A 904822-nucleotide genomic window follows, 5' to 3' on the forward strand; every position below is an offset into this window, starting at 1 on the left:
CACCTCGCCCTGCCCGAGCTGACCCTCTACCAGACCGCCAAGGCGGCCATCGAGGGCCTGACCCGCAGCCTGGCGCGCGACCTGGGCCGCGACAATATCCGCGTCAACACGATCATTCCGGGCAATGTGAAGACCCCGCGCCAGGAAAAATGGTACACGCCCGAAGGCGAGGCGGAGATCGTCGCGGCGCAATGCCTGGACGGCCGCATCCTGCCCGTCGATGTCGCTGCGCTGGCCATGTTCCTGGCGTCCGACGATGCGCGTTACTGCACCGCCCATGATTATTTCATCGATGCCGGCTGGCGCTGAGATGTTGACCGCCGATCCGCAAAGCGTGCTGTCGGTCGGCGCGACGCTGGGCGAAGGCCCGGTCTGGGTGGCGCGCGACGCGGCTTTGTGGTTCGTCGATATCAAGGGACATCGGATTCATCGTTACGATCCGGCGCTGGACGTCGGGCGCAGTTGGGGGACGCCAGGCCAGGTCGGCTGGATATTGCCGACCGATGATGGCTTGTTCGCCGTGGGCCTGCAATCAGGCGTCCACAGCTTCGACCCCGCCACCGCCAGCTTCACCCTGCGTCATGCCCCCGAAGCCCATCTGCCGGGCAACCGCCAGAACGACGCCTGCATTGCGCCCGACGGGGCGATCTGGTTCGGGTCGATGGACGATGCGGAGGAGGCCCAAAGCGGCCATTTCTATCGTCTCCACGAGGGCGCGTGCATCGAAAGCGGCCTGCCTGCCGTGTCGATCACCAACGGCCCTGCCCTCTCGCCTGATGGGCGTATCCTGTACCACACCGATACGCTGGGCAAGCGCATCTGGCGCACCGCGTTGGCGCCAGACGGCACGGTCGGCAATACAAGCCTGTTCGCCCGGATCGAGGATGGCGCCGGCTATCCCGATGGTCCCACCATCGATGCCGAAGGCTGCCTGTGGACCGGCCTGTTCGGCGGCTGGGCGGTGCGCCGCTACGACCCGACCGGCACGCTGATGCGGGAGGTGCGCTTCCCGGTCGCCAACATCACCAAGATCGCCTTTGGCGGCGACGACCTGACCACCGCCTACGCCACGACCGCGCGCAAGGGGCTGGACATGACAGCGCTGGCACAGCAACCTCTGGCGGGCGATATCTTCGCCTTCGATCCCGGCGTGGCCGGGCTGCCGGGGCATGTCGCAACGATATAAGAACAGGAAGGACGGTAGAGAGATGAATGAGGGGAGCGCCGAAAAGGTCAATATGGCCTTTATCGCCGCAATCGTCGCTGTGGCGACGATCGGCGGATTCATGTTCGGCTATGATTCGGGCGTCATCAACGGGACGCAGAAGGGGCTGGAAGCGGCCTTCGATCTGGGCAAGCTCGGCATCGGCATCAATGTCGGCGCGATTTTGGTCGGCTCTTCGATCGGCGCATTCATGGCAGGGCGCATGGCGGACCTGATCGGCCGACGCGGCGTGATGATGCTGGCGGCCGTCCTTTTCCTGGGCAGCGCGTTGCTGGCGGGCGCCGCCGGGTCTTCGGCCATCTTCATCTTCGCCCGCATCATCGGTGGCCTGGGCGTCGGCGCGGCGAGCGTCATTTCACCCGTCTATATCTCCGAAGTCACCCCCGCCGCCGTGCGCGGACGCCTGTCGAGCGTGCAGCAGGTGATGATCATTTCCGGCCTGACCGGCGCCTTCGTCGCCAATTTCGTGCTGGCCCGCTATGCCGGTGGCTCCACCGCGCCGCTATGGCTGGACTTCCCGGCCTGGCGCTGGATGTTCTGGTTGCAGGCGATCCCGGCGGCCATCTACCTGATCGCGCTGCTCTTCATCCCCGAAAGCCCTCGCTATCTGGTGGCGCGCGGCCGCGATGCCGATGCCGAAGTGGTGCTGACGCGCCTGTTCGGTCCGCTGGAAGCCGCGCGCAAGGTTGCGGAAATCCGCGCCAGCCTGGCCGCCGATCATCACCGGCCCAAGCTGTCGGACCTGATCAGCAAGACCACCGGCAAGATTCGCCCGATCGTGTGGACCGGTATTGGTCTGGCCGTCTTCCAGCAGTTGGTCGGCATCAATGTCGTCTTCTATTATGGCGCGACGCTATGGGAAGCGGTCGGCTTTTCCGAAGATAATGCGTTGCAGATCAACATTCTATCGGGCGTGCTGTCGATCGGCGCGTGCCTGGGCGCCATCGCCCTGGTCGACAGGATCGGGCGCAAGCCGCTGCTGCTGATCGGCTCGGCCGGCATGGCGGTGACGCTCGCGATCGTCGCCTATGCCTTCTCCACCGCCGTCACCGGCGCGGACGGCGCGGTGTCGCTGCCCGGCCATAACGGCCTGATGGCGCTGATCTCCGCCAATCTCTACGTGATCTTCTTCAACCTTAGCTGGGGTCCGATCATGTGGGTCATGCTGGGCGAGATGTTCCCGAACCAGATTCGCGGATCGGGGCTGGCGGTCGCCGGCTTCGCCCAGTGGATCGCCAATGCCGCCATCTCGGTCAGCTTCCCGGCGCTGGCTGTGTCGCCGGGACTGGTCGTGACCTATACCGGCTACGCCCTGTTCGCAGCGATCAGCTTCTTTTTCGTGCGCAAGATGGTGCATGAGACGAAGGGGCGCGAGCTTGAGGATATGGAAGGCTGAGCACGGACACGATCCTGTTGCGGGCGGGAGGGCTGGAAGCGGCCATCTCGCCCGCTGTCGGCGGATCGCTGCTGAGCCTCGCGCTGGACGGCGTGAATCTGCTGCGCCGTGCGCCGGACGGTGCCAGCGATCCACTTGCGATGGCGAGCTTTCCGCTGGTTCCTTACGCCAATCGCATAGCGAACGGGCGCTTTGCCTTTGACGGACGAAACTATCGGCTTCCCCTCAATTTCGGCGACCATCCGCACAGCATCCATGGCTTTGGCTGGCAGACGGCATGGACGGCGAGCGAGACACTTGCAGCGGCTACGCGCCTGACCCACGATCATGGCGGCGGTGACGGATGGCCATGGCCCTATAGGGCGGAGCAGCAGGTCGCGCTGACCCCTTCGCTCCTGTCCATGTCGCTGTCCATCACCAATGTCGGTGACTTGCCGATGCCCGCGGGCCTGGGCTTTCACCCCTATTTCCTGGCCGACGCCGCGACCATGATCCAGTTCGACGCGGACGGCCTCTGGCTTTCTACCCCGGACATGCTGCCCGACCGCCACGCCGCCGCCGATATGCTGGGCGACTGGTCGCGGCCTGCCATCGTGCGCGGCGACACGCTGGTCGACAATGTTTATACCGGCTGGAACGGGACCGCGACGATCCGGCGCGGCGACGGCCTGCGCCTGACGCTGCGAGCGACCGGGGCCGGGTTTCTGCACGTCTATCGCCCGCCGGGCAGCGTCGATTTCTGCCTGGAGCCGGTCAGCCATATGCCCGACGCGATCAACCGCGGCGGCATGGCGACGGTGGTGCCCGGCGACACCGCGCGCGTCGCCATGACGATCGCCATCGACAAAATCGACCAGACGCTTCCGAAATCCGCCGGGATCGCCTAAGCTACCCCAAAGCAGCAGCGAAGGGTTCAGCCTATGCAATTTTTGCGGACAGCCTTCTGGGTCGTCATCGCCGTGGGACTCGCCTTCTTCTGTATGGCGAACTATGTGCCCGTGACCGTGCGCCTGTGGGGCGACATGGTGATGGAAACCAAGCTGCCCGTATTGTTGATCGGCGCTTTCCTGCTGGGGGCGCTGCCCTTCTGGATCATGGCGCGGGCCACCCGCTGGCGTCTGAAGCGCCGGCTCGACAGCACCGAGCGCGCATTGGTGGTCGCCACCACCGCCTCCGCCCCGCCCCCACCGCCCGCCTTTTCGGATGTGTCAGCCGTTGCCGGCCTCCCCGACCCGCTCGCCCCCACCCCCAGCACCACAGGACCAGCATGAGCAGCCCCATCTATGTCGCCATCGACACTCCCGACCTGAGCAAGGCGCAAACGCTGGCCGGTCAGGTGAAGCATCATGTCGGCGGGCTGAAGCTGGGTCTGGAATTTTTCTGCGCCAATGGCCATCATGGCGTGCATGAGATGATGAAGTTCGGCCTGCCGATCTTCCTCGATCTCAAGCTCCACGACATCCCCAATACGGTGGCCAAGGCGGTGCAGGCGCTGCACCTGCTGGAACCGGCGATCCTGACCGTCCATGCTGCTGGCGGCCGGGCGATGCTGGAAGACGCCAAGGCGGCGGCCGGGGTGAACACCAAGGTCGTCGCCGTCACCGTGCTGACCAGCCTGGACGATGGCGATCTGCTGGATATCGGCGTGGGCGGAAAGGCGGAGGATCAGGTCCGTCGCCTCGCCGACCTGGCCCAGAGCGCGGGGCTGGACGGCATCGTCTGTTCGGGCGAGGAAGTGGCCGCGGTCAAGAAACACTGGTCCGACGGCTATTTCGTGGTGCCGGGCGTGCGGCCGGCCGGCGGCGCGTTGGGCGATCAGAAGCGCGCCGTGACCCCGCGCGAGGCGCTGGACCGGGGCGCGTCGATTCTGGTGGTCGGGCGGCCGATCAGCCTGGCGGAGAATCCGGACATGGCGGCGCGGGAGATTGAGGCCACGCTTTAGGGCGGGGCCGAAGACATGGAAATTTCGGAATTTTGGTTCGTCGTGCTGCTCTCGGTTGCGCTATTCTGCGTGGTGCAGGCAGTGCGTGATATCCGCACCAAAACTATGCCTGGGGTGCGGCCGCGCCCATAGCGGCGGCTCTCATCCTAGCCATGCCGATTAAAACCCATGCGGTGAAGATCGACCTGTCGGCTAACCGTTAGCGCGGGCTTGTCAGCGTTCGGACTCCGCGTCGCCAACGAAGAAATGCTGGATCACCTCGCGCGTCAACCGGGCCGGGCGCAGGCTGCTGGCGTCGATGCAGCACCAGCTTGACTTGACCTCCGCCAGCACTTCCTCGCCGCGTTTGATGATGGTTTCGTAGAAGGCGCGGGCGCCCTGCACCTTTTCCAGCAGGACGGTGGCGATCACGTCATCATCCAGGAAGGTGGGCTTGCGATAGGTGATTTCATGCTTGAGCGCGACCCAGAGATGCTGGGCGACCGCTTCGGCCGGGGCCAGCGCGCGCCAATGGTCCAGCACCGCCGCCTGCACCCATTTCAGGTAGCTGGCATTGTTGACATGACCCATGAAGTCGATGTCGATGGGATCGATGCCGATCGGGAAGCGGTGGGGAATCGCGTTACTCACACGGATGTCAATAGCAGCCCTGCACGCGGACTGATAGGGGCAATAGCATGCTCCACGAAAAAGGGGCCGGTCTCGCGACCAGCCCCTTCCCTTGGCCGATACCGGCGATCAGAAACGCCAGCCGACGCTGCCGACGACCTGATGGCGGTCGGTGTCGATGCCGAATTCGTCGCTGGTCGCGCCATTGGCGAAGTTGATATGGGCATCCTCATATTTGGAATAGCGATATTCGATCTTGGCGAAGGTGTTGGCGTTGATCGCCCGCTCCACGCCGGCACCGATGCGCCAGCCGTCCAGCTTGAACGCGGTGTCGGTTTCCTGATTGGTGTCGCCGGCCAGCACGTCGAGCTTGGTGTTGGTGTAGCCGCCCTTCACATAGACCAGCGTCGCGGGGTTGGCGAGAATACCGGCGCGCGCACCGATATAGAGGTCGCGGCCCTGCTTGACGCGGCCGAAGCCGAACTGGTCGGAAAAGTCGGTGCGGCTGCTCTTGGCGGTGGAGTCGGTATATTCGCCTTCCACGCCCACGACCGCGCTGCCCAGGTTCACGTCATAACCGGCGCCGACGCCGTAGAGCAGGCCGTCGATCTTCTGATCGTCATGGCCATTGTCGTTATCGACATCGCTGCCAGCCCCGGTGCGGTCATAGCCCAGTATCGCTTCGACGCGCGGGCCGGTGAAGGTGGGGCCGACATCCTGCGCGAAAACGGGGGTGGCGACGGTGGCGCCGGCCAGAAGGGTTGCGACCATCAACTTACGCATAACAGATACTCCGTGTGTCATTCTGTCCCCTCTCTCAGGGGGTGAGACGCACAAGCCGGAGCGGCCGCCTTTGTTTCATGAACGGGAGATAAACATTTGAATATGTGGCCTTAATGTCACGAAATCAGCTCCGTTCGCCGTGCGAGCGTGCGGATCTGGCGGTGAACCGCCGGAACGATTTTCAACATTCCACGACATTGACGGCCAGACCGCCGAGCGAAGTTTCCTTGTAGCGGCTCGCCATGTCCTCGCCGGTCTGGCGCATGGTTTCGATCACTGCGTCAAGGCTGACAATGTGACGGCCGTCGCCCTGAAGCGCCAGATAGGCGGCGTTGATCGCCTTGACCGCGCCCATCGTGTTGCGCTCGATACAGGGTATCTGCACCAGGCCGCCGATCGGATCGCAGGTGAGGCCGAGATTATGCTCCATGCCGATCTCTGCGGCATTTTCGATCTGGCCATTGGTGCCGCCCAGTACGGCGGCAAGCCCGGCCGCCGCCATCGAGCAGGCGACGCCGACCTCCCCCTGGCAGCCCATTTCGGCGGCGGAAATGGAGGCCCGCTTCTTGTAGAGGAAGCCGATGGCCGCGGCGGTCAGCAGGAAGCGGCGCTCACCATCCCGATCGGCCCCCGGCACGAAGCGGCGATAATAATGCAGCACCGCCGGAATCACCCCCGCCGCGCCGTTGGTCGGCGCGGTGACGACCCGGCCGCCCGCCGCATTTTCCTCATTCACCGCCAGCGCGAACAGGCTGACCCATTCGAAAATCTGCGCCGGGCCCAGCGCATCCTGTTGCAGCCGGAGCCGCTGGTGGATGGCGCGGGCGCGGCGACGGACCTTGAGGCCGCCGGGCAATAGCCCCTCCTGCTCCAGGCCACGGTCGATCGAGGCGCTCATGGCGTCGATCACGCTGTCGAGGAAAGCGTCCGTTTCCGCCTGTACGCGCCACGCCCCTTCATTACGCAGGACCAGGGTCGCGATCGACAGGCCGGTCGCTTCGCCCTGCGCCAGCATCTCCGCGCCGGAGGAGAAGGGATAGGGCTGGACGACATTATGGCCGAGCGGCGCGGCGTCATCGGTCGGGGCGGTGCCGAGCAGGACGGCGCCGCCGCCAATGGAATAATAGTCGCGCACCAGCGGGGCATCGCGCCCGTCCAGCCAGGCGGTGAAGCGCATCCCGTTGCTATGCGCCTCCAGAAATTCGCCCATGCGAAACAGCAGGTCGCGCGCTTCCTCGAACGGGACCATATGATCCACGGCGCTACCCGCGCGGATGCGGCCGTCCGTGCGGATGGCGGCCAGGATGGCGCCGATCTGGTCGGGATCGACGCTCTCGGGGCGATAGCCAGACAGGCCAAGAAGGATGGCGCTATCGGTCGCATGGCCCCGGCCGGTCAGCGCCAGCGAACCGAACAGTTCGCATTGCACCCGCACCGGCGTCTGCGGCAGGCTATCCATGAACATCAGTGCGGCGCGCATCGGCCCCACCGTATGGGAACTGGAAGGGCCGATGCCGATGGTGAACAGGTCCATCACGCTGATCGCGGTGGCCGCATCGATCCGGCTTTTGGTCACATCAATAATCCTTGGAAACCCGCACGTTCGCGCTTTCGCGGCCCAGCGTGGAAATGGCGCCGAGCAGCGAGAGCCAGCGCGTGACCTGATATTCGATCCGGGTGGCGCTATAGCCCTGTCCGTCGGTAATGAGTTCGACATAGGTCTTGCGGGTCAGATATTTGCCCGCGGCAATCGAGGTGCCCTGCCCCTGGGTCGGGTCGGCGGCGATGATGCGCAGCCGATCGAGACCCGCCGCCTTGCGCACGGCATTGATCGGATCCAGCCCGCCATTGCCCTGCAGCGATCCGACGGCGGAGGCAAGTTGCAGCGCTTCGGGCGCGGACAGGTTGGTGATCGACGTGCCGAACAGGATGCGCGAGAGCAGTTCGTCCTGCGGCAGCGCGGGAACGCTGGTGAAGCTGATGTCCGGCTTCAGGCCGGTGCCGCCGACATGGATGGTGGCGCTGAGGTCGCTGACGTCCGCCTCCGCGCTGATGTCGAGCGTCGGGTTGACCGGAGTTCGGCCATCGAACTGGATATGGCCTTCGCGCAATTCGAAGCGGCGGCCGGCAAATTCATAGCCGCCGCGCACCAGTTCCGCCCGGCCCGCAATCGTCGGATTGGTGACGGTGCCGCCGAGGTCCAGGTCCGCCCGCCATTCGCTGTCGAGGCCGAGGCCGGTGACGGTCAGGCGATTGCGCGCCCGTGCCTTGATGGCGAGCGCCCAGGGGACGTTGGAGCGCGGCCGCTCGATCTCGTCGCCACGGCGGTTGACCTCCACCACCTTGAGTTCGGGAATCTGCGCCACGGCGGCGGCGCGGCCCATGGTGAAGCGGCTCTTGTTGAGCAGCAGGTCACCGCCGATCGTGCCGCCAACCCCGTCCGACCGCAGGGTGATGGGACCGGTTACGGTCGCGGCGATATCGTCACGCTCCAGCAGCGCGGCATTGTCAGCCTGAAGGCTCAGGTCCATCCCCACGCCGGCGATGCCGTTGAAGGTGAAGCGGCCGGTTCCATTGACTGTGCCGCCATTCTGCGCGGTGGCGGCGAAGCTGGAAATGACCAGTTGCGCGCCGGAGAAGCGACCGCGCGCCTTGACGTCCTTCAGGCGCATACCGGTCACCGGGCTGTTGATCGCGGCATTGTCCGTGGCGAAGGTGCCGGTGATGACCGGCTCGCCCAGCGTGCCGCGCATGTCGGCCGACACCCCGACCATGCCGGCGATATCGACGATCTCCACCCCGGTCAGCCGCCAGAGCGTGTCCGCCGTGCCGTTGAAGCGCAACTGGGCGAAGAAGGGCGCGCGGTTGAGGCGCGTCGCCAGACCGCCCTCCGTCCCCAGCGGATTGAGCAGCGCCTGCGCCTGGCCGATCGTCTTGCCGTCGGCGACGAAGACCATGCGAGTGGCGAGCCGTTCGCCGGTCAGCACGGCATTGACGCCGACATCGACCGGGCGGGAGCTGAGCGAGAGCCCGGAGCGGGACAGGCCGCGAATGCGCAGTTCAGCCTTGCCGCTGGGCAGGCCGCCGCGCGGCTGGGCGTAGCTCAACGATCCGGTCGCCATGCCGCCAAGGCCCAGATTGTCATAGGCGATGTCGAGCAGGGCCAGAGGCAGCTTCTGCATCCGCGCTTCGATATGGGTCGCGGCGCCGCCCAGTTCGCCCGCAAGTTGCAGCGATCCGCCGGCATAGGCGATGGTCGCGGGCGACAGGCGCCAGCCACCTTCGGCGCGCGTGAGCACTGCCGGTCGGGTCAGGCGGATCGACCGCTTGTCGATGGTGCCGCCGGCGGTCAGGCGGATGCGGTCGGGCTGGACGTCCGCCTCACCCTGCAGGTCGAACAGGCGGCCGCGCTGGCCCGACAGGCTACCGCGTATCTTGCCCTTGCCATCGACCAGTTCGGCATTGGCGGCGAAGCGCCCGAGCAGCACGCCGCCGACACGCAGGCCCCGCGCCTGCGCCGTCGCGGTGACGGTGGTGCCGGTGGGATCGAGCAAGATGGTGCCGTCCAGCGTACCGCGCCGGACTTCGATGACGGTCGGTCCTTCGAAGCTGGCGTCGTTGGCGGTCAGCTTGAGCTGCACCTGCTGGTTGGCGTCCACCGGCTTGAAATTAATATAGCCGGTGACCGGTCCCATGACGCTGAGCTGGCCGTCCAGGCCGCCGGCAATGGGCCGGATATCGCCGCTGGCGGTCACGCCCGACACGGCGAGGTTGGCGACCCGCACCACCGCCTGCCCGCCATGCGGCAACAGGATGACGCCCCGCCCGGTGAAGGCGCCGAGCGTCGATCCGCCATTGGCGGTGTAGCTATAGCCATTGGCGTCGGGAATCAGCTTCGCCCGCACGTCGCGCAGGCCCAGAGCATCCATCGGCCGGGCCAGCAGAACGTCGATGGTCGGCCGGTCTATCATGCCGTCCAGCGTCAGCGTCACCGGCCCATAACGGCCATGGCGGCCCACGCCCTCCAGATGCAGCGTCTGGTCGCGATGGCGCACGCCCTGCCCCGTCAGCGTCAGCAGTGGCGATTCCAGCCGCAGGTCGCGCAGTCCCAGATCGCCATTGGGCAGCAGGTCGAGCCCGCTGCGCACGGTCGGCAGGCCGCCGCCCAATGTCCGCAGGAAATCATTGTCCAGCCGCCGCACCCGCGCCAGCGCATTGCCGGACAGGCCGAAGCGGCCATCGGCGCGCGGCACCGCGCGCAGCTTGGATGTCAGGTCAACGATGCCGAAACCGGGAATGAAGAGATTGGCGATCTGGCCGTCCAGCCCCGCATCATAGCGGCCGGTCTTCAAGTCCGCGATCACCACCAGCTTGCCGCGCAACTTGTCCGATAGCAGTTGCATGGGATTGCTGACGATCTGCTGCCCCTTGAGCTGCAGCACGCCATCGAGCTGGAAATTGCGCAATATGCCCGCGACCAGGTCGCCCTGACCATCGACGCTGCGCGCGCGCAGCCGCAGGGGGATGAGCGCCGGGCCGTTCCGGGGTGCGCGTCCCTTGCCCTCCGCCCGCAGGTCGTTGATGATCGCCCGGTCGATGGTCAACTGGCGCGCAGTGACCAGATATTCATAGCCCAGCCCCGCAAAGGGGCCATCCAGCCGGATCTTTGCTGCAACGTCCCTGCTGCGCACATCCTTGAGCAGCGCTTCGGGCCGGGTCAGTTTCAGGTCGATCCGCATATTGTCGAGCGCGTTGTTGCGCAGGTCGATCGCGCCGTCGGCGGCCAGATCGACCGCCGCGGAGCGGAGCGAGAGCCGTCCGTCGATCACCCGGTCGACCATCGTGCCGCTGGCCCGCAAGGACAGGCGCGGCGCGGCGATGCGACGGAACAGCCCGTTGCCGGCGATCGCATTGCCCTCCACCGTGCCGCGGGCCGAATAGGCGCCGCTGCGGGCGGCCAGCACGACATCGGCAACCGGCCCGCCGTCCAGCGTGGCGGCCAGGCGGCCGTCCCACCGGCTCCAGCCGCCCTTGCCGCCGATGCGCAGATTGGCGTCCTGCTGCAACCCGGCCATGGCCGCCAGCAGGCCGGCCTTGGGTGCGTTGATGGTCACGTCCAGCTTGAAGCGATCATCATCCGGGCGACTGTCGAGCGCTATGGTCAGGGCATCGCTGCCGTCGAGCGTGCGCGCGGTCAGATCGATGATGGCGCGTCCGCCGCGAATATCGGCGTCGCCCGCCATGGTCGCGACCTGTGCGCGACCGGTGACGGAGGGCGCGATATCCAGCCGGCCGACCGAAAATTCCATCAGTCGAATGTCGAAACCCGGCAGGATCGGCCCGCGCCGCTGGGTCGGGTTGAGCTTGGGCAGTTTGTGCAAAGTCGCGCGCGGGATCACCAGCCGGTCGATGTCGAGCCGGTTGGACAGCCAGGCGAAGGGCCACCAGTCCAGTTCGACCCGCGGGGCTTCCAGAAACTTGCCCTTCGGATCGGACAGTATGAGGTCGCGCAGCACCGCCTTTCGGTAGATGCTGCCCTCTATCCCGCCGACCTGGATGCGCAGCCCCGACGACGACTTGATCGCCGCGATCCGGGTGGCGAGGAAGCGATGCCCGCCACCGGTATCGAGCCACAGGAGCGCGCCAGCGACGATCACGACCATGGCCGCCAGCAGCCCGGCCAGCCAGCGCTGCCAGCGTCCGTCCCAGGCGCGGCGTGGCCGAGGCGTGGACGACGGCGGGACGACCGGATCGACGGGTGCGTCGTCGGCCATCAGAAAGCTTGCCCCAGCGAGACATAGACGGCCACCTTGGGATCGCCCGATTGCGGGTTGATCGGCGTGCCGACATCGACGCGGATCGGGCCGAAATTGCTGTAGTAGCGCACGCCCATGCCCGCGCCGATGCGCAAGTCGCGAAAGCGCGGCACGAAGCTGGTGGAGATATTGCCGGCATCGACGAAGGGCACGACGCCGAAATTGCCGAAGCGCACCCGCGCCTCCAGCGAAAATTCGGCCAGGCTCTTGCCGCCGACGGGATCGTCATTCTCGCCATAGCGCGGCCCGATCGCCTGATAGCCATAGCCGCGCACCGACGCCCCGCCGCCGGCATAGAAGCGCCGCGACGGCGCGATCTGATCGACGGTCGATCCCAGGATCGTGCCGAAGCGCGCCCGCGCCGCCATCACCAGCTTCTCGCCCATCGGCTGATAGACGCTACCGTCCAGTTGCACCTTGGCATAGCCGAAGGTGGTGTTCTGGAACGACAGTTCGGGACTGATCCGGCCACCCAGCCGGAAACCCTTGCTGGGGTTGAGCAGGTCGTCGCTGCCGTCATAGGTCAGGCTCAGGGGGATCGCGGCGATCAGGAAGGTGCGGCGCGCGCCGCCCGAAAAGGCGTCGGCTTCGTCGGACGCCACCAGTTCCGCGCCGACCCGCCACACCCAGTTCTTCTGGAACAATATGTTGGTCTGGCGTTCCAGCCCGCCCGACAGGGTGATGGTGCGCGCATCATAGGCGTCGCGCTTGATGTTGCTGACCGACAGCAGCCCTGTCAGCACATTGTCGCGCCGGTGGAAATTGTTGCGGCGATAGGTGAAGGACGCGGTCTGTTCCTGCGTGCCGAGCACCCCGCGCAGCGTCACCGCGCCTTCGGGCGGGAAGAAGTTGCGATGCTGCCAGCTGACTTCCGCGCGATAGCCCTCCCCCGTGCCATAGCCCAGTTCGCCCGCGATCGTGCGCAGCGGCGCCGGACGGACATCGACGGCCAGGTCGACATGCTCGCCATCGCCCGCCTCGACCGGCTTCAGGCTGACCGAGGAGACGAGGCCGGTAGCGACGATGGCGCGGCGCAGATCCTCGACATCGGAGGCCATATAGGTGTCGCCCGGATCGAAGCGGGCGATTTCCTGCGCATGATGCGCGTCGAACAACTGCTCATTGTCCATACGGATCGCGCCGAACCGGCGGAAGCCGCCGGGCGCGACGATGATGTCGAGATCGCCCTTGCGCTCCTCATGATCGATCCGCACTTCGGGTTCATCCACCCTGGCAAAGGGAAAACCGCTTTCGGCGAGCTTGGTCGCCAGCGCATCGCGCCCGGCGAGAATCACATCGGCATCGACGGGATCGCCGACCTTGGGCGGGAAGGCCGCGCGCAGCCGCGCTTCCTGCCCCGCCGTTTCCGCAAGGCCGGTGACATCGACCGATTCCAGCAGATATCGGGTGCCGGGCGCGATGTCGAAGGTGACCGCCAGCCGATCGCTGCCCGGCGGCGGCGCGGCGACGGCGCTGCGGATGCGCGCGGCATAATAGCCCTTCGCGCGCAACAGCCGGTCGAGCAGTTCCCCATCCTCCTTCATGCGCCGGTTGATCTGGGCGAGGTTGGCGGACTTGCCCTGCCCCTGGCGCAGCACGGACAATTCGTCGAAGCGCAAGGTGAACTGGGCATCGGCGATAGCGTCGATGCCGCTGAGCAGCACGGTGTAGCGACGCTCTTCGCCCGCATCGGCGAAGCTGGCTACGTCGTCGGCGGGACCGGACGCCTGGTCCGCCAGGTCGGCGGGCATATCCGTCGCGACCGGATTGCCGGAATTACCGGCCTGGGCCTGATCGTCCACCGGGTCTGCAGGCAGCGGTGCAATCGTATCGGGCTGGCCCATGTCGGGCCAGTCGACGCCGATGTCGGGCATTGCGTCGAGCGTCTGGTTCGGCTCCGGCGCGACCTCGGCCGGCGTCTCCTGCGCGCACAGAGCGCCGGGCGCGGCAAGCAGCAACGGCGCGAGAAGGAGCCGGGCGGCATGCGGGCGGCCTGAAGAGCGGCGTCGTATCCGCAAACCATCGGTCATGGCGCCGGTCTAGACCAACTGTGGGCGTAAACGCCAGCCCCAGAAGGAGCCAGGCACCGCCAATTGCGCGCCAATCGTCAGAATGCGGTGTTCAACCGGTCCAGCAACGCGCGCGCGGGGCTGGCGCCGACCGTGGCGGCGGAGGTGGCCATCGCGTCCAGTCGATCCTGGAGGCGAGCGACGCGATCGTATAATTCCTGGCTCGCATCGATCAACGCACGGGCCGCGAAAGGAAAGCCGCCGGCCAGTTCGGCCTCGGTATGCGATGCACGGCCCAGCCGATACTTCTCATCGGACAGGTCCACCTGCTCGATCTCGCCGCGCTGCCATGCGCGCTGGCTGAGTAACCAGGCGATGATGTGCATCAGCCGCGTCGTGACCTTGAGCGATTCGCAGGCGAAGGCGACCCGGCGCAGCGGATCGTCCACGCCATCGTCGAGCGACGCGCTGCCGTCGAAATAGGCGCGCGCTTCGTCGGCCATGATCATGGCTTCCAGATAGAGTCCGTCCACCAGTCGCCGATGGAGGCCAGGATCAAGAAAGGCGGGGCTTTGCATAGGATTGAGCTGCCATATTTTTGCAACTTTGTCAGGCCCGTTAGACCGCCATTGCCATGCTTTGTCCCATTTGGGATCGGTTAGCGGGGCGTTAACCGAAATTGGCGCCCCTCCGCCAGACGGTCAGGCGATGATGTCGGGAACCAGCGCATCTTCCAATATCGCAATCTCGTCGCGCAGCCGCAGCTTGCGTTTCTTGAGGCGCGCGATCTGCATCTGGTCGCCACCGCCGCCCGTCACCAGCGCGGCGATCGCGCTGTCGAGGTCACGATGCTCGACCCGCAGCAATTCCAGTCGGCGCATGATGTCTTCCCGGCTCACCGCGCCTCTTGCCTCCACTTCACTTGACCCAACAGCGCCTGATAACGCGCCCTGACGACGCGGACCATCGCAAATTTTCATGCGGCCCGCCGCAAAGCCCGAATCGCCGCGAGACAAGCCGGTCAATTCATGATCTACTTGATCATCCATCGCCCTCGTAAGGAGAATGTCATGGAAAATAGCCACATTTCAGCTCTTTCAGCAAAGCATGCCGGCCTTGAAGCACGAATCAAGGCCGAGTCGAGTCGACCCATGCCCGACGCCATATTGGTGGCATCGCTCAAAAAGCAGAAATTGCGGCTGAAGGAGGAGATGGCTCAGCACTGATCGCTGGCGCACTGCTCTGGGAGGAGGTCAGGACGGGGCGGCGAAGACCGCCCGTCCGACCATCCTCTGCCTGAATATGTCGCGATAGAATCGCAAGAGCCCCGGAGCCGGCAGGTTCGCGGGGCGTTTTATTGTCCGGCCCATCGGGGAAGGATCAGCGGCGCTTCACGCCATGCTGATGCGCGCGCAAATAGTCGGGCACGGCATTATGTGGCGCTCCGGCGCCGCCCACGGGCTTGCGCGCCAGTTGCGGGTCGATCGGCTCGTCGAAAGCGAGGCCGATCTTTTCCTCACGCGACCAGGCGACCATGCCGGTCACCTTCCCGACGCCGCGCAGATCGCAGACAATGTGGATGCCGGCAGGCACCGCCCGCTCGCAATCGGCCATCAGGCCGGTCGCGGACAGATTGCGGACCCTGGCCTTGCCCAGCGGCGCCCCTTCCGGGGTACTGAGCGTGGTGAGCAGGAACAGGCTATCGCGCGGCGCGGCGCGCGCCGGTCCCCGGTCCGAAATATCCTGTTGGTCGTCCATGCAAAAACCCACGGTTGGAAAAGCGGTGAAGGCCATCATCCTAACCGCGGGGTGATGGAAAAAACGTTAATCGTCGCGGGATATCTTTTCCTGCCGCTCGTGCCGTTCCTGCGCCTCGACCGTCATCGTCGCGATCGGGCGCGCTTCCAGCCGACCGAGCGAAATCGGTTCGCCGGTGACTTCGCAATAACCATATTCGCCATCGTCGATCCGGCGCAGCGCCGCGTCGATCTTGGAAATCAGCTTGCGCTGGCGGTCGCGGGTGCGCAGTTCGATCGACCAGTCGGTTTCGCTCGATGCGCGATCATTGAGGTCAGGTTCGCGCAGCGGCTCGTTCTGAAGAACGGCCAACGTGCCTTCCGCTTCGGCCAGGATCTGCTTCTTCCAGTCCCACAGGCGCTGCCGGAAATATTCCAGCTGCAACGGGTTCATAAACTCTTCGTCGGGCGAAGGCCGGTAGTCGGCGGGAAGCGTTACAGTCGATTTGGGCGGCTTTTCGCCGTCTTTATCGGAATTCAGGACCGATGCCATCTGGCTCTCCGACTCGTAAGGCCCCGGCGCTTGATGTTCCGGGCGCCCAAACTTGATTGTGCCCGCCTCATAGCCATGGCTGCTGGCCGATACAAGCGGGCAATCTAAGGCTTGTCGCTTGCTTCCGGCCGTTTTTTTCATAGGCATGGGATCGTCGGTCGGCGAGTCCGCATCCATGCATATCGGCTGCCGGCGGAACGCTCCCCGTTCAGCCTTGGCCCGCCAGCCGTTCCATAGTGGGACGTTAACCATTTCTTTTCAGCCGGCAGCAGCTTTTCCCTCGACTTAGACATGATATTGAGGGTTAACGGGATTGCAGTTAACCCTTTCTTTTGCGTTGATGCGCATAGGAAGTTCCCGTCAGCCCATCGTTGGAAATCCAGTGTGGGTACGGGGGTAACAAGAGAAGAGTAGATCCTATGTCGGTACGGATGGCTTTGGCTAAGTTGTGCGCCTGCACTTGCGGCGGAGCGATCATCGGCGGCGGTGCCGTCCATGTCGCTGAAAACGCCCGTCCGGCCGTGGTGCATAGTTACAAAAGCATGAAGGCAGCGCCCAAGAAGCGCCTGGCCGTTCGCACCGTGAAGCGCAAGGTCGTCCGGACCGTCCAGGTAACCAAGCCGCAGACGGTAACGGTCGTGACGCAGGCTGCGCCCATCCCCCTGCCCGCGCCGATGCCGATGGCCGAAATGCCGATGATGTCGGGCGGCGGTGGCGCCGTGCCGGTCGTGATGGGCGGTGGCGGCGGCTTTGGCGGCGGCGGGTTCATCGGCGGCTTCTTCGGTGGCGGCGGTGGCGGCAGCGGCGGGGGATCGGTCGTGATCTCCTCGACCAGCAGCTCGACCGGCGGCATCAGCAGTTCGACCAGCTCGACCACGGGCGGCGTATCGACGTCGACGGGCGGCGTATCGACCTCATCGGGGAACGTGTCCACTTCGTCAGGTGTCAGCTCCAGCTCGTCCTCCTCGTCCAGCTCCTCTTCCTCCTCCAGCTCGTCGTCGAGCAGCTCGGGCGGATCGAGCGGCGGCAAGCCGGGCAAGCCGGACCATCCCGGTTCGAGCGGCGGCAGTTCGGGCAGCAGCGGCAGCTCGGGGTCGAGCGGCAGCTCCGGTTCCAGCGGCAGCTCCGGCTCGTCCTCGTCCTCCAGCTCGTCGTCCAGCAGCTCTTCTTCGTCGGGCGGTTCGTCCAGCTTCGGCAGCACGGGCAGCACCGGGTCGAGCGGCAGTTCGGGGTCGAGCGGATCGAGCGGCAGCTCGTCCTCTTCCTCCTCGTCCAGCAGTTCCTCTTCCAGCAGCTCGAGCGGGGGCTCGGGTGGCAGCACGGGCGGTACCGATGTTCCGGCGCCGCCCATGGTGCTCCTGTTCGGCGCGGCCGCCGTGGCGCTCGTCGCCCGCCGCCGCTTCGCCGAACGCAAGGCGCAGGCCGCCGCCTAAGCGCGACGCCTGTCACGAAAAAGGGGCGGCCCCGGCATCGGGCGCCGCCCCTTTTTCGTTCCAGGCCGGTTTGCTTCAGGCCGCCGCGATGATCTTCTCAATCTCCAGCACCGGGTGATTGGTCAGATCCTTGGCGATTTCGCCGACCAGCCGGTTCTGCACTTCCTTATGATAATGTTTGCGCATCTCGCCCAGCGCCGTCGGCGGAGCGACGATGATCAGTTTCTCATAATCCTGCGCGAAGGCGCGGCGCTTGAGCAGGTCGGCGGCTTCGGTGGCGAAGCGCGCTTCCTCCAGATCGTGGAAGTTGACCTGCTCCATTGAGCTTTGCCGACCACCCATTGGCGAGGAAGACCGCCCTGCCGCATCCGACGCCTGATCGCGATTGGCGGGGTTGTCCTGGACCTTGACCTCCTCCGCCTCAAGCTGAGGGAAACTGCTGTCGCCCTTGTTGCGGAAGAAGAGCAGCTTGCGCCCGTCCGCCACCAGCACCATCGCGTCTTGATCGATCTGCATCGCTCGGTCCTTTTCTCGTTGATTGATGCAGCACCAACGGGCGAGCGGCGCATAGGGTTGCGCGGCCCGTCGCGCGGCGGCATAGGACTGCCCCATGCACGACATCCGCTTCATCCGCGAAACCCCTGACGCCTTCGACGCCGGCTTGGCCCGTCGAGGGCTTGCTCCGCTTTCCGCCGAGATATTGGCGCTCGATGAAAAAGTTCGAGAAGATCAGACCTTCGCTCAAAAGTGTCTCGCGGAACGGAACCGGCTGTCCAAGCTGATTGGTGCAGCTATGGGACGCAAGGATTTCGAAGAAGCCGATCGGCTGAAGAAAGACGTCGAAGCAATTAAATACCTCGGACTTGAAGCCAACCTCAAGGCTGAGGAACTACGGGCCAAGCTGGCCGCCATCCCCAACCTGCCCGCCGACGATGTGCCGCAGGGCGCGGACGAGGCGGATAATATCGAAGTCAGCCGCTGGGGCACGCCACGCAGCTTCGACTTCCCCCCGCAGGACCATGCCGATTTCGGCCCGGCGCTGGGGCTGGATTTCGAGGGCGGCGCCAAGCTGTCGGGCGCACGCTTCACCGCGCTGCGGGGGCCGATGGCGCGGCTGCACCGGGCGCTGGCGCAGTTCATGCTCGATACCCAGACCGGCGCGAACGGCTATGAGGAGGTCAATCCGCCGCTGCTGGTGCGTGACGAGGCGCTGTTCGGCACGGGGCAGTTGCCCAAGTTCGCCGAGGATCTGTTCCGTACGACCGACGGCCGCTGGCTGATCCCCACCGCCGAAGTGTCGCTGACCAACCTTGTCGCCGACCAGATCGTGCCGACCGACAGCCTGCCGGTCCGGCTGACCGCGCTGACCCCCTGCTTCCGGTCCGAAGCCGGGTCCGCCGGGCGCGACACGCGCGGCTTCATCCGCCAGCACCAGTTCGAGAAGGTCGAACTGGTCGCGATCTGCGCGCCCGAAGAGTCCGAGGCCGAGCATGACCGCATGTGCGCCGCGGCCGAGGGGATATTGCAGGCGCTCGACCTGCCCTATCGCAAGATGCTGCTGTGCAGCGGCGACATGGGCTTTGGCGCGCGCAAGACCTGGGATCTGGAAGTGTGGCTGCCCAGCCAGCAGACCTATCGCGAGATCAGTTCCGTCTCCAACTGCGGCGACTTCCAGGCGCGACGCATGAATGCGCGCTACAAACCGGAAGGCGAGAAGCAGACCCGCTTCCTGCATACGCTCAACGGATCGGGGCTGGCCGTCGGCCGTACGCTGGTGGCGGTGCTGGAAAATTACCAGCAGGCCGATGGCAGCGTCGCCGTGCCGGCGGTGCTCGCACCCTATATGGGCGGGATCACGAAGCTGGAGCCGCGTTGACCCTTCCGGGTCCGTTTAAACCTGTCGAAAACTCTGCATAAGGGGTCTCGACAGGCTCGAACCGAACAGAGGCGTGAGACTGGGAGCGCGACAGTTATACGCGATTGAGCTATTTTTCTTAGTTAGCTAACTAAATAAAATAGCGCGGGATGCTACAGGCTGAAAATACTGGAAACCATGGCTGGATCGGATACACACGGCGCGATGCAGCGCCCGTCTCTTCTGATCCTGCCGCTCGGCCCGCTTCTGCTGGCGGCCTGTATTCCCAATCAGGGGGAGCGCGCCGATCCTGCGCCCACGCCGCCACCCCGGATGGACGCCGACGCATCCACCGTCGAACTGGCCGAAACGCAGCCGGTCTGGACCGCGCAGCAGGTGGTCGCGAACGCGCGCACCGTCGCCAGCGCCACCTATGTCGTGCAGCCGGGCGATACGTTGCGCGGGGTCGGCAATCGCACCGGCGCCGGATCGGAAGCGATCGCGCGGGCCAATGGCCTGGCCGCGCCCTACGCGATCCGCACAGGGCAGAGGCTACAAATCCCCGGCGGCCGCTACCATCTGGTGGCGGAGGGGGAGACGGGGATCGCCATCGCATCGGCCTATGGCGTGGCCTGGAGCCGGATCGTCGCGGTCAATGGCCTTACCGAACCCTATATGCTGCGGCGGGGGCAAAGACTGTTGTTGCCCGGCGACGCCCCCACCCGCGCGCCCGACATCGAGCAGCGCGCCGCCGCCTTCCGCATCGACATCGACGATGTGCTGACCGGCGGTCAGCCCGCAGCGGCGGATAATGCGCCGGTCGCCGTCGCATCCAGCGCCCCCCGCCCCCTGCCCTCCAACGTGCCGATCGCCCAGCCCAGCCACTTCGCCGGCAGCTTCGCCTGGCCGGTCAAGGGCGTGATCCTGTCCCGCTTCGGCCCCGGCGAAAGCGGCGCGAAGAATAACGGCATCGACATCGCCGCGCCCGCAGGCACGCCGATCCGCGCGGCGGCCGATGGCGTGGTCGCCTATGCGGGGGACAAGGTGGCGGTGTTCGGCGGGCTGGTGCTGCTCAACCATGGAAGTAGCTGGGTCAGCGCCTATGGCCATGCGAGCCGCGTCGATGTGGTGCGCGGGCAGAAGGTGACCAAGGGGCAGGTCATCGGCCTGGTCGGCGACACCGGCTACGCCAGCAAGCCCAAGCTGCATTTCGAACTGCGCAAGGACCGGGTGCCGGTCAATCCGATCGGCCAGTTGCCGCCGGCATGAGGATCAACGAGGTCCGCACCACGCCTGGCGCCGCCGGTTTCCTGCGCCGGCGATCGTCCATGCCGATGTGGGCGGACCTGGTCTGGCGCGTGGCGCTCGTATTCGGGCTGATCGCGCTGGTGCTGCTGCTCCACTGGGTCGGGCGCGACGGGCTGAAGGATAATTACGACAACAAAATCAGCTTCATCGACGTCCTCTACTTTACGACGGTGACGGTTACGACGGTGGGTTATGGCGACATCGTCCCGGTGACGCCGGAAGCGCGCCTGTTCGAATCCATCTTCGTCACTCCGATCCGGCTGTTCGTCTGGCTGATCTTCCTCGGCACGGCCTATAACCTCTTCCTCCGCAATATCCTCTACAGGTGGCGCATGGCGCGTATTCAGGCTGATCTGCACAATCACATCATCGTGACCGGCTTTGGCACCAGCGGGCAGGAAGCGGTAAGCGAACTGCTCGCCCGCGGCACCGACCCCAGGGAAATCGTCGTCATCGACGGAAGCGAGAAGGCGCTGGAGCGGGCCGAGGCGCAGGGGTGCAACGTGCTGTGCGGCGATTCGACGCGCGATCGCACGCTGAAGGACGTGGCGATCCATCGCGCGCGCGGCATGATCGTATCGGCGGGCCGCGACGACACCTCGATCCTCATCACCCTGACTGCGCGCCATCTGGCCCCGCGCCTGCCGATCAGCATCGTCGTGCGCAACGAGGACAATGAACTGCCCGCGCGGCAGGCGGGCGCGACCACCGTCATCAACCCGGTCAGCTTTGCCGGGCTGCTGCTGGCGGGCAGCACGAGCGGCCGGCACATCGCCGATTATATGGCGGATCTGGCCGCATCGGGCGGGCGGGTAAAGCTCAACGAACGGGCCGTGCTGCCCGAAGAGATTGGCGGACCGCTCTCGGCGATCGGCACAGGCCTGGGCGTCCGCATCTATCGCGGCGACCAGCCTATCGGCTTCTGGGAAGAGGCCGCACGCCAGCTTCAGGCAGGCGATGTCATCATCGAAATTGCCGAAGGCAACGGCCCTTTCGAGCGTAACGGTCGCGACTAAATACAGTACCGCAATGGGGGACCGTGACATTCGGCGTAAAAATCCCTATGTGCGCGACCATCATGGCAACCAAATTTCCTGACGCGCCGAAGATCGGCATGGTTTCGCTCGGCTGTCCCAAGAATCTGGTCGACTCCGAGCGTATCCTGACCAAGCTGCGTTCCGATGGCTATCAGATGTCCCCCGACTATGCCGGCGCCGACGTCGTGCTGGTCAACACCTGCGGCTTCCTCGATTCCGCCAAGGAGGAATCGCTCGAAGCAATCGGCGAGGCGATGGCCGAAAATGGCCGCGTGATCGTGACCGGCTGCATGGGCGACGAGGCGGATGTCATCCGTGCGAAATTCCCGCAGGTGCTGGCCGTTACCGGCGCGCATCAATATGAGCAGGTGGTCAATGCGGTGCATGACGCGTCGCCGCCCATCCCCAATGCCTTTGTCGATCTGGTGCCCGAGGGTGGCCTGAAGCTGACGCCGCGCCATTACAGCTATCTGAAGATTTCGGAGGGCTGCAACCATCGCTGCTCCTTCTGCATCATCCCTTCGATCCGGGGCGATCTGGTGTCGCGACGCATCGACGCAGTGCTGCGCGAGGCGGAAAAGCTGGTGCAGGCGGGCACCAAGGAATTGCTGGTCATCAGCCAGGACACGTCGGCCTATGGTGTCGACACCCGGCACGAGCCGCGCCTGTGGAAGGGCCGCGAGGTCCGCGCGCATATGACTGACATGGCGCGCGAACTGGGTCAGTTGCGGACGGCGGACGGCGTCGCGCCGTGGGTGCGGCTGCACTATGTCTATCCCTATCCCCATGTCGATCAGGTCATCCCGCTGATGGCCGACGGGCTGCTGACGCCCTATCTCGACATCCCGTTCCAGCACGCCGCCCCGAGCGTGCTGAAAGCCATGAAGCGCCCCGCCAACGAGGCCAAGGTGCTGGACCGCATCCATAAATGGCGGGCGATTTGTCCCGACATCACGATCCGGTCGACCTTCGTCGTCGGCTTCCCCGGCGAGACCGAGGCGGATTTCCAATATCTGCTCGACTGGCTGGACGAAGCACAACTCGACCGCGTCGGCGCCTTCCGCTTCGAGCCGGTCGAAGGCGCGCCGGCCAATGCCTTGCCGAACGCGGTGCCCGAAGAGGTCAAGGAAGAACGCTACCAGCGCATCATGGCAAAGACCGCCGCGATCAGCGCCGCCAAGTTGCAGGCGAAGATCGGCCGCACCCTGCCCGTCATCCTCGACGAAGTGGGCGAACCGGACGAGGAAGACGGCAGCATCGGCGCCACCGCGCGCAGCCAGGCGGATGCGCCGGAGATCGACGGTAATGTCTTCCTGCGTGATGTAGGCGAAGGGCGCAAGGCGGGCGATATCTTCGACGTCGTAATCGAGGATGCCGACGAGCATGACCTTTATGGCGTGCCTGTTCAGGACTGAAAGGCGATAAGCCTGGTTCGTAAATTGCGGCATGTGTCCCCGCGAAGGCGGGCACCCAGTTCAGACGGCGGGAATGGATTCCCGCCTTCGCGGGAACATATTCAGTTTGAGCCACAGGTTACGGCGCCACAAACCCGTCCTGATATTCGGTCTTGATCGCCTTGCGCATGGCGGCGTCGACCGGCAGCGGCACCTCATAGCTGCCTTCCGCATAGGGACCGGCATTATACGGGCCGACGACCACGGTGATGCTGTCGATCAGCTTGCCGTCCTTGGACGTCGGCACCAGTATCTGCTCCATCGGGTCGATGCATTTGGTGAATTCATCGTCGCCGCGCACTACCGGTTCACCGCGCTTTTCCGCGCGCTGCTTGTCGAGTGCGGCGCAGAAGGGCGCGCGGATCGCCGCTGCGAAAGCGGTTGGCGACGTCATTACCGCCTTGACGCTCGTCTCGCGCTTGCGCGCCTTGTCCCAGAGCAACGCCTCATAGCCGGTCATGCCGTGCGCGCCGCCGGTATAGACATAGCTTTCCGACTGGAGCGCCAGGAAGCGCGGCGTGTCGGCGGTGACGCGCCATCGGGTTTCCACGCTATGTGGCCGGAAGGGAAAGCCCGACTCCTTGGCGGCAGCACTGTCTTCCTTCGCCATGGCAAGCGCGTCGGCCTTGGACGATGCCCGTTCCTTCGCGAACTTCTCCACCAGAAAGGGCACCGCCGCGGCCTGCGCCGGATAGGCGTAGGAAAATTCCAGGAAAGCGTTTTTGTCCTTCTCGGCAAAAGGCTTGGCCGGAGGCGCAGGCGGCTCCGCACCGACCATATTCCCGACGATACGAGAAGCGGCTGCGTTGGCCGTGGCGTTGCCAGCGCCATTATCCTGCGCTGGCGTGCAGGCGGCGGCCAGCAAGGCCGCCGCCGGAATCAGTGCCCTGCCGCCCATGCCTCCTGCCCGCATCAATGCGCCTGCGCCGCGCGGCAACGTTCGCCAACCGCCTTGCGCGCATAGTCGCTGTCGAGCGCCCGCGCGGCGTTCGACCAGCCTTCGGCGATCAGCGCCTGCTGGACGGCATTGCTATTGTCGAATTTGCCTGTCTCGGCCAGCGTATAGGCGCGCGCCCTGGCAGCCTGAAGGCTGCGGTCATCACCATGAATCATCGTCCATCTCCTTATTGTCTATACCCCCGAATCTAGGCCTGCGCGGTTCACAGCGCAAATGAAGAAAGGGTCGAACGTGTCGGGTGCGCGATGAAAAAATTGCGCTTTCCATCCGCGATCCCTTTCCCTTACACCCGCGCAATGACCGATTTTTCCGACCTGCTCAAAGCCGACAACCAGCAACCCGCCCGATCGATCCAGCTTGTCGACGCCAAGGGCTATGACGCCTGGCTGGCGGCCCGGCCGGCGTCGATGCGCGCCATGATCGTGGCGCAGAAATTCAAAGGCCATGCGAACGACGTCGCGATCCTTCCGGGCGGGGGCGACGATGACTGGTCGGTGGTCGCCGGCGTCGCCAATAGCGATACGCTGGGATCATGGTGCCTCGCGCGGGCGGCCGAAAGCCTGCCCGAAGGCGTCTATCGGCTGGCGGAGGGATCGGCCGGGGCCGCGGCGCTGGGCTGGCTGACGGCGCAATATCGCTTCGACCGCTATCGCCGGGACGATCCGCCGGCCGGCGCCCGCATCCTGCTGACTGCGGATGTCGCCCGGATCGCGCCAACGGTGCAACTGGCGCAGGCCGTCGCGCTGGTCCGCGACCTGGTCAACACCCCCGCCGCCGATATGGGGCCGCCCGACCTGGAAGCCGCGGTGGAGAAAGTGGCCGTCGCCTTCAACGCGAGCGTAACGACCACACGCGGCGATGCGCTGGAGCAGGGCTATCCGATGATCCACGCGGTCGGCAAGGCCGCGGACAAGGGCTTCGCCCCGCGCCTGATCGAGCTGATGTGGGGGGATCCCGCCGCGCCGCGCATCGCGATCGTGGGCAAGGGCATCTGTTTCGACAGCGGCGGGCTGGATATCAAGCCGTCGTCGGGGATGCGTTTGATGAAGAAGGATATGGGCGGCGCGGCCCATGCGCTGGCGCTGGCGCAACTCATCATGGCGGCGCGACTGCCGGTGCGGCTGCATCTGCTGATCCCGGCGGCGGAAAATGCGATCGCGGGCAATGCCTTCCGCCCCGGCGACATATTGCGCAGTCGCAAGGGGTTGAGTGTCGAGATCGGCAATACCGATGCCGAAGGCCGGCTGGTGCTGGGCGATGCGCTGACCCGCGCGGGCGAGGACAAGCCGGAACTGATCGTCGACTTCGCGACCCTGACCGGCGCGGCGCGGGTGGCGGTCGGCCCCGACCTGCCCGCCTTGTTCGCCAATGACGATGCGCTGGCGGCCGATATGGCCATAGCCGGCGGCGACGTGGACGATCCGACCTGGCGGCTGCCGCTATGGGACGGCTATGCCGACATGCTGAAGTCCGATGTCGCGGACCTCAACAATGCGGGTGAAGGCGGCTTTGCCGGCGCGATCACCGCCGCACTCTTCCTCAAGCGCTTCGTCCCCGACGATACGCCCTGGCTGCATCTCGACACCTTCGCCTGGCGTCCCTCGCCGAAACCAGGCCGGCCCAAGGGCGGCGAGGCGCTGGGACTGCGCGCGGTTTTCCGCCTGTTGCAGCAGCGCTATGGGCGCAGCGGATAAAGGCTGCGATTGCGTCGCGTCCGTTACGCAACCGGATTGGGAATCGTGCGTTGAGGTGACATGAACGCGCTCTCCGCCACCGACATCGACCGCCCCGGGCTGCAACCGCTGGGCCAGTGGATGCGCACGCTCGTCGACTATGTCCGATCGGGCAAACCCGACCTCACCAACCGCCAGATGGCCCTGATGATGACCGTGTATATCGGTTCCGGCCCGCATACGGTGCGCGGCCTTGCCGAAGCGCTGCATGTGTCGAAGCCGGTCATCACCCGCGCGCTGAACAAGCTTTCGGCGCTCGGCTACCTCCGCCGGGAGCGCGATGTGGCGGACCGTCGCAATATTTTCATCACCCGGACGCCAAAAGGCGCGGAATTTCTTGACGCCTTTCACCATTTCATCGCAGGAACCGCGCGCGATGAACGGCACAATTACACCCCTGCGGAACGGACCGCCTGAACGAACCCGCTTCGAGCTTGACGGCCGTTCGGTAGCGCTTGACCGCCGCATCCATGCGGCGCGGGGCGATCTCGCCGATCTGGCGCTCGCCGGCGTCCTCTTTTCCGCCCATTATGCGCGCGCGGTGCCCCTCACCTGCGTCGCGCCCGGCGCCGGTATATTTTCGGCCGCTGCATCGACTTCGGAGGCCATCAGCGAGTTGCTGCGCGGCGAAATCTTCCATGCGCTCGACGTGATGACCGACTGGGCCTGGGGCTTTTGCGGCCACGACGGCTATGTCGGCTATATCCGCCGCGATGCGCTCGATGTGCTGGAAACACCCAGCCACCGCATCATCGTGAAAAGCGCCCCGCTGTTCAGCGCGCCGGACATCAAGTCGCCGATCGCCGACCATTGGCCGGGCGGCGCGTTGTTTTCCGGAGAGGTCCAGGGCGGCTTCGTCGCCTGCGCCGAGGGATTCATCCATGTGCGTCATGCCGAACCCGTCGAGGCGAAGCCGGCCGACTGGGTTGCCGTGGCCGAACGCTATCTGGGACAGCCCTATATATGGGGCGGACGCGGCCATCGCGGCATCGACTGTTCTGGCCTGGTGCAGGTCGCCCTGGGCCAGGCGGGGGTCAGCGTCCCGCGCGATACCGACCTGCAATGCGAAGGCATCGGTTCGCCGATCGACAGCGATGCAGCGCTCAAGCGCGGCGATCTGGTCTTCTTCCCCGGCCATGTCGGCATCATGACCGACGCCAGAACGCTGCTGCACGCCAATGCCCATTGGATGACCGTGGTGAAGGAGCCACTGGCGGACGTCGTCGCCCGACTGGCCGACGCGCACCCGCAGCCGATCATCGCCCGGCGGAGGATCAGCGTATGAGCATCAACGTCTTCATCGACGGCGGTCACGGCACCACCGGCATCGAGATCGCCGACCGGCTGGCGGGTCGCCCCGAATTGTCGCTGATCACCGTGCCGGAAGACAAGCGCAGGGATGCCGGCGCGCGCCGTGATGCGCTCAACGCCGCCGACATCGTCATCCTCTGCCTGCCCGACGACGCCGCGCGCGAAGCGGTATCGCTGATCGACAATGATCGCACCCGCGTCATCGACGCATCGACCGCGCATCGCGTGGCCGATGGCTGGACCTATGGCTTCCCCGAGCTGGAACCGCACCATCGCGAAGTGCTGGCCAACAGCCGCTTCGTCGCCAATCCCGGCTGCTGGCCGACAGGTTTCCTGGCGTTGGTCCGCCCGCTGGTGTTGACTGGCTTGCTCCCGGCCGACTGGCCGGTGACGGTATCAGGCGCATCGGGCTACTCTGGCGGTGGCAAGGCAATGATCGCGGATTATGAGGGCGCCGACGGCGCACCCAGCGCCTTCCGTCCCTATGGCCTGGCCCTGGGCCACAAGCATGTACCGGAAATGACCCGCTATTCGGGCCTGACCCACCCGCCGCTGTTCGCGCCCGCGGTGGCCAACGCCTATCGCGGCATGATCGTGGAAGTGCCGTTGCAGTTGCGGGCGATGCCGGGCGTGCCTGCGCTGGCCGACATCCATGCCGCTCTTGCCGCCGCTTATGCCGGGTCGCAAATCGTCAGCGTGGCATCGCTGGAGGACAGCCTGAGCATCGGCCAGGTGGCGTTGGAGCATGTCGGCGCGACCGACCGGCTGGCGCTCTTCGTCTGCGGCAGCGCCGACAGCGGGCAGGCCCGGCTGGTGGCGGCGCTCGACAATCTGGGCAAGGGCGCGGCCGGCGCGGCGGTGCAAAATCTCAACATCCTGGCAGGCCTGCCCGAAACCGCGGGCCTTCGGTTGTAACTGCGACCGTGGATTTTAGTGGATGGTGCCGAGCGGCTGGTCATAGGTCAGCAGCACGATGAGCCGCTCGATCTGGCGCCAGTGACAGAAATGAATATGGTTGCCCTGATCCAGGCTGCGGTCGGCGCGCGCCGCAGCTTCATAGCCGGCATTGTCGCCGAAAGCCGCCATCAGCTCGGTCGCATCCTCATAGCTCTTTCGGTTCGAAAGATATGGCAACTGCATTGCAACCCCCGATTATTCTTGGCGACCTTATTATGGCGACCACCATTCAATCGCCGTGCCATTTCAATGCTTTGACGCGAGCGGCCGGTTTGAAGGGTGAATCCCTCATTAGCGAAGTCCCGTTATGGACCATGAGTCCCGCAGCGGGACGATCCTTCCCGAAACGGGCCTTCCCGAAACGGGCCTTCCCGAAATGGAGCGGTGCCGACGCGCGGCCAAAGCCGCTAGCCTTGTCGCGCGGTCCATGGCAAGGGGCGGCCATGACCAAGGAGACGAAAAACCCGACCGGCGCTGGCGCAATCATCGCCTTCCTGATCCTGGCCGGCACCATCGGCGGCGGCCTGCTGGGCCAGCCTAGTATCGGCCTGCTGGCGGGCGCGGGCGCGGGCGTGGTGATCGCCATCCTGCTCTGGCTGCGCGAACGCCGCAAATAAGGCGCAAACGCCGCCTTGCCCGCCGCCCTGCCTCCGCATAGATGTGGGCGCATGAAGAAGCATATCATCGCCCTTGTCGTCATCGCGCTCCTGATCGCGGGCGGCGTTTTCCTCTACCTTGCCCAGGGCAATACCGCCGAACTCCCACCGGGCGCGGATACGGGTCGCGAGCCGGTGTTCACCACCCCGCGCAACGAGATGCTGCCGACGGTCAACATCGCCGAGGTCAAGCCGTGGCGCGGCGATGAAAAGCCCGTCGCCGCCAAGGGGCTGAGCGTGGCACGCTATGCCGATGGCCTGGCCCATCCACGCTCGCTGTTGCGGCTGCCCAATGGCGATGTGCTGGTGGCTGAAACCAACAGCCCGCCGCGGCCCAAGGGCGGGATCGTCAGCCGGGTGATGAGCTATCTGATGGACAAGGCGGGGGCCGGCGTGCCGTCGGCCAATCGCATCACGCTGCTGCGCGACGTCGATGGCGACGGGCGGGCGGAAACCAAGACCGCTTTCCTGACGGGCCTCAATTCCCCCTATGGCATGGCGCTGATCGGCGACACGCTCTACGTCGCGAACACGGACGCGTTGCTGGCCTTCCCTTACAAGGCAGGCGATATCAGGATCACCGCCAAGGGTCGCAAGATCATAGACCTGCCTGCGCAGGCGCCCAACCAGCATTGGACCAAAAGCCTGACAGCCAGCCCCGAAGGGTTGCTCTATGTCGGTGTCGGCTCCAACAGCAATATCGCCGACAATGGGCTGGAGGTAGAGAAGGGGCGCGCCCTCGTCCTCGAAGTCAATCCAAGGACCGGCTATAAGCGCATCTTCGCATCGGGCCTGCGCAATCCGGTGGGCCTCGCCATCGAACCCAAGAGCGGCGCGCTGTGGGGCGTGGTCAACGAGCGCGACATGCTGGGCGGCGATCTGGTGCCCGACTATCTGACGCGGGTGGAGTTCGGCGCCTTCTACGGCTGGCCCTGGAATTACTGGGGCGGTTATGAGGATCGCCGCGTCCAGCCGCAGCGCCCAGAAATCCGGGAATATACCCACCGGCCCGACTATGCGCTGGGCAACCATGTCGCGCCGCTGGGCCTGACCTTCGCCGACAAGCTGCAACTGGGCGCGCCCTACACCGACGGGGCGATCGTTGGCCTGCACGGCAGTTGGAACCGCAAGCCCGCGGCGGGCTACAAAGTGGTCTATGTCGGCTTTAACGATGGCGAGGCGGGCAAGGCCAAGCCTGTAGACCTGCTGACCGGCTTCCTCGACAAGAATGGCGCTGCGCATGGCCGGCCGGTCGACGTCACCGCCGACGCCAAGGGCGCGCTGCTGGTCAGTGACGATGTCGGCGGCGTGGTCTGGCGGGTGACGAAGGCGCAGTGATGGCAATCATCCGTTCGCTTCGAGCGAACGGATGATTGCTTTACACGCTCAACCCGTTGCGCCCGGCCAGTTCGACCACATACTGCCAGGCGACACGGCCCGACCGGCTGCCGCGCTGGGTCGCCCACTGGATCGCCTCCAGCGGGTCGAACGTCAGGCCCAGCTTGTTCGCATAGCCGCCGACGATCGCGACATAGGCGTCCTGATCGAGCGCATGGAAACCGAGGCTGAGGCCGAAGCGGTCGGACAGCGCCATCTTGTCGTCCACGACATCGCGCGGATTGATGGGATCGTCCTGTTCCGACAGGTGCCGCGGCACGATATGGCGGCGGTTGGACGTCACATAGAGGCGGACATTGGCGGGCCGCGCCGCCGTCCCCCCCTGCAACAGCGATCGCAACGCCCGCGCATCGCCGACGCCCTGCTCCTCGAATCCCAGATCGTCGAGGAACAGGATGAAGGGCCGCTGCGTGGCGCGCAACAGCGAGAAGAGCGCGGGCAGGCTCGCCAGTTCATCGATCGCGCATTGCATCAGGGCGATATCCTGCCCCTCCTGCTGCAACAGCCCGACGACGGACGCGACCGCGGCCGACTTGCCCGTACCCCGCGCGCCCCATAGCAGCACGTCATGCGCGGCATGGCCGGCGGCATGACGGCGGCTATTGTCCAGCAACGCTCCCTTCTGCGCGTCGATCCCGGTCAGCAACGCATAATCCACCGGCGCGAACGCCTCCACCCCATGGATCGCCCTCCCGTCCCAGACATAGGCGGGAGAAGCGTTCAGATCGGCCGAGGAAGGGGGCGGCGGCGCGAGCCGTTCCAGCGCTTGCGCGATGCGGGTGAGAAGAGCGTCAGTCATGGCGGGGACTTAACCGCCGATCCACGACGCCGCAAGCGTCCGCGCGATTGGTTCGCGCCTGTCGCCACCAGGTCGCGACCATGTCATTTCCCTGACGCAATGGCCTTTTACTTGCCCAAGGCGGGGTCTATATCGCAGGGGTCGTGACTATCGCTCATCCATCATTTTCGACCAGATCCTGCCGCTATGGCACCGAAGCCCTGCGCGAGGCGGCCTTGCTGATCCGTGCGGGGGAGCCGGTGGCAGTGCCGACCGAGACGGTCTACGGCCTGGCCGCCGACGCCACCGACAGCAATGCCGTCGCCGCAATCTACAGCGCCAAGGGACGGCCCAGCTTCAATCCGCTGATCGTTCATGTCGCCGATCGCGCCATGGCGGAGCGGCTGGCCGATTTTTCGCCCGTCGCCAGCGTTCTGGCCGACCGCTTCTGGCCGGGGCCGCTGACTCTGGTGTTGCCGGTACGCAGCGACAGCGGCCTGTCGCCGCTGGTGACAGCGGGGCTGCCGACGGTCGCGCTGCGCCTGCCCGCTCATCCGGCGATGCGCGCGTTGATCCGCGAAAGCGGCTGTCCCCTCGCCGCGCCTTCCGCCAATCGCAGCGGTTCGATCAGCCCGACCTGCGCCGAACATGTGCTCGCCAGCCTGGGTGGCAAGATCCGGATGATATTGGACGAAGGGCCGACGAGCGAGGGGCTGGAATCCACCATCGTCGCGCCCGCAGAGGATCGCGTCCGCCTGCTACGCCCCGGCCCTGTCACGACCGCGATGCTGGAAGAGGCGACCGGACTGCCGGTGATCGTGACCGATGACGGCAAGATCGAGGCGCCCGGCCAGCTCGAAAGCCATTATGCGCCGTCCAAGCCGGTACGCTTGAACGCACTCCGGGCGGAAAAGGACGAATATCTGATCGGCTTCGGGCTGATGCCCTGCCATATCAACCTCAGTCAGGAGGCGGACATGCGCGAGGCTGCGGCCCATCTGTTCGCCGCGCTGCATTTCGCCGATGCCAGCGCCGCGACCCGAATCGCCGTGGCGCCGATCCCGCCCGACGGCATCGGCGCGGCTATCAACGACCGACTGCGCCGCGCCGCGGCGTGATCCACCGCCTAGCTGGTCGCGTCTGGTAACGCCATTTTGGGCCACTTCCCCGCCCGCTACACATATCCACCGCCCTGTTTCACACGGCAGCAATCCGCGTTCATTCCAGTCAACCGCAATTGTCGTAGCCGGCCTCGCGGCACTGTTTGCGCCGTTCCTGGTCCGCTTTCTTGCGCTCCTTGCCCTCGCGCGCTTCCTGCTTGCGCATCTTGCGGCCATAATTGCGGTCGGCTTCGCTCTGGCTGGTTGTCGACCAGTCCACGACCTGCGCTCCCGCGCGCACAGGCGCCGTCACGACGCTCGCGACCGTGCGCACGCACCCCGGCAGCGCCAACAGCAAAAAGGGCGTCGCCAGCAAAACCAACTTCTTCATCGTCCATCCCCGACTGTGCGTTCGCGCTTCCCTAGCATAGGCGACAGGAACCGCCCACCAAGGACGGCGCGAAACGCGACGGGCCGTGGCGAATGATCAGCCATCGATCCGGGCGGCGAAGCCCTTGCGCAGCTTGGCGAGCTTGGGTGGGATCACCGCCATGCAATAGGGGTTCCGGTCGCCGACCCGGTCCCAATATTTCTGGTGATAATCCTCGGCCGGATACCAGGGCGCGTCCGGTTCGATCGTGGTGACGATCGGGTCGCTCTGGTCCGCCTGCGCCCGGTCTATGCCCGCACGCGCTTCCGTGTCCTGGCTGGCCGAATGGGGAAAGATGGCCGACCGATATTGGGTGCCGACATCATTGCCCTGACGGTTCAAGGTCGTGGGATTATGGGTGGCGAAAAAAATGTCGAGCAGATCGGCATAGCTGATGACGGCGGGGTCATAGGTGATGCGGATCGCCTCGGCATGGCCGGTCGCGCCCGAACAGACCTGTTCATAGGTGGGATCGGGCTGCGCCCCGCCGATATAGCCGCTTTCCACGCTCTCCACGCCCTTGAGATTCTGATAGACCGCTTCGGTACACCAGAAGCAGCCACCGGCCAGCGTCGCGATTTCCTGCGCCATGTTCATTCCTTATCTGTGGTCGCCCCTCAGATAGGAAGGATCAGGCCGCGGTTCCAGCCTCCGTCCGTGCCGCATCCGCCTTGGCCCGCTCTTCGGCCACCAGTTCCTTGCGCGACAGCTTGCCGACCAGCGTCTTGGGCAGGTTCAAGCGCACCTCTACCTCGCACACCCGCTCATGCTTGCCCAGTTGGGGGTTGAGCCAGTCCTTGAGCGCCGCGCCGTCGATCTCCGCGCCTTCGTTCAGGGTTACGAACGCCTTGGGCTGCTCGCCGCGATAATGGTCGGGGATGCCGATCACCAGCGCCTCCTTGACCGCGGGATGGTGGTAGAGAACCGATTCCACCTGACTGGGAAACACCTTGAAGCCACCGACCGCGATCATGTCCTTGAGCCGGTCCACGATCTTCACATAGCCGTCCTCGTCGATCAGGCCGACATCCCCGGTGCGGACATATTCGCCGACAAACACTTCGGCATCGGCGTCGGGCCGGTTCCAATAGCCCTTCATGATCTGCGGCCCGGCGAAAAGCAGTTCGCCCGGCTCGCCTTCGGGCGGCGGGCGGGTCGGGTCTTCGCGATCGACCAGCTTGACCCGCGTCCCCGGCACCGGCTGGCCTACCGTCCCGCTCTTGTTCAGCCCCTCATAGGGATTGGTGCAGACGATCGGGCTGGTTTCGGTCAGACCATAGCCTTCGATCAGACGCGCGCCGGTCGCTGCCTCGAATTTCTGCTTCAGTTCCAGCGCCAGCGGCGCGCCGCCCGAAATGCAGGCGCGCAGCGAGGAGAAATCGATATTGCGGATGGCGGGATGGTCCAGCAGCGCCTGGAACATGGTCGGCACGCCGGGCAGCGACGTCGCCTTGACCCGCTGCACCGCCGCCAGCACCTGCGCCGCGTCGAAGCGCGGCAGCATGACCATCTCGCCGCCATTCACCACCGTCCGGTTGAGCGTGCAGGTATTGGCGAAGACATGGAAGAAGGGCAGCACCGCGATGATCCGGTCCGGCTCGTTCGCATGCGGATCGATCGCCTGCGCCTGCCGCGCATTGGCGGTGAGGTTCTGGTGGGTGAGCATCGCGCCCTTGGGCGTACCGGTCGTCCCGCCGGTATATTGCAACAGCGCCACGTCATTGACCGGGTCGATTTCCGGCACGGTGCAGCCACCCGCATTGGCGATCAACTGGTCATAGCGCATCACCCGCGGATCGTGCGGCAAGGGCGTGGACTCGCTGGCCTTGAACCAGCGGAACAGCAGCGACTTGACCGGCGACAGCATCTCCGCGACCGAACCGACGACCAGCGTTTCCAGTTCGCTATGCTCCAACACCTCCAGCGCGGTGGGCAACAACGCCTTGGCCGACAGGGTGAAAAGGATTTTCGTGCCGCTATCCGCAACCTGATGCTCCAGTTCGGCGGCGGTATAGAGAGGGGAGAAGTTGACGACGATCGCGCCGGCCATCAGCGCGCCATAATAGGCCGCGACATAATGCGGGGTGTTGGGCAGATAGAGGCCGACCCGGTCTCCCTTCTTCACGCCCATGCCCTGCAAGCCACAGGCGATGCGGCGAATCTGTTCCAGCATCGCGCCATAGCTGAAATGCCGCCCCATGAAGTCGATCATCGGGGCATCGGGATGCGCCTTAACGCTATGAGTCACCATCTCGCCCATCGACAGCGGTGGGAATGTCTGGTCCCAGGCCGTCGGGTGCTGGTACCGCTCTCTCCAGGTTTTTTCCATGCTCTCCATGGCTTGAAGTGTATGGACATGTCCCGCTTTACGCAAGCGTCAAGCACAGCAAAAAGGGCCGCGCAGCATCAGCCGCGCGACCCCGAAAAATGCTGCGTCGCAGCGACTTAACCCAAGTCGCCGATGACGCTACGGCATCACACCTCGCCCTTGTTGCTGCTGAACGGATCGAGGATGGTGGCCGTGCTGGAAATCAGGTCGGCCTCGGTCTTCAACGCCTCTTCGGCACGGCGAACAGTCTCCTGCCGCTCGCGACGCAATTCCTCGATCAGCGCTTCGCGATCGCCGTCCAGGCGCGAATCGGTGGGCGCCTCGATACCCGCCTTCTTGGCCGCCTTGGCAACCAGCCCGTCCAGCTCGCGCTGCGAACACAGGCCCAGCGTCACAGGATCTTTGGGGGTGATGTTGGAGATATTCCAGTGGGTGCGATCGCGGATCGCGGCGATAGTGGTGCGCGTGGTGCCGATCAACTTGCCGATCGCGCCGTCCGAAATCTCCGGATGATGACGCAGTATCCAGGCGATGCCGTCCGGCTTGTCCTGACGCTTGCTGACGGGCGTGTAGCGCGGCCCCTTGGTGCGGCGGACAGGCTCCGGCCCTTTCAGCATCTTGAGCCGATAGTCGGGATTGTTCTCGCCCTTGTGGATTTCTTCCATGGTGATTTCATGGGCGCGTACCGGATCGCGGCCGGTATATTTGATGCTGGCGGTGTCGTCGGCGATAGCCTGCACTTCCAGAATATGAAGCCCACAGAATTCCGCGATCTGGTCGAAGCTCAGAGCGCTATTGTCGACCAGCCAGCTGGCGGTCGCGTGAGGCATGAGGGGCTGGGACACGGGGTCTTCTCCGGCGTAAAAACGATAAGGGCCGCCCAAGCAGGGCGGCCACGACGGATCAGAGATAGAACATCCCGCTGCGTGCGGCAACAGAATCCTTGGGAAAAGCATCGCCCCCCGGGAATAGCGTCAGGCGGCGCTTTCGATCAGTGTCGCCGGGATCGCGTGCAGGCCCTCCAGAAACTCGCGCGCGCTGCGCTCCCAACTGAAGCTCTGTCCATAAGCGGCGCAGGCGGCGCGATCGCACGACAATGCGGCGGCGATCGCCTGCCCCAGATCTTCCGACAACGCTCCGCTGTCCGCCGTCACGATATCGATTGGCCCGGTGACCGGATAGGCCGCAACCGGCGTGCCGCAGGCCAGCGCTTCGATCATCACCAGCCCGAACGTATCGGTGCGGCTGGGAAAGACGAACACGTCCGCCCCGGCATAGGCGCCCGCCAGCGCCGCGCCGAACATCGGCCCCAGGAAGCGGGCCTGCGGATAGGCACGCTCCAGCGTCGCGCGCACCGGCCCATCGCCGACAACGACCTTGGTGCCGGCATGATCCGTGGCGAGGAACGCCTCCAGATTCTTCTCCACCGCGACCCGCCCGACATAGAGCATGATCGGACGCGGCAGATTCGCGAACGCGTCGGGCGGCGGTGCATCGGGGGTGAAGGCGGCCAGATCGACCCCCCGACCCCATGGCCGCACATTGGGCACGCCATGGGCGCGCAACTGGTCGCGCACAGATCGGGTAGACACCAGCACTGCCTGCGCCGGCCCATGGAACCAGCGGATATACCGCCAGAACCAGGCCGCAGGCAGGCCGGTGCGCTGTGCGACATAGTCGGGAAAATGGGTGTGGTAGGCGGTGGTGAACGGCACGCCGCTGCGCAGGCACCAGCGCCGCGCCGCCAGGCAGAGCGGCCCTTCGGTCGCCAGATGCACCGCATCGGGCTGGAACGCGGCGATCGCCTGCCCCACCACGGTCGACCGGACCAGCGCCAGCCGGATTTCGGGATAGGTCGGGCAGGGAATGGAGCCATAGAGATCGGGCGAAATGACCTCGACCACATGCCCCATCCGCTCCAGTTCGGCGCGGATCGTCTGGAGCGTGCGCACCACGCCATTGACCTGCGGACTCCAGGCATCGGTGACGATCGCTATGCGCATGGGGATCATTCCTTATTCACCTACGGCCGTTCGTGTCGAGCGCAGTCGAGAAACGGTTAGCGCATCCCTTGCGATGCTCGACTTGGTACGAAGCAGTCAGCCATCATATCAGGCCGCCATCCGCGCCCGCGCGTCCTGTTCTTCCTGCTCGCGCCTGGCGATCTCGTCGGCCCAGTGCAGCACTTCCATCCGCCCGTCGCCATGTTCCACCAGCGCCGTGCAACCCTCGACCCAGTCGCCGTCATTATAATAGTCGATGCCCTCTATCTCGCGCATCTCGGCATTGTGGATATGACCGCACACCACGCCATCGACTCCGCGCGCGCCCGCCTCATGCGCCACCACTTCCTCGAACCGGGAAATGAAGGACACGGCGTTCTTGACCTTGTGCTTGGCCATCTTGCTGAGCGACCAATAGGGCAACCCCATGCGCTGGCGCACGGCATTGACCACGACATTGAGCCGCATCAGCGTCGTGTAGGCCGCGTCGCCGACGAAGGCCAACCAGCGATGCGCCAGCATGATCGTGTCGAACTCGTCGCCATGCAACACCAGCAGCTTGCGCCCGTCCGCGGTCGTGTGGATCGCCTTGCGCCGGATTTCGACGCCGCCAAAGCTCATGCCGGTGAACTGGCGGAACATCTCGTCATGATTGCCGGGGATGTAGACGACCCGCGTGCCGCGCTTGGCGCGCTTCATCAGGCGCCAGACCACGTCATTATGGCTGGCCGGCCAGTAGAAGCGCTTCTTGAGGCGCCATCCGTCGATGATGTCGCCCACCAGATAGATGGTGTCGCTGTCCACAGTGTCGAGGAAGTCGATCAGCATCGCGGCATTGCAGCCGCGCGTGCCGAGGTGAATGTCGGAAATCCAGATGGTGCGATAGCGGCGCCGCTGCCCTTCCCGCTCAGGGATATGGAAACGGTCGTCCGCGCCCTCTTCCAACTCGCTCAGGAAGGGCAGGCGGGTAATGGCGTTCATGATACGATCCCCAAAGACCAATGTCCTTGGGAGCGAATCCTTAAGCGCGCAATGTTACAGTTCCGAAGAGAATATGACGGAAATGCTACGGTTTGCGGGGGTTGACCGGAGGAGCGCGCCTCATTTCATTCGTCATGCTGAACTTGTTTCAGCATCCATCGCGCGGCACCAACCTTCCCTCGATTTGGCAAAATGGACCCTGAGCCGAAGGCCAGCGCAGCTAAACAAGTTCAGGGTGACGTTTCCCTTTTATCATCCGCAGCATTAGGACGTCGGCTCACGACTTTTGGCTCATCGGGATCAACATATCCCTTACACTCGCAGGCGGTGCACCACATTTCACCGTCACCATCCCAGTGATAACCGATGAGATGTCCGCAACGCTTACAGCCTTCGGGTTCGCTAATGACCCCCATCAAACCACCAGCACGATCTTCCCGAAATGCTCGCCCGCATCCATCCGCGCATGGGCCTTGGCCGCATCCGCCAGCGCGAACTTCCGGTCCATCGCCGGGCGCAGCTTCCCCTCGCCCACGAAAGACCACACCGTCCGCATCAGTTCGTCCGCGACCAGACTCTTGAAACCCACCGACCGCGCCCGCAGCGTCGATCCGGTGATGGTCAGCCGCTTACTCATGATCGCCGGGATGAAAATCTCCGCCTTCGCCCCGCCCAGCACCGCGATCGACACATGCCGTCCATCCTCGGCCAGACAAGCCAGGTTGCGCGGCACATAATCGCCGCCGACCATGTCGAGCACCGCCTGCACCCCCTGCCCGCCGGTGATCGCCTTCACTTCCTCGACATAGTCCTGCGTCTTGTAATTGACCGCATGGTTCGCGCCCCATTCCAGCGCCTGCGCGCACTTCTCTTCCGACCCACAGGTCACGATCACGCGCACGTCGAACAGGTTGCACAGCCGGATCGCCATGGTGCCGATGCCGCTGGTCCCGCCATGGACCAGTACCGTGTCGCCGCCCACCGCATAGGCGCGCTCGAACAAGTTGGTCCACACGGTGAACAGGGTTTCGGGCAGCGCCGCCGCCTCGGCCAGATCATAGTCGTCGGGCAGCGGCAGGCATTGCCCCGCCGGCGCCACCGCATATTCGGCATAGCCTCCACCTGCCAGCAACGCGCACACCTTCTGCCCCACCAGCTTATCCGCGCCGCTGCCGGCCGACACGATGGTCCCGGCCACTTCCAGTCCCGGAATGTCGGAAGCGCCCGGCGGCGGCGGATATTTGCCCTGCCGCTGCAACACGTCGGGCCGATTGACGCCCGCGGCCGCAACCTTGATCAGTACCTCGCCTTCGCCCGGCACGGGCACCGGCCGCCGTTCCGGCACCAGCGCTTCCGGCCCGCCCGGCGTGACGATCGCGATCGCCGTCATCTCGCCCGGTACTGCGCCCACATCCGCCATGTTACTGCCCCCGGTCGTTAACCATGTTGCGCCGCACCAAAAATCGACGGACGGAACCTGCGCCCTTATTGACAGAGTGGCCCGCAGGGTCAACATTGGCGTCATGGACTTGGATGACGATCTGCCGAACAAGGGAGATGATCCGCTGGCCCGCCTGTTGAGGCAGGATCTGGGGCCTTTGTCCGTTGCCGAACTGGACGCCCGCATCGTCGCTCTGGAAACGGAAATCGCGCGCACCAGATCGATAAAGGAAAACGCCGTTAACCATAAGGCAAGTGCCGAGGCGTTATTCAGGCGATGAACCCGCGCCTTGCCCCCTGCGCCCTTAAGGGCACCATAGGGCTTGGGCAGTCAGGCAATTCCGCTGGTCGGGGCTGCGGCCTTGATCCCGCGTCGAGCAATGCCGACATATGGTTCAACACTACCCCTTTTTGGGGCCAGGAGTAGAACAGACATGCCTTCATTCGCACCCGCTCTTGAAACCACCTTGCACAACGCGCTGACGCACGCGTCGGAGCGCAAGCATGAATATGCCACGCTGGAGCATCTCCTCCTGGCACTGATTGATGACGAACATGCGTCAAAGGTGATGCAGGCGTGCGGCGTGGAGCTGGGCGAACTGGGCGACGCCGTCACCCATTATCTCGACACCGAACTCGACAGCCTGAAGGTGGAGGGGTCCAGCGACCCGTCCCCCACCAGCGGTTTCCAGCGCGTGGTCCAGCGCGCCATCCTGCACGTCCAGTCGTCCGGCAAGGATGAAGTGACGGGCGCCAACGTGCTCGTCGCGCTCTTCTCCGAACGCGAATCCTATGCCGTCTATTTCCTGCAACAGCAGGATATGAGCCGCCTCGATGCCGTGAGCTTCATCAGCCATGGCGTCGGCAAGGGCACGCCCGCGCCCGAGCGTCAGGAGACCAAGGGCGCTTCCGAGGAGGAAAAAAAGGTGCAGGACGGCAAGGGTAAGAAGGATAGCGCCCTCGAACAGTTCACCGTCAACCTCAATGAGAAAGCGGGCCGTGGCAAGGTCGACCCGCTGATCGGCCGAACCGCGGAAGTGGATCGCACGATCCAGATCCTGTGCCGCCGCTCGAAGAACAACCCGCTCTATGTCGGCGATCCGGGCGTGGGCAAAACGGCGATCGCCGAAGGTCTGGCGCGCAAGATCGTGGAAGGAGAAGTCCCCGACGTCCTCAAGGAAGCCGTCATCTACTCGCTGGACATGGGCGCGCTTCTGGCCGGCACCCGCTATCGCGGCGACTTCGAGGAACGGCTGAAGGCGGTCGTGACCGAACTGGAAAAGATGCCGCACGCGGTCCTCTTCATCGACGAGATCCACACCGTGATCGGCGCGGGCGCCACCAGCGGCGGCGCGATGGATGCGTCCAACCTGCTGAAACCCGCTTTGTCGGGCGGCACGATCCGTTGCATCGGCTCGACCACCTACAAGGAGTTCCGCAATCACTTCGAAAAGGACCGCGCCCTGCTGCGCCGGTTCCAGAAGATCGACGTGAACGAGCCGACGATCGAGGATACGATCAAGATTCTCGCCGGCCTGCGCACCGCGTTCGAGGAGCATCACCACGTCAAATATACGCCGGATGCGATCAAGGCGGCGGTGGAGCTGTCGGCGCGCTACATCAACGACCGGAAATTGCCCGACAAGGCGATCGACGTAATCGACGAGGTCGGCGCCATGCAGATGCTCGTGGTGCCGTCCAAGCGCAAGAAGACCATCACCCCCAAGGAGATCGAGCAGGTCATCGCGACCATGGCCCGCATCCCCCCCAAGACGGTATCGTCCGACGACAAGACCGTGCTGAGTTCACTCACCACGGACCTTAAGCGTGTCGTGTTCGGCCAGGACAAGGCGATCGAAGTGCTGTCGTCGGCCATCAAACTGTCGCGCGCGGGGCTGCGCGATCCCGACAAGCCGATCGGCAACTATCTCTTCTCCGGCCCCACCGGCGTCGGCAAGACGGAGGTGGCGCGCCAGCTCGCCTCGATCATGGGCATCCCGCTCCAGCGTTTCGACATGTCGGAATATATGGAACGCCATTCGGTCAGCCGGCTGATCGGCGCGCCTCCGGGCTATGTCGGCTATGACCAGGGCGGCCTGCTGACCGATGCCGTCGACCAGCAACCGCATAGCGTGCTGCTGCTCGACGAGATCGAAAAGGCGCATCCCGACCTGTTCAACATCCTGTTGCAGGTGATGGATAATGGACGCCTGACCGATCACCACGGCAAGACCGTCGATTTCCGCAACACCATCCTCATCATGACCACCAATGCCGGTGCGTCGGACATGGCGAAGGAAAGCATCGGTTTCGGCGAGTTCACGCGCGAGGATGTCCAGGAAGACGCGGTGAAGAAGCTCTTCACCCCCGAATTCCGCAACCGCCTCGATGCGATCGTGCCGTTCGACTATCTGCCGACCGAAGTCGTCGCCCGCGTCATCGACAAGTTCGTGCTACAGCTTGAGCTGCAACTGGCCGACCGCGACGTCCACATCACCCTGGACGACGACGCCAAGGCCTGGCTGACGAAGAAGGGCTATGACAAGCTGTACGGCGCCCGACCGATGGGCCGTTTGATGCAGGAAAAGATCAAGCAGCCGCTGGCCGAGGAACTGCTGTTTGGCAAGCTGGTCCATGGCGGCGAAGTCCATGTCCATATGAAGGAAGATGCCGACGGGGTGGGGGCGCTCGCCTTCCAGATCACCCCGGCCGCCCCCAAAAAGGGCAAGAAGGGCGGCAAGGCCAAGGCATCGGAAGGCACGAAGTAAGAGTCTTCACACGCGATGACGAAAGGGCGGCCCGCGAGGGTCGCTCTTTTCGTATGAAAATCCTTCTCCCCATGGGAGAAGGATATGTAGCCTTGGCAGCTTGCCGCCTAGGCGAAGTCGGAAGAGGGTAAAGCGGCGGCAATCACAATTGCGGCTTCAATGCCTCTACATGAACCACCTGCCGCCCCTCCAGCATGACCACATGGTCCATAAACAAACGGCCGGATTGCTGCCCTCGCCACACTTCTCTGCAAACCCAACCATGCGCCCAGCGATACCCCGTCAATCCTTGCATGGCGACCACACAAAGCCGATCGTCGGCGATTTCCCACAGACCGGAAAACGAACTCGGCCCTCTGTTGTAGCGCGTGCCCCGCCATCGCCCGTCGTCGCGAAATTCTTCTTGAACGCCCGTATCCGTCCAGCCCGGCCGCTCATAACGGACCATATGCCCCACCAATGCGGATCGAATGTCAGAGGCGTTCAGTCTGGCCATCCGGTCGTCGGCGGCGGAGGCAGCCTGCGCCATCGCCATGATCGCGACCGCAATCGAAAATTTCATCATGGGCGTCTCACGGTATCTTCATGGGAGCAGCTTACCAACTCCCCCCTCCCCCGTCCCCTGAATCTCTGCTACGTTTCCCTTCCCAGAAAAAAGGTCGCATCTCTTCCGTAACGATCAAGGAACAGATGTTGTGCGCAAACTCCTGACTTCGCGCCCCGCTCGCGGCGCATTTCTGCTTGCATCCTTCACCCTCCTCGCCGCCCCTGGCACCAGCCAGCAGGCATCCGGCCCCATTGCCCGCTACACGATCGACGCCGGCACCATGTCCGGCATGGCCGCCATGGCGGGTGGCGGCGGCGGCATGGGCGCGGCCATGAGCATGATGATGGGCGGCGGCCGCAACCAGCCACTCCACGAACTCGTCCTGCGCCTCGGCTCCACCCGCGCGCCCGCCAGCGGCGCGCCCGCCGCCGATCATTTCATGCCCGCCGGCGCAGGCCTCGGCGCCTCCGTCCCGCTCGTCACGCCCCGCATCGTCCCCAGCGACGATCAGCCCATGCCGGGCGAGCGCCCCAAGGGCCGGCTGCTCCTCTATTGGGGCTGCGGCGCCACGCCTGGTGCGGGCCAGCCGGTCGTGATCGACTTCGCCAAGGTCGCCAAGGGCCAGATGCCGCCCGGCCTCTACATGAGTGGCGCATCGATTCCACAGGAATGGCAAATCCGCGCCTCCAACAGCAAGACCTATGGCGACTGGCCCAACAGCCAGACGCGCAAGACCGTTCCCGCCAATGCCTCCCTGCTCGGCGATCATCGTATCAGCGGCAATTACAGCCCCGACATCGCCTTCAACCTGAAGCAGGACTTCATGCCCGCCATCACCGGCACCGCCCGCGCGATCGCCGGCGGCGCGACGATCCTCAGCTGGAACAGCTTGCCGCAGGCGACCGGCTATTACGCCTGGACCTTCGGCGCCAAGGAGAATGGCGACATGGTCTGGTGGGCCTCCTCGGCGACCCAGGCATTCGGTGGCCCGGTGTGGGACTGGATGTCGCCTGCCGCCGTGCAGAAGATGATCGCGCAGAAAATCGTCATGCCGCCCAGCCAGACCAGTTGCACCGTCCCTGCCGCCGTCACCCAGGCGGGCGGAGAGATGCTGATGGGCAGCCTCTACGCCTATGGCCCAGAGGCCAATTTCACCTACCCGCCCCGCCCCGCCGACCCCAAGGCCGTATGGAAACCGGAATGGATCGCCCGCGTCCGCTATCGCGCCAACACCATGTGGATGCTGAACGGCCCGGACATGGGCAGCATGATGGGCCAGGCTGGCGATAACGGGGACGATGCACCGACCCAGCAACAACAAAAGAAAAAGAAAAAATGTGGCGGCGGCCTAGGCGGGATGCTCGGCAGCGCCATGGGCGTGGGCTGCTGACCCGGAAAGGGGGTGGCGCCTGCCCGTCGCTTGCGCCACCTTCCTTGCCTCGATTCAGGAGAGAAGCCCATGCCCTCTGACCTCATCTTCTACACCAACCCGATGTCGCGCGGGCAGATCGTCCGCTGGATGCTGGAGGAGGTCGGCCAGGCCTATGACACGGTGATCCTCGATTATGCCGCGTCGATGAAGGCGCCCGACTATCTGGCGATCAATCCGATGGGCAAGGTGCCCGCCATCGTCCATGACGGCCGGGTCATCACCGAATGCGCCGCCATTTGCGCCTATCTGGCCGATGCCTTCCCGGCCGCGCACCTCGCCCCCGCGCTCGACCAGCGCCATACCTATTATCGCTGGCTCTTCTTCGCCGCCGGCCCGGTCGAGGCCGCCGTGACCAACAAGGCGCTGGGCTTCGTCGTTCCCGAAGGCCGCGAGCGCACGGCCGGTTATGGCACATTCGAAGATACGATAGCCACCCTCGAAACGGCGGTCGCGAGCGACGCCTGGATTTGCGGCGACCAATTTACCGCCGCCGATGTCTATGTCGGCTCGCAGATCGACTGGGGTCTGAGCTTCAAGTCCATCCCCTCCAGCCCCGCCCTGGAATCCTACGCCGCCCGCCTGCGCGAGCGCCCGGCCTACAAGCGGCAGAAAGAGATCGACGGCGCCCTCATCGCCGAAATGCAGAAGCAAGGCTGAGCGCGCACCTCGCTCCCTTCCCTGACGGGGGCCGCGAGCGAAGCGAACGTCCCGATTTTCGCACAACAAAAAGGCCCGGCGGATCGCTCCACCGGGCCTTTTGATCGGGCTTCACGCCTTAGCGATCAGCGGCGATCGCCGAACAGGCGCAGCAGGAACATGAACATGTTGATGAAGTCGAGATAGAGGTTCAGCGCCCCCATCACCACCGACTTGCCCATCATGTCCGTGCCCGCGACATGGGCATAGATGCTCTTGATCTTCTGCGTGTCATAAGCGGTCAGGCCGGCAAACAGCAGCACGCCGACGCCGCTGATGACCAGGCTCATCGCATTGGACTTCATGAAGATATTGATCAGGCTCGCCACCAGCAGGCCGACTACGCCCATGATCAGGAAAGTGCCGAAACCCGACAGATCCTTCTTGGTGGTGTAGCCCCACAGGCTGAGCCCTGCGAACGCCGCCGCGGTCGCGAAGAAGGTCTGCGCGATCGACGTACCGGTATAGGCCAGGAAAATATAGGATAGCGACACGCCCATCACCGCGGCATAGGCCCAGAACAGGCCCTGCGCAGCGACCGTCGACAAGCGATTGATGCCGAAGCTCAACACCATCACGAACAGCAGCGGCGCGAACATCACGATATATTTCAGGATGCCGGGACCGAAGAACACCGCTTCAGCCATGCCGCTCGACGCGAACAGCAGCGCGACGACGCCCGTCAGCAGCACGCCGCTCGCCATATAATTATACACCGACAGCATATAGCTGCGCAGCCCGGCGTCGAACGCCTCGCCGCGCGCAGCGGTGGCGCCGCCAAAGCCCGCAATGTCGGAACGGGGGTCGGACCAGTTGGCCATGAAAATCGTCTCCTTCACCGGCACGCTTTGCCGATATCTCCATTATCGGCGCATCGGCCGCGTGATTCAAGCCAAACCGGCACGGCCGGTGACGGATCGTGTCGATCGCCCTATATCTTCCCCATGCATCGCCTGTTCGTCGCCATCCGCCCGCCCGCCGATCAGCGCGCGAATCTTCTTTCCTTGATGGACGGCGTTGAAGGCGCGCGCTGGCAAGGCGACGATCAACTGCACCTAACGTTGCGCTTCATCGGTGAAGTCGACCGCCACCGCGCCAATGACCTCGCCGACGCCCTGGGCGCGATCCGCTTCGCTCCGTTCGACGTACATCTTTCGGGCGTCGGCGCGTTCGACCGCAAGGGCGTGGTCGATACGCTCTGGGCCGGTGTCAAACCGCGCGATCCCCTAGCGGCGCTGCATCGGAAAATAGATCGCGTCTGCGTTTCGGTCGGCCTGCTACCCGAAAGCCGCGCCTATCTGCCCCACGTCACCCTCGCCCGCTTCGGCCGGGCGGGCGGACTGATCGCTCCCTTTCTCGCCCGCCATGCCGCCCTGACCGGCGCGCTCTTTCGGGTCGATCACTTCACCCTGTTCGAAAGCCGTCTCGGTCAGCAGCGCGCGATCTATCAGGCGATAGCGGATTACGCCGACGACGGCGCCGCGCAACCATCGCTGGACTGATCGTCCGATATCGAAAAGGCGCCCCGAAACCCAAAGCCCGAAGCGCCTTTCGAAAGCCTCATAACGTCAACCGCACAGACGGCGCGGCGGTCAGCCCGCCGCCAGCACGCCGCACGCCACGCGGCCACCGGCATTGCCGGCCGGATCGCTCATATTGTCGTCGGCTTGCGCATGCACGACCACTGCCGCGCCGTCGGTGTCGAGCAAAGGCGTCGCGCCCTCGCTGATCGCCGCGCCCGCGATATGATATTCGATCGCCCCGGTGCCATCCGGGCCTACCGTCATATTAGGCATGTCGCCCATATGCATGCCGGCGGGATTATCCTTGCCATGCTTGCGCGCGGTCGGGTTCCAATGGCCACCCGCGCTCGCGAAGTCGGGCGCAGCGCACTGGCCCGTGGTATGGATATGCACGGCGTGGATGCCAGGGGTCAGCCCCATCGCTTTGACCACGACGTGCAGACCGTCGCCCGCCTGGGTCACGGTCGCCGTCCCGCGCGCAGTCCCGTCGGCCGCCGCCAGCTTGGCCGAAGCGGTCGGCGCAGCGCTGGGCGCGTCCGATGTGGTGGCGCAGGCGGATGCGGCCAGGACGATCGGCAAGGCGGTGAGAAGCGGAAGAATTTTCATGGATAGCTCCCAGGAAGGGCAAGATAAGGCGCTAACGCCGCTGAAGCGCTTTTGTTGCCCATCCGGATCGATTTGTCACCGTTCTTTTGATAAGCTTTCGCAAGAAGGCAATCGATGCGTATCTACCGCCCGTTGATCGCTGTCGACCGCATCTTTCTTACTGGCGCATCGATGCCGGGCGGACGGCGTTTCGTGGCGCACAGCACCCCGCCTATCGATCGTAGACCCGATGACATGGAAAGCGGACGGCTTGCTATACTGCGCCGCTTCGCGCGCAAGGCGGGATGGCGACGCAGATAATCTGTGCGCCATGCTCTCTGGCATGTTCGCCCAAGGGACCGGCGCGTCCATCGCGCAGGCTCGCCATTCGCCGCCGCATGTCCCAGCACCGTGCCGTCATTCATCATCGGGCCTTGAAGCCCCGGCCATCGCCGCGCTGTCTGTCAATCCACGCGCGACAGTGAAGCACCCCGCCACCGGCGAGGCCTTCCCGACAACGCCTTGGCCCCGTGTGCGATGCCCCGGCGCAACGGACGATCCCTAACCAATCGGCCAAAGAAAAAGGGGCTGGTCCTGCGACCAGCCCCCAATTCTGTTTCCATTCCGAAGAACGGAAATCGGCTTACATGCCCGAACCCGGACCGTAGCTGATTTCCACGCGACGGTTCTGGACTTCGCGAACGCCGTCCGCGGTGTCGACGCGCGGCTTCGATTCACCGAAGGCCTGGGTGGTGATGACACCATCAGGGATACCCTTCGAGGCCAGATAGGCCTTGACCGAGTCAGCGCGGCGCTGCGAGAGGCCGACGTTGTAGGAAGCGGCACCCGAACGGTCAGCGTGACCGGCCAGCATGACCTGAGCGCTGCCGCAGCTGCTGTAGGCCGAAACCGCGTTGTCCAGAATGGTGGCGGCGTCAGGCGTGATGTCCGACTTGTCCCATTCGAAGAACACGATGTACGGGCCAGGGTTGCATTCCGCAACCGGCGGCGGGGGCGGCGGGGGCGGAGGAGGCGGCGGGGGCGGGGGCGGCGGGGGCGGCGGCGTAGCAGCCGGTTCGCCACCGAAGTTGTAGGTCAGACCCAACAACAGGCTGTGCGTACGCAGCTTGGTGTTGATGGTGTCGCCTGCAACGGCCAGGCCCGTGGTGTATGCCGGGATGACCTTGATATCGTCCTGATTGAAGAAACGATACTTCAGCGAAACGTCGACATTGTTGGTGACCGGGTAACGAACGCCCGCGATCGCCTGCCAGGCGAAACCGGTGTCGCTGTCGTTGACCAGATCGGTCGCCAGCTTGCCGCGCGAAACGCCGACACCGCCGCCGACGAAGCCCTGCAGGCCATCATCGGGACCGAAGTCGAGCAAGCCGTTCAGCATGAACGAGAGAGCCGAGGCTGCGCCGCCGAAGCCGCTCTTGTCCAGATCGACCTTGGCGCGCTTGTAAGCGGCTTCGGCTTCCAGACGGAAACCGCCGAAATCATAGCCGATGTTCGCGTCGAAATCATAACCCTTATGATAATCGGCGGTGGTGACGGCGGTCGACAATTCAATATCCTGGTCTTCGACGAGCAGGACGCCGGCATCGACGCCGACATACCAGCTATTGTCACGCGCCATGGCCGGGGTGGCCAGGACGGTGGTCGCAAGCGCAGCCGCGAGGGCAAGCTTCCGCATTTGAATTCCCCTTTCAAGAGTGTCACGAAGGACTGCTGAAACCCTGTATTCGCAAGAAGGTTTCATGGCAAGTCCACAATTAGTGAAACCGTTGCAAAAATAACGCACTAGCCCGGCTTTCACAGCTTTGCCAAGCTAATGCGGAGGAATCCTAGACTATTGACGCGGACCTGCAACAAGAAATGCACAGGCCCGTAATATTAGCTCGCGATCAGGCCATGGCTGCGCAAGGCCGCCAGAATGTCGGCGACCGTAGAGCGCGCCTCGACGTCAATCACGGCGCCACCGCCGGGCGCCGCGATAGCCGCCCTCTGTGGCCCCACCACTCGCTCATCCTCGATAAACAGGCCAGCGCTTCGTATCGCTTCGCTGCGCCACTCTGCCCCATCGAAGAAAAGCGCGTGATCGCGGTCGGCCGCAGCGACCCTGATCCCGCTGCGCGCGGCGACGAAGCGCCACCCGCCCTCCGTCCACAGCGCGATCGATCCCGCCCGTCCGGACCAGTCGCCCGATGCGCCGGCGGCGACGATCCAGCACTGGCCGACCGCGGGCGCACCCGGCGGCGCACTCAGGTCGGCGCTCTCCACCTGCCCGTGCAGCAGCGCATCGACCAGCGCCAGCGCCTCATTATGCTGGATTTCCTTCTGCGCCTGCCCTGCGAACAGCAGCGGCAGCGCCCAACGCGGCGTTCCGTCCATAACTTTTCTCCTCGATCACCCCATATGCGCTCAGGCGATAAAGCCGATCCGCGCCGCCCGCCCCTGCGCCAGCGTCCCCAACTGGCGCACGTCCGCGACCAGCGGCCGGCCCGCGGTCCCGTCCGCCGCGATCATCGCCGCCGAATAGAACCACTCCGGCGCGCCGCTTTCCGCGCTGCGCACCACCGTCGCCCCATCCATCACCGCGATGCGATAGCGCTCCGCCTCCTCGCCCAGCGGCACGTCGCTCCCATTGCTCCATCGCCATCCGGCACGGCTACGCCGGACCCAGCAGAACGCCTGCCCGCCATCCTGCGCCCGCACCGTCAGATGCACCGGCGAGGGCGGCATCAGCGCCTCCCCGCTGATTGCCAGCGTCGCCTCCACCGGTTCGACATCGCCCAGCCCGACCGCCGCCAGCCGCAGCGTCGCGCCGACCTCGCCCACCGTGCCCAGCGCCGCCAGCGGCTGCACCAGCCGCTCCTCCTCGATCAGCAGGAACGGCTCGCCGGCCTCATGCCCGTCCATCGCCCATTCGGTGCCGCGCAGCCCCCGGCGCAGCCCGCCCAGCCGATAGCTGGCCGGCCCGGTTCGCACCGCCGTTTCGAACTGCACCAGCTCGCGGCCGACGAGGCACAGGTTCCGCCCCTGCGCCAGCGTCGCCTCGTCCGCCCCGCCTAGGTCCATATCCACCGCCAGCAACGTCACCATCAGAGGATGCTGCCGATCGATCAGCGTCGCGCTGCCGCTTGGCAAGGCGGCGTCCGCCATTCCCATGACCGCCCGCGGTGCGCTGCGTCCGATCGGCACCGCCTCCCCGCTCTCGCCCATCACGAACAGCGCCGCGCTGCGCCAACCTGCGCCCCCGCTCGCCGCTGCGACGAGCAACGGCGCGCTCGCCGCCCCGTCCTGGATCTGCGGCAGGTCGGCCAGCATCAGCGTCGTCGCGCCATGGGGCGCATCCGCCTGCCGCACGATCGCGCCCGAAGACGCCCCGGCGGGCAGCGCCCCGCCCGCGCCCGGCACCCGGCGCAGCGCCAGCCGCACCGCCATCGCTTCCCATTCCCGTTCCTCGATCCGCCACAGGCCCGGCGCATCCGCCACCGTCACCACCGCGCCGGGTGCCAGCGCCAGCGCGCGCCAGTCGCAGCGCAACGTCATCGTCGCCCGCCCGGTCCAACCCGCGCCCAGCCGCTCCGCCGCCACCGCCCGCGCCGCGTCCGCCGCCATCACGGCGGGCAACTCGATCCCCTGCTCCTGCCGTCCCGGCCCCGGCCGCGTCACCCGCTGCACCCCGGCCTGATAGTCGCGCGCGGCATCATAGTGACGTAGGCTCAGCGCCACCGGCACCGCATCGGCCGCCGCGCCCGATCGCTCGACCGGATCGATCGTCTGCCCGTTCACGCGCCGCGCCAGCCCGTCCGCCTCTATCGCGCCATCCGCCGCGCCAGCGGCCGTCAACCGAAGCCCATCCGCCCCCGACTGCAACGCCAGCCTATGCGCCTCGACCAAAGGCGCGATCGCCGCCCGCACATCGCTCCCGCTCCCGGCAAAGCCGTCCACCGCGGCCAGCCCATCGCCCTCCAGCCGCCCCGCGCTCAACACGGCAGCCACCGCGCCGATCAGCACCGGCCCGGCATCGGCCTCCACCTCGAAGGTCAGCGACGGAATGCGATTGCCATAATCGGCCAGCGCCAGATCCTCGAACACCACATAGGCGATCCCGCGATGCGCCGGGGTCAGCCCCACGCCCTGCGCCGCCGCGATCAGCGGATCGGCCGCTTGACCCTCGCCGCCCGCATGGACGCGAAAGGCCGAAACCTCCGTCTTGAAATCCCCCGCCGCCCCGCGCAGCAGATTGCCGTCCGCCCAGATGCGCCGGACCTGCCCGATCGCCCGGGCCGACAGCGCCACCGCGAAGCTCGCCGAATAGGCGTAGCTTGTCACGCTCGGCCGCCCCTTGCCGCCGCCGCTCTTGCTCTTCGTCTCCTTCAGGTCGGTCGCCCAGATCACCGTCCCCGCCACCCGCATCGTTCCGAACAGCTTTGGGACTTGCGTGCCATAGCTCGACGTCTGCAATTGCAGGTCGGCAAGTCGCGCGCCCTCGCGCCCCTTGGGCTTGAACAATATCTGATTGTCGATGACATTGCCGATCACCGCGCCGATCGCAGCGCCGATCGGCCCGCCCAGCACGGTCCCCACCGCCGTCAGCACCACCGTCGCCATATGCGCTCTCCCCAAATATAACGTTATAAGGCCCACCACCCGATCACCGGCCAGGGCGACGCCCCCGGCATCTCCACCACCCGCCCGATTCCCGCATGGGCATGGATGAACCCCGCCCCGGTTCCGATCATCAGATGCAGTTGCAACGGCCCCGGTCGCACCAGCGCCAGGTCGCCCGGCTCCCCAATCTCCACCGGCCGCAACCCCGCCGCCCGCAGCCAGCCTTCCGCCCGCCCGATATCGCCACTGCGTAGCCCGTAGGCGCAATGCGCTTCCCGCCCCATCGCCAGCGCCGCCAGCCCGACGCAATCCAGCCCCGCGCGATTGCGCCCGTGCAGCCGGAACGGCACGCCGACCAGCGCCCGCGCGCGCTCGACTACCCCGCTCATGCGCCGGGATAGCGGGTCAAAAGGTCCATCCCCGGCAAATAGGGTTCTCCACGGAAATTGAGCGCGTTGCCGAACCGCGCCGCACAGGTCGCCAATTGCCGGTCGCACCCTTCGGTCAGCAACGCCAACGTCCCTGCCATCACCGCAAAGGCCGGCGGATCGGCCAGCACCAGCCCGTCCGCGCCATTGTCGACCACCGCCTGCGTCAGCCCCGCATTGGCCCCGGTCAGCCAGCGCAACGCACCGAACGCATAGGCTCCAGCCGCCAATCCGCCGACCGCCACATCGACGTCATCGACGCTCCCTACTGCTACGATCCGCCGACGCCCGGCCATATCGACCCGGCACGCCGCGTCGCCCAGCCTTGCCCGGCAATCGGGCGAGGTCGACGGCGCCACCGGCCCGCTCAGCACCGCCGCGGCGCCCAGCAGTTCCGCCGTAAACGCCCCGCCCTTGCGCGCCACCGCGCCGATCTCGCCCCGCGCCAGCAACAGCCACAGCGCGCCCGGTTCCTCTCCCAAAGCCTCCCCCAAAACCTCCCACTGCGTCAGCCGCAATTCCAGCGCCGCCCCGTCCCAGCGCCCCGCCATCAGGTCCGCCTCGCCGATCGCATCGCTCGACAGCGCGCCTGCGACATCGCTATCCTCGCCATCCAGCCCGATCCCGTTGCGCACCGCCGACGGCGTCATCCCCGGCGCGGCGCGATAGGTCAGCCCGCCTATGTCCAGATCCCGGTCATGGCTGGTCAGCCCGATCGTCACCCCGTCCCGCCGCTCGATCCGCCAGCAAAAGGCCAGCGTATTAAGCGGCTGGCTTAGCCTCTCGACATCGCTCATTCGCGTATCTCCACTAGCGGCACCGACGGCGCTTCGCCCGCGGCGAAGGTCGCCCGGTTGATGTCGAGCCGGTCCTCGGCAAAGCGCACCGGCACGTCGAAACGATAACCAGCGCTCAGCACCACACCGGCATCGGGCGCGTCATCGAACGCGATCACGCCCAGCCCCGCATGGCTCCACCCCTCGGTCAGTTCGACCCCGTCGGCCGCCACCCGGATGCTCCCCGCCACCGGCCGGGTGATGACCCGTGCCTGCGCCTCCTCGCCCACGCCATAATGGCGCATCAACTGGAACGTCGCCCGCACCCCGTCGCCGATCCCCAGCCGCTGGTCGATCGGCAAAGGCGCGACGCCCGGCGCGCCGCTGCGATCATCATAGGGATCGGTAAAGCGAAACCCCCGCGCCGCCCCGCGCCGCGCGCGAAAGAAAGCGATCAGCGCGGCGATGTCCGCATCGGACCTGACCCCCGGCCCGGCGTCGAACGACAGGCGCGCATCGGCCCAGTCGCTGCTGCGCCGCTCATGGCCGGACGGGCTTTCGACGATCTGCGTCGAAAAGGCCGGCGACAGGCTCGCCTCCCGCCCGATGGCGAGCGGAAACACTATATCGTCAAAGGCTTGCACATCATCCTCCCCATCGATGCTGAAGCAGGTGAAGCCGTCGCGACAGACTTGCGGCAGCGCCCAGATGAAGGTCTGCGCCGTCCCCCGCGCCACCGCCGCCTGCGCCGCCGCGCTAATCTCCCGCCATTGCCCCGCCTGTTCGGGCAACAGCACGAAGCCCGACAAATAATGCTGCTCTTCGATCGGATAGCCCAGCCGCGCCGTCGCCAGCGCCACGCCCCGCGCGGTCAGCCCCGGCCGCCCCTCGGTCACCCAGTCATAATCTTCCAGTTGCAGCACATCGAAAGCCGGCGATGCCCAACCGACGGGCATATTGGCCCGCTTGGCCTCCAGCGCGCGCGGGTCCAATATGGTCGGCAGATAGGCCAGCAAATGCGTCACTGCCCCCGGCGCTACGGCCTTGACCGCCGCGCACAGCGCCGCCGTCGACGCCGCCAGCAAGACCCCCGCCGCATCCAGCAACGCGCATTGCGCCGCGTCCAGCGCGCCCCGCACATCCAAGATCGACACCGGACTGCCGCCCAGCGCCGCCCGCGCCGCATCGTCATACAGGCATATCCGCCCGTCGCCCGGCATCACCCACCACCAGGGTTCACCGACCTGAAACAGGATCGGCAAGTCCGCTTCCAACCCGATGGAAACAAAGGCCCCGGCCACCTGTTGCAAATAGCCCATCGCCCCGCCATGGGCCGGCGACAGCAATGTCGATGGCGGCGACCATCCGGTCAGCGCCGGATCGCCATTGTCCGCCCGCTGCTTCCAGTCGTTCCAGCAATGCGCATCGAACAATTCATAGGATAGCGACCAGATGACGCCGAACCCCAGCGCCTTCGCCCGTTCTGCAAAATCCCGGTGCCAGGCCGCGCAGGGCGCATTCAGCACGCCACCCGCCAGACTGACATAAAGCCCCTCGCCCAGCCGCTCCAGCCGGAAATAATGGCTCATGCCGACATAATGGTTGATCGCCCCGCGATAGCCCAGCGCATGGATCGCGCCCACCACGCGCTCGGGCGTCTGGTTGAAACAATCGTCATAGCCGGTCGCCATCGACAGTCCATGTTCGGGCAGCATGACGTCGCCGATCGTCAGCATCGATCCCGCCCCGTCGCAGGCGATCTCGCTCAGTTCCGCCCACCCCTCTTGCGGCCCTGCAAAGGGCGTGTCGCCCTCGTCATAGCCGGGCGGCACCAGCGAAATGAACATGCGGTCCACATCGCCCGCCCACACCGGATCGCTTTCGTCGGGCAGCAGGTAGCCGCCCGCCAAGCTGGAAAAATCCAGCCTGATGACAGCATCTTCCGGCGTACCATTGGCATAGTTCCACAACCGCACATACCAGGCGCGCGGATGGCCTTCCTCGTCCCGCCCCTCGATCGTCAGCGTCGGTCCATGCGTCTCGTCCAATGTCCGCACGCCGCCGCTGCGCCAGCGGAACGACAGTACACAGTCGCGAAAGTCCCGGTCCGTGTCATAGGCCAGCAACGGATGGCTCCACTGGTCCGCCGCATCCCAGATCAGCCCCGCCAGATCGCCCGACCCGTAAAAGACCGCATCCACCCGCAATGCGTCGGGCGCGCTCGTCACCACGCTCGCCATCATCGGCCGCGGGAAATTGACGGTCCAGTGCGTCGCGGCGAACCGCTTGATCCAGCGCGTCTCCTGTCCCCGCCGCGCATCGGCCAGCCAATGTTCGATCCTGCCCATCAGCCCAGCGCCCCCTTCACCGCCCGCGCCACCTGCCGCGCGCTACGCGCCAGCAACCGCGGCTCGCTCTCCCCGCCGCGCCCGTTCACGGCGATGCTCACCCGCACGTCCCGCCCGCCGCCACTGCCGTTAGCCACCACCTGCCCGCTGCTCGTCGGCACGAACATTTCCGGTCCGCGCTCGCCGACCATATAGGCCCGCCCCGGCGCCACCGGACCGCCAGTCGCCCGCCCCGGCAGCCCCAGCGCCGACGTCAGCAGCGACGCGCCCAGGCTCGCCAGCCCGCCCCCACCGCTCCCGCCGCCCACGGCCGACCGCAAAGCGCTCGCCGCAATCTCGTCCAGCACGCTGACGGCGATCCGGCGCAGATCCTCGAAGCCGAACTTGCCGGTCCGCACCGCGCGCATCAGCCCCTGTTCGATCCGCCGCCCGGCCCGGTCCGCCCCGTCGCCCAATGGCCCTTCCAGCCCCGCCCGCATCGCCTCGACATCGCGGCTCAGCCCCTGCGTATCGGCCCGCACCCGCACCACCAGCGTCTCGATTTCCTCGTCCACCAGCGCCTCCCCATAAAAAACAACCTTCTCCCCGTGGGGGAGAAGGATACGAAGCCTTGCCCGGCGAAGCCCGGGCTTAGGCGAAGTTGGAAGAGGGGGACCCGCGCCAGACCTAATCCGGCATCGCCCCCATCAACCGCGCCAACTCGCCCCCATCCACGCCTTCCCCCGCCCCCTCCTCGCCCCGCGCCGCGCGCAGCACCGCCGCCAGTTCCGCCGGGGTCGCGCGCCAGAACTCGTCCGGCCGCCAGCCCAGCAGCCATCCGGCCACCCCCGCCAGCCGCCCCGCGGCCTCGGCAAAGCGCATCACTTCCCCGCCAATATCTGCTGCAAAACGGCTTTCAGCACCGGCGTCACCTTTGCCAGCCCGACCGCCACCACCGCCTCGCCCAGCGCCTCGCGGCTCACCGCCTCGCGATCGACCAGACAATGCCAGAACAAAGCCACCAGGTCGGCCAGCGACAATTTCCCGTCCGCCGCCCGCTCGACCAGATCGAACAGCGGCCCCAGTTCCGCCTCCGCCGCCACCAGCGCGCCGAAACTCGGCCGCAGCGCCAGCATCTCGCCGCCCAGCGCCAGCGCCGCCTCGCCTCTTTCAGGATTTGGCCGCTCCAGGTTCGCCACCCCGCTCATTCGCTCACCACCGCGCCGCTGCTTTCCAGGCTCAGCGCATAGTTGCGCTCGCCATTATAGTCGCCGGCATAGTCCAGCCGCGTGACCAGAAAGCGTCCGCGCATCCGCTCGCCGCTCTCGAAGCTCAGCTCATAATCCTCGATCGTGCCCGACAGCGCATGGTTGCGGATGCGCACTTCCGCCGCAGAGCCGGTGAACAGCCCCGCCGCCGATACGCTGACCGACCGCACGCCCGCCCCCGACAGCAATTCGCGCCAGCCGCCGCTATCCTTGCTGGTGATGTTCACCGCCTCGCCATTCACCGACAACTGGGTGGTCCGCATCCCGGCCACCGTCGCATATGTTGCAGGCATGTTTCCGTCGCCCACTTTCAACAGAAACGCACTTCCCTTTTCGACGCCCATGGCGCATTCTCCAGCCAAGCGACCCCGACGCGGCAAGCACCCTGCCACCGCCCGGAAAATCGCGAAAAAATAAGAGACTCGGATGGCATTCGACCATCCGGTCGCAGCGTAAAGACGCCGCTATGGAGAGGTTTCTATGATTGTTGCCGCTTCGCTCGTGATGATGCTGGCCGCCGCCCCTTCCGCTGACGCCGTCGGCGCGGGGCGCAAGGAATTTTCCAAATGCCTCAGCGCCCAGGTCCAGCCCGCGCTCGAAAAGAAATTGCCGGTCGGCGATTTCCAGGCCGAGATGAAAAAAGCCTGCGCCGACAAGGAAGCCGCGTTCCGCGCCGCCATCGTCGCATCGGACAAGGCCGACAAGATGTCGGACGCCGCCGCCAATAGCGACGCTGACGATCAGATTTCCGAATATGTCGACAAGATCACCGGCGAATATGAAGAAAGCAGCCGTCCGGGCTGACCCCCATCGGGAGGGGCATCACCCCTCCCGCGCTGCCCGCAACCGATAGTCGATCACCGCCCGCCATCCCGCGGGCGGCTTTCCTTGGTCGCGCGCGACGCGCGACCGGACCAGCCGCGCGCTGACGACGCGCCACCCGTCCTGCACCTGTGCCTGGCCGATCGCCGGATCGATCCGCCCGATCAAACCCGCCAGCCGCGCCGGCGTCTCATCCGCGATCCGCAAGCCTATGGTCAGCCGCAATTCGCGTCCCTCGACATCCTTGCCGCCCCAGTCCGCGCCGATACACTCGCCGACATGGCCATAGGGCGCGCTCGCCCGTCCCGGCTCGCCGTCATACAGGCCGTTCAGCCCGTCCATCAACGCGCCGTCCGCCCGCAAAGCGGCGATCACCGCCGCGCGTACCGCCACTTCCGCGCTCATAACCCGTCCCTCCCCGCATCCCGCAGCGTCAGATCGCGCCACCATCGCCGCGCCAGCCCGGGCGCGGACGCCCGCACCGCGTCGCCGTCGATCACCGCCGCCACGCCGACCTCTTCCAGCGCTGCGAGTATCCGCGCCCGCCGGCGCGCCGCTCGCGTCTCGGCCAGCGCGACCAGCCGCGCCCTCATGCCAGCCGCATCCGCCGGAACGGCCGCCACAGCGCGCTCACCACGGCCGGCGGCGCGCTTTCGCCGCCGCGCGCCACGAAATGCTCTGCCGCCAGCCGCACGATCCCCTGCCGCAGCGCTTCGGGCAGGCCATTCAGTTCCGCCGCCAGCCCCGCCCGGTATCGCACCGCCAGCCGCCGTCCGTCACCGGCGCGGGTCGACCGCACCCACCCGTCGCCCGTCGCATCGATGTCGATCGCATAAGCATCTACCGGCAGCAGTTCGGGCATCCCGTCGGCATTCACCGCCTCGACCGCTTCTATGGCCGCTACCGGCCGCGCCGACAGCCTTTGCCAGCCCCCGTCCCCCGCCACCGTCTCGCGCGCGGCTCGTGCGATCAGCCACTGGCCGATAAACTGCTCGCACAGCGCCGCCGCGCTGCGCAACAGGCCGGCCAGCACGGCGTCCTCCGCGCCCGTCTCGATCCGCAAATAGGCCTTCAGCTCCGCCAGCGATGCCGCCAGCGCCCCGCTTTCGCTCTCTTCCACCATCTTCAGCGCTCCTCCACCCGCATCGTCACCGACCGCTCGTCCACCTGCCCGTCGGACAGGGTGACGCGGTTGGTCAGCCGATAGATGCGCCCCACCACGCCGCCGCCCAGCCGCACCGTGCTGCGCTGCGCCTCGAAGGCGTCAGCTTCCACCATCAGCCCGCCCGCCTCCTCCGGCGTCACCGTCCACAGGCTGGCGACCAGGCTCTGCTCCGCCAGATAGGCGGACCAGTCGATCGCATGATCCACCCGCGCCTGCGGGTCTTTGACATATAGGCTCATCGGACCTTGCTCCCCTTGTCCCGCTCGGGCCGCATCGCCCCGTCCCGCGCGGCGATGCGCGCGGCCTGCCCCGGGCGGATGCCCCAGCGCCACGGTCCCGGCGCCGCCACCCGCACCATGCCCAGCGCGCCCGCGCCGATCGCCTCACCCGCCAGCATGGCCGCCTCCCGCTCCCAGGGCATCCAGACGCGCCGCCAGCGCCGCGATCGCGCGCCGCTGCCACAGCGCTTCCAGCGCGAAACATTCGTCGTAGCGCAGGCCCCAGCGATCCCCGGCGTCGCGCGCCGCACGGACCAGCGTGCCGTCCTCCGCCCGCTCCTCCGGCTCTGCGTCCCAGCTATCGTGGCACAACAGCCCCCATCGCACCGCCGCGCCGTCGCCCAGCCGCGCATCGATCGCATCGCGCACCTGCTGCGCCACCAGCCCCAGATGCCAGCGCGCGGCATCGCCCTTCTCCGCCACCGCCTCGACGAAGCGATAGCGCCGCCAGCCGACCGCGCCCCATGCGTCGATCAATGTTGCCTCGACAGACCCGACATCGCATTTGCTCCGCGCGTCGGACGTGTTGATCGTCCCGCTACCGGCATAAATGGTGGACCAGCGGAAGGACGCGCTGCCCCAGCCGGTCATATTGTCCGCAACCGGCCGCCCCGGCCCGGCGAAAGTCGTTTCGACCGACGCGCCGATGGCGCAGATGGTCGCGCTGGCGGACAGGAAAGGCGTAGTCGCCAGGTTGTTGCTGGGGCCGACGGCGAATTTGCTGCCATCGGCATTGCCGAAATAGATGGCGCCGGCCGTCGTCTGCGCGACATAGTCGCAATTGACCGCGCTCCCCGTGCGCACGGCGGAAATCACCGCGGCGCTGGCGCCGCTGCTGGTGACGCTGCCGATCGTCATAGCGCCGGTCGCGCGCGACACGCTTATCGCCGTACCCAGCAGCGCACCGCTGTCGTCCATGCGGCGCACGGCGAAGTCGGACCCGGCATTGCTGCCGCCGTTCGCCGTCGCGGTGCGCTCGACCCGCCACATTTCCACGCCCGCCGTGTACAGCGACAGGCTGGCGCTTTGACCGTTCGCCGCATTGATCGCCGCATTGGCCGGACCCGATGCCGGCGCGACGCTCAACGACGCCAGGCTCGCCGTCCCGCCGGTGATGGCGACCGCACCCGCGCTCTGGCCCGCCATCGTGCCCAACCCGCTAATGTCCGTGCTGGGGATCGTCGCGCTGGCGCTCAACGCCGCCGCGCCGTTGCCCTTCACATAGCCGGTGAGGCTCGCCGCCCCGGTCCCGCCTCGTGCCACCGGCAACTGGCCCGACCAGCCGACGCTGATCGACGTCGCGTTCAGCAGCGCATTCCCCGGCCCGCCGCCCAGGGTCAGCGTGACATTGCTGTCGTCCACCGTGCTGAGCGCGCTGCCCGTGGGAAAGGTCGCCAGCGACCCGTCGCCACGCAGATATTGTGCGCTGGTCCCGCCGGGTGCGAAGGCATGGCTGTGCGTACCCGCCCCCACGCCATTGGTCGATCCCAGCGTGACGCTCGACGGCGTCCCCAGCGTCACGCTGCCCGCCGCCCCGATCGTCGCGAACGCCATGCCGCTGCCCGCCGCCACCGCCGTCACCGTACCGTCCGCGGACGATGTGCCCGCCCCGATATAGGATCGGAACGCCGCGCCGTCGCCCAGAGTCAGCGCGCCGCGCCCGAACTCCGTCGTCGCCAGCGCCGCGATCGCGCTCAATGCGCCGCTCGCCGCCTGCTTGCCCGCCAGCGCCGCCGTCAACCCGGCAACCTCGTCCAGCCCATGGTCATGCTCGTTGACCTGCGCGACCCAGCCCGCGTGCAGCGCCAGCCCGACATGCTTCTCGCCCGCGACGAAATCCACCGCGCCGCCGCCTGCCGACGATGCCTGTGGCGTGCGTACCAGCCTGCCCTCGCCATCGATCGCGCCGACGCCGGCTTCCCATTGACCGGGATCGGCTACCCCCTGGATGACATAGGGAAAGGTCGCGCCGGGATTGAGCGCCGCGGCAAAGGCGCGATAGCCGGGCAGTGCGCCGCCCAGCACCAGCGGCCCCTCGCCGCCTGCATGGCACGTCTCGCGCACCAGGTCCGCCATCTCCAGTTCCGTGATCGCCACGCCCACCCCCTCACAAAAAAGGGGCAGCGTCAAAACGCTGCCCCAAAACCGTCTCCCCACGGGGGAGAAGGATACGAAGCCTTGGCAGCTTGCCCAGGCAAAGTTGGAAGAGGGGGAACAACGCCCCCTCAATCTTTACGAAGCGGCGAACTTCATCAGCTTGATCGCCTCGCTGTTGGCCACCGCGCCGCCGATCCGCTTGACGGCGTAGAAATGCACGAACGGCTTGTTGCTGAACGGATCGCGCAGGATACTCGTCTCGCTGCGTTCGGCGATGACATAGCCGGCCTGGAAATTGCCGAAGGCGATCGACAGGCTGTTGGCGGCGATATCGGGCATGTCCTCCGCCTCGACCACCGGATAGCCCAGCAGCGTGGCGGGCTGTCCACCCGCCAACCCCGGCTGCCAGATGAAGGCGCCGTCGCTCGTCTTCATCTTGCGCACCGCCGCCAGCGTGGCGCTGTTCATCACGAAGCTCGCCCCCTGGCGATAAGGCGCGCGCAGGCTCTGGACCAGATCGATCAGCTTGTCCTGCGGGTTCGACGCGGCAAAGGCGCCCGCCGCGCCCGCCGCCACATATTGCAGCGATCCGAACGCACGCACGCTGTCCGCCTCGTTGGTCGTGGTATAGGTCAGGAAGCCCTTGGGCTTGTTGGTCCCGTTGCCGTTGACGAAGGCCGCGCCCTCCGCCACCGCAAACTCGCGCCCGATCTCGCTCGCCAGCCAGGCTTCGACATCGAACTGCGCATCGTCCAGCATCGCCTGACTCGCCGCCGGATTGGCGTATAGCTCGCCGCTGGGCGGCGCGATCTCGTTGAAGCTCGGCGTCCCCGTCTCGGCCCGCGCGCCGGTCTCGCTGGCCCATCCCGACACGATGCCGCCCGCGCTCACCAGCTTGCGATAGCCCGCAGTCCCGGTGCGCACCACATTGGCGATCGACCGGATCGGCGAAATGGCCTTCAGTGTCGATCCGATCAACTGGTCGATCTCGCGCGGCACCGCATAGCCGCCCGCGCCACCGCTCGCGCCAGAAAAGCTCTTCAGCTCCACGCCCGCTTCATGTCCCTGCCGCAGATAGCGATCGACGAACGCCGCCCGCGCCGGATCGACCGCGCCACCTTTGACACCATCCAGCGCCGGTCGCTGGGCGGCCAGCAAAGCCCCCTTCAACGCCGCAATCTCCCCCTCCAATCCATCGATCCGCTCCCCCTGCAACACCGCATCGAAGCTCGCTTCCAGTGCGTCCGTCACCTGATCCGTCATGCCCGTCTCCACAAAAAAGGGCGGCCCCTACGGACCGCCCTGCAAAATCCTCGCCCCTTGGGGGAGAGGATACGAAGCCTCACCGGCACAGCCGGTCAGGCGAAGTTGGAGAGGGGACCCGCGCGCCCCCTCGTATGGTTTACCAGCTGCAATCACATGCTAGGTGAAAAGCAAGGTGCCCTTGTGCCGGATGGACGCCCGGCATCCCTCGACTAGCCGAATCAGGCAAAACGCCTCTATCCCGTACATGCGCCATCCTGCACCTCCCGGTGCCTCCGCCGCGTCGACAACATCATCACATTCGGGGTCGATTCCGTCAGGCAGGCCAATCCAGTGCGCCAACAACAGACATTCTTCCAGCAGATGCACGGACGAACCAACCATGCCGCCCAATCCGTCTCGTGGTGGATTGGCCATGTCGAATACGACTTTGTCCATCAGCCTTGGCAGATAAAATCCTTCGGAATCAGAATGCATGATTAAATGTGCGAAAGGGAGATCAGCTTTAGGCTTCTTCCCAAACAACCTGCTGAAAAATCCTCGCCTAGACTTATCCAAATCAGCACTATGATCTGCATAAAACTTCAGCAAAAGCGGATCATCGGCAAAATCTTCATACGCGCATGGTGGCGGCAACTGGCCCGTCAGCGCATGGTAGGCCGCAAGTCGGCGTACAGCGTGAAGCCCCGCATAACCCCACATCTGCGCCTCATACGTATCTTGCTCGGCAATATCGGTTGGTTCGTCATGAGGCGACTCCCCAGATTCGGTCAGAACCGCATTAAGATCGGCAATCTGATCCAGCCCAGATGCCAAGCCTTCCTCATCTTCGCGTGCCGCTTGTGATAACCATCCGACGTTCAAGGCAAGACCCATGACATTCTCCGAATACCTAGCCAGCGAACGTGCGAGCCGATCGCCAATTCATATAGAGGCAATGACCGATCGCAACGCGCATTTGCTCCCGGAAAAAGGATAAGATACGAAGTCTTCGCCGCAGAACCGATACGAAGTTAACGACGCAGCCCCATGATTTGCCACTGTGAGTGAGTGATATTCACTAGCTAGGGCGTATAAACTCTTCTCCGCGCGTCTGCGCCTCCGCGCGAACCAAATTGAGGCTACCCCTCCACCTCCACCGCCACCACCCGCGCCAGATCCTGCATCGGATGCGTCACCAAACTTACCTCCACCAGTTCCAGCCCCAGCAACTCCCGTGGCCGCGCCCCGCGCGCCTCCCTCACGCGATATCCGAACGACAGCCCATCCAGCGCCTCGGCCTTGAGCGCAGCCGCCGCCTCGCGCCCCGCCGCGGTCCGCTGCGACACGCGTCCGATCACCCGCAGCCCGCGCGCATCTTCCCGCGCCTTCTCGACCACACCGATCACGCTGCCCGGCCCATGCTGCCACAGCAACGGCACGCCCCCCGCATTGATCGCGCCGAACGCGCCTGGCCGCACCACATCCCCGCCCCGGTCCACCCGGTCGAAAATCGCCGCATAACCGGCAAAGCGCACATCGCTGTCATTCGCCCTGTCCGTTCGCTTCGAGCGAAGTCGAGAAGCCCCTATCGCGACCACCCCGCTCATGCTCGCACCAGCCCCAGATACCCCACCTTCACCGCGATCCCCAGCACCACCAGCGCCATGACGATCCGCACCGCCCAGCCGATCACCGCCCCGCGCGCCGCCTTCTTCGCGTCGCGCCAGGCGGACAGCAATTCGCGCAGCTCGCGCATGTCGCCCTCCGCCCGCCGGTCGGCCAGCCCCAGCCGCTCCAACGCCCGCCCAGCGCCCAATTCGCTCGCCTCCTCGATCAGCGCGCGGATCATCACCATGTCCGCCCCGCCCGGCACGCCCTCCGCCTGCGCCACCAGCCGCGCCAGCATGTCCTGTTTCATCTCTCCCGCCTTCCCATGGGGACCGCCCATGCCTATTGGGGCGCGCATGAAACGCACGCCTCGCAAAATTCTGATCCTGTTGGTTCTGGCTGTCCTGGGCGCCGTCGCCTGGCATGTCGGCCTGTTCCGCGCCGGCGATTGCCTGATTCAGGGCGGCCGCTGGAACGGCGAAACCGGCTTCTGCCGCCTCGACAGCCTCGCCCGCCCGTCATGAAGGCGTTCATCCTGACCGCCGGGCTGGTCATGATCGCCGTCACCGCCTGCCTCTGGCAAAGCGACTGGCTCGCCCAGGACCAATGCCTCGACAGCGGCGGGCGATGGTCGCAAACCGTCGCCGCCTGCCAGCGCTAACCGATCCCCAGCATCGCCTTCTTCTCCTCGGCGCTCAGGAAATCCGCCGCCGCCACCCGCTCCCACAGCGCCGCGCGCTCGTCCGACAGCGCCGGCACGGCATCCAGGTCCGCCTCGATCCCCAGCCCCGGCCACCAATCGTCCAGCCCCTGGGCCAGCGCGCCGCCTATCTTCGCCACCAGCGGCAGGATCGCCTGCCGCCACAGCGCCTTGTTCGCCTCGCGATAATTGGCGTAGCTATTGTCGCCGGGCAGACCCATCAGCATCGGCGGCACGCCGAAGGCCAAAGCGATCTCCCGCGCCGCCGCCGCCTTCAGCCCCACGAAATCCATCTCCGCCGGGGTCAGGCTCATCGCCTTCCAGCTCAGCCCCCCCTCCAGCAGCATCGGCCGCCCGGCATTGGCCGCACCGGCAAAGGCCACCTCCATCTCGCGCTTCACCCGCTCGAACTGCTCAGGGCTCAGCACCGATCCGTCGCCCGGATCATAGACCATCGCCCCGCTTGGCCGCGCCGCATTGTCGAGCAGCGCCTTGTTCCACACACATGCCGCATTGTGGATCGCCACCGCGCCCGCCGCCGCGCCCACGCAGCCCAGCCCATAATGATCGTCCAGCGGATGCAGCGCCTTGATGTGCAGCAGGTTGGTCCGCCCCGCGCCGTCTTCGGGCGTCAGCCGCGTCACGCTCTCCCCCACCCGATAGAGATAGGCCGCCGGCCATCCGCGCGCATCGGCCTCCACGCTCACCCGTTCGGGCCGCAGCGCGAACAGTTCGGCCGGCATCCCGTCCGCCCCGGCCATCAGCTGCACATAGGCATTGCCGTGCAGCAGCAGGTGGCAGGCCAGCGTCTCGACCAGCCCCTGCCCCGCCGACGCCCGCCCGACCAGCGCCAGCACGCGGCCCGCATCCTCCACCCCGCGCACTTTCAGGGCGCAGGCGCCCGCCCCCTCCGACACCAGCCGCATCGCCCTCTGCGCCACCGGATTGCCCATCACCCCCGCCCGCAACTGCGCCTCATAACTGGCCGGCCATTCCCCCAGTGCCACCGCACCCGATCCCCAGGCGCGCGCCAGCACCGGCCGCGCATCGCTCGCTGCGGCCGCCTTCGTCCCGAACCATTTCATGGATATGTCCCCAAACGCAAAAACCCTCTCCCCAACGGGGGAGAGGGCTAGTGAAGGTTGGCGGCAAGGCCGCCTACCGAAACTGTGAGAGGGGGCCTAGGCCGCCCCTTTTAGGCCCGACCTTTACCGGTTCCGCGCCAGCACCCGGTCGCACGCGCTGTTCGTGCCTTCGCTCTTGCCGATCACCCGGCCCGCGACGGCGCCCGCCGCACCCGCCAGCAACGTCTCGCCCAGGCTGCCGCCCGCCAGCACGCCGACGCCCGCGCCGCCGGCCGCACCGATCACCGTACCCTTGTCGCGGCCCTTCTTGCCCTTCAGCAGGCAGTAGCGCACATCGTCGCGGTCGCGCGGCGCCGCGCGCGCCACCCGCGCCCGGTCCTTGCTATTGAGGCTCGCCGCCAGCACCGGAGACGCCGCCACCGACACGCCAACGACGGCCGCCAGGATTTTGGCCATCTTCATCGCACTCACTCCATCTGCAATCATGATGGCGCCAGAACGAACCGCCCCGACAGCCGGTTCCCCAGCGGCCGGGGCGAAGCCCGCCTCAATCCACGCGCGACACGAAATCCGCGGTCGCCCGCCGCACCTTCTTCAGGTTCACCAGCCAGTCGCCCTCGTCCGCGCGATAGCCCAGCGGCATCATCGCCACCGATCGCAGGCCGCGCGCCCGCAGATCCAGGATCGCGTCCAGCGCATCGGGATCGAACCCCTCCATCGGCGTCGCGTCCACTGCCTCGAACGCCGCAGCGGTCAGGGCGATGCCCAGCCCGACATAGGCCTGCCGCGCAGCATGTTCGAAGTTGGTCTGGGCGTCGCGCTGGGGATAGCTGCCCAGCAACTGCTGGCGATAGGCTTCCCAGCCCTCATTCCTGAACCCGCGCTCGTCATTGACCAGATCGAACATATGGTTGATCCGCTCGGGCGTATAATTGTCCCACGCGGCAAAGACGATCAGGTGCGACGCATCGACCACCTGCGCCTGGTCCCAGGCGATCGCCTTGATCTTCTCGCGCACGGCCTTGTTAGTGACCACGATCACCTCGAACGGCTGCAACCCGCTCGACGTCGGTGCCAGCCGCACTGAACCGTACCGGGTTTGCCGGAGGCTCCAACTTCTGAGTAAGTGGAGCCGATATGAGCAAAACGACGAACAAGTTTGCACCTGAGGTTCGCGCACGGGCGGTGCGCATGGTGCTGGATCACGAAGCAGATCATCCCTCTCGCTGGGCAGCGATGATTTCTATCGCCGAGAAGATCGGGTGCTCGGCGCACACGCTGAACGAGTGGGTAAAGAAGGCGGAGGTGGACAGCGGCAAGCGCGCTGGCGTGCCTACCGAGATGGCTGATCGCCTGAAGGCGCTGGAGCGTGAGAACCGGGAGTTGCGTCAGGCCAATGAGATATTGCGCAAGGCGAGCGCATATTTTGCCCAGGCGGAGCTCGACCGCCCGTTCAAACGATGACGGCCTTCATAGACGAGCATCGCGCGGAATATGGGGTCGAGCCGATTTGCAGGGTTCTGCCAATTGCCCCATCCACCTATCATGAGCGCGTCGCACAGCGACGTGATCCGGAGCGACTGTCAGATCGTGTCCGGCGCGATCAGGATCTGAAGCCAGAGGTGGTCCGGGTCTTTGCCGAGAATTTCGGGGTGTACGGCGTGCGCAAGGTCTGGCGGCAGATGAACCGCGAGGGCTTTGCTGTTGCCCGTTGCACTATCGCGCGTCTGATGCGCGATCTGGGTTTACAGGGGGTGATCCGGGGCAAGCCCGTGCGCACCACGATCAGCGACAAGGCTGCGCCGTGCCCGCTCGATCATGTGAACCGGCAGTTCCATGCACCGGCGCCGAACATGCTCTGGGTGTCGGACTTCACCTACGTCGCGACGTGGGCGGGCTTCGTTTATGTCGCCTTCGTGATCGATGTCTATGCTCGCTACATTGTGGGCTGGCGGGTCAGCAGGACTGCGCATGCCGGCTTCGTGCTGGACGCACTGGAACAGGCTATCCACGAACGACGTCCTGTCCATCGGGGTGGTCTCATCCATCACAGCGACCGCGGATCGCAATACGTGTCGATCCGATACTCGGAGCGGCTTGCCGAAGCCGGGATCGAGCCATCGGTTGGCAGCGTCGGCGACAGCTATGACAATGCTTTGGCTGAGACGATCAACGGCCTTTATAAGGCCGAGGTGATACATCGGCGAGGACCATGGCGGTCCTTTGAAGCCGTCGAATATGCCACGCTCAAATGGGTGGACTGGTTTAACAACAGACGCCTGCTGGAGCCCATCGGCAATATCCCACCGGCTGAGGCCGAAGCACAATATTATGCCATGCTGGACGACGTCTCCATGGCTGCGTAACTTAAACCAAATAGCCTCCGGCAAACCCGGTACGGTTCAAGATGCATTGCTCGCTATGTTCAGCGATGCATCCGTAGGCACAACTGTCGGACAGCACCTCGACGCAGCACAATTGAACTCGCCACAGCGTCGCAATGTGATTGCCGCGCTCGACGTGGCTCTAACCGACACCTTCTACACTTTGTTGATGGGCCTTGCTGGCGAAGCCTCACTTGGAGGGCAGCAGCAGGCATATAGGCCGTCAGATGAAATGGGGCGGCCTATCTCGCCGTCCGAACATGCAGGCCTTGGTGACCTCGCGTTTGAAGCCTTTCAAGCCGATTGAATGTCTGAGTTCGTGGTTGAAGGACTCGCCAGCAGACTGTCCGCAATCCACCCAATCCCCCTCACATCCCCCGCACCCGCGCCTCGCCCTTTTTCCCCAGCATCAACTCGCTCAGCGCCCACACCAGCGCATCGGCCCGATCCGGCGATCGCCCCGGCCCGACATAGCCACCTCCCGCGATCAGCCCGCACATCTGGTCCTCCAGCGCGGGGAAAGCCCCGCGATGCATCACCCGTCCGGCCTCATAGAGCGCCGCCACCGGCTCGGCCCGCGCCACCTTGCCCCGGCTGGCATGGACCAGCTTCACCGGCATCGCCGCCTCCGCCGCGCGCAGCACGCTTTCCACCATCGCCCCGCCATTATTGGCCTCGGCCACCACGCGATCCGCGTCATGGACCAAAGCCGCCGCCGCGACCGCCCGCGCCCAGCCTTCGGGCGATTGGCCCGCAACGCTCGCATCGGCGATCACATAGGCGCGCCCGTCGCCGCCGACCCCCGCCACCACGATGCCGCAGGCGTCCCCGCCCGCCGACGCCGGCGGATCGACCGCCACCACCACCCGGCCCAGCGCGCCCGGCACATGCGCCACCCGGCATCGCTCGATCAGGTCGCGGCTCCACAAAGCGCCCTCCACCTCCTCGATCAGCTCGCCGTCCAGTTCCTGCCGCCCCAGCCGCGTGCCCCCATAGCTCGCCGCCATGGCGTCGACGAAGCCGTCCGCCAGATGCGCCGCATTCTCAGCGGTCCGCCCCCGCGTCACGATCACATCGTCGCTCCCATCGTCTTTGGCCTGCGCCACCAGCGCCCGCACCAGCGGCACCGGCCGCGGCGTCGTCGTCGCCAGCACCTGCGGCCTTGTCCCCAGCCGCAATCCCATCATCAGATTATGCCAGGCCGCCTCGCCGCCCGCCCATTTGGCGATCTCGTCGGCCCAGCCATGGCTGAACTGCGGCCCGCGCAGCCCCTCCGGCTCGGCCGCGCCGAACAACGTCGCCACCGCGCCATTGGGCCAGGTCAGCTTGCGCAGCGCGGGGGCATAGGCCGGCCGGTTCCACCAGGGCGCGATCGCCAGCAGGCCCGACGCCCCTTCCACCATCACGCTGCGCGCCTCGCCCAGCGTCGCGCCGACCAGCGCGATCCGCGCCTGCGGATCACCCTCGGCAATCCCTCGCACCCATTCCGCCCCGGCCCGCGTCTTGCCGAACCCGCGCCCCGCCATCATCAGCCAGATGCGCCAGTCGCCCGGCGGCGGCAATTGCCCCGGCCGGGCCAGATATTCCCACTCATGCGCCAGCAACGCCGCCGACGCCGCATCCAGCCGCCGCAATATCGCCGCCCTGGACCGCCCATCGTCCCTCGCCAGAAAAACCTGATCCGAAACCGCCATCGCGCTCCCCTGCAATATCCGCCGCGCCAGGACATGAAAAAGGCCGCCCGAAAGCGGCCTTCCAAAGATATTTTCGTGAACCCGATTATTTCCGCGGCGCCATCCCGCCGAAGGTCACCAGGCTTTCCGCCCCATCCTTCGCCACCGCCGCCACGCCGATGAAATGATCGTCCACCACGATATCCTTCAGCACCGTCTCGGTCGTTCCCGTCACGACGCGGCTGTCGGTCCAGTCCTGCGCATCGGCCCGCCGCCAATAGACCTTATACCCCGCCGCCCCCGGCACCGCGTCCCAATATACCCGCGTATCCATCGACAGCGCCCCGTCCAGCGACACGCTCGCCGGCGCGGCCGGTGCATCCGCCAGTTGCCGCAACGCCGCGACGTTCAAGGCCGTCACCTTCGCCAGATAGGGAAAGTCCATTCCCTCGACCGTATCGCCATAGACGCGACCATTTTCCGTCCGCAGATCCTGATGCTGCCGGTCGTAATTCTCGATCCCCACCGAAAAGCGCACCGCGGGAAAGCCCAGGTCCAGGAAGGGCGAATGATCCCCGCCCCGCCCAAAGCGATCGAAGCGCCGCACCGCGAACACATCCAGCCCAATCTGCGGATTGGCCTCCGCGATCCCGTCGATCTTTTTCGCCAGCGCCCGCGACGGCCCGTCATCCTCGCCGCCGATGGCCCGCCGCGTCGCGCTCGCCTTGGCGTCGTCGCCCGCCCGGATACCCTCTGAAAAGACCCGCACCCGGTCGGCCACGACATGTCCGTTCTGACCGATCGTATTGCCGACGATATCGTTGTTCAGCATCGCCCGCACCTGCCAGCCGCGCGCCTTGGCCGTCGCCGCCAGCAGCTTGCCGCCCCACAGCCCCTGCTCCTCGCCCGAGAGCAGCGCATAGACGATCGTCCCGTCGAACTTTTCGCCTGCCAGAACCCGCGCCGCCTCGATCACCAGCGCCGTGCCCGATGCATTGTCGTTCGCGCCCGGCGCATCGCTGGTTACGTTCATGACATCGGTCACGCGGCTGTCGATATGCCCGGCGACGATCACGACCTGGGTCGGATCGCCCGTCCCCTTCTGGATCGCCAGCACATCGACCACTTCCACCCCATCGGGCGCCCGCGGCCCGGTAAAGCGATCCGCCACCGTCTCCACCGTCAAACAGCCGCCGCAGCCCTTGGCGATCTTCGCAAATTCCGCCGCGCCCCACCGCCGCGCCGCGCCGATCCCGCGCCTGGCGTCGGTCGCCGACGACAGCGTATGCCGCGTGCCGAAGCCGACCAATGTCTCCACCGTCGCCTTCATCCGCGCCGGATCGGGCGTCCGGCTCGGCGGAATGGTCTCGGCCCCGGCCGATAGGGGAAACAGCGCGACGGCGGCGGCGGTCAAAAACATCATCTTTGTCATGCGCTCTGGTCTACCGCCTGTTGCACGCCTGTAAAGCGCCCCGCGAAATTCTCGCAGCCGCACAATAAACATCACTATAGATCAAATATTTATCCCCTTGACGACCGGCCCCGCCCACCTGCACCTGTCCATCTTCAGTTCGGGGGCGAACTGAGTCTTTTCGGGGGACAACATGTTGAGAATGACTGTGGCGGCGATTGCTCTAGCTATCGCGACGCCTGCTTTAGCGGATACGCTTACCGTCGATAATGTGATCGCCTTGTCGCAGGCCGGTATTGGTGACGACGCTGTCATTGCCAAAATCAAAAGTTCCGGCGCACGGTTTGACCTCACCACGGACCAGATGCTTATGCTGAAGAGCAAGGGCGTTACCGGACCTGTCATCGCGGCAATGCTGAACAGCGGCGCGGAAGCATCTGCCGCCGCACCCAAGATGTCGATAGATTCCCCTGATCCGATGATGCCCCATCCAGCAGGCGTCTATCTTCTCTCGTTCACTGGCGCAGGTCAGAAGATGCAACGCATCGATCCCACGGTCACTAACCAAGCCAAGACCGGTGGCATCATCGGCTATGCTTTGACGGGCGGCATTGCCTCGATGAGCGTCAAGGCCGCCATTCAGAACGAAACCGCCCGCGTCCACGCCCAGGCTGGCAAGCCCAGCTTCTATTTCTTCTTCGATGAATCCAATCCCGACACCGCTCGCGCAGCGACAGCATGGGCGGCCGGCACGGCGGCAACCGTTTCCTCACCGTCCGAATTTACGCTGGTCAAGCTAATGAAAAAGGACGGCCGCCGCGAAGCGCGCGTCGGCAGCGCCAATATCGGCGGCGCAAAGACAGGCGTGATGGACAAGGATCGGCTTGCCTTCGATTATGAACTGGTTCGGGCGGGTGTTTACAAAGTGACGCCCCAACAGGAACTTGCGGCGGGCGAATATGGATTCATCTATGCTCTTACCCCAGGCGGCTCATCAGGCGCAATGACGGCGCGGATATTCGATTTCGCCATCTAAATGACCTCGCTGGTCGACCCGTCGCTCGAAATCAAGACGAACTGAGCCAACAAAAAACCCTCTCCCCTTCGGGGGAGAGGGCTGCGAAGACTTGGCAGCCTGCTGCCTGGTCGAAGCCGGGAGAGGGGGAGCGGCACATCGGATCGCTCCACCCCCCACCCGAAAATTCCAACTCAATGCGTCCGGCTCGTCACCTTGGCGGTGCCGTCGCTCAATATCTGGATCAGATGCGCGCTGCCATTGTCGCACTGCGCCTTCCATCCGCGCACGCCAGGACTGATCTCGGCGCGCTCCGACGCGGTTACGCTCGGGCAGGCCGCCCCGCTCGCCCGGATCGCCTTCTCGAACACGCCGTTGCGCAGCCCGTCGTCCAGCTTCGATACCTGCGCCGTCGCGCCGGTTTCCGGTTCTTGGCGGTTGTCGGCTACCACCCGGTCGCCGCTGCCATCACCGCAAGCGGCCAGCGCACAGCACAGACCAACCATTATCAACCGCCGCATCGCCATTCCGTCCTCCGCCGCATCATCCGCCACCCCTCTGCGCCCGCGCGTCCGGCAAATCAATCCATGCAAAAAGGCTCCCCCTGCACGCAGGAAGAGCCTTTGCGTCATTCACCGCGGCACGGGGACGATCACTTCTCGCCATTATCCTTCACGCCCACGGTCGGAACGTCGATCGTTTCCTTCTTGGTGCCGACCACGACAGCCTTGGAATCGACGTCGACCTTGGGCAGGTCGCCCCCCTTCACGCTGACTTCGGGCATATTGCCGCCGCTCACATCGGCTTTCCAGAATCCGGTGGCGAACAGCACGCCGACCACGGCCAGCGCCAGGATCAGGACGATCGCGATCGTGCGACCGCCGCTGCTTTTCTTCACGACGACGCGATCATCATAGGGATCGTTGCGCACTTCAACCATGTCACTCTCCTGCACATTATGTGCGTCACCGAACGGACCCCGGCAATATTTTGTTCCGGATGAGAAACACTCGCAACACGCGCCACAGCCGGGCCGCACCATCCAATCCAGCAGCAGAAAAGGTGGAAGCCCGGCAGTGGGGACGGTTAGGCCGGGCTCCATCTCCCATAACGGCCCCGCCCGCATGGCGTTGATTAGACATTGGTCGAACGCGGCCCCTTATCCCGCCGCCGGCTGCCGCCCATCACGCCTCCACCACCGCCCGCCGTCGTCGGATCGCGCCCAGCACATCCTTCACCCGCGCGATCGCGTCGGGGCTGTCGGGCCGCTCCGCCTCACCCGGCCCGGCGCCCGCGCGGCGCTTCTCCATCCGGTCGCGGTGCAGCGTCAACAGCCGCAGCGCCACCGTCAGGTTGCGCGTGCGCTTGATCTTGCGCCCCTTCACCGCGCCTTCGCCATCCAGCGTCAACTCCTCGACCTCGCTGCCGAACAGCACTTCGCGCATCAGCAGCGCCTCGATCTCGGCATAGCCCACGTCCAGCGCCTCGTCCCAGGCGCGGGCGAAACCCGCGTCGCCCTGCCGCCGGCGATAGGCGCTCGCCCGGCACAGGCCCGCCGCCCGCGCCGCCTCGCTGGCATTGCAGGTCTCTGCCAGCGTTTCCAGGAACAGCCGCTCCTTCGCTTTGGTCCAGCCATCCTTGCGCGCCTTGCCCTTCTGCGCCCGCACAGCCCCGCCAACGCGCTGGCGCCGCGCCACCAGTCTGGCCCGCGTGCCCGTCTGCTCCCCCATGCCCGCTCCCCCCGTCGCCCACGCCACGCAAAAGGGGCCGACCCTTTCGGACCAGCCCCTTCACCAAAGCCGCCTTGGCGACTCACATTTTTCCACTGTCCCAATCCCTGCCAGATCAGCGTGACGATGTCAATAGAAATGTTCCATATAGGTTATTTTTCTATCATGGGCTGAACCATCGGCGCTTCCAGCGCCAGCGCCTCCGCCACGCTCGGCCGCGCCTTCACCCGATCCAGCCACGCCGCCGCCCTGGGCCAGCGATCCGCGCTCAGGCCGTCCGATACATAGCCGACGTTGATGATCGGGCACGCCGCAGCCAGGTCCGCCAGGGTGAAGCGATCCGCCACCAGCCAGCCGCTTTCGGGCAGCACGCCTTCCAGATAATCATAGATGGCCGGCATCTCCCCGGCCTCGGCCTGGTCCGCCGCAGCCAGGTCCGGTTCGCGCTTCAGCCGCTTCGCGACCGCGCGGTTGAAGAAGATCTTCTGCCCGATCGGCTGCACCACCGTATCGCCGAACTCCTCATACCAGATGGTTCTGGCCCGCGCCTTGGGTTCGGCCGGGATCATCTCCTCGCCGGGGCGCAAGGCATCCATATAGGTGATGATCGCGGTCGAATCGCACAGCAGGAAATCGCCATCCTCCAGCGCCGGTATTTTGCCGAAGGGCGATCCCTTCAGATACGCATCCGCCCCCCGGCCGAACCCGGCCGCCTGCACTTCGACCGCGATCCCCTTTTCCGCGGCGAAGACAATGACTTTGCGCACAAAGGGCGATGGCCGCGCGCCATGGATAATCATATCGTCTCTCCTCCTGTCATCGGGTCGGTGGCCGCATCCTGCCAATCCAGTAGCGATATGCAACTATTTTATGCGGGCAAAGCAACCGGCTCCAGATAGGGCGCCACGACGCCCATCACCCGCGCGACCGTCTCCGCCTTCTCGCCCACCGGCGCGACATAGTCGATCACCGCGCGCGCCGCCGCCTCGCCCCCGCACGCCATTCCCACGCCTCGCGCGATCGCCCAGGCGCTCAGATATTGGGCCGCCATGCATCCGCCCGCGGTCGCGACCGATCGATGCGCCACGAACGGCGCATCGATCACCCGCACCCCGGCCGCGATCACCCAGGGCTTGCTGGTTACGTCGGTGCAGGCGGGCAGGTCGCCGATCAGCCCCAACTTCGCCAGGATCAGCGCGCCCGAACATTGCGCGCCGATGATCTGCCGACGGGGGTCCAGCGCGATCCGCGCCATCAGCGCTTCATCGGCCGCCATGTCGAGCGTCCTCACCCCGCTGCCGACCAGCACGATATCGGCCTCGCCCGCAAATTCCAGCGGCTGCTGCACATCGACCCGCACGCCGTTCATCGACGTCAGCGTCTCGCCCGGCCCGCACATCTCCGCGCGCCAGCCCGGCACCCGGTTGAGCAACGCCAGCGCCACGAAACTGTCCAGTTCGTTGAACCCGTCAAAGGTCAAAATCGCAACCCGCATCGCCGCCTCCATCATTCGTCCCGCCATCGGAACCCCGTCTCTAGGGGCGGACGAACATGGCCGCGCGATCCGCTCGCGCGCAATTGGCTACTATCAGAATTGCGGCCCGGCGACCCCCGGTGCAAGCCTCTTCGGCTCAGGCGTGGATCCAGACCCGGCGTCATAGCCAGATCCGGCCCCTGACCCGGCGCTGGCCCCAGGCCCGGCTCCGGCCGGCACCATCGTCCGGGTATAGTCGATCCGTATCCGCACCCAGCTACCCACCATCTGCTTGCCGTTGACCCGCGGCGGCATCACCAGGAATTGCCAGGCCGCCAGCCGCACCGCCTTGGCGAAGCCCGATCCCAGCGGGGACTCGCCCAGCGTCTGGCAATTTTCGACATGATAATGGTCGACCGTCTTGCACGCGACCAGGCCATAGCCCTGCGCCGGCGCATTGGACGGCAGGTAGGTCGACAGTTCCGCATGGGTCGGCCGCCGATACCATTCCGCCTCGAACAACTGCACCCCGCCCGGCCCTTCGCCCGGCCCGGCCACCGCCGCACTATCGCCCTTGCCCTGCCCTGCCCCCTGCGCGCCCTTGGGCATGTTGCCGATATCGGCCGACGCCATCTGCTCGCGGTTCAGCGTCAGGAAGGGGAAGGGCGACGGCGGCTGCTGGGCCGGCTTCTCGACTGGGATCGGCGGGCGGACGACCGGGTCGGCCTGTTTCTGCGGCGCGGCCTTGGTCTGCTCCCGCTTCTCCGCCTTCTCGGCCTTGGCCTGCTGCTGATCGGTCTTCTGCCCCGTCTCCACGTCGAACGTCACCGGCAACCGGTCGTCGACGCGCGGCGGCTCCATCTTCGGCGACAGGGTGAACAGCGCGAGCAGCAGCAGCAGGTTCAGCACCAGCGCGAACGCCATGCCGCCCGCGCGCTGCCGCACCTTGTCCCACGAAATCGCAGGAACCCGGAAAATGGAAGTCAATGTCAAACGCGCCGACCAAACAGGACTCTATGGGTAAGTCCATGCCCAGACGGCACCGTACAGTCAACGCCGTAGGCCGGCAGGCCGGAGGCGCAAGCTAATCCGTAGGCCGGCAGGCCGGAGGCGCAGGCCAACCCGTAGGCCGGCAGGCCGCCGCTATGCGTCCATCAACACACATCCTCTTCGCGCACCACCGGCCGGCTTTCCCGCGTCGCGCGCATCCGGCTCGTCTTGTCGTCCTCGTCGCTGGTCAGCACGACATGATCGTCATGCACTTCCAGCAACACGCCGGCGAAGGGAAAACCGTCCAGGCTCCCCGTCACCCGGTAACTGACCGGATCGCCGACCTTGAAGGTCGCGGGATCGGTGTTGAAGGTAAAGGGACAACCGCCCTCGCCCATGCCCTGCATATCGTCTCTCCTTTGCCACCATATTATGCGTCCGCGCCGTCCGATCAAGCTGCGCAAAGCCTCTGCACAAGCGATCGCCGCCTCGCTAAAGCCCCCGCCATGGACATCTGCTTCGCCACCCCCGCCGACCTTCCCCTGCTCCACCCCGTGATCGAGCGCGCCTATCGCGGCGACGCCGCCCGCGCCGGCTGGACCTTCGAATCCGACCTGCTCAGCGGCCCGCGCACCAGCCTCGATACACTTCGCACGATCCTCGCCAGTCCTGCCGAACGGCTGGTGGTCGCGCTGGATGCGGGGGAAATGCCGATCGGCTGCGTCCAGATCACCGATAAAGGCGACGGCATCGCCTATCTCGGCCTGCTCTGCATCGATCCGGCGCGCCAAGCCGGCGGCCTTGGCCGTCGCCTCATCGCCGCGGCGGAGGATCATGCCGCCCGCCTCTTCGCCACTCGCCTCATGGAAATGACCGTGATCGACAGCCGCACCGAACTGATCGCCTGGTATCAACGCCGCGGCTATGCCCCGACCGGCGAGACGCGCGCCTTTCCGATTCCGCTCGATCCGCCGCTCGCGATGACGGTGCTGGCGAAAGCGCTGGCGACCCGAAACGAACTCGGCTAGGTCCGCGATCGATGCTTACCAGGCTCTACCAATGGACGCTGGCCAAGGCCGCGCACCGCCACGCCGAACGCTGGCTTTTCGCCATCAGCTTCATGGAATCGAGCTTCTTCCCGATCCCGCCCCATCCGCTGCTCGGCCTGATGTGCCTGGCACGCCCGGAAAAGGCGATCCGCTTCGGGTTCATCTGCACCCTGGCCTCGGTGCTGGGCGGCCTGCTGGGCTACGCCATCGGCCATTTCCTCTATGAAGCCGTCGGCCAGCAAATCCTCTCCGCGCTCGGCCTCACCGCCAAATTCCCGGTCGCGGCCTGCTATTTGCGCGATTACGGCGCGGAAATCATTCTCATCAAGGGCGCGACGCCCATCCCGTTCAAGCTCATCACCATCACGGCGGGCTTCGTCGGGTTGTCGCTGTTCACCTTCCTCTGGGCCAGCATCGTCAGCCGCGCCTTCCAGTTCATGCTGGTTGGCTTCCTGTTCTGGAAATTCGGCCGCCCGATCAAAGCCTTTATCGAGAAATATCTGGCCCTTCTTTCCGCGCTCTTCCTGGTGCTGATCGTCGGCGGGTTCATCGCCGCCTCGATGCTGACCGGCGGCGGCAAGAAGGACGACAGGTGCAGCCACGCCACCATGGCGACGATCGGCCGATAACGCCCATGCGCGCCCCATTCGCTGCGCTCATCGCCGCCTTCTCGGCCCGGCCGAAACTGGCCGCGCTGCTGGCGGGCCTCCTCTCCGCCACCGGCTTCGCCCCGCTCGACCTCTGGCCCGTCACCCTTGCCTGCCTCGCAGCGCTCATCATCCTGATCGAGCGCGCGCCCGACCGCCGCGCCGCCTTCACCCGCGGCTGGCTGTTCGGCGTCGGCCATTTCACCCTGGGCCTCAACTGGATCGCCCACGCCTTCACTTTCCAGGATTCGATGCCGCACTGGTTCGGCTATGGCGCGGTGGTCCTCCTGTCGCTCTACCTCGCCGTCTATCCCGGCCTCGCGACTCTGGGCGCATGGTGGCTCAATCACAAACTCCCCTCCCGCAAGCATTGGGGGGAGGCACGTGACTCCGGCCAAGGGCAACGAGATTTGGCGGCTCAGCCGCCTAGTCGCGGCGAGGTGCGCACAAGCGCGACCTTCACCATCCTCCTCGCCGCCACCTGGCTCGCCACCGAATATCTCCGCGCGACCCTCTTCACGGGCTTCGCCTGGAACCCGCTCGGCGCCACGCTCCTGCCCACCGGCATCGCCATCACCGCCACCCTGATCGGCACCTATGGCTTGGGCGCGCTGACGATCCTCGCCGCCGCCGCCCTGCGCCTCGCCCTCCGCCGCCAGTTCCGCCCGGCCGCCACGATCGCCGCGCCCCTTGCCGCCCTGGCGCTCTGGGGCCTCCTCTCGCCCGCTCCGGCCACGCCCCCCGGCGCGCCCCGCATCCGCGTGGTCCAGCCCAATATCGGCCAGGACGAAAAATATTCGCCGCAACTGGAAGAAGCGCATTTCCGCACCCTCGCGGCCCTGTCCGGCACGCCGCGCCCGGCCCCGCGCCTGATCTTCTGGCCCGAAGCCGCGATCCCCGCCTATCTCGACATGGAACCCGACTGGCGCGCGCGCCTCGCCGGGCTGCTCGGCCCCGGCGACCTGCTCATGACCGGCGCGACCAAGGTCTATTTCAAGCCCGACCCGGACAGCCCGATGGGCGAATCCAAACTGGCCGGCGCCAATAACAGCCTGTTCATCGTCACCCCCGATGCGCGGCTGCTCGGCCGCTATGACAAGGCCCATCTGGTGCCCTATGGCGAATATCTGCCGATGCGGTCGCTGCTCCAGCCCCTCGGTCTCTCCCGCCTCGTCCCCGGCGACGCCGATTTCTGGCCCGGCCCCGGCCCGCAAAGCCTGCCCCTGCCCGCCACGCTCGGCCGTCCGGAACTGAAAATGGGGGTCCAGATTTGCTACGAGATCATTTTCTCGGGCCATGTCATCGACGCCGCCAACCGCCCGGCCTTTCTCTTCAACCCCTCCAACGACGCCTGGTTCGGCAGTTGGGGGCCGGTCCAGCATTTGGCGCAAGCCCGCCTGCGCGCGATCGAGGAAGGCATCCCCATCATCCGCTCCACCCCGACCGGCGTCTCGGCGATCATCGATGCGCGCGGCCATGTCGTCCACGCGCTCGGCCTCAACCGCGCCGGTTTCCTCGACTCCGGCCTGCCTCCCGCGCTATCCCCCCCGCTCTTCGCGCGGCTCGGCAACTGGGCGCCCGGCCTGCTGATGCTCATCCTGCTCGGCGCGGCCATTGCCATCCGCCGAGGCAAAAGCTAATAGCGACATAAAGTTTTCTTTATGTCCTTTCGTCCGCCCATGTCTTACGGGAGTCCCATGCGTAACCAATTCCTCTTCACGTCGGAATCCGTTTCCGAAGGCCATCCCGACAAGGTCGCGGACCAGATTTCCGACTCGATCGTCGATCTGTTCCTGTCGAAAGACCCCGAAGCCCGCATCGCGTGCGAAACCCTGACCACGACCCAACTGGTCGTCCTGGCCGGCGAAATCCGCTGCAAGGGCGTCTATGAAAATGGCGCCTGGGCGCCCGGCGCGCAGGAAGAGATCGAAGCCACCGTCCGCGAAACGGTCAAGCGCATCGGCTACGAGCAGGACGGCTTCCACTGGCAGACCTTCCGCTTCGAAAACAACCTCCACGGCCAGTCCGCGCACATCGCGCAGGGCGTCGATGAAAGCGGCAACAAGGACGAAGGCGCCGGCGATCAGGGCATCATGTTCGGCTATGCGTCGGACGAAACGCCCGACCTCATGCCCGCCACCCTCTATTACAGCCACAAGATACTGGAGCGCATGGCCGCCGACCGCCATGGCAAGGTCGTGCCTTTCCTGGAACCCGACGCCAAGAGCCAGGTGACGCTCGAATATATCGATGAAAAGCCGGTCCGCGCCACCGCCCTCGTCGTCTCGACCCAGCATGCCGCAGGCATGGACAATGATGACAGCCGCGCCGAACTGCGCGCCTATGTCAAGGGCGTCATGGCCGACATCCTGCCCGAAGGCTGGCTGCCGGGCGATGAAGCCATCTACGTCAACCCGACCGGCCTGTTCGAAATCGGCGGCCCCGACGGCGACGCCGGCCTCACCGGTCGCAAGATCATCGTCGACACCTATGGCGGCGCATCGCCCCATGGCGGCGGCGCGTTCAGCGGCAAAGACCCGACCAAGGTCGACCGCTCGGCCGCCTACATCACCCGCTATCTGGCGAAGAACATCGTCGCCGCGGGCCTCGCCCGTCGCTGCACGATCCAGCTCAGCTACGCCATCGGCGTTGCCGAGCCGCTCTCGCTCTATGTCGACCTGCACGGCACCGGCACCGTCGAGGCTTCGGCGATCGAAGCCGTCCTGCCGACGCTGGTGCGCCTGACGCCCAAGGGCATCCGCACCCATCTGGGCCTCAACAAGCCGATCTACCAGAAGACCGCCGCCTACGGCCATTTCGGCCGCACCCCCGACGGCGACTATTTCCCCTGGGAAAAGACCGATCTGGTCGACGCCCTCAAGGCCGCGCTGGCCTGACCTGTTTAGCCCCTCCCCTTTAAGGGAGGGGTAGGGGGCGGGGGCTGTCGTCCAGGCGCACTATTGGAGCCACACTCCCACCCCGCAGCGACCAGGTCCGACTTCGCCGAACCAAGTCTCGCTGCCCCTCCCCTGAAGGAGAGGGGGTGTATCTTCCCAAATATCGTCCAATCCCAAAAGGGCGTCGAAGCACCATGCTTCGGCGCCCTTTCCGCCTCCTCGCCACCTGTCCATAAGATGACGAAAAGTTCACTAGGAAAGCGGTTCCTCCCGGCCCATACCGCCCTTGTCGGGTTCGCCACCCCTGTCGGACCCGGCACCTCTCCCCAAAGAGGCTTTCAATGACAAAGATGGTTGCCACAGCCCTCCTCGGCCTCGCTCTGATCGCCGGCAATGTTGCTCCTGCATCTGCCGCCCCCTGCAAGGACGCGAAGGGCAAGTTCGTCAAATGCGCCCCCAAACCGCCCGTGAAAAAGGCCGTCTGCAAGGATGCCAAGGGCCGTTTCATCAAGTGCAAATGACCTGACGAACGAAGGCGGCGGGCGGCTTTGAGCCATGTCCCGCCGAAACCGGCGACGCCCCTCCTCAGCGTTTGCCGCCAACTGCTTGTTATTCTGTCCCTTCCCGCTACCCTGCCTGCACAGAAGGGGTTCGGGAGGGGACAGGTTCATGCGTATCACATCATTGGCTCTGGCGGTCGCGCTGGACGAATGGGTGGTAAAGCTGCGCATGACCTCACCGTCTATGATGCGTCCCAGCTCGACACCGCCGTGGACCGGATGATGCAGCGGATCGGCTGGCCCAAGGCTTTCCCGCCCCTTCCCCCAGCAACCCCGCTTGCCCTCCCCATCCCGTCCCGCTATCGGCGCGTCCCATGACAGCGCATAAATCCGGCGATCCCACGACCCTCAACCGCCTATATGGCCGCCAGTCCGGGCACAAGCTGCGCCAGGGGCAGCAGGAACTGGTCGACACCCTGCTCCCCGCCATCTCGGTGCCGGAAGACGGCGAAATCACCGCAGCGGGCCTGTTTGGCTATGACCGGCCGCTCCATTTCGAGATCGGCTTCGGCGGCGGCGAACATATGGCCCATCGCGCCGACATGCTGCCCGACCATGTCTTCATCGGCGCCGAACCCTTCCTCAACGGCGTCGTCACCGCGCTCGGCCATGTCCGCGACCAGGCGCTGGGCAATGTCCGCCTCCACATGGGCGATGCGCTCCAGGTGCTGAGCCGCATCCCCGACGGCGCGCTCAGCTTCGTCTATCTGCTCCATCCCGATCCCTGGCCCAAGGCGCGCCATGCCAAGCGGCGGATGATGAACCCAGGCCCGGTCGCGATGATCGCGAAGAAGCTCAAGCCCGGCGGCGAGTTTCGCTTCGGCACCGATCATCCGGTCTATCTGCGCTGGGCGCTCATGGTGATGAACGGCCATCCCGACTTCGAATGGCTCGCCAGCGAGCCCAGGGATTTCCAGACCCGTCCCGGTGGCTGGCCCGAAACCCGCTACGAGGCGAAGGCCCGGCGTATCGGCCATGAGGTCTGGTACTTCCGCTATCGGCGCAGGTAGATCGCACGACGGCGTCGAGGAGACAGCTCTCCTGCGGCCTGGCCGATCCACGCCCGCCGTCCTTCAGCGATGATTTCCGCTACCGCGATTATTCGGCAAGCAAGAGAGCCTCCGCCTGATCCGCCAAGGCTGGATTGGCGAGATTCGCCAGATAATCGGAACGTGCGCGCGCCATCTGCGCTGTTGTTTCGGGATGGGTGGATACCCAGAATGCGCCGGACGCGATACCGTCCAGAATGGACTCGCCCGCTTCCATCGGCGTCAACCCGCTCTGGGAGATCATGGCGTGCATCATCTCGCGCTGACGCTCGATGAAGCCGGACTGGCGATCCGTCGGCGCATCCTCGAAAATGCGCGTCGCCACCTGGGCAGGCAACACCGCCGAAACATGGATCGGCGCTTTCTTGAGTTGCATTTCGAGATAGAGGCATTCGGTGAAGCTCAACACGGCATGTTTGCTCATCATATAGGGCGCCTGGGTGGGCATCATGCCCAGGGCGCCTATGGACGCAACGTTCGCAATATAGCCGGGCTTGCCGCTTTCCAGCATATGCCGCGCAAAAATGCGGCAGCCATGGACAACGCCCCGCACGTTGATCGACAGCAGCTTATCCCAGGTATCGCCTGAAATCTCCCAGCTGAACCCGATGGTTTCGATTCCGGCATTGTTCACCAGCAGTCCGACTTCGCCATATCGGCCATAGGCGGCGTCGGCGAGGCGTTCGAGCGCGGCGACATCGCCAACGTCGGTCGCGACCGGCAACGCCGATCCGCCGGCGGCTTCGATTCCCACAGCCAGCCGCGCGATCCGATCCTCGACCACGTCGGCAAGCACGACATTCATGCCGATCGCCGCAGCGACACCCGCCAACCCTTCGCCAATTCCGCTGCCTGCACCGGTGATGACAGCCGTCCTGCCCTTGAAAATCTCTGCCTTGTTCATGGCCCCCTCCTTTTCGCGCCGATCATTTGTCGGTTTTGTCGATCGCCGGATGCGACCAGTGCGGAGGCTCCCGGCGGGGCAATGTGTCCATGCCATCCAGGCTGCGCACCGGAATGTTCTGATGCCAGGGAAAATGCATGCTGAAACCGATCAGGCCGCTGCGTTCCGCTGCCGGCAGATAGCTCATGGCCAACACGGTTTCCGCAAGATATGCGACGTCTTCCGTCGGGAAGTCTTCCGGTATCATGGCGTCGGCGCCAGGCGTGCGGATCGCCGTCGACGGGGCCACCGCATTCACCGCGATATTCTCCGGCTGCAATTCCGCGGCAAGACCCTGGGTCATACGGTTGAGTGCAGCCTTGGCTGCCGCGTAGATCACATAGCCGCGATATCGTTCGAAATCGGGATAGGGCCTGATCGGCGGCAACGCATCCTGCGAACTGATGTTGACGATCCAGCCCGCGCCGACCTTGCGCATGAAGGGAATGGCGGCCTGGCTCAGGATGAATGGCGCGCGCAGATAATGCGTCACTGTGCGATCGAAGACTGCCAGCGGCATGTCGGCCATGGGTTCAAAGTCCACGAACCCGGCATTGTTGACCAATATGTCGAGCCGACCGCCAGCCGCCGCCGCCGCGCGATCGATCAGCGATCGACACTCCGCCTCGACCTCCAGATCTGCCGCAATAGCAATGGCCTTGCCCCCAGCTTTTTCCACGAGCGCGACAGTTTCCTCCAATGTGCCGGATAGCGTCACGCCCGCCCCGGCGCGATGGCCGGCTGCAGGTTCCGCCAGCGATCGGCCGGTGACGACGACCGTCGCGCCCGCAGCCGCCAGCCGCTGCGCGATCGCACGGCCGATCCCCCTGCTGCTGCCCGTGACCAGCGCCACCTTCCCTGCAATATCGGGTCTCTGCATCATTACCGGCTCCTGTTGGGGATACGGGCCAAGCCCAGTCAGTCCGTTACGATGGTCGCGATATGCGTGCGGACTTCCGCTTCCTCGCCTTCGGGCAGCAATATCTCGGTCAGGGTGCCCGACGCGGGCGCCTCCATTTCCTGGGTCGATTTCGACGTCTCGATCTCGACGAGCATCTCACCCAATTCGACACGATCACCGACGGATTTCAGCCATTTAACGATCGTGCCTTCGTTCATGCCCGTGCCCCATTTGGGCATTACAACCTTGACGCGCATAGTCTCTCTCCGGATGGCTCACATCAGTTCGCGCACGGCGGCGGCGATCTTCTCAGGATTGGGATAGAGCGGCGCCTCCATCGGCGGGCTGAACGGAATCGGCACGTCCGGCGTGACGACGCGCTTCACCGGCTTCCTCAACATGTCGAACCCGTCCTCGACGATGATCGCCGCGATTTCGGCCGCGGCCCCCATGGTGCGGTGCGCCGGGTCGACGATGACCACCCGGCCGGTCCTGGCGAGCGTGCCCAGAATCGCGTCGTTATCGAGTGGAAGCAGCGTGCGCAGGTCAATCACGTCGGCATGGATACCCTCCGTCGCCAGAGCGTCCGCAGCCTTGAGTGCATGGCGCAAACAACCCGAAATCGAGATGATCGAGACGTCGGACCCTGCGCGATGTGTCTTTGCCTTGCCGATCGGCACGACGAATTCCGTGTCCAGAGGCACATCGCCCTTTTTGCCCCACAGGTCGTTGTCCTCGAACACGATGACCGGGTCGTCATCCCGGATCGCCGCCTTCAACAGGCCCTTGGCGTCTTCGGGCGTGGCGGGACAGACAATCTTCAGGCCGGGGATATTCATGAACATCGGATAGGGGCGATCGGAATGCTGGGCGGCATTGGCCTGGCCGTGCCACATGGACGCGCGATACGTCACCGGCACCTTGAACTGACCGCCGGTCATATAGCGCAAACGCGCTGCCTGATTGATGATGGGATCGGCGGCGAGATAGATGAAATTGGCGATGGTCAGGTCGACGATCGGCCGCAGCCCGGTAATGGCTGCGCCGACGGCCATGCCGGCAAAGCCGCATTCGGAAATCGGCGCGCTGCGGATGCGACTGGGATGTATGTCCCCATAGGCGCCGCCTGCGGCATAGAGGGCGATATCTTCGCCGATGATGATGGTGTCGTCGCGACCTTCCAGTTCCTCGCGCTGCGCCAGCCCCAGCGCGTCGAGATAGGTCATCCGCTTGCTCTTTTCGGTCATGATGGGCGTCCTCAACGGCGGATCGGAATGGGATTGGCGTGAACCAGCTCGAACGCTTCCTGGGGATCGGGGAAGGGGCTTTCCTTGGCGAAGGCCACTGCTTCCTCAATCAGGCCTGCAGCCTGTGCTTCGATCTCCACGACGGCGCGTTCGCTCATGCCATCGGCCAGCAGGCTGTTGCGGAGCAGGGTCACCGGATCACGCTCATTCCTGAAATGATCGATTTCTTCGGCGGGTCGGTAGCCGCCCTTGATGAACAGGCCGACGCAATGTTCATCGAAGCGATAGGTTTTTGCCTCGATCAGTGTCGGCCCGTCGCCGCGACGAGCGCGGGCGACGGCCGCTTCCGTCACGGCATGGACCGCAGCGAAATTCTGCCCGTCGACGATGACGCCGGGGACGCCATACCCTTCGCCACGCTTGGCGATATCCGGCTGCCCATGACTGGCGGCGGCAGAGGTGACCGCCGCATAGCCGTTATTCTCGCAGAAGAAGATGATGGGCAGTTTCCAGACCGCCGCCATGTTCAGGCATTCCGAAAGGACGCCTTCGTTGGACGCGCCGTCACCGAAGAAGGTCAACGCGACCTGGCCGCTATTCCTGACCTGCGCGGTCAGCGCGGCGCCTGTGGCGATCGGAATGCCGCCGCCCACGATGGCGGATTCACCGATGCTGCCCACGGACTTGTCGGTGAAATGCATGGAGCCACCCCGGCCCTTGCATATGCCCGTCGCCTTGCCCAGGATTTCGGCCATCAGTGGTTTCAGATCCGCGCCCTTGCCGATGGGATGGCCATGCGAACGGTGCGTCCCTGAAATATAGTCGTTCAGTTTGAGCGCCATGCAGGCGCCCACGATAGCGGCTTCCTGGCCGATGCTGGTATGGACCGCGCCCGGCACTTCACCCTCTGTCACCAGCCGGGTGACGGCCTGTTCGAAGCCGCGGATCTTCAGCATCCGAAGATAGGCTTCGGATTGAACGTCGTTTTGCATTGCAGTGTCTCCAATGACGCGTTGTCAGATCGACGGCTGCCTTTCAGGCCGCCTCGTCCATCGCGTCGGCCGGAATATTGGAGGGGCCGCCAATGTCGTAAACTTGGCTCAACAGAGCGACGAAGCTGTTGTCATGAAGCGGATCGGTCGGCTCCACAAATTGTACGCCGCGCGTCTTCATGTCGGCGATCAGCATGTTGATCGCCTGATCGGCGCCGATGTCGTCGCTATGATCGTACGTCTGCCTGAAATCCGCCATGTCCTTGAACAGTCGCGCGCCCCAGTGGACGAGGAAACGCATGTCCTGCCCTGCCACCTTCTGGTTGATCTTGCCGGACGTGGCGAGTTGCCAGCCGGTCGGATCCTCCGGATCGGCGCCGAAGGTCGTGCTGATATCCATGCCCTGCGGCTTGCGCTGCGCGACCGGGCCGGTGGCCTGGCCATGATGGAACATCATCTCGTTTTCCACGACCACGGCCTTGCCCCACATCGGCGCATTGATCTGCATCGCTTGACCGCTCGGGCCATCGGGCCAGCAATTGAAGCCACCCCCGATCCGACCATTATAATACCATGCGATGACCTGTCCCTTTTTCGAACGCCACCGGTCAAACAGGCGAGACTTGGCCATGGTCAACAGCAGCCAGAGCGGTGTGTTCTCCATGGTCATGCCACGGAATACGGTGCCGTCGAGATGCGGCGGACCGCCGATCGGGGTCGGTCCCTGGATGTTGAACAGGAATGTTTCCGGCTCCGCATATTGGCACCCCCAATAATTGCGGACCAGTTCGAGGAAGCGACTGTTATAATAGCAGTCCTCGATCTCGGGATAGAAGCAGGTGCCACCACGCGCCAGATAGCCCCTGAAAACCGGATTGAGGCCGATCATGTCCCATGTCAGCGTCACCCCTTCGGGTATGGAGCCGGAGGTCGTGGCGATAACCTCTTCCGGCGTCTTGAAATTCTCCGCCAGAATCAGCGGCCAGGGGCCATTGTCGCGGACGACGTTAAGCAGGCGACTGTGCTGGTCGTTGCTGTAAGCATTGTCGATCAGTTGCGGCGGTGCGACGGGACGGAAGGTTTCGGCCAAATCACGAAGCATGGTCAATCTCCTGGCTTGCGGCTTGGTTACTGGTTCAACATCTGGATGACTTCGTTGATATGGCCTTCCGGATCGATGACGAACGCCACGCGAAGCCCGAATTCAGGCACCTCGCGGATCGGATCGGGAACCGCTCCACCGGCCGCCGTCGCGCGGGCGCAGACGGCATCGAGATCCTGCGTTACAAAACCCTGCACGGCCTCCCCTGCAGCGGGTGCTTCGCCCTCGACATAAGCGATCAGGGTCAGCGCGGGACCACCGGCATAACTGGCCTGATATGTGATTTCATCGATCGCGCGACCGAACATCGCATCCTGGTGGCGATTGAACGGAATGAGCCCAAGGACCTCTTCATAAAATTTCGCCATCGCGTCCAGATCTCTCACGAAGGTCTTGGAAAAGGCGAAGGTCATGCCATCATTGCTGCCGGCGGGGCGTGGATCGGTCATAAATTATCCTCGTCTGAAAATGGGTCTGAAAATGGGCTGGCGCCATTCCGCGCGGTCAGATCGTCAACATGTCCATCTTGCGATCGCCCGCTGGCTGCCCGCCTTCGCGTCTCGTCACGCCGAAATCCTCCTCGCGCGGGCTTCGCAGATCATGCCAGATACGGGAATTATGGCGCGGGATGGCGAGGATGACCTTCTTCTTTCCGTCGCTCCCCTTGTCGCGATAATAGCCATGGGCGCTGCCGCATTGGACCCAGGCCGATCGCGCGAGATTGGCGTCGACATCATCGACGAACGCCCTGGTGGCGGCAGGCGTCACGTCGAAGGAGGCGAGATGGTCATCGACCATCCATTGCAGCAGTTCGACGATGTAATGGACCTGCTGTTCGCTCACGACCGCATGGTTGGCGACCAGATAGCTGTACGGCGCGCCCATGAAGACGAAGTTGGGGAAGCCGGTGATCAACATGCCTTCATAGGAGAAGGGATGAGGATCGAAAGCATCCTTGAGCGTCCTGCCGTCGGTGCCGCGAATGTCGAATTGACGGCCGAAATGGAGGTTGTAGCCGGTCGCGAGCAGCAACGCGTCGCATTCGATGCGGGTGCCATCGGAGAGGATGACGGCATTGTCGTCGGCCTCGGCCAGTTCGCCGCGAACGATCGAGACATTCGGCTTCTTGATCGTGTCATAGAAGCCGCAATCCAGAATCGGACGCTTCGCGAAGACCGGGAAATTGGGCGTCAGCGATTCGACCATTTCCGGATCGTCGGGGAAATGGCTCCGTAGATAGCCCTCGGCGTACATCCGCATGCCATCGTTGATCGGACCGAAGCCGCCGGTCTTCGCGGCATAATCGTCATCCTTGATGACCATGCCGTGCATGTCCCCCATCTGGCTTTCCAGGCTCTGCAGCCGCTTCCAGTTCACGACGAACGGAATCTGCTCCATGGCGATCCGTTCGATTTCGTCGACGGATGCGTGGGCTTGCGGATTGGGGATGATATGCTCGGGCTGGCGCTGGACGACGACCAGTTCGTCTACCGTGTCGGCAATGGCGGTCGCCACCTGCACACCCGAGCAGCCGGTGCCCACCAGCACCACCTTTTTGCCTTCCAGATCGACGCTATGATCCCAGGCTGCCGAATGGATGACCGGTCCCTTGAAGACGTCGATATTCTTCACATTGGGGTAATTGGGATTATTGTTCGGGCCAACCGCCATGATGAGCACGTTGCATTCATGCGTCTCGGATTTGCCGTCGCGTACGGCCCTGACCGTCCAGATCTTGCGCGCCTCGTCCCATTCGGCGCCCTCTACCCATGTGCCGAAGCGGATGCGCTCACGCAAAGCGAATTTGTCGGTGACGCGTTCCAGATAGGACAGGAATTCGGGACCGCGCGGATAGAATTGGGTCCATGACGCATTGGGCGCGAACGAAAAGGAATAGACCCGGCTGGGTGTATCGACCGCAGCCCCCGGATAGGTGTTGGTAAGCCAGTTGCCGCCCACCTTGTCCATCGCTTCCAGGATAGTGTAGTCGAACCCTGCCTGCTGCAGCTTCACAGCGGCATTGATCCCCATCATTCCCGCTCCCACCACGATGACCTTGAAGTCCGCTGGCGGGATGTCCTTTGCGGCCCGGACGCGGGTGTCGGTCGTGAAACCGCCATGCTGGAAAGCGACGGCCATCGACATTTCCGGCAAATCCTTGCCCAACAGCAGCCGCGACATTTGGCGGAACATCGGCATGTCGATATGGGGCATGACCGCGGGCTTGCCCGCCTTCACCGCCACCCGCAGCGCATCACGAATTTCCGCGGCGATGACCGGATCAACCCGCTTCCGCAGATCATGTGCATTAATGTCCCGGAAGGCTTCGACGACCGTCTCCTGTCGGCCATCGAGCGCGTCCCAATAGTGATGCAGCAGCGTTCTATCGCCAGTGATCTGGATCAGGGACATGAGCGCCATGACGGGATCCAGAGCCTGAATCGCCGCCTCAGTCCCGGATTGCATCATCCTGTCGTCACTAGAATCTCGCCCCTGCATCCTTTGCCTCCCAAATGGTCGACATATCGCCGACTCGATATATATTAATTACAGTTATATGTGTAATTAGTCAATCTGCGTGAGGAATGACCTTGCCTTCGACGCAATGCTGATCGAAAGAGGATCGAAATGAGCGAAATACAGGCAAAAAGACGAGCTGGACGCCCCAAGGCGGACGAGGCTGAGCAAAAACGACAGCGCCTGATCGCCATGGCTTTGGAGGAATTCGCCCACATGGGGTTTCGCGCGGCATCGCTGCGGGACATTGCAGAAAAGGCTGAAGTTTCGAGCCGAACGCTCTATAATTATTATCCTGACAAACTTGCACTTTTCGAGGCTTGCCTCGATTATTCCGGTCGCCAGATCCAACCCGACCTGCCCCATTTGGAAGGTGATCTCCACAGCCGCCTGGTCACTTACGCAACGGAAATGCAACGGCAGCTATTTGCGCCCCTCAGCCTGCAGATCGCCAGGTTGATCTATCGCGAAGGCGGCGACTTTGACGAGCTACGCCAGATTTCTCGGATACAGTTCGAGCGTTATCAAGTCATGCCCGTAGTCAGCATCCTCGAAGGCGAAGGCATGGCGGAAGCAGCAAGCCACCCTATAGCCACGCAATTTGTTGTCATGGCTCTTGGAGAGTGGCAACGCAGGTTGCTTCTGGGCGGTGAGCCGATGACGGATGCCGAAATGAGAGCGCATGCCGATTTGGTCACCACGATATTTCTGAATGGGATCCACTCTACTCTATAAAGGCTGCTTCTTGATACTATTCGTTCTGGATTGAAGCGTGATCGCTATTGCCCTCTTTGGTCAAAACTCAATCACCCTGTTTAGTAGGCTTGGACGGCTTGATTCAATGGTTCCCTATCTGGATGGAAGCCCCTGCGATGTCCCGCTCGTCGTTCTGGTTGTCGGACTAAGCCGTAGCTGTGAAGCCGCACCTCCTGCGTGACCCTCCGGTCGCCGATGGTCAGCCCCCCGCCGCCTAATGACAAGGCTCGCGCGTTGGGGTTCCGCTATCGCCGCAAGGTCGGGTCCTTCATCGCTATAGACTCTTCACAGCTATCTAGAGGCCAATGCGATTTCCCAAAGGCCGGCGGGCGGCTTTGGGTTTTCAGCGTGCCGAAGCAGCAGTTGAACTCGGATGCTGGGGCTTCCTTGCATCGCTAGCGTCTTGCGTATGACAAGGCCTATCCCTAGCACCGAAATTATCGGGAAATCGCAAAGTCCTTCGAATGGCATGAAACCCGCCTTGGAATATGCAAATGAAACGCCAGAAAGCCGCCAGTCTCGCCGATCTTTCCATACTTGCCGGGGTATCCATATCCACTGTTTCCCGATCCCTGGCGGATAATCCTTTGGTTGCAAAGGCGACCAGAGACAGGATCAAACAGCTTGCCCGCGACCATGATTTTCAGATCAACGTCGCAGCGCGCAATTTTCGACTCAGGCGAACAGGTGCGATCGGCGTGGTGCTGCCGCTGGGTCACGAAACCGAACAGCATCTGACCGACCCGTTCTTCATGAGCCTGATAGCCTCTCTTGCCGACGCCCTGGCCGATCGCAGCCATGATCTACTGCTGTCGCGCGTCATTCCCTCGAACGATCGGTGGCTTCAGGCTTTCGTCGATTCCGGCAAGGTCGACGGCGTCATCATCGTCGGCCAATCGAACCAGATCGACGCAATCGAGCAAGTGTCCGCCACCTATGATCCTCTCGTCGTTTGGGGCGCTTCGGTCGCTGGCTACAACCAGATGACTGTCGGTTCGGATAATTTCGAAGGGGGGCGTCTGGCAGCCCAGCGCCTTCTGTCCACTGGCCGCAAAAGGCTGACCTTTTTGGGCAATCCGGACGTGCCGGAATTCGAAGCGCGATTCGCCGGGTTCAACCATGCCATTGCGCAGGAGAACGCGTCGCCGGGTTTCGTCTTGCCCACCCATGTAACCCCTGAAGCTTCTTATGCCGCGATCCGCGACTATATGCGCGATCATCCGACCCCCGACGGCATTTTCGCAGCGTCCGACGTTATCGCCTTGAGCGCCCTGCGCGCGATTGCCGATCATGGCCTGCGGGTGCCTGAAGACATTGCCGTCATCGGCTATGACGATGTCTTCATCGCCAGTCAGACCACTCCGTCGCTCACCACGATTCGACAGGATGTCGCGCTGGGCGCGCGCATGATGATCGACCTGTTGTTCCAGCGCATCGCCGGGAAAAAGACGGCATCCATCTCCCTGCCTCCCACGCTGGTGCTGCGCGCCTCCGCCTGATCGGCGGCGTTCCCCACACATCGACCATAGCAGCAAAATGCCATTGCTAACGTTTGCATTTCCTCTTGCAAACGTTTGTTGTTCGATATAGCAATGCTGCAACACATAAGACGACGAATTGGGGGACGATGGTGCGGGCGCTGCTTTTGACACGGGTTGCTTCATGGATGAAGCATCAGCGCGATGAGCGCAGCGGCGACGTCGCACGGATCGGCCAAAGCATGTTTCGCGTTCCCACCTGCACCATGACGAGCACTACGCCGGCGGCATGGCCCGCGCGGCGGAAGTCGGACCTTCGCCAGGGACTGCACGCCTTGGCGAAGGTCGTGACCTTCGGGCGTATCGCGGCATGAGCGGCACCATCATTCCAACGCGCTGGACAGCCCAAGACGTAATGCGCATCAAGGCGGCGCCTGAATCCTACGCGCCCCTCATCACGGCCCAGCCTCGCGTGATCGATAGTCTGGACCTGTGGGATTATTGGCCGGTTCAACACGCCGACGGCCATCTGGCGCAAATTGCAGGCGGGACACTGTTCATCTCCTTGTCCGCGCCGATCCTGCCCGACCCGGATGCCCGCCATGCCATGGCTCGCATGCGCCTACTGCATAATGTAGGCGCGAACTGGCATGATCTGGGTCCGGTGCTGCCCGATAGCCTGTCTCCCGGCAGCCGCGAATGGTCCGGCTCAGCGATCCTGTCGCCCGATGGCGTGACGATCACCCTTTATTACACCGTCGCGGGCATTCGGGACGAGGCGGAAATCAGCTTCGTCCAGAGGCTGTTCCAGACGAGCGCGCGCCTGTCGGTGGAGAAGGACAGCGTCATTTTGTCGCCCTGGGCGACGCCAAAGGAATGCGTCGCGCCCGACGACGTCCATTATAGCAGCGACATGACCGGCGGCGGCGCGATCGGGTCGATCAAGGCGTTTCGCGACCCCGCTTTCTTCCGCGATCCTGCCGACGGTGCGGAATATCTCCTCTTCGCCGGATCGCTTGCTCGATCCACATCCGCCTGGAACGGAGCCGTCGGCATCGCCCGGCGCATCGCGGAGGACGGTTGGCAGATCCTGCCGCCGTTGGTCGATGCCGACGGCCTCAACAACGAATTGGAGCGGCCGCATGTCATCGTCCGCAACGGCCTTTATTATCTCTTCTGGTCCACCCAGACCAAGGTATTCGCGCCGTCCGGCCCCGCTGGTCCGACGGGCCTATATGGCATGGTCGCCGACAGGCTATCTGGCCCGTGGCGCCCGTTGAACGGGTCAGGCCTTGTCTTCGGAAATCCGCCCGCCGCGCCTTATCAGGCCTATAGCTGGCTGGTCTTGCCGGACCTGCGCGTGCAGAGTTTCGTCGATCTGGTCGGGCTGACGGAGCCGCCCCGCGATGTCGCGCAAGCCCGCGCGCATTTCGGCGGCACTCCTGCGCCCGAACTACAGATCATGCTGGACGGAGAACACGCATGGCTGGCGTGACCGACAAAGCCCCCCTTATCGCCGGTGTGGAACTGGGCGGCACAAAATGCATCGCGACACTGGCGCGGGGCCGCACCATCCTGCACCAAAGCCGCTGGCCGACGCGGGGGCCGGAAACGCTTGACGATATCTCCGCCGCGCTGGACGGCTGGCGCAGGGGAGCGCCCTTTGCAGCGATCGGCATCGGCAGCTTCGGCCCGCTCTGCCTCGACCCCGCCGACGCGCATTTCGGGCATATGGAAAATACGCCCAAGCCCGGCTGGGCGGGCGTGGATGTCCATGGCCATTTCGCCAGTCGTTTCGCCATACCGGTGGGCATAGATACCGACGTGGCGGGCGCAGCGCTGGCGGAAGGCGCCTGGGGCGCTTCGACCGATTGCCCTGTCCACGTCTATGCGACCATCGGCACCGGCGTGGGGCTGGGCATCGTCGTCGGTGGCAAGGCCGTTCATGGCCGTCTTCATCCCGAAGCGGGCCATATGCGCATCCGCCGCACGCCGGGCGACACATTTGCAGGTGCATGTCCCGCTCATGGCGATTGCCTGGAGGGGCTGATCGGCGGCCCCGCGCTGGCCGCGCGCGCGAACCGCCCCCTGGCCGAGGTGCCGGACGACGATATTATATGGCAACAGGTCGCGGCGGAATTGGGCGAATGGGCCGCGATGCTCATCTTGTGCCTTTCGCCCCACCGTCTGGTGATCGGCGGCGGCGTTCTCGACCACCGCCCCGCCCTGCTCGACAACATCCGCGTCGCGGTCGCCGACAATCTGGGCGGCTATCTGGCGGGTCTGGACCTTGATGCCCTGCACGATCTGATCGTGCCACCGGGACTGGGGCGTGAGGCGGGACCGCTGGGCGCGATCGTCATCGGCCAGAACGCCCTGCGGGAGACGCCAGCATGATCCGCCACGCCAGCCATTGGTTCACGACCTCCGCCCTCGCCACGCTCATCGTCGCGTCCGCGCCGGTATCTGCGGCAAGCCCCGTTGCGCCCGACGCATCCGATGGCGGTCGATGCACTGCATTCGCCAACACATTGCGCGGTCATTGGCCCGACGCTTCCACCCGGGTCACCAGCGCCGACTTCGTGCCGCAAGGACCAGCGCCGAAACCGGACCCACGCGACTTCCAATATGACGCCACGCCGCTCAAGAGCCATTGCGACATTCGCGCAGTCATGGCCGAACGCAAGGGCGTGGACGGCCAAAGTTACGCCATCAAATTCCATCTGCGCTTGCCGCTCGACTGGAATGGTCGCTTCCTGTTTCAGGGCGGCGGCGGCACCAATGGCGAAATCGGCAATGCGCTCGGCGCAACGGCAGGCGTAGGCCTCGTCACCCCGGCCCTCGCCCAGGGCTATGCCGTGGTCAGCCAGGATTCCGGCCACGACAATGCCGTCAACAGCGATCCGGCCAAGGGCGGCGCGGTCGCCTTCGGCTTCGATCCGGAAGCGCGCCGCAACTATGCCTATGCCTCGCTCGACGCGGTGACCCAGGCCGCCAAGGCCGCCGTCACCACCTTCTACGGCAAAGCGCCGCGCTATTCATACTTTGCAGGCTGCTCCAAGGGCGGGCAGGAAGGCCTCGCGCTCGCCCATCGCTACCCCAATGCCTTCAACGGCATCGTCGCCGCCGCGCCGGGCATGTCCCTACCCCGCGCCGGTCTGGCCCAGACGTGGGACGCGCAGCATTTCGGGCGGCTGCTCAAGCCCGACGCCAAGGGCGTGCGCCCGTTCAGCCAGTTTGCCAGCCTCTACTCCCCCGCCCAGCTCGGCATCGTGCGCAGCGCTGTCCTGAAAGCCTGCGATGGGAAGGACGGGCTGGTCGACGGCCTCGTCATGCGCATCGATCAATGCACCAACGCCGATGTGCTGCCGGTCCTGCACAGCTTCACCTGCAAGGGCGACCAGAGCGGCCAGTGTCTGTCCCGCGCGCAGATCGACATATTGTCCAAGTCCTTGTCCGGCCCGCGCAAGCGCGACGGCACGGCCCTCTATGCCAGCTTTCCCTGGGACGGCGGCATCGGCGCGCCCGGCTGGGCCGTATGGAAACTGGGCCTCGCCAAGGAAGGCGTGCCCGCGCTCAACATATTGATCGGCGGGTCCGCCCTGCCGACCATCTTCCAGACGCCACCGACGCTCGCCTCGCCCGACCCACAAAAGCTTTTGCAATGGCAGATGGCCTATGATTTCGATCGAGATGCCGACGCCATCTATCGCACCGCCGCCCCCTTCAGCGAATCCGGCTGGGACATGATGTCCGCGCGTTCGCCCGACATCGACGCCTTCCGCGCCGCCGGTGGCAAGCTGATCGTCCCCCATGGCGCAGCCGATCCGGTCTTCACGCTGAACGACACGCTGCAATGGTATCGCGAAATGGATGCCCGCTATCATGGCGCGGCCTCCGACACCGCGCGCATCTTCCCCGTCCCCGGCATGAATCATTGTGAAGGCGGTCCCGCCACCGACCGCTATGACGCCTTCGCCGCGATGGTCGCCTGGGTCGAACAAGGCCGCGCACCCGATCGCCTCCATGGCGTCGCATCGGCCGCCAGCCCCTGGCCCGGCCGCACCCGCCCGATCTGCAAATATCCCGAATATGCCCGGTACAAGGGCAAGGGCGACATCGAGAGAGAGGATAGTTTCGAATGCGTAAGATGAGGTCGGGCCTATGCGCTCTAGCAGCCGTCGCGCTCCATGCCGTACTGCTGCCGATGCAGGCTTTCGCCGCCGACAATGGCCGCTGGGTGGCGAGTTGGGCGTCCAGCCCGTCCGTGCCGACCGAAAAACTCCCCTATGATTTCTGGCAGCCCGCGCCGGAAGTGCAGGGCACCATCCGCTACCATCTGCGCCTGAGCGCAGGCGGCACGAAATTACAGGTCCGCTTGTCCGGCGAAACCCAGCTACAGGACGTGACGATCGGCAGCGCGACCATCGCCCTTGCCGATGCGCAGGGTCGGATCGACGCCACCACCCTTCGCCCGCTGACCTTTTCCGGCGCACGCTCGGTGCGCCTGCCCATGGGCGCGCCTCTGCTGTCCGATCCGCTCGCGCTTTCCGTAAAGCCCGGCGCAGTCGCCATCGTCAGTGTCTATCTGCCCGTGAAGGTCACGCTGCCCCAGTCCGACCCCAATCATATCGCACAATGGGCCACCGGCGCCGACCAGACCGCATCGGTCACGCTGACCAACATGACCTCCGTCTCCGCCCGCGAAATCGTCTCCTCGGTCCTCGTCCAATCGGACCGGACGGCCCGCGCGATCGTCACCTTCGGCGACTCCATCACCGACGGCTTCGGTGCGAAGGATCCGCTGCTGCGCGGCTGGCCGGGCCAGTTGGCACGCCTGCTGACCGACAAGGGCATCGCCAATATCGGCATCGCCAATGCAGGCATCGGCGGCAACCGCGTCCTGCGCGACGAAGTCGGCCAGAGCGGCCTTGCTCGCTTCGACCGCGACGCGCTGGCCGTGCCGGGCGTCACCGACATCGTCCTGCTGGAAGGGATCAACGACCTTGGCCTCAGCGGCCTCAAAAACCCCCGCGCGCCAGGCAATCATCCCACGATCAGCGCCGATGACCTGATCGCAGGCTATCGTCAGCTGATCCAGCGTGCCCATGCCCGTGGGATCAAGGTGCATGGCGCGACGCTGACGCCGTTCCTGGGCTCCACCTTCCCTGGCTACGCCACGCCCGAAAAGGAAAAAATCCGTCAGGCCATCAACCAGTGGATCCGCACCAGCGGCGAATTTGACGGCGTGATCGATTTCGACGCGGTCGTGCGCGACCCATCCGCCCCCGACCATATCCTCGCCGCCTATGATTGCGGCGACAAACTCCATCCGTCCGACGCCGGCTATGCCGCCATGGCCAAGGCCGCGCGGGACCATTTCCGCTTCTGACATCGCCACAAAAACAATCGCCCGGATCAAGGGGATCAAGCCGTTCCGGGCAATCAAAGGGAGAGTATCATGAACAGACTGTCATTCCTTTTCGCCAGCGCCAGCATCGGTGCCAGCATCACGGCCCTGTCCTCCCCCGCCCTGGCGCAGGACACGACCGCGCCCGAAAACTATGCGGGCGACATCGTCGTCACCGCGCAGAAAACCTCCGAGAAGCTGTCCAAGGCGCCCGTCGCCGTCAGCGTCGTGACGCAGGACAGCCTCAACCGGCAAGGCGTGGATTCCGCCGCCGCGCTGACCAGCACCGTGCCCGGCCTGCAATCCAGCCAAAACGGCTTCGCCATTCGCGGCATCGGCTCCAACAACAGCTTCAGCGGCTATTCGACCGTCGCCACGCAGATCGACGGCATCTACGATCCGTCCGCCGCCGTCCTGACGCTTGGCCTGTTCGACCTTGGATCGGTGGAGGTGCTGCGCGGGCCGCAGGGCACCGTCTATGGCCGCAACGCGACCGCAGGCGTCGTCAACATCAACACCGCCGATCCGGGCAAGACGCTCGGCTTCAACGCCGACATCCAATATGGCCGCTTCAACGAAGTCCGCGCCCGCGCCGCCGTCGATCTGCCGATCAGCGACGCCTTCGCCCTGCGCGTCTCCGCCTATCGGCAGGTCGATGACGGGTTCGGCGACAAATATGCCGCGCGCCAGAATTACAACAAGACCGATCAGGCCGGCCTGCGCGTCAACTCCATCCTGCGTCTGGGCGACAGCCTGACCTGGCGCGTGTCGCTCAACTATGGGGAGAATAAGGGCACGATCCCGCTCACCTATATGCGCAGCCGCAACGTCTATCCCAACGCCAATATCCCAGCGGGCACCTTTGGCCCGATCCAGACGATCTACGACGAAACCGTCAACGCCGGGCAGGATCTCGTCACTGACAACCAGATGGACATAAAATATTACGCCGCCCGATCGCGTCTGACCTGGCAGGCGAGCGATACGCTGTCCTTCACTTACCTGGCCGGTTATTCGGTGCTGAAGAATAACGGCGTGGATTCCGCGACAGGCGTCTTCACGCAGCAAAATATCGACCGGCGCACCGAAACCCGGTCGCACGAACTCAATGCCAATTTCGATTCCGGCCCGTTCAATCTCGTGCTGGGCGGCTATCTCTATCAGGACAAGCAACCCTCCGGCACCCGCCTGCTCCATGCGGGCGACACCGCACCTGCCCCTTTCAACAGCATCTTCAACGCGGCCGGAATCTCCAAGGTCGTCGGCACCGGCAACAATATTTCGACCATCAGCGGCGTCGATGTCGTAACCTCCTACCGGGGTCAGGGTACCAAGTCGCAGGCCGTCTTCGGTCAGGGCACGTTCGAAATCGCGCCGGGCCTCAAGATACTGGGCGGCGTGCGTTCCACATGGGAACAGGTCAACCAGCGCAACATCGAACTGGTCTGCCCCGGCGACACGATCACGCTGGCGAACATCACGCCCACGACCTGCCCCGGCATCCCATTCGTCTATGCGCTGTCCGACGACACCAACCGGCCGGAAGCCAAATTCTCCAACGTCAGCTGGAAGGCCGGCGTGAATTATGAAGTAACCCCCGAAACGCTCGCCTATGCCAGCGTCGGCACCGGCTTCCGTGGCGGCGGTCTGGAAGCCAGCGGCAACGCTCCGCAATATCGCCAATATCAGCCGGAAACCGTAACCAATTACGAAGTCGGCGTCCGCAGCTCGCTGATGGGCGGCAAACTCTATCTGTCGGCCACCGCCTTCAACATGGACTATAAGGATCTTCAGGTTTCCAGCATTGTCCTTAACCCGCTCACCAATCAGGTGTCGGCGGTGACGACCAATGCCGCGACGGCCCGCCTGCGCGGCATCGAACTGGAAACCGTATTCCGGCCGACCCGCGCCGACCGGATCAGCGGCTATGTTTCCTATCTCGACGCGAAGATCCGTTCCTTCCCGAACGCATCGGACAATCTCAATTCGGCCAGCGGCAATTATAATGCGATTACGGCCGCTTTCGGCAACCAGCCGCTGCCCGGCACCGTCATTCGCGACGTATCCGGCAACGAACTGGCCAACGCCCCCAAATGGAGCGCCCGCGCCAGCTATGCGCATATCTTCGACTTGGGCGGCGCAGGCAGCCTGACGCCCAGCGTCGATTTCTTCGTCCAGTCGCGGACCTTCAGCGACATCCAAAATTATGCGCAGAGCCGCCGCGCATCCTATACCAAGACCGACCTCAACCTGCGCTACGAAACCGACAACGGGCAACTGTCGCTCACCGCCTTTGTCAACAATCTGGAAGACAAGCGGGTGCCCAATAATCTGGTGACGGTGTGGAGCAGCACCACCGCGAACTATGATCCGCCCCGCACCTATGGCGTGCGTCTGGGCATGCAGTTCTAATACGATAAGCATGGAGCGCCTTCATAAGCAGGGCGCTCCATCGTCTGGAGGGGACATAGGCATGGCGGATGAACAACTTGACACGCAGCCATCGCGCAGAGGCTTGCTGCTGGCGGCAGGCGCGCTGGCGACCGGCCTGATCGACACGCCGGGCATCGCCGCCCAAGCCAAGGCCGACGACACGCCGCGTGCGGAATTCGTCTATGAAGCGATCGTCACGCTGGGACCGCCCGAAGACATCGGCACGACCCCGCACGGCAAGCGCGTCCGCATCCCCATCACCGGCGGCACGTTCAAGGGACCACGGCTCAGCGGTACGATCTTTCCCGAAGGCATGGACTGGCAACTGATCCGCCCGGACGGCTTCACTGAACTGGAAGCCGCCTATCTGATGCGCGAAGCGGACGGTACCGTCATCCGTATTCAGAACAAAGGGCTGGCCGGAAAAGGCTATGCCAAAACGACCGCGACCTTCGAAGTCCCCAACGGTCCCCATGGCTGGCTGAACGAAGCCATGTTCACGGGCACGGTCGGCCCTGTGCCGGAAATCAAGACCCCGGCCGTCCGCATCCGCATGTACAAGCTGGTTTAAGGACCGCAGACGATGGCGCGCATTCGCTGGCTCACCTACCTCATGTTCCTGATGTTCGCGATGACTTCGGAATCGGTCGGCGTCATCATCCCCTCGGTCATCCGCGAATTTGATCTCGGCATGACCGCAGGCGGATCGTTCCATTATGCGACGATGAGCGGCATAGCCTTGGGCGGCGTGTTGCTCGGCTCGATGGCCGATCGCTTGGGGCGCAAGGCGACGATCCTCATCGGCCTTGGCCTGTTCGGCCTCAGCGCCTCGCTCTTCGCCTGGATCAGCAGTTTCGGCATCTTCCTCGTCCTGCTGTTCATCGGCGGCATTGCCGTCGGCATCTTCAAGACCGCCGCGCTCGCGCTGATCGGCGACATATCCACATCGACCCGCGCCCATACCGCGACGATGAACGTGGTGGAGGGCTTTTTCGGCATCGGCGCGATCATCGGCCCGGCCATCGTCGCCTATCTCCTGTCGCATGATGCGTCCTGGAAATGGCTTTACCTGATCGCCGCGTTATTCTGCGGTCTGCTTATGATCGTCGCCTGGCGTGTTCCCTATCCACCGATGCGTGCCGCCGTCCCGGATGGCGCGCCGCTTGCCGACATGCTGGCGATGCTACGCAATCGCTATGCCCTGGCCTTCAGTTCCGGGATCATGCTCTATGTCGGGGTTGAAACGGCCATCTATGTCTGGATGCCCACGCTGCTGGCCGGCTACACTGGCCCGGGGTGGCAATGGGCCGTCTATGCGCTGTCGATCTTCTTCATCCTGCGCGTTGTCGGCCGATTTGGCGGCTTCTGGCTGCTCGAACGCTTCGACTGGACCCGTGTGATGGCGTTGTGCGGCGTAGCCATTCTGCTCTGCTTTGCCAGCGCGATAGTCGGCGGACGCTCCTTTGCGGTCGTCGCCCTGCCGCTTTCCGGGCTGTTCATGTCTGTGATCTATCCCACCCTAAACTCGAAAGGCATCAGTTGCTTTCCCAAGACGCAGCATGGCGCGATTTCCGGCGTCATCCTCTTCTTCACCTGCGTCAGTGCCGTCGCCGCCCCTCTGACGATGGGATTGATCGGCGAATATCTGGGTGATGCGATATATGGCTTTTATCTTGCTACGGCGTTCGCAGCAGCCCTGGCTACTGGCCTTATCCTTAACATGCTCTTCGATCCGGCAAGCGTGGAACTCCAATGGCGTGGCCAAGTCGATTACCAGTCATAGTCGTTCTCTTGGCGCCCTGACGGTAATTTGCGTTATGCTACAACCGCCGGCCCGTATCGCCAGCGGCCATGCCTGAGAGCAGCCATTGCAGGATTGAAAGATCAAGACAGGCAAGGACGCGCGCGCCCTCATGCTCTCTAAACTGCCCGCCAAGGTATAGGATGAAGATAAGCTCGCATCATTTCGAGGAAGGCTGTGATACGATGGCTTCGCCCATTTCGCGCACTCAGAAGTGCCACGACGTCCGCATCGGGCGTCTGCCAGTCGGACAAAATCTGCACAAGGCTGCCATTCGCCAGATCATGCGCAATGTCCCATTCCGATCGCATAATCACACCCAGTCCAGCAAGAGCCCAACTTCGCATGATGGCGCCGTCATTCGTTGACATGACCGGCTTTATCCGGATCGTCTCGGGGTTGCACTTAGGCCGGAAAAAACGCCAAAGCGTGACGTCTTCATCATTTTCTCTCAGGGCCAGACAGCGGCATTGCCGCAAATCTTCAGGTTTCTTGATAAGCGGATGGTCCTGAAGATAAATAGGCGACGCGCAGACGATGCGTCGGTTGGGCGCCAACGTGGTGACCAACCTATTGGTTGAACTCAGCGCCCCGATGTGAATGGCCAAATCCCAGCTATCCGATGACAGCGATGCTGGATTATCAGACAGTTCAAGCGCTACCGTGACTTCCGGATGGAGTTGAACAAATTCACGCACCACAGGCGCGACAAATTCCCGGCCGAAGCCATAGGGCGCCGCAATCCTCAATTTTCCTCTGACGGTGGTCGATCTTCGCCCCAGTCGCTCGTCAAGTCGCTCGATCGCATCCACGATCGCTGCGCCCTCGGCCGCCACGAGTTCGCCTTCATCCGTCAGATTGAGCCCGCGCGACGAGCGATCGATCAACCGCACCCCGACGCGCTGTTCGAGCGCCTTCAGCCGCTGCGTTACGGCCGGCGCCGAAACATTGAGCCGACGGGACGCATCCGCCAACGAGCTTGAGCCGGCAATGACCCCGAAGAAAAGGAAATCGTCGCTCGATATCATTAACATTCACCTTAATCTCAAATGACAAATCGATTAATTGAGTACACGCAAATTTTCCATAAACTAGCTCTTCTGTCACGTCCCTGAAGAGTGAAACGGAATCAGCCTTGCTGGATGAAATGAACCGCTATGCCACCGATGTCGGCAGCCAAACGCTCAAGAACGTCGGCACCCCGTGCCTCATCCTCGACCGGGATCGTATGGATCGCAACGTTGCGCGGTTGCGCGGACGACTGGACCGGTTAGGCGTGCAATTGCGGCCGCATCTGAAAACGGCGAAGTCGGTTGATGCAGCACGACGGGTCATGACCTCTCCCGCCGGTCCGGCGACGGTTTCGACACTCAAGGAAGCCGAGCAGTTCGCTCTGGCCGGGGTGACCGACCTTACCTACGCGGTGGGCATTTCACCCGACAAGATCGATCGGGTCCTGGCCCTTCGAGCATCCGGGGTCGATCTTTCGGTCACGCTGGATACCGTCGAGCAGGCTCGTGCCGTCGCGGAAGCATCCCGTCGGACGGGCGACATGATACCGGCTCTGATCGAGATCGATTGCGACGGCCATCGGTCGGGCGTCCTGCCCGACGACCAGGCGCTTCTTGTCGACATCGCCAGGGCGCTGGAAAATGGCGCTAGCCTGCGCGGGGTACTGACCCATGCGGGCGCCAGCTACGGCGCGATCGGTGATGATGCGTTACGCGCTGCCGCCGAGGGCGAGCGCGCCGCCGCGGTTCGGGCCGCGACCCTGTTGCGCGAAGCGGGCTTCGTTTGTCCGGTCGTCAGCGTCGGGTCGACGCCGACCGCGCATTTCGCGCAAGCGCTGGACGGCGTCACCGAAATGCGCGCAGGCGTATTCGTCTTTTTCGATCTGGTCATGGCCGGAATCGGCGTCTGCGCGATCGACGACATCGCTGTTTCGGTGCTGGGAACGGTGATCGGCCACCAGCCGGAAAAGGGCTGGATATTGGTCGATGCCGGATGGATGGCGATGTCGCGGGATCGCGGCACCGCCAAGCAGGCGGTCGATCAGGGCTATGGTCTGGTCTGCGATATCGACGGCCGGCCCCTGGGCGACCTTATCCTGTCCGAAGCGAACCAGGAACATGGCATCATCACGGTCCGGCCCGGTTCGACGGCATCGCTGCCAGATTTGCCGATCGGCACGCGCCTGCGCATTCTGCCCAACCACGCCTGCGCAACGGGCGCGCAGCATGACAGCTATCATGTCGTCCGGGGCCAAAGCGACAGCATCGAGGCCGTCTGGCCTCGCTTTGGAGGATGGTGAGAAGGACATCGATATGATCGACCCCACCCCGGTTCCCGTCACCACGGGCGATGCGCCCGCCGCGGGCGGTCATTATGCGCAGGCCATCAAATATGGCGGCCTGGCCTATATTTCCGGCCAGTTGCCGATCGCGCCTGACGGCACGCACCGTCCGGAGGCGGATTTTGACGATCAGGCGCGCCTCGCCATCCGCAACCTGCTCGCCGTCATGCAGGCGGCCGGCAGTTCGGTCGACAAGCTCCTCAAGGTGACGGTCTATATCGTGGGCATCGAGAACTGGCCCCGCTTCAATGCTGTCTATGCCGAGTTGCTGGGCGATGTTCGTCCGGCCCGGTCGGTCGTACCCGTACCGCATCTCCATTATGGCTATCTCGTCGAGATCGACGCCATCGCCGCCTGTGCGGGCTGACTCCCTGGTCTGATTTGACTCGATGTAAAGGAACCGCCGATGGCAACCGCGACATTTGGTGGACGAACGCCCGCCAAGGCGCCTTCGCAATTGGGTGATCAAGCCAGAGCCAAAACCCGCCTGCTCGCGATTGATGCTCTGCGCGGTTTGGTCATGATCATCATGCTGGTGGATCATGTGCGAGAAACCTGGTTCCTCCATCATCAGGTCACGGACCCGATGAACGCCCTGACGGTCGATCCCGCGCTGTTCTTCACGCGTCTGACCAGTCAGATCTGCGCGCCGGTTTTCGTGGCGTTGACGGGCTTGTCCGCCTGGCTCTTCGGCCAGTCGCACAGCAAGGCGGAAACATCGCTGTTCCTGATCAAGCGCGGCCTGTTCCTGATGGTGATGGACGTCACCCTCATCACGTTCGCCTGGTCCACAACCTTCCCGCCCAAAATATTCTGGTTGCAGGTCATCTGGACCATCGGCATCTGTATGATCATACTGGCCGGGCTGATCCATCTGCCTTCCCGCGCGCGGATCGCCATCGGCCTTGTGATCCTATTCGGCCATAATCTGCTCGACGGCATCATTCTCCAGCCGGGCGACAGCTTCTATGTGCCATGGGCGATGCTGCACCAGCGCGCCACGATCGATCTGGGCGCAGGCTTCGTCGCAAGGACGACCTATCCGGTCCTGCCATGGATCGGCGTGATCCTGCTCGGTCACGCCATTGGTCCCTGGTTCGCGTCGGACGTCCAGCCGGCCGAACGGCGGCGGCGCCTGATGCGCCTTGGGCTGACCTTCATCCTGGGTTTCGTCGCGTTGCGCTTCGTCAACGCCTATGGCGACAAGCCATGGTTCTACACCGGCGAAACCATCAGGACGGTGATGAGCTTCCTCGCGCTCACCAAATACCCGCCCTCCTTGTTGTTCCTGCTGCCCACTTTGGGTCTGGGCGCGGTGCTGCTGGCCTTTTTCGAACGGCGCAGCGACGCCAAGGCGACAGCATGGCTCGCGGCGCTGGGAAGCGCGCCTATGTTCTACTATATCCTGCACATCTACGTGCTGCGCACCCTGTATAACAGCGCGCTGCTGATCTGGGGTCCCAATCACGGTCCATCATTCGGTGTCGAATCGATAGTTTGGGTCTGGATCTGGTCGGTCGCGCTGATCCTGCCGCTCTATTATCCGTCGAAATGGTTCGCCCAGTACAAGCGGGATCATCGCGATCAACACTGGCTGCGCTATTTGTGACCAGCCCCACGGTTCAGATCAAGGATGGAGCGATTTCCACCCTCTCTTCTTTCACGCTGCGGCCCATGAGCGATACGAATCGCGATCTCGATGGCGCGCTGGCGCTGTCGCAGGCGGTACGCTGGCCCTATCGTCGGGACGACTGGCGCGTCGCCCTGGACCTCGGCCAGGGCCTGCTGGCGGAGGCGGACGGCGAGATCGTCGCCTCCGCACTTTGGTGGTCTTATGGCGACGCCTTCGCCACCTGCGGCATCATCATCGTGTCACCTGCGATGCAGGGCCGTGGACTGGGACGGGCACTGATGGACACCATGCTCGAAGCGACCAGCGATCGCACACTTCTGCTGAACTCGACGGCAGAGGGGCATCGTCTCTACGAGGCCTTCGGGTTCAGCGATATTGGCACCGTTCACCAGCATCAGGCGCAGAGGCCAGCTATGCTTTCCCCGTTCCCGACCGGACCCGTCCGACGGGCGCAGGCCAGCGACCTGCCCGCTATCGTGCAGCTGGACCGGCACGCCTTCGGCGCAGAGCGGACTCGATTGATCGAGATGTTCGTCCGCATCGGCACCGCAATGGTCATCGAACGCGACGGGGTGATCGACGGCTTTGCCACATGTCGCCCCTTCGGCTTTGGCCAAGCCGTCGGGCCTGTTGTCGCGACGAGCACAGCCGACGCTCAATTGCTGATCGGTCATTTCATCACGGAGAAAGCAGGCCAGTTTCTGCGCGTCGATATCACTGGCGACAGCGGCCTTGGCGACTGGTTGACGGCGCAGGGCCTGCCCGAAGTCGGCAACGTCACCACCATGATCCGGGGGCAGCGCCCACCCCTTATGGGGCCAGGCCGCATCTATGCTCTTGCAAGCCAGTCTTTCGGTTGAGGCACATCGTATGAAACTTACCCCCTATTGGCACGACACGGCCCCGACCTTCCTGGGCACGGAAAAGGGTCCGGTCGAAGGCGACTATGATGTGGCGGTGGTGGGCGGCGGTTTTACCGGCCTTTCCGCGTCGATCGCGCTGGCGAAAAAAGGCGCGCGCGTCATCCTGCTGGAAGCCGGGCGGCTGGGCGGATGCGCGTCCGGGCGCAATGGGGGCATGTGCAATAACGGCTTTGCGCAGGATTATGCCGGCATGGTCGGCCGTCTTGGCGCCGATGCCACCAAACGCCTTTACCAGAGCTTCAACACAGCGGTCGATACGGTCGAACGCATCGTCCGCGAAGAAGCGATCGACTGCGACTTCAGGCGCGTCGGGAAGCTCAAGATGGTGGCCAAACCCGCCCATTATGACAAGCTGGCGCGGTCGCAGGAACTGATGGCGCAAGGCGCCGATCCGGACGCCTATATGGTGTCCCGTCAGGACATGCCGTCTGAAGTCGGCACCGACCGCTATTTCGGCGGCCTCATCTTTCCCAAAAGCGCGGCGATGCATATGGGCAAATTCGCCCATGGCCTGGCGACCGCAGCGGCGCGCCATGGCGTTCGGTTGCATGAAAACAGTCCGGTTACCGGCATGAAGCGCCTGAACGGTCATGCCCATAGCCTGTCTACGCCATCGGGCCAGGTCACCGCAAAGCAGGTGCTTCTGGCGACGGGCACCTCGGCCGTCGGGCCGCTATCCTATTTTCGCCGTCGCATCGTGCCGGTCGGCGCCTTCCTGATCGTCACCGAACCCTTGTCGCAGGCACGGCTGGACAGCCTGTTGCCGCATCGCCGCAACGCGACCGACACGCGCAATTTCGTCAGCTATTTCCGCGTCACGCCTGACAATCGCCTGCTCTTCGGTGGCCGGGCGCGCTTCGCCAAATCCAACCCCCAGTCGGACATGAAGAGCGGTGCCATCCTCCAGCGATCGATGATCGAGATATTCCCCAGCCTGTCCGATGTCCGGATCGATTATTGCTGGGGTGGCATGGTCGACATGACGGCCGACCGCCTGCCGCGCGCGGGTGAACATGACGGCCTGTTCTACTCCATGGGTTATAGCGGGCACGGCACGCAGATGTCGACCTATATGGACCAGATCATGGCTGAGGTGATGGACGGCAACACAGCGGCCAACCCGTGGAGAGATTTCGACTGGCCCGCCATTCCGGGACATTTCGGCCCGACATGGTTCCTGCCGTTCGTCGGCGCCTATTATAAATTGCAGGACATATTGCACTGAAAGTCCCGAATATCGGGCTTATCGTCAACAGCATTACAAGGACAGATCAGTGAGCCTCCCGGAGTATCGCCAATTCTACATCGATGGTCAGTGGCGCACATCCTCTTCGGACAAGAGCAGCACGATCATCTGCCCGGTCACCGAAAAGGTCATCGGCTCTCTTGCCATGGGCACCGCAGCCGATGTCGATCATGCCGTGACTGCGGCGCGACGGGCGTTCGCGACATTTTCCGTTGCGCCTGTCGAGGAACGGCGCGCGCTGCTGGAACGGGTGCTCGCCCTGATGGCAGCACGGGCCGAAGAACTGGCGGTCGCGATGACGACGGAAATGGGCACAGCCATCAGCTTCGCGCGCAGCGCGCAGGTGCCGTTCGGCATAGCGCATGTGCGCGCGGCGATAGAGGCGCTGAGCGACTATGCCTTCGTCACACTCCAGGGATCAACGGCGATCGTGCGGGAGCCGATCGGCGTCTGCGGCCTGATCACGCCTTGGAACTGGCCGCTCTACCAGATCACCGCCAAGGTCGCGCCCGCCATCGCCGCAGGCTGTACCGTGGTCCTCAAACCGAGCGAACTCTCGCCGCTGAGCGCGCTGCTGTTCGCGCAGATCATGCATGATGCGGGCGCGCCGCCCGGCGTCTTCAATCTTGTCAACGGTACGGGGGAAGAGGTCGGCGCGGCCATAGCCTCCCACCCCGACATCGACATGGTATCGATCACCGGATCGGTGCGCGCGGGCGTGCTGGTGGCGCAGGCCGCCGCCGTGACGGTCAAGCGCGTCGTGCAGGAACTGGGCGGCAAATCGCCCAACATCCTGCTGCCCGACGCCGATTTCGAGCGGGTGGTGCCGCTGGGCGTCGCGTCGGGATTGCGCAATGTGGGACAGTCGTGCAGCGCGCCGACGCGAATGATCGTGCCCGCCGATCGGCTGGCGGAGGTGGAAGCGCTGGCGCGGCGTCATGCGGAAACCATGATCGTGGGCGATCCCACGGCGCAGGACAGCGTTCTGGGTCCGGTCGCCAACAAGGCGCAGTTCGACCGCGTACAATATATGATCGCCGTCGGCATCGACGAAGGGGCGAAGCTGATCTGCGGCGGTCCGGGCCGTCCCGAAGGATTGATCGAGGGCTATTTCACGCGGCCCACCATATTTTCCGGCGTCACCACCGACATGCGCATCGCGCAGGAGGAGATTTTCGGGCCGGTTCTGTGCATCATACCCTATGCGACGGAGGAGGAGGCGATCGCGATCGCCAACGACACCGTCTATGGCCTGGGCGGCCACGTCCAGTCGGCGGATCTGGAAAGCGCGCGCCGGGTCGCTCGTCGCATCCGGTCCGGCCAGGTGCATATCAACCACCCCGCATGGGATGCGCATGCGGCTTTCGGCGGTTACAAACAGTCCGGCAATGGCCGCGAATATGGCGTTTTCGGCTTGGAGGAATGCCTCGAAACCAAAGCCATATTGGGATATGATCCGTCATGACCGGCAGTGAGGACGACGCAGGGTCGGAGGGCTATTCACGTCGGAACATCCTTGGCCAGGCGGGCGCCGGTTTCCTTGCCTCCGCTTCCGGCCTGCTGCTGCCGGAAGCCGCACTGGCAGCGCAAAGACCGCGCGTGGGTGGACGCATCCGCGTCGCGGGCACGACATCCTCGACCGCCGACACGCTCGATCCGACGACAGGCGCGAATAATGGCGATTATCTGCGCCACGAGATGCTCTACAGCAAGCTGACCGAACTGGACGGCGATCTGCGCGCGCAGCCGGCTCTGGCGGAGCGTGTAGTCAGCAATGACCAGAAAGCCTGGCATCTGCGATTGCGCAAAGGCGTGACCTTCCATGACGGCAAGACGCTGGACGCGGGGGATGTCGTCTACACGCTGCTTCGACACAAAAATCCATCGGTCGGATCGAAACTGGCAGGGATCGCCGGCCAGTTTGCCGAAGTGAAGGCGACCGGGCCGCTGGATCTGCGTATCACACTCACAGGCCGCAATGCCGATCTGCCGGAGATACTGGCCCAATCCCATTTCGGGATCCTGGCTGCGGGAACGAAGGATTTCCAGACGGCCAACGGAACCGGCCCTTATCGTCTGGCGCAATTTCGTCCTGGCATTCGCACGCTCGTGCGCCGCAACCCCCATTACTGGAAGAATGGCCGCCCCTATCTCGAAGAAGTCGAACTGATCGGCATTCCCGACGAGGTGAGCCGCGTGAACGCCCTGCTATCGGGCGATGTCCACATGATCTGCGCGGTCAATCCGCGATCGGTTCGCCGGATCAATGCGTCGTCCGGACATGCTATCCTGGAGTCGAAGTCCGGGCTGTACACCAATCTCATCGCGGCGCAGGATCGTCTTCCGACATCCAATCCGCATTTCGTGGCGGCGCTCAAATATCTGATGGATCGCCCGCTCATCAATCGCGCGCTGTTCCGCAATTATGGGATGATCGCCAACGATCACCCCATTCCCCCGTTCCACCCCTATTATAACAAGGATCTGCCGCAGATCGCGCTCGATCTGGACAAGGCGAAATGGCATATCAACAAGGGTGGGCTGGCCGGCGTCCGGCTGCCGATCTATGCGTCGGCGGCCGCTGAAGGATCGGTCGATATGGCGTCCATCCTTCAGGAATATGGCTCGCGCGTTGGACTTAAGCTGGCGGTCAATCGCATGCCCGCCGATGGCTACTGGTCCACGCACTGGATGAAACATCCCCTGGGCTTTGGCAATTGCAATCCCCGGCCCACGGCCGACATGATCTTCAGCCTGTTCTTCAAATCCGACGCGCAATGGAATGAATCGCGCTGGAAGAACCCCCGGTTCGACAGCCTGTTGCTCGAAGCGAGAGGCGAACGGGACGAAGGCAAACGCAAAGCCATGTATGGCGAGATGCAGGCTCTGGTGAAACATCATTGCGGCGTCGTCATTCCCGCCTTCATCAGCCTTCTTGATGGATATGACCGACGTCTGAAAGGGCTGTCGCCAAACCCGCTCGGTGGATTCATGGGATACACCTTCGCAGAACATGTGTGGTGGCAAGGCTGAGGCTACGCCCCCCACAACCTCATTTTAGAATACAGGCTGAAACGTCATCATGTCACCCAGAGCCAAGAAAATTCCCAGCGACGAAGTCCTGCCCCGATCCGCGGACGTGGTGATTATCGGCGGCGGTATCGTCGGCGCGGCAACCGCTTACTATCTTGCCAAACGCGGCCTGTCCGTAGTCCTTCTGGAAAAGGGCTATGTCGGATGCGAGCAATCCAGCCGCAACTGGGGCTGGTGCCGGCAGCAGAATCGTGATGCGCGCGAAATGCCGCTGTCGGTTCTGGCGATGAAGCTCTGGGACGGACTCGCCGATGAGATCGGCCAGGATCTGGGCTTTCGCCGGACCGGGCTTCTCTATGCCAGCGACGATGACAAGCAGCTGGCAGACTGGGAAAAGTGGCAGGAAACCGCGCGGCTGTTCGATGTCGAAACGCGCATGCTGTCGGCGCGCGAAGCGGCGCAGACATTCCCCGAAACCAGGCGCAAATGGCGTGGGGGTATCCATGCCGCGCGCGACGGCAAGGCCGAGCCCGCCCTGGCCGCCCCGGTCCTGGCCGAAGCTGCGCGTGCGCTGGGGGCGACGATTCATCAACAATGCGCTGCTCATGGCCTGGACGTCACCAATGGAATGGTGAGCGGCGTTCATACGGAAAAGGGCTTCATCGCCGCCAATGCCGTGCTGTGCGCCGCCGGCGCATGGGCGTCGGTATTTTGCCATACAATGGGCGTGCGTTTCCCGCAGGCCAGCGTCCGCCAGACCGCGCTTCGGTCCCGGCCCGCGCCCAATGTTGGCGAGGTCCTCTACACTCCCGACTGCGCGCTCACCCGCAGGCTGGACGGCAGCTATACCATGACGATCAGCGGCAAGGCGACGTTGGAAGTTACGCCCCAGAGCCTGCGCTACGCAAAGCCATTCATGCCCATGTTTATCAAGCGCCTGCGTGCCGTGCAGGTTGGCGTCGGCAAATCTTTCTTCGTCGGGCCGGAATCCGTTTCCAGTTGGTGGTCGAGCAAAGACAACCGCTTTTCTGATATCCGGGTGCTCGACCCCGATCCCGATCCGAAATTCATCGCGGCGATCCTCGCGAATGTCCGCGCCAGCTTCCCCGCCCTGGCGGACATCGAAGTCGACGAAGCTTGGGGCGCCTATGTCGATTCCACGCCCGATGCGGTGCCGGTCATTTCTCCAGTCGATGGCATTGGCGGCTACTATCTCGCCGCCGGCTGCTCGGGGCATGGTTTTGGTGTTGGTCCGGGCATCGGATTTTTGGCGGCGGAACTGATCGTCAATGACAAACCCAGTGTCGACCCCTACCATTATCGGCTGTCCCGGTGGTCGGACGGCTCCAAGATCGAAGTCGGTGCACTGTGAACCGCCCGTCAAAGAACAGGTGTCCAAGACGATGTTTCGACCGAAATCTATCAGTTTCGATTGCTAGGGCACTCTGACCCGCTTTCGCATGTCTGAAATGGCTACGGAATTCATGGCGGATCGCATGGCGTATTCCGACCTTCCTGCGTTTTGCATCGATTGGTCCTAAATTCGTTTCGACCAAGTCTTGGGTGCATGGACGCCTTATTCCGAACTGCTGCGTGAATCCTTGCGGCCCACCTGCAAGGTCTGGGGCGGGGAATATCGCGAAGCGGATGCGGATAGCGCCTATGAGGTCATTCCAACATGGGGTCCCCATGACGACGTACCAGCGGGCCTTTCGAAGATCGCTGGCGACATTCCGCTCGTCATACTGTCCAACGCGATGGACGAGCATATCGATCGCAATGTCGGTCTGCTTGGCGCGCCTTTTCACGCTATCTACACTGCCCAGATGGCGCAGGCGCAAAAGCCGCGCATGATAGGCTTTGACTATATCTTCGACCAACTGGGGCGGACCCGAAGACATGATGCATGTGTCGTCAAGCTTCCGCTACGACCTTCATTTCGGCGACATTCCTGGAGTTTCGCTGCCGAGTTCTCGTTGGTCGCGGCCACGAACTTTCAAACAATTTTTATCGCGATGTGGAGATTTCACACATTGGCGCACTCCCAGCTTTATTTGGCCTGTAACTCCTATCTTAAGGCCAAGGCTTGTAGGCGATAACCAGAAGATCACGGTGGCAGCCAGAGCCATGGCCGAGAAGAAGGTCCGGCAACGGCCCAGCGGGTTGCGACGCCCCGCCGGTGCTTGAGACGCTCGAATATGATCTCGACGCGATCATATTTGATCGGCTCTTTTGCGCGCCGTCGATCATCAAAAACGGATCAGGCCGCCGCTGCGTAGACGCCCCCTCGCGGCGCTTCCAGAGGATATTCAGCTGGGCCGCCATAATCATAAGCGTCGTTCAGCGTCTTGATGAACAAAGGATCATGCAGAGGGTCGGTCGGCGTGGCAATGTCGATCCCGCGCGCACGAACATCCTTGATCAAAGTGTCAAACACGCGGTCGAAGGTCAGATTGTCTGATCCATCCATATTCTTCTTAAGCTCATCAAAATCATCGAAAACCTCGGCCGACCAATGCACGAGAAAGCGCAGTTCGTCCGTGTGATATTCGTCGATCACCCGATCGCCCGTCTTGACCTGCCAGCCATCACGATTGCCGATTTCTCCGGTGAAGATGCTATCGAAGCCCAGGCCTGCGGGACGCTGCCGCTCCAACGAGCCATTCGCCTCGCCACGATGGACCATCATCTCGTTCTGGACGACCAAGCCGCGATTATAGATGGGCGAAGCCAAACGAACCGGCTTGTTGAGAGGCCCCTTGGGCCAGTAGGTAAAACCGCTCGCAGGGTCATGGCTGAACCAGGTGATCACCTGCGCCATCTTGATAAGATAATCCTGGAAAAGACCTGAACGACCCATGATCGAACAGAGCCAAGTCGGCGAGTTTTCGTAACGAATGCCTCGAAAACTGGGGGAGTCGATATGCCCAGGATCATTATTGCCACACGGCCCGTTGATGTTGAATAGCATCATCTGCGGCTTGGCATATTGGGCATTCCAATAGGATTTGGCGTGACCGAGAAAGGCTTCATTGTAAAAAACGTCCTGCAACTCAGGATAGAGTGTTGCCGAATAGTTGGCGAAGAAACCACGAAAGGTCGGCGTCAGGAACATATCCAAGGTCGGCTCGAACCCGTCCGGGAAGCCGCCGGCGAACGTGGCGATCAGTTCTTCGGCATTGGCGAAATGTTGCGCGATGATCAGCTTCCATGCACCGCTATGCACGACATCGAGCATCCGACGACGCTGATCATCGGTGAAGATATTGTCGAGCTGGCGCGGCGGGGACACGGGCTGAAGAATATCGGACAGATGCCGCCTTTGCGACTCGCTGAGCATGAAACCTCTCCTCCTGAATTGACGTGTACCCGTAGTTGATCGAACGATATCGTTCAATTAATTTCCCGAGTTTTCTTGCAATCTGAGTGGTCGGGGTCCCAGCATATGTGGCGAGCCATCAGCCAGCTTTGCTCGTCACAAAGAAGGGGCGCAGATAAGCTTCCATCCCCTCCATGCCCCCTTCTGACCCCATCCCGCTGTCGCCCACGCCGCCAAAGGGTGTTTCAGCCATCGCCATGGCGAAATGGTTCAGCCCCAACATGCCCGCCTTGATCCCGGCGACGATTCTCTGCTCGGTGCTCAGATTGCTTGTGAACGCATAGGAAGCCAGACCATAAGGCAGGCGATTGGCCTCGATCAGGGCGGCATCGATGCTTTCGACCGGCATGACCAGCATCAGTGGTCCGAATGGCTCCTCGTTCATGGCCTCCATGTCGGGTGTCATGCCCGAGAGGATGGTGGGTTCGAAAAAATAGCCGCTATTGCCGATGCGTGCACCGCCGGTCTCCAGCTTAGCGCCGCGCTGCAACGCATCGGCTGCAAGAGCCTCGATCTTGGAAAGCTGGCCCGCAGTGGCGAGTGGTCCCATCTGCGTGTCCGCGTCCATCCCGTTGCCGACGCGCAACTTCGCCGCCGCTTCTTTGACCCCCGCGACGAAATCGGCATAGAGGGGTTGTTCGATTAAAAAGCGCGTTGGCGATACACAAACCTGTCCGGCATTGCGGAATTTAAACTCTGTTGACAGCGCGACGACCGTATCGAGGTCTGCGTCGCTCGCAATGATCACCGGGTTATGCCCGCCCAGTTCCATCGTCACCTTTTTGAGATGCTGCCCCGCCGCGCTCGCCAGCAACCGGCCGACCCTGGTCGAGCCGGTGAGCGTCACTTTTTGAATTTCCGGCGCTGCGCAAAGCGCGGCGGAAATAGCGGGCGCATCACCCCAGAGGATGGTCAGCACCCTGGGCGGCAAGCCAGCAGCGAGCAGAGTCTGTACAACGCGACATCCGGCGCTAGGCGTCTCTTCGGCAGGTTTGAGCACCACCGAACAGCCAGCGGCCAGCGCCGGGGCGATCTTCTGCATCGGCGTCCAGACCGGAAAATTCCATGGCGTGAAGGCCGCCACCGGGCCGACCGGCCGGCGAAACACGGTCCAGCGCATATCGGATGCGCGGGTCGGAATCAGACGGCCATAGGCGCGGCGCCCCTCTTCGGCATACCAGTCGAGCAGGTCGGCGGAGGCCAGCCATTCGCCCCGCGCCTGCGCCAACGGCTTGCCCTGTTCGCGGGTTATGTCCACAGCGGCATCATCCGCATCGGCGCGCATCAGGTCCGCGGCACGACGCATAATCTTCGATCGGTCGAAAGCAGACATGGTCGACCAGATTCTAAAACCGTCGACCGACAGGCGCGCCGCTTCCAGCGCTTCAACCTCACCGCATCTCGGAATGATCGCAATCACTTCACGCGTCGCAGGGTTCATCAGCTCCATCGTGCCCAGGGAGCCTTCCATCCGTTCCTGACCATCGAATATCGGGCGTGGAATCGCCATGGCTTTTCTTCTCCTTGTCTCAGCCGGCGCGAATATAGTCGGCGGTCGAGACAGCCGCTGCAGCCATGCGCCGTTCCCCCAGCAATCCTGCCCAATAGCCTTCGGAACCATCCGCCAGACGCCATTCATGAAGACGACGGGTCAGCAGGTGCAGGTCATATTCCTCGCTGATGCCGATGGCGCCATGGACAGCATGAGCGATGGCGGCGACCTGCGCCGCGGCGGCGCTGGCGCCATGTTTAGCGATAGCCGCATCGGTCGGACGAGGCGGGAGGCCGGAGCGCACGCCGATGGCGGCGGCAATGCGGGCTGCGACCGCCTGCTCGGCGAGGATGGCGAGTTGCTGCTGGACCGCCTGCTGCTTGCCTATAGGCTTGCCGAACTGATTGCGCGCATTGGCATAGGCCACAGTCATGTCCATGACCCGTGCGCTCGCGCCTGATATCAGCAGCGCCCGTAATACCGCGCCGATCGGTCGCAGCGCCTGGCCACCGTTGACAGGATCATCCCCACTGGCGAGTATCGGCGCTTGCGGCGATCCCAAGAGGGTATGCGCTGCGACATCGGCGAAAGGTGTAGCGCCAGCGCCTGTCGCGATCGCGATTGGGCCGGCAGGCGCGCGAGCCCCGGAAGCGGTCAACAGGGCGCGCGCGATCATGGTGTCCCCCACCGGCAGCGGCACCGCGTGATGACCGAGCAGTACGATCAGCGGAGCGGCGTCGGCCAGCGACACTCCCGCGCCGCCCAAATCCTCCGACACCAGCGCGTCTAGGAAACCAGAATCGTCGAAAACCTGCCACATCGGCGCTGCATCGCCCCCGGCCTCGACCGCGCGAATGGCCGATGGCGTGCAGATATCCTCGATGATACGGGCAAAGGGGGCGATCAGTTCTTGCATGTCCATGATGGTCTTCTTTCCCTCAGCGAAGGCCAAGGCCGCGCGCGATGATACCGCGCAGGATTTCGCGCGTGCCGCCGCGCAACGAGAAGCTGGGTGCGATATGTGTGACGTAGAGAAGGGTGCGGTAAAGCTCAGCGTCGACCGGCTCGTCGGGATTAGAAGCAAGATCGTCGCCGATCAGTTGCGGCACCGCCTGCTCGAAGCCGGTGCCAATATCCTTCATGAGCGAGGCTTCGACTACCGGACTCTCGCCTTCGACCAATCGGGCCGTGACGGCGAGCGACATCTCCCGCAGCACCGCGAGTTGAGCGGTCAAGGTTCCGACGAGGCGTAGCGTCGCGCTGTCCTTCCGGCCTGCGGCGTCGAGATGCCGCACCCAGGCGTCGATCAGGACGACCGACGAATAGATGCGTTCCGGGCCACTCCGTTCGAAGGCGAGTTCGGCGGTGACTTGCCGCCACCCCTGCCCCTCTTCTCCGATCAGCGTGTCGGGGGCGAGGCGAACGTCATCGAAAAACACCTCCGCAAAATGGGCGTCGCCAGTTAAATCGACGATGGGGCGGATCGTAATGCCCGGAAGCGTCAAGTCGACGATCAGTTGCGACAGACCCCACTGCCGGTCTTCATTCGTACCAGAGGTGCGAACCAGCGCGATCATATAGTCGCTGTGCATCGCATTGGTGGTCCATATCTTCTGCCCGTTGAGCAGCCAGCTTCCATCCTTCTGCAGATCAGCGCGGCTGCGAACACTGGCAAGATCCGAACCGGAACCCGGCTCGCTCATGCCGATGCAGAACAGCGCCTCGCCTCTGGAAATACGCGGCAGGTAGAAGCGACGCTGCTCTTCCGTGCCATAGTGCAGGATCAGCGGGCCGCTTTGGCGGTCGGCTATCCAATGTCCCGCTACCGGGGCGCCAGCCGACAACAGTTCCTCCACCACGACGAAACGCGTGAAGGGACCGCGCCCGTTACCGCCATATTCTTTCGGCAAGGACAGGCCAAGATAACCGGCTTGCCCCAATTTGCGGCTGAATGCCGCGTCAAATCCCTGCCAGGATCGGGCGCGGCGATGCAGAGGGAGGTCGGCGATCGCCCCTGCGATCAGCGTGCGCAGCGCGGGACGGAGCGCCTCGTCTTCAGGCGGCAATGCGGACAGGGACAGGGCGTCGAACAACTTGGCCTCGAATGCGAAAGGGAACCGATAATTCGCATTGTCGCATTCGCACTGTCCAATATCATATTGCCCTATTTTGATATCCGATAACTATCGGCCGCGATCGCGGCGAAATTGTGGGCTAGCGGGCTCGCACGATTTCGCGGCAGGGCGACGCCGGTCTCGATCGGCACGCAACGAGCCAGCCGCACCAGCCGCACATCTTTTGGTACTGCACTGGCGGCGCGTGAGGGCACCAAGGCGACCCCGAGTCCCGATCGCACCAATGCCAGCACCGCGCTTAGTTGCGCCGCCTCCTGTGCGACGCGAGGGACAAACCCTGCTTCATGGCAAGCCTTGATCGTGATGGAATGGAGCACGCTGATCCGACTTTGCAGAATGAACGGTTCGTCCGCCAACCGACTTAGCGCAACGCTGCCGGTATTGGCGAGCATATGACTTTGCGGAAGGGCAGCATGCATTTCGTCCTGGTCGACGGACTGAGCATCGACCTGGGCGATTTCCATCAGAGGCAGTCGGACCAGTCCCACATCCAGTTCGCCCGCCGACAGTCTGCGTGCAATGTCGGTGCTGGCCGCTTCCTCCAGCACCAGTTCCACCAGCGGGTAGAGACGGCGATATTCGGGAATGATGTGGGGTAACAGTTCGAACGTCGCGGAACCGACAAAGCCGACGCGCAATTGGCCCCGCTCGCCCATAGCCCCCTCTCGAACCACCTCGCGAAAGCGGTCGGCCTGCGCCAGCGTCAGGCGTGCAATGTCCAGCGCAGCGCGCCCCGCCGCCGTCAACGTCACCCCTCGCGATCCGCGATCGAAGAGCGTCGTCCCCAACTCTTCCTCCAGCTTGCGGATCGCAACGGTCAATGGCGGCTGTGAAATATTGAGTTTGTCGGCCGCGCGATGAAAATTGCGCGTGTCGGCCAGGGTCACGAAATAGCGCAGCTGGCGCAACTCCATCGATAGCTCCCGAGTATCGAAAAAATGGAAATCAATATTAGCTTGGTGAAACCGGAACGCCTAACCTTTTGGCACGGTTACGATTGATTAGAGCCGTGGAGAAGAGCATGCCCCCCTTCCTTGTGGTAGAACGTGACGGCGCTGTCGTTACCGCGACCTTGAACCGCCCCGAAGAACGCAATGCCATTTCGCATATCGAGCATAGCGAGGAGATCGTTGATTTCTGTCGCCAAATGACGCGTGACACATCCGTCCGCGCTATCGTGCTGACGGGTGCCGGCGAGGCATTTTGCGCAGGCGGCAACGTGAAACATATGGCCGACCAGGTGGGGATGTTCGGCGGCAGCCCTTACGATATCCGCAACAGCTACCGCACGAGCGTGCAGATGATAGGTCCTGCCGTCAGTGAACTGGAAGTGCCGGTCATCGCAGCGATTAACGGTCCGGCGATTGGCCTTGGTCTCGATATCGCCTGCATGTGCGATATTCGCATCATGGCCGAAAGCGCAGTCGTCGCGGAAAGCTATGTGAAGCTGGGCATCATTCCGGGCGGCGGCGGTGGCTGGCTGCTCCCCCGGCTGATCGGTCCGCAGCGCGCCAGCCTGATGACGCTGACCGGCGATGCCATCGATGCCGGGACCGCGCTGAACTATGGGCTGGTGGCAGAGGTGGTGCCGGACGACGCCCTGGCAACGCGCGCACGCGCATTGGCCGGCAAGATCGCAGCCAATCCCGGTCACGCCACTCGCATGGCGAAGCGTCTGATGCGCGAAGGCGCGGACATGAAGCTCTCCACGCTGCTGGAAATGGCGGCGGCCTATCAGGCGCTCGCCCATCATAGCGAGGATCATCATGAAGCCGTTGCTGCTTTCCTCGGCAAGCGCAGGGCGGAGTTCAGGGACAAGTGAGCGACGCCGCAAAAACCCCGTCTGGTCCGCTGGCGGGCCTTCGCGTGTTGGATCTTTCGCGTGTTCTGGCCGGGCCATGGTGTACGCAGATACTGGGCGATCTGGGCGCCGAAGTGATCAAGATCGAACAGCCTGGGCAAGGCGACGATACTCGTCGCTGGGGACCGCCCTTTGTGGAAGATGGGTCTCGTGACGCCGCCTATTATCTGTGCGCGAACCGGAACAAGAAATCCGTGGCCATCAACCTGGCCGATCCGCGCGGGGCGGAAATGATCCGCAAGATCGCCATCAACTGCGACATCGTGGTAGAGAATTTCAGGGTCGGCGGCCTCGTCAAATATGGTCTCGACCACGCTTCCCTTTCGCAAATCAATCCAAGGCTCATCTATTGTTCGATCACCGGCTTCGGCCAGGACGGTCCTTACAAGGACCGAGGTGGCTATGACTTTTTGATCCAGGGCATGAGCGGCCTCATGTCGGTTACCGGTCGCCCGGACGACCAACCGGGTGGCGGACCGCTCAAGGTCGGGATTCCGATCAGCGACCTGGTGACCGGGCTATATGCGGCCACTTCCATATTGGCGGCGCTGGCGCATCGCGATCGGACTGGCGAAGGGCAGCGGATCGACATGGCGCTGCTCGATACGCAGGTGGCCCTTCTTGCCAACCAGGCCAGCAATTACCTCAATGGCGGGATGCTGCCGCGGCGATTGGGCAACGAGCACCCCAATACCGTACCCTATCAGGACTTCGCCTGCGCAGACGGGGACATATTGGTGGCGCTGGGCAATGATCGGCAATTCCGCGACTTTTGCAAGCTGATCGGACGTCCCGATCTCCCGGACGATCCGCGCTTTGCGGTCAATGGCGGGCGTTCGCCCCATCGCCAGGCTTTGCAGGATGAGATGCAGCCCGCCATCGCCCGATGGAAGTCCGATGATCTGATCGCGGCGATGGAAGCGGCCAAGCTGCCAGGCGGGCGCGTCAATGACATTCCGCATATACTGGCCGATCCACAGATCGCGGCTCGCGGCCTTGTCCGGGACATGACACGGTCCGACGGCACGCCGGTCAAGATTCTGGGCTATCCCGGCAAATTGTCGAAGACGCCCGCAGACTATCGCCATGCGCCGCCGCGTTCCGGGGAAGACACGCGAGAGGTTCTGATGACGCTATTAAATATCGACGGAGCGGAGCTTGCAGCGCTCATGGAGGCGGACGTCATCGCCGAACGGCTGCGTTGAAATTTCAAGCGTTAGAGAGGATGCATCATGACCACCAGGATCGGCTTCATCGGCTTGGGCGCCATGGGTCTGCCCATGTCTTCCAACCTGCAACGCAAGGGCTTTGCTGTTACCGTCTTCGACCTTGATCCGGCGAAGATGGACGAAGTCGCGCTTCTGGGTGCAACAAGAGCGGTCAACATCGCCGAAGCGACCAAAGGGCAAGACATCGTCATCACAGTGCTGCCCGCGACGCCCCATGTCGAGGCGGTGGTGCTCGGTGATGACGGCGTGCTGGCGCATATCGACGATGGCGCGCTGCTGATGGACATGTCCACAATCGACGCCAATGGTACGGACAGGGTGGCGGCAGCCTGCGCAGCGAGGGGGGTCGGTTTTGTGGACGCGCCGATCGGACGACTTGCGCTTCACGCCCAGCGCGGCGAATCGTTGTTCATGGTGGGCGCAAGCGACGCGGATTTTGCGAGGGTCGAACCAGCACTCAAGGCAATGGGCACCGATATCTATCGCTGTGGCGCGCCGGGCATGGGCAGCCGCATGAAACTGATCAACAATTTCATGCTCCTGTCGACAGCGCAGATCGTGGCGGAATCGATCGCGCTGGGCACGAAGCTCGGACTCGACATACAGACCATGCATGACGTGACCGGTGGCACCACAGCACGCAATGGCCAGTTCCATATATTGATGGTGAACAAAGCGCTGAAGGGAGATGTCGAACCGGGCTTTACCATCGATCTCGCCTTCAAGGATCTGACATTGGCGATGAACGCTGCGGCGCAGAACCGGGTGGGCCTGCCCATGGGTGCGGCGGCCCATGCCGTGTTCGGAGGGGCGCGGGCCAAATATTATGCGTCGCAGGATTATTCGGCGTTGCTGAACTATGCCTGCGACAATGCGGGTGTCGAAACGCCCAGAATGGATTGAAGGAGGGCGATATGACGAAACGTCTGAAAGGCAAACGTGTCATCGTCATTGGCTCGGCCACTGGCATCGGCGCCGCTACGGTCCAGCGACTGGTCGAGGAAGGCGCACATGTGTGCGCCGCCGATATCAATCTGGAAGGCGCCGAGCGCCTCGCGGGGCAAGTCGGCGGCGACAGCTTCGCGGTGCCGGTCGATATTGCCGATGAGGCATCGGTCGGCATCGCGGTGGCGAGAGCCGTCGAGGAACTAGGCGGATTGGACGGCGTCCATATCAATGCCGCAGACCTGCGAGTCATCTTTCAGGACAGCAATGCGCTCGATGTCGATCTGGCCGTGTTCGATCGCACCATCGCGGTAAACCTGCGCGGGCACCTTCTCTGCACGCGCGCGGTGCTGCCGCACCTGCTTGCCAGTCAGGCTGGCGCGATCGTCTATACCAGTTCCGGCTCCGCACGCGGGGGGGAGCCGGAGCGGCCGTGCTACGCCATGTCCAAAGGAGGACTGGAGGCGCTGATGCGCCACGTCGCCTCGCGCTGGGGCCGGGAGGGGATCACGGCCAACGTCGTCGCCCCCGGCTTTACCATGACGCAGGAGATGCAGGCGGGCGGCCAAGTGCCTCAAGCGGTGATCGACCATTTCCTCAATAGCGGCCGAAGCTTCCGACTGGGTCGGTCGGAAGACCAGGCCGCGGTCGCGGCGATGCTGCTGTCGGATGACGGGCGCTGGATCAACGGGCAAGTGATCAACGTCAATGGCGGGGCGATGTTCTCCTAGCACGCCAGCATCGCCGCGGATTGGGCGGACCTTTTATCAGCCGCATCTCCTTTTGTTCGGGTAACGCATCTGCCATGGCGATGATCATATTGGGAGCGCTGGTGCCCGTCTTCGGACTGATCCTGTTAGGTTATGGCTGTGGCCGGACCCATCTGCTGGGCGATCATGCGTTCGAGGTGCTGAACCGCTTCGTCATTTCGGTGACGCTGCCGGCACTGACCTTCCGTTCCATCGCGCACATGGCGCCTGCGGATCTTGCGGAGCCTTCGATGATGGCAGCAGTCATAGGCGGGGCGCTCACCACCTATGCGATCGGGTTCGGCATCGAAAAAGCGCTCGGGCACAATGGGAGCGAAGCCAATATTGCCGGTCTATGCGCCAGCTTCAGCAATACCGGCTTTGTAGGCCTGCCAATTGCGGTGCTGACGTTCGGCCAGGCGACGATGGCTCCCGTCGCTGTATCGATGCTGCTCTATTCCGCCGTTATCTTCACTGTGGGTGTGGTCGTGAGCGAGGTGACCACGCATCCTGGCCCTGGCGTTTCCGCGGGACTGAAGCTGGCGGGCCGGTCGGTGCTGCGCAATCCGTTGATCCTGCTTTCTACCTTGGGGGTAGGCTGGTGTTTATTGGGACTGTCCATCGGTGGGCCGCTCGACATTTTGCTGCAGACGCTTGCGCAGGCGACCGCGCCCTGTGCGCTGACGGCCATCGGCATCTTCATCGCCCTCCCCCGGGAAAAGGCTTCGCCCGGGCCGATCGGACGCTCCGTGATGCTGAAGCTGGCGGTTCATCCGCTGATTACGGCGGGCTTCGTCCTGATTCTGCCGCCGATGCCGCCACTTTGGGCCAAGATTGCGATCCTGATGGCGGCGATGCCGAGCGGCGCGTCCAGCTTCGTGCTGGCCGGCAAGGCAGGAGGCTGGGCAATGGAATTGAGCGCCTGGGCGGTAACGCTGACGACCATATTTGCGTCCCTGTCGCTGATCGGCATCGTCTGGGGCCTAGGCATCTGAACCACCATCAATTTTCGTAGATAATTTATGATTTCATCGACAATTTACAACATTGATATTCCATTTTTACAATTCCATGCGTAGAAAATTAGCAAATCATAATGCGTTGTGGTGCGATCGCCAGATCGACACACCGATCAGGAGACAGCCATGCTTTCGAAAGTGACGATCAACCACACCGACCTCTCGGTCAGTCGCCTTTGCTACGGCACTAACATGCTGGGCTGGCAGATAGACCAGGATCGCTCCAACGCTATCCTGGACGAGTTCGCAGATCTGGGCGGCAATTTCATCGACAGCGCGCGCTCCTATGGCGACTGGATGCACGATGCACCCAAAGGCGCCAGCGAAAGAGCCATAGGCGCCTGGCTAAAAGGCAAGAAACGCGAGGATTTCGTCATCGCAACCAAGGGCGGATTCTTCGACATGCGGGCGGGCGATTATCGCAATCGGGTCAATCCCACGGACCTGGCCAACGATCTCGACGAAAGCCTGGATCATCTGGGTGTCGACACGATCGATCTCTACTGGCTGCACATGGACAATGTCGAAACGCCCGTCAGTGAACTGGTGGATTTCCTGGACGAGGCCAAGGCGACCGGCAAGATCCGCTGGTTCGGTGCATCGAATTGGACCGACACCCGCGTGCTGGAGGCCAACAGCTATGCCAAGGCCAATGACAAGGCCAGCTTCATTGCCGTCGAGCCGTTCTGGGGCCTGGCCAAACCGCATGAGGCCAATGCCCTGCAGCAAGGCTATCAGCTATATTTCGAAGATCATGGCGGTGCGCTCAAGGATGCCGGTCTGGCCATCATTCCCTATTGCTCGCAGAGTCGCGGCTATTTCGGCATGTTGGAACAGAGCGAAGACGCGGTCCCCGACTCCCTTAAAGCTTTTTACGACAATCCGGCCAACGCGAACCGCTTTGACGCGGCCAAAATGATCGCCGAACGTCATGGCGTCACCGTTTCGGAAATCGCACTCGCCTATCTGATGAACCAGCCGCAGCAGGTGATACCGATCTTCGGCGCGTCCACCCCAGCCCGGATCAAGGACAGTGTAAGGGCCGCCGCCATCAGCCTGGATGCCACCGACCTGGCCGAACTGCAGGCAGGGTGAGAGGCAAAAGCCTGACACGCTAAAACGACAGGAGAAGCGGATGCCGCTCGACCACCAGTTGGAAGCCATGTTCGCCGGACAGCCCGAATGGCCGCCCGTACGCAATTTTCCGATCGACGCGCTCCGCGACGCGGTCCGATCCAGTTCAGTGCAACTGCCGCCGCCGGCCGTGACTCTCGCGTCGGTCGACGATCGCACGATCCCTGGCCCGGCCGGCGAAATTCCGGTGCGCATATATACGCCGGAGGGCGCTGGCCCCTTCCCCTTGATCGTCTATTTTCACGGCGGCGGCTTTGTCGTCGGCGATCTCGACACGCAGGACATGATTGCACGTGGCCTGTCGGCTGGCGCCGAAAGCGTCGTCGTCTCGGTCGGGTATCGCCTCGCACCAGAGCATAAATTCCCAGCCGCCTTCGAGGATAGTTGGGCTGCGGTGCAGTGGACAGCGGCCAACGCCACCAAGCTTGCAGGCGATGCCGCGTTGATGGCGGTAGCAGGTGACAGCGCGGGCGGCGTAATCGCCAGCGCCTGCGGCCTGCTCGCGAAGAAAGCGGGCGCACCGAAACTATCGGCTATTCTCAACTGGTACGGGCCGGGGATCCACCCGATCCCGGCGGAAGGATCGGCGATCGAATTTGCCGATGGCCCGGTGCTGCGCCTCGATGATGCTCATTTCTTCTGGGACATGTTCATCACGGACGATGCCGATTATCAGGATTTTCGCGCCAGCCCGATGAAGGCGTCCAGCCATGAAGGTCTGCCGCCAACCTTCATCGCCAGCGCCGAATGCGATCCCATCCGTGATGCCGTCGAAGCCTATGGACCAGTGCTGGAGCAGGCGGGGGTCAAAGTCGAGATGCAGCGCTATCCCGGCATGGTCCACGGCTTCGTGTCATGGGTGGGCTTCCTGCCCGGCGCGCAGGCCGCGATGGCCGATGCCTGCGCATTTGCGAAGATGCAGTTTGCCGCGTCCCGTCGGAATGCCTGACCCGATACGACGATGGGAATCGATTTCACGCCTGTTCTGTTGGAACGGTGCGCCGTGCAAGGCGGCTGGTTCGAACTGGTTGAATGGCATTGGCCTGACATTCTGAATTTCGAGCGGTGTGAAAATCAGCTTATGCTGGAGATGTCGCTGCCGCCAATGGCAGCGGACGCCTCGGCCTGCTTCCCTGCCATCGCGCCCGAAAAGCGCTGCTTCATGGGCGCATTGTTCGTGCGTCATCCCGGCGTCGGCATTGCAGGTCGATCGGAAGGCGGGCAGATACGCGTTATGCGGTGTGGGCTGGACGACAGCCATACCGCCGCCATCATCGGCGGGAAGCGGCCAACGCTCGGCTTTCTCCAAGGCTTGCTGAATATCCGCAATGACGCGCTACGCAGCCTGATGCGGTTGGCGCAGCGCGAGTTAGACAATCCGCTCGGTCGATCGCCACTTGCGATGGAAGCCTTGTTCACACTGATCCTGATTGAACTAAACAGAGTCTTTCAGGCCGCGGCGGAAACAGAGACCGCCAGCCGCCTTGCTCCCTGGCAATTCCGACGCATCCGCGAACGCATTGAAGCCGACACGCCTGGTCCCACCATCCCCGAACTGGCCGCATTATGCGGCATCAGTCCGCGACATCTGCACCGCCAATTCTTGGCGCTGACCGGCAAGACGATCTCAACCTATGTCGAGGCCTACCGGATCGAACGAGCCAAGCGGCAACTTGCGCAGTCGCAAATGCCCTTGAAGCAGATCGCGCAACAAGCGGGTTTTTCGCACTCAAACAGCTTTGCCCGTGCCTTCAGACGAAGGACATGTCTGTCACCCCGCGCATATCGGCAGCGATTTTCAGATTAGAAATCGAGGTCGAAGTTGTGGTCAAAACGCACGAAGCGACGCGCAATCTTCCGCCCCTCCCTCGTAAGAACCACGGTGTCTCGCTTTCTTCCGGTCACAACGATCCTGGCCGCCATTGGCGTATCCCCCGGCGTTGACGTTCGTGAACATATAATCAGCAAAGACCTGCCCGTCGCGCTCCGTAACGACCAGATTGAATTATAGCATCGATTCTTGCCCTGCTCCTGACGGTCGGATTCCATGGCATGGGCAACCTGCGCTTCGACACCCTCATAGCGAATGAGAAGGCCTTCAAGCTACGTTACGACGTCTTGCGTGTGAAGAGGGGTGCCGCCCATCTTCGGCAAATCCAGGAGAGCGACGCGGTGACCATCGCCAATCCATTCCGCCCGGTGACGCCGCCGCAGGTCATCGAGGGCGCATATAGCGACGATCGGCATCTGCGTATGTTTAAGGTGGTCCGGGAGAATGGCCCATGGCCTCTTATTCTGGCTCAGCATTTCAAATCACCCGAGGAAGTCATTGCTACCACATCCGGCACTATGCCTGAGGGGTTTGAGCGGAGCTGGGATATGTTTCTTCCCCCTGTTTTTAGCGGCTATTTCGCTCAAGGCCATACGGCTGTGTATCCGTACCGGGCGGGTCGGCATGGCTTTGATCGTCTGTCGCCTGTCATAAGCGCATAGAGGAAATCCCGGAGATAGGAAGGTGGACGCCTCGACTGCCCTCTATCCTCGCCTGTACCGATGACCGGGGAGCTTTACAGTAGTTCGAAATCGGCATGACGCGGTCCGCGGCACTCGTTCCAAAAATCGACGAGACGCCATGGCCAGGACAGGAAATTGCGCTTTTGGCTGTTGTTATAATAGCTGAACGCGCGCGGATGGCTCCAGATCATGTTGACCATCTTGGTCTGCACCTTGTCCTGCCACGCATCAAAGGCAGCAACGGTCGGTTGCAACGCCTTCTTGTCTCGCGCATTGAGCCAGTCGAGGCACTCGATGGCGTAATGGACCTGACATTCGGAAATCAGGTTCTGCCCCGCGGCGTGATTAGGCGCACTGTTGGGGCCTACAGTATGGAAATAATTAGGGAAGCCGGGGATCAACATGCCGAAATAGGCGCGCGGATCCTCCATACCCCATTCGTCGCGAAGGCGCTTGCCGTCGACCCCGACGATCTCCAACTTGCCCATCATGTTGGCGACGTCAAATCCGGTGGCGCACACCAGCACGTCCAGCTCGATCTCGCGACCGTCCTTCAGCACGATGCCCTTCGGCGTAATGCGGGCGATCCCTTCCTGCTCCAGATGCACATGAGGCTTCATATAGGTCGGGAAATAATTGCCGCGATCCAGAATGATGCGCTTTGAAAAAACCGGGAAGTCGGGCGTCAGCTTCTCTCGGAGATCGGGCCGATCGGGGAAGCTGCGTTCGATATGGCCGATAGCGAACTGGCGCATCGCTTCGTTGACGGCGGAAACGGACGGAGAATCCTTGGGCCATTCGGGATCGAGCAACACATTGGGGTAGAGGCCGTCGGCCGCATACCAGTAAATGCGGAAGCGATACCATTCCAGATAATGGGGAATATGCCGCATGGCAAATTTGACGCCGTCGCTGACCACATCTTCGCCCGCTGGCGTAGGCATGACCCAATGGCGGCTGCGCTGGAACACATGGAGTTCACCCACGTCATCAGCGACAGCAGGAATAAACTGTGCAGCGCTGGCACCAGTGCCTATGATCCCGACACGCTTGCCCTTAAGATCGGTTGAACTGTCCCAGGTCGCGGTGTGCTGGCGGATGCCCTGAAAACTATCGAGACCGGGTATGTTCGGCCATTTCAGGCGGTTGACCGGGCCATGGCCATTGATGACGGCATTGGCGCGGATGATCTCCTCGTTCCCGTCGGCTTTGCGCACAGTGACGTGCCAGACAGCATCCTCTTTGTCCCAGACCAGCTTTTCGACCATGGTGTTGAAGCAGATCCGCCGGCGCAGATCATGATCGTCGGCCACCCTTTTGAGGTAAGCGAACATGTCGTTGCCTTGTGGATGATAATTATGCCACTCCGGGTTCAGCGCGAACGAGAAGGAATAGAAGTGGCTGGGCGTATCGACGCCGACGCCAGGATAGCGATTTTCCCACCAGGTGCCACCGACCTCCGCATTCTTCTCTATAATGACCCATTCATAGCCTGCTTCTTCCAGCTTAATGCCAGCCGCCATACCCGTCATGCCGGCGCCGATCACCAACACCTTGAAGTCGGGATTGGCAGGTCTGCGGCGGGGGTTATCGCGGCGCGGCATTTCATGACGAAAACCGATCTGGTCGAAAAGCAGGGGCAGAAATTCCGGTTCGACATCTTCGGCCAGACCGACGGCCATCATGCGACGCATCAGCGCATCGGAAGGGCTGCCATCCCGTGCTGCGCCGGGTGTGATCAGGAGATGGTGCAGCTTTTCGCGCAGTTCGCCCAGCAGATCAGCTGGCAGCGCTTCGGGCGGATAGGCGTAGGGCGATTTGAAATGCGGTGCGAACCTGTCGAGCATCGCTTCATCGCCGCTCAGATGCACATAGGTCATCAGCAGCGTATGCGGCTCGCCCTGTTTGAGCGCCGCGCGCAATCCCGGCGTGTCGTCCATGGGTAAGCTGCGGGTCTTCAAATTGGCCGACGCGCGCTCGGTCGTGGCCTGTGCATAGTCGATTGCCATTTCCAGACTCCTGGCTTTTCTCATTCTGGTTGAAATTTGGCGACCAGAATACTCTCACCTGGCTCTGGCTCATAAGTAAGCATTCACTTACTTATTCCATGGCTGTCAACGATTCATTTTTTGTCGCTCACGAGAGAGCGCACCAATCTATTGAAATAGAACGATATTATTCCCAAGATGCAACGGAGAGCCGCTTCACAAACCCCGCTTCGGAGGGACTACCAGCGGAGCTTGAGCGAGGTAAAGCCCATGACAGCACCGCCAAAAGCTACCCCCCCTGCTCCCGCGTCGGCCAGTTCGAAGTCAGGTATCCGACGTAGCCATTGTTGCAACGAGATCATGATCTCCCGCTTGGCGAGATGGGATCCCATACAACGATGCGGACCCACGCCGAAGGTGAGATGGTTGTTGACCTTGCGGTCGAGGTTAATCGCCTGCGGATTGTCAAAGATCGCGGGATCCCGGTTGGCCACCATATTGGGCAGAACAACACGATCATTTCTGCGAAATTGAATGCCTTTGTAAACACAGTCCCGCATCACGCGACGATAGATATTTGACACCGCGCTGATCCGCATCAGTTCCTCGATGGCAATTTGAAAGGCCGCCGGATCATCCAGCCTGCCCCGAAAATGAGCGCGGGCCTCCGGCGTGGTCGCCAGATACCGCCAGACATAGGCCATCGTGTTTGTCACCGTATCCAGTCCCGCAACGAACAGCAGGAAACCGCAATTCAATATGTCCTGCCATGGATAAGGCCCTCCTGCTTCGTCCCGCGCCGCAACGATGGCGGATGCGATATCATGTCCAGGTTCGCGTAGCTTGGCGCGGAACATCTCGTCCAGAACCTCGTAAATGTCCGTAACATTCATCGCCCGCACCTGGGAATCAGTGCTCCGGAAGAAGATATTGGCCAAGGCGATAAATTCCGGCAGCCGTTCTTCAGGCAGGCCAAACAGGTCCAGAAATGTTGCGGTCGGAAATTTCGCCGCATAATCCTCGATGAAATCGCACCCTCCCGCGTCGGCAAAACCGGCGATGAGGGTATTGGCGCGATGCTGCAACCCTTCCGTCATCCGACGCACGGCCAGCGGCGTGAACATCGGCGCCAGCAGCTTGCGGAAGACATTGTGATCCGGCGGATCGACCCCCTGCGGCTGCATCACCGGAAAGGGTTCGATCGGCGGGATCGGCGTCTGATGGTTCGAGAATAGCTGATGGTCGCGATACCCCTCGACGATGTCGATATATTTCAGGAAGACCCAGTGGCCGCCATTGCGCGGTGTATAGAAGATCGGTGGAACGCCCTTGCGCACGAGACCGTGCCAAATCTCCGCCGGGTCGCTCATGCCTCGGGGAATATCGAAGAAGTCGAAATCGACGATCATATCTGCAGGCACATGATCAGGGGCTGATGGTTGCCATTGTAGCATCAAGCTTTTCCGCCTTTCACGATACGCAGCGCGCCCTCTGGACAGTTACGGACAGCGAAACGCACCTTTTCCAACAAATCATCGGGGAATTCAGACTGTGCTATGACAACCTTTCCTTCGTTATCATCGGTTGAAAATATCTCAGGACAGATATCTTCACATCGCGCGTGACCCTGGCAAATATTCATGTTTGCAACAACGTACATCGACAACTCTCCCAATTAGTCATTGCTTATGCTTTTACCAGCGCTTGGGTGCTCCGCCTACGCAGGCATCGGCGCCGAAGCAGCCATAAGGAACCATAAGCGACATAATCTTTGGCGGGGACGGCCTCTGCCCGGGCAGTCAACCCGACGGCGTAGCCACATCCGCCGCGCAATGTCATCGGCGCGCACCATTGCAAACCCTCGCAGCAAAACCCCAACACAGTCCGACTCATCCAAAGCTTCTCGCAAGATCATGTTGACCTGCGTAGGCATATATAGGAAATGATACGCATATAGACTCTGCCTTAAGCGCAATGTCGGCGGAAGATCGGCCCCGTTATAAATATAGGCCAGCGAAGAGAGGTCGGCAGAGGACATGGCGGACATATACGACTTCATCATCGTCGGAGGAGGATCGGCGGGATGTGTCTTGGCAGGTCGCCTGTCGGAAAATCCACGCAATCGCGTATTGCTGATTGAGGCAGGCGGCAAAGACAATAGCGTCTTCATCCATGCCCCCGGTGGACTGTTGCCGATCATGTATCGCGGCATGTTCCAATGGATGCATGTCAGTACGCCGCAAGCCCATGCCGGGGGGCGGCAAATGTATACGCCGCGTGGCAAGGTGCTGGGTGGATCATCATCCATCAACGGCATGGTTTATGATCGCGGCACGGCGGCCGATTATGACGGCTGGCGGCAGTTGGGTAATGAAGGATGGAGCTATGACGACGTCCTCCCCTATTTCCGCAAGCTGGAAGATTTTCAGCCGGGCGGCGAAGATGGCTTTCATGGACGCGGCGGCCCGTTGCTGGTGACGCGGCCGGGAATCAAAAACCCGCTGGCCAAGGCCTTTCGCGAGGCTGCAATCGCCGCCGGCGTCCCCTATAATGATGATCCCAGTGGATCCAGGCGCGAGGGTGTCGCGCCCGCAGACGTCACTGCCTCCGCCGGCCGACGTTGGAGCGCCGCTCGCGCCTATCTGAAGCCTGCATGCAGGCGGCCAAATCTGCGCATCGTCGTCCATGCCCATGTCGAACAAATCCTCCTTGAGGACGGACGAGCCTCGGGAGTCGCCTGGCGCCGGAATGGGCAGGTCGAGCAAGCCAGCGCCGAGCGCGAGGTGATCTTGTCAGCAGGCGCCATCCATTCTCCCGGCATATTGATGCAATCGGGCATCGGCGATGGCCATCATCTGCGCCAGGTCGGGGTATCTGTCATTCATAACCTGCCCGGTGTGGGCCAGAATTATCGCGACCATGTGGCGATCGCGGTCAAGCAACATTGCACCAAGCCGGTGTCGCTGTTCAACGTCTTCCATCCGCTGGTAGCCACCAAGGCGCTCGCCAATTTCCTGTTATTCCGCAAAGGACCGCTCGCCCAGCCGCCGGCGGAAATCGGCGCATATCTGCGAACCATGCCGGGCGCGGCGCATCCCGATGTCAAAGTGCATTTCGCAATGGCCCTTTATGAAGCCATGGGACGCAAGCTCATCATGGAGCATGGCTATTTTGCTCATATCGACCTGCTGAACCCGGACAGTTTCGGCGAAATCAGGCTCACCGGACCCCGCGCCTCCGACCCGCTCTCGATTGATCCCAATATCCTGTCCACGCCGAAAGACATGGCGATGGGGCGCGCCGCCATCCGCGCTGTGCGTACCATCTTCGCCCAAAGTCCCTTCGATCCCTTCCGCGGCGAGGAACTGGCGCCGGGCGCAAATATCCGATCGGACGACGAACTCGACACCTATCTACGTGCCACCGCAACGTCGGACATTCATGCCGTCGGCACCTGTCGAATGGGGCGTGACGCGATGGCGGTCGTCGATCCGCAATTGCGGGTCCGGGGGATTTCCGGGCTACGGGTTGTCGATGCGTCTGTCATGCCAAGGGTACCGGGCGGCAATACCAATGTGCCCACGATCATGGTCGCGGAGAAGGCGGCCGACATGATTCTCGACAAAACTAGGGAGTAGCCATGCCTGAACTGCGTTTCGACAGCAAGGTGGCCCTCGTCGCCAAAGCTGGTGCCGGCCCCGGCAGGGGCTATGCCACGCCGCTTGCGCCACGCGCAATCCGGGTTTCTGGCGGCCCGCTTCTCCGGCATGCATTCAGCGCGCTCGTTCAAGTACAAACTCGTCCAATCACAGAGTAGAACGGGCTCAGACGGACCAGTCCCGACCGCCGCAGATGCAGACATCCACCTGATCAAATAGGAAGAATCACATGACCGAAGAAGAAAAGATATTTTCCGGCGGCGTCGCCGTCATCACCGGCGCGGGCGCGGGAATCGGCATGGGCATCGCCCGCCGCTGCGGCCATATCGGAATGACCGTCATTGTGACCGACATCGACAAAGCGAATGCAGACAAGGTCGCGGCGGACATCATCTCGACGGGCGGCAGGGCGGAAGCCATCAAGGTGGATGTCTCCAAGCCCGAAGCACTCGACGCCCTGGCCCAGGACGTGTTCGACCGCCATGGTGCTGTCCGCTTGCTGGTCAACAATGCGGGCATCGAAACTATCGGTAATGTATGGGAAATTCCGACAGCGCGTTGGGAAACGACGCTCAACGTCAACATTCACGGCGTTGTCCACGGCGTGCGCGCCTTCGTTCCGCATATGCTGCGCGTGGGGCAGGAAGCATGGGTCGCCAACCTCGCCTCGGTTGGTTCATTTGGCCAGATGCCGACCCAAACCGCTTATATGATGAGCAAACATGCCATCCAGTCGTTTAGCGAATGCCTTTATCTGGAGATGCAGGTCGCCAAGGCGCCCATAAATGTCTGCTCGATCATTCCGGGCATGCTCAAGACGAGTATCTTCGATGCCCAAGGCGGCAAGGGCGAACCTCAAAGCGCCGTCGCTCATCGCGCGACCATGGCGCATATGATGGCCAATTACGGCATGGACCTGGACGAGGGCTGCCGCCTCTTCGTCCAGGGCATGGCGGCCCGCAAATTCTGGATTTCCAGCCAACCTGAGATGACTGAGCAGATGCTGGCGGGCCGGATCGCCTTCTTCGAGAAGCAGGCGACGCCCGCTTTGAGCGATCAGACCCGCGCGTTGCTTGGCCTCTGAATGCGCGGGACGGTGGCGGATCATGACCGCTACTGTCATCGTCGCTATCAGGCGACCGGCAGCAGTTCCACGACTTCGATCAAATGCCCTTCGGGATCGCTGACGAAGGCCACCTTTACCCCATGCTCGGCCTTGACCTCGACATCCATCACCACTGTCGCGCCGTTCGCCCGTGCGCGTGCCACGAAGCCGACGACATCGGGCGTTTGAAAACCCAGGATCACTTCCTCATTGGCCGGCGTTGAACGGTCCAGAAATTTGAAGAGGACAAAGGTGGAGCCGCCCGCCGCCGTGGGCTGGAATATGATTTCATCGATCTTGCGGTCCCCCACCGCATCCTGCACCCGCACCATTTCCGTCAGGCCCGCAACGTCTGTATAGAAGGCTGCCATCGCCTCCAAATCCTGCACGACCAATTTAGTGAAGCCGAAATGGGCTTTCTCAGACATGCCTTGCTCCTTGGTATGGGGAATGATGTGCGCCGCAAAGCATGCACGCGGCCCGCCCATTATACAACGCAATCGTTCTATTTTTCCGATGGCGTATTGGCTGCGCTTGTCCTGCTTGCTTGCCAGTCGCGCAGACGATGCCTAATGCGGCCTCGCCGACGGCTTCGCCCGATCTTGCACCGCCAGGGAGTTTAGGAAAGCGCCGATGCCCGTCTCCCGTCTTTCGAGCGCCGACCGTCGCCATGCCATCATTACCGCTGCAAAGGCGGTGTTCGCGCGCTATGGACTGGAGGGCGCACGCACACAGCAGATCGCCCAGGCGGCCGGCGTTTCGGAAGCGCTGCTTTTCCGTCATTTCGCTAGCAAAACCCATATTTATCGGGCTGTTCTGCGAGAGGTCATTATCGATCAGAATGCGACTTTCAGCGCTATGGGCACTGCAGAACCCAGCACGGACGGCTTGCTGGACATCATTTGCAAGCTGGTCGAACATGCGATGAAAGGCGCTGCGGCCGATAATGTCGAGGGCATGAGGATGGTGGTCGGCAGTCTGGCGGGTGACGGCGGCTATGCGCGCCTCATATACCGACGGGCTTTGCGGCTCTCATTGCCTGCGTTGGAGCGCGCCCTTGTGGCAGCCCAATCGGACGGAGCCATCACCGGCATATTGTTGTCGCCTACCAATGCCGTGGCGTTTCTCGAACATGTGGGCACGATGATGCTTATGGCCCGCTACCATAGCAGGACCGCCGTCCCCTATGACAGGAATGAGAGGATCGTCCGGCAGGATGCGATCCTGTTCTGCGGTCGGGGACTTGGCATAACGGAGGCACGCATTCAAAAATTCCTGGATGCGCTGCCCCCCTGCCCCGTGTGATCCTATTGCCATTCCACCACAGACAAGAGATGATTGGCGCGATCGGGGAATATATAATCGAATTCCAGCATCAGCGTCTCGCCCAACATGCCGCTCGACAACAAGTCGGTCTCGACGAAGGCCTGAACGCCATTCTTCCCATAGGCATAACGGTTCACACTTCGATAGATCGGTGAAGCATCAAGCCGGGCATCCACCTCGGCATCGCCGGGTAACGGACGGTTATACACCAGTTTGAGCCGCCCCTTGAGTTCCGGGTCATTGGCGTTCGCATCCTCCAGGGCGAGGAATATTTGCTCCAGATCCTCCAGGCTCTCCAGCAGCGTGCCGTAGTGGAACGTGAATTCGGGATCTTCGTCGATCTTCGCGCGCAAGGCTGCGACCGCGGGATGCTCATGCCCGGTACCGACATGCAACGCATCGTGGATCGCCTGCATCAGGTCGCGTTGCGCATCAGGCAGCACAGAAAGATAGATGATACCGTCACCGCGCGACCGATGACTGGCATCGACAACGAAGCGGTAAAAATGCGCTCCTGAAGGCAGCACCAGATCCTGGGTCAACACATAGCCGAGCATAGCAAGCAACTTGGCCGCCACCGGCCCTTCGTCCGGCGTCTTATAATGCAGCGCCATGTGCCCCATGGAACGGACGCCTTGCTCGATTGTCGATTCCGCCGCCATTTCTCATCTCCCATTCGCACAGCTGTACCTGCAACCCGCCCGCCCACGTCGAGAGCGACAACGGCCAGCGGTGCCATCGGCTGGCCGTATGCCTCAGTTCCGCTCGGTCGCCATGCCCTCTCAGAAGCGGAATGTGCCGGACAGCCCGAATTCGCGCGGGTTGGTGACACTTGCCAGACGATAGCCCGAATCCATCGACAATTGCGCCGTCGCAGTCGCATAGGTTGCATTGCCCAACGCAATATTGGTGATCCGCTTCTGGTTCAGCATATTCTTGACAAAAACCGTCAATTCGAACCGCTGGTCCTGCGTGCGGAAACCGGCAAACAGATTGAGCAGCTCTCGATCCTGATAGCGATAATCCACCCGCTGCGAATAAAAGCCCGGACGATAGGTGAACAAGGCGCGGACGAACGGCGTCACCGCCCCCATGGGAATACGGATTTCCGTGTTCGCCGTCAGGCTGAAGTCGGGGACATCGGCCAATCGATCGTTGGAGACGCAATAGCTGACATTGCCCGTCCCGGAGACGGCCGGTTGACCATTTTGATTAGGCGCGCCGCTGCCGTCAAAGTCGTTACACGGAACCAGCGCATTCTTGTAACGCGCCTTCGTATAGGCTGCACTGATGCCGAAATCCCAGTTACGGGTGATCCGGCCATCGAGCGACGCTTCAATGCCCTTTATCGTCGCATCACCATTATAGTTGAAGTCATAGAAACCCGTCGGTGGTGCCGATACAAAGGATTCGTAATAAATGCCGGCGAAACGGCTGAGATAATTGTCCAGCTTCTGATAATAGGCCGAGAGGGCATAATTGAAACGACGATCGGCAAAGCTGCCCTTCACTCCCAATTCGAAAGAGTCCGTCTTTTCCGGCCTGGTCTGGATAAGGTCTTCGGTCACGCCGCCAGGCACGCCAACGCCTGTGCTGCCAGCGCGATAGCTATGGCCATAGGCCGCAAAGACATTGAGCGTAGACATGATCTGGTAGCTGATGTTCGCACCGCCGGTCACCGGCTTGTAGGTGCGACGCTGGAGGGCTGCCGGAATAATTTCGGTCGGGCCTACCGCAAAGGCCGAACAGCCGAAATTCGGGCAGGCCAGGACATTGCCGGGCGACGAAAGCGTCAGCTGGCTGGTCTGGTTCGCCTTGATGATCGTGTAGCGCAGCCCCCCCTCGATCGACAGCGGGCCGCTGCGGAAGCGCAGATTGCCGTTGAAGGACCAGGTCGTCGTATCGACCGGCACGGTCACGATCGTATCGATCGGCAGATAGGGCAGCGCACCCAATATGGCTTGGCTCTCGGCAGGTGCGACGGGAAAGAAAAAGGCGTCGCCCGGTTGCTGCACCCGTGTCGTGCCGGTCTGGCGGGTATAGAAGGCACCCACACCCCAGCCAAGACCGTCCTTGTTGTTCGACGAGAGGCGCAGTTCGGCCGTGTCGACCTTATAGGGGATACGGACCGCAGACGCCGCGACATAGTCCGGCACGGCATTGCCCGGATCGAGATCGCGATTGATCTTGAGCAGGCTATATTGATGCGCGCCCACGAAGGACAGGGTAGCAGCCCCCAAGTCCCAGTCCGCAGCCAGATTGACCAGATGCGTCTCGTTCTGATTGCGGAACACGCCCTCCCCCGCTGCGCGATAGTCCGAGGCGCCAAGCGCAGGACCGGACGAATAATCGCCATTGGGTAAAGCGAAACCGCCAAGGAGCGGCAGCAGTTGATAATAGGGCGTGTTACCGGAACCAACGACCTGCTGGTACTGGGTGTTGTCGGCGTGAAGATATTGATAGGTCAGATAGGCCGTAAAGTCTTCGCCGGGCCTGAATCCCAAAGTCGCACGGACACTTTCGGTACGGCCATAGGAACGGTCATTGCCGCGATTGACGTTCCGCACGTTGTTGACACGATTGCCGTCCACCAGTCCCGCCACGCGCAGGGCGACCTTGTCGGAAAAGGGCAGCGACACTGCGCCCTGGACATTATAGCCGGCACGATCAGTCGCCGTACCCTGCATATAGCCCTCTATCGCCTCGAAGCTGGGACGACGGGTTGCGATCGTGATCGATCCCGCCGGCGCCGACAAGCCACGCAGCAGACCCTGCGGCCCGCGCAACACCTCGATCTGCTGGATGTCGTAGACGGCGGTGTAAGCGGTCTGCGCATCGGTCGGGATTTCGTTGTAATAAACCTGCACGGCCGGGCTGGTGCCCTGGTCGGGATCGAACGAAATGCCTCGCAGCGTGGTCGTGTTGTTACGGCCGGTGGTGTTGGTCATATCCAGGCCGGGCGCGAGCTGCTGCACGTCCTTGGCGTCGAAAATGCTCAACTTCTGGAGCTGCTCTCCAGTCGCGACATTGACGCTCATCGGCACATTTTGAAGCGAGCGTGCGTCGCGGGTCGCCGTTACGATGATCTCGTTGGACGCATTCTCATCCCCCGTCACTGCGTCCTGCGCCCATGAATGCGTAGGCATGGCCAGCGCCGTTCCTGCCATCAAGGCCGCAAAGCCGAAAATCTTGCCCATGACTTCCTTTCCCCATGCGGAATCACCGCTTGTCTTTTTCGAACGAAGCCGTACCATAATGGCAATGGCGGTTTGCGGGCAATGGCCTATTTGCGTTTAAAACATGTTTTTATGATACGCATATCATGCACACCTCTTCGCATATCCATCGCATAAAAAATATTCAGTGCAATTTTGCGTTTCGGTAAAGATTCCAAACGGGGAGCAGGCATCGCATCATGATCAATAGCCGAAAGACGATTTTCCTTACAGGTGCGACCGGCAATATGGGGCGCGAGGCAGTCAGGCAGATCGCGGCGAAGTGTGACACGCACCGCCTGCGCGTTCTGATCCGCCCAGAGGAAAAGGATCATCCCGTGGTCGGCGATATCCGCCGCAGGGGTCTTGCGGAAATCGTCTGGGGCGACCTCACCGATCCCATGTCGATCCGTGAAGGGGTAACAGACGCGAATGCAGTGCTGCACGTCGGAGCCCTTGTCTCTCCATTGGCGGATCGGTTGCCACCCGCCGTGGTCACCAAGGTCAATGTCGATGGCACCCGCAACATCGTCGACGCCATCCATGCCGTCGCCGATCCCAAGACGACCAAACTGGTTTACATCGGCACCGTGGCGGAGACCGGCAGCCGCAACGCGCCCGTTCATTGGGGCCGCTGCGGCGACCCGGTCAAGATCAGCATCTATGATCATTATGCCGCCACCAAGACCCAAGCCGAAGCGATCGTGGCGCAAAGCGGAATCGCCCATTGGGTCTCGCTGCGTCAAAGCGGCATGGCGCATTATGACATGTGGAAAATCTTCGACCCCATCATGTTTCACAACCCGGTCAATGGCGTGTTCGAATGGTCGTCCGCCCATGACAGCGGGCGACTGATGGCAGCCTTGTGCGAGGACGATCTGCCGGACGAGTTGTGGCGCGGCTTCTACAATATCGGTGGCGGCGCGACATCCCGGGTGGTGAACCATGAGTTCATGGAAAAAACCATGCCGACCTACAGGAAGATCCTGAAACCGCACTGGTTCGCAACGCGTAACTTCCACGGCCAATGGTATGCCGATTCCGATCGGCTCGAAACATTGGTGCCATTCCGGGAACAGTCGCTGGCCGACTATTTCGAACAGGCGCCGAAACACATGCCATGGATCGCGCGCCTCATCTCCCGACTGATGCCCGGCGCGGTCGGCAAACGGGTCGAAAAGCTGGCAATGGCGCCCGAAGGGCCGCTCCACTGGTTCGCCCATAATGACGTGGACAAGATCAACGCCTATTTCGGCTCTCGCGCTGCGTGGGAAGCCATCCCGCGCGACTGGGATGCGTTCGTCCTGGCCCAGCCTTCGCGCGAACCGACTTTCCTCGACCATGGATATGACGAAAGCCGTTCGCCGGAGAATTGGCGCATCGACGATCTGCGGCAAGGCGCCGAGTATCGCGGTGGGCGATGCCTGGCGCAGAGCTGCGATGGTCCCGACACGCCCGTCGAATGGCAGTCGTCGGCAGGCTGGCGCTTTATGATGACCCCGCGCCTCTATCTGAGAGGCGGCCATTGGTGTCCGAGCACGATGGTCGATCCGACGCGCTATGATGCAGAAGCGGCTCGCAATCCCTTCTTCGCACAAGTCTGGAGCGACGCAGCCGGCTGAGGCAAACCGACCATGATGGGAAGAGCATCTATAGGATTCTCTTCCCAGAGGGACAATCTCCCCTTACCGCAAAGGCAATGTCAGCCGGGTGGTGACATGGGTCAGCGGGTGGCGCTGGCCGTTCCAGAAGAAATCGCCCGGCAGATCCTTGGGCCGGCTAATCTCGGCGCTCAGCCTGTTGCCATGCACGCGATAGCGTACACGCACCCGACCATAAGGCGTCGCCGCCGTCGCGCTCACATTGCGCAACGTCCCCAGCGCAGGTTCGACCTTGAGCCGCGCATAGCCCGGCGCATCCGGACCGATCCCCGCGACGATGCCTAACAAATCGGCGGTAGGATGGGCACTCCAGGCGTGACTGTCGGATCGGGTGGAAGCGTTTGTTCCCGCTTGCCCTGCACCGTCCCGTTCTTCCGGCCAGGTCGTATAGTTGAGCTTCAGCAGATCGCGCCAGGTATCCAGTAAGCCAATATAGCGCGCTCCCTGTCCGACATGCACCAGCGCCTGCGCCAGATACCAGGCGAAATAATAGCTGACGGGAGTTACGCCCTCGGGCGCAGCGATACCCTTGCCCGGCACTATGATGTGATCGACGACAGCGCGGGCTTCATCCTTCGATCCGACGTCGTAGAGAATGGCGAGAGCATTCATATGCTGGCTGAAGCGGCTCCCGTCGGGATTGTCGGCGAAAAGCCCGCGCGCCGGCACCCAGCAGCGGGAACGGATCGCCGCCTTTACCGTTTCGGCCCGGGCTGCATAGCGCCGCCCCGTCGCCGCGTCGCCGAACGCCGCTTCGATCGCTGCGCCCTGTTGCAACGCGCCCAGCCAGTGGGCGCTCGTCAGGCAGCTTTCTTGCGCTTCCTGTCCGTAGGACGGAAATTCCGTTCGATCGACCGCGGACTGACCGACCCAGTCGACGAAATTCCATTGCGGATTCTTGGTCAGGAGTCCGCTCTTACCCCTATATGCCTCGAACCAGTCGAGAATATCGCGCATCCGGGCGATGTTGCGGATGATGGGCGCTGGATCGGGCTGACGCATCCGCCAATCGTCCAGCATCCCGACCCAGAGCAATGCAAAGGGCGCAATGACATTATGGCCACGCGTCGGCCAGGCGCTTTCGATGAGACCGCCTTCGACATTGGACGCCGCATAGGCATCGATCGCCTGCTCCGCGAGACGAGGATCGCCCGACACCGCATAGGAAATCAGCATCTGCAACCGGGTGTCGCCCGCATATTGCAACTGCTCCCAAAAGGCCGTGTCCATGTAGGTTTCATGCGCGTCGATCCGGGCCGTACGCCAGCCGACATCGAAAATCCGCTGCAGCGACGGATCGTCACTCGCAAAGCGTCCGACCTGCTGGAAGGGATAGCCCGTTTCGAAGGCGCGCAAACCCTCCAGCCGCAAGGGCTGGTCTTTCGTCTCGACCGCGATCTCGGCATAGCGCCAGGTTCGCCACCAGAGCGGTGCGAAACGGCGGGGCTGCCCATCGGCGACAAATGTGTCCCAGATGCCGATCGGCTTGCGATCCGCGATCAGGTTCCGATCGCCCTTGCGATTCTTCGCGTCGTAGAGCGCTTCGGCCCATGTCAGCTTGATCGTCGCCCCCTGCCCGCCCGAGACGCTGAGTTCCGGATAGGCCGACACCATTGCGTCGCGCTGGAGCAGCAGTTTCACTTTGCTGTTGGCGGGAATGGAGACGGCCCGGGACGGGAAGGCCATTCCGCCCGGCAGATCGGTGCGCACCACCTGCCCGGCAGCTATGGGCATATAGAGTTGCTGCGGCAGACGGTCGGCAACCAGCGTGCGGGCAGCGGCATCGGGCGCGGGGACTGCGTCCTGCCACCCATGGCCGGTTTCCTTCGGTCCTACCACGTCGAAATCGGCCTTGGCGGCGTCGATCGTTTCAGGATTGCCGGCGACATAGTACCAGAATTTCACCTGCTTCCACCCGTTGGCAAAGCCGTGGCCCGTGTCGCGCTTGACGCGCCAGCCCCGCTTGTCCGTGGCGATTGCGGCGGCATCGCCATCGCCCATCAGGCGAAAACCGGTCGCGACGCTCTGCTGCAAAAGCGGCGCCGTACTGGTGAACAATGCTGCGCCTTGCGCGGCCGACATCTGTTCCGCCGTGGGGCTGGGCGGCAGCTTCAATGGCTGAACGCCGTTCCAGACCGTCGCTGCGACGACGTTCGCACCGCGTTTCAACCATGGCGCAAGGTCGATGCCCTCTTCCCGCCAGTGGGCGATGTCGCCGGTCGAGGGACCGGAGGCGACGCGCTGGCCGTTCACATAGAGGATGAAACGATTATCGGCAGTGACGCGGACAGTATAGCTTTTGGGTTTCGCCTTGAGATCGACGCTTCTGCGAAAATGCAGGACGATCGGCCGTGCCTGTGGCCCGGCCTCCGCGTGACTGATCCACCCTTGCGCGCCCGTCTGCGCCACAGCCGCAGGAGCGCTACCCGCGAGGAGCGCAGCGGCAAGCCAGGAATAATTCCTCACTTCCTGGTCTCCGGGGCAAGGGCGCGGGCCAAAGCCGCTTCCAGCGCGGTCGTGAACTGCTGTGAAACCTGGCTCTTAGGGACAATCAGTTCAAACCCGTGGTACGCGCCCGGCACCACCAGCAATTCGGTCGGGACCGCGGCATTCACGAGACGACGCGCGAAGTCGATATCCTCGTCTGCGAACAGGTCGATGGAACCGACTCCTATAAAAGTGGGCGGCAGGCCCTTCAAATCCGCGACGCGAGCGGGGACGGCCCCCGCCGGGACAGCCGCTCCACCGGGCGCACGTCCCAGCATAGCTTTCCAGCCCTCACGATTCTGACGGGCAGTCCAGATGATCTGGCCGATGGTCGGCGGGACCGGGCGGCTGGTGCCGGTGCGATCGTCCAGCATGGGATAGACCAGCGCCTGAAAAGCGATCGGCACTTGCTTCCGGTCCCGCGCGGCGAGACTGACCATCGCCGCGATCCCGCCGCCCGCGCTTCCGCCCAGCAAGGCGATGCGGCGGCGATCGACGCCCAACAGGGCAGCCTCGTCATACAACCATTTGAGGGCCGTATAATTATCCTCCATCGGCGCGGGAAAGGGCGCTACGGTAGCGAGCCGATATTGCGCACTGACGATCACGCAGTCGAGCCGGGCGGCAAGTGACCTCAGCGCCGTCAGATTGTCCCGCGCATCGCCCGAGATAAAACCGCCGCCATGGATAAAGAGGATCGCCCCGCGTGGAGACTTGGCCGCGTCGGCGTCGGCATTGATGACATAGGCAGTGACGGGGGGCTGGCCGTTACGGGCTGGAAGGCGTCGCTCTACTATGCCGTCCGGCAGAACGCCGGGCTTGGGTGGCGTGAATTGGGCGCCATTTTGCTGCGCCTGCAGGATGATGCTCGCCATTGGACGCAACTCGGGGTCGACCGGCGCGAGGCGCGGGTCTGGGACCGGCGCTGTCGCAGCCGTCAATAGCAAGGCGCCCGCCAGGACCGCTATTCGCATCATCTTTGCGCCTCCATTACGACAGGTCCCGTCCATCCCGCCGCGACGGGTTTCAGCTTCTTATAGGTCGGGTCTTTGGGATTGATCATCGCATTCTGTGGCACATTGGCGATGGTGACGACCAGGTCATTCGTGCCGCCCTTTAACACGCCGGACAGGTCGACCCGATAGGGCGCGCTGATCGCCGGCGGTAGGATCTGGCCGTTGACGGTCACGGTCGCCATATCGTGCAATTGCCCCAGATCGAGTGTGACCCTGATGCCGGCGGCAAGCCAGCCTGCATCGACGCTGACCGTGCGACGATAGGTAGCGCTTCCGGCGAAACCCGCAAGATCGGGCACCTCACGCCAATCCTTCAGCGTCACCTGTCCGAAATCATGCGTATAGGATTTGCGCGCGACATGGCCCTCGACCTTGAGCGACCAGCCTTCGGCAGGAACGACGATCCGCCCCACCTGTTGCGGCACGCCAAGGTCCAGCGGCGCCCTGTTGGGGTCGAGTATGAGCAGCGCGCTTTCGCCAGGCGCTACAATCAGGGCCATAGATGTCGTGCCGTCGCCTCGCGCCGAGGAGAGCCGATCGACGCTGCCATCCATCGCGTTCCAGCGGCTGACCTCACCCGCCTGTGGCAAGGCCAGCGTGACACTGCGCGCCGCGTCGCCGCGATTATGCAGGAAGGTGACGATCCGTCCCTCGACCCTGCGCTGGACATAGACCAGGTCGGTCGCATCGCCCGTAAAGGTCAGATTGGCGGGAATGGCTGCCGTCCGCAGCGCGAACGCGATCGCGTCGGCTGGCACGATCTTCGCCCCGGCCTTGAGCGCAACGGCAACCGCTCTCTTCACCCGTGCATCGCGGCGCTTCATGTCGGCCAGCCCCTCATCCCGACCCGGCGTGCGGTCGGTGAACAGGACGGGCAGGCCCGCTTTGGCGAAGGCGGCGATTTTTTCGGCGGTATCCGCGCGAATGGCCTCCAGTGGCGGAAGGACCAGAACGGGATACCGTTGCCCACCCTTGGATACCAGCTGGCGGTCCTCGATTCGGGCGTGGGCGATGGAATCCGGATTGATCCGGTCATAATCATAGCCGCCAGCCAGGAACGTCTTTTCGGCTGCTTGCGCGCCTGCGCCCTCATCCTCGATGCCGACATAATAGCCGGTGCGCCCATAGAAATAGGCGACGGGGACCATCGCCTCTCCGGCCTGCATCACCGATTGCAGGCGCGCAATATAGGTAGCGAGCGGCTTGACGGCCGGCCAAATGGGATTGGTTTCGTCGAACATGGTGGAAAAACCGCCTGCAAAGGGACTCGGCTGGAACGCATGCCAGCCGGGCCAATCGCTGGCATGGAAGCGATAGTTCATGCCGTGCAGGATCATGGAATTCACTCCGCCCGCAATCAGCAGGTCCACGCGGCGACGCATTTCGTCCGGCGTTACCTCATAGGCGCGGTCCTTCCAGACCAGGCTTTCCGCCGACACCAGCGGCCGGCCGTAGAGATGCGCGGCCGACCGCGCGAAGCGCATGAACAACGGATCGCCGTCATGCACCAGATCCTCGGTTTCGGGAATGTCCGCGAGGCCATAGCCTTTGATGATGTCGAATGCCCCGCCATGCGCCTGAAACTTGGCCTTGATCCCATGTGCATGATTCCATGCGACGAATGGCTCGATGAACCCGGCGATCATCATATCGGACACGGTCAGCCGATAATCGGAGCGCACCCGCTCGGCCAGTTCATCGCCGGCACTGTTGAAATAGGGCGGAGACCAATGTTCGTCCCACGCCTGCATCCAGCCGGGCTGCACGACGAAGGGCAGATAGGGCGTCAGATCATAGCCTCGCCGCTTGCGGAACTCGCCCAGAAATTGCGGGCCCCATTGGATGTCCTGCATCAATTCGAGGCTGTCGACGAAGGTCGAGCGGATGCCGACTGGATTCTCGCCCAATGGATCGCCGACGCGCGCGACATGGGCGGCAAAGGCGGTGGGGTCCATATGATCGAGGATAAGCTGCGGCCCACGACCAGCCGCTCCCAGAACGCCGACATCGGACGCATATTGTTTGAACAGGAAGACCTGCCACACGCCCGGTGGCGGGGTCCAGTCCAGCGTCCCGTCTTCGCGCAGCCTGTCGGTCAATACGATGCGGCTTGACGCATCGAGCGCACCCGGCGTCTCAACATCTTTCCATGGCGAAATGGTGAAGCCCATCGGCCCTGCCGCGGCGCCATTGAGCGTGGGTGCGGCGCCCTTCATGGCAACGACCGCAACGATGCGGGCGCGGGCGTCCAGCCGCTTGCCCCAATCGGCAAATTCCGGCGCCTTCACACGGGCATCCAGAAAGTTGAGCGCGCCCAGCCGGCGGGTGCGCTTGGGTATCTCGACCGGGATTGGGCCTGCCGTGCCGCCCTGTACCTCGGTCCGCGCCATGGCGAGTTCAGTAAAGGCCTTTTCCGGCGGAATCGCGACGCCACCGCCCGACGGCCAGGACGAACCAAGCGTGTAATCGAGGATGAGGCCCAATGCTTTGGCCGCTTCCCCTGCCGCGCGGACATGCACGAAGAAGGACGGCTCGGCATAATCGTTGACGACCGCCTTCTCCTCCGGCGTCAGCGTCACGAAATTGGGCGACATCGCCTGAATTTCACCGCCCGCAAAGCCATTGTCCGCCATCAGCTTCACTTCGCGGCGCAATTCTTCTTCGCTCACCGCGGCACCCGGCCACCACCAGCGTAAACGGGGCTTGGCTTCCGCGGGCGGGTGAGCAAAACCCTCCTCCAGGGAGCCTGCCATGGCCGGGAGCGATGCCAGCATGGCCGATGCCGTCAATAGGCTGGCCACCAATCTGCGTGTCATCGTCATGGCTTCAAAGGCCCTTCTCTTTAAAAGGTGACGGGACACAGCGCTTCCTGGCTGCCGCCCTCCGCAAACCCGCGGCCTCAGAAAATGCGGGCGCATCATAATAACATGTGATGGACCGCGCCGACCGAGATAGCGTCACTCGCCGGCTCGCCCATGATGGTTCGGCGGTCGGCGCCGGAATCATGGCTCAGGGCTTCCGATCGATACGGTCGAGCCGGACCACGCCGGTCAACACCGGATCGGAGGCGGACGTCGAAACCTCAACCCTAAGTTTCCCTGCCGACATTTCCCAGCGTTGCGTCCGGGCATTGAAATCGGCCAGCACGCGGGGATCGGCTATAACCGTCACTTCTCGGCTTTCGCCGGGCTTCAGGTCCGGCTTCGCCCAGCCGATCAGCCGTTTCGCCTTGCCGGGCCGGGTGACATAGATTTGCGGCACATCGGCACCCTCGCGGCTGCCGCTGTTGGTCACTGTGAAACGGACCGTCAGGGTCTTGCCGCCCGTGACCTTCAGTCCCTCATAGCGAAAGCTGGTATAGCTGAGGCCATAGCCGAAGGGGTAAAGCGGCTTCGCGCCCTTCCGGTCGAACCACCGATAGCCGACGTCTGACGCTTCGGGATAATGAATGTCGAACGGCTTGGTCCCGGCCTGGAGCCCATATACAGCGCGGGTTTCCTTGTCCGCCGCTGGCGCGTTGGAGCCGGGAAGTACCGGATTGGGCAGTTGCTCCACCGACGCAGGGAACGTCACCGGCAAATGCCCCGAAGGATTGACCTTACCTGTCAGCACGCGGGCGATCGCCGCCCCCCCACGCTGCCCGCCATACCAGGCGGACAGGATCGCAGACACCTTCGTTTGCCATGGCATGATAACCGGATTGCCGGTCTCAAGCACCACCACGGTTTTGCCGTTGGCGCTCGCGACCGCATCGATCAATTCGTCCTGCCCTTCCCCCAACGACAGGTCGGGCTGATCGATGGCCTCCGCTGCATATTTTTCGGCGAAGATGATCGCCATATCCGCCGCCCCGGCCGCCCCGGCCGCTGCCGCGACATCCTTGCCATCCAGATAGCGGATGTCCGCATCCGGCAATTCGGCGCGCAGCGCGTCGAGTGGCGCCGTACCGCCATAGCCGCGCTTGGCGAAGCCGGCGGCGGGACCGCTCGACGCGCCCTTGGTCACACGCTTCAAGCCCCCGACCGGCGCAACCTGGCTCGACCCGCCACCGCCCGGCACGCCGATATCGGCATTGCCCCCGATGACGACGATCCGCCTGACCGACGCCGCAAGCGGAAGCATGTTCTGCTCGTTGCGCAACAGCACGATGCCCTGTTCGGCGGCGCGCTGCGCGATGGCGGCATGCGCGTCATAGTCGATCGATTGTCCAGGTTGCAGCGGATGGTCCGCGACGCCATGCGCGTACATGGCGCGCAGGACACGCCGTGCAGCGGTATCGATGGCAGTTCTAGGAACGCTGCCCTCCTCAACCGCCTTGACGAGCAGGTCGGAGAAATAGCGCTTTCCATCCAGTTGCTCGCCCGACTGCTGGTCGAGACCCGCAAGGATCGCCTCGGTCGAATGAACGGCGCCCCAGTCCGACATGACGAAGCCCTTATAACCCCAATCCCGGCGCAGCACGTCCGTCAGCAAAAATGGATGTTCGCAGGTATAGATGCCACCCACCCGATTATAGCTGCACATCAGGGAACCCGGATCGCCCCTTTCGATGCCGATTTGAAAGGCCAGCAGATCGCTTTCCCGCATCGACGCCTCGTCCATTTCGACCGAAGCGACATTGCGGCCAGTCTCCTGATTATTGAGGGCATAATGCTTGATAGTGGCGATAATATTGTTGGATTGGACCCCGGCAATTTGCCCGCCAACCAGAATACCCGCCAAGAGCGGATCTTCGCCCAGATATTCGAAATTCCGTCCCGCTCGCGGATCTCGCACCAGATTGACGCCGCCAACCAGCATGACGTTGAACCCCTTGGCACGCGCTTCCGCCCCGATCATCGCCCCGCCCGCGCGCGCCAACTGCGGGTCCCAACTGGCAGCCAGCGACATGCCGGACGGAAGCGCCGTCGCCACGTCGCCCTTGCGCATATCCATCAGGTTCGAAACGCCCAGACTGGCATCCGTTTCAACCAGCATCGGAACACCTAACCGTTCCACCCCCTCGACATAGCCCGCGCCGACCGTCATCCCCTCGGGACGCTTCGCCGGAGCGACCATGGCGGCGATAGGGCCATGGAGAAGATGCAGCTTCTCCGCAAAGGTCATTTCCGCCAGCGCATTTTCTGCGCGCCGGTCTGCGGGAACAGTTTCTTCCCTGGCTTGCGCCGAAATACTGCCAATAAGAGCCAGGCAAAGCGCGGCAGGTAGCTTGGTCATGATGGTCTGCTATCCCCTCGACAGGGCAGGCCGGCGGCCACCCATTGATTATGGGGCTGGGATAACGCGCTTCTGTTGCCCGGTCAATATTCGATCGGTATCGTTCGATTAATGGCATGACGGTCGATTTCCTATCTCCATCATTGCTTCCAATCCCGGCATCGGCCAAAAAAGGGGCGACATGCCAAAGAAAAGCACCGCCAAAGCCTTTGTGCCCAAAAGGGGCCGTCCTACCGCCGATCAGTTGGCTGCGATTGAGCAGACGATCCTGACGACCGCGCGCGATATGTTTCTTGGAGGCAGCTACGATGCTGTCGCAATGGAAAATATCGCTGCGGTTGCAGGAGTCTCCAAAGGGACGCTGTACGCCCGTTATCCCTCCAAGGAAGCACTGTTCACGGCGATCGTCGAGAACAGGGTGAACCAGTGGTCCGCCGAAGCAGCGCAACAGGATCACCTGCTCAGCAAAGATATCGGGGAGCGTTTACGACATCACGGCCATACCATCGCGCATTCTGTAACCCAGCCCGAAGTCCTCGCATTTCAGCGCCTGCTCTTCGCCACGCGCGAGCGCTTCCCGCAATTGTCGAAGGCGATGTACGAGGCGGGCTATCTCTACATCGTGCGCCTGATCGCCCGGGATATCGCAGAAGCCGCCGAAAGGGACGGCATTCCTGCCCGCCAGCCCGAAACCATCGCACGCATGTTCGTGTCCGCCATTACCGGATGGCATCTACAGGAAAGCGGCGAACACCCCATCACGCTGGAAGAAATCATCGGAGCAGCAGACGGAACCACCGATCTATTCATGGCGGCCAGAGCCCTTTGGTAGGACTTGAATTTAGAACGGTATCGTGCGATATGACCCTCTATCGATAAGGAGGATACCGAAACATGCGCCGTTTCCTGATTGCCGCTGCCGTGACTCTGACACTAGCGAGCACGCCCGTGCTGGCCCAGACGACATCTGCTCCTGCATCTTCGGCCCCGGCTAAGCCGAAATATACGTCTACGGATACCGATCTCGGCACATTGCTCGACGATCCTGTCGCCAAGGCTATCGTCGAAAAGCACATCCCCGGCCTGACCACCAACGATCAGGTCGACATGGCTCGCGGAATGACCCTGAAGGCCATTCAGCAATATTCGCCGGACGATGTCACGGATGCCCGTCTCGCGGCGATCGACGCTGAACTTGCGAAGCTGCACTGAAAAGAGCGACAGACATGAGACGAAAAGGGCGCCCCAGCGGGCGCCTTTTTTGTCCGATACGCATTCCGCCAGCGCTCACGCGGGCATCCTCCATTTTCTTCAATCGCACGGGAACCGTCATTTCGGCCACCGACAGATGCCAGGCGATTTCCCGAGTGGTTGCACGACCGTTGATGCGCAGAATAGCGATGTGAACCGTACCGGGTTTGCCGGAGGCTATTTGGTTTAAGTTACGCAGCCATGGAGACGTCGTCCAGCATGGCATAATATTGTGCTTCGGCCTCAGCCGGTGGGATATTGCCGATGGGCTCCAGCAGGCGTCTGTTGTTAAACCAGTCCACCCATTTGAGCGTGGCATATTCGACGGCTTCAAAGGACCGCCATGGTCCTCGCCGATGTATCACCTCGGCCTTATAAAGGCCGTTGATCGTCTCAGCCAAAGCATTGTCATAGCTGTCGCCGACGCTGCCAACCGATGGCTCGATCCCGGCTTCGGCAAGCCGCTCCGAGTATCGGATCGACACGTATTGCGATCCGCGGTCGCTGTGATGGATGAGACCACCCCGATGGACAGGACGTCGTTCGTGGATAGCCTGTTCCAGTGCGTCCAGCACGAAGCCGGCATGCGCAGTCCTGCTGACCCGCCAGCCCACAATGTAGCGAGCATAGACATCGATCACGAAGGCGACATAAACGAAGCCCGCCCACGTCGCGACGTAGGTGAAGTCCGACACCCAGAGCATGTTCGGCGCCGGTGCATGGAACTGCCGGTTCACATGATCGAGCGGGCACGGCGCAGCCTTGTCGCTGATCGTGGTGCGCACGGGCTTGCCCCGGATCACCCCCTGTAAACCCAGATCGCGCATCAGACGCGCGATAGTGCAACGGGCAACAGCAAAGCCCTCGCGGTTCATCTGCCGCCAGACCTTGCGCACGCCGTACACCCCGAAATTCTCGGCAAAGACCCGGACCACCTCTGGCTTCAGATCCTGATCGCGCCGGACACGATCTGACAGTCGCTCCGGATCACGTCGCTGTGCGACGCGCTCATGATAGGTGGATGGGGCAATTGGCAGAACCCTGCAAATCGGCTCGACCCCATATTCCGCGCGATGCTCGTCTATGAAGGCCGTCATCGTTTGAACGGGCGGTCGAGCTCCGCCTGGGCAAAATATGCGCTCGCCTTGCGCAATATCTCATTGGCCTGACGCAACTCCCGGTTCTCACGCTCCAGCGCCTTCAGGCGATCAGCCATCTCGGTAGGCACGCCAGCGCGCTTGCCGCTGTCCACCTCCGCCTTCTTTACCCACTCGTTCAGCGTGTGCGCCGAGCACCCGATCTTCTCGGCGATAGAAATCATCGCTGCCCAGCGAGAGGGATGATCTGCTTCGTGATCCAGCACCATGCGCACCGCCCGTGCGCGAACCTCAGGTGCAAACTTGTTCGTCGTTTTGCTCATATCGGCTCCACTTACTCAGAAGTTGGAGCCTCCGGCAAACCCGGTACGGTTCAATGATTGCGGCGTCAAGACTGTCCAACCACCGCAGTGCCGGGGGCCGCGTTCTCCTGATTCACACTGCAATTTGCTCCCCAAATGCCCCGTCAGTCGGACCATCCTTCCAACGACATCTGATAAAAAATGGGCCAGTCTGACGACCGGCCCAAGATGAGTTAGGAGAAATGCCCAGAAGGCATCTTCTAATTGAACGATATAGTTCGATTAAGCAAGCCTGTTTTCGGGTCCATCTTTCGCTGCCCGTCACGTTGGCGCCACCGGGATCGGGTCGTCGTCGCCGGGCTTAAGCGGCGCCACCAGGCGTGTCGCTTTGCGCGCAATCCAGTGCTCGATGCTTTCGAAGATTTCATAAACGACCGGCACGAAGATGAGAGAGAGAGAGAGAGAGAGAGCGCCGTCGACGTGATGAGGCCACCTGTTACCGCCATCGCCACGGTCGTCATCACGACGGGTCTCTGCGCGCATAGAAGGCAGGTGGCACAAGTTCGATAGAATCGTATTAAGTTTTCATATTTCCTACGCATATTCAAATTCCATGACGGCGCCATTTCTAATATCATTTTTGTCAGATGCCTGCGAAGTCCGACAGATGGGCATCCGGAGAGCCAGCGCCATAAACTAAACATTGCCGAGACGAATTGTTACTTTTCTAAGTTTTTAGAGAGATAAAGACAGTCTAAATCATCGCTTCCTGTCCGAGCTGACATCGAAAAAGGCCCGATCACAATATCGGTCGGAGCCGTACAAATACCCTTTTACACGCGTCGCCATCAGGTATATAAGTTACGCACAGAGGCATTGAGAAAATGCCTCTGTTCGATCCAGCAAAAAAGGCGGATCGAGCATAATGGGGAGGATATCCATGCGAACCAAGCGTGTTTCGCGCAGCCTATTGCTGTGCTGCAGCCTTTTGGCCCTTACATTGCCTGAAATCGTCAGCGCTCAAGTCACGGATACAGAGATAATTGTTACGGCCACCCGCCGCGAGGAAAAGCTTCAGGAAGTATCGATGTCCGTCAATGTCGCGACGGGAGAGCAACTACAGAAATTCAATATTTTCGACGCCAAAGACGTGCAGCAACTCGCGCCCGGTTTGGAGTTGACGAATACGACCGGTCGCAACAACACTACAACCTTGCGCGGCGTCACCTTCGATCCGGATCAGGGCACTGCTCCTGCCGTCCAAGTCTATTATAATGAGATTCCAACCGACGCGCAGACCGCCTATACCGCACTATACGACATTTCCCAGATCGAGATATTGCGCGGTCCGCAGGGCCTGTTGCGTGGATTGTCGGCGCCCGCTGGTTCAATCACCATTGGCACCCGCCGCCCGAATTTCGACACGATCGAAGGTTTCATGCAATCGACCGCCACCGATCGTGCGGGCTACAACGTTCAGGGCGGCGTCTCCCTCCCCTTTTCCGACACGCTGGCGATCCGCGTGGCCGGCTTGGTCGACGGCAATCGCCTGAACAATGTCACAAACGTCAACCTCGGCAAGCGTTCGCACAGCAGGACCGAAAGCGCGCGCATCACATTGGGCTGGCGCCCAAGCGACGCTTTGAGCGCCTATCTCACCTATCAATATCTGACCGCTGACAATCGCCAGTTCCAGCAAGTGGTCGGCAGTGGAAACGAGCCAGTCTACAGCCCGGCCATCTTCGTCGGATTTCCTCTCAAGGACTCAAGCTTCGTCTCCGGCCCCAATCTTAGTCCATCGGATTATGGCGCAGTCAGCGAAGGCATTTTTCGCAACCAGAACGAGACCCATCTGGTCAATCTGGCCTTCGACTATGATCTGGGAGGATCGACGCTATCCTTCGTGGGCGCGCATCAGTTCAGCAAGTTGAAGATTCAGCGCGACCTGGACCCAAGCAATGCCGTGCCCAACTATATCCAGGCTTCCAAGGTCATTACCCCCTATAAGGTGGACACGGCCGAATTGCGCTGGAGCACCAACAATCAGGAAGGATTGGGAGGCGGCCTCGGCATCTTCTACACCAAGCAGACCGGAACCACTATTGTTGACCAACGCAACGACAGTTTCTCCTTTCCGCTCGATCCCAATGGTTTAATCCCTGGCACGACCATTCCCAACCGCTTTCCGGTAGGCGTTCATGTCGTGGTGCCGGTCTATACCCGGACCTGGTCGTTCAACGCCAACCTGCGCTACAAGACCGGCCCGCTGACGATCGAAGGTGGCGTTCGCTATTCGATCCTCAAGGCCATTCAGACGACACAGCAGACGCTGGATCTGGGACCGTTTCCCGATTTTCCATTTCCGGGCGCTCCGGCCGATTATGTGTTGACCGTGGGACCGACGGAAATCATCCCCGCCAATCTCCAGCAGCGCGTGAACAAACCCATTACGGGCGGCGTAACGGTGAACTATGCGCTTGCCGACACGATGAACGCTTATTTCGCCTATGGCCATTCCTTCCGCGCGGGCAGTACCGGCGTATCGGTGCCCGCCGCGATCAGCGACGATCTGATCAGCACGCGGGCAGAAAAGACAGACTCGTTCGAAGTCGGCCTCAAGGGCTCCGTCATGGACCGCAGGATAAATTACTCCAGCGCGGCCTTCTACCAGAAATTCAATGGGTTCCTCAGCCGTTTCACGGCCATCCAATTTAATTGCCCCGAAATCAACGGTCAGTGTGACGCGACGGGTCCAGCGATCAACAACGCCATCGACAGCACCAATGGTGGTTTCGACTTCAACTATAACGCAAATGCCAAAGTAAAAGGCATAGAGGCATCTATCGATACGCGCTTTATCGATACATGGGACATGAATGTTTCCGCCGCATATACACGTGCCCGCTTCAGCAATGCGCTGGTGCCTTGCAACGACTTTGACGGATCGGGCTCGCCCAATCAGAACGGTACGCCGAAAATCACAGGAACCGGCAATGTCAGCTACTGCCGCACTAGCGGCCGGATGGCGGAGGTTCCCGATTTCAGCCTGACCGCGAATACGGAACTGCGAATCCCGACCGGGGCCTATACGCCTTTCATCCGCGCCCTCTTCACCTATCGTCCGGGCTTCCATTCGGATCAGGTGAATTATGACTATCGAAGCCGCGAACTGCTCAACCTCTTCCTCGGCGTTCGGGGACCGGACAGTAGATGGGAACTGACCGCATTCGCGCGCAATCTGCTCAACCAGAAGCGGATCACAAATATCTCGCTAGGCAACGGCATTTCACCGACTTCCCAGCCTTTAGGCCCGACGGGCGCGATCCCCTATGATTCCGGTTACCGCCTGGTCAATGTGATGAATCCGCGCGAATTTGGCGCAACACTCAATTTCAAATGGTGACGTCGAATTAGAGAACTGGAAGCGCTCGGTCACGCCCGCCAGCAAGCTGGCACGCATGGGCATTATTGACGAAGAAAGAGGATTACAAAACTCTGGTAGCGGTCGCTGCGTAGCGGGGACGGCTACCAGAATACTCGAGGAACGCAGGTGGTCGAAGCGGGATATCGAGGCTGGAGGAACCGGGCAATGTCTGAGCGCTGGCCAAACGGGCTCAACTGCAATGGACCTCGCCTGCGAATTCTAGATATTGGCCCGTGGCCACGGCGTTGCCCGGCGAAGGCCGGACAGATGGCAGCATCCTACCAGGAGCGACATGTTATCATTTACCGCTGCAATCAAATATATGAATATTATCGGCCTGTTTAATTGATGCAATAATATCAAAGACTGTATTCCGAGCATATATTTGATCGCAATCTGGCCGAAACTTACCGAGCCAATCTTCCGTTTGACAATCTCTGTCGTTTACTGCCAATTTCCTTCTTGGCATTCTCGATCATCTCCAGCTCAGTGACAACCAAAAGGTCTTCCGATACCCGGGTAAGATGGTCCCGCATTGCCGATCGCGCCAAATCACTGTCGCGCGCCACTAGCGCATCGTAAATGCGTCGATGTTCATCGGGCCTGGGATTGATTCCGCCTTTCCGGGCCTGCTCGAACATATGTCGGCAGAGAGGCGATGATTCCCGTAAATCCCACAGATGCTCGACCGCCTGTTCGATCAGGCTATTCTTCGTCCCCTGAGCGATCATCAGATGGAAGGTTCGATCCAATGCCAGCTCAATGGCCGATGCCGGGTCCGCCGCTTCCATGCGGCCCAATATTGCTTTAAGTTCGACCAATTCGTCGTCGGTCATGACGGCCGCGGCCAACGCCGTTGCCTCCCCTTCGAACATCAGTCGCGCTTCGATGAGTTCAAAAGCGCCGACATTCAGCTCCGCTGTAGCCCGAATATTCGGCGGGGAGATAACGACATAGACACCTGAACCGTGCCGAACTTCAACCAGTTGGCGGATTTCCAGCGCAATGATCGCTTCCCGGATCGTCGGGCGGCTGACGTTGAACTGTTCGGCAAGATCGCGTTCAGGCGGCAGCCGGGATCCCGGCTGATGCACACCGTCCTGAATCCCGCGCTCGATTTCAAGCGCCACGCGCTGATATAATTTCAAACGTTCTGCCATGCCACGGACATGTCACAAGGCATGGCGGTTCGCAAGTCATCTTACCAATCTTCCGATGCGCCATTTACCAGTTCCACATGGTGCCGTCTTCCAGCCGCGCAACCGGTAGATAGGCAGGCTTGTAAGGATATTTGGCGGCCAGATCCTCATCGATGTCCACGCCATGGCCGGGCGTTTCGCCGCAGAAGAGTTCGCCCTTGTCGAAATGATAGTCGTGCGGGAAGACGGCATCGGTTTCCTCCGTATGCCGCATATATTCCTGGATGCCGAAATTGGGCACCCATGTGTCGAAATGCAGCGCGGTGCCCATGGTGACGGGCGAAAGGTCGGTCGCGCCATGGCTGCCGGTGCGCACCTGATAGAGGGCCGCCAGGTCGGCGATGCGGCGCAGATGCGTGACCCCGCCCGCGCTGACGATGGTGCAGCGGATATAGTCGATCAGCTGGTTCTGGATCATATCCTTCGCGTCCCAGATGGTGTTGAAAATCTCGCCCACGGCCAGCGGCGTGACGCTGTGCTGGCGGATCAGCTTGAAGGCTTCCTGATTTTCCGCCGGGGTTACGTCTTCCAGCCAGAAGAGCTGATAGGGCTCCAGCATCTTGGCCAGATTGGCGGCCTCCTGCGGGGTATAGCGATGATGGCCATCATGCAGCAGATGCGGGCCAAAGCCATAGATGTCGCGCAGCGTTTCGAATAGCTTCGGCACGTAGTTGAGCGCCTTGCGGGTGTCCCAGCCGGTGACGGACGGCAGCGCCGCGTCGGCGGGTTCATAGAACAGCTTGCCCCGGCCCACGCCATAGGCGTCCTTGATGCCGGGCACGCCCGTCTGCGCACGAATGGCCTTGTAGCCAAGATCGATATATTGCCCCACTGCGTCCACGGTTTCGGCGATGTCGCTGCCATTGGCATGGCCATAGACCATGATGCCGTCGCGGCTGCGGCCGCCCAGCAACTGGTAGAGCGGCATATTGGCCATTTTTGCCTTGATGTCCCACAGCGCCACGTCGACCGCGGCGATCGCGCGCATCGTCACCGGGCCGCGACGCCAATAGGCACCACGGTAGAGATATTGCCAGATATCCTCGATCCGGCGCGGGTCCATGCCGATAAGGCAGGGGACGACATGATCCTCCAGATAGGCGACCACCGCCTTTTCCCGGCCGTTCATGGTCGCATCGCCAATGCCATAGACGCCCTGGTCGGTCATGATCTTGAGCGTGACGAAATTGCGTCCCGGACAGGTGACGATGACCTTGGCCGATATGATCTTCACTGACGATCTCCCCAAATGAATGCGAGCATGGCGCCCAATGTTGCCGCCTTCATATTGGACTTACCTCTTAATGACAATAGATCAGATAACTTGAAGCTTTATACCGATCGCGTATGAGGGCGAGACATCTCCTGGGATCTGGACACCATCTATGACCACGCATGTTCTGGAATTGCATCCCGACCGGCTACTGCCCGCTGACCCTGCCACGCGGGCGATCGCCAGAGCGCTCTATGACAGCGTCAAGGGCCTGCCGATCGTCAGTCCCCATGGCCATACCGATCCGTTCTGGTTCGCGGGCAATACGCCCTTCGCCAATGCCACCGACCTGCTGCTGACGCCCGACCATTATCTGTTCCGGATGCTCTATTCGCAGGGCGTGCCGCTCGACGCGCTGGGTGTGCGCAACCCGCAAGCGGACCCGCGCGAGGCCTGGCGGCTGCTGGCGCAACATTATCACCTGTTCCGGGGCACGCCGTCGCGCATGTGGCTCGACTGGGTGTTCGTGCATGTCTTCGGCATGGAAGTCTCCTTGAGCCAAGGGACGAGCGACCTCTATTACGATACGATTACCGATAGGCTGGCGACCGACGCGTTGCGGCCCCGGTCGCTGTTCGACCGCCATGGCATCGAACTGATCGCGACGACCGAAAGCCCGCTCGATTCGCTGGAGCATCACGCCGCCATCCGGACCGAAAATGCGCGTGAAGGCGGCTGGCTGGGGCGCGTCATCACCGCCTATCGCCCCGACCCGGTGATCGACCCGGAATTTGAGGGCTTCGCCACCAATCTGGGTCTGTTTTCCGACCTGACCGGCGAGGATTGTTTCACCTGGTCGGGCTATCTCGCCGCGCATCGCCAGCGGCGCGCCTTTTTCGCGGACATGGGCGCGACGTCGACCGACCATGGCCATCCCACGCCGCGCACCGCTGACCTGAGCGAAGCGGACGCGCGCGCCCTGTTCGAGACGATCTGTTCCGGTCGCTTTTCGGCGCAGGACGCGGAACTGTTCCGGGCGCAGATGCTGACGGAAATGGCCGCTATGAGCGTGGACGACGGGCTGGTCATGCAGATCCATCCCGGATCGTTCCGCAACCATAATGCGCGCCTGTTCGAACGCTTCGGCCGCGACAAGGGCGCCGACATTCCGATGCGGACCGAGTTCGTCGCCAATTTGAAGCCTCTGCTCGACCGCTTCGGCAACGACCCCAGCCTGTCGATCATCCTCTTCACCCTGGACGAAAGCGTCTATGCGCGCGAACTCGCGCCGCTGGCGGGCCATTACCCCTGCCTGAAACTGGGACCGGCATGGTGGTTCCACGACAGTCCGGAAGGGATGCGCCGCTTCCGCCATATGACGACCGAGACGGCAGGCTTCTACAACACCGTCGGGTTCAACGACGACACCCGCGCGCTGCTGTCGATTCCCGCGCGACACGACGTCGCCCGGCGGATCGATTGCGGCTTCCTGGCGCAACTGGTGGTCGAACATCGCATTGCGGAGTGGGAAGCGGCCGATCTGGCGCAAGACCTGACCTATAATCTGGTGAAGAAGGCCTATAAACTGTGAGCGATAGCGCGCTACTGTCCAGCCGGACGCTGGACCGCCTGCCCGCCGCGCTGGCGCAGGCCGACTATGATCGCGATGCCCAGGCGTGCGGGATCGTCCATTTCGGCATCGGCGCGTTCCACCGCGCGCATCAGGCCTGGTACACCGACCGGGCGATGGCGCAGGGCGAAAGCGATTGGGGCATCACCGGCGTGTCGCTGCGGTCGGCCGGTGTCGCGCGTCAGCTCAATCCCCAGGACGGGCTTTACACGCTCACCAGTTGCAGCGCGGACGGCCGGACGACGCAGTTGATACGGTCCGTGCGGCAGGTGCTGGTCGCCAGCGATGATCCGGACGCGGTGATCGCCGCGCTCGCCGCGCCGCAGACGCATATCGTCACCTTCACCGTCACGGAAAAAGGCTATTGCCGCGCGGCGGACGGATCGCTCGATCTGGCGCTCGCCAATGACGGCAGCATCTATTCCTTCATCGAACGCGGATTGCAGGTGCGCGCCGAGCGCGGCCTGCCCGGCCTGACCCTGCTGTCCTGCGACAATCTGGCGCATAACGGCCGCCAGTTGGAGCGGCTGCTGCACGCCTATGTCGATGCGCGCAATCCGGCGCTGACCGCGTGGATTGATCGGGAATGCCGCTTCCCCAGTTCCATGGTCGACCGCATCGTTCCCGCCACCACAGACGGCGATCGCGACGCCGTGCAGGCGGCGATCGGGCTGGAGGATCAGGGTGCGGTCGTGACCGAGCCGTTCAGCCAGTGGGTGATCGAGGATCGCTTTGCCGGTCCCCGTCCGCGCTGGGACGTAGTCGGCGCGGAACTGGTGGCCGATGTCGCACCCTATGAAATGGCCAAGCTGCGGATGCTGAACGGCGCGCATTCGGCGCTCGCCTATCTGGGTCTGCAAAACGGCCATAGCTTCGTCCATGAAGCCGTCGATGATCCGGCGATCCGGCCGCTGATCGAAGCGCTGATGCGGCAGGAAGCGGCCCCTACCATCGCCGCCGCGCCGAACCAGGATCTGGACGCCTATGCGACCGCGCTGCTCGCCCGTTTCGCCAACCCGGCGCTCAACCATCGCCTGATCCAGATCGCCATGGATGGCAGCCAGAAAATCCCCCAGCGCTGGCTGGAAACCCTAGCCGACAATCAGCGGGACGGCAAAGCCTGCCCGGCGATCCTGGAGGCATTGTCCGCCTGGCGTTGCCATTTGCGCGGCGACAATGCGGTCATGTGGGGCGCGGTCGAAGATCCGATGCGGGAGCAACTGGCCCCGCTGGCGAAGGGGGAGGCCGCCAGCTTCGCCCACGCGCTGTTCGGCGAGAGCGGCCTGTTCGCGGCGAGCTGGACTGCGAACGATGCCGCCATGCGCGCGTTGATCGAGGCGCTCGGCCGATAAAGGCAATGATGGCATGTGCCCCGGCCTGCGCCGGGGCACGGAAAGCTATCAAGCGGTGAGATGGTCCGCGGGCTTCGGGCGATTGCGCAGCAAGATCCACAGCATCGCCATACCGATGATGTCGAGCGCGCCCAGCATCACGAACAGCGGCGAATAGCCGAAGATGTCGGCGCTCTGCCCGATCAACAGGGTGAAGAGCATCCCGCCGATCCAGGCGATCGTGCCCGCCATGCCGCTGGCCGTTCCGACCATGCGGCTGTCGAACACGTCCGAACACAGCGTAATGAGCGCGCCGTTCAGCATCTGATGCGCGAACCCGCCGACGCAGAAGAGCGCGATCGCCAGCCCCGGCGAACCGGCAAGGCCGATGCAGGCCGGACCGATCATACAGACCGCGCCGATCGACATGGTGATCTTGCGCGACGCCAGCACGCTCGCCCCTCGCCGCATGAGCCAGGGCGGCAACAATCCGGCGGCCAGCGACCCAAGGTCCGCCGCCACGAACGGCATCCACGCCCACAGTGCAATGCTTTTCAGGTCCAGATTCCAGACCGCGACTAGATAGAGCGGAATGAAGAAGTTGAAGGTCTGCCATGCCGGCTCGGCGAAGAAACGCGGGATGGCGATGGCCCAGAAGCCACGCGACCGGATCACTTCGGATCGGGTGGACGGGCGCCCCCCATCGCTCGCGTCACCCTGCCCGGCCTCGATCAGCGCGCGCTCTTCCCGACTGAGGCGGCGATGGCGATCGGGCGTTTCGTATCCGAACCACCATAGGAGCGCCCAGACCAGGCTGAGCGCGCCGGTGACGATGAAGGCGGACTCCCAGCCCCAGGTGAGGATGCAGAACACCACGATCGGCGGGGCCGCTATAGCCCCGACACTGGTGCCCATCTGAAAGGCGCTGGTCGCCAGCGGGCGTTCGCGCGCGGGGAACCATTCCGACACGGATTTGGCGCCAGCGGGAATCGCCGCCGCTTCGGTCGCGCCGAGCATCCCGCGAAAAACAGCCAGCCCCTGCCAACTGGTGGCGAACCCATGCGCCATATTGGCAAGCGCCCAGCCGACCGCGAACAGGAAGAAGCCGAGCCGGGTGCCGAGCAGGTCAAGCACGGTGCCCGCAACCGTCTGCATGATCGTATAGGCGAGCTGGAACGACAGGACGACATAGCTGTAGCTTTCCGTCGTCATCCCCATCTCCTGCTTGAGCGTGGGGGCGGCGACCGACAGCGTCGAGCGGGCCAGATAGTTGAGGATCGTCCCGATCGTCACCAAGCTGATGATCCACCAGCGCAGGTGCCGGATCGGTTTCTTGCCGGAAGAGGTCATGGGCGGGGCGTGTCGATCGGCACGACCTCCAGTGCGGAGACGATGGCATCCCCGACCGTGGGCTTGAAGTTGATCGTGAGGCCGTCCTTGACCGCGGTCGCAGGCAGGCTGCGCGTGATCGCCTTGAGCGTGCCGCCGGCTGCTGCCGCCACGTCGAAGCCAGGAAGCGCTACCTTACCGTTGATCGCCACGTCGAAGACGCGCTTGCCGCGTTCCGCCGATGGTTCGACGAAGTGCAGGATCACGGTGTAGCGGCCCGGCTTGGCCGGAATATGATAGGTGAAGTCGCCCGACCGATAAGTGGCGGCCTGATCCCGGTTGGCGGTGCCGGTGATCGCGGCGGCCTGAAACGGCGCGTAGCGGTTCTTGCGTGTGTCGGCCGTGCCGGGTGCGCCGCCGTCGAAAAAAGCGTCGGAGCCGAAGCGATGCGCCGGGTCGGCCGCCGCGAGTATCGCGCCGCTGTCGATGCGGAACGCGGCCGCTGCGTCGCGCCCTACCGTCCAGTCCACGCCGTCGCTCTGCACCCCGCCGTCGAAATGCGCGCGCGCTTCGATCCGGTTCTGCCCTTCGGTCAGGCGAACGCCGGGCCAGACGCAGGTGGCAAAGGCGCAGCCGCGCATCGTGCCGATGGACGTGCCGTTGACCAGCAATTCGGTTTCGAGCGCATTGCTGTAAATCTTGACGTCGGTCACGCCATAGGCGCGATCGACATAGCGCTTGCCTGCAATCTGCACCGCAGGCTGCGCCGACCAGTTGACGCGATAATACCACCAGGCGTCCTTGCGGATCGCGCCGTCATAGGTGACCAGCCCCTTGGTATTGATGTCGATGGAATCGCCTTCCTTGCGGACCTTGGTCGCAAAGTCGAAGCTGTTCCACAGCCAGCTGCCCCATAGATAGGATTTCGCCTTCACCTGCGGCCAGACGCGCTCATGAAGCCAAGCCTGATATTCTTCGGGCTGGTCGCGGCCCGACGGATTGATCGGCCCGCCCTGCGGATCGTCGCTATGCTGCGACGTCGCGCCGCCCGCGCCATATTCGGTCAGCGCCAGCGGCTGCCCGGCATGTTTCTTGTGCAAACCATCCAGCACGGACGAAAAGTCATCCGCCTTGCCATAATACCAGCCCATATAGCGGTTGACGCCGAGTCCGTCGGTGATGCCCGACACGTCGGGCACGCCCGGCATCCCGTTATTCTCGCAGCAATTGGCGAGCACCGTCGGGCGGATCGAATCTTCCGCCTTGGCCAGCGCATTGAGATCGGTCAGCAGGCCGCGCGGATCGGGCACCTCGCTCACCGCCTTGCCGATGAAGTCGGGGCGGTTCGGGCCGAAATCCACCTCATTGGCGATGCCCCATACCGCCACCGACGGATGATTGTAATTCTGCCGGATCATCTCGACCAGTTGCTGGCGGGCGTTATCGGCCACCGCCTTGGGCGCTTCCTTTTCGTCCGGAGACAATGTCCAGGCAGTCACCAGCGGAATTTCGTCCCACAGGATCAGGCCGAGCTTGTCCGCCAGCGCATGAACGACCGGCCCATGCTGATAATGGGTCAGGCGGATCGTATTCGCGCCCATTTCGCGGATGGTGGACACCATTTTCTCGATGTCGCCTTCGCTCAACGCCCAGCCGTCCTGGCCGCTATCCTGATGCAGGCCCACGCCGTGCAGGGCCACGACCTTGCCGTTCAGCAGGAAGCCGCGATCCGGGTCGAGCGCCATCGTCCGGACGCCGAAAGGCTGGCTGACGCTGTCGAGCAACGCGTCCTTATTGTCGCGAAACTCCGCGACCATCGTGTAGAGATAGGGGTCGGCCGTGCCCTGCCACAGACGCGCCTGGTCGATCGTCAGGTCGATGCGCGCTTCGCCGTCGGCCCGCGCGCCCAACTGCACGGGGCTGGCCTGTCGGGCCACATCCTTGCCGTCCCGATCCACGAACCGCACGACCACCTGACCACGGAGTGCACGGCCGGCGTCGTTGCGCACGCGCGACAGGATGGAGATCGCCGCCGTGCCATTGTCGATCGTGCGGGTCTGCGCATAAACGCCGCTGCCGCCATGATCGAGCATCGCGAAATGTGCCGCCTGCGTCACGATCATCTTCACCGGGCGATACAGGCCGCCATGGACGAAGAAATCGCCCGCCAGCGGCAATGTCGGCTGCACACCGAGCGTTTCGGGCGCACGATTGTCGACCTTCACCAGCAGGACGTTGCTGCCGCCCTGCCGATAGGCCGATGTCGCGTCGAAGCGGAAGGCGGAAAAGCCGCCCGCATGGCTGCCCAGCCTTTGCCCGTTCAGCCAGACTTCCGCCGTCCGGCTCGCCGCTTCGAACTCCAGCCACAGGCGCTGCGATCCGGAAAGGCGCGCGGCGGGCAGGGTCAGCTTGTACCAGCCGATCCCTTGGGTCTGATCGATCGGGCGTTTGAGGGTCGCCGCTGCGGGACTGCCGGGCAGGTAGGAGCCGATCCGGTTCCAACTATGCGGCACTTCCACCGGTTGCCATGTCGCATCGCTGGCGGGCGGCGTGGCTGCGTCACCCATTTGGAAGCCCCAGCCTGACGTCAGGGTTACGCTTTGTCGAATTTCCGGTGCGGGCGACACAGCCGCAGATTGCGCCAGAACGACGGTCGGCGCCGCGACCGAACAGAGCAGTGCTGCCGACAGCATGCATAGGCGATGGGGGATCAAGGCTCTCTCCTGAACAGGATAGTTTTTTCAAACTGGTATGACCACGCTGCATTGGAGCGCCTTGGTTGTCAATCCAATTGGCCCCACTTGGCCGTCCCTTGCACGGCACCACAAAAATGCTGATCCGGTGTCCGACAGAAAACCGACTACCGGACCAGCCGATGCAGGGGTGCAGCCCTGCATCTATTATGAGATCATTTAGTCCCGCACGGCCCCGCCGGTGACGGAACGAACCGCGACGGAGCGGAAGAAGTCGAGCTTGCGCGCGTCAGGCCAATTGCCAGCACCAGCAGCCTTGCCCAGTTCCAGCAATGTCCGGCTGGACGGGTCATATCGGGGCCAGTGCAAATCGGCACTGTTGGGATCGCCGGTACGGGCGAAAGCCACCAGCGAACGCGTCATTGCCCGACTGAATAGGCGGTCCTCGCTCGTCCAGGCGCGCGTGGTTCGGAATTGGTTGAAACTGTCCAGCGTACCGAGCCAGAACGGCACTTCGGACGTATGATAAGCCCCCGCCGTAGCAGGATCGAGATCGGTCAGCACGACACCCGGCGCGAAGCTGTGCGCGCGCGAAAATTCATAGCTGAAAATCTTGGACCGCCCATGCGCCGCCTGTGCTCGCGCCCAGCTATCCATCCCGACCGCCATGGTCCCGTCACGATCCGCCGCCCGCGCCTGCGCGCGCGCCTGCTCGTCACTCGACGCCGGATAGAGGCTCAGGAACGTCGAAACCTGCTCGCCGAATTTCGCCTTCGCTTTCGCTCGATAGTCTTCCAGCCCTTGTATCGGGCCAAGCCCGCCAAAGGATTCGTCATGGGTGAAGCCAAGCAACAGCGGCACGTCATTCTGGGCGGATTGTGCGAAAATCTGTTCGACAGGCTGCGGAAAGAGATAGCCGTCCTGCACCGGACCGATTTTGGGACCATCCGCGATGCGTGGCACAACGATCCGGTCGGCGGGCAAGGCGCGCAGTTCCGCGATCGACCTGGCGCGCAAATAGGTTTGCAGCTTGACGCCCTCCTTCTCTGCATCCGGCAAGGGCGCCATGGCGCTGGGGCCATCAAGGACCGCGCCGCTCATGCCGACGGCGCGATGGAACAGGCCGCGCGCGAGCGGGGAGGCCTGCAGCGCGCCGACGGACATCGAGCCGGCGGACTGGCCCGCGATCGTCACATTGTCGGGATCGCCGCCGAACCGCGCAATATTGCGCCGGACCCATTGCAGCGCCGCGATCTGGTCGAGAAAGGCATAGTTGCCCGATGATTTGTGCGACGATTCCGCGGAGAGTTCCGGGTGCGCGAGGAAACCCAGCGCGCCCAGGCGATAGTTGAAATTGACGAAGACCGCGCCTTCGCGGCTGACCGCTTCGCCCCCGTAGAGCGCCATGCTGGACGATCCGACATAGAAGCCACCGCCATGGATATAGACGATGACCGGCGCCTTCTTGCGCACGGCGGTCGTCCAGACGTTAAGGTAGAGGCAATCCTCGCTGGTGATTTCCGCGCCCGAATATTGGTTGGTCATCACCCCGCGCTGCGGCTGCATACATTGCGGGGCATAATGGTCCGCATGATAGGTGCCGTTCCAGCGCTTGGGCGGCTGCGGGTCGCGCCAGCGCAGGTCGCGCACCGGCGGCGCCGCATAGGGAATGCCCAGATAAGCCTGCCCGCCCGACGACATTCCGATCCCTTCGATCGCCCCCTGATCGAGGGTGACGTGCGGGTTCTGCTTGGCGACCGGCGCGGCGCTGGCCGATGCAGCCAAACCGATGCCGATGGCTATCAAAGAGGTGAGACTGCGGATGATTTCCTCCTGTCGACATCGACCTTGCAGAACGCCGGACCCGATGGATGCCACGCCCGGCACCAGAGCCGAAAAGCTCCGGTGCCGGGCGTAATCGCGTTAGAATTTGAACCGCACGCCGCCCTTGTAGGTCCGGCCCATCAGATCATAATAGGCGCTGCCGTTAGCGGGCAATGGCGGGTCTTTGTCGAACACATTGTCGACGTTGAAATAGACCGTGAACTGCTTGTCCGCGCCAAAGCTGTATCGCGCGCCCAGGTCGAGATAGGCGACCGCCGGGATATTATTGTTGCTGATGCTGGTGGTCAGCGCCGGATTATATTCCGGCTCGTCAGGCCCGAACAATCCGTTATTCTGGCTCGAAGGCGACACATAGCGGACATTGGCGTTCAGGCCGAGACGGTCCAGTTCATAATCCAGCGTCAGGTTGAACAACCATTTGGGGAGGCCGGCCGGGCCGCCGAACTGCGCGCCGGTCTGACCGGCGCGGTCAATGCCGTTGGGGAACAGGGTCGACACGTCGATGGACGATTTGAACGACATGACGTGCGTCGCTAGCAGGTTGGTCGTCAGCGTGCCCGCCAAGCCGACATCGTCCAGATTCTGGCTGTAGGTCGCCTGGAAATCCAGACCGCGGGTCTTGAATTGCGCGACGTTGGCGGTGATGCCGCGCACGCCGGTCAACTGGCCCGCAACAGGATCATTATTGGCGAAACTGATCAGCGAGCACCAGCTATTGCCCGTATAAACCCCGCCGACGAAGCAGTTGTTGACGACACCCTGCGTACCGGTGGACGTGATCGCGTCCTTGATCCCGATATTATAATAATCGACCGACAGGCGCAGCGCGCGCAGGAAGGACGGCTGCCAGGTCACGCCGACCGTCTGGGTGATCGACTTTTCCGGCTTGAGGTCGGCATTGCCGCCCACGATGAATCCGGCGCTGTTGGTCGGAGCCGCGATTCCGGGACGCGGATCGGCGGGCAAGGGCAGAGACTGGGTCTGGGGCGTGAACAGATCGATCAGGTTAGGCGCGCGGATGTCGCGCGACCGCGTGGTGCGGAACATCAGGCCATCGATCACTTCCCAGGTCAAACCCGCCTTCCAGGTGGTGACGCTGCCCGACGTGCTGTAATCGGTCAGGCGGGCAGCGCCGTTGAACTCGATCTTGCGCGCGAAGGCCATATCCTGCGCCAGCGGCACGATGGCTTCAGCATAGACTTCTTTGACGTTCTGGCTGACTTGCGGAAGGGTCAGCCCGGTGCCCGAGAGCCAGCTATTCGATCGCGACAGCGCGTCGGTCGTCAGTTCGACCGATTCCCGCCGATATTCCGCGCCGACGCCGACCGACACCGGCCCGGCCCAGGTAGAGAAAGGCTCACCCTGGATGTTCGCGGCGAAATCATGCAGCCTCGTCCGGCCCCTGCCCGTCGCGGTGCCCAGAATGTAGGACTTGGCGGCGTCCGAGACATGGGGGGTACCAAGAATGTTGATGGGCACGCACCCTGCGGCGCGGGCAGCGGCGTTGCGGCAAACGATCTGGCCGTCCACCGAAACCGCATCGAGCGCGTTGCGGAAATTGACGTTGTTGAAATTGTTGCTGATCCGGACGTCCGATGTATTCTGTCCGAACAGATAGGACGCGTCCCATTTCCAAGATCCGCCCAGGTCGCCCTTCACGCCGCTCTGAACCCGGATCACCTCATTCTCGATGCGGCGGACATTGGGTCCGAAAGCCTGTCCCGAATAGCCGATAGCCAGACCTGTCGTCGGCACCTGCGCCAGTTGCTCCGCGGTCAGCGCCTGGGCGAGATAAGGATTGTCCCGCGCGATGTTGAGCGCAGGGCCGGCGCCCGCGCCGTCGCGACGCACCAGGATGATACCCGTGGTGGTGACGTTGGAATAAAGCGGTTCGACATAGACGGTCAGGCTGTCATTGAGGTCGAACGACACGCGGCCCATCGCGCTGTAGCGCGTCTGTTCGGGCCTGAGTTGCTGCGTATTGAGGTTGTTGATTCCCGCGGCGGCATTCGCTGCGAGCGCCTCGGGCGTAAAGAAGTCGAGGCTCGCCGTCATGTTGCTGAGGCCCCGGCTGAAAGTCGTCGTCGTCACCCCGCCATTCGCCGTCGGCACGAACGCCAGACCGCGAAGCGCGCCGGCGGTCTGGATCACGCCGCCGCTGCTCGCCGCGCCATAATAGTTGCCGTTCGGACCCAGGACCGTGCTGGGCGTGCCGGCAGGCCGGTTGGCGATGACCGCGCTGTTCCACGCCTGCCGCCCCCATCCGCGCGCCGTGTTGTAGTAGCCAGTCCCGCCATCATCATTATATTCGAAACCCGCGACGATATGGCCGCGTCCGTCGGCGAAGCTGGTGCCGCCGGCCAGGGTGGCGAACTTGCTCTTCGCGTCCTTATAACGGGTCTGGCTATATTGGACGGACCCCTTGATACCTTCGAACTTGTCGTCGATCTGGAAATTGATGACACCTGCCACCGCATCGGACCCGTAAGCCGCCGACGCGCCCCCGGTGACGACGTCGGAATTGCGGATCAATACCGTCGGAATGACGTTCAGGTCGGTCGATCCCGCCGTGGTGGTGACGCCCGGCACGATCGTCTGCGGCAAACGGCCCCGATCCAGCAGCACAAGCGTGCGCGTGGGTCCCAATCCGCGCAGATCCGCCAGGAAAGCGCCGGTATTCCCGAGGCCGCCGGCATTGGGCGACACCGCCGCGCGGAAGGCGGGAACCCGGTTGATCGCATCGCCGACATTGGTAATGGCGCGCGATTCCAGAAATTCCTGGCCGATGACGGTCGTAGGCGTGGGCGCCGTATATCCGCTGCGCGACAGGCGCGACGCCGTGACGACGATGTCTTGCCCCGCGGTATCGGCGCTGCCTTCCACGCCGCTTTGCGGCGCAGGCGCCGCCGTACCGCTTTCGGCCGCCTGTTGGGCCGACGCCGTGCCGGCCATGAAAAGGAGCGACGCTCCACCCAGCAGCGCGGCGCGCAGCAATGCGGCGCGACTACCTAAAAAATGACTATGCGATTGGGCGACATCTTCATGATAGCGCATTTGGTATCCCCTCTTGACGACCGCTTCTGCAGACGGATTTGGCTTGTCCAATTTTCTAAAGCGGTCAGGCTAATCAATATAGTGATTTTTATCACTGCCGAACGATCAATATAATTTGTGATTGATCCACTGGCGGATGTGCGCACCGATAGCCGTCGACCGGCTTAAATCGGCGCGATGTCGAAAGGCCCTGACGATCCTGCCTGACCAACAGCTGTCGGATGAGGATGGGATTGCTGCCTCAACCCATCTCATGTGAGATGGCACGACGGATCTGGTTTCGGCACGACACCAGTCCAGCTTCCGCAGCCTGTATATGATGATATTCCAGCATCTCGCGCATAGCGGGCGTTCCGTCGGCGCGTCCATCACCCACTGACCGCGCGGTAAAAATGGTCGGTCAGCGTCCTTCACCGTACGAAGTTGCCTGACCACCCGACGAAGACATGGCATAAATCGAACGACGTTCGCGCGGATGCAGTCCTTCCCAAGAACGTCCAGGCGCGACGATACAGTCCCACTCGTCACATCGACGCGCGCATAAATGCCCTCCCTATGCCCGACGTGGATTTATGCATCCGCTCAAGCATGGGCCGATCAACCCTGTCGCGACATAGCCGGCTTCGGCGCTGGACCGTCCACTAACCCGATGGTGGCGCCATGACGAGCCTTTTCCCTGAAGTCTTGCACCTTCCCTGCCGGGCACGCTGAACTCTTTAAGGCGTACGCAACTGCAACAAGCCCGCCGGCGCACCGAACTCGTCGGGCCAGGCCGCATAGGCCACGTCGGACGGGCCGACCACGAACTCCCGCACCATCCACCGCCCGTCCTTCTGCTCAAGCAGCGCATAGACGTCCGGCCCGTCGAATATCCCCTCGCGCACCCGCTCGGCGTGGCGCGTCTTGCGGAAATCGATCGCCCCGCCGGCCCGCGTCTGCGGCACGACATGCGCGAAGGCCCATCTGTCCTGCCGCCGCAGCGTCCGCACCACAAATTGCACTTTCTGCCCCAGGTCGCGTTCGATCGCCGGCCGCAGCGCGTCGAGCAGTACCCGCCGCTGCGGATCGGCGACGCCGATGTCGCTTGCCCCGGCCAGCGCGGCCATCACCATCATCGTCGCGATCATCCACCTCTCCCGTCAAAGCCGGACGTTAGCCCAGCGCCGCCGCCATGGACATGAAAAAGGCCGCGCAGGGCCCCCACCCCACGCGGCCTCTTCGTTAAGACGAACGAGCCCGGACCGCAAAGGTCCAGCTCAGTTCGCCTTGGAAAGATCCACCTTCTCCACCCATTCGGGGTAGAAGGTCGGTTCGCGATTGGACCAGCCCACCGCCGTCGCCGCCGCCTCGCTGATCGACTGGAGCAGCGCGCGCCGCTTTTCGGGGTGGAGGTGCGGCAGGCTGGCCGCGGCGCAGAAGGCGCCCGGCAACCAGGGCCGCGCCCCCGCGCCCAGCAGTCGCTCGTAGAGGAAGCGGTAGGAGGAAAAGCTGCCCAGCCGGTCCTGGCCCAGGTCGAAGGCGGAAATGGTCACCAGCGGCGCCATGAACGGCTCCACCTGCTCCAGACCGCTGTCATCGGGGACATGCGCCTTGATCTCGTCCAGCCGTCCATAGATGCGCGCCTGCGCCCGGATGGAGGCTTCCTCGACCATGTCGCGGGACCACAGCTTCATCGCGTCGCGGCGATGCAGCCCGATATCCAGCGATCGGCGAATATAGCGTTGCGTGGAGGATGAGAAGCTTGCGAACTCTCGCAGCTCCGCCAGGGTTACAGCCCCATCCGCCGGTCTTGCACTCGTACCCATGTCATGCCCTCCGACTTGAAGTCGTAGGATGGAACATGCGCCCTCTATGGTTACTGAAGGCTTAAGGGCCTGTTCCACCGCTGTTCACAAGGGACCAGATTTCTTTTTGCAGCGCAACATGAAAATCTCATGACTGCGGCGAACGGAATTTTCGGCAAGCATCTCAACAGCCAAGCCCTGCACCCGCCCGGCGAGCGCAAGGGAATGTTGAGCCGCCAAACGCCGTGCGCAGCGTCAGGCCGATGGTGCGCGGATCGCTGGGCGTGCCGACGATCAGCCCGCTGTTGCCGGCCTGCACGGTCAGGTTCTGCATATAATTTTTATCGAAGATGTTCCGCGCGAACACCGCCACCTCCCAACGCGGCGTGCGATAGCCGATGCTGCCATTGACCAGCGTATAGCCCTTGATCACGGTATAGGCCGATCCGGTCGCATCGCCGAAGATCTTCGTCCGCGTCACCGCGTCGGCGCGCAGCACGACCTCGCCCTCGCGACCCGCCATCGACACGGGCAGGCGATATTCGCCGCCCGCCGATCCGGTCCATTTGGGCAGGCCCGGCATCGCCTGCCCCGACAGGTCGCATTGCGCCGTGCCGCTGCCTGTCTTCTCGATCGGGCATAGTCCCTTGGGATAGCTGGAATAGACGCCGTCCGAATAGGCCCCCGCCGCCCGCAGCGTCAGCCGTGTCCCCACTCGCGCCGCGGCGTCGAACTCGACCCCCTTGACCGTCACTTTGGGGATATTGGCCAGATAGCTGCGCAGCGCGATCACCGCCGCGCTGTCCACCACATTGGCCTGGAAATCGGTGACGCGGGTATAATAGGCGTCAATGTTGAAGGTCAGCGCGTCGCCCAGCAGCCGGGTCTTGACCCCGCCCTCCCATGTGCTGTTCTTCTCCGGCCGCACCGTCACCGTGCTCAGGATCGGGTCGCCCGACGCATGGCCCGGCACACCGGCGGGATAGACCGGCAGGCCCGACATGTTGATCCCGCCCGACTTCTGGCCGCGCGCGAAACTGGCATAGGCCATCACCCTGTCGGTCAGATCATAGGCGATGTTCACCCGCCCCGATGCGCTGCCATCGCCCAGATGGGCGCTATAGGACTGGCTGCGCAGGATCGAATTTTTGTCGCTCATCAGCGCCGGCGTCAGTCCGCTGGTAAGCCCGCCAAAGGCGGTCACGTCATAGACGCCGTCCTTCTCCTCATAGGTGTAGCGAATGCCGCCAGTGACGGCCAGACGCGCCAGCGGCCGCCATGTCACCTCGCCGAATATGCCGAAGCTTTCCGACCGGAAATCGGTGCGCCCGGCGGTCTGGTATCCGTCCACCAGGTCCGCCGGCCGCCCCGGCAGCAGCCAATAGGTCGCCAGCGGCCCATAGATGCTGATCGGATGGCCCACGATCTTCTGGTGGAAATAATAGAGGCCCGCGACATAGTCGACATTGCCGGGCGTGCTGGAACCGATGCGGAATTCCTGGGAAAACTGGTCCTGCCGCGACGGGATATGCTGGGTCGTCTGGATATGCAGCCCGGTATAGTCGCGGTCGTTCCCCGCATCCCAGTTCCAGAAGCGCCAGGCGCTGATCGACGTCAGCGTCACGCCGCCCAGCCTCCACTCGGCGATGCCCGACACCCCACCTTCATTGGTGTCCACGCCCAGCGGCGCGTCATTGTCGGTCACCCGATCATAGGGATTGGTGCTCGGCGGAGCATAGGCGCCAGCCGGCGCGTTGGCGGCCAGCGCGGCATATTGCTGGGCGGCGGGCTTGAGCGTCGGCGCAACGCGCACATGCACCTGCGCGCAGCAGTTATTCTTGAAATTCGACCAGTCGCCGATCAGCCGCAGCGAAAAATCGTCCGATGGCGCGAACAGCAATTGCCCGCGGATCGCGTCATTATGGATAGTATTCTGATCCTCGTCCCGCACGATATTGCGGATGGAACCGTCCTGCCGCGTCACCGATCCCGACAGGCGGAACGCCAGCACGTCCCCGGCGACCGGTCCCGTCACCGCCGCCCTGGCCTGCCGGAAATTGCGGCTGCCATAGGATAGTTCCGCTTCCCCGCCCCAGTCGAAACCGGGCTTTTTCGACAGGATGTTGATCGCGCCCGCTGTCGTGTTCTTGCCAAACAACGTCCCCTGCGGCCCGCGCAGCACCTCGACCCGCTCGATATCGGTGAAGTCGAACGCCGCCGTCGCCGGCCGGGCATGATAGACGCCATCGACATAGAAACCCACGCCCGGCTCCAGCCCGTCATTGGCCTGGCTCACCGCCACCACGCTCGACCCCAGCCCCCGAATGGTGAAGGCGGTGTTGCGGGGATTGGCGGACGAATAATTGAGCGCCGGCACCAACTGGCTCAACTGGCTGACATTGACCGTATAGGTGCGGGTCAGTTCCTCGCCACTGACGATGCTGAGCGCGGCGGGCACCTGCTGCGGGTCTTCCTCGCGCAACCGCGCCGTCACGACGACGATCGCGCCGTCGCCCGCATCGCCTTCCGCAGCCTGCGCCATGCCGCCGGTCAAGGCGGCCGATCCCATCAGGACCGCCGCCGCCATCTTCATCCCCGTCGCCACCCTGTCATCCCCCATGATTCGCGGGATCGATAAACCGGCTGCAAGGGACGTGCTATATATATTCGGATATAGCCCCAAAAAGATGAAACAACCGTCTTACTCGCCGTCGCTTTCGGTCTTCAGGCCGCTGCCGTCTGGACTTCCGTTAGCCAGACCAACGCCTCGTCCGCGTCAGCGAAGATGCGCAGATAGGACTGGGTCATTTCCCGCCGCACCTGCAATTTCGCGATGGCGCTTGGCGTGACGATCGCGATGCGCGACGCCCGGGGAAACAGCCCTTCGCCCAGATGTTCGCGAAACGCCGCCACCGCGTCCTGCGGCTGCACCGCGCTGCGGCGCATGTCCATGCGCAATCGATAGCCGGGCGAAAACCCCTCGGTCACGAACCGCGCCCTCACCTCCCGCGCATAGGCGGCCACGGCTTCGCCGCTGAACAGGCCATGCCAACTTATGTCGAGTAGGTTGATATCGTGGCGAAAATTGATGTCGTACATGATGAAAGCCTCCACGGCCCTCATGCCCCATCCGCCTTACCGAAATCTTATTCCGCTGCCTGGGCGGCCAGTGGTTCGGCCCGCAACCGCCGTTCCAGCGTCGGCCAGCCTTCGTCGCCCGCATCCGATGCAGCCTGCTGCAAGGCCCGATAGTCGCACAGCACCGCCGCGCCCATCTCGGTCAGTCGCGCCCCCTCGCTCGACGTCGCCACCAGCGGCTGCGCCCAGCAGCGGTTCATCACGTCCACCAGCAGCCAGCAGCGGCGATAACTCATGCCCAGCTTGCGCCCGGCAGCGGAAATCGACCCCTCGGCCGCGATCGCGTCGAGCAGGTCGGCCTTGCCCGGCCCCATGGCGATCTGGTCACCGCAATAAATCTGGATCTTGATCTTCAGCATCGGCTCACCGCCCGTCATAACGCGCGACGGCGGCCAACGCCAGTTGTCGGAAAGCCGTTAATGTCGGGCGCCGGTTCAGGCGCCCGCGCGCCGCTCCAGCACCGCGCCGATCATCGCGCGCCACACCCCGACATCGCCCGCCTGCGCCATCTGCGCATCGGGCTCGCGCAGCGTATGGAGGATGGCATAGGCGTCATCGACATGTGCCGGCCAGGCCGCATCCACTGCGCCGGCCGCATGGGGATCGCTGCCGCCGCCGTTCAGGCTCAACTGGCGACCGGCCAGGACGCGGGCGATACGCTCGATGGCGGGGGTGGTGGACGTCGGCATGGATGTGAAGCTCCTCTCTCGCGGTGGCGGCGGTTTCGCTCTACCACCCTCTGAATAGCATGTTCGTTTCGCCGTAGCTATTGATCCTCGCTTTCCTTGTAGCCGGACGACGGCACCGGATCGCCCTTGTCGCCAGGCTTGGTGGTCGATGGCGGATCGGATGCATCCATCGAATCCTTCAGGCTTTCGTCTCGCTTTTCGTCATGATCCAGCACATGGTCCTGCGCATCGCTCTCACGCGCGTCGCCGGCTTCCTCGCGACTGTTGGGACGCATGTCTGTCTTATTATCGTCCGTCATGTCTCTCTCCTGCATCTGACGGGATCAACGGACGGCGCGGCGACGCGGTTCCGCACATCCTCGCCCCGCCCACCTTCGACAAACGCCGCCGCCAGTTCGACCAGTAACCGGGTGGCCTACAGACTTTCCCCGCGGCGGGGGGTAGACAGAGGCTATGACTGATCTTCCCGAAGACGGCGATCGCGGCGTGGCGCCGCCGATCGCACTCTATTCCATCCTGGGCTTCTGGTTTTTCTATGCCTTGCTGGTGTCGCTCCGGGCCGCGATCGTAGGCTTCGAATCACAAGGGGAGATGGCGGTCCGCCGCATCATCGTCACCGTGATCGGCATCATCGTGACCTGGATACTCTATCTGGCGCTGCGGCGCTTCGACGCGAAGCCGCTGAGCATCAGAATCGTCGCCGCCTTCTCGCTCGCGGCTCCCTTCGCACTCGCCATGGCGGCAGCCAACTACTATATCTTCAACGTCTATGATCCGGGCAATTTCATCTCCGAAGGCGAGATGATGAAGATGACCAAGGAGCAGGGCTATCTCCTCGTCTCGATCGTGGAGGACGCGCTCAGCCGCTATTTCTTCCTCGCCGCCTGGGCGGGTCTCTATCTGGCCCTGTCCTATGCCAGCGAAGCCCATCGCACCGAACGCCGCGCCGCACGGCTGGAAAAGGCTGCCCAGCAGGCCGAACTGCGCTCGCTACGCTATCAGGTCAATCCGCATTTCCTGTTCAATACGCTCAACTCGCTATCCACCCTGGTCATGCGCAACCGCCCGGACGAAGCGGAACAGATGATCATGTCGCTCTCCAACTTCTACCGCACCAGCCTGACCGGCGACCCGCTCGACGACGTTCCGCTGGAGGAGGAGGTGCATCTCCAGAAACTCTATCTGGATATCGAAGCGGTGCGCTTCCCCGACCGGCTCCACACGGTGATCGACATCCCGCCCGCGCTGATGAGCGCCTGCGTCCCCGGTCTCATCCTCCAGCCGCTGGTCGAGAATGCGATCAAATATGGCGTCTCGCGCACCTCCAGCCCGGTCGAGATCCGCATCACCGCGCGCGAGGATGGCGGCCTGATGCACATCGCCGTCACCGACGATGGCGACAATCCGCCCAGCCTGTCGGACAGCGGCAGCGGCATCGGGCTTGCCAATGTCCGCGACCGCCTGACCGCCCGCTTTGGCGAGTCCGGCCGCATCGCTTATGGTCCGCGCGAAGGGGACGGCTTCTCCGTCCTCCTCACCTTGCCTATCATCCGCCGGGGTTGCTGACGTCCATGTCTATCCGCACCATGATCGTCGATGACGAACCGCTCGCCGTCGAACGCCTCCAGATGCTCTGCGCGCGCGAACCGCGCATCGCCCTGGTCGGCACCGCCACCGACGGCGAAGCCGCGCTGCGCCTGATCGAAGGGCTGAAACCCGACCTCGTCATGCTCGACATCGCCATGCCCTTGCTGGACGGCATCGGCGTCGCCCGCGCGGTGGGGCGCATGGGCATCCGCCCCGCGGTGATCTTCGTGACCGCGTTCGAGGGGTTCGCGGTCGAGGCGTTCGATCTCGCCGCGGTCGATTATATGCTCAAGCCCGTCGCCCATGATCGCCTGACCCGCGCGATCGATCGGGTCGAAGTGGCGCTGCGCAACCTGACGTCCGATACAGCGCCCACCATCTCCAGCGAACCACAGCCCGAATGGGCCGAGGAATTCTGGGTGCCGCATCGCTCCGAACTGATCCGCATCGCCACCGACCAGATCGACCGGATCGAAGCGGAACGCGACTATATGCGCCTTCATGTCGGCGGCCACAGCTATCTGCTGCACCAGACGATCAGCAGCCTGGAGGAGCGGCTCGACCCCCAGCAGTTCGTCCGCCTGCACCGCAGCCATATCGTCCGCCGCGACCATATCGCCCGGCTGCGCCACGACGGCAGCGGCGTGTGGTTCGCCGCGCTCGCCGACGGCGGCGAAATCCGCATCGGTCGCACCTTCCTGGCGAACGCACGGGCGATGACGGGGCGGTAATCAACGGAAAGTTAGTCGGCTCTAAATTCAGTTCAGGTGGAGCCGAAAAGCGTGATTTTTGAGCACCGGAGCGCAGAAAAGCGCGCTTTGCAGGCCCGCATGGGCGGAATTTAAAGCCGGCTAAATGGCCTGTCCGGCCGCCACGCCACTGGCCCAGGCCCATTGGAAATTATAGCCCCCCAGCCATCCGGTGACATCCACCGCCTCGCCGATCGCATACAGCCCCGGCGCCTTGGCCGCCTCCATCGTCCGCGACGACAGCCCCGCGGTGGCGATGCCGCCGACCGTGACCTCCGCCTTGGCATAGCCCTCCGTACCCGACGGCGCGAACGGCCAGTCGCCCAATCGCGCGGCCACTTGCCGCAGCGCCTTGTCCGACAGGTTGCCCATCTCGCCCTGCACCCCGATCCGCTCCAGCAGCGTATCGGCCAGCCGCTCGGTCAGCGCCTGCGCCACCACCCGACGCAGCATCACCCGCGGCCGCTCCCGCTTCTCCGCCAGCAACCAGTCCGCCGCCTTGTCCGGCAGGAAATTCACCTGGATCGGCGTGCGATGCTGCCAGTAGGAGGAAATCTGCAACATCGCCGGTCCGGACAGCCCCCGATGCGTGAACAGCGCGGCCTCGCGAAAGCGCGTCTTGTTCCAGCGCACTTCGACATCGGCCGACACCCCCGCCAGCGACTGGAACAGCGCTTCCTCCGGCCCCAGGGTGAAGGGCACCAGCGCCGGGCGCGGCTGCACGATGCTCAACCCGAAATGGCGCGCCACATCATAGGCGAAGCCGGTCGCGCCCATCTTCGGGATCGACGGACCGCCGGTCGCCAGCACCAGCGCGGGCGCGCGATGCACCGTCCCGCCGATCGTCACCCGATAGAGGCCGTCGCCATGGTCGACATCCGCGATCGGTTGCCCCAGCGCCGGCGTCACGCCGCCCTTGGCGCACTCCTCCTCCAGCATCGCAACGATCTGCTTCGCCGACCCGTCGCAGAATAATTGCCCCAGCGTCTTTTCATGCCAGGCGATGCCATAGCGATCGACCAGTCCGATGAAATCCTGCGCCGTGTAACGCCCCAGCGCCGACTTGGCGAAGTGCGGATTGGCCGACAGATAGCGATCAGCGGCGGTATGGATATTGGTGAAGTTGCACCGCCCACCGCCCGATATCAGGATCTTCTTGCCCACGGCGTCGGCATGGTCGACCAGCAGCACCCGCTTGCCGCGCTGCCCGGCGGTCGCGGCGCACATCATCCCCGCCGCGCCCGCGCCCAGCACGATCGCATCCCAAAAGCCTGTATCAGCGTCGAGCATCACCGCCCCCGCTTCAGGCGGACGATGGCCTCGTCCAGCGCCTGCAGGAAGCGCGAGCGGTCATTCTTGCCGAAGGGCGGCGGCCCGCCGACCTGATCGCCGCCGGCCCGCAAATCCGCCATGATCGCCCGCGTCGCGATCGCCGCGCCGATCGAACTATGGGTGAAGGGCTTGCCATTGGGCGCGATCACCACCGCACCCGCCTTCAGGCAGCGATCGGCCAGCAATATGTCGGCGGTAATGCATATCGATGCCGCATCGGCTCGCTCGGCGATCCAGTCGTCCGCCGCATCGAACCCGTCGCTCACCACCACCCGGTCGAGCAGCGGATGGGCGGGAATGCGGATCGGGCTGTTGCTCACGATCGTCACGGGGATTTCATGCCGCCAGGCGACCTTGTAGATCTCCTCCTTCACGGGGCAGGCATCGGCATCGACCAATATCTTCATGGATCGGGGCGATAGGCGGTGGGACCGGTCGAGACAAGGATGCACGGCTTATTTCGGTTGGGACCATTCCCCGCCTTCACCCCGCGCCGCTCCTGCCCTACATGGGTCGGCATGAACGCCCCTCCCAACGCTCCCCTGTATAACAAGGACATATTGCGGCTCGCCGCCGACATCCCGCACCACCAGCGGCTGCCGGACGCACAGGCCAGCGTCGAGAAGCGATCCCCCACCTGCGGGTCGCGCGTGACGGCCGACGTGCGGATGGCCGACGGCCGCCTCGCCGACATGGGCCTCAATGTGAAAGCCTGCGCGCTCGGCCAGGCGTCCGCCGCGCTGATGGCCGGCCACGCCATCGGCTTGACGGCGCAGGAACTGGCCGACGCCCGCGACAGGCTCGCCGCCTATCTGTCGGGCGACAGCGACGATCTCGACTTCTGGCCCGGCCTTTCCGTGCTGGCCCCCGCGCGCGGCTATCCCGCCCGCCATGCCTCGATCCGCCTCGGCTTCGAAGCGATCGCCGAAGCCGCCAGACAGGCCGACGCCTGATGGAAGCGCAGCAGGCCGTCAGCGCCACCGACATTCTCCTGTCCGAAGGCGTCATCCTGCTCGGCGCCGCCGTGCTGTTCGTGATGCTGTTCCGCCGCTTCGGCCTCGGCGCGGTGCTGGGCTATTTAGTCGCGGGCGCTTTGGTCGGGCCGCAGGGTCTGGGCCTTGTCGGCGGCGGCGAATTGAAACTCGCCATCGCTGAAATCGGCATAGTCCTGCTGCTGTTCCTCGTCGGCCTCGAACTCCATCCCGCCCGGCTCTGGCGCCTCAAACGCGACATCTTCGCGCTCGGTCTCGCGCAGGTCGTGCTGTGCGGCTGCATCCTCACCGCGATCATCTTCTATTCCACCGGCTTTAGTTGGGGGGCGGCGATCGCGCTCGGCCTGCCGCTCGCTCTCTCCTCGACCGCGCAGGTGCTGCCGGGCCTGAAGTCCAGCGGCCGCATCAACTCCCCCTTCGGCGAGAAGGTCTTCTCGATCCTGCTGTTCCAGGATCTCTCGATCGTCCCGCTCATCACCATCGTCGCCGCCCTGTCCCGCAATCCTGCCGATGCCGGGGGGCCGCCGGGCTGGATGATGGCGGGCTATACCGTCGCCGCCATCGCCGGCCTCGTGCTGGCCGGTCGCTTCATCCTGCGCCCGCTACTGGGCCTGGTCGGCCGCATGGGCGAGCGCGAGATGTTCGTCGTCGTCGGCCTCTTCACCGTGCTCGCCGCCGCCGCCCTGATGCACAGCCTGCACCTCTCGACCGCGCTGGGCGCTTTCGTCGCGGGCGTCATGCTCGCCGATTCGCCCTACCGGCATGAAATCGAATCCGACGTCGAGCCATTCCGCTCGATCCTGCTCGGCCTCTTCTTCCTTGCCGTCGGCATGGTGCTGGACCTGCGTGCCGTGGCCGCCAACCCGCTGTTCGTCCTGTCCATGGCGGTCGTCCTGGTCGCGACCAAGGCGGCGATCATCACCGGCCTCGCCCGTCTGTTCGGCATGGAATGGCGTCCGGCGCTGGGCGCGGGCCTGCTGCTCAGCCAGGGCGGCGAATTCGGCTTCGTCCTCTTCACCCAGGCGCAGAATGCGCTGCTGATCGCACCGGAAGCCGCCAGCCTGTTCGCCGCCATCGTCACCTTCTCCATGGCGACGACGCCTTTCCTGATGCTCTTCGCCCGTCGCTTCGAGTTCGCCAAGCCCAGGGACCACGACCTGCCGGGGCCGGACGATGCGCCGCGCGGCTCGGCCATCATCGTGGGCTATGGCCGCTTCGGCCAGACCGTAGCGCAAATGCTGATGGGCCATGGTTTCGCCGTCACCCTGATCGACAAGAAGCCGGCCCAGATCGAGGTATCGAGCCGCTTCGACATGAAGGTCTATTATGGCGACGGCACCCGCATGGATCTGCTACACCGCGCCGGCGCGGACGAAGCGCGCCTCATCGCCTTCTGCATCGACGACCCCTCGCTCGATTCGCGCGCGCTCCAGCCGATCGCCCAGGCCTTCCCCCAGGCGGCGCTGATGGTTCGCGCCTTCGACCGGCGGCAATTGCTGGAATTGCAGGACATGGACCTCGCCGGCATCGTCCGCGAAGTCTATGAATCGGCTATCTGCATGGGTGTGCAGGCGATGCAGTCCCTGGGCGTGCCGGACGAGGAGGTCGAAGAAGTCGAGCGCCAATATCGCCAGAATGACGCCGATCGCATGGCGCTCCAGATCGAACATGGCAATCTGCTCGCGGCCAAGGACTTGATGTATCGCCCCGGCAAGTCCATGCGGCTGCTCAGCAGAGGGGATGGAGAAAAGGCATGATCGCGATACTGGCCTGCCTGTCGGCGGCACTGGCGATAGGGGCTGGCGCCTTCGGCGCCCACGGCGTCACTGATCCCAAGGCAGCGGAATGGCTGCGCACTGGCGGCCTCTACCAGCTGATCCACGCGGTCGCCGCGATCGCTGTCACCGGCGTTGCCCGCGGCGCGGCGGCGCTGATGCTGGCGGGCGCGGCGATCTTCGCGCTCACCCTCTATACCATGGCGCTGGGCGGCCCCAAATGGCTGGGCGCGGTCACGCCGGTCGGCGGCACGTTGATGATCGCGGGCTGGCTCTGGGCCGCATGGTCCTTCGGGCAGCGCTGACACCATCGCGCGCCCTTGCCCCCGATCCTCCGCAAGCCTAGATTGAACGCCATGGCCGACCATCATCACCATCACGAACCGACCGGCACCAAGCTCGCCGACGCCGCGCGCCTGACGCTGGAGGCGCAGGACGAACAATGGACGCCGATGCGCGCCGCCATTTTCGATGCGCTGGCGGCTGAAGAGCGTCCGGCCTCGGCCTATGACATAGCGGATACGGTGTCGAAGGCGCGCGGCAAGCGGGTCGCGCCCAACAGCGTCTATCGCATCCTCGACCTGTTCGTGACCAACAACATCGCGATGCGCGTCGAAAGCGCCAACGCCTATATCGCCAACGCCCATCCCGGCTGCCACCATGACTGCATCTTCCTGGTCTGCCGCACCTGCAAGCAGGCGACCCATGTCGATGACGACAAGGTGACCGGCGACGTGCGCGCGCTCGCCGCGCATGAAGGCTTCCATGCCGAACGGCCGGTGATCGAGATATTGGGCACCTGTGCGAAATGTGCGGCCTGATGGAGCGTTGCGCTGCCGCCCGGAACGGCCTAGCGGGCCTTGCTTTGATCCGGAACGGCCTTTGGGCCTCGGGAGCCTATGTCTTTGATGAATGATCGCCCGGAAACCCCGCTCCTCGACCAGGTCGTCTGGCCGTCGGACCTGCGCGCCCTCAAGCCCGACCAGCTTCGCCAGTTGGCAAACGAACTGCGGCAGGAGGTCATCTCCGCCGTCGGCGTGACCGGCGGCCATCTCGGCTCGGGCCTCGGCGTGGTGGAACTGACCACCGCGATCCATTATGTGTTCGATACCCCCCAGGACAAGCTGGTGTGGGACGTCGGCCACCAATGCTATCCGCACAAGATCCTGACCGGCCGGCGCGACCGCATCCGCACCCTGCGCATGGGCGGCGGCCTGTCCGGTTTCACCAAGCGCGCCGAATCCGATTATGACCCCTTCGGCGCGGCGCACAGTTCCACCTCGATCAGCGCTGCGCTGGGCTTCGCCGTTGCCAACAAGATGCAGGATCGCCCCGGCAAGGGCATCGCCGTCATCGGCGACGGCGCCATGTCGGCGGGCATGGCCTATGAGGCGATGAACAACGCCCGCGCGGCCGGCAATCGCCTGGTCGTCATCCTCAACGATAACGACATGTCGATTGCGCCCCCGGTCGGCGGCCTGTCCGCCTATCTCGCCCGCCTCGTCTCCAGCCGCGAATTTCTCGGCCTGCGCGACATCGCCAAGCGCCTCGCCCGCAAACTGCCCCGCCCGCTACACAATGCCGCGCGCAAAACGGACGAGTTCGCCCGCGGCATGGCGATGGGCGGCACTTTGTTCGAGGAACTGGGCTTCTATTATGTCGGCCCGGTCGACGGCCATAATCTCGACCAGTTGATTCCGGTGCTGGAAAATGTCCGCGACGCGGCCGAAGGGCCGTGCCTCGTCCATGTCGTCACGCAGAAGGGCAAGGGCTATGGCCCGGCCGAAGCAGCGGCCGACAAATATCATGGTGTCCAGAAGTTCGACATCGTCACCGGCACGCAAGCGAAGGCCCCGCCCGGACCGCCCAGCTACACCAATGTCTTCGCCCAGGCGCTCATCGCCGAAGCGCAGCGCGATCCCAAGGTCTGCGCCATCACCGCGGCGATGCCGTCGGGCACCGGCCTCGACAAGTTCGAACTGGCCTTCCCTGACCGCAGCTTCGACGTCGGTATCGCCGAACAACATGCCGTCACCTTCGCTGCGGGCCTCGCGGCCGAAGGGATGCGCCCCTTCTGCGCCATCTATTCGACCTTCCTGCAACGCGCCTACGATCAGGTCGTGCATGACGTCGCGATCCAGAACCTGCCCGTCCGCTTCGCCATCGACCGCGCCGGCCTGGTCGGTGCCGACGGCTCGACCCATGCGGGCAGTTTCGACGTCACCTATCTTGCGACCCTGCCCAACATGGTGGTGATGGCCGCGGCGGACGAAGCCGAACTGGTTCATATGGTCCATACCTGCGCCATGCATGATAGCGGCCCGATCGCGCTGCGCTATCCGCGCGGCAACGGCACTGGCGTCGCCATGCCGGAAATTCCCGAACGGCTTGAAATCGGCAAGGGCCGTCTGGTCCGCGAAGGGCGGCAGGTCGCCATCCTCTCGCTCGGCACCCGCCTCGAAGAAGCACTCAAGGCCGCCGAAGCGCTGGAGGCCAAGGGCCTGTCCACCACTGTCGCCGACCTGCGCTTCGCCAAGCCGCTGGACGAAGCGCTGATCCGCAAGCTGCTGACCAGCCACGAAGTCGCTGTGACCATCGAGGAAGGCGCGATCGGCGGTCTGGGCGCGCATGTCCTGACGCTGGCCAGCGATCTGGGCCTGATCGACAATGGCCTCAAGCTGCGCACCATGCGCCTGCCCGACATTTTCCAGGACCAGGACAAGCCCGAAAAACAATATGCGGACGCCCGGCTGGATGCCGACGCGATCGTCGATACGGTCCTCACTGCGCTGCGCCACAACAGCGTGGGCACGGAAGCGCGGGCCTGACCAGCAACCATAGGGTTGCCTGTAACGGAAAATCGGATCATATAGGCAATCAGGAGGTTGCCTATATGCCCGACCATATCATCAAGACCATCGACATCGCCGCGCCCATCACCAAGGTGTGGGACGCGCTTATCGATCATGAAAAATTCGGTGCCTGGTTCCTGGTCGCGCTCGACCAGCCCTTCGCCGTCGGGCAAGGCTCGACCGGCCACATGACCTATCCCGGCTACGAACATTTCCCCTGGCAATCGCGCACCGTCGCGATCGAGCCGATGACCCGCCTCGCCTTCGAATGGCCCGCCACCGGCGGTGACGAGGATGCGATCCGGAACGGCGTGCCCGAATGGACGCTGGTCGAGTTTCGGCTGGAGCCGACCGCCGGCGGCACAAGGCTGACCGTCACCGAGAGCGGGTTCGATCATGTCCCCGAACCGCGCCGCGCCAGCGTCCTGCGCTCCAACGACGGCGGCTGGGCGGAGCAGGTGCAGAATATCAGACGCTATGTCGAAGGCTGAACCGGCGCAATTGTTCGCCGCGCTGGGCGACGCGACCCGGCTGGGCATGGTCGGCCGCCTCAGCGACGGCGGCGAACGATCGATCGTGCAAATGGGCGAAGGGCTGGCGATCAGCCGGCAGGCGGTCGCCAAGCATCTGGACGTGCTGCACGGCGCGGGGCTGGTGCATCGTCGCAAGAGCGGACGCGAAGTCCATTATGCGCTGCATCGGGAGGCGATCGAAGCCGCCCGGTCGTGGCTGGACGAGGTCAATGCCCAATGGGACGGCCCCCTCGCCCGGCTCAAGGCTTTTGTCGAGGCCAGCTAAAGCATCGTGCGGAAAAGTGGGAACCGCTTTTCTGCTTGAAACGATGCGACAACAAAAACTTAGAGCGTGCGACTTGCGTCCGATTAAACGCCGCGCGCTCTAGCGCGGCAGGCGACAGGAATCACCCCTGTCGCCTGCCGACCCAAACTTGTCCAAAGGTCGTCCTTAAGGCTGCGGCGTCGCGGCGCGCGCTTCCTGGCCGTCGCCTTCGGGCGCGGCGATGATGTCGCGGGTGGTGGCCCCCTTGTCCACGACTTCGGTGCCGGGATCGCCCACCGACGAACGGATGCCCGATGCGGCGTTGGCGCGCCCCGCGGCGTTGAGCGTGGCGCCTTCGCCGGCGCTACGCGCGGCGGGACCGCCGAACATCGCGTCCATCGCGGCCTTGCTCGAATCGACCGACGCGGCGGCCGGCGTGCCCGGCGCAGGCGGCACCAGCGCGAAGTCGGGCGGAATGATCAGGGGTGCCTGGCGCGAGACGGCGAATTCATCGGGGCGCTGGCGGTTGAACAGGCCACCGCCGCCGCCGCAGGCGGACAGGGTGGACACAAGGCCGGCAGCGAGGATCAGTTTACGCATTACTTCAAAGTCTCCGTCTTTGCGCTCTTGTCGCGCAGCAGCAACGCCCGCGCAAGCAGGATCAACACGCCGATCGTGATGGCGGCGTCCGCCAGGTTGAAAATCAGGAAAGGCCGCCACTCGCCGAAATGCAGGTCGGCATAATCGACGACATAGCCCAGCCGCATCCGATCGACGATATTGCCGATCGCCCCGCCCAGCACCAGACCCAGCGCCGCGACATCCTGCCGCGCCTTTTCACGCCACATCCACACGCCCACGAAACCGGCGATCAGCATCGTCATGCCGACCAGCGCCCAGCGCATGACGTCCGTGTCGGCGTGGAAGAAGCCCATCGAGACGCCGCGATTTTCCAGCCAGCGCAAGCGGAAGATCGGCAGGATATCGATCCCGTCCAGCCTGCTCTTGAGCGCCAGCGGATAGGTGACGCTATATTTGATGAGCTGGTCGAGCGCGAGCGTCACGATCGCGACGGTCAGGCCCAGCGGACGGTGGTTGATGGCGCTCATGCCTTCAGCACCTCGTCGCAGCGGTCGCACAATCTGCCGTCCTCGGTGACTTCGGGCAGCTTGCGCCAGCAGCGGCCGCATTTGTGCCATTCGCTGGGCGTGACGACGATGCCGTCGCCCACACCCATGGTCACGCGCGCGACGATCGCCACTTCGGCGAAGTCGACACCGTCGCTGGGCAGCAATTCCCCCATGGTGACGTCAGCCTCCAGGCTGGACCGTATGATTTTCTCGCGGCGGAAGGGCTCGATCGCCTCATTCACCTGTTCGCGCTGGCTGCGCAATTCGGTCCATTTGTCGTCGAGATGCTGGTTGATCCAGTGATGGTCGATCTCGGGCCATTCCAGGAAATGGACGCTCTCTTCCTCATTGGGGAAGCGGCTCTGCCACACTTCTTCCGCCGTGAAGGGGATGATCGGCGCCACATAGCGCACCAGCGCATGGAACAGCGTGTCGAGCAGCGTGCGATAGGCGCGCCGCTTGGGGTCCGACTTCGCATCGCAATAGAGGCAATCCTTGCGGATATCGAAGAAGAAGGCGCTGAGGTCGCTGTTCGCGAAATCGAAGATGGCGCGGGTGTAGCGGCTGAATTCCAGCCAGTTCTCGCTCTTCGCCGCCTTGTCCACCACGGCGCGCAGTTCCGCGTCGAGCTGCGCCAGACGGTGGAGCATATAGCGCTCCAGCTCCGGCATTTCCGCGTAGGACACTGCTTCCGTCTCTTCATCATAGTCGGAAAGAGCGCCCAGCATGTAGCGGAATGTATTGCGCAATTTGCGGTAGGCGTCGGACGAGCCGGCCAGCACTTCCTTGCCGATGCGGACGTCATCGAAATAGTCGGTGCTGGCGACCCAGACGCGCAAAATGTCCGCGCCGCTCTCGCTCATGATCTTGAGCGGATCGACCACATTGCCCAGCGACTTGGACATTTTCTTGCCGGTGCCGTCCAGTGCGAAGCCATGGGTCAGCACCGCGCCATAGGGCGCGCGGCCGCGCGTGCCGCAGCTTTCCAGCAGCGAGGACTGGAACCAGCCGCGATGCTGGTCCGAACCCTCGATATACAGGTCGGCGCGCACGCCTTCGCCATAGCGGCCCTCGACCACGAAACTGTGCGTGGAGCCGCTGTCGAACCAGACGTCCAGAATGTCGTTCACGACCTCATAGTCGTTGAGGTCATAGTCCGGGCCGAGCAGCGCCTGATGATCCGCGCCGAACCATGCGTCAGCCCCGGCACCCTTGAAGGCTTCGATGATGCGGGCATTGACCGCGGGATCAACCAGATATTGCCCACTCTTGCGATGGACATAGAGGGCGATCGGCACGCCCCAGGCGCGCTGGCGGCTGATGACCCAGTCGGGGCGCCCTTCCACCATCGAACGAATGCGGTTGGTCGACCGCTCGGGCACCCAGCGAGTCTGCTCGATCGCGTCGAGCGCGATTTCGCGCAGCGTCGGGCCGTTGCCGCTGATAACCGGAGTCGGCATCACGCCGCCCTCGACATCGACCACCGCGCCTTCCTGCGGCTTGTCCATCGGGATGAACCATTGCGGAGTGCAGCGATAGATGATGCGCGCCTTCGACCGCCAGCTATGCGGATAGCTGTGGCGGAAGTCGCTCGCGCTCAGCAGCGCGCCGGCCGCGCGCAGATCGGTGCAGATCGGGCCTTCGGGACCATTGAACTTGGTGTTGATGACGCTGCCCTGTCCGGCCAGCCAGTCCCAGTCGTCGCGATAGAAGCCCGCATCATTGACCGCAAAGACCGGATCGATGCCCAGTTTCTTGCAGGCGAGGAAATCCTCCTCGCCATGATCGGGCGCCATATGGACGAGGCCGGTGCCCGCGTCGGTCGTGACATGATCGGCCGGCAGCAGCGGACGCGGCTTGGCAAAGAAGCCGCCCAGCGCGTGCATCGGGTGCCGGGCGATGGCGCCGGCGAGGTCGGTGCCTTTGCCAGCCCAGACAACAGTCCAACCCGAACCTTCCGACAACCACGGTGTTGAACCGGCGCGTCCGGCAAAATCATTCCAAAGTTCTGCCGCCGTGAGAATAACACGGCCACCAGCTTGCATAGCTACATAATCGATCTCTTCCCCGTAAGCGATCGCCTGATTGACAGGGATCGTCCAGGGCGTCGTCGTCCAGATCACCGCATGCGCGCCGACCAGTTCGGGCGCATTGGGCGCTTCGACGATCTCGAACGCCACGTCGATCTGGGTCGAGGTGACATCTTCATATTCCACTTCCGCCTCGGCCAGCGCGGTCTTTTCGACCGGGGACCACATGACGGGCTTGGCGCCGCGATAGAGCTGGCCGCTTTCCGCGAACTTCAGCAATTCGCCCACGATGGTGGCTTCGGCGTCGAACTTCATGGTCAGATAAGGATCGGCCCAGTCACCCATCACGCCCAGACGCTTGAACTGGTCCTTCTGCACGTCCACCCATTTGTCGGCATAGGCGCGGCACTGGGCGCGGAATTCGGCGGCGGGCACCTCATCCTTGTTCAGCTTCTTCTTGCGATATTCCTCTTCGATCTTCCATTCGATCGGCAGGCCGTGGCAGTCCCAGCCGGGAACATAGGGCGCATCCTTGCCCAGCAACGACTGGCTGCGGACGATGATGTCCTTGAGCACCTTGTTCATCGCATGGCCCATATGGATGTCGCCATTGGCGTAGGGCGGGCCATCATGCAGGATGAAGCCTTCGCGGCCGGCGCGCTTCTCGCGCAGCTTGCCATAGAGGTCCATCGCCTCCCACTTGGCGGCGATCGCCGGCTCCTTCTGGGCCAGGCCGGCCTTCATCGGGAAGTCGGTGACGGGCAGGAAGACGGTGGACTTATAATCAGGTGCGTCGGTCATGGGTGTCCGGTATCTACAAACATCCGCTCGCGCCGCGAACGGGTTTAGGAATAACTGCGCGGCATTAAGCGAGCCGGGGCGTTCCCGCAAGGATTTGCCGCGCGTCCACGCAGTCCTTCGCGATCCCCGCCATCAGCGCGTCCAGCCCGTCATATTTCAACTCGGGATGCAGATAGTGGATCAACTGCACCTCAATGATCTGGTCGTAGAGGCTTTCGGCGAAATCGAAGAAATGCGGCTCCAGCAATTCCTTGGGCGGATCGAAGCTGGGACGGATACCCAGGTTCGCCGCGCCATCCAGCACCCGCCCGTCAGCCAACAGCCCGCGCACCGCATAAATGCCATAGGCCGGCCGCAGATAATGGCCCATGTCGATATTGGCGGTCGGAAAACCGATGGTCCGGCCCAGCTTGTCGCCATGCTGCACCACCCCCTGAATGGTGAAGGGCCGCGTCAGCAGCCGCGTCGCGGTGGTGCAATCGCCGGCCTTGAGCGCATCGCGGATACGGCTGGAGGAAATGATCTCGCCGCCGCTATCGGTCACGGCCGGCACCGCTTCCGCCGCCATGCCCAGCGCCGCGCCCAGTTCGGCCAGCGTGGCGACGGTGCCGCCTTTCGCCTTGCCGAAGGTGAAATCCTGCCCCGTCACCACACCGGCCGCACCCATTTCCTGCACCAGGAAGGCCGCAAACTCATCCGCCCGCATCGCCGCCATGGCGGGGTTGAAGGCGAACACCAGCATCGCGTCGGCCCCCGCCGCGGCGAACAGTGCCTGCCGCTGGTCCAGCGTCGTCAGGCGGAACCACGGCGTTTCGGGCCGGAACAGCCGCACCGGATGCGGATCGAAGGTGGCGACGATCGCCGGTCGCCCTTCGGCGCGCGCACGCGCGATCGCCCGCGCGACCACCGCCTGATGGCCCGCGTGAAACCCGTCGAAATTGCCGAGCGCCATGATGCTCCCGCGCAGATGCGCAGGGATCGGGGCGCTGCTGCTAAGCCGCTCCATGCCGCGGCCTATAGGGGGGCGTGACGAACGTGGCAATCAGGATGCTTGCCCTGTCATCCGTTCGCCCCGAGCGACGTCGAAGGGCGCTGCGCAAACGGATCGCGACGATCAATGCGTCCGCACCAACGTCACGAAACTATAGGCCGGCCGCCCATCCAGCGCCTCATGGTCCGCCCGCGCCGTTTCGCGCCAGTCCGCCGGATCGGGATAGGCGATGCTCGCGTCACCCGCCGCCTCCAGATGCACCTCGGTCAGTTCGATCCGGTCGGCTTGGCCCAGGAACAACCGATAGATTTCCGCCCCGCCGATCACCATCACCACCGGCGCATCGGCCAGGGCGATCGCGCTTTCGACGTCATGGGCGGCTTCCGCCCCCTCCCCGCGCCAGTTGCGATCGCGCGTCAGCACGATATGACGACGACCGGGCAGCAGGCCGGGCAGGCTGTCGAACGTCTTGCGTCCCATCACCATCGGATGGCCGAGCGTCACCGCCTTGAAATGCCTGAGGTCGGCGGGCAGGCGCCAGGGCAGGTCGCCATCCTTGCCGATCACGCCATTGTCGGCGCGGGCGAGGACGAGGACGATTTCGGCGCTCACAGCGTCAACCGTGTCACATGCCCCATCTTCCGACCCGGCCGCGCCTCATGCTTGCCATAGAGGTGCAGGTGGTTCGCCGGGTCGGACAGGATGGCCTGCCAGTCGTCGACATCGTCGCCGATCAGGTTGCGCATCGCCACGCCCCGCGCGGCCAGCGCCGTGTCGCCCAGCGGCAGGCCGCAAATGGCGCGGACATGGTTCTCGAACTGGCTCGTCACCGCGCCCTCGATCGTCCAGTGGCCGCTATTATGCACGCGCGGCGCCATTTCGTTGAACACCGGCCCATCGGCGCTGGCGAAAAATTCGCAGGTCAGCACGCCGACATAGCCCAGCGCGTCGGCGATCTTCTGCGCCATGCCGCGCGCCTGCGCCATCTGCCCCGCGATCAACGCGCCCGCGGGCACGGTCGAGGTCGCCAATATGCCATCGACATGGACATTGGCCGCCGAATCCCAAAATCGCACCGCGCCGTCATGGCCGCGCACCAGGATCACCGAAAATTCCTGGTCGAAGGTCACGAACCCTTCCAATATCGCGCTCTGCCGTCCGATCGCGTTCCACGCGCCCACCGCATCCCCCGGCTCGGACAGGCGCGCCTGCCCCTTGCCATCATAGCCCATCCGGTTGGTCTTCAGGATCGCGCGGCTGCCGACCTGCTCGATCGCGCTTTCCAGATCGTCCAGGCTCTCGACCGGCGCAAAGGGCGCGGTCAGCCCGCCCAGGTCGCAAACGAAGCGCTTCTCCGCCAGCCGGTCCTGCGCCACACGCAGCGCCTGCGCGCCGGGGCGGACCAGCCCATGGGTGGACAGCACCTCGACCGCGGCGGGATCGATATTCTCGAACTCATAGGTGACGACATCGACGCTGTCGGCAAAATCGCCCAGTGCTTGCGGGTCCTCATAGGCGCCGCTCGTCCAGTTGGGCGACACGTCGGCGGCCGGGCCGCTGTCTTCGGGCGCGTAGATATGGGTGCGATAGCCCAGTTGCGCCGCTGCGGTGGCGATCATCCGGCCGAGCTGGCCGCCGCCGAGAATGCCGATGGTGGCGCCGGGCGCGATGGTCGTCATGATCCTGCCTTCAATCCTCGACGGTTTCGGCCACGGCCTCGGTCTGGCGCGCACGCCAGGCGTCCAGCCGGTCGGCCAGCACATCGTCGGTCGTTGCCAGGATAGATGCCGCGAGCAGTCCCGCATTGATTGCGCCGGGCTTGCCGATCGCCAGCGTGGCGACGGGGATGCCGCCGGGCATCTGGACGATGGACAGCAGCGAATCCATGCCCTTCAGCGCCTTGGATTCGACCGGCACGCCCAGCACCGGCAGGCGGGTCATCGACGCGGTCATGCCGGGCAGATGCGCCGCCCCGCCAGCCCCGGCGATGATGACCTTCAAGCCGCGGCCCACCGCGCCGGTGGCATAGTCATAGAGGCGCTGCGGGGTGCGGTGGGCCGACACCACCTTGCATTCGTGCGGCACGCCCAGCGCTTCGAGCGTTTCGGCGGCATGGCGCATCGTGTCCCAATCGGACCGCGACCCCATGATGATGCCGACCGTGACTGCCCCGCTCATATGCTGCTTCCCCTGGGACGAGCGACGCGACAGGTCGCCCGGAAAGCAAAGCCCCTTAGCGGTCGGGCCGCCAAGGGGCAATATAACTGTCAGTTAATTTCCGTTCGCGGTCAGGACGGCGGCACTCTTACCGCTCCGACAGATAATAACGCTCGATCGCGCGCAGATCGTCCGCCAGTTCATAGACGATCGGCTGGCCGGTCGGAATTTCCAGATGGGTGATCTCGTCGTCGGGAATGTTCGACAGATGCTTCACCAGCGCGCGCAGCGAATTGCCATGCGCCGAAATCAGCACGCGCTTGCCGGCCTTCAGGTCGGGCGCGATCGTCGCCTCCCAATAGGGCAGGACGCGCGCGATCGTGTCCTTCAGGCTCTCGGTCGACGGGATGGCGATACCGTCATAGCGGCGGTCGGCCGACAGGTCGAATGCGCTGCCCGCTTCCAGCACCGGCGGCGGAATGTCGAAGCTGCGACGCCAGATCTTAACCTGATCGTCGCCATGCTTGGCGGCCGTTTCCGCCTTGTTCAGGCCGGTCAGCCCGCCATAATGGCGCTCGTTCAGCCGCCAGTCCTTTTCGACCGGCAACCACAGCCGCCCCATTTCCTCCAGCGCCAGATTGAGCGTCTTGATCGCGCGGGTCTGGAAACTGGTGTAACACTGGTCGAAGTCCAGCCCCTTTTCCGCCATCAGGCGACCGGCGGCGCGCGCTTCTTCGGCGCCCTTCTCGGTCACGTCCACGTCCCACCAGCCGGTGAAGCGGTTTTCCAGGTTCCATGACGACTGGCCATGGCGGATGAGGACGAGAGTGGGCATTGGGCGCGTCTCCTGCACGATAACGGCGAATGATGGCTCCCCATAACGCGCTAAATCGCGCGCGCAAGCTTGTCGCCCGATCCACGCCCCCCACATTGCAGTCGGCGCGTCCATCGGATAGCCAGACAGGGTCAACGGAAGGAAGCAGCAACTTGGCATTTGTGAAGGGCGCCTGGCGCATATTGGTCGCGATCAAGGACGGCCTCGTCCTGCTCTTCCTGCTGCTCTTCTTCGGCGCGCTCTATGCCGCCCTCTCCTACTCGCCAAAGCCGGGCAAGACCGTGTCGTCGGGCGCACTGCTGCTCGATCTGGACGGCAGCATCGTGGAACAGCCGGCGCAAGTGGGCGCGATGGCGCTGTTGTCCGGCTCCGGGCCCGACAGCGAAGAATATCGGCTGTCCGACATCGTCGCCGCGCTCGACGCCGCGAAGACCGATGCCAAGGTCAAGGCCGTGGTCCTGAACCTCGACGGCTTCATGGGCGGCGGCCAGGTCGCGATGGCCCGCGTGGGCAAGGCGCTCGACGCCGTGCGCGCCGCGAAAAAGCCGGTCCTGGCCTATGCCACCCTCTATAGCGACGACGGCTATCAGATCGCCGCCCATGCCAGCGAAGTGTGGAGCGACCCGCTGGGCGGCGTCGCGATCATGGGCCGGGGCGGCTCGAACCTCTACTATAAGGGGTTGATCGACAAGCTGGGCGTCAATACCCACGTCTATCGCGTCGGCACCTATAAGAGCTTCGTCGAACCCTTCACCCGCACCGAACAGTCGCCCGAAGCCAAACAGGCCAACCAGGCGCTCGCCGGCGCCCTGTGGCAAAGCTGGCAGGACGACGTGACCAGGGCGCGGCCCCGCGCGAAGATCGCTGCCTACGCCGCCAACCCGCTCGCCGCGGCGCAGGCGGTCGGGGGCGACATGGGCAAGGCGGCGCTTGCCAACGGGCTGGTCGACAAGCTTGGCGACGAAGCCGCCTTCGGCGACCGTGTCGCCCAGATCGCCGGCGACGCCGCCAGCGACAAGGCCGGCAGCTTCGCCACCATCGACCTTGCATCCTATGTGAAGGCCCGCAAGCCCGCCAATGACGGCCAGATCGGCGTGCTGACGATCGCGGGCGACATTGTCGATGGCGAAGCCGGCCCCGGCACCGCGGCGGGCGACACCGTCTCCGACCTGCTGCTGACCGCGCTCGATGAAAAGGATTTGAAGGCGCTGGTCGTCCGCGTCGATTCCCCTGGCGGATCGGTCATGGCGTCGGAGAAAATCCGCGGCGCGATCCTGAAAGCCAAGTCCGCCGGACTGCCGGTGGTCGTCTCCATGGCCAATGTCGCGGCCAGCGGCGGTTACTGGGTATCGACTCCGGCCGATGTCATCTTCGCCGAGCCGGACACGATCACCGGCTCCATCGGCGTGTTCGGCATCATCCCCAGCTTCGAAGGCACGCTGGCGAAGATGGGCATCACCACCGACGGCGTGCGCACCACGCCGCTCTCCGGCCAGCCCGACGTCACCGGCGGCACCACGCCGCAATTCGATCAGATCATGCAGTTGGGCGTCGAGGACATTTATCGCCGCTTCGTCGGCCTCGTCGCGCTATCGCGCCGCAAAAGCCCGCAGGCGATCGACGCCATCGCGCAGGGCCGCGTCTGGGACGGCGGCACCGCGCGCCAGATCGGCCTGGTGGATCGCTTCGGCGGCCTCGAAGACGCCATCGCCGAAGCCGCGCGCCGCGCGAAGGTCGATCCCGCCAAGGCGAAACCCTATTATATCGAGAAGCAGCCCGACAGCTTCGCCGCCTTCGTCCAGTCGATCGCCGACCGTGAAAAGGGTGACGCCAGCGCGCCCCGCGACATGCTTGCGCGACAGGCCTGGCTGCAACGCGGCTGGGCGATGCAGGCGGTATCGGACGTCAAGGCGCTGGTGATCGGCGCAGGCGTGCGCGCCGACTGTCTGGAATGCCGTGGCTATGGTGCGCCCAGGCAGCGCAATGCCGCGGAAGACCGTGGCGTCCTGGCGATGCTCGCGGGCCTGTGGCGCTAAGCTGAAAACAGATGCGCTTCTGCCGCCTGCGAGTGCCAAATTGACTATGCGATTTTACTTTGCATCCTCCCTGGCCGTCTGCTTGACAGCGTGCAGCGCAACCGAAGCACCACCAATCGAACAGCTGGAAATCTGGGCACCCGGCCTGGAAGTCGCCATCGATGGCCAGGGCAATGGGCGGTTCAAACAATATTCCAAAGGCACCGAGGGCCGCTTCACGCTCTCAGCGGCACAATTTGCAGAACTTCGAAAAAGGACCGAGCCCTTCCGCCTCTCCCGCGACGCCATTTCAAGCGAAAGAATATCTGCGTTCATTGCCGCAGGCCAGCGTTGCGATGGTGATTATGTCACCGATAACGGCGGCATTTCCTTCCATTGGTCAGGACGGTCCATGAACCAGTTCTACGCTGTAGACTATGGCTGCGAACGCGTGAGATATGCGACCAGAAATGGAGAGTTGCGCGCTATTCTAGCCTCTCTGCCCGTCCCTAAGTCAGACGCCCTGCCTTGATGGAGAGAAATCTACCCGAACCGCCCTACGCCTCATCCCCCCGATATACCGGCAGCCCCAGCCCACGCCAGATCGCCATGGCCCGCAGCCCGAACCCCAGCAGCGCCGCCACCACCCCCGCGACCGGCACGTCCAGACCGACCCAGCGCAGCGCCACGAACAGACCCGACGCGAACGCCGCCGCCGTCACATACAATTCCGGCCGCAACAGGATGGACGGCTCCCCCGCCAGCAGATCGCGCATGATGCCGCCGACGCAGCCCGTCACCACTCCCATCATCCCGGCGACGATGGGCGGCACGCCGAAGCTCATCGCCTTGGCCGCACCGAACACGGCAAAGGCCGCCAGCCCGATCGCATCGAGCCAGTCCAGCGCCCGCTCGCTCCAGAATTTGCGCGGGGTGAACCACACCAGCAACGCCGCGCCCATGCAGGCGATCGCCGGCACCGCATCGACCACCCAGAAGACCGGCGCGCCGATCAGCAGGTCGCGCACCGTGCCGCCACCCACCCCCGTCACCAGTGCGAAGAAGGCGAAGGTCACCAACGTCTGCCTGAGCCGCGCCGCCGCCAGCGCGCCGGACGCGGCAAAGACGAAAGTGCCGACGATACTCAATGTTTCGAGCACCGGGCCAATGGAGGTAGCGAGCGAAGGGGTGGGTGGGAGCATGAATCTATCTAACCATAACCGTTCGCGCTGAGTAGGGACTGAGCGACGTCGAAGACCCGTATCGACTTCGCGCAATGCCTGCCCTGAGCGCCTGCGTTGGCCGGCCGTCGAAACGGCTACTCAGAAAGAAGGGCGGAGGATTGCGCCAACTCGCTCCCCTATTTCCGCCCCTTCTCCCCGGCGAGCCGGCTCATCAATATCGCCGCGCGCTTCGCCTGCCGCTTCATCGTCGACAGGTCGGCCTTTTCCGCCGGACTATGGTCGCCGCTCGACGCCAGGCCCAGTCCCACCAGCCCGTCCGTATCGGCCGCGACGAAGCTGATGTCTCCCGCCCCGCGCTTCAACGGATCGAGCGCCGCCATTTCCGGCAGGCCAAGGTCGCGATTGATGCCGTTCAGCTTGCCCAGCAACGCCCTGTTGCCCGCGGTCGGCGCCATCGACGGATAGCTTAGGTCGAAGGCGATGCTGGCCGATGTGCCGGTCAGATGCCCCGCATCGACGATCGCCTGCATCTTCGCCTGCACCCGTTTCGTCTGTTCTTCGCTCAGCGTACGGAAGTCACCCTTCGCCACCGCGACCGGCGGGATGATGTTGGTCTTGCCGGTCACGGCGATGCGCACGCCGTCCTTGTCGACCTCCGCGCTCTGCCCGCCGCCGACCAGCCCGACATTGAAGGTCAGGTTGGGTTCGGGCAGTTCCTTGCGAAACGCGACGATGATCCGCGCCAGTTCGTAAATCGCCCCGTCGCCCGCGCTGGGCGAGAAGATGCCCGAACTATGGCCCGACTTGCCTGTCGCGGTCAGCGTCCAGCTATTGGAGGACCGGCGGGCGATCGAGCCCATATCCTTGCCATCCTGCTGGCTCAGCCCCTCGAAATCGAGCGCGACATCGGCGCGCTTGCCCGCCGCGATCAGGTCCGCCCGCGCGATGGACACGGGATCGCCCGCATCCTCCTCGTCGCCGGTCAGCACCACCTCTATATTGGCGTTTTTCAACGTGCCGGCCGCCTGCATCGCCTTGAGCGCCAGCAGCATCGTCACGACCCCGCCCTTGTCGTCGGCAACGCCCGGCCCCGCCGCCCAATCGCCGTCCCGCTTGAAGGTCTGGAAGGACGAATCCGGCTCGAACACGGTATCCAGATGCCCGATCAGCAGCATCTTCGTGCCGCCTGCCTTGCCCTTGTGCACCGCGATCAGGTGCCCCGCCCGCTTGGCCGCATCCATCGGCTTCCACGTCACGGTAAAGCCCAGCGCCTCATATTCGGGGCGCAGCATGTCGGCCACGGCCTTCACGCCGGGGAAATTCATCGACCCGCTATTCTGGTTGACCAGCTTTTCCAGCAGGCCGATGGCCGGCTCATAGCCCGAATCGACCGTGACGCCGATCGTCCGCTCCGCCGGGCTGAGCGCCGCATGGGCGACGGGCGCGCCGCCCAATAACAGCGCGCCCATGACCAGGCCCCGGATCACTTGGCCAGTTCCGCCTCGATCGCGGCTACCAGCGCCGGGTCGTTGGGCACCGTCGTGGGGTCGAAACGCGCCGCGACGCTGCCATCCTTGGCGATCAGGAACTTCTCGAAATTCCACAGCACTTCCGGCACCGGATTGGGGGTCATGCCATAGCCTTTCAGCTTTTCGCGGAAGGCGTCGCCTTCGCCCTGCGCTTCGGGCTGCGCGCTGGTCAGCGCGGCGTAGAGCGGATGTTTGTCCGGTCCGGTGACGACGATCTTCTCGAACATCGGGAAATCGACGCCGAAATTGGTGGTGCAGAAGGTCGCGATCTCGTCATTGCTGCCCGGTTCCTGCGCGCCGAAATCATTGGCGGGAAAGCCTGCGACGACCAGTCCCTTGTCCTTGTAATCGGCGTAAAGCTTCTCCAGCCCCTCATATTGCGGGGTCAGGCCGCATTTGGACGCGACATTGACCGCCAGCACCACCTTCCCCGCATAATCGGCCAGGCTCGTATCGGCGCCCTTGATGGTCTTGAGCGCAATCTGCTGAATGTCGGTCATATATCGTCTCCTTGTATAAATTGCCGCTAACCTGCCACTATATCGCCGCGCCGAACAGATGCCCCGCGCCCGCCGTCACCGCCATCGCCAGCGCGCCCCAGAAGAGCGTGCGTCCCATCGAGCGGCCCACCTGCGCGCCGCCGAGCCGCGCGCCGACATAGCCCAGCAGTGCAAGACACAGCATGCACAGGCTGACGATCGCGATGATTGCGCTTCCTGTCGGCACCATCGCCGCTACGATTACCGGTGGCGCCGCCCCTGCGGCAAAGCTCATCGCTGATGCCAGCGCCGCCTGAACCGGCCGGGCGGTCGCCAGATCGGAAATACCCAGTTCGTCGCGCGCATGGGCGCCCAGCGCATCGGCCGCCATCAACTGCTGCGCCACCTGCCCCGCCAGATCAGGCGTCAGGCCGCGATCGACGTAGATATCGCGCAACTCCACCCATTCTGCGTGCGGCTGGGTGGCCAGAGCTTTCTTTTCCTTGGCCAGATCGGCGCGCTCGGTATCAGATTGCGCGCTGACGGACACATATTCGCCTGCCGCCATCGACATCGCGCCTGCCACCAGCGCCGCGATCCCCGTCAGCAATATCGCCTGCCCGTCCGCTCCCGACGCGGCGATGCCGGTCATCAGGCTGGCGGTGGACACGATCCCGTCATTGGCTCCCAGCACCGTCGCGCGCAGCCAGCCGACGCGATTCACATAATGAACGGCATGGTGCGGCTGGTCGTTTCTGGTGTCGGTCTGCGCATCCATCGATCGGCCCTTCATGCTGCCCCTATGCCGGCATTCATGCCCTCTGAGCCTGTCGAAAGGAAGGCGGGAAACCCTATCCCGCCAGCCCTTCCGCCTTTTCCGCCAGTTCCAGCCAGCGCATCTCGGCCGCATCCTTTTCTGCCCGCGCCGTCTCGATCGCGGCCGTCAATGTGTCGAATCGCTTGCGATCCCGTGCGTAGAGCGCCGGATCGGCCAGCGCCTCCTCATGCCCGGCGATCGCTGCTTCCAACTGTTCGATCGTCTTGGGCAGCAATTCCAGGTCGCGCTGGTCCTTGTAAGTCAACTTGGCCGATACCGGCTTGGGCGGCGGCGGCGCGGCCACCGCCTTCTTCTCGACCCTGGCCGCCTTGCGCGGATCGCGCTTGGCGATCCAGTCGGCATAGCCGCCGACGATCACATCCACGACCCCGGTGCCGTCCAGCCCCAAAGTCACCGTCACCGTGCGATCGAGGAAATCCCGGTCATGGCTCACGATCAGGACCGTACCGTCATAATCGGCGATCACTTCCTGCAACAGGTCGAGCGTTTCGAGATCCAGGTCGTTGGTCGGCTCGTCCAGCACGAGCAGGTTCGATTCGCGGGCAAATTCCCGCGCGAACAGCAGGCGCGACCGCTCGCCGCCCGATAATGTCGCGACCTTCGCCTCCGCCAGCGAGGGATCGAACAGAAAGTCCTTCAGATAGCCATGGATATGCTTGCGCACTCCCCGCACGTCGATCCAGTCGCCGCCTTCGGCCAGCACGTCGCGCACCGTCTTGTCGCCCTGCATCAGGCTGCGCTGCTGGTCGATGAAGATCATGTCCAGCGTCTTGGCCAGCGTCACGCTGCCGCTGTCGGGTGCCAGTTCGCCGGTCAGCAGCTTCAGCAGCGTCGACTTGCCCGCGCCATTGCCGCCGACGATGCCGATCCGGTCGCCCCGCTGCACCCGGATCGACAGATCGTCGATGATCGTGCGTTCCCCGAACCGCTTGGTGACATGCTCGACCTTGATGACGCTCTTGGTCTTGCTGTCGTCGCTCGCCACCGCGATCTTGGCGGTCCCCTGCGGCCCGTTCATCGCTGCCCGCGTCGCCCGCATTTCCCATAGCTTGGCCAGCCGCCCCTGGTTGCGCTTGCGCCGCGCCGTGACGCCGCGTTCCAGCCAGTGCGCCTCGATCTTCAGCTTCGCGTCCAGCTTTTCCGCCGCCCGCGCCTCTTCGGCATAGACCGCTTCCATCCACTGTTCGAACCCGCCAAAGCCGATCTCGTTGCGGCGCATCTGGCCCCGGTCCAGCCACAAGGTCTGGCGCGTCAGCCGTGTCAGGAAGGCGCGGTCATGGCTGATGACGATGAACGCGCCATTATAGCGCGCCATCCAGTTCTCGATCCAGTCGATCGCGGCGATGTCCAGATGGTTGGTCGGTTCGTCCAGCAGCAGCAGGTCCGGCTCGCTCGCCAGCGCGCGAGCGATGGCGGCGCGGCGGCGCTCGCCCCCGCTCGCGGTCTTCGCTTCCCGGCTGAGGTCGATGCCCAACTGGTCGGCGATCGCCTCCACCTCATGCGCGGGCGGCGCAAATTCGCCTGACAGCGCGAAATCATGCAACGTCGCAAAGGGCGTGACGTCGGGATCCTGCTCCAGCGTGATGACCCGTGCGCCCGGCTGCACCGACCGCACGCCTTCGTCCGCCTCGATCTGCCCGCCCAGCAATTTGAGCAAAGTCGTCTTGCCCACGCCGTTGCGGCCGATCAGCGCCAGCCGGTCCTTCGCACCCACAGCGATATTGAGGCCGCGAAACAGCCAATGCGAGCCTTGCGAAAGGCCAAGATTTTCGAACGAGAGAATAGGAGCTGCCATGCCGGTGCAGCTAAGGCCTACGACGCGCGGGGGCAAGTGCGGAACCGGAAAGCTGTCGGACGGCTTTCAACGTGCGACAGCGTCCATTCATCGCACCCCGGCCAAATAGGGGAGCATAATCGCAGAGGAGAATAGTCCATGAAATCCGCTCTCGCCCTGATGGCGCTCGGCGTCGCCGCCCTTCCGATCGCGGCCGTTGCCCAGACCAGCGTCACCATCGCCGAGACGGCGCCGGTCGTGACGTTGAACGTCACCGAAAGCGTCGAGGCCGCGCCCGATGTCGCGACCGTCGGCACCGGCGTCCAGACCCGCGCCCAGACCGCGCAAGCCGCCATGCAGGATAATGCCGCCAAGACCGAAAAGCTGATCGCCGCGCTGGCCAAGGCCGGCATCGCCAAGAAGGACATCCAGACCAGCGGCATCAATCTGTCTGCCCAATATGACTATAGTAACCGCGAAGGCCAGCCCGAAGGCCCACGCTTCATCGGCTATGAGGCGTCGAACCAGCTGACGGTGAAGCTGCGCGACATCAAGAAGGTCGGCGCCTCGCTCGACGCCTTCGTCGCAGCCGGCGCCACCAACATCAACGGCCCCAGCTTCTCGATCGAAGACCCTTCGCCGCTGATCCAGCAGGCTCGCGGCACCGCGCTCAAGAGCGCCAAGGCGCAGGCCGATTTCTATGCGCAGGCGGCCGGCTTCCGCACCGCGCGCCTCGTCTCGATCAGCGAAAGCAACAGCGGCGGCCAACCGCCGATGCCGATGATGCAGAGCGCCCGGTTCAAGGCGGACGCGGCCCCGACCACCCCGGTCGAACCGGGCCAGGTCAGCGCCTCTGTCACGCTCACGGTCCAGTACGCGCTGGACAAGTAATTAACGGCACTGCCCCTTAAACGTCATTCCCGCGAAGGCGGGAATCCATCCCCTGACTTCGTACAGAAGGCCATTGCTGGAGATGGATCCCCGCCTTCGCGGGGATGACGAAAAGGAAGGAGCCGTTATTTCCCGCCATTCACCACCTGTTCAATGCCTGTCGCCTATGCCATGCCCATGAATATGAAGTGGAACAGCCTGCCCCGCTCTCTGACCGCTGTGGTCGCCGCCGCGCTTGCTCTCGGCGTCGCCATTCCGGCCGCCGATGCGGGCAATCGCCGCGACGAACAGGATGCAGCACGCCGGGCCATGCTTGACGGGCAGGTCATGCCCTTCGCCATGATCAAGCGCCGGGTCGACGCCACCATGGGCGGCGCCTCCTATGTCGGCAGCGAATTCAATCCCGCCTCCAACCGTTACCGCCTGAAATATGTGAAGGACGGTAAGGTCATGTGGGTTGATGCGGATGGCCGAACGGGCGATATCATCGGCATGGCGCGCTGACCGCCGCGCCGCGTCAACGTCACTCAATAACAGAAACGGACTAAGCCATGCGTCTGCTGATCGTCGAGGATGAACCGAATCTGGGCCAGCAGCTCAGGAATACGCTGGAAGGCGCGGGCTATGCCGTCGACCTCGCCACCGATGGCGAGGATGGCCATTTTCTGGGCGCGACCGAAAGCTATGACGCGGTCGTGCTCGACCTCGGCCTCCCGACCATCGACGGCCTCACCGTGCTGGACCGCTGGCGCAAGGAAGGCCGCGCCTTCCCGGTGCTGGTGCTGACCGCGCGGGATAGCTGGTCGGACAAGGTCGCAGGGCTGGACGCGGGCGCGGACGATTATCTCGCCAAGCCCTTCCAGAGCGAGGAACTGATCGCCCGGCTGCGCGCGCTCATCCGCCGCGCATCGGGCAATGCGTCGAGCGAACTGACCGCCGGCGACGTCCGCCTCGACACCCGATCGGGCAAGGTGACGCTGGGCGGAGACCCGGTGAAGCTCACCGCGCAGGAATATAAATTGCTCAGCTACCTGCTCCACCACAAGGGCAAGGTGGTCAGCCGCACCGAATTGATCGAGCATATCTACGACCAGGATTTCGACCGCGACTCCAACACGATCGAAGTCTTCGTGACGCGCATCCGCAAGAAATTGGGCGCCGACGTCATCACCACCATCCGTGGCCTCGGCTACAGCCTGGACGAGCCGGGTCGCTGATCGAATTGATAGTGCCACCCATTCGCCCTGAGCGAAGTCGAAGGGTCACGCCGAACGCAGTGAGGCGCCTTCGCTCCGTTCTGGCATGGGCATGGGCATGGGCATGGGCATGGGTATGGGTATGGGCTTCGACTTCGCTCAGCCCGAACGGATATGGGTGAGCTAAAATCCTCATGACCGATCCCGCATCCCCTCCCCCCGTCCGCTCCACCGGCTCCATCAGCCGGCGGATGATCGGCATCGCTGCGCTGTGGATCAGCGTGCTGCTGATCGGCGGGGGCGTCGCACTGGACCGGGTGCTCAGCGACGCGATCACGCGCAATTTCGATGACGGCATGAATTATGTCCTGACCGCGATGATCGCCGCGTCGGAAATCGGCCCGGACGGCGAAGTGCTGTTCAACCGCGAACTGGCCGACCAGCGCTTCCTCGAACCCAATAGCGGCCTCTATTACCAGATCAGCGCCAAGGGGCATGAGGACTGGCGCTCGCGCTCGCTCTGGGACCGCGCGCTCAAAGTGCCGGCGGAACATCATGACCGCCACCTCCACACCTATGACAGCAAGCAATTTCCCGGCGAGGATCTGCGCGTCATGGAACGCACCGTGGTCCTGCCCGGCTCCGATACGCGCTGGCTCTTCATGGTCGGCCAGGCGCGCGAAGGGCTGGACGCGCAGATCAGGACGCTGCGCACGACCCTGTTCAACAGCTTCGCGCTGCTGGCGCTCGGCCTGTTCATGCTGGCGACGCTCCAGACCCTCTACGGCCTGCGTCCGCTGCGCAAGGTGCGGCTGGAGATCATCCGGATGCGCGACGGCCACAAGAGCCGCGTCACCGAACCCATGCCCGCCGAAGTCCTGCCCATGGTCGAGGAGTTGAACGCCCTGCTCGCCCATAATGAGCGGCAGGCGGAGGAAGCGCGCACCCATGCGGGCAATCTGGCTCATGCGCTCAAGACGCCGCTGACCGTCATCATGAACGCCGCGACGGCCAAGGCGCCGGACCTGGGCGACGCGGTGATCCGCGAGGCGACGACGATGCGGCGGCAGGTCGACCATCATCTTGCCCGCGCCCGCGCCGTCGGCCGGCGCGGCGCGGCGCAGAGCCGCGCGGACGTCTGGCCCAGCCTCACCGCCGTCGAGCGCGCGGTGCAGCGCCTCTATCCCGACGCCCGCGTCGACATGGACGGCGACAAGGACGCGGCCGTCCGGGTGGAGCGCCAGGATCTCGACGAAATGCTCGGCAACCTCATCGAAAACGCCGCCAAATATGGCGGCGGCAGCGTCTTCGCCACCGTGGTCGCGCGCGCCGGCGGCATGGTGGAGATATTGGTCGAGGATGACGGCATGGGCATCCCCGAAACCGAACGCGTCCGCATCTTCGACCGCGGCGTCCGCCTCGATTCCGGCAAGCCCGGCACCGGCCTCGGCCTCGCCATCGTCCGCGACGTCGCGGAAATATACGGCGGCACCGTCGCGCTGGAGGAAAGCGAGGATCTGGGCGGACTGCTGGTGCGGCTGCGGCTGCCAGCGGCGTGATTGAGCATGCGTAACGACGTCTAAAGGCGAGCTTTTATAGCTCCTCCGTTACATGAAGGGGATTGTCTTGGAGCGACCAGAAATGGACACTCTGGGTTGGATTGCACGTTCTTGATAGCGGACAAGCTTGCGTCACCATAAGATGCAGCGATGCGGATCATCCTCATAAGCTCGCTCATGTTGGCGCTTTCCGCGTGTGATGGACCTAGAGCGAACATCCCGTTCGATCACGGCACTGGCCCTCGCGACGGCTACGTTGTGCAGGTTAGCCGTGCCGGGAACATCGCGTGGAACGGCCAAAAGCTCGATGATGCTGAATTTGACCGCTACGTCCGGCAGTATGCCGCGATGCCTAACGGCGCTGGTCGCTTGTGGGTTGAATTTGAACCCCAAGCGCCGTCAGGCCGGATCGCGTTTGTTTGGGAACATGTGATCGAGAGCGGGCTCTGTAAGCAGCAGAGATGCGTTGAAAGTTTATGGGGTGCGCCACGCCCGGCGGTCAACTGAAGTGGCCCTGCGGAAAGCGACCATTTTTTGTCGTTTTCGTCTCTTTCCGCGCTCCCGGATCGGACGCAGGATCAGGTCTCGTCTACGATCTCTTGGCTTTCGCTATAAAGCTTTAATGTCGCGACCCGCCTTTCTTCGTGCGTCACATGCACGATCACCGTGTCGAAAAGTTCGATGTCAGGGTGCGACGCACAATTCCCCCCGAACCACAAAGCCTCTGATAGCGGTTCTTTGTCATGCCATGTTGTCATCACAAACTTGTCATCCGGGATGTCCCCGAAATCAAAGGCTTCCAAGTTGCTCGAATCTACTGTGTCGTGCCAAGCTTCGCAGTCGATACCCCAAGCAATAAAGTAGAGGCATCCGCTCTCCAAGAGCCAAGAGGCCACTTCATTCCGCCACACTTCGCTCACAGACCGTTCGGAAATCAAAACTGCTCGGTAAGGCCGAGCCTCCATGGCGGGCAGGGGATGGTCGGGCGACAGATGCAGATAATTCAGCGTCATCGCGCAAACCTAATATCGTCTCGACCAAGTGCAAGCGGAACGGCAGATAACGGCCCAGCGCGACCAAAAGCCGACAGTCGTCTTCCCACCCATACCCGCCCTCCCCTGATTCTCACCCCACATCCACTTGCCATCTTACCCCGCAGCTGCGAAGCAATAGCAGCGAAGACCGACTATCCCGCTTCGCCCCGACAGGAGCATCATGCGGAGGCATCTCTATCTTATCGCAGGCTTCCTCTCGATCGGCCTCGGCACGATCGGCGCCTTCCTGCCACTGCTCCCCACCGTCCCTTTCATGATCCTCGCCGCCTTCTGCTTCGCCCGCTCCAGCCCGCGCCTCGAAGCGAAGCTGCTCGACCACAAGCATTTCGGCCCGCATATCCGGCGGTGGCGGGAACGCGGCGCGATCAGTCGCAAGGGCAAGAAGGCCGCGCTCGCCGCCTTTGCCTTCAGCGTCGCCCTCGCGCTGATCTTCTCCCCCTTCCCCTGGTGTCTCGTCCCCGTCGCCGCCGCATTGATCGGGGGCACCTGGATCTGGACCCGACCGGAGGGCTGATACTGCCGCCCCGGCATGGACATTCATGCCTTTGACCACCAGAATGCGCAGGCATCGTGAGGAGGCATTGTTGGCACACGCATTCGCCCATGGCACGGTCCACGAAGCGGCCGAAGACCTGCAAGCCGCCCTGCGATCGGACCCACATATCCTGCACCTCTGGGAAGGGCTGACCCCGCTCGGCCGCAACGAGTTCATCTGCTGGGTGGACGACGCGAAACAGGCCAAGACCCGCCAGCGCCGCATCGAACGCACCCGCGAGGAACTGCTGGAGGGCAAGAAGCGCCCCTGCTGCTGGGCCGGCTGCATCCACCGCACCGACAAGGCGCCCGGCACATGGCAACAGGCGGTCCTCATCGACAAGCAGAAGAAGGGCTGATCGGACGGCGGATTGTCAGGGTCGCCATCTACCCGGCCTGTCCTACATGTCGCCATCATGGTAAAAGCCGGCCGGCTCTTTCCCATCGGCTGCTCTTTTCCCCGTCAGCACCGCAGCGGCGCAGGGTTGATGCAAATTCCCCATGCACGACACGCGCGACCTTAGCGAAGTTCCGGACGATCCATATCGACCGGACAGGACGAACATCGGCGCGCAACGCCGACCCAAGTCTATAAAATCATGAGACAATAAGCGCCGGCAACGTGACAGACCCCCGACGCGACAGCGGCCTCAGCCAGCCGTCAGTTCATCGCCAAAATCATGTTCCGCACCTGCGGATAGACCTGTTTTTCCCATTTGCTGCCCGAAAACACGCCATAATGGCCCACGCCAGGCTGCAAATGGTGGCGCTTGAGATGCGGGCGCAGACCGGTGCAGAGGCCATGGGCAGCCGACGTCTGGCCCACGGCGCAGACATCGTCCTTCTCGCCCTCGACCGTCAGCAGTGCGGTGTTACGGATCGCGCCCGGATCGACCTTGCGCCCGCGCACGGTCAGTTCGCCCTTGGACAGCAATGTCCGCTGAAACACCATATCGACGGTTTCGAGGTAGAATTCCTTGGTCATGTCCAGGACCGCGAAATATTCCTCATAGAAGGTCTTGATGCGATCCGCCTCCACATCCTTGCCGTCGGCCAGCAACTGGTAGAGTTCGCGATGCGTCGCGCTGTGCCGTTCCATGTTCATCGACACGAAGGCCGACAGTTGCAGGAAGCCCGGATAGACTTCCCGACCGCGCCCGGCATAGCGGAACGGCACGACGGAGATCAGATTCTCCTCGAACCATTCGATCGGCTTTTCATTGGCCAGGTCGTTGACCACGGTCGGCGCGGCATTGGGGTCGATCGGCCCGCCCATCAGCGTCATCGACCGCGGCGTCGCCTTGTCCTTGTCCTCCGACATCAGCGCCACGGCGGCGAGCGCCGGCACGCAGGGCTGGCATACCGACACCAGATGCGCGCCCTCGCCCAGTTCCTGGAGAAAGCGGATCACATAGTCGACATAGTCGTCGAAACCGAAGCGCCCGGCCTCCAGCGGCACGTCGCGCGCATTCTTCCAGTCGGTGATGTAGACGTCATGGTCGCGGAGCAATGTTGCAACCGTGCTGCGCAACAAGGTCGAAAAATGACCCGACATCGGCGCCACCACCAGCACCCTCGGCTGCGCCGCCTCCACCTCGTCCTTGACGAAGTGCAGCAGATCGCCGAACGGCAGGTCGAGCGCGATTTCCTCCCGCACCGATACCTCCGCATTGCCGCTGGTGACCGTGTCGATCGCATAGGCCGGGCGTTTATGGGTGAGCTTCGCACCCTGGAACACGTCCATCATGGCAAACATACGCCGCGGCATCGCCCAATCGGCCACCGGCCCCATCTTGTCGCGCATGCGAAGTGCGATCTGCGCCCCGAAACGTGCTGGCGCCAGCATGTCGTTCCAGGCCTGATAACCACTGTAAAGCATGCGCATGATGAGGGTTGAGCCTTGTCCTGTGTCCGCGAACCGAATCGGTATTATCATGAAACGCTATACATGCTTTTTATGTTGCGCCGCATCATCATAAATGTGAGGCTGATCCAAAGCAGGAGGGTATGCCATGGCGGTCGCGGAACTCACTCTTTCCAGCAAGAACTACTCCTCCTGGTCGCTGCGCGGCTGGCTTTTATGCCGACTCGCCGGCTTGCGGGTGGTGGAAAAGACCATTGCGCTCGATGACCCCGAAAACCGCGCCGAACTGCTGCTCCTGTCCCCGTCCGTGCTGGTGCCGCGCCTGACGCATGAAGGGGCAAGCGTGTGGGACACGCTGGCGATTGCGGAATATCTGCACGAACTTTATCCCAATATCGGCATGTATCCGGCCGACCGCATCGCCCGCGCCCATTGCCGGTCGGTATCGGGCGAAATCCATTCGGGCTTCGCCAATCTCCGCTCCGCCCTGCCGATGAACCTCAAGGTCCGCCACGCCCGCTTCCCCATCTTCTCCGGCGCCAAGCCCGACATCGAGCGGATCGAGGCGATCTGGGCCGAATGTCTGGACGGCTATGGCGGCCCTTGGCTGTTCGGTAAGGAACCGACAGTCGCCGACGCCATGTTCGCGCCGGTGGCCCAGCGCTTCCTGACCTATGCCGTGCCGCTTTCGCACGCGTCCGCCGCCTATTGCCAGACGATCAACGGCTGGCCGCTGATGCGCGAATGGATCGAGGATGCACGCAACGAGCCGGACGAAATGGTCGAACTCGAAATCGAATTCTAAACGCCCTTTCGCCCATCGCCGCAGCGGGTTAGATCGGCGCGATGATCACACGCACCCTCGCCCTGGCCCTTGGCCTCGCCACCCTGTCCTTCCCCGCCCATGCCCAGACCGACCCCAGGCGGCTGGAACAATCAGTCCGCACCCTCGCCTCCGATCTGTTCGAAGGCCGCGCGCCCGGCACCGTGGGTGAGGAACGGACGATCGGCTATATCGTCGCCCGCTTCGAACAACTCGGGCTGGAACCCGGTGGTCCTGACGGCCAGTGGGTGCAGACCGTGCCCCTGCTCCATACCCGTCTCGGCCAGCCGGAACGCCTGTCGATCGCGCAAAATGGCGCCACCACGCCGTGGAGCTTCGGCAAGCAAGTCTATCTCTCGACGCTTCAACCCAAGGACAAGGTCGCCGTCGCCAACGCGCCGCTGGTGTTCGTGGGCTATGGCGTGTCCGCGCCCGAACGCGGCTGGGACGATTTCAAGGGCGTGGACCTGAAGGGCAAGGTCGCCGTCTTCCTGATCAACGACCCGGATTTCGAGGCGGCCAAGGGCGAAGACCCGTTCGGCAAGTTCGGCGGCAAGACCATGACCTATTATGGCCGCTGGACCTACAAGTTCGAGGAAGCCGCCCGCCACGGCGCGATCGGTGCGCTGATCGTCCACGACACGCCAGGCGCGGGCTATGGCTGGAACGTAGTGGTCAGCCCCGGCGGCGAAAATTACGACCTCGTCCGCCCCGCCGACAAGCTGACCAGCCTGCAAGTCCAGGGCTGGGTCGAGGGTGAAGCCGCCAGGGCGCTGTTCGCCAGCGCGGGCCTCGATCTGGTCGCGCTGCGCAAGCAGGCGCGTTCCGCTAGGTTCAAGCCCGTGGAATTGAAGGGCGCGACCTTTTCCGCCGCCTTCCCGGTGACCCAGGAAGTCGTGCAGAGCGCGAACATCCTGGCCCGCATCCCCGGCGCAAAACGCCGCGACGAAACCGTGATGTATGGCGCGCATTGGGACGCCTATGGCAAGGGCGCGCCGGACGCGCAGGGCCGCATCTACCGCGCCGGCGCCAATGACGATGCGCTGGGCATGGCCGGCCTGTTCGAGATCGCCCGCGCCTTCAAGGCGGCGCCCGCCCCCGACCGCTCTATCGTGTTCGCCGCCTGGACCGCGGAAGAACGGGGGCTGCTGGGGTCCGAACATTATGCCCAGAACCCACTCTATCCGATCGACAGGACGGTCGCGAACCTGACCATCGACGTGCTCCAGACCGCGGGCAAGGCAAAGGACGTGATCCTGATCGGCAAGGGGCAGGACACGCTGGAGGATGACCTCGCCAAATTCGCCGCCAAGCAGGGCCGCGTCATCACGCAGGAAAGCCTGCCCGAACGCGGCCTCTTCTACCGCGCCGACCATTTCTCCATGGCCAAGCGCGGCGTCCCCGTGCTGCTGATGATGGGCCTCGCCGGCGCATCCGACATGGTCGAGGGCGGCCGCGCAGCCGGTCAGGCCTGGATCGATGCCTATACCGGCCAATGCTATCATCAGGCCTGCGACGCGGTGGACGACACATGGAAGCTGGAGGGCGCCGCGCAGGATATCGACCTGATGTACGACATCGGCCGCGACCTCGCCTTCTCGGCCCGCTGGCCCGAATGGAAGCCCGGCTCCGAATTCAAGGCGATCCGCGACAAGAGCGCGGCGGTGCGGAAGTAACCCAACCTGCTCCCCTCCCTTGCGGGGAGGGGCTTTTCCGGGGTTTAGCTCAACCGATACAGGCCTGCCCCATGCGGCGGCAGCATCGCGGACACCCGCTCCGCCTGCTGCCCCAACGCCTTGCCCGCCCACAGGTCGCGCACCGCAACCGGACCATCAATCCCCAGATCGCGCAACCTAATCCCGACCTCACGCGCCTGGTCGCCGGTGTTGAACAGGGCCAGATAACGCCCATTCCCATCCTCCGGCACGGCCGACCAGGCGCGCACTCCATCCTCCACGAAATGCGGGCAATTGCCCTGGCTCGCCTGATTGACGGCCAGCACCTCGCTATTGGTCAGCAGCGCCAGCGTCGCCGCGTCCAGATGCCGCAAGTCGCCACCCATGATGAGCGGCGAGCGCGCAATCGCCCATAGCGTCATCAGCGTCTTCTGCTCGTCGGGCGTAAAGCGCGTATTACGTTCCCCCAGCGCCAGCCGGCCGAGCGGCAGCATGTCCGCATCCGGCCAGCTACCCGGCCCGCGATAGGGCGTCCAATTCTCCAGCCGGGTAAACTGCGCCTCCAGCATCGGCCATTCGTCCCAGAAATCATCCGAAATCCGACACATCTGCGCATATTTTCGCACATGGTCGCCCCGAATCACGGGGGTTTCCCCCGGCGAAAGGCTCAGGATGATCGGCCGCCCCGTCGCCATGATCGCCTTATGCGCTGCCTCGATCTCCGGCGCATGAGCGTCATAGGGACGGCTCATATCGTCCATCTTGACGAAATCGACGCCCCACTCGGCATAGAGGTGGAAGATGCTGTCATAATAGGCCTGTGCACCCGGCTGCGTCATGTCGACGCCGTACATATCCGGGTTCCAGGAGCAGACACTCGATATGTCGGCGACGTCCTTCGCGCGATAGCGCGCGCCAACGATGGGCAGGTTCGCCTCCACCGCCGCGCGCGGAATGCCACGCATGACATGGATGCCGAATTGCAGGCCCAGATCATGGACCGCCTTGGCCAGCAGCGCGAAGCCCTTGCCACCGGCGCTGGAAGCGAAACGGTTGGGCGCCGGGATCATCCGGCCATAGGCGTCCATCGCCGGCCTCGGCCTGGCGTTATAGGTGTAGCTCGACGCTTCAGGCTCATACCATTGAATGTCGACGGTGAAGATATCATAGCCGAACGGCAGGAGCTTTTCCGCCATGATCGTGGCGGTCTCGCGCGCCTGCGCTTCGGTGATGGTCGTAGCGAAGCTGTTCCAGCTATTCCACCCCATGGGCGGCCGGGGCGCCAGCACGCGCTGGCCCGTCTCGGCCGCACCCGCTGTCCGCACCACATTTGCCGCCGCCATTCCCGCCGCGCCGGCCACGAACAGATCGCGACGGCTCGGTTCCCAATTTTTCCTCTTCATTTGTCGGAGTTAATAGCAAGACTGCGACGAGATCAAGCCGCAACTAGGCGTCTATCCCCGCCAGCCATTCGCCGATCATCGCCCTGCCCGCGGCAACAGCGATCGGGCCGTGCAGGTCATGATCTTCGCGCAGCGCGATGCCGCATTGCTGGGCCACGTCGAGGTCGGCCCAGAAATGGGTCAGCCAATCCTCGAAACGCGGGTCTTCGCCCATCTCCGCATGAAATTGCAGCGCCAGCACATTGGACCCGCGCCGGAACGCCTGATGCGCATATTTGCCGGTCGATGCCAGCAACTCGACATTATCAGGCAGGTCGAACGTGTCGCTATGCCAATGCAGCACTGGCACATCCACGATATGGCGCAACGGCGACTCGGCGCCCGCACGGTTCACGCTGACCGGCGCGAAGCCCAGTTCCATATGCCCACCCGGATAGACAGGCGCACCTAGGGCGGCGGCGATCATCTGGCTGCCCAGGCACACGCCCAAAGTCGGACGGTCGGCCGCCAGCCGCGCCGCCAGCTTTTCGATCTGCATCGATATCCAGGGATGGACGTCCGTTTCATAGACGCCCATCGGCCCACCCATCATGATCAGCAATTCGGGATCGCACAGGTCGACATCCGCGAAGTCGGGGCTGGCGACATCGATCCGGTCGATATGATAGCCGGCCGCCTCGATCGGTTGCAGATAGCCTGCGGCGCCTTCGCGCGGCACATGACGGACGATCAATGCTCTCTTCATTATTCCCTGTGCTAACCACCCTCAGGGCGCGACGCCAGCCCAGCCTTTCTTGGGCAGCGAAAATTGCGGCTATCGGCTTGGCCGCACGGAGCAGCCGTGATTTAACTCCAATATGATCCTGCCCCGCCTCGCCCGCCCGCTCCTTCTCGCCAGCCTGTTCGCCGGGTCCGCCCTTCCGGCCCAGACTGCGCAGCCGCCCGCGCCTTCGCCCGTTGACGCGGTCGATCCCTTCATCGGCACGTCGGGCGAAGGCCATAGCTTCCCCGGTGCGGTCGCCCCTTTCGGCATGGTCCAGCTCTCGCCCGACACCCATGTCGGGCCGGCGCGGCAAACCTATAATTGGGCGGCGGGCTACCGCCATGAAGACCCGACGATCCTCGGCTTTTCCCACACCCATTTCTCCGGCGCTGGGCATAGCGACCTGGGCGATGTCCTGGTGATGCCGGTCGCGGGCGAAACGGTGCCGCTGGAGGCAGGGACGCCCGACAGGCCCGGCTATCGTTCGCGAAAGGCGGACGAAGTCGCCTCTCCCGGCTATTATGCCGTCACCCTGAGCGATCCGGGCGTCCGCGCGGAAATGACGGCCGGCACCCGCGTCGGCATCCACCGCTACGCCTTCCCGTCGGGCAAGGCCGCGCATCTGGTGCTCGATCTGCGCTCCATCATCTATGATTATCCCGGCAAGATTCTCTGGTCCTCCATCCGTATCCACCCCGACGGCACGATCACCGGATCGCGCGAGGTGCGCGGCTGGGCGACGCCACGCCGTATCTTCTTCGCCATCCGCTTCTCCGCGCCGCTGACCGGCCATCAGTTCGTCACCACAGAAAAGGATATCCTCTATAAGGGCTTCAAGGGGCCGGGCCGCGGCCCGGAAACGCTCGATTCCCTCTCCGGCCGCGCCTTGGTGGCGCAACTCGACTTCGGCGCGCTGGCCAAGCCGCTGGAAGTGAAGGTCGCGCTATCGGGCGTGGACGAGGATGGCGCGATCGCCAACCTCGCCAGCGAGCCAGGCGATTTCGACGCGATCCGGGCCAGTACGCGCGCCGTCTGGGCCGATGCACTGGGCGTGGTGAAGATCGATGCCCCCGCACCGATGCGCCGCAATGTCTATACCGCCCTCTATCACAGCCTGATGGCGCCCAGCGTCTGGGGTGATGCCGACGGCCGTTGGCGCGGACCGGACGATCAGGTTCACGCCGCATCCGGCTTCACCATGCATTCCACCTTCTCGCTATGGGACACGTTCCGCGCCGAACATCCGCTGCTCACGCTGGTCCAGCCCGAAGCGAGAAATGCCGATTTCGTGAACTCGTTGATCGCCAGCCAGCAGACCAGTCCGTTCAGCATCCTCCCCGTCTGGCAATTCGCCGGGAAGGAAACCTGGACGATGATCGGCTATCACGCCGTGCCGGTAATCGCCGATGCGTGTCTGAAAGGGATCAAAGGGATCGACTGCGCCACCGCGCTCAAAGCTATGGTCGCCAGCGCCGACTATGCCCCCTATGGCGGCCTCGACGACTATATGAAGCTGGGTTATGTGCCCATTGACCGCGAACCGGAAGCCGCCTCCAAAACGGTCGAATATGCCTATGACGACTGGACCATCGCCCGTCTTGCTCACCAGTTGGGCGACATGGCTACTGCGAGGCGGTTCGAAAAGCGCGCTCAGAACTGGCGCAACAGTTTCGACGCGAAGACCGGCTTCCTGCGCGCGCGCAAGGCCGACGGCAGCTTCCGCACGCCTTTCGATCCGACCGCGATCAACTATGGCAGCGACTATACGGAGGGCAATGCCTGGCAATATAGCTGGTTCATGCCGCAGGATCAGGGCGGCCTGTTCCGTTTGCTGGGCGGCGACGCAAAATCCGTCGCGAAGCTGGACGCCATGTTCGATTATGACAATAGCAGGATCGACTATAGCCATGCCGAGGATATTGCCGGCCTGATCGGCCAATATATCCATGGCAACGAACCCAGCCACCATGTCGCCTATCTCTACAGCTATGCAGGGCAACCCTGGCGCACGCAGGAGCGGCTGAGGCAGATCGTCGAGAGCCAGTATAAGCCAACGCCCGACGGCCTCGCGGGCAATGACGACCTCGGCCAGATGTCCGCCTGGCTCGTCTTCACCGCCTTGGGCTTCTATCCGGTCGCGCCGGGCAGCAACGAATATGTGATCGGACGGCCCTTCGTGGAGCGGGCGGAGATGCAGGTCGGCGACAAGCGGTTCACGGTGCTGGCCGATGGCCTGTCCGACACCAACCGCTATATCGGCAAGGTGACGCTGAACGGCCAGCCGCTGGAGCGCAGCTATATTACAGACGCGGAGATTCGGGCCGGCGGCGAACTGCGCTTCACCATGCAGGCTACGCCCAACAAGAGATGGGCCACCGGCGTGAAAGCGCGGCCTTATTCGATGACGGGTTATGGGCGATGATGCAGAGAGAAAGGCATTATCTCTTCATCTGTAGCCAGAACCGGCTTCGTAGTCCCACCGCCGAGCAGATTTTCGCCGACAACCCCGGCATCGAAACCCTGTCCGCGGGAACCAACCATGATGCGGAAACCCCGCTGGACGACGAAATGCTACGGTGGGCCGACATTATCTTCGTCATGGAGAAGACCCACCGCAACAAGATCCAGAAGCGCTTTCGTTCCGCATTGAACGGCACGCGGATAGTCTGCCTCGACATCCCCGACGATTATGAGTTTATGGACCCGCAATTGATCGCCCTGCTACAAGCAAGAATGGCCCGCTTTCTGCCACTATAGGGAAGCAAAGGCCCGCACCGGAAACGTCCCCATGCCCACCACCTTGGGCGGCACGGCGGTAAAGGCGAAGCCATCCTCCGGCAGCGCGCCGAGATTGGTCATATGCTCACAGATCAGTACGCCTGCGCCCAGCAGTTCGCGATGCACCGGGCGGCCGGTGCCGGGGCGGGTATCGTCGATATTGTGGCTGTCGATGCCCACCAGCTTCGCGCCGCGCTCCACCAGCCGCCGCGCCGCCGCTTCCGTCAGGAAGGGATGATCCTCGAAATAGGCGGGCGTACGCCAGTGCCGGTCCCATCCGGTGTGAACCAGCACCGCCCGTCCCGCCACGTCGATCCCGTCCAGATCGGCCGCGTCCGTCGCCAGCCCCACCGTCTCGAACGGCCTTCGCACGGTGATCGCGGGCAGGCTCGCCAGCCGCTCCAGCGCCAGTATCGACAAGTCGTCGCCCTCCTCAAACCGATGGAAGGGCGCATCCAGATAGGTTCCCGTGTTAGACACCATATCGATCCGCCCCATCTGGAAGGCGCTACCATCGGCATAGTTGGCGCGCGACTGGTCGCGGGTCCAATAATCGCAGATATGCGGCGCGGCGACGCCCTTATAGGTCTGCATCCCATGTTCGATAGCATGGCTGAGGTCGATGAAGCGGGTCATGAGCGGGACATTCTCCGGCGTCCGATGCGCCATAGGGTGACGAAGCCGACGACGCTCCAGATTATGTTGAGCACCATCGATGGAAAGGCGCCATGCCACCAGGTGTTGAGGACGAACAGGGTGGCGCCGACCGCATTCAGCCACTGGAAGGTCGCCGATCCGCCCGACAGTCGCCCGGTCGATACGCCGACATAGGCGGCCAGCACCAGCAGCGCGCCGGTCCAGCCGATGATTTCCACGAACAGCGCCACATCCGCCCCCAGAGAAAAGGGCTCCTCCCGTCTGGGAGAAGCCCTCCTGCCTTACTCCAGCGGATCAGCCGATCAAGCGGCCAGCTTGCGCAGCACATATTGGAGGATGCCGCCGTTCAGGAAATATTCCAGTTCGTTGACGGTATCGATCCGGCACAACGCGGTGAAGGTGAAGGTCGAGCCGTCGGCGCGCTTCACGATCACGTCCACGTCCTGGCGGGGCTTCAAACCCGCGACATTCTGGATGGTGAAGGTTTCATCGCCGGTGAAACCGAATAAGTCCTTGTTCTCGCCATTCTTGAACTGCAGCGGCAGCACGCCCATGCCGACCAGGTTCGAACGGTGGATACGCTCAAAGCTTTCGACGATCACCGAGCGGACGCCCAGCAGGTTCGTGCCCTTGGCCGCCCAGTCGCGCGAGGATCCGGTGCCATATTCCTTGCCGCCGATGACCACGAGCGGGGTGCCGTCGGCCTTGTGCTTCATCGCCGCGTCATAGATCGGCATGACGTCGCCGTCATAGCGGGTCATGCCGCCCTCGACGCCGTCCAGCATCAGATTCTTGATGCGGATATTGGCGAAGGTGCCGCGCATCATGACCTCATGATGGCCGCGCCGCGAACCATAGCTGTTATAGTCGGCCTGGGCGACCTGATGCTCGCTCAGCCACTTGCCCGCGGGCGAGGTCGCCTTGATTGATCCGGCCGGCGAGATGTGGTCGGTCGTGATGGAATCGCCGAAGATCGCCAGCGGCTTTGCTTCGATGATGTCGGTGACCGGCGCCGGAGTCATGGTCAGCCCTTCGAAATAGGGCGGGTTGGCGACATAGGTCGAACCGGCGCGCCATTTGTAGGTGTCGCTGCCGGTAACGTCGATCGCCTGCCAATGTTCGTCGCCCTTGTAGACATTGGCATAGCGCGCCTGGAACATCGGGCGATCCATACAGCCTGCGATGGTCGATGCGACCTCATCATTGGTCGGCCAGATATCCCTGAGATACACATCCCGACCGCTGGCGCCCTGACCGATCGGCGTAGTCAGGAAATCCTCGATCACCGTCCCCTTGAGAGCGTAGGCAACCACCAGCGGCGGGCTGGCGAGGAAGTTGGCGCGCACGTCGGGCGACACGCGGCCTTCGAAGTTGCGGTTGCCGGAGATGACGGCGGCGGCCACCAGGCCGTTTTCATTGATCGCCCTGCTGATCGGTTCAGCCAGCGGACCGCTATTGCCGATGCAGGTGGTGCAGCCATAGCCGACGAGGTTGAAGCCGATCGCGTCCAGATGCTCCTGAAGGCCAGCCTTGTTGAAATAGTCCGTTACGACCTGCGAACCGGGGGCGAGCGACGTCTTGACCCAGGGCTTGGGCTTGAGGCCCAGTTCGTTCGCCTTCTTGGCGACCAGACCGGCAGCGATCATGACGCTGGGGTTCGACGTGTTGGTGCAGCTGGTGATGGCTGCAATGGTGACGTCGCCATCGCCAATGTCGAAATCCTTGCCATCGACCGGTACGCGCTGCTGCGTCTTCTTGTAGGTGTTGACCAGATCGGCGTTGAACACGTCATCCACGTCCGGCAGAGCGACGCGGTCCTGCGGGCGCTTGGGGCCGGCAAGGCTGGGGACGACCGTGGACAGGTCCAATTCCAGCGTGTCGGTGAAGACCGGTTCGATGGCCGGATCGATCCAGAAGCCCTGCTCCTTGGCATAGGCTTCGACCAGCGCGATATTTTCGTCGGTGCGGCCGGTCAGGCGCATATAATCCAGCGTTTTGTCGTCGATACCGAAGAAGCCGCAAGTCGCGCCATATTCCGGCGCCATATTGGCCAGCGTCGCACGATCGGCGAGCGACAGAGTGGCAAGGCCGGGACCGAAATATTCCACGAAGCGACCGACGACGCCGCGCGCACGCAGCATCTGGGTGCAGGTCAGGACAAGATCGGTGGCGGTCACGCCTTCCCTCAGATTGCCGGTGAATTTGAAGCCGACGACTTCGGGGATCAGCATGGAAACGGGCTGGCCCAGCATCGCCGCTTCCGCCTCGATGCCGCCCACGCCCCAGCCCAGCACACCCAGGCCGTTGATCATCGTGGTGTGGCTGTCGGTGCCGACGCAGGTGTCGGGATAGGCGACGGTGGTGCCGTCGACATCGACCGAGGACCATACGGCCTGCGCGATATTCTCCAGATTGACCTGATGGCAGATGCCGGTGCCGGGCGGCACGGCATAGAAGTTGGCCAGGCTCTTGCTGCCCCACTTCAGAAAGTCGTAGCGCTCCATATTGCGCTGATATTCGATTTCCACATTCTGCTCGAACGCCTTGGGCGTGCCGAACTCGTCGACCATGACGCTATGGTCGATGACCAGATGGACAGGCACCTGCGGGTTGATCTTGCTCGCATCCGCGCCCAGCGCGTTCATGGCGTCGCGCATCGCGGCGAGGTCAACCACACAGGGAACGCCCGTGAAGTCCTGCAGCAGCACCCGCGCCGGACGATATTGAATCTCACGCTCGGCCTTGCCCTTGTCATTCTGCCAGTCGACGATCGCCTGAATGTCGTCGGTGGTGACGGTGACCCCATCCTCGAAACGGAGCAGATTCTCCAGCAGCACCTTCATCGAAAAAGGGAGGCGCGACACATCTCCAAGCTTGGCCGCCGCTTTCTTGAGCGAATAATAGGCAATGTCCTTGCCGTCGACGCTCAGCGTGTCGCGGGTGCCCAGAGTATCCTGTCCGATGGCGGTCATAAGATGTGCGTCTCCTCGCATGGCCCGGCCAGAGGATGGCGCGTTTCCACCAGAGGCTCGCCGATCGGCGACGAAAAAACCGCACGGCAAGGTGGCAGGGATGCGCCCCAACCCATGGTCGAAGCAGGTATGTCCCGATGCTGCAGCGCCATATCATTTGCAGGGGTCAAGTCAAATGGCGACGCAGCCTGAGCCCCCTATGTAGGGATATGTTTCGCCCCTTTAAACGTTGCATCGGCAGAAAAGGGGAGACAGTCATGGACACATGTCTTTTGCCAGCCGGATCGACACTTATTGCTATCAGTCCGCAATATTATCAGGGCCGAAAAACGCCCTGCCCCGACTGTGGCGGCATGCAGTGGATCGTCGGTCGCGTCGTCGCGGAATGCGCTTATTGCGACACGCCCCTGCCCCTTGCTGCATCGCAGCATCGCACATGGCTCGGCGGCTTTTCCTGACGTCGCTTGCGCAGATCACTTGCCTACCTCCTTCCCGTTCATGCTGAGTAGAGGCTGAGCGAAGTCGAAGCCTCGTATCGAAGCTTGCGCCACTCCGATGAGCCACAAACGACAAGGCCGCCGCCGCACTTTCCCTTAAAGGGAAAATGCGGCGGCGGCCTTGTCACGGGAGGGCCTTAGCCCCCTTCGATCAGTGCGCGGCGGACGGCGCGAACTTGGTCAGGTCGATGCCCGTAACAGCGCTCTTATACTCGTCCATGTTCGGCGTGCGGCCCAGGATGGTCGACAGTACCACGACCGGGGTCGAGGCGAGCAGCGATTCCCCCTTCTTGTTGGCGGTGTCTTCCACGACGCGGCCCTGGAACAGGCGGGTCGAAGTGGCGAGGACGGTATCGCCCTTCGCGGCCTTTTCCTGATTGCCCATGCACAGGTTGCAGCCCGGACGCTCCAGATACAGCATATTCTCATATTCGGTGCGCGCGGCGGTCTTGGGCGCCACGTCGTCGAATTCGAATCCGGCATATTTCTTGAGCACGTCCCAATCGCCTTCGGCCTTGAGCTCGTCGACGATATTATAGGTCGGCGGGGCGACGACCAGCGGCGCCTTGAACTCGACCTTGCCCTGCGTCGCTTCGATGTTCTTCAACATCTGCGCCAGGATCTTCATGTCGCCTTTATGCACCATGCACGACCCGATGAAGCCCAGGTCGACCTTCTTCGTGCCGCCATAATAGGAGACGGGGCGGATCGTGTCGTGGGTATAGCGCTTCGACACATCGGCATTGTTGACGTCCGGGTCGGCGATCATCGGTTCGTCGATCAGATCCAGATCGACCACGACTTCGGCGAAATATTTCGCATTGGCGTCCGGCGTCAACGCGGGCTTCTCGCCCGAGCGGATTTCGGCGATGCGCTTGTCAGCCAAGGCGATCAGGCCCTTCAGGGTGCAGGCCGCATTTTCCATGCCCTTGTCGATCATGATCTGGATGCGCGACTTGGCGATTTCCAGCGACTCGATCAGAGTCGCGTCTTCGGAAATGCAGATCGACGCCTTGGCCTTCATTTCGGCCGTCCAGTCGGTGAAGGTGAAGGCCTGGTCGGCCAGCAGTGTGCCGATATGGACTTCGATGATGCGGCCCTGGAACACATTCTCGCCGCCGAACTGGTGCAGCATCTGCGCCTGCGTCGCGTGGACGACGTCGCGGAAATCCATATAGGGCTGCATCTTGCCCTTGAACGTGACCTTGACCGACTGCGGTATCGGCATGGTCGCTTCGCCGGTGGCCAGCGCCAGCGCCACCGTGCCGGAGTCCGCGCCGAACGCCACGCCCTTCGACATACGGGTATGGCTGTCGCCGCCGATGATGATCGCCCAGTCGTCCACGGTGATGTCGTTCAGCACCTTGTGGATGACGTCGGTCATCGCATGATAGACGCCCTTGGGGTCGCGCGCGGTGATGAGGCCGAAATTGTTCATGAAGCTCATCAGCTTGGGAATGTTGGCCTGCGCCTTCTTGTCCCAGACCGATGCCGTGTGGCAGCCCGACTGATATGCGCCGTCGACCAGCGGCGAGATGACGGTGGCCGCCATCGCTTCCAGTTCCTGCGCGGTCATCAGACCTGTGGTGTCCTGCGAACCGACGATGTTCACGGTGACGCGCACGTCCGAACCGGCGTGCAGCAGCTTGCCCGGCGCGACGCCGACGGCATTGCGGTTGAAGATTTTCTCCACCGCGGTCAGGCCCTGGCCCTCGACCGAGATTTCCTTGTTCGGCGCGAAGACCGCCGGCGCTTCGACGCCCAGCGTCTCGGCGGCAAAGGTCTGGAGCTTCTTGCCGAAGACGATGGCGTAGCTGCTGCCCGCCTTCATGAATTCCATCTTCTGCGGCGTGAACGCGGCGGCGACGTCGACCATTTCCTTGCCGGCCTCGTCGGTCAGCTTCTTGTTCTTGACGTCGATCTTCAGCACCGTGCCGGTCGCGACCGAGAAGGCCTCTTCCAGCACCGGATTGCCGTCATTGTTCAGGATCGCCTTGCCGTCCGGGCCGGTCATCTTGACCCAGTTCTTCAGATTGAGGCCAATGCCCCCGGTCACGTCCACCGTGGTCGCGAAGATCGGCGAAATGCCGTTGGTGCCCGCGACGACCGGCGCATAGTTGACGAAGGGCACATAGGGGCTCTGCTGCTTGCCGGCCCACAGCGCCACATTGTTGACGCCCGACATGCGCGACGACCCCACGCCCATCGTGCCCTTTTCGGCGATCAGCATCACGCGCTTGTCGGGATGCTGTGCCTTCAACGCCACGATCTGCTGCTGCGCCTCCGGCGTCATCATGCACAGGCCGTGCAACTCACGGTCGGACCGCGAATGCGCCTGGTTGCCCGGCGACAGAAGATCGGTCGAGATATCCCCTTCGCCCGCGATGAAGGTCACGACCTTGATCTCGTCCTCGACATCGGGGAGTTTGGTGAAGAATTCGGCCTTGGCGTAGCTTTCCAGCACGTCCTTCGCTACGGCGTTGCCCGCCGCATAGGCGTCGCGCAAGCGGAACATGTCGGCGTCATACAGGAAGAATTGGGTCTTGAGCACCTCGCCGGCCTGAACGGCGAGCTTGGCGTCATCCCCCAGCGCGATGTCGAGCAGCACGGCGATCGAGGGGCCACCCTTCATGTGGCTGAGCAGTTCAAAGGCGAACGCCACCGTGATTTCCGGGACGATCGCCTGTCCCTGGACAATCTGCTTGAGGAACGCCGCCTTGACGGCCGCCGCGCTCGTGGTGCCGGGCAGCGTGTTGTAGATGAAGAATTTCAGCGCGTCGGCGCGATATTCGCTGCCTATATCCTGGATCAGGCCGATAATCTCTTTGACGAGCGCGCCGTCGTCGATCGGCTTGGGCGCAAGTCCCTGAGTCTTTCGGCTGTCGATTTCGGCCAGATAATCCAGGTAAATGCTCATCTCGTTCCCAACGTCATAAAGTGCACGGAGTCGACGCGCAGCGCCACTTGCCGACTTTTATGCCCGGTCTGGGAGCTGACGCGGCCCCGGTACGTCAAGAGACGCAAGTTGGCAAGCCGCCGCGGCGCGGCAAAATATTGGCGCCAGCTACGCCAATCGGCCTAAAACTGCGGCCTTTCAAATTACTCCGAGTAAAGCATGGACTTAAGTAGTATGGCTATGCTTTGGCCTTTTCCGTCGCGATCCATCCGTCAATCTGGCTTTCCAGCACGGTCAGCGGCACCGCGCCCTGCGCCAGCACCGCGTCATGGAAGCGGCGCAGGTCGAATTTCGGCCCCAGCGCCGCCTCCGCCTTAGCCCGCAATTCGCGAATCCTGATCTCGCCCAGCTTGTAGCCCAGCGCCTGCCCCGGCCAGCTGATATAGCGATTGACCTCTGCATCGATATTCGCGTCGGACAAGGCGCTGTTGGTCTTCATGAACGCGACCGCCCTGGCCTTGTCCCAACCCTTGGCGTGGATGCCGGTATCCACCACAAGCCGGCACGCACGCCACATCTCGTAGGACAGGCGTCCCATCATCTTCTCGGGCGTGTCGTACAGGCCCATCTCCTCGCCCAGATATTCGGTGTAGAGCGCCCAGCCCTCCACATAGGCTGTGAAACCGGCGAGATATTTGCGGAAAGGCGGCAGCGGTAATTCCTGCTGCAACGCGATCTGGTTGTGATGGCCCGGCACCGCCTCATGCGCGGTCAGGGCAGGCAGTTCCCAGAAAGGCCGCTGGTCCAGCTTCGACGTATTGACCCAATAGGTGCCGGAAATGCCGCTCTCCGGCGCGCCGGGACCGTAATAAGCGGTGGTCGTGCCTTCCGCCTCCGCCGCAGGGATGGCTTTAAGCCCATAGGGCAGACGTGGCAGCGTGCCGAAATAGCGCGGCAGCAGGCCGTCGATCATCTTGGCCTGCCGCGCCGCGACGCGCAGCAACTCTTCCGGCGTCTTGGCATAATAGCTGGGATCGGTCCGCAGGTGCTGGATATAGGCGGCGCGGCTGGGATAGCCGGCCTTGACCGCGATCTCGTCCATCCGTTTGCCGATCCGCGCTACTTCATCCAGCCCGATCTGGTGAATCTGATCCGGCGTCAGATCGGTCGTCGTATGCGCCTTCACACGGGCCGCATACCAGGCCGGCCCACCCGGCAGCGCCGACGCGCTGTCGCTCTTGCGGCAATGGGGCAGATATTCCTGCACGAACAGATCATGCCATTTGCGGTATTCGGGCGTGATGACGTCGCGGATGACCGTCACCGCCCTCGCCTGCATCGCGCTCCAGTCGGCCTCGCTCAGGTCGCGCGGCCTGGCGCGCTTGAACGGCTCGAAAAAGCGCGTCTCCTCCGGCTTGCCCGCGAAGATGCCGCTGATCGTGCCCGCATAATTTTGCAGCACCGAACAGGGCTGAACATAGCCGCCCTTGATCGCCTGCCGCGTAATGGCCAAGGCGTCGCCATTCTGCCTGGGATAGAGCGCCAAACGCTTGAGATAGCTGTCATAATCGGCGCGATTGTAGAAAGGCAGGCCGTCCGCCATGCCGGAAAAGCCCTGATGCCAGCCATAATAGGTGGTGAAGAGCATCAGCCGCTCTGCGGGATGCGTGTCGCCTTCGATATCATCGCGCAGCATCCATAGCAGTACGTCCCGATTGACTTTATCGGCTGCATCCAGTTGCTCGGCGGGTACACCTTCCAATCGGGCGACGAAGCCGCGTTCCGCCCTGATCTGCCCATCCCGCGCCGCGAGCGAGATATCATAGATGCGATCGTCATAATCGCGCACGCCCCGCGCGGTCGCCTCGACCGGATGGGTGGAGAGATACCAGCGCCAATGGTCGTCCATGACCTTTGCAAGGTCGTCATGGGGCGTTTGCGCCTGCGCCAGAGCAGGCGCGGCGAGGGTGAGTATCAGGGATAGAAACTTGCGCATGGACGCAATTATTCGCGCGTCCGAATGGTTTTGGCAAGGGGGCGACGCGGTAATCAGGCCGCAGCTACGCCCTCCGCCTCGACGATGCCGTCCCCGGCATAATAGCCCTGCACGCGCACCCGCTTTTCCACATGATCGACGGGTACGCGCAACAGGACGAGGCGATAGCTGCCACCCAGATCACGCTGAAGCAGAAAACCGGCGTCGTCGCGCAGCAATCTGCCGGTTTCATTCACGCCAGCGCCAATCTGTGTCATGGTCTTTAGTCTATCGCGTCCTTAATGCCCTTGCCAGCCAATAGTCCGAGCACGAGGAACAGCACGAATACGGCGAGGGCGATGAAGAACAGGATCTTGGCGATGCCGACGAAGGCGCCAGCGGCGCCGCCGAAGCCGAGCAAGGCCAGTACGGCCGCAATGACGAGGGAGATGATGGCCAGCTTGAGCATGGGACGTCCTTTCGTTTCGTATCCGGTCTATGCCAGCATCAACCGACGGCGAGGGCGCTTGTTCCGCCCGGTCGTAACTATGGATAATGCAGGATTAAGGTTCATTCTCAGACAGTTGTATGAACCATCGCGTCCGTTTGACCGTTCTTCCCCCGCCGTATCAAAGGAGAAGGCGATGTCGAACAATCATGCCATCAGCAAGCTGGACGACCTGATCACCACCCTGATCGATAGCGTGAAAGGCTATGAACATAGTGCCGGCAAGGTGAAATCGGACGCGTTCCAGACCCTGTTCCGCGATCTGGCAGCCGAGCGCGCCAAGGCGGTCGACCTGCTACAGGCGCGCAGCCGGGCGCTGGGCGGCAAGCCCAATGGCTTCGGCTCCGTCGCCGGCACCGTGCATCGGCGGATGGAGGACATCTTCGTTGCGCTGGGCGGCGGCGACAAGGCGGTGATCCAGGCGATCGACCGTGGCGAGGATTATCTGCGCGAAGAGTTTGAGCGCGTGCTCAAGGACGAGGCGATCGACGCGGAGACGCAGGATGTCGTGCGCCGCGCTCATGACTCGGTGGTGCATGGCCATCTGGTGGTGAACGGGCTCAAGGACCAGCTCGCCACGGCTTAAGCGTCAGACCCAGCCTTCCAGCACCTGGTTGGGCGGTCGATGGCCATCGACCCAGGTGCGGATGTTGGCAATCACCCGCGCGCCTGTCGCATCGCGGCCCTCGAAGGTCGCGGAGCCCATATGCGGCAGCAGCACGACGTTGGCCAGCGCCAGCAGCCGCGGATCGACCGCCGGCTCATGGGTGTAGACGTCGAAGCCCGCGCCGGCGATCCGCCCTTCGTCCAGCGCCGCGATCAGCGCCTGTTCGTCGGTGATTTCCGCGCGCGAGGTGTTGATGAAATAGGCGTGCGGCGGCATCAGCGCGATCCGCCGCGCGTCGATCACGCCGCGGCTGTCGGCGTTGAGCGGGCAATGGATCGATATTATGTCGCTCGCCCTCAGCAGCCCATCCAGATCGCCATGCCATTCCGCCTCCAGCTCCTGCTCCACTTCGAAGGGCAGGCGATGGCGGTTGTGATAGGCGATCGACAGGCCGAAGGCGCGGGCGCGGCGGGCGACGGCGCGACCGATCCGGCCCATGCCGATGATGCCCAGCTTCTTGCCGCCGATGCGGTGGCCCAGCATTCCCGACGGGCTCCAGCCGCGCCATTCACCCGATCGGACCAGCTTCTCGCCTTCGGCCAGGCGGCGCGGCACCGACAGGATCAGCGCCATCGTCATGTCGGCCGTGTCCTCGGTCAGGACGCCGGGCGTATTGGTGACGATGATCCCCTTCGCCCGCGCGGCCGGCAGGTCGATATGATCGACCCCGCTGCCGAAGCTGGCGATCAGTTGCAGCCGTTCCGGCGCGGCAGCCAGCAGCGCGGCGTCGATCTGGTCGCTGATGCAGGGCACCAGCACGTCGCACTGGGCCATGGCGCGGGCGAGATCGGTGCGGTTCATCGCGACATCGCCGACATTGAAGCTGGCGTCGAACAATTCGGCCATGCGCGCCTCCACATTGGGCGGCAGGCGGCGCGTGACGATGACGCGCGGCTTTGCGGGACGCTGCTTCTTGGCCATGGCAAAGCCGCTATGCCTGCCCGCGTCGCCGGTCAAGCGGATATGGCGACTGGCGACGCAACCGGCGACATCAACGCTTGTCGGGGCGGGCCGGCAGGGCGTATGGGAAGGCGATGGGCGACATGGGGTTCAGGTCTGGAATGAAGCGTCTTTTGCTGGGCGCCGCTTTGGTCGCGGCCTTGACGGTAACGGGCGCGGCGCTGGCCGGGCCGAGCAAGCCGGTCCCCTATTGGGCGTCGCTGTCGCAGGACGAAGCGCGGATGCGCGTCGGGCCGAGCCTGGATTACCCGTCCAACTGGATCTACCGCCGCCGCGACCTGCCGGTGAAGGTGGTGCAGGTGCTGGGCCTGTGGCGCAAAGTGGAAGACCCCGACGGCGCGCAGGGCTGGATGCATGTCCGCCTGCTGAGCGATACGCCGACCGCGATCGTCCGGTCCGAAGTCGCGCCGCTGCGCGAATCGCCGCGCGATGGCGCGCGGGCGCTGTTCCGGGCGGAACGCGGCGTGGTCGGGCGGCTGGGCGATTGTTCGGGCGGCTGGTGCAATTTCGACGCCAAGGGCCAGCGCGGCTATGTGAAGGCCAGCGATGTGTGGGGCGCTACCGGTAGCTAGGGTCCAGCCATGGACATGCGCTTTGCGGTGTGATTTTCCGGGCTTTCGGATGGGAAATGTTCGCTTCGATCTTTGCGATTTCAACGGGTTAGTCGCGGAACTTCTCTAACCTCTCGCATATCGCGCATGAGAGTCGCGCTTGGCGCCGGATCGACGCAGCTGCGCGACTGCGTGGAAAGGGGATGTGCGGACGATGACAAGGAGCCGAGGGGCAAATGTGGCATGGCGGCGCTGTGTAGGACAGGGGATTGGCAGCAAAGGGTGGTCAGCGGACTGTCAGCTTACCGGCTCAGAAACGTGAGATCGGATGGTTAACGATCAGACCTTTGCCGATCCCAGCCGCGCTGCTGAGCAGCCTTTACCTCTGGCAATTTCATGTCGAGATTTTCAACAGTAGTGATCCGCTTCACTTGATAGCGAAAGCTACCTTGAAGGGCATTCCCGGCATTGCCTTCGATAGTATAGAGTTCGCCAGCTTTGAGCGGCTTAGCTGGCGTCACGGTAACTGCACCCTTTGGTGCCTGACCGTATCGAAGGGGGAAGTTCGGACCGCATTTGCTGACGTTCTTATAAAGATCGTATGCGTCGAATTCCCAGACTGCCGAGCCAGCAGCGTCGCTCACTTTGAACGAGATTAGGCAGTATGGCGAACCTGTTTCATTAACGTCCTCGCTGACAAAAGATAGCTTACCATCGATAAACAGGGCCTCAACTGTGTAAACATAGGAACACGCCGCCAGTAGCGCGGTGGCAGCGACAACCGCCCAGCCGCCTAGGCGTGCTGCGATCATGTGTGCCGGAGCGCGGGATAAAGCATCTGAGAAACGGGCCATGCTCGTTACCTAGCATGATTTGCGATGTCCGCTATGGAGACCAGACAAGAGGTTCAAGAACGGCAAATTATGGTCGTGAGCAGATATTCGCTCTCGTCATGCTGGAGCTCAATCGGGCATCCCGCTCCCTTCGATGCGCGAAAAAAAGCGCCCCCCGATCAAGCCTGTCCTGAGCCTGTCGAAGGGTCCGCGGTGAAGCTATAGAGCGGCTCGCGCCGACAACCGCAACATCAGGCCCGAAGGCGAAGGAGACCGAAGCCCCCTTCGCCTCACCATTCATACGCCTTGGGCAACGCCCCTTCCGTCGGCGTCGCGTAGCGGTCGCGCAGCCTGGTCTGGCGGTTTTCCAGCGGCTGCTGCACGCCGTCGATCCAGACCGCGACCGGGGCCGACGTCATTTCCAGCGGGTCGCCGTCCCAGATCACCACGTCGCCCGCCTTGCCGGGGGTGAGCGATCCGATCCGGTCGCCCAGCCCCATCGCTTCGGCAGGAGCCGAGGTGATGGTGCGCAGCGCCTGGCCCCAGCTCAGGCCAGTGGCGCCCGGCACTTTCAGGAGCGCCACCATATTGCCCGCCTGCTGCGTCGCCGCCCGCAATTGCAGCGCATCGTCGCCGGTCAGCATCCCCATCGAGACGCTGACGCCTGCCTTGACCAGTCGGCCGACATTGCTCTGGGTCGCGGCCAGCTTTTCGAAGCTCGACGGCAGGTCTTCGAGGCCCGCCGTGATGACGGGCACCCTGGCCGCCGCAATCTGCGGCGCGACCATCCAGCCTTCGGTCGCCCCGGCCAGGATCAGCTTCAGTGCCGGGAAATCCTGCCGGAGCGCCAGCACCGCCAATATATCGCGCGCGCTTTCGGCATGGACCATCAGCGGCATCGCGCCGCTGACGACCGGCACCAACGCCTGCGCATCGACCCGGTTGAGCAGCGCGTCCTTCGATCGGCCGTCATAGCTGGCGGGCGCCTTCGCATAATCCTGCGCTTGCGTAAGCATCATCTTGAAGGTCAGGATCATCGCCGCGCGGCTGCCGCCCGCCTCCTCGACGCCCGCTTCGCCCATTTCGACATATTGGAAGGCGCGTGGCCGGGTGATCGGGCTCATGTCCGCGCCCAGATCGATCACCGCGCCCTGCCCGGCGAAGATGTTCGTGCCGGTCGCGGGTGCGACGACGGCGCGGGTGACGCCCGCGGTGCGGCTGATCGCGATCGGGTTGGCGAGCGGGTTGATGACCGGCGCGACGTCGATTGCGGCGGAGAAGGGCGAGCGGGCGCTGGTGTCGTTGGTTTCCTTGACCGCCGGCACTTCGGCCAGGCCGACGCGGGAAAAGCCCGACATGATGCCGGGCGTCACCCATTTGCCGCCGGCGTCGATGGTCTTCGCGCCGGTGGGGACGGCGACGCCTGCGCCGGCCGCGACGACCTTGCCCGCGCTGATGACCACGGTGCCGTTCCTGATCGGCTCCGATCCGTCGCCGATGGCCAGGGTCGCGCCGGTGATGACGAGGGATTGGGCCAGGGCTGGGGTTGTGGTGGCGAACAATAGCGCCGCTACAACCGTTCGGGCTGAGCTTGTCGAAGCCCGCTTGTTTCTCAACGCTTGAGTAGGAAAGCCCTTCGACAGGCTCAGGGCGAACGGCGTTCTATTAATGGGATAGTTCATTTCACGTCTCCCGCGCCGATCTGGCCCAGTTCGAAATCGACCACCGGCCGCAATTTGGGATTGGCGCTGTCGTAGAGAAGCGCGCCGTCGATCCAGACCTTTTCGGGCCGGGTATAGGTGCTGAACGGATTGCCGTTCCACAGCACGACATCGGCCATCTTGCCGACCTTGAGGCTGCCGGTCTGGTCGGCGATGCCCATGGCGCGGGCGGGGTTGATGGCAAGCCAGGTCCAGGCAACCTCGTCTGCTATGTCGATCCCCATGCGCCGGCCCGCGCCCAACGCCTTGGCCGCTTCCTGGTTCAGCCGCTGGATGCCGTCCTGATCGTCGCTATGGACGATCGCGCAGGCGCCCGCGCGGTGGACGAGCGGGATATTCTCCTTGATGCCGTCATAGGCCTCCATCTTGAAGCCATACCAGTCGCCCCACAAAGCCGCGCAGATGCCGTTGTCGCGCAGCAGGTCGGCGATCTTGTACGCCTCGACCGCGTGGTGGAAGGCCGCGACCTTGTAGCCAAACTCCTTGCTCATATCGATGACGTTGGCCATCTCGTCCGCGCGGTAGCAATGATTGTGGACGAGGATCTTGCCTTCCAGCACATCGGCCAGCGTTTCCATGCCGAGGTCGCGGGTCTGGTCCTTTCCGGCGGCGCGCTTCTTCTGATACTCCCGCGCCTTGATCCAAGTCTGGCGATTGACCGCCATATTGCCCATGCGGGTGGAAGGTTCGCGGCCCTTGCTGCCATAGACGCGCTTGGGATTCTCGCCGCACGCCATTTTGAGGCCATAGGGCGCGCCGGGGAATTTCATCCCCTGCATGGTGCGGGCGGGCACATTCTTCAGCGTCACGCTGCGCCCGCCGAACAGGTTGGCGGAGCCGGGCAGGATTTGCAGCGAGGTCACGCCGCCATTGGCGAGAGCGCGGGAAAAGCCCGCATCCTGTGGCCAGATGCTGTGTTCGGCCCAGACATGCGGCGTCACCGCGGATGTCGCCTCATTACCGTCGCTATTGGCCTCCACGCCGGGCGAAGGATAGTCGCCCAGATGGCTGTGGATATCGATCACGCCCGGCGTCACATATTTGCCGGTGCCGTCGAACACGATGATGTCGGCGGGGATCGGCGTGTCCGGGCCGCCGATCGCCGTCACCTTGCCTTCGGACAGGAAGACCACGCCATTGTCGATGCGGCCGCCCTCCCCGTCGAAGATGGTGGCGCCCCGGATCGCCGTGGGGCGGCCGGGATAGGGTTTGTAGGTGGAGGGATAGGGGTTTTCCGGTTCCGCGGATGCCCCCTGCTGCGCGGCTGGTGCATCTTCCTTGTCCTTGCGCGCGATGGCGGGGCCGGCCAGCCCCGCCAGCAGCGCCGCGATCAGCAGCGCGCATCCCTGTTGCCTCATGCCTTGTCCTCCGTGCCGATCAGGTCGAGATGCATCAACCGCTTGATATAAGGGGAAACGAGCAGCACCAGCCCGCCCACCACGATCGCGAACCAGCCGATCCGGGTATAGACGTCCAGCACCTGCGTCACATTGCCCGCCTCGCCGCTGCCCGTGGCGCGGGCGATCAGGCCGGCGATGAAATTGCCTGCCGCCATGGCGAGAAACCAGGTGCCCATGACGAGGCCCACCATATTCGACACCGACAGCCGCGTCATCGCGGACAGGCCGACCGGCGAGAAGCAGAGTTCGGCCATGGTGTGGAGCAGGTAGATGAGGAAGACGAAGATCACCGGGGTCAGGCTCGCCCCCGCCATCGCCGCGCCCGCGACCAGCACGAGGAAGCCGGCGCCGCACAGCACCAGGCCGATGCCGAACTTGGCAGGCGAAGAAGGCTCCAGACGGCGCTTGTCGAGGAAGGTCCAGAGCACCGCGAAGAGCGGCGCGAGCAGGATGATGAAGACCGAATTGACCGACTGGAACAAAGACGCGGGCACCTCCCAGCCCAGCATGTTCCGATCGACATTGCGGTCGGTGAAGATGTTGAGCGACGATCCGGTCTGTTCGAACAGGCCCCAGAAGAGCGGGTTCAAGGCGATCAGGAAGAGCGCGGCGAACATCCGGTCGCGGTCGACCTTCCCCAGCGTGCCTACCGTGCGCCAAAGGATATAGACGACGGTCAGCGCGGAGAAGCCGAGCAAAGCATAGCCCAGCAGTTCGGCATAGCGGATCACCAGCCAGATCGCGGTCACGCCCAGCGCCGCGGCGAGGTAGATGGTCCATTCCTGGCTGAGGCCGGTCGCGGTGCGCGCGCGCAGTTGCTGCGGTGCAGGCGGCTCGCCCTTTCCGAGCAGCCAGGGTTTCAGCCACACGAACATGACGAGCCCCGCGAGCATCCCGACGCCCGCCGCGCCGAAGCCCCAGCTCCAGCCCCAGAGTTCGCCGAGCAGGCCGCAGACGATCGGGCCGAGCATCCCGCCCATGTTGATGCCCATGTAAAAGATGGAGAAGGCGGGATCGCGGCGATGATCGTCGCGGGCGTAGAGTTCGCCCACCAGCACGGAGATATTGGCTTTCAGGAATCCAGTGCCCACGATGATGGAGGCGAGCGCGAAGTAGAAGCCGTTGAGGAACAGCGGGTCTTGGCCCCCCGGCCCTTCGGTGATGGCGATCAGGAAATGGCCGATGGCGATGAACACGCCGCCGACCAGCACCGCCTTGCGCGGCCCCAGATAGCGGTCGGACAGATAGCCGCCGATGACCGGCGTGATGTAAACAAGCGAGGTATAGGCGCCGTAGAGGAGATAGGCCTTGTCCTCGCCGAAGAGGAAATGTTTGGTCAGGTAGAAGATGAGGATGGCGCGCATCCCGTAATAGGAGAAACGCTCCCACATTTCCGCGAAGAAGAGCAGGTACAGCCCGCGCGGATGGCCGAGCCAGTTCTTGCCTGCCTCGACCGCGTTCATGTCCGAAATCGCCATTCGGCACCCTTTGCATATTTGTGTCCGGCCTTGCCGTGCGGCGGCCGCTTATGGGATGCAGCCTAGAGCCGATGGGTTCGTCCTGTCAAAAGACCAGCCTGCCCTTGCGTCGAAGCGAGGGACGCGCCATCTGTCGCCGCGATGTTCAACGACCGCTCCTCCCCGCTCGCCCTGCTCCAGACCCGCCGTTCCGGCAAACCGCGCGACCTGATCGCGCCCGGCCCGGACGAGGCGCAACTGCGCCAGATATTGGAAGTGGCGCTGCGCACCCCCGATCATGGCAAGCTGGCGCCATGGCGCTTCGTGATCGTGCGGCAGGACCAGCGGTCCGGGCTGGCCGATCTGCTGGAAGCCGCCTATCGCGCCGAAAAGCCCGATGCCGGGCGATTGGAGATCGATGCGATGCACCAGTTCGCGCATCAGGCGCCGACCCTGGTGGTGGCCCTGTCCGCGCCGGTGGCGGGCAGCAAGATCCCGGTCTGGGAACAGGAACTGTCCGCGGGCGCGGCGATCATGAACCTGCTGCACGCCACCCATGCGCTGGGCTTTGCCGGCGGCTGGCTGACCGGATGGCCGAGCTTCAATGGCGACGTACGCGACGCCTTTGGCGGGCCGGGCGAAAAGATCGCCGGATTCGTCTTTATCGGCACGCCGGGCAAGCCGCAGGAAGAACGGCCACGGCCGGACTATGACATGATCGTTTCGACCTGGGACAGATAATTCCGCAGGCAAAGCTTGCCGAACAGTCATGTGGATTGACCCGCATGGCTGTATTATGGCACTGATGCACCATGGCCGACGAATCCAAACCCGTCTATCTCCGCCTGCGGGAGATCATCGCCGCTTCCATTCTGGATGGGGAATTTTCCGATGGCGACCTGCTGCCATCGGTGCGCGCCTTCGCCGCTACGCAGGGCGCGAACCCGCTGACCGTGGCCAAGGCCTATCAGAGCTTCCAGGATGACGGGCTGGTAGTGGTGAAACGCGGCGTCGGCATGTTCGTCGCCGACGGCGCGACCCGCCGCCTGCGCGAAGCCGAACGCGAACGCTTCCTCGACAGCGTCTGGCCCCCGGTCGCGGCGCAGATCAGGCGGCTGGGCATTCGGCTGGACGATCTGGATCTGGCGAAGGCGTAGGCCTGTTTAGCGACTGGTCGGGTTGATCAGCTAACTACAGCGCCGCCAGCGCGTCCAGCGCATCCTGTCGGCCCGTAAAGCCGCGTACCGCCGCCGCTCTACCCAGCGCCAGCTTTGCCTCCCCCTTCCGCCCCGCGGCGGCATAGGCCTGCCCGAGATGCATCTGCAACGCAGGGGCTTGCGGCGCCATCGCCACCGCCTTTTCCAGCAGGTCGATCGCCACCGGCCCCTTCTCGCCGGTCTTCATCAGCACCCAGCCGAACATGTCGGCGGTCAGCGGATTGGCCGGCATCAGCCGATAGCCATGCGCGGCATAGGCGCGCGCACTCGCGCGATCGCCGCTTTCCAGCGCCGCGCGGGCCAGGTCCGCCATCAGCACCGCGTCGTTTTCGCCCACCTGCGCCTGCACCGCGTGGAGCATCCGCAGCGCGCCACGCCAGTCCTGCGCCTGCATCGCGATGCTTGCGGCCAGCCGTTGCACCTGCACATCATTGGGATTCTGGGTCAGGAACAATTGTACGACCTGTGCCGCACGTGCCGGATTGCCGACCCGGCCCCACGCCGCCGCCAGCCGAAGCGCAACGTCACGATCGAAGCGAATATTGGCCGCCGCCTCATAGGCGCGCACCGACTCCTGCGACGCGCCATCCGCGGCCAACGCATCGCCCAGGATCAGCCAGGCGTCGGGCGCACCGGGATTGGCGCGGCTCAACATGCGCGCGCGTGCCACCGCATCGGCGTTACGCCCGGTACTGAGTAAAGCGCGAATATAGGGGACGTTGTCACGCGCGGTTGCAGCGCTGGCGGGCGCCGGACCAGTCGCCAGCGTGCCGTCCGATGCGCCGGCGAAGGGATCCGCCGCTGCCCGTATCGGCCAGGCGGCGCGCGCCAGCATGTCGTCCGCCATCGCCCGGTTGCCCAAAGCTTCCTGCGCGCGGGCGGCGAGCGTCAGCACATAGGGATCTGCATCGCGCTGGGCCACCATCGGCGCGAGGAAGGCGGCGGCGGACGCAAAGTCGCCATTGATATAATGTGCCCGCGCCAACAGCGCGCGCGCGGTGCGATTGTCCGGCTGCGCCGCCACGAGCGGGCCAAGCGCATCGGCGGCCAGAACCGGATTGCCGTCCTGCAATTGCAGCACACCGCGAAGCAGCCGGGTCGCCGGTTCGGCGTCCAGCCGCCCCTGGGTGCGGTCGAGCAACTTGCGCGCCAGATCGCCCTGCCCGGCGCGCGCGGCCATCACCGCCTGCATCATCCAGGCGCGCGGGTTGGACGGATCGATCGCAATCAGCCGTCGGGTAAGGGTCAGCATCGCGCTAGCCTGCCCCGCATCCGCCAGCGTCGCGGCATATTGCTCCAGTGTCGGCACCGAATCGGGATTGGCCGCCAGCGCCCGTTCGAACCAGGGCAGCGACGCGGTCAGCCCATATTGGCCGCGCACCAGTTCGCCGCGCAGGGTCAGCGCCTTCGCATCGGTCGGGGCCAGCGCCACCGCCCGGTCGGCCGCGGTGATCGCACCGGCCTGATCCCCGGACAGGAGGCGCAGGCGCCCCAGTTCGACCCAATTGGCCGGATCGTTCGGCGCGACCGTCAGCGCCCGTTCCAGCGCCGTGCGCGCATCCGCGATGTTCCCCTGCGCCAGCGCGGCGCGCGCCACGACCCGCGCGGCCGGGACGGCGAAGTCGGACGGCAGGTCGGGCGCCCGCGCTTCCCGCAGCGCGCCCTCCAGGTCGCCTTGCAACAATAGCGCCTGCGCCATCACCGCGCGGGTCTGCGCCGGCGGCGCCCCCAGTGCGCGGGCGCGTTGCACCGCCGCCTGCGCGCCCACGCCGTCGCCCAGTTCGGCGAGCGCCCGTGCCTGCGCCTCGTGGACCGCGGCGGAACGCGGATTGCCCTTGATCGCGTTCATCAACTCGATCCGCGCGGTGCGCGCGTCGCCCTTGTCGAGCGCGGCCAGACCGCGCGTCAGGGCCGAACTGCCGTCGCGCTCATGGGCGCGCCATTGCCACAGGCCCGCCCCGGCGAGCAGCAGCAGGACCAAAAGAGCGAGGATGATGAGACGGGACCGGCGCATCGATTATCCCTGCATCTGATATTGTTTGAGCAGGTCGTAGAGCGTCGGGCGGCTGATCCCCAGCATCTTGGCCGCGCCGGAAATATTGCCGTCGGTGCGGGCGATGGCGCGGCGGATGGCGCGGCGATCGGCCATTTCGCGTGCGGCCTTCAGGTTGACGACGTCGCCGCCCTCGGCGCGCTCGTCGTCCAGGTCGAGGTCCGCGGCGGTGATCAGCTTGCCATCGGCCATGATGACCGCGCGCTTCATGCGGTTTTCCAGTTCGCGGACATTGCCGGGCCAGCCCCAGGCGTCGAGCGCGGCCAGCGCGTCAGGGGCCAGCCCCTTGACCTGCGGGTTCATGTCCCGCGCGAAGCGGGTGAGGAAATGGCGCGCTAGCAACGCCGGATCGCCCGCCCGTTCCTTGAGCGCGGGGATGCGCACGACGATCTCGGCCAGGCGATAATAAAGATCTTCGCGGAAGCTGCCAGCCGCGATCATCTGCTCCAGATTCTGGTGTGTCGCGCACACGATGCGCGTATCGACCGCGATCGGCTGACGCCCGCCGATCCGCTCGATCACCCGCTCCTGCAAAAAGCGCAGCAGCTTGACCTGCAAGGGCAGCGGAATGTCGCCTACTTCGTCCAGGAAGAGCGTGCCGCCCTGCGCCTGCTCGATCTTGCCGGGCGTCGTCTTGATCGCACCGGTGAAGGCGCCCTTTTCATGGCCGAACAATTCGGATTCGAGCAGCGTCTCCGGAATCGCCGCGCAATTGATCGCGACGAACGCACCGCCGCGCCGCGGGCTGGCGTCGTGCAGCCCCTGCGCCAGCAACTCCTTGCCGGTTCCGCTCGCGCCCAGCAGCAGGACGGACACCTGCGCCGCGGCGACGCGCTCGATCGTGCGGGCGACCTTCATCATTTCCGGCGCGCCCGAAATGAGGCGGCCCAGCACCCGGCCGTCCTCCGGCGCGGTCTCGGCCAGCCGCGCATTTTCCCGCTCCAGGGCATGGACGTGGAAAGCGCGGCGGACGATCAGGCCCAGTTCGTCGATGTCGACCGGCTTCTGGTAGAAATCATAGGCGCCGCCGGCAATCGCATCCAACGCGCTTTCGCGCGCGCCATGGCCGGACGCGACGATGATCTTCGTGTCCGGCTTGATCTTGAGCATGTCGGCGAGTGTGGCGAAGCCTTCGCTGGTGCCGTCAGGGTCCGGCGGCAGGCCAAGGTCAAGCGTCACGACATCGGGGGTTTCGGCCCGCAACATCTCGATCGCTTCCTGCCGGTCGCCGGCGATGAAGAGCTGATAATCCTCATAGGCCCAGCGCAATTGCCGCTGAAGCCCCGGATCATCCTCGACGATCAGCAATTTGGGACGGATGTCGCTCATCAGGCGGCCTTCTCTTGTCTGTCTGTCCGGGGCGCCAGCGGCAGGCGCAGGGTGAAACGGCTGCCCGCGCCCGGCTTGCTCTCCACCTCGATCCGCCCGCCCATGGCCTGCGCCAGGCTGCGGGCCTCGAACGCGCCGAGGCCGAAACCCGCCGCCTTGCTGGAAGAAAAGGGCTTGAACAGGTCGCGGCGGATATATTCGGCGCTCATGCCCTTGCCCCGGTCGATGATCTCCACGACCGCTTCGCCGCCGTCGGCGGTCAGGCGCAGGTCGACCGGGCTGTCGGGCGCACTGGCATCGATCGCATTTTGCAGCAGATGGGTGACGATCTGCTCCACCCGCGTCGGGTCGGCCAGCGCCAGCGGCGCGCCGCCGCTGACATGGATAGGATGCTGGCGCTCGCGGGCGCGGGCGATCTGTTGCAACAGGTCGATCATATCCATGGGACGCGGCTCTTCCGCCCGGCCCTTGTTATGCTGCGACAGGCGGGCGAGCATGTCGTTCATCTTGCCCACCGATTCCTTGAGCGTCAGCACCATGTCGGCGCGGAAATCCGGGTTGTCGGCATGGCGCTCCGCATTGCGCGACAGGAGCGACAACTGGCTCACCAGATTTTTCACGTCATGGATGATGAAGGCGAAGCGGCGATTGAATTCCTCGAACCGCTGCGCGTCGTCCAGCGCCTGCTGGCCCTGCGCCTCGCTGATGTGGGTCGCGGCCTGTCGCCCGGCGGCGCGCAGCATGTCGAAATCCTCCCAGTCGAGCCGACGGTCGATCGGCGGGCGGGCCAACAGCAGTGCGCCGATCAATCGGCCATAATGGATCAGCGGCACCAGCGCCCAGGCGCGGCGATCCTGCGTCATCCATATGGGCAGGTCCAGCGCGCTGTCGCCGGTCTTCAGCCGCGCCAGATCGAGAATCCAGCCGCTCTTTTCGATATGCTGCACCGTGGCCGGCGCGACCGCATCGACCTGGGCCAGATCGCCGGTCCAGTTCCAATGCGTCTCGAACGACAGGGCGTTGCGCTCGTCGCGCAGAAGCAGCATGGCCGCGGGGGAATCGGTGATGTCGGCCACCGCTTTGGCCACGCGCTCGCCCAGCGGCGCAGCGTCCTCGCCCGGCCGGCCGATCGTGTCGCCAAAGCGCATCCATTCGGTGCGATAATCATAGCGATGCTGGAAGAAATGCTTGGCGACCTGCACCTTCCACAGCGCCCGCACCTGGGGCGATGGCAGCAGCACCAGCGCGGTGACGGCGGTGAAGAAGACCGCACCGATCTCCACCACCCGCGCATAGGGGCCGGCGATCAGTTCAATCAGCACCGCCGCGGCGGTCAGCACCGCGACATAGAGGCCGATCGCCACGATCGAGAGCGACTGGAAGGTGATGGCGCGCGACAGTTGCAACCGCCCCGCCATCCCCTTGCGCATCCCCACCGCGATCACCGGCGCCGCCAGCGCCATGAGCAGGCCGCGCAGCGCATAGAGTTCGTTCACCCGGTGCGGCGCGACATAGCAGATGGCGTAGAGGTTGAGATCATAGGTCCACATCGCCGCCAGCGCGCCCAGCAGCAACGCGATCCCGCCTCGCTCGCGCGACGGCCAGGCGGTGTAGAGGTGATGGACCAGCAACAGGCTGCCGATTGCCGTCATCATCCGCAGGATCAGCGAACAGGTGACGAGCGCGCGATGCAGGTCGCTGGCCGGCGACAGCTGACGCCAGGTCAGGTCAGTGAAGGTCTGGAGCAGGATCAGTCCGGCCACCGCGGCGTAGAGGGCGCTGATGGCGACGGTCGGCCCTGTGCGCCCCACCGGGCCGCGCCGCAGCATGACGAACATCGCCAGCAGCCAGGCGGCGTTGCGGATGCTTTCGCCGATCCCCGACAGCGGCTTCGACACGCCGCCGAACGAGACATAGAGCGCCCAGCAGGACGTCAGCAGCAGCGCGGCGGCGAGCAGGCGCGGTTCCGGCGCCTCGTCCCGGCGGCGCAGCAGGAAGATGCCCAGCGCGGCGAACAGCACCGCCGCGAGCGCATGGCCCCAGTCGCCGACAAATTGGAGGAGCGCGCCCATGCCCGCTATCGCCTCAGCGCGCGCCGTCGGGCCAGAGCACGACCCGCAAGGTCTGGATCAGGATCAGTAGGTCCAGGAAGGGCGTGTAGTTCTTGGCGTAATAGAGATCATATTCCAGCTTGTGCCGGCTGTCCTCGATCGATGCGCCATAGGGATAGTTGATCTGCGCCCAGCCGGTGATGCCGGGCTTCACCATATGCCGTTCGGCATAATAGCGCAGATGCTGCTCCAGATCCTCGACGAACTGGCGCCGTTCGGGACGCGGGCCGACGAAGCTCATCTCGCCCTTCAGCACCGTCCAGGTCTGCGGCAGTTCGTCGATCCGCAGCTTGCGCAGCCAATAGCCGAGCCGCGTGATGCGCGGATCGTCCTTTTCCGCCCACACCGCCTGGCCGTTGACCTCCGCATCCAGCCGCATGGTGCGCAGTTTCACGATCCAGAACTCCTGACCGAACAGGCCCACGCGCTGCTGGCGGTAGAAAGCCGGTCCCTTGCTGTCCATCTTCACCAGGATCGCGGCGAGCAGGATGATCGGGCCGGTCAGCGTCAGCAGGATCAGGCTGGCGATGACGTCGAACAGTCGTTTGGCGATGCTGGACAGGCGGCGGCCGGCGGAGAAGCCGTCGGAAAAGATCAGCCAGCTCGGGTTGACGCTGGCCAGGTCGACGCGGCCCGTCTCGCGCTCCAGGAAGCTCGACAGATCGTTGACATGGACGCCGGTCGTCTTGATGCGCAACAGGTCGGACATGGGGATGGCGTTGCGCCGTTCCTCCAGCGCCAGCACCACTTCGCTGGCGTTCAGCCGCACGACGAAATCGGACAGGTTGAACACGGCGTCGCGGTTGATCGCTTCGGGGATCACCTGCGGCCCGTCGTTCATGGCGATGAAGCCCACGACCAGAAAACCGGCGCCGCGCTTCTGCTCCAGTTCCTTGATCCGGTTGGCGCGATTGCCCGCGCCCAGCACGACCAGCCGCCGCTTGAACGCCTCGCCGCCCAGCATGGAGCCGAGCAGCAGCCGCACCATCACCAGCAGGCCCATGGCCAGCCCCATGGCGTAGAGCGAATTGGACCGCCACAACGTCATGCCGGGCATCAGAAAGTAGAGGACCGAAAGGAAGATGACGCCCAGCGATACCGCCACCAGCAGGCGCGCAAAGGCGAAACGGATGGATTGCAGCGCTTCGACGCCATAAACGCCCACGGCGATCATGCCGGTCTGGATCGCGAACGCGAAGCTGAGCAACGGCCCGATCCGCGTCATGACATGATCGACATCCATGCCGATCTGGCGTGCCCGCAATATCCAGCCCCCTTCGGCCGCGCACAATAGCAGCGCGAAATCGAGCAGGCCCAGCAACAGCACCGCATGCGGCACATAATGTTTGAACAGCCTGATCATCGTCGCGCATATCCTGCTGGCCGCCGTGATGGCGCACCTTTTCGGGATCGAATTTTCTTACAATGGCTGTAAGATAATCCGACAGTGCGCGCACCCTGCCCGAAAATGGCAAATAAATGCTGAATCGCGCGCGGACCTCGCCTATCAGCGCGCGTGGCGCAGAGGCAAGCTCTTGTCAGGCATGGCGATTATACGCGACGCATCGATCCACAGCTCATTTCGCGCTGGCGGTCTGGCCACGTGGCGACGCTCAATTACCGTTTCGCAAAGTGTCGGCTGCATTCTTGGCGGCGTCGCCAACGACCCGCGCAGCGTCGTCCACCGAGCCGGCGGCCTCCGTCACCTTATCGGCCTGTCGGTCTCCACGCCGCTCGTTCGTCATGTAGAAAAAGCCGATTGCGAGGATCAGCGCCAGCGCGACCAGCGCAAACACGACGCCGCTGCCGCGCGACCGTTCGACCACCGAGACATGATGCGGCCGGTCATCGTCCCGCCCAGGGGGCATATCGCCCATGATGCGTCTCCTTATATCCCAACAACGGACATAGTGACGCAAACGTTCCTGTTATTTATGATCTTCATGGGTGGGACGGCCCCGACTGAGGCGATCGACATCTTCCATGATCTCGTCCAGCACCGCGGTTTCGGTCGTTTCCTGGGTACGGCGCGACGGCAGGTCGCCGCTTTCCAATATCTGTTCCAGCGCCGCGCGGCCGCGCGCCACCCGACTCTTGATCGTGCCGACCGCCACGCCGCAAATTTCGGCGGCCTCCTCATAAGCGAAGCCGCCCGCCCCCACCAGGATCAGCGCCTCGCGCTGGGGCTGGGGCAGTTGCAGCAGGGCACGCTGCATGTCGGACAGTTCGACATGCTTGTCCTGCCCGGCCGGTGCCGCCAGAATGCGATCCGCGGTCAGGTCGTCCCAGTCGCCGCGGAAACGCGAGCGGCGCATCTGCGAGAGATAATGGTTGCGCAGGATGATAAATGTCCAGGCGCGCATGTTGGTGCCGGCCTGGAAGCGATTGCGCGCGGCCCAAGCCTTCAGCAGGGTTTCCTGCACCAAGTCATCGGCAAGATCGCGATTGCCCGAAAGCGACCGGCCAAAGGCGCGAAGATGCGGAATGACGGCAGCAAGTTCGCGCTTGAAATCCGTGTCGGACAGCGCAGCGCGCTCCTCGATCCCGCCGATTTCGCCAACGTCCTCATCCATGGGAACAACCCCCGTGCCAGAATCTGCACTCGCCGCATGAACCGACGTCGTCAAAGCCATATGAACATCCGTACCCAAAACCGATCACTGCAACGACCAACTTCCCGCATCTCGCCCTAGCGCCAGATCACCACCAACATGGCGATGACGGCCAGAGCCAGCGATATGCCGAGCACGTACCGCATCACATGGGGCGTGGCCCCTGCGCGCGCATCATCGGTGGCGATGTGCTGTTCCTGCTCGACCATGACGAATCTCCCGATCGTTACGCATCATTAACGCAGCGCTCCGATCGGGGTTCCGTGACTTTCTGGCTCTTATGCCGACGACGCTCAGGCCGGGGCGGTGGCTTCGTCGAAGAACAGGGCCTGCGATATCGCCGCCTTGACCGTCGAACGCTGGAACGGCTTGGTGATGAGGAAGGTGGGTTCGGGCCGCTCGCCGGTCAACAGCCGTTCCGGGAAAGCGGTGATGAAGATCACCGGCACCGAAAATTCGGCCAGAATGTCCTTCACCGCATCGATACCGCTGCTGTCGTCGGCCAGTTGGATGTCGGCCAGCACCAGGCCGGGCCGGTCGGCCAACGCTTCGCGCACCGCATCTTCGGCCGTGACGGCGATGGCGGTGACGTCATGGCCCAGGTCGCGCACGATGGTCTCGATATCCATCGCGATGATCGGCTCATCCTCGATGATCAGCACCTTGGCGCGGGTTTGCGCCTCGATCCCGCCCAGCGCTTCTTCGACCAGCGCCTCGACGTCGCTGCTGTCCATGTCGATCAGATAGGATACGTCATCGACCGTAAAGCCTTCCAGCGCGGTCAGCAGCAGCGCCTGGCGCGGCAATGGCGTCAGCCGCGCAAGGCGCGCCTGCGCAACCGCTTCGCGACCGCCACCGGCCGAAACCGGCAGGTCTTCGAGATGCGCCGACGACCAGATCGCCTGAAACGTCTTGTAGAGGCCAAGCCGCGGGTCCACGTCGCTGGGAAATTCTTCCGGCGCGGCGACGATCGCTTCCAGCGCGGCGCGGACATAGGCGTCGCCATGATTCTGGCTGCCGGTCAGCGCCCGCGCATAGCGCCGCAGGAACGGAAGGTGGGGGTGCAGTTGCTGTCCAAGCGACATCGTCAAGTCTTCTCCCTGCCCGTCAGGGCCACATTGTCCCGAAGCATGGGACCGTCTGCGAAGGATGGAATGTCCATGTCATGATGACAACCCCCCGCCGCCCCACAGCTGCGCAAAGTTGCGCAGCGTAAAAAATGCTTCGAGGGGCGGAACCATCAACAACCGGATTTGTTTCGCACCCATATGGTTTTTTCGACGATATCGTGAATTTCCTATGGATTGCACAGTTGTGCGAATTGACGTCATGACGCAAACCCGCGAAACGGGCGCGCCGGCATGGCGGGAATTGCTTTAGAGGGGCTGATTTTGGTTTCTTCAACGACGGAGCGGGGCGTGGCCGATGACGACAAGAATGCCGACGTCGCAACCCGGAAAGCTCAGGTGAAGGGCTCCGCCGCCCAGCGCAAGCGTCCCGCCGCCACCGGCAAGGAGGACGCGCACGTGTCGCAGGTTTTGCGCACCGTGTATCAGCGCGCCGTCGATGAGGATATCCCGTCCGAAATGCTGGACCTGTTGAGCAAACTGGACTGACACACAGATGATCGGGGGCAGCCTTCCTCCGGCAGCCCGCTCCATGGTCGAGCCATTGCTGCATTTTTTCCGCTCGACCGGGGTCAAGATGTTCCTCATCCTGACCCTGGCCTTGTTGCCGCTGGGGCTGATCGCGCTCGTCGCGTCGCTCCAGGCGATCCGAACTGCCGACCTTGAAAAGGAAGCGCTGCTGCGCGTGGCGGTCACGCAAAGCGCGCGCAAGCTGACGGCGGACCTGCAGTCGGACCGCACGGCGCTCGAACTGGTCGTCAATGCGCTGGCGAACAACGCTGCCGACAAGGGCATGTGCCGGCGGCTCGCCTTCTTCCTGACGTCGCACGACGCCGAAGGGGGGCATTTCTACATTTACGACCGCGCGGGCAAGCGCCTGTGCAGTTCGCCCGAACCCGAACCGGCGGGCGTTGCGCCCGCGGATCGTTTCGCCCGGCCGATGGCGCAATTGCTGCCGGCCCATCTGCTCAGCAGGGTGCGCAGCGGCAACGGGCGGCTGGTCGCATTGTCCTATTATTCGCGTGGGCATCTCGAAAGCATCGCCGACCCCGCCACCGCGCTGCAAAATCGCCAGCTCAGCCTGCGTCAGGGCGACAGGCAACTGATCGTCAGCCGTCCCGGCGCGAGCATCAGCGGCCATAGCAACAGCCTGTCCGCCCGTCTCGACCCGCCCGACATATTGCTGACCATGACCGTGCGCGAACCGCCCGCGACCCTGGCGCGGATGCTGTCGCTGTTCCTGCCGCTGGTCATGTGGTTCGCCGCGGCCGCGATCGGCTGGTTCGTGGTCAACCGCCTCCTCATCCGGCCGCTGGTGCTGTTGCGGCGGGTCGTGGCCGATTATCAGCCCGGCGAAGTGCTGCAACCGTTACAGCGCTTGCGCACCCCTGCGCTGGAGATCGTCGCACTGGGCGAGACCTTCCATGAAATCAGCATGGACGTGGCCACCCATGAAGCGGAGATTTCGGAAAGCCTGGAAACCCAGCGCAAGCTGACCCGCGAGGTGCATCACCGGGTCAAGAACAACCTCCAGATCATCGCCAGCCTCATCAACCTGCACGCCCGCTCCGCCCATGATCCCGAAGCGGTCGAGGCCTATGCCTCGATCCAGCGCCGGGTCGACGCGCTGTCGGTCGTCCACCGCAATCATTTTGCGGAGCTGGAGGAAAATCGCGGCGTCGGCGTCCGCCCGCTCATCAGCGAATTGTCGGCCAGCCTGCGCGGCACCGCGCCTGCCGCCGCGCGCCGCTTCGCGATCCAGATCGACAGCGACAATCTCCACATCAGCCAGGATGTGGCGGTGCCGATCGCTTTCCTGCTGACCGAACTGGTCGAACTGGCGATGATGCTCGCACCCCAGGCCACGATGCAGATCGCGGTGCAGGTGGAGCCGGACCGCGACGATCGCGCCCGGCTGATGGTGGGATCGCCGGGCCTGAAGGCGTCCGATGCGATGACCGGCCATCTGAACGAACGCTATGGCCGCGTCCTGACCGGCCTGTCGCGCCAGTTGCGCGCGCCGCTGGATTATGACGGCGACGCGGGCAGCTACGCCATCACCATCACCGTCATCCCCTGACCCCTATATCCTGACCCCTATATCCTGACTGACCTCAGACCCGCTGATAGTCGCGGCGGAAATCGGTGGCGAAACCGGCCAGCGTGCCGGCGGCAATAGCATCGCGCAGCCCCTGCATCAGTTCCTGATAGAAATGGATATTATGCTGGGTCATCAGCATCGCGCCCAGCATCTCGCCCGCCTTCACCAGATGGTGGAGATAGGCGCGACTCCAGGTCGCGCAGACCGGGCAGCCGCAACGCGGATCGAGCGGCCCTATATCCTCGTTGAACTTGGCGTTGCGGATGTTGAGCGGCCCGGCCCAGGTGAAGGCCTGGCCATTGCGGCCCGATCGGGTCGGCAGCACGCAATCGAACATGTCGATGCCGCGCTCCACCGCGCCGACGATATCGTCGGGCTTGCCCACGCCCATCAGGTAGCGCGGCTTGTCTTGCGGCAGCATGGCTGGCGCAAAGTCGAGCGTGGCGAACATCGCCTCCTGCCCCTCGCCCACCGCCAGCCCGCCCACGGCATAGCCGTCGAAACCGATCTCGATCAGCTTTTCGGCTGAAATCCGGCGCAAGCCTTCGTCAAGCGATCCCTGCTGGATGCCGAACAAAGCCGCCCGCTCCGCATGATCCCCGCCCGCGTCGAACCCGTCGCGTGACCGCTTCGCCCAGCGCATCGAGCGCTCCATCGACCGCCCCGCCTCGTCATGGGTGCAGCCATTTTTGGTGCATTCGTCGAACGCCATGACGATGTCGCTGTCGAGCAGCCGCTGGATTTCCATCGATCGTTCCGGCGTCAGCATATGCTTCGACCCGTCGATATGGCTGGAGAAGGCGACGCCCTCCTCGCTCATCTTGGTGAGCGCAGACAGGCTCATCACCTGATAGCCGCCGCTGTCGGTCAGGATCGGCCGGTCCCAGCCCATGAAGCCGTGCAGTCCGCCCAGCCGCGCCATGCGCTCTGCGCCGGGACGCAGCATCAGATGGTAGGTGTTGCCCAGGATGATGTCCGCGCCGGTCGCGCGCACTTCGGCCGGACGCATCGCCTTGACGGTCGCGGCGGTGCCCACGGGCATGAAGGCGGGCGTGCGAATCTCGCCGCGGCGCATCTGGATCGCGCCGGTGCGCGCCTTGCCGTCGGTGGCGCTGACGGAGAAGGAAAAACGAGGCTTGGTCATGGCCGCGCTCTACGAGCGAACAGGCGCGCGCACAAGATTGGCACTGGGATTGGCGCTGGGATCGACGGTCGAGCCGGCTCAGCCCACCTTGCGAACCCCGTCGAACAGCGCCATCGCGTCGATGTTGAAGCCTTCTACACGGCGATAGGGGCCGATGAAACGCAGGCAGTCCGCCGACAGGCGCAAAGGCCATGGCGTACCGTCCCGATCATGCAGGGCCAGGGTAACGCATGGGGTCTGGGGGCGCGGCTGGTTCATGGCTGCCGGGGTAATTAATAAAGGTTAACAAAGCCCTGACCGTAAAATCTTACATATGTTCAAGAGGGCCTTCTGTGGCAATTGCGCCACATTCGATCCAGTTCGGGGGGATTTGGGGCGACCTCCTTGCAACAGTTGCGGATAAAAATGGTTAATGCCCTGTCAATCATAAGGCGGTTGAATGCATGTTGCGGTCCAGCCTGATCTTTTCATTCAATATAGAAAAACGGGGTCGCAGATGATTGATTCAGGACGGTTTAATCCAACCAGAGACGAGGCTGAGCACGCCTCAGAAGAATATTTCTCGGACAGCGGTGACCATCCGCCGCTCGCCTCTACGGAAAGCCCGCTCGACGCCGCATTCCGCCAGTCCACACTGTTCGACCTGGGACAGATCGACGTGCGCTGGGACGCGGATCTCGCGACGCTCTGGGCTTTCATGACGCCACTCGAACGCCCCAACAGCAATATGGGCCTGATTCGCGATACTATGGCCTGGCAGCGCGAAAGCCGCCGGGTATTCGGCGGCGCGGACGGTAGCGGCCGGGACGGTCCGCTCAAATTCATGGTGCTCGGATCCCGATTTCCCGGCGTGTTCAACCTGGGCGGCGACCTGGAAATGTTCGCCGAATGCATCCAGCGGCGCGATCGCGACACATTGCTGAAATATGGCGTCGCCTGTTGCGAGATCGTCGACCGCATCTGGCATTGCAACGACATGAACGTCATCAATATCGGCCTGGCCCAGGGCGATGCGCTGGGCGGCGGGCTGGAAGCGCTGATGTGCTTCGACGTCATCATCGCCGAACGGCAGGCGCGCTTCGGCCTGCCCGAAGTGTTGTTCGGCCTGTTTCCGGGCATGGGCGCCTATTCGATTCTCTCACGCCGGGTTGGCCCGGTGCTGGCGCGGCAGATGCTGACCGAGGGTCATATCTATACCGCCGACGAAATGTGCGAGATGGGCATCGTGACGCAGGTGGTCGATACCGGCGAAGGCGAAGCGGCGACGGCCCAGTGGATCAAGGACCATAGCGCCCATCATGCCGGCTATGTCGGCATCAACCGGGCCGGCCGCCGGGTCAACCCGATGACGCTGGAGGAATTGGTCGATATCGTCGAAACCTGGACCGACACCGCGCTGGCGCTGTCGGATCGGGATTTGCGGATGATGCGCCGGCTGGCCGCAGCGCAGACCCGCCTGCGCTGATGGGAAGACGCAGGCCGCCCCGTTCAGGCGCGGCGGCGGCGCGGCATAGGATCGGGCCGTTCGCTGCCGTCCAGCGGGCCGGCGGCGATCAGTTCTGCGATCCGCTCGCGCGGCACCGGGCGGCTGAACAGATAGCCCTGGACATTGGTGAAGCCCGCCTCGCGCGCATGGGCCAACTGGTCGGTCGTCTCGATTCCTTCCGCCACCGTATCCATGTTGAGGTCACGCGCCAGATTGCCGATCGCGCGCACGATCGCGCGATCCTCGACATTGGCGCTGACCCCCGCCATGAAGCTCTGATCGATCTTCAGCGTGTCGAACCGGTAGGAGCGCAGATAGGAAAGCGAACTATAGCCGGTGCCGAAATCGTCGAGCGCCAGCCGCAGCCCGATCCGTTGCAATTCGCGCAGGATCGCATTGGTCTGCCCGCTATTGTCGAGGAAGATCGATTCGGTGACTTCCAGTTCCAGCCGCCGCGCCGGCAGGCCGGACTCCAGCAGCGCGGCGATGACATTGGCCGGCAGCTCGGACGATTTGAGCGAGGCCGGCGAGATGTTGATGGCGATGCGGACGTCACCGGGCCATGACACGGCAGCGGCGCAGGCTTCGCGCAGCACCCATCCGGTCATCGCCTCGATCATCCCCATACCCTCGGCGATCGGGATGAATTCGGACGGCGGGATCGGCCCAAGCACCGGATGATCCCAGCGCAGCAGCGCTTCGCAGGCGTCGATATGCCCGCCATCCAGATTGACGATCGGCTGGAACAGCAGCTTCAATTCGCCGCCGTCCAGCGCGCGGCGCAGGCCCGTCTCGATCTCGTGGACGCGGTTGAACCGCTCCTTCAGCGACCAGTTGAAACTGGCGGCGCGGTTGCGCCCTTCCCGCTTGGCTTCATACAGCGCCAGATCGGCATGCTGCATCAGTTCGTCCATGTCGCGCCCGTCCTGTGGCGCGACGGCATAGCCGATGGACGCGGTGACGGAGAGATGATTGTCGCTGAGGTCGAAACCATGGGCAAAATAGGCGATGATTTCCTGTGCCAGCGCCGCTGCGGTCACCCGGTCCATGTCCGAACAGATGATGACGAACTCGTCGCCGCCGAACCGGGCGATGCGGCCGCGATCCTGAATCACATCGTTCAGCCGCTCCGCAACGCAGCGCAGCAACTGGTCGCCGACCATATGCCCCAGCGAGTCGTTGATTTCCTTGAACCGGTCGATGTCCATCCACAGGATGGTGACGGCGTCGTTCCGCTTCTGATTGGTGTCGAATATCTCGCGCAGACGCATCTGCATCGCCATGCGATTTTCCAGACCCGTCAGACTGTCGAACTGCGCCAGTCGCTCGAACTTGTCGGCCAGCAAAGACTTGTCCCGCTTGCCGACCAGCGCCTGGACGACGATGCGGTGGATGGTGGAGCTGATTTCAGCGAGCCCGAGCACCATCATCACCATCGCCACCGACAGCACGCGATAGCCAGTCGATCCTTCCAGCCAAAGCCCGGTCGCGGTCGGCAGCAGCGTCAGGCAGACCTGACCGATCGCGATCTGGACCCGCCCCGCATTGCGGCCGGAAATGCCGCCGGCATAGCCGGTCGCCATTGATACGCTCAGCATATGCGTGACCGGGTCGGGCGATCCGATCAGGGTGACGAAGCCCATCAGGCCCAGCAGCCCGGCATAGCCCCAGGCGCCCAGCTCATAGGCCAGTTCCCAGTTGCGCGAGGCGACCGCCGTGCCGCGCACCAGTTGGCGATGGAAGAAGATGGCGGATACGACGCGCAGCGTGGCCACCAGGCACAGAACCGCGACGACAAACTGGATCGGCCCCGGGGCCGACATGCTGCTGATGACGATGCCGACGGCAACGCCCGTGACCGCCCCGATGGTGAGTGAAGTGGGCGATGCATAAAGTGATTCGACCAGGCTCCGCCGCACGTCGGCATCCTGCCCCGGTCCCCGCGCCGCGCGCCTTTCCAGAAATGTTTTCAGCACGCGCAAATGGCGGGTCTCCGGTTCCCGGCCCCCTGATCGCATTTCTTCCTTTATTTTTCGGTTAATGCAGCGACAATATCCAGCGTTCGCCCATCATTTCGTTACCGAAAAGACTGTGCGTTTCCTGCGCGGAGAGAGTGAAGCCGGCCGATTCATACAGGTGGCGGGCATGGGTAAGGACATTCTGTGTCCACAACATCATTGCTCGATAGCCGGCATTGCGGGCGAAGCCGATACACTGATCGACCAGCGCCCGACCGATCCCCAGCCCGCGTGCGGCCCGCTCGACATGCAGCAACCGCAACTGCCCGACATCGTCGCCCGCGTCGGCCAGCAGCACCGCGCCCAGCATCGCGCCGTCGCGCTGGGCGATCCAGGCCTGCTCCCGACCCGGCTTGAAATCGCGCAGGAAGGCGGTGGTGATCTCCCCCTGCATCACCTCCATCGCCCGGCCCCAGCCATATTCCGTTTCGTATAACCGGGCCTGGCGCGACGCGACCAGCGCCAGGTCGCCGATGCGAAAGGGACGGATCGACCAATCCCTTTCGCTGTGTATCGGATCGCCCAGCAGCGCGCGGACCTGACCCAATGCCGCGACCAGATCATCCTGCTGCCCCTGGTCCAACCCGGCGACCCGCGCGGCGGTGTCGGCGCGGGTGCGCGCGTCGATCACGGCAAAGGCGGCGCGCCCCTCCGGGGTCAGGGCGATCGGCCGCTGCCGCGCATCGATGCCGCGGCCGCGCGCTATCCATCCGCGCTTTTCGAAGCCGGCAATGATGCGACTGGCATGGCCCGCATCCAGCCCCATATGCTCACGCAGGCTGCTGGCCAGTACGCCGGCTTCCGCCTGCGCAATCTCATAAAGCAGCCGCGCCGCCGTGACGCCCATGCCGCTGTCCATGTAGCTGGGCTGCAACACGCCCGCGAACCGGGTGTGGAAGCGGTTGAAGGCGCGCACCGCCGCCACGGTTTCCGGCGCGGGCAAGGACGTATCGGCGGGCGGATGTTCATCGGTCATTGCAGGTCAGGCTAAGCCATGATAGTTGCTGTCGTCAACTAATAATCGGAAGTCTCTGTTGGTGTCCGACTCCCTGTCTCATCCGCTTGATCGCCCCGTCTGGCACAGCCTGTCGGGCGGCTGGTCCGCGTTGGCGCAGGGCGACGCCCATGCGCGCCGGATCGATCCGCTTTACGGGCCGTTCGGCGCGGCGGCGGATGACAGCGCTGCCAGTCGGGCGGCGCTCGCGGCGCTGGTGCCTGAGGCCGGCGAACTCTGGCTCGTCGGTCCGGATGCGATGATTCCGCCGCCCGGCGTCACTGTCATGCGCACAGCGATGCTGGCGCAGATGGTCGCGCCGTCGATCACGCCCGCCGCCTCCGCTAAGCCTGCATGGGCGACGCTGGACGAAAGCGACGCGGAAGAGATGCGCGCCCTCGCCCTGCTCACCCGGCCGGGGCCGTTCGCGCCCCGCACCCACCGGCTGGGCCGCTTCATCGGCGTGCGGGAGCATGGCCAGTTGATCGCGATGGCGGGCGAGCGGATGGCGCTGCCGGGCTTCACCGAAGTCAGCGGGGTCTGCACCCATCCCGACTGGCGCGGCCGCGGGCTGGCCGGCGCGCTGATGCGGATCGTCGCGCAGGCGATACTGGACCGGGGTGAAACCCCCTTCCTCCACGCCTATGCCGCCCACGACCGCACGATCGCGCTCTACCGCATGCTGGGGTTCGAAGTGCGGGCGGAACTGCCGATGATGGTGGTGACGCGATAAAGGCTAGTGGCGGATCGGCTCGCAAGCGATGCCGTCCTTGTCGCCGTCCATATGCGCGCCATAGCCCGGTTGTCCGCGATAGAGCGGAGCCGCGCCCGCGGCCCGCGCTTCGTTGCAGCCCCGATAGGACCATGTCGGGGCGGATGACGCCACCTTCTGCCCCTCGAAGCGCTGGACTGTTGGCGCAGGTTTAGCGACGGCCCCGCCGGATGGCTGCTGGGCATCCAGTTCCGCCGCGCTCATCGGCTGCTCGCGCTGGACCGGGACGGTCGTCATGACCATGGTCGCGGTCGCCTCGCTTTGCTCGGCTCTCGGCGCATCGGCCGGCCGCGTCAGATAGCCGATCGTGCCCCCGGCTAGGCACAGGGCCATCACGCCGCCTGCATATTGCACTATATTCATGACTTGCGATTAGCAGAAATCGGTAAATGGCCGGTTTCGGCGCCCCAAAAGAAAAGGGCCGGTGGATCGCTCCACCAGCCCCTTCTTTTGCGTCGGGAAGGCAGGAAACTTCGTTCCCGCGATCGAACCGCAGGCGAGGCAAGCCCCGCCCGCGACGATCGCTTTAGAAGTCCATGCCGCCCATGCCGCCCATGCCGCCGCCGGGCATGCCCATCGGCGCCTTGTCGTCGGCGGGGAGCTCGGACACGGCGGCTTCCGTCGTGATGAGCAGGCCGGCGACCGAGGCAGCGTTCTGCAGCGCGGTGCGGACGACCTTGGTCGGGTCGATCACGCCGGCGGCAACCAGGTTCTCATACACGTCGGTCGACGCATTGAAGCCGAACGAGGTGTCGTCCTGGTCGAGCAGCTTGCCCGACACGACGGCGCCGTCATGGCCCGCATTGCTGGCGATCTGGCGCACCAGAGCGGTCAGCGACTTGCGAACGATGTCGATGCCGCGGGTCTGGTCGTCATTGACGCCGGTCAGGCCATTGAGCGCCTTGGTCGCGTACAGCAGGGCTGTACCGCCACCGGGGACGATGCCTTCTTCGACCGCCGCGCGGGTTGCGTGGAGAGCGTCGTCGACGCGATCCTTGCGCTCCTTGACTTCGACTTCCGTCGCGCCGCCAACCTTGATGACGGCCACGCCGCCAGCCAGCTTGGCCAGACGCTCTTGCAGCTTTTCACGGTCATAGTCCGAGCTGGTGTGCTCGATCTGCTGACGGATCTGCTCGGTGCGGCCCTTGATCGAGTCATGGTCGCCAGCGCCATCGACGATGACGGTGTTGTCCTTGTCGATGGTGACGCGCTTGGCGGTGCCGAGCATGCCCAGCGTGACCGACTCGAGCTTGATGCCCAGGTCTTCCGAGATCACTTCGCCCTTGGTCAGGACGGCGATGTCTTCCAGCATCGCCTTGCGACGATCGCCGAAGCCAGGCGCCTTGACCGCAGCAACCTTCAGGCCGCCACGCAGCTTGTTGACGACCAGGGTCGCCAGCGCTTCGCCTTCAATGTCTTCCGCGATGATCAGCAGCGGACGGCCCGACTGCACGACGGCTTCCAGGATCGGAAGGATCGACTGCAGGTTCGACAGCTTCTTTTCGTGGATCAGGATGTACGGATCAGCCAGCTCGACAGCCATCTTTTCCGGGTTGGTGATGAAGTAGGGCGACAGGTAGCCGCGGTCGAACTGCATGCCTTCCACGACGTCCAGTTCGAAGTCGAGACCCTTGGCCTCTTCCACGGTGATGACGCCTTCCTTGCCGACCTTTTCCATGGCTTCGGCGATCTTTTCGCCGACTTCACGGTCACCATTGGCGGAGATGATGCCGACCTGGGCCACTTCGGCCGAACCCGAAACCGGCTTCGAACGCGCCTTGATGTCCTCGACGACCTTGATGACGGCGAGGTCGATGCCGCGCTTCAGGTCCATCGGGTTCATGCCGGCGGCAACCGACTTCATGCCTTCGCGCACGATGGCCTGGGCCAGGACGGTCGCGGTGGTGGTGCCGTCACCGGCGATGTCGTTGGTCTTCGAAGCGACTTCGCGGACCATCTGGGCGCCCATATTCTCGAACTTGTCCTTCAGTTCGATTTCCTTGGCGACGCTGACGCCGTCCTTGGTGATGCGGGGCGCACCGAAGCTCTTGTCGATGACGACGTTGCGGCCCTTCGGCCCCAGGGTCACCTTGACCGCGTCGGCCAGGATGTCGACGCCGCGCAGGATGCGCTCACGAGCGTCACGCGAAAACTTTACGTCCTTCGCTGCCATGATCTTTCACCTTCTTTGAGAATTGCAAAATTTGCGAAGTTCACACCGTTACAGGGCATGAATTTCCGCCGAAAAATGGAATGACCGTCCGGTTCGCCGCTTTACGCGACGACGCCCAGAATGTCCGATTCCTTCATGATCAGCAGGTCTTCACCGTCGACCTTGACTTCGGTGCCCGACCATTTGCCGAACAGCACGCGATCGCCGGCCTTGACGTCCAGCGGGGTCACCTTGCCGTCTTCGGCCTTGCTGCCGGTGCCGACGGAGACGATTTCGCCTTCCTGCGGCTTTTCCTTGGCGGTGTCGGGGATGATGATGCCGCCGGCGGTCTTCGCTTCCGCTTCGATGCGGCGGACGAGAACACGGTCGTGCAACGGACGAAATGCCATGTTGATTGCCTTTCCCTAGCTTTGGGGAGGGGGCGGCGCACAGGATCGGAGGACGATCTCCCCCGCAAAAGCCCTGTCCGCTTGTCCGTCTCCCGATGAACTTGTCGTTGTTAGCACTCGTTGAACAAGAGTGCTAGCGGCATGCATATGGAAAAGTCGTTCCGCTGGTCAAGGGTGGCGGCGCGAAAATTTTCCGACGCCCCGGCCGAGCCAACGGCGCGTTGCCGCAGATAGGCCGCGCCCGATCGACCGTCATCCCCGACGCGACGGATTGCGCGGATATTGCGGCTGTTCCTTCTTCATGTCGTTTCGGGAATCTTTGATGACAGGCGCATCGTCCGCGCGCGTCGCCGGTTGAAGGCAGCATAAGCCAAAGGAGACGAGGATGCCCTACACCACGATCATCGCTGCTGTCGATGTCAACGAGCCGGACCTGGCCCGCGCCGCCATCGCCGGAGCGGCGGAGGTTGCGGGCACGGACGGCGCCGTCCACATCCTGTACGTCCGCTATTATCTGCCGACCCGCTATTCCGAATTGCTGGCGAGCGATTTCGACGAGCGGGAGGAGGCGGACGCGCTGTCCGACATGCAGGCATGGGCGGCGCAGGCCGGACTGGACTCCACCCGCACGCAGATATTCACCCGCCGCGGCCGGGTGCGGGACGAGGTCATCATCGAAGCGGAACAGCGCAAGGCGGACCTGATCGTGCTGGCGTCGCACCAGCCGTCCCTCTCCTCCCGCCTGCTCGGCTCCAATGCGTCGGCCATCGTCCATCAATCGCCAATCAGCGTGCTGGTGGTCAGGACCGATGCGAAATAATCATCGATCGATGAGCGGGCATCGGTTGCGGGCCATGGGAGCGCTTCCTACCTGCCGGTCATATTCTGGCAGCATCGGAGCCGCACCCTATGACCGACACATATACCCCGCCCAAAGTCTGGACCTGGGACAAGGAAAATGGCGGCCCCTTCGCGTCCATCAACCGCCCGATCGCGGGCGCGACGCACGACAAGGCGCTGCCAGTAGGGAGGCATCCGCTTCAGCTCTATTCGCTCGCCACCCCCAATGGGCAGAAAGTGACGATCCTGCTGGAAGAACTGCTGGAAGCGGGCGTCACCCAAGCGGAATATGACGCCTGGCTGATCCGCATCGGCGATGGCGACCAGTTCGGCAGCGACTTCGTCGCGATCAACCCCAATAGCAAGATCCCGGCGTTGCTCGACCATAGCGTGTCGCCGCCGCAGCGGGTGTTCGAATCCGGGTCGATCCTTCTCTATCTGGCCGAGAAATTCGGCAAGTTCCTGCCGGTCGATCCGGCCGGGCGCACCGAGGCGCTCAACTGGCTGTTCTGGCAGATGGGCGCTGGCCCGCTGCTGGGCGGGGGCTTCGGCCATTTCTTCGCCTATGCGCCGGAAAAGTTCGAATATGCGATCAACCGCTACACGATGGAGGTGAAGCGGCAGCTCGATGTGCTCGACCGGCAACTGGCGGACAATGACTATATCGCTGGCGCCGACTATAGCATCGCCGACATCGCCATCTGGCCCTGGTATGGCGGGCTGGTGCTTGGCCGCGCCTATGACGCGGCGGAGTTTCTGGACGCGGCCAGCTACAAGAATGTCGTGCGCTGGGCGCGGCAGATCGACGCCCGCCCGGCGGTGAAGCGCGGCCGCATGGTCAACAAGGCGAACGGGCCGCTGGAGGAACAGCTCCACGAACGCCATGATGCGGGCGATTTCGACACGAAGACCCAGGACAAGCTGGAAGGGGCGGCTTAAGCGCCGCTACAATAATCCGTTCGCTTCGAGCGTGTCGAGAAGCCTTTCTCGACTTCGCTCGAAACGAACGGCGCTTTATTTAATAGCCTACGGTAAATCGCCCGCGGCTATGCTGCGGCGTTTCGATTTCATCCACCAGCGCGATGGCATAGTCGGCGTAGGATATGCTGCTATTGCCTTCGCCATCGACCAGCAGTTGGTCCTTGCCAATGCGGAAGCTGCCCTTGCGATCGCCCACGAAGAAATAGGCCGACGGCGACAGGAAGGTCCAGTTGATGTCATCGACCCCGCGCAGATAGTCGAGAAACACCGCGCCCTTGCCCGCTTCGACCTTGGCGACTTCGGGGAAGTCCGGCGTGGTGATCAGCGGCACCCCCGGCGCGACCTCCAGGCTGCCCGCGCCGCCGACCACCAGGTAACGCGGCACGCCGGAATCGCGCACCACGCCGACCAGCGATTCAGGATCGGTATCGGAAAACATCACGGCGCTTACGACCACGTCATGGCCGCGGATAGCCTCGACCAGCGCCGCAGGATCGTTGACGTCGCCCTGCACCGCCGTCACCTGCGCGTCCTCGATGGCCTTTTCAGGATGCCGCGATATCGCCGTCACCCGATGCCCGCGTCGCGCCAGTTCGGCGCTGATTTCCGTGCCCGCTCGGCCCGTGCCGCCGATGATCGCTACCTTCATATTCTCGTCTCCATAGGTGGTTACCGATGGAAACCAGATAGCGATTGCGATATCATCCCCGCAAGAAGGCACCTCACCTTCACCTGGTTACGCCAAGGATACCGCCCGCATGTCCCCTCCCCAGCCGCTGCGCACCGGCGACGCCTATAATCCCGATTGTCCGACCCGCCACATTCTCGACCGGATCGGCGACAAATGGGCGGTGCTGGTGCTGCTGACATTGAAGGATGGGCCGGTGCGCTTCAACGATTTGCGCCGACGGATCGGCGCCATCTCGCAAAAGATGCTCTCGCAGACGTTGAAGAGCCTGGAGCGCGACGGGCTGGTCAGCCGCGCCGCCTTCCCCACCGTGCCGGTAACGGTGGAATATCGGCTGACCCCGCTGGCGGGCGGGCTGATCGGCATATTGGATCAGGTCACCCAATGGGCCGAAGCCCATGTCGGCGCCATCATGGCGTCGCGGCGCGCCCATGACGGGGCGCTGGCCGATGCGATGGCGGCCTAGCTTTTTGGATTGACGCGATTTCCTAACCATCAAACGAGGCCGTTTGATGGGAAATCGCTTAACCGGCCGCCTGCACGATCTCCGCCCACTCGGCCTCGCTAATCACCGCGACTCCCAGCGCGGCCGCCTGCTTGAGCTTCGATCCCGCCCCCGGCCCCGCCACCACCAGATCGGTCTTGGCGCTGACCGATCCGGCGGCTTTCGCGCCCAACCGCTCCGCCTGCGCCTTGGCCTCGTCGCGGCTCATGGTTTCCAGCTTGCCGGTGAAGACGACCGTCTTGCCGGTCACCGCGCTGGCGGTGGTTTCCACGACATAGTCGGGCGGCGATACTGCGCGCAGCAGATCGTCCCAAGCCTCCACATTATGCGGTTCGTGGAAGAAATCGGCGATCGCATGGCCCACCGCCGCGCCGACATTCTCCACGCCGATATGTTCGGCGATCGCCTTGTCTCGCTTGGCCTGCGTTTCGGCCGGGTCCGCCGCATCGCGCAACGCGATGATCTCTTCCGCCAGCGCCCGGACGCCCGGCAGCGTCGTATAGCGTTTGAGCAGGTCGCGCGCCGTCACCGCGCCGACATGACGGATGCCCAGGCCAAAGAGCAGGCGCGCGGCGTCTGGCTGACGCTTCGCCTCGATCGCGGCGAGCAGATTGTCGACCGACTTTTCCTTCCACCCTTCCCGGCGGAGCAGGTCGGGCCGACGCTTTTTGAGCCGGAAGATGTCGGCCGGTTCGGCGATCCAGCCGAGGTCGAGAAACTCCTGGATGGACTTCTCTCCCAACCCCTCAATGTCCAGCGCTCCGCGGCTGACGAAATGACGCAGCCGTTCGAAGCGCTGGGCGGGGCAAATGAGGCCGCCGGTGCAGCGATAATCGACCTCTTCCTCCTCCCGCACGGCTTCGGACCCGCAGACGGGGCAATGGTTCGGGAAGGGAAAGGGATCGCGCGCCTCTTCACGCGACAGATTCTCGACCACCTGCGGGATGACGTCGCCCGCGCGCTGCACCACGATGCGGTCACCGGGGCGGACGCCGAGGCGGGCGATCTCATCTGCATTGTGGAGCGTCACGTTGGACACGACCACGCCGCCCACGGTGACGGGGGTCAGGCGGCCGACCGGGGTCAGCTTGCCGGTGCGCCCGACCTGGATGTCGATCGCCTCCAGCGTCGTCTGCGCGCGTTCGGCGGGGAATTTATGGGCGATGGCCCAGCGCGGCGCCTTGGCCACGAAACCCAGCCGCTGTTGCCAGTCGAGCCGGTCGACTTTGTACACCACGCCATCGATGTCGAAGGGCAGTTCCGCGCGCGCCGCCTCTATCCCGCGATAATGCACAATCAGCGCGTCCAGGCTGTCGACGCAGGCCAGCATGTCCGACACCGGCAGGCCCCATCCCGCGATCGCCTGCATCACGCCCAGTTGCGTGTCGGCGGGCACGGCGCTGTGAGCGCCCCAGCCATGGGCGAGGAAACGCAGCGGGCGGCTGGCGGTGACGGTCGCGTCCTTCTGGCGCAGCGATCCGGCAGCGGCGTTGCGCGGATTGGCGAATTGCCGCGCCTTTTCGGGGTCGTCGGCTTCGGCCAGCAGGCGCTGGTTGAGGGCCACGAAATCGTCCTTGGCCATATAGACTTCGCCGCGCACCTCGAACAGGTCGGGTATGTTCGGGCCGGTCAGCGTTTGCGGGATGTCGGCGATCGTGCGGACGTTGGCGGTCACGTCCTCCCCGGTCGTGCCGTCGCCACGGGTCGCGGCCAGCTTGAGTTCGCCCTGTTCATAACGTAGCGAGCAGGACAGGCCGTCGATCTTCGGCTCCGCGGTCAGCGCCAGCGGCGCGTCGTCCGGCAGCGCCAGGAAGCGACGGACGCGGGCCAGGAACTCGCCGATATCCTCGTCGGAAAAGCCATTGTCGAGGCTCATCATACGGACGGCGTGCGGCACCTTCTTGAGCGCCGACGTCGCCGTGGCTCCGACCTGCGCATTGGGCGAATCGGCTCGGATCAGTTGCGGAAAGGCCGCCTCCAGCGCGTTGTTCTCGCGGATCAGCGCGTCATAGTCGGCATCGCTGATCTCCGGCGCGTCCTGGTCGTGATAGAGGCGGTTATGCTTCGCCACTTCGCGTGCCAGGCGCATCAGGCGGTTGGCGGCTTCGGCTTCGGTGAGGGTTGTGGGGTCGGTCATGGGGCCGTCTTAGCGAACCGCTCCCCGACCAGAAAGGCCGCTATTGATCGCTCGACCGCGGAAGTTCGATTTTCACGGCGTGCATCTGGATCGGCGTGAGAAGAAGGAAAGCGGTCGCTAACAGGCCAAGCCCCGCCCAGACATATCGTTTCTTCCGAAAGTCATCGATGCTGCGGATCAAACAAAAGAGGGCAACCAGTTGAAAGGTCGCCATAAGCCACTGGACTTGCTGGATGTGCATCGCGCTCAAACCCCCGCCACTGGCACCGTCTCGAACCGCTGGCCGAAACCCGCGATGATTGGCCGCGCCTTGGCGATGGCGGCCTGGACCGCGGGCAGCTTGAGCGAGGCGGCGTGGTTTTCGCGGCTGTCCCAGACTTCGGTGATCCAGATGGCGTCCGGATTCTCGCTGTCCAGCGCGATGATATAGGACAGGCAACCGGGCATCGCGCCGGTCGCGTCCCGCAGATAGCCGACCAGTTCGTCGCGCTTGCCCGGCTGGCTCAGCATCTGGCCGATCAGGCCGTATCGGGGCTTGGCCTCCTGCGCGGCGGCGGGGATGGCGCTGGCGGCGATGGCGGCAGCGCCGAGGCCCAACATGTCTCTGCGGTTATGGGTCATGCTATTTACAGTCTCCATTCGGTTCGAGGGTGGTGTCAAGCCTCCACAAACCGTAGCCCCTAGGCGGGAACACAAGGGTCAAACCCGCTCCAGCAACCGTTCCGCCTGCGCGCGTGCCTCCGCCGTGATTTCCGCGCCCGACAGCATCCGCGCGATTTCCTCGCGGCGTTCCGCATCGTCCAGCGCATGAACGCCGGTGCGCGTGACGGTGCCGTCACTGGACTTGGCGATCAGCAGATGGCCCGCGCCCCGCGCCGCGACCTGCGGGCTGTGGGTGACGACGAGGATCTGGTTGCTCTGCGCCAGCCGCGACAGCCGCTCACCGATCGCGTCAGCCACGGCCCCACCCACGCCCCGGTCGATCTCGTCGAAGATCAGCGTGTCCGCCCCGCCTCGTTCGGCCAGCGCGACCTTCAGCGCCAGGATGAAGCGCGACAATTCGCCGCCCGATGCGATCTTCGTCAGCGGCGCGAACGGCGCGCCGGGGTTGGTCGAAATTTCGAACTCGACCCGGTCCATCCCCTGCGGACTCCACTGACCCTCGTCCAGTTGCGCAACCACGGTGCGGAACCGGGCGGCGTCCAGTTTCAGCGGTGCAAGTTCGGCAGCGACCGCCGCATCCAGACGCCCGGCGGCCATCTGCCGCTCGCCCGACAGCGCCTGCGCTGCGGCGCGATAGGCGGCGGCCTTCCCCGCTACATCCTTTTCCAGCGCCGCGATATGCGCCTCGCCGCCCTCGATCGCGGCCAGCTTCGCGTCCATCTCGTCGCGCAGCGCGGCCAGATCGTCGGGCTGCACCTGATGCTTGCGCGCCAGACCGCGCAGGTCGAACAGACGGGTTTCGATCATGTCGAGGCGCGCGGGATCGAAGCTCAGCGCCTCGACCGCTTCGGCCAGCCGATCCTCCGCCTCGCCCGCCTCCACGACGGCGCGGTCCAGCGCTTCGAGCACGGCCGCCAGCAGCGGCTCTTCCGACGCGATCCGATCCAGCCGACGCGCCGCCTGTCGCAATTGGGCCAGCCCGCCATCCGATCCGGTCAGGCAATCGCCGACGGCGGACAGGTCGTCGGTCAGGCGCGCGCCCTTCTGCATGGTCGCGCGTTCTTCCGCCAGCGTCGCCTCCTCACCCGGTTCGGGCGCGAACTTACGCAATTCCTCGACCGCATGGGCGAGGTAATCACGGTCGCGCGCGGCATTGTCCACAGCCGCATGCGCCTCCGCCAGCGCCTTGGCCGCGGTGCGCCAGCCGGCATGGGCAGACGTCACCGCTCCGGCCTCGCAGCGGCCATAGCTGTCGAGCAGCGCGCGATGGCCCCGCGGATTAAGCAGGCCGCGATCGTCATGCTGGCCGTGGATCTCGACCAGCGATCCGCCCAGGTCGCGCAGCAGCGCGGCCGAACAGGGCTGATCGTTGACGAAGGCGCGACTACCGCCATCGGCCTTCACCAAGCGGCGGATCAGCAGCGGCTCGCCCGGTTCAATCTCTATGCCATTGTCCGCGAGCAGCAGCGCAACGCGGGTGGCGGCGGCCGGCGGTTCGAAGGTGGCGACGACACTCGCCTGCGCCTCGCCATTGCGCACCAGACCGCTGTCGGCGCGCGCGCCCAGCGCCAGGCCGAGCGAATCCAGCAGGATCGACTTGCCCGCCCCCGTTTCGCCGGTCAGCACCGAAAGGCCCGCGCCGAACTCCAGGTCCAGCGCCTCGATCAGCACGACATTGCGGATGGCGAGCGAGATCAGCATGGCGCGCTTCTACCCATCACCGCACAAAAGGGGAACAGGCAAAAAGGCCGTCAGGCCTTGACGCCATGTTCCTGCATCAGCTTGTAGCTGCGTTCATACCATTTGGTGCCGGGATAGTTGCGACCCAGCACGGCGGCGGCCTTCTGCGCTTCGGCGGGGATGCCGAGCGAGAGATAGGATTCGACCAGCCGCTCCAGCGCTTCGGGCGTGTGCGTCGTGGTCTGATATTTGTCGACCACCGATCGGAAGCGCAGCGTGGCGGCGAGCCACTGGCCGCGCCGCTGGTAGAAACGGCCGACCTCCATTTCCTTGCCGGCCAGATGATCGTTGACCAGATCGACCTTCAAGCGAGCGTCGGCGGCGTAGCGGGTGTCGGGATAGCGGCGGATAAGTTCGCCCAGTGAATCCAGCGCCTGCTGCGTGATCTTCTGGTCGCGGGTGACGTCGGCAATCTGCTCATAATAGCAGAGCGCGATCAGATAATAGGCGTAGGGCGCGTCCTTGTTGCCGGTATGGATCGACAGGAAACGCTGTGCGGCCGAGATGGATTCGGCATAGTCGGTGTTCATATAATAGCTGAAGGCGGACATGAGCTGCGCGCGGCGCGCCCAGGGCGAATAGGGATGCTGGCGTTCCACCTCGTCGAACAAGGCGGCGGCGAGCTTGTACTGGCCGCGGTCCAGCCGGTCCTTGCCGCTATTATACAGGGTCGACACGTCACGCGCGACATATTGGGTGTCGGCCTTGTTCTTCGACGTGGAGCAGCCGGTAAGGACAGGCGAGGCGATCAGGACCAGGGCGGTGGCCGCGCCAATGCGCGTCATGGTTTTCGTCAGCATGGGCGGGTCATAGCCGAGGGACACGCCGCCGCCAAGCGGCAGAATGCGCGTCGGTCAACAGGCCGCACTGACGGGCAGGTCGAGCCTGGCGACGGCCCCGCCCTGCGGCGCCGATGTCAGCGCGAAATGCCCGCCCAACTGGGCCGCCAACGCATGGGCAATACGCAGGCCCAGGGATTCGCCGCGCTCCAACTGGAAGTCGGGCGCAACGCCCTGCCCGTCGTCGGCGATCTGCAGGGTCAGGGCGCCGTCCACCATCTCGAGCGTCACGCAGATCGCGCCGCCACGATCGGGCAGGCCATGCTCCATCGCATTGCTGACCGATTCCGCCACCACCAGCGCCAAAGGCACGGTGATGTTGGGGTCGAGCCGCAGTCCGTCCGGCGCGGTCACCACCACGCCAATGTCGGTCCGTCCGCTGGCCTCCACTATGTCGGTGGTCAGGGTGGTCAGAAAAATGCGCATATCCTGACCCGCACCAGACGGATCGTAGAGCGCGCGGCTGATGCGACCGACCAGCGACAGCCGGGCGGAGGCGTCGTCCAGCGCCTGCCGCGCGACTTCATGATCGACATGCCGGCGCTGGAGCGAGAGCATCGCCGCGACCACCTGCAGATTGTTGGAGACGCGATGCTGGAGTTCGTGAAACAGCAATTCGCGATTTTCCGCGAGGGCGCGGCTGCGCTCCCGCTCCACCGCGAGATTGAAATTGGCCCGCTGCATGAAGTGGATCAGGGCGATGTCGACCGCGACCACCCCGGTGTAGAAGAGCATCGCGACGGCGACCGCCGGATTGAGCGTCAACGCGCCATAGGGCGGGATGAAGACATACCAGGAGATGGCGCCGCATATGATACCCGCGAAGAGGCCGGGCCGCACGCCGAACAGGAAGGACGACAGGATGACCGCTGGGAAGAAGGTGACGAAGGGATAGCCGACCGGCAGCAACGGCTCCGCCGCGATCCGCAACAGCAGGGCAGCGGCGCAGAAACAGCTCGTCAGGATATAGGCATAGACCGGCCGGTCGAGAACGAGCGGCAGGCGTTCGACGAACCGCTCATTGCTCCGCTGCATGATGAACCCCCATTATCCGTCGTTACAGTAGCAGAACTTCCGCGCCTTGCCTTGATCGAAATCAGTCTGCGGCCGTCGGACGCAAAAACGGGGCGCCCGGCGGACCGGACACCCCGTCTTGTCTGTGGGAAGGCCGATCCGACGATCGGCGCGCCCCTTAGTCCTGGGTCAGGAAGTCGGGCAGACCGCCCGGCGCCGGGCCGTCATCATTGCCACCTTCGCTGCGTTCACGACGGGGACCACGGTCACCGCCATCGCGGCGCGGGCCACGACCGCGATCGCCACGGCCTTCGCCGCCTTCGCGACGCGGGCCACGATCACCACCGCCATCACGGCGCGGACCACGATCGCCACGGGGCTCGCGCGGTTCGCGGGCAGGACGGGTGTCTTCCAGTTCTGCGCCGGTTTCCTGATCGACGACGCGCATCGACAGGCGAACCTTGCCGCGCGGGTCGATTTCGAGAACCTTGACCTTCACATCTTGACCTTCCGACACGACGTCGGTCGGCTTTTCGACGCGCTCATTCTTCATTTCGGAGACGTGGACGAGACCGTCCTTGCCACCCATGAAGTTCACGAAGGCGCCGAAGTCGACGATGTTGACGACCTTGCCGTCATAGATCTTGCCGACTTCCGCTTCCTGGGTGATGCCGAGGATCCACTTGCGGGCCGCTTCGATCTGCGCCGGATCGGACGAGCTGATCTTGATCAGACCTTCGTCGTCGATGTCCACCTTCGCGCCGGTTTCGGCGACGATTTCGCGGATGACCTTCCCACCGGTGCCGATGACTTCGCGGATCTTCGACTTGTCGATCTGCAAGGTTTCGATGCGCGGGGCATGGGCGGACAGCTCGGTGCGGGTCGAGGACAGCGCCTTGCTCATTTCGCCAAGGATATGCGCGCGGCCTTCCTTCGCCTGGGTGAGCGCGGCTTCGAAGATTTCGCGCGTGATGCCCGCAATCTTGATGTCCATCTGCATCGTGGTGATGCCGACTTCGGTGCCGGCGACCTTGAAGTCCATGTCGCCGAGGTGATCTTCGTCACCCAGGATATCGGACAGGACGGCGAAGTCCTTGCCTTCCAGGATCAGGCCCATGGCGATGCCGGACACGGGGCGCTTCAACGGCACACCGGCGTCCATCATCGAGAGCGAACCACCGCAGACGGTCGCCATCGAGGAGGAACCGTTCGACTCGGTGATGTCCGAGAGAACGCGGATCGTGTAGGGGAACTCATCCTTGCTCGGCAGCACGGGGTGCAGCGCACGCCATGCCAGCTTGCCATGACCCACTTCACGACGACCCGGCGCGCCGAAGCGGCCGACTTCACCGACCGAATAGGGCGGGAAGTTATAGTGCAGCATGAAGTTTTCATAATGCAGGCCGGTCAGGCCGTCGATCATCTGCTCGGCGTCCTTGGTGCCCAGCGTGGTGGTGCAGATGGACTGCGTTTCACCACGCGTGAACAGGGCCGAACCATGGGTCCGGGGCAGGAAGCCGACCATCGCTTCGATCGGACGGATCTGCGTGGTGGTGCGGCCGTCGATGCGCTTGCCGTCCTTCAGGATGGCGCCGCGCACGATTTCCGCTTCCAGCTTCTTGGTCAGCTTGATGCCGGCCATCACGGTCTGGGCGTCCAGGCCTTCGGCGGTGAAGCTGGCCTTTGCCTTGGCGCGGGCTTCGTTCAGCGCGTTCGAGCGCGCCGACTTGTCGGTCAGCTTGTAGGCGGCGGTGATGTCCTTGCCGATCAGCTTCTTCAGCTTCTTCTTCAGGTCATCGAGATTGTCGCCCTTGGCGATGTCCCAGGGATCCTTGGCAGCCTTCTCGGCCAGGTCGATGATCGCGTTGGCGATCTTCTTGCTGGCTTCATGGGCGAACAGGACCGCGCCGAGCATGACCTCTTCCGACAGTTCCTTGGCTTCGGATTCGACCATCATCACGGCGTTGCCGGTGGCGGCGACGACCAGGTCGAGCTCGCCGGTCTTCACTTCTTCAAGGCTCGGGTTGAGCTGATATTCGCCGTCCTTGTAACCGACGCGCGCGGCGCCGATCGGACCCATGAAGGGCACGCCCGACAGGGTCAGCGCAGCCGACGCGGCGATCATCGCCACGATATCGGGTTCGCTTTCGCCGTCGAACGACAGAACCTGCGCGATCACGTTGATTTCGTTATAGAAACCCTCGGGGAAGAGCGGGCGGATCGGGCGGTCGATCAGGCGGGAAACCAGCGTTTCCTTTTCCGTCGCGCCGCGCTCACGCTTGAAGAAGCCACCGGGGATACGGCCGGCGGCGGAATATTTTTCCTGATAGTGAACGGTCAGCGGGAAAAAGTCCTGCCCTTCCTTCACGCTCTTGGCGGCGGTCACGGCGCACAGCACCACGGTTTCGCCATAGGTGGCCAGCACGGCGGCGTCAGCCTGGCGCGCGATACGGCCGGTTTCGAGGGTCAGCGTCTTGCCGGCCAGCTCGATGGATACTTTCTTGACGTCGAACATAGATTTTTTCCTTCGCCCGCGTCGGCCCTATTGCCGGGCGGGGCCTTTGGTGGAGCCGGTGCGGCTCCATGAATGGAGAGCGTTACACTCTCCTCCGTTCGCCCTGAGCCTGTCGAAGGGCTTTGCTGAGCGGAGACGAAGCACACTTCGCTTTGCTCAGTGGAGGGCTTCGACTTCGCTCAGCCCGAACGGTGTGGGGGACGCTCCCCCGATTATTCCGCCGCCTTGCCGAATTGCCAGACGATGGATGTCAGAATCAGAAACGGCCCCGAATGGGGCCGTCCCTTTTTAGCAGGCTTACTTGCGCAGGCCCAGCTTGGCGATCAGGTCGGTGTAACGCGCCTGATCCTTCTTCTTGAGATAGTCCAGCAGCGAACGACGCTTGTTGACCATCATCAGCAGACCACGACGGCTATGATTATCCTTGTGGTGACCCTTGAAATGCTCGGTCAGGTTGGTGATCCGCTCGGTCAGGATCGAAACCTGAACCTCGGGCGAACCCGTGTCACCCTCGGCGCGGGCATATTCCTTGATCAGCGCTTCCTTGCGCTCGGCAGTAATCGTCATCTAATCGTCTTCCCTCGACATCAGGTTGAAACCGCGCACCACGACGATCTGATGATCGTCCGACCGCACCAGCGCCACGGGGATATCGCCCAATGTCGCCAGATACTGGCCGTCGGTGGCAGCGATCCCGGTCAGTATCTTCCCCTGGCGGAGAGCGATGGCCTGATCGGGAGAGACGGGGAGAGCCGGGATGTCGTCCAGCCCCGCCGTCAACGGCAGCATGAGCCCACCGATGCCGCCGCCCTTAGCAGCTTCGTCCAATTTGTCCAGCGATATCGCGGTTTCCAGCGTGAACGGCCCGGCCTTGATCCGGCGCAGCATAGTGACATGGCCGACCGTCCCCAATGCCAGTGCGATGTCGCGGGCAAGGGAGCGGATATAGGTGCCCTTGGAGACATGGGCGGTCAAGGTAATTGCTTCCAATTCCCCGGCTCCACTATATCCAATCTGTTCACGCGGAAACTCCGAGACGCGGATAGAGTGGATGGTGACGCTGCGCGTTTTCATCACAACTTTTTCGCCTTTTCGAGCGAGGTCGTAGGCGCGCTGACCGTCGATCAATATCGCACTATAAGCTGGCGGCGCTTGCTCGATCGGCCCAGTAAAGCGCGGCAGAATAGCCTCTACTTGTTCCAGACCGGGATAACCGGTGGATACGGCAATCACCTTGCCCTCAAGGTCGAGTGTGTCAGTCTGCTCGCCAAACTTGATCGTAAAATCATAAATCTTGTCGCTATCGAGCATCCGGCCCGCCAGCTTGGTCGCCTCCCCGATCGCGATCGGCAGCACGCCTGTCGCCAGCGGATCGAGGGTGCCGCCATGGCCGACCTTCCACTTTTCCGTCCCGCCCAGCAGCTCCCGCTGCACGCGCAGCGCGCGCTTGACCGCGCTGACCGCCTGGGTGGAGCCGAGGCCATGCGGTTTGTCGAGAATGATCCAGCCATGCATGGCGGCGGGCCTTATCCGGCCTGCCCCGCCCTGTCAGCCTTTAATGCGTCCCCCCCAATCGGCATTTCCCCGCGCCCCGCCCTGCGATAAGGAGCGCCCATGACCATCAAGCTCATCTGCCTCGATGCCGACGACACGCTCTGGCACAATATGCGCCATTTCAACGCGACCGAAGACGCGCTGCTCGACATGCTGCGCCCCTTTGCGGAAGCCGACATGACGCGCGAGCGGCTGATCGCCTGCGAGACGCGCAACCTGCCGCTCTATGGCTATGGGGCGAAGGGCTTCACCCTGTCGATGATCGAGACGGCGGTGGAGCTGGCTGGCGACAAGCTGTCCAGGTCGATGATCGAGGGGATATTGGCGGCGGGCCGTGCGCTGCTCGCCCATCCGGTCGAGCTGTTCGACGGCGTGGAGGACACGCTGGCGCGACTGGCCAAAGTCGGCCCGCTGGTGCTGGTGACCAAGGGCGACCTGCTGCATCAGGAAAGCAAGCTGGCGGCGTCGGGCCTGGGCGACCTGTTTTCGGGCATAGAGATCGTCAGCGACAAGAAAGCGGACACGTTCCGCACCCTGTTCGCCCGCCTGGGCATCGCGCCGGACGAGGCGGTTATGGCGGGCGATTCGATGCGATCGGACATATTGCCCGCGCTGGAGGCCGGCGCATGGGCTGCCTTCATCCCGCAGGAAGGCGGCTGGTCGCACGAAAGCGCCACGGCGCCATCCAGCCATGAACGCTTCATCCAGTTGGAGCGGCTGGCCGACCTGCCCGACTGGATCGCGACGATCAGCTAATGCGCGCCCGCCATTCATCGGCCAGGATCGAATAGATCGCCGTATCGCGGACATGGCCGGTCCAGGTCACCCGCTGCTTGCGCAGGACTCCCTCGCGCACCGCGCCCAGCTTTTCGACCGCCTTTTGCGAGCGGACGTTGCGCTGGTCGATGCGAAATTCGATACGGGTGAAGCCGCATTCCAATGCGCGCCCGATCAGCAGCGGCTTGATCCGGCCGTTCAGCCCGGTGCCGCGCGCGGATGGCGTCATATAGGTGCCGCCCAGTTCCAGCCAATTGTCGGCCGCGTGGATGTGCAGATAGCCCGACATGCCGACAGCGGCGCCGTCGGCGACGATCAGGAAAGGACAGCGATCGGGATTGGCGAGGGTCGCGTCGAATATCGCATCGAAATGCGCGCCTGCCCAGTTACTGGGAAAAATCTCCCATACCGGATCGTCCGCCGGGCAGAGCGGGCGCAGCGTCTCGCGATGCGCTTCGCGCAACTGTTCCAGATGCAGGCCGGGCGCTTCGATCGGCGCAAGCAGGCGTTCGATGCGGGTCATCGCCGCATCTGCTCCACGAAGTGGCGGCGGCATAGTGCGACATAGCGATCATTGCCGCCGATTTCGGTCTGCGCGCCCTGCTGGATCGGCCGTCCGCCCGCATCGACGCGCAGGTTCATCGTCGCCTTGCGGCCGCAATCGCACACCGTCTTGATCTCTGTCAGCGTGTCGGCCAATCCCAACAGCGCGGCGCTGCCGGCGAAAAGCTGCCCCTGGAAATCGGTACGGATGCCGTAGCAGAGGACCGGAATGCCGAGCCGGTCGCAAACTCCGCCCAACTGCCACACCTGCGCCTCGGTCAGGAATTGCGCCTCGTCCACCAGCACGCAGGACAGCGGCGTCGCGCCGTGCCGGGCAGCAATGGCGGCGAAGATATCGACCTGCGGATCGAACAGAGCGGCAAGCGCCTCCAGCCCGATGCGCGACACGATCCGCCCGCGGCCAAAGCGATCGTCGAGCGCGGCGGTCCACAGCATCGTGTCCATGCCGCGCTCGCGATAGTTGAAGTCGGATTGCAGCAGGGTGGTCGATTTCCCCGCATTCATCGAGCTATAATAGAAATAGAGTTTCGCCATCGGCGCCGATTAGCGGATCGTCGGTGCGACGCCAGCCAGGAAACGCACCAGTGCGTCGGCCAGCGCGATCCGCTTGTCGGAGAAGCTGTGATCGGTCGGCCAGACCATCAGCCGCGCGTCCGGATTGGCGCCCTGCGCATCGGCAGCCGCCTTGCGCGCCATGGCGCCTATCCCCTTTTCCGCGCCCAACAGCGTCAGCGGACGGCGACCATAGCCGGCCAGGCGGCGACCCAGGTCGAACTTCTGCCCGTCGGCCTTGATCTCGCCGGTCAGCCCCTCATAGGTCGCGCCATGGAGCGGCGGCAGGTCGCTCGCCACTTCCGCCTTCCACCCCGCCTCGCCTTCCGGCGTGGCCAGCGCCGCCACGGTCTGCGCCGGGTCCCAGGGATCGATCAGGAACAGCCCGGCGACGCGCGGATCGGCCGCGGCGGCATCGGCGGCCATGAAGCCGCCCATGCTGTGCCCGGCGACCACGATCGCGCTGGTGTCGATGCGATATCTGGCGACGATGGAGGGTTGCTGGAGATATTGCAGCGCGGTGAAGGCGTCCTCCGATGCGTTGGCGAAGGAGAATATGCCGGGGCTGCCCCAACTGCCGCGATAATGGAGCGTCAGCACATTCCACCCGGCGCGACGGACGGCCTGGGCCAGATCGAGATTCTGTTCGTTGCCGGGAAAGCCGTGGAGCAGCAGCAGCGTCGGGTGGATGCCTGCGCCCGCGGCTGTGTACATGACCGCGTTCATCGCCCCGTCCTGCGCGGGGATGACGAAGGCACTCATGCTTGCAGGATAGGCGGCGTCAGGTCTGGGATCGGCGATGACGGCAGGATGGATCGCCGGCTCCTTGGCGAAGGCGGGCGACGACGCGGCGAGTATGGCCGCAACTGCAAACCCCGATAATGTCCGCACCGATAACCCCCACATGATCGAGACTCGCCGAATGACGCTGCTATGCAACCGGAACCGTCCCGATTTGCCGCCCCGGCATAGGCATCCCGGTCGCCGGGCGCATAAGAAGGCCGCCATCATGAACTGACAGTTGGACCGCATCCCCCGGCCGCAGACCCAACAGCCTGCGAAGCGCGGCTGGCAAAGTGACCCGGTTATCGTGATTGACGGTCAGCTTCATGCGGCGACTATGCGGTAGAAGCACAGGCACCGCAATTATTCTTCGCCCTCGTCCTTCACCAGATCCTGCGCCACTTTGGGCTGACGCAGCAGCTTGTCGATATGACTGCCCTCGTCGAAGCTGTCGTCCGCCAGGAATTTCAGCTTGGCGGCATATTTGAGCGCGATGCGACTGGCGACCGCGCGCTGCAGATAGGCGGTATTGGTGCGCAGGGCCTTCAGCACCGCTTCCTCATCCTGCCCCAGCAGCGACTTGATGAAGATGGTGGCGTGGCGCAGGTCGGGGGACATGCGCACTTCGGTGACGCTCACGACATGTCTGGCCAGCACGTCGTCATGCACGTCGCCGCGCTGGAGGATGTCGGACAGGACATGGCGCACCTGTTCGCCCACGCGGAGCAGGCGGACGGACGGGCCTTCGGGTTGTTGGGCCATAGCCTAAATCTCCCCCCTCCCTGCTCGGGAGGGGCCGGGGGCGGGCTCCTCCCACCGGCCATAGCAATTCAGGAGAGGGCGAGCCCACCCCCAATCCCCCTCCCGCAAGCGGAAGGGGGATATGGCTTACAGCGTGCGCTGACGCTCTTCGACCTCGAACAGTTCCAGCGTGTCGCCGGGCTTGATGTCGTTCGTATCCTGCAGGACCGCGCCGCACTCCATGCCCGCGCGGACTTCGGACACATCGTCCTTGAACCGGCGCAGCGAGTGGATGACCGTCTTGGACACGATGACGTCGGACCGGGTGAGGCGCGCATTGAGCCCCTTGCGGATGATGCCGTCGAGGACGAGCAGACCGGCCGCCTTGTCCTTCTTGCCCGCCGGGAACACCTGCAGCACTTCGGCGCGACCCACGATCGTTTCGATGCGCTCTGGCGCCAGCTGGCCCGCCATTTCGTTGCGGACTTCTTCCAGCAGGTCGTAGATCACGTCATAATAGCGCAGCGAAATCTTCTCGCGCACGGCCATCGGACGCGCCTTGGCATTGGGACGGACGTTGAAGCCAATCAGCGGCGCGCGGCTGGCAGCGGCCAGCGTAACGTCGCTTTCGGTGATCGCACCGACGCCGGAGCTGAGGATACGCACCTTGATCTCGTCGGTCGAAATGCGGTTCAGCGCAGTGACGATCGCTTCGACGGACCCCTGCACGTCGCCACGGATCACGACCGGATATTCGATCATGGTCGTGTTGAGCGCCGAGAACATGCTTTCGAAGTTGGTCGGCACAGACGCCGTCCGCTTGAGCGTGATCTGCTCCTGACGATAGGCGGCGACTTCGCGGGCGCGCGCTTCATTCTCGACGACGGTGAGCTGGTCGCCCGCCTTGGGAACGCCGGACAGGCCCAGCACCTCGACCGGGGTCGAGGGACCGGCGGACTTCACCTGCTGACCCTTGTCGTTGACCAGCGCACGGACCTTGCCGCTTTCCGCGCCGATGACGAAGGTGTCGCCGACTTTGAGCGTACCCTTGCGCACCAGCACGGTAGCGACCGCACCGCGGCCCTTGTCGAGCTGCGCCTCGATCACATTGCCTTCGGCGGCGCGATCGGGATTGGCGGACAGCTCCATGACTTCGGCCTGGAGCAGGATCTTCTCGATCAGTTCGTCAAGGCCGGTCTTCTTGAGCGCGGAAACCTCCACGTCCTGAACGTCGCCGCCCATATCCTCGACCACGATCTCCTCGCTCAACAGGCGCTCGCGCACCTTTTGCGGGTTCGCTTCGGGCTTGTCGCACTTGTTGATCGCCACGATCATCGGCACGCCGGCCGCCTTGGTATGGTTGATCGCCTCGATCGTCTGCGGCATCAGCCCGTCGTCGGCCGCCACCACCAGGATGACGATGTCGGTGACGTTGGCGCCGCGGGCGCGCATTTCCGAAAAGGCTTCATGGCCCGGCGTATCGAGGAAGGTGATGACGTCGCCACCCTTGGTCGTCACCTGATAGGCGCCGATATGCTGGGTGATGCCGCCGCTTTCGCCCGCGACCACGTCGGTCCCGCGCAAGGCGTCGAGTAGCGAGGTCTTGCCGTGATCGACATGGCCCATGATGGTGACGACCGGCGCGCGAGGCTTGAGCGTTTCAGGCGCATCGACATCGCCGGTGATGCCGATTTCCACGTCGGCGTCGGACACGCGCTGAATGCGGTGGCCGAATTCCTCGACCAGCAACTCCGCCGTATCCTGATCGATCGGCTGGTTGAGCGTAACCGCCTGACCCATCTTGAACAGCGACTTGACCAGGTCCGCGCCCTTTTCGGCCATACGGTTGGCCAGTTCCTGCACGGTGATGATTTCAGGCACCACGACGTCGCGGACCTGCTTGTCGCGCTGCTGCGCGCCGCCGGCATAATGGGCGCGACGCTCCTTTTCACGGGCGCGCTTGAGCGCTGCAAGGCTGCGGGCGCGGGCGCTGTCGTCATCGGCCAGCGCCTTGGTGACGGTCAGCTTGCCGGCCTGGCGGCGATTATCTTCGCCCTTCTTGGCGCGTTCGGGCTTGGTCGGCTCGGGGCGCTTGACCGGCGTGACCGGGGTGAAGCGGCGCGGCGGCGGCGCGGCGGCCGCGGGCGTGGCGGGCCGCTCCTGTTCGGCGGGCGCGGCAGGCGCTGCGGCCTCTTCCGTAGCCGGTTGCGCAGGCGCGACGGCCTCGGCGACCGGTTCGGGCGCAGCCCGTTCGACCGGCTCGGGCGTCGGCGGCGCTTCGGCCGCCTGGCGATTTTCCTCGGCGCGGCGCTTTTCTTCCTCGCTGGCGGCGAGACGCGCGGCATCCTCACGACGGCGCGCATCTTCCAGCGCGGTCATGCGGGCTTCCTCAGCCTCGCGCAGCAGCTTGGCCTGCAATTCCTGACGCGACATCAGGCTCTGCGGCGGCGACTGGCGCACCGGCGCAGGCTGCGGCGCGCGGGTCTGCTGCGGCGCAGGCGCGGCCGGGCGCGGCGCGACCGGAGTGGGATCGGCCTGGGGCGCAGCCGCAGGGGCAGCACCGGTCGTCTCACCCGGCTTGCCCAGGACGCGGCGCCGCTTCACTTCAACCACGACCGTATTCTTGCGGCCATGGCTGAACTGCTGCTGCACCTGACCGGATTCCACGGTCCGCTTGATGCCCAGTGGCTTGCGGCCCAGAACCGGCTTGTCTTCCTTGCTGTCACTCATACGACTGAACTTAACCCTTCACTTCCGCTCCGACCGGAAAGGCCCGTCGGCGCCCTTAACAAATTCACATCCGAACTTAACCTAAACGACCACGCCCGGCACATCGGTGGAGTCAGGCTCCCCCTGTACAGGCGCCCCGTTAGCGCAACCCAGATAGCTTTCCAAGCGGCCGATGGCCGCACGCAGACGCGACGCCGCACGCGAGTCGGTTACTGCGATATGGACGACATTGTCGCGCCCCATTGCCATAGATAGGGCCTCCCGGTCCACAGGCAAGACGATACCCGCCAAATCCGTACCTTCGGCCTCCTGCCCGACGCGCAGCGCCTGGTCCAGTTTCCGGTTGCCGTCAGCCGCCGCATCAGCGGCATGGAGCAGCAACCGCACCTGCCCCTTGCGGCACGCGACGTCGATCTTTTCGGACCCCGTCAGCAGCATCGACGCACGCGATTCCAGCCCCAGCCGATCCAGCAGCGTCTTGCGCAGCCCGGACTCGATCATCGCCGGCAGGTCGTCGGATATCTGGAGGGCGCTATCCTTGAACGCACGGGCGAGCGCGCCCTTGAGCTTGCCCTTGGCCAGCGCGGTTTCCAACTCGGCGCGCGATACGCCGATCCAGGCGCCCCGCCCCGGCGCCTTGGCGCGAATATCGGGCAGCACCTGACCCTCCGGCCCCACCGCCAGGCGAACCAGCGTGTCGGGGTCGGCTCGGTCGCCGGTCAATATGCATTTGCGTTCGGTCATGCGCGCCCCTCCGCCAAAACGGATGAAAGGGCAAGTCCGACGCTGTCGAGAGGCGCTATTCTCTCATCGGGGAGTGTCCGCAACATAGGCGTCCTCCCTTGTTGGAGAGCCGGACAGGACAGCCGCCAGCCCTTCCGGCCGCTCGGTGAGCGACCGGATGGCGTCAGCGATGATCGCGTGGCCAGTCGGGCGGAGGGCGATAAAAGACATGGAGGCTCAGGCTTCCTCGTCTTCGAACCAATGGGCGCGGGCGGCCATGATGATCTCATTGCCCTGCTCGTCCGACAGGCCATAGGCCGCCAATATGCCGCCCTTGTCCTCGGCGCCGCTATCCGATTTGCGGCGACGCTGGTCGACGCGCTTCTTCTGCACCAGTTCGTCGGTGGCCAGGTCGGCCAGGTCGTCGAGCGTCTTGACGCCCGCCTTGCCCAGCGTGACCAGCATGGCTTCGGTCAGATGCGGCATCTCGGCCAGCGCGTCCTCGACGCCCAGATTGGTGCGTTCCTCGCGGGCAGCGGCCTCGCGGCGCTCCAGCGCTTCAAGCGCGCGGTTCTGCAACTCGGCGGCCAGCTCGTCGTCAAAGCCTTCGATCGCCGCCAGTTCGTCGATCTCGACATAGGCGACCTCTTCCAGCTCGCCAAAGCCTTCGGCGACCAGCAACTGCGACAGCGTCTCGTCCACGTCCAGTTCGTTCTGGAACAGTTCGGAGCGGCTGACGAATTCCTTCTGGCGCTTCTCGCTGGCGTCGGCTTCGGTCATGATGTCGATCGCCTTGCCAGTCAACTGGCTGGCGAGGCGGACATTCTGGCCGCGGCGGCCGATGGCGAGCGACAACTGATCGTCGGGGACGACGACTTCGATACGCTCTTCTTCTTCATCGATGACGACGCGGCTGACCTGGGCCGGCTGCAACGCATTGACGACGAAGGTCGCGGTATCTTCCGACCAGGGGATGATGTCGATCTTTTCGCCCTGCATTTCCTGCACGACGGCCTGCACGCGGCTGCCCTTCATGCCGACGCAGGCGCCGACCGGGTCGATGCTCGAATCGCGGCTGATGACGCCGATCTTGGCGCGGCTGCCCGGATCGCGGGCGGCGGCCATGATGGTGATGACGCCGTCGTAGATTTCCGGCACTTCCTGCGCGAACAGCTTCTTCATGAATTCAGGATGCGCGCGGCTCAGGAAAATCTGCGGCCCGCGATTTTCGCGACGCACGTTCAGCACGACCGAGCGGATGCGGTCACCGACGCGAACGACTTCGCGCGGAATTTGCTGGTCACGGCGGATCACGCCTTCGGCCCGGCCCAGATTGACGACGACATGGCCGAATTCGACCGACTTGACGACGCCGGTGATGATCTCACCCACGCGGTCCTTGAACTCTTCATGCTGGCGCTCACGCTCGGCGTCGCGGACCTTCTGGAAGATAACCTGCTTGGCCGACTGGGCGTCGATGCGGCCCAGGTCGATCGCGGGCAGCGGATCGACGATGAAGTCGCCGATCACGGCATCCTTTTTCAGCTTTTGCCCGGCCTTCAAATCGACCTGCTTGAAATAATCCTCGACCAGTTCGACCACCTCGACGACGCGCCACAGGCGCAGGTCGCCGGTTTCCGGGTCCAGCTTGGCACGGATGTCGTTTTCGGCGCCATAGCGCGCGCGGGCGGCGCGCTGGATCGCGTCTTCCATCGCTTCGATGACGATCGCCTTGTCGATCATCTTTTCGGATGCGACGCTGTTGGCGATCGCGATCAGTTCGGCCCGATTGGCGGAAATGGCGTTGGCCATGGCTTTATGAACCCTTATTCTTCGGTTTCAAAATCATCCGCCCCATCGGAGGAAAGCGGCATTGTAGCAGAAAGGAGCGCGTCGGTCAGCAGCAGCTTCGCGTCGCTGACCAGCGCGAAAGGAATGACGACGTCGCCACTCTTCGCGTCGGTAAACAGGATATTGTCGCCTTCGACCCCGTTCAGGACGCCGCGGAAGCTCTTGCGTCCCTCGACGATCTCGGTCGCGGAAATCTTGGCCTCATGGCCGGCCCATTCGATGAAGTCGTGCAGCCGGGTCAGCGGCCGGTCGATGCCGGGCGAACTGACCTCCAGACGATAGGCCTCCTCGATCGGATCGACCTCATCCATCACGTCCGAAATACGCCGCGAGATGGCAGCGCAATCCTCGATGACCAGTTGCTTGGTCTTCGGGTCTTCTGCCATGATCTGCAACGTATGCTCGTCGCCCGACCCGAACAGCCTGATCCGCACGAGGTCGAAGCCCAGGGCCTTTACCTCGGGTTCGATCAGCGCGGTCAATAGGGCGATGTCCGCCATGCAATCTCCAGAAACTCTATGCGCGCTTCCCCTGCCGTACACCTAACAAGCGCCGCAAGCGTTCCGCTTGCGGCCCTGACATGTTTGACGATGTAAGGAAGCAAGGGCGATATAGGCGTGAGCCACGCAATCTGCAACATTATTCGTCTTGTTGTATTCTAACCGTTCGGGCTGAGCGAAGTCGAAGCCCTCCACCGAACGAAGAGAGGTGCTTCGCCATGCTCAGCATAGCCCTTCGACTTCGCTCAGGGCGAACGGAGAAAATTATGACCCGAGCTATTATGACCGCCCTGCCCCTCATCCTCATCGCCTGTTCGGCCGAGAACGCCACCGGCCAGAACAGCGCCGCTGCGGCGGACAAGCCGTTCAAGACATCCGTCATAGCCGATTTCGATTCGCCCTGGGCCATGACCTTCCTGCCCGACGGACGCGCCTTGGTGACGGAGAAGGCAGGCGAGATGATTCTGTTCGATCCCAGGAACGGCACCAAGATCCCGATCGCGGGCATCCCGGCGGTCGACAGCGCGGGCCAGGGCGCCCTGATGGACGTGGTGCTGTCGCCGACCTTCGCCAGGGACAAGGCCGTCTATTTCAGCTTTTCGGAGGAACGTGACGGGGTGAAAGGCGTGGCGCTGGCCAAGGGCGCGTTCAATCAGGCCAGCGACGGCACGACGAAGCTGGATGGCGTGACCGTCCTCTTCCGCGCCAGCCCCTATGTCGACGGCAACGGTCATTATTCGGGCCGCATCGCCTTTTCGCCCGATGGCCAATATCTTTTCTTCACCAATGGCGAGCGGCAGAAGTTCGACCCGGCGCAAGACCCCAAGGCGACGCTGGGCAAGGTGCTGCGCCTGAACCTGGACGGCACGCCCGCGGCGAACAATCCGCTCGCCGCCAAGGGCTTCCATCCCGCCATCTGGTCCTATGGCCATCGCAATCTGCTGGGCATCGCCTTCGACAAGGATGGCCGCTTGTGGGAACAGGAAATGGGACCGAAGGGCGGCGACGAGGTGAACCTCATCAAGCCCGGCCTCAACTATGGCTGGCCCAAGGCGTCGAACGGCAGCCATTATGACGGCCGCGACATTCCCGATCATAAGGCGGGCGACGGGTTCGAGGCACCCAAAGTCTGGTGGAATCCGGTCATCTCGCCCGGCGGCCTGCTCTATTATGCGGGCGACATGTTCCCACAGTGGAAGAACTCGCTGTTCATCGGCGGCCTGTCCAGCCAGAGCCTCGTCCGGGTGAAGCTGGACGGCGAGAAAGCGGAAAAGGCCGACCAGTGGGACATGGGCGCCCGCATCCGCGAAGTGGAGCAAGGGCCAGACGGCGCGCTGTGGCTGCTGGAGGACGGCAAGGAAGGATCGCAGGGGCGGATGCTAAAGCTGACGCCGGCAGCATCTTGATTTGGACCATTAGATGGTCCATAATCATCCCTTAATTGCATGGGGCGAACGAGATGAAAATTTCCGTGTCCGACGCCAAGGCGCAACTGACCGACCTGGTCAGGCGCGCCGAAGCGGGTGACGAAGTCATCCTCACCCGTCACGGCCACGCGGCTGTTCGCCTCGTTCCCATCAAGGCGCAGGTGGACGCGAAGTCGCGACGCGCATCGATCGAGAACATTCGCGCAGAGGCGGCAAGGCTCGCTTCCCCCGGCCCTTGTGCGGCGCGAAGCCAGGACTTCCTCTATGATGATGACGGCCTGCCCAGTTGATCGCCATCGATACGTCCGCGATCATGGCCATCCTGCTGAATGAAGCGGAAGCGGATGTTTGCGCGGCAGTGTTGGGAAGCGACGACGCGCTGATCATGTCAGCGGGCACGCTGACGGAGACTCTGACCGTAGCCCTTCGGCGCAATTACAGTCGGCAGGCCAAGCGCCTGATCGAGGAACTCGACATCGACATAGTGGCACTGACTCCGGACTCCGCCCGACGTGCAGCAGACGCCTACGCCCGATGGGGCAAGGGTGTGCATCCCGCCAGCCTCAATTACGGCGATTGCTTCGCCTATGAACTGGCGACCACGCGCAACTGCCCGTTGCTGTTCGTCGGTAATGATTTTGCGCAGACGGATGTGACGTCCGCGCTGTGATCCGCACCATCGCTTGAACGAAAAACGGGGCCATCCGGCCCCGCTTTCTTACATCAACCGGCTCTGCTTGACCGCCGCTTCGATGAAGCTGGCGAAGAGCGGGTGCGGGTCGAAGGGTTTGGACTTGAGTTCCGGGTGGAACTGCACGCCCACGAACCAGGGATGGTCTGGCCGCTCGACGATTTCGGGCAGCGTGCCGTCCGGCGACATGCCCGAAAAGATCAGGCCGCCCTTTTCCAGCGGCTCGCGATAGCCGGCATTGACTTCATAGCGATGACGATGCCGCTCGCTGATGTCGTCGGTGCCGTAAATGCCCGCGACGACGCTGTTGCCGGTGAGTTTCGCCGGATAGGCGCCCAGCCGCATCGTGCCGCCCAGATCGGTGTCGGCGGTTCGCTTCTGCAAGCCTTCCGTGCTCATCCATTCGGTGATGAGGCCCACGACCGGCTCGGACGTATCGCCAAATTCGGTGGTGGAGGCATCGGCGATACCCGCGGTGTTCCGCGCGCCCTCGATGCAGGCCATCTGCATCCCCAGGCAAATGCCGAAGAAGGGCACATTGCGTTCGCGCGCGAATTTGACGCTGGCGATCTTGCCTTCCGACCCGCGCACGCCGAAGCCGCCCGGCACCAGGATGCCGTGCATCGGCTCCAGGCTGGCGACGATGTCGTCACCCTTCTCGAACAATTCGGCGTCGATCCACTTGACCTTGACCTTCACCCGGTTGGCTAGGCCGCCATGGTTCAGCGCTTCGTACAGCGACTTGTAGGCGTCGAGCAGGCCGACATATTTGCCTACCACGCCGATCGTCACTTCGCCTTCGGGGTTCTGCTGGCGATCCATGATGTCGTCCCAGCGGGCAAGCTGGGGCACGGGCGCATCCTTGATGCCGAAGGCGCGCAGCACTTCCTCGTCCAGCCCTTCGGCGTGATATTGATGCGGCACGGCGTAGATGCTGCTGGCGTCAAGCGCGGGGATGACCGCTTCGGGACGCACGTTGCAGAACAGTGCAATCTTCTGACGCTCGCTGTCGGGCAGCGGATGCTCGCAACGGCACAGAAGGATGTCGGGCTGGATGCCCAGCGAGGTCAGGTCGCGCACGCTGCGCTGGGTCGGCTTGGTCTTCAGCTCGCCCGCCGCCGCGATATAGGGCACCAGCGTCACATGGACGAAGATCGACTGGCCGCGATCCAGGTCGTTATGTAGTTGGCGAATCGCTTCCATGAAGGGCAGCGATTCTATGTCGCCCACCGTGCCGCCGATTTCGCAGAGGACGAAATCGATATCGTCGGTGTCGGCCAGCGCGAACGCCTTGATCTCGTCGGTGACGTGCGGGATCACCTGCACCGTCGCGCCCAGATAGTCGCCGCGCCGTTCGCGCTGGATGATCGTCTGATAGACGCGGCCCTGCGTCACATTGTCGCTCTGGCGCGCAGACACGCCGGTGAAGCGCTCATAATGGCCCAGGTCGAGGTCGGTTTCCGCCCCGTCGTCGGTCACATAGACTTCGCCATGCTGATACGGGCTCATCGTGCCCGGATCGACGTTGAGATAGGGGTCGAATTTCCGGATTCGCACACGGAAACCTCGCGCCTGCAGCAGCGCTGCAAGCGAAGCGGCCATCAGGCCTTTGCCAAGCGAGGAGACCACGCCGCCGGTGATGAAAATATACCGCGTCATGGGAGGAGAGGCTTAGCCTTTCGGAACAACAAAGGGCAAGCGCGCGAATCCACGCACGCTAAAAAAAGATCGAAAGATCGGTGAAAGGTTTAGTTGGCGAGCGGAACCGCGCCATTGGCCGCCGGAGCCGAGGGCGTCGCGGACGCCGCATTGCTGGCCGCACCCGCCAGCGGATCGGCATTACCGGCCGGGGCTGGAGCGTTCTGCGTGGCCGGAGCCTGCTTCACCAGCGAGGTGTCGATGTCGCTGGGCGCATGACGCACCGATGCGATCACCGCCATGACGATCGACAAGGTGACGAAAATCGTCGCCAGCACCGTGGTCGACCGGGTCAGGAAATCCGCCGCGCCGCGCGCCGACATCAGGCCCGCCGGGCTGCCGCCCACGCCCAGACCGCCGCCTTCCGACTTTTGCATCAGGATGACGGCGACCAGCAGAGCAGCGATGATGGCCTGCACGACGAGAAGGAAGGTGAACATGCGACGGGGTCCGGTACTTTAGAATGCGTTGGCGCGCACATAGCGACGATGGGCGTTGGGGGCAACCGCGCCTTTTTCTCCCCTCCCTTTCAAGGGAGGGGCCGGGGGTGGGTGCGATTGCGCCAGCAATCGCTTGCTACGCGTGAGGCAAAGGTTACGGCTCGCTCCGCTCGCTACCCACCCCAACCCCTCCCTTGAAAGGGAGGGGCTTATTCAGTCAAACCGCCGCCGTCACCCTGGCGTCGGCCGCCTCGATGATCGGCGCGAATTTCTCGGCCGTCAGGCTCGCACCGCCGATCAGGCCGCCGTCGACATCGGCGATCGCCAGCAATTCGGCCGCATTCGCGCCGTTCATCGACCCGCCATAGAGGATGCGCATCTTGTCCGCTTCAGTGCCAATGCGGGTGGCGAGCGCGGCGCGCAGCGCGGCGTGCATGGTTTCCACAGCCTCCATCGTCGGGATACGGCCGGTGCCGATCGCCCAGATGGGTTCATAGGCGACCGCCAGCCAGTCCGCCGCCGCGCCTTCGGGCAGCGACGCCAGCAACTGCGCCGACACCACGGCTTCCGCGTCGCCCGCGTCGCGCACGTCCAGGCTTTCGCCCACGCACAAGATGACCTTCAGGCCCGCCGCCTTGGCCGCCAGCGCCTTGGCCGCGATGTCGGCGTTCGTTTCGCCCCGCGCCTCGCGCCGTTCGCTATGCCCGGTGATGACCCAGGTCGCGCCCGCTTCTGCGAGCATTTCGGCCGACAGCGACCCGGTATAGGCGCCGCTCATGTCCATATGGCAGTTCTGCGCGCCGATGAACGCCGCGCCGCGCTTTTCCGACCCGGCCATGATCAGCGTCGCGGGCAGGCACAGCCCGACCTCGACGGCCGGATGCGCGGCGGCCAGATCGCCGATCGCCTCCACTTCATCCAGATGCTCGCGCATCCCGTTCATCTTCCAGTTGCCGACAACCAGCTTGCGCCTGCTCATCTGACCGTTTCCCCTGTATGTAAGGTGTGGTTATTGCTGCACGATGCCCCGGTGCCGATCCGCCGCGTCCCTTATGGGATCGCGCCTCCTCGGATCGTCCCGATGCTGGCAAAAGCCGATGAACGGCGATCGCGCATTTGTCCAGTCCAAGCCTTGCCGCCGCGCGCATCCGCGCCTAAAGCGGGCCGCCACACAGCCGCAGTTCCGGAACCCCCATGCTTTCTGTCTTTCGCAGCTTCATCCGATCCAAATTCGGCGCGCTTTTCGCCATCCTGTTCCTGGGGGTGATCGCTGGCGCCTTCATCCTGGGCGACGTCACCAGCGGCAAGTTCGGCTCGGGATCGATGCTGGGCGGCGGCGGCACCGCGGCCAAGGCGAAGGGCCAGACCCTGAGCCAGACCGAATTGCAGGACCGGGTGCAGCGCGTGTTCGAAAATGCGCGCCGGTCCAATCCCGGCCTACAGATCGGCGATTTCTTCGCGCAGGGCGGCGGGAGCCAGGTCTATGACCAGCTGGTGGCGTCGCTGACGCTGCGCGCCTTCGCCGACGATCAGGGCGTGCATATCTCCAAGCGGCTGGTCGATGCGCAGATCGCGCAAATCCCCGCCTTCCAGGACGCGGCGGGCAATTTCAGCAATGATAATTTCCGCGCGCTCCTCGTCCGCGAACGGCTGACCGAACAGGCGCTGCGCGACGACATCAGCCGCGAAATCCTCCAGCGGCAGTTGCTCGCCCCGGTGGGCCTGGGCGTCAAGCTGACCGACAGCATGGTCCTGCCTTACGCCTCGCTGCTGCTCGAAGCGCGTCAAGGCACGGTCGCGGCGATCCCGGCGATCGCCTTCCTCGATGAAAAGAACCCGACCGACGCGCAACTGGCCGATTATTACAAGAAGAACGCCAGCCGCTTCACCATCCCGGAACAGCGCCGTATTCGCTACGCCGTGGTGGATGCCGAGCGTTTCGCCCAGGCGGCCCAGCCGACCGAAGCGGAGATCAGCGCAAGCTACAATCAGAACAAGGCCAGCTACGCCGCCAAGCAGAGCCGCAGCGTCGAGCAGCTCGTGCTGCCGACCCAGGCGGGCGCCAAGGCGATCGCCGATCAGGTGAAGGGCGGCAAGTCGCTCGCCGCCGCGGCCCAGAGTGCCGGCCTCGCCGTATCCTCCTTGGCCGACCAGAGTCGCGATGCGCTGACCGTCACGGCAGGCAAGGCCGTCGCCGATAGCGTGTTCGCTGGCAAGCAGGGCGACCTGATCGGTCCGGTACGCGGACCGCTGGGCTGGCTGCTGCTGCGCGTTACCGCGACGAAGGAAACCCCTGCCCGCACGCTGGACGCGGTGCGCGGAGAGATCGTCACGGCGCTGCGCGCGCAGAAGGAAAAGCAACTGCTGTCCGACTTCACCGGCAAGATCGAGGATGCGATCGCCAATGGCGACAGCTTCCAGGAAGTGGTGAAGGATAACGGCCTCAAGCTGGAAACCAGCCCGCCCCTGCTCGCCACCGGCAAGCAGGTGAAGGACCAGGCCTATGCCGCGCCGGCCGATATCCAGCCGCTGCTCGCCCCGGTCTTCGCGATGAGTGCGGACGACGACGCGCAGCTCATCCCGATCACGGCGGACAAGCGCTATGCGCTCGCCGCCCCGGGCGAAATCATCACGGCCGCACCGCCGCCGCTGGCCGAAGTCAAGCAACTGGTGCTGGCGCAATATAAGCTGAATGCCGGCAATCTGAAGGCGAAGGCGCTGGCCGAGCAGATCCAGGCGAAGGTCGCCAAGGGCGCGAAACTGGCCGACGCCATCGCCCAGGCCGGCGTCAAGCTGCCCGCGCCGCAGATGCTGGGCGGCCGCCGCGCCGACATCATGCGCGGCGAGCAGCGTCCCCCGGCCGAAGTCGCCATCCTCTTTGCGATGGCGGCGAACACGGTCAAGACGCTGCCGATCGGCCAGGATCGCGGCTATTTCGTCGTGCAACTGAACAAGATCGAGCGCGGCGACGCCAAGAATCAGCCGGCCTTGCTGAACCAGGTCCGCACCCAGCTCGCCGAAGTAGTCGGCCAGGAATATGGCCAGCAGTTCGAGCGCGCGGTCGAAAAGGAACTGGGCGTCACCCGCAACGCCAAGGCCGTGGAGCAGGTCCGCAGCGCGCTGGCCGCCACCAATAGCGGCGAGCAGTAAGATGACGGCGATCGGCGGGACGGCAGACGGCGTAGCGACTGCGCGCGCGGCGCTCATGCGTGGCGAGTCCGCGCTGGTGTGGCGGCGGCAGATCGCCGATACCGACACGCCGATTTCCGCCGCGCTGAAATTGTTCGAACCCGATCGCGGCGACTATCTGCTGGAATCGGTGGAGGGCGGCGCGGTGCGCGGCCGCCACAGCCTGATCGGCCTCGCCCCCGACCTGGTCTTCCGCGCGAACGGCCAAAGCGCGGAGATCAACCGCCAATGGGCGACCGATCGCGACGCCTTCGTCGCGCAGCAAAAGGGATCGCTCGACGCGCTGCGCGACCTGGTCGCCGAATGTCGCGCCCATATGGACCCTGCTTTGCCGGCCGCGCTCGCCTGCCTCGTCGGCTATTTCGGCTATGAGACGGTCGGGCTGGTGGAAAAACTGCCCCGCCCCGCCGCCAATCCGATCGGCGTGCCCGACATGCTGTTCGTGCGGCCGACCGTGATACTCGTCTTCGATCGCCTCGCCGACGCGCTCTATCTGGTCGCGCCGGTCTGGAAAGGCAGCTTCACCGATGCAGACCGGGCCATCGCGGAAGCGCTGGAGCGGATCGACGCCACCGCCGCGCGCCTCGCCGCGCCCCTGCCCGCGGTAACGGCCCCGGCCGCAATCGCCGATGTCACGGTCACGCCGGTGCTGGAACCGGGCCGCTATGCGCAGATGGTGGACCGGGCGAAGGACTATATCGTTGCGGGCGACATTTTTCAGGTGGTGCTGGCCCAGCGCTTCACCAGCCCCTTCACTTTGCCGCCGATCGCCCTCTATCGCGCGCTGCGACGCATCAACCCGTCGCCCTTCCTCTATTATCTCGACCTGCCCGGCTTCGCGCTGATCGGCTCGTCCCCGGAAATCCTGGTCCGTGCGCGCGACGGCGAAGTCACGATCCGTCCGATCGCCGGCACCCGCCCACGCGGCAAGAATGCCGTGGAGGATGCGGCGAATCGCGAAAGCCTGCTCGCCGATCCGAAGGAACGGGCCGAGCATCTGATGCTGCTGGACCTCGGCCGCAACGATGTCGGCCGCGTGGCGACCGCTGGCAGCGTGACCGTGACCGACAGCTATACCGTCGAATTCTACAGCCATGTCATGCATATCGTGTCCAACGTCGTGGGCCGCCTGTCCCCGGACAAGGACGCGATCGACGCGCTGTTCGCGGGCTTCCCGGCCGGCACCGTATCGGGCGCGCCCAAGGTCCGCGCCTGCGAAATCATCGCCGAACTGGAACCGGAAACGCGCGGCGCCTATGCCGGCGGCGTCGGCTATTTCGGGCCGGACGGCAATATGGACAGTTGCATCGTCCTGCGCACGGCTGTCCTCAAGGACGGCGTCATGCATGTGCAGGCCGGCGCGGGCATCGTCGCCGATTCGACCGCCGAATATGAACAGCGCGAATGCGAGGCCAAGAGCGGCGCCTTGCTGGCGGCCGCGCGCGAAGCGGTGACGCTCGCGCGGGAAGCTGGGTTCGGACAGTAAATTCTTCCCCAAGACAAGCTTGGGGAGAAATTATACTAGCGACACGCCCGTCCGCCCATCGCTCCCCGCTCCGCCTGATCCAGATGGAAATGGTCGCGATGCGCGGCATTATAGTCGGGCGACAAGACGGTCGAGAACAGCCCGCATGCCCCGTCGCGCACCGCGCGCAAAAATGCGGCGTCCTTCCCCTCGCCCTTCCAGTCGTTCAGCACGCTGACCTGCCGCCCGTCCTTCAACATGAAGGCGGCGACGTCGATCGCGTCGGCGGTGGCATGTTCGCTATAATCGCCCCGGCTGCGGCCATAGATGCGCCGACAGCTATAGCTGCCGAAATGGCGGATGCTGCGCACCGGCGCGCCATAGATGCGTTGCGCGGCCGGCTGCACCACCTGCCATTCCCACAGCTTGAGCGCGGCGACCACCGGACAGGACGGAGCGACCGCCGCGGGCGCCATCGCGATGGCATCCTTGTCGGCGCGCAACCGCACCGCATCGGCATAGCGACACTGGTCCGCCCCGCCCGGTTCCATCGCGACATAGTCCACGCCCGCCCGGTCGAGCAGCGCCCGGCATTGCGCCGCATCGCCGGTCAGCGCCGCCAGCTTGCGCCCGGTGAACAGGCCGATCGGCTGCCCCAGGTCCAGATCGGTCCAGGGCAGATCCTGCGGTCGCTGCTTTAGCCAGGCATAAGCCAGCAGGATCAGGACGAGGGATGCCGCCAGCCAGAGCAGGCGGCGCAGGGTCAGATGAAGGCGTCGCACCCCCTAAACACGCCGGACCTGCCGCATCGGTTCCGAGGTGACGGGATAACCCAGATGATCGGGGATGCAGAGGTGGGTTTCCCCGTCGCGCTCCTCCCGCCACGGCCGCACCTTCTCCACCGGATAGGCCAGCGCATGGGCGACCAGCGCATCATGATCCGCATGAAGCGCCAGTCGCTCCAGATTGCGCCGCGTCGGGAAGATGACCTGCGCCTCGCCCGCATCGGCCCGTGCCAGCGTGTCCGCCGCGCTGCTCCAGAACAGGCGCACATTCTCGGTCGTATCGACGCTCGCCACCTGCCCCTCCGGCGCACGCGCCAGATAGAATCGCGTATCGAACACCCGCCGCGCCCGCTCGAACGGCGCAGGGTGCCAGCGCGCAAAGAGCGTCAGCGCATCCAGTGCGACGTCCAGTCCCAGCCGGTCCAGCATCTCGCCCATAGTCCGCCCGTCATGCAACCCATCGCGCAGCCGCAGCACCGTGGCGGCGTCCACCATGCCCCGCAGACCGATCCCCAGCCCACTTTCCTCGATCGTCTCGCGAATGGCGGCGATGCGCCCGGCCGCCTCGTCTGGCTCCAGCCCGTGATCGATCCGGCGCGCCAGCGCATGATCGCCCTCGTCAACCGCGCCGCCGGGAAAGACCAGTGCGCCTGCCGCAAAGGCCATGGTCGACGCGCGCTCCACCATCAGCAAGTCTGGCGGGCCATCGTGCCGGTCGCGCACGATGACGACCGTGGCGGCCGGGCGGCCCATGTCCGCTTCAACGGCATCTGTTTCAATATTCATGGAAACCGCTCTACGCACGTCCGGCGCCAGCGGTAAAGTCCTTGCGGTTCAACCCTGGGAAGGGGTTGGTGGAGCCTAGCGGGATCGAACCGCTGACCTCGTCATTGCGAACGACGCGCTCTCCCAGCTGAGCTAAGGCCCCCGAAGGAGCGCTGCCTATAAGCGAGCGATTTGGCCCATGCAACCGTCTTTCGCACAAAAAAGCGCGTCACCGGCTGATCTGGATCAAGCCACTGGCAAAGGGCCAGTTTCAGGCGCGGCAGACCGCCCGACAGGCACGACATTACTCCTGCGTAACGCCCGGAACGATGCCCTTTTCCGGTCATTGATGCCCCGTCGATGCCGCGCAGGCGTCGCCCGATGAGAAGAAGGAGAAGGACGATGGGTTACCAAGGCGGACGCCGCTATGGTGGCGAAGATCGATATGGCAGCAACTGGGATCGCGGCGGCGACCGCTATCGCCGGCCGGGCGATTATGGACGCGACGATCGCGGCTATCGCTACGGCACGCGCGGTCAGTTCGGCGGCCCCGACTATCGCCGCCCGCCGAGCGATTATGATCCCGAAGATCGCGGTTTCTTCGACCGCGCCGGGGATGAGGTCCGCAGCTGGTTCGGCGACGAGGAAGCCGAGCGCCGCCGGGAATATGACGAATATTATAACCGCCCCTATGGCGATCCGCGCGACCAGTCGAGCCGGCTCGGCTATGCCTCGGCTGCCCGCAGCGACTATCTGCCCAACCGCGGCTTTGCCCCCTATAGCGGCGAACGCAGCGGCTATGGCAACGAGGATCACGGCAACCGCGTCTACGGCTATGGTCCGCAGCAGGATTATGGCGCGCACCACGACAGCAATTACCAGGCCTGGCGCCAGCAGCGCGTGGATGAACTGGACCGCGACTATGCCGAATATCAGCGCGAACATCGCGACCGCTTCAACAGCGAATTCGGCTCCTGGCGCACCCGCCGCGGCGAACAGCGCCAGGCGATCAGCCAGGTGCGCGAACATCATGAGGTAGTCGGCAGCGACGGCGAGCATGTCGGCACCGTCGACAAGCTGCGCGGCGACCGCATCATCCTGACCAAGAGCGACAGCGATGCGGGCGGCGTCCACCATTCGGTCCCTTCGAGCTGGATCAAGTCGGTGGACGCGACCAAGGTGACGCTGGAAAAGACCGCCGAGCAGGCGCAGCACGCCTGGCGCACCGAGCGGGAACAGAACGCCCTGTTCGGCGATCGCGACCGGGATCAGGATGGCTGGAGCAGCGGAAGCGCGTCCAGCGGTTCCGGAAGCAGTTCAGGCAGCAGCAGCGCCAGCTATAGCGGCACCCGCTATCGCTGAGCTGGATGGATGAAAGCGGAAAAGACCCGGTCACGCGACCGGGTCTTTTTTCATGCCCGCTTGCGCCACCCCCGCAGACGGTGCCAAGGCTGCGGCCCCATCGCGTTCGAGGCTGCCATGCCGACCATATTGCTGCTGATCGTCTCCAACCTGTTCATGACCGTCGCCTGGTACTGGCACCTGAAAGGCGGCATGGACAAGCCGATCCTGCTGGTCATCCTGATCAGTTGGGGCATCGCCCTGTTCGAATATTGCCTGGCCGTCCCCGCCAACCGCATCGGCTTTGCCAACGGCTGGAGCGCGGGCCAGCTCAAGGTCGCGCAAGAAGCCATAGCCCTCGTCATCTTCGGTGGGTTCATGGTGACGGTATTGGGCGAGCCGCTGCACTGGCGCCACCTCGCCGCCTTCGCCTGCATCATGGGTGCGGTCGGCTTCCTGTTCGTCGGCAAATGAGGACGATACGCCCCCTGCCCCGACGGGGCGGCGATGTCGCGTGCACAGTTATTGCCCCCTTCACAAAAAGATCGATCGGGATCGGGCCATATCGATCGAAGAAAATGCACGCCGCTACAGTCTATTTCGGATGAAATATATATTGTGGAAGGCGTGAAAATATAAAATAAGTTCGCCGACATCTAATGATCCAGCGTGGGGGTGGACTCATATGAAGCAAATGACGGGCGCCTTGTTGTTCGCGGCAATGTCCCTTTCGGGATGCGCTACCATCAGGGGCTCTCAGGATGGCGTGGCAGGTCTTGAACCCTCCAATCCCGTCACGATCGATACCGCTCTCCAAAATTATTACAAACCGGCGGACGCCGACCGCGCCGGCATGTCGCGACGCGACTATCGCGATTACATCATCGGCCTGTACATGCGCGCGCTCGATAGCAAATATGAAGCGTTCACAGATCAGTTACGGGCCGGTGGTCGCGGGTCGGGCCTGGGCTTCGACTTGCTGCTGCTTGGCCTCAATGGCGCGACGGCCCTGTCCGGCGTATCCGCCGCGCGCGATCTCGCCACGGTGACGGCGGTCACGTCGGGGGCACGGTCAAGCATCGACAAACGCCTCTATTTCGAACAATCGCTGCCCGCGATGATCGCGGCGATGGATGCGGAGCGGGCCTCGATCAAGTCGGACATCGCGACCAAGCAGGCGCAACCGGCCGAACGCTACAGCCTGAGCAACGCGATCGACGATCTGACGCGGCTGAAGCAGGCCGGACAGGTGGACAGCGCGGTGTCGCGTATGACCAAGGCCTCCGAAGCGGATCGGGACGCGGAACAGGAACGGCTGAATGCGATCACCCAGGCCTGCGCCGATATCAGCATTGACGCCGCGCGGCTGAATTTCGACTTTCGCGAACTGGTCTACAAGGACGCCGCCAAGCGTCCCGACAGACTGAGGGCGGCCGCGGGGGCGCTCGGCATGCCGCTGCAGCCCAATCAGGTCCCCGCCTGGAGCGAGGTGGCAGGCAAGTTCGACATCAGCCTGTGCGACGATGACAAAAAGCGCCAGTTCATCGGCAATCTCACCAACACCATCCAGCAGAATGGAATCTGACATGGCGGAGACGCAGAGGAAATATCTGGGTTCGTTGACCTTGGGGAAACTCGAAATCGCGCTGGAAGCGCATGAGCAGCTATTCGGCGCCGTCACGGCGCTGGAAGCCCTGCTCGGCCAGACCGTGGCGACATTCGACGATGGCGATTTTCCGGCACTCAGTTCGCTCGTGCTGATGCCCCGGATCGGTGGTCATGCGCCGCCGCCGCCCGCTGGCACGACGCATTTGCTGGACGGCGACGTGACGATCGTCGGCCAGGCCATGGGCGTGTCGGTCTATCGCGCGACCTGAGCACAGGACTGCGGCAGCAAGAGCGACGAATCCCCATAGGAATAGAAGCGATAGCCCGCCTCGATCGCATGGTCGTAGGCGTCGCGCATCCGCTCCGTCCCCATCAGCGCCGACACAAGCATGAACAGCGTGGATCTGGGGAGGTGGAAATTGGTCATCAGCCCGTCAACCGCCTTGAAACGGTAGCCGGGCGTGATGAAGATGCGCGTTTCGTCCGCGAAGGGGCGGATGATACCATCCTCGCCGACGGCGCTTTCCAGCAACCGTAGCGACGTGGTGCCGACCGCGATCAGTCGTCCGCCCGCGGCACGCGCCGCGTTCAACCGATCCGCGGTCGTTGCATCGATACGGCCCCATTCGGCGTGCATCCGATGGTCGTCGGTATCGTCCGCCTTGACCGGCAGGAATGTGCCCGCGCCCACATGCAGGGTCAGCGTCTCGGTCGCGACGCCCGCCCCGGCCAGCGCCGCCATCAGATCGGGCGTGAAATGCAGCGCGGCGGTGGGCGCGGCGACCGCGCCATCCTCCCGCGCGAACATGGTCTGGTAATCGCTGCGGTCGCGCTCGTCGGTCGGGCGCTTGCTGGCAATATAGGGCGGCAGCGGCATCTGCCCGGCCCGCTCCAGCAACAGCTCCACCGGCTCATCGCCCTCGAAGTCCAGCGTCACGCCGCCATCCTCGTCGCGTGGCCCGGCAATGGCGGTGACGCCCGCGCCGAAATCGATCCGGTCCCCCGCCCGCACCCGCTTGGCGTTGCGCAGAAAGGCCTGCCACTGGCGCAGCCCCTGCCTTTTGTGCAGTGTCGCGCCGATTCGCGCCTCGCCGCGCTTCCCCTCCAACTGGGCAGGAATGACCTTCGTATCGTTGAACACCAGCACGTCGCCCGCGCGCAGCAGCGACGGCAGGTCGCGCACGATCCGGTCTTCCATCGCCCCCTCGCAGGGCACCAGCAATAGCCGCGCGCTGTCGCGCGGTGTCGCGGGCCGCAGCGCGATATTCTCGGGCGGAAGGTCGAAATCGAACAGGTCTACGCGCATGGGCAATCCGCCGGACGAACCGGCTTATTTCTTCTTGGGCGCGGGCTTTTTCGCCGCAGCGGGCTTGGGTGCGGGCGTATCGATGATCGACACCGGCGGCGCGGGCGGCGGCGGCGCGGCGGTCACCGGCGGCTTGCCATCGCTGTCGATCGACGCCTGCAGGATCACGGTCGGGTTGGCCGGCGGCTCGCCCTGCGCGATCGCATCGACATAGTTCATCCCCTCGATGACGCGACCGAAGACGGTATATTTCTTGTCGAGCTGCATCCGCGGCAGCAGCACGATGAAGAACTGGCTGTTGGCGCTATCCTCGCTCTGGGCGCGGGCCATCGACACGGTGCCGCGCAGATGCGGCATCGGGTTGAATTCGGCCTTCAGGTCCGGCAGCGTCGAACCGCCGGTGCCATCCCCCTTGGGATCGCCGCCCTGCGCCATGAAGCCGGGGATGACACGGTGGAATTTCAGGCCGTTATAGAAGCCCTGGCGCGTCAGTTCCTTGATCCGCTCGACATGGGCCGGCGCGATGTCGGGGCGCAACTGAATGCGGACGCGGCCGCCGCTCGACAGGTCCAGATCCCAGATATTCTGCGGATCGGCCGGCACGGTGGCGGGCGGCAACTGGGGCTTGAGATTGGTGTCCAGCGACTTGGCGTTTTCCTGCGCGCGCGCGGCGGCCTCCGCCTTCTTCGCATCCGCACCGCCGCCCCCGCCGCCGCCCTGGGCATAGGCCAGGCCGGACGCAGTAAGGGCGACGCCGATCGCAACGGTCTTGAGCGCGCAGGTGAAACGCATGGGGTAGGACTTCCTTGATCTCTTAGGCCGACGGGGCAAGCCGCCCTGATAGCGCGCTGATCGCGATTGGCAACTGAACGCAGGCTGAGTAAAACTCAAACCCCGCCCTTGCGCCCGATCTTCTCGACCCGTGCGACCACTTCGTCGCACACGGTCGGGCTGACGAATTTGTGGATCGGCCCGCCATAAAGCGCGATTTCCTTGACCAGGCGCGACGCGATCGGCTGCAACGACACATCCGCCATCAGGAAGACCGTCTCGATCCGGCCATTGATCTGCTGGTTCATGCCCGCCATCTGATATTCATATTCGAAGTCCGCGACCGCACGAAGCCCCCGGATGATGACGCTGGCGCTCTGCAATTCGGCAAAGTCCATCAGCAGCGAATTGAAACCGGTGACGACGATTTCGGTGTCGATGCCGGCACATTCGCGCCGCACCATCTCCAGCCGTTCCTCGTCGGAGAACATCGGCGACTTGCTGATGTTGGTCGTGACGCCGATCACCAGCTTGTCGACCAGCTTCGCGCCCCGCCGGATGATGTCCATATGGCCGAGCGTGATGGGGTCGAACGTGCCCGGATAGACGCCGATACGCTGTTTGCTCATGACGTTAGCGGTCCCTCTCCACGATATAGTCGGCGATCGCGCGCAGCAGGTCGGCCTCCGCGCCAGCCCCGCGCAGATGCGCCTTGGCCTGGGCGACCAGCATATGCGCCTGTTCGCGCGCCCGCTCCACGCCCAGCAGCGACACGAACGTCTCCTTGCCCGCCGCCGCATCCTTGCCCAGCGCCTTGCCCGCCAGCGCCGCGTCGCCCTCCACGTCCAGCAGGTCGTCGGCGATCTGGAAGGCGAGGCCGATATCGCGGGCATAGCCATGCAGCCCCGTGCGCGCCTCATGCGGCAACCGCGCCATGATCGCGGCAGCCTCCACGCAAAAGGCGATCAGCGCCCCGGTCTTGAGATTCTGGAGCCGCGTGACGGTCGCCAGGTCGAAGCGGGTCTTTTCCGCCTCCAGGTCCATCATCTGGCCGCCCGCCATGCCGGCCGGCCCGCTCGATACGGCCAGCGCCCTGACCAGTTCGATCCGCACGAACGGATCGGGGTGCGTCTCTTCGTCGGCCAGCACTTCGAACGCCAGGTCGTGCAGGCAATCGCCCGCCAGAATCGCCGTCGCTTCGTCATAGGCCTTGTGGACGGTCGGCTTGCCACGGCGCAGGTCGTCATCGTCCATCGCCGGCAGATCATCGTGGATCAGTGAATAGACATGGATGCACTCGATCGCGAGGCCGACGCGCACCGCCGATTCGCATGAAATATTGAACAGGTCGCAGGTCGCCTGCACCAGCAGCGGACGCAGCCGCTTGCCGCCACCGATCGCGGCATGGCGCATCGCTTCATACAGGCGGGCGCGGGCGTCATCGGGCACCGCCAGCAGCCTGTCGAAGGCGGCGTCGATATCCCGCGCGACATCGGCGGCACGGCGGGTGACCAGCGATGCCGCGGAGGCGCCCCCTCCCCCGTTCATGTCGCCCCCGTTCACGCAGATCAGTCCGCGCCGAAGGGCTGGGCGCCGATCACCGCGCCATTGGCGTCGACCGTCAGCTTGGCGATCCGCGCCTCGGCCGCCTGCAGCCGCTCGGCGCAGCGCTTGCGCAGTTCCTCGCCCTGCGCATAGAGCGAGATCGACTCGTCCAGCGGCACATCGCCGCTTTCCAGCCGGCGAACGATCGTTTCGAGCGCGCGCAGCGCATCCTCGAAAGAGAGGGGTGCGGTATCGGGGGGGGGAAGTTCCTCAGCCATGTCCTTGCATTGGCGGCCGCCTCGGTCCCGGTCAAGCCCGCGGCCGCCAATTATAGCCTACCGGTGCGCGACCGCCCCGCAATCCGCCGTTCATCAACATGGCGTCATGATATCGTCATGACGCCATTTCAGGGGACATGGCGGGAACATCACAGTTTTGCGTTGACGCACCATGTTGCACATGCACATAAAAGGATCGCTATGAAATATTATCTCCCCCTGATCGCCGTCGCCAGCGTTGCCTTGCTGTCGGCTTGTAACAAGAATGACGAACCCGAAGTCGTGGGCGGCCCGGCCGATCCGATGGCGGCACAGCTCGCCAACGCCGCGCCCGTCGAGCTGCCGCCGTCGGTCAAGGCCAACAAGCAGTTCCGCTGCAAGGACAACAGCCTGATCTTCGTCGACTTCATGAGCGACGACAAGACCGCCCTGCTGCGTACCGAAAAGGGCGGAACGGCCACCTCGCTGAAGGCGGCCGAAGCCGGCCAGCCCTTCACCGCCGAAGGCTTCGCCGTCAGCGGCCAGGGCAATGACGTGACCATTACCGTTCCGGGCAAGAGCGCCCAGGCCTGCCACGTCTGAACCGGGCACCTCCCATCTGTCTCTGCCAGGCCGGACCTCCCCTAAAGGTCCGGCCTTTTTCTTGGGGTGGCATTCTCACTCACCGTTGAGCATCGCCAGCGTGGCGCGATCGGCATAGGCGCTCGCCAGCCGCAGATGCGCTTCCTTGGCCCGTTCCGATTTCGACGCCAGCGCCATCATGCGCTGCTTGCGGCAACGGCTGGAAAAATAGAAGAAGTCACTCCCCTTCATCCTGCACCTCTCTGCGGCACCCGCTCTCCGTCGAATCGCCACCCCGTTTGGGAAATGTCGAGCGCGAACGTTAACGAAATCTTTGCGCGGGGACGAAGCGAGAAGGCGATCGGACGGATGCCGGACGGCATGATCGGACCGAAGCTTTTGCGGACGCGAAAGCCTCCCTGACGCCCAAGGCGTGGTGAGGGAAGGAGGCGCATTTCCCCATTCGGAGGATCAGCCGAGGAATCGCCACGCTTCACTCCCGAACACCCTTTCCTCGTCCCCCCGCACGCCGCCATTGTGATTCGCGCACGCCCCCGCTAAAGGCGCGCTCATGTCCAGCACCGTCCCCCAGATCACCCCGGAAGTCGTCGCCGAACATGGCCTCAGCCCGGAAGAATATGACCGCGTATTGCACGCCCTCGGCCGCGAGCCGAACCTGACGGAACTGGGCATATTCTCGGTCATGTGGTCGGAGCATTGCTCGTATAAAAGCTCCAAGATCCATCTGATGAAGCTGCCGACCAAGGGTCCGCAGGTCATTTGCGGCCCCGGCGAAAATGCCGGCGTGGTCGACATCGGCGACGGGCAGGCTGCGATCTTCAAGATGGAGAGCCACAACCACCCCAGCTATATCGAACCCTATCAGGGCGCGGCGACGGGCGTCGGCGGCATCCTGCGCGACGTGTTCACCATGGGCGCGCGCCCGGTCGCGAACATGAACGCCCTGCGCTTCGGCCGACCCGACCATCCCAAGATGCGCCACCTCATCAGCGGCGTGGTGCGCGGCATCGGCGGCTACGGCAATTGCGTGGGCGTGCCGACCGTGGGCGGCGAGGTGAATTTCCATCCCGCCTATGACGGCAATATCCTGGTCAACGCCATGACCGTGGGCGTCGCCGACACCGACAAGATCTTCTATTCCGCCGCCAGCGGCATCGGCAACCCGATCGTCTATGTGGGGTCGAAGACCGGCCGCGACGGCATCCACGGCGCGACGATGGCGAGCGCGGACTTCGGCGACGACGCCGACGCCAAGCGCCCGACCGTGCAGGTCGGCGACCCCTTCACCGAAAAGCTGCTGATCGAAGCCTGTCTGGAACTCATGGCGTCCGACGCGATCGTCGCCATTCAGGATATGGGCGCGGCCGGCCTCACCTCCTCCAGCGTCGAAATGGCGTCGAAGGGCGGCGTCGGCATCCAGCTCAACATGGACGATGTGCCGCAGCGCGAAACCGGCATGACCACCTATGAAATGATGCTCTCCGAATCGCAGGAGCGCATGTTGATGGTGCTGAAGCCCGGCCGCGAGGCTTTCGCCGAAGCCATCTTCCAGAAGTGGGAACTCGATTTCGCCGTCATCGGCCATGTCACCGACACCGGCCGCATGGTCCTGATCCACAAGGGCGAAACGGTGTGCGACATCCCGCTCGCCCCGCTGGCCGACGACGCGCCGCTCTACGACCGTCCCTCCATGCCGAAGGACGACTATAAGATCTGGTCGAAGGTCGAACCGCTGGGCGAGATCGCCGAAAGCGCCGACATCGGCGCGGACCTGGTGAAGCTGATGGGCAGCCCCGACATCGCCAGCCGCCGCTGGATCTGGGAACAGTACGATCATATGGTCGGCGCCGACACCGTCCAGCGCCCCGGTGGCGATGCTGCGGTCGTGCGTGTCCATGGCAGCAACAAGGGCATCGCGATCAGCACCGACTGCACGCCGCGCTATTGCTATGCCGACCCCTATGAAGGCGGCAAGCAGGCGATCGCCGAATGCTATCGCAACATCAGCGCGGTCGGCGCGACGCCGCTGGCCGTCACCAACTGCCTCAACTTCGCCAACCCGCAGCGCCCTGAGATCATGGCGCAGTTGACCGGCTGCCTGGAAGGCATGGGCGACGCCTGCCGCGCGCTCGACTTCCCGATCGTGTCGGGCAACGTCTCGCTCTACAATGAGAGCAAGGCGACCGGTGGTGGCTCGGCCATCCTGCCGACCCCGGCGATCGGCGGCATCGGCCTGCTGGCCGACGTCGATGTGATGGCGACCGTGGCTTTCAAAAATGCAGGCGACGCGATCTGGCTGATCGGCGAAGAAGGCGCGCATCTGGGCCAGACCATCTGGCTGCGCGAGATCGCCGGTCGCGAAGCAGGCGACGCGCCCAGGGTCGATCTGGCCGCCGAGCGCGCCCGCGCCGACACCGTGCGCGCTCTGGTCGCCAGCGGCACGGTCAATGCCGTGCATGACATCAGCGACGGCGGGTTGCTGGTCACCATCGCGGAAATGGCGCTGGCCGGCAAGATCGGCGCCACGCTCGACATTGCCCTCACCACCGCCAGCGCCTTTGGCGAGGATCAGGGCCGCTATGTCGTCGCGGCACCTTCGGGCGTCGAGATTGCAGGCGCAACCCGCATCGGCACGACCGGCGGCGGCAGCGTCGCCGGCGTCACGCTCGACGCCCTGCGCACCGCGCATGAAGGCTTCTTCCCCGCGCTGATGGACAGCGAACTCTAAACGTCCGCATGTCGGGGCGGGAGCACATCCCGCCCCCACGCCTATTCCCTGCGATAGATATATTCCGCATCGGTCCAACTGCCGACGACAAATCCATAGTCGCCGACTTTCAGGAAGCCATATTTGGCATAGACGGCCTGCGCGCGGTCATTGCCCGACCAGACGCCCAGCCACACCGGCCCCGGCATCCTCTCCTCCAGCCAGCCCAGCGCCACATCCATCAGTGCGCGCCCGATTCCCTGCCCCTGCGCCGCATTGATCGCATAAAGCTGGTAGAGTTCACCCTGCGCCGCTGACGCCTGCGGATGCGGCAATTTGCACGGGCCGACATGCGCATAGGCCAGCAGTTGACCGTCCGCCGTTTCCGCTACCCAGGTCGCATGCGCAGGATCGGCCAGTTCCGCCGCTACCGTCGCCGGGCCATAACTGTACGCTTCGAACAGAGCGAGATCGGCTGGCGGATAGGGAATGGCGAACCCGTCAAGGAAAGTCTCCCGGAAAGCCGTCAGCTTGAGCGCGGACAATGCAGCGACGTCATCCGGGACGGCAGGGCGAATGGTGAAAGAGGAAACGGCCATGGCGATCGGATTGCATATTGCCGGTCGCCGCACAATCTCACCCGCCGCGCGTTACCCGTCCGAACAAGACCTGATAGGCGTCCGCGCCGCCACTCTCTTCAAACGCGGCCATGACCCGGCGCAGGTCGCGCGGGGTCAGCGGCTTGCGCCCTTCGCTCGGCACCACCGCGCCGATCCCCTTGAGGTGCGCGATCAGCCCGCGCGCGCCGCCGCACGCCAGCGCATAATCCTCGTCGAAGGCGAAGGCGTCGTCATAGCTCGCCAGCAAACGGCGCAAATCACCCAGCGAGGGATAGTCCGGCACCCCCGCCACCAGCCCGCACGCATCATGCGCCGCGCGCCAGCGGGCGAAACTGCCCTGCCCCATGGTCGAGAAGATCAGGCTCCCGCCCGGCCGCAACAGCCGCGCCAGCCGCGCGATCGCGCCGTCCAGATCATCAAACCATTGGAAGGCAAGGCTGGACAGGATCAGGTCGAACCACGGCCCCTCGAACGGCGGCGCTTCCCCATCCATCGTCATGAACCGGCCCGCGACCAGCCCGTGCGACGCCGCCTGCTCCAACATGCCCGGCGACAGGTCGGTCGCCACCAGTTCCGCACCGGGCCAGCGCGCCTGGATGTCGCGCGTCAGGAATCCAGTGCCGCACCCGATCTCCAAAATGCGCGCCGCTCCGTCGGGTTTCTGGCGATAGGCGAGGTCGGCGACCAGCGTCGCGGCCAGCCGCTGCGGCCCGGCATGGGCGTCATAATGCGCCGCCGCCGCGCCGAATGCGTCGCTTATTCGTTGCTTGCGCCATTGCCTGGAGCGGTCGTTCATGGCTAGGCGCATGGCAGAGCCTCGACTGCCTGACCAGTCCTTTCAAGGAACCGCCGCCCCATGACCGCCTCTTCCCGCATACCCGCCATGGACGTGCTGCGCGGTTGCGCCGTGCTGGGCATATTGTGGATGAACATCACCGCCTTCGCCCTGCCGCAAAACGCCTATTTCAACCCGGCGGTGGCCGGCCCGCCCTCAGCCGCCGACATCGCGGTCTGGGCTACCAGCCTGCTGCTGGTCGACGGCAAGATGCGCGGCCTGTTCGCCCTGCTGTTCGGCGCGTCGATGCTGCTGCTGATCGACCGGGAGGAGATGGCGGGGCGCGACGGCCGCCGGGCGCAAATGATCCGCTCCGGCTGGCTGTTCGTTTTGGGTTGCGCGCATTTCCTGCTGCTCTGGTGGGGTGACATATTGCGCGTCTATGCGCTGGTCGGCCTGTTCGCGCTGCTTTTCGTCGGCCTCGAACCCTTCGCCCTGGTCAAGCGCGCCCTGCTCTTCTTCCTGCTCCAGTTCCTGCTGGTCGCCGCCTTCATCGCCAGCCTCTACGCCTGGGGGCATGCTGCCGCGGCGCCGGGCGCGGAGTCGGGACTGCGCGAAGGCTATGCCGCCTTCATGACCGCCCTGTCCGATCCCGCCAGCCCCGGCACCCAGGCGGAGATCGCCACCTATCGCAGCGGCTTCCCAACCATCGTCCAGCACAAGCTGGCCGACGTGCCGGGCGAATGGCTCTGGGGTTTCCTGTTCACCGCCTTCGAAACCATGGGCTTCATGCTGCTGGGGATGGCGATGCTCAAGGGTGGTTTTCTCACCGGCCGCTGGGACGCAGAGCAATATCGCCGCACCGCCCGCCATTGCTTCCTCATCGGCCTGCCACCCATGGCCGCGCTGGCGCTGTGGGTGGCCTGGAGTGGCTTCGCTCCGTTGCCCGCCTATAGCGTCGCGCTCGCCTGGTCGCTGCCTTTCCGCATCCCGCTGACGGTCGGCTGGGCCGCACTCATTCTCTGGCTGCTGGCGCGCCACCGCAGCCATTGGCTGATCGATCGCCTCGCCGCAGCCGGACGGCTGGCGCTCAGCAACTATCTCGCCACCAGCCTCGTCATGACCGCGCTCTTCTATGGCTGGGGCCTTGGCCTTTTCGCGCGGGTGCCCCCGGCGGCGCTGCCCCTGTTCGTGCTGGCCGGCTGGACGCTCATGCTCGCCTGGTCGAAACCCTATGCGGCGCGATTCGCCATGGGCCCGGCGGAATGGCTGTGGCGCAGCCTGGTCAACGGCCGGCCGCAAAAGATTCGCAAAAGCGATTGATTACTATTGCGACCCATTATCAGACACGCTATCTCCCCTGCATCAGGAGAGTGTCTTCGATGGTCGTCTGCGTTTGTAATGCGATTCGTGAAAAAGATCTGCGGGAAGCCGCGCGCAACGGGGCGGACACGCCCTGCAGCGCCTATGCCCAATATGGTCGCCGCCCCAAATGCGGCCAGTGCGTCTCCTTCGCGCGCACCATCATCGCCGCGGAACGCGCCTCGGCTTGAAAACATTGCGAATCAGCCTCAGTCGGCAATCGCGATCTCCACGCAATAGCGCACGAAAAGACCCCTGATTCCCAAGGGTTTTCAGCTTAACAGCGCACGTCCGAAACGATATATAGCCGGCGTCCCCCCATTGCCGGAGTAAAGCGCCATGAAAGGCGATCTGAAAGTCATCGAGTATCTGAACGAGGTGCTCAAGAATGAGCTGACCGCGATCAACCAGTATTTTCTTCACTATCGCGTTCTCAATCATTGGGGCATCGAGAAGCTCGCCAAGTTCGAATATGCCGAATCCATCGACGAGATGAAGCATGCGGACAAGGTTGCGGAGCGCATCCTCTTCCTGGATGGCCTGCCCAACTTCCAGCTGCTCGGCCGGTTGAAGATCGGCGAAACGGTCGAGGAAATCCTCAAGGCCGACCTCGAACTGGAATATGAGGCGCTGCCCGTCCTGCGCGAAGCGATCACCTATTGCGAATCGATCAAGGATTTCGTCAGCCGCGACCTGTTCCAATATATCCTCGAAAGCGAGGAAGAGCATGTCGATACGCTGGAAACCCAGTTCGAAATGATCGAGCGCATGGGCATCCAGAATTATGTCCAGTTGCAGAGCAAGGCGAAGGAAGACTGATCGTTCCGATCTGCACGCGCTTGTGAAAAAGGGGCGTCCTGTATGGGGCGCCCCTTTTGCATCATAGCAGCGCTTCGAGCAGGCCAATCAGCGGCAAGTCCGCGGGCGGCATGTCCAGCGCATACATTTGCGCCGGTCGCAGCCATTGCAGGGCCGTCGCGTGACGCGCCTCCGGCATCCCTTTCCACTTGCGACAGACATAGAGGAGCAGCAGCAGATGCTTCTCGCCCAGAGCCTCGCTGGCGAAGGTCGCAGGGGCCAGGCAACTGGCATGGGTTTCGATCCCCAACTCCTCCTCAAGCTCGCGCACCAGCGCAGCTTCGGGCGTTTCGCCCGGCTCCACCTTCCCACCGGGAAATTCCCACAGGTCGGCCATCGCCTTGCCGGGCGGGCGCTGTTGCAACAGCACCCTGCCATCGGCGTCGACTAACGCTACGGCAACCACCAGCAGGGGAGAAAAAGAGGGCATATCGGTCCAGTCGGGAGGGCTTTGTTAACCCTGCTTCCTTTACATGTTGATCGGGGACTGTCTGTAGCGAAACGGGGATTCTATGCGCGCGCTTGTCGAAATGCTTGCCCGACTGGGCCTGTTCCGGTGCGAGCGCGGCGCTACCGCCGTCGAATATGGGCTCATCATCGCCATGATCGTTCTGGCCATGATTGCCGCCCTCAACAACGTTGCGAACAAGACCACCGGCATGTGGAATAACGTCGCGACGGAAGTAACAAAATATTAACCATCATTATCTGACAGTCACTTTTACCGCATTAATAGTTTTTCAACCGACCTCGTCTAATCCCATCCTTGCTGACCACAAATATCCATGCGGGGCGGCCGGGTAGTTAAACGCTGAAATCTATTTCTAGGGAGACGTCACATGCAGTTCATCCGTAAGATGCTGAAGAATGAAAAGGGTGCCACCGCGATCGAATACGGCCTGATCGCCGCTCTGATCGCCGTCGCCGCCATCGGCGCGATGACCAGCCTGGGCACCAAGCTGGGTTCGACCTTCAACAACGTTTCGGGCAACCTGAAGTAAGCCCAGACGCTTGTCGTAACAGGGGGCGGCGGAAGCGATTCCGCCGCCCCTTTTCGTTCGCGCGCTTACCAGGTGACGATCTTGACCCGCTGGCCCGGTCGCAGCGCGGCATTGGCGTTCAGCGCGTTGATGGTCAGGAACCGGTCGAGCTGATAGTCCGAATAGGCCATGCGCTTGGCCAGGGATTGCACGGTGTCGCCCGCCTTGACGGTGACGACATCGACGCGGCGCGGCTTGATTGCCGCCGCTTCCTGCGCGCTCAGCCGCTGGACCGACTGCACCATCGCGGTGAAGGGGCCGATCCCCTGCCCTGCCGGCGTTAGCAACAGGAAATGATAGGCTTTTCCGCCGCCGAAATCATAGGCGAACACGGTCGCATCGACCTGGCTCGACTGGCTGGTCGCCCGCACGGTGCGATAGGCGGCCGGGATTCCGTTGACGGTCGTGCGACTGACCTCCCCGGCGGGCACGCCACCTGCCCCTTCACCCCCACCCAGCTTCGCGAACACGCGGTCGATATAGGCGGCCAGATTGCCCGAATAGGGGGCCGCGCCAAATTGCGCCTGCCCGCCCGACCCGGTGATCGACACCGCATCCGCGCCATTTTCCATGCCGAACCCGCTCGGCGCGGCGAAGCTCAGCCGCAGGTCGGGATGGCGGAAGCGATTGCCGTCGATCACCCCTTGCTTGGGATCATCGCCATACAGCACGCCGTCGAGCGCATTGAGGAAGGCATCGCGGTTGCGCACCGTGCTGGTGGCACGAGTCGCCGCGGCGGCGTTGGCGGCCCGTTGCACACGCGCGCCGGGATCGGGATGGGTGCTCGCCCATTCGGGCATGGAGCGTGCGCTGCCCGCCACCCGCGCGTCGAGATTGCTCTGCGCCGCCAGCGACGCCAGCATTCCCGACAGGGCGCGTGGATCATAACCGCCCGTCGCCAGGTAGCGGATTCCCAGATCGTCGGCCTCATATTCCTGGCTGCGGGAAAATTTGAGCGTCAGTAACTGGCTGCCCGTGCCAATCCCTTTCTGGATCAGCCCCGAAAAGCCCGAATCGCCCAGCAGCGCCCCCGCCAACGCGCCCAGCAGCGCGCCCCCGATTGCATTGCGCTGCGCCGCCTTCTGCCGGCGCTGGCCATGCTGGGCCGCGACATGGCCAACCTCATGGCCCAGCACGCCGGCGAGTTCGGCTTCGTCGTTCATCAGCGCCATCAACTGGCGGGTGACGTAGACATAGCCGCCGGGGATCGCGAAAGCGTTGTTCACCGGCGAATTGAGCAAGGTGACGGTAAAATCGCCCTGCGCATTGGACAGGCCCGACTGCACCGCGATGCGACGCCCGACCCCTTCCACATATTTGGCCTGCGGCCCCACATAGGCGCCGCCAAATTCCTTCAACAGTTCAGGATGCTGCTTGGCGCCGGTGGCCTTGTCCTGCGCGCTGATCGACGACACGGTGCGAATCGCCCGTTGCTGCCCGATCACCGCGGGTGCGCTGACAGCCACCGCCAGCACGCCGCTCGCACAGCCCAGCTTCATCTTCCAGTTCATAACTCTCCACCCTCGACGTTACTTATACGTAACGAGGAAAATGGCGCGCCGTTCCGCAAAAAGCGAGAGGTTAGGCCTTCGGACGCGCAATCGATCCGTCATCGCGCGCGCCACGGGCCGAGGCCGATGAAGTCCAACCGATCGGCCACGCGCCATGGGCTGCTTCACTGCGCTCGCAATGACGAAAGTTCAGGCTGGCGCGCTCAAGCCCCGATAGCGAGAAATTTGTCGGCGCGATCGGTGCGCAGCGCGTCGGCGCTCAGCCCGTCGAGCGACTCCAGTTCCGCCTCGATCGCCGCGCCCAGGCTGGCGATCGCCTGTACCGGCTCGCGATGGGCGCCGCCCATCGGCTCGGGGACGATCCGGTCGATTACGCCCAGCCCTTTGAGATGCTGCGCCGTCACCTGCATCGCGGTCGCCGCATCGCTCGCCTTGTCGGCGGTGCGCCACAGGATAGAGGCGCAGCCTTCAGGCGAGATCACCGAATAGACCGCATGTTCGAACATCAGCACGCGATTGGCGGCCGCCAGAGCAATCGCGCCGCCCGATCCGCCTTCGCCCACCACTGCGGCGACCATCGGCACGCCCAGCTTCAGACAGGCCTCGGTCGACCGGGCGATGGCTTCCGCCTGGCCGCGTTCTTCCGCCTGCACGCCGGGGAAAGCGCCCGACGTATCGACCAGGCTCACCACCGGCAGGCCGAAGCGATCGGCCAGTTCCATCAGGCGGATCGCCTTGCGATAGCCTTCGGGCTTGGCCATGCCGAAATTGTGGCGCACGCGGCTCGCCGTATCGTCGCCCTTTTCATGGCCGATGACCATGACCTTGCGCTCGCCCAGCGTCGCGAAACCGCCGATGATCGCCTGATCGTCGGCAAAGGCGCGGTCGCCGGCCAGCGGCATGAAATTGTCGAACATGCCCGCGACATAGTCCTTGAAGTGCGGGCGTTCGGCGTGCCGCGCCACCTGCGTCTTCTGCCAGGGCGTCAGCTTGGCATATGTATCCGACAACAGTTTGGCCGCGCGGCTTTCCAGCGTCGCGATCTCGTCGTCGATGTTGATGTCCCCCACGCTGGCGGTGGCGCGCAGTTCGACGATGCGCGCTTCCAGCTCCGCGATCGGCTTTTCGAATTCCAGAAAGCTTACCATGGCCCGTGCGTTAAGGCGCTGGCGCGTCGCCGTCAACGCGCGGATGCGCGATCCTGGGCGTCATGCCCGCCAGCGGGTGGCGGCTGTTGACCAGTTCGACCAGCCGCCGGCTGTCGACATGGGTGTAGATTTGCGTGGTGCCGATATCGGCATGGCCCAGCATCATCTGCAACGCGCGCAGATCGGCTCCGCCTTCCAGCAAATGGGTGGCGAACGCATGGCGCAGCACATGCGGGCTGACCCGTTCCGGTGCGATGCCGCTGGCCGCCGCCAGCGCCTTGACCAACTGATAGAGGCGAATGCGGCTCAAATGGCTCTTGCCCGACGGGAACAGCCACGCGCTATCTGCCGGCACATGCGGGAGCCAGGCGGTGACGGCGGCCCGCGCCCGGTCGGAAATCGGCACCAGCCGCTCGCGCGCGCCCTTGCCCTTCAGGATCAGGAAGGGCCGATCTGCCGCCAGCGCCCGGCGCGGCAGCGACATCAATTCCGTCGCGCGCAGCCCCGACCCGTAGAGCAGTTCGATCAAGGCCGCGAGCCGCAGGTCCGCCGGCGCGGGATGCTCGATGTCCAGTCGCTCGGCGATATGCGCGAAGAAGCGATCTACCTCCGCCACCGACAATATCTTGGGCAGCGCCCGGCGCGTCGTCGGCCGCGGCAGCGCGGCGGACGGATTGTCGGCGCGCAGCCCCTCTTCCTCCAGAAAGGCGTAGAAAGCCCGCAGCGCCGACACTTTGCGCGCCACAGACGATGCGGCGAGATCGGCCCAGGCCGCCGCCAGCGTCCCCAATCCATCCTTGCCCGCGCCTGCCAGCCCGCCCAGCAGGTCGCCCGCGCCCGTCAAATCGGCGCGATAGGCGAGCAAAGTATTGCGCGACGCGCCCCGCTCCGCCGCCATCATCTCCAGAAAGCGGTCGATCAGGATGGCGTCATCCTGTCCCATATTCAGGTGCGACTGATCGCCTCGGCCGCGATCATCCGCGCTTCCGGGTCCAGCCCGACGCGGTGCAACGCAGCCACGACATGATAGAGATGCCCGGCCGGCAAGCGGCTCCAGTCATTGCCCTGCATACCGACCGCCGCCAGCAACGCCACGGTGCCCTTCTCGCCCCGCTGCGCCGCCGCGCCGATCGCGCGCGCCCAGCGGCTGTTCGCGCCCAATGCGAAGCCATTATCCTGCGCCAGCGACGCGGCATCATCGGCCGACAAGCGCGACAGACCGGCCAACGCCGCGATCAGCATCCGTCCCTTCTCGGCCCCGACGTCGCCGACATAGCTCGACACCCGGCCGCTGTTGATATCCACCACCGGACTCGGCGCGCCGACCGCCAGCAAAGCCCAGAATTGCGACGTGCCCGCGCCGTCCAGTTGCCCGATCGCCCGCGCCCAGCGCGCGGCGTTGCGGTCGTATCCGGCCGCGAGCATCGCCGCGACCAGATTGGCCGCATCCTGCGCATCGGCCTGGGCCACCGGCAGCGCCGCGGCGGCCCGCGCCGTCGCGATCAGGCCCAGATAATCAGGCTTCGCGCTATCCTGCCACCATGTCCGCATCGCGCCGATCCGGTCGCCCACGGTCGATCCGGCATAAGCGGTGCGCAGCGAATCGATCCGGTCGGCGGCATCCGCGGGCGCATCGCCGTCAGTGCCCATCTGGCCATAGAAGCCGACCAGCGCCGCGCTCGACAGCACGCCCAGCCGCGCCGCGATATCCACGCCCGGCCGCCGCTTGACCGCGCTCAACGCCGGCGCGCGCGCTTCCCATGCGCGGACATGCGACCCGACCGTGCCATATAATGCGTCGGGTATCTCGACGTTCAGCGCCGTCGCCAACCCGAATCGCCACGCCGTAAGCCGATCCACGCCGTCCCATTCGATCTTGACCGAACGGCGCGCGTTGAACCCTGTGCCGACCACCTTTTCGGCGAGCCGATAATCGATGCCGCGCACCACGCCCTTGCGCTGCGCCTGGTTGAGCGCGCCGCTCGACGTCCCCTGGTCGCCCGACAGCGCCGGGCAGATCGCCCGCGTCATGTCCCAGCCCGGCTCCTTGCTGAACCGCAGCGCGCCCGCTGACAGCGGGCACAGCCCCGCCGGATCGGCCGTCGCCAGATAGGTCTGCATCGCGATCGCATAGAGGCGCGGCGAATAGCGGTCGGGATCGACGCTCTGCACCATCAGCCTGGCATTGTCCGCCTCGCCCATGCGCAGCAGCAGCCAGGCGCGCTCGGCCGTCCAGTCCGCCCCGTCGATGTCGCGCGGCGTATCGACCGCGCTGAGCAATGTCCGGCGCAGCAGGATGGAGGCCCAGCGCGACACGATCGGCGCGTGCGTCTCCTTCATCAGCGCAGCCAGATATTTGCCCGATTCGCCGCCGAAGGCGTCCGGCTCGAACCCGCGCGTCTGCGGCGTCAGGGGGCCAATGCGATCCAGCGACCGTCGCGCCGTGTCGGGCAGGTCATATTTCGCCTTCTGCGCTGCCAGCTCTTCGGGCGTCAGTTCGGCCTCGGCGGCGTTCTGCGTCGCCTGCGCCAGCGACAGGTCGGGCGGCGTCGCGGGGTTGAGCGGCTGCACCATGGGCGCCGCAGGCGCGCCTGACACCGTAGGCGCACCGGGCGTGGGCCGCACCGGCGGCGGCGCGGGCGCTTCGGGCGCATCGCCGAAACCGGGCGGCAGCAGCGATTCGGGCGCCTGCTGCGCGACGACAGGCAGAGTCAGGGCCAGCGCGAAGCTGCCCACCGCCCATTTCATATTAGCGCGCGGCCAGCGCATCCGCCTTACTGGCCCAGCTTCTCGGCGGGGATGACCTTCTCGACCCGCTGCTGCGGCTGTTCGCCCCCGCGCGACCAGAAAAAGGCCAACAGGGCGATGACCAGCGCGGCCAGGGCGATGGGGATGATCGGCAGGCTGGAGCCGCGACGACGCGAACCGCCCTCGAAACTGCTGAAGTTGCGATTATTCTTCATAGGTCCTTGGCTATAGCTGGCCGGGCGTTGAAGGCCGGGCGACAAAGAAAGATGCGATTTGCCTCTGTGACGGCTGGCTGTATAGCCCCGCAAGCCATGCAGCGAAACAGCAAAATCCCGCAGAGCCAGGCCCGGCGCGGTCCCATCGTCCTGGTGGGCATGATGGGCGTAGGCAAATCCACGGTCGGCCGCCGCCTTGCCGCGCGTCTGGGCCTCAGCTTCGTCGATGCGGACGAAGAAATCGAGAAGGCCGCCGGCATGTCCGTGGCGGAGATTTTCGAACGTTATGGCGAATCCTATTTCCGCGACGGCGAACGCCGCGTCATCGCCCGGCTGATGGACGGCGCGCCCAAGGTGATCGCCACCGGCGGCGGCGCCTTCATGCAGGATGACACCCGCCGCCTGATCCTGGAGGCCGCCACCGCCATCTGGCTGGACGCCGATATCGACATATTGGTCGACCGCGTGGCCCGCCGCGAAAGCCGCCCGCTGCTCAAGAATCGCGACCCGCGCGTCGTGCTGACGGAGCTGGCAGCGGTGCGCAATCCCGTCTACGCGCTCGCGCCCATTCATGTGAAGAGCATCGCCGCCCCGCATGAAGTCGCCGTCGAACGCATTATGGAGCAATTGACCGCATGGCATTAGTCCGCGTCGCGCTGGGTGCGCGCAGCTATGATATCGTGATCGAACAGGGCGCGCTCGACCGTGCCGGCGAGCTGCTCGCGACCTATGCGCGCAAGGGCCGGCTGGTCATCGTCACCGACGCCAATGTCGCGGCCGCGCAACTGCCGCGCCTCGACGCCAGCCTGCGCGCCGCAAACATCGCGGTCGAACCGATCATTTTGCCGCCGGGCGAACAGACCAAGAGCTGGCGCCATCTGGAACAACTGCTCGACGCGCTGCTGGCCCTGGAGATCGAACGCGGCGACCATATCGTGGCGCTGGGCGGCGGCGTCATCGGCGACCTGGTCGGCTTCGCCGCCTCGATCCTCAAGCGCGGCTGCCACTTCATCCAGGTGCCCACCACCCTGCTGGCCCAGGTCGATTCGTCGGTCGGCGGCAAAACGGCGATCAATGCCAAGGCCGGCAAGAATCTGATCGGCGCCTTCTACCAGCCCGCCCTCGTCCTGATCGATCCCTCGACGCTCGACAGCCTGCCACCCCGCGAAACCCGCGCCGGCTATGCCGAAGTCGTCAAATATGGCCTGATCGACGACCCCGATTTCTTCGACTGGTGCCACGCCAACGCCCAGGCGCTGCTGGCTGGCGACCCGGACGCCCGCACCATCGCCATCACCCGCAGCGTGCAGGCCAAGGCCGCGATCGTCGCCGATGACGAGCGCGAAACCTCGGGCCGTCGCGCTCTGCTGAACCTCGGCCACACATTCGGCCATGCGCTGGAGGCCGATACCGGCTTTTCCGATACCTTGCTCCATGGCGAGGGCGTCGCGGCCGGCATGGCGTTCGCTTTCCGCTATTCCGCGCGCCTGGGCCTCTGTTCGCAGGCCGATGCCGACCGCGTCACCGCGCATCTCAGGGCCGTCGGCCTTCCCCACGACCTCGCCACCGCCCATGTGCGGGCGGGCGGCGCTGAACTGGTCGGCCACATGCTGCACGACAAGAAAATGGCGGCCGGCACCCTCCCCTTCCTCCTCGCCCGCGGCATCGGCCAGACCTTCCTGTCGAAGGACGTGGTGCTGGACGACGTGGCGGCGTTTTTGGACGAGGATCGCGCGACGGCCTGAGTTTGCGTGCGGAACCGGGTAGGAAGCGGACGGTCAGCTTCCAGGTCGGAAGCCCGAAAAAATGCCGTCATGCCAGCGAAGGCTGGCATCTCAGGCATGGATACGCTGCGTAAACGGATAGCGCTATACGGCCACCATCCCTCTACCGCCGCCTGAGACCCCAGCCTTCGCTGGGCCGACGACTATGGGGCACGCTGCAATGGCCATCATGGGTTCCCTTCTGGTCGATAGCAGACCAACGCCCCAAAGATTTCAGCCAAGGCCCCGCCAGCAACATCGCTGACATTTCCCTGCATCATTCGACGCCCAGAAGCGTCCTCGTCAGCGGCACCCTACACAGATCCCCCTTCTGTCGCCGCTGATCCTCCCCTGAACCTCGGCCTCCAGCTTTTAGCTGGAGGCCTTTTTTGTCCGCCCGCCGCTCCCGATCCGCGCGGACACAAAAAAGGGCGCCCACAGGCGCCCTTTCGTTCGACCTTGAAAGGCCGATTACTTCTTCAGCGTCAGGCCGCCGAAACGCTTGTTGAAGCGCGCCACCTGGCCGCCGGTGTCGAGCTGGCGATTACCGCCGGTCCAGGCCGGATGCGACTTGGGATCGATGTCGAGCGCCATGGTGTCGCCTTCCTTGCCCCAGGTGGAGCGCGTCTGGAAGGTGGTGCCGTCGGTCATCTGGACGGTGATCAGATGGTAATCGGGATGGGTATCGGCCTTCATGGCATATGCTCCGTAATGTGCCGGTTCCGACCGGCTGTGGATGCGTGTAAAATAGCGAAGGCGCGCCGTTAGCGGGTTCGGCGCGCCTTGGCAAGAATAAAGCCCCGGCGCGAACCGGGGCGCTGGGCATAATCAATCCTTGGGGGGATCGCTGATCATCGCAACGAAATTGGCTTCCGCCGCCAGCTTGCCCTCGATCATCGCCTTGCCGCTGAACTTGCAGATGGCGCCACGGTTCTGCGTCACTTCCACATGCAGGTCGAGCAGGCAGCCCGGCTCTACCGGCGTGCGGAACTTGGCGCCGTCGATGCTCATGAAATAGACGAGCTTGCCCGAATCGGCCAGGTTCATCGATTCCACCGCCAGCACGCCCGCCGCCTGCGCCATCGCTTCCACGATCAGCACGCCGGGCATGATCGGCCGGGTGGGGAAATGGCCCTGGAAAAAGGGCTCGTTTACCGACACCGCCTTGATCGCGTGGATCGACTGGCTGGGCACCAGCGTCACCACACGATCGATCAGCAGCATCGGGTAACGATGCGGCAGCGCGGCCATGACCCGACGGACATCCATCGGGCCACGCGCGGTCGTTTCAACCTCTCCCGTCATTCCTATCAGCGCGACTTGGGCGCCTGCGCCGGGGTCGCCGGGGCGGGCGCGGCGGCTGCCGGCTGACCCTGACGGCCACCGGGCTGCCAGCCGGCCGGCGGGGTGATCGATGCGCTGGGGACCAGCGCGTTCAGCTCGGTGATGACCGCCGGGGTGATGTCCGCGCCAGCGCCGAAGCTTTCGGTCGCCGCCTTCTTGAACACGATTTCCGACTTGGTCTTCGCCGTCGCGGCCTTCAGCGCGTCGTCCAGCTTGGCGACGATCTGTTCCTCGACATAGGCGCGCGCCAGGCCGATCGGCTGGCCCATGCGCTGCAATTCGGCCTGGCCGTTCTGCTGCGCCTGCTGATATTGCTGATACTGGGTCTCGATCGCCGGGGTCGGCTTGTTGCCGGCGGCCTTCAAAGCAGCCTGCAGCGCGTCGCCCTTGGTCTTGAGATCGGTTTCGATCGCGGTGCGGCGCACGTTCAGCGCGTCGATCTGCGGCTTGTAGGTGGTCTGCATCTGGCTGATCGCCGTAGTGAAGGCCGCGCTCTTGGCGACGGCTTCCTCCAGGTCGACCACGGCCAGACCCTGCTTGGTCTGGGCGACGGCCGGAACGGCAGTCAGCGCAATGGCGGTCATGGGCGCGAAAACGAGCGCCGCGGCCTTGAAAATCGTCTTCATCAGAATTGAGTCCCTACGTTGAAGGTAATGAGCTTGTTGTCGTCCCCTGGTTCTTTCAACAGGGCCTTGGCGATGTCGATCCGGAACGGGCCGAAGGGCGAGTTCCAGTTGACGCCAAAGCCCACCGACAGACGCGGCTTGAGCGTGTCGCCGAGATATTCTTCTTCAAATGCGCCACCGCTGTAGACGGCGGTCGATCCAGCCGGCGGCGTGCTGCAATTGCCCACCGAAGGCGCGCGCACCGATGTCGAGGTCGTACCTGTGGTCACCGTGCAATAACCGGCGAAATCGATGGTTCCCGGATTCTTCAACCCGGCGACGGCGCCGACGTCCATGAAGACGGACGGCCGCAGCCCCATTTCGCGCGCGCCGGAGCCCAACGGAATTTCGACTTCCGCACGAGCGAGATAGTAGATTTTGCCACCCAGCGCATCGTCCGAGACATTGTTGTTGCCGTCGCTGCGGACATAGGTGGTCGTGCCGTCCACGGTCTGCGCCTGCAGATAATAGCGCTTCACCCGCGGGCCCACGCCGCGAATGTCGAAACCGCGGAACTGCGGTTCGCCCAGGAAGAAGCGGTCGGTCAGGCGGATCTTGTCCACTTCCTGGCCGGTTGCATCCCGCCGCGTTCCTTCCAGACTGTGGATATAGCCGCCCTCGCCGCTCAGCGAGAAGATGAAGCCGCCGCCGAGCGGCACATATTTGGACGCGGAGAGGCGGGTGCGGACATATTTCACGTCGCCACCCAGACCGGCGAAATCCTGGCTCAGCGTGATATTCTGGCCGCGGGTCGCGCGGATGCGGTTATCGCGGGTGTCGTAGATCAGCGAATAGCCGATGGACGAGGTCGTGCGCTTACCGATCGCGTCGCACAGATAGCGCCCCGCCAGCAGCGGGTCGCACTGTCCATCCGTATAATAGGTGGCCTTGTCGAGCGTCACATCGTCGAAATTGAGGCTGTAGCGCAGCGCCAGCGACATATATTCGGTGATCGGCACGCCCGCCCGGATCTGGAAGCCGGTGGTCGTCTGTTCGTAGGTGGTGTCACGATCATTGTTGGACAGATAGCGGAAGCTGTTGAGGTCACGACGATAGATGTCGCCGCCCAGCGCGATATTCTTGTCCATGAAATAGGGTTCGGTGAACCCGACCTCGACCGACTTGCTATAGGCCGAATAATTGACCGAGGTGCGCAGTTCCTGGCCCTTGCCGCGGAAGTTGCGCTGGGTGATCGACGCCGACACGATGAAGCGTTCCAGCGACGAGAAACCCGCCGACAGCGACAATTCGCCGGTCGATTTTTCCTGCACATTGGTTTCCAGGATGATGCGGTCGGGCGCGGAACCGGGCTTCTGCTCGACGTCCAGCTTCTCCTGGAAGAAGCCAAGCGAATTGATCCGGTCCTTCGACCGCTTCACCAGGAAGCTGTTGAAGGCGTCGCCTTCGGCCAAACGGAACTCGCGGCGCACGACCTTGTCCTGCGTCAGCGTATTGCCGTTGATGTCGACCCGCTCGACATAGACGCGCGGGGCGTTGGCGATGCGGAAGTTGATCCCCATCGTCAGCGATTCCTTCTCGCGGTTGAAATCGGGCGACACGTCCGCAAAGGCATAGCCGAACAGGCCGGCCGTCTCGCTCAGCGTATCGACCGTATCCTCGACCTGCTTGGCGTTGTACCAGTCACCCTTCTTCATCGGCAGGCGCTTGGTCAGCAGGTCGCCCGACAGGTCGCGAATGTCGGATTCGACCTTCACGTCGCCGAATTTGTAGCGGTCGCCTTCTTCCACCACATAGGTGATGATGAAGTCCTGCTTGTCCGGCGTCAGTTCCGCCACGGCGGAAATCACGCGGAAATCGGCATAGCCTTCGGTCAGGTAGAATTGGCGCAGCTTCTGCTGGTCATAAGCCAGGCGATCGGGATCATAGCTGGTGCCCGACGAAAACAGGCGGAACCAGCGCGACTGCTTGGTCACCATCTGGCTGCGCAGTTCGCCGTCCTTGAACTTGTCGTTGCCGATAATGTTGATCTGGCGGACCTTGGACTTGGGCCCTTCCGAAATCTCGAACACGATGTCGACGCGATTCTGGTCCAGTTGGACCATTTTCGGCTCGATCGTCGCAGCGAAGCGGCCCTGCCGGCGATACAGCTCGACGATGCGGGCGACGTCGGCACGCACCTTGGACCGGGTGTAAATCTGGCGCGGGGCCAGTTTGATTTCCGGCCGGATCTTGTCTTCCTTGAGGCGCTTATTACCTTCCAGGACGATACGGTTGATGACCGGGTTTTCCTTCACCTCGACGGTGAGATTGCCATTGTCGTTGCGGATCTGGACGTCGGCGAACAGCTCCGTCTCGTACAGGTCGCGCAGGCCCTGATCCAGGCTTTCCTGGCTGTAGGGCTGGCCGATGCGAAGCTTGGTGTAGGACAGGACCGTGTCCGGCTCCAGCCGCTGCGTGCCGGTGACGGTGATCGCGCGGATCGTGCCCTGCGGCGCGGCCACGACCGGGGCCAGGGTGGATGCCGGCGCCGCCAGCGGGGCGGCGGGCGCGGACGCCTGCTGCGCCATCGCGGGGACTGCGGGCAGTCCTGCGATCATGGTCGTCGCCAACAGGGCGGCCACGACCGGGCGCTGCCTCAAGCTGCTCTTCATCGCTGTCACCCGCTTCACCTCAAAATTCCGATACAATGTTTCCGCCGACACAGACGACGCCAAACCGGGCTTCCCTGCCCGATGCGCGTCAACCGATCAAGCCGGACAGGCTCTTCCAAAGCCCGAAAGACGACAAATCGTTGAAAGTCACCAGCAGCATCATCGCCATCAGCACCGCCAGACCGGACCGATAGGCCCATTCCTGCGCCTGCGCGCTGACCGGGCGCCGCTGCACCGCCTCGATCCCGTAAAAGAGCAGATGCCCGCCATCCAGCATGGGAATTGGCAAGAGGTTGATGAACCCCAAGTTAATCGAGATGAGCGCGGCGAAGAAGATGAAGCTTTCGATGCCCAGCGTCGCCGCTTGCCCGGAAACCTGCGCGATCTTCAATGGCCCGCCCAGTTCCTTAACCGAACGGCCGCCAGTGAAGATCTGGCCCATCGTCTCGACCATCGTGCGCACGATCTGTCCGGTGCGCTCGACCGCGACGACGGGCGCGCGCAGCAGACTTACCGGCTCGATCACCGGATCGCCGGGCGCCAGACCCAAACGGCCGATCTGAAACTTGTTGCCGAAACCGTCATCCTCTGTGACGCTGCCGATCTTGCCGTCGCGCGCGAAGGTCTTGCCGTCGCGCTCGATCACCATCGCCACCGGCTCGCCGGGGCGAATCTGCGCATAGAGGCGGATATCGTCGAAGGTCGCCATCTCGCGCCCGCCCAGCGACACGATCCGGTCGCCGGCCTTCAGGCCCGCCGCCGCCGCCGCGCTGCCCGGCTGGACGACGCCCGCCACCGCCGGCGTGCGGCTTTCCCCATGGACGAAGGCGAAGGTCGCCAGAATGAGGATTGCGAACAGGAAATTGATCGCCGGCCCGGCCGCGACGATCGCCGCCCGCTGCCACAGCGGCTTGGCGGGGAAGCTTTCCGCCCGGTCCTTGGCCGACATTTCCAGCCAGGCCGGATCGGTCATGCTCGCCGCGTTCATGTCGACCTTGAAGCGGACATAGCCGCCCAATGGCAACGCCGCGACGCGCCAGCGGGTGCCGCGCTTGTCGACCCAGGCGAACAGCTCCGGCCCGAAGCCGATCGAGAACGCCTCCGCCCTCACCCCGCACCAGCGCCCGACCAGATAATGGCCCAGCTCGTGAACGAAGACGAGCGGTCCGATGACCGCCACGAAGGCCAGCACGGTCAACAGGAAACCGGGATTGTGGATCAAGCCGTCAATCTTTCCATCACTAGGCCCGCTTCTTCACGCGCCTGTCCGTCCGCCGCCAGCACATCGTCGATCGCAGAGGGGCTGGCCGCGCTATAACGGTTCAACACATCCTCTACAATCATGGCGATATCAAGGAAGCCGATCCGCCCCGCCAGGAAAGCGGCGACCGCCACCTCATTGGCGGCGTTCAATATGGCCGGCGTCGCCCCGCCCACCTCTGCCGCCGCCCGCGCCAAGCGCAATGCCGGAAAGCGTTCCATATCAGGCGCTTCGAAATCGAGCCTGCCAATGCGCGCCAGGTCCAGCGGCTGACACGGCGTCGCGATCCGCTGCGGCCACGCCAGCGCGTGGGCGATCGGAATGCGCATGTCGGGCGATCCAAGCTGCGCCAGCGTCGACCGGTCGCGATATTCGACCATCGAGTAAATCACCGATTGCGGGTGGACGAGAATCTCGATCCGGTCGAGGCCGACGGGAAAAAGATGCGCCGCCTCGATCAGTTCCAGCCCTTTGTTCATCATCGTCGCGCTGTCGACGCTGATCTTGGCGCCCATCGACCAGTTGGGATGCGCCACCGCCTGCGCCGGGGTGATATCGGCCATCTCCGCCCGGCTGCGGGTACGGAACGGCCCGCCGCTCGCGGTCAGGGTGATCCTTGCCACATCGTCCAAACTGCTGCCGGCAAGGCACTGGAAAATAGCATTATGCTCGCTGTCGACCGGCAGCAAGGTGGCCCCGGACGCCGCCGCGGCCTCCATCATCAGCCCGCCCGCGGACACCAGCGATTCCTTGTTCGCCAGCGCCACCGTCCGCCCGGCCTTCAGCGCCGCCATGGTAGGCCGCAGCCCGGCGCAGCCCACGATCGCCGCCATGGTCCAGTCCGCGTCCGCCTGCGCCGCCTCGACCAGCGCTGCCTCGCCCGCCGCCGCTTCTATGCCGGACCCGGCCAGCGCATCCTTCAAAGCGCCGTAAAGCCGCTCTTGCCCGATCACCGCCATCTGCGCGCCCGTCTCGCGCGCCAAGGCCGCCAAACTGTCCACATCGCTGTTCGCGGTCAGCGCCACGACCGCATAGGCATCCGGCTCCCGCCGGATCAGGTCCAGCGTCGACAGACCGACCGACCCGGTCGCGCCAAAGATCGAAACCCGCTTCATCCGCCCTGCCCCAGCAGGATATAGAGCAAGGCCGCCAGCGGCGCAGCGGTCGCCACCCCGTCCAGCCGGTCCATCACCCCGCCATGGCCGGGCAGCAGCGTGCCGCTATCCTTCACCCCCGCCCGGCGCTTCATATGGCTTTCCAGCAAGTCGCCCAACTGCGCCGCCACCGCCAGCACGCCGCTCGCCGCCGCCAGCTGGATCGGCAGATCGGCAAAGCGATGCAGCAGGAAGCCCAGCACCAGCGCGGCCAGCACGCCCCCTGCCAGCCCCGCCCAGGTCTTGGACGGGCTGACCCGCGGCGCCAGCTTCGGCCCGCCGATCGACCGGCCGGCGAAATAGGCGCCGATATCGGTCGCCCACACCAGCCCCAACGTCCAGAAAGCCAGCAGCAGCCCGAACGCATAGGGCACCTGCCCGCGCAGGAACAGCAAAGCCACGATCGGCAGACAGATATAGACGATGCCCAGCGCCAGCTTCAGGCTGCGACTGGTGAACAGCACGAAGAAGAAGGCGGCCGCCCCGGCGATCAGCACCGGCCAGTCGATTCCCGCCGCGAGCGGGCATAACAGCGCCAGCGGGATCGATACGGCGAACATCGCGGCCTTTCGCTGCTCCTGGGTCGCCCCGGTCAGGTTGCCCCATTCGCCCTGCATCAGCACGCCCGCCACCACCAGCAGCGTCCAGAAGATGAGGCCGCCCGCCAGCAGCGCGCCCAGCGCCACCGCGATCAGCGCGACGCCCACGATACTGCGGGTCCGCAATTCGCTACTCATGTCAGATCACAATCCGCCGAACCGGCGGTCCCTCAATCGGAAAGCGTCCAGCGCCGCGGCCAATGCCCGGCCGTCGAAATCGGGCCACAGCATGTCGGTGAAATACAGCTCGGCATAGGCCGCCTGCCACAGCATGAAATTGCTCAACCGCTGTTCGCCCGACGTGCGCACTAACAGGTCCAGCGGCGGCAGGTCGGCGGTGTAGAGCGCGCGATCGATATCCGCCGCACCGATGTCGTGCGGTGCGATGTCGCCACGGGCTGCCCGCGCCGCCAGCGCCTGCACCGCCTGCACCATCTCGTCCTGCGCGCCATAATTGAGCGCGATCGCGATGATCGGCCCGCCATTGCCCGCCGTGCGCACCATCGCCCCCTCGATCAGGTCGACCAGCGACGGCTCCAGCGCGCGATAATTGCCGATCACCCGCAATCGCACGCCATTGGCGTGCATTTCATCGATGTCGGACTGGATGAAATGTCGCAGCAGCCCCATCAGGTCCGCGACTTCGCTCGCCGGCCGCTTCCAGTTTTCGGACGAAAAGGCGTAGAGCGTCAGGCATTCCAGCCCCAGTTCCTGCGCCGCCCGCGCCACCCGGCGCACCGCCTCCACGCCCGCCCGATGCCCCGCGACACGCGGCAGCAGCCGTTTCTTGGCCCAGCGGCCATTGCCGTCCATGATAATCGCGACATGACGCGCGCCATGGGCAGGCGCGACGCTGGTCAGATCGGGCTTGGCTTGTGTGGCCATCAGGAAGACATGCGTGCTTTGGCCGCGAAAGGAAAGCCCCGGCTTACTGGCCGAGGATTTCCTTTTCCTTCGACGTCGCCAGCGCGTCGATATCCGCGATGACGCCGTCGGTCAGTTTCTGGACCTCGGTCTCCTTGCGCTTGCGCTCGTCCTCGCTGATTTCGCCCTTCTTCTCGTCCGCCTTCAGGCTATCCATGCCGTCGCGGCGGACATTGCGCACCGCGATGCGCGCGCCTTCGGCATATTTGCTGGCGAGCTTGGCCAGTTCCTTGCGCCGTTCCTCGGTCAGGTCGGGGATCGGCAGGCGCAGCGTCTGCCCGTCAACGATGGGGTTGAGGCCCAGACCCGCCGAGCGAATCGCCTTGTCGCACGGGCCGACATTCATCTTGTCCCATACCTGCACCGACAACATGCGCGGTTCCGGCGCGGACACGGTCGCGACCTGGTTCAGCGGCATGTTCGCGCCATAGACGGTGACCATCACCGGATCGAGCAACTGGACGTTGGCGCGCCCGGTGCGCAGGCCGGTCAGGTCGCCGCGCAGCGCTTCGATCGCGCCGGCCATGCGGCGTTCAAGGTCGGACTTGTCATATTGGGCCATGATTAGCTCTCCTGATTCTGGACGATCGTCGCGACACCCTGCCCGGCCAGCACGGTGGCCAGATTACCGGTTTCGCGGATGTTGAACACGACGATGGGAATGTTGTTTTCGCGGCACAGGGCGATGGCGCTGGCGTCCATCACCTTGAGATTATCGTTCAGCACCTGGTCGAAACTGATGCTGTCGTAACGGACCGCATCGGCGACCTTCTTGGGATCGGCGTTGTAGACGCCATCGACACTGGTCCCCTTGAACAGCGCATCGCAGTTCATCTCGGCCGCGCGCAGCGCTGCGGTGGTGTCGGTGGTGAAATAGGGGCTGCCGGTGCCGGCGGCGAAGATGACGATCCGGCCCTTCTCCATATGCCGCTCGGCCTTGCGCCTGATATAGGGCTCGCACACCGACGCCATCGGGATCGCCGATTGGACGCGGGTGTCGTATCCCAGCTTCTCCAGCCCGTTCTGCACCGCCAGCGCGTTCATGACGGTGGCCAGCATCCCCATATAGTCGGCGCTCGCCCGGTCGAACCCCGCCGCAGCCCCAGCCAGGCCGCGGAAGATGTTGCCGCCGCCCACGACGACGCAGATCTCGAAACCGGCATCCTTGGCCGCAGCGATTTCGCCGGCGACACGGGCCACGGTTTCGGGCTCGATACCGAACTGCCCCTGCCCCATCAGCACTTCGCCGGACAATTTCAACAGGATACGCTTGTAGGCAGGCCGGGTCATGCGGGGCAAGAATCCTTGATCATTGGCAGGGAAAGCGGCCGGACATTAGGGGCGCAAAGCCGCGATGTGAAGGGCGATTGTTGCCGGAATGCCGCTTGCCCGATAGAGAATATGTGCAGAATGGATGTCGCACGTGCGCGGCGCAAGCAAAAGGGGAGCGGCCCTGCGGCCACTCCCCTTCCGTCATTCGATAATGCTTGGCTTGTGATCAGACGCCGGCGGCGGCCGCGACTTCCGCCGCGAAGTCGCTGACTTCCTTCTCGATGCCTTCGCCCAGCTGGAAGCGGACATAGCTCTTCAGCGTGATCGACTTGCCGGCATCCTTCGCCGCCTTGGCGACGACGTCGGCGACCGGGGTCTTGTTGTCCATCACGAACAGCTGCGACAGCAGGGCCTGTTCCTTGGCGAACTTGGCGACCGCACCGTCGACCATCTTGGCGACGATCTCGGCGGGCTTGCCCAATTCGGCGGCCTTTTCGGCGGCGATGGCGCGTTCACGCTCCAGCAGCGCCGGGTCGATGTCGGCGGCCGACAGGGCCAGCGGGAAAGCGGCCGCGATGTGCATGGCCAACTGCTTGCCCAGCGGCTCCAGCACGTCGGCGGGCGCGTCGCCTTCCAGCGCGACCAGCACGCCGATCTTGCCCAGGCCCGGCGCCGCGGCGTTGTGGACGTAAGGCACGACGACGCCCTGCGACACTTCGACCTGTGCGACGCGGCGGACATTCTGGTTCTCGCCGATGGTGGCGATGTTGGCGACCAGCTTTTCAGCAACGGTGCCGCCCGACGGATAGGCCGCTGCGGTCAGCGTGTCGGCATCGGCCGCGCCATTGTCCAGCGCGATCGCCGAAACGGTGCGGACGAAGTCCTGGAACTGATCGTTCTTGGCCACGAAGTCGGTTTCGCTGTTCACTTCGACGGCGACGCCCTTGGTGCCGGCGACGGCGACGCCGACCAGGCCTTCGGCGGCGGTGCGGCTCGACTTCTTCTGCGCGGCGGCCAGGCCCTTGGCGCGCAGCCAGTCGGTTGCCGCTTCGATGTCGCCACCGGCTTCGGTGAGCGCCTTCTTGCAATCCATCATGCCCGCGCCCGAACGGTCGCGCAGTTCCTTGACGGCGGCAGCGGTAATCTCGGCCATGTTTCGGCTCCTAATAGGGATGTTTCAAAATATGCAGGAGGGCGCGTCTCCGAAGAGCGCGCCCTAGCCTGTCATTCTTGCAGTCGTGCGACGCTCTTAGGCTTCGGCAACGATCTCTTCGGCGGCCGGCTCGTCCAGCGCGCCCAGATCGACGCCCGACGCCTGCTGCGCACCACGGTTGCCCTTGGTGGCGGCGGCGGCGATCGCATCGCAGTAGAGGCGGATGGCGCGGCTGGCGTCATCGTTGGCCGGAACCGGGAAAGCGATGCCGTCGGGCGACACGTTCGAATCGAGGATCGCAACGACCGGAATACCCAGCGTGTTGGCTTCCTTGATCGCCAGCTCTTCCTTGTTCGCGTCGATCACGAACATGACATCGGGGATGCCGTTCATGTCGCGAATACCGCCGAGCGACAATTCCAGCTTCTCGCGTTCGCGGGTCATCTGGAGCACTTCCTTCTTGGTGAAGCCGTGGGTGTCACCCGACAGCTTCTCTTCGAGGGTCTTCAGGCGCTTGATCGAACCCGAAATGGTCTTCCAGTTGGTGAGCATGCCGCCCAGCCAGCGATGGTTGACGAAATGCTGGCCCGACTTGCGGGCGGCGTCCGCGATGGGGTCCTGCGCCTGGCGCTTGGTGCCGACGAACAGCACCTTGCCGCCGGCGGCGACGGTGCCCGACACGAAGTCGAGCGCGCGGCCGAACAGGGGCACGGTCTGCGACAGGTCAAGGATGTGGATGCCGTTGCGCTCGCCGAAGATGTACGGCTTCATGCGCGGGTTCCAACGGTGGGTCTGGTGGCCGAAATGGGCGCCAGCCTCGATCAATTGGTGCATGGTGACGACAGGTGCCGCCATAATAGTGTCTCCTTCCGGTTTGACCTCTGGGAATCAGGAACGCGAAAAACAGCCTCAAAGGCGTCTCCGGCACCGGATATGTCGATTCCCATGTGGAATGGTCGCGCCTTTAGACGCGGAAAAAAGCAATTGCAAGGGTTGACGACGTTCCAAAAATGGAACATAAAGGGAACAGACGGAACAAATACGGTTAACGCCTGTTTACACCGTCATAATGAGGCCTGCCGTGCAAATGGCAAGATGGAAAGTGATCGACGATGTTCACTCTAGTTGCAGCGACCCTGTTCTCCGCCGCCTTCCTTCTAGCCATGGGCACCATCGTCTGGATGTTCGCCCATTATCATGACAAGATGGTGGCCGCGCTCCAGTTCGAGCCCATCCCTCATAATCCGCCGGTCTATCATCTGCGCATCCGTCGCCCCCGCGCCGCGCAGCCCGTACGCCGCGCAGCCCCGGCCCTGATCGGCAGCGCGCTCGCCGCCTGAACGGCGAAACAAGATTCTTACTTGAATCCGTTCGGACTGAGCCTGTCCAAGCCCTTACGTCTTCGAACGGCCCCAAGGCGCGCTAAGCTGGAACCTATTCCAAATCTCAGCCGCCTTAAATCGTCGCAGCCGCCGCCGCACTCTCCCGCTGCCGCCTGACCTTGGCGTAGGACATAATCCCGAACGGGATCAGCGCGACATAGACGCCGCAGATCAGCAGCAAGGTCAGCCAGGGATCGGTCACCAAAAGCGCCGCCAGCAATCCGGCGAAGGCGATGACCTCCAGCCGGATGCGCTTGCGCAGCCGCAGCGCCGACCAACTATAGGTCGCGATGTTGGAGATCATCAGGAACGCGACAAAGGCTGCCCAGGGCGCCACCACATACCAGGCGCGGAAAATATCCTCGCCCGTCACCAGCCACAGATAGAGCGGCACGAAGGCCAGCCCCGCCCCCGCCGGTGCCGGCACGCCGGTCAGGAAGCCCGCCGATTTGTGCGGCTGCTCGTCAGCATCGATCGCCGCATTGAACCGCGCCAGCCGCAGCGCGCAGGACAGCGCATGGGCCAGCGCAAAAATCCAGCCGAATTTCGGCATCGCGTAAAGCGACCAGAGATAGAGGATCAGCGCGGGCGCGACGCCAAACGCGATCGAATCCGACAGCGAATCCAGCTCCGCCCCGAACCGGCTCTCGCCGCGGAGCAAGCGGGCGATCCGCCCGTCCAGCCCGTCCAGCACGCCCGCGAACAGGATGGACAGCACCGCCCGCTCCCACTCGCCTGAAATGCCATAACGCACGCCGGTCAGGCCGAAACACAAAGCCATCGCCGTGACCGCATTGGGCGCCAGCATCCGCAGCGTGATGCCCCGGCGCAACCCGCGCGGCACGGCGCGCCGCTGGCGACTCACTGCTGGATACCCGCAATAACCCGCGCGTCGCCCATCTGGCCCAGGATCGTCTCGCCTGCGACCGTGCGCTGGCCCAGGATCACGCGCGGCGCGGTCCCTGCGGGCAGATACACGTCGACCCGGCTGCCGAAGCGGATCAGGCCGATGCGCTGCCCGGCCGCGACCATGTCGCCGGGCTTGACGAACGGCACGATCCGGCGCGCCACCAAGCCCGCAATCTGGGTGAAGCCGATGCGCACACCGTCATGCCGCTCGACCAGTATATGCTGGCGCTCATTATCCTCGCTCGCCTTGTCCAGGTCCGCGTTCAGGAACTTGCCTGAAATATAGACGACCGACTTGATCGTTCCGCCGATCGGCGTGCGATTGATATGCACATCGAACACGCTCATGAAGATCGATACGCGGATCATCGGCTGGTCGCCCAAACCGTTCACGCCGGCCATCTCGCGCGGCGGCGGCACGCGCTGGATGAGAGTCACCAGGCCGTCGGCGGGGGCGATAATCGCGCCTTCATCCTGTGGCACCGCGCGCACCGGATCGCGGAAGAAGGCGAAGACCCAGATCGTCACCAGCACCATCAGCCAACCCACGATTTCCCATCCCAGCAGGAACAGGACGCCGGTGATCGCAACCGCGATCAAGCCGAATTTCATTCCCTCCGGATGGACCGAAGGAAAGCGCCATTTGACATTGCCGCCCGCGGCAATCGGGATCTCTTCATTGTTCATGGCCACCGTCTTTAGGGAGAGACTAATGCCGTGACAACGACCGATCCCGCCGCTGGCTCCATGCGCGGCAGATTCCTGCCCTTCCACGGTTGAACATTGCCGCCGCTTTGCCTAGGGCGTCCCCATATTCCACCCAGCAGCAAGAAGGCAAACAGGCGCTATGGCCAAGATCAAGGTGAAAAACCCCGTCGTTGAAATTGACGGCGACGAAATGACCCGGATCATCTGGGAATGGATCCGCGAGCGCCTGATCCTCCCCTATCTCGACATCGACCTGAAATATTACGACCTGTCCGTCCAGAAGCGCGATGAAACCAACGACCAGATCACGATCGATTCCGCGAACGCGATCAAGGAATATGGCGTCGGCGTGAAGTGCGCCACCATCACCCCCGACGAACAGCGCGTCGAGGAATTCAACCTCAAGTCGATGTGGAAGTCGCCCAACGGCACCATCCGCAACATCCTGGGCGGCGTCGTTTTCCGCGAACCGATCGTCATCAAGAACGTGCCCCGCCTGGTCCCCGGCTGGACCGACCCGATCGTCGTAGGCCGTCATGCCTTTGGTGACCAGTATAAGGCGACCGACTTCCTGGTCCCCGGCCCCGGCAAGCTGCGCTTGGTATGGGATGGCGAAGATGGCCAGAAGATCGACAAGGAAGTGTTCGACTTCCCCTCGGCCGGCGTCGCCATGGGCATGTATAATCTCGACCAGTCGATCCGCGATTTCGCCAAGGCGAGCATGAACTACGCGCTCGACCGTGGATGGCCGCTTTACCTGTCGACCAAGAACACCATCCTCAAGGCCTATGACGGCCGCTTCAAGGATCTGTTCCAGGAAGTGTTCGACGCCGAATTCGCCGACAAGTTCAAGGCGGCCGGCATCGTGTACGAACATCGCCTGATCGACGACATGGTCGCCTCGGCGCTCAAGTGGAGCGGCAAGTTCGTCTGGGCCTGCAAAAATTATGACGGCGACGTCCAGTCGGACACCGTTGCGCAGGGCTTCGGTTCGCTCGGCCTCATGACCTCGGTCCTGATGTCGCCCGACGGCAAGACGATCGAGGCGGAAGCGGCGCACGGCACCGTCACCCGCCACTATCGCCAGCATCAGCAGGGCAAGGCGACCTCGACCAACCCGATCGCCTCGATCTTCGCCTGGACGCAGGGCTTGGCCTTCCGCGGCAAGTTCGACGACACCCCAGACGTCACCAAATTCGCCGAAACCCTGGAGCGCGTCTGTATCAAGACCGTCGAGGACGGCGCGATGACCAAGGATCTGGCGCTGCTGATCGGCCCGGATCAGGCCTGGATGACCACGGAACAGTTCTTCGAACAGATCCGCGTCAACCTGGAGAAGGAAATGGCCACCTGGGCCTAAAAGACGGGAACTGTTAAGCCTCTCAGGCTTTCAGTACGGAAACGGAACGAGGCGGCGCCGGACACCCGGCGTCGCCTTTTCCATATCCAGCCGCCGGGCCGGAAGCCAACCACATAGCGGTTGTGATCTATTCCGGGTAAAATAGCAGGAGACGACCCGATGACGACAGCCACCCGCAAACGCCTGGAGGTCCGCACGGCCGTCCCGACCGACGTGCGCGCGATCCTGCGGCTGATCGCCCGCGTCTATCCCGGCATGCCCAACTATTCCCCCGCCACCGTCCGCGGCCAGATCAACAATTTCCCCGACGGCTGTTTCGTCGCCCTCTACGACGCCAAGGTCGTGGGCTATTGCGCGACGATGCGGGTCAGCAAGGGCATGGCCTTTGCCCATCATGACTGGGAGGAGATCACCGCCAACGGCTTCGGCACCCGCCACAGCGCCGCGGGCGAATGGCTTTATGGCTATGAAATGGCGGTCGATCCCAAATTGCGCGGCCTGCGCATCGGCCAGCGCCTCTATGACGAACGCAAGGAACTGGCCGAACAGCTCGACCTGCACGGCATCGTGATCGCAGGCCGGATGCCAGGCTATCTGCGCACCAAGCGCAAGGTGGAAGGGCCCAAGGACTATCTGGACAAGGTCGTCCAGGGCAAGATTCGCGATCAGGTCGTCAGCTTCCAGCTCAAGAACCAGTTCGAACCACTGGGCGTCCTCGAAAACTATCTGCCCGAAGACAAGCAGTCGGACGGCCATGCCGCCCATCTGGTCTGGCGCAACCCCTATGTGGACCCCGACGAAGCGCCCGAAATGCGCGTGCCGCGCGGCGTCGAAAGCGTTCGCCTCGCCACCTGCCAGCTTCAGGCCCGCGCCGTGCAGGATTTCGACGAATTCATCCGCAACATCGAATATTTCGTCGATGTCGCCGCCGATTACCGGTCTGACTTCATCATCTTCCCCGAACTTTTCACCCTGCCGCTGTTGTCGTTCGAAACCAAGAAGCTCAATCCCATGGAGGCGATCGACAAGCTCACCGGCTACACGCCGCGCCTGACCAAGGAACTGACGCGGATGGCGCTGGAATATAATATCAACATCATCGGCGGCTCCCACCCGACCCGTGCCGACGATGGCGACATCCAGAATATCGCCTATGTCGCGCTGCGCGACGGTTCCGTCCATACCCAGGAAAAGATCCACCCGACCCCCAACGAAGCCTTTTGGTGGAACATCAAGGGCGGCGACTCCCTCGACGTGATCCAGACCGACTGCGGCCCGATCGGCGTGCTGATCTGCTACGACAGCGAATTTCCCGAACTCGCCCGCCGCCTGGTCGATCAGGGTGCCCGCATCATCTTCGTCCCCTTCTGCACCGACTCGCGCCTGGGCTATATGCGCGTGCGTTATTGCGCGCAGGCGAGAGCGATCGAGAATCAATGCTATGTCGTCATGTCCGGCAATGTCGGCAACCTGCCGAACGTCGACAACATGGACATTCAGTACGCCCAGAGCGCAATCCTGACCCCCTGCGACCTGCCCTTCGCGCGTGACGGCATCGCCGCGGAATCAACCGAGAATGTCGAAACGCTGACGATGGCGGACGTCAACCTCGCCGACCTCAGCTGGGCGCGGGCCGAAGGCACCGTACGTAATCTGCGCGACCGCCGCTTCGACCTCTATCATATCGAATGGGACAGCAACCCCGACCACAGCCATGCACCCAGCGGCGGACCTGTGCCAGCGGGCGGACATAATTCGCCGGGCGGCGGCTAAAAAACGCGCCGCCTATCGTCCGTAGCGATCCTCGGCGACCCACTTGGCCGTCAACGCCCTGGCGGCGTCGACATCCTGATGGAAATCGACCTCCTGCCACTCCAGCCCCTCGATCGAGGCGGTGCCGACGCGGTTGCCCTTTGCGATGATGTCGATGGCGCGCAGATACCAGCGTTCGACGCCTTCGGGCGTACGCATCATCTGGTCGATCTGGTTGCGGAAGATCGCCGGACCTTCACCGGTAAAGGCCAGCATCCCTATCGATTCGGCATTGGTGTCGGGTGGCAGCAACCGCTTGCCGATATGGTGCAGGCGTCCGGTCTCATCGCGGTTCACCTTCATGTCGTCATCGTCATAGTCGCCGTCGGCCTTCACATCGACGGTAACGGTGATGGCGTCCCGCGCGCCTGCGATTAGCTTGGCGACGATCTCGTCCGATATGATGGTGTCGCCGTTGAGGATGATGAAGTCGCGGTCCATTTCCTCCCGCACGATCCAGCAGGTGCCGAGATTGTCGGCGACCTGGAAGAAGGGATTGAACACGCAGCGGATGCGCGCGCCCGTCTCGCGATAGAGTTGCAGCGCATGATCTTCGACCCGTTCGGTGCGGAAGCCGGTGACGACGACGATGTCGGTCACGCCATTGGCGACCAGCGCCGCGATCTGCCAGCTGATGAGGGTGCGGCCGTTGAACTCGATCATGCATTTGGGCACGTCGCGGGTCAACGGCAGAAGGCGCGAACCCTGGCCGGCGGACAGGATGATGGCTTTGGTGATCGTCATGGGCGCGCTTTAGAAGCCAATTTGGCCGAAAAAAAGGCGGCGTTTGCACTAGTTCGGTCGCTCGCCTAAAGGCCGCTGCAATAGCACCACGCCCGTTCGGGCTGAACCTGTCGAAGCCGCCTTCTTTCGGCAGGTTCAGGACGAACGGTTTTTTGGCTAGACGGAGTCACGATGTTCAAGCGCGGATCGGGCGCGGCGGGGGACGGTTTCGCCCGCATCCTGGCCAATACCGGCTGGCTGCTGGGCGGCAAGGGCGTGGGCGCAGTACTCAGCCTCGCCTATCTCGCCATCGTCACCCGCACGCTGGGCGTGGCCGATTTCGGCCGTTTCGCGCTGGTGCTGAGCGCCGCCAACGTCATCAAGACGCTAGTCAGCTTCGACAGCTGGCAGATCGTGGTGCGCTATGGCCAGCCGCACCTGGCGGAAGAAAATGGCGACGCCCTGAACCGCGTGCTGCGCTTCTGCATCCTGATCGACCTCGCCTCGGCGGTCGCGGGCGGACTGATCGCCGCGGCCATCATCCTGCTGTTCGGCGACCTGCTGGGCATCGGACCGGATATGGGTTGGCAGGTCTGGGCCTTCTGCATGGTGATGATGATCACCATCCGCTCCAGCCCGACCGGGGTGCTGCGCCTGTTCGACCGCTTCGATTCGGCCGCCTTTGCCGAAACCATGATCCCCGTCGGACGGATGATCGGCGCCGGCGTGGCGCTGGCGGTCATGCCTGACATCAGCGGATTCCTGATCGCCTGGGCCTTTGCCGAACTGCTCTGCGCCCTGAGCTACTGGCAACTCGCGCTGAAGGTCGGACACGGACGGATCGGCAGCTGGCGTGCGGGCCGGGCGCTGGATGCACGGGCGGAAAATCCCGGCATCGTCGGCTTCCTGACCGCCACCAACTTGCAGACCAGCCTGTCCTCGATCGGCCAGCAGGTGGCGGTGCTGATCGTCGGTGGCTTCGTCGGCCCGGCGGGCGCGGGCCTCTATCGCCTCGCCAACCAGCTCGCCAATTCGCTGACCAAGATCAGCAGCCTGTTGTCGCGCAGCATCTTCGTCGAACTGGCGCGCACCAGCACGCACGGGAAAGACGCCTTGAGTGCCCTTTTTCGCCGGACAAACCGGCTGGCGCTGGTAGCAGGCGCGGTAATCATCGGCCTGATCGTGACGATCGGCCATCCCCTGCTGGGCCTGATCGCGGGCAAGGATTTCCTGCCCGCCTATCCGCTGCTGCTGCTGCTGGGTATCGCGGCCTGCATCGACCTGGTGGGAGTCAGCTATCGCCCGCTGCTGATGGCGACCGACCGGGCGGGCCTGTCGCTGCGCATCACCTTCGTCTCGACCTTGCTGTTGCTGGGCCTGCAGTCGGCGCTGCTGCCACTCTATGGCACCCGAGGCGCGGCGATTGCCAATGTCCTCGCCGCGCTTGCCGGTTTTGCGATGATGGGACTGGCCAGCCGTCGCGCCATGCGCGGCTGACCGTGTCGATCATTCGGCTTCTTCGACCGGTGCGCCGGGGCCGTTCTTCAACACCGATTCGATCGCATTCTTCGCGCCGGCCTTGCTGGCATAGCCTTCGGTCCAGAAGATCACTTCGCTATTATATTTGAACTTGGCGACGAACTCACCGGCCTTGTTCTTCTCGATCACGAACTTATGCGCCATGACTTATCTCCAGACTGGGCCGCTGGACTCGTTTCGTCAGCGAAACCGGACCGGAGAATAGGCGCACGAATCGAGACTGGCAAGAACCGCCGGCGGCGTTTCGCCACGCACCAGCGCGCTCGCCAGCAGCGCCGCAGCGGGCGCGGTCTGGATGCCGAAGCCGCCCTGCCCGGCAAACCAGAAGAAGCCGGGAACATCGGGATCGAAGCCATAGACGGGCGCGCGATCGGGTGCAAAACTGCGCAATCCCGCCCATTTCCGCTCGACCGCCGCGATCGGCCAGTCGACCGCTTCCTCGAAGCGTGCGATCGCCTGCGCCACCGCCAGCTCCTCCGGTGCGGCGTCACAGGGCGGCGACCATTCCTCATCATGCGGGGTCAACCACAACCGCCCCTGCCCTTCCGGCTTGAAATAGAAGCGTTCGGACAGGTCCATGACCAGCGGCAGGTCGGCGGAGGGCATCGTGGGTACGCGCAGTTGCGCCACGGTCCGCCGCAATGGCCGGATACCGATCGGGGCGACGCCACAGGCGACCGCGACATCATCCGCCCAGGCGCCCGCTGCGTCAACCAGCAGACCGCACTGGATCGCACCCGCGCTCGTCTCGATCCGCCAGCCATCGGCATTGGCTTGGCCAGCCACAAGCCGGGTGGAGAGGCGGACGTCGCCGCCCGATCGCCGGAACTGGCGGAGATAGGCGGCATGAAGCGCCGCCACGTCGATGTCCTGGCAGCTCGCCTCCAACACGCCCAGCGTCCACCCGGGCCGCAGCCCCGGCACCATTGCGGCCGGATCGACGCGTTGCAGATCGACCTTGCCGGTGAACCGGGCGAGCAGCGCATCGCACCGCGCTTCGTCCCCTGCCCGGCCTATATGGAGCGTCTGCCGCGGCGACAGGAACGCGCCGTCATGAAAATCAGGGTCCGGTGCAGCGAGGAACGGTCCCGACGCGGTGGTCAGCGGTTGCACCACCGTCCCGCCATAGGTTTCCTCCCAGAAGGCGACCGAACGCCCAGTGGCGTGATAGCCCGCCCGATCTTCCATTTCCAGGATTAGCACGCTGGCGTCGGCCGCCAGATGGGCGCCCAGGCTCGCCCCGGCGATGCCGCCGCCGATGATGACGATGTCGGGATGATTCAACAGGCAACCTCGTCCAGGAAAGCGTCGATCCGGTGCAACGCATCGAGCCGCACCGGATCCAGCTCGCGCAATATCTCGTGCGCCGCCTCCCGGCCATAGACATGCAACCGCGCGCCCGCAATCCGGCCCGCGACGTTGAGGATGGCGGGCGTGGACACAAGCTGGTCCGCCTTTGTCGCGAGAATCAGCAGGGGCGTGGAGATGCCAGCAATGGCGTCGCCCTCCGCCAGCACCTTCGTCGATTCCAGCGCCTGCAACACCCAATTCCAGCTCGGCGGTCCCAGCGCGATGTCCCGGCTATGATCGCGCCACCAGATTTCGTCGGCATAGCGATCGGGATCGTGGGTCAGTCGCTTCTGCCGCATCCGCCGCTGCCGCTCCGACTGTTCCTTCTGCGTCCAGGCGGCGCGTTCGCCCCGACCGGAACTTACCATCAGCCGGGCGATCGCCACCGCCAGCCAGCGCGGCAGCGGCGCGCTATGGACGCCCAGCATGGGCGCGACCACCGCGGCCGCATCGGGCGACGGCATCCCTTCGGCGAGCGCGCGCAACAGCATATGGCCGCCCATGCTATGCGCCACCATCGCAGTCGGCCCTTCGCCCTCCGCCCGCCACTCGGCGGCCAGGGCGTTCAAATCCGCGATCCATTCCGCAAAATCGCCGATGTGACCGCACAACGGATCGTCCGTCCGCCGCCCCGATCCGCCCTGGCCGCGCCAATCGAAGCTGGTCACGGCCCAGCCGCGCGCCGCCCAATGGTGGATGACCTCCAGATATTTCTCGATCATGTCGCCGCGACCGCCCAGTACCAGCATCCGCCCGCGCGCGCCGGACCCCAGCCGGTAGCGCCGGATCGGCCAGCCATCGGGCGCCGTCCAATAGTCCAGCCGCCCGCCCATCGGCCAGGCGCGCCGGTCGAAAGCGGCAGTCGGGAAATCGGGTGAATCCATCGGCCCCATGGTTACGCTTTGGTAAGCCATATGGTCTAGGGAATAAGCCCCATGAACGGGGAAATTTTCCGATTGGCGCTGATAGGCGCCCTGGGCGCGCTGCTGATTGCGGCGGCGATCACGGATTTGCGATCCCGCATCATTTCCAACCGCCTGAACCTGGCGGTCGCGGCACTGGCGCCGCTGTGGTGGCTGGCCAGCGGCCTCGACCTCTGGCCCGGCATCGCCGTGCAACTGCTGGTCGGCGCAATCGTCTTCATTCTCTTCGCCGCGCTGTTCGCAGCCGGCATGATGGGTGGCGGCGACGTCAAGCTGCTCGGCGCGCTGGCGCTGTGGTTCCCCTGGCAGGCCGTGCTGTCGCTCATCGTCCTGATGGCGATGCTGGGCGGCCTCGTCACGATCGTCACGGTCATCCACCACCGGATGACCAAAAGGCTGGGACAGCCTGAAATACCTTACGGAGTCGCCATCTCGATCGCAGCCTTGTGGCTGCTTGGCGAACGATATCTTAACCATTTTGCGTGATGAGTGGGGCACTGGGGGCAGTGCACCCATTTGAGGGAGGCGAATTTCGTCATGGATGCTAAGAAGATCGTGCTGCTGGTGGGGGCGCTTATCATAGCGGTCACTACAGCCTTGCTTGCGCGCAGCATGTTGAGTTCGTCGAGCGCACCACAGGTGAACGCTGCGGCGATGCCGAATGAAGCCGACCAGCCCCATGTGCTGGTGGCGACCAAGGCTCTCCCCGTGGGCACCATTTTGGATGCGGAAAGCTTCCGTTTTCAACCCTGGCCGAAAGATCTCATCGAACAGGCCTATTATCTCAAGGGTCAGGCCGATCCCGCCAAGCTGGCCGGAAGCGTCGTGCGCTCCGCCATCACGGCCGGCCAGCCGCTGACGCAGGGCGGCATCGTCAAGCCCGGCGATCGCGGCTTCCTCGCTGCGGCGCTTGGCCCCGGCATGCGCGCCGTGACGGTGCCTGTATCGGCGCAAAGCTCGGTCGCAGGCTTCGTCTTCCCCGGCGACCGCATCGACCTTGTCCTGACGCAGAGCGTCTCGGGCGGCGGCGACGGCGATCCCCTCAAGGTTTCCGAAACCATCCTGCGCAACCTGCGCGTGCTCGCCACCGACCAGCGCATGGATGCGATGGGCGCCGACGGCAAGCCGGAGGTGCGCACCTATTCCAACGTCACCATCGAAGTGACGCCCAAGATCGCCGAGAAGATCGCGGTTTCGCAGACCATCGGGTCGCTGTCCATGTCGCTCCGCTCGATCGCGGACACGGCGTCGGACCTTGATGCCGCCATCGCCGGCACCGACGTCGATCTGCCCGACGGCGCCAATCCGAACGCCGAAAAGTCGATCATCGCGAAGCTCGCCTCGCGCCCGGTCGATCGCGGCTCCACCTATTCGACGGGCGCCGACGTGTCGCGCTACCAGCGCAGCTCGGTTCCGGCCAAGGCCGAAGCATCCATGCCGCCGATGGTGGCCGCCAACGGCGCGCCGATGGGAACCGTCGCCTTCAAGGGTCCGGTCATCCGCGTGGCCCGTGGCGTCAACGTGACCGAAGTTCCGGTCGGGGGGAAGTGAGATGAAGAGCTTGCACAAACGCGCTCCGCGGCTTGCCGCTCCGGCAATCGCCCTGGGCCTTGCGGTCGCCACGATCGCCGCGCCCACCACTGCCCTCAACGCCGCCCCTTCCAGCAGCCAGGACAATGCGATCCTGATGTCGGTCGGCGGCAGCCGGGTGGTCAACCTGTCGGCCAAGATGTCGGATGTGGTGATCGCCGATCCCAATATCGTCGATGTCCATGTCCGCTCGCAGAACCAGCTTTACCTGATCGCGAAAAAGGCGGGCGAAACCACGGTCTTCGCCACCGCGCCCAACGGCAAGGTGCTGTTTTCGGGAACGGTCCGCGTCGGCAACAACCTGACCAGCATCGACGACATGCTCGGCCTGGCGATGCCCGGCGCGAACATCGCGGTCAACAAGATGAACGGCATGGTCCTCCTGACCGGCACGATCCAGGCACCGGAGGATGCAGCGGAGGCCGAACGGCTAACGCAGGCCTTCGTCGGCAAGGAAGTGACCGTGGTGAGCCGCCTGCGCATGGCGACCCCATTGCAGGTGATGCTGCAGGTCAAGATTTCAGAGGTCAGCAAGGATCTGGGCCACAAGATCGGGACCAATTTCAACAGTGTCGATACCGGTCGGTCCTTTGGCGTCGTCGGCGGAGGCAATCGCGCTTTCGCGACGTACAACCGTGACGAAGGATTTTGGGACTTTACCCAGCCGGCGGATGGCTCCTACAGCATCGGCGGCGTCGCTCGCCTGCTGGGCATGGATGTCGCCGGCGTGCTCGATCTTGCGGAATCGAGTGGCTTGTCGACCACATTGGCCCAGCCCAATCTGACCGCCCTGTCGGGCGAAACCGCCAGCTTCCTGGCCGGTGGCGAATATCCCTATACCGTCAGCAACGGCACGCAGGGCAACAGCATCGAATTCAAGCAATATGGCGTGCAGTTGGCCTTCACGCCGACCGTGCTGGCCGACGGCCGCATTTCGTTGCGCGTCCGCCCGACCGTGTCGAGCCTGGACTTTTCGATCAACGCCAATGTCCCCGCGCTGAAGAGCCGCACCGCCGAAACAACGGTGGAACTGGGTTCAGGCCAGGCTTTCATGATCGCTGGCCTGCTTAACAACGAAACCGGCAATGCCATCAACAAGGTGCCGGTATTGGGCGAATTGCCGATCTTGGGCAGCCTGTTCAAGTCGCGCTCCTTCCAACGTTCGGAAACCGAACTGGTCATCGTCGTCACGCCTTATCTGGTGAAGCCGATGAATGCGTCCGACGTGCACATGCCTACGGACGGCTTCCGCACCGCCAACGAAGGACAGGGCCTGCTCCTGCAACAGGGTAATGACGGCGTCAGCGGCGCGCGCGGCCATATGCCGACCCGCGCGCCCGGTTCGCCGGTGCCGACACCCGGCCCGCAAGCCGCAGCCGCCCTGCCCCCGGTCGCCACAAAGCCGGGCAAGCCCGGCACCGTGGCCCCTGGCTTCAGCTTCTGACGGAAGGACGACATAATATGACCTCCCCTCTCCAGACCCGTCTGTCCATGAAAGCGCTGAGCGCATTGGCCATGCTGGCCCTGCCGCTCGCCGGATGCGTCACCGACACGCCCAACCGCAGCGTGGAATCGATCCATCAGCCGGTCGTCAGCTACGCCGCCTACACGTTCGACGTGCAGGCCGGGTCGGATGGCGGCCTGACCGCCTATGAAGCCCATCGCCTCAATGACTGGTTCGGCTCGATCGGCCTCGGCTATGGTGACCAGGTGGCCATCGTCACCGACGGCGCCTATTTCAGCCCGACCATGCGCGATGGCGTCGCTGATATCGTCGCCCGACACGGCTTGCTGGTCGCCGAAGACAGCTCGGCCGTCGCCGGCGCCGCGCCGGCGGGCAGCGTCCGCCTGATCGTACGTCGCGCCACCGCCAGCGTGCCGGGTTGTCCCGACTGGAGCGGCAAGCAGGAAACCGATCCCAATCTCGGCACCAGCTCCAATTTCGGCTGCGGCGTCAACAGCAACCTCGCCGCCATGGTCGCCAATCCGGAAGATCTGGTCCGCGGCCAGGGCACCGACAGCGACCTGCGCACGGCAACGTCGAACCGCGCCATTTCCACCTATCGCGACAAGGCCCCGACCGGTGCGGGCGACCTCAAGCAAATGACTGCGGGAGGGCAATAAGATGAACGCACCCTGGAAACCCGGCAGCGGTGGGCAGCGCGACCCGTTCCACGCCTTCGTTTGCGACGACCATAGTTTCGACATGCTGCGCGCCGTCGCGGCCGAATTGGGCTGGGCGCCGGAAAAGGTGAACAAGGGCGGCATGCGCAACGCGGTCCAGAGCCTGTCGATCACCGCATCGCCGCAGATCCTGTTCGTCGACATGTCCGAAAGCGGGGATCCGCTGAACGACATCAACAGCCTGGCGGAAGTCTGCGAACCCGGCACGGTGGTGATCGCCGCGGGACAGGTGAACGATGTGCGCCTCTATCGCGACCTCGTCGCCAGCGGGATTCAGGACTATCTGCTCAAGCCCTTCGGCGCAGACCAGCTCCGCGACGCGCTGGCGCAGGCGCAGGCCGTGTTCATGGCGCCGCGCGACGCCGCGCCGGAACGCCCGCACGCCACCATGGCCGTGATCGGCACCCGCGGCGGCGTGGGAGCGTCCAGCATCGCAACCTCGCTCGCCTGGATGCTGTCGGAAAAGAAGAAGCGCCCGACCGCGCTGCTCGACCTCGACGTTCATTTCGGCACCAATGCGCTGGCCATGGACCTGGAGCCGGGCCGCGGCCTGACCGACGCGATCGAAAACCCAAGCCGCATCGACGGCCTGTTCATCGAACGCGCCATGGTGCGGGCGAGCGACACGCTGGCGATCCTGTCGGCCGAAGCGCCGATCAGCCAGCCGATGATGACCGATGGCGGCGCCTTCTACCAGTTGCTGGAGGAATTCCGCCTCGCCTTCGAATGCAGCGTCATGGACCTGCCGCGCAACATGCTGATCCAGCATCCGCACCTGATGGCCGACGTCAACGTGACGCTGGTCGTGACGGAACTGACGCTGGCGGCGGCGCGCGACACCATTCGCATCCTGTCCTGGCTGAAGACCAACGCGCCGCAGACGCGCGTGCTGGTAGTCGCCAACCGGGTCCATCCCGGCGCGCCTGAGATCAGCCGCAAGGATTTCGAACAGTCGATCGAACGCAAGGTGGACGTGATCGTGCCGTTCGACCTGCGCATCGCGTCGCAGGCGGCGAAACTGGGCAAGACGCTGGCCGAGACTGCCAAGGGCAGCAAGGTCGGTGCGGCCTGCGCCAGCTTGCTGGACGAAGTGCTGGGCGCCGCCGAGTCCGATGACGAGGCTGGCGTGGCCAAAGGCGCGCGCAAGAAGGGCGATTCCCTGCTCGGCAAGATCGGCGACTTCCGATCGATGATGCCGTCGCGCCGCAAGGACAAGGCAGCGCTGGACAATTGATCGCATACGCCGCCCCCAGGGGCGGCGTCGCTTCCTACAAGACAGGCGACGAGATGGACGGCAATTTCATCCTGATAATGGTGCTGATCGCGACCCTGCTGGGGCTGGGCGTGGTCGCGTTCGCCGGTCCGTCGCCGGACAAGGCGCGCAAACGGCGCGTCGCGATGATCCGCGGCCGCCATAGCGAGTCGGCCGAAGCCCTGCTGGAAGCGCGGATGCGCAAGGCGATCTCCAATCGTGCGACCGGCGTCGAAGCCAAGATGCTGGTGTCGCTGATCCCGAACCCGGAAAATCTGACCAAGCGCCTGAAGATGACCGGCAAGAAGTGGACGCTCAGCCAGTATATGACGGCCAGCGCCGGCATATTCCTGCTGCTGTCTGCGCTGCTGATGGTCCGCGGCTTCCCCTTCCTGTTCGCCATGATGTTCGGCCTCGCCGCAGGGCTTGGCCTGCCCCATTGGTGGGTAGGTCGGCTGATCAACAAGCGCGTCCAGAAGTTCAACGCCAAATTTCCCGATGCGCTGGAATTGCTGACTCGCGGCCTGCGGTCGGGCCTGCCCATCGCCGAAACGCTCGGCATCGTGTCGAGCGAAATTCCAGGGCCGGTGGGCGAGGAATTCAAGCTGATAACCGAACGCATCAAGATCGGCCGGACCATGGAGCAGGCGTTGCAGGAAACCGCCGACCGCCTGGGCACGCCGGAATTCCAGTTCTTCGTCATCACCCTGGCCATCCAGCGGGAAACGGGCGGCAACCTGGCCGAAACCCTGTCCAACCTGGCCACAGTGCTACGTCAGCGCGCGCAGATGAAGTTGAAGATACGTGCCATGTCATCGGAATCGAAGGCGTCCGCCTACATTATCGGTGCACTGCCTCCATTGGTGTTCGGCATGATCTGCTACATCAACTTCAACTATATGACCCCCTTCTTCACCCCCGATCCGGCGGGTATTTTCGGGCTCAGCACGATGCAGGTGATCGGCATCGGCGGTATGTGCTGGATGGGCATCGGCGCTTTCATCATGGCCCAGATGGTCAACTTCGAAATCTGATCGGGAGGGATAAGAGATTATGGACGCTCCGACCCCAGCCGGCACGCTCTTTGGCCTGACAGCGACCGATTTCGGCACGCTGCTGGCCGCGCTCGCGACCCTGGCCATACTTTTCGCGCTCTATGCGGTCATGACCGTGCGCGATCCCATGGCCAAGCGCGTCAAGGCGCTCAACGACCGGCGCGAGCAGTTGAAGGCGGGCATCACCGCGTCGACCGCCAAGCGCCGCGCCAAGCTGGTCCGCAAGAACCAGACGACCGACAATATGCGGTCCTTCCTGTCGAGCCTGAAGGTGTTGCAGGACGACCAGTTGAAAGACGCGCAGATCCGCCTGGCGCAGGCCGGCATCCGGTCCAAGGATTGGGCCGTCGCCGTCATCTTCGGCCGCATGATCATGCCGATCGTGATCGGCGGCTTTGCGGCGATCATGCTCTATGGCGTCGGAATCGAACCCGAATGGGGCCCGATGAAGCGCTTCTTCGCTTTCGCCGTGGCGCTGCTGCTCGCCTATAAGGCCCCCGACCTTTATATCGACAATAAGGTGCAGAAGCGCGCCGCTGCGATCCGCAAGGGATTGCCCGACGCACTCGACCTGCTGGTCATCTGCGCAGAGGCCGGCCTGACCGTCGATGCCGCGTTCAATCGCGTGTCGCGTGAACTGGGCAAGGCCTATCCCGAGCTGGGCGACGAGTTCCAGTTGACCGCGATCGAGCTGAGCTTCCTGACCGAACGGCGCATGGCGTTCGAGAATCTGGCGACCCGCGTGAAGCTGGACGCGATCAAGGGCGTGGTCACGACCATGATCCAGACCGAGAAATACGGCACCCCCCTCGCTTCCGCGCTGCGCGTGCTGTCTGCCGAGTTCCGCCATGAACGCATGATGCGCGCCGAGGAAAAGGCCGCGCGCCTGCCCGCGATCATGACGGTGCCGCTGATTCTGTTCATCCTGCCGACCCTGTTCGTCGTTATTCTGGGTCCGGCGGCCTGTTCGATCAGCACCGCCTTCTAAAAAATTGGAGAACGGGACTGGCGCTGCCGTAACGTCGCCCGAAAGATCCGCCCGCCCCGCCTCAAAAAGGCGGTGGCGGGCCGACTTTTTCATGCTTATCTATCCGTCAAACACAAGGAGTGGATCGCATGAAGCTGGCCCTTTTCGCCACCGCAGCCCTGAGCGCAGCCTTCGCCGCCATGCCCGCGCAGGCCGCCCAACCGGTCACCGGCCGCTGGGCGACCGTTGATGGCAAGGCGATCGTCCAGATCGCGCCCTGCGGCAGGCATTTGTGCGGAAAGATCGAGAAGATCGTGAAACCTACGCCCGGCCGCCCGCAGACCGACATCAAGAACCCGGATGCCGCGCTCCGATCAAAGCCGCTGGTGGGCCTCGCCCTGCTCACCGGGTTCGAGGATGCCGGCGATCAATGGAAAGGGACGATCTACGATCCCGAAAGCGGCAAAAGCTATACGTCCAAGCTGACCCGCAACGGTGACGGCACGCTGAAGGTGCAGGGTTGCATCGCATCCTTCTTGTGCAAGACCCAGACCTGGACGCCAGTGCGCTAAATCTGGACCAGATGCGCGACATCCCTCGCGCTTTCGTCCGCGACTCTGCCCTGGCGGATGATCCGGCCGTTCTGCATCGCGCAATAGCGGTCGGCGAAGCGCCAAACGAAATCGAGATATTGTTCGACCACCAGCATGGTCATGCCGAGTTCGTCGCGGACATGGACGAGCGCGGCCTCGATCTGCTGCACGACATTGGGCTGGATGCCCTCGGTCGGTTCGTCGAGCAGGAGCAGGCTGGGTTCGCCTGCCAGTGCGCGGCCGATAGCCAATTGCTGCTGTTCGCCGCCGGACAGGAAGCCGGCGGCGCGGGTACGGATATCGTAGAGTTTGGGAAAAAGGTCGAAGATATGCTGCGGCACTTTTGCCCCGCCCTCGCCACGCCCCGCCAGCGCCGAACGCCCGGTTTCCAGATTTTCCATGACCGTCAGTTGCGGGAAGACATGGCGCCCCTGCGGCACGAAACCGATGCCGGCGCGCGAGCGTTTGTGCGCGGGCAGCTTCGTGATGTCCTGCCCGTCGAAACGGATCGTACCCCCCGCCAACGGGCGCGTGCCCATGATCGCATGCAGCAGCGTCGTCTTGCCGACGCCGTTGCGACCGATCAAAGCCATCACCTGCCCTCGATCGAGAGTCAGATCGACGTCCCACAACACCTGGCTCTGGCCATAGGCGCTCGACAGGGCAGCGATTTCGATCAGCGGCGCGCTCATGCGCTGTGCCCCAGATAGACGGCGGCGACCTCCGGGTCGGCGCGGACATCGGCGATACTCCCCTGCTTCAGGAACCGGCCCTGATGCATGACGGTGACGGGAGCCGCGAGCTGTTCGACGAAGCTCATGTCATGATCGATCACCAGCACGGTGCGGCTCCCCCCCAGTCCGTGGATGAGTTCGGCAGTGCGGCTGGTTTCGGCCGGCCCCATGCCGGCGGTCGGCTCGTCCAGCAGCAGCAGTTCCGCCCCGGTCGCCATCACCATCGCGATTTCCAGCCATTGCTTCTCGCCATGGGCCAGCGTGCCCGCTTCCACCTCGGCGCGATGGGCGAGGCTTACGCTTTCCAGCGCTTCCTCGACTGCCAGCTTCTCTTCCGCCGGGATACCGGCGCCGAAGCTCTTCCACCAGCGTCGATCCTTGCGGGCGGCGAGCGCCAGATTGTCGCGCACGCTGAGCGTCGGCAGCACGCCGGGGGCCTGGAATTTGCGGCAGATGCCGCGCGACACGATCTGCTGTTCGGGCAGGTGCTGTATTTCCTCGCCCTTGAACAGGATTCGGCCGCTGCTGGGGCGGACGCGGCCTATGATCGTGTCGCACAAAGTCGACTTGCCTGCACCATTCGGACCGATCACCACGCGAGTTTCGCCGCGATTGAGCGTCATGCTGAAACTGTCGAGCGCTTTGAAGCCGCTATAGTCGATGGTGACGCCATCGACGCTGAGCAGCAGGTCGGAGACGGCGGACCCGCTCATGCCGCCCTCCCCTTGACCAGACCGGCAAGGCCCCGCGGCAGCAGGGTGACGACAAAAATGAAGAGCGCACCCATCAGATAGAGCCAGAGTTCCGGGAAAGCGCTGGACACGGCATCGCGCGCCAGGTTGACAAGCAGCGCGCCCACGATCGCACCGGCCAGGCTGTAGCGGCCGCCGATCGCGACCCACACGACCATTTCGATCGACGGAACGACGCCGATCAAGGCGGGCGACACGACCTCGGCATGGAGCGTGAAGAGCGCGCCGCCGACCCCCGCCAGCATCGCCGCGATGGCGAAGGCGACAACCTTGAAGGGCGTGGGGCTGTAGCCGAGGAAGCGCACCCGGTTTTCGCCATCGCGCGCGGCGCGCAGCAATATGCCGAAGCGCGAAGCGAGCAGCCAGCGCAGCGCCACGAAGGCGACGCACAGAACCGCCAGCGTCACCCAATAAAGGCCCGATCCGGTGCCCGGACTGGACATGCCGAAGCCAAACACCGAGTAGAAGTCCGTCAGGCCGTTGAACCCGCCGGTCACATCCTGACGGCTGATGATGAGGGTGGCGAAGGCAAGCGCCAGCGCCTGGGTGATGAGCGCGAAATAGGTGCCGCCGACCCGCCGGTGGAAAACGGCCCAGGAAAAGAGCGCACCCACCAGCGCCGGCACGATCAGGATCGCGGCGATGGTGAAGGCGGGGCTGGCAAAGGGCGTCCACCAGAAGGGCAAACCGTCCCGGCCGCTCCAGACCATGAAATCGGGAATTTCGCCCGACGGCAGATCCGCCAGCTTCATGTGCAGGGCGATGGCGTAGCCACCCAGGCCAAAGAACACCCCCTGCCCCAAACTCAATATCCCGCCATGACCCCAGATGAGGACGAGGCCGAGCGCCAATATGCCCATCGCCATGAAGCGGGCGAGCAGGTTGAGATCATAGCCCGACAGCGCGAAAGGCGCGACCAGGCCGAGCGCCAGCAGCAGCCAGGGCAGGATCGGTTTCAAGGGGGCGAGACGGGACAGGTCAGGCATCGAGCTGGCGGGTCTTTACGGCGATCACCCCTTGCGGGCGGACCTGGATGAAGAGGATGACGAAGACGAGCAGCAGCATCTGCGCGACGCTCACGTCGACGAAAATCTGCGCCAGCGCAGCGAACAGGCCGAGAATGATTGCCGAGACGGTCGTGCCCACGATGCTGCCGAGGCCTCCCATCACCACGACGAGGAAGGCGGGGATGATATAGCTTTGCCCGACATTGGGCGTGACCGGGCCGAGCAATGCGAGCATGACGCCGGCCAGCCCCGCAACGCCGGAGCCAAGGCAGAAGACGGTGAAATCGACGCGCCTGACGTCGATGCCGGAGGCCGAAGCCATCATCCGGTCCTGATTAACCGCGCGAACCAGCAGGCCGATCCGGGTCTTGAGCAGGAGCAGCGCCAGGCCGCCCAGCACGAGGGCTGCGATCAGGATGATGAAGAGGCGCGCGGACGGCAAGGTTACGCCCGCCAGGACAAAATTGCCGGTCAGCCATTCGGGCGCGCGCACCTCGACGCCGACAGCACCGAACAGGTCGCGCGCGCCCTGTTGCAGGATCAAACTGACGCCCCAGGTCGCGAGCAGCGTGTCGAGCGGCCGCGCGGACAGGCGGCGGATCAGGGTGGACTGGATAAGGCCGCCCATCGCCGCCGCGCCGATGAAGGCGACCGGAATGGCGAGGATGATGCCCAGCGCGCCCGGCACGGCGAGCAGCGTCATCCAGGCGAGATAGCCGCCCAACATGAGCATTTCCCCATGCGCCATGTTGATCACGCGCATCAGGCCGAAGGAGAGCGCAAGGCCCAGCGCGGCGAGCAGGTACAGCGATGCCAAAGAGGCGCCGTTGAACAGCTGGTTGAGGAAAAGCGCGTCCATTATCCAACATCCGTTCGGGCCGAGCGAAGTCGAAGCCGTCCGTTGAGCAAAACGAAATGGGCTTCGCATCCGCGCAGCAAAGCCCTTCGACTTCGCTCAGGGCGAACGGAAGGTGGGACGTGCCTCAAAGCTTGCAGGTCTTGCCGGGGAAGGCGAGCCCGTCATAGGGTTCCGGCGCGATATCCTTGCCGCTGTCCGCGATGATCTCGAACTGGCCGTCGGCCTTCAGCTTGCCGATATAGGCCTTCTGCACCAGGCTCTGGTTGGCCGCGAAGCTGACCTTGCCCATTGGCGAGTCGAAGCCGCCCAGCGTCGCCGCCGCCTTGCGCACCGCATCGGGATCGAAGCTCTTGGCCTTCTCCACCGCCGCCTTCCACGCATAGACGTCGAGATAGCCATGGACCATCGGGTCAGTGATCGCCGCGTCCTTGCCGAATTTCGCCTTATAGGCGGCGATGAACTTGGCGTTGGCGTCGCCGGGCAGGCTCTGGAAATAATTCCAGGCGGCATAGCTGCCCTCGACCAGGCCCGCCCCCATCGCCTGCGCTTCCTGCTCGCCGATCGAGAAGGACATGACCGGCATCGTCTTCGTGCTGATACCGGCCGCCTGCAACTGCTTGAAGAAGGCGACATTGCTGTCGCCGTTCAGCGTGTTGATGATCATCGCGGGCTTGGCCTGCGCGATCTTGGCGATCACGCCTGAAAAGTCCGTGCCGCCCAACGGCACATAGGCTTCGCCCAGCACCTTCATGCCCTGCTTTTCGACATGTTTTTTCAGGATCAGGTTGGCGGTGCGGGGATAGACATAGTCGGAGCCGACGAGGAAGAAGCTCTTATGCCCCTGCGCAACGGCCCATTCGAGTGCGGGCAGCGCCTGCTGGTTGGGCTGCGCGCCGGAATACATGATATTGGGTGAACATTCATTGCCCTCGAACTGGACCGGATACCAGAGCAGGTTCTTCGTCCGTTCGAACACCGGCAGCATTGCCTTCCGGCTCGCCGAGGTCCAGCCGCCGAACACGGTGGATACGCCGTCGCTTTCGATCAGCTTGGACGCTTTCTGCGCGAAAGTGGACGGGTCGGATGCGCCGTCCTCGACCAGGGCGTTGATCTTTTTGCCCATCACGCCGCCAGCCGCGTTGATCTCCTCGATCGCCAGCATCTCGGCATTTTTCACCGTAATCTCGCTGATCGCCATCGTGCCCGTCAACGACTGGAGGACACCGACCGAGACAGTATCGCCCGCAGGCGCGCCGGTATTGCCGCCGCCGCCCGAACAGGAAGCCAGCGCCAACGCGCAGACGGAAGTGGCAAGCACGAGCAGCTTGGATCGGATCATGATGAGAAAGTCTCCCTGGCAGGCCATGTGCGGCGCTGCAGCAAATCGGTCTCCCAAAGGCTATGGAAAGGCGGCAACCGCCCGTATGCGTCATTTGACGTAGGCTGTGGCGCACCGCTTCCCCCTAATATTGCGGGCATGGCGAACGGGACGGAATCCATGGATCTTTCGGCGGCGCGGCAGGTGGCGGCATCGCCGCGACCGTGGCGCAATCCGATGCCCGTAGCCAGCCGCGTAGCGCGCGATCCGCTCTTCGCCTTTCTACTCGCCGGCGTTGCGCTGTTCGGCGGTTATCAGCTCGTCCAGCGCTTCGAAAAGCCGCCCGTCATCTTTACGCCAGAGATCGAGCAGGCGCAGGTCGCGGACCTGGAGACGCTGACCGGGCGCAAGGCGACGGCGCAGGATCGCGCCCGGCTGAAGGCCGAATATCTGGCCGAGGAGCTGCTGTTCCGCGAGGCGATCGATCGTAACATGCACCTGACCGACGGCGAGACGCGCAAACGGCTGGTCGACAAGGTCCGCTACCTGATCGCGGGCGCCCCGCCCGAACCGAGCGAGGAGGAACTGATCGATCATTATGCGACCCATCTGAACCTCTACCGCGCCGAACCGCGCACCAGTTTTACCCAGATTTTCCGCCAGCAAAAGCCCGCCGACGCGGGCGTCCTGCTGGCCCGGCTCAACGCGGGCGAGACGATTGGGGGCGAGGATTTCTGGCTGGGCCGCGACTTCCCCCGCTACGGCGATTCCATGGTGCGGGGCATTTTCGGCCAACCCTTCGTCGACACGCTCAAGACCGCGCCGGAGGGCCGCTGGATCGGGCCGATCCCATCCCCGCGCGGCTGGCATTTCGTGAAGAAGAGCGAGCGCATCGCATCCGCCATGATCCCCTTCCCCGCGATCAAGGATCAGGTGCGGCAGGATTATATGATCACCCACAGCAATGCCGCCATCAGCCAAGCGCTGGCGGGCCTGAAGGAGAAGTTCGATGTCGAAGAATAAGCTGTTCGCCCTGCTGATGCTTGCGCTGGCGGCGCTGGCGCCAGGCACGGCGATGGCCGATATCTTCCTGTCCGCCGACTTCGCCCTGACGCGCGGCGAAGACCCGAACACGTACGAATTCACCGCCGCCGTGCCGGAGGCAGTAGGCCAGCCTGCGCCCATCATCCTGCCCGACGGCTGCCGCCAGACCGGCATGAGCCGCCAGACCGGCGGCGGGCGAGCGCAATATGCCTTTGAATTCGCCTGCGACCGGCCCTTTGCCGCCACCGACATGATCCAGACGCCGTGGAAGGCCGATGGCGGCCGCTTCGTCACCAATGTCATGGGCGCCCAGGTCGATCGCAGCCTGACCGGCGACGCGCACGGCATTTCCGTGCCGGTCGGCGAAACCGCCGCAACGGCGCGGCCGATCACCCAGATCGCCCCGGAATTTCTGGCGCAGGGCGTCTGGCATATCTGGCTGGGCTGGGATCACCTCGCCTTCGTCCTGTGCCTGGCGTTGCTGGCGCGCGGGCGCGACCTGCTCTGGCTGGTGAGCGCCTTTACCGCTGGTCATTCCATCTCGCTCGCCATCGCCTTCTTCGAACTGGTGCGTGCGCCGGTGCCGCCGGTGGAAGCCGCCATCGCCCTGTCCATCGCCTTCATGGCGCGTGAGGCGCTGCTGATCGGCAAGGGGGAACGGGCGTTCGCCTTCCGGCGGCAGGCGATCGTCGTGTCACTGTTCGGCCTGCTCCATGGTCTGGGCTTCGCGACAGCGCTGGGCGAACTGGGCGTGCAGGCGGGTGAGAAGCTGCCGGCGCTGGTCTTCTTCAACATCGGCGTGGAGGCGGGACAGTTGGTCTTCGTCGGCGCGATCCTGGCGACGCTGGCGGGGTTGCGCGCGCTGTCGCTGGCGACGCCGGTCCGGGTCGCGGCGCTCTATGCCGTGGGCGCGATCGGCTGCTTCTGGATGGTCGAGCGGGTCGCGGCGTTCGGCGTCGCCTGATCGAGATGGCGGGCGATCGCCAATCGTCCGCCCCGCGCCACGATGCCGCTCATATTGGCGACAGCGAAGGAGACGCCATGGAGGTTGCGCCTTGGCGGCACGCCGGGGATCGGCCGGGGATGGCCGGAGGCGAAGACGATTCCGTCCCGTATGGCATAGTCTTCGCGCGGACAGTCCCAGTCCAGCGACACGCCCAGCACTTGGGCCAGGCCGCCGGGATAGCAAGGCGTCCCTTCCGTCTCTCGCGCGGCCACGATCAGCACGCCCGCCGCCAGCGCCCTATCGGCGACCGCCGCGAACAGGTCGCGATGCGCCGGGTTCACCGTACCGAGGCTGAGGTTGATAATGTCGACCTCCGCCGCCACGGCCCGATCGATCGCGGCCACCAAGGCGCGCGCGGTGGTGCGCAACGCATTGTGGAATACCTGGATCGGCAGGCATAGCGCGTCGGACGACTGCCCCTGGATGGCGGCGGTGACCGCAGTGCCATGGCCAAGAGCGTCGATGGTGTCGCACTCGCTGATCGCGCCGTCGCCCGCTATCGCAACGCCGGGCAACAGCCGGGCTGCGTCGATATGCGGGTGATCGGGATGGACACCGCTGTCGATGACGGCGATGCGGATGGGATCAGGGCGGATCGGATCAGGCATCGACAGGCTCTGCGCGCGCCGTCATCTGCGCCCGCCCCTGCTCCAGCGTAATGATGGCGTCGGCCATCCGCGCCAGTGCGGGCTTATGGGTGATGACGATGATCGTGGCATGGGGCAGCGCATTGCGCAGGCGTCCCGCCACCAACTGTTCGGTGTCCCCGTCCAGCGCCGATGTCGGCTCGTCGAGAATCAGGATGCTGGGTCGGCGCAGCAAGGCGCGCGCCAGCACCACCCGCTGCCGTTCGCCGGCCGACAACGCCATGCCGCGTTCGCCCGCGCGGGTGTCATAACCTTCGGGCAGTGTCGCGACGAAGGCGTCCAGCCCGGCCGCATGGCCCGCTGCCGCGATCGCCTCCTGCGACACATCGGCCATGGCGAAGCCGATATTGGCCGCGATCGTATCGTTGAACAGATAGGGCGCCTGGTCGACCAGAATGATCTCCCGCCGCAGATCGTCGAGCCGAAAGTCGCGCAGATCGCGCCCATCGATCGTGATCCGCCCGCTGTCCGGATCGAGATAGCGCACCATGAGGTCGGCCATGGTCGATTTGCCCACGCCACTGGGGCCAAGGATGGCGCAAAGGCTCCCCGCCGGGATCGTCAGGTCGACATCGCGCAACACCGCATCGCGATCATAGCGCATCGCGACCTGTTCGAAGCGCATCTCACCTGCCCGCGCCATGGGCAGCGCCTCGTTGCGCTCTACGACTTCAGGCTTGGTATCGAACAGTTCGAAGATGCGCCCCAGCGACACCCGCGCCGACGCCAGCCCGGACGTCAGCCCCATCAGCGTCTGGATCGGCGAGAGCAGTCGCATATGATAGGTCATGAAGGCGACGAGCGTGCCGATGCTCATTCCGTCATGAATGATCCGCCAGCCACCATAGAGGATCACCGCCGATGTCGCCGCCGTCATCAGCGTGCCGGGCAGCGCGCCGGTCATGAAGGACGCGACCTGCATCCGCAGCATCGACGCGACGAAGGCGTCGTTCTTGGTCTTGAATCGGCCCACCTCATGCTCGCCCGCGCGGAGCGAGGCGACGACGCGCATCCCCATCACCGTATCGACCAGCAGGCTGCCCAGATCCGCCCCCCGTTCCCGCATGTCGCGGGTCAGCGCGGTCAGGCGGCGCTGATAGTAGCTGAAGGTCGCCAGGCTGGCCGGGACCAGCACGACGCTCACCAGGAAGAGCCGCCAGTCGAGCCACAGCATCATCGCGACGCAGCCGACGAAGAAGAGCAGGTTGCTGACCACCGACAGCAATGTGTCCGACGCGATACGCTGCACATCGCTGACGTCGCTGTTCATGCGCGACACGAGATCGCCCAGGCGGAAGCTGCCATAGAAGCGCGGCGACAGCGTCTGGAGATGGCGCAGCAGCGCCGCGCGAATATCGTAGAGCATCGCCGCCGACAGCGCGACATAGCGATAGCTGGCGAGGATGTTGACCGCGAAGCCCGCGATGGTGACGGCGATCATGATCGCCGCGATGTCCACCAGCGCGGTCATGTCGCGCTTGAGCAGCGCCTGGTCGATCATCAGCTTGGAAAGATAGGGCTGCGCGAGGCCGAGCATGGTCGAGACGAGGCTGACCCCCAGCACGACAAGCAATGCGCCGCGATAAGGGCGCAGGAAGGGCGTCAGCCGTTTATAGGTGCCCCAATCGGCAACCGGAGGCGGGGTCGGAGCGCTCATGCCGCGGCCGGCCGGGACACCAGCCGGAAGCCGTCGAGCAGGAAGCGCGGCTCGGGCAGCCGGGCCAGCAGGCCGGTGCACATATGATGCCCCGCCATCAGCGCCTCATGCTGCGCGCGCCACCAGTCACCCTGCCCGCCATTGGCGTAAAATTGGGCGCAGAGCAGCAGATGCCGACGCATCGCCGCGATCAGCATCGATCGATAATGGGTAAGCAGCGCGGCGCGATCCCCACCTTCGGCGATCGCCGTGACGACCGCCGCCGCCAATATCGCTTCCCGCACCGACTGCGCCGTGCCGTCGCCGCAGATCGGGTCGAAGCCCAGAGCTGCCGTGCCGCAGGCCAGCCAGTCGTCGCCATGAAGCGGCCATTGCAGGCGCGGCGCAGCGGGAAAGGGCATGGAAATCGCTCCCAGGGCGTCCACGACCGGCGCGATCAGCGCACTCTGACCCAATAGCCTGTCGACCGAATCGCCCACGCCCAGCAGCCAGCCAAAGCCCGGTTCCGCCGGCACCAGATAGAGCCAGCCCGCCGCCACGGCCTCGATCCGCGCCTCTTCGATACAGGTGGGATCGCGCAATTTCACCCTGGCCGCGACGGCGTTACGTTCGCCGAATATCTGCATCTCCCCCAGCGGTACGGGCGGTGCGGCATGGATGGTGAAATCGGCAGGGCCGGCTTGGGATGACGGGATGGATGGCAGCGCCGTCTGGACCTGATCCTCCGATGCCAGCGCCGCGCCATGGGGCACCATCACCGCTGGTCCGCCCCAGCCGACCAGCCGTCGCATCACGCGCGGTTGGTCGGCAAACAGGTCCGGCCGATCGAACACGCCGCGGATCAGGCGCAGGGCCGGATCGCTCAGCATGATCGTCGGCACGGACAGGCGGCGGCGTTCTTCGATTGCGACCCGAAAGCCCGCGCCAGCCAATATATGCGCGCATCCTGTGGCGGCGATGCCGCTGCCCCGGATGGCGATGCTCTTCATCTGCCGCCCTGCCGTTCGTTGCGGATCAAGTCCATATGCCGACAAAAAGTAACGCTTCTTTTTCGACCAAAGTCGAGATGAACCAGGAATTTGCCAATAGGCCCGAAGGTCTTCATTCCACCGCGACCATGCCTGCGCCGGTGGTGTCATTCCCCAGATCCCAGGTTGCTTCGAGCTTCAGCGTCTTGGCATCATAGACTTCGACATCATAGCTGGCGCCGTAGATGTAGAGCTTGGTGCCATCCATCGACATGCCGAAGCGGAAGCGGGAGCGGCAGGGAAACTCCGCCTTGTCCACGACTGTATTGGCCTTCATGTCCATATGCCAGAATTCGCAGCGCTTGTTGCCCAGCTTCCCGTTGGTCACGACGGTATAGGCCTGGCTGCCGTCGGGCGTCATTTGCAGGCCGGCCATATTGTCCGGCGCGGGGCCGATCGGGGTAAAGTCGAACTGGCGGCTGTTGAGGTCGAAGCGGGCGAGGCCGAACATCTTGTTATGGATATAGGGGTCCGCCGCGTTGAACAGCGACACGAACTGGCCGGGCGTGCGGATTGTGTCGATCGCGCCGCCGAAACCGACATTCTCAAGCCCCGTCCCTTCGGGCTTGGCCAGATCGATGCGGTCGATCACCTTGAGGTCGGCGAGGTTCAGGATCAGCACCTTGTCGCCGAAGACATAAAGATATTTGCCGTCCTGCGACACTTTATAGGCGGCGCGGTATCCGCCGCCGGCCTTCTCGTCTTCCTTGTCGATTTCAGCCGTGCGGACGACCTTCTGCAGTTTCAGGTCGATCACGCCGTACATCGGCTTGCTAACCTTGTAGCGGTCCACTTCCTTGTCGAAGCGGCTGATGACCGTATAGAAATAGCGGCCAGTCGGGTCCGCCGCGCCGCCCCAGAAGCGGTAGCGGGTGACGCCGTCGTTCAGGCTGAACTTGTTGATCACCTTGCGCGTGGCGGTGTCGATCACCTCAATCCCGCTGGTGGTGATGGTGGTGACATAGATGCGCTTGCCGTCGTCCGACAGCAGCATCGATGTCGGCAGGCCGGTGTCGAGCTTGATCTTGCCCGTCACCGCCGCCTTGCCTTCGTCGAAGATCAGCAGCTGGTCGGGATAGGACCCCATGAAGAGGGTGGAGGCGGACGCCGGGAGCGCGGCCAGTGCGGCAAACCCCGCTGCGACGATGGTGCGATAGATCGACATGGCGCGCCTCATGGAAAAACGAGATCGAGACTGCGCCAGTCCTTGGTGGCGGTGGCGCAGTTGCTGGCCCAGTCGGGCGAATAATTCACATGGTCGGGCACCTGGACGGGCCAGAAGCAGGTGACGTAGCAGTCGTATATGTCGCGCTCGACCGGCTGGCACAGTCCCGCCGTGCCGCCGCCCGCATCGACTTCCCAACCGGGCGAAAAAGACAGGGTGCAGCCCATCGGCACGTGGGGCCGCGGCTGCTGCTGGAGGGCGACGACATCCTCATCCATATCGGCAGGCGTTCCGGCGGACGCCGCCTCGACCTGCGCCACCGCTTCGCCGATCGCGCGCGCCTTTTTATTGATGGCACGAAGATGCTTCATGACAGGCCCTTTCGTTCAGCGAAGCGTTCGAGGAAGCCGGGATTCTGCACCGCCAGCAGGCCGTAGATGCGCAGGCAGGTGTCGGTCCATTGCCGTATCCAGTCGCAATAATGGAGGTTGGCGTGGCCGGTGTCGCCATAGCGCACAAACGCCTCATGATGGCATCCGCCCGCGCAGAGCGGCCGTGCCCAGCAGCTCTGGCAGTCATATTTCGCCTCGACATGGCCCTTTTTCAGGAACTCGCCCTGCTTGGCCCGGTCGATACCACTGGAGACATGGCCCATCGTGTGCGTGTCGGCATCGGTGAAGCGATGGCAGGGGGACAGGTCGCCCGACGGACTGACCCCCATCAGACCCAGACCCGCGCCACAGGGATGCGACTTATTGACCCCGGAAATCAGCTCGCTGATCGTCTCGCTGACATTGGTGAAGCCGTGGGCTTCTCCGCGCAGCGCATATTCCAGCCATTCGTCGGCGAGCAGGCTGAACTGCGCCAGCACGCTGTCCATGCCATTGTCATCCAGCGAATAGGCCCGCTCCTCCCCGGTCGTCACCGGCGCGAAGCCGACTTCGTGGAAGCCCAGATCGTCCTTCAGATGACGGAAGATGCGCACGACGTCGGTGACGCCTTCGGTCAGCGTCACGCGCGCGGTGATGGCCCGGGTCTTGTGGTGCGCGATCAGCGTGCGCAGGCGCGGTTCGATCACCGCATAGCTGCCCTTGCCATTTTTGTAGACGCGATGCTTGTCCTGCATCTCGGGCGGGCCGTCCATCGACACGGTGACGCCGATGCGATTATCGGAGAGGAATGTCACGATCTCCGGCGTCAGCAGCGTGGCGTTGGTGGTGAGGCTGTAGGTGATCGCCTTCCCCGCCGCCGCCGTCGCCGCGTTCGCATAGTCCACCACGTCGCGCAGCAGCTTGAAGTTCATCAGCGTTTCGCCGCCGAAGAAGGTGATATGCACCGCCTTGCGGCCCACGGCTTCGGCGATCAGCAGGTCGACCGAGGCCCTGGCCGTGTCCAGCGTCATATATTTGGGCTTGCCCGCGGGCGTCGCGATCTTGTCCGCGCCGAATTCGTAACAATAGGTGCAGGCGAGGTTGCACTGGTTGGTGACGTTCAGCACCAGCGCCTGAAGCGGAAAATCGGCCGGTGGCGCCTGCGGCATGACCGGGGCCGCGGCGCCAAGCTGGATCAGTCGGGCGACGCGCAGTTCGCGGACCAGCGCTTCGGCTTCGGCCGTATCGCGGCCATCGCTCGCCAGTTCGCGGACCAGCGCGGCATGAGTCAGTTCCTGCCCGTCGAGACGGGTCAGCACCGTGCGGACATCCGCGTCGATCTCGAAGATCGCGCCCGCGCTCACCAGATAGATGAAGTGGCCGCCACCCGCTTCGAACCCATGATATTCGGCCCGGCGGTAGGCGGGTGCCTGCATGACGGTCATCGCGACACCTCCGGCTGATCCCATTTCTGATAGGCGGGCACGGTCACGACCATGTAGGATCGGGCGCTCAGCGGCTTGCCGAACTTGTCCTTCTCCGTCTTGGCGGTCGCGACGACCCAGACTTCGCCATAATTGTTGCGGCCGAAGCGACGGGCCGGGTTCGGCCCCTCCTCGGCGGGCGTAAAGAAGGCGGTGGGGCTCAATGCGCCGACATATTTGGTGTCGTCGTCATAATAGACCGACATGAATTCCTGCATCGTCCAGTCGGCCGCGACCGGACCCACCGCGATGTCGTCGGGCGTATTGGGCTTGCCGTCGAGGCCGTTTTCGTAGCCGATCGCCTCGAACTGTTGATAGCCCTTGGGGAATTTGACGCCGCCCAGCCGCGACAGCGCGGTTTCGGGCGTCGCCTTGATATAGTCGATCTTGTGGAAGACCGGGAAGGCCTGCTCCAGCACCGCGCCGGCGATGGCGACGTCGCGCTGGCCGGACGAGGCGGCGGGTGCGACATCGGCGGTGACGACCAACTCCTTCGGGCTGGCCGAAACGATCTTCGTCACGGTGATGCCTGCGCCCAGATCGATGTCGGCGGCGCTGGGTGAGGCCGGAAGATTGTTGCCCAATATGCGTAGCTGCACGCCTTTCGTCCCCGCCTTTACCGGCCCCGGCGTCACCGCCAGGATCGCGGGTGCGGCAGTCGCGCGGACCAGCTTCACATCATAGCCGAATTCCTGATAGTCGCCCCAAAACCAGCGGCCCTGCGCGCTTTGCTGGTCGGGCGCGAACCACATGGCTTCACGCGCGGCGCTGCCAAGGTCATCCGGCTTGGTAGTGCCTGCGCCGGTGGACGACCCGCGCCAGCTATAGCCTGCATAGACGATGCCGGTGCCGGTGCGGCTGATCGTGCCGCCGTCTGTCAGGGATCGCAGCGTCGCGCTGGTGGTAAATTCGTCTGCGACTTTGCCCGGTGCCACGGTAAGTTCGCCGACATAGCGGCCCTTGCCCGGCACCGATGCGACGACCAGCCATTCACCGGCGAGGCGCGGATTGCGCTGGCGCGCGCTCCAGGCGGCCCATTCGGGCGTGTGCAGCCCCGCCACTTTGGGCATGTAGGTCAATGCATAGTCGCCGCGCGTCAGCTTGTCCTTGGGATCGCGACCGGCAGGCTGTTCGGCATCTTCGGCCGGGCGACGATATTGGGCGTCGGCCTGCGAATAAAGGGCGACATGCAGATCCTGCAGCGTCTTCCATTCCAGTTTCGACCGGCGCCAGGACATGGGCTGCGCATAGCTGTGGCAACTGGCGCAGGCGCCGCGCATGGTGTCGTTAGGGATGATGCTCTCGTCAATGATCCTCTTCTCCGGCAGATACATGACCGGGCGGGCCTCTTCGGGCGCAAGCCCGTGCGAAGCGGAGAGCGACTTTACGATCGCCCGGCTTTCCTCCGGCGTGATCGCCAGGCCATTGAGGCGCACCATCCGCTTGATCGCCTGCGCCCAGCCCTCCGGCGTGGTGCGGACCCAGCTGATGCGGGATAAATTGCCCTTGGCGTCGGCGGTGTGGCAGGCGCTGCATTTTTCGGTGACGAGCGGATCGGTGACGGGAATGCCCGCTTCCGTTTCCTTCATGGTCGCGCCATCGGGTCCGCCATCCGCCTGCGCGAACACGACAGACGCGGAGAAGAGCGCCAACAGGCCCAATTTCGTGACGGGAAGCCGCTTCACCCTATATGTCCCCCTTGGCGCCCGGCCTTTGCCTTGGCGCATGTCGAAAGCCTAGGCAGGCGCTCGTGCGACGCCATTGCCCAAATGACGTATGGCGGTTGCGCAATCCGCCATGAGAATCTTGACGAGTGTCAGGATTTCTTTTTCGGACCGTAATAATCGTCCTGCCCATGTTCGGACGACACAGGGCTCCAGTAGCGCGGCGGCAGGCCTTTCTTGCGCATCGCGATTCCAGTCAGGCAGGCGTTCAACAGGTAATTGCTGTTGAGCGCGGTCTTGTAGCTGGTGTCGAGATAAGGGGCGACTTCGACGATATCGATGCCGGCAATATCGTTTTCGGCGCAGAGCCGCCGCATGATCGGCTGCGCCTCCCGCATGGTGAGGCCGCCAGGAACCGGCGTTCCCGTGCCCGGCATGAAGGCCGGGTCCAGCACATCGACGTCGAAGCTGATCCACAGTTTCTTGGCATTCTGGCGCGCTTCGGCGATGGCGCGGTCCATCACCTTGTCCCAGCCATATTTCTCCACCTCTACCATGGTGTGGTAGCGCATCCCCTTGTTGCGCATCCAGCCGAAGGTCTCGAGATCCGGGCCGCGCGCACGCAGGCCGACCTGGATATAATCCTGCGGCCGGACATGGCCTTCGTGCAAAACGCGATAGACGGGCGATCCGTGGGTGATCCAGTGAACGCCGTTGCGCCCGACATCATAATGGCTGTCGAAATGGACGACGCTGACATTGCCCTTGCCATGGACGTCCGCCGCCGCCGCGACATTGGGATATTCCAGACTATGGTCGCCGCCGATGACGATCGGGATCGCGCCGGTGCGGGCGATTTCGCGCACCATCTCGCGCACATGGGCGACCGACCGTTCGGTGCTGTTCTGGTCGATGGCGATGTCGCCATAGTCGACAATCTCCAGCACGGAGCCGGGGTTGATCATCGCATACATGTCGTTGCCGCCCGCGCCGCCGGTCATGCGCAGCGCGCGCGGCCCGTCGATCGCGTTGCGCCAGCCCGATCCCATATCGAGCGGCGCGCCGACGATCGCGACATCGACCTTGCCCGCCTTCAAATCTTCCGGCGTCATCGCGACGGGCGCACCCGCAAAAGTCGCAAAACCGCCACGCCGCCCACCGACGTAACGGCCAAGGTCCATGGGGCCAGCGTCGCGCTTGGGGTCCATCACCAGCGGGCGCTTGGCCTTCCAGGCGTTGAACCAGGCCGACCGGGTGTCGAGCGGGATCGTCTTGGCGTCGCGCCCTTCCTGATATTCGACCTGCGCATGGAGGGCGGCGATCGCGTCGATATAGGCGGTCAGTTCGGCCGCCGGCATAGTGCGGATGCGGTCGAACAATGCATCCTTTTCTACATAACGGCCGGTGCGCCCCTGCTTGATGAGGGCCACTTTCTCCGGTGCAATGCCAGAAAGCTTCGCCATGACATCGGCGGGAATCTCGATGGGCTTGGGTTCGCCCATGATATCTTCCTGCGGCAGAGGCGGCGGCGGGTTGGGCGTGTCGAAGCCATTGCCCGCCACCACGGCGGAGGCCGCCGCGGCCGCCGCCATGCCCCATCCGCTTATCGCATTGATCGATGGCATGTCGGTTCTCCCCGGTTCAGCGCTTGGCGGTCTGGACCGGCGTCACGCCCGTCTTGCGCATCGCGATGCCGCTGAGGCAGGCGTGCAATATGTAATTGGCGCTCATCCGGCTGACATAGGTCGGGTCCAGGATCGGCGCTGCGTCGAGCAGGTCGAAGCCCACCACCTTGGTCTGGGCGCAGATCTGGCGGACCATCGGAATGGCTTCGCGCATGGTGATGCCTCCGGGCACCGGGCGACCGGACGCGGGCGCATCACCCGGATCGAGCACGCTCATGTCGAAGGAGACGAAGACATTTTCCGGCCCCTTCTTCAGGCCCGCAACCAGATCGGTCGTGACGGCCTGCCAACCCCGTTCCTGGATCGCCGCCGTCGGCACGATCTTAGCGCCTGCGTCGGTCAATCGCTTCTGCGTCGCTGGGCCAGCATCGCGGCCATGCAGGCCGACCAGCGTCACGTCGCTACCGCGGAGCAGATTCTGCTCCAGCAGGCGGGTCAGCGTCTGGTTATCGGAAATCAGATGATCTCCGTTCAGTTCCGCGTCCGCATGGGCGTCGAACTGAACCAGCGCGACCTTGCCCGCGCCATAGATGTCGACCATCGCAGCGACATCGGGGAACATGATCGTATGGTCACCGCCGACGATGAACGGCACCACGCCCACGCTCGCCATTTCGGCGATCATCGCGCGGATATGGTCGAGGCCGCGATCAGGCGCCATATAGTCGGGCGTCAGGTCGCCATAGTCGGCGATCGAGAGGACGAGGCCCGGATCGACCCCGCCATCGGCATCCGCGCCGACAAGCCCATCCATGCCGCGCAAGGCCATCGGCGCATGCTTGGCGTCGCGCCAGCCCGAGGAGAAATCGAGCGGCACGCCGACGAAGGCGACCTCCACCTTGCCCGCGACCAGATCCTCCTTGCGAATCGCGACCGGCGCATCGGCGAAGGTCGGAATGCCGCCCTTCTGGAACATATAGCGTTTCAGGCTGAACGGCCCGTCATCACGCGCCAGCTTGTCGAACATCTTGGGGCGGACGACGGTGCTGGCGTTCCAGCCGCGCGCCTGCGGGTTGAGCGCGATTTCCGCAGGGTCGCGGCCTGCCTTATATTTACTGTCCTCCACCACCGCCATCAGCGCGGCGGCATAGGCATCGACATCGGCGGCCGGGCGGCCAGCCAGCGTGACCTGCAATTTCTCCGGCGTCAGGCCGAACCGCTCCAGTGTAGCCGGATCTGACAGGAACGCCTTCTTTTCGGGCGAGAGGCTGGCGAGCGCATCGCCCTGCGCGAAGGCGGGGGCGGACAGCGTTGCGAGGGTCAGGCAGGCGGCCGCGCACCGTGCCGGCAGGGTGGAGCGAGCCATCAATTCTTCTTCCCATAATAGGTGTCCAGGCCATGATCGACCGAGACAGGGTTGAGATAGCCGGGCTTGAGGCCCTTCTTGCGCATGGCGATGCCGGCCAGGCAGGCGTTCAGCAGGAAATTGCTGTTGAGCGCGGTCTTGTAGCTGGTGTCGAGATAGGGGGCGACTTCGACGATATCGATGCCGGCGATGTCGTTCTGGGCGCACAGGTTGCGCATGATCGGCTGTGCTTCGCGCATCGTGAGGCCGCCGGGAACGGGCGTGCCGGTGCCGGGCATGAAGGCGGGGTCCAGAACGTCGACATCGAAGCTGATCCAGAGCTTCTTGGTGTTCTCGCGCGCTTCCTTTAGCGCGCGGGCCATCACCTTGTCCCAGCCCCATTTCTCGACTTCGACCATCGTGTGATAACGCATCCCCTTGTTGCGCATCCAGCCGAAGGTTTCGAGGTCGGGACCGCGCGCGCGCAATCCCACCTGGATATAGTCGCTGCCGCGCACATGGCCCTCGCTGATGACACGATAGACTGGCTGGCCATGGTCGAGCAGGTGCACGCGACCGCGTCCGATATCATAATGGCTGTCGAAGTGGATGACGCTGACATTGCCCTTCCCATGGACGTCGGCGGCCGCGGCGACATTGGGATATTCCAGACTATGGTCGCCGCCGATGACGATCGGGATAGCGCCGGTCTTCGCGATCTCGCCCACCATCTCGCGGACATGGTCGACGCTGCGCTCCGTGCTGTTCTGGTCGATGGCGATGTCGCCATAGTCGACGATCTTGAGCGCGGCGTTGGGGTTGATCATCGAATACATATCGTTGCCCGCCGCGCCGCCGGTCATGCGCATGGCGCGCGGCCCGTCGATCGCATTGCGCCAGCCCGACCCCATGTCGAGCGGCGCGCCGACGATCGCGACATCGACCTTGCCCGCCTTCAGATCTTCCGGCGTCATCGCCACCGGCGCGCCTGCAAAGGTGGCGAAGCCGCCGCCCCAGCCGCCGACATAGCGGGTCAGCTCGATCGGGCCGGCCGGCCGCCTGGGGTCGAGCGCGCCCGACCGTTTCGCCTTCCAGGCGTTGAACCAGGGCGATCGCGTATCCAACGGGATCGATGCGGCGTCGCGCCCGGCCTTATATTCGACCTGCGCGTGCAGCGCCTGCATCGCGGCGATATAGGCGCTGATCTCCTGTGCGTCGCCCTTGCGGATACGATCGAACAGCGCGTCCTTCTCGACGTAGCGGCCGGTGACTCCGCTCTTGAGGAAATCGACCTTCGCCTTTTCGATGCCGGCCAGCTTCGCCTCGACATCCTTGGGCAGTTCCAGCGGCTTGGGCCGGCCCATATCGTCTTCCAGCGGCGTCTGCATCGCGGGAGTCCCCGCGTTCCGGTCGGGCGCATGATAAGGCAGGTCGCCAGCGACCGCAGCACCGATCGCCGCGATCCCGGCCATGCTCCATCCGGTGATGGCGGTCATTGACGGCATGCATGTTCTCCAGCCCCACAAGCGGGCATAGGCGTCAGGAAAGGGCAGGAAATCCTGCTGATCGCGCCATGGGTAGGCGGGCGACGCACCGCATCCCAATGGGGCATTTGACGTAGGACCGGTCCATGGCGGGAGAGACGGATAAGCTACGTCAAATGCCCCATGTCTGAGTGCCTGCGCGCTCCATAGCCTTCCCCCATGCCAGAAAAGGAGGTGGCGGATCACGCCGCCCGCCGCGCCATTGCTGCATCACCGACGCATCATGGCCGATCCAGGCAGAGGATTACGACCGGGGAAAAATTGCAAAAGAAGGGGAACACCATGTCGTATCGCGCAAAGCTCAAGCTGGGACTATTGTCCGCGACGATCATATCCGGCGCCGTCGCGGCCATGCCCGCCATGGCCCAGACCGCCGCGGCGGCGGCCGAAGCGGAAGGCGACATGATCGTCGTCACCGGCACCCGCCGCAGCACCACGCTGATGGAAACGCCGATCAACATTTCGGCCATCGGGGCTGCCGAACTGGCCAGCGAACGGCTGGACGACGTCCGCGACCTGGGCGCGTTCACGCCCGGCATCACCGTCACCGACACCGGCCCGCGCGGCGCGGCCACCATCGTCATGCGCGGCCTTTCCGCCGATGACAGTGGCGCGTCCGGCGCCAACTACGACAATGCGATCGGTACCTATCTGGGTGAAATCCCGCTCTACCTGGACTTCAAGTTCATCGATATCGAGCGCGTGGAAACCCTGCTGGGTCCGCAGGGCACCCTCTATGGCCTGGGCACGCTGGCGGGCGCGATCCGCTACATTCCCAACCGGCCCGATCCGACCCGTTTCAGCGGCGAAGTCCATGGTCGCGCCTATGACGTCGCCCACAGCAAGGGCGTCGGATATGTCGGCGACGCCACGCTGAACATTCCGATCATCAAGGACGTGTTGGCGTTCCGCACGGCGACCGGCTATTATTACGATCCCGGCTTCATCGACTATCCGTTCCTGGTGGCGCAGCCCGGCGTGTCGATCGCCCAGCCGGGCGGTGTGGACAATCCGCTCGGCACCCAGGCGCAACAGGACGCCAATTTCGCCGGCCGCAAGGATCTGAACTTCGAAAAGACGTTCACGACCCGCAACCAGCTCGGCATTTCCGTCCCCGATTTCAACGCCTATCTGACCTATGCCTATCAGAAGACGCGGACGGACGGCCGGCAGGCGACCACCGCCGGTGTCGTGGGCGAAGGCAAATATGAAGCGGCGGGACGCTATGCCGAACCGTCGACCCGCCGGTCGCAGCTGATCAGCCTGGAGATGGAAGCGCAACTGGGCGATGTTGCGCAGGCTGTCTGGGCATCGGCCTTCACCAAGACGAAGAACAATACCGTCGGCGACGTGACCGACCTGCTGCTCGATCTAGACTATGACTATGAGCTGTTCCCGGCCTTTGCCGGCTATACGACGGGCATCAACACCCGCAAGCAGTTCAACCAGGAAATCCGGCTGGTTTCGACCCATGGCGGCCCGTTCAGCTGGGTCGTGGGCGGCTTTTACAACAGCATGAAGTTCCGGTCCGACAGCGTGGAACGACTGCCGGGCTTTGCAGAATTCGCCGCCTCGCCGACCGGCAGCGCAATTTACGGCGGCTTCTACGATGGCCTCGTCCGACCGGATGGCGCGGAATATGTCTCCTTCACCCGGTCGAAGACGGAGGAGCAGGCCGTGTTCGGCGAATTGAGCTTCAAGCCGATCCCGCAATGGCAGATCACCGCCGGGGGCCGCTATTTCCGCTACGATACGTCGATCACCGGCGGTTCCGATACGCCTATGACCCGTTCGGGGCGCCGACGGATGCCCTATCCCAGCCTGACCATCGATCCGTCGCGGGTTCGCAGCGGACAGGCGGGGGACGACGGTTTCGTGTGGAAGTTCAACACGTCGTTCAACTTCACGCCAGACCTGATGGCCTATGCTACCTACAGCAAGGGCTATCGCATCGGCGGCGTGAACCGCGTCGTACCCTGCATCCAGCCCCTGCCCGTCGGCCAGAATCTCTGCGCCCTGCCGAACGAACTGACATTCGGACCGGACAAGGTGAAGAATCTGGAACTGGGGATGCGCGCCCAGTTGTTCGACCGGCGTCTGTCCACCAGCATCTCCGTCTTCCAGATCAAATGGGACGGAATCCAGCTGGCCAGCCAGACGGTAAACGGCGCGATCGGCATCACTGCCAATGGCGGCAAGGCCAAGTCCCAGGGCGTCGATTTCACCTTCAACGCCCGCATCACCGACCAGTTCACCGTCCGCGGCAACTATTCCTATCTGGATGCGAAGCTGACGGAGGACGTGCCAGGCCTGTTGTCGACCGCGACCGGCAGCGCCGACCTGTTCTCCGGCGATCGCCTGCCCGGATCGGCGAAAAATTCGGGTGCGGCGTCGGCGGTCTACACCATGCCGATGGGCGACAACGACCTGCGCCTGAGCTGGACCGCGACCTATACCGGCGGCATCCTGACCCGTCCGGGCGCGCGCGGCGGTGGCGAGCGCCTGCCGTCCTATGTGATGCACCGCGCATCGGCGACATACAGTACGGACGTCTGGGAAATCAGCCTGTTCGCGAACAACATCTTCGACAAATATGCCCTGACCGGCGTGTCGAACGACCTGACCCGCTATGGCCAGGTCAATGACGGCATCATCTATCGCGGCTATGCCCAGTCGGTCGCGCAGCCGCGCACCATGGGCGTCGAGGGCCGCGTCAAGTTCTGATCCGGCACCTGCATGACGTAAAAAGGGCGTCTTCCCGGCGGAAGGCGCCTTTTTTGCCCGTTCCGGTCCGCCGTCCCCTGTGCGACGTCCAAAGGGCGCCTGACGTCAAGGGGCTGAATTGGCAGCATAAATGGCGCGCATGCTGCCCGGAACTTCCCGAACTTCATGCATATGCGCTATTGCGAATGATTTTACGATAGATAAGAGCCTGTGATATCAAACCTTTATCATGGCAGTTCCGGTGTAGGAAAGATCAGTCGATCGCGATTCCCTGCCCCGCCAGCCAGTCGCGAACCGGGGCGAGCGCCCCTTCATGCCGTTTCCAGCGCGCCACCGCATCGGCATTGAGCGGGCGGCGAACCTGCGCCGCGCTGGGCGTCGCGACGGCGGCCTGGTTTTCGTGGAAGGACAGGCAGGCCGCGTCCCACCCCAGCCCGACATGCGCCAGCAGGCGGCGCGTCTCGCCCTCCTGATCGGCGACCAGCGATTCGTAGGACAGTTGCAGCACCCGGCCGGGGAAAAGCCGGTCCCACAGCGCCAGCAGCCGGTCGAACCGCGCATAATAGCGCGCAATGTCCATCAGGTCGTAGCTATAGGCATAATAGGCCGACTGGCTGGCGAAGAGATTCTTGTAGTTGCTCCACACCGTATCCATTGGCTGGCGGCGCAGGCAGATGATTTTCGCCTGCGGCAGCGCGTGCAACATGTGCCCGATATACAGGAAATTGGCCGGCAGCTTGTCGATGAAGCGCCGCTTGCCATCGGCCCGGTGATGGCCTGCGCGCGCCATATAGGCCTGTCCCAGCGCCCGCGGATCGGACGCGGCGCTGGCGGCAATGGTGTCCGGGTCGATCACCAGGCGGGATCGCGTGCCGGCAAGTTGCTTCACCGCCAGCGGCATCGCCTGCAACTCGCCCGCCGACCCGACCTGCGGATGGGAGGAAAGGATGCGGTCGACCAGGGTCGTGCCGGTGCGCGGCATGCCGGTGACGAAGATCGGTGCAGGTTCCTCCAGCCCTGCCCCCCAGCCCTGCGGCGCGCCGTCCGCGAACAGCCGTTCGATCGCATCGAAGATCGCCGCATCGGCCGCGCCATCATAGCCGATGGCCTGCTTGTGCGCGCCATTGGCGGCGGACAGATGGGCGAAGGCTTGGGCGGCGTTGCCCATATCTTCATGGCTCTTGGCCAGCGCATAGCGGATACGCAGCCTGTCTTCGGGCTTTGTCGCAGCGGCGAGTATGGTTTCCAGGCGGGAGACATGGTTCGCCTCGGCCGTCTGCCGCGACAATATGGCCAGCGCATAATGGACCCGCGCATCGCCGGGATCGGTGCGCAATATCGCTTCATAATGATCCCGCGCCGCATCGACCCGACCGGTGAAGCCGCAGGCGGCAGCGAGATTGTAGCGATAGCTCAGATTATCCGGTTCGGCCGCGACCGCCCCCTCGAACGGCCCGACCGACGCCGCATGATCGCCCAGCCGCGCCAGCACGCAGCCGATCGTGTCATGCGTCAGGGCGTCTTCCGGCCCGGCCGCCAGCGCCGCGCGCGCTGCCCGGCCCGCCTCTCCATCGCGGCGCAGCAGGATCAGCAGGCGCGCATATTGGGCGAGATGTTCGGCCTGCCCGCCGCGCGCCACCGCCTGTTCCAGCATCGGCAGCGCCTGGGCCACCTGCCCCGCTTCGGCGGCGGCCATGCCCAGCAGGAAGAAACCGGCGGGACGTTCGGGCTGCGCCATGGCGAGCCGCTGCGCCGCCTGCGCCGCGGCGGGCAGGTCGCCCCGCGCCAGCGCCGCGCGCGCCAGCGCCTCCAGGCTCATGCCATCCCCAGGGTGAAGCCGGCCACCCGCTCGATCGCCCAGAAACAGCCGATAATCCCCGCGCCATAGAGCGCGGCCTGCCGCACCCACTGGTCGCGGTCGAAGATCGCCGCCAGCTTCAGGGCGCCGAGCACGCAGGCGACGAAGATCAACTGCCCCAGTTCGACCCCGCCGTTGAAGAAGAGCAGGCCCGAGAGCCGTTCCTGCGGCGCGACGCCCAGTTCGCGCAGCACCGTCGCGAAGCCCAGCCCATGGAGCAGGCCAAAACCCGCCACCACCGCCAGTTGCCGGCGACGCTTGGCCGGATCGGTCCCGTCCTCCGCCTTCGCGCGGATCGCTTCGCGCGCCATGAAGGCGATGGAAAGCGCGATCACCGCCTCTACCGGCGGCACCGGCACGGTGACGATGTCGAAGAAGGCGAGCGCCAGGCTGAGCGAATGGCCGAGGGTGAAGGTCGTCACCAGCCCCAGCAGGAAGCGCCCGCGCGCCAGCAGGCAGAGGCACAGGACGAAGGCCAGATGATCCCAGCCGCCCAATATATGAACGATGCCCTGTCCCGTATATTCGACCGCGATTTCGGGCAGGGCACGGCTGCGCGCCGCCGTTTCGCCGATCGGCAGGGACAGGCTGTCGCCATCGGGCTGGAGCGCCTGCTGCACCCGCGCGCCGGTGGCGGTGGACAGGAAGGTACCGCCATCGACCGCCCAGGGGGTGACGATCGCATCGTCGGCCGCCAGCGCCCGGTCGCAGGCGATGCCGATCGCATAGCGGGTCATCACCGTTTCGGTCAGCTTATCCCGGCTCGTTTCGCGGCACCCTTCGGGCAGGCCGAGCGGCCGGTCGCTGGCCAGGACCGAGGGGACCGAGGCGCTCAATTCGAAACTGCCGGGGTCGGCGCCCTGCTGGATGGTGAAGTCGCCGACGCGGAACACGTCCGCCTGCGCCGGGGCGGCAAAGCCCAAGAGCAGCGTCAGGATCAGCAACAGGCGGCGCACCATCATTGCTCCACCTGGATGCGATAGCCGCTTTCGAGCTTGCGCACTTCCTGTTCGACCAGCGCGCCGGTTTGCGCGGCCAGATAGTCCTGGCTGACCTGATCGCGCACATCGGTATAGGGCAGCATCGCGGACGGGCCGCGATCGCGCACCCGCGCGAAATGCCAGCCGCGGGTCGATGGCAGCGGGCCGATCCATTGGCCGGTCGGCACCTTTTTCAGCGCGTCGGTGAAGGGCTGGCCGAACATCCCGCGCACCATCGATTCGCCGTAATTGGGGAGGTCGTGGCCCATCCAGAAATCGTCACCCTTGACCGAGCCGCCCGCTTGCAGCTTCGCGAGCAGGGCGGCGGCATCGGCGGGCTTGCGTTCGAAGAAGACATGGTCGAGCGACATGCGCGGTTCGGCGCGATAGAGATCGCGATGCGCGGCATAATAGCCCATCAACTGGTCCTCGCTCGGGTCGGCCGGGGCGCCTGCGATCATGAAGCGGACCCGGTCGATCAGCCGCTGCTTGGTGGTCTTGTCGGTCATATGCATCCCCCGCTCCACCGCGTTGCGGAACAGCAGTTCGTCGGCGACATAATCGTGGATCAGCTTGGCCTTCGCCTGCGCATCGGGTTTTCTGCCCGCCATCATCTCATAATCGTCGGACAGGCTTTTCTGGACGGACAGCGGCACGTCGATCGTCTGGTGCCGGGCGCTGACGGCCCAATAGAGCAGGAAGATCCCGCCCGACACGGCCAGGAAGACGAGGAAGGGATCGCGCGCCGCCAAAGCGCGCGGCGGGGCAGTCAAACGGCGCATCAGCGCGGACATCCTTTCACAGCCGCCCGGCGGGGCGGACGTTCTTCGTCCAGCTTATGACGATCCTGCCACCGCGCCCCTCTACGTCAAATGACGCATGGGTCGGACCACGCCTCCTGGCCCCCTGCCGTCATCCCGGCGAAGGCCGGGATCGCACTGCCTGCCTGCGCCACGAACAAGGAGGCGGGATGCCAGCATTCGCCGGCATGTTTAAAAGCTATCATGCCCCCTGCTAAGCCAGCATCTCCGCCGTGACCGGCAGGGTGCGGATGCGCTTGCCGGTCGCGGCATGGATGGCGTTGACCAGGGCGGGGATGACCGGCGGCAGGGCGGGTTCGCCCAGGCCGGTGGGCGGATAATCGGTCTTCAAGAACTCCACCACGATCCGCGGCGCATCGGCGATGCGCAGATAGGGGTGGGTATCGTAATTGGCCTGCTCCACCGCGCCAGCGACCTGGGTGATCTGCTGACCGGCCAGCGCCTGACCCAGCCCCTCGATCACAGACCCTTGCGCCTGATGCAGCGCGTTGATCGGGTTGATGATCTGGCTGCCGACATCGCCCGCGACCCAGACGGTCTTCACCTTGGGCATCCCATCGACGATCGCCACTTCCAGCACTTCGGCGAAATAGCCCATATGGCTGTAATAGAAGGCGAAGCCCTTGCCCGTGCCCTTGGGCAGCGCCTTGCGCGTCGCCCAGCCGCCCATGGCGAGCGCCTTTTCGATCACGCCTTGCGCGCGGGCGGTAACGAAGGGCGGCTGGTTGGGGCCGCGCGGCAGTTCCTTTGGATCGCGTAGCAGCTCCAGCATGAGGGTCGGCAGATCCTTGCCCGCCGCCTGCGCGACCTCGTCGAGAAAGGCCTGGGTGACGAAGGCCAGCGCGTTGGAGCCGGGCGCGCGCAGCCAGCCGGTCGGCATGTTGGTGGAAAGGAAACTCTGTTCCAGCAGGACATTGTCGATCAAACCGGCGGGCAGTTCGCTGGCGGGCATTTCCGCCGATCGCACCGGCTTGCCGTCCTTGCCGAAGGTGACGAAATGATCGTGGAAGGCGGTCAGCCTGCCGCCCTTGTCGAGCGCGGCGCGGAAACCGTGCCAGCCGGCGGGGCGATAGAAATCGCGCTGGATATCCTGCTGCCTGTTCCACAGCAGCTTGACCGGCACGCCCGGCACCTGCGCGGCGATCGACGCCGCCTGTACCATATAGTCGTTCATCAGCCGCCGACCGAAGCCGCCGCCGATGCGGGTGAAGTTGATGCGAATCTTGTCCGGCGGCAGGTTCAGCGCCTTGGCCACCAGCCCGCGCCCATTTTCCGGGTTCTGCGTCGGCGCCCAGATTTCAACCGCGCCGTCCTTGAACAGGGCGGTGCAATTTTGCGGCTCCAGCGTGCCGTGGGCGAGGAAGGGATAGTCGTAATCGGCGGCGACCGTCTTTGCCGCGCTGGCGAAGGCGACATCGATATCGCCGGTGCGGACGATGTCGGCATCCGCCTTGCCCTTGCGCTTCGCCGCCGCCTGGCTCGCATAGCTTTCGGTCGAAAACCCGCTGACCGCGCTGACATCCCAGTGGATCTTGAGCGCGTCGCGAGCCTGGTTGGCGCTCCACCAGCTTTTCGAGAGGATGGCGATACCCTCAAAGCCGGATTCCGGCGTGCCGTCGCCCTTGATCGTCAGCACATGGGCAATGCCGGGCAGCGCTTTCACTTCGTCCAGATTGGCGGACTTAATGGCGCCGCCGAAGGCCGGGCAGGTTTCCAATACGGCATAAAGCATGCCCGGCAGCTTGAAATCGATGCCGAACAGCGGCTTGCCCGCGACGATGGCGGGTGTATCGACGCCGACAACCGACTGGCCGATGATGCGGAAATCGGCGGGTTCCGTCAGTTTGAGCGTCGCCGGATCAGGCGCGGGCAGTTTCGCCGCCGCCGCCGCGAGCGAGGCATAGGTCGCCGACTTGCCGGATTGGGGATCGCTGACCGTGCCGGCGGACGTCTTCAGCGTTTCCGGCGCCACACCCCAGCCCTGCGCGGCCGCCGCGACCAGCATCGCCCGCGCCGCTGCGCCCGCCTGCCGCGTGGGCAGCCATTCGCGCGGCGTCGTGCGGCTGCCGCCCGCGCTCTGGCCGCCGAAGACCTTGGCGTCGGCATGGGTCTGCTCGATCGTCACCTGGCTCCAGTCGACGCCCAGTTCCTCGGCGATCATCATCGGCAGCATCGTCTTGGCGCCCTGCCCGATCTCCGCATTTTTCGCGCCGATGACGACGCGATTGTCGGGCAGGATGCGGATGAAGGCGGTCAGGATCACCGGTGTCCCGTCGGCCGCCCGCGCCAGCGGCACATTCAGGTCAAACAACAGGCCGCCGCCCGCCAGCAGCGAGGCGGAAATGAAGCCCCGGCGCGAAAGGATGGCGGCGCTCATGCCTGCACGTCCTGGATGCCGGCGGCGTCCTTGATCGCGGCGCGGATGCGCACATAGGTGGAGCAGCGGCAGAGATTGCCCATCATCGCCGCATCGATCTCTTCATCGCTGGGTTTTGGCGTCGTCGCGAGCAAAGCGGTGGCGCTCATGATCTGCCCGGCCTGGCAATAGCCGCATTGCGGCACGTCATGCTTCACCCAGGCGGCGGCGATGCGCTTGCCGGGATCGCCCGTCTGCACGCCTTCGATCGTGGTGATCGCCTTGCCGGCCACATCGCCAAGCGGCGTCTGGCAGGATCGCACCGCGTCACCGCCGACATGCACCGTGCAAGCGCCGCACAGCCCCGCGCCGCAGCCGAACTTGGTGCCGACCATGTCGAGATCCTCGCGCAGCACCCAGAGCAGGGGCTTGGCGGCGTCGCCATCGACCTGTCGTTTCTGACCATTGACCGTGAAGCTGATCGCCATATGTCTACCCCGTCTCTCTTGCCGCCAATAGAGGCGCATCTGCACGCGTCTGTCCAGTCGTCATGACAGCAGCGGAACGACATCCCCGCTGTCGCGCGCGATCGGGCGCGGCTGGACATGGACCAGCAACGCGTCGAGCTGATCGCGCGCCTCCACCACGCCGCGCGCCAGCAGCCGCCCGCGCGCGTCGATCAGCGCGGCGGACGGTCGGTCGCCGGACCGGAAATCGCGCATCACCTCGGCGCTCATGATGACGTCGGTGTCGCGGATATGATGCTGGCGCAGCATGTCGCCATAGTCTTCCGCCCGTCCTTCCCCCAGGAAAAGCAGACGCAGCCGCTTGCGATCGGTCAGCGCCAGCGCGTCGCGGATCGCGGCGCGGCTGGCGGGGCAATCGGGGCGGATGAACAGCAGCAGCAGCGCGCGCCCGTCCGCGCTCGGCCCGCCGATCGTCAGCATGTCCCCGGCCAGGGTCGGCGCGCTGACCACCGGGGCCGCGCCGCCGAGACCGGGCAGGCCGGCGCGCTGCGCGATCGGCATGGCGCGATCCTGCAACAGCCGCACCTGGCGCGCCAGCGCGACCACCGCCACGACCAGCAGGATGACGATGATCCAGAGAAGGAAGAGAGACGCGATCAGCACCAGGCGGTCATGCTCACAGACATTGGAGCATGGCGCTAACCCGGCGATCCGCGTCGCTCGATAGGGCGTTTGACGTAGGGCCTCGGCCGGGCGTCCCGCTATGCCGGACGCAGGGTCGTCCGCAGGAACCCTTTGGGCGGCGCAGGCCGCCTCGCAGCAAGCACGCAAAAAGCCTCTCCCATAGCGGCTTGCTCCGGCCCGGACTCCTTGTGGGTCCGGGCCGTCATATTGGGGTAAGCGCGCAATGCTACGTCGTTCACCCCATTGCCGCTCCGCCGCCTGCCCCTAGCTTCCGTGACAAAGGTCAAGGGTGTTAAAGGGGGTAATGCGATGAGGCCGAAACATGCGCTGCTGGGCGCTTTGCTCGCCGCCACGGTGATTTCGTCGGCGGCGGTCGTCGCCCAGAATGACAAGCCCACCGTGCCCGCCGCGCTGGAAGCCAAGATCAAGACACTGTCCAAGGAAAAGCGCGATTTCCTGACTTCCGACCCGGCCGAGATGTTCGCCGGCTCCTACGACAAATTGTTCGAGCGGCTGGCGACCAAGACGCCGGAAGAAATCAGCGCCTATATCGAGGCGATGATGGACGCGGTGGCAGCATCGAAGTTCAACGCCAAGACCGACATGGCGGCTATCCCGCTCGATACTGACAATGAAAATTTCAACGGCTGGAAACTGCGCCGGCCCAGCGGCCTGGACCCCAAGCGCGAACCGGGGCCGTTTGAACTCAGCTATTACGCCCATGGTCGCGGCGGCGGCGTTTATGGCGGCGGCATCGCGACCTTCGCCGGCGCGCCGGTCGCGATCTTCCCGGAGGATCTGGTCGCGGGCAAGGTCGACGTCGCGATCGTCGGCGCCCCGCTGGACATGGGATCGGGCTATCGCGGGGCCAAGGGCGGGCCGTCCGCGATGCGCACCCAATATGGCGCGGGCGGCATCGACATGTACACGATGGTCGATCCGTCCAAGGAATTGAAGATCGTCGATTATGGCGACATCGCCGTCGACAATATGTCGACCGAGCGCACCGTCGCCCATGTGCGCGAGCGGGTAGCGGAAATCGCGCGCACCGGTGCCATCCCCTTCATCGTCGGCGGCGACCATAGCCTGGAATATAGCGACGTCGCAGGGATAGCCGACGTCCATGGCAAGGGCAGTTTCGGCGTCGTCCATTTCGATTCCCACTATGATGCGGGCAAGGGCGGCGTCCATTTCATCACCCATGGCGCCCCGGTCTATCGCGCGGTCAAGGAAGGCCATGTGCTGGGCAAGAATTATATCCAAGTGGGCCTGCGCGGGCCATGGCCGGAGAAGGAAGGCTTCGAATGGATGCGCGACAATGGCGTGCGCTACCATGCGATGCCGGAGGTCGAGAAGAATGGATGGGCCGCGACGATGGAACGCGCGCTCAAGGAAGCGCGGGAGAGCGGCAAGAAGCTCTACGTTTCCTTCGACGTGGACGTGCTCGACCCCGCCTTCATCCCCGGCACCGGCACCCCGGTCCCCGGCGGGCTGACGATGCGGGAGGCGATCCCGATCGTGCGCCGCCTGTGCGCCGAAAATGATCTGATCGGTTTCGAGATCGTGGAACTCGCCCCAGTGCTGGACCCGACCTATCGCAGCGCCTTGAACGCCAATTTCATCATGCACGCCTGCCTGACCGGGGTGGCGATGCGCAAGAAGGGGATCAGGCAGGCGGGCTATCTGTCCGACCTGACCACCGAACATGGCCAGCCCTATTATGGCGACAAGGCGGCCAAGGACGGCAAGGCGGAGAAGGTCGATCCCGGTTTCGCGCGGGGCGGTCGTCGGCCGACGACCTGATCGGGTTATTGCGAAGGAATGCGGAGGGGTAGCTGGCGGACGCGGGCCACCCTTTTCGTTACATACGTCATATGCCCCATGTCGCGACCTGCCTGCGCTAACCACATGTCTTATATGACCGTGCAAAGCGCCATCACCGTGCCGCCCAGGTCCCGGCACCAGCGGGTGGACGGGCGCGCCATGGTCGCCTTTTCCCCGCGCGGCGTCCGCGACATGATGCAGGTGGCGCCGGCGCGGCTGCTGTTCCCCGATGGGCGCGAGGGCGATTTTCCGCTGGCCGTCACCGTCACTACCAGCGGCGGGCTGACCGGCGGCGACCGGCTGGCGCTCGACGTCATCGTCGATCCCGGCGCGGCGGCGACGATCGTGCCGCAGGCAGCCGAAAAGCTGTACCGCGCGCTGGACGAGGACGAACCGACCCGCATCGACACGCGCATCAGCATCGGCGCGGGCGCGACCTGCGAATGGCTGGCGCAGGAGGCGATATTGTTCGACCGCAGCCGCATGCGGCGCACGCTCGACGCGAACCTGGCGCCCGACGCGCGGATGCTGGCGATGGAGACGCTGGTGCTGGGGCGCGGCGCGATGGGGGAAAGCTACACCAGCGGCCTGATCCACGACGCCTGGCGCATCCGGCGCGACGGGCGGCTGGTCTGGGCCGACACGCTCCATGTCGAAGGCGATTTCGCAAGCCAGGGCCGCGCGCCTTTCGGCTTCGGCGATGCGACCGCGATCGCCACTCTGGTCTATGCCGGAGCGGATGCGGGCGACTATCTCGACCTGGCGCGCAGCCTGTTCGACGGGCCGGGTGCGGGCGCGACCAGTTTCGACGGCCTGCTGATCCTGCGCCTGACCGCCGCCGATCCGCAGGCGCTGCGCAAGGATGTGATGCGCGCGGCGGGCATATTGCGCGCCGCCATTTTCGGATTGTCGCCAACCATGCCAACCATCTGTTACTGCTAGGGCCATGAATCTCACGGGGCGGGAAAAGGACAAGCTGCTGGTCGCGATGGCCGCGATGGTCGCGCGCGGCCGGCTGGCGCGCGGGGTGAAGCTCAATCATCCCGAAGCGATCGCGCTCATCACCGACCATGTGGTGGAGGGCGCACGCGACGGCCAGTCGGTCGCCGCATTGATGGCGAGCGGCGGCCATGTGCTGACCCGCGATCAGGTGATGGAGGGCATAGCCGAGATGATCCACGACATACAGGTCGAGGCGACCTTCCCCGACGGCACGAAGCTGGTCACCGTGCACAGGCCGATCCGGTGATCCCCGGCGAGATCATCCCCGCCAGCGGCGACATATTGCTCAACGAGGGGCGTGTCCCCGTCACCCTCACTATCGCCAATAGCGGCGACCGGCCGATCCAGGTCGGCAGCCATTATCATTTCGCCGAAACCAACCCGGCGCTGGTCTTCGATCGGGCAGCGGCGCGCGGCTATCGGCTCGACATACCGTCGGGCACTGCCGTCCGCTTCGAGCCTGGCCAGACGCGCGACGTGCAGCTCATCCCCTATGCCGGCGACCGGATCGTCATCGGCTTCCGCGGCGATGTGATGGGGAAGCTCTGACATGCCCGTGACCATGACCCGCCGCGCCTATGCCGGGATGTTCGGCCCCACGACCGGGGACCGCGTGCGGCTGGGCGATTCTTCGCTCTTCATCCGGGTCGAGGAAGACCGGACCATCTATGGCGAGGAAGTGAAGTTCGGCGGCGGCAAGGTGATCCGCGACGGCATGGGGCAAAGCCAGATGAGCCGCGCGGACGGCGCGCCCGACACCGTCATCACCAATGCGCTGATCCTGGATCATTGGGGTATCGTGAAGGCCGACGTGGCGATCCGCGACGGCCTGATCGCTGCGATCGGCAAGGCGGGCAACCCGGACGTCCAGCCCGGCGTCACCATTCCCATCGGGCCGGGTACGGAGATCATCGCGGGCGAAGGCCGCATCCTGACCGCGGGCGGGATCGACTCCCATATCCATTTCATCTGCCCCCAGCAGGTGGACGAGGCGCTGAATGCGGGCATCACCACCATGCTGGGCGGCGGCACCGGCCCGGCGCACGGTACGCTGGCGACGACCTGTACGCCCGGCGGCTGGCATATCGGACGCATGTTGCAGGCGCTCGAAACCATGCCGATGAATTTCGGCCTGTTCGGCAAGGGCAATGCCAGCCAGCCCGCCGCGCTGGAGGAGATGATCCGTGCGGGCGTCTGCGGCCTCAAGCTGCACGAGGATTGGGGCACGACCCCGGCCGCGATCGATTGCTGCCTGTCGGTCGCCGACGACTATGACATCCAGGTCGCGATCCATACCGACACGCTCAACGAAGCGGGCTTCGTCGAAAGCACGGTCGGCGCGTTCAAGGGACGGACCATCCACGCCTTCCATACCGAAGGTGCGGGTGGCGGCCATGCGCCCGACATCATCAAGGTGGCGGGCCTGCCCAACGTCCTGCCATCCTCCACCAACCCGACCCGGCCCTATACCGTCAACACGATCGAGGAACATCTCGACATGCTGATGGTGTGCCACCATCTCGACCCGCGCATCGCCGAGGATGTCGCCTTCGCCGACAGCCGCATCCGCAAGGAGACGATCGCGGCGGAGGATATTCTCCACGATCTGGGCGCTTTCTCGATGATGTCGTCGGACAGCCAGGCGATGGGGCGCGTGGGCGAGACGATCATCCGCTGCTGGCAGAGTGCGGACAAGATGAAGCAGCAGCGCGGGTCGCTGGGATCGGACGATGCCGACAGCGACAATTTCCGCGCGAAACGCTATATCGCCAAATATACGATCAACCCGGCGATCGCCCATGGCATCGGCCATATCGTCGGGTCGATCGCGGTCGGCAAGCTGGCCGATCTCGTTCTCTGGTCGCCCGCCTTCTTCGCGGTGAAGCCCGACATGGTCATCAAAGGCGGCAGCATCGCCACCGCGCCGATGGGCGACCCCAATGCCAGCATCCCCACGCCCCAGCCGGTCCATTACCGCCCGATGTTCGGCGGCATGGGCCGGGCAGGCGCGCTGTCGGCGGTGCATTTCGTGTCGGCTGCGGGGATTGCGGACGGGATCGGCGAACGGCTGCACCTCGCCCGGCCGCTCGAAGCCGTGCGCAATACGCGCGGCGGGATCGGCAAGGCGTCGATGATCCTGAACGACGCGATGCCCGACATCCAGGTCGATCCCGAGACTTACGAAGTGCGGGCCGACGGCGAACTGCTCACCTGCGAACCGGCCAGCGTGCTGCCGTTCGCGCAGCGCTATTTCCTGTTCTGATGAAGGCCCGATCATGCTGACCGCCCATGACGTCATCCCCCAAGGCCACTGGTCCGGTCCAGCCGCCGACCATATCATGCTGGATCATGACGCGCGGCACCGTCGGCGCTGGGTCTACACCGCCGACCATGGCACCATGTTCCTGCTCGACCTGGCCCGCGCCACGGTGCTGGGGCATGGCGACGCGCTGCAACTGTCGGACGGGCGGCTGGTTGAAATTCTTGCCGCCCCCGAAGCGCTGGTCGAGGTCACCGCCGACAGCGCGTCGACGATGATGCGGCTCGCCTGGCATATCGGCAACCGGCACCTGCCCGCCGAACTCCATCCCCACGCCATCCGCCTGCGCGACGACCATGTCATCAACGCCATGCTCGAAGGGCTGGGCGCGACGGTGACGCAGATCGAGGCGCCCTTCACCCCCGAAGGCGGCGCCTATTCGGGTGGCGGCCATCATCATGGTCATGCGCACGATCATGACCATGGCCACGATCACCACCACCACGACCATGCTGGCTGACGCCGCCCTCCACCGCCTTCTGGCCTGGACCTCGCCTGCCTATCCGGTGGGCAGCTTTACCTATAGCCATGGCCTGGAAACCGCGGTCGAGGACGGCCGCGTCCGCACCGCGACCGATGTCGCCGCCTATGTCGAGGCGGTGCTGGCGCGCGGCGGCGGCTGGGTGGATGCGGTGCTGTTCGTCCATGCTTATGAAACGGCAGGTGACGCCGCAGCGTTCGATGCCATCGCCGAACTGGCGGGCGCGTTCCGGGGCAGCAGCGAAACGGCGCTGGAAAGCCGACAGCAGGGTGGCTCCTTCCTGTCGGTCACGCGCAAGGCCTGGCCCCATCCGACGCTCGACGCCTTTGCCGCGCGCTGGGAAGGGCGTCCGATGGCGCATACGGTCGTGATGGCGCTGGCCTGCGCCGCCCATGCCATCCCGCTGGAACCCGCGCTGCACGGCTGGCTTCATGCCACCGCCGCCAATCTGGTATCGGCCGGGGTGCGCCTCGTGCCGCTCGGCCAGACCGACGGGCAGTTGGCGCTCGCCGCCCTCTCCCACGCCATTCCGGCCATCGCCGCCAAAGCGACGATTACGTCGCTCGACGATCTCGGCACCGCCGCGCCCGACCTTGAACTCGCCAGCCTGGCCCATGAAACCCTCTACACAAGGCTCTTCCGCTCATGACCTCTCGTAACGGTCCCTTACGCGTCGGCATCGGCGGCCCGGTTGGCTCCGGCAAGACCGCGCTGACCGACCGGCTCTGCAAGGCGATGCGCGACCATTATAATATCGCCGCCATCACCAACGACATCTACACCCGCGAGGATGCGGAATTTCTCACCCGTTCCGGCGCGCTGGTGCCGGAACGGATCATGGGCGTGGAGACGGGCGGCTGCCCGCATACCGCGATCCGCGAGGACGCCAGCATCAATCTGGCTGCGGTGGACGAGATGAGCCGGAAATTCCCCGGCCTGGAGGTCATCTTCATCGAAAGCGGCGGCGACAATCTCGCCGCGACCTTCAGCCCCGAACTGGCCGACATCACCATCTACGTCATCGATGTGTCGGCCGGCGACAAGATCCCGCGCAAGGGCGGACCGGGCATCACGAGGTCCGACCTGCTGCTCATCAACAAGATCGACCTCGCCCCGCTGGTGGGCGCGGACCTGGGCGTCATGGACAGGGACGCCAGGAAGATGCGGGGGCAGCGCCCCTTCCTCTTCACCAACCTCAAGGACAATATCGGCCTGCCCGCCGTCATCGCCTTCATCGTCGCGACCGGCGGCCTGCGCCCCTGGCCCGCCGATACCGCCGCGATCTGATGGACCGCGCCGCCTATGTCCTGCGCGAAAAGCGGCTCTACAATAAATGGGTCGCGAGCCAGACATTGGAGGATTATGCCCTGCGCTACACCGCCGACAGCGCGCGGCGCTGGACGGCGGGACAGGTGGCGGGCACCGCGATCGGCGCGACCGCCTTCCTCGCCTGCGAAGCGATCGGCGCGTCGATCACCCTGACCTACGGCTTCGCCAACAGCGTCGCCGCGATCGCCGCCGCCGTCGCTTTGATGTTCGTCATCGGCCTGCCTATCGCCTATCACGCCGCCAAGCACGGTCTGGACATCGACCTGCTGACGCGCGGCGCCGGCTTTGGCTATCTGGGGTCCACCCTCACCTCGCTCATCTACGCCAGCTTCACCTTCCTGCTCTTTTCGGTCGAAGCGACGATCATGGCGGTCGCGCTGCGGGCGATGACCGGGATGCCGATGAGCCTCGCCTATCTGGCGAGCGCGCTGGTGGTCATCCCGATCGCACTCTACGGCATGAGCGCCATCACCCGGTTCCAGAACGCGACCCAATGGGTCTGGATCACGCTACAAGTCGCGCCGATCGCCTATATCCTCTGGTCCGGCCCGGCCGCGCTGGCCGAATGGAGCCATTTCACCGGGCAACTGGGCGCCAGGGACGGCAGCGTCAGCCTGCTCTATTTCGGCTTCGCGCTGTCCACCCTCCTCTCCCTTCTGCCGCAAATCGGGGAGCAGGCGGACTATCTGCGCTTCCTGCCGGACAAGGCGACGATCGGCCGAGGGAAATGGTGGGCGGCGATGCTGGCGGGCGGGCCGGGATGGACCCTGATCGGCGGCATGAAGCTGCTGCTCGGGTCATGGCTGGCGCATTTCCTGGTCAAGAGCGCCGCCTTGCAGAGCGAGGCGTCCAGCCCGACCGCGATGTTCCAGGCGATCTATACCGCCATGTCGGGCCATGCCGGCCTGTCGCTGATCCTGACCGGCCTGTTCGTCATCATCTGCCAATTGAAGATCAACGTCACCAACGCCTATGCCGGATCGATCGCCTGGTCGAATTTCTTCGCCCGCCTGACGCACAGCCATCCCGGCCGCGTCGTGTGGCTCATCTTCAATGTGCTGCTCGCTTTGCTGCTGATGGAAGTCGGCATTTTCGACGCGATCGAGGCGATATTGATCCTCTACGCCACGGTCGCGGCGGGCTGGATCGGGGCGCTGGCCGCGGACCTGATGATCTCCAAGCCGCTGCGCCTGTCGCCTGCGGGAATCGAGTTCAAGCGGGCGCATCTGTTCGACATCAATCCGGTGGGCATTGGCGCGATGCTGCTGTCCATCGCGGTATCCGCTCTCGCCCATTTCGGCCTGATGGGCGACATAGCCCGCGCCTTCGCCCCGGTGATCGGCATGGCGGTCGCTTTCACCAGCGCCCCGATCATCGCGCTTGTCACCCATGGCCGCTATTATATCGCCCGCCGGTCCCACTGGCCCGCAGGCAGCGATATAAAGACCTGCATCATCTGCGAAAACGCGTTCCAGCATGCCGACATGGCGCATTGCCCGATGTATGCCGCGCCGATCTGCTCGCTCTGCTGCACGCTGGAGGCGCGCTGCCACGACCGGTGCAAGACCGACAGCCGGGCGACGCAGCAGGCCGCGCGCTGGCTGGAACGGCTGCTGCCCCGCGCCATCGCCAAACATGTGCATACGCCCGTCGGCCATTTCATCGCCGTCATGAGCATCATCACGCTGGCAAACGGCGCGTTGATGGGCGGCATCGGCTGGCAGGTGGCGCGGCGCGCGCCGTCCTTCGCGGCGCAAACGTCCAGCCTGATGCTGGGCCTGTTCCTGCTCTTTTCGCTGTTCGGCGGGGTCATCGCCTGGATGATCGTGCTGGCACACCAGAGCCGCCGGTCGGCGATGCAGGAAAGCGAGCATCATGTGCAGAAACTGATGGAAGAGGTGATCGCCCATGACGTGACCGGCGCGGAACTGCAACGCGCCAAGGAGGCGGCCGAAGCCGCCAACGCCGCCAAGAGCCGCTATCTGGTCAGCGTCAGCCATGAAATCCGATCCCCGCTCAACAGCATCTACGGCTATGCCCAGCTTATGGAGCGCGGTCACGAGATCGCCCCGATCGAAGCGGCCAAGGTCATTCGCCGCAGCGCCGAGCATCTGACCAATCTGGTCGAAGGGCTGATGGACATCAGCCAGGTCGAAAGCGGCGTGCTGCGCATCAGCAGCGAAACGGTGCGCCTGTCTCCCTTCGTCGATCAGATCGCCAATATGTTCCGGCCGCAGGCGCAGTCCAAGGGGATCGACTTCCTCTACGAACGGCCCGAAAAACTGCCGGATTTCGTCCGCACCGACCAGAAACGCTTACGCCAGATCCTGATCAACCTCCTGTCCAACGCGATCAAGTTCACGCGCAGCGGATCGGTCACCTTCCGTGTCCAATATCGCAGCCAGATGGCGACGTTCGACATCGTCGACACCGGCATCGGCATCGCCGCCGATGACCTCAAACGCATTTTCGATCCGTTCGAACGCGGCTCCAATCCCGACGCGCAAAAGCAGAAGGGCATCGGCCTCGGCCTCGCCATCACCCAGGCGCTGGTGCAGATATTGGGCGGCGACCTGTCCGTGGTCAGCACCGCGGAGCAGGGCACGCAATTCACGGTGCGGCTGATGCTGGGCCATGTCGCGGGCGTGGCCGACAGCCAGCCGGTCGAAACGATCAGAGGCTATGAAGGCGACCGGCGCAAAGTGCTGCTGATCGACGATGACGCCGTCCAGGTGGCGGTGCTGCGCGGGCTGCTGGAGCCGCTCGACTTCATCGTGTTCGAGGCGCTGAACGGACGCACCGGCATGGAGATCGCCGCACGCGAACAGCCCGACATCGTCCTGCTCGACATCTCCATGCCCGGCGAATCGGGTTGGGACGTGTGCCGGGCGCTGCGCGAGACGCTGGGCGGCGCGGTCCGCATCGTCATGGTGTCGGCCAATGCGCATGAGTTCCATCGCGGTGGCGATGGCCGCGCGGCGCATGACATGTTCCTGATGAAGCCGGTCGATCTCGACGCGTTGCTCGATGCGATCGCGGACCAGTTGCGCATCCGCTGGACCGGCGACGCGCTGCCGGCACCCGTCCCCGCCATCGGGGACGAAGCGCTGCCGCCGCTGCCGCAGGAAGCCGCGCCGATCCTGGCCGATATCGAGCAGAAGGCGATCATCGGCCATGTCCGCGGCATCGAATCCAGCATCCGCACGCTGGAGGAAACCGTGCCCGACGCCGCGCCGCTGACCCGACGCCTCCTCGCCCATCTCGACCGTTTCGACCTCAAGGGGCTGATCAGAACCATAAGGGCCGCCCGATGACCACGCCTTCCCACACCGATACCGTCCTCGTCGTGGACGACACACCCGAATCGCTGCGCTTCCTGACCGACACGCTGGAGGCGGCCAATATCTCCGTGCTGATCGCCACCAGCGGCGACGCGGCGATCGAACTGCTGGACCATGTCGCCCCCGACCTTATCCTGATGGACGCGGTGATGCCGGGGCTGGACGGGTTCGAGACGACGCGCGCGATCAAGCAGATGCCCGCGGGCGCGCCGATTCCGATCATCTTCATGACCGGCCTCACCGAAAGCGAGCATGTCGTCCATGCGCTGGAGGCGGGCGGCGTCGATTATGTGCGCAAACCGATCGTGGTCGAGGAGCTGTTGGCCCGCGTGCGCGTCCATATGGCCAATGCGCGCCAGACCCAGGGCGGGCAGTTCGCGCTCGACGCCACCGGGCGGAACCTGATCGCGGTCGCAACCGACGGGCGGCTGAGCTGGAGCACGCCGGGTGCGGAGAAATTGATGGAGGCGCTGGCGCCGGGCTGGTCGCGCGGCGACGCCGCGCCGCCTGCGCTGCTGCGCAACGCCATCGGACGGCTGCTGGCCGACGATCTCGCCCCCGGCGCGACGGCGAAGGCGGACAGCGGCCAGGGCGATACGGTCGAACTCATCATCGTCGGGCGGCCGCGCCGCGACGAGATATTGATCCGCCTCAACCATATCGACCCGCAGGCCGACATCGGCCGGCTCCAAAGCCACTTTGCCCTGACCCAGCGCGAAGCCGAAGTGTTGCTGTGGATCAGCTACGGCAAGCCCAACCGGGTCATCAGCGAGATATTGGTCATCAGCCCGCGCACCGTGAACAAGCATCTGGAGCAGATTTTCGAGAAGCTGGGCGTGGAAACGCGGGCCGCGGCGGCCGCCTTCGCGGTGCGGGTGATCGCGCATTGAGCCCCCCCCTCCTCCCCCAGGGAGAGAAGGATATGCAGCCTTAATCGCGCAGCGCGTCAGGCGACGTCGGGAGAGGGGAAGGCGACGTTCCCTTTGCAACAAGTCCCTCCAGCCGCGCCAGCATCTCAGCACTCACCGCCACCCCCTCCCGCAACGCTTTCTCCCGCGCGGCGAAACGACGGTCGCCGGGCATCCGCTCCTGCCCCGCCGCCCGCAACGCTTCGACCAGTTGCTCGACCCGCGCCGCAAACCCCGCCGCCGATCCGCCGCGCGCCGGGTCGATCAATATCACACACTCCCCGGTGCAGGGCGTCTGCGCGCCGGGATGCCCCGACCAGTCGACCTCATGCGCGTAGAGCCCGCCGGTCAGGGCGGCGGCCATGATCTCGATCATCATCGCGATCGCTGCCCCTTTATGCCCGCCAAAGGGCAGCAGCGCGCCGCCGTCCAGCACCGCGCGGGGATCGCGGGTCGGCCGGCCCGCCGCATCGACGCCCGCGCCTTCGGGCAGGGCGTGCCCTTCCCGCGCGGCGATCTGTACGTCGCCATGGGCCAGCAGGCTCACCGCCTGGTCGAACACGACGATCTTCCCGCCCGCGCGCGGCGCGGCGAAGGCGAGCGGATTGGTGCCATAGACGGGCTTTTTCGCGCCGGGCGGAACCACGACGGCCATGCTGTCCACCATGGCGATCGCAACCAGCCCCGCCTCCGCAAAGGGCTCGACATCGGGCCAGAGCGCCGCGAAATGATGCGATCGCCGGATCGCGACGACGCAGGCGCCGGTCGCACGCGCCTTTGCCATGGCCATGGGCGTGGCGGCCGCCAGCGCGGGCTGGGCAAAACCGTTGGCGGCATCGACGCGCAGGAAGGACGCGCCGCCATCCTCGACCACCGGCTGCGCTCGCCCGTCGACCCATCCGCTGCGCAACGTCGCGACATAACCCGGCATCCGGAACAGGCCGTGGCTCATCGCCCCGTCGCGCTCCGCCCCGGCGCAATTGCGGGCAAGGATATCCGCCACGCCCGATGACGTGCCATTGGCGAGAAAGATGCGGGCCAGCAGCGCCACCAGCGCGTCGAAATCCATGGGGGTCATGGCGCCACCCTCCCCCGCTTTGCCGCGCAGCGCAACGGCCGGAACGCGGCAGGCCATACGTCCTTCACCCCATTGCCGCCCCTTGGCCGCCGTCCAGACTGACGGTCATGGCCCATGATCCGATCGACCTTGATGCACTCCGCCGCCTCTATGCCGGGGGTGGCGGGGCAGACATTCACGACCCCCATTTCCGCGAGGTTGCCGGGCTGCAGTTCAAGAATGGCGACAAGCGCCGCTGGCCCTTCGCCCAGCCCTCCACGCTGCTGGACGCGCCCTATATCGCCGGTGGGCTGGCGCCGGAGACGCTCGACCGGCTGGACGTCGCGCTGGTCGGCGTGCCGATGGACCTGGGCGTCACCAACCGGCCGGGCGCGCGCTATGGCCCGCGGGCGGTGCGGGCGATCGACCGGATCGGTCCCTATGAACATCAGTTGCGCGTCGCGCCGATGAACGCGCTGACGGTTGCGGACGTGGGCGATGTCGCGATGCAGAGCCGCTACGACCTGGCGCTCTGCCATGCGGACATCGAAGCATGTTACGCGATGATCGGCGCCACCCGCGCAATCCCGCTATCGGTCGGTGGCGACCATAGCATCACCGGATCGATCATGAAGGGACTGGCCGCTGCCAAAGGCCCTATGGGCATGGTCCATTTCGATGCCCATTGCGACACCGGCGGTATTTATGAAAGCTCCAAATTCCACCATGGCGCACCCTTCCGCGAGGCCGTGCTTGCCGGGGTGCTGGACCCGAAGCGATCGATCCAGATCGGCATCCGGGGCGGCGCGGAATATCTGTGGGAGTTTTCCTACGCCAGCGGCATGACGGTCATCCATGCCGAAGACTGCGCAGCCATGGGCATGGACGCCGTCGTCGCGAAAGCGCTGGAGGTCGTCGGCGACGGGCCGACCTATGTGACGTTCGACGTCGACGGGCTGGACCCGGTCTATGCGCCGGGCACCGGCACGCCGGAAATCGGCGGGTTGTCGACGCGCGAGGCGCTGCACCTGCTGCGCGGGCTGGCGGGGATCGACATCATCGGGGGCGACGTCGTGGAGGTCGCGCCCGAATATGATCCGACCACGGTGACGGCGCAGGCCGCTGCCCAGATGCTGTTTCAGTTGCTCTGCCTGGTGCAGTTGCGCCGATGAATGTTGCGGCGGAGCCAGCGCTGAAGCGCGGCGTCACCGGACCGGGCTATTTCGCGCTCGCCTTCGGCACGATCGTCGGGTCCGCCTGGATGGTGCTGATGGGCGAATGGGTCGCGCCCGCGGGACCGGGCGGCGCGGTGCTGGCCTTTCTGGGCATGACCCTGCTGATGGTGCCGGTCGCGGCCGCCTATGCCGAACTGGTCGCCCGCGTGCCGCGCGCAGGGGCGGAGTTCGTGTTCGTCGAAAAGGCGTTCGGACCATGGCCCGGCTTCGTCACCGGATGGTATCTGACGCTCTATTTCGTCGGTATCGCTGCGTTCGAGGGGCTGGCCCTGTCCTGGTTCCTGGAAAATCTCGCGCCGTCGCTCAGCGGGCAGGCCCCGCTCTATACGCTGCTCGGCCGGCCGATCACGGCGATGGACCTGATCGTCGGACTGGCGGGCGCGGTGGTGATGACCATCCTCAACGCATCGGGCGCGACGATCGCGGTGGGCTTCCAGAAGATCGTGACCTTCGCCTTCCTCACCGCGTCGGCCGTGCTGGTGCTGCTGGGCTTCGCGCAGGGCGATACGGGGAACTGGCACCCGCTGTTCGAATCGGCGCAGGATCGCAGCTTCGCCGGCGGCATGTTCGTCATGCTGGGCGTTGCGGGCATGTGGCTGTCGGGGTTCCAGACCGCCGCGTCGGCGGTGGAGGAACGCGCGCCCGGCACCAGTTTCCACACCGTCGCCCGCGCCATGATGGCGGCGGTGGCGGTCGCGGCTTTGTTCTACAGCCTCATCATCCTGGCGTCGGCGTCGCTGGCGCCATGGCGCGACCTGACGTCCGGCGCGCTGCCGGTCGCTGCCGCCTTCGACCATGCGCTGGCGGGAGGGCTGGCCACCAAGGGGATCATCCTGGTCGCCATGGCGTCCCTGCTCAAGACGTGGAACGCGATGCACCTGTCCGCGACGCGCGTCATCCTGGCGCAGGCGCGGGCGGGGTTCCTGCCCGCCAGCCTCGCCCATATCGACGCGCGGACCGGCGCGCCGCGGCGGGCCGCGCTGCTGGTGGGGCTGTGGACCTGCCTTGGCGTGCTGGCAGGGCGCGGGGCGATCGGCCCGATCATCTCCATGGGGACGATGTGCACCACCGCCATCGCCGCGGTCGCGATGCTCGCGCTGATGCGGCTGCGCAGCCGCGACAAGGGCGCGACTCCGCCCGCTTTCGTGCTGGCAGGGGGCAGTCCGCTGCTGGTCGCGATCAGCATCGGCGCCGCCGTGGTGGCGAGCGCCGCCATCGCCACGCCGTTCGGCGTCAGCGACGGGATGCCGGTCGAAATCTGGCTGATGCTCGGCTGGCTGGCGCTGGGCGGCGGGATGGTGATGGCGCAGCGGCTGCTGATGGGCGCGCCGACGGTGCAGCCGGCTTAAAGCAATATCAATTGCGCGACCGGCGCGAAGCTGCGGCGGTGCAGCGGGGTCGGCCCATGTTCGCGCAAGGCGGCGAGATGCCGGGCGCTGCCATAGCCCTTGTTCGTGTCCCAGCCATAATGGGGATGCTGCGCGGCGGCCTCCACCATCATCCGGTCGCGGCTTTCCTTGGCGATGATCGAGGCGGCCGCGATCGACAGACATTTGGCGTCGCCCTCCACGATCGCGGTCGAGGCCCAGCGCCATGTCGGGCAGCGATTGCCGTCCACCAGCACATGCGCACAATCGTGCCCCAGCGCTTCCACCGCGCGGGTCATGGCCAGCATCGTCGCCCAGAGAATGTTGATCTGGTCGATCTCTTCCACGCTGGCGACACCGACGCCCCAGCAGAGTGCGCGCGCCTTGATCTCGACCTCCAGCGCTGCCCGGCGTTTGGCCGTCAATTGCTTGCTATCGTTGAGGCCGTCGGGGCAATCCTCCGCGCGCAGGATGACGGCGGCGGCGACCACCGGTCCCGCCAGCGGACCACGCCCCGCTTCGTCCACGCCGGCGACCAGGCCTGGATGATGGCGCATCTCGTGGCAAAAATCAGGCATGGTCGGAATAGCGCGCGGCCAAGGCCGCTGCGTCCCAGCCGGTCGGGTCGACCGCCGCCAACAGATGGTAGAAGGGCGTCAGACCCAGCGCATGGCCCATCGGACCATGGCCCTGCCCCAGCCCCGGCGCCGCGGCCAGAACCGCCGCGACGAAGGCTTCCGCCCGGTCGGCCGCGTCGGCCAGCGACAGGCCGCCGCCCAAGCCGGTCGCGATGGCGCTGGCCAAAGTGCAGCCGGTGCCATGACTGTTGCGGGTTTCGATCCGCGCGACCGCATAGTCCGCGACCATATCCTCATCGATCAGCAGATCGTGGATCAACGGGCGATCGTCGTCGGCCTGCTGCGGCAGATGCCCACCCTTGGCGAAGATGACCGCGCCGGTGCGATCGCGCAGCGCCTGTCCGGCCGCCTCCAGCCCGCCGATATCGCCGATCGCCATGCCGGTCAGCGCTTCCAACTCCGGCACATTGGGGGTGATGACGCTCGCCACCTGCATCAGCGAATCGAATGCGACGACGGTCGCCTCGTCCGCCAGCAGCGATCCGCTGGTCGCGACCATGACCGGATCGAAGACGATCGGAACGCCATCAAGTTGCGCGAGTAGCGCCGCCACGGCCGCCGCCGTTTGCGCGCTGCCGATCATGCCGATTTTCACCGCATCCACGCCAATGTCGCTGATGCAGCTTTCGATCTGCGCCAGCACCATGGCGGCCGGCACCGGATGGACACCCTGCACGCCCAGCGTGTTCTGCGCCGTGAGCGCGGTGATTGCGGTCATGGCATGGCCGCCCAGCATCGTCACGGTCTTGATGTCCGCCTGGATACCCGCGCCGCCCCCGCTGTCGGAACCGGCGATGATGAGGATGCGCGCAGGCTTCATCCCTTGAAGTGCCGCTCCGTCGAGGCGGGATTGTTCGCCAGCGCCTTGCCCACGCGGCTGGGCCGGTCCATCAGTTCGCCGCCACAATTGGGGCAGCGATCGTCCAGCGCCTCGGCACAGGGCGCGCAAAAAGTGCATTCGAACGAACAGATGAACGCACCGGGTTCGTCGGCGGGCAGGTCCGTGCCGCAGCGTTCGCAATCGGGGCGCATCTCAAGCATCACGCCGCCGCCTTCTCGACCGCCGCGCAGATGCGCTCCACCACATCCTTGACCTGATCCGCCTTGTCGCCTTCCGCCATCACGCGGATCACCGGTTCGGTGCCGGACGGGCGGATGACGAGGCGGCCGGTGCCGTCCAGTTCCGCTTCCGCCTGCGCGATCACGCGCTTGACCTCGTCATGCTCCAGCGGCTTGCCACCGGAGAAGCGGACATTCTTGAGCAGTTGCGGGACGGGATCGAACTGGTGCAGCGTCTCGCTGGCGGGCTTGCCCGAACGCACCAAGGCCGCCAGCACCTGCAACGCCGCAACCGTGCCGTCGCCGGTGGTGGCGTAATCGGACAGGATCATGTGACCGGACTGTTCGCCGCCCAGATTGAAGCCGCCCTCGCGCATCCGTTCCAGCACATAGCGGTCGCCGACCTTGGTGCGCTCCAGCGCGATGCCCCTGGCCGCCAGGAAGCGTTCGAGGCCAAGATTCGACATGACCGTGGCGACCAGCCCACCGCCGCGCAATGTGCCCTCGGCCATGAAATTGGCGGCGATCAGCGCCATGATCTGGTCGCCGTCGACGATCTGGCCCTGTTCGTCCACGACGATCAGCCGATCGGCATCGCCGTCCAGCGCGATACCGACGTCGGCGCCGGACGACACCACGGTTTCCTGCAACAGCAAAGGCGCGGTCGATCCGCAGCCGTCGTTGATGTTGGTGCCATTGGGCGTCACCCCGATCGCCACGACCGTCGCGCCCAGTTCCCACAGGGCCGACGGCGCGACCTGATAGGCGGCGCCATTGGCGCAATCGACCACGATCTTGAGCCCGTCGAGGCGCAGGTCGGCGGGAAAGCTGGACTTGACCGCATGGATATAGCGGCCGCGCGCATCCTCGACGCGGCGGGCGCGGCCGATATCCTTGGATGCGGCGAGCGGGATATCCTGCCCGATCAGCGCCTCGATCTTCAACTCATCCTCGTCCGACAGCTTATAGCCGTCCGGCCCGAACAATTTGATCCCATTGTCGAAATAGGGATTGTGGCTGGCCGAGATCATGACGCCCAGGTCCGCGCGCATCGAATGGGCGAGCAGCGCGACCGCAGGCGTCGGGATCGGCCCGAACTGGACCACGTCCATCCCCACGGCGGTGAAGCCCGCGACCAGCGCATTTTCGACCATATAGCCCGACAGGCGGGTATCTTTGCCGATCACCACGCGATGGCGATGGCTGCCGCGCAGGAAATGGGTGCCGGCGGCCATGCCGACCTTCATCGCCAGTTCCGCCGTCATCGGCCATTGGTTGGTGCGGCCGCGGATGCCGTCGGTGCCGAAATATTGCCTGCTCATGCCCCTTCCTTGCACCCATCGGGGCCGCCCGATCAACCCGCCGCGATCGCATGAGCAATCTTTAATCGACTTTCCCGCGATCCGGCGGCATCCGGGGGCGATGGAAAATTTCAACGCCTTCATCGACGGCCTCTCCGCCGCCGTCTTTTTCAAGGTGCCGCTCTTTGGCGTGCAGATCGAACTGATCGTGCTCTATCTGGCGCTGCCGATGCTGTTCTTCACGCTCTGGCTGGGCTTTCCCAACATCCGGCAGGTCGGGCGCGCGATCCATATCCTGCGCACGCAGCCGCAGGAAGGCGAGGCGAAGGGCGATGTCAGCCAGTGGGCAGCGCTCTCCACCGCGCTGTCGGGTACGATCGGCCTCGGCAATATCGCCGGCGTCGCGGTGGCGCTGACCATGGGCGGGCCGGGCGCGATCTTGTGGATGTTCATCATCGGCTGGTTCGCGATGACGGTGAAAATGGCGGAGGTCACGCTGGGCCTCAAATATCGCGTGTTCGACGCGCAGGGCCATGTCCATGGCGGGCCGATGTATGTGCTCAAAGCCGTGGGCGCGGCGCGCGGCTGGCCCAAGGTCGGGCTGGCGCTGGGCGGCGCCTACGCCTTTTTCGCGCTGTTCGGAGCGATCCCGATGGTGCAGGTCAACCAGAGCTTCGCGCAGGTGAAGGTCGTCACCGGCCTGACCAACGGCTGGGCCTATGGCGTGTTCCTGGCCGGCGCGGTGGCACTGGTGACGCTGGGCGGCGCGGCCTGGCTGGGCGAGGTGGCCAAGCGGCTGACCCCGCTCAAGGTCAGCGTCTATCTGCTGGGCGTAGTGGCTATCCTGATCCTGCATCTTGGCGAGATACCCGCCGCGCTGGCGCTGATCTGGAATGGCGCATGGAGCGGACAGGCCGCGACCGGCGGCGCGGTCGGCGCTTTCGTCGCCGGGATGCGGCGCGCTGTCTTCGCCAGCGAGGCGGGCGTGGGGTCCGCCGTCATGGCGCACAGCCTGGCGCGGACCCAGCATCCGGTATCGGAAGGGCTGGTCGCGCTGCTGGAACCGCTGCTCGGTACGATGATCGTGTGTGCGCTGGGCGGCCTGGCGCTGGTGGTCGCGGGAACGTGGAATACGGGGCTGGAAGGGATCGCGATCACATCGGCCGCCTTCGCCCAGGTGTCGCCCTGGTTCCCCTGGCTGCTGGCGGTCGTCGTCTTTCTGTTCGCCTATTCGACATTGGTCGCCTGGGGCTTTTATGGCTTGCAGGCGTGGGGCTATCTGTTCGGCAACGGGCCGCGGGCGCAATGGACGTACAAGATCCTCTATGTCGTCGCCCTGCCCCCCGCCGCCGCGATCAACCTGGGCCGCGTGGTCGGCATCGTCGACAGCAGCTTTTTCCTGATGGCCATCCCCAACGTCATTGCGCTGTATCTGTGCGCCGGGGAATTGCGGCGGGACGTCCGGGCCTATCTGGCGAAAGAGGCCTAAGGACCATCAACATTCAGCCCTGGTTTCAGCCGCGCATCTTCTGAACGGCAAAAGGCCCCGCTCCTTCCGGAGCGAGGCCTTTTTTCAACGGTCAAGGATCGGATCAGATCTTGTCGCCGAGCGCGCCCTTGACCGAACCGGACACGTCCTGGACGGTGCCCTTGGCCTTCTGCGCCTTGCCTTCGGCTTCCAGCCGTTCATTGTCGGTCGCCTTGCCGATGCCTTCCTTGACGGCACCAGCCGCCTTGTTGCCTGCGGCCTTCAGCTTGTCGGTTGCTTCGCCCATGTCATTACTCCTTCAGGGTGGTTGCAAGTTTCAACGATGCACCGCACAAAGGGTTGCCGACGATACGCAGGCGAAACGAAGCTTTTACAGGGGCTTTTCGTAAATCTGATAGATTTTGTTAACGGTGCTGTTGATCGCCTCGGCGATGCCGTTCATGCCCTGATTGTCGTCCAGCACCCAGCCGATCTCGCCCCGCGTCGATCCATAATCGGCGATCGCCTGACGACGGATGGTTTCGATCATCATGAAGGCGAGCTGGCCCGCCATGCGCGAGCTTTGCAGGCGCTGCACCACGCCCATCAGCGGCACCCGCATGGTGCGCGCCTGAGGCTTGCGCAGCCAGCGCAGCAGCTTGATCCAGCCGAAGGGGAAAAGCGCGCCATTGAGCGACTTGGTCGCTTCGTTGAGGTCCGGCAGCGTCATCATGAACGCGACCGGCTCGCCGTCCAGTTCGGCGACCATGATAAGGTCTTCGAACACGATCGGCTTCAATTTCTTGCCGGTATGCGCGATTTCCGCGTCGGTGATCGGCACGAAGCCCCAATTATTGCCCCAGGCGTCGTTCAGGATCGCCAGGATGGTCGCGGCCTCGGCATCGAATTTCGACTTGTCGACCCGGCGGATGCGGATGCGGTCGTTATTCTCGCCCGACTTGATGATGCGCTGGATCAGCGGCGGAAAATCGCGCGTGATGTCCAGTTCATAGGTTTTGAGCTGCTTGACCGGGACGTAGCCCGCTCCCTCGATCATCGCCTGATAGGCCGGGCTGTTATGCCCCATCATCACCGTAGGCGGATGGTCGTGCCCCGCGATCAACAGGCCCGGCTCTTCCCAGATCGACAGCGATATCGGCCCCAGCACGCGGGTCATGCCCTTTGCGCGCAGCCAATCCTCCGCCGTCGCGATCAATGCCTTGCCGGTCTCCGCGTCCTCCGCTTCGAACAGGCCGAAATTGCCGGTGCCCGGCCCCATCCCCTGTTCGACGGGCTGTTCCAGCGCGAGATGATCGATATGGGCGGAAATGCGGCCAACCACCGTCCCGCCGCGGCGGGCGAGGAAATATTGCGCCTCGGCATGGCCGAAAAAGGGGTTCTTACCCGGCGTCAGCAGTTCCTTCACCTCCGCCTTCAACGGCGGCACCCAGGCGGGATCGTTGGCATAGAGGCGCCAGGGCAGGTCGATAAAGGCCTTCAAATCGGCCTTGCCGGAAACGGGGGTGATGACCAGATCAGATTGCGCCACTTATGCCGCCTTCGAGGAAATTACGGGATGGATGTGCAGTTCGCCCCTTGTTGCCGGAATGTCAATCAGGTGCGCCGGGCGGGGCGACAACATGGTGAATATGTCATGGTGCTGCCATGATCTCAGCGCATTTGGAGGCTAGGACCGCCCGCATGACTGTGCATGATCCCATATTGGCCGCCGCCCAGCGCGCGCGCGCCGCGATCCCCGACGACAGCGCGATGCTGCGTGCCGCGGCCGAACTGACGCGCGACTATGCGGTCGCCAATCCACGCATCTACTGGCCCGACCTGCTGGCGTCCGCGCTGCTGGGCTGGGGCGCGCTGGCCGGCGCGATTCTGGCGGAGAATGTGGCCGTGGCGATCGCCTGCGCGTTCGTTGCCATGCTGGCGCTCTACCGCGCGGCCAGCTTCATCCATGAGCTGACCCACATCCGCAAAGGCGCGCTGCCCGGCTTTCGCCTGGGCTGGAACCTGATCGTCGGCATTCCGCTGATGATCCCCTCCTTCATGTATGAAGGGGTTCATACCCAGCATCATGCCCGCACCCGCTATGGCACTGCCGAAGACCCGGAATATCTGCCGCTGGCGCTCATGAAGCCCTGGTCGCTGCCGCTGTTCATCCTCGTCGCCTCGCTGGCGCCGGTGGGCCTGATCCTGCGCTTCGGCGTGCTGACGCCGCTGTCGCTGCTGATCCCGCCGCTGCGCGCCAAGGTGGTGGCGGAACTGTCGGCCCTGTCGATCAATCCATCCTATCGTCGCCGTGCGCCCGAAGGCGATTTCGCCCGCATGTGGATGTGGCAGGAAGCGGGCGCATCCCTGTTCGCGCTGGCGCTGGTCGGCAGCGTCTTCGCCTTCGGCTGGAAGCCGTTGCTCGTCTATATGGCGATCCATTCGGCCATGACCGTCATCAACCAGTTGCGCACGCTGGTCGCGCATCTGTGGGAGAATGAGGGCGAGCCGATGACGGTGACGGCGCAATATCTCGATTCGGTCAACGTGCCCCCGCCCGGCACGCTGCCCGCGCTCTGGGCACCGGTGGGCCTGCGCTATCATGCGCTGCACCATCTGTTGCCCAGCGTCCCCTATCATGCGCTGGGCAAGGCCCATGCCCGGCTGATCGCCACGCTGGACGGGGAATCGCCCTATCATCGCGGCAATTATCCGGGGATGCTGCCGCTGGTCGGCAAGATCGCGCGCAGCACGATGGTGGCGCGCTGAGGTGGATCGATTAATTTCCGTTGCCTGTTGAAACCTGATTTGGCGCGGCCTATATCGGGGTCGTTCCGGTCTCTTTCCCCTCCCCCTATGAGGATCGGAACGCCCCCTCTGGAGGCCCCGCGCGACACCCCTTGGTCGCCGGGGCCTTTTTATCTGGCCGCCGGTTCCCGCCTCGCGGCCATCACTCTTCGGTCCTGAACAACACGGTTTCGCCGACCAGCAGGAACAGGAAGAAGGGCGCCCAGGCGGCCAGCACCGGCGGATAGGCGCCCAGGCTCCCCATCGCGAGCGAGAAATTGTCGGCGACGAAATAGGCGAAGCCCAGCGCCATCCCCAGCACCGCGCGCATGAACAACTGGCCCGACCGGGCGAGACCGAAGGCGGCGACCGACCCCAGGATCGGCATCAGCAGCGCAGACAGCGGCCCCGACAGCTTGTGCCACAGGCTGCCCTCCAGCTCCGCGGTCGGCCGGCCGGCGTCATGCAAGTCCGATATCGCCGCTTCCAGCTCGCGGAAGGTCAGCGCGTCGGGATCGACCTTCGCCAGAGTGAACTGGTCCGGGCGGATGTCGCGGCCGAAACGGACGGTGCCGACATTGCGGACAGTACCGCGCGCCACGTCGAACTGGCGCGCGCCTTCCAGCAGCCAGCTCTTGCTGGCGGCGTCATAATGGCCCTTGGGCGCCTGGACGATGGTCGTCAGGCTGTTGTTGATGCGATTGTAGATCTGGACCTTGCGCAACTGCACCTCGGTCCCGCGCCCTGCCACGATCGCCGCGTTGACCAGATTGTTGCCGTCGCGCACCCAGGGATTGCTCTTGACCCCGCTATCGCGCGGGATCGGACCGTAATCCACCGCCTGCCAGGCGCTGAGCGCCGCGGTCGAGCGAGCGACGATCCGTTCGTTGAAGACGAAGCTGATGGCGGACACGCCCAGCGCCGTCACGATCAGCGGCGCCAATATCTGGTGCGCGGACAGGCCCGCCGCCTTCATCGAGATGATCTCGCTATTCTGGTTGAGCGTCGCCAGCATGACCAGCGTGCCGAGCAGAACCGAAAAGGGCAGGAACCGCGCGACGATCTGCGGCGCGCGCAGTCCCACATAATGCCACAATTCCGGGTCGCCATTGCCGGGATAGGCCAGCACGTCGCCCGAATTGCCGAGCAGGTCGAGCGTCTGGAGAACGACGACCAGCAGCGCCAGCACGGCGAAGGTCCGGGTCAGGAACAGGCGCGCCATATACCAGCTGATCTGGCGCGACGGGAAGAAATTGAACTGCATGGGTCAGGCCGCTCCTTCCGCGGCGGGTCGGCGTCGGCCGAAGCGCAGCAGCCGGAGGATCTGCTTGCCGAGCTTGGAGAAGGCAACTTCGAGGGCGCCGATCGGCTGCCCGCCGGGTCGATTGGCGATCACATGATACATCCACAGCACCAACCCGGACGCCAATATGAACGGCCCCCACAACGCGATGATCGGGTCCACCTTGCCCAGCGCGCCGATGCTTTCGCCATATTGGTTCACCTTGTGATAGGTCACGATGAACACGATCGAAAGGAAGACGCCCAGCGCGGAGGTCGATCGCTTGGGCGGAATGGCGAAGGCCAGCGCCGCGAGCGGCAGCAGGAACATGAACACCACCTCGACCATGCGGAAATGGAAATTGGCGCGCACTTCGGCCTTCAGCTTGTCGGGCGTGGCCGGGCTGCGGCCGATCACCATCAGTTCGGGAATCGTCTTTTCCCGATCGACGTCGCGGCCACGAAAATTCTCGATCTGCGGCAGGTCGATCGGCAGGTCGTGGCTGGAGAAGGAGAGGATGCGCGGCGTCTTATATTTGGGCGCGTCGTTCACCAGCACGCCGTTGCGCAGGCGGAAGATGATGACGTCGGGATCATCGGTGGCGAGGAAGGTGCCCTGCGCCGCCGTGACCGCGACAGACTGGCCGTCGCGGCTGACCGCGCGCACGAAGATACCCTGCAGGTTGCGGCCTTCGTCCAGGCTGCGTTCGATCCGCAGGGTCATGCGTTTGCCCAGATTGGTGAATTCGCCCACCTTGATCGAGGCGCCGAGCGCGCCGGAGCGCAATTCGAATCGCAGCGCTTCATAGGCGTGGCGCGACAAGGGCTGGACGAAACCGACGATGCCGAAATTGAGCAGAGCCAGCGCGATCGCATACATATAGGGCACGCGCAGCAGCCGGCCGTAGGACAGGCCGACCGCGCGCATCACGTCCAGTTCCGACGACAGGGCGAGCTTGCGGAAGGCGAGCAGGATGCCGAGCATCAGCCCGATCGGGATGCCGAGCGACAGATATTCGGGCAGCATATTGGCGAGCATCCGCCACACGACACTCACCGGCCCCCCTTCCGCTGCGACGAAATCGAACAGGCTGAGCATCTTGTCGAGGACAAGCAGCATCGCGGCGATCACGAGCGTGCCGAGCATGGGCACCGCGATCAGGCGGGCGAGATAACGGTCGGTGGCGGTCAGCATTCTCTAAGTCGTCGTCCCATCACCATGTTTTGGCCGCAAACCCCGCCCATATGCGAGTCAGGTAAAAATGCGGGGCGAACAGGGGCTCGCCGTCCGATGCATATCGGCGGCTATAGCTTCCAGGAGTCTGATGGTCATGGTAAAAGTTGCAATGGGTCTGATGTCGGTCGCAGCGCTGGTCGCGGCGATACCGGCCCTGGCCCATGGCGAGGAAATCGCTAACGATCTGGGGCGGTGCGAGAGCAGCGCCAAGGGACCGGCCGTGCTGGTCGACGTCCGCGGTTTCGCCGCCGCCACCGGCAAGGTGCGCGTCCAGTCCTATCCCGCCACCAAGGCGGCGTGGTTGGCCAAGGGCGAATGGATCAATCGCATCGACACGGCGGTCAGGCCGTCCAATGGCACGATGCGATTCTGCGTGCCGGTGCCCAGGGCAGGCGAATATGGCATCGCCGTGCGGCACGATCGCGACGGCAATGGCAAGACCGATATTTCGCGGGACGGCGGCGGATTTTCCAACAATCCGGCGATCAGCATCTTCAACCTGGGCAAGCCGGGTGTGGAGAAGGCGGCCTTTCATGCCGGGCCAGGCGTGACGAAAATCACGATCAACCTCAAATATATGTGATCCAAAGCCATGGTCTGCGTCGCGCTCCTGTCCAATCCGAAGTCCACGGGCAACCGGCAGACCCTTCCGCTGGTGCGCAGCTATTGCGCCAGCAACCCCGACATCTTCCATTATGAAGTGGAACAGGTCGACCAGATCGGCCGGGCGTTCCAGACGATCGCCCGCGTCGATCCGGTCGTCATCGTCATCAATGGCGGCGACGGCACGGTGCAGGCCTCGCTGACCGAGCTTTACCAGGGCGAGCATTTCAAGGGCCGGGTGCCGCCGATCGCGGTGCTGCCCAATGGCAAGACCAACCTGATCGCGCTGGACCTTGGCATTCATGGCGACCCGATCAAGGCGCTGGAGCGGATCGTGCAGATCGCCAAGGCGGGCGTGGACGACCATGTCGTCGCGCGCGAACTGATCGCCCTGTCCGACGGCGCGGTCGGCAGCCGCCCGGTGCTGGGCATGTTTCTGGGCGGCGCAGGGCTGGCCGATTACATGCTCTATTGCCGCAACCAGATTTATCCGCTGGGCCTGTCCAATGGCCTGAGCCATGTCATCACCGCCGTTGCGGTGGTGTTTTCGCTGCTGTTCGGCATCCGCGCCAAGTTCCTGCCACCGTCGAGCCGGCCGGTCAGCATATCGCTGATCCGGGATGGCCAGCTGGTCGGGCGCTTCGCCGTGCTGATCGTGACCACGCTGGAACGGCTGCTGCTGGGCGTCGATCCGGGCGACAGCCGGCGCGGCAATATGAAGCTGATGGCGGTGGACCAGAATCTGCCGTCTTTGCTGCGGCTGGTATGGGCCAGCCTGTTCAAGCGGGTGGGCAAGCACAAGATGCAGGGCATCCATCTGGAACAGGGCGACACGATCCGTATCGAGGGCGATCGCAGCAGCGTGATCCTGGACGGCGAATTGTTCGAAGCGTCGGAAGGCAAGCCGATCGTGCTGCGATCGACCCAGCCGGTGCCGTTTTTGCGGCTGGCGGCTTAAGGGCTGAGTTGCGACTGCTTTGGGTGGTTAGCTGCCATTCATAGTGTTGGCAGAAGATGCGCCGTCGAAGGGTAAGTTCTCTACGGTTCGATCAGATCGAATACGGAACTTCCCCCCACCATAGCCCGATCCCGATCCTCCGGTATCCACCTCGTAGATGACGCCGATAACCAACGGCTTCGCCTCGACCCCTTTCGTGTCACCACTAGAATAAACAAAAGGCTGCCCCACAAGCGGCTGACCATATCGGATAGGGAATTTGTTAAGGCATTGATCTACGGCATGGTCTTTCCACCAGAATACACCATTTTTGACGAGAGCCTCGTCATCATTTGGTCCCGGTTTCGCTTGTGCAGTTTCCCCGTTCGCGGTCTTCACATGTATGCTGCGGATGCAGTTGGCTTACTGCCGTGATTTGGGGTCAACGATGAAAGCGATTTGGCCATCGATGACTACGGCGCGCAAATCGTAGATGTACGAGCACCCTGAAAGCGCCAACATACCTGCAGCGATAATACCGTGTCGAAGTCCCATATGCCGAGGTATGAGCCGGAAACGGACGGTCAGCAAATGGTCGTTAGCAGACCTGCTGCGCAAAGGCCGGTCCTGCCAGCGCGCGGGCGTGGTCGCGGATGCCTGACGGCCAGTCCTGCGACAACGAGTTGAACAGTTGTGCGTCCTTCGCGAACAGCGCCCGGATCGCGGCTTCATAGCCGGGCCGGTCGCCCGCCATCGCGGTCATGAAATGATAGGCGGCGTCCATCGCCGCGCGGGGGCTGGGCTGTTCGGTATCGGCCTTGCGCGCCGCTTCGACCAGTCGGCGCACCGTTGCGGAGGCGCCGCCGGGCTGGGTCGCGAGCCAGTCCCAATGGCGGGGGAGCAAGGTGATTTCGCGGGATTGTACGCCCAGCTTCGGGCGGCCCCTGCCCCGTGGCGCGTCGACCGCGGGACCGCGCAGGTCGATATCGACCTGACGACCGGTGGCGTCGTCGAACAACAGCACGGCCTGCGCGGCGTCTCCCATGGCGCTTAGCGCCGCGCGTATTTCGCCTTCGTCGCCGGTGGCGATCCACAGTTCGCCTGCGAACGCCGTCAAAGTCCGTTCCATGCCGAATCTCCTTCGGCATGGCTATTATTACCCGGATTTAATTACGTCAATATTATCCGGGTAATTATTCGGCGCGGAGTTCCACCCAGGTCGGCGCATGGTCGCTGGCCTTTTCCCGGCCGCGAAATGCCTTGTCGATCTGCGCATCGACCAGGCGGTCGGCGGCGGCTGGGCTGAGCAGCAAATGGTCGATGCGGAAACCGGCGTCGCGCGGCCAGCTGTTCGCCTGATAGTCCCAGAAGGTCCACACGCCGCCGGCGGGATGGCGGCTGAGGATCGCGTCGGTCCAGCCGTCACCCAGCAGGCGGCGATAGGCCTCGCGGCTTTCGGGTTGCATCAACGCATCGTCCTGCATCGCCTTGACCGAAAAAGTGTCCACGTCGCGCGGGATGACATTATAGTCGCCCGCTAGGATCGCCGGAATTTCCTCGGCCCAGATTTCAGCAGCCCGGTCGCGCAGGCGCTTCATCCAGCGCAGCTTGTAATCGAATTTGGGGCCGGGCTGCGGATTGCCGTTAGGCAGGTAGATGGATGCGACGCGCACGCCCTTCACATCGGCTTCCAGATAGCGGCTATGCTCATCCTCCGGCTCGCCCGCGAGGCCGCGGCGCACCTCCACAGGGGTTTCGCCACGCGCGAGGATGGCGACGCCGTTGAACCCCTTTTGCCCGTGCCAGATCACGCCATAGCCAGCCGCCTCGATATCCTTGACCGGGAAGGTTTCGTCGCTGGTCTTGATTTCCTGGAGGCAGGCGATGTCGGGCTGGGTTTCGTCCAGCCATTCCAGCAGGCGCGGCAGCCGCGCCTTGATGCCATTGATGTTGAAGGTGGCGATGCGCATGGCTGGCAATCCGTTCAATCTATGCGTGCTCCTGCGCAGGCAGGAGCCCAGTTCCAAGGTTCGGTCTGGGCTCCTGCCTACGCAGGAGCACGCGGATTTTCAAACGGAAGGATTCAGACCGAGAAGCTGGTCCCGCAACCGCAGCCGGCGGTCGCGTTGGGATTGGTCACCTTGAAGGCGGCGCCGCCGAGGTCGGACACGAAATCGACCGCCGAACCGCGCACCAGATCCAGACTGACATCATCGACCACCAGGGTCACGCCATCGCGCTCGACCGACAGATCGTCCGCTTCCACGCCATCGGCCAAGCCGAAGCGATATTGGAAGCCGGAACAGCCGCCACCCTCCACGGCCAGCCGCAGGATCGCAGGCTTGCCCTGCTTGGCGGCGATCGCAGCGACACGCGCGGCAGCGGAAGGAGTGAGATCAATGTCGGCCATGCTGCCTAGATAGGGTCAAGCAAAAGGCCCGACAAGCCATAGGGTGCCGGGCCTTTGGCGAATTTCCGGGAAACCGGCCTTAGTCGGCGGCTTTTTCTTCCGCCTTGGTCGGGCCGCCCATGGCGAGTGGCGGCTTGGTGTTCATCGCGACCAGATAGTCGGGGCCGGCGACGAAGGGCAGCGGGTTGATCGCGGCGCCATCGACACGGACTTCATAATGGAGGTGGCTGCCGGTGGAACGGCCGGTCGAACCCATCAGGCCGATGATCTGGCCGCGCTTCACATAGCTATTTTCGGCGACCAGCAGCTTCGACATATGGCCGTAGCGCGTTTCCATGCCGCTGCCGTGCGAGATCTGGACGAGGTTGCCATAGCCGCTGGCCCAGCCGGCGCGGCTGATGATGCCGTCGGCGGTCGCGTGGATCGGGGTGCCGATCGGGCCGGGAATGTCGATGCCCTTGTGCATCCGGGCAGCGCGGTTGAACGGATCTGAACGGACGCCGAAGTTCGAGGTCAGGGTCAGCTTTTCGACCGGGCGGCCCGAGGGGATATAGGCCGCGGTCTTGGCATTGCCGTCCAGGCGCTGCAGGCTGGAGAAGAGGTTGGAGAAGCCGACGTCGGATGGCCCAAGCGGACTGGTGTTGATTTCCGACGCATCGCCATAGGGATCGTCGCTTTCGGTGGCGTGGACCGGGGCGGTCGCGCAGAGCGCGCCGACAATCCCGATGCTGGCTAAAATCGTCTTAACCTTGCTCGTCTGGAACAAACGCGACCCGCGAGCATTTACCGTGTGAAGAACCGACATGCAGACCCCGACTATGTCACCGGAGGCTTGATGCCCCTCGGCGCTTCCCGTGTTTAACTTATTGGCGACCTGGATCGCCCCCGCCGGATGCAGACTGCAAATCGCGGCTCATGTTGCAAGCGCGACGTAGAATTCTTCCGTCAGACCGGCCTGCCGACGCGCCGAGTCGTTGAACGGAGGCTTAACGCTGCCCCTAAAGTGGCGTTTCACAAGCATTTGGTAATGATTGGCGGCGTCTACGCCCAATCGGTTCGTCGCCGCGACGAACCATTTCGTCCCTGCCGCGACATGGCGAATTTCGTCGGCCATGATGCGTCGCAGCATACGGCCGGATGCTACGTCACCCACCGCCTCGAACCGTTCGATCGTGGCCGGCGTGATGTCCAGCGCCCGCGCCTCCAGCACCATCGGCACGATGGCGAGCCGGGCGAGCGCATCGCCCGCCGTTTCCTCCGCCGCCTGCCACAGGCCGTCATGGGCGGCGAGCGCGCCATAATGGCTGCCCATCTGGCGCAGCCGGCGTTCGAGCAAAGCGAAATGCATCGCCTCCTCCGCGCCGACCTGCATCCATTCATCGGTGAAGGCGGCGGGGAATTGCCCACCGAACCGGCCGATCAGGTCGAAGGCGAGATCGATCGCGACGGATTCGATATGGGCGATCGCATGGAGCATGGCGATCCGCGCCCGATCCGAGCCGATCTTGCCGCGTCGGGGCATCTGGCCGGGCGGCAGCAATATAGGCGTGGCGGGCCGCGCCGGACGATCCGGCAGGACGACGTCGAACCGATGCGCCAGCCGCCCCTGTCGCCAGGCCCGCGCGACCGCGCGCGCGGCCATCAGCTTGGCGCGCGGATCGGGGGTCAGAAGGACATGGGCGCAACCCGCGCCCACGCTGGTTACGGCTGCCGGCAGGGTCAAAGCGCCTGCACCGCCTCCAGCACCTCTGCGGCGTGGCCCTTGACCTTCACCTTGGGCCAGACCCGCAGGATCGCGCCTTCCGCACCGACCAGAAAGGTGGCGCGTTCGATCCCCATATATTTGCGACCATAGAGCGACTTTTCGACCCAGGTGCCGAACGCCTCGCACGCCGCACCCGATTCGTCGGAGGCGAGGATGACGCGCAGGCCATATTTGTCGGCGAATTTCTTGAGCTTGCCCGGCTTGTCCTTGGAAATGCCCACGATCGGCACGCCAGCAGCGGCGAAATCATCGGCCAGCGCGGTGAAATCCTTCGCCTCGTTGGTGCAGCCGGGCGTGTCCGCCTTGGGATAGAAATAGACGACCAGCGGTTTGCCCTGATAGGCGTCCAGCGTGAAATCCACGCCGTCGGCGTCGGTCAGCGTCACGGCGGGGACGGACATACCCTGTTCCAGCATCATGCTTTCTCCTGATAGGGCGCGGCAAGCGCGGCCCAGGCTTCGCCCACGCATTGCCGCGCCTTGGCGTAGCTTGCAAGCAGCCCGTCCCAATCGGCCGCGCCACAGGCCCGCGCGACCAGCGACCGGGTGGCCTCCGCCGGCTCGGTGGATTTGGGCGACACCAGCCGCGACACCACCAGATAGCGGGTGATGAGGTCATGCGCCGCGATCAACTCCTCGGGCAGGTGGCCGGCCGCGACCAGTTCGGCGAGCGCCTGGCCCAGATCGGGGTCGAAGGCCATGCCGTGGCGGAACTGGTTCACATGGATCAGGAATTCCAGGTCCACGAGGCCGCCCGGCACCAGCTTGACGTCCAGATCGCTGGCCGGCGGCTTATGCCGGGCGATGTCCGCGCGCATCTTCACCGCCTGGCGCGCGAGATCGTCGAAATCGCGCGGGCGCCGGAGCGTTTCTGCCAGGATCTCGTCAAGCGCGGCCCGCGCCTGCGGCGAACCGAACACCGGCCGGGCGCGGGTGAGCGCCAGATGCTCCCACGTCCAGGCTTCTTCCCGCTGATATTTGGCGAAACTGTCGAGGCTGACCGCCAACAATCCTTGCGCGCCGGACGGGCGCAGCCGCGTATCGACCTCGTAGAGCGGGCCAGACGCGGTATGGACCGACAGGGCGTTGGTGATGCGCTGGCCAAGGCGGTTGAAATATTGGGTCGCGCCCAGCGGTCGCGGCCCATCCGATTCGGTCGAGAAATCGCCGGTAAAAAGATAGACGAGGTCGAGGTCCGAGGCATGGGTCAGTACCTCGCCGCCCATGCGGCCCAACGCCAGGATAAGCATGTCGCCGCCCGGCACCTTGCCATGGGCGGTTTCGAATTCGGCCACGGTGGCGGCGGCCAGCGCCTCGATCGCGGCTTCGGCGACGCGGCCATAGCCCCTGCCCGCCTCCAGCGGATCGCCGCCACGAATGATCTGCGCACCCAGCGCGAAGCGTCGGTCGCCCACACGCTGGCGCACCCGGTCGAGCAATGCCTGATAATCCTCGCCCGGTTCCAATGCGCCCAGTTGCCGGGCCAGTTGCGGCACGGACGGCGGCGGATCGAAGGCGGAGGCGTCGATGAGGCCGTCGATCAGTTCGGCGCGGCGCCCCAGCGCGTCAGCCAGGGTCGGGGCGTGGCTCAATATCTCGGCCAGCAGTTCGACCAGCGCGGGACGTGCGGCGAGCAGCTTGAAGAAGTTGATCGCGCTCGGCAGCCGGCCGATCATGTCGTCGAGGCGATTGAGCGCGCGACTGGGGTCGGGCGCCTTGGCCAATGTGCGCATCAGGCCGGGCAGCAGCGCTTCGAGCGCCTCGCGCGAGGGCGCGCTGCGCAGCGCCCGGATCGTGCCGCCGCGCCAGCGCGTGATGCGGGCGAGCGGGGTTTCCGCGTCGGCAAAGCCGATCTCGACCAGTTGCGCCTTCAGCCGCTCCTCGTCCTGGGACAGCGCGGCATCATCCTTTTCGGGACTGAGCCGGTCATAGTTGCGGCCGACCCATTCGACATGCGGGCGCAACAGGTCGAGCAGCGCCGTCGCGTCGGGCAGGCCGTGCAGTCGCGCGACATTGTCGAGGCTGGCCGCCGCCTTGGGCAGTTCGTGGGTCTGGCGGTCCTCCACCATCTGGAGCCGATGCTCGATCGTGCGGAACAGGATATAGGCCTCGTCCAGCCGCGCGGCGACGTCGGTCTCGATCACATTCGCCGCGGCCAGCGCGGCCAGCGCCTCGCGGGTATTGCCCGATCGCAGCGACGGGTCGCGACCACCATGGATGAGCTGATGGACCTGGGCGAAGAATTCGACTTCGCGAATGCCGCCGCGTCCGCGCTTGAGGTCATAGCCCGGCCCGAACGCCTGCCCCTGCGCATAATGGTCGCGAATGCGGCGGCTGATGTCGACGATCGCGTCGATCGCGCCGAAATCCAGGCTGCGCCGCCAGACGAAGGGGCGGATCTGGCGCATGAAATAATCGCCGAGCGGGATATCGCCGGCGGCGGGGCGCGCGCGGATGAAGGCGGCCTGTTCCCAGCCCATCGCGGTCGATTCATAATAGCCGATCGCCGCCTCCACCGGCAGTGCGATCGGCGTCGCTTCGGGCGAAGGCCGCAGGCGCAGATCGACGCGGAAGACATAGCCGTCGCCGTCGCGGGCGGTGAGCAGCTCGCTCATCCGGCGGCCGATGCGGACAGCCGCGTCGGCGACATCCTCCCGCTCGCCATGCGGCAGGGTGGCGGGATCGTAGAGCAGGATCGGATCTATATCCGACGAATAGTTCAGCTCCCGGCTGCCATGCTTGCCCAGCGCGAGGACGACGAAGCCGCGATGGTCGGCGTCTGGATAGCGTTCCTGCATCGCGGCCGCGAGCGCTTCTTCCAGCGCCTGGTCGGCAAAGTCGGACAGGGTGCGGGTGACGCGATCCATGTCCCAGGCGCCCGCCAGGTCGGCGGCGGCCACCGCCAGCGCGATCGCCCCGCGACGGCGGCGGAGCGACCGGGCGACACCGTCTTCCGGGCTGCCCGCCGCCTGTGCCGCAGCGAGCGCGCCATCATGGTCGCCGGCCGCCAGCCGCTCGGTCACGGCCGGGAAACGGTCCAGCGCGCGCGCCAGAAAGGGCGAATGGCCCCTGATGCGGGCTTCGGTTTGCAGCCAGTCGGTCACATTGCTCTCCCTTATCTTCGGGCGCTATCGCTTGGGCTTGCGACGAATGCCAGAAACTTTTGGGTTACAAAGCCGTTCAGTCCTTATGGACATCCAGCACAAATCTTCAGGCCGATCGGCAGCGGGGCGCGAAAGCGGCAGCGGTCGAATCGTGACCGTCGATGTGCCGGAACCATATGAAGGCGTCGGCAATGCCCTGCGCGCGACCTATGCGCCCGGCCGTGACGGGGTGCCCGACGACATGATGGCGCTGCTGGCGAAGCTGGACCGGCACTGACCGGCCACGCCTTCGCCAAATGATAGCAGGGCTTTATTTACCCATTTTGGATAGAAGTCGGGGCTTGTCATTCCAGAAAAGTCGCACGTCCATGCTCTATCGCAATTTCGCCATCGCTACGCTGCTGGCCGCCCCCCTGATCGTGATGGCCACCCAAGCCCTTTTGCCCAAGCACGAACCCGCGCCGCAGGGCCAGTCCGCCATCATAGCCGACGTGCCGCCGCCGCCCGTGCCCGTACCGGTTGCGCCGGTCGTGACGCCCGGCGCGCCGACGGTCGATGCCGCCTCGTCCTTCGGCCAGCCCATGGCCGGGGCGGACCAGCCCGCGCTGGCCCCCGGCGCCGGTCTGCCCGACACGTCCGCGCCGCCGATCAGCGGTGGCATGGCCCCCGGCTTTTCGCCGCAGGATGCCCCCGCCGGATCGCCAAACGCGGAATAAGGGTCAGATTGCACCCTGGAACGTGTCGCACTGGGCAGGATCGCCGGTCGACAGCCCCTTGCGCAGCCATTCCATGCGCTGCGCGCTGGTGCCATGGGTGAAGCTTTCGGGCACCGGCCGCCGGCCGGCCGATTTCTGGAGCGTGTCGTCGCCGATCGCTTCGGCCGCACGCATCCCTTCCTCCAGGTCGCCCGCCTCCATCAAATTGGTGTCGCGCGCGGCCCATACGCCGGCATAGCAGTCGGCCTGCAATTCCATCTTCACCTGAAGCGCATTGCCTTCGGCCTCGGATGCGCGCTGCTGCGCCTTGCGGATCTTGTCCGCCTCGCCGGTGATGGTCTGGATATGATGGCCGACCTCATGCGCGATGATATAGCCGATCGGGAAATCGCCGGGCGCGTTGAAGCGGGTTTCCATCTCATTGAAGAAATCGGTGTCGAGATAGATGCGCTGGTCCGCCGGGCAGTAGAAAGGCCCCATGGCCGATTGCGCCGCGCCGCAGCCCGACTGGCCGTTCTGGCTGTAGAAGACCAAAGTCGGCGGGGGATATTGCTGCCCTTCCGCCTTGAAAATGTCGGTCCAGCGGCGTTCGGTCGATCCCAGCACCTTGAGCGAGGTGCGCTGGACATCGGTGAGCTGGCCGGCCGCGGGTCGCTCGGTCTGGACCTGCTGTCCTCCGCCGCCGCCGCCGATCAGGCTGAGCGGGTTGATCCCCATCACCACCATGATGATCAGCACCACGACGATCCCGCCGCAGCCGAAACGGCTGCCGATCAGCGGCAGCAACATGCCCAGTCCGCCACCCAATCCACCGCCGCCCAGGCCGCCGCCGCTACGGCCGTCCTGCACCTCGTAATGACTGCTTTCCTGTTCGTCGTCGAGCCGCATGGCGCCCTCCCTTTCTCTTGATCGTTGCCTACGCGATTCAATGCGTTCGGGGAACAGTCCGCCGACGCGAAGGTTGCGGCGGGCCGTGATTTGTTACGAGACATTAAGTTGGAATAGCGGCGTCAAAGACTATATTGCACTGCGACATGGCTGATACCGAACCCTTTGGCACCGAGGCGAAACCGCTTCGTCGCGCCCGCACACCCCTCCCCCTCCCCCGCGAAGTCGCGTTGCTGCTGCAGGGCGGCGGGGCATTGGGATCCTTTCAGTCCGGCGTCTATGAACGGCTGGACGAACTGGGTGTCGACGTCAGTTGGGTCGCGGGCATATCGATCGGCGCGATCAACGCGGCGATCATCGCGGGCAATCTGCCGCATCGGCGGCTCAGCCGGCTCAAGAAATTCTGGTACACCGTGTCGGGCGGGATGCCCAACATGATCCTGCCGGAAATCGACCATATTCGCGAAGCGATGCATCTGGGCGCGGCGAGCGTGGTCGCCGGATTCGGCGTGCCGGGCATGTTCCGTCCGCGCCTCTGGCCCGCCACCCTGATGCCCGAAGGCACGCCGGGTGCGATCAGCTTCTACGACAGCGCGCCATTGAAGGACACGCTGGACGCCTGCGTCGACTGGGATTTGCTCAACGACGGCCCCGTCCGCCTGTCGGTGGGCGCTGTCGACGTGGAAACGGGCAATTTCGCCTATTGGGACACGCGCGGCCCCGGCGGCAATACCCGGATCGACGCGCGCCACATCATGGCGTCGGGCGCCCTGCCCCCCGGCCTGCCCCCGATCGAGATTGACGGGCGCTGGTATTGGGACGGCGGCATTGTGTCCAATACCCCGCTGGCCCATGTCCTCAATCACCAGACCGAGGATATGCTGGTATTCCAGGTCGACCTCTTCCCCGCCGAAGGGCCGATGCCGCGGCAGATGACCGACGTCTATTCGCGCATGAAGGACATCCAGTATAGCAGCCGCACCCGGCAGGTGACGGATCAGTATCTGCGCCTGCGCCGCGAGCATGGCGCGATCAAGGCGCTGCTCGACAAGCTGCCGCCCGAATTGCAGGGCGAAACGGAAGCCCAGCGCCTGCGCGAGATGCTGGATGGCGGATCGGTCAACATCGTCCACCTCATCTACCGATCGCGCGCCTGGGAAAGCGGCGCAAAGGATTTCGAATTTTCCCGCGCGACCATGCTCGACCATTGGAGCCAGGGCCGCGACGCGGTGGAGGAAGTGATGCACAAGGGCGACCTGATCGCGCGCAATATCCTCGACGGCAAGAGCGCGACATTCGACCTCGACGAACCGGATCATCTCAAGGAGAAAAAGGCATGAGCAAGTCGGAGTCTGGAAAGTCCTTGGCGGGCAAGACCGCGCTGATCACCGGGTCCACATCCGGCATCGGCCTGGCCTATGCCAAGGCGCTGGCCGGCGAAGGCGCCAATGTCGTCATCAACGGGTTCGGCGACGCCGATGGAATCGAGAAGGAGCGCGTCGGGCTGGAGGCGCTGAGCGGCGCCAAGGCGCTCTATTCGGGCCACGACCTGACCAAGGTGGACCAGATCGAGGCGATGATGAAGGACGCCGCCGACACATTCGGCGGGGTCGACATCCTGATCAACAATGCCGGAATGCAGCATGTCGCACCGGTGGAGGATTTCCCGGTCGACAAGTGGAACCTCATCATCGCGCTGAACCTCAACAGCGCCTTCCACACCAGCCGGCTCGCCATCCCCTATATGAAATCGAAGAAATGGGGACGCATCATCCAGACCGCATCGGCCCATTCGCTGACCGCATCGCCGTTCAAAAGCGCCTATGTGACAGCGAAACACGGGCTGGCGGGCTTCACCAAGACGGTGGCGCTGGAAGTGGCGACCGACGGCATCACCGCCAATTGCATCTCGCCCGGCTATGTCTGGACGCCGCTGGTGGAAAACCAGATCCCCGATACGATGAAAGCGCGGAACATGACGCGCGAGCAAGTCATGAACGACGTGCTGCTGGCCGGCCAGCCGACCAAGCAGTTCGTGACGGTCGAGCAGGTCGCCGCCATGGCGCTGTTCCTGTGCAGCGATGCCGCGGCCAATATCACCGGTGCCAATATGAGCATCGATGGCGGCTGGACCGCACAATAGGATAGAAACGCCCATCGGCCGTTGACCGGCCGATGGGCGATTTTGTCATATCGAGGTCGGATTCAGCAGGCGCAGCACCGATTGCAGCCCGTCCTCGCTGGTTGTCGCCAGAGCGAGCGGGCGATCGGCCAGGCCGTCATGCTGGCTGTTGAGGAACAGGATCGCGTCGGATGCGCCCAGCGCATCGATCGCCATGCGGGTGATGCGGCCCTGCCGCTCGGCGGCGTCGGGGGCCAGGCGGACGGCGTTGCGCGGGGTGAAGCGCCGCCCGGACATGCTGCGGCCGCCATTGGGCGAAGGCTGGGCCGGATCTGCCGGCGTATCGATCGCCATGATCAGCTTTTCAACGTCACGATGCCAACCACGCCCGGCTTGGTCGAGGGGTTGGAAGCATTACCCTTGGGCGGCTTCTCCGCCTTCGGCTTGCGCACTTCGCGATTTGATTTCTTCTGGCTCTTGGCCATGGTCAGTCCTTCCTGAAGATCGGCAGATAAGAGCGATTTTTCATCATATGGAATCATCTGCCGCCTCGGAGCCGCAGGCCATGAGAGGCAAATCGCATAAATATTACAACGCGGCGCGCGCCGCCTCGTCTTCGGCGCGGAATTCGGCGACGATCGCCTCATCTTCGGACAGGACCGCGCGCGTGGCGCGGCGACGCTCGGCGCCCGCGGCCAGTTCCGCCTCGCGGCCCCAGGCATTGGCCGCCCGCTGCGCGATCTGGCGCGCATTGGGCAGGGTTTCGGACGATGCGCGCGCCTGGTGCAACGATTGCTGCGCAAGGCAGAATGCGGATGTCTGGGCCATGGGACAGGCTCCTTTTTTTCGAGCGAAAGAATGGAAACGGAGCAGCGGCAAGAGGCGCATGAAAATCAGCGCAGACGCGGCCGCGCCGCAACAGGTCGGACGATCATAAGGACGCATGACGCGCCGAATCGTTCCTTTCACTTGTGAAATGGTGTCGCGGCATGCCGATTTCAAGGACGCGCCCGACGACAGGAGAAACTCCCCCTTTAACAGTCGTAAAATCCCCTTATGCTCGCGTCCAGCAAGGGAGATTATCAACATGCGCCATGCGCTCACGGCCGTTCTGGCCGCAGCCAGCCTTTCGTCCATCGCCACCGCCCAGACCGTGCCGACCCCGCCGCCCGCTCCGCCCGCGCAGAGCGCCATCGCCGCGGCGGTGGCCAAGGACATGGACGGGCTGATGACGCTCTATCGCGACCTGCACGCCAATCCCGAACTGTCGTTGCAGGAAGTCAACACCGCGGCCAAGCTCGCCAAGCGCCTGAAGGCGCTCAAGTTCGACGTCACCGAAAAGGTCGGCGGCACCGGCGTCGTTGCGGTGATGAAAAACGGGTCCGGCCCGACGCTGCTGATCCGCGCCGACATGGACGGGCTGCCCGTGGTCGAGCAGACGGGGCTTGAGTTCGCGTCCAAGGTCCGCACCAAGACGCCCGAAGGGGTCGAGACCGGCGTCATGCACGCCTGTGGCCACGATACCCACATGACCGCCTTCATCGAGACGGCCAAGCTGCTCGCCGCCCGCAAGGATGCGTGGAAAGGCACACTGGTCATGATCCTGCAACCGGCCGAGGAAGTGGGCAAGGGCGCGCGAATGATGCTGGAGGACGGACTCTACACCCGCTTCCCCAAGCCGACCCACGCCATCGCCTTTCACGACGCGGCCAATATGGCGGCGGGCCAGATCGGCTATACGCCCGGCTATGCGCTGGCCAATGTCGACAGCGTCGATATCCTGGTGAAGGGATTGGGCGGTCATGGCGCCTATCCGCAGACGACCCGCGACCCGATCGTGCTGGCGTCGCGCATCGTCACTTCGCTCCAGACTCTGGTCAGCCGCGAACAAGACCCGCAAGACCCCGCCGTCGTGACCGTCGGCAGCTTCCAGGCCGGGGCCAAGCATAATATCATCCCCGACGAAGCGAAGCTGCTGCTGACCATCCGCAGCTATTCGGACGAGACGCGCGCCAAGCTGATCGAAGGGATCAAGCGGATCAGTCGCGGCGAGGCGATCGCGGCGGGCGTGCCGGAGGACCGGATGCCGGTGGTGAGCGTGAAGGACGAGTTCACCCCCTCCACCTTCAACCCGCCGGAATTCGCTGAACAGATGGCCGGCCTGCTCAAAGGCCATTTCCCCGACGGCCGTGTAGTCAAGACGAGCGCGGTGATGGGCGGCGAGGATTTCAGCCGCTTCTACCGCGCCGACAAGAGCATCAACAGCTTCATATTCTGGGTCGGCGGCGTCCCGGCCGACAAGCTGGCGGCGGCGCAGGCAGGGCAGACCAGCCTGCCCTCGCTGCACAGCCCCTTCTGGGCGCCGGAAGCCGACAAGGTGATCGCGACCGCCAGTGAAGCCATGACCGTGCTGGCGCTCGACATATTGAAGAAACAGTGAATTATGGAAAAACGATCGCGGAATGCATTTTCCGCGATCGTTTCGTTAAAGTCGTTTGCTAACGAAACTTACCAAGCACTATATTCGCGCGATGATTGCTTGCGAACTGGACGATCCGGACGGAATCATCTTCGTGCACGCGACGGGCGTGTGGACGATCGCAGATGTCGATCGCCATTATGGCCATCTCGGGCTGATCATCGCAGACCGGCGGCGCAACGGATTGCCGATCCGCATCCTGTCCGACGTGACCGAAGCGGAGCGACAGGCGCCCGATATCGAGGCACGCATCCTGTGGCATATGGATCGTACCTACCTGCCCACCGACCGGGTTGCGATCCTGGTCGCCAATGTCGCGGACAAGCTTTACGTCCGCGCGCGTCTGGGCGAGGCGATCGTCGCCGCCTTTTCGTCGCAACTGCCGGCGGAGATGTGGCTGATGTCCGACGACCTGCAGCCGCCGGGCATCGTCGCCGCCTGACGCGCAGTGTTCAGGCGCCGAAGCCGCCGTCGATCGTATGCATCGCGCCGGTGATGATGCCGGCTTCCGGTCCCGCCAGATAGGCCGCCAGGCCGGCAATCTCTTCCCCCGTGGCATGACGCTTGATCGCCATGAAGCCATGCATCAGGCTGGCCATCGGGCCATCGGCCGGATTCATGTCGGTATTGGTCGGGCCGGGCTGGATGACGTTGACGGTGATGCCGCGTGCGCCGAAATCGCGGGCGAGTCCGCGGGCCATGCCCTGCAGCGCCGATTTGGTCAGCGCATAGGCCGCCCCGCCCTCGAACGGCATCCGGTCGCCATTGACCGATCCGATCACGATGATGCGCCCGCCGTCGGGCATGCGCCGCGCCGCTTCGACTGCGGCGTGGTAAGGCGCGCGGACGTTGAGATCGATCATCCGGTCGATTGCGTCGGCATCCTGTTCCAGCGGATCGCCCAGGATGGCGGCGCCGGCATTGACCACCAATATGTCGAGCGGCCCCTGCGCTGCGACGACATCGATCACCGCCGTGCGATCGGCCGCGTCGGAGCGGATCGCGCTGGCCCCGGAGTCTGCGGCCAGCGCCTGCGCGGCGTCATGCGACCCGGCATAGGTGAAGGCCACCTGCGCACCGTCGGCCGCGAAACGCCGTACGATGGCGGCGCCGATGCCGCGGCTGCCGCCGAGAACGAGGGTCTTCTTCGAGGTGAAATCAGTCATGTCGGTCTTCCTTGTATTTTTGTAATGATCGCTATATAAATTGAAGATCGATCGGGTCAAGGAATTTTGTAGTGACTGTTAAAGAAAAATCGAAAGGCCGCGGCCGCCCCCGCGCCTTCGACCGGGAAGCCGCGCTGGATCAGGCGCAGGCGCTGTTCCACGCGCAGGGCTATGACGGGGTCGGCGTGGCCGCGCTGGCGCAGGCGATGGGCGTCAATCCGCCCAGCCTCTATGCCGCCTTCGGCAGCAAGGCCGCCTTGTTCGACGAGGTGCTGGGCCGTTACGCCCGCAACGGCCTGCCGATCGACATGTTGCTGGCGCCCGGCGCGCCACCCACCGCCGCACTCGGCGCACTGCTGCACGAAGCCGCACGCATCTATGCCGCCGACCCGCAGACGGCCGGCTGCATGGTGCTGGAGGGCGCGCGCGGCGCGGATGCCGAAGCGGCCTGCTGCGCCCGCAACTGGAAGGCGGCGAGCGCGCAGCGGGTGCGTGACTTCCTCACCCCGACCCATGCCGACAAGGCGGAAGTCGTGGCGGATTACATGGTGACGGTCATGTCCGGCCTGTCTGCAGATGCGCGCGCGGGAACGCCCGCTGATCGGCTGGTCGCGGTCGCGCACATGGCGGAACTGGCGATCGCCGCCGTGCTGGCCGAACGTTAATCGCCGGCGATATCGCTGGCGACCAGCGCGGTGTCCTTGCGATCGACCGACCAGAGGCGGCCGCGAACGACCGGATCCCAGTCGATCGCCTGCCCCGGCGACGCGATGCCGATGGTGCGCCGCCATTCCAGCACCGATCCGGCATCGGGCAGCGCCAGTTCGTACATTTCGGGCCGGTCGTGGCCGGTGACGTAGAGACGTCCGTCCGCGCTCCAGCTCGCGCCCGAGCAACTGAAAGGGGCGAAGCGGGCCAGCACCTGTTGAGGGAAGGTCCAGGCCGCCTCCTGCCGGAAGGCGTCGTCCATCTGCATCAGCAGCGTGTAGCGATAGTCGCGGTTCGGCTCGCCGCCCTTGCCGGCATAGTTGGCGTAGACCGCCCACCATTTGCCGGCATGGCGATCGAGCACGGTCAGCGATCCGGGACCGAAGCCCAGGCTGACCGTGCGCAGATGGCGCAGCGTGCGGGTGTCGAAAATCTCGACCGCGCTGGTCTGCGGCACGGCGGGATAGTTGGATGCGGCGCAGACCAGTTCGCGCCCCGCCACGGTGCAACTGTTCATATGGGGGAAGAGGCGGCGCTCCCCTTGCCAAGAGGCGACCCGCTGGCCGGTAGATATGCGATATTTGCCGATCCGGTCATTGTCGATCGCGTAGACATGCACCCCGTCCGACGCCACCCCCTGCCGTGCTTCGGGGGCAGGCAGACGATGCACGACGGGCGCGGGCGACGGGGACGGCGCATCGGCGTCCTGCGCCCTGCCCGCGGTTGCGGCCAGCAGGCCCGACATCGCCAGCATGATCGTCGCGTAGCGCATCGTTCATCTCCACCGGAAAAGCGTGCGGATAGGCGGGGAATGCTACAGAAAAATGGCGGCGCTACAAACGCAGCGCCGCAGTGAACATCAGTGCGCGCGCCTGATCGGCGGCCCGCACCGGCCCGGATTGCGGCTGGTCGGCGAGGCGCGTGACCGCCAGCTGGTCGGGATCGGCCAGATGCAGGCCCAGCCGCACGCCGAACAGATCGTCCGGCATATAGTCAATGCCGCCCTCGATCCGCAGTCGATGGCCCGGCTCCGCCCAGAAGGGCGCGCTGGTCCGAGCCGCAGACAGCGCGCCGCGCCACGGCCCGCGCCGCCATTCGCCCCGCACCGCCAGGCGCGTTTCGGTGCGGCGCTCGCCATGCTCCACATCCATCCGCGCAAGGTCGTAGCGCAGGCGCCATTGCAGCGTCGGGGACAGGCTGTGCACGGCCTCGATCGCCACGCCATGCGCCTGCGCCGACCCCATGGTCCGCGGCAGATAGCCATGGTCGACGAAGGACAGCCGGTTGCGCACCTGCCCGTCATAAGCGTCGATCGCGAGACGCAGGGCGGGGACTGCCGCCCAGCGCAGCCCGATCCGACTGAGGCTGTCGCGTTCGGGCCGCAATGCCGCCCGCAACGCCCGAAAGCCGGGCTGGTCCAGTCCCAGCGCGCCGATCGTGCCGCTGTCGGCATAGGCGCGGATGGTTTCGCGATAGTCGGCGCGCAGATCCAGTCTCGACGTCGCCGCCAGCGCCAGTCGGGCCGAGGGCAGGAAGCCGTCGCGCGCGCGCAGATCGTCGCGGGTGTAGGGCGACGTCGCATTGACCGCCCGGTTGCTGATCTTCACCGCTTGCCACCCCAGGGTCGCCGACAGACGATCGCCCCATGGCAGCATCTCGGACGGCAGGTCGAGCCGCGCATCCGCCAGCATCACGCTGCTGCGCGGCTGCATATCCGCGCCGGGCGACTGGGCGGCGCGCACCAGGGGCAGTCCGCCAAAACGCTGGCGCCGCCGTTGCAGGGCCAGCCGCAGGTCGGCCGGATCGGCAGGTGATGGGGCCAGTTCGATGGCGTAGATGCGGGCCTGCCGCTGCGGCGGCGCAAGCGGCGCGGGCTGGACCCGCAGGATGAGGCGGGGCTTGAGCGCGAAACGGGCATGGTCGGGCCAGAAAGTTTCGGCCGCCGCCGGAGTCGCAAGAGAGGCCAGCAGCAGCGCCAGCGACGGCGTACGGGTCCGCATCAGCGGCCTCCTGCGTCGGCGAAGCGCACGGCCTGCCCGGCGGCCGGCGCATAGCTGATCGCATAGCCGACATGATCGGACAGCCGCGCCTGCGCTTCCCCGCCGAAGGGGACATGCGCGCGGGCGACCGGCATCGGCGCGCCGTCGCCATCGCGGGCGAACAACCAATCCTTGCCCCGCGCCACCGCTTCGGACAGGTCGCGCCGCTGGGCGGGATCAACGACCGACGCACCGGCCAGCGCCCGTCGCCCGCCGCCCAACGCGGCCGCGACGAAGCCCAGACCGGCGCTGCGCCAGCGGCCGAAGAAAGCCTCGACCCGCCGGGGATCGCGCCCGATATTGAGATCGCCGCCCAGGATCACCATCCGGTCCCGCGGCACATGGGCGGCCACGAAGCCGCTCAATAATTGCGCCTGCCGGTCGAACGCGGCGAGCGACCGGGCGACCGGCACGCCCGCCGCCTTGCGCGCGTTGAGATGGGTGTTGACCACCGAGACCGGCGCGGCGACGCCCGGCACGCGCAGATGGGCGATCAAGGCACCCTTGTTGGCGAGGCAGTCGAAGCCCGCGCAGGCGAAGGCCGGATAGGCCAGCCGGTCGATCCCGATGATCGGATAGTCGGACAGGATCAGCAGACCGCTGCCCAGTTGCTTCGACAGGGTTTCGCCCCGGTCCCAGCGCGCACCGCGCAGAAAATCGGCGTCGGCGGCGGTGCGGGCGATCGGCGTACGGGCCAGCGCATCCGGCCCGGCCGCGACATGGGCATAGCCGGCGCGACGGGCGAACTGCGCCGGATCGGCGATGAAGGCTTCCTGCAACAGGACGACATGCGGCTGCCGCGCCTCCCCGCGCAGCACGGCCAGCCGGTCGGCGATGCGGCCCAACGCCTCGTCCCGACCGAAGGCCACCGGCCAAGGCAGGCCCATCACATTATAGGTCATGATCGACAGAGGCAGTGTTGCGCCCTGCGGTCGGGCGGATGCAGCATCGGGCGCGGCCGACGAACTGACGCTGGACGAACTGGCGGCAAGTAATGCCGTCAGGCTCGCAAAGAACAAGGCGCGCGCTGGCTTTGACATGATGAAGACCCCCGCCGCGCTCTAGCCGGGCCGTGGGTCATGGCCATGTCCGCACCATGGCGGTACGGTTAAAGTTGCAAGTCAGCGTTCGTCATCACCTTGACCCGCTTCTGTCATTATTGCGAAGGTCTATTGCGCCCCTATTGGGGGCGGTGCCCCTTGCGCCATTTGGTGAACAGGTGCCGCGCCAGCATCAGCGGCGGCATCCGCAGCCAGTGCGATCGCACGAAGAAGGCGAAGACCAGCAGCTTGCGGCTTTCGCGGCCCCAGCCGTCGCGCGCCAGCAAGCGCGCGCGCACCAGCCGGTCCCACAGGGTGAGGCGCGCGCCCGCCCCATAGATCGCCCCCGCCAGTCGCCGCGCCTGCCGGACATGGAGGGCAAGACCGTGGCGCGTCGCGCGCGCCTCCAGCGTTGCACGATCGGCATCGGGCAGAAGGCAATATATGTCCCACAGGTTGCGCAGACCGCCCTGCATGTCGCCGTCCGCGAACATATGCGCGACCGAATGGACGATGCGGTCCTCGATAGAGAGAATATATAATCCATCGGTTATATGAACCGCATCGGCAATCATCGCCGCCGCATCCGGCGTCTGGCGCGCAGTCAGCGGCAATATGGTGTGGTGCACGTCGATCATCCGGTCGCGCTCGACATGGATCATCGGCGGCAGTTCGTGCATCCACTGGCGATAATAGGCGTCGTCATACGGGTCTTCCTTGACCCATTCCCATCCCGCCGCAATCAGCGCGCGCTCCACGGCGGGCATGGCGTCGCGCGGCACCAATATGTCGAGATCGCCGATGAAACGCCCCTGCCCGGCGCGCAGGCCCGCCGCCACATAGGCCGCGCCCTTGAGCAGCACCAGCCTGACATCCAGGCCGCGCAACGCCTGCACCGCCCGGTCCGCCTCCCACAGCGCCTGCTGCGCCTCCCGCCCGCTGTCGCGCCGGGCGTCATCCAGGATCGGTCGTACCGCGTCCGGCAGGGCGATGCTCGCCAGTCGATAAGCGAGCGTCCCGATCAGCCGCTCCGCCCGCGCCGCCGCCAGCAGGCGGTTCCAGCCGTCCGCATTGAGCGCCCCGGCCGACGCCGGATCGCGCAGCGTGCGCACCAGCAGTGCCGCGCTCATGACAGTTGCTCCCATAGCTGATCGACCATGGCGATGGCATCGTCGCCGGAGGGGAAATCGATCGCCCGCGCCGGGACATTGGCGACGAAGCGGGTGAGCGCGGTGAAGGCCGGCGCGCCCAGCGCGACATAATTGGTCGATGCCTGGGTCAGTCGCATGAAGATTTCTCCCTGCCCCACCGGCCGCACCGCCGCGTCATGGCCGAAACGGGGGAACAGCAGCAAAGCGGGCATCCCCCCCTCGCCCATGCGCGCCAAGGCATCGATGCGCGGCACCATGTGGCGGATGTCGCCCTTCGCCGTTGCGGCCAGCAGCGGCCCCATGCGCGCTACGCCGACCGCCTGCGTCACGACGTCTATCGCCCGGTTCTTGAGGCTGACGAGTCGCGGGAAAGGCAGGATCGCGCCGCTATCCATGTCGAGCAGCGCGAACTCGTCGCCCATGAAGCGCCAGCCGCGCTCGCCCAGCAAGGCCGCCAGCGTCGATTTGCCCGACCCGGATTCGCCGGTCATCACCAGCACCCGCCCGTCCTTCTCCACGCTCGACGCATGAAGCAGCAGATGGCGTCGCCAGCCCAGCGCCATTTGCAGGTTCATCCCCATTTCGGCGGCGAGAAGCCCATGCGCCAGGCTCATCGGCGCGGCATCGGCCAGGCCATGGTCGCCGGTGATGAAGATGGACGGCCGCACCCAGCGCCGCGCCAGGCTGATGGGCTGGAGCCGGACGGTGAAGTCGGCGATCGCGCCGCGGACGTCGGGATAGGCGATATAGAGCCGGGCCAGTTCCGCGATCGGCTGCGGCCAGGCGGAGCCGATGCGGAAGGTCGCCGGGCCGATGCGCAGGGTGATGGCGTGCCTCATGCCGGGCGCACCAGGCCTAGCGCGACCAGCGCGTCGAGATGCGCACCGATCTCCGCCACGGCATCGTCCACTGGACCCAGATCATAGTCGCGCGCCAGCCGGTCGTGCATCGCCTGCGCGCTCACCGGCGCGCCGTCGGCCATGCGCGCCAATATCTCCGGCACCGGGCTGATGACCATATGGGTCTGGCCCGACCGATGATGGTAGAGCAGGACGAGATCGTCGAGGACGCAGGTCGCCACCGCGTCCGCCTCGTCCCGGCGATAGGCTGTCGCTCCGTCCAAATTCGGCATCCCATACTACTGTCCATGTCGCTGTAGCGCGAAAGACGTAGCCAAGTGCCTAACGCATCAGGACATCGCTGGCGACCGGACGGATTGCGGCGCAGGCGCGCCGGCCAGACCCTCGAACGCGCGCAGATAGCGGTCGAGCGCGCGCTGGACGCCATGGTCGCGCGTCGCCGCCGCCAGCAGCGCGGGCGACGCCGAATGCGCCAAAGCGCGTTCGATGGCCTGTGCAAAAGCGGCCGCATCGCCTACGCGCACCGCCGGATGCTGGCCGGCCTCCACCAGAAGCGAGCGGATATTGGGCGTGCTGTCAGTCGCCACCACGCCCGCGCCGCAGGCCAGCGCCTCGATCAGCGTGGCGCACAGCCCCTCCCAGCGCGACGGCTGGAGCAGCAGGTCAGTGCGGGCCATCAACGCCGCAAGGGCGTCGGGATCGCCGACATAACCGGCGAAATCGACGCGATCGGCAATGCCCAGCGCCGCGCATTGCTGCTCCAGACGCGCACGAAGCGGCCCCTGTCCGGCGATGGTCAGTCGCCAGTCGATATGGCACAGGCGCGCCAGCGCGGCGAGCGCCGTCGCCTGATCCTTTTGCCGAGTCAGTCGCCCGACCATCAGCAATCGCCAGGGATCGCCGGACCCGCGCGGCGTCCGGGCAGCGCGGGCCTGTTCCATCGCGCGCGTCACCGTCGGGCGGGGCAGCAGGCGAACGTCGCCGCTTTGCGCCAGCAGGGTGCGGTCATACTCGCCCATGACGATGGTGAGGTCGCTCAGGCGCGCGATACCGCGGAAACGCATCAGCCGGGCCCAGGCGCCGGGACCGCGCTGGCCGGGTCGCACGATGGGGTTTGAGATGCGGCCGACTGCCTTGGTGTCGGTCCCCAGCGCCGCCAGCGCCACCAGCATATTGCTCTGGTTGCCGGCCGAATAAAGAATGTCGGGCCGATAACGCCGCACCATCCCGGCCAGCGCCGGGAATTGCGCGATCATCGAGAGGCGGCGGATGCCACCGGGCGCAGGGACCCGGCGCACGGTCAGCGCGGAGTCGATCAGATGGGCCGCCGGGCCATCGGTCCGCGCCATCCATAATTCCACCGGCACGCCGCGCTGCAGGAGATGATTGGCGAGCAGTATGGCGACGCGATCAAGGCCACCGTCGCCGGGCTGGTAGAGATAGACCGCCACTGAAAATGCACGCCCTGTGGGGCGGCGGGTGTGAAACATGAAACGCCTCGCCGAACGTCGAACCATATCAGGTTCGACGCCGTCAACGCGGATAACCCGTATCCGTTCAAATCGTTACGGTTGCGACGATCGGTTCAGCGCGGCATCTGCAGTGAGGCGTAGCAGGTGAAACCGCTCGTCCCGCGCTGCAAGCGGCGGATATAGTTGAGATAGGCCTGGTTCTGTTCATAGCCGGTGCCGGGCAGCGGCCGGCCGCGCAACGCCTGCTTGACCTGCTCACCGGTGAAGCTGCGACCGGTGCCGGGATAGGCGCCTGGCGTGCCGGCCGGGACCAGTTGGCCGTTGGGGGCGATGAAATTGCCCGCCCGGCCTTGGTCCGGCACCGGGATGGTGCAGTTGAGCACCGACGCGGCGGTGTTGGCCAGCGCAGGGCGGATCGACACGATCGCCGATGCCGCCGCCGCGCCGCCCATCAACAACTGCCGACGCGACGGGACGGCCAGCGAAGGCGCGTCATCGCCGGTTTCGGGGCTATCCTGTCCGGGCTTCGGGTCGCTCATATCGTCCTGATCCGCTCGTCACGCTTGCCAAAGCGTAAAGATTGCACGCTATTGGGATAAGCCATCGCAGCAATTGCGCGACAAATCCAGCGCGGTAACCATGAATCGACTGACAATTTCGCAGATTACCGCCTCCCTCGCCATGCTGTTGCTTGGCACCGGGGGCGCTTTATTGCTGGGCGCATCGCCCATCGCCATCGCCCTGCCGATATTGGGCGGCCTGCTCGTCCTGCTGATCTGCGCCGAGGGCGTATCGACGCGGCAGCCTGCGCCCGCTCCGCTGGATGCGCCCGACCTGTTAGGTCATCCCGATTTCGCCAGCCTGCTGGAAGGGATTTCCGATCCGCTGATGCTGGTCGAGCGCAGCCGCATCGTCCGTGCCAACCGGGCCGCGCAACGCCTGCTGGGCACGCATATCGAGGGCGAGGATGCGCGCATCGCGATCCGCCACCCGGCCGCCGCCGAACGGCTGGCGAGCACCGCCCCGCTCGCCGAACCTGTGATGGTCGAACTGGTCGGCCTGGGCAGCCGCGACCAGCGCTGGCAGATGCGGATCGCGCCGGTGGGGCAGGTCGCCGACATGCGGCGGCTGGTCCATCTGGTCGATCATAGCGGCACCCATGCCGCCGAGCGAATGCGCGTCGATTTCGTCGCCAATGCCAGCCATGAACTGCGCACGCCGCTGGCCGGCATATTGGGCTTCATCGAGACGCTGGCCGATCCCGAACTGGGCAAGGATACCGAAACCCGCCAGCGCTTCCTGAAAATCATGGACGGCGAAGCGCGTCGGATGCAGCGGTTGATCGACGATCTCATCTCCTTGAGCCGGATAGAGGCGGAGAAATATCGCGCACCAGACACGCTGGTCGATCTGTCCGAACTGGCCGCCGAGGTTGTCGGCGTCTTCCGCTCCAGCCATGGCGACCGCGGTCGCGAGGTCGAGATGGAGATCGCGCCGCAATTGCCCAGCGTCCAGGGCGACCGGGCGCAGCTCTCGCAGTTGCTCCACAATCTGATCGGCAATTCGATCAAATATGGCCGCCCCGGCACGCCGATTCGCGTCACGCTGAACGAAGGGCCGAGCAGCATGACACGGCTGACGGTCGCCGATGAAGGGGAAGGGATCGGCCCCGATCACCTGCCCCGCCTGACCGAGCGATTCTACCGCGTCGATTCGGGGCGCAGCCGGGCGATGGGCGGCACGGGGCTGGGCCTCGCCATCGTCAAGCATATCGTCGAGCGGCATCGCGGGCGCTTCGACATCGCCAGCACATTGGGCAAAGGCACCACCATCACCGTGCTGCTGCCCCCGCCGATGGAAGAGGCGCCAAATAAAAGCGACGAGAAAAGGCGTCCCTCGGCGCTTTCAGGAACGATGTCATGAAAATGAAACCTGACTGTCACAAAGGCGCGATGGTCCGCGACTAGGGCGCTTCCCGAGGGGGCGGCGACAAGCGAATCGCGGCTCTATTGTTTGGAGGTTCCCGTGAAGACATTCGCCTTGCTCGCCGCGACGACCGTGAGCGTTCTCAGCCTTGCCGCCTGCGGCGACCAGTCCGGCGGCGGCGCAGGCCAGACGCGCGACCAGATCCGTGCGGTCGGGTCTTCCACCGTCTATCCGTTCGCCACGGCGGTCGCCGAACTGTTCGTACAGGGCAATGCCGGCATGAAGTCGCCGATCATCGAATCGACCGGCACCGGCGGCGGCATGAAGCTGTTCTGCGCGGGCGTGGGCGCCCAGCATCCCGACATCGCCGACGCATCGCGCCGCATGAAGAAGGCGGAGTTCGAACAGTGCGCCGCCAATGGCGTGAAGGACATCGTCGAGATCCAGGTCGGCGTCGACGGCCTCGCCTTCGCCGAATCGAACAAGGGTCCGGGCCTCAAGCTCACCCCCAAGATCGTCTATGAAGCGCTCGCCGCCAATCCGTACGGCAAGGGTCCGAACAAGGCCCAGACCTGGAAAGATGTGGACCCCAGCCTGCCCGCGATCGCCATTTCCGTCTTCGGCCCGCCGTCCACCAGCGGTACGCGCGATTCGCTGGCCGAACTGATCCTGGAGAAAGGCTGCCAGAGCGACGAGGCGATGAAGGCGCTCAAGGAAAAGAACGAAGACGAATATAAGGCGACCTGCACCCGCATCCGCGAAGACGGCAAATATGTCGATTCGGGCGAGAACGACAATCTGATCGTGCAGAAGCTGGGCGCCAATCCCAATGCGGTCGGCGTGTTCGGCTACAGCTTCCTTGAGGAAAACAAGGACACGCTGAAGGACGTGCCGATCAACGGCGTCGAGGCGACCTATGAAACCGTGTCGACCGGCCAGTATCCCGGCGCCCGTCCGCTCTACATCTATGTGAAGAAGGCGCACATGACGGCCATCCCCGGCCTTCAGGGCTTCCTGAACACCTTCGCCGCCAACTGGAACCCCGACGGTGCGCTGACCAAGCGCGGCATGGTCGCGGCGCCCGAAGACGTGCGCAAGAAGAGCGCCGAAACCGTCAAGGCGCTGACCGTCCTCGACGGTTCGCAGCTGAAGTAAGGGCGATATGACCGGTCCTGCAATCCTCCTGCTGCTGGCGGGCCTGGGCGCGATCGCCTGGGTCAGCGCCCGCGCCCGCGCGCTGCGGCTCCAGATCGCGGCGCGGGCGACGGGGCGGCGCGACGCCGTCCACTCGCTACCTGGCTATCATGGCTGGTATGTCGCGCTGTGGACGCTGATCCCGGCCGCCATCTTCCTGGCGGTCTGGGCCAATGTCGCGCCGGGCCTGGTCACGCAAAGCGTGCTGGCCGACCCGGCGGCGCAGAGCCTGCCGCTCGACGGCTTCTCCCGCTCCGCCATCCTCGGCGAAGCGCGGGCGATCGCCAACGGCGATCAGGCGGGGGCGTTCAATCCACTGTCCCAGGGACTGGTCGAACCCTACGCACACGCACTCAACAAATATGGCGTGGCCGGCGCGGTATTGGCGCTGGTGCTGGCCTTTGCCGGGGGGGCCTATGCCTTCACCCGCGTGCGCCCCGATTTCCGGGCGCGCACGCGGGTCGAGCGGCTGGTCATGGCGTCGCTGCTGATCGCATCCCTGATCGCGATCGTCACGACGGTCGGTATCGTGGCGTCGCTTCTGTGGGAAAGCTTCCGCTTCTTCTCGATGGTCAATCCCATCGATTTCCTGTTCGGCACCAAATGGTCGCCGCAGTCGGCCGCCATGGGCTACGGCAATGACGATGCGTTCGGCGCGGTGCCGCTGTTCTGGGGCACCATCTTCATCGGCGCGATCATCGCCATGATCGTCGCCATCCCGCTGGGCCTGATGAGCGCCATCTACCTGACCCAATATGCCAGCCCGACCGTCCGCAAATGGATGAAGCCGACGCTGGAGATGCTCGCAGGCGTGCCGACGGTGGTCTATGGCTATTTCGCCGCGCTCACCATCGCCCCGGCGCTCCGCGACTTCGCGGTCGCGATCGGCATCCATGGCGCATCCTCCGAAAGCGCGCTGGCCGCCGGCCTTGTCATGGGGGTCATGATCATTCCCTTCGTGTCCTCCATGGCCGACGACAGCATCGCTGCCGTGCCGCAATCGATGCGCGACGGCAGCCTGGCGATGGGCGCGACCACCAGCGAAACGATTCGCAAGGTGCTGATCCCCGCTGCCCTCCCCGGCGTCGTCGGCGGCGTGCTGCTGGCCGTCAGCCGCGCCATCGGTGAAACGATGATCGTGGTCATGGCCGCGGGCCTCGCCGCGAACCTGACCCTCAATCCCTTCGCCAGCGTGACCACGGTGACGACCCAGATCGTCCAGTTGCTGACCGGCGACCAGGAATTCGACAGCGCCAAGACGCTCGCCGCCTTCGCGCTGGGCCTGGTGCTGTTCATCGTCACTCTGCTGCTCAACATCGTGGCCCTGCGGGTCGTGAAGAAATATCGCGAGGCTTACGAATGACTGCTGCTCGCAACCCGACCGACTGGAAGTCGGAGGCCATGCGCAAGCGGATCGCGGGGCGCTATGCCGCCGAGCGCCGCTTCAAATTCGCCGGCCTGTTCGCCGTGCTGCTGTCCGCGTCCTTCCTGGCTTTCCTGCTCGTCACCATGATGGGCAACGGCCTGCGTGGCTTCACCCGGACCGAGATTGCGCTCAAGATCGATTTCCCGGCCTCCCCGCTGCTGCTCGATCCCGCCGCCATCACCGACGAATTGCTGAGCCAGGCCAATCTGCCGATGGTAACCGACGCGGTCGCGAAGAAGCTGTTGGGCGCTGATGCCGACGCTTTGCTGTCGTCGACCGCCTGGATCAGCATCCGGGACGCGATCAAGGCGGACCCCAAGATATTGAGCCGGAGCGAGACGATCAGCGTGCCGGCCTCGACCGGGCTTGACCTGGCCGCCAAGAGCAAGGGATCGCCGGAAATGGAGGCCGCGGTCACGCGGCTGAAACAGCAGGGCCTGTTGTCGACCGGCTTCAACCTGAGCTTCCTGACCGCCAGCGACGGCACCGATCCGACCCAGGTCGGCATCTGGGGGGCGTTCAAGGGATCGTTGCTGACGATGCTGGTGACGCTGATCCTCAGCTTCCCGATCGGCGTCGCCACGGCGCTCTATCTGGAGGAATATGCCCGCAAGAGCTGGTGGACCGACATCATCGAAGTGTCGATCAACAATCTGGCGGCGGTGCCTTCCATCATATTCGGCCTGCTGGGCCTGTCGATCTTCCTGAACCTCGCGCATCTGCCGCGATCCGCGGCGCTGGTGGGCGGCATGACACTGGCGCTGATGACGATGCCGGTCATCGTCATCGCCGGCCGCAACGCGATCAAGTCCGTCCCGCCCAGCATCCGCGACGCCGCGCTCGGCATCGGCGCAAGCCCGGTACAGGTGGTGTTCCAGCATGTGCTGCCGCTGGCCCTGCCCGGCATCCTGACCGGCACGATCATCGGCATGGCCCGCGCGCTGGGCGAAACCGCGCCGCTGCTGATGATCGGCATGCGCGCCTTCATCGCCACCCCGCCGGGCGGGATCACCGATCCGGCGACCGTGCTGCCGGTGCAGATTTTTCTGTGGTCCGATGAAGTCTCCAAGGGCTTCGTCGAAAAGACATCCGCCGCGATCATCGTCCTGCTGGCGTTCCTGCTCGCGATGAACGGCCTCGCCATCTACCTGCGCAACAAGTTTGAAACACGGTGGTAATGACACCCATGACAGAAGACCAAATCAACCTGAGCATCGACAATCCCAAGATGTCGGCCCGCGACGTCAAGGTTTTCTATGGCGAGAAGCAGGCCATCAAGGGCGTGTCGATCGACGTCGGCATGGACCATGTCACCGCCTTCATCGGCCCGTCGGGCTGCGGCAAGTCGACCTTCCTGCGGACGCTGAACCGCATGAACGACACCGTCGCGTCGGCGCGGGTCGAGGGCGAGATCACGCTGGACGGCGAGAATATCTACGCGGCGTCGATGGACGTGGTGCAGCTGCGCGCACGGGTGGGCATGGTGTTCCAGAAGCCCAATCCCTTCCCCAAATCGATCTACGAGAATATCGCCTATGGGCCGCGCATTCACGGCCTGGCCGCGGGCAAGGCGGACATGGACGTGATCGTCGAAAAGTCGCTGCGCCGCGCTGGCCTGTGGGACGAGGTGAAGGACCGGTTGCATGACAGCGGCACGGCGCTGTCTGGCGGGCAGCAGCAGCGGCTGTGTATCGGTCGCGCGATCGCGGTGGAGCCGGAGGTGATCCTGATGGACGAGCCGTGCTCTGCGCTCGATCCCATCGCGACCGCCAAGATCGAGGAGCTGATCCACGAACTGCGCGGCCGCTATGCGATCGTCATCGTGACGCATAACATGCAGCAGGCCGCGCGCGTGTCCCAGCGGACCGCCTTCTTCCACCTGGGCGACCTGGTCGAATATGGCGTGACGTCCGACATCTTCACCAATCCCCGCCAGGAGCGGACCAAGGATTATATCACCGGTCGCTACGGCTGATCCGGGGGAGAGAGATCATGGCAGAACATACGATCAAGGCATTTGACGAGGAAATCGACCGGCTGCGCGGACTGATCGCCGAAATGGGCGGGCGCGCGGAAGCGGCGATCGAAAATGCGATGCTGGCATTGCAGCGGCAGGACAAAGTGTTGGCCGCCCATGTCGTCGAGGGCGACAAGCGCATCGACGCGATCGAGGCGGAGGTCGAGAAGCTGGTGATCCAGGTGATTGCGCTCCGCGCACCGATGGCCAACGACCTGCGTGATGTGATCGCGGCATTGAAGATCGTCAGCGTGGTGGAGCGCATCGGCGATTATGCCAAGAATATCGCCAAGCGCGTGCCGCTGATCGCCACCAACACCCGCATCCTCGAGCCCATTTCCCTGCTGCCCTCCATGGGGCAGGTCGCGGGCGAGATGGTGCATGATGCGCTGAACGCCTTCGCCGCGCGCGACGCCGACCTGGCGCTGGCGGTGGTCGAGCGCGACACGGTGGTGGACGATTTCTACAACAGCGTGTTCCGCACGCTCGTCACCTTCATGGTCGAGAATCCCAAGACGATCAGCGAGTGCGCGCACCTGCTGTTCATCGCCAAGAATATCGAGCGGATCGGCGACCATGCGACCAATGTCGCGGAGATGGTCTATTATGCCGCGACCGGCCAGACATTGCCAGAGCGCGAGCGCGGCGCCGACATGCAGCCGGAGGACTAGACCATGGCAAGAGCGAAAATGCTGCTGGTCGAGGATGACGCAGCACTGGCCGAACTGCTGATCTGGCATTTCAAGCGCGAGGATTTCGAGGTCGCCCATACGGTCGACGGCGAGGAAGCGTTGCTGATGGCGCAGGAAAATGTGCCTGACATCGTGCTGCTCGACTGGATGGTCGAAAGCCTGTCGGGGATCGAGGTGTGCCGCCGGCTGCGCCGCATGAACGGCACCGCCAATATCCCGATCATCATGCTGACCGCGCGCGGCGAGGAAGAGGATCGGGTCCGCGGGCTGGAAACCGGCGCGGACGATTATGTGACCAAGCCGTTCAGCCCCCGCGAGCTGGTAGCGCGCGTCGGCGCGGTGCTGCGCCGCGTGCGCCCGGCGCTGGCCGGCGAGACGCTGACCTTCTCCGACGTAGAGATGGACACGGTGGGCCACAAGGTCCGCCGCAGCGGGCAAGTGATCCCGCTCGGCCCCACCGAGTTCCGCCTGCTCAAGCATTTCCTGGAGCATCCCGGCTGGGTCTTCTCGCGCGAGCGGCTGCTGGACAGCGTATGGGGTCAGGACAGCGATATCGAACTGCGCACGGTGGACGTCCATATCCGCCGCCTGCGCAAGGCGATCAACGGCGATGGCCAATATCAGGACATCATCCGCACGGTGCGGTCGGCGGGCTATGCGCTCGACACCGAGGGCGTGGGCTGAGGCGCGCAACCCGGCAATTGTGGTTCAAGCGAAGCCTCTCCAAAGAGATTTGGGGAGGCTTTTGCGATTGCGGGCCGATCCGTTCAAACGCCGGCGGTCAGAGCACGGTAGACATTCGCGACGCTTTCCGACGCCCTGTCCCAGGAATAGAGCCGGCTGGTGCGGTGCGCCGCCAAGCCCATCGCATGTCGCAAATCCGGACTTTCGATAAGCTTGGCCAGGACCGATGCATAATGTCCGCAACCCGTCGGCCGGCAAAGAAACCCGTCCTGACCGTCGGTCAGGATGCTGCGCGCATTCTGGGCGTCGGCGCTCACGACAGGCAAGCCGCAGGCCATGGCTTCGACGATGACATTGCCGAATGTTTCGGTGGTGCTGGGACTGAGCAACACATCCGCGCTCGCAACCGCCCGAGCCAGATCATCCCCCGCCAGATGTCCTGCGCATATCGTTCGGGGCAGCGTTTTGAACAGGTCGACCGCGGGGCCATGCCCGACGACGAGCGCCCGGACGCGCGGCGATTGCGCCTGGAGTTGCTGCACCACCTGGATGAACCGGTCCACGCCCTTTTCGAGCACTACGCGTCCGAAGAACAAGATGGCGATGTCGGCATCGTCCAGCCCCTGTATGCGGCGCCAGTGCATGTCCCGTCGACCGGGATGGAAGAGCGCGGCGTCTATCCCCCTGCTCCAGACGCTCGCCCGATCGTCGCCACGCGTCAGGCGCAATTCCTCGACCAGCGCGCCGGTCGGTGCGAGCACATGATCGCTGCGTCGATAGAAGCGCCGCAGGTGTGCATCGAGTGCGGGTCGCGCCCAGTCGATGCCATAATAGCGCAGATAGGTTTCGAACCGCGTGTGCATGCTCGCCACGATCGGGACACCCAGCCGCTTGGCGAAGGTCTGCGCACGCGTTCCCAATATATCCGGCGTAGACACATGCACCAGGTCGGGCGCAAAATCGCGGATGTCGTTTCGGATATTGCGCGGAAGGCCAAGCGCCAGGCGGAACTCGCTGCGCACCGGCAGAGCGATCGACGGAACCGGCACCAACGTCCCCGCCGGCGCGAATGCCGGCGTGTCCGTGACCGGGGAATAGACCCGCACCGTGAAGCCGCACGCCGTTTCCAGATAGCGCACGAGCATGTTCAGCGCCTGGTTCGCGCCTTCGCGCAGATAATTGTAATTACCGGAAAACAGCGCGATCCGCATCGATCAGACCTGCCTGAAGTTCAGGAGCGCATTCAGCAGAAACACGACCAGGCCCGCGAACAGCGAAACGACGGCGCGGGTCACAAGATAATTCACCGACGTCAGATGCAGGAACAGCGCATAGAGGCCCATGGTGATGAGGAGGCCGACAGCGGAATTCGCCAGGAACAGCACATAGCCGGCGCCGACGCCTCTGTCCGTTCCGCGGAAAATCCAGCTCCGCCCGAGGATATAATGCAGGCTGTTGGCGATGATGAAACCAATGCCCGCAGCCATAACCTTACCGACGCCGAGGTTCACAAGACCCCACAATATACCCAGGCCGATCACGAAGACCGAACAACTGACAACCGTGTTGCGAAACAACATTGCCCCGGCGCGCAGGGAAAATACCCGACGCATGATGCCCGCACTGAACGATTGTACCGGCAACAGGCTGTTACCATCCGCTTCGGCGTCCAAACTCATCCTGCGGCCGATGCCCCGTACAGGCCGTCATCTGCTTCGTCGGGCCAATCGTCGCGGGCCCTGGCCCAGGGGTTGAGAAACAGAAAGGGCAGCTTCAGGAAGAGCAGTTCGGCATGTACGACGCCATCTACGATATGTTCCCACCATATCGGATTGCGTTGCGCATGGGCATCGAGCCAATCCTCATAGGGCGCCCAATGGCTGGGTTCGTCCTTGCGAATGATGCTGAAGATGCGCGTCAGAATCGGGTCCGACAGGATGATCCGGTTGGTGAGCAGGGTTTCCACCTGCACATATCCCCGCCGTTCGGTCAGCGCGATGACCCGGCACAGGCGCGCGAACAGCCTGTCGCTTTCGACGACATCCTGTGTCTTGAGCCGGGCGATAGACGTGCCAAACATGATTTCGACGAAGCGGTCGATGTGGCCAAATGTCGATCCCACGGCAAAAGGCATGATGCCGCGCCGTTCGAACCAGCGGCGGAACATGAGATAATGTTTCCGCTCATCCGCCCGATGCGCCTTGAGCCGCGCGATGAGGACGGCATCGTCGGGAGAGCGCTTCACGACCGATTCGATCACCCGATCGATCGCGGTATAGCCGCGATGTTCGTTATAGATATAGATGCTGCCCAGCACATCGAGATAACGTCGTTCGAACCAAGCGCGCATAGATTTCTCCGGCCCTGACCGAGTCAGGACGCCCCTGGCTACAACAATAATATGCGCTGCGATATTCGGTTCTACATCGCGATGCAAAATGCCTCAGGCCGCGCGGCGGGCCTTGTTCAGTTTCTTGAGCAGCATGTCTCGTTTCAGGCGCGACAGATGATCGATGAACAGCACCCCTTCCAGATGGTCCAGCTCATGCTGCAGGCAGGTGGCCAGCAGGCCTTCGAGCTGCTCCTCATGAATGCGACCGTCGCGGTCCATCCAACTGGCGCGGATCACCGCGGGGCGCTCCACCTCGGCATATTGATCGGGGACCGACAGGCAGCCCTCCTGATAAACGGACAATTCTTCCGAACCCTTGAGAATCTCCGGGTTGATGAAGACCATCGGCTTCTTGACCGGCTTGGCGTCTTCTTCGTCGGATTCGGGTTCCTGCAGATCGATCACCAGCACCCGCTTGGGGACGCCGACCTGGATCGCGGCCAGACCGATGCCCGGCGCGTCGTACATCGTTTCGAACATGTCGTCGATCAGCCGTTGCAGATCGTCGTCGATCGCATCGACGGGGGTCGAAATCGTGCGCAGGCGCGGGTCGGGCGCCTCAAGGATCGGTAGGATTGCCATATGTCGAACATAGATGGAACGGCGCGATATTTCAAGCCAGCGGGCGGATAGAGACGCGCCTTCGACCGCGACGCAGGGTAAGCGCCCGGATGGGACTTAACTTCGCACATTTCCCGCCCATCTTGAAATATCCGATCAAGAATAGGACATTAAACCATAAATCACGTCGTGGCCGCGCTTGCCTGCATAAAGCAAAATGCACCTGTAGGACATAAAGTCTTTGCTCACCCTAGCCCACCGGCCGTCGCGCCCGCAGCGCCTGGGCCAGCGTGCCTTCGTCCAGATAATCCAGCTCGCCGCCGACCGGCACACCATGGGCGAGCTGGGTCAGGCGGATGGGGAAGCGCTCCAGCCGTTCGGCCAGATAATGGGCGGTGGTCTGTCCCTCCAGCGTCGCGTTCATCGCCAGCACCACCTCGTCCACGCCGCCCGGCTCCAGCCGTGCGACCAGCGCATCGATGGTCAGGTCTTCGGGTCGCACCCCCTCCAACGCGGACAACCGCCCGCCCAGCACATGGAAGCGCCCGGGGAAGAGGCGCGACTTGTCGAGCGCCCACAGGTCCGCGACATCCTCCACCACGCACAGCGCGCGAGCGTCACGCCGCGGATCGGCGCAGATGCCGCAGGGATCGACCGTATCGACATTGCCGCAGATGTGGCAGTTGACCAGCCGTTCGTTCACCGCCTCCAGCGCGCGCAGCAGCGGCTCCATCGCGCCCTCCCGCTTTTTCAGCAGGTGCAGCACGGCCCGCCGGGCCGAACGGGGGCCAAGGCCAGGCAGGCGGGACAGCGCCTGGGTCAGCGTCTCGATTTCAGGTGAAGCCATATCATGAGATAAGGGGTTGCAACCGGGAGAGACAAGGGGTTTGAGCATCCGCTATGCGTATCATCTATATGGGCACCCCCGATTTCGCCGTTCCGGCGCTCGACGCGCTGGCGAAGGCGGGTCATGCCATCGTCGCGGTCTACAGCCAGCCGCCCCGCCCCGCCGGCCGCGGCAAGGCGTTGCGCCCCTCCCCCGTTCACGCCCGCGCCGAGGAGATGGGGATAGAGGTCCGCACGCCCGCATCGCTGAAGGACGGCGCCGTGCAGGCCGCCTTCGCCGCCCTGAACGCCGATGTCGCGGTGGTCGCGGCCTATGGCCTTATTCTTCCGCGCGCCGTGCTGGACGCGCCGCGCCATGGCTGCATGAACATCCACGCCTCGCTGCTGCCGCGCTGGCGCGGCGCGGCGCCGATCCAGCGCGCGATCTTGTCGGGCGACAATGTCACCGGCGTGACGATCATGGACATGGAGGCGGGCCTGGACACCGGACCGATGCGCGCCAAACATGTGACGCCGGTCGAGGACAAGACCGCAGGCCTGCTGACCGCCGAACTGGCGCAGGCGGGCGCGGAACTGATGGTCGAGGTGCTGGACGACATTGCGCAGCATCCCCCCATGCCCCAGCCGGAAGAGGGCGTCACCTATGCGTCGAAGATCGACAAGGCGGAGGCGCGGATCGATTTCAGCCGCGCCGCCCATCAGGTCGAACGACAGGTGCGCGCCTTCAACCCCTTCCCCGGCGCCTTTTTCGAATATCGCGGCGAACGCTTCCGCATTCTCGCCGCCCATGTCGAGCATCATGCCGGAATGCCAGGAGATTTGCTGGACGACAGCCTGCTGATCGGCTGCGGCCATGACTCGATCCGCCCGACGCTGATCCAGCGCGCGGGCAAGGCGGCGATGTCGCCCGGCGAATTGTTGCGCGGATACGATATGCCGGCGGGGAGCCGGGTGGATGGATAAGGGGAACGCCGTTCGGTTCGGGCGTGTCGGGAACCGTTTCTCGACTTCGCTCGAAACGAACGGAGGCGGGATATGACCCGGTTCGCCTTCACCGTCGAATTTGACGGCCGCCCCTTCATGGGCTGGCAGCGCCAGGCCCATGGCCCCAGCGTGCAGCAGACGATCGAGGACGCGATCTTCGCCGTGACGGGCGAGCGCGCCGTGATCCATGCCGCCGGTCGCACCGATGCGGGCGTCCACGGCCTGGCCATGCGCGCCCATGCGGAGATCGACAAGGTCATCGCGCCCTTTCGGCTGATGGAGGCGATCAACGCCAGGGTGCGGCCCCATCCGGTCGCCATCCTGGCGTGCCAGCCGGTCGCCGACGACTGGCATGCGCGCTTTTCCTGTATCGGTCGGTCCTATGTCTATCGGATCGCCAACCGCCGTGCGCCGCTGACCTTCGAGCAAGGACTGGCGTGGCGGGTGATCCAACCGCTCGATGTGCCGGCGATGCAGGATGCAGCGCAGATACTGGTGGGGCGGCACGACTTCACCACATTCCGGTCGGCCCATTGCCAGGCGCAAAGCCCGGTCAAGTCGCTCGACCGGCTGGATGTCGAACGCGACGGCGACCGGATCGCGATCCACGCGGCGGCGCGCTCCTTCCTCCATCACCAGGTGCGATCGATGGTCGGGTGCCTGGCGATGGTCGGCATGGGGCGATGGAATGCAGGGGATTTGCGCGCCGCGCTGGAGGCCAGGGATCGAACGGCGCTGGGCCTCAACGCGCCGCCGGACGGACTATATTTCGTGCAGGCGACCTATCCCGCCGCGGCCGTCAGATGAAGGCGGCGGCGCAGACCTGATTCTTGCCGGCGCGCTTGGCCGCACGCATCGCGTCGTCGGCGCAGGCAATCAGCCGGTCGAGATCGGCCGGATCGGGCGTGTCGACGGTGACGAGGCCGAAGCTGCCGCTGACGCCCATGCCATAGGATGCAAGCGCCTGCCGTGCGTCCTCGCCAAAGGCCTGTACCGCCTGCGCGTCCCGATCCGCCAGCAGGACCAGAAATTCGTCGCCACCGATCCGCGCGACGACATCGCCCGCGTCGGCCTGCGCCTTGAGCAACTGGGCGATATCGGCCAGGCAGCTGTCGCCCGCGGCATGGCCCTGCCCGTCGTTCAACTGCTTGAACCCGTCGAGGTCCAGGAACAGCAAGCTGGTGCTCAGCCGGGCGTGCGCCGCATGGGCCAGCACGTCCTTGGCCCGGCACGCGAACCCCCGACGATTGAGGAGGCCGGTCAGCGGATCATGCATCGCCTCGAAACTGGCCTGCCGCAGGTCCGACATATCCTCTATCACCGCCACATAGAGTTCGGGGCGATCATCATCGTCACGCACCATCGCGACCGTCAGGTTGATCCAGATGATCGTTCCATCGGCACGGATATAGCGTTTTTCCATCGCGTAACGCGGCAATTCGCCGGCGTTGAGCCGCGCCAGCAGCGCCTCGTCCGCATGGAGATCGTCCGGATGGGTGATCTGCTGGAATCCGGTGCGGATCAGCGTTTCCGCGTCATAGCCGCTGATTTCGCAGAAACGCGGATTGACGAGCAGGAAAGCGCCATCCAGCCCCACATGGGCGATGCCGACCGGTGCATGGAGAAAGGTCGCCTCGAACCGGCGCTGCTCCAGTGCGAGAGCAGCGGCGATCTGCCCGTCCACCCCCACGACCTGAGCCGGCGCCGAAGGAGCCGGCACCGACGTGGAAAAAGATTTGCCTGAAAATGTTCCCGTGAACTGTCGGTGCGACTGCCTGCTCATCGTCCGCTCTTGCACGGAAAATGGTAAACAGGTGATTACGCCGCCGCGCAGTCGTAAAATTCAGAGGCGGGTGCGGAAGGGCGTGAAGTCGGTGCCGCTGTCATAGACGTCCAGCCCCTCGCGCCGCTTGAGGCCGTTGACCACCATATAGGTGACCGGCGTGAGTACCGCTTCCCAGCCGACCTTCATCGCCCAGTTGGTGACCATCACCGTCAGCACCTGCGCATTGCTCCAGTCGCCCCAGAAAGCCAGCGGGTAGAAGAGCAGGCTGTCCACACCTTGCCCGATGACGGTGGAGCCGATGGTCCGCATCCACAAATGCCGCCCCTGCGTCAGCAGCTTCATACGGGCAAGGACGAAGCTGTTGGCCAGTTCACCCGCCCAGAAGGCCACGAGCGAAGCGAAGACGATGCGCCACGTGCTGCCAAACACCGCCTCATAGGCTTTCTGGTCGGGCCAGCCATCCGCGGGCGGCAGCGCGACGACCACCCAGCTCATCAACGCCATGAACAGCATCGCGCCGAACCCCGCCCAGACGCAGCGGCGGGCGCGGGCATAGCCATAGACCTCCGTCAGCACGTCGCCGATAACATAACCCAGCGGAAAAAAGAGGATGCCGGCGCCGAAGGTGAAGCCGCCCAGCGTCGAGAGCTTGGCCGCGCCGATCAGATTGGAAAGAAGCAGGATGGCAACGAACGCCGCCATGAAAAAGTCGTAATAGCGCAGCGGCCGTGCGCCCAGCGCCGCTGCATCGACCTTGTGAACCGCCCCATTGTCCATGCGATACTGCATATCGCGTGTTCGGATGATTGCAAGTCGGCCGGGCAAGCCCTCCTGTTGCAAGCCGCCCTGTTGCAAGCTGCATTCCCGCCCGCTATCGCGGCATCCGCATGGCCCCGTAGCTCAGTTGGATAGAGCATTCGCCTTCTAAGCGAATGGTCGCTGGTTCGAATCCAGCCGGGGTCGCCATATTCAGCGGTAGAACATCATGAATAGCAGGCCGAATATGGTGAGCAGCAGGGCAAACCAAAAGAAACCAAAATCGGGCTTGTCTGGATCGCGCATCGGCTAGTCTACCTGTCTGGCGTCGACGCGGCGCACCAGCCGGTCGTCAACGACTGTCATCGTGAAAATCGGATCGGCGTCCGCAGGCACCTCGGCGATGGCATCGACGAAGGCGGCCCGCGTCGCGGGATCGTCGTAGATCATCTTCTGCTCGAATGCCGTCCGCCAGGTCGTCTCGTCAGGCCATTCGGCATAGCCGACGAAACGACCGTCGGCGTCGCGATGCAGCCGGGAACCATAGCTGCCATATTTTTCCCGGATCAGGTCGGTGCCGCGCCGCCAGGCTGCGCAGAACTGATCCTCCTTGCCGGGATGGACCCGCCACCAATAGACCGCGACGAACATCGCCCATCTCCTTTACCCAAGGAGAATGAATGGGCCGGGCGCAGGTTCCTGCCCCCGGCCGGACAAGTCAGAGGATGGTCTGCCCGGTCTTGGCCCAGTCGGCGGCGAAGCCTTCGAGACCCTTGTCGGTCAGCACATGCTTGGACAGCATCTTGATGACGGCGGGCGGCGCGGTCATCACGTCCGCGCCGATACGGGCGGCTTCGAGCACATGGATGGGGTGGCGAACCGACGCGACCAGAATTTCGGTGTCGAAGCCGTAATTGTCGTAGATCAGGCGGATATCCTGGATCAGCGCCATGCCGTCGAAACCATTATCGTCATGGCGGCCGACGAAGGGCGATATGAAGCTTGCGCCGGCCTTTGCCGCCAGCAGTGCCTGGTTGGCCGAGAAGCAGAGCGTGACATTGACCAGCACGCCATCGTCGGTCAGCGCCTTGCAGGTCTTGAGGCCATCTATCGTCAGCGGCACCTTGATGCAGACATTGTCGGCGATCTTCCGCAACACGGCCGCTTCCTTCATCATCGTCTCATGGTCGAGCGCGACGACTTCGGCCGACACCGGGCCGTCGACGATACCGCAGATTTCCTCGACCACTTCCAGGAACTTGCGGCCCGATTTATGGATCAGCGACGGGTTGGTGGTGACGCCGTCCAGCAGGCCGGTGGCGGCCAGTTCACGGATTTCGGCGGTGTCGGCAGTGTCGACGAAGAATTTCATGGGGGGACTCCGGGGATAGGGCGAATCGCGCTCCTTTAGCGGCTGGCGACCGGATTCACCATGCCGGCGGCATGAATTGCATCGCCTGCCGGGCGCGACTAAGGCCGACGCACCTTTCCAAAGGACCGAGCATGAAACGCGCCGCCCGTTTGCTGACGATTCCCCTGGGCGTGCTGGGCGCTTCGCCGGCGGGAGCGGCGACGGAAGAAACACAGGCATGGAGCACCGAACAGGCGATCTTTCATGCGGGCGAGTCGAACATCATCACCATTGATTCGAGCCAGCGCCTGCGGTCTGACGGCAAGAGCGGCGGCGAACAGTTTCTCGCCCGTGTCGTGATCGACCACAGGATAACCCCCGCGCTCCAACTGGGCGGCGGCATCGCCTATCTGCGCAGCGAGGTGGACCAGGAAATGCGCCTGTTCCAGCAGGCGACGCTGGCCAGCGGCATCTGGACGAGCCGAACCCGGATCGAGCAGCGTTTCTTCGACAATGCCGACCATGCGAGCTGGCGGCTGCGCCAGAGGGTGCAGGTGGCGGCGCCGATCGACCGGGCGAAGCGATGGACGGTGATCGCAGCGACCGAAATCTTCTTCCACCTCAACCGCGCACGGCCGAACGACCAGATCGGACTGGCGACGATGCGCAACCAGGTCGGCCTGCGCCATCCGATCGCCAGGACCGTGGACGCGCAATTGCTCTATATGCGCCAGCAGAATTTTCGCGACGGACGGCCCGATACGGTCGCCCATATTCCCTGGCTGACGCTGAGCTGGCGGCTCTGACGATTTGCCTGGCGCGCCCGGCGCGCTAAGGACGGTCCATGTCTTCGCGCGCCCGTGTCCTCATTCTCAACGCCGCCCTGGGGCCGCTCGACTATCGCGTGCCGCACGGCATGACCGTGCAGCCCGGCAGCATCGTCGTCGCGCCGCTGGGGCCGCGCCAACTGGTCGGCGTAGTGTGGGAAGAGGAAAGCTTCCCCGATGTCGAGACCGTGGGCGACAATCGACTGCGCAATCTGGTCGAGGTGGTGGACGCCCCGCCCTTGCCCGAACCGCTACGCCGGCTGATCGAATGGACGGCGGACTATTATCTCGCCCCGCCCGCCGCGGTGCTGCGCATGGCGCTCTCCTCCATGGCTGCGCTGGAAGGGGCGCGGACGGTGATCGAGTATCGCGCCACCGGGGCTGCGCCCGACCGGATGACCGAACAGCGCGCGCAGGCTCTGGAACGGATCGGCGAGCGGCAGGGGCTGATCCGCGAACTGGCGATGATCGGCGGGGTGAGCGACGCGGTGATCCGCGGCCTCATCAAGCAGGACATATTCGAAGCGGTGGAGGTGAGCGTCGACACGCCCTTCCCCATGCCGGATCCCGGCCATGCGCAACCCATATTGTCGGAAGCGCAGACCAGCGCCGCGACGACCATGGCGGACGCGGTACGGGCGCATGACTTCGCGCCCTTCCTGCTCGACGGCGTCACCGGATCGGGCAAGACGGAGGTCTATTTCGAGGCGATAGCCGCCGCGATCCGGGCCGACCGGCAGGTGCTGGTGCTGCTGCCCGAGATCGCGCTGACCGAACCCTTTCTGGAACGGTTCGAGAAGCGGTTCGGCACGGTGCCGGTCAACTGGCATAGCGGACTGCGCCAGAGCGAGCGACGGCGGGCGTGGCGCGCCATCGCGGCGGGCCAAGCGCAGGTGGTGGTAGGCGCACGGTCCGCGCTGTTCCTGCCCTATCCCAATCTCGGCCTGATCGTCGTGGACGAAGCGCATGAGGCCAGCTTCAAGCAGGAAGACGGCGTCCATTATCATGCCCGCGACGTCGCGGTGATGCGCGGATTGATCGAGAAATTTCCGGTCGTGCTGGCATCGGCCACCCCGGCGATCGAGACGCGGCATCAGGTCGAACTCGGTCGCTATGCGGAGATCAAGCTGCCATCGCGCTATGGCGGGGCGGAGATGCCCACGATCGAGGGGATCAACCTGCTGACAGACCCGCCCGAGCGCGGCCGCTGGATCGCGCCGCCTCTGGTCAAGGCGATCGACGAGGTGATGGCGAAGGGCGAGCAGAGCCTGCTCTTCCTCAACCGGCGCGGCTATGCGCCGCTGACCTTGTGCCGCCATTGCGGCTATCGGTTCCAGTGCCCCAATTGCACCGCCTGGATGGTCGAGCATCGGCTGACGCACCGGCTCGCCTGCCATCATTGCGGCCACGTCGTCCCCGCGCCGCGACGCTGCCCGGAATGCAAGGAGGAGGACAGCCTGGTCGCCTGCGGCCCCGGTGTCGAGCGCATCGCCGACGAGGTGAAGGCGCTGTGGCCGCAGGCGCGCACCGCCATCGCAACGTCCGATACGCTGAGTTCCCCTGCCCGCGCCGCAGATTTCGTGAAGTCGGTGGAGGCAGGCGACATCGACATCATCGTCGGCACGCAATTGGTCACCAAGGGCTATCATTTCCCCAACCTGACGCTGGTCGGTGTCATCGACGCGGATCTGGGGCTGGAGGGCGGCGACCTGCGGGCGGCCGAGCGCACCTTCCAGCAGATCGTGCAGGTGGCCGGCCGCGCCGGACGCGGCGAGAAGCCGGGGAAGGTGTTCATCCAGACGCGGATGCCGACCAGCGAGGTCATCGAATCGCTGATCGAGGGGGATACCGAGCGCTTCTACGCGGTCGAGACGGAGAACAGGCGGCGCGCCAACGCCCCGCCCTTCGGCCGCTTCGCCGCGATCATCATTTCCAGCGAGAATGCCGACGAGGCGGCGCAGACCGCACGGCTGATCGGCAAGTCGGCGCCGGTGATCGAAGGGATGCGCGTCTATGGTCCTGCGCCAGCGCCACTGTCCGTGCTACGCGGCCGCCATCGTCATCGCCTGCTGATCCACGCGACGCGCGCAGTGGACATTCAGGCGGCGATCCGCGAATGGCTGGGCAATCTGGCCTGGAAATCGGGCACCAGAGTAGCGGTGGACGTCGATCCCTACAGCTTCATGTAACGCTCAGCCCGCATCGGCGGGTGAAACGATGATGACCACGCGGCGATTCTCCCGCCGCCCGCTGGCCGACCGATTGCTTTGCACAGGTATGCGCGCGCCCATGCCGGCAACCCGCATCGCCGGCCGCGCCATGCCGCCGCCGACCAGCGCATCGGCCACCGCCTGCGCCCGCCGCAGCGACAGCGCATCATTATAGCTGGCCGATCCCGTCGAATCGGTATGCCCCTCCACCCGCGCCCCGCGAATGCCGACTCCGGCCAGTACAGCCGACAGGCGCCCGATCGCCATTTTCTGGTCCGGGATCAGCGTGCTTTCTTCCGTAGCGAAGAGCAGCCGGTCGGCCATGCCGAACTGCCAGTCGTCGCCCGACGGTTCGAAGCCCTGCTGCTGGAGCGCGGCCACCTGTTGCGGGGTGAAAGCGGCCGTTCGCGGCGGCTGCACCGTCTGGCAGGCGGCCAGCAGAAGCAGCGAGAGGAAAAGCAGATGGTGGCGCATTCTGGTCCCTATGATGTCAGCGATCGCGATGGATGGCGCGACCCGCCTTGGCCGCATACATGGCTGCATCCGCATGGCGCAGCAGGTCGCGCGCGTCGGCGCTGTCCTCCGGATAGCAGGCGCTGCCGATGCTGAGCGACGCATCGACGCGTTCGCCATTGGGCAGCATGATCGGCTGGGCCATGCCATCGGCGATGCGCGCCTTGATCGCGGCCAGTTGATCCGCCGACAGGCCCGGCGCCAGGATCAGCGCGAATTCGTCGCCGCCCAGGCGAAAGGCTTCGTCTTCGGGACGCAGCACTGCGCGCAGCCGGGCGGCGATGACGATCAGCAGCGCGTCACCGGCGTCATGGCCATGGGTGTCGTTGACCTGCTTGAAGCGGTTGACGTCGATATAGAGGATGGCGAAGGATCGCGCCTGCGCATCGGACTGCGCCACCGCGGCAGGCAGCAGCTGTTCGAACATCGCGCGGTTGCCAAGCCCCGTCAGCACATCGCGGGTCGCTTGCCGCTCCAGCATCCGGTTGTGCGTGACGACACCCTTGTGCCAGTCATGAAGCTCGTCCAGTAACGCATTGAAATCGCGGCCGAGCTGATCGACTTCCTGAATGTCGGATGTCGGCACGCGACGATCGAACTGGCGGTCGGCGCGAACGGCATGGGCGACGTCCGCGATCCGGCCCAGCGGCTCGGTCACGTCGCGCTGCAACCGGCGCGACAAGGTCCAGGTCGCTATCAATGTGAGAACGAGGCAGGCGAGCGCGGTCGCCAGCCCCGACAGGATGAACCGACCCAGGCCGTCCGCGCCGCCATAGATCTGCACCTGCGCGATCACGGCCGGGCCGCGCCGGATATCGGCCAGCGCGGGCGAAGGTGCAACCAGATCGGCGATGCCGCGCTCGACCGTCGCCATCGCCCCTTCCGCCGGCCGGCGCCATTCCACCAGCGTGCGGCCGCGCGTATCGCGCACGGCGACATGATGGACGCTTTCCGACGCCGCCACCGCCACGATGCCGCGTTGTGCCGCATCCCTATCCTCGAACACCAGCGCAGGTTCGACCGTATAGGCCACGGTGCGGGCGATGAGGGCGAGGTTGCGGTCGGCATAGCCGCGGATGACCAGCACGCCCGTGACCATCAGGGTGATGGCAGCCGTCAGCACCGCGACGAAGATCAGGCGCATATGCCCGCGCGCCAGCACCTGACGCAAAGTCGGCATGGCGGACCGGTTCGAGGCTCTCATGGTTCAGTAGCCTCCTTTCGACAGGCGCAGGACACGCGGGTCGATGCGCACGGCAGATCGCGACACGGCGTCGATGCTGAGCTGGAAGGACAGGGATTGCGGCGTGTAGAGCAGGCAGAACATCGCGCCGCTGCGACAGGTCGGGTCATCCTCCGCGATCGTCACCACCGGCTGGCCGCCCGCGCCCGCGATCAGTCGACGCATCGCGGCCCCGTTCATCCGACCGATATAGAGGGCATCGCAGCGATCGGACGCTCCTTCCTGCGCCTCGTCCAGGCTGGACGCTGCGACGCGTGCGCCATTCGACAGAATGACGTCGCCCATCCGCCCGGCGTGACGCGGCGCCCCTGTCAGGCAGAGCCGCACCATCGTCCGGGGAGCGGGCCAGCGCGTATAGTCGAGGATCGCCCCGACCATGCGTGCAGTGCTATCCGCCACTGCATCGGGACCGGGGCCGAGGGGCATCATGACGGGCTGAATCGCGGGTGCCGACAAAAGGGCAGTCGGTGTCAGCAGCAGCAACAAGAACAACAAACACCGCAAGCCCGACTACACCCCCATGCCCGAAGGCTTGCCGCCATTTATAGTTAATCAGATGTAAAAAGCAGCAAAAATCGTTTCACCTGCGATCATGAGACGCCTTGTTACTGCGACCTTGCTGGCCGAAACCCGGATTGCAGGCTAGATCGCCATGATGGACAGTCCGTGCCGCAACCTCTGCGCACTCGATCGCAACCGCGCAGCCTGCACGGGTTGCGGCCGAACAATCGATGAAATCGTCCACTGGCGCAGCATGACCGACGCCGCGCGCGCCGCCGTCATGAAGCGGGTAAAGGACTTTCAGCCGCCGGACCGGCCTTCTCCCTTTCCGCCGCCTGGGCGTCAAATTCGGCCTTGAGCCTGAGTGCGGAGTCACGCATTTCCGATCCATGCGGCGAATAGGCGATCGGATCGAGCAGGATCGACGCGCTCTTGTAATCGCCTCGCGCGGCAACCGCATGGACCAACGCGAAGCGATAATCCGAGCTTTGCGGGAGCAGGGTGAACGCCTTGTAAAGGCCGTCATAGCCCAGGTCCGGCATCTTGCCGCCCCGCATCGCATGATAACGGTAGAAGAGCGACAGCGGCACCGGGTCTTCGGTGTCGGCCCGATTGGCGCGCACGATCGAGGTCAGTGCGGCCTTCCAGTCTTCCGCCTTGTCACTGTCATGCGCGCGCTCCAACAACACCCGCGCACGCACGGCATAGCCGCGCGCCGACTGGGGGTCGAGGGCAATCGCCCGGTCGGCGTCGGCCAGCGCCGCGTCCGCCTGCCCGGCTGTCCATTCCGCCTCGGCCAGCAACGCAGCAGCATAGGGGCTGGCGGAATATTTGGCGGCAATGGCGCGGATCGAGGCGGCCAGCTTGGGCGCGTCCTCCTTGCCCGGATCGCCCATGAGTTCCAATTCCTCCCCGATCAGCGCCGCTTGCGCCGGATCGACCGGGCTGACCAGGATTTCGCCGATGGTCAGTTCCTTCGGGGTCAGGCGCGAAGCCGACAGGCTGTGGCGCATATAGGCCTTCAAGTCCTTTTCCAGCCCCGCCAGCCCGCCGGCGAAATAGCTGTCCGGCTGCATGTCCTTCACCCCCTCGGCCAAGTCGTGGAGATAGCGCGTGATCTCTTCGCGCCGATCCGCCTTGTAGCGATAATAATGGGTCAGCAGCCAGGCCGTCCCATAATAACGATCGCCGTCGCGCAGGCTGAGTCCATTGGCGTCGCGGGCAAAGAGATTCTTCACCGGATAGGGCGACCCCAGCACCAGGCCGGGCGCCCGCGCCAGGGGTACATGGCCGAACTCGATCGACCCGTCCTTCGGGAATTTCACGACCGAGAAGAATTCGGCGAAACCTTCCACATACCAGGCCGGATAGGCGGCCGGGAAATGATGCAGCATGAAATGATGGGTATATTCGTGGAACAGGATTTCCTCCGCCCCGAAATCGAACTGGCTGGTCTTGGCGCCGCGCGACAGCACGGCATAGGCGGTGCGATCGGAAGTGGTATAGAAGCCGCCGATATTGGGATTGCCCGCCAGCGCTCGCACCTTGTCCTCGCTGGACAGGAGATAGACCTTGACCGGGCTGCCGCGTTCCGGGTCGGTGACCTGCGTGATCGCCCGCAGGAGAAAATCGAACTTCTCCAGTCGTTCGGCAAAATCCCGCAGCTTGTCGTCGCTGCCTTCGCGATACACCGTAAAATGCCGGGTCTGCGCCTGCCACCAGGCGGCCTGCGCCGTCCCCATGCTGCCCAACGCCAGCGCCAACACGGCCAGCGCCTTCATCCAGATTCGCATGATTCCCATTCGTCCCCCAAGGCCTGATCCCAAGGTGGCGGAGCCTGTTGCGAATGAAAAGATGCATTATCTCCGGACTTTGACCTTCACTTGCGCCTTTCATGCGCCAGCAGCGCCTGCTTCCGGTCTGCGCCCCAGGCATAGCCGCCCAGCCCGCCATCGCCGCGTACGACGCGGTGGCAGGGGATGAGGACAGCCAGATTGTTGCCGCCGCACGCCGTCCCCGCCGCTCGCACCGCGCCGGGGCGACCGATCGCGGCGGCAATCTCGGCATAGCTGCGCGTCTCGCCCGACGGGATCGCGCGCAACGCCGCCCAGACCGCCTGCTGGAAGGCGGTGCCGCGCACGTCGACCGGCAGGTCGGCGCCCGCTGCGGGATCGTCGACCAGAGCCGCCACCCGCTCCGCCATCGCGTCGAGCGCCGCGTCCGCAGGCAGCAGAGCGGCGTGCGGGAAGCGGGCTCGCAACGCGGCTTCGCCTTCGCCGAAGCTGATCCGGCACAGGCCCTTGTCCGTCGCCGCCACCAGCATCGGACCCAGGCTGCTGTCCACCACGCGCCAGCGAATCGCTGCGCCTCGCCCGCCATCCTTCCAGGCGCTGGGCGTCATGCCCAGATGCTGCTCGGCGTCAGCATAGGCGCGGCTTGGCGCGCTATAGCCCGCCTCGTAAATGGCGGTGGTCACGTTGCCCGGCTGCGCCAGCGCCGCCTTCAGCCGCTCCGTTCGCAATCCTCGTGCATACGCCGCGGGGGTCAGCCCCGTCTCGCGCTTGAACAGGCGGTGGAAATGATGCGGCGCATAGCCGGCATGAGCGGCGATCGCGTCCAGCCGGGGGGCCTCCTCCGCCGCTTCAATGAATGCGATCGCCGCCGCCACCGCCAGCCGGTCACGCCCGACCGCGTCGGGATGGCAGCGCAGGCAGGCGCGATAGCCCGCCGCCCGCGCCGCCGCCGGATCGGGCAGGAAGGCCATATTCTCCCGCTTGGGGTGCCGCGCGGCGCAACTGGGCTTGCAATAGATGCCGGTCGTCGCGACGCAGCCGACGAAGCGACCATCCATCGCCCGGTCGCGCGCCAGGAAGGCGTCCCAGCAGGCGTCATCGTCCGGCATCGCGGCGTCAACGCGGTTTGGGGCGGGTTTAAAGCGAGTCATCTGGTTCATGCATATGGGATAGCCCGGCGCGCTTGACCATGCTTCCCGCGCCTTGCTGTCAAAGGCGCCGCGGCATTTCCCGATTGCGCCGCGCCCGGCATCGCATATGAATGCGCCACGATGATCGCCCTATCCCGCCGCTTCGCCCCTGCCCTAGGCTGCCTGATCGCCTTGCTTGCGCCTGCGTCGCTTCATGCCGAACAGCAGGACATCGCTGCGGCCGCCCGCGGGGTCGTGCGCGTCGCGCTAGTCGCGACAGATGGATCGGACGCCTACTTCGTCGGCCATGGCAGCGGCTTTGCCGTCGCACCGGACAAGGTGCTGACCAACGCCCATGTCGTCGAACTGGCGCGCGAGGAGAAAAATCTCGTCATCGGCGTCATCCCGTCGGAAGGGCGCAAGACCTATGGCGGGCGAATCATCGCCTATTCGCCGGGCAACGACCTGGCCCTGATCCAGCTGGAGGAAGGCCGCCTGCCGGTGTCGACCTTCTACGCCGGGGCCGTGACCGACGGGCAGCATGTGACAGCGATCGGCTATCCCGGCACGGTCGACCGGGCGCAGGGCCTGGGTCTCAAGCAGATGGTCGAGCCGCTCGCGACGGTGAAGACCAGCGGCAACATCTCGTCCGGCCGCGCCAGCCAGAGTTTCGACACGCTGCTGCACACCGCCCCGCTCGCGGCCGGCAACAGCGGCGGGCCGCTGACCGACGATTGCGGCCGAGTGCTGGGCGTCAACAGCTTCGGGTCGGTATCGGACGGCAATGATGCGGAATTCGGCTTCGCCGTGTCTTGGCGCGAGGTCGCCTCCTTCCTGCGCCAAGCCGGCGTTTCCTCGCTCCATACCGTCGTGCCCTGCCGCTCCATGGCGGAGGCCGATGCGGCGGAGGCCAGCATCACCCAGCGCGAATCGCAGGCGACCGAGCAGAAGAGCCGCGCCAGCGCCGACGCGCGCGAACAGGCCATGACCCGCGCCCGCGATGCGGCGGAACGCGACGTCATCACCGCCCGCGAGAATGCGATGGCGGGCGCCGCCGTCCTGCTGGCTCTCGCGGTTCTGGGCCTGGGCGCGGGCGGGCTGTTCTACACACAGGGCAAGGAAAAACAGTCGACCTGCTTCCTGGCGGGCGGCGGCGTGCTGCTGTTCGCGGCGCTGGGCCTCTTCTTCTTCAAGCCCAGCTTTGCCAGCATCGACGAGCGAGTGAAGCTGCCTGCGGACAAGTCTATCGTGGGCAACAGCGCCTTCGCCTGGAGCGGCGAGAATGTCTGCAAGGTCGATCTGGCGCGCAGCCGGCTGACCATATCGCAGCCCAACGATATCGGCCTCAACTGGGCGGAAGGCGGCTGCGTCAATGGCGACACCCAATATGTCGCATCCGGCACGCTGTGGCAGCGCGCGAGCGTGCCCGACGAGGCCAATTATGTGTCCACCAGCCAGTTCGACCCGGCGACCGGCACGCTGCGGGTGCAGCGCTGGCTGCCCGATCTGGATACGATGGACAAAGCGCGCGCGCTTTTGAAGGACGAGACGGGTAAGGGGACGATCAAGGGCTGCGGCGCCGACTCCGCCCTGCTCGCCCGGATCGCCACGCTCCAGACCGACCTTGGCGCGTTGTTGCCCGCCCAGCCCAACGAGCGGATTGTCTATCATTGCCAAAAGGGACGGCTTGCCCCGGCCGATCCTGCCGAATAACCGATTCGTCGCGGCTGAAATACTCAGGCAAATAGACGTGATTTCGCACTATCGATGGAATCGCGTCACATGACTTGCATAGTCATAATCCCGCTGCTAACCGGCCGGGCAACAGGGGCTCGGGACGGGATCAGACCGCGCCCTCTTTTTGCATGACCCGCAATTACGGAGGACGGCAAGCGCGTGGAGATTAACAGCGGCATTCAGGCTAGCCTCAGCGGCCGCTACGCGGTGGCGCTGTTCGATCTGGCCCGCGACGCGAACGCACTCGACACGGTGGCGGACAGCCTGGCCGGGTTGAAGGCGGCCGTCGCCCAATCCCCCGATTTCAAGGGCCTGATCAACAGCCCCGTACTCAGCCGGGATGTAAGTGGCAAGACGATCGCTGCCGTCGCATCCTCCATGGGGACCGACCTGCTGACGACGAAATTTCTCGGCGTGCTCGCCCAGAATCGCCGCTTGGGCCAACTGCCCGCGGTCATCCGCGCCTATGAAACGCTGCTGTCGAATCACAAGGGCGAGGTCCGCGCCGAAGTAACGAGCGCCCACCCCCTCACCAAGACCCAGATGGGCGCTCTGACCAAGAGCCTGAAGGCGCGCGTCGGCCGCGACGTCATGCTCGACGCGAAGGTCGACCCCGCGATCTTGGGCGGGCTGGTCGTCAAGATCGGCAGCCAGATGATCGATAGCTCCATCCGCACACGTTTGAATACGCTCGCCCAGGCGATGAAAGGCTAAGTCATGGATATCAACGCCGCAGAAATTTCGAAGGTCATCAAGGACCAGATCGCCAATTTCGGCACCGAAGCGCAGGTCAGCGAAGTCGGTTCCGTGCTGACCGTGGGTGACGGCATCGCCCGCGTCCATGGCCTCGACAACGTCCAGGCGGGCGAAATGGTCGAGTTCGCCAACGGCGTGCAGGGCATGGCGCTCAACCTCGAAGCCGACAATGTCGGCGTCGTGATCTTCGGCTCCGACGCCGAGATCAAGGAAGGCGACACCGTCAAGCGCACCGGCACCATCGTCGACGTCCCCGTCGGCAAGGGCCTGCTGGGTCGCGTCGTAGACGGCCTGGGCAACCCGATCGACGGCAAGGGCCCGATCGTGTCCGACCAGCGTATGCGCGTCGAGCGCAAGGCGCCCGGCATTATCCCGCGCACTTCGGTCCATGAACCCGTGCAGACCGGCCTCAAGGCGATCGACACGCTCGTCCCCGTCGGCCGCGGCCAGCGCGAACTGATCATCGGCGATCGCCAGACCGGCAAGACCGCCGTCGCGATCGACACCTTCATCAACCAGAAGGCCGCCAACGCCGGCGATGACGAGAGCAAGAAGCTCTACTGCATCTACGTCGCGATCGGCCAGAAGCGCTCGACCGTCGCGCAGATCGTCAAGCAGCTCGAAGAAAATGGCGCGATGGAATATTCGATCGTCGTCGCCGCGACCGCTTCGGAGCCCGCGCCGCTCCAGTATCTCGCGCCTTACACCGGCGTCACCATGGGCGAATATTTCCGCGACAATGGCATGCACGCCGTCATCGTCTATGACGATCTGTCGAAGCAGGCCGTGGCCTATCGCCAGATGTCGCTGCTGCTGCGTCGTCCTCCGGGCCGCGAAGCCTATCCGGGCGACGTCTTCTATCTGCACAGCCGCCTGTTGGAGCGCGCGGCCAAGATGAACAAGGAAAATGGCTCGGGCTCGCTGACCGCGCTGCCGATCATCGAGACGCAGGCGGGCGACGTGTCCGCCTACATTCCGACCAACGTGATCTCGATCACCGACGGCCAGATCTTCCTGGAAACCAACCTCTTCTACCAGGGCATCCGTCCGGCCATCAACGTCGGCCTCTCGGTGTCGCGCGTCGGTTCCGCCGCGCAGACCAAGGCAATGAAGAAGGTGTCCGGCTCGATCAAGCTGGAGCTGGCCCAGTATCGCGAAATGGCGGCCTTCGCCCAGTTCGGTTCGGACCTCGACGCCTCGACCCAGAAGCTGCTGAACCGCGGCGCGCGCCTGACCGAGCTGCTCAAGCAGGGCCAGTTCTCGCCGCTGCCGTTCGAAGAGCAGACCGCGTCGATCTTCGCGGGCACCAACGGCTATCTCGATAGCGTCGCCGTCAAGGACGTGACCCGCTATGAAGAGCTGATGCTCGCCTATCTGCGTCACGACCACCCCGAAGTGCTGACCGCGATCCGCGACAGCAAGGATCTGGGCGACGACGCCAAGGGCAAGCTGAAGGCGGCGCTCGACGCATTCGGCAAGACCTTCGCGTAAGGCACGATGCTCACCGCCCATAGCCTTCTTGCCTGGACCGTGATGTCGATCGGTCTGGTGTTGCTGCCGGGACCGGACACCATGTTGGTGGCCGGCCATGCGGCGCGCCGCGGGTTGAAGGCGGGGATGGCGGCGATCGGCGGCATCCAGCTCGGCGGCCTGTTCTACATGCTGCTGTGCGGCTTCGGCTTCCTCAGCGTGCTGAACGCGGTGCCGGGGCTGTTCATGGCGGTGAAGATCGCCGGCGCGCTCTACCTCGCCTGGATGGGTCTTGGCCTGCTGCGCGGCGCGATCAAGCCGGTGGAGGCGACGGCGGAAAAGCTGCGGATCGGCGGATCGCCCTTCATGCAGGGTTTCGTCAGCACCGTGCTGAACCCGAAGGTCGCGATCTTCTTCCTGGCCGCGCTGCCGCAGTTCGTCGGCACCGGCCCGGCCGCGCCTTTTCAGGGCATGGCGCTGATCGCGATCGTCTATGCGCTGGGCTTCGTCTGGTGCGCCCTGCTCGCGCTGCTGGCCACGAAGGCTGGTCGCTCGGTCGGGCAGAGCAGCGCGATGCGCTGGTTCGAAGGCGCCATGGGCGTCGGTTTCTTTGGTCTCGCGGGCCGTCTGGCCCTTGCTCGGAACGTGTGATTTATGGCTAGCCTCAAGGAACTGAAGATCCGGATCGGGTCGGTGAAATCGACCCAGAAGATCACCAAGGCGAAGCAGATGGTCGCCGCCGCCAAGCTGCGCAAGGCGCAGGCCGCGGCCGAGGCCGCACGCCCCTATAGCAGCCGCCTCGAAGCGGTCGTCGCCAGCCTCGCGTCGAAGATCGCGGGCGGCACGGGCGAAGGGGCTTCCCCGTTGCTCGCCGGCACCGGCAAGGACGAAGTCCATCTGCTGGTCGTCGCCAATAGCGACCGTGGCCTGGCCGGCGCGTTCAACGCCAATATCGTGAAGGCCGCGCTCGCGAAGGCACGCGCACTGGAGCTGGACGGCAAGAAGGTGCAATTCTACCTGATCGGCCGCAAGGGTCGTCCGGTCATCAATCGCGCCTATCCCGGCAAGATCGTTGCCCAGTTCGACACCACCGGCGCCAAGCAGCCGGGCTACGACCAGGCGCAGGCAATCGGGCAGGAACTCAGCAAGATGTTCCTCGATGGCAAGTTCGACATCGCGCACCTCTTCTATTCGCGCTTCAAGTCGGCACTGGCGCAGATTCCTACCGAACAGCAGATCATCCCGGTCAAGATCCCGGCCGACGCCGACCGCAACGCCATCCCCGCCACGGTGGAATATGAGCCGAGCGAGGAAGCGATCCTGGACGACCTGTTGCCGCGCAACATCTCGATCCAGCTCTTCAAGGCGCTGCTGGAAAACAACGCATCCGAACAGGGCGCGTCGATGACCGCGATGGACAATGCCACGCGCAACGCCGGCGACCTGATCAACAAGCTGACGATCCAGTATAACCGCAGCCGCCAGGCCGCGATCACCACCGAACTCGTCGAAATCATCTCGGGCGCTGAAGCCCTCTAAGACCCCGCACGCAAGGAAGCAGTCATGGCAACCACCAACAATGTAGGCCGCATCTCGCAGGTCATCGGCGCCGTCGTCGACGTGACCTTCCCCGATGCGCTCCCCGCGATTCTCTCGGCGCTGGAAACCAGCAACAACGGCCAGCGCCTGGTGCTGGAAGTCGCCCAGCATCTGGGTGAAAACACCGTTCGCACCATCGCGATGGATTCGACCGAAGGCCTGACCCGCGGCCAGGAAGTGACCGACACCGGCGCGCAGATCAGCGTTCCCGTCGGCCCCGCGACGCTCGGCCGCATCCTCAACGTCGTCGGCGAGCCGATCGACGAGCGCGGCCCGGTCGCCACCGACATGCGTTCGCCGATCCATGCCAAGGCCCCCGAGTTCGTCGACCAGTCGACCGAAAGCGCGATCCTGGTCACCGGCATCAAGGTCATCGACCTGCTCGCTCCTTACGCCAAGGGCGGCAAGATCGGCCTGTTCGGCGGCGCGGGCGTCGGCAAGACGGTTCTCATTCAGGAACTGATCAACAATATCGCCAAGGGCCATGGCGGCACCTCGGTCTTCGCAGGCGTCGGCGAGCGTACCCGCGAGGGTAACGATCTCTACCACGAATTCCTCGACGCCGGCGTCATCGCCAAGGACGGCGACGGCAATGCGATCAGCGAAGGCTCCAAGGTTGCGCTGGTTTATGGCCAGATGAACGAGCCCCCGGGCGCCCGCGCGCGCGTCGCCCTGTCGGGCCTGACCATCGCCGAATATTTCCGCGACGTGGAAAATCAGGACGTGCTGTTCTTCGTCGACAACATCTTCCGCTTCACCCAGGCGGGCGCGGAAGTGTCCGCTCTGCTCGGCCGTATTCCGTCGGCGGTGGGCTATCAGCCGACCCTGTCGACCGACATGGGCCAGTTGCAGGAGCGCATCACCTCCACCAACAAGGGGTCGATCACCTCGGTGCAGGCCGTGTATGTTCCCGCGGACGATCTCACCGATCCGGCGCCAGCGACTTCGTTCGCGCACTTGGATGCGACGACCGTTCTCAACCGCGCCATTTCGGAGTTGGGCATCTACCCGGCGGTCGATCCGCTCGACTCCACCAGCCGCGTGCTGGAACCGCGCACCGTGGGCCAGGAACATTATGACACCGCGCGTGCGGTCCAGTCGATCCTGCAGAAGTATAAATCGTTGCAGGACATCATCGCGATCCTGGGCATGGACGAGCTGTCGGAAGAGGACAAGCTGACCGTCGCCCGCGCGCGTAAGATCCAGAAGTTCCTGTCGCAGCCGTTCCACGTCGCCGAAGTCTTCACCGGCATCAGCGGCAAGTTCGTCCAGATCGAAGACACGGTGAAGTCGTTCAAGGCCGTGGTCGATGGCGAGTATGACCATCTGCCCGAAAACGCCTTCTACATGGTCGGCGGCATCGACGAAGCGGTCGAAAAAGCCAAGAAGCTGGCGGCCGAAGCGGCGTAAGCCAGATAAATATTGCCCCTCCCTTCCAAGGGAGGGGTTGGGGGTGGGTCGCGAGCGAAGCGAGCATCAATCCATCCCGACGGATTGTAGGCGATTGCTGCGCAATCTCACCCACCCCCGGCCCTCTTAGGAGGGTCACGCGCCCCTCCTAAGACTTAAACGGGAGGGTGGAGAGTTACAGATGGCACTGCATTTCGAACTCGTAACCCCGGAAAAGCTGGTCCGCTCGGCCGAAGTCTGGCAGGTCGTGGTGCCCGGCACCGATGGCGACTTCGGCGTGCTGGAGGGTCATGCGCCCTTCATGTCGACCGTGCGCGACGGCAGCATCCAGATCTTCGCGACGGCCGGCGCCGCGCCGGAAATCATCCCGGTCGAAGGCGGCTTTGCCGAAGTGAATGAAAAGGGCCTGACGGTACTGGCCGAAAAGGCCGGCTGACCCCCTTCCCGCGGACAAGCAGGATATATCGAGAGCGGCGTCGCATGGCGCCGCTCTTTTTGTTGGACCATCAACGCATCGCCCGGAAGGTCGCACCGCCTCCGGCAATCGAGCCAATGCCATAATGGCGGTTCCTCGCAACGCAGGTGCGCACGACGCAATCACTTGTTTACCATATTATCCTAGGTCGCGCAGTACAGGGCGGCGTCGAGAGAATATCGGATGACAAAGCGTTCCACTATTCTGAATGGCGATCCCCGCTTCTGGCCGGCAAAGCGCCGTTAGGATGTCCGATCCCTTTCTTGGCGATCTGGTCGCGCTCCTCGTCGCTATTGCAGGCGGCCTGATCTGGATGATGTTGCCGGGCGCAGGCCTTTTGCATCTTTTTGATGTGGGCGCTGATCGCTGGGGACGTGGCTGGCAAAGGCTGGGCTGGGCCTTGCTGCTGGCCTTCACCATCCTGCCAGCGGTTGATGCACTCGTCGCGCGGGCGGGCGGCCTGAATGCAGTGGCGGGTTGTCATGCCGTGCTTGCGTTACTCGCGTTGCGACGCGCGACATGGTTGAAGCCCCGTGCTGAAGGCTGGCGAATAGCGGCGCCGCTGCTTTTGATATGGCTGTTCATCGTCATTTTCGCCTTCGTCGACATGAAGGTCGGCGGAACGCTGAACAAGTCGATGCTCGAATATGACCTGGTCAAACATGCCGCAATAACCAGCGCCATCGCTCATCAGAACCTGCCTTTCACGGACCCTTTCTTCGCTCGCCCCGCAGCCGTGGGCTATTATTATTATTTCTATCTCTGGCCCGCCGCGATCCAGCATTTCGGCCCGTCCTTCTTGGATGGCCGCATGGCTTTCGGCGCAGCGACCTTTTGGGCCGGCCTTGCCTTTCCCGCGCTGCTGTGGCGCATCGGGGCCGATAGCGGACTGATCCGCCAAGGCCATATGCGCCGCTTCACAGCCCTCATCCTGCTCTTCTGCTTCCTGTCGGGCGCGGACCTGATCGCGATGGGCTTCCGCTTCCTCTGGACCGGCACCGTCACCGGCCAAAGCGACTGGTGGAACTGCGAAATCGGCTTTGCCGTCCATTCGATGCTGTGGGTGCCGCATCATATGACAGCCGTCATCGCGGCGTGGACGGCGATGCTGCTTCTGGTGCGGGCTGGCGAGCGGGACGCCACGGCGCGATGGCCGCTGGCTGTCGCCGCCGGGCTTGGCATAGCGACATGCTTCGGGTCGTCCGTGTGGATCATGCTGACCATTGCGCCGGTCCTGATGATATGGGGCGCGATCAGCCTGTTCCGGCGGGACATGACCCTGCTCCTGGCGGGAATCGTCGCGTTGCTGGGCGCCTCGATCCAGATTGCCGACCTCCTGGCATTTCGCGACGATGGCGCATTGCCCATCGCCTTCGCCATTCGCCCCTTCGCCCTCTTCTTTCCTGACGGAGGAGACGGAGCGCTGTTCAACCTGGCGCTGCTTCCGCTGAACTATGCCGCGGAGTTCGGCGTCTTCGCCTGGGGCGCGATCATGTGGTGGAAACGGGATTTGCGCTGGCCGCGACATCCGGTTCAGATATTGCTCCTCGCCAGCGCCCTGTTTTCCCTACTGATCAGCAGCTTCCTCAAATCGACCATCATCAGCAATGATCTGGGCTGGCGTGCGATCTGGTTCGCGCAATGCGCCGCCATCATCTGGACGGCGGTCTGGCTGCATGATCGCCCCCACTGGTTCCGCGAACGCGCCCTCAGCTTCAAGCTGCTGCTGATCCTGGGCCTGGCGGCCGTGATCTGGGATATTGTCGGGCTGCGGCTCATCCGTGCGCCCTATGCGCCCGTCGCGGGCTTCGGCACCATCTTCACGGCGCGCGCCAGCGATGAAAGCGAACGCGGCATCTATCGATGGGCCGCCATCCACCTGCCCGCGCATGACGTCATCCAGCATAATCCCGTGCTGAAGCGGCGCGCGTTCAATTTCGGCCTTTATGGCGTGCAACGTACGGGCGTTGCCGATGTGGAAGCCAATCTGTTCGGCGCCTCGCCAAGAGCGGTGGAACAGCGCATCGCCCTGATCCGCCCGATCTTCGACACGCCATTGCCGCCAGCCAGCGTCCGCATTCGCGCGCAAGCCGCCGGCATCGATCATCTGCTGTTCGCTTCGGACGATCCCGTCTGGGGCAAGGCCGGCGGTCCTCCGCCCGGCCTGCGCTGCAACGTCCGCGAACCGCTTGCCTGCCTCGTTTCGGTGAAGGAAATCCAGCCATGAACGCCCTGTTCCGTCGCCTGGCCGGCCTGGCCCTGATCTATCTGCTGGTGCTGGCGGGCGGGTTCCTCCTCTATCTGGCGCTGATCGCGTCGCCGCTGCTGGGGGCGATCCCGCTGCTCTTCTATCGCGGTGTGCTGATCGCCTTCATCGGCGCGCTTCTGCTGGGGCTGTTGCTGGCGATCGCGGGGCGCCGCGCTCCCGCCCTCGATCTGTCGACCGGGGTCGGGGCGGTCGCATTGTCGCTAGCGTTCAACATCAGCTTCCTGATCGTCTTCCCGGTCACGTTCGACCGATCGATCACCATGTTCCTGCTGGCCCGGATCGAGCGGCAGGACGGCCAATTGACGCCGCCCATGCTGGAGAATGTGTTCATACGAGAATATCTGGGCGATCTGCGGCAGATCGATCGGCGGGTCAGCGAACAGACGTTGTCGGGCAACATCGTCCAGCGTGACGATGGCCGCATCGCATTGACGCCGCAAGGGCGCCGGCTGCTGTCGAGCGCCCGGCAGATCGGCGGCTGGTTCGGAGCCGATCCGCGCTTCGTGACGGCGCCGGAACCTGCGCCGCCGCGCCATTAGGCATTTATCAAAGTTTCCAGCCTATTCACCTTCATCATCCCACGGACCGGTCCTTACCTTTGGACCGGGCCAGTCGCGAAAATAGTGGCGGAGAAATATGAGCGCCTTTGGACGGAAAAATGGACCCGCCGGCATCAAGCCCGGCTTTGGCGTTGCCCGCCCGATGCAGGGCGGCAGCCCGAAGGAAGAAGCGCCGCGTGGCGGCGATCAGTTCCCGCCGCTCGATATCGCGTCGCTGCCGGGCGAAGTCGCCTTCGACCCGTTGGCGGCGCCGACCAGCCAGATGCAGCGCAATTCGGACGCCATGGCGCGATTGTCGGACCGCGCCAATGCCGAACATGTGCCCGACGCCGGACCACAGGGGTTCGAGGCCAGCGTCCACAAGATCAAGGAACAGGTGCTTCCCCGCCTGCTCGAGCGTGTCGATCCCGAGGCCGCCGCGACGCTGACCAAGGATGAGCTGGCGGAGGAATTCCGCCCGATCATCATGGAAGTGCTGGCGGAACTGAAGCTGACCCTCAACCGCCGCGAACAGTTCGCGCTGGAAAAGGTGCTGGTCGACGAATTGCTGGGCCTTGGCCCGCTCGAAGAATTGCTGAACGACCCGGACATCACCGACATCATGGTGAACGGGCCGGAACAGACCTATATCGAAAAGAAGGGCAAGCTGGTCATCGCCCCGATCAAGTTTCGCGACGAGGAGCATCTGTTCCAGATCGCGCAGCGGATCGTGAACAAGGTCGGTCGCCGCGTCGACCAGACCACGCCACTGGCCGACGCCCGCCTGCCCGATGGCAGCCGCGTCAACGTGATCGTGCCGCCACTCAGCCTGAAGGGCACGGCGATCTCGATTCGTAAATTCTCCGCCAAGCCGATCACCATCGACATGCTCGCCCAATGGGGCGCAATGAGTCCGAAGATGGCGACGGCGCTGAAGATCGCCGGCGCCTGCCGTTTCAACGTGGTCATTTCGGGCGGCACGGGTTCGGGCAAGACGACGATGCTCAATGCCCTGTCGAAGATGATCGATCCGGGCGAGCGCGTGCTGACGATCGAGGATGCGGCCGAACTGCGCCTGCAGCAGCCGCACTGGCTGCCGCTGGAAACCCGTCCCCCGAACCTGGAGGGGCATGGCGCGATCACGATCGGCGACCTGGTCAAGAACGCCCTGCGTATGCGGCCTGACCGCATCATCCTGGGCGAAATTCGTGGCGCGGAATGTTTCGACCTGCTCGCCGCGATGAACACCGGCCATGACGGCTCCATGTGTACGCTCCACGCCAACTCGCCGCGCGAGTGCCTGGGCCGTATGGAAAACATGATCCTGATGGGCGACATCAAGATTCCCAAGGAAGCGATTTCCAAGCAGATCGCCGATTCGGTCGATCTGATCATCCAGGTGAAGCGCCTGCGCGACGGGTCGCGCCGCATCACCAACGTGACCGAAGTGATCGGCATGGAAGGCGACGTCATCGTCACCCAGGAACTGTTCAAGTTCGAATATCATGATGAAGACGACAGCGGAAAGATCATCGGCGAATATCGCTCGATGGGCCTGCGTCCCTACACGCTCGACAAGGCGCGCATGTTCGGCTTCGACCAGCCGTTCCTGGAAGCCTGCCTGTAACCGCCGGTTCGTAACTTATTGTGGCTGGCGGGGGATTTCTCTCCCGCCGCCCCTTGCGCGCCCTGTGCTAGACGGCCACACCTCGCTCTCCCTGAAAGAGAGAGGATCCCAGATGAACCGTCTCGCCCTGATCGCCGCTGCCATCGCCATCCTGCCCGCCGGCGTCGCCGTCGCCCAACATGCCGGCCACAATCAGGCCGCCGACCCGATCGCCGCCGCCATCGCCGCGCCCAGCCGCACGCCCAAGAATGTCGCGCGCGATCCCTATCGCCACCCGGCCGAGACGCTCGCCTTCTTCGGTGTGACACCGAGCCAGACAGTTGTGGAATATAGCCCGAGCGGCGGCTGGTACACCGAAGTCCTGGCTCCGCTGTTGCGCGACCATGGCACCTTCTACGCCCTGCAACCCACAGGTCGCTATCTGGACGGCTACAGGACGTTCCTGGCGGCCAATCCGGCCGTCTATGACAAGGTGAAGGTTGCCGCCTATCCCGAGGAAGCCGCCGACATCCCGGCCGGCAGCGTCGACACGGTACTCACATTCCGCAACGTCCATAATATGGTCATGGCCGGGAACGAGGCCGCGACCTTCAAGGCGTTTTTCGATATGCTCAAGCCCGGCGGCACGCTGGGCGTGGTCGATCATCGCCTGCCCGAAGATCGCGACAGCGCACTGGAAACGAGCAGCGGCTATCTGAAGGTTTCGACCATTCGCCGCATCGCGCAGGCGGCGGGCTTCGACTATGTCGGCGCGTCGGAGGTGAACGCCAACCCCAAGGATACGGCCGACTGGCCCAAGGGCGTGTGGACTCTGCCCCCCTCGCTCAGCCAGAAGGACGTCGACAGGGACAAATATCTGGCGATCGGCGAAAGCGACCGGATGACACTGAAATTCCGCAAGCCGGCCAAGTAGGACAATATCGACCCCGCCCGGTTGCGTCGCGGCGCAACCGGGCTAAGGCGGCAGCGTGACCGCAACCGCCCGTCCCCATCGTCCGCTCTTCGCCATCGGGCTGCGCCTGGTCGCCGTCCTGTGCCTGTCGGTCATGTTCGTGACCGTGCGGGTAGCGAGCGAACATGGCGTCCATGTCATCGAATCGCTCTTTTACCGGCAGGCTCTGGCGCTGCCGATGATCCTCATCTGGGTCGCGCTGGCGGGCGGCCTGCGCACCGTGCGCACCCGGCGGATCGGCGTTCACGCCAGCCGCATGATGATGGGGCTGACGGGAATGCTGCTCAATTTCCTGTCCTACATCCTGCTGCCCCCCGCGGAAGCCGCGACGATCGGTTTCACCATGCCTATTTTCGGCACGATATTGTCGGCGCTGATCCTGCGGGAGGCGACCGGCATTCACCGCTGGAGCGCGGTGCTGGTCGGTTTTATCGGCGTGCTGGTGATCGTTCGGCCGGACGCGGGCCATTTCCCGATCCAGGGGGTCGCGGTCGCCATTGCCGCCGCGCTGGTGACCGCCAGCGTCAGCCTGGTGCTGCGGGAACTGGGCCGGACCGAAGCGGCGGGCGTGGTCGTCTTCTGGTTCACCGTCCTGTCGATGATCCCGCTGGGCATCGCCATGCCCTTCGTCGCGCAGGCGCATGATGCGCTGACATGGGGATTGCTGCTGGTGATCGGCCTGTTCGGCGGAATCGCGCAATTGTGCCTGACCGCCGCGCTGCGCTGGGCGCCGGTGTCGGTGGTATTGCCGATGGATTATAGCACGATCATCTGGACCACCCTGCTAGGCGTCGCGATCGGCGAAAACTGGCCGATGGCGACGACCTGGGCCGGCGCGGCGCTGATCGTTGGCAGCGGCCTCTATATCGCCTGGCGCGAACATGTCCGCGCCAGGCGTCCGGTCATCCGTTCAGCAGTTCCGCCTCAAGGCTGATATCGGCTTTCAGCAGCTTGGAGATCGGGCAATTCGCCTTGGCCTTGCCCGCCAGTTCCTGGAAGGTCGCGTCGTCGGTGCCGGGGATCGTCGCCTTCAGCGTCAGCTTGCTCGCGGTCACCGCGAAACCGTCGTCCAGCTTCTCCAGCGTCACGACCGCGGTCGTGTCCATCTTCTCCGCCGTCAACCCCGCTTCGCCCAGGATCAGCGACAACGCCATGGTGAAGCAGGAAGCGTGGGCGGCGGCGATCAGCTCTTCCGGATTGCTGCCCGGCTGCCCTTCGAACCGGGTGGCGAAACCATAGGGATAGGCGTCCAGCGCGCCGCTCTGGGTAGAGATGGCGCCCTTCCCGTCCTTGAGGCCACCGCTCCAGACTGCCGAACCGCTGCGATTGATCTTCATGGCCTATGCTCCTTGTGATGAGCCGGAGGAACCCCGGCGGTCCCCCATGGTTGCATCATCATAGCTGCATTTCTCACAGGAGCGTGACATGACTGACCTGACGATGGAAAATCACGGCGAACTCATCGCCTCCGACCGGGTCGAAGGCACCGCCGTCTACAACCGCCAGGGCGAACGCCTGGGCAAGATATCCAACTTCATGGTGGACAAGCGCAGCGGCCAGGTGCGCTACGCCGTGCTGTCCTTCGGCGGCTTTCTGGGCATGGGGCACGACCATTATCCCCTGCCCTGGTCGATGCTGACCTACGACACCGGGCAACAGGGCTATGTGGTCGATCTCGACAAGCAGTTGCTGGACAATGCGCCGCGCTACGGCGCGGACAAGCGGCCGGATTATGACGATGGCTATGGCCGCAACGTCTACCAATATTATGGCCTGATCTACCCCTGGTAAGGCGTCCGAAGGCGTGACCGATCGGCCGGGCCGGCATCATGCCGGCCCGGCCGCATTGCTGTTGACGATCCCGCTGTGATGGCGTCTTTCCGGCTGCCTAGATTTCACCACATTTCGCCGCTTGCCCATTGTCTACCATATGAATAGAATTATTGTCGGAGCCTCGACAGCAAGGATGAGGATCAGACCATGGAGCGATTCGGTTTTTCGGGTGACACGCGCCAGCCGGTCGTGCTGACCATCCCCGGCCTCAACAATAGCGGGCCGGGCCACTGGCAGACAATCTGGGAAGAAACGCGCGGCGATTGCGAGCGGGTGGACCTGGGCAGCTGGGCCAGCCCCAACCGCAATGCCTGGGTGACGCGGCTCGACGCCGCCATCCGCGAAGCGAACGGGCCGGTCATATTGGCGGCGCACAGCCTGGGCTGCCTGGCCGTCGCCTGGTGGGGCGCTTTGCAAAGCCAGGCCTATGGCTGGCCGGTGACCGGCGCGCTGCTGGTCGCGCCGCCCGATTGCGACCGGATGGAAACGCCCGAGACGATCGGCGGATTCGGCCCCACGCCCCGCGCGCAACTCCCCTTCCCCTCGATTCTGGTGGGTAGCCGCGACGATCCCTATATCTTCTTCGAACGCGCCCATAGCGTCGGCAAAAATTGGGGCAGTCAATTTGTCGATGCGGGCCATGCCGGTCATATCAACGCAGATTCGGGTCTCGGCGACTGGCAGTTTGGGCAATCCCTGCTCGAACGGCTGATCGACAATGCGCAGGAACAGGCGTCCGCCATGCGCCAGATGCGCCCTGCGCTGCCCATGGCCCAGCAGGAGCGCAAGGCCCAGCGCCCGACCCTGCACCCATAAGGCTCACCCCCGAGGGGCGCGACAAGACAAACTTGCGCGCCCCTTATATTTGCTTTTTTGTCTATCTTTGTAGTTGAGATATTAGACGAGCCAGAGGTGTCCATGAGCGAACATAAACCGATCGAACTCCGTCACGCCCGTATCGACGGCGCCCGCACAGACTTGCGGCCCGATATCGCCGCGAGCGTCGACAAGGTGCGCAACGTGCTGGAAGCGCTGCGTTTCGGATCGATCACGCTGACCGTCCACGACGCGCGCGTGGTCCAGATCGACGTGACGGAAAAGACGCGCCTGACCAACTGAACGATCAGGCGGGGGCGCCATATATTTCGGGCTGCAACGAGCGGCCCAGGCGGCAGGGGATGGGCCGCCGTTCCGATCTTCATCCCCAATATCGGCGTTGACCGGATCACCGGAAGTGCCGCGATCACAAGACAACCAGATTGGCACCGGACAGCCGGATAAAGGGGAATATCATGATTGCGCGTTTCCTGTTGCTCGCGAGCGTCGCGGGCGCTTCCATCATCACGCCCAACGCCTTTGCGGAGGATGCGGTTCAGCCGCCTGCGGACGGCGCCGAACAGGTCGCCGGACAAACCAACGTGCGCGGCGACGTGATCGTCGTTACCGCCCGCCGTCGCCAGGAAACCGCGCAGGAAGTGCCATTGGCGATTTCCGTGGTCCGCGGCGACAGCATCGAGGCAACCGGCAACTTCAACATCGTGAAGCTCCAGCAACTCGCGCCGACGTTGCAGGTCTACACCACCAACCCGCGCAACACCTCGGTCAATATCCGTGGCCTGGGCGTGCCGTTCGGCCTGACCAGCGATGGCTTCGAACAAGGCGTCGGCATCTATGTCGACGACGTCTACAACTCGCGCGTCGCCGCCGCGACCTTCGACTTTCTCGACGTGGCGCAGGTGGAAGTGCTGCGCGGACCGCAAGGTACGCTTTACGGCAAGAACACCACGGCCGGCGCGATCAACATCACGACCAACCAGCCGACCTTCGATTTCGAGGGCCGCGCCGAACTGACCGTCGGCAATCTCAACTACAAGCAGGCCAAGGCCGCCGTGTCCGGCCCGCTGTCCGAGACCATCGCCGCCCGCATCGCGGTCGCCGCCACCACGCGCCGGGGCACGCTCTACAATGTGACCAGCCAGCGCTGGATCAACGAGCAGGATAATCTGGGCATTCGCGGCCAGTTGCTGTTCAAGCCCAATGACGATTTCAGCGTCACCCTGTCCGGCGATTACAGCAAGCAGGATCCCGAATGCTGCGGCACGACCTTCGTGCGCGTCGGCAAGACCCAGCGTCCGCTCAATCGCCAATATGACGCGCTGGCCGCTGCGCAGGGCTATGTCGTGCCCAGCCGCAACCCCTATGACCGTCTGACCGACCTCGATTCCAACCTGAACGCCGGTAACAAGATCGGCGGCGTGTCGGCCAAGATCAAATGGGATGTCGGCCCCGGCACCCTGACCTCCGTCACCGCCTGGCGCTTCTGGGACTGGAAGCCGGAAAATGACCGCGACTTCACCGGTCTGTCGATCGTGTCCAAATCGCAGAACCCGTCGCAGCAGGACCAGTATAGCCAGGAATTCCGCTACAACTACGAAAGCAAGGATGTTGACTTCGTCGTCGGCCTGTTCGGCTTCAAGCAGCGGATCGACACCCAGGGCACCGAACAGCAGGGCGACGATGCGGCCCAGTGGAGCCTTGCGCCCTCCACCGATCCGACCAACCCCGCCAATATCCCGGCGACGCTGTCCGGCCTGACCGCCAGTAATACGCAATATCTGAAGGCGGACAGCGCGGCCCTGTTCGGCCAGCTTAGCTGGAAGGTGACCGACGCGCTGACCATCCAGCCGGGCGTGCGGCTCAACTATGACAAGAAGTCCGGCTTCTATCAGCGCGTCGTCACCAACGCGCAGGGCCAGGCCATCAGTTGCACCACGGTCGCGGAACCCGGCACCATCAAGGGCACGACCCAGCAGTGCGGCGTCTACCAGCCGCAGGTCAGTGCCCCGTCCGACAGCGCCTGGAACTTCACCTACGATTTCAACGTCAATTACAAGGTCGCCCGCGACGTGCTGGCCTATGCGACCTATGCCAAGAGCTTCAAGACGCTGGGCATCAACCAGAACGGCCTGCCGCTCAATGCCGACAATAGCGTCAATTATGACGCCAGCACGGTGAAGCCGGAATCGGTCAATCATTATGAAATCGGCCTCAAGACCCAGTTCTGGGACCGCCGGGCCACCTTCAACCTCACCGCCTTCCGCACGGAGATCAAGAATTTCCAGGCGACCGTGAATGGCGGCCAGTTCGGCACCGTGCGCGGTTACCTCGCCAACGCGGAAAAGGTGCGGTCGCAAGGGATCGAGGCGGACTTCAAGGTCGTCGCCAGCGACCGTTTCACCGCCTATGCCAATGGCGCCTATACCGACGCCCAATATAAGAAGTTCACCAACGCGCCCTGCCCGCCCGAACTGTCGGGCGGCACGTTGCAGCCTTCGGGACAGCCTGCGGATTATTCGCAGCCGGGCGTCCCCGGCGCGCTCAGCCCTCGCCAGTGCGACATTTCCGGCCAGGATCTGCCCGGCGTGTCGAAATGGGCTTTCTCCTACGGCGCGGAATATAATATTCCGGTTACGCTACTGGCGAAGGAGGGCCAGGCCTATCTGGGCGTCGACGGCAATTACCGCTCGCACTGGAACTCCAACGCCTCGCCGTCCATCTATACCGAGGTGAAGGGCTATGCGCTGACCAACTTCCGCGCCGGCTTCCGCGGCGAAGGGTTCGACATTTTCGGTTGGGTCCGCAACGCGTTCGACGTGAACTATATCGAAAACCTCCAGGTCGCGCCGGGCAACACCGGCCTGATCGCCGGTCAGGTCGGCGATCCCCAGACCTGGGGCGGCACGATCAAAGTCTCCTTCTGACCACTCACCCCTGCGGAGGCGGCTTGCCGTATCCGCAACCTGCGAAGAATGGGGAGCGGCATATCCATGCCGCTCCCCATCCATTTGCGCGCCGCGCCGCGCTGCGGTAGAGCGCGTCCATGTCCACGACCTTCACGCTCGACACCGCGACCAGCCGCGCCAACCCCACGCCCGCGCCGATGAAGCGCCTGACCGTGCCCGCCATCCAGCGGCGCAAGTTCGAGGGGAAGACGCAGGAACCGCTGGTCATGCTGACCGCCTATACCGCGCGCCAGGCCCAGTTGCTCGACCCGCATTGCGACATGCTGCTGGTCGGCGATTCGCTGGGCCAGGTGATTTACGGCCTGCCCTCCACCCTCGCCGTCACGCTCGACATGATGATCGCCCATGGCGCGGCGGTCGTGCGCGGCAGCTATCACAGCGTCGTGCTGGTCGACATGCCGTTCGGCAGCTATGAATCCTCGCCCCAACAGGCCTTCGCCAGCGCCAGCCGGATAATGGCGGAAACCGGCTGCGCCGCCGTCAAGCTGGAGGGCGGCGAGGCGATGGCGGACACGATTTCCTTCCTCAGCCAGCGCGGCATCCCGGTGATGGCGCATATCGGCCTGACGCCGCAGGCCGTGAACGCACTGGGCGGCTATGGCGCGCGCGGCAAGAGCCAGCAGGAACATGCCAAGATCATGGCCGACGCCCGCGCCGTGGCGCAGGCCGGCACCTTCGCCATGGTGCTGGAAGGGGTGATGGAGGAACTGGCCGTCGCCATCACCGACAGCGTCGACGTGCCGGTGATCGGCATCGGCGCATCGGCCCATTGCGACGGGCAGGTGCTGGTGACCGAAGACATGCTGGGCATGTTCGATCGCGTCCCGCGCTTCGTGAAACGTTACGAGAATATCGCGGAAACCATCGACGGCGCGGCTGCCCGCTACGCCGCCGAAGTGCGGACACGCGGCTTTCCTACCGACGATCAGGTGTATCGCCCTAAAATCTAATTGGCCAAAATTTGATTTGCCTGTGGCATAAGCGTCGCTATTGATCGCGCCTTCTGCCCATAGTTTCTGATCCATTTCTCGGAGAATCCCGTGGCCCTGACGCCGCAAAATAGCCAAGCCTTCATGCGCGAGGTGGACGAAGCCGTCCGACAGGACCAGCTTCTGGGTTTCTGGCAGCGCTATGGGCGCTGGATTCTGGTCGCCGTCATACTGGGCCTGGCCGCCTTTGGCGGCTGGCTCTACTGGCAGCATTATAGCAAGATACAGTCGGAAGCGGTGTCGGAGCAGATGGACACGGTGCTGACGGCGGCGGCCGGCGGCGGCACGCCCGACGCCAAGCAGCTCGATGCACTGACGAAGGCCGACCAGCCGGGCTACCGCGCGTCCGCCCTGCTGGCGCAGGCCGGCGTCGCGTCGCGCAAGGGCGACGCCAAGGCTGCGACCGCCCTCTACGCCGCCATGGCCGCCGATACCAAGCTGGACCAGCCCTATCGCGACCTGGCGCTGATCCGCCAGACCGCGCTGGAGTTCGATACGCTCAAGCCCCAGCAGGTGGTCGACCGGCTGAAGCCGCTGGCCGTCGAGGGCGCGCCCTGGTTCGGCAGCGCCGGTGAACTGGTGGCGATCGCCTATATGAAGATGGGCAAGACCGACCTGGCCGGCCCGATCTTCGCCGCGATGGCCAAGGACGCCAATGTGCCGCAGTCGATCCGTTCACGCGCGCGACAGATGGCAGGATTAATGGGTATCGACGCGGTCGAGATTCCGGCCGAGCCGAGCGAAGGATGACCGAGCGGATGGGAATGACGAGCATGAAAGCATTCGCGCCGATGGGCCGCATGGTAACGATGGCGGCGATGGTCGCCCTGCTCGCGGGCTGCGGCATCGTCGGCGGCAAGAAGGGCGGCCCCAAGACGCCGGTCGTCGGCAACCGCACGTCGATCCTGAGCAACGAACAGGGTGTCGAGGTCGAACCCAGCCTGGCCGATGTGCAGGTCACCCTGCCCGCCCCTTATGTCAACGATAGCTGGTCGCAGCCGGGCGGCGACCCGTCCAAGGCGATGGGCCATGTCTCGCTGGGCGGTTCGCCCTCGCAGGTCTGGACCGCTTCGATCGAGGGCAGCTCGCCCCAGGCGCGGCTGGCCGCCTCCCCCGTCGTGGCGGGCGGCAAGCTGTTCGTGACCGACGCAGGCGCGCATGTCATCGCCTTCGACGCCGCCAGCGGCGCAAAATTGTGGCAGACCAACCTGCCCTCCGAAGGCAAGGGCAATGGCCGCGTGCTGTTCGGCGGCGGCGTCAGCGTCCTGGGCGACCGGGTATTCGCCAGCACCGGCTTCGGCGACGTCTTCGCGCTGAATGTCGCCGATGGCGCGATCGTCTGGAAGAAGCATCTGTCCGGCCCGCTGCGCGGCGCGCCGACGCTGGAAAATGGTCATGTCTATGTGATGGGCCAGGACAATCAGGTGTTCGCGCTCAACCAGTCGGACGGCGAAACCCAGTGGACCGATAGCGGCACCTTGCAGGTTACCGGCATTTTCGGCGTCGCGGCCCCCGCCGCCGCGCAGGGAACCGTGATCGCCGGCTATAGTTCGGGCGAAATCAATGCCTATCGCTATGAAAATGGGCGCACGCTGTGGGGCGACGCCCTCTCGCGGACCAGCATCTCGACCGCCGTGGCCTCGCTGACCGACATCGATGCCGATCCGGTGATCGACCGTGGCCGCGTCTTTGCGATCGGCCAGGGCGGCCGCATGGCCTCTTATGAACTGACCAGCGGCCAGCGCCTGTGGGAAATCAATATTGCGGGCATCTCGACCCCGGCCGTGGTCGGCGAATGGGTGTTCGCGGTGACCAGCGACGCCCGGCTGCTCTGCGTCGCGCGCGCCACCGGCAAAATCCGCTGGGTCAGCCAGCTCCGCCGCTGGCAGAAGGAAAAGAAGAAGGACAAGGCAATCCGCTGGACCGGCCCGGTTCTGGCCGGCGGCCGCCTGATCGTCGTGTCGACACGCGGCGAGATGGTCTATGTCGATCCCGCCACCGGATCGGTGCAATCGACGGTCGATGTGGGGCGCTCCATGTCGCTGTCGCCGATCGTCGCCAACAACATACTCTATCTGCTGGCGGATGACGGGAAGTTGACGGCGTACCGTTAAGCCGGGAAAATATGCTAAGCGTGCTCCCGCGCAGGCGGGGGTCCAGTTCCTCCGTCTGGACTGGCCCCCGCCTGCGCGGGAGTATCGCGTTTATCGATTATTGAATTTTGGAAGGAACGGGCCTCCATGTTGCCCACAGTAGCCATTGTCGGGCGTCCCAATGTGGGCAAGTCCACACTCTTCAACCGTCTGGTCGGCAAGAAGCTGGCGCTGGTCGATGACCAGCCCGGCGTGACACGCGACCGGCGCGAGGGCGAGGCGCATCTGCTGGGCCTCGACTTCACGATCGTCGATACCGCCGGTTATGAGGATGAGGACGCCAATACCCTGCCCGGCCGGATGCGGATGCAGACCGAAGCGGCGGTGGAAAATTGCGACGTCGCCCTGTTCATGATCGACGCGCGCGCTGGCATCACCCCGCTGGACGAGGAAATCGCCCGCTGGCTGCGCGCCAACGACGCGCCTGTCATATTGGTCGCGAACAAGGCCGAGGGCAAGGCGGCGGATGACGGCGTCATGGAATCGTTCAGCCTTGGCCTGGGTGAGCCTGTCCCTTTTTCCGCCGAACATGGCCAGGGCCTGGCTGACCTGTTCCAGGCGCTGCTCCCCCACCTGGAGCGGGAGGGCGACGAGCCGCACGAAAAGGAATTTTACGAGGATGACGAGAGCGCCCCGCTCAAGCTCGCCATCGTCGGCCGCCCCAATGCGGGCAAATCCACGCTCATCAACCGACTACTGGGCGAAAACCGCCTGCTGACCGGGCCGGAAGCGGGCATCACCCGCGACAGCATCGCCGTCGACTGGATGTGGACCAGCCGCGACGGGCTGGAACGCCCCGTCCGCCTGATCGACACGGCGGGGATGCGCAAGCGGGCCAAGGTGCAGGAAAAGCTGGAAAAGCTGGCCGTTTCCGACGGCATCAACGCGGTGAACTTCGCCGAAGTCGTCGTGCTGATGATCGATTCCACCCGCGGGCTGGAGGCGCAGGATCTGCGCATCGCCGACCGGGTGCTGGAGGAAGGCCGCGCCCTCGTCGTCGCACTCAACAAATGGGATACGGTCGAACATGGTTCGGCGCTTTATCAGGGTATCAAGAAGGCGCTGGACGAAGGCCTGGCGCAGGTGCGCGGCGTGCCGATCATGACCATTTCCGGGGCTACCGGAAAGGGTCTGGACGACCTGATCCACGTCGCCTTCGAAACGCGCACCGCCTGGTCGCAGCGCGTATCAACCGGCGTCCTCAACCGCTGGTTCGAAACCGCGCTGGAGGCCAACCCGCCGCCCGCGCCGGGCGGCAAGCGGATCAAGCTGCGCTATATCACCCAGAACAAGACCCGCCCGCCGACCTTCGTGCTGTTCGGCACCCGGCTGGACGACCTGCCCGAAAGCTATCGCCGCTATCTGGTGAACGGCATCCGCCGGGAACTGGGTTTCGGCGCGGTGCCGGTGCGCTTGACGCTGCGCAGCCAGAAGAACCCCTACGCGACCAAATAGAGCGATGGCGGCCGATCCCGTTCCCGTGAACGCCAGGGGCATGAAATGTCCCTGGCCTGCATTACGCGCCGCGCGGGCGATGCGGGACGCCGGTGCGATCGTGATCGAAGCGGACGACCCGATCGCCGCGAGCGAGCTGGAAGCGCTTGCCCAGGCGCAGGGCTGGATCTTCGCGGCGCTGGGCGAGCATCGGTTCACCCTATCCCGGACCGAGTGATTATCCTCCACAATGGGTGGCTTTCCGCCACGCTTTAACCTGCTGTTTACGCGCCGCGTCTATTTTGGCTTCGCTAGAATGAAGGAGCGGCGTGGGTGTCCTATCAAGATACCGAACTGGTCAGTTGGAGCGAATTTACGCGGACCCGCAGCGAGCTGGGCACCGCTTTTCTTCGTATCCTGGGCTATTTCCGGGAAGATGGCGCCAAATCCATCGGCGCCATCGAAGAGGCGTTCCGCGCCCGCAACGCCGCCGCGCTGGTCACGCCCGCCCATACGCTCAAGGGCGAATTGGCGCAGTTCGGCGCCTATCGCCTGAGCGCCATGGCCGAAGAGATCGAGATGGTCGCCCGCCGCTGCGTGGAAACGCATGAAGGCCCGGACGAGTTGATCGAGGTCGTCGTCGCGCTACGTCCCTGCTTTACCGAGACGATGGCGCTGCTCGATCGAGACGCCAACCCGCTGGTTGCCCGCCGGCCCGCCACCTTCGGCCGCCGCGCCGAAGCCCCCGCACAGGGATTTGGCCGGGCGGTCTGAGTTGGAGCCTGGCGCCGCATTTTCGAGCCGTTGACCGCAAACGGTCGCCTCGGCCATATTATAAGTCTTGAAGTAAAACCGACCATGCCCCCATATGGCGGACATGACCCGTTTTTCCCTGCTCGACCTCGTCCCCGTTCGTGAAGGCGACACCGTCGCCACGGCGCTCGCCCACGCCGCGGATCTTGCCGCCCATGCCGAAAGCCTTGGCTATCACCGGCTTTGGGTCGCCGAACATCATGGCATGGCGGGCATCGCATCCGCCGCGACGGCGGTCGTGCTGGCGCATATCGGCCAGGCGACATCGACCATCCGCATCGGCGCGGGTGGCATCATGCTGCCCAATCACGCCCCGCTGGTGATCGCGGAGCAGTTCGGCACGCTCGATGCGCTCTTTCCCGGCCGCATCGATCTGGGCCTGGGCCGCGCGCCCGGTTCTGACCAGCGGGTGGCCCAGGCGATCCGCCGAAACCTGTCGGGCGGAGCAGACCAGTTCCCGCGCGACATAATGGAGCTACAGGCCTATTTCGGCGAGGACGAGCGGCTCAGCATCCAGGCGACGCCGGGCGCGGGCGCAGATGTGTCGATCTGGATACTCGGCTCCAGCCTTTATGGCGCGCAACTCGCCGCCATGCTCGGCCTGCCCTATGCCTTCGCGTCCCATTTCGCTCCCGCCGCGCTGGACGAAGCGATCGCCATTTATCGCCGCGACTTCCGCCCGTCGGCCCATCTCAAATATCCCTATGTGATGGCGGGTTATAATGTCTTCGCTGCGGACACGGCGGAGGAAGCGCATTTGCTTGCCAGCTCGATGCAGCAGTCCTTCGTGCGGCTGCGCACCGGCCAGCCGGGTAAGCTGCAACCCCCGGTGCCGGGCTATTATGCCGATCTGCCCGGTCAGGCGCAGGCGATGCTGTCCGATGTGCTGAGCGTCTCCAGCATCGGCACGCAGGCGGATGTGGAACGCGACATCGCCGCCTTCCTGCGCCGGACACAGGTCGATGAGTTGATCCTGACGGGCCAGATTTTCGACCCGGCCGCGCGCAAGCACAGCTTCGCCATCGCCATGGCGGCGGCTCAGACGGTCACGACCCGGGAAACCGCCTGAGGCTCCGGCCGCTTCAACCGCCCACCGCTGAGCAGCGCCGCCGTGCCGGGCGCGACACGGCGCAATCCCGCGCCGATCGCCACTGTCGCGCCCAGCACCATGACAGGCTGCAGGATCAGGTAGAAGGGATAGAAGGGCGTGCCCATCTTCCCGAAAAGCCCGCCCAGCACCGGCCCCAGCAGCCAGATCAGGATCAGGTGGGCGCAGAAGAGGAAGAACATATAAGGCTCGATCCGCAGCAGCATGGGCCGCGCCGGGCTGTCCGCCAGCGCCCAGGCCAGCCGCCAGAAAGCCACCGCCGCCGCCACCCGCAGCGTCAGGTCGAGCGCCCGCTGCGCCACTGGCCAGGCGTCGTCGCCGACGGTCACGGCACGATAGAGTTGCACCGCCATGAGCAAGGCGAATGGCACCGCCATCAGCAGCATCGGCCTGCTCGCTACGCGCTCGGCCCAGCCACCGCGCTGCGCCAATATGCCCAGCGTGAAGAAGACGAGGATCGACGCCCGCATCAGCACCGGTGGGCCGAAGCCGGCGATGTGGCACCCCGCCGCCACCGCCGCGACCAGCCCCAGCGACCAGTTCGGCATCCGCACCAGCAAGGGCGCAGCGACCATGCACAGGAACAGGTCGCGCAGAAACGGCATTTGCACGTTGATGTCCGGGTTGCGGGTCAGGATGAATATCTCATCGATCGCCCACCATCCCGATTGCGGCATCGGCGCCGACAGGCCCAGCCGCCAGGCGGCGCCCGACACCAGAATGATGGCGATGATGTTCCAAAGCACCATGGGCAGCAGGATGGTGCGCGCCTTGCGCCGCACATGCCTGCCCCAATCGCGCGTCGTCTGCGATCGGGCGACCAGCCAGCCGGAGATCAGGCCCAGCAGCGGCACCGCGCTGCGGCCGAACAATTCCATCAGCAGCCAGCGCAGATTATCCTGGCCGCTGCCACGCAGCGCCTTGAGCGCCTCGCCATTCAGGCCGGTCCAGGCATGAACATAGACCACACCCAATATACAGATGACGCGGGCGATCGCGATCGCGGCGGAGCGACGTGCTCCATCTGTTCGGCCATCTCTCTTGGGAATATCGGACACGCGGCCATCCTGATTGTTGCCTAAACCCAATGCCCGAAGTTGATCCATGTTCCTGTGCCGCGCTGCAACTGGTCCAGATCGGACCCCGGCTCAACGTCTCTTAACCTTGAAGCTTCACCCTGAAGCGGGGCTTTGCCAGCCATGAAGCGGTGGAAGCTAAGCCAATCTTTACCTCTTTTGCCTAGAAGCATCCTGTTAACCGGAAGCCGTTCCGGTCCGAGGGACGACAAAGGCTCATGACCCATATGCCGGGCGCACAACATTTTTCATCCCCCGCGACGCCCGTGCATCTCGCTTCGGTCCAGTCCATGGGAATGGTGTTCCAGATCGCCGGGTCCAGTTCCAAGGTGCTGATCGACGCGCAGCGCCTGGCGCTGCTGGAGCAGGATGAAGACCCCTGCACCGCCATGGCAGGCCAGGTCGGCAGCCAGGTGAAGATGCGCGTCGGCAATAGCTGGCTGGTCGCCAGCGTCCGTGCGATGACATTGGACCAGGCGAGCAAGGGCATCGTCGCCGACATCGATTTCCTGGGCGAAGGCGATGAGGAAAAACTGACCGGCCGCATCTACCGCTTCCGCCGCGGCGTCACCCGCTATCCGACCCCCGGCACCGACATCTTCCCGGTGTCGAGCCACGACATGCAGCAAATCTACGCCGCGGACGACCGGGCGAATGTGGAGATCGGCACCGTCTACCCCACCACGGACACGCGCGCGGCCCTCTATGTCGATTCGATGCTGGGCAAGCATTTCGCGCTGCTGGGGTCCACCGGTACGGGTAAGTCGACCAGCGCCGCCCTGATCCTGCACCGCATCTGCGACCTGTCGCCGCAGGGGCATATCGTGATGATCGATCCGCACGGCGAATATGGCGCAGCCTTCGCCAGCAACGGCGCGGTGTTCGACGTCAGCAACCTGGCCCTGCCCTATTGGCTGATGAATTTCGAGGAGCATTGCGAAGTGTTCGTCACGTCGTCCGGCTCCGAACGTACGGTCGACAGCGACATTCTCGCCAAATGCCTGCTGGCCGCGCGGATGAAGAACCGGCTGGCGGAAAGCATCGGCCGCCTGACGGTGGATTCGCCGATCCCCTATCTGTTGTCCGACCTCACCACCATCCTCCAGAATGAGATGGGCAAGCTCGACAAGGGCACCAATTCGCTGCCCTATATGCGTCTCAAGACCAAGATCGAGGAGATCAAGGCCGACCCGCGCTACAGCTTCATGTTCTCCGGCATGTTGGTCGCCGACACGATGCAGGCGTTCCTCGCCAAGATTTTCCGCCTGCCGTCCGACGGCAAGCCGATCTCGATCATCGACGTGTCCGCCATGCCGTCCGACATCACCTCGACCGTCGTGTCGGTGCTGTCGCGGCTGGTGTTCGACTATGCCATCTGGGCGCGCGACGAGCCGCAGCGGCCCATCCTGCTGGTGTGTGAGGAAGCGCATCGCTATATCCCCAACACGACAACCGGGTCGGGACAGGCGGTGCGCAAGATATTGGAGCGGATCGCCAAGGAAGGCCGCAAATACGGCATTTCGCTGGGCCTCATCACCCAGCGTCCGTCCGACCTTGCCGAAGGCGTGCTGTCGCAATGCGGCACGATCATTTCGATGCGCCTCAACAACGATCGCGACCAGGCCTTCGTCAAGGCCGCCATGCCCGAAGGCGCGCGCGGTTTCCTCGATTCGATTCCCGCCCTGCGCAACCGGGAGGCGATCATCTGCGGCGAGGGCGTCGCGGTGCCGATCCGCGTCGCGCTCGACAATCTGGAAGAGCATCGCCGCCCCGCATCGGGCGACCCCAGCTTCACCGAATTGTGGCGTCAGGCCGGCAGCGAGTCCGACATATTGGAACGCACCATCACCCGCTGGCGCAACCAGGGGCGCTAACGCCCGCCGTCAACCCGCCGGCGCGATCCGGCCGGCCGGTTCGGCATCGCTGTTCACCGTCTCACGGCATTGTTCCTCATGCACCGGCACCAGCAGGCGCGTCGTGCGCCACGCGCCGCGCGCATAGACCGCCCATGCCAGCAGCAGCGCCACCGCCGATCCTGCCGGGAAACTCAGCCAAAGCGCGTCCGCGCCCCAGTGCGGATAGCCTAGCTCGTAAAACCCAAGACGCACGCCGAACAGGGTGAAGCACAGGATGACCAAAGGCGCGACCACCACGCCATTGGCGCGCATCACGCCAAACAGGATCATGGTGCAGCCGAACATCATGAAGCTCCAGCTCGCCAGCAACTGCATGTTCCACGCCGCGTCGATCGCCGCCTGGTTGCTGCCCAAAAATAGCGACAGCAATAGTTCGTGGAAAAGCAGGATGATGACGATCATCGCGCCAGTGATCGCCAGCAGATAACCGATGCCATAGCCGGTAATGCGGCTGATCCGGTCCCAGCGCCCTGCCCCGATATTCTGCGCCGCCATGGCGCTGACCGCCGCGCCCATGGCCATGGCGGGCATCTGGAGATAGGTCCAGATCTGCTGTGCGGCGCCATAGGCCGCCGTCACCAGCAGGCCTTCGCGATTGACCAGCCCGATCATCACCAGGCCCGACGCGGACATGACGATCATCTGCAACCCCATGGGCAGCCCCTTGCCCACCAGCACGCGCATCTGGTCGGCGGCGGGCCAGAGATAGGCCAGTTCCTTGCCCCGCAGCCGCAGCGGCAAATCCTTGGCATAGGTGAAGGCGACCAGCCCGATCAGGCTGACGAAGCCCGCCGCCGCCGTCGCCGCCGCCGACCCGGCGATGCCGAAGGCCGGGATCGGCCCCAGCCCCAGGATCAGCACCGGATTGAGGATCAGGTCGACCGCGACGCTGACGATCATGAAGATGAGCGGCGTGCGTGCATCCCCCGCGCCGCGCAGCCCCATCATCATCATGACGCTGAGCAGGGTCGCGGGCATGGCGATGAAGATGACGCGCAGATAGACCAGCGCGAGGTCGAACGCCTCCGCCGGCGTCGCCAGCAGGCGCAGCAGTGCCGGCGCGCCGATCCAGCCCGCCAGAGCGACGCCCAGCCCCAGCATCGAACAGAAGCCGACCGCAGACCCGAAGGCGCGCCGGGCCGCGTCCAGATCGCGGGCGCCGACAGCCTGCGCGATCATCACGGTCGATGCCATGCCGAAGCCGAACACCACCGAGAACATCAGGAACATGATGATATTGGCGTTGGCCGTCGCCGCCAGCGCCTGCGCGCCCAGGAAGCGCCCGACCCAGATCGCATTGATCGATCCGTTCAGGGACTGGAGAATATTCGACGCCAGCGTGGGAATGGCGAACATCAGCAGGGTCGATGCGATCGGCCCCTGCGTCAGGTCTTTTGCGCCCGGTCTGCTCGCTGCCACTCGCCTGTCCCCATTCAAAACCGCGCGCCTGTGTGGCACCCTATGCCCCCGTTCGGGCTGAGCTTGTCGAAGCCCTTCTCTTTCTTGCAGAAAGAACGGAGTTTCGACAAGCAGCCTGCGCATGATAGCGGCGCTTATGCCGGTTTATCCGGGCCGTTTTACCCCAGCCGCTCCAGCGCCGCCTTCAACCGTTCCGCCTCGGCCGTCTTCTCGGCATGGTCCTCGCGCGCCTTGGCGACGGCTTCGGGCTTGGCCTTCTCGACGAAACTGGCGTTGGACAGGCGTCCGCCCAGACCATCCCGCTCCTTCTCCGCCGCGGCCAGCGCCTTGGCGAGGCGGGTCTTTTCCGCCGCGATGTCGATCACGCCTGCCAGCGGCAGGATGAAAGTCGCCTCGTCCACCACGATCTGCGCCGCGCCGCCTGCCGGCGGTTCGCCGAAGGTCAGGCTTTCGACGCGACCAAGGCGGGCCAGCGCCACGCCCTGACGGTCGAGCCTGCGATGGGTTTCCTCCGCTGCGTCGCGCACTACCATCGGCAGCTTCGCGCCGGGCGGCACGTTGAGTTCGGTCCGCGCGGTGCGGATCGCGCTCACCAGCCGGATCAGCCAGTCGATCTCCGCCTGCGCATCGGTGTCGACGGCGGCCAGCGCCTGCGGCCATTGCGCGACGATCAGGGCGTTCGCGCGGTCGCCCGTCAGGTGCCATAACTCTTCGGTTATGAACGGCATGAAGGGGTGGAGCATCACCAAAATCTGGTCGAATGCCCAGCCCGCGACGGCGCGCGTCTCATCGTCCATCGCGCCTTTCGTCAATTCGATATACCAGTCGCAAAACTGGTCCCAGACGAAATGATAGATGGCGTTGGCGGCTGCATCGAACCGCAGGTCGGCCAGCGCCGTGTCGATCGCCTGTACGGTCGCCACCGTCTCCGCGATGATCCAGCGGTTGACCGGCAGCGCAGCGGCGGGCGCCTCATGGCTGGTCGATGCGGTGACGCCGTTCGACTGGAGGAAGCGCGCCGCATTCCACAGCTTGGTCGCGAAGTTGCGATAGCCCTCGACCCGCTTCTCATCCATCTTCACGTCGCGGCCCTGGCTCTCCATCGCCGCCATGAAGAAACGCAGCGCGTCTGCGCCGAACCTGTCGATCAGGCCCAGCGGATCGACCACATTGCCCTTGGACTTGGACATTTTCTGCCCGTCGGCCGCGCGGACCAGACCGTGGAGATAGAGCTTCTTCCATGGGGCCTCGCCCATGAACTCCATCCCCTGCATCGCCATGCGGGCGTCCCAGAAGAACAGGATGTCGAAGCCGGAAATCAGCAGATCATTGGGATAATGGCGCGACAGCTTGTCGCTCTGCTCCGGCCAGCCCAGCGTGCCGAAGGGCCAGAGGGCGGACGAGAACCATGTGTCGAGGACGTCGGGATCGCGGGACAGCAGATAATAATCAAAGGGATTCGCGTCATCCACGATGCTGGGATCGAACGAACTCACTATCTTTACTGGACGATTTTCAGAACCAGCCGAAGCGAGCTTGACCGCGTCTTCTTCAGATTCAGCTACGTAGCTTTTTCCGTTCAGGTCGAACCAAGCCGGGATCTGATGTCCCCACCATAACTGGCGGCTCACGCACCAGGGCTGGATATTCTCCATCCAGTTGAAGAAGGTCTTTTCCCATGTCTTGGGCACGATCTCGATCGCGCCGTCGCGCACCGCCTGCATCGGCGCCACGGCCAGCTTTTCGGCATCGACATACCATTGGTCGGTCAGCCAGGGTTCGATCACCACGTTGGAGCGATCGCCGAACGGCGTCTGGATCGTGCGCGGCTCGAAATCGGCAAAGATTTCCTCGCCTTCCTTGTCCTTGGTAACATGGGGCACCAGGAAGCCCAGTGCCTTCATTTCCGCGACCACGGCCTCGCGCGCGCCGTCCACGCCGTCGCGCTTGAAACGGTGCAGCCCCAGGAAGCGATCGGGGATCAGGCCGTCGGCGGTCTGGACGACATTGGCGTCGGCGTCGAACATATTGAGCATGTCGCCGGCCTTGAAGCCTGCGCGCTTGCCCACGTCGAAGTCGTTGAAATCATGGCCCGGCGTGATCTTGACCGCGCCGGACCCCAGCGCCGGATCGGCATGTTCGTCGGGCACGATCTTGAACCGGCGGCCCGTAATCGGCTGGAGAATCTCCTTGCCGATGACCGCCTTGTAGCGCTCGTCATCGGGATGCACCGCGACCGCCATATCGGCCAGCATCGTTTCCGGCCGCGTCGTCGCGACAACGATATGGTCGCTACCGTCGGCCAGCGTCACGCCGTCCGCCAGCGGATAACGGAAGCGCCAGAAACCGCCCTTCGTCTCGACCGTCTCGACCTCCAGGTCCGAAATGGCAGAGCGGAAATGCGGATCCCAGTTCACCAGCCGCTTGTCGCGATAGAGCAGGCCGCGCTTGTGCAGTTCCACGAAGGTCTTCACGACGGCCTTCGAAAAGCCCTCGTCCATGGTGAAGCGCTCGTTCGCCCAGTCCATGGAACAGCCCAGTCGCCGTAGCTGGCCGGTGATGGTCCCGCCGCTCTCGGCCTTCCATTCCCACACCTTCGCGACGAATGCGTCGCGCGTGAAGTCGGTCCGCTTCTGCTGCTGGGCGTTGAGCTGCCGCTCGACCACCATCTGCGTCGCGATGCCCGCATGGTCGGTGCCGACCACCCACAAGGCATCCTTGCCGCGCAACCGTTCGTAGCGGATCACGATATCCTGCAACGTATTGTCGAGCGCATGGCCGATATGCAGGCTGCCCGTCACATTCGGCGGCGGATTGACGATGGTGAAGGGCGTCGCGTCCGGCCGTTCGGGGCGGAACAGGCCGTTCGCCTCCCAATGGGCGTACCAGCGGGATTCGATATCGGCGGGGTCGAAGGTTTTGGGCAATTCGGTCATGGGAAGGCGCCTTAATATGCCTTCCCATACCATTCCAGCGCTTTTACCGCTTGGTCCACCGGTCGAGCCAGCCCAGCGCCTCGCCATACCATTGCAGCGAGTTTTTCGGCTTCAAGACCCAATGATTTTCGTCCGGGAAGACCAGCAGTTTGGACGGAATATCGCGACGCTGGAGCGCGGTGAAGGCGGCCAGCCCCTGCGTATAGGGAATGCGGAAATCCTTCTCGCCCGTCACCACCAGCATCGGCGTCTTCCACGCGGCGACATGGTTGACCGGGTTCCATTTCTCGAATTCTTCCGGCTTTTCATAATAGGGGCCGCCATGTTCCCATTCGTCGAACCACAATTCCTCGGTCTCATAGGCCATGGCGCGGGCGTCGAACACGCCGTCATGCTGGACGATGCACTTGAACCCGTCGGCCCATTGGCCCTCGATCCAGTTCATCATGTAGCCGCCATAGCTGGCCCCCAGCGCGCAGGCATTGCCGGCATCGACCTCTGCATCCTTCGCCGCGGCGGCGGCGAGACCGAGTTTCAGGTCTTCGAGCGGCTTGCCGCCCCAATCCCTGTTAATCGCGTCGGTGAAAGCCTGGCCATAGCCGGTGCTCCCATGGAAATCGACGATCACCGCCGCATAGCCATGCGCCGCGAACGCCTTGGGGTTCCAGCGATAGGACCATGAATCGTTGAAGCTGCCTTGCGGCCCGCCATGGACGAGGAAGGCGACGGGCAGCTTATTGACCGTGCCGCTGGCCGACGGGTTAGCAGATGGGTTTAGGGGCTTGACGATCTGCCCCCAGACGGTGTCGCCGTTGGCGCCCTTGAAGCTGAAGCGCTCGACCGACACGTCATCGACACCCGCCAGCCTGGCCGCATTAACGCTGGTCAGCCGCACCGGCTTGCCCTTTGCAGGCATCTTCCAGAAATCGGCGGGCGACTGGATGCTGTCCAGCGCATAGACGAAGCCGCCCTGGGGCAGCGGCACGACGCTGCCGGCATGGCCCTTCTGCGTCAGGCGCACCACCTTGCCCGACGCGACATCGACCCGGAACACCGGATTGTCGAGCACGTCGTTGGCGGTGACGAGCAGCCCCTTGCCATTGGCTTCCCAGGCGATCGACGCAACCGACCGGTCCCAGCCCTCGGTCAGCGCCTTCGTCTCGCCGCTGGCGATGTTGCGCAGCATCAATACCTGCCGGTCGGCTTCATAGGTCGGGCGCTTCATCGCGACATAGGCCAGCCACCGGCCGTCCGGCGACACGGTGGGCAGCGTGTCGGCCGCGTCATTGGCATCGGTCAGGTTGACCGGCGCGGCGCTGCCGTCCGCCGCAACCGAGAAGATGTCGAGATTGGTCGACAGCGGCTCGATCGGATTCTTTGGCCGCCCCGCCTCGCGCAGCGCGAAGAAGAGCGTGCTGCCGTCCTTGCTCCAGGCGATTTCCTCGGCCCCGCCAAAAGGCTTGGACGGGCTGTCGCCTGCAAGCCCGCCCATGACCGACACGGCCGGGCCGCCGGCGACCGGCATCACGAAAATCTGCGACCGCTGGCCATCGGACCATGTATCCCAATGGCGCACGAACAGCTGGTCGTAGATGCGCCCGCTGCCGGCTTCCTTGGAGGAATCGGGCTTCACGACGTCGATCGTCTTCGCGCCGACCGGGCGGTCGGCCCAAAGCGCGACCTTGCTGCCGTCGGGGCTAAGCAGAAAACCGGCAATGCCGCCGGGCGCCTTGCTGATCTGTACCGGGTCGCCGCCGCTTAGCGCCACCCGCCACAACTGGTCGTCGCCGCTGGCGTTCGACTGGAAATAGAGCGACGACCCGTCGGGCGAGAAGACCGGCGCCGTCTCATTCTTGTCAGGCTTCGACGCGATCAGCCTGGGCGTCTGCCCCGCCTTGCTGATGTCGAGCAGATAGAGGTCCATGCGCCCCTTATTGCCGGCCAGATCGGTACTGCGCTGCTGATAGGCAAGCCATTTGCCGTCCGGCGACACGGCCGGCGCGGCGATGCGGTCCAGCGCCACCATATCAGCGGGCGTAAAGGGCCGGCCAAGCGCAGGCGCCGTCGCCAGGGCCATCAACCCTAGCCCGGCAAGCAGAAGATTTTTCATGAAAAAGCACCCTCGGATCGGATCGCGACGCGCGGCCCATCGCCGCGGCGTCGTCAGGATGCGAGGGGTCTAGACCTGTGCAAAGGCCATCGCAAGCACAGCCTCAGCGGCCGGTGATACGCGCGATTTCCTTGGCGACCATCTCTTCGACCAGAGCTGGCAGGCGCTGGTCCAGCCAGTCCTTGAGCATCGGCTTGAGCATCGAGCGGACCAGTCCGTCGAGCGTATTGTCCTGCCCATCCTTGGGCGCGACCAGCATGGACGAGAGGGCAGAGAGCGAATGGCGCGCGGCGACTTCGCTTTCGACCGACAGGATCGAGTCGTCGCCGGGCACGCTCGCGCTTACGGCTGCGGCAGCTTTGGGAGCAGGCATGCTATTCTCCTCCGCGATCTCGTCGGTCAGTTCCAGCACTTCTTCGACCGCAACGGGCACCGGCGCCGCAGCCGCCTTGGCTTCGCCCCGTGTACGACGGGGCGCGGCCTGCACCGCGTCCTCGCCCTCTTCGGCGATGATCCGCTTGATGGACGAGAGTATCTCTTCCATCGAGGGTTCCTTGGTCATGTCACCCATGGATAGTCCCCGTCCAAAATCCATTGCGCATCCTTAAGCTCCAAGATTACCCGGCCGGGTTAACAAGCGGTTAAGGCTGCTGCGAAGCGCGCTCGACATTGGCGTTTTGCGCGGGCGTGTCAACGGTCCGCGTGGCGACGGGGGTCGGCTTGGGATCGAAGCTCCAGTCCAGCCACTTGCCCTTCACCCGTTCATAATTGACCATCGGGTCATAGAGGGTGCCGCTGTCCAGGCCCAGATCGTCGGCCTCGGCATGGCCCATCGCCGCGATCACGCTGAAACCCGCGACATAGGCGTTGCGCTGCGCCGTCACGAGCTGGACCTTGGCGTTCAGCGCTTCCTGTTCGGCGTTGAGGATATCCAGGATGGTCCGGCTGCCGACCGAATTTTCCGCCTGCACGCCTTCCAGCGACAGATTAGCGGCCTCGACCGCTTTCCGATTCGAACTCGATACTTTCCAGCGACGCCTGCCAGCTCGCATAGGCCGCCCGCGTCTGGGAAATGACGCTGCGTTCCACCTCGATCTCGCGCTCGATCGCCTGCGATTCGAGCGCCTGATTCTGGCGCACCTGCGCAGCGGGCCGCCCGCCCTGGTACAAAGGAATGGTCAGCTGGACGCCTGCCGACGCCTGCTTGTTGATCTGCGGCCCTTCCACGCTATTGCCATCGGCATCCAACGCGGTTCCGCCCAGCGTATGCAGATAATTGGTATAACCCGCCGTGGTGAAGCCCGACAGCGTCGGCAGCCGCCCGGCGCGCGCCACCTTCACGTCGTAACCGGCGGCGATCCTGTTCTTCTTGGCCGCCAATATATCCGGATTGTCGTTCAGCGCGACCTGCACCGCGACGACCGGCGTGGCCGGCAGGCCCGGCAGCGCGGGTGGCGCTTCCAACGCATCGGGCGCATCACCCACCAGCGCAATATAATTTTCACGGCTGGCGATCAGATTGGATTCCGCTATCTGCAGGTCGGACCGCGCCAGCGCCAGGCGCGATTGCGACTGGGCGACGTCGGTGCGGGTCAGGTCGCCGACTTCGAACCGGTCGTTGGTCGCCTGGAGATTGACCTCCAGCGCCCGCACGTTGGACTGGTTGAGCGACACGATCGCGCTGTCGCGGATCACATCCATATAGGCGCCGACGGTCTGCGAAAAAATGCTGGCTTCGGTGCCACGCAAATTGGCCTGCCCGGCCTCCACGCGCACCTTGGCCGCCTTCACCCCGTTGCGTACCGCACCGCCCGAATAGATCGGCACGTTCAACTGCGCCTGCGCATTCACCGTCCGTTGCGGAGAAGTGAAGCTGATCGTGGGCTTGAGGATGCTTTCGGAAAAACTGCCCGTCACGTCGACGCCGGGCCGGCCCGCCGCCTTCTGGATCGGCACATTCTCGTCGGTCGCACGCTGGCCCGCGCGTGCGCCGGTCAGCGTCGGGTTGGACGCATAGGCCTTGGCGAGCGCGCCTTGCAGCGTCTCCGCCTGCGCGCCGCTGGTCAGGGCGGAGGACAGCAACAGCAAAGCGGCTGCGGCATGATGCCGATAAGAGGTGCGCTTCGCCGTCATCTGTCCCCGCCCATCATTTTCAGAACACAAATCCCTTGGGCGCGCCGAAACCGGGCAACACCACCATTTCGATATCGGCAAGGCTGCTCAGGCCCAGCACTCCCGCAACCACCCGGCCGCCGCACAGGCGCGTAACGCCGCGATCGACGATCCCCGTCACCACGCGGGCGTCCTCGGCAAGCTGCTGAACGAGCGCCGCGGGAACTTCCTCCACCGCGCCGTCGATGAAAAGCAGGTCATAGGGCGCACCATCGGCGGCGCCGGCGTTGAGCGCGCCGCGCTCGACGGTCACGCCGGGCAGTGTGATCGCCGGACCGCCTTCTTCCTCGACCGCCGTCACCTGTGCGCCCAGTTCGGACAGCAGCGCCGCAGCATAGCCGGTCGCCGCGCCGATCAGCAGCACCTTGTCGCCCGGTGCGACCTGCGCTTCATTGAGCAGCCGCCCCGTCACCAGCGGCGGATTGAGCGAACGCCCCCCGGCCAGCGGAATGGGACGGTCGATATAGGCCATCGCACGGCGTTGCGCGGGCACGAAATCCTCGCGCGGCACCTTCGCCATCGCAGCGATAACCCGCTGGTCGCCGACGTCGCTGGTGCGCAACTGGCTTTCGACCATAGCGGCCCGCATCGAAGAATAATTCTGCTCGGTCACGATAGTTCCTCGCTTGGCACAACTGTATTGGCAATGCAATACACTAAGGGGATCATCGGACCTCTAAATCAGCGGGCGGCCCGCGCCAAGCGGCTTTGCGCGACGGTCGGCAAGAATCTTGAGGCACCTGCGCCATCCCCCGCTTGACTTTGCGTTCAAAGCCGCACATTTGCGGCCACCCACCAGCGGATGGCCCGATGGCGGAGTGGTTACGCAGAGGACTGCAAATCCTTGCACGCCGGTTCGATTCCGGCTCGGGCCTCCATCGCCAAACAATTGATTTTCAAGATTAAAATTCAATTGTTGGCGACATTGTCAGGCAGCCATCTGTTCCCTGTGCAACCCGCGGGCAGTGTCATCCCATGGGCATATGGCCCGAACCGGCAATGCCGCTAAAAATGCAGAAACCGCACCGAGATTCGTTCAGGCGTCGCGCGGCACCTATCCGATGGCCCTCTTCCACCATCACCTGCACGCCGACCGTCATTGCCGACTGCAATCCACCAGTCTCCATGTCTTGGATTTGAATAATCCATATGGCGGCGGCTTGCCGCGCCTCTTTCAACAGCGCCATGCACTTCGGAGTCGGATCACTAGCAATCGACGCACAACTGGTCCATTCATACGCGGCCCAACGAAAATCGAATTGCTGGCGATGCGAATTATTATGGACGCCCCGGAGTTGTCGGGCAGCGATATGCGGCCGCAAAAAACCGCTTCCCGTCAAGCCGGCTTGTCGGCAAACCATATCGCATGAGCCTGGACGATCACAGCGGCCTGGAGACCCTGTATGGCATTCACCGGGCCGACCTTCGGCGCTTTCTGATCGCACGCACCGGCGATGCGGCCGATGCGGACGATGTGCTTCAGGAACTTTGGCTGAAGGCGCGAAACCTTCAGGCCGGGCCGATCGAGAATGGTCGCGCCTATCTTTACCGCATGGCGCAAAATCTCGTCGTTGACAGGCTGCGGGAAAAGCAGCGGCGCATGGAGCGGGAGCGGCGCTGGAGCGATCAGGCGACCGACTTTGCCGTTGCGGGTGTCGAACCCTCCGATCGAAGCCAGAACGCTGAAGAGGCGATTTTAGCGCGTGAGGAAGTCGCGACGTTGGTGTCGGCCATTGGCAACCTTCCCGACGGCGCACGCAAGGCATTCGAATTGCACAAGATCGAGGGGCTGAGTCACGCGGACGTCGCCACACGGCTTGGCATCAGCAAGAGCGGCGTCGAGAAACATATGGCCGTGGCGATGAAATATCTGCGCCGCGCGCTGCAGGACTGAGGTTATGCTGTCACGCTATCGTCACAGAAGGACCAAAAGGGAAGAGAGACACACGCCATGACGGCGCGACCGGAAATGGATGAACGGATTCTGGACCAGGCGATTGCCTGGCAGGCTGCGCTTGAGCAGGACGATGCCGACTGGGACGCCTATCTGGCATGGCTGGAAGCCGACCCGCGCCACCGCGACGCGTTCGATTCCGTTGCCCTGCTGGATGCCGCCATCGCGGACAACAGGGAGCAGATCAGGCCTTTGCTGGCGCCCGACCTGCGCGTTCCGGCCGCTCCCCTTCCCAACCGATGGCGCCCCCGGTTGCTATGGGGCGGCGCCATCGCCGCCAGTCTGGCGATTCTGGTTGCCGGCCCGATCCTTCGATCCAAGGCAGATCCCGTCGTCTACGAAAATAGCGGAACGGCGAATCGCAGCCTGGCTCTGGCGAACGGAACCAGCGTCATCCTCGCCCCATCCAGCCGGATCGTCGTAACGGGCAAGGCGGCCGACGCGATCGAGTTGGCGCGCGGCGAAGCCTATTTCGACGTACGCCACGACCCCGGCCGCACGCTGACGGTATCGGCAGGCACCTATCGGATCAGCGACATCGGCACGCGCTTCTCCGTCAATCTGGCAGGCGGGGCGTTCCGTGTCGGCGTCGCCGAGGGCGTGGTGTCGGTCGAGACGCCGGGCATCGCCAAGCCGGTGCGCCTTGACGCCGGGTATCAGCTTGTCGGAGGCAGCGGCGCGCTCACGCTCGCGCCGGTCGATGTCGCGCAGATCGGCAGTTGGCGAAACGGTCGTCTATCCTATACGGATGCGCCATTGGCCCTCGTCGCGGCGGACATAAGCCGCTATTCCGGGAAGGCGATCATCGTCGATCCGTCCGTGGAGAAGAAACATTTTTCGGGCAGTCTGGTCATCGGCGACGGATCGAAGCTGGTCGGCGATCTGGTCGGCGTCATGGGGATCGAAGCGCAATCGGCGGGGGATGCTGTGCGCCTTGGCGCTGTGCGCTGAACCTGCCTTACTGACTTCGACGGCGCAGGCGCGCGACCCGGCCCGATCGGTCGACATACCGGCCGGGTCGCTCAGCAACGCGCTCGATCGATTTTCAGCCGCTACCGGGATCTCGGTCGGACTGCCGGGGGATATGCCGCATGTGATGACGCGACGGGTGGCCGGCAACATGGCCCCCGGCCTGATCCTGCAAGAACTGCTGGCCGGAACCGGCCTGCGCGCCGTGCAGATCAGCGCGACGCTCTATCGCATCGAACGCGCGCCCAAGGCCCGCGCGCCTCGCCCCGCGCCATCGCCCCCGCCCCCGCCGGCCGCGCCGCCGCCGGGCACCATCATCGTCACTGCCCAGAAACGGCCGCAGATGCTGCGCGACGTGCCGCTGTCCGTTTCGGTCCTTTCCTTCGCGCCGCTCGCCCGGTCGCGCACGCCGTCGAGCCGGGACATCAGCCTCGATCTGGAGGGACTGGCGATGACCAATATGGGTCCGGGGCGCAATCGCCAGTTCATCCGCGGCGTCGCCGACAGCCCGTTCAACGGTCTCAGCCAGTCAACCGTCGCGGTCCAGGTGGACGAGGCGCGCGTAACCTTCAACGCGCCAGACCCCGACCTGCGCCTCATCGACGTGGACCGGATCGAGTTGTTGAAGGGACCGCAAGGGCCACTCTACGGCTCGGGCGCGCTGGGGGGCATCTATCATATCGTGACCCGCAAGCCTGACTTCGAAGGCGTGTCCGGATCGGCCCGACTGTCAGCCGAAGTGGTGCAGCATGGCCGGCCGGGCACAGGCGCCGAAGCGGTTCTCAACCTGCCGCTGGTGGATGACCGGCTGGCGGTCCGCGCCGTGGGCTATCGTTTCGCCAATGGCGGGTGGATCAGCAACAGCAACGCGAAGCGCGGTAGCAATTCGGCTGAAACCGTGGGGCTGCGCCTCGGCATTCGCTGGCGTCCGACCGATAACTGGACGGTGGACGCGGGATTCGCCTTGCAAGACATCAATTCCCGCGACAGCCAATATGTGACTGCGTCCGACGACACGCTGCGCCGGGGGAACAGCTTTGCGGAGCCCACCGACAATGATTTCAAGCTGTGGCACGGCACCGTCACGGGCGCGATCGGCGCGCTGACGCTGACATCGGCCACCAGCTATGTCGATCATGGCTTCGACTATGTCCTGGATGCCAGCGAAGCGGCCGACGCCTTCGGTTTCACCGGCCCGGTCCGGTTCGAGGATCAGCGACATTATGCCGTTTTCAACCAGGAACTCCGGCTCGCATCGGGCGGCCCGGATCATTGGCTGGTGGGCCTGTCCTATCTTCAGGCGGCGACCCGGGGCACCGCGCAGGTCATGAACGACGCCGGCGCCGTGCAGACGGTCGAGACCTATGATCGTCGGGTGATCGAATATGCGGCTTTCGGCGAAGGCACGCTGCGGATCGCGGATCGACTGAAGCTGACATTGGGCGCGCGCCTGTTCCACAGCATCGCACAGGATGGAACGGGCGACGACCCGATGGTCACCCCGGTGCGGATCAGCAAGACCATCCTGTCACCCAGCGCGGCGCTTTCGCTGGACCTGGGCGGGCGCGGCCTCGTCTATCTGCGCTATGCGCGGGCGATGCGGCCAGGCGGACTGGCCCCGGCAGATATGGCTGCGTCGCGTCAGTTCGACGCCGACGAACTGAGCACCATCGACCTTGGGATGCGCAGGTCTTCGCACGACGGGCGCCTTTCGCTGTCCGCCAGCCTCTATCATACAAGGTGGGACGAAATTCAGTCGGACTATCTGCTGGCCAACGGCCTGGTCTCGACCCGCAATGCCGGCCGCGGCGCGATCATCGGCGGAGAGATCATGACCGAATGGAGCATCGGCAAGGGCTTTACCCTGTCGGCTGGCGGAAACGCCCAGTCGGCACGGCTAACACGGGCGTCGGATGGCGGGGAACTGGACGATCGTCGCCTGCCGGTCGCGCCCGCATTGGCCGGACGCATCACTTTGGCGAAGCGCTTCATCCTGCCGAACGAATGGCGCGGACAGGCGGCGGTCCAGGCCAACTATATCGGCAAGGCGCGATTGTCCTTCGATGAGGACCTGGACCGGAACATGGGTAATTACTCCGTGGCGTCAGCCAATGCCGAATTATCGCGCGATGCATGGACGCTGGGTGTTCGCATGGACAATCTGATGGACGTGCGCGGCGACAGCTTTGCGTTCGGAAACCCCTTCTCCATCCGCGCCGCGCCCCAATATACGCCGCTGCGCCCCCGCACGCTCATGCTCTCGGTTGCGCGATCCTGGTAATGGCCCGGCGCGGATTCAGGTCGAACGTCGCGGTATAGCCGACATGATCGGACAACATGCTGCCATCGGCGGCATGGCCAAACGGAACGTCCAGCCGCTCCAGTTCGATATCCGTCGAATGGCCCGGTGTGTAGAATTGCCAGTCCCGCGCCCGCCAATGGGCATAACGAGCGTCGTCCGACAGAGGCATATGATGCCGGACCGCATCGCCGAATGCGTCGTCGATGTCGCCATCCTGGCTCCAGTCGGTGCGCACATGCGATAGCAAGGCGGCGCGGCGGGGTGCCACGCTCCCGACATTGAAGTCGCCCGCCACGATCAGGGGACGGGCCGGGTCGTGCGCCTTGCGGATGAAGTCGGAAAGATAGCGCACCTGCAGGCGATAGGCCTGCAAAGACCGGTCGTCGGCTACCCCCGACGCATGTCTGCTGTTGAGGTGCGTCGTAACGATATCGACGCGATCGGCCCGACCCGGCAAGCGAAGGCTCACCATCAATGCGCCCTTGTTGGCGAGGCAATCATAGCCTGCGCAGGCGAAAGCCGGAAAGGCCATTCTGCGCACGCCGACGATGGGAAAGTCGGACAGGAGTTGAAGCCCGCTGCCGACATATTTGCCCAGCCCTTCCCCGCGCGCCCAGGAGCCGGCCGCCATATAGCGCGCGTCCGTCGCATCGGCGGGTTCCGTACTGCCCATGTCAGCCGATGGCCCTTCGACGACATAGGGATAGCCCGCAGCATGGCCGATGGCCTGCGCCTGCTGCGTAAAGGCTTCCTGGAGCAGTACGACATGCGGTTGCCGCCCCTGCGCCCGCAATGCCCCAAGCTGCCGGGTCATCTGCGCAAACGCGCTGGAACGCCCCCATGCCACCGGCCAGGGCAGACCATGAATATTATAGGTCATGACCGACAATCGCCCATCGAACCCAGGCGAGGGGCGCGGGCCGCGATAGCTGACCGGCAGATCGGGAGCGGCCGCACCGATCGAGGTGGCGAGGATCATCGCCAGGGCAATGTGTCTCTTCATTCGCAAGATCCGTCTCCCGCTTGTCCGCCGTTGGACGGCATCGCGATGCGGCGACCACAGTCCACCCGCACAGGAATTTTCCGGGATCGTCCCGACTGCGGTTGCAGCGGGCGGCGTCGTCTCTGCGAAAACAGGAAAGCGGGCATGATGCAAAATCACCGACAGATTGCAGCGATATTCCTGGCGACGGCCGCTTGCTATCCGGTGACGGCAATGGCGCAGGCAGCCGGACCGCCGATGCGGATGACCGACCTGCTGGTCGCAAGCGCCGCCCGACTGGCGCGCACGGCTGCCCCGCCGGCGCCTGAAGCGCGCCCGCAGCCCCCCTATGCAACGATGCTCAGCCTCGCCGATCGTTTCGATCTCGCCCAGGTCCGGTCCCGCGTCTCCCGTCTGTCGGTCGGTGCGCTGGAGCTATCGCTGTCAGCCACCCGCGCCACAAATGGCGCCGATCAAGGCAGTCGCGGACTCGACAGCGATCGCTGGTCGACGAAGGGCATCGGCCTCTCGGCGGCCATCCCCCTCGTTTCGGACCTCGGTCTGATTATCGGAGCCGACTATGCCCGCATGAGCCGGCGGCTGCAGATTGTCGACGTCAATTCGCGTCGGCTGGCGACCCGGATGGCGCGGGCCGGCATGGCCCTGGCCTTTGGCGACGAAAGCCGTCTGTCGCTCGACTATCTCTCGGTCGCGCGCTCGGCGCGGCACGACGATCTGACGCGTCTGGCGGAAACGATCGGCGGCGCGCCGCTGACGGGCCATGGCCTGGAACTCGCTTTCGCAACCGCCGCCTCCGCGGCGACGGGGGGAATCGACTGGCGCCTTTCACTGGGTGCGATGCAGCGGCCCGCCGCCGATCTTGGCCTTGTCGACCAGACGGCGCTCCACACCGACCGGCGCGCCATGGCCAGCCTGCGCTTCCACCTATGACCAAGCGCCGCCTGCTGCTGTCCCTTCACGATGTCGGTCCCCGCTTCGAAACCGAAGTCGATCGGCTGGTGGATCATGTGTCGCGCCACGTCGCTCCTGATCATCTGGCCATGCTGGTGGTGCCCAATCATTGGGGCGCCCATCCCCTGATCGCAGGGTCGCCCTTCGCATCGCGCCTGCGCGACTGGTCCGACCGGGGTGTCAGCCTCTTCGCCCATGGCTGGTATCATCGCGACGACAGCCGCCACGCCGGAGCAGCCTCACGGTTCAAGGCCCGCCACATGACGGCGGGCGAAGGCGAGTTTCTGGGTCTCGACCATAGGACCGCACTGCAACGCATGACCGATGGCCGGGCGCTGATCGAGGATATCAGCGGCAAGCCCGTTGCAGGCTTCGTCGCGCCTGCATGGCTCTATGGTGCGCCGGCGCTTGCGGCGCTGGGGCAGGCCGGCTTCGCGCTCGCGGAGGATCATATGAAGGTCTGGTCGCCCCAGAGCGGCGCCACGCTGGCGCGCGGGCCGGTGATTACCTGGGCCAGCCGCAGCCGCGCGCGCATCGCCTCCTCGTTGGCCGTCGCGCGCCTGTTGCCGCCGCTGCTGCATTTTGCGCCAGTGGTTCGGATCGCGGTGCATCCGGGCGACGCCCATGTTCCGTCCCTGATGCGCAGCATCGACGATGCGCTGCGACGGGTGCGGCGCAGCCATGCGCCGGCACGCTATGGCGACCTGCTGACCGCGCCGCCCACGCCATGCGCATATTGACCTTCCTTCACAGTTTCGAACCGGGCGGCGTCGAGCGCGTCGCGTTGCGGCTCGTGCGGGCGTGGCGGGCGCAAGGCGTCGATGCGCCGCTCTTCATGGGACGGACAGACGGCGCGATGCGCGAGGAAATAGCCGCCCACCTTGCCTATGACGTCCCCCGCCAACCCTTTCCGACGGGCTGGATCGAGACGCTGTGGATGATTGCGATGCTGCCGCGCGCCATCGTCCGGCTCCGGCCCGACGCGCTCTTCTGCGCTGGGAACAGCTATACGATCGTCGCGCTGGCGATGAAGCTGCTGCTGGGGCGTCGCTGTCCGCCCATCCTGGCGAAGATCAGCAATGATCTGGAGCGCCGGGACATGGTCGCGCCGATACGCTGGCTCTATCACCGATGGCTGCGCCTGCACGGTATTTTCATCGATCATTTCATCGGGATGGAAGAGCCGATGGCGGGCGAAATTGAGGCCGCCATTCCGGCCGCAATCCGGCGCATATCGATCATTCCCGACCCGGCGCTGGACGAAGCGCAGGTGATGCGGCTGCATCATGCCCCCCGGCCGGCCCGCAAGGCCCGGACAGGGGGGCTGCGCTTCGTCGGCGTCGGACGGCTGGCGACCCAGAAGAATGTCGCCCTGATGCTCCGCGGCTTTGCGCGCGGCGCTGCGGCGCTGGACAGCCTGACCATATATGGCGAAGGCCCGGAACGCGCCATGCTCACGGCTTTGTGCCAGGATCTGGGCATCGCGGATCGCGTGACATGGCCGGGACATGTGCCCGACCCCGCAAGCCGCCTCCCGGAATTCGACGTGTTCCTTCTGTCGTCGGACTATGAAGGCGTGCCCGCCGTCGTCGTGGAAGCCCTGGCCGCCGGGCTGCCGATCATCGCCACCCGGTGCAGCGTCAGCATGACCGCCCTGACCGGCCACGGCGCTCTGGCCCATCTCGTCGACACGGGTGATCTGGACGCATTCAGCGCGGCCATCCGCGATGCAGGCCGCCTGCGTCAGGATCGCGCGGCCAGCCTGGCGCAGGCCCGACGTTTCACCGTCGAACAGGCATCACACGCCTATCTCGCCCGTTTCCAATCCATCCGACGACATGCCCCCGCCTGCCGGAATAATTTCGCCCCCTCCGACTGAGGTGCCGTGCGCCACGCGCCGTCAGAGCGTCCGAAGCAACAATGACGAGATATTTATGACGGACCAGACATCCGCCGGTTCAGTCCTTCGATCCCATCCCCTCTATCAAGAGGTTGCCGCTCCCCTCGCCACCGTCATCGATCCCCAGCCGCTGATCCGCTCAGGCCGCAACTGGACGCTATGGGCGGGGCCGTTGGTGTCGATCCTGATCCTGGCGGTCGCCCTCCATCAGTTCCGCGACCTCGACCGGGCCAGCCTTTGGGCGCTCATGCCCACATCGCCCCTCTTCTGGCTGGCCTTCGTCGCTTATTACACCGCCGGGCCGGTATCGGAATGGGCGATCTTCCGCCGTTTATGGGCCATCCCCGTCAGCGGGTTCGGCGCATTGCTGCGCAAGCTGGTCAGCAACGAGATATTGCTCGGCTATCTGGGCGAGGTCTATTTCTATGCCTGGGCGCGGCGCAGCGCCGCCATCAAGGCGGCCCCTTTCGGCGCGCTCAAGGATGTGACGATCCTGTCCGCGCTGGTCGGCAATCTCGTCACGCTGGCGATGCTGGTGATCGCCATCCCCCTGTTCGATGCCCTGCCCATCGGCGCCACCCACTGGGAAATCACGGGGTCCATCCTGTTCGTGCTGGCCACCTCGCTGGCGGCGATGTTGCTGCGCCACAAGCTTTTTGCCCTGCCGCGCGCCGACCTTTGGTTCGTGTCGGCCGTCCATCTGCTGCGCATCGTCGCGACGACCCTGCTGGCGGCCGGCATGTGGCATATCCTGCTGCCGTCAGTGGATGTCGGCACCTGGATATTGCTGGGCACCTTGCGTCAGTTGATTTCCCGCCTGCCGCTATTGCCCAACAAGGATGTCGTCTTTGCCGGCATGGCCGCCTTCCTGATCGGGCGCGACAGCGAGATCGTGTCGGCCATGGCGCTGATGGCAACACTCATCATGGCTGCCCATCTGGTGGTGGGCATCGCGCTGGGCGCCAGCGGCCTGTGGCGCGGGAACCGGGCATGATCGCGCCGTTGCTCCTCTGGGCGGCGGCGACGTCGCTGCCTTCCTCGCCCGATCTGGGCAAGGCGGAAGGCCAGTGCCGCGCGGACGAGCATGGCCCGTCCTTCCTCGTCACCGTCAATGGCATCAAGGATCGCAAGGGCCGGCTCAAGCTGGAGCTGTATCCGGCGAACGACGCCGATTTCCTGGCCGACGACAATATGTTGGTGGCCGCTGGCAAGCCATTCCGGCGCGTCGAAACAGCCGTCCCGGCGTCGGGGCCAATCCAGCTCTGCATCCGTGCGCCGGGACCGGGCGTCTATGCGCTCAGCCTGCTGCACGACCGGGACGCCAATCGCAAATTCGCGCTGTCGGTTGACGGCATCGGTTTTGCCGGCAATCCGAAACTGGGCATGAGCAAGCCGTCGGCCAGCGCCGCAAGCGCCCGCGCGCTCACCGGGCCGACGCCGATCGCCATCACCCTCAACTATCGCCGCAGTCTGTTTTCCTTCGGCCCCCTGGAGCGTTGATGCCATGCGTATAGTCGATGTCTGCGCCTTCTACGCACCGCAGGGCGGCGGGGTGAAAACCTATGTCGAACGCAAGCTGAAGGCTGGCGCGAAGGCCGGGCATGAGGTCATCATCCTGGCGCCCGGCGAACGCAGCGCGGTCCTGCCGACGGGTGGCGACGGACGGATCGTCCTGCTGCCCGCGCGGCGCTTTCCGCTGGACCGCCGCTATCATTATTTCGATGACGAAGCCTCGCTCCACGCCATGCTGGACGATTTGCAGCCTGATCTGGTCGAGGCGTCTTCCCCATGGTCGAGCGCGGCGATGGTCGGTCGCTGGCGGGGCGATGCGCCCCGCGCGCTGATCATGCATGCCGATCCCCTGTCGGCCTATGCCTATCGCTGGTTCGGCCCGGTCGCGCGACGAGCGACAATCGATCGCGGCTTCGACTGGTATTGGCGGCACCTGCGCAGGCTCGACGCCGCATTCGACCTGATCGTCAGCGCCAATGACAGCCTGTCGGCAAGACTGCGCGACGGTGGCGTCGTCGGCGCACGAACCATAGCCATGGGCGTGGAACCGGGCATATTCTCTCCCACCCTTCGCAACGAAGCCCTGAGACGCCATCTGCTGCAATGCTGCGGCCTTGGTCCCGACAGCCTGTTGCTGATCGGCGCCGGCCGCCATGCGCCGGAGAAACGCTGGCCGCAGGTGATCCAGGCCGTCACGATGGCGGGCTGTCGCCAGTCGGTGGGACTGGTCCTGATCGGCGACGGGCGGGACAGCGCGCGCGTGCGGCGGGCCGCGGCGCATAATCCGCACATCCACCTGCTGGCGCCGACGAGCGATCGCGCGACGCTGGCGACGCTGCTGGCCAGCGCCGATGCCCTCGTCCACGGATGCGAGGCGGAAACCTTCTGCATGGTCGCAGCGGAAGCGCGGGCAAGCGGTCTGCCCGTCATCGTCCCCGACGAAGGCGGCGCCGCGGATCATGCCGCCCCCGGCCTCGGTTTGCGCTATCATGCCGGGCAACCCGCCAGCCTCGCGCAGGCGATCGATCATCTGGCCGTGACCGATCCGATGCTATGGCGGCGACGGGCGAGCGATGCAGCCGCACAGGTCGGCACGATGGACCGTCATTTCGATCGTCTGTTCGCCACCTATGCCGGGCTCGTCGGGAGGCGTCGTCATGCCGCCTGACGCGACCTTGTCGATCGATCCGCCCCATATCCGGCCCGGCACCTGGGCACAAAAGCGGATGCAACGGCGCGCGCGCATGGCGGAGGCGGGCCGCCGCCGCGACAACAGCGCAGGCTATACCCGTCAATGCAGTTGCCGTTGCTGGCCGCTGATGGTGCGGATCATCTGGTGGGCGCTGAGCGATCGGCGTTCATGAAGCGTCCTTGACCGCCACCATCCAGGAAATATCTTGGGCAATCGCCTCCATCGCCTCCATCGGCTTTATCGTCGCGGCATTCCTCTTGCAGAACGGCGGTTTCGTGTCGCGTCCCTCCCTCGGTCGATTCAGGCTGCTGCCGACGATTTTGATGATGACAGGTTGCGCGCATTATGCGCCCGAGCCGCTGATCGATACGCCAGACATATTGGCCGCGCCTGCCGCCGTATCGCTGGTCCGTCCCTATGGATGTCCGTCCAGCCCCCACACACAGGCCATCAATCTGTCTGCGCCGCTCGACGAAGATGCCATTGCCGCTTTGGCGGTGACGGCCAATCCCGACCTCAAGGCGCTGCGTGCGCGCAATGGCGTCAACGACGCCCAGGTCTTCAGCGCGGGATTGATGCCCGATCCGACTTTTTCGCTGGGCATCGATCCGATTCTGTCAGGCGCCGATCCGGTCGCTGGACTTGCATCTGCGCTGGGCCTCGATCTCAATGCCCTGCGGACTCGCGCCGTCGCCCGGCAACAGGCGCAGGCGCAGCGGCGGCAGGCGCGCATGGATCTCGTCTGGGCCGAATGGCAGACGGCGGGACAGGCCCGGCTTCAGGCCGTGCGCATCGCCGCGCTGGAAGCCCAGAGCGTGGTGGCGCGGGACAGCCTTGCGTCGGCGGAGCATCTTCTTGCCCGCTATGGCGCCGCCGCCAGCCGGGGCGACGTGTCGGCCGATCCGCTGCAAGGCGCCCGGATCGCGGCCCTCGATGCGCAACAGGTCGCGCGTCAGGCGGAAAAAGACCTGGCCGTCACACGGCTCGAACTCAATCGGCTGCTTGGCCTGCCGCCGACCTTCCGGCTACGTATCGCGCCCGTTGCCGCCTTTGCGCCGTTACCCGACGCCGTTCAGCTATTCGCGCTGGCGCGGCAGGAGCGCTCGGACCTGCGCGCCTTGCGCGAGGGGTATGACGCCCAGGAAGCGGCGCTGCGCAAGGCGATCCTCGATCAGTTTCCGACGCTGGACCTGACCATCAATGGCGGGCGCGACACAGGCCGGAACGTCACGCTGGGACCGGCGATCGGCTTCACCCTGCCGCTGTGGAACCGCAATCGGGGCGGAATCGCCATAGAAAAGGCGACGCGCGCCGCCCTGAAAGCGGAATATGAGGCGCGCCTGTTCCAGACGCGGGCGGAGATCGCAGCGGCCGTCGCCGCACTGGCGATTGCCCGTAGGCAATATACCGATCTCGATGGCGGCCTTGCCGAAGCGACGCGGCAGGCCGAGGCGAGCCGTCGCGCGGCGACACGCGGCGATCTGCCCGATGCCACCGCGCGCGCGGCGGAGCAGATATTGCGGGATCGCCAACTGTTGCGCCTGCACAGCGCGCAGGACATCGCAGAACAAACCATCGCCCTGGAATTACTGACAGGCGCAGCGCGGGAGCAATGGCAGTGAAGACGATCGCGACGGTCATGGCGCTGACGCTGCTGGCGGCCTGCTCCTCCGCCCCGCAGGAGGACAGCCCGGAGCCGCAGGCTCTGGTCAAGCTGGCCACAGTCGGGCGACAGGCGGTCGGCGAAACCATCCGCCTCTATGGCGTGGCCGACAGCGGCCCCGGCGGGCGGGCCGACCTGTTCGCGCCGATCGAAGCGCGTTTCGTCGCCATCGATGCGCCGGTCGGGTCCGCCGTGCGACAGGGCCAGGCGATCATCCGCCTCGCCCCCGGCCCGACCGCGATGCTCGACATGGCCAGGGCGCGCAGCGATGCGCAGGCCGCCGATGCGGCCTATGCCCGCGCCGTCCGTATGCGTGGCGACGGGCTGATGAGCGACGCCGATGTCGAAACCGCACGCGCCGCAAAGGCCAGCGCCGACGCGACCCTGGACAGCCTGACCGGCCGCAGCCTGATCCTGCGCGCGCCCCGCGCGGGCTATGTCGAATCCATCACCGGGACGCCGGGCGATCTGATCCCGGCAGGCACATCCATCGTCGCGATCGGCGGCGCCGGGGCGATCAGGGCGCGCTTCGGGATCGATCCGGCGCTGGTCCGGAATCTGCGCGCAGGTACCGCAATAGCCATTTCGACGGCGGGCAGCGGTCACACCATCCCTGCCCGTCTGTCCGCCGTCGATCCCATGGTCGACCCGCAAACGAAGCTCGCCGCCGCCTATGCCGACCTGCCCGCAGGCGCGGCGCTTCGGCCGGGTGAGGCACTAACCGGCGAGGCGACGATGCAAGGCGCCGGGGACGCGCTGGCCATTCCCTATACCGCGCTGCTCGACGATGCCGGCCAGCCTTTCGTCTTCGTGGTGGTGAAGGGAACGGCCCATCGCCGCGACATCGTGACGGGGCCAAGCGACGGTGCGGCGATTGTCGTGACGAAGGGCCTGTCTCCCGGCGACAAGGTCGTGATCGAGGGCGGGACGGCGCTGGACGACGGGATGAAGGTTCGTCTGCGATGACCGCCCTGCTGGAACGGCACAGCCGATCGATCTGGCTGGCTGTCCTGTTGCTGGCGCTGGGCGGCGTGCTGGCCGCGCGGGCCATGCCGGTCAGCCTGTTCCCCCATATCGACTATCCGCGCGTGGTCGTCACCATCGACGCGGGCGACCGCGATGCGGCGCAAATGGCGGCGGAAATCAGCCGTCCGGTCGAAATCGCGCTGCGCAGCGTCCCCGGCGTCACCCGCGTCCGGTCGACCACCAGCCGGGGTACGGCCGATGTCGCGCTCAATTTCGCCTGGGGCGAAGATATGGTGTCGGCGACGCTGGCGACACAGGGGGCGCTGGCGACCTTGCTGCCCGACCTGCCCGCCGGCACGCGATTCGATGTGCGCCGATCCGATCCCACCATCTTCCCGGTTCTGGGCATCGCGCTGACCTCCCCCTCGCTCGACCAGCAGTCCCTGCGGCAACTGGCCGAACTCAAGGTCCGCCCTGCCCTGACCGCCGTCCAGGGCGTCGCGGCGGTCGATGTGCTGGGCGGCACGCCGCGCGAACTGGCGGTCGATATCGATCCGGCCCGGCTGCGCACCTTCGGCCTCGGCATCACCGACGTCACCGCCGCGCTTACCAAATCCAACACGATCCGCGGCGCGGGGCGGATCGAGGACAGGCATCGCCTGTATCTTGTCCTGGTGCAAAGCACGGCGACGTCGGCCGCCGACCTGCTCGCCACGCCGATCCGCGCCGCGACCGGAAACGGCGCGGCGGTCGTCACGCTGCGGCAGGTGGCGACCGTGCATCCAGCGGCGGAACCCGCCTATGTCCGGATCGCTTCCGACGGGCGCAGCGCCGTCCTCATCAACGTCCGGCAGGCGCTGACCGGCGATACGGTGGCGATCGTCAAGGCCGTCGACGCGCGACTGCACGCCCTGGGGCTGCCCGCGACCGTGACGGTAACGCCCTTCTACGACCAGTCGGAACTGGTGACGGGCGCAGCCAATGCCGTGCGCGACGCCATCCTGCTGGGGGCCGTCCTGGCGGGCCTGGTGCTGTTCCTGTTCCTGCGATCGGGGCGGCTGATGCTGATCACCGGGCTGATGCTGCCCGCCGTCCTCGCCGGCACCTGCCTGCTGCTCTATCCGCTCGGTCTCAGCTTCAACATGATGACGCTGGGCGGCATGGCCGCCGCGGTAGGGCTGGTGGTGGACGATGCGGTCGTCATGCTGGAACATATCATGCGGCGTATGCAGGAAGGGGCAGCGCCCGACGTGCAAAGCCGGCTCGCGGCCGCTGCCGAGATGGGCCGGCCGCTGGTCGGCTCCACCCTAGCGACGATCGTCGTATTCCTGCCATTGAGCTTCATCAGCGGGGTCAGCGGCGGTTTCTTCAAGGCGCTGGCGATCACCATCGTCACTGCGCTCACCCTCTCGCTGCTCTTCTCCCGCTTCGTCATCCCCCTGATCGCCGCACGCTGGCTGCGGCAAAGCGATGCGGAGGCGGCGGAAAGGGCCGATCGCGTCATGCATCGGCTCGACCGCGTCTATACCCGCGCAGGCGACCGCCTGTTTGCACGCCCCCGTCTGGCCGCCGCCATCATGGGCGGCGTCTTCCTGATCGCCGGCACCCTGTCCTGGTATCACCTGCCCTCCGGCTTCATGCCAGTGATGGACGAAGGCGGTTTCGTCCTCGACTATACCGCCAAGCCCGGCTCATCCCTCGCCGATACCGACCGGCTGGTGAAGCAGGTGGAAGCGATCGTGTCTGCAACGCCCGAGGTCGCCAGCTATTCGCGCCGGCTGGGCGTGCAACTGGGCGGCGGACTGACCGAAGCCGATGAAGGCGATTTCTTCGTACGGCTCAAGGATGGTTCGCGCCGCCCGATCGACGCGGTGATGGCCGACATCCGCCGGCAGGTCGAGGCGAAGGTGCCCGGATTGCAGGTCGAACTGGTGCAGTTGATGGAAGACCTGATCGGCGACCTGACCGCGGTGCCCCAGCCGATCGAGGTCAAGCTGTTCGGCGACGATGCCACCGCACTGGAGGCGTCCGCCGGGCGTGTGGGCAAAGCGCTGGCGACCATCCCCGGCGTGGTCGAAATCGTCGACGGGCTGCGGGTCACCGGCGACGCCATCTCGGTCAAGATCGATAATGGCCAGGCCGCGCAACAGGGGCTGGACCCCGATCAGGTCGCCAGCCAGATCGAGTCGCTGGTCGGCGGCAGCATCGCCACCAACATCCGCTTCGGCGAACAACTGGTCGCGGTCCGGGTGCGCGGCGCGCAGGATTTGCGCAGCCGCGCGAACCAGATCGCCGACCTGCCATTGACCGCACCCGATGGGCATGGCGTGCGGCTGGGATCGATCGCGCAGGTCGGCATCGATGGCGGGCAGAAGCAACTGACGCGCGAGGATCTCGCCCCCTTCATCGCCGTCACCGCGCGGCTGGAGGGCCGTGACCTCGGATCCGCCATGCAGGCGGTGCAGGCGAAGGTCGCGGGGCTTCACCTCCCCGGTTCGGTGCGCGTCGATTATGGCGGCCTTTATGCCGAACAGCAGAAGAGCTTTGCCGACATGGCGATGGTGTTCGCGGCCGCCTTGCTGCTCAGCGCGCTGCTTCTGACCTATTTGTTCGAAAATCTGGCATGGACCCTGTCGGCAATGGCGACGGTGCTGCTGGTGGCGGGCGCTGCGCTGCTGGGATTGTGGGTCACCGGCACGGAACTCAACATCTCCGCGCTGATGGGCCTGACCATGGTCGTCGGCATGGTGACCGAGTTGATCATCTTCTACCTCGCGGAGATCGAAAGTGGCGCAAGCGTGACGCTGGCCGCGCTGCGTGAAGCAGGGTCCAAGCGGCTGCGCCCGATCCTGATGTCAGCATTGATCGCGATCCTGACGCTCAGTCCGCTGGCGCTGGGCCTCAGCCGGGGCGCTGGCCTCCAGCAACCGCTGGCCACCGCAATCATATTCGGACTGGTCGCCACCGTGCCGCTGGTGCTGCTGTTCCTGCCTGCAATCCTGCTCTGCTGGCCATCGCGTGGCAAAGTCTGATCTCCTGATTTTCCCGGAGGCGACACGACCCGACTGAGGTGCGGCGGAAATAAAATCGTCGTCCTGCCGCGAGCCTCCCGCTCGCGCGGGGGGACAATGTGTGAAGCACTGCATTTCTTTGATCGCCATGACATGCACATCGCTGATGGCGGGAACGGCTCATGCATCCGACAAAGACTGGCGTAACGCCAGCAACATCGGTCGCGACCTGCTGGTCGCCGGCGCGCTGGCCCTGCCGACAGTGCAGGAAGACTGGACCGGCACGCTGCAAGCCGGCGGCAGCATCGGCGCCGCCACCCTGCTGTCGCTGGGCCTGAAGGAGGGCTTCCCGGAAATGCGCCCCGACGGCAGCGACCGGAAAAGCTTTCCCTCGTCCCATAGCGCGACGTCCTTCGCCGCGGCGGCCAGCCTGCATAACCGCTATGGCTGGAAGGTCGGCGTTCCCGCGCAACTCGTCGCAGCGTTTGTTGGCCTGGCCCGGGTGAAGGCCGACAAGCATCATTGGTATGATGTCGTCGCCGGCGCGGCCATCGGCGAAGCGTCGGGTTTCCTCATCACGACGCGGCGCGACACCGATGTCCGCATCCTGCCCTGGGGCGACAGCAAGGGTGGCGGCGTCGCCATGGCGATCCGGTTCTGAACGGCTGCGGGCCGGGATGGACAAATGGTATAGTTGCGGAAAGCAGGGTTCCAGCGTGGGCCGATAGAGACACGGCCATATTGTCCTGATGGCGAGTCTCCATGCACCGCATTTCCTTTCTCTGCGTCCTGCTGCTGCTCCCGGCGTGCGGTGAAAAGGGTAAGACGCCTGCTGCGCCTCCGGCCAAAACAGAGGCGATCGCCCATGAAACCGAACTGCTCGGACTTACGCTGACGCCGCAAGCCGTCCAGCGTCTTGGCATCGCCACGATAACCGTCGGCACTGGCCGGACCGGCATGATCCGCGAGACGAGCGGCGAGATCGTCGTGCCCAATGGCGCGGGCGGCGTGCCGACCGGATCGCTCAGCAACCTCGCCCAGATCGGCGCAGCGCAGGCGACCGCCGATGGCGAGGTCGCGCGAACCCGCGCGCAGGCCCGCCTCGCGCGCATCGCGCTGGACCGGGCGAGCCAACTGGTCGCGGAGGAAGCGGGCAGCGTCCGCGCGCGCGACGAGGCGGCCGCGGCGCTCGCCACCGCGCAGGCGCAGGCGCATGTCGCCCTTGAACAACGGCGATTGCTCGGCCCCTCCGTCGCCACGCTTGGTCGCCAATCGACGCTATGGGTGCGGGCATCGGTATCGGGCACGGACGTGACGGCGATCAGCCGGTTTGCCCCGGCGTCGGTCCGCGCCTTGGGCGGGACCGACGCCGGCCAACCAGCGCGACCAGTCCAAGCTCCGCCTTCGGCCAATGCCGCCGCCGGTACGATCGACCTCTATTATGCCATCGACAATCGCGACCACAGGTGGCGCGTGGGCCAGCGGGTGGCCGTGCAATTGCCAATGGGGCGGATGCAGCAAGGGTTGACGGTGCCCGCTTCCGCGGTCGTGCGCGACATTTATGGCGGGGAATGGGTCTATGCCCAGACCGCGCCCAACCATTATGTGCGCCAGCGGGTGGAGATCGCATCGACCGGAACGGATGGCGTGATCCTGGCGCGCGGGCTTGAACCCGGTATGCGTGTGGTCACCACAGGCGCGATGGAATTGTTCGGCACCGAATTCGGGGTCGCACACTGATGCTGGCATGGCTCGTTCGCGCCGCGCTGACCCAGCGTGTGCTGGTGCTGGCGCTGGCGGCCCTGCTGGTCGTGCTGGGGCTGCGCGCCTCGACCAGCGTCCCGCTCGACGTTTTCCCCGAATTCGCGCCACCGATGGTGGAGATCCAGACCGAAGCGCCTGGCCTGTCCACCGAGGAGGTGGAAAGCCTGATCACCGTGCCGATCGAGACGCAGGTGAACGGCATCCCGCATCTCGCCACGCTGCGGTCCAAGTCGGTGCTGGGCCTGTCGTCTGTCGTGATCCTGCTCGATCGCGGCGCCGACGTCATGCGCGCGCGACAAATGGTGCAGGAGCGGGTTGCGCAGGTGCAGGGACGGCTGCCCACCGCCGCCCGGCCGCCGGTGATGCTGCCGCCGCTATCCTCCACCAGCCGGGCGATGAAGATCGGCATTTCGTCCAGAAAGCTGGACCAGATGCAGCTCTCCGAACTGGTGCGCTGGACCATCCGGCCGCGCCTGATGGCGGTGCCGGGCGTCGCCAATGTGGCCATGTGGGGGATGCGGGACCGGCAGTTGCAGATACTGGTCGATCCCGACAAGCTCCGCGCCGCAGGCGTGACGCTGAACGAACTGCGCGCGGCGGCGGGTGACGCCGTGCTGGTCGGCGGCGGCGGCTTCGTCGACACCGCCAACCAGCGCATGGCGGTGCAACAGCCCGGCGCGATCCAGACCCCCGACGATCTGGCCCGCACCGTCATCAAGCTGGCGGGCGACGCGCCGGTGCGGATCGGCGATGTCGCGCGCGTGACCGATGGGTTCGCCGCGCCGATCGGCAACGCCATCATCGACGACGGCCCCGGCATCATGCTGATCGTGGAAAAACAGCCGACCGGCAACACGCTGGACCTGACTCGCGCGGTCGAGGCGGCGCTGGAAGAAATCAAGCCAGGCCTGAAGGACGTGAGGATCGACAGCACGATCTTCCGCCCCGCCACCTTCATCGAACGGTCGATCGACAATCTCACCCGTGCGCTGGCGATCGGCTGCTTCCTCGTCGCGGTCGTGCTGTTCCTCTTCACCCGCGACTGGCGGCAGGCGACGATCAGCCTGGTCGCGATCCCCTTGTCCTTGCTCGGCGCGGGCCTCGTCCTGTTGTGGAGCGGGGCGACGATCAACACGATGGTCATCGCCGGCCTCGTCATCGCGCTGGGCGAAGTGGTGGACGATGCGATCATCGACGTAGAGAATATCGCCCGCCGCCTGCGGCTGAACCGGGAGGCGGACCATCCCCGCTCCGCCTTCGACGTGGTGCTGGGGGCTTCGCTGGAGGTGCGGTCGGCGGTCGTCTTCGCCTCGCTGATCGTGATGCTGGTGTTCCTGCCGATCTTCTTCCTCGGCGGCGTGGCCGGCACCTTCTTCCAGCCGCTGGCGATCGCCTATGTGCTGGCAATCGGTGCATCGCTGCTGGTGGCGCTGGTGGTGACGCCCGCCATGTGCCTGCTCCTGCTGCCCAACGCACCGCTCAAGGCGGAGCGGGACACGCGCTTCGTGGCCGTCCTCAAGCGCCGCTATGCGACCGCCCTGCCCCGCCTGATCGCCGCGCCGCGCGCGGTAATGGGCGTGGTGGCCGGGGGGCTGCTACTGGCGGGGATCGGCTATGCGAACTTCAAGGACCAGTTCCTGCCCGATTTCCGCGAAACCGACTTCCTGATGCACTGGCTGGAAAAGCCCGGCGCCTCGATCGAGGCGATGGACCGGATCACCATCAAGGTGTCGAAAGAATTGCGGGCGATCCCCGGCGTGCGCAATTTCGGCGCGCATATCGGCCGCGCCGAAGCCGCCGACGAAGTGGTCGGGCCGAACTTCACCGAATTGTGGATCAGCCTGGACGACGAGGCCGACTATGATGGCAGCGTGGCCAAGATCAAGGAAGTCATCGAGGGTTATCCCGGCCTGTTCCGCGACGTCCTCACCTATCTGCGCGAGCGGATCAAGGAAGTGCTGTCGGGCGCGGGCGCGACGGTGGTCGTGCGGATTTTCGGTCCCGATCAGGCCGAGCTGCGCGCCACCGCCGACCGGCTGAAGGCCAGGGTCGCCAGCATAGACGGCGTGGCCGACCTCAAGGTGGAATCGCAGGTGCTGGTGCCGCAAATCCAGATCCGGCCCCGCCCCGCCGCCATGGCGACGTTGGGGCTGACGCCCGGTGAGGTCCGTCGGCAGGCGCAAAGCCTGGTCGCCGGACAGAAGCTGGGCGAAATCTATCGCGACCAGAAGGCGTTCGACCTCGCGATCTGGGGCGAACCGGCGATCCGGGGCGACCTCCATGCCCTGCAAGAGCTGATGATCCAGACGCCGACGGGCACGCCGGTGCGGCTGCGCGATGTCGCCGACGTGCGCGTCCAGCCCGCGCCTAATGAGGTCAAGCGCGAGAACGGCCAGCGCCGGCTGGACGTGACGCTCAATGTCAGCGGTTCGGACCTGGGCACCGTGGCCCGCACCGTGGAGCAGGCCGTCGCGCAGACGCCGTTCGCGCAGGGCTATCATGCCAAGGTGCTGGGCGAATATGCTGCATTGAAGGAATCGCGCCAGCGGCTCTGGACGACAGGCCTGCTGTGCCTGATCGGCATATTGATCCTGGTCTGGCTGGAGTTCCGGTCTGGCCGGATCACCGCGCTCGTCGCGGTGAGCCTGCCCTTTGCGCTGGTGGGCGGCGTGATCGCAGTGGCGCTCACCGGCGGCCTGTTGTCGCTCGGCTCGCTGGTGGGTTTCGTGACCGTTATCGGCATTGCCGCGCGCAACGGCATCATGCTGCTGTCCCATTATCATCATCTGCGGGTGCATGAAGGCGAACCGTTCGGCCCCGCCCTGATCCTGCGCGGGGCGGAGGAGCGGCTGGTGCCGATCCTAATGACGGCCGCCTGCGCGGGCCTCGCGCTGGTGCCGCTGATCGTGGCGGGCAATGCACCGGGGCATGAGATCGAACATCCGATGGCGATCGTGATCCTGGGCGGGCTGGTGTCCTCCACCCTGCTCAATCTGTTTCTGATGCCCGCCCTTTATGCCCGTTTCGGCGAGGATGCGCAGGGATCGAACGAACCGGGCGCGGCAGCGACGGGAGACGCGGCATGATCCGCCGTTTCAGCGCATTGGCCGCGCTGCTCGCTGGCGGCTGCATGGCCGCATCGCCCCCGTCCGCCCTCGTCGCGCCGCCAACGGCGAACGCCCCGTTCACCAGCCGGGCCGCCACGTCGATCGCGCCGGTGCCCGACCAGTGGTGGCGCCTGTTCGACGATGCCCAGCTCGATGCGCTGGTGCAGGCGAGCCTTGCGGCCAATGCCGACCTGCGCGTCGCCTATGCCAATCTCGACGCGGCCCGCGCCGCCATCCGGCAGGCCGACGCCGCACGGCTGCCCCAGCCGATCATCGAAAGCAGCCTGGGCCTCGACAATCCATCCGGCCAGCCAAGCGCGGCCAATGTCTCCGCCAGCGATTATGACGCCGCCGCGACGATCAGCTGGGACGTCGATCTGTTCGGACGGCTGCGGTCCGGCGCGCTCGCGGCGCGCGCCGATGCGGACGCACAGGCCGCCGCGCTGGACGGTGTTCGCGTCGCCGTCGCGGCCGACACGGTGCTGGCCTATGTCGACCTGTGCGGCGCCATCCAAAACGGCCGGATCGCGCGCGAGATCGTAGCGGCGCAGGCGCGCGCCCTCCAGGGCGTGCAGGACCAATATCGCGCCGGAGATCTCTCTCCGCTGGAAGTCTCGCAAGCGGCCAGCCTGCTCGCCTCTTCCCGCGCGACGCTGCCGTCCTTCGACGCCGCGCGCGACGGCGCACGCTATCGCCTCGCGACGCTTCAGGGACTGCCGCCGACCGATCCGCACATCGCCGCCATCACCTGCGCGGCGCCGCCCCGGCTGAACGACGCCGCTCCGGTCGGCGATGGCGCGGCGCTGTTGCTGCGCCGCCCCGACATTCGCGAGGCGGAACGCAAGCTGGCATCCGCCACCGCCGGAATCGGCGTCGCCCGCGCGGACCTCTATCCCAAGGTCAATCTGGGCGGCGCGATCGGCCTGCTGTCCGGCGGCTTTGCCGCGACCGCATCGCCACTCCTGTCCTGGGCTTTCCCCAATCAGGGGCCAGCGCGCGCCAGGATCGCCCAGGCCCAGGCCAAGGAGCGCGGCGCACTGGCCGGTTGGGACAGCGCCATCCTGCGGGCGCTGCGCGACGTGGAAAGCGCGCTGGCCGCCACGCAGGCCGAAGCGCAGCGCAATGTCGCCCTGACCGGGGCGACCGAGGAAGCCGCGCTCTATGCCCGCCGCACGGCGTCACGCGCGCGGCTGGGCGACGTGTCGCCGCTGCTCGTCATCGACGCGGAGCGCACGCGGGCAACCGCCGCACTGGCCCGTGCGCAATCCGACCTGTTGCTTGGCCAATCCTATGTCGCGCTCTTCCGGGCGTTGGGCGGCGGCTGGCAGAACGCGCCGCAGCCACTCGATCCCGCCCGCCCGATCGGTTAGGACGCATCATGCGCATCCTCATCATCGAAGACGATAGCGAAACCCGCGACTTCGTCGCACGGGGTCTACGGGAGATCGGCCATGCCGTAAGCGTGGCCGCCGACGGGCGCGATGGCCTGTTCCAGGCGACCGATGGCGGATTCGACGCGGTCGTGGTCGACCGTATGCTGCCGGGACTGGACGGCCTGTCGCTGGTCAAGATGCTGCGCGCCGCGGGCAACAGCAGCCCCATATTGATGCTGACCGCGATCGGCCGGATCGCCGACCGGGTCGAGGGACTGGAAGCGGGCGCCGACGACTATCTGGTCAAGCCCTTCGCCTTTTCCGAGCTGGTGGCGCGCGTGAATGCGCTCGGCCGCCGCCCGGCCCCGCAAATGGAGACGGCGAAACTGGCGGTCGGCGACATAGAGATCGACCTGCACCGCCGCACCGTCCATCGCGCGGGCAGGAAAGTGGCGCTCCAGCCGCGCGAATTTGCGCTGCTGGCCGAACTGATGCGCAACCGCCATCGCGTCATGACCCGCACGATGCTGTTGGAACGCGTCTGGGACTTTGATTTCGAGCCGAAGACCAACATCGTCGAAACCCATCTCAGCCGCCTGCGGTCGAAGCTCAACGCCGGGTTCGATATCGACGCGATCGAAACCGTGCGCGGCGCGGGCTATATGATCCGCAGCGAATGATGCGCCGTCCCTGGCGTACGACATTCGGCCTCACCGCGCTCGTCAGCCTGGTCTTCGCGCTGGCGACGCCGGTGATCGGCGTGCTGGCCTATGTCGTGGTGCATGAGGCGATGGAGGTGCAACTGGACCACCGCATCGCCACCGAGACGCGCGCGCTGCTCACGCGAACCGGCGATCATGGCGTCGCGCGGCTCGCGACCCTCATCCATCAGCGCGACGCCGCCCATAGCACCGCAAGCCTGGGCTATATCCTGCTCGACGCGCAGGGACGGCGACTGGCGGGCGCTTTCGATGCGCAGGTGCCCTCCGATCCTGGCTATGTCGAACTGCTGCCCTATGGTCGGAATGGCGGCATCGCCCAGTCGCTCACAACGCGCCTGCCTGACGGGAGCCGCTTGCTGGTCGCCGTCGACCGCCAGGTGATCGACGAGATGGACATCACGATCCTGAAGCTGTTTCTGGCGGCGTTCGCCACCATGTTGTTGCTCGCAATCGGCGGCGCCTGGACGGTGGGCGTCGTCACGCAGCGCCGGCTCCGCCGGTTCGACGACGCCGCCCAGGCGATCATCGCGGGCGACCCGCGCCAGCGTATGCCGCTGGACGGGTCGGGCAGCGAGTTCGACCGGGTCGCGCAAACCCTCAATCACATGCTCGACCGCAATGCCGCGCTGGTCGAAAATCTGCGTCAGGTGTCGAGCGATGTCGCCCACGACCTGCGCACGCCGCTGACCCGCCTGCACAACCAACTGCATGAGGCGCTGACGCGCGAGGGGGACGAGAGAAAGGTCGCCATCGAAGCGGCGACGATGGAATCGCAGGAACTGCTGGAACTGTTCGGGGCGATCCTGCGCATTTCCGAGGTCGAGGCCGGAACGCTGCGTCGCGATTTTCGCGACCTGTCCATGACCGACCTTGTCGAAGATCTGATCGATTCCTACGATCCCGATTTCGAGATTTCGGGGCATCGGCTTTCATCCGCTGTCGCGCCCGACCACCATCTTCATGGCGACCGCCGCCTGTTGCGCCAACTGGTCGCCAATCTGCTCGACAACGTCCTGCGTCATACTCCGCCCGGCACTCGCGTTTCGGTGACGCTTTCCTCGCAGGACGCTTGTCTCCTGCTATGCGTGCGCGACGATGGTCCGGGCGTCCCCGAAGCGGATATCCCCCGCCTGTTCGACCGGTTCAGCCGCTCCGAAGCCAGCCGGTCCACCGACGGCCACGGCCTGGGGCTCGCCCTCGTCGCGGCTGTCGCAAGGATACACGGCGGATCGGCGTCGATCCTGCCCGCGCCCGGCTTTGGCGTAGAGGTGCGTCTGGCGCGCTGACCTTCCCCTGGTCGACATGGTGCAATCGGTCCATGTCATGCCGCGCCAGCAGAGCGAGGATCTGCCCGCCAAGAGCACCGACCGCGCCATGTCGGGAGATGAACTATCGCAGCCTGCGGCCAAAGGTCCCGGGCGCCGGGGTCGCCCGGCGATGATGGCCGACCTCGGCCTGCGATGAACTCAACCGCCATGTTCGAATTTGCATCCGTTTTCAGGGAAAAAGCGGAAATGATCCGAACGGCAAAAAATACAGTATTCCGAAGGAGGAAGGGATCATCTTTAATGGGATTCCGACACGTCTTCCCGCTCGACTTGTTCCGTCGCTCCCGTCTAAGAAGACGCTATGATGAAGCTGTTCATTGGCAACAAGGCCTATTCGAGCTGGTCGCTGCGCGGTTGGCTGGCGTGCAAATTGTCCGCCCTCCCGTTCGAGGAGGTGGTCGTCCCCCTCTATGACGAAGCCTGGGAGAAACGGCGTGAGGGCGACGAGTTCGCTCCCTCCTCCGGCAAGGTGCCGATCCTGTGGGACGGCGACGACGTCGTCGTGTGGGACAGCCTGGCCATCGTCGAATATCTGAACGAAAAGACCAGTGGCGACCTGTTCTGGCCGGTCGATCCCGCCGCGCGCGCCATGGCCCGGTCGATGGCGGCGGAAATGCACAGCAGCTTCGCCGCGCTCCGCCGCGAGCACAGCATGAACATCCGGCAGATCTATCCCGCCGTGCCGCCATCCGAGCCAGTGGCGCAGGATATCGCCCGAATCATGCAGCTCTGGGCGCAGGCCCGCGCCCGCCATGGCGGCGAAGGCGACTTCCTTTTCGGTGCCTTCGGGGCGGTGGATGTCATGTTCGCGCCCGTCGTCACTCGCTTCATCACCTATCAACTGCCGGTCGCCCGCTTTGCGCAAGCCTATATGCAAGCCATCATCGCCCATCCCTGGATGCAGGAATGGATCGGCGGCGCGCAGGCGGAGGACTGGGTGATCGACCGATTCGAAGTTCCGCCACAGTCGGTGTGAGGCCATGAGCGACACGCCCGAAACGCCCAGAGAGGCAGCCAAGGAAGAGCGGGCAGCGGAAGCCGCCGCGATTCGTCGTCGCTGGATCACCCTGGGCGAAGTGCTGGCGGTGCTGGCGGTGGGTATCTCCGCGCTCACCCTCTATCTCAACTGGGCCGACAAGAAGGACGAACGCGCCGAAAAGGCGGCGGAAAGCCGCAAGGCGTCCAGCCGCGCCGCCGTACTGGTGCTCAATGCCGATTCGGTGAAGGACGACCGGATCGCGCTCAGGACCGCCGATCCCGACCAGATCATCCAGAGCCAGACCATCCTCTTCCCCCGCGCGCTCGGCATCGCGGCGGTCGATACCGCCGGCGATCCGCGGATCGAGGGCGGCTGGTTCGACAGCGCGCTCAAGAAGGCGCGGGCCAGGGCGAAGCTGCCCGACGACAGCGTGGGCGACGAGCGGTTGCCGGTGGTCATCACCACTCGTTTTGTGGTGGGTGGCGATGCGCATGAGAATGTCGCGCTCTATGACATAGGCTATGGCATTGCGGGCCGCTGGATCGCCGGGCACAGCCTGGCCCTGCGCGGCCTGTCGCGGGTCGAAACGGTCAAGGCCGACAGCGCCCAGATGAGGGTCGACGCCCGGTGGGCGCGCCTCAGTCAAAAATAGCCCAAGCCCTGCTTTTCCGCCTGAAACAGGAAAGCCGCTTGTCTTGCGGCGATGAAACGGGTGCAAGGCGCGCGCAGGGTTGCGCAATATGACGATAAGGACAAGACGGGCGCCATGAGCCTGATGGGATCGATCGACCTCTTCCACGCCATTGCCGGCCTGCTGGTCGGCGTGCTGGTGGGTGTGACCGGCGTTGGCGGCGGTTCGCTGATGACGCCGCTGCTGGTGCTGATGTTCGGCGTCAGCGCCAAGACCGCGGTGGGCACCGACCTGCTCTTCGCCGCCCTGACCAAGATCGTCGGATCGGCGGTCCACGGCAAACGCGACACGATCGAATGGCCGATCGTGCGGCGCATGGCGGCGGGCAGCGTGCCGTCCGCGCTCGTCACGCTGCTGGTGCTCGGCTGGATCGGCGATGTCGGCAAAACGACCGAACATGTCATCCTGCTGTCGCTCGCCTCGCTGCTGGCGCTGACGTCGGTCGCGGTCATCGGCCGCAAATGGCTGTTTCGCCATCGGGACGAGCTGGGATCGGGCCACTCGGCCGACGCCACCTTCTATGGCACCACGGCGCTCGGGGCGCTGATCGGCGCGGCGGTTACGCTCTCCTCGGTCGGCGCGGGCGCGATCGGCGTGACGGTGCTGCTCATCCTCTATCCCCGCCTGCCGGTTGCCCGCATCGTGGGGTCGGACATCGCCCATGCCGTGCCGCTGGCGCTGATCGCCGGGACCGGCCACTGGCTGATGGGCGACGTCAACGGCGTACTGCTGATGAACCTGTTGATCGGGTCGATACCCGGCGTGATCGTTGGCAGCTATCTGTCGTCCCATGCCCCCGACAAGGTGCTGCAACCCCTGCTCGCCGCGGTGCTGGCGCTGTCCTCCTGGCAATTGTTCGTCAAGGCCCGCACGCCCGACCCGGTGAAGGTCGAGGCGCCCGCTCTGGCCAAATCGCACTGACATCAAAAAGCCCGGCCCTCGCGGACGAGGACCGGGCTTTTCAGATCAAAGGATCGCGGCTTTAGCCGACGATTTCTTCCGGCTTGAAGAAATAGGCGATCTCGATCGCGGCATTTTCTTCGCTGTCCGAACCATGGACCGAATTGGCTTCGATCGATTCGGCCAGTTCCTTGCGGATCGTGCCGGCGTCGGCATTGGCGGGGTTGGTGGCGCCCATGATGTCGCGGTTGCGCTGCACGGCATTCTCGCCTTCCAGCACCTGGACGACGACCGGGCCGGAAATCATGAAGGCGACCAGGTCGGCGAAGAAAGGCCGTTCCTTGTGAACGCCGTAGAAGCCTTCGGCCTGCTCGCGGCTCATGCGGATGCGCTTGGATGCGACGACGCGCAGCCCGGCTTCTTCCAGCAGCTTGGTGACGGCGCCGGTCAGGTTGCGACGGGTCGCGTCGGGCTTGATGATCGAAAAGGTGCGCGTGACGGCCATGGCCCTCGAAACTCCAGATTGTTGGGAATGCTGGGCGCGCCTTTAGACGCGGCCGGGCCGGGCCGCAAGGGGCTTAACCCTGACCGAACATCAGGCCATTTGCACCCATTTGCGCCCGTCCTGCTTGAAGTAGCGCGAAATCGTCTCCTCGCGCTTCGACAGCACCCGCCAACTGGCGCGCGCGCCGTCGACCGTATCCTCGTCGAAAAAGTAGAAGGCCCGCTCGAACCCCAGCGCCGCGTCGCGCCAGATACCGTCCGCCAGCGCGATATGCGCCGCGCCGTTCAGCGCCTCGCACGCCTCGCTCAGCAGGATCGGCTGCTGCGCCTCGCCGCCATCGCCCGCCCGGCCATGCGCCAGGAAGCTTTCAGGCGGACCGGCCCAAAGCCCCGCCGAAATCCGCTCCAGCCGCTCCGGTTCCTGCGCCACCACCAGCAGTCGCGCGCCCAGGTCCAGGATGCGCACCGCAATCGCGGGCAACACCTGGTCCACCGGATCGCGGCTGAGCTGGTAGAAATCGACCTGCACGGCTTTCCTCTAGCGAATTGGGGTCAATGCTCGAACTTGTCCGCGACAAGCCGGTCGATCAGGCGCACGCCATAGCCGGTGGCGCCCTTGTCCCAGGTCGCGCCCGGCTTGTCGGACCAGACCATGCCGGCAATGTCGAGATGCGCCCACTTCACGCCATCGTCCACGAAGCGCTTGATGAACTGCGCCGCGGTGATCGATCCAGCGTAACGCCCGCCGATATTCTTCATGTCGGCGATCGGGCTGTCGATCATTTTGTTATAGGCGTCGGACAGCGGGAAGCGCCACAACTGGTCGCCGCTCGCCTTGCCCGCCGCGGTCAGGTCTTCGGCCAGGCCGTCATCATTGGCAAACAGGCCGCCATATTGATCGCCCAGCGCGACGATCATCGCGCCGGTCAGCGTGGCGAGGTCGATCATGACCTCGGGCGCGTAGGTCTTCTGCGCCCATGTGATGGCATCACACAGCACCAGCCGCCCCTCGGCGTCAGTATTCAGCACCTCGATCGTCTGTCCGGACATCGACGTCACGATGTCGCCGGGGCGCTGCGCATTGGCGTCCGGCATATTCTCGACCAGACCGCAAATGCCGACCACGCGCGCCTTTGCCTTGCGCCCGGCCAGCGCCTTGATCGCGCCGGCGACCGCGCCCGCGCCGCCCATGTCCCACTTCATGTCTTCCATGCCGGCCGCCGGCTTGATGGAGATGCCGCCGGTGTCGAAGGTCACGCCCTTGCCGACGAAGACGACCGGCTTTTCCACAGCGCCATTGGTGCCGTCCCATTCCAGCGCCAGCAGCCGCGCCTCGCGCACGGACCCCTGCGCCACGCCCAGCAGCGCGCCCATGCCCAGCTTTTCCATCGCCGCCTTGTCGAGCACGGTGATCTTCACGCCCAGTTCGGTCAGATGCTGGCAACGCTCGACGAAGCTTTCGGGATAGAGGATGTTCGCCGGCTCCGACACCAGTTCGCGGGTGAAGGCGACACCGGCGGCGACCGCAGCCAGCCGGTCCCACGCCGCATCCGCGCCCGCCGCGACCAACGTGACGGTCTTGAGCGTCGGCTTGGCCTTTTCCGGCTGACGGGTGCGATAGGTGTCGATCCGCCAGCCGCGCAGCAATGCGCCGAACGCCAGATGCGCCGCCAGTTCGCCGCTCGCGCCGCCGAAAAATTCCACCGCAGCATGGATCGCGCCGCTGGTCGACAGCTTTGCGGTCAGCGCCGCGCCGGCCTTTTCCACGTCCTGTTCGCTACCTGCGCCGATGCCCAGCAACAGCACGCGCAGCGTCTTGCCGCCTTCGGACACGAAGCTTTCGAAGCTCGTCCCCGTCTCGCCGGTGAAGCGCGATGCGGCGGCGCCCGCCGCCAAAATGGGCGCGGCCAACAGGGGCAGCGCGTCGAAACCGCCCTTGGGTACGGCGAACACCAGCGTGTCGGCATCGGGACGGGTCGGGCTGAACTGGATATCCATCGGGGTTCTTGTCCTCTTGTTCGTTCGGGGCGGGGGGCCAAGCCGGCCGCTCTCTTATCTGCCAGATAGTGCGGCTTTCTCCGTCTGGCAAAGCCGTTCGACCGATTTCCGGGCAAAGATGCGCGACGGGCGATTGCGGACGGGCAATCAGTGCGATAGGCGGGACGGCAAGATGCGCCCCGTTGATGAGGCCCCACCGCTTGCAAACCGTCCCGTTCCCTTCGTCCGTTCGCAATGCCCTGCTGGCTGGCGCGACGCTGCCCGCTTTCCTGCTGGCGCCCGCGGCACTGGCGCAGCAGCTCAACGAGCCCGCTACGCCCATCAGCGCGCCCGACGCGCCCATGCCGGAGAATGACGACCAGATCGGCTTTGCCGCCGACGCGCTGCAATATGACAGCAACAGCGAAGTCGTGACCGCCAACGGCAATGTCCAGTTGCTGCGCGACGGCAACCGCCTGCGCGCCGACAAGGTCATATGGGACCGCAACAGCGGGAAGGTCGAGGCGATCGGCAATGTCTCGGTCATCGATCCCGAAGGCAATATCGCCTATGGCGACCGCTTCGACGTCACCGATACGCTCAAGGACGGCGCGGTCGACAATATGCTGCTGGTGCTCCAGTCGGGCGGCCGCCTGGCGTCGGTGAAGGGCACGCGCGCCAACGGGGTCTACACGCTCAATCGCGCCACCTATACCGGCTGCGCGGTGGAGGACAGCCATGGCTGTCCCAAGGAACCTACCTGGCAGATCAACGCCATCCGGGTCATCTACGACCCGACGCGCCAGCGCGTCACCTACAAGAACGCCAATATCGAGCTGTTCGGCCTGCCGCTGATCCCGTTGCCCGGCCTGTCGCATCCGGTCGGCGATGGCGGCAGCAGCGGCCTGTTGATGCCCAATCTGCGCTATGACCGCAATAACGGCTTCGAAGTGGCGCTGCCCTATTATTTCAAGCTGGCGCCCAATCGCGACATTACCATCACGCCGCATGTCTATACCGATACGTTGCCGATGCTGGAGGCCAATTACCGCCACCTCTACGATCGCGGCGCCTATCAGGTCACCGGCTACATCACCCATGGCAGCCGCGTCGCGACCAGCGACAGCAGCACGGGGACGACCCCGGCGACAGCCGAAAAGGATATTCGCGGCTATCTCGACGCCAGCGGCAAGATGCAGCTGTCGCCGGAATGGAGCCTCGACGGGTCGCTCCGCTTCGCCACCGATCGCACCTTCCTGCGTCGCTACGATATCAGCCGCGACGACCGTCTGCGTTCGACGCTCGGCGCGCAGCGGATCGGCGAAAACAGCTATTTCTCGATTCGCGGCTGGGCGGTGCAGACTCTGCGCCAGGGCGATTTGCAAGGGCAGACGCCGATCGCGCTGCCGGTCATCGACTATCGCCTGCGGCTGAAAGACCCGCTGCTGGGCGGCGTGCTCCAGTTGCAGGCCAACACGCTCGCCATCACCCGCACCAGCGGCCAGGACACGCAGCGCGCCTTCGCCGCGGCGGAATGGAACCTGCGCACGCTGACCGGGCTGGGGCAGGAAGTCACCTTCACCGGCTATCTGCGCGGCGACGTCTATCACAGCAGCGACAACGCCCTGACCTCGGTCGTGAGCTATGCCGGCGATCCCGGCTGGCAGGCGCGCGGCATCGCCGCCGCTGCGGTGGACATGCGCTGGCCCTTCGTCGGCGAAGCCTTTGGCGGCGTCCAGCGCATCGCCCCGCGGGTGCAGATCGTCGCCGCGCCGCATCTGGCCAACCTGTCGCTGCCCAATGAAGACGCACGCGCTGTCGATCTGGAGGATAGCAACCTCTTCGCGCTCAATCGCTTCGCGGGCTATGACCGGTTCGAGGATTCGACTCGCATCACCTATGGCCTGGAATATAGCCTGGCGCTGCCGGACTTCTCGCTCGAAAGCATCGTCGGCCAGAGCTACCGGATCGACAATCGCCCCGCGATCCTGCCCGACGGCACTGGCCTGTCCGACCGCACGTCGGACATCGTCGGCCGCACCACCGTCCGCTACAAGGATTTCGTCGCCCTCACCCACCGCTTCCGCGTGGACAAGGACAATCTTTCCGTTCGCCGCAACGAGATCGACGCGACCGTTGGCAGTAAGAAGACCTATGCGATGGTCGGCTATCTGCGGCTCAACCGCGACGTGGCGTCGGGGCTGGAGGATTTGCAGGATCGCGAGGAACTGCGCCTGGGCGGCCGGGTTCAGTTCGCACGCTTCTGGTCGGTGTTCGGCTCGACCGTCATCGACCTGACCGATGCGAAGGAAGATCCGCTCAGCGTCTCGGACGGCTATGAGCCGGTCCGTCACCGCCTCGGCATCGCTTATGAGGACGACTGCCTGACGCTCGGCCTCACCTGGCGCCGCGACTATCAGGCCAATGGCGACGCGCGAAAGGGCAATGGCTTCCAGCTACGGCTAGCTTTCCGCAATATTGGCATATAAGGAACAGGCTCCCGCCTACCGTCAGGACTGGTTAAGGCGGACCAGCGCATCACGCGCCGGTTCGTATTGGAGATTTTTGCCGACGATGCTGCCTGTCGCTTCCTCGCCCAACCGCATGTTTCCCAACCGCATGATGCATGGCGTCCGTTCGGGTCTTCGCACCCTGCTCCTGTCTTCGGCGCTGCTCGGCACCGGCGTCCAGCCCCTTCTCGCCCAGACGGTCGATGACGGCAGCGACGTCGCGACGCAGCAGCTCAACCTGCCCAAGGACGTCACGCTCTTCGGCAAGAGCGACCCCAATGTCCGCAAGGCGACGGCGATCGTCAACGGCCGGATCATCACCGGGACGGACATCGACCAGCGCCTCGCCCTCATCATCACCGCCAACGGCGGCAAGGTGGAAGAGGCGGAAAAGGAGCGTCTGCGCGTACAGGTGCTGCGCAACCTGATCGACGAAACGCTCCAGATCCAGGAAGCCGCCGCCAACGACATCAAGGTCGATCCGGCCGAAGTGCAGCAGAGCTATGAGCGCGTCGCGGCCAATTTCCGCCAGTCGCCGACCCAGTTCGACGGCTATCTGCGCGAAAAGGGCAGCGCTCCGGCCAGCATCAAGCGCCAGATCGAGGGCGAACTCGCCTGGAGCCGCCTGCTCCGCCGCAACATCCAGCCCTTCGTCAACGTGTCGGAAGACGAAGTGAAGTCGGTGGTCGATCGCCTCAACGCCGCCAAGGGCAGCGACGAATATCGCATCGGCGAAATCTATCTGTCGGCGACACCGGAAAATCACGCCCAGATCGTCGCCAACGCGCGCAACATCATCGAACAGATACAAAAGGGCGGCAGCTTCCCGGCCTATGCCCGGCAATTTTCCGAAGCGTCGACCGCGGCGGTCGGCGGCGATCTGGGCTGGGTTCGCCCCGCCCAGTTGCCGCCCGAACTGGCGCAGGCCGCAGCGGAGATGCAGGTCGGCCAGATCGCCGGCCCGATCGACGTCGCGGGCGGCCTGTCGCTTGTCTATGTCATGGACAAGCGCAAGGTGCTGACCGCCGATCCGCGCGATTCGCTGCTCAGCCTGAAACAGCTCTCCGTGCTCTTCCCCCAGGGTACGACGAAGGATCAGGCCAGCGCCAAAGCCGCCACATTCGCCGCCGCCGTCAAGGAGATCAAGGGCTGCGGCCAAGCCAATGAGATCGGCGGAAAGATCGGCGCCGACGTCGTCGATAACGATAATGTGAAGGTGCGCGACCTGCCGCCGCAGTTGCAGGACATCCTCATGAACCTGCAAGTGGGTGAATCGACCCCGCCCTTCGGTTCGATCACCGACGGCGTCCGCGTGCTGGTGGTCTGCGGCCGCGACGATCCGGCGTCGGCCAATGCCCCCAATGCCGAACAGATCCAGGCCCAGCTTGAGGAAGAACGGGTCAACAAGCGCGCGCGCATCTATCTGCGTGACCTTCGTCGCGATGCGGTCATCGAATATAATTGACGCCGCGCCTCTCGCACCCTTTGCGGTGTCGCTCGGCGATCCCGCCGGGATCGGGCCGGAGATCGTCGCGAAAAGCTGGGTGATGCGCGAAGCGCGCGGCCTGCCGCCCTTCTTCGCGGTGGGCGACGCCGCGTCGCTCCGCGCAGTATGGCTGGGACCGATCGCGATCATCGGCGCGCCTGAAGAGGCTGCCGGCGCGTTCGGCACGGCCTTGCCCTGCCTTCAGGTCGCCGACGCGGGCGAAATCGTGCCGGGCAGCCCCAGCATCGACGGCGCCCGCACCGCCTTCCAGGCGCTCGAAGTGGCGGTCGGGCTGGCCAGACAGGGATCGGCTGCCGGAATCGTGACCGCGCCGGTGGGCAAGGAACAGCTCTACGGCGTCGGCTTCACCCATCCGGGCCAGACCGAATTCGTCGCCGAACGCTGCGGCGTGTCACCCCATAATGCGGTGATGATGCTGGCCGGACCGTCGCTGAAAGTCGTGCCGATCACCATCCATATCCCGCTGGCCGACGTACCGTCGGTGCTGACGATCGACCTGATCCGCGCCCGTGCGCTGACCACCGCCAAGGGATTGCAGCGCAATTTCGGCATCGCTCGCCCGCGCCTCGCCGTGGCGGGGCTCAACCCCCATGCCGGCGAAAATGGCGCGCTGGGCCGGGAAGAGATCGACGTGATCCGTCCCGCCATCGATCTGCTCCGCGAAGACGGCCTCGACATTGTCGGTCCGCTCGCCGCCGACGGCATGTTCCATGCCCGCGCCCGCGAAACCTATGACGCTGCGCTCTGCATGTATCACGACCAGGCGCTGATCCCGATCAAGACGCTCTATTTCGACGAAGGCGTCAACATTACGCTGGGCCTGCCGATCGTGCGCACATCGCCAGACCATGGCACCGCCTTCGGCATCGCCGGCACCGACAGCGCCAATCCCGGCGCGATGATGGCCGCGCTCAAGATGGCGGCCGAAGCCGCCCGCGCCCGCCTCGCCCATGGCTGACACGCGCCCCGCATTGCCGCCTCTTCGTGACGTGATCGCGCGCCATGGCCTCGCCGCCAGCAAGGCGCTGGGCCAGAATTTCCTGCTCGACGAGCAACTGCTCGACCGGATCGCCGCCATCCCCGGCCCGCTCCGGGACGCGCCCGCGTTCGAAGTCGGCCCCGGTCCCGGCGGCCTCACCCGCGCCATCTTGCGCGCGGGGGCAAAACTGGTCGCGGTCGAGCGCGACCGACGCTGCCTGCCCGCGCTCGCCGAACTGGAGGAGGCCTTTCCCGGCCAGCTCCGCGTCATTTCCGGCGACGCGATGGCGACCGACGCCCATGCCGAGGCGGGTGACGGCGCGCATATCATCGCCAATCTCCCCTATAATGTCGGCACGCCTTTGCTTGTCGGCTGGCTGTCGGCGCAATGGGCGCCACTGCCGTGGTGGTCCAGCCTGACGCTGATGTTCCAGATGGAAGTCGCCGAGCGCATCGTCGCTAAGGCCGGCTCCGATCATTATGGCCGCCTTGCCGTCCTGTCCCAATGGCGCAGCGACGCGAAGATCGCGATGAAAGTGCATCGCAGCGCCTTCACCCCCCCGCCCAAGGTGATGTCGGCCGTGGTCCACATCACCCCCAAGCCGGCGCCCGAAGGAGTGCAGCTCAAATATCTCGAACGCCTCACCGCCGCCGCCTTCGGCCAGCGGCGCAAGATGCTGCGACAGAGCCTGAAAGGTCTGCCCGGTGCGCTCGAAGCGCTGGACAGCCTCGGCATCGATCCGCAACGTCGCGCCGAAACCGTCAGCGTCGAGGAATTTGTCGCCATTGCGCGGATATTGAGTCGTTAAATAATAGCCCTCATTCGTTCGCTTCGAGCATAGTCGAGAAGCCGATAGCGCTGTGCCAGCGTTTCTCGACTTCGCTCGAAACGAACGGCTATCTTCTGGTCTGGAAACCCGATGTCCCGCCTCATCCTGTTCAACAAGCCCTATGACATGCTGTCCCAGTTCACGGATCGCGGCACAGATACGGCGCGCGCAACCCTGTCCGATTACATCGCCGTGCCGGGCGTCTACCCCGCCGGTCGGCTGGACCGCGATAGCGAGGGGCTTTTGCTGCTGACCGATGACGGCCGGCTGCAATCGCGCATCGCCGACCCCAAATATAAGACCGCGAAAACCTATCTGGCGCAGGTCGAGGGCGACGTCACAGATGCCGCGCTGGCCACGCTTCGCCGCGGCGTGGACCTCAAGGACGGCCTCACCCGTCCGGCCGATGTCGAACGGATCGACGATCCGGGCCTTTGGCCCCGCAATCCGCCGATCCGGGTGCGCAAGGCCATTCCCGACTGCTGGATCAGCCTTACCATCCGCGAAGGCCGCAACCGCCAGGTCCGCCGCATGACCGCGGCGGTCGGCCATCCCACTCTGCGCCTCGTCCGCTGGCGCATCGGTGACTGGACGCTCGATGGCTTGCAACCGGGCGAATGGCGCGAGGTTCAGGTCGGCTGATCGGCGTTACCGGGCAGGCGTAACAAACGCTTGCCCTTGGTCCGGCTGGTCAGATGATATTGGCCGCACCGGTCGCAGCGATAGAAACGCAGCGGCACGCTCCCCTCCAACGCCGCCGCCAGGGCCGCCTCCTGCGAGCCGAACCGCCTCTTGCGCGCACAGATGCTCAGGCGCGTACGGATCGCTCAGTCCTCGGGCAGGAAGCTGACGCTGCCCTCATTGTAGAGCGTCACCACCAGTTCCATCGCTGCGTCGGACCCGATCAGCCCCGGATCGATCACGACGCTGTCCGTCGCGCAAATCTGCTGGGCAAGCGCCGCAACATCGCCGCTGCAATCATGGCTCTCGCCATCCACGAACAGTGTCACCGAACCCTCATCCTGCGCCACAAAGGCGAAGCGGCTCGCCGGATTGCGGCACAGCGCGACGCCCTCCTCCACCAGTTCGCGCGCATCCTCGACCGCGATCGGCTCGTCGGGCCGGAAGTCCAGTTCGGGATATTTACGCTCGCTATTATATTCCCCGAACCACCGCGCAAAGGCGGCGCGGTCGTTCAAAGCCTCCGCCACCATCGCCTGCAACCGGGCCAGCGCCGCCGCGCCGATCTCGCCCGGATTGCTCTGCATCGTCAGGTCCGGATCGGCATAGCGGTCATCATCCTCCATGCCGCCGACGACATGGGCGCAAAATTGCTCGACCAGCTCGCTGCGCGACGGCGCGCGGAAGCCGACCGAATAGGTCATGCAATCGTCGCCCACGGCCACGCCATTATGCGCGACGCCCGGCGGCACATAGAGGATGTCGCCCGGCTCCAGCACCCATTCGGCTTCGGGCTGGAAATCGGCCAGCAGGCGCAGATCCTCATGCAGCATCAGCGGCGTATCGGCGTCGCACCGCCCGCCCACCTGCCAGCGCCGCCGGCCCAGCCCCTGGATCAGGAACACGTCATATTGGTCGTAATGCGCGCCCACGCCGCCGCCATCGGTGGCGTAGCTGACCATCACGTCGTCGATCCGCCAGTTGGGGATGAAGCGGAACGGCGCCACCAGCGCGGCGACTGCCGGCACATGCATGTCCACAGCCTGCACCAGCAACGTCCAGGGGCTGCGGCCCATCGCCCCGAACCGGTCTTCGGGCAGCGGCCCATGTTCGACCATCCAGCGCCCGTCGCCCTGGCCGATCAGCCGCGATTCGACGCCTTCCTCGCAGGCCAAACCCGCCAGTTCGTCCGGATCGAGCGGATTGGCCCATCCCGCCCACGGATTGCGGATCAGCAGCGGCTGCTTCTGCCAATAGTCGCGCAGGAACAGGTCGGCATCGAAATCTGTGAAGTGCATGGGCTGCCCGCGTTTCAGCGATCCGCCTCATGCGCCCGCCCACCGGCCTTGCCGTGCGATGCCGACGAAGTCAAAGCACGCGGCGAATAGCCATCATATTCACGGCGTTTCGGTCGGCGCTTCCTTGGGCACGATCACCGCTTCCTTGGTCGTCATCGCGACGGCGGGCGGCCCTTTCTGGATCGCCGCGGCCAGTTTGCCGACCGGCGCGCAGTCGCCCTTGCACAGGGCCTGCGCCTGCGCGAGCACATCCTTCGCCTTGGCGATCGCCCCTTTTTCCACCATCGCTTCGCCCTGCCCGGCCAGTGCGGCGACGTCGGTGGGATCGAGCAGCAGCGCTTCCTTGTAGAGGCGGATCGCCTTGCCCTGCAGCCCCTGTGCGCGCGCGACCTCCGCCAGTTCGATGAAGGCGGCGCGGTTGCGCGGGTCGATCGCCAGCGCGCTTTCCAGCGCATCGGTCGCGCCTTCCAGATTGCCGGCCTTGTGCGCGGCCTCGCCCGCCTTCTGCCATTCGACCGACTGCGGGCTGATCTGGCTGTCCGGCTTCTGGCTCAGCCCGACGCTCGACACGGTGGTCAGGACGACGGCGAGCGCAATCGAGGCGGGGGTAAAACGCATTAATGTCTCCAGCCATGTTTCAGGCGTTGATTTCGGCCCATAGCCCACGCCCCAAGTGTCGCGATTTTGCGGGCGCTTGTCCATGGCCTGTTTCACGCCTCCCGGCGCAGCCGCGCAAAGAAGAAGCCGTCGCTGCCGTCATGCCCCGGCGTCAGCAGCAACCCGGCGCCATGCGCCCGGCCGACGGGCAGGGCGATCGGTTCCGCCGTCCATCCGGCATGGCGCGCCAGAAAGGCATCGACCTGGCCGCGCCCTTCCCGCTCGGTCAGCGCGCAGGTGGCATAGACCAGCGCCCCGCCCGGCGCCAGCAAGGGCGCCGCAAAATCAAGGATACGGGCCTGTTCCGCGACCAACCGGTCGAGCCGCGCCTGCGTCAGCCGCCAGCGCGCCTCCGGGTTGCGCCGCCAGGTGCCGGTGCCCGAACAGGGCGCATCGACCAGTACGACGTCCACCTGTCCGTTCAGGCTCTCCAGCCCCCGCGCCTCATGGCTCTGGTCCAGCAGCAGCGTCTCGATGAAGGTCGCCCCCGCCCGCGCCGCGCGCGGTTCCAGCCGCGCCAGCCGTGACCGGATCGTATCGGCGGCGATCAAATTACCCCGCCCGCCCATCGCCGCCGCCAGCGCCAGCGTCTTGCCGCCGGCCCCCGCACATAGATCGATCACCGTCATGCCCGGTTGCACGGCGCACGCTGCCGCGATCCACTGGCTGCCGGCGTCCTGCACCTCGACCAGCCCGTCCTTCCATGCCGCCTGCTGCTCGACCGGAAAGCCTTCGGGCAGGCGCAGTCCGTCGGGCAGGCCAGCGATCGGCGTCGCGTCGGGCAGCAAAGGCGCGACATCCGGCGGCGTCGCTTTCAGCCGGTTCACGCGCACATCCACCGGCGCACGGCCCAGCAGCGCGTCCTGTTCCACCTTGTCCGCCAGCAACGGTTGCAGCCAGCACGGCACCGCACCGGCTTCCGCGCCCATCTCGCCCGGCTCGATCGGCAGCGGCGCATGGGTCGATCCGTCGAACAGCGCAGCGACCTCTGGCCGCTCCAGCGCCAGCCCGATCATCGCCTCGCGTCCCGTCTCCGGCCGCTCGGCCGCCCGGCGGATGGCATCATAGACATGGTCGCGCACCGCCCGCCGATCCCGCGACCCGGCATAGCGCCGTTCCTTGAAATAGCGCGCGATCAGCGTATCGGCCGCCGGCCCGCCATCGCGCGCGGACGCGATGATGGCGTCGAGCAGATCGATCGCGGCCTGGATACGAGCAGACGGGGTCATGCCATTCTTCCCCCCTCCCTTTTAAGTTTCAGGAGGGGCACGTGACCCTCCTGAAAGGGCCGGGGGTGGGTGCGCCGCGCAAGCGGCGCTTGCAACCTTGAGGCGGTGAAGCTCGCTACGCTCGCCACCCACCCCTAGCCCCTCCCTTAAAAAGGAGGGGGATTAAGAAAGTACCTACCGCGTCGGATAATTGGGCGCTTCCCGCGTGATCGTCACGTCATGGACATGGCTTTCCGACAGGCCCGCATTGGTGATCTGCACGAAACGCGCGCGTTCCTGCAAATCCTTGATCGTGGCGCTGCCGGTATAGCCCATCGCCGCCTTCACGCCGCCGACCAGCTGGTGGATGACATCCTTGGCCGGGCCCTTGAACGGCACCTGGCCCTCAATGCCTTCGGGCACCAGTTTCATCTGGTCCTTGATATCCGCCTGGAAATAGCGGTCGGCGGACCCGCGCGCCATCGCGCCGACGCTGCCCATGCCGCGATAGCTCTTGTAGGCGCGGCCCTGATAGAGGAACGTTTCGCCCGGCGCCTCGGCGGTGCCCGCCAGCAGCGACCCGACCATGACGCACCCCGCGCCCGCCGCCAGCGCCTTGGCCAGATCGCCCGACGTGCGCAGCCCGCCATCGGCGATCACCGGCACGCCCTGCTTGGCGGCCTCTTCGGCCGAATCCATCACGGCCGTCAGTTGCGGCACGCCCACGCCCGCGACCACGCGCGTGGTGCAAATCGATCCCGGCCCGATGCCGACCTTCACGCAATCCGCGCCCGCGCCGATCAGTGCCTTGGTCGCTTCGGCGGTGGCGACATTGCCCGCGACCACCTGCACATGGTTGGACAGCTTCTTGACCGCTTCGACCGCAGCGGACACCTGCTTGCTATGGCCATGGGCGGTGTCGATGACGATCAGGTCGCATTCCGCGTCGATCAGCGCGCGGCTGCGCTCCAGTCCCTTTTCACCCACAGTCGTCGCGGCGGCAACGCGCAGGCGGCCGGTGCCGTCCTTGGTCGCCTGCGGATAGGTGACCGCCTTCTCGATATCCTTGACGGTGATCAGGCCGACGCAATGATAGCCCTCGTCCACCACCAGCAGCTTTTCGATCCGGCGCTGGTGCAGCAGGCGCTGCGCCTCTTCCTGCCCCACGCCGACCTTGACCGTGGCCAGGTTATCCCTGGTCATCAGCTCGCTGACCGGCTGCTTGGGATTTTCCGCAAAGCGCGTGTCGCGATGCGTCAGGATGCCGACCAGCTTGCCGCTCTGTTCCACGACCGGAATGCCGCTGATCCTGTGCCGTTGCATCAGCATCTGCGCATCGGCCAAGGTCGCGGTCGGCAGGATGGTGATCGGGTTGACGACCATGCCGCTTTCGAACCGCTTGACCGCACGCACCGCGTCGGCCTGTTCATCGACGGTCATGTTCCGGTGCAGCACGCCGATGCCGCCCAGTTGCGCCATGACGATCGCCATGTCCGCCTCGGTCACCGTGTCCATCGCCGACGACAGGATCGGGATGTTCAGCTTGATCTCGCGCGTGACATAGGTCGACGTGTCCGCCTGGCTGGGCAGCACATCGGATTCGCCGGGCTGCAACAGCACGTCGTCAAAGGTGAGACCGAGGCGGATATCCATGGAAAAAGCCACTTTCTGCTGCGGAACCGACGCCGAAAAAGGCAGCGCTTCCGGGGGATTTGTGGCGGCCCATGTAACCACTATGGGCGCGGACGGCCAGACCCCTTGGGGGATTTTATTGCGGGGAAAAGGGCGAACCGTGATGAGCCTCGCAAGATGTCAGCTATGGGTGGATAGCGGACTGGCGGCGTCTTATGTCCGGCCCGCTGGCGGGAGGAGGAACAATCGGCTTCTTGTCGCCTGCGGACACTGAACCGCCCAACAAAAAAGGGCGCAACCACCGGCTGCGCCCTCATTATAACATCGCTGCGATCAGCCCTTACGCCCCGGCAGGACTCGCCTCGCCGAACGGGCCCTTGCGCTTGCGGATGCGCGGGATGGAGGAGCCCGCCGCCGGGATCACCGACGGTTTGATCGTCGTGCCGTCGTCGCGGGTAATCTCGCCCTTTTCCAGCAGCGCCCGGATTTCCTCGCCGCTCAGCGTCTCATATTCCAGCATCGCGTTGGCGAGCAGGTGCAACTGGTCCTCATGGCCCTTGAGCAGTTCTTGCGCGCGGGCATAGCCCTGCTCCACCAGCCCGCGGATTTCCGCGTCGATCAGCTTGGCGGTTTCGTCGGACATATGGACGCGCTGGCTCTGCGAATAGCCCAGGAAGGTCTCGCCCTGCTGCTCTTCATATTGCAGCGGCCCCAGCTTGTCGGACATGCCCCATTGGGTGACCATGTCGCGCGCCAGCTTGGTGGCGTACTGGATGTCGCCCGACGCGCCGCTCGACACCTTGTCGTAACCGAAGATGATCTCCTCGGCGACGCGTCCGCCCATGGCGACGGCCATGTTCGCGTGCATCTTGTCGCGATGATAGCTGTAGCTGTCCCGCTCCGGCAGGCGCATCACCATGCCCAGCGCGCGGCCGCGCGGGATGATCGTCGCCTTGTGGATCGGGTCGGACGCGGCTTCGTGGACCGACACGATGGCATGGCCGGCCTCATGATAGGCGGTCATCTTCTTCTCATCGTCGGTCATGACCATGGAACGGCGCTCCGCACCCATCATGACCTTGTCCTTGGCGGATTCGAATTCGTCCATCGCGACCAACCGTTTGCCCCGCCGCGCCGCGGTCAGCGCCGCTTCGTTGACGAGATTGGCCAGGTCCGCGCCGGAGAAGCCCGGCGTGCCGCGCGCAATGACGCGGGGATCGACGTCGGGCGCCAACGGCACCTTCTTCATATGCACGGCCAGGATCTTCTCGCGCCCGTCGATGTCGGGACGAGGCACGACGACCTGGCGGTCGAAGCGGCCCGGCCGCAGCAGCGCAGGGTCCAGCACGTCGGGGCGGTTGGTCGCCGCAACGATGATGATGCCTTCGTTCGCTTCGAAGCCGTCCATCTCCACCAGAAGCTGGTTCAGCGTCTGCTCGCGCTCGTCATTGCCATTGCCCAGGCCCGCGCCGCGATGGCGGCCGACCGCGTCGATTTCGTCGATGAAGACGATGCAGGGCGCATTCTTCTTGGCCTGTTCGAACATGTCGCGCACACGGCTCGCGCCGACGCCCACGAACATCTCGACAAAGTCGGACCCCGAAATGGTGAAGAAGGGCACGCCCGCCTCCCCCGCGATCGCGCGGGCCAGCAGCGTCTTGCCAGTGCCGGGCGAACCGACCAGCAGCGCGCCCTTGGGAATCTTGCCACCCAGACGCGCGAACTTGGTCGGGTCTTTCAGGAACTCGACGATTTCCTGAAGCTCTTCGCGCGCCTCATCGATGCCGGCGACGTCGTCAAACGTCACCTTGCCATGCTTTTCGGTCAGCAGTTTGGCCTTGGACTTGCCAAAGCCCATCGCGCCGCCCGCGCCGCCGCCCTTCTGCATCTGGCGCAGCACGAAGAAGGCGATGCCCAGGATCAGCAGGAACGGCAGCGACTGGTAGATGAGGATCTGCCAGAAGCTGGGCTGGTCCTGCGCCTGGCCCGAATATTTGACGCCATTATCGTCCAGCAGGCTGGTCAGGCCCGGATCGGCGACGGGAATGGTGGTGAACTTCTGTCCGCCCGACAATGTACCGCTGATCTTGTCCGGTGCGATGGCGACGTCCTTGACCTGGCCTTCCTGCACCTTGGACCGGAATTCCGAATAGGCGATGCCGGTCCCCGCGCTGGACGCGGTCCGGCTGTCGAACAGCGACACGAACATCAGCAGGGCGACGATCACGCCCGCCCAAATCATGGCGCTCTTGATCCAGGGGTTGCCCTGCGGGTCTTTCTCGTCGTTCATCATCACTCGCTTTCACCGGCCAAGATAGGGCGCGCCGGCAAAAGCGCAAGCGCACGCAGTCCCGTCCCGACCGCTATTTCACGCGCCGCGCGCCAGGGTTCAGGCGACGCCCAGCAGCGTCAGCGCGACATAGGCCAGCGCCAGCGCCACCCCGCCCGACAGCCCGCACAACAGATAGCCGACATAGAGCAGCAACGGCGAATGCGGCCGCCCGCGCTTGCGATTACGCTGCGCCGCCGAAAGAATGACACTGGCCAACAGGCCATAGGTCAGTGCCGCAAATTCCACCATGCACCAGATTCCCCGCTATAAAGACCGCAGGATAGTCATGGCGGCCGTTAAAGAAAGGTCATTGCACCGCATCAAATCGGCGAAGCGTGGGCCTTGCGCGACAATCCGTGGAACCTTTCCGTAACGATTATTGCGGGGTGCGCCGCGGCGGCGCAGGATGCAGCGTCCATTGCGTCCCACCCTTTAATAGCCAGTCGCCCATACTCGCCTGCCCGCCGGCCATTGCGGCCGCCATGGCGCGATCCAGGCTGTCGCCGCGCGGCGGCTGCGCCTCGCCCCGCTCCAGCATGAGCAGCAAGAGCCGCCGCAAATATTCGCGCGGCAGGTCCGTACGTTCCAGCCGCCACCCCGCCCCGTCGGCGCGCACATGCTCTGCGGCCAACGCCGCCACGCTCCACCCGATCGCCATGTCCGCCTCCGCCAGCGCCGCCGCGCTGCGTGCCGCCGCCTCGACATCCAGCCAGGGCGCCTGGCTCAGCGCCGTCCGCAGCGCCGCCCGGTCGAAGCGTGGATCGGCATTGGACGGATCATGGACATGGGGCAGGCCCTCCCCGTCGGCCAGCGCCTGCAACGTCGCCTTGCGCACCCCCAGCAGCGGGCGGATCACCCGGCCCGCACCCGATGCCGATCGCGCGCGCACCCCGGCCAGTCCGCCGACGCCCGACCCGCGGTTAAGGCGCATCAGCATCGTTTCCAGTTGGTCGTCGGCATGATGGGCGGTCATGACCCAGTCGATCCCTTGCCCGGCCCGCCATGCCTCGATCAACCGATAGCGCAGCGCCCGCGCCCAGGCCTGAACATTGCCCGCCACCGGCCGGTCGGGCGTCAACGTCGCATGGGCGATACCCCGATCCGCGCACCAGCGCGCGACCATCGCCGCTTCATCCGCCGATTCTGCGCGCAGTTGATGATCGACCGTCACCGCCGCCACGCGATCCGGAAAGGCGCGCACGGCCAGCCACAGCAAAGCCATGCTGTCCGGCCCGCCCGACACCGCCACGCCGAAACGCGCCGCCCGGTCGTCCCCGACCAGCGCCCGCGTCGCCGCGTCCAGCCGCGCCACCAGCGCGGTCGCATCGCTGCTTAGCTGCACTTCGCCTTGGCGCGGCCTGCAGTCATCATGCCGCGCAGGGTGGAAGAGAGGCTGCCGCCATAGACCTGCTCCAGCTCCTGATAGACCTTGCACGCATCGGCCGGCTTCTTGAGCTGGATCAGCGCATCGCCCAGATAGGCGAGGCTGTCCGCCGCACGGTCGCCGCGCGGGCGCTTCTGGTAATTTTCATAGAAGGCGACCGACGCGAGCGCCGGCTTGCCATCGTCCAGATAGGCGCGGCCAAGCAGGTTCTGCGCCTTGCTGGCGACCGGGCTGGCGCCATATTTCTCGACCGTCGCCTTTAGCTGGCCCTGCGCCTCGGGATAGAATTTGGCGTCCCACAGACGATAGCCATAATTATAGGCGTCGCTGGCGGCATCGCCGGTGTCGGGCCGCTCCACCGCCGCGACGGCGGCCTTGCGTGCGTCGCTCGCGACCGGCGGCGCAACAGCAGGGGCCGGCTTGGCGGCGGCGGGCCGTGGCTGGGCCGCGATCGGCGCGGCCTCTGCCGGTACGGACGCGGACGGCCGGGGCGTGGACACGGCGACGGGCGCCGGCTCGGCCATGCGCGCGTCATTCTCCGCCTTATATTTGTTGAACGCCTCCTCCAGCTGGCGGAGCTTGTAGCTATTCTCCTCCACCTGGCCCGTGATAGAGGCGAGCTGCGATTCCAGCGCGCCGACCCGCGCGGTCAGGTCGGCGATCGGGGTGGACGCGGGCGATCCGGGCGCGATCGTGGGCGTGGCCGGGCGGCTGATCTCCGCCTCGATCGGGGTGCCGGCCGGAAACACCTTGCGCTGCACCGCGCGCATTTCCTTTTCCAGCCGGTCGACCCGCACCTCCACCGGCGCGTTCTGCGCAGCGGCCGGCTGGACCATGACAGGCATGGCAACGGCCAGCAAAGCCGCCGTTGTCGCAAGAAGGGCGTTACGCATGATGATCCCCGACTGATATTCCTGGCTTAACCATAAGGCGATATTTCGCGCGGTAAAGCGCGACGTCGCCTGTCCGCCCGACCGCCCCCGTCAGGGTTGCGGTGCAGCAGTCCCGTCGCCGACGGGTGCAACCGGCGCGGGCGTCGGAACGGCTGGGCTGCTCGCCTCGCTCCGCCCGGTTCCGCCCTGCCCCGCGCCTGTCCGGCGTGGCGCCGGACGGGCCGGCGCCACGGCCGGGCCGGCCGCGGGCGCAGCGCCGCGCGCCAGCAGCGCTTCGGCGCTGACCGGCACGTCCGCGATGGTGCGATCGGCCGCGCCGAGCGGCGCGATCGGCTTGCCCCCTACGGTCACGCTCAGCGCCTGGGGGCGTCCGGTCAGGATCATCGGTCCCTTGGCGGCCGGCGGCAGCGTGAAGCTCTCGCCCTTCTTGAGCAAGCCGTCCTTCAACCGCTCGCCCGCCTCGTCATAGATGCGCAGCCACACGTCGTCGACGGCGGTGAACACCACCGGCTGGGCGGCGGGCGCGACAGGTGCGACGCCGGGGGTACGTTCGGCCGCGGGCTGGGCCTGCTCCTGCGCGATTTCCTCGCCGGTCGGCGGCGTCATCAACTGGGTCCGCCAGATGGTATAGCCCGCGATCAGCACGATCACGATCGCCAGCACCACCCATGCCAGCCGCCGCGGCGGAACCCGTGCGGGATCGACCGGCTCGAACGCCTCGTACCGCGCGCCCATGTCGCTATTATGCACGCCATGGCGCACCTCGGCCGCGATCGCCACCTCGTCCAGATCGACCGCGCGAGCATAGGCGCGGGCGAAACCGACGGCATAGGGGATGCCCGGCAGGGCCGCATAATCGTCGCGCTCGACCGCTTCAAGCTGGCGCTGGGCGATGCGCGTGCGGGTCGCGACGTCCTGGATCGAAAGACCCTGCGCCTCCCGCGCAGCACGTAGCTTGGCGCCGGGGGTCGAAGGCTGCGCTTCCGGCGCGCTTTCCGCCCCGGTTTCGAGTTCTGGTTCGTCTGCCATGCTGCTCCGCGACCTGTGATGGCCGGCCTTGTCTCATTGCGGGACGGGCGTTGTCAACGCCGCGTCCGCCCATTCAGTTCAGTTCGATGTTCCGTTCGACCGCCCATTGCGTCAGTCGCCCGCGAATGTCGATGACGCCGGCGTCCAGCAACTCGCGCATCAGCACGCGCAATTCCTCCGCATCGATCGCGCGGATCATCGCCTTCACCGGCCCGACCGACGCAGGGGTGATCGACAGCCGTCGCACCCCCAGCCCGATCAGCGCCAGCGCCTCCAGCGTGCGCCCGCCCATTTCGCCGCACACGCCGACCGGCACCTGATAGTCGTGGCATGTCCGCACCACCCGGTCCAGGAAGCGCAGGATCGCGATGCTCAGCCAGTCGTAGCGCTCGGCCAGCTTGGGGTGCGCCCGGTCGGCCGCGAACAGGAACTGGGTCAGGTCGTTGGTGCCGATCGACAGGAAATCCAGCTTGGGCAGCAGGATATCCAGCACCTCGGCCAGCGCCGGCACCTCCAGCATCGCGCCATAGCGCACCGCGATCGGCAGCTTCTTCTTCTGCCCCTGCAGCCATTCACGCTGATGCTCGACCAGCGCGCGCGCCTCTTCATATTCCCATGGTTCCGACACCATCGGGAACATGACGTGCAGCACCTTGCCCGCACTCGCCTCCAGCAACGCGCGCGCCTGCGCCTTCATCAGGGCGTCTCGATCCAGCGCCAGCCGCAGCGCGCGCCAGCCCATCGCCGGATTATCCTCATGCTCGTCATCGTCGCGCTGCATATAGGGCAGCGCCTTGTCCCCGCCGATATCGACGGTGCGGAAGATGACGGGCCTGTCTCCCGCGGCGTCCAGCACATCCTTGTAGAGCCGCTGCTGCTTCTCGCGCTGCGGCAGCGTGGCCGACACCAGGAACTGGAATTCGGTGCGGAACAGGCCGATCCCGTCCGCGCCCACCATGTCCAGCGCCTGCGCATCCTCGCGCAACCCGGCATTGACCATCAGTTCGACCCGCTGCCCGTCCGCCGTCACCGACGGCAGGTCGCGCATGGCGACGAACTCGGCGCGGCGCTTCTGCGTGACGTGCAGCTTGCTTTCGAACGCCTCCTCCATGTCGGCGGTCGGGCGAATCAGCAGCGTGTTGGCCGCGACGTCCATCAGGATCAGGTCGCCTTCATTCACCAGATGGCGGATGTCGCGCACCCGGCCCAGCACCGGCACGCCCATGGCGCGCGCGACGATGGTGACATGCGCGGTCAGCGACCCTTCCTCCAGGATCACGCCCTTCAGCCGCCGGCGGTCATATTCCAGCAGCTCCGCCGGCCCCAGATTGCGCGCGATCAGGATCGCGTCCTGCCGCAGCCCCATCTGCGCCGCCGTACCCAACTGCCCCGAAACGATCCGCAGCAGGCGGTTGGCCAGATCCTCCAGATCGTGCATCCGGTCGCTCAGCAACGGATCGTCGATCTGCCGCATCCGCATCCGGGTGCGCTGCTGCACCCGCTCGATCGCCGCCTCGGCGGTCAGGCCGCTGTCGATCGCCTCGTTGATGCGCCGCGTCCAGCCCTCGTCATAGGCGAACATCTTGTAGGTTTCGAGCACCTCCTGATGCTCGCCCTCCATGCCGAACTCGGCCGCGCCGGTCATCCGGTCGATCTGCTCGCGCATCTTGGTGAAGGCGGAAATCACGCGCTGCCGCTCCGCCTCGGTATCCTCCGCGACGGTATGTTCGATATGGACGCGCGGCTGGTGGAAGACGACATGGCCGCGCGCCATGCCCATCACCAGTTGCAACCCGTGCAACATGGTCGTGCCGGTGTCTGTCACCCGCTGGTCGGCCGGGCCGTCATCGGCCAGTTCGGCGTTCGCGATCAGCTCGGACATCACCATGGCGACGGTCTGGAGCGCCTCGATCTCCACCTCTTCATATTTGCGCGGATCGGCATGTTGCACGCACAGGACGCCGATCGCGCGCTCGCGCCGTACGATCGGCACGCCTGCGAAACTATGGAACAGTTCTTCGCCGGTTTCGGGACGATAGGAGAAATCGGGATGCGACGCCGCCTCGTCCAGGTTCAGCGTCTCGACATTGGTGGCGATCAGGCCGACCAGGCCCTCGCCCATCGCCATGCGGGTGACATGGACCGCTTCCTGTTTCAGGCCGCGGGTCGCGAACAGCTCCAGCACGCCCTCGCGCACCAGATAGATGGAGCAGACCTCGCTCGACAGCGACTCGCCGATAATCTCCACGACCTTGTTCAGCTTGGTCTGCGCGCTGTTGCGCGCAGCCATCACCTCCTGCAGGCGGACGAGAATCTGTCGGGCGGCGGCGGCGGGTGTGCTGGGCATGATAGCAGCGCTAACAGATTGAAGCCCCGCTTTCCAAGGCGTTTCCTATGATCGCCGCGCCAATATTGTTGAGCAGACCTTATTTGCATGGCGGAAACATTCTGTACAATCGTCCAGCAAGCTGGAAGCCCGTTACGGGCGTGCAGGGAGGAACAGGGATCATGGCGACGCAACTCGAACCGGCAATGGAACAGGATCTGATCGATCGCGGCTATTCGCGCCGCCAGTTGGCGAAGGTCGCCGCCTTGCTCGGCGCGGGGGCCGCCGCCATCCGCGTGACCGGCGCGGGCGCCCAGCAGGCGGCCAAGGCGGTGGCCGGAGCCGTGCGCATCGGCGCCAATGAATGCTGGACCGGCCCTTTCCCGGTGGCCGCGCAGGCCGCCTTCAAGCTGGTGCAGGAAGGCAATCGCTACGAGCCGGACAATGAACATCAGAAATTGTTCGACGCCGTCGCCGCGGTGGAGGGCATTCCCGCCGACCGCGTCACCGCCTGGCCCGGCTCGTCCGACCCGCTGAGCCGCGTCGCCGTCGCCTATGCCTCGCCCACGCGCGGCATCGTCACCGCCGACCCCACCTATGAAGCGATCTGGCGCACCGGCGACTGGCTCGGCGCCAAGGTGACGAAAGTGCCGCTGACCAAGGATTTCGCCCATGACGTGAAGGCGATGCTGGCGGCCGATCCCAATGCGGGCGTCTATTATATCTGCTCGCCTAACAACCCGACCGGCACCATCACGCCGATCGCCGACATCGAATGGCTGGCGAACAACAAGCCCAAGGATGCGATCCTCGTCGTCGACGAAGCCTATATCCACTGGGTCGATGGCCCCAATACCGCCAAGCTCGCCGCCACGCGCGACGACGTGCTGATCCTGCGGACCTTCTCGAAGCTGTTCGGCATGGCGGGGATGCGCCTCGGCCTCACCTTCGCCAGCCCCGCGCTGATGGAAAAGATGATGCGCTATGATGGCGGCCAGGTGACCGGCATGTTGCCGATGACCGCCGTCGCCTGCGGTACCGCCTCGGTCGGCGAGGCCGCCCTCATCAAGGCCCGCCGCGCCGAAATGGTCGCTGCCCGCGAAAAGTCGGTCAGCCATTTGAAGGCCAAGGGGATCAAGGTCATCCCAGGCAGCCAGGCGAACATGTTCATGATCGACTGGGGCAAGAAGACCGCCAAGGAGATGCAGGCCGCCCTGCTCGCCGCCAATGTGCAGATTGGTCGCAACTGGCCGATCTGGCCCACCGTGTCGCGCGTGTCGGTCGGCTCGATGGAGGAAATGGAAGCGTTCAACGCCGCGGTCGACAAGGTCTGGAAGGCATAGTCGCAGCAGACCCGAAAAACGCATAAAAATTACGAAATCTCAGGGCGGCGCATTGTGGAAATGCGCCGCCCTTTCGTTTTCCCCCATGAGATTTGAAACCGAAATCACACGGGGACGGACGACATGACCATGATGCTGACCAAAGACGCCAAGGATGACATGATCGAGCGCGGCTATTCGCGCCGCCAGTTGGGTGAGGTTGCCGCGCTGCTCGGTGCCGGCGTCGCCGCCAGTTCGCTGCTGGGCGGCAGCGCCATGGCGCAGCAGCAGGCCGCGCGCGGCGTCAAGGGCGCAGTGCGCATCGGCTCCAACGAATGCTGGACCGGGCCCTTCCCCTCGGGCGTTCAGGCCGCCGCCGAAGCCGCCTCGTTCGGCAACTGGTACGACCCCGACAATTATAAGGGCGACCTCATCAAGACCGTCGCCGGCGTCGAAGGTATTCCCGAAGCGCAGGTCATGCCCTGGCCTGGTTCGGGCGGTCCGCTGGTCAGCATCGTCGCGGCCTATTGCTCGCCCACCAAGGGCCTGGTGACGGCCGATCCGACCTTCGAATCCGCCTGGCGCACCGCCGATTACATGAAGGCCCCCATTGCCAAGGCGCCCCAGGCGATCGGCAAGGGCCATGACGTCAAGGCGATGCTGGCCGCCAATCCGAACGCGGGCCTCTATTATATCTGCACGCCCAACAACCCGACCGGCACCATCACCCCGCTGGCCGACATCAAGTGGCTGCTGGACAACAAGCCCGCCGACGCGATGCTGCTGGTGGACGAAGCCTATATCCACTTCTCCGAAGCCCCCAGCGCCGCTTCGCTGATCGGTACCCGCAAGGACATCATCGTCATGCGGACCTTCTCGAAGCTGTTCGGCATGGCCGGCGTGCGCCTTGGCCTGACCTTCGCCGATCCCGAAGTGCAGAAGCGCATTTCGCTGTTCGGCCCCTCGGCCGGCGGCCTGGCGATCACCGCCATGCATTGCGGCAATGCGGTCTACAAGGAAGCCGCCCTCATCAAGGCGCGCCGCAACGAAATGATCGCCAACCGCGACGAGACGATCGCATGGCTGACCAAGAAGGGCATCGAGGTACAGCCCGGCAGTCAGGCGAACATGTTCATGGTCAACTGGAAAAAGCCGGCCAAGGAAATGCAGGCTGCCCTGCTCGCCACGCCGGAAAAGGTACAGATCGGCCGCAACTGGCCGATCTGGCCCAACGTTTCGCGCGTGACCGTCGGCAGCGCCGACGACATGGCCAAGTTCCGCGCCGCCGTGGACAAGGTCTACAAGGCCTAAAGGCTGAGCCTCCCATAGGCACGCAGAAAGGCGTCCGGGCAACCGGGCGCCTTTTTTTGGTGAGGGGGAATGAAGGTGAGAATGATGTATGCCCCTCCCGTAACCGGCAGGGGGAACCTGCGCATGTTCACCCTCATCCCGCCCGCGCCGCCAGCACCGCGATCATCTCCCGCCCGAGGTTCGCCAGCGGCCCGTCGCCCTCGCGCGCGTAGAGCGACACGAGCATCGGCTCGACCCCGCCCAGATCGTGCCGCCGCACCACCGCCGCCCCGCCCACGCCCGCCAGCGGCAGCAGCGACGCACCCACCCCGGCCGCGACCGCCGCCACGACGCTTTGCAGGCTGCTTCCCGAAAAGGCGACGAACCAGCGTCGCCCCTCCCGCTCCAGCTGCGCGAACATCGCCTCGCGATACAGACCACCCGCCGGAAAGCAGACCAGCGGCAACGCCTCCTCCACCATCGCGCCACCCTCCGCCGCCGTGAACCAGCCCAAAGGCTCCGCAAAACTCGCGCGGCAATCCGGCCCGGCCACCGCTTCCTTGACGATGACGATATCGAACTCTCCCTGCCGGTATCGCTGCGCCAGATCGCGGCTCAACCCGGTCGTCGCGTCCAGCCGGATATGCCGGTGCGCCCGCGCAAAGCCGGCAAAGGCTTGCGCCATCGCCCCCGTCGCCAGATCCTCCGGCAGGCCGATGGAGATCGCCGCCGTCCCCGCCGGATCGCGCAGCAGCAACGCGGCATCCTCATTCAGCAGCAATATCCGCCGGGCATGACCGATCAGCCGCTCGCCCATCGCGGTCAGGCATACCGGCCGCGCCGACCGGTCGACCAGCCGGTGCCCCGCCATCGCCTCCAGTCGGCCGATCTGCTGGCTGATGGTCGACTGGGTCATGTTCAGCCGCTCGGCCGCATGGGTGAAATTGCCGCTATCGGCAATGGCGACAAGGCTGCGCAGCAGGCGGGGATCGAACATAGACGTCATTATCACTATGCATACTATCCATTCCAACATCTAATTTGCGCATGATGGCGACGCCGCTAAAATCGTCCTTCCCCCACCGGAGCGCAGACCGACGATGAAGACACTGCTGGCCACCGCCCTGCCCCTGGTCGCGCTGTTCGCATCGCCCGCACTGGCCTCCCCGCAAGAGGGCGACATGATGATCCGCCACGTTTCCGTGATCGACGTCGAGCATGGTCGCGCCAATGCCGATCAGGCCGTCGTCCTGCGCGGCGCCGACATCGTCGCCGTCGGCCCGGACCGCGCGATCAGCAAGGCATGGCGCACGCCCAGCGCGATCGAAGGCAAGGGCCGCTTCCTCATCCCCGCGCTCTGGGACATGCATGTCCATTTCGGCGGCGGCCCCGACCTGATCGAGGAGAATAAGGCGCTCCTTCCCCTTTATGTGGCCCATGGCATCACCACCATCCGTGACTGTTCCGGTGACCTGCCCGACAGCGTGCTGACATGGCGCCACGATATCGCGAGCGGCAGCCTGTTCGGCCCGCGCCTCCTCACTTCCGGCGCGAAGATCGAGGGGATCGCGCCGGTCTGGAAGGGCACGATCGAAGTCGGCAGCAGAGCCGATGTCGACGCCGCCATCACCCGACTCCAGCAACGCGACCATGTCGACTTCGTGAAGATCACCGACAGCACCTTGAAGCCCGACCTGTTCCTCTACGCCGTAGCGCAGGCGAAGGCCCACGGCCTGCGCAGTTCGGGCCATATCCCGATGGCGCTGACCGTCGGACAGGCGGTGGACGCCGGCATCAGTTCGATCGAGCATCTCGACTATGCCTATAAGGCGGGCGTGAAGGACGAAGCCGCCATCGCCGCCGATTTCGCCGCCGGCCGCATCGACCGGGCGGAAGCCAATCGCCGCCTCGACGCCGGTTTCGACACCGACACCGCCATGGCCGCCTATCGCCATTTCGCCGCGAAGGGCGTGTTCGTCACCCCGACGCTCAACGGCAGCCGCATCCTCGCCTATCTCGACCGCGATAGCCACGCGACCGATCCCTATCTCGCCTTTATCGGGCCGAAACTGCGCAAGACCTATGACTGGCGCATCCAGCGCGCGGCAGGGGCCGACGCCGCCGCCATACAGGCGCGCCACGATCATTTCGAACGCATGGCCGCCATATTGCCGCTGCTGCAAAAGGCGGGCGTGACGATCATCGCCGGCACCGATGCGGGCTTCCTCAACAGCTTCAACTATCCCGGCATCGGCCTGCATGACGAACTGTCCCTGTTCGTGAAACAGGGCCTCACCCCAGCCCAGGCCCTGTCCGCCGCTACCCGCGCCGGCCCCGCCTGGTTCGGCCAGCTCGACCGCTATGGCAGCGTAGAGGCCGGCAAGGCTGCCGACCTCGTCCTGCTCGACCGCAATCCGTTGCAGGATATCAACGCCACCCGCGCCATCGCCACCGTCGTCATGCGCGGCAAAAGCTACGACCGCGCCGCGCTCGACTCCATGCTGGCCGATACGAAGGCCAGGGTCGCCGACTGAAACAAGGCGCCCTGATTTGCTTAAAATCCCTCCATGCGTTACCATGTTCCACCAAATGGACATCTGGAGACGGGATGCGTGGAAAAGGGCTGCTAATGACATGGGCGCTGCCGCTGCTGGCCGCAGCCGCACCGGCTCCCGAACCCGCGTCATGGACTGACCCCACCACCGGCCACCGCATCGTCCGCGTCGATGACCGCCCCGGCAATTATGGCATCTATTTCAACTACAACCCGTTCACCCCGGACGGGAAGCGGATGATCTATCTGACGCCCGAGGGCATCCGCGTCGCCGACACAAGCAACTGGACGACCAAGCTGGTCCTGAAGGAAAAGATCGACCGCCTGCTCTTCGTCGGCAATCGCGCTCCGATCGCCTATTACAGCACCAGCCCGATCGGCAACGAAGCCGCCTCGACTGTCTGGTCGGTCGATCTGGACAGCGGCGAGCGCCGCCGCATCGCCGACCTGCCCGGCGGCCGCATCGCCTCGATCAATGCCGACGACACGCTGCTCGCCGGCCATCGCGAACTTGCCCCGCCGCCTGCCGCCATCGCCGCGCAGGGCAATCGCGATCCCAAGACCGGCTCCCCCACCTATGCCGCCAACGGCCCGGACGGAAAGCCGCTGCCCTTCGCCGTCGCCAAGGAGCAATGGATGGCCAAACGCCTCGCCGCCGGGGTGCCGATGGAAATCTTCACCATCGACCTCCGCACCGGCGCCCGGAAAACCGTCATCCGGTCGAACGACTGGCTCAACCATGTCCTCTTCTCGCCCGCCGACCCAACCCTGCTCTCCTATTGCCATGAAGGGCCGTGGCAGAAGGTCGACCGCATCTGGACCATCCGCACCGACGGCAGCCGGACAACGAAAGTCCACCAGCGCACATTTCAGGGTGAGATCGCCGGCCACGAATATTGGGCGCCCGACGGCCGCACCATCTGGTACGACCTGATCCAGCCGATGGGCGTGCGCTGGCTGGCCAGCTTCGACGTAGTGAGCGGCGCGCGGCGCTGGTATGCGCTACGACCGGGCCAGGGCAGCTATCACTACAGTTCCTCGCCTGACAGCCGGACCTTCGCGGGCGACGGCAATGATGAGGGCAAATATATCAGCCTGTTCCATCCCCGTCCTGACACCAACCCGCGCGCCCGCGACACGCTGGACGGGGAGACGCTGATCGCGGCCGGCGACCTGCAAACCGAACGCCTCGCCGACCTGTCGAAACAGGATTATACGCTGGAACCCAACCAGCATTTCACCCCCGACGGAAAATGGCTGGTCTATCGCGCGAATGTGGAGGGCAAGCCCGCCATCTACGCGGTGGAAGTAGCGAAGGCTCGATGATGAACCGTTCAGGCCCTCAATGGATCAAGCGCTCGCCGCCGACGTCTCGCACAGCGCTTTAAATTGCTCCACCATCATGTCCCAGCCGGGATGGAAGCCCATCTCCTCATGCCGCGCCTTCGCCTCGGCATCCCAATGGCGCGCGGTCGCGGTGAAGCGCGTGCCGCCATCGCCGTCTACATCCTCGTCGGCAAATTGCCATAGCGCCGTCATGAAGGGCGTCTGCGGCACCCAGCCCGCGGCATAGGCATCGGTCGTCACCACCCGCTCGCCCGCCACCACCTCCAGGAAGACGCCTTCCATCGGCCCGGTCTCCTCGCCATCCGGCCCGAACATCTGCACCGCGCTGCGCCCGCCGGGACGCAGATCCTCCTCGATCACCTCGGCGCGCCAGGGCTTGGGGCAGAACCATTCGTCCTTCAGGTCGGTCCACACCTTCCAGCAGATCGCGCGCGGCGCGGCGATATGGCAGGTGACGGTCAGTTCATGCTCGGCGCCGCTCATGCCGCCTCTCCATCGAAGGCCGCCTGCATCGCGGCGGTGTCCAGCTTCTGCATCGTCATCATCGCGGCCATCATCCGGGCGATCGCCGCCTTGTCGTCGCTATGATAATTGGCCATGATCGCGTTGGTGACCAGTTGCCAGGACAGGCCATATTTGTCCGTCACCCAGCCGCACGGCCCCGGCTTGCCGCCATCGCCCGTCAGCGCGTCATAATAACGATCCAGTTCCGCCTGGTCCGCGCACCCGACGGAGAGCGATATCGCCTCGTCGAAGGTGAATTGGGGACCGCCGTTCAGCGCCTGATAGCTTTGCCCGAACAGGGTGAACTCGACCAGCAGCACGCTGCCGCCCGCCATCGGTGACGGCGAGAGATTCTCGTCGGGATAATAGCTCACATGATCGACCGACCCGCCGAAGACCGACGCATAATAATGCGCCGCCTCCTCGGCCTGGCCGTCGAACCAGAGGCAGGGGGATATCTTGCTCATCATGCGTTTCCCTTGCTGCCCACCAGTGCGAACATCGCGCCCTGCGGATCGGTCGCCTGAATGATCCACGCGCCGCCGGGCACCGCCATCGGCCCGTTCAGCACGGTCCCGCCAGCCGCCGTCACCCGCTCCACCGCCGCATCGATATCGCCGACCGTGAAGTAGAAGAGCCAGAGCGGTGTCGGCATCTCCTTGGGAAGCGGCATGATGCCGCCTGTCATGTCCGGGAAATCCGTGCCGCCGGTCTGCGAAACGAGCTGGTACAGGCCCATTGCGCCCATATCCATGGCCTCGCCCTTCGCCCAGCCGAACTGCGCGCCATAGAAGGCCAGATCCTTGTCGAAATCGCCGCTATATAGTTCGTGCCAGCTGACATGGCCCAGCGGCATACCCGCCGGCGCCTCCATCCCGTCGGGGCTGGAGCCCTTGAGCAGCATGAAAATCGCACCGCCCGGATCGGCCATCACCGCAAAGCGGCCGACGCCGGGAATGTCCTCGGCCGGGCGCTTCACCGCGCCGCCCGCCGCGCTCAGCCGTGCGGCGTCGGCATCGACATCGGCCGACCCGACATAGCCGCCCCACCAGGGGGTCATGCCGCACGTCCGGGCCTCGGCCGGGATCGCCATGATCCCGCCCAGCGGCCCGGCGCTGCCCGACACGACATGATAGGGATCGTCGGTTCGCTCGCCGCCAAAGGGCTGCGACGTCCAGCCGACGACATCGCCATAGAAAGCCAGCGCCGCCTCGGGATCGCTGGTCATCAGTTCATACCAGAAGAATTTGCCAGTCAGATCGGTCATCATCCGTCTCCTGCTTAGCTGCGTGTTCCCGCGCACTAACCCTTTGCGTCCAGCAACACCTCAAACCCGCCATAGATCAGCCGCGCGCCGATGAAGGGCATGTCCTCGCCCTCTTTCGGCTGCATGCGTTCATCTTTCATGACTTTTTCGGCGCCGGCGTCGCGGGTCGCCTTGTCGGGCCATTCGATCCAGGAAAAGACCACTTCCTCTCCCTCTTCCGCGATCACGGCGGTGCGGAAGTCGTTGGTCTTGCCCGGCTTGATGTCATTGCCCCAGCATTCGACCACGCGGATCGCGCCATATTCGATGAAGATCGGCGCGGCATAGGCCGCAACCTCGCGATAGCGTTCCTTATTGCCCTTGGGCACCGGGATCACGAAACCGTCCATATAGGCCATTGTCTCTCTCCTTCCTTGTCGTCAGGTCAGGCGTCGGCGGGTTGCTGTTTGGATGCGAGCGCCGCCTCCATGTCCATCCAGGCCACTTCCCAGATATGGCCGTCCGGATCGGCGAAGTCGCGGCCATACATGAAGCCATGATCCTGCTTCGGATTCGGCTCCGTGCCGCCCGCCGCCAGCGCCTTGTCCACCGTCGCGTCGACGGCATCGCGGCTGGTTTCGCTCAGACACAGCAGCACCTGCGCGGTGTCATGGGCATTGGGGATGGCGCGCGTGGTGAAGCTGGCAAACCGCTCATGGTTCAGCAGCATCACATGGATGGTCTCGGAAAAACTCAGCATCTGCGCGCTGTCGTCGGCGAAATCCATGTTCGGCACAGCGCCTACCGCTTCATAGAAGGCGATCGACGCCGCCAGGTCGCTGACGGGCAGATTGACGAAAATCATCTTCGGAGCGGGGGTATTCGCCATCGCATTTCTCCTCGGAATGTTCAGCTTCGGCCGCGCCCTTTCTCTCCATCGGGCGACTCACCGCTTGCACTTTCCGCGCTCCATGATTATTTTATGCAACAGTTAAGTTAGAAAAGATAACTAATGAGTCAGAAACGTGCCTATCAGGACGGATGCGCCGTCGCCCACGCCCTCGACATCATCGGCGATCGCTGGGCGATGCCGATCATGCGCGAACTGATGCTCGGTCCCAAGCGCTTCACCGACCTGCGCGCCGGGCTGCCCGGAATCAGCGCCAACGTGCTGACGCAAAGGCTCGAGGATCTGGAAGCGGCGAGCATCCTGATCCGTCGTCGCCTGCCCCCGCCCGCCGCCAGCCAGATTTACGAGCTGACCGACTGGGGCCGCGAGTCGGAAATCCTGTTTCAGGTGCTGGGCCGCTGGGCCTGCCGCTCGCCCACGATGGAGCCGGGCAAGCCGATGAGCCAGGTGTCGGTGATCCTGTCGATGCGCACCATGATCGACCGCAGCCGCCTCGGCGACCTGGACGCGACGATCGGCTTCCGCTTCGGCGAGGAGGAGTTTCGCGCCATCCTGAAGGACGGCGATTGCCTCATCGACCGCGGCGCGGCGGCGGGCGCGGACGCCATCATCAGCGGCGACCAGAATGCGCTGGTCGCGGTCCTCTATGGCGGCGCAAGCTATGCGGACATGGCGGGCGCGCTGAGCGTCGAGGGCGACCGGGCGCTCGCCGACCGCTTCGCCACCCTCTTCCCCCTGCCCCCCAAGGCGCCCGACATGGTCAACGCCCCCTGATTCAGCTCTGGGCGGTCAGCTTCATCATGACCAGCCCGGTCAGGATCAGGCCCGCCGCGACCAGCCGCATCGGGCTGACCGCCCCGCCCAGAAAGGCCGCGCCGACCGCAAAGGCGCCCAGCGCGCCGATCCCGGTCCAGATCATATAGGCCGTCCCCAGCGGCAGGCTGCGCATCGCCAGCGACAGCAACCCGAAACTGGCGACCATCGCGCCCAATGTGATGAGGCTGGGCACAAGCCGGCTGAACCCATGCGACTGCTTCATCGCAAAGGCCCAGACGATTTCCAGCAGACCGGCAAAAAACAACGCAATCCAGGCCATGATGGCTCTCCTTCGTCAGAGAGCCGGGCCGTCCCGGACTTGAAACCCGCACGCGGGGGAGGACGTGGCCTCGCTTGCAGGGGTTCAGATAGGCGCATGGCCTCCCGACGGCAAGGCTATCGCCGCCGTGTCGGCTCAATGCCCCCCGTTCAACATCCCGAACACCTGCGCAAACTCGCCGCGCTGCGTCGCTTCGCTCAGGAACTTCACCCGCTCGACATGGATTTCCGCCAGCGCCGGCTGCTGCCGCAGCAACCCCATCGTCTCTGCAATGAAGTCGGCCAGCGGCATCATCTGGTCATTGTCCGCATGGCCGGGCATCAGGTCGGTCTGCACGCCGGGCGGCACGATCTCGATCAGCTCGACGCTGGTCGCCTGCAACTGCGCGCGCATCGCCAGCGACCAGCCATGAATCGCCGCCTTGGTCGCGCTGTAGGTCGGCGTCGCCGCCAGTGGCACGAAGGCAAGGCCCGACGACACGGTCAGGATCGTCGAGGCCGGCTGCGCCTCCAGATGCGGCAGCAGCGCATGGGCGAGCCGGATCGGGCCGAGCAAATTGGTGGCGATCGTCGCTTCGGCCGTGGCCAGATCGATCTTGTCCTCCGCCACCATGATCCCGGCGTTGAGCAGCACGGCGTTCAGGGCCGGGAAGTCCGCCACCAGCTTCTGCGCAAAGGTGACGATCGCGGCCGCATCCGTCATGTCCAGCACCATCGCGGCCATGCCGGGATTGTCGGCCACGACCGCGTCCAGCGCCGCCTGCCGCCGCCCGGCGATAATCACCTGGTTGCCCGCTATGTGAAATTCATGCGCCAGCGCCGCGCCAAGGCCCGAACCGCCGCCGGTGATGAGGATGGTGTTGCCTGTCGATTGCATGGGTCTGTCCTTTCAATTGGCTTGAAAGGCAATTTAGCTCTATACTCTCTTTTGGAAAGTAGGCACCGAAAAGTGCTGTAGTCACCCAAAGGTAAGAAATGGCAAATCCGCTCCAGAACCGTTTCCACGCAGACGATATCGCGCAGGCGGAACACTATCTTGCGACCGAACCGCCCGCCGAGATCGACCCCAGGGTGGAGCGACTCGTCAACGAGCTGATCGGTCGCATCGCCGACAAATGGACGCTGCTGGTGCTGGAACTGCTGGAGGAAAAGGGCACGCTGCGCTTCACCGCCATCGGCCGGCAGGTGGACGGCATCAGCCAGAAGATGCTGACGCAGACGCTGCGCCAGATGGAGCGCGACGGCCTGCTCACCCGCACCGTCCATCCGGTGGTGCCGCCGCGCGTCGATTATGCGCTGACCCCACTCGGCAACAGCCTCAGCGCCGCCTTTTGCGGCGTCTGGGTCTGGGCCGAACGCCATCTCGACACGGTCGAAGCCGCGCGCGCCAGCTTCGACGCGCGCGACTGACGCCTTATTCGTTGTTCGTCGGCAGCGGCTGCACGACCAGCTTGGGCTGGCTGTTGTCGGGCAAGGTGCGGGTGGTGGCCGGCGGCCCCGACATGGGGGCCGACGGCGCCACGCCCGGCGTGGCGGCGATGTCCGACGGCGGCGGCGGGGTCGCCTCCAGCGCGCTCTTGTAGCTGGGCGTCCAGCCCTTGGGCGGGGCCTCGCCCGGCGGAACCGGCGGCGGCGGCAGCGGGGTGGGCGACACCACGACCGTCACGGTCGCGCCGAAGCGCGACTGCCATTCGGCCAGCCGGCGCAGATAGTCGGCATAGGCGGCGTAGAAATCCTGAAACGGCTTTTCCAGTTCGGCCAAAAGCGCCGGCGCTGCTTCCAGCAACTGGCTCGACGGCATCGCGATCATCTTCGCGCCGACCGTGACCGCGACCGGGCAAAAGCTCTTGATGACCGGCGGCAGTGCGAAGAAATTATAGACCACCGTGTTAAGCCGTTCGCGCGACGCCATGCCCGAACTGCCATAGGCAACGCTGTAGTTGCGGTCGACCGCGGCATTGGCGCCGTTCAGCGCCGCCTTATGCACCGCCAGCAACTGGTTATACTGGTTGCGCGCGGTCGGGCCATATTTGTCGCAATTGAGCGCCGCAACGTTCAGCCCCATGCGCAGGTGCCACAACGCAGTATTGGACGTCACGCCGCGATTGGCGGTCAGATATTTGCCGTCCGCCGCCTGTTCGGGGATGCTCATGCCCTCGACCGCGTTCGCGGGCGGCATGGGCTTGATCGTGGGCACCACCGGCGGCGGCGGGGCCGGCGGCGGCGGGGGCGGCGGGGTCGAACAGGCCGCCAGCACGGCCAGCGACACGAGGGAAAGACGGCCTGGACGGCGCGATGACAACATCAAATTCTCCGATGGGACTGTGCGCCGGTCATGCCGTGCATTTTGTGCGGAGGAAATATGCCTAACGCTCGGTTCGCCGCAACCCCTCAGGCGACTCGCCGCTCCAGCGCGGCGGCGGCCTGATCCATCAACTGCGCGATGATCTCCGCGACCGGCTCTTCCTTCGTCACCATGCCGACCGATTGGCCCGCCATCAGCGACCCGCCCTCGACATCGCCGTCGATCACCGCGCGGCGCAGCGCGCCCGCCCAATAATGTTCGATCTGCAACTGGGCCTCCAGCATATCGACTGCGCCTTCATCCAGCAGATTGGCGACTTCGCGCTGCTTGGCGGTGAAATTCTCCATCCCCGCATTTTTCAGCGAGCGCACCGGAATGACCGGCAGGCGCGGGTCGATCTGCACGCTGGCGATCGCGTCTCGCGCCGACGCACGGAAAAAGGCTTTCTTGAAGTTCGGATGCGCGATGCTCTCGGTCGCGCAGGCGAAGCGGGTGCCCAGTTGCACGCCGGCCGCGCCCATTTCCAGATAGGCGGCGATCGCCTCGCCCCGGCCGATGCCACCGGCGACGAACACCGGTATCTGGCTCGCCATCTCCGGCAATATTTCCTGCGCCAGCACGCTGGTCGCGACCGGGCCGATATGGCCGCCTGCCTCCATCCCCTCGACCACCAGCGCGTCCACGCCCGACCGCACCAGCTTCTTCGCCAAACTCAGAGCCGGGGCGAAGCAGATCAGCTTCGCACCCTTGGCCTTGATCGCCTCGATGCTGCCCTTGGGCGGCAATCCCCCGGCCAGCACGATATGGCTGACGTCATGCTTCGCGCACACGTCGATCAGGTCGAACAGCATCGGATGCATGGTGATCAGGTTCACGCCGAACGGCTTGTCGGTCAGCGCCCTGGTCGCGGCAATCTCCGCGTCGAGCAGCTCGGGCGTCATCGCGCCGCACGCGATCACGCCGAACCCGCCCGCGTTGGAGATGGCCGACACCAGGTTGCGTTCGCTGACCCAGCTCATCGCCCCGCACAGGATCGCGCTCTCGCACCCGAAAAAGGCGGCGCCGCGGGCCATCAGGGACGTAAGCTTGGCGTGGGTCATGAATTTAGCCTCTAGAATCAAAAACCATCCCCAGCCGAAAAAGCCGGAGATGGATTCCCGCCTTCGCGGGAATAGCGATCGAAGTAAAGAGCAACACTGGCATAGCCGATATTCGGCTCAGGCCGAGGCGAAAATGCTACTTTTCGAGAACCGGCGCGCAGCGTGCTTAAAGCACGTGAGCACCGGAAGCGCAGAAAAGTGGTATTTGCAGCCCGGCCTCAGCCGAATAGCGGTTATGCCACAGGCGCGTCCAGGCCATAGGCCGTGTGCAGCACCCGCACCGCCAGTTCCGTCTCATCCTCGTCGATCAGCACCGAAACCTTGATCTCGCTGGTGGAGATCGCCTCGATGTTGATGCCGCGTTCGGCCAGGGTCTTGAACATGGTCGCCGCGACGCCCGCATGGCTGCGCATCCCCACGCCTACGACGCTGATCTTGGCGACTTCGGTGTCGGTGATGATCCGGCGGAAACCGATGGCGTCCTTGTTCGCTTCCAATATGTCGACGCTGCGGGCCAGGTCGGCGCGCGGGACGGTGAAGGTGACGTCCGTCTCTTCATTGTCCTTGCTGTCATTCTGGATGATCATGTCGACATTGATCGCCGCATCGGCCAGCGGGGTGAAGATGTTGGCGACCGCGCCGGGCTTGTCGGGCACGCGCGTCACGATGATCTTCGCCTCATTCTTGTCATGGGCGATGCCGGTGATGAGCTGACGTTCCATCTTGTCTTCCTTGAGCTTGGCTTCCAGTTCCGCGTCGCTGACGATCAGCGTGCCGGGCAAATCCTGCTGGGTGGGGTCGTCGAAGGACGACAGCACCTGCACCACCACGCCCTCCTTCATGGCGAGGCCGACCGACCGCGTCTGCAACACCTTGGCGCCGACCGAGGCCAGTTCCAGCATCTCCTCATAGGTGACGAGGTCCAGCTTGCGGGCGCGCGACACGATCCGCGGGTCCGTCGTATAGACGCCGTCCACATCGGTATAGATGTCGCAACGATCGGCCTTGATCGCAGCGGCCACCGCGACCGCCGACGTGTCCGACCCGCCCCGGCCCAGCGTCGACACCCGGCCGTCGGCCATCATGCCCTGGAAACCGGGGATCACCGCCACGGTGCCCGACCGCATCGACGCCAGCAGGTCCAGCGTGTCGATATCGCTGACCCGCGCCTTGGCATGGGCCTCGATCGTGCGGATCGGCAATTGCCAGCCCAGCCAGCTCCGCGCATCGACGTCCATGGCTTTCAATGTCATCGCCAGCAGCCCGCTGGTGATCTGCTCGCCCGCGGCGACCACGACATCATATTCGGCCGGATCGTACAGGGCGGACGCTTCCTTGCAGAAGCCCACCAGCCGGTCCGTCTCGCCCGCCATGGCGGATACGACGACAGCGACTTCATGGCCCTGGCTCACGACATGTTTGACGCGCGCCGCCACGTTGCGAATCCGCTCCATCCCCGCCATGGAGGTGCCGCCGAATTTCATCACGATGCGCGCCATGTGTGTGTCGAGCCTTATCCGCTATTATGAAAGAAAATGTCCCAAAAGGGCCAAACGGCGCTCCTATTAGCAGCCGCCGCGCATATGGCAAGCAATCCTGCCGCTCGCGCTGCCCTAGGAAAGGCCGGTTCTTTTCGGTTCAACGGGATAGGCCCATTTGCCTGCCGCCCATGGCCTGCTAAAAGCGCCATCAGGATAATCGACACCACCCCTCCCCGTTCGCCCTGAGCCTGTCGAAGGGCTGTTCTTCTGTTCGGGGGCCGCAGACCAAGGCGCATCATGACCGAAACCACCGCCACGATCGATCCCAGGGAAGCCGCCCATTTCGGCACCATGGCCGCCGACTGGTGGAATCCCGATGGCTCCAGCGCCATGCTGCACAAGCTCAACCCCGTGCGCCTGCGCTATATCCGCGCCGCGATCGACCGCCACTGGCCGGGTGACGCGCACGGCTTCCGCCCGCTCGCCGGCAAGCGCGCGCTGGATGTCGGTTGCGGCGCCGGCCTCCTTGCCGAACCACTCGCCCGCCTGGGCGCCACCGTCACCGGCCTCGACGCCGCGCCGGAGAATATCGCCGCGGCGCAGGCCCATGCCGCAGCGCAGGGGCTATCCATCGACTATCGCGCCACTCCGGTAGAGACGATGCCCGAGTCAGGCTTCGACCTCGTCACCTCGATGGAGGTGATCGAGCATGTCGCCGATCCCGCCGCCTTCATCCGCGCGCTCGCGGCCAAACTCGCGCCCGGCGGCGTCATGATCCTCTCCACCCCCAACCGCACCCCCCTCTCCCGCCTCGCCATGATTACGATCGGCGAAAGCATCGGCGGCATCCCCAGGGGCACGCATGACTGGCATAAATTCCTGACGCCCGACGAACTGACGGCCCTGCTGGAACAGGCCGGACTGGACGTGACAGACAGCAGCGGACTCGGCTTCGATCCCGGTCGCGGTTTCACCCTGTCGGCCAACAAGGCGATCGATTATTTCCTGACGGCGCGGCACCGGGACGACTGATCGCTCACCTTAAAACAGGAATGCCCAAGATGCGCCACCTGCCCTTCTGCGTGCTGCTCGCATCGCTGGGCGCCTGCGCGCCTTCCACCGCCGACCAGCCGGGCAACGATGCGCAGGCCCCCAAGGCAGCGCCCGTCACCCGCGCAGCCGTCTGTCCCGACAAGGCCGCCCGCCTCTCTGGCACCGGCCTCTGCCCCACGGACGCCGCTGCCCTGCTTACGGCCGACGATCGCCCCTCGCTCGCGGAAGGCTGCACCTGGTCGGTCAACGAAGCCGCCCTGCCCGGCGACATATGGTTGCTCTATCGCGCCGCCCGTTGCGACGGGAAGACCACCGCCCTCGCCTATGCCCCCGGCAAGCCGCTCGCCCGCCTCGTCTATGCCCTCTCGCCGATGGGCGGCGATCAGGCTAGGGGCGCGCCGCTGGTCGCCTTCGCCCCTGCCGACCGCCGCGATCCGCAATCGACCATTCTCGCCCTGACCCGCGCCGCCATCACCGATCCGGCCGACGACGATGGCTGCCATGTGCGCCAGGCGGACATCCCCGGCTGGCCCGCCGACGCGCTGGTGGTCGATATCCCGGCCGCCCAGGCCGCCAGCCTGCCGCAGGACGAAATCCGCAGCGCCTGCGGCCCGCTCGGCCTGGATCAGGGCGCGCAACTCTACTGGCGCATCAGCCAGGGCCATGCCTGGCATTTCGACCTCGGCCAGGAAGCGCCGGAGATCGACCCGCGCTCGCTCACCCTGGTCCGCAAAAATGCCGGCGGGCGATGGGCGCCGATGCCCTGACGCTTTTCCGGCACACCCGCCTGCTGTAGCACCGGGCGAACCACCGAACGGAGCCGCCCATGAGCGACGCACAGTCCCACGTCGACGCCTATATCGCCCGCCAGGCCGATTTCGCCCGGCCGATTCTGACCCATATCCGCACGCTGATGCGCGCCGCCTCGCCCGACATCGGCGAAGCGATCAAATGGGGCATGCCCTTCTTCACCTATAAGGGCCAGAATCTCGCCAATATGGCCGCGTTCAAGGGCCATGCCGCCTTCGGCTTCTGGCATGACAAGGTCGCCAGCGACGGCGCCAGCGACGAGGCGATGGGCCAGTTCGGCAAGATCGCAACCCTGGCCGACCTGCCCCCGGACGCGGAAATCGCCACGCTGATCGCCAGCGCCATGGCCCTGATCGACGCCGGCGACAAACCCCGCTCCGGTCCCAAGCCGCCCAAGCCCCCGCTCCCCATTCCCCCCGCCTTCCAGGCCGCGCTCGACGCCGATCCGGCGGCGCTGGCCGTCTGGTCCGCCTTCCCGCCCGGCAAGATCCGCGACTATTGCGAATGGATCGGCGAAGCGAAGAGCGACGCCACGCGCGACAAGCGCATCGCCACCGCCCTCGAATGGATCGCGCAGGGCAAGGGCCGCAACTGGAAATATGAAAAGCGCTGAGCGGGCGGGAGGGGTGCCTTACTCCTCCACCGCCTCCGCCCGCGCGATCAGCGCCCGCGCTTCCTCGACATGCATCGTCTCGATCATCCGCCCCTCATAGCGTTCCGCCCCGCCGGTCGCCGCCTCGATCAGCCGTCGCGCGTCCGCCACCGCCTGCATGTCCGGCCCGAACACCTGGTTCGCCACGGGCACCTGGCTCGGGTGGATCAGCGTCTTGCCGTCGAAGCCGAGCGCATGCCCCTGCGCGCATTCCGCCTCCAGCCCCGCCTCGTCCTCCAGCCGGTTGAACACGCCGTCGAACACCGCAATGCCCGCCGCCCGCGCCGCCAGCACGACCGCCTGCATCGCATGGGACAGCCCTTCGCGCCCCGCGCCCGCCGGAATCCCCAGATCCTTGCGCAAATCATTATTGCCCATGAACAGCGCCGCGCAGCCCTCGCCCGCCGCGATCTCCGCCGCCGCCAGCACGCCGCGCGCGCTTTCGATCATCGCGATCACCGGCTTCTGGCAGACGCTGAACACATCCTTCACCTGCCGCGCCGTCTCCACCTTGGGCAGCACGACATAGTCCGCGGCCGATGCCTTGACCGCCACCATCTCCGCCCCATGCCAGCGCGTTCCCGCGACATTGATCCGCACCGCGCCGATCCGCCCCCCAAAGCCTTCGCCCAACGCCGCGATCGCGCCGGCCCGCGCCTCTTCCTTGGCGTCGTCCGCCACCGCATCTTCCAGGTCCAATATGACCATGTCGCACGGCAGCGTCCGCGCCTTTACGATGGCGCGCGCGTTGGACGCGGGCAGGAACAGCAGCGAACGGGCGTGGCGCAGCAACATGATACTCTCCTGGGTAGCGGTTTGCCTTTCCCCGTTAACGATTAGGGCGCATAATCCAAGCCCACATCCGGGGGAGAGACATGGATATGCTGACGACCTTCGCACTGACGCTCACGGGCCTCGTCCTCTTCTACCTCGCGGTCAGCGTGAAGGTGGTGCGGCAGGGCTATCAATATACGATCGAACGCTTCGGCCGTTTCACCGAAGTCGCCCGGCCCGGCCTCAATTTCTACCCCGCCTTCTTCTACGCCGTGGGCCGCAAGATCAACATGATGGAGCAGGTCGTCGACATTCCGGGGCAGGAAATCATCACCAAGGACAACGCCATGGTGTCGGTCGACGGCGTGGTCTTCTTCCAGGTGCTCGACGCCGCCAAGGCCGCCTATGAAGTGTCCGAACTCTATGTCGCGATCATGCAGCTTGCGACCACCAACCTGCGCACTGTCATGGGCTCGATGGACCTCGACGAAACCCTCTCGAAGCGCGACGAGATCAACGCCCGCCTGCTTTCCGTGGTCGATCACGCCACCAATGCCTGGGGCATCAAGATCACCCGCGTCGAGCTGAAGGACATTCGCCCGCCCGCCGACATCGTCAACGCCATGGGCCGCCAGATGAAGGCGGAGCGCGAGAAGCGCGCCAACATCCTGGATGCCGAAGGCGCCCGCGCCGCCGAGATCCTGCGCGCCGAGGGCGAAAAGCAGGGCCAGATATTACAGGCCGAAGGCCGCCGCGAAGCCGCCTTCCGCGACGCCGAGGCGCGCGAGCGCGAGGCGGAGGCCGAAGCCAAGGCGACGCAGATGGTCTCTGACGCCATCTCCGCCGGCAATCCGCAGGCGCTCAACTATTTCATCGCGCAAAAATATACCGAGGCGGTCAGTCAGTTCGCGACCAGCCCCAATGCCAAGACCATCCTCTTCCCGGTCGAAGCGACCCAGCTGATCGGTACGCTGGGCGGCATCGGCGCGCTGGCGAAGGAAGCGCTGGGCGCCGACGGCACCCCCGCGCCCACCCCGCCGGCACCGCCCCGCCGCGGCCCCTTCGGCCAGAGCCAGGGGTGATGAGCATGGTGACAGCTACATCACGCTGGACGGTTACAAGCGCCCGGCCGTTCGTCCCGCGCCTGTCGAAGCCCCTTCCCTTCCTTCTCCACATCGCTGCGACGTCCTTCAAACCAACCTCCCCAACGCGTAATCGGACCATCCACCCATGACTGCCACTCTCTCCCTGCTCCAGGATCATTGGGGCTGGCTGGTTTTCGCGGCCCTGCTGGGCATTGCGGAGGTGATGATCCCCGGCGTCTTCCTGATCTGGATCGCGATCGCCGCCGCCATCACCGGCCTCGTCGCGCTCGCCCTGCCGATCGCGCTGCCGCTCCAGTTCCTGCTCTTCGCAGCGCTCAGCATCGCGGCGGTCTATGCCGGCCGCCGCTGGTATGTGGACAATCCGGTCGCCTCCACCGACCCCCTCCTCAACGACCGCACCGCCCGCCTGATCGGCCAGACCGTGACGGTCGTGGAGCCGATCGTCGGCGGCGAAGGCCGGGTGAAAGTCGGCGACAGCGTCTGGACCGCCACCGGCGCGGATGCGGACGCTGGCGCGAGGGTGCGGGTCGTGGGCGCGGACGGGACGATGCTGCGGGTGGAATAGGCGCGGCCAGAAATCACCGCTGCCTTAATTTGCCGGTTTCTGCACGGGCGCCGGCATCACCTGGGTCCGCGATGGCTCCCAACGCGATCTGGGACTATAGTCGATCGAGTCGCACTGATCGATCCGCTTCTGCCTCAGTGCGTTCAGATCGACTTCCCTGGCGCCAAGTTCTTCGCCGATGCCCATCGGGATCATGCGGCAACTGTCCCGAATATTGCGCATGATGGCGTAGAATGATCGGCCATCCACCACCGGCTTATAATCTTCGGGCTTGTCCTGTTTCCCGACGAACAGGCTGTCCGGGTCCAGTCCCATACAGGCAGCCGCATAATAGACGGTCGCATAGGTCTGGCATGTGTCGTTTCTCGATTTGGCTGTTCTTTGATTGAAGATCAGTTCGACGCCCGTCCGATGCACCGCCGCGCCGCTATGCAGCCCATCCAGCGCCTTTGCGGAAAAATTCAACGCGGCCATCGCCGCACCGAACGCATTGCCGGTTGTGACCTGGTCGAGAAATTTCTTGGCCTGTTCCTGGGGCAGTGCCGCCATCGCCAATCGAAACAGGCGACGTTCCAGCATAGGTAGATCTGACTCGAAATTGACGCTGTAGGTATAGCATCCGTCCCCGTTGGGACGATCCGAGGGGATGTCTTTTTCGTCCGTCGTCTCTGCTCTCTGGGTGGCGACTTGATTGCTGGTCAGCCTGCTCGATCGAACCAGCGCGATTTCCTGGCTTGCCCCACTATCGCGCACATCACAGGCCAGCCCGCTATGATCACCCTGGATTTGCCCCATCAGGATGTTGATCTCGTCAGCGGCGGCGGTCATATAGTTGACATAGGCGTCGGCGTCCCGCTGGTCCCGCGCATATACCGTCCCGGCCCGCGCAACCATGGCAACCAATATGGCGCCGCGCAGGACCACGAGTTGCTTTGATTGCCGCGCATCAAACATGCGCTGGTCCAGCACGCTTCCCACAACGCCGCCGGTCGAGCGCAGGTCTTTCGCGACATAGGAGCAAGACGGACATGAAATTGCAATCACCGAAACGGAGCATATTCTTGCCCACCGCGTCATATCGCAATAATTACGTAGCGCCCGCGTAAGATGTCGCATGATAATCCTCGCCCCAAACTTTGATGATAGCGACCTTCCTCAATATTTATATCCTATCATCCCATAATCATTACTTTTGCACAACATTATTTTCATCCATTGCATGATCGCGGGCGACCGCCCCTATCGCCGCAATGACGCAGAAGAACCGCCACGATCGATCCGCCTTGATCCAAATGCATGGACGAATGTCCCCCCAGGTTTCGCCGTCGCACAGTCGGGTCGAAGGCCTGTCCTACAACATCGCGCCTATGATAGCGTTCGCGTCATGACAGACCAAACCCACCTGCTCCATTTCACCCCCGTGCCCCATACCCGTCGCGCGCGCGGCTGGACCGTCGACGCACAAATCGCCTTTATCGCCGCGCTGTCCCGCTACGGCGTGGTGGCACAGGCCGCGCGCAGCGTCGGCTGTTCGCCACGCTCTGCCTATTATCTGCGCGGCCGCCCCGGCGCTGAAAGCTTCGCCGCGGCTTGGGACTGGGCGCTGGACATGGGGCTGGACGAAAGCCGCGCGAGGGCGATTGCCCTTTCGCGAGAACGACAGGAGCGACCGATCGTTCGGCGGGGTCGCGTGGTGGGAACGCGGATTGAAACCAATCATCGGCTGCTATTCGCCGCCTTGCGAGCGCTGGGCGCGGAACGGACCGGCGCGCGGGCGGCAATGCCGCATCGGATGCGGATCGCCATCCGCGCGATAGGCGCACGCCTCGCTGAGCTCGGGCCCTTCAATCCGGCCGAATGGGCTTTGCTTCGACCCGCGCTTGCCGCGCTGCGGGGCGATCCGGCGATCGATGCGCTCTTGTCACAATCTGTCCCTCATGGGAAATAAGATGTCGAAATTAGCGGGAAATATGCGAAGTTAAGGGTAACCCTATTCACCGGAGACCCCCGACCCCATGCGCACCAACCGCCGCGATTTTCTCGCCGTCGGCGCTTCCGCCCTCACCCTGACCGCCCTCCCCGCCCGCGCCGCCGCCGGCCCGGACGCCGCCGCGCAGGCGCTGCTGGCCGACATGGCCGAAGCGATGCTGGCCGACGCGCCCGAAAGCGCCAGCGGCCTGGGCATCGACACCGGCGCGCGCACCCCGCTCAAAAGCCGCCTCGGCAACAAGACGCCAGCCGGCCAGGCGCAAATCGCCGCCCATGTGCAGGACCGCCTCGCCCGGCTACGCGCCATCGATCTCGCGCCGCTCTCGCCTGCGACCCGCATCGATGTGGAGGTGGTCCGCACCGCCCACGACACCGCGGCGGAAGGCTTCGCCTTTCCCTTCGGCGACATGGCGATCATGAACAGCAACTGGTCCTACCGCAACAGCCCCTATGCGGTCGCCCAGAACACCGGCAGCTTCGTGGAGACACCCGACTTCCTCGACAGCAACCATGTCATAAAGGACGCAGCCGACGCCGACGCCTATCTCGCCCGCCTGACCGCCTATGCCGCGAACCTGGCCGGCGAAACCGAGCGGTTGAAGCATGACGCCGGCATCGGCGTCACCGCTCCCGCCTTCCTGCTCGACAAGACACTGGGCCAGATGAAGGCGGTGCAGGCCCTCCCCCTCGACCAGTGGGTGCCGGTCGCCTCGCTCGCCCGCCGCACGAAGGACATGCCCGGCGATTATGCCGCGAAGGCGCAGGCCATCGTCCATGATCAGGTCGCCCCCGCCCTCGCCGCCCAGGTCGCCGAACTCACCCGCCAGCGCGCCACCGCGACGATGGACGCGGGCGTGTGGAAACTGCCGCAGGGGGATGGCTATTACGCCTGGGCGCTCAAGGCCGGGACCACCACGACCATGGCGCCCGACGAGGTCCATAGGCTCGGCCTCGACCAGCTCGCCGCGCTCCAGTCCGAAATGGACGGGCTGCTCGGCAAGCTCGGCATGACCAAAGGCACGGTCGGCGAACGCATGACCGCGATGGGCAAAGACCCGCGCTATCTCTTCCCCAACGACGACGCCGGCCGGGCGCAGATCCTGTCCTTCATCGACGGCCGCCTTGCCGACATCCGCACCCGCCTGCCCCGCGCCTTCGCGACGCTGGTGCCCGCCAAACTGATCGTCAAGCGCGTGCCGGTGGAGATCGAGGCGGGCGCGCCCGGCGCCTATGCCGGTCCCGGCACGATCGACGGATCGGTCCCCGGCAACTATTATATCAACCTGCGCGACACCAGCATCTGGCCGCGCTACGCGCTGCCCACCCTCTGCTATCATGAAGGGATTCCGGGCCATATCTGGCAGGGCGAATATACCTATAAACTGCCGCTGATCCGCTCGCTCCTCGCCTTCAACGCCTATAGCGAAGGCTGGGCGCTCTATGCCGAGCAACTGGGCGACGAACTGGGCGCCTATGATGGCGATATCGCCGGGCGGCTGGGCTATCTCCAGTCGATCGCCTATCGCTGCTGCCGCCTCGTGGTCGACACCGGCCTCCACGCCAAGCGCTGGACCCGCGACAAGGCGATCCACTGGTTCGCCACCACCAACGGCTCGACGGTCGAGGATGTTCAGGGCGAAGTCGACCGCTACTGCGCCTGGCCGGGCCAGGCCTGTGGCTACAAGGTCGGCCATGGCGAAATCGTACGCCTGCGGGCACAAGCGCAACAGGCGCTGGGGGACAGGTTCGACTTCCGCCTCTTCAACGACGCGGTGGTCAAGGGCGGCGGCGTGCCGATGACCGTGCTGGGCAAGAGCATCGATAGCTGGATCGCGGAACGGAAGGGGGCATGACAAACCCGTTCGGGCTGAGCGAAGTCGAAGCCTTCTGCTGAGCGGAGCGAAGCCGACCTCGCTCCGCTCGGTCACGCCCTTCGACTTCGTTCAGGGCGAACGGATCGCGCAAACAAAAAAGGCCGGAGGATCGCTCCCCCGGCCCTTTCCTACTTCATCTCGACCTGCTTTACCCGACGAACGCCCGCTCGATCACGAACTGCCCCGGCGCCGCATTGGAACCTTCGGTGAAGCCCTGTTCCTCGAAATAAGCCCCGAACTGCTTGATCATCTCCATGCTGCCGCACATCATGATCCGGTCGGTTTCGGGATCGAACTTCGCCGCCCCCGGAATGCCCTCGAACAGCGCGCCGCTCTCGACCAGCTTGTCGATCCGCGCGGTGTGACCATCGAACGGCTCACGGGTCACGGTCGGCACATAATGGAACTGGTTAGGCGCCTGCTCCGATACCAGCGGGTCTTCCGACCATTTGCCTTCCATCTCGTCGCGGAAGGCCAGGTCGCTCACCCGGCGCACCGAATGCACGACCACAACCTGCTCGTAAAACTCATAGACGTCCGGGTCGCGCGGCAGGCTCAGGAACGGGGCCAGGCCAGTGCCGGTCGACAGCATGAACAAACGCTTGCCCGGCAGCAGCGCGTCGGTCACCAGCGTACCCGTCGGCTTGCGGCCGAGATAGATCTGGTCGCCCGGCTCGATCTTCTGGAGCTTGCTGGTCAGCGGACCGTCCTGCACCTTGATCGACAGGAATTCGATTTCCTCGTCCCAGGCGGGGCTGGCGATCGAATAAGCACGCAGCAGCGGCTTGCCATTGTCGCCCTTCAGCCCGATCATGATGAACTCGCCCGACCGGAAGCGGAAGGCGGCCGGACGGGTGATGCGGAAGCTGAACAGATGCTCGTTCCAGTGCTTCACCGACAGCACGGTTTCCACGGAAAGCGCGCCGGTGGGTTCCAGTACCGGCTTTTCGATCGTCACGTCGGTCAACACCTTATCCTCGCAGTGCGCAAAGCGTCGCAACGGGCGACACTTTTTGCGGATCGTTCGCAATAATATCGAGGTCCGCGAATGGCCCCTCCGCCGCGTGAAGGCAAGGCCAAAAAAACTTGGGGGCCATAAACCTGCTACCGGCAAGGGCGCGCTTTTGCAGGCGCCCCGCCCTCGTCGTCAGCCGAACAGGCCCTTGGCGATACCGCCCAGTTCGTTGAGCGGATTGCCGTCGCCGTCGCGGTCGAACATGCCGCCCAGCTTGCCCAATATCGCTTCCGGGCCGCCGAACGCGCCCAGCAACGCCTGCAACTTGTCCGCCGACACGCCATGTTCGGCCGCCGTTTCCGCGAGCGCCGTCACGCTGGTTTCGCCCGATCCGATCTTGGCACTGATCTCGCTCATCAGGCCCTGCATCTGCTCTGGCGTCACGCCGATCTGCGCCGCGATCGCTTCCAGCCCGCCGAACTTCCCGATCATATCCTCGAACATGCCCTTGCACTCCCGCAAAAAGATTGGGGTCCAGCATAGCACCACCCACGTCCGCCCAAAAGCAAAAGAGCCGGAGGGTCGCCCCTCCGGCTCTCTTTCTGCACGTCGTCGCTTCGGATCAGGCGGCGACCAGCGCCGCACCGCGCACGCCATCGTCGACATGGTCCACGAACTGGGCGAAATTATCCACGAACGCCTTGACCAGCGTCGCCGCCGTCGCGTCATAGGCGTCCTTGTCCGCCCACATGGCGCGCGGGTCGAGGATGGTCGGCTCCACGCCATTGACCGCCACCGGCACGTCGAAGCCGAAATTGGGATCGGTGCGGAATTCGGCCTGGTTCAGGCTGCCGTCCAGCGCCGCGTTCAGCAGCGCGCGCGTCACCTTGATCGGCATCCGCTTGATCCCCGGCATCGTCGCCTTGCCGCCCGCCCAGCCGGTATTGACCAGCCAGCAGGTGACGCCGCCCTTGTTGATCCGCTCCTTGAGCAGATTGCCGTAGACCGACGGATGACGCGGCATGAACGGCGCACCGAAGCAGGTCGAGAAGGTCGCGGTCGGCTCGGTCACGCCAATTTCTGTCCCCGCGACGCGCGCTGTGTAGCCGGACAGGAAGTGATACATCGCCTGTTCCGGAGTCAGCCGGGCGATCGGCGGCAGCACGCCATAGGCGTCGGCGGTCAGGAAGATGATGGTCTTGGGCACCGGACCCAGATTCTTTTCCGACGTGTTCGGGATGAAGTCGATCGGGTAGGAACCGCGGCTATTCTCGGCCAGGCTGTTGTCGTCCAGGTCGATCTCGCGAGTCTCCTCGTCGATCACGACATTTTCCAGCACCGTGCCGAAGCGCTTGGTGGTGGCGAAGATTTCCGGCTCGGCCTCGGCCGACAGGTTGATCATCTTGGCATAGCAGCCGCCCTCGAAATTGAAGACCGCCGTGTCCGACCAGCCATGCTCGTCATCGCCGATCAGCGTGCGGCTGGCGTCGGCCGACAGCGTCGTCTTGCCGGTGCCGGACAGGCCGAAGAAGACCGCCGTGTCGCCGTTCGCGCCGATGTTGGCGGAACAATGCATCGGCATCACGCCCTTGGTCGGCAGCAGATAGTTGAGGATGCCGAAGACCGACTTCTTCATCTCGCCGGCATAGGCGGTGCCGCCGATCAGGATCAGCTTCTCGGTGAAATTGACCGCGACCACGGTTTCGCTGCGGCAGCCATGACGCGCCGGATCAGCCTTGAAGGTCGGCAGGTCGATGATCGTATATTCGGGCGCGAAGCCCGTCAGTTCATCGGCGGTGGGCCGCACCAGCAGCGTGCGGATGAACAGGTTGTGCCAGGCCCGCTCGTTGATGACGCGCACATTGACGCGATGTTCGGGCTGCGATCCGCCGAACAGGTCGGCGACATAGAGCGTGTCCTTCTCGCCCAGCGCCTTGAAGAAGTCCGCCTTCAGCGCCGCGAAATGGTCGGGCGTCATACCGCGATTGGTGTCGCCCCACCAGACGGTCGATTCGGTTTCGGCGTCCCGGACGATGAACTTGTCCTTGGCGCTGCGGCCGGTATGCTTGCCGGTCTTGACGACCAGCGGGCCGTCCTTGGACAATATGCCCTCGCCGTTGCGAACCGCTGCTTCGACCAGCGGCGCAGTGCCCAGATTCCAATATTGGGTGGCGTTGGTCTTGATGCCCTGGTCGGCCAGGGTGATTGAGGATTTGGCCTGCACGCCTTTGCTCCTGAATATGTTGTGCTCGCGTCGCGTCATTCGTCATGCTTGCGACCGATCCGCCCCTTGGGCGCCGCTTGTATGGCACGGCGTCCCTTGCTGCTGACAATCAAAGGCATAGGGCTTTGCGGGGAAAGCGTCAAATCCCCGCGCGCAGCCATTTGTCCCGAATATCGACGCTTGTGGCGCAGGACCATCCGCGCGCCTTTCTTGCGACGCGCAACGCCTTGGTCTAACGCTGGCCCATATCCCCCCTTCCACGACCATGGGACACCGCATGACCGCAACCATCGCCCTGGTGGATGACGACAAGAATATCCTGACATCGGTGTCGATCGCGCTGCAGACCGAAGGCTTTCTCACGCGCATCTATTCCGATCCCGAAAGCGCGCTCAAGGCGCTGCTGGACAACCCGGCCGACCTCGCCGTCTTCGACATCAAGATGCCGCGCATGGACGGGCTGGAACTGCTCCGCCGCCTGCGCGAAAAGAGCCAGATGCCGGTCATCTTTCTGACGTCCAAGGCGGATGAGCTGGACGAAGCGCTGGGCCTCGCCATGGGCGCGGACGATTATATCGCCAAGCCCTTTTCCCAGCGGCTGCTGCTGGCGCGCATCCGCGCCATCCTGCGCCGCGCCGAAGTCAGCAAGACGCCCGACGCACCGGACGAGCCGGTCGCCGACCCGATCATACGCGGCCGGCTGGAAATGGACCCGGCGCGCCATCGGGTGAAGTGGAACGGCCAGGACGTCACGCTGACCGTCACCGAATTCCTTATTCTGGAAACCCTTGCGCAGCGCCCCGGCGTGGTCAAGAACCGCAACCAGTTGATGGATGCCGCCTATCAGGACGACGTCTATGTCGACGACCGCACGATCGACAGCCATATCAAGCGGCTGCGGCGCAAATTCCGCGAGGTGGACTCCGACTTCAATGCAATCGACACCCTCTATGGCGCCGGATATCGTTTCTCGGAGGAGTGACGGCAGCGATGCCGGGTTGCGCTGGTCCGGCCGGATCAGCCTCACCCCGCGCATTCTGGCCGTCAACGTCTTCGCGCTGGCGCTGCTGGCGGGGGGCTTCTTCTATCTCGACAGCTATCGCACGCGCATCGTCGATGCCCGGCTGGAACAATCCGCGCGCGAATTGAAGCTGCTCGCCATCGGCCTCGAAAACGCCCCTGCCGATCGGCATGATGCCCTGATCGCCGCCTATTCGCGCCAGACCGGCGACCGGGTGCGCCGCTATGCGGCCGGCGGCGGCCTGATCGCCGACAGCTTCACCATGGATGCGCCGCGCTACCGCCTGCGCCTGCCGTCCGAAGAGGAATGGCAGCGCCATGTCGCCCGTTTCCTCGACAAGGCGGTGGACCGGATCGTGTCGGCCGACCGCCCGCCCGACTTCATCGAGCCCACGGTCGATCGCGCCGAGGCCTGGCCCGAACTGCTGCTGGCCCGCAAGACCGGCCAGCCGCAGGCGATGAACCGCTACGCCCCCGACCGCACCTTCATGATTTCGGCCGCGACGCAGGTGCGCGACGGCACGGCGCTGCTGGCGACCGAAAACGCCCGCGACATCACCCGCATCGTGCGCGCCGAACGGCTGCGCCTGGGCATGGTGCTGGCCGTCGCGGCGCTCGCCTCGGTGCTGCTCTCGCTGTTCCTGGCGCGCACCATCGTCCGCCCGCTCCAGCGCCTCGCCCGCGCTGCCGTCCGTGTCCGGCTCGGCCGGGCGCGCGAAGTGACCGTGCCGCGCCTGCCCGAACGGCGCGACGAGATCGGGATGCTCGCCCGCGCCCTGTCCGACATGAGCCATGCGCTGCGCCAGCGGATCGACGCGACCGACGCCTTCGCCGCCGATGTCAGTCATGAACTCAAGAACCCGATCGCCTCGCTGCGCTCCGCCCTCGACGCGCTCGACCGGGTCGGGGCGGACCGGCCCGACCTGCGCGACCAGCTGATGGAAATCGCGCAGGACGATGTCCGCCGGCTCGATCGCCTCGTCACCGACATCGCCGAAGCCTCGCGCGTCGATGCCGAATTGTCGCGCACCCGCTTCGAGCCGATCGACCTTGGCCTGCTTATCGAACGCATGGTGATCGCCCGCGAAGCGCGCGGCGTGCCGCGCGGCATCCGCCTCGCCTTTGCCCGCCCGCGCAAGGATGTCGCCGTGGTGCTGGGCGAGGAAGGCCGGCTGATCCGCGTGCTCGACAATCTGATCGACAATGCCGTGTCCTTCTCCCCCGACGACGGCCTGGTCCAGATCATCGCCACCGTCGCCGACCATGAAGTGCTGGTCAGCGTCGAGGATGAAGGGCCGGGCGTCCCGCCATCCGAGCGCGAACATATTTTCCGGCGCTTCCACAGCGTCCGGCCGGAAGGGGAAGCGTTCGGCAAGCATTCGGGCCTGGGCCTCGCCATCGCCCGCTCGATCATCGAAGGGCATCAGGGCAAGATCGGCATCGGCGACCGCGAGGATGCCCAGAGCGGTGCCCGCTTCATCCTGCGCCTGCCGATGGCGGTGGAGCGCGATCCCGGCATCGTTTCGGAATAGGACGAAAGGCGGCGGCAACGGCATTCCCATCATCGCCGACTCAGGCTAGAAGGAGGTCGGGGATATGGCGCGCGCACTTTCATCAGAAACGCTCCACGCAACGAGCGTGGCCATTGATGGCCGCGTCATATTGCTGCGCGGGCCAAGCGGCAGCGGCAAGTCCGACCTGGCCCTGCGCCTGATCGACCGTGGCGCCGTGCTGGTCAGCGACGATTATACGCTCGTGAAACGCGTCGATGGGCGCCTCATCGCCACCGCGCCGGACACGATCCGGGGCAAGATGGAGGTACGCGGCATCGGCATCGTCGCGATGGCCGCGCTGTCCGACGCGCCGGTCGCCCTGATCGCCGACCTGTTCGACCCGGTCGACCGGATGCCGCTGGAACCGGTCCACCGCACCGTCGCGGGTATCGATGTGCCGGTGGTGAAGATCGCCCCGTTCGAAGCCTCCGCCCCGATCAAGGTCGAACTGGCGTTCAAGGCGCTGGGGCTGAAGGATGCGGCGGCGCCATGACCCAGCCCAAGACCATCCTCCTGCTGTCCGGCCTGTCGGGCGCGGGCAAGACCACCGCGCTCAAGACGCTGGAGGATATGGGCTGGGAGGTAGTGGACAACCTCCCCCTCGTCCTGCTCGACCGGCTGCTCGACACGCCCCTGCCCGCGGGCCATGCCGGCGCGGACGAGCGGCCGCTGGCGCTGGGCATCGACGCGCGCACCCGCGATTTCGACGCCAACGCCATCGTCCAGCGGATCAAGGCGATGCGCGAACGCCATGGCCATGACATCGAAACCCTGTTCCTCGATTGCTCCGGCACAGAACTGGAACGCCGCTTCGCCGAGACGCGCCGCCGCCACCCGCTCGCGCTCGACCGCCCGGCCGCCGACGGCATCGCCCGCGAACGCGAACTGACCGAACCGCTGCGCCGCTGGGCGACCCAGGTCATCGACACCACCGGCTTCACCAGCAATTCCCTGCAACAGGAAATTCGCAGCCGTTTTTCCCGCGAACGCCTGTCCGACCCGGTGCTGACCATCCTCTCCTTCGGCTTTTCGCGCGGCGTGCCCCGCAATGCCGACCTGATGTTCGACATGCGCTTCCTGCGCAATCCGCACTGGGACGCCAGCCTGCGCCCACGGACCGGGCTGGACCCGGAGGTCGCCGCCTATATCCGCGAAGATCCCGCCTATGAGGAAGCGGTCGGCAAGATCGAGGACCTGCTCGCCACCCTGCTGCCGCGCTATTCGGAAGGCGGAAAGGCCTATATTACCGTGGCCTTCGGCTGTACCGGGGGCAAGCATCGTTCGGTCCATGTGGCAGAGCGCGTCGCGAACTACTTGCAAGATGCGGGCTTTTCGCCCACGGTCTTGCACCGCAATATTGAATCGACGCCCCAGGATAGTCTGGAGAAGCGCCGTCCGGGAGGCCCGAAAGCAATATCATGAAGCAGGTGGGCCGCAGAAGCACATGATTGGACTCGTACTCGTCACCCATGGGTCGCTGGCGACCGAATTTGTCGTGGCCATGGAACATGTTGTCGGCCCCCAGCAGCAGATCGAAACGATCTGCATCGGGCCGGAAGACGACATGGAACTGCGCCGCGCGGACATCGCGACGGCGGTCGCCCGCGTCAATGACGGATCGGGCGTGATCCTGCTGACCGACCTGTTCGGCGGCACCCCCTCCAACCTCGCCATCTCGCTGCTGAAAGCCGGCGAGATCGAGGTGATCGCGGGCATCAACCTGCCCATGCTCATCCGCCTGGAAAGCGCGCGCAAGGTGATGGACGTGCGCGCCGCTGTTGCCGCCGCGCGCGAAGCCGGGCAGAAATATATCAGCGTCGCGTCGGAACTGTTGGGCAGCACCACATGAATGAAATCAGCCAGGAAGTCCGTATCAGCAACAAGCGCGGCCTCCACGCCCGCGCCAGCGCCAAATTCGTGACCCTGGCCAGCGGCCTGCCTGCCGACATCCTGGTGAGCAAGGACGGCAACCATGTCACCGGCACGTCGATCATGGGCCTGATGATGCTGGGCGCCGCCATGGGAGACAGCATCATAATCAAGGCCACCGGTCCCGAAGCCGCCGATTCGCTGGGCAAGCTGGTCGGCCTGGTCGAGGACAAGTTCGGCGAGGAGTGAGGCTGCGGTTGTTGGAGATGGGTGGTAAGCGGAAGGTCGGCTTACGCGGAAGATGATATGGATTTGATCTCGATGCTGACGACCTCACCGCTGATCCGTGACACTCTCGTGCTTGTAAGCACGACTGCATCGCCCGGCGTCTTCCCCGCCAGATAAAGCTGGAAGGTTAGAAAATCGTCCTCGATTATCGTTCCAAGCGTAAGATTTGGATTATCGCGATACTGTCGAAATTCAGCTTCATGATTCTCTAAGGCGAGGCGGGTCGCTTCTCTGGCCACTGGTGTAAGCTCGTCAACGGTGAGGCGCTTCTTCATAAGGCTTCAAGGTTAGTTCGACGAAGCGGAGTGCACAATGGCTGAAACAGGGACGGTCCACGATCCAATTTAACGGCAACTTTTGGTCGCAACCGGAAATTCCTCCCCTGAAAGGGGAGGTGGCAGGCCGAAGGCCTGACGGAGGGGTAGTTCGCGGCACGGGATGACGGGTATGGAGGCGTCCTACCCCTCCGAGGCGCTTTGCGCCCCACCTCCCCTTCCAGGGGAGGATTTGCGTCCGCTTCTGGCCGCTCCCGCTCCCCGGCCAAACCTCTTCCAATGTAGGATTTTCTCTGATCTATCCTGAAAGATGGACCAGCCCCGCCGCGCGCCCTGCCCCACCGCCGCCATAGCGTCACCCCACCGCGCACCTGTCGCGCGCGCGCCGCGTCACTCGCGCAGCGGCGTGACCCACCCGTTACCCAACCATGGCGTCGCCATAGCCCCAGCCTTACTTCCCCGTGGCTTTACCGGCACTATTGCCCGATTCACCCGACAACGGTGTGAACGTCGGCCAGGGGCGCCATCGCTATCCCTCCACCGCCTCCGCCGCGCTCCGCATCCGCGTGAAGATATCCCAGGTCGCGATGAACAGGGCCGCGATCACCGGGCCGATGACGATGCCGTTGAAGCCGAACATCTCCAGCCCACCGAGCGTCGATATCAGTACGACATAGTCGGGAATCCGCGTCTCGCGCCCCACCAGGATCGGGCGCAGCACATTGTCGACCGACCCGATGACCAATGCGCCGCACACCACCAGCACGCCCCCCTGCCACATCGCCCCGGTCGCGAACAGGTAGATCGCCACCGGCACCCAGACGATGGCGGTGCCGACCGCGGGCAGCAGGGAGAAAGCGCCCATCAACACACCCCACAGCAGCGCGCCCTGTATGCCCAAGGCCCAGAAGACGATGCCCCCGATCAAGCCCTGCACGATGGCGACGACGATGCTGCCCTTGATCGTGGCGCGGATGACGATCACGAACTGTTCGATCAGCGCCTGCCGCTGGCTGGCCCGCAGCGGCGCGGCCGCCGCGATGCGCTGCGACAGCATTTCCCCGTCGCGCAACAGGAAATAGGTCAGGTACAACATGACGCCCAGCGCCACGAAGAAGCTGAACGCGCTCTGCCCGATCTGGAACGCCTGCGCCGCCAGCGTGCGGAAACTGCTGGTGACGCCCTTGGTCACCATATCCTGCGCCGCATAGAAATTGGTCAGGCCCAGCCGCCGCAGATAGGGCGTCGCCCAATCGGGCACCGCCGCCAGCACCTGCCCGAACAGCCGCACGAAATTAATCTCGCCCGACTGGATCTTGGCATAGAAATAGGCGCCTTCCTGCAACAGCGCCGCACCCAGCACGAAAGCGGGGACGATCACCACCCCCAGGATCAGGAACAGGGTGATGAGCGCCGCGCCATTGCGATGCGTGGGAATGGCCGACAATATCTGCCGGTTGAGCGGCGCGAACAGGATCGCGGCGATCACGCCCCACAGCACGGCGGCGAAGAAAGGCTCGATCACCAGCGCGAACGCGATGGACACGACCAGCACGACACCCAGGAAAAATCCGTCCTCGATGCGGGGCGAGACATGCAGCGGCGGCACCGGGGCGGGCGTGACGGGTGGCGGGGGTGTTTTGGCGTCCATCGGCGACCCTTCGCAAAATTCGCGATTCAAATCCATCGTGGAAGATGCGCATCGGCTTCCCCCTGTCCTTTTCACCTTTCCATGGCTAAGGAAGCCGCTTCCTTCCGCTCATTTGGGACCAGCGACAGACGTGGCACGCGAGATCACCGGATTTTCCAACCCGCTGGTGAAGCGCGTCCGCAGCTTGCGGGAAAAAAAGCATCGCAAGGCGGAGGGACTGTTTCTGGCCGAAGGGCTGCGCATCCTGACCGAAGCGCGCGAGGAAGGCGTGCTGCCCGAAATGCTGTTCCACGCCGGCTCCACCCATCCCCTGGCGCTGGACCTGATCGACGCGATGGAGGCGACTGGCGGCGACGTCATCGAAACCACCCCCGACATCCTGTCCAAGATCAGCGGCAAGGACAATGCACAGGCGGTGGTCGGCGTCTATCGCGACCGGCTTACCCCGCTCGACAGGCTGGACCGTACCAAGTCGGATATCTGGATCGTCGCCCAGTCGCTGCGCGATCCCGGCAATCTCGGCACCATATTGCGCACGGGCGACGCGGTCGGCGCGGGCGGCCTGATCCTCATCGACGACTGCGTCGATCCCTTCTCGGTCGAATCGGTACGCGCCTCCATGGGGGCGCTCTTCACCCAGTCGATCACCCAGGCGCGCTGGGGCGAATTCATGCACTGGCTGCGGCAGGGACCGGGCGAACTGATCGGCACCAGCCTGAAGGCGACCCACGACTATCAGCAACCGCGCTACGCCAGCCCCGGCTTCCTGCTGGTCGGCAACGAAGCGCAGGGTCTGCCCGAAGCCTACGAGGCCGAATGCGACCTGCTGGTGAAGATGCCGATGCTGGGCAAGGCAGACAGCCTGAACGCGGCGGTGGCGACGGCGGTCATGGCCTATGAATTGTTGAACCAGAAACGCAGATCATAATCACCGTCATCCCGGCGCAGGCTGGGATCCCGCTTTTCTCTTGAGCGACGGAAGAAGAGAGATGCCAGCCGCCGCTGGCATGACGAATAGGGGGCAAAGGCGTGACACAGACGAATGGCATCGGCGAAATGTGGCGGCACAAGCGCGTGCTGGCGGCCAGCCTGATCGGCACGGCAGTCGAATTCTACGATTTCTACATCTACGCCACGGCCGCCAGCCTGATCTTCCCCTCGCTCTTCTTCCCCTCCTCCTCACCCTCGGCGCAGTTGATGGCCTCCTATGGCAGCCTCGCCCTCGCCTTCTTCGCCCGGCCGGTGGGCGCGGCGGTGTTCGGCCATTATGGCGACCGGATCGGGCGCAAGGCGACTTTGGTCGCCTCGCTGATGCTGATGGGCGGCTGCACGCTGCTGATCGGCTTCCTGCCCACCTATCAGATGATCGGTTACTGGGCGCCGCTGATCCTGTGTCTGTTGCGCTTCGGCCAGGGCTTTGGCCTCGGCGGCGAATGGGGCGGCGCGGCGCTGCTGGCGGTGGAGAACGCGCCGCCGGGCTGGCGCGCGCGCTTCGGCATGTTCCCGCAACTGGGCGCCCCGGTCGGCTTCATCGCCGCCAACGGCCTGTTCCTGATCCTGGGCGCCTTCCTGACCGACGAAGACTTCTTCGCCTGGGGCTGGCGCCTGCCCTTCCTCGGCAGCGCAGTGCTGGTGATCCTGGGCCTCTGGGTTCGCCTCAAACTCACCGAAACCCCGGAATTCGCCGCCGCGCAAAAGGAGACGCCGCCGCCCGCCGTGCCGCTGGCGACCCTGCTTTCCTCACATCTCGGCGCGGCGATCGCTGGCACCTTCGCCTGCGCGGCCTGTTTCGCCGTCTACTATATCGCGACCGCCTTCGCGCTCGGCTACGGCACCACCGCGCTCAGGATCGACCGCGAAATCTTCCTCGCCATCCAGCTCGGCGCGATCCTGTTCATGGCGCTCAGCATCGTCATCGCCGGCTGGTGGTCGGATCGGACCACGCCCACCAATGCCCTCGCCTGGGGCTGCGCCGGTACGGTGGCGATGGGCCTGGTCTTCGGCCCGCTGATCGGCACCGGCGCGCTGCTGCCGATCTTCGCGGCGCTCAGCCTGGCCTTGTTCGTCATGGGCTTCATCTACGGCCCGCTGGGCGCCTATCTGCCCGCCCTCTTCCCGATCCAGCTACGCTATACCGGCGCGTCCTTCGCCTTCAACCTGGGCGGCATCATCGGCGGCGCGCTGGCTCCTATCGTCGCGACCTGGCTGATCGGCGCGCAGGGCGTCGGCCTGGTCGGGCTTTACATGTCGGCGGCCGCGCTCATCAGCCTGGGCGGCCTCTGGTTCACCAGCCGCGCCGCGCCAGTCCAATGACCTTGCGCATCAGCAGCATCGGCACGCCGCTATCCTCGAACGCCCGCACACCCTCGAACCCGAAGCTGCGATAAAGCGGCACGCCCGCCATGGTCCCCGACAGTTCGAGCGCCCCGAAGCCCTCCGCCCGCGCCGCCGCCTCGCACAGCGACAGGATCAGCGTACCCACGCCTTTGCGGGCATGATCGGGATGGGTGTACATCGCCCGCACCCGCGCCGCCTCGGTCGCCGGATCGAGCAGCCGGTCGTCGCGCCCGGCGCTATGGTTGCCGCCATAGGATGTCGCCCGCCGGCTCCACCCGCCGCAACCCGCTATCACCCCCGCATCCTCGATGACGAAATAGGTGCCGTCGGCGATCAGCCGGCTGTCCAGCCCCATGAAGGCATGGCTGGCCGCCACCTGATCGGGCGTCAGATAAGCCGATTGCAGCCGCTCGATCGCCAATGTCATCAGGGCGGACAAGGCGGCTTCGTCGGCGATGGTGGCCAGGCGGTGGGTCAATATGGTCATGGCGCGATCTGAAACAGCAAAGGCCGGCCCCGCGCAAGGGACCGGCCTCTGCCGACTGCGGTCAGTTCAGAATTTGAAGCCGACCTTGCCGTACCAGTAACCGCCATTGATGCCGTAGGGCGTAAAGGTCACCGGCGCGTCCAGCACCGCACCGCCGTCGATCGGCAGGCCGTCCGGGCCGTTGGGTACGGTCGATGCCTTCTTGTCGAACAGGTTGTTGGCGCCGGCCGTGATCGTCAGCCCCTCGGTCAGGGCATAGCTGACCTCCAGATCGGTGATCGCCGCCGCGCCGGCCTTCACCGTCGGGGTCGTGCCGTTATAGATCACCACCTGCGACGACTTGCCGTAGAAGGTTTCGCGCAGGTTGACGCTAAAGCCCCCCATCGTCAGCAGGCCGCCGGCAATGACCTTATATTTCGGCGATGCGTCCTCCAGCACGCTGCGCGCATCCGCCGCATAGAGCGAGTCGGGCAGGCGCAGCTTGGTGATCTTGGTCGTGTTGTAGTTGGCCGACAGCGACCAGAGGATCGATCCCTCGCCGACCGACGTCGGATAGCTCGCCGTCAGATCGACGCCGCGAGTGCGGGTGTCCGCGCCGTTGGTGAACAGGTTGATGCCCGCGTCGCCCACCTCCAGCACATAGGGATCGAGCACATTGCCATGCGCTGCGATTGCATCCAGCACCGCCTGGTTGGTCACGACGCCGCCGGTCAGGCCGACGATCGACCCGGTGCCGACGATGCGGTTCTTCATCTTCACCTGATAGGCGTCGAGCGTGATGTTCAGCTTGGGAATGGGTCGCAGCACCAGGCCCAGGCTGTAGTTGGTGGACGTTTCGGGTTTCAGGTCGTCATAGCCCAGCAGCTTGGCCGCCGCGCTGTTCGGCGGCAATTGCACATAGGCCGACGTCGGGCCGACATTGGTTGAGCTGTAATAGGATTCGAGCAGCGAGGGCGCCCGGAAACCGGTGCTGACCGTCCCGCGCACCGCCACCTGGTCGGTGAAGTCGACGCGGCTCGTCACCTTCCACGTCCATTTGGTGCCGAAGTCGCTATAATCCTCGAAACGCACCGCGCCGTCGATCTTCCAGATATCCACCGGGTTGAGCGCAACATCCAGATAGGCCGCCTTGTTGTTGCGCTTGTGCTTGCCTGCGTCGGTGGCGAGGAAGCCCGGATAGGACTGGCCGCCCTCGAAATAGGTGGAGGCGAAGTCGCCCTTGCCGATCTGGAACAGATTTTCGCGATATTCTCCGCCGAAGGCAATGTTGATCGGCGCCGCCATCCCCGCCTCGATCTCCTTGGCGATATCGATGTTGGTGGTCCATTCCGATGCCTTCAGGAAGCCGTCATAAAAATTGCCCGGCGTGGTGCCGGTATTGATGAACAGCGTGCGGTTGGCCGAATCCAGCGTGAAGAGCTTGGCATAATCCTGGCCATAGGTGGTGCTGACGTCCCAGCGGAAACCGCCCATTTCTCCCTTGATGCCGCCGGTGTTGGAGAAATCATCCTCCTTGATCGCCTCGCGCGGGTTGAAGCCGGTGGCGCTGTACAGGATTTCCTCGCCCGCCACGCCCAGAACCGGGGAGCGCGATACGCGCCAGGGCTGCCGGTAATTTTCATAGGCGCTCGCCTCGCGACGACCATAGCTGCCGAAGGCGTAGATTTCGACACCGCCGAAATCATGGCCGGCATTGTACATCACCGTGCTGAGCGTCGAGCGCGAATCGCCGACGATGCGGTTGGTGTAAGGCGCATTTGGCAGGCCGATCGCCACCATCGCCGCATGTTCGGCGCTCAGGCTGTCGCTGATCGTGCCGTCCTTGTTATAGATGCGGGAATCGACGCCGCCGCGCTGGGAAAAGCCATGGAAGCGGTGAAACATGGTGAAGTTCAGATAGGTGTCGTCGTCGATCTTGGGCGCGAAAGTGATGCTGCCCGAAAAGGTCGTGCCGTCGCCTTCATAATATTGGCCACCGGTGAAGCTGCCGGAAATGCTGTCCTTTTCATCCTTCAGGATGATGTTGATGACACCCGCGATCGCATCCGACCCATATTGCGCGGCCGCGCCGTCCTCCAGCACCTCGATGCGGCCGATCGCGCCTGGCGGGATCATGTCGAGATCGGGCGCGGCGCCACCCTGATAGGGGCCGCTCAGCACATGGAGGTTGGATGTGCCGTGGCGCCGCTTGCCGTTGACCAGCACCAGCGCGTGGTTGGGGCTGAGGCCGCGCAGGCGCGCCGACAGGGTAAGGTTGGCGGTATCGCCGCCAAAGGCTTCGGCGGTGAAGGACGGTACGAGCTGGCTCAGCACTTGGTTCAGGTTGGGCTGGCCCACCTTTTCCAACGCGGCGCTGTCGAGAACCTTGATCGGCGCCGCGCTTTCGGCGGCGGTGACGCCCGTGGCGCGGGTGCCGGTGACGATGATGGCGGCGCCCTCATCGACTGCGGCGGCCTGCGGCGCATTATCCTGTGCGAAGACGGTAGCGGAAGAACTGATAGCGATCGCAATAGCAGCGCGAGAAACGAGACCCTTATAGTTCATGAAACAGCCCCCTAATATTTCTTATTGATTGAGGCCTCTCCTATATCGTCGTTTTATTCTTACCCCTGTTCTCTCCGATATTTTGCACGAACGCTCCGATCGCCGGAAGCACATGGCCCGACGCCAGAAACACTCGGCAATGTCTGGAAACGAAAAGCTGACACAAAACCGCAACGGGCGAAATAGCATTTATGCCGCACTGCAAAATCCTTCCGCTCCGATCAAAGCGGGACGGCCGTCCAAAGTTGCCAAATCCTTGCAACATAAAGAAAAAGGCGGCGACCTCGGGGGTCACCGCCTGTTTCTTTTTTACAACTGTCAAGAAGCGTTTTTAGGCACTCGGCCCTCGGGCCATTGACCTTCGCGCAATCAACCTTCGCGGTTGTCGCGGCGCTCGGCAATACGGGCGCGCTTGCCGGTGCGGCCGCGCAGATAGTAGAGCTTCGCACGACGCACGACGCCACGGCGGACGACGGTGATCGAATCGAGGTTGGGCGAATAGAGCGGGAACACGCGCTCCACGCCTTCGCCGAACGAAATCTTGCGCACGGTGAAGTTGGAACCCATGCCCTTGTTCGAACGGGCGATGCACACGCCTTCATAGTTCTGAACACGGCTACGCTCGCCTTCGATGACCTTCACGCCGACGCGCAGCGTGTCGCCGGGGCGGAATTCGGGGATATCCTTGGCGAGGGCGGCGATGTTTTCCGCCTCGATCTGCTGGATGATGTTCATGTCAACTCAGTCCTTGGTCGTTCGTTGCGCACCAGAGGGCGACTGGACCCGAACGCCGATGTGACGTTCCCAAAGGTCCGGCCGCCTTAGCCGTGTATCATCTTCCGCCTGTTGTTTCCGCCAGGCGGCGATCTTCGCATGATCCCCCGATCGCAACACTTGCGGGATCATGCGCCCTTCCCATTCTACCGGGCGGGTATAATGCGGATATTCGAGCAATCCCGTTTCAAAGGATTCCTCGACTCCGCTGGAAGCCGCGCCCATTACACCGGGAAGCAGGCGAACACAAGCGTCGAGCAGCAGCAAAGCGGCCATTTCCCCGCCCGACAGGATGATGTCGCCCATGCTGACCTGCTCGATCGGCCGGGCGTCGAAGAGGCGCTCGTCAAAGCCCTCGAACCGGCCGCACAGGAGGGTCACGCCCGGCCCTTCCGCCAGGCTGCGCACGCGCGCCTGCGTGATCGGCTTGCCCCGTGGCGTCATCGCCAGCACGGGCAGGTCAGGCCGCTTCTCCAGCGCATGGTCGACCGCCTTGGCCAATATGTCCGCGCGCAGCACCATGCCCGCCCCCCCGCCCGCGGGCGTATCATCCACGGTGCGATGCCGGTCGGCGGCGAAATCGCGGATAGGGATGGGATCGCACGCCCATTTTCCCTCGCTGAGCGCCCGCCCCGCCAGCGACAGGCCGAGCGGCCCCGGAAACATGTCGGGGTAGAGGGTCAATATCTGCGCTGCGAAGCTCATTTGCGGCGCGATCGCAACCAGGCTGCCGAAGCCCCGCCGCCCATGCACAGAAGGCCACAGATCAGCAGGGCGACTCCGATGCTCTGGAGCAGTCCGGCAAAGGGCCGTTCGGGATGCAGCAGGCCCGGGATCAGGACCAGCAACGGGATCGGACAGACCAGCGCAATTGCGCTGGCTGCCTTCACGCCGCGCGACCAGCCGATGCCGAACAGGCGCCAACCGGCGGCCAGCATTGCCAGAAGATAAAGAGCGGTGAGGATTTGCGCCATGGCCCGCGCTTAGGACAAGCGCGTCGCCTCGTCCAGTTCCCGCCGCAGCCTGCCGTTCAGGGCGCCTTGACCGCCAGTTTCAGTTCCTGGATTTGCGCGCCCCGCGTCGGGGCCAGCAGGATCGACCCCGCCACGCGCCCCTTCTCGCAGGCCCAGGTGAAGCTGCCCGACAGATTGCCGCTGGCCTTGATCGGCGCGTCGATGCGACACGCGCCGACCTCATCCTTGAGCGCCGCCAGTTTCTTGCGCCAACTGTCCATGTCGTTGTCCATGAGGAAGTTCATGGCCAGCCGGTCGCGCGACACGCCGACATCCCCTGCGGCATAGATTCGCCCCGCCGCGGCATAGCCATCCGCCAGCAAAGGCGACACTGCCAGCACCCGCTCGACCAGCGCCCCCGCCTTCTGCAAGACCATGGCCGCGTCCCAGGCCGGACCGGCCCCGCCAGTATAGGTGCGGTTGGTGAAGACGAAGATGCCCACGCCGTGATCCGGCATCAGCATCACATGGCTGCCATAGCCCGGATAGCCGCCGCCATGGGCCAACGTCAGGCCCAGGTCGCAATCCTGCGCCACCCGCATGCCAAAGCCGTAAGCGGTGGCCTGACGGCAGGCGGACGGTCCGCTTACGCCGTTGCGCTGCGCGACGGTGACGAAGTTGCTCCCCTCCGCCAGCATCCGCACCGCCGCACGCGGCACCGGCCCGGCATCGGGATCGTCCCGCGCCGGCCAGGCGGACAGCAGGAAGGCGAGCCACCGGGCATAATCATTGGCGCTGGTCTGCAACCCGCCCATCGCACCGAATGCCCCGTCGCGCATCGTCGGCTCCGCCTTCCAGCGCCCCTCCTCCCAACGATAGCCGATCGCACGCCGATCCAGCGGCCATTCGCCGACCTCATAGCCGCTGGACGTCATACCCAGCGGGGTCAGCAGCGTCTGCTCGACATAGCGGCGGTAGGGCTGGCCGGAGACGGCGGCGACGATCCGGCCGAGCAGCGCGAAACCGAAATTGCTATATTCATAATGGCTGCCCGGCGCGCTGCTGAACGGCACCCCCTGTTGCAGCATGTGCGTGAAGTCGGCCTCCGGCAGCGGTGTCTGCCGATCGCCCCAAGGATTGTCGTCGACCAGGCCCGCGCTATGGGTCAGCAGGTCGCGGATGCGGATGCGCGGACTATCCTTGGTCGGATAGGTCCAGCCGCGCATCTCCGGCACATAGGTTTCGGCCAGATCGTCGAGCGAAAGCTTGCCCTCTTCGCGCAGCTTCAGGATCGACAGCGCGGTGAAGGCCTTGGTCATCGACGCGATGCGGAACAGGCTGTCGGGCGTCACCGGCCGCTTATGGACCAGATCCTGCACCCCCAGCCCCTTGACATGGACCAGCCGCCCATCTGCGACGATGCCGTAGACCAGGCCCGGCGCATGGCTGTCCACCTGGAAATCGGCAAACAGGCGATCGATCGCGGGGATCGCCTGCGCGATCTTCTGCGCGTCGGCGGCGTGGGCCGGATGCGCGGCAGCGATCATCAAAAGCAGGCAGGCGGCAAGGCGCATCGACATCCCTCCAGCGACGGAGGATCGAACATGCCATGCTGCACCATGGCCGCAAGGGCCATTTACCCCTTATTCGACGAAGGCTGCGTCGATGATAGCGCGGTCCGCCTCCAGCGTCACCGCGTGCATGGGCGCCATGAAGCGCTTGCCCTTCTTGCCCTCGACCGGGGGCCGCTCGACCTCGATGATGTCGCCCGCGCCAAAATTCTCGATCGCGATGATCTCGCCCAGCGCTTCGCCCGCACTGGACAGGCAGGACAGGCCGATGATGTCGGCATGATAATATTCGCCCTCGCCCAGCGGCGGCAGGGCGGAACGGGGCACGGTCAATGCCGTGCCGCGCAAGGCTTCGGCCGCCCCCCGATCGCCGACCTCGGCGAAACGGGCGACCGCGCCATTGGGGCCGGGGCGCACCGACTTCAACGTCAATATGCGCCCCGCCGCATCGAAGCTCTTGTAGTTTTTGAGGCTTTCGGCCCCTTCACCAAAAAGCTTCAGACGGACATCGCCCGCCACTCCATGCGCACCAACGATCGCGGCGAGAGTGACGAGCTTGTCGGTCAAGAGACTCAGCCCTCGGCCTGTTCGGCAGCAGCTTCCTCGGCGGGAGCGGCTTCTTCGACAGCCGGAGCAGCGGCGGCCTCGGCAGCGGCCGCCTTGGCGGCTTCGGCGGCTTCTGCGGCTTCGGCAGCCTTGGCGGCGCGGTCTTCAGCGCGATCCTTGGCCTTCTGGCCCGGCTCCGCCTTGTTCGGGTTGTTGCGCGCCTTGCGCTCCTTCACGCCAGCGGCGTCCAGGAAGCGGGCCACGCGGTCGGTCGGCTGGGCGCCGGCGGCAACCCAATGCTTCGCGCGCTCGACGTCCAGAACGACGCGCTTCTCGTCGCCCTTGGGCAGGACGGGGTTGTAGCTGCCGATACGCTCGATGAACTTGCCGTCACGCGGGGCGCGGCTGTCAGCCACGACGATGCGGTAATAGGGGCGCTTCTTGGAGCCGCCGCGCGACAGACGGATGGAGGTTGCCATGGAACTAGACCTTTCTACTCAAACCAATATGTTGAAATTGCTTATTTCTTCATGAAATTCTGAAAACCGGGTGGAAGCTTGGGCATATTGCCGCCCAATCCGCCCAGGCCCGACAGATCGGGCGGACCGCCCTGCCCGTCGCCGCCGCCCGGACCACCCAGGCCACCCAATCCGCCCATGCCACCGCCGCCGGTGAACATCTTGGCCAGCCCCTTGAGGCCGCCCATCTTGCGGATCTTCTTCATCGCGCCTTCCATTTCCTGATGCATTTTCAGGAGACGGTTGACGTCCTGCACGGTGCGGCCGGCACCCTTGGCGATGCGGATCTTGCGCTTGGCGTTGATCAAAGCGGGCTTCTCCCGCTCCTTGGGCGTCATGGAGCCGATCATGGCGTCCAGATGCACCAGCGTCTTGTCGTTCGCGCCGCTATTGGCCATCGCCGCCTGCGCCTTTTTGAGGCCCGGCAACATGCCCGCCAGCGCGCCCAGGCCACCCATGCGGCGCATCTGATTGAGCTGGCTGCGCAGGTCGTTCATGTCGAACTGACCCTTGGCCATCTTCTTGGCGAGCTTGTCGGCTTCTTCCGCGTCGATCGTCTCGGCGGCGCGCTCGACCAGACTGACGACGTCGCCCATGCCCAATATGCGCTGCGCGACGCGCTGCGGATGGAACAGCTCCAGCGCGTCGAGCTTTTCGCCGGTGCCGGCGAACTTGATCGGACGGCCGGTAACGGCGCGCATCGACAGCGCCGCGCCACCGCGCGCATCGCCATCCATGCGGGTCAGCACCACGCCGGTCAGCGGCACCTGGCCCGAGAAGTTGGTCGCGACATTGACCGCGTCCTGGCCAGTCAGCGAATCGACCACCAGCAGGATTTCAGCGGGGTTGGAGGCGTCGGCGACCGCCTTCATCTCGTCCATCAACGCCTGGTCGACATGGAGGCGACCGGCGGTGTCGAGCATCACTACGTCGAAGCCCTGGAGCTTGGCCGACTGCAACGCGCGCTTGGCGATCTCGACCGGCTGCTGCCCCGCGACGATCGGCAGCGTGGCGACGTCGATCTGCGTGCCGAGCACGGCCAACTGTTCCTGCGCGGCCGGGCGCTGGACGTCGAGCGACGCCATCAGCACCTTCTTGCGTTCTTTTTCCTTCAGGCGCTTGGCGATCTTGGCGGTCGTGGTGGTCTTGCCCGATCCCTGCAGGCCGACCATCATGATCACGGCGGGCGGGGTCACGTCGATCAGCAGGTCGGACGCTTCGGAACCCAGCGTTTCGGTCAGCGTGTCCGAGACGATCTTGACGACCATCTGCCCCGGCGTGACCGATCGCAGCACGTCGCTGCCGACCGCCCGCTCCGTGGCCTGATCGACGAACTGGCGCACAACCGGCAACGCGACGTCGGCTTCCAGCAGCGCGATTCGCACTTCACGCATCGCGGCGCGGACATCGTCCTCCGTAAGCGCGCCGCGCCCACGCAGTTTGTCGAATACCCCACTCAGACGATCGCTTAGCGAATCGAACATCATCACCTCATTTGGACCGCAAAGGCCCGGAAAATCCTGCCTCCCTGCCAAACGACAAAATCGCCGGTGGGCGAAACCTCGCCAACCAGCGTCCATCCGATGCCCCATCTGGGCGTCCTGGATTTGTCAGGGACCGAACGGCAAGCCGCCCGATTGCACGGCGCCCTTAGCGTACCATGGCGGGAGATGCAACCATCGCGACCATGTCCATCGAGTCGCATGGGATAGCGCAACCGGGATTGCGCCCGTGTCGCTCAAGGCGGAATCTTCATGCCGTGCGGACCATCCGTTCGGCAACAAGCGGCAAGCGCGCGCCGATCCGCTTGCGGGGAGATGCAACCATCGCGACCATGTCCATCGAGTCGCATGGGATAGCGCAACCGGGATTGCGCCCGTGTCGCTCAAGGCGGAATCTTCATGCCGTGCGGACCATCCGTTCGGCAACAAGCGGCAAGCGCGCGCCGATCCGCTTGCGCGCAACCCGGCTTTGCGCCAGCAGATAGCGATAAAGCAGGAAGGGGAACCGCGATCATGAGTTGGACACGCCGCAAGCCGATGGAGGCGATGACGCCCAGGGACGCAGGCCATCAACTGGCCCGCACCCTGTCCTGGCCGCATCTGCTGGCACTGGGCGTCGGCGCGATTGTAGGCACCGGCATCCTTACCCTGATCGGCGTCGGCGCGGATCGCGCCGGTCCTGCGGTGCTGCTCTCCTTCGCCATAGCGGGCGCGATCTGCGCCTGCGCCGCGCTCGCCTATGCCGAATTGTCGACCATGATGCCCGCGGCGGGCAGCGCCTACAGCTATAGCTATGTCGCGCTGGGCGAAGGCATCGCCTGGGTCGTGGGGTGGAGCCTGATCCTGGAATATAGCCTGGTCGTGTCCACCGTGGCGGTGGGCTGGTCGGGCTATGCCGCGCCTTTGCTCACTGCGATCGGCTTCCCGAAGATATTGACGCAGGGACCGGAACTGGGCGGCCTCATCAACCTGCCCGCCATCTTCATCATCGCCGTGGTCGCCGGGCTGCTGATGCTCGGCACGCGCGAAAGCGCACGCCTGAACAGCGTACTGGTCCTTATCAAGATCGCAACCCTGAGCCTGTTCGTCGCCGTCGCCCTGCCCGCCTTCGACGCGCAGAACCTGCACCCCTTCATGCCCTTCGGCTTCGCCAAACATATGGGGCCGGACGGCGTCGAACGCGGGGTGATGGCCGCCGCGGCGATCATCTTCTTCGCCTTCTATGGTTTCGACGCCATTTCCACCGCAGCGGAAGAAGCCAGGAACCCGGATCGCGACCTGGCCATCGGCATCGTCGGATCGCTCGTCATCTGCACCCTCATCTATGTGCTGGTGGCCGCCGCCGCGATCGGCGCGCTGCCCTTCACCCGTTTCGCCGACAGTCCCGAGCCGCTGGCGCTGATCCTGCGCGAAATGGGCCAGGGCGGCATCGCCCGCATCGTCGCCATCGCCGCGGTGATCGCGCTGCCCACCGTGTTGCTGGGCTTCCTCTACGGCCAGAGCCGCATCTTCCTGGTGATGGCGCGCGACGGCTTCCTGCCACAGAGCCTCGCGAAGATTTCGAAGCGCGGCACCCCCGCGCGCATCACTGCGGTCACTGCCGCGCTGGTCGCCGTCATCGCCGGCCTGCTGCCGATCGACGAGATCGCCGCGCTGGCCAATGCCGGCACGCTGATCGCCTTCACGGCCGTCGGCTGGTGCCTGCTCGTCCTGCGCCGCCGTAGCCCCGACCTGCGCCGCCCCTTCCGCACACCCGCCGCCTGGTTCGTGGGCCTGGGTGCGATCGGCGGCTGCGCCTATCTCTTCGTCAGCCTGCCGATGAAGACGATCGTCGCCTGTCTGGTATGGAATGCCATTGGGTTGGGGGTCTATTTTCTCTATGGGCAGCGACGGGCGGCTGTCGTCCGCTGATTAGGCCGCCAGCGGCTTAACCGCCAGTGCGTCCGCATGTTGGCGCGCCATGACCAGTTCATGGCGCGTCTGCATGCGCATCAGCGTCTCGGCATCGATGCCGAACAGTTTTTCAAAGCGGATCGCCATCTCCGCTGTCAGATCCTGCCGCTGATTGAGCAGGCGACTGACTGTCTGCCGGGTGACCCCCAGATGATCAGCCAGATCGCCTAGCTTGAGGCCATGCGCCTCGACAATCTCCGTCCTCAGCCATTCGCCCGGATGAACCGCCAGCGATGCGTGCATCTTAAGCGCCATGATAGTCCTCCAAATCCATATCGATCAGCGCACCCTGTGCATCAATGCGAAAGGTCAATCGCCAATTGCGCGTTACCGTCATCGACCAAGTGCCGGCCCGATCACCTGACAACGGATGGAGTCCGTAATTAGGGGGCTGGGACAGCACCTCCAACGATGTTGCAGCATCAATGAAGGCCAACATTTTTCCCAGCCTTGTCACATCCCCGACCAAACCCTTGGCATTGCCGGTCTCGAAAAAGCGGCGCAAACCCTTGTGCGCGATGCTTCGTATCTCCATGCGTAACGCCATAAGTTACACCACGCCAAATGTCAACCGATGCGTTACATTGGTGCTGAACGCTGGCCTTTTCGCTTCACCCCCACTACATGCGCGCGCATGGGACGCTTTTCGAAAATGCATGGCCTCGGCAACGACTTCGTCGTCATCGACGCGCGCGCACAAGCGATCGACATGACGGAGGCGCGCGCGCGCGCCATCGCCGACCGTCATGCCGGGATCGGCTGCGACCAGCTCATCCTGATCGGCAACGCCGCAGACGCGGACGTGTCAATGCAGATCTTCAACGCCGACGGTAGCGAAGTCGAAGCTTGCGGCAACGCGACCCGCTGCGTCCCCCTATTCGTGGGCCGCGACGTGCTGATCCGCACCAAGGCTGGCCTGCTCGACGCCAAGGCCGTTGATGGCGGCGCCAGCGTCGATATGGGGGCGCCGCGCTTCGACTGGGATGCGATACCGCTCGCCTATCCCATGGACACGCTGACCATGGGCGCCAGTTGGGAAGAGCTGCCCGCCCCCGCCGCGGTCAATGTCGGCAACCCGCATGTCATCTTCTTCGTGGACGATCTGGACGGTGTGAACTTCGACCGTCTCGGCCCGCTGATCGAGCATGATCCGCTGTTCCCGGCCCGCGTGAACGTCAATTTCGCGCAGGTCGTGGGCGACGATCATCTCCGTCTGGTGGTATGGGAACGCGGCGCGGGGCTGACGCGGGCCTGCGGCACGGGCGCCTGCGCCACCGCCGTAGCCGCCATCCGCCGCAAGCTGATGACGGGTCCGGTGACGGTTAGTCTGCCGGGCGGCGATCTGGTGATCGACTGGGCACCGGGCGGCACGATCCGCATGACCGGCCCCGCCACCCACGTATTCGATGGCGAGGCTGACTGGGACCGCTTCTGATGCCCCCTGCCTCAACCAAAGCGCCGGACATCATCACCATGGGCTGCCGCCTCAACATCGCGGAGAGCGAGGCGATTCGCGACATGGCGGCCGGTCAGGACGACCTGATCGTCGTCAATAGCTGCGCCGTGACGGCCGAAGCGGTGCGCCAGACCCGCCAGGCGATCCGCCGCGCCCGGCGCGAACGACCCGACGCCCGCATCCTCGTCACCGGCTGCGCCGCCCAGACCGAGCCGGAGACCTTCGCCGCCATGGCCGAAGTCGATGGCGTGATCGGCAATCGGGAGAAGATGGAGGCGAGCAGCTTCGCCGCGATAACCGAGAAGGTCCGCGTTTCCGACATCATGGCCGTGCGCGACACCGCCCCGCATATGGCCAGCGCGTTCACCGACCACGCCCGCGCCTTTCTGGAGGTACAGAATGGCTGCGACCATCGCTGCACTTTCTGCATCATTCCCTATGGCCGGGGGAACAGCCGCTCCGTCCCCGCCGGCGCGGTGGTGGACAAGGCGAAGCAACTGGTCGATGCCGGCTATCGGGAAATCGTGCTGACCGGCGTGGACGTCACCAGCTACGGCCCGGACCTGCCCGGCAGCCCGTCGCTCGGCCTGCTGATCGAACGTATATTGAAGGGCGTGCCCGATCTGACCCGCCTGCGCCTCTCCTCCCTCGACAGCGTGGAAATCGACGAACGGCTGTTCGATCTCATCGCGCACGATCCGCGTATGATGCCGCATCTACATCTGTCGCTGCAGGCGGGCGACGACCTGATCCTCAAGCGCATGAAGCGCCGCCACGGCCGGGCCGACGCCATCCGCATCGTGGAACGGCTCAAGGCCGCCCGCCCCGGCATCAGCATCGGCGCAGACATCATCGCCGGCTTCCCAACCGAGGATGATGCGATGTTCGAGAACAGCCTGCGCCTTGTGGACGAGTGCGACATCGTCCACGGCCATATCTTCCCTTTTTCGCCGCGCGCCGGCACCCCTGCCGCACGTATGCCGCAGGTCGATCGCGCGACGATCAAGGCCCGCGCCGCCCGCCTGCGCGACGCCTGCGCCGCGCGACGCGAAACTTGGCTCCGCAGCCTGATCGGCACGACCCAGTCGGTGCTGGTCGAACGCAGCGGCCTGACCGGCCATGCTGAAAATTTCGCGCCGGTGCGCTTCGCAGCGGCGCAGCCCCCCTCCTCCATCGTTCCCGTTCCCATCACGGCGCTTGAGAATGGCGCGCTGATCGCGCAAGAGGCCGCATAATGACAGATACCGGCACCAGCTGGCGCGATCGCCTCTTCGGCGGACTGAAGCGCACATCCGACAGGCTTGGCGACAACCTCACCGGCCTTTTCTCCAAGGCCGCGCTCGACGACCAGACGCTCGACGAGATCGAAGAGGCGCTGATCGTCTCCGACCTTGGCCCGGCCATGGCCGGGCGCGTGCGCGAACGACTGGCCGAGGGGCGCTACAACAAGGAATTGACCGAGGAATATCTGCGCCAGATCATCGCGGAGGAGATCGAGAAGGTGCTGGCCCCCGTGGCCCGCCCGCTGGAGATCGAGGCCTTTCCGCGGCCGCAGGTGATCCTGGTCATCGGCGTCAACGGTTCGGGCAAGACCACCACTATCGCCAAGCTGGCCAATAATTTCCTGGAGCAGGATTATGGCGTGATGCTGGCCGCCGGCGACACGTTCCGTGCGGCGGCGATCGGCCAACTCAAGGTCTGGGCTGAGCGGCTGGGCATCCCCGTCGTGGCGGGCAAGGAAGGCGGCGACGCGGCGGGCATCGTGTTCGACGCGGTCAAGCAGGCGACGGAAACCGGCATCGACGTGCTGATCGTGGACACCGCCGGGCGCCTGCAGAACAAGACCGAACTGATGGACGAACTGGCCAAGGTCCGCCGGGTGCTGGGCCGATTGAACCCGGCCGCCCCGCACGACGTTGTGCTGGTTCTGGATGCCACCACGGGACAGAATGCGTTGAACCAGATCGAAGTCTTCAAGGAAACGGCGCAGGTGACGGGGCTGGTCATGACCAAGCTGGACGGCACCGCGCGCGGCGGCGTGCTGGTCGCAGCGGCGGAGAAATTCCGCCTGCCCATCCATGCTATCGGCGTGGGCGAGAAAATCGAGGATCTGCGTCCCTTCGATCCCGGCGACATGGCGCGCGCCATTGCGGGGACGGCCTATGCACGGTGAGCATTGTCGTTCGTCATGCCGGCAAAGGCTGGCGTCTTTCCTCCTTTTGCGGCGCATGAAGAAAAGTGGGATCCCGGCGTTCGCTGGGATGACGGAGCAAAACTGATGGTCGATACCAAGCCCGCTGCAAAGCCCGCCCATGGCGGCACGCTCAGCCTGGCGCTCGATTTCGGGCCGCTGCTGGTCTTCTTCCTGACCTACAAGGGTGCCGGGTGGTTCTGGGGCGCGGGCAATCCGATCACCGCCATGACCTTCGGCACGGCCGCCTTCATGGCGGCGATCGTGATCGCGGTCGTCATCTCCAGGGTGAAGCTGGGCCGGGTATCGCCGATGCTCTGGCTGTCGGCGCTGCTGATCCTGTTTTTCGGCGGCCTCACCATCTACTTTCACGACCAGAGCTTCATCCAATTGAAGCCCACGATCATCTACAGCTTCTTCGCGATGATGCTCTTCGCCGGATTGTTGCGTGGCAAACCGCTGCTCAAATATCTGCTCCAGGCCGCCTATGACGGCCTCAGCGAAACCGGTTGGATGAAGCTATCGCGCAATTGGGCCTTGTTCTTCGTCGCCATGGCGATCGCGAACGAGGTGATGCGCCGGTCGATGAGTTTCGACAGCTGGCTCGCAGTCAAGGTGTGGGGAGTCACCATCATCTCGGTCGCCTTTGCCGCCGCCAATATCCCGATGCTGATGCGCCACGGCCTGACGCTCGGCGATGGCCTCGACAGCGACGAGGTGGGTGAAACCACCCCGCCGCAAGGCTGAGTTAAGCCGCCCGCGCCTGTGCCACCTCGTCGACGATGATGTCGCGCAGATGGCCGTCCCGGTCGGGCCACAGGATCGACGCGCCGGCCTGCATCCCGATCAGCGCCGCACCGATCGGCGTCAGGATTGAAATGCGGCCCAGCGCTACATCGGCATGACCGGGATAGACCAATTGGACCCGCCGCGACGCACCGTCACGGCCATCGCGATAGGCCACATCCGATCCCATGGCGACGACGGTACAGGGCAAGTCGGCCGACGCGCAAAGCTGCGCACGCCCGACCTCCTGCTGCAGCAACTGGCACACATCGGGGAAGCGGTCGCGCGCCGCCCAGGCCAGGTCGGAGATCATGTCCGCTTCGGATTCGACAAGGTGGATGGGCGGCACGGCCGCCCCGTTCTGATGCAGGATCATGGAAAGGCTTCCTGATAGAGGATCGGCCCGACTGCGGGCCTCTGGCGTCAAGAAGGTGCCCCGGACCCTGCCGGCCGATCGCCTGTCAGGTCCGGGGCGGATCGCCCGCGAGAAGTTGGCCCCCGTGATGACGGAAGCGCGAAAAGGCGGCGCCATTTTGCATGATCCGATCCTGTTGGACCAGGACCGCTCTGTCAAGCGAACCCGACACGCGCCCTACTTCGGCCAACTTCCACCACCAATTTCTGCGATCGTTTCGCAATAGGCACATATCTGTTTTCTTGGGCGTTGGGGCAGCATATGGGAAACGGCGGAGGCGTCCACGCCCCGCATGGACCATATGACCAATCGGCCGCTCCACCCTGCGTGCGGCCGCCCCATAACGAACCCGAGGAGTTCCGCCATGGCCTTTGTTCTGCCCGACCTGCCCTATGCCAAGGATGCTTTTGGCGACATCCTGTCCGTCGAAACCTTCGACTTCCACCATGGCAAGCATCACAACGCCTATGTCGTGAAGGCCAATGAACTGGTCGCCGCGGACGAAAGCCTGCAGGGCAAGTCGCTGGTCGAGCTGATCAAGTCGGCCAAGGGCGGCCTGTTCAACCAGGTCGGCCAGATCTGGAACCACACTTTCTACTGGCAGTCGCTGTCGCCCACGAAGACCGAACCGACCGGCGAATTGCTGACCAAGATCAACGAAGCCTTCGGATCAGTCGATGCGCTGATCGAAAAGCTGAAAGCCGAAGCGGTGGGCCATTTCGCCAGCGGCTGGGCCGCGCTGGTCCTGAAGGACGGCAAGCTCGAAGTGACCAGCTATCACGATGCCGACACCCCCGTCGCGCACGAAGGCCATGCGCCGCTGCTGATCGTCGATGTCTGGGAACATGCTTATTATATCGACTATCGCAACCTGCGCCCCAGCTATGCCGACCGCATCCTCAAGGAAGCGATCAACTGGGACTTTGCGGCGCTGAACCTCGACGGTGAAGGCGCCAGCCGCGCCGACCAGCCGGCCTGATATCGAAAAGGGGACCGGGCGCATACAACCGGTCCCCGTTTCCACGACGCGTGAACGCACTCGGCGGGATCAGGCCGCTTCCAGTTGCGTCACAAATTGTTCGGCCGCCCGCTGCAACGTCTTCGCCGTGCTCGACAGGCTGGACGCCGCACTGGACACGCGCGCCGACAGGCTTTCGGTGTCGCGCGCGACATCGGCGACATCTTCCATCTGTCGCGTCATGATGGCCGCGTCCTGCGCCGTATCACGCGCGGATTCACCTATCGCGCTGGTCGCATCGCGCTGATCGACGACTGCCCGCTGGATCGCATCCGCCGCCTCCGCCAGTTGCTCGACGGCGCCTGCGACTTCGGATAGCGCCTCACGTGCCACCCCGGCCCCTTGACGGGCGGACCAAGCCAAAGCGTGAATTTCCCCGGTCGCATTTGCGGCCTGGCCAGCCAATTGCTTTACTTCTCCGGCCACCACCGCGAAACCCCGGCCGACATCGCCGGCGCGCGCCGCTTCGATCGTTGCATTCAGCGCCAGAAGGTTGGTGCGCGCGGCGATATCCGTTATGGAATCGGCGAAGCTGGTGATGGAGGTGGTACGTCCCTCCAGTTCGTGCACGGCCTGATGCCCCGTAGCAGACACGCGCTGCGCTTCGCCGCCGAGCATGGCCTGCTGGTGCGACGCCGATGCGATCGCCGTAATCGATTCCGACAATTGATCGATACGCCGCGCCAACATCGTCGCATTGGCGGAGGATTGTTCGGCAATCGCCACCGTTTCGTCGGTGCCGGCGCTTGCACGTTGGGCCAGATGGTTGAGTTGACGCGCCGAATCGTCGAGTTCCTGCGCGGCTGCTCCAACCGCGCCGACGATTTCCGCCACGGACCGCCGGAAATCCCCGACCAGCGCAAGCGTCATCGCTCGCCGCTCCGTCGCCATCCGCGCCTTTTCCGCTTCCTGTTGCCCACGCAATTGCGCAGCCTTGGCGTCCATTTCGCGGCTCGTCGCCATGGCAGCTTCTGCCGCACTCCGGCCCTGGTCAGCCTCTTCGGCGAGTTGGCTGGCCTGCGCCACATGCCCGTCTAACGCGAGCAGCATGACGCGCAGCCGAACCGTAAGATAGCATAGCACCGCTGCCTGCAACACGACCGCTATGCCGTGGATAGCCACCCGGCCGATATTGGAGTTGTCAGGAAAAACCCAGGTCGGCATAAACAGGCTGAGCACCAGGTGATGGGCGGCCGTCAGCGACGCAGCAAGCAGGATGGGGCGCCAATCATACAGTAGCGCCAGCCCCGCCAATGCGACAAAAAAGAACATATGACCGTCCATCTGCCAGCTATGGCCTGACAGCAGATACAGCCCGATCGCCGGCTGAACCGCGGCCAATGTCCCCATGGCCAGGCGCGCTTCGAGGTCACGTCGCGCGCGCATGACCCGGATGGTGGGAAGCGCGTTGACAAGAGCCGACAGGAACAGGGCGCGACCGCTATTCTCCACCCCCAGCAGCAGACCCATGAGGCCGATCGCCACGGTCCAGAGCCAGTTGGCGAAAAGGAGGATGCGCAACCCCTGCAGCCGCAGCCGATCCAGGCTCGTCATGGCGCTCATTAGGCCGACGCTCCGCATCCGCCCATTTGCGCCGAAAGGGCGACGATCCCGTGATGCAGAAGCGCCGGGGCAAGATCGTCGCGCTCCCCCTCGACCAGAAGGGAACCTGCCCACGGGCCTTTCGCCACCAGTCGCGCGCCATGGGCGACAGCGACTGGCGCCAGCGCGGCAACCGCCTCCTGGGTCAGCGGCACCAGCAGCATCCTGCCGCTGGCCGGCGGAACGACGTATAATCCCAGCAGGCCGAACAGAATGAGGATGCACTGGCCTGCCATGGGCAGCACGGACCTAAGGGACGCAGATAACTTCATTCCACCCGATTAGGTGGAATTGGTAAGGATAATATTAAGGATATTCCGACGCATTGAGACCCAAGGATTCCGCGAGTTCGTCAAGATCGGCGCCCGGCCGGACCAGCAGCCAGTCGCGGCTGGCCGCAGCATCCACTACCGTTACGGCGCCCCTGGGACATATGCCCAGACAATTGACCTCCATCACGCCCGCCGTCGCCTTACGCCCCTTTTTCAAGGACAAATGTTTGCGCAGCGCCTTGGCCAGCCGTTCGCCGCCGCCCGGACCAAAACCGCCGTCCAATTTCTTGGAACATTTGCGGCAAACCAGCACCACATTGGTCCAATTCGAACGGACATAATCCGTCAATCACTCGCTCCCCGCGGTTTCCAGGTCCGCCGTTCCTCTGCCGCACGCAGTACTTCATAAGCGGCCTGAATCGCCTGGAACCGCACCGAGGCATCGCTGTCGCCTGGCTTCACGTCGGGATGATATTCCTTGGCAAGCCGGCGCCAGCTCTTCTTCACATCCTCGAAACCAGCATCGTCCTCCAGCTCCAGCGCCTTGAGCGCATGGAGTTCGTCGCGCGATCGGCTGCCGTCGCCCGGCCCGCCCCAGCTATGATAGGCGCTGGATTGATAACCGCCCGCATCCCGCCGTTCGGCCTGCTCGCGCGCTGCCCGTTCTTCCTGGTCCAGCCCCTGAAAATAGTCCCAGTTTCGGTTATATTCGCCGGCATGATCAGCGCAGAAATACCAGCGTTCCGGGCTGTTGGGGGACTTGGGCGCGGGGCAGTCGCCGGGGCGGTCGCAGCCATAGCGGTCGCACAGGCGCACCTTCTGCGCCTCACGCGATCCGCCATAGGCGCGCCATCGGGGAAATCCCCAGTCATTGGATCGGCTCTGTCTTGCCATCCGGCCAAATTAGGGAATAAGCCGCGCAAACGCCAGCCCGGCGGGCATATTTGCGCAGGAAAATGCCAGAGGGCCTGTAAGCCGGGTTCTGTCCACCCTGTTTCCAGGGATAGGCGACCATTCCTCTAGGGAACGGATTGCTCCGTTCCTCAAGCAACCAACCCGGGCGGTCTCGGCCGAAACAGGCCTAGCGGTCGAAGCCGCGCGCCGCCCCTATTCGGTCTTGCTCCCGGTGGGGTTTACCGTGCCGCCTTGCGTTGCCGCAGACGCGGTGCGCTCTTACCGCACCCTTTCAATTTCGCCTGCCCTAGGGCTTAGTCCTGGAAGGACTGGGCGACCTGCTTTCTGTTGCACTGTCCCTTGGATCGCTCCAGCCGGTCGTTAACCGGCACCGTCATTTCGTGGAGCCCGGACTTTCCTCGCCGTGGCAGTTACCCGCCACGCCGCGGCCGCCCGGCCCTCTGGCGAAACGGGCCTTAGACCGATTTGTCGGCCCCGTCATCCCGCTTATTCATCGCCGCGCGGCTTGGGCAGCAGCAGGGCCAGCAGGATGGCGCGACATTCGCCGCAGATCACTCCGTCGATCAGCTCCGGCCGGAAGCGGCGCTGGAAGGCGACCACCGCCGCCTGCGGATCGGCGATGTCATAGCCGAAACGTTCGAGCGCCAGCATGAAGCCGCCGTCGGTCCAGTGCGGGTCCATCAGATTCTTGGTGGGTCGCGGGAGCGCCAGGCGCAGGCGCGCGAGTTGGCCCCAAGGGAAAAGCTCGCCAGGATCCTGCTTGCGCGCGGGCGCGATATCGCTGTGGCCGACGATGTTGCCACGCGTGATGCGGTGACGCTGGACGATCGCATGAACCAGCGGAATCAGCGATCCCATCTGCGTTTCGGGGAAAGGCCGATAGCCCCATTCATGCCCCGGATTGACGATCTCTATGCCGATGCTGGCCGAATTGACGTCATCGACGCCGCGCCAGTGCGATCGGCCCGCATGCCAGGCCCGTTTACCCTCGTCGACCATGCGGATGATCTGGCCGTCCTCGGTCACGACATAATGGGCCGACACTTTCGATTCCGGGTTGGCCAGCCAATTGATGGCGCTCGCCGCATCGGGCATACCGGTATAGTGCAGCACCAGCATCGTGATCGGCAGGCTGCGATCGTCAAAATTGGGCGACGGCGTTTCGATCATCGGCATGTCGGTCATCGGGGAAGGCCAGTCACTTGCAGCGGCTCGATCATCGCACCCTTCCGGCGCGCCTCTCTGGCGGCCTCTAATGGACAATGACCGAGACCGGCGCAGCAATCAAGCAGGGTTAATGCGGATGAAGCCGGTTCAGCCCGCGCGACGCATCGGTCCACCGGCGCAATGGGGCAGCAGGGCCTTGGGCGCATAGCCCCCACGGAAATCCGGGTGCGGCAGGAAATCGTCGCCTTGGCCGATCACCGTTTCCCCTGCGCCCAGCAACAGGACCGATCCTGCATGGCTGTGCCGGGCGAGCAGTCGCAGCACTTCCCCGCGTCGTTCGGGCGTGAAATAGAGCAGCACGTTGCGACAGAGAATCAGATCATATTCCCCGGTCGGAGCATGCGGATCGAACAGATTATCATGCCGGAAATCGATCATCCGGCGCAGTTCCGGGCTGGCCCGCCACTCTTCCCCATGCGGCTCGAACCATTTGATCAGGTCGCCCACGGCCAAACCACGCTGCACGTCCATCTGCGAAAAAGTGCCGGCTTTCGCCTGCTCGATCGCGGCGGTGGAAATGTCCGTCGCCAATATCTCGATCCGCCACCCCAGCCAGCGCGCAGCATCGTTGCGCAAGCGGATCGCGAGCGAATAGGCTTCCTGCCCGGTCGAACAGCCCGCACTCCAGATACGCAGCGTGCGGTCCTGCCGAGCGTCCTGGATATGCGGCAGAATCTGGCGATGGATCATGTCGAAAATCTGAAGATCGCGGAAAAAGCTGCTTTCATTGTTCAGCAGCGCATTGACGACATCCTCGTCCAGCCGCGGATCGCGCCTGCGCAACAGCCGCGCGGCCAGATCATCGATATCCTGCAACCCATGGGCGCGCAGAACGGGGCGCAGCGCGGTTTCCATACGCCAGGCGCGACCTTCGGACAGCACTTGCCCGGTTCTTGCCTCGAGCAATCCCGACAGGATGCGCTCAGCGCCCTGGAAAATGGCGGCTCCGGTTGGGGGCAGCGGCATCAGGCGGCAATCTTTCCACGGCGGGCCACGAAATTCATGATCGCCAAGGGCTCCATGACCGCGCAGGTCAGCCCGGCCCCGGCGACCGAACCCGGCATCCCCCACACCACGCTGCTCGCTTCGTCCTGGGCGACGATCCAGCCGCCGGCCGCGACGATCTCGCGCGCGCCTAATGTTCCGTCGCGCCCCATGCCGGTGAGCACGATGCCCGCGGCTCCCGCTCCATAGACTTCCGCCATGCTGGCAAACATCGGATCGACGCCGGGCAGATTGCCAGCCGGCGTGCGTTCTGGATTGAGGAGGATCGTGACACGGCCATGCAGGCCGCGCCGCAATTGGATATTGGCGTCACCGGGTGCGACATAGACGATATCGGGTGTCAGCAGATCGCCGGTTTCCGCCACCTTCACACGCAGGCTGGTCATCCGTGACAGTTGCTGCGCGAAATAGACGGTGAAGCTGGCGGGGAGATGCTGGGTCAGCAGCAGCGGCACGCCTAACGGCGCAGCGAGCCCCTGAAATAGCTGGCCCAAGGCATGAATGCCACCGGTCGATGCGCCGATGCCAATGCAGGCGAGCGGCGCGGTGGCCGGATCAACCGATGGCGGGGTGGGAAGACGCGGCAGCGGCGGTGCTGCCAGTCGATCGCCAAACAGCCGGTTCAGCCTGTCTATGAGCGCCTGGGGGAATTGTTCCCCGAAGCTGCCACTGCCTGGCTTGGACACGATATCGCTGGCCCCGAGCGCCAGCGCCTCGATCGCGGCGGCGCTGCCTTCCTCGCATCGTCCCGAAAGAATCGCGACCTTCACGGCCGGATTCGCGCGCAATATCTGCGGCAAGGCAGCCAGACCACTCTGGCCCGGCAGCTCAATGTCGAGCAGCACCAGATCGACTACATTTTCCGCCAGATAGCCCAGCGCATGCTCGGCGCTGTTGGTTTTGTGCACCACATTATAGCCCGGATCGCCATGAAGAATGCGCTCGATCACCGTCCGCACGACGACCGAATCATCGACCACCAGCGTGCGAACGGTGCGTCGTTCACTGCTGCGGCTGGATGGTATCGGCATGATCGCGTTCATCATGGACTTTCTGCGCGGAAGGATCAGATGGAAATCGGGCACTCCTGGATCAGCGGGAAGGCGCCGCTAGATCACGCCGACAATCGCCAGCTTGCTTTCCAATGTCTCCCTGTCGAATGGCTTCATGACATATTCGTCGGCACCGGCCTCGACCGCCGCCTTGATATGGCTGATGCCATTTTCGGTGGTGCAGAAGATGATCTTGGGCCGTGCCGCCATCTTCGCGCTGGACAGGGCCTGAAGGAATTCCATGCCGCTCATGATCGGCATGTTCCAGTCGAGCAGCACGACATCGGGCGGGAAAGCCTCGCATTTGGTCAGCGCGTCCTGTCCGTCCACCGCCTCGCTGACCGTCAGGTCCAGCGATTCGAGAATGTGGCGGGCAACCTTGCGGATGACCTTTGAATCGTCGACGACCAGGCAATTCTTCATGAAGCGTCCCTTAGGTTTTTTGCGTCCCGTGCAGCGGGCTTAACCGGCAAAGCCAAGTATTTGGTAAACGACGCACCATTCTTTACGCCGCCTGGGCCAAGGCGCCGCCCTCGATGAATGCAGCCAGCGAAACCAGCAGCCAGGGATGGCCATCTTGTTCGACCAGCGCGCGCGCATACGGCGCCCAGGCAGGGTCGAGTTGACCACGCAACGGGAGTTCCCCCTCCGGCACGCGGCAGATATCCGACACGCCATCGACCATCAGGCCATAGCTGTGGCCGCTGATATTGGCGATGATGGCGAGGCCGCGCTGCTCGGCCGGGGTAGCCCGGCCGTGGATCAATGCGGCGACATCGATGATGGTGAGGACGCGACTGCGCAAGGCGGAAAGGCCGGCGACATGCGCCCCCATGCCCGGCACCGGGGATATATCGGTCAGGCGGACAACCGCCTCAACCTCTCCGGTTTCGACCGCGATCCGCGTGTTGGCCAGAGTCGCAAGAAGATAGAGCTGATCCATGGCCGCCTTCCTTAAGCCCGCCGACCGGCGATCGCCGCCATCAGCGCATCCTGATCATAGCGATAAATGCTGACGTCCTGCGGCCCGTCAGGGCGAGGCGAGGCGCGCAGATGCACGACGCGACACCCCATGATTTCGGCCGCCTGCGCGGCATCCGCTTCCGTGCAAAGGACCACGTCTTCCGGATCGACGGCGCAGTCGCCGGGCAGGCCCAGAACCACCTCATGTCCCGCCTGCCGCAGCAATGGCGCCAATATCTCACGCGTCCATCCATCGCCGCTGTCGGCCAGCACGCATCGCCCCCGCGCACGCTCGACCGCCCCTTCTTCGGGCAAACCGGCGAAAAGGGCGAAGGGATTGATCACCTCGAGATGCTCGCCATCGACTACCGCGACGCCGCTCAACATCCCATGCATGGCGACCATGTCCGGGACGGCCGGCATCTGGACGATGTCGAGTACGCTTGCCACGGGATAGCAGGCCTCGCGCCGATCGTCGCGCAAGCGCAGCGCGGACACCTTGACCCGATCGAATTGCGACAGGCCGTTGGCGACAGGCACCAGCAGCTCGTCGAGCCGCACGAACGCACGGCCGCCCGATTTGCCGAACAGGCTTGCATCGATGTCTTCGACCCGCTCGATCAGTGACAATTTGAGCAGGCGGCGTTCGCCCGTCAGTTCCTCGAAACGCAGTGCCGCGACCATCTCGACGCCGGCTTGCGCGCCGGCTTGCTCTTCCTGCTGCCGCGCAGCCCGATCGTCCACGATGTTGGGCAGACGCGCCGCGTTGGCGAGACCGGCGGCGTCGAGCAACAGCATCGGCTTGCCATTGTCAGGCAGGGTCATGCCGGCATAGACCCCGGTCGCCATCACCAGGGGCGAGGCCGGACGGATCACCAGTTCCTCATGATTATCGACCGCCGACACGCCCATCGCGAAGGGTACGCCAGTGGCCGAACGCACCACCATGATAGCGCGCGGCCCCTGCTGAACGGGCTTTTCCATGCCCAGCACATCTTCAAGATCGACCATGGAATGGCGGATTGCGCGAATCGTCGCGATCTTTGCGCCCCCGACCTCGCTGACCTGCAACGTTTCATTATTGTCGTGCAGGATTTCGACCACCGCCGAGCGCGGGATCGCGAAATGCTGACCGCCGGCCCGGACAATCAGCCCGGGAATGATGGTCAGCGTCAACGGCACGCGCAACGTAATGCACAACCCCTGCCCCGGATGATTGTCGAGAGCGATAACCCCGCCGATACGCTCCACATTGGCGCGCACCACATCCATGCCGACACCCCGGCCGGAAATGGCGGTCACCTGATTCGCGGTCGAAAGGCCGGCCTGGAAAATAAGGTCGAGCTTGTCTTCTTCGGAAAGACGCATGGCGGCTTCCCGGGTCAACCGGCCTGCGGCGATGGCCTTGTCGACCAGACGCGCCGTGTCGATGCCTGCACCGTCGTCGGCGATCGCAATGACGATCTGATTGCCCGACTGGCGTGCTTCCAGCCGCAAGCGCCCCGCGTCCGGTTTCCCCGCGGCGCGCCGGTTTTCAGGCGTCTCGATACCGTGATCAATGCTGTTGCGCACGATATGGGTGAGCGGATCGACGACCATCTCCACCATTTCGCGGTCCATTTCGACATCGCCGCCTTCCAGCGTGAGGTCGATGCGCTTGCCAAGGTCGCGGCCAAGGTCGCGCACCATCCGCGGGATGGCGGCAAACAGGCGATCGACCCGTTGCATCCGCGTCTTGGATATCACGTCGCGCATATCGGCCACGCAGGTCGACAGCCGTTCGAACACATTATCCAGTTCGGGATCGGCGGAACGCTCGCGCAGCTTGCGCGACAATTCATTGCGCGCCAGCACCATGTCCGACACGCCATTCATCAACTGATCGATCAGACTGAGAGGCAGGCGAATGGTCCGCGGCCCCGATTGCGCCCCACCCTGCCGCGCGACGGCAACGGGCGCTGCGGCCGTTTCGATCGCTGACTGGGCGGCGCGTTCGGGCTGGGCGCTCAGAGCGCCGATCAGAAAATCGTCATTCTCGCTGGGCAGGGCCGCACCGATGGCGACCGCCTCGGTCAGTTCGCCGATCCGGTCCATGATACCCAGTACGGCGCTTACGGTGGCGGGGTCCGCCCCACGCTTTCCCGCGCGAATCTCGGACAGCACATCCTCGGCCGCGTGACTCAGCCGTTCGAAGCGCGGCAAATTCAGGAAGCCGCAGCTACCCTTCACCGTATGGAAAAAGCGGAAGATGGCATCCAGCCGATCCCGGTCGGATGGATCGGCTTCCCAGGCGACCACTTCGCCTGCGAGAGCCTCCAGCGTTTCCTGGGTCTCGGATATGAATTCCTGAAGTAGTTCGTCCATTCCCTATGGGCCCCACGGATGCGCGCAGGGGCACCATGGCGGGGCGTGGTTAAAGGGCCGTTAAAGGCGAGACGAGCGGCGTAATGCGTTCATGCAAAAAGGGCGCCGCGCACAGACGCGACGCCCTTGTCGGCTCGGGTAGTGAACCGCTGCTTATTGATGCTTTTCGACGGCATCCTCAGCCTTGTCACCCGCTTCGCGGGTGGCGGCAGCCTTGTTCTCCAGCGCGTCTGCGGCGTTTTCAGCCGCATTCTCGGCGTTGCCGCTCAGATTGTCGGCCATCGCCTCCATATTGTCGGCCTGGTTGTCGAGTGCGTCCGCCTGGTTCTCGTAAGCGTTCTCGACCTTGTTTTCCTTGGCGGAATCGCACGCGGCGAGCGCGACAAGGCTGGCAAGGCCCAGGACTGTGACGAAAGTTTTCACGGCGTATTCTCCTGTTTGCGCCCCCGGGGGCTGACGTCATTCGGCACGGGATTCCATCGGCGCCACGCCATCTGGAACCCTGACGCGGATCAACCGGCCGCATGCATGATGGTTCCCGTCGCGGCCTCGTTTCGTCGCAAAAACGATTATTTTTTAAGCGAATCCCGGATTTCGCGCAGCAGCACGATGTCCTCGGGCGTGGGGGCCGGCGCGGCCGGCGCAGGTTCGGGCTTGGCGGTAAGCTTGTTCATCGCCTTGACCAGCAGGAAGATGATGAAGGCGAGAATGATGAAATTGACCAGCACGGTCAAAAACTGCCCCCAGCCGAACATCGCGACGCCGGCGGCTTTCAGATCGGTATAGCTGTCAGGATTGCCCTTGAAGCCAGCCGGCAACTCTCCGAGCCGCACAAAATAACCGGAAAAATCGGCGCCGCCGAAGATGTAGCCGACCACCGGCATGATGAGGTCGTCGGTCAGCGACTTCGTGATGGTGGCGAAGGCGCCGCCAATGATGACACCGACCGCGAGGTCCATCACATTGCCGCGGTTGATGAATGTCTTGAATTCGGAAATCAGTCCCATGGGGAACTCCTTGCGCTGTCTACGATAATATCAGGATGGCCCGTTGCGCCTTTCAGGACAACGCCCTATTTCCACAGGCGAAACAAAAAGCCGAGGATGTTCCATGACGCTCCTGCGCCGCTTCTCCACCGTCCTGCTACCGATGTTCGGGGCGCTCGCCCTGTCCGCCTGTGGCATCAATAGCGTGCCGACCGCCGAAGAGGAGGCGAAGGCGAAATGGGCCGACGTCCAGGCGCAATATCAACGCCGCGCCAACCTGACGGGCAATCTCGTCGCCACCGTGAAGGCGGCAGGCAAGCAGGAACAGGCGACGCTGACCGCCGTGGTCGAAGCCCGCGCCAAGGCGACGTCGGTCCAGGTCAACGCCGAAGATCTGTCCGATCCCGCCAAGGTGGCGCAGTTCCAGGCGGCGCAAGCCCAACTGAGCCAGGGGCTGGGCCGCCTCCTCGCCACGGTCGAGGCCTATCCCGACCTCAAGACCAACGAGAATTTCCTGCAACTCCAGTCGCAACTGGAAGGCACGGAGAACCGCATCGCCGTCGCCATCCGCGACTATAATGGCGCAGTGCAGGCCTATAATACCCGCATCCGCACCTTCCCCGACGCGATCGGCGCCAAGCTGATCCATGGCGCGAAGCCCATGACCCCGTTCCAGGCCACTACGCCGGGCGCGGAGGAGGCGCCGAAGGTCGACTTCGGCAACTGATCGGATGCTTCGCCGCCTGGTCCTGATCCTCACGCTGCTGGCGCTCGCGCCGGCGGCGTGGGCGCAGAGCTTTCCCACATTCGATGACAAGGGCGTGGTCGATGCGGCGAACCTGCTCGATCCCGCACAGGAGCAGGCGCTCAGCCAGAAACTGATCGCGCAGAAAAAAGCGAGCGGCCGTTCGCTCGTCGTGGCGACAATCCCCGATCTTCAGGGCTATGACATAGCCGACTATGGCTATCGCCTGGGTCGCGCCTGGGGCATCGGCGACAAGGACAGCAACGGCGCGCTGCTGATCGTCGCGCCGGCCGAGCGCAAGATACGCATCGAGGTCGGCTATGGCCTGGAGGGCGTGCTGACCGATGCGCTGTCCTCGCAGATCGTTCGCAACGCCATCGCCCCGCGTTTCAAGGCCGGGGACATGCCGGGCGGTATCGATGCAGGCGTCGATCAGATCACCGGCCTGCTGGCCCTGCCACCGGACGAAGCCAAGGCGCGCGCAGCGGCGGCCGAAGCGGACGCCCGGAAACAGGATGACGGGGGCGGCGCGATCATCGGCTTCTGGATCATATTGTTCATCATCTTCTTCGTGGCCCTGCCGCTGCTGTCGCGCACACGGGGCGGGACACGCTATCGCCGCGGCGGCGGAAGCGCCCCGATCATCATCTGGGGTCCGGGAACCGGCAGTTCCGGATGGGGATCGGGCGGCGGTTCCGGATGGGGCGGATCGAGTTGGGGCGGCGGCGACAGCGGCGGCGGCTTTTCCGGTGGCGGCAGCTTCGGCGGCGGCGGCGCGTCGGGAGATTGGTGATGCAGCTTCATCTGACGCAGGCCGATCACGAATTGGTTTCGAACGCCGTGACCGAGGCGGAAGCGCATACGTCGGGCGAAATCGTGACCATCGTCGCACGACGGTCCGACAGCTATCATGATGTCGGCCTGAGCTGGGCAGCGGCGGCAGTGTTCATCGCGCTGGCGCTGATGGCCGCATTTCCGGCCTATCTCCGCGCCTTCCTGTCAGCGCTGTTGCTCGACTGGGAGCATGAGCTGGCCGACTGGAAGCTGCTGATGGGGCTGCTCGGCCTTCTCATCCTCAAATTCCTGGTCGTACGCTATCTGCTGGCGATCATGCCGCTGCGCATGGCCGTGACGCCGCGCGCGACCAAGGCGCGGCGGGTGCGACGACGCGCCATCCTGCTGTTCCGCACCGCCGCCGAAGCGCGCACCCTCGGTCGCACCGGGGTGCTCATCTATCTCTCGCTCGACGAGCATCGGGCCGAAATTGTCGCCGACAGGGCGATCAACGAGAAGGTCGCGGCGGAAGCCTGGGGCGACGCAATGGCAGCGCTGATAGACGCGATCCGCGCAGGCCGCGCCGGCGAGGGATTGGCTGATGCCGTGCGACAAGTAGGCGTCGTGCTGACCGCCCACTTCCCGCGCGCCGACGACGACATCAACGAACTGCCCGATAGGCTGATCGAATTATGACCGACCCCGACCGGAACGCGCCCGAAGAAGTGATGTGGACGGGGCGTTTCATCACCGCCAAGAAGCGTGGCAAATGGGAATATGTCGGCCGCGCGCGCGGTATCCACGCCGCCGTCATTCTGGCGATCGACGACACGGATGATGGCCCTCACGTTCTGCTGGTGGATCAGTATCGTGTGCCTCTGGGTCGACGTTGCATCGAACTGCCCGCCGGTCTCGTCGGCGACGAAGAGGAGGGCGAGGAGGCCGGCATCGCGGCGGCGCGCGAATTGGAGGAGGAAACCGGCTTCCGTCCGGACCGCCTCGAATCGCTTGGCCAGTTCTACAGCTCGCCAGGCATGGTGTCGGAGAGTTTCACCCTCTTCCGCGCGCACGGCCTGGAAAAGACCGGCGCGGGCGGCGGCGTAGACGAGGAGGATATTCACGTCCATCGCGTACCCCTCGCCACCCTGCCCGACCAGATCGCCCTCTGGCGCGAACAAGGCTATGCAATGGACGTGAAGCTCCTGCTGCTGCTGGGCGCGGGCATGGTTGCCTGACGCGTCTTCGTTTCAGCGCTGCTCGGACATCGGGACTGATAGCGTCAGCGCCACATCACGGCACGCGATACCATCCGGCCACACGGTCGAGCGCCAGGGTCAGCACCAATTTCCCCGCCCGACTGGGCCAGCCCAGCGCTTTTTCCGCAGCGATCAGCCCCTCGCCTGCACAAGCGACGCGCCATAAAATATCGGCCAAGCCAGGCCCGGCTGCCCGAATCGCGCCATCGAACCGTTCGCGCGCCGACAATTGGGCCAAGGTGAGGTCGCCCGCCCCTTGCGCGCTATTGGCGCTGCGCGGCGCCGCGTCCCACCGCATGGTGACGCGCGCGCCCAGCCCGGCCTTTTCCCAATCCCGACGCAACAGGTCGCCCGCCAGATAGTGGCGCTCGCTCAAATGCCCCCGTGCATGGAGCCAGGCGAGCGGCGATTCGCCGACATGCACCAGCACTAACTGGGTCCGGCCTTCCGGGTCTTCGATCATCTGCTCGACATGGGTAGCGACCATCTGCATCTCCTTGCTGACGGGATTGGACATGCAGGGCCTTGCCATGTGGGATAGTTTGTAGGAAAGAGAAAACCAAATAGGTTCTATTTCGAGGTGCAGATGATTACCCGTATCCGCGAGGTCCGCAAGGCCAAGGGGCTTACGCTTGAACAGGTCGGCGCGTTGTGCGATCCACCCACAACGGCCCAGACGATCGGGCGGCTGGAAACCGGCACGCGCACCGTCTCGGTCAAATGGCTCAACCGAATCGCGCTGGCATTGGGCGCCACCACCGCCGAACTGGTGGCTTTGCCGGGACAAGCCGACATAGCGGTCGCCGCTTTGCTCGGACCGGATGGCGCGCGCGCGCCGACGCGGCCGCTCGCCTTCCCATCCCCGCTTGCCTCCGACGGGATGGTCGGCGTGCATGTCAGCGCCAGTATCGGCGATTATCGCAGCGGAGACGCGATCTGGTGCCGCCGCATCGCACCCGACGAGTTTTCGGGCGCGCTCAATCGCGACATATTATTTCCCCGCCCCGCCGGCCGTTTCCTGTTCGGGCGCCTGATCGGCCGAGAAGGCGACCGCCTGCAACTGCTGCCACTGGGCGCCGGCGCGCGGCAATTGGTGCTGACCGATCCGCCATGGGCCGCGGTGGCGGTGCAACTCGTCCGACGCCTCTAGCCAAGACGGCACGAGGCTGCTTAACCATCCGCTAAACTCTATGCTGCGAAAGAGAGGCCATGGCGCTCAACGTCCTTATGCTATCGACCCTCTTTCCCGATATCAGCCGGCCCAATTTCGGCGTGTTCGTGGAACGGCAGGCGCGCGAACTGGCAAGCCGGCCCGAAGCCGACGTCACCGTAGTCGCGCCCGTCGGCCTGCCGCCCTGGCCATTGTCGCTGGCGGCGCGCTATGCCCCCCTGCGTGCGCTGCCGCGCAAGGAACGCTGGCGGGAACTGACGGTCTATCGGCCGACCTTCCCCATCATCCCCAAATTCGGCGGCCGCACCAATGTCGGCGCCATGACCCGCGCCATCCTGCCGCTGGTCAAACGATTGCACGCCGAAAAGCCGTTCGACGTGATCGACGCCAGCTTCTTCTTCCCCGATGGCCCGGTGGCCCAGCGCCTGTCGAAGGCGCTGGGCATTCCCTACTCGGTCAAGGCGCGCGGTGCGGACATCCATTATTGGGGCACGCAAAGCGGCACGCGCAAGATGGTGCTGCAAGCGGCAGACGGCGCGGCGGGCCTGCTCGCCGTATCGGACGCGATGCGCCGGTCGATGGCGCGAATGGGGATCGATGCGGACAAAATCCGTGTCCATTATACGGGCGTCGATCTCGACACATTCGAGATGGGCGACCGCGATGCCGCCAAGGCCGCGCTGGATTTCAGCGGCCCGGTCCTGCTGTGCGTCGGCGCGCTCATCCCGCGCAAGGGGCAGGATCTTCTGGTGCGCGCGCTCCCCATGCTGCCGGATGCGACGCTGTTGCTGGCAGGCCAGGGCGCCTTCCGGCGCACGCTGGAAAATCTGGCGCAGGAACTGGGCGTGGAAAGGCGCATCGGCTTCCTGGGATCGGTGCCGCATCACAAACTGCCCCGTATCTATACGGCGGCCGACGTGATGGTGCTGCCGTCCGAATCCGAAGGGCTGGCCAACGCCTGGGTGGAATCGCTCGCCTGCGGCACGCCGATCGTCATCACCGACGTCGGCGGCGCACGCGAGTTGCTGGATCGGCCTGAAGCCGGTCGGATCGTCGCGCGCGAACCAGAAGCGATCGCCGAGGCGATCAGAGCGATACTGGATGCCCCGCCTGCGGCGAAAGATGTGCGGGAGGCAGCGCTGCGCTTCACCTGGACCGCCAATGGCGACACTTTGCTGGCCCATCTTCAGGCGATCGCGGGAAAAGCGGAAACCTAGTCCCAGAAGCGCAACAGCCGGGCTCTGCCATCCGATGTCGGGAAATGGCCGCCGTCGAAGGGCACTTCCCCCCAACGCCAGGGCGTCAACTCCTGATAGGCCGGATTTGACAATGGCGCGTGGCGACGCAGGTTGAGCAGCCGCCCCGCGCCTTGATAGACCGATAGCCGGGCATGTTCGCGATAGATGTCCGCCGCTCGCTCGTAATGAAAGGCGTCGTGCCATCCCATGGCGCGCGCAATCTGCGTCACGATCCACCAACCCGGTCGCGCTTCACCCGGCAGGGCAAAAACTGACCGCTGTCGGCTGATCAGCCGATCTGCGCCGGTGATCGTGCCGTCGCGCTCCAGCAGTCCAGGCATCGGTATCGCCAGATCGATACGATCCGCCATCGCGGGATCGAGCCGGTCGCCGGCAAAGAGTGTGAAGGGACGATTGTCGGGAAAGGCATCCAGCAAGGCGGCGGGCGCATCCCCGAGCATCAGCAGCACCTTGATAAGGCCATCGCCGATCGCCTCGCGCAACGCATCTCCAGACAGGCCGGGCGTCACGGCCACTCTGTCCGTCGACCAGAAACGACTGACGGAAGCCAGCGCATCTGCCGAAAAATCCCGATGCGCGGCCAAGGCCGTTGCAATGCATCCGACTTCGCGCGCGCCCATGGCGTTAGGTGCCCCGGGCAGCGCGAAAGGCGCCGCACCAGGCTGACCGATCCTGCCGGTGACGAGGTGCAGGGCCAGGATCGCCTCCGCCGCGCGCGCATCCCCGTCCCCAACGTCGGGATCGAACATTGTCACCATGCGCGGCGCGCGCGCGGACAACTCCTGAAACTCCCGTATCGCCGCGATCGGCAGGCCGGTCATGCCCGCCACCGACCATAGGTCGTGCCCCGGCCGCAGCGCCTCCCAATAGCCGTCCGGCACCGCTACATTTTTCGCGACGAACGACCGATCCAGCAAGTCTGCGTCGTGCAAGTGCAACAACAGTCCGCCCAGCAATGTGGCGACGCTGCCGGACGCCGGCGCCAGATGAAGGTCCGCAGGCAGAAGCCGCGCGCTGGGATCAGGATCGACGATCACGAGTTGCGCGCCCCTCTCCTCCCGCGCCATGGCGACCCGGTGCGTCAGCACCGGATGGCGCCGCAGCGCGCCCGCACCGATTGCGAGGATCAGCTCCGCGCCATCGACATCCTCGCCGCTCGCGGGCATAACATCTTCACCGAAGGCCGCAATCTGCGCACGCGTAGCGATGTTATGCCACGGGACATCGATATGCGCCGAACCGATGAAACCCTTCATCAGCTTGTTGGCCGCGAAATAATCCTCGGTCGGCAGGTCGCCTGCGACATGGAGTGCAACACTTGCGGGACCATGCTGGGCGATGATGTCGGACAGGCGACGCGCGGCATGGGCGATCGCGCGGTCCCGGCCGACGCGCTTGCCGGCCAGCAACGGATGCAATAGCCGGCCATCCAGTCCCGTGTCAGCGGCAAGCGCCTCACCTGCCGGACAGAGCCAGCCCATATTGGTCGGGTGAATGCGGTCGCCCTCGATGAAGACGCCCCGCGCATCGTCGTCGCTCAGGCCAGCCATGGCCCGCACGCCACAGCCCATGGCGCATCGGCCGCATAGCGTTTTAATTGCCGTCATCATCGCGCATGTAACCGATCGGGATGTCGGGAAAAAGATCGCAAAGCGCGTTCGCGGTTGAGTTGCCCGACGATGCGGCGCAAAAAGGCCGCATGATGCGCGCTCTCCTTCGATCCTTCGCCGCTATGCTCATTCTGGCGCTGTCCAACCCGGCCGGCGCCGCGAATGAACGCGGCCCGCTGGTGCTGGCCGCCGCCAGTTTGCAGGATGTGCTCGCGGTTGCGGCGGTCGAATGGGCGCGACAGGGGCATCCGCAGCCGATCCTCTCCTTCGCCGGTTCATCCGCACTGGCGCGTCAGATTCGGGCCGGGGCGCCAGCCGACCTCTTCGTTTCCGCCGACGAGGATTGGATGGACGTCGTAGAGAAGGCAGGCTCGGTCCAGGCCGGCACGCGGGCGGACATCGCCGGCAATCGGCTGGTCCTGGTCTCCCCCCTGCGTCAGCCGGTACGGCTGACGATAGGTCGGAACATGCCGATCGCCAAGGCGCTGGGTTCGTCGCGGCTCGCCATGGCCGACCCGGACAGCGTGCCAGCCGGCAAATATGGCAAGGCCGCGTTGACGACGCTTGGTGTCTGGGCGGCGGTAGCGCCCAAAGTCGTGCGTTCGGAAAATGTCCGCGCCGCGCTGGCCCTGGTAGAGCGCGGCGAAGCGCGGCTCGGCATCGTCTATGCGACCGACGCGCGCGCGTCGCGCAAGGTGCGGATCGTGGGGATCTTCCCGCCCGCCAGCCACCCGCCTATCCGCTATCCCGTTGCCCGGCTCAAGAACAGCCGGCACGCTGATGCCGACGGGTTCCGCCGCTTCCTGCTTTCGCCCAAGGGGCGCGCCGTGCTGACGCGCTACGGCTTCACCGCGCCTTGATCGCCCCCCTGTCGCCTGACGAATGGATCGTCCTGGCCCTGTCGCTCAAGGTCAGCCTGGTCGCCGTCGCCTTGAGCCTGCCGATCTGCTTCTTCCTCGCCTGGATATTGTCGCGCTGGCATTTCCCGGGAAAATTGCTGGTCGACGCGTTGGTCCATCTGCCGCTGGTGCTGCCGCCCGTGGTAACCGGATGGCTGCTCCTGTTGCTGTTCGGCATGAACGGACTGATCGGGAGTTGGTTATCCCAAGTGCTGGGCGTCACGTTGTTGTTCCGCTGGACCGGCGCAGCGCTCGCTGCCGCCATCATGGCGGTGCCGTTAATGGTGCGGGCTATCCGCCTGTCGATCGAGGCGATCGACGGGCGGCTGGAGTGTGCGGCTGCGACCCTGGGCGCCTCGCGGATGCGGATTTTCCTCACCATTTCTTTGCCGCTGGCGCTGCCCGGCGTGCTGGCCGCGGTCGTGCTGGGCTTCGCCCGGTCGCTGGGCGAATTCGGAGCAACGATCACCTTCGTGTCCGACGTGCCGGGAGAAACCCGCACCCTGCCCATCGCCATTTACGCCGCCATGCAGATGCCGAACGGGGAGCCGATCGTCACCCGCTTCGCCATAATATCGATCCTGCTGTCGCTCGGCGCGTTGATGCTATCGGAAATATTGGTGCGGCGGATCGCGCGGGGAGGACGTCATGTCATTTGACATCGACGTCAAACGGACGGTCGGAGGGCGATCGATCGCCTTATCCTGCAGCACGGAATCTCCGCTGGTAGCGCTGGTCGGCCCATCCGGCGTTGGCAAGACCAGCGTCCTCGATATGGTCGCCGGGATCGCCTCGCCCGACCGGGGCCGCATCGCCGTAGCCGGACAGACCTTGTTTGACAGCGACGCCGGGATCGATATCCCTGCCGCGCAACGGCAGGCCGGATACGTCTTTCAGGATCGTCGCCTGTTCCCCCATATGCGCGTGCGCGCCAACCTGGCATATGGCCGGCGCGCTGCCACCACGATGAACATGGACGATGTGCTCGCCTTCCTGGGCATCGGACATCTGCTCGACCGATGGCCGCACAGCCTGTCCGGCGGTGAGGCGCAGCGCGTAGCCATCGGGCGGGCCTTGCTATCCGGTCCGCGCTTTTTGTTGCTGGACGAACCCCTGTCGTCGCTCGATCGTGACCGCAAGGCGGATATTCTGGACGCGATCGACCAGATCCGTGGACGCAGCCCGATCCCGATCCTCTACGTCACGCACGATATCGGCGAAGCCGAGCGGCTTTCCGCGCTGGTCGTGACCATGCGCGAATAGCATTAGGCCTGTTCCTACTCTCCTGCGACAGCCGCATCCTGCCTGTTTCGCCATAACCGAGCCGTTGTCGACCGATAGGCCTTTCCACGTCGCCTTCCGCATATTAGAGGGGCGCATCCCCGGGGGGCCGCTCATGCGCGGCTGAGAGGTGGTCAGCAGACCACGACCCGCTGAACCTGATCCGGCTGATACCGGCGTAGGGAGGGCAATGCGGCACGCCGCAGGTCCCTCCATGTGGAGTGGACGCGTGACGATGACGATTGCATTTATCCCTGTTGGCCGTGCGGCGCTGGCGACCGCGCTCCTCTTTTCCGCTCATGCCGCGCGGGCGGCGGAGGCCGACGAACCGGGTCGCGCGACCATAGAGGTCACGGGCTATCCCGATCCCCAAGGCCTGCTGCCCGATCAGAGCGCGCCCAAGGCGGTCAGTTCGATCGCCGAAGCCTTCATCAGCAAACAGGCGCCGACGCTCAACGCCTTCCAGTTGGTCAACCTGCTGCCCGGCGCGAACGTCTCGTCCAGCGACCCCTATGGCCTGTCCGCGACGTCCAGCCTGACGTTGCGCGGTTTGGGGCAGGACCAGATCGGCGTGCTGCTGGAAGGCGCGCCGCAAAATGATATCGGCTATTATTACGCCTATCCCTCCCAATTTGCCGACGCTGAAAATGTGCGGCAGATCGCGCTGGCGCAGGGCGCGGCGGACATCGATGCGCCGGTCGTTGCTGCGGCGGGCGGCACGCTGTCGCTGACGCTGGCCGATCCCAAGGCGGATATGGGCGGGCTGGTCAATCTGTCGGTCGGTTCCTATGACCAGCGGCGCGCCTTCCTGCGGTTCGACACGGGGGAGATCGGGCAGAGCGGCCTCAAGGCGTTCGTCTCCTACTCCAACAACCGCGCGGATAACTGGCGCGGGGCGGGCTTTGACAAGCGCCAGCATATCGACGCGAAGCTGCTGCACGAATGGGGCGAGGGCAACCGCGCGAGCCTGACCATATCCTATAATGACGCGATCACCTCGATTTATCCCAGCCCGACCATGGCGGACTGGAAAGCCAATGGGCGCGGCTTCAACTTCACCCAACGATACAGCGAAGGCGACACCAGCTATTGGCGGCTTTATCGCGCGCCGTTCCGCAATCTCTATTTCGCCGCGCCGCTGCATCTGCAACTGAGCGACGGGCTGACCTTCGACAGCAGCGCCTATCTGCAAATGGGCCATGGCAATTCGCCTTACGGCACGCAACTCGCCACCACCGGCAATTATCTGGGCACGGAAGAACTGACGCAGCCGATCGCGCTGCCGGGCGCCGTGGATGGCGTGGCGACCGTGCTGGGCAACTGGACCGGCAAGCAGCGGCGCGTCGGCGATGTCAGCAAGCTGACGATGCAGGCGGGCGTCCACACCATCACGGCAGGCCTGTGGTTCGACTATGGCACCGACCGCGTGACCCAAAGCTATACGTCGATCGACGCGACCGGGCGGCCGGTCGATGTCTGGGGCTATCAGGACAAAGCGATCCGCACCGCCGATGGGCGGCTGCTCGCCTATGAAAATCAGCGCACGGTCACCGTGACCAAGGGCTTTTTCCTGGCGGACAGCATTGCGGTGACGCCGCGCCTGACCGTCGATATGGGGTTCAAGGGCGTCAGCCTGCTGCGCAACGGCCGCAACTATCTGCCGGGGCCGCAGTCCAGGGTGCATGTCGACAGCTTCGCCGCCTTGCCCCGCGCGGCGGTTCATTACCGGCTGGACGATCAGCAGCAATTGTTCGCCAACATCACCACCAATTTCCGCACGCCCAACGAGTTTGCGCTCTACAACAGCTATTATGGTGGCGAGCTGGTCAGCCAAGGCACCGGCGCGCTCAAGAATGAATATAGCGTCTCGCAGGAACTGGGCTACCGCTATATCGGCCCCAACCTGTCGCTTTCGCTGACCGCCTTCCACTATCGGTTCCGTAACCGGCAGGTGGCGACGGTGGTCGATAGCGGTGGGGCGCTGGTCAATTCGACCATCAACGGCGGCAGCCAGACCGGCTATGGGCTGGATGGCGAGATCGACTATCGCCCGGCCAAGGGGTTCAGCCTCTATGCCTCGGGCGAATATCTGCACACGCGGCTGAACGACGATCTGCTGGTGGGTGGCGATCTGTTGCCGACCAAGGGGAAGCGCGCCGTCAGCAGCCCGCGCGCCCAGTTCGCCGTCGGCAGCACCTATGATGACGGTCGCCTGTTCGGCAGCACCGCGCTCAAATATGTCGGCCGCCAATATGCGACCTTCATGAATGACGAGAGCATCAAGGGCTATGCCACGCTCGATCTGGCGATCGGCGTGCATCTGGCCGGGCTGATCGACGCGAACGCCATGGACCTTCGGCTGAACGCGATCAACGTCACCAACCCGCGCGTCCTGTCGGGCGTGTATGCGATCAGCAGCAATGCGCGCGATACGATCGGCCGCAACGGCGCGCTGATCGCGGGTTCCGCCCCCAGCTATTATATCGGCAGCGGACGCGCGTTCGTGGCGACGCTGTCGCGGGCCTTCTGACCATGAGCGGCGGCCATCGCGTGCATGGCATGGGAACGGCGCTCGAAGCGCCGACATGGCCAGCCATCACGCGGGCCGAGGCGGAAGTCGTGCTGGATCGCTTCCCCGATGCGGGACGACTGATCGACCTTCGCTGGCATTCACCGCGCCCCTTTTCGGCGGCGACGCTGATCGACACCGACCGGGGCGCCTATTTCCTCAAGCGCCATCATCAATGGCTCCGCACGCCCGCCGCGCTGGCGGAGGAACATGGGTTCATGGCGCATCTGCGGGCGGCGGGCCTGTCGGTGCCCGATGTCATGACGGCGGCGGACGGGACGGGCGCCATCGCGCTGGGTGCTTGGACCTATGAACTGCACCGCGATGCGCCGGGCATCGACCTGTACCGCGACCGGCTGTCCTGGACGCCCTTCCTGACGCCGGGCCATGCCTGTGAAGCCGGTGCGGCGCTGGGACGGCTGCACCGCGCCGCGCAGGATTTCACAGCCCCTTCGCGCGGCGACCATCCGCTGATCGCCAGCTTCACCATCCTGCCCGCCGGCGATCCTCTGGCAGCGGCGGACGCCTATGTCGCCGCCCGTCCGGGGCTTGCGCGCTATCTGGCCGCCAAGCCCTGGAAGCAGACATTGGCGCGCCTGTTCGCAGCGCTGGGCGAAGGGCTTGCCGAGCGACTGGCGGGGCAGGCGCCGCTCTGGACCCATGGCGACTGGCACCCGTCCAACCTCCTCTGGTCGGCGGATGGCAAGGTCGACACCATCTTCGATTTCGGATTGGCGACGCGCACCTGCGCGCTCCACGATCTCGCCACCGCGATCGAGCGCACCGCGTTCCGATGGCTGGACATGGGGCAGGACGACGCGCTGGGGGATGTCGATGCAGCCATGGCGATCCTGGCCGGTTATCGGACGATAGTGCCGCTCGACCGCGCCGATGTGGACGCGCTCGTGCATCTCCTGCCGCTGGTCCATCTGGAATTCGCCCTGTCGGAAATCGACTATTTCGCCGGCATCGTCGGCGATCTTGATCAGGCAGCCGTCGCCTGGCAGGATTATCTGGTCGGCCACGCCGACTGGTTCCTGTCCGCACCGGGACAGGATTTTCTGCATCGGTTCGCACAAGAGGCGATGGCCTGATGTCGATGCTGGAGATCGTCGCCGTCGCCGTCAGCTTCATCGGCATATGGCTCACGGCGAAACGACGCATGCTGTGCTGGCCGGTCAATCTGCTAGCCTGCGCCCTCTATTTCAAGATTTTCCTCGACGTCCGCCTCTATGCCGACATGCTGTTGCAATCGCTGTTCGGCGTCGCGATCCTCTATGGCTGGTTGCGCTGGGCGCGGGGCCGGGACGATGCCGGAGAGGTGGGGGTGATGCCTCTCCCGCCCACGCGGGCCGCCGCTAATCTGGCTGCCGGCGCGATCGGCGCCATCGCCATCGGCTGGTTCATGCATCGCTTCACCGATGCGGCGCTGCCCTGGATGGATGCGGCGCTCAGCAGTTTCAGCCTTGTTGCCCAATATTGGACCGCGCGCCGCCATGCCGCGAGCTGGCTGCTCTGGATCGCAGTGGACATCGTCTATGTCGGCATGTTCGCTTTCAAGGATTTGCGACTGACGGCCGGCCTTTATGCAGCGATGATCCTGTTGGCCGCCATAGGCTACAGACGTTGGGCGAAAGCGACAGAACGATCGTAGGAATCTGTAGGGCGGCTCTCAACGGGCTTGCGGAAGAGACATCCGCGGCCGGCAGCACAATGGTCCACACGTGCCGCCGCCGGCGATGTCAAATTTCGGCGGTGCCACAGGCAGATCCGACACAGCATAAGTCGCTGCAGGAGGTAGCCAACAGGCGCTCACGAAAGAGATGAACGCCGCGCCTTACGCCTTCTGGCAGACCACGATCGCGTCGATCACCGACAATGTTTCCTGCGGATCGCGCACACGCACTGTGTCGAGGCCCAGTTCCTTGGCCGGATAGTCGTTGCCGCCCGGAAAGATCGCGTCGCCGATGAACATCATGGCGTCGAGCGCAATGCCGCTCGCGTCGCGCAGTTTCTTAAGGCCGTAGGCCTTGTCCACGCCCTCCCGCGTGATGTCGATCGATGTCGCGCCGCCCATATTGATCGACAGGCCCGGCAGGCGCGTGCGCAGGTCTGCCTGGATCACCTTACGCTTTGCGAAATCCGGGTCCCATGTTTCCTTTGCGTGGATCGGCGCCTGCTGACCCAAAGCGGAGAAGGTAATCTGGCTGCCGCGATCCTCGATCCGTTCACCCCATGTCTGTTCGGGCACAAAGCCGGTTGCTTCCAACGACGCATCAAATGCCTCCAGGATCGCCCGCTTCTGTTCATCGTCGAACAGTTCCGCATAAACCGGCGTCCAGGCACCCTCCTGATGGGTGTAGAGCTTCGTACCCGTCGTCGGCATCAGCCACAGGCGAGACCGATCGGCCTCTCCCGGCAGGCGGCTCGCCACCTGCTTGTCGAACTGTGGCCAGTCCCCACCCGAAATCACGGCAACATGGGCGACGCCCAATAGGCGGGTGAGCGCTTCGGCCATCGCGTCCCCCAATGGTTGCTTGCTCTCCGCCAGAGTCCCATCGAGATCAAACGCTATCAGTTGCTTCATGTATCAGGTTCCTAAGAGGCAGATCGCATATGCACCGGCGCCTAACATCGAAGGCTGGAGCAGGCAAGCGGCTGCAAGTTCGCCTTCATCGCCGGCCTCGCATCGAGACAGAAGAAGGCTTTCTAATTGGTTTGACTTCCATATAACGTTCCGAGAACATCGGCGTCGTTGCCGCCCGGATGCCATAGCCAATGAAAATGCTGGTTCAGTGTCAACCATATGGACGCGATACGGTATGATGGCTAGTCCATGTTCGATTGCAACGATCATGCTGCAAGTCTGGGGATTTTCGTGAAAGAATTGACGGCTTTTGACTTTGACGAAGCGCCGGTCGAAATCGCACAACCCCGTACCGCTCTGCGGATGGCGTCCCAGCCCCACCGGCGCGTGCCATTTTCAAGGGCCTCGATCGCCATCATGCGCGAAAGCATCGACAAGAGGCATGGCTTTCCGTTCACTAGTGGCGCGGTTTCGCGCGAGGGCAAGGACTGCTCCATCCAAGCTTTCAGCCCGAACGGCGTGAGTGCCCCCCACCCCGAAGATAACCCATCGGTTATCGCAGCAGCAGCCCGATCGAGTTGAACGCAAACTGATTTTTCCGGCCAGCAAGGCCTCCAGCGGCGCCTGGACGATTCCTCCACGGAGCAGTTGGCGGGCTTCGGATATTTTTTGAAGTGGATTCTGACATGGGCATATGGCGATTGTTGAAACGAAAAGTACGTCAGAGAGGATATGATTCCACAACAGCCTATACCCGGTATTTAAATTCCCGCCTGAAGGCGAGAAAAGGCGATCGTGAACTCGCCTTTGCCGAAGCGATCGGGGCGACGTCCATGGAATTGTTCCGGGAGCAGGGCGACGGGCATGTCAGGGTACTGAAACACCATGGGCTCGCCGATGGCATGGCGGTCTTCGATTTAGGCTGCGGATGCGGGAGAACTGCGCAGGCTCTGCAGCGCAACGGGTGGAGCGGCACATATACCGGCACGGATGTCGTCGATGGCCTGATTGGAGAACTCAGGGAAAAATGCCCGACCTATGACGCCTATGTGCACCGCCAGCCGACAATCCGGGCTGCATCGGGCACAATCGACATGCTTTACCACTGGTCTGTTTTCACGCATCTGTCAGTCGAAGAATGTTTTCTCTACATGGAAGACAGCTTCCGCGCCCTGAAGCCGGGGGGCAAGTTGATCTTCTCATTCCTGGAAATCAACGAACCCTTGCATGGCGTTGTTTTCGACAACCGTGTCGAAACCCTGCGCAGGGGCAATCAAAACCCGTTGCTGGACACTTTTCTCCATCGCGACTGGATTACCTTATGGGCGAAAAGGATCGGCTTCACCTCTCCACGCTTCACGGATGGCGATGACGATACGCAGCACGGCGCATTCTGGCAGACCTTGGTCGCCATGGAGAAGCCAGGCTCCTGACACGGGCACCGGCGCTAATTCGATGCCCCTCCCTGCGAGCCCCGCGGATCGCACGGAATGGAATAGTCGAAGATTGCGCCGGCCAAAATTTCGCCCCGTTCGCAATCGACGCCTTGAGATCGTCGATCATATGAAGAATGGGATGGGGCGAAATCCGAACTGTGCGGTATGCGGCAATGCAGCACGAAAGCGCTGGACGAGCCTCCCTGCGGAATATATTGAGACAGATAGCAACACATTGACTGAACTGGGAGGCAAGCATACCCGTGGCCGTCAATACTCTGGAAGCTCCGCCTTCTGAACCTGCGCCTACAGTCGGTAAGACGGTCGCCCTACTGGTTGGCGCCAGCCATGCCAATGCTCTGAAAAGAGCGAACGAAACGTTCGAGACAGACACATCCAGTTTCGTTTTTCGCGTTTTGGCACATGGCACCGACGGGCTGCCGGGCGGCGCGACCGTCTTCCGGGCGGACGGGCAGCCAATGCTCTCGCCCATCATCCATAAAGCTTTGGCGACATATCGACGGCGCAAGCCGACCCCCAGAGTTTGGCTGGTTTCGGCACTGAGCGGCAACGAGGCCAATCGGCTGTCCCTGCTTCGCCATCCCGAAGCGTTCGATTTTGTCGACCCTTTCCATCCGGGCGAGCCGGTCGATCCAACCGCCAGGTTGTTGCCCTATGACCTTCTCGTCGATGTCATGCAGCGCCATCTGGAGGGGCTTGAACGCGCATTGGGCCTGTTCGTGCGGCAGTCCGTGGAAGGCGTCGTGCAAATTGCCCCCCCGCCCCCGCTGCGCGGGGCCGAGCAGGTCCGCGGCCTGCTGTCCGAACGCACTATCAATGCGGCGCTCCGGCGGGGCGCCACCAAAGACGACATCGAGATATCGCCGGACAGTTCGCGGCTGCGCATGTGGCGCCTGGAATCCAGGGTGACCCGGGCCATTTGCGAACGCTTGGGAGTACATTATCTGGCTCCCACGAACGCGTTGATCGATGATGACGGATTTCGTGGACTCGATTCGGCCGGAGACGCAATCCACGGCAACGCCAAATGGGGTACGGCCATACTCGATGAGGCGGCGAATCTAATAAAGGCCCAGCAGGAAGGTATTGCTCATGGCTGACCGCGACAGTCATTCCACATGTCCGTTCCGCTCACTTCCAGCAGAGGCATATTGGCGAAAGGCGTTGGTGCAGACGCCAGCGAAGGATGTTAATCCCGCAAGCAAGCCCAGCTTCAGGATTGCTCAGACGGATGCGGTCGCGACGGCTGGAAGCTGTTTCGCGCAACATATCGCACGTCATTTGGTCGGCGCGGGCTATAACTATTTCATTCCCGAAAATGCGCATCCCATCGTGCCGCCTGACCTGGGGAAGAAATATAATTACGGAACGTTTTCGGCCAGGTTCGGAAACATATACACGCCGCGCCAGCTTCTACAGCTGTTCCACCGGGCATATGGGTCGTTTCAACCGGCCGAAGATGTCTGGATCGAGGGCGATCGCTATTACGACCCTTATCGCCCCCTAATTCAGCCGCAGGGATTCCCTGACGAAGCAAGTTACCTGGCGGATCGCCAGGAACATTTCGCAGCGGTCCGGCGGATGGTCGAAGAATGCAATGTTTTCGTATTTACGCTCGGATTGACCGAGGCCTGGGTATCGCGGATCGATGGAGCGGTGTTTCCCGTGTGCCCCGGTTGCGGCACAGGCACGTTCGATCCCGATCGATATGAGTTTGTGAATTTCACTGCGTCTGAAACTGCCAGCGACCTTCGTCTGGCGCTGGAATTCATTCGCGCCAAAAATCCCGACGTCCGCTTTGTCGTAACCGTATCGCCAGTGCCGCTTATCGCAACCGCCGCGCATCGCCATGTTCTGGTATCGACCACATATTCGAAAGCCGCCCTGCGGGTGGCGGCTGAAGAAGTGACGGCCGCCTTGAGCGACTGCGAATATTTCCCATCATACGAGATTATCACGGGCGCCTATAACCGTGGCGCATATTTTGACGATGATTTGCGGGAAGTGAAGCCGGAGGGCGTCGCTCATGTCATGCGTTGCTTTGCAGAAACCTTCCTTGATCGATCGGCAAAAGCGGCCTCTCCCCGTAAAGCCGGCAAAAAAGTACGGCCGATGTCGGCGGTTTTGAACGACATCATCTGTGACGAAGAAACGCTTATCGCTGCCGAATGAATATATTGGCGAGGACAGATCACATGCCTTTTAATTCACGCCTGATCTGCCTTGGCCTGATGATATTATCCGTCGTATTTTTGGGCTCGACAACGGCAGTGGCAGCCTCTTCCCCTCAATCATTAACGATCCGTGTTGCGCCGGGCAGCGCGATCTCCACTCTTGCGGCCGGCATTGCGGAATTTCGTCGCCGCTATCGAGGCGAAGCCGAAGTCCGGATTGCGGTTGCACCGGGCGTGTATCGCAACGAAACCGTCGTACTCGATCCTTTTTCTCCCAATATCCGAAAGATTGTCATAGCCGGCAGCGGAAAGACCCCGGATCAAACCATTTTTGATGGCAGCATGGTCGCGCCGAGTTCACTTCCAAAAAGCTGGCTAAGCATAAAAGCACAATATGGCAGACCCAGTAATGTTATAATAGAAAATATAACGGTGAGAAATTACCGCCAAGCCATTATTTTCTATGGCAGCAAGCAAAACGCAGCCAAGTGGAATGGTGGAAATATAGTTCGTAATATGTCGTTTAGAAATATCGGCGTTTTCGGCAATAATCTTGGAAAAAGCTTTAGCGCCATTATTTTAGTAAATTCGAGAAATAACATTATTTCAAATAATTATTTTTTCAATATCGAGAATGTAAATAGCTGCCGAGGCATGCATTCAATATATTTAAGATCCATGTCATCAAACAACAGGATTGAAAACAACATATTCGAAAAAGGTTGCGGCGATCAAATCAAATTCAGAGATGCTTCAAACAACAATATTGTCTCTGATAATACATTCATAAATCAGTCTGGATTTGCTCTCGCAGTCGATTCTTATTGCGTGAAGGGTCGTGAAGGCTGCGCTACAACAGAATGTCCTTCCAAGGGCAACAGCGTCTTGCGTTCGCGTGTTAAGTCAACCGACCCCGCCCTCGCGGCCCCGTCGACAGTCCGCACCGTCGGCCCAGCGGCGCAACAGCATTGCGAAGCCTCATTCTCCCCTCGTCTTTCGGGCAAACAGACCCTGCTTGAGCGTATCAACTGATTGGCATTCAAACCAAGATACTGGCTTCCACTTTGTGATGATGCGCTGCAACGCCGAAGCGTGGAGGCTCCTATTCACCAATGCGGCAGCGCCGATCACGGCCTGACGCCAAACGCCACTGGACATTAGGCGATCAAGCGACGTCCCCTGCCCTCACCGACAGGCGCAATCCCAGCGATCCATCCAATATGACAAGCATCGCTATCGCGGACGGATCCGCTTTCACCTCAAGCACTTCCGCCATGCCTCAACCCACTGCAAAAGGCCCCCACGCGCCGCCGGTCCGGCATGGTACTGACCCAGCATAACCGCCGCGCGACGGCTCTCGTTACGGCCATCAATGTTCGGGAATGAAACAATTTTGCCCCAAAAACTAGGGCTTGCAATAGGGGGCGTATCGGTCAAAAGCTTTTGTGCAATCGGAGGATTACAGTGCCAGAGCAGCCGGTCGACAGTCACATTGCCATTCATCCCGTTATTCTTTCCGGTGGATCTGGCACGCGGCTTTGGCCGTTATCGCAATCAAAACGTCCCAAGCAGTTCATCCCGCTTATCACCGACAAGACGATGATGCAGGATACGGCGTTGCGCTTGCCCGCTCATGAAGGCTTTGCCGAGCCGATCATTGTTTCCAGCGCTGGACATGCCGACACGGTCATCGAACAGATGCGTGATATGGATATGCCGCCGAGCGCGGTTTTCCTGGAGCCCGCCGGCCGAAACACAGCGGCCGCGATCACTTTGCCGGCTCTGTGGCTGCTGGAACAGCAGGACGATGCGCTCATGCTGGTCATGCCTTCGGATCATGTCATCGCCGATGTCGACTCGTTCCGGCGGGCCATAGCCCTTGCACTGCCTGCCGCGGCTGATGGGCAACTTGTCGTATTCGGGATACACGCCGCTCATGCCGAAACCGGTTATGGATATATCGCACAAGGCGCCCCGCTTCCTGGGGTGCCGGGCGTGTACGAAGTGGCGAAATTCGTTGAAAAGCCTACTCTGGCGGTAGCGGAAACATTTGTTGCGGACGGGGGATATCACTGGAACGGGGGCATTTTCCTGCTCTCTGCTCGCAGCTATATTGAAGAGCTTCGGCAATGGGCTCCTGAAGTGCTTCGCGCGTGCACCGAAGCGCTGTCGAATGCGCGCAGGGAAAATCCGCTGGTTTATCCCGAAGCATCTGCATTCCTGTCATCGCCTGATCTGTCAATCGATTATGCGGTCATGGAAAAGACACAGAAGGCGGTCGTGGTTCCCGTTGAAATGGGATGGTCGGATGTCGGGTCCTGGGAAGCTCTATGGGCGGTCCGCGACCGGGACGAGAATGGCAATTGTATCAAGGGCGCCGCGTTGACCGTGGATGCGCAGCGCAATCTTCTCTACGTAGAAGACGGTCCCCCGATCGCGGCGCTGGGTTTGGAAGACATGATTGTCGTGTCGACCGCCAGCGGTATATTGGTGATGCCCCGCAGCCGATCGCAAGACGTCAAGAAGGTGGTCGAAATGGTGAAGTCCGGCCATTTCAATGCCTCCGATCCTGCCCCGTCGCTATGATGAAGGCATGATGACGCCGAAATGCACGCATCTCGACCTCCGGGACATGGCATAGGGATGATATGGTGCGTGTGAGCCGGACAATGCACCTTATGCAAAACCACCCGAGGCCCGTTTATCGGCCGATGGCGGCGCTGATGAGGCGCAAGCGCCTGCCACGCCGTGCGGCCCTGGTCCCCCGCCTCCTGATGATCTGGCGCCAGCGCCCCGATCTTCAGGCTAGTTTCGACCTGGACCGTACAGCGGGGCGCGAGGGACTGTTCATCTGGTACCTGTTCCATGCGTATCGGGAGCTGGGCCTGCGAGGAGATGCGGACAGCCTCGCCATGGCGCCTTTGCTGAACACACCCATCGCCAGGCTTCCACAACATACCTATCTGCCTGTGACCTGGCTGATGTGGGAGATGCGCAAACGCAGCGACATTGCTTTTCCGCCGCGGAAAACGCCCGAGGGCCAGGCGCAACTATTGGCCTGGTATTTTACCAAGGGGCTAACCGATTTCCACCTCGACGAATTCCTGACGCAGCAGCAGGCCGACGCGCTTCTTTCGAAAAGGGAAGAGACGGGGAATGCATCACGTCTACATCATCTGATCTGGGAAAATGATCCCCAGTTGCGCGCAGCCCATGGGTCTGCCGAAGACCCCGCTTTTCTGCTCTGGTGCCGCACCTCTGGCGCAAGAGACTATCCCATACTTGCGCATAAGCGGATCGGCATCGGCATGCCGCCCCGCAATCGCGTCATGCCTCGCCCGTGGGGGGTCAACCTGATCGGCCATGCGCTCAGCCGGTCGGGCTTGAGCGAGGATATACGCATGGCCGCGCTATCCTTGACGAGCGCGGACATTCCCTTCTCGATCTACAATGTCGCCCCTGGCGCGCATATGGAAGAGGACGATAGCCAGCTACGGGATGCCTATTCGAAAGAGCTGCCTTATTCGGTAAACCTGTTTTGCATGACCGGCATGACGACGGTCACCTCGGTCATTAACGATCGCGCCCTGGGAGATGGTAGCCGGCGCTATATCGGGATGTGGCCGTGGGAGCTGGAGGAGTGGCCACCCTTCTGGTCACATGCCTATCAAACGGTCGACGAAATCTGGGCGACCAGCCATTATAGCTATGCGGCATACGCACGATCGTCACCCATTCCGGTCCGCCACGTACCCATGGCCGTGTCGGTTTCCGACGGCGAGGGGAAAACCCGAACGGATTTTGGCCTGCCGAACGATCGCTTCCTGTTTCTTCATGCCTTCGACGGACTGTCATCCTTTGCGCGCAAGAATCCGTTGGGGTGCATCCAGGCGTTCCAACATGCCTTCCCCAATGCCGATGCCAAGGTCGGACTGGTGCTGAAGGGACTGCGGGTGGCCAACGACGCCGCCTGGGCGGAAATCGAAAGGATCGCGGCGGCGGATCAGCGCATATATCTGATCACCGCGTCCCTATCTCGCCCATCTTTGCTGGATCTCTATCGCGCGGCCGACGCCTTTATATCGCTCCATCGCAGCGAAGGCTTCGGGCGCAACATCGCAGAGATGATGATGCTGAAGAAGCCGGTGATCGTCAGCGCGCATTCGGGCAATATGGATTTCACGAATTTTGATAATGCAGCGCTGGTGCCCGTCGGACTTCGGTCGCTCAAGGATGGCGACTATCCCTTCGGCCGTGGACAGCGCTGGGCGGAGCCTGACCTACGGCGCGCCGCCCAATCAATGGTCCGGATGGTGGAGGATGCCGATTGGCGCGAAACGCTGGGGCGGACGGCACATTCCCACATCACGGCGCATTACAGCCCACACATCGTTGGCGCGGCATGGAAGACGCTGTTGGCAGAGACCCCATGACGATGCCTCGCACTGCGTCGATCAACGGTTTGTTTGACGGTGCATTTGCCATGACCGCCATGCGACGGCACTCGCCGACATATGGGACATGGAGATGAAGAGCCTCATGCACAGATATTATGGGCGGTTCCTGCTCGCCTTGATGGCATTGAGCATGGTCTCATCGTCCAATGGAGCAACGCAAGAGAAGCCGAAAAGCGTTTCTCTCATCTTCAATCTCGACCAGGGGATGCCCAACGGCATAATCGAGAATCTGGATTTGGGCGGATTGGATCGGGCACTAGACACGGTCCAGAGTTTCGAAACCAAATACAAGGTCTATGCCCTCTATTCGCCATTGACGGCACGGACGGACAGGCTCAAGCGCGTGCTGGCCGCGACGGCACGGCATCGGATGCGGTTCATCCTCGACGTCTATTCTTCGGATGTGATAGCCATCGGGAATATTGGCACGCGCGTGCGCGCCGATGCGATCCCGCATGAAGGGCTCGCCATCTCCTTGAAAGCATTGGAGCAGATAAAGCGCGATCCGTTGATCGGGCCGTATTTCGCTGGCATTCGCTTCCATGAAGTAGCTGCGGTGGATTTTACGGTTAAGGCGTGCCTTGATAGCAGGTCCGGGCCGAACCGGGTTGACTGGTGCGATCACTTCCAACGCAATCTACGTCAGCGGAACATTCTCCAACCGTCGAAGATCAGGCCATTTTTCGAATTTGCCAGACGCCATCGGATGATGATCCTCTGGTCCGACTGGAAGTGGGATCAAGGGACGACCGCGCAAGAAGAGCAGCTGGCCACGCTTCTGGCTTCGGGGCGCTATAGCGACCTTCTCGTCCTGCAATTCGCCAACAACCTGCCCGGCGAAGCGGCACGAACCAATGACAGCGCCTGGCAAAGCTGGTTAAAGCGATATCGCCCAGCGGTCGGGCATACTGTTCACGCGCTCGGCCTGTCCGATCAATCCTGGACCTGCGCCAATCAGAAAAGCTGCCCCTCATCCGTAATCATCCAGTGGATGAAACGCGGGCTGGAAGGACGAGCAACAATATTTTCCTTTGAACCGTCTTTCTATTATTTTCTTCTACCCGAAGAACAGCATCCTGTGGGATATCCCAATGCTCCGCAGTGGCGATCGACTTCGGGTAAGGCATCGCCTGTGCTCCGATTGCTGGCGAAGGAATTGGGGGTCGAGCGCCTCGACTGAGACCATGAAAAGTCATCCCTCGCCCCATATCGAAGCGTCGAAGCGCCCAGCCAATGACAACTCGACAACCGATTCAATACAGTTAAGAGTAACATGAACGTCGAATCAGGGTCGTAAGTCGGTCGTTGGGGAAGATCGATTAATCAAACATCTCCCACAGCTATGTCCAAAAATGTCCTAATCTCGGGGATTTCAATGTCCAATCCACAGTTGCATACCGCTGAAGTATCGGTCAGCGTTGTGATTTCTACGCTAAATCGTGCAACGTTGCTGGAAAAATCCCTTAAGTCTCTAGAGCAGCAAAACTATTCCAACTTCGAAGTCGTAGTAGTTAACGGCCCATCCACGGATCATACGGTGGATGTGCTCGACAAATATTCCGGCCGCATCGTTATCGGTGAATTGGACGAAGCAAATCTCTCGAAATCTCGGAATATTGGTATAAACCTCTCATCGGGAGAGCTGGTCCTTTTCCTGGATGATGACGCCTTCGCCGAACCGGATTGGATCGCCAACATTGTCGCGGGATATAAAGACGATGCGGTTGGCGGCGTAGGGACGCGCGTATACGATCATACCGGTTTTCGGTGGCAGATGAACCCGTTCCTCATCGACAAATATTATAACCCCAACTTCGAAGCGCAGCCGCCCTTGTGGGGGTTCGAATTTGCTGGGGCGCACACGATCCCACATATTCTGGGTGCTTCCAGTTCCTTCAGCCGGGAAGCGTTGATGGAAATTGGCGGATTTGATGAGGAAATTGAATATTTTCTGGACGAGTCGGAGGTTTGCCGACGGATTTCAGAAACCGGGCGGAAGATTCGTTTCCTGAATGAAGGCGCGTCAGTTCATCACCAGTTTGCGCCAGGCATCACGCGCGATGAGCGGCGACTCCTGACTCATCCCTATCCCGTCGTGAAAAATAAATATTATGTCTGCTTGTCCGATTGGCGACGCAACGGGGGATCGCTGAGCGACTATCTTACGCAATGCGACGACTGGCTGCAGGAATTGCGGGACGGTGCGCGCTGGCAGCTGGATCATGGCGGCATAACCCGCAAGGAATATGATTCCTTCATGCGGGATGTGGAACGCGGTCTGCATGATGGCAAGGAGCGTGCGCTGAAACAAAGCCGCAAATCGGTGGAGATCACGCCTGCGAAGCCCGAAGCATTATTGCCATTCCCGACGCAAAAACCTGCTGGCGGACGCAAAACCTTTGTGTTCATCTCTCGGGGCAACTTCCGCAAGGGCGGTGGCGGGATAGCGCGTTACATCTGGGATCTGTCGCTCGGTTTCGCCCGGCTCGGGCATGAAACTCACCTGATCACGCTGACGGACGGCCCTTCATCGGTGGAGTTTCATGACGGGCTGTGGATCCGTCATATCTCAAAAGACGCCTTGCAGAATGATGGAATCGATTCCGACGTCGCGGACGTGTTCGGCCATCTGGAATCAGGCGCTGCGAAACTGAATATCGGCTGGGCCAAGGCGGCTCATGCCGAGGTTCTGCGCTTGCGACAAGATCGCTATATTGACCTCGTCGTGGCGCCGGTGTGGGATCAGGAGGGGCTTTATTGCGTACTCGACCGCCGCCTCACCACCGTGGTTTCCATGAACACGACCTTTCGTCGCTTCGCTGATATCGAGTTCCGCAATCTGGCGCGGGCGACGATCGAGGAGCTTACGATGCTGGAAAATCTGTATGTCGGATCAGCCAGGCTGTTTCACGCGAACAGCAGTTCGTCTGCAGAGCATCTTCGTGACGATTTTCAGGTCGGACCGGATGTCAGGATCGTTCATGCCCCCCACGGCGTCGAGGACGCGCCGTCCATGTCCGCAGAAATTGCTCCAGCCCGAAAGGCTCCGACAAGGGATGGCGGGGTGAAAATTCTGTACGTCAGCCGGCTCGAAAAGAGGAAGGGGACCGATCTTTTCCTGGAGGCGGTTGCTCGTCTGGTTCGCAAGCATGGCGATGTTCAGGTGGACATAGTCGGACGGGATGGTCATGCCGATGATCCCGACCGCAGCTTGCGAACGCAATTCGAACGGATATATCCCGGCCAGACCAATGTGGTGTTTCACGGCGAATTGCCGAACGCGGCTTTGCCGGACCTGTATCATGACGCCGACATTTTCTGCGTGCCGTCGCGTTACGAGTCCTTTGGCATCATCTTTATCGAAGCCATGCGTTATGGGTTGCCTGTCGTCGCACTGGATATTGGCGGCGCGCGCGACATCATCGAAAATGAAGTGACCGGCATACTTTGCGCCCGGGAAAGCAGTGCCGCCATTCAGGCAGAGCTGGAACGGCTAGTCATGGACAAGTCGCTGCGAACGCGCATCGGCAAGGCGGCGCGCAAACGGTTTCTGCAGGTCTATGAAAATGAAATCGTCATCGATCAGACGCTTGGGGAACTGCTGAGTCTGCTGAAACCCACCACGCCAGCCTCTTCTCAAGGGTGAGCCGCGATGCTGTACAATAATTATATTCCGCGCATTTCGATTATTTCGGGCATCGTCAACAAAGGCGATGCGATTAGTGAAACCATCCTTGCAGACATCGAAGCGATCGATGCGCTGTCCGCCGAAACGCGCAGGAATTTCGATGTAAAAATATTCTGCCGGGAATCTGACCTGAATGATACGCGCGTTTGCATCACCAATACATTGGATGAAGTGATCAACGACGATCATTTCAAAACGAGCGATATATATTATTTCCACTTTGGAATATTTAACGACATTCATCACGCCATGCATTCCGCCCGGCGCAATGCAAAAATGGCGATATATTTCCACAATGTGACGCAGCCGCAATTTTGCGCGCCTTCTGCGGAATGGTTGATTCATCAATCCTACCAGCAGATTGGGAATTTCCTGACCGCCGACAAGATATTCGCAGCATCGGATTTTTCGGCACGCCAGCTCGCTGGCTATGGCATGGACCTGGACATCGAGGTCGTTCCGCTGTTCGGGCCTAATCAGCCGTCGATCTCGCCGCATCTCAAAGCGATACCCGACGGCGATGATCCGATCAAACTTCTCTATTGCGGACGCTTCGCGTCGAGCAAAGGCGTCGATCAGTTACTTGAAGCGCTGATTAATGTGGACGGTCGCATTGCGCATCCGATCCATCTCACCTTGGCCGGCAAAAGACAGTTTTCCGAAAAGGGATATATCGAAAATCTAAAGCTGCTGGCTGCCAATCTCCCGAAGAACGTGAAGGTGAGCTTTGCGTTCGACCTGGACCGGGCTGACATACGGCAATTATATCTGACCTCGGATGCCTTCGTGCTGCCTTCTATGCATGAAGGTTTCGGTATGCCGGTCGTTGAGGCTTTGCTGTCGGGAACACCCGTCATTTGTTCGGATGCCGGAGCGTTGCGGGAGGTCGGCGGCGGTTTTAGCCTGACCCATGCTGCAGGCAATGTCGATCAACTGACGGAGGCGTTGGTTGGATTTTGCGACGCCATTCTGTCGCAGGAAGTCTTGTGCGACCTTGGTCGCCTCCCCATCGACGCTTGGCAGGAGTCAGTCGAGATACACGCCGCAACATATGAGCGGCATGCCTATATTGCGCGCATGAAAGTGCAATTTGCGCAACTGCTGGAGCCAACCGCCAGTTGGGGCGAAAGCACGCGAGCCAATCTCGCCCAGGTGCCCTCCATGGCATCTGGCGGAAGCAAGCCAAATGCTTGGGATTGCGCCGTGATGGCGACCCTTTACGCCAGCCGCTTCGGGTCCGCCCAACATAAGCGTTCAGAAGCGATGCGAGCATTGCTGAAATTGCCATTTGACCATGATCAGTCGGTGGAAGATGTCAATTATTGGCTGGCCGAGTGGGCGGAACTCGGGACAGAAAACCTGGTCTCTCATCTGACCAACACATCCGAGGTCCGACTTTCGCCTGCCCGGCTGCAATCAAGCGCCTTTTTCAAAGACGCCGTCAGATTGCATGTCGAAGATCAGTCTCCGCTTTCAGACGAAGAACCCTCCCAAGAAAGCGGCGCCATTGGAGTGGAGTTGCTGCTGCTGATGCAGGATAGGCAACTCAGCCCTTCTGAATATATTCGGACCGCCTATCGGCTCGCGTTAAAGCGTGATGCCGATGAAGAAGGGATGGGGCACTATCTCGACAAGCTTCGTTCAACCGGCCCCGATCGCGCCTGGCTGGTTCCCGAGTTGCTGGATTCCGATGAGGCAAAATTGCTTTGGGGGACGGCGCGTCCGGACGTTGCGGCAGTTTAGCTGGGACCGGTCGACATTGAGGAGATGGCGAGCCGAGAATGATGGTTTTATGTGACCCGGAGCGCAGCCTACTCAAAGTGGGCGAGTACCGGAAGTACGGGAAAGAGCCGTTTGCGGACCATCAGAACGCAAGGTCGATCGACCCTGTACGGATTGGCCTGTTGCCGGTTTGGCGGACATCGAGATAGGCTCAATCATGCTACACCAGCTTCCCGTTCGGAATTTATGGGGCTGAGATAGCCAAGGGTCGAGTGAGGGTCCCCCTTTCGTGTCCGGGTATTATGTGAGCCTCCGGCCTTCATCTGCCGGGGTTAACCCCGGCAGATGAAGCAAATTCGGCTGGCGTAAGCCAGCCCAGGGAGGTGTGCGGACGGCACTCGTTATAATCCCGTCTCCACGCGTCGATCCTGCTCCTGGCATCTGCCAGAGAAGAACCAATGGGTGTTCAGGCATTCGTCGCGGAAACGGCCATTGAAGGACTCCACGAAAGCGTTGTCGGTCGGTTTGCCAGGCCGCGAGCCGCGAGAAGTCCAGCGATCCAACGCTTTGGAGATAAACTCCGGGCCATTATCCACCCGTATGGTCCGCGGTGCACCGCGTATCGATGCGATCCGGTCCATGGCCTTGACAGGCACTTTCGCCAGGAATTTCAGGGATTTCCTACTGAAGGACTGGTGCCGCTTACGTGACTCGAACACGTGACCCCATCATTACGAATGATGTGCTCTACCAACTGAGCTAAAGCGGCGTCGGGGCGGGCAGATAACAGCGGACGGGACGAAGGACAAGCGGACATTTCCCGCCGCAGAGCCTTTTTTCCGACCCTGGCGCAACCGCCTCGTCCGGTCCCGATCACGCCAGCCCTGTTTACACGAAATTTACCATCCCATGCCACTGTCGAGTCCCGGAATAGTATTTTGACCTGAAAGTAGGACGATCGGATGGACACGCTGCGGGGGCACGACGCCGCCAATGACGAGGACGATTTCGACTATGCCGGCGACGCGCTGATCGAAACGCCGCCCGCCGTCATCTCCGACGAACGGCGTATGCAGGTGCGCGCCTATAATTATTGGGCGTCGCTGCTGGGCGATCGCACCCTGCCCTCGATCGAGGACCTCAATCCCGACCAGCTTGAGGATTTCGGCCCGCATGCGGTGCTGCTCGACTTCAGCGTCGGCTTCGACAATCCCGCCATCGTCTATCTAGGCACCGCGCTGCGCCAGGAATGCGAGATCGAGGGCACGATCGACTATATCGATGACGTTCCGGCCCGCTCGCTGCTGTCGCGCCTGACAGACCATTATCTGCAGATCATCGCCAATGCCGCGCCGATCGGCTTCGAAGCCGAATTCGTCAATCAGCGCGGCGCGGAGATCATGTATCGCGGTATATTGATGCCCTTCTCCTCCGATGACGAGACGATCGACTTCGTGTTCGGTGTCATCAACTGGAAGGAACTGGCCAGCCGCAGCCTGTCCGACGCGCTGGAACTTGAGGTCGATGAGGCGATGCGCAGCGCACCTGCCGCGCGCGACGCCGCCCCCATCTGGGCCGACGGGCCGGCTGCCGACCAGCAGAGCAACAGCCTGGCGTTCGACATCGAAGAGGATGAGGACGACGCACTCGACCTGGCCGGCATGGAATGCCCGACCGAGGACGCGCCGCTCGCCGACTGGCTGGCGCTCGCCCGCGACGGCGCCGCACGCGTGCGCATCAGCGAAGCACGCAGCCATGCCGCTCTCTATCGCGCCGTCAGCCTGTCCTACGACTTCGCCCAGGTCGCGCAGGTCCGCCCCGACGACTATGCCGAACTGCTGCATGATTATGGCATCAAGGCGCAGGCACGCAGCCCCATGACCGCCGTCATCAAGCTGGTCTTCGGCGCTACCTATGACAAGACGCGCATCACTGAATATGCTACCGCGCTCGATCATGCGCTGGCGGCCCGGCTCAGCGTCGGATCGCTCGCCGCCTATCTGTCCGCCTATGCCGGGGGCCTCAAGGCCCTGGTCCGCGACGAGCGCGCGCTCCGTCGGTCGCAGAAGCCGGCCAAGCCCGATCGCCGCAGGATCGCGCGCGATGCGGTCAAGGCGGCCGCGGCGCTCGATCCGGTGGCGGTCGCCACCGATGCGGACGGCCTGGCCGTCGTCATCGCCCGACGCGAAGCCGACGGGACGCTGGCGATCGTCGCCGCCCTTCCGGAGGATAGCGACCTCAACCAGCGGGTAATCAGCGCCGTCGCGCGCTGACACGCGGCATCTCCCGCTGTGGCACCTCCAGCATCCATGGTAAAATGCCGCAAATGGCGTCGCATCGACGCTCGACATGCGGCGCTGGCTGGTCGATAGTCGCCTCGATGGCAGGTCCCGCAGGCTTCGCGCGGGCCTTATTGCGCTGCATCATTTAATTTCAAGAATCAGAAATTTTATTTCTCGCGAGGGTTGAGCCGCCTCCCTGCCGGGCGCATATAGGCGCCCTGAAAGCCGAGGAGTCGTATGGCGGCGATCCAGCGTCTCCTCCTTCATGATCGAAGCGGATTTAACCGCGTTGAGAGGTGAGCGAATGACGGCGCTGGCGGAAGCGAAGAACAAGGAAGTCGACAACAGCATCCGCGAGGCGCTGGAAGGCGCACTCAGCCGGGGCGCCCTGCCGGGCGAGAGCGAGGGATTTGACGCAGCCGCGCTGGCCGCCGCCGCCGCTTTCCTGGGACGCGCAGCCAATGGCCGCAAGCCGGGACAGGCGGCGATCCTGGTCGAAACGTTGGGCGAAGGGGCCAATGGCCGCTTCATGCGCCTGGCCATCGTCAATGACGACATGCCCTTCCTTGTTGATTCCATCGCCAATGCGCTGGCCGCGGCCGACATCACCATCCACCGCCTCTTCCATCCCGTGCTGTCGGTGACGCGCGACGGGAATGGCGCCCTCTCCGCCATATTGGATGACGACACGCCCGGTGCGCGACGCGAATCCATGATCTATGTCGAAACCGATCGCGCCGACGCGAAGGCGCGCCGCGCGCTTGAAAAGGCTCTGCAGGAAACCTTGGCCGATGTGCGGGCCGCCGTGGCGGACTGGCCCAAGATGCAGGCAGCCCTGGGCGCCGACGCGGACGCCGTGCCCGACGAGGAAGGCGCGGCCTTGCTGCGCTGGTTCCTGGCGCGTCATTTCACCCAGACCGGCCATGAGATCGTCAAGCGCGACGGCAGCAGCAGCGCGCCGCTCGGCATCTGCACCCGCCACGACAAGCCGCTGATCGCTCCCGCCTCGCTGGAAGCCGCCTTCGCCTGGTTCGAGGAAGGCAAGCGCACGCCGCTCATTATCAAGTCCAGCCGCATCTCGCGCGTCCATCGCCTGGTGCTTCTCGACCTCGTCATCGTGCCCGTGCGCGAAGGCAAGGAGGTCAAGGCGCTGTCCATCCACGCCGGCATGTGGACCAGCTCCGGCCTGTCGGCGACCCCGGACAAGGTGCCGCTGCTGCGCTCGGCGCTCTCGACCCTGATGGACAAGTTCGGCTTCGATCCAGTCGGCCATGCCGGCAAGACGCTGGCCCATGCACTGACTGCCCTGCCGCACGACATCACCATCGGCTTCGACCGCGACACGCTGGAGCGGCTGGCGCTGACCTTCATGTCGCTGACCGACCGGCCACGCCCGAAGCTGGCGCTCGCCACCAGCGCACTGGCCCGCCATCTCTATGCCTTCGTGTGGCTGCCGCGCGACGAGTTGTCGACCGCGCGCCGCGTTGCGGTGCAGGATATGCTGGCGAAGGCAGCGAACGGCCCCGTGTTGAGCTGGTCGATCGCGCTCGAAGAAGGCGGCCTTGCACTGCTCCGCATCACGCTTGACCTGCGCGAAGGCGGCGTGGTGCCCGATGACGCCGTGCTCGACCGCCAGCTCAAGCAGATGGTGCGCGGCTGGGTGCCAGCCGTCGAGGAGGCGCTCGCCGAAAGCGAGGAAGGCGGTCGCGCCGCCGCCTTGGCCCAGCGCTTCGCGCCCGGTTTTCCGCTCGCCTATCGCAACGGCGCCGGCCCGGCCGAGGCTGCCATCGACATCCGCCTGCTTCACGGCCTGTCGGGTGAAGGCGACAAATCGATCCGCATCTACCGCAATCCGGAAGACAGCAGCGAACGGCTGCGGCTCAAACTCTACAGCAGCCATACCGTCGCCCTGTCCGAAGTCGTCCCGGTGTTCGAGAATTTCGGCTTCCGCGTGATCGAGGAAATGACAACCGCGATCGACGGCGGCACGCTCGGCCATGTCCAGCGTTTCGTGCTGGAACTGCCCGCGGGTGGCGATGCGCAGGCCGTCATCGTCCGCGCCGACGTCGTGACCGAAGCGATCGCCCAGGTGCTCGAAGGCCGGGCGGAAAATGACCGGTTTAACGAACTGATCGTCACAGCCGGCCTGTCGCCGAGATCGGTCGTGTTGTTCCGTGCGCTCTATCGCTATCTGCGCCAGACCGGCGTCGCCTATGGCATGGCGACCTTCGCCGAAACGCTGCGCAAGGCGCAGGGCGTGACCGCCAACCTCATCATCCTGTTCGAGGCGTTGCACGATCCGGCGACGCAGGATGGTGCGGCCGACCGCATCGCCCATGCCCAGGCGGAAATCGAGGCGGGCCTGGAACAGGTCACAGCGATTGACGAAGACCGTGTGCTGCGTCTGCTGCGCGCCGTCATCACCGCCACGCTGCGGACCAACTTTTACGCGCCCGCCGCGCAGGAAGCGCTGGCGTTCAAGCTGGATAGCGCGCTGGTCCCCGGCCTGCCCGCGCCGCTCCCCTGGCGCGAAATCTGGGTCTATTCCCCCCGCGTGGAGGGCATCCATCTGCGCGCCGGTCCAGTGGCCCGCGGCGGGCTGCGCTGGTCCGACCGGCGCGACGATTTCCGGACCGAAATCCTGGGCCTGATGAAGGCGCAGCGGGTGAAGAACGCCGTTATCGTGCCGACTGGCGCGAAGGGCGGTTTCTATCCCAAGCAATTACCAAGCCCCCTGGTCGATCGCGACGCCTGGCTGGCGGAAGGCACCGAAAGCTATCGCATCTTCATCCGGTCCTTGCTGTCGATCACCGACAATATCGTGAAGAACAAGGTGAAGCATCCGGCCCAGGTCGTCATCCATGATGGCGACGATCCCTATTTCGTCGTCGCTGCGGACAAGGGCACCGCAACCTTCTCCGATGTCGCCAACGCGATCGCGCTGGACCGCGATTTCTGGCTGGGCGATGCTTTCGCCAGCGGCGGCTCCAACGGCTATGATCATAAAGCGATGGGCATCACCGCGCGCGGCGCCTGGATCAGCGTGCAGCGCCACTTCGCCGAAATGGGCGTCGACGTGCAGAGCGAGCCGGTCAGCGTCGTTGGCTGCGGCGACATGTCGGGCGACGTGTTCGGCAACGGCATGTTGCTCAGCAAGGCCATCAAACTGGTCGCCGCCTTCGACCATCGCCACATCTTCTTCGATCCCACGCCCGATCCGGCGAAGAGTTGGGAAGAACGTAACCGTATGTTCGCCCTGCCCCGCTCCAGCTGGGAGGATTATGATAAAAAGCTTATTTCCAAGGGCGGCGGCGTCTTCTCGCGCAGTCTCAAGCGGATCGCGCTGACGCCCGAAATGCAGGCGGTCCTGGACGTCACCGACAAGGAAATGGAACCGGCCGCGCTGATATCCGCTATCCTCAAGGCGCCGGCGGACCTGCTCTGGTTCGGCGGTATCGGCACCTATGTGAAGGCAGCAGCGCAAAGCCATGGCGATGTCGGCGATCCCGCCAACGACCGCCTGCGCATCAACGCCGAACAACTGCGCGTCAAGGTGGTGGGCGAAGGCGCCAACCTCGGCACGACGCAGGCCGGCCGCATCGCCTTCTCGCTGCATGGCGGGCGGATCAACACCGACTTCATCGACAATAGCGCTGGCGTCGACTGTTCGGACAACGAAGTGAACATCAAGATCGCGCTCAACAAGGAAATGATCGAGGGCCGCCTGCCCTTCGAAAAGCGCAACGCGCTGCTCGAAAGCATGACCGACGCAGTGGGCGACATCGTGCTGGAGGATAACCGCCTCCAGGCGCTGGGCCTCTCTATCGCCGAAGCCGGCGGCGCGGCCGACCTCGCCTCCTATGTCCGCCTGATCGAAACGTTCGAGGAAACCGGACGGCTCGACCGCCAGGTCGAAGGGCTGGCCGCCAACGACCAGTTGCTGCGCCGCGGACAGGACGGCCAGGGGCTGACCCGGCCCGAACTGGCCGTGCTGCTCTCGACCGCCAAGCTGGCGCTGCAGGATGCGATCGAGCATGGCGACCTCGCCACCGACGACAGCATGACCGGCGAACTGATGGCCGCCTTCCCCGCCGCGATGCAGAAGAAGGAAGCGGACGCCATCGCCGCCCATGCGCTGCGCAAGGAGATCATCGCCACCAAGGTCGCCAACCGCATCGTCAATCGCCTCGGCCTCATCCATCCGTTCGAACTGGCGGAGGAAGAAGGCTGTTCGATGGCCGACCTTGCCAGCGCCTTCCTGATCGCCGAACGGCTCTATGATATTCGCGCGCTCTGGGCGGATATCGACGCGGCGGACATGGCCGAAGGCGCCCGCCTTGCCCTGTTCAGTGACATCGCCAGCGGCATGCGGGCGCAAATTGCCGACATATTGCGCGCCCTGCCTGCCGGGACGCTGCCCAGCGAAGGGCATGACCGCCTGTCCAAGGGCGTCGGCACCCTGGCTGCCCAGGTCGACGACCTGTTGACCAGCGAGGCGCAACGCCGCACCGCTGCCGTCACCGACCGGCTGCTCGGCCTCGGCGCGCCCGAAACGCTGGCATTGCGCACGGCGGGCCTGTTCAAGCTCGACGGCGCGGTCGGCATCGCCGCCCTTGCCGCACGCATGGGCGTGGACGAAGTCGCGCTCACCCGCGCCTTCACCCATCTGGGCGAAGCGGTCGGCATCGACTGGGTCCAGTCCGCCGCCGCGCGCATGGAACCGACCGATCCGTGGGAACGGCTGCTCATTTCCGGCGTCGCCCGCGACATGCAGCAGGTCCGGCTCGATTTCCTCGCGCACGGAAAGGGCAAGGACATCCCCATTCATGTCGAGGACTGGCTACAGGCCAAGGGTGCGCGCATCCGTCAATTCCGCACCCTGGTCCAGCGCGCAAAGGCCGCCGCAACGCCCAATGTCGCGATGCTCGCCGAAATAGCGGGCCAAGCGCGCGGGTTGCTGGGGCGCTGATTCCAACTGACAAAAAGGGGCGCCGTCCAGCGTGGATGGCGCCCCTATTGGCGTCCGGCAACGTCGCGCCTTATGGCTGCGGCACATCCACAGGCGGTTCGTCGGCATCATCCCCATAAGGATCGGGCAACACGACCTTGGGCGCGTCCTTCTTGCCCGGCGTGGGGATGGCGTCGCCGTAGATGGGGATGACCGGTTCGGCCGATACCCGCCCATGCAGCGCGTCGATCTCCGCCTGCCGCTGCTTCAGATACAGCGTCTTGTAGACGGTGTAGGGATCATCCTCTTTCCGGATCGCCGTGATCGTCTCGTCGAACGCGGCGCGCTCGCCCAGTTGGTTCAGGATCGTCGCGGGAATGACATAGGCCGGCTTGAAGAATTTGCCGCCCAAGGCGAAGGGCAGGATCATCTTGTCCGCGGTGTCGCCGATGATATCGCGCAGCGTGGTCGGCCCGACGATCGGCAGATACATATAAGGCCCTGGCCCCACCCCATAAAAGCCCAGCGTATTGGCGATGCCATTGTCGCGATGGGGCAGGTTGAACGGCTTGCGCTTTGCAACATCGAACAGGCCGACGAAGCCCAGCGTCGTATTGACGCCGAAACGCCCCGCCGTCTCGAACGCCTTGCCCGGCTTGAATTGCAGCAGATAAGCCGCCGCCACGACCGGTTCACCCAGGTTCGAGAAGAAGTTGCGCAACCCCTTGCGGACCGGGCGCGGCAGGCCCTTGTTATAGGCCTTCGCCACCGGCTCAACCACCGCCTTGTCGACCGACTGCACCGCCTCGAAACTCTTGGCGTTAAGCTGCTCCAGCGGATCGCCCTTGGGCGCGCCCTTGTCGCCGGTCACGACGATATCCTGCGCCGCGTCGCCCTGCGGATCAGGTGGTGCGGCGAGCGCCTGGGCCGCGGGCGCCGGATCGGCGGGCGGAACGGACGGCGCGGCATCCTGCGACCCGGCTGCGACTTCCGCGGCCACAGCGAGTTGCGGCGCGGCGGCTTCCGCCTGCGTCCCGATCATCATCATTCCCGCAGCAACGGCCGGCAATAGCATATTCATGTCCTAGCAGCGGCCACACGCTCTCCCCCGCGCAGCCGTCAAGAGCCGTGACGTCCCGGACATGTTTAATCCGTGTTACATCAGGCATATGGTGCGGCTAGAGGTGGTGGCCATGATCGTCAATAGCAAGGCCATGCCATAGACCGGTCTGAAGAGGCCGCTCACCGCAGTCGATCGGCCACCCTATACATTTTGATACAAAATTCCTGCTGCGACTCGTTTGCAACTGCGAGTCGTTCTCGTTATGCGAGGGGCAGTATATCGCAGGAACAATCCTACCCCATGCATGGAACCACCCGTATCCAGTCGCCCAGAAAGAAGAGCGCCAAAGCCTTCTGGATGAAGCAGCTCCATACCTGGCATTGGGTCAGTTCCGCCGTCAGCCTGATCGGCCTGCTGCTCTTCGCCTTTACCGGCATCACCCTGAACCATGCCGCCGATGTCGAAGCATCGCCCCGGACCATAGAGAAAAGCACCACCCTGCCCGCCGACCTTCTGACACAGGTCGCGGCCGACGACGCGCCCGACGTGAAAAAGCCCCTGCCCGCGCCCGTCGCCGCCTGGGTCCAACAATCCGTGGGACAGGCAGGCGCCGGCAATGCCGAATGGTCGGCCGATGAAATCTATCTGCCCCTGCCCCGTCCCGGCGGCGACGGCTGGGTATCGATCGACCGGCATAGCGGCGCCGTCACCAGCGAAAGCACCAGTCGCGGCTGGATCAGCTATCTGAACGATCTGCACAAGGGGCGCAATGCGGGCAGCGTGTGGAAATGGTTCATCGATATCTTCTCGATCGCCTGTTTCGTCTTCGCGCTGACCGGGCTGGTGCTGCTTCAGCTTCACGCCAAGAAGCGGCCCAGCACCTGGCCGCTGGTTGCGATCGGCCTCGCGCTTCCGGCGCTACTCGCCATCATCTTCATCCATTAAAGGGGATCAACCATGCAGATCAGCCATCGTCTGGCTCTGACCGGCGCGGCGGCGCTCGGCGCGGCCGGAACCGCGGCTACGCCCGCCATCGCGCAGACGCTCAATCTCAGCGTCAATATCCCGCGCCTGTCGGTCGCCGAATATCATCGGCCCTATGTCGCCATCTGGATCGAGAAAGAGGGTGCCGCCCCCCGCACCCTGTCGGTCTGGTATGATGTCGACAAGGCGAAAGGCGAAGGCACCAAATGGCTGCGCGACGTGCGCCAGTGGTGGCGCGCATCGGGCCGGTCGCTCAGCTTCCCGGCCGACGGCGTTTCCGGCGCGACGCGCGCGCCGGGCGAACAGAAGATCGCCTTCACCGCCGGTAAGGGGCCGCTGGGCGCGCTCGGCCCCGGCAACTACACGCTGATCGTCGAGGCGGCGCGCGAAGTGGGCGGACGCGAAGTGTTGCGCCTGCCCTTCGCCTGGCCGCCCAAGCCCGGCGCGACCGTCAAGGTGCAGGGCAGCAGCGAACTGGGCGCTATCGCCCTCACTTTCGGCAAATAACAGGGATTAAACCATGAAAAGCAGATTTCTCATCGCGGGCGCGCTCGCTGTCCTGATGGTCTCCGGCTCGGCACAGGCGCATCGTCAGTGGATGCTCCCCTCCTCCACCACCCTGTCAGGCACCGACAGCTGGGTGACGGTCGACGCCGCCGTGTCCAACGACCTTTTCTATTTCGAACATTTCCCGATGCAGACCGACAATATCGTCGTGACGGAGCCTGACGGCGCGACGGGCAAGATCGAGAATGCGGCCAAGGGCCGTTATCGCTCCACCTTCGACGTGCATCTGACCAAGCCCGGCACCTATCGCATCGCCAGCGTCTCGACCGGCGTGATGGGCAGCTATATGCTGAACGGCAAGCAGGAACGCCTGCCCCGCGGTACGACCAAGGACAAGCTGGCCACCGTCATCCCCGCCGGCGCGACCGACGTGCAGACGGCCGAAATGTCGAACCGCAACGAGATTTTCGTGACGCTGGGCGCGCCCAGCACCACCATCTTCAAGCCGACCGGCAGCGGCATCGAACTGGTCCCCGTCACCCATCCCAATGACCTGGTGTCGGGCGAAGCCGCGACCTTCCAGTTCCTGCTCGACGGCAAGCCTGCGTCGAACCTGAAGGTCACGGTCATCCCCGGCGGCATTCGTTACCGGGATGCGCTGGGCCAGATCGACCTGACCACCGACAAGGACGGCAAGGTCGCCGTCACCTGGCCGCAGCCGGGCCTATACTGGCTGAACGCCAGCATCGGCGGCGGTCGTGAAGGCGGCCCCGGTGGTCCGGGCGGCGAAGGTGGCGCGGGTGGGGCAGGCGCGCCGCCAGCGCCCCGTCCGCAGGCGCCCGCAGGCCCGCCGCAGCGGCGCGCCGCCTATATCACAACGCTGGAAGTGCTGGCGCCCTGAACCCGGCCAATCCCCACGGTATCCGCATCGCGATAGCGCCCGGCCTGTCGCCTGACCATTTTGTCGGGCGACAGCGCAGGGGCGCTATCGTCCCATATGGTGGACCCACCATGGGGACGAGCTGGTCGGCGCAAGTCGTCGATCCGCCCGCGCGCTGCGAAAGCGCCATCGAAGCGGTGCTGGCGCGCGTCATCGACCAGATGAGCAATTGGGAAACGGATTCCGCGATCAGTCGCTTCAACCGCTTGGCCGTGGGCGAATGGATGCGGCTCCCCGCCGACATGCTGACGGTGTTGCGCGCCGGGCTGGACATGGCCCGCCGCTCCGGCGGCGCCTTCGATCCCGCGATCGGTCGGCTGGTGGACCGATGGGGTTTCGGCCCCGGCCTCCAGCCCGCGACGTCAGCTACCGTTCCCGCGCCTTGGACGAGCATCGAAGTCGAAGACGATCGCGCCCGCCGACTTGCCGACGTCGCGCTCGACTTTTCCGGCATTGCCAAGGGCTTCGCGGTCGATGCAGCCGCAGCGCAGTTGCGCGCCATGGGCGTCGCCAATTTCCTGATCGAGATCGGCGGGGAGCTGCGCGGCAAGGGCGTCAAGCCCGATATTCAGCCTTGGTGGGTCGATGTCGAAGCGCCGCCCGACCTGGCCGTCCCCAAGCTGCGCATCGCGCTGTGCAGCCTGTCGGTCGCGACTTCGGGCGACTATCGCCGTTTCCGCATCGAGGATGGCGCGCGCCTGTCCCACAGTATCGATCCCGCGACCGGCGCCCCGATCGCGGCCGGCGTCGCCTCCGTCACCGTGCTGCACGACAGCGCCATGCTGGCCGATGCCTGGGCCACCGCCATCACCGTGATGGGGCCGGATCGGGGCATGGCGCTGGCCACCCGCCACGATCTCGCCGCCCGGCTGGTGCTGCGCACGGATGGTGGCGCGCAGGAATATATGACCCCCGCGCTGGCTGCGATGCTGGCGTGACCGGGGCCGGGCGCGGGCGCCGGAATTTCCGGAACTTCATGCATATCGCGCATGGCGAATTTTTGCGCGCGACTTTGCCGCCAGCGGGTGCCGGCTGGCGGCTGAGGGGCGTTGACGATGGGAAGGAGCCGCCCGAAGCCATAGCGGAATCGGGCGATGTAGGACAGAGACGGGTGGCAGGATCGGGTGGTTAGCGGACTGTCTGCTTTCCTCCGTCATCCCAGAGGGATATGGCCGAAAAAGGCCGTTCCCCGTCAGGCGTCGGCCCAGCGGCGCAGGAGGTTGTGATAGACGCCGGTCAGGCGGATGACCTCGTCATGATCCTGCCCCATGGCCGCTGCCACGCCCTGGACGCTGCGGTCGAGGTCGAACAGCATCTGCCGGGCGCCATCGTCCCGCACCATCGACTGGAGCCAGAAGAAGCTCGCCACGCGCCGTCCGCGCGTCACCGGCTCGACCCGGTGCAGCGAGGAAGAAGGATAGAGCACCGCATGGCCGGCGGGGAGCTTCACCTGTTGCACCCCGAATTGCGTCTCGATCGTCAGTTCGCCGCCATCATAGGCGTCGGGTTCTTCCAGAAAGACGGTGATCGACAGGTCGGAGCGCACGCGAAAACCCGTCCCCGCCTGGATGCGCACAGCATTGTCGACATGCACGCCGAACTTCTGCCCGCCGGCATAGCTGTTGAACAAGGGCGGGAATATCTTGAGCGGCAGCGCGGCGGCTATGAACAGCGGCGACCGGCCAAGCGCATCCAGCACCATCTGCCCCGCCTGCCGGGCCGCGTCGCAGTCTTCGGGCAATTGCAGGTTGCGCTTGGCCAGCGCCGATTGATGGCCGGAGGTGATGTTGCCATCCACCCAGTCCGCAGCATCGATGACGGCGCGAATAGCGGCGACGCCGGCGGCATCGATCAGGTCGGGTATGGCAATCAGCATGGAAAAGCGTGTCCGTCAGGCGGCATCGGTGCGCAGGATGAAGGGGATTTCGACCACGCCCCGCACGCGGACCGGCTGTCCGCCGCGGATGGTGGGCTTCCAGCGCCAGCCCTTGACCGCATCCCTGGCGGCATTGTCGAGCCGGGCGAAACCGCTGCTCTGGCTGACGGCGATGCTTTCGACGCCGCCATCCACGGCGAGCGTGATCGTCAGCACCACGGTCCCCTGCTCATGTTTGCGGCGGCTGTCGATCGGATAGCGCGGCGGCTTGCCCGCAACCATCTGCGTGCCGAGGTCGCCGCCCTGCACCATGCTGGGCGGCGCAGGCGGCGCGGTGACGGGTGCGGGCGGTCCCGGCACGGCCACGGTGACAGGTACGGGCGTCGGCGCCGGAACCGGCTCGGGTGATGTCTGGATCTGCACCGGCGGCACCGGCGTCTGCACGATCGGCGGCGGCGCGACCACTTGCGGCGCGGAAGGCGGCGGCGGTGGGGTTTCCGCTGCGGGCGGCGGCGGGGGCGGCGGCGACAGGTTCACCACGGTCAGCTTGGCGATTTCCGCCCGTTGCACATGGTTACGCACCTGGATCAGGGCGCCGATCAACAGCGCGTGGACGACAAGGATGGCCGCAATGGCGGGGATATTGGGGCGGGATCGCGCGCCATAGCGATCGTCCGGCGATGTCGCCGACGATTCGAACGACCTGGACGCAACCGAAGCGGAAGTGTTCGCCTGCTCCGAAACCGCATCATAATCGTCGATTGGCTGGCTCGCCGCCTGCAACATGACAGTGTCTTCCCTTGCGTGACCCCGTAGCATTTGCCGATAGCCTGTAGACTAATGCGAATCAATTGCGATGTTTGCAGAGAAACATGGAGAATGAATGAGACGGGCGGCCACCCGGAGCGCATGGGCCTTTGCGGTCGGATAAATCGCCGCCCGTCCTGCGTCCCCGGCCGCATCGGACCGGGGAAAGGGCGGGCATCAGAACTGATAGTTCAGGCTGAACACGGCCGACCGCGTCGGCGCAGGCTGCGCCCAGCTTCCGCCAATCGCATTGCGCACCGTCGTCACATATTTCTCGTTGGTGAAGTTCTGGACGTTGACCTGCGCCTTGAGGTTCGGGGTGATCGGATAGTTCACCATCAGACGATGGATGGTGTAGCTCGGCACATGATAGCCGACATAGGTGCCAGCCGTAAGCTGGGCCAGCGTCGGCTGGTTCAGCAAGAACCTGCCCTGATAGGTGAGGCCATATCCCAGTTCGAGGCCGAAGGCGAAGCGATAGGTGGTGAACAGGCTGCCCGAATGTTTGGGCGTGTTGGTCAGCGCATAGCCGGCCGTCGGATCGGGAAAGGCCGGGCTGTTGGCGCAGGTGCCGGCCGCCGGGTCCGTGGCCCCAGGATGGGCGAGGCAGTAATCCGAAACGCCCTGTTTGATCTTCGATTTCAGATACATGTAATTGGCAGAAATCGTCCAGTTGCCGGTGATATTGCCCGACGCGCCGAAGGAAATCCCCTCGACCCGCTGATGCCCGTCGGTCGCCTGGTCCGGCAGGGTCGGATCGCCCGAGACGACCTTGATCTGGTCGCGATCGTTGCGGAAGGCGGCCAGGGTCAGCAGCAGCTTCCTGTCGAACAGGTCGGCCTTGGCACCGATCTCGTAATTTTTCGTGGTTTCCGGCTTCACGAAGCAGGTGCCGCTGCCGCCCGCCGCATTGGCCACGGTGCAGGTGCCGTCGACCGAGGCTTTCGAAGGCAGCTTGCTGTTGCCATAGGCGACATAGAGGCTGGTGTCGGGCGTCGGCTTCACCACCGCGCCGATGCGATAGGAGAAGAGATTGTCGTCGGTGCGCGGCGGGTTGGTCACGCTGGTCAACTGGCCAAGCGTCGCGTCGACCGCGGTGCTGTAGGCGAAGCTGCGGCTGAGACCCTTCACATTTTCATAACGCAGACCGCCGTTGATCTCGAAAAAGTCGCTGAACTTGATCGTGTCGAACAGATAGGCGGCATAGCTGGTCTGCTCGCCGAGCGACCGGGCCGAGCGGATGAAGTTGATGGGACCATTATAGTCGTTGTTGCCATAGGTGTATCCCGCCGGACCCTGGACGATGTCGCCGGGGTTGGCGATGCTGACCAACGGGAAGAGCGGGGTCGAGCCATCGGCGTTGCGGGGCAGCGCGCCCTGTTCCTGCCGATATTGTTCCCACATCGCCGACGCGCCGAGCACCAGCGTGTGGCCGATCCCGCCGGTGTCGAAATCGGCGCTGAGGTCGATCTGGTTATAGGCGGTGGTGTTGTTGATGAAACGCTGCACGCCGCGGCCGCCGGTGGGCAGATAATAGCCGGCCGGTACGGTGAAATTCGCACCGTTGACGGTGGTGGTGCAGGCCGCGCCGATCCCGGTGTTGACGTCTGGCGGCTGAAGCCCCGTGGAGGCAAGGCAGAAGGTGCCGTTGGGCTGGCTGGTGATCGTGTTCTGGCGAATATGTTCGTAACGGGTCAGGTTGCGGATCTTCACCGTGTCGCTGAACGCATGGCTGAAGATGGCCTGGAGCGAGCGCGTCCTGCTGTTCTGTTGGTCCAGATTGGCGAAGCCATAATAGCCCGACCGGTCGAATTCCCTCAGGAAGCCGCCCTCGCGCGGATAATAGCGCACGCCATATTGGGGCATGGCGTCGTCGTGCAGATATTCGCCTTGCAGCGTCAGGCTGGTGGGGCCGTCGATGCCGATGGTGATCGCGGGGGCAAAGCCGTAGCGCTCGTAATTTTCGACGTCGCGGCCGGGCACGTCATTCTTGTGATAGACGGCGTTGAGGCGCACCGCGATCAGGTCGTTGACGCGCTGGTTGGCGTCGATCGTGGCGCGGTGATAATTGTCGGTGCCGATGCCCGCGTTCAGGATCGTCTGGTCGTCAGCCAGCGGCCGCTTGGTGACGAGGTTGATCGTGCCGGCGACCGAGCCGCCGCCGTTCATCACCGAATTGGCGCCGTTGGTGACTTCGACCTGCTCGATATTATAGACTTCGTTGCGGTTGAGGAAGGCGCCCGACCGCACGCCATCGACGGTCACGTCATTCTTCGCGTCCTGGCCGCGCAGGATGATGCGGTCGCCATAGCCGAAGCCGCCCTCGCCCGCGCCGAAGGTGATGCCGGGCACGGTGGACAGGACGTCGCGCAGGGTGAGCAGATTCTGCTGCTGGATGGTTTCCTTGCCGATGACGGTGATGGTCTGCGGCGTGTCGAGCAGGGGCCGGGTATATTTGGGCGATTCCGCCTTTTCCACCTTGATCGCCGATTCATCGATCGCGGTGTCGGTGACGGTCATGCCGCCCAGCCGCGGACCCTTTCCAGCTTCCTGCGCGCCCGCAGTCGTCGCAAAGGCCATTGCGCCGACGCAGCTCAGCGCCAGAAAGGACGTTATATTCCCGGACTTCGGCATGTTCGCAGATCCCCCTTTGGTTGTTGAGGGCCTGCTATTGAGAGTCTTTCTCATAGTCAACGCTATTGAGAATAATTCTTATCTTTGTCGCAAAATGTATCGGCAAACAGCCAGCAGCGGATGGCGCTGGCCAGATTGGGCGGATGCGGCACGGCCAGCCGCGCCGCGTCGATGCGGGCGACCAGCGCGTTGATCGGGAGATTGTGTCGGGTGGCATGGGCGCGCAAGGCGTCCCAGAAGATCGGTTCCAGGCTGATTGCGGTCTGATGCCCGGCGATGGTCACGCTCCGCTTGACCGGCGGCGCGAAGGGCGACCCTTCCAGCCCTTCCGGGCTATCGGCAGGGTCGCCCGTCACCATCAATACATGTGCTGGCCGCCGTTGATCGACAGGGTACTGCCGGTCACGAAGCCGCCTTCCTCGCTGCAGAAGAAGGCGACGCCACGCGCAATCTCGCTGGCCTGGCCCAGGCGACCGACCGGGATCTTGGCAACGATCTTCTCCAGCACCGGCGCGGGCACGGCGGCGACCATGTCGGTGTCGATATAGCCGGGCGCGATCGCATTGACAGTGATGCCGGACTTGGCGCCTTCCTGCGCCAGCGCCTTGGTGAAGCCGTGGATGCCGGACTTGGCGGCGGCATAATTGACCTGGCCATATTGGCCGGCCTGGCCGTTGATCGAGCCGATATTGACGATCCGCCCCCAGCCGCGTTCCCGCATGCCGCCGAAGGTCGCCTTGGACATGTTGAAGCAACCGCCGAGGTTGATGCGCATCACCTCGTTCCAGTCGTCGAAGCTCATCTTGGCCAGCACGCCGTCGCGGGTGATGCCGGCATTGTTGACGACGATGTCGACCGGGCCGAGCGCTTCGGTCACCGCGGCGCAGCCGTCGAGGCAGGCCTGATGATCGCCGACGTCCCATTTGAAGGTCGCGATGCCGGTCTTGTCGGTAAAGGCCTTCGCCTTCTCCTCATTGCCGGCATAGTTGGCGGCGACGGTATAGCCCATCTCCTGCAACGCCAGGCTGATCGCCTCGCCGATGCCGCGCGTTCCGCCGGTCACAATCGCCACTCTCGACATATCAGCGTCCTCTTCCTGCAACAGGGGTCAGTCGATCCAACCCGAAAGCTCGCGGCCCATAAGCCTCTGATAGAGAGTGATAGCTTCCGCCGACGCGTTTAGACAGGGCAAAAGGGCAAATTTTTCGCCACCTTGGGCCAAAAAAACCGCTTTCGCGCGCAGGGCGATTTCCTCTAGGGTTTCAAGGCAATCCGCCGCGAATCCGGGCGTGACCACAGCAATATTGCGGACACCGTCTTTCACCAATCTGGCGAGCGTGGCTTCGGTTTCCGGTTCGAGCCATTTGGCCCGGCCGAAGCGCGACTGGAAGCTCATATGAACCGGCAGAGCCAGCGCTTCGCGGAGCAGGCGAACGGTCTTGACCGACTGGCAATGATAGGGGTCGCCCAGATGCAGCGTGCGTTCGGGCATGCCGTGGAAACTGGCGAGCAGCGCGTCGGGCACGAAGTCGAGCGCGGCGACATGCCGGTCGATCGACGCCTTGAGCGCGGCGATATAGGCCGGATCGTCATGATAGGGCGGCAGGGTGCGGATGGCGGGCTGCCAGCGCATCGCGGCCAGCGCGGCGAAGGCGGCGTCATTGGCGGTCGCGGTGGTGGCCGCGCAATATTGGGGATAGAGCGGCGCGAGCAGGATGCGCTCGCAGCCTTGCGCCTTCATCGCCGCAAGCTTCTCCGCAATGGCGGGATTGCCGTAGCGCATCGCCCAGTCGACCACCACGCCCTGCCCCATCGCCTGTTGCAGCGCATGGGCGGTGGCGCGGGTATGGACGGCCAGCGGCGAACCGTCCGGCGTCCACACCTGCTGATAGGCATGGGCGGATTTCTTCGGCCGGGTGGTGAGGATGACGCCGCGCAGGATCGGTTGCCAGAGGAGTTGCGGAATCTCCACCACGCGCCGGTCGGACAGAAATTCCGCCAGATAGCGGCGCACCGCACCGGCGTCCGGCGCGTCCGGCGTGCCGAGGTTGATGAGCAGCACGCCGACCTTGGGCGTGGGGATGGCGGGATGATCGGGTGGCAGGGTCATGCGGTGCCCACTAGCGGCAGACTGCGCAGCCGTTGCCCTGTCCATGTGTACAGGGCGTTGGCGATGGCGGGCGCGACGAGCGGGGCGGCCAGATCGCTGACGCCGGCCGGATCGGCGGTGCTGCGCATCAGTTCCACCGTGACTTCGCCGATGTCGGCGAGGCGCGGCAGGTTCATGCGGCCGAGGATGGCGCGGGTCGGCAGGCCGCGCTCATAGGGAATGGAGGCGCCCATCGCATAGGCGAGGCCATAGACCAGCCCGCTTTCGATCTGCTGGCGGGCGATGTCGGGATTGACCTGATCGCCGGCGTCGACGGCCGCGACGATGCGGCTGACGCTGAGCTTATCGCCGTTCATCGCCGCCTCCACCATGATGGCGGCATAGGCACCGTCCATCATATGGGCGGATAGCCCCTGCCCGCTGCCCGCTATGCCGCCCTGCCAGCCGCCCATCGACGCCGCGGTCGACAGGCAATGGGCGAGGCGCGGATTGCCGCCCAGCATCTGGATGCGGAAGGACATGGCCTCCATCCCCGACAGATGCGCCAGTTCATCGACGAAACTTTCCGTGAAGAAAGCGCCGTGGAGATGGGCATTACCGCGGGTGAAGCCGAGCGGCAGGCCGACGTCGGTCGGAAAATGATCGACCGCCCAGTTGGGAATGGCATAGGGCGGGGCCATGCCGGCGACGGCCAGTCGGGTCGCCTTGTCCACTGCATCCGCCGCCGCAACGTGCGGCAAGACGCCATCGGCGATGCGCGCCCATGTCTGCGTCAGGGCGCAGGGCGCGGCGACCTTCGCCAGCCAGCCTTCGATCGCGCCGTTGCGGCCGAGCTTGGCCGCCATGCGGGCGTGGGCGGGGGCGCTGGGCCGATCCTGGACCACATCCTCCAGCCGCGACCAGAGCAGTTGCACCGGCCGCCCCATGTCGCGCGCCAGCAGCGCCGCCTGCACCCCGGCATCCCAATCCATCCTGCGGCCGAACGACCCGCCGGCATGGAGCGGATAGAGCGTCACCGCCCGTTCCGGCAGGCCCAGCGCATCGGCGATCGCCGCGCGGGCGAGGCCGGGCGCCTGCGTCGCCATCCAGATTTCCGCGCCGTCGTCGGTGACGCGGGCGGTGGCGCACTGGGGTTCGAGCGCCAGATGCAGCCCGGCATCGACCTGATATTCGCTGGCGAGGATGGTCGCCCCCTCGAACACCGGGGCCAGATCGCCCTGGGCATAGAGGCGGCGACCGTCCGACCCCGCAAAAGCCGCCTCCAGCGCATCGTCGATGCCGCCACTGCTGACCGGAACGCCGCGCAGGGTAAAGACCGGGTCGGCGAGGTCGAGCGCCTTGTTGGCGGCCCACCAATTGCTGGCGACCGCGGCGACCCAGCGTTCCTGCCGCACGAGCTTGAGGAAGCCGGTGACGCTGCCGGCGGCGCGTTCGTCCAGCCCGGCCAGCAGGGCGTCGCCGATCGGTCCCTGCCGGATCGAGGCATAGACCATGTCGGGCAGACGAATGTCGGCGGTGAAATTATGGCTGCCGTCGATCTTCGACGGGGTATCGAGCCGCGGCAGATCCTGCCCGGACAGGCGGCCATCCTGCCCCTGGCGATAGGGCAGGATATCGGGCAGGTCGAACCGGGCGGCATCCGCGACCACATCGCCGATCTTCATGCGGCGCGCGCCGCCGTCAGAGATGATGCCATCCTGAATGTCGCAGTTTTCCCAGGGAATGGTCCAGCGCGCCGCGGCCGCCTTGCACAGCAGAACGCGAGCCGCGGCGCCGGCGTCGCGATAAGCATCGCGGAACATCGGAACGGAGGTGCCGCCGCCGGTCAGCATCAGCGCGCCGCGCGTCGCATATTGGCCGATCGCCCAGTCGCCAGCGTCGCCCAGCAGCCGCGTCCAGTCGCTCGCCAGCCATTCGCGCGCCAGCAGGGTGTTGGCGTAGAGCGGACTGATCGGCGCGCTCTGCACCGCGATGGTGCGCCAGTCGGCGCCCAGTTCGTCGGCCAATATCTGCGGCAGGACGGTGGTGACGCCCTGCCCCATTTCGGTCTGCGGCACGACGACGATGATCTGGCCGGATGCATCGATCTTCAGGAAGGCGTTGACGATGGTTTCGCCGGGACCGGCGTTGAGATTGGGCTGGTAGCTGCGCGGCCATACGCCCCAGGCGAGCAGCAGCCCCGCCGCTGCGCCACCGCCGATCAGCAGCGTGCGCCGGTTGATGCCCTGATGTTTGCCGGATTGCTTCCGCGGGGTGCGCGCCATGCCAGCCTGATAGAGCCGCAGGCGCGCGCTGCCTAGCGTTAATCGGCACCTATCGGCGCAAGGCCGAGCCGGGGGATGTCGATCGCGGGACAACGATCCATCACCACCTTCAACCCGGCCGCTTCGGCGCGCGCCGCCGCCGCTTCGTTGACGACGCCCAGTTGCATCCACACCGCCTTGGCCCCGGCGGCGATGGCGTCGTCCACCGCCTCCCCCGCCGCTTCGCTGCGACGGAAGATATCGACCATGTCGACGGCCACGCCGATGTCGGACAGGCGGCCCCAGACAAATTCGCCATGGACATGCTCACCGGCAATCTGCGGATTGACCGGCAGGACGCGATAGCCATGGTCCTGAAGGAATTTCATGACGCCATAGCTGGGGCGGTCCGGGCGATCGGAAATGCCGACCAGCGCGATGGTGCGGGTTTCCGACAGCAAGGCGGCGATGTCCTGCGGGGCGGTGAGCGGCATGGCGTATCTCCTTTGCGACCGAGATGGGGAGGACGCGGGCGAACGCAAGACGTTCCTTTCCTCGCGCATCCGCGATAATCACAGGCCATGTTCGCCATTCGCCCCGACGACCTGACCGACCCGCAAACCCGCGCGCTGCTGGCGCTCCACCTGGCCGGGATGCAGACCGACAGCCCGGCCGACGCGGTGTTCGCACTCGACCTGTCCGGGCTACGATCGCCCGATATCAGCGTGTGGACCCTATGGGACGGCGCGGCGGTCGCCGGGGTCGGCGCGTTGCGGATGCTGGATGGCGAGCAGGGCGAGATCAAGTCGATGCGCACCCATCCCGATTATCTGCGGCGGGGCGTGGCCAACGCGCTGCTGCGGCACATCATCGCGGCGGCGCGCGACCGCGGCATGGCGCGGCTGAGCCTGGAAACCGGCCGGGGCGCGGCGTTCGAACCGGCCCTGTCGCTCTACCGCGCCCATGGCTTCACTGATGGCGACGCGTTCGGCGATTATGAACCGAACGGCTTCAGCCAATATCTGCATCTGATGCTGTAGTCAGGCCGATGCCCTGAGCCAGTCGGCGACCTTGCGCGCGATGGCGTGGAAAGCGTCGGCATGGACGCCCTCGCCCGCCGCCGGCGGATCGCCAGCGTCGGAGCGGCGACGGATGTCGATCGCCAGGGGCACGCGGCCGAGGAAAGGCATGGACAGGTCGTCAGCCGTGCTTTCCGCGCCGCCATGGCCGAAGGGATCGGAGACTTCGCCGCAATGGGGACAGGCATAGCCGGCCATATTTTCGACCAGGCCGACCATCGGCACCCCGGCCTGATGGAACAGGCTGACTGCGCGGGTGGCGTCGATCAGCGCCAGATCCTGCGGCGTGGACACGATCACCGCGCCGGCGGGCTTGTGCTTCTGCACCATGGTCAACTGGATATCGCCGGTGCCGGGCGGCATGTCGACCACCAGCAATTCGGCGTCGCCCCATTCGGCGTCGATCAACTGGCTGAGCGCATTGCCCACCATCGGCCCGCGCCAGGCCAGCGCCTTGCCCGGTTCCACCAGATGCGCCATCGACAGCATCGGGATGCCCAGCGTGCCGGTGACGGGAATCAGCTTCTTTTCGCGGGCCTGCGGCTTTTGATCCTCGCTCCCCATCAGCCGCGCCTGCGACGGGCCGTAGATATCGGCGTCGACCAGCCCGACCTTCAGCCCCAGCCGGTGCAGCGCAACGGCGAGATTGGCCGATAGCGTCGATTTGCCCACCCCGCCTTTGCCCGACGCAACGGCCAGGATGCGCAACGGCGCCTTGGGGGCCGGCGTTTCTCCGGGTTTCCGCTCCGCCGTCATGGCGATGCGGACGTCGGTGACGCCGGACACGGTCAGCGCGCCTTCGCGGATCGCCGCGGCCAGCCCTTCGCGCCGGTCGGGGTCCAGTCCACCCACGTCGAGGGCGATGGTCATCACCCCGTCCTTGAGGCGCGGCGCGCTGGCGCGGCCATCGGTCAGGGCGGTCAGACGGGCGGAGAAATCGGCAAGATCGGTCATGGCCATGCCCTGTAGGAAATAATCGCGGCCATTTGCACTGTTTTTCGGAGAAGAGCCTTCCTATAGAAGATGCCATGAGAAGAATATTCGGGTGGATGCCCGCGATCGCAGCGATGGTCCAAGGCCCCTGGGGCGGCAAGAATGACGGACCCGACGGGGACGGGCAGAAAGGCGGCGGCGACGGCGGCCCGCGCAACCCATGGACCCAGCCGGGCAAGCCCACTGCCGGTCAGAAGGGACCGTCCGCGATCGACGAACTGCTGCGCCGCGGCCGCGAAAGCTTCGGCCAGGGCGGCGGTGGCGGCGGCTTTGGCGGCATCCCCCCGCGCGGGGCCGGCAAGGCGCTGTGGCCCGCGGCGATCGGCATAGTGGTGATATTGTGGCTGGTCCTGACCAGTTTCCACCGGGTCGGGCCGCAGGAGCGCGGCGTCGTCACCCTGCTCGGCAAATATAGCCGCACCCTGACGCCGGGCATCAGCCTGACCCTGCCCGCTCCGTTCGAGGCGGTGACAACGGTCGATGTCGAGGAAATCCGCACCATCGATATCGGCTCCGCCAGCGCGGAGAGCGAAAATCTGGTGCTGACGGGCGACCAGAATATCATCGACCTCGCCTATTCGGTGCGCTGGAATATCCGCAATCCGGAACTCTATCTGTTCCAGCTGTCGGACCCGGACGCCAGCGTGCGCGAGGTTGCGGAAAGCGCGATGCGGTCCGTGCTCGCCAGCGTCAGCCTGGACGATGCGCTGGGCGCCGGGCGCACCGCGATCGAACAGCAGGTCGAATTGCGGATGCAGGAGATATTGGACGGCTACAAGTCGGGCATTCGCATCCAGGGCGTCGCGATCAAGCAGGCCGATCCGCCGACCGCCGTCAACGACGCGTTCAAGGCGGTGTCCGCCGCGCAGCAGACGGCGCAGACCTATCTCAACGAGGCGCGCGCCGCCGCCCAGCAGGTGACGGCCAAGGCGCAGGGCGAGGCCGCGGCTTTCGACAAGGTTTATGAACAATATAAATTGTCGCCCGACGTGACCCGCCGCCGGATGTATTATGAAACCATGGAGGGCGTGCTGTCGAACGTCGACAAGACCATCGTCGAAGGTAACAATGTGACGCCCTACCTGCCGCTACCCGAAATCAAGCGCCGTGCGCAGGCCGCCCCGGCGGACGCCACCAGCACGGGAGGCCAGTGATGCCCGGTATCTTGCGTCATCCGGTCGCCCTTGCCCTGGTTTTGCTGGGCCTGCTGATCTTGGTCGGCAGCACGATCGCCATCGTGCCCGAAACCAAGCAGGGCGTGGTCGTCCGTTTCGGCGATCCCAAGGAGATCATCAACCGCTACCGTCCCAATGAAAGCTTCGGCCAGACGGGCGCGGGCGTCATCTGGCGTTGGCCGTTCGTCGATCAGATCGTCTGGATCGACAAGCGGGTCCTCTCGGTCGAGATGGAGCGGCAGCAGGTGCTGTCGACCGACCAGTTGCGCCTGCAGGTCGACGCCTTCGCCCGCTATCGCATCGTCGATCCGCTGCGCATGTATATCGCGGCGGGCAATGAGGAGCGCGTGGGCGAGGCGCTGCGCCCGATCCTGGGGTCCGCGCTGCGCAACGAACTGGGCAAGCGGCCATTCGCCGCACTGCTCAGCCCCGAACGCGGCCAGGTGATGCAGAATATCGAGGCAGGGCTGGACCGGGTCGCGCGCCAATATGGCGCGGAGATCGTGGACGTGCGGATCAAGCGCGCCGACCTGCCCGACGGCACGCCGCTGGAAAGCGCCTTCACCCGGATGCGCACCGCGCGCGAGCAGGAAGCGCTCACCATTCGCGCCCAGGGCGCCAAGCAGGCGCAGATCATCCGCGCGGAAGCCGACGCCAACGCTGCGCGCATCTATGCCGAGAGCTTCGGGAAGGACCCGTCCTTCTACGATTTCTATCGCGGGATGCAGAGCTATCGCTACACCTTCGCGCCCGATCGGCCGGGCCAGACCAACATCATCCTGTCGCCGGACAATGAATTCCTGCGGCAATTTCAGGGACGACGTTAAACTTTCGTCATGATCCCCCGGAGATCATTACGGAACCAGCGTCATTCAATGAGGGTTAAGGCAAGGCGGAGCATCTGAGGGCTTCCTAAAAGTCCCGCCTTCCTTACCCCTGAAGCTTTGAAGAGGACCGTCACGAGTGCGTTACGCTTATGCCATCACCGGCGCCCTGCTCCTCGGCGGCACTGCCATTGCCGTCACCACCAGTTCCAATGTCGGGGCGCAGACCGCGCAGAATGAAGGCCTGACGGCAGCAGCGCCCGCGGGCGCGCCAGCCAGCCTCGCCGACATGGTCGAGAAGCTGCAACCCGCCGTGGTCAATATCTCCACCAAGCAGCGGGTGAAGGTGCAGAACCCCTTCGCCGGTACGCCGTTCGGCGATCTGTTCGGCCAGGGCCAGCAGGGCGGACAGCCGCAGACCCGCCAGGCCCAGTCGCTGGGATCGGGCTTCCTGATCTCCGCCGACGGCTATATCGTCACCAACAACCATGTGGTGTCGGCCGGGGCCGAGGGCGCGAGCGTCGATTCGATCACGGTCACGATGACCGACAAGCAGGAATTTCCCGCCAAGCTGATCGGCCGCGACGCCGCGACCGACCTGGCGGTGCTGAAGATCGAATCCCCTAAGCCCCTGCCCTTCGTCAAGTTCGGCGACAGCACCAAGTCGCGCGTGGGCGACTGGGTGGTCGCGATCGGCAACCCCTTCGCGCTGTCGGGCACGGTGACGGCAGGCATCATCTCCGCCCTGCATCGCGGCACCGGCGGCAGCTACGACAAGTTCATCCAGACCGATGCGTCGATCAACCAGGGCAATAGCGGCGGCCCGATGTTCGACATGCGCGGCAATGTGATCGGCATCAACAGCCAGATCCTCTCGCCGTCGGGCGGCAATGTCGGCATCGGCTTCGCCATCCCCTCGGAACAGGCCGCGCCGATCGTCGATACGTTGCGCAAGGGTCAGGCGATCAAGCGCGGCTATCTGGGCGTCCAGATCAGCCCGCTGGGCGAAGACCTGGCCGACTCGCTGGGTCTTGCCAAGAATCGCGGCGAATTCGTCCAGGGCGTGGAACCGGGCAAGGGCGCGGAGAAGGCCGGGATCAAGGCGGGCGACGTGATCGTCAGCGTCGCCGGCCAGGAAGTGACCGCAGACCAGAATCTGTCGTCGATCGTCGCCAACCAGAATATCGGCGCGCGCGTGCCGATCGTCCTGATCCGCAACGGCCAGCGCCAGACCGTGACGGCCATCGTCGGCGAACGGCCTTCGGAAGACGAGCTGAACAATTTCGCCCAGCCGCAGGGCGACGAGGATTTCAGCCAGCAGGACCAGAATCCGGGCCAGGCAACGCAGCAGGCGCTGGGCATTTCGGCGATCCCGCTGACGCCCGGCATCATCCGCCAGCTCGGCGTTGCGGCTGACACGAAAGGCGTCGTCATCACCGCCGTCGACGGATCGACCGATGCGGGCGCCAAGGGCCTGCGTCGCGGTGACGTCATCATCAGCGCGAACAACCGCCCGGTCGCGACCCAAGCCGAGTTGGACGCGCAGGCGAAGGCCGTGGCGGCGCAGGGCCGCAACGCCATCCTGCTGCAGGTGTTGCGCCGCGGCCAGCCGGCCATCTTCCTGCCGATCCGCCTGCGCGACAAATAAGCGGCACTTGCCGATGGTGTCTGGCTCGCTAGAGTTGGGATAGCCAATTCAGACCCGTTCGGGCCGGGCCTGTCGACATCGCGCGACAGGCCCGGGGCGAGCGGGTCTTCTTTTTTCGGGGATTTCAGATGAGCGACGGTATCTTCATCGGGCTTGGCGCACCGGACAAAGACGGGGGCATCCCGCAGACATTGAATTTGCGCCGCGCCAATCGCCATGGGCTGATCGCCGGGGCGACCGGCACCGGCAAGACCGTCACGTTGCAGGGCATCGCCGAGAGTTTTTCCGCGCTGGGCGTGCCGGTGTTCCTGGCCGATGTGAAGGGCGACCTGGCCGGCATATCCATGGCCGGATCGCCCACCGCCAAAAATGCCGATAAGCTGGTGGCGCGCGCGGCGGAAGTCGGCATCGCAAACTACGCCTATGCCGACAATCCGGCGATCTTCTGGGATCTCTATGGCGAGCAAGGCCATCCGATCCGCACCACCGTCAGCGAGATGGGGCCGCTGCTGCTCGCGCGGCTGATGGGCCTCAACGAGACGCAGGAAGGCGTGCTGTCCATCGCCTTCAAATATGCCGACGAAGAAGGGCTGCTGCTGCTCGATCTGGGCGATTTGCAGGCGATGCTGGCCTATTGCGCGGAGAATGCCGATACGCTGTCGGCCCGCTACGGTAATGTTACCAAGGCCAGCGTCGGGGCGATCCAGCGGCAATTGCTGCAACTGGAAAGCCAGGGCGGCGACCATTTCTTCGGCGAACCCGCGCTCGACATCCATGACATGCTGCAAGTGGACGAGAAAGGCCGCGGCTATGTGAACGTGCTGGCGGCCGACAAGCTGATGCAGAGCCCGAAGCTTTATGCGACCTTCCTGCTGTGGCTGCTGTCCGAACTGTTCGAGACGCTGCCCGAAGTGGGCGACCCGGACAAACCCAAGCTGGTTTTCTTCTTCGACGAGGCCCATCTGCTGTTCGAGGACGCGCCCAAGGCGCTGACCGACAAGATCGAGCAGGTCGTGCGGCTGATCCGGTCCAAGGGCGTGGGCGTCTATTTCGTCACGCAGAATCCGATCGACATTCCAGAGGATGTGGCCGGGCAACTGGGCAACCGGGTGCAGCACGCCCTGCGCGCCTTCACGCCCCGCGACCAGCGCGCGATCAAGGCGGCGGCGGAGACCTTCCGCATCAATCCCGACCTGGATGTCGAGACGGCGATCACCGAATTGAAAGTGGGCGAGGCGCTGGTGTCGCTGCTGCAGGAGGATGGATCGCCCGGCATCGTGCAGCGCACGCTGATAGCCCCGCCCCGATCGCGCCTCGGCCCGGTCGAACCGAAAGAGCGCGCGATCATCCAGTCGATATCGCCCTGCGCCGGCAAATATGATGACGCGGTGAACCGCGAATCGGCCGAGGAAATCCTTGCCGCCCGCGGGCAGGCGTCGGCTGCGGCCGCGCAGGCGTCCAAGGCGCAGGCGGAAGCCGACAAGGCCGCTGCGGCGCAGGCCAAGGTCGAAGCGAAGCAGCGCGAAGCGGAACTGAAAGAGCAAGCCCGGCGCGACGCGGCCGAAGCGCGCGAGGCGGCCAAGCCCAGCGCCTTTGACAAGGCGATCCAGTCGGCCACGCGGGCGGCGGGATCGTCGGTCGGTCGGCAGGTCGCCAACGAACTGGGCCGCGCGGTGTTCGGGGGCACGAGCCGCAAGTCGTCGTCGGGCGGGATCGCCGGCAATCTGGTCCGCGGTATCTTGGGCAGCCTGTTCAAATAGGCTATGCCGGTCTACCGGCAGGGAGGCAGCGCGTCATGCAGAAGACAGCGATTTGGACAGTAATAGCGCTGGTCGCGGCCAGCCCGCTCCACGCCCAGACGATTGATCCCCATCATGTCATCGGCGCTGCGATCGCCAGCGACATCGCGCGTGACCGGCAGGCCGAGCGCGACGCCCGTCGCACGCCCTATGCCTCACCTGGCTATGGCCCGATCGCATCGGTCGCCGCCGCGCGTGACGCCTGCGCGGCCAAGGCGCTCTACCAGGCCGGCCCCAACGGCAAGCTGATCGGTCGACCCCGCGCCAGCACCATGGCGACCGGGTGGGAGGTGGAGGGCGAGATCGGCTTTGCCGATGGCGGGGCCGTGCCCTTCATGTGTTCCGTGCGCAACGGATCGGTCAGCAGCGTGCTGTTGCAACGCTGATCGGCTATGTGGGGCGGAGCGATGGATCGCCGCCCGCCCCGCTCATAGGTCGCAAAACAAATCTTGTTGCATGGTGGGCCGCACCCCTGTTGCTTCGGCAATATAAGCGCCGCTAAAGCCGTGGCCATGACGGCTGCCCTCTCCCCCCGCCACCCCCTGCATTTCGGCAATTTCCGGGCCTATCTCGCGGGGCGGCTGTGCGCCGTGCTGGCGCAATACAGCATGATGATCGTGCTGGCGTGGCAGGCCTATAATATCGCGCGGGAGACGATGACGACCGCAGGCGCTTCGGCGCAGCTTGGCCTGATCGGGCTGGCGCAGTTCCTGCCGCTTTTCTTCCTGACCCCCATCACCGGATGGGTCGCCGACCATTATGACCGGCGGATCATCACCCGGCTGACGCTCACCTTGCTGACGATCGCGGCCGGGCTGCTTGCCTTCGCCACCTATGAAGGCTGGGTCAGCCTGCCGCTGATCTTCGGGATCGCCGTGATCGTGGGCATCGCCCGCGCATTCAACGGCCCGGCCTATGGCGCGCTGGCGCCCAATCTGGTGCCACCAGCCGTGCTGCCCACCGCTATCGCCATTTCCAGCGTCTCGTGGCAGGCCGGGATGATCGCGGGACCGGCGGTAGGCGGCTATGCCTATGCCGCCACCCCTTGGGGCGCCTATGCGCTGGCGGCCATCCTCTATGGCGTGGCGCTGGGCGCGATGCTGCTGATCGGGCCGGTGCCGCAGCCGCCGCGCGACACGACGCGCCATCCGGTACGCCAGATGATCGACGGCTTTACCTATGTGAAGGGCAACCGGCTGGTGCTGGCGACGATTACGCTCGACCTGTTCGCGGTGCTGCTGGCGGGCGCGACCGCGCTGCTGCCGGTCTATGCCCGCGACATATTGCATGTGGGGTCGGCCGGGCTGGGCCATCTGGCGGCCGCGCCCGGCATCGGCGCGGCGGCGACCGCGCTCTGGTTCTCTTTCCGCCCGATGAAGACCGAGGTGGGGCTGAAGATGCTGGGATCGGTCATCCTGTTCGGCCTGGCCACCATCGCCTTCGGCTGCACCGCCTTCCTGCCGCGCGGGATCGCGATCGAGGCGGGGATCGCGTCGCTGGTGGTGCTGGGCGGCGCGGACATGGTGTCGGTGTTCGTGCGCCAGTCGCTGGTCCAGCTGCACACGCCCGATGCGATGCGCGGGCGGGTGTCCAGCCTGTCGCAGCTTACCATCTCTGCCTCCAACGAACTGGGCGAGGCGGAGTCCGGTTTCCTCGCCGCGCTGGTCGGCCCGGTCGCGGCAGTGATCGGCGGCGGCGTCGGTGCTATCATCATCACCCTATTCTGGGCGCGACTCTTTCCCGAATTGCGCCTTGCACGAAGCTTCGATCCACCCGACATCGGGCGAGAAGAGAACAGCCAGGAGAAAAACCCATGAAAGCTGCCACGATTCTCGAAACCATCGGCAATACGCCACATGTCCGCATCAACCGGCTGTTCGGCGATGCGCCCGCCGGCACCGAAGTGTGGATCAAGTCGGAACGATCGAACCCCGGCGGGTCGATCAAGGACCGTATCGCGCTGGCGATGATCGAAGCGGCCGAAGCCAGCGGCGAATTGCAGCCGGGCGGCACGATCATCGAGCCGACGTCGGGCAATACCGGCGTGGGCCTGGCCATGGTCGCGGCGGTCAAGGGGTACAAGCTGGTGCTGGTCATGCCCGAAAGCATGTCGATCGAGCGCCGCCGGCTGATGCTGGCCTATGGCGCCAGCTTCGACCTGACGCCGCGCGAAAAGGGCATGAAGGGCGCGATCGAACGCGCGCTGGAACTGGTGTCGCAGACGCCGGGTAGCTGGATGCCGCAGCAGTTCGAAAATCCCGCCAATATCGACGTGCATGTCCGCACCACGGCGCAGGAAATCCTGGCCGATTTCGCCGACGCGCCGATCGACGCGCTGATTACCGGCGTGGGCACGGGCGGCCACATCACCGGCGTCGCCGAAGTGCTGAAAAAAACATGGCCCGCGATCAAGATCTTCGCGGTCGAACCGACCCTCTCCCCGGTCATCAGCGGCGGCCAGCCCGGCCCCCATCCGATCCAGGGCATCGGCGCGGGCTTCATCCCGGCCAACCTGCACACCCAGTTGCTGGACGGCGTGATCCAGGTCGATCCGGCCGACGCCAAGGACTATGCCCGCCGCGCCGCGACGCAGGAAGGCCTGCTGGTCGGCATCTCGTCGGGCGGCACGCTGGCGGCGATCGCGCAGAAGCTGAAGGAACTGCCCGCGGGCAGCCGGGTTCTGGGCTTCAACTATGATACCGGCGAACGCTATCTGTCGGTGCCCGACTTCCTGCCCGAATAGGCTATTGGCGGCAAGCGAGGCATGACCGACCTACCTCCCCCGGCCCGGCCGCATCCTTTCCTGTGGCTGGTCTGGGCACTCCTGTTTGTCGGCCTGCCCGCACTGGTCGCCGCCTGGGACACGCGGGCGCGGCCGGACGCGGGCGCGCGCCGGATGGCCGTGGTCGAAGCCGGACGGATGAAACGCCCCACCACGCCGCCGCCGCCAGTGGAGCCGGTCGAGGTCTTCGCGCTGGAGCGGAACCAGGCGGTGGCGTTCAACGCGACCATCCCCTTTTCGCGCGATCCCAACCCGGCCGCCCGACCTTTCCTCTTCGCCGGGTCGGAAACCGACCTCGCCCGCGCGACCGACTGCCTGGCGGCGGCGGAAATCTTCGAGGCGGGCGACGATGCCGTGGGCGAACAGGCGGTGGCGCAGGTGGTGCTGAACCGCGTGCGCCACCCCGCCTTCCCCAAGACGGTCTGCGGTGTCGTGTTTCAGGGACAGGAACGGCGCACCGGATGCCAGTTCACCTTCAGTTGCGACGGGGCGCTGACCCGCACGCCGGGCGAGGCCGCTTGGGGCCGCGCGCGCGAGATCGCCCGCGCCGCGCTGGCGGGCAAGGTCTACAAGCCGGTGGGCCACGCCACCCATTATCATACCGACTGGGTGGTGCCCTATTGGAGCGGCAGCCTGGACAAGATCGCGGCGGTGGGCACGCACCTCTTCTTCCGTTGGCGCGGCTGGTGGGGAACCCCGCCCGCCTTCCGCCAGAGCGAGGATAGGGGCGAACCGCTGATCGGCCGGATCGCGCGCTTCTCGCCTGCGCATCAGGGTGGGATGGATACCCCCTTGACGCCGCCGCCGACCGTGGCGGCGGCGGAGGCTGCCGCAGCGCTCGCCGCCCGGCCGCAACAGACGATCGGCGCGGATTCGCTGGGGCGCACGGTGGCGGGGGTTCGGCTGATCGCGATCGCGCCGGGGGCGAAGAGCTTCCTGGTCGAACTGCCCGCCGGCAGCGGCGGCGCGGATGGCTGGCCGGCGATGGCGCAGACCTTCTGCGCGGGGCGCGCCGAATGCCGGATCATGGCCTGGCGACCGGGCGCTGCACCGGCGGGCCTGCCTCTCAGCGACGCGCAGATGGCGACGATGAGCTTCGCCTATATCCATAACGCCGGCAGCGGCTTGCAGCGGGCGCTGTGGAATTGCGCGCAGACGCCGCGGACGGCGAAGGGGGAATGTATGCGCCAACGCCTGCCGACCATTGTCCCCCCCCTGCCCACCGAAGCGCTGGCCGGTGTCCGGCGCAAGGGGCGGTTCGAAACGGTGAAGATCGCACCGGTCACGCCCGCCGGTGATACAAAAACAGCGACACCTTGAACGCTTGGCGTTTTGGCGGCCTCCCTGCCCCCTTCACAAACCGGGCGCCAGCGCCTATATCGGCGGCAATCCGGTCGTCCTCTGCGCTGTGCGCAACGGGATAGGCCGTCCCCCGGATCGCTCGGGGTCTGGCTTCGAATTGCGCGTGAAGCTGGCGGAATTGGGCGAATTTTGGCGGGTCACAAAGTGCTGACAGTGCGGATCGGACAGTCCCGGCCCGCACTTTTTTGCGTGGATTGGCGGGTGCGAATCACCCCCTATTCCATCGCGCTTGGACTGAGTTTTCGCTGGGATGCGGAAAAACGCGACGAATGAAGGCAAGGACAACGCATGGCGACCAGAGCTCTCCCCCCGATCAGCAACACCGGCGCGAAGAAGCGCATCAGAAAGGTGTTCGGCGACATCCACGAAGTGGTGCAGATGCCCAACCTGATCGAGGTCCAAAGGGAGAGCTATGAACAGTTCCTCCGGTCCGACCCGTCGATCGGCTATGTGTCGGGCCTGGAAAAGACGCTGCGCAGCGTCTTCCCGATCCGCGATTTCGCCGGCACCGCCGAAATGGACTTCGTCCATTATGAGCTGGAAGACCCCAAGTACGACGTCGAGGAATGCCGTCAGCGCGGCATCACCTATGCGGCGCCCATGCGCGTTACCCTGCGCCTGATCGTATTCGAAGTCGATCAGGACACCGAAACCCGTTCGGTCCTGGATATCAAGGAGCAGGACGTCTACATGGGCGACATGCCCCTGATGACGGGCAACGGCACCTTCATCGTCAACGGCACAGAGCGCGTCATCGTGTCGCAGATGCACCGTTCGCCGGGCGTCCTGTTCGACCATGACCGTGGCAAGACCCACTCGTCGGGCAAATATCTCTTCGCCGCGCGCGTCATCCCCTATCGCGGTTCGTGGCTCGACTTCGAATTCGACGCCAAGGACATCGTCAACGTCCGTATCGACCGCAAGCGCAAACTGCCGGTCACGGCGCTGCTGTTCGCGTTGGGCCTGACGCCGGAAGATATCCTGGGCGAATTCTACAACAAGGTGACCTATGTCCGCGGCGAAGGTGGTTGGGTGATCCCCTATCTCGCCGAAGCCTGGCGCGGCCTGAAGCCCGCCTTCGACATCGTCGATGCCAAGACCGGTGAAGCGATCTTCCCCGCCGGCACCAAGATTTCGCCGCGCGCCGCCAACAAGGCGGAAAAGGACGGCCTGGAAACGCTGCTGATCCCGACCGAGGAAGTCTATGGCCGCTACAGCGCCTATGACCTCATCAACGAGAGCACCGGCGAAATCTATATCGAGGCCGGCGACGAAGTGTCGCCTGAAAATCTCGAAAAGCTGGACAAGGCGGGCATCGACCGCCTGGAACTGCTGGACATCGACCATGTCGGCACCGGCCCCTGGATCCGCAACACGCTCAAGGCCGACAAGGCCGAGGATCGCGACCAGGCGCTGAGCGACATTTATCGCGTCATGCGTCCTGGTGAACCGCCGACGAAGGAAACCGCCGAAGCGCTGTTCGCCGGTCTGTTCTTCGATCCGGAGCGCTACGACCTGTCGGCCGTGGGCCGCGTGAAGCTCAACATGCGCCTCGACCTCGATGCCGAGGACACGGTCACCACCCTGCGCGTCGAGGACATCCTCGCCGTGGTCAAGGAACTGGTGAACCTGAAGGACGGCAAGGGCGAAATCGACGATATCGATAACCTCGGCAACCGTCGCGTCCGTTCCGTCGGCGAACTGCTGGAAAACCAGTATCGCGTCGGCCTGCTGCGCATGGAGCGCGCCGTCAAGGAGCGCATGTCGTCGGTCGACGTGTCGACGGTGATGCCCAACGACCTGATCAACGCCAAGCCCGCCGTGGCCGCGGTGCGTGAATTCTTCGGCTCGTCGCAGCTGTCGCAGTTCATGGACCAGACCAACCCGCTGTCGGAAGTCACCCACAAGCGCCGCGTGTCGGCGCTTGGGCCGGGCGGTCTGACGCGCGAGCGCGCGGGCTTCGAAGTCCGCGACGTTCACCCGACGCACTATGGCCGCATCTGCCCGATCGAAACGCCTGAAGGCCCGAACATCGGCCTGATCAACAGCCTCGCGACCTTCAGCCGCGTCAACAAGTACGGCTTCATCGAAACCCCGTACCGCAAGGTCGTGGACAACAAGGTCACCGACGACGTCGTCTATCTGTCGGCGATGGAAGAGGCCAAGCACACGATCGCGCAGGCCAACGCCGAAGTGAGTGCCGACGGTCATTTCGTCGAGGATCTGATCTCCTCGCGCGAAGCCGGCGAATTCCTGATGGCGCCCCGCGATCACATCACCCTGATGGACGTCAGCCCCAAGCAGCTGGTGTCGGTCGCCGCATCGCTCATTCCGTTCCTGGAAAATGATGACGCGAACCGCGCCCTCATGGGTTCGAACATGCAGCGTCAGGCCGTGCCTCTGGTACGGGCCGAAGCGCCGTTCGTGGGTACCGGCATGGAAGGCACGGTCGCCCGTGACTCCGGCGCGGCCGTCGCGTCCAAGCGGGCGGGCATCGTCGATCAGGTCGACGCGACCCGTATCGTCATCCGCGCGACCGGCGACATCGAAGCCGGTCAGTCGGGCGTCGACATCTACACGCTTCAGAAGTTCCAGCGTTCCAACCAGGACACGTGCATCAACCAGCGTCCGCTGGTGAAGGTGGGCGACTTGATCGAAGCCGGCGACGTCATCGCCGATGGCCCGTCGACCGAGTTCGGCGAGCTGGCGCTGGGCCGGAACACGCTCGTCGCGTTCATGCCCTGGAACGGCTATAACTACGAAGACTCCATCCTGATCTCCGAACGGATCGTGAAGGACGACGTCTTCACCTCGATCCATATCGAGGAGTTCGAGGTCATGGCCCGCGACACCAAGCTGGGGCCGGAGGACATCACCCGCGACATTCCCAATGTCGGTGAAGAAGCGCTGCGCAACCTCGACGAGGCGGGCATCGTTTACATCGGCGCCGAAGTGGAGCCGGGCGACATATTGGTCGGCAAGATCACCCCCAAGGGTGAATCGCCGATGACCCCGGAAGAGAAGCTGCTGCGTGCGATCTTCGGCGAAAAGGCGTCCGACGTGCGCGACACGTCGCTGCGCCTGCCGCCGGGCGTTGCCGGGACCGTCGTGGAAGTCCGCGTCTTCAACCGTCATGGCATCGACAAGGACGAGCGCGCCATGGCGATCGAGCGGGAGGAAATCGACCGCCTCGCCAAGGATCGCGAGGACGAACGCGCCATCCTCAACCGCGCCACCTTCAACCGGCTGCACGAAATGCTGCTGACGCAGATCGCGTCTGCGGCTCCCAAGGGGGTCAAGAAGGGCGTCGTGATCGACGAGGCCCTGCTGGCCGAAGTCGAGCGTCACGAGTGGTGGAAATTCGCGGTCGAGGACGACAGCCGCCAGGCCCAGATCGAGGCGATCAAGGGTCAGTATGACGAAGCGGTGAAGTCGATCGTCGACAAGTTCGAGGATCGCGTCGACAAGCTCCAGCGTGGCGACGAACTGCCGCCGGGCGTGCTCAAGATGGTCAAGGTGTTCGTCGCGGTGAAGCGCAAGCTGCAGCCGGGCGACAAGATGGCCGGCCGTCACGGCAACAAGGGCGTCATTTCGCGCATCCTGCCGGTCGAGGACATGCCGTTCCTGGAAGACGGCACCCATGTCGACATCGTGCTGAACCCGCTGGGCGTGCCGTCGCGCATGAACGTCGGGCAGATCTTCGAAACGCATCTGGGCTGGGCTGCCCGCGGTCTTGGCCAGCAGCTCAAGCACGCGCTGGAAGACTGGCGCGAGGCCAATCCGAACCCGTCGGCGGGCGACATGCCCGACGCGGTCAAGGAACGGCTGCTGACCTCTTATGGTCCGCGCTATGCCGAGCAGATCGAAGCACGCTCGCCCGAGCAGATCATCGATCTGGCCGAGCATCTCCAGCGGGGCATCCCGATGGCGACGCCGGTGTTCGACGGCGCCCGCGAAGCGGACGTGTCTGCGATGCTGTCGCTGGCCGGCCTGCACACGTCGGGCCAGTCGGACCTGTATGACGGCCGCACCGGCGATCGGTTCGACCGCAAGGTGACCGTGGGCATCATCTACATGCTGAAGCTGCATCACCTCGTCGACGACAAGATCCATGCCCGTTCGATCGGCCCCTACTCGCTTGTCACGCAGCAGCCGCTGGGTGGTAAGGCGCAGTTCGGTGGCCAGCGCTTCGGTGAAATGGAGGTCTGGGCGCTCCAGGCCTATGGCGCGGCCTACACCTTGCAGGAAATGCTGACGGTGAAGTCGGACGACGTGGTCGGCCGCACCAAGGTCTATGAGGCGATCGTCAAGGGTGACGATACGTTCGAGGCCGGTATTCCCGAAAGCTTCAACGTGCTGGTCAAGGAAATGCGCTCGCTGGGCCTCAACGTCGAACTCGCCACGATGGACGAGGTGCCCGACGACGACGGCTTCGCGCAGGCCGCAGAATAAGGGACTCTATGGGCGCTGTCTCCCGAAGACAGTGCCCGCTCCCCTTCTTCGCCCGGACATTTACCCTCTAGAGGGACTGATATTATGAATGAACTGACCAACTTCGCGAACCCGGTCCAGAAGCCGGAAACCTTCGACCAGATCCAGATCGGCCTGGCTTCGCCCGAACGCATCCGGTCCTGGTCCTTCGGCGAGATCAAGAAGCCGGAAACCATCAACTACCGCACGTTCAAGCCCGAGCGAGACGGCCTGTTCTGCGCGCGCATCTTCGGTCCGATCAAGGATTATGAATGCCTGTGCGGCAAGTATAAGCGCATGAAGTACAAGGGCATCGTCTGCGAAAAGTGCGGTGTCGAAGTCACGGTGAGCAAGGTGCGCCGCGAGCGCATGGGCCATATCGAGCTGGCCGCCCCGGTCGCGCACATCTGGTTCCTCAAGTCGCTGCCCTCGCGCATCGGCCTGCTGCTCGACATGCAGCTCAAGCAGCTTGAGCGCGTCCTCTATTTCGAATCCTATATCGTCACCGAGCCGGGCCTGACCCCGCTCGAAAAGTTCCAGCTTCTGAACGAAGACGAACTGCTCGACGCGCAGGACGAATATGGCGAAGACGCCTTCTCCGCCGGCATCGGCGCGGAAGCGGTCAAGCAGATGCTGATGGATCTCGACCTGGAAGGCGAGAAGCAGGCGCTGCTGGACGAGCTGGCCGTCACCAAATCGGAACTGAAGCCCAAGAAGATCATCAAGCGCCTGAAGGTCGTCGAGAGCTTCCTGGAATCGGGCAACCGCCCCGAATGGATGATCTTGGACGTCGTCCCCGTGATTCCGCCCGAACTGCGCCCGCTGGTGCCGCTGGACGGCGGCCGCTTCGCGACGTCGGATTTGAACGACCTGTATCGCCGCGTCATCAACCGCAACAACCGCCTGAAGCGGCTGATGGAACTGCGCGCGCCGGACATCATCGTCCGCAACGAAAAGCGCATGTTGCAGGAAGCCGTCGACGCCCTGTTCGACAATGGCCGTCGTGGTCGCGTCATCACCGGCGCGAACAAGCGTCCGCTCAAGTCGCTGTCCGACATGCTCAAGGGCAAGCAGGGCCGCTTCCGCCAGAACCTGCTCGGCAAGCGCGTCGACTATTCGGGTCGTTCGGTCATCGTGACCGGTCCTGAGCTGAAGCTGCATCAGTGCGGCCTGCCCAAGAAGATGGCGCTCGAACTGTTCAAGCCCTTCATCTACGCCCGCCTCGACGCCAAGGGTCTGTCCATGACCCTAAAGCAGGCCAAGAAGTGGGTCGAGAAGGAGCGCAAGGAAGTCTGGGATATCCTGGACGAAGTGATCCGCGAACATCCGGTCATGCTGAACCGCGCGCCGACGCTGCACCGTCTGGGCATCCAGGCGTTCGAACCCGTGCTGATCGAAGGCAAGGCGATCCAGCTTCACCCGCTGGTCTGCTCGGCCTTCAACGCCGACTTCGACGGTGACCAGATGGCCGTCCACGTTCCGCTGAGCCTTGAGGCCCAGCTGGAAGCGCGCGTGCTGATGATGTCGACCAACAACATCCTCTCGCCCGCCAACGGCAAGCCGATCATCGTGCCGTCGCAGGACATGGTGCTGGGCATCTATTATCTGTCGATGGAACGCGAAGGCGAGCCGGGCGAAGGCATGTTGCTGTCCGACATGCAGGAGGTCCATCAGGCCCTCTTCACCCAGTCGGTGACGCTGCATTCCAAGGTCATCAGTCGCGTGCCGCAGACCGACGAGGCGGGCAACGCCTATCTCAAGCGCTACGAGACTACGCCGGGCCGGATGCTGCTGGGCGAATGCCTACCCAAGTCGCACAAGGTGCCGTTCGACGTCGTCAACCGCCTGCTGACCAAAAAGGATGTGGGCGACGTGATCGACGAGGTCTATCGCCACACCGGCCAGAAGGACACGGTGCTGTTCGCCGACGCCATCATGAGCCTGGGCTTCCGCCACGCGTTCCAGGCCGGCATCTCGTTCGGCAAGGACGACATGGTGATCCCGGACTCGAAGGAAGGCACCGTCGCCGAAACCAAGGCGCTGGTGGCCGACTATGAACAGCAATATCAGGACGGCCTGATCACCCAGCAGGAAAAGTACAACAAGGTGATCGACGCCTGGAGCCGTTGCGGCGACCAGGTCGCGAACGCCATGATGGACGAGATCAAGGCCCAGCCCAAGGACCCGCAGACCGGCCGCCTCGCGCAGATCAACTCGATCTACATGATGGCGCATTCCGGTGCGCGTGGTTCGCAGGCGCAGATGAAGCAGCTCGCCGGCATGCGTGGCCTGATGGCCAAGCCGTCGGGCGAGATCATCGAAACGCCGATCATCTCGAACTTCAAGGAAGGCCTGACCGTTCTTGAATATTTCAACTCTACCCACGGCGCGCGCAAGGGCCTGGCGGATACGGCGCTCAAGACGGCGAACTCGGGTTACCTGACCCGCCGTCTGGTCGACGTGTCGCAGGACTGCACCATAGTCGAGGAAGATTGCGGCACCGAAAAGGCGCTGGAGATGAAGGCGATCGTCCAGGGCGGTTCCGTCATCGCCTCGCTGGGCGAGCGCATCCTGGGCCGCACCACGGCGCAGGACATCGTCGACAGCAAGGATGGCAGCATCGTCATCCCGATCGGCACCCTGCTGGACGAACCGATGATCGCCAAGATCGAGGCGATCGGCACCCAGGCCGTCAAGATCCGCTCACCCCTGATCTGCGAAAGCCGGATGGGCGTGTGCGGCAAATGCTACGGCCGTGACCTGGCGCGTGGTACGCCGGTGAATATCGGTGAAGCGGTCGGCGTCATCGCGGCGCAGTCCATCGGTGAACCCGGCACGCAGCTCACCATGCGGACCTTCCACATCGGCGGCGCGGCGAACTTCAACGAAACGTCGAACCTGGAATCGATGGCGGACGGCACGATCGAACTGCGTGACATGCCGACCATCACCGACAAGCATGGCCGTCGCCTGTCGCTCGCCCGCAACGGCGAGATCGCAATCATCGACAGCGAAGGCCGCGAGCGCGAAACCCATCGCCTGCCTTATGGCGCCACCATCCTGTTTGCCGATGGCGACGCCGTGAAGAAGGGCGAGCGGTTCGCCGAGTGGGATCCGTTCACCATGCCGGTGATCACGGAAAAGCCGGGTATCGTGAAATATGTCGATCTGATCGACAGCAAGACGCTGACCGAACAGACCGACGAAGCCACCGGTATCGCCCAGCGCGTCGTGACGGAACATCGTGGTGCCGCCCGCACCAAGGAAGACCTTCGCCCGCGCCTGACCCTGCTGGACGATCAGTCCGGCGAAGCCGCCCGCTATATGCTGGCAGTGGGTGCGACGCTGTCGGTCGACGATGGCGCCCAGGTGCAGGCCGGTGACGTGCTGGCGCGTGTCAGCCGCGAAGCGGCCAAGACCCGCGACATCACCGGTGGTCTGCCGCGCGTCGCCGAGCTGTTCGAAGCCCGCAAGCCCAAGGACAATGCGATCATTGCCAAGGTGTCGGGCCGCGTCCAGTTCCTGAAGGATTACAAGGCGAAGCGTAAGATCGCCATCAATCCCGAAGATGGCGGCGAGCCGGTCGAATATCTGATCCCCAAGAGCAAGGTGATCGACGTTCAGGAAGGCGACTTCGTGAAGCGCGGCGACAACCTGATCGGCGGTTCGCCCGATCCGCACGACATTCTGGAAGTGCTCGGCATCGAGCCGCTGGCCGAATATCTGGTCGCCGAAATCCAGGAAGTCTATCGCTTGCAGGGCGTGAAGATCAACGACAAGCACATCGAAACGATCGTTCGTCAGATGCTGCAAAAGGTCGAGATCATCGAGTCCGGCGACACCACCCTGCTGGTGGGCGAGCAGATCGACCGCGAGGAAATGGACGAGATCAACAGCAAGCTGGCAGCGGGCTTCGCGCCCGCGGCGGGCAAGCCGGTGCTGCTCGGCATCACCAAGGCGTCGCTGCAGACCCGTTCGTTCATCTCGGCGGCGTCCTTCCAGGAAACCACCCGCGTCCTCACGGAAGCGGCGGTCCAGGGCAAGAAGGACACGCTGGTCGGCCTGAAGGAGAACGTCATCGTCGGCCGCCTGATCCCGGCAGGTACCGGTGCGGGCATGAACCGCCTGCGCGTCGCCGCCTCGTCGCGTGACGCGGCGTTGCGGGCCGCGCTGCGCGCTTCGAGCCAGGTCGATCTGATCGCCCCCAAGTCGGCCGCAGCCGAACGTGCGGCCGAACTGGCGCAGGGTCCGGAAGCAGCGATCGGCAACGATCCGCTGGCCGCTGTCGAAGGGGAAACCCATGGCACCGATGCGGACGCGGGCGATTACCTGCTGAAGAGCGACGGCGAATAAGCCCTTTGAAACTGCGGGAGCCGCTTCCTATATAGGCGGTGGCTCCCATGCCCTTCGCTCCCGCAAGGGAGAGAAGACCGTGCCCGCCGGACGCGCCATGCGTGCCGGCGGGCTTTCTTTTTGCGGGGAAAAATCGGTCGCCCGACTTTCAAAAAGTGGGTCGATCCGTGTCACAAACCTCTTGACCATCGCCAGAACCGCGCTTATTTGCGGCCTCCCAGGCGCGACGCGCCAGGGATTGATGCCCGATCCTCTAATGGTAAGAGAGCGGACTCTGACTCCGTCAATCAAGGTTCGAGTCCTTGTCGGGCATCCAAAACTTCCCCAGATAGTCACGCCGCAACATGGCAAAGGCGCCGATATGCGCGCCATGCTCATGGGCAGATCAGGGTATATCCTTCCGCATCGCGTCGATCATGATACGCCATATATTGGCGGCATCCCCCTGATGCGCCGGCAGGGGCTGTTCAGGACTCACATAGCGAACGAGTTCGGCTCCGGCTTCGCTCATCCGCGCGCTGGGCTCGTGTAGCGCTTCTATCACCACCAGCGCCTGGGGCATGTAGCCGTGCCACATCAGCCCGTCAGCGACGGGGGCGTCTTCAGGCTGGCCATCAAGGGCGCATAGAGCGCGAGCGGCGCGTTCGATCGGAGTCATGGCCCGAAGGTCGCGGAAGGATGTGAGCCAGTCAAGCTTCATCGCTGACGCAGGCGGCTTATGCCAATTGAATGCCCACCGCTTCCGCCACCTTGATGCCGTCGATCGCAGCGGACAGGATGCCGCCGGCATAGCCCGCGCCCTCGCCCGCCGGATAGAGGCCGATGACGTTGAGGCTTTGGAAATCCTTGCCGCGGGTGATGCGGATGGGCGAGGAGGTGCGCGTTTCCACGCCCGTCATCACCGCGTCGGGATGGTCATAATGGGCGATCTGGCGGCCGAAGGCGGGCAGCGCTTCGTGGAACGCCTCGATCACATAATCGGGCAGGCAGCGCGCCAGGTCGGTCGGGGTCACGCCCGGCTTATAGGACGGCACGACCTCGCCTAATTGTGTCGAAGGGCGGCGGGCGAGGAAGTCGCCCACGGTCTGGCCCGGCGCCCAGTAGGAGGAGCCGCCCGCGACATAGGCCATGGATTCCCAATGGCGTTGCAGGTCGATGCCCGCCAGCGGCCCGTCGGGATAGTCGCGCGCCGGATCGATGCCGACGACGAGGCCGGAATTGGCGTTGAATTCGGCGCGGCTATATTGGCTCATGCCGTTGGTGACGACGCGCCCTTCTTCCGACGTAGCGGCGACGACGCGGCCGCCGGGACACATGCAGAAGCTATAGACAGTACGGCCGTTAGCGCAGTGATGGGCGAGGCTGTAGGAGGCTGCGCCCAGATCGGGATGGCCGGCGCATTGGCCGTAGCGGGCGCGATCGACCCAGCTTTGCGGATGTTCGATCCGCACGCCGATCGAAAACGGCTTGGCTTCGATATGGACGCCGCGGCCGTGGAGCATGGCGAAGGTGGGTCGGGCGCTGTGGCCGACGGCCAGGACGACATGGTCGGTATCGATCACGCTGCCGTCGTGGAGGACGAGGCCGCGCAAGCGCTGTTCGCCCGTGCCCGTGCGTTCCAGCACCAGATCGTCGACGCGCTGCTGCCAGCGATATTCGCCGCCCAGTGCCTCGATCTGGCGGCGCATCGCCTCGACCATGGTGACGAGCCGGAACGTGCCGATATGGGGATGGGCTTCCCAGAGAATGTCGTCGGGCGCACCGGCGGCGACGAACTCCTCCAATACCTTGCGGCCCAGGAAGCGCTGGTCTTTCACCCGGCAATAGAGCTTGCCGTCGGAGAAGGTGCCTGCCCCGCCCTCGCCGAACTGGACATTGCTGTCGGGGTTCAGCTCGGCACGGCGCCAAAGACCCCATGTGTCCTTGGTCCGTTCGCGCACCACCTTGCCGCGATCGAGGATGATCGGGCGGAAGCCCATCTGCGCCAGGATCAGTCCTGCAAACAGGCCGCACGGCCCCGCGCCGATGACGACCGGGCGCTTGCCCTGCCAGCCGTCGGGGGCATGGGTGACGAACTTATAGCCGGTGTCGGGGGTGGGCCGGACGTCATGATCGTCAGCGAAGCGCGCCAGCACGGCCGCCTCGTCCACCACATCGACGTCGAGCGTGTAGACGAGCAGGATGGCGGAGCGGCGGCGCGCGTCGTTGCCGCGCCGCACCAGGCTATGGCCGCGCAATTCTTGCGGTTCGAGGCCAAGGCGCTCGCAAATGGCGGCGGGCATCGCCTCGGCGCTATGGTCGAGGGGCAGTTTCAGGCCGGACAGGCGGATCATGGCATCGCCCATAGTGCGTCGGGACCGGAAATGAAATGGCGGTCAGGCCATCCGCACCCGCCCGACCAGCCATTCGCCCGCCAGCGCGGCCAGCATCGACAGGCCGGTGAGCGGGAAGAATATGCCCAGTCCCAGCATCAGCGCTGCGACCATGCGCCGGGCGGCGGGCGTGGCGGCGGACGGCGCGCGCAGGCGGCCATGCTTGCGCCGCTTCCACCACAGGATCGGCGCGGTGATGCACAGTGCCAGCAGGCAGAGGCAGCCCGCCAGCATCAACAGGCGATTGGCCGCGCCATATTGCTGACCCTGATGGGCGGCGATGCCCCATTCGACCGCTTTCGCCCCCGGACCGAACATGCGCCAGTCGATATCCTGCACCACCGCGCCGCTGGCCGCGTCGATGGTGAGGGCGCGGGCGTCGTCGGCGCGTTGCACCAGGCTCGCGACCAGATAGGGCGCGCCGGGATGGGACGGCAGGATGATCTGATAGCCATGGCGCAGCCCGCGCGCCGCGGCGATCCCCGCGACCGCATCCACGCCGATGTCGCCGATGGTCCCCACCGCGCCGCCGCCGTCGCGCAGGGTCCAGGGCAGCGCGTCCCTGGCCGGTGCGGTCCATGGGATGACCGCCATTTTCGGTCGGCCCCAATCGTTGGCGGCGACGACCGCGCGCAATCCGCCGCCCCAGATGTCGGTCCAGGGCATCCCCGTCACCGCGAGGAACAGGATGACCCCTGCTGACAGAAAGCCCAGCGTGCCGTGCAGGTCGCGCCAGAACAGCCGCCCGATCGGTCGGCCTCGTAACGCCAGTGCGGGTCGACCGCGACGGGGCCAGCGCAGATAGACGCCGGTGACGCATAAAAGGATCGCCCAGCCCGCGACGACCTCCACCAGCCGGTTGCCGATCGGGCCGGTCAGCGCCAGGCTGTGCAGATCCTTGATCGTCTTCATGACCCCGCCACCATGCATCGCGCCGAGGACGCGACCGTTAAATGGGTCAACGAGTTGGACAGTTGAATCGCCATTTTCCGCCCTGGCCGTGACCCGCCAGCTTTCCGTCCGAGCGGCCGGGATCAATAACTGCGTAACCCGATAGCTCGATATTCGTTGCGATATCGAAATGATTTTCGAGGGCGGTAATGGCCGCGCATGGGGCGGCGCGGTAATTCGCATCGGGTAGAGCAAGGCCTCCACCTCCGGCTTGTAGAGATAGAGCGCGCCAGTCACCGCCATCAACGCCAATATGGGCAGGACGATCAAACCGGCATAAAAATGCCAGCGCCACATCGCACGATAGAATGCGCCTTCCGCCATGGTTCCGCTCCCCGTCAGAAGTGCGCACGCACGCCGGCGTAAACCGCGCGGCGTTCGACGGGGTAGAAAGCGACGCTGCCTTCGTCGGCGGCGGTGGCGGCATTGTCCGGCGTGTAGCGGACGAGCGCACTGATATCGCCGATCGCGCGCCGGGCGGTCAGGTTGCGGGCGTCGAGGAACAGGGTGAGGCCATTGCGCACCTGCGCCTGTGCGCCCAGGTTCAGCATCGCATAGCCACCCACGCGCTTCGTGTTGGCATAATCGACCCAGGCGCCCTGCGGCAGCCATTCGATCGCCGGCGACAGGCTGAGACGGTCCGTTCCCAGCGTCAATTCCGCGCGATAGGCGTGGCGCGGGACCACTGGAAGGCGATTGTCGCCGAACTGCATGTCGTCGCGGAAACGAAAGTCGCTATAGCCATAAACCTGCCGCAGCGTCGCCCAGGGCGCCAATATCAGGTCGAGGCCGGCCTCCAGCCCCTGATGCCGGGTGCGATCGGCGTTGAAGGTGGCGGCGGGGATGGTGCCGGCCACCACGCTATATTGCAGCATCTCGCCCCTTATGTCGGCGCGGTAGAGGCTGACGTCCCAGCGCGCTATGCCCCGCCGGCCACGCGTGCCGACCTCCGCGGTCCATGCCTTTTGCAGGCCGACCGGGGTAAAGCCGGGCGCGCCGCCTGCGGGCGTCTGGCTGAGTTCCCCAAAACCGGGCATTTCGACCGATCGGCTATAATTGGCGTAGAGCTGCACGGCCGGCGAGGGCTGGTAGAGCAGGCCAACCTTGGGCGCGAAGGCGTCGAAATCCACATTGCCGCTGCGTGCCGGTGCGAAGCGATTGGCGATGCGGCGCTCTCCATGGCTGTAGAGGCCGCCGGCGATCAGCCAGAGATTGGCGACCGGCGCGATGCGCGCTTCGCCATAGCTGTTGATAGTCTGGGCTTTTTGCCGGGCGTTGGCCGTAATCGCGCCGCTGCGTCCGCCGATATTGACGAACTGGCGCGCCTGCACCGCACCGAAACGGGCCTGACTGCCCAACGTGAGTTCCAGCGGTATGCCGCCCAGGTCGCCCGCCAGATCGAGGCTGGCGAAGACGCCCCGATCCTCCGATTTCTGGTCGATCACCTGATAGATGGGATGGGACAGCGATTTGGCGTTGTAGAAAAGGCCGAAGGCGAGTGCGCCATGGCTAAGGTCAACGGTCGTGCGATTTTGCAGACGGATCGAATCGATGTCGCGGGCCTGATCGCCGGTGACATTGCCCTTGGCCGGATTGTTCAGGGCATCCCGCTCGCTCAGTGCACCGGCGAGTTTCTGGCGGATCGTCTGGGCGCTGGCGTAAAAGCGGGTTTCGATATGGTCGGTCAGCTTCAACCCGACATTGCCGTTGAAGCGCAGCGCCTTGCGGTCGCCATGGGCGCGGTCGCTGTCGGATCGGTCGGCGGTCAGCGCGGCATAGGCGTCGCCCCGGTCGTCGGCATAGCCATAGGCGGCCTTGGCCCGGATCGTATCGAAACTGCCGCCGTCGATGCGCAGGTCCGCCCCCGGCGCGCTGCGGCCGGTCGGCGTCACCGCATTGATCGCCCCGCCCAGCGTCGATCCGCCGTAGCGCAGCGCATTGCCGCCGCGATAGACCTCGATATGCTGGAAGAGCTGCGGGTCCAGTTCCTGAAAATCGCCATTATCGTCTGCGGAATTGATCGGCACGCCATCCTGCAACAGCGTCAGCCCGCGCATATGATAGCCGCGCGACAGGCCCGATCCGCGGATCGATATCCGGACCTCCTGCCCGAAGCGCGGCTGGGTATAGACGCCCGGCGAAAAGGCCAGCGCATCGCCCAGGGAGACGGCGAGTTTATTCTCGAACGCTTCCGCGGCGATGACATCGACGCCGCCGGGGGTGCGCTGCACGCGGGCGGCAGCGGCCTCTACGGCGGGACTTGCGGTGACGATGATGGCGCTGTGTTCGGCGTCTTCGGCAAAGGCGGGAACGGCGGACAGGGCGAGAATGAGGGCGCACAGCGGCAGGCTGCGCGCGGCATGGATAGGACGCATGGAACGACTTTCTGGAAATGGAAAATGCAGGATCGGCGCTCGAATCCGGGTGTTCCCGCGTAGGCGGGAACCCAGATCGGACGGCAGGACTGGTTTCCCGCCTTCGCGGGAACACGTCATCCTGGCACGAGAGCGCGTGGAAAATCAGAAAGTCGCAGGTGGCCCGGATGAGGGCGGCGGCGGCGCGGCCAGCCGTGCGATGACGCCGGTCTTGAGCGCGAACGCTATAACGCCATAAGCCAGTTGCCAGGCCGGCAACGGCAGGTCGGCGGCGACGAGCGGCGGCACCACGGGCTGGATCGAGGCGGCGAAGGGGCAATGTTGCTGCCCGGTCATGCCGTCGTCCGGCTGGCCATGCCTGCCCGGCGCCTCGCCACGGGGCACCACGACATTGACCGCGCCCTGCCCAGTGCAGAGCGTCACCACGACGCCCTTTTCGGTGCGCACCGGCATGAAGCCTGCGGGCGCGATCAACTGGATGGCGAGGACGAGCAGCGCCAGAGCGGCCAGCCAGCCGCGCGCGCCCTCCGATTGTCTGATCGCCCCCATCATGGCGCTTCCCTAGCGGCGACGGGACGTTCTGTCATCCGGTCAAAAGGTCCAACCAGCGTCGCTTACTAACCTTGACGTAAACGTAAAGTCGAATTACATCTTTATGGATGGACAACCGCAGCAGCATCGCCGGAATCGAACTGCCCGACCATAGCGAACGGCAGAGCTACAGCATCACCGACCTGAGCGAGGAGTTCGGCGTCACCGCGCGCGCGCTGCGCTTCTATGAGGATGAAGGACTGATCTCGCCGGAACGGCAGGGGCTGGCCCGCATCTATTCGCGGCGCGACCGCGCCCGGCTCGCCTGGATATTGCGCGGCAAGCGCGTCGGTTTCAGCCTGACCGAAATCCGCGAGATGATCGATCTGTACGACGCCGACGAAGAGCATGAGGCCCAGCGCCGCGTCACCGTGGACAAGTGCAAGGCGCGAATCGACCTTCTGACCCGGCAGAAAGAAGATATCGACGCTGCGATTGCCGAACTGGACGCCTTCGTCGCGACCATCGAACAGCGCTAATTCCCTCCCCTACCCTTCAATAAAAATATCGCAGGAGAAGACCATGCCCAGCTATGCCGCCCCCGTTCGCGACACCCGTTTCGTGCTGGACCATGTGGTCGGGCTGGACCGCTACGCCAACCTCCCCGGCTTCGAGAACGCCACCCCCGACCTGGTCGAGGCGATCCTGACCGAAGGCGGCAAGATGGCGTCCGAAGTGCTGTTTCCGCTGAACGCGGTGGGCGACAAGGAAGGCTGCACCCGGCATCCGGACGGCAGCGTGACGACGCCGACCGGCTTCAAGGCGGCGTTCGACCAATTCGTCGCGGGCGGATGGACGACGATCCACGGCCCGGCGGAATTTGGCGGCCAGGGCCTGCCCAGCGTGCTGGCGACGGCGGTGGACGAATATGTGCTGTCCGCCAACCAGGCGTTCGAAATGTATCATGGCCTGACCGCCGGCGCGGTCGCGGCGCTGATCGCCAAGGGCAGCGCCGAATTGCAGCAGCGCTATATTCCCAAGATGGTGTCGGGCGAATGGACCGGCACGATGAACCTGACCGAACCGCATTGCGGCACGGACCTGGGCCTCATCAAGACGAAGGCGGTACCACAGGCCGATGGCAGCTACAGCATCACCGGCACCAAGATCTTCATTTCGGCGGGCGAACATGACCTGTCGGAAAATATCATCCACCTCGTCCTCGCCAAGACGCCCGACGCGCCCGAAGGCAGCAAGGGCATTTCCTTGTTCGTCGTACCCAAGCTGTTCGTCGGTGACGACGGGACAGTGGGCGACCGCAATGCCGTGTCCTGCGGGTCGATCGAGCATAAGATGGGCATTCACGGCAACGCCACCTGCGTCATGAATTATGACGGCGCGACCGGCTGGATCGTGGGCGAGGAGAATAAGGGCCTGGCCGCGATGTTCATCATGATGAACGCCGCGCGGCTGGGCGTGGGCCTGCAGGGGCTGGGCCAGGCGGAGATCGCGTTCCAGAATGCGGTCCATTATGCGAAGGATCGCCGTCAGGGCCGGGCGCTGACCGGGCCGAAGGAGCCGAACGAAAAGGCCGACACGCTGTTCGTCCATCCCGACGTGCGCCGGATGCTGATGGAGGCCAAGGCGATCACCGAAGGGCTGCGCGCCTTCATCCTGTGGGGCGCGTTGCAGGTCGACCTGTCGCACCATGCCGCCACGGAAGAAGAGCGCCAGACCGCCGACGACCTGATCAGCCTGCTGACCCCGGTCATCAAGGGCTATGGCACCGACAAGGGCTTCGACGTGGCGGTCGCCTGCCAGCAGGTGTTTGGCGGCCATGGCTATATCTGGGAAAATGGCGTGGAGCAGTATGTGCGCGACGCGCGCATTGCCCAGATTTACGAAGGCACCAACGGCGTGCAGGCGATGGATCTGGTCGGCCGCAAGCTGCCGATGAACGGCGGGCGGGCGTTGCAGGCCTTCCTGAAGATCGTCGCGGACGAGGTGGCCGACGCCAAGGGGCATGAGAAGCTGAGCAGCTTTGCCGAGGCGCTGGAAAAGGCGAGCGCCCAGTTGGGCGCGGCAACCATGTGGCTGATGCAGAATGCGATGAAGAACCCCGAACATGCCGGGGCCGGCGCGCATCATTATATGCACATCATGGGCATCGTCGCGACCGGCCTGATGTGGCTGCGCATGAGCAAGGCGGCGGTGACGCTGCTGGAAGCGGGCGAAGGGGACGCCAGGTTCCTGGAGGCCAAGCTGGTGACGGCGCGCTTCTTTGCCGAACGCATCATGCCCGACGCCGGATCGCTGCGTCGCAAGATCGAGGGCGGCGCCGACGCGCTGATGGCGCTGGACCCGGATATGTTTCTGGCGGCTTGATCGTAACGACCAGCCTCGTGCGAAGGAAGGGCGGCCTGTGGGTCGCCCTTTTCTTTGCGTCAGGCCGCGAGCGGCAGTTGCTCCTCGACCGGCGTCGGCGTCACATCGTCCGCGACCGGCGCCTGCACCTTGGCCAGTCCGGCGATATAGCGTTCGGCGGTGACGACATCACGGCGATAGGCGAAATAGAGCGACAGAAGGGAAAACATCGTAGAGCCTCGATTGATGGATTTGCTGCGTTGCAGCATCAAGGTTCATCTGGGCTTTTGGGCGGGCCTTCGCAAATGCAATGCGGGTCAAGGCGATTGCAGTTAATGTATTCCATGACCCGCATCATAGTATTTGCAGGAGCACGCAGCACCCTGAAACACTAGCCATCACTCCCGGCTCCCGTTAGCATCCACCCATGCAAGCCCCCGACATCGCCGCGCCTTCGACGCCCTCCGCATCCCGCACATTGGGTCTGGCCGCCTGCATAGCGCTGGTCATGGGCAATATGATCGGATCGGGCGTTTTCCTGTTGCCCGCCGCCCTCGCGCCGTTCGGCTGGGATGCGGTGGCGGGGTGGGTCTTCACCATCGCCGGGTCTTTGGTGCTGGCCTTCGTCATCACCCGGCTGACCGTCGCCTTGCCCGACGCCAATGCGTCGCAGATGATCGCGCGCGCCTATGGGCCGCTGGCGGGGTTCGCGATCGGCTGGATCTACTGGCTGTCGATCATCATCACCAACGTCACCATCGCGGTGGCGGCGACCGCGAACCTCAGCAGCGTGCTGCCGGTGTTGGCGAAGCCGGGCGTCGGTGCGATCTGCTCGATCGGCTTTCTCTGGGCGATGACCGGCGTCAACCTGATCGGCGCGCGCGCGGCGGGTATGACGCAGATCGCCACGACCTGCATCAAGCTGATCCCGATCATCGTGGTCATGGTGCTGCTGGTGCTGATCCTGGGCAGCGGCAAGGCGCAAGTCGCGCCCTTCCCCGCACAGGGGTTGACCGGCGCGGGCATCACCGCGTCGGCCGCGCTGACGCTGTGGGCGCTGCTCGGCTTCGAATCCGCCAGCGTCGCGGCAGACAAGGTGCGCGACCCCGCCCGCACCATCCCGCGCGCCACGCTGATCGGCACGGCGGCGACGGGACTGATCTACCTGCTGGTCTGTTCGGGCATCGCCCTGACCCTGCCCGCGGCGGAAACCCAGACCGGATCGCCCTTTGGCGCGTTCGTGAGCCATTATTGGTCACCGGGACCGGCGCGCTATATCGCCATCTTCGTGGTGGTGAGTTGCCTGGGCGCGCTCAATGGCTGGACCCTGTTGCAGGGGGAAGTGCCGTTGGCGATGGCCCGCGCAGGCGAACTGCCGCGCTGGCTGGCGCGCACCAATGCCAAGGGAACGCCGGTGCGCGGGCTGATCCTGTCCACGTTGCTGGCCAGCCTGTTGCTGATAGCGAACAGCCTGCAAGGGCTGGTGGCGCTGTTCACGGCGATGGCGCTGCTGGCGACGTCAGCGACCTTGTGGCTCTATGTGGGTTGCGCGTTGGCGAGCTTGCGGTTCCGGCTGGTGGTGCCGGCGGCGGTCATCGGGCTGGGCTATGCGCTTTGGACATTGTGGGGCGCTGGGTTAGTGGCCAGCGGGTCGAGCATCCTGCTGATGGCGGCCGGCCTGCCCTTCTACTGGTGGGCGCGGCGGGAGCGAACCGCCGATTGAGCAACGCACGCCGTGTTCCCGCGCAGGCGGGAATCCAGTTCAGACGGCGGGACTGGGTTCCCGCCTACGCGGGAACACGCTGTACGTTACTAACCCTAAGCGTAGCAGGCGCTCAATCCGCCCACAGATCCTTGAGCTTGGAGAAGAAGCCGCTGACCTGCGGGCATTCTTCGCCGGTTTCCGTCTCACGGAAGGCTTCGAGCAGTTCCTTCTGCTTCGCGGTCAGGCGGGTCGGCGTCTCGACGTCGATCTGGACCACCAGGTCGCCCTGACCACGGCCGTTCAGCACCGGCATGCCGCCGCCGCGCTGGCGGATCTGCTTGCCAGACTGGATGCCGCTGGGAATCTTGATCTCGTGCCGCAAGCCGTCGAGGCCCGGCACTTCGATCGAACCGCCCAGCGCAGCCGTCGTGAAGCTGACCGGCGCGCGGCAGAACAACGTCGTGCCGTCGCGTTCGAACAGGCTGTGCCGCTTCACATGCAGGAAGATGTAGAGGTCGCCCGCCGGTGCGCCACGCGCGCCGGCCTCGCCCTCGCCCGACAGGCGGATGCGCGTGCCTTCATCGACGCCGGCGGGGATGTTGACCGACAGGCTCTTGGGCTTGTCGACGCGCCCTTCGCCGCGACAGGAACGGCACGGGCTTTCAATCACCTGGCCCGCGCCATGGCAGGACGGACAGGTGCGTTCGACCACGAAAAAGCCCTGCTGCGCGCGGACCTGCCCATGGCCCTTGCAGGTGCCGCAGGTCTTGACCCCGGTGCCGGGCTGCGCGCCCGATCCCTCGCAGCTGTCGCAGGCGGCCGAAACGTCGATCGCGATTTCGGTCTTCTTGCCATGATAGGCTTCGTCGAGCGTGATCTCCATATCGTAGCGCAGGTCCGCGCCGCGGCGATTGGCCTGCCGCCCGCCGCCCTGCCCGCCGAAACCGGACTGGCCAAAGATCGTTTCGAATATGTCGCCCAGATCGGAAAAGCCGCCCGCGCCGCCGCCGCGAAAACCGCCACCGCCGCCACCCTGCTGCTGCTGGGTATAGGCCGCATGGCCGAACCGGTCATAGGCCGCGCGCTTCTGCGGGTCTTTCAGGCAGTCATAGGCTTCGGATACGGCCTTGAACTTCGCTTCGCTGTCCGCGCATCCGCCGGTCTTATCCGGGTGATATTTCATCGCCATCTTGCGATAGGCGCTTTTGATCACCGCGCCGTCGGCCGTGCGCTCGATTTCGAGCAGTTCGTAAAAATCAACTTCGGTCGTCATAGAGGCCCCCGCCTGCATCGCCCATCATGCCGGCCTGCGCCGGAATGACGGGCGATGGGCATAGTTTTACGCCTTGTTGTTTTCGTCGACTTCCGAGAATTCGGCGTCGACGACATCGTCATCGGCCTTGGGCGCGTCCGCACCCGGAGCCGCCGCATTGGCCTGCTCCTTCTCGTAGATCGCCTGGCCGAGCTTCATCGCGACCGTGGCGAGTTCCTGCGCCTTGGCCTTCATCGCTTCGGCGTCGCCGCCTTCGATCGCGGCCTTGGTGTCGGCGATCGCGGTTTCGATCTCGCCCTTCAGCGAAGCGTCGACCTTGTCGCCATGTTCGGCGAGCTGCGCTTCGGTCGTATGGACCAGGCTTTCGGCGTTGTTCTTCGCCTCGGCCGCCTCGCGGCGCTTCTTGTCGTCTTCGGCGAAGCGCTCGGCATCCTTGACCATCTGGTCGATGTCCGAGTCGCTGAGGCCACCCGACGCCTGGATGCGGATTTGCTGCTCCTTGCCGGTGCCCTTGTCCTTGGCCGACACGTTGACGAGGCCGTTGGCGTCGATGTCGAACGTGACTTCGATCTGCGGCACGCCGCGCGGCGCCGGCGGGATGCCGAGCAGGTCGAACTGACCGAGGATCTTGTTGTCCGCCGCCATTTCACGCTCGCCCTGGAACACGCGGATCGTCACCGCCTGCTGATTGTCGTCAGCGGTCGAGTAAACCTGCGACTTCTTGGCGGGGATGGTGGTGTTGCGGTCGATCATGCGGGTGAACACGCCGCCCAGCGTTTCGATACCCAGCGACAGCGGGGTCACGTCGAGCAGCAGCACGTCCTTGACATCGCCCTGCAACACGCCGGCCTGAATGGCGGCGCCCATGGCGACGACTTCGTCCGGGTTCACGCCGGTATGCGGTTCCTTGCCGAAAAATTCCTTCACGGCTTCGCGCACCTTGGGCATGCGGGTCATACCGCCGACCAGAACGACTTCGCTGATCTCGCTGGCCGAAACGCCTGCGTCGGCCATCGCCTTCTTGCAGGGTTCCATCGTGCGCTTGATGAGGTCCGCCACCAGACGCTCCAGATCGGCGCGGGTGATGGTCTTCACCAAATGCTTGGGACCATTTTGATCGGCAGTGATGAAGGGCAGGTTGACTTCGGTCGTCTGGGCCGAGGACAGCTCGATCTTCGCCTTTTCAGCGGCTTCCTTCAGACGCTGGAGGGCCAGCTTGTCCTTGGTCAGGTCGATGCTTTCCGCCTTCTTGAAGTCGGCGGCCAGATATTCCACCAGCTTGGCGTCGAAATCTTCGCCGCCCAGGAAGGTGTCGCCGTTGGTAGACTTCACTTCGAACACGCCGTCGCCGATCTCCAGGATCGAGATGTCGAAGGTGCCGCCGCCAAGGTCATAGACCGCGATCGTCTTGCCGTCCTGCTTGTCGAGGCCATAGGCCAGCGCCGCCGCGGTCGGTTCGTTGATGATGCGCAGCACTTCCAGCCCGGCGATCTGGCCGGCATCCTTGGTCGCCTGACGCTGGGCGTCGTTGAAATAGGCGGGAACGGTGATGACCGCCTGCGTCACGGTTTCGCCCAGATAGCTCTCGGCGGTTTCCTTCATCTTCTGCAGGATGAAGGCGCTGATCTGCGACGGGCTGTAATCCTCGCCACCGGCCTTGACCCAGGCGTCGCCGTTCGGACCCTTGGCGATGTCATAGGGGACGAGTTCCATGTCCTTCTTGGTCATGGGATCGTCGAAGCGGCGGCCAATCAGGCGCTTCACCGCGAAAATCGTGTTGTCCGGATTGGTGACCGCCTGGCGCTTGGCCGGCTGGCCGATCAGGCGCTCGCCATCCTTGGCGAAGGCGACGATCGAGGGCGTGGTGCGCGCACCTTCCGCATTTTCGATGACCTTGGGCTTACCGCCATCCATCACGGCGATGCAGCTGTTGGTGGTGCCAAGGTCGATACCGATAACTTTTGCCATTGTGTCCTCTTTGAACCCCAAATTCTATTCAGCGGTTGACGGCCCAATACCTCACATAAGCGCCAAGGCAAGGCCGGTTTGCAGGTGGGATATAGGCGCGCTTTCGCTTGGCACAAGAAGTTGTGGCGATTACCTATGCTCTCGACCGGAAACGAGACAGTCATGGAGCATCCGATGCGCGCGCCCCTTATCCTCTTCGCCCTTGCCGCACCGATGCTGCTCAGCGCCTGCGGCGATCCAGCGCCCAGCTATATCGACCAGGCCTGGGTGCAGCTTTCGCCGAACAAGGACAGGCCGTCGGCCGGCTATTTCGTCATCCATGGCGGCGATGCGGGCACGCAGTTGCGCGGGGTGCTGACCGACTATGCGCTCAAGGTCGCGATGCATGAAAGCATCGACAAGGACGGGATGGTGACGATGGAGGCGATCGACACGGTCAATGTGCCGGCCAAGGGCCAGGTCGCCTTCGCACCTGGCGGCAAGCATCTGATGCTGTGGGGCATCAACGACACCGCGATCAGCCGGGGCAAGATGCAGCTCACCTTCCTGATGGGCAATGGCGACCGGCTGCTGGTCGATGCGGTGATCCGCAAGCCCGAAGCCGCCGGTGCGGCTTCGCCCAAGCCGGAAGGGCATGAAGGCCATTGAGCAGCCGCGCGCTGACGGAGCAGGAGGTCGCGCTGGCGCGGGGGGTGTTCGGCGCGGCGATCGATTATGACCGGGTGCGGGTGCATGAGCGCAAATGGTGGCCGCTCCAGCCCAAGGGGGTGACGATGGCGCCGGATGGCGACCTGTGGTTTCATCCCGACGGCGGGCTGTTCTGCGCGGATTTTTGCGAGGGGCCGCTGCATTTGCAGGGGCATTTCATCCACGAGATGACCCATGTCTGGCAGGCGCAGCGGTCGGGGAAATGGTGGTTGCCGCTGATGCGCCATCCCTTTTGCCGCTATGGTTATGAGCTGGTGCCGGGGCGGCCATTTGACCGTTACGGGATCGAGCAGCAGGCGGAGATCGTGCGCCATGCGTTTCTGCTACGCCGGGGGGTTGTGGTGCAAGGGAAGTCAGGGCTGGATGTGTATGAGGCGCTGTTGCCGTTTTGAGAGGTGAGCGGCGGTATTGGGTGGGAAGCGGACTGTCGGGTTTCGGATCGTTGCGGCGGGGAAGCGGACTATGCGCAGACGAGCGCGAACCCCTTATCCGTCTCCATTGCGTTCCCCTCATCACGGAGTTCGCTGGCCAACTCTTTGGTAAGGACAGCGCCATAGACGTTGATCCGCGACCAATCCGGGTAATGCTCCTGAACATTCCAGATGGACCGCAGTATCGCATCACGCCCAATCTCCCCACCCTCCGGGATGAATATAGCGCTTCCAGAATCAAGATCGGACTGCTTATCAAACCATCGGCGGTTTTCGTCGCTCTGAACGATCCAGACTGCGCCTGCCGCCCGACCCTGAAACGCGGTGTCGAAGATGATAGAGATTTCCATGTTGGCAATCTGCTTGATGGACGGATGGTTCGCAACGGCAAGTATCAGGCTGACGGATCGCTATTGGGAACGGCTAAAAATGGTCGAAACCAGTCTCCCTTTTACCACGCAGCCGCTAGCATCCTTTTCAACAACGCCCCGAAATCCATGCCATCCGCCCGCGCGGCGATCGCGGACAGGCAGTCCTGATCGTCGCGGCCGGGGCGGCCGGGACCGGTCATGTTGGGCTTCATGTTGAGGTCGAACAGTTTGAAGGCGCCGCTGGCATCGGCCCGGCAATCGATGCGGATCGGCGCCCTTGCGCCGACCAGCGCCGCCGCGCGGACGCAGGCGGCCAGCATCGCCTGCACGGCCGGTGTCGCCAGTTCCTCCACGTCGATCGCCACGCTGTTGGCTGTCACCGCGACATCGCCATTATAGGGAGCGATGCCGTCCTTCTGGTCGAAGCGGCGGACCGGGCGCAGCGGCCAGTGGGCGGCCCGCACCGCCCCCGACGGGAGCGGCGAGGCTGGCGGCATCAATGTCACCGTGACTTCCTCACCATCCAGATATTCCTCGACGATCAGCGTATCACCGAATTTTGCGTCCTCGATCAGTAGGATCGCCGCCGTGCGAAGCGCTGCCAGATCGGCGACTCGCGTGACGCCCTGACTGCCCCGCCCGCGCACCGGCTTCACGATCAGCGGCAAGGTCAGGGCCGCCTGCGTCAGCGCAGCCTCTACATCGGCCAACGCCCATACGCCCGGCCGCGTAGCCTGCGCCATCAGGAAGGACCGTGCCACTGGCAGGCCTGCTTCCTCCAGCATCCGGTTTGTCGTGAACTTGTTGTCATAGCGCTGCGTCAGGGTCGGCAATTGCCCAACGATCCGTACCTGCCCGACGACAGTTTCGATCGGATGGCCTTCGAACAGCACGCTGTTCGCCCAGAGGATCGTCGCACCCGCCGCGATCGCCGCCGCGATGCCTTCCGCGGTATCGGGAAACACCCAGTCCAGCGGCCGGATCGGATCGGGATCGGCTATCGGGGTCAGGACATGATGCCCCTGCCCGCGCAGCACGAAGCCGATATCCGCGCCGCCATCCGAATAGCCGCCGGGCTTGGCATCCTTGCGCAGTCCGTCGATCACCGGCGGCGGCAGCGCCTGATAGAGGATGGCCACGGCGTCCTGCGTCATATCGTCGTCATTCCCGTTTAGAATCAAGAAGGGGGCCAGCCTCTCGGCTCGCCCCCTCCAGAATTTCCAGCCGTCGATGCGTGCTTAGTAAACGCGCGCCTTGGGCTTCACATATTCCGCTTCGTCGGTCATCGTATAGTCGTGGACCGGGCGATAATCGAGCGTCACCTTGCCGCCCGAACCGCCCCAGCCTTCGAACCAGCTGATGGTGTGCTTCATCCAGTTTTCGTCGTCGCGGTTGGGGAAATCCTCATGCGCGTGAGCGCCGCGCGATTCCTTGCGCGCTTCGGCGCCTTCCATCGTGCAGATCGCCTGGCACATCAGATTGTCCAGCTCCAGCGTCTCGATGAGGTCGGTGTTCCAGATCAGCGAGCGATCCGAAACCTTGACGTCCTGCAACCGCTTGTTGACGGCCTGCATCTGGATAACGCCTTCGGACAGAAGCGCGCTGTCGCGGAACACGGCGGCGTGCTTCTGCATGGTGCGCTGCATGTCCAGGCGGATGTCCGCCGTCGGCGTGCTGCCCTTGGCGTTTCGATAATGGTCGAGACGCGAGAGCGCCAGGTCCGCGGCATCGGCCGGCAGCGCCTTGTGCGGCGCGTTGGGCTTGAGATTGTCCTTGAGGAACAAGCCCGTAGCACGGCCGAACACGACTAGGTCGATGAGGCTGTTGGAGCCAAGGCGGTTTGCGCCATGGACCGACACGCAGGCCGCTTCGCCGACCGCGAACAGGCCGGGCACGATCACTTCGGGATCGTCGCCCTTCTTGGTCACAACCTGGCCATGATAGTTACAGGGGATGCCGCCCATATTATAATGGACGGTCGGCGTCACGGGCAGCGGCTGGCGGGTCAGGTCGACGCCGGCAAAGATCTTGCCGCTTTCGGTGATGCCCGGCAGGCGTTCGGCCAGCACCTTGGGATCGATATGGTCGAGGTGCAGGAAGATATGATCCTTATGCTCGCCCACGCCGCGCCCTTCGCGCATTTCCATCGCCATCGAGCGGGACACGACGTCGCGCGACGCCAGATCCTTGGCCGAGGGGGCATAGCGTTCCATGAAACGCTCGCCTTCGGAGTTGGTGAGGTAGCCACCCTCGCCGCGCGCGCCTTCTGTGATGAGCACGCCCGCGCCGTAGATGCCGGTCGGGTGGAACTGCACGAACTCCAGATCCTGGAGCGGCAGCCCTGCGCGCAGCACCATGCCGCCGCCGTCGCCGGTGCAGCTATGCGCCGAGGTGGCGGAGAAATAGGCGCGGCCATAGCCGCCCGTCGCCAGCACGACGGCATGGCTGCGGAAGCGGTGGATCGATCCATCTTCCATGCAGATGGCGATGACGCCGCGGCATTCGCCATCTTCCATGATCAGGTCGATGGCGAAATATTCGATGTAGAAGTCCGCGTCATATTTCAGCGACTGCTGATAGAGCGCATGGAGCATGGCGTGGCCGGTACGGTCGGCCGCAGCGCAGGTGCGCTGCACCGGCGGGCCGGCGCCCATATTCTGCATATGGCCGCCGAAGGGACGCTGGTAGATCGTCCCATTCTCGTTACGGCTGAACGGCACGCCGGCATGTTCCAGCTCGATCACGGCCGCAGGCGCTTCGCGCACCATATATTCGATCGCGTCCTGGTCGCCCAGCCAGTCGGACCCCTTGACGGTGTCGTACATGTGCCAGGTCCAGTGGTCGGGGCTGTTATTGCCCAGCGAGGCCGCGATGCCGCCCTGCGCCGCGACGGTATGCGACCGGGTCGGGAACAGCTTGGTGATGCAGGCGGTCTTGAGGCCCGCTTCGGCGCTGCCCATGGTCGCGCGCAGGCCGGAGCCGCCCGCGCCCACGACGACCGTGTCGTAGGTGTGGTCGATGATCTTATAGGCTTCGGTCATGGCTTGACGACCCCAATGAAGGCGATCTTGGCGATCGCGAAAATGCCCGCGGCAGCGCCGCCCAAGGCATAGAAATTCAGCAGCAGCATGGAGAAGAAGGCGAGGCCCTTGTCATGGACATAATCCTCCAGCATCACCTGCATGCCGAGGCGCAGGTGCCAGAAGATGCTGACGATCATCAGCATCAGCGGCACGGCGACCACCGGGTTGGCGATCCAGCCGACGACGCTTTCATAATCGAGGCCGGGCAGGCTCAGCAGGCTGAACAGCAGCCACAGCGTCAGCAGCAGATTGCCGACGGCCGTATAGCGCTGCGCCAGCCAGTGATGCGCGCCATGATGCGCCGAACCCAGGCCGCGAACGCGACCGATGCCAGTACCGTTGCCCATCAGAGCGCCTTTCCGAAGATGGTGAGCCAGACGAAGCCGGTCACGAGCAGCGATGCGACGAAGGTCGCGATCGACCACATCTTGTTATTTTTCAGCTCATACCCCGCGCCCATGTCGAGCACGAAGTGCCGCAGGCCCGAGAAGAGATGCTGGAAGAAGAACCAGGTCAGGCCGATCATCACCAGATAGCCGATCGGCGACGTCGCGCACTTGACGAAGGTCGCATAGGCCTCCGGACCGGTCGCGGCGGCCATCAGCCACCAGATGAGGCCGAGCGCGCCGGCGGTGGCGAGGCCATTGCCCGTCACGCGGTGCATGATGGACACGGCCATGGCCGGTCCCCATTTCCAGATCGTCAAATGCGGCGAGAGCGGCCGGCTGTTGGAACGCGCCATGTCTACCCTAGTCCTTAGATACTTGTCCCTGAGTCCGCCCCCCTTAAGAGCGATACGCCAAGAGGGCAAGAAGCGGAAAGCGGGAGATTGCCGACGCCGCTTTCTGCGATCAGCCCGGACAGCCATAAGAAGTGGTTAACCAACGTGCGCTAAAGATCGACGTCCAACCGATCACGTCATCAGCAAGGGCCGTTCCCTCATGCCGTCCAGTCTTTCTTCCGCCACCGCCACATCGGATTTTCTGGCGGAAGTCGATCCCAACGGCGATGTCGCCCGCGCCGCGCGCGAAGTGGGCGACCTGATCGGCGATGATCTGGGCAGCGTGGGCGCCGCCTTCTTCACCAGCTATATGCGCGAAACCGGCCTTCAGGACCGGCTGGGCAGCGGCGTCATCGCCCGAATCGAACGCGAAGCCGATACTTATGTCCGCGAAAAGCTGATGCATTTCGCGGAGGGGCGCTGGGCGCGGTCGGCTGCCGACTGCGTGCGCCACGCCCGCAAGCATGACGTATCGGTGCGCGCGGTCCTGAACGCGGTCGCCAATGCCAACGAACGCGTCACCGACCTGATCTGGGAACGGTGCCATGATGATGCGCCGCGCTGTCGCCGGTTGCTGCGCATGATGCTGCAGATCGCGATGATCGATTCGGGTTTCATGAGCAATGTGCTGGCCACCGACCAGGCCGAAGCGCAGCGCGCCGAACGCCAGCGTTACGGCACGCTGTTCGAACAGCGGATCGTCGGTGAGATCGACGGCGCGTCGAAACTGGGCGAATCGCTGCGCGAACAGGCCAAGGACGCCTCCGCCGCCACGCGCGGCATGCTGGGCAAGGCGTCCGAAGTGGCGGCCGCCGCCGAACAATCCGCCCTCGCCATGCGCGAAGCCGCCCGCACCTCCGCCGGGCTCATCCGCGCTATCGAGGATGCCCGCACCGAAGTCGAAAGCGCGGCAGAGGTCGCCCAGCGCGCCTCCGCCCAGTCGGGGGATGCGGTGTCCATGTCTTCCACCCTGTCCGACCATGCCAAGTCGATCGAATCGATCCTGGGCCTGATCCGCGACATTGCGGGGCAAACCAACCTGCTCGCGCTCAACGCCACGATCGAGGCCGCCCGCGCCGGTGACGCCGGGCGCGGCTTCGCCGTCGTCGCGCAGGAAGTGAAGAGCCTGGCCAACCAGACCGCCCGCGCCACCGACGAGATCGCCGGCAAGATCGCCGATATCCAGGCATCGACCCGCCAGTCGGTCGAAACCAACGAACGCATCCGCGACACGGTGGGCGAGGTCAAGGCCAGCGCCGAGCGCATCCGCCACGCCATGGATGCGCAGGCGCAGACCGTGACCATGATCACCGCCGCGGTCGACGAAACCGCGCTGGCCGCCGATTCGATGTCGACCACCATTTCCGCGATCCGTCAGGACACCGAAGTGGTGGCGTCGGAAATCGACCAGCTCGAACGCGGCTTCGTCAGCGTCGAGGGCAAGCTCGCCAGCCTGCGCAACGCTTCGTCCGACTTCGGTCGGCAGGTGGCCTAAGCCGCCGCCATCCCATCCCGCTTCCCCTCCCTCTCTGCCTCGGCTAAAGGCGGCGGGATGAACGATGTTGCGCCTTCAGTCCAAAGCTGGAAAGTCACCCTGCCCTGCACCCGCGCCGAAGCCGAAGCGCTGGACGGGGACATCGCCGCCTTCACGCTGATGGAGCATCCGCCGGTGCTGATGACCAGCGAGGCGACGCCCGATGGTGAGGAAGAAGGGGAAGATGCCTGGCAACTCGACGCCTATTTCGAAGGCAAGCCCAGCGTGGCCGCGATCAAGCTGCTCAAGACATTGGTGCCCAGCGCGGGCCGCGTGAAACCCATTGTCGAGGCGCTGCCCGACGAGGATTGGGTGACACTGAGCCAGCAGGGGCTGGAGCCTGTCACCGCCGGCCGCTTCCATGTCCGCAACATCGCGAGCGATCCCGAACTGCCCGGCCACGTCAATCTGCTGATCGAGGCGGGCCGCGCCTTCGGCACCGGGCAGCATGAAACGACGGCGGGCTGCCTGGCCATGCTCGACCGGATGCGCCGGGTGGGGATGCGCTTTGCCCATGTCGCCGATATCGGCACCGGCACCGGCCTGCTCGCCTTCGCCGCGATGAACCTGTGGCCCCGCGCCCGCGCCATCGCGTCCGACATCGACGCCGTGGCGGTAGAGATCAGCGCCGACAATGCGCGCGCCAATGGCGTAGCGCTGGGCGACGGGGCGGGCCGGCTGGCGCTGGTGACGGCGGCGGGCGGCAACCATCCCGCGCTGATCGGGCGCGCGCCCTACGACCTGCTGATCGCCAACATATTGGCGGGGCCGCTGATCGAACTGGCCCCGACGCTGTGCGCGCTGGTCGAGGATGGTGGCACCATCGTCCTGGCCGGATTGCTCAACGGGCAGGCGAACGCGGTGGTCGCCGCCTATCGTGCACAGGGAATGCGGCTGGCCGAACGCAGCGACCGCGGCGAATGGCCGACCCTGCGCTTGCGCAAGCGGCCCAGCATCGGCTGGAAACGGCCGCGCCGCATCAATCCGGCCGCGCGGGGCGAAGCGCCCGGCTTCGGTAGTATCTGAACTTTTAGAGGAGCTTAGCCATGGCTATCATCCGCCGCGTCACCATGCATGATGGCCCGGATGGGCCTTTCGAAAGCCTGGCCGTGGTCGACGCAGCCGCCGGCCCGCTGCCGGGGGTGCTGCTCTTCCCCAATGTGCTGGGCGCCAAGGAGGCCGACTTCGCCTATGCGGAAAAGGTCGCGGCGCTCGGCTATGCCGTGCTGGTCGCCGACGTCTTTGGACAGGGCAAGCGCACCACGCGCGCCGACCCCGATGCCGGGCGCTATATGGCCGAACTGAACGCCGACCGCGCGCTGCTGCGTGACCGGGCGAATGGCGCCCATGCAGTGCTCAAGGGGCTGGCGGAGGTCGATGCCGACCGGACGGCCGCGATCGGCTTCTGCTTCGGCGGCAAATGCGTGCTCGACCTCGCCCGCTCCGGCGCGGACATTAGCGGTGGAGTCAGCTTCCACGGCGTCTATGACCCGACGCCTTTCCCCAACGCGCCAATCACCGCCAAATTGCTGGTCTGCCACGGCTGGGACGACCCGATCGCACCGCCAGAGGCGACCGTGGGTCTGGCCCGCGAATTGACCGATGCGGGCTGCGACTGGCAGATTCACGCCTATGGCGGCACCGGCCACGCCTTCACCGACGAGGGCGTCAATATGCCGGAAAAGGGGCTGGCCTATAGCCCAAGCGCCGACCGGCGCAGCTTCCGCGCGATGACGGATTTCCTGGGCGACCTGTTCGGATAAAAGCCGAAAACAGGACTGTCTTAACGGGTCGGAATGCGCCGGGCGCTGGCGAGATGATGGGCGTGGGTGATCGCCACCGCCAGCGCATCGGATGCGTCCGGCCCCACGATCTTCGCGCCGGGCAGCAGGCGCGACACCATCGCATGGACCTGCTCCTTCGACGCATTGCCGACGCCAACCACCGATTTCTTGACGAGGCGCGCGGCATATTCGCCGACCTCCATGCCCGATCGCGCGGCATTGAGCAGGATCACGCCCCGCGCCTGCCCCAGCTTCAGCGTCGATTGCGGGTTCACATTGACGAACACCTCCTCGACTGCGGCGCCATCGGGCCGATGTTCGAGGATCAGGTCGGTCAGCGCCAGGTCGAGCGCCAGCAGTCGCGTCGAGAGCGCCATGCTGCTGTCGGTCTTGATCTGGCCATTGCCGATATGGGTCAGCCGATTGCCATCCGCGGCGATCAGGCCCCAGCCGGTGGTGCCAAGGCCAGGGTCCAGGCCAAGCAGGATCATGCGCGCATCCTCTCCCCGTGGGGAGAGGGCAGACGCATCAACCCAGCTTCTCCATCACAGCATCGGACACTTCATAATTGCCCCAGACGGTCTGGACGTCGTCGTCATCCTCCAGCGTGTCGACCAGCTTCATCAGCGTGGCGGCATTGGCTTCATCGACATCGACGGTGATCTGCGGCTTCCAGGCGAGCTTCGCGCTGTCGGCGGCGCCCAGCTTGGCTTCCAGCGCCTTGGCGACCTCGTGAAGGGCGTCCATGGCGGTCCAGATTTCATGCTCGTCCTCGTTGGACGACACGTCCTCCGCGCCCGCTTCCAGCGCCGCTTCGAAGATCGCGTCGGCGTCCCCCGCGCTCGCCGGATAGCTGATCAGGCCGACCCGGTCGAAACCATGGCTGACCGCACCCGACGCACCCAGATTGCCGCCATTTTTGGAAAAGGCGGTGCGGATGTTGGTTGCCGTGCGATTACGGTTGTCGGTCAGCGCCTCGACGATGATGGCGATACCGGCGGGGCCATAGCCCTCGTAACGCACTTCCTCGTAATTCTCGCCGCCCGCCGCGTTCGCCTTGTCGATCGCGCGCTGGATATTATCCTTGGGCATGGACTGGGCCTTGGCGGCGTTGACCGCCAGGCGCAGACGCGGGTTCATGTCCGGGTCGGGCATACCCATCTTGGCCGCGACCGTGATTTCGCGGCTGAGCTTGGAGAACATCGAAGAGCGCTTCTTGTCCTGCGCGCCCTTGCGATGCATGATGTTCTTGAATTTGGAATGGCCTGCCATGGTCCTGAATTCTTATCTGCCGGTTGACTGTGATGCGCGCCCTTACACCAGCGGCCGCCCAAAGGGCAACCGCCAGCGCGGTCCAGCCGCTGCCGGCATCTCTTTGCCTCAGTAGAGGATCGCGGTGCCCGACGCCGACACCATCAGCATCGACCCGTTGGAGCCGATGACTTCATAGTCAAGGTCGACGCCGACCACGGCATTGGCGCCCAGCGTCGCAGCGCGCGTGCGCATTTCGGCGATCGCCTGTTCGCGGGCGCGTTGCAGCACATCCTCATAAGCGCCCGACCGCCCGCCCACGATGTCGCGGACGCTGGCGAACAGGTCGCGAAACAGATTGGCGCCCACGATCACCTCGCCGGTGACGATGCCGAGATAGTCCTTCGCCGGTCGCCCTTCCAGGCGGCTGGTGGTGCTGACGATGATCTCGGACATGGGCGCTTCTCCTTGATTACAAAAAGTTATTCCATCCCCAGCGCAGCAAGATAGGTCTGGAGGATGGCTTCCATTTCCTGGCGGTCATGCGGCTGCATCTTCCGCAGGCGGACGATCTGGCGCATGATCTTGCCGTCATAGCCGTTGGCCTTGGCCTCCAGATAGACGTCCTTGATATCGTCGCCGATACCCTTCTTTTCCTCTTCCAGGCGCTCGATGCGCTCTATGAAGAGGCGTAGCTGGTCGGCGGCGACATTGGGTTCGCTCATGGGAATCTCCGTGCAGGTGTGAAATGTGAATCGGGCTGGCGGACGCCTCTAATGCCTGTCCGCGTTCTTCGCCACACTCTCCTGCATCTTTGCGATCTGTTGCGGCGTCGCTTCGCCCTGATGCCGGTCCTTCCATTCCGAAAAAGGCATGCCGTGGATGATTTCGCGCGCCTGATCGCGCGTCATCTCGCCGTCCGCCTCCGCGATCCAGTCGGCCAGGCAGTTGCGGCAAAAGCCCGCCAACCCCATCAGATCGATATTCTCGACGTCGGTGCGGTGCTGCAAATGCGCGACCAGACGGCGGAAGGCGGTTGCGGCCACGGCATCTGTGACTATGCTGTCGGTCATCGGCGTGAGAAACCTTTCGCTGATCTACATCATCCTGTCGTGCAGTACGGATAACCCATAACGACGCACTGGCAAGGCCGACAAGGCCAAGCCGGGGACGATCATGACGGTCAGGAGAAGCCATGACGAAGTTACCGCCCCGCTCACGCAAGGTCCGCATCCTGGCGACCCTTGGTCCTGCGAGCGATACGCCCGAAATGATCCGGGCGCTGTTCGTCGCCGGGGCCGACGCCTTCCGCATCAATATGAGCCATGGCGCGCATGAGGATCATGCCGCGCGCATCGCCATCATCCGCGCGCTGGAAAAAGAATTCCAGCGGCCCACGACGATCCTGGGCGACCTGCAGGGACCAAAACTGCGCGTCGGCACCTTCGAAAAGGGCCTCGCCATATTGGAGACGGGGGCGGCCTTCATCCTCGACCGGGACGAAACGCCGGGCAATGCCCGCCGCGTCAACCTGCCCCATCCCGAAATCTACGCCGCGCTGGTGCCAGAAACCCGGCTGCTGCTGGACGATGGCAAGCTGGTGCTGCGGGTGAAGGCGATCGGCGCCGACCGGATCGACACGATCGTCGAAGTCGGCGGCGCCCTGTCCAACCGCAAGGGCGTGAACGTGCCCGACGTAGTGGTGCCGGTGCCGGCGCTGACCGACAAGGATCGGCGCGACCTCAGCTTCGCGATGAGCCAGGGCTGCGACTGGATCGCCTTGAGCTTCGTGCAGCGGCCCGAGGATCTGGCCGAGGCGCGCAAGCTGATGGGCGGCTATGGCGCGCTGATGGCGAAGATCGAGAAGCCGTCGGCCGTGCAGCGGCTGGAGGAGATTATCGAACTGGCCGACGGCGTGATGGTGGCGCGCGGCGACCTGGGCGTCGAACTGCCGCCGCAGGCCGTGCCGCCGCTCCAGAAGCAGATCGTCGCCACCGCGCGGCGGATGGGACGCCCCGTGGTGGTCGCGACCCAAATGCTCGAATCGATGATCAAGTCCCCCTCCCCCACCCGCGCCGAAGTGTCGGACGTGGCGACGGCGGTCTATGACGGCGCGGACGCCATCATGCTGTCTGCGGAGACGGCGGCAGGCGACTGGCCGGTTGAGGCGGTGACGATGATGGACAGCATCGCGCATAGCGTGGAGCGCGATCCGGGCTATTTCGGCCGGCTCCATTATACCGAGACGAAGCCCGATCCCACCACCGCCGACGCGCTGGCCGAAGCGGCGGGCAATATCGTCGCGGTCGTAGGCGCCAGCGCCATCACCTGCTTCACCTCATCGGGCAGCACGGTGCGCCGCGTCGCGCGCGAACGCCCCGACGCGCCGATCCTGGCGCTGACCCCGCGCACCGACACCGCGCGCAAGCTGGGCCTGACCTGGGGCGTCCACGCCATCCGCACCAAGGATATCGGCACGTTCGAGGAAATGATCGGCAAGGCCCGACGCATGGCGCTGCGCCACGGCATGACCGAAAAGGGCGGCAAGATCGTGGTGCTGGCCGGCGTTCCCTTCGGCACGCCCGGATCGACCAACGTGCTGCACGTCACGGCGATTCGCGGCGACGAGTTGAAGGGCCGCGACGAGGGCTGAACGCAGGCCGGGTGAGGCCAATTCCTCCGTTCGCTTCCAGTAAAGTCGAGAAGCGGTAGCACCGAGCTTTGCGCTCAGCTTCGCTAAACTCGGCTTCGCTGGAAACGAACGGCCTTGGGAAACCCGACCGTCGATTCGGCAAATCACGCACCCAAGCGAACGCGGAAAGGCGCCCGATCATCGACCGGGCGCCTGCCACATTGCCTAAAGACCCACCGCCCGAATGGGCGATAGCGCCTGCCTTTTAGCCCTGGCGGGCCTTGAAGCGGCGGTTGGTCTTGTTGATGACGTAGGTGCGGCCGCGACGACGGATCACGCGGTTGTCCCGGTGGCGGCCCTTGAGCGACTTGAGCGAGTTGCGGATCTTCATGGCAGACGGCCCTTGATGAATCTGGTGTGGTCGAATTTCGAAGCGCAGCCCCTATGGGTCGGGCGGGCCAAAGTCAAGGGCGGCAGCCGCTCTTTCGACTCTGTTCATCCCCTATGCAGCAAGTTCGTGGCTTCAAGCGTTTGAGGGGATTATGGCCCCCGCACCGTCTATGTGGTGCCCTGTCATGCCGCATGCCCGTTGGAGTTGAACTCATGTCGAAGCGCCGTCCCCGCCTTGCCGCCCCAAAGCTTTTCCTGGGCGCCCTCCTTCTGGGCGGCCTCTCCCTTGGCGCCAGCGCGACGGCCGCGCCGCGCGTGGAAGTGACCCGCTTCCATATGGGCAATCCTGCCCAGTCGGGCACCGTCGCGGTAGAGGAAATGCCGGGCAATCCGGATATCAGCCTGGAATTCCGCACCTATGCCAGCGCCGTATCGCAGGAATTGCAGCGTATCGGCTTCACCGCTGAGGACGGCGCCCAGAGCGATTATGTCGCGCTGGTCAGCTTCACCCGCACCTTCCGCCCATCCGGACCGGACCGCCGCAGCGAAAGCCCGGTCAGCGTCGGCGTGGGCGGCGGCATCGGCAGCGGGGGCGGTCGCCGTGGCGGCACCTTCGGCGGGCTTGGCCTGGGCGTCGGCATCAACCTGTCGGGCAAGCCCAAGGATATCGTGACGACCGAACTCCATGTGCAGTTGCGCCGCAGGTCCGATTCGACGGCGATCTGGGAAGGCCGCGCATCGACCCAGGCGAAGCAGGGGTCGGCCGCGGCCCAACCCGCCACCGCCGCCCAGAAACTCGCTTCAGCCTTGATCGGGGGCTATCCGGGTGAATCGGGGCGCACTATAACGGTCAAATGAGCATCAGCATTTCCAGCGGCTTCGACAGCGGCAATATTCGCGTCCTCTCCATCGCCGACACGCCGGCCGGCGTCCGCGCCGTGCTGGAGATCGTGACGGATCACCAGAGCGACTTCTACCAATGGTTCCATTTCCGGCTCGCCAATGCGGCGGGCCGCGAAGTGGAACTGGCGATCGTGAACGCGGCGGGATCGGCCTATCCCGACGGCTGGGCCGGTTACAGCGCGCGGGTGAGCGAGGATCGCGACAATTGGGTCCAGGCCGACACAAGCTATGCCGACGGCATGCTGACGATCCGGCTGGAGCCGGACAGCAATGCGGTATGGATCGCCTATTTCGCGCCCTATTCGATGGAGCGGCACCACGACCTCATCGCCTGGGCCGCGACCCAGCCGGGCGTCGAACATCGCGAACTGGGGCTGACCCTGGACGGCCAGCCGCTCGACCTGCTGACGATCGGCGACGGACCGAAGCAGGTCTGGCTCTATGCGCGCCAGCATCCCGGCGAGACGATGGCGCAATGGTGGATGGAAGGCGCGCTGGAGCGCCTGTGCGACGAGGAAGATGCGGTGGCCCGCCTGCTGCGCAGACAAGCGACGATCCATCTGATCCCCAATATGAACCCGGATGGCAGTCGTCGCGGCCATCTGCGCACCAATGCGGTCGGCGTGAACCTCAATCGCGAATGGCATGAGCCGACGGCCGAGCGCAGCCCCGAAGTGCTGATGGCGCGCAATGCGATGGACGAGACCGGCGTCGATTTCGCCATGGACGTCCATGGCGACGAGGCGATTCCCGCGGTGTTCATCGCGGGTTTCGAGGGTATCCCGTCGATCACCGATCGGCAGGTCGCGCTCTATCACCGCTATCGCGACACGTTGGCGGCCCGCACCCCGGATTTCCAGACGCGGCTGGGCTATCCGGTGGCGGGGGCGGGCAAGGCGAACCTGTCCATGTCCACCAACCAGCTCGCCGAACGCTTCGGCGCGGTGGCGATGACGCTGGAGATGCCGTTCAAGGATAATGACGACCTGCCGGACGCCGATTTCGGCTGGTCTCCGGCGCGGTCGATCCAGCTCGCCAAGGATTGCCTGGCGGTGCTGGCGGAGATGATCGAGGATATCTAAAGGGGAACTACCTGACCTCCGTTCGGGCTGAGCTTGTCGAAGCCCCTCTATGTCTTCCAACAAGAGAGGCCCTTCGACAGGCTCAGGGCGAACGGAGGTGGTTGTCTTATTTCAATGCCAATCAAACGGCAGCGGCGCCTCCCGGAACGCGAAGCGGTCCAGATGATCCGCCACCACCTGCTTGAACCGTTCTATATCGGCGTCAGGCTTCGGGTCTATGGTCACAACCAGCGCGTCCGGCTCCGCCGCCATGCGGATCGGTCCCATGGGAAAGTTGACGATCTCACCCTTGTCGGCGTCGAACTCCACCTCGAACTTGTGGCTCCAATGTTTGCAAAGCTGTTGCAGATAGCGGCTGCCGTTGGTGGTCGGCACGGTGGCGGTCAGGGTCATGATCAGAGCCTTTCGATCTTGTTGACGGCTTCGTCGATCAGGGCGGCGATGTCGAACAGGGTTTGGTTATCCGCCCCCTCCTTTTCAAGCCGCTGCTGCACCGCGAAGCGCAGATTATGCATGGCGCGGCGCACCGGCCCGCCATCGACACGTTCGGCCTTCTGCGCCAGCGACGCCAGGCGGGCGAGCGCGAGGTCCAGGGCCGCCTGCCGCTCGGCGATCTGCGCTGCTCCGGCATCGGTGATGGCGAAGCGTTTGCGGCTGCCTTCGCTCGGTTCCTCGACGATCAGGTCCATCTCCGCCAACATGGTCAGCGTAGGATAGACGACGCCGGGGCTGGGCGCATAGGCTTCGCCCGACAGCGCCTCGATCGCGCGGATCAGCTCATAGCCATGGCGCGGCTCGTCGGCGATCAGCTTCAGCAGGATCAGGCGCAGCGTTTCATTGTCGAACAGACGTCGGCGACCGCCGCCGCCGCCACGACCGCCCCGGCCACCATGGCCGCCGCCGCGCAGGCCGTCCTCGCCGAAGGGATCGCCACCGAACGGGCCGCCACGCCCCCCGCCGAATCCGTCGCCACGACCAAAGCCGTCAGGCGAACCGAATCGGCCAGCGCCGGGATGATGACCGCCATGGCGGCCGCGATGAGAATAGGGGAAATGCATCATTAGGTCTTTCATATATGTCATGATGCATTGCGATATATCTTAAAAATCTTGGCCGTCAAGAGTTACGATAGATCTTAAATGTATCATTCTGTATCGGAGGCCGTCGCCAAGAGAAAAAGATTACGTGTTCCGTGTAGGCGGAAACCCAGTTTAGACCACGGGACTGGGTTCCCGCCTGCGCGGGAACACGCAGCCTGATTGAACGGAGCCAGCTTCAGAGCGCGGCAAAATCGATCGGCGCGTGGCGATCCAGCGTGCGGCTCTGGTCCTCCAGCGGATATTTCAGGCCGCTGGCGCAGTTGAACAGCACCGCGCGATCCTCCCGCCCGATCAGCCCTTCGTCCAGCGCGCGTTGATAGGCCGCCAACGTCGCCCCGCCCTCCGGACAGAGCAGCAGTCCGTCGTCGCGCGCGACATCGCACACCGCCGCCATGATCGCCGCGTCAGACACGGCCAGCGCCGCACCGCCGCTGTCTCGCACCGCACGCAGGATCAGGAAGTCGCCCACCGCACGCGGCACGCGAATGCCCATGGCGACGGTGTGGGCATCCTCCCAGCGGTCGGCGAACTCGACGCCCTGTTCGAACGCGCGGACCATCGGCGCGCAACCTTCGGCCTGCACCGCGAACATCTTGGGCCGCTTAGCGCCGATGAAACCGATCTTCTCCAGTTCGTCGAACGCCTTCCACATGCCGATCAGGCCGGTGCCGCCGCCGGTGGGATAGAAGATCGCGTCGGGCAGCTCCCAGCCGAGCTGTTCGGCCAGTTCCAGCCCCATCGTCTTCTTGCCCTCGATCCGATAGGGCTCCTTGAGCGTCGAGAAGTCGAACCAGCCGCGCGCCTTCGCCCCCTGCCCCACGATCGCCCCGCAATCGTCGATCAGGCCGTTGACGCGATAGACGCGCGCACCCTGTGCCGCGATCTCGCGCACGTTGATCTCAGGCGTGTCGTCGGGGCAGAAGATCATCGCCTCCATCCCCGCGACCGCGGCATAGGCGGCCAGCGCCGCGCCGGCATTGCCGTTGGTCGGCATCGCCACCTGGGTCACGCCCAGTTCCTTGGCCATGGACACCGCCATGACCAAACCGCGCGCCTTGAACGAGGCAGTGGGTAACCGCCCCTCATCCTTGGCCATCAGATGTGCCCCGCCCAGCCGCGCGGCGGTGCGCGGCAGCGAGATAAGCGGCGTCGCATTTTCGCCCAGGCTGACGATGTTGGCGGTCTGCCGCACCGGGAGCAATTCTCGCCAACGCCACAGGTCCATCGGCCGCTGCGCCAACGCCGCCTTGGTCAACGTCGCGCGCACGCCGTCCAGATCATAGCGCACCAGCAGCGGCTTCCCCGCCGCCGACAGCCCATGCAGTTCATCGGCCCCATAACGCTCGCCGGTCAGCGAACATTCCAGATGGGTGACGAAAGTGGGGCGATCGGTGGTCAGGTTGAGGTCGTGGCGCACCTATAATCTCCGTTCGCCCTGAGCCTGTCGAAGGGCCTCTCTTCTTTAAGAAAAGAAAGGGCTTCGACAGGCTCAGCCCGAACGGATCGAAAAGCTTATTCCGGCGCCTTCGCCACGCTGACCATGGCGGGACGCAGCAGACGGTCCTTGATCATATAGCCAGCCTGCATCTCGATCAGGATCGTGCCCGGCGCGGCGTCGGCCGAGGGAACTTCCATCATCGCCTGATGCTTGTTGGGGTCGAGCGGCTGGCCGACCGATTCAATCTTCGTGATGCCGTTGCGGCCGAACACGCTGTCCAGTTCACGGCCGGTGGCTTCGAGACCGATGACTAGGCCCTTGAACTTCTCATCCTCGCGCAGGTCGGCGGGAATGGCGGCGAGCGCACGGCTCAGATTATCGGCGACCGACAATATGTCGCGGGCGAAGGCCGTTGCGGCATAGGCGCGCGCGTCGCCCAGTTCCTTTTCCAGCCGGCGGCGCACATTCTGCGTATCGGCATGGGCGTAGAGAATGTCCTGCCTGGCGGTGGCCAGTTCCGCCTCCAGAGCTGCGATCTTCTCGGCTGCGGCATCGCCAGCGGGCGCGGCGTCTTCCGGCAGCGCGTCCACGACTTCGGTGTTTTCGATAGTGTCTTTGTTTTCGCTCATCTCATCAATCTCGATAGCGTCTGTGCTGTGAAGTCCACCATGGGGATCACCCGCGCATAGTTCAAGCGCGTGGGGCCGATCACGCCGACCACGCCGACGACCCGGCCGTCCGCGCCACGGTAGGGGGCGGCTATGACCGAAGAACCCGACAGGGAAAAGAGCTTGTTTTCCGAGCCGATGAAGATTTTGGTCGCGCTGCCCGCCAGCGCGCTTTCCAGCAGCCGGGAAATCTCCTGTTTGCCTTCCAATTGTTCCAGCAACTGGCGCACCCGTTCCAGGTCGGCGGCGGTGCCGTCATCGATCAGATGCGCCTGCCCGCGCACGATCAGCACCGGCCGATCGTCGGCATCCTGCGACCAGATGGCGATGCCGCGTTCCACCAGTTCGCGCGCCGCGCCGTCGAGCAGGCTGCGCTCCGTCTCCATCTCCCGGCTCAACTGGTCGCCCGCCTGGCGCAGCGTCATCCCGGCAAAACGCGCCGACATGAAGTTCGCCGCTTCGTTCAACATGGACGGGGTGACGGCTGGCGGCAGGTCCAGCACCCGGTTTTCGACCGATCCGTCCTGCCCCACCAGCACCGCCAGCGCCTGCCGGTCGTTCAGGGGCACGAAACCGAACTGGCGCAGCACCGGCTCGCGCCGCGGCACCATGACGATCCCGGCGCAGGCCGACAGGCCCGACAGCGCCGCGGTGGCGGCGGACAGCGCTTCCTCAATCGGGCCGCTTTCGACCAGCCCGGCCTCGATCGCGCGCCGTTCTTCGGCCGACGGCGCCGCCGCCTGCATCATCCCGTCGACGAACAGGCGCAGCCCCGTTTCGGTCGGCATCCGCCCGGCGGAGGTGTGCGGCGCAGCGAGCAGGCCCAGTTCCTCCAGATCCTGCATGACGTTGCGAATCGACGCCGGCGACAGGCTCAATGTCGCCAGCTTGCTGATCGTGCGCGATCCCACCGGCAGGCCGGTGCCGAGATAATTTTCCACCACCAGGCGGAAGACATCGCGCGCGCGCTCGTTCAATTCGGAGATCGGAGTGACCGACATGGTTCTTATCTAGGCAGACGGGGGCGCAGGCTCAAGGCGCGACCGCCTTGGGATTGAGCATGGATTGCACGTCCAATATCTTCGGCACCGCCGCCAAAGCGACCCGCAGCCGACCATAGCGCGTATCCATGCAGCCGGACTGGAATTCCAGCCGCGTCGCATTTTGCCCCGGGCGGCTCCATTCGACGACGTAGCCGGGCATGTCGGTGGCGAAACGCTCGCAATTCTGGCCGTGAGCGATTTTCTGCACCGTCCCCGCCGCCGGGCGATGCGGCGCCAGCGTCGTCACCAGCTTGCCATATTGCGCACTCGTTACGGTGAAGCGCGTCGGGCCGGGAACGGAGGTGAAGCGTTCCGGCTCCAGCAGCCCCGACCCGTCCGGCGACACCTGCAACGTATAGGCCGGGCAGGCGCCGAAGCAGCGCCCGGCGGTAAAGCGGATGATGTCGCCCGGCGCCTTGGGCGGTTCCAGCCCCGGTTCGGCGGCCGTGCAACCGGCCAGCAGCAGCATGGCGGTGAGTGTCGATATGCGTCCCATGCCCTCTCCTTATCGCCTAATTGTCGCCGTGACACTGGCAAGAAACGTCAGCGGGCGCTAAGCGGCCTGTTAAGTGCGCTTTTCGGCGCATTGGCGGCATTCCGCAGGGACGGCCGCTATCTGAACGCTTCGGAGTAGAAATTATGCGTCCTTCCGGCCGCGCGCCCGACCAGATGCGCGACATCACCATGGAGCCTGGCTTCACCATCCATGCCGAGGGAAGCTGCCTCATCAGCTTCGGCGACACCCGCGTGCTGTGCACCGCATCGGTCGAGGAAAAGGTGCCGCCTTTCCTGCGCGGCAAGGGGTCGGGCTGGGTCACGGCCGAATATGGCATGTTGCCCCGTGCCACCCACACCCGCGGCAGCCGTGAGGCGGCCAAGGGCAAGCAGTCGGGCCGCACGCAGGAAATCCAGCGCCTGATCGGCCGGTCGCTGCGCACGGTCGTGGACCTCAAGAAGCTGGGCGAGCGCCAGATCGTGGTCGATTGCGACGTGATCCAGGCCGATGGCGGCACGCGCACGGCAGCCATTTCGGGTAGCTGGGTCGCGCTGCGAATCGCGGTCGACAAGCTGCTGGCGTCGGGCGCGCTCAAGGAAGACCCGATCATCCAGAAGGTTGCCGCGATCAGCTGCGGCATTTTCGAAGGCACGCCGGTGCTCGACCTCGACTATGCCGAGGACAGCAACGCCGAGACGGACGCCAACCTGATCCTGACCGGCGACGGCAAGTTCGCCGAAGTGCAGGCGACGGCCGAAGGCGCCGCCTATGACGAGGAAGAACTGCTCCGCCTGCTCCGCCTCGCCCGCATCGGCTGCGCCAAGATTTTCGCCGCGCAGGATGTCGCGACAGGCCGGTAAGCACAGACGTTCGGTTCGAGCCTGTCGAGAACCTTTCCTTGAAACCGCTTCTCGACAAGCTCGAAGTGAACGGAGATAGTAAGCTGCATGAGCGACGATTTCGGACAGGAACAGGCGATCCGCAAGCTCGCCCCCGGCAAGCTGGTGATCGCCAGCCACAATCCCGGCAAGGTGCGCGAAATCGCCGCCCTGCTCGGCCCGTTCGGGATCGAGCCGATCTCCGCCGCGTCGCTCGACCTGCCCGAGCCCGAAGAAACCGGCACCACCTTCATCGCCAATGCCGAATTGAAGGCGATGCAGGCGGCCGACCTGTCCGGCCTGCCTGCCCTCGCCGACGACAGCGGCCTGTGCGTCGAGGCGCTGGGCGGCGATCCCGGTCTGTTTTCGGCGCGCTGGGCCGGCCCGACTAAGGATTTCACGCTCGCCATGCAGAAAGTCTGGGACGGGGTCGAGGCCAAGGGGCCGGATGCGGGCCATGACGCCCATTTCATCTGCGCCCTCGCGCTCGCCTGGCCCGATGGCCATGTCGAGGCATTCGAGGGGCGGATCGACGGGACGCTCGTCTGGCCGCCGCGCGGCGGGCAAGGCTTCGGCTACGACCCCATGTTCGTGCCGCTGGACCATGACATCAGCTTCGGCGAGATGGATCCGGACGCCAAGCACGCCATGAGCCATCGCGCCAGGGCCTTCGACAAACTGGTCGCGGCCGTTTTCTGACGCCGGCCGGCCGATCGCGCCGCTCAGCGTATCGGCACGGCCTTCAGCTTCGCCTGGCCGATATGCCAGCGCAACTGGCTGGCCGACGCGCCGTCGACATCGTTGACGCGGCGCACGACATAGTCGCCGGCGAAGCGCTGGCGCGTCCCGTCCCGCAGTTGCGAATCGACCGTCACCGGCACCGTCTGGTAGATCGATCCTGCGCCGGCATCGCCCGGCTCCAGCTTGCCGATCGTCACCCGCGTCGACCGGGTGCCGGCGAAGCCCGCCTGGAACTTGTCCAGCGTCTGGTTGGGCGGGCCGTCATCCCCCCATTGCGCCCAGGCCGTGCCATAGTCACGCGCGTTGATCGCCGAATAATAGCGCTGCACCACCGCGACCGCCGCCGCCATACTCTTGGGCGCGGGATCGCATCCGGCCATCGGTTCGCCCTTGCCGTCGAACAGGGCGCAACTGCGGGCGATTTCATCCTCGATCATGGCGCAGCTATTGGCGGCGTTGCAGGGCGGATGGGTGGCGGGCGACACGTTGCGACAGATCGCCACGCGCTTGGCCGCCGCGGCCGATCCGATATCCGCCGCGCAGGATAGCGGCGCGGCGCTCGCACTCTCGGCAGCCGGCGCGGCATCAGGCATGGGGCTTTGTGCCACATTCTGGTTGCCGGGCGTTTCGACTGCCGGGGCCGCGACGCCATTGCTGGCCAGTTCGTCCGCCTTGCGCTCCGGCTGTGATGGCGCCCCGCAGGCGCTCAGCGCCAGCAACGCGCAGCCCGAAACGATCCCTGACAATGACGCGTGGCGCATCCTCTTCTCCTCTGGCGATCTTCCCTGCTCAATGCACGCCGTCGGGAGAAATATCCATTGCCGCCTATTTGGCGGCGCTGGCGACCTGCGTTTCCGCCATCGGCGCCGCATCCGCATCCAGCGGCCCCCGACCGAAGGCGTTGCCAGCCGGGAAATAGCGTCACACCAGATAATCGGCATTGGCCCCTTCACCCAGCGCGCAGCCGATCTTCCTCGTGCCGCGCCAGATCATCTGGGTATAATGGCCGACATCCTGCCAGCGCCCGGTGCTGCTGAGGTCGGGCAGCTTGCCCGCGATCCGGGTGAAGCGCTTTTCGTCCAGGAACGACCCGACCATAGCCTGGTAGCCATAGAGCCGGCGCGGTCCCATCCACAGATTTTCGCCACTGGGGATGGTGCGGCCCGTGCGCGGCGAATGACGAAAGACGCCGCTATGCGCCATGTCGTCGGCATAGCGCGCCGCATCGGCCGCCAGTGCATCGTCCCAGTCCAGCAAGGGCAGGCCGAGCGATGCCCGCTCGCCATTATGCGCGTCCAGCATCACCGCGCGCAGCAGCAAATCGCCGCGCGCCGCTTCCACCATGCCATAATAGGCCGCCGGCATCACCGCGCCGGCGCCCCCCGCCGGGCGCGCACCTGTCCCGTCGCTATCGCTAGCCGCCTGCGCGCCGCCCACCGTCACCAGCAGAACCGGCAGCATCGCTGCCCATAGCGAAGCGCGCAAAAACGCTTTAGGGCTGCCCCCAGCCATGTCGTCCCTTACCCCCCAAATCGCAACGGCCCCAGACCCTGTCCGTGCCGACGCCCAAGCCTTATATATCCATTGGCCCTTTTGCGTATCCAAATGCCCCTATTGCGATTTTAACAGTCATGTCCGCGACGGCGTGGACATCGACGAGTGGCGCGAGGCGCTTCTGGCCGACATGGCGCATGAGGCGGCGCTGACCGCGGGGCGGCCGCTTTCCTCCATCTTCTTCGGCGGCGGCACGCCCTCCCTGATGCCGCCCGCGCTGGTCGAGACGCTGATCGACGCGGCGCAGCATCATTGGGGCTTCACGCCGGACATAGAAATCACGCTGGAGGCCAATCCCAATTCGGTCGAAGCGGCGCGTTTCGCCGATCTGGCCGCCGCCGGGGTCAACCGCACCTCGCTTGGCCTGCAGGCGCTCGACAATGAGGCGTTGCATTTCCTCGGCCGCGCCCATGACGTGACGGAGGGACTGGCTGCGCTCGACACCGCGCAGGCCGTGTTCGACCGGGTGAGCTTCGACATCATCTATGCCCGCCCCGGCCAGAGCGAGGCGGACTGGCAGGCCGAACTGGCCCGCGCCTTGTCCTTCGGCACTGGCCATCTCTCGCTCTATCAACTGACGATCGAACCGGGCACGCGCTTCGCCACGCTGGTCGCGCAGGGCAAGCTGACGCCCGCCGACCCGGACCATGGCGCGGCCCTGTACGAACTCACGCAGGCGATGACGGGTGCGGCCGGCATCCCCGCCTATGAAATCAGCAATCACGCCCGGCCGGGCGAGGAAAGCCGCCATAACCTGACCTATTGGCGCTATGGCGACTATGCCGGGATCGGGCCGGGCGCGCATGGCCGCCGCGGCGGCATGGCGACGCTGCGCCACAAGAAGCCCGAAAACTGGATGAGCGCGGTCGGCCGCAACGGTCACGGCCTCCAGCGCGAAGAGCCGCTGTCGGGCGAGGACCGGGCGCGCGAGGCGCTGCTGATGGGATTGCGGCTGGGCGAAGGCGTGGACCTGGCCCGAATCGCCGCCCTGTCGGGGATCAAGGCCGACCGGCTGGTCGACGAACGGGCGATCGACCAGCTCACCGGCCTCGGCCTCATCCGCCTGACCGGCACCCGGTTGCAGGTCGCGCCGGCCGGCATGTTGCTGCTCGACGCGATCCTGCCCGAAGTGGTCGCGGTCTAGGGCCGCTCGGTAATATCAGGGCTGGTCGTTACGCAGTTCCGCGATTGACTGGTCGATTTCACGCAGCGCCTGCGCGCGGGCATAGGCAGGCATGGACGTGTTGCGGGCGATCTGGCCCCGCGCGGTGCGCAGGCCATTCAGCGCCGCAACATGGTCGGAACGCGCGGCGCGTTCGGCGCGGGCTTCGGCGATGTCGGCCTGCCGCTCCGCCCGGTCCGCCTGAAGGTCGGCCGCCTGCTCGGAACGGCGGGCCGCCCGTTCGGCGCGGGCCTCGGCAATATCCGCCTGCCGCGCGGCGCGATCGGCTTGCATCCCGGCCATGTCGGCGGAGCGTTGGGCCGCCCGCTCGATCGCCGCGTTGCAGATGCGCACCCGGATATGGCGACGGCCACTGGCGTCCACGCTTTCCCGGCGGGTGGTGACGTCCCTGCCGCCATCGCAGCCTTCACGGACGTCGACCACCGGCACCATGCGGGCGATCTCCGCCTCGGTCGGCACGCGATGCGTTTCGACGCGACCGTCGGCATGGGTCACGGTGATCCGGCCCTTTTCATTGCGGACGATGGGCGGGGCCGGCGGCACGGGCGGCACCGGGGCGATCATGTCGGCAGCGGGCACGATCGGCGCGGGCGGGGCCATGGGGGCTGGCGAGGGCCAGGATTCATCGGCCGCCTGGGCCGCGGGGACGGCTGGCACAGATGGGACCGCCGCGACTTCAGCCAGCGCTGGCGCGGTCGCCGCTGCGGGCTGCGACACCAAGTCAGACAGTTTGGCAAAGTCGGCGCTTTCCACCTTGTCGGTGATCGCCGCCATCTGCTGCGCGGCGCGGCTGCCCGATGCGGTGAGCGCCAGGCCGGCGGCGGTGACGATGGCGACGGCGGCCATGCCCCAACTGATACGCTGGAGCGAAACATCATGGTTGGACAGCATTTTCAGCCTCCCTTTCAACGTCGTGATACGGGTGAGATGGCAGGCGCCCGCAAATTGCCGGCCGCCCGCCGCCTTCAAGATGGCGCGGCCATAGGCATGGGCCTGGTCGCGGCCGTAGAGCGAGAGGACGCGCGCGTCGCAGGCGGTTTCCTGGTCGGCGCGATAGGCGCGATAGGCGATCCATGCGACCGGATTGCACCAATGCACCGCCAGCAGCAGCAGCGCGATCATGTTGGCGGCCAGGTCGCCGCGCTCATGATGCGCCCGTTCATGGGCGATCGCCATATCCTGTTCCTGCGCGTCATAGCGCAACGCGAAATCGGCGGGCAGCACGATATAGGGGCGCAACACCCCAAAGGCGAGCGGCCCGGACGCATGGGGGCTGGTGATGAGGCGGATGCGCCCCTCCTCCCCGATCGGCGTCGCGCCATCCAGCATATGGCGGCGGAACCGCCCATAGCCCACGGCCTGCACTGCCAGAAAAGCCAGCAGCCCGACGAACCAGATGCCGATGCCGATCTCCAGCCAGGGGAAAGACGGCGCGGATGAAGCGACCGATGCGGCGGGTGCGACCGTCAGCAGGTCCGGCAAGCCAACCTGATCGACCGCGACATGCAGCGGCGAGGGATCGACGTCGCGTGGCAGCGCGGGCAGCAGCATCCGCGCCAGTGGCAGCGCCCAGAGCAGATAGGCCGCCCCTGCCCCCAGCCAGCGCGCCACCGGCCGCCGCAGCATCATGACCAGCGCCATCAGCAAGGTGGTGGCGATCAACGTTTCGGCCAGCCAGACGCTCATGATTTCAACCCCTTCAGGATGGCCTCAAGCTCGGCGATATCGTCCGCCGTCAATTGATCCTGTTGCGCCAGTTGGGCGACCAGCGGCGACACCCGCCCGCCGAACAGCCGGTTCACCAGCCGCCCGGATTCGCCCGCGACATAATCGTCGCGCGCCACCATCGGGCGGTAGAGGAAGCGGCGGCCATCCTGGTCGGCGGCGATGATATCCTTGGCCATCAGCCGCGACAGCAAGGTCTTGACCGTCTGCAGGCTCCAGTCGCGGTCGGCGGCGACCCGATCCGACACGTCATTGGCGGTCTGCGGCGCGGTTTCCCACAACGCCTCCATCACCACCAGTTCCGCTTCGCTGATCTTCTCGCTCACGTGGTTTACCCGACTCGCATGTTTAACAACCACAGATGTAGTCGCATCGATTACGGATGTAGTCAATAGCACTTTGCAACAGGCGATGGAGCGGACTTTAGAGATTGGCAGCGGCGTCAATGCCCCAATAGTTTACATCTAGCCTCTAAAATGGCTGAAAAGCGCCAGTCAGCGCGTGAGGCAATGCCATTCTCTATGATCCGCATGTCGCCAATGCAAAGCGGCGGAAAACCTTAAGCGGTCGAGTATTGCGGACATAATTGCGGACAAACTCAGATAGGCTGAAACGGTCCTATTGCGCGGGCGATGGCGCGCCGATGCTGTTCTCCGTCAAGCTCTTGCATCAATGCCAGATAGTCGCCTTCCGTATACGAGCGGCGATCGCCTAGAAGGTCAACGATATAGCGCGCCACGATGAGAACCATGTCCATGCGCATTCCGCCTATGTTCGCATTGGATAATTCCGCTGGCATGTCGAAGCAAGAAAGCGGCACATGCGCCATTGCGGCCATCATGAGATAGCCACCGTCTCCATCTCCAAAAAGCCTCCGCCTGAGCGCAAAGTCCTTTGCGTAGGCTTCTTCTTCCGGCCCGATTTTCACGCTCGACTGAAATCGTCGGGGAACTCCCCTTTTGCGCCACTGCGCAACCGTCGAACGCTCCACACCCAGCATTTCAGCCAGTTGCATATCCGTCGCGGCATCTAACGCGGCTCGCAAATCATCAACGGTAACAGCCATAACACCCTTGTTGACATGTCACACTCGTCATGCGATGTGACATGTCACAGTCTCAGACGAGGGATTTATGGTTTCGATTCCTAGCGGCAGCGATAGCTTACTTTTGCGTGTCAGGGGAGGTTTCGTCCAGGCTGGCAGTTCACTGAACAATTATTGTCGCCGTCACGGAATTGACCATGCTCATGCCCACCGCGTTTTGAGGGGCACGACGAATGGCCCGAACGCCCAACGGCTTCGCCTCCGTCTTGTAAATGCGTCGGCGGCAAACGTCGAATGAGCAAAAGCTTTCTAAGCGCTGGCGAATTTGCTGGCCTCGCCGCGATAACCCCTCGCCATGCACAACGGGTGTTAGAGGGCTTCGCTCACCGTAAATCATGGCAGGGCTTCCTAGGCGCCGTCCGCACATGCACGGGGCGCGGCGGCAAATCCGGCCTGCGCTATGAAGTCCTCCTGAGCAGCCTTCCAGAGGCGCTTCAAAGGGCTTTCAAAGGCGATTTAGAAGACGAACCGTCAACGGCAATCGTCCCCTATGATGCCCCTTCACTATTGCCGGTGCCAGCGTCCAACCAGGGCGCGAAGATCGCGGCGCGTTGGCGTATCCTAGAGCCGATCGCCAACACCCTGCCCAACACGCTGGAGCGTGGCGAAGCGAAACGTGAAGCCTGCCGTATCCACGGCATCCCGCTGGACACCCTCAATAAATGGGTGCGTCGCGCAGAATTGAGCGGGTGGAATGTCAACGCCATGGCGCACCAAAAGCCAAGGGACGCTGGGCAGTCTCGCAAGGTCATAAGCCGTGAGTTCGATAAGGCTTTCCTCGCCATGTGAACCGTACCGGGTTTGCCGGAGGCTATTTGGTTTAAGTTACGCAGCCATGGAGACGTCGTCCAGCATGGCATAATATTGTGCTTCGGCCTCAGCCGGTGGGATATTGCCGATGGGCTCCAGCAGGCGTCTGTTGTTAAACCAGTCCACCCATTTGAGCGTGGCATATTCGACGGCTTCAAAGGACCGCCATGGTCCTCGCCGATGTATCACCTCGGCCTTATAAAGGCCGTTGATCGTCTCAGCCAAAGCATTGTCATAGCTGTCGCCGACGCTGCCAACCGATGGCTCGATCCCGGCTTCGGCAAGCCGCTCCGAGTATCGGATCGACACGTATTGCGATCCGCGGTCGCTGTGATGGATGAGACCACCCCGATGGACAGGACGTCGTTCGTGGATAGCCTGTTCCAGTGCGTCCAGCACGAAGCCGGCATGCGCAGTCCTGCTGACCCGCCAGCCCACAATGTAGCGAGCATAGACATCGATCACGAAGGCGACATAAACGAAGCCCGCCCACGTCGCGACGTAGGTGAAGTCCGACACCCAGAGCATGTTCGGCGCCGGTGCATGGAACTGCCGGTTCACATGATCGAGCGGGCACGGCGCAGCCTTGTCGCTGATCGTGGTGCGCACGGGCTTGCCCCGGATCACCCCCTGTAAACCCAGATCGCGCATCAGACGCGCGATAGTGCAACGGGCAACAGCAAAGCCCTCGCGGTTCATCTGCCGCCAGACCTTGCGCACGCCGTACACCCCGAAATTCTCGGCAAAGACCCGGACCACCTCTGGCTTCAGATCCTGATCGCGCCGGACACGATCTGACAGTCGCTCCGGATCACGTCGCTGTGCGACGCGCTCATGATAGGTGGATGGGGCAATTGGCAGAACCCTGCAAATCGGCTCGACCCCATATTCCGCGCGATGCTCGTCTATGAAGGCCGTCATCGTTTGAACGGGCGGTCGAGCTCCGCCTGGGCAAAATATGCGCTCGCCTTGCGCAATATCTCATTGGCCTGACGCAACTCCCGGTTCTCACGCTCCAGCGCCTTCAGGCGATCAGCCATCTCGGTAGGCACGCCAGCGCGCTTGCCGCTGTCCACCTCCGCCTTCTTTACCCACTCGTTCAGCGTGTGCGCCGAGCACCCGATCTTCTCGGCGATAGAAATCATCGCTGCCCAGCGAGAGGGATGATCTGCTTCGTGATCCAGCACCATGCGCACCGCCCGTGCGCGAACCTCAGGTGCAAACTTGTTCGTCGTTTTGCTCATATCGGCTCCACTTACTCAGAAGTTGGAGCCTCCGGCAAACCCGGTACGGTTCACCTAGGAAGCATCGTCCTGGGCCAAGGCATGGCGATGGCAGATGCCCTGGCCCTGGATGATCGCACCTTGGATTTCTGGCTGAACCAGGCGGAACGCCTCGCCAAGGAAAGCAGCGATGAAACTTAGCCTTATTATTGAAGCGCAAAATCGCGCGTCTCGCCCGCTGGATCGCCTTCGCAGCGACGTCGAGAAAGCGGGCGGGTCCAGCCGGAGGACCGGCGCTGCGATCGGCGCGATGGGCCGCGACATCGATCGCGCTGGCCGATCAGCGTTGACGACCGGGCGGCATATGGAGCGCAGCGAGCGGCTGGCGCGTGCGCTTGGTCGCGCCGGGGAACGCATGGGCGACAGGATCGCGGCGGGCGCGCGGCACGGCGCTACGGCCCTCGCAAGCCTGACGCGGCGGATGCAGATTTCGCACGAAACGATGGGGGCGCTCGCGTTCCGCGCTGGCGGCCTCATAGGCAGTACGATTCGCACCGGCGCGACTGCCGGTGCCGCCATCGGCGGCGCTGCCATCGTCGGGGGGCTATACAAGGTCGTATCGGCAGGCACGCAAGCGGAAGTCCTCAAGACACAATTGGTGCAAGGGCGCAGGGGTGACGTAAAAGCCGCCGAGGCGGATATGAAATGGATCGCCGATTTCGCGGCCAAGACGCCCTATGACCTTGCCGGGGTGACAAAGGCATTCATCGACGCGCGCGGCGCTGGCGTCGATCCGATGAATGGTTCGCTAAAGGCCATGGGCGATGCAGCGTCGGCTTTGGGCAAGACCTATGAAGACGCGATCGGCATGATCCAGGATGCGGCCATGGGTAGTTTTGACCGCTTGCCGGAGTTCCAGATCAAGGCCGCAAAACAGGGCGAGCAAGTCACGTTCCGCTATTTCGATCGCAGCGGAAAGGCCATGGTCAAAACCATCAAGGATCAGGGTCATAACGTCGAACGGGCTATCACCGAAATTCTGGCCGAGAAATTCGGCGGCGGCATGGACGCGATAGCAAAGACCACGATCGGCAAATGGGACGGGCTTACCGACAAGATCACCCAGCGCGCCGCCAAGGTCTGGGATGCTGGCTTTGGCGCGGAAGTGAAGCGCCAACTCGATCGCGCGAATAAAGCCTTTGACGAGGCCGAGAAGAGCGGCGCGGCTGATCGCTGGTCCGCGTCCACCGGCAGCGCGCTGGCCGGAGTGACGAAGCTGCTGGGGGATAGTCTTTGGGACCAAGGGGCCGACAATATCCGGGCCGTGGGCGATGCCTACCATTATCTGGGCAAAGCAATCGACTATCTGGCCTCGAAACGGCAGGCGCTCAGTGGCGCAATGTCGGGATGGTCGATCATGCCGCCGCAATTCTCCATCCTGCGCAATGGAATGGCGAACGTGCGAGCCATTGAACAGGCCATGGCGCGGGAGCCTAAGAAAAACTATCCTGATGTGCCGGTGGCAGGGCGGCTCCCTAGTTCGCCTTACCCGCGTGAGCGCGCACCCCGCGTGCCCCTTGCGCGACCGGCGCGGCAATCGCCGTTGCTGCCGGGGCAAGCCCCTTTCAAATGGCCTGCGCCTCCAAAAGCGAAGGTCGAAATCTCGTTGCGGACAGAGCGGGGAGTGAAGGCCGAGACTACCAAGATGAAGGCGACGGGCATGGATATGGACGTAAATGTGGGCCGGATGTTCTCAGGCTTGATATGATGTCCGCGCTGTCTTGTGCCCGAAAGCCTAGACCATGACGCCCGAAACGGCGCGCGGCTCAACGCTCTCTTACAGGCTTCTAAGAAAGGTTTCAAATAGGATTGGGCACGGACTAGGTCCCCGTGTTGCCTTAGCTTAGGCGGGCAAGCAAGGGAGCGACTTTCTTCTTCGGGTCGCTCCCTTGTCCCATACCGCGCCGCCAATTCTCATCCGGCGTAATCCGGGCTTATCCGGCTTAATCCGGCCTGTTTCTTGTCCCACGTAATCCCGGATTGTCTCGGATAATCCCGGCAGGTTCCTGCCAAAAGCTAGGTTCCGGTGCCATTCTCTATGATCCTATCTAGCGACGCGCAACCCTTCGCGTTGAAAAGCCACCATATGTCGGAAATTTTAACAAAGCGGGCGGAGGCCGTCGGCGCGTTAACCTTTGCAGCCCGCGCTTTCCCGCAATCGCGCCATTCTGGCACGGCCATTGCGACTTTAGTCGCGTTCCCACCGTTCAACTATCGGGGGATGCAGGCCGTCTCCGCCAGCATCCCCCACCCGGTGGCGCTTTTCCCTCATCACTATTGCAACGCTCCGCATCCCGACATTGGTGTGACTGGAAGCGACCATAGCCCGTCACCCCGGACTTGATCCGGGGTTCCGCTTTTTCTGACGCTTGCGGAGGCAGCGGGATGCCGGGTCAAGCCCGGCATGACGAAAGAGGATATGGCGGTTAACGACCATTTTTAGCCGTTTATCTGGCCGATATCGCTTCCTGAAAGCGGACGTTAAAACAAGCGCTTCCACCATTGGGGTTTCGACCACTTCTTGAACCTCAGCGCAATCTGAGGCGCGATCAGGTCATAGGTGTCCCAAGTGTCAGAAACCTCGTAAAGACTTTCGAACTCCGAGAATTTCTTCTCGTAGTCGGCGAGGTAGGCGTTGGGATCGGACGCCAGATTTCCTCCTGCGCCATAGTAGGCAGCCGCGAACTCGTTACCTTGCTCTGTTAGGTCTTCGTCGGTGAATTTCTCATCACAGGCAGCAATAAACCACTGCGCTGGGGTGATGTTTCGCGCATTGAGCTTGGACAGAAGTTTAGCACCGTCGTCGGTATGCAGGTCGCTCGCCATACCGTTCAGCACACACCAACCGACGAAAATGGCAATGTGCGTTGATCCGGCCTCTGGTGGCAGGTGAGCGGGGAAGTCGCCGCCGTAGTGCCACGATGCGTCATCATACTTCATCAGTCGCCCCAATGCGTTCGATGTTTTTATCAGAGGTTTCGAACGTCGCCTATATCATCTGTCTGGTATGGCCACTTCATAGGGCAGCCGTCCAAAACCTGCCATTCCCCTCCCCACCCCCTTTCGTCATTACGAGCGCAGCGAAGCAATCCATTGTCGCATCGTGGATTGCCGCGCTGCGCTCGCAATGTTGACGCCCCTCCTCATTGCAGCAGTTCGTCAGCAAACCGCCTGAACCAGCAACAAAAAAGGGCGGCCCGAACCCGGACCGCCCTTTCTCAAACCGTCAAACCCAGCCCCGCTTAACTGGCGGCGACGCCCTGGTCGGTCATCAACTGCTGCAATTCGCCGGCCTCGTACATTTCCATCATGATGTCGCTGCCGCCGACAAATTCGCCCTTCACATAGAGCTGGGGGATGGTCGGCCAGTCGGAGAAGGCCTTGATGCCCTGGCGCACGGCCTGATCCTGCAACACGTCGACCGTGTCGTAGGCGACGCCCAGATGCTCCAGGATCGCGATGGCGCGGCTGGAAAAGCCGCATTGCGGGAAGAGCGGCGTGCCCTTCATGAACAGCACCACGTCATGGGCGCCCACAAGTTCGGCAATCCGCTGATGCACGGCGTCGGTCATGTCTAAGGTCCAGTCCTGTCTGGCGCCCCGTCCGCGGAGCGCAAATCTATCGAAGGATTAGTTGGGAACGGCGGTGGTCAGTTGCAAGGCGTGCAGCACGCCGCCCATGCGTCCGCCCAGCGCCGCATAGACGGCGCGCTGCTGCGCGACCCGGCTCATGCCGCGAAAGCTTTCCGCCACGACTTTCGCCGCATAATGATCGCCATCCCCGGCCAGGTCGGTAATCTCGACCTCAGCATCCGGAATCGCGGTGCGGATCATGTCCGCAATATCGTCGGCGGCCATCGGCATGGAATCGTGGCCTTACTGGGCTTCGATGAACATGCGGCGGGCGATCACCGCCTGCTCGTCCAGCGCGGCGCGCACGCCCGGCTCGTCGATGTCGATCCCGGCCGACGTCATGTCGCCCACCAGCTTGCGGATGACGTCCTCGTCGCCCGCTTCCTCGAAATCGGCCTGCACCACCGCCTTGGCATAGGCGTCGGTTTCTTCCGGGGTCAGGCCCATCTTCGCCGCCGCCCATTCGCCCAGCAGGCGGTTGCGCCGCGCCTGGATGCGGAACTGCAGTTCCTGATCGTTGGCGAACATATTTTCGAACGCCCGTTCGCGATCGTCAAAGGTGGTCATGCGTCAAAGCCCCGTTGAAATGCCGTCTGATTACGAAAGATAGGAAGAAGCGCGCCGTTACGCAACGGCTGCGGGCACGATCCAGGGGCGGTCCTGCGCTTGGCTGGCCTCATAGCGGCCGATCATGTCCGACTGGTCCAGAGTCAGGCCGATTTCGTCCAGGCCGCCCAGCAGGCAATGTTTGCGGAACGGATCGATCTCGAAGGCAAAGCGATCCTGAAACCGGGTGGTGACGGTCTGCGCTTCCAGGTCGACATGGATCGGGTCCGGCGTTCCATCGACGCCCTTGGCAACCTCCATCAGCCGATCGATGGCGTCCTGCGGCAGGACTACGGTCAATATGCCGTTTTTGAAGGCATTGCCGGAGAAGATGTCGGAGAAGCTGGGCGCGATCACCACCTTGATGCCCAGGTCGCCGAGCGCCCAGGCGGCATGTTCGCGGCTGGAGCCGCAGCCGAAATTATCGCCCGCGATCAGGATCGGGCTGCCGGCATAGGCGGGATCGTCGAAGACGTTGCCCGGTTCCTTGCGCAGCACTTCGAACGCGCCCTTGCCAAGGCCGTTGCGCGAAATCGTCTTGAGCCAATGCGCAGGGATGACGATGTCGGTATCGACATTCTTCATCCCGAACGGATAGGCCCGGCCGTCGACGATCGTGAGCTTGTCCATCAGTGAACCTTCTTCGCCTCGGCGGCCGGCGTGTCTTCGGCGCGACCCAGGGTCGCGGCCATCGCCGCGCTGGCCAGTGCGCCCAGCGTCAGCAGCCAGAAAATCTTCTTCATGCGACCACACCCTCTTTTTCATGCAACAGTTCACGGACATCGGTCAGCCGGCCAGTGATCGCCGCGGCCGCCGCCATGGCGGGCGACACCAGATGGGTGCGCGATCCCGGCCCCTGCCGGCCCATGAAATTGCGGTTGCTGGTCGACGCGCAGCGTTCGCCCGCGGGCACCTTGTCCGGGTTCATGCCCAGGCACGCCGAACAACCCGGCTCGCGCCATTCGAACCCGGCGTCGAGGAAGACGCGGTCCAGCCCTTCTTCCTCCGCCTGGCGCTTGACCAGGCCGGAACCCGGCACGACCATCGCATGCTTGATGCCCGACGCGATATGCCGCCCCTTGAGCAGCGCGGCGGCGGCGCGCAGATCCTCGATCCGGCTGTTGGTGCAACTGCCGATGAAAATATGTTCGATGGCGACGTCGGCCATCTTCTGCCCCGCGGTCAGCCCCATATAGTCGAGCGACTTCTGCGCCGCAGCGCGCTTCGACGCATCCTCGAAGCTCAGCGGATCGGGGACCACGCCGGTCACGGCGACGACGTCTTCCGGGCTGGTGCCCCAGGTGACGTTGGGCACGATGTCGGCGGCGTCGATCACCACGGTCTTGTCGAACACCGCGCCTTCGTCCGTGTGCAGCGTGCGCCAATAGGCGACGGCCGCGTCGAAATCCGCACCCTTGGGCGCCATCGGGCGGCCCTCGATATAGGCGAAGGTCTTGTCGTCCGGCGCAAACAGGCCGGACCTGGCCCCTGCCTCGATCGACATGTTGGCGACGGTCAGCCGCCCTTCGATCGACATGTCGCGGAACACGGAACCCCGATATTCCATGACATAGCCGGTGCCGCCCGCCGTACCGATCGTGCCGCAGATCGCCAGCGCGACATCCTTGGCCGTGACGCCGGGCGCAAGCACGCCGTCGACCACGACTTCCATGGTTTTCGACTGTTTGAGCAGCAGCGTCTGCGTCGCCAGCACATGCTCGACCTCCGACGTGCCGATGCCGAACGCCAGCGCCCCCAGCGCCCCGTGCGAGGAGGTATGGCTGTCGCCGCAGACCAAAGTGGTGCCCGGCAGGGTGAAGCCCTGTTCAGGGCCGACGACATGGACGATGCCCTGCTCCAGATCCGCGTCGCCGATCAGGCGCACGCCGAATTCCGGCGCGTTGCGCTCCAGCGCGGCAAGCTGCTGCGCGCTTTCCGGATCGGCGATCGGAATGCGATGCCCATCCGCATCGCGGCGCGGCGTCGTAGGGAGATTATGGTCCGGCACCGCGAGCGTCAGATCGGGTCGGCGCACTTTGCGACCGGCGAGGCGAAGCCCTTCAAACGCCTGCGGACTCGTCACTTCATGGACGAGATGGCGGTCGATATAGATGAGGCAGGTGCCATCGGGACGCCGTTCGACGACGTGCGCGTCCCAGATCTTTTCGTAGAGGGTGCGAGCTTTGACCATAGTCCTCATCCCCTAGACCCCTCCGACCGATCGGGAAAGGGGGTGAGCGACCGAAATCGGCAGTTTTTCCTACCGACCGGGCAAGAATGTTACACTGCCCGGTAGTCCGCTACGATCTTTCCGGCGGCGCCGATCTCCGCCTCATGACTGTCCTCGCGCCAGGCTTCGGCCAGCGCCTCTTCCTCCCACCGGAGCATGGCAGGATGGGCCAGCATATGGTCGACCCAGGCCTGCGCCTGCCGACCGACATCCAGGCCAAAGGTGCGCACGCGGAACGCTACCGGCGCGTAGAAGGCGTCGACCGCCGTGAACCGGCTACCAGCCAGGAACGGGCCGCCGAACCGGTCCAGCCCCTCTTCCCATAATTCGCGCAGGCGGGCGATGTCGCGGCCCAGCGCGGGCGAATGGATATGCGGCTCGACCCGCACGCCCACATTCATCGTGCAATCGTTGCGCAGCGTCGCAAAGCCGCTGTGCATTTCCGCTGCCGCGCATTGGGCGAAGGCGCGCGCCGCTTCGTCCGCGGGCCAGACGCCCGGATGGCGATCCGCCAGATAAAGGATGATGCCCAGAGAATCCCAGACGGTGCGCTCTTCCCCATCAGCCCCGTCGACCAGCGCCGGCACCTGCCCCGTCGGCGAGAAACTGCGGAAGGCGGTATAGTTGGTCGCGGATGCGAACGGCTCGATCCGATCCTCGAAGGCGATGCCCAGCGCGTTCATCAGCACCCAGGGGCGCAGCGACCAACTGCTGTAGTTACGGTTGGCGGTGATGAGCGTGTAGGACATGCGGTTCCTCCCTGTGCAAGGTGCGCGCGGCTTACCGTATCGGACAACGGCGATACAGCGGCAACGATCCATGCAGCTTACAAGCTGGGCTTATCAGACAAGAGATCCGTTCGGTTCGAGCCTGTCGAGAACCCTGCCCCCGTTCTCGACAAGCCTGTCCTGAGCGTGTCGAAGGGCTCGAACCGAACGGAGGTTGCGAGTGGGCCTAGCCAAGCTGTTGAACGCACGTCAAAAGAGCGCATCGCGGGCGGCGCCCCCTCGCCGCCCTCCCCTGAACCACGGAGCCTTTTGTCGTGAACCGACGCCAATTTCTCGCCACCAGTGGCGCATCCGCCATCGCCGCCGCCACCCCCAGCGCCTTCGCGCAGGCGAGCGGTGCCGACACCCGTTTCCGCGCCATGCTGGACGATTTCTTCTACGGCCGCCTCGCCGAATCGCCCGAACAGGCGACGCGCCTCGGCCTCGACACCGGCGCGCGCGCAGCGTTGCGCGGCAAGCTGTCCGACACCAGCGCAGCGGGCGCAGCCCGCAGTCTGGCCCGCACCAAAGCGCAGGTGAAGCAACTGGCGGACGTCGATCGCGCAAAGCTCAGCCCGGCCAGCCAACTTGACTATGACGTCGTCGCCTATCAGCTCGACCGCACGGTCGGCGGCGAACGCTTCGGCTATGGCGAGACGGCGGGCCGTTACGCGCCCTATATCCTCAGCCAACTGACCGGCAGCTATCGTGAAGTGCCCGACTTCCTCGATTCGCAGCATCGGGTGAAGGACGCCGCGGACGCCGACGCCTATCTCTCGCGCCTCGAAGCCTTCCCAACCGCCATGGACGGCGAACTGGCCCGGCAGAAGGCGGATGCGGCCAAGGGCGTGTTCGCGCCGGACTATATCCTCGACACCACGATGAAGATGCAGGCGTCGCTGCGCGACCAGCCCGCTGCGCAGACTGTGCTGGTCGCCAGTTTCGCCAAGAAGCTCGCCGCCGCTGGCCTGCTGCCCGAACGCGCCGCCCAGGCGGAAAAGATCGTCGCGGAGAAAATCTTCCCCGCCGTCGATCGCCAGCGCGCTCTGGTGCAGCAGTTGCGGGCGAAGGCCAGCCATGACGCGGGCTGCTGGCGCCTGCCCGACGGGGAAGCCTTCTACGCCGCCGCCGCCGAGGCCGCGACCACGACCAAGCTGACGGGCGACGAGATCCACCAACTGGGTCTGGATCAGGTGGCCGAAATCAGCGCGCGGATCGACGCGATCCTGAAGGGCGAAGGGATGAGCCAGGGCAGCGTCGGCGACCGGCTGGTCGCGCTCAACAAACGCCCCGATCAGCTCTTCCCCAACACCGATCCGGGTCGCGAGGCGCTGCTGGCGCAGCTCAACACCCAGATCAAGGCGATGCAGGCGCGTCTTGGCGAATCGTTCAATACCGTGCCCAAGGCGCCGGTCGAGGTGCGCCGCGTGCCGGTGACGATCCAGGCGGGCGCGCCGGGCGGCTATTATCAGAATGCCTCGCTCGACGGGTCGCGGCCGGCCATCTATTTCATCAACCTGCGCGACACGTTCGACCGGCCGAAATTCGGCCTCGCCACGCTCACCCATCATGAAGCGGTGCCGGGCCATCATCTGCAGGTGTCGGTGGCGCTGGAATCGGATTCGATCCCGATGATCCGCCGGCGCGGCTTCTACAGCGGCTATTCCGAAGGCTGGGCGCTCTATTCGGAGCAACTGGCTGACGAAATGGGCATGTATGAGGGCGACCCGCTGGGGCAGGTCGGCTATCTCCAATCGCTCCTGTTCCGCGCCACACGCCTGGTGGTCGACAGCGGGATGCACGCCAAGCGCTGGAGCCGCGAGAAGGCGACCGATTACCTCATCGCCACCACCGGCATCGCGCGTGGCCGCAGCCAGGGCGAGATCGACCGCTACACCGTCTGGCCGGGCCAGGCGTGCAGTTACAAGATCGGCCATACGGTGTGGACGCAGTTGCGCGACGAGGTGAAGGCCAAACAGGGCGCGCGGTTCGACATCAAGGCGTTCCATGATGTGCTGACGCTGGGCGCAATGCCGCTGGATATATTGAAGCAGACCGTGCGGCAGCGGATGGGGGTTGCTTAAATACACAGCGGGTTCCCACGCAGGCGGGAACCCAGACCAGACGCAGGATTGGGTTCCCGCCTACGCGGGAACACGCATTCCTTGTAAAAGGAAAAAAACGACCCGGCGGTGCGCCGCCGGGCCGTCCAGTCTCTTCCACCCAAATCGCGAGGGTGTCGAAGTCCCCGCGAACTGGCTCGTCTCACGGCCTTCGCCGCGAATTTGAAGCAACCATCTTCCCGGCCGGCATCGGGTTCCCGCCGAGAAGATGGAGGCGCTTGCGACCTGCACGCCGCAAAGTTTTTAGCCGTTTCGGTTAAGTTTACGCCGCGAACTGGTTCATCGTGTTATGTGCGCCGCCCGCCTTGAGCGCGGCTTCCCCGGCAAAATAATCCTTGTGATCGTCGCCGATGTCGCTGCCGGACATATTCTGGTGCTTCACGCAGGCGATGCCCTGGCGGATTTCCTTGCGCTGGACGCCCTCGACATAGCCGAGCATCCCGGCTTCGCCGAAATAGTCCTTGGCCAGGTTATCGGTGCTGAGCGCCGCCGTATGATAGGTCGGCAGGGTGATGAGGTGGTGGAAAATCCCCGCCCGCGCCGCCGCATCCTTCTGGAAGGTGCGGATCTTCTCATCGGCCTCGATACCCAGTTCCGTGCCGTCATAGTCCGCGCTCATCAGCTTCGCCCGGTCATAGGCGCTGACATCCTTGCCGGCTTCGGCCCAGGCGTCATAGACCTGCTGACGGAAGTTCAGCGTCCAGTTGAAGCTGGGCGAATTATTATAGACCAGCTTGGCGTTGGGTACGACTTCCCGGATGCGGTCGACCATCGACGCGATCTGCTCGATATGCGGCTTTTCCGTCTCGATCCACAGCAGGTCCGCGCCGTTCTGGAGCGAGGTGATGCAATCGAGGACGCACCGATCCGCACCCGTACCTTCGCGGAACTGGAACAGGTTGCTGGGCAGGCGCTTGGGGCGCAGCAGCTTGCCGTCGCGGTTCAGGATGACATCGCCATTCTTCGCCGTTGCCGGGTCGATCTCCTCGCAATCGAGGAAGCTGTTATACTGGTCGCCAATATCGCCCGGCTCCTTGCTGACCGCGATCTGCTTGGTCAGGCCCGCGCCCAGCGAGTCCGTGCGCGTGACGATGATGCCATCATCGACGCCCAGTTCCAGAAAGGCGTAGCGGCAGGCGCGGACCTTGGCGAGGAAGTCCTCATGCGGCACAGTGACCTTGCCGTCCTGATGCCCGCACTGCTTTTCGTCGCTGACCTGATTTTCGATCTGGAGCGCGCAGGCGCCCGCCTCGATCATCTTCTTGGCCAGCAGATAGGTCGCCTCGGCATTGCCGAAGCCCGCGTCGATATCCGCGATGATGGGAACGACATGGGTTTCATAATTGTCGATGGCGTGGGTCAGGCGCTGGGCCTCGACCGCGTTACCGGTTTCCCGCGCCTTGTCGAGATCGCGAAACATCATCCCCAGTTCGCGGGCATCGGCCTGCTTGAGGAAGGTGTAGAGTTCTTCGATCAGCGCGGCGACGCTGGTCTTTTCATGCATCGACTGGTCGGGCAGCGGGCCGAAATCGCTGCGCAGCGCGGCGACCATCCAGCCGGACAGATACAGATATTTCTGCCTGGTCGTGCCGAAATGCTTCTTGATCGCGATCAGCTTCTGCTGACCGATAAAGCCGTGCCAGCAGCCCAGTGACTGGGTGTAGTTGGCCGGATCAAGATCATAGGCGGCCATGTCGCGGCGCATGATGCCAGCGGTATATTTGGCGATGTCGAGGCCTGTGTTGAAACGGTTCTGCAACTTCATGCGGGCGACGGACTCGGCATTGATGCCGTCCCAGGTGCCGGGGTGGCTGCCGATGAGGCTCTGCGCCTTCGCGATATTGTCCTGATAGGTCATGGGCCGTTGTCCTTGCGGTCGGTGAGCTGTTGCCCCTCGCCTACGCGTGCCTTGTGCAGTGCGGCAGCCCTTCTGAAGTTCAGTTGTCGATCTTTACAAAAATCTGCTGTAAAGTTGTAAATCCTATACAGGAGCGTAAGTCATGGCCAAGGATCGTCCCGTCTATATGGGGCCGCGACTGCGGCGGCTCCGGCGCGAACTGGGCCTGACCCAGGCCGACATGGCCGCCGATCTGGAAATCAGCGCTTCCTATGTCGCGCTGCTGGAGCGCAATCAGCGGCCGTTGACCGCTGACATGCTGTTACGGCTGGCGCGGACGTACAAGCTCGACATGGCCGAAGTGGCGGGCGACGGCGGCGCGGAGCAGACGGCACGGCTACAGGCGGTGCTGAAAGACCCGATGTTCGCCGATATCGACCTGCCGCAACTGGCGACCGGGGATGTGGCGGTCAATTATCCCGGCATCACCGAAGCGCTGCTGCGCCTCTATACCAGCTATCGCGAGGAGCATCTGGCGCTGGCGGATCGGGACGCAGGGGCGGATGCGCAGCCGCAGGAGGACGTTGCCGATCCCGTCGCCGAATCGCGCCGCTTCCTCGCAGCCCGCCGCAACAGCTTCCCGCTGCTGGACGATGCGGCGGAGAAACTGGCGACGGAGGCAGAGGCCGAAGGCGGCCTCATCGCCTGGCTCAAGGCGAAACATAATCTGCGGGTGCGCCGCCTGCCCTCCGACGTCATGGCGGGATCGATGCGGCGGCTCGACCGGCATCGCGACGCAGTGCTGCTGGACGATGCGCTGGATGGCGCCAGTTCATCCTTCCAGCTCGCGCTTCAGATCGCCTATTTGGAAATGCGCAAACTCTTCGACGCGATCCTGAAGGACGGCCAGTTCGCCGGGACAAGCGGCCAGCGCCTCGCCCGGCGCGCGCTCGCCAGCTATGCCGCCGCCGCGATCCTGATGCCCTATACCGCCTTTGCCAAGGCGGTGGAGGCGCGCCGCTATGATGTGGAGGCGCTGGCCCGGCAATTCGGCACCAGTTTCGAACAGACGGCCCATCGCCTCACCACCCTGCAAAAGCCGGGACAGGAGCGCGTCCCCTTCTTCTTCCTGCGGGTCGATCCGGCCGGCAACGCCTCCAAGCGGCTGGACAGTGCGGGCTTCCCCTTCGCCCGCCATGGCGGCTCCTGCCCGCTCTGGTCGGTGCATCGCGTGTTCGAGACGCCGCGCGAGGTGGTGACGCAATGGCTGGAACTGCCCGACGGCCAGCGCTTCTTCTCGATCGCGCGCACCGTGACGGCGGGGGGTGGCGGCTGGGGCGCACCGAAAGTGGAGCGCGCCATCGCTTTATGCTGCGCGGCCGACCATGCGCATCGGCTGATCTACACGCAGGATGCGCCCGCGCCCGACCCCACACCGATCGGCGTCACCTGCCGCCTGTGCCACCGCAGCCAGTGCATGGCCCGATCCGCCCCGCCGATCGGCCGCGACATGCTGCCCGACGATTATCGCCGCACCCGCGCGCCCTTCGGCTTTGCCGATGGTTGAGCGCCAGCCGTGGTTAACAGGATTTTAGGCCGGCCAAGCGAAACAAAGGCATGACCGCCACACCACCCCGGATCGCCGCGACGCTCATCATGCGCAACGAAGCGCGCTGCATCCGCCGCTGCCTCGACAGCGTGCGGCCTCATGTCGACGCCATCATCGTGCTCGACACCGGATCGACCGACGACAGTGTCGCGATTGCTCGCGATTGCGGCGCGCAGGTCCATCATCTCGACTGGCCGGACGATTTTGCCGCCGCGCGCAACCATGTGCTGACGCTGGCCGATGCCGACTGGCATCTCGTGATCGACTGCGACGAATGGATCGTGTCCGGCGGCGAGGCTCTGCGCGACTGGTGCGCCGGTCCGCCGCGCCTCGGCGCGCTCTGCATTCGCAGCAGCTTCGACCTGCCGCAACATGGCGGCAACGCCCTGCCTTCGGCCCGAAGCTGGATCACCCGACTGCTGCCGCGCGGCGTCCGCTATACCGGGCGCATCCACGAACAGCCCGTGTCAGGCCTGCCGGTCGAGCGGATCGACCTTCTGCTCGACCATGACGGCTATGAGGATGCGCAGGCGGCGGACAAGCGCGACCGCAACACGCCGATGCTGCTGGCGGAACTCCGCAACGATCCCCAAAACCCCTATCTCCTCTACCAATTGGGCAAGGAAGCGGAGACGGCGCGCGACTATGGCCGCGCGGCGGACTGGTACGAACAGGCCAGCGCCCGCACTCCCGATGGCGCGCCATGGACGCATGGGCTGCTGATCCGCCGGCTCCACTGCCTCGGCCAGTCCGGTGCATCGGAACAGGGCATCGCCATCGCCGGCGAGCAGATGCCCCATTGGCAGGAGTCACCCGATTTCTTCTTCGTTCTGGGCAACCTCGCCATGGACCGGGCGCTGGCCGAGCCGGCTCATGCGCTCACCGAATGGCTACCCCTCGCCGCAACGGCGTGGGAACGCTGTCTGGAGATTGGCGAGCGGCCCGATCTGGACGGATCGGTGCAAGGGCGCGGCAGCCATCTGGCGCAGCATAATCTGGACGTCCTGCGCCAGCAGCTTGCGTTGCTGGGCGGCGGCTGATTATTCCTCGATCAAATCGAGATAGGCGACCACATCATTGTCGGTCGCCAGATACAGCCCGTACTGCACATCTTCCGGCTGTTGCTCGGCCACGCGCAACGCCTCGCTGAGCGGGCCATAGAGGATCGTCATGGCCGCGCCATCGTCGCCCAGATGATAGAGGCGGACGGTCGCGCTGTCATAGGTGGTTCGCATGACGCCGTCCTACCACGACGCCGCACCCAAGTCAGCGCCGATCCTCGACCTTCATCGACGGCGCCAATTCGTTCGCGCCGATCCGCACGGCATCATCGGTAAAGTTGGCGACGAAGGTCGAGTTTCGATCCACGCCCGGCACGAAGCCCGCCTTGTTCCCTTCAATCACCAGTCCGGCGCTCGAATGTTCACGCCCTTCCGGAGCCACGGTGATGAAGGCGGACCAATTATCCTTGTCCTTGCCCTGCACCATTTCATTGCCGGTGATGGTGCCGGTCGCACCATTGGACAGGTCGATCATATAATTGGTGAGGTGCCCGCCGCTATCGTCGAAGCTGTTGCCGCTGATGCTGACGCGGGCGGTGCGGGTCTTGAGATAATGGCCGCCATCGCCCTGGTCGAAGCGGCTGTTGGTGACGCTCAGGCTGGCCAGCCGGCCGATATAGATGCCATGCGCGCAGTCGAGATCGCGATCGCAGCGGCCCAGCTTGCGGAAGGTCGACTTGTCGATGACCACCTGCCCGCCGTCATGATCGCCGGTCAATATGCCTTCCTCGCTGTTGCGGAACAGGCTGTTGCGGACGGTCAGGTTGCCGCTCTCCAGGCGGATGCCCGCGCCATTGCCGTCGGGCACGCGGATATTCTGGAAGATGATGCCGTCGACCGTACTGGACCGGCCGCGCAGGACGAAGGCGCCCTTCCCCTCGCACGGCACGCCGTCGAAGATCACCGTGCCCGGCGTCGCTGCGCGAATGGTGACGTCGCCACCCTGCTGCACCGCGCATTGGCGATAGGTGCCCGGCGCCACCACGACCGTGCCCTGTCCGTCACCGATAGACGCCAGCGCATCGCCCAGCCGGCCGTAGGCGCGACCGGTTTCCGCCACGGAGAAGGGCGCGCCCCCGCCCTGGGCAAAGGCGGTCGCGGTGATGGCTGCGGACAGCAGCAGAGTCGTGGACAGGATGCGCATGGCGACAGGCCTACAGCGCCCGCCCCCATGCGCCAACGCACGGATAGGGTTAACGAAAAAATGCCCCATCGCGGGACGGAAGCGGTTCTCCGGGTTAACGCCGCGTCATTCCCACTTGGCCGTCGCCTTCTGCGTCTTCTGGTTCCAGAAAATCTGGATCTTGCTGATCGTGCAGAGGTCGAAATTGGTCCAATAGGCTTCGTCGCCGTCGGTGAAAATGACCTTCAGGTCATAGTTGCAGATGGCGTTCTTGGCCTTGAAGGTGATCGGCACGGAGTGCGCGTCCTCCAGCACTTCGTCCTCCATCACGTCGTCGCCCCAGTTCTTGGACTTGGCCGGCGAGACATAGACTTCGGAAATATCGTAGCCGGTCTTGTTGAACAGCGTAAAGTCCTGATCACCGGCGAAGGCAGGCACGGCAAAAGACAGGGCGCAGGCGCCCAGAATAACGGCAATCGCTTTCATGAATGTCCCCCCGATCCGGCAAATTGCCGGTTCGGCATGGACATAATCATATTCTTGCCGACAAGAATAGATGGATTCCGATAGACTTAACCTGAATTATGGAAATCCCGCCCGCCTCGGTGTCAGCCGGGGAAGAGATCGATCCGCTCCGCATCCGGCATAACCGCATCGATCAGCAGCGATCGGTGACACCCCGATGGATCGCGTTCGAAGCAGAGCAAGGCGGTGGGCGTTTCCGCCGCCATCTCCTTCAATTGCTCGGCCTGCACGATCGCTTCGGGCAGGTCGAGCTGGCGCGCATAGATGCCGGCCAGCCGCGTATGCTGGTGCTTGCGCGCTGCCTCCCGCCCTTCGGCCGGCGTCCCCAGCGCCTTCAGCCCGACATAGTCGATCCCCGCATCCCGTAACCCGGCGGCGAGGATATTCTTGGAAAAGCCGGGGCGACGCGACAGGGGCACCGCCCGCACATCCGCCAGCAGGCGCACGCCGGCCGCTTGCAGCGCGGCGACCAGTTCGGGTTGGGTCACGCCCTCATAGCCGATGGTGAAGATTTTCATTGAATGAAGATAGGGTGCGGGTGGCGGAGCGCCAGCCCTTATGCCGTCGCGGCGACGATGCCCCTTATCCTCCCCTCCATGGAAGGGAGGGGGATTATGCAAGGGAGATCAGTCCAGATTCGGCCGCAAATAGCGTTCCGCCGTCTCCAGATCGATGCCGCGCCGCGCCGCATAATCCTCCAACTGATCCCGCCCGACCCGCGCCACGCCGAAATATTCCGCCTGCGCATGGCCGAAATAGAAGCCGCTGACCGCTGCCGTCGGCAGCATCGCAAAACTTTCCGTGAGCGTCGCGCCGGTCGCATGATGCGCGTCGAGCATGTCGAACAGGATCGGCTTAAGACTATGTTCCGGGCAGGCGGGATAGCCGGGCGCCGGGCGGATGCCGCGATATTGCTCCTTGATCAGCGCTTCGTTGGTCAACTGTTCGCCCTCGGCATAACCCCACAGCGCCGTGCGGACATAATGATGCAGCCGCTCGGCAAAGGCTTCGGCCAGACGATCGGCCAGCGCCTTCAAAAGAATGTCCGAATAGTCATCGATCGCGTTCTTGAAGCGCGCCAGATGCGGTTCGATGCCGTGGATCGACACGGCGAACCCGCCCATCCAGTCGCCGTCAGGACTGACGAAGTCGGCCAGGCACATGTTCGCGCGCCCTTCCCGCTTCTGGATCTGCTGGCGCAGCATCGGCAGGGTGACATGCTTTTCATCCTCGACATGGACGATGATATCGTCGCCCTCGCGACGGCAGGGCCACAGGCCCGCCACACCGCGCGCGGTCAGCCATTTATCCTTGACGATCTTGTCTAGCATCGCCTGCGCATCGGCGAACAGGCTGGACGCGCTTTCGCCCACCACCGCGTCGGTCAGGATCGCGGGATAATTGCCCGCCAGTTCCCACGCGCGGAAAAAGGGCGTCCAGTCGATATAGGGGACGAGATCGGCCAAATCCCAGTTCGGGAAGCGATGCACGCCGGGCAGGCGCGGCCGCGGCGCCTTGAGGCTCTCGTCGATCTCGAAGCTGTTGGCGCGGGCATCCTCGATGCTGACGAGCGCGCTTTGCCCCTTGTTCGCGCGGGCGACGCGGACATGCTCATAATCATCCTTGGTCTTGGCGACGAAGGCGTCCTTCTGCGTTTCGGACACCAGCGCCGTCGCCACGCCCACCGCGCGGCTGGCGTCCAGCACATGGACGACCGGGCCGGTAAAGGCCGGATCGATCCGCAGCGCGGTATGCACGCGCGATGTCGTCGCCCCGCCGATCAACAGCGGCATCACCATGTTCGCGCGCTGCATTTCCTGCGCCACCGTCACCATCTCGTCGAGCGAGGGGGTGATGAGGCCGGACAGGCCGATCATGTCGGCGTCATGGTCGTTCGCGGCCTTGAGGATGTCCTGCCACGGCACCATCACGCCCATGTCGACCACGTCGAAGCCGTTGCATTGCAGCACGACGCCGACGATATTCTTACCGATATCATGGACGTCGCCCTTGACCGTCGCCATGATGATCTTGCCCTTGCCCTTGGCGCCGGGTTCCTTGGCGGCCTCGATAAAGGGCAGCAGATGCGCGACCGCCTTCTTCATGACGCGGGCGGATTTCACCACCTGGGGCAGGAACATCTTGCCCGCGCCGAACAGGTCGCCGACCACGTTCATGCCGTCCATCAGCGGCCCTTCGATCACTTCGATCGGCTTGGCGGCGACGAGGCGGGCTTCCTCCGTATCCTCGACCACATACATGTCGATGCCCTTGACCAGCGCATGTTCCAGCCGCTTGGCGACCGGCCAGCCGCGCCATTCCTGCGCCGCCTTTTCGGTCGCCGCATCCTTGCCGCGATAGCTTTCGGCCAGCGTGACCAGCCGCTCCCCCGCGTCGGGATCGCTGTTCAGCAGCACGTCCTCGCACGCCTTGCGCAGCGCCGGGTCGATCGTGTCATAGACGTCGAGCTGGCCCGCATTGACGATCGCCATGTCCAGCCCGGCAGGGATGGCGTGGTACAGGAACACGCTGTGCATCGCCCGGCGCACCGGTTCGTTGCCGCGGAAGGAAAAGGAGAAGTTGGACAGGCCGCCCGAAATATGGACATGCGGGCAGCGCTGCTTGATCTCCCGGCACGCCTCGATGAAGTCGACACCGTAGTTGTTATGCTCCTCGATCCCCGTCGCCACGGCGAAGATATTGGGATCGAAGATGATGTCTTCGGGCGGAAAGCCGATCGTCATCAACAGCTTGTAGGCGCGCTCGCAAATCTCGACCTTGCGCTCTTTGGTATCCGCCTGGCCGGTTTCGTCGAACGCCATGATGACCGCCGCCGCGCCATAGGCCATGCATTTGCGGGCATGGAACAGAAAGGCTTCCTCGCCCTCCTTCATGCTGATCGAATTGACGATCGGCTTGCCGGATACGCATTTCAGGCCCGCCTCGATCACATCCCATTTGGAAGAGTCGATCATCACCGGCACGCGGCTGATGTCCGGTTCCGACGTCATGAGCTTGAGGAACGTCGTCATCGCCTCGACCGCGTCGAGCAGCCCCTCGTCCATGTTGACGTCGACGATCTGCGCGCCATTCTCCACCTGCTCGCGCGCGATGTCGATCGCGGCGGCATAGTCGCCTGCCATGATCAGCTTCTTGAATTTGGCAGAGCCGGTGACGTTGGTGCGTTCACCGATATTGACGAAGGTGGCGGTGGTTTTCTGGGTCATGTTTCAAAGGGTCCGTTCGCTTCGAGCGAAGTCGAGAAGCATTCGCGCCCGTGTCTCGACTACGCTCGACACGAACGGCGGTTGGGTTCAGGCGGCGATATGCATCGGCTCCAGCCCCGCAAGCCGCGTCACGACCTCCAGTTCCGGCACCAAGCGCGGCTTGTGCCCTTCCAGCGCCTTAGCCACCGCGCCGATATGCGCGGGCGTCGTGCCACAGCAGCCACCGACCATATTGACCAGCCCCTCATCCACCCAGTCGCGGATCAGCCGCGCGGTGGTTTCGGGCAGTTCGTCATATTGCCCCAATTCGTTGGGCAGGCCGGCGTTGGGATAGGCCAGGATCAGCGTGTCAGCGTTCTTCGACAATTCGCTGAGATAAGGCCGCAGCAAATCCGCGCCGAACGCGCAATTCACCCCGATGGTCAGCGGCTTGAGATGCCGCAGCGAATACCAGAAGGCGTTGATCGTGTGGCCCGACAGGTTGCGGCCCGACATATCGGTGATGGTGAAGCTGAGCATCAGCGGCACCGATCGGCCCGCCGCTTCCTCCGCCTCGCGCGCGGCCATGCCCGCCGCCTTGGCGTTGAGCGTATCGAAGCAGGTTTCGACCAGCAGGAAATCCACGCCCCCCGCGATCAAAGCCTCGCATTGTTCGCGATAATCGGCCTTGAGCGTGTCGTAGTCCACCTCGCGATAGGCGGGATCGTTCACGTCGGGCGAGATCGACAGCGTCTTGTTCGTCGGCCCGATGGAGCCGCACACGAAGCGCGGCTTGCCGTCCGCCGCCGTCGCCTTCTCGCACGCGCTGCGGGCCAGCTTGGCCGCCGCGATATTGATGTCCCACACCAGATGTTCGCAGCCATAATCGGCCATGGCGATCTTGGTCGAGCTGAAGGTATTCGTCTCGATCATGTCCGCGCCAGCGGCCAGATAGGCGGCATGGATGCCCTCCACGATGTCCGGCCGGGTCAGGCACAGCAGGTCGTTATTGCCCTTCTGGTCCTTCGCCAGGTCGAGGTCGCCGCGATAGTCGGCCTCGGTCAGCCCATGTTTCTGGATCGACGTGCCATAGCCGCCGTCGAAGATCAGGATCTTGTCCGCCGCCAGGGCGCGCAATTGTGCTTCGGCGTTCATACTAAAAACTCCGTTCGGGCTGAGCGAAGTCGAAGCCCTTGTCTGAGCGGAGGCGAAGATACCTCCGTGCGGTCGGTGAAGCCCTTAGACAAGCTCAGGGCGAACGGAAAAGAATAGGTCACGCCATCTCTTCCGTGCTCGCCTTGGCCCTAAGCCCAAGCAGATGGCAGATCGCAAAGCTGAGTTCCGCCCGGTTGAGCGTATAGAAATGAAAGTCGCGCACGCCGCCGGCGTAAAGGCTGCGGCACAGTTCCGCCGCGATCGTCGCCGACACCAGTTGACGCGAGGCCGGATGATCGTCCAGCCCTTCGAAGAGCCGCGCCATCCAGCTAGGCACCTGCGTGTTGCACATGGCGGCCATCCGCTGCGTCGCGGCGAAATTGCTGACCGGCATGATGCCCGGCACGATGTCGGCCGTGATGCCCGCCGCCGCCGTTTTGTCGAGGAAGCGGAAATAGGCTTCGGGCGAGAAGAAGAATTGCGTGATCGCGCGGGTCGCGCCAGCATCCAGCTTGCGCTTGAGATTGTCGAGATCGCTCTGCGCGCTCGCTGCCTCCGGGTGGACTTCGGGATAAGCCGACACCGAAATCTCGAACGGATGCCGCTTCATCAGCCCTGCGACCAGCTCGGCCGCGCCCTTATACCCGTCCAGATGCGGCTCGAACGCGCCACCGACTTCCGGCGGATCGCCGCGCAACGCGACGATATGGCGCACGCCCGCCTCCCAATAGGCGTCGGCGATCTCGCCAATTTCATCCTTGCTCGCCGCTACGCAGGTCAAATGCGCGGCGGCGGCCAGCGGTGTTTCCTTGGCGATGCGGGCGACCGTATTATGGGTGCGCTCGCGGGTGGAGCCGCCCGCGCCATAGGTGACGGACACGAATTTGGGCGCCAGTGGGGCCAAGGTCTCGATCGCGGACCAGAGCTGCGCTTCCATCTTCTCCGTCTTGGGCGGGAAGAATTCGAAGCTGACGCGCGCGTCGCCGGCCAGATCGGCATAGAGCGGTGCCACGGGATCATTCAGGGTCATGCGGAAATCCGTCCTTCGATGGGCAGCACCTGCGCGCTTGCGCGCCGTCCCAGCCACAATTGCACCGTCAATTCCTGGCCGGGCAATGTCTCCACCCGCTCCAGCGCCAGACCCGCCTGCGCGAACCAGCTTTCGATCTGTTCGTCGGAAAAGCCCAGCCGCGCATGCTGGTCGCGCAGCCGCAGCTCTTCCCGTTCATGCGCCGCGAAATCGGCGATCAGCACCCGGCCATTCTGCGCCGTCACGCGCGCGGCTTCGGCGATCACCAGTTCGGGCGCCTGCGCATAATGGAGCACCTGATGCAGCACCACCGTGTCGGCACTGCCCGAATCCAGCGGCAGGGCGGAAAAATCGCCCAGCAGCAGCGCATATTTATCGCCCGCATCCTGCGGCAGTTTGGCACGGGCCAGTCGCAGCATGTCCGGGCTGCGATCGAGCGCGGTCACCTGCTGCGCGGCCTCGCCGAACAATGCGATCATCCGCCCGGTGCCGGTGCCGATATCGAGCAGATGACCGATCGGTTCGCGGCCCAGCAGCGCGGTCATCGCCGCCTCCACTTCGGCTTCGGCGACATGCAGCGATCGGATCGCGTCCCATTCCTCCGCATGTTCGGCAAAATAGCTTTCCGCCGCCTGCGCCCGGTCGGCCCGCACCGCGGCCAGCCGCGCCAGGTCCGCCGCCTGCCACAATATCTCGCCCTCCGACGGGTCGAGCCGATCGAACAGGGCCAGGAACGGGACCACCGACGTAGCCTTGCCCAGCCGCAAAAACACCCAATTGCCTTCCTTGCGCCGCTCTACCAGCCCCGCTTCCGCCAGGATGCGCACATGGCGGGACACGCGCGGCTGGCTCTGCCCCACGACCTGCGCAATCTCGCCCACCGCCAGCTCCATCGCCCGCAGCAGATGGATGATGCGCAAGCGCGTCGGGTCGCCAAGTGCCCGGAAAATATCGAGTGCCGCGTGCATGGCAGCATCATATAAAGAAATCTTTATATACGTCAATGCGGTCGTTTGATCAGGCATTTTTCTAAGGATTTTTCGGCCAGGAAGCGGCAAAATGGCGCGCATCCGACCTTTCCCCCGCATGAATGGGATTGCCTTGCTGTGCCCAAAGCATTACGAATCGGCGCGCAGGCGCAATGGGGGGTGAGCTTTTCTCCGAGAGTGGTCTGCATTTTGTTTTTCTCAGAGAGGGGTTTGTGCCCATGACCAAGTCGATTGCTCTTTCGCTCGTTCTCGCCGCTTCGCTCGGCCTGGCTGCTTGCTCGGGCGGTGCCGAAAACGCCGCCAACAACGCCGCCAACTCGGCCGAGAACGCGTCGAACGCTGCCGACAACGCCATGAACGCCGCGCTGAACGCTGCCGACAATGCCGCGAACGCTGCGTCGAACGCGACCAACAACGTCGCGAACGCGATGTAATCAGGTCCCGTTCGGGTCTTGAATTGATGAAGGGGGTCGCACCGGCAACGGCGCGGCCCTTTTCTTTGGAGCGCCGTCCATGATCCGTATCCTCTTCTCCCTTGCGCTCGCATTCGCGCTGGCCGCTTGCGGCTCCGGCTCGGAAGATGGCGTCGGCGGCGTGAGCGCTGGCGAGGCAAAGGCGCTCAATGAAGCGGCCGCCAGGCTCGATGCGCGGACCGGCGCGGCGCAGAGCGCCGATCCCGGCCTCAACCCCGCCGCTGTGGCGGCCGCGCGCGCGGACCGAAACCGCACGGCGCCCTCGCCGCCGCCCTGATAATCGACCCCAGACATGCAGAAAGAGCCGCCCCTCGCAGGACGGCCCTTCCCATTTTTTGCATGCGCAAGCGCGTTAGCAGTTGCGATCGATCGCCCGGCCGGCCAGCGCACCCACGCCCGCCCCGATGATGGCGCCCGTGGTGCCGTCGCCGCGACGGCCGTAGCGGCCCGAACCCTTGCCGACTTCGTTACCGAGCAGGCCACCGGCGATCGCACCGATGATGGTGCCGCCCGTGCCATTGTCCCGGCAGCGATAGCCGCCGCGATAACCACCGCGATAGCTGTTGCGATAATAGCCGTCGCCGCGATAGCCGCGATTATATCCGCGATAATAGCGGTCGCCACGGTCGTAACCGCGATAGCCGCGGTCATACCCGCCGCGATAATAATCGCCACGATCATAGCCGCGCGAATAATAATGATCGCGCGCCATCGCCGGGGTGGCCGTCACGGCCGCGAGGGAGGCAGCGCCCATCGCCAGAGCGGCTCCCATATTCACAAGAAATTGCATCTTCATGGCGTTGCTCCTCAATACCATCCTCTTGGGCGGTCGCATGAAAAACACGGGATTGCCCTTCGATTGACGTCTGTATGCATGAGTCGGCTTGAGCCAAGCCTGAATGGGGGTGACAGCCCCCGTTCAGATGGACACGGCCTGTCACAGCCCTGCTGCGTCCTGCCGGATTATGCCCTATGGCAGGCGCGATGCAGCGAATCCTGATCGTCCTTGCCCTTGCCGTCCTGCTGCTGCCGGCCCCGCACATGGGCAAACCGGAAACAGTGACGGCCGGGGCGCTGCTGGTGACGGCGCGCGCCTTGCCGCTCAGCAGCATCGATCCGACGCTCGATCATGTGGGCGCGCTCGCCTATCTCGGCGGCTGGGAGCTGAAAAGCGCCAATCCCGGCTTCGGCGGCCTGTCCTCCCTGCTGGTGTCACCGGCAGGCGATATGCTGGGCCTCAGCGACTCCGGCATATTGATGGGTTTCCACATCGGCCCCGGCGAAGGCGAAGGCCACCCCTTCATCGCCCCCTTGCCGATCCGTGCGCAGGATCGTCATCGCCCCTGGTGGGCCTGGGATTCGGAATCGATGACCCGTGATCCGGTCAGCGGCCGCTATTGGGTGGGCTTCGAACTGCAACAGGCGATCTGCCGCTATGCCCCCGGCTTCGCGCGGGTGGAGGCGTGCCGGACCTGGCCCGAAATCCTTGCCTGGCCCAAGACCGGGTCGGTCGAATTGCTCGCCCGCCTGCCCGACGGCCGTTTCCTGGCGATCGGCGAGATGGGGATGACGCCCGACGGACGGCACGACAGCCTGTTATTCGCCGGCGACCCCGCGGAGAGGGACACCCCCGCCCCCATCCACTTGCGCTACACCCCGCCGCGCGGTTATCGCCCGACTGATGCGGTCGCGCTGGACGCCCGCCACCTGCTGGTACTCAACCGCCGCCTGACGATGGAACAGCTTTTCACCGCCACCATCGCGATCGTGGACCTGCCTGAAAAGCTGGCGCCGGGCATGGACCTCAAGGCGCGCACCCTGGCCCGGCTGGCCCCGCCGCTGCTGGCCGATAATTTCGAAGGGATTGCCGTCAGCCAGGAAGGCGGCCGCCCGATCATCTGGATCGTCTCCGACGACAATCACGAATTTTTCCAGCGCACCCTGCTGCTGAAATTCGGGATGACGGAAGGCAAATAGCATGGACAGCGTGTTCCCGCGCAGGCGGGAACCCAGTCCCACCGCCGATCTGGGTTCCCGCCTGCGCGGGAACACACAATGCCTAAATCCACCAGCGCTCAACCCCAACGCAAAAAAGCGGCCCGGTGAGGGGCCGCTCCTTATGCCGAAACGAATCGCGGGAATCAGGCTGCGACGGCAGCCTTCTTCTTGACGATGTCGCGCTTCAGGCGACGGGCCTTCAGCGACAGCTTGTCGTCGCTGGTCTTGACCAGCCAGTTGTCCAGGCCGCCATTATGTTCGACCGAACGCAGACCATGGGTCGACACACGCAGCTTGACGCTGGTTTCCAGGGTTTCGGAGATCAGCGACACGTTCTGCAGGTTCGGCAGGAACACGCGCTTGGTCTTGTTATTGGCGTGGGAAACATTGTGACCCACCTGGCGACCCTTGCCGGTCAGCTCGCAAATGCGCGACATAGTCAATCAACCTTTGAATTCGGGTTCGTTCGGAAAGCCGCGCCGATAAACAGATTCGCGGCCAGCGTCAACCACGCGCATGAATTTGGCCGTGCCGATCGTGGCGCTTGCGCAACCATTTTGCCCGACGCCGCGTTCTTCCCTGCAATCGGATAGAGGAGGAATTATGCGTTTCATCGGCGGACTGTTGCTGATCGCGCTTATCGTGGTCGGCGTCGGGATAGCAACCGGATTCATCGATCTGCAAAAGACCAGCGAGGGCCGCCTGCCCGAAATCGCGGTCAAGCAGGGCGCGCTGCCCAAATATGAGGCGAACGTCGCCAAGGTGGAAGTCGGCACGCGCAACGAAACGGTCGAAGTGCCCACCGTCGCGGTCAAGAAGCCCTAGGCCGCTTTTGGCGCGCCTTTCGTAAAGCGCCGCAATCCTGTAACGGCGGGGCTTATGGCCCCGCCCTTCCCGCTTCCCGCCCCGATGCGCCGCGCGCTCGACCTCGCCAGGCTGGCGCAGGCGGCGGGCGAAGTGCCCATCGGCGCAGTCGTGACGAAGGATGGCGCGATCATCGGCGAGGGCCAGAACCGCAACCGCCGCGACAATGATCCCACCGCCCATGCCGAAATCGTCGCCATGCGCGCGGCGGCGACCCATCTGAACGACTTCCGCCTGACCGGCTGCGACCTGTGGGTCACGCTGGAGCCTTGCCCGATGTGCGCGGGCGCCATTTCGCACGCCCGCATCGCGCGGCTCTATTATGCGGTCGGTGATCCCAAGGGCGGCGCGATCGAGCAAGGGCCGCGCCTCTTCACCCAGCCGCAATGCCTGCATCGGCCGGACGTCTATGGCGGCCTGGCCGAAGCCGAAGCCTCAGCGCTGCTGCGGGACTTTTTTGCCGCCCGGCGCTGAACGTCCCGCCCCATAATCGATGCGATAGAGTTGATAGGGCAGGGTCATGCCCGACTTGAGCGCGACCGGCACCAGCCAGCGGGGAATCGTCCCACGCATCAACCCGGCATAGAAGCCGCTCGGACTGCGCGACTGGTAGATCGTGCCTTCGGGGAAATTGGGGCAGACCAGCAGATGGGTCGCATGATGCTTCGCCGCGATCGGGCGGAAAGCCTCGGCTGGGCCGTCATAGGCATGGTGCATGTCCAGGATCGTCGCTCCGTTGCGATGATAGGGGCCGGCCAGCGCGCTATGATGGGTGGTCGCGATCAGCCGCGGCCCCAGATCGACCATGGTGAAGATCGTCGCGGGCGGCAGCTGGTCCAATATCTCCAGCGCCGGCAGGGTGCGGCAACGTCCGTTCGCCTTCTTGATCGCCGCGGTGCGGGCGACGGCGGACGGACGCCATGGCTTGGGCTTCGTGCCTGTCGCTTCCTGATAGAATGTCACCACCTGCGGATAGAGCGGATAGGCGCAGGCGATGACCGCGAGCAGCGCCACCCCCGTTCCGGCCGCAATCTTCACCCGACGCGATCCCGTCAGGATCATGCCGATCAGCCGGTGCGCAGCCCAGGCAGCAGGCGGGATCGCCAGTAATTGCGCCGCCGGCCCGGCGCGTAGCTGCCAGAAGAGCAAGGCGGTGGAAAAAACCATCATCAGCCCCACCGTGGCCCAGGCCCAGAGCCGCTCGCCGTCGCGGCGCGATTCCCAAAGCGCCCAGACCAGGCCGATAAGGCCCGCCAGCGGGATCGCCAGCAACGGCACCACCATGCTCTGCGCCTGCGCCGTGATCGGCTTGGCCTCGCGGATATTGGCCAGCCACAGCCGCTCCAGCTCGGGCGAAATCTGATAGGGGGACAGGCATTGCGGCCAGTTGAGCCAGAAGAAGAGGCCAACCGCGCCGCCCACCACGGCACCCGCGGCCAGCCGCACTGCCCAGCCGCGCAACGGCGCCAAGGACAGCAGCACCATGCCCGCCGACGCCGCCCCGAACACCGCGACCCAGATCGGCGACAGCGCGTCGCAGACCATGGCGCGATTAGCGTAGCTGGCGAACAGCAGATAGCAGAGCGACGTCGCCCCGCCCAGGCTCAGCGCATAGGGCAGCATCCGCCGCTCCGCCCCCGGCCGGAACACCCAGCGCAGCGCTATAAGGCCGCCGCCCGCCGCCAGATAGACGATCATCTCCATGCCGATGGCGATCGACAGCGCGCTGCTGACCCCCGCCATCACCCCGCCCCGCAGCCTGTTGGTGTCGATGACGCCTGCCAGCATCGTCACCGCCAGCGCCAGTTGCCAGCCATGATGATCGATGCGCATCGGCGCATACATGCCCAGCCCCATCTGCGCAGCCAGCGGCGCCAGCACGGCGAGGAGCCAGCCGTTCGGCCCGGCCAGCCGCCGCCCGATGAACCCCAGGCTCAGCATCAGCAGCAGCAGCGGCAACAGTGGCGCAATGCCGCAGGCCAGCCGGTCGGCCAGCCCCAGATCGACAAAGGCGCGGAAGAACAGGATCAGGCCCGCGATCGGGATATCGACCAGCCGCGACCAGTGGATATTCGCCCCGCCCGGCGGATCGAGCCGATATTGGCGCAGGTCATACCAGCCTTGGCCCGCCAGCCAATCCTTCACCTGCACATAGCGGATATTGTCATCGGTATCGCTCAGCACCAGCCAGTGGATGGCGGGCCAGCGGGTCGCGACCATTATGACCGCGATCACGATCCAGATCAGCACGGTCAGCCATTTCCAGTGCCGCTGGGCGTAAGCGGTCAGGATCGGCGCCCAATGCCGGGCGCGGGCATAGAGGGGATGGGCGCGCAGGGTTTGGACGCTAGGCAAGGTCATGCGCGTGGATTAGAGCGTCCGCCTCAAAGCGCAACGGGGCGAGCCATGAAATATCTGTCACGACTTTATGCAGAGCATGGCGCCCTGTTCTGGCAGATCGTCCGCTACGGCGTGACCGGCCTGTTCGTCACCGCCTGCCAGGCCGCGATCTACTGGTGCCTCGCGGCGCTGGCCGGGCTGCACCCTCAGGCCGCCAATTTCATCGGCTATCTCGCCGCCGTCGCCATCGGCTATGTCAGCCACAGCCTCTTCACCTTCCGCGGCCATGGCGGCGAAGCGAACCACGCGGCGCGCGGCGTGAAGTTCGTGACGGTGTCGCTCATCAGCTATGCGCTGAACGCGCTATGGGTCTTCCTGTGCGTCACTTACATGAGCTGGCCCGAATGGTCGCCCATACCGGCGATGATCTTCGTGACGCCTGCGGTGATGTTCGGGCTGAACCGGCAGTGGGTGTTCAAATAAGGTATCGCCGTGCTCCCGCGCAGGCGGGAACCCAGGTCAGGCAAGGCGCCTAGCGTGCCCGCACAGCGACACGTTCTGCCAAAATCAATGCACGAAGCGCGCCACCACGTCGCGATAGGAGCGGCTGACCTTCACCTGCGCGCCGCTTTCCAGCACCAGGAAACATTCGCCGTTGGTGTGCGGCTTCACCTGCCGCACCTGCGACAAATTCACGATGGTCGAACGATGCACCCGTTGGAAATTGCGCGGATCGAGCCGCTTTTCCAGATCCTTCATCGTCTCGCGGAGGATCAGCGAGTTATCGGCGGTATAGATGCACATATAGTCGCCCGCCGCATCGATCCGCTCGATCGAATCGACGTCCACCCGGAAAATCTGGCCGCGATCCTTGATGTTGATGAGCTTTTCGAATTGGTTGGACGCGGGTGCGTCGTCGTCGGCGGCGAAATCGGTCATCGCCTGGGGCGCAACCTCGGCCAGCACTTCGCGCAGCTTCTCGATCTCCTGCACCTGCCGCTTTTCGGTGAGCCGCTGGCGCACCCGGTCGAGCGCATCGGCCAGACGGCCTTCGTCCACCGGCTTCATCAGATAATCGACCGCCTGCGCCTCGAATGCGCGGATCGCATGGTCGCTATAGGCCGTGCAGAAGATGACCAGCGGCGGTTCGACTTCCATCAAACCCTGGACGACGGAAAAGCCGTCGAAACCGGGCATCTGGATATCAAGGAACACAAGGTCGGGTTTATGCGTCTTGATCGCGCGAATAGCTTCGCGGCCGTTGGTGCAGGTTTCGATAATGTCGACATCCTCATGCGCTTGCAGACGTAGCTGAAGCCCTTGAATGGCCAGGCTTTCGTCATCGACGAGGATTGTTCTGATGGTCATGCGGCCACTTTCGATGTTTCATCCATGTTAAGCGGAATTTCGATGATGACCGAAAATCCGCCCGGCGTGGAACGCGTTTCGAAGCTCTGTCGTTCCCCGAAGGCCTGAATTAACCGGTCCCGGATGTTCGGCAGGCCGATCCCGGTCCCCTCGCTCATGGGGATGTGCGGCCTCATTCCGCTTTCGTTCAATCCCGGTCCGCTGTCCGATACGACGATCCGGACATTATCCCCGGCAGGCTGCGCGCTGACGGCGATTTCGGCCCCCTCCTCCTTGGGCGTCACCGCATATTTGATCGCGTTCTCGACCAGCGGCTGGAGCAGCAGCGAGGGCAAGCGCGCCTGCGCCACCGCCGGATCGATGGTGAAGGACGGGCGCAACCGCTCCTCGAACCGCATCTTCTCGATCTCCAGATAGAGTTTCAGCGTCTCGATCTCCTGCTCGATCGTCACCTGCGCCGTCGGCTCGTTAATCAGCGTGTAGCGCAGGAAGGAGGAGAGCCGCGACAGCATCGCATTGGCCCGGTCGGTCTGCTTGAGCAGAACCAGCGTCGATATGGAGTTGAGCGTATTGAACAGGAAATGCGGATTGAGCTGGTAACGCAGCATCGCCAGTTGCGCATTGGCCGCCTGATTTTCCAGCCGCAGCAACTGGTCCGCCTGCTCCTCCACCGTCAGGTAGAAATTGATCGCATAATAGAGCGCCGACCAGGCGCCCAGCAGCGTCATCGACAGGTAGAAGGCGCCCAGGAAAAGCTGCAACCCCGCCGTCTCGCTACCCCGGTTCTGCGTCGAAAAGACCCAGGCGTCGATGAAGGCGACCAGCGCCGCGGCGCTGACCACGGTCACGATCGACACGCCCCAGGTCACGATCGGTCGGCGCTTCAACAGGAACCGGAACATCACCGCGATCAGCAGCGTCACCGAATAGCCCGAGACGGTGGAAATCAGCACCGGCACCAGGCTGGACAGCGGTTGGCCATTGGCGATGGTGGACGAGCCGCGCAGCAGGAACGCGCCGGCCCATCCGAGCGACTGCAGGTTCCAGAAGGCGCGGTTCTTGTCAGCGAAAAAGGGCTGAGGCTTGATGCGGGGCACGGTCACGGACATTGCGTGCAGGCTTAAGCGATTTGGGCCGCCGGTCAAAGCCGGTTTCGGCGAGCCCGGTTCCGGAAGGACGGGGATCAGGCCGCTGCGGCCGGCTCTTCGGTCATCGGCGTCACCTCGTCGGTGCATAGCCAGACCAGGTCCGACAGATCCAGGGTGCGGCCGTCATGCGCCAATATGCCGATCGGGCGGATCGGCTGGCCGTCGCGCTTGTCCGCCAGCACCTGGCACGCCGGTGTGCCGCAGCCCCATCGCTCGCCCCACTGGCGCAGCGCGATCATCGCGGGGGCCAGCCCCTGCCCCTTTTCGGTCAGCCGATATTCGACCTTGCGCCGGTCGCACTGCATCGGCTGGCGCACCAATATGCCGTTCTCGACCAGCCGGGACAACCGGTTGGCCAGGATGTTGCGGGCGATGCCCAGCGTCGACTGAAACTCCTCGAAATGGCGGATGCCCGACAATGCGCCGCGCAGGATGAGAAAGGACCAGCGCTCCCCCATCATCTCCAGCGCGCTGGGCAGCGCACATTGTTCCAGATCCTGGGCCAGATTATGTTTCATATATCATCACGCATAGCGCAAAGCCGCAGGCGTTGCAAAATCGCCGCCTTATTCGTGCAAGATGGGATTTTTTTGTTGCACGACAAGGGTCTTCCAACACAATCGGGAAACGATGCTACGCCAGTATGAACTTGTCGAACGGGTAAAGCGCTACGATCCGGATGCGGACGAAGCGATGATCAACCGCGCCTATGTCTTTTCGGTCCAGAAACATGGCTCGCAAAAGCGTGCCAGCGGCGATCCCTATTTCAGCCATCCGATCGAGGTGGCGGGCATATTGACCGACTTCAACCTCGACGACCAGACGATCGTGACCGCGCTGCTGCACGACACGATCGAGGATACGCTGGTCACCTACGAGGAAATAGAGGGCGCCTTCGGCAAGGATGTCGCCCGCATGGTCGATGGCGTGACAAAGCTGTCGAAGATCGAGGCGATGAGCGAAAATGAGCGGGCCGCGGAAAATCTCCGCAAGTTCCTGCTCGCCATGTCGGACGATATCCGCGTGCTGCTGGTCAAGCTCGCCGACCGGCTGCACAATATGCGCACGCTGCACTTCATCAAAAATCCCGACAAGCGCCGCCGCATCGCGCGCGAGACGATGGACATCTACGCCCCGCTGGCCGAGCGGATCGGCATGTACGACTTCATGCGCGAGATGCAACTGCTCGCCTTCCGCGAGATCGAGCCGGAAGCCTATGCCAGCATCACCAGGCGGCTGGAACAACTGAAGGAAGGCGGCCATGACAAGGTCGACCGGATCGGCGCGGAACTGCAACTGCTGCTCAGCGGCAAGGGCATGTCGGTCAGCGTGTCGGGTCGCGAAAAACACCCTTTCTCCATCTGGAAGAAGATGCAGGAACGGCATATCAGCTTCGAACAGCTGACCGACGTCATGGCCTTCCGCGTCATCACCGACAGCCATGAGGATTGCTACCGCGCGCTGGGCATCATCCACCAGACGTTCAAGATGGTGCCGGGGCGGTTCAAGGATTATATCTCCACCCCCAAGCGCAACGGCTACCAGTCGCTGCACACCACCGTCATCCATCAGGACAATGCCCGGATCGAGGTGCAGATTCGCAGTCGCGACATGCACAATGACGCGGAACTCGGTCTCGCAGCGCACTGGGCCTATAAGCAGAAGGGCGACGCCGCCGATCATCACGCCGCCTGGCTGCGCGACCTCGTCGAGATACTGGAGCAGAGCCACGACGCCGACGAACTGCTCGAACATACCCGCATGGCGATGTATCAGGACCGCATCTTCGCCTTCTCGCCCAAGGGCGAACTGCACCAGATGCCCAAGGGATCGACCCCGGTCGACTTCGCCTATGCCGTCCACACCTCGCTCGGCAACCAGACCGTCGGCGCGAAGGTCAATGGCCGCGTCGTACCGTTGCGCACCAGCCTCGAAAATGGCGATCAGGTCGAAATCCTGAAATCCGAAGGGCAGGAGCCGCAACCTGGCTGGCTCACCTTCGCCATCACCGGCAAGGCGCGCGCCGCGATCCGCCGCTATATCCGCCAGAAGCAGCGCGGCGAGGAAATCCAGCTCGGCGAGAAGCTTTATGAGGAAATCGTCGGTCGCTTCTCCCCCGACCTGGCCAAGGAACTGGGCGACAAGGCGCTGACCGCCGCGCTCAAGCGGCTGAAGCTGGACGATCGCGCGTCGCTGATGGTCGCGATCGCCACCCATCGCCTGCTCGATTCCGAAGTGATGGAGGCGCTGATGCCCGGCTCCACCAGCGCGCAGGGCATGGAGGAGGCGCATCCCCGCCAGCACGAACCCGTCTCGATCCGCGGCCTGACGCCGGGCATCGCCTATAATCTGGGCGATTGCTGCCATCCCGTCCCCGGCGATCGCATCGTCGGCGTGCGCCGCACCGGGGAACCGATCGAAGTCCATACCATCGACTGCCGGTCGCTGGAGGTGGAGCAGGACGACGACTGGATCGACCTGGCCTGGGACGGCAAGTCGAAGGGCGGCACCGCCCGCCTCTCCGTCATCGTCAAGAACCAGCCCGGCGCGCTGGCCGCCGTCGCCAACGTCTTCGGCGCGACCAAGGCGAATATTTTGAACCTGCAACTGGTAAACCGCGAAGGCCCCTTCCACACCGACATCATCGACCTGGAAGTGGCGGACGCGCAGCATTTGAACCGGATCTTGTCGGCGCTGCGCGCGATCGATGTCGTGGTGCAGGCGGATCGGGTTTAGGGGGTGAAAAACAAGTGGCTGGGATACGCCAATTTTTTTAGTGTTGGCACCTACCTATCGCAACGAACTGACTCTACTCGTCGAAGAGTACGCTGAAGAAAGCTTGGTTGCGTTTTTTCGCATTGGCAATGAGCGTGTCATATCCCATGGCTTGAACAAAAACCTGTTCGTTGTCGCGATAGCGGACGTAGATGTCAGGGTTCCAATCATTTTTAAAATCGTGACGCTTGAGTACTGTCACCAGCGTTGGTTTGATGTCGGCCACGATATATGCAAATCGCCGAACAACACCCCTAAAGGCAAAATGCGTGCCGTCTGTTTTGGCGATACCTCCCGCAGCGGTGGCATCCTCCAAGGTCTGAATTACTTGCATGACAGGATCGTGCTTTGCGTCACCGAAGCGGTAATCATCGCGACTAGGGCGTTTGAACTCCACAATTGTAATTGTCGTTCCGTCGTTGTCGCCAAGCACTAAGCTATCATCAAAAAAAGCGAGATCGGGAATTTTGTCGCCTTTCTTCCGACCCTTCCCGTGCATAGCACGATCACTAGAGACGTAAGGGAGGAACGCCAGTGCGTCATCGATCAACCAAAGATTATGCTCAAAATAATCTTTTTCGACGGTGTCTGAAAATCTCCGAAATATTAGATCGTGAATGGTGTCTTCGGGAGCATGTGTGCCAGCCGCACCATATTTGCGAGCAGCCTCAATCAACTCAATTACCTTTTTCCGATGCACAACATATTCGGCAAGCGCTTCTTTGTTGTTGGCGTCGATTTTGTCCACTATCTCCTTGATTTTGGAAACGTAGTCATCCTGATTGCTTGCAGCGCTCGTGATAGCCCGCGAGAGGTCACGTGACACACGATACCGTTCGATTGCAAGGTTGGAAACAAAGTCCTGAGCCTTCCAATTGTTGGGCTTGCCTTTAACATAATCGGAAACGGATCGACCCTTCAGCCCTATTCTAAGAATAGGATTTTCAAGCAAAGCGCCTTGCAATTCTTTAGACTGAACACGCTTTATCTTTTCTATCTGGTCATTCTCACTCGCTTGAATGATACTACCGATCGCTGCGACTATTTCCTCAATCGTTGTAGGAGAGATATTGATCCCAGTTCTGGCATCATTCAAACGGCTTTCGAAGGCGGTAGAACGAACGACAGCGATGATGATGTAGGCCTGATCTTTTTCGTCAGAAAATGACGACTGCCCAAGAAGATTAGTCAGATCGCGAGGATGCCCTACTATGCGATCTCCTGCGGCGAACAACAAACAATGATTTTTGAATGACCGAGTGCGAGGCACCTTCGTAAGCGAATATTCTATCGTTTCTGTTTTTCCATCAAGCAAACATGCAAAATAACCAGCCTCGGACTGAACAAAAACATCCTTGAAATGACTAGTTATGCTTTCCGCATCTTCGTCATCGAACTTTATCGTTATTTCTGGTAGCCACCGGTATAGGAAATGCGGCAGAAAATGGCTTCCAATATGATCGGCAATGTCTTTGCGATCCAACGAGGCGATTAGTTCGGCCCATTCTTCCAGTGGTTCATCGTAATCGACGCGCAAACCGACATGGGCAAAATCAGGATCGCCGTCGCTAATAATCAACTCATTTTCTTTGGAAATATCAAACCGAAATGCACGCTTGGATGCGACAGGAATTGCCTCGTATCGACTGGAATAAAGAATCCGTTTAAAAACTTTGAAAGCAATAAAACGGCCAAACCCTCGCCCGTTCTGCTTTAATTTATGTCCTGAAAATGGGGTTTTAAACCATCTGTAGTTTTGGTCATCCAAACCGATGCCGTTATCAGTTACAGAAATCATGATCCGGGCTGGATCATTTATATCAGAAATGGCTATTTCAACCTTGCCGTCCTGTCGCGCGGTTTCGGGAAAGCGAGCCTCAATTCCGTGCATTGCGTTGGAGACGGCTTCAAGCGTTGGTAAAAGGAAGCCGTGAAGGTCTTTACTTACGTGAGTTCGCTCTAAAACCGCGACCATATCCGGTTTCACCAGTGTATCGGTCTCAATTCTCATCCGAGCGTTGCCCCTCCCTGCGTTGCCTAACCATGGTAGAGGGAAAAGAAGCGAACCGCTACCGAAGGATGATCCGAAATCTGAAATATCAAAGTTACGGCTGAGATGATAAAATAAAACGGCGTCCCACATCGATATTGAGGACCTCCAAGCCGTTATTCCGTCGCCTACCACTTCCCCCTTCCAAAGTAGGATTTCCTCTGGTTTATCCTTACCGATGAACCACGCCGCTTCCCGCCCGGCCCGTCACCCCGCCCGCACCATGACGAGCGACAGGCGCGTCGCAGTGACCCAATCATGACCCAACGGGCGCGCGTCCGTGACCTCGGCGTTACCCACTTGTGGCCCAACAGCGCCTTTCCCGTTACCCGACCATCCTATTTTTTCACATTTTACGTCGTCCCACCCCGACAACGGTGTGAACTTCGCCGCCAGCGCGCCGCTGTGACCCGCAACCCACGCCCCGCACCCCCGCCCCGCGCCAGTTTCCGCGTGACATCGCTGCCCCGACTCTGTAAAGGCGCCCGTAGCGAACCCTTCGGGGTTCACCGTCCGAGACAGTTGGTGAAGGGATCTGCCCTTCTTAATTTCCAGCCTAGACGGGGAAAAGTTCTTTGCCGGACGGGCGCTATGCCCGATTCGGGTCTGCCTGTTCCTTTGATGGATGCGGGCCAGTCGATCTCTCCCCTCGGACTTAGTGCCCCATGCCTCCGGCGTGGGTTTAGTCGTTCGTCCGTGCAAGCGGTCGGACATGAAGTGGAGTAATGGCATGGATCGTAATCAGAAAGCTGAGGTCGTTTCCGCGCTGAACGCAGAGCTGGCAGAAGTTGGCGTGGTCGTCGTGACCCGCAACCTCGGCATGACCGTCGCCCAGTCGACTGTCCTGCGCCAGAAGATGCGCGACGCAGGAGCCACCTACAAGGTTACGAAGAACCGCCTCGCCCGTATCGCCCTTGATGGCACCGCCTACGGCCCGCTCAGCGACCTGCTGACCGGCCCCGTCGGCCTCGCCACCTCGGCCGACCCGGTCGCAGCCGCCAAGGTTGCGATCGATTTCGCCAAGACCAACGACAAGCTTGAGATCGTTGGCGGCGCGATGGGCGAAGTGCTGCTCGATGCGGAGGGCGTCAAGGCCCTGGCATCGATGCCGTCGCTGGATGAACTGCGTGCAAAGCTGATCGGCCTCATCGTCGCTCCGGCTACCAAGCTCGCAACCGTCACCCAGGCACCGGCTGCGCAGCTCGCGCGAGTCTTCAACGCCTATGCGGAGAAGGAAGCGGCCTGAGCCGTTCCCGACCCGATTTTTTGACCCTCATCTGACGGGGCGCAGCGCCCCAAATAAGGAAATTGACAAATGGCAGACATCAACGCTCTGGTCGACCAGCTTTCGGCCCTCACCGTCCTCGAAGCCGCCGAGCTGTCGAAGGCTCTGGAAGAAAAGTGGGGCGTTAGCGCCGCTGCTGCCGTCGCCGTCGCTGGCCCGGCTGCCGCCGCCGCCGCTCCGGCCGCTGAAGAGCAGACCGAATTCGACGTGATCCTGACCGGCGACGGTGGCAAGAAGATCAACGTCATCAAGGAAGTCCGCGCCATCACCGGCCTGGGCCTGACCGAAGCCAAGTCGCTGGTGGAATCCGCGCCGAAGGCCGTCAAGGAAGGCGTCAGCAAGGATGAGGCCGAGAAGGTCAAGAAGCAGCTGGAAGAAGCCGGCGCGACCGTCGAACTCAAGTAATCGGTGCGCCCCGCTACATGCGGGGCACATTGGCCCGGCTCTGGCCGGCGGATATAGGGCGGCGCCGTTACGGTTGCCGCCTTTTTCGTGGACGACGGCAAGCCGGCGGCAAGCGCCGTCAAAGCCTGGCTTCTGCCATTGGTGGATCGGCGGCGTCCATCACCGGTCCGGAGAATAGATGCGCTGCGCCGACCGCTTCATCGCGGACAGGACAGCAGCTCGCCGAACCCACCGGAACAAGGCGCCTTCATCCCAATCGGCCGCCCCATCCAGACCCTATCCAGCGTCGCGAACCTGAACTCCTGGCCGCGCGCCGAATTGCGCCAGATACTCCTGTTCCCCGGTCGGGCGCGCCAGGTGATAGCCCTGGAACAGGGTGCAGCCGATAACGCGCAGCACGTCCATCTGGGCTTCGCTTTCGATCCCCTCGACCACCACTTCCATGCCCAGCCCCTGGATCAGCCCGACGACGGCAGAGCAGATGGTGCGGGCTTCGGCGGAGGTGGCGATGTCGCGGACCAGGCTGCGGTCGATCTTGACCCGGTCGACCGGCAGTTCCTTCAACCGCGACAGGTTGGAATAGCCGGTGCCGAAATCGTCGATGGCGATACGCACGCCATCGCGGCGCAGCGCGCGCAATTGCTCCAGCACGCGCGGGTCCATCTCCATCGCCAGAGATTCGGTGATCTCCAGCTCCAGCATGGCGGGCGGGGTGCCGTGGGTGGCGATGGCGTGGCGCAGGCGCAGGAAGAAGTCGGCCTGGGCGAGTTCGCGGGTGGAGATATTGACGGCGATCCGCTGATGCACGCCCGTCTGCGCCCAGCGGGCCGCGGTCTGGCACACGCGGCTCATCACCCAGTCGCCCAGCGCGACGATCGCGCCGCTTTCCTCCGCCACCGGCACGAAGGCGCCGGGCATGACGAGTGCGCGCTCGGGATGCGCCCAGCGCACCAGCGCTTCGGCCGAGACTGCGTAGCCGCTGGCGACATCGATCTGCGGCTGGAACTCGAGCAGGAATTCCTCCCGCTCCAGCCCACGCAGCAGGTCGCGCTCCAGCTCGGCGCGATCCTCCGCCTCCAGCGCCAGCGCGTCGGTGTAGATTTCCGCCCGGCCGCGCCCCTGATGCTTGGCGTGATACATGGCGATGTCGGCGGCCCGCAAAAGATCGGCCAGCGTCGCGCCATGGTCGGGATAACAGGCGATGCCGATCGACGCACCCAGGTCGACATGCTGGCTGCCCAGGTCGAACCGTTCGCCCAGTGCGAACTGGATGGCGCGCGCGATCCGCTGCGCCGCCGCCGGACCGGACAGATGCGGGAAGAACATCGTGAATTCGTCGCCGGCGAGGCGGCCGATGACGGCATCGCCGCCGCCCGTACTGACCTGCGCCATCACGACTTCGCGCAGGCGACCTGCGACGCGCGCCAGCAACTGGTCGCCGGCCGCATGGCCCAGCGTGTCGTTGACCGACTTGAACCCGTCGAGATCGATGAAGAAGAGGGTGGCGAGGCCATTGTCGTCGCGCTCCGCCAGCAACCGTTCGACCTGGCGGCAGAAGCTGGTGCGGTTGGCGAGCCCGGTGATCTGGTCGAACAGCGCCAGCGCCTGGACATGGTCGAGATTGGTGCGGACCTGGCTGAACAGGCTTTCCATCGCAACCGACAGGTCGGGCAGCTCGTGCCCGATCTCGCGGGCGACACCCGAATGGAGGTCGCCATGGGCGGCGGACAGCAGCCGGTCGGTGGCGGCGTCGATGGCGGTGGCGGTGGTGGCGATGGTGCGCCGGGCCGACGCCCAGCTCATCGTGCCGCACAATATGGCGATGATCAGCGAACGGCCGATCTGGATCAGGTCATCTTCCTGGCCCGGCGTATAGCCCAGCACCAGCGACAGGATGAACACCAGCGCCCCCGCGGCGCAGGCGAAGGCGGCAGCGCGGCTTTTCAACGTCACGCCCTGCATGTGCCTCCCAGCCCGATACCGGTCCCGCAGGACCCCCGATCAGCCGGATATGAAGGACAGTGGTTAAGAAAGGGTCAGCAAAGCGTCCGAAAATCGTCACTTTTTGCGGCGCAATATCAAATAGAGCGCGCCGTCTCCGCCATGGCGCGGATGGGCGACGCGCACGCTGGCGATGCGATCGGCATAGGGGCTGGTTTCGAGCCAATGACCGATTTCACCGCGGATCGCGCCGCGACGTCCCGCCCCGCCTCCATTTCCGTTCGCTGCCGCGCTTTTGGGCGGCTTGCCGGTGACGACCAGCAACACCCGCGCATCGCGCGACAGGGCGGCGGCGATCGCCTGGTTAAGGCGGGCATGGGCGGTCGACAGGGTGTGGCCATGCAGGTCGATGCTGGTGTCGGGGCTGATCGTACCGCTACGGATTCGCCGCTCCCAGCCGGTGTCGAGCACCGCTGCGGGCGTCCGTGCAGGCGGTGCGGCAATGATCCGCGCCGGTGGTGGCGTTAACCTTGTCTTGACCGACGGCTCGATCGGCAGCGGCGCCATGGTCGGACTGGCGGCGGCCCGCGCGCTCGGTCGGATCGGCCGCACGGTGCGGGCCAGCGCCGACCAGAGCGCTTCTTCCTCGCTGGACAGGCGGCGCCGGGCCATGGCGCCGATCAGGGGCGAACGAGGCGCGCCGCCGAGCCGATCGGCAGCAGCACCAGCGCGCTGCCCCGCGCCGACATGCCGCCGGCAATGCCCCGCGCCCGTGCGCCTGCGCCCCAGAAACTGTCGAAGCGGTTGGCGCCCTTGATCGCGCCGCCGGTATCCTGCGCGATCCACACGCCTGCCGGTTCGGCCCGGTCGAGCGAAAGCAGCACCGGCGCGCCCAGCGGGATGAATTTGGGATCGGCAGCCACCGTCGCTTCCGCCGTCACCGGCACGCCAAGCGCGCCGATCGGCCCGGCCCCGGTCAGTTCGCGGAAGAAGACGAAGCTCTTATTCTCGTTCATGATAGCCGCGCCTTCGGCCGGATGGGCGCGCAGATATTGCATGATGTCCTGCATCGACCCGGCCTGGATCAGTCCGCGATCCTTCATCAGCTTGCCGATGCCCGTATAGTCGCGACCATTCTGCCCGTCATAGCCGATGCGCATGACGCCGCCGTCGGGCAGGTTCAGCCGGCCGCTGCCCTGCACCTGGAGGAAAAAGAATTCCACCGGATCGGCGGCCCAGGCCAGTTCCAGCCCGCGCCCGGCGAGCGCGCCGGACACGATCTGGCTGCGATCGTCATAAGGGACGAACTTGCTGCCGCTCACCTTGCCCCGGATCGTGCGCCCTTTCAGGCTGTCGCTGAACTGGCCGAGATCGACATCGATCAGGTCCGTCGGGCGACGGTAGATCGGCACTTCATAGCCCGGCTGGCGGGCGCGCGATCCGGCGATTTCCGGCTCATAATAGCCGGTGACGAAGGCCGCGCCGTCGCCCACCTGCACCGCTTCGAAATATCGGGAGAAAAACTCGCTGGCCGATGCTTCGGGCCAGCTTGATGCGGCGGCGCAGCTATTGTTCCAGTCGGCGCCGCGCGTCAGGCCGCTGGCGTCGGTGCGCTTCATCAGCGTCGGGCAAGAGATGCGGAATGCCTGGAGCGCGAGGCGGGCGCGTTCACCCGATGGGATGAGGCTGGCAATATCCGGGCCACGGGTCACGCCCAGACCTGCCGCCATACCCTTGTCGAGCGCAGGATCGGCCGGCAATTCGACCGGCAGGGTCGGGCGCGGTGTAGCCGGAACGGGACGGGTTGCGCCCTCGCCGGACGGAACTGGACGCGAAGGGGCGGGACCGCCGGCAGATGGCGGGATCATGCCGCCCGCGCAGGCAGACAGCATCAGCGCCGCAAGCAGCGCCGCCCCCGACTGACGCGCGATCATGCCGCTTCGTCGGTTTCGCTAAGCTTCCAATTGGGGTCCGCGCTGCGGATGTCGCGGGTGAAGGTCCACACATCCTTGGTGCCGACCGCATCGGTCATCGACCCCGCGACGACGTTGCCATCCTTGTCGCGGGTGACGGCGGCGATGTCCGCCTCGAACCGCAGTGCGACTTCGGCGATGCGGCCATTGAGCGACGCCTCGACGATCTGCGCCTTTTCGATCCGCACCAGGCGGTTGTCGAGCACATGGCCATCGGCTTCGCGCGCAGCGATCGCGTCCTCGAAGGAGGCGCGGACGTCATCGTCGCACAGCCAGGCCAGTTCGTCGCGGTCGCCGCGCCAGAAGGCTTCCAGCACCATCTTGTAAGCGCTCTTGGCGCCGTCCACGAACTGCGGAACATCGAAGCTGCGGTCGGCGGCGATCAGCGCGCGGACGCCATTTTCCGCGCCGGCGCCGATCAGTCCTTCGGCCAGACGGACCGAATCGCCGCCATTCTGCGCGACCGGACCGGGTTGCAGCACCGTCACCTTGGCGCGTTCGTCGGCCGGGCGCAGGGCAGGCTCCTGCTCGTGGCCCGTACGCTTGCCGAGCACCGAATAGAGCCGCAGCGCCAGAAAACCGGCGATCATGGCGAGGATGACGATCACATACACGGAAGGCTATACCCTTTTGTGTGGGACAATGTTCCGGCCAACATAGGCATGTTTGCACGCAACTTCAAATAGGCGCTTGGGCTGGTCTTTCCCGGCGTCCCGCCATTGCCCTGATCCAACGCCCCTGCTAAGCGCGCGGGTCATCATTGTCCGGGGGCCTTGGTGCCGCCGCCAACAGCGAAAGTCTAGGGAAGAGCATGGCCGACGAAACGGATCACATCACCACGAATCTGGGCAATGGCGCCGACACCGCGCCGCAGATCGCGCTGATCAGCCAATATGTGAAGGATCTGTCGTTCGAAAATCCGAACGCGCCGGCCGTCTACCAGTGGCAGGACCAGCCGCAGATCGACGTGCAGTTCAACATCGGCGCCGAACGGGTCGCCGACGAAGTGCTGGAAATCGCGCTGAAGATCGAAGTGAAGGCGATCGCGCCGCAAGGCACCGCCTTTGCCGTCGAACTGCTCTACGCGGCCATTTTCGGTATGCGCAACGTGCCAGAAGACCAGATCCAGCCCTTCATGCTGGCCGAAGCGCCGCGCCTGATCTTTCCCTTCGCCAGGCGAGTGCTGGCTGATGCGATCCGCGACGGCGGCTTCCCCCCGCTGCTGCTCGACCCGATCGATTTCGGCGCGCTGTATCTGCAACAGGCCGAGCAGATGGAAGTGACGACGGGCGAACCGGCCGGTCACGCCTGATCCTCTGCGATGACCTCTCATTCCGTTCGGGCTGAGCCTGTCGAAGCCCCTTGCTGTTCTGCGCAAGAAAAAGGGAGCCCTTCGACAAGCTCAGGGCGAACGGAACAGGGATTGGGCGCATGAAACTGGTACGCGCCCTTGGCTCGGTCGGCGGGCTGACCCTCGCCAGCCGGGTGCTGGCGCTGGTGCGCGATTCGCTCGCCGCGCGTTATGTCGGCGCGGGTTTCGCGTCGGACGCGTTCAACGGCGTCGCCTTTCGCCTGCCCAATATGTTCCGCGCGCTCTTTGCCGAGGGCGCCTTTTCTGCCGCCTTCATCCCCCTGTTCAACAAGAAGGCGGCAGGGGAAGGCGGATTACCGGCGGGTTATGATTTCGCCGAACGCGCGCTGGCGGTGCTGCTGCCCGTCCTGATCCTCTTCACCCTGATCCTGATTGCCGCGGCCTGGCCGATCACCTGGGCGCTGTCGGGCGGCTTTTCCCGCCAGAACCCGAGCGCGGAGCAATTCGCCTTCGCCGTTGCCCTGTCCCGCATCACCATTCCCTATCTCGCGCTGATCTCCCTGGCCTCGCTGCTGGGCGGCATCCTCAATTCCCTCGACAAATTCTGGGTCAATGCCGCCGCGCCGATCCTGCTGAACGTCGCGATGATCGCGGGCCTGTGGTTCTTTCACGGCGCCGACGAATATGAGACGGCGCGGGTGCAGGCCATGTCGGTCACGATCGGCGGGGCGCTGCAACTGCTCTGGTTGATCTGGGCGTGCAGGCGCGCGGGCGTGTCGATGACATTGAAACGCCCCCGCCTCGACAAGGATGTGCGCGAACTGCTGCGCCTGATCGTTCCGGCAGCGGCGGGCGCGGGCGCGTCGCAGATCAACCTGCTGATTTCCACCGCGCTGTCGGGCTGGCTGCTCGCGTCCGGCTCCATCACCTATATCTATTATGCCGACCGGCTGAACCAGTTGCCGCTGGGCCTGATCGGCATTGGCCTGGGTACGATCCTGCTCCCCACCATTTCGCGGATGCTGTCCAAGGGCGAGGACGCCGCGGCGATGGAGACGCAGAATCGGGGCATCGAACTCGCCCTGTTCCTGACCCTGCCCGCGACCGTGGCCTTTCTGGTCGTGGCGGAACCGATCGTGCGCGGCCTGTTCCAATATGGCCGCTTCACCGCGGAGGACGCGATGCGATGCGGCTGGGCGCTGTCGGCCTTCTCGATCGGCCTGCCCTCCTATGTTCTCGTGAAGGTGCTGACGCCGGGCTATTATGCGCGCGGCGACACGAAGACGCCGGTACGCTATGCGATGCTGTCGATCGTGATCAACATCATCGGCAATCTGGCGATGATCCCGACCCTGGGCCATATCGGCCCGCCGCTGGCGACCGCGCTATCCTCCACGGTCAATGTCGCGATGCTCTATCGGACATTGGTCAGGCGCGGCCATTTCGCCGCTGACGCTGGCCTGCGCCGCCGCCTGCCCCGGCTCGCCGTCGCCGCGCTCATCATGGGTGTCGCGCTGTGGACGGGTGAAGATCTGCTCGATCCCTGGCTGACCGGCGCGATGGTGCAGCGCTATGTCGCGCTGGCCCTGCTTGTCGGCGCGGGTGTGGCGCTGTACGGGCTGGCCTCCTTCGTCACGGGGGCCTATCGGCTCTCCGACATCAAGGCGCTGATGCGCCGCAAAAGTGCAACCTAAGTAAGAACGGATACAGACATGCGCGTCCTTTCCGGCATCCAGCCGACCGGCAATCTGCACCTTGGCAATTACCTTGGCGCGATCCGCAACTGGGTGCGGATGCAGGATGAGATGGACAGCCAGAGTCAGTGTTTCTTCTTCCTGGCCGATATGCATTCGATCACCGTGCATGAAGGGCGCGAGCAGCGTATCCGCAACGTGCGCGACATGGCGGCCGCACTGGTCGCCGCCGGGATCGACCCGGACCGCAGCGTGTTGTTCAATCAGGCGCGCGTGCCCGCCCATGCGGAACTCGCCTGGTTGCTGAACGGCACCGCGCGCATCGGCTGGCTCAATCGCATGACGCAGTTCAAGGACAAGGTCGGCAAGGACCGCGAGGGCGCCTCGATCGGCCTGTTCGTCTATCCGGTGCTGCAGGCCGCCGACATATTGCTCTATAACGCCACCCATGTCCCGGTGGGCGAGGACCAGAAGCAGCATCTGGAGCTGGCGCGCGACATTGCGGCCAAGTTCAACAGCGATTTCGGCGTCGAACTGTTCACCCTGCCCGATCCGATCATTCCCCGGGAATCGGCGCGGATCATGTCGTTCCGCGACGGTAGCGCGAAAATGTCCAAGTCCGATCCGTCGGACATGAGCCGCATCAACCTGACCGACGACGACGACGCCATCATGAACAAGGTGAAGAAGGCCAAGACCGATCCCGAACCCTTGCCCGAAACGGCCGCCGGGCTGGTCGGCCGCCCAGAGGCGAACAACCTGATCGGCATCTACGCCACCCTGTCGGGCACGACGCCGGACGCAGTCTGCGCGGCGTTCGCGGGCAAGGGGTTCGGCGCGTTCAAGCCGGCGTTGGGCGACCTGCTGGTCGAAACTCTGCGCCCGATTCGCGAGCGGTTTCTTGCATTGCGCACCGACGATGCCGCACTCGACGCCATCCTGGACAAGGGCGCGGCCAAGGCAGCGGCGGCGGCGGAGCCGACCCTGCGCGCCGCCTATGACGCAATGGGGCTGATGCGATAATGTCACAGGTTCGGCTTAAATAGCTGACCCTGGGCATGGTCGTTTACGGAAAAGCGGGGCGAGCGTCGTCCATGATCCGACAGGACCATGGTTTGCGCCCGTTCGGTCGGTTCGCGCGTTCAAACGATGTTCAGTTGCGTTTTGCTATCGCAGAGCGCAATGATGTTTAAAGGCTCATGCCTTGGTACAGGACGCAGAAAAATGACCCGTTTCAAGAAGTTCGGCCTGATTGCGGCGCCAGCTCTGGCGCTGGTGGCGCTGTCGGGCTGCACCACAGGCTTCAAAGCCGATGTCGCCCGCTTCCAGCAACTCCCCGCGCCCGCCGGGCAAAGCTATATTGTCGTCGCCGACGATCCGCAGCTCGCGGGCGGGCTGGAGTTCGCCCATTATGCGGACATGGTCGGGCGACGTCTGGCACAGACCGGTTATGTGCAGGCTAGTGACCCGGCCCGCGCCGACCTGATCGTGCGCGTCGCCTATGATGTCGACAATGGGCGCGAGAAGGTGCGCTCGACCGGCTTTGGCGGCCCTTATGGCGGTGGCTTCGGCCCCTGGGGTGGCGGCTTCGGCGGCCGTTGGGGTCGCCCATGGGGCTATGGCTTCTATGATCCCTGGCTCTTCGGCGGTGGCGGCTATAACGACGTGTCGAGCTACACCGTCTACACCAGCGACCTCAGCATGAAGATCGACCGCGCGGCCGACAACCGCCGCCTGTTCGAGGGCAAGGCGAGCGCCCAGTCGCTGTCGAACAAGCTGACCTATCTGGTGCCCAACCTGATCGACGCGATGTTCACCAACTTTCCCGGCCAGAATGGGGAAGATGTGAAGATCACTCTGCCGCCCGAGAAAAAGGGCTAGGACAGGCTCTAACAAGATGTGAAAAGCCCGGCGCTTCATCGAAGCGCCGGGCTTTTTCGTCGTCATGCCGCGCCTTCTGTCCCGCCCGCATTGTCCCCTGCGCCATTTTCCGCTGTTCCATGCCCCATCATAGCGGATAGCCTGCCGCGGTCCGTTGCCATGGGCAGCGCCACCGGGGAACCACGCCTATGTCCTTGACCGTCCGCATCCTGATCGCGCTCGTGCTGGGACTGGGTAGCGGCATCGCGCTGGCCGAATGGGGCGGAGACTGGGGGACAGGCGTGATCGCGGTGGCGCAGCCGATCGGCAAGGCGTGGCTGGGCGGGCTGCAGATGCCGCTGATCCCCCTGATCTTCGCCCTGCTGGTGACGGGCATCACCCAGGCGGCGACCAGCGTCCGGACCAACGGCATGGCCGGCCGCGCGATCGCGCTGTTCGCAATCCTGCTGACGGCATCGGCGGCGGTCGCCGCGCTGATCGGGCCGCTGATGCTGCATCTGTGGCCAGTGCCGGCCGGCGCGGTCGGGGCGCTGGCGGGCGCCGATGGGGTAGGCGAAGTACCCGACATGCGCCCGTCCGCCGAATGGCTGCTGGGCTTCATCCCGGTCAATCCTCTCAAGTCCGCGAGCGAGGGGCAGGTGGTCGCCGTGGTGCTGTTCGCACTGGTCTTCGGTTTCGCCGTCACCCGCATCGCGGCGGACCGGCGCGCGCAGCTGACCGGCTTCTTCCAGGCGCTGGCCGACGCGCTGCTGGTCGTGGTCGGCTGGGTGCTGTGGCTGGCGCCGATCGGCGTATTCGCGCTGGCGCTGGTCGCGGGCGCGCGGTCGGGGCTGGCGACGGCGGGGGCGCTGCTTCATTATATCGGCTTCATCGTGCTGATCTGCGTCGCGGTGACGCTGCTGGTCTATCCGCTGGTCGTGGTCGCCGGGCGGATCGGGTTGGGCCGCTTCGCCCGCGCCGCCCTGCCCGCCCAGGCCATCGCCTTTTCGACGCAAAGCTCGATCGCCTCCCTGCCCGCGATGATCCAGGCGAGCGACGAACCGCTTGAGGTGCGCGAAACTACGCGCAGCATCGTCCTGCCGCTCGCCATATCGCTGTTCCGTATCACCAGCCCGCCCGCCAATCTGGGCGTCGCCCTCTATGTGGCGGCGATGAACGGCGTGACGCTCGGCCCGGCACAACTGGCGATGGGGGTGCTGGTGGCCGCGATCGTCAGCCTGGCGGCGGTCGGCCTGCCCAGCCAGATCACCTTCTTCACCACCACCGGCCCCATTTGCCTCGCAATGGGCGTGCCGGTGGAGGCGTTGCCGCTGTTGCTGGCGGTGGAGACGGTGCCCGACATCTTCCGCACGGTCGGCAATGTCACCGCCGACATGGCGGCGGCCCGGATTTTGGATCGGCAGGCGGCGGACGCATCCTAAACCTGTTGGAAGGCTTGGATCACAAGATCAAGGCACCCGCCGCGCCGTACGGATCGTCACCGGTGCGGCGAGCATCTGCCCCTTCATCACGCCCTCCCCGGCCGTGGGCGATTTGGGCGCGGCGAGGATCGCCTTCACCACATCCATCCCCTCGACCACATGGGCGAAGACGGCAAAGCCCTGATTGTCGCCGCTCGCCTGCTGGGGCTGGGCGTCCATGGCCGGCATCTTGCCCAATACGATGAAGAAGTCGCCGGTCGCGCTGCCCGGCGCATAGCGCGCCATCGACAGTGCGCCGTCATCATGGGTGAGGCCGGTCTGGGTGGTTGGTTCATGTTTGATCGGCGGCAATATCCGTTTCGGATCATTTTGCGCCCCGCCCTGGACGAAGCCATAATCGGCCGCGCCCACGCCGCGATAGAAGAGCGTGCCGTCGAACCGTTTCTGGTCGACATATTTGAGGAAGTTGGCGGCGGTGACCGGCGCCTTGTCGACATGGACCGCTATCAGGATGCGGCCTGCATCGGTGTCGAGCGCGACGCGAACGTCGGTCGACGGCGCTGGCGCCGGCGGTGTCTGGGCCAAGGCGGCCGAAAAGCCGAGAAGGGCGGCGAGCAGGATAGCAAGGGCGCGAATCATACGCTCACCCTAGCTTCTCCGCCGCCGGACGCCAGAGGGGCTTGTCAGCCCTCCAGCAGGCGCTGGAGCGCGCGGACATCGGCGTCCATGTCCGGGTTGCTTTCGCGCAGCGCCTCGATCGTGCGCACGGCATGGATCACCGTGCTGTGATCGCGCCCGCCGAAGATGCGGCCAATTTCGGGCAGCGAACGCGGCGTCATCTTCTTGGCGAGGTACATCGCCACCTGGCGCGGGCGGGCGACGGCGCGGGCGCGGCGCTTGGAACGCATTTCCGACGGGTCGATTTTGAAATGGGCAGCGCAGGCCTTCTGGATTTCGTCCACCGTGATGCGCCGCGCATTGGCGCGCACGGCGTCGGCCAGCATCCCTTGCGCAAAGTCGAGGTCGATCGAGCGGCCCGTCAGTTGGCCATAAGCGACCAGCTTGTTGAACGCCCCTTCCAGTTCGCGCACGTTCGAGCGGATCGAGCGGGCGAGGAAGTCGATCACCGCATCGGGGACCGGCGGATCGCCCGCCACCGCGCGCTTCGATTCGAGGATGGCGAGGCGCAGGTCGAGCCCGGCGGGCTGGATATCGGCGACCAGGCCGCCGGCGAGGCGCGACAGGATTCGCGGATCGATCGATTCGAGCATCTGCGGCGGCCGGTCGGCGGTCACGACGATACGCGCGCCGCTGTCGATCAGGTCGTTGATCGTGTGGAGGAATTCCTCCTGCGTCGATCCCTTGCCCGCAATGAACTGGATATCGTCGATCAGCAACAGCCGGGCAGCGCGCAGCCGGCCCTTGAACGCCATCGTCTCATTGGCGCGCATCGCGTTCACAAATTCCATCATGAAGCGTTCGGCCGACATGTAGAGCACGGGGGACGTGGGCGCATGGGCGGAAAAGGCGCGGGCGATGGCGTGGAGCAGGTGGGTCTTGCCCTGGCCCGTGCCGCCATGGATGAACAGCGGGCTGAAGCGCGGCGTGGCTTCGCCGGCCATCGCCTGGGCGGCCGAACAGGCAAGGCGGTTGGTTTCGCCCATGACGAAATCGTCAAAGCCGTGGCGCGGCAGGAAATTGGAGGCGATGGCGACGGGCGCGGCGGTTTCAGTCGGCACCGGCGGCTCGACATGCACGACTTCCAGCAGGCGCGGCCCGGTGGCGTCGGGCGCACGGCGCAACCGCACCTCGCGCACGCCGGCCCCGGCGCTGCGCCAGGCCATGCGCAGGCGGTCGCCAAACTGGCCGGACACGAAATTGGCGCTGAAATCGCTGGCGACCAGCAGGTCGAGCGTCTGCGATTCGGCGCAATAGTCACCGAGGCGGACGGGCTTGAGCCACTGATCGAACATCCGTGCGCCGACATCGCGGCGCAGGCCGGCGCGGATGCTGGTCCAGGCGAATTCCAGGCCCGCATCGGCCTGGCTAATCTCTCCGTCCTGCCAACCAACCACGCCCACAACATCCTTCATAGACTTTGACGACCCCACCAACTGTGCCCCCTGATCCGGGCAGGAAAAAAGACGCAAGGATACTCGATCGGAAAAGCCCCCGCCATCCCGAGTTCCTTACGATATGCAATCTCACATGACGGCCGCATCAAGGTGATTCGACAGCGGCCGGATTTCAAAAATAGACAGGGGGACACCGCCGGATCAAGGGCAGCATGGTTCAAAAAAGTGAAATAAAGCCGTTGACTCAGCAAAGCCGCGGGAATCGAACGAGAATGAAATTATCACGTTATTTCAACAGTTTGTAAGGAAATAATCGTGCCGCAGTGCGTCGAATCGCGGGAAATTGGCCAATCGTCAAAAATGACCATATTGTGAAGGAACGACGAAAGGCCCGCCCCAGCGATGGGGCGGGCCTTATGATCTGCCGAAAAACCCGGAGGGGTTAGGCGAGCGCGCTGACAGCCTTGGTCAGGCGGCCGAACTTGCGCGCGGCGGTGTTCTTGTGCAGCACGCCGCGGGCGACGCCACGGGCCAGCTCGGGCTGGACGGCCTGCAGGGCGGTGGCAGCGACGTCCTTGTCACCAGCGGCGAGGGCAGCTTCCACCTTCTTCACCAGGGTGCGGATCCGGCTGATGCGGGCGCCATTGATTGCGGCGCGACGCTCGTTGCGACGGATGCGCTTCTTGGCTTGCGGCGTATTGGCCATTCTATTCCTCGGTTCTCATCAAATCTCGGGAAGAGGCCCGCCGAACAACCGACATGCCTCGTGAAGGTGCGCCCCTTACAGAGGTTCGGGGCAGGCGTCAACGGATTCGGGCGACGCTATTTCTGACATTTGGGGCAAAAGAAGGTCGATCGCCCCCCGTCCACCCGACGCTGCACCGTGCCGCCGCACAGGCAGGATTCGCCTTCCCGCCCATAGACCCGCCATTGTTTGGAGAAATAGCCCAGTTCCCCGTCGGGCCGCGCATAATCGCGCAGGGTGGAGCCGCCCGCGACGATGGCGGCGGACAGCACATCGCGAATCGCCTCCACCAGCAGGCCGAGGCGCACGCGCCCGATCTTGCCCGCCGCGCGAGTCGGCGCGATGCCCGCCATGTTGAGCGCTTCGCACACATAGATATTGCCGAGGCCAGCGACGATTCGCTGGTCGAGCAAGGCCGCCTTGATCGAGGTCGCCTTGTCCTTGAGCGCGGCGGCCAGGCGGGCGGTGTCGAAGTCCGGTCCCAGCGGTTCCGGCCCCATGCGGGTGAAGGGCGTGTAGGCCTGCCATGCGTCCGATCGCACCAGGTCCAGCGAACCGAATCGCCGCGGGTCGTTGAGCGACAGCACATGGCCATGCCCTGTCTCAAGCAGCAGATGGTCGTGCGCGCCGATCTCCGCCGGGTCGATTCGCCAGCGACCCGACATGCCGAGATGGAAAATCATCATGTCGCCGCGATCGGTTTCGATCAGGCCATATTTGGCGCGACGTGACAGCCCCGTCACCGTCGCCCCGGTCATCCGCTGACGCAGGTCGACCGGGATCGGCCAGCGCAGGTCGGCGCGGCGCGGCTCCACTCGCGTCAGCACCGCCCCCTGGAGGACGGAGCGCAAGCCCGCAACGGTGGTTTCGACTTCGGGAAGCTCAGGCATGGCGATGCATGTAGGCGTTAGCGGGCGGCTGCAACAGGGGTATCGGGATCGAGATCCGGCCAGCGGTCGATCAGCGCGCTCGTGACGCCGTTGGTCCAGCCGAACCCGTCCTGCAATGCATATTCCCCGCCGCCGCCGGGCTTGCGCGTCTCGACATCATATTTTTCCAGCATCTTGCCGGTTTCGCGCCAGGCCGCATCGACCGTGCCGATCCAGCGACGGGCGATATCCCTCGCCAACGCTTCATGACCCGTGCGGGCCAGTCCTTCCACCGCCACCCATTGGAGCGGCGCCCAGCCATTGGGGCTGTCCCATTGCTGGCCGCTGGCGATGCGGGTGGTACGCAGGCCGCCCTCCCCCAGCAACTGCGCGCGGACCAGGCGAGCGACGGCGTCCGCCTGTGGCCGGTCGGCCAGGCCAACGAAGAGCGGGAAGAGCGTCGCGGCGGAGACGACCGGCGTCGGCTTGCGCGCCTGCATGTCCCAGTCGGCATAGCGCCCCTCACGCGCCTGCCATAGCCAGCGGCTGATCGCCTTCCCGCGCGCGGTGGCCAGCGATCCAAACTGCCGGGCGCAGGCGGCGTCCCCCGCCGCGGCGCAGCGGCGAGCGATGGCCCGCTCCAGCGACCAGAGCAGGCTGTTGAGGTCCACCGGCACGATGTCGGTCGTGCGGATCGTGGACAGCCGCCTGGGGTCGTCCAGCCAGCGCGAGGAAAAGTCCCAGCCGCTTTCCGCGCCCGCGCGCAGGTGGCGATAGATGGCGGCGGCCGGGCGGTTGCTTTGCCCGGCGGTGGCGACATCTTCCGCCCAGCTCTCGTCGCGCGGCCCCGGTCTGTCGTCCCAATAGCGGTTGAGCAGCGCGCCATCGGGCATCCGCACGACGCGCCGGTCGGCCGCGCCCGTCGCCAGCCCCTCCGCGCCGCGCATCCAGAAATCATGCTCGGCGCGGAGGGCTTTGAGGTGCCGGGGATCGTTGGGATTGCTCGCCAGATCCACCATCAGCGCCAGGAAGGGCGGCTGCGACCGGCCCAGATAATAGGTCCGCGTGCCATTGGGGATGAAGCCGTAGCGGTCGATCAGGCTTTCGAAATCGACCAGCATCGAATCGATCAAAGGCTGTTGCCCGTCGGCCTTGAGTCCCAGCATGGTGAAATAGCTGTCCCAATAATAAATCTCGCGAAAGCGCCCGCCCGGCACGACATAGGGCGCGGGCAAGGCGAGCGCGGATGCCCCCGCCGGCGGACTGAGCGCCGGGCGCGTCAGTTGCGGCCAGAGTGCCCTGATATGGCCGCGCAGGCCCTGCGCCGCCGCCTGTTCGCCCGGCACATCGAAATAGTTGAGGACGAAGGCGCGCAGCGCCGGCCCTTGCGGCTTTTCCTGCCGATAGCGATCGAGGATCGTCGCGGCATCGGCCCTGGGCACCGCGTCCACGAAGGTTTTGCCGTCGGGGAAGATCTTCTCGCGCTGCACCGCTTCGAACAGGGGGCCGTAGATGCGCTGCGGGCCGGGCGGCGGCGCGGACGTTTGCGGCGCGGCCTGGGCCATGCACAGCATGGCGGCAAGGGCAGCAAGGACTGGACGCACGATAAGAGGCTCCCCCGACATGGTTTGCCTGAAAAATGGATGACGCCCGCGAAACGTTCCGCCCCTCGCCTTCCCACTGGCATGGCACCGGAACAGCGGCAAAAGCCGGTCGGCGTTCGAGGAAGTCGTCACCTGTTTTCATTTTTTTGTTGTCGCATCGCTTTTTGCGCAAAACCGGTTCCCACTTTTGCGCGCGATGCTCTAGAGCGAAGCCCATGAACGACACAGCATCCTTCGGCTATCGCGACGTCGATGCCGCCGAAAAACAGGGCATGGTCCGCGCAGTCTTTTCCAACGTCGCGGCGAAATATGATCTGATGAACGACGCCATGTCCGGCGGCGCGCATCGTCTGTGGAAGGACCAGTTCGTGCGCCGGGTGAAGCCCCGCGCCGGCGAACAGATACTCGACATGGCGGGCGGCACCGGCGACATCGCCTTTCGGATGCACAAGCATGGCGCGCAGGTCACCGTGTCGGACATCAATCCCGAGATGCTGGCCGTTGGCGTCGAGCGGGCGCAGAAGAAGGGGTTTGACGGGCTGATCTGGTCGGAGCAGAATGCCGAAACGCTGACCTTCGGCGACCGGGCTTTCGACGCCTATACGATCGCCTTCGGCATCCGCAACGTCACCCATATCGACCAGGCGCTGGCTGAGGCGCACCGCGTTCTCAAGTTCGGCGGGCGCTTCTTCTGCCTGGAATTTTCCACCACCACATGGCCGGGTTTCTCGGACGTCTATGACGTCTATTCGCACAAGCTGGTGCCGCACCTCGGCAAGCTGTTCGCCAATGACGCAGACAGCTATCGCTATCTGATCGAATCGATCCGCCGCTTCCCGCCCATGCCCAAATTCGAGGGCATGATCCGTGATGCCGGTTTCGTGAATACCAAGGTCGAACCGATATTGGGCGGGCTGGTCGCCATTCACAGCGGCTGGAAGATTTGACGCCCGGATGACCGCCCATATCACCCATATCTTCCGCCTCCTGAAATGGGGGCGCACCCTGGCGCGGCATGGCGCGCTGACCGGCATCGAGCGCGATCCGCTGACCCCCGGCCCCGTCCGGCGGCTGGTCCGCATCGCCCGGCTCGGCGCGCGCGTGCCCAGGCAGCCGCGCTATGCCGACGCCTTCCAGTCGATCGGCCCGGCCGCGATCAAGCTGGGCCAGACGCTCGCCACCCGGCCCGATCTGGTCGGCGATCATGCGGCGAACGATCTTCTGCGCTTGCAGGACGCCCTGCCCCCCGTGCCGTTCGACACGATCCGGGCACAGATCGAGCAGAGTTTCGACCGTCCGCTGGACGCCGTCTACAAGAGCTTCGATGAGGTGCCGGTCGGTGCCGCGTCGATCGCGCAGGTGCATCGCGCGGTCACGACCGACGGCCGCGACGTCGCGGTCAAGGTGATCCGCCCCGGCGTCATCGACAAGTTCAATCGCGACATCCAGACCTATGAATGGGCCGCCGCCCATGTCGAGATGCTGGGCGGCGAGATCGCGCGCCTGCGCCCGCGCCTGGTCATCGCGAACTTCAAGCGCTGGACCGTGCGCGAACTGGACCTGCGCCGCGAAGCCGCCTCCGCCTCCGAACTCAGCGAAGCCATGGAGGCGATGCCCGGTTATCGCATTCCCGTCATCGACTGGGACCGCACGACCGGCAAGGTCATGACGATGGAGTGGATCGACGGCATCAAGATTTCCGATCGCGATGCGCTGATCGCGGCGGGCCATGATGTGAAGGATCTGGCCGCCCGGCTGGTCAACGCCTTCCTGCGACAGGCGATTGCGGAAGGCTTCTTCCACGCCGACATGCATCAGGGCAATTTGTTCGTCACGGCCAATGGCGACATCGTCGCGATCGATTTCGGCATCATGGGCCGGATCGACCGGCGCGCGCGCATGTGGCTGGCGGAGATTCTCTACGGCCTGATCACCGGTAATTATAAGCGCGTGGCCGAGATTCACTTCGAGGCGCAATATGTGCCCGGCCATCATAATGTCGACGAATTCGCCACCGCCCTGCGCGCCGTGGGCGAACCGATGCGCGGCAAGCCGGTGCGCGAACTCTCGGTCGGCGGGATGCTGGACGGGTTGTTCGCGATCACCCGCGACTTCGACATGCAGACCCAGCCGCATTTGCTGCTGCTCCAGAAGACGATGGTGATGGTGGAGGGCGTGGCGACCGCGCTCGACCCCGACATCAACCTGTGGGAGACGAGCGGCCCCTATGTGAAAGGCTGGCTGCGCGACGAACTGGGACCGGAGGCGAAGGCCGCCGACACGCTGATCGAAAATTGGCGCACGCTCCAGCGGTTGCCGGGTTTGGTCAAGCGGATCGAGGACGCCTTCCCCGAAAAGGGCGGCGCCCCGCCGCCGCCGCCGCTCACGGAAGTGAAGCTGATCCACGTAGGCGGCGGCTGGCGCTATGCGCTGGTGGCGGTGATCGCGGCGGCGGCTGGCGTGCTGGGCTCCGCCCTCCTACATCTGCATCTATGACTCAACAGCGCGTCCTCCTCATCGTCTCTGGCGGCATCGCCGCCTATAAAGCGCTCGAACTGGTCCGCATCCTGCGCAAGCGCGGGGTCGCGGTGCGCGCGGTGCTGACGGAGTCGGCGCAGCAGTTCGTGACGCCGCTGTCGCTGGGGGTGCTGACCGAAGATCAGGTCTTCACCCATGTGTTCGACCTGAAGGACGAGCAGGAAATCGGCCATATCCAGCTATCGCGCCAGGCGGATCTGGTCGTCGTCGCGCCCGCGACCGCCAATATCCTTGCCAAGATGGCGAATGGCATCGCCGACGATCTGGCCACCACGCTGCTGCTGGCGACCGACAAGCCGGTGCTGGCGGTCCCTGCGATGAATGTGCGCATGTGGCATCACAAGGCGACGCAGCGCAATCTGGAGCGGCTCCACGCCGACGGCGTCCATGTCATGACGCCGGACGATGGCGCGATGGCGTGCGGCGAATATGGCAAGGGGCGACTGCCCGAGCCGGAGGCGATCGCTTTGGAAATCGAGCGGCTGCTGGCATTGCCCAGGGGCGCCGATCCGCTCGCGGGGCAGCCCGATTTTGCCAGCGATGCCCAGCGTCTCTCGACTTCGCTCGAGACGAACGGGTCTTTGCAGGGTCGCCACATCCTTATCACCGCAGGCCCCACCCATGAGCCGATCGACCCGGTGCGCTACATCGCCAATCGATCGTCGGGCAAGCAGGGCTTCGCGATCGCCGCCGCCGCCGCGCGGGCCGGCGCGCGGGTGACGCTGGTCGCAGGGCCGGTACATCTCCCTACGCCCGCGGGGGTCGACCGGGTGGATGTGGAAACCGCACGGCAGATGCTGGCCGCGGTCGAAGCCGCCCTGCCGGCAGACGCCGCGATCATGGTTGCCGCGGTCGCCGACTGGCGCACCGCAGACGCCGCCGACCAGAAGCTGAAGAAGGACGGCTCCGGCCAGCCCGCGCCGCTCGCACTGGTCGAAAATCCCGACATCCTCGCGACTCTGGGCCGCCATGCGCAGCGCCCGGCCCTGCTGGTGGGCTTTGCCGCCGAAACGCAGCAGATCGCCGCCCATGCCCGGGCCAAGCTGGCGAAGAAGGGCGCTGACTGGATCGTCGCCAATGACGTATCCGGCGACGTAATGGGCGGCGACGCCAACGCCGTGCAGATCGTCACTGCCGCCGGCATCGAATCCTGGCCCAGCCTGCCGAAGGGCGAGGTCGCCGACAAACTCATCGAAAAGGTCGCCCATGCCCTCTCCGCTCTCGTCGATTGAAATCCGGCTCAAGCGCCTGCCCCATGGCGAGGGCCTGCCGGTCCCGGCCTATGCGACCGCCCATGCCGCAGGAATGGACGTCGTTTCGGCCGAGGAACTGGTGCTGCAACCGGGTGGCCGCCATGCGGTGGCGACGGGCTTCGCGATGGCGATCCCCGAAGGCTATGAGGTGCAGGTTCGTCCCCGCTCCGGCCTCGCGCTCAAGCACGGCATCAGCCTGCCCAACACGCCCGGTACGATCGACGCCGACTATCGCGGCGAATTGAAGATCATCCTGATCAACCTGGGCGACGCGCCCTTCCCGATACAGCGCGGCGACCGGATCGCCCAACTGGTGGTCGCGCCGGTGCAGCTTGCCAGCTTCGCGGAAGTCGATAGTCTCGACGATACCGTCCGGGGACAGGGCGGGTTCGGTTCCACAGGAGTGTGACGCGATGACGATGCTGCTTTCGCTGATGCTGGCTGCAACCCCGATGCCAGGCCCGGTTCCGGGCGATGCACCGCCCATGCCGCAGGATTTGACCGCCGTCCCGGTCATCGACGGCTGGCTGGGGCGGAAGGTGTCGCCGCGCTGGTCGGACGATGTCGCGAAACTCTATCGTCGTGGCGAATGCAGTGGTGCGGTCAATCATGAAGGATCGCGGCTGCTGGAAATCGACATGCTGTTCCTGCTGTCGGGCGAAGGCAAGCCGCTCAAGATCGCGCCGGTCAATGCGCGTTGCCCCGAGGTCGAAAAATATGTGAGCGGCCGCATCCTCGGCACATTGCGCGGTTCCTTCCCCAAGACCGGGGCGGCGGAGCCCCGCTGGATGCGCTCTCAGGTCCGCTTCCTCTGGTCCGACGCGCCGTGACGCTCAGCGACGATCAACTGGACCGCTACGCCCGGCACATCATCCTGAAGGAAATTGGCGGCGCGGGACAGGCCCGGCTGCTGTCGGCAGACGTAGCGGTGATCGGGGCGGGCGGCATCGGCAGCCCGGCGATCCTCTACCTTGCCGCCGCCGGAGTCGGCACGATCCGGGTAATCGACGATGACGCGGTCGCCCTGTCCAACCTGCAGCGGCAGATTTTGTTCGGCGCCGCCGATATCGGCGCGCCCAAGGCGGAGGCCGCGATGGCGGCCGTCGCGCGGCTCAACCCCGACGTGAAGCTGATCCCGATCAACGCGCGGATCGACGCGGACAATGCCGCGATCATGCTGCGGGACGCGGACGTAATTCTGGACGGCTGCGATAATTTCGACACCCGGCTGGCGGTGGCGGACAGCGCACAGCGGCTGCGCATCCCGCTGGTGTCCGCGGCGGTCGGCCCGTTCGAAGGGCAGATCGCCACCTATCGCGGCTGGGAAGCGGACAAGCCCTGCTATCGCTGCCTGGTCGGCGCGCCGCAGGATGCGCCGGAACGCAATTGCGCCGAAACCGGCGTCATCGGCGCGCTGACCGGCGCGATGGGCAGCCTGGCCGCGCTGGAGGCGATCCGCGCGCTGGTGCCGTTCGGCGCGGAGATGGCCGGGCGGCTGCTGATCGCCGACCTGCTTTCGATGCGCTTCCGCACGCTGGATGTGCCCAAAGACCCCGCCTGTACGGCATGCGCTGTGGCTCTATGCGCGCCCTGAACATCCTGGTCGCGACGGCCGATGCGGAGCGGCTGCGCGGCGCGCTGGTGCTGGCGGCGGCGCAGGCCGCCCTGGGCGGCGCGGCGACCCTCTTCCTGCAACTGGATGCGGTAGCGCTGCTGCGCGCGCCGATCGTCGCGCCCCGCGATGCGGCCCATCGCGCCGCCGGCCTGCCCGATCTGGCCGTGCTGCTGAATGAAGCGCTGGGGTTGGGCGTGACGCTGATCGCCTGCCAGAGCGGCCTTGCCCTGTGCGGCATGACGGCGACGGACCTTCCCGAAGGCGTCGAAACGGGCGGACCGGTCGGCTTCCTGCAAGCGACCGACGATCAGGCCCGGCTACTCTTCGCCTGATCCTATCGCAGGATCGGCAGGTAGCGCCACCGCTCCTGCGACCGGTCATGCGCTGCGGGAGCGATCGACATGCCCGGCGTCGCCAGCGCGTCCGCACGCGGCGGGGTGGCGAGATGGGCAACGCCCCAGGCCGCTCCGAGACAGAAGCAGGCGATCAAACCATAGCGAACCGTCTTCATGCGCCCTGCCCTCCTTTCCGCCCGCCGATGCTATCGGCGATGCGGGCCGGGGGCAAGGCGCAGGCCGTTTTTCAGAAATCCCGATAGCGTTCGTTGCCGACGAAGCCGAGCTTGGTCACGCCCGACCGGCGGATGTCGGCCAGCACTTCATCCACTATGACGTAGCGCGCCGCGGCATCCGGTTGGAATTGCAGTTCCGGCTCCACCGGCAACGCCAGCGACCGCGCCAGATAGCGGCGCAGCGTCAGCCGATCGATCGCCGCCCCATTCCAGCGGATCATGCCGGCGGCGTCGATCGTCACCTTGTTCTTGACCGGGTCGGGCGTGAACTGGGCCGGCTGAACCGGCGCCTGCGGCAGGTCGATGCCCACGCTGTGGGTCTGCATCGGAATGGTGATGATGAACATGATGAGCAGGACCAGCATGACGTCGATAAGCGGTGTCGTGTTCATCTCGCCCATCGGTGCGTCTGCGGACTCCGGGCGTGCAAGGTGCAAGGCCATAAACCCTCCTGTTGAAATATGTTATAACAACACATGGAACATGCGCTTTGCGACGGGCGTTGGCAAGAGCGCTTTCGCGATGCCGCGTTCCGCGAGCCGCCGGCGGCGCCAGTCCGCCTCCGAACCCTTCTATTGACAGTGCGGGCCGCCCATTTAAGGGGAAGGCGCGGCAATTGGGGCCGCGCAACCCGCCCATTTCACAGAAAGCCATGTCCGTGTCCGCCATGCTCAAGATTACCCTGCCCGATGGTTCCGTGCGTGAAGTCGCGCCCGGCACTACCCCGGCGGACATTGCAGCGGCGATCGGGCCGGGCCTGGCCAAGGCCGCCATCGCCGCGCGCGTCGACGGCGAACTGCGCGATATCGGCCGCCCGCTGGAACAGGATTCCCACCTCGCCCTGGTGACGAGCAAGGATGAGGCCGACGCGCTGGAACTGGCCCGGCACGATTTCGCCCATGTGCTGGCCGAAGCGGTGCAGGCGTTGTTCCCCGGCACCCAGATCACTTTCGGCCCGTCGACCGACGATGGCTTCTATTATGACTTCGCGCCCAGGGACCGGCCCTTCACCGAGGAAGACCTGCCGGGAATCGAGGCGGAGATGCGCAAGATCATCGCCGCCAACAAGCCGCTGGTGCGCGAAGTGATGGACCGCGACGCGCTGATCGCCGCCTGGCGCGCGGCCGGCGAGACGTTCAAGGCCGAATGGGCCGCCGAACTGCCCGAGGGCGAGGAACTGACGGTCTATCGCTCCGGCGACTGGTACGACATGTGCCGCGGCCCGCATCTGGCTTCCACCGGGCGCCTGGACCCCGCCGCGTTCAAGCTGACGCGCGTATCGGGCGCCTATTGGCGCGGCGACCAGAAGAATGCGATGCTCAGCCGCATCTATGGCACCGGCTGGCTCAACAAAAAGCAGTTGGCCGAGCATCTGACGCGCCTTGAAGAGGCGGGTAAGCGCGACCATCGCAAGCTGGGTGCGGAAATGGACCTGTTCCATCTCCAGCAGGAAGCGCATGGCAGCGTCTTCTGGCATCCCAAGGGCTATCTCATCTGGCGCGAACTGGAAGCCTATATGCGCCGCGCCATTGACGCAGCGGGCTATCGCGAGGTGAAGACGCCCCAGGTGATGGACGCACGCCAGTGGGAAACGTCCGGCCACTGGGGCAAGTATCGCGAGAATATGTTCGTCATCCCCGACGAAGTGCCCAATGTGGACGATGAAGGCCCGCTGGTGTCGGACGATGCCGACTGGATGGCGCTCAAGCCCATGAACTGCCCGGCGCATGTCCTGATCTTCCGTCAGGGGATCAAAAGCTATCGCGACCTCCCGTTGCGCTTCTACGAAAATGGCTGCTGCCACCGCAACGAGCCGCATGGCGCGCTGCACGGCCTGATGCGCGTGCGCCAGTTCACGCAGGATGACGCGCATATCTTCTGCCGCGAAGACCAGATCGTCGAGGAAGTCCGCGCCTTCTGCGCGCTGGCCGACCGCATCTACAAGGATTTCGGCTTCACCTACTCGATCAAGCTGGCGCTGCGCCCGGAAAAGCGCTTCGGCACCGAGGAGATGTGGGACATGGCGGAGAATGAGCTGCGCAACGCAGTCGCCGCCGCCGGCCTCAACACGCCCGAATATGGCTGGGAAGAATTGCCGGGCGAAGGCGCCTTCTATGCGCCCAAGCTGGAATGGCATCTGACCGACGCGATCGGCCGCACCTGGCAGGTCGGCACCATCCAGTCGGACCGCGTGCTGCCCGAACGACTCGACGCCAGCTATATTGGCGAAGATGGCGAGCGGCACCGGCCGGTCATGCTCCATCGCGCCATTTTCGGCAGCTATGAACGCTTCATCGGCATCCTGATCGAACATTATGCGGGCCGCTTCCCGCTCTGGCTGGCGCCGGTGCAGGCCGTGGTCGCGACCATCGTGTCCGATGCGGACGATTATGCGAAGGCAGCGGTCGAGAAGCTGCGCGCGGCGGGAATCCGCGCCGAAATCGACGTGCGGAACGAGAAGATCAACTACAAGGTCCGCGAACACAGCCTTGCCAAGGTGCCGAACCTGCTGGTCGTCGGACGGCGCGAGGCGGACGAGGGGACGGTCGCGCTGCGCGAACTGGGCAAGGAGGGGCAAAGCGTCCTTTCGCTCGACGATGTCATTTCGCGCCTTGCAAATGAGAGCCTTGCACCCGATATGCGGTGAGGCAGCAATGCCACAAGGGTTCGTGATTCCGTTACGGCGGGGACACGGACCCCTTTCGGCTTTGCCAAAAAGCCGCTAAGAGCCATTCGTTTTTGAAACGACCATAGGAGATACTGCTATACGTCCCCCGATGATGCGCCGCCCGCTGGCGCCGCCGCCGAAGTCCGGCCCCCGGTATAACGAGTTCATCACCGTGCCCAAGGTGCGCGTGATCGACGACGAAGGCGAAAATCTGGGCGTGATGTTTACGCAGGAAGCCATCGAGCAGGCGGCCGATGTCGGCCTCGACCTGGTCGAAGTCTCCCCCAATGCCGACCCGCCGGTCTGCAAATTTCTGGACATCGGCAAGTTCAAGTACGAAGCCCAGAAAAAGGCGAATATCGCCCGCAAGACCCAGAAGACGCAGGAACTCAAAGAGATCAAGATGCGTCCGAACATCGACGATCATGACTATGATACGAAGATGAAGAAGGTGCATGATTTCATCGGTGACGGCGACAAGGTGAAGATCACCCTGCGCTTCCGCGGCCGCGAACTCAGCCACCAGCAGCTCGGCATGGCCCTGCTGCAGCGCGTGGCCGAAAATGTCCAGGAAGTCGCGAAGGTCGAAGCCTATCCGCGCATGGAAGGCCGTCAGATGCTGATGGTGCTGTCGCCGAAATAAGCGACGTCAAGAGCGTTAAAAAGGGCGGCGCCGCAAGGGGCCGCCCTTTTTTGTTGCCCCGGCAATTACATGCTGCCGGCGCAACGCGCTGGAATATTTTATTCCACTATGTCGAAGACTTGCACAATGAAAATGGACTCTTAAGAATTTGAACATGGCCGGAACCGTGGGGGTTCTTGCCATGTCAATGGGGGTTATCCATGAACTTGGGATTGAAGGCGTTTTGCCTTTCGACTTCGCTTGCCTGTCTTCCGTTTCCGATGAACGCCGTGGCTCATGCCCAGACTGTACCCGTCATCAGCCAGACCCCCCTCAGCGACGTCGATTGCGATGGAAATGGCGGCTATGCCCCTGCTATTTGCAGGACGACCGGCACGCGGAACGTGACATTTCTGTCGGAAGAGGTGGGCAATGGCCTGTCACGGATATATCAGGTCAACTTCGACGGCACGCTGGCCGTTGATGGCATAGTGACCGGCCCGTTCGGAGGCCTGGATCCGTCAAATTTCTATTCGGCCGCGACGGTCGATCTGACGACCCAATATATCGGCAGAAAGTCTCGCTCGCTGACGCCGATTAACGATCCGAACGCCATAGGCTATTTCAATCGCTACTCCGACTATCAAACGACAGCGCGCAATATCGGCGTCGATATCCAGGGCGCTTCTGGCTACGATGAAACCACGGGCCAGGACTATAGCTATAATCTGAAATCGATCGATCCCACCGCCATCGTCAACGGTGACCGCACCGCACTGACAGGCAATTATCGGACGACCTCGGACGCAGGCGCGATCGTGTTCGGGACATTGTCCGGCGATGCGGTCTTGGTCAGCGCCCCTTCACTCTCCCCCCTGCCCATTCCGGACTCCGCCGTCTTCTCGCCTTTTTCGCTGCAATATCAGGTCGCTGCACAGGAAACGACGCGGCTTGACGAAACCGGACTGGTTACACCCAAGGTGAGCGTAACCCAGGGGATAGAGATGAACGGCAGCGGCATTCACGATCTGGCCGATGGCGTCGCGGCCGGAGACGCGGTCAATAAGGGGCAACTGGACAGCGAAGCGGCTGCCCGCATTGCCGCCGATTCCACTCTTGCGGGCCGGATCGATGAAGAAAAAGCGGCACGGACCGACGCCGACATCGCATTGGCAAACAGCATTGCCAACGAAGCCGGTACGCGCGCCGCAGCCGATAGCGTTCTGGCCAATTCCATCTCCGCCGAAGCGGCGACACGCCAGGCGGCCGATGTCACCCTGTCCGGCCAGATCATCGACGAAGCGCAGCAGCGTGCGCAAAATGACCTTCAGATTCATCAAAGGATCGACAATGAAAGTTCGGCGCGAGAAGCATTGGCTAGCGCTTTGACTGGCGAAACCAACGCCCGCATGACGGCGGACCTCCAGCTTTCGTCCCGGATCGACGCGCTCGGCGATCGACTGGATCAGATCGACGGTCGGCTCGATCGGATGGAAGATCGCGTATCCAGCGGCACCGCGGTCGCGGTCGCAATGGGTGGTGCGACCTTCCTGCCGGATATGAAGTTCAACCTGACGGCCAACGTGGCGACCTATGGCGGGGCTCATGCGGGCGCGATGCAGGTCGGGGCTCTCGTGACCCCGCATGTCGCGCTGAACGCCGGCGTGGCAACCGGCTTCAACCGGGGCGGCAAGACGGCCGCCCGCGCCGGCTTTACCATCGGCTGGTGACAGGATGCAGAGGGTTGGCCCATGGCCAGCCCTCTCGCCCGGCCTTCAGGCCGACGGCGTCTCGCGATAGAGGGTCGGGAACATCGCCTTGAACGCGGCCAGCTTTGGCGCGTCCCAGCGCATTATATAGGGATGGCGCGGGTTTTTCCGCATGAAATCCTGATGGTCCCGCGCGGCGTTCTGGAAGCCGGTGAAGCGCTCCACCCTGGTCACAATCGGATCGCGCCACAGCCCTGCCTTGCCGATCTGCGCCAGATAGGCGGTCGCCGCCTTGGCCTGCCCGTCGTTCAGCGGGAACAGCGCGCTGCGATATTGGGTGCCATGATCGGGCTGCTGATAATTCAGCGTGGTGGGATCGGCCACCACCGAGAAGAAGATGCGCAGCAAGGTGCCGTAGCTGACCTGCGCGGGATCGTAGGTGACGCGCACGGCCTCGGCATAGCCGGTGTCGCCGCCGCTCACCATGTCATAGTCGACACGGCGGTCGCGCGGTCCGCCGGCAAAGCCGGAGACGACGAGGTGGACACCTTTGACGTGGGAGAAGACCCCCTCGACGCCCCAATAGCAGCCGCCGGCGAACACGGCCGTCTCCAGCTTGCGTGTGGGCGCGGCGTCGATGGTCGGAACGGGGGCGAGGACGGCGCGCTCGGCGCGCAGAGGCGTGGCGACGACAAGCGCCGCCAGAGCAATCAGGGCGAGGCTGTCAGAGCGCCGCACTGTTGGTCGAGGTCGCCGCAATCGCGGGCGATCCGAATACCGGAGCCTCCTCCGGCTGGAGCATGAACATGCCCACCGCGCCGATCGCGAACCCGCCCAGGAAGCGCAGGAACAGATCGGATTTCAGGAATGCCACCATGGCCAACGCCTTTCTAAAATATGGTTCAGGCCGTCTCGACCTGTCGACTACCTCCATGCGCCTTGCCCCTGACTGAACGGCCGGCCGCGCGGGAGCGGGTTTCGACCAGTGCCAGGGACAGAACGACGAAAGGCGGCAGTCCTTAAATCAGTTTCTCTATGCAACGGGCATATAAGCCATGCCGCGTCAATCGCAAGACGGCGCGGTGCGAAAAGGACCGTTTCCATTTTGTGATATTTCTCGGCGCAGCGATGCCGCGCGGAACCGCACCAGCCTTCAAGCGAGGCACGTGCCTCTCTTGAAGGCTGGTGCGGCTTTCTCGTTAACGAAGCGCGGCGCACGCCTCCTGAATCCGCGTGCAGGCCTTTTTGAGCACGTCGTCCGACGTCGCATAGCTGATGCGGAAGGCCGGCGAGAGGCCGAAGGCCGCGCCATGAACGGCGGCGACCTTCGCTTCGTCCAGGAAATAGCCGATCAGCGTCTCGTCGCTGTCGATCGTCACGCCCTTGGGCGTCACCTTGCCGATCACGCCGCTGGCGTCGGGATAGACGTAGAAGGCGCCTTCGGGCGTCGGGCAATCCAGGCCCGGCGCGTCGTTCAGCATGGCGACGACCATGTCGCGGCGCTTGCGGAACACACCGTTACGCTCTTCCAGGAAGTCCTGCGGGCCGGTCAGCGCGGCGACGGCGGCGGCCTGGCTGATCGAGCAGGGATTGCTGGTCGACTGCGACTGGAGCTTGCTCATCGCCTTGATGATCCATTCGGGACCACCGGCGAAACCGATGCGCCAGCCAGTCATGGAGAAGGCCTTAGAGCAGCCATTGACCGTCAAGGTGCGGTCGTACAGCTCCGGGCAGACCTGCGCGATGGTGGCGAAGGGAGTCGATGCGTACCAGACATGCTCATACATGTCGTCGGTCATCACCAGCACATGGGGATGGCGCAGCAGCACGTCGGCCAGCGCCTTCAGTTCGTCGGCCGAATAGGCCGCGCCCGACGGATTGGACGGCGAATTGAGCATCACCCATTTGGTGCGCGGCGTGATCGCAGCGTCCAGCTGGGCGGCGGTGATCTTGTAGCCCTGGCTCGCCGGGCCTTCGATGAACACCGGGGTGCCGCCCGCGAAATTCACGATGTCGGGATAGCTGACCCAATAGGGCGCCGGGATGATGACCTCATCGCCCGCATCGACGGTCGCGACCAGCGCGTTGAACAATGTGTGCTTGCCGCCCGAATTGACGCTGATCTGGCTGCGCTTGTAGGTCAGGCCATTGTCGCGCTTGAACTTGAAGGCGACGGCTTCCTTGACATCGGCAGTGCCGTCCACGTCGGTGTAGCGGGTCAGGTTGTTGCGGATCGCCGCGATGCCCGCTTCCTTGACGAAATCGGGGGTGTCGAAGTCCGGCTCGCCGGCCGACAGGCCAATAACGTCCACGCCTTCGGCTTTGAGCGCGTTCACGCGGGCGCTCATGGCGAGCGTGGCGGACGGCTGGATGCGACCCAAGGCGGCAGAAGTCTGGCTCATGGCAACAATCTTTCCTCAGAGCGATTTCAAACTAGGCGAAACAGCCTGTTGACTCGGAAATCGCGTCAAAAAAATATAGAATCCCCAACGTCCGCAATAAAAGCGGACGCGGCGTCCCTTAATGTGCAACGGAGAAAGGGGCAACCGGCCAGATGCCGCTTATTGGCTTTACGGCACAATAGCGCGGCTATCGCGCCATATTCGGCGTTACCCGGTCACCGCGACCATGTCGCGGCGGCCATGCCGCGCGCCGCATTGCCGATGAAGAAGCCGCGCTCCAGGTCGTAGGGGCGCAGGTCGCCTTCCACCGCCTCCCCCATGTCGATCAGGCTCTGGCGCAAGATGCCGGGCAGGATGCCGCGCGCCAGAGGCGGCGTCACCAGCTTGTCGCCCCGTTCGACGAAGATGGAGGAGAAGCAGCCTTCGGTCAGATAGCCCTGCGCATCGATCAGCAGCACTTCATAGGTGCCGCCACGTTTCAGCGCGTCCTTGTAGAGGCTGCGATCGCTGGTCTTGTGCAGCAGGCGCAGGTCATCCGCGGGCGCATGGCGCGGCACGGCCGCGACCTTCATGATCGGGTCGGGCCAGCCCAGATGACCGCGCACCTCGATCGCGATCGCCCCGCCGCGCGACACCATCAGCCGCACCCGGCTGCGGTCGCGCAGGCGGAAGGTCGCAGCCTGCAATTCGTTGCGCACATCATGGCGATCGAAATGGAAGCCGAGCGCGTCGGCGCTCGCCTTGATCCGCTCAAGATGCAGTTCCAGCAACCTGATGCCTTCGAGCGGGTCGAAGGCCATGGTTTCGATGAGGTCGAACCGTCCGTCAGCCAATGCCATTGAAACTTTTCAAGCCCCACCGCGCCAAAAGTCAACCACCCTTAAGGGATCAGGCCCAGGGTCAAGGGAGCGACAGGAAGCGCCCCTTGGCCAGGCACTCCGCCCATTCGGATGCGCAATCCGAATCCGCGACGATACCGGACCCCAGGCCGAGCCGCCCCGTCCCTGCGCCTTCTTCGACGGAAATGGTGCGGATGGCAACATTGAAGGCGGCGTCGCCTTCCGGGTCGATCCAGCCCATCGTGCCGGTATAGACGCCGCGCGCATGGGGTTCGACCGCATCGATGATCTCCATCGCCCGCACCTTGGGCGCACCGGTGATGGAGCCGCAGGGGAACAACACGCGCAACACGTCCACCGGCGACAGGCCGGGCAGGATGCGCGCACGCACCGTCGACACCAGTTGATGCACGGTAGGATAGGTTTCGACCTTGAACAGGTCGGGCACGATCACGCTGCCCGCGCGCGACACCCGCGACAGGTCGTTGCGCAGCAGGTCCACGATCATCAGATTTTCGGCGCGTTGCTTGGCGTCGCTTTCCAGCCAGCGGGCCTGCGCCGCATCTGCATCCGGGTCGGCGGCGCGGGTGGCGGTGCCCTTCATCGGTCGCGCGGTCAACTGGCCGCGGACCTGGGTGAAGAAGAGTTCGGGCGAGAAGGACAGGATCGATCGATCGCCGGTGCGGATCACCCCGCCATAGCCCGCCGCGGCGCGCGGCCGGACCGCGGCATAGAGGGCGAGTGGGTCGCCCGCGACATCGACATCGCAGGGGAAGGTCAGATTGACCTGATAGATGTCGCCGGCGCGGATATAATCCTGCACCTGGGCAAAGGCGACGCCATAGGCGGCCTCGTCCACCAAGGGGCGCAGCGGGCCGACGGTCGCGCCCGCCGGGTCGGGCAGCAGGTCGGGCAGCGTGCCGGGCGGGATCAGCCGCACCCCTTCGAACAGGCCGAACCACAGCAGGGGTGCAGCGCCCGCGTCCTGCCGGTGCGCGATCGGCGCCAGCCGCTCCTCCAGCGCCAGTCCCGCCTCATAGGCCATATAGCCCGCGACATGCAGGCCGCTCTCCTGCGCTTCGGCGATGCGGTCGAGCGCAGGCTGCACATCGGCCATGCGGCGGGCGACGACGACCTCCACCGGGTCGCGGTAGAGGCGCGCGGGCGCCACGCTGCGCGCGCGCGCGTCGTCGAACAGGCAATAGGCTTCGTTGGGACCGGGCAGACGCATGGGCGCTTCTTAACAGGCTTTACAATCGGCGAAAGGCGGTAAGCCACAGACGCGCCATTGCGCCCGGCATTCAAAGCCCCTAGCTGCCGGGACGTGACAGATCCCGCACCCCCGTCCGATCGCCCGACCGGCGCCGCCATCGGCCATGGGCTGCGGGGACGATGCCCGGCCTGCGGCGAGGGGCGCATGTTCGCCCGCTTCCTCAAGACCGCGCCCAATTGCCCGTCCTGCGGCCTGGCGCTCGACGCGCATCAGGCGGACGACTTCCCCGCCTATATCGTCATCTTGCTGTTGGGCCATATATTGGTGCCCCTGATGATCGAGGTGAACAGCGCCCTCGCCATCCCGCTGGGCTGGCAGGCGCTGATCTGGCCCAGCCTCGCCGTGCTGCTGGCCGTGGCGATGATCCAGCCGGTCAAGGGCGCGGTGATCGCGGTGCAATGGAGCCGGCGCATGGCGGGATTTCGCTAGGACCGATCGACATTCAGTCCCTTGACTGCTGACTAACGCCCTGCGCGTTCCCGCGCAGGCGGGAACACGCAACGCTTAAATGGCGCTTGAAATCACTCCGGCTGGCGCAGGAAGTTCAGCTCCATCGCCTCGCGCAGCGTGTCGTCGATCGCGCGGCGGCCTTCGGCGCCATGGGTGACGACCGTAGTGTCGCAGGTGGCGACGCATACGCCCTTCTGGAAGCCGGCCGAACTGATCGTCCAGCTGGTGCGGCCGATATGGCCGATCGCGCAATGCACCTCGAACGGATAGGGGAAATGCGATTCCTCGACGAAGTTCAGGTTCACGTTCGCGACCAGCCAGCGCACGCCCTGCTCCTGCGGATGGCGGCCCATATGATGGTGGAAACGGATGCGCGCGGTTTCGAAAATGCCGGAGATCGCCACATTGTTGATATGGCCCATGGTATCGAGATCCTGGAACCGCGTGTCGATGCTGGTGACGAAGCGATAAGCCTCCGGGTTCAGACGCCAGGATTCGGGTTTGGCCATGTCCTGCTATTTCCCTGATTATGAGCGTGCCGTAGCGACTTCCGATCGGACGCCGGAAATCGCGTCAATCCAACAGATAAGCCTCTTAACCCGGATGGCGGGTGATGCAATCGCGCCCATAAAAATGCCGCAACTGCGTCCTTTGGGACACATAAGGCGGTGCGGCGGCAACGAAGCGTTTCACGCCCGGGCGATGGACTTGGCCGCACGGGCGTCATAGTTTCGGTTCCGCCATGATCCAGGGAACCACCATGCAACGCTATAGCCGGGCCGCCATCTTCCTGCACTGGGCGATCGCCGCCCTGCTCGCTTTCCAGATCGCCGTCGGCTGGGCGCTGGAGGATCTGGGCGCGCGCGGCTTCGCCCTCTATCAGATGCACAAGTCGGTCGGCATCACCGTACTGGCGCTGACGCTGGTGCGGATTGCCGTGCGTTTCTGGAAGCCGCGCCCGGCCAAGCTGGAGAATGGCTGGCAGGGCGCACTCGCGTCGGGCGTACATGTCGGTCTCTACGCCTTCATGCTGGGCGCGCCGCTCACCGGCTGGGCGCTGGTATCGACCGCAAAGGTCAAGGTGCCGACCTTGCTGTTCGGCGTCATCCCCCTGCCCCATCTGCCCTTGCCAGCGAGTGCGCATGGCCTCGCCGAAAACGGCCATGGCCTGCTCGCCTGGCTGGGCATCGCGCTGCTGGCGCTGCACGTCGCGGGCGCGTTGCGCCATCATCTGCTGATGCGCGATGGCCTCATCTGGCGGATGGTGCCGGGGCGCTCCACCGCTCTGCTGATCGGGCTGCCCGCGTTGATCCTGGTCGGTTTCGTCGCCGGGCGCGCGATCCTGCCCGCGCCGCAGGCTGCATCGGCGCCCGTCCCGGTCGCGGAAGACCCCGCCAATGCCGCGGCGGAAGACGCCAATGTCGCGGAAGCCGCCGACGCCGCCGTCCCGGCTGAAAACGCAGCAGCCAACGCCAGCGAAGCCGCCGCCGAACTACCCGTCGGCCCGCCGCCCGCATGGACGGTGCAACCCGGCGGCCGCATCGGCTTCTCCGTCGGCAATGATGGCGAGACGATCAGCGGCAGCTTTTCCAAATGGACCGCGCAGATCGTCATGGACCCCGATCATCCCGACAGCGCCGATGTCCAGGTGACGATCGACATGGCCTCGGCCAGCGTGGGCGACGCCTATAAGGACGGGATGTTGCCCGGCGACGAATTTTTCGGTGTCGCCGCTCATCCCACCGCAACCTTCACGGCCAAGGGCGCGGAAGCCATCGGTCCGAACAGCTACCGCGCCCGCGGCACGCTGACGCTCAAGGGCGTGTCCAAACCGCAGACGATCCGCTTCACCCTGTCCGGCAAGGACGCAACCCGCAAGGTGTCGGGCAGCGCCACCATCACCCGCGCGCTTTTCGGCGTGGGCAATGGCGACAGCAGCGGCGGGCTTGGTCCGCAGGTGGCGCTGACCTTCGCCTTCACCGCGAAGCGAAAGAATTGAAGAAAAAACAGCCTGCTCCCGCGCAGGCCGGAACAGGATAAGGGACACATGATGATGCGCCTCCTCCCCTTAGCCGCTGCCCTGCTCGCCGCATCCCCCGCCCCGGTCGCGGCGCAGGCCTTCATGTTCGAAACCGGCACGACCCTGCTCGCCAAATGCCGCAACAAGGCGCCGGAATATGCGCTCGCCTGCACCGCTTATATCGTCGGCGTGGTCGACGGCATCCGCAAGGACATGTTCATCGGCCGCGCCCGCCCGGTCTGCTGGCCCGACCGGATGAGCGCGGAAGAAGCCCGCAAGACCGTCATCGCCTATCTCGAACGCTGGCCCGACCAGCGCAAGACGCCCGCCTCGGTCCTCGTCAGCGTGGCCTTGAACGAGCGCTGGCCCTGCACGAAATAGAGCGAGCCGACCAGGTTCCTCTGAAAGCCTGATCGCGACAATTCATTGCGTGCGCCCATGGCCTAACTGGTACATTCTTGCCTTGCCCCGCAGACAAGCGTAGGGGCGGCGCCTATTTTATCTTGTGCGAAGGAGACTCGACGTGGCGGCGAAGTGGACGCCGGAAAGCTGGCGGGAGCATAAGGGCATCCAGATGCCCTTTTACCGGGACGCAGAGGCGCTTGCCTCGGTAGAGGCCCAGCTTGGCCAGTTTCCGCCCCTCGTCTTTGCGGGCGAGGCACGCAACCTGAAGGCAGATCTCGCCAAGGTCGTGACCGGCGACGCCTTCCTGTTGCAGGGCGGCGACTGCGCGGAAAGCTTCGCGGAATTCCATCCGAACAATATCCGCGACACCTTCCGCGTGCTGCTTCAGATGGCGGTGGTGCTGACCTTCGCGTCGAAGCTGCCGGTGGTGAAGGTCGGCCGCATGGCCGGCCAGTTCGCCAAGCCGCGCTCGGCCGATACCGAGACGATCGGCGGCGTGGAACTGCCCAGCTATCGCGGCGACAATGTCAACGACATCGCCTTCACGCCCGAAGCCCGCGAGCCGAACCCGCAGCGCATGGTGCAGGCGTATAACCAGTTGGCCGCGACGCTGAACCTGGTGCGCGCCTTCTCGACCGGCGGCTATGCGTCGCTGGATCGCGTCCATGGCTGGATGCTCGATTTCATGGGCCGCAGCCCCTGGGCCGCGAAGTTCGAGGCGATGGCCGACCAGATCGGCCAGGCGCTCGACTTCATGCGCGCCTGCGGTCTGGACGCCGAAACCGTGCCCCAGTTGGGCGGCACCAGCTTCTACACCAGCCATGAAGCGCTGCTGCTGCCGTTCGAACAGGCGCTGACCCGCCAGGATTCGCTGACCGGCGACTGGTACGACACGTCGGCGCACATGTTGTGGATCGGCGACCGCACCCGCTTCGAAGGGTCGGCCCATGTCGAATATCTGCGCGGCATCGGCAATCCGATCGGCCTGAAATGCGGTCCCAGCCTGGAGCCGGATGCACTGCTGCGCCTGCTCGACACGCTGAACCCGAAGCGGGAAGTCGGCCGCATCACGCTCATCACCCGCTATGGCCACGACAAGATCGAGGCGGGCCTGCCCAAGCTGGTGCGCGCCGTGCTGCGCGAAGGTCATCCGGTCATCTGGTCCTGCGATCCGATGCACGGCAACGTCATCAAGGCGGCGAACGGCTACAAGACCCGCCCGTTCGAGCGTATCCTGGCCGAAGTGCGCGGCTTCTTTGCCGTCCACCGCGCCGAGGGCAGCTTCGGCGGCGGCATCCATGCCGAAATGACCGGCCAGAATGTGACGGAATGCACCGGCGGCGCCATCGCCATCACCGACGAGGGCCTCGCCGACCGCTACCACACCCATTGCGACCCGCGCCTGAACGCGGCGCAGAGCCTGGAACTGGCCTTCCTGCTGGCCGAAATGCTGAATGAAGAACTGAAGGAACGCCGCGCCGCGGCCTGAACGAAAAAGGGGGCGGGATCATGCGATCCTGCCCCTTTCTCTATATAATGCCTGGGCCTGTCGAAGCCTCTTTCTTCTGAAAGCAGCAAAAGGCCCGGTCAGCCCTCAGCCACCACCACGATCGTCAGGGGCGCGCCACCTTCGGCAATCGCGATCAGCCGATCGACATTGGGATGCGCGCCCGGACGGTTGCGGGCATCGGCGGTATGTTCGGCGAATAGGGCCAGGCCATGGTCCGCCGCAGCCGCGTCCAGCGCGCCGAACGCCTGCCCAAGATAATGATAGACCGCGAGCGAGCCCTGCTTGCCCGGCTGGTTCTCGATCGTCGCAACCACTGCGCCACGCGCATCCGTCAGGTCGATACGCGCCAGCCCGTCGATCGACGGCAGCCCGACCATATTATCCCTGAAGGTCGCGCCCGGTTCGATTTTTGCCAGCATGGGTCTTGGTCCTGTCCTGATAGTCGCGGCGGCCTTTTGCATCTTCCGTCCGCCTGCGCAATCGATCCGGCACAATCCAACAAGCTTCCAATGTAGGATTTCATCTGATCTATCCTGATCGATGGATCACCATGCCTGCCCTCCCCTGCCTCGCGAAAAGCGCCGCGTCCCTGGCGCGCCGGTCGTGCCGCCATGGTGTAGGAAGGGACGCGTCGGGGACGCTTTGCAGGCGCTTGGCAAGCGCGTCGGGCCGATATCGCCCGACAACGGTGTGAACTTCGGCGCTACGACCTTGCCGCCCCTACTCTGCCGCATTCTTCCGCTGCTGCGCCCGGCGCGCGAAGATGTTCAGACACTCCACCAGCGTGGAGAAAGCCATCGCCGCGTAGATATAGCCCTTGGGCACATGCACGCCGAAACCGTCGGCGATCAGCACTGCGCCGATCATCAGCAGGAAGCCCAGCGCCAGCATCACCACGGTCGGGTTGCGCGCGATGAAGTTGGCGAGCGGATCGGCCGCGATCAGCATCACCGTCACCGCCACGATCACGGCGATGTACATGACCGCCAGATTGTCCGTCATGCCCACCGCCGTCAGGATCGAATCGAGCGAGAAGATCATGTCGAGCAGGATGATCTGCACGATCGCCGCGCCGAAGGTCATGGTCGCGACGCCCTTCTTGTCCAGCCCCCCGTCCGCCGGTGTCGGATCGACATTATGGTGGATTTCCCGCGTCGCCTTCCAGATCAGGAACAGGCCGCCTGCGATCAGGATCAGGTCGCGCCAGGAAAAATTGGTTTCGAACGTCGGCGCGCCATGCTGGTCCAGCGGGCCGCTCAGCCCCAGGTCGAACACAGGCTGCGTCAGTCCCACGATCCACGCGATCATGGAAAGCAGCACCAACCGCATCGCCAGCGCCAGGCCGATGCCGATCTTGCGCGCCTTGGGCCGCTGCGCTTCGGGCAATTTGTTGGTCAGGATGGAGATGAAGACCAGATTGTCGATGCCCAGTACCACCTCCATCACCACCAGCGCAACGAGCGCGGCAAGGGCCGTAGGGTCGGTGAAGGCGGTAATCAGACTGTCCATAGCATCCTCTATTGCACCCGGTCGGGACAAGCAGCAGCGTACCGAAACGGCGCAATCATGCTAGCGTCGCTTTGTTGCTGCTTGATGCCCGAAGGCCCAGTTTCTAATGCTGGACCGTTCGATTTGGGGGGAATATCGATGCGTTTCATGCTGTGCCTTGCGGCGCTGGGCCTCGCGGCGCCGGCCTATGCCGAAGTCTTCGAAATGAACGGCCATTTTCCGGCGCCCTATCGGGATGTCAGCCTGGCCCGCAGCATCGGCATCGACCGGATCGCCGGCCGCGACGGCATGGCGCTGGGGCTGGCGATCGAGGGGCAGTTGAGCCGGCGCGGTCCCGATGGGCGGCCCTATTACGACCTCGTTGCCCTGTCGCGCCGCGGGCCGGACGCCGATGTGCTGGTCAGCGGCATGGCCGACGCATCGGTGCGCGAGGGCGACGTCAAGCGCAAGGTCGAGCAATGCGCCGAGAAGCAGGGCGACAAATGCGTGCGCAAGGACAAGGTGGAGGCGACCTGCCTGCAGGAAATGGTCAGCTTCTCCTCCACCCTGCGCGTGGCGCGCAGCGACGACGGGCGCATCCTCTATACCCAGACCCGGCCGCAGAGCGAGACCATCACCACCTGCCCCGGCGACAAGGGCAAGCCCAGCCCCAGGGAGGTCGTCGCCAGGATGGTGCGGACCGCGGCCGACCGCTTCGCCGACGACATTCTGCCGCGCCATGAGGATTATCGCATCCGCCTGCGCGAAGGGCGCGAGGGCATGGACAAGGCGATGGGACAGGCGTTCAAGGACAGCATCCGCCTGTCGCAGCGCGATCCGGTGGCGGCCTGCGGCCAATGGGCGGCAATGGCGGGGACGCTGCCCGGCCACCCGTCGCTGCTGTTCAACGCCGGCCTGTGCGCCGAACGGGCCGGCGATTATGCCGGGGCCGAGCACGCCTATCGCCAAGCCGGCGGCGCGGAGGAGGATGCGACCCGCGTCCGCGACCTGGCGGTCGGGCGCGACGACGCGCAACGGCGGGCGACGGAAGGATGATGCGGCGTCTGGACTTGCGCGGACGGGTGCCGTAGCGACGGGCCGTTCCCTTCCATGCCGCGGCATAGCGCCGCAAAACCCATCTCTTGCGAAAGGCGGCATATGTCCCGGACCACCCTGACCCGTTTCCTGATCGAACAGCAACGCAACGCCAATGTCCTGCCCGGCGAACTGCGCCTGCTGATCGAAACCGTCGCGCGCGCGTGCAAGACGATCAGCCATGCGGTGAGCAAAGGTGCGCTGGGCGAAGTGCTGGGCAGCCTCGAGAGCGAGAATGTGCAGGGCGAGGTGCAGAAGAAGCTGGACGTGATCGCCAATGAACTGCTGCTCGACGCCAATGAATGGGGCGGGCATCTGGCCGCGATGGCCTCGGAAGAGATGGAGACGATCCATCTCATCCCCAATCGCTATCCCAAGGGCGAATATCTGCTGCTGTTCGATCCGATCGACGGCTCCAGCAATATCGACGTCGATCTGTCGGTCGGCACCATCTTCTCGGTTCTGAAGGCGCCCGACGCCTGCGCCGGGCGGCAGGTGACGGAAGAGGATTTCCTCCAGGACGGCCGTCAGCAGGTCGCTGCGGGCTACGCCATCTACGGGCCGCAGACGCTGCTGGTGCTCAGCGTCGGCACCGGCGTGTTCGAATTCACGCTCGACCGCGAAGTGGGAAGCTGGGTCATGACCGACCCGGACATGAAGATGCCCCAGGGCAAGTGCGAGTTCGCGATCAACATGTCCAACCGCCGCCAATGGTCGCCCGCCATCGCCCGCTATATCGACGAGCGCGTCGCGGGTGGCGCGGGGCCGTGCGGCAAGGATTACAACATGCGCTGGACCGCCTCCATGGTGGCCGACGTGCATCGCATCCTGAAGCGCGGTGGCATCTTCATGTACCCCTATGACCACCGCAATCCCGGCAAGGCCAAGTTGCGCCTGATGTATGAAGCCAATCCGATGAGCTATCTGATCGAGCAGGCGGGCGGCGCGTCGAGCGACGGCTTCATGCCAATCATGGACGTTCCCGCCACCGGCCTGCACCAGCGCGTCGGCGTGGTGCTGGGCGACAAGGCCGAAGTGGCGGCGGTCGTCGCTTATGGCAAGGAAATGGAGACGGCCTGAGCCGGGCGAGAAAAAAGGGGGAGAGCGCGGCTGGCGCTCGATCCCCCTGATACTTCGGCTCGCCTTGCCGGTCTTACCGGCGGCTCCTCTCCAGAAACTTGTTATATGGCGCGCCGAACAGCCATGTCGCTCTAGCCCAACCGAATGACAAAAAAAAGGCCGATCGCAAGACCGGCCCGAAAGTTTTAGGAGAGGATGCCTGAAAGGCACAGTCTTTTTGTCTCGCCGGCCGGATTTTCGCAAATGCGAAGGGCAGAGGTGCGATTGCAAATTCCGCAATCGGGCGCCGACACACCGCGCCGCCGTCGCAGCCTGCTGCGCAGTCGCACCCTTTTTCCGAGTCGCATCCGCCCGCATAAAGCAAATGTCAGGGCTTGGCCGTTAAGCCCGGCGCCATGCACGGACCAGTTCCCGCTTCGGGACCGGCGGATGGAACCGCCAATGCCCCCCATTCCGCCGCGCGCTATCGCCGCGACATCGACGGACTGCGCGCACTCGCGATCCTGCCGGTGCTGCTGTTCCACGCCCATGTGCCGGGCTTTTCGGGCGGCTATGTCGGGGTCGACATCTTCTTCGTCATATCGGGCTATCTGATCACCGGGATCATCGCCCGCGAAGTCGATGACGGCCGCTTCTCGCTCGCCCGTTTCTACGAACGCCGCTTCCGCCGGATCATGCCCGCGCTGGCGCTGATGATCCTGATCGTGCTGGCTGGCGCGGCCTGGTTCTATCTGCCCGGCGATCTGGAAGGCGTGCCGCGGTCGGCGCTGGCGGCGACCTTGTTCGCCTCCAATCTGTGGTTCTTCACCGACACCGGCTATTTTTCCGGCGGTGCGGACGTGAAGCCCCTGCTCCACACCTGGTCGCTGGCGGTGGAGGAGCAATATTATATCGGCTTCCCGATCCTGCTGATGCTGCTGGCGCGCTATGCGCCGCGCTGGCGCACCGGGGTCGTAGCCGCCATCGCCACAGCATCGCTGGCGCTCGCGATCGTCATGCAACGGGACACCAGCGGCTTCACCTTCTACCTGTTGCCGACCCGCGCCTGGGAATTGTTCGCCGGGGCCTTGCTGGCGCTGGGCGCCGTGCCGGCGATCCGGGCGCGCTGGCTGCGCGAACTGGTGGCCGGGTTGGGGCTGCTCGCGATCGCACTGGCCGTCGCCTTGTACGATCGCACCACGATCTTTCCCGGCATCACCGCCCTCGCCCCGGTGCTGGGCGCCGCTGCACTGATCCATGCCGCCCCCGACACGCGGATCGGCCGGTTGCTGGGCTGGGACCCGCTGGTCGGCATAGGGTTGATCTCCTACTCACTCTATCTGTGGCACTGGCCGCTGATCGTCTTCACCGAATATGCGACCGACCTGCCGCTCGCGGGAGGGACGCGGATCGCGGTTATCGGCGCAGCGCTGCTGGCGGGAACATTGTCCTGGCGCCTGGTCGAGCGCCCCTTCCGCGATCCACGACGCATGCCGGCGCGGACGATCTTCCTGTTCACCGCGGCGGCGATGAGCCTGCTCTGCGCGCTGGCGTTGACGCTGCTGGCGATGGGCGGCTGGCCCTCGCGCTTCGGTCCGCAGGTGCTGGCGCAGATGGCAGGGCAGAAGGATTTCGCGCCGACGCGCAAGCAATGCCACGACATATTCATGCGTAACGCGACGCCCTGCACCCTCGGCGCATCGGTGCCGCCCGACGCTATGCTATGGGGCGACAGCCATGGCGTCGAACTGGCCTACGCCTTGTCGCTGGATGCCAAGGCGCAGAATCGATCGCTGATCGAACGTACCACGTCGAGTTGCCCGCCTGTGCTGGGCTATGAGGCGAAGGACGCCCGCTGCGCCGCCGCGAACCAGACGGCATTCGATGCGATTCGCGCCGATCCGGCAATCCGGCGCATTTACCTGGCCGCCTTCTGGGCCAATGGCGATTTCGATGATCCCGCCTTCGTCGCCAAGCTGGACCGCACCATCGCCGCCATCCGTGCCGAAGGACGGCAGGTGGTGCTGATCGGGCCGGTGCCGCCCCAGCCGTTCGACGTACCGCGCCATCTGGCCCATCTGGCGCAGGCCGGAAAGCTGGCAGAGGCACGCGGCATCGACCGCGCCCATGTCGAAGCAAGAACCGCGCATCTGCGCGCCCTCTTCGCCCGCTGGCAGGCGCGTGGGGTGTCGCTGATCGATCCCGTCGCGGCCCTGTGCCCGACCGGCTCCTGCGCCATCGAACGCGACGGCGAGCCGCTCTATTTCGATTCGCACCATCTCAGCACCACGGGTGCGCGGTGGGTGATCGCAGCCGGCCGCTGACCCCTATTCGGCGGCCAGTGCATAGCCCGCGCGCGGCAATTCCGCCGCCAGCGCTTGCACCATGCGCGTCATGACCGCCTGCATCCGCACTAGACCCGGCCCCGGCCGGTCCAGCGTCGCATCCAGATAGAGCACGCGATCGATTTCGACCTGCAGCGCGTGTAACCCGTGCTCCGGCCGGCCATGCCGGTCGATGAGATGGTCGCCGGCATAAGGATGGTTCTGCGCCACGATCAGGCCCTGACCCCCAGCAACATCGGCCGCCAGCGTCATCAGCCGGGTCGAGGCGCTGCGACCGAACCGGTCGCCCAGCACAATAGCCGGCGCCGGCCTGCCGGCGCCGGACGGAGGCAGCGGCGGCATGGAATGAATGTCGATCAGGATCGCATGGCCGTGCGCGTCGCGCGCCGCGGCCATCACCTGGGCCAACGCCGCGTGGTAGGGCCGGTGCAGTGTTTCGATCCGGCGGCGGGCCTCCGCCCAGCGCATCGGGCCACGCCACAATTCATGCGCGCCCGGCAGGCGACGCGGGAAGAGGCCAAGGCCGCCGCGCAGCTTGGCGCTGCTCTGGAGCGCGGCGTCGCGCGGCAGGTCGGCGATCATGCCGGGATCGATCTCGCGCTCATGTCGGTTGAGGTCGATCAGCGCGCGCGGCGCGCGGGCGACGACGACGGTGAAACCCAGCGCGATCGAAGGGTGGACCAGAAGGTCGGCCCAGCGATCCTCCAACCGATGCAGGATCGACAAGGACACGCGCGCGTCGGCCAGCAGATCGTCGCCATAGTCGCGGGCCGCATGGGGGACAGAAATCACGACGGGACGATCAGGAATCGCAGGACCGTACAGGTCGAAGGCGGCTTCGCTATGGCTCGGGGCGCGCGGCGCGGAATGATCCAATGCGGCTCCTTTCGCCAGCGCGCCGAAAAAACTTGCCCGGCTGGATAATATTTACACCTTGTCGCATATAAAGGGGCTTCGCGCCACCCCGTCGGGTGCGCGCCAAGGGCTGCGGGGCGGCCGGATGAGAGTGTTGGGGGCGATGGTTCGCATTTTATTGGCCGAAGATGACGAGAGCATGCGGACCTATCTGGCCCGTGCGCTGGAACGGTCGGGGTATGAGGTCGTGTCGGTGGAGAATGGCCGCGACGCGCTGCCCCATATCGACACGGACCGGTTCGACCTGCTGCTGACCGATATCGTGATGCCCGAAATGGACGGTATCGAACTGGCGCAACATGCCGCGTCGGTGGCGCCGGACATGCGCATCATGTTCATCACCGGCTTCGCCGCGGTCACGCTGAAGGCCGGCAAGGCGGTGCCGCAGGCCAAGGTGCTGTCCAAGCCCTTCCACCTGCGCGACCTGGTGCTGGAGGTCGAGCGAATGTTCGGCAGCGAAAGCGTCCCGGCCTCGACGGACAATCCCTAAAACCGGCTCCCGCGACGCCCGGCTTTAATCGGGCACCACTTCCTCCATGTCGGGCGTCGGATCGAGCGGCCGCCCCGCCATGGCGGCGTTGAACCGCTCGCGGTCCAGCCCTTTCTCCCAGGCCGACACCACGATCGTCGCCACGGCATTGCCGATGAAGTTGGTGAGAGCCCGGACCTCGCTCATGAAACGGTCGACGCCCAGGATCAGCGTCATGCCGGCCACCGGCACCGACGGCACGATCGAGAGCGTCGCGGCGAGCGTGATGAAGCCCGCGCCGGTGACCCCCGCCGCGCCCTTCGACGAGATCATCGCGACCAGCAGCAGCAGGATTTGCTGCTCCAGGCTGATATGGACGTTACACGCCTGCGCGATGAACAACGCCGCCAGCGTCATATAGATATTGGTGCCGTCGAGGTTGAAGCTGTAGCCGGTCGGCACGACCAGCCCTACGACCGACTTGCGGCAACCGGCGCGCTCCATCTTCTCGATCAGGCTGGGCAACGCGGCTTCCGATGAGGATGTGCCCAGCACCAGCAGCAGTTCCGCCTTCAGATAGCGGATCAGGTGGAGGATGTTGAACCCCGCGAACCAGCCCACCGTGCCCAACACCCCCAGCACGAACAGCAGCGAGGTCAGGTAGAAGGTCGCCACCAGCCCGGCGAGATTGGCGAGCGTGCCGACGCCATATTCGCCGATGGTGAAGGCCATCGCCCCGAAGGCGCCGATCGGCGCCGCCTTCATCAGCAGGGCGACCAGCTTGAACACCGCATGGCTGGCGGATTCGAGCACCGTCATCAGCGGCTGCGCCCTGTCGCCGATCATGGTCAGCGCAATGCCGAACAGGATCGCCACGAACAATACCTGAAGGATGTTGCCGTCCGCCACCGCCGACACCATGGTCGAGGGGATGATGCTCATCAGGAAACCGGTCAGCGTGCGCTCATGCGCCTGATGGGCATAGTCCGCGACCTTGCCGGCATCGAGCGTCGCGGGATCGATGTTGAGGCCCGCACCGGGCTGCACGACATTGGCGACGATGAGGCCGACGACCAGCGCCAAGGTGGAGAAGGTCAGGAAATAGGCGAACGCCTTGGCCGCCACCCGGCCGATCGCGCCCAGCTCCTTCATTCCCGCAATGCCAGTGACGATGGTCAGGAAAATGACCGGAGCGATGACCATCTTCACCAGCTTGATGAAGGCCTCGCCCAGCGGCTTGAGTTGCTTGCCCGCGTCGGGCCAGACATGGCCGATCAGCACGCCCAGCGCAATCGCGACGAGCACCTGGACATAGAGCTGGCGATAGAAGGGCAGCCGGGACGCCGCCTGAACCGGCGAAGATGGCGATGGCAGCATATGTCTTGGCGTCCCCCTGTTTGGATCGCAGCATATGAGTCACCCCCGGCCTGTCCAGAAGAATATCGGCCAGAAGAATATCGACGCGTTTCAATTTCCCGCTTGCGCGGCCGCCCTACCCCCGTTATTGGCCCCCTCCACGGCGGGCGTGTAGCTCAGTGGTAGAGCACTGTGTTGACATCGCAGGGGTCGCAAGTTCAATCCTTGCCACGCCCACCATGACAAAGCCCGTCGCTTCTCTCGAAGCGGCGGGCTTTCTCTTTTCCTTTCTTTGATCGATCCGGCCTAGCGTGCCGCAGCTACTCCCCGGCGCAGCTTCTGGCAGGCATCGCGCTTGCCCGCCAGGGCACGCTCAACCTTTGCCCAGGCTTCTATGTCGGCGGCGGTGATCGTTTCCTCATCGGAGAATCGGACGGGGAAGGGAATGGGAATGGGCATGCGCATGGTCGACTCACGGGGAAACAGGCTCTCGACTATAAGCTGCGCTGCTGTCACGGGGATGTCCCGAACATTACAGACAGGCAATGAGAGCAAAGGATCGGCCATGACGATGGGATGCGAAACCATGGGCGGGCGGCGCGTGCTGTTCGTGATGGCGGTCGAAGCCGAATATGGGCCGCATCTGCGCGCGCGATTCACGCCGCTGCTGACCGGTGTCGGACCGGTCGAAGCGGCGCTGGCCACCGGCATGGCCCTGCAGGATATGGAGCGGCAACGGGCCTTGCCCGACCTCCTAGTCTGCCTGGGATCCGCGGGATCGCGCCTTTGCCCGCTCGGCGACATATTCCAGGTGGCGAGTGTATCGTGGCGCGACATGGATGCGTCGCGACTGGGCTTCACCAGGGGCGTGACCCCCTTCGTCGACCATCCCGTCGACCTGCCGCTGGCGACGCCGCTGGCTCTGCCGCTCGCTCGCCTGTCGACCGGCGCGAATATCGTGGGTGGTGCGGACTATGCCACGATCGATGCGGACATGGTCGACATGGAGACATTCGCGGTGGCGCGGGCCTGCGCACGCTTCGACGTGCCGCTGATGGGCCTGCGCGGCATATCGGACGGACCAGGCGAGCTGGATCACATTCATGGCTGGATGGAGTTGCTGGACTTGCTCGACGAACGGCTGGCGGCGGCGGTGGACCTGCTGCCAGAAGCGCTGGCGCGCGCCGCCTGAGTTTGACAGCCCTGCGCGGGCTGGCCGCGGGGCCAGGACAGGCGGTAGGTGACCAAAAAGCCGTCATGGTCGGATAATCGCGGACCGCTCAGGCCGCCGTCGAACATCGCCTCGACCCGGATCGGGCGGATCGACACCCTGTCGCCCGGCCAGAAAAATTGCAGATCCTGCGTGTCCATCCACGGTTCGTCGCCGTCCCAGGACAGGCGCACGTCGCAATCCGACGCAGGATCGGCACATATGCGATGCACCAGATCGAGCGACTGATAGCGCGAGAAATTCTCCCAGCGCGATTCGGAATGGCGCATGTTGAAATCGCCGCCGAAAATCAACGGATAGGCATCGTCATGGCTGCGGTCGATGAAGGCCGAGGCTTCGAGCGACTGGCGGTCGTGCGCGGCGAGGTTGCGATGAGCCGGCGCACGCGAGGCACCGCGGCTGTTCATATGCGTGTCGTAAATGTCGATCGGCGTCGGCACGCCGGGAATGACGATGCGCGCCAGTACGATCCCCTTATTGGCGAGGCAGTCGATCCCCGCGCAGGAGCGACGACCATAGGCGTGCATATCGACCTCCACGATAGGATAGCGCGACGCGATGGCCAGGCCGCTGCCGGTCAAGTGCAGGCCGATCTCGCCGCGTTTGATATGGGATCGGCCGGGCAGCGTTTCCTTCGTCACGCCACGGGCGCGGGTGGTGCGGCGGGGACCGGTGACGATCGCGGGATAGCCGGTGGCGGCGACCGCTCGCTTCGCTGCCCCGCTGAGCATTTCCTGGAACAGGATGATGTCGGGCGCCTGTCCCGCTGCGCGCAGATTTGCGAGGCGATCGCCGATGGCGCGCAACGACGGTGCGCGGCCCGTGCGGGCGGGCCAGCCCAGCCCCTCGATATTATAGGTGAGCACGGACAATGTGGTGGCGGCCATCTGTCCGTCGGGCGTCGCAGCGATGATCGGGGCGCCCCCGCCGCACGCTAGCGATCGCAAGGGCAAGGGCGCGGCACAGCCCGATATCAGGAGCGCAAACGCGAGGACGGCGTGACGGATGGCCGAGATCGACCGGTTCGCCCTTGCCAGCATATGCCTCAACCCCACCACATGGCCGTCGAAGGTCAGTCGCCGTCGAAGGCGATGATCGCCTGCGCCGCGACGCCGTCCGCCTCCAGCGCGGCCATGCCGCCCAGATCGGGCAGGTCTATGGCGAACAGGGCCATCAGGACGCTCGCGCCTTGTTCGCGCAGCAGTTGCGCCGCCGCCAGCGCGGTGCCGCCGGTGGCGATCAGATCGTCGACCAGCAGCACCCGCACGCCATGCGGCACCTGTCCTTCGTGCAATTCCAGCCGGTCGGTGCCATATTCCAGCACATAGTCGATGCCCACGGTCTTGCCGGGCAGCTTGCCTGCCTTGCGTACCGGCACGAAGCCCTTGCCCAGCGTCAGCGCCAGCGCCGCGCCCAGAATGAAGCCGCGGGCCTCTATACCCACGATCAGGTCCGGATCGAGCGGCCGGGCCACCGCAGCCATATGATCGACCAGTTCGGCCAGCCCCCTGGCGTCGGCCAGCAGGGTGGTCACGTCGCGGAACTGGATGCCCGGCTTGGGGAAATCGGGGATAGTGCGGACCAGCGCGGTCAGGCTGTCGATGCTCATGGCGTCTCCATAATGAAAAAGGGCGCGGTTCCAATCGAAACCGCGCCCCCTTTAGTCTGTCGTCCCTGCGGACATCGGCCGTCAGGCGGCGGCCTTTTTCTTGTCCGCCCAGATATTCTGGTAGGACATATAGGCCAGGCCCGTCGCGATCAGCAGGAAGAGGATGGTCGCAAGCCCTGCACGGCGGCGATTTTCCAGCTTCGGTTCGGCGGTCCAGGTCAGGAACGCAGCTACGTCCTGCGCCATCTGGTCGACCGTCGCCTTGGTGCCGTCGCCATAGGTCACCTGGCCTTCGGCCGTCAGCGGCGGCGCCATGGCGAGGTTCAGGTTGGCGAAATATGGGTTGTAGTGCAGCCCTTCCGGCGTCTTGGAGTCCGGGAACTCCTTGAGCAATTCGGCCGGCTGCGCCTGGAAGCCCGTCAGCAGCGAATAAACATAGGCGCTGCCATGATGGCGGGCCTTGGTCATCAGCGACAGATCGGGCGGGATCGCATTGTTGTTCGCCGCTGCCGCCGCGACATTGTTCGCGAAGGGCTTGGGGAAGTGATCGGCCGGAACCGGTTCGCGGCTGGACGCTTCGCCCGTGGCCGGATCGACCGACGGGGTCTTGATCGCCCACTGCTTGGCGATCGCCTTCACTTCCGCTTCATTATAGCCGAGCGCCGCGAGGTCGCGGAAAGCGACGAATTTCAGGCTGTGACAGGCCGAGCAGACCTCCTTGAAAACCTGGAAGCCGCGCTGCAACTGCGCCTGGTCATATTTGCCGAGCGGTCCGTCGAACGAGAAAGACACATGCTTGGGCGCCAGGTGGAACTCATGCTCCACCGTGGCCGCCGGCGGCTCAGTGACATAGGCATAGGCGCCTACGAGGAAGGAAATGACCAGCCAGCCCGCGAAGAAGAGGCCGACGAGAAATGCGCCGATGCGTACCATATTACCTCTACCCCTTATTCGGCCGGGACCGCGACGGTTTCGCCGTCGGTCTTGCCATATTTCGCCAGCACGGCCTCGGTGATCGAGCCGGGCAGCGGCAGCGGCTTTTCAAAGCGCGAGATCAGCGGAAGGATGATCAGGAAATGGGCGAAATAATAGGCCGCCGCGATCTGCGAGATCATCACGAAGGGTTCCGCCGCCGGCGCGCCGCCGCAGTAACCCAGCACCGCTACGTCCGCGAGCAGGATCCACCAGAATTTCCGGAAGGTCGGGCGATAGCGCCCCGAACGCACCGGCGAGGTGTCCAGCCAGGGCAGGAAGAACAGCAGCAGGATCGACGCGAACATCGCCAGCACGCCCAGCAGCTTGGCCGGGATGAAGAAGAAGTCCACCGTGAAGGCGCGCAGGATGGCGTAGAAGGGCCAGAAATACCATTCCGGCACGATGTGCGCGGGGGTCGAGAGCGGGTTCGCTTCGATATAGTTATCCGGATGGCCCAGGAAGTTGGGGGCGAAGAACAGCAGGATGGAGAAGGCGATCAGGAAGATGCCCGCGCCGAAGCCGTCCTTGGCGGTGTAATAGGGGTGGAAGGGCACAGTGTCCTGCGGCCCCTTCACTTCCACGCCGGTCGGGTTCGAGGAACCCGGAATGTGCAGCGCCCAGATGTGCAGGATGATGACGCCTGCAATCACGAACGGCAGCAGGAAGTGCAGCGAGAAGAAGCGGTTGAGCGAGGCGTTACCGGGAGCGAAGCCGCCCAGCAGCCAGGTCTGGATCGGCTCGCCCACCACGGGGATCGCGCCGAACAGGCCGGTGATGACCTTCGCGCCCCAATAGGACATCTGGCCCCAGGGCAGCACATAGCCCATGAAGGCGGTCGCCATCATCAGCAGGAAGATGACGAGGCCGAGCAGCCACACCATTTCGCGGGGCGCCTTGTAGGAGCCGAAATAGAGGCCGCGGAAGATGTGGAGATAAACCACGATAAAGAAGAAGCTGGCGCCGTTGGCATGGGCGTAGCGCATCAGCCAGCCCGCGTTGACGTCGCGCATCGTCTGTTCGACGGTGCTAAAGGCGACCAGGTCATTGGCGCCATAATGCATCGCCATGATGACGCCGGTAACGATCTGGATCACCAGCGCGAGGCCGGCCAGAACACCGAAGTTCCAGAAATAATTGAGGTTGCGCGGCACGGGATAGCCCGCGCCCACAGCGTTATAGACGAGACGCGGCAGCGGCAGCTTCTCATCGACCCACTGCATCACGGGATGCTTAGGCGTATATTGCTCAGCCCAGGGAAAGCTCATGGTTTCTTACCTCAGCCTACGAGAATGGCGGTGTCGGAAGTGAAGCTGAACTTCGGCACTTCCAGGTTCTTGGGCGCGGGGCCTTTGCGGATGCGCGCGGCGGTGTCGTAGGACGAGCCATGGCATGGGCAAAAATAGCCGCCATATTCGCCGCGATTCTCGCCTTCGCCCGCGCCCAGCGGCACGCAGCCCAGATGGGTGCAGACACCCATCGTCACCAGCCACTGCTTCTTCCCGTCGACGGTGCGCTCTTCCAGCGTCTGCGGATCACGCAGCGTCGAAGCGTCAACCTTGTCGGCCTCGGCGATTTCCTTCGGCGTCAGCTGGCGCACGAATAGCGGCTGGCTGCGGAAGGTGGTCTTGATCGCCTGTCCCGGCTGGATCGCGGAAAGATCGACTTCCGTCGATGCGAGCGCCAGCACGTCGGCGCTGGGGTTCATCTGGTCGATGAGCGGGAGGACGGTGGCGACAGCCCCGACCCCTGCGAAGCTCACCGCAGCGATGTTGATGAAATCGCGGCGGCGCACGCCATCTTCGCCGGATGGACCCGTGCCGTCTATATGTTCAACGCTCGCCATGCACCTCTACCCTTGCAATAACGTCCCTGACCCCGCCGCAATGCCGTGACCGACTCTGTTTATCAAGGGATTTAGGGTGCCGTGCAAGTACGGTCCCCGCCTACCCCCCGGCGTGGTTTGCGCGCCTGATAACCGGACTGCGCGCTCTTTGCCAACAGCAAACTCGCGCCCCCTATGACAATTTGCCGCAGTGCATTAAGGCGCGGGCCATGCGTATCGCCCTTTATCAACCCGAGATTGCCGGCAATGTCGGCGCGATCCTGCGCCTCGCCGCCTGTTTCGCCGTGCCCGTGGACATCATCATGCCGACCGGATTCGCCTTTTCCGACACCCGCCTGAAGCGCGCGGCGATGGATTATGGCGAGGCCGCGGACGTCACCCGCCACGCCAATTTCGGCGCCTTCGACGCGGTGCGTCGCGCGGAAGGCCGCCGCCTGCTGCTGCTGAGCGCCCATGCCTCGCAGACATTGCCCGACGTCCAGTTCCAGCCGGAGGACGTGCTGATGATGGGATCGGAAAGCGCGGGCGTCCCCGACGACGTGCGCGACCTGGCCGACATCCGCGTCCGCATCCCGATGGCGCCAGGCTTTCGATCCTTGAACATCGCCGTTTCCACGGGCATCGCCGTCGCCGAGGCCCTTCGCCAGACCGGAAAGTTTCCACAGTGACCGCCAGCAACCCGATTCCCGCCGTGCCCTTCGCCCTCGACGCGCGGCAGCAGGCGGCGCGCAACTGGTTCGAATCGCTGCGCGACCGCATCTGCGCCGCGTTCGAGGCGATCGAGCGGGAGGCCGGCAGCGAGGCGCGCTTCGACTATACCGCCTGGGACCGGGAGGCCGAGGGCCAGACGCCGGGCGAAGGTGGGGGCGGCGTGCGCGGCGTGATGAAGGGCAAGGTGTTCGAGAAGGTCGGCGTCAATGTCTCCACCGTGGGTGGCGAATTTGCGCCCGGTTTCGCCCAGACCATCCATGGCGCGGGCGATAACCCCGCCTTCTTCGCCACCGGCATCAGCCTGGTCGCGCATATGGCCAACCCGCATGTGCCCGCCGTGCATATGAATACGCGCTATCTCGTGACGACCAAGAGCTGGTTCGGCGGCGGCGCCGACCTCAATCCACCGCTGCCGCGCGGGGAGGATACGGATTTTTTCCATGGCGTGTTCAAGGCCGCCTGCGATGCGCATGACGCCGATCATTATCCGCGCTTCAAGGCGTGGGCCGACGAATATTTCTTCATTCCCCATCGCGGCGTGCATCGCGGCGTGGGCGGCATTTTCTACGATCATCTGGAATGTGCGGACGATGCGGCGTTCGACGCCCATTTCGCCTTCACCCGCGCCGTGGGCGACGCCTTCCTCGACGCCTTCCCGCCGATCGTGCGGCGGCGCATGGGCGACGCATGGGGCGAGGCAGACTATCGCACCATGCTGGAATGGCGCGGGCGCTATGCCGAGTTCAATCTGGTGCATGATCGCGGCACGCTGTTCGGCCTGAAGACCGGCGGCAATATCGACGCGATCCTGATGAGCCTGCCGCCGATGGCGAGCTGGAGCTGAACCCCATGGCGCTGACGCCGGTGGAGCCGGGCATGGTGGCGACGATCGTCACCCATCTGGAGATGCGGGACCGGCCGCGGCCCGCACCGGTTCCGCCCGCCCCGTTGCGGCTGGTGCCATGGAAGACACCCGACCTGGCCGCCTATCGCACGCTGTTCCGGCGGGTCGGGGCACCATGGCTGTGGTTTTCGCGACTGGTGATGACCGATTCGGCGCTGACGGCGATTCTCCACGACCCGGCCGTGGAGGTCTATGCCGTCACCGACCCGCGCGGCACCGAAGTCGGCCTGCTGGAACTGGACTTCCGCTCGCTTCCCGATTGCGAACTCAGCTTCTTCGGGCTGGTGCCGGAACTGGGTGGCAAGGGGCTGGGTCGCTGGCTGATGGCGCAGGCCAAATCGCTGGCCTGGCGCAAGGGGGTGGAACGGTTCTGGGTCCATACCTGCACGCTCGACAGCCCGGCGGCGCTCACCTTCTATCTAAGGTCGGGTTTCGTGCCTTATGGGCGAGAGATCGAAACCTTCGTCGACCCGCGTCTGGCCGGCATATTGCCGCGCGATGCTGCCCCGCATGTGCCGCTGCTGGATCAGTCGGCGGCCTGACGATAGAGCCGCGCCAGCATCACCAGCATATAGACCTGGACCACGCTCGACACCGCCGCCCCGGCCAGGCCGCCAGCCAGCCGCGCCCCTTCCGCCCCGGCGATCAGGCCGCCGAGCAGGCCGACAATGACCTGCGCTGCCGATCCGGCGATGGTGGACAGCAGCATCACGATGATGAGAAAGCCGAACAGCCGCCAGAAATAGCCGCGCGTCAACGCCCAGGCGCGGCGCAGCGAGTCCATCACTCCCGCCCTGCTGTCGATCACCACCGGATTGAGCAATACGAGCCGGATGCTGGCGAAAAAGACGAGCGCGACGGCGCCGAAGCCCAATAGCAGTCCGATCGCCGCAGCCAGTTGCTTCGATGCGAGGGACAGGACGACGCCGACCAGCGCGGCGCCAACAAAGACCGCGGCCACGGCGCCCACCACCACCAGCGCCGTGCCGATCAGCACCGGCAGGCGCGCAAAGCTGAGGCGCAACGCTTCCCCCACGCTGATGCCGGGGCGCAGCGCCAGCGCGAACAACGCCAGCGACCCGAACCAGATGAGGATGATCGTCAGCAGCATGGCGAGGCCGAAGCCGGGCGGCATGGCGGGAATCGTGTCCGCCTTGGGCGCGGCGAACCAGGCCTGCAATTCGGGCGGCGTCATTTCCTGCAGGATGAGGCCAGGCAGCGCCACGAACAGCAGCGCCACCGGGAACAGCAGGGTCGCTTCGCGCGCGACGAAAGCGACCGCCTCCTCCCACGCCTTGCCGATCGACATTGTCGCCATATCTATACTGCCTGCCCCAAAATGCTGAAAAGCGTCATGTTGAAAATGCGGCCCGAGACTTGATCGCTCGCCCCGCGCAAGTCAAGGAAGCGCCCCATGCCCGACCTTCCGCCCGCTCGCCCGACCTTTCCCGATCAGGTCGAATGGCGAATTGATCTTGCACCGGTCGATTATCCTGCCGCACTGACCGATATGGAGGCGCGCGCCGCCGCCATTTACGAAGGGCAGGCGCAGGAGCGGGTCTGGCTGCTGGAGCATCCGCCGCTCTATACCGCCGGGACGAGCGCCGATCCGGTCGAACTCCTGTCTCCGCGCTTTCCGGTCTATGACGCCGGGCGCGGCGGGCGCTACACCTATCATGGGCCGGGGCAGCGGATCGGCTATCTCAACATCGACTTGCGGGAACGCGGCAAGGATGTCCGCAATTTCGTCCATCATCTGGAAGGCTGGATGATCGCGGCGCTGGGCGACCTTGGGATCGCGGCGCGCCGCGCGGAGGGCCGGATCGGCATCTGGACCGACGACCCCCATGGCCGGGAAGCAAAGATCGGCGCGCTCGGCATTCGCGTGCGGCGCTGGGTCACGCTTCACGGCTTTTCGATCAATGTCGATCCCGACCTGTCGCATTTCGAGGGCATCATACCCTGCGGCATCAGCGAATTTCCGGTGACCAGCATCGCCGCGCTGGGCGGCAACGCCTCCATGGCAGCGCTCGATTCCGCCCTTCGCGATCATTTCCCGCTTTTTCTCAGTCGCTTGGCCCGTTGCGGCACAGGGGTTGAGCAATGCGAGACGGGCCGCTAGGTTCGCGCCTTCTTTCGCCGGGCGGGGGCCGGGCCTGAACCCTTTTTTCAAGGAGACCCGGATGCGCCGGACGACCAATACCGCCCTTACCGCCGCGCTTCTGGCAGGCTGCATCGCACTCGCCGGATGCGGCGACAAGGAGCAGGGCGGAAACAAGGTGCAGATGAAGGATATGGAAGTGGTGGACGGCACCGCTACCGATGCCATGACCGACCTGGATGGCGTACAGAGCGAAGGCACCGCCATCGCCCTGCCCAGCGGCAATGCCGCCGAAAACAGCAGTATGCCTGCCAAGGCCGTGGCGGAAAAAGCGCCTGCCGAAGATGCGGAAGTCCTGTCCGACCAGTAACGCTGGCCAGATCGTTCATGCCTGATATCATGACAGAACAATATGAAGGCGTCGGTTTACCACGACCTTCCAGAGAGGCTGATTCGATGACATTGCGTTTCCCGTTGCGCCGCGCGCTGGCCGGTCTCACCCTGGCCATCGCGCCGATCATCGCGCAACCGGCAGCGGCCCAGTTCTTCTGGTCGCCTCCCGACATGAGCGCCCCGCCGCTGACCGACGACGCCGCAGCCGCCGCCATGGGCCTGCCGGGCGCCACCGCGGCGGAAGTGAAGGCCGGGCTGGCGTGGAACCTGCGAGCCGCGCTCAATGTCGCGGCGCTGCAATGCCAGTTCGAACCCACCTTGCTGGCGATCAGCAATTACAATGCGATGATCGCCCATCATGATGCGGAGCTGGACAGCGCGCAGGCTGCACTGCTGGGCTATTTCCAGCGCACCGTGGGCAAGGGCAAGCCGGGCCAGTCGGCGTCGGACATGTATAATACGCGCATCTATTCGGGCTATTCGACGGTGCAGGCGCAAAAGGGCTTTTGCCAGGCCACGGCGGAAGTCGGACGGCAGGCGATCTTCGCCGAGCGCGGAACATTGCACGAGGTCGGCCGCGCAGGTCTGGGTTCGATCAAGAAGTCGCTGGTTGCGGCGGGCGAGCAATTCTACGGCACGCCGGGCTATGATTATGTGGTGGCCCTGCCGTCCTTCGACCCCAAATGCTGGAAGAAGGGCGTGCTGCTGCCCGCCTGTCATCAGGCATGGAATAACCGGACGGGCGTGAAGCCCTGATCGACTGACGTTTAACGCAGGCCCAGATATTTATGGGCCTGCACCGTCAGCCGCCATTGCGGCCGATCCATCACCAGAGCGATCGCGGCGCGGGCATTGTCAGCCGCGTGGGGATCGTCCAGCGGCTGCAGCAGATGATGGTCGAACGCCCATCCCTCCATCGCGGCCACATCGGCCAGGCTATGCCCGCCGCCGGGCTGCGGCCAGACCAGCTTCAGTTCATGGCCGGACCGCTGCACGATGTCGCTGCCCGCCTTGGGGCTGATGCAGATCCAGTCGATGCCGGCATGGGCGGCGATGGTGCCGTTGCTCTCGATCGCGATGGTGAAGCCGCGTGCATGGAGCGCATCGACCAGCCCATCGTCCACCTGCAACATCGGTTCACCGCCGGTCAGGACAATATAGCGACCTTCGTCGCCAGCGCCCCAGAAGGCCAGCGCCGCATCGGCCAGCGCATCGGCATCGGCGAATTTGCCGCCGCCAAGACCGTCGGTGCCGACGAAATCAGTGTCGCAGAAGCGGCAGACGGCATCGCGCCGGTCCTGCTCGCGCCCGCTCCACAGGTTGCAGCCGGCAAAGCGCAGGAACACCGCGCGCCGTCCCGCCTGCACGCCTTCACCCTGAAGGGTCAGGAACATTTCCTTGACCGCGTAGCTCATGGTTCAGGGCTGCGTGGCATAGATGGTCGGATCGGGCAGGCCCGCTTCCTGATAACCCTTCGACCGCAGGCGGCAGCTGTCGCACAGACCGCAATGCTTGCCGTCGGGCGTGGGGTCGTAACAGGACCAGCTGATCCCCGCGTCCAGGCCCAGCCGGTCGGCTTCGCGGGCGATGTCGGCCTTGCTCATATATTGCAGCGGCGTCTGGATGCGGATCGGATGGCCTTCCACCCCCGCCTTGGTCGCCAGCGTCGCCATCTTCTGGAAGGCGTCGATAAATTCCGGCCGGCAATCGGGATAGCCCGAATAGTCGAGCGCGTTGACGCCGATGAAGATGTCGCTCGCCCCCGCCACTTCGGCCAGGCCCAGGGTCAGCGACAGGAAAATGGTGTTGCGCGCGGGGACATAGGTGACGGGAATCTCGTCCCCTACCCCGCTCTTGGGCACGGCGATATCGGCGGTCAGCGCCGATCCGCCGAACGCGGTCAGGTCCAGCGGCAGGACGATGTGGCGGATCGCATTGAGCGCTTCGGCTATCCGGGCCGCGGCGCGCAGTTCGACCCGATGCCGCTGATTATAGTCGATCGACAGGGCCAGGATGCGATAGCCGGCCTCCCGCGCAAGTCCGCCCGCTACCATCGAATCGAGACCGCCCGACAGCAGCACGACGGCGAATTTTCCATTATTGGCAACCATGATCCCGCGCTACCGCCCGGAACGCCGCAGTGCAAGCGCAGCACGATGCGGCGCCACGATCAGGAACAGTCGCCGACGCGCCGCCCTTCCGCGGCGAAGGCGAAGGGCGCGCCCTGCGCCACCCCCTGCGACCGGATCTGGACCAGTTTGTTGGTTTCCACGCGCAGGTCGGTACGCCCATTGCCCGCCGCCGCGCAATCATAGGTAACCGTGATCGCATGCGCGTCGTCGCTGATGGTGAAACTGCGACAGAGCGCCTTGCCATGCCGTACCTGCAGCAACTGGCGCAGGTCGCTGACGCATAGCTTGCGCGTCTCCGCGCCTTCGCCACGGCCGCGCAACTCCCATTCGCCGGTTTCCAGCGTGCGCAGCGCCATGGGCGTCAACGGGGGCGGCGGGACGTTCGCCGCCGCCCCCGTGCCGATCCACGCCACGGTCATCGCCGCCATCATCATCGCAACCGCGCCGAGCGCGTGCCGTCCCGCCCTCTTCATGATCCCGCATATCCCGTAAACAGCCAAAAGGCTCTGGCCGCCCATGGCTGCCCACATCGTCCATGCCGTCCAATTGCGGCATTTTCATAGCGCAAGCGACCGGGGTTGCCCCAATTACAAATATCGTTAGCGAAATCTTTGCCGGTTCAATGCGCGACGAAACTGTCGAGCGCGAGCGGAAACAGGCGCGAGCAGAAGGCGCAATCCACGCCGATAATGCCCTTTTCGTCCGCCATTTCGAGCCGTTCGCTGGCCGGAAACCGGCCGATCACGTCGCGGATATGGTTGATATCGCAGCGGCAGCCCTTGGCGAGCGGCGTCGGATCGGTCGCCCGCACTTCCTCTTCCTCATGGAACAAGCGCCACACGATATCGGTCAGCGGCAGGGCGTCGTCGGTCAGTTCGTCCGGCTTCAGCGTCTGGGCCAGCGCCTGGACATGTTCCCATTCCGGATGGTCGTGGCGGACATGCAGCCGCTCGCGCCCAACCTCGCCCTCCGGCAGATGCTGGAGCAGCATACCGGCCGCGACGCAGCCTGCGCCCTTGTCATGCCGGGTCGCGATCTGGATCACGCTGGGGATCTGTTCGGACTGGAAGAAATAATGTTCGGCGGCCTGCGCCAGCGACTGGCCCTCCAGCGGGACGATGCCCTGATAGCGCTCGCCGCTCACCGCCTGGTCGAAGGTGATCGCCAGATAGCCCTTGCCGAACAGGCCGAACAGGGTCGGATCGGCACCCTGCTCGGCCAGCCGGTCGGCATCGAACTTGGCATAGCCGCGCAGGTCGCCATCCTTGTAATCGGCCACCAGCAGGCTGACGACGCCATTTTCGGTCTGCGCCTGCAAGGTCAGCTGGCCGTTTGCTTGCTTCAAGGTGCTGCCCAGCAGCGCCGCCAGGACAAGGGCGGAGGCGAGCAGCCGTTCGATCGCGGGCGGATAGGCATGGGCGGCCAGCACCTGATCGAGCACCGGCCCCAGTCGCACGAGCCGGCCGCGCGCGTGGCGCGAGGTGATGGTGAAGCCAAGGGCCTGGTCGAGATGGGCGGCAGACGTCAATGTACAGCTCCGGTCGTCCGGCGTTTCAACGACCGGACAAGATGGCGGCATCCGATGATGCGGGCGAACTGCCTAGATAGGAAGCCCGCCCATAAACTCAACCGAGGCGCCCCAATGCCCAGAGCAGCACCGATTTCTGGGCATGGATGCGGTTTTCCGCCTCGTCCCAGATCAGGGATTGCGGGCCGTCGATAACCTGCGCAACCACTTCCTCGCCGCGATGGGCAGGCAGGCAGTGGAGGAATTTGGCCTGTGGCTTGGCCTGCGCCATCAGATCGGGCGTTACCTGATAGGGCATCATCGCCGCCAGCTTTTCTTGCGCATGGGACTGGCCCATGGAAATCCAGGTATCGGTGACGACGACGTCCGCGCCGCGGACGGCCTCGGCCGCGTCGCGGGTCAGGGTGATGGTCGAGCCGGAGGCCTGCGCCGCCTGCGCAAAGGCCGGATCGGGATCGTAGCCGTCGGGGATGCCCATGCGGACGTCGAACTTGAGCAGGCCGGCCGCCTCTACGATCGAATGGAGGACGTTGTTGCCGTCGCCCAGCCAGGCCCATTGGCTGCCCGGCAGCGCCAGCCCATGTTCGACCACGGTCAGCAGGTCGGCGACGATCTGGCAAGGATGCGACAGGTCGGTCAGCCCATTGATGACCGGGACGGTGGCATAGTGCGCCATTTCCTCGATCTTGGCATGATCGTCGGTGCGGATCATGATCGCGTCGCACATACGCGACAGAACCCGCGCGGTGTCCGCAATCGTCTCGCCACGGCCGATCTGGCTGGTCGCGCCTTCGAGGATCAGGGACGAGCCGCCCAGCTGCCGAATCGCCATATCGAAGCTGACGCGGGTGCGGGTGCTGTTCTTTTCGAAGATCATCGCCAGCGTGTGGCCGGCCAGCGGCGCGTCGGCATCCGCCGCGCCCTTGGGCTTGCCCGCCCGCGCGCCCTTCCGGTCGATGGCGTCCGCGATCATCGCGGCGATGGCATCGCCGCCCGCATCGGAGAGATTCAGGAAATGCTTGGTCATTGGAAGTTTTCCCCGCTTCCAACCACCGTTCGTCCTGAGTAGCCATTGAGCGAAGTCGAAATGGCGTATCGAAGGATCAATGCTTCGATACGGGTCTTCGACTTCGCTCAGCCCCTACTCAGCACGAACGGGGCAGTATCAATCAGGCCGCCTTGGCGTCGGCGAAGGTCCGCGCGCCGGCGGAGATCTTCTCGATACATTCGGCGATATGGTTTTCCTCGATGACGAGGGGCGGCAGGATGCGCAGCACATTCTGCCCCGCCGACACTGCCAGCAGGCCATGATGGTCGCGCAGATGGCCGACGAAGGCGCGCGCATCATAGGCGTCCTTCATCTTGACCCCCAGCATCAGCCCCATGCCGCGCACATCCTCGAACATGGCGTCATGATTGGGGATGAGCTGCTCCAGCGCCGCACGCAGGCGCGCGCCCATCGCCTTCACATGGTCCAGGAATCCGTCGGCCAGCACCTCTTCCAAAACGGTCTGGCCCACCGCCATGGCAAGCGGGTTGCCGCCATAGGTGGAGCCGTGGGTGCCGAAGACCATGCCCTTGGCCGCTTCCTCTGTGGCGAGGCAGGCACCGAGCGGGAAGCCCGCGCCGATGCCCTTGGCGACCGCCATGATGTCCGGGGTGATGCCATATTGCTCATGCGCGAAGAAGGTGCCGGTGCGGGCATAGCCGCACTGGACCTCATCCAGGATCAGCAGCAGGCCATGTTCGTCGCATGCCTTGCGCAGGCCGGTCAGGAACGCGACCGTCGCGGGCGTCACGCCGCCTTCGCCCTGCACCGGCTCCAGCAGGAATCCGGCCGTATTGTCGTCGATCGCCGCCAGCGCCGCATCGAGATCGTTGAACGGCACGACCTGGAAGCCGGGCAGCAGCGGTTCGAAACCGTCGCGCATCTTGGGTTGGCTGGTGGCCGAAATGGTCCCCAGCGTGCGGCCGTGGAAGGCGTTGTCGAAGCTGATGATCTTGTGCCGGTGCGCTTCACCATTGGCATAATGGTAACGGCGCGCGGTCTTGATCGCGCACTCGACCGCTTCCGCGCCCGAATTGGTGAAGAAGACGGTGTCGGCGAAGCTGTTGTCCACCAGCTTCTGCGCGAACGCCTCCCCCAGCGGCGACCCGTAGAGGTTAGACGTATGCATCAGCGTCGCGGCCTGATCGGCGATCGTCTTGACCAGCTTGGGATGGCCATGGCCGAGCAGGTTGACCGCGATGCCGCTGGCGAAGTCGAGATAACGCTCGCCGCGATCCCCGATCAGATAGCAGCCCTCGCCTCGCACCGGACGGACATCGCACCGGGGGTAAACGGGCATGAGCGGCGTAATCGACATGAGCCTTCCCTTTCTGGGTTGATGCTGCGCGTCCAATGCGCAGGGAATATAACGCAAAAAGGCGGCCCCCGCCGGGCCGCCCTTGTGCGAGTGCCGCCTATACAGGTGGCTTATTGAGGGCGCAACCCCGCCCGGATGGGCAGGCGCGCGGCTTTCAACGACCGATCTGGTTCCAGGCTTCAGCGATTTCGGCGATGATGGCGTGGGCCTGATCGACAGGCTCGGCAGACCGTTCCTTGGCGCCGACCAGCAGCAGCCGGCGCGCTTCGCGGTAGATTTGCGCCAGGCCGACCGAAATGTCACCGCCCTTGTCGAAGTCCAGGCTCGATTCGAGCGCGAACAGGATCGACATCGCCCGCGCCTGCTTGTCCGACACCTTGACCCGGTCGCCATTGCGCTCGGCCAGCGCCGCCGCTTCGAGCGCCTGCAGCAACTCGTCGAACAGGATTTTCACCAATGCATGTGGCGTAGCGCCTTCGGTGCGGCTGCCCGAATGGACAGCGGCGTAACGGCGTGCCGCGCTGGCGCCTGCATAACCCTGATTGTAGAACATTGTCTGCTGCGTCCCCGATTAATTGCTGTTGCTATTGTTCCAGACCTCGATCTGCTGTTCGAGGTAGCTTTGCGTCGCCTTGAGCGCGGACAGCCGCGTCTCCATCGCTGCGTAGATGGTGGTCAGATGCTCCTGATAATTGGTCATCTTCTCATCCAGATCTTCGAGCTGCTTGGTAAATTCCTCGGCCTCTGCGTCGTAGCGCTTCTGCGCGGTCTTGAGCGGGCCGTCGTCCTTCTCGATATTGTCGCGGACGGTGTCCATCAGAGCGGACAGGCCGGGGCTGGCGGTGGTCGACACCTTGGGATTCACCATGTTGGTGACGCCTTCCGGGTCGGTTTCCATCGCCGTGGCCAGCCGCGCTGTGTCGAGCGTCAGCGTGCCGTCGCGATTGGTCGACACGCCGATGTCCGACAGCGTCTTGTAGGTGCCGGTCGCCGACAACTGGGTCGACGTGATCGACGCCAACTGGCGCTTCATGTCGCGCACGCCGGCCACGCCGTTCAGCACGCCAGCACTGGACGAATCCGCACCGGTCGCCGTTGCGGTGTTCAGTGCCTTCATCAACGTATTGTAGGCGTCGACAAATTCCTTGAGCAGATCGGACAGACCGGCCGTGGGCTGGCTCATCGACAGGGTCACGGTGGTGCCGGGCGACGCCTTGTTCAGGTCGATCCGCAGATAGGGGATCGCATCGTCGATCGTGTTGCTGGCATATTCATAGGCCACGCCGTCGAGCGTGATCTTGGCGTTCTGCGGGGTGGAGGAGCTGGTGAAGCTCATGCCGCCCAGGATGCTGCTGCTGTCGTCAGCGCTGGTGCTGATCGTGAAATCGTTGTCGGCACCGGTCGCGCCCTTGAAGACCAGGCGCGTACCCTGCGTATCGGTGACGACCCGCGCCGTGACGCCGGTGTCGCCGGCATTGATGGCGGCGGCGAGGCCGGCAAATGTGTTGTTGCTCGAATCGAGCGTGATCGTGGTTGCTTCACCGGCCGCGTTGGTGATGGTGAAGCTGCCGGTGCCGATCACGGTGCTGCCGGTCGCGCCGCTGGTTGCGGCGGAGGAATAGACGCGGGCCGAAGCGAGCTGATCGACCGTCAACTGGGCGGGCAGGCCGCTGGGGCTGCCGCCGCTCAACAGGGTGACCGATGCGATGCTGGCGTCGTTGGAGGCGGCCGTGCCGGTATAGGCGGCGCCCGACAGCACTTCGGTCAGGGCGTCGGCGAAGGTGTCGAGCGAGCTGATGGCGGAAGCCAGCGCCGAAATGCGTGAGCTGTTGAGCGTCTGGCGGCTGGTGATCGCCGTCTGCTTGGGCTCGCGGGTCGCGCTCACCAGACTGGAGACCAACGCCGAGGTGTCGATACCCGACCCTGCGTTGAGCGCCGTCAAAATGCTGCTGCCTACCGAAGTCATGCGCCGTCCTTTCAAGGGGATAGAACGGCGCTAGCGGCAAGACCTTTAGGAATGATTTTCGCTGCGCCGGAACGACGGGACTCAGCCCGCGGACGTGGTGACCTGCTCTACCGTCCCGCGCGACAGATGCGCCTGCGCGGCGTGGGAATAGGATGCGCGCTCCACGATGCGCCGGGCCAGCACGGCGGCATGTTCCACCGCTTCCTTGCTGGCGGGCGGCAGCGGCACAAGCACCATCGGGCGCGGGATCATCGCCTGGATCGCGCCAGCCGCATCATCGACGCTGCCGCCGCCCGACTGAAGGTCGGCAAGAATTTCAGAGATCCTTGCATGAACTTCCACATATTCTGCGACGCTGGCAAGATCGTCATCGACGACGACGGCCTTTGTCTGGGGCGCGGCCTGCACTTTTTCCCGAACGGGCGCCTCGGCAGAACGACTGGCCGCCACAGGCGGCACGGCCTGGACGGGTGATGGCGCGCGCGAAACGGCCCTGTCGACGGGCGTCAGTTCGCTTCTGGAAACATAGTCGTTCATGACGCACCAATCCTAATGCGTCCCCAATGAAGAGATTACGGACGAGCGCGGTTAAACTTTAATGCATCATGCATATTTTTTTCGCGCATCAGATAAAGGGCGACCGCGATGGGAATGAGGCCGGGGCCGGGCAGCCCCGCCATGCCGGCAGCCAGTTGCAGCAAAGGCAGGAAAAAAGCCAGGTTCGGCACGATTCGGCCGCCCTGCCCGACGGCGAGCGCCAGCACCGCCATCGCAGCGAAGGACAGGGTGTCGTAGGAAAGCATATAGGGTGTGGCCGACGCGGCGCAGGCGAGGAACAGCAGGTTGGCCGACAGGTCGGTGGCGGCAGGCCGGTGGCGGAAGCGCAGCCAGACAAGCGTGGCGGCCAGCAGGCTGAGCGCCATTTGCAGCCCGCTCGCCAGCGAGACAGGGACTCCGACGACGCGCAGGTTCATGAAGAGGGTCGGCATGAACGGGCCGGCGAGATGGTCGGGATCGCTGAGGACCAGCGACTGGTTGGCAATGCCGGTTGCGACATAAATGCGCCAGATATCGATCCCCCACAGCAGCGCGACGATCGCCGCCAGCACCAGGCTGGACAGGGCGGCCGCGGCGAAGGCGCGCCAGTTGCGGGTGGCGAGGAACAGGATCGGGACGAGCAAGGCCAGCTGCGGCTTGACCAGCAACAGGCCGACCAGCGCCCCGGCCAGCCAGGGTCGGCTGTCGCGCCAGCGCAGCACGGTCAGGAGGATCGCGGCGGCGAACAGCGCGAACTGGCCGGACATGACGCCCAGCAACGCGGCGGGCGCGGCCAGCGGCAGGGCGACGACCCGCCATGCGCGCGTCCACAGGCGGAGTGCGACAAGGAAGACGACGGTTCCACACAATGTCCACAGCGCCAGCGCGGGCAGATAGGGCAGCAGGCCGAAGGGCGCGGCGACCAACATGGCGACCGGCGGATAGGACCAGAGCTGACCGGGATATCCGCCGCCCACAATCGGCCCCAGCGCGGCGAGATAGGCGTCCATGTCGTAATAGCGCTGCGGGTTCGCCTCCCACGCGGCGCGGCCGTACATCCAGATATTGAGGAAATCGCGCCCGACCACCAGCGAAGTGCCATCGCGAGGGATGCCGTGCCCCGGCGTCAGGGTTAATATATAGGCGGGGACGAAGACCAGCAGCAGCAGGGCCGCACCGACCCATAAGAGGCGCAGCCGGTTTGCCATGGCGCTTATTGCTTGCGTCCATCCGCGTTGAACCGCAGATCTTCGGGCACGGTGATGAAGGGCCGGTCCATTTCGGTCGCCATCTTGTTTTCCACGCGGAAGACGAAGGCCAGGACGGTCGCCACCGCCATATATAACCCTTCATTCACAATCTGTCCGGCGCGCGAGGTGAAGTAGATGGCACGCGCCAAGTCGGGATATTGCAGGACGGTCACGCCATTCTGGTCCGCCAATTCACGGATCGCCGCGGCGATCGCGTCGCAGCCGCGCGCGACCACGACCGGGGCGGCGTCGATGCCCGGCTTGTAGCGCAGGGCGACGGCGAAATGGGTCGGGTTGGTGATGATGACGCTGGCCTCCGCCACCGCCTGGCGGGTGGAGCCGTTCAGCACCTCGAACTGGCGGCGCCGCAATTGCCCTTTCATTTCAGGCGAGCCTTCGCTTTCCTTATGCTCGTCCTTGATCTCCTGCTTGCTCATGCCCAGCCGCTTGGCGCGCTGCATGATCTGGGCGGGGACATCGATGCCCGCGATCAGGAACAGCCCGCCCGCCATCACCAGACAGGTCAGGATGAACAGATTGCCCAGGTCCGCCATGGCGGGCGCGACGCCCATCTTGCCCAGCGCCGTGATCTCCGTCAGCCGATCCCAGATGAACCAGATGCCGATGCTGCCCAGCAGGCCGATCTTGGCGATGGATTTCACCAGTTCGATCAGGCCCTGCGTGCCGAAAATCTTCTTGATGCCCGCCGCCGGGTTCATCTTCGACGCCTTGGGCGCGAAGGCGCCGGGACGAAAGCCGAGCGAGCCGAGCAAGGCGGGCGCGGCGATCGCGGCGATGAAGGTGGCGAGCATGACGCCCGCCGCCGGCAGGGCGATCGCGCCGAGCAGTTCGGCCCCCCGCGCGGCCGGCGAGAAGTCGATAATATCCTCGCGACGGAAGCGCAGCGCGTCGGTCAGCATGTCCGACAGGGCGTCGATCAGCGACGGGCCGGTGATCGCCAGCCAGGCGATGCCGGCCATCACCACCAGCGCCGTGCCCAACTCGCGCGACTGGAGGATGTCGCCCTTCTTGGCGGCGTCATCCAGTTTCTTCTGGGTCGGTTTCTCGGTCTTTTCGCCGCCGCCTGGACTGTCCGCCATGGCTTATCGTCCTTCCGCGATCGACTGGGCTTCTTCCAGCCCGGCCTTGAGCGAGGCGGTCATGCCTTCGGCCATGATCGGCGTGGCGATGGCGAGCAGGATCAGGCCCGCCATCATCGCCACCGGCATACCGACCGCGAACAGGTTGAGCGAGGGTGCGGCGCGGGCCAGCATCCCCATCACCACCTGCACCAGCACCAGCGCGAAAGCGACCGGCAGCGCCACGGTGACGCCTGCGCCCAGCAGCGCGCCGCCGAAGGAGATGAGGCGCCAGACGGTGTCGTTCGACAATATGCCAGCGCCGGGCGGGATCGCCTGATAGCTTTGCACCACGAAGCTGGCGAGCAGCAGATGACCGTCCATGCCGAGCAGCAGGAAGGTGGCGAGGATCGACAGGAAAGTGCCCAGCACCTGGGTCGACTGGCCCGACGAGGGATCGACCATCGCCGCGAAATTGAGGCCCATGGCGTTGCCGATCGTCTCCCCCGCAACGAAGGCGGCGGCATAGCCGATCTGGACCGCAAACCCCAAGGCGAGGCCCGCCATGACTTCGCCCGCGACCATCATCACGCCTTCGAAGCTGGCGACGCCGTCCTGCGGCAGGGTGATGGTGACGCTGTTGAGCGCGGCGAGGCCCAGCGCCAGGCTGAGGATCAGGCGCAGTTGCAGCGGGACGGCGGGCGCGCCGAAGACCGGCGCGGCGATGAAGGCCGCGCCCGGCCGGATCATGGCGATCAGCCAGACCCAGAGCTGGTTTTCGACCCCGGCGAAGCCCGGCGCGATCATTGCCCGTTCCTCACTGGAGCAGGTCCGGGATGCGTTCGAAGATTTCGCGGGTGAAGTCGGCGATCAGCACCATGATCGACCCGCCGAACAGCGCCAGCATACCGCCGACGACGATGATCTTGGGAATGAAGCTCAATGTCTGTTCGTTGATCGAGGTCGCGGCCTGCACCATGCCGATGATGAGGCCCGCGATCAGCGCCGGAATCAGCACGGGCGCAGCCGCCAGCGCCGTGATCCACAGCGCCTGTTGGGCCAACCCCATGAAGAAATCGGCATTTTCCATGGCCTACCGCACCAATGGATGGGGGAGAGGATGGCTGGTCATGTCGCGAAAGATCCCGCGAGCGACCCCATGGTCAGCGCCCAGCCATCGACCAGCACGAACAATAAGAGCTTGAACGGCATGGATATGATCGTGGGCGACAGCATCATCATGCCCAGCGCCATCAGCGTGGACGCGACGACCAGGTCGATGATGAGGAAGGGCAGGAAGATCATGAAGCCGATCTGGAACGCGGTCTTCAATTCGCTGGTGACGAAGGCGGGGAGCAGGATCGTGAAGGGGATGTCGTCGGGCGTGCGGAAGGCGGGGGCCTTGGCGAGATTCTGGAACAGCTTGAGGTCGCTTTCGCGGGTCTGCTTCGACATGAAGCCGTGCAGCACCTTGCCCGAGCGGCCGACCGCTTCCTCGATGCTGATCTGGCCCTTGCCATAGGGATCGAAGGCCTGGGCGTTGATCGCATCGATCGCGGGGCGCATCACGAACAGCGAGAGGAAGAGGGTCAGACCGACCAGCACCTGGTTGGGCGGGGTTTGTTGCAGGCCCAGCGCCTGGCGCAGCAGCGACAGGACGATGATGATCCGGGTGAAGCTGGTCATCATCAGAACGAGCGACGGCAGCACCGTCAGCAGGCTCATCAGGACGAGGATCTGAAGGCTGAGCGAAAGCGAGCGGCCGTCGCCAGAAATCTGACCCATGGCGCGGCTCAATGCGCCGCCATTGTCCACCGGCGACGCGGCGGCCGGGGCGGCCTGGGCACAGGCGGGGACGGCGAAGAGCAGGAGCGCAAAAAGGATTATCGCCATGGCCGCAAGGGCGGGCGACCACCGCCGCAACGGTCCGAACTCAGCGCAGGCGGACATGATCGCCTTCCGCGATCTTTTCGATCCGGCTGCGGGTGACGGACAGGAGGATTTTCTTGCCCTCGAACTCGACCACGGCCAGCTTGCCGAAGGCGCCCATCGGCAGCGCTTCGAGCAGCTTCAGGGACCGGTCGCCCTGCCCCGCCATCATGCCGGGCTGATATTTGCGCCACAGCCACAGCGCGCCAAAGGCCATGCCACCCACCAGCGGCAGCAGGATCAGCAGTTTGACGAAATACCAGAACATGAAATGGCCTGCCCGCAGCTATGGTTAACCACACCTGCGATCCGCAGTTTCGCGGCGGAAGGCAAGCTGAAAATCAATGGCGTAAAATCAGAAGCGCCCCGTCAGCCGCGCCGTTCGATGCCGGCGAGGCGGTTTTCGGTCGCGGCGATATCGACGATGCGGATGCCATAACGGCCATTCACCGTCACCACCTCCCCCTTTGCGATCAGCGCGCCATTGACCATGATGTCGAGCAGATCGTCGGCCTGGCGGTCCAGTTCGACGATGCTGCCTTCGGCCAGGTCCATGACTTCGGCCAGGCGCAGCGAGGTGGAGCCGACCTCCACCGACATGCGGACGGGGATGTCCGCCAGCAGCTTGAACTGGCGGTTGTTGGTCATCCGGCTCACCGGATCTTCGCCACGCTCCATGCGGGGCGCTTCGCTCATGTCGCTCATTGGTCTGGTCCCTGTGCAAGCTTTTCAATCTGGAAGGCGGCACGGCCGTCCTGTTCGCCGATCGTGCCATGCGCGACGATGCGGTTTCCGACGATCAACGGCAGCGATCGGCCGATGGTGACGGGAATGACGTCGCCGACCTTGAGCTGCATCAGCTCGGCCAGCGAGAGGTTGGGGCGCGCCAATACGGTGCGCGCGGGCATGCGGATGTCGCGCATCCGCCTGGCGATCCGCGCCTGCCAGACGGGGTCGAGATGCTCCTCGTCGGCGGGGATGTTGCTGCCCATCAGCGCTTCGACGCCCCGCAGGGCTGACAAGGGAAAGACCAGGTCGATCGGCCATTCCTGTTCGCGGGTGATGGAGACGGTGAAGCGTTGCAGCACCATCTGGTCGCCGGGTTGCGCCGCCGCGGCATAGCCCACCGCGCTTTCGCGCAGAACCAGGCCCTGCTCCAGCGGCAGGATGTCGGCCCAGGTTTCGACCAGGCGGGTGGCGATGGAATCGGACAGGCGCGCGATCAGCCGGTCTTCGGTCGGTGTGAACTCGCCGCGCGTAGGCAGCGGGCGATTGCCGATGCCGCCATAGAAGCAATCGACCATGGTGGAGATCATGGCTGCGTCCATGCGCAACAGCATCTGGCCCTTGAGCGGCAGCAGACGATAGATGGACAGGCTGCAAAAGGCCGGAACTTCCGCCGTCCAGGCCGCGAAGTCCAGCACACGCGTGTCCTGCGCTACGACATGCGGGCGCACGCCGGCGATCGGTTCGATCAAGGCGCGCATACGCCGGCCGAGCTTTTCGCCCAGCCGGTCCAGCCCCGACAGCATGATCGGCGCCTGCGAATCCCCGCGCCCGAAGGCGTAGGTCTGTACGTCGTCCATCTTGGTCCCCTGCCCCATAGCGGATCAGGGGACGTCCCGATCCTGTGGTGCAGGGCCATTAATAACGAAAATGGTAAAATTGGAGTTAATAGGGCGACGATCTGCGCGAGCGACGATCGCGGCCGGCCTTGCCCGTTCAGCCGTTTCGTTGGGCTGCGGAGGACGCTCTGCGGTACGCTTTACTGGATGACGAAGTTCGTGAAATAGACGTTGTCGACGCCGCCATAACCGGTCTTCTGCTTCAGGATATCGTTGATGATGCCCTTGATCTTGCCCTGGAGCATCTGTTTGCCCTTCGGCGTATCGAGCACTTCTTGCGGCTGCTCCGCCAGCATCATCAGCACCTGGCTGCGGATCGGCATCTCATGCTGCTTGATCGCGGCGATCACGCGATAGTCATAATAGGTCGACACGGCGATGGTGATCTGCGCAAAGGCATCTGTGTCCGACATGTTCGACGTGAAGGGCGCCTGAAGCTGGAAATAGGTCGCCTGATAGGCGGCCGGATTGGCCGGCGTCGGCAGATCCATGCCCTTGCCGGGCGCATGGCCCGAGGACACGGCATGGCTTTCCCCGCCGCCGCCATGACCGCCGCCTTCGCCGCCGCCGCCCGCTTCGCCCGCCCAGCCATGGGCGGTCGCGATCGCCTGCGCATCCTCACCCGCCAGCACCAGCACCGGCTTGTTCGGGTCTTCCTTCGGCCCTTCCGCCTTGGGGCTGAAGAAGCCGGCGGCGTACAGGCCGCCCGCTGCGCCTGCGCCACCCACGACGACGCCGACGACCAGAAGCAGGATCATCTTCATGCTCCCGCCCTTCTTTTTCTTGGCCTTAGGCTCGTCGCTCATCGTTCTGGTCCCCTAGGATAAAGTGCTGGTCACGCGTAGCGCGCGCGAACGGCCCCGCCGGCGTTTTCGCCGACGTCCGTATGGTTAAGAACGGCAGCATCACTCCCCGCTTTATGCCCGAAGGCGATATTTTCACGCGGCTGGCCGCGACCCTGCATATGCGACTGGGCCGACGACTGCCCCATCCCCTGACCCGCGCCCTGACCCATGGCCTGATGGGCGCTCTGGCCCTGGCCACCGGATGGCTGTTGCGACGAATTCTGGTTGCCGCCGCTGTCCGCCCGCGCGGTTTCCGCGACAGGCGGCGCACGCTCGATCTTCACCTCGCTGATGCGCACCGCGGACAGACCCGCGTCCAGCTTCAGCCGGTCGCCCTCCTGCCGCAAGGCCTGTTCGGCCGCGTCGGTCGCGACTATCAGGCTGACGGCGGCGCCGTCGGCGCCCTGGCGGATATCGACCTGGATCGGGCCGAGCTGGTCGGCGTTGATCTGGAACCGGCCCTGCGCGCCATTGGCCGACAGGCCGGCGATGTCGCGCGCCAATCCGTCGATCCACTGGCCTGATACGCTCATGTCCACCACCTGCGCGCCGAGGCTGGCGGAGAGATCGACGGTCGGGATGGCGGTTGCGATGGTCGCGAGCGGCGGCGTGCTTGGCTGAACCAGCGGTGCCAGCGTCGATATACCGTCGTTCATCGCCGTCGGCTGGATCGCGGGCGCAGCGTCGGGGACCGTGTCGCGGACCGATGCGGCGGTTTCGGTTCGGCGCGGCGCGCGCAAGCTCATATGATCGCGCACCAACTGGAGCAGCGAGACGGCCTCCGCGCGCGGCTTGGTGGGCGCGGTGGGGAGGCTCGCCTGTGCGATGTCGATGGGCTGATCCAGGTCGTTCGCTTCCGAAGCCGCGGGCGCAGGCGTTACGACCGGCGTGGCCGACAAGGTTTCCGCGATCGGTGCAGCGACGGGCGATGCGGGAGTCGCCTGCGGGACCGGCCGGGCGGCTGGCGCGGGGTCGGCATTCTGCATGAGGGTAGCCGGAGCAGGCTGGCTGGCCGGGTGCGTGGCGTCCGGGGCAGCCGTGGCAGCGGGCTTGCCGATCGCCGTTTGCTCTACAGGCAGATCGGCGGGGGCGATCGCAGCTTGCGTCGGCAGCGGCGACGCGGCGCTCGCCTCCGGCGCTGGTGCGACGGACGCAAGCGGCGCGGCCTCGACCGGCATCGGCGCGACGTCGTTCGACGCGACGGCCGGGGGCATCGGGTTCACGGGGGACGGCGATGCTGTTGCTTCCGCAGCGATGAGGCTGGGTCGATCGACCGATGCGTCCGGGACGGACCGCGGCATGGGGGACGGTGCGGCGGTCGATCGCGAGACGGGGGACGGACCAGCGGCCTTGGCCTGGACCGCTTCGGCCGGTGCTGCTTCGGCCGGTGCTATTTCGGGTTGCGCGACGACGGGCGCGGCGATTGGAACAGGGGACGCCATGACCGGCGCGGTCGGCTGAGCCGGCGGCTGGCAGTCGTCCTGCGCAACGGGCATCGTCTCTTCTTCGGACGCCGACGGTTCGTGCGTGTCCTGCGCCCCGGATGTTTCGGTCGGCAGCGAGGCGACGACAGGATCGGCCGAAACGGCATCGTGCGGCCGCGCGGGATGCGCCTTGACCGGCGCGGGCACGGACCGCTCGACCGTGGCAGACGCGATCGGGGCCTTGGCAACCATTATGGTCGCGGGCAGCGCCGAAGCAGCCCCGGCACCCTGCGCCTGTTGCGGCAAGGAAATGTCGTCCCGCGCGTCGTCATCGTTCAGGGAAACGATCTCGACTGGTGGCTCGACCGGTGCGGCGGGCGTGGCGGGCGTGGCGGGCGCGAACGCCTCGTCCGCCTCGGAAAGTGCGACGGCGAGCTGGACAGTTGTTTGGGGTTTTCCCGATTTTGGCAAGGGTGCGACAGAGGCAACCGGAGGTGTTGCAACCGCGATGCCAGGATGCCAGCCAGGCACATCAATCTCTTGATTTTCAATGTTATTTATAACGGGCGCGACACTTTCCATTGCGGCGGCAACCGGCGCAGCCGGCTGCGCGGCGACGGTCGGCATAGTGCCCACGCTGTTCAACACTTGCGCGAAGTCGGTGCCGCCCTCGGCCGACATGGCGTCGGTCTTCACACCCGGCGATGCGGGCGTGGCGAACAAGAGCGCCTTGAGGCTGGTCAGCATGGTCATCATCAAACGTCCCCTTCACGCTGCATCCGGCGATAGCGCGGCAGCGCGGCAAGCCTTGTCTCACGCCACTCCTCCAGATCCGCGCGGGCGCGGTCCTTGAGGCGGGTAGCGATTTCCTTCTCGCGGTTCGCAGCAAGAGTCATGCCTTCTTTGGCCTCGACCTTGCGCTTGGCATCATAAAGCGCGCCGTCAAGCTGTCGCCCGGCCTGTTCCAGCCGGGTCGCCAGTTCCTGCATGGCGGCGAAGGACGCGCCGGTGGCCATGCCCTCCGTCTCGAACAATTCGCTGCGCACCTTGCGCAGGCGGTCGATATTGCGGGCAAGGCCATCGGCTTCGTCGCGCGCGCGAGCCGTTTCCGCGACCGCCATGGCATGTTGGACATGGCGGACGCGCAGCACGCGCTGACGGCGGCCGACCAGCCCCTTCATGCGCTAAAGCCCGCGACCAGCGCATCGGCGCTGGTGTCGAGGTCGATGCGGCTCTTCTGGTCCTGGCGAATGAAGTCGAGGATTTCCTGACGGCGGCGGACGGCTTCGTCGATGACCGGGTCGTTGCCGGGGCGATAGGCGCCCATCAGGATGAGATCGCGATTTTCCTCATAGGCGGCCCAGAGGCGGCGATAATTGGCGGCGGCCATGCGATGTTCGTCCGGCACGACGTCGGCCATGACGCGGGAGAGCGACTTGCCGATGTCGATGGCGGGGAAGATCGCCTGTTCCGACAAATGGCGCGACAGGACGAAATGGCCGTCCACGATGGCGCGGGCAGCATCCACGATCGGATCGTCGGTATCGTCGCCATCGGCCAGCACGGTATAGAGCGCAGTGATCGACCCGCCGGTGCGGGCATCCACCCCTGCCCGCTCCACCAGACGGGGAATGAGCGCGAGGGCAGAGGGCGGATAGCCCTTCATCGCGGGCGGTTCGCCCAGCGCCAGACCGATTTCGCGCTGGGCATGGGCGCAGCGGGTGAGGCTGTCGATGAGGAGCAGCACCTTCTTGCCCCGCGCACGATAATATTCGGCGATGGCGGTGGCACGTGCGGCGGCGCGCAGGCGCAGCACTGGGGGATGATCGGCGGGGACGGCGACGACGATGCTCTTGTGCATCGTGTGCTTGAGCTTGGTTTCGAGGAAGTCGCTGACTTCGCGGCCGCGTTCGCCGATCAGGCCGACGACGACGATGTCGGCTTCGGCGCCGGCGATCATCTGGCCCATCAGCACGGATTTACCAACGCCGGAGCCAGCGATGATGGCGATACGCTGGCCGCGCCCGGCGGTGAGCAGCGCGTTGACGGCGCGGACGCCCAAGTCGAACGCTTCGGTGACGCGGCCCCGGTCGAGGACGTTGCCCTTCACACCGTTCAATGGCCAGGTGCCGCCTGCGATGATCGGCCCCTTGCGGTCGAGCGGCTGGCCCATCGCATCGATGACGCGGCCGATCAGGCCGTCGCCGACCTGCACCATATTGGCCTGGCTGTCGGGTTCGACGCGGATGCCGTTTTCCAGCGGCGCGTCGGCATCGAGCGGGACCAGCAAGGTGCGGTCGCCGCGAAAGCCCACGACTTCGGCGCGGCAGACGGAGCCGTCGCTGGCCATGACGCGCGCGCCAGAGCCGATCGGGCGGCGGAAACCAGTGACTTCCAGCATGCCGGCGTCATGGCTGACCAAACGGCCGATCCGGCGGGGCGCGCGGTTTTGCACCTGGAGATGGTCGAACAGGCTTTCGGCCTGGGCCAGCGCGGCGCGGATCATGCTTTGCCTTCCATATCGTCCATCAGCGCGCGCAGGCGCGCCAGGCGGACGTCCGGGCCATCCTCGACCCAGCCATCGGCGGTTTCCAGACGCACGCAGCCGCGATGCATGGCCTTGTCGCCGACCAGCTTGACGCCGATCGTCTCGCCTTCCAGCAGGGTGATGTCGTCGGGATGGAGATGCAGGGCGCTCTTGCCCTCATTATCCTCGATGAAAGCGGCGACGGTGTCGCAGCGCTGCACCAGCCGTTCGATGTCGATCTCCACTTCGCCGACAATCTGTTCGACCAGGCGGACGACGGTGGCCGACAACATGGTGGACAGCATGCCGCTGGGCGCGGGCGACAGCGTTTCCAGCGCTTGCGTCAGACGCTCGCGCGCGTCGCTCTCTTCGCCATGGGTCTGGGCGGTGACGCGGCAACCTTCATCGAAGCCCATGGTGAAGGCTTCCATACGGGCCTCCTCCATCAGGTCGATTTCCGGTTCCGCCTCGATCACGCCATTGCGCATCTTGCCGGTCCCGGTCTGGCCGGGCAGGCTGGCATAGAGGCTGCGAAAGCCGCCTTCTGTCGGGCGGAAGCCCGCGACGGCAACGGGCGTCGCATCCTGAACCGCAACGCCCCCCCAAAAGTTAGACAAAGTCGTTCCCCTTGCCGCCCAGCATGATGGTGCCAGCGTCGGCCATGCGGCGCGCGGTGGCGATGATGAGTTTCTGCGCGTCGATGACTTCGGCGAGGCGGATCGGGCCGCGTTCCTCGATCTCGTCGGCGATCGCCTGCGCGGCGCGGGCGGACATGGAGCTGAAAATCTTCGCCTTGAGCATGTCGTTCGCGCCCTTGAGCGCCACGACCAGCACCTGGCTGTCGACGGTGCGCATCAGCGTGCCCAGATTCTTGTCGTCCATGTCGATCAGGTTGTCGAAGACGAACATCTCCTCCTCGATCGTCTGGGCGATCATCTTGTCGCGCTTGGCGACGGCCTTCATGATCCGCAGTTCGTTGTCTTTGCGGACATTGTTCATGATCGCGGCCGCTTCGACCGTGCCCCCGCGCTGCGACGCCGCGCCCTGCTTCTTGACCGGGCCGCGCAGCAGCAACTGTTCCAGATCGTCCAGCGCCTCGTTCGACACCGGGCCGAGAGTGGCGATGCGATAGACGATCTCTTCCTGATATTCGGACGGCAGCAATTGCAGCACGTCGGCGGCGACCGGCGCTTCCAGATGGGCCAGCACGATCGCCATGATCTGCGGATGCTCCATCTCGATCAGCGTGCCGATTTCCTTGGCGTCCATCCATTTCAGCATTTCAAGCTGGGTTGAACGGGTCGGCGGGGTGATACGCGCCAGGATGGTTTCCGCGCGCTCTTCGCCCAAAGCCTTGGTCATGGCGCCACGGATATGACGGGTCGCGCCATAGCCGATGGTGGTGCGCTTCTTCGCCTTGGTCACGAAATGATCGAGCGCTTCGTTGACCTCTTCGGGATCGACATCCTGCACGTCATACATGGCATAGCCGAGCTGACGCACTTCTTCGGGTTCGAGACGCGAGAGGATCTGGGCGGCTTCGTCTTCGTCGAAGAGCATGAGGAGGACGGCGGCGGCGGCGCTGCCCTTCAGCGCTTCGGGACGACCGGGAACGATCTCAGGCATTTTCCTTCTTCCCCTCCTTCAGGAGGTCACGGACGACGAGCGCGGCGCGATCGGGGTCTTGCTTGACGAAGTTGCGGATGAGGTCTGCGCGCTGGGCGTAGTCGTAAGTGGAGGAAATCATGTCGAGCGTGATCTTGGGCGCGGCACCGTCGGGTGTCGCGGCAGTCGCCTGCTTGGTGATCTCGCTCGAAATCTCGCGACCGATGCGCTGGCCTTCCTCCGGGGTCGGCGCAGCCAGGGCGTCCGGTGCGGCGGCGCGGCGCTTGAGCAGCGGGCGACCGATGCCGAAGATGACCAGCAGCGCGACCAGCAGGGCCGATATGTTGCGCACCAGCGGCGACATCCAGTCGGCTTCATACCAGGGCGGGGTAACCTCCGCCGTCTTGAGGAAGCTGCGCGAGGACAGGGCCACCACATCGCCGCGGGCCTGGTCGAAGCCAACCGCGCCCTTCACCAAGGCTTCCAGCGCGGCGATTTCCTGCGGCGTGCGCGCCTTGCCGTCCGGCCCGGTGTCGAGCGCCACGGCGACCGACAGGCGCTTGACCGTGCCGATGGCGTCGCGGGTGACCGACACTTCGCGGCCCAGCTCGAAGCTGCGGTTGAAGGTTTCTTCGGTCTTCATCAGCGGGTTGGGCGGCGTGCCGGGCTGACCCGCCTGCGCGCCCTGCGCGGTCTGGCCCTGCGCCACGGCCTGGCCATTGGGGTTGGTCTGGGTCACGGTCGGGTTGACCGGGGCCTGATTGCTGAGCGCGCCGGGAATGCCGGATGCTTCGCCCGCGCCCTGGCCGCGCGGATCGGACGCCCAGGTGCCGGTTTCGTTGCGCAGACGGGCTTCGTCCTGCGGATAGGTTTCGCGAGTCGCCTGGCGCTCGGCGAAATTCAGTTCGGCATGGACCTCGGTCGAGAAATTGCCGGTGCCCAGGATCGGCGTCAGCAGCGCGATCACCGACTGGCGATAGCGATCCTCGATCTTGCCCTGAACGGCGAGCTGGCGATCGTCGGCGGCGTTGCCGTCATTGTTGCTGAGCAGGCGGCCATTCTGGTCGACCACCGAGATATCGTCCGGGTTGAGTTCCGGGATCGAGGAGGCGACGAGATGGACGATCGCACTGACCTGCTGGTCGGTAAGCGTGCGGCCATTGGCGAGACGCAGCATCACCGAAGCGGACGGCTTGCTCCGTTCGCGCAGGAAGACGCTGGGCGGCTCGACGGCGAGATGCACCTTGGCGGTTTCGACGCTGTCGATCGCCTCGATCGTGCGGGCCAGGTCCATTTCGCGGGCCGAGCGCAGCTTTTCGCCTTCAACGGCGCGCGAAGCCCCCATCGGCAGGCTGTCGATCATGCTGTTGCCGTCGGGCGCGCTCTTGGGCAGGCCCTGCGCGGCGAGCATCATCTTCGCCTTGAAATAATCGTCCTGCCCGACGGTCATGCCGCCGCTATTGTCGAAGCCATATTTGATGCCGTTCTGGTCCAGCACCTGCGCAACGGCCGACTTGTCGGTATCGGGCAAGGCGCGGAACAGGTCGCGCTGGGGCGGTTCGCGCAGCGCGAGCCAGGCCGCGCCGGCCACCGCGACGGTGCCGAGCAGGCCGAGCAGCGGCAGGCTCTTCGCCACCGCAGGCTGTTTGATGAAGCCGGTCAGGCGCGCCTTGAGCGCGTCCATTCCCTTGGCCCCGCCCCCGAAGGAGGTGCTGGAGGGGAGAGCAGGCGCCGATGCGCCGACATTGGTGCTGAGTGCGTTCTCGCTCATGGTTTAAACCGGCATGCTCATAATGTCCTTATAGGCGGACAGGAGTTTGTTGCGGACCTGGAGGGTCGCCTCGAAGCTGACCGACGCCTGCTGCTTGGCCAGCATCACCGCGGCGATATCGGTGGTTTCGCCACGTTCGAACGACGCTGCCGCCTCGCCGGCCTGATTCTGCAGGCCGTTGACCTGTTGCAGCGCGCTGTTGAGCGCTTCGGTGAAGCCGCCGGGCGCCGTGCCCTGCGTGCCGCCGGCGCCCGACGCGCCGTCGACCGGACCGGTCGAGGCGACATCGCGCAGCGCCGCATTCTTTTGCAGGATGGCGTTGCGGATCGCCATCACGCTGTCGGTGGGTGAAATGCCGTTGATGGCCATGGTTCAGCCCTCCTTCAAGCCGCTGCCAGCTCGCGCATCTCGGCGAGCCGATAGCGAAGCGTGCGTTCGGAAATGCCCAGCTTGCGGGCGGCGGCGGCGCGGTGGCCATCGGTTTCGCGCAGGGCGATGCGGATGGCTTCCAGCTTGCTGTGATGGGCGACGTCGCGCAGGCGGGTCGGCTCGACTGCGATCGACGCAGGCGCCACGATCGGCGTGACGACGCGCAGCGGCTGCGGCCCGCGGGCCAGATGCAGATCGTCCGCCTCGATCATCTCGCCGTCGCGCAGCACCAGCGCGCGCTGGAGCACATTGCCCAGTTCGCGGGCGTTGCCGGGCCAGACATGGGCGGTGAGCTTGTCCATCGCTGCGGCGGTCGGCCAGACGAAGCCGGCCTTGCCCATGTCCTGCTGGCGCAGCAGCATGGCGGCGGCGATCGCGGCGACATCGCCGGGGCGTTCGGCCAGCGGGCGCAGTTCCAGCGGCATGACGTTCAAGCGCCAGTAAAGATCTTCGCGGAAACGGCCGGCGGCGACCTCGTTAGCGAGATTGCGGTTGCAGGCCGCGATGATGCGGACATTGACCGGGACCGGATGGGTGGCGCCGACCGGCAGCACTTCGCCTTCCTGCAGCGCGCGCAGCAGCTTGGACTGGAGCGAGAGCGGCAGTTCGGCGATTTCGTCGAGGAAGAGCGTGCCGCCGTCCGCCGCGAGGAACAGCCCTTCCGACGCATTGGATGCGCCGGTGAAGCTGCCCTTCTTATGACCGAACAGCATCGCTTCCATCATGGTTTCCGGGAGCGCCGCGCAGTTGACGGCGATGAAGTCGTGGGCGGTGCGACCCGACTGGGCGTGCAGGAAGCGCGCCATGCCTTCCTTGCCGGTGCCGGTGTCGCCCTGGATCAGGACGGTGGCGTCGCTGCGGGCGACACGGCCGGCCAGCGTCATCAGGCGGGCGCTGCCGCTGTCGCCGACCGCGGGGATCGCGGAGGGACGGGCCAGTTCGGCGATGAGGGCGAAGGCGAAGCCCATGTCCGCTATGCCAAAGGCGACCCGCGCCGGCAGACCATTGGCGGCGGACAGCAGCGAAGGCGCACCGTCGATAACGTTGATCAGGATGTCCCGATAGGTGGCGTGACCGATCTCGGTCGCCAGCAGGATACGCCGGTCGTCCCTGTCACGGGGGTCGGCCGCATCGACGATGCGCACTTCATAGAAGGCATTTTCAAGCCAGTGCTGCAGCCCCGGAAGAAGCGCGCAGACGCCACGGCTCACGTCTAGTGTCGACATGAACAAAACCCCATCATTTGGCTGGCTTGTACCCCCGTACGCCCCAACCCCCTTCGATGGTTAACAAATAGCCCGTCTGTGGTTATCAGATAGTTAATGTCGTCTGCCGGCTTGCCGCAATGCGGCAGTTTTTTTCCGGCAAAAACGGCAATATCTTCGACCTTGGTCTAAGGCGCGCGCGTCGCGCCCGCGTAAGGGGGTTTTCGGACCGCCCGAATCACGCCCTTTCCAAAAAAATCGACATCGGCGCTAAAAGCCCATGGCGCCCCGCCGTTATCCCCTTTCGAGGCCGCAAGCGCTCTAACGGATGGCAGCGACCTGATAGTGAAACGAAAGGGAACACCATGACTGTTATCGGAACCAACACTGCAGCGCTGCGCTCGGCCAATGCTTCGTCGATGGCCAGCAAGTCGCTGAGCACCGCGATGGAACGCCTGTCGACCGGCAAGCGCATCAACAGCGCGAAGGACGACGCCGCCGGTCTCGCCATCGCTTCGAGCATGACGGCGCAGATCAAGGGCATGACCCAGGGCGTCCGCAACGCCAATGACGGCATCAGCCTGGCGCAGACGGCGGAAGGTGCGCTCGGCGAAGTCACCAACATGCTGCAGCGTATGCGTGAACTGTCGGTCCAGGCGCTGAACGGCACCAACGACACCGACGCCAAGGCGAACATCCAGGCGGAAGTCGCGCAGCTCCAGACCCAGATCACCGATACGCTGGCGAACACCGAATTCAACGGCACGAAGCTGTTCGACGGTTCCACCGCCACCGTGACGATCCAGGCCGGCGCCAACGCGTCCGACACTGTCGACATCACGCTGGACGACGTGACGACCGCAATGACCAACGCTTTGGCGGTCGATGTCACCACCGGCACCTCGGCTGACCTCGACACGTTCGACACCGCGATCGCTTCGATCGCCACGACCCGCGCCAACCTCGGTGCGGTGCAGAACCGCCTCGAATCGACGGTCAACAACCTGACCAACAACATCACCAACCTGACCGACGCCCGCAGCCGCATCGAAGACGCCGACTTCTCGGCCGAAACGACGGCGCTCGCCAAGCAGCAGATCCTGAGCCAGGCGTCGACCGCGATGCTGGCCCAGGCCAACCAGAGCCAGCAGGGCGTGCTCAAGCTGATCGGCTAAGGCGTAACAAGATTGGTCGGCTGAGGTCTTGGTCACCGCCAGCCGCCCAAGTGGCCCCCGGCACATCAACAGTCCCCACCGTGCCGGGGGCGACACCTTCGATCGAACGACCAGCCTGTTTGAAGCCTCCGTCCCCCCGGGCGGAGGCTTCTTCGCATGGAGGCGCGGATACAGACTTGGCTTCGCCGGTTGTGCCTCCCATGATAAAGGCCATGACCCAGATCAACCGGCGCGCGATGATCGCCGCCTCCGCATCCGCCCTTCTTCTTCCGGACATGCTGCTGGCCCAGACTGGCGGCGACGTCTTTTCATGGGATCGACTGGTTGGGCAGGCGCAGCGCCTCGCCCGCGCGCCGTTCAGGGAGACGCCGCCGCATCCCGGCGCGGCGAAGGTCGATTATGACGCCCTGCATCAGGCGCGGTTCCGCGACGAGCGCACCCTATGGGGCGACCTGCCCGGCGACACCGGCGTCCGTTTCTTCCCGCTTTCGGTGAACGCCGCCCAGCCAGTGTCGATCGCGATCGTGGAAAAAGGGCGCGCGACCCCGCTGCGCTACGATCCGACCATGTTCGACACGCCCGCAGGCAATGCCGTGGCGGCGCTGGGGCCGGATGCGGGCTTTGCCGGTTTCCGCATCATGAATGCGGCGCGCGACGGCGACTGGCTGTCCTTCCTCGGCGCAAGCTATTTCCGCGCGCCCAGCCCGCAGAAGCAATTCGGCCTGTCGGCCCGCGCGATCGCGATCAACACCAGTCTGGCCGGCAAGGAAGAGTTTCCCCGCTTCACCCATTTCTGGCTGGAGCGGACGGGCGCAAGCAGCGTCACTATCTATGCGTTGCTCGACGGCGCATCGATCAGCGGCGCGTTCCGTTTCGTCAGCAGCCTGGGGCCGCAGGGGGTGCGGCAGGATATCACCGCCGCCCTCTTCCCCCGACGCACCATCCCCGAACTGGGGCTGATGCCGATGACCAGCATGTTCTGGTACGATCAGGCGAACCGCATCCAGGGGACCGACTGGCGGCCAGAAATCCATGACAGCGACATGCTGTCGATCGCCAGCGCCGACGGGACCGCCCATGCCCGGCCGATCGTGAACCCGTCCGCGCCGCATTTCAGCGCCTTCAAGGAAGTGAGCCCCAAGGGCTTCGGCCTGCTGCAACGCGACCGCGACTTCGACCATTATCAGGATGATGGCGTCTTCTACGATCGCCGCCCCTCGCTCTGGTCGACGCCGACCGAGCCGCTGGGTGCAGGCGCCGTACGCCTCTACGCCTTCCCCACCGACAGCGAATATACCGACAATGTCGCCGCCTACTGGACGCCCGATGCCGCGCCGCGCGCGGGGGCGCGGATCGACCTGGCCTATCGGCTCGACTGGTCCGCGGCGCCCGCGCCGGCCTCTGCCGGCATCGCCATCGTCGAGAATGTCTGGCGCGGGCGCGGCGACGGCGATGCCGATCGGCTGGTGATCGACTTTGCGGGCGCGGCTGCGGGGAGCAAGCCCGATATCTGGGCGGACGTAGCCGGCGGTACGCTCATCAAGAAGGCCGGTTATCCGGTGCTGGGCCGCGACGGCCTGTTCCGGACGGTGCTCGACATCAAGCGCGCGCAGGGCAAGTCGGCCGATATTCGGCTCCAGTTGCGGACCGGCGATCGCGGATTGAGCGAATATGTGCATTATCCGCTGGGCGCTTAGCGGGAACCGTCTATGCATCGGGCGGTTGTGACATATTGGGTCAATCGCGATGGGTCTGAGGAATGATGGGGAATGGAGGCGTGCAGGCGCCGACCACCGATGCCGGGGGCAAGCCGCTGGCGCGCGCCTTTGAACAGGTGCCGCCGGAAAATCCGCTGGCGATGCCGGAACAGGATTTCGGCGCCCGGCCCGACCTGATCGCGCGCCGCCCGCTCAATATCGACATCTGGGCGCGCCGCCTGCTGGTGGTGCTGCTCGCCCTGCTGCCCGCCGCGATGGCTGCGCATGAAATGCGCCGATCGATCGGGCTGGACGGTATTTCCGCGTGGGAAGGCGTCTATCTCGCGCTCTTCATTCCGCTGTTCGCCTGGATCGCCTTCGGCTTCGCCACCGCAATGATCGGCTTCCTGCTGCTGACGGTTGGCAAGGGGCGGAGCGTGACGCCGCGTCCGCTGAATGCCGCCACCCCGCTGAAGGGCAAGACCGCGATCCTGCTGCCGGTGTGCAATGAGGATTTCCTGGGCGTGCTGGGCCGGCTGTCGATCATGGAGCGGTCGCTGGCGCAGGTGATGGGCGGCGAGCGGTTCGAATTTTTCATCCTGTCGGACTCCAGTCCCGAAAGTGGCGAGGTGGAGCGCCGCGCCTATCAGGAAATGCGCGCCTCCTTCTCCCGCCCCGTTCATTATCGTCGGCGCGCGCTCAACATCGGCCGCAAGCCAGGCAATATCGCCGAATGGGTGCAGCGTTTCGGCGGCGGGTACGATTATATGGTGGTGCTGGACGCCGACAGCGTGGTGAGCGGGCAGACGATGGCCCGCCTCGCCGCCGACATGGAGCGGCATCCGCATGTCGGGCTGATCCAGACCGTCCCCACCGTGATGGGCGCGGCCACGTTGTTCGCGCGCTGGCAGCAATTCGCCAGCCGCCTGTTCGGTCCGACGTCCGCCGCGGGCATGATCTGGTGGGCGGGATCGGAGGGCATGTTCTGGGGCCATAATGCGATCGTGCGGGTGAGCGCCTTCGCGCAAAGTTGCGGCCTGCCCGAACTGCCGGGCCGTGCGCCGTTCGGCGGGCATATTTTGAGCCACGACATGCTGGAGGCCGCCCTGCTGCGGCGGCGCGGCTGGGACGTGCATATGGTCACGGCCGACGACAGTTTCGAGGAATTTCCGCCCTCCATGCCGGACCTGTTCACCCGCGACCGGCGCTGGTGCCAGGGCAATATCCAGCATGTGCCGTTGCTGGTGAAGATCGCCGGGTTGCATCCGGTCAGCCGGTTCCAGTTGCTGGTCGGCGCGTCGGCCTATTGCACGTCGCCGCTGTGGCTGGCGCTGATGCTGGTGGTGCTGGGTGGCGCGCTGGCCGGGGTGTGGCCGCCCGCCGCGATCCTGCCGTCGGGCGGATTGCTGGCGCTGACGGCGATCCTGCTGTTCGGCCCCAAGATACTGGCGATCCTGTGGGCGATGGCCGATCCGGCGCGGCGCATCGGCTTTGGCGGCGCGGCGCGAATGACGCGCGGCGTGCTGGTCGACATCATCCTGTCGATCCTGATGGCGCCGGTGGCGATGCTGACCCAGACGATCAACCTGTTCAGCATATTGATGGGCCGCAAGGCGAGCTGGAACGGGCAGACCCGCGATCGCGACGGCATGGCGATCACCAGCGCGATCTGGCTGTTCAAATGGCATTTGCTGCTGGGTGCGGGGCTGACCGCGATGGCGGTGCAGGTCGGCAGTCTGGGCTGGATGTCGCCGGTGGTCGCAGGGCTATTCGCCGCACCGGTGCTGGCCGCGCTGACGGCGCGCAAGGATCTGGGGCGCAAGGCGGAAGAACATGGCCTGTTCCAGGTCGCCGATCCGTGGTGGCGCACGCAAAGCTATCGTCCGTTGCGGTTCCGCTGGCCGACGACGGATGGGCGACGGGTCGGGCCGCTGGCGGCGAATGATGAGTGATGGATAGGTAATCAGCCGTTGGGCGCGTCATGGAGATCGTAGGACTGGGTTCCCGCCTTCGCGGGAACACCGCCAGCCTGAAGGTCAGTCATCCCAGTCGCGCAGTTTTTCGCGCAGCTTGTCGAGCGCCGCTTTCTTGATCTGGCAGACGCGGGCGGCGCCGATGTCCAGCGTGTGGCCGATTTCCTCCAGGTTCAGTTCCTCGACGAAATAGAGTTGCAGGACCATCGCTTCGCGCTGGGGCAGTTCGCCGATGCAGGCGGCCAGCGCTTTTTTGAGGGACTCGCGTTCCATGATGTCGTCGGCGCGATCCTCGACATCCGCGAACCACATCGACTGGTCGGAATAGACTTCGTCCATGCTGGTATGCTGAACCATTTCGACGCTGTCGGCGATCTCGCGATAGGCGGCCGGCTCAAGCCCCATGTCGGCCGACATTTCGGCCTCGGTCGGCAGGCGGCCGAGCTTCTGTTCCAGCCGGTTGCGCACCTTGGCAAGTTCTTTCCGCCTGGCCATTGCCGACCGGCAAATCGTTGCCTGCCGCCGCAGATGGTCGATCATTGCGCCGCGCACGCGCAGTTGGGCATAGGCGGCGAAGCCCAGCCCCCGATCCTCGAAACTGTTGGCGGACTCGACCAGCGCAACCATGCCGATCTGGAGCAAGTCCTCAATCTCTATCGCGGTCGAAACGCGGCCGTGGACGTGCCAGGCGATCTTGCGCACCAGCGGCATATATTGGCGGGCCAGCCGCTCCGGGCTGTTTTCGCCGGGCTTGCCATAGGTATGGGCGCCAGCCGCAATCTTGTTCATATACATGGCTCAGCCTCCTTTCAGGCAACCCGTTCGCGCATTTGGTCCTGGCGCGGCGCGGGGTCGTGGCGGGGCGTGGGGCGCTGCTCGTTGCCGACCACCGCGACCACTTCCACGCCCTTGCCATCGGGAATTTCCAGGAAGGACAGGACCGGCGTTTCGGGCAGGTGCGGCTTGAACAGCCGGGCGAGCGCGCGACGCGCGACCGGCGAGGTGACGATGGCGAAGGCGCGCGCCTGCCCCATCAGCGGCCGGGCGGCGTGGATCACCGCCTCCACGATGCGGTTGGCGAGCGCGGGTTCGATCGGATGCTTGGCGTCGCCCGCGACGCGCATGGCCTGCGCCAGCAAGCCTTCGAGATCGCCGTCAAGGGTGATGACCGGCAGCGGCATCTTGACCGGGACGAGCCCCTGGATGATGAGCGCGCCGATGCGCTGGCGCACCGCCTCGACCAGTTGTTCGTGGCTCATGTCGGGGCGTGCGGCGTCGACCATCGCCTCGCAGATGCGGCGGAAATCCTTGAGCGCGATGCCTTCGCTAAGCAGGGCGCGGCACAGCGCGCTGATCTGCGTCAGGCTGAGCGTGCCCGGCGTCAGGCCATCGACCAGTTGCGGCGCGGCGTCCTTCAGATTGTCGAGCAGCTTGCGCGCTTCGTCCAGGCCGAACATTTCGGCCGCGTTCATCGCGATGAGCTGGTTGAGGTGCGTGGCGACCACCGTCGGCGGATCGACCACGGTATAGCCCGCGACGACGGCTTCGCTGCGCTTGGCCTGCGATATCCAGACGGCGTCGAGGCCGAAGGTCGGGTCTTTGGCCGGGCGACCGGCGACCGTGCCTTCCAGCGCGCCGCTGTCGAGCGCGAGCAGATCGTCGGGCCAGATTTCGTCCTCGCCCACGACCACGCCCGCGATGGTGATGCGATATTGATTGGGTTCGAGCGCCAGATTGTCCTTCACGCGAACCATCGGCACGACGAAACCCAGTTCCTTGGATAGCTGGCGGCGGATGCCGGTGATGCGGGCCATCAGCGGCGCGCCCTTGCGTTCGTCCACCAGGCTGATGAGGCCATAGCCGATTTCCAGACCCAGGATCGCGCCGTCCGACACATCGTCCCATTCGATGACGGCCGGATTGGGCGCAGGCGCGACCGGAGCAGGCTCGGCCGCCTTTTTCTGGACAGCCTTGCGCAATTGCCAGGCAATGCCGCCCGCGACCGCCGCGGCCGACAGGATGATGAGATGGGGCATGCCAGGCAGGATGCCCAGAAAGCCCAGGATCGCGGCGACCGGCACCCAGGCGCGGCCCGACCCGAACTGGCCGGCGATCTGGCCGCCCAGATCCTGCTCGCTCTTGACGCGGGTGACGATGGAGGCGGCGGCGATGGAGAGCAGCAGCGCGGGGATCTGCGCCACGAGCGCGTCGCCGATCGCCAGAATGATATAGGTCTGCGCGGCTTCGCCAATGGCGAGGCCATGGCTGACCACGCCCAGGATGATGCCGCCGACGATGTTGATGACCAGGATCAGGATGCCAGCGACCGCATCGCCCTTCACGAACTTGCTGGCGCCGTCCATCGAGCCGTAGAAGTCCGCCTCGGTCGCGACTTCGACGCGGCGGATTTTGGCTTCTTCCGGCGTCATCAAACCGGCGTTCAGGTCGGCGTCGATCGCCATCTGCTTGCCCGGCAAGGCGTCCAGGGTGAAACGCGCCGACACTTCGGACACGCGTCCCGCGCCCTTGGTGATGACGACAAGGTTGATGATCATCAGGATGGCGAAGACGAAGATGCCCACGACATAGTCGCCGCCGATCAGGAAGTGGCCGAAGGCTTCGATCACCTGCCCGGCCGCGTCGGAGCCTTCATGTCCCTGCACCAGCACGACGCGGGTCGAGGCGACGTTGAGCGCGAGGCGCAGCAGGGTCGCGAACAACAGCACGGTGGGAAAGCTGGAGAAATCGAGCGGCTTGCCCGCGTTCAGCGCCACCATCAGCACCGCAAGGGAAATCATGATGTTGGTGATGAAGCCGATGTCCAGCATGATCGCCGGCACCGGGACCATCATGAACACGACGACCATCAGCGTGGCGAACGGCAGCACGGCGCCCTTGACGGCGCCCATCCAGATCTTCGCTTTGACTTGGGCAGGAGACATTGCGGCCGTTTACCTTCCGAGGGTGGCGAGCATGAGATAGGCGAGGCGGGCGGTCTGCGGTTGCGGCTTGACCATGATGTCAGGCTGCTCGGCGAGGCGCTGGGTTTCGATCCGCACATAGTCGGCGGGCTGGACCGTCTTCGCGCCCGAAGGCAGCGCAGCGGATGCATATTGGATGTCGGCGCCGAGGCCGTCGGAGTTCCTCTGGAGCTTCGACGCAAAGCGGTCGCGGATGTCGGCGAAGCTGCGGGCGTGGCCCTGCTTGTCGAAGAAGATCGAACGGTTGGCGCGCGCCGCGGACGGGAACAGCGATGCCGCCGTCGCATCCGGCGCGCGGTCATGGACCGACAGGAATTTGGAGGCACCGCCGACGCCGAGGAAATGGGCGAGGTAGAGATCGACCGGCTGGGCTTCGCGGCCCAGCTTCGATTCCAGATAGGCCTTGTTGTCGGCCGCATGTTCCGCCGCCATCACCGAAGCCGTCTCGGGGTGCTTGCGCAGATCTAATATCTGTTTGCGCAGGTCGGGGTCGGCCACATAATAGCGGCCGCCGCTCTGCTGGATCGCGTCGGACGCCCAGCCCAGCCCATATTCGCTGCCATGCTTGTCGACGACGGCGAGCCAGCTCTGGTCGATGAACTGATAGAGGCCGGTGGCGGACGACGTCGCCGCGCGGGCCGTGGGGTTCAGGCTGGATTCGATCTTGGCCTGACCGAGCAAATAGGAGAAGTCGACACCAGTACGGCGGCTCGCCATCGCAATCGCGTTGGTGACGCGATTACCTGTCGAACTCCCGGTTGCTGATATGTCTGCGAAAGCCGACACGACTAAAATCCTCACTTGCTAGCGAGGACATTAGAGCAAGGCTTGTGCCAAGATTTGGTTAACGTGAGTAAGGATTTCGCGCCCTACAACGAAAAACGGCGCCGAAGGGCGCCGCTTTAGTCGAAACTCGAAATTATTTTCAGCGGCGTCTACCGGCCGTAGGTCAGCGGGGCGGTCTGCGCGCCATGGGCGGCAAGGATGGCGAGTCGCTGCTGGGCATGATCGGCGAGCAGCTTGACGCGGATGCGCGCGCTGTCGAGCAACGGCACCATCACGCTCAACCGTTCGATCACGGCCGGGTCGGAACGCCAGGCGCCGATCGCGCGGACGGACGAAGCCGCGCGGCTGACGCGATTGCTGGCGACCTCGATCGCGGTGGCGTCCGTACCGTCGAGCACGTCGCGAAGATCTTCGAACGCTTCGAAGAGATCATCCAGCGCAGCAAGACCCAGCGGCATGACGTTTGTCCTCTATCAGGCGGCCGACAGGTCGAGGGCGACCATGCGTTCGGCGATGGCGTTGGCGTCGACCGGGTAGTTGCCCGATGCGATGGCGGCCTTGATGGCGGCGACCCGGTCCATATCGACCGGCGCGCCTTCAGCCGCCATGCGCGCGGCAGGGCTGGCCGATGCGGCGCTGGCGGATGTCGTGGCCGATCCGGTGGATGCCGACGCGCGCGTCCTGGCCCCTTCCCGCAGGCGGGTCGCCTCTATGGCGGCGCTGATATTCTGGCCCACAGACTTGATCATTGGATAATCCTTCACTCGTCCCTACTGCCTATAACGGACAAGTTCAAAAATCATTAAATCCCGGAATGCGCACGACGCCCATTTGTACGACCTGGGCGAAAATCGGCGCGCTTTTCTTGTCTTCGCGCACGCGGATCGTCTCGCCCATGGCGCCGTCTTCATCCGCCACCATCATGCGGGAGACGCTGAATACGTCGTTGCCGGCCATGAGTTGCACCGGATCGCCCTTACGCACGACCGCCTCTTTCGCCGCGACCGGCGCGGCGCGGTTGAAGCGGTTGGCGGCGCCATAGGCCGGAGCGGCGCGCGGCACCGGCCCCGATGCCGCGGCGGCCGCGCCCGCGACCAGCGGCACGCGGATGCGCCAGCCCAGCGCGGCGCATTGCACCATCGCCGCGCCGAATACCGGCCCTTCCACGCTGGGCGTGGTCGGACAGGCCGCCAGGCGCAGACGGCGATCCACCGGGGCGGCGGGGCCGCCCGGTTCGCCCAGATTAGCGCCGACGGTCATCGCCACCAGACTGTCGATCCGGTCGAGATTCTCGAATTTCTGACTTCCCTGGGCCTGAGCCAGCGCGGGCGACACGCCGGTCAGCGCGACGGCGGCAAGAAGAAGGGAGGAAAATCGCAACACGGCATGTCTCCTGACGGACGAACGGTCTTTGTCAGGATTTCAGCAATATCCGTGCCAAATATCGTTAACGGCCCGGCGCGATGGTGATGCGCTGCCCCTGCCCGGCCTTGCCATCGCCTTGGTCGAGGCCGCGAATGAGCAGCCGATCCTGCGCGATGCCGTCCAGCCGCAGCGCGCGGGCGACTGCGCCCAGCCGGGCGGCGGCCAGATCCCAATCGTCGAAGCGCTGGCGGCCCCGGTCCGATCCGTCGCTGTGGATTTCCACCCGGCCCGGTTCGCGCGCGAACCGGCGCGCGACCGCAGCCAGTTGCGCCCGCCCCGCCTCATTGAACAGCGCTTCGCCCGGCACGAACAGCTCGGCGGCGCGCAATTCCACGCCCTGCCGCATCGCCCGTCCGCCAAATTGCTGGCTGACCTGCGACAGCATGGCGTCGCGTCGCGATCCGCTGGCCTGCAGCAGCACGAAAAAGGCGAGGAGGAGGAGCAGCAGATCGGCAAAACTGACCGCCCAGCGATTGCGCCGGGCGGCGGTGGCCGATGCTGTGGCGGGCGGGACGGTCATGCGACTTCGCGGATCGTGGCGCGGCGCACCGGCGCATTTTCGCGGCGCGCGATCGCCAGCATCCGGTCCGCCACTTCCCGCTGCCAGGCCAGTTCGCGCTCCGACAGGTCGGCAAGGCGCGCAGCAACCGGCGCGGCGATGATATTGGCGATGACGACGCCGTAGAAGGTGGTGAGCAGCGCCAGCGCCATGGCGGGGCCAAGCGCGGCGGGATCATCCATGGCGGCGAACATGCCAATGAGGCCGATGATCGTGCCGGCCATGCCCAGCGCCGGCGCGGCGTCCGCGATCGACAACCACGCATTGTGGACCGCGCCATGGCGCTGCGCCCGGTCGGCCAACGCCTGCGCCGCCCAGAGTTCGAACATGTCGGCGCGATCGCTGTTTGCCAGCTTGCGTGCGGCTTCGGTCAGGAAGACATTGGCGGTTTTCACCCGGTCGGTGCAGGACAGGCCGCGGAGCTGCGCCACCTGGTCGATCTTCAACATCGCCGCCCGCGCGGCGTCGCGATCGCGCGCCGGGTCAGCGGTCATCAGCGGATGCAGCGCCGCCATGGCGCGCGCCATCGCCCCGACGCCATTCTGGAACAGCGCCACCAAAGCGATCCCGCCCAACATCGCCGCCAGGGTCAATGGATCGAACAAATGGCCGATAATCGCGATCATGAGCGCCCATTCCTTGTCGTCTCGTCCGACGGCGGCAACGCCCTGCCGCCGACCGGCAAAAATTTGCCGCCCTTGCCGCCTATCCCGCGAAAAGCCTGGTTTTCTACGATTGTCCGTGCGGCCGATGCGTCACCCACGCAAATTGGCACGGCTCTTGCTGATCTCAGGCTGGATCACCCGCAGGAGACGCCATCAGGGGTCAGAACGGCGGGGGACGACAAACTTTTAGAGCGAATATGACAATGTCGGTGGAAGACACTCTCTTCGGGATACATGGGAAGGCGCTGGCGCTGCGTTCGCAACGCCTGTCGCTGCTCGCGTCCAACATCGCCAACGCCTCCACGCCGGGCTACAAGGCGCGCGACATCGATTTCGAGTCCGCGCTGAAGGAAGCGACCACCCGGGCCGGCAGCAGCGCGACCGACGTGTCGCAGGCCGCCGAGGATGCCATGGGCTATCGCGTGCCGTTGCAGCCCAGCCTGGACGGCAACACCGTCGAACTCAGCACCGAACAGACGCTGTTTGCCGAAAATGCGGTCAAATATCGCACGACCCTGTCCTTCCTGGAGGGTCGCATCAACACCATCAACCGCGCCCTGAAGGGAGAATGAGCATGAGCAATACGCCGCCCATGAACGTCTTCGACATTGCAGGCCGCGCCATGAGCGCGCAGCTTGTGCGCCTGAACGCCACCGCGTCCAACATGGCGAACGCCGGCAATGTCACCGGCAGCGCCGCCGAGGCCTATCGCGCGATCAAGCCGGTATTCGAATCCGTCACCGACACGCCCGGCGTATCGACGGTGAAGGTCAAGAATGTCGTCACCACCAATGCCGAGCCGACCAAGCGCCACGACCCCAACCACCCGCTGGCCGACGCGAATGGCGATGTCTGGGAAGCGGCGGTGGATGGCAATGCCGAACTGGTCGACATGATCGAGACCGCCCGCATGTACCAGAATAATGTGCAGGTGCTCAACACCGCCAAATCCCTGATGCTCGAAACCATAAGGATCGGCAAATGACGACGACCACCGCAACCGACAGCGCTGGCCTGTCGGTCTATAATCCCAAGGCCATCGTCGGCACCGGCAGCGCGGAGATGGGCCAGGCCAGCTTCCTGACGCTGCTGACCGCGCAGATGCAATATCAGGACCCGTTCGAACCGGTCGATAACGCGCAGATGGTGTCGCAGATGGCGACCATCACCAATTCGTCCGGCATCGCGGAAATGAACCAGACCCTCAAAAGCCTGGCGAGCGAGCTGACCGGCACGCGACTGGGCGATGCGGCGAGCTGGATCGGCAAGTCGATGCTGGTGCAGAGCAATATCGCCGCGCCCGATGCATCCGGCACCTATGCGGGCCAGATCACCCTGCCCGCCGCCACCGAAGGCGCGACCATCGATCTGGTCGATAGCAGCGGCAATGTGGTCAAGACCATCGACATGGGATCGCAGGCCGCGGGCGACGTGACCTTCTATTGGGACGGCAAGGATGACACGGGCGCAACCGTCGCCACCTCCGCCCTGCAGGTCAAGGTCAACGGCGCGACCCCCACCAAGGTCGCGACCTGGGCCACCATCGCCGCGGTCCAGTCACCCGCCGACGGCTCGTCCTCCAAACTCATCACCGCGCTCGGCAGCTACAGCCCGTCCGACGCGATCAGCCTGATGTAAACCTACCGCTTTTTCACCCATCCTTTTCACCCAAGGAGCAACGCCATGTCCTTCTACATCTCCCTCTCGGGCCTCAAGGCCTCCCAGACCGACCTGTCGACCATCTCGAACAACGTCGCCAACGTCAGCAGCATCGCGTTCAAGAAGAGCAAGGCGCAGTTCGGCGACATCTTCGCCGCCGCTCCGATGCAGACCACCAGCCAGGTTGCCGGCCAGGGCGTACGCGTGCAGGGCGTCGCCCAGCAGTTCACGCAGGGCACGCTGGAAACCACCGACAAGACGCTCGACCTCGCCATCACCGGCGAAGGCTATTTCACGGTCAAGGGCGAAGACGGCAATATCAGCTACACCCGCAACGGCGCCTTCGCCGTCGATGACGACCGCTATGCCGTCGATACGACCGGCGCGCGCATCCAGGTGTTCGCTGTCGATCCCACCACTGGCGCGACGACCGTAGACCCCACTGGCGCGACCCCGGCCGACCTGACCGACCTACAGATCCCCAACACCTTTGACGGCACGGCCACCGGCGCGCAGCTGACCAGCGTGGGCGTGGACAAAAAGGGCATGGTATCGGCCGTGTATGCCGATGGCAGCACCGTCTATCTGGGTCAGGTCGCCATGGCGTCCTTCAACAGCCAGGAAGGTTTGCGGCAGGAGGGCGACGCCCACTGGACATCGACCGTCGCCAGCGGCTCGCCGATCCTGGGCACCGCCAATCAGGGCATGTTCGGCGCGGTGAACAGCGGCATGCTGGAACGCTCCAACGTCGACATCACCGACGAACTGGTGAACCTGATCGCGGCGCAGCGTAATTTCCAGGCGAACAGCAAGGCGATCGAGGCGGCGAACACGCTGACCACGACCATCGTCAACCTGCGCACCTAAGATCAGAAGGCTTAGCCCATGGATCGGCTCGTCAACACGGCCCTTACCGCGATGCGCGGCGCGATGGCGCGGCAGACGGCGGTCGCGAACAATCTCGCGAACGTCAATACCGTCGGCTTTCGCGCCGAGATCGCCAATGCCGAGACGCGCTGGATCAAGGGCGACACCTTCGACACCCGCGCGCAGGCGTCGGAACAGGTGATCGCGGCCGACATGGCGCAAGGCGCGGTCACCGAAACCGGCAATCCGCTTGATGTGGCGATGAACGGCGATGCTCTGCTCGCCGTTCAGGCCACCGACGGTAGCGAAGCCTATACGCGTCGCGGCGACCTGAAGGTCACCGACAGCGGCCTGCTCACCACTGGCGACGGCTTGCCGGTGCTGGGCGAAGGCGGCCCCATCACCCTGCCGCAGATGGACAGCATCTCCATCGCCAAGGATGGCAGCATCTGGGGCGTGCCCCAGGGCGGTGATCCGGCCAATCCGCAGCAGGTCGACAAGCTCAAGCTGGTCAACGCCGCCGGCTCCAGCATCGCCAAGGGCACCGACGACCTGTTCCGCGAAGTCAATGGCGGCGCCCTGCCGTCCGATCCGCTGGCGACCGTCACATCGGGGTCGGTCGAAGGATCGAACGTCAATGCGACCCAGGCGCTGGTCCAGATGATCGAGGCCAGCCGCGCTTGGGAAACCCAGGTGAAGATGATCGACACCGCCAAGCAGTTGGACGATGGCGGCGCGTCGCTGATGAAGCTGGATGGTTAATTTTGGCACGCATCTTGCTGTGACTGACGCATAAGCACCCTTCGGGGATGCGCCACGGAGAAATGAACGATGAGCAACGCCGCCCTTCATGTCGCCCGCACTGGCCTCGACGCGCAGAACACGAAGATGCGCGTGATCGCCAACAACCTGGCGAACGTCAACACGACCGGTTTCAAGAAGGACCGCGCCGATTTCGAGACGCTGGCCTATCAGCAGATCATCCAGGCCGGTTCCAATTCGGACAGCGAGAATAAATTCGCCACCGGCCTCAATCTCGGCTCCGGCGTCGCGTTGCAGGGCACGAGCAAGATCAACACCCAGGGTACGCTGAACCAGACCAACAATGTGCTGGATATCGCGATCGAAGGATCGGGCTATTTCCAGGTGCAGCAGCCCGACGGCTCGACCGCCTATACCCGCGCCGGGAATTTCAGCGTCACCGCCGAAGGCACCGTCGTCACCAGCGATGGCCTGCCGCTGATCCCGCAGATCACCGTGCCGCAGGGCGCGACGTCGGTGTCGATCGGCAATGACGGCACCGTGTCCGCCACCCTTCAGGGCGAAAGCGCGCCGAGCCAGCTGGGCCAGATCGAAATCGCCACCTTCATGAACCCGGCGGGCCTGACCTCCATCGGCGGCAACCTGCTGACCGAAAGCGCGGCCAGCGGCACGCCGCAGGTCGGCGTCGCGGGTCTGGAAGGCCGCGGCCTGATGCGGTCGGGCTATCTGGAAACGTCGAACGTCAACATCGTGGAAGAGCTGGTCGACATGATCGAGACCCAGCGCGCCTATGAGGTCAACAGCAAGATGATCAAGGCAACCGATGAGATGCTCCAGTACGTCAACCAGAATATCTAAGGCCAGATGATGCGCCGTACCCTTGCCACCATCGCCACGCTGTCGCTGATCGCGCTGGCCGCGTCGCCCGCCGACGCCGCCAAGCAGAAGAAGCGCGACATCGAGCGCGATTTCTACGCGCCGACCGTGATCGCCCAGCCCGCCGCCCCACCGGCGAACGGATCGATCTTCCAGGCGTCGACCGGCTATACCCCGCTGACCAGCGGCGCGCGCGCCACCAGCGTGGGCGACATCATCACCATCGTGCTGGTCGAACGGACGCAGGCGAGCAAGACGACGAGCGCGGACACGGCGCGCAACGGATCGGTCGGCATCACGCCGCCGAGCACCGGCATATTGTCCAAGCTGTTTTCCGCCAGCGACGTGTCAGCCGGGGGCCAGAACAGCTTCACCGGCAAGGGCAACGCCAGCCAGTCCAACGCGCTGAGCGGCGAAATCACCGTGACGATCGCGGCGACCTACCCCAATGGCACGATGCTGGTGAAGGGGGAGAAGGCGCTGACGCTCAATCGCGGCGACGAATTCATCCAGATCAGCGGCCTCGTACGTCAGGCCGATATCGCGCCCGACAACCGCATCGCATCGACCCGCGTCGCCGACGCCAAGATTATATACAAGGGCAAGGGCGAGATCGCCAATGCCAGCCGTCAGGGCTGGTTGCAGCGCTTCTTCTCCTCGATCAGTCCCTTCTGATGGAAAGCGGCAAATCCATGTTCCGTCTGCTTCGCCTGCTCCTGCCGATCCTCGCGCCGCTGTGTGCGCTGGTCGCCGCGCCCGCCGCCCAGGCCGAGCGGGTCAAGGATCTGGGCACCTTCCAGGGGGTCCGTCCCAACCAGCTGACAGGCTATGGCATCGTCGTGGGTCTGGCCGGCACCGGCGACGACAGCATCGAATATGCGACGCAGGGTATGAAAGGCGTGGTGTCGCGCTTCGGCCTCACCCTGCCGCAGGGCGTCAATCCGGCGCTGAAGAACGCCGCGGCCGTTCTGGTCACCGCCGACCTGCCCGCTTTTGCGAAGCCCGGCCAGCGGCTGGACGTCACCGTGTCGGCGCTGGGCAAGGCCAAGTCGTTGCGCGGCGGGACGTTGATTCTGACGCCGCTGCGCGGTGCGGATAACGAGATTTACGGCATGGCGCAGGGCAACCTGGCCGTCGGCGGTCTGGGCGTATCCGGCGCGGACGGCAGCCAGGTGTCGGTCAACATCCCGTCGGCCGGGCGCATTCCCGGCGGCGCGACGGTGGAACGCGCGGTCGCGACCGGGTTCGACACCGCGCCGACGCTGACCTTCAACCTGGCCGAAGCGGACCTGACCACGGCGCTGCGCGTCGCGGATGGCGTCAACCATGCCTTTGGCGACCGCCGCGCCCGCGCGATGGACGCCGTATCGATCGCGATCGATGCCGCACCCGGCGCCGAAGACCGCATCATGATGATGGGCATGATCGAGAATATCGAGATTTCGCCCGCCGATGCGCCGGCCAAGGTGATCGTCAATGCGCGCACCGGCACCGTCGTCATCAACGGCGCGGTCAAAATCCATCCGGCCGCGGTCGCGCATGGCAAATTGACCGTCAGCGTCAACGAAAGTCCCCGCATTTCCCAGCCCGCTCCCTTCAGCCAGGGGCAGACCGCGGTGGAGCAATCGACCAGCATCAGCATCGACGAACAGAAGAAACCGATGATTAATTTTAAAGGTGGGGCGTCGCTGGCCGATATAGTCAAGGCGGTCAATGCGATCGGGGCTTCCCCGGCGGACATGGTCGCGATCCTCGAAGCCTTGAAACAGGCGGGCGCAATGAAAGCCGAACTGGTGGTGCTGTGATGCAGGTAGCGACGACAACCTCCCCCGCCCCGACCAGCGGCAGCGCCGGGCAATCGAACAAGGCGTCGCTGCAGAAGGTGGCGCAGCAGTTCGAGGCCGTCTTCCTGCGCCAGATGATCGGCGCGATGCGATCGGCGAGCCTTGCCGAGGGCATCGACGATTCGGCGGCGACCCAGCAGTTTCGCGACATGGCCGATTCCCGCACCGCAGACGCGATGGCCAGCAAGGGCGCGATGGGCATCGCCGAACTGCTGCTGAAGCAATTTGGCGACCGGGTGAGCGACACGCCGTCACCCACCGCCCCTAATGGCCCCACGCTGGCGACAAGCGCATGAGCGACCTCTTCATCATCGGCGCTTCGGGCACGAAGGCCTATCGATCGGCGATGGCCGCGATCGCCGAAAATATCGCCAATGCCAGCACCAGCGGCTATGCGCGCCGGTCGGTCACGACGATCGAATCGGGGTCGTCCACCGCGACGATGGCAACCTATATCTCGCGCGCCAATTTCGGCGGCACGCAAGTCGCGGGCATCGACCGCGCATCCGACCCCTATCTCGACGCGTCGGTCCGCAACACCGGCATGGCGCTGGGCAGCGCGACGTCGCGCCTGCGCTGGCTGACCGATTCGGAAACCGCGCTCAACGACACAGGCACCGGCATCGGGCAACTGATGACCGGCATGTTCCAGAATATGGAGAAGCTGGCGGCCAGCCCCAGCGACACGTCGCTGCGCGTCACCACGCTCGACAGCATCAGCCGCGTCGCCCAGTCCTTCAACCAGACCAGCGCGGATCTTGCGACCGTATCCGCCGGGATTGCGACCGAGGGCCAGGCATCGGTCGCCACGATCAACCAGTCGCTGGCGTCGCTGGCGGACATCAACAACAGCCTGTTGCGCGCCCAGCCCGGCACATCGGCCTATGCCCAGTTGCTCGACAGCCGCGATTCGGCCTTGCAGACGCTGTCGGAAAATCTGAACGTCACGATCAGCTTCGGCGCGCATGACAGCGCGGAGATCAGCTTTGGCGGCCAGACGCTGGTCAGCGGCAACAGTGCGACCAGCCTGTCGATGGCCGCCAATGACGACGGTACATTGTCGCTCAGCCTGGCGGACGGCACGGCCCTTGCCGCCCCTGCGAACGGCACGCTGGGCGGCCTGTTTTCCGCCGCCGACACCGTCGCCGACCGGCGCACCGCACTGGATACGCTGGCCGCGCAATTCGTCACCGACGTCAATGCCTGGCACGCGCAGGGGCGTACCGACGCCGGCGCGGCCGGCGGCGCATTGCTGGCCGGCACGACGGCGGCGACGCTGTCCGCACTGGTGACCGATCCGACCCAACTGGCGCTGAAATCAACCGACGGCACGCTCAACGGCAATCTGCTGACGGTCAGTTCCACCCTGCGCGGCAATGGCAGCGTCGAACAGAATTGGACGACGCTGATCGCGTCGCAGGCCACTTTGCTGGCATCGACCAAGGCGGAATATGACACCGCGACGAGTCGCAACGACCAGTCGGTCGCCGCGCGCGAAGCCGTCAGCGGCGTCGACCTGGACATGGAAGCCGCTGACCTGCTGCGCATCCAGCAGGCCTATTCGGCTTCCGCCAAAATCCTGCAGATCGCCAAAGAGACGATCGATTCTATCATGAACATCATCTGACCGAAGGACTGAGCCATGGTAGGTATCACCAACAAGATCATGCTCGCCGAAATTCGCCGGCAGCAGAAACTGTCCCAGGATCTGGTCGACGGCCAGACCGCGATCTCGACCGGGGTCACGCTCAACAAGCCGTCCGACAATGCGCTGGCCTGGGTCCAGGTGTCCGACATCGGCCGCGCCCAGGCGCAGCAAGCCGCCTGGCAGACCAATATCAGCTATGGCACCGCGCGTTCGGGCAATGCCGAAGCGAATTTGTCGGAAGTCGACAATCTGCTGACGCGCGCCCAGGAATTGGTGACGTCGGCCCGCAACGGGTCGCTCAACGAAACCAACCGCGCCGCGATCGTCGAGGAAATGTCGACCATCCGCACCACCATTACCGAACTGCTGAACCAGAAGGACTATCAGGGCGTATCCGTCTTCGACGATGGACAGAGCGTGCTGGTGCCGGTCAGCAAGGGCCTCAACCTGGCGGTGGTGGGCACCAGACAGGAAGTGTCCGAAGGCATCGACGTCAACGGTACGCCGATGTCCATCGACGACATATTGGGGCAGAGCATCGCAGCGATCCAAAGTGGCGACGACACGGCCATCGCTTCGTCATTGGAGGGCGTAAAGTCGGCGCAGGGTCATATCACCGTCGAGCAGGCCAAGCAGGGCGTGCGCAGTGACCGGCTGGAGGTGGTGGGCACGCGGCTGACCAATATCGGCCTGGACCTGACCGAACGACGGGCGGGGCTGGAATCGACGGATCTTCAGGAAGTCATCGCCAATGTGAAGGCGCAGTTGTTGCAGCTGGATGCGGCGCAATCGACCTATGCCCGGATCAACCAGAAGACCCTGTTCGACCTGATCAGTTGATCGCCCGGTAAAAAGCGGTGCGGTCCTAAACCGGACGCTAACCAGTCCGTATTAACCACAAGGACACGGCGTCGCACGCGAGGCCGAAAAGCTACCGCCTCCGGGCGCGTCAATCGGGGATAATCATGTTCGCAGCCATCGGCCTCGTCATTCTGCTCGTCATGGTGTTTGGCGGCTTCGCCTTCACCGGCGGCGACCTCGGTCCGGTGTTGCACGCCCTGCCCCATGAAATGCTGATCATCGGCGGCGCGGCCGTCGGTGCGCTCGTCATCGGTAATAGCGGCGCGGACTTAAAAGCGCTGGGCGGTGGTCTGGGCAAGGTCTTCAAGGGCGCCAAGTACAAGAAGCAGGATTTCCTCGACTGCATCTTCCTCGTCAGCAAGCTGATGAAGACGCTGCGGGTCGAGGGGCCGGTCGCGCTGGAACCGCATATCGAAGACCCGTCCAGCTCCACCATCTTCACCGAATATCCCAAGCTGATGAAGGACAAGGCGCTGGTCCACCTGATCAGCGATACGCTGCGTCTGGTCGTCATTTCGTCCGGTACGCTCGACCCGCACGCGGTCGAGGACGTGATGGATAACGCTCTGAAAACCCATCACCATGAAGCGATCAAGCCGGCCGACAATCTGCAAGGACTGGCAGACGCGCTCCCCGCGCTCGGCATCGTCGCGGCGGTTCTGGGCGTGGTGAAGACGATGGGATCGATCGACCAGCCGCCTGCCATATTGGGCGCGATGATCGGGTCGGCGCTGGTCGGCACGTTCCTGGGCATTCTGCTCGCCTATGGGATGGTCAATCCCTTCGCCAACCGCTGCCGCAGCGTGATCGAGGCGGACGGGGCGATCTATCATGTCGTCAAGCAGATCATCATCGCATCTCTGCACGGCCATCCGCAGCCGCTGGTGATCGAAGCCGCGCGGTCGGGCCTGACCCATGCCAACCAGCCGGGCTTTGCCGAGGTGTTCGACGGTATGCGGGGCAAATAAGCCATGGCGGAAAAGAAGCGCGGCGCGAACGAGCCGGAACCGCGGCCGATCATCGTCAAGAAGATCATCGTCGAAGGGCATGGCGGCCATCATGGCGGCGCCTGGAAGGTTGCCTATGCCGACTTCGTGACGGCGATGATGGCCTTCTTCCTGCTGATGTGGCTGCTGGGCGCAACCACCGAAAAACAGCGCAAGGCGCTGGCCGACTATTTCACCCCCACCCTGGTCGAGTTGAAGATGGCGTCGGCCGGGTCGACCGGCCTGATGGGCGGCGACAGCATGATGGGCAAGGAAAATTACCCGACCACAGGCGGCATCGGCAACCTGTCGATCACCATCCCGCGCGACGCCACCGGCACCAAGGATCAGGGCGGCAAGGCGACGCGCGCGCAGGATCGGCAAAAGTTCGAATCGATCAAGAAGACCCTGGAAGAGCGGATGACGCGCAAGGGGCTGGGCAAGCTGCGCAAGAATGTGCGCTTTACCGAGACCCGCGAAGGGCTGCGCATCGACCTGATCGACGAGGCGGACTTCGCGATGTTCGCGATGGGCACGGATCGGCTGGTGCCGCAGGCCCGCGCGTTGATCTCCGAGGTCGCGACGGTGTTGCAGACCATGCCCAACCCGCTGATCGTGCGCGGCCATACCGACGGCCTGCCCTATGCATCGGGCCGGACCATGAACAACTGGATGCTGTCGTCCAGCCGTGCCGAATTGACGCGCCGGGCCTTGGCGGACAGCGGCATCGGCAACGCCCGCTTCGCGCGGATCGAAGGCGTGGCAGACCGCGAACCCTTCATCAAGAACGACGCCTATGATCCGCGCAACCGGCGCATGTCGATCATCCTGGGCTGGACCCGCGGCGGCAGTGATGCCGACGACGCGGACCAGGACGCCGAAACCAAGGCCGCGATCAAGGAACGCGACAATCCCCAGCGGGTGGCGAAGGAAGAGGCGCAGAAGCTCGATATGGGTGGCACCGGCCTGCCCAGCGGCGCCGCGCTGATCAATCCCACCGCGCCGGGGACGTCGAGCAAGCCGGGCAAGCATTGAGGGCTTGGCGCTTAGGGCGGATATTCCCTAACTTCTTGCATGTGACTCATGGAATAGGACATGCGCATCATGGCTCCGAGCCCGCGGAATGGGCCGGTTTCGGCATGTTTTCACGCTATGAAAGATCGGCTGGCCCTTAGGGCTGTCTTCATCCTGTAGGAAAGCGGTTTTCGGGATGCCGGACAGGCGGCGCGTGGAAGTGGGGAGATCGGCTTGTCTTTGGATGGCGGGAAAGGGTGGTTTGCGGAACGGCGGCTTTCCCTGACCGTCAGGCCGGCAGTACCAAACTCGCTTCCAGCCCGCCTTCGGGCCGGTTCGCCAGACGCAGTTCGCCCTGATGTTCGGCCATGATCGCGCGGACCAGGGCGAGGCCCAGGCCCGATCCGCCGGTTTCACGATTGCGGGAGCCTTCCAGCCGGGTGAAGGGTTGGAGCATCTCTTCCATCCGATCTTCTGCAATACCTGGCCCGTCGTCGGCAACGGCGATACGGATCGTGCCGTTTTCATGCAGCACCGACACATGGGCGCAGTCGCCATAGACGATCGCATTCTCGATGAGGTTGCGCAGCGCGCGACGGATTTGCTGGGGGCGGACGAAGGCGACGGCGCGGTCGCAGTCGGCGAGATCGACGGGCGATCCCAATTCGATGAAATCCTCCACCACCGCGTCGGCCAGCGCAGCGAGATCGACCTTCTGCGCGGCCTGCGTGCTGCGCCCCGCGCGGGCGAGCGAGAGGATATCCTCCAGCATCCGGTTCATCTCGTCGATCGTTTCGGACATGCGCGCGCGCTCTGCGTCGTCCTCGACTGATTCGGTGCGCACGCGCAGCGAGGCAAGCGGGGTGCGCAGATCGTGGCCGATCGCGCCCAGCATCCGGTCCTTTTCGTCCAGCATCGCGATGATGCGCGCCCGCATGGCGTTGAACGCCATGGTGAGGTCGCGCACGTCGCCGGGGCCGCGTTCGTCCACCGCGTCGGCCGCGCCGGTGCGGGCGAATTGCCGGGCCGAGCCGGTGAGCTGTTTCAGCGGACGCGCGAGGCGACGCCCCATCCAGAGCAGGGGCAGCAGGACGATGACGTAGAGGATCAGGGTCTGGCCGACCAGCCAGCCGCCAAAGCGCTGCGGCCGGTCGCCGCCGGTGCGGGCCTGCGCCACGACCCACTTGCCCGGCTCATATTCGGCCGCGAGGGTCAGGAGGCCGACGCGATGGTCGTGCGGTCCATCCCCGTTTGCCCGCATCCGGATGCGTTCCCAGCGCCGGATCGGCATGACTTCGCTCGTTTCGACTACACGCACGGTCAGGATGCGCAGGCCAATATCCTCGAACATGGCGGTGGCGCGGCGTTCGATCTCGGGACGCGCCTGGCCGGGCAGCGAGGGCGCGCCGGTCACGAAGCGCGCACGCATCCGTTCACGCTGCCGGTCCCGATCGCCCCGGCGTTCCGCCCGATTGTCGAGCGCATCGACGACACGATAGACGGCGGGGGCGGTCTGCCCGGTCAGTTCCAGCCGCTGCCGTTCGCGCAGCAGCAGGCCGAAATTGATCGCCTGCGCCACGAACAGCGCGATCGCGACCAGCGCGATGACCTGACCGACCAGGCTTTGCGGCCACAGACGGAGCTTTTTCATGTGGGCCGCTTCACAGTTTGCGGACTTCTGCCGACAGGGTGTAGCCGCCGCCCCAGACGGTCTTGATGAGCGTGGGATTCTTCGGGTCCGGCTCGATCTTCTTGCGCAGGCGGCTGATCTGGTTGTCGATCGCCCGGTCGAAGGCATTCGCCTCCCGCCCCTGGGTGATGTCGAGCAACTGGTCGCGGCTGAGCACCGAATTGGGGCGCGTGGCGAAGGCGAGCATCAGATTATATTCAGCGGTCGAGAGCGGCAGCGACACGCCCTCGCTATCGACCAATGTGCGTTCCTGCGTCTTGAGCAGCCAGCCGGCGAAGCTGTAATTGGCGCCGTCGGGCGCGGTGACGCGCTGGCCGCCGGTGGCGACGCGGCGGAAGATCACCTTGATCCGGGCGACCAGTTCGCGCGGCGAAAAGGGCTTGAGCACATAATCGTCGGCGCCCATTTCGAGGCCCACGATGCGGTCCGTCTCTTCGGTGCGGGCAGTCAGCAGGATGACGGGAATTTCACTCGTCTCGCGGATGTGGCGGCAGAGCGATAGGCCGTCCTCGCCCGGCATCATGATGTCCAGGATCACCATGTCGATCGCATTGGCGTTGAGGCGCAGCCGCGCTTCGGACGCGCTGTCCACGGCAGTGACGCGAAAGCCGTTGCGGCCCAGATATTGGGCCAGCGGTTCGCGGATCGAACGCTCGTCATCGACGAGCAGGAGATGGGGTCGGTCGCTCATGCTGCCTGTCTGTCTGTCATGGCTGGAGAAAGGTTGGAAGAGCGAAGCGCAAGGGGGAGAGGCTTCGCCCTTCCAGGACGGGCGGCGCAAGACGGGGAGTAAGGGGAGGAACTCCACGCCCTGCGCCGCCCGATGGTGGATCAGTGGGCCAATCAGTTCTGGGGCGCGGGCGGCGGACCCTTGCGGTCCTGCCATTGCGCCCGCATCGCTTGGCGCGCGGCCTTCATTTCGTCGGCGGTGACGAAGCCGTCCTTGTTCGTGTCGGCCTTGTCGAACATGGCGATCGGACCGGCCATAAATTCAGCCTTGGTGATCGTGCCGTCCTTGTTCGCGCCGCCAAAGCCATCGCGCATCATGCCGCGACCGGGACCGCGGTGGTGGCCCTTGCCCCAGCCGCGCCCGTCACGCTTGCCCGCCTCTGCGCGTTTGTCGGCGCGGGCTTCATGACCGGCGATAAATTCCGCCTTGCTGATCTGGCCGTTCTGGTCGGCGTCCAGCGTGGCGAAGCGTTGGTCCAGACGCTGCTGGCGGCGAAGGTCGCGATCCTTTTGCGTAATCTGGCCGTCCCTGTCGACGTCCATCTTGGCGAAACGGGCTTCGAGCGCGGCGGTCAGTTCCGCCTTGCTGATCTTGCCGTCCTTGTTCGTGTCGGCCTGCGCCATCATGTCGCCGCGCGGGCCGCGACCGCCATCGGGGCCGGGTTGCGCGAAAGCAAGGTGGGTGGCGGCAAGTCCGCCAACGAACAGCGATCCGGCGGCGACGGTGGTGAAGAATGTGCGGAGCATATCTGTCTTCCTTTTTGCATCTCTGGTGAACGACTGTCCGCCGTTCTTGAGGATGCTTATGGAAGGCACTTGTCCCGCATCTGTGTCATGCGGGCGGTCAGTTTGTCGTAAATTGTAACGGGCGGGGAGCGATCAGCAGCCGATGATGGCCCGGGCGCGACCGGTGGCGGCCTGGGTATCGACAGCCAGTTTCTTCACTTCCGCCGCTACGACGGAAAAGCCCCGGCCCGCGTCACCAGCCCGCGCGGCTTCGATCGTGGCGTTGAGCGCGAGCAAATTGGTCTGGCGCGCAATGCCGTCGATCGCGTCAACGATGCCGCCGACTTCCCCCAGCACATGTTCGACCACGGCGCGGCGGTCGCTTTCCTGTTGGCGCAGGCGCTGTTCCGCCTCTTCACGCGCGGCGACGGCGCGAATTTCGGGGCTGATGTCGTTGGCGAATTTTATGACGCCGGTCTGCATGCCATCCGGGCCGATGATGGGGTTGTAGCTGCCCCTGATCCAGACCTGGCGACCTTGCGCGTCCAGCCGACAATAGGCGCCGGTGTCGAAACGGCCCGACAGAAGATTGGCCCAGAATGCCGCATAATCGGGCGACTGCGCATAAGTAGGATCGCAGAACATGCGATGATGCTGGCCCTGCACATCATCGAAGCGATAGCCAAAAAGGGCCAGAAAATTATCATTGGCCCCGGTCACGCGGGCATCGCGATCAAAGGTTATGATCGCCGTCGATCGATCGATGGCCCGCCAGACGGAGGCGGCTTCCAGTTCAAGTCCGTGCACGGCATAGCTCCATAATGGAGGGCTATGCCGTGCAGAGGTTAAACTGTCGCTAACCTAGTCCGGAATTACCGATCGCGACGGCCCAGCAGACGCAAGCGCAGCGCGTTCAGCTTGATGAAGCCCGCCGCGTCGCGCTGGTCATAGGCGCCTGCATCATCCTCGAAGGTCACGACCTTTTCGCTGTAGAGCGAGTAAGGCGACTTGCGGCCGACGACATAGACCCCACCCTTGTAGAGCTTCAGGCGGACGGTGCCCGTAACCTTTTCCTGGCTATGGTCGATCGCGGCCTGGAGCATTTCGCGCTCCGGCGAGAACCAGAAGCCGTTATAGATCAGTTCGGCATATTTGGGCGCGAGTTCATCCTTCAGATGCGCGGCGCCCCGGTCGAGCGTCAGTTGCTCGATCCCGCGGTGGGCGAGGTGATAGATGGTGCCGCCCGGCGTTTCATACATGCCGCGCGACTTCATGCCGACGAAGCGGTTCTCGACCAGGTCGAGGCGACCGATGCCATGCTTGCGGCCATAGTCGTTCAGCGTTTCGAGCAGGGTAGCGGGCGACATGCCGACGCCATTGATCGCCACGCCGTCGCCGCGTTCGAAATCGATGGTGATATATTCGGGCGCGTCGGGCGCGTCTTCCGGGTTCACCGTGCGCGAATAGACGTAATCCGGGGTTTCTTCCCACGGATCTTCCAGAACCTTACCTTCCGACGAGGTGTGCAGCATGTTCGCATCGGTCGAGAAGGGGCTTTCGCCACGCTTGTCGCGGGGAATCGGAATTTGGTGCTTTTCGGCGAATTCGATCAGCTTGGTGCGGCTGGTCAGATCCCATTCGCGCCATGGTGCGATCACCTTGATATCGGGGGCCAGGCCATAATAGCCCAGTTCGAAGCGGACCTGGTCGTTGCCCTTGCCGGTCGCGCCATGCGACACCGCGTCGGCGCCCAACTGCTTGGCGATTTCGATCTGGCGCTTGGCGATCAGCGGCCGGGCGATCGAGGTGCCGAGCAGATAGAGGCCTTCATAGAGCGCGTTGGAGCGCATCATCGGGAAGACATAGTCCTTCACGAATTCCTCGCGGAGGTCGTCGATGAAGATATGCTCTTCCTTGACGCCCATCAGGCGCGCTTTGGCGCGGGCCGGTTCCAGCTCCTCGCCCTGCCCCAGGTCGGCGGTGAAGGTCACCACTTCGCACTGATAGGTCTGTTGCAGCCATTTCAGGATCACGCTGGTGTCGAGACCACCGGAAAAGGCAAGGACGATACGGTTGATCTTGTCGGACATGTGCGGGCGAGCCTTCTGCAAAAATGGCGCGGGAATGACCGGCGCGCCGGTAACAGCCAAGCCGCCAAAGCGCAACCAAAGCCGCACAGGAAAAGGGACGGAAAGCCGGTTGGCCTTCCGTCCCTTCTATCAGGTAACGCTGGTGCTTAGCGGGTGCGCGGTTTCAGGAAGCCTGAACGCGTCCCCTGATCGCCGAAGCGATAGACGGTCTGGCTGCGGTCGACTGGCGCCATAGGTGCAGGTTCCGCATGAGTTCGTCTGGGGTGCGGCCGTCGCCACGACGGCCTCCCGCTGGGCAAGCAGATGTTGGGCACGGCGCAGACGCTTCGTCCGGGTAAGGAACGGATTGTCGGCGCTGGGCGCCGCGGCGACCATGGCTTCCAGCGTTGCGTCCCCATGGCTGGTCGACGCCAGGGCCGAACGCGGAGCGACCGGGGCTGGTGCCGCCATCACGGGATCGGAAGCCCTTACAGGGACTGCCATCGGCTCGACATATGCCTCAACCGGCTTATCGGTGCGGCGACGACGCATCAAAGCCGCACCGCCCAGGCCAAGCAGCAGCAGCGCGCCACCGCCCATCGCCCACAGCAGCGCCTGATCGGTGCTTGCGGTGGCTTGCGCGACCGGCGTCGCGGTCGCTACCGGCGCGACAGTCGGCACCGGGGTGGACTCGGCAGCCGGACCTGCTGGCGCTGGCGTCTCGATCGGCGCAACAGACGCAGCGGCAGCAGGTGCCGCAGCGGCGCTACGCGCCGTAGCCGCCGGGCGTTCAGCGGTGCGAACCGCCGCTGGGCGCGGCTTCGCGGCTGCAGTGGCGGCCTGTTCCGCTTCTGCAGCAGCCGTCGCGGCGGCGATGCGCTCTTCAATTGGCGGCGTCGCCTGCACAACCGGCTGGCTGGGTGTAAATTCCGGCGTCGGCGTTGCGGACGGCGCTGCCACGGTCGGCGCGGCAGGCATTGTCATTTCGGGCACCATCACGGTTGGTGAAACCGGCGGCTCAGCAGTCTGGGCAAGCAACGGGGTTGCAGTCAAAGCCAGAACAGCGGCAATCGCGGCCCTGGCGGGGCGGTTTGAGCGAATATTTCCAGTCATAGCAAAGGACCAACGGCCGACTCCGCGATTTAACGCAGGCAGTGGATCAGAATCGCGACGAATTGTGACAGTTCGGGGTCAGGATGAACGAGATGAATAGGCGTTCATCTCAATATGAATGGCTCATTTACAGAATAAGCCGCATATCGTGCCAATAATCACTATAGATATAGTGCGACGCCCTAGCCTTCTTCGGACTCGCGTCTTGCGCCATCCAGCAGGGCGGCGCGGCGCTGCTCTTCCTGCGTATCCGCCAAGCGCTGCGCCTTGGTCCGGCCGAAGCGTGCGCGGTTCTCCTGCGCGACCTGCGCCTTGTCCATGCGCGCCTTCGCCTTGCGCGCCTGCCGCAGATTGACGATGTTGGTCATGATCGGTCTTCCCGTCGCTCCTGTGCCGCGACCCGATCATAAACTTGCGACGGCCGACTTGCCAATCGCCATCCGCTGTCGCCATGGTCGACGCTTCCCGTTCCAGTCCTTCCGCTCCAACATTGCGAAGATCCATGACCAGCATCCACGACGTCGCCGCTCTCGCCCAGGTATCGATCAAAACGGTGTCGCGCGTCGTCAACAAGGCGCCCAATGTCAGTCCCGCATTACAGGCGCGGGTAGACGCCGCGATCAGGCAATTGGGCTATCGCCCCAACCAGTCGGCGCGTCGGCTGGCCGGGGGCAAGTCCTTCATGATCGCCTTCCTCTACAACAACCCCGCGCCCGGCTATGTCAGCCGCATCCAGATCGGCGCGGCCTGGCGCTGCCGCGAACTGGGCTATCATCTGGTGGTGGAGCCGATTTCGCCGGGTGGCGAGGAGCGGTTCGAGGTGCTCGACCGGCTGGTCGCGGCGCTGCGCCCGGACGGCGTGCTGCTGGTGCCGCCACTGTCGGACGACGAAGGGCTGCTGGCCCGGCTGGCGGAGATGAAGTTGCCCTATGCGCGCATCGCCGGATCGGTGGTCGCGGCGAGCTTCACTATCCACACGCCCGAGCGCGCCGCCGGCCGGATGGTGGCCGACCATCTGATCGCGCTGGGCCATCGCCACATCGGCGTCATCACCCCGCCCCCGACCCATCGCGCGGCGCTGCGCCGGGTCGAGGGATTTCGCGACGGGCTGGCGGCGGCGGACATCACGGTCGACGACGCGCTGTTCGTGCAGGGCCGGTTCGATTTCGCGTCCGGCATCGAGGCGGGTGAGGCGTTGCTGGCGCTGCCCCAGCCGCCCAGCGCCATTTTCGCCACCAATGACGAGATGGCGCTGGGCGTGCTGACGCTGGCGCATCGCATCGGGCTGCGCGTGCCGGAGGATCTGTCGGTGACCGGGTTCGACGACACCAGCGCCAGCCTGACATCCTGGCCGCCGCTGACCACCGTGCGCCAGCCGCTGGAGGATATGGGCCGGTCCGTCATCGACGCGCTCGCCAACGGCCCGGTCGATGCACCGGAATTCCTGTTCACGCTGATCGAAAGGGGCAGTTCGGGACCGCCGTCGCCGGGCCGCTGAAACAGCGTGGAGCGGGTAGCGGGGATCGAACCCGCATCACAAGCTTGGAAGGCTAGTGCTCTACCATTGAGCTATACCCGCCCGGCAGGCGGTCGCACTGCCATCATCGGATGGCGCTCGTCAACAGTCCATTGCAGGATAGGACGAAGATCGCCCTTAACCCCCTGCGATATTTCCTCTATCACCGCCCCATGGACAGCCCTTCCCTGCGCCAGTTGGACATATTCGCGCAGATGGTGGCGGCGGGCGGCGTCGTGCGCTGCGCCGATGCGCTGGGCGTCGGCGTGGAGCAGGTGCTGCGCGACCTGGCGTCGCTGGAGATGCGGCTGGGCTATCGCCTGTTCGAGGATCTGGACGGCGACGCGCGGCTGACGCCGGCGGGGCGCAAGACGGCGCAGGCGATGACGCTGCTGAGCGAAGACAGGCCTGCGCCGGTGGAAGAGACGGCACAGGACCGCACGCCCACATCGCCGCCGGCGCCCTCGCCCGCTCCTCCCTTCCCACCACCACCAGAAGCGCCGGAAGAGCCGCCTCGCCAGCTCATTGCCCTCGCCGCGCCGCCGCCTGTCTTCGGGCATTTTCAGGACGCGCTGGCCGCGTTCGAGGCGGCGAACGAGGATATCGCGATCACGTTGGACCTGCATGTCCACACGGCGCAGGACGCGGCGGTGGCACTGGCCAATGGGCGGGCGGACATCGCCTATTTCTATGCGCTGGAGGAGCCGGCCGACCTCAAGTCCCGCTATGGCTGGTCGGAACCGCTCAACCTCTATGCCGATAGCGGCCATCCCCTGGCGCGGGCCGACAGCGTCAGCCGCGACGACCTGTCCATGACGCCGATGCTGTCGCTGGAAACGCGCAGCGGGATGCGCGACATCATCGATGCGGCGCTGGCCAAGGGCCGGGTGCGCAACGTGATGCCGCTGCTGGAAAGCGACAATATGTTCGAGATCATCGCCGCATTGCGCGATGGCGCGGGCTGTTTCGCAGCGTTCGGGACATTGGCCCGCGACCTGGGCCGGATGAGCGGGATCAAGCGGCTGGCGCTGGACATTCCCCTGCCCGCGGTCGAAATTCGCCAGGCTATAGCGCCGCGCGCGGCGGAAAAGCCCGCGGTCGAGGCGTTGGCGGAATTTCTCTTCCTCTGATCAAGCGTGATAATGTCGCGTCGCAGCAAAAATGCGGCGAAACGATCTTGATATGATGTATCATCCTAGATACAGGATCACATAGACCAGAACCAAAGGGTTGATCCTCATGTCCCGCTTTTTGATGCTGCGCGCAGGCTGCGCCGTTACCGCGCTGTGCCTTGCCATGCCCGCTCTTGCCCAGACCACGCCGATTCCGGACGCAGGCGATGCCAGGGACCAGGGGGCCTATCATGACGCGCAGGCCAATATCGTCGTCACCGCGATCATCCCGCGCAAGCAGGGCGACATTTTGTCGGGCACGTCGGTCATCACCGGACAGAAGCTGACGCGGGAACTGCGCTCCACCATCGGCGAGACGCTGGCGCGCCAGCCGGGCGTGTCCGCCACCTCCTTCGGCCCCAATGCGTCGCGCCCCGTGCTGCGCGGCTTTCAGGGGGAGCGGGTGCGCATCCTGACCGACGGAATCGGCAGCTTCGACGTGTCCAACACCTCGGTCGACCATGCCGTGGCGATCAACCCGCTGACCGCCGACCGGATCGAAGTGCTGCGCGGCCCGGCGGCGCTGCTCTACGGATCATCCGCGATCGGCGGCGTGGTCAATGTGATCGACAGCCGCATCCCGCGCCGCGTGCCAGACGAGCCGGTCCATATCGACGCGATCGGCACCTATGGCAGCGCGTCGAACGAGCGCACCGGATCGGGCGAAATCGAAGTCCCTCTAAGCGACAAGTTCGTCGTCCATTTCGACGGCAGCTATACCAAGACCGGCAATCTCGACACGGGCAGCTATATCCTGACCCCGGCGCTGCGCGCGCAGGCCGCGGCGAGCGGCGATCCGGAGATCGAAGGGCTGTCGACCCTGCGCGGCAAGCTGCCCAACAGCGCGGCCGAGACATGGGAGGTTGCGGGCGGCGCGGCGCTGATCACCGATGGCGGCAATCTGGGCTTTTCGGTCGCGCATACCGACAATTTCTATGGCGTGCCGGTGCGTTACGCCACGGAAGCCGGCGGCGAGGCGGAGCAGGTGCGGCTGCACATGAAGCAGGACCGCGTCGATATGCGCGCCGAACTGCCGGTCAATGGCAGCCTGCTGGAATCGATCCGCTTCCGCGCGGGGTTCGCCGATTACCAGCACCAGGAAATCGAGGATACGGGCGCGGTCGGCACGACCTTCTACAACCAGTCGATGGAATCGCGGCTGGAACTGGTGCAGGCCAAGCGCGGCGGATGGGACGGCGCAGTCGGCGCGCAGTATTTCACCCGCAAATTCTATGTCGTGGGGGAAGAGAAATTCCTGCCGCGCAACCAGACCGACCAGATCGGCGTCTTCACGCTCCAGTCGATCGACCTGGGCACGACGCGGGTCGAGGTCGGCGGACGCTTCGAACATACCGATGTCAGCGCCGATGCCGACGCGACGCTGTTCAACCCCTCCTACGACCGCAGCTTCGACACGGTGTCCGGTTCGATCGGGGCGAGCCATGAACTCGCCCCGGGCTGGCGGCTGGGCCTGAACCTGTCGCGTACCGAGCGCGCGCCGTCGGCCGAAGAGCTGTTCGCCCGCGGCAATCATGCCGGCACGCAGGCGTTCGAGGTCGGCAATCCGAATTTCGGCAAGGAGAAGAGCTGGGGCGTCGAAGGCACGCTGCGCGGCCAGGGGGAGGGCTATACGATATCGCTGTCGGCCTATCACAACTGGTTCAGCGGCTATATCTATGACGCGCTGGTCGACGACAGCGCCTGCATGGCGGTGAACGGCGGCGCGGAACTCGATTTCCCCTGCTATCAATATAATCAGGCCGACGCCCGCTATATGGGCTTTGAGGCGGAAACCACGGTCAAGCTGGCGCAGGTCGGCGGCTATGCCATCAATTTGGACGGCGTGGCCGACTATGTCCGCGCGACGATCAAGGGCAATGGCCCGGCGCCGCGCATTCCCCCGCTGCGGCTGCTGGGCGGGCTGGAAGCGCAGGGCGACCGGCTGAGCCTGCGCGGCGAGGTGGAGCATAGTTTCGCCCAGAACCGTACCGCTGTTCGCGAGACCGACACGGACGGTTTCACCCTGGTCAATGCGTCGCTGTCGTGGAAGCCGCTCAAGGGCAATGACCGCACGACGCTGACGCTGTCGGCGAACAATATCTTCGATGTCGAAGCACGCCGCGCGGCGAGCTTCCTCAAAGATTATGCGCCGCTGCCCGGCCGCGACATCCGCCTGACGGCGCGCCTGTCGATCTGATGCTATGCATCGGCCCCTGCACATGTCGCGCAGGGGCCGATTGCGAAAAATGACATTTACGTTACAAGGCGCGGATGGAACGCGTCGGGGGCAAGAGGATAGAACAGGGCATGACCCCAGAGAGGGTCGGCTGATGCGCCAAATTGCCGCCCTGCCCTACAGCACCGCCGCCGACGGATCGATGCAGATCCTGCTCATCACGTCGCGCGAGACGCGACGCTGGGTGATTCCCAAGGGCAATCGCATCAAGGGGCTGGCCGGGCACCGCGCCGCCGAACTGGAAGCCTATGAGGAAGCGGGCATTCACGGCATCGCCTGCCCCGCGCCGCTGGGCCGCTACAGCTATGACAAGCGCAAGCGCAAGGGCGGGTCGCGCGAGGCCACGGTCGAGGTTTTTCCGCTTGCGGTCACCGGCCACCTGACGCAATGGCCCGAACAGGGCCAAAGGGAGCTGCGTTGGTTCCCCGTCGCCGAAGCCGCAAAAGCGGTCGACGAACCCGACCTGCAATCGATCATCGCAGCCTTCCGCGAACCGCCCGCCGATCCGGGCTGGTTCCTGCGGCTGCTGCTGGCGATCCGCGACAGACAGAATGAAAGGACTGGAATGCTCCGCTGGTTTCACGCGCTGATGCCCAAGCAGGGGCGGTTCTTCGAACAATTCGAGGATCATGCCGCGACCCTGGTGTTCGGCGCCGACGCGCTGGCCAAGCTGTTGAAGGGCGGCCCCGACATGGCGGCGCATATCAAGGAGATTTCGGACCGCGAGCATGAGGCGGACGACATCATCCGCGACGTGCTGCAGGACGTCCGCCGCATCTTCGTGACGCCGTTCGACCGCAGCGCGATCACCGGCCTGATCGGCGTGATGGACGACGCGATCGACCAGATGAACCAGACCGCCAAGGCGATCGCGCTGTACGAGGTCAAGGACTTCGCGCCGCAGATGCAGGATATGAGCGCGCTGATCGTCGAATGCGCGCGCATCACCGCCGAGGCGATGCCGCTGCTGCGCTCGCTCAACCTGAATTCCACGCGGTTGCATGATTTGACCGAGCGGCTGGTGAAGCTGGAGGGCCATGCCGACATATTGCACGAAGCCGGGCTGAAGGCGCTGTTCCAGCAGGCGCAGGCCGGCAACACGATGGACTTCATCGTCGGCAACGAGATTTACAGCCATCTGGAAAAGGTCACCGACCGGTTCGAGGATGTCGCGAACGAGATTTCCGGCCTGGTCATAGACCACGCCTGATCACGCAACAGTTTCATGGACCCCATCGCCCTCCCCCTGCTGATCGCGCTGATCGGTGTCGCCCTGCTGTTCGATTTCCTGAACGGCCTGCACGACGCCGCCAACTCGATCGCGACCATCGTGTCGACCCGCGTATTGAAGCCGCAATATGCGGTCGCCTGGGCCGCCTTCTTCAACTTTATCGCCTTCCTCTTCTTCGGCCTGCATGTCGCCGAAACGGTGGGCAAGGGCATTGTCGACGCCAGCATCATAGATCCGCAGGTGATCTTCGGCGCGCTGATGGGGGCCATCGCCTGGAACCTCATCACCTGGGGGCTGGGTATACCGTCTTCCTCCAGCCATGCGCTGATCGGCGGACTGCTGGGCGCGGGGACCGCCAAGGCGGGACTGGGCGCGGTGGTGTGGAGCGGGGTGTTCAAGACCAGCGCGGCGATCGTGATATCGCCCGCGGTCGGGCTGTTCCTGGCGCTGATGCTGGTCCTGCTCATAAGCTGGATCTTCCGCAGGTTCACGCCGCAGGGCGCGGACAGCGTGTTCCGCAAGCTCCAGCTTGTCTCCGCTTCGCTCTATTCTCTGGGCCATGGCGGCAATGACGCGCAGAAGACGATGGGGATCATCGCGGTCCTGCTCTATTCGCAGGGGATGCTGACCGGCGGTTTCCATGTCCCGCTGTGGGTGGTGCTGAGCTGCCAGGCGGCGATGGGCCTGGGCACTTTGCTGGGCGGATGGAAGATCGTCCACACCATGGGATCGAAGATCACGCGCCTGACCCCGGCCCAGGGCTTTTGCGCGGAAACTGGCGGCGCGATCACTTTGTTCATGGCGACCCATCTGGGCATTCCGGTGTCCACCACCCACACCATCACCGGCGCGATCGTCGGCGTGGGCGCGTCGCGGCGGCTGTCGGCGGTCCGGTGGAACGTGGCGTCGAGCATCATCGTCGCCTGGGTGGTCACCCTGCCGGCCAGCGCCACGATCGGGGCGCTGTTCTACTGGATGACGCGGTTCTTCTGACACAGCCTGTTCCCGCGCAGGCGGGAACAGATTATTTCAATGGATAGGCGAAAGGGCGCGGGGATGATCCCGCGCCCTTTGTCGTTCAGTCAATGCGGCTGGTTACGCGACCCGGCCGAGGCGGTGGTAGAGATTGGCATATTTGACCGACTCCGGCTGGTCCTGAACCTCACGCAGATAATGGGCGATGGCGGTGCGGATCAGGCCGAAATCCTCCTGAGAGAAAACGGCGCGCGAACGGGTCGGCTCGCGGGTCTGTGCGATCGTATCGGTGGTCATATATGTGTCCTTCGCGGCTGCGCCCGTCGGGGCTGATGGACACCGAGTTAGACAGGTGAATCGCATTTTATAAGGCCGATGAGTGGCCCGAAGTCACAATCCTATTTGGTCATAATGTCATTCTATGACATTATGACCTTATGGCAGAACTGACCGACCGCAAACTCTATCTTGGCCCCAAGTTACGCGTGCTGCGCCGCGAACTGGGACTGAACCAGACGCAAATGGCGGAGGAACTGGGCGTGTCGCCCAGCTATCTCAACCATCTGGAGCGCAACCAGCGGCCATTGACCGCGCAGATGCTGCTGCGGCTGGCCAATACCTATGACATCGATATTCGCGATTTCACGGCGCAGGCGCAGGAGGGCGGCCCCGGCGAACTGAGTGAAATCCTGTCCGACGCGCTGGTGCGCGACATTGGCATCGCCCGTGACGAGGTGCTGGAGGTCGCGGAAAATTATCCCGGCGTCAGCGAGGCGATCGCTCGTTTCTACCGTGCGCTGAGCGACCTGCGGCGAATGCCGGGCGAGGCACTGGCGCGGGGCGACGGTGGCCCTGTCCCGCTGGTCGCGCCGGTCGACTGGCTGCGCGAGATGATCGCGCGGGCGGGCAATCATTTTGCCGAGATCGACGCGGGGGCGGAGGCGATCGCCGCCGCCCTGCCCGACGACCCCCTATTGTTGCAGGCGGAGTTGCGCACGCGGCTGAAGGACCGGCACGGCATGGCGTGCCAGGTGGTGCGCGGCGACGTGCTGGCGGACAGGCTGCGCCATTATGACATGCACCGGCGACGGGTGATGCTGAGCGAACGACTACGCCCGTCGGGCCGCCTGTTCGCCATCGCCTATCATCTGTGCGCGCAGGAACTGGCCGACGCGATCACCGCCCAGATCGCCCGCGCCGCGCCGCCCGACGAGGACAGCCGCCGCCTGGCCAGCATGGCGCTGACCAACTATGCCGCCGCGGCGCTCATCATGCCCTATGACCGTTTCCGGCAGGCGGCCGAGCAGAGTCGGCACGACCTGCCCCTGTTGCGCGACCGGTTCGGGGTGTCGACCGAGCAGCTCGCCCACCGCCTGACCAGCCTCAACCGCACCGGCGCGCGGGGCATCCCCTTCTTCATGGCGAAGGTCGACCGGGCCGGGATCGTGTCCAAGCGGTTCGATGGCGAGGCCTGGCCCTTCGCCCGCTACGGCGGCACTTGCCCGCGCTGGGACGCGCATGGCGTACAGGAGGCGGATCGGGTCGCACCGCAGTTGATCGAGACGCTGGACGGCAAGCGCTTCCTGACGCTGGCGATCGGACTGTCGCCGGGGGCGGCGCGCGGCCGGTCGGTCATCGCGCTGGGGTGCGAGGCCAAACATGCGGGCCGGATCGCCCATGCCGACGGAATCGACGTGGACCGGGGCGAAGCGACCGGGATCGGCCCGACCTGTCCTTTGTGCGAACGCCGCGCCTGCCCCGACCGCGCGCTGCCGCCGGTCACGCGCGCGCTCGACCTGCACAGCTATGAGCGCACCGTGGCGCCCTTCCCGTTCAGGCGGGTGTAGCCCTGTCGGCGGGCGAGACGGGCCAGCCTTTCTTGAGGTGGCGGGACAGGAAGTCGAGGCAGGAGCGGACCTTGGCCATCTCGCCCTGGCCCGGCACATAGAGCGCGACGATCGAGGCGGCGGGCAGCGCGACATCCGGCAGCAATTGCTGCAACCGGCCCGCATCCAGATCATCCGCCACTTCCCAGAGCGACTTGATGACGATGCCTGCGCCGTCCAGCGCCCAGGCGCGCGCCATGTCGCCATCATTGGTGCTGAGGGTCACCCGTGGCCCATTGCCGCTGCCGACGACGGAGCGCCATAGTTCCTGCTGTGCCTCGCCCACCACGATATTGTCATGGACCGACAGGTCGCCGATGGCGCCAGGGTACCCGCGCCGGTTGAGATAGGCGGGCGCGGCGCACAGCAGCCGCGGATTGTCGGTCAGCCGCTTCATGGTAAGGGCGGAATCGGGCGGCGGATCGAAACAGATCGCGATGTCATGGCCGGTTTCCACGATGTTGGTCGCCTGCGCGGCGGTTTCCAGATGGATCGCGACATCGGGGTGCAAGGCCGCATAATGGCGGAACAGCGGCGCGAGACGCATCCGCGCCGCGCCGATCGTCGTCACCACCCGCAGCAGCCCGGTCGCCTCCGTCGCGCGGCGCATGACGTCGGTTTCCACATCGTCGATCGCATTTAGCGCCCGCCCCGCCCGGTCGTAGAGCAGCGAGCCTTCCTCCGTCAGCGACAGGTGGCGGCTGTTGCGGCGGATCAGCATCACCCCCAGCCGCGCCTCCAGTTGCGACAGGCGACGACTGGTCGCCGCGAGCGAGAGGCCCAGGCGACGCGCCGCTTCGGACAGCGTGCCGGATTCGGCGATCTTCACGAAGGATTCGATTTCGGCAAAACGATCGGGCATCGCATCAAGCTAGGGAAGCGATGCTGCAACGCAATAGATCGCCTATTGCAGAACCGTATGCTTTCATTGCTCCGTCTCTGGAAACCCGCTTTTTTGTAAGGCTTTCTTGCTGGATTTCAGGCCATGCAACATTGGCTTGCGCCTGACGCAGACGGTTGACCGCAGCTTTTGCAGCGCATCATTTTACAGGCGTTTCCCGCAATTCATCACGGAGTATCCGCCCATGTCGATGCTGAGCCCGCGCTACCCGAAGGCCGATCCGCCAATGGCCTGGAACGATATCGAAGCGCTGCCCATCTATGCCGCCATGCTGCTGGGGTTGATCTGCCTTGGCTTCGCGCTGACCGATACCACGCCGTCCATCCATGCCGCGACGCTGAAGGCGGTCGGCATCGTCGGTAGCCTGGCGCTGCGCCATGCCTGGCTGAAACTGGACGATGAGGGCGGCGACGCCCTTTAGAGACAGATCATGATCGTTGGACGCTCCCCCCGCATCCGCCAGAGTTTCGAGAAAGCCTGGAGCGCGCTGATCGCGCTGTTCTTCTGGGACCTGGCGGTCACCATCTTCTATTATATCTCGCCCTTCCGCGCGCCTGCTCTGCCGCTGACCATATTCGGCACGGCGCTGGCGCTGGTGCTGGGGTTCCGCGTCAACAGCGCCTATCAGCGCTGGTGGGAAGGCCGCATCCTGTGGGGCGCGATGGTCAATGTGTCGCGCAGCTTCGCACGCGCGATCCTCGCCTATCTGCCCGATACGGCAGAGGGACGGGCGATGGCGACGATGCTGGTGAAGCGCCATGTCGCCTATGTCCATGCGCTGCGCCGCCAGTTGCGGCGGGAAGATCCCGCGTCCGACATGCGGCGGGTGCTGGGGGACGACCCCGTGCCCGAACTGGATCGCCGCAACCCGGCCAACGGCATGCTGGACGGGTCGGACCGACAGGTTATGGACGCGGTGCGGCGCGGCTGGATCGACACCATCCAGCAAAGCCGGATCGAAGCCCTGCTGGTCGACATGTCCAACGCGCAGGGCGGAATGGAGCGGATCAAGAACACGCCGCTGCCCGCGCAATATCGCGCCTTCCCCAAATATTTCACCCGCCTTTTCTGCATCCTGTTGCCCGTGGGGCTGGTCGAGACGCTGGGGATGGCGACGCCGATCGGGTCGGCGGCGGCGGGCTTCATGTTCCTGGCCGTGCTGCAGATCGGCGACGACCTGGTCGATCCTTTCGGCAACGATGTCCATGACCTGCCGCTGACCAGCATCACCACCACGATCGAGGCGGATCTCAATCAGGCGATCGGCCTGCCCGCTCCGCCGCCGCTAGAGCCGGTCGATGGCGTACTGTGGTGACGCGCGCGATTATTGCGGCGCCAGGGCGTCCATGATCTGGCGGACGGGAGCGATGTCGTAGCCCGCCGCCGCGGCCTGCGCCGCCAGCACGTCGCCATTGTCGCCGGCGCGGGCGCGGGTCAGCGCCCAGAGGAGCGTGCTGCGGGTGCCGGAGCGGCAATAGGCGAGCAGCTTGCCGTCTCCCGCCTGTTCCAGCGCCTGCGCCATGCCGTCGAGCTGCCAGGGGGCAAAGCCACCATGGGCGACCGGCACGGCGAGATAGGCGATGCCCGCAGCCTTGGCCGCCGCCTCGATCTCAGCGCCGTTGACCTGGCCCTGCTCCTCGTCGTCGGGACGGTTGTTGATGATGAGGGTGACGCCCTGCGCCTTGGCTTCGCCGACCTGATCGACGCTGATCTGCGGGGATACGAGAATGCGGTCGGTCAGCTTGCGGAACATGATATGCGTCTCCTTTGGGTGAGCCATGCGCGCTCAGCTTGTCGCTTTCAAGAAATTTGGTTCAGAGATAGGGCCGGATCGCGCTGAGGAAGGCATCGCCCCAGGCGTCGAGCTTCTTCTGGCCGATGCCGCTGATGTGACTCATCTCGCGGATGCTGGATGGGCGCTGCTCGGCCATTTCGCGCAGGGTCGAATCGTGGAAGATGACATAGGGCGGCACGCCCGCCTCCTGTGCCAGTTCGCGGCGGCAGGCGCGCAAGGCGTCGAACAGCGGATCGCCGACCGGATTGGCGTCCGCGCCGTTGCGCGCGTTGCGGCCGCGGCGTTCGCGCTTGGGCGGCACGAGGATGCGCACCTCCTCCTCCCCGCGCAGGATCGGGCGGGCGTTGGGGCCGAGCATCAGCCCGCCATGTTCGGTCGTTTCCAGCGCGTCGCGCACCAGCAGCGCGCGCGACACCGGGCGCAGCAGCGCGGTCTCTTCGCCCGACACGATGCCATGGACCGAAATCCTGTCATGGCCGCGTTCGCGCACCTTGTCGTTGGGCGCGCCGGTCAGCACCGCTTCGACATGGCCCGCGCCGAAGCTCTGCCCGGTGCGATAGACGGCGGAGAGATATTTGCGCGCGGTTTCGGTCGCGTCGACACTGGCCGGGGGCGTCAGACAATTGTCGCAATTGCCGCAGGTGGCGGGCGGGTTTTCGCCGAAATGGCGCAGCAATATCGCGCGGCGGCAGGTGGCGGTTTCAACGAGTGCGCCGAGCGCCGCGATGCGGGTGCGCTCGCCCTGCTGGCGACTCTGTTCCAGTTCGGCGATGCGCATCCGGGCGCGGGCGAAATCCTCCGCGCCCCAGAAAAGATGCGCGACCGCCGGTTCACCGTCGCGGCCCGCACGGCCCGATTCCTGATAATAGCCCTCGATCGACTTGGGCAGGCCGGCATGGGCGACGAAGCGCACGTCGGGCTTGTCGATGCCCATGCCGAAGGCGACGGTGGCGACCATGACCATATCTTCGCTGGCGATGAAGGCGGCCTGGTTGCGGGCGCGCACAGCAGGGTCCAGCCCGGCATGATAGGCGCGTACGGCGCGGCCGCCCTTCCCCAGCGTTTCGGCCAGTTTCTCGGTCGCGGCGCGGGTTTGCGCATAGACGATGCCGGGGCCGGGATTGGCGGCGACCAGATCGGCGAGCTGGCGCGTCAGGCCGTCGCGCGGGTGGACGGCGTAGCGGATGTTGGGCCGGTCGAAGCCCGAGATGATGAGGCCGTCGCGCGGGATGCCGAGCTGGACGAGAATGTCCTCGCGAGTGTGGGCGTCTGCCGTGGCGGTGAGGGCGAGGCGCGGGACGTCGGGAAATTCGTCCAGCAACGGGCGTAGCAGGCGATAGTCGGGGCGGAAATCATGGCCCCATTCGGAGACGCAATGGGCTTCGTCGATCGCGAAGAGCGCGACCTTCGCGGCGCGGAGCAGGTTGCGGAACGGTTCCTGGCTGGCGCGTTCGGGGGCGACATAGAGCAGGTCGAGATCGCCATTGCGCAGCCGATCCTGCGTTTCGCGCCAGTCGGCGTCGACGCTGGTCAGGCTGGCGGCGCGCAGACCCACAGCATTGGCGGCGCGCAACTGGTCGTGCATCAGCGCGATCAGCGGCGAGACGACGACGCAGCAGCCATCGAGCGCCGCGGACGGAAGCTGGTAGCAAAGCGACTTGCCCGCGCCGGTGGGCATGATGGCGAGCGTCGGCTGGCCCGCCATGACGCGGCCCACTACCGCTTCCTGCACCCCGCGAAAGGCGGTGAAACCGAATATGTCGTGCAGAAGCGTGGGAATGTCGGGCCGCATGGGGGAGCCTTAGCGGCTGGGGGGTGGTGGGGCTAGGGGGTGAACCGAAGATGGGTGGTTAGCGGACGATCTGCTTTCCTCCGTCATGCCAGACCAGCCGCATTCGACGCCCCTCACCCCACCGGATCGAGCAGACACCCCCAGCCCGGCTTGAACCGTGCAGTGCGGCGGGCGAGCAAAGGCACGCTGGCTTCCACCGCGCGGCTGTCGGGCAGGTCGGTCAGGCGCACCAGTTCCATGCCCGGTTCCTTGTCAGCCTCGCAACTGCCCATGGCGCGGCCTTCTACATAGCGGCACGAGCAGCCGATCCGCGCGCCATAGGCCGCGCCCAGGCGTGCGCGCGCGCCGAGCGTCGTCCATTGCCATGCGACGAGCGCGAGCAGCGCCAAAACGAGCAAGCCGCCCGATATCCACCATTTCCGTCGAACCAGCATGGTCCTTTTCGATTCCCTTCTGTAAGGGCGCCGGCTTATGCAGATCGATAGCCGAATTGTAAAGCGCCTTGGGCTGGCGCTGGGCGCTGCCTGCGTCGTGGTGGCGGGGACGCTGGTCGTCCGTGCGGCCCCTGCGCCCGCACCCGTCTATGCCGTGGCCGGCGACGCCGTGGTGGGTGCCGGAGCGCTGCGCGCCGCGATCGATCCCTTGTTCGAGGATGAGGCGATGGGCGAGACGCGCGCGCTGCTGGTGATGCGCGACGGCCAGGTGATCGCCGAACGCTATGCCCCCGGTTTTAGCCCCGGCACCAAATTATTATCCTGGTCGATCGCGAAGAGCGTGACCGCGGTGCTGGTGGGGCTGATGGTGTCAGACGGGCGGCTAGCGCTCGATTTACCGGTGCCGGTCGTGGCCTGGAGCCAGCCGGGCGACCCGCGCGGGAAGATCACGCTGCGCCAGTTGCTCCAGATGCGGTCGGGGCTGGACCATGTCGAGGATGGCGAGCCGATCACCAAGGGCGACACGCCGCGCATGTTGTTCATGGACGGGGCGCAGGACATGCGCGCCTATGCCGAATCCAAGCCGCTGGCCCATGCGCCGGGCGCGGTCTTTTCCTATTCGACCGGCAGCAGCGTCATTCTGTCGGACCTGATGACGCGGATGCTGACCAGCAGCGCCGACCCTGCGGTACGACGACAGGCGATGGCGACCTTCATCGACGGGCGGCTGAAGGCGCCGGGCAAGCTGCCCAGCCTGACCCCCGAATATGATGCGGCGGGCACGATGATCGGCGGCAGCTTCCTGCACATGACTGCGCGCGATTATGGGCGGTTCGGCGAATTGCTGCGCAACGACGGTCGATCGCCCAACGGGCATCAGATATTGCCGGGAAAATGGGTGGACTTCATGCGTACGCCCTCGCCGCGCAACCCCGCCTATGGCGCGCATCTGTGGCTCAATCGGGAAAGCGGCGAAAGCGCGCTGATGCCGGGGCGCGCGCCCGACAGCCTGTTCGGCTGCGTCGGCCATAATGGCCAATATATCCTCATCTCCCCGTCGCAGCGGCTGACGGTGGTGCGGATCGGCATGTCGCCAGAGAAGGAGCAGCGCGCCGCCGTGCGCGGGGCGCTGGCCCGGTTGATGGCGCTGTTTCCGGGGTGATCCCCCGTTCGGCTTAGAGAAAGAACCGGCCCTCGATAATCGTGCGGCATTGGCCGGCCAGGATAACGCGGTCCCCGGCCAGAGTGCAGCCGAGGCGGCCGCCCCGCGCCGAGGCCTGATAGGCGCTGAGGCGCGCTTTCCCCAACCGCGCCGCCCAGAAGGGGACGAGCAGGCTATGGGCCGATCCGGTGACGGGGTCTTCGTCGACCCCGCCGCCCGGCACGAAGACGCGGCTGACGATGTCGCTGTCGTCCCCCGGCGCGGTCGCGATCAGCATGACGTCGCCATGACGCCTGAGCGCCGCGAAATCGGGGGTCAACGCGCCTATCGCGGTCGCATCGGGGAAGAGAAAGAGGCTGTAGCCGCCGTCGCGCCAATGCGATTCGACAGGCGCGCCGCCCAGCCCCGCCGCGAGGTCCGGCAGCGCCCGGGGCGCCATGTCCCAGGCGGGCAAGGACAATGCATAGCCGTCGCCGTCGCGCGTGACGGTCAGGATGCCGGCATGGCGGGTGCGGAAACGGATCATCGCGTCGGCCATCAGCACATGGCCGCTGGCCAGCGTCGCATGGCCGCACAGCTTCACTTCCACCGTGGGGGTGAACCAGCGCAGCGCGTAATCCGCATCGGGATCATCCGGCGTCGGGACGGTGAAGGCGGTTTCGGAGAGATTATTCTCTGCCGCGATCGCCTGAAGCGTGTCGTCGTCGAGCCAGGCGTCGAGCGGCATCACCGCGGCCGGGTTGCCGGTGAAGGGCGCGTCGGCGAAGGCGTCGACCTGGGTGAAGTGCAGGCTGGTCATACGGTAATCCTTGTGCATTTGCGCGGTGATGGCGCGACCGCAGCCGCGCGAACAGGGCCAGTTCAGCCCAGAAGGACCAGTGCGCTGCACACCGCCAGCCCGACGACGATGTTGATCGGCACGCCGATCCGCACGAAATCGGCGAAGCGATAGTCGCCCGCCGCATAGACCAGCGCATTGGTCTGATAGCCGATCGGCGTGGCGAAACAGGCCGAAGCGCCGATCATCAGCGCGATCACCAGCGGACGCGGGTCCACGCCCAGTTGATGCGCCAGCGCAATCGTGATGGGCGTCAGCAGCGCCGCGACCGCATTGTTGCTGAGCAGTTCGGAGAGGATCAGCGACGCGAAATAGACGATGAAGACAAGCGTCCAGACCGGCGCGACCTGCATCAACGGGGTGATCCAGCCGACCATCAGCGCGACGCTGCCCGCCTGCTCCAGCGCCAGCCCCACGGCCAGCATGGCGAAGATGAGGATCAGCGTGTCGCCGTCGATCGCGCCCCAGGCTTCTTCCGGGTCGATGCAGCGGGTGACCAGGATCAGGCCCACGGCGATCACGGCGGCCAGGCCGATGCCGACCACGTCGAAGGCGGACAGCAGCACCGCGCCCGCCATCGCAGCGATGGCGATCCAAGCCTTGCGCGGGCGAAAGGCGCGGGTGCGGCTGATATCGACGCCGATCAGGTGCGGATTGTCCCTGAGCGCACGCATCGCATCGTCGCCGCCGGCCACCAGCAGCCGGTCCGCGCCGCGAACGCGGGTTTCGGCGAGATCGGGGCCGGGCAGGTGGCGTGCGCGATGGATGCCGATGATCCGCACGCGCAGGGCATGGAGGAAGGGGATGTCCATCAACCGCTCGCCGATCGACGGGTGGCTGGGCGCGATCATCGCCTCGACCACGGTGCCATCCTGCGCGCTGGTGCGCGAATCGGCGGCGACGCCCAGTTCGAATCGGCCCGATTCGCGCAATGTCATGATCGCGGCGCCATCCGCCCGCACGATCAGATGGTCGCCGGAACGCAATTCCTCCGCGTCCAGTTCCTGCCGCCTGATGTCGCCGCCACGCTTGAGGCCGAGCAATTGCACCGATCGCCCGAACAGGCCCAGCGCCCCGATTTCGCGCCCGATATCGTCGCTGTCCTGCGGTACGACGAGTTCGGTCAGATAATCCTGCACCGCGCCGCCATCCTCGCCCGCGATCGACGGGGGATCGCTGGGCAGCAGAAAGGACAGACAGAGCAGCGCCACGATGCCCGCCGCCGCGCCAGCCGCGCCATAAAGGCTGATGTCGAAAATCCCGAACCGGTCCATCCCCTGTTCGGCCGCGATCCCCGCCACGACCAGATTGGTGGAGGTGCCGACCAAGGTCAGGCAGCCACCCAGCACCGCGATCACGTTCATCGGGATCAGCAGCTTCTTGACCGGATAACCAGTCGCCTGCGCCAGTTTGAACATGATCGGGATCAGCAGCACGACGACCGGGGTGTTGTTGAGGAAGGCCGACAGCAGCAATGCGCCCAGCGCCACTTCGGCCAGGGCGATGCGCGGATGCCGTTCCGCGCGGGTCATGATGAGATCGGCGACGCGGCCGATGACACCGGTGCGGACCAGCGCGCCCGACAGGACGAACATCGCCCCGACCGTCAGCGGCGCGCTGTTGGAAAAGACGGAGAACATCGCCTTTTCATTCAGCATCCCGAAGATGCCGTAGGCGCAGGCGCCGACCACGGCGATGACGGTCGGCGAATAGCGTTCGCGCACGAAGGCGACGAACATGCAGGCCAGGATGAGCAGGCCGATTTCCGCGCGGTAGACGCCCAGCAGCGCGGTGATGAAATGCATATGGCCCCCCTGCGGATCGCGTGGTCGCGTGTCCTTTCAGGGGTGAAACGAAATGGGCCAGCCATGGTTGCATGGCTGGCCCGTGTCGCGGCTTTAAGGGGACGTTTTGACCGTCAATCCGCATTTTTAATCTCAGCGTTTTTCGAGAAAAACGCGTTGACGCGTAATGACGCTCCCCATGCTTACGCTCTGCCGCTCGCCCTCCCGCGGGCGATGACCGTCATCCTATCGTAATAGAAGCGAGTCGTCTCGCGTCGATTCGACGTTGGGCGCGGGATTGGCGCGGTTCGGCGCGTCAGTCGTCGTCCCGATCGCCACATTGCGCGCGGTGGAGCAGCTTCTGGTCGGCCAGCACCAGCGCCATCATCGCTTCGACCACCGGCACGCCGCGGATGCCGACGCAGGGATCGTGACGCCCCCTGGTGACGATGTCCGATGCTTCGCCTTCGCGCGTCACGGTTTCGACCGGGATCAGAATCGAGCTGGTCGGCTTGAAGGCGATGCGGACCTTGACCGGCTGGCCCGTCGAAATGCCCCCGGCAATGCCGCCGGCATGGTTGGCGAGGAAGATGGGACCGTCATTGCCCCCCTCCACAGCAGGTCGCATGGGATCGGCATTCTGCTCGCCGCGCAGCCGGGCGGCGGCGAAACCGTCGCCGATCTCGACGCCCTTGACCGCATTGATGCTCATCATCGCGCTGGCCAGTTCGCTGTCGAGCTTGGCGTAGAGCGGCGCGCCCCACCCCGCCGGGACGCCCGACGCGACGCACTCGACCACCGCGCCGAGCGACGATCCATCCAGACGCGCGCCATCGACCAGCGCTTCCCAGCGGACGGCGGCCTCCGCATCCGGGCAGAAGAAGGGATTCTGGCCGATCTGGGCGGCATCGAAATTATCGTAGTCGATCGCGTCGCCGCCGATTTCACTGACATAGGCAAAGATATCGACTTCGGGAATGACCGCGCGTGCGACCGCGCCCGCTGCGACCCGGCTGGCCGTCTCGCGCGCCGAGGAGCGTCCGCCGCCACGATAGTCGCGGAAGCCATATTTGGCGTCATAGGCATAGTCGGCATGGCCTGGGCGGTACGCCTTGGCGACGTCGGAATAATCCTTCGACCGCTGGTCGGTATTTTCGATCATCAGGCTGATGGGCGTGCCGGTGGTGCGCCGGACTCCGTCCGGCGCTTCAAATACGCCCGACAGGATGCGCACCTCGTCCGCCTCGCGGCGCTGGGTGGTGAATTTGGAGGTGCCGGGCTTGCGCAGGTCGAGCCAGGGCTGGATGTCGGTTTCGCTTAAAGGGAGGCCTGGAGGGCAGCCGTCGACGACTACACCGATGGCAGGACCATGGCTCTCGCCCCAGGTGGTGAAGCGGAAGACGCGACCGAAACTGTTGAAACTCATTCTGCTGCTTCACTATCCCAATCGGCGCCGAACCGCTGCGCCATATAGCGCGCGCTACCGAAGCGGCCAGCCATCAACCCCTCCACGGTCAGGTCGGCGTCCAGTTCTTCCCAATGCAGGCCAAAGCCTGCGCCTGCGATTTCGACCTTTTCAAGCTGGTCCGCACTTGCCTGTTCCAAGCCCTGCGCCAAGGTGGCGGGGAAGGAAAAGGTGGCGCCGCTGACCAGATCGATCACCACATGGCCACTTGTCCGGTCATAGCGAGCGGCGCGGGCGCGCGGCTTGATCGCAAGATCATGCGCGCCGCGCTGCACGGCCTCGTCAAACTGGGACTGGGTCAGTTCACCCATGAATGGCCTTCCACCTTTCGAGCAGATAATCGCGCTTTTCTCGCACGATTTGCAGCGCGCGTCGACTCTCGCGCCGGTTTGCACCCACGATCCGCACCACGTCCGCCGCGCCATCCGGTCCGAATAGGGCGATCTTGGTTTCGCCGTCCCCGAACACATGGACATGCGGCGGTGGATGGTCGTCCGTGTAGATCACGACCCGCAGATTGGCGTCACGCAGGACCGTGGGCACGCGATCACTTATCCAGCGCGATATCCGGTGCGTCTTCGGCCTTCATGCCGATGACATTGTAGCCCGCGTCGACATGGTGGATTTCGCCGGTCACGCCCGACGCCAGATCCGACAGCAGATAGAGGCCCGCGCCGCCGACATCCTCGATCGTGACATTGCGGCGCAGGGGCGAATTCAGTTCGTTCCACTTCAAGATGTAGCGGAAGTCGCCGATGCCGCTGGCGGCCAGCGTCTTGATCGGGCCAGCCGAAATCGCGTTGACGCGGATATTTTCCGGGCCGAGGTCCATCGCCAGATATTTGACGCTGGTTTCCAGCGCCGCCTTCGCCACGCCCATGACATTATAATGGGGGATGACCTTTTCCGCGCCATAATAGGACAGGGTCAGGATGCTGCCGCCGTTCGGCATCAGCGCGCGGGCGCGCTTCGTGACTGCCACAAAACTGTAAGCAGAGACGTTCATGGTCAGCAGGAAATTGTCCAGGCTGGTGTCGACATAGAGGCCGCGCAGTTCGTTCTTGTCGGAAAAGCCGATCGCGTGAACCACGAAATCGATCGTGCCCCAGCGCGCTTCCAGCTCGGCGAACGCCGCATCCAGCTTGTCCATGTCGGTGACGTCGCAGTCGATCAGGAAATCCGAGCCGACCTGCTCCGCCAAAGGCCGCACACGCTTGGCCAGCGCGTCGCCCTGATAGGAAAAGGCCAGTTCCGCGCCCTGCGCGTGCAATTGCTGGGCAATGCCCCAGGCGAGCGACTTGTCGTTCGCCAGCCCCATGATGAGCCCGCGCTTTCCTGCCATCAAGCCGTTCATATCGTCGTTCCGTTCCCTTGGTCCTTCGCCGCCGCGTCCAGTTCCTCTTCGGGAAATTCCGCCAGCGCCGCATTCAATTCCGCGCCAATTACCACGCCAAGCCCGACGAGAAAGAAAAAAATGAGGGTGATCATGACACCCGCCAGACTGCCATAGGTCCGGCCATAGCCGCCGAGCAGCGACAGGGTGGGCGGCAAGAGCAGCACGGTGCCGTACCACCAGAGCGATGTCGCGACCGCACCGGGCCATTTGGGAAAGCGGCGCGGCTTATAGGCGGTGGGGGTCAGGGCCGCGAACAGCGACCATAAGGCGAGGCAGGTTATCGCCATCGGCACCAGCCTGGCCGAAGCGACCAGACCGATCGCCTCGTCGGCCCAGGGCAGTATCTGATGGAGAAACTGGTCGAGGCCGGTGATCGCGACCTGCAAAGAAAAAGCGAACATCAGCGCGAAGACGCTGACCAGGGTGATGCCGATCGCGCCCAGCCGATAGCGCCAGAAGGGCTTGGTGCTTTTGGTGCCATAAGCGCGGCGCAGGATGTCGCGGATCGTCTCGATCAGGCTGCCCACCGTCCACAGCCCGACCAGGCCGCCCAGCCACAGCAGCGGGCCGCTGCGCGCGGTCAGCACGTCGCTGATCGGTTGGCGCACCACATCGGCGACGCCGCGCGGCACGGTGTAAAGGAAGGCGTTGACTGCCTGCACCCCGTCCTGCGTGCGACCGAAGATGCTCGCCACCGCCGCCGCGACGATGAAGAAGGGAAAGAGCGTCATCAGCGACAGATAGGCCAGATTGCCGGCATGGATGAAGCCGTCGCTATAGGTGCCGACCGCGACCCGCTTCACCACCTCGAACAATTGGGAACCGGGCCGCACCCGGTCCATCTGCCGATGGAAATGCGCCCGCGCCTCCTGCGCCACCTGGCGGCGGGATTCGGGCGACAGGGGCGATGGCATCGGCATGGGCGGGTTAACGCATCACACGCCCAGATGGGCGCGCACCGGCCGTTCGTCCTGCCAGCTTTCGACCAGCGCCTTGATCGCCGGGTCGTCGGACGGCACGTCGATCTGGATCGTCACCAACTGGTCGCCGCGCTGGCCGTCCTTGCCGGTAAAGCCCTTGCCGCGCAGGCGCAGCGTCTTGCCGGAGGATGCGCCTGCGGTCACGCCCAGCATGACCGGTCCGTCGACGGTCGGCACCTTGACCTTGCCGCCCTTCACCGCTTCGTCGAGCGTGATGGGCAGGTCGAGCAGCACATTGTCGCCGTCGCGGGTGAAGAAGGGGTGCGACTTGACCTCGATCGTGACGATCGCGTCGCCCGCACCGCCCGGCCCGGCCTGCCCCTTGCCCGACAGGCGCATCTGGGTGCCGCTTTCGACCCCGGCGGGCAGCTTCAGGTCGATGGTCTTGCCGTCCTGCAAGGTGATCCGCTGCGGCGCGAGGGTCGCCGCGTCGGTGAACTGGACCGCCAGCCGATAGGCGACGTTCGCGCCCTTTTGCGGGGGCGCCTGCCGGCCGAATCCGCCACCAAAGCCGCCGCCCCCGCCCGCGCGGCGACCGGCGCCGCCGAACAGCCCTTCGAAGATATCGCCGAAGTCCGCCCCGCCCTGATCGAAGCCGCCACCGGGCTGGCCGCGGAAACCGCCCCCGCCCCCGCCGCCATAGCCGAAGGGCGCGGCCGGATTGCCGTCGCCGTCAATCTCCCCCCGGTCGAAACGGGCGCGCTTGTCCTTGTCGGACAGCAGATCATAGGCGTTGGTGACGGCGGAGAATTTGTCCGCCGCCTGTGGGTTATCCTTGTTCTTGTCGGGGTGAAGCTCCTTGGCGAGCTTGCGATAGGCGGATTTGATCTCCGCATCGGTCGCGCTGCGCGTCACACCCAGAAGGGAATAGGGATCGGCCATCATTCTACCTGTTGCACAAAAGCATCACTTGCCGACTATGTGGACGATGCCGCGCCGACATTCAAGCCGTGCGTGGCTTTGATGCCGTCGGATACCCCTGCCGGGGTATGTGCGCGAAAAATCGCGCTGCTAGCGGCAGGCAGTCCGCCCCGGGGTGGCGGACCTATCTTTTGGGGGTTGTAAAACATGCATAAATTCGGATGGAGCGCGGTTGGCGCGATGGCCGCGCTATGGGCGATGGCGCCCGTCGCACAGGCGCAGGTCGGGCCGCCACCGCCTTCGCCGCAACAGCTGGACGGCATCCAGAGCCTGTTCCGTATCGGCGTGACGCTGGGCGTGGGCGGCGGGGTGACGATCACCGACAGCTATGGCCTGGACATCGCCAATGACGGGCAGGATTTCATGAATCCGCAGCGACTGCGCGAACGCTATGGCGCGCGCTATAACGACCTGCTGCCGGTCAGCGGCCTGATCGATTTCCGCGGGCTGCCCATCTATGGCTATTATGACGTGAACAGTTCGGTGTTCCGCATCTCGATCCCGGCGCTCGACGCCGCAGGCGAAGTCTATCAGAATCGCTTCAACGGCACGTCGCGACAGGCCTCCTACGACCTGTTCGACAGCTATCTCAACGATATCGATAATGCAGAGGCCGAACGGCTGGTCCGCCTGCTGCTCAAGTCGCTGGCGCGCTATTCGCCGGTCGATCCGCTCGCGGGCAATCCGGGATCGGTGCAGAGCGGCCTCATTCGGTCGAGCCTCGACCTGACGTCGGGCGATTCGGCGATCGAACAGGATGCGGCCAGCGGCGGCACCAACACGGCGGGCGATCCGTGGATCATGGGCGCCAGCTATAATGGGGGGTCTTCGAACGGCGGCCGTTACGACTTCATGCGGATCGACGGGCGCGTCGCCCGCAGCTTCCGCCTGACCGAAGGCGGCCGCGCGCTGCTGAAATTCGACCTGCCGGTCAGCTATTCCGAAGTGAACGGCGCGCGGGCCGCCACCGCCCAGTTCGGCGTCGGCGTCGAATTTCCGGTCATCGCCCGCCGCTGGTCGCTGGAGCCGCGCGTCGGTTATGGCATCACGGCGTCGGACCAGCTCGGATCGGTCGGCAACATGCTGTCCACCACCATCGCCAGCCGTTACGTGTTCGACGGCCTGGGTCGCGGCCGGCTCGTGATCGGCAACATGGTGGGCTATACCACCACGCTGAGCACCGGCATCACCGGCTATAACGTCAATCCGGGCTTGAAGAACTGGGCGTTCCGCAACGGCATCGCCTATGACCTGCCGCTCAAATTTCGCGGCCTGGGACGCAACACGTCGGCGCGGGTCAGCTATGCCATGACCAATTATGCGGGCGACAAGCTCTATTACAACACATTCCATGAAGTGACGCTGTCGCTGGGCCTGCGCGGTCGCGAGGAAAGCGCGCGCAACGCCCGCGACCTCGTCCGCCTGAACATGAACCTGATCAAGGCGGGCAGCTATACCAGCTGGTCGGCGGGCCTGGGCTTCCGCTTCTGATCCACCCACGCGATCCGGGGCGGCCATGCGCCACCCCGGATCCTGCTTCCCCTTATCGACAGCGGCGTATCGACAGGGCCGGGGCCGCCGCTTAAGGATCGGGCATGACCGATCCCTTCGCCCTGTTCGACGAGTGGTACGCCCAAGCGCGCGATACCGAAATCAACGATAGCAACGCCATGGCGCTGGCCACCGCCGATGCGCGCGGGCGACCGGCCGTCCGCATGGTCCTGCTCAAGGGCCATGGGCCGGACGGCTTCGTCTTCTACACCAATTTCGAGGGGCGCAAGGCGGGCGAGTTGCTGAAAAACCCGCATGCCGCCTTGCTCTTTCACTGGAAATCGCTGCGCCGCCAGATTCGCGTCGAGGGCGCGGTAGGCCCGGTCGACGACCCGACCGCCGACGCCTATTTCGCGACCCGCAGCCGCGACAGCCAGCTCGGCGCCTGGGCGTCCGACCAGTCCCGCCCCCTGCCCGACCGGCAGACCTTCATGGACCGTTTCGATGCGGTCAGCGCCCGCTTCGCAGACGGTCCGGTGCCACGCCCGCCGCACTGGTCGGGCTTCCGCCTCACCCCCGAACGGATCGAGTTCTGGCAGGATCGCGAACATCGGCTGCACGAGCGCCGCCTGTTCGAACGGGCCGGCGTCGGCGCGCAAGGGGATTGGCGCGAAGGGCTGCTTTACCCCTGAGCACACACATCCAGGGGCGTGGAAAGGCGGCGCTGCTTCGTCTTCCCTGATGCGCGTGGACGCGCCGCGATTGCGGGTGGCCCATGCGCCTGTTAGGTGTCGGCCTGACAGACGTACAATAGGCGGGGGCTGCGCACGGGCAGCCTAAAGGGATTTGATGCGAAACAGACTGACAGCCTTCATCCTCATCGGCATGGTCCTGGGGGTGTTGACCGGCTTCGTGGCCAATCTTTGGGTCGGCGGCGACGAGACGCTGGCGAAGGATGTGGCGGGCTATTTCCACCTGCTGGCCGACATCTTCCTGCACCTGATCAAGATGATCATCGCGCCTCTGGTCTTTTCCACGCTGGTCGCGGGCATCGCCCATATGGGCGACAGCGCGGCGCTGGGACGGATCGGCGGGCGCGCGCTCGCCTGGTTCATCATCGCCAGCCTGATTTCGCTGACGCTGGGCCTGATCTTCGTCAATTTCTTCGCGCCGGGCGAGGGCCTCAACCTGGTCCGTTCCGGTGCGGATGCGGGCGTCAGCACCGAAGCGCTCAACTTCCGCGACTTCATCCTCCATGTCTTCCCGACCTCCATGATCGGGGCGATGGCGGACAACCAGATCCTCCAGATCGTCGTCTTCTCGCTGTTCGTGGGCGTTGCGCTGACCGCCATCGGCGACAAGGGCAAGCCGATCATCACCGTCATCGAATCGATGGTCGAACTGATGCTGCAGGTGACGGGCTATGTCATGCGCGTCGCGCCGTTCGCGGTGTTCGGCGCGCTGGCGTCGTCGGTGACCGTGCAGGGGCTGGGCGTCCTTAAAACCTACGGCGCGCTGGTCGGCGAATTCTACATCGCGCTCTTCTGCCTGTGGCTGCTGCTGTTCGGTGCGGGATCGATTTTCCTGGGCAAGCGGATGTTCAAACTGATCCGCTATGTCCGCGAACCAATCCTGATCGCTTTCTCCACCGCGTCGTCCGAAGCCGCTTACCCCAAGATGCTGGAGCAGCTCGACCGCTTCGGCATTCCGCGCCGCATCTACAGCTTCGTGCTGCCGCTGGGCTATAGCTTCAACCTCGACGGGTCGATGATGTATTCGACCTTTGCGACCATCTTCATCGCCCAGGCCTATGGCATCGACCTGCCGATCGCGACGCAGATTACCATATTGCTGGTGCTGATGGTCACCAGCAAGGGCATCGCCGCGGTGCCGCGCGCGAGCCTCGTGGTGGTCGCCGCGACGCTGGGCCAGTTCGACCTGCCGGTGGAGGGCATCGCCTTCATCCTGGCGGTCGATCACTTCATGGACATGGGCCGCACCGCGACCAACGTGCTGGGCAACGCCATCGCGACATCCGTCATCACCAAATGGGAAGGGATGCTGGAGGTCGAGGAACCGATCGACGTAGAACATCCCAAGGCGCCGGCGCATGGCGCGGCCCATGGTCGCGCGGGGCTGGAACTGGCGCCGGACATGGTGGACGACGGGCAGAAGGGGTAAGCAGAGGCTGACGTGTTCCCGCGCAGGCGGGAAAACGAGCCTCCTTCACCACAACACGCCGCGCACCGGCTGCGCCGGTTCGGGCGCGAGGTCGCCGATCGACTGGAGCAGGTCGATCTCGATCGTCCGGCACATCGCCGACAGCGGGACGTCATGCACACTGTTGTCGAAGGGATCGACCAGATCGTCGCCGATCCGCAACACCGCCAGGAACATCAGGCCCGCCACCGTCGATCCCAGCGGGGTCGCGAAACCCAGCGATTCGACCAGACCGATCGGCAGCAATATGCAGAAGATATGGGCGAACAGCGTCGGCAAGAACCGATATTGCATCGGCAACGGCGTGTTCTTGATCCGCTCCATCCCGCCTTGCGCATTGGCGATATCGACCAGCACCGCCTCCATCTGCGCCTGCTGGATGGTATCGATCCAGCCTTCGCGTCGGGCGATGTCGATGCGCCGGCCGGTGCTGTCGAGCAAGCCGTTGGCGGGATTGGCGCGGGCCAGCGCCTTGCCCCTGTCCTCTTCGCGCAGGAAACTGGTCACATCCTCGCCGATCGGCTGGCGGCGCAACTGGCAACGCAGCGCGTTCACATAAGCGATCTGGCGCATCACGATCTCGCGCTTCAGGTCGCGGGCCTGCGGATCGGGCAGGAAGTTGCGAGCCGCACGGGCCAGGCTGCGCGACGCATTGATCATCGCGCCCCATAATATCCGCCCTTCCCACCAGCGCTGATAGGCGCTGTTGGATCGGAAGCCCAGGAACAGCGCGAGCGCCGACCCGAAGATTGTCAGCGGCAGCGAGGGCGCCTTGAAGGGCAACACATAATAAGTGATCGTGACCGCGCAGTCCCAGACGAACAACAGGGTCAGCGGCTTCCAGACTTCGGCGGCCAGCCGGCGCAGGCTGGGAACGGGATCGACGATCATGCAGGTCTCCGGAAACAATCGACTGCGGTAACGCCAGCGTCGCGGAAATGCTCCCTTGATGCCATAGCGAAACGAAATATCGGGGCCGACGCAACTCGCGCCCTCGCGACTCGTTGAATTGGGGATCCAGCGGAGAAGCCTGTGACCAGCGACGCGTCCGACAGCAGCGGCAAGAAGGCGGCGCTCTCGCTCCAGTGGCAGATGCTGGCCGGCTTCCTGACCGGCCTGATCCTGGGCCTGGCCGTCTATATGACGGCCCCTGAGGCGCGCTGGGTCGATATCGTCACCACCTATGTCACCGGGCCGATCGGGCAGGTCTTCCTGCGGCTGCTGTTCATGCTCGTCATCCCGCTGCTCGTGTCGGCGCTGATCGTAGGCATCGCCGAAATGGGGGAGATGCGATCGTTGCGGCGGATCGGGGTCCGCACCCTCCTCTACACACTGGTCGTATCGGGCATCGCCGTCGTCATCAGCCTGCTGCTCGTCAACCTGCTGCGGCCGGGCGGCGGGGTCGACCCGGCGCAGGCGCAGGCGATGCTGGCCGATGCGGGTTCGGGCGCCAAGGCGATCCTGGCCCGCAGCGGCGACACGCCGAGCGGCATGCAGGCGCTGATCGCGATCATTCCCGACAATATCATCGGCGCGATGGCCGATAACGACATATTGGCGGTGATGGTCTTCGCCCTCTTCTTCGGCATTGGCCTCGTGCTCGTGCAGACCGAACAGTCGAAGATATTGCTGACCGCGATGGAGGGGCTGTTCGAGGTGACGATGCGGCTGATCGGCATCGTCATCCGCCTCGCCCCGATCGCCATCGCCTGCTTCATGTTCAACCTGGCCGCGCAGTTCGGCTGGGATCTGCTGATCCGCCTGTCGGCCTATGTCGGGGTCGTGCTGCTGGCATTGGCGGTTCAGATGTTCGTCATCTATCCGCTGCTGATCGCCTTTCTGGCAAAGCGGTCGCCGCTGCGTTTCTTCGCGGCGGTGCAGGAGGCAAGCGTCATGGCCTTCGCCACCGCATCGTCCAACGCGACCCTGCCCACCGCGATCCGGGTGGCGGAGGACAATCTGCGCCTGCCGCGCCGCATTTCGCGCTTCGTCCTCACCATCGGCGCCACCGCCAACCAGAATGGCACGGCGATGTTCGAAGGCATCACCGTGTTGTTCCTCGCCCAGTTTTTCGGCGTCGACCTCAGCCTGACGCAGCAGTTGATGGTGATGCTGGTGTGCATATTGGGTGGGGTCGGCACTGCAGGCGTACCCGCCGGATCGCTGCCGGTGGTGGCGATGATCCTGGGCATGGTCGGCGTCCCGCCCGAAGGGATCGGGCTGGTGCTGGGAGTCGATCGTTTCCTCGACATGTGTCGCACCGCGCTTAATGTGACCGGCGACCTGGTGGCCGCGACCGTGATTGCGGCAGGCGAAGAGGATGAACGGGGGAGGATCGCCACATGACCGGCTATCGTATCGGCGCAGCAATCGTCATGCTGGTCAGCCTGGCCGGGCTGGCGGTGCAGTTCGACGCCACGCTGGCGCAGACCGGATCGATCGGCGCGACGCTGTGGACCCTGATGCGCTTCTTCACCATCTGGGCCAATATCCTCGTCGTCCTGACGCTGGGCGCGATTGCACTGGGCCGCGCCGTATCGCCCCGGCTGGTGGGCGGGATGCTGCTGGCGATCCTGCTGGTCGGCATCGTCTATGGCCTGCTGCTGCGCGGGCTGTTGTCGCTGAGCGGCGGGGCGTTGCTGGCGGATACGCTGCTGCATAAGGTGACGCCGGTGCTGGTGCCGCTCTGGTGGATCGGCTTCGCGCCCAAGGGGCAGTTGGGCCGGCGCGATCCGTGGGTCTGGGCGATCTTTCCCGCGCTATACCTGCCCTACGCCCTGCTGCGCGGGATGATGGAAGGCAGCTATGCCTATCCCTTCATCAATGTGACGAAGCTGGGCATGGGCCAGGTCGCGCTCAACGCGCTGTTGATCGCGATTAGCTTTGTCGCGGCAGGTTATGCGCTGGTGTGGATCGACCGGCGGTTTAGCGCGCGGCCTTAGCCGCTTCCGCCCACCAGATGAGGGTGTTGGCGAACCCTGCAAAGCCGCGCTCCAGCGCCGCGCCGCCTTCGCCCTGCGGATGCGCGTTTTCATCCAGCGTCTGGCCGATCTGGCCGACGCTCAGGCGTTCGGGCACCACCGCCATACCCATGGCCGACAGCGTCACCGTCCAGTCGGCATGGCTGTTGACGCCGGCGAAGCGGCCCATCGAATAGCTGGCGATGGCGGCCGGGCGGCGGTCGAATTCCTTGAGATAATGATCGACCAGATTTTTGAGACCCGGCTGCATCCCGCGATTATATTCGCCCGCGACGACGATGAAGGCGTCGGCCGCGGTCAGGCGATCGGCCAGTTGCGCCATGGCCACTGGCGCTTCACCGGCGGGATAGTCGCTGTAGCGCAGGTCGAGCATGGGGAGATCGACCGCTTTTGCGTCGATCAGTTCGGCTTTGTGGCCCAGCGCTTCGATTTCCCGGACGATATAGTCGGCCAGGCGGATGCCCAACCTGCCGCGTCGATAGGAGCCGTAGAGAACGAGAATGTCGAGCGCCATGCGAAGCCTTCCCTGTTGGTGCGGGGCGGTCTTCGCATGGCTGTTCGAGAGCGTCCAGACGCGAAGCTCATGCTATTCGTTTCTCGACTTCGCTCGAAACGAACGGATGGTTTTCACCGCAGCTTGGCGATGTTCAGGCTGTCTTCCTTGGCGCGGGCCTTCACCGATTCCTCGGTGCGGGTCAGCGCCTTGGCGATGGCTTTAAGGCCCATGCCCTTCTTCGCAAGCGTGTGCAGCTTCTGAATCTCATCCTGGGTCCAGGCCTGCTTGTGGCGTTCGAAGCGTTGCTCGGCCATGTCCCTTAATCCGCGAAGGGATCGCGGACGAGGATCGTGTCGTCGCGTTCGGGGCTGGTGGAGACGAGCGTGACCGGGCAACCGATCAGTTCTTCGATCCGGCGGATATATTTGATTGCCTGTGCCGGAAGGTCCGCCCAGCTGCGCGCGCCGGCCGTCGTGTCGTGCCAGCCCTCGATCGTCTCGTAGATCGGCTGCGCCTTCGCTTGGTCCTGCGCATGGGCGGGGAGGTAATCGAACCTCTGGTCGCCGATCTGATAGCCGACGCAGATCTTCAGTTCATCGAAACCGTCCAGCACGTCCAGCTTGGTGAGCGCGATGCCGGTAACGCCCGACACGGCGACCGACTGGCGCACCAGCACCGCGTCGAACCAGCCGCAGCGGCGCTTGCGGCCGGTGACGGTGCCAAATTCATGGCCCCGCTCGCCGAGCCGCTGGCCGGTGGCGTCCTCCAGTTCGGTGGGGAACGGGCCGGAGCCGACGCGGGTGGTGTAAGCCTTGACGATGCCCAGCACGAAGCCGGCCGCATTGGGGCCAAGGCCGGTGCCGCTCGCCGCCGTGCCCGCCACCGTGTTGGACGAGGTGACGAACGGATAGGTGCCATGGTCGATGTCGAGCAAGGTGCCCTGCGCGCCTTCGAACAGGATGCGCTTGCCCGCCGCCTTGGCCTTGTTCAGCGTCAGCCAGACCGGCTTGACGAAGGGCAGGATGAAATCGGCGATTTCGGTGAGATCGGCCATCAACTGGGCGCGGTCGATCGGCGCTTCGTTGAAGCCGGCGCGCAGCGCGTCGTGATGGGCGGTCAGGCGATCGATCTGAAGGTCCAGATCGTCGAGATGGGCGAGGTCGCAGACGCGGATGGCGCGGCGGCCGACCTTGTCCTCATAGGCCGGGCCGATGCCGCGGCGGGTGGTGCCGATCTTGCCCGCGCCCGACGCGTCTTCGCGCAGGCCATCGAGGTCGCGGTGGAAGGGCAGGATCAGCGGGCAGGTTTCCGCGATCTGGAGATTGTCGGGCGTGATGGTGACGCCCTGCCCCTTGAGCTTGGCGACCTCGTCGCGGAAGTGCCAGGGATCCAGCACCACGCCGTTGCCGATGACCGACAGCGTGCCGCGCACGATGCCCGACGGCAGCAGCGAGAGCTTGTAGACCTTCTCGCCCACGACCAGCGTGTGACCGGCATTATGGCCGCCCTGGAAACGGGCGACGACATCGGCGCGCTCCGACAGCCAGTCGACGATCTTGCCCTTGCCTTCGTCGCCCCACTGAGCGCCGATCACGGTTACATTTGCCACAGATACAGTCCTCCGCCCGCCGCGCGGACCGGCCATGCCCTTCGACGGGACTCGGCATGCCGGTGGGATCAAGCGGGCGCATGTCACGCCCTGTTCGGGGCGCGCGTTAGCCGCGCTGCCCCGGCGAAGTCAAGTCAGTAGGCGCGCGGGCCTGTTCCGTCCAGCCAGTGCGAGCAGCGTTGCGCCGCGCCATCCTCGTCCCCGGACAAGGCGGCGACGGTATGCCAGCCTTGCGCGCGCAGGTCTGTCGCGCGCGTGGCGTCATGGCCGAGCGGCAGGAACAGCCGCTTAGGGCTTTCGCCGCCGAAGCCCGCGTCGATCAGCGGGTCGGGATAGAGGGAGAAGCCCATGGCCGGTTCGTCCGCCCCGTCGGCGCGGGCGATGGCGTAGCTGCCGCCGCGACCGATCTCGCCGATGAATCCTTCGGCGAAGATCGAGAAGCCGAACCAGTTCTGAAATTCGAAACCATGCCGTTCGGTGGGGTCGAGCGTCAGCGTGATGTCCCAGCCGATCGGCTTGGCGATCGCGCGCAGGCCGGCGATGCGGCTGTCGATCGCGCCGCCCAATTGTGCGCTGAACGCCTCCAGTCGCTCCATAGCGGCATGGAAAGGCCCGGTCGCTTCGATGAGCGGCAGATAGGCGGCGGCCGCGGGGCTGATCGCAGCCAACGCGCCGGCGTCCTTGGCATCCAGTTCGGCGCGAACCGCCTCGATCTCCTGCGGATCGAGCGGCAGCGGGCCGGCGGCCAATGCATCGATCAGGTCGGGCAAGGTGAAGTCGATGGTGATGCCGGTGACGCCCGCGGCGGTCAGCGCCTCGATCGCGATATTGACGATCTCCACCGCGGCGGCGGCGCTGTCGCTGCCGATCAGTTCGGCGCCAAGCTGCATCTTTTCGCGCTCAGGGCGGAGCTGGCTGGCCTTCTGGCGGATCACCGGCCCGGCATAGGAGAGGCGCAACGGGCGCGGCGCGGCGCGCAGCCGGGTGGCGGCGATGCGGCCGACCTGCGCGGTCATGTCCGGGCGGAACGCCAGGCTACGCTGCGACACCGGATCGACGGCGCGGACCAGATCCTGCGCGCGCATGGACTTGAGACGCTGGGTCAGCGTGTCCTCGAACTCGGCGAGCGGCGGCATGACGCGCTCATAGCCATGGGTCGCGACCGTATCGAGCACGCGGCGCGCCAGCCGCGCGGAGGCTTCGGCCTGCGGCGGCAGGCGATCGGATAATCCTTCAGGGAGGAGGCCGGGCGGGATCATGGCAGGCACCTTATGGCTCCCTCCCCCCTTGGGGAGAGGGTTGGGGAGAGGGTTGGGGAGAGGGGGTTTCGCGCAACGCCCGCGCAATCATCCACAGCACGCCCTCGATATTCCCCATCACATCGGGATTGGCAAAACGGATCACGCGATACCCCAGCGATTCCAGAAACTCTGTTCGCCGCGCGTCATAGCGATCTTGGGCAGAATGTGTATCCCCATCTATTTCTATGATGAGGCGCGCGGCTTTGGACGCGAAATCGACGATGTAGGGCGCGATGATGGTCTGGCGCGTGAATTGCTGGTTTTCGAAGCGGTTGGCGCGCATCCATCGTGCGCGTTCCTTGAGCGTTGGATCAGCTCGCACCGTCGCTCCCCCTCTCCCAAACCCTCCCCCCGAGGGGGAGGGCTTTTAGAATTTACGCGAAGCGCAGCAGCTTCACCTGCTTCACGCCGGTCAGGTTGCAGATTTCCCAGCGCAGCGGTTCGGTGACGGTGCCGTCGACCGACAGCAGCAGCACGGCTTCGCCGCCCTGGTTGCGACGGCCAAGGTGGAAAGTGCCGATATTGACGTCCGATTCGCCCAGCTTGCTGCCCAGTCGACCGATGAAGCCCGGCGCGTCCTGATTGACGATGTAGAGCATGGTGCCGTCGAGATCGGCCTCCACCTTGATGCCGAACAGTTCGACCAGGCGCGGCTGGGCGTGGCCGAACAGCGTGCCCGCGACCGAGCGCTCGCCATTTTCGGTGGTCACGGTGACGCGCACCAGCGTCTGGTAATCGCCTTCGCGGTCGTGGCGGACCTCACGGACGTCCAGGCCGCGCTCCTTCGCCAGGAAGGGCGCGTTGACCATGTTCACCGTGTCCGAATAGACGCGCATCAGGCCTGCCAGCACGGCGGCGGTGATCGGCTTCTGGTTCAGTTCGGCCGCATGGCCTTCCACCTCCACTGCGACGCCGGTGATCTGGTCGCCTTCCAACTGGCCCACGAGGCTGCCCAGCTTTTCGGCGATCGCCATATAGGGCTTGAGCTTGGGCGCTTCCTCGGCCGACAGCGACGGCACGTTGAGGGCATTGGTGATGCCGCCGTCGAGCAGATAGTCGGAGAGCTGATCGGCGACCTGGAGCGCGACATTGACCTGCGCTTCGTCGGTCGACGCGCCCAGATGCGGGGTGCAGATGAAGTTGGGCGTGCCGAACAAAGGCGATTCCTTCGCCGGTTCCTGCACGAACACGTCGAGCGCGGCGCCCGCGACATGGCCCGAATCCATCGCCTCCTTGAGCGCGGCTTCGTCGATCAGCCCGCCGCGCGCGCAGTTGATGATGCGCACGCCCTTCTTGGTCTTGGCGAGATTGTCCTTGCTCAGGATGTTGCGGGTCTGGTCGGTCAGCGGCGTGTGCAGCGTGATGAAGTCGGCCTTGGCCAGCAGCGTGTCGAGATCGGCCTTTTCCACGCCCATTTCGATGGCGCGTTCGGGCGTCAGGAACGGATCGAAGGCGACGACCTTCATCTTGAGGCCCAGCGCGCGGCTGGCGACGATCGACCCGATATTGCCCGCGCCGATCAGGCCCAGCGTCTTGCCGGTGACTTCCACGCCCATGAAGCCGTTCTTGGGCCACAGGCCCTGCTGCGTCTGGGCATTGGCCTCTGGCAACTGGCGGGCCAGTGCGAACATCAGCGCGATGGCATGTTCGGCGGTGGTGATGGAGTTGCCGAACGGCGTGTTCATGACGATCACGCCCTTGGCCGAGGCATAGGGGATGTCGACATTGTCGACGCCGATGCCGGCACGGCCGATGACCTTGAGGTTGGTGGCGGCGTCGAGGATCGCCTTCGTCACCTTGGTCGAGCTGCGGATGGCGAGTCCGTCATAGTCGCCGATGATCGCGATCAGCTCTTCCGGCGTCTTGCCGGTGATCTCGTCGACTTCCACGCCGCGCTCACGGAAGATCGCGGCTGCGCGGGGGTCCATCTTGTCGGAAATAAGGACTTTGGGCATGTGTGTTTCCTTTGGAAATATATCAGTCATCCCCGCGAAGGCGGGGATCCATCTCCCGACATTGCCTATGTCGATAGGACCGGAGATAGATTCCCGCCTTCGCGGGAATGACGGTAAAAATAGAAGTTAAGCGGCAGCCTTGGTCTGGGCGTAGGCCCAGTCGAGCCATGGGCCGAGCGCCTCGATATCCGCCGTTTCGACGGTCGCGCCGCACCAGATGCGCAGGCCGGCCGGGGCATCGCGATAACCGGCGATGTCATAGGCGGTGCCTTCCTTTTCGAGGAGGGCGGCGAAAGCCTTGATGAAGGCTTCGTCGGCGCCTTCGACGGTCAGGCAGACGCTGGTCTTCGACCGCGACGCTTCGTCGACGGCGAGATGGCCGAGCCAGTCGCGCTCCGCGACGATCTTGCTGAGCGCCGCCGCATTGGCGTCGCTGCGCGCGATCAGGCCGGCCGAACCGCCCAGCGACTTGCCCCATTCCAGCGCGAAAATCGCGTCTTCGACCGCCAGCATGGACGGCGTGTTGATGGTTTCGCCCTTGAACACGCCTTCGGCCAGCTTGCCCTTCGCCATCAGGCGGAACACCTTGGGCAGCGGCCAGGCGGGAGCGTGGGTTTCCAGACGCTCGACAGCGCGGGGGCCGAGAATCAGCACGCCATGGCCGCCCTCGCCGCCCAGCACCTTCTGCCAGGAGAAGGTGGCGACGTCGATCTTCGCCCAGTCGATGTCATAGGCGAACACCGCGCTGGTCGCGTCGGCGAAGGTCAGGCCCTCGCGGTCGGCCGGAATCCAGTCGGCATTCGGCACGCGCACGCCCGAGGTGGTGCCGTTCCAGGTGAACAGCACGTCGTTGCTGAAATCGACCTGCGTCAGGTCAGGCAACTGGCCATAGTCGGCGCGGATGACGGTGGGGTCGAGCTTGAGCTGCTTGGCGGCATCCGTCACCCAGCCCTCGCCGAAGCTTTCCCAGGCCAGCGTGGTGACGGGGCGGGCGCCCAGCATCGTCCACATCGCCATTTCGAAAGCGCCGGTGTCGCTGCCCGGCACGATGCCGATGCGGTGCGTGTCGGGCAGGTTCAGCAGCTCGCGCATCAGGTCGATGCTGTAGGCAAGGCGGGTCTTGCCGATCTTGGCGCGATGCGAACGGCCGAGCGACTCGGTCGCCAGCTTGGCGGCATCCCAGCCCGGAGGCTTGGCGCAGGGACCGGAAGAGAAAAAGGGGCGAGCCGGACGGGTTGCGGGCTTTGCGGCAGGCGCAAGGGTGGCGTCAACGGCAGTCAGATCAGTCATGTAGCGTCTCCTTACAGAGAGCAGCGCGGCGTTGGGACCGCGTGGCCCGTCGGCGGCACTAGAGATTTCGGCTGGAGTGTCAAGCCGCATAGGAAAATCGGACGAAGCGAATGCGGCGTTAACCTTCGTAAAGATTCTGCCTGTTAGCATCCCGACTCATGAGCGAGTGGGCGAAAAGGATAGGGACGGCGCACGGCGTCGCGCTGGCCGCGCTGTTGGCGCTGGGATTGAGCGGATGTAGCGGCGACCTGGTGCCGCGCGGTCGGGTGGCGCGCACGCCGACGCCCCCGTCCCAGCCGGTGCGTGCGCCCGCACAACCGGCGCTGGAAACGCGCCAATGTTTCGCGAAACTGCAATCGCAGGCGGTCGCTTTCACTCCCCTGCCCGACCGGAATTTCGGGGGCGGATGCAGCGCGGTGAACAGCGTGAAGCTGATCGACATCGGCGTGCCCGCCACCAATCTGGGCGCGATGACGTGCAATCTGGCCGCCAATTTCGCCGCCTGGGCGCGCTATGGCGTGCAACCCGCCGCGCGCGTGATCTTCGGCGCAGAGATCGAGAAGATCGAGACGTTCGGCACCTATAATTGCCGGCCGATCGCGGGCAGCGGCAAATTGTCCGAACATGCGCACAGCAATGCGATCGACGTATCCGCCTTCGTCCTGTCCGACGGGCGGCGCATCAGCATCCAGAAGGATTGGGACGGCGACAGACAGACCCGCCAGTTCCTGCAACTGGTCCACGCCAGCGCCTGCAAGCGGTTCAACACCGTCCTAAGCCCCGACTACAACGCCGCCCATCATGACCATTTCCATTTTGACATGGGCGGCCGCGGCGGCTTTTGCCGCTAACGGATTATGGGGTCGAGCATTCCGTCCGAACCAAGCAGACTTGGATTTGTCATTGCAGCACACTAAGTTGGTGCAAATGACGAAAAAAGAAATCGAAGAACGCAAATTCCGTCCGGCCCGCGAAGAGGCCCATGACGCCAGGAAGCAGCTCGACACGCCCCAGACCCAGAGCGCGGCCTACAAGCTGGCCTTCCAGGATACCGAATTCCTGCTGCGCGAAGATCTGCGCCCGGTGCGCTTCCAGCTCGAGCTACTGAAACCCCAATTGCTGATGGACGAGGCGAAAATCGAATCGACCTTCGTCTTCTACGGTTCGGCGCGCATCCCCGAACCGGATCAGGTCCAGGCGCGGATCGACGCCGCGACGACGCCGGAGCAAAAGCGGGTCGCGGAGAATCTGGGCGCCAAGGCGCGCTATTATGAAGAAGCGCGCCGTCTGGCCCGGATCGCCGCGCAATATCCGGTGAACGCGGCGGGATGCCGCCATTTCGTCGTCTGCTCGGGCGGCGGCCCCTCGATCATGGAAGCCGCCAATCGTGGTGCGCAGGATGCCGGCCAGACCACGATCGGCATGAACATCGTCCTGCCGCACGAACAGGCCCCCAACCGCTTCGTGACCCCGGAGCTGAGCTTCCAGTTCCACTATTTCGCGCTGCGCAAGATGCATTTCCTGCTGCGCGCCCGCGCCCTGGCGGTCTTCCCCGGCGGCTTCGGCACGTTCGACGAGATGTTCGAGCTGCTGACCCTGATCCAGACCGGCAAGATGAAACCGATCCCGATCCTGCTGTTCGGCAAGGATTTCTGGAACCGTGTCGTCGATTTCGAGGCACTGGCGGATGAGGGCGTGATTTCGCACAGCGACCTCAATCTGCTGACCTGGGTGGAGACGGCGGAGGACGCCTGGGATGCGGTGCAGGCTTTCTATCAGGACAGCGAAGCGCTGGGATGTTGAGAAGATAGGATATAGGCTCGTCATTCCCGCGAAGGCGGGAATCCATCTCCAGACCTTGCGGCGGGATTACAGGGTGGGAGATGAATCCCCGCCTGCGCGGCGATGATTAGGGCGTATGGGGAGAAGGGTTAGAGGCCTTGCCCTTCCCCCCGCACCGGACTAGGGCGCGGCCATGCGCGCGGATATGGCCCATATCGATAGCTGGATCTTCGATCTGGACAATACGCTCTACCCGGCGAAGGCGGACCTGTTCGCGCTGATCGACGTGAAGATGGGCGAATTTATCCAGGGGCTGCTCGGTTGCGACCCGGCGATCGCACGGGAAACGCAGAAGCGTTATTTCATGGAGCATGGCACCACGCTGGCGGGCCTGATGCATCATCATGGCATCGAACCGCACGCCTATCTCGACTATGTCCACGACATATCGATGGACCGGCTGGAGGTAGACACGGCGCTCAACGCCCATATCGCCGCCCTGCCCGGCCGCCGCCTGATCTTCACCAATGGCGACGCCGCCTATGCGCGGCGGGTGCTGGACCGGCTGGGCCTGGGCGACGCGTTCGAACTGATTCACGACGTCCATGCTTGCCAATATGTGCCCAAGCCCGATCCGTCGGGCTATGCCACGCTGTGCCGCGTCCATGGCGTCGATCCGACCCGCGCCGCCTTTTTCGAGGATATGGCCCGCAACCTCAAGCCCGCCAAGGCGATCGGCATGACCACCATCTGGGTCAATAATGGCTCGGAAGCGGGCAATCACGACCATCATCCCGATTTCATCGATTATGAAACCGACCATCTGACGCCATTTCTGGCCGCCATCATTGGGGAGCATCCATGAGCCAAGACCTGCAAGCCACTATCGACGCCGCGTGGGACGACCGCGCCAATGTCAGCCTGACCACGCAGGGCGCGGTGCGCGATGCGGTCAATGAAGCGCTCGCCCTGCTCGACAGCGGCAAGGGCCGCGTCGCCGAGCCGACCGCCGATGGCTGGCAGGTCAACCAGTGGCTCAAGAAAGCGGTGCTGCTGTCCTTCCGCCTCAACGATAATGCGCTGATCGACAACGGCCCGGGCAGCGGTTTCTGGTGGGACAAGGTACCCAGCAAGTTCGCGGGCTGGGGCGAGGCGGAGTTCCGCGCCGCCGGTTTCCGCGCGGTCCCCGGCGCCTTCGCCCGCGCCGGCGCGCATATCGCGAAGAACGCGATCCTGATGCCCAGCTTCGTCAATATCGGCGCCTTCGTCGATGAAGGCACGATGGTCGACGCCTGGGTCACTGTGGGAAGCTGCGCGCAGATCGGCAAGAATGTCCATCTGTCGGGCGGCGTCGGCATCGGCGGCGTGCTGGAGCCGCTCCAGGCCGATCCGGTCATCATCGAGGATGACTGTTTCATCGGCGCGCGATCCGAAGTGGTCGAAGGCGTGCGTATCGGCAAGGGGTCGGTCCTGTCGATGGGCGTGTTCATCGGCCAGTCGACCAAGATCATCGACCGCGCCACCGGGGAGGTCTTCATGGGCGAAGTGCCGCCCTATTCGGTGATCGTCCCCGGCTCGCTCCCCGGCAAGCCGTTGCCCGACGGCACGCCCGGCCCCAGCCTCTATTGCGCCGTGATCGTCAAGCGCGTGGATGCCCAGACCCGGTCCAAGACCGGCATCAACGAGCTGCTGCGCGACTAAACCCTATCGGCCGGCCGGCGTTCATGACGCTGCCCGGCCGTTACGTCGCGCGAATGTTGCAAGCCGTCCACGCCCTGACGCATGCTGAAATTCCTCCGCGATAAAAGTCCGCCATCCCTCCATTCGGGTCTGATCGAATGGAGTTTATCATGGGACGCGACTGGTTCGACCGGAGCGATGCTGCGGCGTTGGCCCCGCCACAACGGCTGTGCTTCTTCTTCAACGCGCAAATCCACCAGCTATTCCACGCCCTGCCGGTCGCGATCGCACTGTCGCGCGACCCCGCCTTCGCCGTGGATGTCATGGCCGCGACCGACGACCATCTGGCGCTGGCGCGCGACATCGCCGCCACCCGCGGGGCCGGGGCGATCAGCTTCCTGCGGTGCGGCGGGCGCTGGCTGGACGCGCTGGCCGGGCTGACCGGCGGAACGATCCCGCCCAAACTGGCCGTCCTGCTCGCCGCGCGGGGCAAGCTTGTCGATTATGACGCGATCGTCGTGCCCGAACGCACATCGCTGCTGCTCAAGCGGCTGGGCCTGTCGGACACCCGCTTCATCCATACCTGTCACGGGGCGGGCGACCGGGCGGTCGGCTATGACCGGCGCATCGCCCGGTTCGACTTCGTCCTGCTGGCGGGCGAAAAGCAGCGGCGGCGGATGCTGGACGAAGGGCTGATCCGCGAAGGCCATTACGCCATCACCGGCTACAGCAAATTCGACCTGACCGGTCCCAAAAGCGACCGCCAGCGCCTGTTCGCACAGGACCGGCCGGTCATTCTCTACAATCCGCATTTCTCGCCCCGCCTCTCCTCCTGGCCGGCCATGGGGCAGGATGTCATCCGCCAGTTCGCGCAGGACGACCGGTTCAACCTGATCGTCGCGCCGCACATCCGCCTGTTCGACAATCGGCGACGCCGCGCCGCGATGGAGCGCCGCCTCGCCGACCTCGCGCGCCTGCCCCATGTCCATATCGACCTGGGCAGCCGGGCCAGCATCGACATGCGCTATGTCCATATGGCCTCGCTCTATCTGGGCGACGTCTCCAGCCAGATCTACGAATATCTCGCCCGCCCCCGCCCCTGCCTGTTCCTGAACGGCCATCGCGCCGACTGGCAGGAGGACCGCAGCTATGGCCATTGGCGCTATGGCCCGGTGCTGGAGTCGGCGCAGGGCATCGCCGATGCGGCGGCCGACGCCATCGCCAGCCATACAGCCTATGTGGAGGCGCAGCAGCAGGGCGTCGCCCGCACATTCGACGCTCTTGGCGACACCGCCAGCGTCCGGGCGGCGCGCGCGCTCACCCATTATCTCGCGCGCAGCCAGTCGGCGGCGCGCCCCGCCCTAGATGGCCTCCCACGGCTGGAGCGGGTCGCCCATGTCTGAAGCGCCCCCATCGCTCTGGCTCGTCGCCCGCGTCTATGCCCCCGATGAGGGCGGTGTGCAGACCTATGCGCGCGAAGTCGCCCGCGCCTATGCCGCGCAGGGTCGCCGCGTCACCGTCTTCGCCAAATCCTCCGCCGGCCCGCGCCGGGTGCGACAGGATGGCGTCGATCTGATCGACGTCGGCGCGGCGGCCATGCTGGTGGTCTATGCGCGACTGTTCCGGGCGATGCTGGGCGCCTGGCTGGGCGGCGATCGCCCGGCGCTGATCCATGCCTGCACCTGGCGCGCGGCGCTGCCCGCCCTGCTCTTCCCGCGTCCGCTGGTCATCACCGTCCATGGCCGGGAGGTCGGGCGGCCACGCGGAATCGCGCTGCTGCTGTTGCGACTGGCGCTGCGCCGTGCGCGGCGGATCGTCGCGGTCAGCGACGTGACGCGTGCGCTGCTGCTCGATCGCCTGCCGCATCTGACAGACCGCACCTTCACCGCCTGGAACGGCGTGATCATGCCGGCCGAGCGCGCGCCTACCGCCTTCGCGCGGGGCGCGGGCGGCGCGCAACTGCTCACCGTCTGCCGGCTCGTCGCGCGCAAGAATATCGCCGCCGCCGTGCGGGCCGTCGCCGGCTGCGTCCAGGGCGGCGCGCATCTGCGCCATGTCATCGTCGGCCGCGGCATCGATTCGGTACGGGTGCGCGAGACGATCCGCCATTGCGACCTCGACGGCGTGGTCACCATGGCCGGCTATGTGTCGACCGCCGACCTGGCCGACGCCTATGCCGCCGCCGACATCTTCCTCCACCCGCAGATTACGATGGAGGACGGCGCGGAGATCGAGGGCTTCGGCCTGTCTGTGGCCGACGCCATGGCGCAGGGGCTGGTGTGCATCGTCGGGCGCGATGGCGGCCCGGCCGAATTCGTCCGCGACGGCGTGACCGGCTTCATCGTCGATGGCCAGTCGATCGACGCGATCCGCACCGCGCTCGACCTGCTGGTCGCCGACCCGGCCCTGTGCCGCCGCATTGGCGACAGGGCGCGCGCCTGGGCGGCGGACAGCCTGTCCTGGGACCGGCATTGCCGCCTTTGCCTGGGCGAAGGCGATGCGGATGCGGCCATGTCTGCAACCCTGGCGCAGGCAGCCTGATGGCTGCGATCGTCCATATCGGCTATCACAAGACCGGCACGACCTGGTTCCAGGACAGCTTCTACCCCACCGTCCGCAACCGCCGCTATATTCCGCGCGCGACCGTGCGCGCCGCCTTCCTCGACGCCGGGGCGCTGCATTTCGATCCGGCGGCGGCGCGGCGACGGCTGGGCGACGCGCCTGACGATATGATCTTGTGCGAGGAAAATCTGACCGGCGGGCTGAATAATGGCGGCCTGGCCGGCAACCTCAGCAAGGATGTCGCCGATCGCATCCGCCGTACCCTGCCCGACGCGCAGATCGTCATCTTCGTGCGCGATCCGCTGTCGGCGATCGTGTCGGCCTGGCTGCAATATGTGAAGGGCGGCGGCACCTTCGGCCTGCGTCGCTATCTGTTCGGCCGCGATTCGCTCAGCCCGGTGGCGCCTGAACGCGACGAGGCGCCGGGCTTCCGCCTCGACCATTTCGACACGATCCGCCTGATCGCCCATTATGACGCCCTGTTCGGGCCGGACCAGGTCCATGTCTTTCGTTATGAGGATTTCCGCGCCGACCTGCGCGGCTTCGCCGCCGCTTATGCCGCGCGCTTCGGGCTGGACGTCGACCTCGCTTATATCGACTGGAGCGCGCGCAATCCTTCGCTCAGCCGCCCGCTGCTCTGGCTGGCGCGGGCGATGAACCTCTTCACCCGCCGCGCCGTCGCCGACAAGAGCTGGCTGATCGATATCCCCGGCTGGTACGGCGTCAGCCGTCGCCTGCTGCGCCGCGCCAACGCGTCCGGCCGGTTCGGCCGCCCGCTGGCGACGCGCGACCTGCTCGACGACGCGCTGGCCAGCCAGCTACGCGCCCATTACGCTGCGGGCGAACGCCTGCTGACGGCGCGGCTGCAATGGCAGGCGCGCATGGACAAGCGAGACGGGACGGTTTTGCGCTGGCGGCAGCGTCCTTGCGGGCATGACGATCTCGCACAGTCGCCTTCTCATCGTCGATAACGACAGCGCCCAGTTCGCCCAGCTGGCTGACAATTTCGCCCGCTACGGCCTGATCGTAGAGTGCGCCGAATCGCCATTGCAGATGCGCACGGCGCTGGCGCAGCATGATTATGCGCTGGTGGTGCTCGACCCCGCCATCGCCCCGGAACAGGGGGCGGCGCTGCTGCGCGAACTGGCGATCGAGCGCCGCCTGCCGGTCATCGTCCATAGCGCCGCCTGCGGCGAAGCGGACCGGATCGCCGCGCTGGAGCTGGGCGCGGAGGATTGCCTGTGCAAGCCCGCCAACCCGCGCGAACTACTGGCCCGCATCCGCGCCGCGCTACGCGGCCGGATGGCGCCGGGCGCGCGCGCGGACGCCCCCGCCGCGCGCGGCTTCGCCTCGTTCGAAGGCTGGCGCGTGGACATGACCACCGGCCAGCTATTCGATCCGAAAGGAGCGGCCGTGTCCCTTTCCGACGGCGAATTTCAGCTGCTGCGCGTCTTCGTCGAACATCCGCGCCAGGTCCTGGACCGCAGCCGCCTGCTCGACCGTGTCCATGGCGCGACCGCCGACCATTATGACCGGTCGATCGACGTCCAGCTCTGCCGCCTGCGTCGCAAGCTGTCCGCCTGCGGCCTCAAAGGCCCGGTCATCCGCACCATTCGCAACGAAGGCTATATGTTCGTCCATTCGGTCACGAACTAGCGCTTACTCCAGCGCCAGCAGGGCGAAGGTGGCGAGCCAATGTTCGCCCATATAGTCGCCCGCGACATGGGGCAGGCTGGCGGCGACATGGACCTGCGCGGCGTCGCGCGCCAAGGTGGCGACTGCATCGTCCGGCCCCAGCGCAGCGGCGATCGCGCGCCAGCACCAGCTACGGCTCAAATTCAGGCCGTCGAGATGCGCGATCTTGCCGTCGCTGCGATCCGACACGCTGGCCGGCGTGAACAAGGTCGCCGGTTCGCCCCCTGCCAGATCGGGCAGGAAAGCGTGGAACCAGTCGGCAAAGGCCGCGCGGTCCAGCAGCCGGCTCATCAACAGCGCTTCGCATAGAGCGGGCGAGAGAAATTCGTCACCGCCCGGCTCCCACGCCTGGCATCCCCGATCCTGCCCGAACCAGCCGATCGCCTTGTCGCGGATCAGCGCGACCAGCGCCGGATCGCACGTCTGCGCCCAGTCCAGCGTCAGGGTGAGCGCGAAGGCGATGTTGAAATGGGTGCCGACCCGCAGCGGATAGGTCAGCTTGGGCAGGAAAGCGTGGAACCGCGCCGCGAAGGCGTCCGCCAGCGGGGCGAAGGCCGCCGCCCAGGGCGCATCGTGCCGCGCCAGTTCGGCATCCAGCGCCAGCGCCCAGGCCCAGCCATAGGGCCGCTCGAACCCGGCGCTCAAGGGCCGGTGCAGATAGGCGAGTTCGCCCGCCACCTTGTCCGGCACCAGCATCGCGTCGGCCCGCGCCCGGATCGCGCCGGCCTGCGCCATGTCGGGGAAGAGGCGCATCAGCCGCAGCACCTGCCACCAGCCATGGACGCAGCTATGCCAGTCGAAACTGCCGTGGAAGATCGGGTGATGATCCTCCGGCGCGCGCGCATCCTCCGGCCCGCCCATCACCAGGTCCATCTTGTAGGGATAGCGCCGCCCCAGATGCGACAGGGTCAGCGCGGCGAAACGGTTCGCGATATCGGGCGTCAGAAGCGTCATGGGAAAGCCAGCCAGTAGATGAGCGCGATGTTGACGATCAGCAGCGGGACGGCGGTGCCGACCTGCCGCTTGATGACGCCATGCTTGTCCTTCAGTTCCAGCAGGGCGGCCGGGACCAGGTTGAAATTGGCTGCCATCGGCGTCAGCAGGGTGCCGCAGAAGCCCGCCAGCATCCCGATGGCGCACACGATGGCGGGGTCACCATGATAGGTGCGGATCAAGAGCGGAATACCGATCGCCGCCGTCATCACAGGAAAGGCGGCGAAGGCGTTGCCCATGACCATGGTGAACAGAGCCATGCCGAGGCCATAGGCGATCACCGCGCCGATCAGGCTGCCCTGCGGGATCGCCTGTTGTACGATGGCGCCCACGACATCGCCCACCCCCGCCAGCGCGAACACCGCGCCCAGGCTGGCCAGCATCTGCGGCAGGATCGCGGCCCAGCCGACACAATCCATCAGCCGCCGCCCCTGCTGCAACGGCACGCTCGCTCCGGCGCGCAGCCACAGGCACCCCGCCGTCATCGCGATCAGCACGCCCAGCGCCAGCGCGATCAGCGTCGCCTGCTTCGGGTCGAACCAGCCGGGCGCGGCCTTGAACAGGAAGGTGCCGGCCAGCGCCGTCACCGGAATGATGAGCGCGATGGCGAACAGCCGGTTGACGAAGCGATCGGCCCGCGCCTGCCGCACCTCCGCCGGCACGCCGCCGTCGCCCCGGCCCAGCCCCAGCGCACCCAGCGCGACCAGGCCCAGCACCAGTACGCCATTGCCCAGGTCGCCCAGCGCATCACCCGCCCACATGGATGTCGCGAGCAAGGCCCAGAAGGCGGCCGTCGTCCAGCGGCGCGGGTTGCCGCGGTCCGCCACGCCCAGCAGCGCGAAGGCGGCGAACACCGCGCCCGCCAGCGCATAAACCCAGTGCAGCGTGATCATGGCGCGCGCTCCGCCCGGATGCGCGCCAGCCGCTTGTCGAGCCGCCACAGGCGAAAACCATGGATCAGCAGCGCGGCGATCGCGGTCGGGATCGCCCAGACCGATAGCTGGAGCGGCTCCAGGCTGATGCCATATTGCTCCAGCAGCCCCTTGATCAGCAGGATCGATCCGATGGCCAAAAAGATATCCTCGCCGAAGAACAGCCCGACATTGTCGGTCGCCGCGGCCCAGGCCTTGATCTCTTCGCGCGCATCCTCGTCCAGCTCGCCCGCCTGCGTTTCGGCTGCCGCCTCGGCGATCGGCGCGACCAGCGGACGCACCGTCTGCGGATGCCCGGCGACCGACGTCAGCCCGACCGCAGCCAGCATCTGCCGCAGGATCAGGTAGAAGGTCAGGAAGCGCCCGACCGTCGCCCCGCGCATCGTCGCGATCAGGCCGCGCGCCCGTTCCTGCAACCCATGCGCCTCCAGCAGGCCGACGACCGGCAGCACGATCCAGATGATGCTGACATAACGCGCCTCGTTGAACGCCTTGCCGAAGGCGGCGAGGATTGCCAGCGGATCGAGCCCCGCGGCCAGCCCGGTGACGATCGCCGACGCCAGGATCACCAGCAGCGGATGGAAGCGCAGCAGGAATCCCGCCACGATGATCGCAATGCCCAGCAGCACCATCAGCGATGCGCCCCCGCCATGCTAAAGCCCCGCCTCGATCGCCAGCCTGATGCCCTCCGCCGCGGTGCGCACATTCAGCGCGCGCAGCATCGCCGCACGGTGCATCTTCACTGTGCGTTCGGTCAGGCCCAGATCATAGGCGATCTGCTTGTTGAGGCGGCCTTGCGCCATGCCGACCAGCACCGCGCGCTGGCGCTCGGTCAACGTGGCGATCAGCGCGGCGGCGTCGTCCGCCCGCTGCGTCGCCGCATCCTCGACCACCATCTGGGAACCGAGAAAATAGTCCGGCGCCCCGTCCGTTCCGAAAATCGGCGCAATCATCACCGCATTGCGGAACGGTGTACCGTCCTTGCGATAATTGAGCAGTTCGACCAGCACCGGCCGCCAGTCACGCAGCGCGGCGCGGATGGCGTCGATCCCCGCCGCCTCCGTATGCGCGCCGGACAGGAAACGGCAATTGCGCCCGACGACTTCCGCCTGCCGGTATCCGGTCAGCGCCACGAAGGCGTCGTTGCACGCGACGATCGGATTATCGGGCAGTCGGGGATTGGTGAGGACCGCGGCGACGGCGCTTCCGGCGATCATTTCGGACAGGGACATGAACGACAGGCACTCGTGGTGGCGAAGACGCGCCGCCGCTGCGACGCCCTTGGCCATCCTGCCCCAGATCGCCCCCCCACCGCAAGGCGGGGGAGCACCATCGGAGATCAGCCCGCGAAACTGCCCGCATGGGCGAAGGCTTCGACCGGCTTGCGGTCGCTGGGCGCTTCACGCGCCTGCAATGCTTCGGGCAGTATCGCCTTGTCGCCCTGCCGGCCGATCGCGACCGCCGCTTCGATACGAAAGCGTTCGGGCACCGCCAGTTCGGCGCGCGCCTTGTCGAAATCGACGCCCGTCATGCCGTGGGTGTGATAGCCCAGCCGCGTCGCCTGCAGCGCCAGCAACGCCCAGGCCGCGCCCGCGTCGAAGCTGTGGCTGTGCGACGGCTTGAAATCGTCGGACCCCGGCGCCGCCATCAGCGTGTCGGACAGGATGAACACGATCGCGCCGGCATTCTGCACCCAGCCCTGGTTGAAGGGCAGCAGCACGTCCAGGAAGCGCGACCAGTCGGCGCCGTCACGATGCGCATAGAGGAAGCGCCAGGGCTGATAGTTGAACGCCGACGGCGCCCAGCGCGCAGCATCGAAGATCGTGTCCAGATCCTCTTGCGGAATCGCCGAGGAATCGAAGGCGCGGGGCGACCAGCGCTCCAGAAACAGGTTGTCGACGGCGCGCGTGACGGCGCGGGGATTAGTGGCCATGCTATCTCCTGAAAAATGGGGCGATGGGAAATGAGGTGCCCGATCTAGGCTATGTTTCGCGATGGCGAAATGATCGTTCCGTCAATTCACCGTTTCGCGCGGCGGCAGGCAAGCCTCGTCCGGGAGGGTAAAGGGAAACAGCGCGTCGGCGTCCCGCTCGATCAACACGACGGACGGTTCGCGCAACAAGGCCTGCACCAGCCGCGCGCGCCAGCGCCCGAACAGGCCCTCGGGGCCGTAACCATCCTGCTCCTGTCCGTCCTGCATAGACACTCCGCGCCGACTCATGCAGCTTATCTATCGATCTTATAGAGAAGCGTCCTACAAGCAATGCTCGTTCGGACGACAGAAAATTTTGCCGGATACCCGGCGCGGCGATCCGCCCTGAACGACATGGTATAGGCCGCGCCATCAGGCCGTGACGACCCAGTCTTCGACCAGCGCCACCGGCCACGCGCCAAGCGACTGGCCGACGCAGGGACCGCCGACGCATCGGCCATCCTGCCTGTCGAACAACGCGCCGTGCCAACTACAGGCGATGAAGCGTCCATCGGGTGTCAGATAGTCGTCCAGCTTTTGCGCCAGCGGCAGGCCGGCATGAGGGCAGCGATCGACAAAGCCCGACAGATGATGGCCATCGCGCACGACGAAGCCGTGGAAACGGCCCGCGCGCATCTGCAACACGAAATTGCGGGCGCCGCCGTCTTCCAGGCTATCGAGCGGGCACAATCGGACTCCCGCCGGCGTCGCCGCCACCCGCCCTTCGCTCATGCGTCGGCGTCCGGCTGCATCTCGGGATGCGCCGCGGCAACGAGCGGCAAGGCGGCGGCCTTGTCACCGGCCGCCACCAGCGCGGGGTAAGGCGTCAGGTCGACGCCGGAGCGCCGGGCGTTGAAAAGCTGCGGCACGAGATAACAGTCCGCCAGCGTCGGCGCGTCGCCGAACGCATGGCCGGCCCCATGGCGCGCGACCATCTGTTCGAGAGCCGCGAAGCCCGCGCCGATCCAGCGATGGCTCCAGGCATCGATCTGCGCCTGATCCGCGCCGAAATCCTGCTTCAGCGCCCGGAGGACGCGCAGATTGTTGAGCGGATGAATGTCGCACGCGATCAGCGCCGCCATCGACCGGACGATCGCCCTGTCGTCCTCATCCTGCGGCAGCAAAGCCGGTTCCGGCCACCGGGCGTCGATCCATTCGAGAATGGCGGGGCTTTCGATCAGCACCGTATCGCCGACCTGCAACGCGGGCACCAGTCCATGCGGCGCGATCGCCAGATAGGCGTCGTCGCTCTGGGCGCCTATGCGCAGGTCGTGATTGACCTGCGCATAGGCGACGCCCTTGAGGTTGAGCGCGATCCGCACGCGATAGGCAGCCGACGATCGCCAATAGCCATGCAGGACGACCTCGCTCATGGCGCTGGCATCACCATCGCCCGGCATTCGCCCAGACCGATGGACACGCGCCCCGGCGCCGACGCATGGGCGCGCAGGATGATCTCGTCGCCATCCTCCACGAAGGCGCGGGTTTCGCCATTGGGCAGGGTGATCGGTTCCTTGCCGCCGATGCTCAGCTCCATCAGGCTGCCGAAACCGTCGCTTGTGGGCGCGGAAATGGTGCCCGTCCCCAGCAGGTCGCCCGGATTGAGGTTGCAGCCATTGGACGCATGATGGGCGACGATCTGCTGCACGGTCCAGTACATGCTGGTCGCAGGACCGCGGCTGAGGCGAACGGGCGCCCCCCCCGCCTCCCGCATCCTCGCGGTCAGCAGCCAGGCTTCCAGCGTGAGGGCGAGCGCGCCATGCGCCTGATCGCCCGGGTCCAGCAGATAGGGCAGCGGCGGCGGATCGCCCTGCGGCCGCGCGGGCTGGGCCATGCGGAAAGGCGCCATCGCCTCGGCTGTGACGATCCACGGCGAGATGGTCGACTGGAAATTCTTGGCCAGGAAGGGGCCGAGCGGCTGATATTCCCACGCCTGAAAATCGCGCGCGGACCAGTCGTTGAGCAGGCAGAAGCCGGCGACATGATCGGCGGCCTGCGCGATCGGAATGGGGGTGCCGAGCGCATTGCCCGGCCCGATCCATACGCCCAGCTCCAGCTCATAGTCGAGGCGGGTGGTCGGCCCGACGACCGGCGCATCGGCCTCGGGCGGCTTGCGCTGGCCCAGCGGTCGCCGCAGCGGCACGCCCGATGCCCGGATCGAGGAGGCGCGACCATGATAGCCGATCGGCACATATTTATAATTGGGCAACAGCGGATTGTCGGGCCGGAACTGGCGGCCGACATTATTGGCGTGATGGATGCCGACATAGAAGTCGGTATAGTCGCCGATCCGCGCGGGGACGTGCAGGGTGCAGTCCGCCGCGGCATGCAGAAAGGCCGCCGCCGCCGACCGATGCGCCGGATCGGACAACAATCCGCTCACGCCATGGCGCAGCGCCCGCCGCCGGTCGGCCGGCAAGCCGAGCAGGTCGTTCACCACGCTGCCGCGGCAGGCGGCCGCCAGATCGTCGGGCAGCAACCCCGCATCCGCGCAGGCCCGCAGGTCGAGAATGCGGTCGCCGATCGCGACGCCGATGCGCGGCGCCAGACCGGATGGGGAGAACAGCCCGATCGGCAGATTCTGGATCGGGAAATCGGCATGGCCCTGCGCGCTTTCGACCCAGCTGGTCAGCGCCGGGTCATGCGTCGCGTCGGTCGTCCACCAGTCCGCCATCACGAATCCCCCTTTGCGACCGGCAATTGCGCCTTGCGGAAGCCCGCCCAGCAGGCGTCATAGTCGGATTGCAGCAGCGGCGTGTCCATCGCCCAGGCGGTCGGCCGTATCATGTGGCGGCTCTCGAACATGAAGGCCATCGTCCCCTCGATCCGGTGCGGCGCCAGCGCTGCGGCGACCGCCTTGTCATGGCTCGCCACGTCCGGCCCGTGACCGGACATGGCATTGTGCAGGCTGGCGCCGCCAGGTGCGAAGCCGCCGGCCTTGGCGTCATATTCGCCCTCGATCAGCCCCATATATTCGCTCATGACGTTGCGGTGGAACCAGGGCGGGCGGAACGTGTCCTCCGCCACCATCCAGCGCGGCGGAAAGATCACGAAGTCGATATTGGCCGTGCCGGGCGTGTCGCTGGGCGATGTCAGCACGGTGAAGATGGACGGATCGGGATGGTCGTAGCTGACCGTGTTGATCGTGTTGAAACGCGTCAGATCGTACCGATAGGGCGCGACCGTGCCGTGCCAGGCGACCACATCGAAGGGACTGTGGTCGATCGTCGTCGCCCACAGCCTGCCGCCGAATTTCTGGACGATCTGGGTCGGCCGCTCGACATCCTCGAACGCCGCGACCGGCGCTTCGAAATCGCGCGGATTGGCCAGGCCGTTGGACCCGATCGGGCCAAGGTCCGGCAGGCGGAACAGCGCACCATAATTTTCGCAGACATAGCCGCGCGCAGGCCCGCCCGGCAGTTCCACCCGGAAACGGATGCCGCGCGGGATCAGCGCGATCTGCAACGGCGCAACGGTCAGGACGCCCATCTCCGTCACGATCCGCAACGCACCGACCTGCGGCACGATCAGCAGTTCGCCATCGGCGCAAAAGAAGGCGCGATCGACCATCGACCGGTTCGCGGCATAGAGATGGATGCCGCAACCGACCCCCGCCGCGACATCTCCATTGCCGGCATAAGTGACCAGGCCATCGACAAAATCCGTGGGTTCCACCGGCATGTCCAGCGGGTTCCAGCGCAGGCGATTGGGCGAGGCGGGCCTTTCGGCAAAGGGACCGGACCGCAGCAGGCTGTCGCGATCATAGGCCAGGAACGGGCCGTGACCGGCGCTCGGCCGCATACGGTAGAGCCAGCTACGCCGGTTTTCGTGCCGCGGCGCGGTGAAGGCGGTCGCCGAAAACTGCTCGGCATAAAGGCCGAAAGGCACGCGCTGCGGCGAATTGCGCGCCACCGGCAGCGCGCCGGCAATCGCCTCGGTCGCATGATGGTTGCCAAAGCCGGTCAGGAACAGGTCCGTCATTCGTCCACCGTGATGACGCCGCGCCGGATCTGGTCCAGCTCGATGCTTTCGAACAGTGCCTGGAAATTGCCGTTGCCGAAACCCTCATTGCCCTTGCGCTGGATGATCTCGAAGAAGATCGGGCCGAACATATTCTCGGTGAAGATCTGCAGCAATATGCCCTCGCTCTCCACATCGCCGTCGATCAGGATACGGTTCGCGCGCAACCGCTCCAAATCCTCGCCATGGCCGGGCACCCGTTTGTCGACCAGCTCATAATAGGTTTCGATCGTGTCCTGCAACGTCACCCCGCGCCCGCGCAGCCGCTCGACCGTGTCGTAGATATCGGCGGTGGTGAGCGCGAGATGCTGGATACCCTCGCCATTATATTGGCGGATGAACTCCTCGATCTGGCTCCTGTCGTCCTGGCTTTCGTTCAGCGGAATACGGATCGCCTTGTCCGGCGCGATCATCGCCTGGCTGAACAGGCCGGTGGCCTGCCCCTTGATATCGAAATATTTCTGCTCTTCGAAATTGAACAGCGTGCGGTAGAATTCGCTCCACACCCGCATCTGGCCGCGCCGGACATTGTGGGTCAGATGGTCGAGCAGGTCGAGGCCGACATTGTTTCGCGCTTCCGCTTCGCGCCAGCCGGGGAACGCCGCCCAGTCGGCATAGAGATCGGCATCGTCCGCCACGAAATAGAGGTAGGAGCCGCCGATGCCCTGGATCACGGTGTCATCCTCGTCGGTGCGCTTGGCGCCATGGTCCAGCGCCCAGCGCATCGCCGCCTGCGGGTCGTTGACGCGGAACGCCATGGCGCTGGCGGATGCGCCATGCTCGCCCCGAAACGCCGCGACGCGACCGGCATCGTCGCGGTTGAGCATCAGGTTGATGCGACCCTGCTTGTAACGGGTGATGTTCTTCACCGGATGGCGATGCGTCGCGGTAAAGCCAAGCTGCTCGAACTGCGCGGCCATACCGTCCGGATCGGGCGAGGTGAACTCGACGAATTCGAAACCGTTGAGGCCGAGCGGATTGTCGGTCGTAGGCTCCGCTGCAGGGCTGGCGTGGGTGGCCATGGGCAAATCCTCTCTCTTTATGTCAGTCATGAAACAGGGCCGGCGTCTTCAGCGCTCTCATGCACCGACCTCCGCCCGACTGTGGGCATAGGCCTGCGTTCCGCGGGTGAAGACCCGGTCGCCCGGCAACAGCGCGTCGGTGGCAAGGTCGGGCTGACCGTCCAGTTCCGCATAAAGCGGCGCGAAATCCGTCTGGGCCGTCTGGCGCAGAAGGTCTTCGAAACTGTCGATCACGAAATAGCTCTGCTGATAATCGTCGATTTTGTAGTTGGTCCGCATCAGCCGCCTCAGATCGAACCCGAGCCGATGGGGCGACGGATCGTCCAGCGCGAACAGGGATTCGCCATAGGAGGAGACGATGCCGGCACCATAGACCTTGAGCCCGTCGTCCTGGCGGATCAGGCCGAATTCGACCGTATACCAGTAAAGCCGCGCCAGCCGCTCGATCGCGCCCAGGCCGTCGGCGCGCAGCCCGCCCTGCCCATAGGCCTGCATGTAATCGGCGAATACCGGGTTCGCGAGCAGCGGCACATGGCCGAACACGTCATGGAAGATGTCCGGCTCCTCCAGATAATCGATCTGGTCGGGGGTCCGGATGAAGCGCCCCGCGACGAAGCGACGGTTGGCGAGATGGTCGAAAAATACGGCGTCGGGGACCAGCCCGGGCACCGCGACGACCTGCCACCCCGTCGCCTTCATCAACCGTTCCGACAGCGCATCGAAATTGGGAATGCCCGGCTTGTCCATGCGCAATATGTCGAGGCCCGCCATAAATTCCGGCACGACGCGGCCGGGCAGCATCTTCCCCTGCCGTTCGAACAGGCGATCCCACATCGCATGTTCCGCCGCGGTATAACGGCCCCAGTCCTGGGCAATGGTCCAGTCGTCGGCAGCGCCCTTCGGTCGTTCGTGCATATCCTGTCCCATGCCGACCTTATCGCATGGAAAAGCCGAAATCCTGTTTCAATATATGCGGGTTATCGCCATAAATTGAACCACAGGTTTCACAATATGAAGGAATATGAAACATGATCGATCTGGACGCCGTCGATCGGCGCATTCTCGACCAGCTGCAATCGGACGCCACGCTCAGCAATGCGGAACTGGCCGATCGGGTCGGCAGTTCCGCCGCGTCCTGCTGGCGGCGGGTCAAGGCACTGGAGGCGGCGGGGGTGCTAGGCCCGGCGGTCCGATTGCTGAATGCCGTGGCGATCGACCGGAAGGTCAATGTCTTCTGCAACATCCGCGTGCGCAGCCATGCGCGCGAGGTGCGGGCGCCGTTCGAGGCGTTCGTGCGCGAGCGGCGGGAGATCATCGAATGCTATTCCATGTCGGGGGACTGGGATTATCTGCTGCGCGTGGTCGCGGCGGACGTCGAGGATTATGAGCGCTTCCTGATGCGCGTCCTGCTGGAACATCCTGCCGTCGGCGGCGCATCGTCGCATTTCGCGCTGTCGCTCACCAAATATACGACCGCCTTGCCAGTATAGGGAAATTGGGGTGTTCCTGGTTATCCGGGGCCGGTCGACATTCCGTGTTGACGGCCTGCAAATGTCCTAAAGTACATGAACGGCATTTTCCCGCTTTTCCGGCCGGATATAAATGGACGTCAGCTCCGGCATGGCGCGCTTGAGTTCGGCTTCGATCGCTTCGATCAGGGTTTCGCCCTCGCCCATGGTCAGCGCATCCTCGAAATCCGCACTGATCGCGACGAAGACCGCATCGGGCGCGGTGTGGATGGTCCTGACATGATTGACCGCCACGATCTCCGGCCGACGCTCGACCGCACGCCACACCTGTTCGATCAAAGCCGGGTCGGCGCTTTCCCCGATCAGCAGGCCCTTGGCTTCGCGCGCGAGCATGATGGCGACGAAGGCCAGCACCAGGCCGATGAGGATCGATGCGACCCCATCGATCCGGGCATCGCCATAATGATGGCTCGCCCAGATGCCGACGCCCGCGATGATGAGTCCGATCAGGGCCGCGCTGTCCTCGAACAGGACGATGAAGCCCGCGGGATCTTTCGATCGCCGCACCGACTGCCACCAGCTCGCCGCACCGCGTTTGCGATCGAAGTCGCGCATCGCGATCAGCCAGGACGCGCCCTCCATCGCAAAGGCGATGCCCAGGACGATATAGTTGATCGCGGGGTCGAGCAGCGGCTCTGGCGCCTGGATATGCGCCCAGCCCTCGTAGATCGATACACCCGCGCCCACGGCGAAGATCAGGATCGCGACGACGAACGCCCAGAAATACAGTTCGCGGCCATAGCCGAAGGGATGGGCGCGATCGGCGGGGCGGCGTGCGCGCTTCTGGCCGTAAAGCAGCAGCAACTGGTTGCCGCTGTCCACCAGCGAATGAAAGCCTTCGGTCAGCATCGACGACGATCCGGTGATCGCAGCCGCCACGAACTTGGCGACCGCGATCCCCATATTGGCCGCCAGCGCGCCGTAGAGGACGATGTTGGCCCGGATATGGGCGGTCCACCCCGGATCGCTCATTCAAACGGCGCCGCTGGCTGGCCTGTATGGGACGTCACGCATCATCCTTTGGTCGGCAGGGCCCAGGCGATCACCTGATCCCCGATCGGGGTCTTCATGAAGTGATGGCCGCCGGTCATCAGCACCACATATTGGCGGCCATTCTGTTCATAGACCATCGGCGTCGCCTGTCCGCCAGCGGGCAGCGCGGTCTGCCACATGATCTTGCCGGTCCTGAGGTCGATCGCCTTGAACAGGTCGTCGGTGGCCGCCGCGATGAAGATGAGGCCGCCCGCCGTCACGACCGAGCCGCCATTATTGGGCGTGCCGATGGTGAAGGGCAGATAGCTGGGGATGCCGAACGGGCCGTTCTTGCGCGCCGATCCGAACGGGCGGTCCCAGATCGTCTTGCCGGTGGCGATGTCGATCGCCCGGATGCCGCCATAGGGGGGCTGTTTGCACAGCATCCCGGTGAAGGGCATCTGCCATCCGGCATTCACATCGATCGCATAGGGGGTTTCCGCCTGCGGATCGCCCGCGCCCTCGGCATGGGGCTTGCCACCCCGGCTGGCGTTGCCGCCCTTGTCCTGCCTGGCCATGTCGGCCTTCTGCTCGCGGGTGAACCAGCCCTTTTTGTCGGCCTCGGCGCGGGGCACGAGGCGGACATAATTGGGCATGTCGTTATAGTTGGCGACGATCACGCCCCGCGCAGGGTCGACGGCGACGCTGCCCCAGTCCGTCCCGCCATTATAGCCGGGATATTCGATCGAATGGCGGGTCGTTTCAGGGGGCGTGAAGAAGCCCTTGTAGCTCGCCCGGCGGAAATTGATGCGGCAGATCATCTGGTCGATCGGCGACATGCCCCACATGTCGGACTCCGTCAGCGGCGCCTTGCGCAGCGTCTGCCACAGCGAGACGATCTGCGTCGGCGCGCGCTGGCCGGGTTCGACGCCGCCGCCCGGCGCCCTGATCGTGCCGATCGGCGTCAGCGGCCGGCCGGTCGCCCGGTCCAGCACATAGATGTCGCCCTGCTTGGACGACACCAGCAGGGCGGCCTTGCCCTTATAATCGATCAGCGTGGGCTGGCTGCCGAAATCATAGTCCCATACGTCGTTCTTGACCGCCTGGAACGTCCAGCGCGGCTTGCCCGTCGTCACGTCCAGCGCGACGATCGAGGTAGCAAAGCTGTTTTCCACCGGCGAACGCATCGTGCTCCAATAATCGACCGTGCTGTTGCCCATCGGCAGATAGACCAGCCCCAACGCCTCGTCGCCGCTGGCGATCGTCCACATATTGGGCGTGCCGCGCGACCATTGCTGGCCTTCGGGCGGATAGCTATTCCATTCGGGATGCTTCATGTCCCAGGCGAAGCGCAGCTTGCCGGTGACCGCGTCGAAACCCTGGATCACGCCCGACGGCTCCCAGCGCTGCTGCCCGTCCAGCGTCTGGTGCCCGGTCACCGCGATATCGCGAATGATGACCGGCGGCGAGTTGATCGAGACGAGGCCGGGGAAGACCTTGCCCATGCCGATCTTGGCATCGACCTGGCCGTTGGTTCCGAAATCGGGGCAGGGACGCCCGGTTTCGGCATCGACCGCGATCAGGCGGGCGTCCAGCGTCCCTTCGATCAGCCGCCTGGCGCAGAGCGATCCGGGCGCGGCGTTCGGGACGGCATAATAGCTCACCCCGCGGCAGGCGGCCGTGTAGGGAATCCAGGCGTTCGGCACCTTGGGGTCGAAGCGCCAGCGCTCCTTGCCCGTGGCCGCGTCGAGCGAGATCATGATATTCTTGGCGGAGCAGAGGTAGAGCGCATTGCCGACCTTCAGCGGCGTCGTTTCGGCGCCATATTGGGCGGCGGCGGCCGCATCGCTCGGCATGTCGCCGGTATGCGCCAGCCAGACCTGCTTGAGCTGCGCGACATTGCCGGCATTGATCTGGGTCAGCGGCGAATAGCGCCGCGCCGCGCCGGTGCCGCCATAAGCGGGCCAGTCCGCGCCCGTCGCCATGCCCGACGGGTCCATCATCCCTATCGAATTTGGCGCAGGCAGCGCCGCGACCGAAACGTCGCGCGTGCCCAGGAAGGTAAACAACAGCGCCGTCGCCACGACCGCAACGCCGACGCCCACGCCCGCCAGCTTCCAGCGATTGGCCGCCCGCGTCAGCGTCGGCATGACCAGGAAGGTCGCGACCAGCAGCACGACCGGCGCGATGATGCGCGGCACCAGCGCCCAGACGAGATTGCTGCTAGCATCGAAAAAGGCCCAGAGCACGGTGGCCGCCACGACGGCGATATAGGCGTAGGCGCCCAGCATCCGGCTGCGCATCAGCATCACGCCGGCGAAGAGCATCGCGACCCCGGCCAGCCCATAATAAAGCGAGCCGCCGAGCGTAGCGAGCCATATGCCCCCGCCTGTCAAAACCACGCCTATGGCGGCGATGACGAAACCCAGGATGATGGCTGGCCAGCTACGACGTTCGGGCAATTGGAAATTCCTCGTCTCGATGGTCGATGGCGCCCGCCACCGAACGGGCAGGTCCCCGCCGCGCAGGGACTAAAATTCTGACAAATGTTTCTGTTCCGGTTCTCAATCGAAACTTACCGTTTCCAAGGTCCGGCATCGGCCGCTGCCGGAAAGAATGCACCCGGGACGGGCCACGGCCATCGCCGCCTCCCGGCGACAATCGGTCGATCTTGCGCGAACTCCGCCGCAAAATGCGCCGGTCGGGTTACGGGCAGACAGCGGCTTTCCGACACCGACGCAGCGACGCCCCATAATGGCGGCGACGGAAGGACATCATGACGGCAGCACATCGGTTGACATGTCATGAAGCGCGGCTATCCCATTTCCTCATAGCGTGAACTGGAGAGATAACATGCAGTCCCTACCGTTAGCGTCTGTGTTTTCACACAAATACGACAAGGATGTTTCGGATTGGGGTGGCCATTCGGGCAGCGGATCAAGCCCGTATCACACCATGGCATACCGTATGTTTCTTGAGCAATTCATCGCCCTGAACAATATTCGTTCGGTGACCGACGTCGGCTGCGGCGACTGGCAGTTTTCGAAGTTCATCAATTACGACGGCGTATCCTATCAGGGATATGATGTCGTTCCCACCATAGTCGCTCAAAATATCGCGCTTCACTCATCGGATGACGCGAATTTCGACGTCATGCCGGACGATGTCATGGATGTCAGAGGCGGCGATTTGCTGATCATGAAAGACGTGCTTCAGCATCTGCCCGATGACGTCATCATGGGATTTGCCGCAAAGCTTTTCCCCAAATTCAAATATTGTCTGCTGACAAATTCCTATCGGAAGCTGGATACGCCCCAAAATATCGACATCGAGACAGGGGGCTTTCGCTGCCTGGACCTCACAGAGGCGCCCTATAATGTCGCGGGGACATATGTTCTGCAATTCAACAGTCCGCTGTGGGAGGAATTGAGGGTTCTGCTCGTCAGCAATCATTGATCGCTGCGGGGCGGACCGAAGCCTGTCCTTGGGGCAGGGTTCTGCTCCAGGGCCCGGATTTCGTCCCCTCCAGACCGGGGGATGGCGGCAAGGCGTGCGTTGCGCGCCAGCGCGTCGTCACTATCGATGACACGAACCGGATCGACATATCGCACGCCGCCCCGCGTCATGCCGCGCGATCCCATATTGGCCGTCAAGAGAAAGAGGCGTGAAGCGACACGTACAGCCGCCCTTTTCGAGAGCGACGAAAACAGATTTCGTGGAGAAACTGGCGGAGAGGGTGGGATTCGAACCCACGGTACCCTCTCGGGCACGCCGCATTTCGAGTGCGGTGCATTCGACCACTCTGCCACCTCTCCGCAGAAGGTCCGGCCTGCGCCGTCCCGGTCGAGGGGCGGCCATTAGCGAATGAAATCGCGCTTGCCAAGCGGCCTTTCCGGTATTTTTCTTGTGTCCGCCGGGCAGCATCCTAAATTGGGGGAATGAAAGACACGATTCAGATTTTCGGCGCCGGCGTCACTGCCCCGCCGATCGTCCATGCCCGCTTCAATATCGGCGATGTGGTCAAGCATCGCATGTTCGGCTTTCGCGGCGTCGTGTTCGATATCGATCCGGTCTTCGCCAATAGCGAGGAATGGTATGAAGCGATTCCTGAAACCGCGCGGCCAGACAAGGACCAGCCCTTCTATCACCTGCTCGCCGAAAATGGCGAATCCAGCTATGTTGCCTATGTCAGCCAGCAGAATCTGGTCACCGACGACAGCGACGAGCCGGTCGATCATCCCGCCATCACCGGCATGTTCGGCCCCTATGCGGACGGCAAATATCGCCTGCGCCCGCTCCACCGCCACTAAGGTGCTGGACATCGGCCCGGGCATCGGATTGCCGGCCGCGGGCCTGCGCCGCACGGCGCTGACGCTGCTGCTCGCCTGCGCGCTGGCGGCTCCTGCCGCGGCCGTGCCGCCGCCAGCCCCCGCCCGCGCCGCCCCCGGCCCTGGCCCCAATGCCGACCCGACCTTCCCCTTCTCCAATGAGGTGGAGGCCTTCGCCAAAGCCAACAGCGCCGGTCCCCCGATGCGCGACGCCACGCTCTTCCTGGGCAGCTCCAGCATCCGGCTGTGGGACATAGCGGGCAGCTTCACCGACATCGGCACCGTCAATCGCGGCTTCGGCGGCGCGACCACGGCCCATGTCCTCCATTATTACAAGCGGCTGCTCCCGCCCGTCCCGCCGCGCTCGGTAGTCGTCTATGTGGGCGAGAATGATCTGGCCGCCGGCACGACGCCTGACGCCGTATCGCGCGACATCCTGACCCTGCTCAAGCGGCTGCGCGCCGATTATCCCCGCGCCGCCATCGTCTGGCTCTCGCTCAAGCCCAGCCCGATCCGCTGGACGCTCTGGCCCAAGATGGCGCAGGTCAACGCCGCCATCGCAGCACGCGCCAGAGCGGAGAAATTCGACTATCTCGACGTCGGCACCGCCTTGCTGGCGCGCGACGGCCTGCCCGACGCCTCGCTCTTCCGCCCCGACGGACTGCACATGAATGCGCGCGGCTATCAGCGCTGGACGGGACTGGTGGACGCCTATCTCGACCATGCCCGGCCGGTCGGCACGAGTGGCGGCAAAACTTCCTGAACAGCGCCGCCTTTTTGCTCTGTCCTCATGCCCATCGCGGGTCCATAGTCGGTTGCATATCACTTTCCGATTGATCCACAGCCAAGCAACATTATTACCAGCCGGATCAAGGACGCCAGAAAAAGCCAAGGGGACATGCGGGTGACGACGGATAGCAAGGCAACGCCGATGGCGGAGCTGACGATCAGGGGCGTGATCCTCGGCGCGCTCATCACCCTCATCTTCACCGCGGCGAACGTCTATCTGGGCCTCAAGATCGGCCTGACCTTCGCCACCTCCATCCCCGCGGCGGTCATCTCCATGGCGGTGCTGCGGCTGTTTGCGACCGGCACGATCCTGGAA

At 64.6% G+C, this 904822-nt stretch carries 890 protein-coding genes, 8 tRNA genes, 1 other RNA gene, 2 pseudogenes, 1 riboswitch and 3 other annotated features (2 of these 905 running past the window's edge); of the genes and pseudogenes, 398 read left to right on the plus strand and 503 right to left on the minus strand.

What is annotated here, in order from left to right:
- The 6 genes in view from ABT375_RS05325 to pyrF are tightly spaced (at most 33 nt apart) and all read left to right on the plus strand, a layout consistent with a single transcriptional unit that may run on beyond the window.
- Positions 1–309, plus strand: partial view of an SDR family NAD(P)-dependent oxidoreductase gene (locus ABT375_RS05325; protein WP_416464361.1) — the final stretch only. Its footprint begins 447 nt before the window's first position; 309 of the gene's 756 nt are visible here — the last part of the coding sequence; its start codon lies beyond the left edge, outside the window; it ends in the stop codon at positions 307–309.
- A gap of 1 nt (position 310) precedes the next feature.
- Positions 311–1186, plus strand: a complete 876-nt coding sequence (locus ABT375_RS05330; protein ID WP_416464363.1) for an SMP-30/gluconolactonase/LRE family protein — start codon at positions 311–313, stop codon at positions 1184–1186.
- 22 nt (positions 1187–1208) lie between these two features.
- Complete coding sequence (locus ABT375_RS05335) at positions 1209–2621, plus strand: sugar porter family MFS transporter (RefSeq protein WP_416464364.1); 1413 nt, start codon at positions 1209–1211, stop codon at positions 2619–2621.
- A 17-nt stretch (positions 2622–2638) separates the two neighbouring features.
- On the plus strand, positions 2639–3508 hold the full coding sequence (locus ABT375_RS05340) for an aldose 1-epimerase (RefSeq protein ID WP_416464365.1): 870 nt from the start codon (positions 2639–2641) through the stop codon (positions 3506–3508).
- Positions 3509–3541: 33 nt separating this feature from the next.
- Positions 3542–3892 carry a LapA family protein gene (locus tag ABT375_RS05345; RefSeq protein WP_224545812.1) on the plus strand — a complete coding sequence of 117 codons (351 nt, stop codon included), beginning with the start codon at positions 3542–3544 and terminating at the stop codon, positions 3890–3892.
- A complete protein-coding gene (gene pyrF / locus ABT375_RS05350; protein WP_224545811.1) occupies positions 3889–4563 on the plus strand; it encodes an orotidine-5'-phosphate decarboxylase in 675 nt (224 codons plus the stop codon). Before ABT375_RS05345 ends, pyrF begins: the two co-directional genes overlap by 4 nt.
- Before the next feature lie 213 nt (positions 4564–4776).
- Here pyrF and ABT375_RS05355 read toward each other — a convergent pair whose 3' ends face one another.
- The 7 genes from ABT375_RS05355 to ABT375_RS05385 form a co-directional block, all read right to left on the minus strand.
- Positions 4777–5193: an acyl-CoA thioesterase gene (locus ABT375_RS05355; RefSeq protein WP_224545809.1), complete on the minus strand. Its 417-nt coding sequence runs from the start codon at positions 5191–5193 to the stop codon at positions 4777–4779.
- 108 nt (positions 5194–5301) lie between these two features.
- Positions 5302–5955 carry an outer membrane protein gene (locus tag ABT375_RS05360; protein WP_224545808.1) on the minus strand — a complete coding sequence of 218 codons (654 nt, stop codon included), beginning with the start codon at positions 5953–5955 and terminating at the stop codon, positions 5302–5304.
- Between the two features lie 181 nt (positions 5956–6136).
- Positions 6137–7531, minus strand: coding sequence for an L-serine ammonia-lyase (locus tag ABT375_RS05365; protein ID WP_416464366.1), 1395 nt, complete (start codon positions 7529–7531; stop codon positions 6137–6139).
- Between the two features lies 1 nt (position 7532).
- Entirely contained in the window at positions 7533–11729 is a 4197-nt protein-coding gene (locus ABT375_RS05370) for a translocation/assembly module TamB domain-containing protein (RefSeq protein WP_416464367.1), read from the minus strand.
- Entirely contained in the window at positions 11729–13801 is a 2073-nt protein-coding gene (locus ABT375_RS05375; RefSeq protein WP_416464368.1) for an autotransporter assembly complex protein TamA, read from the minus strand. Before ABT375_RS05375 ends, ABT375_RS05370 begins: the two co-directional genes overlap by 1 nt.
- A 77-nt stretch (positions 13802–13878) precedes the next feature.
- Positions 13879–14358 carry a DUF1465 family protein gene (locus ABT375_RS05380; protein WP_224545805.1) on the minus strand — a complete coding sequence of 160 codons (480 nt, stop codon included), beginning with the start codon at positions 14356–14358 and terminating at the stop codon, positions 13879–13881.
- A gap of 123 nt (positions 14359–14481) precedes the next feature.
- Positions 14482–14661 carry a YdcH family protein gene (locus tag ABT375_RS05385; protein ID WP_416464855.1) on the minus strand — a complete coding sequence of 60 codons (180 nt, stop codon included), beginning with the start codon at positions 14659–14661 and terminating at the stop codon, positions 14482–14484.
- A 189-nt stretch (positions 14662–14850) separates the two neighbouring features.
- On the opposite strand from ABT375_RS05385, the gene ABT375_RS05390 reads away from it, so the two are divergent.
- Positions 14851–15006: a YdcH family protein gene (locus ABT375_RS05390; protein ID WP_224545804.1), complete on the plus strand. Its 156-nt coding sequence runs from the start codon at positions 14851–14853 to the stop codon at positions 15004–15006.
- A 154-nt stretch (positions 15007–15160) separates the two neighbouring features.
- On the opposite strand, the gene ABT375_RS05395 is transcribed toward ABT375_RS05390, so the two are convergent.
- The 4 genes from ABT375_RS05395 to ABT375_RS05410 form a co-directional block, all read right to left on the minus strand.
- A complete protein-coding gene (locus ABT375_RS05395; protein WP_416464369.1) occupies positions 15161–15538 on the minus strand; it encodes a PilZ domain-containing protein in 378 nt (125 codons plus the stop codon).
- Between the two features lie 66 nt (positions 15539–15604).
- Positions 15605–16069, minus strand: coding sequence for an RNA polymerase-binding protein DksA (gene dksA / locus ABT375_RS05400; RefSeq protein WP_416464856.1), 465 nt, complete (start codon positions 16067–16069; stop codon positions 15605–15607).
- A gap of 532 nt (positions 16070–16601) precedes the next feature.
- Positions 16602–17420, minus strand: coding sequence for a hypothetical protein (locus ABT375_RS05405; RefSeq protein ID WP_416464370.1), 819 nt, complete (start codon positions 17418–17420; stop codon positions 16602–16604).
- A gap of 157 nt (positions 17421–17577) precedes the next feature.
- Positions 17578–18018, minus strand: a complete 441-nt coding sequence (locus ABT375_RS05410; RefSeq protein WP_261934376.1) for a host attachment family protein — start codon at positions 18016–18018, stop codon at positions 17578–17580.
- A gap of 94 nt (positions 18019–18112) precedes the next feature.
- On the opposite strand from ABT375_RS05410, the gene serS reads away from it, so the two are divergent.
- From serS to rimO, 4 genes are all read left to right on the plus strand, one after another.
- A complete protein-coding gene (gene serS / locus ABT375_RS05415) occupies positions 18113–19378 on the plus strand; it encodes a serine--tRNA ligase (protein ID WP_416464371.1) in 1266 nt (421 codons plus the stop codon).
- Between the two features lie 204 nt (positions 19379–19582).
- Positions 19583–20626, plus strand: coding sequence for a peptidoglycan DD-metalloendopeptidase family protein (locus ABT375_RS05420; protein WP_416464857.1), 1044 nt, complete (start codon positions 19583–19585; stop codon positions 20624–20626).
- Positions 20623–21681 carry a potassium channel family protein gene (locus ABT375_RS05425; RefSeq protein ID WP_224545793.1) on the plus strand — a complete coding sequence of 353 codons (1059 nt, stop codon included), beginning with the start codon at positions 20623–20625 and terminating at the stop codon, positions 21679–21681. The genes ABT375_RS05420 and ABT375_RS05425 overlap by 4 nt, the downstream gene beginning before the upstream one ends.
- 47 nt (positions 21682–21728) lie before the next feature.
- Positions 21729–23117 carry a 30S ribosomal protein S12 methylthiotransferase RimO gene (gene rimO, locus ABT375_RS05430; RefSeq protein WP_416464372.1) on the plus strand — a complete coding sequence of 463 codons (1389 nt, stop codon included), beginning with the start codon at positions 21729–21731 and terminating at the stop codon, positions 23115–23117.
- Between the two features lie 118 nt (positions 23118–23235).
- Here rimO and ABT375_RS05435 read toward each other — a convergent pair whose 3' ends face one another.
- Together ABT375_RS05435 and ABT375_RS05440 are read right to left on the minus strand one after the other, a co-directional pair.
- Positions 23236–24069 (minus strand): DUF4163 domain-containing protein, encoded by an 834-nt coding sequence (locus tag ABT375_RS05435; protein ID WP_416464373.1) that lies wholly within the window; start codon positions 24067–24069, stop codon positions 23236–23238.
- Positions 24069–24269: a hypothetical protein gene (locus ABT375_RS05440; protein ID WP_224545789.1), complete on the minus strand. Its 201-nt coding sequence runs from the start codon at positions 24267–24269 to the stop codon at positions 24069–24071. The genes ABT375_RS05435 and ABT375_RS05440 overlap by 1 nt, the downstream gene beginning before the upstream one ends.
- Positions 24270–24410: 141 nt before the next feature.
- On the opposite strand from ABT375_RS05440, the gene ABT375_RS05445 reads away from it, so the two are divergent.
- The 4 genes from ABT375_RS05445 to argC are packed head-to-tail and all read left to right on the plus strand — an operon-like array spanning position 24411 to position 28073.
- Positions 24411–25808, plus strand: a complete 1398-nt coding sequence (locus ABT375_RS05445; protein ID WP_416464374.1) for a leucyl aminopeptidase family protein — start codon at positions 24411–24413, stop codon at positions 25806–25808.
- 60 nt (positions 25809–25868) lie between these two features.
- Positions 25869–26264, plus strand: a complete 396-nt coding sequence (locus tag ABT375_RS05450; protein ID WP_224545785.1) for a MarR family transcriptional regulator — start codon at positions 25869–25871, stop codon at positions 26262–26264.
- Entirely contained in the window at positions 26224–27132 is a 909-nt protein-coding gene (locus ABT375_RS05455) for a C40 family peptidase (protein ID WP_416464375.1), read from the plus strand. The genes ABT375_RS05450 and ABT375_RS05455 overlap by 41 nt, the downstream gene beginning before the upstream one ends.
- Positions 27129–28073, plus strand: a complete 945-nt coding sequence (argC, locus tag ABT375_RS05460; protein ID WP_261934369.1) for an N-acetyl-gamma-glutamyl-phosphate reductase — start codon at positions 27129–27131, stop codon at positions 28071–28073. Before ABT375_RS05455 ends, argC begins: the two co-directional genes overlap by 4 nt.
- Positions 28074–28088: 15 nt before the next feature.
- Here argC and ABT375_RS05465 read toward each other — a convergent pair whose 3' ends face one another.
- Positions 28089–28298, minus strand: a complete 210-nt coding sequence (locus ABT375_RS05465) for a hypothetical protein (RefSeq protein WP_224545780.1) — start codon at positions 28296–28298, stop codon at positions 28089–28091.
- Between the two features lie 260 nt (positions 28299–28558).
- Between ABT375_RS05465 and ABT375_RS05470 the strand changes: the two genes are divergently transcribed.
- The gene (locus ABT375_RS05470; protein ID WP_224545778.1) at positions 28559–28732 is read left to right on the plus strand and encodes a hypothetical protein; all 174 of its coding nucleotides are present in this window, start codon (positions 28559–28561) and stop codon (positions 28730–28732) included.
- Between the two features lie 51 nt (positions 28733–28783).
- Positions 28784–30109, plus strand: coding sequence for a PQQ-dependent sugar dehydrogenase (locus ABT375_RS05475; protein WP_416464376.1), 1326 nt, complete (start codon positions 28784–28786; stop codon positions 30107–30109).
- A 40-nt stretch (positions 30110–30149) separates the two neighbouring features.
- Here ABT375_RS05475 and ABT375_RS05480 read toward each other — a convergent pair whose 3' ends face one another.
- A complete protein-coding gene (locus tag ABT375_RS05480; protein ID WP_416464377.1) occupies positions 30150–30968 on the minus strand; it encodes an ATP-binding protein in 819 nt (272 codons plus the stop codon).
- A gap of 143 nt (positions 30969–31111) precedes the next feature.
- Here ABT375_RS05480 and ABT375_RS05485 point away from each other — a divergent pair, with 143 nt between their 5' ends.
- Entirely contained in the window at positions 31112–32065 is a 954-nt protein-coding gene (locus ABT375_RS05485) for an L-threonylcarbamoyladenylate synthase (protein ID WP_416464378.1), read from the plus strand.
- Between the two features lie 109 nt (positions 32066–32174).
- Here ABT375_RS05485 and ABT375_RS05490 read toward each other — a convergent pair whose 3' ends face one another.
- The 7 genes from ABT375_RS05490 to ABT375_RS05520 form a co-directional block, all read right to left on the minus strand.
- Entirely contained in the window at positions 32175–32438 is a 264-nt protein-coding gene (locus ABT375_RS05490) for a hypothetical protein (RefSeq protein ID WP_224545770.1), read from the minus strand.
- Between the two features lie 96 nt (positions 32439–32534).
- Complete coding sequence (msrA, locus tag ABT375_RS05495) at positions 32535–33068, minus strand: peptide-methionine (S)-S-oxide reductase MsrA (protein WP_416464379.1); 534 nt, start codon at positions 33066–33068, stop codon at positions 32535–32537.
- 40 nt (positions 33069–33108) lie between these two features.
- Positions 33109–34815, minus strand: a complete 1707-nt coding sequence (locus tag ABT375_RS05500; protein ID WP_416464380.1) for a long-chain-fatty-acid--CoA ligase — start codon at positions 34813–34815, stop codon at positions 33109–33111.
- A 137-nt stretch (positions 34816–34952) separates the two neighbouring features.
- A complete protein-coding gene (locus ABT375_RS05505) occupies positions 34953–35636 on the minus strand; it encodes a DUF1013 domain-containing protein (RefSeq protein ID WP_224546264.1) in 684 nt (227 codons plus the stop codon).
- 144 nt (positions 35637–35780) lie between these two features.
- Entirely contained in the window at positions 35781–36809 is a 1029-nt protein-coding gene (locus tag ABT375_RS05510) for a glycosyltransferase family 4 protein (RefSeq protein ID WP_416464381.1), read from the minus strand.
- Between the two features lie 108 nt (positions 36810–36917).
- A complete protein-coding gene (locus tag ABT375_RS05515) occupies positions 36918–37790 on the minus strand; it encodes a UDP-2,3-diacylglucosamine diphosphatase (RefSeq protein WP_261934363.1) in 873 nt (290 codons plus the stop codon).
- A 415-nt stretch (positions 37791–38205) separates the two neighbouring features.
- Positions 38206–39210 carry an NAD(P)H-quinone oxidoreductase gene (locus tag ABT375_RS05520; RefSeq protein ID WP_416464382.1) on the minus strand — a complete coding sequence of 335 codons (1005 nt, stop codon included), beginning with the start codon at positions 39208–39210 and terminating at the stop codon, positions 38206–38208.
- A 103-nt stretch (positions 39211–39313) separates the two neighbouring features.
- Between ABT375_RS05520 and ABT375_RS05525 the strand changes: the two genes are divergently transcribed.
- Together ABT375_RS05525 and clpA are read left to right on the plus strand one after the other, a co-directional pair.
- Positions 39314–39511, plus strand: a complete 198-nt coding sequence (locus ABT375_RS05525) for a DUF1192 domain-containing protein (protein ID WP_261934361.1) — start codon at positions 39314–39316, stop codon at positions 39509–39511.
- Between the two features lie 153 nt (positions 39512–39664).
- Positions 39665–41998, plus strand: coding sequence for an ATP-dependent Clp protease ATP-binding subunit ClpA (gene clpA, locus ABT375_RS05530; protein WP_224545756.1), 2334 nt, complete (start codon positions 39665–39667; stop codon positions 41996–41998).
- Positions 41999–42140: 142 nt separating this feature from the next.
- On the opposite strand, the gene ABT375_RS05535 is transcribed toward clpA, so the two are convergent.
- On the minus strand, positions 42141–42563 hold the full coding sequence (locus tag ABT375_RS05535) for a hypothetical protein (RefSeq protein ID WP_416464383.1): 423 nt from the start codon (positions 42561–42563) through the stop codon (positions 42141–42143).
- 130 nt (positions 42564–42693) lie between these two features.
- Between ABT375_RS05535 and ABT375_RS05540 the strand changes: the two genes are divergently transcribed.
- Both ABT375_RS05540 and ABT375_RS05545 read left to right on the plus strand, forming a co-directional pair.
- A complete protein-coding gene (locus tag ABT375_RS05540; protein ID WP_416464384.1) occupies positions 42694–43935 on the plus strand; it encodes a hypothetical protein in 1242 nt (413 codons plus the stop codon).
- A 69-nt stretch (positions 43936–44004) separates the two neighbouring features.
- On the plus strand, positions 44005–44634 hold the full coding sequence (locus tag ABT375_RS05545) for a glutathione S-transferase family protein (RefSeq protein WP_416464385.1): 630 nt from the start codon (positions 44005–44007) through the stop codon (positions 44632–44634).
- A 125-nt stretch (positions 44635–44759) separates the two neighbouring features.
- On the opposite strand, the gene ABT375_RS05550 is transcribed toward ABT375_RS05545, so the two are convergent.
- Positions 44760–45494: a Bax inhibitor-1 family protein gene (locus tag ABT375_RS05550; RefSeq protein WP_224545747.1), complete on the minus strand. Its 735-nt coding sequence runs from the start codon at positions 45492–45494 to the stop codon at positions 44760–44762.
- Positions 45495–45617: 123 nt separating this feature from the next.
- Here ABT375_RS05550 and thpR point away from each other — a divergent pair, with 123 nt between their 5' ends.
- Entirely contained in the window at positions 45618–46175 is a 558-nt protein-coding gene (thpR, locus tag ABT375_RS05555) for an RNA 2',3'-cyclic phosphodiesterase (RefSeq protein ID WP_416464386.1), read from the plus strand.
- 90 nt (positions 46176–46265) lie between these two features.
- Here thpR and ABT375_RS05560 read toward each other — a convergent pair whose 3' ends face one another.
- The 11 genes from ABT375_RS05560 to ABT375_RS05610 all read right to left on the minus strand — a co-directional run bounded on the left by ABT375_RS05560 (position 46266) and on the right by ABT375_RS05610 (position 56544).
- A complete protein-coding gene (locus ABT375_RS05560; protein WP_416464387.1) occupies positions 46266–46802 on the minus strand; it encodes a superoxide dismutase family protein in 537 nt (178 codons plus the stop codon).
- A 622-nt stretch (positions 46803–47424) separates the two neighbouring features.
- A complete protein-coding gene (locus ABT375_RS05565) occupies positions 47425–48477 on the minus strand; it encodes an OmpA family protein (protein WP_416464388.1) in 1053 nt (350 codons plus the stop codon).
- 200 nt (positions 48478–48677) lie between these two features.
- The gene (locus ABT375_RS05570) at positions 48678–49175 is read right to left on the minus strand and encodes a DUF2793 domain-containing protein (RefSeq protein ID WP_224545741.1); all 498 of its coding nucleotides are present in this window, start codon (positions 49173–49175) and stop codon (positions 48678–48680) included.
- A 30-nt stretch (positions 49176–49205) separates the two neighbouring features.
- Complete coding sequence (locus tag ABT375_RS05575; protein ID WP_416464389.1) at positions 49206–51401, minus strand: phage tail protein; 2196 nt, start codon at positions 51399–51401, stop codon at positions 49206–49208.
- A gap of 23 nt (positions 51402–51424) precedes the next feature.
- On the minus strand, positions 51425–51790 hold the full coding sequence (locus ABT375_RS05580) for a peptidoglycan endopeptidase (RefSeq protein ID WP_416464390.1): 366 nt from the start codon (positions 51788–51790) through the stop codon (positions 51425–51427).
- Complete coding sequence (locus ABT375_RS05585) at positions 51787–52626, minus strand: DUF2163 domain-containing protein (protein ID WP_416464391.1); 840 nt, start codon at positions 52624–52626, stop codon at positions 51787–51789. Before ABT375_RS05585 ends, ABT375_RS05580 begins: the two co-directional genes overlap by 4 nt.
- The gene (locus tag ABT375_RS05590; RefSeq protein ID WP_416464392.1) at positions 52623–54953 is read right to left on the minus strand and encodes a TIGR02217 family protein; all 2331 of its coding nucleotides are present in this window, start codon (positions 54951–54953) and stop codon (positions 52623–52625) included. Before ABT375_RS05590 ends, ABT375_RS05585 begins: the two co-directional genes overlap by 4 nt.
- Positions 54953–55507, minus strand: coding sequence for a tail tape measure protein (locus tag ABT375_RS05595; RefSeq protein ID WP_416464393.1), 555 nt, complete (start codon positions 55505–55507; stop codon positions 54953–54955). Before ABT375_RS05595 ends, ABT375_RS05590 begins: the two co-directional genes overlap by 1 nt.
- A gap of 112 nt (positions 55508–55619) precedes the next feature.
- The gene (locus ABT375_RS05600) at positions 55620–55814 is read right to left on the minus strand and encodes a phage tail assembly chaperone (RefSeq protein ID WP_416464394.1); all 195 of its coding nucleotides are present in this window, start codon (positions 55812–55814) and stop codon (positions 55620–55622) included.
- Positions 55814–56140: a gene transfer agent family protein gene (locus ABT375_RS05605; protein WP_416464395.1), complete on the minus strand. Its 327-nt coding sequence runs from the start codon at positions 56138–56140 to the stop codon at positions 55814–55816. Before ABT375_RS05605 ends, ABT375_RS05600 begins: the two co-directional genes overlap by 1 nt.
- Positions 56137–56544, minus strand: a complete 408-nt coding sequence (locus ABT375_RS05610; RefSeq protein ID WP_184265749.1) for a phage major tail protein, TP901-1 family — start codon at positions 56542–56544, stop codon at positions 56137–56139. Before ABT375_RS05610 ends, ABT375_RS05605 begins: the two co-directional genes overlap by 4 nt.
- A 136-nt stretch (positions 56545–56680) precedes the next feature.
- Between ABT375_RS05610 and ABT375_RS05615 the strand changes: the two genes are divergently transcribed.
- The gene (locus ABT375_RS05615; RefSeq protein WP_224545733.1) at positions 56681–57004 is read left to right on the plus strand and encodes a hypothetical protein; all 324 of its coding nucleotides are present in this window, start codon (positions 56681–56683) and stop codon (positions 57002–57004) included.
- Between the two features lie 18 nt (positions 57005–57022).
- On the opposite strand, the gene gp17 is transcribed toward ABT375_RS05615, so the two are convergent.
- From gp17 to ABT375_RS05665, 10 genes are all read right to left on the minus strand, one after another.
- Positions 57023–57427, minus strand: coding sequence for a tail completion protein gp17 (gene gp17, locus ABT375_RS05620; RefSeq protein WP_224545732.1), 405 nt, complete (start codon positions 57425–57427; stop codon positions 57023–57025).
- Complete coding sequence (locus tag ABT375_RS05625) at positions 57424–57615, minus strand: hypothetical protein (protein ID WP_416464396.1); 192 nt, start codon at positions 57613–57615, stop codon at positions 57424–57426. The genes gp17 and ABT375_RS05625 overlap by 4 nt, the downstream gene beginning before the upstream one ends.
- The gene (locus ABT375_RS05630; RefSeq protein WP_261934347.1) at positions 57612–58145 is read right to left on the minus strand and encodes a head-tail connector protein; all 534 of its coding nucleotides are present in this window, start codon (positions 58143–58145) and stop codon (positions 57612–57614) included. Before ABT375_RS05630 ends, ABT375_RS05625 begins: the two co-directional genes overlap by 4 nt.
- Before the next feature lie 2 nt (positions 58146–58147).
- A complete protein-coding gene (locus ABT375_RS05635) occupies positions 58148–58426 on the minus strand; it encodes a hypothetical protein (RefSeq protein WP_224545728.1) in 279 nt (92 codons plus the stop codon).
- Positions 58423–58584 carry a hypothetical protein gene (locus ABT375_RS05640; protein ID WP_416464397.1) on the minus strand — a complete coding sequence of 54 codons (162 nt, stop codon included), beginning with the start codon at positions 58582–58584 and terminating at the stop codon, positions 58423–58425. Before ABT375_RS05640 ends, ABT375_RS05635 begins: the two co-directional genes overlap by 4 nt.
- Complete coding sequence (locus ABT375_RS05645; protein WP_416464398.1) at positions 58571–60562, minus strand: tail fiber domain-containing protein; 1992 nt, start codon at positions 60560–60562, stop codon at positions 58571–58573. The genes ABT375_RS05640 and ABT375_RS05645 overlap by 14 nt, the downstream gene beginning before the upstream one ends.
- 135 nt (positions 60563–60697) lie before the next feature.
- Positions 60698–61825, minus strand: a complete 1128-nt coding sequence (locus tag ABT375_RS05650) for a phage major capsid protein (RefSeq protein WP_416464399.1) — start codon at positions 61823–61825, stop codon at positions 60698–60700.
- Between the two features lie 159 nt (positions 61826–61984).
- Complete coding sequence (locus ABT375_RS05655) at positions 61985–62701, minus strand: hypothetical protein (RefSeq protein WP_416464400.1); 717 nt, start codon at positions 62699–62701, stop codon at positions 61985–61987.
- Between the two features lie 245 nt (positions 62702–62946).
- Positions 62947–63414 (minus strand): HK97 family phage prohead protease, encoded by a 468-nt coding sequence (locus ABT375_RS05660; RefSeq protein WP_416464401.1) that lies wholly within the window; start codon positions 63412–63414, stop codon positions 62947–62949.
- Entirely contained in the window at positions 63411–63725 is a 315-nt protein-coding gene (locus ABT375_RS05665) for a DUF6127 family protein (RefSeq protein ID WP_416464858.1), read from the minus strand. Before ABT375_RS05665 ends, ABT375_RS05660 begins: the two co-directional genes overlap by 4 nt.
- Before the next feature lie 46 nt (positions 63726–63771).
- On the opposite strand from ABT375_RS05665, the gene ABT375_RS05670 reads away from it, so the two are divergent.
- Together ABT375_RS05670 and ABT375_RS05675 are read left to right on the plus strand one after the other, a co-directional pair.
- Positions 63772–63939 (plus strand): hypothetical protein, encoded by a 168-nt coding sequence (locus tag ABT375_RS05670; protein WP_224545724.1) that lies wholly within the window; start codon positions 63772–63774, stop codon positions 63937–63939.
- A complete protein-coding gene (locus ABT375_RS05675) occupies positions 63936–64076 on the plus strand; it encodes a hypothetical protein (RefSeq protein WP_224545723.1) in 141 nt (46 codons plus the stop codon). The genes ABT375_RS05670 and ABT375_RS05675 overlap by 4 nt, the downstream gene beginning before the upstream one ends.
- Here ABT375_RS05675 and ABT375_RS05680 read toward each other — a convergent pair.
- From ABT375_RS05680 to ABT375_RS05690, 3 genes are all read right to left on the minus strand, one after another.
- Positions 64073–65200, minus strand: coding sequence for a phage portal protein (locus ABT375_RS05680; protein WP_416464402.1), 1128 nt, complete (start codon positions 65198–65200; stop codon positions 64073–64075). The genes ABT375_RS05675 and ABT375_RS05680 overlap by 4 nt on opposite strands.
- Positions 65201–65323: 123 nt before the next feature.
- Positions 65324–65662 (minus strand): hypothetical protein, encoded by a 339-nt coding sequence (locus ABT375_RS05685; RefSeq protein ID WP_224545721.1) that lies wholly within the window; start codon positions 65660–65662, stop codon positions 65324–65326.
- An 85-nt stretch (positions 65663–65747) separates the two neighbouring features.
- Positions 65748–66284 carry a nitroreductase family protein gene (locus tag ABT375_RS05690; RefSeq protein WP_416464403.1) on the minus strand — a complete coding sequence of 179 codons (537 nt, stop codon included), beginning with the start codon at positions 66282–66284 and terminating at the stop codon, positions 65748–65750.
- A gap of 53 nt (positions 66285–66337) precedes the next feature.
- Here ABT375_RS05690 and ABT375_RS05695 point away from each other — a divergent pair.
- Both ABT375_RS05695 and ABT375_RS05700 read left to right on the plus strand, forming a co-directional pair.
- Positions 66338–67566 (plus strand): IS3 family transposase gene (locus ABT375_RS05695; protein ID WP_416462458.1). Its coding sequence is split into 2 segments (ribosomal slippage): positions 66338–66626 and positions 66626–67566, totalling 1230 coding nucleotides; the frame shifts between segments, so codons are not numbered across the junction.
- Positions 66619–66735: a sequence feature (AL1L pseudoknot), on the plus strand. Its footprint overlaps the gene before it by 117 nt.
- Positions 67567–67621: 55 nt before the next feature.
- The gene (locus ABT375_RS05700) at positions 67622–67891 is read left to right on the plus strand and encodes a hypothetical protein (RefSeq protein WP_416464404.1); all 270 of its coding nucleotides are present in this window, start codon (positions 67622–67624) and stop codon (positions 67889–67891) included.
- Between the two features lie 61 nt (positions 67892–67952).
- Here ABT375_RS05700 and ABT375_RS05705 read toward each other — a convergent pair whose 3' ends face one another.
- Together ABT375_RS05705 and ABT375_RS05710 are read right to left on the minus strand one after the other, a co-directional pair.
- Positions 67953–69278, minus strand: coding sequence for a DNA-packaging protein (locus ABT375_RS05705; RefSeq protein ID WP_416464405.1), 1326 nt, complete (start codon positions 69276–69278; stop codon positions 67953–67955).
- 85 nt (positions 69279–69363) lie between these two features.
- A complete protein-coding gene (locus ABT375_RS05710) occupies positions 69364–70689 on the minus strand; it encodes a M28 family peptidase (protein ID WP_224550669.1) in 1326 nt (441 codons plus the stop codon).
- Positions 70690–70861: 172 nt separating this feature from the next.
- Here ABT375_RS05710 and ABT375_RS05715 point away from each other — a divergent pair, with 172 nt between their 5' ends.
- A complete protein-coding gene (locus tag ABT375_RS05715) occupies positions 70862–71704 on the plus strand; it encodes a hypothetical protein (RefSeq protein ID WP_416464406.1) in 843 nt (280 codons plus the stop codon).
- Between the two features lie 173 nt (positions 71705–71877).
- On the opposite strand, the gene ABT375_RS05720 is transcribed toward ABT375_RS05715, so the two are convergent.
- From ABT375_RS05720 to ABT375_RS05750, 7 genes are all read right to left on the minus strand, one after another.
- The gene (locus tag ABT375_RS05720; RefSeq protein WP_261934336.1) at positions 71878–72204 is read right to left on the minus strand and encodes a hypothetical protein; all 327 of its coding nucleotides are present in this window, start codon (positions 72202–72204) and stop codon (positions 71878–71880) included.
- A 131-nt stretch (positions 72205–72335) separates the two neighbouring features.
- Positions 72336–72623 carry a hypothetical protein gene (locus ABT375_RS05725; RefSeq protein WP_224550671.1) on the minus strand — a complete coding sequence of 96 codons (288 nt, stop codon included), beginning with the start codon at positions 72621–72623 and terminating at the stop codon, positions 72336–72338.
- A 244-nt stretch (positions 72624–72867) separates the two neighbouring features.
- Positions 72868–73413 carry a hypothetical protein gene (locus ABT375_RS05730; RefSeq protein WP_416464407.1) on the minus strand — a complete coding sequence of 182 codons (546 nt, stop codon included), beginning with the start codon at positions 73411–73413 and terminating at the stop codon, positions 72868–72870.
- A 152-nt stretch (positions 73414–73565) separates the two neighbouring features.
- Positions 73566–74213, minus strand: coding sequence for a glutathione S-transferase family protein (locus ABT375_RS05735; RefSeq protein WP_261934335.1), 648 nt, complete (start codon positions 74211–74213; stop codon positions 73566–73568).
- Between the two features lie 68 nt (positions 74214–74281).
- On the minus strand, positions 74282–74908 hold the full coding sequence (locus ABT375_RS05740; protein ID WP_416464408.1) for a DJ-1/PfpI family protein: 627 nt from the start codon (positions 74906–74908) through the stop codon (positions 74282–74284).
- A gap of 93 nt (positions 74909–75001) precedes the next feature.
- Positions 75002–75811 (minus strand): hypothetical protein, encoded by an 810-nt coding sequence (locus ABT375_RS05745; protein WP_224550751.1) that lies wholly within the window; start codon positions 75809–75811, stop codon positions 75002–75004.
- Between the two features lie 230 nt (positions 75812–76041).
- Positions 76042–76284: a hypothetical protein gene (locus ABT375_RS05750; RefSeq protein WP_088181863.1), complete on the minus strand. Its 243-nt coding sequence runs from the start codon at positions 76282–76284 to the stop codon at positions 76042–76044.
- A 99-nt stretch (positions 76285–76383) separates the two neighbouring features.
- On the opposite strand from ABT375_RS05750, the gene ABT375_RS05755 reads away from it, so the two are divergent.
- The 6 genes from ABT375_RS05755 (at position 76384) to trmB (ending at position 82040) form a co-directional block, all read left to right on the plus strand.
- Entirely contained in the window at positions 76384–76905 is a 522-nt protein-coding gene (locus tag ABT375_RS05755) for a GNAT family N-acetyltransferase (RefSeq protein WP_416464409.1), read from the plus strand.
- A gap of 11 nt (positions 76906–76916) precedes the next feature.
- Positions 76917–77555 carry a YqaA family protein gene (locus tag ABT375_RS05760; RefSeq protein ID WP_224550677.1) on the plus strand — a complete coding sequence of 213 codons (639 nt, stop codon included), beginning with the start codon at positions 76917–76919 and terminating at the stop codon, positions 77553–77555.
- A gap of 5 nt (positions 77556–77560) precedes the next feature.
- Positions 77561–79213, plus strand: a complete 1653-nt coding sequence (gene lnt, locus ABT375_RS05765) for an apolipoprotein N-acyltransferase (protein WP_224550679.1) — start codon at positions 77561–77563, stop codon at positions 79211–79213.
- Between the two features lie 57 nt (positions 79214–79270).
- Positions 79271–80470: a methionine adenosyltransferase gene (metK, locus tag ABT375_RS05770; RefSeq protein WP_261934332.1), complete on the plus strand. Its 1200-nt coding sequence runs from the start codon at positions 79271–79273 to the stop codon at positions 80468–80470.
- A gap of 341 nt (positions 80471–80811) precedes the next feature.
- A complete protein-coding gene (locus ABT375_RS05775; protein WP_224550681.1) occupies positions 80812–80991 on the plus strand; it encodes a hypothetical protein in 180 nt (59 codons plus the stop codon).
- Between the two features lie 353 nt (positions 80992–81344).
- A complete protein-coding gene (gene trmB / locus ABT375_RS05780; RefSeq protein WP_416464410.1) occupies positions 81345–82040 on the plus strand; it encodes a tRNA (guanine(46)-N(7))-methyltransferase TrmB in 696 nt (231 codons plus the stop codon).
- An 88-nt stretch (positions 82041–82128) separates the two neighbouring features.
- Here trmB and ABT375_RS05785 read toward each other — a convergent pair whose 3' ends face one another.
- The 8 genes from ABT375_RS05785 to ABT375_RS05820 form a co-directional block, all read right to left on the minus strand.
- The gene (locus ABT375_RS05785) at positions 82129–82983 is read right to left on the minus strand and encodes an SDR family NAD(P)-dependent oxidoreductase (RefSeq protein WP_416464411.1); all 855 of its coding nucleotides are present in this window, start codon (positions 82981–82983) and stop codon (positions 82129–82131) included.
- 22 nt (positions 82984–83005) lie between these two features.
- Complete coding sequence (locus ABT375_RS05790) at positions 83006–83905, minus strand: SDR family NAD(P)-dependent oxidoreductase (protein WP_416464412.1); 900 nt, start codon at positions 83903–83905, stop codon at positions 83006–83008.
- Between the two features lie 35 nt (positions 83906–83940).
- Positions 83941–84180: a biotin/lipoyl-containing protein gene (locus ABT375_RS05795; protein ID WP_416464413.1), complete on the minus strand. Its 240-nt coding sequence runs from the start codon at positions 84178–84180 to the stop codon at positions 83941–83943.
- An 18-nt stretch (positions 84181–84198) separates the two neighbouring features.
- A complete protein-coding gene (locus tag ABT375_RS05800; RefSeq protein ID WP_261934256.1) occupies positions 84199–85170 on the minus strand; it encodes an alpha-ketoacid dehydrogenase subunit beta in 972 nt (323 codons plus the stop codon).
- An 11-nt stretch (positions 85171–85181) separates the two neighbouring features.
- On the minus strand, positions 85182–86162 hold the full coding sequence (locus tag ABT375_RS05805; RefSeq protein ID WP_416464414.1) for a thiamine pyrophosphate-dependent dehydrogenase E1 component subunit alpha: 981 nt from the start codon (positions 86160–86162) through the stop codon (positions 85182–85184).
- 43 nt (positions 86163–86205) lie between these two features.
- Positions 86206–87264 (minus strand): hypothetical protein, encoded by a 1059-nt coding sequence (locus tag ABT375_RS05810; protein WP_416464415.1) that lies wholly within the window; start codon positions 87262–87264, stop codon positions 86206–86208.
- A gap of 26 nt (positions 87265–87290) precedes the next feature.
- Positions 87291–87677 carry a VOC family protein gene (locus tag ABT375_RS05815; RefSeq protein WP_416464416.1) on the minus strand — a complete coding sequence of 129 codons (387 nt, stop codon included), beginning with the start codon at positions 87675–87677 and terminating at the stop codon, positions 87291–87293.
- A gap of 91 nt (positions 87678–87768) precedes the next feature.
- Positions 87769–89685: a flavin-containing monooxygenase gene (locus ABT375_RS05820; RefSeq protein ID WP_416464417.1), complete on the minus strand. Its 1917-nt coding sequence runs from the start codon at positions 89683–89685 to the stop codon at positions 87769–87771.
- A gap of 207 nt (positions 89686–89892) precedes the next feature.
- On the opposite strand from ABT375_RS05820, the gene ABT375_RS05825 reads away from it, so the two are divergent.
- From ABT375_RS05825 to ABT375_RS05865, 9 genes are all read left to right on the plus strand, one after another.
- Positions 89893–90516 carry a TetR/AcrR family transcriptional regulator gene (locus ABT375_RS05825; RefSeq protein WP_416464418.1) on the plus strand — a complete coding sequence of 208 codons (624 nt, stop codon included), beginning with the start codon at positions 89893–89895 and terminating at the stop codon, positions 90514–90516.
- Positions 90517–91025: 509 nt separating this feature from the next.
- On the plus strand, positions 91026–92036 hold the full coding sequence (locus ABT375_RS05830) for a LacI family DNA-binding transcriptional regulator (protein ID WP_416464419.1): 1011 nt from the start codon (positions 91026–91028) through the stop codon (positions 92034–92036).
- 349 nt (positions 92037–92385) lie between these two features.
- Complete coding sequence (locus ABT375_RS05835) at positions 92386–93510, plus strand: glycoside hydrolase family 68 protein (RefSeq protein ID WP_416464420.1); 1125 nt, start codon at positions 92386–92388, stop codon at positions 93508–93510.
- On the plus strand, positions 93498–94412 hold the full coding sequence (locus tag ABT375_RS05840) for an ROK family protein (RefSeq protein WP_416464421.1): 915 nt from the start codon (positions 93498–93500) through the stop codon (positions 94410–94412). The genes ABT375_RS05835 and ABT375_RS05840 overlap by 13 nt, the downstream gene beginning before the upstream one ends.
- Positions 94409–96169: a tannase/feruloyl esterase family alpha/beta hydrolase gene (locus ABT375_RS05845; protein WP_416464422.1), complete on the plus strand. Its 1761-nt coding sequence runs from the start codon at positions 94409–94411 to the stop codon at positions 96167–96169. The genes ABT375_RS05840 and ABT375_RS05845 overlap by 4 nt, the downstream gene beginning before the upstream one ends.
- Positions 96157–97407: an SGNH/GDSL hydrolase family protein gene (locus ABT375_RS05850; RefSeq protein WP_261934246.1), complete on the plus strand. Its 1251-nt coding sequence runs from the start codon at positions 96157–96159 to the stop codon at positions 97405–97407. The genes ABT375_RS05845 and ABT375_RS05850 overlap by 13 nt, the downstream gene beginning before the upstream one ends.
- Positions 97408–97476: 69 nt before the next feature.
- Positions 97477–99837, plus strand: a complete 2361-nt coding sequence (locus ABT375_RS05855) for a TonB-dependent receptor (RefSeq protein WP_416464423.1) — start codon at positions 97477–97479, stop codon at positions 99835–99837.
- 61 nt (positions 99838–99898) lie between these two features.
- A complete protein-coding gene (locus tag ABT375_RS05860; protein ID WP_416464424.1) occupies positions 99899–100429 on the plus strand; it encodes a DUF3237 domain-containing protein in 531 nt (176 codons plus the stop codon).
- Between the two features lie 12 nt (positions 100430–100441).
- On the plus strand, positions 100442–101641 hold the full coding sequence (locus ABT375_RS05865) for an MFS transporter (protein WP_416464425.1): 1200 nt from the start codon (positions 100442–100444) through the stop codon (positions 101639–101641).
- Positions 101642–101778: 137 nt separating this feature from the next.
- Here the strand turns inward: ABT375_RS05865 and ABT375_RS05870 are convergent, their stop codons facing one another.
- Positions 101779–102687 (minus strand): LysR family transcriptional regulator, encoded by a 909-nt coding sequence (locus ABT375_RS05870; protein ID WP_416464426.1) that lies wholly within the window; start codon positions 102685–102687, stop codon positions 101779–101781.
- Positions 102688–102794: 107 nt separating this feature from the next.
- On the opposite strand from ABT375_RS05870, the gene ABT375_RS05875 reads away from it, so the two are divergent.
- From ABT375_RS05875 to ABT375_RS05915, 9 genes are all read left to right on the plus strand, one after another.
- Positions 102795–103970 (plus strand): DSD1 family PLP-dependent enzyme, encoded by a 1176-nt coding sequence (locus ABT375_RS05875; RefSeq protein WP_416464427.1) that lies wholly within the window; start codon positions 102795–102797, stop codon positions 103968–103970.
- A gap of 13 nt (positions 103971–103983) precedes the next feature.
- Entirely contained in the window at positions 103984–104379 is a 396-nt protein-coding gene (locus ABT375_RS05880) for a RidA family protein (RefSeq protein ID WP_416464428.1), read from the plus strand.
- Positions 104380–104418: 39 nt separating this feature from the next.
- Positions 104419–105621, plus strand: a complete 1203-nt coding sequence (locus ABT375_RS05885) for a DUF1624 domain-containing protein (protein WP_416464429.1) — start codon at positions 104419–104421, stop codon at positions 105619–105621.
- 65 nt (positions 105622–105686) lie between these two features.
- A complete protein-coding gene (locus ABT375_RS05890; protein ID WP_416464430.1) occupies positions 105687–106505 on the plus strand; it encodes a GNAT family N-acetyltransferase in 819 nt (272 codons plus the stop codon).
- Between the two features lie 10 nt (positions 106506–106515).
- Entirely contained in the window at positions 106516–107793 is a 1278-nt protein-coding gene (locus ABT375_RS05895) for an NAD(P)/FAD-dependent oxidoreductase (protein ID WP_416464431.1), read from the plus strand.
- A 79-nt stretch (positions 107794–107872) separates the two neighbouring features.
- The gene (locus tag ABT375_RS05900; protein ID WP_416464859.1) at positions 107873–109279 is read left to right on the plus strand and encodes an aldehyde dehydrogenase family protein; all 1407 of its coding nucleotides are present in this window, start codon (positions 107873–107875) and stop codon (positions 109277–109279) included.
- Positions 109276–110847 carry an ABC transporter substrate-binding protein gene (locus tag ABT375_RS05905; RefSeq protein WP_416464432.1) on the plus strand — a complete coding sequence of 524 codons (1572 nt, stop codon included), beginning with the start codon at positions 109276–109278 and terminating at the stop codon, positions 110845–110847. Before ABT375_RS05900 ends, ABT375_RS05905 begins: the two co-directional genes overlap by 4 nt.
- Positions 110848–110896: 49 nt before the next feature.
- Positions 110897–112219, plus strand: a complete 1323-nt coding sequence (locus ABT375_RS05910; RefSeq protein WP_416464433.1) for an NAD(P)/FAD-dependent oxidoreductase — start codon at positions 110897–110899, stop codon at positions 112217–112219.
- 187 nt (positions 112220–112406) lie between these two features.
- Positions 112407–112946, plus strand: coding sequence for a hypothetical protein (locus ABT375_RS05915; RefSeq protein ID WP_416464434.1), 540 nt, complete (start codon positions 112407–112409; stop codon positions 112944–112946).
- 161 nt (positions 112947–113107) lie between these two features.
- Here the strand turns inward: ABT375_RS05915 and ABT375_RS05920 are convergent, their stop codons facing one another.
- The 5 genes from ABT375_RS05920 to ABT375_RS05940 form a co-directional block, all read right to left on the minus strand.
- Entirely contained in the window at positions 113108–114187 is a 1080-nt protein-coding gene (locus ABT375_RS05920) for a hypothetical protein (RefSeq protein ID WP_416464435.1), read from the minus strand.
- Positions 114188–114305: 118 nt separating this feature from the next.
- Entirely contained in the window at positions 114306–115865 is a 1560-nt protein-coding gene (locus ABT375_RS05925; protein ID WP_416464436.1) for an NAD-dependent succinate-semialdehyde dehydrogenase, read from the minus strand.
- On the minus strand, positions 115756–116640 hold the full coding sequence (locus ABT375_RS05930; RefSeq protein WP_416464437.1) for an acyl-CoA dehydrogenase family protein: 885 nt from the start codon (positions 116638–116640) through the stop codon (positions 115756–115758). Before ABT375_RS05930 ends, ABT375_RS05925 begins: the two co-directional genes overlap by 110 nt.
- Positions 116641–116656: 16 nt before the next feature.
- On the minus strand, positions 116657–117811 hold the full coding sequence (locus ABT375_RS05935) for an acyl-CoA dehydrogenase family protein (protein WP_416464438.1): 1155 nt from the start codon (positions 117809–117811) through the stop codon (positions 116657–116659).
- A 71-nt stretch (positions 117812–117882) separates the two neighbouring features.
- On the minus strand, positions 117883–118767 hold the full coding sequence (locus tag ABT375_RS05940) for a LysR family transcriptional regulator (protein ID WP_416464439.1): 885 nt from the start codon (positions 118765–118767) through the stop codon (positions 117883–117885).
- 107 nt (positions 118768–118874) lie between these two features.
- Here ABT375_RS05940 and ABT375_RS05945 point away from each other — a divergent pair, with 107 nt between their 5' ends.
- The 9 genes from ABT375_RS05945 (at position 118875) to ABT375_RS05985 (ending at position 127283) form a co-directional block, all read left to right on the plus strand.
- Positions 118875–119675, plus strand: a complete 801-nt coding sequence (locus ABT375_RS05945) for a crotonase/enoyl-CoA hydratase family protein (protein ID WP_261934229.1) — start codon at positions 118875–118877, stop codon at positions 119673–119675.
- On the plus strand, positions 119672–120919 hold the full coding sequence (locus tag ABT375_RS05950; RefSeq protein WP_416464440.1) for a CaiB/BaiF CoA transferase family protein: 1248 nt from the start codon (positions 119672–119674) through the stop codon (positions 120917–120919). Before ABT375_RS05945 ends, ABT375_RS05950 begins: the two co-directional genes overlap by 4 nt.
- Before the next feature lie 27 nt (positions 120920–120946).
- Complete coding sequence (locus ABT375_RS05955; protein WP_416464441.1) at positions 120947–121846, plus strand: NAD(P)-dependent oxidoreductase; 900 nt, start codon at positions 120947–120949, stop codon at positions 121844–121846.
- Between the two features lie 11 nt (positions 121847–121857).
- Complete coding sequence (locus ABT375_RS05960; RefSeq protein ID WP_416464442.1) at positions 121858–122619, plus strand: SDR family NAD(P)-dependent oxidoreductase; 762 nt, start codon at positions 121858–121860, stop codon at positions 122617–122619.
- 74 nt (positions 122620–122693) lie between these two features.
- A complete protein-coding gene (locus tag ABT375_RS05965) occupies positions 122694–123632 on the plus strand; it encodes an AEC family transporter (protein WP_416464443.1) in 939 nt (312 codons plus the stop codon).
- Positions 123633–123782: 150 nt separating this feature from the next.
- Positions 123783–124751 carry an aldo/keto reductase gene (locus tag ABT375_RS05970; RefSeq protein ID WP_416464444.1) on the plus strand — a complete coding sequence of 323 codons (969 nt, stop codon included), beginning with the start codon at positions 123783–123785 and terminating at the stop codon, positions 124749–124751.
- Positions 124752–124791: 40 nt separating this feature from the next.
- Complete coding sequence (locus ABT375_RS05975; protein ID WP_261934224.1) at positions 124792–125739, plus strand: alpha/beta hydrolase; 948 nt, start codon at positions 124792–124794, stop codon at positions 125737–125739.
- Between the two features lie 12 nt (positions 125740–125751).
- Positions 125752–126597, plus strand: coding sequence for a helix-turn-helix domain-containing protein (locus ABT375_RS05980; protein WP_416464445.1), 846 nt, complete (start codon positions 125752–125754; stop codon positions 126595–126597).
- Between the two features lie 245 nt (positions 126598–126842).
- On the plus strand, positions 126843–127283 hold the full coding sequence (locus ABT375_RS05985; RefSeq protein WP_416464446.1) for a hypothetical protein: 441 nt from the start codon (positions 126843–126845) through the stop codon (positions 127281–127283).
- Positions 127284–127357: 74 nt separating this feature from the next.
- Here ABT375_RS05985 and ABT375_RS05990 read toward each other — a convergent pair whose 3' ends face one another.
- The 3 genes from ABT375_RS05990 to ABT375_RS06000 form a co-directional block, all read right to left on the minus strand.
- Entirely contained in the window at positions 127358–129313 is a 1956-nt protein-coding gene (locus ABT375_RS05990; protein WP_416464447.1) for an NAD(P)-binding domain-containing protein, read from the minus strand.
- Between the two features lie 218 nt (positions 129314–129531).
- Complete coding sequence (locus ABT375_RS05995; RefSeq protein WP_416464448.1) at positions 129532–130701, minus strand: cytochrome P450; 1170 nt, start codon at positions 130699–130701, stop codon at positions 129532–129534.
- Positions 130702–130745: 44 nt separating this feature from the next.
- The gene (locus ABT375_RS06000) at positions 130746–130952 is read right to left on the minus strand and encodes a ferredoxin (RefSeq protein ID WP_416464449.1); all 207 of its coding nucleotides are present in this window, start codon (positions 130950–130952) and stop codon (positions 130746–130748) included.
- Between the two features lie 376 nt (positions 130953–131328).
- Between ABT375_RS06000 and ABT375_RS06005 the strand changes: the two genes are divergently transcribed.
- On the plus strand, positions 131329–132930 hold the full coding sequence (locus tag ABT375_RS06005) for a GMC family oxidoreductase (RefSeq protein ID WP_416464450.1): 1602 nt from the start codon (positions 131329–131331) through the stop codon (positions 132928–132930).
- A 250-nt stretch (positions 132931–133180) separates the two neighbouring features.
- Positions 133181–134035 (plus strand): SDR family NAD(P)-dependent oxidoreductase, encoded by an 855-nt coding sequence (locus ABT375_RS06010; protein ID WP_416464451.1) that lies wholly within the window; start codon positions 133181–133183, stop codon positions 134033–134035.
- Between the two features lie 47 nt (positions 134036–134082).
- Here the strand turns inward: ABT375_RS06010 and ABT375_RS06015 are convergent, their stop codons facing one another.
- Positions 134083–134484, minus strand: coding sequence for a VOC family protein (locus ABT375_RS06015; protein WP_416464452.1), 402 nt, complete (start codon positions 134482–134484; stop codon positions 134083–134085).
- 205 nt (positions 134485–134689) lie between these two features.
- Between ABT375_RS06015 and ABT375_RS06020 the strand changes: the two genes are divergently transcribed.
- The gene (locus ABT375_RS06020) at positions 134690–135361 is read left to right on the plus strand and encodes a TetR/AcrR family transcriptional regulator (protein ID WP_416464453.1); all 672 of its coding nucleotides are present in this window, start codon (positions 134690–134692) and stop codon (positions 135359–135361) included.
- A gap of 2 nt (positions 135362–135363) precedes the next feature.
- On the opposite strand, the gene ABT375_RS06025 is transcribed toward ABT375_RS06020, so the two are convergent.
- Both ABT375_RS06025 and ABT375_RS06030 read right to left on the minus strand, forming a co-directional pair.
- Positions 135364–136044: a hypothetical protein gene (locus ABT375_RS06025; protein ID WP_416464454.1), complete on the minus strand. Its 681-nt coding sequence runs from the start codon at positions 136042–136044 to the stop codon at positions 135364–135366.
- A 120-nt stretch (positions 136045–136164) separates the two neighbouring features.
- A complete protein-coding gene (locus tag ABT375_RS06030) occupies positions 136165–138579 on the minus strand; it encodes a TonB-dependent receptor (RefSeq protein WP_416464455.1) in 2415 nt (804 codons plus the stop codon).
- 218 nt (positions 138580–138797) lie between these two features.
- Between ABT375_RS06030 and ABT375_RS06035 the strand changes: the two genes are divergently transcribed.
- Positions 138798–140219, plus strand: a complete 1422-nt coding sequence (locus tag ABT375_RS06035; RefSeq protein WP_416464456.1) for an NAD-dependent epimerase/dehydratase family protein — start codon at positions 138798–138800, stop codon at positions 140217–140219.
- 63 nt (positions 140220–140282) lie between these two features.
- Here the strand turns inward: ABT375_RS06035 and ABT375_RS06040 are convergent, their stop codons facing one another.
- The 4 genes from ABT375_RS06040 to ABT375_RS06055 all read right to left on the minus strand — a co-directional run bounded on the left by ABT375_RS06040 (position 140283) and on the right by ABT375_RS06055 (position 148978).
- On the minus strand, positions 140283–142724 hold the full coding sequence (locus tag ABT375_RS06040) for an alpha-L-rhamnosidase C-terminal domain-containing protein (RefSeq protein ID WP_416464457.1): 2442 nt from the start codon (positions 142722–142724) through the stop codon (positions 140283–140285).
- Complete coding sequence (locus tag ABT375_RS06045) at positions 142721–143722, minus strand: alpha/beta hydrolase (RefSeq protein ID WP_416464458.1); 1002 nt, start codon at positions 143720–143722, stop codon at positions 142721–142723. Before ABT375_RS06045 ends, ABT375_RS06040 begins: the two co-directional genes overlap by 4 nt.
- Positions 143719–146514, minus strand: a complete 2796-nt coding sequence (locus ABT375_RS06050) for a glycosyl hydrolase (protein ID WP_416464459.1) — start codon at positions 146512–146514, stop codon at positions 143719–143721. The genes ABT375_RS06045 and ABT375_RS06050 overlap by 4 nt, the downstream gene beginning before the upstream one ends.
- Before the next feature lie 256 nt (positions 146515–146770).
- A complete protein-coding gene (locus ABT375_RS06055) occupies positions 146771–148978 on the minus strand; it encodes a beta-glucosidase family protein (protein ID WP_416464460.1) in 2208 nt (735 codons plus the stop codon).
- A gap of 181 nt (positions 148979–149159) precedes the next feature.
- Here ABT375_RS06055 and ABT375_RS06060 point away from each other — a divergent pair, with 181 nt between their 5' ends.
- Complete coding sequence (locus ABT375_RS06060) at positions 149160–149810, plus strand: TetR/AcrR family transcriptional regulator (protein WP_224550687.1); 651 nt, start codon at positions 149160–149162, stop codon at positions 149808–149810.
- Between the two features lie 62 nt (positions 149811–149872).
- On the plus strand, positions 149873–150190 hold the full coding sequence (locus ABT375_RS06065; RefSeq protein WP_416464461.1) for a hypothetical protein: 318 nt from the start codon (positions 149873–149875) through the stop codon (positions 150188–150190).
- 230 nt (positions 150191–150420) lie between these two features.
- On the opposite strand, the gene ABT375_RS06070 is transcribed toward ABT375_RS06065, so the two are convergent.
- A protein-coding gene (locus ABT375_RS06070) for an IS3 family transposase (protein WP_416462458.1) occupies positions 150421–151649 on the minus strand; the annotation gives its coding sequence in 2 pieces (ribosomal slippage) (positions 150421–151361 and positions 151361–151649; 1230 coding nt in all).
- Positions 151252–151368, minus strand: a sequence feature (AL1L pseudoknot). Its footprint overlaps the gene before it by 117 nt.
- A 919-nt stretch (positions 151650–152568) precedes the next feature.
- Between ABT375_RS06070 and ABT375_RS06075 the strand changes: the two genes are divergently transcribed.
- Positions 152569–155031 carry a TonB-dependent receptor gene (locus ABT375_RS06075; RefSeq protein WP_416464462.1) on the plus strand — a complete coding sequence of 821 codons (2463 nt, stop codon included), beginning with the start codon at positions 152569–152571 and terminating at the stop codon, positions 155029–155031.
- A gap of 428 nt (positions 155032–155459) precedes the next feature.
- Here ABT375_RS06075 and ABT375_RS06080 read toward each other — a convergent pair whose 3' ends face one another.
- Together ABT375_RS06080 and manD are read right to left on the minus strand one after the other, a co-directional pair.
- Positions 155460–156212, minus strand: coding sequence for a FadR/GntR family transcriptional regulator (locus ABT375_RS06080; RefSeq protein ID WP_416464463.1), 753 nt, complete (start codon positions 156210–156212; stop codon positions 155460–155462).
- A gap of 64 nt (positions 156213–156276) precedes the next feature.
- Complete coding sequence (gene manD / locus ABT375_RS06085; RefSeq protein WP_416464464.1) at positions 156277–157485, minus strand: D-mannonate dehydratase ManD; 1209 nt, start codon at positions 157483–157485, stop codon at positions 156277–156279.
- A 151-nt stretch (positions 157486–157636) separates the two neighbouring features.
- Here manD and uxaC point away from each other — a divergent pair, with 151 nt between their 5' ends.
- Both uxaC and ABT375_RS06095 read left to right on the plus strand, forming a co-directional pair.
- A complete protein-coding gene (gene uxaC, locus ABT375_RS06090) occupies positions 157637–159055 on the plus strand; it encodes a glucuronate isomerase (protein ID WP_416464465.1) in 1419 nt (472 codons plus the stop codon).
- On the plus strand, positions 159052–160446 hold the full coding sequence (locus tag ABT375_RS06095) for a mannitol dehydrogenase family protein (RefSeq protein WP_416464466.1): 1395 nt from the start codon (positions 159052–159054) through the stop codon (positions 160444–160446). The genes uxaC and ABT375_RS06095 overlap by 4 nt, the downstream gene beginning before the upstream one ends.
- A gap of 48 nt (positions 160447–160494) precedes the next feature.
- On the opposite strand, the gene ABT375_RS06100 is transcribed toward ABT375_RS06095, so the two are convergent.
- The 11 genes from ABT375_RS06100 to ABT375_RS06150 form a co-directional block, all read right to left on the minus strand.
- Positions 160495–161775: an MFS transporter gene (locus tag ABT375_RS06100; protein ID WP_416464467.1), complete on the minus strand. Its 1281-nt coding sequence runs from the start codon at positions 161773–161775 to the stop codon at positions 160495–160497.
- Positions 161772–164447, minus strand: a complete 2676-nt coding sequence (locus ABT375_RS06105) for a glycoside hydrolase family 2 TIM barrel-domain containing protein (protein ID WP_416464860.1) — start codon at positions 164445–164447, stop codon at positions 161772–161774. The genes ABT375_RS06100 and ABT375_RS06105 overlap by 4 nt, the downstream gene beginning before the upstream one ends.
- Before the next feature lie 219 nt (positions 164448–164666).
- Positions 164667–166253, minus strand: a complete 1587-nt coding sequence (locus ABT375_RS06110) for a carboxylesterase/lipase family protein (protein ID WP_416464468.1) — start codon at positions 166251–166253, stop codon at positions 164667–164669.
- A 117-nt stretch (positions 166254–166370) separates the two neighbouring features.
- Positions 166371–169346, minus strand: coding sequence for a TonB-dependent receptor domain-containing protein (locus ABT375_RS06115; RefSeq protein ID WP_416464469.1), 2976 nt, complete (start codon positions 169344–169346; stop codon positions 166371–166373).
- A gap of 716 nt (positions 169347–170062) precedes the next feature.
- A complete protein-coding gene (locus ABT375_RS06120; RefSeq protein WP_416464470.1) occupies positions 170063–170473 on the minus strand; it encodes a hypothetical protein in 411 nt (136 codons plus the stop codon).
- Positions 170474–170602: 129 nt separating this feature from the next.
- Positions 170603–171151, minus strand: coding sequence for a hypothetical protein (locus ABT375_RS06125; RefSeq protein WP_224550704.1), 549 nt, complete (start codon positions 171149–171151; stop codon positions 170603–170605).
- 163 nt (positions 171152–171314) lie between these two features.
- Positions 171315–173735, minus strand: a complete 2421-nt coding sequence (locus ABT375_RS06130) for a TonB-dependent receptor (RefSeq protein WP_416464471.1) — start codon at positions 173733–173735, stop codon at positions 171315–171317.
- A 119-nt stretch (positions 173736–173854) separates the two neighbouring features.
- Positions 173855–174253, minus strand: coding sequence for an STAS/SEC14 domain-containing protein (locus tag ABT375_RS06135; protein ID WP_416464472.1), 399 nt, complete (start codon positions 174251–174253; stop codon positions 173855–173857).
- 23 nt (positions 174254–174276) lie between these two features.
- The gene (locus ABT375_RS06140) at positions 174277–174627 is read right to left on the minus strand and encodes a winged helix-turn-helix domain-containing protein (protein ID WP_224550707.1); all 351 of its coding nucleotides are present in this window, start codon (positions 174625–174627) and stop codon (positions 174277–174279) included.
- A gap of 75 nt (positions 174628–174702) precedes the next feature.
- On the minus strand, positions 174703–174957 hold the full coding sequence (locus ABT375_RS06145) for a hypothetical protein (RefSeq protein WP_224550708.1): 255 nt from the start codon (positions 174955–174957) through the stop codon (positions 174703–174705).
- Between the two features lie 77 nt (positions 174958–175034).
- Complete coding sequence (locus tag ABT375_RS06150; RefSeq protein WP_416464473.1) at positions 175035–175256, minus strand: hypothetical protein; 222 nt, start codon at positions 175254–175256, stop codon at positions 175035–175037.
- Positions 175257–175410: 154 nt separating this feature from the next.
- On the opposite strand from ABT375_RS06150, the gene ABT375_RS06155 reads away from it, so the two are divergent.
- Positions 175411–176523: a sensor histidine kinase gene (locus ABT375_RS06155; protein WP_416464474.1), complete on the plus strand. Its 1113-nt coding sequence runs from the start codon at positions 175411–175413 to the stop codon at positions 176521–176523.
- 5 nt (positions 176524–176528) lie between these two features.
- On the plus strand, positions 176529–177275 hold the full coding sequence (locus ABT375_RS06160) for a LytR/AlgR family response regulator transcription factor (protein ID WP_224550712.1): 747 nt from the start codon (positions 176529–176531) through the stop codon (positions 177273–177275).
- A 120-nt stretch (positions 177276–177395) separates the two neighbouring features.
- Here the strand turns inward: ABT375_RS06160 and ABT375_RS06165 are convergent, their stop codons facing one another.
- Positions 177396–178583: an NAD(P)/FAD-dependent oxidoreductase gene (locus ABT375_RS06165; protein ID WP_416464475.1), complete on the minus strand. Its 1188-nt coding sequence runs from the start codon at positions 178581–178583 to the stop codon at positions 177396–177398.
- Positions 178583–179032, minus strand: coding sequence for a YaiI/YqxD family protein (locus tag ABT375_RS06170; RefSeq protein WP_416464476.1), 450 nt, complete (start codon positions 179030–179032; stop codon positions 178583–178585). Before ABT375_RS06170 ends, ABT375_RS06165 begins: the two co-directional genes overlap by 1 nt.
- Before the next feature lie 111 nt (positions 179033–179143).
- Here ABT375_RS06170 and ABT375_RS06175 point away from each other — a divergent pair, with 111 nt between their 5' ends.
- The 7 genes from ABT375_RS06175 to ABT375_RS06205 all read left to right on the plus strand — a co-directional run bounded on the left by ABT375_RS06175 (position 179144) and on the right by ABT375_RS06205 (position 185042).
- Positions 179144–179578 carry an iron-sulfur cluster assembly scaffold protein gene (locus ABT375_RS06175; RefSeq protein ID WP_416464477.1) on the plus strand — a complete coding sequence of 145 codons (435 nt, stop codon included), beginning with the start codon at positions 179144–179146 and terminating at the stop codon, positions 179576–179578.
- The gene (locus ABT375_RS06180; RefSeq protein ID WP_416464478.1) at positions 179578–181374 is read left to right on the plus strand and encodes a cation:proton antiporter; all 1797 of its coding nucleotides are present in this window, start codon (positions 179578–179580) and stop codon (positions 181372–181374) included. The genes ABT375_RS06175 and ABT375_RS06180 overlap by 1 nt, the downstream gene beginning before the upstream one ends.
- On the plus strand, positions 181371–181697 hold the full coding sequence (locus tag ABT375_RS06185; RefSeq protein WP_416464479.1) for a DUF423 domain-containing protein: 327 nt from the start codon (positions 181371–181373) through the stop codon (positions 181695–181697). The genes ABT375_RS06180 and ABT375_RS06185 overlap by 4 nt, the downstream gene beginning before the upstream one ends.
- A gap of 51 nt (positions 181698–181748) precedes the next feature.
- On the plus strand, positions 181749–182213 hold the full coding sequence (locus tag ABT375_RS06190) for a Fur family transcriptional regulator (RefSeq protein ID WP_416464480.1): 465 nt from the start codon (positions 181749–181751) through the stop codon (positions 182211–182213).
- 87 nt (positions 182214–182300) lie between these two features.
- Entirely contained in the window at positions 182301–184220 is a 1920-nt protein-coding gene (gene dxs / locus ABT375_RS06195; protein ID WP_416464481.1) for a 1-deoxy-D-xylulose-5-phosphate synthase, read from the plus strand.
- 65 nt (positions 184221–184285) lie between these two features.
- Positions 184286–184735 (plus strand): SRPBCC family protein, encoded by a 450-nt coding sequence (locus tag ABT375_RS06200; protein WP_416464482.1) that lies wholly within the window; start codon positions 184286–184288, stop codon positions 184733–184735.
- Positions 184722–185042, plus strand: coding sequence for an ArsR/SmtB family transcription factor (locus ABT375_RS06205; RefSeq protein ID WP_261936642.1), 321 nt, complete (start codon positions 184722–184724; stop codon positions 185040–185042). Before ABT375_RS06200 ends, ABT375_RS06205 begins: the two co-directional genes overlap by 14 nt.
- Positions 185043–185207: 165 nt before the next feature.
- On the opposite strand, the gene ABT375_RS06210 is transcribed toward ABT375_RS06205, so the two are convergent.
- The 8 genes from ABT375_RS06210 to gpmA all read right to left on the minus strand — a co-directional run bounded on the left by ABT375_RS06210 (position 185208) and on the right by gpmA (position 192965).
- On the minus strand, positions 185208–185621 hold the full coding sequence (locus ABT375_RS06210) for a DUF3035 domain-containing protein (RefSeq protein ID WP_416464483.1): 414 nt from the start codon (positions 185619–185621) through the stop codon (positions 185208–185210).
- A complete protein-coding gene (gene lspA, locus ABT375_RS06215; RefSeq protein WP_416464484.1) occupies positions 185621–186130 on the minus strand; it encodes a signal peptidase II in 510 nt (169 codons plus the stop codon). Before lspA ends, ABT375_RS06210 begins: the two co-directional genes overlap by 1 nt.
- Positions 186127–188982 carry an isoleucine--tRNA ligase gene (gene ileS / locus ABT375_RS06220; protein WP_416464485.1) on the minus strand — a complete coding sequence of 952 codons (2856 nt, stop codon included), beginning with the start codon at positions 188980–188982 and terminating at the stop codon, positions 186127–186129. Before ileS ends, lspA begins: the two co-directional genes overlap by 4 nt.
- Positions 188983–189046: 64 nt before the next feature.
- Entirely contained in the window at positions 189047–189988 is a 942-nt protein-coding gene (locus ABT375_RS06225; protein ID WP_416464486.1) for a bifunctional riboflavin kinase/FAD synthetase, read from the minus strand.
- A gap of 108 nt (positions 189989–190096) precedes the next feature.
- Positions 190097–190585, minus strand: a complete 489-nt coding sequence (locus ABT375_RS06230; protein ID WP_416464487.1) for a dihydrofolate reductase — start codon at positions 190583–190585, stop codon at positions 190097–190099.
- Positions 190582–191652: a 5-(carboxyamino)imidazole ribonucleotide synthase gene (locus ABT375_RS06235; RefSeq protein WP_416464488.1), complete on the minus strand. Its 1071-nt coding sequence runs from the start codon at positions 191650–191652 to the stop codon at positions 190582–190584. Before ABT375_RS06235 ends, ABT375_RS06230 begins: the two co-directional genes overlap by 4 nt.
- 10 nt (positions 191653–191662) lie before the next feature.
- Positions 191663–192151, minus strand: a complete 489-nt coding sequence (purE, locus tag ABT375_RS06240) for a 5-(carboxyamino)imidazole ribonucleotide mutase (RefSeq protein ID WP_224550736.1) — start codon at positions 192149–192151, stop codon at positions 191663–191665.
- A 127-nt stretch (positions 192152–192278) separates the two neighbouring features.
- Positions 192279–192965, minus strand: coding sequence for a 2,3-diphosphoglycerate-dependent phosphoglycerate mutase (gene gpmA / locus ABT375_RS06245; RefSeq protein ID WP_224550737.1), 687 nt, complete (start codon positions 192963–192965; stop codon positions 192279–192281).
- A gap of 152 nt (positions 192966–193117) precedes the next feature.
- Here gpmA and sppA point away from each other — a divergent pair, with 152 nt between their 5' ends.
- The gene (gene sppA, locus ABT375_RS06250; protein ID WP_416464489.1) at positions 193118–195001 is read left to right on the plus strand and encodes a signal peptide peptidase SppA; all 1884 of its coding nucleotides are present in this window, start codon (positions 193118–193120) and stop codon (positions 194999–195001) included.
- An 82-nt stretch (positions 195002–195083) separates the two neighbouring features.
- Positions 195084–195512 carry a hypothetical protein gene (locus tag ABT375_RS06255; RefSeq protein ID WP_416464490.1) on the plus strand — a complete coding sequence of 143 codons (429 nt, stop codon included), beginning with the start codon at positions 195084–195086 and terminating at the stop codon, positions 195510–195512.
- Positions 195513–195537: 25 nt separating this feature from the next.
- On the opposite strand, the gene ABT375_RS06260 is transcribed toward ABT375_RS06255, so the two are convergent.
- From ABT375_RS06260 to ABT375_RS06280, 5 genes are all read right to left on the minus strand, one after another.
- Positions 195538–196182 carry a trimeric intracellular cation channel family protein gene (locus ABT375_RS06260; RefSeq protein ID WP_416464491.1) on the minus strand — a complete coding sequence of 215 codons (645 nt, stop codon included), beginning with the start codon at positions 196180–196182 and terminating at the stop codon, positions 195538–195540.
- A 158-nt stretch (positions 196183–196340) separates the two neighbouring features.
- A complete protein-coding gene (locus ABT375_RS06265; RefSeq protein WP_416464861.1) occupies positions 196341–197633 on the minus strand; it encodes a M20/M25/M40 family metallo-hydrolase in 1293 nt (430 codons plus the stop codon).
- Positions 197634–197647: 14 nt separating this feature from the next.
- Positions 197648–198193 carry a glutathione peroxidase gene (locus tag ABT375_RS06270; RefSeq protein ID WP_416464492.1) on the minus strand — a complete coding sequence of 182 codons (546 nt, stop codon included), beginning with the start codon at positions 198191–198193 and terminating at the stop codon, positions 197648–197650.
- 37 nt (positions 198194–198230) lie between these two features.
- Positions 198231–198965, minus strand: coding sequence for a VIT1/CCC1 transporter family protein (locus ABT375_RS06275; RefSeq protein ID WP_224550742.1), 735 nt, complete (start codon positions 198963–198965; stop codon positions 198231–198233).
- Between the two features lie 58 nt (positions 198966–199023).
- Positions 199024–200805: an ABC-F family ATP-binding cassette domain-containing protein gene (locus ABT375_RS06280; protein ID WP_416464493.1), complete on the minus strand. Its 1782-nt coding sequence runs from the start codon at positions 200803–200805 to the stop codon at positions 199024–199026.
- 138 nt (positions 200806–200943) lie between these two features.
- Here ABT375_RS06280 and ABT375_RS06285 point away from each other — a divergent pair, with 138 nt between their 5' ends.
- The 5 genes from ABT375_RS06285 to ABT375_RS06305 all read left to right on the plus strand — a co-directional run bounded on the left by ABT375_RS06285 (position 200944) and on the right by ABT375_RS06305 (position 204937).
- Positions 200944–201675 carry an SIMPL domain-containing protein gene (locus tag ABT375_RS06285; RefSeq protein WP_416464494.1) on the plus strand — a complete coding sequence of 244 codons (732 nt, stop codon included), beginning with the start codon at positions 200944–200946 and terminating at the stop codon, positions 201673–201675.
- Positions 201676–201828: 153 nt separating this feature from the next.
- The gene (locus tag ABT375_RS06290; protein ID WP_224550745.1) at positions 201829–202179 is read left to right on the plus strand and encodes a hypothetical protein; all 351 of its coding nucleotides are present in this window, start codon (positions 201829–201831) and stop codon (positions 202177–202179) included.
- Between the two features lie 47 nt (positions 202180–202226).
- Positions 202227–202892, plus strand: coding sequence for a response regulator transcription factor (locus ABT375_RS06295; protein WP_224550746.1), 666 nt, complete (start codon positions 202227–202229; stop codon positions 202890–202892).
- Between the two features lie 230 nt (positions 202893–203122).
- Positions 203123–204430 (plus strand): sensor histidine kinase, encoded by a 1308-nt coding sequence (locus ABT375_RS06300; RefSeq protein WP_416464862.1) that lies wholly within the window; start codon positions 203123–203125, stop codon positions 204428–204430.
- Between the two features lie 150 nt (positions 204431–204580).
- Positions 204581–204937: a hypothetical protein gene (locus tag ABT375_RS06305; protein ID WP_416464495.1), complete on the plus strand. Its 357-nt coding sequence runs from the start codon at positions 204581–204583 to the stop codon at positions 204935–204937.
- A 71-nt stretch (positions 204938–205008) separates the two neighbouring features.
- Here the strand turns inward: ABT375_RS06305 and ABT375_RS06310 are convergent, their stop codons facing one another.
- The gene (locus ABT375_RS06310; protein ID WP_416464496.1) at positions 205009–205443 is read right to left on the minus strand and encodes a hypothetical protein; all 435 of its coding nucleotides are present in this window, start codon (positions 205441–205443) and stop codon (positions 205009–205011) included.
- Between the two features lie 202 nt (positions 205444–205645).
- On the opposite strand from ABT375_RS06310, the gene ABT375_RS06315 reads away from it, so the two are divergent.
- Together ABT375_RS06315 and ABT375_RS06320 are read left to right on the plus strand one after the other, a co-directional pair.
- On the plus strand, positions 205646–205999 hold the full coding sequence (locus ABT375_RS06315; RefSeq protein WP_224551285.1) for a YbaN family protein: 354 nt from the start codon (positions 205646–205648) through the stop codon (positions 205997–205999).
- Positions 206000–206069: 70 nt separating this feature from the next.
- A complete protein-coding gene (locus tag ABT375_RS06320) occupies positions 206070–206378 on the plus strand; it encodes a YdeI/OmpD-associated family protein (RefSeq protein WP_416464497.1) in 309 nt (102 codons plus the stop codon).
- 302 nt (positions 206379–206680) lie between these two features.
- Here the strand turns inward: ABT375_RS06320 and ABT375_RS06325 are convergent, their stop codons facing one another.
- Positions 206681–207904: a polyhydroxyalkanoate depolymerase gene (locus tag ABT375_RS06325; RefSeq protein ID WP_416464498.1), complete on the minus strand. Its 1224-nt coding sequence runs from the start codon at positions 207902–207904 to the stop codon at positions 206681–206683.
- 127 nt (positions 207905–208031) lie between these two features.
- Between ABT375_RS06325 and ABT375_RS06330 the strand changes: the two genes are divergently transcribed.
- Both ABT375_RS06330 and ABT375_RS06335 read left to right on the plus strand, forming a co-directional pair.
- Entirely contained in the window at positions 208032–208688 is a 657-nt protein-coding gene (locus ABT375_RS06330) for a glutathione S-transferase (RefSeq protein WP_416464499.1), read from the plus strand.
- 41 nt (positions 208689–208729) lie between these two features.
- On the plus strand, positions 208730–210382 hold the full coding sequence (locus ABT375_RS06335; RefSeq protein WP_416464500.1) for a M28 family metallopeptidase: 1653 nt from the start codon (positions 208730–208732) through the stop codon (positions 210380–210382).
- 44 nt (positions 210383–210426) lie between these two features.
- On the opposite strand, the gene ABT375_RS06340 is transcribed toward ABT375_RS06335, so the two are convergent.
- Positions 210427–211785, minus strand: a complete 1359-nt coding sequence (locus tag ABT375_RS06340) for a glycoside hydrolase family 27 protein (protein ID WP_416464501.1) — start codon at positions 211783–211785, stop codon at positions 210427–210429.
- A 43-nt stretch (positions 211786–211828) separates the two neighbouring features.
- On the minus strand, positions 211829–212530 hold the full coding sequence (locus ABT375_RS06345; RefSeq protein ID WP_224551279.1) for a glutamine amidotransferase: 702 nt from the start codon (positions 212528–212530) through the stop codon (positions 211829–211831).
- A 112-nt stretch (positions 212531–212642) separates the two neighbouring features.
- On the opposite strand from ABT375_RS06345, the gene ABT375_RS06350 reads away from it, so the two are divergent.
- Together ABT375_RS06350 and ABT375_RS06355 are read left to right on the plus strand one after the other, a co-directional pair.
- Positions 212643–214970, plus strand: coding sequence for a GH92 family glycosyl hydrolase (locus ABT375_RS06350; RefSeq protein ID WP_416464502.1), 2328 nt, complete (start codon positions 212643–212645; stop codon positions 214968–214970).
- Positions 214967–215305 (plus strand): low molecular weight protein tyrosine phosphatase family protein, encoded by a 339-nt coding sequence (locus tag ABT375_RS06355; RefSeq protein ID WP_416464503.1) that lies wholly within the window; start codon positions 214967–214969, stop codon positions 215303–215305. Before ABT375_RS06350 ends, ABT375_RS06355 begins: the two co-directional genes overlap by 4 nt.
- Here the strand turns inward: ABT375_RS06355 and ABT375_RS06360 are convergent.
- From ABT375_RS06360 to ABT375_RS06390, 7 genes are all read right to left on the minus strand, one after another.
- Complete coding sequence (locus tag ABT375_RS06360) at positions 215300–215962, minus strand: cyclase family protein (RefSeq protein ID WP_416464504.1); 663 nt, start codon at positions 215960–215962, stop codon at positions 215300–215302. The two genes, ABT375_RS06355 and ABT375_RS06360, sit on opposite strands and share 6 nt — an antisense overlap.
- The gene (locus tag ABT375_RS06365; protein WP_224551275.1) at positions 215959–216213 is read right to left on the minus strand and encodes a CBU_0592 family membrane protein; all 255 of its coding nucleotides are present in this window, start codon (positions 216211–216213) and stop codon (positions 215959–215961) included. The genes ABT375_RS06360 and ABT375_RS06365 overlap by 4 nt, the downstream gene beginning before the upstream one ends.
- Positions 216214–216285: 72 nt before the next feature.
- Positions 216286–218955, minus strand: a complete 2670-nt coding sequence (acnA, locus tag ABT375_RS06370) for an aconitate hydratase AcnA (RefSeq protein WP_224551274.1) — start codon at positions 218953–218955, stop codon at positions 216286–216288.
- Positions 218956–219603: 648 nt separating this feature from the next.
- Positions 219604–222369 (minus strand): bifunctional aconitate hydratase 2/2-methylisocitrate dehydratase, encoded by a 2766-nt coding sequence (locus ABT375_RS06375; protein ID WP_416464505.1) that lies wholly within the window; start codon positions 222367–222369, stop codon positions 219604–219606.
- Between the two features lie 217 nt (positions 222370–222586).
- On the minus strand, positions 222587–224344 hold the full coding sequence (locus tag ABT375_RS06380) for a DUF885 domain-containing protein (protein ID WP_416464506.1): 1758 nt from the start codon (positions 224342–224344) through the stop codon (positions 222587–222589).
- A gap of 53 nt (positions 224345–224397) precedes the next feature.
- Positions 224398–224601: a DUF5818 domain-containing protein gene (locus ABT375_RS06385; protein WP_416464507.1), complete on the minus strand. Its 204-nt coding sequence runs from the start codon at positions 224599–224601 to the stop codon at positions 224398–224400.
- Positions 224602–224606: 5 nt separating this feature from the next.
- Positions 224607–224792 carry a DUF1328 domain-containing protein gene (locus ABT375_RS06390; RefSeq protein ID WP_261936621.1) on the minus strand — a complete coding sequence of 62 codons (186 nt, stop codon included), beginning with the start codon at positions 224790–224792 and terminating at the stop codon, positions 224607–224609.
- Between the two features lie 175 nt (positions 224793–224967).
- Here ABT375_RS06390 and ABT375_RS06395 point away from each other — a divergent pair, with 175 nt between their 5' ends.
- On the plus strand, positions 224968–225417 hold the full coding sequence (locus ABT375_RS06395) for a ferritin-like domain-containing protein (protein ID WP_261936620.1): 450 nt from the start codon (positions 224968–224970) through the stop codon (positions 225415–225417).
- A gap of 3 nt (positions 225418–225420) precedes the next feature.
- On the opposite strand, the gene ABT375_RS06400 is transcribed toward ABT375_RS06395, so the two are convergent.
- Positions 225421–226419 carry a 2-hydroxyacid dehydrogenase gene (locus ABT375_RS06400; RefSeq protein WP_261936619.1) on the minus strand — a complete coding sequence of 333 codons (999 nt, stop codon included), beginning with the start codon at positions 226417–226419 and terminating at the stop codon, positions 225421–225423.
- 140 nt (positions 226420–226559) lie between these two features.
- Between ABT375_RS06400 and ABT375_RS06405 the strand changes: the two genes are divergently transcribed.
- Positions 226560–227030 carry an SH3 domain-containing protein gene (locus tag ABT375_RS06405; RefSeq protein WP_390902421.1) on the plus strand — a complete coding sequence of 157 codons (471 nt, stop codon included), beginning with the start codon at positions 226560–226562 and terminating at the stop codon, positions 227028–227030.
- 311 nt (positions 227031–227341) lie between these two features.
- Here the strand turns inward: ABT375_RS06405 and ABT375_RS06410 are convergent, their stop codons facing one another.
- From ABT375_RS06410 to ABT375_RS06425, 4 genes are all read right to left on the minus strand, one after another.
- The gene (locus ABT375_RS06410; protein WP_416464508.1) at positions 227342–227863 is read right to left on the minus strand and encodes a hypothetical protein; all 522 of its coding nucleotides are present in this window, start codon (positions 227861–227863) and stop codon (positions 227342–227344) included.
- A gap of 269 nt (positions 227864–228132) precedes the next feature.
- Entirely contained in the window at positions 228133–229404 is a 1272-nt protein-coding gene (locus ABT375_RS06415) for an amidohydrolase family protein (RefSeq protein WP_416464509.1), read from the minus strand.
- A gap of 116 nt (positions 229405–229520) precedes the next feature.
- Positions 229521–230921 carry an amidohydrolase gene (locus tag ABT375_RS06420; RefSeq protein WP_416464510.1) on the minus strand — a complete coding sequence of 467 codons (1401 nt, stop codon included), beginning with the start codon at positions 230919–230921 and terminating at the stop codon, positions 229521–229523.
- Positions 230918–232441: a peptide MFS transporter gene (locus tag ABT375_RS06425; protein WP_416464511.1), complete on the minus strand. Its 1524-nt coding sequence runs from the start codon at positions 232439–232441 to the stop codon at positions 230918–230920. The genes ABT375_RS06420 and ABT375_RS06425 overlap by 4 nt, the downstream gene beginning before the upstream one ends.
- Before the next feature lie 141 nt (positions 232442–232582).
- Between ABT375_RS06425 and ABT375_RS06430 the strand changes: the two genes are divergently transcribed.
- Both ABT375_RS06430 and ABT375_RS06435 read left to right on the plus strand, forming a co-directional pair.
- Entirely contained in the window at positions 232583–233161 is a 579-nt protein-coding gene (locus tag ABT375_RS06430) for a nitroreductase (RefSeq protein ID WP_261936614.1), read from the plus strand.
- A gap of 71 nt (positions 233162–233232) precedes the next feature.
- Positions 233233–233577, plus strand: coding sequence for a GntR family transcriptional regulator (locus ABT375_RS06435; protein WP_416464512.1), 345 nt, complete (start codon positions 233233–233235; stop codon positions 233575–233577).
- A 34-nt stretch (positions 233578–233611) separates the two neighbouring features.
- On the opposite strand, the gene ABT375_RS06440 is transcribed toward ABT375_RS06435, so the two are convergent.
- From ABT375_RS06440 to ABT375_RS06475, 8 genes are all read right to left on the minus strand, one after another.
- Positions 233612–235651 carry a tetratricopeptide repeat protein gene (locus ABT375_RS06440; protein WP_416464513.1) on the minus strand — a complete coding sequence of 680 codons (2040 nt, stop codon included), beginning with the start codon at positions 235649–235651 and terminating at the stop codon, positions 233612–233614.
- A 3-nt stretch (positions 235652–235654) separates the two neighbouring features.
- Positions 235655–237019, minus strand: a complete 1365-nt coding sequence (prsR, locus tag ABT375_RS06445) for a PEP-CTERM-box response regulator transcription factor (protein ID WP_224547445.1) — start codon at positions 237017–237019, stop codon at positions 235655–235657.
- On the minus strand, positions 237019–239091 hold the full coding sequence (gene prsK / locus ABT375_RS06450; protein WP_416464514.1) for an XrtA/PEP-CTERM system histidine kinase PrsK: 2073 nt from the start codon (positions 239089–239091) through the stop codon (positions 237019–237021). Before prsK ends, prsR begins: the two co-directional genes overlap by 1 nt.
- A 13-nt stretch (positions 239092–239104) precedes the next feature.
- Positions 239105–240493, minus strand: a complete 1389-nt coding sequence (locus tag ABT375_RS06455; protein WP_224547449.1) for a TIGR03013 family XrtA/PEP-CTERM system glycosyltransferase — start codon at positions 240491–240493, stop codon at positions 239105–239107.
- A gap of 250 nt (positions 240494–240743) precedes the next feature.
- Positions 240744–241007, minus strand: a complete 264-nt coding sequence (locus ABT375_RS06460) for a hypothetical protein (RefSeq protein WP_416464515.1) — start codon at positions 241005–241007, stop codon at positions 240744–240746.
- Positions 241008–241058: 51 nt separating this feature from the next.
- Positions 241059–241703, minus strand: coding sequence for a sigma-70 family RNA polymerase sigma factor (locus tag ABT375_RS06465; protein WP_224547452.1), 645 nt, complete (start codon positions 241701–241703; stop codon positions 241059–241061).
- A gap of 116 nt (positions 241704–241819) precedes the next feature.
- Positions 241820–241951, minus strand: a complete 132-nt coding sequence (locus ABT375_RS06470; RefSeq protein WP_416464516.1) for a hypothetical protein — start codon at positions 241949–241951, stop codon at positions 241820–241822.
- Between the two features lie 84 nt (positions 241952–242035).
- Complete coding sequence (locus ABT375_RS06475) at positions 242036–242827, minus strand: response regulator (protein ID WP_416464863.1); 792 nt, start codon at positions 242825–242827, stop codon at positions 242036–242038.
- Positions 242828–243160: 333 nt separating this feature from the next.
- On the opposite strand from ABT375_RS06475, the gene ABT375_RS06480 reads away from it, so the two are divergent.
- Together ABT375_RS06480 and ABT375_RS06485 are read left to right on the plus strand one after the other, a co-directional pair.
- Entirely contained in the window at positions 243161–243358 is a 198-nt protein-coding gene (locus ABT375_RS06480; RefSeq protein WP_416464517.1) for a NepR family anti-sigma factor, read from the plus strand.
- A gap of 43 nt (positions 243359–243401) precedes the next feature.
- The gene (locus tag ABT375_RS06485; protein ID WP_416464518.1) at positions 243402–244949 is read left to right on the plus strand and encodes a sensor histidine kinase; all 1548 of its coding nucleotides are present in this window, start codon (positions 243402–243404) and stop codon (positions 244947–244949) included.
- A 34-nt stretch (positions 244950–244983) separates the two neighbouring features.
- Here the strand turns inward: ABT375_RS06485 and tgt are convergent, their stop codons facing one another.
- Both tgt and ABT375_RS06495 read right to left on the minus strand, forming a co-directional pair.
- Positions 244984–246114: a tRNA guanosine(34) transglycosylase Tgt gene (tgt, locus tag ABT375_RS06490; protein WP_416464519.1), complete on the minus strand. Its 1131-nt coding sequence runs from the start codon at positions 246112–246114 to the stop codon at positions 244984–244986.
- A gap of 78 nt (positions 246115–246192) precedes the next feature.
- Positions 246193–246372, minus strand: coding sequence for a hypothetical protein (locus tag ABT375_RS06495; RefSeq protein ID WP_416464520.1), 180 nt, complete (start codon positions 246370–246372; stop codon positions 246193–246195).
- A 238-nt stretch (positions 246373–246610) separates the two neighbouring features.
- Here ABT375_RS06495 and ABT375_RS06500 point away from each other — a divergent pair, with 238 nt between their 5' ends.
- Positions 246611–247579 carry a crotonase/enoyl-CoA hydratase family protein gene (locus tag ABT375_RS06500; protein WP_224547458.1) on the plus strand — a complete coding sequence of 323 codons (969 nt, stop codon included), beginning with the start codon at positions 246611–246613 and terminating at the stop codon, positions 247577–247579.
- Positions 247580–247602: 23 nt separating this feature from the next.
- On the opposite strand, the gene ABT375_RS06505 is transcribed toward ABT375_RS06500, so the two are convergent.
- Positions 247603–249618, minus strand: coding sequence for a putative bifunctional diguanylate cyclase/phosphodiesterase (locus tag ABT375_RS06505; protein WP_416464521.1), 2016 nt, complete (start codon positions 249616–249618; stop codon positions 247603–247605).
- 19 nt (positions 249619–249637) lie between these two features.
- Positions 249638–250594 carry a bifunctional helix-turn-helix transcriptional regulator/GNAT family N-acetyltransferase gene (locus ABT375_RS06510; RefSeq protein ID WP_416464522.1) on the minus strand — a complete coding sequence of 319 codons (957 nt, stop codon included), beginning with the start codon at positions 250592–250594 and terminating at the stop codon, positions 249638–249640.
- Between the two features lie 61 nt (positions 250595–250655).
- On the opposite strand from ABT375_RS06510, the gene ABT375_RS06515 reads away from it, so the two are divergent.
- Complete coding sequence (locus ABT375_RS06515; protein WP_416464523.1) at positions 250656–251345, plus strand: GNAT family N-acetyltransferase; 690 nt, start codon at positions 250656–250658, stop codon at positions 251343–251345.
- A 3-nt stretch (positions 251346–251348) separates the two neighbouring features.
- Here ABT375_RS06515 and ABT375_RS06520 read toward each other — a convergent pair whose 3' ends face one another.
- The 3 genes from ABT375_RS06520 to groES form a co-directional block, all read right to left on the minus strand.
- The gene (locus ABT375_RS06520; RefSeq protein ID WP_416464524.1) at positions 251349–251717 is read right to left on the minus strand and encodes an excalibur calcium-binding domain-containing protein; all 369 of its coding nucleotides are present in this window, start codon (positions 251715–251717) and stop codon (positions 251349–251351) included.
- A gap of 193 nt (positions 251718–251910) precedes the next feature.
- Entirely contained in the window at positions 251911–253557 is a 1647-nt protein-coding gene (gene groL / locus ABT375_RS06525) for a chaperonin GroEL (RefSeq protein WP_416464525.1), read from the minus strand.
- Between the two features lie 101 nt (positions 253558–253658).
- The gene (gene groES / locus ABT375_RS06530) at positions 253659–253946 is read right to left on the minus strand and encodes a co-chaperone GroES (RefSeq protein ID WP_007704439.1); all 288 of its coding nucleotides are present in this window, start codon (positions 253944–253946) and stop codon (positions 253659–253661) included.
- A gap of 385 nt (positions 253947–254331) precedes the next feature.
- Here groES and ABT375_RS06535 point away from each other — a divergent pair, with 385 nt between their 5' ends.
- Complete coding sequence (locus tag ABT375_RS06535) at positions 254332–254766, plus strand: universal stress protein (protein WP_416464526.1); 435 nt, start codon at positions 254332–254334, stop codon at positions 254764–254766.
- 89 nt (positions 254767–254855) lie between these two features.
- Positions 254856–255725 carry a glutathione-dependent disulfide-bond oxidoreductase gene (gene yghU, locus ABT375_RS06540; protein WP_416464527.1) on the plus strand — a complete coding sequence of 290 codons (870 nt, stop codon included), beginning with the start codon at positions 254856–254858 and terminating at the stop codon, positions 255723–255725.
- A 79-nt stretch (positions 255726–255804) separates the two neighbouring features.
- Here the strand turns inward: yghU and ABT375_RS06545 are convergent, their stop codons facing one another.
- Positions 255805–256416: an NAD(P)-dependent oxidoreductase gene (locus tag ABT375_RS06545; protein WP_416464528.1), complete on the minus strand. Its 612-nt coding sequence runs from the start codon at positions 256414–256416 to the stop codon at positions 255805–255807.
- A 109-nt stretch (positions 256417–256525) separates the two neighbouring features.
- On the opposite strand from ABT375_RS06545, the gene ABT375_RS06550 reads away from it, so the two are divergent.
- Entirely contained in the window at positions 256526–256921 is a 396-nt protein-coding gene (locus tag ABT375_RS06550; protein ID WP_416464529.1) for a winged helix-turn-helix transcriptional regulator, read from the plus strand.
- Positions 256922–256979: 58 nt separating this feature from the next.
- Here ABT375_RS06550 and ligA read toward each other — a convergent pair whose 3' ends face one another.
- From ligA to truB, 8 genes are all read right to left on the minus strand, one after another.
- Positions 256980–259097: an NAD-dependent DNA ligase LigA gene (gene ligA / locus ABT375_RS06555; RefSeq protein ID WP_416464530.1), complete on the minus strand. Its 2118-nt coding sequence runs from the start codon at positions 259095–259097 to the stop codon at positions 256980–256982.
- A 246-nt stretch (positions 259098–259343) separates the two neighbouring features.
- Complete coding sequence (locus ABT375_RS06560) at positions 259344–259718, minus strand: putative quinol monooxygenase (RefSeq protein ID WP_261936593.1); 375 nt, start codon at positions 259716–259718, stop codon at positions 259344–259346.
- 78 nt (positions 259719–259796) lie between these two features.
- A complete protein-coding gene (gene recN, locus ABT375_RS06565) occupies positions 259797–261461 on the minus strand; it encodes a DNA repair protein RecN (RefSeq protein ID WP_416464531.1) in 1665 nt (554 codons plus the stop codon).
- A gap of 50 nt (positions 261462–261511) precedes the next feature.
- Entirely contained in the window at positions 261512–262300 is a 789-nt protein-coding gene (locus ABT375_RS06570) for an outer membrane protein assembly factor BamD (protein WP_224547476.1), read from the minus strand.
- Between the two features lie 54 nt (positions 262301–262354).
- Positions 262355–263374 carry a sensor histidine kinase gene (locus ABT375_RS06575; RefSeq protein ID WP_416464532.1) on the minus strand — a complete coding sequence of 340 codons (1020 nt, stop codon included), beginning with the start codon at positions 263372–263374 and terminating at the stop codon, positions 262355–262357.
- Positions 263375–263531: 157 nt separating this feature from the next.
- On the minus strand, positions 263532–265868 hold the full coding sequence (pnp, locus tag ABT375_RS06580; RefSeq protein ID WP_416464533.1) for a polyribonucleotide nucleotidyltransferase: 2337 nt from the start codon (positions 265866–265868) through the stop codon (positions 263532–263534).
- A gap of 297 nt (positions 265869–266165) precedes the next feature.
- Entirely contained in the window at positions 266166–266435 is a 270-nt protein-coding gene (rpsO, locus tag ABT375_RS06585; protein WP_119745455.1) for a 30S ribosomal protein S15, read from the minus strand.
- A complete protein-coding gene (gene truB, locus ABT375_RS06590; protein WP_416464534.1) occupies positions 266436–267383 on the minus strand; it encodes a tRNA pseudouridine(55) synthase TruB in 948 nt (315 codons plus the stop codon).
- Positions 267384–267482: 99 nt separating this feature from the next.
- Between truB and ABT375_RS06595 the strand changes: the two genes are divergently transcribed.
- Positions 267483–268178, plus strand: coding sequence for an HAD family hydrolase (locus tag ABT375_RS06595; protein ID WP_416464535.1), 696 nt, complete (start codon positions 267483–267485; stop codon positions 268176–268178).
- On the opposite strand, the gene ABT375_RS06600 is transcribed toward ABT375_RS06595, so the two are convergent.
- From ABT375_RS06600 to rimP, 9 genes are all read right to left on the minus strand, one after another.
- Positions 268171–268722 carry a GNAT family N-acetyltransferase gene (locus ABT375_RS06600; protein ID WP_261936589.1) on the minus strand — a complete coding sequence of 184 codons (552 nt, stop codon included), beginning with the start codon at positions 268720–268722 and terminating at the stop codon, positions 268171–268173. The two genes, ABT375_RS06595 and ABT375_RS06600, sit on opposite strands and share 8 nt — an antisense overlap.
- On the minus strand, positions 268719–269297 hold the full coding sequence (locus ABT375_RS06605; protein ID WP_224547484.1) for a thymidine kinase: 579 nt from the start codon (positions 269295–269297) through the stop codon (positions 268719–268721). The genes ABT375_RS06600 and ABT375_RS06605 overlap by 4 nt, the downstream gene beginning before the upstream one ends.
- A gap of 9 nt (positions 269298–269306) precedes the next feature.
- Entirely contained in the window at positions 269307–270206 is a 900-nt protein-coding gene (locus tag ABT375_RS06610) for an alpha/beta fold hydrolase (protein WP_416464536.1), read from the minus strand.
- A gap of 40 nt (positions 270207–270246) precedes the next feature.
- Positions 270247–270426, minus strand: coding sequence for an AbrB/MazE/SpoVT family DNA-binding domain-containing protein (locus ABT375_RS06615; protein WP_416464537.1), 180 nt, complete (start codon positions 270424–270426; stop codon positions 270247–270249).
- 35 nt (positions 270427–270461) lie between these two features.
- Complete coding sequence (gene rbfA, locus ABT375_RS06620; RefSeq protein ID WP_261936587.1) at positions 270462–270860, minus strand: 30S ribosome-binding factor RbfA; 399 nt, start codon at positions 270858–270860, stop codon at positions 270462–270464.
- A 126-nt stretch (positions 270861–270986) separates the two neighbouring features.
- Positions 270987–273569 (minus strand): translation initiation factor IF-2, encoded by a 2583-nt coding sequence (infB, locus tag ABT375_RS06625; protein WP_261936586.1) that lies wholly within the window; start codon positions 273567–273569, stop codon positions 270987–270989.
- A gap of 81 nt (positions 273570–273650) precedes the next feature.
- Positions 273651–274313, minus strand: a complete 663-nt coding sequence (locus ABT375_RS06630; RefSeq protein ID WP_224547489.1) for a DUF448 domain-containing protein — start codon at positions 274311–274313, stop codon at positions 273651–273653.
- 216 nt (positions 274314–274529) lie between these two features.
- Positions 274530–276104 carry a transcription termination factor NusA gene (gene nusA / locus ABT375_RS06635; protein WP_066603703.1) on the minus strand — a complete coding sequence of 525 codons (1575 nt, stop codon included), beginning with the start codon at positions 276102–276104 and terminating at the stop codon, positions 274530–274532.
- A gap of 14 nt (positions 276105–276118) precedes the next feature.
- Positions 276119–276643 carry a ribosome maturation protein RimP gene (rimP, locus tag ABT375_RS06640; protein WP_416464538.1) on the minus strand — a complete coding sequence of 175 codons (525 nt, stop codon included), beginning with the start codon at positions 276641–276643 and terminating at the stop codon, positions 276119–276121.
- A gap of 266 nt (positions 276644–276909) precedes the next feature.
- On the opposite strand from rimP, the gene ABT375_RS06645 reads away from it, so the two are divergent.
- The 3 genes from ABT375_RS06645 to ABT375_RS06655 are packed head-to-tail and all read left to right on the plus strand — an operon-like array spanning position 276910 to position 278740.
- A complete protein-coding gene (locus ABT375_RS06645; RefSeq protein WP_416464539.1) occupies positions 276910–278049 on the plus strand; it encodes a PQQ-dependent sugar dehydrogenase in 1140 nt (379 codons plus the stop codon).
- 53 nt (positions 278050–278102) lie between these two features.
- Positions 278103–278360 (plus strand): type II toxin-antitoxin system Phd/YefM family antitoxin, encoded by a 258-nt coding sequence (locus tag ABT375_RS06650; protein ID WP_416464540.1) that lies wholly within the window; start codon positions 278103–278105, stop codon positions 278358–278360.
- Complete coding sequence (locus tag ABT375_RS06655; protein ID WP_416464541.1) at positions 278357–278740, plus strand: type II toxin-antitoxin system VapC family toxin; 384 nt, start codon at positions 278357–278359, stop codon at positions 278738–278740. The genes ABT375_RS06650 and ABT375_RS06655 overlap by 4 nt, the downstream gene beginning before the upstream one ends.
- Positions 278741–278788: 48 nt before the next feature.
- Here the strand turns inward: ABT375_RS06655 and ABT375_RS06660 are convergent, their stop codons facing one another.
- From ABT375_RS06660 to tpiA, 3 genes are all read right to left on the minus strand, one after another.
- Complete coding sequence (locus tag ABT375_RS06660) at positions 278789–280420, minus strand: CTP synthase (protein WP_416464542.1); 1632 nt, start codon at positions 280418–280420, stop codon at positions 278789–278791.
- Positions 280421–280509: 89 nt separating this feature from the next.
- Positions 280510–280899: a preprotein translocase subunit SecG gene (gene secG / locus ABT375_RS06665; protein WP_224547503.1), complete on the minus strand. Its 390-nt coding sequence runs from the start codon at positions 280897–280899 to the stop codon at positions 280510–280512.
- A gap of 217 nt (positions 280900–281116) precedes the next feature.
- The gene (tpiA, locus tag ABT375_RS06670) at positions 281117–281878 is read right to left on the minus strand and encodes a triose-phosphate isomerase (protein ID WP_416464543.1); all 762 of its coding nucleotides are present in this window, start codon (positions 281876–281878) and stop codon (positions 281117–281119) included.
- 215 nt (positions 281879–282093) lie between these two features.
- Between tpiA and ABT375_RS06675 the strand changes: the two genes are divergently transcribed.
- Both ABT375_RS06675 and trpE read left to right on the plus strand, forming a co-directional pair.
- Positions 282094–284049, plus strand: a complete 1956-nt coding sequence (locus ABT375_RS06675) for a peptidyl-prolyl cis-trans isomerase (protein ID WP_416464544.1) — start codon at positions 282094–282096, stop codon at positions 284047–284049.
- A 1-nt stretch (position 284050) separates the two neighbouring features.
- Positions 284051–285574 carry an anthranilate synthase component I gene (gene trpE, locus ABT375_RS06680; protein ID WP_416464545.1) on the plus strand — a complete coding sequence of 508 codons (1524 nt, stop codon included), beginning with the start codon at positions 284051–284053 and terminating at the stop codon, positions 285572–285574.
- 35 nt (positions 285575–285609) lie between these two features.
- On the opposite strand, the gene ABT375_RS06685 is transcribed toward trpE, so the two are convergent.
- The 3 genes from ABT375_RS06685 to ABT375_RS06695 form a co-directional block, all read right to left on the minus strand.
- Positions 285610–286335 carry an extensin family protein gene (locus tag ABT375_RS06685; RefSeq protein WP_416464546.1) on the minus strand — a complete coding sequence of 242 codons (726 nt, stop codon included), beginning with the start codon at positions 286333–286335 and terminating at the stop codon, positions 285610–285612.
- Between the two features lie 3 nt (positions 286336–286338).
- Positions 286339–287124 carry an NUDIX hydrolase gene (locus tag ABT375_RS06690; protein ID WP_416464547.1) on the minus strand — a complete coding sequence of 262 codons (786 nt, stop codon included), beginning with the start codon at positions 287122–287124 and terminating at the stop codon, positions 286339–286341.
- 66 nt (positions 287125–287190) lie between these two features.
- Positions 287191–287266, minus strand: a tRNA-Ala gene (locus ABT375_RS06695).
- A gap of 239 nt (positions 287267–287505) precedes the next feature.
- On the opposite strand from ABT375_RS06695, the gene ABT375_RS06700 reads away from it, so the two are divergent.
- The 4 genes from ABT375_RS06700 (at position 287506) to ABT375_RS06715 (ending at position 290321) form a co-directional block, all read left to right on the plus strand.
- Positions 287506–288465, plus strand: coding sequence for a DUF2171 domain-containing protein (locus ABT375_RS06700; RefSeq protein ID WP_261936577.1), 960 nt, complete (start codon positions 287506–287508; stop codon positions 288463–288465).
- A gap of 117 nt (positions 288466–288582) precedes the next feature.
- On the plus strand, positions 288583–288918 hold the full coding sequence (locus tag ABT375_RS06705; protein ID WP_224547511.1) for a DMT family protein: 336 nt from the start codon (positions 288583–288585) through the stop codon (positions 288916–288918).
- Positions 288919–289210: 292 nt separating this feature from the next.
- Complete coding sequence (locus ABT375_RS06710; protein WP_224547512.1) at positions 289211–290029, plus strand: hypothetical protein; 819 nt, start codon at positions 289211–289213, stop codon at positions 290027–290029.
- Between the two features lies 1 nt (position 290030).
- A complete protein-coding gene (locus tag ABT375_RS06715; protein WP_224547513.1) occupies positions 290031–290321 on the plus strand; it encodes a hypothetical protein in 291 nt (96 codons plus the stop codon).
- Here the strand turns inward: ABT375_RS06715 and queA are convergent.
- The 5 genes from queA to ABT375_RS06740 form a co-directional block, all read right to left on the minus strand.
- Positions 290306–291358 carry a tRNA preQ1(34) S-adenosylmethionine ribosyltransferase-isomerase QueA gene (gene queA / locus ABT375_RS06720; protein ID WP_416464548.1) on the minus strand — a complete coding sequence of 351 codons (1053 nt, stop codon included), beginning with the start codon at positions 291356–291358 and terminating at the stop codon, positions 290306–290308. The genes ABT375_RS06715 and queA overlap by 16 nt on opposite strands.
- A 24-nt stretch (positions 291359–291382) precedes the next feature.
- Entirely contained in the window at positions 291383–292150 is a 768-nt protein-coding gene (locus ABT375_RS06725) for a peptidylprolyl isomerase (protein WP_224547517.1), read from the minus strand.
- A 95-nt stretch (positions 292151–292245) separates the two neighbouring features.
- Entirely contained in the window at positions 292246–292758 is a 513-nt protein-coding gene (coaD, locus tag ABT375_RS06730; RefSeq protein ID WP_416464549.1) for a pantetheine-phosphate adenylyltransferase, read from the minus strand.
- A 4-nt stretch (positions 292759–292762) separates the two neighbouring features.
- The gene (locus ABT375_RS06735; protein ID WP_416464550.1) at positions 292763–293677 is read right to left on the minus strand and encodes a polyprenyl synthetase family protein; all 915 of its coding nucleotides are present in this window, start codon (positions 293675–293677) and stop codon (positions 292763–292765) included.
- A gap of 20 nt (positions 293678–293697) precedes the next feature.
- The gene (locus ABT375_RS06740) at positions 293698–293952 is read right to left on the minus strand and encodes an exodeoxyribonuclease VII small subunit (protein WP_416464551.1); all 255 of its coding nucleotides are present in this window, start codon (positions 293950–293952) and stop codon (positions 293698–293700) included.
- Positions 293953–294153: 201 nt separating this feature from the next.
- Here ABT375_RS06740 and ABT375_RS06745 point away from each other — a divergent pair, with 201 nt between their 5' ends.
- Positions 294154–294534: a hypothetical protein gene (locus tag ABT375_RS06745; protein ID WP_224547525.1), complete on the plus strand. Its 381-nt coding sequence runs from the start codon at positions 294154–294156 to the stop codon at positions 294532–294534.
- Between the two features lie 75 nt (positions 294535–294609).
- On the opposite strand, the gene ABT375_RS06750 is transcribed toward ABT375_RS06745, so the two are convergent.
- Positions 294610–294765: a hypothetical protein gene (locus ABT375_RS06750; protein ID WP_224547526.1), complete on the minus strand. Its 156-nt coding sequence runs from the start codon at positions 294763–294765 to the stop codon at positions 294610–294612.
- A 319-nt stretch (positions 294766–295084) separates the two neighbouring features.
- Here ABT375_RS06750 and purL point away from each other — a divergent pair, with 319 nt between their 5' ends.
- Complete coding sequence (purL, locus tag ABT375_RS06755; protein WP_416464552.1) at positions 295085–297262, plus strand: phosphoribosylformylglycinamidine synthase subunit PurL; 2178 nt, start codon at positions 295085–295087, stop codon at positions 297260–297262.
- A 41-nt stretch (positions 297263–297303) separates the two neighbouring features.
- Here the strand turns inward: purL and ABT375_RS06760 are convergent, their stop codons facing one another.
- Together ABT375_RS06760 and ABT375_RS06765 are read right to left on the minus strand one after the other, a co-directional pair.
- Positions 297304–297840: a GNAT family N-acetyltransferase gene (locus ABT375_RS06760; RefSeq protein ID WP_416464553.1), complete on the minus strand. Its 537-nt coding sequence runs from the start codon at positions 297838–297840 to the stop codon at positions 297304–297306.
- 37 nt (positions 297841–297877) lie between these two features.
- Complete coding sequence (locus ABT375_RS06765; RefSeq protein ID WP_416464554.1) at positions 297878–298657, minus strand: methyltransferase domain-containing protein; 780 nt, start codon at positions 298655–298657, stop codon at positions 297878–297880.
- Positions 298658–298717: 60 nt separating this feature from the next.
- Between ABT375_RS06765 and ABT375_RS06770 the strand changes: the two genes are divergently transcribed.
- The 3 genes from ABT375_RS06770 (at position 298718) to bfr (ending at position 300817) form a co-directional block, all read left to right on the plus strand.
- Positions 298718–299959 carry a DUF418 domain-containing protein gene (locus ABT375_RS06770; RefSeq protein ID WP_416464555.1) on the plus strand — a complete coding sequence of 414 codons (1242 nt, stop codon included), beginning with the start codon at positions 298718–298720 and terminating at the stop codon, positions 299957–299959.
- Between the two features lie 59 nt (positions 299960–300018).
- Positions 300019–300189, plus strand: coding sequence for a (2Fe-2S)-binding protein (locus ABT375_RS06775; protein WP_066603762.1), 171 nt, complete (start codon positions 300019–300021; stop codon positions 300187–300189).
- Between the two features lie 148 nt (positions 300190–300337).
- Positions 300338–300817 (plus strand): bacterioferritin, encoded by a 480-nt coding sequence (gene bfr / locus ABT375_RS06780; RefSeq protein WP_416464556.1) that lies wholly within the window; start codon positions 300338–300340, stop codon positions 300815–300817.
- 61 nt (positions 300818–300878) lie between these two features.
- Here bfr and ABT375_RS06785 read toward each other — a convergent pair whose 3' ends face one another.
- The gene (locus ABT375_RS06785; RefSeq protein ID WP_224547532.1) at positions 300879–301286 is read right to left on the minus strand and encodes a (deoxy)nucleoside triphosphate pyrophosphohydrolase; all 408 of its coding nucleotides are present in this window, start codon (positions 301284–301286) and stop codon (positions 300879–300881) included.
- An 82-nt stretch (positions 301287–301368) separates the two neighbouring features.
- Between ABT375_RS06785 and ABT375_RS06790 the strand changes: the two genes are divergently transcribed.
- Entirely contained in the window at positions 301369–301554 is a 186-nt protein-coding gene (locus ABT375_RS06790) for a Flp family type IVb pilin (RefSeq protein ID WP_224547533.1), read from the plus strand.
- A gap of 141 nt (positions 301555–301695) precedes the next feature.
- Positions 301696–301857, plus strand: coding sequence for a Flp family type IVb pilin (locus tag ABT375_RS06795; protein ID WP_056687935.1), 162 nt, complete (start codon positions 301696–301698; stop codon positions 301855–301857).
- A gap of 65 nt (positions 301858–301922) precedes the next feature.
- Here ABT375_RS06795 and ABT375_RS06800 read toward each other — a convergent pair whose 3' ends face one another.
- The 5 genes from ABT375_RS06800 to ABT375_RS06820 all read right to left on the minus strand — a co-directional run bounded on the left by ABT375_RS06800 (position 301923) and on the right by ABT375_RS06820 (position 307518).
- Positions 301923–303407 carry a M48 family metalloprotease gene (locus ABT375_RS06800; RefSeq protein WP_416464557.1) on the minus strand — a complete coding sequence of 495 codons (1485 nt, stop codon included), beginning with the start codon at positions 303405–303407 and terminating at the stop codon, positions 301923–301925.
- A 203-nt stretch (positions 303408–303610) separates the two neighbouring features.
- Entirely contained in the window at positions 303611–304555 is a 945-nt protein-coding gene (locus tag ABT375_RS06805; RefSeq protein ID WP_261936566.1) for an acetyl-CoA carboxylase carboxyltransferase subunit alpha, read from the minus strand.
- A gap of 10 nt (positions 304556–304565) precedes the next feature.
- On the minus strand, positions 304566–305498 hold the full coding sequence (locus tag ABT375_RS06810; RefSeq protein WP_224547539.1) for a tyrosine recombinase: 933 nt from the start codon (positions 305496–305498) through the stop codon (positions 304566–304568).
- Positions 305499–305500: 2 nt separating this feature from the next.
- The gene (locus ABT375_RS06815) at positions 305501–307324 is read right to left on the minus strand and encodes a hypothetical protein (protein ID WP_416464558.1); all 1824 of its coding nucleotides are present in this window, start codon (positions 307322–307324) and stop codon (positions 305501–305503) included.
- A gap of 5 nt (positions 307325–307329) precedes the next feature.
- Positions 307330–307518 (minus strand): hypothetical protein, encoded by a 189-nt coding sequence (locus ABT375_RS06820; RefSeq protein ID WP_416464559.1) that lies wholly within the window; start codon positions 307516–307518, stop codon positions 307330–307332.
- A 96-nt stretch (positions 307519–307614) separates the two neighbouring features.
- On the opposite strand from ABT375_RS06820, the gene ABT375_RS06825 reads away from it, so the two are divergent.
- Both ABT375_RS06825 and aroB read left to right on the plus strand, forming a co-directional pair.
- Positions 307615–308163, plus strand: a complete 549-nt coding sequence (locus tag ABT375_RS06825) for a shikimate kinase (protein ID WP_416464560.1) — start codon at positions 307615–307617, stop codon at positions 308161–308163.
- A complete protein-coding gene (aroB, locus tag ABT375_RS06830; RefSeq protein ID WP_416464561.1) occupies positions 308154–309263 on the plus strand; it encodes a 3-dehydroquinate synthase in 1110 nt (369 codons plus the stop codon). Before ABT375_RS06825 ends, aroB begins: the two co-directional genes overlap by 10 nt.
- Positions 309264–309752: 489 nt before the next feature.
- On the opposite strand, the gene rpmE is transcribed toward aroB, so the two are convergent.
- The 12 genes from rpmE to rpsB form a co-directional block, all read right to left on the minus strand.
- Positions 309753–309977, minus strand: a complete 225-nt coding sequence (gene rpmE, locus ABT375_RS06835) for a 50S ribosomal protein L31 (protein WP_007709952.1) — start codon at positions 309975–309977, stop codon at positions 309753–309755.
- A 132-nt stretch (positions 309978–310109) separates the two neighbouring features.
- Complete coding sequence (gene fabZ / locus ABT375_RS06840; protein WP_066603792.1) at positions 310110–310586, minus strand: 3-hydroxyacyl-ACP dehydratase FabZ; 477 nt, start codon at positions 310584–310586, stop codon at positions 310110–310112.
- A 5-nt stretch (positions 310587–310591) separates the two neighbouring features.
- Complete coding sequence (locus ABT375_RS06845) at positions 310592–311251, minus strand: OmpH family outer membrane protein (RefSeq protein WP_224547551.1); 660 nt, start codon at positions 311249–311251, stop codon at positions 310592–310594.
- The gene (bamA, locus tag ABT375_RS06850) at positions 311251–313902 is read right to left on the minus strand and encodes an outer membrane protein assembly factor BamA (RefSeq protein ID WP_416464562.1); all 2652 of its coding nucleotides are present in this window, start codon (positions 313900–313902) and stop codon (positions 311251–311253) included. Before bamA ends, ABT375_RS06845 begins: the two co-directional genes overlap by 1 nt.
- Before the next feature lie 88 nt (positions 313903–313990).
- Positions 313991–315124, minus strand: coding sequence for an RIP metalloprotease RseP (gene rseP, locus ABT375_RS06855; RefSeq protein ID WP_416464563.1), 1134 nt, complete (start codon positions 315122–315124; stop codon positions 313991–313993).
- The gene (locus ABT375_RS06860; protein ID WP_416464564.1) at positions 315121–316278 is read right to left on the minus strand and encodes a 1-deoxy-D-xylulose-5-phosphate reductoisomerase; all 1158 of its coding nucleotides are present in this window, start codon (positions 316276–316278) and stop codon (positions 315121–315123) included. Before ABT375_RS06860 ends, rseP begins: the two co-directional genes overlap by 4 nt.
- Complete coding sequence (locus ABT375_RS06865; RefSeq protein ID WP_261936558.1) at positions 316275–317054, minus strand: phosphatidate cytidylyltransferase; 780 nt, start codon at positions 317052–317054, stop codon at positions 316275–316277. The genes ABT375_RS06860 and ABT375_RS06865 overlap by 4 nt, the downstream gene beginning before the upstream one ends.
- Before the next feature lie 6 nt (positions 317055–317060).
- On the minus strand, positions 317061–317801 hold the full coding sequence (gene uppS, locus ABT375_RS06870) for a polyprenyl diphosphate synthase (RefSeq protein WP_261936557.1): 741 nt from the start codon (positions 317799–317801) through the stop codon (positions 317061–317063).
- Positions 317802–317844: 43 nt separating this feature from the next.
- Positions 317845–318402 (minus strand): ribosome recycling factor, encoded by a 558-nt coding sequence (frr, locus tag ABT375_RS06875; protein WP_224547561.1) that lies wholly within the window; start codon positions 318400–318402, stop codon positions 317845–317847.
- A gap of 2 nt (positions 318403–318404) precedes the next feature.
- The gene (gene pyrH / locus ABT375_RS06880) at positions 318405–319130 is read right to left on the minus strand and encodes a UMP kinase (RefSeq protein ID WP_224547564.1); all 726 of its coding nucleotides are present in this window, start codon (positions 319128–319130) and stop codon (positions 318405–318407) included.
- 208 nt (positions 319131–319338) lie between these two features.
- Positions 319339–320265, minus strand: a complete 927-nt coding sequence (tsf, locus tag ABT375_RS06885) for a translation elongation factor Ts (protein ID WP_416464565.1) — start codon at positions 320263–320265, stop codon at positions 319339–319341.
- A 96-nt stretch (positions 320266–320361) separates the two neighbouring features.
- Positions 320362–321120 (minus strand): 30S ribosomal protein S2, encoded by a 759-nt coding sequence (gene rpsB, locus ABT375_RS06890; protein WP_120250538.1) that lies wholly within the window; start codon positions 321118–321120, stop codon positions 320362–320364.
- Positions 321121–321377: 257 nt separating this feature from the next.
- Between rpsB and ABT375_RS06895 the strand changes: the two genes are divergently transcribed.
- Positions 321378–321605, plus strand: coding sequence for a hypothetical protein (locus ABT375_RS06895; RefSeq protein WP_416464566.1), 228 nt, complete (start codon positions 321378–321380; stop codon positions 321603–321605).
- 115 nt (positions 321606–321720) lie between these two features.
- Here ABT375_RS06895 and ABT375_RS06900 read toward each other — a convergent pair whose 3' ends face one another.
- On the minus strand, positions 321721–322455 hold the full coding sequence (locus ABT375_RS06900; RefSeq protein WP_416464864.1) for a CDP-alcohol phosphatidyltransferase family protein: 735 nt from the start codon (positions 322453–322455) through the stop codon (positions 321721–321723).
- Positions 322456–322508: 53 nt separating this feature from the next.
- A complete protein-coding gene (locus ABT375_RS06905; protein ID WP_416464567.1) occupies positions 322509–323243 on the minus strand; it encodes a phosphatidylserine decarboxylase in 735 nt (244 codons plus the stop codon).
- Between the two features lie 160 nt (positions 323244–323403).
- On the opposite strand from ABT375_RS06905, the gene ABT375_RS06910 reads away from it, so the two are divergent.
- Both ABT375_RS06910 and ABT375_RS06915 read left to right on the plus strand, forming a co-directional pair.
- Entirely contained in the window at positions 323404–324624 is a 1221-nt protein-coding gene (locus ABT375_RS06910) for an NADP-dependent isocitrate dehydrogenase (RefSeq protein WP_416464568.1), read from the plus strand.
- Between the two features lie 159 nt (positions 324625–324783).
- Entirely contained in the window at positions 324784–326397 is a 1614-nt protein-coding gene (locus ABT375_RS06915) for a bifunctional GNAT family N-acetyltransferase/carbon-nitrogen hydrolase family protein (protein ID WP_224547571.1), read from the plus strand.
- A gap of 12 nt (positions 326398–326409) precedes the next feature.
- Here ABT375_RS06915 and ABT375_RS06920 read toward each other — a convergent pair whose 3' ends face one another.
- Positions 326410–327180, minus strand: a complete 771-nt coding sequence (locus ABT375_RS06920) for a sugar phosphate nucleotidyltransferase (RefSeq protein ID WP_416464569.1) — start codon at positions 327178–327180, stop codon at positions 326410–326412.
- A gap of 171 nt (positions 327181–327351) precedes the next feature.
- Here ABT375_RS06920 and ABT375_RS06925 point away from each other — a divergent pair, with 171 nt between their 5' ends.
- A complete protein-coding gene (locus tag ABT375_RS06925) occupies positions 327352–328656 on the plus strand; it encodes a lipopolysaccharide biosynthesis protein (RefSeq protein ID WP_261936553.1) in 1305 nt (434 codons plus the stop codon).
- Between the two features lie 9 nt (positions 328657–328665).
- Here the strand turns inward: ABT375_RS06925 and ABT375_RS06930 are convergent, their stop codons facing one another.
- The 3 genes from ABT375_RS06930 to ABT375_RS06940 are packed head-to-tail and all read right to left on the minus strand — an operon-like array spanning position 328666 to position 330941.
- On the minus strand, positions 328666–328842 hold the full coding sequence (locus ABT375_RS06930; RefSeq protein WP_224547574.1) for a YegP family protein: 177 nt from the start codon (positions 328840–328842) through the stop codon (positions 328666–328668).
- Between the two features lie 36 nt (positions 328843–328878).
- Entirely contained in the window at positions 328879–329982 is a 1104-nt protein-coding gene (locus tag ABT375_RS06935) for an NAD(P)/FAD-dependent oxidoreductase (RefSeq protein WP_416464570.1), read from the minus strand.
- Positions 329979–330941 (minus strand): alpha/beta fold hydrolase, encoded by a 963-nt coding sequence (locus tag ABT375_RS06940; RefSeq protein ID WP_416464571.1) that lies wholly within the window; start codon positions 330939–330941, stop codon positions 329979–329981. Before ABT375_RS06940 ends, ABT375_RS06935 begins: the two co-directional genes overlap by 4 nt.
- A 42-nt stretch (positions 330942–330983) precedes the next feature.
- On the opposite strand from ABT375_RS06940, the gene ABT375_RS06945 reads away from it, so the two are divergent.
- The 8 genes from ABT375_RS06945 (at position 330984) to ABT375_RS06980 (ending at position 338591) form a co-directional block, all read left to right on the plus strand.
- Positions 330984–331457, plus strand: a complete 474-nt coding sequence (locus ABT375_RS06945) for an A24 family peptidase (RefSeq protein WP_224547577.1) — start codon at positions 330984–330986, stop codon at positions 331455–331457.
- 51 nt (positions 331458–331508) lie between these two features.
- The gene (gene cpaB, locus ABT375_RS06950) at positions 331509–332522 is read left to right on the plus strand and encodes a Flp pilus assembly protein CpaB (protein WP_261936550.1); all 1014 of its coding nucleotides are present in this window, start codon (positions 331509–331511) and stop codon (positions 332520–332522) included.
- A 1-nt stretch (position 332523) separates the two neighbouring features.
- Complete coding sequence (locus ABT375_RS06955; protein WP_261936549.1) at positions 332524–334005, plus strand: type II and III secretion system protein family protein; 1482 nt, start codon at positions 332524–332526, stop codon at positions 334003–334005.
- Between the two features lie 17 nt (positions 334006–334022).
- On the plus strand, positions 334023–334685 hold the full coding sequence (locus ABT375_RS06960; protein ID WP_224547582.1) for a CpaD family pilus assembly protein: 663 nt from the start codon (positions 334023–334025) through the stop codon (positions 334683–334685).
- A 1-nt stretch (position 334686) separates the two neighbouring features.
- Positions 334687–335979: a pilus assembly protein CpaE gene (locus tag ABT375_RS06965; RefSeq protein WP_224547583.1), complete on the plus strand. Its 1293-nt coding sequence runs from the start codon at positions 334687–334689 to the stop codon at positions 335977–335979.
- Positions 335980–336032: 53 nt separating this feature from the next.
- A complete protein-coding gene (locus tag ABT375_RS06970; RefSeq protein ID WP_416464865.1) occupies positions 336033–337031 on the plus strand; it encodes a type II secretion system F family protein in 999 nt (332 codons plus the stop codon).
- A gap of 19 nt (positions 337032–337050) precedes the next feature.
- Complete coding sequence (locus tag ABT375_RS06975) at positions 337051–338040, plus strand: type II secretion system F family protein (RefSeq protein WP_224547584.1); 990 nt, start codon at positions 337051–337053, stop codon at positions 338038–338040.
- Positions 338041–338168: 128 nt separating this feature from the next.
- Positions 338169–338591: a DUF2147 domain-containing protein gene (locus ABT375_RS06980; protein WP_224547585.1), complete on the plus strand. Its 423-nt coding sequence runs from the start codon at positions 338169–338171 to the stop codon at positions 338589–338591.
- Here ABT375_RS06980 and urtE read toward each other — a convergent pair.
- The 5 genes from urtE to urtA form a co-directional block, all read right to left on the minus strand.
- Positions 338588–339304: an urea ABC transporter ATP-binding subunit UrtE gene (urtE, locus tag ABT375_RS06985; protein WP_416464572.1), complete on the minus strand. Its 717-nt coding sequence runs from the start codon at positions 339302–339304 to the stop codon at positions 338588–338590. The two genes, ABT375_RS06980 and urtE, sit on opposite strands and share 4 nt — an antisense overlap.
- On the minus strand, positions 339301–340059 hold the full coding sequence (urtD, locus tag ABT375_RS06990; protein ID WP_416464573.1) for an urea ABC transporter ATP-binding protein UrtD: 759 nt from the start codon (positions 340057–340059) through the stop codon (positions 339301–339303). Before urtD ends, urtE begins: the two co-directional genes overlap by 4 nt.
- Positions 340056–341084, minus strand: a complete 1029-nt coding sequence (gene urtC / locus ABT375_RS06995; protein ID WP_416464574.1) for an urea ABC transporter permease subunit UrtC — start codon at positions 341082–341084, stop codon at positions 340056–340058. Before urtC ends, urtD begins: the two co-directional genes overlap by 4 nt.
- Positions 341077–341964, minus strand: a complete 888-nt coding sequence (urtB, locus tag ABT375_RS07000; RefSeq protein ID WP_416464575.1) for an urea ABC transporter permease subunit UrtB — start codon at positions 341962–341964, stop codon at positions 341077–341079. Before urtB ends, urtC begins: the two co-directional genes overlap by 8 nt.
- A gap of 124 nt (positions 341965–342088) precedes the next feature.
- The gene (urtA, locus tag ABT375_RS07005; RefSeq protein ID WP_416464576.1) at positions 342089–343303 is read right to left on the minus strand and encodes an urea ABC transporter substrate-binding protein; all 1215 of its coding nucleotides are present in this window, start codon (positions 343301–343303) and stop codon (positions 342089–342091) included.
- A gap of 159 nt (positions 343304–343462) precedes the next feature.
- Between urtA and ABT375_RS07010 the strand changes: the two genes are divergently transcribed.
- Together ABT375_RS07010 and ABT375_RS07015 are read left to right on the plus strand one after the other, a co-directional pair.
- Positions 343463–344305, plus strand: coding sequence for a peptidyl-prolyl cis-trans isomerase (locus tag ABT375_RS07010; RefSeq protein ID WP_416464577.1), 843 nt, complete (start codon positions 343463–343465; stop codon positions 344303–344305).
- Positions 344292–345290: a HupE/UreJ family protein gene (locus ABT375_RS07015; protein ID WP_416464578.1), complete on the plus strand. Its 999-nt coding sequence runs from the start codon at positions 344292–344294 to the stop codon at positions 345288–345290. The genes ABT375_RS07010 and ABT375_RS07015 overlap by 14 nt, the downstream gene beginning before the upstream one ends.
- Here the strand turns inward: ABT375_RS07015 and ABT375_RS07020 are convergent.
- The 10 genes from ABT375_RS07020 to ABT375_RS07065 all read right to left on the minus strand — a co-directional run bounded on the left by ABT375_RS07020 (position 345224) and on the right by ABT375_RS07065 (position 357823).
- Positions 345224–345940, minus strand: coding sequence for a S8 family serine peptidase (locus ABT375_RS07020; RefSeq protein WP_416464579.1), 717 nt, complete (start codon positions 345938–345940; stop codon positions 345224–345226). The genes ABT375_RS07015 and ABT375_RS07020 overlap by 67 nt on opposite strands.
- On the minus strand, positions 345933–347636 hold the full coding sequence (locus ABT375_RS07025) for an ABC transporter ATP-binding protein (RefSeq protein WP_416464580.1): 1704 nt from the start codon (positions 347634–347636) through the stop codon (positions 345933–345935). The genes ABT375_RS07020 and ABT375_RS07025 overlap by 8 nt, the downstream gene beginning before the upstream one ends.
- The gene (locus tag ABT375_RS07030) at positions 347633–348625 is read right to left on the minus strand and encodes a hypothetical protein (protein WP_416464581.1); all 993 of its coding nucleotides are present in this window, start codon (positions 348623–348625) and stop codon (positions 347633–347635) included. Before ABT375_RS07030 ends, ABT375_RS07025 begins: the two co-directional genes overlap by 4 nt.
- Positions 348626–348737: 112 nt before the next feature.
- Positions 348738–349829 carry a YncE family protein gene (locus tag ABT375_RS07035; RefSeq protein ID WP_261936538.1) on the minus strand — a complete coding sequence of 364 codons (1092 nt, stop codon included), beginning with the start codon at positions 349827–349829 and terminating at the stop codon, positions 348738–348740.
- 8 nt (positions 349830–349837) lie between these two features.
- Positions 349838–350200: a quinohemoprotein amine dehydrogenase subunit gamma gene (gene qhpC, locus ABT375_RS07040; RefSeq protein ID WP_129925369.1), complete on the minus strand. Its 363-nt coding sequence runs from the start codon at positions 350198–350200 to the stop codon at positions 349838–349840.
- Positions 350197–351645 (minus strand): quinohemoprotein amine dehydrogenase maturation protein, encoded by a 1449-nt coding sequence (gene peaB, locus ABT375_RS07045; protein WP_416464582.1) that lies wholly within the window; start codon positions 351643–351645, stop codon positions 350197–350199. The genes qhpC and peaB overlap by 4 nt, the downstream gene beginning before the upstream one ends.
- Complete coding sequence (peaA, locus tag ABT375_RS07050; RefSeq protein WP_416464583.1) at positions 351642–353369, minus strand: quinohemoprotein amine dehydrogenase subunit alpha; 1728 nt, start codon at positions 353367–353369, stop codon at positions 351642–351644. The genes peaB and peaA overlap by 4 nt, the downstream gene beginning before the upstream one ends.
- A gap of 131 nt (positions 353370–353500) precedes the next feature.
- Positions 353501–354973 carry an agmatinase family protein gene (locus ABT375_RS07055; RefSeq protein ID WP_416464584.1) on the minus strand — a complete coding sequence of 491 codons (1473 nt, stop codon included), beginning with the start codon at positions 354971–354973 and terminating at the stop codon, positions 353501–353503.
- A gap of 16 nt (positions 354974–354989) precedes the next feature.
- Positions 354990–356339 carry an agmatinase family protein gene (locus ABT375_RS07060; protein WP_224547611.1) on the minus strand — a complete coding sequence of 450 codons (1350 nt, stop codon included), beginning with the start codon at positions 356337–356339 and terminating at the stop codon, positions 354990–354992.
- Complete coding sequence (locus tag ABT375_RS07065; protein WP_416464585.1) at positions 356339–357823, minus strand: agmatinase family protein; 1485 nt, start codon at positions 357821–357823, stop codon at positions 356339–356341. The genes ABT375_RS07060 and ABT375_RS07065 overlap by 1 nt, the downstream gene beginning before the upstream one ends.
- A 321-nt stretch (positions 357824–358144) precedes the next feature.
- Between ABT375_RS07065 and ABT375_RS07070 the strand changes: the two genes are divergently transcribed.
- Entirely contained in the window at positions 358145–360586 is a 2442-nt protein-coding gene (locus ABT375_RS07070) for a TonB-dependent receptor (protein ID WP_416464586.1), read from the plus strand.
- 253 nt (positions 360587–360839) lie between these two features.
- Here the strand turns inward: ABT375_RS07070 and ABT375_RS07075 are convergent, their stop codons facing one another.
- The 6 genes from ABT375_RS07075 to ABT375_RS07100 form a co-directional block, all read right to left on the minus strand.
- Positions 360840–362405, minus strand: coding sequence for a sulfotransferase (locus tag ABT375_RS07075; protein ID WP_416464587.1), 1566 nt, complete (start codon positions 362403–362405; stop codon positions 360840–360842).
- On the minus strand, positions 362402–363406 hold the full coding sequence (locus ABT375_RS07080) for a HupE/UreJ family protein (protein WP_224547619.1): 1005 nt from the start codon (positions 363404–363406) through the stop codon (positions 362402–362404). Before ABT375_RS07080 ends, ABT375_RS07075 begins: the two co-directional genes overlap by 4 nt.
- On the minus strand, positions 363403–364206 hold the full coding sequence (locus ABT375_RS07085; RefSeq protein WP_416464588.1) for a peptidyl-prolyl cis-trans isomerase: 804 nt from the start codon (positions 364204–364206) through the stop codon (positions 363403–363405). The genes ABT375_RS07080 and ABT375_RS07085 overlap by 4 nt, the downstream gene beginning before the upstream one ends.
- 232 nt (positions 364207–364438) lie before the next feature.
- Complete coding sequence (locus ABT375_RS07090) at positions 364439–366622, minus strand: molybdopterin cofactor-binding domain-containing protein (RefSeq protein WP_416464589.1); 2184 nt, start codon at positions 366620–366622, stop codon at positions 364439–364441.
- Positions 366619–367089, minus strand: a complete 471-nt coding sequence (locus ABT375_RS07095) for a (2Fe-2S)-binding protein (protein WP_066600872.1) — start codon at positions 367087–367089, stop codon at positions 366619–366621. The genes ABT375_RS07090 and ABT375_RS07095 overlap by 4 nt, the downstream gene beginning before the upstream one ends.
- A 60-nt stretch (positions 367090–367149) precedes the next feature.
- Positions 367150–367731 carry a methylamine utilization protein MauD gene (locus ABT375_RS07100; protein WP_416464590.1) on the minus strand — a complete coding sequence of 194 codons (582 nt, stop codon included), beginning with the start codon at positions 367729–367731 and terminating at the stop codon, positions 367150–367152.
- 330 nt (positions 367732–368061) lie between these two features.
- On the opposite strand from ABT375_RS07100, the gene ABT375_RS07105 reads away from it, so the two are divergent.
- The 10 genes from ABT375_RS07105 to ABT375_RS07150 all read left to right on the plus strand — a co-directional run bounded on the left by ABT375_RS07105 (position 368062) and on the right by ABT375_RS07150 (position 378939).
- Entirely contained in the window at positions 368062–369555 is a 1494-nt protein-coding gene (locus ABT375_RS07105; protein ID WP_416464591.1) for an agmatinase family protein, read from the plus strand.
- Positions 369556–369660: 105 nt separating this feature from the next.
- Entirely contained in the window at positions 369661–370518 is an 858-nt protein-coding gene (locus tag ABT375_RS07110) for an urease accessory protein UreD (RefSeq protein ID WP_416464592.1), read from the plus strand.
- Positions 370519–370522: 4 nt separating this feature from the next.
- Positions 370523–370825 carry an urease subunit gamma gene (locus ABT375_RS07115; RefSeq protein ID WP_066600864.1) on the plus strand — a complete coding sequence of 101 codons (303 nt, stop codon included), beginning with the start codon at positions 370523–370525 and terminating at the stop codon, positions 370823–370825.
- Positions 370822–371127: an urease subunit beta gene (locus ABT375_RS07120; protein ID WP_416464593.1), complete on the plus strand. Its 306-nt coding sequence runs from the start codon at positions 370822–370824 to the stop codon at positions 371125–371127. The genes ABT375_RS07115 and ABT375_RS07120 overlap by 4 nt, the downstream gene beginning before the upstream one ends.
- A 1-nt stretch (position 371128) precedes the next feature.
- Positions 371129–372841, plus strand: coding sequence for an urease subunit alpha (gene ureC / locus ABT375_RS07125; protein ID WP_416464594.1), 1713 nt, complete (start codon positions 371129–371131; stop codon positions 372839–372841).
- Between the two features lie 13 nt (positions 372842–372854).
- On the plus strand, positions 372855–373358 hold the full coding sequence (gene ureE, locus ABT375_RS07130; protein ID WP_416464595.1) for an urease accessory protein UreE: 504 nt from the start codon (positions 372855–372857) through the stop codon (positions 373356–373358).
- On the plus strand, positions 373315–374028 hold the full coding sequence (locus ABT375_RS07135) for an urease accessory protein UreF (protein ID WP_416464596.1): 714 nt from the start codon (positions 373315–373317) through the stop codon (positions 374026–374028). The genes ureE and ABT375_RS07135 overlap by 44 nt, the downstream gene beginning before the upstream one ends.
- Positions 374025–374666, plus strand: coding sequence for an urease accessory protein UreG (ureG, locus tag ABT375_RS07140; RefSeq protein ID WP_261936522.1), 642 nt, complete (start codon positions 374025–374027; stop codon positions 374664–374666). Before ABT375_RS07135 ends, ureG begins: the two co-directional genes overlap by 4 nt.
- Positions 374666–378022, plus strand: a complete 3357-nt coding sequence (locus ABT375_RS07145; RefSeq protein WP_416464597.1) for an ATP-binding protein — start codon at positions 374666–374668, stop codon at positions 378020–378022. The genes ureG and ABT375_RS07145 overlap by 1 nt, the downstream gene beginning before the upstream one ends.
- The gene (locus ABT375_RS07150; protein ID WP_416464598.1) at positions 378019–378939 is read left to right on the plus strand and encodes a response regulator; all 921 of its coding nucleotides are present in this window, start codon (positions 378019–378021) and stop codon (positions 378937–378939) included. Before ABT375_RS07145 ends, ABT375_RS07150 begins: the two co-directional genes overlap by 4 nt.
- 40 nt (positions 378940–378979) lie before the next feature.
- Here the strand turns inward: ABT375_RS07150 and ABT375_RS07155 are convergent, their stop codons facing one another.
- On the minus strand, positions 378980–380035 hold the full coding sequence (locus ABT375_RS07155; RefSeq protein ID WP_416464599.1) for an Ldh family oxidoreductase: 1056 nt from the start codon (positions 380033–380035) through the stop codon (positions 378980–378982).
- Between the two features lie 107 nt (positions 380036–380142).
- On the opposite strand from ABT375_RS07155, the gene speB reads away from it, so the two are divergent.
- Both speB and ABT375_RS07165 read left to right on the plus strand, forming a co-directional pair.
- On the plus strand, positions 380143–381186 hold the full coding sequence (gene speB / locus ABT375_RS07160; protein WP_416464600.1) for an agmatinase: 1044 nt from the start codon (positions 380143–380145) through the stop codon (positions 381184–381186).
- Positions 381183–382598 carry an APC family permease gene (locus tag ABT375_RS07165; RefSeq protein WP_129925352.1) on the plus strand — a complete coding sequence of 472 codons (1416 nt, stop codon included), beginning with the start codon at positions 381183–381185 and terminating at the stop codon, positions 382596–382598. Before speB ends, ABT375_RS07165 begins: the two co-directional genes overlap by 4 nt.
- Here ABT375_RS07165 and ABT375_RS07170 read toward each other — a convergent pair.
- The 4 genes from ABT375_RS07170 to glmM are packed head-to-tail and all read right to left on the minus strand — an operon-like array spanning position 382595 to position 385635.
- Positions 382595–383194 (minus strand): ribonuclease HII, encoded by a 600-nt coding sequence (locus ABT375_RS07170; protein WP_066600849.1) that lies wholly within the window; start codon positions 383192–383194, stop codon positions 382595–382597. The two genes, ABT375_RS07165 and ABT375_RS07170, sit on opposite strands and share 4 nt — an antisense overlap.
- Positions 383187–384074, minus strand: a complete 888-nt coding sequence (thiD, locus tag ABT375_RS07175) for a bifunctional hydroxymethylpyrimidine kinase/phosphomethylpyrimidine kinase (protein WP_416464601.1) — start codon at positions 384072–384074, stop codon at positions 383187–383189. Before thiD ends, ABT375_RS07170 begins: the two co-directional genes overlap by 8 nt.
- Positions 384071–384295 (minus strand): DUF1272 domain-containing protein, encoded by a 225-nt coding sequence (locus tag ABT375_RS07180; protein WP_224547639.1) that lies wholly within the window; start codon positions 384293–384295, stop codon positions 384071–384073. The genes thiD and ABT375_RS07180 overlap by 4 nt, the downstream gene beginning before the upstream one ends.
- Positions 384295–385635 (minus strand): phosphoglucosamine mutase, encoded by a 1341-nt coding sequence (gene glmM / locus ABT375_RS07185; RefSeq protein WP_224547641.1) that lies wholly within the window; start codon positions 385633–385635, stop codon positions 384295–384297. Before glmM ends, ABT375_RS07180 begins: the two co-directional genes overlap by 1 nt.
- Before the next feature lie 100 nt (positions 385636–385735).
- Between glmM and ABT375_RS07190 the strand changes: the two genes are divergently transcribed.
- On the plus strand, positions 385736–387103 hold the full coding sequence (locus tag ABT375_RS07190; protein ID WP_416464602.1) for an alanine/glycine:cation symporter family protein: 1368 nt from the start codon (positions 385736–385738) through the stop codon (positions 387101–387103).
- 103 nt (positions 387104–387206) lie between these two features.
- Here ABT375_RS07190 and ABT375_RS07195 read toward each other — a convergent pair whose 3' ends face one another.
- Both ABT375_RS07195 and ABT375_RS07200 read right to left on the minus strand, forming a co-directional pair.
- The gene (locus tag ABT375_RS07195) at positions 387207–387389 is read right to left on the minus strand and encodes a CsbD family protein (RefSeq protein WP_224547645.1); all 183 of its coding nucleotides are present in this window, start codon (positions 387387–387389) and stop codon (positions 387207–387209) included.
- Positions 387390–387473: 84 nt separating this feature from the next.
- Positions 387474–388631, minus strand: coding sequence for an N-acetyltransferase (locus tag ABT375_RS07200; protein ID WP_416464603.1), 1158 nt, complete (start codon positions 388629–388631; stop codon positions 387474–387476).
- A 152-nt stretch (positions 388632–388783) separates the two neighbouring features.
- On the opposite strand from ABT375_RS07200, the gene ABT375_RS07205 reads away from it, so the two are divergent.
- Positions 388784–389851 (plus strand): fatty acid desaturase family protein, encoded by a 1068-nt coding sequence (locus ABT375_RS07205; RefSeq protein WP_224547649.1) that lies wholly within the window; start codon positions 388784–388786, stop codon positions 389849–389851.
- 181 nt (positions 389852–390032) lie between these two features.
- Here the strand turns inward: ABT375_RS07205 and lptG are convergent, their stop codons facing one another.
- Together lptG and lptF are read right to left on the minus strand one after the other, a co-directional pair.
- A complete protein-coding gene (gene lptG, locus ABT375_RS07210; RefSeq protein WP_224547651.1) occupies positions 390033–391133 on the minus strand; it encodes an LPS export ABC transporter permease LptG in 1101 nt (366 codons plus the stop codon).
- A 3-nt stretch (positions 391134–391136) separates the two neighbouring features.
- The gene (lptF, locus tag ABT375_RS07215) at positions 391137–392345 is read right to left on the minus strand and encodes an LPS export ABC transporter permease LptF (RefSeq protein WP_224547653.1); all 1209 of its coding nucleotides are present in this window, start codon (positions 392343–392345) and stop codon (positions 391137–391139) included.
- A gap of 130 nt (positions 392346–392475) precedes the next feature.
- Here lptF and ABT375_RS07220 point away from each other — a divergent pair, with 130 nt between their 5' ends.
- Both ABT375_RS07220 and ABT375_RS07225 read left to right on the plus strand, forming a co-directional pair.
- Positions 392476–392970, plus strand: coding sequence for a DUF2141 domain-containing protein (locus tag ABT375_RS07220; protein WP_416464604.1), 495 nt, complete (start codon positions 392476–392478; stop codon positions 392968–392970).
- Positions 392971–392979: 9 nt separating this feature from the next.
- Positions 392980–393948, plus strand: coding sequence for a diacylglycerol/lipid kinase family protein (locus ABT375_RS07225; RefSeq protein ID WP_224547657.1), 969 nt, complete (start codon positions 392980–392982; stop codon positions 393946–393948).
- A gap of 27 nt (positions 393949–393975) precedes the next feature.
- Here ABT375_RS07225 and ABT375_RS07230 read toward each other — a convergent pair whose 3' ends face one another.
- The 8 genes from ABT375_RS07230 to ABT375_RS07265 all read right to left on the minus strand — a co-directional run bounded on the left by ABT375_RS07230 (position 393976) and on the right by ABT375_RS07265 (position 401205).
- The gene (locus ABT375_RS07230; RefSeq protein WP_416464605.1) at positions 393976–394326 is read right to left on the minus strand and encodes a hypothetical protein; all 351 of its coding nucleotides are present in this window, start codon (positions 394324–394326) and stop codon (positions 393976–393978) included.
- A gap of 199 nt (positions 394327–394525) precedes the next feature.
- Positions 394526–395056, minus strand: a complete 531-nt coding sequence (locus ABT375_RS07235) for a DUF2239 family protein (RefSeq protein ID WP_416464606.1) — start codon at positions 395054–395056, stop codon at positions 394526–394528.
- A 64-nt stretch (positions 395057–395120) separates the two neighbouring features.
- Positions 395121–395897: an exodeoxyribonuclease III gene (gene xth / locus ABT375_RS07240; protein ID WP_416464607.1), complete on the minus strand. Its 777-nt coding sequence runs from the start codon at positions 395895–395897 to the stop codon at positions 395121–395123.
- A gap of 113 nt (positions 395898–396010) precedes the next feature.
- The gene (gene erpA, locus ABT375_RS07245) at positions 396011–396337 is read right to left on the minus strand and encodes an iron-sulfur cluster insertion protein ErpA (protein ID WP_224547663.1); all 327 of its coding nucleotides are present in this window, start codon (positions 396335–396337) and stop codon (positions 396011–396013) included.
- A gap of 79 nt (positions 396338–396416) precedes the next feature.
- Positions 396417–397142 (minus strand): M23 family metallopeptidase, encoded by a 726-nt coding sequence (locus tag ABT375_RS07250; RefSeq protein ID WP_224547664.1) that lies wholly within the window; start codon positions 397140–397142, stop codon positions 396417–396419.
- A gap of 108 nt (positions 397143–397250) precedes the next feature.
- A complete protein-coding gene (locus ABT375_RS07255; RefSeq protein ID WP_416464608.1) occupies positions 397251–398060 on the minus strand; it encodes a ferritin-like domain-containing protein in 810 nt (269 codons plus the stop codon).
- The gene (bcp, locus tag ABT375_RS07260; protein ID WP_224547776.1) at positions 398057–398518 is read right to left on the minus strand and encodes a thioredoxin-dependent thiol peroxidase; all 462 of its coding nucleotides are present in this window, start codon (positions 398516–398518) and stop codon (positions 398057–398059) included. Before bcp ends, ABT375_RS07255 begins: the two co-directional genes overlap by 4 nt.
- Positions 398518–401205, minus strand: coding sequence for a bifunctional [glutamine synthetase] adenylyltransferase/[glutamine synthetase]-adenylyl-L-tyrosine phosphorylase (locus ABT375_RS07265; protein WP_416464609.1), 2688 nt, complete (start codon positions 401203–401205; stop codon positions 398518–398520). The genes bcp and ABT375_RS07265 overlap by 1 nt, the downstream gene beginning before the upstream one ends.
- A 151-nt stretch (positions 401206–401356) precedes the next feature.
- Between ABT375_RS07265 and ABT375_RS07270 the strand changes: the two genes are divergently transcribed.
- Together ABT375_RS07270 and ABT375_RS07275 are read left to right on the plus strand one after the other, a co-directional pair.
- Positions 401357–401482 (plus strand): hypothetical protein, encoded by a 126-nt coding sequence (locus ABT375_RS07270; protein ID WP_261936505.1) that lies wholly within the window; start codon positions 401357–401359, stop codon positions 401480–401482.
- A gap of 64 nt (positions 401483–401546) precedes the next feature.
- Complete coding sequence (locus tag ABT375_RS07275) at positions 401547–401921, plus strand: hypothetical protein (RefSeq protein ID WP_224547668.1); 375 nt, start codon at positions 401547–401549, stop codon at positions 401919–401921.
- A gap of 3 nt (positions 401922–401924) precedes the next feature.
- Here the strand turns inward: ABT375_RS07275 and ABT375_RS07280 are convergent, their stop codons facing one another.
- Positions 401925–402809 carry a neutral zinc metallopeptidase gene (locus ABT375_RS07280; RefSeq protein WP_261936504.1) on the minus strand — a complete coding sequence of 295 codons (885 nt, stop codon included), beginning with the start codon at positions 402807–402809 and terminating at the stop codon, positions 401925–401927.
- 146 nt (positions 402810–402955) lie between these two features.
- Here ABT375_RS07280 and ABT375_RS07285 point away from each other — a divergent pair, with 146 nt between their 5' ends.
- Together ABT375_RS07285 and ABT375_RS07290 are read left to right on the plus strand one after the other, a co-directional pair.
- The gene (locus ABT375_RS07285; protein WP_224547671.1) at positions 402956–404149 is read left to right on the plus strand and encodes a DUF3734 domain-containing protein; all 1194 of its coding nucleotides are present in this window, start codon (positions 402956–402958) and stop codon (positions 404147–404149) included.
- The gene (locus ABT375_RS07290; RefSeq protein WP_224547672.1) at positions 404146–404952 is read left to right on the plus strand and encodes a 3-hydroxybutyrate dehydrogenase; all 807 of its coding nucleotides are present in this window, start codon (positions 404146–404148) and stop codon (positions 404950–404952) included. The genes ABT375_RS07285 and ABT375_RS07290 overlap by 4 nt, the downstream gene beginning before the upstream one ends.
- Positions 404953–404997: 45 nt before the next feature.
- Here the strand turns inward: ABT375_RS07290 and ABT375_RS07295 are convergent, their stop codons facing one another.
- The 3 genes from ABT375_RS07295 to ABT375_RS07305 form a co-directional block, all read right to left on the minus strand.
- A complete protein-coding gene (locus tag ABT375_RS07295; protein ID WP_224547673.1) occupies positions 404998–405285 on the minus strand; it encodes a hypothetical protein in 288 nt (95 codons plus the stop codon).
- A gap of 2 nt (positions 405286–405287) precedes the next feature.
- On the minus strand, positions 405288–405416 hold the full coding sequence (locus ABT375_RS07300; protein WP_261936501.1) for a hypothetical protein: 129 nt from the start codon (positions 405414–405416) through the stop codon (positions 405288–405290).
- 103 nt (positions 405417–405519) lie between these two features.
- Positions 405520–405759 (minus strand): hypothetical protein, encoded by a 240-nt coding sequence (locus tag ABT375_RS07305; RefSeq protein ID WP_224547674.1) that lies wholly within the window; start codon positions 405757–405759, stop codon positions 405520–405522.
- Positions 405760–406018: 259 nt separating this feature from the next.
- Between ABT375_RS07305 and ABT375_RS07310 the strand changes: the two genes are divergently transcribed.
- Entirely contained in the window at positions 406019–407371 is a 1353-nt protein-coding gene (locus ABT375_RS07310) for an amidohydrolase (RefSeq protein ID WP_416464610.1), read from the plus strand.
- A 91-nt stretch (positions 407372–407462) separates the two neighbouring features.
- A complete protein-coding gene (locus tag ABT375_RS07315; protein ID WP_224547676.1) occupies positions 407463–407852 on the plus strand; it encodes a hypothetical protein in 390 nt (129 codons plus the stop codon).
- A 10-nt stretch (positions 407853–407862) separates the two neighbouring features.
- Here the strand turns inward: ABT375_RS07315 and bdcA are convergent, their stop codons facing one another.
- Positions 407863–408576 carry an SDR family oxidoreductase gene (gene bdcA / locus ABT375_RS07320; RefSeq protein ID WP_261936498.1) on the minus strand — a complete coding sequence of 238 codons (714 nt, stop codon included), beginning with the start codon at positions 408574–408576 and terminating at the stop codon, positions 407863–407865.
- A gap of 71 nt (positions 408577–408647) precedes the next feature.
- On the opposite strand from bdcA, the gene ABT375_RS07325 reads away from it, so the two are divergent.
- Positions 408648–409241: a TetR/AcrR family transcriptional regulator gene (locus ABT375_RS07325; RefSeq protein WP_416464611.1), complete on the plus strand. Its 594-nt coding sequence runs from the start codon at positions 408648–408650 to the stop codon at positions 409239–409241.
- Here ABT375_RS07325 and ABT375_RS07330 read toward each other — a convergent pair.
- The 8 genes from ABT375_RS07330 to ABT375_RS07365 all read right to left on the minus strand — a co-directional run bounded on the left by ABT375_RS07330 (position 409238) and on the right by ABT375_RS07365 (position 416385).
- Positions 409238–410056, minus strand: coding sequence for a YncE family protein (locus tag ABT375_RS07330; protein WP_416464612.1), 819 nt, complete (start codon positions 410054–410056; stop codon positions 409238–409240). The two genes, ABT375_RS07325 and ABT375_RS07330, sit on opposite strands and share 4 nt — an antisense overlap.
- Positions 410057–410117: 61 nt before the next feature.
- On the minus strand, positions 410118–411284 hold the full coding sequence (locus ABT375_RS07335; protein WP_416464613.1) for a TonB-dependent receptor: 1167 nt from the start codon (positions 411282–411284) through the stop codon (positions 410118–410120).
- On the minus strand, positions 411284–412363 hold the full coding sequence (locus ABT375_RS07340) for an endonuclease/exonuclease/phosphatase family protein (RefSeq protein ID WP_416464614.1): 1080 nt from the start codon (positions 412361–412363) through the stop codon (positions 411284–411286). Before ABT375_RS07340 ends, ABT375_RS07335 begins: the two co-directional genes overlap by 1 nt.
- A 140-nt stretch (positions 412364–412503) precedes the next feature.
- Complete coding sequence (locus ABT375_RS07345; protein WP_416464615.1) at positions 412504–413493, minus strand: nucleotidyltransferase family protein; 990 nt, start codon at positions 413491–413493, stop codon at positions 412504–412506.
- Complete coding sequence (locus tag ABT375_RS07350; RefSeq protein ID WP_416464616.1) at positions 413490–414353, minus strand: HprK-related kinase A; 864 nt, start codon at positions 414351–414353, stop codon at positions 413490–413492. Before ABT375_RS07350 ends, ABT375_RS07345 begins: the two co-directional genes overlap by 4 nt.
- A complete protein-coding gene (locus ABT375_RS07355; protein ID WP_416464617.1) occupies positions 414350–414637 on the minus strand; it encodes an HPr-rel-A system PqqD family peptide chaperone in 288 nt (95 codons plus the stop codon). The genes ABT375_RS07350 and ABT375_RS07355 overlap by 4 nt, the downstream gene beginning before the upstream one ends.
- Before the next feature lie 66 nt (positions 414638–414703).
- Complete coding sequence (locus ABT375_RS07360; protein WP_416464618.1) at positions 414704–415864, minus strand: glycosyltransferase; 1161 nt, start codon at positions 415862–415864, stop codon at positions 414704–414706.
- A gap of 95 nt (positions 415865–415959) precedes the next feature.
- Positions 415960–416385: a hypothetical protein gene (locus ABT375_RS07365; RefSeq protein ID WP_224547688.1), complete on the minus strand. Its 426-nt coding sequence runs from the start codon at positions 416383–416385 to the stop codon at positions 415960–415962.
- 100 nt (positions 416386–416485) lie between these two features.
- On the opposite strand from ABT375_RS07365, the gene ABT375_RS07370 reads away from it, so the two are divergent.
- The 7 genes from ABT375_RS07370 (at position 416486) to phoB (ending at position 423785) form a co-directional block, all read left to right on the plus strand.
- On the plus strand, positions 416486–417769 hold the full coding sequence (locus ABT375_RS07370) for an ATP-binding protein (protein WP_224547689.1): 1284 nt from the start codon (positions 416486–416488) through the stop codon (positions 417767–417769).
- 102 nt (positions 417770–417871) lie between these two features.
- Complete coding sequence (locus tag ABT375_RS07375; protein WP_224547690.1) at positions 417872–418927, plus strand: substrate-binding domain-containing protein; 1056 nt, start codon at positions 417872–417874, stop codon at positions 418925–418927.
- A 7-nt stretch (positions 418928–418934) separates the two neighbouring features.
- The gene (gene pstC, locus ABT375_RS07380; protein ID WP_416464619.1) at positions 418935–420329 is read left to right on the plus strand and encodes a phosphate ABC transporter permease subunit PstC; all 1395 of its coding nucleotides are present in this window, start codon (positions 418935–418937) and stop codon (positions 420327–420329) included.
- The gene (gene pstA / locus ABT375_RS07385; protein WP_416464620.1) at positions 420326–421570 is read left to right on the plus strand and encodes a phosphate ABC transporter permease PstA; all 1245 of its coding nucleotides are present in this window, start codon (positions 420326–420328) and stop codon (positions 421568–421570) included. The genes pstC and pstA overlap by 4 nt, the downstream gene beginning before the upstream one ends.
- Positions 421570–422367 carry a phosphate ABC transporter ATP-binding protein PstB gene (gene pstB, locus ABT375_RS07390; protein WP_416464621.1) on the plus strand — a complete coding sequence of 266 codons (798 nt, stop codon included), beginning with the start codon at positions 421570–421572 and terminating at the stop codon, positions 422365–422367. The genes pstA and pstB overlap by 1 nt, the downstream gene beginning before the upstream one ends.
- Before the next feature lie 17 nt (positions 422368–422384).
- Positions 422385–423080, plus strand: a complete 696-nt coding sequence (gene phoU / locus ABT375_RS07395) for a phosphate signaling complex protein PhoU (RefSeq protein ID WP_416464622.1) — start codon at positions 422385–422387, stop codon at positions 423078–423080.
- Between the two features lie 3 nt (positions 423081–423083).
- The gene (gene phoB, locus ABT375_RS07400) at positions 423084–423785 is read left to right on the plus strand and encodes a phosphate regulon transcriptional regulator PhoB (RefSeq protein WP_224547695.1); all 702 of its coding nucleotides are present in this window, start codon (positions 423084–423086) and stop codon (positions 423783–423785) included.
- An 83-nt stretch (positions 423786–423868) separates the two neighbouring features.
- On the opposite strand, the gene ABT375_RS07405 is transcribed toward phoB, so the two are convergent.
- The 5 genes from ABT375_RS07405 to recR form a co-directional block, all read right to left on the minus strand.
- Positions 423869–424996 carry a glycosyltransferase family 4 protein gene (locus tag ABT375_RS07405; protein WP_416464623.1) on the minus strand — a complete coding sequence of 376 codons (1128 nt, stop codon included), beginning with the start codon at positions 424994–424996 and terminating at the stop codon, positions 423869–423871.
- Positions 424997–424999: 3 nt separating this feature from the next.
- Positions 425000–425464 carry a GtrA family protein gene (locus tag ABT375_RS07410; protein ID WP_416464624.1) on the minus strand — a complete coding sequence of 155 codons (465 nt, stop codon included), beginning with the start codon at positions 425462–425464 and terminating at the stop codon, positions 425000–425002.
- Complete coding sequence (locus ABT375_RS07415) at positions 425461–426135, minus strand: ferritin-like domain-containing protein (RefSeq protein WP_416464625.1); 675 nt, start codon at positions 426133–426135, stop codon at positions 425461–425463. Before ABT375_RS07415 ends, ABT375_RS07410 begins: the two co-directional genes overlap by 4 nt.
- Before the next feature lie 93 nt (positions 426136–426228).
- Positions 426229–426759 (minus strand): peptide deformylase, encoded by a 531-nt coding sequence (def, locus tag ABT375_RS07420; protein WP_224547701.1) that lies wholly within the window; start codon positions 426757–426759, stop codon positions 426229–426231.
- A 229-nt stretch (positions 426760–426988) separates the two neighbouring features.
- Complete coding sequence (recR, locus tag ABT375_RS07425; protein ID WP_224547702.1) at positions 426989–427585, minus strand: recombination mediator RecR; 597 nt, start codon at positions 427583–427585, stop codon at positions 426989–426991.
- A 53-nt stretch (positions 427586–427638) separates the two neighbouring features.
- Between recR and fmt the strand changes: the two genes are divergently transcribed.
- Both fmt and truA read left to right on the plus strand, forming a co-directional pair.
- Positions 427639–428547, plus strand: coding sequence for a methionyl-tRNA formyltransferase (fmt, locus tag ABT375_RS07430; RefSeq protein ID WP_261936485.1), 909 nt, complete (start codon positions 427639–427641; stop codon positions 428545–428547).
- A gap of 72 nt (positions 428548–428619) precedes the next feature.
- Positions 428620–429375, plus strand: a complete 756-nt coding sequence (gene truA, locus ABT375_RS07435) for a tRNA pseudouridine(38-40) synthase TruA (RefSeq protein ID WP_416464626.1) — start codon at positions 428620–428622, stop codon at positions 429373–429375.
- On the opposite strand, the gene ABT375_RS07440 is transcribed toward truA, so the two are convergent.
- Together ABT375_RS07440 and ABT375_RS07445 are read right to left on the minus strand one after the other, a co-directional pair.
- Complete coding sequence (locus ABT375_RS07440) at positions 429368–430351, minus strand: GGDEF domain-containing protein (protein WP_416464627.1); 984 nt, start codon at positions 430349–430351, stop codon at positions 429368–429370. The genes truA and ABT375_RS07440 overlap by 8 nt on opposite strands.
- A gap of 60 nt (positions 430352–430411) precedes the next feature.
- The gene (locus ABT375_RS07445; RefSeq protein ID WP_224547706.1) at positions 430412–431131 is read right to left on the minus strand and encodes a queuosine precursor transporter; all 720 of its coding nucleotides are present in this window, start codon (positions 431129–431131) and stop codon (positions 430412–430414) included.
- A 112-nt stretch (positions 431132–431243) separates the two neighbouring features.
- Between ABT375_RS07445 and ABT375_RS07450 the strand changes: the two genes are divergently transcribed.
- Positions 431244–431320: transfer RNA gene (locus tag ABT375_RS07450), tRNA-Arg, on the plus strand.
- A 99-nt stretch (positions 431321–431419) separates the two neighbouring features.
- Here the strand turns inward: ABT375_RS07450 and ABT375_RS07455 are convergent.
- Complete coding sequence (locus tag ABT375_RS07455; RefSeq protein WP_416464628.1) at positions 431420–431761, minus strand: antibiotic biosynthesis monooxygenase family protein; 342 nt, start codon at positions 431759–431761, stop codon at positions 431420–431422.
- A 67-nt stretch (positions 431762–431828) separates the two neighbouring features.
- Positions 431829–432482: a fructose-6-phosphate aldolase gene (gene fsa, locus ABT375_RS07460; protein WP_224547708.1), complete on the minus strand. Its 654-nt coding sequence runs from the start codon at positions 432480–432482 to the stop codon at positions 431829–431831.
- Positions 432483–432613: 131 nt separating this feature from the next.
- Between fsa and ABT375_RS07465 the strand changes: the two genes are divergently transcribed.
- Complete coding sequence (locus tag ABT375_RS07465; protein ID WP_416464629.1) at positions 432614–433267, plus strand: DUF2490 domain-containing protein; 654 nt, start codon at positions 432614–432616, stop codon at positions 433265–433267.
- Between the two features lie 38 nt (positions 433268–433305).
- Positions 433306–435477, plus strand: a complete 2172-nt coding sequence (locus ABT375_RS07470; RefSeq protein WP_416464630.1) for a primosomal protein N' — start codon at positions 433306–433308, stop codon at positions 435475–435477.
- Between the two features lie 3 nt (positions 435478–435480).
- On the opposite strand, the gene ABT375_RS07475 is transcribed toward ABT375_RS07470, so the two are convergent.
- The 3 genes from ABT375_RS07475 to ABT375_RS07485 are packed head-to-tail and all read right to left on the minus strand — an operon-like array spanning position 435481 to position 437683.
- Entirely contained in the window at positions 435481–435972 is a 492-nt protein-coding gene (locus tag ABT375_RS07475) for an OmpA family protein (protein ID WP_416464631.1), read from the minus strand.
- Positions 435973–435988: 16 nt separating this feature from the next.
- The gene (locus tag ABT375_RS07480) at positions 435989–437215 is read right to left on the minus strand and encodes a diguanylate cyclase domain-containing protein (protein ID WP_416464632.1); all 1227 of its coding nucleotides are present in this window, start codon (positions 437213–437215) and stop codon (positions 435989–435991) included.
- 3 nt (positions 437216–437218) lie between these two features.
- Positions 437219–437683 carry a YfiR family protein gene (locus tag ABT375_RS07485; RefSeq protein WP_416464633.1) on the minus strand — a complete coding sequence of 155 codons (465 nt, stop codon included), beginning with the start codon at positions 437681–437683 and terminating at the stop codon, positions 437219–437221.
- Between the two features lie 226 nt (positions 437684–437909).
- Here ABT375_RS07485 and ABT375_RS07490 point away from each other — a divergent pair, with 226 nt between their 5' ends.
- Positions 437910–438113 carry a DUF1289 domain-containing protein gene (locus tag ABT375_RS07490; RefSeq protein WP_224547779.1) on the plus strand — a complete coding sequence of 68 codons (204 nt, stop codon included), beginning with the start codon at positions 437910–437912 and terminating at the stop codon, positions 438111–438113.
- Here the strand turns inward: ABT375_RS07490 and ABT375_RS07495 are convergent.
- Both ABT375_RS07495 and ada read right to left on the minus strand, forming a co-directional pair.
- Positions 438034–439548 carry a hypothetical protein gene (locus tag ABT375_RS07495; protein WP_416464634.1) on the minus strand — a complete coding sequence of 505 codons (1515 nt, stop codon included), beginning with the start codon at positions 439546–439548 and terminating at the stop codon, positions 438034–438036. The two genes, ABT375_RS07490 and ABT375_RS07495, sit on opposite strands and share 80 nt — an antisense overlap.
- An 86-nt stretch (positions 439549–439634) precedes the next feature.
- A complete protein-coding gene (gene ada / locus ABT375_RS07500; RefSeq protein WP_416464635.1) occupies positions 439635–440708 on the minus strand; it encodes a bifunctional DNA-binding transcriptional regulator/O6-methylguanine-DNA methyltransferase Ada in 1074 nt (357 codons plus the stop codon).
- Positions 440709–440819: 111 nt separating this feature from the next.
- Between ada and ABT375_RS07505 the strand changes: the two genes are divergently transcribed.
- The 12 genes from ABT375_RS07505 to ABT375_RS07560 all read left to right on the plus strand — a co-directional run bounded on the left by ABT375_RS07505 (position 440820) and on the right by ABT375_RS07560 (position 454446).
- Positions 440820–442391, plus strand: coding sequence for a S1C family serine protease (locus tag ABT375_RS07505; protein WP_416464636.1), 1572 nt, complete (start codon positions 440820–440822; stop codon positions 442389–442391).
- 183 nt (positions 442392–442574) lie between these two features.
- Positions 442575–443129, plus strand: coding sequence for a F0F1 ATP synthase subunit delta (locus tag ABT375_RS07510; protein WP_224547724.1), 555 nt, complete (start codon positions 442575–442577; stop codon positions 443127–443129).
- Positions 443130–443132: 3 nt separating this feature from the next.
- Positions 443133–444662: a F0F1 ATP synthase subunit alpha gene (gene atpA, locus ABT375_RS07515; protein ID WP_224547725.1), complete on the plus strand. Its 1530-nt coding sequence runs from the start codon at positions 443133–443135 to the stop codon at positions 444660–444662.
- A gap of 6 nt (positions 444663–444668) precedes the next feature.
- On the plus strand, positions 444669–445292 hold the full coding sequence (locus ABT375_RS07520) for a LysE family translocator (RefSeq protein ID WP_224547726.1): 624 nt from the start codon (positions 444669–444671) through the stop codon (positions 445290–445292).
- Between the two features lie 3 nt (positions 445293–445295).
- The gene (locus tag ABT375_RS07525) at positions 445296–446180 is read left to right on the plus strand and encodes a F0F1 ATP synthase subunit gamma (RefSeq protein WP_416464637.1); all 885 of its coding nucleotides are present in this window, start codon (positions 445296–445298) and stop codon (positions 446178–446180) included.
- A 24-nt stretch (positions 446181–446204) separates the two neighbouring features.
- Positions 446205–447650 carry a F0F1 ATP synthase subunit beta gene (atpD, locus tag ABT375_RS07530; RefSeq protein WP_416464638.1) on the plus strand — a complete coding sequence of 482 codons (1446 nt, stop codon included), beginning with the start codon at positions 446205–446207 and terminating at the stop codon, positions 447648–447650.
- Positions 447651–447831: 181 nt separating this feature from the next.
- A complete protein-coding gene (locus ABT375_RS07535; RefSeq protein WP_224547729.1) occupies positions 447832–448086 on the plus strand; it encodes an ATP synthase F1 subunit epsilon in 255 nt (84 codons plus the stop codon).
- Between the two features lie 286 nt (positions 448087–448372).
- Entirely contained in the window at positions 448373–450352 is a 1980-nt protein-coding gene (locus tag ABT375_RS07540; RefSeq protein ID WP_416464639.1) for a hypothetical protein, read from the plus strand.
- A complete protein-coding gene (locus tag ABT375_RS07545) occupies positions 450349–450933 on the plus strand; it encodes a hypothetical protein (RefSeq protein ID WP_261936470.1) in 585 nt (194 codons plus the stop codon). The genes ABT375_RS07540 and ABT375_RS07545 overlap by 4 nt, the downstream gene beginning before the upstream one ends.
- A gap of 97 nt (positions 450934–451030) precedes the next feature.
- On the plus strand, positions 451031–452560 hold the full coding sequence (locus ABT375_RS07550) for a CpaF family protein (RefSeq protein ID WP_224547733.1): 1530 nt from the start codon (positions 451031–451033) through the stop codon (positions 452558–452560).
- A gap of 112 nt (positions 452561–452672) precedes the next feature.
- Positions 452673–453473: a class I SAM-dependent methyltransferase gene (locus tag ABT375_RS07555; protein WP_416464640.1), complete on the plus strand. Its 801-nt coding sequence runs from the start codon at positions 452673–452675 to the stop codon at positions 453471–453473.
- 94 nt (positions 453474–453567) lie between these two features.
- Positions 453568–454446 carry a DMT family transporter gene (locus ABT375_RS07560; protein WP_261936699.1) on the plus strand — a complete coding sequence of 293 codons (879 nt, stop codon included), beginning with the start codon at positions 453568–453570 and terminating at the stop codon, positions 454444–454446.
- Here the strand turns inward: ABT375_RS07560 and ABT375_RS07565 are convergent.
- Positions 454415–454849: an OsmC family protein gene (locus ABT375_RS07565; RefSeq protein WP_224547739.1), complete on the minus strand. Its 435-nt coding sequence runs from the start codon at positions 454847–454849 to the stop codon at positions 454415–454417. The two genes, ABT375_RS07560 and ABT375_RS07565, sit on opposite strands and share 32 nt — an antisense overlap.
- 88 nt (positions 454850–454937) lie before the next feature.
- On the opposite strand from ABT375_RS07565, the gene ABT375_RS07570 reads away from it, so the two are divergent.
- The 11 genes from ABT375_RS07570 to ABT375_RS07620 all read left to right on the plus strand — a co-directional run bounded on the left by ABT375_RS07570 (position 454938) and on the right by ABT375_RS07620 (position 465606).
- Positions 454938–455303, plus strand: coding sequence for a PRC-barrel domain-containing protein (locus ABT375_RS07570; protein ID WP_224547741.1), 366 nt, complete (start codon positions 454938–454940; stop codon positions 455301–455303).
- 189 nt (positions 455304–455492) lie between these two features.
- A complete protein-coding gene (locus ABT375_RS07575; RefSeq protein WP_224547742.1) occupies positions 455493–456161 on the plus strand; it encodes an RBBP9/YdeN family alpha/beta hydrolase in 669 nt (222 codons plus the stop codon).
- Between the two features lie 102 nt (positions 456162–456263).
- Positions 456264–456464, plus strand: coding sequence for a YezD family protein (locus tag ABT375_RS07580; RefSeq protein ID WP_224547743.1), 201 nt, complete (start codon positions 456264–456266; stop codon positions 456462–456464).
- Positions 456465–456637: 173 nt separating this feature from the next.
- On the plus strand, positions 456638–459106 hold the full coding sequence (locus tag ABT375_RS07585; protein ID WP_416464641.1) for a TonB-dependent receptor: 2469 nt from the start codon (positions 456638–456640) through the stop codon (positions 459104–459106).
- A gap of 119 nt (positions 459107–459225) precedes the next feature.
- Complete coding sequence (gene panB / locus ABT375_RS07590) at positions 459226–460098, plus strand: 3-methyl-2-oxobutanoate hydroxymethyltransferase (protein ID WP_416464642.1); 873 nt, start codon at positions 459226–459228, stop codon at positions 460096–460098.
- Positions 460099–460188: 90 nt separating this feature from the next.
- Positions 460189–460887: a tetratricopeptide repeat protein gene (locus ABT375_RS07595; protein WP_224547746.1), complete on the plus strand. Its 699-nt coding sequence runs from the start codon at positions 460189–460191 to the stop codon at positions 460885–460887.
- Positions 460884–462251 (plus strand): PQQ-binding-like beta-propeller repeat protein, encoded by a 1368-nt coding sequence (locus ABT375_RS07600; RefSeq protein ID WP_390902404.1) that lies wholly within the window; start codon positions 460884–460886, stop codon positions 462249–462251. Before ABT375_RS07595 ends, ABT375_RS07600 begins: the two co-directional genes overlap by 4 nt.
- Positions 462252–462377: 126 nt before the next feature.
- Positions 462378–463745 carry a ribosome biogenesis GTPase Der gene (der, locus tag ABT375_RS07605; RefSeq protein WP_224547747.1) on the plus strand — a complete coding sequence of 456 codons (1368 nt, stop codon included), beginning with the start codon at positions 462378–462380 and terminating at the stop codon, positions 463743–463745.
- 4 nt (positions 463746–463749) lie between these two features.
- Complete coding sequence (locus ABT375_RS07610; protein WP_416464643.1) at positions 463750–463962, plus strand: sulfurtransferase TusA family protein; 213 nt, start codon at positions 463750–463752, stop codon at positions 463960–463962.
- Positions 463963–464057: 95 nt separating this feature from the next.
- Positions 464058–464498: an Hpt domain-containing protein gene (locus tag ABT375_RS07615; RefSeq protein ID WP_416464644.1), complete on the plus strand. Its 441-nt coding sequence runs from the start codon at positions 464058–464060 to the stop codon at positions 464496–464498.
- Between the two features lie 103 nt (positions 464499–464601).
- A complete protein-coding gene (locus tag ABT375_RS07620; RefSeq protein WP_416464645.1) occupies positions 464602–465606 on the plus strand; it encodes an LLM class flavin-dependent oxidoreductase in 1005 nt (334 codons plus the stop codon).
- Here the strand turns inward: ABT375_RS07620 and ABT375_RS07625 are convergent.
- Positions 465576–466703, minus strand: a complete 1128-nt coding sequence (locus tag ABT375_RS07625) for an acyltransferase family protein (RefSeq protein WP_416464646.1) — start codon at positions 466701–466703, stop codon at positions 465576–465578. The two genes, ABT375_RS07620 and ABT375_RS07625, sit on opposite strands and share 31 nt — an antisense overlap.
- Positions 466704–466939: 236 nt before the next feature.
- Here ABT375_RS07625 and ABT375_RS07630 point away from each other — a divergent pair, with 236 nt between their 5' ends.
- Entirely contained in the window at positions 466940–468595 is a 1656-nt protein-coding gene (locus ABT375_RS07630) for an ATP-binding protein (RefSeq protein ID WP_224547754.1), read from the plus strand.
- 9 nt (positions 468596–468604) lie between these two features.
- Here ABT375_RS07630 and ABT375_RS07635 read toward each other — a convergent pair whose 3' ends face one another.
- The 6 genes and pseudogenes from ABT375_RS07635 to ABT375_RS07660 all read right to left on the minus strand — a co-directional run bounded on the left by ABT375_RS07635 (position 468605) and on the right by ABT375_RS07660 (position 477887).
- Entirely contained in the window at positions 468605–470056 is a 1452-nt protein-coding gene (locus tag ABT375_RS07635) for an MATE family efflux transporter (protein WP_224547755.1), read from the minus strand.
- Between the two features lie 158 nt (positions 470057–470214).
- A complete protein-coding gene (locus ABT375_RS07640; RefSeq protein WP_416464647.1) occupies positions 470215–472992 on the minus strand; it encodes a valine--tRNA ligase in 2778 nt (925 codons plus the stop codon).
- Between the two features lie 43 nt (positions 472993–473035).
- Entirely contained in the window at positions 473036–475102 is a 2067-nt protein-coding gene (locus ABT375_RS07645; protein ID WP_416464648.1) for a prolyl oligopeptidase family serine peptidase, read from the minus strand.
- A gap of 103 nt (positions 475103–475205) precedes the next feature.
- Positions 475206–475673: a DUF2497 domain-containing protein gene (locus tag ABT375_RS07650; protein ID WP_416464649.1), complete on the minus strand. Its 468-nt coding sequence runs from the start codon at positions 475671–475673 to the stop codon at positions 475206–475208.
- A gap of 70 nt (positions 475674–475743) precedes the next feature.
- A pseudogene (locus ABT375_RS07655) lies at positions 475744–477235 on the minus strand (TolC family outer membrane protein).
- Positions 477236–477254: 19 nt separating this feature from the next.
- Positions 477255–477887, minus strand: coding sequence for a protein-L-isoaspartate O-methyltransferase family protein (locus ABT375_RS07660; protein ID WP_416464650.1), 633 nt, complete (start codon positions 477885–477887; stop codon positions 477255–477257).
- 191 nt (positions 477888–478078) lie between these two features.
- Here ABT375_RS07660 and ABT375_RS07665 point away from each other — a divergent pair.
- A tRNA-Cys gene (locus ABT375_RS07665) sits at positions 478079–478152 on the plus strand.
- A 90-nt stretch (positions 478153–478242) separates the two neighbouring features.
- On the opposite strand, the gene ABT375_RS07670 is transcribed toward ABT375_RS07665, so the two are convergent.
- Positions 478243–478461, minus strand: coding sequence for a hypothetical protein (locus ABT375_RS07670; protein WP_416464963.1), 219 nt, complete (start codon positions 478459–478461; stop codon positions 478243–478245).
- A 179-nt stretch (positions 478462–478640) separates the two neighbouring features.
- On the opposite strand from ABT375_RS07670, the gene ABT375_RS07675 reads away from it, so the two are divergent.
- The 3 genes from ABT375_RS07675 to ABT375_RS07685 are packed head-to-tail and all read left to right on the plus strand — an operon-like array spanning position 478641 to position 482478.
- Positions 478641–479168, plus strand: coding sequence for an RNA polymerase sigma factor (locus ABT375_RS07675; RefSeq protein ID WP_224547159.1), 528 nt, complete (start codon positions 478641–478643; stop codon positions 479166–479168).
- A 57-nt stretch (positions 479169–479225) separates the two neighbouring features.
- Positions 479226–480179: a FecR family protein gene (locus ABT375_RS07680; RefSeq protein WP_416464651.1), complete on the plus strand. Its 954-nt coding sequence runs from the start codon at positions 479226–479228 to the stop codon at positions 480177–480179.
- Complete coding sequence (locus ABT375_RS07685) at positions 480163–482478, plus strand: TonB-dependent receptor domain-containing protein (protein WP_416464652.1); 2316 nt, start codon at positions 480163–480165, stop codon at positions 482476–482478. Before ABT375_RS07680 ends, ABT375_RS07685 begins: the two co-directional genes overlap by 17 nt.
- Here ABT375_RS07685 and ABT375_RS07690 read toward each other — a convergent pair.
- Positions 482450–483502, minus strand: a complete 1053-nt coding sequence (locus tag ABT375_RS07690) for an endonuclease/exonuclease/phosphatase family protein (protein WP_416464653.1) — start codon at positions 483500–483502, stop codon at positions 482450–482452. The two genes, ABT375_RS07685 and ABT375_RS07690, sit on opposite strands and share 29 nt — an antisense overlap.
- A gap of 144 nt (positions 483503–483646) precedes the next feature.
- On the opposite strand from ABT375_RS07690, the gene ABT375_RS07695 reads away from it, so the two are divergent.
- From ABT375_RS07695 to ABT375_RS07785, 19 genes are all read left to right on the plus strand, one after another.
- Entirely contained in the window at positions 483647–484432 is a 786-nt protein-coding gene (locus ABT375_RS07695; RefSeq protein WP_416464654.1) for a hypothetical protein, read from the plus strand.
- Entirely contained in the window at positions 484429–485193 is a 765-nt protein-coding gene (locus ABT375_RS07700) for a polysaccharide deacetylase family protein (protein WP_261936448.1), read from the plus strand. Before ABT375_RS07695 ends, ABT375_RS07700 begins: the two co-directional genes overlap by 4 nt.
- Positions 485181–486332, plus strand: a complete 1152-nt coding sequence (locus ABT375_RS07705) for a glycosyltransferase (RefSeq protein ID WP_416464655.1) — start codon at positions 485181–485183, stop codon at positions 486330–486332. Before ABT375_RS07700 ends, ABT375_RS07705 begins: the two co-directional genes overlap by 13 nt.
- 55 nt (positions 486333–486387) lie before the next feature.
- Positions 486388–487347, plus strand: a complete 960-nt coding sequence (locus tag ABT375_RS07710; RefSeq protein WP_261936446.1) for a hypothetical protein — start codon at positions 486388–486390, stop codon at positions 487345–487347.
- Positions 487344–487853 carry a DUF2141 domain-containing protein gene (locus ABT375_RS07715; RefSeq protein ID WP_261936445.1) on the plus strand — a complete coding sequence of 170 codons (510 nt, stop codon included), beginning with the start codon at positions 487344–487346 and terminating at the stop codon, positions 487851–487853. Before ABT375_RS07710 ends, ABT375_RS07715 begins: the two co-directional genes overlap by 4 nt.
- Positions 487854–487857: 4 nt before the next feature.
- A complete protein-coding gene (locus tag ABT375_RS07720) occupies positions 487858–489033 on the plus strand; it encodes a glycosyltransferase (protein WP_224547174.1) in 1176 nt (391 codons plus the stop codon).
- The gene (locus ABT375_RS07725) at positions 489023–489229 is read left to right on the plus strand and encodes a hypothetical protein (RefSeq protein ID WP_416464656.1); all 207 of its coding nucleotides are present in this window, start codon (positions 489023–489025) and stop codon (positions 489227–489229) included. The genes ABT375_RS07720 and ABT375_RS07725 overlap by 11 nt, the downstream gene beginning before the upstream one ends.
- A gap of 7 nt (positions 489230–489236) precedes the next feature.
- Positions 489237–490679, plus strand: coding sequence for a TolC family protein (locus tag ABT375_RS07730; protein ID WP_416464657.1), 1443 nt, complete (start codon positions 489237–489239; stop codon positions 490677–490679).
- The gene (locus tag ABT375_RS07735; RefSeq protein WP_416464658.1) at positions 490676–491686 is read left to right on the plus strand and encodes an efflux RND transporter periplasmic adaptor subunit; all 1011 of its coding nucleotides are present in this window, start codon (positions 490676–490678) and stop codon (positions 491684–491686) included. The genes ABT375_RS07730 and ABT375_RS07735 overlap by 4 nt, the downstream gene beginning before the upstream one ends.
- Positions 491683–494718 (plus strand): efflux RND transporter permease subunit, encoded by a 3036-nt coding sequence (locus ABT375_RS07740; protein ID WP_416464659.1) that lies wholly within the window; start codon positions 491683–491685, stop codon positions 494716–494718. Before ABT375_RS07735 ends, ABT375_RS07740 begins: the two co-directional genes overlap by 4 nt.
- 127 nt (positions 494719–494845) lie before the next feature.
- On the plus strand, positions 494846–495358 hold the full coding sequence (locus ABT375_RS07745) for a phosphatase PAP2 family protein (RefSeq protein WP_416464660.1): 513 nt from the start codon (positions 494846–494848) through the stop codon (positions 495356–495358).
- 101 nt (positions 495359–495459) lie between these two features.
- Complete coding sequence (locus ABT375_RS07750) at positions 495460–496437, plus strand: efflux RND transporter periplasmic adaptor subunit (protein WP_416464661.1); 978 nt, start codon at positions 495460–495462, stop codon at positions 496435–496437.
- Positions 496437–499547, plus strand: a complete 3111-nt coding sequence (locus tag ABT375_RS07755; RefSeq protein WP_416464662.1) for an efflux RND transporter permease subunit — start codon at positions 496437–496439, stop codon at positions 499545–499547. Before ABT375_RS07750 ends, ABT375_RS07755 begins: the two co-directional genes overlap by 1 nt.
- Positions 499544–500938 carry an efflux transporter outer membrane subunit gene (locus tag ABT375_RS07760; protein WP_416464663.1) on the plus strand — a complete coding sequence of 465 codons (1395 nt, stop codon included), beginning with the start codon at positions 499544–499546 and terminating at the stop codon, positions 500936–500938. The genes ABT375_RS07755 and ABT375_RS07760 overlap by 4 nt, the downstream gene beginning before the upstream one ends.
- An 8-nt stretch (positions 500939–500946) precedes the next feature.
- Positions 500947–501621 (plus strand): response regulator transcription factor, encoded by a 675-nt coding sequence (locus ABT375_RS07765; RefSeq protein ID WP_416464664.1) that lies wholly within the window; start codon positions 500947–500949, stop codon positions 501619–501621.
- Positions 501618–502949 (plus strand): ATP-binding protein, encoded by a 1332-nt coding sequence (locus tag ABT375_RS07770; RefSeq protein WP_416464665.1) that lies wholly within the window; start codon positions 501618–501620, stop codon positions 502947–502949. Before ABT375_RS07765 ends, ABT375_RS07770 begins: the two co-directional genes overlap by 4 nt.
- A gap of 343 nt (positions 502950–503292) precedes the next feature.
- On the plus strand, positions 503293–503967 hold the full coding sequence (locus tag ABT375_RS07775) for a glutathione S-transferase family protein (RefSeq protein ID WP_416464666.1): 675 nt from the start codon (positions 503293–503295) through the stop codon (positions 503965–503967).
- A gap of 4 nt (positions 503968–503971) precedes the next feature.
- Positions 503972–504622, plus strand: a complete 651-nt coding sequence (locus tag ABT375_RS07780; protein WP_416464667.1) for a hypothetical protein — start codon at positions 503972–503974, stop codon at positions 504620–504622.
- 114 nt (positions 504623–504736) lie between these two features.
- The gene (locus ABT375_RS07785; protein ID WP_416464866.1) at positions 504737–505582 is read left to right on the plus strand and encodes a sulfite exporter TauE/SafE family protein; all 846 of its coding nucleotides are present in this window, start codon (positions 504737–504739) and stop codon (positions 505580–505582) included.
- Between the two features lie 61 nt (positions 505583–505643).
- Here the strand turns inward: ABT375_RS07785 and ndk are convergent, their stop codons facing one another.
- From ndk to ABT375_RS07800, 3 genes are all read right to left on the minus strand, one after another.
- Positions 505644–506066 carry a nucleoside-diphosphate kinase gene (gene ndk / locus ABT375_RS07790; RefSeq protein WP_224547189.1) on the minus strand — a complete coding sequence of 141 codons (423 nt, stop codon included), beginning with the start codon at positions 506064–506066 and terminating at the stop codon, positions 505644–505646.
- A gap of 90 nt (positions 506067–506156) precedes the next feature.
- The gene (locus tag ABT375_RS07795) at positions 506157–506594 is read right to left on the minus strand and encodes a DNA polymerase III subunit chi (protein WP_224547191.1); all 438 of its coding nucleotides are present in this window, start codon (positions 506592–506594) and stop codon (positions 506157–506159) included.
- A gap of 23 nt (positions 506595–506617) precedes the next feature.
- Complete coding sequence (locus ABT375_RS07800; protein ID WP_416464668.1) at positions 506618–508063, minus strand: leucyl aminopeptidase; 1446 nt, start codon at positions 508061–508063, stop codon at positions 506618–506620.
- Positions 508064–508248: 185 nt separating this feature from the next.
- On the opposite strand from ABT375_RS07800, the gene ABT375_RS07805 reads away from it, so the two are divergent.
- From ABT375_RS07805 to ABT375_RS07825, 5 genes are all read left to right on the plus strand, one after another.
- Positions 508249–510531, plus strand: a complete 2283-nt coding sequence (locus ABT375_RS07805; protein WP_416464669.1) for an LPS-assembly protein LptD — start codon at positions 508249–508251, stop codon at positions 510529–510531.
- Positions 510532–510616: 85 nt separating this feature from the next.
- Positions 510617–512017, plus strand: a complete 1401-nt coding sequence (locus ABT375_RS07810; RefSeq protein ID WP_261936431.1) for a peptidylprolyl isomerase — start codon at positions 510617–510619, stop codon at positions 512015–512017.
- On the plus strand, positions 511995–513017 hold the full coding sequence (pdxA, locus tag ABT375_RS07815) for a 4-hydroxythreonine-4-phosphate dehydrogenase PdxA (RefSeq protein WP_416464670.1): 1023 nt from the start codon (positions 511995–511997) through the stop codon (positions 513015–513017). Before ABT375_RS07810 ends, pdxA begins: the two co-directional genes overlap by 23 nt.
- The gene (rsmA, locus tag ABT375_RS07820) at positions 513010–513846 is read left to right on the plus strand and encodes a 16S rRNA (adenine(1518)-N(6)/adenine(1519)-N(6))-dimethyltransferase RsmA (RefSeq protein ID WP_416464671.1); all 837 of its coding nucleotides are present in this window, start codon (positions 513010–513012) and stop codon (positions 513844–513846) included. Before pdxA ends, rsmA begins: the two co-directional genes overlap by 8 nt.
- 111 nt (positions 513847–513957) lie before the next feature.
- Positions 513958–514509 carry a pseudouridine synthase gene (locus tag ABT375_RS07825; RefSeq protein WP_416464672.1) on the plus strand — a complete coding sequence of 184 codons (552 nt, stop codon included), beginning with the start codon at positions 513958–513960 and terminating at the stop codon, positions 514507–514509.
- Positions 514510–514694: 185 nt separating this feature from the next.
- On the opposite strand, the gene ABT375_RS07830 is transcribed toward ABT375_RS07825, so the two are convergent.
- From ABT375_RS07830 to ptsP, 10 genes are all read right to left on the minus strand, one after another.
- Positions 514695–515846: a JmjC domain-containing protein gene (locus ABT375_RS07830; protein ID WP_416464673.1), complete on the minus strand. Its 1152-nt coding sequence runs from the start codon at positions 515844–515846 to the stop codon at positions 514695–514697.
- A 99-nt stretch (positions 515847–515945) separates the two neighbouring features.
- Positions 515946–516464 carry a tetratricopeptide repeat protein gene (locus ABT375_RS07835; RefSeq protein WP_416464674.1) on the minus strand — a complete coding sequence of 173 codons (519 nt, stop codon included), beginning with the start codon at positions 516462–516464 and terminating at the stop codon, positions 515946–515948.
- Positions 516465–516556: 92 nt separating this feature from the next.
- Positions 516557–517732, minus strand: a complete 1176-nt coding sequence (locus ABT375_RS07840; RefSeq protein ID WP_416464675.1) for an RsmB/NOP family class I SAM-dependent RNA methyltransferase — start codon at positions 517730–517732, stop codon at positions 516557–516559.
- Positions 517733–517906: 174 nt separating this feature from the next.
- Positions 517907–519364, minus strand: a complete 1458-nt coding sequence (gene guaB, locus ABT375_RS07845) for an IMP dehydrogenase (protein ID WP_416464676.1) — start codon at positions 519362–519364, stop codon at positions 517907–517909.
- Positions 519365–519683: 319 nt separating this feature from the next.
- Positions 519684–521633 (minus strand): ATP-dependent zinc metalloprotease FtsH, encoded by a 1950-nt coding sequence (ftsH, locus tag ABT375_RS07850; protein WP_224547417.1) that lies wholly within the window; start codon positions 521631–521633, stop codon positions 519684–519686.
- Between the two features lie 99 nt (positions 521634–521732).
- The gene (locus tag ABT375_RS07855; protein ID WP_224547206.1) at positions 521733–521924 is read right to left on the minus strand and encodes a hypothetical protein; all 192 of its coding nucleotides are present in this window, start codon (positions 521922–521924) and stop codon (positions 521733–521735) included.
- Positions 521925–522051: 127 nt separating this feature from the next.
- On the minus strand, positions 522052–523017 hold the full coding sequence (gene tilS, locus ABT375_RS07860) for a tRNA lysidine(34) synthetase TilS (protein WP_261936426.1): 966 nt from the start codon (positions 523015–523017) through the stop codon (positions 522052–522054).
- Entirely contained in the window at positions 523008–523952 is a 945-nt protein-coding gene (locus ABT375_RS07865; RefSeq protein WP_224547208.1) for a hypothetical protein, read from the minus strand. Before ABT375_RS07865 ends, tilS begins: the two co-directional genes overlap by 10 nt.
- A 90-nt stretch (positions 523953–524042) precedes the next feature.
- The gene (locus ABT375_RS07870) at positions 524043–524981 is read right to left on the minus strand and encodes a helix-turn-helix domain-containing protein (RefSeq protein ID WP_416464677.1); all 939 of its coding nucleotides are present in this window, start codon (positions 524979–524981) and stop codon (positions 524043–524045) included.
- A 73-nt stretch (positions 524982–525054) separates the two neighbouring features.
- Entirely contained in the window at positions 525055–527328 is a 2274-nt protein-coding gene (gene ptsP, locus ABT375_RS07875; protein ID WP_416464678.1) for a phosphoenolpyruvate--protein phosphotransferase, read from the minus strand.
- A 161-nt stretch (positions 527329–527489) separates the two neighbouring features.
- On the opposite strand from ptsP, the gene ABT375_RS07880 reads away from it, so the two are divergent.
- Positions 527490–528650 (plus strand): pyridoxal phosphate-dependent aminotransferase, encoded by a 1161-nt coding sequence (locus tag ABT375_RS07880; protein WP_416464679.1) that lies wholly within the window; start codon positions 527490–527492, stop codon positions 528648–528650.
- A gap of 123 nt (positions 528651–528773) precedes the next feature.
- Entirely contained in the window at positions 528774–529940 is a 1167-nt protein-coding gene (locus ABT375_RS07885) for a pyridoxal phosphate-dependent aminotransferase (protein ID WP_416464680.1), read from the plus strand.
- Between the two features lie 133 nt (positions 529941–530073).
- Here ABT375_RS07885 and ABT375_RS07890 read toward each other — a convergent pair whose 3' ends face one another.
- Positions 530074–530916, minus strand: a complete 843-nt coding sequence (locus ABT375_RS07890; protein WP_416464681.1) for a LysR family transcriptional regulator — start codon at positions 530914–530916, stop codon at positions 530074–530076.
- 103 nt (positions 530917–531019) lie between these two features.
- Between ABT375_RS07890 and ABT375_RS07895 the strand changes: the two genes are divergently transcribed.
- Entirely contained in the window at positions 531020–532453 is a 1434-nt protein-coding gene (locus ABT375_RS07895; protein ID WP_416464682.1) for an amidohydrolase family protein, read from the plus strand.
- A 95-nt stretch (positions 532454–532548) separates the two neighbouring features.
- On the plus strand, positions 532549–533799 hold the full coding sequence (locus tag ABT375_RS07900; protein ID WP_416464683.1) for an oligogalacturonate lyase family protein: 1251 nt from the start codon (positions 532549–532551) through the stop codon (positions 533797–533799).
- 24 nt (positions 533800–533823) lie between these two features.
- Here the strand turns inward: ABT375_RS07900 and ABT375_RS07905 are convergent, their stop codons facing one another.
- Genes ABT375_RS07905 through ABT375_RS07925 form a run of 5 tightly spaced genes read right to left on the minus strand, consistent with a single transcriptional unit; the run spans position 533824 to position 536459 of the window.
- On the minus strand, positions 533824–534303 hold the full coding sequence (locus ABT375_RS07905; RefSeq protein ID WP_224547217.1) for an SRPBCC domain-containing protein: 480 nt from the start codon (positions 534301–534303) through the stop codon (positions 533824–533826).
- On the minus strand, positions 534300–534791 hold the full coding sequence (locus ABT375_RS07910) for a VOC family protein (RefSeq protein WP_315975810.1): 492 nt from the start codon (positions 534789–534791) through the stop codon (positions 534300–534302). The genes ABT375_RS07905 and ABT375_RS07910 overlap by 4 nt, the downstream gene beginning before the upstream one ends.
- On the minus strand, positions 534791–535591 hold the full coding sequence (locus ABT375_RS07915; RefSeq protein WP_416464867.1) for a VOC family protein: 801 nt from the start codon (positions 535589–535591) through the stop codon (positions 534791–534793). Before ABT375_RS07915 ends, ABT375_RS07910 begins: the two co-directional genes overlap by 1 nt.
- Positions 535592–535626: 35 nt before the next feature.
- Positions 535627–535989: a DUF1428 domain-containing protein gene (locus ABT375_RS07920; RefSeq protein ID WP_416464684.1), complete on the minus strand. Its 363-nt coding sequence runs from the start codon at positions 535987–535989 to the stop codon at positions 535627–535629.
- Between the two features lie 26 nt (positions 535990–536015).
- On the minus strand, positions 536016–536459 hold the full coding sequence (locus ABT375_RS07925) for a VOC family protein (protein ID WP_224547220.1): 444 nt from the start codon (positions 536457–536459) through the stop codon (positions 536016–536018).
- Between the two features lie 123 nt (positions 536460–536582).
- Here ABT375_RS07925 and ABT375_RS07930 point away from each other — a divergent pair, with 123 nt between their 5' ends.
- Positions 536583–537254 (plus strand): winged helix-turn-helix transcriptional regulator, encoded by a 672-nt coding sequence (locus ABT375_RS07930; protein WP_224547222.1) that lies wholly within the window; start codon positions 536583–536585, stop codon positions 537252–537254.
- A gap of 1 nt (position 537255) precedes the next feature.
- Here the strand turns inward: ABT375_RS07930 and ABT375_RS07935 are convergent, their stop codons facing one another.
- Positions 537256–537576: a DMT family transporter gene (locus tag ABT375_RS07935; protein WP_416464685.1), complete on the minus strand. Its 321-nt coding sequence runs from the start codon at positions 537574–537576 to the stop codon at positions 537256–537258.
- A 135-nt stretch (positions 537577–537711) separates the two neighbouring features.
- Positions 537712–538452 carry an SDR family oxidoreductase gene (locus tag ABT375_RS07940; RefSeq protein WP_224547226.1) on the minus strand — a complete coding sequence of 247 codons (741 nt, stop codon included), beginning with the start codon at positions 538450–538452 and terminating at the stop codon, positions 537712–537714.
- Between the two features lie 98 nt (positions 538453–538550).
- On the opposite strand from ABT375_RS07940, the gene ABT375_RS07945 reads away from it, so the two are divergent.
- Entirely contained in the window at positions 538551–538985 is a 435-nt protein-coding gene (locus ABT375_RS07945) for a winged helix-turn-helix transcriptional regulator (RefSeq protein WP_224547228.1), read from the plus strand.
- Positions 538986–538989: 4 nt separating this feature from the next.
- Here the strand turns inward: ABT375_RS07945 and ABT375_RS07950 are convergent, their stop codons facing one another.
- From ABT375_RS07950 to ABT375_RS07960, 3 genes are all read right to left on the minus strand, one after another.
- Positions 538990–539880: a hypothetical protein gene (locus tag ABT375_RS07950; protein ID WP_416464686.1), complete on the minus strand. Its 891-nt coding sequence runs from the start codon at positions 539878–539880 to the stop codon at positions 538990–538992.
- Positions 539881–539966: 86 nt separating this feature from the next.
- Positions 539967–540980, minus strand: coding sequence for an NAD(P)H-dependent flavin oxidoreductase (locus ABT375_RS07955; protein WP_416464687.1), 1014 nt, complete (start codon positions 540978–540980; stop codon positions 539967–539969).
- A gap of 233 nt (positions 540981–541213) precedes the next feature.
- Positions 541214–542479, minus strand: a complete 1266-nt coding sequence (locus ABT375_RS07960) for an aspartate kinase (RefSeq protein WP_416464688.1) — start codon at positions 542477–542479, stop codon at positions 541214–541216.
- Positions 542480–542758: 279 nt separating this feature from the next.
- Here ABT375_RS07960 and ubiG point away from each other — a divergent pair, with 279 nt between their 5' ends.
- The 3 genes from ubiG to ABT375_RS07975 are packed head-to-tail and all read left to right on the plus strand — an operon-like array spanning position 542759 to position 544937.
- Complete coding sequence (gene ubiG, locus ABT375_RS07965; RefSeq protein ID WP_224547234.1) at positions 542759–543493, plus strand: bifunctional 2-polyprenyl-6-hydroxyphenol methylase/3-demethylubiquinol 3-O-methyltransferase UbiG; 735 nt, start codon at positions 542759–542761, stop codon at positions 543491–543493.
- 29 nt (positions 543494–543522) lie between these two features.
- Positions 543523–544281 (plus strand): hypothetical protein, encoded by a 759-nt coding sequence (locus ABT375_RS07970; RefSeq protein ID WP_416464689.1) that lies wholly within the window; start codon positions 543523–543525, stop codon positions 544279–544281.
- A 59-nt stretch (positions 544282–544340) separates the two neighbouring features.
- Positions 544341–544937 carry a YdeI/OmpD-associated family protein gene (locus ABT375_RS07975; protein ID WP_416464690.1) on the plus strand — a complete coding sequence of 199 codons (597 nt, stop codon included), beginning with the start codon at positions 544341–544343 and terminating at the stop codon, positions 544935–544937.
- Between the two features lie 18 nt (positions 544938–544955).
- Here the strand turns inward: ABT375_RS07975 and ABT375_RS07980 are convergent, their stop codons facing one another.
- Positions 544956–545771, minus strand: a complete 816-nt coding sequence (locus tag ABT375_RS07980; RefSeq protein ID WP_224547236.1) for an HpcH/HpaI aldolase/citrate lyase family protein — start codon at positions 545769–545771, stop codon at positions 544956–544958.
- 86 nt (positions 545772–545857) lie between these two features.
- Between ABT375_RS07980 and ABT375_RS07985 the strand changes: the two genes are divergently transcribed.
- Together ABT375_RS07985 and ABT375_RS07990 are read left to right on the plus strand one after the other, a co-directional pair.
- Positions 545858–546832 (plus strand): SPFH domain-containing protein, encoded by a 975-nt coding sequence (locus ABT375_RS07985; RefSeq protein WP_224547419.1) that lies wholly within the window; start codon positions 545858–545860, stop codon positions 546830–546832.
- A 148-nt stretch (positions 546833–546980) separates the two neighbouring features.
- Complete coding sequence (locus ABT375_RS07990) at positions 546981–547421, plus strand: NfeD family protein (RefSeq protein ID WP_416464691.1); 441 nt, start codon at positions 546981–546983, stop codon at positions 547419–547421.
- Positions 547422–547445: 24 nt separating this feature from the next.
- Here the strand turns inward: ABT375_RS07990 and ABT375_RS07995 are convergent, their stop codons facing one another.
- Entirely contained in the window at positions 547446–548498 is a 1053-nt protein-coding gene (locus ABT375_RS07995) for a hypothetical protein (RefSeq protein ID WP_261936404.1), read from the minus strand.
- Positions 548499–548805: 307 nt separating this feature from the next.
- Here ABT375_RS07995 and ABT375_RS08000 point away from each other — a divergent pair, with 307 nt between their 5' ends.
- Together ABT375_RS08000 and ABT375_RS08005 are read left to right on the plus strand one after the other, a co-directional pair.
- On the plus strand, positions 548806–549369 hold the full coding sequence (locus ABT375_RS08000) for a hypothetical protein (RefSeq protein WP_416464692.1): 564 nt from the start codon (positions 548806–548808) through the stop codon (positions 549367–549369).
- 67 nt (positions 549370–549436) lie between these two features.
- Positions 549437–551263, plus strand: coding sequence for a DUF885 domain-containing protein (locus tag ABT375_RS08005; protein WP_416464693.1), 1827 nt, complete (start codon positions 549437–549439; stop codon positions 551261–551263).
- A 169-nt stretch (positions 551264–551432) separates the two neighbouring features.
- On the opposite strand, the gene ABT375_RS08010 is transcribed toward ABT375_RS08005, so the two are convergent.
- The 3 genes from ABT375_RS08010 to ABT375_RS08020 all read right to left on the minus strand — a co-directional run bounded on the left by ABT375_RS08010 (position 551433) and on the right by ABT375_RS08020 (position 554463).
- Positions 551433–552251, minus strand: coding sequence for a ferredoxin--NADP reductase (locus tag ABT375_RS08010; RefSeq protein WP_224547239.1), 819 nt, complete (start codon positions 552249–552251; stop codon positions 551433–551435).
- A gap of 180 nt (positions 552252–552431) precedes the next feature.
- The gene (locus ABT375_RS08015; RefSeq protein WP_261936401.1) at positions 552432–552743 is read right to left on the minus strand and encodes a hypothetical protein; all 312 of its coding nucleotides are present in this window, start codon (positions 552741–552743) and stop codon (positions 552432–552434) included.
- Positions 552744–552861: 118 nt separating this feature from the next.
- The gene (locus ABT375_RS08020; RefSeq protein ID WP_224547241.1) at positions 552862–554463 is read right to left on the minus strand and encodes a phosphoenolpyruvate carboxykinase; all 1602 of its coding nucleotides are present in this window, start codon (positions 554461–554463) and stop codon (positions 552862–552864) included.
- A gap of 277 nt (positions 554464–554740) precedes the next feature.
- Here ABT375_RS08020 and ABT375_RS08025 point away from each other — a divergent pair, with 277 nt between their 5' ends.
- From ABT375_RS08025 to ABT375_RS08050, 6 genes are all read left to right on the plus strand, one after another.
- Positions 554741–555445 carry a response regulator transcription factor gene (locus ABT375_RS08025; protein ID WP_224547243.1) on the plus strand — a complete coding sequence of 235 codons (705 nt, stop codon included), beginning with the start codon at positions 554741–554743 and terminating at the stop codon, positions 555443–555445.
- Complete coding sequence (locus ABT375_RS08030) at positions 555414–557015, plus strand: sensor histidine kinase (RefSeq protein ID WP_224547245.1); 1602 nt, start codon at positions 555414–555416, stop codon at positions 557013–557015. Before ABT375_RS08025 ends, ABT375_RS08030 begins: the two co-directional genes overlap by 32 nt.
- A gap of 64 nt (positions 557016–557079) precedes the next feature.
- Complete coding sequence (locus ABT375_RS08035; RefSeq protein WP_224547247.1) at positions 557080–557529, plus strand: HPr kinase/phosphorylase; 450 nt, start codon at positions 557080–557082, stop codon at positions 557527–557529.
- Positions 557526–558458: an RNase adapter RapZ gene (gene rapZ / locus ABT375_RS08040; protein WP_224547249.1), complete on the plus strand. Its 933-nt coding sequence runs from the start codon at positions 557526–557528 to the stop codon at positions 558456–558458. The genes ABT375_RS08035 and rapZ overlap by 4 nt, the downstream gene beginning before the upstream one ends.
- A gap of 22 nt (positions 558459–558480) precedes the next feature.
- Positions 558481–558885, plus strand: a complete 405-nt coding sequence (locus ABT375_RS08045; protein ID WP_037477253.1) for a PTS sugar transporter subunit IIA — start codon at positions 558481–558483, stop codon at positions 558883–558885.
- Complete coding sequence (locus tag ABT375_RS08050) at positions 558882–559154, plus strand: HPr family phosphocarrier protein (RefSeq protein ID WP_224547251.1); 273 nt, start codon at positions 558882–558884, stop codon at positions 559152–559154. The genes ABT375_RS08045 and ABT375_RS08050 overlap by 4 nt, the downstream gene beginning before the upstream one ends.
- A gap of 41 nt (positions 559155–559195) precedes the next feature.
- Here the strand turns inward: ABT375_RS08050 and ABT375_RS08055 are convergent, their stop codons facing one another.
- Together ABT375_RS08055 and ABT375_RS08060 are read right to left on the minus strand one after the other, a co-directional pair.
- Positions 559196–559468, minus strand: coding sequence for a hypothetical protein (locus ABT375_RS08055; protein ID WP_416464694.1), 273 nt, complete (start codon positions 559466–559468; stop codon positions 559196–559198).
- A gap of 529 nt (positions 559469–559997) precedes the next feature.
- The gene (locus ABT375_RS08060) at positions 559998–561119 is read right to left on the minus strand and encodes an AI-2E family transporter (RefSeq protein WP_224547253.1); all 1122 of its coding nucleotides are present in this window, start codon (positions 561117–561119) and stop codon (positions 559998–560000) included.
- Between the two features lie 130 nt (positions 561120–561249).
- On the opposite strand from ABT375_RS08060, the gene ABT375_RS08065 reads away from it, so the two are divergent.
- Entirely contained in the window at positions 561250–562047 is a 798-nt protein-coding gene (locus ABT375_RS08065; RefSeq protein WP_416464695.1) for a TrmH family RNA methyltransferase, read from the plus strand.
- Positions 562048–562175: 128 nt separating this feature from the next.
- Positions 562176–563432: an MFS transporter gene (locus ABT375_RS08070; RefSeq protein ID WP_261936696.1), complete on the plus strand. Its 1257-nt coding sequence runs from the start codon at positions 562176–562178 to the stop codon at positions 563430–563432.
- Here ABT375_RS08070 and ABT375_RS08075 read toward each other — a convergent pair.
- Together ABT375_RS08075 and ABT375_RS08080 are read right to left on the minus strand one after the other, a co-directional pair.
- Entirely contained in the window at positions 563404–563943 is a 540-nt protein-coding gene (locus ABT375_RS08075) for a GNAT family N-acetyltransferase (protein ID WP_416464696.1), read from the minus strand. The genes ABT375_RS08070 and ABT375_RS08075 overlap by 29 nt on opposite strands.
- 66 nt (positions 563944–564009) lie before the next feature.
- Complete coding sequence (locus ABT375_RS08080) at positions 564010–566487, minus strand: TonB-dependent receptor plug domain-containing protein (RefSeq protein WP_416464697.1); 2478 nt, start codon at positions 566485–566487, stop codon at positions 564010–564012.
- A 112-nt stretch (positions 566488–566599) separates the two neighbouring features.
- Between ABT375_RS08080 and ABT375_RS08085 the strand changes: the two genes are divergently transcribed.
- Entirely contained in the window at positions 566600–566845 is a 246-nt protein-coding gene (locus ABT375_RS08085; protein WP_416464698.1) for a hypothetical protein, read from the plus strand.
- An 11-nt stretch (positions 566846–566856) separates the two neighbouring features.
- Here the strand turns inward: ABT375_RS08085 and rplS are convergent, their stop codons facing one another.
- The 7 genes from rplS to ffh all read right to left on the minus strand — a co-directional run bounded on the left by rplS (position 566857) and on the right by ffh (position 572336).
- A complete protein-coding gene (rplS, locus tag ABT375_RS08090) occupies positions 566857–567222 on the minus strand; it encodes a 50S ribosomal protein L19 (RefSeq protein WP_150411837.1) in 366 nt (121 codons plus the stop codon).
- Between the two features lie 6 nt (positions 567223–567228).
- Positions 567229–567966, minus strand: a complete 738-nt coding sequence (gene trmD / locus ABT375_RS08095) for a tRNA (guanosine(37)-N1)-methyltransferase TrmD (protein WP_261936396.1) — start codon at positions 567964–567966, stop codon at positions 567229–567231.
- Positions 567963–568235, minus strand: a complete 273-nt coding sequence (locus tag ABT375_RS08100) for a hypothetical protein (protein WP_224547262.1) — start codon at positions 568233–568235, stop codon at positions 567963–567965. Before ABT375_RS08100 ends, trmD begins: the two co-directional genes overlap by 4 nt.
- Before the next feature lie 56 nt (positions 568236–568291).
- On the minus strand, positions 568292–569794 hold the full coding sequence (locus tag ABT375_RS08105) for a serine hydrolase domain-containing protein (protein ID WP_416464699.1): 1503 nt from the start codon (positions 569792–569794) through the stop codon (positions 568292–568294).
- Positions 569795–569857: 63 nt separating this feature from the next.
- A complete protein-coding gene (rimM, locus tag ABT375_RS08110; RefSeq protein WP_416464700.1) occupies positions 569858–570352 on the minus strand; it encodes a ribosome maturation factor RimM in 495 nt (164 codons plus the stop codon).
- A gap of 5 nt (positions 570353–570357) precedes the next feature.
- Positions 570358–570810, minus strand: a complete 453-nt coding sequence (gene rpsP, locus ABT375_RS08115) for a 30S ribosomal protein S16 (protein ID WP_416464701.1) — start codon at positions 570808–570810, stop codon at positions 570358–570360.
- Between the two features lie 41 nt (positions 570811–570851).
- Positions 570852–572336 (minus strand): signal recognition particle protein, encoded by a 1485-nt coding sequence (gene ffh / locus ABT375_RS08120; protein WP_224547267.1) that lies wholly within the window; start codon positions 572334–572336, stop codon positions 570852–570854.
- Between the two features lie 244 nt (positions 572337–572580).
- Here ffh and ABT375_RS08125 point away from each other — a divergent pair, with 244 nt between their 5' ends.
- Together ABT375_RS08125 and ABT375_RS08130 are read left to right on the plus strand one after the other, a co-directional pair.
- Positions 572581–572868, plus strand: a complete 288-nt coding sequence (locus ABT375_RS08125) for a hypothetical protein (protein WP_416464702.1) — start codon at positions 572581–572583, stop codon at positions 572866–572868.
- Positions 572865–574262, plus strand: coding sequence for an amino acid permease (locus ABT375_RS08130; protein ID WP_416464703.1), 1398 nt, complete (start codon positions 572865–572867; stop codon positions 574260–574262). Before ABT375_RS08125 ends, ABT375_RS08130 begins: the two co-directional genes overlap by 4 nt.
- Here the strand turns inward: ABT375_RS08130 and ABT375_RS08135 are convergent, their stop codons facing one another.
- Together ABT375_RS08135 and ABT375_RS08140 are read right to left on the minus strand one after the other, a co-directional pair.
- Positions 574263–574547, minus strand: coding sequence for a HigA family addiction module antitoxin (locus ABT375_RS08135; RefSeq protein WP_416464704.1), 285 nt, complete (start codon positions 574545–574547; stop codon positions 574263–574265).
- A gap of 1 nt (position 574548) precedes the next feature.
- Positions 574549–574839: a type II toxin-antitoxin system RelE/ParE family toxin gene (locus ABT375_RS08140; protein WP_416464705.1), complete on the minus strand. Its 291-nt coding sequence runs from the start codon at positions 574837–574839 to the stop codon at positions 574549–574551.
- A gap of 99 nt (positions 574840–574938) precedes the next feature.
- On the opposite strand from ABT375_RS08140, the gene dapF reads away from it, so the two are divergent.
- The 4 genes from dapF to ispZ all read left to right on the plus strand — a co-directional run bounded on the left by dapF (position 574939) and on the right by ispZ (position 578698).
- Positions 574939–575739 carry a diaminopimelate epimerase gene (dapF, locus tag ABT375_RS08145; protein ID WP_416464706.1) on the plus strand — a complete coding sequence of 267 codons (801 nt, stop codon included), beginning with the start codon at positions 574939–574941 and terminating at the stop codon, positions 575737–575739.
- On the plus strand, positions 575739–576995 hold the full coding sequence (mtaB, locus tag ABT375_RS08150) for a tRNA (N(6)-L-threonylcarbamoyladenosine(37)-C(2))-methylthiotransferase MtaB (protein ID WP_416464707.1): 1257 nt from the start codon (positions 575739–575741) through the stop codon (positions 576993–576995). The genes dapF and mtaB overlap by 1 nt, the downstream gene beginning before the upstream one ends.
- Positions 576995–577933, plus strand: coding sequence for a signal recognition particle-docking protein FtsY (ftsY, locus tag ABT375_RS08155; protein WP_416464708.1), 939 nt, complete (start codon positions 576995–576997; stop codon positions 577931–577933). Before mtaB ends, ftsY begins: the two co-directional genes overlap by 1 nt.
- Positions 577934–578038: 105 nt before the next feature.
- Positions 578039–578698 (plus strand): septation protein IspZ, encoded by a 660-nt coding sequence (gene ispZ / locus ABT375_RS08160; protein WP_261936386.1) that lies wholly within the window; start codon positions 578039–578041, stop codon positions 578696–578698.
- A 1-nt stretch (position 578699) separates the two neighbouring features.
- Here the strand turns inward: ispZ and rnk are convergent, their stop codons facing one another.
- The gene (rnk, locus tag ABT375_RS08165) at positions 578700–579113 is read right to left on the minus strand and encodes a nucleoside diphosphate kinase regulator (RefSeq protein WP_261936385.1); all 414 of its coding nucleotides are present in this window, start codon (positions 579111–579113) and stop codon (positions 578700–578702) included.
- A 403-nt stretch (positions 579114–579516) separates the two neighbouring features.
- Here rnk and ABT375_RS08170 point away from each other — a divergent pair, with 403 nt between their 5' ends.
- Complete coding sequence (locus ABT375_RS08170; RefSeq protein ID WP_224547280.1) at positions 579517–580131, plus strand: superoxide dismutase; 615 nt, start codon at positions 579517–579519, stop codon at positions 580129–580131.
- Between the two features lie 69 nt (positions 580132–580200).
- On the opposite strand, the gene ABT375_RS08175 is transcribed toward ABT375_RS08170, so the two are convergent.
- The 13 genes from ABT375_RS08175 to mscL form a co-directional block, all read right to left on the minus strand.
- On the minus strand, positions 580201–581724 hold the full coding sequence (locus ABT375_RS08175; RefSeq protein ID WP_416464709.1) for a methyl-accepting chemotaxis protein: 1524 nt from the start codon (positions 581722–581724) through the stop codon (positions 580201–580203).
- A gap of 8 nt (positions 581725–581732) precedes the next feature.
- Positions 581733–582008 carry a hypothetical protein gene (locus tag ABT375_RS08180; RefSeq protein WP_416464710.1) on the minus strand — a complete coding sequence of 92 codons (276 nt, stop codon included), beginning with the start codon at positions 582006–582008 and terminating at the stop codon, positions 581733–581735.
- A gap of 70 nt (positions 582009–582078) precedes the next feature.
- Positions 582079–582393 (minus strand): (2Fe-2S) ferredoxin domain-containing protein, encoded by a 315-nt coding sequence (locus ABT375_RS08185; protein ID WP_416464711.1) that lies wholly within the window; start codon positions 582391–582393, stop codon positions 582079–582081.
- A complete protein-coding gene (locus tag ABT375_RS08190; protein ID WP_224547284.1) occupies positions 582390–582938 on the minus strand; it encodes a J domain-containing protein in 549 nt (182 codons plus the stop codon). The genes ABT375_RS08185 and ABT375_RS08190 overlap by 4 nt, the downstream gene beginning before the upstream one ends.
- 61 nt (positions 582939–582999) lie before the next feature.
- Positions 583000–583403: RNase P RNA component class A (rnpB, locus tag ABT375_RS08195), an RNA gene on the minus strand.
- A gap of 42 nt (positions 583404–583445) precedes the next feature.
- Positions 583446–584144 (minus strand): N-acetylmuramoyl-L-alanine amidase, encoded by a 699-nt coding sequence (locus ABT375_RS08200; RefSeq protein WP_224547285.1) that lies wholly within the window; start codon positions 584142–584144, stop codon positions 583446–583448.
- Positions 584145–584273: 129 nt separating this feature from the next.
- Positions 584274–585152: a CheR family methyltransferase gene (locus tag ABT375_RS08205; protein WP_224547288.1), complete on the minus strand. Its 879-nt coding sequence runs from the start codon at positions 585150–585152 to the stop codon at positions 584274–584276.
- On the minus strand, positions 585152–586234 hold the full coding sequence (locus ABT375_RS08210; protein ID WP_224547421.1) for a chemotaxis protein CheB: 1083 nt from the start codon (positions 586232–586234) through the stop codon (positions 585152–585154). The genes ABT375_RS08205 and ABT375_RS08210 overlap by 1 nt, the downstream gene beginning before the upstream one ends.
- 66 nt (positions 586235–586300) lie before the next feature.
- Positions 586301–586666: a response regulator gene (locus ABT375_RS08215; RefSeq protein WP_224547290.1), complete on the minus strand. Its 366-nt coding sequence runs from the start codon at positions 586664–586666 to the stop codon at positions 586301–586303.
- Between the two features lie 82 nt (positions 586667–586748).
- Complete coding sequence (locus ABT375_RS08220) at positions 586749–587186, minus strand: chemotaxis protein CheW (protein ID WP_224547292.1); 438 nt, start codon at positions 587184–587186, stop codon at positions 586749–586751.
- Positions 587187–587197: 11 nt separating this feature from the next.
- Positions 587198–589570 carry a chemotaxis protein CheA gene (locus ABT375_RS08225; protein ID WP_416464712.1) on the minus strand — a complete coding sequence of 791 codons (2373 nt, stop codon included), beginning with the start codon at positions 589568–589570 and terminating at the stop codon, positions 587198–587200.
- A gap of 153 nt (positions 589571–589723) precedes the next feature.
- Entirely contained in the window at positions 589724–589993 is a 270-nt protein-coding gene (locus tag ABT375_RS08230) for a hypothetical protein (protein WP_224547296.1), read from the minus strand.
- 146 nt (positions 589994–590139) lie between these two features.
- Positions 590140–590577 (minus strand): large conductance mechanosensitive channel protein MscL, encoded by a 438-nt coding sequence (mscL, locus tag ABT375_RS08235; protein ID WP_261936378.1) that lies wholly within the window; start codon positions 590575–590577, stop codon positions 590140–590142.
- Positions 590578–590680: 103 nt separating this feature from the next.
- Here mscL and ABT375_RS08240 point away from each other — a divergent pair, with 103 nt between their 5' ends.
- Genes ABT375_RS08240 through ABT375_RS08255 form a run of 4 tightly spaced genes read left to right on the plus strand, consistent with a single transcriptional unit; the run spans position 590681 to position 593310 of the window.
- On the plus strand, positions 590681–591283 hold the full coding sequence (locus tag ABT375_RS08240; RefSeq protein WP_261936377.1) for a LemA family protein: 603 nt from the start codon (positions 590681–590683) through the stop codon (positions 591281–591283).
- Between the two features lie 4 nt (positions 591284–591287).
- On the plus strand, positions 591288–592094 hold the full coding sequence (locus ABT375_RS08245; protein WP_416464713.1) for a TPM domain-containing protein: 807 nt from the start codon (positions 591288–591290) through the stop codon (positions 592092–592094).
- Positions 592094–592771, plus strand: a complete 678-nt coding sequence (locus tag ABT375_RS08250) for a TPM domain-containing protein (protein ID WP_224547304.1) — start codon at positions 592094–592096, stop codon at positions 592769–592771. Before ABT375_RS08245 ends, ABT375_RS08250 begins: the two co-directional genes overlap by 1 nt.
- Positions 592768–593310, plus strand: coding sequence for an NUDIX hydrolase (locus ABT375_RS08255; protein ID WP_416464714.1), 543 nt, complete (start codon positions 592768–592770; stop codon positions 593308–593310). Before ABT375_RS08250 ends, ABT375_RS08255 begins: the two co-directional genes overlap by 4 nt.
- Before the next feature lie 55 nt (positions 593311–593365).
- On the opposite strand, the gene ABT375_RS08260 is transcribed toward ABT375_RS08255, so the two are convergent.
- Positions 593366–593818 carry a DUF6456 domain-containing protein gene (locus tag ABT375_RS08260; protein ID WP_416464868.1) on the minus strand — a complete coding sequence of 151 codons (453 nt, stop codon included), beginning with the start codon at positions 593816–593818 and terminating at the stop codon, positions 593366–593368.
- Between the two features lie 99 nt (positions 593819–593917).
- On the opposite strand from ABT375_RS08260, the gene ABT375_RS08265 reads away from it, so the two are divergent.
- Positions 593918–594481, plus strand: coding sequence for a helix-turn-helix domain-containing protein (locus ABT375_RS08265; protein ID WP_224547308.1), 564 nt, complete (start codon positions 593918–593920; stop codon positions 594479–594481).
- A gap of 59 nt (positions 594482–594540) precedes the next feature.
- Positions 594541–595719: a glycosyltransferase gene (locus tag ABT375_RS08270; protein ID WP_416464715.1), complete on the plus strand. Its 1179-nt coding sequence runs from the start codon at positions 594541–594543 to the stop codon at positions 595717–595719.
- Here ABT375_RS08270 and ABT375_RS08275 read toward each other — a convergent pair.
- Positions 595716–597368 (minus strand): molybdopterin oxidoreductase family protein, encoded by a 1653-nt coding sequence (locus tag ABT375_RS08275; RefSeq protein ID WP_416464869.1) that lies wholly within the window; start codon positions 597366–597368, stop codon positions 595716–595718. The genes ABT375_RS08270 and ABT375_RS08275 overlap by 4 nt on opposite strands.
- A 92-nt stretch (positions 597369–597460) precedes the next feature.
- On the opposite strand from ABT375_RS08275, the gene modA reads away from it, so the two are divergent.
- From modA to pnuC, 6 genes are all read left to right on the plus strand, one after another.
- Positions 597461–598231 carry a molybdate ABC transporter substrate-binding protein gene (gene modA, locus ABT375_RS08280; RefSeq protein ID WP_416464716.1) on the plus strand — a complete coding sequence of 257 codons (771 nt, stop codon included), beginning with the start codon at positions 597461–597463 and terminating at the stop codon, positions 598229–598231.
- Positions 598231–598929: a molybdate ABC transporter permease subunit gene (gene modB, locus ABT375_RS08285; protein ID WP_224547424.1), complete on the plus strand. Its 699-nt coding sequence runs from the start codon at positions 598231–598233 to the stop codon at positions 598927–598929. The genes modA and modB overlap by 1 nt, the downstream gene beginning before the upstream one ends.
- The gene (locus ABT375_RS08290) at positions 598919–599533 is read left to right on the plus strand and encodes an ATP-binding cassette domain-containing protein (RefSeq protein ID WP_224547314.1); all 615 of its coding nucleotides are present in this window, start codon (positions 598919–598921) and stop codon (positions 599531–599533) included. Before modB ends, ABT375_RS08290 begins: the two co-directional genes overlap by 11 nt.
- Positions 599534–599643: 110 nt before the next feature.
- Positions 599644–599753: riboswitch (TPP riboswitch) on the plus strand.
- A 33-nt stretch (positions 599754–599786) separates the two neighbouring features.
- Positions 599787–602081: a TonB-dependent receptor gene (locus ABT375_RS08295; protein ID WP_416464717.1), complete on the plus strand. Its 2295-nt coding sequence runs from the start codon at positions 599787–599789 to the stop codon at positions 602079–602081.
- Between the two features lie 2 nt (positions 602082–602083).
- The gene (locus ABT375_RS08300; RefSeq protein WP_416464718.1) at positions 602084–603214 is read left to right on the plus strand and encodes a phosphotransferase enzyme family protein; all 1131 of its coding nucleotides are present in this window, start codon (positions 602084–602086) and stop codon (positions 603212–603214) included.
- Positions 603214–603774: a nicotinamide riboside transporter PnuC gene (gene pnuC / locus ABT375_RS08305; protein WP_416464719.1), complete on the plus strand. Its 561-nt coding sequence runs from the start codon at positions 603214–603216 to the stop codon at positions 603772–603774. The genes ABT375_RS08300 and pnuC overlap by 1 nt, the downstream gene beginning before the upstream one ends.
- Positions 603775–603957: 183 nt before the next feature.
- Here pnuC and ABT375_RS08310 read toward each other — a convergent pair whose 3' ends face one another.
- Positions 603958–604707: an HAD-IIB family hydrolase gene (locus tag ABT375_RS08310; RefSeq protein ID WP_416464720.1), complete on the minus strand. Its 750-nt coding sequence runs from the start codon at positions 604705–604707 to the stop codon at positions 603958–603960.
- A 249-nt stretch (positions 604708–604956) separates the two neighbouring features.
- Here ABT375_RS08310 and ABT375_RS08315 point away from each other — a divergent pair, with 249 nt between their 5' ends.
- The 10 genes from ABT375_RS08315 (at position 604957) to ABT375_RS08360 (ending at position 618226) form a co-directional block, all read left to right on the plus strand.
- Positions 604957–605289 (plus strand): hypothetical protein, encoded by a 333-nt coding sequence (locus tag ABT375_RS08315; RefSeq protein WP_416464721.1) that lies wholly within the window; start codon positions 604957–604959, stop codon positions 605287–605289.
- Between the two features lie 104 nt (positions 605290–605393).
- A complete protein-coding gene (locus ABT375_RS08320; RefSeq protein ID WP_416464722.1) occupies positions 605394–606140 on the plus strand; it encodes a class I SAM-dependent methyltransferase in 747 nt (248 codons plus the stop codon).
- Between the two features lie 266 nt (positions 606141–606406).
- Positions 606407–607264, plus strand: a complete 858-nt coding sequence (locus tag ABT375_RS08325) for a hypothetical protein (RefSeq protein WP_416464723.1) — start codon at positions 606407–606409, stop codon at positions 607262–607264.
- Positions 607257–608336, plus strand: a complete 1080-nt coding sequence (locus ABT375_RS08330; protein ID WP_416464724.1) for a GSCFA domain-containing protein — start codon at positions 607257–607259, stop codon at positions 608334–608336. The genes ABT375_RS08325 and ABT375_RS08330 overlap by 8 nt, the downstream gene beginning before the upstream one ends.
- A gap of 23 nt (positions 608337–608359) precedes the next feature.
- Positions 608360–609370: a right-handed parallel beta-helix repeat-containing protein gene (locus ABT375_RS08335; protein ID WP_416464725.1), complete on the plus strand. Its 1011-nt coding sequence runs from the start codon at positions 608360–608362 to the stop codon at positions 609368–609370.
- A 432-nt stretch (positions 609371–609802) separates the two neighbouring features.
- Positions 609803–610924 carry a mannose-1-phosphate guanylyltransferase/mannose-6-phosphate isomerase gene (locus ABT375_RS08340; protein ID WP_416464726.1) on the plus strand — a complete coding sequence of 374 codons (1122 nt, stop codon included), beginning with the start codon at positions 609803–609805 and terminating at the stop codon, positions 610922–610924.
- A gap of 137 nt (positions 610925–611061) precedes the next feature.
- Complete coding sequence (locus tag ABT375_RS08345) at positions 611062–612771, plus strand: glycosyltransferase (RefSeq protein WP_416464727.1); 1710 nt, start codon at positions 611062–611064, stop codon at positions 612769–612771.
- A 94-nt stretch (positions 612772–612865) separates the two neighbouring features.
- Positions 612866–613975 carry a hypothetical protein gene (locus ABT375_RS08350; protein WP_224547339.1) on the plus strand — a complete coding sequence of 370 codons (1110 nt, stop codon included), beginning with the start codon at positions 612866–612868 and terminating at the stop codon, positions 613973–613975.
- 195 nt (positions 613976–614170) lie between these two features.
- On the plus strand, positions 614171–616441 hold the full coding sequence (locus tag ABT375_RS08355; RefSeq protein WP_416464728.1) for a glycosyltransferase: 2271 nt from the start codon (positions 614171–614173) through the stop codon (positions 616439–616441).
- A 6-nt stretch (positions 616442–616447) separates the two neighbouring features.
- Positions 616448–618226, plus strand: coding sequence for a glycosyltransferase (locus ABT375_RS08360; RefSeq protein WP_224547341.1), 1779 nt, complete (start codon positions 616448–616450; stop codon positions 618224–618226).
- Positions 618227–618524: 298 nt separating this feature from the next.
- On the opposite strand, the pseudogene ABT375_RS08365 reads toward ABT375_RS08360, so the two are convergent.
- Both ABT375_RS08365 and ABT375_RS08370 read right to left on the minus strand, forming a co-directional pair.
- Positions 618525–618852: pseudogene (locus ABT375_RS08365) on the minus strand (integrase core domain-containing protein); the annotation flags it as partial.
- A 46-nt stretch (positions 618853–618898) separates the two neighbouring features.
- A tRNA-Thr gene (locus ABT375_RS08370) sits at positions 618899–618974 on the minus strand.
- Between the two features lie 193 nt (positions 618975–619167).
- On the opposite strand from ABT375_RS08370, the gene ABT375_RS08375 reads away from it, so the two are divergent.
- Positions 619168–620478, plus strand: a complete 1311-nt coding sequence (locus tag ABT375_RS08375; protein ID WP_416464729.1) for a hypothetical protein — start codon at positions 619168–619170, stop codon at positions 620476–620478.
- Positions 620479–620791: 313 nt separating this feature from the next.
- Positions 620792–625456, plus strand: a complete 4665-nt coding sequence (locus ABT375_RS08380; RefSeq protein ID WP_416464730.1) for an NAD-glutamate dehydrogenase — start codon at positions 620792–620794, stop codon at positions 625454–625456.
- A gap of 70 nt (positions 625457–625526) precedes the next feature.
- On the opposite strand, the gene ABT375_RS08385 is transcribed toward ABT375_RS08380, so the two are convergent.
- Positions 625527–626510 (minus strand): VacJ family lipoprotein, encoded by a 984-nt coding sequence (locus tag ABT375_RS08385; protein WP_416464731.1) that lies wholly within the window; start codon positions 626508–626510, stop codon positions 625527–625529.
- A gap of 288 nt (positions 626511–626798) precedes the next feature.
- Here ABT375_RS08385 and ABT375_RS08390 point away from each other — a divergent pair, with 288 nt between their 5' ends.
- The 4 genes from ABT375_RS08390 (at position 626799) to ABT375_RS08405 (ending at position 629867) form a co-directional block, all read left to right on the plus strand.
- A complete protein-coding gene (locus ABT375_RS08390) occupies positions 626799–627443 on the plus strand; it encodes a PepSY-associated TM helix domain-containing protein (RefSeq protein ID WP_416464732.1) in 645 nt (214 codons plus the stop codon).
- A 12-nt stretch (positions 627444–627455) separates the two neighbouring features.
- A complete protein-coding gene (locus tag ABT375_RS08395; protein ID WP_416464733.1) occupies positions 627456–627989 on the plus strand; it encodes a DUF2271 domain-containing protein in 534 nt (177 codons plus the stop codon).
- Positions 627990–628002: 13 nt separating this feature from the next.
- Complete coding sequence (locus ABT375_RS08400) at positions 628003–628890, plus strand: DUF4198 domain-containing protein (RefSeq protein ID WP_416464734.1); 888 nt, start codon at positions 628003–628005, stop codon at positions 628888–628890.
- Between the two features lie 110 nt (positions 628891–629000).
- Complete coding sequence (locus ABT375_RS08405) at positions 629001–629867, plus strand: FAD:protein FMN transferase (RefSeq protein ID WP_224547347.1); 867 nt, start codon at positions 629001–629003, stop codon at positions 629865–629867.
- Positions 629868–630121: 254 nt separating this feature from the next.
- Here ABT375_RS08405 and ABT375_RS08410 read toward each other — a convergent pair whose 3' ends face one another.
- The 8 genes from ABT375_RS08410 to ABT375_RS08445 all read right to left on the minus strand — a co-directional run bounded on the left by ABT375_RS08410 (position 630122) and on the right by ABT375_RS08445 (position 639093).
- A complete protein-coding gene (locus tag ABT375_RS08410) occupies positions 630122–630805 on the minus strand; it encodes a Fe2+-dependent dioxygenase (RefSeq protein ID WP_224547348.1) in 684 nt (227 codons plus the stop codon).
- 15 nt (positions 630806–630820) lie between these two features.
- Complete coding sequence (locus ABT375_RS08415) at positions 630821–631591, minus strand: energy transducer TonB (RefSeq protein WP_416464735.1); 771 nt, start codon at positions 631589–631591, stop codon at positions 630821–630823.
- A 198-nt stretch (positions 631592–631789) separates the two neighbouring features.
- Positions 631790–634246: a TonB-dependent receptor gene (locus ABT375_RS08420; RefSeq protein ID WP_416464736.1), complete on the minus strand. Its 2457-nt coding sequence runs from the start codon at positions 634244–634246 to the stop codon at positions 631790–631792.
- Between the two features lie 62 nt (positions 634247–634308).
- Complete coding sequence (locus ABT375_RS08425) at positions 634309–634605, minus strand: ribbon-helix-helix domain-containing protein (RefSeq protein WP_416464737.1); 297 nt, start codon at positions 634603–634605, stop codon at positions 634309–634311.
- Positions 634605–635327 carry an acetoacetyl-CoA reductase gene (gene phbB / locus ABT375_RS08430; protein ID WP_224547356.1) on the minus strand — a complete coding sequence of 241 codons (723 nt, stop codon included), beginning with the start codon at positions 635325–635327 and terminating at the stop codon, positions 634605–634607. Before phbB ends, ABT375_RS08425 begins: the two co-directional genes overlap by 1 nt.
- Positions 635328–635354: 27 nt before the next feature.
- Complete coding sequence (gene hemH, locus ABT375_RS08435; protein WP_416464738.1) at positions 635355–636356, minus strand: ferrochelatase; 1002 nt, start codon at positions 636354–636356, stop codon at positions 635355–635357.
- Positions 636353–638620, minus strand: a complete 2268-nt coding sequence (locus ABT375_RS08440) for a molybdopterin cofactor-binding domain-containing protein (protein ID WP_416464739.1) — start codon at positions 638618–638620, stop codon at positions 636353–636355. The genes hemH and ABT375_RS08440 overlap by 4 nt, the downstream gene beginning before the upstream one ends.
- A gap of 38 nt (positions 638621–638658) precedes the next feature.
- Positions 638659–639093, minus strand: a complete 435-nt coding sequence (locus ABT375_RS08445; RefSeq protein ID WP_416464740.1) for a CoA-binding protein — start codon at positions 639091–639093, stop codon at positions 638659–638661.
- Positions 639094–639180: 87 nt separating this feature from the next.
- Here ABT375_RS08445 and ABT375_RS08450 point away from each other — a divergent pair, with 87 nt between their 5' ends.
- Positions 639181–639639: a GNAT family N-acetyltransferase gene (locus tag ABT375_RS08450; RefSeq protein WP_416464741.1), complete on the plus strand. Its 459-nt coding sequence runs from the start codon at positions 639181–639183 to the stop codon at positions 639637–639639.
- Here ABT375_RS08450 and ABT375_RS08455 read toward each other — a convergent pair whose 3' ends face one another.
- Positions 639640–640632, minus strand: coding sequence for an Mrp/NBP35 family ATP-binding protein (locus tag ABT375_RS08455; protein ID WP_416464742.1), 993 nt, complete (start codon positions 640630–640632; stop codon positions 639640–639642).
- A 74-nt stretch (positions 640633–640706) separates the two neighbouring features.
- Here ABT375_RS08455 and hflK point away from each other — a divergent pair, with 74 nt between their 5' ends.
- The 11 genes from hflK to ABT375_RS08510 all read left to right on the plus strand — a co-directional run bounded on the left by hflK (position 640707) and on the right by ABT375_RS08510 (position 659400).
- Positions 640707–641825 carry an FtsH protease activity modulator HflK gene (hflK, locus tag ABT375_RS08460; RefSeq protein ID WP_416464744.1) on the plus strand — a complete coding sequence of 373 codons (1119 nt, stop codon included), beginning with the start codon at positions 640707–640709 and terminating at the stop codon, positions 641823–641825.
- Complete coding sequence (hflC, locus tag ABT375_RS08465) at positions 641825–642673, plus strand: protease modulator HflC (protein WP_224547364.1); 849 nt, start codon at positions 641825–641827, stop codon at positions 642671–642673. The genes hflK and hflC overlap by 1 nt, the downstream gene beginning before the upstream one ends.
- 136 nt (positions 642674–642809) lie before the next feature.
- On the plus strand, positions 642810–644318 hold the full coding sequence (locus ABT375_RS08470) for a Do family serine endopeptidase (protein ID WP_224547365.1): 1509 nt from the start codon (positions 642810–642812) through the stop codon (positions 644316–644318).
- Positions 644319–644446: 128 nt separating this feature from the next.
- Positions 644447–646078, plus strand: a complete 1632-nt coding sequence (locus tag ABT375_RS08475) for a helicase HerA-like domain-containing protein (RefSeq protein WP_416464745.1) — start codon at positions 644447–644449, stop codon at positions 646076–646078.
- Between the two features lie 35 nt (positions 646079–646113).
- Positions 646114–646503, plus strand: coding sequence for a hypothetical protein (locus tag ABT375_RS08480; RefSeq protein WP_261936343.1), 390 nt, complete (start codon positions 646114–646116; stop codon positions 646501–646503).
- Between the two features lie 126 nt (positions 646504–646629).
- Positions 646630–647934: an MFS transporter gene (locus ABT375_RS08485; RefSeq protein WP_416464746.1), complete on the plus strand. Its 1305-nt coding sequence runs from the start codon at positions 646630–646632 to the stop codon at positions 647932–647934.
- Positions 647931–648860, plus strand: coding sequence for a cysteine synthase A (gene cysK, locus ABT375_RS08490; protein WP_066604402.1), 930 nt, complete (start codon positions 647931–647933; stop codon positions 648858–648860). Before ABT375_RS08485 ends, cysK begins: the two co-directional genes overlap by 4 nt.
- Positions 648861–648881: 21 nt before the next feature.
- The gene (locus ABT375_RS08495; RefSeq protein WP_416464747.1) at positions 648882–650219 is read left to right on the plus strand and encodes a cell wall hydrolase; all 1338 of its coding nucleotides are present in this window, start codon (positions 648882–648884) and stop codon (positions 650217–650219) included.
- 330 nt (positions 650220–650549) lie between these two features.
- Positions 650550–654713 (plus strand): DNA-directed RNA polymerase subunit beta, encoded by a 4164-nt coding sequence (gene rpoB / locus ABT375_RS08500; RefSeq protein WP_416464748.1) that lies wholly within the window; start codon positions 650550–650552, stop codon positions 654711–654713.
- 84 nt (positions 654714–654797) lie between these two features.
- Complete coding sequence (gene rpoC, locus ABT375_RS08505; RefSeq protein ID WP_261936340.1) at positions 654798–659084, plus strand: DNA-directed RNA polymerase subunit beta'; 4287 nt, start codon at positions 654798–654800, stop codon at positions 659082–659084.
- Positions 659085–659326: 242 nt separating this feature from the next.
- Positions 659327–659400, plus strand: a tRNA-Gln gene (locus ABT375_RS08510).
- A 69-nt stretch (positions 659401–659469) separates the two neighbouring features.
- On the opposite strand, the gene ABT375_RS08515 is transcribed toward ABT375_RS08510, so the two are convergent.
- From ABT375_RS08515 to ABT375_RS08535, 5 genes are all read right to left on the minus strand, one after another.
- Positions 659470–659784, minus strand: a complete 315-nt coding sequence (locus tag ABT375_RS08515) for a hypothetical protein (protein WP_416464749.1) — start codon at positions 659782–659784, stop codon at positions 659470–659472.
- 16 nt (positions 659785–659800) lie between these two features.
- Positions 659801–661417, minus strand: coding sequence for an NAD(P)/FAD-dependent oxidoreductase (locus tag ABT375_RS08520; RefSeq protein WP_416464750.1), 1617 nt, complete (start codon positions 661415–661417; stop codon positions 659801–659803).
- Between the two features lie 42 nt (positions 661418–661459).
- Positions 661460–662731 (minus strand): PepSY-associated TM helix domain-containing protein, encoded by a 1272-nt coding sequence (locus ABT375_RS08525; protein WP_416464751.1) that lies wholly within the window; start codon positions 662729–662731, stop codon positions 661460–661462.
- 14 nt (positions 662732–662745) lie between these two features.
- Complete coding sequence (locus tag ABT375_RS08530; RefSeq protein WP_416464752.1) at positions 662746–664782, minus strand: TonB-dependent receptor family protein; 2037 nt, start codon at positions 664780–664782, stop codon at positions 662746–662748.
- A 144-nt stretch (positions 664783–664926) separates the two neighbouring features.
- Entirely contained in the window at positions 664927–665334 is a 408-nt protein-coding gene (locus ABT375_RS08535; protein ID WP_416464753.1) for a DUF2946 family protein, read from the minus strand.
- A 107-nt stretch (positions 665335–665441) separates the two neighbouring features.
- Between ABT375_RS08535 and ABT375_RS08540 the strand changes: the two genes are divergently transcribed.
- Together ABT375_RS08540 and ABT375_RS08545 are read left to right on the plus strand one after the other, a co-directional pair.
- Entirely contained in the window at positions 665442–665852 is a 411-nt protein-coding gene (locus tag ABT375_RS08540; protein ID WP_224548755.1) for a MerR family transcriptional regulator, read from the plus strand.
- A 43-nt stretch (positions 665853–665895) separates the two neighbouring features.
- Entirely contained in the window at positions 665896–667698 is a 1803-nt protein-coding gene (locus ABT375_RS08545; RefSeq protein ID WP_224548754.1) for an acyl-CoA dehydrogenase C-terminal domain-containing protein, read from the plus strand.
- A 59-nt stretch (positions 667699–667757) separates the two neighbouring features.
- Here the strand turns inward: ABT375_RS08545 and ABT375_RS08550 are convergent, their stop codons facing one another.
- Positions 667758–667907, minus strand: coding sequence for a hypothetical protein (locus tag ABT375_RS08550; RefSeq protein WP_224548753.1), 150 nt, complete (start codon positions 667905–667907; stop codon positions 667758–667760).
- A 197-nt stretch (positions 667908–668104) separates the two neighbouring features.
- Between ABT375_RS08550 and ABT375_RS08555 the strand changes: the two genes are divergently transcribed.
- The gene (locus ABT375_RS08555; RefSeq protein WP_416464755.1) at positions 668105–669400 is read left to right on the plus strand and encodes an amino acid permease; all 1296 of its coding nucleotides are present in this window, start codon (positions 668105–668107) and stop codon (positions 669398–669400) included.
- Between the two features lie 112 nt (positions 669401–669512).
- Here ABT375_RS08555 and dnaJ read toward each other — a convergent pair whose 3' ends face one another.
- Entirely contained in the window at positions 669513–670655 is a 1143-nt protein-coding gene (gene dnaJ / locus ABT375_RS08560; RefSeq protein WP_416464756.1) for a molecular chaperone DnaJ, read from the minus strand.
- Between the two features lie 66 nt (positions 670656–670721).
- Positions 670722–672623, minus strand: a complete 1902-nt coding sequence (gene dnaK, locus ABT375_RS08565) for a molecular chaperone DnaK (RefSeq protein ID WP_224548748.1) — start codon at positions 672621–672623, stop codon at positions 670722–670724.
- 174 nt (positions 672624–672797) lie between these two features.
- Between dnaK and ABT375_RS08570 the strand changes: the two genes are divergently transcribed.
- Positions 672798–673271, plus strand: coding sequence for a copper chaperone PCu(A)C (locus ABT375_RS08570; protein WP_416464758.1), 474 nt, complete (start codon positions 672798–672800; stop codon positions 673269–673271).
- Complete coding sequence (locus ABT375_RS08575; protein WP_416464760.1) at positions 673268–673723, plus strand: vgr related protein; 456 nt, start codon at positions 673268–673270, stop codon at positions 673721–673723. The genes ABT375_RS08570 and ABT375_RS08575 overlap by 4 nt, the downstream gene beginning before the upstream one ends.
- Before the next feature lie 68 nt (positions 673724–673791).
- Here the strand turns inward: ABT375_RS08575 and ABT375_RS08580 are convergent, their stop codons facing one another.
- The 5 genes from ABT375_RS08580 to sdhC all read right to left on the minus strand — a co-directional run bounded on the left by ABT375_RS08580 (position 673792) and on the right by sdhC (position 677958).
- Positions 673792–674112 (minus strand): hypothetical protein, encoded by a 321-nt coding sequence (locus tag ABT375_RS08580; protein ID WP_416464762.1) that lies wholly within the window; start codon positions 674110–674112, stop codon positions 673792–673794.
- Positions 674113–674213: 101 nt separating this feature from the next.
- Positions 674214–675287, minus strand: a complete 1074-nt coding sequence (locus ABT375_RS08585; protein WP_416464763.1) for a biotin carboxylase — start codon at positions 675285–675287, stop codon at positions 674214–674216.
- 84 nt (positions 675288–675371) lie between these two features.
- The gene (gene sdhA / locus ABT375_RS08590) at positions 675372–677174 is read right to left on the minus strand and encodes a succinate dehydrogenase flavoprotein subunit (RefSeq protein WP_416464764.1); all 1803 of its coding nucleotides are present in this window, start codon (positions 677172–677174) and stop codon (positions 675372–675374) included.
- Complete coding sequence (gene sdhD / locus ABT375_RS08595; protein ID WP_224548735.1) at positions 677171–677563, minus strand: succinate dehydrogenase, hydrophobic membrane anchor protein; 393 nt, start codon at positions 677561–677563, stop codon at positions 677171–677173. The genes sdhA and sdhD overlap by 4 nt, the downstream gene beginning before the upstream one ends.
- Complete coding sequence (gene sdhC / locus ABT375_RS08600) at positions 677563–677958, minus strand: succinate dehydrogenase, cytochrome b556 subunit (RefSeq protein ID WP_224548734.1); 396 nt, start codon at positions 677956–677958, stop codon at positions 677563–677565. Before sdhC ends, sdhD begins: the two co-directional genes overlap by 1 nt.
- Before the next feature lie 199 nt (positions 677959–678157).
- Between sdhC and ABT375_RS08605 the strand changes: the two genes are divergently transcribed.
- The 3 genes from ABT375_RS08605 to ABT375_RS08615 are packed head-to-tail and all read left to right on the plus strand — an operon-like array spanning position 678158 to position 681294.
- The gene (locus ABT375_RS08605) at positions 678158–679492 is read left to right on the plus strand and encodes a methyl-accepting chemotaxis protein (protein WP_224548732.1); all 1335 of its coding nucleotides are present in this window, start codon (positions 678158–678160) and stop codon (positions 679490–679492) included.
- A gap of 57 nt (positions 679493–679549) precedes the next feature.
- Positions 679550–680557, plus strand: a complete 1008-nt coding sequence (locus ABT375_RS08610; protein WP_416464765.1) for a 50S ribosomal protein L11 methyltransferase — start codon at positions 679550–679552, stop codon at positions 680555–680557.
- A gap of 20 nt (positions 680558–680577) precedes the next feature.
- Positions 680578–681294, plus strand: coding sequence for a dienelactone hydrolase family protein (locus ABT375_RS08615; protein ID WP_416464766.1), 717 nt, complete (start codon positions 680578–680580; stop codon positions 681292–681294).
- A 20-nt stretch (positions 681295–681314) separates the two neighbouring features.
- Here ABT375_RS08615 and ruvC read toward each other — a convergent pair whose 3' ends face one another.
- From ruvC to ABT375_RS08640, 5 genes are all read right to left on the minus strand, one after another.
- On the minus strand, positions 681315–681806 hold the full coding sequence (ruvC, locus tag ABT375_RS08620; RefSeq protein WP_066604456.1) for a crossover junction endodeoxyribonuclease RuvC: 492 nt from the start codon (positions 681804–681806) through the stop codon (positions 681315–681317).
- Between the two features lie 37 nt (positions 681807–681843).
- Positions 681844–682587 (minus strand): YebC/PmpR family DNA-binding transcriptional regulator, encoded by a 744-nt coding sequence (locus ABT375_RS08625; protein WP_261936326.1) that lies wholly within the window; start codon positions 682585–682587, stop codon positions 681844–681846.
- A 108-nt stretch (positions 682588–682695) separates the two neighbouring features.
- A complete protein-coding gene (locus ABT375_RS08630; RefSeq protein WP_224548725.1) occupies positions 682696–683022 on the minus strand; it encodes a heavy metal-binding domain-containing protein in 327 nt (108 codons plus the stop codon).
- 26 nt (positions 683023–683048) lie between these two features.
- Positions 683049–683291, minus strand: a complete 243-nt coding sequence (locus tag ABT375_RS08635) for a DUF2312 domain-containing protein (RefSeq protein WP_066860048.1) — start codon at positions 683289–683291, stop codon at positions 683049–683051.
- Between the two features lie 48 nt (positions 683292–683339).
- A complete protein-coding gene (locus ABT375_RS08640; RefSeq protein WP_224548724.1) occupies positions 683340–683639 on the minus strand; it encodes a DUF1244 domain-containing protein in 300 nt (99 codons plus the stop codon).
- Positions 683640–683761: 122 nt separating this feature from the next.
- Here ABT375_RS08640 and pyk point away from each other — a divergent pair, with 122 nt between their 5' ends.
- Positions 683762–685219, plus strand: coding sequence for a pyruvate kinase (pyk, locus tag ABT375_RS08645; protein WP_224548723.1), 1458 nt, complete (start codon positions 683762–683764; stop codon positions 685217–685219).
- A gap of 244 nt (positions 685220–685463) precedes the next feature.
- On the opposite strand, the gene ykgO is transcribed toward pyk, so the two are convergent.
- On the minus strand, positions 685464–685589 hold the full coding sequence (ykgO, locus tag ABT375_RS08650; protein WP_004210176.1) for a type B 50S ribosomal protein L36: 126 nt from the start codon (positions 685587–685589) through the stop codon (positions 685464–685466).
- Between the two features lie 212 nt (positions 685590–685801).
- Between ykgO and ABT375_RS08655 the strand changes: the two genes are divergently transcribed.
- Together ABT375_RS08655 and ABT375_RS08660 are read left to right on the plus strand one after the other, a co-directional pair.
- Entirely contained in the window at positions 685802–686446 is a 645-nt protein-coding gene (locus tag ABT375_RS08655; protein ID WP_416464767.1) for a DUF4136 domain-containing protein, read from the plus strand.
- Positions 686443–687573, plus strand: a complete 1131-nt coding sequence (locus ABT375_RS08660; RefSeq protein ID WP_416464768.1) for a M14-type cytosolic carboxypeptidase — start codon at positions 686443–686445, stop codon at positions 687571–687573. The genes ABT375_RS08655 and ABT375_RS08660 overlap by 4 nt, the downstream gene beginning before the upstream one ends.
- Before the next feature lie 111 nt (positions 687574–687684).
- On the opposite strand, the gene ABT375_RS08665 is transcribed toward ABT375_RS08660, so the two are convergent.
- The 6 genes from ABT375_RS08665 to ABT375_RS08690 all read right to left on the minus strand — a co-directional run bounded on the left by ABT375_RS08665 (position 687685) and on the right by ABT375_RS08690 (position 692318).
- Positions 687685–687966, minus strand: a complete 282-nt coding sequence (locus ABT375_RS08665) for a DUF2218 domain-containing protein (protein ID WP_416464769.1) — start codon at positions 687964–687966, stop codon at positions 687685–687687.
- A gap of 2 nt (positions 687967–687968) precedes the next feature.
- On the minus strand, positions 687969–688646 hold the full coding sequence (locus ABT375_RS08670) for a PadR family transcriptional regulator (protein WP_416464770.1): 678 nt from the start codon (positions 688644–688646) through the stop codon (positions 687969–687971).
- Positions 688647–688848: 202 nt separating this feature from the next.
- Positions 688849–690090 (minus strand): threonine synthase, encoded by a 1242-nt coding sequence (locus tag ABT375_RS08675; RefSeq protein WP_416464771.1) that lies wholly within the window; start codon positions 690088–690090, stop codon positions 688849–688851.
- A 95-nt stretch (positions 690091–690185) separates the two neighbouring features.
- Positions 690186–690740 carry a nucleotide exchange factor GrpE gene (gene grpE, locus ABT375_RS08680; RefSeq protein ID WP_224548711.1) on the minus strand — a complete coding sequence of 185 codons (555 nt, stop codon included), beginning with the start codon at positions 690738–690740 and terminating at the stop codon, positions 690186–690188.
- A complete protein-coding gene (gene hrcA, locus ABT375_RS08685) occupies positions 690737–691780 on the minus strand; it encodes a heat-inducible transcriptional repressor HrcA (RefSeq protein ID WP_224548710.1) in 1044 nt (347 codons plus the stop codon). The genes grpE and hrcA overlap by 4 nt, the downstream gene beginning before the upstream one ends.
- A 31-nt stretch (positions 691781–691811) precedes the next feature.
- A complete protein-coding gene (locus tag ABT375_RS08690) occupies positions 691812–692318 on the minus strand; it encodes a DUF6438 domain-containing protein (RefSeq protein WP_416464772.1) in 507 nt (168 codons plus the stop codon).
- A gap of 143 nt (positions 692319–692461) precedes the next feature.
- Here ABT375_RS08690 and rph point away from each other — a divergent pair, with 143 nt between their 5' ends.
- Together rph and rdgB are read left to right on the plus strand one after the other, a co-directional pair.
- A complete protein-coding gene (rph, locus tag ABT375_RS08695; protein WP_066604488.1) occupies positions 692462–693178 on the plus strand; it encodes a ribonuclease PH in 717 nt (238 codons plus the stop codon).
- An 87-nt stretch (positions 693179–693265) separates the two neighbouring features.
- A complete protein-coding gene (gene rdgB, locus ABT375_RS08700; protein ID WP_224548705.1) occupies positions 693266–693895 on the plus strand; it encodes an RdgB/HAM1 family non-canonical purine NTP pyrophosphatase in 630 nt (209 codons plus the stop codon).
- A gap of 23 nt (positions 693896–693918) precedes the next feature.
- Here the strand turns inward: rdgB and ABT375_RS08705 are convergent, their stop codons facing one another.
- Both ABT375_RS08705 and ABT375_RS08710 read right to left on the minus strand, forming a co-directional pair.
- On the minus strand, positions 693919–694698 hold the full coding sequence (locus ABT375_RS08705) for a hypothetical protein (protein ID WP_416464773.1): 780 nt from the start codon (positions 694696–694698) through the stop codon (positions 693919–693921).
- A gap of 160 nt (positions 694699–694858) precedes the next feature.
- Entirely contained in the window at positions 694859–695398 is a 540-nt protein-coding gene (locus tag ABT375_RS08710) for a CAP domain-containing protein (RefSeq protein WP_416464774.1), read from the minus strand.
- A gap of 49 nt (positions 695399–695447) precedes the next feature.
- Between ABT375_RS08710 and hemW the strand changes: the two genes are divergently transcribed.
- Positions 695448–696635, plus strand: coding sequence for a radical SAM family heme chaperone HemW (gene hemW, locus ABT375_RS08715; protein ID WP_416464775.1), 1188 nt, complete (start codon positions 695448–695450; stop codon positions 696633–696635).
- A gap of 15 nt (positions 696636–696650) precedes the next feature.
- Here hemW and ABT375_RS08720 read toward each other — a convergent pair whose 3' ends face one another.
- The 3 genes from ABT375_RS08720 to ABT375_RS08730 form a co-directional block, all read right to left on the minus strand.
- Positions 696651–698360, minus strand: a complete 1710-nt coding sequence (locus ABT375_RS08720) for a M56 family metallopeptidase (RefSeq protein WP_416464776.1) — start codon at positions 698358–698360, stop codon at positions 696651–696653.
- Entirely contained in the window at positions 698357–698725 is a 369-nt protein-coding gene (locus ABT375_RS08725; protein ID WP_416464777.1) for a BlaI/MecI/CopY family transcriptional regulator, read from the minus strand. Before ABT375_RS08725 ends, ABT375_RS08720 begins: the two co-directional genes overlap by 4 nt.
- Before the next feature lie 272 nt (positions 698726–698997).
- Positions 698998–699465: a hypothetical protein gene (locus ABT375_RS08730; protein WP_416464778.1), complete on the minus strand. Its 468-nt coding sequence runs from the start codon at positions 699463–699465 to the stop codon at positions 698998–699000.
- A gap of 273 nt (positions 699466–699738) precedes the next feature.
- Between ABT375_RS08730 and ABT375_RS08735 the strand changes: the two genes are divergently transcribed.
- Entirely contained in the window at positions 699739–700293 is a 555-nt protein-coding gene (locus ABT375_RS08735) for a hypothetical protein (RefSeq protein WP_416464779.1), read from the plus strand.
- 36 nt (positions 700294–700329) lie between these two features.
- Here the strand turns inward: ABT375_RS08735 and ABT375_RS08740 are convergent.
- Positions 700330–701558, minus strand: a protein-coding gene (locus tag ABT375_RS08740) for an IS3 family transposase (protein ID WP_416462458.1) whose coding sequence is annotated in 2 segments (ribosomal slippage) — positions 700330–701270 and positions 701270–701558 — 1230 coding nt in all. Because the reading frame shifts where the segments join, the coding sequence is not laid out codon by codon here.
- Positions 701161–701277 (minus strand) — a sequence feature (AL1L pseudoknot). Its footprint overlaps the gene before it by 117 nt.
- A gap of 343 nt (positions 701559–701901) precedes the next feature.
- Here ABT375_RS08740 and ABT375_RS08745 point away from each other — a divergent pair.
- Complete coding sequence (locus ABT375_RS08745) at positions 701902–703305, plus strand: hypothetical protein (RefSeq protein ID WP_416464780.1); 1404 nt, start codon at positions 701902–701904, stop codon at positions 703303–703305.
- Positions 703306–704078: 773 nt separating this feature from the next.
- Here the strand turns inward: ABT375_RS08745 and ABT375_RS08750 are convergent.
- The 7 genes from ABT375_RS08750 to ABT375_RS08780 all read right to left on the minus strand — a co-directional run bounded on the left by ABT375_RS08750 (position 704079) and on the right by ABT375_RS08780 (position 708814).
- Complete coding sequence (locus ABT375_RS08750; protein ID WP_416464781.1) at positions 704079–704537, minus strand: hypothetical protein; 459 nt, start codon at positions 704535–704537, stop codon at positions 704079–704081.
- A gap of 302 nt (positions 704538–704839) precedes the next feature.
- A complete protein-coding gene (grxD, locus tag ABT375_RS08755; protein ID WP_066604514.1) occupies positions 704840–705169 on the minus strand; it encodes a Grx4 family monothiol glutaredoxin in 330 nt (109 codons plus the stop codon).
- Positions 705170–705226: 57 nt separating this feature from the next.
- The gene (locus ABT375_RS08760; RefSeq protein ID WP_066604516.1) at positions 705227–705460 is read right to left on the minus strand and encodes a BolA/IbaG family iron-sulfur metabolism protein; all 234 of its coding nucleotides are present in this window, start codon (positions 705458–705460) and stop codon (positions 705227–705229) included.
- 12 nt (positions 705461–705472) lie between these two features.
- A complete protein-coding gene (locus ABT375_RS08765) occupies positions 705473–705796 on the minus strand; it encodes a DUF1476 domain-containing protein (protein WP_224548699.1) in 324 nt (107 codons plus the stop codon).
- Between the two features lie 57 nt (positions 705797–705853).
- Positions 705854–706465: a 3-isopropylmalate dehydratase small subunit gene (gene leuD, locus ABT375_RS08770; protein ID WP_416464782.1), complete on the minus strand. Its 612-nt coding sequence runs from the start codon at positions 706463–706465 to the stop codon at positions 705854–705856.
- Between the two features lie 109 nt (positions 706466–706574).
- Positions 706575–708026: a 3-isopropylmalate dehydratase large subunit gene (gene leuC / locus ABT375_RS08775; protein ID WP_224548697.1), complete on the minus strand. Its 1452-nt coding sequence runs from the start codon at positions 708024–708026 to the stop codon at positions 706575–706577.
- An 89-nt stretch (positions 708027–708115) separates the two neighbouring features.
- Positions 708116–708814: a glutathione S-transferase N-terminal domain-containing protein gene (locus tag ABT375_RS08780; RefSeq protein ID WP_416464783.1), complete on the minus strand. Its 699-nt coding sequence runs from the start codon at positions 708812–708814 to the stop codon at positions 708116–708118.
- 293 nt (positions 708815–709107) lie between these two features.
- On the opposite strand from ABT375_RS08780, the gene ABT375_RS08785 reads away from it, so the two are divergent.
- Positions 709108–710916 carry a DUF885 domain-containing protein gene (locus tag ABT375_RS08785; RefSeq protein WP_416464784.1) on the plus strand — a complete coding sequence of 603 codons (1809 nt, stop codon included), beginning with the start codon at positions 709108–709110 and terminating at the stop codon, positions 710914–710916.
- 301 nt (positions 710917–711217) lie between these two features.
- On the opposite strand, the gene ABT375_RS08790 is transcribed toward ABT375_RS08785, so the two are convergent.
- A complete protein-coding gene (locus tag ABT375_RS08790; protein WP_416464785.1) occupies positions 711218–712813 on the minus strand; it encodes an isocitrate lyase in 1596 nt (531 codons plus the stop codon).
- 142 nt (positions 712814–712955) lie between these two features.
- Between ABT375_RS08790 and ABT375_RS08795 the strand changes: the two genes are divergently transcribed.
- Together ABT375_RS08795 and ABT375_RS08800 are read left to right on the plus strand one after the other, a co-directional pair.
- A complete protein-coding gene (locus ABT375_RS08795) occupies positions 712956–714359 on the plus strand; it encodes a helix-turn-helix domain-containing protein (protein ID WP_416464786.1) in 1404 nt (467 codons plus the stop codon).
- Positions 714360–714409: 50 nt separating this feature from the next.
- Positions 714410–715441, plus strand: a complete 1032-nt coding sequence (locus ABT375_RS08800) for a glycosyltransferase (protein ID WP_416464787.1) — start codon at positions 714410–714412, stop codon at positions 715439–715441.
- Here ABT375_RS08800 and ABT375_RS08805 read toward each other — a convergent pair whose 3' ends face one another.
- From ABT375_RS08805 to ABT375_RS08840, 8 genes are all read right to left on the minus strand, one after another.
- Entirely contained in the window at positions 715442–715636 is a 195-nt protein-coding gene (locus ABT375_RS08805; protein WP_416464788.1) for a hypothetical protein, read from the minus strand.
- Between the two features lie 31 nt (positions 715637–715667).
- Positions 715668–716606 carry a right-handed parallel beta-helix repeat-containing protein gene (locus tag ABT375_RS08810; protein WP_416464789.1) on the minus strand — a complete coding sequence of 313 codons (939 nt, stop codon included), beginning with the start codon at positions 716604–716606 and terminating at the stop codon, positions 715668–715670.
- A 105-nt stretch (positions 716607–716711) separates the two neighbouring features.
- On the minus strand, positions 716712–717071 hold the full coding sequence (locus ABT375_RS08815; RefSeq protein WP_224548686.1) for an argininosuccinate lyase: 360 nt from the start codon (positions 717069–717071) through the stop codon (positions 716712–716714).
- A gap of 122 nt (positions 717072–717193) precedes the next feature.
- Positions 717194–717628, minus strand: coding sequence for a DUF488 family protein (locus ABT375_RS08820; RefSeq protein ID WP_416464790.1), 435 nt, complete (start codon positions 717626–717628; stop codon positions 717194–717196).
- Positions 717629–717736: 108 nt separating this feature from the next.
- Positions 717737–720337: a methionine synthase gene (gene metH / locus ABT375_RS08825; protein ID WP_416464791.1), complete on the minus strand. Its 2601-nt coding sequence runs from the start codon at positions 720335–720337 to the stop codon at positions 717737–717739.
- A gap of 87 nt (positions 720338–720424) precedes the next feature.
- A complete protein-coding gene (locus tag ABT375_RS08830) occupies positions 720425–721471 on the minus strand; it encodes a homocysteine S-methyltransferase family protein (protein ID WP_416464792.1) in 1047 nt (348 codons plus the stop codon).
- Positions 721472–721589: 118 nt separating this feature from the next.
- Positions 721590–722501, minus strand: coding sequence for a methylenetetrahydrofolate reductase (gene metF / locus ABT375_RS08835; protein ID WP_416464793.1), 912 nt, complete (start codon positions 722499–722501; stop codon positions 721590–721592).
- Positions 722498–723469 carry an ArsR/SmtB family transcription factor gene (locus ABT375_RS08840; protein ID WP_416464794.1) on the minus strand — a complete coding sequence of 324 codons (972 nt, stop codon included), beginning with the start codon at positions 723467–723469 and terminating at the stop codon, positions 722498–722500. Before ABT375_RS08840 ends, metF begins: the two co-directional genes overlap by 4 nt.
- 239 nt (positions 723470–723708) lie before the next feature.
- On the opposite strand from ABT375_RS08840, the gene ABT375_RS08845 reads away from it, so the two are divergent.
- Positions 723709–723924 (plus strand): circumsporozoite protein, encoded by a 216-nt coding sequence (locus ABT375_RS08845; RefSeq protein ID WP_119747887.1) that lies wholly within the window; start codon positions 723709–723711, stop codon positions 723922–723924.
- A 79-nt stretch (positions 723925–724003) separates the two neighbouring features.
- Positions 724004–724240: a hypothetical protein gene (locus tag ABT375_RS08850; protein ID WP_261936304.1), complete on the plus strand. Its 237-nt coding sequence runs from the start codon at positions 724004–724006 to the stop codon at positions 724238–724240.
- Between the two features lie 75 nt (positions 724241–724315).
- Here ABT375_RS08850 and ABT375_RS08855 read toward each other — a convergent pair whose 3' ends face one another.
- Complete coding sequence (locus tag ABT375_RS08855) at positions 724316–724759, minus strand: glycine zipper 2TM domain-containing protein (RefSeq protein ID WP_224548677.1); 444 nt, start codon at positions 724757–724759, stop codon at positions 724316–724318.
- Positions 724760–724947: 188 nt separating this feature from the next.
- Here ABT375_RS08855 and ABT375_RS08860 point away from each other — a divergent pair, with 188 nt between their 5' ends.
- Positions 724948–725940 carry an esterase-like activity of phytase family protein gene (locus tag ABT375_RS08860; RefSeq protein WP_416464795.1) on the plus strand — a complete coding sequence of 331 codons (993 nt, stop codon included), beginning with the start codon at positions 724948–724950 and terminating at the stop codon, positions 725938–725940.
- Between the two features lie 164 nt (positions 725941–726104).
- Here the strand turns inward: ABT375_RS08860 and rpmB are convergent, their stop codons facing one another.
- On the minus strand, positions 726105–726398 hold the full coding sequence (rpmB, locus tag ABT375_RS08865) for a 50S ribosomal protein L28 (protein ID WP_066604556.1): 294 nt from the start codon (positions 726396–726398) through the stop codon (positions 726105–726107).
- A 166-nt stretch (positions 726399–726564) separates the two neighbouring features.
- Between rpmB and ABT375_RS08870 the strand changes: the two genes are divergently transcribed.
- Both ABT375_RS08870 and ABT375_RS08875 read left to right on the plus strand, forming a co-directional pair.
- The gene (locus ABT375_RS08870) at positions 726565–726786 is read left to right on the plus strand and encodes a hypothetical protein (RefSeq protein ID WP_224548676.1); all 222 of its coding nucleotides are present in this window, start codon (positions 726565–726567) and stop codon (positions 726784–726786) included.
- A 54-nt stretch (positions 726787–726840) separates the two neighbouring features.
- The gene (locus ABT375_RS08875) at positions 726841–727299 is read left to right on the plus strand and encodes a nucleoside deaminase (RefSeq protein WP_261936302.1); all 459 of its coding nucleotides are present in this window, start codon (positions 726841–726843) and stop codon (positions 727297–727299) included.
- Here the strand turns inward: ABT375_RS08875 and ABT375_RS08880 are convergent.
- The gene (locus ABT375_RS08880) at positions 727261–729186 is read right to left on the minus strand and encodes a hypothetical protein (protein ID WP_416464796.1); all 1926 of its coding nucleotides are present in this window, start codon (positions 729184–729186) and stop codon (positions 727261–727263) included. The two genes, ABT375_RS08875 and ABT375_RS08880, sit on opposite strands and share 39 nt — an antisense overlap.
- A gap of 45 nt (positions 729187–729231) precedes the next feature.
- Between ABT375_RS08880 and ABT375_RS08885 the strand changes: the two genes are divergently transcribed.
- Entirely contained in the window at positions 729232–729648 is a 417-nt protein-coding gene (locus tag ABT375_RS08885; RefSeq protein ID WP_416464797.1) for a GtrA family protein, read from the plus strand.
- 84 nt (positions 729649–729732) lie between these two features.
- Here the strand turns inward: ABT375_RS08885 and ABT375_RS08890 are convergent, their stop codons facing one another.
- The 3 genes from ABT375_RS08890 to ABT375_RS08900 form a co-directional block, all read right to left on the minus strand.
- Complete coding sequence (locus ABT375_RS08890; protein ID WP_416464798.1) at positions 729733–730533, minus strand: LytR/AlgR family response regulator transcription factor; 801 nt, start codon at positions 730531–730533, stop codon at positions 729733–729735.
- Positions 730530–731636 carry a sensor histidine kinase gene (locus ABT375_RS08895; protein ID WP_390902396.1) on the minus strand — a complete coding sequence of 369 codons (1107 nt, stop codon included), beginning with the start codon at positions 731634–731636 and terminating at the stop codon, positions 730530–730532. The genes ABT375_RS08890 and ABT375_RS08895 overlap by 4 nt, the downstream gene beginning before the upstream one ends.
- 80 nt (positions 731637–731716) lie before the next feature.
- Positions 731717–732199, minus strand: coding sequence for a winged helix-turn-helix transcriptional regulator (locus ABT375_RS08900; RefSeq protein WP_416464799.1), 483 nt, complete (start codon positions 732197–732199; stop codon positions 731717–731719).
- Positions 732200–732311: 112 nt separating this feature from the next.
- Here ABT375_RS08900 and ABT375_RS08905 point away from each other — a divergent pair, with 112 nt between their 5' ends.
- Positions 732312–734417: a RelA/SpoT family protein gene (locus ABT375_RS08905; protein ID WP_416464800.1), complete on the plus strand. Its 2106-nt coding sequence runs from the start codon at positions 732312–732314 to the stop codon at positions 734415–734417.
- 73 nt (positions 734418–734490) lie between these two features.
- Here the strand turns inward: ABT375_RS08905 and ABT375_RS08910 are convergent, their stop codons facing one another.
- Positions 734491–736599 carry an ATP-binding protein gene (locus tag ABT375_RS08910; protein ID WP_416464801.1) on the minus strand — a complete coding sequence of 703 codons (2109 nt, stop codon included), beginning with the start codon at positions 736597–736599 and terminating at the stop codon, positions 734491–734493.
- Positions 736600–737236: 637 nt separating this feature from the next.
- On the opposite strand from ABT375_RS08910, the gene rplJ reads away from it, so the two are divergent.
- Together rplJ and rplL are read left to right on the plus strand one after the other, a co-directional pair.
- Positions 737237–737752 carry a 50S ribosomal protein L10 gene (gene rplJ, locus ABT375_RS08915; protein WP_224548660.1) on the plus strand — a complete coding sequence of 172 codons (516 nt, stop codon included), beginning with the start codon at positions 737237–737239 and terminating at the stop codon, positions 737750–737752.
- Between the two features lie 69 nt (positions 737753–737821).
- Positions 737822–738196 (plus strand): 50S ribosomal protein L7/L12, encoded by a 375-nt coding sequence (gene rplL, locus ABT375_RS08920; protein ID WP_224548658.1) that lies wholly within the window; start codon positions 737822–737824, stop codon positions 738194–738196.
- A gap of 276 nt (positions 738197–738472) precedes the next feature.
- Here the strand turns inward: rplL and ABT375_RS08925 are convergent, their stop codons facing one another.
- The 4 genes from ABT375_RS08925 to ABT375_RS08940 form a co-directional block, all read right to left on the minus strand.
- Positions 738473–740158 carry a putative bifunctional diguanylate cyclase/phosphodiesterase gene (locus ABT375_RS08925; RefSeq protein WP_416464802.1) on the minus strand — a complete coding sequence of 562 codons (1686 nt, stop codon included), beginning with the start codon at positions 740156–740158 and terminating at the stop codon, positions 738473–738475.
- Positions 740159–740254: 96 nt separating this feature from the next.
- Positions 740255–740809 carry a Smr/MutS family protein gene (locus ABT375_RS08930; RefSeq protein ID WP_261936296.1) on the minus strand — a complete coding sequence of 185 codons (555 nt, stop codon included), beginning with the start codon at positions 740807–740809 and terminating at the stop codon, positions 740255–740257.
- Between the two features lie 8 nt (positions 740810–740817).
- Positions 740818–742071 carry a murein transglycosylase A gene (locus ABT375_RS08935; RefSeq protein ID WP_416464803.1) on the minus strand — a complete coding sequence of 418 codons (1254 nt, stop codon included), beginning with the start codon at positions 742069–742071 and terminating at the stop codon, positions 740818–740820.
- Positions 742068–742724, minus strand: a complete 657-nt coding sequence (locus ABT375_RS08940) for a Tim44/TimA family putative adaptor protein (protein WP_416464804.1) — start codon at positions 742722–742724, stop codon at positions 742068–742070. The genes ABT375_RS08935 and ABT375_RS08940 overlap by 4 nt, the downstream gene beginning before the upstream one ends.
- Positions 742725–742921: 197 nt before the next feature.
- Between ABT375_RS08940 and secB the strand changes: the two genes are divergently transcribed.
- The 5 genes from secB to ABT375_RS08965 all read left to right on the plus strand — a co-directional run bounded on the left by secB (position 742922) and on the right by ABT375_RS08965 (position 748418).
- The gene (gene secB, locus ABT375_RS08945; RefSeq protein ID WP_224548648.1) at positions 742922–743422 is read left to right on the plus strand and encodes a protein-export chaperone SecB; all 501 of its coding nucleotides are present in this window, start codon (positions 742922–742924) and stop codon (positions 743420–743422) included.
- Between the two features lie 119 nt (positions 743423–743541).
- Complete coding sequence (gene murJ, locus ABT375_RS08950) at positions 743542–745116, plus strand: murein biosynthesis integral membrane protein MurJ (RefSeq protein WP_416464805.1); 1575 nt, start codon at positions 743542–743544, stop codon at positions 745114–745116.
- A gap of 18 nt (positions 745117–745134) precedes the next feature.
- Positions 745135–746139, plus strand: a complete 1005-nt coding sequence (gene trpS, locus ABT375_RS08955; RefSeq protein ID WP_261936292.1) for a tryptophan--tRNA ligase — start codon at positions 745135–745137, stop codon at positions 746137–746139.
- 201 nt (positions 746140–746340) lie between these two features.
- Positions 746341–746997, plus strand: a complete 657-nt coding sequence (locus ABT375_RS08960) for a DUF4136 domain-containing protein (protein WP_416464806.1) — start codon at positions 746341–746343, stop codon at positions 746995–746997.
- Between the two features lie 188 nt (positions 746998–747185).
- A complete protein-coding gene (locus ABT375_RS08965; RefSeq protein WP_261936290.1) occupies positions 747186–748418 on the plus strand; it encodes a dicarboxylate/amino acid:cation symporter in 1233 nt (410 codons plus the stop codon).
- 27 nt (positions 748419–748445) lie between these two features.
- Here ABT375_RS08965 and ABT375_RS08970 read toward each other — a convergent pair whose 3' ends face one another.
- From ABT375_RS08970 to treA, 5 genes are all read right to left on the minus strand, one after another.
- Positions 748446–749057: a peptidylprolyl isomerase gene (locus ABT375_RS08970; RefSeq protein WP_416464807.1), complete on the minus strand. Its 612-nt coding sequence runs from the start codon at positions 749055–749057 to the stop codon at positions 748446–748448.
- Between the two features lie 44 nt (positions 749058–749101).
- Positions 749102–750511, minus strand: coding sequence for a chromosomal replication initiator protein DnaA (gene dnaA / locus ABT375_RS08975; protein ID WP_416464808.1), 1410 nt, complete (start codon positions 750509–750511; stop codon positions 749102–749104).
- A 424-nt stretch (positions 750512–750935) separates the two neighbouring features.
- Positions 750936–751199, minus strand: a complete 264-nt coding sequence (rpsT, locus tag ABT375_RS08980; protein WP_261936288.1) for a 30S ribosomal protein S20 — start codon at positions 751197–751199, stop codon at positions 750936–750938.
- A 116-nt stretch (positions 751200–751315) separates the two neighbouring features.
- Positions 751316–752128 carry a bifunctional DNA-formamidopyrimidine glycosylase/DNA-(apurinic or apyrimidinic site) lyase gene (gene mutM / locus ABT375_RS08985; protein ID WP_416464809.1) on the minus strand — a complete coding sequence of 271 codons (813 nt, stop codon included), beginning with the start codon at positions 752126–752128 and terminating at the stop codon, positions 751316–751318.
- A 17-nt stretch (positions 752129–752145) separates the two neighbouring features.
- Positions 752146–753732, minus strand: coding sequence for an alpha,alpha-trehalase TreA (gene treA, locus ABT375_RS08990; protein ID WP_416464810.1), 1587 nt, complete (start codon positions 753730–753732; stop codon positions 752146–752148).
- A gap of 194 nt (positions 753733–753926) precedes the next feature.
- On the opposite strand from treA, the gene ABT375_RS08995 reads away from it, so the two are divergent.
- Genes ABT375_RS08995 through ABT375_RS09025 form a run of 7 tightly spaced genes read left to right on the plus strand, consistent with a single transcriptional unit; the run spans position 753927 to position 759449 of the window.
- Complete coding sequence (locus ABT375_RS08995; RefSeq protein WP_224548637.1) at positions 753927–754658, plus strand: class I SAM-dependent methyltransferase; 732 nt, start codon at positions 753927–753929, stop codon at positions 754656–754658.
- 7 nt (positions 754659–754665) lie between these two features.
- A complete protein-coding gene (ubiB, locus tag ABT375_RS09000; RefSeq protein WP_416464811.1) occupies positions 754666–756207 on the plus strand; it encodes a 2-polyprenylphenol 6-hydroxylase in 1542 nt (513 codons plus the stop codon).
- A complete protein-coding gene (locus tag ABT375_RS09005; protein WP_416464812.1) occupies positions 756204–757481 on the plus strand; it encodes a bifunctional phosphopantothenoylcysteine decarboxylase/phosphopantothenate synthase in 1278 nt (425 codons plus the stop codon). Before ubiB ends, ABT375_RS09005 begins: the two co-directional genes overlap by 4 nt.
- The gene (dut, locus tag ABT375_RS09010; protein ID WP_224548632.1) at positions 757456–757911 is read left to right on the plus strand and encodes a dUTP diphosphatase; all 456 of its coding nucleotides are present in this window, start codon (positions 757456–757458) and stop codon (positions 757909–757911) included. The genes ABT375_RS09005 and dut overlap by 26 nt, the downstream gene beginning before the upstream one ends.
- A gap of 4 nt (positions 757912–757915) precedes the next feature.
- Positions 757916–758332 (plus strand): hypothetical protein, encoded by a 417-nt coding sequence (locus ABT375_RS09015; protein ID WP_224548630.1) that lies wholly within the window; start codon positions 757916–757918, stop codon positions 758330–758332.
- The gene (locus ABT375_RS09020; RefSeq protein ID WP_261936282.1) at positions 758329–759096 is read left to right on the plus strand and encodes a HesA/MoeB/ThiF family protein; all 768 of its coding nucleotides are present in this window, start codon (positions 758329–758331) and stop codon (positions 759094–759096) included. The genes ABT375_RS09015 and ABT375_RS09020 overlap by 4 nt, the downstream gene beginning before the upstream one ends.
- Positions 759084–759449, plus strand: a complete 366-nt coding sequence (locus tag ABT375_RS09025) for a DsrE family protein (RefSeq protein WP_416464813.1) — start codon at positions 759084–759086, stop codon at positions 759447–759449. Before ABT375_RS09020 ends, ABT375_RS09025 begins: the two co-directional genes overlap by 13 nt.
- Before the next feature lie 2 nt (positions 759450–759451).
- On the opposite strand, the gene ABT375_RS09030 is transcribed toward ABT375_RS09025, so the two are convergent.
- A complete protein-coding gene (locus ABT375_RS09030) occupies positions 759452–759628 on the minus strand; it encodes a hypothetical protein (protein ID WP_416464814.1) in 177 nt (58 codons plus the stop codon).
- Positions 759629–759699: 71 nt separating this feature from the next.
- The gene (locus tag ABT375_RS09035; RefSeq protein ID WP_416464815.1) at positions 759700–760131 is read right to left on the minus strand and encodes an ExbD/TolR family protein; all 432 of its coding nucleotides are present in this window, start codon (positions 760129–760131) and stop codon (positions 759700–759702) included.
- A gap of 224 nt (positions 760132–760355) precedes the next feature.
- Here ABT375_RS09035 and thrS point away from each other — a divergent pair, with 224 nt between their 5' ends.
- From thrS to ABT375_RS09050, 3 genes are all read left to right on the plus strand, one after another.
- The gene (gene thrS, locus ABT375_RS09040; RefSeq protein ID WP_261936692.1) at positions 760356–762335 is read left to right on the plus strand and encodes a threonine--tRNA ligase; all 1980 of its coding nucleotides are present in this window, start codon (positions 760356–760358) and stop codon (positions 762333–762335) included.
- 130 nt (positions 762336–762465) lie between these two features.
- Positions 762466–762999, plus strand: coding sequence for a translation initiation factor IF-3 (gene infC, locus ABT375_RS09045; protein ID WP_066600201.1), 534 nt, complete (start codon positions 762466–762468; stop codon positions 762997–762999).
- A gap of 269 nt (positions 763000–763268) precedes the next feature.
- Positions 763269–764708, plus strand: a complete 1440-nt coding sequence (locus ABT375_RS09050) for a hypothetical protein (protein ID WP_416464816.1) — start codon at positions 763269–763271, stop codon at positions 764706–764708.
- Between the two features lie 45 nt (positions 764709–764753).
- Here the strand turns inward: ABT375_RS09050 and msrA (ABT375_RS09055) are convergent, their stop codons facing one another.
- From msrA (ABT375_RS09055) to pabB, 5 genes are all read right to left on the minus strand, one after another.
- The gene (gene msrA, locus ABT375_RS09055) at positions 764754–765425 is read right to left on the minus strand and encodes a peptide-methionine (S)-S-oxide reductase MsrA (RefSeq protein ID WP_261936277.1); all 672 of its coding nucleotides are present in this window, start codon (positions 765423–765425) and stop codon (positions 764754–764756) included.
- Positions 765412–765564 (minus strand): hypothetical protein, encoded by a 153-nt coding sequence (locus ABT375_RS09060; protein ID WP_224548616.1) that lies wholly within the window; start codon positions 765562–765564, stop codon positions 765412–765414. The genes msrA (ABT375_RS09055) and ABT375_RS09060 overlap by 14 nt, the downstream gene beginning before the upstream one ends.
- 322 nt (positions 765565–765886) lie before the next feature.
- Entirely contained in the window at positions 765887–767089 is a 1203-nt protein-coding gene (locus ABT375_RS09065; protein ID WP_224548615.1) for a pyridoxal phosphate-dependent aminotransferase, read from the minus strand.
- A 215-nt stretch (positions 767090–767304) separates the two neighbouring features.
- On the minus strand, positions 767305–767928 hold the full coding sequence (locus ABT375_RS09070) for an aminotransferase class IV (protein ID WP_224548614.1): 624 nt from the start codon (positions 767926–767928) through the stop codon (positions 767305–767307).
- 61 nt (positions 767929–767989) lie between these two features.
- The gene (gene pabB, locus ABT375_RS09075) at positions 767990–769159 is read right to left on the minus strand and encodes an aminodeoxychorismate synthase component I (RefSeq protein WP_416464817.1); all 1170 of its coding nucleotides are present in this window, start codon (positions 769157–769159) and stop codon (positions 767990–767992) included.
- A gap of 93 nt (positions 769160–769252) precedes the next feature.
- Between pabB and ABT375_RS09080 the strand changes: the two genes are divergently transcribed.
- Positions 769253–769630 carry a DUF983 domain-containing protein gene (locus ABT375_RS09080; RefSeq protein WP_066600185.1) on the plus strand — a complete coding sequence of 126 codons (378 nt, stop codon included), beginning with the start codon at positions 769253–769255 and terminating at the stop codon, positions 769628–769630.
- A gap of 92 nt (positions 769631–769722) precedes the next feature.
- On the opposite strand, the gene ABT375_RS09085 is transcribed toward ABT375_RS09080, so the two are convergent.
- Complete coding sequence (locus ABT375_RS09085; RefSeq protein WP_224548611.1) at positions 769723–770160, minus strand: acyl-CoA thioesterase; 438 nt, start codon at positions 770158–770160, stop codon at positions 769723–769725.
- 251 nt (positions 770161–770411) lie between these two features.
- On the opposite strand from ABT375_RS09085, the gene ABT375_RS09090 reads away from it, so the two are divergent.
- The 3 genes from ABT375_RS09090 (at position 770412) to ABT375_RS09100 (ending at position 773565) form a co-directional block, all read left to right on the plus strand.
- Positions 770412–771650: a YceI family protein gene (locus ABT375_RS09090; protein ID WP_416464818.1), complete on the plus strand. Its 1239-nt coding sequence runs from the start codon at positions 770412–770414 to the stop codon at positions 771648–771650.
- A 54-nt stretch (positions 771651–771704) separates the two neighbouring features.
- Positions 771705–772052: a Rap1a/Tai family immunity protein gene (locus tag ABT375_RS09095; protein WP_416464870.1), complete on the plus strand. Its 348-nt coding sequence runs from the start codon at positions 771705–771707 to the stop codon at positions 772050–772052.
- Between the two features lie 142 nt (positions 772053–772194).
- Positions 772195–773565 (plus strand): class II 3-deoxy-7-phosphoheptulonate synthase, encoded by a 1371-nt coding sequence (locus tag ABT375_RS09100; protein ID WP_416464819.1) that lies wholly within the window; start codon positions 772195–772197, stop codon positions 773563–773565.
- Between the two features lie 98 nt (positions 773566–773663).
- Here the strand turns inward: ABT375_RS09100 and ABT375_RS09105 are convergent, their stop codons facing one another.
- Both ABT375_RS09105 and ABT375_RS09110 read right to left on the minus strand, forming a co-directional pair.
- Positions 773664–774005, minus strand: a complete 342-nt coding sequence (locus ABT375_RS09105; RefSeq protein ID WP_416464820.1) for a DUF2322 family protein — start codon at positions 774003–774005, stop codon at positions 773664–773666.
- Between the two features lie 301 nt (positions 774006–774306).
- Complete coding sequence (locus tag ABT375_RS09110) at positions 774307–775095, minus strand: TerC family protein (protein ID WP_261936272.1); 789 nt, start codon at positions 775093–775095, stop codon at positions 774307–774309.
- 138 nt (positions 775096–775233) lie between these two features.
- Between ABT375_RS09110 and ABT375_RS09115 the strand changes: the two genes are divergently transcribed.
- The 3 genes from ABT375_RS09115 to ABT375_RS09125 all read left to right on the plus strand — a co-directional run bounded on the left by ABT375_RS09115 (position 775234) and on the right by ABT375_RS09125 (position 779552).
- Positions 775234–776130 (plus strand): tetratricopeptide repeat protein, encoded by an 897-nt coding sequence (locus ABT375_RS09115; protein ID WP_224548603.1) that lies wholly within the window; start codon positions 775234–775236, stop codon positions 776128–776130.
- Positions 776131–776232: 102 nt separating this feature from the next.
- Complete coding sequence (locus ABT375_RS09120) at positions 776233–777249, plus strand: class 1 fructose-bisphosphatase (protein WP_416464821.1); 1017 nt, start codon at positions 776233–776235, stop codon at positions 777247–777249.
- Positions 777250–777644: 395 nt separating this feature from the next.
- Positions 777645–779552, plus strand: coding sequence for an acyltransferase family protein (locus tag ABT375_RS09125; protein ID WP_416464822.1), 1908 nt, complete (start codon positions 777645–777647; stop codon positions 779550–779552).
- Between the two features lie 3 nt (positions 779553–779555).
- On the opposite strand, the gene ABT375_RS09130 is transcribed toward ABT375_RS09125, so the two are convergent.
- The gene (locus ABT375_RS09130; RefSeq protein WP_416464823.1) at positions 779556–780449 is read right to left on the minus strand and encodes an N-formylglutamate amidohydrolase; all 894 of its coding nucleotides are present in this window, start codon (positions 780447–780449) and stop codon (positions 779556–779558) included.
- A gap of 142 nt (positions 780450–780591) precedes the next feature.
- Here ABT375_RS09130 and cpdR point away from each other — a divergent pair, with 142 nt between their 5' ends.
- Positions 780592–780978: a cell cycle two-component system response regulator CpdR gene (cpdR, locus tag ABT375_RS09135; RefSeq protein WP_224548596.1), complete on the plus strand. Its 387-nt coding sequence runs from the start codon at positions 780592–780594 to the stop codon at positions 780976–780978.
- Between the two features lie 24 nt (positions 780979–781002).
- On the opposite strand, the gene ABT375_RS09140 is transcribed toward cpdR, so the two are convergent.
- The gene (locus ABT375_RS09140) at positions 781003–782334 is read right to left on the minus strand and encodes a dicarboxylate/amino acid:cation symporter (protein ID WP_261936267.1); all 1332 of its coding nucleotides are present in this window, start codon (positions 782332–782334) and stop codon (positions 781003–781005) included.
- A 144-nt stretch (positions 782335–782478) separates the two neighbouring features.
- On the opposite strand from ABT375_RS09140, the gene ABT375_RS09145 reads away from it, so the two are divergent.
- A tRNA-Val gene (locus tag ABT375_RS09145) sits at positions 782479–782553 on the plus strand.
- Between the two features lie 66 nt (positions 782554–782619).
- On the opposite strand, the gene ABT375_RS09150 is transcribed toward ABT375_RS09145, so the two are convergent.
- On the minus strand, positions 782620–782880 hold the full coding sequence (locus ABT375_RS09150; protein WP_416464824.1) for a hypothetical protein: 261 nt from the start codon (positions 782878–782880) through the stop codon (positions 782620–782622).
- On the opposite strand from ABT375_RS09150, the gene ABT375_RS09155 reads away from it, so the two are divergent.
- A complete protein-coding gene (locus ABT375_RS09155) occupies positions 782879–783505 on the plus strand; it encodes a 5'-methylthioadenosine/S-adenosylhomocysteine nucleosidase (RefSeq protein ID WP_416464825.1) in 627 nt (208 codons plus the stop codon). The genes ABT375_RS09150 and ABT375_RS09155 overlap by 2 nt on opposite strands.
- On the opposite strand, the gene ABT375_RS09160 is transcribed toward ABT375_RS09155, so the two are convergent.
- The 5 genes from ABT375_RS09160 to petA form a co-directional block, all read right to left on the minus strand.
- A complete protein-coding gene (locus ABT375_RS09160) occupies positions 783415–784431 on the minus strand; it encodes an endonuclease/exonuclease/phosphatase family protein (protein WP_416464826.1) in 1017 nt (338 codons plus the stop codon). The two genes, ABT375_RS09155 and ABT375_RS09160, sit on opposite strands and share 91 nt — an antisense overlap.
- Positions 784432–784616: 185 nt before the next feature.
- Entirely contained in the window at positions 784617–785153 is a 537-nt protein-coding gene (locus ABT375_RS09165) for an adenine phosphoribosyltransferase (protein ID WP_416464827.1), read from the minus strand.
- An 81-nt stretch (positions 785154–785234) separates the two neighbouring features.
- Positions 785235–786086, minus strand: a complete 852-nt coding sequence (locus ABT375_RS09170; RefSeq protein ID WP_224548590.1) for a cytochrome c1 — start codon at positions 786084–786086, stop codon at positions 785235–785237.
- 14 nt (positions 786087–786100) lie between these two features.
- Complete coding sequence (locus tag ABT375_RS09175; protein WP_224548589.1) at positions 786101–787393, minus strand: cytochrome b; 1293 nt, start codon at positions 787391–787393, stop codon at positions 786101–786103.
- 11 nt (positions 787394–787404) lie between these two features.
- Entirely contained in the window at positions 787405–787971 is a 567-nt protein-coding gene (petA, locus tag ABT375_RS09180; protein ID WP_224548588.1) for a ubiquinol-cytochrome c reductase iron-sulfur subunit, read from the minus strand.
- A 209-nt stretch (positions 787972–788180) separates the two neighbouring features.
- Between petA and ABT375_RS09185 the strand changes: the two genes are divergently transcribed.
- From ABT375_RS09185 to ABT375_RS09195, 3 genes are read left to right on the plus strand one after another with little or no spacing between them, the layout of a single operon-like run.
- Positions 788181–788639 (plus strand): tRNA (cytidine(34)-2'-O)-methyltransferase, encoded by a 459-nt coding sequence (locus ABT375_RS09185; protein WP_224548587.1) that lies wholly within the window; start codon positions 788181–788183, stop codon positions 788637–788639.
- 14 nt (positions 788640–788653) lie between these two features.
- Positions 788654–789526, plus strand: coding sequence for an oxygen-dependent coproporphyrinogen oxidase (gene hemF / locus ABT375_RS09190; protein ID WP_416464871.1), 873 nt, complete (start codon positions 788654–788656; stop codon positions 789524–789526).
- Between the two features lie 5 nt (positions 789527–789531).
- Positions 789532–790128, plus strand: a complete 597-nt coding sequence (locus ABT375_RS09195; protein WP_261936261.1) for a GNAT family N-acetyltransferase — start codon at positions 789532–789534, stop codon at positions 790126–790128.
- On the opposite strand, the gene ABT375_RS09200 is transcribed toward ABT375_RS09195, so the two are convergent.
- Positions 790113–790904, minus strand: coding sequence for a hypothetical protein (locus ABT375_RS09200; RefSeq protein ID WP_224548583.1), 792 nt, complete (start codon positions 790902–790904; stop codon positions 790113–790115). The genes ABT375_RS09195 and ABT375_RS09200 overlap by 16 nt on opposite strands.
- A 96-nt stretch (positions 790905–791000) precedes the next feature.
- Here ABT375_RS09200 and lipB point away from each other — a divergent pair, with 96 nt between their 5' ends.
- The 3 genes from lipB (at position 791001) to ABT375_RS09215 (ending at position 792836) form a co-directional block, all read left to right on the plus strand.
- Positions 791001–791708 carry a lipoyl(octanoyl) transferase LipB gene (gene lipB, locus ABT375_RS09205; protein WP_261936260.1) on the plus strand — a complete coding sequence of 236 codons (708 nt, stop codon included), beginning with the start codon at positions 791001–791003 and terminating at the stop codon, positions 791706–791708.
- 61 nt (positions 791709–791769) lie between these two features.
- A complete protein-coding gene (locus ABT375_RS09210) occupies positions 791770–792057 on the plus strand; it encodes a hypothetical protein (protein WP_224548581.1) in 288 nt (95 codons plus the stop codon).
- Positions 792058–792143: 86 nt separating this feature from the next.
- A complete protein-coding gene (locus tag ABT375_RS09215; RefSeq protein ID WP_224548580.1) occupies positions 792144–792836 on the plus strand; it encodes a hypothetical protein in 693 nt (230 codons plus the stop codon).
- A gap of 11 nt (positions 792837–792847) precedes the next feature.
- Here ABT375_RS09215 and queE read toward each other — a convergent pair whose 3' ends face one another.
- The 26 genes from queE to ABT375_RS09345 form a co-directional block, all read right to left on the minus strand.
- The gene (gene queE, locus ABT375_RS09220; protein WP_261936259.1) at positions 792848–793495 is read right to left on the minus strand and encodes a 7-carboxy-7-deazaguanine synthase; all 648 of its coding nucleotides are present in this window, start codon (positions 793493–793495) and stop codon (positions 792848–792850) included.
- 3 nt (positions 793496–793498) lie between these two features.
- Complete coding sequence (gene queC, locus ABT375_RS09225; RefSeq protein WP_416462235.1) at positions 793499–794191, minus strand: 7-cyano-7-deazaguanine synthase QueC; 693 nt, start codon at positions 794189–794191, stop codon at positions 793499–793501.
- Positions 794192–794250: 59 nt separating this feature from the next.
- Positions 794251–794685 (minus strand): DUF3617 domain-containing protein, encoded by a 435-nt coding sequence (locus ABT375_RS09230; RefSeq protein WP_416462236.1) that lies wholly within the window; start codon positions 794683–794685, stop codon positions 794251–794253.
- Positions 794686–794831: 146 nt separating this feature from the next.
- On the minus strand, positions 794832–795740 hold the full coding sequence (locus tag ABT375_RS09235; RefSeq protein ID WP_416462237.1) for an Hsp33 family molecular chaperone HslO: 909 nt from the start codon (positions 795738–795740) through the stop codon (positions 794832–794834).
- 97 nt (positions 795741–795837) lie between these two features.
- Positions 795838–796767, minus strand: a complete 930-nt coding sequence (gene argF / locus ABT375_RS09240; RefSeq protein WP_416462238.1) for an ornithine carbamoyltransferase — start codon at positions 796765–796767, stop codon at positions 795838–795840.
- Between the two features lie 142 nt (positions 796768–796909).
- The gene (locus tag ABT375_RS09245; protein WP_416462239.1) at positions 796910–798106 is read right to left on the minus strand and encodes an aspartate aminotransferase family protein; all 1197 of its coding nucleotides are present in this window, start codon (positions 798104–798106) and stop codon (positions 796910–796912) included.
- A gap of 154 nt (positions 798107–798260) precedes the next feature.
- On the minus strand, positions 798261–798659 hold the full coding sequence (gene fliS / locus ABT375_RS09250; RefSeq protein ID WP_261936255.1) for a flagellar export chaperone FliS: 399 nt from the start codon (positions 798657–798659) through the stop codon (positions 798261–798263).
- Positions 798660–798677: 18 nt separating this feature from the next.
- On the minus strand, positions 798678–800072 hold the full coding sequence (gene fliD / locus ABT375_RS09255; protein WP_224548572.1) for a flagellar filament capping protein FliD: 1395 nt from the start codon (positions 800070–800072) through the stop codon (positions 798678–798680).
- Positions 800073–800153: 81 nt separating this feature from the next.
- Positions 800154–800609 carry a hypothetical protein gene (locus ABT375_RS09260; RefSeq protein WP_224548570.1) on the minus strand — a complete coding sequence of 152 codons (456 nt, stop codon included), beginning with the start codon at positions 800607–800609 and terminating at the stop codon, positions 800154–800156.
- Positions 800610–800644: 35 nt separating this feature from the next.
- A complete protein-coding gene (locus tag ABT375_RS09265) occupies positions 800645–801817 on the minus strand; it encodes a glycosyltransferase family 87 protein (protein ID WP_416462240.1) in 1173 nt (390 codons plus the stop codon).
- 5 nt (positions 801818–801822) lie between these two features.
- The gene (gene flhB / locus ABT375_RS09270) at positions 801823–802959 is read right to left on the minus strand and encodes a flagellar type III secretion system protein FlhB (protein ID WP_416462241.1); all 1137 of its coding nucleotides are present in this window, start codon (positions 802957–802959) and stop codon (positions 801823–801825) included.
- Positions 802960–802962: 3 nt separating this feature from the next.
- Complete coding sequence (gene fliR / locus ABT375_RS09275) at positions 802963–803745, minus strand: flagellar biosynthetic protein FliR (RefSeq protein ID WP_066600050.1); 783 nt, start codon at positions 803743–803745, stop codon at positions 802963–802965.
- A 10-nt stretch (positions 803746–803755) separates the two neighbouring features.
- On the minus strand, positions 803756–804028 hold the full coding sequence (gene fliQ, locus ABT375_RS09280; protein ID WP_066600048.1) for a flagellar biosynthesis protein FliQ: 273 nt from the start codon (positions 804026–804028) through the stop codon (positions 803756–803758).
- A 38-nt stretch (positions 804029–804066) separates the two neighbouring features.
- Positions 804067–804831: a flagellar type III secretion system pore protein FliP gene (fliP, locus tag ABT375_RS09285; RefSeq protein WP_416462242.1), complete on the minus strand. Its 765-nt coding sequence runs from the start codon at positions 804829–804831 to the stop codon at positions 804067–804069.
- A 40-nt stretch (positions 804832–804871) separates the two neighbouring features.
- The gene (locus tag ABT375_RS09290) at positions 804872–805135 is read right to left on the minus strand and encodes a FliO/MopB family protein (RefSeq protein WP_066600044.1); all 264 of its coding nucleotides are present in this window, start codon (positions 805133–805135) and stop codon (positions 804872–804874) included.
- A gap of 101 nt (positions 805136–805236) precedes the next feature.
- The gene (gene fliN / locus ABT375_RS09295) at positions 805237–805572 is read right to left on the minus strand and encodes a flagellar motor switch protein FliN (RefSeq protein WP_224548561.1); all 336 of its coding nucleotides are present in this window, start codon (positions 805570–805572) and stop codon (positions 805237–805239) included.
- Complete coding sequence (locus ABT375_RS09300; protein ID WP_224548560.1) at positions 805569–806453, minus strand: flagellar motor switch protein FliM; 885 nt, start codon at positions 806451–806453, stop codon at positions 805569–805571. The genes fliN and ABT375_RS09300 overlap by 4 nt, the downstream gene beginning before the upstream one ends.
- Before the next feature lie 179 nt (positions 806454–806632).
- Positions 806633–807298 carry a flagellar basal body-associated FliL family protein gene (locus ABT375_RS09305; protein ID WP_416462243.1) on the minus strand — a complete coding sequence of 222 codons (666 nt, stop codon included), beginning with the start codon at positions 807296–807298 and terminating at the stop codon, positions 806633–806635.
- A gap of 29 nt (positions 807299–807327) precedes the next feature.
- Positions 807328–809517: a flagellar hook-length control protein FliK gene (locus ABT375_RS09310; RefSeq protein ID WP_416462244.1), complete on the minus strand. Its 2190-nt coding sequence runs from the start codon at positions 809515–809517 to the stop codon at positions 807328–807330.
- Positions 809517–809942 (minus strand): hypothetical protein, encoded by a 426-nt coding sequence (locus ABT375_RS09315; protein ID WP_416462245.1) that lies wholly within the window; start codon positions 809940–809942, stop codon positions 809517–809519. Before ABT375_RS09315 ends, ABT375_RS09310 begins: the two co-directional genes overlap by 1 nt.
- Positions 809939–811267: a FliI/YscN family ATPase gene (locus ABT375_RS09320; protein ID WP_224548552.1), complete on the minus strand. Its 1329-nt coding sequence runs from the start codon at positions 811265–811267 to the stop codon at positions 809939–809941. Before ABT375_RS09320 ends, ABT375_RS09315 begins: the two co-directional genes overlap by 4 nt.
- A complete protein-coding gene (locus ABT375_RS09325) occupies positions 811264–811905 on the minus strand; it encodes a FliH/SctL family protein (protein ID WP_416462246.1) in 642 nt (213 codons plus the stop codon). Before ABT375_RS09325 ends, ABT375_RS09320 begins: the two co-directional genes overlap by 4 nt.
- Positions 811898–812914, minus strand: coding sequence for a flagellar motor switch protein FliG (gene fliG / locus ABT375_RS09330; RefSeq protein ID WP_261936247.1), 1017 nt, complete (start codon positions 812912–812914; stop codon positions 811898–811900). Before fliG ends, ABT375_RS09325 begins: the two co-directional genes overlap by 8 nt.
- Positions 812907–814664 (minus strand): flagellar basal-body MS-ring/collar protein FliF, encoded by a 1758-nt coding sequence (gene fliF, locus ABT375_RS09335; RefSeq protein ID WP_416462247.1) that lies wholly within the window; start codon positions 814662–814664, stop codon positions 812907–812909. The genes fliG and fliF overlap by 8 nt, the downstream gene beginning before the upstream one ends.
- A gap of 3 nt (positions 814665–814667) precedes the next feature.
- Positions 814668–815027, minus strand: coding sequence for a flagellar hook-basal body complex protein FliE (fliE, locus tag ABT375_RS09340; protein ID WP_224548779.1), 360 nt, complete (start codon positions 815025–815027; stop codon positions 814668–814670).
- Between the two features lie 20 nt (positions 815028–815047).
- Positions 815048–816319, minus strand: a complete 1272-nt coding sequence (locus tag ABT375_RS09345) for a sigma-54 interaction domain-containing protein (RefSeq protein WP_416462248.1) — start codon at positions 816317–816319, stop codon at positions 815048–815050.
- Positions 816320–816663: 344 nt separating this feature from the next.
- Here ABT375_RS09345 and ABT375_RS09350 point away from each other — a divergent pair, with 344 nt between their 5' ends.
- The 3 genes from ABT375_RS09350 (at position 816664) to mdoH (ending at position 821122) form a co-directional block, all read left to right on the plus strand.
- Positions 816664–817473 carry a flagellin gene (locus ABT375_RS09350; RefSeq protein ID WP_224548543.1) on the plus strand — a complete coding sequence of 270 codons (810 nt, stop codon included), beginning with the start codon at positions 816664–816666 and terminating at the stop codon, positions 817471–817473.
- A 212-nt stretch (positions 817474–817685) separates the two neighbouring features.
- Positions 817686–819170 (plus strand): glucan biosynthesis protein, encoded by a 1485-nt coding sequence (locus ABT375_RS09355; protein WP_416462249.1) that lies wholly within the window; start codon positions 817686–817688, stop codon positions 819168–819170.
- A 62-nt stretch (positions 819171–819232) separates the two neighbouring features.
- Positions 819233–821122: a glucans biosynthesis glucosyltransferase MdoH gene (gene mdoH, locus ABT375_RS09360; RefSeq protein ID WP_416462250.1), complete on the plus strand. Its 1890-nt coding sequence runs from the start codon at positions 819233–819235 to the stop codon at positions 821120–821122.
- A gap of 84 nt (positions 821123–821206) precedes the next feature.
- Here the strand turns inward: mdoH and ABT375_RS09365 are convergent, their stop codons facing one another.
- The 8 genes from ABT375_RS09365 to ABT375_RS09400 all read right to left on the minus strand — a co-directional run bounded on the left by ABT375_RS09365 (position 821207) and on the right by ABT375_RS09400 (position 827520).
- A complete protein-coding gene (locus tag ABT375_RS09365) occupies positions 821207–821938 on the minus strand; it encodes a sigma-70 family RNA polymerase sigma factor (protein WP_261936243.1) in 732 nt (243 codons plus the stop codon).
- A 14-nt stretch (positions 821939–821952) separates the two neighbouring features.
- Complete coding sequence (gene flhA / locus ABT375_RS09370; protein WP_416462251.1) at positions 821953–824085, minus strand: flagellar biosynthesis protein FlhA; 2133 nt, start codon at positions 824083–824085, stop codon at positions 821953–821955.
- A 9-nt stretch (positions 824086–824094) separates the two neighbouring features.
- Positions 824095–824910 carry a lytic transglycosylase domain-containing protein gene (locus tag ABT375_RS09375; protein WP_416462252.1) on the minus strand — a complete coding sequence of 272 codons (816 nt, stop codon included), beginning with the start codon at positions 824908–824910 and terminating at the stop codon, positions 824095–824097.
- A gap of 149 nt (positions 824911–825059) precedes the next feature.
- Positions 825060–825368 carry a hypothetical protein gene (locus ABT375_RS09380; protein ID WP_224550515.1) on the minus strand — a complete coding sequence of 103 codons (309 nt, stop codon included), beginning with the start codon at positions 825366–825368 and terminating at the stop codon, positions 825060–825062.
- 15 nt (positions 825369–825383) lie between these two features.
- Positions 825384–825659 carry a flagellar biosynthesis anti-sigma factor FlgM gene (gene flgM / locus ABT375_RS09385; protein WP_224550514.1) on the minus strand — a complete coding sequence of 92 codons (276 nt, stop codon included), beginning with the start codon at positions 825657–825659 and terminating at the stop codon, positions 825384–825386.
- Between the two features lie 43 nt (positions 825660–825702).
- On the minus strand, positions 825703–826293 hold the full coding sequence (locus tag ABT375_RS09390) for a flagella basal body P-ring formation protein FlgA (RefSeq protein WP_416462253.1): 591 nt from the start codon (positions 826291–826293) through the stop codon (positions 825703–825705).
- A 64-nt stretch (positions 826294–826357) separates the two neighbouring features.
- Positions 826358–826855 carry a flagellar motor protein MotB gene (locus ABT375_RS09395; protein WP_416462254.1) on the minus strand — a complete coding sequence of 166 codons (498 nt, stop codon included), beginning with the start codon at positions 826853–826855 and terminating at the stop codon, positions 826358–826360.
- Entirely contained in the window at positions 826852–827520 is a 669-nt protein-coding gene (locus tag ABT375_RS09400; RefSeq protein WP_416462255.1) for a MotA/TolQ/ExbB proton channel family protein, read from the minus strand. The genes ABT375_RS09395 and ABT375_RS09400 overlap by 4 nt, the downstream gene beginning before the upstream one ends.
- Here ABT375_RS09400 and ABT375_RS09405 point away from each other — a divergent pair.
- The 14 genes from ABT375_RS09405 (at position 827500) to ABT375_RS09470 (ending at position 838097) form a co-directional block, all read left to right on the plus strand.
- Positions 827500–827760, plus strand: coding sequence for a hypothetical protein (locus ABT375_RS09405; RefSeq protein ID WP_416462256.1), 261 nt, complete (start codon positions 827500–827502; stop codon positions 827758–827760). The two genes, ABT375_RS09400 and ABT375_RS09405, sit on opposite strands and share 21 nt — an antisense overlap.
- Positions 827761–827762: 2 nt before the next feature.
- Positions 827763–828131, plus strand: coding sequence for a flagellar basal body rod protein FlgB (gene flgB / locus ABT375_RS09410; protein WP_224550520.1), 369 nt, complete (start codon positions 827763–827765; stop codon positions 828129–828131).
- Positions 828132–828133: 2 nt separating this feature from the next.
- On the plus strand, positions 828134–828544 hold the full coding sequence (flgC, locus tag ABT375_RS09415; RefSeq protein ID WP_416462257.1) for a flagellar basal body rod protein FlgC: 411 nt from the start codon (positions 828134–828136) through the stop codon (positions 828542–828544).
- A complete protein-coding gene (locus ABT375_RS09420; protein WP_224550508.1) occupies positions 828541–829197 on the plus strand; it encodes a flagellar hook assembly protein FlgD in 657 nt (218 codons plus the stop codon). The genes flgC and ABT375_RS09420 overlap by 4 nt, the downstream gene beginning before the upstream one ends.
- Before the next feature lie 45 nt (positions 829198–829242).
- Positions 829243–830085, plus strand: a complete 843-nt coding sequence (locus ABT375_RS09425; protein ID WP_416462258.1) for a flagellar hook-basal body complex protein — start codon at positions 829243–829245, stop codon at positions 830083–830085.
- 18 nt (positions 830086–830103) lie between these two features.
- Complete coding sequence (gene flgF, locus ABT375_RS09430) at positions 830104–830847, plus strand: flagellar basal-body rod protein FlgF (RefSeq protein ID WP_224550506.1); 744 nt, start codon at positions 830104–830106, stop codon at positions 830845–830847.
- A gap of 69 nt (positions 830848–830916) precedes the next feature.
- Positions 830917–831705 (plus strand): flagellar basal-body rod protein FlgG, encoded by a 789-nt coding sequence (gene flgG, locus ABT375_RS09435; RefSeq protein ID WP_224550505.1) that lies wholly within the window; start codon positions 830917–830919, stop codon positions 831703–831705.
- 9 nt (positions 831706–831714) lie between these two features.
- On the plus strand, positions 831715–832398 hold the full coding sequence (locus tag ABT375_RS09440) for a flagellar basal body L-ring protein FlgH (RefSeq protein ID WP_416464872.1): 684 nt from the start codon (positions 831715–831717) through the stop codon (positions 832396–832398).
- Between the two features lie 17 nt (positions 832399–832415).
- A complete protein-coding gene (locus ABT375_RS09445) occupies positions 832416–833528 on the plus strand; it encodes a flagellar basal body P-ring protein FlgI (RefSeq protein WP_261936235.1) in 1113 nt (370 codons plus the stop codon).
- The gene (locus tag ABT375_RS09450) at positions 833528–833863 is read left to right on the plus strand and encodes a rod-binding protein (protein WP_416462259.1); all 336 of its coding nucleotides are present in this window, start codon (positions 833528–833530) and stop codon (positions 833861–833863) included. The genes ABT375_RS09445 and ABT375_RS09450 overlap by 1 nt, the downstream gene beginning before the upstream one ends.
- On the plus strand, positions 833860–835194 hold the full coding sequence (gene flgK / locus ABT375_RS09455) for a flagellar hook-associated protein FlgK (protein WP_416462260.1): 1335 nt from the start codon (positions 833860–833862) through the stop codon (positions 835192–835194). Before ABT375_RS09450 ends, flgK begins: the two co-directional genes overlap by 4 nt.
- 15 nt (positions 835195–835209) lie before the next feature.
- Complete coding sequence (locus ABT375_RS09460; protein WP_224550501.1) at positions 835210–836055, plus strand: flagellin; 846 nt, start codon at positions 835210–835212, stop codon at positions 836053–836055.
- A 125-nt stretch (positions 836056–836180) separates the two neighbouring features.
- A complete protein-coding gene (motA, locus tag ABT375_RS09465) occupies positions 836181–837044 on the plus strand; it encodes a flagellar motor stator protein MotA (RefSeq protein WP_150424969.1) in 864 nt (287 codons plus the stop codon).
- Between the two features lie 3 nt (positions 837045–837047).
- On the plus strand, positions 837048–838097 hold the full coding sequence (locus ABT375_RS09470) for a flagellar motor protein MotB (protein ID WP_416462261.1): 1050 nt from the start codon (positions 837048–837050) through the stop codon (positions 838095–838097).
- Between the two features lie 268 nt (positions 838098–838365).
- Here ABT375_RS09470 and ABT375_RS09475 read toward each other — a convergent pair whose 3' ends face one another.
- From ABT375_RS09475 to ABT375_RS09505, 7 genes are all read right to left on the minus strand, one after another.
- Positions 838366–839727 carry an ATP-binding protein gene (locus ABT375_RS09475; protein WP_416462262.1) on the minus strand — a complete coding sequence of 454 codons (1362 nt, stop codon included), beginning with the start codon at positions 839725–839727 and terminating at the stop codon, positions 838366–838368.
- 10 nt (positions 839728–839737) lie between these two features.
- Positions 839738–840457, minus strand: a complete 720-nt coding sequence (locus tag ABT375_RS09480) for a response regulator (RefSeq protein ID WP_261936232.1) — start codon at positions 840455–840457, stop codon at positions 839738–839740.
- A gap of 152 nt (positions 840458–840609) precedes the next feature.
- Positions 840610–841242: an EF-hand domain-containing protein gene (locus tag ABT375_RS09485; RefSeq protein WP_416462263.1), complete on the minus strand. Its 633-nt coding sequence runs from the start codon at positions 841240–841242 to the stop codon at positions 840610–840612.
- A 132-nt stretch (positions 841243–841374) separates the two neighbouring features.
- Positions 841375–842028, minus strand: coding sequence for a methyl-accepting chemotaxis protein (locus tag ABT375_RS09490; protein ID WP_416462264.1), 654 nt, complete (start codon positions 842026–842028; stop codon positions 841375–841377).
- Positions 842029–842093: 65 nt separating this feature from the next.
- Entirely contained in the window at positions 842094–843311 is a 1218-nt protein-coding gene (locus ABT375_RS09495; RefSeq protein WP_416462265.1) for an argininosuccinate synthase, read from the minus strand.
- A gap of 129 nt (positions 843312–843440) precedes the next feature.
- A complete protein-coding gene (locus tag ABT375_RS09500; RefSeq protein ID WP_416462266.1) occupies positions 843441–844274 on the minus strand; it encodes a hypothetical protein in 834 nt (277 codons plus the stop codon).
- Between the two features lie 311 nt (positions 844275–844585).
- Positions 844586–844771, minus strand: coding sequence for a DUF4169 family protein (locus tag ABT375_RS09505; protein WP_224550494.1), 186 nt, complete (start codon positions 844769–844771; stop codon positions 844586–844588).
- 134 nt (positions 844772–844905) lie between these two features.
- Between ABT375_RS09505 and ABT375_RS09510 the strand changes: the two genes are divergently transcribed.
- A complete protein-coding gene (locus ABT375_RS09510) occupies positions 844906–845901 on the plus strand; it encodes a LacI family DNA-binding transcriptional regulator (RefSeq protein WP_416462267.1) in 996 nt (331 codons plus the stop codon).
- Positions 845902–845908: 7 nt separating this feature from the next.
- On the opposite strand, the gene ABT375_RS09515 is transcribed toward ABT375_RS09510, so the two are convergent.
- A tRNA-Gly gene (locus tag ABT375_RS09515) sits at positions 845909–845982 on the minus strand.
- Positions 845983–846092: 110 nt separating this feature from the next.
- Here ABT375_RS09515 and ABT375_RS09520 point away from each other — a divergent pair.
- From ABT375_RS09520 to ABT375_RS09535, 4 genes are all read left to right on the plus strand, one after another.
- On the plus strand, positions 846093–847049 hold the full coding sequence (locus tag ABT375_RS09520; protein WP_416462268.1) for a LysR family transcriptional regulator: 957 nt from the start codon (positions 846093–846095) through the stop codon (positions 847047–847049).
- 109 nt (positions 847050–847158) lie between these two features.
- Positions 847159–849288, plus strand: a complete 2130-nt coding sequence (locus tag ABT375_RS09525) for a TonB-dependent receptor (RefSeq protein WP_416462269.1) — start codon at positions 847159–847161, stop codon at positions 849286–849288.
- 133 nt (positions 849289–849421) lie between these two features.
- Positions 849422–850537, plus strand: a complete 1116-nt coding sequence (locus ABT375_RS09530; protein ID WP_224550490.1) for a DUF47 family protein — start codon at positions 849422–849424, stop codon at positions 850535–850537.
- A gap of 15 nt (positions 850538–850552) precedes the next feature.
- A complete protein-coding gene (locus ABT375_RS09535; protein WP_416462270.1) occupies positions 850553–851551 on the plus strand; it encodes an anion permease in 999 nt (332 codons plus the stop codon).
- Between the two features lie 102 nt (positions 851552–851653).
- On the opposite strand, the gene ABT375_RS09540 is transcribed toward ABT375_RS09535, so the two are convergent.
- Positions 851654–851830, minus strand: coding sequence for a hypothetical protein (locus ABT375_RS09540; RefSeq protein ID WP_416462271.1), 177 nt, complete (start codon positions 851828–851830; stop codon positions 851654–851656).
- Between the two features lie 140 nt (positions 851831–851970).
- Between ABT375_RS09540 and ABT375_RS09545 the strand changes: the two genes are divergently transcribed.
- The gene (locus tag ABT375_RS09545; RefSeq protein ID WP_416462272.1) at positions 851971–853380 is read left to right on the plus strand and encodes a helix-turn-helix domain-containing protein; all 1410 of its coding nucleotides are present in this window, start codon (positions 851971–851973) and stop codon (positions 853378–853380) included.
- On the opposite strand, the gene ABT375_RS09550 is transcribed toward ABT375_RS09545, so the two are convergent.
- Positions 853367–854281, minus strand: coding sequence for a LysR family transcriptional regulator (locus tag ABT375_RS09550; RefSeq protein ID WP_416462273.1), 915 nt, complete (start codon positions 854279–854281; stop codon positions 853367–853369). The two genes, ABT375_RS09545 and ABT375_RS09550, sit on opposite strands and share 14 nt — an antisense overlap.
- Positions 854282–854504: 223 nt before the next feature.
- Here ABT375_RS09550 and ABT375_RS09555 point away from each other — a divergent pair, with 223 nt between their 5' ends.
- Together ABT375_RS09555 and ABT375_RS09560 are read left to right on the plus strand one after the other, a co-directional pair.
- Positions 854505–854741 (plus strand): hypothetical protein, encoded by a 237-nt coding sequence (locus ABT375_RS09555; RefSeq protein WP_224550485.1) that lies wholly within the window; start codon positions 854505–854507, stop codon positions 854739–854741.
- Between the two features lie 9 nt (positions 854742–854750).
- Positions 854751–855635 carry a bestrophin family protein gene (locus ABT375_RS09560; RefSeq protein ID WP_416462274.1) on the plus strand — a complete coding sequence of 295 codons (885 nt, stop codon included), beginning with the start codon at positions 854751–854753 and terminating at the stop codon, positions 855633–855635.
- Between the two features lie 9 nt (positions 855636–855644).
- Here ABT375_RS09560 and ABT375_RS09565 read toward each other — a convergent pair whose 3' ends face one another.
- From ABT375_RS09565 to ABT375_RS09575, 3 genes are all read right to left on the minus strand, one after another.
- A complete protein-coding gene (locus ABT375_RS09565; protein ID WP_416462275.1) occupies positions 855645–856073 on the minus strand; it encodes a TIGR01244 family sulfur transferase in 429 nt (142 codons plus the stop codon).
- Between the two features lie 61 nt (positions 856074–856134).
- Entirely contained in the window at positions 856135–857907 is a 1773-nt protein-coding gene (recQ, locus tag ABT375_RS09570; protein ID WP_416462276.1) for a DNA helicase RecQ, read from the minus strand.
- Positions 857908–858020: 113 nt separating this feature from the next.
- A complete protein-coding gene (locus ABT375_RS09575; protein ID WP_416462277.1) occupies positions 858021–858341 on the minus strand; it encodes a hypothetical protein in 321 nt (106 codons plus the stop codon).
- Between the two features lie 37 nt (positions 858342–858378).
- Between ABT375_RS09575 and ABT375_RS09580 the strand changes: the two genes are divergently transcribed.
- Positions 858379–859503 carry a serine hydrolase domain-containing protein gene (locus ABT375_RS09580; protein WP_416462278.1) on the plus strand — a complete coding sequence of 375 codons (1125 nt, stop codon included), beginning with the start codon at positions 858379–858381 and terminating at the stop codon, positions 859501–859503.
- Between the two features lie 13 nt (positions 859504–859516).
- Here ABT375_RS09580 and ABT375_RS09585 read toward each other — a convergent pair whose 3' ends face one another.
- The 8 genes from ABT375_RS09585 to ABT375_RS09620 form a co-directional block, all read right to left on the minus strand.
- Positions 859517–860302, minus strand: coding sequence for a PhzF family phenazine biosynthesis protein (locus tag ABT375_RS09585; RefSeq protein WP_416462279.1), 786 nt, complete (start codon positions 860300–860302; stop codon positions 859517–859519).
- Between the two features lie 62 nt (positions 860303–860364).
- Positions 860365–862146, minus strand: a complete 1782-nt coding sequence (locus ABT375_RS09590; protein ID WP_224550478.1) for an SLC13 family permease — start codon at positions 862144–862146, stop codon at positions 860365–860367.
- Between the two features lie 295 nt (positions 862147–862441).
- The gene (aroC, locus tag ABT375_RS09595; protein WP_416462280.1) at positions 862442–863551 is read right to left on the minus strand and encodes a chorismate synthase; all 1110 of its coding nucleotides are present in this window, start codon (positions 863549–863551) and stop codon (positions 862442–862444) included.
- Positions 863548–863901, minus strand: coding sequence for a DUF2442 domain-containing protein (locus ABT375_RS09600; protein WP_416462281.1), 354 nt, complete (start codon positions 863899–863901; stop codon positions 863548–863550). The genes aroC and ABT375_RS09600 overlap by 4 nt, the downstream gene beginning before the upstream one ends.
- Complete coding sequence (locus ABT375_RS09605) at positions 863894–864133, minus strand: DUF4160 domain-containing protein (RefSeq protein ID WP_416462282.1); 240 nt, start codon at positions 864131–864133, stop codon at positions 863894–863896. Before ABT375_RS09605 ends, ABT375_RS09600 begins: the two co-directional genes overlap by 8 nt.
- A 4-nt stretch (positions 864134–864137) precedes the next feature.
- A complete protein-coding gene (gene fabI, locus ABT375_RS09610) occupies positions 864138–864944 on the minus strand; it encodes an enoyl-ACP reductase FabI (protein WP_224550475.1) in 807 nt (268 codons plus the stop codon).
- Entirely contained in the window at positions 864941–865906 is a 966-nt protein-coding gene (locus ABT375_RS09615; protein WP_224550474.1) for a YihY/virulence factor BrkB family protein, read from the minus strand. Before ABT375_RS09615 ends, fabI begins: the two co-directional genes overlap by 4 nt.
- Before the next feature lie 15 nt (positions 865907–865921).
- A complete protein-coding gene (locus tag ABT375_RS09620; RefSeq protein ID WP_224550518.1) occupies positions 865922–866848 on the minus strand; it encodes a DnaJ C-terminal domain-containing protein in 927 nt (308 codons plus the stop codon).
- A 186-nt stretch (positions 866849–867034) separates the two neighbouring features.
- On the opposite strand from ABT375_RS09620, the gene ABT375_RS09625 reads away from it, so the two are divergent.
- The 3 genes from ABT375_RS09625 to ABT375_RS09635 all read left to right on the plus strand — a co-directional run bounded on the left by ABT375_RS09625 (position 867035) and on the right by ABT375_RS09635 (position 870559).
- Positions 867035–868378, plus strand: a complete 1344-nt coding sequence (locus ABT375_RS09625; RefSeq protein ID WP_224550473.1) for a hypothetical protein — start codon at positions 867035–867037, stop codon at positions 868376–868378.
- A 104-nt stretch (positions 868379–868482) separates the two neighbouring features.
- A complete protein-coding gene (gene pdxH, locus ABT375_RS09630) occupies positions 868483–869070 on the plus strand; it encodes a pyridoxamine 5'-phosphate oxidase (protein ID WP_416462283.1) in 588 nt (195 codons plus the stop codon).
- Between the two features lie 157 nt (positions 869071–869227).
- The gene (locus ABT375_RS09635) at positions 869228–870559 is read left to right on the plus strand and encodes a dicarboxylate/amino acid:cation symporter (RefSeq protein ID WP_261936211.1); all 1332 of its coding nucleotides are present in this window, start codon (positions 869228–869230) and stop codon (positions 870557–870559) included.
- Between the two features lie 45 nt (positions 870560–870604).
- On the opposite strand, the gene ABT375_RS09640 is transcribed toward ABT375_RS09635, so the two are convergent.
- On the minus strand, positions 870605–871489 hold the full coding sequence (locus ABT375_RS09640; protein ID WP_416462284.1) for a bestrophin family protein: 885 nt from the start codon (positions 871487–871489) through the stop codon (positions 870605–870607).
- Between the two features lie 201 nt (positions 871490–871690).
- Here ABT375_RS09640 and ABT375_RS09645 point away from each other — a divergent pair, with 201 nt between their 5' ends.
- A complete protein-coding gene (locus ABT375_RS09645) occupies positions 871691–872944 on the plus strand; it encodes a dicarboxylate/amino acid:cation symporter (RefSeq protein ID WP_416464873.1) in 1254 nt (417 codons plus the stop codon).
- Positions 872941–873540, plus strand: a complete 600-nt coding sequence (locus ABT375_RS09650; protein ID WP_416462285.1) for a Pr6Pr family membrane protein — start codon at positions 872941–872943, stop codon at positions 873538–873540. Before ABT375_RS09645 ends, ABT375_RS09650 begins: the two co-directional genes overlap by 4 nt.
- Here ABT375_RS09650 and ABT375_RS09655 read toward each other — a convergent pair.
- The 7 genes from ABT375_RS09655 to ABT375_RS09685 form a co-directional block, all read right to left on the minus strand.
- Positions 873524–874093 carry an NADPH-dependent FMN reductase gene (locus ABT375_RS09655; protein WP_416462286.1) on the minus strand — a complete coding sequence of 190 codons (570 nt, stop codon included), beginning with the start codon at positions 874091–874093 and terminating at the stop codon, positions 873524–873526. The genes ABT375_RS09650 and ABT375_RS09655 overlap by 17 nt on opposite strands.
- 113 nt (positions 874094–874206) lie before the next feature.
- On the minus strand, positions 874207–874389 hold the full coding sequence (locus ABT375_RS09660) for a hypothetical protein (RefSeq protein ID WP_088185239.1): 183 nt from the start codon (positions 874387–874389) through the stop codon (positions 874207–874209).
- 5 nt (positions 874390–874394) lie between these two features.
- Positions 874395–875684 carry an adenylosuccinate synthase gene (locus ABT375_RS09665; protein ID WP_224550467.1) on the minus strand — a complete coding sequence of 430 codons (1290 nt, stop codon included), beginning with the start codon at positions 875682–875684 and terminating at the stop codon, positions 874395–874397.
- A 134-nt stretch (positions 875685–875818) separates the two neighbouring features.
- Positions 875819–876943 (minus strand): ATP phosphoribosyltransferase regulatory subunit, encoded by a 1125-nt coding sequence (locus tag ABT375_RS09670; RefSeq protein WP_416464874.1) that lies wholly within the window; start codon positions 876941–876943, stop codon positions 875819–875821.
- Positions 876944–876953: 10 nt separating this feature from the next.
- Entirely contained in the window at positions 876954–877307 is a 354-nt protein-coding gene (locus ABT375_RS09675; RefSeq protein ID WP_416462287.1) for an endonuclease domain-containing protein, read from the minus strand.
- A gap of 52 nt (positions 877308–877359) precedes the next feature.
- Positions 877360–878940 carry a phosphoglycerate dehydrogenase gene (gene serA / locus ABT375_RS09680; RefSeq protein ID WP_224550465.1) on the minus strand — a complete coding sequence of 527 codons (1581 nt, stop codon included), beginning with the start codon at positions 878938–878940 and terminating at the stop codon, positions 877360–877362.
- Positions 878941–879066: 126 nt separating this feature from the next.
- Positions 879067–880230: a phosphoserine transaminase gene (locus tag ABT375_RS09685; protein WP_416462288.1), complete on the minus strand. Its 1164-nt coding sequence runs from the start codon at positions 880228–880230 to the stop codon at positions 879067–879069.
- Positions 880231–880388: 158 nt separating this feature from the next.
- Between ABT375_RS09685 and ABT375_RS09690 the strand changes: the two genes are divergently transcribed.
- The 8 genes from ABT375_RS09690 to ABT375_RS09725 all read left to right on the plus strand — a co-directional run bounded on the left by ABT375_RS09690 (position 880389) and on the right by ABT375_RS09725 (position 887910).
- Complete coding sequence (locus tag ABT375_RS09690; protein WP_261936204.1) at positions 880389–881081, plus strand: extensin family protein; 693 nt, start codon at positions 880389–880391, stop codon at positions 881079–881081.
- Between the two features lie 76 nt (positions 881082–881157).
- Entirely contained in the window at positions 881158–882033 is an 876-nt protein-coding gene (locus ABT375_RS09695) for a TIGR00730 family Rossman fold protein (RefSeq protein ID WP_261936203.1), read from the plus strand.
- A 172-nt stretch (positions 882034–882205) separates the two neighbouring features.
- Positions 882206–882877, plus strand: a complete 672-nt coding sequence (locus ABT375_RS09700) for a pyrimidine 5'-nucleotidase (RefSeq protein WP_416462289.1) — start codon at positions 882206–882208, stop codon at positions 882875–882877.
- Positions 882874–883713 carry a 2,3,4,5-tetrahydropyridine-2,6-dicarboxylate N-succinyltransferase gene (dapD, locus tag ABT375_RS09705; RefSeq protein WP_261936201.1) on the plus strand — a complete coding sequence of 280 codons (840 nt, stop codon included), beginning with the start codon at positions 882874–882876 and terminating at the stop codon, positions 883711–883713. The genes ABT375_RS09700 and dapD overlap by 4 nt, the downstream gene beginning before the upstream one ends.
- A 149-nt stretch (positions 883714–883862) precedes the next feature.
- The gene (locus ABT375_RS09710; RefSeq protein WP_416462290.1) at positions 883863–885095 is read left to right on the plus strand and encodes a glycosyl transferase; all 1233 of its coding nucleotides are present in this window, start codon (positions 883863–883865) and stop codon (positions 885093–885095) included.
- The gene (locus ABT375_RS09715) at positions 885088–886233 is read left to right on the plus strand and encodes a glycosyltransferase family 4 protein (RefSeq protein ID WP_416462291.1); all 1146 of its coding nucleotides are present in this window, start codon (positions 885088–885090) and stop codon (positions 886231–886233) included. Before ABT375_RS09710 ends, ABT375_RS09715 begins: the two co-directional genes overlap by 8 nt.
- Positions 886233–887225 carry a sulfotransferase gene (locus ABT375_RS09720; protein WP_416462292.1) on the plus strand — a complete coding sequence of 331 codons (993 nt, stop codon included), beginning with the start codon at positions 886233–886235 and terminating at the stop codon, positions 887223–887225. The genes ABT375_RS09715 and ABT375_RS09720 overlap by 1 nt, the downstream gene beginning before the upstream one ends.
- Entirely contained in the window at positions 887188–887910 is a 723-nt protein-coding gene (locus ABT375_RS09725) for a winged helix-turn-helix domain-containing protein (RefSeq protein ID WP_261936197.1), read from the plus strand. Before ABT375_RS09720 ends, ABT375_RS09725 begins: the two co-directional genes overlap by 38 nt.
- Before the next feature lie 3 nt (positions 887911–887913).
- Here the strand turns inward: ABT375_RS09725 and ABT375_RS09730 are convergent, their stop codons facing one another.
- The 12 genes from ABT375_RS09730 to phhA form a co-directional block, all read right to left on the minus strand.
- The gene (locus ABT375_RS09730) at positions 887914–888903 is read right to left on the minus strand and encodes a DUF2891 domain-containing protein (RefSeq protein ID WP_416462293.1); all 990 of its coding nucleotides are present in this window, start codon (positions 888901–888903) and stop codon (positions 887914–887916) included.
- Entirely contained in the window at positions 888900–889835 is a 936-nt protein-coding gene (locus ABT375_RS09735) for a DUF979 domain-containing protein (protein WP_416462294.1), read from the minus strand. Before ABT375_RS09735 ends, ABT375_RS09730 begins: the two co-directional genes overlap by 4 nt.
- Positions 889832–890509, minus strand: a complete 678-nt coding sequence (locus ABT375_RS09740; protein WP_416464875.1) for a DUF969 domain-containing protein — start codon at positions 890507–890509, stop codon at positions 889832–889834. Before ABT375_RS09740 ends, ABT375_RS09735 begins: the two co-directional genes overlap by 4 nt.
- 18 nt (positions 890510–890527) lie before the next feature.
- Entirely contained in the window at positions 890528–891106 is a 579-nt protein-coding gene (locus ABT375_RS09745) for a LuxR C-terminal-related transcriptional regulator (protein WP_261936195.1), read from the minus strand.
- Positions 891107–891213: 107 nt separating this feature from the next.
- On the minus strand, positions 891214–891807 hold the full coding sequence (locus ABT375_RS09750) for a nitroreductase family protein (RefSeq protein WP_416462295.1): 594 nt from the start codon (positions 891805–891807) through the stop codon (positions 891214–891216).
- Between the two features lie 81 nt (positions 891808–891888).
- Positions 891889–892095: a hypothetical protein gene (locus ABT375_RS09755; RefSeq protein ID WP_416462296.1), complete on the minus strand. Its 207-nt coding sequence runs from the start codon at positions 892093–892095 to the stop codon at positions 891889–891891.
- Positions 892096–892218: 123 nt separating this feature from the next.
- Positions 892219–892578: a Rieske (2Fe-2S) protein gene (locus ABT375_RS09760; RefSeq protein WP_416462297.1), complete on the minus strand. Its 360-nt coding sequence runs from the start codon at positions 892576–892578 to the stop codon at positions 892219–892221.
- Positions 892575–893219: a maleylacetoacetate isomerase gene (maiA, locus tag ABT375_RS09765; protein ID WP_416462298.1), complete on the minus strand. Its 645-nt coding sequence runs from the start codon at positions 893217–893219 to the stop codon at positions 892575–892577. The genes ABT375_RS09760 and maiA overlap by 4 nt, the downstream gene beginning before the upstream one ends.
- Positions 893216–894520, minus strand: coding sequence for a fumarylacetoacetase (gene fahA / locus ABT375_RS09770; RefSeq protein WP_416462299.1), 1305 nt, complete (start codon positions 894518–894520; stop codon positions 893216–893218). The genes maiA and fahA overlap by 4 nt, the downstream gene beginning before the upstream one ends.
- Positions 894520–895827, minus strand: coding sequence for a homogentisate 1,2-dioxygenase (gene hmgA, locus ABT375_RS09775; protein ID WP_416462300.1), 1308 nt, complete (start codon positions 895825–895827; stop codon positions 894520–894522). The genes fahA and hmgA overlap by 1 nt, the downstream gene beginning before the upstream one ends.
- A complete protein-coding gene (gene hppD, locus ABT375_RS09780; protein WP_224550446.1) occupies positions 895824–896888 on the minus strand; it encodes a 4-hydroxyphenylpyruvate dioxygenase in 1065 nt (354 codons plus the stop codon). The genes hmgA and hppD overlap by 4 nt, the downstream gene beginning before the upstream one ends.
- Positions 896889–896945: 57 nt before the next feature.
- The gene (gene phhA, locus ABT375_RS09785; RefSeq protein WP_416462301.1) at positions 896946–897803 is read right to left on the minus strand and encodes a phenylalanine 4-monooxygenase; all 858 of its coding nucleotides are present in this window, start codon (positions 897801–897803) and stop codon (positions 896946–896948) included.
- Positions 897804–897916: 113 nt separating this feature from the next.
- Between phhA and ABT375_RS09790 the strand changes: the two genes are divergently transcribed.
- Positions 897917–898378, plus strand: a complete 462-nt coding sequence (locus ABT375_RS09790) for an Lrp/AsnC family transcriptional regulator (protein WP_224550444.1) — start codon at positions 897917–897919, stop codon at positions 898376–898378.
- A 66-nt stretch (positions 898379–898444) separates the two neighbouring features.
- On the opposite strand, the gene ABT375_RS09795 is transcribed toward ABT375_RS09790, so the two are convergent.
- Positions 898445–899389, minus strand: a complete 945-nt coding sequence (locus ABT375_RS09795; protein WP_416462303.1) for a cation diffusion facilitator family transporter — start codon at positions 899387–899389, stop codon at positions 898445–898447.
- 41 nt (positions 899390–899430) lie between these two features.
- Positions 899431–901851 carry a membrane-bound PQQ-dependent dehydrogenase, glucose/quinate/shikimate family gene (locus tag ABT375_RS09800; RefSeq protein WP_416462304.1) on the minus strand — a complete coding sequence of 807 codons (2421 nt, stop codon included), beginning with the start codon at positions 901849–901851 and terminating at the stop codon, positions 899431–899433.
- A gap of 391 nt (positions 901852–902242) precedes the next feature.
- Here ABT375_RS09800 and ABT375_RS09805 point away from each other — a divergent pair, with 391 nt between their 5' ends.
- Positions 902243–902845, plus strand: a complete 603-nt coding sequence (locus tag ABT375_RS09805; protein WP_416462306.1) for a hypothetical protein — start codon at positions 902243–902245, stop codon at positions 902843–902845.
- 269 nt (positions 902846–903114) lie between these two features.
- Here the strand turns inward: ABT375_RS09805 and ABT375_RS09810 are convergent.
- A tRNA-Ser gene (locus ABT375_RS09810) sits at positions 903115–903204 on the minus strand.
- 123 nt (positions 903205–903327) lie between these two features.
- Between ABT375_RS09810 and hspQ the strand changes: the two genes are divergently transcribed.
- The 3 genes from hspQ to ABT375_RS09825 form a co-directional block, all read left to right on the plus strand.
- A complete protein-coding gene (hspQ, locus tag ABT375_RS09815; protein WP_261936184.1) occupies positions 903328–903699 on the plus strand; it encodes a heat shock protein HspQ in 372 nt (123 codons plus the stop codon).
- Positions 903656–904480: a GDSL-type esterase/lipase family protein gene (locus ABT375_RS09820; RefSeq protein WP_261936183.1), complete on the plus strand. Its 825-nt coding sequence runs from the start codon at positions 903656–903658 to the stop codon at positions 904478–904480. The genes hspQ and ABT375_RS09820 overlap by 44 nt, the downstream gene beginning before the upstream one ends.
- A gap of 141 nt (positions 904481–904621) precedes the next feature.
- Positions 904622–904822, plus strand: partial view of an OPT family oligopeptide transporter gene (locus tag ABT375_RS09825; RefSeq protein ID WP_416462308.1) — the start only. It continues 1767 nt past the right edge of the window; the window shows 201 of its 1968 coding nt (coding positions 1–201); its start codon is at positions 904622–904624; the stop codon falls past the right edge of the window.

It is taken from the genome of Sphingomonas sp. VDB2 (assembly GCF_047946695.1).
GTDB classification, from domain to species: domain Bacteria; phylum Pseudomonadota; class Alphaproteobacteria; order Sphingomonadales; family Sphingomonadaceae; genus Sphingobium; species Sphingobium bisphenolicum.

Coding starts and splice junctions, on each gene's coding strand:
- ABT375_RS07640 (WP_416464647.1), bottom strand. CDS start 472,992: ATGACCGAATTGCCCAAAACCTTCGACCCCGCCGATATCGAATCCCGC.
- murJ (WP_416464805.1), top strand. CDS start 743,542: ATGAAACTGGTACGCGCCCTTGGCTCGGTCGGCGGGCTGACCCTCGCC.
- ABT375_RS05665 (WP_416464858.1), bottom strand. CDS start 63,725: ATGAAACAGGACATGCTGGCGCGGCTGGTGGCGCAGGCGGAGGGCGTG.
- ABT375_RS09170 (WP_224548590.1), bottom strand. CDS start 786,086: ATGGTACGCATCGGCGCATTTCTCGTCGGCCTCTTCTTCGCGGGCTGG.
- ABT375_RS09635 (WP_261936211.1), top strand. CDS start 869,228: ATGCGAAACAGACTGACAGCCTTCATCCTCATCGGCATGGTCCTGGGG.
- flgB (WP_224550520.1), top strand. CDS start 827,763: ATGTCGGTGGAAGACACTCTCTTCGGGATACATGGGAAGGCGCTGGCG.
- ffh (WP_224547267.1), bottom strand. CDS start 572,336: ATGATGTTCGATTCGCTAAGCGATCGTCTGAGTGGGGTATTCGACAAA.
- ABT375_RS07145 (WP_416464597.1), top strand. CDS start 374,666: ATGGACCGCGCCGCCTATGTCCTGCGCGAAAAGCGGCTCTACAATAAA.
- ABT375_RS07715 (WP_261936445.1), top strand. CDS start 487,344: ATGATCGCGCCGTTGCTCCTCTGGGCGGCGGCGACGTCGCTGCCTTCC.
- ABT375_RS07180 (WP_224547639.1), bottom strand. CDS start 384,295: ATGCTTGAGATGCGCCCCGATTGCGAACGCTGCGGCACGGACCTGCCC.
- ABT375_RS05650 (WP_416464399.1), bottom strand. CDS start 61,825: ATGACGGATCAGGTGACGGACGCACTGGAAGCGAGCTTCGATGCGGTG.
- ABT375_RS06305 (WP_416464495.1), top strand. CDS start 204,581: ATGCGGATCATCCTCATAAGCTCGCTCATGTTGGCGCTTTCCGCGTGT.
- ABT375_RS08480 (WP_261936343.1), top strand. CDS start 646,114: ATGCAGAAGACAGCGATTTGGACAGTAATAGCGCTGGTCGCGGCCAGC.
- ABT375_RS08530 (WP_416464752.1), bottom strand. CDS start 664,782: ATGCGTCCTATCCATGCCGCGCGCAGCCTGCCGCTGTGCGCCCTCATT.
- ABT375_RS07475 (WP_416464631.1), bottom strand. CDS start 435,972: ATGCGCCACCATCTGCTTTTCCTCTCGCTGCTTCTGCTGGCCGCCTGC.
- ABT375_RS08610 (WP_416464765.1), top strand. CDS start 679,550: ATGAACGATGTTGCGCCTTCAGTCCAAAGCTGGAAAGTCACCCTGCCC.
- flgM (WP_224550514.1), bottom strand. CDS start 825,659: ATGATCAAGTCTGTGGGCCAGAATATCAGCGCCGCCATAGAGGCGACC.
- ABT375_RS08455 (WP_416464742.1), bottom strand. CDS start 640,632: ATGACCGATCTTGCCGATTTCTCCGCCCGTCTGACCGCCCTGACCGAT.
- ABT375_RS06800 (WP_416464557.1), bottom strand. CDS start 303,407: ATGAACTGGAAGATGAAGCTGGGCTGTGCGAGCGGCGTGCTGGCGGTG.
- ABT375_RS09520 (WP_416462268.1), top strand. CDS start 846,093: ATGGACAGCCCTTCCCTGCGCCAGTTGGACATATTCGCGCAGATGGTG.
- ABT375_RS06120 (WP_416464470.1), bottom strand. CDS start 170,473: ATGATCGCGACGATGATGGTGATGGCCGCGCTGGCCGGGGCAAGCGAC.
- ABT375_RS06760 (WP_416464553.1), bottom strand. CDS start 297,840: ATGGCCGTTTCCTCTTTCACCATTCGCCCTGCCGTCCCGGATGACGTC.
- ABT375_RS08790 (WP_416464785.1), bottom strand. CDS start 712,813: ATGACCTATCAGGACAATATCGCGAAGGCGCAGAGCCTCATCGGCAGC.
- ABT375_RS09670 (WP_416464874.1), bottom strand. CDS start 876,943: ATGATCCCGCCCGGCCTCCTCCCTGAAGGATTATCCGATCGCCTGCCG.
- ABT375_RS08850 (WP_261936304.1), top strand. CDS start 724,004: ATGATCCGTATCCTCTTCTCCCTTGCGCTCGCATTCGCGCTGGCCGCT.
- ABT375_RS05740 (WP_416464408.1), bottom strand. CDS start 74,908: ATGCGGGTTGCGATTTTGACCTTTGACGGGTTCAACGAACTGGACAGT.
- ABT375_RS09090 (WP_416464818.1), top strand. CDS start 770,412: ATGCAACGCTATAGCCGGGCCGCCATCTTCCTGCACTGGGCGATCGCC.
- ABT375_RS08710 (WP_416464774.1), bottom strand. CDS start 695,398: ATGCTGCCGGTTCTGCTGGTGACGGTGGGCGGCGCGCAGGCGGCTAGC.
- ftsY (WP_416464708.1), top strand. CDS start 576,995: ATGACAGATACCGGCACCAGCTGGCGCGATCGCCTCTTCGGCGGACTG.
- ABT375_RS07830 (WP_416464673.1), bottom strand. CDS start 515,846: ATGCACTTCACAGATTTCGATGCCGACCTGTTCCTGCGCGACTATTGG.
- rplL (WP_224548658.1), top strand. CDS start 737,822: ATGGCAGACATCAACGCTCTGGTCGACCAGCTTTCGGCCCTCACCGTC.
- ABT375_RS05860 (WP_416464424.1), top strand. CDS start 99,899: ATGGCGGATGAACAACTTGACACGCAGCCATCGCGCAGAGGCTTGCTG.
- ABT375_RS07675 (WP_224547159.1), top strand. CDS start 478,641: ATGAGCCTGGACGATCACAGCGGCCTGGAGACCCTGTATGGCATTCAC.
- ABT375_RS08450 (WP_416464741.1), top strand. CDS start 639,181: ATGTTCGCCATTCGCCCCGACGACCTGACCGACCCGCAAACCCGCGCG.
- ABT375_RS06140 (WP_224550707.1), bottom strand. CDS start 174,627: ATGCTGAAGATCAAGATCCAGATTTATTGCGGTGACCAGATCGCCATG.
- ABT375_RS05625 (WP_416464396.1), bottom strand. CDS start 57,615: ATGAGGGCGCGGCTGGTCGCGCTGGCCGAGACGCGAGCGGCGCGCCGG.
- ABT375_RS06645 (WP_416464539.1), top strand. CDS start 276,910: ATGACCCGAGCTATTATGACCGCCCTGCCCCTCATCCTCATCGCCTGT.
- rplS (WP_150411837.1), bottom strand. CDS start 567,222: ATGAACATCATCCAGCAGATCGAGGCGGAAAACATCGCCGCCCTCGCC.
- ABT375_RS07440 (WP_416464627.1), bottom strand. CDS start 430,351: ATGAGCAGGCAGTCGCACCGACAGTTCACGGGAACATTTTCAGGCAAA.
- ABT375_RS08260 (WP_416464868.1), bottom strand. CDS start 593,818: ATGGTCGCTACCCATGTCGAGCAGATGATCGAAGACCCGGAAGGCCGG.
- ABT375_RS05480 (WP_416464377.1), bottom strand. CDS start 30,968: ATGACTGACGCTCTTCTCACCCGCATCGCGCAAGCGCTGGAACGGCTC.
- ABT375_RS08875 (WP_261936302.1), top strand. CDS start 726,841: ATGGCCCCGCCCTTCCCGCTTCCCGCCCCGATGCGCCGCGCGCTCGAC.
- ABT375_RS09215 (WP_224548580.1), top strand. CDS start 792,144: ATGACATTGCGTTTCCCGTTGCGCCGCGCGCTGGCCGGTCTCACCCTG.
- ABT375_RS06785 (WP_224547532.1), bottom strand. CDS start 301,286: ATGCCCTCTTTTTCTCCCCTGCTGGTGGTTGCCGTAGCGTTAGTCGAC.
- ABT375_RS09365 (WP_261936243.1), bottom strand. CDS start 821,938: ATGTATATGAACAAGATTGCGGCTGGCGCCCATACCTATGGCAAGCCC.
- rpmB (WP_066604556.1), bottom strand. CDS start 726,398: ATGTCGCGCATTTGCGAGCTGACCGGCAAGGGTCGCCAGGTGGGTCAC.
- fliQ (WP_066600048.1), bottom strand. CDS start 804,028: ATGGAAAATGCCGATTTCTTCATGGGGTTGGCCCAACAGGCGCTGTGG.
- ABT375_RS05905 (WP_416464432.1), top strand. CDS start 109,276: ATGACCGGCAGTGAGGACGACGCAGGGTCGGAGGGCTATTCACGTCGG.
- ABT375_RS07455 (WP_416464628.1), bottom strand. CDS start 431,761: ATGTTCGTCGCGGTCTATTGGTGGCGGGTCCATCCCGGCAAGGAGGAT.
- ABT375_RS08315 (WP_416464721.1), top strand. CDS start 604,957: ATGTTCGATTGCAACGATCATGCTGCAAGTCTGGGGATTTTCGTGAAA.
- flgC (WP_416462257.1), top strand. CDS start 828,134: ATGAGCAATACGCCGCCCATGAACGTCTTCGACATTGCAGGCCGCGCC.
- ABT375_RS06060 (WP_224550687.1), top strand. CDS start 149,160: ATGCCAAAGAAAAGCACCGCCAAAGCCTTTGTGCCCAAAAGGGGCCGT.
- ABT375_RS07770 (WP_416464665.1), top strand. CDS start 501,618: ATGATGCGCCGTCCCTGGCGTACGACATTCGGCCTCACCGCGCTCGTC.
- ABT375_RS08070 (WP_261936696.1), top strand. CDS start 562,176: ATGTGGCGGCACAAGCGCGTGCTGGCGGCCAGCCTGATCGGCACGGCA.
- ABT375_RS05640 (WP_416464397.1), bottom strand. CDS start 58,584: ATGCTGGCGGGTGAGGCGATCGGCGCGGGCGCGCTGGGCATGGTGCGG.
- phbB (WP_224547356.1), bottom strand. CDS start 635,327: ATGTCGAGAGTGGCGATTGTGACCGGCGGAACGCGCGGCATCGGCGAG.
- ABT375_RS08300 (WP_416464718.1), top strand. CDS start 602,084: ATGAGCGGCGGCCATCGCGTGCATGGCATGGGAACGGCGCTCGAAGCG.
- ABT375_RS06820 (WP_416464559.1), bottom strand. CDS start 307,518: ATGAAGAATAATCGCAACTTCAGCAGTTTCGAGGGCGGTTCGCGTCGT.
- ptsP (WP_416464678.1), bottom strand. CDS start 527,328: ATGCCCAGCACACCCGCCGCCGCCGCCCGACAGATTCTCGTCCGCCTG.
- ABT375_RS08330 (WP_416464724.1), top strand. CDS start 607,257: ATGGCTGACCGCGACAGTCATTCCACATGTCCGTTCCGCTCACTTCCA.
- ABT375_RS07680 (WP_416464651.1), top strand. CDS start 479,226: ATGACGGCGCGACCGGAAATGGATGAACGGATTCTGGACCAGGCGATT.
- ileS (WP_416464485.1), bottom strand. CDS start 188,982: ATGACCGACGCACCTGATTATAAGTCCACCGTCTTCCTGCCCGTCACC.
- ABT375_RS07490 (WP_224547779.1), top strand. CDS start 437,910: ATGGACAGTCCGTGCCGCAACCTCTGCGCACTCGATCGCAACCGCGCA.
- ABT375_RS07930 (WP_224547222.1), top strand. CDS start 536,583: ATGAGTCAGAAACGTGCCTATCAGGACGGATGCGCCGTCGCCCACGCC.
- qhpC (WP_129925369.1), bottom strand. CDS start 350,200: ATGAAGCATCTTCGTGCCATCAATAAAAAGGCGCGCGCGATCGGCGAA.
- ABT375_RS06915 (WP_224547571.1), top strand. CDS start 324,784: ATGACGACAGCCACCCGCAAACGCCTGGAGGTCCGCACGGCCGTCCCG.
- ABT375_RS06405 (WP_390902421.1), top strand. CDS start 226,560: ATGAAGCGTCTTTTGCTGGGCGCCGCTTTGGTCGCGGCCTTGACGGTA.
- ABT375_RS07540 (WP_416464639.1), top strand. CDS start 448,373: ATGTCCGATCCCTTTCTTGGCGATCTGGTCGCGCTCCTCGTCGCTATT.
- argF (WP_416462238.1), bottom strand. CDS start 796,767: ATGACCAAGCATTTCCTGAATCTCTCCGATGCGGGCGGCGATGCCATC.
- ABT375_RS08970 (WP_416464807.1), bottom strand. CDS start 749,057: ATGATTCGCGCCCTTGCTATCCTGCTCGCCGCCCTTCTCGGCTTTTCG.
- ABT375_RS08290 (WP_224547314.1), top strand. CDS start 598,919: ATGTCATTTGACATCGACGTCAAACGGACGGTCGGAGGGCGATCGATC.
- ABT375_RS05800 (WP_261934256.1), bottom strand. CDS start 85,170: ATGACCGAAAAGAGCAAGCGGATGACCTATCTCGACGCGCTGGGGCTG.
- ABT375_RS08410 (WP_224547348.1), bottom strand. CDS start 630,805: ATGCTGATTGCCATACCCGACCTGATCGATGCCGCCGGCGTCGCCGCT.
- ABT375_RS08215 (WP_224547290.1), bottom strand. CDS start 586,666: ATGAAGAATTGCCTGGTCGTCGACGATTCAAAGGTCATCCGCAAGGTT.
- ABT375_RS05880 (WP_416464428.1), top strand. CDS start 103,984: ATGATCGACCCCACCCCGGTTCCCGTCACCACGGGCGATGCGCCCGCC.
- ABT375_RS05570 (WP_224545741.1), bottom strand. CDS start 49,175: ATGGACGGAACGCCGCGTTGGGCGCTGCCGCTGCTGTTCGCAGGGCAG.
- ABT375_RS06270 (WP_416464492.1), bottom strand. CDS start 198,193: ATGACCGACATTCAGCAGATTGCGCTCAAGACCATCAAGGGCGCCGAT.
- ubiB (WP_416464811.1), top strand. CDS start 754,666: ATGACCGCCCATATCACCCATATCTTCCGCCTCCTGAAATGGGGGCGC.
- ABT375_RS07995 (WP_261936404.1), bottom strand. CDS start 548,498: ATGACGCGGTGGGCAAGAATATGCTCCGTTTCGGTGATTGCAATTTCA.
- ABT375_RS05940 (WP_416464439.1), bottom strand. CDS start 118,767: ATGGAGTTGCGCCAGCTGCGCTATTTCGTGACCCTGGCCGACACGCGC.
- lipB (WP_261936260.1), top strand. CDS start 791,001: ATGCCCGACCTTCCGCCCGCTCGCCCGACCTTTCCCGATCAGGTCGAA.
- ABT375_RS06075 (WP_416464462.1), top strand. CDS start 152,569: ATGCGAACCAAGCGTGTTTCGCGCAGCCTATTGCTGTGCTGCAGCCTT.
- bfr (WP_416464556.1), top strand. CDS start 300,338: ATGAAAGGCGATCTGAAAGTCATCGAGTATCTGAACGAGGTGCTCAAG.
- tsf (WP_416464565.1), bottom strand. CDS start 320,265: ATGGCCGAGATTACCGCTGCCGCCGTCAAGGAACTGCGCGACCGTTCG.
- ABT375_RS06380 (WP_416464506.1), bottom strand. CDS start 224,344: ATGCGCAAGTTTCTATCCCTGATACTCACCCTCGCCGCGCCTGCTCTG.
- ABT375_RS08255 (WP_416464714.1), top strand. CDS start 592,768: ATGACCGACCCCGACCGGAACGCGCCCGAAGAAGTGATGTGGACGGGG.
- ABT375_RS07075 (WP_416464587.1), bottom strand. CDS start 362,405: ATGAGCCTGGAGGCGCTGGCGCGCGCGGCGCTGGCGCGGGGCGACCTG.
- metF (WP_416464793.1), bottom strand. CDS start 722,501: ATGACCCTGAATGATCCCGTGGCACCGCTCTATGCCGATCTGGCCGGC.
- ABT375_RS06605 (WP_224547484.1), bottom strand. CDS start 269,297: ATGGCGAAACTCTATTTCTATTATAGCTCGATGAATGCGGGGAAATCG.
- ABT375_RS06015 (WP_416464452.1), bottom strand. CDS start 134,484: ATGTCTGAGAAAGCCCATTTCGGCTTCACTAAATTGGTCGTGCAGGAT.
- ABT375_RS06815 (WP_416464558.1), bottom strand. CDS start 307,324: ATGCGCTGGCCGCGCGCTAATATGAAATGGGCGGTGGGCAGCTTCGCG.
- ABT375_RS08360 (WP_224547341.1), top strand. CDS start 616,448: ATGCTGTACAATAATTATATTCCGCGCATTTCGATTATTTCGGGCATC.
- rsmA (WP_416464671.1), top strand. CDS start 513,010: ATGGCTGACACGCGCCCCGCATTGCCGCCTCTTCGTGACGTGATCGCG.
- ABT375_RS07360 (WP_416464618.1), bottom strand. CDS start 415,864: ATGTTTCACACCCGCCGCCCCACAGGGCGTGCATTTTCAGTGGCGGTC.
- ABT375_RS08345 (WP_416464727.1), top strand. CDS start 611,062: ATGAGGCGCAAGCGCCTGCCACGCCGTGCGGCCCTGGTCCCCCGCCTC.
- ureC (WP_416464594.1), top strand. CDS start 371,129: ATGCCCGTGACCATGACCCGCCGCGCCTATGCCGGGATGTTCGGCCCC.
- ABT375_RS08905 (WP_416464800.1), top strand. CDS start 732,312: ATGCTACGCCAGTATGAACTTGTCGAACGGGTAAAGCGCTACGATCCG.
- ABT375_RS08385 (WP_416464731.1), bottom strand. CDS start 626,510: ATGCTATTGCCGGCCGTTGCTGCGGGAATGATGATGATCGGGACGCAG.
- ABT375_RS05815 (WP_416464416.1), bottom strand. CDS start 87,677: ATGACCTTCGCCTTTTCCAAGACCTTCGTGAGAGATCTGGACGCGATG.
- ABT375_RS09315 (WP_416462245.1), bottom strand. CDS start 809,942: ATGAAGGGGCTGGTCGGCCGCCGTCAGCGCGTGCTGCGCGTCCGCCAT.
- ABT375_RS05675 (WP_224545723.1), top strand. CDS start 63,936: ATGAAGGCGTTCATCCTGACCGCCGGGCTGGTCATGATCGCCGTCACC.
- ABT375_RS09720 (WP_416462292.1), top strand. CDS start 886,233: ATGGCTGCGATCGTCCATATCGGCTATCACAAGACCGGCACGACCTGG.
- pnuC (WP_416464719.1), top strand. CDS start 603,214: ATGTCGATGCTGGAGATCGTCGCCGTCGCCGTCAGCTTCATCGGCATA.
- ruvC (WP_066604456.1), bottom strand. CDS start 681,806: ATGATCCTGCTTGGCCTGGACCCTGGCCTTGGCACCACCGGCTGGGGC.
- ABT375_RS06715 (WP_224547513.1), top strand. CDS start 290,031: ATGGCGGAGACGCAGAGGAAATATCTGGGTTCGTTGACCTTGGGGAAA.
- ABT375_RS06045 (WP_416464458.1), bottom strand. CDS start 143,722: ATGATGCGAATAGCGGTCCTGGCGGGCGCCTTGCTATTGACGGCTGCG.
- ABT375_RS07945 (WP_224547228.1), top strand. CDS start 538,551: ATGGCAAATCCGCTCCAGAACCGTTTCCACGCAGACGATATCGCGCAG.
- ABT375_RS07070 (WP_416464586.1), top strand. CDS start 358,145: ATGTCGTATCGCGCAAAGCTCAAGCTGGGACTATTGTCCGCGACGATC.
- maiA (WP_416462298.1), bottom strand. CDS start 893,219: ATGAGCGAGGTCGTCCTGCATGGCTATTGGCGATCGTCGGCTGCCTAT.
- ABT375_RS05825 (WP_416464418.1), top strand. CDS start 89,893: ATGAGCGAAATACAGGCAAAAAGACGAGCTGGACGCCCCAAGGCGGAC.
- petA (WP_224548588.1), bottom strand. CDS start 787,971: ATGGCGAGCGTTGAACATATAGACGGCACGGGTCCATCCGGCGAAGAT.
- ABT375_RS05610 (WP_184265749.1), bottom strand. CDS start 56,544: ATGGGCGTCGAAAAGGGAAGTGCGTTTCTGTTGAAAGTGGGCGACGGA.
- ABT375_RS05585 (WP_416464391.1), bottom strand. CDS start 52,626: ATGAGCGATGTCGAGAGGCTAAGCCAGCCGCTTAATACGCTGGCCTTT.
- ABT375_RS05330 (WP_416464363.1), top strand. CDS start 311: ATGTTGACCGCCGATCCGCAAAGCGTGCTGTCGGTCGGCGCGACGCTG.
- ABT375_RS05990 (WP_416464447.1), bottom strand. CDS start 129,313: ATGGCAATCGACTATGCACAGGCCACGACCGAGCGCGCGTCGGCCAAT.
- ABT375_RS09715 (WP_416462291.1), top strand. CDS start 885,088: ATGTCTGAAGCGCCCCCATCGCTCTGGCTCGTCGCCCGCGTCTATGCC.
- ABT375_RS08885 (WP_416464797.1), top strand. CDS start 729,232: ATGAAATATCTGTCACGACTTTATGCAGAGCATGGCGCCCTGTTCTGG.
- ABT375_RS09760 (WP_416462297.1), bottom strand. CDS start 892,578: ATGAGCGAAGGGCGGGTGGCGGCGACGCCGGCGGGAGTCCGATTGTGC.
- ABT375_RS06495 (WP_416464520.1), bottom strand. CDS start 246,372: ATGAACCAGCCGCGCCCCCAGACCCCATGCGTTACCCTGGCCCTGCAT.
- ABT375_RS05920 (WP_416464435.1), bottom strand. CDS start 114,187: ATGCTCAGCGAGTCGCAAAGGCGGCATCTGTCCGATATTCTTCAGCCC.
- ubiG (WP_224547234.1), top strand. CDS start 542,759: ATGACCGAAACCACCGCCACGATCGATCCCAGGGAAGCCGCCCATTTC.
- ABT375_RS06035 (WP_416464456.1), top strand. CDS start 138,798: ATGATCAATAGCCGAAAGACGATTTTCCTTACAGGTGCGACCGGCAAT.
- rdgB (WP_224548705.1), top strand. CDS start 693,266: ATGAGCGACGATTTCGGACAGGAACAGGCGATCCGCAAGCTCGCCCCC.
- ABT375_RS06845 (WP_224547551.1), bottom strand. CDS start 311,251: ATGAAGACGATTTTCAAGGCCGCGGCGCTCGTTTTCGCGCCCATGACC.
- ABT375_RS06435 (WP_416464512.1), top strand. CDS start 233,233: ATGGCCGACGAATCCAAACCCGTCTATCTCCGCCTGCGGGAGATCATC.
- ABT375_RS05955 (WP_416464441.1), top strand. CDS start 120,947: ATGACCACCAGGATCGGCTTCATCGGCTTGGGCGCCATGGGTCTGCCC.
- ABT375_RS05890 (WP_416464430.1), top strand. CDS start 105,687: ATGAGCGATACGAATCGCGATCTCGATGGCGCGCTGGCGCTGTCGCAG.
- ABT375_RS08200 (WP_224547285.1), bottom strand. CDS start 584,144: ATGACCGACATGCCGATGATCGAAACGCCGTCGCCCAATTTTGACGAT.
- infB (WP_261936586.1), bottom strand. CDS start 273,569: ATGAGTGACAGCAAGGAAGACAAGCCGGTTCTGGGCCGCAAGCCACTG.
- ABT375_RS05420 (WP_416464857.1), top strand. CDS start 19,583: ATGCAGCGCCCGTCTCTTCTGATCCTGCCGCTCGGCCCGCTTCTGCTG.
- ABT375_RS06675 (WP_416464544.1), top strand. CDS start 282,094: ATGCTTTCTGTCTTTCGCAGCTTCATCCGATCCAAATTCGGCGCGCTT.
- trpE (WP_416464545.1), top strand. CDS start 284,051: ATGACGGCGATCGGCGGGACGGCAGACGGCGTAGCGACTGCGCGCGCG.
- ABT375_RS05870 (WP_416464426.1), bottom strand. CDS start 102,687: ATGATATCGAGCGACGATTTCCTTTTCTTCGGGGTCATTGCCGGCTCA.
- ABT375_RS05755 (WP_416464409.1), top strand. CDS start 76,384: ATGGACATCTGCTTCGCCACCCCCGCCGACCTTCCCCTGCTCCACCCC.
- ABT375_RS08420 (WP_416464736.1), bottom strand. CDS start 634,246: ATGCCGAAGTCCGGGAATATAACGTCCTTTCTGGCGCTGAGCTGCGTC.
- ABT375_RS06535 (WP_416464526.1), top strand. CDS start 254,332: ATGCCCTACACCACGATCATCGCTGCTGTCGATGTCAACGAGCCGGAC.
- aroC (WP_416462280.1), bottom strand. CDS start 863,551: ATGAGTTTCAACAGTTTCGGTCGCGTCTTCCGCTTCACCACCTGGGGC.
- hemH (WP_416464738.1), bottom strand. CDS start 636,356: ATGACCCTGCCACCCGATCATCCCGCCATCCCCACGCCCAAGGTCGGC.
- ABT375_RS09590 (WP_224550478.1), bottom strand. CDS start 862,146: ATGCATTTCATCACCGCGCTGCTGGGCGTCTACCGCGCGGAAATCGGC.
- ABT375_RS06285 (WP_416464494.1), top strand. CDS start 200,944: ATGAAATCCGCTCTCGCCCTGATGGCGCTCGGCGTCGCCGCCCTTCCG.
- ABT375_RS08170 (WP_224547280.1), top strand. CDS start 579,517: ATGGCCTTTGTTCTGCCCGACCTGCCCTATGCCAAGGATGCTTTTGGC.
- ABT375_RS07105 (WP_416464591.1), top strand. CDS start 368,062: ATGAGGCCGAAACATGCGCTGCTGGGCGCTTTGCTCGCCGCCACGGTG.
- prsK (WP_416464514.1), bottom strand. CDS start 239,091: ATGGGCGCGCTCCTCCAATTTGTCGGCGACTGGGGCCATGCGCTCGCG.
- ABT375_RS05580 (WP_416464390.1), bottom strand. CDS start 51,790: ATGAGCGGGGTAGTCGAGCGCGCGCGGGCGCTGGTCGGCGTGCCGTTC.
- ABT375_RS07135 (WP_416464596.1), top strand. CDS start 373,315: ATGACCATGGCCACGATCACCACCACCACGACCATGCTGGCTGACGCC.
- ABT375_RS07280 (WP_261936504.1), bottom strand. CDS start 402,809: ATGCGGCTCGACGACGAACAGGAAAGCAGTCATTACGAGGTGCAGGAC.
- ABT375_RS08550 (WP_224548753.1), bottom strand. CDS start 667,907: ATGTTTTCCCTTCTGTCGCTCTATTTCGCCTATCGCCGTGATGTCGTC.
- ABT375_RS09735 (WP_416462294.1), bottom strand. CDS start 889,835: ATGATCACGCTGCACTGGGTTTATGCGCTGGCGGGCGCGGTGTTCGCC.
- ABT375_RS06940 (WP_416464571.1), bottom strand. CDS start 330,941: ATGGGGCCGATGGATTCACCCGATTTCCCGACTGCCGCTTTCGACCGG.
- ABT375_RS09005 (WP_416464812.1), top strand. CDS start 756,204: ATGACTCAACAGCGCGTCCTCCTCATCGTCTCTGGCGGCATCGCCGCC.
- ABT375_RS06330 (WP_416464499.1), top strand. CDS start 208,032: ATGGCGGTCGCGGAACTCACTCTTTCCAGCAAGAACTACTCCTCCTGG.
- ABT375_RS07855 (WP_224547206.1), bottom strand. CDS start 521,924: ATGGTGGAATTTGCGGCACTGACCTATGGCCTGTTGGCCAGTGTCATT.
- urtB (WP_416464575.1), bottom strand. CDS start 341,964: ATGGACGCGCTTTTCCTCAACCAGCTGTTCAACGGCGCCTCTTTGGCA.
- fmt (WP_261936485.1), top strand. CDS start 427,639: ATGCGTATCATCTATATGGGCACCCCCGATTTCGCCGTTCCGGCGCTC.
- ABT375_RS07645 (WP_416464648.1), bottom strand. CDS start 475,102: ATGAAAAATCTTCTGCTTGCCGGGCTAGGGTTGATGGCCCTGGCGACG.
- groL (WP_416464525.1), bottom strand. CDS start 253,557: ATGGCAGCGAAGGACGTAAAGTTTTCGCGTGACGCTCGTGAGCGCATC.
- ABT375_RS07150 (WP_416464598.1), top strand. CDS start 378,019: ATGACCACGCCTTCCCACACCGATACCGTCCTCGTCGTGGACGACACA.
- ABT375_RS08055 (WP_416464694.1), bottom strand. CDS start 559,468: ATGAAGAAGCGCCTCACCGTTGACGAGCTTACACCAGTGGCCAGAGAA.
- ABT375_RS08220 (WP_224547292.1), bottom strand. CDS start 587,186: ATGGATCAGCTCTATCTTCTTGCGACTCTGGCCAACACGCGGATCGCG.
- ABT375_RS09535 (WP_416462270.1), top strand. CDS start 850,553: ATGGACCCCATCGCCCTCCCCCTGCTGATCGCGCTGATCGGTGTCGCC.
- ABT375_RS08815 (WP_224548686.1), bottom strand. CDS start 717,071: ATGAAAGCGATTGCCGTTATTCTGGGCGCCTGCGCCCTGTCTTTTGCC.
- ABT375_RS05360 (WP_224545808.1), bottom strand. CDS start 5,955: ATGCGTAAGTTGATGGTCGCAACCCTTCTGGCCGGCGCCACCGTCGCC.
- ABT375_RS08935 (WP_416464803.1), bottom strand. CDS start 742,071: ATGATCGCGCGTCAGTCGGGGGCGGCGCTGCTTGCGGCGCTGATGCTG.
- ABT375_RS09025 (WP_416464813.1), top strand. CDS start 759,084: ATGCGCGCCCTGAACATCCTGGTCGCGACGGCCGATGCGGAGCGGCTG.
- ABT375_RS07720 (WP_224547174.1), top strand. CDS start 487,858: ATGCGTATAGTCGATGTCTGCGCCTTCTACGCACCGCAGGGCGGCGGG.
- hrcA (WP_224548710.1), bottom strand. CDS start 691,780: ATGTCGGTCACTCCGATCTCCGAATTGAACGAGCGCGCGCGCGATGTC.
- ABT375_RS07755 (WP_416464662.1), top strand. CDS start 496,437: ATGCTGGCATGGCTCGTTCGCGCCGCGCTGACCCAGCGTGTGCTGGTG.
- ABT375_RS06265 (WP_416464861.1), bottom strand. CDS start 197,633: ATGGGCGCGCTGTTATTGGGCGGCGCGCCCGTCGCCCATGCGGCGCTC.
- ABT375_RS08045 (WP_037477253.1), top strand. CDS start 558,481: ATGATTGGACTCGTACTCGTCACCCATGGGTCGCTGGCGACCGAATTT.
- ABT375_RS07165 (WP_129925352.1), top strand. CDS start 381,183: ATGAATGTTGCGGCGGAGCCAGCGCTGAAGCGCGGCGTCACCGGACCG.
- ABT375_RS09445 (WP_261936235.1), top strand. CDS start 832,416: ATGTTCCGTCTGCTTCGCCTGCTCCTGCCGATCCTCGCGCCGCTGTGT.
- ABT375_RS05845 (WP_416464422.1), top strand. CDS start 94,409: ATGATCCGCCACGCCAGCCATTGGTTCACGACCTCCGCCCTCGCCACG.
- ABT375_RS09030 (WP_416464814.1), bottom strand. CDS start 759,628: ATGAAGACGGTTCGCTATGGTTTGATCGCCTGCTTCTGTCTCGGAGCG.
- ABT375_RS08960 (WP_416464806.1), top strand. CDS start 746,341: ATGACCCGTTTCAAGAAGTTCGGCCTGATTGCGGCGCCAGCTCTGGCG.
- ABT375_RS05560 (WP_416464387.1), bottom strand. CDS start 46,802: ATGAAAATTCTTCCGCTTCTCACCGCCTTGCCGATCGTCCTGGCCGCA.
- ABT375_RS07575 (WP_224547742.1), top strand. CDS start 455,493: ATGGAGCGATTCGGTTTTTCGGGTGACACGCGCCAGCCGGTCGTGCTG.
- ABT375_RS07905 (WP_224547217.1), bottom strand. CDS start 534,303: ATGAGCGGCGCCGAGCATGAACTGACCGTCACCTGCCATATCGCCGCG.
- modA (WP_416464716.1), top strand. CDS start 597,461: ATGATGCGCGCTCTCCTTCGATCCTTCGCCGCTATGCTCATTCTGGCG.
- ABT375_RS08130 (WP_416464703.1), top strand. CDS start 572,865: ATGAGTTGGACACGCCGCAAGCCGATGGAGGCGATGACGCCCAGGGAC.
- ABT375_RS07630 (WP_224547754.1), top strand. CDS start 466,940: ATGACCCATATGCCGGGCGCACAACATTTTTCATCCCCCGCGACGCCC.
- ABT375_RS07555 (WP_416464640.1), top strand. CDS start 452,673: ATGAACCGTCTCGCCCTGATCGCCGCTGCCATCGCCATCCTGCCCGCC.
- ABT375_RS07085 (WP_416464588.1), bottom strand. CDS start 364,206: ATGCGCCGTTTGACTGCCCCGCCGCGCGCTTTGGCGGCGCGCGATCCC.
- ABT375_RS06725 (WP_224547517.1), bottom strand. CDS start 292,150: ATGCGTTTCACCTGCGCGCTCAAGACCGTTGCGATCGGCGTCGCCCTT.
- ABT375_RS05710 (WP_224550669.1), bottom strand. CDS start 70,689: ATGACAAAGATGATGTTTTTGACCGCCGCCGCCGTCGCGCTGTTTCCC.
- ABT375_RS05605 (WP_416464395.1), bottom strand. CDS start 56,140: ATGAGCGGGGTGGCGAACCTGGAGCGGCCAAATCCTGAAAGAGGCGAG.
- ABT375_RS06105 (WP_416464860.1), bottom strand. CDS start 164,447: ATGCTGTCGGCAGCACTGCTCTGTTCGGTCGCGGCGCCGACCGTCGTT.
- ABT375_RS06325 (WP_416464498.1), bottom strand. CDS start 207,904: ATGCGCATGCTTTACAGTGGTTATCAGGCCTGGAACGACATGCTGGCG.
- leuC (WP_224548697.1), bottom strand. CDS start 708,026: ATGGTCAAAGCTCGCACCCTCTACGAAAAGATCTGGGACGCGCACGTC.
- ABT375_RS08745 (WP_416464780.1), top strand. CDS start 701,902: ATGGAGCGCAGCGAGCGGCTGGCGCGTGCGCTTGGTCGCGCCGGGGAA.
- ABT375_RS09755 (WP_416462296.1), bottom strand. CDS start 892,095: ATGAGTCGGCGCGGAGTGTCTATGCAGGACGGACAGGAGCAGGATGGT.
- ABT375_RS08400 (WP_416464734.1), top strand. CDS start 628,003: ATGAAAAGCAGATTTCTCATCGCGGGCGCGCTCGCTGTCCTGATGGTC.
- ABT375_RS09355 (WP_416462249.1), top strand. CDS start 817,686: ATGACCCAGATCAACCGGCGCGCGATGATCGCCGCCTCCGCATCCGCC.
- ABT375_RS06865 (WP_261936558.1), bottom strand. CDS start 317,054: ATGAGTAGCGAATTGCGGACCCGCAGTATCGTGGGCGTCGCGCTGATC.
- ABT375_RS06550 (WP_416464529.1), top strand. CDS start 256,526: ATGTCCCCTCCCCAGCCGCTGCGCACCGGCGACGCCTATAATCCCGAT.
- ABT375_RS09545 (WP_416462272.1), top strand. CDS start 851,971: ATGGCAGAACTGACCGACCGCAAACTCTATCTTGGCCCCAAGTTACGC.
- metH (WP_416464791.1), bottom strand. CDS start 720,337: ATGACCCAGAAAACCACCGCCACCTTCGTCAATATCGGTGAACGCACC.
- panB (WP_416464642.1), top strand. CDS start 459,226: ATGTCCACGACCTTCACGCTCGACACCGCGACCAGCCGCGCCAACCCC.
- ABT375_RS06165 (WP_416464475.1), bottom strand. CDS start 178,583: ATGCTCGACGCTGATACAGGCTTTTGGGATGCGATCGTGCTGGGCGCG.
- ABT375_RS08890 (WP_416464798.1), bottom strand. CDS start 730,533: ATGACCATCAGAACAATCCTCGTCGATGACGAAAGCCTGGCCATTCAA.
- ABT375_RS09095 (WP_416464870.1), top strand. CDS start 771,705: ATGCGCCTCCTCCCCTTAGCCGCTGCCCTGCTCGCCGCATCCCCCGCC.
- ABT375_RS05390 (WP_224545804.1), top strand. CDS start 14,851: ATGGAAAATAGCCACATTTCAGCTCTTTCAGCAAAGCATGCCGGCCTT.
- flgK (WP_416462260.1), top strand. CDS start 833,860: ATGAGCGACCTCTTCATCATCGGCGCTTCGGGCACGAAGGCCTATCGA.
- dxs (WP_416464481.1), top strand. CDS start 182,301: ATGAATGATCGCCCGGAAACCCCGCTCCTCGACCAGGTCGTCTGGCCG.
- ABT375_RS05375 (WP_416464368.1), bottom strand. CDS start 13,801: ATGACCGATGGTTTGCGGATACGACGCCGCTCTTCAGGCCGCCCGCAT.
- ABT375_RS05790 (WP_416464412.1), bottom strand. CDS start 83,905: ATGATGCAGAGACCCGATATTGCAGGGAAGGTGGCGCTGGTCACGGGC.
- ABT375_RS06925 (WP_261936553.1), top strand. CDS start 327,352: ATGTTCAAGCGCGGATCGGGCGCGGCGGGGGACGGTTTCGCCCGCATC.
- ABT375_RS05750 (WP_088181863.1), bottom strand. CDS start 76,284: ATGCAGGGCATGGGCGAGGGCGGTTGTCCCTTTACCTTCAACACCGAT.
- ABT375_RS05465 (WP_224545780.1), bottom strand. CDS start 28,298: ATGCAGTTGCCATATCTTTCGAACCGAAAGAGCTATGAGGATGCGACC.
- metK (WP_261934332.1), top strand. CDS start 79,271: ATGCGTAACCAATTCCTCTTCACGTCGGAATCCGTTTCCGAAGGCCAT.
- ABT375_RS08545 (WP_224548754.1), top strand. CDS start 665,896: ATGCCCAGCTATGCCGCCCCCGTTCGCGACACCCGTTTCGTGCTGGAC.
- ABT375_RS05970 (WP_416464444.1), top strand. CDS start 123,783: ATGCTTTCGAAAGTGACGATCAACCACACCGACCTCTCGGTCAGTCGC.
- ABT375_RS08830 (WP_416464792.1), bottom strand. CDS start 721,471: ATGAACGCCGAAGCACAATTGCGCGCCCTGGCGGCGGACAAGATCCTG.
- ABT375_RS06025 (WP_416464454.1), bottom strand. CDS start 136,044: ATGGCGGCGGAATCGACAATCGAGCAAGGCGTCCGTTCCATGGGGCAC.
- ABT375_RS08425 (WP_416464737.1), bottom strand. CDS start 634,605: ATGGTGACGGGCGACCCTGCCGATAGCCCGGAAGGGCTGGAAGGGTCG.
- pabB (WP_416464817.1), bottom strand. CDS start 769,159: ATGCGTCTGCCCGGTCCCAACGAAGCCTATTGCCTGTTCGACGACGCG.
- ABT375_RS08605 (WP_224548732.1), top strand. CDS start 678,158: ATGCCGTCCAGTCTTTCTTCCGCCACCGCCACATCGGATTTTCTGGCG.
- ABT375_RS07155 (WP_416464599.1), bottom strand. CDS start 380,035: ATGACCCCCATGGATTTCGACGCGCTGGTGGCGCTGCTGGCCCGCATC.
- ABT375_RS07670 (WP_416464963.1), bottom strand. CDS start 478,461: ATGGCGCTGTTGAAAGAGGCGCGGCAAGCCGCCGCCATATGGATTATT.
- ABT375_RS05725 (WP_224550671.1), bottom strand. CDS start 72,623: ATGGTTGAAGTGCGCAACGATCCCTATGATGATCGCGTCGTCGTGAAG.
- ABT375_RS09700 (WP_416462289.1), top strand. CDS start 882,206: ATGCGCGCGGATATGGCCCATATCGATAGCTGGATCTTCGATCTGGAC.
- ABT375_RS07650 (WP_416464649.1), bottom strand. CDS start 475,673: ATGGGTGACATGACCAAGGAACCCTCGATGGAAGAGATACTCTCGTCC.
- rpsB (WP_120250538.1), bottom strand. CDS start 321,120: ATGGCGGCACCTGTCGTCACCATGCACCAATTGATCGAGGCTGGCGCC.
- ABT375_RS06310 (WP_416464496.1), bottom strand. CDS start 205,443: ATGACGCTGAATTATCTGCATCTGTCGCCCGACCATCCCCTGCCCGCC.
- ABT375_RS08870 (WP_224548676.1), top strand. CDS start 726,565: ATGCGTTTCATCGGCGGACTGTTGCTGATCGCGCTTATCGTGGTCGGC.
- ABT375_RS06810 (WP_224547539.1), bottom strand. CDS start 305,498: ATGGGACAGGATGACGCCATCCTGATCGACCGCTTTCTGGAGATGATG.
- ABT375_RS06420 (WP_416464510.1), bottom strand. CDS start 230,921: ATGAGGCAACAGGGATGCGCGCTGCTGATCGCGGCGCTGCTGGCGGGG.
- ABT375_RS06765 (WP_416464554.1), bottom strand. CDS start 298,657: ATGAACGACCGCTCCAGGCAATGGCGCAAGCAACGAATAAGCGACGCA.
- ABT375_RS09790 (WP_224550444.1), top strand. CDS start 897,917: ATGATCGATCTGGACGCCGTCGATCGGCGCATTCTCGACCAGCTGCAA.
- ABT375_RS08000 (WP_416464692.1), top strand. CDS start 548,806: ATGACAGACCAAACCCACCTGCTCCATTTCACCCCCGTGCCCCATACC.
- ABT375_RS07300 (WP_261936501.1), bottom strand. CDS start 405,416: ATGGCCAAGAGCCAGAAGAAATCAAATCGCGAAGTGCGCAAGCCGAAG.
- ABT375_RS06945 (WP_224547577.1), top strand. CDS start 330,984: ATGAACGGGGAAATTTTCCGATTGGCGCTGATAGGCGCCCTGGGCGCG.
- ABT375_RS06980 (WP_224547585.1), top strand. CDS start 338,169: ATGAAGCTGGCCCTTTTCGCCACCGCAGCCCTGAGCGCAGCCTTCGCC.
- ABT375_RS06010 (WP_416464451.1), top strand. CDS start 133,181: ATGACCGAAGAAGAAAAGATATTTTCCGGCGGCGTCGCCGTCATCACC.
- pdxA (WP_416464670.1), top strand. CDS start 511,995: ATGCGGTCATCGAATATAATTGACGCCGCGCCTCTCGCACCCTTTGCG.
- ABT375_RS07525 (WP_416464637.1), top strand. CDS start 445,296: ATGGCTAGCCTCAAGGAACTGAAGATCCGGATCGGGTCGGTGAAATCG.
- ABT375_RS08765 (WP_224548699.1), bottom strand. CDS start 705,796: ATGACCACCTTTGACGATCGCGAACGGGCGTTCGAAAATATGTTCGCC.
- ABT375_RS07975 (WP_416464690.1), top strand. CDS start 544,341: ATGAGCGACGCACAGTCCCACGTCGACGCCTATATCGCCCGCCAGGCC.
- ABT375_RS07015 (WP_416464578.1), top strand. CDS start 344,292: ATGTCGAAGAATAAGCTGTTCGCCCTGCTGATGCTTGCGCTGGCGGCG.
- rapZ (WP_224547249.1), top strand. CDS start 557,526: ATGACCCAGCCCAAGACCATCCTCCTGCTGTCCGGCCTGTCGGGCGCG.
- ABT375_RS07950 (WP_416464686.1), bottom strand. CDS start 539,880: ATGTTGTCATCGCGCCGTCCAGGCCGTCTTTCCCTCGTGTCGCTGGCC.
- ABT375_RS08805 (WP_416464788.1), bottom strand. CDS start 715,636: ATGCGAACCACCTATGACAGCGCGACCGTCCGCCTCTATCATCTGGGC.
- ABT375_RS09175 (WP_224548589.1), bottom strand. CDS start 787,393: ATGAGCTTTCCCTGGGCTGAGCAATATACGCCTAAGCATCCCGTGATG.
- ABT375_RS07365 (WP_224547688.1), bottom strand. CDS start 416,385: ATGAGCGACCCGAAGCCCGGACAGGATAGCCCCGAAACCGGCGATGAC.
- ABT375_RS07695 (WP_416464654.1), top strand. CDS start 483,647: ATGATGCAAAATCACCGACAGATTGCAGCGATATTCCTGGCGACGGCC.
- flgF (WP_224550506.1), top strand. CDS start 830,104: ATGGATCGGCTCGTCAACACGGCCCTTACCGCGATGCGCGGCGCGATG.
- ABT375_RS09405 (WP_416462256.1), top strand. CDS start 827,500: ATGGCCGATAATCGCGATCATGAGCGCCCATTCCTTGTCGTCTCGTCC.
- cpdR (WP_224548596.1), top strand. CDS start 780,592: ATGGTTCGCATTTTATTGGCCGAAGATGACGAGAGCATGCGGACCTAT.
- fliR (WP_066600050.1), bottom strand. CDS start 803,745: ATGATCGCGCCGGGCTTCGCCGGGGTCGAAAACCAGCTCTGGGTCTGG.
- ABT375_RS05435 (WP_416464373.1), bottom strand. CDS start 24,069: ATGCGGGCAGGAGGCATGGGCGGCAGGGCACTGATTCCGGCGGCGGCC.
- ABT375_RS07750 (WP_416464661.1), top strand. CDS start 495,460: ATGCACCGCATTTCCTTTCTCTGCGTCCTGCTGCTGCTCCCGGCGTGC.
- ABT375_RS08310 (WP_416464720.1), bottom strand. CDS start 604,707: ATGAAGCAACTGATAGCGTTTGATCTCGATGGGACTCTGGCGGAGAGC.
- ABT375_RS09065 (WP_224548615.1), bottom strand. CDS start 767,089: ATGAGCCAGACTTCTGCCGCCTTGGGTCGCATCCAGCCGTCCGCCACG.
- ABT375_RS09070 (WP_224548614.1), bottom strand. CDS start 767,928: ATGGCATTGGCTGACGGACGGTTCGACCTCATCGAAACCATGGCCTTC.
- dksA (WP_416464856.1), bottom strand. CDS start 16,069: ATGGCATCGGTCCTGAATTCCGATAAAGACGGCGAAAAGCCGCCCAAA.
- ABT375_RS05985 (WP_416464446.1), top strand. CDS start 126,843: ATGGGCAACCTGCGCTTCGACACCCTCATAGCGAATGAGAAGGCCTTC.
- ABT375_RS05760 (WP_224550677.1), top strand. CDS start 76,917: ATGCTTACCAGGCTCTACCAATGGACGCTGGCCAAGGCCGCGCACCGC.
- ABT375_RS07620 (WP_416464645.1), top strand. CDS start 464,602: ATGACCCGTTTTTCCCTGCTCGACCTCGTCCCCGTTCGTGAAGGCGAC.
- recR (WP_224547702.1), bottom strand. CDS start 427,585: ATGGCTTCACCTGAAATCGAGACGCTGACCCAGGCGCTGTCCCGCCTG.
- ABT375_RS05745 (WP_224550751.1), bottom strand. CDS start 75,811: ATGGCGTTCGCGCTGGTGCTGAACCTGCTGCTGCTGCTCGCGCTGTTC.
- ABT375_RS05470 (WP_224545778.1), top strand. CDS start 28,559: ATGACCAAGGAGACGAAAAACCCGACCGGCGCTGGCGCAATCATCGCC.
- ABT375_RS08800 (WP_416464787.1), top strand. CDS start 714,410: ATGACCGCCACACCACCCCGGATCGCCGCGACGCTCATCATGCGCAAC.
- ABT375_RS09290 (WP_066600044.1), bottom strand. CDS start 805,135: ATGTTCTGGTATTTCGTCAAACTGCTGATCCTGCTGCCGCTGGTGGGT.
- mtaB (WP_416464707.1), top strand. CDS start 575,739: ATGCCCCCTGCCTCAACCAAAGCGCCGGACATCATCACCATGGGCTGC.
- ABT375_RS07710 (WP_261936446.1), top strand. CDS start 486,388: ATGACGGACCAGACATCCGCCGGTTCAGTCCTTCGATCCCATCCCCTC.
- ABT375_RS05445 (WP_416464374.1), top strand. CDS start 24,411: ATGACCGATTTTTCCGACCTGCTCAAAGCCGACAACCAGCAACCCGCC.
- ABT375_RS07080 (WP_224547619.1), bottom strand. CDS start 363,406: ATGATGGTGCGCCGCCTGTTGCTGATCCTGACGCTGCTCTTGGGCTTT.
- ABT375_RS09685 (WP_416462288.1), bottom strand. CDS start 880,230: ATGACTGATCTGACTGCCGTTGACGCCACCCTTGCGCCTGCCGCAAAG.
- ABT375_RS06030 (WP_416464455.1), bottom strand. CDS start 138,579: ATGGGCAAGATTTTCGGCTTTGCGGCCTTGATGGCAGGAACGGCGCTG.
- pstC (WP_416464619.1), top strand. CDS start 418,935: ATGACCGGTCCTGCAATCCTCCTGCTGCTGGCGGGCCTGGGCGCGATC.
- ABT375_RS08705 (WP_416464773.1), bottom strand. CDS start 694,698: ATGCGCCACGCGTCATTGTCAGGGATCGTTTCGGGCTGCGCGTTGCTG.
- ABT375_RS09155 (WP_416464825.1), top strand. CDS start 782,879: ATGACGATGGGATGCGAAACCATGGGCGGGCGGCGCGTGCTGTTCGTG.
- ABT375_RS09110 (WP_261936272.1), bottom strand. CDS start 775,095: ATGGACAGTCTGATTACCGCCTTCACCGACCCTACGGCCCTTGCCGCG.
- ABT375_RS09600 (WP_416462281.1), bottom strand. CDS start 863,901: ATGGGTGAACTGACCCAGTCCCAGTTTGACGAGGCCGTGCAGCGCGGC.
- ABT375_RS09425 (WP_416462258.1), top strand. CDS start 829,243: ATGTCCTTCTACATCTCCCTCTCGGGCCTCAAGGCCTCCCAGACCGAC.
- ABT375_RS05450 (WP_224545785.1), top strand. CDS start 25,869: ATGAACGCGCTCTCCGCCACCGACATCGACCGCCCCGGGCTGCAACCG.
- ABT375_RS09710 (WP_416462290.1), top strand. CDS start 883,863: ATGGGACGCGACTGGTTCGACCGGAGCGATGCTGCGGCGTTGGCCCCG.
- ureG (WP_261936522.1), top strand. CDS start 374,025: ATGACCTCTCGTAACGGTCCCTTACGCGTCGGCATCGGCGGCCCGGTT.
- ABT375_RS05705 (WP_416464405.1), bottom strand. CDS start 69,278: ATGGCGGTTTCGGATCAGGTTTTTCTGGCGAGGGACGATGGGCGGTCC.
- ABT375_RS07690 (WP_416464653.1), bottom strand. CDS start 483,502: ATGAAGAGACACATTGCCCTGGCGATGATCCTCGCCACCTCGATCGGT.
- phoB (WP_224547695.1), top strand. CDS start 423,084: ATGGCAAGAGCGAAAATGCTGCTGGTCGAGGATGACGCAGCACTGGCC.
- ABT375_RS08035 (WP_224547247.1), top strand. CDS start 557,080: ATGGCGCGCGCACTTTCATCAGAAACGCTCCACGCAACGAGCGTGGCC.
- ABT375_RS06790 (WP_224547533.1), top strand. CDS start 301,369: ATGCGCGCGCTTGTCGAAATGCTTGCCCGACTGGGCCTGTTCCGGTGC.
- fliF (WP_416462247.1), bottom strand. CDS start 814,664: ATGAGCGAGAACGCACTCAGCACCAATGTCGGCGCATCGGCGCCTGCT.
- ABT375_RS09440 (WP_416464872.1), top strand. CDS start 831,715: ATGCGCCGTACCCTTGCCACCATCGCCACGCTGTCGCTGATCGCGCTG.
- ABT375_RS05395 (WP_416464369.1), bottom strand. CDS start 15,538: ATGGACGACCAACAGGATATTTCGGACCGGGGACCGGCGCGCGCCGCG.
- queA (WP_416464548.1), bottom strand. CDS start 291,358: ATGCGCGTAGACCTGTTCGATTTCGACCTTCCGCCCGAGAATATCGCG.
- groES (WP_007704439.1), bottom strand. CDS start 253,946: ATGGCATTTCGTCCGTTGCACGACCGTGTTCTCGTCCGCCGCATCGAA.
- ABT375_RS07445 (WP_224547706.1), bottom strand. CDS start 431,131: ATGGACAATGGGGCGGTTCACAAGGTCGATGCAGCGGCGCTGGGCGCA.
- ABT375_RS06955 (WP_261936549.1), top strand. CDS start 332,524: ATGAAGAGCTTGCACAAACGCGCTCCGCGGCTTGCCGCTCCGGCAATC.
- ABT375_RS06145 (WP_224550708.1), bottom strand. CDS start 174,957: ATGCCGACGTCCACCACCCCCGCCATCGAGCGTATCGCCCGCGTCCTG.
- ABT375_RS07310 (WP_416464610.1), top strand. CDS start 406,019: ATGCGCCATGCGCTCACGGCCGTTCTGGCCGCAGCCAGCCTTTCGTCC.
- ABT375_RS06500 (WP_224547458.1), top strand. CDS start 246,611: ATGATTGATTCAGGACGGTTTAATCCAACCAGAGACGAGGCTGAGCAC.
- ABT375_RS07505 (WP_416464636.1), top strand. CDS start 440,820: ATGATCGCCCTATCCCGCCGCTTCGCCCCTGCCCTAGGCTGCCTGATC.
- mscL (WP_261936378.1), bottom strand. CDS start 590,577: ATGGGACTGATTTCCGAATTCAAGACATTCATCAACCGCGGCAATGTG.
- ABT375_RS08295 (WP_416464717.1), top strand. CDS start 599,787: ATGACGATTGCATTTATCCCTGTTGGCCGTGCGGCGCTGGCGACCGCG.
- ABT375_RS08810 (WP_416464789.1), bottom strand. CDS start 716,606: ATGCGCATCCTGTCCACGACTCTGCTGCTGTCCGCAGCCATCACCGCG.
- nusA (WP_066603703.1), bottom strand. CDS start 276,104: ATGGCCAACGCCATTTCCGCCAATCGGGCCGAACTGATCGCGATCGCC.
- ABT375_RS07810 (WP_261936431.1), top strand. CDS start 510,617: ATGCTGCCTGTCGCTTCCTCGCCCAACCGCATGTTTCCCAACCGCATG.
- ABT375_RS06125 (WP_224550704.1), bottom strand. CDS start 171,151: ATGGGTACGAGTGCAAGACCGGCGGATGGGGCTGTAACCCTGGCGGAG.
- ABT375_RS07415 (WP_416464625.1), bottom strand. CDS start 426,135: ATGCGCGCTTGGTTCGAACGACGTTATCTCGATGTGCTGGGCAGCATC.
- dapD (WP_261936201.1), top strand. CDS start 882,874: ATGAGCCAAGACCTGCAAGCCACTATCGACGCCGCGTGGGACGACCGC.
- dnaA (WP_416464808.1), bottom strand. CDS start 750,511: ATGAAGGATGTTGTGGGCGTGGTTGGTTGGCAGGACGGAGAGATTAGC.
- ABT375_RS09550 (WP_416462273.1), bottom strand. CDS start 854,281: ATGCCCGATCGTTTTGCCGAAATCGAATCCTTCGTGAAGATCGCCGAA.
- ABT375_RS09730 (WP_416462293.1), bottom strand. CDS start 888,903: ATGACGCTTCTGACGCCCGATATCGCGAACCGTTTCGCCGCGCTGACC.
- ABT375_RS05960 (WP_416464442.1), top strand. CDS start 121,858: ATGACGAAACGTCTGAAAGGCAAACGTGTCATCGTCATTGGCTCGGCC.
- ABT375_RS06740 (WP_416464551.1), bottom strand. CDS start 293,952: ATGGCTGAGGAACTTCCCCCCCCCGATACCGCACCCCTCTCTTTCGAG.
- ABT375_RS06300 (WP_416464862.1), top strand. CDS start 203,123: ATGATCGGCATCGCTGCGCTGTGGATCAGCGTGCTGCTGATCGGCGGG.
- ABT375_RS06795 (WP_056687935.1), top strand. CDS start 301,696: ATGCAGTTCATCCGTAAGATGCTGAAGAATGAAAAGGGTGCCACCGCG.
- ABT375_RS06275 (WP_224550742.1), bottom strand. CDS start 198,965: ATGAAGGGCCGATCGATGGATGCGCAGACCGACACCAGAAACGACCAG.
- ABT375_RS09690 (WP_261936204.1), top strand. CDS start 880,389: ATGAGCGAGTGGGCGAAAAGGATAGGGACGGCGCACGGCGTCGCGCTG.
- ABT375_RS06395 (WP_261936620.1), top strand. CDS start 224,968: ATGTCGAACAATCATGCCATCAGCAAGCTGGACGACCTGATCACCACC.
- ABT375_RS09395 (WP_416462254.1), bottom strand. CDS start 826,855: ATGACCGTCCCGCCCGCCACAGCATCGGCCACCGCCGCCCGGCGCAAT.
- ABT375_RS09660 (WP_088185239.1), bottom strand. CDS start 874,389: ATGGCCGAGCAACGCTTCGAACGCCACAAGCAGGCCTGGACCCAGGAT.
- ABT375_RS09615 (WP_224550474.1), bottom strand. CDS start 865,906: ATGCCGATGCCATCGCCCCTGTCGCCCGAATCCCGCCGCCAGGTGGCG.
- ABT375_RS09115 (WP_224548603.1), top strand. CDS start 775,234: ATGCGTTTCATGCTGTGCCTTGCGGCGCTGGGCCTCGCGGCGCCGGCC.
- flhA (WP_416462251.1), bottom strand. CDS start 824,085: ATGTCTCCTGCCCAAGTCAAAGCGAAGATCTGGATGGGCGCCGTCAAG.
- ABT375_RS05505 (WP_224546264.1), bottom strand. CDS start 35,636: ATGCCTCACGCGACCGCCAGCTGGCTGGTCGACAATAGCGCTCTGAGC.
- ABT375_RS07700 (WP_261936448.1), top strand. CDS start 484,429: ATGACCAAGCGCCGCCTGCTGCTGTCCCTTCACGATGTCGGTCCCCGC.
- ABT375_RS08655 (WP_416464767.1), top strand. CDS start 685,802: ATGTCGAAGCGCCGTCCCCGCCTTGCCGCCCCAAAGCTTTTCCTGGGC.
- ABT375_RS09540 (WP_416462271.1), bottom strand. CDS start 851,830: ATGACCACCGATACGATCGCACAGACCCGCGAGCCGACCCGTTCGCGC.
- ABT375_RS07565 (WP_224547739.1), bottom strand. CDS start 454,849: ATGAAGATCAATCGCAGCGGTTCGGCAGTCTGGAGCGGTGGCCTCAAG.
- ABT375_RS06705 (WP_224547511.1), top strand. CDS start 288,583: ATGCCGACCATATTGCTGCTGATCGTCTCCAACCTGTTCATGACCGTC.
- fabI (WP_224550475.1), bottom strand. CDS start 864,944: ATGAACGGCTTGATGGCAGGAAAGCGCGGGCTCATCATGGGGCTGGCG.
- ABT375_RS08245 (WP_416464713.1), top strand. CDS start 591,288: ATGCTTCGCCGCCTGGTCCTGATCCTCACGCTGCTGGCGCTCGCGCCG.
- thpR (WP_416464386.1), top strand. CDS start 45,618: ATGCATCGCCTGTTCGTCGCCATCCGCCCGCCCGCCGATCAGCGCGCG.
- ABT375_RS06005 (WP_416464450.1), top strand. CDS start 131,329: ATGGCGGACATATACGACTTCATCATCGTCGGAGGAGGATCGGCGGGA.
- ABT375_RS05405 (WP_416464370.1), bottom strand. CDS start 17,420: ATGGGCGGCGCCGGAACATCGGTACCGCCCGTGCTGCCACCCGAGCCC.
- ABT375_RS06595 (WP_416464535.1), top strand. CDS start 267,483: ATGACCATCAAGCTCATCTGCCTCGATGCCGACGACACGCTCTGGCAC.
- dapF (WP_416464706.1), top strand. CDS start 574,939: ATGGGACGCTTTTCGAAAATGCATGGCCTCGGCAACGACTTCGTCGTC.
- ABT375_RS06205 (WP_261936642.1), top strand. CDS start 184,722: ATGTCGAAGGCTGAACCGGCGCAATTGTTCGCCGCGCTGGGCGACGCG.
- ABT375_RS06660 (WP_416464542.1), bottom strand. CDS start 280,420: ATGACGCGGTATATTTTCATCACCGGCGGCGTGGTCTCCTCGCTTGGC.
- ABT375_RS09500 (WP_416462266.1), bottom strand. CDS start 844,274: ATGACAATGCCTGCCGCGCCGACCGTGGCAGCGCCGTCCGCAACGCCG.
- ABT375_RS08135 (WP_416464704.1), bottom strand. CDS start 574,547: ATGCACGCATCGCTGGCGGTTCATCCGGGCGAATGGCTGAGGACGGAG.
- ABT375_RS05715 (WP_416464406.1), top strand. CDS start 70,862: ATGTTGAGAATGACTGTGGCGGCGATTGCTCTAGCTATCGCGACGCCT.
- ABT375_RS07885 (WP_416464680.1), top strand. CDS start 528,774: ATGACCATGATGCTGACCAAAGACGCCAAGGATGACATGATCGAGCGC.
- ABT375_RS09480 (WP_261936232.1), bottom strand. CDS start 840,457: ATGAGCGACCGACCCCATCTCCTGCTCGTCGATGACGAGCGTTCGATC.
- ABT375_RS08485 (WP_416464746.1), top strand. CDS start 646,630: ATGACGGCTGCCCTCTCCCCCCGCCACCCCCTGCATTTCGGCAATTTC.
- ABT375_RS08440 (WP_416464739.1), bottom strand. CDS start 638,620: ATGGCGCGCACCCCGCGGAAGCAATCCGGCAAACATCAGGGCATCAAC.
- lptG (WP_224547651.1), bottom strand. CDS start 391,133: ATGCAGTTCAATTTCTTCCCGTCGCGCCAGATCAGCTGGTATATGGCG.
- ABT375_RS09460 (WP_224550501.1), top strand. CDS start 835,210: ATGGTAGGTATCACCAACAAGATCATGCTCGCCGAAATTCGCCGGCAG.
- ABT375_RS09160 (WP_416464826.1), bottom strand. CDS start 784,431: ATGGCCGCCACCACATTGTCCGTGCTCACCTATAATATCGAGGGGCTG.
- ABT375_RS09260 (WP_224548570.1), bottom strand. CDS start 800,609: ATGAACGACTATGTTTCCAGAAGCGAACTGACGCCCGTCGACAGGGCC.
- ABT375_RS06905 (WP_416464567.1), bottom strand. CDS start 323,243: ATGAACAATGAAGAGATCCCGATTGCCGCGGGCGGCAATGTCAAATGG.
- ABT375_RS09150 (WP_416464824.1), bottom strand. CDS start 782,880: ATGGCCGATCCTTTGCTCTCATTGCCTGTCTGTAATGTTCGGGACATC.
- ABT375_RS07780 (WP_416464667.1), top strand. CDS start 503,972: ATGAGCGACACGCCCGAAACGCCCAGAGAGGCAGCCAAGGAAGAGCGG.
- ABT375_RS06440 (WP_416464513.1), bottom strand. CDS start 235,651: ATGCGCCGGTCCCGTCTCATCATCCTCGCTCTTTTGGTCCTGCTGCTG.
- ABT375_RS09580 (WP_416462278.1), top strand. CDS start 858,379: ATGCAGATCGATAGCCGAATTGTAAAGCGCCTTGGGCTGGCGCTGGGC.
- ABT375_RS07760 (WP_416464663.1), top strand. CDS start 499,544: ATGATCCGCCGTTTCAGCGCATTGGCCGCGCTGCTCGCTGGCGGCTGC.
- ABT375_RS07920 (WP_416464684.1), bottom strand. CDS start 535,989: ATGGCCTATATGGACGGTTTCGTGATCCCGGTGCCCAAGGGCAATAAG.
- truB (WP_416464534.1), bottom strand. CDS start 267,383: ATGCATGGCTGGATCATTCTCGACAAACCGCATGGCCTCGGCTCCACC.
- ABT375_RS07065 (WP_416464585.1), bottom strand. CDS start 357,823: ATGCCGTCAATGACCGCCATCACCGGATGGAGCATGGCCGGGATCGCG.
- ABT375_RS06225 (WP_416464486.1), bottom strand. CDS start 189,988: ATGGAGCGGCTTAGCAGCAGCGCCCCGATCCCTGCGCATCTGCGCGGG.
- ABT375_RS06160 (WP_224550712.1), top strand. CDS start 176,529: ATGTCTATCCGCACCATGATCGTCGATGACGAACCGCTCGCCGTCGAA.
- ABT375_RS08780 (WP_416464783.1), bottom strand. CDS start 708,814: ATGTCCTACACGCTCATCACCGCCAACCGTAACTACAGCAGTTGGTCG.
- ABT375_RS08840 (WP_416464794.1), bottom strand. CDS start 723,469: ATGCACGCGGCACTCGATATTTTCCGGGCACTTGGCGACCCGACGCGC.
- ABT375_RS09575 (WP_416462277.1), bottom strand. CDS start 858,341: ATGCTGGTTCGACGGAAATGGTGGATATCGGGCGGCTTGCTCGTTTTG.
- secG (WP_224547503.1), bottom strand. CDS start 280,899: ATGTTCACCTTCCTTCTCGTCGTGCAGGCCATCATCGCTGCTCTGCTG.
- ABT375_RS05385 (WP_416464855.1), bottom strand. CDS start 14,661: ATGCGCCGACTGGAATTGCTGCGGGTCGAGCATCGTGACCTCGACAGC.
- ABT375_RS08720 (WP_416464776.1), bottom strand. CDS start 698,360: ATGAGCGTCTGGCTGGCCGAAACGTTGATCGCCACCACCTTGCTGATG.
- ABT375_RS08690 (WP_416464772.1), bottom strand. CDS start 692,318: ATGGGACGCATATCGACACTCACCGCCATGCTGCTGCTGGCCGGTTGC.
- ABT375_RS07940 (WP_224547226.1), bottom strand. CDS start 538,452: ATGCAATCGACAGGCAACACCATCCTCATCACCGGCGGCGGTTCGGGC.
- ABT375_RS07805 (WP_416464669.1), top strand. CDS start 508,249: ATGAGGCCCCACCGCTTGCAAACCGTCCCGTTCCCTTCGTCCGTTCGC.
- ABT375_RS06575 (WP_416464532.1), bottom strand. CDS start 263,374: ATGCAGCGGAGCAATGAGCGGTTCGTCGAACGCCTGCCGCTCGTTCTC.
- ABT375_RS05805 (WP_416464414.1), bottom strand. CDS start 86,162: ATGCAAAACGACGTTCAATCCGAAGCCTATCTTCGGATGCTGAAGATC.
- ABT375_RS07550 (WP_224547733.1), top strand. CDS start 451,031: ATGAGCGCCTTTGGACGGAAAAATGGACCCGCCGGCATCAAGCCCGGC.
- ABT375_RS06460 (WP_416464515.1), bottom strand. CDS start 241,007: ATGGGCGATATGCCCCCTGGGCGGGACGATGACCGGCCGCATCATGTC.
- ada (WP_416464635.1), bottom strand. CDS start 440,708: ATGAACCAGATGACTCGCTTTAAACCCGCCCCAAACCGCGTTGACGCC.
- ABT375_RS05975 (WP_261934224.1), top strand. CDS start 124,792: ATGCCGCTCGACCACCAGTTGGAAGCCATGTTCGCCGGACAGCCCGAA.
- ABT375_RS08730 (WP_416464778.1), bottom strand. CDS start 699,465: ATGGCTGTTACCGTTGATGATTTGCGAGCCGCGTTAGATGCCGCGACG.
- acnA (WP_224551274.1), bottom strand. CDS start 218,955: ATGACCGCCATCGGACAGGATACTCTGGGCACCCGCGACACGCTGAGC.
- ABT375_RS07035 (WP_261936538.1), bottom strand. CDS start 349,829: ATGTCGATCTATCGCACCATCGTCGCAGCGGGGTTTGCCGCACTGGCC.
- argC (WP_261934369.1), top strand. CDS start 27,129: ATGAGCATCAACGTCTTCATCGACGGCGGTCACGGCACCACCGGCATC.
- ABT375_RS09450 (WP_416462259.1), top strand. CDS start 833,528: ATGCAGGTAGCGACGACAACCTCCCCCGCCCCGACCAGCGGCAGCGCC.
- ABT375_RS07825 (WP_416464672.1), top strand. CDS start 513,958: ATGTCCCGCCTCATCCTGTTCAACAAGCCCTATGACATGCTGTCCCAG.
- phhA (WP_416462301.1), bottom strand. CDS start 897,803: ATGCACGAACGACCGAAGGGCGCTGCCGACGACTGGACCATTGCCCAG.
- ABT375_RS07985 (WP_224547419.1), top strand. CDS start 545,858: ATGCTGACGACCTTCGCACTGACGCTCACGGGCCTCGTCCTCTTCTAC.
- ABT375_RS06190 (WP_416464480.1), top strand. CDS start 181,749: ATGGCCGACCATCATCACCATCACGAACCGACCGGCACCAAGCTCGCC.
- ABT375_RS08540 (WP_224548755.1), top strand. CDS start 665,442: ATGGACAACCGCAGCAGCATCGCCGGAATCGAACTGCCCGACCATAGC.
- ABT375_RS07570 (WP_224547741.1), top strand. CDS start 454,938: ATGACTGACCTGACGATGGAAAATCACGGCGAACTCATCGCCTCCGAC.
- ABT375_RS05575 (WP_416464389.1), bottom strand. CDS start 51,401: ATGGCGACGGTGGTGCTGACGGCGGTGGGGACCGTGCTGGGCGGGCCG.
- ABT375_RS05630 (WP_261934347.1), bottom strand. CDS start 58,145: ATGGTGGAAGAGAGCGAAAGCGGGGCGCTGGCGGCATCGCTGGCGGAG.
- ABT375_RS08820 (WP_416464790.1), bottom strand. CDS start 717,628: ATGAAAATCTTCACCATCGGCTATGAGGGCGTGACCCAACCCGAACTG.
- ABT375_RS08080 (WP_416464697.1), bottom strand. CDS start 566,487: ATGAACTATAAGGGTCTCGTTTCTCGCGCTGCTATTGCGATCGCTATC.
- fliS (WP_261936255.1), bottom strand. CDS start 798,659: ATGTTCTACAATCAGGGTTATGCAGGCGCCAGCGCGGCACGCCGTTAC.
- ABT375_RS07535 (WP_224547729.1), top strand. CDS start 447,832: ATGGCACTGCATTTCGAACTCGTAACCCCGGAAAAGCTGGTCCGCTCG.
- rnk (WP_261936385.1), bottom strand. CDS start 579,113: ATGATCCTGCATCAGAACGGGGCGGCCGTGCCGCCCATCCACCTTGTC.
- ABT375_RS05615 (WP_224545733.1), top strand. CDS start 56,681: ATGATTGTTGCCGCTTCGCTCGTGATGATGCTGGCCGCCGCCCCTTCC.
- ABT375_RS06055 (WP_416464460.1), bottom strand. CDS start 148,978: ATGACCAAGCTACCTGCCGCGCTTTGCCTGGCTCTTATTGGCAGTATT.
- queC (WP_416462235.1), bottom strand. CDS start 794,191: ATGGTTGCCAATAATGGAAAATTCGCCGTCGTGCTGCTGTCGGGCGGT.
- ABT375_RS06335 (WP_416464500.1), top strand. CDS start 208,730: ATGATCACACGCACCCTCGCCCTGGCCCTTGGCCTCGCCACCCTGTCC.
- bamA (WP_416464562.1), bottom strand. CDS start 313,902: ATGAAGAGCAGCTTGAGGCAGCGCCCGGTCGTGGCCGCCCTGTTGGCG.
- ABT375_RS08670 (WP_416464770.1), bottom strand. CDS start 688,646: ATGAAAGACCTAATGATGCATTTCCCCTATTCTCATCGCGGCCGCCAT.
- ABT375_RS07480 (WP_416464632.1), bottom strand. CDS start 437,215: ATGAGAGCCTCGAACCGGTCCGCCATGCCGACTTTGCGTCAGGTGCTG.
- ABT375_RS05785 (WP_416464411.1), bottom strand. CDS start 82,983: ATGAACAAGGCAGAGATTTTCAAGGGCAGGACGGCTGTCATCACCGGT.
- ABT375_RS09120 (WP_416464821.1), top strand. CDS start 776,233: ATGTCCCGGACCACCCTGACCCGTTTCCTGATCGAACAGCAACGCAAC.
- ABT375_RS08880 (WP_416464796.1), bottom strand. CDS start 729,186: ATGACCTTGCCTAGCGTCCAAACCCTGCGCGCCCATCCCCTCTATGCC.
- ABT375_RS07350 (WP_416464616.1), bottom strand. CDS start 414,353: ATGAGGCACGCCATCACCCTGCGCATCGGCCCGGCGACCTTCCGCATC.
- ABT375_RS08175 (WP_416464709.1), bottom strand. CDS start 581,724: ATGACGAGCCTGGATCGGCTGCGGCTGCAGGGGTTGCGCATCCTCCTT.
- ABT375_RS08405 (WP_224547347.1), top strand. CDS start 629,001: ATGGGGACGAGCTGGTCGGCGCAAGTCGTCGATCCGCCCGCGCGCTGC.
- ureE (WP_416464595.1), top strand. CDS start 372,855: ATGCTGACCGCCCATGACGTCATCCCCCAAGGCCACTGGTCCGGTCCA.
- ABT375_RS06135 (WP_416464472.1), bottom strand. CDS start 174,253: ATGAGGGCCGTGGAGGCTTTCATCATGTACGACATCAATTTTCGCCAC.
- ABT375_RS06960 (WP_224547582.1), top strand. CDS start 334,023: ATGACCTCCCCTCTCCAGACCCGTCTGTCCATGAAAGCGCTGAGCGCA.
- ABT375_RS06965 (WP_224547583.1), top strand. CDS start 334,687: ATGAACGCACCCTGGAAACCCGGCAGCGGTGGGCAGCGCGACCCGTTC.
- grxD (WP_066604514.1), bottom strand. CDS start 705,169: ATGACCGACGCCGTGCATCAGCGGATTGCCGAACTTGTGGGCGCCCAT.
- ABT375_RS08140 (WP_416464705.1), bottom strand. CDS start 574,839: ATGGAGATACGAAGCATCGCGCACAAGGGTTTGCGCCGCTTTTTCGAG.
- ABT375_RS09350 (WP_224548543.1), top strand. CDS start 816,664: ATGACTGTTATCGGAACCAACACTGCAGCGCTGCGCTCGGCCAATGCT.
- queE (WP_261936259.1), bottom strand. CDS start 793,495: ATGAGCTACGCGGTCAAGGAAATGTTCCTGACCCTTCAGGGTGAAGGC.
- ABT375_RS05440 (WP_224545789.1), bottom strand. CDS start 24,269: ATGATTCATGGTGATGACCGCAGCCTTCAGGCTGCCAGGGCGCGCGCC.
- ABT375_RS05370 (WP_416464367.1), bottom strand. CDS start 11,729: ATGGCCGACGACGCACCCGTCGATCCGGTCGTCCCGCCGTCGTCCACG.
- ABT375_RS05425 (WP_224545793.1), top strand. CDS start 20,623: ATGAGGATCAACGAGGTCCGCACCACGCCTGGCGCCGCCGGTTTCCTG.
- lptF (WP_224547653.1), bottom strand. CDS start 392,345: ATGCTGACCGCCACCGACCGTTATCTCGCCCGCCTGATCGCGGTGCCC.
- glmM (WP_224547641.1), bottom strand. CDS start 385,635: ATGAGCAGGCAATATTTCGGCACCGACGGCATCCGCGGCCGCACCAAC.
- ABT375_RS08570 (WP_416464758.1), top strand. CDS start 672,798: ATGCGCGCGCCCCTTATCCTCTTCGCCCTTGCCGCACCGATGCTGCTC.
- ABT375_RS08240 (WP_261936377.1), top strand. CDS start 590,681: ATGACGCTCCTGCGCCGCTTCTCCACCGTCCTGCTACCGATGTTCGGG.
- ABT375_RS09420 (WP_224550508.1), top strand. CDS start 828,541: ATGACGACGACCACCGCAACCGACAGCGCTGGCCTGTCGGTCTATAAT.
- ABT375_RS07025 (WP_416464580.1), bottom strand. CDS start 347,636: ATGAGCGCTCCGACCCCGCCTCCGGTTGCCGATTGGGGCACCTATAAA.
- rpsO (WP_119745455.1), bottom strand. CDS start 266,435: ATGACGATTACTGCCGAGCGCAAGGAAGCGCTGATCAAGGAATATGCC.
- ABT375_RS08660 (WP_416464768.1), top strand. CDS start 686,443: ATGAGCATCAGCATTTCCAGCGGCTTCGACAGCGGCAATATTCGCGTC.
- hppD (WP_224550446.1), bottom strand. CDS start 896,888: ATGGCCACCCACGCCAGCCCTGCAGCGGAGCCTACGACCGACAATCCG.
- ykgO (WP_004210176.1), bottom strand. CDS start 685,589: ATGAAGATCCGCAACTCGCTCAAGTCGCTCAAGGGCCGCCACCGGGAC.
- ABT375_RS07880 (WP_416464679.1), top strand. CDS start 527,490: ATGGCGACGCAACTCGAACCGGCAATGGAACAGGATCTGATCGATCGC.
- ABT375_RS07250 (WP_224547664.1), bottom strand. CDS start 397,142: ATGTCGGTTCTTCACACGGTAAATGCTCGCGGGTCGCGTTTGTTCCAG.
- ABT375_RS05680 (WP_416464402.1), bottom strand. CDS start 65,200: ATGAAATGGTTCGGGACGAAGGCGGCCGCAGCGAGCGATGCGCGGCCG.
- ABT375_RS07600 (WP_390902404.1), top strand. CDS start 460,884: ATGACCGAGCGGATGGGAATGACGAGCATGAAAGCATTCGCGCCGATG.
- ABT375_RS07405 (WP_416464623.1), bottom strand. CDS start 424,996: ATGCGGATCGCGCTGTTTTCCGGTAATTACAATTATCTGCGCGAAGGC.
- ABT375_RS08520 (WP_416464750.1), bottom strand. CDS start 661,417: ATGATCCGCCTGTCCGGCCTGAAACTGCCCCTCGACCATAGCGCCGAG.
- ABT375_RS07745 (WP_416464660.1), top strand. CDS start 494,846: ATGACATGCACATCGCTGATGGCGGGAACGGCTCATGCATCCGACAAA.
- ABT375_RS06400 (WP_261936619.1), bottom strand. CDS start 226,419: ATGGCCAAGAAGCAGCGTCCCGCAAAGCCGCGCGTCATCGTCACGCGC.
- ABT375_RS06235 (WP_416464488.1), bottom strand. CDS start 191,652: ATGACGACCATCGCGCCCGGCGCCACCATCGGCATTCTCGGCGGCGGC.
- ABT375_RS08015 (WP_261936401.1), bottom strand. CDS start 552,743: ATGTTCGAGGATATGATCGGGAAGTTCGGCGGGCTGGAAGCGATCGCG.
- ABT375_RS05565 (WP_416464388.1), bottom strand. CDS start 48,477: ATGCGGAAGCTTGCCCTCGCGGCTGCGCTTGCGACCACCGTCCTGGCC.
- ABT375_RS07235 (WP_416464606.1), bottom strand. CDS start 395,056: ATGGAACGGACTTTGACGGCGTTCGCAGGCGAACTGTGGATCGCCACC.
- sdhA (WP_416464764.1), bottom strand. CDS start 677,174: ATGACCGAAGCCTATAAGATCATCGACCACACCTACGACACGGTCGTC.
- ABT375_RS07800 (WP_416464668.1), bottom strand. CDS start 508,063: ATGGATATCCAGTTCAGCCCGACCCGTCCCGATGCCGACACGCTGGTG.
- ABT375_RS05885 (WP_416464429.1), top strand. CDS start 104,419: ATGGCAACCGCGACATTTGGTGGACGAACGCCCGCCAAGGCGCCTTCG.
- ABT375_RS05945 (WP_261934229.1), top strand. CDS start 118,875: ATGCCCCCCTTCCTTGTGGTAGAACGTGACGGCGCTGTCGTTACCGCG.
- ABT375_RS05700 (WP_416464404.1), top strand. CDS start 67,622: ATGTTCAGCGATGCATCCGTAGGCACAACTGTCGGACAGCACCTCGAC.
- ispZ (WP_261936386.1), top strand. CDS start 578,039: ATGGTCGATACCAAGCCCGCTGCAAAGCCCGCCCATGGCGGCACGCTC.
- ABT375_RS05995 (WP_416464448.1), bottom strand. CDS start 130,701: ATGATCGTCGATTTCGACTTCTTCGATATTCCCCGAGGCATGAGCGAC.
- ABT375_RS08925 (WP_416464802.1), bottom strand. CDS start 740,158: ATGCAGGGCGTGACGTTGAAAAGCCGCGCTGCCGCCTTCGCCTGCGCC.
- ABT375_RS07290 (WP_224547672.1), top strand. CDS start 404,146: ATGAGCAAGTCGGAGTCTGGAAAGTCCTTGGCGGGCAAGACCGCGCTG.
- ABT375_RS05855 (WP_416464423.1), top strand. CDS start 97,477: ATGAACAGACTGTCATTCCTTTTCGCCAGCGCCAGCATCGGTGCCAGC.
- ABT375_RS09265 (WP_416462240.1), bottom strand. CDS start 801,817: ATGGCAAACCGGCTGCGCCTCTTATGGGTCGGTGCGGCCCTGCTGCTG.
- ABT375_RS05895 (WP_416464431.1), top strand. CDS start 106,516: ATGAAACTTACCCCCTATTGGCACGACACGGCCCCGACCTTCCTGGGC.
- ABT375_RS08105 (WP_416464699.1), bottom strand. CDS start 569,794: ATGTCGATGCGCCTTGCCGCCTGCCTGCTTTTGATGATCGCTGCCGCG.
- ABT375_RS05980 (WP_416464445.1), top strand. CDS start 125,752: ATGGGAATCGATTTCACGCCTGTTCTGTTGGAACGGTGCGCCGTGCAA.
- ABT375_RS07870 (WP_416464677.1), bottom strand. CDS start 524,981: ATGGCAGACGAACCAGAACTCGAAACCGGGGCGGAAAGCGCGCCGGAA.
- ABT375_RS05775 (WP_224550681.1), top strand. CDS start 80,812: ATGACAAAGATGGTTGCCACAGCCCTCCTCGGCCTCGCTCTGATCGCC.
- ABT375_RS05840 (WP_416464421.1), top strand. CDS start 93,498: ATGGCTGGCGTGACCGACAAAGCCCCCCTTATCGCCGGTGTGGAACTG.
- ABT375_RS06505 (WP_416464521.1), bottom strand. CDS start 249,618: ATGCGATCAGGGGGCCGGGAACCGGAGACCCGCCATTTGCGCGTGCTG.
- erpA (WP_224547663.1), bottom strand. CDS start 396,337: ATGGCCGACATTGATCTCACTCCTTCCGCTGCCGCGCGTGTCGCTGCG.
- trmB (WP_416464410.1), top strand. CDS start 81,345: ATGACAGCGCATAAATCCGGCGATCCCACGACCCTCAACCGCCTATAT.
- ABT375_RS07295 (WP_224547673.1), bottom strand. CDS start 405,285: ATGGCGATCGATACGCCGGCAGATCCGGCCCAGCCTTCGCCCAATGGC.
- urtA (WP_416464576.1), bottom strand. CDS start 343,303: ATGATCCGATCCAAGCTGCTCGTGCTTGCCACTTCCGTCTGCGCGTTG.
- ABT375_RS07030 (WP_416464581.1), bottom strand. CDS start 348,625: ATGAAGAGCATCGCCATCCGGGGCAGCGGCATCGCCGCCACAGGATGC.
- sdhD (WP_224548735.1), bottom strand. CDS start 677,563: ATGGGCAACGGTACTGGCATCGGTCGCGTTCGCGGCCTGGGTTCGGCG.
- purL (WP_416464552.1), top strand. CDS start 295,085: ATGTCCAGCACCGTCCCCCAGATCACCCCGGAAGTCGTCGCCGAACAT.
- ABT375_RS05820 (WP_416464417.1), bottom strand. CDS start 89,685: ATGGCGCTCATGTCCCTGATCCAGATCACTGGCGATAGAACGCTGCTG.
- ABT375_RS05910 (WP_416464433.1), top strand. CDS start 110,897: ATGTCACCCAGAGCCAAGAAAATTCCCAGCGACGAAGTCCTGCCCCGA.
- ABT375_RS06520 (WP_416464524.1), bottom strand. CDS start 251,717: ATGGCCCTGTGCCTAGCCGGGGGCACGATCGGCTATCTGACGCGGCCG.
- ABT375_RS05345 (WP_224545812.1), top strand. CDS start 3,542: ATGCAATTTTTGCGGACAGCCTTCTGGGTCGTCATCGCCGTGGGACTC.
- urtD (WP_416464573.1), bottom strand. CDS start 340,059: ATGAGCGGGTCCGCCGTCTCCGACCTGCTGCTCAGCGTCGATGGCGTC.
- ABT375_RS06825 (WP_416464560.1), top strand. CDS start 307,615: ATGCAGCGAAACAGCAAAATCCCGCAGAGCCAGGCCCGGCGCGGTCCC.
- ABT375_RS09300 (WP_224548560.1), bottom strand. CDS start 806,453: ATGGACGACGTACAGACCTACGCCTTCGGGCGCGGGGATTCGCAGGCG.
- ABT375_RS07585 (WP_416464641.1), top strand. CDS start 456,638: ATGATTGCGCGTTTCCTGTTGCTCGCGAGCGTCGCGGGCGCTTCCATC.
- ABT375_RS05490 (WP_224545770.1), bottom strand. CDS start 32,438: ATGAAGAAGTTGGTTTTGCTGGCGACGCCCTTTTTGCTGTTGGCGCTG.
- ABT375_RS09820 (WP_261936183.1), top strand. CDS start 903,656: ATGCGGACGGCAAATATCGCCTGCGCCCGCTCCACCGCCACTAAGGTG.
- ABT375_RS08190 (WP_224547284.1), bottom strand. CDS start 582,938: ATGGCAAGACAGAGCCGATCCAATGACTGGGGATTTCCCCGATGGCGC.
- ABT375_RS05835 (WP_416464420.1), top strand. CDS start 92,386: ATGAGCGGCACCATCATTCCAACGCGCTGGACAGCCCAAGACGTAATG.
- ABT375_RS06280 (WP_416464493.1), bottom strand. CDS start 200,805: ATGGCAGCTCCTATTCTCTCGTTCGAAAATCTTGGCCTTTCGCAAGGC.
- ABT375_RS07285 (WP_224547671.1), top strand. CDS start 402,956: ATGGCTGATACCGAACCCTTTGGCACCGAGGCGAAACCGCTTCGTCGC.
- ABT375_RS07090 (WP_416464589.1), bottom strand. CDS start 366,622: ATGAGCGCCGCCATCCTTTCGCGCCGGGGCTTCATTTCCGCCTCGCTG.
- ABT375_RS06570 (WP_224547476.1), bottom strand. CDS start 262,300: ATGCTGACGAAAACCATGACGCGCATTGGCGCGGCCACCGCCCTGGTC.
- truA (WP_416464626.1), top strand. CDS start 428,620: ATGACCCGGTTCGCCTTCACCGTCGAATTTGACGGCCGCCCCTTCATG.
- ABT375_RS09035 (WP_416464815.1), bottom strand. CDS start 760,131: ATGGCCTTGCACCTTGCACGCCCGGAGTCCGCAGACGCACCGATGGGC.
- ABT375_RS06430 (WP_261936614.1), top strand. CDS start 232,583: ATGTTCAACGACCGCTCCTCCCCGCTCGCCCTGCTCCAGACCCGCCGT.
- ABT375_RS09400 (WP_416462255.1), bottom strand. CDS start 827,520: ATGATCGCGATTATCGGCCATTTGTTCGATCCATTGACCCTGGCGGCG.
- ABT375_RS05550 (WP_224545747.1), bottom strand. CDS start 45,494: ATGGCCAACTGGTCCGACCCCCGTTCCGACATTGCGGGCTTTGGCGGC.
- ABT375_RS09750 (WP_416462295.1), bottom strand. CDS start 891,807: ATGGCCACTAATCCCCGCGCCGTCACGCGCGCCGTCGACAACCTGTTT.
- ABT375_RS08415 (WP_416464735.1), bottom strand. CDS start 631,591: ATGTTGCAGGCGGCGAGCCAGCCAATCGACGATTATGATGCGGTTTCG.
- rpsP (WP_416464701.1), bottom strand. CDS start 570,810: ATGGCAACCTCCATCCGTCTGTCGCGCGGCGGCTCCAAGAAGCGCCCC.
- ABT375_RS07095 (WP_066600872.1), bottom strand. CDS start 367,089: ATGGCGATCAGCTTCACGGTCAATGGTCAGAAACGACAGGTCGATGGC.
- ABT375_RS06970 (WP_416464865.1), top strand. CDS start 336,033: ATGGACGGCAATTTCATCCTGATAATGGTGCTGATCGCGACCCTGCTG.
- ABT375_RS09085 (WP_224548611.1), bottom strand. CDS start 770,160: ATGGCCAAACCCGAATCCTGGCGTCTGAACCCGGAGGCTTATCGCTTC.
- ABT375_RS08100 (WP_224547262.1), bottom strand. CDS start 568,235: ATGGCGCAAATCCTCACCGCTCTTTATCTTCTGGCAATGCTGGCCGCC.
- ABT375_RS06340 (WP_416464501.1), bottom strand. CDS start 211,785: ATGAAGAGGAAAAATTGGGAACCGAGCCGTCGCGATCTGTTCGTGGCC.
- ABT375_RS07740 (WP_416464659.1), top strand. CDS start 491,683: ATGACCGCCCTGCTGGAACGGCACAGCCGATCGATCTGGCTGGCTGTC.
- ABT375_RS06350 (WP_416464502.1), top strand. CDS start 212,643: ATGATCCTGCCCCGCCTCGCCCGCCCGCTCCTTCTCGCCAGCCTGTTC.
- ABT375_RS08265 (WP_224547308.1), top strand. CDS start 593,918: ATGATTACCCGTATCCGCGAGGTCCGCAAGGCCAAGGGGCTTACGCTT.
- serA (WP_224550465.1), bottom strand. CDS start 878,940: ATGCCCAAAGTCCTTATTTCCGACAAGATGGACCCCCGCGCAGCCGCG.
- rplJ (WP_224548660.1), top strand. CDS start 737,237: ATGGATCGTAATCAGAAAGCTGAGGTCGTTTCCGCGCTGAACGCAGAG.
- ABT375_RS07895 (WP_416464682.1), top strand. CDS start 531,020: ATGAAGACACTGCTGGCCACCGCCCTGCCCCTGGTCGCGCTGTTCGCA.
- ABT375_RS08860 (WP_416464795.1), top strand. CDS start 724,948: ATGCAGCGAATCCTGATCGTCCTTGCCCTTGCCGTCCTGCTGCTGCCG.
- ABT375_RS09620 (WP_224550518.1), bottom strand. CDS start 866,848: ATGGCCGATCCCTATTCCCTTCTGGGTGTGACGCGCAGCGCGACCGAT.
- bdcA (WP_261936498.1), bottom strand. CDS start 408,576: ATGACTGATTTCACCTCGAAGAAGACCCTCGTTCTCGGCGGCAGCCGC.
- thrS (WP_261936692.1), top strand. CDS start 760,356: ATGCTCAAGATTACCCTGCCCGATGGTTCCGTGCGTGAAGTCGCGCCC.
- ABT375_RS09530 (WP_224550490.1), top strand. CDS start 849,422: ATGCGCCAAATTGCCGCCCTGCCCTACAGCACCGCCGCCGACGGATCG.
- ABT375_RS07340 (WP_416464614.1), bottom strand. CDS start 412,363: ATGTCAAAGCCAGCGCGCGCCTTGTTCTTTGCGAGCCTGACGGCATTA.
- ABT375_RS07115 (WP_066600864.1), top strand. CDS start 370,523: ATGAATCTCACGGGGCGGGAAAAGGACAAGCTGCTGGTCGCGATGGCC.
- ABT375_RS07890 (WP_416464681.1), bottom strand. CDS start 530,916: ATGTTCGATCCCCGCCTGCTGCGCAGCCTTGTCGCCATTGCCGATAGC.
- flgG (WP_224550505.1), top strand. CDS start 830,917: ATGAGCAACGCCGCCCTTCATGTCGCCCGCACTGGCCTCGACGCGCAG.
- ABT375_RS06345 (WP_224551279.1), bottom strand. CDS start 212,530: ATGAAGAGAGCATTGATCGTCCGTCATGTGCCGCGCGAAGGCGCCGCA.
- ABT375_RS07980 (WP_224547236.1), bottom strand. CDS start 545,771: ATGTTGCTGCGCCACGCCCGTTCGCTGCTGTTCCTGCCCGCGTCCAAC.
- ABT375_RS06410 (WP_416464508.1), bottom strand. CDS start 227,863: ATGGCCCGTTTCTCAGATGCTTTATCCCGCGCTCCGGCACACATGATC.
- ABT375_RS06080 (WP_416464463.1), bottom strand. CDS start 156,212: ATGGCAGAACGTTTGAAATTATATCAGCGCGTGGCGCTTGAAATCGAG.
- ABT375_RS07410 (WP_416464624.1), bottom strand. CDS start 425,464: ATGAGTTTGGACGCCGAAGCGGATGGTAACAGCCTGTTGCCGGTACAA.
- ABT375_RS05660 (WP_416464401.1), bottom strand. CDS start 63,414: ATGAGCGGGGTGGTCGCGATAGGGGCTTCTCGACTTCGCTCGAAGCGA.
- ABT375_RS09655 (WP_416462286.1), bottom strand. CDS start 874,093: ATGGCGCTCGACATTCTCGTTCTCTACGGCTCCTATCGACGCGGCAGG.
- ABT375_RS06200 (WP_416464482.1), top strand. CDS start 184,286: ATGCCCGACCATATCATCAAGACCATCGACATCGCCGCGCCCATCACC.
- ABT375_RS06975 (WP_224547584.1), top strand. CDS start 337,051: ATGGACGCTCCGACCCCAGCCGGCACGCTCTTTGGCCTGACAGCGACC.
- ABT375_RS08515 (WP_416464749.1), bottom strand. CDS start 659,784: ATGAAGCTTGACTGGCTCACATCCTTCCGCGACCTTCGGGCCATGACT.
- ABT375_RS09565 (WP_416462275.1), bottom strand. CDS start 856,073: ATGTTCCGCAAGCTGACCGACCGCATTCTCGTATCCCCGCAGATCAGC.
- ABT375_RS05475 (WP_416464376.1), top strand. CDS start 28,784: ATGAAGAAGCATATCATCGCCCTTGTCGTCATCGCGCTCCTGATCGCG.
- ABT375_RS06700 (WP_261936577.1), top strand. CDS start 287,506: ATGGGTTACCAAGGCGGACGCCGCTATGGTGGCGAAGATCGATATGGC.
- lspA (WP_416464484.1), bottom strand. CDS start 186,130: ATGAGCGCCATCAACCACCGTCCGCTGGGCCTGACCGTCGCGATCGTG.
- ABT375_RS07785 (WP_416464866.1), top strand. CDS start 504,737: ATGAGCCTGATGGGATCGATCGACCTCTTCCACGCCATTGCCGGCCTG.
- fliN (WP_224548561.1), bottom strand. CDS start 805,572: ATGAGCGACATGAGCGAAGCGCCCCGCATGGAGCGTGGCGAAGATCCG.
- ABT375_RS08635 (WP_066860048.1), bottom strand. CDS start 683,291: ATGAGCGAACCCAATGTCGCCGCCGACCAGCTACGCCTCTTCATAGAG.
- ABT375_RS07990 (WP_416464691.1), top strand. CDS start 546,981: ATGACTGCCACTCTCTCCCTGCTCCAGGATCATTGGGGCTGGCTGGTT.
- ABT375_RS06900 (WP_416464864.1), bottom strand. CDS start 322,455: ATGCTGGCGCCCAATGCGGTCACGGCGATGGCTTTGTGTTTCGGCCTG.
- ftsH (WP_224547417.1), bottom strand. CDS start 521,633: ATGAACGACGAGAAAGACCCGCAGGGCAACCCCTGGATCAAGAGCGCC.
- dnaJ (WP_416464756.1), bottom strand. CDS start 670,655: ATGACGACCGAAGTTGATTTTTACGAACTGCTCGAAATCGAGCGCACG.
- ABT375_RS08335 (WP_416464725.1), top strand. CDS start 608,360: ATGCCTTTTAATTCACGCCTGATCTGCCTTGGCCTGATGATATTATCC.
- ABT375_RS07955 (WP_416464687.1), bottom strand. CDS start 540,980: ATGACCCACGCCAAGCTTACGTCCCTGATGGCCCGCGGCGCCGCCTTT.
- ABT375_RS06065 (WP_416464461.1), top strand. CDS start 149,873: ATGCGCCGTTTCCTGATTGCCGCTGCCGTGACTCTGACACTAGCGAGC.
- ABT375_RS06465 (WP_224547452.1), bottom strand. CDS start 241,703: ATGGATGAGGACGTTGGCGAAATCGGCGGGATCGAGGAGCGCGCTGCG.
- ABT375_RS09140 (WP_261936267.1), bottom strand. CDS start 782,334: ATGCTGCCATCGCCATCTTCGCCGGTTCAGGCGGCGTCCCGGCTGCCC.
- urtC (WP_416464574.1), bottom strand. CDS start 341,084: ATGCCTGACCTGTCCCGTCTCGCCCCCTTGAAACCGATCCTGCCCTGG.
- ABT375_RS07835 (WP_416464674.1), bottom strand. CDS start 516,464: ATGCGTTTTACCCCCGCCTCGATTGCGCTCGCCGTCGTCCTGACCACC.
- pyrF (WP_224545811.1), top strand. CDS start 3,889: ATGAGCAGCCCCATCTATGTCGCCATCGACACTCCCGACCTGAGCAAG.
- urtE (WP_416464572.1), bottom strand. CDS start 339,304: ATGAGCGCGCCGCTGATCGAAATCGCTGCCCTGTCGAGCGCCTATGGC.
- ABT375_RS05600 (WP_416464394.1), bottom strand. CDS start 55,814: ATGCGCTTTGCCGAGGCCGCGGGGCGGCTGGCGGGGGTGGCCGGATGG.
- ABT375_RS05830 (WP_416464419.1), top strand. CDS start 91,026: ATGCAAATGAAACGCCAGAAAGCCGCCAGTCTCGCCGATCTTTCCATA.
- ABT375_RS09650 (WP_416462285.1), top strand. CDS start 872,941: ATGACCGGCTATCGTATCGGCGCAGCAATCGTCATGCTGGTCAGCCTG.
- ABT375_RS07190 (WP_416464602.1), top strand. CDS start 385,736: ATGGAAAATTTCAACGCCTTCATCGACGGCCTCTCCGCCGCCGTCTTT.
- secB (WP_224548648.1), top strand. CDS start 742,922: ATGGCCGACGAAACGGATCACATCACCACGAATCTGGGCAATGGCGCC.
- ABT375_RS08555 (WP_416464755.1), top strand. CDS start 668,105: ATGCAAGCCCCCGACATCGCCGCGCCTTCGACGCCCTCCGCATCCCGC.
- ABT375_RS08640 (WP_224548724.1), bottom strand. CDS start 683,639: ATGACCGACAGCATAGTCACAGATGCCGTGGCCGCAACCGCCTTCCGC.
- ABT375_RS07775 (WP_416464666.1), top strand. CDS start 503,293: ATGATGAAGCTGTTCATTGGCAACAAGGCCTATTCGAGCTGGTCGCTG.
- ABT375_RS06690 (WP_416464547.1), bottom strand. CDS start 287,124: ATGAATATTGAAACAGATGCCGTTGAAGCGGACATGGGCCGCCCGGCC.
- ABT375_RS08380 (WP_416464730.1), top strand. CDS start 620,792: ATGACGGCGCTGGCGGAAGCGAAGAACAAGGAAGTCGACAACAGCATC.
- cysK (WP_066604402.1), top strand. CDS start 647,931: ATGAAAGCTGCCACGATTCTCGAAACCATCGGCAATACGCCACATGTC.
- fsa (WP_224547708.1), bottom strand. CDS start 432,482: ATGAAATTCTTCGTCGACACTGCCGACACCGCCGAAATCCGTGAACTG.
- ABT375_RS08270 (WP_416464715.1), top strand. CDS start 594,541: ATGGCGCTCAACGTCCTTATGCTATCGACCCTCTTTCCCGATATCAGC.
- cpaB (WP_261936550.1), top strand. CDS start 331,509: ATGGATGCTAAGAAGATCGTGCTGCTGGTGGGGGCGCTTATCATAGCG.
- ABT375_RS09245 (WP_416462239.1), bottom strand. CDS start 798,106: ATGTCGATTACGCCGCTCATGCCCGTTTACCCCCGGTGCGATGTCCGT.
- fliP (WP_416462242.1), bottom strand. CDS start 804,831: ATGGCGATAATCCTTTTTGCGCTCCTGCTCTTCGCCGTCCCCGCCTGT.
- ABT375_RS08320 (WP_416464722.1), top strand. CDS start 605,394: ATGGGCATATGGCGATTGTTGAAACGAAAAGTACGTCAGAGAGGATAT.
- ABT375_RS09105 (WP_416464820.1), bottom strand. CDS start 774,005: ATGCTGGCAAAAATCGAACCGGGCGCGACCTTCAGGGATAATATGGTC.
- ABT375_RS09185 (WP_224548587.1), top strand. CDS start 788,181: ATGCGTATCGCCCTTTATCAACCCGAGATTGCCGGCAATGTCGGCGCG.
- hflC (WP_224547364.1), top strand. CDS start 641,825: ATGCCCGGTATCTTGCGTCATCCGGTCGCCCTTGCCCTGGTTTTGCTG.
- ABT375_RS06180 (WP_416464478.1), top strand. CDS start 179,578: ATGGAAGCGCAGCAGGCCGTCAGCGCCACCGACATTCTCCTGTCCGAA.
- ABT375_RS07195 (WP_224547645.1), bottom strand. CDS start 387,389: ATGGGCGAAGCAACCGACAAGCTGAAGGCCGCAGGCAACAAGGCGGCT.
- ABT375_RS06260 (WP_416464491.1), bottom strand. CDS start 196,182: ATGCTCCCACCCACCCCTTCGCTCGCTACCTCCATTGGCCCGGTGCTC.
- ABT375_RS08630 (WP_224548725.1), bottom strand. CDS start 683,022: ATGTCCGAGATCATCGTCAGCACCACCAGCCGCCTGGAAGGGCGACCG.
- fahA (WP_416462299.1), bottom strand. CDS start 894,520: ATGGCGGACTGGTGGACGACCGACGCGACGCATGACCCGGCGCTGACC.
- ABT375_RS09485 (WP_416462263.1), bottom strand. CDS start 841,242: ATGCTCCGCACATTCTTCACCACCGTCGCCGCCGGATCGCTGTTCGTT.
- xth (WP_416464607.1), bottom strand. CDS start 395,897: ATGCGCATCGCCACCTTCAACATCAATGGCATCAAGGCGCGGCTGCCG.
- ABT375_RS08275 (WP_416464869.1), bottom strand. CDS start 597,368: ATGACGGCAATTAAAACGCTATGCGGCCGATGCGCCATGGGCTGTGGC.
- ABT375_RS08030 (WP_224547245.1), top strand. CDS start 555,414: ATGGCGCCGGATATCGTTTCTCGGAGGAGTGACGGCAGCGATGCCGGG.
- ABT375_RS09625 (WP_224550473.1), top strand. CDS start 867,035: ATGCATAAATTCGGATGGAGCGCGGTTGGCGCGATGGCCGCGCTATGG.
- ABT375_RS06170 (WP_416464476.1), bottom strand. CDS start 179,032: ATGAAGATATTGGTCGATGCCGATGCCTGCCCCGTGAAGGAGGAGATC.
- ABT375_RS05930 (WP_416464437.1), bottom strand. CDS start 116,640: ATGGACATGCAAGAACTGATCGCCCCCTTTGCCCGTATCATCGAGGAT.
- ABT375_RS09060 (WP_224548616.1), bottom strand. CDS start 765,564: ATGGTGGCATTCCTGAAATCCGATCTGTTCCTGCGCTTCCTGGGCGGG.
- ABT375_RS09585 (WP_416462279.1), bottom strand. CDS start 860,302: ATGACCAGCCTGCACTTCACCCAGGTCGACGCCTTCGCCGACGCGCCC.
- pdxH (WP_416462283.1), top strand. CDS start 868,483: ATGACCGATCCCTTCGCCCTGTTCGACGAGTGGTACGCCCAAGCGCGC.
- ABT375_RS05655 (WP_416464400.1), bottom strand. CDS start 62,701: ATGGGTCTTGCCTTGAACGTCGGATGGTTATCACAAGCGGCACGCGAA.
- ABT375_RS05925 (WP_416464436.1), bottom strand. CDS start 115,865: ATGAATGGCGTCTGGCGGATGGTTCCGAAGGCTATTGGGCAGGATTGC.
- ABT375_RS07345 (WP_416464615.1), bottom strand. CDS start 413,493: ATGAGCGCGGCACTGCTGGTGCGCACGCTGCGCGATCCGGCGTCGGCC.
- ABT375_RS09505 (WP_224550494.1), bottom strand. CDS start 844,771: ATGACCAACATCGTCAATCTGCGGCAGGCGCGCAAGGCGAAGGCGCGC.
- hemW (WP_416464775.1), top strand. CDS start 695,448: ATGTCGTCCCTTACCCCCCAAATCGCAACGGCCCCAGACCCTGTCCGT.
- tgt (WP_416464519.1), bottom strand. CDS start 246,114: ATGACCAAGCCTCGTTTTTCCTTCTCCGTCAGCGCCACCGACGGCAAG.
- ABT375_RS06425 (WP_416464511.1), bottom strand. CDS start 232,441: ATGGCGATTTCGGACATGAACGCGGTCGAGGCAGGCAAGAACTGGCTC.
- ABT375_RS09200 (WP_224548583.1), bottom strand. CDS start 790,904: ATGGCGACAATGTCGATCGGCAAGGCGTGGGAGGAGGCGGTCGCTTTC.
- gp17 (WP_224545732.1), bottom strand. CDS start 57,427: ATGAGCGCGGAAGTGGCGGTACGCGCGGCGGTGATCGCCGCTTTGCGG.
- frr (WP_224547561.1), bottom strand. CDS start 318,402: ATGGCCCAATATGACAAGTCCGACCTTGAACGCCGCATGGCCGGCGCG.
- flhB (WP_416462241.1), bottom strand. CDS start 802,959: ATGGCGGACAGTCCAGGCGGCGGCGAAAAGACCGAGAAACCGACCCAG.
- ABT375_RS08375 (WP_416464729.1), top strand. CDS start 619,168: ATGGACACGCTGCGGGGGCACGACGCCGCCAATGACGAGGACGATTTC.
- ABT375_RS05455 (WP_416464375.1), top strand. CDS start 26,224: ATGAACGGCACAATTACACCCCTGCGGAACGGACCGCCTGAACGAACC.
- ABT375_RS06115 (WP_416464469.1), bottom strand. CDS start 169,346: ATGCGCTATCATGAAGATGTCGCCCAATCGCATAGTCATTTTTTAGGT.
- ABT375_RS09380 (WP_224550515.1), bottom strand. CDS start 825,368: ATGCCGCTGGGTCTTGCTGCGCTGGATGATCTCTTCGAAGCGTTCGAA.
- treA (WP_416464810.1), bottom strand. CDS start 753,732: ATGTCGGGGGAGCCTCTTATCGTGCGTCCAGTCCTTGCTGCCCTTGCC.
- ABT375_RS06050 (WP_416464459.1), bottom strand. CDS start 146,514: ATGGCAGGCTCCCTGGAGGAGGGTTTTGCTCACCCGCCCGCGGAAGCC.
- ABT375_RS07610 (WP_416464643.1), top strand. CDS start 463,750: ATGGCGGCCGATCCCGTTCCCGTGAACGCCAGGGGCATGAAATGTCCC.
- rpoC (WP_261936340.1), top strand. CDS start 654,798: ATGAATGAACTGACCAACTTCGCGAACCCGGTCCAGAAGCCGGAAACC.
- purE (WP_224550736.1), bottom strand. CDS start 192,151: ATGAGCGGGGCAGTCACGGTCGGCATCATCATGGGGTCGCGGTCCGAT.
- leuD (WP_416464782.1), bottom strand. CDS start 706,465: ATGGACAAGCTCACGATCGTCGACGGCCGGGCCTATCCGTTCGGGATG.
- ABT375_RS05410 (WP_261934376.1), bottom strand. CDS start 18,018: ATGCAGATCGATCAAGACGCGATGGTGCTGGTGGCGGACGGGCGCAAG.
- ABT375_RS06735 (WP_416464550.1), bottom strand. CDS start 293,677: ATGAACGGGGGAGGGGGCGCCTCCGCGGCATCGCTGGTCACCCGCCGT.
- ABT375_RS08995 (WP_224548637.1), top strand. CDS start 753,927: ATGAACGACACAGCATCCTTCGGCTATCGCGACGTCGATGCCGCCGAA.
- ABT375_RS08075 (WP_416464696.1), bottom strand. CDS start 563,943: ATGACCATATTGACCCACCGCCTGGCCACCATCGCCGACGAAGCCGCC.
- ABT375_RS07970 (WP_416464689.1), top strand. CDS start 543,523: ATGCGCCACCTGCCCTTCTGCGTGCTGCTCGCATCGCTGGGCGCCTGC.
- ABT375_RS05795 (WP_416464413.1), bottom strand. CDS start 84,180: ATGCGCGTCAAGGTTGTAATGCCCAAATGGGGCACGGGCATGAACGAA.
- ABT375_RS08580 (WP_416464762.1), bottom strand. CDS start 674,112: ATGGAAATCTCTATCATCTTCGACACCGCGTTTCAGGGTCGGGCGGCA.
- ABT375_RS07335 (WP_416464613.1), bottom strand. CDS start 411,284: ATGCGGACCCGTACGCCGTCGCTGGCGCTGCTGCTGGCCTCTCTTGCG.
- ABT375_RS06375 (WP_416464505.1), bottom strand. CDS start 222,369: ATGAGCATTTACCTGGATTATCTGGCCGAAATCGACAGCCGAAAGACT.
- ndk (WP_224547189.1), bottom strand. CDS start 506,066: ATGGCCGTCACGCGCACCTTTTCGATCATCAAGCCCGACGCGACCCGT.
- mutM (WP_416464809.1), bottom strand. CDS start 752,128: ATGCCTGAGCTTCCCGAAGTCGAAACCACCGTTGCGGGCTTGCGCTCC.
- ABT375_RS08025 (WP_224547243.1), top strand. CDS start 554,741: ATGACCGCAACCATCGCCCTGGTGGATGACGACAAGAATATCCTGACA.
- ABT375_RS08525 (WP_416464751.1), bottom strand. CDS start 662,731: ATGGCGGAAGGCGCATTCTATCGTGCGATGTGGCGCTGGCATTTTTAT.
- ABT375_RS07925 (WP_224547220.1), bottom strand. CDS start 536,459: ATGGCGAATACCCCCGCTCCGAAGATGATTTTCGTCAATCTGCCCGTC.
- pnp (WP_416464533.1), bottom strand. CDS start 265,868: ATGTTCGACGTCAAGAAAGTATCCATCGAGCTGGCCGGCAAGACGCTG.
- ABT375_RS06860 (WP_416464564.1), bottom strand. CDS start 316,278: ATGAAGCGGGTTTCGATCTTTGGCGCGACCGGGTCGGTCGGTCTGTCG.
- ABT375_RS07060 (WP_224547611.1), bottom strand. CDS start 356,339: ATGGCTCGCTCCACCCTGCCGGCACGGTGCGCGGCCGCCTGCCTGACC.
- coaD (WP_416464549.1), bottom strand. CDS start 292,758: ATGAGCAAACAGCGTATCGGCGTCTATCCGGGCACGTTCGACCCCATC.
- ABT375_RS09470 (WP_416462261.1), top strand. CDS start 837,048: ATGGCGGAAAAGAAGCGCGGCGCGAACGAGCCGGAACCGCGGCCGATC.
- ABT375_RS08535 (WP_416464753.1), bottom strand. CDS start 665,334: ATGATGGGGGCGATCAGACAATCGGAGGGCGCGCGCGGCTGGCTGGCC.
- ABT375_RS07225 (WP_224547657.1), top strand. CDS start 392,980: ATGGTCTGCGTCGCGCTCCTGTCCAATCCGAAGTCCACGGGCAACCGG.
- motA (WP_150424969.1), top strand. CDS start 836,181: ATGTTCGCAGCCATCGGCCTCGTCATTCTGCTCGTCATGGTGTTTGGC.
- rimO (WP_416464372.1), top strand. CDS start 21,729: ATGTGCGCGACCATCATGGCAACCAAATTTCCTGACGCGCCGAAGATC.
- atpD (WP_416464638.1), top strand. CDS start 446,205: ATGGCAACCACCAACAATGTAGGCCGCATCTCGCAGGTCATCGGCGCC.
- ABT375_RS09725 (WP_261936197.1), top strand. CDS start 887,188: ATGACGATCTCGCACAGTCGCCTTCTCATCGTCGATAACGACAGCGCC.
- tpiA (WP_416464543.1), bottom strand. CDS start 281,878: ATGAGCAGGCGCAAGCTGGTTGTCGGCAACTGGAAGATGAACGGGATG.
- ABT375_RS05670 (WP_224545724.1), top strand. CDS start 63,772: ATGAAACGCACGCCTCGCAAAATTCTGATCCTGTTGGTTCTGGCTGTC.
- rpmE (WP_007709952.1), bottom strand. CDS start 309,977: ATGAAGGCCGATACCCATCCCGATTACCATCTGATCACCGTCCAGATG.
- ABT375_RS08795 (WP_416464786.1), top strand. CDS start 712,956: ATGGCCAAGGATCGTCCCGTCTATATGGGGCCGCGACTGCGGCGGCTC.
- ABT375_RS06930 (WP_224547574.1), bottom strand. CDS start 328,842: ATGGCGCATAAGTTCGTGATCGAGAAGAACAAGGCCGGTGAGTTCGTC.
- hmgA (WP_416462300.1), bottom strand. CDS start 895,827: ATGACGGACCTGTTCCTGACCGGCTTTGGCAACCATCATGCGACCGAG.
- ABT375_RS07520 (WP_224547726.1), top strand. CDS start 444,669: ATGCTCACCGCCCATAGCCTTCTTGCCTGGACCGTGATGTCGATCGGT.
- rpsT (WP_261936288.1), bottom strand. CDS start 751,199: ATGGCCAATACGCCGCAAGCCAAGAAGCGCATCCGTCGCAACGAGCGT.
- ABT375_RS06750 (WP_224547526.1), bottom strand. CDS start 294,765: ATGAAGGGGAGTGACTTCTTCTATTTTTCCAGCCGTTGCCGCAAGCAG.
- ABT375_RS07900 (WP_416464683.1), top strand. CDS start 532,549: ATGACATGGGCGCTGCCGCTGCTGGCCGCAGCCGCACCGGCTCCCGAA.
- rimP (WP_416464538.1), bottom strand. CDS start 276,643: ATGGCGGACATCGCCCTATTGACCGCGCTGATCGAACCCGAGGTAAAG.
- ABT375_RS06630 (WP_224547489.1), bottom strand. CDS start 274,313: ATGACCGAACGCAAATGCATATTGACCGGCGACCGAGCCGACCCCGAC.
- ABT375_RS07205 (WP_224547649.1), top strand. CDS start 388,784: ATGACTGTGCATGATCCCATATTGGCCGCCGCCCAGCGCGCGCGCGCC.
- ABT375_RS07765 (WP_416464664.1), top strand. CDS start 500,947: ATGCGCATCCTCATCATCGAAGACGATAGCGAAACCCGCGACTTCGTC.
- ABT375_RS09745 (WP_261936195.1), bottom strand. CDS start 891,106: ATGTCCCTGTCCGAAATGATCGCCGGAAGCGCCGTCGCCGCGGTCCTC.
- ABT375_RS06210 (WP_416464483.1), bottom strand. CDS start 185,621: ATGCGTAAACTGATCCTCGCTGCCGGCCTTGTGTCCACCCTGTCCGCC.
- ABT375_RS05525 (WP_261934361.1), top strand. CDS start 39,314: ATGGACTTGGATGACGATCTGCCGAACAAGGGAGATGATCCGCTGGCC.
- ABT375_RS07840 (WP_416464675.1), bottom strand. CDS start 517,732: ATGACCCCGTCTGCTCGTATCCAGGCCGCGATCGATCTGCTCGACGCC.
- ABT375_RS09475 (WP_416462262.1), bottom strand. CDS start 839,727: ATGAAAAAGCTCCGTCTGTGGCCGCAAAGCCTGGTCGGTCAGGTCATC.
- ABT375_RS06895 (WP_416464566.1), top strand. CDS start 321,378: ATGTTCACTCTAGTTGCAGCGACCCTGTTCTCCGCCGCCTTCCTTCTA.
- ABT375_RS05965 (WP_416464443.1), top strand. CDS start 122,694: ATGGCGATGATCATATTGGGAGCGCTGGTGCCCGTCTTCGGACTGATC.
- recN (WP_416464531.1), bottom strand. CDS start 261,461: ATGCTGATCTCGCTCGCCATCCGCAATGTCGTGCTGATCGAGGCGCTG.
- ABT375_RS06545 (WP_416464528.1), bottom strand. CDS start 256,416: ATGAAGGTAGCGATCATCGGCGGCACGGGCCGAGCGGGCACGGAAATC.
- ABT375_RS06455 (WP_224547449.1), bottom strand. CDS start 240,493: ATGATCAGGCTGTTCAAACATTATGTGCCGCATGCGGTGCTGTTGCTG.
- ABT375_RS06910 (WP_416464568.1), top strand. CDS start 323,404: ATGGCCAAGATCAAGGTGAAAAACCCCGTCGTTGAAATTGACGGCGAC.
- ligA (WP_416464530.1), bottom strand. CDS start 259,097: ATGACCGACCCCACAACCCTCACCGAAGCCGAAGCCGCCAACCGCCTG.
- ABT375_RS06770 (WP_416464555.1), top strand. CDS start 298,718: ATGACCGCCTCTTCCCGCATACCCGCCATGGACGTGCTGCGCGGTTGC.
- ABT375_RS07960 (WP_416464688.1), bottom strand. CDS start 542,479: ATGGCGCGCATCGTGATGAAATTCGGCGGCACCTCCATGGCGGGGATG.
- ABT375_RS07170 (WP_066600849.1), bottom strand. CDS start 383,194: ATGCCTGATTTTTGCCACGAGATGCGCCATCATCCAGGCCTGGTCGCC.
- serS (WP_416464371.1), top strand. CDS start 18,113: ATGCACGACATCCGCTTCATCCGCGAAACCCCTGACGCCTTCGACGCC.
- uppS (WP_261936557.1), bottom strand. CDS start 317,801: ATGGCCACACAAGCCAAGCCCGATCTGACCAGCGTCGCGCCTGCCCAT.
- ABT375_RS08350 (WP_224547339.1), top strand. CDS start 612,866: ATGAAGAGCCTCATGCACAGATATTATGGGCGGTTCCTGCTCGCCTTG.
- ABT375_RS05635 (WP_224545728.1), bottom strand. CDS start 58,426: ATGAGCCTATATGTCAAAGACCCGCAGGCGCGGGTGGATCATGCGATC.
- ABT375_RS08625 (WP_261936326.1), bottom strand. CDS start 682,587: ATGGCAGGCCATTCCAAATTCAAGAACATCATGCATCGCAAGGGCGCG.
- ABT375_RS05865 (WP_416464425.1), top strand. CDS start 100,442: ATGGCGCGCATTCGCTGGCTCACCTACCTCATGTTCCTGATGTTCGCG.
- ABT375_RS05545 (WP_416464385.1), top strand. CDS start 44,005: ATGCCCTCTGACCTCATCTTCTACACCAACCCGATGTCGCGCGGGCAG.
- ABT375_RS08395 (WP_416464733.1), top strand. CDS start 627,456: ATGCAGATCAGCCATCGTCTGGCTCTGACCGGCGCGGCGGCGCTCGGC.
- ABT375_RS07915 (WP_416464867.1), bottom strand. CDS start 535,591: ATGACCGATCTGACTGGCAAATTCTTCTGGTATGAACTGATGACCAGC.
- ABT375_RS06510 (WP_416464522.1), bottom strand. CDS start 250,594: ATGACCGATGAACATCCGCCCGCCGATACGTCCTTGCCCGCGCCGGAA.
- ABT375_RS08665 (WP_416464769.1), bottom strand. CDS start 687,966: ATGACCCTGACCGCCACCGTGCCGACCACCAACGGCAGCCGCTATCTG.
- uxaC (WP_416464465.1), top strand. CDS start 157,637: ATGACCACGCATGTTCTGGAATTGCATCCCGACCGGCTACTGCCCGCT.
- ABT375_RS07705 (WP_416464655.1), top strand. CDS start 485,181: ATGCGCATATTGACCTTCCTTCACAGTTTCGAACCGGGCGGCGTCGAG.
- guaB (WP_416464676.1), bottom strand. CDS start 519,364: ATGGATATCCGCCTCGGTCTCACCTTTGACGACGTGCTGTTGCAGCCC.
- ABT375_RS07330 (WP_416464612.1), bottom strand. CDS start 410,056: ATGCGCTACGCGACGATCATGCTGGCGATGTCGGGCCTGCTGGCCGCA.
- ABT375_RS05590 (WP_416464392.1), bottom strand. CDS start 54,953: ATGGGCAGGATCGAACATTGGCTGGCCGATGCGCGGCGGGGACAGGAG.
- atpA (WP_224547725.1), top strand. CDS start 443,133: ATGGATATCAACGCCGCAGAAATTTCGAAGGTCATCAAGGACCAGATC.
- grpE (WP_224548711.1), bottom strand. CDS start 690,740: ATGAGCGAAAACAAAGACACTATCGAAAACACCGAAGTCGTGGACGCG.
- ABT375_RS07545 (WP_261936470.1), top strand. CDS start 450,349: ATGAACGCCCTGTTCCGTCGCCTGGCCGGCCTGGCCCTGATCTATCTG.
- ABT375_RS06290 (WP_224550745.1), top strand. CDS start 201,829: ATGCCTGTCGCCTATGCCATGCCCATGAATATGAAGTGGAACAGCCTG.
- pstA (WP_416464620.1), top strand. CDS start 420,326: ATGACTGCTGCTCGCAACCCGACCGACTGGAAGTCGGAGGCCATGCGC.
- ABT375_RS07470 (WP_416464630.1), top strand. CDS start 433,306: ATGTCTTCGCGCGCCCGTGTCCTCATTCTCAACGCCGCCCTGGGGCCG.
- ABT375_RS08900 (WP_416464799.1), bottom strand. CDS start 732,199: ATGAAACATAATCTGGCCCAGGATCTGGAACAATGTGCGCTGCCCAGC.
- ABT375_RS09230 (WP_416462236.1), bottom strand. CDS start 794,685: ATGAAGAGGGCGGGACGGCACGCGCTCGGCGCGGTTGCGATGATGATG.
- ABT375_RS06650 (WP_416464540.1), top strand. CDS start 278,103: ATGAAAATTTCCGTGTCCGACGCCAAGGCGCAACTGACCGACCTGGTC.
- fliG (WP_261936247.1), bottom strand. CDS start 812,914: ATGCCTGAGATCGTTCCCGGTCGTCCCGAAGCGCTGAAGGGCAGCGCC.
- pyrH (WP_224547564.1), bottom strand. CDS start 319,130: ATGACCCGGCCTGCCTACAAGCGTATCCTGTTGAAATTGTCCGGCGAA.
- ABT375_RS09210 (WP_224548581.1), top strand. CDS start 791,770: ATGCGCCGGACGACCAATACCGCCCTTACCGCCGCGCTTCTGGCAGGC.
- ABT375_RS09125 (WP_416464822.1), top strand. CDS start 777,645: ATGCACGGACCAGTTCCCGCTTCGGGACCGGCGGATGGAACCGCCAAT.
- ABT375_RS08005 (WP_416464693.1), top strand. CDS start 549,437: ATGCGCACCAACCGCCGCGATTTTCTCGCCGTCGGCGCTTCCGCCCTC.
- ABT375_RS07110 (WP_416464592.1), top strand. CDS start 369,661: ATGTCTTATATGACCGTGCAAAGCGCCATCACCGTGCCGCCCAGGTCC.
- clpA (WP_224545756.1), top strand. CDS start 39,665: ATGCCTTCATTCGCACCCGCTCTTGAAACCACCTTGCACAACGCGCTG.
- ABT375_RS06470 (WP_416464516.1), bottom strand. CDS start 241,951: ATGGTCGAGCAGGAACAGCACATCGCCACCGATGATGCGCGCGCAGGG.
- ABT375_RS07465 (WP_416464629.1), top strand. CDS start 432,614: ATGAAACGCGCCGCCCGTTTGCTGACGATTCCCCTGGGCGTGCTGGGC.
- speB (WP_416464600.1), top strand. CDS start 380,143: ATGGCCCATGATCCGATCGACCTTGATGCACTCCGCCGCCTCTATGCC.
- ABT375_RS06185 (WP_416464479.1), top strand. CDS start 181,371: ATGATCGCGATACTGGCCTGCCTGTCGGCGGCACTGGCGATAGGGGCT.
- bcp (WP_224547776.1), bottom strand. CDS start 398,518: ATGCTGGAACAGGGTATGTCCGTCCCCGCCGTGACGCTGACCGACGCC.
- ABT375_RS08085 (WP_416464698.1), top strand. CDS start 566,600: ATGGCCCGACGCCAGAAACACTCGGCAATGTCTGGAAACGAAAAGCTG.
- ABT375_RS05735 (WP_261934335.1), bottom strand. CDS start 74,213: ATGATTATCCATGGCGCGCGGCCATCGCCCTTTGTGCGCAAAGTCATT.
- ABT375_RS09195 (WP_261936261.1), top strand. CDS start 789,532: ATGGCGCTGACGCCGGTGGAGCCGGGCATGGTGGCGACGATCGTCACC.
- ABT375_RS06485 (WP_416464518.1), top strand. CDS start 243,402: ATGGTCGAGCCATTGCTGCATTTTTTCCGCTCGACCGGGGTCAAGATG.
- hspQ (WP_261936184.1), top strand. CDS start 903,328: ATGAAAGACACGATTCAGATTTTCGGCGCCGGCGTCACTGCCCCGCCG.
- ABT375_RS06805 (WP_261936566.1), bottom strand. CDS start 304,555: ATGGTAAGCTTTCTGGAATTCGAAAAGCCGATCGCGGAGCTGGAAGCG.
- ABT375_RS06020 (WP_416464453.1), top strand. CDS start 134,690: ATGCCCGTCTCCCGTCTTTCGAGCGCCGACCGTCGCCATGCCATCATT.
- ABT375_RS05510 (WP_416464381.1), bottom strand. CDS start 36,809: ATGCGCATAGCGATCGTCACCGATGCCTGGAGTCCGCAGGTCAATGGC.
- ABT375_RS07020 (WP_416464579.1), bottom strand. CDS start 345,940: ATGCCTGATCCGATCCGCCCTGATCCCATCCGCATCGCCGTCATCGAC.
- sdhC (WP_224548734.1), bottom strand. CDS start 677,958: ATGGCGCGTTCCAACAGCCGGCCGCTCTCGCCGCATTTGACGATCTGG.
- ABT375_RS05850 (WP_261934246.1), top strand. CDS start 96,157: ATGCGTAAGATGAGGTCGGGCCTATGCGCTCTAGCAGCCGTCGCGCTC.
- ABT375_RS05380 (WP_224545805.1), bottom strand. CDS start 14,358: ATGCAAAGCCCCGCCTTTCTTGATCCTGGCCTCCATCGGCGACTGGTG.
- ABT375_RS08750 (WP_416464781.1), bottom strand. CDS start 704,537: ATGAAGTATGATGACGCATCGTGGCACTACGGCGGCGACTTCCCCGCT.
- ABT375_RS08225 (WP_416464712.1), bottom strand. CDS start 589,570: ATGGACGAACTACTTCAGGAATTCATATCCGAGACCCAGGAAACGCTG.
- ABT375_RS08180 (WP_416464710.1), bottom strand. CDS start 582,008: ATGGCAGGCCAGTGCATCCTCATTCTGTTCGGCCTGCTGGGATTATAC.
- ABT375_RS05810 (WP_416464415.1), bottom strand. CDS start 87,264: ATGCTTCGTGATTTGGCCGAAACCTTCCGTCCCGTCGCACCGCCGCAA.
- ABT375_RS06475 (WP_416464863.1), bottom strand. CDS start 242,827: ATGTCGCTTGGACAGCAACTGCACCCCCACCTTCCGTTCCTGCGGCGC.
- ABT375_RS08585 (WP_416464763.1), bottom strand. CDS start 675,287: ATGACGCAGGACGCCGTGGCCATCCTCTATCAGGCGCTGCCGCCGCCG.
- ABT375_RS07220 (WP_416464604.1), top strand. CDS start 392,476: ATGGTCATGGTAAAAGTTGCAATGGGTCTGATGTCGGTCGCAGCGCTG.
- ABT375_RS08760 (WP_066604516.1), bottom strand. CDS start 705,460: ATGCCGATGGCCGCCGACGATATTGCGGACATGATCCGCACCGCGATT.
- ABT375_RS06155 (WP_416464474.1), top strand. CDS start 175,411: ATGACTGATCTTCCCGAAGACGGCGATCGCGGCGTGGCGCCGCCGATC.
- ABT375_RS06615 (WP_416464537.1), bottom strand. CDS start 270,426: ATGAAGCTGACCGTCAATCACGATAACCGGGTCACTTTGCCAGCCGCG.
- ABT375_RS06360 (WP_416464504.1), bottom strand. CDS start 215,962: ATGACCCGCTTCATCGACCTCAGCCATGCTATCGAACATGGGATGCAG.
- ABT375_RS06175 (WP_416464477.1), top strand. CDS start 179,144: ATGAACGCCCCTCCCAACGCTCCCCTGTATAACAAGGACATATTGCGG.
- def (WP_224547701.1), bottom strand. CDS start 426,759: ATGGCAATCCTACCGATCCTTGAGGCGCCCGACCCGCGCCTGCGCACG.
- ABT375_RS07370 (WP_224547689.1), top strand. CDS start 416,486: ATGAATCGACTGACAATTTCGCAGATTACCGCCTCCCTCGCCATGCTG.
- ABT375_RS09805 (WP_416462306.1), top strand. CDS start 902,243: ATGCAGTCCCTACCGTTAGCGTCTGTGTTTTCACACAAATACGACAAG.
- ABT375_RS07010 (WP_416464577.1), top strand. CDS start 343,463: ATGGATCTTTCGGCGGCGCGGCAGGTGGCGGCATCGCCGCGACCGTGG.
- ABT375_RS06000 (WP_416464449.1), bottom strand. CDS start 130,952: ATGTACGTTGTTGCAAACATGAATATTTGCCAGGGTCACGCGCGATGT.
- fliD (WP_224548572.1), bottom strand. CDS start 800,072: ATGACTTCGGTAGGCAGCAGCATTTTGACGGCGCTCAACGCAGGGTCG.
- yghU (WP_416464527.1), top strand. CDS start 254,856: ATGACCGACACATATACCCCGCCCAAAGTCTGGACCTGGGACAAGGAA.
- ABT375_RS07910 (WP_315975810.1), bottom strand. CDS start 534,791: ATGAGCAAGATATCCCCCTGCCTCTGGTTCGACGGCCAGGCCGAGGAG.
- ABT375_RS06295 (WP_224550746.1), top strand. CDS start 202,227: ATGCGTCTGCTGATCGTCGAGGATGAACCGAATCTGGGCCAGCAGCTC.
- ABT375_RS06560 (WP_261936593.1), bottom strand. CDS start 259,718: ATGACCCATAACCGCAGAGACATGTTGGGCCTCGGCGCTGCCGCCATC.
- rpoB (WP_416464748.1), top strand. CDS start 650,550: ATGGCGACCAGAGCTCTCCCCCCGATCAGCAACACCGGCGCGAAGAAG.
- ABT375_RS08205 (WP_224547288.1), bottom strand. CDS start 585,152: ATGCCGCTGCCCCCAACCGGAGCCGCCATTTTCCAGGGCGCTGAGCGC.
- fabZ (WP_066603792.1), bottom strand. CDS start 310,586: ATGACGGGAGAGGTTGAAACGACCGCGCGTGGCCCGATGGATGTCCGT.
- ABT375_RS09310 (WP_416462244.1), bottom strand. CDS start 809,517: ATGATGACCATGCTGACCAGCCTCAAGGCGCTCTTGTTCGCCACGCCC.
- dnaK (WP_224548748.1), bottom strand. CDS start 672,623: ATGGCAAAAGTTATCGGTATCGACCTTGGCACCACCAACAGCTGCATC.
- ABT375_RS07865 (WP_224547208.1), bottom strand. CDS start 523,952: ATGCGTAACGCCCTTCTTGCGACAACGGCGGCTTTGCTGGCCGTTGCC.
- ABT375_RS09165 (WP_416464827.1), bottom strand. CDS start 785,153: ATGAGCATCGACAGCCTGACCGCGCTGGTCCGCACTATCCCCGATTTC.
- ABT375_RS06745 (WP_224547525.1), top strand. CDS start 294,154: ATGAAATATTATCTCCCCCTGATCGCCGTCGCCAGCGTTGCCTTGCTG.
- ABT375_RS07485 (WP_416464633.1), bottom strand. CDS start 437,683: ATGATGCCCCTCGGCCCCGGTCCCGATGCAGTGGCGGATAGCACTGCA.
- ABT375_RS06390 (WP_261936621.1), bottom strand. CDS start 224,792: ATGCTCAAGCTGGCCATCATCTCCCTCGTCATTGCGGCCGTACTGGCC.
- thiD (WP_416464601.1), bottom strand. CDS start 384,074: ATGAAGCCTGCGCGCATCCTCATCATCGCCGGTTCCGACAGCGGGGGC.
- ABT375_RS08615 (WP_416464766.1), top strand. CDS start 680,578: ATGGCTATCATCCGCCGCGTCACCATGCATGATGGCCCGGATGGGCCT.
- ABT375_RS07305 (WP_224547674.1), bottom strand. CDS start 405,759: ATGGCCCAGACATCCGCATTCTGCCTTGCGCAGCAATCGTTGCACCAG.
- ABT375_RS08250 (WP_224547304.1), top strand. CDS start 592,094: ATGCAGCTTCATCTGACGCAGGCCGATCACGAATTGGTTTCGAACGCC.
- ABT375_RS09645 (WP_416464873.1), top strand. CDS start 871,691: ATGCTGGCCGGCTTCCTGACCGGCCTGATCCTGGGCCTGGCCGTCTAT.
- ABT375_RS06600 (WP_261936589.1), bottom strand. CDS start 268,722: ATGACCCGCATCGAACGCCTGCTTGCGCCGATCGAAGCGCCCGGCCTG.
- ABT375_RS06775 (WP_066603762.1), top strand. CDS start 300,019: ATGGTCGTCTGCGTTTGTAATGCGATTCGTGAAAAAGATCTGCGGGAA.
- msrA (WP_416464379.1), bottom strand. CDS start 33,068: ATGGCGCAGGAAATCGCGACGCTGGCCGGTGGCTGCTTCTGGTGTACC.
- ABT375_RS08855 (WP_224548677.1), bottom strand. CDS start 724,759: ATGAAGATGCAATTTCTTGTGAATATGGGAGCCGCTCTGGCGATGGGC.
- ABT375_RS08495 (WP_416464747.1), top strand. CDS start 648,882: ATGACCGACCTACCTCCCCCGGCCCGGCCGCATCCTTTCCTGTGGCTG.
- ABT375_RS05685 (WP_224545721.1), bottom strand. CDS start 65,662: ATGAAGATGGCCAAAATCCTGGCGGCCGTCGTTGGCGTGTCGGTGGCG.
- infC (WP_066600201.1), top strand. CDS start 762,466: ATGATGCGCCGCCCGCTGGCGCCGCCGCCGAAGTCCGGCCCCCGGTAT.
- rbfA (WP_261936587.1), bottom strand. CDS start 270,860: ATGGCCCAACAACCCGAAGGCCCGTCCGTCCGCCTGCTCCGCGTGGGC.
- ABT375_RS09015 (WP_224548630.1), top strand. CDS start 757,916: ATGACGATGCTGCTTTCGCTGATGCTGGCTGCAACCCCGATGCCAGGC.
- ABT375_RS06100 (WP_416464467.1), bottom strand. CDS start 161,775: ATGACCTCTTCCGGCAAGAAACCGATCCGGCACCTGCGCTGGTGGATC.
- gpmA (WP_224550737.1), bottom strand. CDS start 192,965: ATGCCCACTCTCGTCCTCATCCGCCATGGCCAGTCGTCATGGAACCTG.
- ABT375_RS08910 (WP_416464801.1), bottom strand. CDS start 736,599: ATGTGGGACGCCGTTTTATTTTATCATCTCAGCCGTAACTTTGATATT.
- ABT375_RS07580 (WP_224547743.1), top strand. CDS start 456,264: ATGAGCGAACATAAACCGATCGAACTCCGTCACGCCCGTATCGACGGC.
- ABT375_RS09640 (WP_416462284.1), bottom strand. CDS start 871,489: ATGATCGTCGATCCCGTTCCCAGCCTGCGCCGGCTGGCCGCCGAAGTC.
- ABT375_RS09525 (WP_416462269.1), top strand. CDS start 847,159: ATGTCCCGCTTTTTGATGCTGCGCGCAGGCTGCGCCGTTACCGCGCTG.
- rph (WP_066604488.1), top strand. CDS start 692,462: ATGCGTCCTTCCGGCCGCGCGCCCGACCAGATGCGCGACATCACCATG.
- ABT375_RS09795 (WP_416462303.1), bottom strand. CDS start 899,389: ATGAGCGATCCGGGGTGGACCGCCCATATCCGGGCCAACATCGTCCTC.
- ABT375_RS08845 (WP_119747887.1), top strand. CDS start 723,709: ATGACCAAGTCGATTGCTCTTTCGCTCGTTCTCGCCGCTTCGCTCGGC.
- der (WP_224547747.1), top strand. CDS start 462,378: ATGTTGCCCACAGTAGCCATTGTCGGGCGTCCCAATGTGGGCAAGTCC.
- pstB (WP_416464621.1), top strand. CDS start 421,570: ATGACACCCATGACAGAAGACCAAATCAACCTGAGCATCGACAATCCC.
- ABT375_RS08050 (WP_224547251.1), top strand. CDS start 558,882: ATGAATGAAATCAGCCAGGAAGTCCGTATCAGCAACAAGCGCGGCCTC.
- ABT375_RS08060 (WP_224547253.1), bottom strand. CDS start 561,119: ATGGACGCCAAAACACCCCCGCCACCCGTCACGCCCGCCCCGGTGCCG.
- ABT375_RS08445 (WP_416464740.1), bottom strand. CDS start 639,093: ATGCCGCTCACCGCCCCGCAGGACATCGCCGCCTTGCTGTCGGAAACC.
- hflK (WP_416464744.1), top strand. CDS start 640,707: ATGAGAAGAATATTCGGGTGGATGCCCGCGATCGCAGCGATGGTCCAA.
- ABT375_RS08965 (WP_261936290.1), top strand. CDS start 747,186: ATGTCCTTGACCGTCCGCATCCTGATCGCGCTCGTGCTGGGACTGGGT.
- ABT375_RS09695 (WP_261936203.1), top strand. CDS start 881,158: ATGACGAAAAAAGAAATCGAAGAACGCAAATTCCGTCCGGCCCGCGAA.
- ABT375_RS08210 (WP_224547421.1), bottom strand. CDS start 586,234: ATGAACGCGATCATGCCGATACCATCCAGCCGCAGCAGTGAACGACGC.
- ABT375_RS07055 (WP_416464584.1), bottom strand. CDS start 354,973: ATGCCATCGATCAATGCGATAAGCGGATGGGGCATGGCGGCGGCCGCG.
- ABT375_RS05535 (WP_416464383.1), bottom strand. CDS start 42,563: ATGATGAAATTTTCGATTGCGGTCGCGATCATGGCGATGGCGCAGGCT.
- ABT375_RS05520 (WP_416464382.1), bottom strand. CDS start 39,210: ATGGCGGATGTGGGCGCAGTACCGGGCGAGATGACGGCGATCGCGATC.
- trmD (WP_261936396.1), bottom strand. CDS start 567,966: ATGAGCTTCGCAGCGCAGATATTGACCCTCTACCCCGACATGTTTCCG.
- pyk (WP_224548723.1), top strand. CDS start 683,762: ATGACGAAGTTACCGCCCCGCTCACGCAAGGTCCGCATCCTGGCGACC.
- aroB (WP_416464561.1), top strand. CDS start 308,154: ATGGCATTAGTCCGCGTCGCGCTGGGTGCGCGCAGCTATGATATCGTG.
- ABT375_RS09320 (WP_224548552.1), bottom strand. CDS start 811,267: ATGATCCGCGCCGCGCTGGCCCAGGCCGAAAGCCTGTTCGACCATCTC.
- ABT375_RS07315 (WP_224547676.1), top strand. CDS start 407,463: ATGATTGCTTGCGAACTGGACGATCCGGACGGAATCATCTTCGTGCAC.
- ABT375_RS09510 (WP_416462267.1), top strand. CDS start 844,906: ATGACCAGCATCCACGACGTCGCCGCTCTCGCCCAGGTATCGATCAAA.
- dut (WP_224548632.1), top strand. CDS start 757,456: ATGCCCTCTCCGCTCTCGTCGATTGAAATCCGGCTCAAGCGCCTGCCC.
- ABT375_RS06315 (WP_224551285.1), top strand. CDS start 205,646: ATGCGGAGGCATCTCTATCTTATCGCAGGCTTCCTCTCGATCGGCCTC.
- ABT375_RS09305 (WP_416462243.1), bottom strand. CDS start 807,298: ATGAGCGACGAGCCTAAGGCCAAGAAAAAGAAGGGCGGGAGCATGAAG.
- ABT375_RS05720 (WP_261934336.1), bottom strand. CDS start 72,204: ATGCGGCGGTTGATAATGGTTGGTCTGTGCTGTGCGCTGGCCGCTTGC.
- ABT375_RS05335 (WP_416464364.1), top strand. CDS start 1,209: ATGAATGAGGGGAGCGCCGAAAAGGTCAATATGGCCTTTATCGCCGCA.
- ABT375_RS08390 (WP_416464732.1), top strand. CDS start 626,799: ATGCATGGAACCACCCGTATCCAGTCGCCCAGAAAGAAGAGCGCCAAA.
- prsR (WP_224547445.1), bottom strand. CDS start 237,019: ATGAGCGACATCCGTCCCAAATTGCTGATCGTCGAGGATGATCCGGGG.
- ABT375_RS05515 (WP_261934363.1), bottom strand. CDS start 37,790: ATGAACGCCATTACCCGCCTGCCCTTCCTGAGCGAGTTGGAAGAGGGC.
- ABT375_RS05500 (WP_416464380.1), bottom strand. CDS start 34,815: ATGGAGAGCATGGAAAAAACCTGGAGAGAGCGGTACCAGCACCCGACG.
- ABT375_RS06355 (WP_416464503.1), top strand. CDS start 214,967: ATGATGCAGAGAGAAAGGCATTATCTCTTCATCTGTAGCCAGAACCGG.
- ABT375_RS06385 (WP_416464507.1), bottom strand. CDS start 224,601: ATGACACAGATTGGCGCTGGCGTGAATGAAACCGGCAGATTGCTGCGC.
- ABT375_RS06150 (WP_416464473.1), bottom strand. CDS start 175,256: ATGACGGACGATAATAAGACAGACATGCGTCCCAACAGTCGCGAGGAA.
- ABT375_RS07725 (WP_416464656.1), top strand. CDS start 489,023: ATGCCGCCTGACGCGACCTTGTCGATCGATCCGCCCCATATCCGGCCC.
- trpS (WP_261936292.1), top strand. CDS start 745,135: ATGCGCGTCCTTTCCGGCATCCAGCCGACCGGCAATCTGCACCTTGGC.
- ABT375_RS09495 (WP_416462265.1), bottom strand. CDS start 843,311: ATGTCCGACAAGATCAACCGTATCGTCCTTGCCTTTTCCGGTGGTCTC.
- ABT375_RS07495 (WP_416464634.1), bottom strand. CDS start 439,548: ATGCGAATCTGGATGAAGGCGCTGGCCGTGTTGGCGCTGGCGTTGGGC.
- ABT375_RS08930 (WP_261936296.1), bottom strand. CDS start 740,809: ATGGCCCGGCGCCGCCTGTCCAGCGAGGAAGAAGCGCTCTGGTCGGCG.
- ABT375_RS08355 (WP_416464728.1), top strand. CDS start 614,171: ATGTCCAATCCACAGTTGCATACCGCTGAAGTATCGGTCAGCGTTGTG.
- ABT375_RS08475 (WP_416464745.1), top strand. CDS start 644,447: ATGAGCGACGGTATCTTCATCGGGCTTGGCGCACCGGACAAAGACGGG.
- phoU (WP_416464622.1), top strand. CDS start 422,385: ATGGCAGAACATACGATCAAGGCATTTGACGAGGAAATCGACCGGCTG.
- ABT375_RS09555 (WP_224550485.1), top strand. CDS start 854,505: ATGTCGATGCTGAGCCCGCGCTACCCGAAGGCCGATCCGCCAATGGCC.
- mdoH (WP_416462250.1), top strand. CDS start 819,233: ATGATGGGGAATGGAGGCGTGCAGGCGCCGACCACCGATGCCGGGGGC.
- ABT375_RS06920 (WP_416464569.1), bottom strand. CDS start 327,180: ATGACGATCACCAAAGCCATCATCCTGTCCGCCGGCCAGGGTTCGCGC.
- ABT375_RS09345 (WP_416462248.1), bottom strand. CDS start 816,319: ATGTCGACACTAGACGTGAGCCGTGGCGTCTGCGCGCTTCTTCCGGGG.
- ABT375_RS09560 (WP_416462274.1), top strand. CDS start 854,751: ATGATCGTTGGACGCTCCCCCCGCATCCGCCAGAGTTTCGAGAAAGCC.
- ABT375_RS07935 (WP_416464685.1), bottom strand. CDS start 537,576: ATGGCCTGGATTGCGTTGTTTTTTGCCGGTCTGCTGGAAATCGTCTGG.
- peaB (WP_416464582.1), bottom strand. CDS start 351,645: ATGACCGTCATGCAGGCACCCGCCTACCGCCGGGCCGAATATCATGGG.
- recQ (WP_416462276.1), bottom strand. CDS start 857,907: ATGCGGCCCGACATTCCCACGCTTCTGCACGACATATTCGGTTTCACC.
- ABT375_RS05730 (WP_416464407.1), bottom strand. CDS start 73,413: ATGGGGGAGCAGACGGGCACGCGGGCCAGACTGGTGGCGCGGCGCCAG.
- lnt (WP_224550679.1), top strand. CDS start 77,561: ATGCGCGCCCCATTCGCTGCGCTCATCGCCGCCTTCTCGGCCCGGCCG.
- ABT375_RS08735 (WP_416464779.1), top strand. CDS start 699,739: ATGAGCAAAAGCTTTCTAAGCGCTGGCGAATTTGCTGGCCTCGCCGCG.